This window comes from Serratia ureilytica (assembly GCF_017309605.1).
GTDB lineage: Bacteria > Pseudomonadota > Gammaproteobacteria > Enterobacterales > Enterobacteriaceae > Serratia > Serratia ureilytica.
Genome location: NZ_CP071320.1, coordinates 1,712,085 through 2,626,710 on the forward strand (window position 1 = coordinate 1,712,085; position 914,626 = coordinate 2,626,710).

834 protein-coding genes, 5 tRNA genes, 8 pseudogenes, 4 riboswitches and 1 other annotated feature (2 of these 852 only partly in view) are annotated in these 914,626 nt (G+C 59.6%); of the genes and pseudogenes, 456 read left to right on the forward strand and 391 right to left on the reverse strand.

The window, feature by feature from the left end:
- Positions 1-344, reverse strand: the start of a protein-coding gene (gene rarD, locus J0X03_RS07925; protein WP_033643705.1) for an EamA family transporter RarD. It extends 535 nt beyond the left edge of the window; only the first 344 of its 879 coding nucleotides appear in the window; its start codon is at positions 342-344; its stop codon lies off the left edge, out of view.
- 139 nt (positions 345-483) lie between these two features.
- Here rarD and alkB point away from each other — a divergent pair, with 139 nt between their 5' ends.
- Positions 484-1,131: a DNA oxidative demethylase AlkB gene (alkB, locus tag J0X03_RS07930; protein ID WP_160204402.1), complete on the forward strand. Its 648-nt coding sequence runs from the start codon at positions 484-486 to the stop codon at positions 1,129-1,131.
- On the opposite strand, the gene J0X03_RS07935 is transcribed toward alkB, so the two are convergent.
- Positions 1,114-2,049: a LysR family transcriptional regulator gene (locus J0X03_RS07935; protein ID WP_047574552.1), complete on the reverse strand. Its 936-nt coding sequence runs from the start codon at positions 2,047-2,049 to the stop codon at positions 1,114-1,116. The two genes, alkB and J0X03_RS07935, sit on opposite strands and share 18 nt — an antisense overlap.
- 85 nt (positions 2,050-2,134) lie before the next feature.
- Between J0X03_RS07935 and J0X03_RS07940 the strand changes: the two genes are divergently transcribed.
- Complete coding sequence (locus tag J0X03_RS07940; RefSeq protein WP_033643701.1) at positions 2,135-2,764, forward strand: serine-tRNA(Ala) deacylase AlaX; 630 nt, start codon at positions 2,135-2,137, stop codon at positions 2,762-2,764.
- A gap of 5 nt (positions 2,765-2,769) precedes the next feature.
- Here the strand turns inward: J0X03_RS07940 and J0X03_RS07945 are convergent, their stop codons facing one another.
- Entirely contained in the window at positions 2,770-3,012 is a 243-nt protein-coding gene (locus J0X03_RS07945; RefSeq protein ID WP_015378427.1) for a hypothetical protein, read from the reverse strand.
- Between the two features lie 319 nt (positions 3,013-3,331).
- On the opposite strand from J0X03_RS07945, the gene J0X03_RS07950 reads away from it, so the two are divergent.
- The gene (locus tag J0X03_RS07950) at positions 3,332-4,087 is read left to right on the forward strand and encodes a glycosyltransferase family 2 protein (protein ID WP_094143562.1); all 756 of its coding nucleotides are present in this window, start codon (positions 3,332-3,334) and stop codon (positions 4,085-4,087) included.
- A 110-nt stretch (positions 4,088-4,197) separates the two neighbouring features.
- Here the strand turns inward: J0X03_RS07950 and J0X03_RS07955 are convergent, their stop codons facing one another.
- From J0X03_RS07955 to J0X03_RS07970, 4 genes are all read right to left on the reverse strand, one after another.
- The gene (locus J0X03_RS07955; protein WP_016927100.1) at positions 4,198-5,838 is read right to left on the reverse strand and encodes a Na+/H+ antiporter; all 1,641 of its coding nucleotides are present in this window, start codon (positions 5,836-5,838) and stop codon (positions 4,198-4,200) included.
- Between the two features lie 195 nt (positions 5,839-6,033).
- Positions 6,034-8,373, reverse strand: a complete 2,340-nt coding sequence (locus tag J0X03_RS07960) for a membrane-bound PQQ-dependent dehydrogenase, glucose/quinate/shikimate family (protein ID WP_116286324.1) — start codon at positions 8,371-8,373, stop codon at positions 6,034-6,036.
- Positions 8,374-8,830: 457 nt separating this feature from the next.
- Positions 8,831-9,004 (reverse strand): hypothetical protein, encoded by a 174-nt coding sequence (locus tag J0X03_RS07965; protein WP_154219870.1) that lies wholly within the window; start codon positions 9,002-9,004, stop codon positions 8,831-8,833.
- 495 nt (positions 9,005-9,499) lie between these two features.
- Positions 9,500-10,387: a helix-turn-helix domain-containing protein gene (locus J0X03_RS07970; RefSeq protein ID WP_089197211.1), complete on the reverse strand. Its 888-nt coding sequence runs from the start codon at positions 10,385-10,387 to the stop codon at positions 9,500-9,502.
- 697 nt (positions 10,388-11,084) lie between these two features.
- Here J0X03_RS07970 and J0X03_RS07975 point away from each other — a divergent pair.
- Entirely contained in the window at positions 11,085-11,933 is an 849-nt protein-coding gene (locus J0X03_RS07975; protein ID WP_223524802.1) for a helix-turn-helix domain-containing protein, read from the forward strand.
- A gap of 717 nt (positions 11,934-12,650) precedes the next feature.
- On the opposite strand, the gene J0X03_RS07980 is transcribed toward J0X03_RS07975, so the two are convergent.
- Positions 12,651-14,570, reverse strand: coding sequence for a sigma-54-dependent Fis family transcriptional regulator (locus tag J0X03_RS07980; protein ID WP_160204401.1), 1,920 nt, complete (start codon positions 14,568-14,570; stop codon positions 12,651-12,653).
- On the opposite strand from J0X03_RS07980, the gene J0X03_RS07985 reads away from it, so the two are divergent.
- From J0X03_RS07985 to J0X03_RS07995, 3 genes are read left to right on the forward strand one after another with little or no spacing between them, the layout of a single operon-like run.
- Complete coding sequence (locus J0X03_RS07985; RefSeq protein ID WP_139120308.1) at positions 14,569-14,793, forward strand: hypothetical protein; 225 nt, start codon at positions 14,569-14,571, stop codon at positions 14,791-14,793. The two genes, J0X03_RS07980 and J0X03_RS07985, sit on opposite strands and share 2 nt — an antisense overlap.
- A 57-nt stretch (positions 14,794-14,850) precedes the next feature.
- Positions 14,851-16,023, forward strand: a complete 1,173-nt coding sequence (ssuD, locus tag J0X03_RS07990) for an FMNH2-dependent alkanesulfonate monooxygenase (RefSeq protein ID WP_047574561.1) — start codon at positions 14,851-14,853, stop codon at positions 16,021-16,023.
- The gene (locus J0X03_RS07995; RefSeq protein ID WP_160204400.1) at positions 16,023-17,402 is read left to right on the forward strand and encodes an FAD/NAD(P)-binding protein; all 1,380 of its coding nucleotides are present in this window, start codon (positions 16,023-16,025) and stop codon (positions 17,400-17,402) included. The genes ssuD and J0X03_RS07995 overlap by 1 nt, the downstream gene beginning before the upstream one ends.
- A 28-nt stretch (positions 17,403-17,430) precedes the next feature.
- On the opposite strand, the gene J0X03_RS08000 is transcribed toward J0X03_RS07995, so the two are convergent.
- The gene (locus J0X03_RS08000) at positions 17,431-18,066 is read right to left on the reverse strand and encodes a flavodoxin family protein (RefSeq protein WP_033651832.1); all 636 of its coding nucleotides are present in this window, start codon (positions 18,064-18,066) and stop codon (positions 17,431-17,433) included.
- 115 nt (positions 18,067-18,181) lie between these two features.
- On the opposite strand from J0X03_RS08000, the gene J0X03_RS08005 reads away from it, so the two are divergent.
- From J0X03_RS08005 to J0X03_RS08015, 3 genes are all read left to right on the forward strand, one after another.
- Complete coding sequence (locus J0X03_RS08005; protein ID WP_033643692.1) at positions 18,182-19,078, forward strand: LysR substrate-binding domain-containing protein; 897 nt, start codon at positions 18,182-18,184, stop codon at positions 19,076-19,078.
- Positions 19,079-19,147: 69 nt separating this feature from the next.
- On the forward strand, positions 19,148-19,735 hold the full coding sequence (locus J0X03_RS08010) for a nitroreductase family protein (RefSeq protein WP_033643691.1): 588 nt from the start codon (positions 19,148-19,150) through the stop codon (positions 19,733-19,735).
- Positions 19,736-19,865: 130 nt separating this feature from the next.
- Entirely contained in the window at positions 19,866-20,159 is a 294-nt protein-coding gene (locus tag J0X03_RS08015; protein WP_033643690.1) for a DUF2623 family protein, read from the forward strand.
- 12 nt (positions 20,160-20,171) lie between these two features.
- Here J0X03_RS08015 and J0X03_RS08020 read toward each other — a convergent pair whose 3' ends face one another.
- The gene (locus J0X03_RS08020; RefSeq protein WP_033643689.1) at positions 20,172-20,741 is read right to left on the reverse strand and encodes a helix-turn-helix domain-containing protein; all 570 of its coding nucleotides are present in this window, start codon (positions 20,739-20,741) and stop codon (positions 20,172-20,174) included.
- A gap of 38 nt (positions 20,742-20,779) precedes the next feature.
- On the opposite strand from J0X03_RS08020, the gene J0X03_RS08025 reads away from it, so the two are divergent.
- Entirely contained in the window at positions 20,780-21,298 is a 519-nt protein-coding gene (locus J0X03_RS08025) for a GNAT family N-acetyltransferase (RefSeq protein ID WP_072627357.1), read from the forward strand.
- Between the two features lie 17 nt (positions 21,299-21,315).
- Positions 21,316-21,756, forward strand: coding sequence for a DMT family transporter (locus J0X03_RS08030; protein ID WP_033651828.1), 441 nt, complete (start codon positions 21,316-21,318; stop codon positions 21,754-21,756).
- 57 nt (positions 21,757-21,813) lie between these two features.
- Here the strand turns inward: J0X03_RS08030 and J0X03_RS08035 are convergent.
- A tRNA-Asn gene (locus J0X03_RS08035) sits at positions 21,814-21,889 on the reverse strand.
- 328 nt (positions 21,890-22,217) lie between these two features.
- Between J0X03_RS08035 and nac the strand changes: the two genes are divergently transcribed.
- Positions 22,218-23,141 (forward strand): nitrogen assimilation transcriptional regulator NAC, encoded by a 924-nt coding sequence (gene nac, locus J0X03_RS08040; protein WP_033643686.1) that lies wholly within the window; start codon positions 22,218-22,220, stop codon positions 23,139-23,141.
- A gap of 36 nt (positions 23,142-23,177) precedes the next feature.
- On the opposite strand, the gene J0X03_RS08045 is transcribed toward nac, so the two are convergent.
- Both J0X03_RS08045 and opgB read right to left on the reverse strand, forming a co-directional pair.
- Positions 23,178-24,641 (reverse strand): AMP nucleosidase, encoded by a 1,464-nt coding sequence (locus J0X03_RS08045; protein ID WP_033643685.1) that lies wholly within the window; start codon positions 24,639-24,641, stop codon positions 23,178-23,180.
- Positions 24,642-24,780: 139 nt separating this feature from the next.
- Positions 24,781-27,084: a phosphatidylglycerol--membrane-oligosaccharide glycerophosphotransferase gene (gene opgB / locus J0X03_RS08050; protein ID WP_103100985.1), complete on the reverse strand. Its 2,304-nt coding sequence runs from the start codon at positions 27,082-27,084 to the stop codon at positions 24,781-24,783.
- Positions 27,085-27,369: 285 nt separating this feature from the next.
- On the opposite strand from opgB, the gene J0X03_RS08055 reads away from it, so the two are divergent.
- Entirely contained in the window at positions 27,370-28,110 is a 741-nt protein-coding gene (locus J0X03_RS08055) for a transporter substrate-binding domain-containing protein (RefSeq protein ID WP_122003972.1), read from the forward strand.
- Here the strand turns inward: J0X03_RS08055 and J0X03_RS08060 are convergent, their stop codons facing one another.
- The 4 genes from J0X03_RS08060 to J0X03_RS08075 are packed head-to-tail and all read right to left on the reverse strand — an operon-like array spanning position 28,111 to position 31,266.
- Positions 28,111-29,046, reverse strand: a complete 936-nt coding sequence (locus J0X03_RS08060) for an ABC transporter substrate-binding protein (RefSeq protein ID WP_103100987.1) — start codon at positions 29,044-29,046, stop codon at positions 28,111-28,113.
- A gap of 35 nt (positions 29,047-29,081) precedes the next feature.
- Positions 29,082-29,849: an ABC transporter permease gene (locus J0X03_RS08065; protein WP_033643681.1), complete on the reverse strand. Its 768-nt coding sequence runs from the start codon at positions 29,847-29,849 to the stop codon at positions 29,082-29,084.
- The gene (locus tag J0X03_RS08070; protein ID WP_033651821.1) at positions 29,846-30,586 is read right to left on the reverse strand and encodes an ABC transporter ATP-binding protein; all 741 of its coding nucleotides are present in this window, start codon (positions 30,584-30,586) and stop codon (positions 29,846-29,848) included. Before J0X03_RS08070 ends, J0X03_RS08065 begins: the two co-directional genes overlap by 4 nt.
- Positions 30,583-31,266, reverse strand: a complete 684-nt coding sequence (locus J0X03_RS08075) for a TenA family protein (RefSeq protein WP_069100809.1) — start codon at positions 31,264-31,266, stop codon at positions 30,583-30,585. The genes J0X03_RS08070 and J0X03_RS08075 overlap by 4 nt, the downstream gene beginning before the upstream one ends.
- A gap of 62 nt (positions 31,267-31,328) precedes the next feature.
- A riboswitch (TPP riboswitch) is annotated at positions 31,329-31,431 on the reverse strand.
- Positions 31,432-31,580: 149 nt separating this feature from the next.
- Here J0X03_RS08075 and J0X03_RS08080 point away from each other — a divergent pair.
- From J0X03_RS08080 to gap, 4 genes are all read left to right on the forward strand, one after another.
- Positions 31,581-32,603: an LLM class flavin-dependent oxidoreductase gene (locus J0X03_RS08080; protein WP_103100988.1), complete on the forward strand. Its 1,023-nt coding sequence runs from the start codon at positions 31,581-31,583 to the stop codon at positions 32,601-32,603.
- 12 nt (positions 32,604-32,615) lie between these two features.
- Positions 32,616-33,350 carry an SDR family NAD(P)-dependent oxidoreductase gene (locus J0X03_RS08085; RefSeq protein ID WP_103100989.1) on the forward strand — a complete coding sequence of 245 codons (735 nt, stop codon included), beginning with the start codon at positions 32,616-32,618 and terminating at the stop codon, positions 33,348-33,350.
- 126 nt (positions 33,351-33,476) lie between these two features.
- A complete protein-coding gene (locus J0X03_RS08090) occupies positions 33,477-34,451 on the forward strand; it encodes a GlxA family transcriptional regulator (RefSeq protein ID WP_033651909.1) in 975 nt (324 codons plus the stop codon).
- A gap of 77 nt (positions 34,452-34,528) precedes the next feature.
- Positions 34,529-35,539, forward strand: a complete 1,011-nt coding sequence (gap, locus tag J0X03_RS08095; RefSeq protein ID WP_160204399.1) for a type I glyceraldehyde-3-phosphate dehydrogenase — start codon at positions 34,529-34,531, stop codon at positions 35,537-35,539.
- 54 nt (positions 35,540-35,593) lie between these two features.
- On the opposite strand, the gene J0X03_RS08100 is transcribed toward gap, so the two are convergent.
- Both J0X03_RS08100 and mtfA read right to left on the reverse strand, forming a co-directional pair.
- A tRNA-Asn gene (locus J0X03_RS08100) sits at positions 35,594-35,669 on the reverse strand.
- A 99-nt stretch (positions 35,670-35,768) separates the two neighbouring features.
- Complete coding sequence (mtfA, locus tag J0X03_RS08105; RefSeq protein WP_160204398.1) at positions 35,769-36,569, reverse strand: DgsA anti-repressor MtfA; 801 nt, start codon at positions 36,567-36,569, stop codon at positions 35,769-35,771.
- A 92-nt stretch (positions 36,570-36,661) separates the two neighbouring features.
- Here mtfA and J0X03_RS08110 point away from each other — a divergent pair.
- Positions 36,662-36,751 (forward strand) — tRNA-Ser (locus J0X03_RS08110).
- A 112-nt stretch (positions 36,752-36,863) separates the two neighbouring features.
- On the opposite strand, the gene J0X03_RS08115 is transcribed toward J0X03_RS08110, so the two are convergent.
- Together J0X03_RS08115 and J0X03_RS08120 are read right to left on the reverse strand one after the other, a co-directional pair.
- On the reverse strand, positions 36,864-38,237 hold the full coding sequence (locus J0X03_RS08115; protein WP_046687396.1) for an MFS transporter: 1,374 nt from the start codon (positions 38,235-38,237) through the stop codon (positions 36,864-36,866).
- Positions 38,238-38,493: 256 nt separating this feature from the next.
- On the reverse strand, positions 38,494-40,389 hold the full coding sequence (locus J0X03_RS08120) for a bifunctional sugar phosphate isomerase/epimerase/4-hydroxyphenylpyruvate dioxygenase family protein (protein WP_147879971.1): 1,896 nt from the start codon (positions 40,387-40,389) through the stop codon (positions 38,494-38,496).
- A 229-nt stretch (positions 40,390-40,618) separates the two neighbouring features.
- Between J0X03_RS08120 and pcaH the strand changes: the two genes are divergently transcribed.
- From pcaH to J0X03_RS08135, 3 genes are read left to right on the forward strand one after another with little or no spacing between them, the layout of a single operon-like run.
- Entirely contained in the window at positions 40,619-41,356 is a 738-nt protein-coding gene (gene pcaH / locus J0X03_RS08125) for a protocatechuate 3,4-dioxygenase subunit beta (RefSeq protein ID WP_016927158.1), read from the forward strand.
- Positions 41,356-41,976 carry a protocatechuate 3,4-dioxygenase subunit alpha gene (gene pcaG / locus J0X03_RS08130; RefSeq protein ID WP_016927159.1) on the forward strand — a complete coding sequence of 207 codons (621 nt, stop codon included), beginning with the start codon at positions 41,356-41,358 and terminating at the stop codon, positions 41,974-41,976. The genes pcaH and pcaG overlap by 1 nt, the downstream gene beginning before the upstream one ends.
- A 59-nt stretch (positions 41,977-42,035) precedes the next feature.
- Positions 42,036-42,968 carry a LysR substrate-binding domain-containing protein gene (locus J0X03_RS08135; protein WP_060660529.1) on the forward strand — a complete coding sequence of 311 codons (933 nt, stop codon included), beginning with the start codon at positions 42,036-42,038 and terminating at the stop codon, positions 42,966-42,968.
- A 9-nt stretch (positions 42,969-42,977) separates the two neighbouring features.
- Here J0X03_RS08135 and pcaDC read toward each other — a convergent pair whose 3' ends face one another.
- From pcaDC to J0X03_RS08160, 5 genes are read right to left on the reverse strand one after another with little or no spacing between them, the layout of a single operon-like run.
- Positions 42,978-44,132: a bifunctional 3-oxoadipate enol-lactonase/4-carboxymuconolactone decarboxylase PcaDC gene (gene pcaDC, locus J0X03_RS24360; protein WP_160204729.1), complete on the reverse strand. Its 1,155-nt coding sequence runs from the start codon at positions 44,130-44,132 to the stop codon at positions 42,978-42,980.
- Positions 44,123-45,472 carry a 3-carboxy-cis,cis-muconate cycloisomerase gene (locus tag J0X03_RS08145; protein WP_160204397.1) on the reverse strand — a complete coding sequence of 450 codons (1,350 nt, stop codon included), beginning with the start codon at positions 45,470-45,472 and terminating at the stop codon, positions 44,123-44,125. Before J0X03_RS08145 ends, pcaDC begins: the two co-directional genes overlap by 10 nt.
- Before the next feature lie 3 nt (positions 45,473-45,475).
- Entirely contained in the window at positions 45,476-46,678 is a 1,203-nt protein-coding gene (pcaF, locus tag J0X03_RS08150; RefSeq protein WP_160204396.1) for a 3-oxoadipyl-CoA thiolase, read from the reverse strand.
- A gap of 10 nt (positions 46,679-46,688) precedes the next feature.
- Complete coding sequence (locus tag J0X03_RS08155; protein WP_046687390.1) at positions 46,689-47,342, reverse strand: 3-oxoacid CoA-transferase subunit B; 654 nt, start codon at positions 47,340-47,342, stop codon at positions 46,689-46,691.
- Between the two features lie 11 nt (positions 47,343-47,353).
- Complete coding sequence (locus J0X03_RS08160; RefSeq protein ID WP_033651809.1) at positions 47,354-48,043, reverse strand: 3-oxoacid CoA-transferase subunit A; 690 nt, start codon at positions 48,041-48,043, stop codon at positions 47,354-47,356.
- Positions 48,044-48,232: 189 nt separating this feature from the next.
- Here J0X03_RS08160 and J0X03_RS08165 point away from each other — a divergent pair, with 189 nt between their 5' ends.
- The gene (locus tag J0X03_RS08165) at positions 48,233-49,045 is read left to right on the forward strand and encodes an IclR family transcriptional regulator domain-containing protein (RefSeq protein ID WP_033643667.1); all 813 of its coding nucleotides are present in this window, start codon (positions 48,233-48,235) and stop codon (positions 49,043-49,045) included.
- Between the two features lie 126 nt (positions 49,046-49,171).
- Entirely contained in the window at positions 49,172-49,804 is a 633-nt protein-coding gene (locus J0X03_RS08170) for an ECs1377 family protein (RefSeq protein WP_033643666.1), read from the forward strand.
- A gap of 58 nt (positions 49,805-49,862) precedes the next feature.
- On the opposite strand, the gene J0X03_RS08175 is transcribed toward J0X03_RS08170, so the two are convergent.
- Positions 49,863-50,297 carry a DoxX family protein gene (locus tag J0X03_RS08175; RefSeq protein WP_033643665.1) on the reverse strand — a complete coding sequence of 145 codons (435 nt, stop codon included), beginning with the start codon at positions 50,295-50,297 and terminating at the stop codon, positions 49,863-49,865.
- Positions 50,298-51,906: 1,609 nt separating this feature from the next.
- Between J0X03_RS08175 and J0X03_RS08180 the strand changes: the two genes are divergently transcribed.
- From J0X03_RS08180 to J0X03_RS08265, 18 genes are all read left to right on the forward strand, one after another.
- A complete protein-coding gene (locus J0X03_RS08180; protein ID WP_033643664.1) occupies positions 51,907-52,872 on the forward strand; it encodes a type VI secretion system protein TssA in 966 nt (321 codons plus the stop codon).
- Positions 52,873-52,896: 24 nt separating this feature from the next.
- Complete coding sequence (gene tssB, locus J0X03_RS08185) at positions 52,897-53,454, forward strand: type VI secretion system contractile sheath small subunit (RefSeq protein WP_033643663.1); 558 nt, start codon at positions 52,897-52,899, stop codon at positions 53,452-53,454.
- Positions 53,451-54,977 carry a type VI secretion system contractile sheath large subunit gene (gene tssC / locus J0X03_RS08190; protein WP_033643662.1) on the forward strand — a complete coding sequence of 509 codons (1,527 nt, stop codon included), beginning with the start codon at positions 53,451-53,453 and terminating at the stop codon, positions 54,975-54,977. The genes tssB (J0X03_RS08185) and tssC (J0X03_RS08190) overlap by 4 nt, the downstream gene beginning before the upstream one ends.
- Positions 54,978-55,208: 231 nt before the next feature.
- Entirely contained in the window at positions 55,209-55,733 is a 525-nt protein-coding gene (locus J0X03_RS08195; protein WP_004935369.1) for an Hcp family type VI secretion system effector, read from the forward strand.
- Between the two features lie 81 nt (positions 55,734-55,814).
- A complete protein-coding gene (locus tag J0X03_RS08200) occupies positions 55,815-56,261 on the forward strand; it encodes a type VI secretion system baseplate subunit TssE (RefSeq protein WP_015378391.1) in 447 nt (148 codons plus the stop codon).
- 11 nt (positions 56,262-56,272) lie between these two features.
- Entirely contained in the window at positions 56,273-58,114 is a 1,842-nt protein-coding gene (gene tssF, locus J0X03_RS08205) for a type VI secretion system baseplate subunit TssF (RefSeq protein ID WP_033643661.1), read from the forward strand.
- Positions 58,107-59,135 (forward strand): type VI secretion system baseplate subunit TssG, encoded by a 1,029-nt coding sequence (gene tssG / locus J0X03_RS08210; RefSeq protein WP_206975695.1) that lies wholly within the window; start codon positions 58,107-58,109, stop codon positions 59,133-59,135. Before tssF (J0X03_RS08205) ends, tssG (J0X03_RS08210) begins: the two co-directional genes overlap by 8 nt.
- A gap of 16 nt (positions 59,136-59,151) precedes the next feature.
- The gene (tssH, locus tag J0X03_RS08215; protein ID WP_033643660.1) at positions 59,152-61,737 is read left to right on the forward strand and encodes a type VI secretion system ATPase TssH; all 2,586 of its coding nucleotides are present in this window, start codon (positions 59,152-59,154) and stop codon (positions 61,735-61,737) included.
- 64 nt (positions 61,738-61,801) lie between these two features.
- On the forward strand, positions 61,802-64,063 hold the full coding sequence (gene vgrG / locus J0X03_RS08220) for a type VI secretion system tip protein VgrG (protein ID WP_004935351.1): 2,262 nt from the start codon (positions 61,802-61,804) through the stop codon (positions 64,061-64,063).
- A 12-nt stretch (positions 64,064-64,075) separates the two neighbouring features.
- Positions 64,076-66,301 carry a DUF2169 family type VI secretion system accessory protein gene (locus J0X03_RS08225; RefSeq protein WP_170852871.1) on the forward strand — a complete coding sequence of 742 codons (2,226 nt, stop codon included), beginning with the start codon at positions 64,076-64,078 and terminating at the stop codon, positions 66,299-66,301.
- Complete coding sequence (locus tag J0X03_RS08230; protein WP_226886095.1) at positions 66,291-67,445, forward strand: pentapeptide repeat-containing protein; 1,155 nt, start codon at positions 66,291-66,293, stop codon at positions 67,443-67,445. The genes J0X03_RS08225 and J0X03_RS08230 overlap by 11 nt, the downstream gene beginning before the upstream one ends.
- Positions 67,438-68,052: a DUF3540 domain-containing protein gene (locus J0X03_RS08235; RefSeq protein WP_033643657.1), complete on the forward strand. Its 615-nt coding sequence runs from the start codon at positions 67,438-67,440 to the stop codon at positions 68,050-68,052. The genes J0X03_RS08230 and J0X03_RS08235 overlap by 8 nt, the downstream gene beginning before the upstream one ends.
- A gap of 6 nt (positions 68,053-68,058) precedes the next feature.
- The gene (locus tag J0X03_RS08240) at positions 68,059-68,424 is read left to right on the forward strand and encodes a PAAR-like domain-containing protein (RefSeq protein ID WP_033643656.1); all 366 of its coding nucleotides are present in this window, start codon (positions 68,059-68,061) and stop codon (positions 68,422-68,424) included.
- Between the two features lie 9 nt (positions 68,425-68,433).
- Positions 68,434-68,940, forward strand: a complete 507-nt coding sequence (locus J0X03_RS08245) for a type VI secretion lipoprotein TssJ (RefSeq protein WP_033643655.1) — start codon at positions 68,434-68,436, stop codon at positions 68,938-68,940.
- A gap of 1 nt (position 68,941) precedes the next feature.
- Complete coding sequence (tssK, locus tag J0X03_RS08250; protein WP_021505816.1) at positions 68,942-70,300, forward strand: type VI secretion system baseplate subunit TssK; 1,359 nt, start codon at positions 68,942-68,944, stop codon at positions 70,298-70,300.
- Positions 70,297-71,808, forward strand: coding sequence for a type IVB secretion system protein IcmH/DotU (gene icmH / locus J0X03_RS08255; protein ID WP_033643654.1), 1,512 nt, complete (start codon positions 70,297-70,299; stop codon positions 71,806-71,808). Before tssK (J0X03_RS08250) ends, icmH begins: the two co-directional genes overlap by 4 nt.
- Before the next feature lie 35 nt (positions 71,809-71,843).
- Entirely contained in the window at positions 71,844-75,323 is a 3,480-nt protein-coding gene (gene tssM / locus J0X03_RS08260; RefSeq protein WP_046687386.1) for a type VI secretion system membrane subunit TssM, read from the forward strand.
- Positions 75,324-75,348: 25 nt separating this feature from the next.
- Positions 75,349-75,702 carry a DUF6277 family protein gene (locus J0X03_RS08265; RefSeq protein ID WP_033632662.1) on the forward strand — a complete coding sequence of 118 codons (354 nt, stop codon included), beginning with the start codon at positions 75,349-75,351 and terminating at the stop codon, positions 75,700-75,702.
- 265 nt (positions 75,703-75,967) lie between these two features.
- On the opposite strand, the gene J0X03_RS08270 is transcribed toward J0X03_RS08265, so the two are convergent.
- A complete protein-coding gene (locus tag J0X03_RS08270; RefSeq protein WP_004935320.1) occupies positions 75,968-76,195 on the reverse strand; it encodes a hypothetical protein in 228 nt (75 codons plus the stop codon).
- Positions 76,196-76,440: 245 nt separating this feature from the next.
- Here J0X03_RS08270 and J0X03_RS08275 point away from each other — a divergent pair, with 245 nt between their 5' ends.
- The 18 genes from J0X03_RS08275 to J0X03_RS08360 all read left to right on the forward strand — a co-directional run bounded on the left by J0X03_RS08275 (position 76,441) and on the right by J0X03_RS08360 (position 99,938).
- Positions 76,441-76,731, forward strand: a complete 291-nt coding sequence (locus J0X03_RS08275) for a hypothetical protein (RefSeq protein WP_004935318.1) — start codon at positions 76,441-76,443, stop codon at positions 76,729-76,731.
- A gap of 706 nt (positions 76,732-77,437) precedes the next feature.
- On the forward strand, positions 77,438-78,013 hold the full coding sequence (locus J0X03_RS08280; RefSeq protein WP_004935315.1) for a helix-turn-helix transcriptional regulator: 576 nt from the start codon (positions 77,438-77,440) through the stop codon (positions 78,011-78,013).
- A 108-nt stretch (positions 78,014-78,121) separates the two neighbouring features.
- The gene (locus J0X03_RS08285) at positions 78,122-78,991 is read left to right on the forward strand and encodes a hypothetical protein (RefSeq protein ID WP_046687385.1); all 870 of its coding nucleotides are present in this window, start codon (positions 78,122-78,124) and stop codon (positions 78,989-78,991) included.
- Between the two features lie 34 nt (positions 78,992-79,025).
- Positions 79,026-84,812: a non-ribosomal peptide synthetase gene (locus J0X03_RS08290; protein WP_160204395.1), complete on the forward strand. Its 5,787-nt coding sequence runs from the start codon at positions 79,026-79,028 to the stop codon at positions 84,810-84,812.
- Position 84,813: 1 nt separating this feature from the next.
- Positions 84,814-85,641 carry an HAD family hydrolase gene (locus J0X03_RS08295; protein WP_160204394.1) on the forward strand — a complete coding sequence of 276 codons (828 nt, stop codon included), beginning with the start codon at positions 84,814-84,816 and terminating at the stop codon, positions 85,639-85,641.
- Positions 85,642-85,772: 131 nt separating this feature from the next.
- Positions 85,773-86,006: a hypothetical protein gene (locus tag J0X03_RS08300; protein ID WP_004935304.1), complete on the forward strand. Its 234-nt coding sequence runs from the start codon at positions 85,773-85,775 to the stop codon at positions 86,004-86,006.
- A gap of 84 nt (positions 86,007-86,090) precedes the next feature.
- A complete protein-coding gene (locus J0X03_RS08305) occupies positions 86,091-86,489 on the forward strand; it encodes a hypothetical protein (RefSeq protein WP_069100819.1) in 399 nt (132 codons plus the stop codon).
- Positions 86,490-86,559: 70 nt separating this feature from the next.
- Positions 86,560-88,068: a PhoPQ-activated protein PqaA family protein gene (locus J0X03_RS08310; RefSeq protein WP_069100820.1), complete on the forward strand. Its 1,509-nt coding sequence runs from the start codon at positions 86,560-86,562 to the stop codon at positions 88,066-88,068.
- Between the two features lie 639 nt (positions 88,069-88,707).
- Positions 88,708-89,247 (forward strand): fimbrial protein, encoded by a 540-nt coding sequence (locus J0X03_RS08315; RefSeq protein WP_004935293.1) that lies wholly within the window; start codon positions 88,708-88,710, stop codon positions 89,245-89,247.
- Positions 89,248-89,303: 56 nt separating this feature from the next.
- Positions 89,304-89,987 (forward strand): fimbrial biogenesis chaperone, encoded by a 684-nt coding sequence (locus J0X03_RS08320; RefSeq protein WP_033643647.1) that lies wholly within the window; start codon positions 89,304-89,306, stop codon positions 89,985-89,987.
- A gap of 54 nt (positions 89,988-90,041) precedes the next feature.
- Positions 90,042-92,618 (forward strand): fimbria/pilus outer membrane usher protein, encoded by a 2,577-nt coding sequence (locus J0X03_RS08325; RefSeq protein ID WP_033643646.1) that lies wholly within the window; start codon positions 90,042-90,044, stop codon positions 92,616-92,618.
- Between the two features lie 42 nt (positions 92,619-92,660).
- Positions 92,661-93,602, forward strand: a complete 942-nt coding sequence (locus J0X03_RS08330) for a fimbrial protein (RefSeq protein ID WP_033643645.1) — start codon at positions 92,661-92,663, stop codon at positions 93,600-93,602.
- 137 nt (positions 93,603-93,739) lie between these two features.
- The gene (locus J0X03_RS08335) at positions 93,740-94,099 is read left to right on the forward strand and encodes a hypothetical protein (RefSeq protein ID WP_004935280.1); all 360 of its coding nucleotides are present in this window, start codon (positions 93,740-93,742) and stop codon (positions 94,097-94,099) included.
- Between the two features lie 73 nt (positions 94,100-94,172).
- Complete coding sequence (locus tag J0X03_RS08340) at positions 94,173-95,468, forward strand: HlyD family secretion protein (protein WP_004935276.1); 1,296 nt, start codon at positions 94,173-94,175, stop codon at positions 95,466-95,468.
- Positions 95,455-97,590: a peptidase domain-containing ABC transporter gene (locus tag J0X03_RS08345; protein ID WP_004935271.1), complete on the forward strand. Its 2,136-nt coding sequence runs from the start codon at positions 95,455-95,457 to the stop codon at positions 97,588-97,590. The genes J0X03_RS08340 and J0X03_RS08345 overlap by 14 nt, the downstream gene beginning before the upstream one ends.
- Positions 97,591-97,705: 115 nt before the next feature.
- Positions 97,706-97,906, forward strand: a complete 201-nt coding sequence (locus J0X03_RS08350; protein WP_015378375.1) for a hypothetical protein — start codon at positions 97,706-97,708, stop codon at positions 97,904-97,906.
- Between the two features lie 86 nt (positions 97,907-97,992).
- Positions 97,993-98,391, forward strand: coding sequence for a type II secretion system pilot lipoprotein GspS (gspS, locus tag J0X03_RS08355; RefSeq protein ID WP_033643644.1), 399 nt, complete (start codon positions 97,993-97,995; stop codon positions 98,389-98,391).
- Positions 98,392-98,504: 113 nt separating this feature from the next.
- Positions 98,505-99,938, forward strand: a complete 1,434-nt coding sequence (locus J0X03_RS08360; RefSeq protein ID WP_160204393.1) for an EmmdR/YeeO family multidrug/toxin efflux MATE transporter — start codon at positions 98,505-98,507, stop codon at positions 99,936-99,938.
- Positions 99,939-99,996: 58 nt separating this feature from the next.
- Here the strand turns inward: J0X03_RS08360 and J0X03_RS08365 are convergent, their stop codons facing one another.
- Both J0X03_RS08365 and J0X03_RS08370 read right to left on the reverse strand, forming a co-directional pair.
- Positions 99,997-100,260 carry a FaeA/PapI family transcriptional regulator gene (locus J0X03_RS08365; protein ID WP_042784947.1) on the reverse strand — a complete coding sequence of 88 codons (264 nt, stop codon included), beginning with the start codon at positions 100,258-100,260 and terminating at the stop codon, positions 99,997-99,999.
- A gap of 11 nt (positions 100,261-100,271) precedes the next feature.
- On the reverse strand, positions 100,272-100,475 hold the full coding sequence (locus J0X03_RS08370; protein ID WP_129992881.1) for a hypothetical protein: 204 nt from the start codon (positions 100,473-100,475) through the stop codon (positions 100,272-100,274).
- Between the two features lie 559 nt (positions 100,476-101,034).
- On the opposite strand from J0X03_RS08370, the gene J0X03_RS08375 reads away from it, so the two are divergent.
- From J0X03_RS08375 to J0X03_RS08420, 10 genes are all read left to right on the forward strand, one after another.
- Positions 101,035-101,559, forward strand: coding sequence for a fimbrial protein (locus J0X03_RS08375; RefSeq protein ID WP_033643642.1), 525 nt, complete (start codon positions 101,035-101,037; stop codon positions 101,557-101,559).
- Between the two features lie 84 nt (positions 101,560-101,643).
- Positions 101,644-102,189 carry a fimbrial protein gene (locus J0X03_RS08380; RefSeq protein WP_042784946.1) on the forward strand — a complete coding sequence of 182 codons (546 nt, stop codon included), beginning with the start codon at positions 101,644-101,646 and terminating at the stop codon, positions 102,187-102,189.
- 56 nt (positions 102,190-102,245) lie between these two features.
- A complete protein-coding gene (locus J0X03_RS08385) occupies positions 102,246-104,786 on the forward strand; it encodes an outer membrane usher protein (protein ID WP_060660538.1) in 2,541 nt (846 codons plus the stop codon).
- A gap of 33 nt (positions 104,787-104,819) precedes the next feature.
- Positions 104,820-105,578: a fimbria/pilus periplasmic chaperone gene (locus J0X03_RS08390; protein ID WP_033643639.1), complete on the forward strand. Its 759-nt coding sequence runs from the start codon at positions 104,820-104,822 to the stop codon at positions 105,576-105,578.
- 84 nt (positions 105,579-105,662) lie between these two features.
- Positions 105,663-106,232, forward strand: a complete 570-nt coding sequence (locus tag J0X03_RS08395) for a fimbrial protein (protein ID WP_033644312.1) — start codon at positions 105,663-105,665, stop codon at positions 106,230-106,232.
- A gap of 9 nt (positions 106,233-106,241) precedes the next feature.
- On the forward strand, positions 106,242-106,733 hold the full coding sequence (locus J0X03_RS08400; RefSeq protein WP_050594428.1) for a fimbrial protein: 492 nt from the start codon (positions 106,242-106,244) through the stop codon (positions 106,731-106,733).
- 15 nt (positions 106,734-106,748) lie between these two features.
- On the forward strand, positions 106,749-107,240 hold the full coding sequence (locus J0X03_RS08405) for a fimbrial protein (protein WP_042784943.1): 492 nt from the start codon (positions 106,749-106,751) through the stop codon (positions 107,238-107,240).
- A complete protein-coding gene (locus J0X03_RS08410) occupies positions 107,237-107,794 on the forward strand; it encodes a fimbrial protein (RefSeq protein ID WP_049866692.1) in 558 nt (185 codons plus the stop codon). Before J0X03_RS08405 ends, J0X03_RS08410 begins: the two co-directional genes overlap by 4 nt.
- Positions 107,795-107,833: 39 nt before the next feature.
- Entirely contained in the window at positions 107,834-108,676 is an 843-nt protein-coding gene (locus J0X03_RS08415) for an MrpH family fimbial adhesin (RefSeq protein ID WP_033643637.1), read from the forward strand.
- A gap of 113 nt (positions 108,677-108,789) precedes the next feature.
- Positions 108,790-109,395 (forward strand): helix-turn-helix transcriptional regulator, encoded by a 606-nt coding sequence (locus J0X03_RS08420; protein ID WP_060660539.1) that lies wholly within the window; start codon positions 108,790-108,792, stop codon positions 109,393-109,395.
- A 46-nt stretch (positions 109,396-109,441) separates the two neighbouring features.
- Here J0X03_RS08420 and J0X03_RS08425 read toward each other — a convergent pair whose 3' ends face one another.
- The 4 genes from J0X03_RS08425 to pqqU form a co-directional block, all read right to left on the reverse strand.
- A complete protein-coding gene (locus J0X03_RS08425; RefSeq protein WP_015378373.1) occupies positions 109,442-109,621 on the reverse strand; it encodes a hypothetical protein in 180 nt (59 codons plus the stop codon).
- Positions 109,618-109,803: a hypothetical protein gene (locus J0X03_RS08430; RefSeq protein ID WP_033643635.1), complete on the reverse strand. Its 186-nt coding sequence runs from the start codon at positions 109,801-109,803 to the stop codon at positions 109,618-109,620. The genes J0X03_RS08425 and J0X03_RS08430 overlap by 4 nt, the downstream gene beginning before the upstream one ends.
- A 226-nt stretch (positions 109,804-110,029) precedes the next feature.
- Positions 110,030-112,402: a glucose/quinate/shikimate family membrane-bound PQQ-dependent dehydrogenase gene (locus J0X03_RS08435; protein ID WP_033650791.1), complete on the reverse strand. Its 2,373-nt coding sequence runs from the start codon at positions 112,400-112,402 to the stop codon at positions 110,030-110,032.
- Between the two features lie 147 nt (positions 112,403-112,549).
- Complete coding sequence (pqqU, locus tag J0X03_RS08440; protein ID WP_033643633.1) at positions 112,550-114,694, reverse strand: TonB-dependent receptor PqqU; 2,145 nt, start codon at positions 114,692-114,694, stop codon at positions 112,550-112,552.
- A gap of 526 nt (positions 114,695-115,220) precedes the next feature.
- Between pqqU and J0X03_RS08445 the strand changes: the two genes are divergently transcribed.
- Together J0X03_RS08445 and J0X03_RS08450 are read left to right on the forward strand one after the other, a co-directional pair.
- Positions 115,221-125,237: a non-ribosomal peptide synthetase gene (locus J0X03_RS08445; RefSeq protein WP_160204392.1), complete on the forward strand. Its 10,017-nt coding sequence runs from the start codon at positions 115,221-115,223 to the stop codon at positions 125,235-125,237.
- Positions 125,238-125,367: 130 nt separating this feature from the next.
- Positions 125,368-126,357, forward strand: coding sequence for an aldo/keto reductase (locus tag J0X03_RS08450; protein WP_103100997.1), 990 nt, complete (start codon positions 125,368-125,370; stop codon positions 126,355-126,357).
- Here the strand turns inward: J0X03_RS08450 and J0X03_RS08455 are convergent.
- Positions 126,354-127,247 (reverse strand): LysR family transcriptional regulator, encoded by an 894-nt coding sequence (locus J0X03_RS08455; protein ID WP_101453176.1) that lies wholly within the window; start codon positions 127,245-127,247, stop codon positions 126,354-126,356. The two genes, J0X03_RS08450 and J0X03_RS08455, sit on opposite strands and share 4 nt — an antisense overlap.
- A gap of 173 nt (positions 127,248-127,420) precedes the next feature.
- Between J0X03_RS08455 and J0X03_RS08460 the strand changes: the two genes are divergently transcribed.
- The gene (locus J0X03_RS08460) at positions 127,421-127,816 is read left to right on the forward strand and encodes a (R)-mandelonitrile lyase (RefSeq protein ID WP_129992883.1); all 396 of its coding nucleotides are present in this window, start codon (positions 127,421-127,423) and stop codon (positions 127,814-127,816) included.
- A gap of 6 nt (positions 127,817-127,822) precedes the next feature.
- Here the strand turns inward: J0X03_RS08460 and J0X03_RS08465 are convergent, their stop codons facing one another.
- The 3 genes from J0X03_RS08465 to gabD all read right to left on the reverse strand — a co-directional run bounded on the left by J0X03_RS08465 (position 127,823) and on the right by gabD (position 130,201).
- Entirely contained in the window at positions 127,823-128,191 is a 369-nt protein-coding gene (locus J0X03_RS08465; RefSeq protein WP_033644308.1) for a glyoxalase superfamily protein, read from the reverse strand.
- A gap of 22 nt (positions 128,192-128,213) precedes the next feature.
- Positions 128,214-128,627, reverse strand: a complete 414-nt coding sequence (locus tag J0X03_RS08470) for a GyrI-like domain-containing protein (protein WP_033643629.1) — start codon at positions 128,625-128,627, stop codon at positions 128,214-128,216.
- A 98-nt stretch (positions 128,628-128,725) separates the two neighbouring features.
- Positions 128,726-130,201, reverse strand: coding sequence for an NADP-dependent succinate-semialdehyde dehydrogenase (gene gabD / locus J0X03_RS08475; protein ID WP_160204391.1), 1,476 nt, complete (start codon positions 130,199-130,201; stop codon positions 128,726-128,728).
- A gap of 211 nt (positions 130,202-130,412) precedes the next feature.
- Here gabD and J0X03_RS08480 point away from each other — a divergent pair, with 211 nt between their 5' ends.
- Entirely contained in the window at positions 130,413-130,628 is a 216-nt protein-coding gene (locus J0X03_RS08480) for a glycogen synthase (protein WP_004935234.1), read from the forward strand.
- 42 nt (positions 130,629-130,670) lie between these two features.
- On the opposite strand, the gene J0X03_RS08485 is transcribed toward J0X03_RS08480, so the two are convergent.
- Positions 130,671-131,585, reverse strand: coding sequence for a pyridoxamine 5'-phosphate oxidase family protein (locus tag J0X03_RS08485; protein ID WP_033650796.1), 915 nt, complete (start codon positions 131,583-131,585; stop codon positions 130,671-130,673).
- Between the two features lie 4 nt (positions 131,586-131,589).
- Complete coding sequence (locus J0X03_RS08490) at positions 131,590-132,207, reverse strand: glutathione S-transferase family protein (protein WP_060660543.1); 618 nt, start codon at positions 132,205-132,207, stop codon at positions 131,590-131,592.
- A gap of 98 nt (positions 132,208-132,305) precedes the next feature.
- Here J0X03_RS08490 and J0X03_RS08495 point away from each other — a divergent pair, with 98 nt between their 5' ends.
- The 5 genes from J0X03_RS08495 to J0X03_RS08515 all read left to right on the forward strand — a co-directional run bounded on the left by J0X03_RS08495 (position 132,306) and on the right by J0X03_RS08515 (position 137,199).
- Complete coding sequence (locus J0X03_RS08495; RefSeq protein ID WP_160204390.1) at positions 132,306-133,217, forward strand: LysR family transcriptional regulator; 912 nt, start codon at positions 132,306-132,308, stop codon at positions 133,215-133,217.
- Positions 133,218-133,364: 147 nt separating this feature from the next.
- A complete protein-coding gene (locus J0X03_RS08500; RefSeq protein ID WP_046687378.1) occupies positions 133,365-134,162 on the forward strand; it encodes an alpha/beta hydrolase in 798 nt (265 codons plus the stop codon).
- Between the two features lies 1 nt (position 134,163).
- Complete coding sequence (locus J0X03_RS08505) at positions 134,164-134,535, forward strand: RidA family protein (RefSeq protein ID WP_033643621.1); 372 nt, start codon at positions 134,164-134,166, stop codon at positions 134,533-134,535.
- Positions 134,536-134,593: 58 nt separating this feature from the next.
- Positions 134,594-135,781 carry an amino acid aminotransferase gene (locus J0X03_RS08510; protein WP_160204389.1) on the forward strand — a complete coding sequence of 396 codons (1,188 nt, stop codon included), beginning with the start codon at positions 134,594-134,596 and terminating at the stop codon, positions 135,779-135,781.
- A 20-nt stretch (positions 135,782-135,801) separates the two neighbouring features.
- Entirely contained in the window at positions 135,802-137,199 is a 1,398-nt protein-coding gene (locus J0X03_RS08515; protein WP_046687376.1) for an amino acid permease, read from the forward strand.
- A 37-nt stretch (positions 137,200-137,236) separates the two neighbouring features.
- On the opposite strand, the gene paaY is transcribed toward J0X03_RS08515, so the two are convergent.
- The 13 genes from paaY to paaA all read right to left on the reverse strand — a co-directional run bounded on the left by paaY (position 137,237) and on the right by paaA (position 148,530).
- The gene (gene paaY, locus J0X03_RS08520; protein ID WP_033643617.1) at positions 137,237-137,833 is read right to left on the reverse strand and encodes a phenylacetic acid degradation protein PaaY; all 597 of its coding nucleotides are present in this window, start codon (positions 137,831-137,833) and stop codon (positions 137,237-137,239) included.
- A gap of 12 nt (positions 137,834-137,845) precedes the next feature.
- On the reverse strand, positions 137,846-138,784 hold the full coding sequence (gene paaX / locus J0X03_RS08525) for a phenylacetic acid degradation operon negative regulatory protein PaaX (protein ID WP_046687375.1): 939 nt from the start codon (positions 138,782-138,784) through the stop codon (positions 137,846-137,848).
- 78 nt (positions 138,785-138,862) lie between these two features.
- Positions 138,863-140,170: a phenylacetate--CoA ligase PaaK gene (gene paaK / locus J0X03_RS08530; protein ID WP_016927188.1), complete on the reverse strand. Its 1,308-nt coding sequence runs from the start codon at positions 140,168-140,170 to the stop codon at positions 138,863-138,865.
- Between the two features lie 15 nt (positions 140,171-140,185).
- Positions 140,186-141,391 (reverse strand): 3-oxoadipyl-CoA thiolase, encoded by a 1,206-nt coding sequence (gene pcaF / locus J0X03_RS08535; RefSeq protein WP_089194910.1) that lies wholly within the window; start codon positions 141,389-141,391, stop codon positions 140,186-140,188.
- Positions 141,388-141,828 carry a hydroxyphenylacetyl-CoA thioesterase PaaI gene (gene paaI, locus J0X03_RS08540; RefSeq protein WP_033643614.1) on the reverse strand — a complete coding sequence of 147 codons (441 nt, stop codon included), beginning with the start codon at positions 141,826-141,828 and terminating at the stop codon, positions 141,388-141,390. Before paaI ends, pcaF (J0X03_RS08535) begins: the two co-directional genes overlap by 4 nt.
- A complete protein-coding gene (locus J0X03_RS08545) occupies positions 141,825-143,357 on the reverse strand; it encodes a 3-hydroxyacyl-CoA dehydrogenase (RefSeq protein WP_046687373.1) in 1,533 nt (510 codons plus the stop codon). Before J0X03_RS08545 ends, paaI begins: the two co-directional genes overlap by 4 nt.
- Before the next feature lie 2 nt (positions 143,358-143,359).
- Entirely contained in the window at positions 143,360-144,151 is a 792-nt protein-coding gene (paaG, locus tag J0X03_RS08550) for a 2-(1,2-epoxy-1,2-dihydrophenyl)acetyl-CoA isomerase PaaG (protein ID WP_047025413.1), read from the reverse strand.
- Positions 144,152-144,154: 3 nt separating this feature from the next.
- The gene (gene paaF, locus J0X03_RS08555; protein ID WP_033643611.1) at positions 144,155-144,928 is read right to left on the reverse strand and encodes a 2,3-dehydroadipyl-CoA hydratase PaaF; all 774 of its coding nucleotides are present in this window, start codon (positions 144,926-144,928) and stop codon (positions 144,155-144,157) included.
- Between the two features lie 8 nt (positions 144,929-144,936).
- On the reverse strand, positions 144,937-145,995 hold the full coding sequence (gene paaE, locus J0X03_RS08560; protein ID WP_060660551.1) for a 1,2-phenylacetyl-CoA epoxidase subunit PaaE: 1,059 nt from the start codon (positions 145,993-145,995) through the stop codon (positions 144,937-144,939).
- Positions 145,996-146,008: 13 nt separating this feature from the next.
- Positions 146,009-146,506 (reverse strand): 1,2-phenylacetyl-CoA epoxidase subunit PaaD, encoded by a 498-nt coding sequence (gene paaD / locus J0X03_RS08565; protein WP_033643609.1) that lies wholly within the window; start codon positions 146,504-146,506, stop codon positions 146,009-146,011.
- Between the two features lie 9 nt (positions 146,507-146,515).
- Entirely contained in the window at positions 146,516-147,274 is a 759-nt protein-coding gene (paaC, locus tag J0X03_RS08570; protein WP_160204388.1) for a 1,2-phenylacetyl-CoA epoxidase subunit PaaC, read from the reverse strand.
- A gap of 8 nt (positions 147,275-147,282) precedes the next feature.
- A complete protein-coding gene (paaB, locus tag J0X03_RS08575; RefSeq protein ID WP_004935173.1) occupies positions 147,283-147,570 on the reverse strand; it encodes a 1,2-phenylacetyl-CoA epoxidase subunit PaaB in 288 nt (95 codons plus the stop codon).
- A 21-nt stretch (positions 147,571-147,591) separates the two neighbouring features.
- Positions 147,592-148,530 carry a 1,2-phenylacetyl-CoA epoxidase subunit PaaA gene (gene paaA / locus J0X03_RS08580; protein ID WP_197806056.1) on the reverse strand — a complete coding sequence of 313 codons (939 nt, stop codon included), beginning with the start codon at positions 148,528-148,530 and terminating at the stop codon, positions 147,592-147,594.
- A 317-nt stretch (positions 148,531-148,847) separates the two neighbouring features.
- Here paaA and paaZ point away from each other — a divergent pair, with 317 nt between their 5' ends.
- Positions 148,848-150,914, forward strand: coding sequence for a phenylacetic acid degradation bifunctional protein PaaZ (gene paaZ / locus J0X03_RS08585; RefSeq protein ID WP_160204386.1), 2,067 nt, complete (start codon positions 148,848-148,850; stop codon positions 150,912-150,914).
- A 43-nt stretch (positions 150,915-150,957) separates the two neighbouring features.
- Here paaZ and kdoO read toward each other — a convergent pair whose 3' ends face one another.
- Together kdoO and J0X03_RS08595 are read right to left on the reverse strand one after the other, a co-directional pair.
- Entirely contained in the window at positions 150,958-151,851 is an 894-nt protein-coding gene (kdoO, locus tag J0X03_RS08590; protein ID WP_033643604.1) for a Kdo hydroxylase KdoO, read from the reverse strand.
- Between the two features lie 482 nt (positions 151,852-152,333).
- Positions 152,334-153,887 (reverse strand): sensor domain-containing diguanylate cyclase, encoded by a 1,554-nt coding sequence (locus tag J0X03_RS08595; RefSeq protein ID WP_033643603.1) that lies wholly within the window; start codon positions 153,885-153,887, stop codon positions 152,334-152,336.
- A 160-nt stretch (positions 153,888-154,047) separates the two neighbouring features.
- Between J0X03_RS08595 and J0X03_RS08600 the strand changes: the two genes are divergently transcribed.
- Positions 154,048-154,242, forward strand: a complete 195-nt coding sequence (locus J0X03_RS08600; protein ID WP_033643602.1) for a hypothetical protein — start codon at positions 154,048-154,050, stop codon at positions 154,240-154,242.
- Positions 154,243-154,257: 15 nt separating this feature from the next.
- Here J0X03_RS08600 and yjdN read toward each other — a convergent pair whose 3' ends face one another.
- A complete protein-coding gene (gene yjdN, locus J0X03_RS08605; RefSeq protein ID WP_046687369.1) occupies positions 154,258-154,677 on the reverse strand; it encodes a VOC family metalloprotein YjdN in 420 nt (139 codons plus the stop codon).
- A 176-nt stretch (positions 154,678-154,853) separates the two neighbouring features.
- Positions 154,854-155,774, reverse strand: a complete 921-nt coding sequence (locus tag J0X03_RS08610; protein ID WP_033643600.1) for a Kdo(2)-lipid IV(A) acyltransferase — start codon at positions 155,772-155,774, stop codon at positions 154,854-154,856.
- 630 nt (positions 155,775-156,404) lie between these two features.
- Between J0X03_RS08610 and J0X03_RS24165 the strand changes: the two genes are divergently transcribed.
- From J0X03_RS24165 to J0X03_RS08620, 3 genes are all read left to right on the forward strand, one after another.
- Positions 156,405-156,605, forward strand: coding sequence for a glycine zipper domain-containing protein (locus tag J0X03_RS24165; RefSeq protein ID WP_033643599.1), 201 nt, complete (start codon positions 156,405-156,407; stop codon positions 156,603-156,605).
- Between the two features lie 11 nt (positions 156,606-156,616).
- Positions 156,617-156,865 carry a GlsB/YeaQ/YmgE family stress response membrane protein gene (locus tag J0X03_RS08615; RefSeq protein ID WP_004935146.1) on the forward strand — a complete coding sequence of 83 codons (249 nt, stop codon included), beginning with the start codon at positions 156,617-156,619 and terminating at the stop codon, positions 156,863-156,865.
- Positions 156,866-156,960: 95 nt separating this feature from the next.
- Positions 156,961-157,350, forward strand: a complete 390-nt coding sequence (locus J0X03_RS08620) for a YidB family protein (RefSeq protein ID WP_019453502.1) — start codon at positions 156,961-156,963, stop codon at positions 157,348-157,350.
- Positions 157,351-157,353: 3 nt separating this feature from the next.
- Here the strand turns inward: J0X03_RS08620 and J0X03_RS08625 are convergent, their stop codons facing one another.
- On the reverse strand, positions 157,354-158,286 hold the full coding sequence (locus tag J0X03_RS08625; RefSeq protein ID WP_033643598.1) for a LysR family transcriptional regulator: 933 nt from the start codon (positions 158,284-158,286) through the stop codon (positions 157,354-157,356).
- Between the two features lie 110 nt (positions 158,287-158,396).
- On the opposite strand from J0X03_RS08625, the gene J0X03_RS08630 reads away from it, so the two are divergent.
- Positions 158,397-159,449 (forward strand): SDR family oxidoreductase, encoded by a 1,053-nt coding sequence (locus J0X03_RS08630; RefSeq protein ID WP_033643597.1) that lies wholly within the window; start codon positions 158,397-158,399, stop codon positions 159,447-159,449.
- Positions 159,450-159,492: 43 nt separating this feature from the next.
- Here the strand turns inward: J0X03_RS08630 and J0X03_RS08635 are convergent, their stop codons facing one another.
- The 3 genes from J0X03_RS08635 to J0X03_RS08645 all read right to left on the reverse strand — a co-directional run bounded on the left by J0X03_RS08635 (position 159,493) and on the right by J0X03_RS08645 (position 161,752).
- Positions 159,493-160,500 (reverse strand): NAD(P)H-quinone oxidoreductase, encoded by a 1,008-nt coding sequence (locus J0X03_RS08635; RefSeq protein ID WP_033643596.1) that lies wholly within the window; start codon positions 160,498-160,500, stop codon positions 159,493-159,495.
- Positions 160,501-160,656: 156 nt separating this feature from the next.
- Positions 160,657-160,866 (reverse strand): hypothetical protein, encoded by a 210-nt coding sequence (locus tag J0X03_RS08640; protein ID WP_004935132.1) that lies wholly within the window; start codon positions 160,864-160,866, stop codon positions 160,657-160,659.
- A gap of 508 nt (positions 160,867-161,374) precedes the next feature.
- Positions 161,375-161,752 (reverse strand): hypothetical protein, encoded by a 378-nt coding sequence (locus J0X03_RS08645; protein ID WP_033643595.1) that lies wholly within the window; start codon positions 161,750-161,752, stop codon positions 161,375-161,377.
- A gap of 375 nt (positions 161,753-162,127) precedes the next feature.
- On the opposite strand from J0X03_RS08645, the gene cspE (J0X03_RS08650) reads away from it, so the two are divergent.
- Positions 162,128-162,340, forward strand: a complete 213-nt coding sequence (cspE, locus tag J0X03_RS08650; protein WP_004935122.1) for a transcription antiterminator/RNA stability regulator CspE — start codon at positions 162,128-162,130, stop codon at positions 162,338-162,340.
- A gap of 322 nt (positions 162,341-162,662) precedes the next feature.
- Complete coding sequence (dsrB, locus tag J0X03_RS08655; protein WP_033643594.1) at positions 162,663-162,863, forward strand: protein DsrB; 201 nt, start codon at positions 162,663-162,665, stop codon at positions 162,861-162,863.
- Between the two features lie 217 nt (positions 162,864-163,080).
- Here the strand turns inward: dsrB and rcsA are convergent, their stop codons facing one another.
- The gene (rcsA, locus tag J0X03_RS08660) at positions 163,081-163,710 is read right to left on the reverse strand and encodes a transcriptional regulator RcsA (protein WP_019453510.1); all 630 of its coding nucleotides are present in this window, start codon (positions 163,708-163,710) and stop codon (positions 163,081-163,083) included.
- A 794-nt stretch (positions 163,711-164,504) separates the two neighbouring features.
- Here rcsA and J0X03_RS08665 point away from each other — a divergent pair.
- A complete protein-coding gene (locus tag J0X03_RS08665) occupies positions 164,505-165,146 on the forward strand; it encodes a GNAT family N-acetyltransferase (RefSeq protein WP_033643593.1) in 642 nt (213 codons plus the stop codon).
- Between the two features lie 12 nt (positions 165,147-165,158).
- On the opposite strand, the gene J0X03_RS08670 is transcribed toward J0X03_RS08665, so the two are convergent.
- Complete coding sequence (locus J0X03_RS08670) at positions 165,159-166,574, reverse strand: pyridoxal phosphate-dependent decarboxylase family protein (protein WP_046688509.1); 1,416 nt, start codon at positions 166,572-166,574, stop codon at positions 165,159-165,161.
- A 101-nt stretch (positions 166,575-166,675) separates the two neighbouring features.
- Between J0X03_RS08670 and J0X03_RS08675 the strand changes: the two genes are divergently transcribed.
- Entirely contained in the window at positions 166,676-167,551 is an 876-nt protein-coding gene (locus tag J0X03_RS08675; protein WP_033643592.1) for a LysR substrate-binding domain-containing protein, read from the forward strand.
- On the opposite strand, the gene J0X03_RS08680 is transcribed toward J0X03_RS08675, so the two are convergent.
- On the reverse strand, positions 167,548-168,933 hold the full coding sequence (locus tag J0X03_RS08680; protein WP_033643591.1) for a CoA transferase: 1,386 nt from the start codon (positions 168,931-168,933) through the stop codon (positions 167,548-167,550). The two genes, J0X03_RS08675 and J0X03_RS08680, sit on opposite strands and share 4 nt — an antisense overlap.
- Before the next feature lie 61 nt (positions 168,934-168,994).
- A complete protein-coding gene (locus J0X03_RS08685; RefSeq protein WP_069100619.1) occupies positions 168,995-171,175 on the reverse strand; it encodes a glycoside hydrolase in 2,181 nt (726 codons plus the stop codon).
- Positions 171,176-171,676: 501 nt separating this feature from the next.
- On the opposite strand from J0X03_RS08685, the gene J0X03_RS08690 reads away from it, so the two are divergent.
- Together J0X03_RS08690 and mgtA are read left to right on the forward strand one after the other, a co-directional pair.
- A complete protein-coding gene (locus J0X03_RS08690) occupies positions 171,677-172,375 on the forward strand; it encodes an MgtC family protein (RefSeq protein WP_025303346.1) in 699 nt (232 codons plus the stop codon).
- Positions 172,376-172,617: 242 nt separating this feature from the next.
- A complete protein-coding gene (gene mgtA / locus J0X03_RS08695) occupies positions 172,618-175,317 on the forward strand; it encodes a magnesium-translocating P-type ATPase (protein WP_033643589.1) in 2,700 nt (899 codons plus the stop codon).
- 48 nt (positions 175,318-175,365) lie between these two features.
- Here the strand turns inward: mgtA and J0X03_RS08700 are convergent, their stop codons facing one another.
- From J0X03_RS08700 to J0X03_RS08715, 4 genes are all read right to left on the reverse strand, one after another.
- Positions 175,366-176,139: a DUF3307 domain-containing protein gene (locus J0X03_RS08700; RefSeq protein ID WP_103101014.1), complete on the reverse strand. Its 774-nt coding sequence runs from the start codon at positions 176,137-176,139 to the stop codon at positions 175,366-175,368.
- Positions 176,140-176,141: 2 nt separating this feature from the next.
- Entirely contained in the window at positions 176,142-176,738 is a 597-nt protein-coding gene (locus tag J0X03_RS08705) for a hypothetical protein (RefSeq protein WP_046687361.1), read from the reverse strand.
- Between the two features lie 213 nt (positions 176,739-176,951).
- Entirely contained in the window at positions 176,952-177,131 is a 180-nt protein-coding gene (locus tag J0X03_RS08710; protein ID WP_103101015.1) for a hypothetical protein, read from the reverse strand.
- Positions 177,132-177,226: 95 nt separating this feature from the next.
- The gene (locus J0X03_RS08715; protein ID WP_103101016.1) at positions 177,227-178,336 is read right to left on the reverse strand and encodes a YbdK family carboxylate-amine ligase; all 1,110 of its coding nucleotides are present in this window, start codon (positions 178,334-178,336) and stop codon (positions 177,227-177,229) included.
- Between the two features lie 150 nt (positions 178,337-178,486).
- Between J0X03_RS08715 and J0X03_RS08720 the strand changes: the two genes are divergently transcribed.
- From J0X03_RS08720 to arsC, 3 genes are all read left to right on the forward strand, one after another.
- A complete protein-coding gene (locus tag J0X03_RS08720) occupies positions 178,487-178,813 on the forward strand; it encodes a metalloregulator ArsR/SmtB family transcription factor (RefSeq protein WP_033650826.1) in 327 nt (108 codons plus the stop codon).
- A 69-nt stretch (positions 178,814-178,882) separates the two neighbouring features.
- Entirely contained in the window at positions 178,883-180,172 is a 1,290-nt protein-coding gene (locus J0X03_RS08725; protein WP_103101017.1) for an arsenic transporter, read from the forward strand.
- Positions 180,173-180,186: 14 nt separating this feature from the next.
- Positions 180,187-180,618: a glutaredoxin-dependent arsenate reductase gene (gene arsC, locus J0X03_RS08730; protein ID WP_103101018.1), complete on the forward strand. Its 432-nt coding sequence runs from the start codon at positions 180,187-180,189 to the stop codon at positions 180,616-180,618.
- 26 nt (positions 180,619-180,644) lie between these two features.
- On the opposite strand, the gene J0X03_RS08735 is transcribed toward arsC, so the two are convergent.
- The 3 genes from J0X03_RS08735 to fdhD are packed head-to-tail and all read right to left on the reverse strand — an operon-like array spanning position 180,645 to position 183,460.
- The gene (locus J0X03_RS08735) at positions 180,645-181,607 is read right to left on the reverse strand and encodes a Dyp-type peroxidase (protein WP_033643584.1); all 963 of its coding nucleotides are present in this window, start codon (positions 181,605-181,607) and stop codon (positions 180,645-180,647) included.
- A 34-nt stretch (positions 181,608-181,641) separates the two neighbouring features.
- Entirely contained in the window at positions 181,642-182,559 is a 918-nt protein-coding gene (locus J0X03_RS08740; RefSeq protein WP_033643582.1) for a bestrophin family protein, read from the reverse strand.
- A 58-nt stretch (positions 182,560-182,617) separates the two neighbouring features.
- A complete protein-coding gene (fdhD, locus tag J0X03_RS08745; protein WP_033650829.1) occupies positions 182,618-183,460 on the reverse strand; it encodes a formate dehydrogenase accessory sulfurtransferase FdhD in 843 nt (280 codons plus the stop codon).
- A 295-nt stretch (positions 183,461-183,755) separates the two neighbouring features.
- Here fdhD and J0X03_RS08750 point away from each other — a divergent pair.
- The 7 genes and pseudogenes from J0X03_RS08750 to umuC form a co-directional block, all read left to right on the forward strand.
- Positions 183,756-183,947 (forward strand): annotated as a pseudogene (locus J0X03_RS08750) (S24/S26 family peptidase); the annotation flags it as partial.
- A gap of 14 nt (positions 183,948-183,961) precedes the next feature.
- Positions 183,962-184,207 carry a hypothetical protein gene (locus J0X03_RS08755; RefSeq protein WP_103101019.1) on the forward strand — a complete coding sequence of 82 codons (246 nt, stop codon included), beginning with the start codon at positions 183,962-183,964 and terminating at the stop codon, positions 184,205-184,207.
- Positions 184,208-184,324: 117 nt separating this feature from the next.
- Positions 184,325-184,537, forward strand: a pseudogene (locus J0X03_RS24170) (resolvase); the annotation flags it as partial.
- 75 nt (positions 184,538-184,612) lie between these two features.
- Positions 184,613-184,984, forward strand: a complete 372-nt coding sequence (locus tag J0X03_RS08760; protein ID WP_126502249.1) for a hypothetical protein — start codon at positions 184,613-184,615, stop codon at positions 184,982-184,984.
- 313 nt (positions 184,985-185,297) lie between these two features.
- Positions 185,298-185,477 (forward strand): annotated as a pseudogene (locus J0X03_RS24325) (SOS response-associated peptidase family protein); the annotation flags it as partial.
- Between the two features lie 188 nt (positions 185,478-185,665).
- Positions 185,666-186,100 (forward strand): translesion error-prone DNA polymerase V autoproteolytic subunit, encoded by a 435-nt coding sequence (umuD, locus tag J0X03_RS08765; protein WP_033643579.1) that lies wholly within the window; start codon positions 185,666-185,668, stop codon positions 186,098-186,100.
- A 2-nt stretch (positions 186,101-186,102) separates the two neighbouring features.
- Positions 186,103-187,419 carry a translesion error-prone DNA polymerase V subunit UmuC gene (gene umuC, locus J0X03_RS08770; protein WP_033643578.1) on the forward strand — a complete coding sequence of 439 codons (1,317 nt, stop codon included), beginning with the start codon at positions 186,103-186,105 and terminating at the stop codon, positions 187,417-187,419.
- A gap of 27 nt (positions 187,420-187,446) precedes the next feature.
- Here the strand turns inward: umuC and aceE are convergent, their stop codons facing one another.
- Positions 187,447-190,122, reverse strand: coding sequence for a pyruvate dehydrogenase (acetyl-transferring), homodimeric type (gene aceE / locus J0X03_RS08775; protein ID WP_160204385.1), 2,676 nt, complete (start codon positions 190,120-190,122; stop codon positions 187,447-187,449).
- 154 nt (positions 190,123-190,276) lie between these two features.
- Here aceE and J0X03_RS08780 point away from each other — a divergent pair, with 154 nt between their 5' ends.
- Complete coding sequence (locus J0X03_RS08780; protein WP_033643576.1) at positions 190,277-190,714, forward strand: MarR family winged helix-turn-helix transcriptional regulator; 438 nt, start codon at positions 190,277-190,279, stop codon at positions 190,712-190,714.
- Here the strand turns inward: J0X03_RS08780 and J0X03_RS08785 are convergent, their stop codons facing one another.
- On the reverse strand, positions 190,715-191,794 hold the full coding sequence (locus tag J0X03_RS08785) for a transketolase-like TK C-terminal-containing protein (RefSeq protein ID WP_103101021.1): 1,080 nt from the start codon (positions 191,792-191,794) through the stop codon (positions 190,715-190,717). It lies immediately after the preceding gene.
- A gap of 305 nt (positions 191,795-192,099) precedes the next feature.
- Between J0X03_RS08785 and J0X03_RS24250 the strand changes: the two genes are divergently transcribed.
- Positions 192,100-193,449, forward strand: coding sequence for a colicin-like pore-forming protein (locus J0X03_RS24250; protein ID WP_206975697.1), 1,350 nt, complete (start codon positions 192,100-192,102; stop codon positions 193,447-193,449).
- 52 nt (positions 193,450-193,501) lie between these two features.
- Here the strand turns inward: J0X03_RS24250 and J0X03_RS08795 are convergent, their stop codons facing one another.
- The 4 genes from J0X03_RS08795 to J0X03_RS08810 all read right to left on the reverse strand — a co-directional run bounded on the left by J0X03_RS08795 (position 193,502) and on the right by J0X03_RS08810 (position 197,293).
- Positions 193,502-193,918 carry an RbsD/FucU domain-containing protein gene (locus J0X03_RS08795; RefSeq protein ID WP_033643572.1) on the reverse strand — a complete coding sequence of 139 codons (417 nt, stop codon included), beginning with the start codon at positions 193,916-193,918 and terminating at the stop codon, positions 193,502-193,504.
- A 46-nt stretch (positions 193,919-193,964) separates the two neighbouring features.
- Positions 193,965-194,729, reverse strand: a complete 765-nt coding sequence (locus J0X03_RS08800) for an SDR family NAD(P)-dependent oxidoreductase (RefSeq protein ID WP_042784898.1) — start codon at positions 194,727-194,729, stop codon at positions 193,965-193,967.
- A gap of 21 nt (positions 194,730-194,750) precedes the next feature.
- Positions 194,751-195,986 (reverse strand): MFS transporter, encoded by a 1,236-nt coding sequence (locus tag J0X03_RS08805; protein WP_227711505.1) that lies wholly within the window; start codon positions 195,984-195,986, stop codon positions 194,751-194,753.
- A gap of 269 nt (positions 195,987-196,255) precedes the next feature.
- The gene (locus J0X03_RS08810) at positions 196,256-197,293 is read right to left on the reverse strand and encodes a LacI family DNA-binding transcriptional regulator (protein WP_033643570.1); all 1,038 of its coding nucleotides are present in this window, start codon (positions 197,291-197,293) and stop codon (positions 196,256-196,258) included.
- A 294-nt stretch (positions 197,294-197,587) separates the two neighbouring features.
- Between J0X03_RS08810 and kynA the strand changes: the two genes are divergently transcribed.
- Both kynA and sbmC read left to right on the forward strand, forming a co-directional pair.
- On the forward strand, positions 197,588-198,430 hold the full coding sequence (gene kynA, locus J0X03_RS08815) for a tryptophan 2,3-dioxygenase (RefSeq protein WP_046687354.1): 843 nt from the start codon (positions 197,588-197,590) through the stop codon (positions 198,428-198,430).
- A 22-nt stretch (positions 198,431-198,452) separates the two neighbouring features.
- The gene (sbmC, locus tag J0X03_RS08820) at positions 198,453-198,920 is read left to right on the forward strand and encodes a DNA gyrase inhibitor SbmC (RefSeq protein ID WP_122016284.1); all 468 of its coding nucleotides are present in this window, start codon (positions 198,453-198,455) and stop codon (positions 198,918-198,920) included.
- Between the two features lie 218 nt (positions 198,921-199,138).
- Here sbmC and J0X03_RS08825 read toward each other — a convergent pair whose 3' ends face one another.
- The 35 genes from J0X03_RS08825 to J0X03_RS08995 form a co-directional block, all read right to left on the reverse strand.
- The gene (locus J0X03_RS08825) at positions 199,139-199,891 is read right to left on the reverse strand and encodes a hypothetical protein (RefSeq protein WP_033643567.1); all 753 of its coding nucleotides are present in this window, start codon (positions 199,889-199,891) and stop codon (positions 199,139-199,141) included.
- Between the two features lie 3 nt (positions 199,892-199,894).
- The gene (locus tag J0X03_RS08830; protein ID WP_146035835.1) at positions 199,895-200,419 is read right to left on the reverse strand and encodes a hypothetical protein; all 525 of its coding nucleotides are present in this window, start codon (positions 200,417-200,419) and stop codon (positions 199,895-199,897) included.
- A 132-nt stretch (positions 200,420-200,551) separates the two neighbouring features.
- Positions 200,552-202,480 carry a type VI secretion system Vgr family protein gene (locus J0X03_RS08835; RefSeq protein WP_122016285.1) on the reverse strand — a complete coding sequence of 643 codons (1,929 nt, stop codon included), beginning with the start codon at positions 202,478-202,480 and terminating at the stop codon, positions 200,552-200,554.
- Positions 202,481-202,621: 141 nt separating this feature from the next.
- Positions 202,622-204,067 carry a serine/threonine protein kinase gene (locus J0X03_RS08840; protein ID WP_160204384.1) on the reverse strand — a complete coding sequence of 482 codons (1,446 nt, stop codon included), beginning with the start codon at positions 204,065-204,067 and terminating at the stop codon, positions 202,622-202,624.
- Between the two features lie 49 nt (positions 204,068-204,116).
- The gene (gene tssH, locus J0X03_RS08845) at positions 204,117-206,771 is read right to left on the reverse strand and encodes a type VI secretion system ATPase TssH (protein ID WP_122016286.1); all 2,655 of its coding nucleotides are present in this window, start codon (positions 206,769-206,771) and stop codon (positions 204,117-204,119) included.
- Positions 206,772-206,827: 56 nt separating this feature from the next.
- Positions 206,828-207,898 (reverse strand): type VI secretion system baseplate subunit TssG, encoded by a 1,071-nt coding sequence (tssG, locus tag J0X03_RS08850; RefSeq protein ID WP_060660567.1) that lies wholly within the window; start codon positions 207,896-207,898, stop codon positions 206,828-206,830.
- Positions 207,895-209,781 carry a type VI secretion system baseplate subunit TssF gene (gene tssF, locus J0X03_RS08855; protein ID WP_033643563.1) on the reverse strand — a complete coding sequence of 629 codons (1,887 nt, stop codon included), beginning with the start codon at positions 209,779-209,781 and terminating at the stop codon, positions 207,895-207,897. Before tssF (J0X03_RS08855) ends, tssG (J0X03_RS08850) begins: the two co-directional genes overlap by 4 nt.
- A 4-nt stretch (positions 209,782-209,785) precedes the next feature.
- Entirely contained in the window at positions 209,786-210,361 is a 576-nt protein-coding gene (locus J0X03_RS08860; protein WP_033650842.1) for a type VI secretion system baseplate subunit TssE, read from the reverse strand.
- Positions 210,362-210,363: 2 nt separating this feature from the next.
- Positions 210,364-211,185: a type VI secretion system accessory protein TagJ gene (locus tag J0X03_RS08865; RefSeq protein ID WP_265342537.1), complete on the reverse strand. Its 822-nt coding sequence runs from the start codon at positions 211,183-211,185 to the stop codon at positions 210,364-210,366.
- A gap of 15 nt (positions 211,186-211,200) precedes the next feature.
- A complete protein-coding gene (locus J0X03_RS08870; RefSeq protein WP_033650844.1) occupies positions 211,201-212,187 on the reverse strand; it encodes a hypothetical protein in 987 nt (328 codons plus the stop codon).
- A 29-nt stretch (positions 212,188-212,216) separates the two neighbouring features.
- Entirely contained in the window at positions 212,217-212,990 is a 774-nt protein-coding gene (locus J0X03_RS08875; RefSeq protein ID WP_033643559.1) for a PP2C family protein-serine/threonine phosphatase, read from the reverse strand.
- A complete protein-coding gene (tagH, locus tag J0X03_RS08880; protein WP_142002623.1) occupies positions 212,990-214,717 on the reverse strand; it encodes a type VI secretion system-associated FHA domain protein TagH in 1,728 nt (575 codons plus the stop codon). The genes J0X03_RS08875 and tagH overlap by 1 nt, the downstream gene beginning before the upstream one ends.
- Before the next feature lie 529 nt (positions 214,718-215,246).
- Positions 215,247-216,008: a DUF4225 domain-containing protein gene (locus J0X03_RS08885; RefSeq protein WP_129992903.1), complete on the reverse strand. Its 762-nt coding sequence runs from the start codon at positions 216,006-216,008 to the stop codon at positions 215,247-215,249.
- Between the two features lie 62 nt (positions 216,009-216,070).
- The gene (locus tag J0X03_RS08890; protein ID WP_050594451.1) at positions 216,071-216,424 is read right to left on the reverse strand and encodes a T6SS amidase immunity protein Tai4 family protein; all 354 of its coding nucleotides are present in this window, start codon (positions 216,422-216,424) and stop codon (positions 216,071-216,073) included.
- A 12-nt stretch (positions 216,425-216,436) separates the two neighbouring features.
- A complete protein-coding gene (locus J0X03_RS08895; protein WP_031299756.1) occupies positions 216,437-216,895 on the reverse strand; it encodes a T6SS amidase immunity protein Tai4 family protein in 459 nt (152 codons plus the stop codon).
- Between the two features lie 159 nt (positions 216,896-217,054).
- The gene (locus J0X03_RS08900; protein WP_160204382.1) at positions 217,055-217,414 is read right to left on the reverse strand and encodes a T6SS amidase immunity protein Tai4 family protein; all 360 of its coding nucleotides are present in this window, start codon (positions 217,412-217,414) and stop codon (positions 217,055-217,057) included.
- On the reverse strand, positions 217,411-217,896 hold the full coding sequence (locus J0X03_RS08905) for a type VI secretion system amidase effector protein Tae4 (RefSeq protein ID WP_071796739.1): 486 nt from the start codon (positions 217,894-217,896) through the stop codon (positions 217,411-217,413). Before J0X03_RS08905 ends, J0X03_RS08900 begins: the two co-directional genes overlap by 4 nt.
- A gap of 58 nt (positions 217,897-217,954) precedes the next feature.
- Positions 217,955-218,437, reverse strand: coding sequence for an Hcp family type VI secretion system effector (locus tag J0X03_RS08910; RefSeq protein ID WP_004934962.1), 483 nt, complete (start codon positions 218,435-218,437; stop codon positions 217,955-217,957).
- 305 nt (positions 218,438-218,742) lie between these two features.
- The gene (tssC, locus tag J0X03_RS08915; RefSeq protein WP_019452990.1) at positions 218,743-220,248 is read right to left on the reverse strand and encodes a type VI secretion system contractile sheath large subunit; all 1,506 of its coding nucleotides are present in this window, start codon (positions 220,246-220,248) and stop codon (positions 218,743-218,745) included.
- Positions 220,249-220,251: 3 nt separating this feature from the next.
- Entirely contained in the window at positions 220,252-220,788 is a 537-nt protein-coding gene (gene tssB, locus J0X03_RS08920; RefSeq protein ID WP_015378282.1) for a type VI secretion system contractile sheath small subunit, read from the reverse strand.
- A 122-nt stretch (positions 220,789-220,910) separates the two neighbouring features.
- A complete protein-coding gene (gene tssA, locus J0X03_RS08925) occupies positions 220,911-221,942 on the reverse strand; it encodes a type VI secretion system protein TssA (RefSeq protein ID WP_122016289.1) in 1,032 nt (343 codons plus the stop codon).
- Between the two features lie 23 nt (positions 221,943-221,965).
- Entirely contained in the window at positions 221,966-222,685 is a 720-nt protein-coding gene (gene tagF / locus J0X03_RS08930; protein ID WP_038876781.1) for a type VI secretion system-associated protein TagF, read from the reverse strand.
- Positions 222,686-222,703: 18 nt separating this feature from the next.
- On the reverse strand, positions 222,704-226,339 hold the full coding sequence (tssM, locus tag J0X03_RS08935; protein WP_033643552.1) for a type VI secretion system membrane subunit TssM: 3,636 nt from the start codon (positions 226,337-226,339) through the stop codon (positions 222,704-222,706).
- On the reverse strand, positions 226,339-227,541 hold the full coding sequence (locus J0X03_RS08940; protein ID WP_049272050.1) for a DotU family type VI secretion system protein: 1,203 nt from the start codon (positions 227,539-227,541) through the stop codon (positions 226,339-226,341). The genes tssM (J0X03_RS08935) and J0X03_RS08940 overlap by 1 nt, the downstream gene beginning before the upstream one ends.
- A 21-nt stretch (positions 227,542-227,562) precedes the next feature.
- On the reverse strand, positions 227,563-228,909 hold the full coding sequence (tssK, locus tag J0X03_RS08945) for a type VI secretion system baseplate subunit TssK (protein ID WP_033644304.1): 1,347 nt from the start codon (positions 228,907-228,909) through the stop codon (positions 227,563-227,565).
- Positions 228,910-228,949: 40 nt separating this feature from the next.
- The gene (gene tssJ, locus J0X03_RS08950) at positions 228,950-229,480 is read right to left on the reverse strand and encodes a type VI secretion system lipoprotein TssJ (protein WP_033643551.1); all 531 of its coding nucleotides are present in this window, start codon (positions 229,478-229,480) and stop codon (positions 228,950-228,952) included.
- 29 nt (positions 229,481-229,509) lie between these two features.
- Entirely contained in the window at positions 229,510-230,010 is a 501-nt protein-coding gene (tagV, locus tag J0X03_RS08955) for a type VI secretion system accessory protein TagV (RefSeq protein ID WP_160204381.1), read from the reverse strand.
- Between the two features lie 48 nt (positions 230,011-230,058).
- Positions 230,059-230,451: a DUF4150 domain-containing protein gene (locus tag J0X03_RS08960; protein ID WP_033643549.1), complete on the reverse strand. Its 393-nt coding sequence runs from the start codon at positions 230,449-230,451 to the stop codon at positions 230,059-230,061.
- A gap of 17 nt (positions 230,452-230,468) precedes the next feature.
- On the reverse strand, positions 230,469-231,104 hold the full coding sequence (locus J0X03_RS08965) for a DUF3540 domain-containing protein (protein ID WP_129992907.1): 636 nt from the start codon (positions 231,102-231,104) through the stop codon (positions 230,469-230,471).
- Positions 231,105-231,134: 30 nt separating this feature from the next.
- The gene (locus J0X03_RS08970; RefSeq protein ID WP_046687343.1) at positions 231,135-232,202 is read right to left on the reverse strand and encodes a pentapeptide repeat-containing protein; all 1,068 of its coding nucleotides are present in this window, start codon (positions 232,200-232,202) and stop codon (positions 231,135-231,137) included.
- On the reverse strand, positions 232,199-234,745 hold the full coding sequence (locus J0X03_RS08975; protein ID WP_160204380.1) for a DUF2169 family type VI secretion system accessory protein: 2,547 nt from the start codon (positions 234,743-234,745) through the stop codon (positions 232,199-232,201). The genes J0X03_RS08970 and J0X03_RS08975 overlap by 4 nt, the downstream gene beginning before the upstream one ends.
- Positions 234,746-234,918: 173 nt before the next feature.
- Positions 234,919-235,419: a hypothetical protein gene (locus J0X03_RS08980; protein WP_060660577.1), complete on the reverse strand. Its 501-nt coding sequence runs from the start codon at positions 235,417-235,419 to the stop codon at positions 234,919-234,921.
- 102 nt (positions 235,420-235,521) lie between these two features.
- Entirely contained in the window at positions 235,522-235,911 is a 390-nt protein-coding gene (locus J0X03_RS08985; RefSeq protein WP_033643543.1) for a DUF3592 domain-containing protein, read from the reverse strand.
- Positions 235,912-235,923: 12 nt separating this feature from the next.
- The gene (locus J0X03_RS08990) at positions 235,924-238,269 is read right to left on the reverse strand and encodes a type VI secretion system Vgr family protein (protein ID WP_047574740.1); all 2,346 of its coding nucleotides are present in this window, start codon (positions 238,267-238,269) and stop codon (positions 235,924-235,926) included.
- Between the two features lie 513 nt (positions 238,270-238,782).
- The gene (locus tag J0X03_RS08995) at positions 238,783-239,715 is read right to left on the reverse strand and encodes a LysR family transcriptional regulator (RefSeq protein ID WP_033643541.1); all 933 of its coding nucleotides are present in this window, start codon (positions 239,713-239,715) and stop codon (positions 238,783-238,785) included.
- A gap of 97 nt (positions 239,716-239,812) precedes the next feature.
- Between J0X03_RS08995 and pcp the strand changes: the two genes are divergently transcribed.
- A complete protein-coding gene (pcp, locus tag J0X03_RS09000; protein ID WP_033644303.1) occupies positions 239,813-240,460 on the forward strand; it encodes a pyroglutamyl-peptidase I in 648 nt (215 codons plus the stop codon).
- Between the two features lie 35 nt (positions 240,461-240,495).
- Here the strand turns inward: pcp and J0X03_RS09005 are convergent, their stop codons facing one another.
- The 3 genes from J0X03_RS09005 to ydgT all read right to left on the reverse strand — a co-directional run bounded on the left by J0X03_RS09005 (position 240,496) and on the right by ydgT (position 242,445).
- Positions 240,496-241,527, reverse strand: a complete 1,032-nt coding sequence (locus J0X03_RS09005) for an NADP-dependent oxidoreductase (RefSeq protein ID WP_033650857.1) — start codon at positions 241,525-241,527, stop codon at positions 240,496-240,498.
- Between the two features lie 85 nt (positions 241,528-241,612).
- The gene (gene uspC / locus J0X03_RS09010) at positions 241,613-242,032 is read right to left on the reverse strand and encodes a universal stress protein UspC (RefSeq protein ID WP_033650858.1); all 420 of its coding nucleotides are present in this window, start codon (positions 242,030-242,032) and stop codon (positions 241,613-241,615) included.
- A gap of 197 nt (positions 242,033-242,229) precedes the next feature.
- Positions 242,230-242,445 (reverse strand): transcription modulator YdgT, encoded by a 216-nt coding sequence (ydgT, locus tag J0X03_RS09015; protein ID WP_004934895.1) that lies wholly within the window; start codon positions 242,443-242,445, stop codon positions 242,230-242,232.
- A 278-nt stretch (positions 242,446-242,723) separates the two neighbouring features.
- Here ydgT and J0X03_RS09020 point away from each other — a divergent pair, with 278 nt between their 5' ends.
- The 16 genes from J0X03_RS09020 to J0X03_RS09095 all read left to right on the forward strand — a co-directional run bounded on the left by J0X03_RS09020 (position 242,724) and on the right by J0X03_RS09095 (position 259,840).
- On the forward strand, positions 242,724-242,972 hold the full coding sequence (locus J0X03_RS09020) for a hypothetical protein (protein WP_142002616.1): 249 nt from the start codon (positions 242,724-242,726) through the stop codon (positions 242,970-242,972).
- Between the two features lie 829 nt (positions 242,973-243,801).
- Entirely contained in the window at positions 243,802-244,152 is a 351-nt protein-coding gene (gene flhD / locus J0X03_RS09025; protein ID WP_033643537.1) for a flagellar transcriptional regulator FlhD, read from the forward strand.
- Positions 244,152-244,736 (forward strand): flagellar transcriptional regulator FlhC, encoded by a 585-nt coding sequence (flhC, locus tag J0X03_RS09030; protein ID WP_016927281.1) that lies wholly within the window; start codon positions 244,152-244,154, stop codon positions 244,734-244,736. Before flhD ends, flhC begins: the two co-directional genes overlap by 1 nt.
- Positions 244,737-244,881: 145 nt before the next feature.
- Positions 244,882-245,772, forward strand: coding sequence for a flagellar motor stator protein MotA (gene motA, locus J0X03_RS09035; RefSeq protein ID WP_015378266.1), 891 nt, complete (start codon positions 244,882-244,884; stop codon positions 245,770-245,772).
- Positions 245,769-246,833, forward strand: coding sequence for a flagellar motor protein MotB (gene motB / locus J0X03_RS09040; RefSeq protein ID WP_033643536.1), 1,065 nt, complete (start codon positions 245,769-245,771; stop codon positions 246,831-246,833). Before motA ends, motB begins: the two co-directional genes overlap by 4 nt.
- Positions 246,830-248,851: a chemotaxis protein CheA gene (cheA, locus tag J0X03_RS09045; protein WP_060660580.1), complete on the forward strand. Its 2,022-nt coding sequence runs from the start codon at positions 246,830-246,832 to the stop codon at positions 248,849-248,851. Before motB ends, cheA begins: the two co-directional genes overlap by 4 nt.
- A gap of 32 nt (positions 248,852-248,883) precedes the next feature.
- The gene (gene cheW / locus J0X03_RS09050; protein WP_025303271.1) at positions 248,884-249,384 is read left to right on the forward strand and encodes a chemotaxis protein CheW; all 501 of its coding nucleotides are present in this window, start codon (positions 248,884-248,886) and stop codon (positions 249,382-249,384) included.
- A 195-nt stretch (positions 249,385-249,579) separates the two neighbouring features.
- The gene (gene tsr / locus J0X03_RS09055) at positions 249,580-251,250 is read left to right on the forward strand and encodes a methyl-accepting chemotaxis protein (RefSeq protein ID WP_033643534.1); all 1,671 of its coding nucleotides are present in this window, start codon (positions 249,580-249,582) and stop codon (positions 251,248-251,250) included.
- A 75-nt stretch (positions 251,251-251,325) separates the two neighbouring features.
- Positions 251,326-252,942, forward strand: a complete 1,617-nt coding sequence (locus J0X03_RS09060; RefSeq protein ID WP_033643533.1) for a methyl-accepting chemotaxis protein — start codon at positions 251,326-251,328, stop codon at positions 252,940-252,942.
- Positions 252,943-252,979: 37 nt separating this feature from the next.
- Complete coding sequence (gene cheR, locus J0X03_RS09065; RefSeq protein ID WP_025159837.1) at positions 252,980-253,852, forward strand: protein-glutamate O-methyltransferase CheR; 873 nt, start codon at positions 252,980-252,982, stop codon at positions 253,850-253,852.
- Positions 253,852-254,901: a protein-glutamate methylesterase/protein-glutamine glutaminase gene (locus J0X03_RS09070; protein WP_033643532.1), complete on the forward strand. Its 1,050-nt coding sequence runs from the start codon at positions 253,852-253,854 to the stop codon at positions 254,899-254,901. Before cheR ends, J0X03_RS09070 begins: the two co-directional genes overlap by 1 nt.
- A gap of 102 nt (positions 254,902-255,003) precedes the next feature.
- Positions 255,004-255,393, forward strand: coding sequence for a chemotaxis response regulator CheY (gene cheY, locus J0X03_RS09075; RefSeq protein WP_004934862.1), 390 nt, complete (start codon positions 255,004-255,006; stop codon positions 255,391-255,393).
- 10 nt (positions 255,394-255,403) lie between these two features.
- Complete coding sequence (gene cheZ, locus J0X03_RS09080; RefSeq protein WP_004934858.1) at positions 255,404-256,048, forward strand: protein phosphatase CheZ; 645 nt, start codon at positions 255,404-255,406, stop codon at positions 256,046-256,048.
- A gap of 165 nt (positions 256,049-256,213) precedes the next feature.
- On the forward strand, positions 256,214-257,365 hold the full coding sequence (gene flhB, locus J0X03_RS09085; RefSeq protein ID WP_033640021.1) for a flagellar biosynthesis protein FlhB: 1,152 nt from the start codon (positions 256,214-256,216) through the stop codon (positions 257,363-257,365).
- Positions 257,358-259,436 (forward strand): flagellar biosynthesis protein FlhA, encoded by a 2,079-nt coding sequence (flhA, locus tag J0X03_RS09090; RefSeq protein ID WP_033643531.1) that lies wholly within the window; start codon positions 257,358-257,360, stop codon positions 259,434-259,436. The genes flhB and flhA overlap by 8 nt, the downstream gene beginning before the upstream one ends.
- Complete coding sequence (locus tag J0X03_RS09095; RefSeq protein ID WP_033643530.1) at positions 259,436-259,840, forward strand: flagellar protein FlhE; 405 nt, start codon at positions 259,436-259,438, stop codon at positions 259,838-259,840. Before flhA ends, J0X03_RS09095 begins: the two co-directional genes overlap by 1 nt.
- A 2-nt stretch (positions 259,841-259,842) precedes the next feature.
- Here the strand turns inward: J0X03_RS09095 and J0X03_RS09100 are convergent, their stop codons facing one another.
- The 5 genes from J0X03_RS09100 to flgA all read right to left on the reverse strand — a co-directional run bounded on the left by J0X03_RS09100 (position 259,843) and on the right by flgA (position 262,311).
- The gene (locus tag J0X03_RS09100) at positions 259,843-260,145 is read right to left on the reverse strand and encodes a helix-turn-helix domain-containing protein (protein WP_015378258.1); all 303 of its coding nucleotides are present in this window, start codon (positions 260,143-260,145) and stop codon (positions 259,843-259,845) included.
- Positions 260,138-260,512, reverse strand: a complete 375-nt coding sequence (locus J0X03_RS09105) for a type II toxin-antitoxin system RelE/ParE family toxin (protein WP_033650862.1) — start codon at positions 260,510-260,512, stop codon at positions 260,138-260,140. The genes J0X03_RS09100 and J0X03_RS09105 overlap by 8 nt, the downstream gene beginning before the upstream one ends.
- Before the next feature lie 229 nt (positions 260,513-260,741).
- Complete coding sequence (locus tag J0X03_RS09110; RefSeq protein ID WP_033650863.1) at positions 260,742-261,176, reverse strand: flagella synthesis protein FlgN; 435 nt, start codon at positions 261,174-261,176, stop codon at positions 260,742-260,744.
- Between the two features lie 40 nt (positions 261,177-261,216).
- Entirely contained in the window at positions 261,217-261,528 is a 312-nt protein-coding gene (flgM, locus tag J0X03_RS09115; protein ID WP_004934832.1) for a flagellar biosynthesis anti-sigma factor FlgM, read from the reverse strand.
- 129 nt (positions 261,529-261,657) lie between these two features.
- A complete protein-coding gene (gene flgA / locus J0X03_RS09120) occupies positions 261,658-262,311 on the reverse strand; it encodes a flagellar basal body P-ring formation chaperone FlgA (RefSeq protein WP_033650864.1) in 654 nt (217 codons plus the stop codon).
- A 160-nt stretch (positions 262,312-262,471) separates the two neighbouring features.
- On the opposite strand from flgA, the gene flgB reads away from it, so the two are divergent.
- The 11 genes from flgB (at position 262,472) to flgL (ending at position 272,547) form a co-directional block, all read left to right on the forward strand.
- The gene (flgB, locus tag J0X03_RS09125) at positions 262,472-262,885 is read left to right on the forward strand and encodes a flagellar basal body rod protein FlgB (protein ID WP_033643526.1); all 414 of its coding nucleotides are present in this window, start codon (positions 262,472-262,474) and stop codon (positions 262,883-262,885) included.
- 5 nt (positions 262,886-262,890) lie between these two features.
- Positions 262,891-263,295 carry a flagellar basal body rod protein FlgC gene (gene flgC / locus J0X03_RS09130; RefSeq protein ID WP_004934826.1) on the forward strand — a complete coding sequence of 135 codons (405 nt, stop codon included), beginning with the start codon at positions 262,891-262,893 and terminating at the stop codon, positions 263,293-263,295.
- 12 nt (positions 263,296-263,307) lie between these two features.
- Positions 263,308-263,985: a flagellar hook assembly protein FlgD gene (flgD, locus tag J0X03_RS09135; RefSeq protein ID WP_033643523.1), complete on the forward strand. Its 678-nt coding sequence runs from the start codon at positions 263,308-263,310 to the stop codon at positions 263,983-263,985.
- 54 nt (positions 263,986-264,039) lie between these two features.
- Positions 264,040-265,263, forward strand: a complete 1,224-nt coding sequence (gene flgE / locus J0X03_RS09140) for a flagellar hook protein FlgE (protein WP_033643522.1) — start codon at positions 264,040-264,042, stop codon at positions 265,261-265,263.
- Positions 265,264-265,275: 12 nt separating this feature from the next.
- Positions 265,276-266,031 (forward strand): flagellar basal body rod protein FlgF, encoded by a 756-nt coding sequence (locus J0X03_RS09145; protein ID WP_033650865.1) that lies wholly within the window; start codon positions 265,276-265,278, stop codon positions 266,029-266,031.
- A gap of 18 nt (positions 266,032-266,049) precedes the next feature.
- The gene (gene flgG / locus J0X03_RS09150) at positions 266,050-266,832 is read left to right on the forward strand and encodes a flagellar basal-body rod protein FlgG (protein ID WP_004934819.1); all 783 of its coding nucleotides are present in this window, start codon (positions 266,050-266,052) and stop codon (positions 266,830-266,832) included.
- 83 nt (positions 266,833-266,915) lie between these two features.
- On the forward strand, positions 266,916-267,617 hold the full coding sequence (flgH, locus tag J0X03_RS09155) for a flagellar basal body L-ring protein FlgH (RefSeq protein ID WP_004934817.1): 702 nt from the start codon (positions 266,916-266,918) through the stop codon (positions 267,615-267,617).
- Between the two features lie 10 nt (positions 267,618-267,627).
- Positions 267,628-268,728, forward strand: coding sequence for a flagellar basal body P-ring protein FlgI (locus tag J0X03_RS09160; protein ID WP_004934816.1), 1,101 nt, complete (start codon positions 267,628-267,630; stop codon positions 268,726-268,728).
- Positions 268,728-269,672, forward strand: a complete 945-nt coding sequence (gene flgJ / locus J0X03_RS09165; protein WP_033643520.1) for a flagellar assembly peptidoglycan hydrolase FlgJ — start codon at positions 268,728-268,730, stop codon at positions 269,670-269,672. Before J0X03_RS09160 ends, flgJ begins: the two co-directional genes overlap by 1 nt.
- A gap of 206 nt (positions 269,673-269,878) precedes the next feature.
- Positions 269,879-271,528, forward strand: a complete 1,650-nt coding sequence (gene flgK / locus J0X03_RS09170; protein WP_033643519.1) for a flagellar hook-associated protein FlgK — start codon at positions 269,879-269,881, stop codon at positions 271,526-271,528.
- Positions 271,529-271,587: 59 nt separating this feature from the next.
- Positions 271,588-272,547 (forward strand): flagellar hook-associated protein FlgL, encoded by a 960-nt coding sequence (flgL, locus tag J0X03_RS09175; RefSeq protein WP_033643518.1) that lies wholly within the window; start codon positions 271,588-271,590, stop codon positions 272,545-272,547.
- A gap of 272 nt (positions 272,548-272,819) precedes the next feature.
- On the opposite strand, the gene sra is transcribed toward flgL, so the two are convergent.
- The 14 genes from sra to fliF all read right to left on the reverse strand — a co-directional run bounded on the left by sra (position 272,820) and on the right by fliF (position 284,051).
- On the reverse strand, positions 272,820-272,954 hold the full coding sequence (gene sra, locus J0X03_RS09180; RefSeq protein WP_004934807.1) for a stationary-phase-induced ribosome-associated protein: 135 nt from the start codon (positions 272,952-272,954) through the stop codon (positions 272,820-272,822).
- A 354-nt stretch (positions 272,955-273,308) separates the two neighbouring features.
- Positions 273,309-274,091 (reverse strand): flagellar biosynthetic protein FliR, encoded by a 783-nt coding sequence (fliR, locus tag J0X03_RS09185; protein ID WP_033632754.1) that lies wholly within the window; start codon positions 274,089-274,091, stop codon positions 273,309-273,311.
- Positions 274,092-274,093: 2 nt separating this feature from the next.
- On the reverse strand, positions 274,094-274,363 hold the full coding sequence (gene fliQ, locus J0X03_RS09190) for a flagellar biosynthesis protein FliQ (RefSeq protein WP_004934803.1): 270 nt from the start codon (positions 274,361-274,363) through the stop codon (positions 274,094-274,096).
- 21 nt (positions 274,364-274,384) lie between these two features.
- Positions 274,385-275,146: a flagellar type III secretion system pore protein FliP gene (gene fliP, locus J0X03_RS09195; RefSeq protein WP_033632755.1), complete on the reverse strand. Its 762-nt coding sequence runs from the start codon at positions 275,144-275,146 to the stop codon at positions 274,385-274,387.
- Entirely contained in the window at positions 275,143-275,547 is a 405-nt protein-coding gene (fliO, locus tag J0X03_RS09200) for a flagellar biosynthetic protein FliO (protein ID WP_033650868.1), read from the reverse strand. Before fliO ends, fliP begins: the two co-directional genes overlap by 4 nt.
- Positions 275,547-275,963: a flagellar motor switch protein FliN gene (gene fliN / locus J0X03_RS09205; protein ID WP_004934799.1), complete on the reverse strand. Its 417-nt coding sequence runs from the start codon at positions 275,961-275,963 to the stop codon at positions 275,547-275,549. The genes fliO and fliN overlap by 1 nt, the downstream gene beginning before the upstream one ends.
- Positions 275,956-276,960 carry a flagellar motor switch protein FliM gene (gene fliM / locus J0X03_RS09210; RefSeq protein WP_004934798.1) on the reverse strand — a complete coding sequence of 335 codons (1,005 nt, stop codon included), beginning with the start codon at positions 276,958-276,960 and terminating at the stop codon, positions 275,956-275,958. The genes fliN and fliM overlap by 8 nt, the downstream gene beginning before the upstream one ends.
- 5 nt (positions 276,961-276,965) lie before the next feature.
- The gene (gene fliL, locus J0X03_RS09215; protein ID WP_033643515.1) at positions 276,966-277,451 is read right to left on the reverse strand and encodes a flagellar basal body-associated protein FliL; all 486 of its coding nucleotides are present in this window, start codon (positions 277,449-277,451) and stop codon (positions 276,966-276,968) included.
- 165 nt (positions 277,452-277,616) lie between these two features.
- Entirely contained in the window at positions 277,617-278,846 is a 1,230-nt protein-coding gene (locus tag J0X03_RS09220) for a flagellar hook-length control protein FliK (protein ID WP_060660584.1), read from the reverse strand.
- Positions 278,843-279,289: a flagellar export protein FliJ gene (gene fliJ / locus J0X03_RS09225; RefSeq protein ID WP_033643513.1), complete on the reverse strand. Its 447-nt coding sequence runs from the start codon at positions 279,287-279,289 to the stop codon at positions 278,843-278,845. Before fliJ ends, J0X03_RS09220 begins: the two co-directional genes overlap by 4 nt.
- Before the next feature lie 20 nt (positions 279,290-279,309).
- Complete coding sequence (fliI, locus tag J0X03_RS09230) at positions 279,310-280,671, reverse strand: flagellar protein export ATPase FliI (protein ID WP_004934781.1); 1,362 nt, start codon at positions 280,669-280,671, stop codon at positions 279,310-279,312.
- Entirely contained in the window at positions 280,671-281,375 is a 705-nt protein-coding gene (fliH, locus tag J0X03_RS09235) for a flagellar assembly protein FliH (RefSeq protein WP_033643511.1), read from the reverse strand. Before fliH ends, fliI begins: the two co-directional genes overlap by 1 nt.
- Positions 281,368-282,360, reverse strand: coding sequence for a flagellar motor switch protein FliG (fliG, locus tag J0X03_RS09240; protein WP_004934775.1), 993 nt, complete (start codon positions 282,358-282,360; stop codon positions 281,368-281,370). Before fliG ends, fliH begins: the two co-directional genes overlap by 8 nt.
- Positions 282,357-284,051, reverse strand: a complete 1,695-nt coding sequence (fliF, locus tag J0X03_RS09245; RefSeq protein ID WP_033650870.1) for a flagellar basal-body MS-ring/collar protein FliF — start codon at positions 284,049-284,051, stop codon at positions 282,357-282,359. The genes fliG and fliF overlap by 4 nt, the downstream gene beginning before the upstream one ends.
- A 315-nt stretch (positions 284,052-284,366) precedes the next feature.
- Here fliF and fliE point away from each other — a divergent pair, with 315 nt between their 5' ends.
- Together fliE and J0X03_RS09255 are read left to right on the forward strand one after the other, a co-directional pair.
- A complete protein-coding gene (gene fliE, locus J0X03_RS09250) occupies positions 284,367-284,681 on the forward strand; it encodes a flagellar hook-basal body complex protein FliE (RefSeq protein ID WP_033643509.1) in 315 nt (104 codons plus the stop codon).
- Between the two features lie 79 nt (positions 284,682-284,760).
- Positions 284,761-284,961, forward strand: a complete 201-nt coding sequence (locus tag J0X03_RS09255) for a hypothetical protein (RefSeq protein WP_046687331.1) — start codon at positions 284,761-284,763, stop codon at positions 284,959-284,961.
- 168 nt (positions 284,962-285,129) lie between these two features.
- Here the strand turns inward: J0X03_RS09255 and J0X03_RS09260 are convergent, their stop codons facing one another.
- The gene (locus J0X03_RS09260; RefSeq protein WP_129992981.1) at positions 285,130-285,729 is read right to left on the reverse strand and encodes an FMN-dependent NADH-azoreductase; all 600 of its coding nucleotides are present in this window, start codon (positions 285,727-285,729) and stop codon (positions 285,130-285,132) included.
- Between the two features lie 129 nt (positions 285,730-285,858).
- Between J0X03_RS09260 and J0X03_RS09265 the strand changes: the two genes are divergently transcribed.
- On the forward strand, positions 285,859-286,788 hold the full coding sequence (locus tag J0X03_RS09265) for a LysR family transcriptional regulator (protein WP_160204379.1): 930 nt from the start codon (positions 285,859-285,861) through the stop codon (positions 286,786-286,788).
- A gap of 476 nt (positions 286,789-287,264) precedes the next feature.
- On the opposite strand, the gene J0X03_RS09270 is transcribed toward J0X03_RS09265, so the two are convergent.
- The 4 genes from J0X03_RS09270 to fliD all read right to left on the reverse strand — a co-directional run bounded on the left by J0X03_RS09270 (position 287,265) and on the right by fliD (position 290,639).
- A complete protein-coding gene (locus J0X03_RS09270) occupies positions 287,265-288,125 on the reverse strand; it encodes a helix-turn-helix transcriptional regulator (RefSeq protein WP_033643505.1) in 861 nt (286 codons plus the stop codon).
- 308 nt (positions 288,126-288,433) lie between these two features.
- Positions 288,434-288,802 carry a flagella biosynthesis regulatory protein FliT gene (fliT, locus tag J0X03_RS09275; RefSeq protein WP_033643504.1) on the reverse strand — a complete coding sequence of 123 codons (369 nt, stop codon included), beginning with the start codon at positions 288,800-288,802 and terminating at the stop codon, positions 288,434-288,436.
- On the reverse strand, positions 288,802-289,212 hold the full coding sequence (gene fliS, locus J0X03_RS09280) for a flagellar export chaperone FliS (RefSeq protein ID WP_004934758.1): 411 nt from the start codon (positions 289,210-289,212) through the stop codon (positions 288,802-288,804). The genes fliT and fliS overlap by 1 nt, the downstream gene beginning before the upstream one ends.
- 26 nt (positions 289,213-289,238) lie before the next feature.
- Positions 289,239-290,639: a flagellar filament capping protein FliD gene (gene fliD, locus J0X03_RS09285; RefSeq protein ID WP_033643503.1), complete on the reverse strand. Its 1,401-nt coding sequence runs from the start codon at positions 290,637-290,639 to the stop codon at positions 289,239-289,241.
- Between the two features lie 281 nt (positions 290,640-290,920).
- Between fliD and J0X03_RS09290 the strand changes: the two genes are divergently transcribed.
- The 7 genes from J0X03_RS09290 (at position 290,921) to tcyN (ending at position 296,910) form a co-directional block, all read left to right on the forward strand.
- A complete protein-coding gene (locus tag J0X03_RS09290) occupies positions 290,921-291,988 on the forward strand; it encodes a flagellin FliC (protein WP_033643502.1) in 1,068 nt (355 codons plus the stop codon).
- 182 nt (positions 291,989-292,170) lie between these two features.
- Positions 292,171-292,893, forward strand: coding sequence for an RNA polymerase sigma factor FliA (locus tag J0X03_RS09295; protein ID WP_004934752.1), 723 nt, complete (start codon positions 292,171-292,173; stop codon positions 292,891-292,893).
- Positions 292,894-292,949: 56 nt separating this feature from the next.
- A complete protein-coding gene (gene fliZ, locus J0X03_RS09300; RefSeq protein ID WP_033643501.1) occupies positions 292,950-293,459 on the forward strand; it encodes a flagella biosynthesis regulatory protein FliZ in 510 nt (169 codons plus the stop codon).
- Positions 293,460-293,583: 124 nt separating this feature from the next.
- The gene (locus tag J0X03_RS09305) at positions 293,584-294,576 is read left to right on the forward strand and encodes a D-cysteine desulfhydrase (protein WP_033643500.1); all 993 of its coding nucleotides are present in this window, start codon (positions 293,584-293,586) and stop codon (positions 294,574-294,576) included.
- A 115-nt stretch (positions 294,577-294,691) separates the two neighbouring features.
- Complete coding sequence (tcyJ, locus tag J0X03_RS09310; protein WP_089197172.1) at positions 294,692-295,492, forward strand: cystine ABC transporter substrate-binding protein; 801 nt, start codon at positions 294,692-294,694, stop codon at positions 295,490-295,492.
- The gene (tcyL, locus tag J0X03_RS09315) at positions 295,492-296,154 is read left to right on the forward strand and encodes a cystine ABC transporter permease (protein WP_025303237.1); all 663 of its coding nucleotides are present in this window, start codon (positions 295,492-295,494) and stop codon (positions 296,152-296,154) included. The genes tcyJ and tcyL overlap by 1 nt, the downstream gene beginning before the upstream one ends.
- A gap of 3 nt (positions 296,155-296,157) precedes the next feature.
- Positions 296,158-296,910, forward strand: coding sequence for an L-cystine ABC transporter ATP-binding protein TcyN (gene tcyN, locus J0X03_RS09320; RefSeq protein WP_160204378.1), 753 nt, complete (start codon positions 296,158-296,160; stop codon positions 296,908-296,910).
- Positions 296,911-297,234: 324 nt separating this feature from the next.
- Here tcyN and putA read toward each other — a convergent pair whose 3' ends face one another.
- On the reverse strand, positions 297,235-301,206 hold the full coding sequence (gene putA / locus J0X03_RS09325; protein ID WP_046896608.1) for a trifunctional transcriptional regulator/proline dehydrogenase/L-glutamate gamma-semialdehyde dehydrogenase: 3,972 nt from the start codon (positions 301,204-301,206) through the stop codon (positions 297,235-297,237).
- Positions 301,207-301,777: 571 nt separating this feature from the next.
- On the opposite strand from putA, the gene putP reads away from it, so the two are divergent.
- The 6 genes from putP (at position 301,778) to lpxO (ending at position 309,478) form a co-directional block, all read left to right on the forward strand.
- On the forward strand, positions 301,778-303,262 hold the full coding sequence (putP, locus tag J0X03_RS09330) for a sodium/proline symporter PutP (protein ID WP_033643494.1): 1,485 nt from the start codon (positions 301,778-301,780) through the stop codon (positions 303,260-303,262).
- Between the two features lie 245 nt (positions 303,263-303,507).
- Positions 303,508-304,353 (forward strand): iron uptake transporter permease EfeU, encoded by an 846-nt coding sequence (gene efeU / locus J0X03_RS09335; protein ID WP_033643493.1) that lies wholly within the window; start codon positions 303,508-303,510, stop codon positions 304,351-304,353.
- Positions 304,354-304,373: 20 nt separating this feature from the next.
- Entirely contained in the window at positions 304,374-305,510 is a 1,137-nt protein-coding gene (gene efeO / locus J0X03_RS09340) for an iron uptake system protein EfeO (protein WP_033643491.1), read from the forward strand.
- 11 nt (positions 305,511-305,521) lie between these two features.
- Positions 305,522-306,820 carry an iron uptake transporter deferrochelatase/peroxidase subunit gene (efeB, locus tag J0X03_RS09345; RefSeq protein ID WP_160204377.1) on the forward strand — a complete coding sequence of 433 codons (1,299 nt, stop codon included), beginning with the start codon at positions 305,522-305,524 and terminating at the stop codon, positions 306,818-306,820.
- 718 nt (positions 306,821-307,538) lie between these two features.
- On the forward strand, positions 307,539-308,327 hold the full coding sequence (phoH, locus tag J0X03_RS09350) for a phosphate starvation-inducible protein PhoH (RefSeq protein WP_015378226.1): 789 nt from the start codon (positions 307,539-307,541) through the stop codon (positions 308,325-308,327).
- 248 nt (positions 308,328-308,575) lie between these two features.
- Complete coding sequence (lpxO, locus tag J0X03_RS09355; RefSeq protein ID WP_025303230.1) at positions 308,576-309,478, forward strand: lipid A hydroxylase LpxO; 903 nt, start codon at positions 308,576-308,578, stop codon at positions 309,476-309,478.
- Between the two features lie 36 nt (positions 309,479-309,514).
- Here the strand turns inward: lpxO and chaA are convergent, their stop codons facing one another.
- Positions 309,515-310,618, reverse strand: a complete 1,104-nt coding sequence (chaA, locus tag J0X03_RS09360; RefSeq protein WP_025303229.1) for a sodium-potassium/proton antiporter ChaA — start codon at positions 310,616-310,618, stop codon at positions 309,515-309,517.
- A gap of 292 nt (positions 310,619-310,910) precedes the next feature.
- Positions 310,911-311,729 (reverse strand): siderophore-interacting protein, encoded by an 819-nt coding sequence (locus tag J0X03_RS09365; protein ID WP_033643460.1) that lies wholly within the window; start codon positions 311,727-311,729, stop codon positions 310,911-310,913.
- A gap of 130 nt (positions 311,730-311,859) precedes the next feature.
- On the opposite strand from J0X03_RS09365, the gene chaB reads away from it, so the two are divergent.
- The 3 genes from chaB (at position 311,860) to cbl (ending at position 314,286) form a co-directional block, all read left to right on the forward strand.
- Entirely contained in the window at positions 311,860-312,087 is a 228-nt protein-coding gene (gene chaB, locus J0X03_RS09370) for a putative cation transport regulator ChaB (RefSeq protein WP_033643458.1), read from the forward strand.
- Positions 312,088-312,337: 250 nt separating this feature from the next.
- A complete protein-coding gene (locus J0X03_RS09375; protein ID WP_033643457.1) occupies positions 312,338-313,033 on the forward strand; it encodes a gamma-glutamylcyclotransferase in 696 nt (231 codons plus the stop codon).
- 299 nt (positions 313,034-313,332) lie between these two features.
- On the forward strand, positions 313,333-314,286 hold the full coding sequence (cbl, locus tag J0X03_RS09380; protein ID WP_033634950.1) for an HTH-type transcriptional regulator Cbl: 954 nt from the start codon (positions 313,333-313,335) through the stop codon (positions 314,284-314,286).
- A 50-nt stretch (positions 314,287-314,336) separates the two neighbouring features.
- On the opposite strand, the gene J0X03_RS09385 is transcribed toward cbl, so the two are convergent.
- Together J0X03_RS09385 and J0X03_RS09390 are read right to left on the reverse strand one after the other, a co-directional pair.
- Positions 314,337-314,528, reverse strand: a complete 192-nt coding sequence (locus J0X03_RS09385; protein WP_033643456.1) for a hypothetical protein — start codon at positions 314,526-314,528, stop codon at positions 314,337-314,339.
- Complete coding sequence (locus tag J0X03_RS09390) at positions 314,518-315,165, reverse strand: hypothetical protein (protein ID WP_033643455.1); 648 nt, start codon at positions 315,163-315,165, stop codon at positions 314,518-314,520. Before J0X03_RS09390 ends, J0X03_RS09385 begins: the two co-directional genes overlap by 11 nt.
- Positions 315,166-315,444: 279 nt before the next feature.
- On the opposite strand from J0X03_RS09390, the gene J0X03_RS09395 reads away from it, so the two are divergent.
- The 6 genes from J0X03_RS09395 to J0X03_RS09420 all read left to right on the forward strand — a co-directional run bounded on the left by J0X03_RS09395 (position 315,445) and on the right by J0X03_RS09420 (position 322,150).
- A complete protein-coding gene (locus J0X03_RS09395) occupies positions 315,445-317,013 on the forward strand; it encodes an ABC transporter substrate-binding protein (RefSeq protein WP_089197169.1) in 1,569 nt (522 codons plus the stop codon).
- Complete coding sequence (locus J0X03_RS09400) at positions 317,013-318,068, forward strand: ABC transporter permease (RefSeq protein WP_129992984.1); 1,056 nt, start codon at positions 317,013-317,015, stop codon at positions 318,066-318,068. Before J0X03_RS09395 ends, J0X03_RS09400 begins: the two co-directional genes overlap by 1 nt.
- Positions 318,065-318,934, forward strand: a complete 870-nt coding sequence (locus J0X03_RS09405; protein ID WP_046687287.1) for an ABC transporter permease — start codon at positions 318,065-318,067, stop codon at positions 318,932-318,934. The genes J0X03_RS09400 and J0X03_RS09405 overlap by 4 nt, the downstream gene beginning before the upstream one ends.
- Positions 318,924-319,766 (forward strand): ABC transporter ATP-binding protein, encoded by an 843-nt coding sequence (locus J0X03_RS09410; RefSeq protein ID WP_042784795.1) that lies wholly within the window; start codon positions 318,924-318,926, stop codon positions 319,764-319,766. Before J0X03_RS09405 ends, J0X03_RS09410 begins: the two co-directional genes overlap by 11 nt.
- Positions 319,763-320,434: an ABC transporter ATP-binding protein gene (locus J0X03_RS09415; protein WP_160204376.1), complete on the forward strand. Its 672-nt coding sequence runs from the start codon at positions 319,763-319,765 to the stop codon at positions 320,432-320,434. The genes J0X03_RS09410 and J0X03_RS09415 overlap by 4 nt, the downstream gene beginning before the upstream one ends.
- Positions 320,435-320,566: 132 nt before the next feature.
- On the forward strand, positions 320,567-322,150 hold the full coding sequence (locus J0X03_RS09420) for an ABC transporter substrate-binding protein (RefSeq protein ID WP_160204375.1): 1,584 nt from the start codon (positions 320,567-320,569) through the stop codon (positions 322,148-322,150).
- A gap of 62 nt (positions 322,151-322,212) precedes the next feature.
- Here the strand turns inward: J0X03_RS09420 and J0X03_RS09425 are convergent, their stop codons facing one another.
- Both J0X03_RS09425 and J0X03_RS09430 read right to left on the reverse strand, forming a co-directional pair.
- A complete protein-coding gene (locus J0X03_RS09425; protein ID WP_160204374.1) occupies positions 322,213-323,481 on the reverse strand; it encodes an EpsG family protein in 1,269 nt (422 codons plus the stop codon).
- A 97-nt stretch (positions 323,482-323,578) separates the two neighbouring features.
- The gene (locus J0X03_RS09430; RefSeq protein ID WP_099785974.1) at positions 323,579-324,361 is read right to left on the reverse strand and encodes a prepilin peptidase; all 783 of its coding nucleotides are present in this window, start codon (positions 324,359-324,361) and stop codon (positions 323,579-323,581) included.
- A gap of 433 nt (positions 324,362-324,794) precedes the next feature.
- Between J0X03_RS09430 and J0X03_RS09435 the strand changes: the two genes are divergently transcribed.
- Positions 324,795-326,306: a YchO/YchP family invasin gene (locus J0X03_RS09435; protein ID WP_096242336.1), complete on the forward strand. Its 1,512-nt coding sequence runs from the start codon at positions 324,795-324,797 to the stop codon at positions 326,304-326,306.
- On the opposite strand, the gene narL is transcribed toward J0X03_RS09435, so the two are convergent.
- Together narL and narX are read right to left on the reverse strand one after the other, a co-directional pair.
- On the reverse strand, positions 326,303-326,953 hold the full coding sequence (narL, locus tag J0X03_RS09440) for a two-component system response regulator NarL (protein ID WP_033643446.1): 651 nt from the start codon (positions 326,951-326,953) through the stop codon (positions 326,303-326,305). The genes J0X03_RS09435 and narL overlap by 4 nt on opposite strands.
- Before the next feature lie 10 nt (positions 326,954-326,963).
- Entirely contained in the window at positions 326,964-328,748 is a 1,785-nt protein-coding gene (narX, locus tag J0X03_RS09445) for a nitrate/nitrite two-component system sensor histidine kinase NarX (protein WP_160204373.1), read from the reverse strand.
- Positions 328,749-329,099: 351 nt separating this feature from the next.
- Here narX and J0X03_RS09450 point away from each other — a divergent pair, with 351 nt between their 5' ends.
- The 28 genes from J0X03_RS09450 to J0X03_RS09585 all read left to right on the forward strand — a co-directional run bounded on the left by J0X03_RS09450 (position 329,100) and on the right by J0X03_RS09585 (position 362,569).
- Positions 329,100-330,494 (forward strand): NarK family nitrate/nitrite MFS transporter, encoded by a 1,395-nt coding sequence (locus J0X03_RS09450; RefSeq protein ID WP_033650893.1) that lies wholly within the window; start codon positions 329,100-329,102, stop codon positions 330,492-330,494.
- A gap of 771 nt (positions 330,495-331,265) precedes the next feature.
- Positions 331,266-332,165, forward strand: coding sequence for a transcriptional regulator (locus J0X03_RS09455; protein ID WP_033650894.1), 900 nt, complete (start codon positions 331,266-331,268; stop codon positions 332,163-332,165).
- 178 nt (positions 332,166-332,343) lie between these two features.
- Entirely contained in the window at positions 332,344-333,306 is a 963-nt protein-coding gene (locus J0X03_RS09460) for an NAD-dependent epimerase/dehydratase family protein (protein ID WP_160204372.1), read from the forward strand.
- 173 nt (positions 333,307-333,479) lie between these two features.
- Positions 333,480-334,529: a UDP-N-acetylglucosamine--undecaprenyl-phosphate N-acetylglucosaminephosphotransferase gene (gene wecA, locus J0X03_RS09465; RefSeq protein ID WP_160204371.1), complete on the forward strand. Its 1,050-nt coding sequence runs from the start codon at positions 333,480-333,482 to the stop codon at positions 334,527-334,529.
- Positions 334,530-334,574: 45 nt separating this feature from the next.
- Positions 334,575-335,708, forward strand: a complete 1,134-nt coding sequence (locus J0X03_RS09470) for a polysaccharide export protein (RefSeq protein WP_033650895.1) — start codon at positions 334,575-334,577, stop codon at positions 335,706-335,708.
- 27 nt (positions 335,709-335,735) lie between these two features.
- Complete coding sequence (locus J0X03_RS09475; protein WP_160204370.1) at positions 335,736-337,907, forward strand: polysaccharide biosynthesis tyrosine autokinase; 2,172 nt, start codon at positions 335,736-335,738, stop codon at positions 337,905-337,907.
- Positions 337,908-337,911: 4 nt separating this feature from the next.
- On the forward strand, positions 337,912-339,201 hold the full coding sequence (locus J0X03_RS09480) for a flippase (RefSeq protein ID WP_033643437.1): 1,290 nt from the start codon (positions 337,912-337,914) through the stop codon (positions 339,199-339,201).
- The gene (locus J0X03_RS09485) at positions 339,191-340,039 is read left to right on the forward strand and encodes an ATP-grasp fold amidoligase family protein (protein ID WP_033643436.1); all 849 of its coding nucleotides are present in this window, start codon (positions 339,191-339,193) and stop codon (positions 340,037-340,039) included. Before J0X03_RS09480 ends, J0X03_RS09485 begins: the two co-directional genes overlap by 11 nt.
- A gap of 134 nt (positions 340,040-340,173) precedes the next feature.
- Positions 340,174-341,079: a glycosyltransferase family 2 protein gene (locus J0X03_RS09490; protein WP_033643435.1), complete on the forward strand. Its 906-nt coding sequence runs from the start codon at positions 340,174-340,176 to the stop codon at positions 341,077-341,079.
- Between the two features lies 1 nt (position 341,080).
- Positions 341,081-342,136: a glycosyltransferase family 4 protein gene (locus tag J0X03_RS09495; protein ID WP_122003919.1), complete on the forward strand. Its 1,056-nt coding sequence runs from the start codon at positions 341,081-341,083 to the stop codon at positions 342,134-342,136.
- Positions 342,137-342,146: 10 nt separating this feature from the next.
- Positions 342,147-342,890, forward strand: coding sequence for a glycosyltransferase family 2 protein (locus J0X03_RS09500; RefSeq protein ID WP_033643433.1), 744 nt, complete (start codon positions 342,147-342,149; stop codon positions 342,888-342,890).
- A complete protein-coding gene (locus J0X03_RS09505) occupies positions 342,887-344,770 on the forward strand; it encodes a carbohydrate binding domain-containing protein (protein WP_042784785.1) in 1,884 nt (627 codons plus the stop codon). Before J0X03_RS09500 ends, J0X03_RS09505 begins: the two co-directional genes overlap by 4 nt.
- A gap of 12 nt (positions 344,771-344,782) precedes the next feature.
- Entirely contained in the window at positions 344,783-345,769 is a 987-nt protein-coding gene (locus J0X03_RS09510; protein ID WP_069100991.1) for a glycosyltransferase family 2 protein, read from the forward strand.
- A gap of 45 nt (positions 345,770-345,814) precedes the next feature.
- A complete protein-coding gene (locus tag J0X03_RS09515) occupies positions 345,815-346,717 on the forward strand; it encodes a glycosyltransferase family 2 protein (protein ID WP_033650901.1) in 903 nt (300 codons plus the stop codon).
- 279 nt (positions 346,718-346,996) lie between these two features.
- Positions 346,997-350,758, forward strand: a complete 3,762-nt coding sequence (locus J0X03_RS09520) for a nitrate reductase subunit alpha (protein WP_160204369.1) — start codon at positions 346,997-346,999, stop codon at positions 350,756-350,758.
- Entirely contained in the window at positions 350,755-352,299 is a 1,545-nt protein-coding gene (gene narH, locus J0X03_RS09525) for a nitrate reductase subunit beta (RefSeq protein ID WP_160204368.1), read from the forward strand. The genes J0X03_RS09520 and narH overlap by 4 nt, the downstream gene beginning before the upstream one ends.
- Positions 352,296-353,018, forward strand: coding sequence for a nitrate reductase molybdenum cofactor assembly chaperone (gene narJ / locus J0X03_RS09530; RefSeq protein ID WP_042784780.1), 723 nt, complete (start codon positions 352,296-352,298; stop codon positions 353,016-353,018). Before narH ends, narJ begins: the two co-directional genes overlap by 4 nt.
- A 2-nt stretch (positions 353,019-353,020) precedes the next feature.
- A complete protein-coding gene (gene narI, locus J0X03_RS09535) occupies positions 353,021-353,698 on the forward strand; it encodes a respiratory nitrate reductase subunit gamma (RefSeq protein WP_033643426.1) in 678 nt (225 codons plus the stop codon).
- 273 nt (positions 353,699-353,971) lie between these two features.
- Positions 353,972-354,979 carry a 3-oxoacyl-[acyl-carrier-protein] synthase III C-terminal domain-containing protein gene (locus tag J0X03_RS09540; protein ID WP_096242331.1) on the forward strand — a complete coding sequence of 336 codons (1,008 nt, stop codon included), beginning with the start codon at positions 353,972-353,974 and terminating at the stop codon, positions 354,977-354,979.
- The gene (locus J0X03_RS09545) at positions 354,976-355,992 is read left to right on the forward strand and encodes an NAD-dependent epimerase/dehydratase family protein (protein ID WP_160204367.1); all 1,017 of its coding nucleotides are present in this window, start codon (positions 354,976-354,978) and stop codon (positions 355,990-355,992) included. The genes J0X03_RS09540 and J0X03_RS09545 overlap by 4 nt, the downstream gene beginning before the upstream one ends.
- Positions 355,985-356,791, forward strand: coding sequence for an MBL fold metallo-hydrolase (locus J0X03_RS09550; protein WP_122003916.1), 807 nt, complete (start codon positions 355,985-355,987; stop codon positions 356,789-356,791). Before J0X03_RS09545 ends, J0X03_RS09550 begins: the two co-directional genes overlap by 8 nt.
- Positions 356,788-358,074, forward strand: coding sequence for a F390 synthetase-related protein (locus tag J0X03_RS09555; RefSeq protein ID WP_160204366.1), 1,287 nt, complete (start codon positions 356,788-356,790; stop codon positions 358,072-358,074). The genes J0X03_RS09550 and J0X03_RS09555 overlap by 4 nt, the downstream gene beginning before the upstream one ends.
- Positions 358,071-358,688, forward strand: a complete 618-nt coding sequence (locus tag J0X03_RS09560; RefSeq protein ID WP_033650909.1) for a phosphatase PAP2 family protein — start codon at positions 358,071-358,073, stop codon at positions 358,686-358,688. Before J0X03_RS09555 ends, J0X03_RS09560 begins: the two co-directional genes overlap by 4 nt.
- On the forward strand, positions 358,685-359,818 hold the full coding sequence (locus J0X03_RS09565) for a sterol desaturase family protein (protein WP_160204365.1): 1,134 nt from the start codon (positions 358,685-358,687) through the stop codon (positions 359,816-359,818). Before J0X03_RS09560 ends, J0X03_RS09565 begins: the two co-directional genes overlap by 4 nt.
- Entirely contained in the window at positions 359,811-360,893 is a 1,083-nt protein-coding gene (locus J0X03_RS09570) for a fatty acid desaturase family protein (RefSeq protein ID WP_142075653.1), read from the forward strand. Before J0X03_RS09565 ends, J0X03_RS09570 begins: the two co-directional genes overlap by 8 nt.
- On the forward strand, positions 360,890-361,975 hold the full coding sequence (locus J0X03_RS09575) for an acyl-CoA desaturase (RefSeq protein ID WP_160204364.1): 1,086 nt from the start codon (positions 360,890-360,892) through the stop codon (positions 361,973-361,975). The genes J0X03_RS09570 and J0X03_RS09575 overlap by 4 nt, the downstream gene beginning before the upstream one ends.
- A 106-nt stretch (positions 361,976-362,081) precedes the next feature.
- Positions 362,082-362,306 (forward strand): hypothetical protein, encoded by a 225-nt coding sequence (locus J0X03_RS09580; RefSeq protein WP_025303190.1) that lies wholly within the window; start codon positions 362,082-362,084, stop codon positions 362,304-362,306.
- On the forward strand, positions 362,303-362,569 hold the full coding sequence (locus J0X03_RS09585) for a hypothetical protein (RefSeq protein ID WP_033643416.1): 267 nt from the start codon (positions 362,303-362,305) through the stop codon (positions 362,567-362,569). The genes J0X03_RS09580 and J0X03_RS09585 overlap by 4 nt, the downstream gene beginning before the upstream one ends.
- Before the next feature lie 9 nt (positions 362,570-362,578).
- Here the strand turns inward: J0X03_RS09585 and J0X03_RS09590 are convergent, their stop codons facing one another.
- From J0X03_RS09590 to J0X03_RS09600, 3 genes are read right to left on the reverse strand one after another with little or no spacing between them, the layout of a single operon-like run.
- Complete coding sequence (locus J0X03_RS09590) at positions 362,579-362,731, reverse strand: DUF2474 domain-containing protein (protein WP_004934619.1); 153 nt, start codon at positions 362,729-362,731, stop codon at positions 362,579-362,581.
- Positions 362,732-362,745: 14 nt separating this feature from the next.
- Entirely contained in the window at positions 362,746-363,753 is a 1,008-nt protein-coding gene (cydB, locus tag J0X03_RS09595) for a cytochrome d ubiquinol oxidase subunit II (RefSeq protein ID WP_033643414.1), read from the reverse strand.
- 2 nt (positions 363,754-363,755) lie between these two features.
- Positions 363,756-365,156, reverse strand: a complete 1,401-nt coding sequence (locus J0X03_RS09600; RefSeq protein WP_004934615.1) for a cytochrome ubiquinol oxidase subunit I — start codon at positions 365,154-365,156, stop codon at positions 363,756-363,758.
- 144 nt (positions 365,157-365,300) lie between these two features.
- Between J0X03_RS09600 and J0X03_RS09605 the strand changes: the two genes are divergently transcribed.
- From J0X03_RS09605 to J0X03_RS09630, 6 genes are all read left to right on the forward strand, one after another.
- A complete protein-coding gene (locus tag J0X03_RS09605) occupies positions 365,301-366,719 on the forward strand; it encodes an aminotransferase-like domain-containing protein (protein WP_042784770.1) in 1,419 nt (472 codons plus the stop codon).
- 154 nt (positions 366,720-366,873) lie between these two features.
- Positions 366,874-368,562 carry an ABC transporter substrate-binding protein gene (locus J0X03_RS09610; protein ID WP_033643412.1) on the forward strand — a complete coding sequence of 563 codons (1,689 nt, stop codon included), beginning with the start codon at positions 366,874-366,876 and terminating at the stop codon, positions 368,560-368,562.
- Between the two features lie 48 nt (positions 368,563-368,610).
- The gene (locus tag J0X03_RS09615; RefSeq protein WP_004934604.1) at positions 368,611-369,567 is read left to right on the forward strand and encodes an ABC transporter permease; all 957 of its coding nucleotides are present in this window, start codon (positions 368,611-368,613) and stop codon (positions 369,565-369,567) included.
- Positions 369,568-369,571: 4 nt separating this feature from the next.
- The gene (gene opp4C, locus J0X03_RS09620) at positions 369,572-370,522 is read left to right on the forward strand and encodes an oligopeptide ABC transporter permease (protein ID WP_046687269.1); all 951 of its coding nucleotides are present in this window, start codon (positions 369,572-369,574) and stop codon (positions 370,520-370,522) included.
- The gene (locus J0X03_RS09625) at positions 370,519-371,505 is read left to right on the forward strand and encodes an ABC transporter ATP-binding protein (protein ID WP_160204363.1); all 987 of its coding nucleotides are present in this window, start codon (positions 370,519-370,521) and stop codon (positions 371,503-371,505) included. Before opp4C ends, J0X03_RS09625 begins: the two co-directional genes overlap by 4 nt.
- Positions 371,495-372,463, forward strand: coding sequence for an ABC transporter ATP-binding protein (locus J0X03_RS09630; RefSeq protein ID WP_033650921.1), 969 nt, complete (start codon positions 371,495-371,497; stop codon positions 372,461-372,463). The genes J0X03_RS09625 and J0X03_RS09630 overlap by 11 nt, the downstream gene beginning before the upstream one ends.
- 2 nt (positions 372,464-372,465) lie before the next feature.
- On the opposite strand, the pseudogene J0X03_RS09635 reads toward J0X03_RS09630, so the two are convergent.
- Positions 372,466-373,435: pseudogene (locus J0X03_RS09635) on the reverse strand (alpha/beta hydrolase).
- A gap of 675 nt (positions 373,436-374,110) precedes the next feature.
- Between J0X03_RS09635 and J0X03_RS09640 the strand changes: the two are divergent.
- The 6 genes from J0X03_RS09640 to ompC all read left to right on the forward strand — a co-directional run bounded on the left by J0X03_RS09640 (position 374,111) and on the right by ompC (position 381,921).
- Positions 374,111-375,325 (forward strand): aspartate aminotransferase family protein, encoded by a 1,215-nt coding sequence (locus J0X03_RS09640; protein WP_015378175.1) that lies wholly within the window; start codon positions 374,111-374,113, stop codon positions 375,323-375,325.
- 52 nt (positions 375,326-375,377) lie between these two features.
- Positions 375,378-376,412: an arginine N-succinyltransferase gene (gene astA / locus J0X03_RS09645; RefSeq protein ID WP_004934585.1), complete on the forward strand. Its 1,035-nt coding sequence runs from the start codon at positions 375,378-375,380 to the stop codon at positions 376,410-376,412.
- Entirely contained in the window at positions 376,412-377,884 is a 1,473-nt protein-coding gene (gene astD / locus J0X03_RS09650; RefSeq protein WP_060660892.1) for a succinylglutamate-semialdehyde dehydrogenase, read from the forward strand. Before astA ends, astD begins: the two co-directional genes overlap by 1 nt.
- Before the next feature lie 52 nt (positions 377,885-377,936).
- A complete protein-coding gene (astB, locus tag J0X03_RS09655) occupies positions 377,937-379,277 on the forward strand; it encodes an N-succinylarginine dihydrolase (RefSeq protein ID WP_103101054.1) in 1,341 nt (446 codons plus the stop codon).
- Between the two features lie 10 nt (positions 379,278-379,287).
- Positions 379,288-380,271 (forward strand): succinylglutamate desuccinylase, encoded by a 984-nt coding sequence (gene astE / locus J0X03_RS09660; protein ID WP_060660611.1) that lies wholly within the window; start codon positions 379,288-379,290, stop codon positions 380,269-380,271.
- 567 nt (positions 380,272-380,838) lie between these two features.
- Positions 380,839-381,921: a porin OmpC gene (gene ompC / locus J0X03_RS09665; protein ID WP_046687263.1), complete on the forward strand. Its 1,083-nt coding sequence runs from the start codon at positions 380,839-380,841 to the stop codon at positions 381,919-381,921.
- 81 nt (positions 381,922-382,002) lie between these two features.
- Here ompC and J0X03_RS09670 read toward each other — a convergent pair whose 3' ends face one another.
- Entirely contained in the window at positions 382,003-382,227 is a 225-nt protein-coding gene (locus J0X03_RS09670) for a biofilm development regulator YmgB/AriR family protein (protein ID WP_016927388.1), read from the reverse strand.
- A 123-nt stretch (positions 382,228-382,350) separates the two neighbouring features.
- A complete protein-coding gene (locus J0X03_RS09675; RefSeq protein WP_004934567.1) occupies positions 382,351-382,542 on the reverse strand; it encodes a YdfD/YebW family protein in 192 nt (63 codons plus the stop codon).
- A 228-nt stretch (positions 382,543-382,770) separates the two neighbouring features.
- On the opposite strand from J0X03_RS09675, the gene lysM reads away from it, so the two are divergent.
- The 5 genes from lysM to J0X03_RS09700 all read left to right on the forward strand — a co-directional run bounded on the left by lysM (position 382,771) and on the right by J0X03_RS09700 (position 385,653).
- Entirely contained in the window at positions 382,771-383,217 is a 447-nt protein-coding gene (gene lysM, locus J0X03_RS09680; RefSeq protein WP_060660612.1) for a peptidoglycan-binding protein LysM, read from the forward strand.
- 263 nt (positions 383,218-383,480) lie between these two features.
- A complete protein-coding gene (locus J0X03_RS09685) occupies positions 383,481-383,636 on the forward strand; it encodes a hypothetical protein (protein WP_162882310.1) in 156 nt (51 codons plus the stop codon).
- A 23-nt stretch (positions 383,637-383,659) separates the two neighbouring features.
- Positions 383,660-383,824: a hypothetical protein gene (locus tag J0X03_RS09690; protein ID WP_162837199.1), complete on the forward strand. Its 165-nt coding sequence runs from the start codon at positions 383,660-383,662 to the stop codon at positions 383,822-383,824.
- Between the two features lie 106 nt (positions 383,825-383,930).
- Positions 383,931-384,872 carry a pirin family protein gene (locus tag J0X03_RS09695; protein ID WP_047574840.1) on the forward strand — a complete coding sequence of 314 codons (942 nt, stop codon included), beginning with the start codon at positions 383,931-383,933 and terminating at the stop codon, positions 384,870-384,872.
- A 427-nt stretch (positions 384,873-385,299) separates the two neighbouring features.
- Complete coding sequence (locus tag J0X03_RS09700) at positions 385,300-385,653, forward strand: DUF1304 domain-containing protein (RefSeq protein ID WP_160204362.1); 354 nt, start codon at positions 385,300-385,302, stop codon at positions 385,651-385,653.
- 25 nt (positions 385,654-385,678) lie between these two features.
- Here J0X03_RS09700 and J0X03_RS09705 read toward each other — a convergent pair whose 3' ends face one another.
- A complete protein-coding gene (locus J0X03_RS09705) occupies positions 385,679-386,065 on the reverse strand; it encodes a helix-turn-helix domain-containing protein (RefSeq protein WP_004927697.1) in 387 nt (128 codons plus the stop codon).
- 444 nt (positions 386,066-386,509) lie between these two features.
- Positions 386,510-386,722, reverse strand: coding sequence for a YccJ family protein (locus tag J0X03_RS09710; RefSeq protein ID WP_004927694.1), 213 nt, complete (start codon positions 386,720-386,722; stop codon positions 386,510-386,512).
- Positions 386,723-386,910: 188 nt separating this feature from the next.
- On the opposite strand from J0X03_RS09710, the gene J0X03_RS09715 reads away from it, so the two are divergent.
- Positions 386,911-387,150, forward strand: coding sequence for a DUF2766 family protein (locus tag J0X03_RS09715; protein ID WP_033643399.1), 240 nt, complete (start codon positions 386,911-386,913; stop codon positions 387,148-387,150).
- Positions 387,151-387,190: 40 nt separating this feature from the next.
- Here the strand turns inward: J0X03_RS09715 and J0X03_RS09720 are convergent, their stop codons facing one another.
- Entirely contained in the window at positions 387,191-387,424 is a 234-nt protein-coding gene (locus tag J0X03_RS09720; RefSeq protein WP_033643398.1) for a YobH family protein, read from the reverse strand.
- Between the two features lie 203 nt (positions 387,425-387,627).
- Between J0X03_RS09720 and mgrB the strand changes: the two genes are divergently transcribed.
- Both mgrB and J0X03_RS09730 read left to right on the forward strand, forming a co-directional pair.
- Positions 387,628-387,744 carry a PhoP/PhoQ regulatory lipoprotein MgrB gene (gene mgrB / locus J0X03_RS09725; RefSeq protein ID WP_019452853.1) on the forward strand — a complete coding sequence of 39 codons (117 nt, stop codon included), beginning with the start codon at positions 387,628-387,630 and terminating at the stop codon, positions 387,742-387,744.
- An 81-nt stretch (positions 387,745-387,825) separates the two neighbouring features.
- Positions 387,826-388,101: a YebO family protein gene (locus J0X03_RS09730; protein WP_033643394.1), complete on the forward strand. Its 276-nt coding sequence runs from the start codon at positions 387,826-387,828 to the stop codon at positions 388,099-388,101.
- A 38-nt stretch (positions 388,102-388,139) separates the two neighbouring features.
- On the opposite strand, the gene fos is transcribed toward J0X03_RS09730, so the two are convergent.
- Positions 388,140-388,547, reverse strand: coding sequence for a fosfomycin resistance glutathione transferase (gene fos / locus J0X03_RS09735; RefSeq protein ID WP_033643393.1), 408 nt, complete (start codon positions 388,545-388,547; stop codon positions 388,140-388,142).
- 169 nt (positions 388,548-388,716) lie between these two features.
- Here fos and J0X03_RS09740 point away from each other — a divergent pair, with 169 nt between their 5' ends.
- From J0X03_RS09740 to J0X03_RS09750, 3 genes are all read left to right on the forward strand, one after another.
- Complete coding sequence (locus J0X03_RS09740; protein ID WP_033643391.1) at positions 388,717-389,019, forward strand: phage protein NinX family protein; 303 nt, start codon at positions 388,717-388,719, stop codon at positions 389,017-389,019.
- A gap of 75 nt (positions 389,020-389,094) precedes the next feature.
- Positions 389,095-389,331: a DUF4060 family protein gene (locus tag J0X03_RS09745; protein WP_025303167.1), complete on the forward strand. Its 237-nt coding sequence runs from the start codon at positions 389,095-389,097 to the stop codon at positions 389,329-389,331.
- A 175-nt stretch (positions 389,332-389,506) separates the two neighbouring features.
- Entirely contained in the window at positions 389,507-390,868 is a 1,362-nt protein-coding gene (locus tag J0X03_RS09750) for an amino acid permease (RefSeq protein WP_089194867.1), read from the forward strand.
- Between the two features lie 40 nt (positions 390,869-390,908).
- On the opposite strand, the gene J0X03_RS09755 is transcribed toward J0X03_RS09750, so the two are convergent.
- Complete coding sequence (locus tag J0X03_RS09755; RefSeq protein WP_033643389.1) at positions 390,909-391,199, reverse strand: hypothetical protein; 291 nt, start codon at positions 391,197-391,199, stop codon at positions 390,909-390,911.
- 221 nt (positions 391,200-391,420) lie between these two features.
- On the opposite strand from J0X03_RS09755, the gene J0X03_RS09760 reads away from it, so the two are divergent.
- From J0X03_RS09760 to cspE (J0X03_RS09770), 3 genes are all read left to right on the forward strand, one after another.
- On the forward strand, positions 391,421-392,455 hold the full coding sequence (locus J0X03_RS09760) for an MBL fold metallo-hydrolase (protein ID WP_160204361.1): 1,035 nt from the start codon (positions 391,421-391,423) through the stop codon (positions 392,453-392,455).
- 682 nt (positions 392,456-393,137) lie between these two features.
- On the forward strand, positions 393,138-393,254 hold the full coding sequence (locus J0X03_RS09765) for a DUF2627 domain-containing protein (protein ID WP_002211058.1): 117 nt from the start codon (positions 393,138-393,140) through the stop codon (positions 393,252-393,254).
- A 41-nt stretch (positions 393,255-393,295) separates the two neighbouring features.
- Positions 393,296-393,505 (forward strand): transcription antiterminator/RNA stability regulator CspE, encoded by a 210-nt coding sequence (gene cspE / locus J0X03_RS09770; RefSeq protein WP_002221949.1) that lies wholly within the window; start codon positions 393,296-393,298, stop codon positions 393,503-393,505.
- Between the two features lie 52 nt (positions 393,506-393,557).
- On the opposite strand, the gene pgeF is transcribed toward cspE (J0X03_RS09770), so the two are convergent.
- The gene (gene pgeF, locus J0X03_RS09775; RefSeq protein WP_069100974.1) at positions 393,558-394,274 is read right to left on the reverse strand and encodes a peptidoglycan editing factor PgeF; all 717 of its coding nucleotides are present in this window, start codon (positions 394,272-394,274) and stop codon (positions 393,558-393,560) included.
- A 161-nt stretch (positions 394,275-394,435) separates the two neighbouring features.
- Here pgeF and rlmA point away from each other — a divergent pair, with 161 nt between their 5' ends.
- The gene (rlmA, locus tag J0X03_RS09780) at positions 394,436-395,254 is read left to right on the forward strand and encodes a 23S rRNA (guanine(745)-N(1))-methyltransferase (RefSeq protein WP_033643386.1); all 819 of its coding nucleotides are present in this window, start codon (positions 394,436-394,438) and stop codon (positions 395,252-395,254) included.
- Between the two features lie 62 nt (positions 395,255-395,316).
- On the opposite strand, the gene mntP is transcribed toward rlmA, so the two are convergent.
- From mntP to manX, 5 genes are all read right to left on the reverse strand, one after another.
- Positions 395,317-395,886 (reverse strand): manganese efflux pump MntP, encoded by a 570-nt coding sequence (mntP, locus tag J0X03_RS09785; RefSeq protein WP_206975699.1) that lies wholly within the window; start codon positions 395,884-395,886, stop codon positions 395,317-395,319.
- Between the two features lie 11 nt (positions 395,887-395,897).
- Positions 395,898-396,080, reverse strand: a riboswitch (yybP-ykoY riboswitch).
- Positions 396,081-396,298: 218 nt separating this feature from the next.
- Entirely contained in the window at positions 396,299-396,757 is a 459-nt protein-coding gene (locus tag J0X03_RS09790; RefSeq protein WP_046687256.1) for a DUF986 family protein, read from the reverse strand.
- A 54-nt stretch (positions 396,758-396,811) separates the two neighbouring features.
- A complete protein-coding gene (locus J0X03_RS09795; protein ID WP_033634889.1) occupies positions 396,812-397,654 on the reverse strand; it encodes a PTS mannose transporter subunit IID in 843 nt (280 codons plus the stop codon).
- Positions 397,655-397,669: 15 nt separating this feature from the next.
- The gene (locus J0X03_RS09800; protein ID WP_033634888.1) at positions 397,670-398,470 is read right to left on the reverse strand and encodes a PTS mannose/fructose/sorbose transporter subunit IIC; all 801 of its coding nucleotides are present in this window, start codon (positions 398,468-398,470) and stop codon (positions 397,670-397,672) included.
- Between the two features lie 56 nt (positions 398,471-398,526).
- A complete protein-coding gene (gene manX / locus J0X03_RS09805) occupies positions 398,527-399,486 on the reverse strand; it encodes a PTS mannose transporter subunit IIAB (RefSeq protein WP_042784756.1) in 960 nt (319 codons plus the stop codon).
- Between the two features lie 562 nt (positions 399,487-400,048).
- On the opposite strand from manX, the gene J0X03_RS09810 reads away from it, so the two are divergent.
- Positions 400,049-401,593, forward strand: coding sequence for a TerC family protein (locus J0X03_RS09810; RefSeq protein WP_160204360.1), 1,545 nt, complete (start codon positions 400,049-400,051; stop codon positions 401,591-401,593).
- 16 nt (positions 401,594-401,609) lie between these two features.
- Here the strand turns inward: J0X03_RS09810 and J0X03_RS09815 are convergent, their stop codons facing one another.
- The 4 genes from J0X03_RS09815 to pabB form a co-directional block, all read right to left on the reverse strand.
- Positions 401,610-403,196 carry an EAL domain-containing protein gene (locus tag J0X03_RS09815; protein ID WP_033643382.1) on the reverse strand — a complete coding sequence of 529 codons (1,587 nt, stop codon included), beginning with the start codon at positions 403,194-403,196 and terminating at the stop codon, positions 401,610-401,612.
- 267 nt (positions 403,197-403,463) lie between these two features.
- The gene (gene sdaA / locus J0X03_RS09820) at positions 403,464-404,828 is read right to left on the reverse strand and encodes an L-serine ammonia-lyase (protein ID WP_033650934.1); all 1,365 of its coding nucleotides are present in this window, start codon (positions 404,826-404,828) and stop codon (positions 403,464-403,466) included.
- Between the two features lie 446 nt (positions 404,829-405,274).
- Positions 405,275-405,853 carry a CoA pyrophosphatase gene (locus J0X03_RS09825; protein WP_033644292.1) on the reverse strand — a complete coding sequence of 193 codons (579 nt, stop codon included), beginning with the start codon at positions 405,851-405,853 and terminating at the stop codon, positions 405,275-405,277.
- Positions 405,850-407,223 (reverse strand): aminodeoxychorismate synthase component 1, encoded by a 1,374-nt coding sequence (pabB, locus tag J0X03_RS09830; protein ID WP_046688496.1) that lies wholly within the window; start codon positions 407,221-407,223, stop codon positions 405,850-405,852. The genes J0X03_RS09825 and pabB overlap by 4 nt, the downstream gene beginning before the upstream one ends.
- Before the next feature lie 526 nt (positions 407,224-407,749).
- Here pabB and J0X03_RS09835 point away from each other — a divergent pair.
- Together J0X03_RS09835 and J0X03_RS09840 are read left to right on the forward strand one after the other, a co-directional pair.
- Positions 407,750-408,751, forward strand: coding sequence for a glycosyltransferase (locus J0X03_RS09835; RefSeq protein WP_160204359.1), 1,002 nt, complete (start codon positions 407,750-407,752; stop codon positions 408,749-408,751).
- A 70-nt stretch (positions 408,752-408,821) separates the two neighbouring features.
- Positions 408,822-409,061, forward strand: a complete 240-nt coding sequence (locus tag J0X03_RS09840; protein WP_122016318.1) for a YoaH family protein — start codon at positions 408,822-408,824, stop codon at positions 409,059-409,061.
- A 34-nt stretch (positions 409,062-409,095) separates the two neighbouring features.
- Here the strand turns inward: J0X03_RS09840 and purT are convergent, their stop codons facing one another.
- Positions 409,096-410,274, reverse strand: coding sequence for a formate-dependent phosphoribosylglycinamide formyltransferase (gene purT, locus J0X03_RS09845; RefSeq protein ID WP_122016319.1), 1,179 nt, complete (start codon positions 410,272-410,274; stop codon positions 409,096-409,098).
- A gap of 246 nt (positions 410,275-410,520) precedes the next feature.
- Between purT and cspE (J0X03_RS09850) the strand changes: the two genes are divergently transcribed.
- The 5 genes from cspE (J0X03_RS09850) (at position 410,521) to yebF (ending at position 413,450) form a co-directional block, all read left to right on the forward strand.
- Positions 410,521-410,730 carry a transcription antiterminator/RNA stability regulator CspE gene (gene cspE, locus J0X03_RS09850; RefSeq protein WP_004927572.1) on the forward strand — a complete coding sequence of 70 codons (210 nt, stop codon included), beginning with the start codon at positions 410,521-410,523 and terminating at the stop codon, positions 410,728-410,730.
- A 147-nt stretch (positions 410,731-410,877) separates the two neighbouring features.
- Positions 410,878-412,260, forward strand: a complete 1,383-nt coding sequence (gene dbpA, locus J0X03_RS09855) for an ATP-dependent RNA helicase DbpA (RefSeq protein ID WP_033643376.1) — start codon at positions 410,878-410,880, stop codon at positions 412,258-412,260.
- An 88-nt stretch (positions 412,261-412,348) separates the two neighbouring features.
- Positions 412,349-412,672 (forward strand): YebG family protein, encoded by a 324-nt coding sequence (locus tag J0X03_RS09860; RefSeq protein ID WP_160204358.1) that lies wholly within the window; start codon positions 412,349-412,351, stop codon positions 412,670-412,672.
- A gap of 39 nt (positions 412,673-412,711) precedes the next feature.
- Positions 412,712-413,020, forward strand: coding sequence for a N(4)-acetylcytidine aminohydrolase (gene yqfB, locus J0X03_RS09865; protein ID WP_004927562.1), 309 nt, complete (start codon positions 412,712-412,714; stop codon positions 413,018-413,020).
- Positions 413,021-413,090: 70 nt separating this feature from the next.
- Positions 413,091-413,450, forward strand: a complete 360-nt coding sequence (gene yebF / locus J0X03_RS09870; RefSeq protein ID WP_033643374.1) for a protein YebF — start codon at positions 413,091-413,093, stop codon at positions 413,448-413,450.
- Between the two features lie 57 nt (positions 413,451-413,507).
- On the opposite strand, the gene J0X03_RS09875 is transcribed toward yebF, so the two are convergent.
- From J0X03_RS09875 to mdtH, 5 genes are all read right to left on the reverse strand, one after another.
- Positions 413,508-414,071, reverse strand: a complete 564-nt coding sequence (locus tag J0X03_RS09875; RefSeq protein WP_160204357.1) for a lipoprotein — start codon at positions 414,069-414,071, stop codon at positions 413,508-413,510.
- Between the two features lie 152 nt (positions 414,072-414,223).
- On the reverse strand, positions 414,224-415,855 hold the full coding sequence (locus J0X03_RS09880; protein ID WP_206975701.1) for an ABC1 kinase family protein: 1,632 nt from the start codon (positions 415,853-415,855) through the stop codon (positions 414,224-414,226).
- 34 nt (positions 415,856-415,889) lie between these two features.
- Entirely contained in the window at positions 415,890-416,537 is a 648-nt protein-coding gene (gene grxB, locus J0X03_RS09885) for a glutaredoxin 2 (RefSeq protein WP_160204355.1), read from the reverse strand.
- Between the two features lie 127 nt (positions 416,538-416,664).
- On the reverse strand, positions 416,665-416,913 hold the full coding sequence (locus J0X03_RS09890) for a hypothetical protein (RefSeq protein WP_033643371.1): 249 nt from the start codon (positions 416,911-416,913) through the stop codon (positions 416,665-416,667).
- Between the two features lie 73 nt (positions 416,914-416,986).
- On the reverse strand, positions 416,987-418,192 hold the full coding sequence (gene mdtH, locus J0X03_RS09895; RefSeq protein WP_033643370.1) for a multidrug efflux MFS transporter MdtH: 1,206 nt from the start codon (positions 418,190-418,192) through the stop codon (positions 416,987-416,989).
- Positions 418,193-418,538: 346 nt separating this feature from the next.
- Here mdtH and rimJ point away from each other — a divergent pair, with 346 nt between their 5' ends.
- The 4 genes from rimJ to murJ all read left to right on the forward strand — a co-directional run bounded on the left by rimJ (position 418,539) and on the right by murJ (position 422,332).
- Positions 418,539-419,123, forward strand: coding sequence for a ribosomal protein S5-alanine N-acetyltransferase (rimJ, locus tag J0X03_RS09900; protein ID WP_047575604.1), 585 nt, complete (start codon positions 418,539-418,541; stop codon positions 419,121-419,123).
- 9 nt (positions 419,124-419,132) lie between these two features.
- A complete protein-coding gene (locus J0X03_RS09905) occupies positions 419,133-419,777 on the forward strand; it encodes a YceH family protein (RefSeq protein ID WP_042784746.1) in 645 nt (214 codons plus the stop codon).
- The gene (locus J0X03_RS09910) at positions 419,770-420,690 is read left to right on the forward strand and encodes a Gfo/Idh/MocA family protein (RefSeq protein ID WP_129993004.1); all 921 of its coding nucleotides are present in this window, start codon (positions 419,770-419,772) and stop codon (positions 420,688-420,690) included. Before J0X03_RS09905 ends, J0X03_RS09910 begins: the two co-directional genes overlap by 8 nt.
- Positions 420,691-420,796: 106 nt before the next feature.
- Complete coding sequence (gene murJ / locus J0X03_RS09915) at positions 420,797-422,332, forward strand: murein biosynthesis integral membrane protein MurJ (protein WP_129993005.1); 1,536 nt, start codon at positions 420,797-420,799, stop codon at positions 422,330-422,332.
- 66 nt (positions 422,333-422,398) lie between these two features.
- On the opposite strand, the gene argS is transcribed toward murJ, so the two are convergent.
- Positions 422,399-424,129, reverse strand: a complete 1,731-nt coding sequence (argS, locus tag J0X03_RS09920; protein ID WP_033643365.1) for an arginine--tRNA ligase — start codon at positions 424,127-424,129, stop codon at positions 422,399-422,401.
- A 200-nt stretch (positions 424,130-424,329) separates the two neighbouring features.
- On the opposite strand from argS, the gene J0X03_RS09925 reads away from it, so the two are divergent.
- The gene (locus tag J0X03_RS09925; RefSeq protein WP_154219869.1) at positions 424,330-424,488 is read left to right on the forward strand and encodes a hypothetical protein; all 159 of its coding nucleotides are present in this window, start codon (positions 424,330-424,332) and stop codon (positions 424,486-424,488) included.
- A gap of 475 nt (positions 424,489-424,963) precedes the next feature.
- Positions 424,964-425,530: a VOC family protein gene (locus tag J0X03_RS09930; RefSeq protein ID WP_099785887.1), complete on the forward strand. Its 567-nt coding sequence runs from the start codon at positions 424,964-424,966 to the stop codon at positions 425,528-425,530.
- On the opposite strand, the gene J0X03_RS09935 is transcribed toward J0X03_RS09930, so the two are convergent.
- Complete coding sequence (locus J0X03_RS09935) at positions 425,527-426,675, reverse strand: MalY/PatB family protein (RefSeq protein ID WP_129993006.1); 1,149 nt, start codon at positions 426,673-426,675, stop codon at positions 425,527-425,529. The genes J0X03_RS09930 and J0X03_RS09935 overlap by 4 nt on opposite strands.
- 101 nt (positions 426,676-426,776) lie before the next feature.
- On the opposite strand from J0X03_RS09935, the gene cutC reads away from it, so the two are divergent.
- Complete coding sequence (gene cutC, locus J0X03_RS09940) at positions 426,777-427,535, forward strand: copper homeostasis protein CutC (RefSeq protein ID WP_060660624.1); 759 nt, start codon at positions 426,777-426,779, stop codon at positions 427,533-427,535.
- Positions 427,536-427,666: 131 nt separating this feature from the next.
- Here cutC and J0X03_RS09945 read toward each other — a convergent pair whose 3' ends face one another.
- Positions 427,667-429,487 carry a hypothetical protein gene (locus J0X03_RS09945; RefSeq protein WP_046687247.1) on the reverse strand — a complete coding sequence of 607 codons (1,821 nt, stop codon included), beginning with the start codon at positions 429,485-429,487 and terminating at the stop codon, positions 427,667-427,669.
- A gap of 443 nt (positions 429,488-429,930) precedes the next feature.
- On the opposite strand from J0X03_RS09945, the gene J0X03_RS09950 reads away from it, so the two are divergent.
- Complete coding sequence (locus J0X03_RS09950; protein ID WP_033643360.1) at positions 429,931-430,335, forward strand: hypothetical protein; 405 nt, start codon at positions 429,931-429,933, stop codon at positions 430,333-430,335.
- Positions 430,332-432,188 (forward strand): FKBP-type peptidyl-prolyl cis-trans isomerase N-terminal domain-containing protein, encoded by a 1,857-nt coding sequence (locus J0X03_RS09955; RefSeq protein WP_160204354.1) that lies wholly within the window; start codon positions 430,332-430,334, stop codon positions 432,186-432,188. The genes J0X03_RS09950 and J0X03_RS09955 overlap by 4 nt, the downstream gene beginning before the upstream one ends.
- Positions 432,189-432,224: 36 nt before the next feature.
- On the opposite strand, the gene cmoB is transcribed toward J0X03_RS09955, so the two are convergent.
- The 5 genes from cmoB to J0X03_RS09980 all read right to left on the reverse strand — a co-directional run bounded on the left by cmoB (position 432,225) and on the right by J0X03_RS09980 (position 435,983).
- Positions 432,225-433,196, reverse strand: coding sequence for a tRNA 5-methoxyuridine(34)/uridine 5-oxyacetic acid(34) synthase CmoB (gene cmoB, locus J0X03_RS09960; RefSeq protein WP_033643358.1), 972 nt, complete (start codon positions 433,194-433,196; stop codon positions 432,225-432,227).
- Positions 433,193-433,936, reverse strand: coding sequence for a carboxy-S-adenosyl-L-methionine synthase CmoA (gene cmoA / locus J0X03_RS09965; protein ID WP_033650946.1), 744 nt, complete (start codon positions 433,934-433,936; stop codon positions 433,193-433,195). The genes cmoB and cmoA overlap by 4 nt, the downstream gene beginning before the upstream one ends.
- Positions 433,937-434,038: 102 nt before the next feature.
- On the reverse strand, positions 434,039-434,434 hold the full coding sequence (locus tag J0X03_RS09970) for an MAPEG family protein (protein ID WP_004932387.1): 396 nt from the start codon (positions 434,432-434,434) through the stop codon (positions 434,039-434,041).
- A 102-nt stretch (positions 434,435-434,536) separates the two neighbouring features.
- The gene (locus J0X03_RS09975) at positions 434,537-435,352 is read right to left on the reverse strand and encodes a DUF72 domain-containing protein (protein WP_096242837.1); all 816 of its coding nucleotides are present in this window, start codon (positions 435,350-435,352) and stop codon (positions 434,537-434,539) included.
- A gap of 52 nt (positions 435,353-435,404) precedes the next feature.
- On the reverse strand, positions 435,405-435,983 hold the full coding sequence (locus tag J0X03_RS09980; protein WP_033643355.1) for a hydrolase: 579 nt from the start codon (positions 435,981-435,983) through the stop codon (positions 435,405-435,407).
- 254 nt (positions 435,984-436,237) lie between these two features.
- On the opposite strand from J0X03_RS09980, the gene J0X03_RS09985 reads away from it, so the two are divergent.
- The 7 genes from J0X03_RS09985 (at position 436,238) to ruvB (ending at position 441,824) form a co-directional block, all read left to right on the forward strand.
- Positions 436,238-436,429: an FmdB family zinc ribbon protein gene (locus J0X03_RS09985; protein WP_033632845.1), complete on the forward strand. Its 192-nt coding sequence runs from the start codon at positions 436,238-436,240 to the stop codon at positions 436,427-436,429.
- 74 nt (positions 436,430-436,503) lie between these two features.
- A complete protein-coding gene (gene aspS / locus J0X03_RS09990) occupies positions 436,504-438,288 on the forward strand; it encodes an aspartate--tRNA ligase (RefSeq protein ID WP_033643354.1) in 1,785 nt (594 codons plus the stop codon).
- Positions 438,288-438,734, forward strand: a complete 447-nt coding sequence (gene nudB / locus J0X03_RS09995) for a dihydroneopterin triphosphate diphosphatase (RefSeq protein ID WP_004932373.1) — start codon at positions 438,288-438,290, stop codon at positions 438,732-438,734. The genes aspS and nudB overlap by 1 nt, the downstream gene beginning before the upstream one ends.
- 19 nt (positions 438,735-438,753) lie before the next feature.
- Positions 438,754-439,497, forward strand: coding sequence for a YebC/PmpR family DNA-binding transcriptional regulator (locus J0X03_RS10000; protein ID WP_206975703.1), 744 nt, complete (start codon positions 438,754-438,756; stop codon positions 439,495-439,497).
- A gap of 57 nt (positions 439,498-439,554) precedes the next feature.
- Positions 439,555-440,076, forward strand: coding sequence for a crossover junction endodeoxyribonuclease RuvC (gene ruvC / locus J0X03_RS10005; protein ID WP_004932367.1), 522 nt, complete (start codon positions 439,555-439,557; stop codon positions 440,074-440,076).
- A gap of 112 nt (positions 440,077-440,188) precedes the next feature.
- Positions 440,189-440,800 carry a Holliday junction branch migration protein RuvA gene (ruvA, locus tag J0X03_RS10010; RefSeq protein WP_033643353.1) on the forward strand — a complete coding sequence of 204 codons (612 nt, stop codon included), beginning with the start codon at positions 440,189-440,191 and terminating at the stop codon, positions 440,798-440,800.
- 19 nt (positions 440,801-440,819) lie between these two features.
- Complete coding sequence (gene ruvB, locus J0X03_RS10015; protein WP_033643352.1) at positions 440,820-441,824, forward strand: Holliday junction branch migration DNA helicase RuvB; 1,005 nt, start codon at positions 440,820-440,822, stop codon at positions 441,822-441,824.
- A gap of 61 nt (positions 441,825-441,885) precedes the next feature.
- On the opposite strand, the gene znuB is transcribed toward ruvB, so the two are convergent.
- Positions 441,886-442,671, reverse strand: coding sequence for a zinc ABC transporter permease subunit ZnuB (gene znuB, locus J0X03_RS10020; RefSeq protein ID WP_033643351.1), 786 nt, complete (start codon positions 442,669-442,671; stop codon positions 441,886-441,888).
- Positions 442,668-443,426, reverse strand: a complete 759-nt coding sequence (gene znuC / locus J0X03_RS10025; RefSeq protein WP_004932357.1) for a zinc ABC transporter ATP-binding protein ZnuC — start codon at positions 443,424-443,426, stop codon at positions 442,668-442,670. The genes znuB and znuC overlap by 4 nt, the downstream gene beginning before the upstream one ends.
- 78 nt (positions 443,427-443,504) lie before the next feature.
- Between znuC and znuA the strand changes: the two genes are divergently transcribed.
- The 3 genes from znuA (at position 443,505) to lpxM (ending at position 446,911) form a co-directional block, all read left to right on the forward strand.
- Positions 443,505-444,449: a zinc ABC transporter substrate-binding protein ZnuA gene (gene znuA, locus J0X03_RS10030; RefSeq protein WP_033644289.1), complete on the forward strand. Its 945-nt coding sequence runs from the start codon at positions 443,505-443,507 to the stop codon at positions 444,447-444,449.
- A gap of 20 nt (positions 444,450-444,469) precedes the next feature.
- Positions 444,470-445,792, forward strand: coding sequence for a murein DD-endopeptidase MepM (mepM, locus tag J0X03_RS10035; protein WP_047574883.1), 1,323 nt, complete (start codon positions 444,470-444,472; stop codon positions 445,790-445,792).
- Between the two features lie 150 nt (positions 445,793-445,942).
- Positions 445,943-446,911: a lauroyl-Kdo(2)-lipid IV(A) myristoyltransferase gene (lpxM, locus tag J0X03_RS10040; protein ID WP_033643349.1), complete on the forward strand. Its 969-nt coding sequence runs from the start codon at positions 445,943-445,945 to the stop codon at positions 446,909-446,911.
- Positions 446,912-446,960: 49 nt separating this feature from the next.
- Here lpxM and J0X03_RS10045 read toward each other — a convergent pair whose 3' ends face one another.
- From J0X03_RS10045 to J0X03_RS10055, 3 genes are all read right to left on the reverse strand, one after another.
- Complete coding sequence (locus J0X03_RS10045) at positions 446,961-447,842, reverse strand: leucine-rich repeat domain-containing protein (RefSeq protein WP_147880053.1); 882 nt, start codon at positions 447,840-447,842, stop codon at positions 446,961-446,963.
- Between the two features lie 84 nt (positions 447,843-447,926).
- A complete protein-coding gene (gene pyk, locus J0X03_RS10050; protein WP_019452801.1) occupies positions 447,927-449,369 on the reverse strand; it encodes a pyruvate kinase in 1,443 nt (480 codons plus the stop codon).
- Between the two features lie 190 nt (positions 449,370-449,559).
- Positions 449,560-450,432, reverse strand: coding sequence for a MurR/RpiR family transcriptional regulator (locus J0X03_RS10055; RefSeq protein WP_033643347.1), 873 nt, complete (start codon positions 450,430-450,432; stop codon positions 449,560-449,562).
- 447 nt (positions 450,433-450,879) lie between these two features.
- Between J0X03_RS10055 and zwf the strand changes: the two genes are divergently transcribed.
- From zwf to mdtI, 4 genes are all read left to right on the forward strand, one after another.
- Positions 450,880-452,355: a glucose-6-phosphate dehydrogenase gene (gene zwf / locus J0X03_RS10060; RefSeq protein WP_033643346.1), complete on the forward strand. Its 1,476-nt coding sequence runs from the start codon at positions 450,880-450,882 to the stop codon at positions 452,353-452,355.
- A 154-nt stretch (positions 452,356-452,509) separates the two neighbouring features.
- Positions 452,510-453,151 carry a bifunctional 4-hydroxy-2-oxoglutarate aldolase/2-dehydro-3-deoxy-phosphogluconate aldolase gene (locus J0X03_RS10065; protein ID WP_116286359.1) on the forward strand — a complete coding sequence of 214 codons (642 nt, stop codon included), beginning with the start codon at positions 452,510-452,512 and terminating at the stop codon, positions 453,149-453,151.
- A 552-nt stretch (positions 453,152-453,703) separates the two neighbouring features.
- Positions 453,704-454,072: a multidrug/spermidine efflux SMR transporter subunit MdtJ gene (gene mdtJ / locus J0X03_RS10070; RefSeq protein WP_004932327.1), complete on the forward strand. Its 369-nt coding sequence runs from the start codon at positions 453,704-453,706 to the stop codon at positions 454,070-454,072.
- On the forward strand, positions 454,059-454,388 hold the full coding sequence (gene mdtI, locus J0X03_RS10075; protein WP_016927446.1) for a multidrug/spermidine efflux SMR transporter subunit MdtI: 330 nt from the start codon (positions 454,059-454,061) through the stop codon (positions 454,386-454,388). The genes mdtJ and mdtI overlap by 14 nt, the downstream gene beginning before the upstream one ends.
- Positions 454,389-454,449: 61 nt before the next feature.
- Here mdtI and J0X03_RS10080 read toward each other — a convergent pair whose 3' ends face one another.
- Entirely contained in the window at positions 454,450-454,794 is a 345-nt protein-coding gene (locus J0X03_RS10080) for a RidA family protein (RefSeq protein WP_004932322.1), read from the reverse strand.
- Positions 454,795-454,927: 133 nt separating this feature from the next.
- Between J0X03_RS10080 and yoaA the strand changes: the two genes are divergently transcribed.
- From yoaA to rnd, 5 genes are all read left to right on the forward strand, one after another.
- Positions 454,928-456,844, forward strand: a complete 1,917-nt coding sequence (gene yoaA / locus J0X03_RS10085; RefSeq protein WP_004932318.1) for a DNA repair helicase YoaA — start codon at positions 454,928-454,930, stop codon at positions 456,842-456,844.
- 79 nt (positions 456,845-456,923) lie between these two features.
- Positions 456,924-457,625: a tRNA (adenosine(37)-N6)-threonylcarbamoyltransferase complex dimerization subunit type 1 TsaB gene (gene tsaB / locus J0X03_RS10090; RefSeq protein ID WP_089194857.1), complete on the forward strand. Its 702-nt coding sequence runs from the start codon at positions 456,924-456,926 to the stop codon at positions 457,623-457,625.
- 101 nt (positions 457,626-457,726) lie between these two features.
- Positions 457,727-458,317, forward strand: coding sequence for a Slp family lipoprotein (locus J0X03_RS10095; RefSeq protein WP_021503867.1), 591 nt, complete (start codon positions 457,727-457,729; stop codon positions 458,315-458,317).
- A gap of 209 nt (positions 458,318-458,526) precedes the next feature.
- Positions 458,527-460,215: a long-chain-fatty-acid--CoA ligase FadD gene (gene fadD, locus J0X03_RS10100; protein ID WP_033643344.1), complete on the forward strand. Its 1,689-nt coding sequence runs from the start codon at positions 458,527-458,529 to the stop codon at positions 460,213-460,215.
- A gap of 81 nt (positions 460,216-460,296) precedes the next feature.
- Positions 460,297-461,418, forward strand: coding sequence for a ribonuclease D (rnd, locus tag J0X03_RS10105; RefSeq protein ID WP_096242316.1), 1,122 nt, complete (start codon positions 460,297-460,299; stop codon positions 461,416-461,418).
- 237 nt (positions 461,419-461,655) lie between these two features.
- Here the strand turns inward: rnd and minE are convergent, their stop codons facing one another.
- From minE to minC, 3 genes are read right to left on the reverse strand one after another with little or no spacing between them, the layout of a single operon-like run.
- Entirely contained in the window at positions 461,656-461,925 is a 270-nt protein-coding gene (minE, locus tag J0X03_RS10110) for a cell division topological specificity factor MinE (RefSeq protein ID WP_004932303.1), read from the reverse strand.
- Between the two features lie 3 nt (positions 461,926-461,928).
- Complete coding sequence (gene minD / locus J0X03_RS10115) at positions 461,929-462,741, reverse strand: septum site-determining protein MinD (RefSeq protein WP_004932300.1); 813 nt, start codon at positions 462,739-462,741, stop codon at positions 461,929-461,931.
- A 25-nt stretch (positions 462,742-462,766) separates the two neighbouring features.
- Positions 462,767-463,462, reverse strand: coding sequence for a septum site-determining protein MinC (gene minC, locus J0X03_RS10120; protein WP_033650952.1), 696 nt, complete (start codon positions 463,460-463,462; stop codon positions 462,767-462,769).
- A 136-nt stretch (positions 463,463-463,598) separates the two neighbouring features.
- On the opposite strand from minC, the gene J0X03_RS10125 reads away from it, so the two are divergent.
- From J0X03_RS10125 to J0X03_RS10140, 4 genes are all read left to right on the forward strand, one after another.
- Positions 463,599-463,871 (forward strand): YcgL domain-containing protein, encoded by a 273-nt coding sequence (locus J0X03_RS10125; protein WP_033643340.1) that lies wholly within the window; start codon positions 463,599-463,601, stop codon positions 463,869-463,871.
- 28 nt (positions 463,872-463,899) lie between these two features.
- Positions 463,900-464,922, forward strand: coding sequence for a lytic murein transglycosylase (locus tag J0X03_RS10130; RefSeq protein WP_089197699.1), 1,023 nt, complete (start codon positions 463,900-463,902; stop codon positions 464,920-464,922).
- A 58-nt stretch (positions 464,923-464,980) separates the two neighbouring features.
- The gene (locus J0X03_RS10135; RefSeq protein WP_033643338.1) at positions 464,981-465,637 is read left to right on the forward strand and encodes a fumarylacetoacetate hydrolase family protein; all 657 of its coding nucleotides are present in this window, start codon (positions 464,981-464,983) and stop codon (positions 465,635-465,637) included.
- Positions 465,638-465,759: 122 nt separating this feature from the next.
- A complete protein-coding gene (locus J0X03_RS10140; protein WP_025159803.1) occupies positions 465,760-466,206 on the forward strand; it encodes a YcgN family cysteine cluster protein in 447 nt (148 codons plus the stop codon).
- Positions 466,207-466,324: 118 nt separating this feature from the next.
- On the opposite strand, the gene J0X03_RS10145 is transcribed toward J0X03_RS10140, so the two are convergent.
- The 3 genes from J0X03_RS10145 to nhaB all read right to left on the reverse strand — a co-directional run bounded on the left by J0X03_RS10145 (position 466,325) and on the right by nhaB (position 469,953).
- Positions 466,325-467,086: an aspartyl/asparaginyl beta-hydroxylase domain-containing protein gene (locus tag J0X03_RS10145; protein WP_033643337.1), complete on the reverse strand. Its 762-nt coding sequence runs from the start codon at positions 467,084-467,086 to the stop codon at positions 466,325-466,327.
- A 650-nt stretch (positions 467,087-467,736) separates the two neighbouring features.
- Entirely contained in the window at positions 467,737-468,267 is a 531-nt protein-coding gene (gene dsbB / locus J0X03_RS10150; protein ID WP_033643335.1) for a disulfide bond formation protein DsbB, read from the reverse strand.
- A gap of 120 nt (positions 468,268-468,387) precedes the next feature.
- Positions 468,388-469,953: a sodium/proton antiporter NhaB gene (gene nhaB / locus J0X03_RS10155; protein ID WP_033643334.1), complete on the reverse strand. Its 1,566-nt coding sequence runs from the start codon at positions 469,951-469,953 to the stop codon at positions 468,388-468,390.
- A gap of 243 nt (positions 469,954-470,196) precedes the next feature.
- Here nhaB and fadR point away from each other — a divergent pair, with 243 nt between their 5' ends.
- Positions 470,197-470,916: a fatty acid metabolism transcriptional regulator FadR gene (fadR, locus tag J0X03_RS10160; protein ID WP_033643333.1), complete on the forward strand. Its 720-nt coding sequence runs from the start codon at positions 470,197-470,199 to the stop codon at positions 470,914-470,916.
- Positions 470,917-470,973: 57 nt separating this feature from the next.
- Here fadR and J0X03_RS10165 read toward each other — a convergent pair whose 3' ends face one another.
- On the reverse strand, positions 470,974-472,509 hold the full coding sequence (locus J0X03_RS10165) for a SpoVR family protein (RefSeq protein ID WP_033643331.1): 1,536 nt from the start codon (positions 472,507-472,509) through the stop codon (positions 470,974-470,976).
- Positions 472,510-472,807: 298 nt separating this feature from the next.
- On the opposite strand from J0X03_RS10165, the gene zinT reads away from it, so the two are divergent.
- Positions 472,808-473,458, forward strand: a complete 651-nt coding sequence (gene zinT, locus J0X03_RS10170; protein ID WP_033643330.1) for a metal-binding protein ZinT — start codon at positions 472,808-472,810, stop codon at positions 473,456-473,458.
- Positions 473,459-473,504: 46 nt separating this feature from the next.
- On the opposite strand, the gene J0X03_RS10175 is transcribed toward zinT, so the two are convergent.
- The gene (locus J0X03_RS10175) at positions 473,505-473,822 is read right to left on the reverse strand and encodes an antibiotic biosynthesis monooxygenase family protein (protein ID WP_160204352.1); all 318 of its coding nucleotides are present in this window, start codon (positions 473,820-473,822) and stop codon (positions 473,505-473,507) included.
- 534 nt (positions 473,823-474,356) lie between these two features.
- Between J0X03_RS10175 and J0X03_RS10180 the strand changes: the two genes are divergently transcribed.
- Positions 474,357-475,661 carry a D-amino acid dehydrogenase gene (locus J0X03_RS10180; protein ID WP_046687235.1) on the forward strand — a complete coding sequence of 435 codons (1,305 nt, stop codon included), beginning with the start codon at positions 474,357-474,359 and terminating at the stop codon, positions 475,659-475,661.
- 76 nt (positions 475,662-475,737) lie between these two features.
- A complete protein-coding gene (gene dadX / locus J0X03_RS10185) occupies positions 475,738-476,811 on the forward strand; it encodes a catabolic alanine racemase DadX (RefSeq protein ID WP_033643327.1) in 1,074 nt (357 codons plus the stop codon).
- An 8-nt stretch (positions 476,812-476,819) separates the two neighbouring features.
- Here dadX and J0X03_RS10190 read toward each other — a convergent pair whose 3' ends face one another.
- The 3 genes from J0X03_RS10190 to J0X03_RS10200 form a co-directional block, all read right to left on the reverse strand.
- Positions 476,820-478,013: a multidrug effflux MFS transporter gene (locus tag J0X03_RS10190; protein ID WP_046687233.1), complete on the reverse strand. Its 1,194-nt coding sequence runs from the start codon at positions 478,011-478,013 to the stop codon at positions 476,820-476,822.
- A 77-nt stretch (positions 478,014-478,090) separates the two neighbouring features.
- Entirely contained in the window at positions 478,091-478,651 is a 561-nt protein-coding gene (locus J0X03_RS10195; RefSeq protein ID WP_033643325.1) for a 3'-5' exonuclease, read from the reverse strand.
- 306 nt (positions 478,652-478,957) lie between these two features.
- Positions 478,958-479,440, reverse strand: coding sequence for a hypothetical protein (locus tag J0X03_RS10200; protein WP_089194855.1), 483 nt, complete (start codon positions 479,438-479,440; stop codon positions 478,958-478,960).
- A gap of 225 nt (positions 479,441-479,665) precedes the next feature.
- On the opposite strand from J0X03_RS10200, the gene J0X03_RS10205 reads away from it, so the two are divergent.
- Positions 479,666-479,962: a hypothetical protein gene (locus J0X03_RS10205; protein ID WP_033643321.1), complete on the forward strand. Its 297-nt coding sequence runs from the start codon at positions 479,666-479,668 to the stop codon at positions 479,960-479,962.
- A gap of 160 nt (positions 479,963-480,122) precedes the next feature.
- On the opposite strand, the gene J0X03_RS10210 is transcribed toward J0X03_RS10205, so the two are convergent.
- Positions 480,123-480,299, reverse strand: coding sequence for a GhoT/OrtT family toxin (locus J0X03_RS10210; RefSeq protein WP_033634815.1), 177 nt, complete (start codon positions 480,297-480,299; stop codon positions 480,123-480,125).
- Between the two features lie 392 nt (positions 480,300-480,691).
- Here J0X03_RS10210 and J0X03_RS10215 point away from each other — a divergent pair, with 392 nt between their 5' ends.
- Both J0X03_RS10215 and J0X03_RS10220 read left to right on the forward strand, forming a co-directional pair.
- On the forward strand, positions 480,692-481,030 hold the full coding sequence (locus tag J0X03_RS10215; RefSeq protein WP_156965103.1) for a hypothetical protein: 339 nt from the start codon (positions 480,692-480,694) through the stop codon (positions 481,028-481,030).
- A 140-nt stretch (positions 481,031-481,170) separates the two neighbouring features.
- The gene (locus J0X03_RS10220; RefSeq protein WP_042784718.1) at positions 481,171-481,860 is read left to right on the forward strand and encodes an alpha/beta hydrolase; all 690 of its coding nucleotides are present in this window, start codon (positions 481,171-481,173) and stop codon (positions 481,858-481,860) included.
- A 174-nt stretch (positions 481,861-482,034) separates the two neighbouring features.
- Here the strand turns inward: J0X03_RS10220 and J0X03_RS10225 are convergent, their stop codons facing one another.
- The 3 genes from J0X03_RS10225 to yeaG all read right to left on the reverse strand — a co-directional run bounded on the left by J0X03_RS10225 (position 482,035) and on the right by yeaG (position 485,928).
- Positions 482,035-482,265, reverse strand: coding sequence for a hypothetical protein (locus J0X03_RS10225; RefSeq protein ID WP_033643319.1), 231 nt, complete (start codon positions 482,263-482,265; stop codon positions 482,035-482,037).
- 328 nt (positions 482,266-482,593) lie between these two features.
- Positions 482,594-483,862, reverse strand: coding sequence for a YeaH/YhbH family protein (locus J0X03_RS10230; RefSeq protein WP_069100695.1), 1,269 nt, complete (start codon positions 483,860-483,862; stop codon positions 482,594-482,596).
- A 131-nt stretch (positions 483,863-483,993) separates the two neighbouring features.
- Positions 483,994-485,928, reverse strand: a complete 1,935-nt coding sequence (gene yeaG / locus J0X03_RS10235) for a protein kinase YeaG (protein ID WP_016927472.1) — start codon at positions 485,926-485,928, stop codon at positions 483,994-483,996.
- A gap of 426 nt (positions 485,929-486,354) precedes the next feature.
- Between yeaG and J0X03_RS10240 the strand changes: the two genes are divergently transcribed.
- The gene (locus J0X03_RS10240) at positions 486,355-487,119 is read left to right on the forward strand and encodes a MipA/OmpV family protein (protein ID WP_033643317.1); all 765 of its coding nucleotides are present in this window, start codon (positions 486,355-486,357) and stop codon (positions 487,117-487,119) included.
- A 94-nt stretch (positions 487,120-487,213) separates the two neighbouring features.
- Here the strand turns inward: J0X03_RS10240 and J0X03_RS10245 are convergent, their stop codons facing one another.
- The gene (locus J0X03_RS10245; RefSeq protein ID WP_089197128.1) at positions 487,214-488,089 is read right to left on the reverse strand and encodes a D-hexose-6-phosphate mutarotase; all 876 of its coding nucleotides are present in this window, start codon (positions 488,087-488,089) and stop codon (positions 487,214-487,216) included.
- Between the two features lie 194 nt (positions 488,090-488,283).
- A complete protein-coding gene (gapA, locus tag J0X03_RS10250; protein WP_004932222.1) occupies positions 488,284-489,279 on the reverse strand; it encodes a glyceraldehyde-3-phosphate dehydrogenase in 996 nt (331 codons plus the stop codon).
- A gap of 348 nt (positions 489,280-489,627) precedes the next feature.
- On the opposite strand from gapA, the gene msrB reads away from it, so the two are divergent.
- Together msrB and J0X03_RS10260 are read left to right on the forward strand one after the other, a co-directional pair.
- A complete protein-coding gene (gene msrB, locus J0X03_RS10255) occupies positions 489,628-490,041 on the forward strand; it encodes a peptide-methionine (R)-S-oxide reductase MsrB (protein ID WP_033643315.1) in 414 nt (137 codons plus the stop codon).
- A gap of 63 nt (positions 490,042-490,104) precedes the next feature.
- Positions 490,105-490,377 (forward strand): YeaC family protein, encoded by a 273-nt coding sequence (locus J0X03_RS10260; protein ID WP_004932218.1) that lies wholly within the window; start codon positions 490,105-490,107, stop codon positions 490,375-490,377.
- A 45-nt stretch (positions 490,378-490,422) separates the two neighbouring features.
- On the opposite strand, the gene chiD is transcribed toward J0X03_RS10260, so the two are convergent.
- The 4 genes from chiD to sppA form a co-directional block, all read right to left on the reverse strand.
- A complete protein-coding gene (chiD, locus tag J0X03_RS10265) occupies positions 490,423-491,700 on the reverse strand; it encodes a chitinase ChiD (RefSeq protein WP_129993017.1) in 1,278 nt (425 codons plus the stop codon).
- Between the two features lie 233 nt (positions 491,701-491,933).
- On the reverse strand, positions 491,934-492,566 hold the full coding sequence (gene pncA / locus J0X03_RS10270; protein ID WP_129993018.1) for a bifunctional nicotinamidase/pyrazinamidase: 633 nt from the start codon (positions 492,564-492,566) through the stop codon (positions 491,934-491,936).
- Positions 492,567-492,588: 22 nt separating this feature from the next.
- Positions 492,589-493,605, reverse strand: coding sequence for an asparaginase (gene ansA, locus J0X03_RS10275; protein ID WP_033643312.1), 1,017 nt, complete (start codon positions 493,603-493,605; stop codon positions 492,589-492,591).
- A 93-nt stretch (positions 493,606-493,698) separates the two neighbouring features.
- A complete protein-coding gene (sppA, locus tag J0X03_RS10280; RefSeq protein WP_033643311.1) occupies positions 493,699-495,555 on the reverse strand; it encodes a signal peptide peptidase SppA in 1,857 nt (618 codons plus the stop codon).
- 160 nt (positions 495,556-495,715) lie between these two features.
- Here sppA and J0X03_RS10285 point away from each other — a divergent pair, with 160 nt between their 5' ends.
- The 5 genes from J0X03_RS10285 (at position 495,716) to J0X03_RS10305 (ending at position 500,804) form a co-directional block, all read left to right on the forward strand.
- Positions 495,716-496,267 carry an NAD(P)H nitroreductase gene (locus tag J0X03_RS10285; protein WP_004932204.1) on the forward strand — a complete coding sequence of 184 codons (552 nt, stop codon included), beginning with the start codon at positions 495,716-495,718 and terminating at the stop codon, positions 496,265-496,267.
- A gap of 157 nt (positions 496,268-496,424) precedes the next feature.
- Positions 496,425-497,468, forward strand: a complete 1,044-nt coding sequence (selD, locus tag J0X03_RS10290; RefSeq protein ID WP_129993019.1) for a selenide, water dikinase SelD — start codon at positions 496,425-496,427, stop codon at positions 497,466-497,468.
- 8 nt (positions 497,469-497,476) lie between these two features.
- Positions 497,477-498,586, forward strand: coding sequence for a tRNA 2-selenouridine(34) synthase MnmH (gene mnmH / locus J0X03_RS10295; protein WP_206975708.1), 1,110 nt, complete (start codon positions 497,477-497,479; stop codon positions 498,584-498,586).
- The gene (locus tag J0X03_RS10300) at positions 498,586-500,511 is read left to right on the forward strand and encodes a DNA topoisomerase III (RefSeq protein WP_016927481.1); all 1,926 of its coding nucleotides are present in this window, start codon (positions 498,586-498,588) and stop codon (positions 500,509-500,511) included. Before mnmH ends, J0X03_RS10300 begins: the two co-directional genes overlap by 1 nt.
- A complete protein-coding gene (locus J0X03_RS10305) occupies positions 500,508-500,804 on the forward strand; it encodes a YnjH family protein (protein WP_116403571.1) in 297 nt (98 codons plus the stop codon). Before J0X03_RS10300 ends, J0X03_RS10305 begins: the two co-directional genes overlap by 4 nt.
- A 21-nt stretch (positions 500,805-500,825) precedes the next feature.
- Here the strand turns inward: J0X03_RS10305 and J0X03_RS10310 are convergent, their stop codons facing one another.
- From J0X03_RS10310 to J0X03_RS10340, 7 genes are all read right to left on the reverse strand, one after another.
- Entirely contained in the window at positions 500,826-501,227 is a 402-nt protein-coding gene (locus tag J0X03_RS10310) for a pyrimidine (deoxy)nucleoside triphosphate diphosphatase (protein ID WP_016927483.1), read from the reverse strand.
- A 44-nt stretch (positions 501,228-501,271) separates the two neighbouring features.
- Entirely contained in the window at positions 501,272-502,078 is an 807-nt protein-coding gene (gene xthA, locus J0X03_RS10315; protein ID WP_004932192.1) for an exodeoxyribonuclease III, read from the reverse strand.
- Between the two features lie 102 nt (positions 502,079-502,180).
- Positions 502,181-502,753, reverse strand: a complete 573-nt coding sequence (locus J0X03_RS10320) for an LOG family protein (RefSeq protein ID WP_004932190.1) — start codon at positions 502,751-502,753, stop codon at positions 502,181-502,183.
- A 176-nt stretch (positions 502,754-502,929) separates the two neighbouring features.
- A tRNA-Tyr gene (locus J0X03_RS10325) sits at positions 502,930-503,014 on the reverse strand.
- A 190-nt stretch (positions 503,015-503,204) separates the two neighbouring features.
- Positions 503,205-503,289 (reverse strand) — tRNA-Tyr (locus J0X03_RS10330).
- A 175-nt stretch (positions 503,290-503,464) separates the two neighbouring features.
- The gene (gene purU / locus J0X03_RS10335; RefSeq protein ID WP_004932187.1) at positions 503,465-504,313 is read right to left on the reverse strand and encodes a formyltetrahydrofolate deformylase; all 849 of its coding nucleotides are present in this window, start codon (positions 504,311-504,313) and stop codon (positions 503,465-503,467) included.
- 68 nt (positions 504,314-504,381) lie between these two features.
- Positions 504,382-504,846, reverse strand: coding sequence for a YchJ family protein (locus J0X03_RS10340; RefSeq protein WP_033643306.1), 465 nt, complete (start codon positions 504,844-504,846; stop codon positions 504,382-504,384).
- Positions 504,847-504,964: 118 nt separating this feature from the next.
- Here J0X03_RS10340 and rssA point away from each other — a divergent pair, with 118 nt between their 5' ends.
- The 5 genes from rssA (at position 504,965) to J0X03_RS10365 (ending at position 510,522) form a co-directional block, all read left to right on the forward strand.
- Positions 504,965-505,867, forward strand: coding sequence for a patatin-like phospholipase RssA (gene rssA / locus J0X03_RS10345; protein WP_122016326.1), 903 nt, complete (start codon positions 504,965-504,967; stop codon positions 505,865-505,867).
- 103 nt (positions 505,868-505,970) lie between these two features.
- Complete coding sequence (rssB, locus tag J0X03_RS10350) at positions 505,971-506,984, forward strand: two-component system response regulator RssB (protein WP_004932178.1); 1,014 nt, start codon at positions 505,971-505,973, stop codon at positions 506,982-506,984.
- A 213-nt stretch (positions 506,985-507,197) separates the two neighbouring features.
- Positions 507,198-508,115: a UTP--glucose-1-phosphate uridylyltransferase GalU gene (gene galU, locus J0X03_RS10355; RefSeq protein ID WP_033650221.1), complete on the forward strand. Its 918-nt coding sequence runs from the start codon at positions 507,198-507,200 to the stop codon at positions 508,113-508,115.
- A 43-nt stretch (positions 508,116-508,158) separates the two neighbouring features.
- Positions 508,159-509,502 (forward strand): UDP-glucose dehydrogenase family protein, encoded by a 1,344-nt coding sequence (locus J0X03_RS10360; protein ID WP_046687225.1) that lies wholly within the window; start codon positions 508,159-508,161, stop codon positions 509,500-509,502.
- 9 nt (positions 509,503-509,511) lie between these two features.
- Entirely contained in the window at positions 509,512-510,522 is a 1,011-nt protein-coding gene (locus tag J0X03_RS10365; protein WP_122016327.1) for an NAD-dependent epimerase, read from the forward strand.
- Positions 510,523-510,710: 188 nt separating this feature from the next.
- Here J0X03_RS10365 and hns read toward each other — a convergent pair whose 3' ends face one another.
- Positions 510,711-511,118, reverse strand: a complete 408-nt coding sequence (gene hns / locus J0X03_RS10370; RefSeq protein WP_004932170.1) for a histone-like nucleoid-structuring protein H-NS — start codon at positions 511,116-511,118, stop codon at positions 510,711-510,713.
- A 703-nt stretch (positions 511,119-511,821) separates the two neighbouring features.
- Between hns and J0X03_RS10375 the strand changes: the two genes are divergently transcribed.
- A complete protein-coding gene (locus tag J0X03_RS10375) occupies positions 511,822-512,406 on the forward strand; it encodes a thymidine kinase (RefSeq protein ID WP_033643301.1) in 585 nt (194 codons plus the stop codon).
- 119 nt (positions 512,407-512,525) lie between these two features.
- Here the strand turns inward: J0X03_RS10375 and adhE are convergent, their stop codons facing one another.
- Positions 512,526-515,198 (reverse strand): bifunctional acetaldehyde-CoA/alcohol dehydrogenase, encoded by a 2,673-nt coding sequence (gene adhE, locus J0X03_RS10380; protein ID WP_094142705.1) that lies wholly within the window; start codon positions 515,196-515,198, stop codon positions 512,526-512,528.
- A 529-nt stretch (positions 515,199-515,727) separates the two neighbouring features.
- On the opposite strand from adhE, the gene J0X03_RS10385 reads away from it, so the two are divergent.
- The 7 genes from J0X03_RS10385 to oppF all read left to right on the forward strand — a co-directional run bounded on the left by J0X03_RS10385 (position 515,728) and on the right by oppF (position 524,445).
- On the forward strand, positions 515,728-516,372 hold the full coding sequence (locus J0X03_RS10385) for a YchE family NAAT transporter (RefSeq protein ID WP_015378089.1): 645 nt from the start codon (positions 515,728-515,730) through the stop codon (positions 516,370-516,372).
- Between the two features lie 695 nt (positions 516,373-517,067).
- Positions 517,068-518,705, forward strand: a complete 1,638-nt coding sequence (locus J0X03_RS10390; protein WP_033650226.1) for an ABC transporter substrate-binding protein — start codon at positions 517,068-517,070, stop codon at positions 518,703-518,705.
- Positions 518,706-518,854: 149 nt separating this feature from the next.
- Entirely contained in the window at positions 518,855-520,492 is a 1,638-nt protein-coding gene (gene oppA, locus J0X03_RS10395; RefSeq protein ID WP_069100706.1) for an oligopeptide ABC transporter substrate-binding protein OppA, read from the forward strand.
- Between the two features lie 83 nt (positions 520,493-520,575).
- Complete coding sequence (oppB, locus tag J0X03_RS10400; RefSeq protein ID WP_004932150.1) at positions 520,576-521,496, forward strand: oligopeptide ABC transporter permease OppB; 921 nt, start codon at positions 520,576-520,578, stop codon at positions 521,494-521,496.
- 14 nt (positions 521,497-521,510) lie between these two features.
- Positions 521,511-522,419, forward strand: a complete 909-nt coding sequence (oppC, locus tag J0X03_RS10405) for an oligopeptide ABC transporter permease OppC (protein WP_033643297.1) — start codon at positions 521,511-521,513, stop codon at positions 522,417-522,419.
- A gap of 11 nt (positions 522,420-522,430) precedes the next feature.
- Positions 522,431-523,447 (forward strand): ABC transporter ATP-binding protein, encoded by a 1,017-nt coding sequence (oppD, locus tag J0X03_RS10410; RefSeq protein WP_016927496.1) that lies wholly within the window; start codon positions 522,431-522,433, stop codon positions 523,445-523,447.
- Complete coding sequence (gene oppF / locus J0X03_RS10415; RefSeq protein WP_019452737.1) at positions 523,444-524,445, forward strand: murein tripeptide/oligopeptide ABC transporter ATP binding protein OppF; 1,002 nt, start codon at positions 523,444-523,446, stop codon at positions 524,443-524,445. Before oppD ends, oppF begins: the two co-directional genes overlap by 4 nt.
- Positions 524,446-524,517: 72 nt before the next feature.
- On the opposite strand, the gene J0X03_RS10420 is transcribed toward oppF, so the two are convergent.
- Complete coding sequence (locus tag J0X03_RS10420; protein ID WP_004932139.1) at positions 524,518-524,841, reverse strand: HI1450 family dsDNA-mimic protein; 324 nt, start codon at positions 524,839-524,841, stop codon at positions 524,518-524,520.
- Positions 524,842-524,897: 56 nt separating this feature from the next.
- Positions 524,898-526,358 (reverse strand): cardiolipin synthase, encoded by a 1,461-nt coding sequence (cls, locus tag J0X03_RS10425; RefSeq protein WP_033643295.1) that lies wholly within the window; start codon positions 526,356-526,358, stop codon positions 524,898-524,900.
- 242 nt (positions 526,359-526,600) lie between these two features.
- Here cls and J0X03_RS10430 point away from each other — a divergent pair, with 242 nt between their 5' ends.
- The gene (locus tag J0X03_RS10430) at positions 526,601-526,777 is read left to right on the forward strand and encodes a YciY family protein (RefSeq protein WP_025159792.1); all 177 of its coding nucleotides are present in this window, start codon (positions 526,601-526,603) and stop codon (positions 526,775-526,777) included.
- 46 nt (positions 526,778-526,823) lie between these two features.
- Here the strand turns inward: J0X03_RS10430 and J0X03_RS10435 are convergent, their stop codons facing one another.
- Positions 526,824-527,315: a Dps family protein gene (locus J0X03_RS10435; RefSeq protein WP_019452735.1), complete on the reverse strand. Its 492-nt coding sequence runs from the start codon at positions 527,313-527,315 to the stop codon at positions 526,824-526,826.
- 200 nt (positions 527,316-527,515) lie between these two features.
- Positions 527,516-528,988, reverse strand: coding sequence for a multidrug efflux MFS transporter SmfY (smfY, locus tag J0X03_RS10440; RefSeq protein ID WP_160204351.1), 1,473 nt, complete (start codon positions 528,986-528,988; stop codon positions 527,516-527,518).
- Between the two features lie 127 nt (positions 528,989-529,115).
- Here smfY and J0X03_RS10445 point away from each other — a divergent pair, with 127 nt between their 5' ends.
- The gene (locus J0X03_RS10445; RefSeq protein WP_033643293.1) at positions 529,116-529,679 is read left to right on the forward strand and encodes a TetR/AcrR family transcriptional regulator; all 564 of its coding nucleotides are present in this window, start codon (positions 529,116-529,118) and stop codon (positions 529,677-529,679) included.
- A gap of 143 nt (positions 529,680-529,822) precedes the next feature.
- On the opposite strand, the gene J0X03_RS10450 is transcribed toward J0X03_RS10445, so the two are convergent.
- Genes J0X03_RS10450 through J0X03_RS10470 form a run of 5 tightly spaced genes read right to left on the reverse strand, consistent with a single transcriptional unit; the run spans position 529,823 to position 535,978 of the window.
- Complete coding sequence (locus J0X03_RS10450; protein ID WP_033643292.1) at positions 529,823-530,830, reverse strand: substrate-binding domain-containing protein; 1,008 nt, start codon at positions 530,828-530,830, stop codon at positions 529,823-529,825.
- A gap of 33 nt (positions 530,831-530,863) precedes the next feature.
- Positions 530,864-531,901, reverse strand: a complete 1,038-nt coding sequence (locus tag J0X03_RS10455) for an ABC transporter permease (RefSeq protein ID WP_033643291.1) — start codon at positions 531,899-531,901, stop codon at positions 530,864-530,866.
- 18 nt (positions 531,902-531,919) lie between these two features.
- Positions 531,920-533,425 carry a sugar ABC transporter ATP-binding protein gene (locus J0X03_RS10460; protein ID WP_160204350.1) on the reverse strand — a complete coding sequence of 502 codons (1,506 nt, stop codon included), beginning with the start codon at positions 533,423-533,425 and terminating at the stop codon, positions 531,920-531,922.
- Complete coding sequence (xylB, locus tag J0X03_RS10465; protein WP_089194841.1) at positions 533,422-534,939, reverse strand: xylulokinase; 1,518 nt, start codon at positions 534,937-534,939, stop codon at positions 533,422-533,424. The genes J0X03_RS10460 and xylB overlap by 4 nt, the downstream gene beginning before the upstream one ends.
- Before the next feature lie 4 nt (positions 534,940-534,943).
- The gene (locus J0X03_RS10470) at positions 534,944-535,978 is read right to left on the reverse strand and encodes an NAD(P)-dependent alcohol dehydrogenase (protein WP_042784692.1); all 1,035 of its coding nucleotides are present in this window, start codon (positions 535,976-535,978) and stop codon (positions 534,944-534,946) included.
- Between the two features lie 228 nt (positions 535,979-536,206).
- Between J0X03_RS10470 and J0X03_RS10475 the strand changes: the two genes are divergently transcribed.
- Entirely contained in the window at positions 536,207-536,761 is a 555-nt protein-coding gene (locus J0X03_RS10475; RefSeq protein ID WP_042784691.1) for a D-lyxose/D-mannose family sugar isomerase, read from the forward strand.
- A 71-nt stretch (positions 536,762-536,832) separates the two neighbouring features.
- Positions 536,833-537,834 (forward strand): LacI family DNA-binding transcriptional regulator, encoded by a 1,002-nt coding sequence (locus J0X03_RS10480; RefSeq protein WP_069100711.1) that lies wholly within the window; start codon positions 536,833-536,835, stop codon positions 537,832-537,834.
- Between the two features lie 37 nt (positions 537,835-537,871).
- Here the strand turns inward: J0X03_RS10480 and J0X03_RS10485 are convergent, their stop codons facing one another.
- Positions 537,872-538,831: a DMT family transporter gene (locus tag J0X03_RS10485; RefSeq protein ID WP_069100712.1), complete on the reverse strand. Its 960-nt coding sequence runs from the start codon at positions 538,829-538,831 to the stop codon at positions 537,872-537,874.
- A 91-nt stretch (positions 538,832-538,922) separates the two neighbouring features.
- On the opposite strand from J0X03_RS10485, the gene J0X03_RS10490 reads away from it, so the two are divergent.
- Positions 538,923-539,777, forward strand: coding sequence for a LysR family transcriptional regulator (locus J0X03_RS10490; RefSeq protein WP_033650235.1), 855 nt, complete (start codon positions 538,923-538,925; stop codon positions 539,775-539,777).
- A 109-nt stretch (positions 539,778-539,886) separates the two neighbouring features.
- Here the strand turns inward: J0X03_RS10490 and J0X03_RS10495 are convergent, their stop codons facing one another.
- Positions 539,887-540,183 (reverse strand): YciI family protein, encoded by a 297-nt coding sequence (locus tag J0X03_RS10495; RefSeq protein WP_033643283.1) that lies wholly within the window; start codon positions 540,181-540,183, stop codon positions 539,887-539,889.
- 176 nt (positions 540,184-540,359) lie between these two features.
- Here J0X03_RS10495 and J0X03_RS10500 point away from each other — a divergent pair, with 176 nt between their 5' ends.
- Together J0X03_RS10500 and tonB are read left to right on the forward strand one after the other, a co-directional pair.
- Positions 540,360-541,013 (forward strand): epoxyqueuosine reductase QueH, encoded by a 654-nt coding sequence (locus J0X03_RS10500; protein WP_033643282.1) that lies wholly within the window; start codon positions 540,360-540,362, stop codon positions 541,011-541,013.
- A 235-nt stretch (positions 541,014-541,248) separates the two neighbouring features.
- Positions 541,249-541,992 carry a TonB system transport protein TonB gene (gene tonB, locus J0X03_RS10505; protein ID WP_094142695.1) on the forward strand — a complete coding sequence of 248 codons (744 nt, stop codon included), beginning with the start codon at positions 541,249-541,251 and terminating at the stop codon, positions 541,990-541,992.
- 70 nt (positions 541,993-542,062) lie between these two features.
- On the opposite strand, the gene yciA is transcribed toward tonB, so the two are convergent.
- Together yciA and J0X03_RS10515 are read right to left on the reverse strand one after the other, a co-directional pair.
- Positions 542,063-542,491 (reverse strand): acyl-CoA thioester hydrolase YciA, encoded by a 429-nt coding sequence (gene yciA, locus J0X03_RS10510; protein WP_004932085.1) that lies wholly within the window; start codon positions 542,489-542,491, stop codon positions 542,063-542,065.
- A gap of 76 nt (positions 542,492-542,567) precedes the next feature.
- A complete protein-coding gene (locus tag J0X03_RS10515) occupies positions 542,568-543,107 on the reverse strand; it encodes a septation protein A (RefSeq protein WP_033643280.1) in 540 nt (179 codons plus the stop codon).
- Positions 543,108-543,328: 221 nt separating this feature from the next.
- Between J0X03_RS10515 and J0X03_RS10520 the strand changes: the two genes are divergently transcribed.
- On the forward strand, positions 543,329-545,032 hold the full coding sequence (locus J0X03_RS10520) for a SulP family inorganic anion transporter (RefSeq protein ID WP_033643279.1): 1,704 nt from the start codon (positions 543,329-543,331) through the stop codon (positions 545,030-545,032).
- Positions 545,033-545,083: 51 nt separating this feature from the next.
- Here J0X03_RS10520 and J0X03_RS10525 read toward each other — a convergent pair whose 3' ends face one another.
- On the reverse strand, positions 545,084-545,836 hold the full coding sequence (locus tag J0X03_RS10525; RefSeq protein ID WP_033643278.1) for a YciC family protein: 753 nt from the start codon (positions 545,834-545,836) through the stop codon (positions 545,084-545,086).
- 34 nt (positions 545,837-545,870) lie between these two features.
- On the reverse strand, positions 545,871-546,311 hold the full coding sequence (locus J0X03_RS10530) for a YkgJ family cysteine cluster protein (protein ID WP_033643277.1): 441 nt from the start codon (positions 546,309-546,311) through the stop codon (positions 545,871-545,873).
- A 286-nt stretch (positions 546,312-546,597) separates the two neighbouring features.
- Here J0X03_RS10530 and ompW point away from each other — a divergent pair, with 286 nt between their 5' ends.
- Positions 546,598-547,230, forward strand: a complete 633-nt coding sequence (gene ompW / locus J0X03_RS10535) for an outer membrane protein OmpW (RefSeq protein WP_019452715.1) — start codon at positions 546,598-546,600, stop codon at positions 547,228-547,230.
- Positions 547,231-547,274: 44 nt separating this feature from the next.
- Here ompW and J0X03_RS10540 read toward each other — a convergent pair whose 3' ends face one another.
- From J0X03_RS10540 to J0X03_RS10570, 6 genes and pseudogenes are all read right to left on the reverse strand, one after another.
- Entirely contained in the window at positions 547,275-547,589 is a 315-nt protein-coding gene (locus J0X03_RS10540) for a BON domain-containing protein (RefSeq protein ID WP_016927515.1), read from the reverse strand.
- 218 nt (positions 547,590-547,807) lie between these two features.
- Positions 547,808-548,614: a tryptophan synthase subunit alpha gene (gene trpA / locus J0X03_RS10545; RefSeq protein WP_160204349.1), complete on the reverse strand. Its 807-nt coding sequence runs from the start codon at positions 548,612-548,614 to the stop codon at positions 547,808-547,810.
- The gene (gene trpB / locus J0X03_RS10550) at positions 548,614-549,819 is read right to left on the reverse strand and encodes a tryptophan synthase subunit beta (protein ID WP_170852993.1); all 1,206 of its coding nucleotides are present in this window, start codon (positions 549,817-549,819) and stop codon (positions 548,614-548,616) included. The genes trpA and trpB overlap by 1 nt, the downstream gene beginning before the upstream one ends.
- A 26-nt stretch (positions 549,820-549,845) precedes the next feature.
- On the reverse strand, positions 549,846-551,207 hold the full coding sequence (gene trpCF, locus J0X03_RS10555; protein ID WP_197806121.1) for a bifunctional indole-3-glycerol-phosphate synthase TrpC/phosphoribosylanthranilate isomerase TrpF: 1,362 nt from the start codon (positions 551,205-551,207) through the stop codon (positions 549,846-549,848).
- Between the two features lie 3 nt (positions 551,208-551,210).
- Positions 551,211-552,807: pseudogene (trpD, locus tag J0X03_RS24190) on the reverse strand (bifunctional anthranilate synthase glutamate amidotransferase component TrpG/anthranilate phosphoribosyltransferase TrpD).
- Positions 552,807-554,369 (reverse strand): anthranilate synthase component 1, encoded by a 1,563-nt coding sequence (locus J0X03_RS10570; RefSeq protein ID WP_033643270.1) that lies wholly within the window; start codon positions 554,367-554,369, stop codon positions 552,807-552,809. Before J0X03_RS10570 ends, trpD begins: the two are co-directional and overlap by 1 nt.
- A 24-nt stretch (positions 554,370-554,393) precedes the next feature.
- Positions 554,394-554,497: a sequence feature (Trp leader region), on the reverse strand.
- Positions 554,498-554,749: 252 nt separating this feature from the next.
- Here J0X03_RS10570 and rnm point away from each other — a divergent pair.
- From rnm to rluB, 5 genes are all read left to right on the forward strand, one after another.
- Positions 554,750-555,631: an RNase RNM gene (rnm, locus tag J0X03_RS10575; protein WP_033643269.1), complete on the forward strand. Its 882-nt coding sequence runs from the start codon at positions 554,750-554,752 to the stop codon at positions 555,629-555,631.
- 46 nt (positions 555,632-555,677) lie between these two features.
- Positions 555,678-556,298: an L-threonylcarbamoyladenylate synthase gene (locus tag J0X03_RS10580; RefSeq protein ID WP_033643268.1), complete on the forward strand. Its 621-nt coding sequence runs from the start codon at positions 555,678-555,680 to the stop codon at positions 556,296-556,298.
- A 115-nt stretch (positions 556,299-556,413) separates the two neighbouring features.
- Positions 556,414-556,773, forward strand: a complete 360-nt coding sequence (locus J0X03_RS10585) for a Rap1a/Tai family immunity protein (RefSeq protein ID WP_016927523.1) — start codon at positions 556,414-556,416, stop codon at positions 556,771-556,773.
- Positions 556,774-556,921: 148 nt separating this feature from the next.
- Complete coding sequence (locus J0X03_RS10590; protein WP_033643267.1) at positions 556,922-557,719, forward strand: alpha/beta fold hydrolase; 798 nt, start codon at positions 556,922-556,924, stop codon at positions 557,717-557,719.
- Between the two features lie 159 nt (positions 557,720-557,878).
- On the forward strand, positions 557,879-558,784 hold the full coding sequence (gene rluB, locus J0X03_RS10595) for a 23S rRNA pseudouridine(2605) synthase RluB (protein WP_033643266.1): 906 nt from the start codon (positions 557,879-557,881) through the stop codon (positions 558,782-558,784).
- Positions 558,785-558,823: 39 nt separating this feature from the next.
- On the opposite strand, the gene cobO is transcribed toward rluB, so the two are convergent.
- Both cobO and J0X03_RS10605 read right to left on the reverse strand, forming a co-directional pair.
- Entirely contained in the window at positions 558,824-559,414 is a 591-nt protein-coding gene (gene cobO / locus J0X03_RS10600) for a cob(I)yrinic acid a,c-diamide adenosyltransferase (protein WP_033643265.1), read from the reverse strand.
- A gap of 13 nt (positions 559,415-559,427) precedes the next feature.
- Positions 559,428-560,189 carry a YciK family oxidoreductase gene (locus tag J0X03_RS10605; RefSeq protein ID WP_033643264.1) on the reverse strand — a complete coding sequence of 254 codons (762 nt, stop codon included), beginning with the start codon at positions 560,187-560,189 and terminating at the stop codon, positions 559,428-559,430.
- Positions 560,190-560,548: 359 nt separating this feature from the next.
- On the opposite strand from J0X03_RS10605, the gene sohB reads away from it, so the two are divergent.
- The gene (gene sohB, locus J0X03_RS10610) at positions 560,549-561,595 is read left to right on the forward strand and encodes a protease SohB (RefSeq protein WP_160204347.1); all 1,047 of its coding nucleotides are present in this window, start codon (positions 560,549-560,551) and stop codon (positions 561,593-561,595) included.
- Between the two features lie 50 nt (positions 561,596-561,645).
- On the opposite strand, the gene J0X03_RS10615 is transcribed toward sohB, so the two are convergent.
- The gene (locus J0X03_RS10615) at positions 561,646-561,897 is read right to left on the reverse strand and encodes a YciN family protein (RefSeq protein WP_033643262.1); all 252 of its coding nucleotides are present in this window, start codon (positions 561,895-561,897) and stop codon (positions 561,646-561,648) included.
- Positions 561,898-562,324: 427 nt separating this feature from the next.
- Here J0X03_RS10615 and topA point away from each other — a divergent pair, with 427 nt between their 5' ends.
- From topA to acnA, 5 genes are all read left to right on the forward strand, one after another.
- Entirely contained in the window at positions 562,325-564,922 is a 2,598-nt protein-coding gene (gene topA, locus J0X03_RS10620) for a type I DNA topoisomerase (RefSeq protein ID WP_015378045.1), read from the forward strand.
- 5 nt (positions 564,923-564,927) lie between these two features.
- The gene (locus tag J0X03_RS24255) at positions 564,928-565,062 is read left to right on the forward strand and encodes a hypothetical protein (protein ID WP_255201708.1); all 135 of its coding nucleotides are present in this window, start codon (positions 564,928-564,930) and stop codon (positions 565,060-565,062) included.
- Between the two features lie 221 nt (positions 565,063-565,283).
- Entirely contained in the window at positions 565,284-566,258 is a 975-nt protein-coding gene (cysB, locus tag J0X03_RS10625; protein WP_004930690.1) for an HTH-type transcriptional regulator CysB, read from the forward strand.
- Positions 566,259-566,610: 352 nt separating this feature from the next.
- On the forward strand, positions 566,611-566,847 hold the full coding sequence (locus tag J0X03_RS10630; RefSeq protein ID WP_060660641.1) for a hypothetical protein: 237 nt from the start codon (positions 566,611-566,613) through the stop codon (positions 566,845-566,847).
- A 223-nt stretch (positions 566,848-567,070) separates the two neighbouring features.
- Positions 567,071-569,743, forward strand: coding sequence for an aconitate hydratase AcnA (acnA, locus tag J0X03_RS10635; protein ID WP_160204338.1), 2,673 nt, complete (start codon positions 567,071-567,073; stop codon positions 569,741-569,743).
- A gap of 57 nt (positions 569,744-569,800) precedes the next feature.
- Here the strand turns inward: acnA and ribA are convergent, their stop codons facing one another.
- On the reverse strand, positions 569,801-570,394 hold the full coding sequence (gene ribA, locus J0X03_RS10640; RefSeq protein ID WP_019452695.1) for a GTP cyclohydrolase II: 594 nt from the start codon (positions 570,392-570,394) through the stop codon (positions 569,801-569,803).
- Positions 570,395-570,672: 278 nt separating this feature from the next.
- Here ribA and pgpB point away from each other — a divergent pair, with 278 nt between their 5' ends.
- The 3 genes from pgpB (at position 570,673) to lapB (ending at position 573,217) form a co-directional block, all read left to right on the forward strand.
- Positions 570,673-571,437, forward strand: a complete 765-nt coding sequence (pgpB, locus tag J0X03_RS10645) for a phosphatidylglycerophosphatase B (protein ID WP_033643258.1) — start codon at positions 570,673-570,675, stop codon at positions 571,435-571,437.
- Positions 571,438-571,735: 298 nt separating this feature from the next.
- A complete protein-coding gene (locus J0X03_RS10650) occupies positions 571,736-572,038 on the forward strand; it encodes a LapA family protein (protein ID WP_033643257.1) in 303 nt (100 codons plus the stop codon).
- Between the two features lie 6 nt (positions 572,039-572,044).
- Positions 572,045-573,217 carry a lipopolysaccharide assembly protein LapB gene (lapB, locus tag J0X03_RS10655; RefSeq protein ID WP_019452693.1) on the forward strand — a complete coding sequence of 391 codons (1,173 nt, stop codon included), beginning with the start codon at positions 572,045-572,047 and terminating at the stop codon, positions 573,215-573,217.
- A gap of 61 nt (positions 573,218-573,278) precedes the next feature.
- On the opposite strand, the gene J0X03_RS10660 is transcribed toward lapB, so the two are convergent.
- Positions 573,279-573,578, reverse strand: coding sequence for a hypothetical protein (locus J0X03_RS10660; protein ID WP_033643255.1), 300 nt, complete (start codon positions 573,576-573,578; stop codon positions 573,279-573,281).
- Positions 573,579-573,750: 172 nt separating this feature from the next.
- Positions 573,751-574,011 carry a multiple stress resistance protein BhsA gene (gene bhsA, locus J0X03_RS10665; protein ID WP_046687154.1) on the reverse strand — a complete coding sequence of 87 codons (261 nt, stop codon included), beginning with the start codon at positions 574,009-574,011 and terminating at the stop codon, positions 573,751-573,753.
- A gap of 329 nt (positions 574,012-574,340) precedes the next feature.
- Here bhsA and pyrF point away from each other — a divergent pair, with 329 nt between their 5' ends.
- Together pyrF and yciH are read left to right on the forward strand one after the other, a co-directional pair.
- Positions 574,341-575,069, forward strand: a complete 729-nt coding sequence (gene pyrF / locus J0X03_RS10670) for an orotidine-5'-phosphate decarboxylase (protein ID WP_046687153.1) — start codon at positions 574,341-574,343, stop codon at positions 575,067-575,069.
- 10 nt (positions 575,070-575,079) lie between these two features.
- Entirely contained in the window at positions 575,080-575,406 is a 327-nt protein-coding gene (gene yciH / locus J0X03_RS10675) for a stress response translation initiation inhibitor YciH (RefSeq protein WP_046687152.1), read from the forward strand.
- A gap of 188 nt (positions 575,407-575,594) precedes the next feature.
- On the opposite strand, the gene osmB (J0X03_RS10680) is transcribed toward yciH, so the two are convergent.
- The 4 genes from osmB (J0X03_RS10680) to J0X03_RS10695 form a co-directional block, all read right to left on the reverse strand.
- A complete protein-coding gene (gene osmB, locus J0X03_RS10680; protein ID WP_004930634.1) occupies positions 575,595-575,813 on the reverse strand; it encodes an osmotically-inducible lipoprotein OsmB in 219 nt (72 codons plus the stop codon).
- A gap of 258 nt (positions 575,814-576,071) precedes the next feature.
- Positions 576,072-576,818 (reverse strand): DeoR/GlpR family DNA-binding transcription regulator, encoded by a 747-nt coding sequence (locus J0X03_RS10685; RefSeq protein WP_004930631.1) that lies wholly within the window; start codon positions 576,816-576,818, stop codon positions 576,072-576,074.
- Positions 576,819-576,868: 50 nt separating this feature from the next.
- A complete protein-coding gene (locus J0X03_RS10690; RefSeq protein ID WP_142075631.1) occupies positions 576,869-579,301 on the reverse strand; it encodes a formate C-acetyltransferase/glycerol dehydratase family glycyl radical enzyme in 2,433 nt (810 codons plus the stop codon).
- Between the two features lie 4 nt (positions 579,302-579,305).
- Positions 579,306-580,205 carry a glycyl-radical enzyme activating protein gene (locus J0X03_RS10695; protein WP_069100722.1) on the reverse strand — a complete coding sequence of 300 codons (900 nt, stop codon included), beginning with the start codon at positions 580,203-580,205 and terminating at the stop codon, positions 579,306-579,308.
- A 149-nt stretch (positions 580,206-580,354) separates the two neighbouring features.
- Here J0X03_RS10695 and fsa point away from each other — a divergent pair, with 149 nt between their 5' ends.
- From fsa to J0X03_RS10750, 7 genes and pseudogenes are all read left to right on the forward strand, one after another.
- Entirely contained in the window at positions 580,355-581,020 is a 666-nt protein-coding gene (fsa, locus tag J0X03_RS10700; protein ID WP_046687149.1) for a fructose-6-phosphate aldolase, read from the forward strand.
- A gap of 374 nt (positions 581,021-581,394) precedes the next feature.
- Positions 581,395-582,999: a ShlB/FhaC/HecB family hemolysin secretion/activation protein gene (locus J0X03_RS10705; protein WP_230358696.1), complete on the forward strand. Its 1,605-nt coding sequence runs from the start codon at positions 581,395-581,397 to the stop codon at positions 582,997-582,999.
- A gap of 68 nt (positions 583,000-583,067) precedes the next feature.
- On the forward strand, positions 583,068-593,687 hold the full coding sequence (locus J0X03_RS24195; protein WP_236668188.1) for a hemagglutinin repeat-containing protein: 10,620 nt from the start codon (positions 583,068-583,070) through the stop codon (positions 593,685-593,687).
- Positions 593,674-593,976, forward strand: a complete 303-nt coding sequence (locus tag J0X03_RS10735; RefSeq protein WP_033640149.1) for a hypothetical protein — start codon at positions 593,674-593,676, stop codon at positions 593,974-593,976. Before J0X03_RS24195 ends, J0X03_RS10735 begins: the two co-directional genes overlap by 14 nt.
- A gap of 50 nt (positions 593,977-594,026) precedes the next feature.
- A pseudogene (locus tag J0X03_RS10740) lies at positions 594,027-595,528 on the forward strand (VENN motif pre-toxin domain-containing protein); the annotation flags it as partial.
- Between the two features lie 5 nt (positions 595,529-595,533).
- Positions 595,534-595,914 (forward strand): CDI toxin immunity protein, encoded by a 381-nt coding sequence (locus J0X03_RS10745; RefSeq protein ID WP_072055799.1) that lies wholly within the window; start codon positions 595,534-595,536, stop codon positions 595,912-595,914.
- A gap of 1,118 nt (positions 595,915-597,032) precedes the next feature.
- Positions 597,033-597,446, forward strand: a pseudogene (locus J0X03_RS10750) (hypothetical protein); the annotation flags it as partial.
- An 84-nt stretch (positions 597,447-597,530) separates the two neighbouring features.
- Here J0X03_RS10750 and J0X03_RS10755 read toward each other — a convergent pair.
- Positions 597,531-599,597 (reverse strand): carbon starvation CstA family protein, encoded by a 2,067-nt coding sequence (locus J0X03_RS10755; protein WP_160204337.1) that lies wholly within the window; start codon positions 599,595-599,597, stop codon positions 597,531-597,533.
- Positions 599,598-599,981: 384 nt separating this feature from the next.
- Between J0X03_RS10755 and J0X03_RS10760 the strand changes: the two genes are divergently transcribed.
- Entirely contained in the window at positions 599,982-601,145 is a 1,164-nt protein-coding gene (locus J0X03_RS10760) for a M20 aminoacylase family protein (RefSeq protein ID WP_033643248.1), read from the forward strand.
- Positions 601,146-601,175: 30 nt separating this feature from the next.
- On the forward strand, positions 601,176-602,486 hold the full coding sequence (locus J0X03_RS10765) for an MFS transporter (protein ID WP_060660651.1): 1,311 nt from the start codon (positions 601,176-601,178) through the stop codon (positions 602,484-602,486).
- Positions 602,487-602,560: 74 nt separating this feature from the next.
- Here the strand turns inward: J0X03_RS10765 and J0X03_RS10770 are convergent, their stop codons facing one another.
- Together J0X03_RS10770 and gloA are read right to left on the reverse strand one after the other, a co-directional pair.
- Positions 602,561-604,495, reverse strand: coding sequence for an exoribonuclease II (locus J0X03_RS10770; RefSeq protein ID WP_060660652.1), 1,935 nt, complete (start codon positions 604,493-604,495; stop codon positions 602,561-602,563).
- A 186-nt stretch (positions 604,496-604,681) separates the two neighbouring features.
- Positions 604,682-605,209: a lactoylglutathione lyase gene (gene gloA, locus J0X03_RS10775; RefSeq protein ID WP_019452681.1), complete on the reverse strand. Its 528-nt coding sequence runs from the start codon at positions 605,207-605,209 to the stop codon at positions 604,682-604,684.
- A 99-nt stretch (positions 605,210-605,308) separates the two neighbouring features.
- On the opposite strand from gloA, the gene J0X03_RS10780 reads away from it, so the two are divergent.
- On the forward strand, positions 605,309-606,163 hold the full coding sequence (locus J0X03_RS10780; protein ID WP_089194821.1) for a LysR family transcriptional regulator: 855 nt from the start codon (positions 605,309-605,311) through the stop codon (positions 606,161-606,163).
- Positions 606,164-606,178: 15 nt separating this feature from the next.
- Here J0X03_RS10780 and J0X03_RS10785 read toward each other — a convergent pair whose 3' ends face one another.
- A complete protein-coding gene (locus J0X03_RS10785) occupies positions 606,179-608,485 on the reverse strand; it encodes an FdhF/YdeP family oxidoreductase (RefSeq protein WP_160204336.1) in 2,307 nt (768 codons plus the stop codon).
- Positions 608,486-608,767: 282 nt separating this feature from the next.
- Between J0X03_RS10785 and dacD the strand changes: the two genes are divergently transcribed.
- Together dacD and J0X03_RS10795 are read left to right on the forward strand one after the other, a co-directional pair.
- A complete protein-coding gene (gene dacD, locus J0X03_RS10790; protein ID WP_046687143.1) occupies positions 608,768-609,937 on the forward strand; it encodes a serine-type D-Ala-D-Ala carboxypeptidase DacD in 1,170 nt (389 codons plus the stop codon).
- A gap of 64 nt (positions 609,938-610,001) precedes the next feature.
- A complete protein-coding gene (locus J0X03_RS10795; RefSeq protein WP_033643241.1) occupies positions 610,002-610,907 on the forward strand; it encodes a LysR family transcriptional regulator in 906 nt (301 codons plus the stop codon).
- An 88-nt stretch (positions 610,908-610,995) separates the two neighbouring features.
- On the opposite strand, the gene J0X03_RS10800 is transcribed toward J0X03_RS10795, so the two are convergent.
- Positions 610,996-611,544 carry an inclusion body family protein gene (locus J0X03_RS10800; protein ID WP_033643240.1) on the reverse strand — a complete coding sequence of 183 codons (549 nt, stop codon included), beginning with the start codon at positions 611,542-611,544 and terminating at the stop codon, positions 610,996-610,998.
- A gap of 451 nt (positions 611,545-611,995) precedes the next feature.
- Complete coding sequence (locus J0X03_RS10805) at positions 611,996-613,180, reverse strand: CMD domain-containing protein (protein ID WP_047575019.1); 1,185 nt, start codon at positions 613,178-613,180, stop codon at positions 611,996-611,998.
- A gap of 16 nt (positions 613,181-613,196) precedes the next feature.
- Here J0X03_RS10805 and J0X03_RS10810 point away from each other — a divergent pair, with 16 nt between their 5' ends.
- Positions 613,197-613,454 carry a hypothetical protein gene (locus J0X03_RS10810; protein ID WP_004930590.1) on the forward strand — a complete coding sequence of 86 codons (258 nt, stop codon included), beginning with the start codon at positions 613,197-613,199 and terminating at the stop codon, positions 613,452-613,454.
- Between the two features lie 145 nt (positions 613,455-613,599).
- On the opposite strand, the gene sapF is transcribed toward J0X03_RS10810, so the two are convergent.
- Genes sapF through sapA form a run of 5 tightly spaced genes read right to left on the reverse strand, consistent with a single transcriptional unit; the run spans position 613,600 to position 618,894 of the window.
- Complete coding sequence (gene sapF / locus J0X03_RS10815) at positions 613,600-614,412, reverse strand: putrescine export ABC transporter ATP-binding protein SapF (protein ID WP_016927550.1); 813 nt, start codon at positions 614,410-614,412, stop codon at positions 613,600-613,602.
- 1 nt (position 614,413) lies between these two features.
- Positions 614,414-615,406, reverse strand: a complete 993-nt coding sequence (gene sapD, locus J0X03_RS10820; protein WP_016927551.1) for a putrescine export ABC transporter ATP-binding protein SapD — start codon at positions 615,404-615,406, stop codon at positions 614,414-614,416.
- The gene (sapC, locus tag J0X03_RS10825; RefSeq protein ID WP_004930580.1) at positions 615,406-616,296 is read right to left on the reverse strand and encodes a putrescine export ABC transporter permease SapC; all 891 of its coding nucleotides are present in this window, start codon (positions 616,294-616,296) and stop codon (positions 615,406-615,408) included. Before sapC ends, sapD begins: the two co-directional genes overlap by 1 nt.
- Positions 616,283-617,248 (reverse strand): putrescine export ABC transporter permease SapB, encoded by a 966-nt coding sequence (gene sapB / locus J0X03_RS10830; RefSeq protein ID WP_004930575.1) that lies wholly within the window; start codon positions 617,246-617,248, stop codon positions 616,283-616,285. The genes sapC and sapB overlap by 14 nt, the downstream gene beginning before the upstream one ends.
- Complete coding sequence (gene sapA, locus J0X03_RS10835) at positions 617,245-618,894, reverse strand: ABC transporter substrate-binding protein SapA (protein WP_033643238.1); 1,650 nt, start codon at positions 618,892-618,894, stop codon at positions 617,245-617,247. Before sapA ends, sapB begins: the two co-directional genes overlap by 4 nt.
- A 204-nt stretch (positions 618,895-619,098) precedes the next feature.
- On the opposite strand from sapA, the gene folE2 reads away from it, so the two are divergent.
- Genes folE2 through zigA form a run of 3 tightly spaced genes read left to right on the forward strand, consistent with a single transcriptional unit; the run spans position 619,099 to position 621,773 of the window.
- The gene (gene folE2 / locus J0X03_RS10840; protein ID WP_099785786.1) at positions 619,099-620,025 is read left to right on the forward strand and encodes a GTP cyclohydrolase FolE2; all 927 of its coding nucleotides are present in this window, start codon (positions 619,099-619,101) and stop codon (positions 620,023-620,025) included.
- The gene (locus tag J0X03_RS10845; RefSeq protein ID WP_033643236.1) at positions 620,015-620,575 is read left to right on the forward strand and encodes an LbetaH domain-containing protein; all 561 of its coding nucleotides are present in this window, start codon (positions 620,015-620,017) and stop codon (positions 620,573-620,575) included. The genes folE2 and J0X03_RS10845 overlap by 11 nt, the downstream gene beginning before the upstream one ends.
- A 10-nt stretch (positions 620,576-620,585) precedes the next feature.
- Complete coding sequence (gene zigA, locus J0X03_RS10850) at positions 620,586-621,773, forward strand: zinc metallochaperone GTPase ZigA (protein ID WP_033650275.1); 1,188 nt, start codon at positions 620,586-620,588, stop codon at positions 621,771-621,773.
- 47 nt (positions 621,774-621,820) lie between these two features.
- Here zigA and J0X03_RS10855 read toward each other — a convergent pair whose 3' ends face one another.
- A complete protein-coding gene (locus tag J0X03_RS10855; RefSeq protein ID WP_162997221.1) occupies positions 621,821-622,069 on the reverse strand; it encodes a hypothetical protein in 249 nt (82 codons plus the stop codon).
- A gap of 83 nt (positions 622,070-622,152) precedes the next feature.
- Between J0X03_RS10855 and J0X03_RS10860 the strand changes: the two genes are divergently transcribed.
- Together J0X03_RS10860 and J0X03_RS10865 are read left to right on the forward strand one after the other, a co-directional pair.
- On the forward strand, positions 622,153-623,118 hold the full coding sequence (locus J0X03_RS10860; protein WP_230358685.1) for an SDR family NAD(P)-dependent oxidoreductase: 966 nt from the start codon (positions 622,153-622,155) through the stop codon (positions 623,116-623,118).
- Positions 623,119-623,181: 63 nt separating this feature from the next.
- Positions 623,182-624,279, forward strand: a complete 1,098-nt coding sequence (locus J0X03_RS10865) for an MFS transporter (protein ID WP_230358670.1) — start codon at positions 623,182-623,184, stop codon at positions 624,277-624,279.
- A gap of 155 nt (positions 624,280-624,434) precedes the next feature.
- Here the strand turns inward: J0X03_RS10865 and pspF are convergent, their stop codons facing one another.
- A complete protein-coding gene (gene pspF / locus J0X03_RS10870; RefSeq protein ID WP_160204335.1) occupies positions 624,435-625,442 on the reverse strand; it encodes a phage shock protein operon transcriptional activator in 1,008 nt (335 codons plus the stop codon).
- A 184-nt stretch (positions 625,443-625,626) separates the two neighbouring features.
- On the opposite strand from pspF, the gene pspA reads away from it, so the two are divergent.
- From pspA to pspD, 4 genes are all read left to right on the forward strand, one after another.
- Entirely contained in the window at positions 625,627-626,292 is a 666-nt protein-coding gene (gene pspA, locus J0X03_RS10875) for a phage shock protein PspA (protein ID WP_004930555.1), read from the forward strand.
- A 63-nt stretch (positions 626,293-626,355) separates the two neighbouring features.
- Complete coding sequence (gene pspB, locus J0X03_RS10880) at positions 626,356-626,583, forward strand: envelope stress response membrane protein PspB (RefSeq protein ID WP_004930553.1); 228 nt, start codon at positions 626,356-626,358, stop codon at positions 626,581-626,583.
- On the forward strand, positions 626,583-626,942 hold the full coding sequence (pspC, locus tag J0X03_RS10885; RefSeq protein ID WP_033643233.1) for an envelope stress response membrane protein PspC: 360 nt from the start codon (positions 626,583-626,585) through the stop codon (positions 626,940-626,942). The genes pspB and pspC overlap by 1 nt, the downstream gene beginning before the upstream one ends.
- 97 nt (positions 626,943-627,039) lie before the next feature.
- A complete protein-coding gene (gene pspD / locus J0X03_RS10890; protein WP_071883554.1) occupies positions 627,040-627,303 on the forward strand; it encodes a phage shock protein PspD in 264 nt (87 codons plus the stop codon).
- Positions 627,304-627,323: 20 nt separating this feature from the next.
- Here pspD and J0X03_RS10895 read toward each other — a convergent pair whose 3' ends face one another.
- The gene (locus tag J0X03_RS10895) at positions 627,324-629,171 is read right to left on the reverse strand and encodes a hypothetical protein (RefSeq protein ID WP_103101519.1); all 1,848 of its coding nucleotides are present in this window, start codon (positions 629,169-629,171) and stop codon (positions 627,324-627,326) included.
- 308 nt (positions 629,172-629,479) lie between these two features.
- Here J0X03_RS10895 and J0X03_RS10900 point away from each other — a divergent pair, with 308 nt between their 5' ends.
- From J0X03_RS10900 to tyrR, 3 genes are all read left to right on the forward strand, one after another.
- Positions 629,480-630,877, forward strand: coding sequence for a YcjX family GTP-binding protein (locus tag J0X03_RS10900; protein WP_033650278.1), 1,398 nt, complete (start codon positions 629,480-629,482; stop codon positions 630,875-630,877).
- Positions 630,874-631,935, forward strand: a complete 1,062-nt coding sequence (locus tag J0X03_RS10905) for a YcjF family protein (protein WP_060660661.1) — start codon at positions 630,874-630,876, stop codon at positions 631,933-631,935. Before J0X03_RS10900 ends, J0X03_RS10905 begins: the two co-directional genes overlap by 4 nt.
- A 313-nt stretch (positions 631,936-632,248) precedes the next feature.
- On the forward strand, positions 632,249-633,820 hold the full coding sequence (gene tyrR, locus J0X03_RS10910) for a transcriptional regulator TyrR (RefSeq protein WP_033643230.1): 1,572 nt from the start codon (positions 632,249-632,251) through the stop codon (positions 633,818-633,820).
- Between the two features lie 56 nt (positions 633,821-633,876).
- Here the strand turns inward: tyrR and tpx are convergent, their stop codons facing one another.
- Complete coding sequence (gene tpx, locus J0X03_RS10915; RefSeq protein ID WP_004930536.1) at positions 633,877-634,380, reverse strand: thiol peroxidase; 504 nt, start codon at positions 634,378-634,380, stop codon at positions 633,877-633,879.
- A gap of 225 nt (positions 634,381-634,605) precedes the next feature.
- Here tpx and ycjG point away from each other — a divergent pair, with 225 nt between their 5' ends.
- Positions 634,606-635,580: an L-Ala-D/L-Glu epimerase gene (gene ycjG / locus J0X03_RS10920; RefSeq protein WP_033643229.1), complete on the forward strand. Its 975-nt coding sequence runs from the start codon at positions 634,606-634,608 to the stop codon at positions 635,578-635,580.
- Positions 635,581-635,583: 3 nt separating this feature from the next.
- Here ycjG and mpaA read toward each other — a convergent pair whose 3' ends face one another.
- The gene (gene mpaA, locus J0X03_RS10925) at positions 635,584-636,291 is read right to left on the reverse strand and encodes a murein tripeptide amidase MpaA (protein ID WP_033643228.1); all 708 of its coding nucleotides are present in this window, start codon (positions 636,289-636,291) and stop codon (positions 635,584-635,586) included.
- Positions 636,292-636,497: 206 nt separating this feature from the next.
- Between mpaA and J0X03_RS10930 the strand changes: the two genes are divergently transcribed.
- Positions 636,498-636,848 (forward strand): hypothetical protein, encoded by a 351-nt coding sequence (locus J0X03_RS10930; protein ID WP_015378006.1) that lies wholly within the window; start codon positions 636,498-636,500, stop codon positions 636,846-636,848.
- A 158-nt stretch (positions 636,849-637,006) separates the two neighbouring features.
- Complete coding sequence (locus J0X03_RS10935) at positions 637,007-638,641, forward strand: peptide ABC transporter substrate-binding protein (RefSeq protein ID WP_160880168.1); 1,635 nt, start codon at positions 637,007-637,009, stop codon at positions 638,639-638,641.
- Positions 638,642-638,799: 158 nt separating this feature from the next.
- Here J0X03_RS10935 and J0X03_RS10940 read toward each other — a convergent pair whose 3' ends face one another.
- From J0X03_RS10940 to J0X03_RS10950, 3 genes are all read right to left on the reverse strand, one after another.
- A complete protein-coding gene (locus J0X03_RS10940) occupies positions 638,800-639,048 on the reverse strand; it encodes a hypothetical protein (protein WP_004930507.1) in 249 nt (82 codons plus the stop codon).
- 194 nt (positions 639,049-639,242) lie between these two features.
- Complete coding sequence (locus J0X03_RS10945) at positions 639,243-640,334, reverse strand: hypothetical protein (protein WP_160204334.1); 1,092 nt, start codon at positions 640,332-640,334, stop codon at positions 639,243-639,245.
- On the reverse strand, positions 640,286-640,990 hold the full coding sequence (locus J0X03_RS10950) for a hypothetical protein (protein WP_160204333.1): 705 nt from the start codon (positions 640,988-640,990) through the stop codon (positions 640,286-640,288). Before J0X03_RS10950 ends, J0X03_RS10945 begins: the two co-directional genes overlap by 49 nt.
- A gap of 155 nt (positions 640,991-641,145) precedes the next feature.
- Between J0X03_RS10950 and zntB the strand changes: the two genes are divergently transcribed.
- Entirely contained in the window at positions 641,146-642,129 is a 984-nt protein-coding gene (zntB, locus tag J0X03_RS10955; RefSeq protein WP_160204332.1) for a zinc transporter ZntB, read from the forward strand.
- Between the two features lie 217 nt (positions 642,130-642,346).
- Here zntB and J0X03_RS10960 read toward each other — a convergent pair whose 3' ends face one another.
- Together J0X03_RS10960 and ttcA are read right to left on the reverse strand one after the other, a co-directional pair.
- Positions 642,347-642,745 carry a VOC family protein gene (locus tag J0X03_RS10960; protein ID WP_033643223.1) on the reverse strand — a complete coding sequence of 133 codons (399 nt, stop codon included), beginning with the start codon at positions 642,743-642,745 and terminating at the stop codon, positions 642,347-642,349.
- 146 nt (positions 642,746-642,891) lie between these two features.
- The gene (gene ttcA, locus J0X03_RS10965; protein ID WP_033643222.1) at positions 642,892-643,830 is read right to left on the reverse strand and encodes a tRNA 2-thiocytidine(32) synthetase TtcA; all 939 of its coding nucleotides are present in this window, start codon (positions 643,828-643,830) and stop codon (positions 642,892-642,894) included.
- A gap of 326 nt (positions 643,831-644,156) precedes the next feature.
- On the opposite strand from ttcA, the gene J0X03_RS10970 reads away from it, so the two are divergent.
- A complete protein-coding gene (locus J0X03_RS10970) occupies positions 644,157-644,963 on the forward strand; it encodes a helix-turn-helix transcriptional regulator (RefSeq protein WP_089194812.1) in 807 nt (268 codons plus the stop codon).
- On the opposite strand, the gene J0X03_RS10975 is transcribed toward J0X03_RS10970, so the two are convergent.
- Both J0X03_RS10975 and nifJ read right to left on the reverse strand, forming a co-directional pair.
- Positions 644,947-645,510, reverse strand: a complete 564-nt coding sequence (locus J0X03_RS10975) for a YbhB/YbcL family Raf kinase inhibitor-like protein (RefSeq protein ID WP_089194811.1) — start codon at positions 645,508-645,510, stop codon at positions 644,947-644,949. The two genes, J0X03_RS10970 and J0X03_RS10975, sit on opposite strands and share 17 nt — an antisense overlap.
- A 200-nt stretch (positions 645,511-645,710) precedes the next feature.
- A complete protein-coding gene (nifJ, locus tag J0X03_RS10980) occupies positions 645,711-649,244 on the reverse strand; it encodes a pyruvate:ferredoxin (flavodoxin) oxidoreductase (protein WP_103681817.1) in 3,534 nt (1,177 codons plus the stop codon).
- 247 nt (positions 649,245-649,491) lie between these two features.
- Here nifJ and ssmE point away from each other — a divergent pair, with 247 nt between their 5' ends.
- Complete coding sequence (gene ssmE, locus J0X03_RS10985) at positions 649,492-649,824, forward strand: multidrug efflux SMR transporter SsmE (protein WP_033632935.1); 333 nt, start codon at positions 649,492-649,494, stop codon at positions 649,822-649,824.
- A gap of 499 nt (positions 649,825-650,323) precedes the next feature.
- On the forward strand, positions 650,324-650,578 hold the full coding sequence (locus J0X03_RS10990) for a DUF333 domain-containing protein (protein ID WP_015377999.1): 255 nt from the start codon (positions 650,324-650,326) through the stop codon (positions 650,576-650,578).
- Positions 650,579-650,607: 29 nt separating this feature from the next.
- Here the strand turns inward: J0X03_RS10990 and hslJ are convergent, their stop codons facing one another.
- Together hslJ and J0X03_RS11000 are read right to left on the reverse strand one after the other, a co-directional pair.
- Positions 650,608-651,033, reverse strand: coding sequence for a heat shock protein HslJ (gene hslJ, locus J0X03_RS10995; RefSeq protein ID WP_033643221.1), 426 nt, complete (start codon positions 651,031-651,033; stop codon positions 650,608-650,610).
- A 52-nt stretch (positions 651,034-651,085) separates the two neighbouring features.
- Positions 651,086-652,078 (reverse strand): 2-hydroxyacid dehydrogenase, encoded by a 993-nt coding sequence (locus J0X03_RS11000; RefSeq protein WP_033650287.1) that lies wholly within the window; start codon positions 652,076-652,078, stop codon positions 651,086-651,088.
- A 443-nt stretch (positions 652,079-652,521) separates the two neighbouring features.
- Between J0X03_RS11000 and J0X03_RS11005 the strand changes: the two genes are divergently transcribed.
- From J0X03_RS11005 to J0X03_RS11015, 3 genes are read left to right on the forward strand one after another with little or no spacing between them, the layout of a single operon-like run.
- Entirely contained in the window at positions 652,522-655,134 is a 2,613-nt protein-coding gene (locus tag J0X03_RS11005) for a YdbH family protein (RefSeq protein ID WP_046687126.1), read from the forward strand.
- Positions 655,131-655,328, forward strand: coding sequence for a YnbE family lipoprotein (locus J0X03_RS11010; protein ID WP_025302979.1), 198 nt, complete (start codon positions 655,131-655,133; stop codon positions 655,326-655,328). Before J0X03_RS11005 ends, J0X03_RS11010 begins: the two co-directional genes overlap by 4 nt.
- A gap of 8 nt (positions 655,329-655,336) precedes the next feature.
- Positions 655,337-655,660 carry a YdbL family probable chaperone protein gene (locus J0X03_RS11015; RefSeq protein ID WP_033643218.1) on the forward strand — a complete coding sequence of 108 codons (324 nt, stop codon included), beginning with the start codon at positions 655,337-655,339 and terminating at the stop codon, positions 655,658-655,660.
- Positions 655,661-655,779: 119 nt separating this feature from the next.
- Here J0X03_RS11015 and azoR read toward each other — a convergent pair whose 3' ends face one another.
- On the reverse strand, positions 655,780-656,385 hold the full coding sequence (gene azoR, locus J0X03_RS11020; RefSeq protein ID WP_015377994.1) for an FMN-dependent NADH-azoreductase: 606 nt from the start codon (positions 656,383-656,385) through the stop codon (positions 655,780-655,782).
- 269 nt (positions 656,386-656,654) lie between these two features.
- On the opposite strand from azoR, the gene hrpA reads away from it, so the two are divergent.
- On the forward strand, positions 656,655-660,542 hold the full coding sequence (gene hrpA, locus J0X03_RS11025; RefSeq protein WP_129993702.1) for an ATP-dependent RNA helicase HrpA: 3,888 nt from the start codon (positions 656,655-656,657) through the stop codon (positions 660,540-660,542).
- 96 nt (positions 660,543-660,638) lie between these two features.
- Here the strand turns inward: hrpA and J0X03_RS11030 are convergent, their stop codons facing one another.
- From J0X03_RS11030 to asr, 3 genes are all read right to left on the reverse strand, one after another.
- On the reverse strand, positions 660,639-661,451 hold the full coding sequence (locus J0X03_RS11030; RefSeq protein WP_046687125.1) for a trypsin-like serine peptidase: 813 nt from the start codon (positions 661,449-661,451) through the stop codon (positions 660,639-660,641).
- A 127-nt stretch (positions 661,452-661,578) separates the two neighbouring features.
- The gene (gene ydgU / locus J0X03_RS24365) at positions 661,579-661,659 is read right to left on the reverse strand and encodes a small membrane protein YdgU (RefSeq protein WP_456301727.1); all 81 of its coding nucleotides are present in this window, start codon (positions 661,657-661,659) and stop codon (positions 661,579-661,581) included.
- Positions 661,660-661,746: 87 nt separating this feature from the next.
- A complete protein-coding gene (gene asr, locus J0X03_RS11035; protein ID WP_033643216.1) occupies positions 661,747-662,025 on the reverse strand; it encodes an acid resistance repetitive basic protein Asr in 279 nt (92 codons plus the stop codon).
- 185 nt (positions 662,026-662,210) lie between these two features.
- On the opposite strand from asr, the gene J0X03_RS11040 reads away from it, so the two are divergent.
- Positions 662,211-663,116, forward strand: a complete 906-nt coding sequence (locus J0X03_RS11040) for an alpha/beta fold hydrolase (RefSeq protein WP_033643215.1) — start codon at positions 662,211-662,213, stop codon at positions 663,114-663,116.
- Between the two features lie 170 nt (positions 663,117-663,286).
- Here J0X03_RS11040 and J0X03_RS11045 read toward each other — a convergent pair whose 3' ends face one another.
- The 4 genes from J0X03_RS11045 to folM form a co-directional block, all read right to left on the reverse strand.
- Positions 663,287-664,786 carry a carboxypeptidase M32 gene (locus J0X03_RS11045; RefSeq protein ID WP_069100969.1) on the reverse strand — a complete coding sequence of 500 codons (1,500 nt, stop codon included), beginning with the start codon at positions 664,784-664,786 and terminating at the stop codon, positions 663,287-663,289.
- A 35-nt stretch (positions 664,787-664,821) separates the two neighbouring features.
- A complete protein-coding gene (gene rstB, locus J0X03_RS11050; RefSeq protein ID WP_033643213.1) occupies positions 664,822-666,126 on the reverse strand; it encodes a two-component system sensor histidine kinase RstB in 1,305 nt (434 codons plus the stop codon).
- Entirely contained in the window at positions 666,123-666,848 is a 726-nt protein-coding gene (rstA, locus tag J0X03_RS11055) for a two-component system response regulator RstA (protein ID WP_042784624.1), read from the reverse strand. The genes rstB and rstA overlap by 4 nt, the downstream gene beginning before the upstream one ends.
- A gap of 75 nt (positions 666,849-666,923) precedes the next feature.
- The gene (folM, locus tag J0X03_RS11060) at positions 666,924-667,646 is read right to left on the reverse strand and encodes a dihydromonapterin reductase (RefSeq protein ID WP_033643212.1); all 723 of its coding nucleotides are present in this window, start codon (positions 667,644-667,646) and stop codon (positions 666,924-666,926) included.
- A 183-nt stretch (positions 667,647-667,829) separates the two neighbouring features.
- Here folM and J0X03_RS11065 point away from each other — a divergent pair, with 183 nt between their 5' ends.
- The gene (locus J0X03_RS11065) at positions 667,830-668,240 is read left to right on the forward strand and encodes a hypothetical protein (RefSeq protein WP_069100967.1); all 411 of its coding nucleotides are present in this window, start codon (positions 667,830-667,832) and stop codon (positions 668,238-668,240) included.
- A gap of 99 nt (positions 668,241-668,339) precedes the next feature.
- On the opposite strand, the gene J0X03_RS11070 is transcribed toward J0X03_RS11065, so the two are convergent.
- From J0X03_RS11070 to J0X03_RS11080, 3 genes are all read right to left on the reverse strand, one after another.
- Positions 668,340-668,735, reverse strand: coding sequence for a pyridoxamine 5'-phosphate oxidase family protein (locus J0X03_RS11070; protein ID WP_033643210.1), 396 nt, complete (start codon positions 668,733-668,735; stop codon positions 668,340-668,342).
- Between the two features lie 31 nt (positions 668,736-668,766).
- Positions 668,767-669,252 carry a hypothetical protein gene (locus tag J0X03_RS11075; protein ID WP_069100966.1) on the reverse strand — a complete coding sequence of 162 codons (486 nt, stop codon included), beginning with the start codon at positions 669,250-669,252 and terminating at the stop codon, positions 668,767-668,769.
- A 221-nt stretch (positions 669,253-669,473) separates the two neighbouring features.
- A complete protein-coding gene (locus tag J0X03_RS11080) occupies positions 669,474-670,865 on the reverse strand; it encodes an amino acid permease (RefSeq protein WP_033643208.1) in 1,392 nt (463 codons plus the stop codon).
- A gap of 57 nt (positions 670,866-670,922) precedes the next feature.
- Between J0X03_RS11080 and J0X03_RS11085 the strand changes: the two genes are divergently transcribed.
- Positions 670,923-671,117, forward strand: coding sequence for a hypothetical protein (locus J0X03_RS11085; protein WP_127897184.1), 195 nt, complete (start codon positions 670,923-670,925; stop codon positions 671,115-671,117).
- On the opposite strand, the gene ydgH is transcribed toward J0X03_RS11085, so the two are convergent.
- The gene (ydgH, locus tag J0X03_RS11090) at positions 671,110-672,060 is read right to left on the reverse strand and encodes a DUF1471 family protein YdgH (RefSeq protein ID WP_025302966.1); all 951 of its coding nucleotides are present in this window, start codon (positions 672,058-672,060) and stop codon (positions 671,110-671,112) included. The two genes, J0X03_RS11085 and ydgH, sit on opposite strands and share 8 nt — an antisense overlap.
- 537 nt (positions 672,061-672,597) lie before the next feature.
- Here ydgH and pntA point away from each other — a divergent pair.
- Together pntA and pntB are read left to right on the forward strand one after the other, a co-directional pair.
- Positions 672,598-674,127, forward strand: coding sequence for a Re/Si-specific NAD(P)(+) transhydrogenase subunit alpha (gene pntA / locus J0X03_RS11095; RefSeq protein ID WP_042784620.1), 1,530 nt, complete (start codon positions 672,598-672,600; stop codon positions 674,125-674,127).
- A gap of 10 nt (positions 674,128-674,137) precedes the next feature.
- Positions 674,138-675,532, forward strand: coding sequence for a Re/Si-specific NAD(P)(+) transhydrogenase subunit beta (pntB, locus tag J0X03_RS11100; protein WP_025159771.1), 1,395 nt, complete (start codon positions 674,138-674,140; stop codon positions 675,530-675,532).
- A gap of 61 nt (positions 675,533-675,593) precedes the next feature.
- Here the strand turns inward: pntB and uspE are convergent, their stop codons facing one another.
- From uspE to J0X03_RS24330, 7 genes and pseudogenes are all read right to left on the reverse strand, one after another.
- Entirely contained in the window at positions 675,594-676,556 is a 963-nt protein-coding gene (gene uspE, locus J0X03_RS11105) for a universal stress protein UspE (RefSeq protein ID WP_004938281.1), read from the reverse strand.
- 126 nt (positions 676,557-676,682) lie between these two features.
- Positions 676,683-677,447, reverse strand: coding sequence for an FNR family transcription factor (locus tag J0X03_RS11110; RefSeq protein WP_004938278.1), 765 nt, complete (start codon positions 677,445-677,447; stop codon positions 676,683-676,685).
- Positions 677,448-677,727: 280 nt separating this feature from the next.
- Positions 677,728-678,252, reverse strand: coding sequence for a methylated-DNA--[protein]-cysteine S-methyltransferase (gene ogt, locus J0X03_RS11115; protein WP_160204331.1), 525 nt, complete (start codon positions 678,250-678,252; stop codon positions 677,728-677,730).
- Between the two features lie 219 nt (positions 678,253-678,471).
- Entirely contained in the window at positions 678,472-678,783 is a 312-nt protein-coding gene (locus tag J0X03_RS11120; protein ID WP_033643206.1) for a hypothetical protein, read from the reverse strand.
- Positions 678,784-679,089: 306 nt separating this feature from the next.
- Entirely contained in the window at positions 679,090-679,944 is an 855-nt protein-coding gene (locus J0X03_RS11125; protein ID WP_033650298.1) for a tagatose bisphosphate family class II aldolase, read from the reverse strand.
- A gap of 9 nt (positions 679,945-679,953) precedes the next feature.
- The gene (locus tag J0X03_RS11130; protein ID WP_047575054.1) at positions 679,954-681,120 is read right to left on the reverse strand and encodes an SIS domain-containing protein; all 1,167 of its coding nucleotides are present in this window, start codon (positions 681,118-681,120) and stop codon (positions 679,954-679,956) included.
- Between the two features lie 26 nt (positions 681,121-681,146).
- Positions 681,147-681,298: pseudogene (locus J0X03_RS24330) on the reverse strand (transcriptional repressor AgaR); the annotation flags it as partial.
- Between the two features lie 798 nt (positions 681,299-682,096).
- Here J0X03_RS24330 and olsF point away from each other — a divergent pair.
- The 3 genes from olsF to J0X03_RS11150 all read left to right on the forward strand — a co-directional run bounded on the left by olsF (position 682,097) and on the right by J0X03_RS11150 (position 685,492).
- A complete protein-coding gene (gene olsF, locus J0X03_RS11140) occupies positions 682,097-683,818 on the forward strand; it encodes a bifunctional ornithine lipid synthase OlsF (RefSeq protein WP_033643203.1) in 1,722 nt (573 codons plus the stop codon).
- A gap of 101 nt (positions 683,819-683,919) precedes the next feature.
- Positions 683,920-684,702: an N-formylglutamate amidohydrolase gene (locus tag J0X03_RS11145; protein ID WP_033643202.1), complete on the forward strand. Its 783-nt coding sequence runs from the start codon at positions 683,920-683,922 to the stop codon at positions 684,700-684,702.
- A gap of 76 nt (positions 684,703-684,778) precedes the next feature.
- Positions 684,779-685,492 carry a flagellar brake protein gene (locus J0X03_RS11150; RefSeq protein ID WP_033643201.1) on the forward strand — a complete coding sequence of 238 codons (714 nt, stop codon included), beginning with the start codon at positions 684,779-684,781 and terminating at the stop codon, positions 685,490-685,492.
- Positions 685,493-685,535: 43 nt separating this feature from the next.
- Here J0X03_RS11150 and J0X03_RS11155 read toward each other — a convergent pair whose 3' ends face one another.
- The 3 genes from J0X03_RS11155 to J0X03_RS11165 are packed head-to-tail and all read right to left on the reverse strand — an operon-like array spanning position 685,536 to position 687,349.
- Entirely contained in the window at positions 685,536-686,378 is an 843-nt protein-coding gene (locus J0X03_RS11155) for a PfkB family carbohydrate kinase (RefSeq protein WP_049210152.1), read from the reverse strand.
- Between the two features lie 3 nt (positions 686,379-686,381).
- Entirely contained in the window at positions 686,382-687,098 is a 717-nt protein-coding gene (locus J0X03_RS11160) for a glutamine amidotransferase (protein WP_033643199.1), read from the reverse strand.
- Complete coding sequence (locus J0X03_RS11165) at positions 687,095-687,349, reverse strand: hypothetical protein (protein ID WP_046687116.1); 255 nt, start codon at positions 687,347-687,349, stop codon at positions 687,095-687,097. Before J0X03_RS11165 ends, J0X03_RS11160 begins: the two co-directional genes overlap by 4 nt.
- Before the next feature lie 66 nt (positions 687,350-687,415).
- Here J0X03_RS11165 and J0X03_RS11170 point away from each other — a divergent pair, with 66 nt between their 5' ends.
- On the forward strand, positions 687,416-688,720 hold the full coding sequence (locus J0X03_RS11170) for an aminotransferase class I/II-fold pyridoxal phosphate-dependent enzyme (RefSeq protein WP_160204329.1): 1,305 nt from the start codon (positions 687,416-687,418) through the stop codon (positions 688,718-688,720).
- On the opposite strand, the gene J0X03_RS11175 is transcribed toward J0X03_RS11170, so the two are convergent.
- The 3 genes from J0X03_RS11175 to nudI all read right to left on the reverse strand — a co-directional run bounded on the left by J0X03_RS11175 (position 688,717) and on the right by nudI (position 691,198).
- Positions 688,717-689,703 carry an MsnO8 family LLM class oxidoreductase gene (locus J0X03_RS11175; protein ID WP_046687114.1) on the reverse strand — a complete coding sequence of 329 codons (987 nt, stop codon included), beginning with the start codon at positions 689,701-689,703 and terminating at the stop codon, positions 688,717-688,719. The two genes, J0X03_RS11170 and J0X03_RS11175, sit on opposite strands and share 4 nt — an antisense overlap.
- Before the next feature lie 139 nt (positions 689,704-689,842).
- Positions 689,843-690,679 carry a D-alanyl-D-alanine endopeptidase gene (pbpG, locus tag J0X03_RS11180; RefSeq protein ID WP_122016621.1) on the reverse strand — a complete coding sequence of 279 codons (837 nt, stop codon included), beginning with the start codon at positions 690,677-690,679 and terminating at the stop codon, positions 689,843-689,845.
- A gap of 93 nt (positions 690,680-690,772) precedes the next feature.
- Entirely contained in the window at positions 690,773-691,198 is a 426-nt protein-coding gene (gene nudI, locus J0X03_RS11185; RefSeq protein ID WP_033643194.1) for a nucleoside triphosphatase NudI, read from the reverse strand.
- A 235-nt stretch (positions 691,199-691,433) separates the two neighbouring features.
- On the opposite strand from nudI, the gene J0X03_RS11190 reads away from it, so the two are divergent.
- Entirely contained in the window at positions 691,434-692,864 is a 1,431-nt protein-coding gene (locus tag J0X03_RS11190) for an SH3 domain-containing C40 family peptidase (RefSeq protein ID WP_033643193.1), read from the forward strand.
- A gap of 68 nt (positions 692,865-692,932) precedes the next feature.
- On the opposite strand, the gene J0X03_RS11195 is transcribed toward J0X03_RS11190, so the two are convergent.
- Entirely contained in the window at positions 692,933-693,685 is a 753-nt protein-coding gene (locus tag J0X03_RS11195) for a hypothetical protein (RefSeq protein WP_033643192.1), read from the reverse strand.
- 256 nt (positions 693,686-693,941) lie between these two features.
- On the opposite strand from J0X03_RS11195, the gene J0X03_RS11200 reads away from it, so the two are divergent.
- Positions 693,942-694,970 (forward strand): transporter, encoded by a 1,029-nt coding sequence (locus tag J0X03_RS11200; RefSeq protein ID WP_033643191.1) that lies wholly within the window; start codon positions 693,942-693,944, stop codon positions 694,968-694,970.
- Here the strand turns inward: J0X03_RS11200 and J0X03_RS11205 are convergent, their stop codons facing one another.
- The 9 genes from J0X03_RS11205 to J0X03_RS11245 form a co-directional block, all read right to left on the reverse strand.
- Entirely contained in the window at positions 694,971-695,504 is a 534-nt protein-coding gene (locus tag J0X03_RS11205; RefSeq protein WP_033643190.1) for an SRPBCC family protein, read from the reverse strand.
- A 3-nt stretch (positions 695,505-695,507) separates the two neighbouring features.
- Complete coding sequence (locus J0X03_RS11210; protein WP_004938187.1) at positions 695,508-695,855, reverse strand: ArsR/SmtB family transcription factor; 348 nt, start codon at positions 695,853-695,855, stop codon at positions 695,508-695,510.
- Between the two features lie 82 nt (positions 695,856-695,937).
- Entirely contained in the window at positions 695,938-697,164 is a 1,227-nt protein-coding gene (locus J0X03_RS11215) for a Zn-dependent hydrolase (protein ID WP_160204328.1), read from the reverse strand.
- Positions 697,161-697,652, reverse strand: coding sequence for an L-2-amino-thiazoline-4-carboxylic acid hydrolase (locus J0X03_RS11220; RefSeq protein ID WP_060660672.1), 492 nt, complete (start codon positions 697,650-697,652; stop codon positions 697,161-697,163). The genes J0X03_RS11215 and J0X03_RS11220 overlap by 4 nt, the downstream gene beginning before the upstream one ends.
- Before the next feature lie 18 nt (positions 697,653-697,670).
- Positions 697,671-698,780 (reverse strand): branched-chain amino acid ABC transporter substrate-binding protein, encoded by a 1,110-nt coding sequence (locus J0X03_RS11225; RefSeq protein WP_346405209.1) that lies wholly within the window; start codon positions 698,778-698,780, stop codon positions 697,671-697,673.
- A gap of 76 nt (positions 698,781-698,856) precedes the next feature.
- Positions 698,857-699,570, reverse strand: coding sequence for an ABC transporter ATP-binding protein (locus J0X03_RS11230; RefSeq protein ID WP_160204327.1), 714 nt, complete (start codon positions 699,568-699,570; stop codon positions 698,857-698,859).
- Entirely contained in the window at positions 699,563-700,333 is a 771-nt protein-coding gene (locus tag J0X03_RS11235; RefSeq protein WP_033643185.1) for an ABC transporter ATP-binding protein, read from the reverse strand. The genes J0X03_RS11230 and J0X03_RS11235 overlap by 8 nt, the downstream gene beginning before the upstream one ends.
- On the reverse strand, positions 700,330-701,442 hold the full coding sequence (locus J0X03_RS11240; protein ID WP_033643184.1) for an ABC transporter permease subunit: 1,113 nt from the start codon (positions 701,440-701,442) through the stop codon (positions 700,330-700,332). Before J0X03_RS11240 ends, J0X03_RS11235 begins: the two co-directional genes overlap by 4 nt.
- A 10-nt stretch (positions 701,443-701,452) precedes the next feature.
- On the reverse strand, positions 701,453-702,403 hold the full coding sequence (locus tag J0X03_RS11245) for a branched-chain amino acid ABC transporter permease (RefSeq protein ID WP_122003860.1): 951 nt from the start codon (positions 702,401-702,403) through the stop codon (positions 701,453-701,455).
- Positions 702,404-702,573: 170 nt separating this feature from the next.
- Here J0X03_RS11245 and J0X03_RS11250 point away from each other — a divergent pair, with 170 nt between their 5' ends.
- The 4 genes from J0X03_RS11250 to J0X03_RS11265 all read left to right on the forward strand — a co-directional run bounded on the left by J0X03_RS11250 (position 702,574) and on the right by J0X03_RS11265 (position 706,990).
- Positions 702,574-703,503, forward strand: a complete 930-nt coding sequence (locus J0X03_RS11250; protein ID WP_033643182.1) for a LysR substrate-binding domain-containing protein — start codon at positions 702,574-702,576, stop codon at positions 703,501-703,503.
- 256 nt (positions 703,504-703,759) lie between these two features.
- Complete coding sequence (locus J0X03_RS11255) at positions 703,760-705,640, forward strand: potassium transporter Kup (RefSeq protein WP_160204326.1); 1,881 nt, start codon at positions 703,760-703,762, stop codon at positions 705,638-705,640.
- A gap of 191 nt (positions 705,641-705,831) precedes the next feature.
- On the forward strand, positions 705,832-706,551 hold the full coding sequence (locus J0X03_RS11260) for a glucosamine-6-phosphate deaminase (RefSeq protein WP_033643180.1): 720 nt from the start codon (positions 705,832-705,834) through the stop codon (positions 706,549-706,551).
- A 118-nt stretch (positions 706,552-706,669) separates the two neighbouring features.
- Positions 706,670-706,990, forward strand: a complete 321-nt coding sequence (locus J0X03_RS11265; protein WP_089194796.1) for a cupin domain-containing protein — start codon at positions 706,670-706,672, stop codon at positions 706,988-706,990.
- Here J0X03_RS11265 and J0X03_RS11270 read toward each other — a convergent pair.
- On the reverse strand, positions 706,969-708,126 hold the full coding sequence (locus tag J0X03_RS11270) for an alpha/beta fold hydrolase (RefSeq protein WP_197806206.1): 1,158 nt from the start codon (positions 708,124-708,126) through the stop codon (positions 706,969-706,971). The genes J0X03_RS11265 and J0X03_RS11270 overlap by 22 nt on opposite strands.
- A gap of 64 nt (positions 708,127-708,190) precedes the next feature.
- Between J0X03_RS11270 and J0X03_RS11275 the strand changes: the two genes are divergently transcribed.
- Positions 708,191-709,084, forward strand: coding sequence for a LysR family transcriptional regulator (locus J0X03_RS11275; RefSeq protein ID WP_160204325.1), 894 nt, complete (start codon positions 708,191-708,193; stop codon positions 709,082-709,084).
- Between the two features lie 39 nt (positions 709,085-709,123).
- Here J0X03_RS11275 and J0X03_RS11280 read toward each other — a convergent pair whose 3' ends face one another.
- Complete coding sequence (locus J0X03_RS11280) at positions 709,124-709,717, reverse strand: TetR/AcrR family transcriptional regulator (RefSeq protein ID WP_033643177.1); 594 nt, start codon at positions 709,715-709,717, stop codon at positions 709,124-709,126.
- A gap of 140 nt (positions 709,718-709,857) precedes the next feature.
- Here J0X03_RS11280 and J0X03_RS11285 point away from each other — a divergent pair, with 140 nt between their 5' ends.
- From J0X03_RS11285 to J0X03_RS11295, 3 genes are read left to right on the forward strand one after another with little or no spacing between them, the layout of a single operon-like run.
- Positions 709,858-710,913, forward strand: coding sequence for a sugar phosphate isomerase/epimerase family protein (locus tag J0X03_RS11285; protein WP_033643176.1), 1,056 nt, complete (start codon positions 709,858-709,860; stop codon positions 710,911-710,913).
- A 26-nt stretch (positions 710,914-710,939) separates the two neighbouring features.
- The gene (locus tag J0X03_RS11290; protein WP_123061721.1) at positions 710,940-711,833 is read left to right on the forward strand and encodes an alpha/beta fold hydrolase; all 894 of its coding nucleotides are present in this window, start codon (positions 710,940-710,942) and stop codon (positions 711,831-711,833) included.
- A complete protein-coding gene (locus J0X03_RS11295; RefSeq protein WP_160204323.1) occupies positions 711,823-712,725 on the forward strand; it encodes an alpha/beta hydrolase in 903 nt (300 codons plus the stop codon). Before J0X03_RS11290 ends, J0X03_RS11295 begins: the two co-directional genes overlap by 11 nt.
- Before the next feature lie 428 nt (positions 712,726-713,153).
- On the opposite strand, the gene J0X03_RS11300 is transcribed toward J0X03_RS11295, so the two are convergent.
- Complete coding sequence (locus J0X03_RS11300; RefSeq protein ID WP_033643173.1) at positions 713,154-714,587, reverse strand: NAD-dependent succinate-semialdehyde dehydrogenase; 1,434 nt, start codon at positions 714,585-714,587, stop codon at positions 713,154-713,156.
- 196 nt (positions 714,588-714,783) lie between these two features.
- Between J0X03_RS11300 and J0X03_RS11305 the strand changes: the two genes are divergently transcribed.
- Both J0X03_RS11305 and J0X03_RS11310 read left to right on the forward strand, forming a co-directional pair.
- A complete protein-coding gene (locus tag J0X03_RS11305; protein WP_047575105.1) occupies positions 714,784-715,611 on the forward strand; it encodes an AraC family transcriptional regulator in 828 nt (275 codons plus the stop codon).
- Between the two features lie 98 nt (positions 715,612-715,709).
- Positions 715,710-716,678, forward strand: coding sequence for a DMT family transporter (locus J0X03_RS11310; protein WP_033650330.1), 969 nt, complete (start codon positions 715,710-715,712; stop codon positions 716,676-716,678).
- Between the two features lie 27 nt (positions 716,679-716,705).
- Here J0X03_RS11310 and fusA read toward each other — a convergent pair whose 3' ends face one another.
- Both fusA and J0X03_RS11320 read right to left on the reverse strand, forming a co-directional pair.
- The gene (gene fusA / locus J0X03_RS11315; protein ID WP_033643170.1) at positions 716,706-718,811 is read right to left on the reverse strand and encodes an elongation factor G; all 2,106 of its coding nucleotides are present in this window, start codon (positions 718,809-718,811) and stop codon (positions 716,706-716,708) included.
- 249 nt (positions 718,812-719,060) lie between these two features.
- Complete coding sequence (locus J0X03_RS11320) at positions 719,061-719,309, reverse strand: glycine zipper domain-containing protein (protein WP_004938127.1); 249 nt, start codon at positions 719,307-719,309, stop codon at positions 719,061-719,063.
- Between the two features lie 221 nt (positions 719,310-719,530).
- Here J0X03_RS11320 and J0X03_RS11325 point away from each other — a divergent pair, with 221 nt between their 5' ends.
- Positions 719,531-721,027: an alpha/beta hydrolase gene (locus J0X03_RS11325; RefSeq protein ID WP_033643169.1), complete on the forward strand. Its 1,497-nt coding sequence runs from the start codon at positions 719,531-719,533 to the stop codon at positions 721,025-721,027.
- Positions 721,028-721,072: 45 nt separating this feature from the next.
- On the opposite strand, the gene J0X03_RS11330 is transcribed toward J0X03_RS11325, so the two are convergent.
- The 5 genes from J0X03_RS11330 to J0X03_RS11350 form a co-directional block, all read right to left on the reverse strand.
- On the reverse strand, positions 721,073-721,618 hold the full coding sequence (locus J0X03_RS11330) for a cysteine hydrolase family protein (RefSeq protein WP_033643168.1): 546 nt from the start codon (positions 721,616-721,618) through the stop codon (positions 721,073-721,075).
- A gap of 222 nt (positions 721,619-721,840) precedes the next feature.
- On the reverse strand, positions 721,841-722,878 hold the full coding sequence (locus J0X03_RS11335) for an ABC transporter ATP-binding protein (RefSeq protein ID WP_047575113.1): 1,038 nt from the start codon (positions 722,876-722,878) through the stop codon (positions 721,841-721,843).
- On the reverse strand, positions 722,875-724,458 hold the full coding sequence (locus tag J0X03_RS11340; protein WP_160204322.1) for an ABC transporter permease: 1,584 nt from the start codon (positions 724,456-724,458) through the stop codon (positions 722,875-722,877). The genes J0X03_RS11335 and J0X03_RS11340 overlap by 4 nt, the downstream gene beginning before the upstream one ends.
- 33 nt (positions 724,459-724,491) lie before the next feature.
- Positions 724,492-725,508, reverse strand: a complete 1,017-nt coding sequence (locus tag J0X03_RS11345) for an iron ABC transporter substrate-binding protein (protein ID WP_060418774.1) — start codon at positions 725,506-725,508, stop codon at positions 724,492-724,494.
- 273 nt (positions 725,509-725,781) lie between these two features.
- Entirely contained in the window at positions 725,782-726,357 is a 576-nt protein-coding gene (locus tag J0X03_RS11350) for a hypothetical protein (protein WP_033643163.1), read from the reverse strand.
- A 708-nt stretch (positions 726,358-727,065) separates the two neighbouring features.
- Here J0X03_RS11350 and J0X03_RS11355 point away from each other — a divergent pair.
- From J0X03_RS11355 to J0X03_RS11380, 6 genes are all read left to right on the forward strand, one after another.
- On the forward strand, positions 727,066-727,335 hold the full coding sequence (locus tag J0X03_RS11355) for a hypothetical protein (protein ID WP_033643162.1): 270 nt from the start codon (positions 727,066-727,068) through the stop codon (positions 727,333-727,335).
- A 174-nt stretch (positions 727,336-727,509) separates the two neighbouring features.
- Entirely contained in the window at positions 727,510-729,129 is a 1,620-nt protein-coding gene (locus tag J0X03_RS11360; RefSeq protein ID WP_142002463.1) for an ABC transporter substrate-binding protein, read from the forward strand.
- 141 nt (positions 729,130-729,270) lie between these two features.
- Positions 729,271-729,444, forward strand: a riboswitch (M-box (ykoK) riboswitch).
- A 75-nt stretch (positions 729,445-729,519) separates the two neighbouring features.
- Complete coding sequence (locus tag J0X03_RS11365) at positions 729,520-730,542, forward strand: magnesium transporter (RefSeq protein ID WP_033643160.1); 1,023 nt, start codon at positions 729,520-729,522, stop codon at positions 730,540-730,542.
- 168 nt (positions 730,543-730,710) lie between these two features.
- A complete protein-coding gene (gene mgtS, locus J0X03_RS24335) occupies positions 730,711-730,767 on the forward strand; it encodes a protein MgtS (RefSeq protein ID WP_374930557.1) in 57 nt (18 codons plus the stop codon).
- A 107-nt stretch (positions 730,768-730,874) separates the two neighbouring features.
- Positions 730,875-731,054 carry a hypothetical protein gene (locus tag J0X03_RS11375; protein WP_004938106.1) on the forward strand — a complete coding sequence of 60 codons (180 nt, stop codon included), beginning with the start codon at positions 730,875-730,877 and terminating at the stop codon, positions 731,052-731,054.
- Between the two features lie 26 nt (positions 731,055-731,080).
- A complete protein-coding gene (locus J0X03_RS11380; protein ID WP_160204320.1) occupies positions 731,081-732,457 on the forward strand; it encodes a cation diffusion facilitator family transporter in 1,377 nt (458 codons plus the stop codon).
- Here J0X03_RS11380 and J0X03_RS11385 read toward each other — a convergent pair.
- Together J0X03_RS11385 and J0X03_RS11390 are read right to left on the reverse strand one after the other, a co-directional pair.
- Complete coding sequence (locus J0X03_RS11385) at positions 732,400-733,245, reverse strand: inositol monophosphatase family protein (RefSeq protein ID WP_116286823.1); 846 nt, start codon at positions 733,243-733,245, stop codon at positions 732,400-732,402. The genes J0X03_RS11380 and J0X03_RS11385 overlap by 58 nt on opposite strands.
- A 339-nt stretch (positions 733,246-733,584) precedes the next feature.
- Positions 733,585-735,315 (reverse strand): ABC-F family ATP-binding cassette domain-containing protein, encoded by a 1,731-nt coding sequence (locus J0X03_RS11390; protein WP_160204319.1) that lies wholly within the window; start codon positions 735,313-735,315, stop codon positions 733,585-733,587.
- Positions 735,316-735,765: 450 nt separating this feature from the next.
- On the opposite strand from J0X03_RS11390, the gene J0X03_RS11395 reads away from it, so the two are divergent.
- A complete protein-coding gene (locus J0X03_RS11395) occupies positions 735,766-738,195 on the forward strand; it encodes a DUF3772 domain-containing protein (protein WP_180995566.1) in 2,430 nt (809 codons plus the stop codon).
- Positions 738,196-738,243: 48 nt separating this feature from the next.
- Here the strand turns inward: J0X03_RS11395 and J0X03_RS11400 are convergent, their stop codons facing one another.
- Positions 738,244-738,411 (reverse strand): hypothetical protein, encoded by a 168-nt coding sequence (locus tag J0X03_RS11400; RefSeq protein ID WP_226886075.1) that lies wholly within the window; start codon positions 738,409-738,411, stop codon positions 738,244-738,246.
- A gap of 129 nt (positions 738,412-738,540) precedes the next feature.
- On the opposite strand from J0X03_RS11400, the gene J0X03_RS11405 reads away from it, so the two are divergent.
- The 9 genes from J0X03_RS11405 to J0X03_RS11445 all read left to right on the forward strand — a co-directional run bounded on the left by J0X03_RS11405 (position 738,541) and on the right by J0X03_RS11445 (position 747,681).
- Positions 738,541-739,356: an alpha/beta fold hydrolase gene (locus J0X03_RS11405; protein ID WP_103101534.1), complete on the forward strand. Its 816-nt coding sequence runs from the start codon at positions 738,541-738,543 to the stop codon at positions 739,354-739,356.
- A gap of 1 nt (position 739,357) precedes the next feature.
- On the forward strand, positions 739,358-739,873 hold the full coding sequence (locus tag J0X03_RS11410; RefSeq protein WP_230358671.1) for a GNAT family N-acetyltransferase: 516 nt from the start codon (positions 739,358-739,360) through the stop codon (positions 739,871-739,873).
- Between the two features lie 320 nt (positions 739,874-740,193).
- Entirely contained in the window at positions 740,194-741,669 is a 1,476-nt protein-coding gene (locus J0X03_RS11415; RefSeq protein WP_103101494.1) for a GGDEF domain-containing protein, read from the forward strand.
- Between the two features lie 71 nt (positions 741,670-741,740).
- Positions 741,741-742,091 (forward strand): DUF1428 domain-containing protein, encoded by a 351-nt coding sequence (locus J0X03_RS11420; protein WP_004938082.1) that lies wholly within the window; start codon positions 741,741-741,743, stop codon positions 742,089-742,091.
- Between the two features lie 11 nt (positions 742,092-742,102).
- Positions 742,103-742,576 (forward strand): VOC family protein, encoded by a 474-nt coding sequence (locus tag J0X03_RS11425; RefSeq protein WP_060439899.1) that lies wholly within the window; start codon positions 742,103-742,105, stop codon positions 742,574-742,576.
- Positions 742,577-742,602: 26 nt separating this feature from the next.
- Positions 742,603-743,292 carry a VIT1/CCC1 transporter family protein gene (locus J0X03_RS11430; RefSeq protein ID WP_046687088.1) on the forward strand — a complete coding sequence of 230 codons (690 nt, stop codon included), beginning with the start codon at positions 742,603-742,605 and terminating at the stop codon, positions 743,290-743,292.
- Positions 743,293-743,401: 109 nt separating this feature from the next.
- Complete coding sequence (locus J0X03_RS11435; RefSeq protein WP_047575133.1) at positions 743,402-744,739, forward strand: D-serine ammonia-lyase; 1,338 nt, start codon at positions 743,402-743,404, stop codon at positions 744,737-744,739.
- Between the two features lie 395 nt (positions 744,740-745,134).
- Positions 745,135-746,490: an MFS transporter gene (locus J0X03_RS11440; RefSeq protein WP_160204318.1), complete on the forward strand. Its 1,356-nt coding sequence runs from the start codon at positions 745,135-745,137 to the stop codon at positions 746,488-746,490.
- A 12-nt stretch (positions 746,491-746,502) separates the two neighbouring features.
- A complete protein-coding gene (locus J0X03_RS11445) occupies positions 746,503-747,681 on the forward strand; it encodes a 4-hydroxybenzoate 3-monooxygenase (protein WP_016927657.1) in 1,179 nt (392 codons plus the stop codon).
- Positions 747,682-747,745: 64 nt separating this feature from the next.
- Here J0X03_RS11445 and J0X03_RS11450 read toward each other — a convergent pair whose 3' ends face one another.
- The 4 genes from J0X03_RS11450 to tet(41) all read right to left on the reverse strand — a co-directional run bounded on the left by J0X03_RS11450 (position 747,746) and on the right by tet(41) (position 752,637).
- Positions 747,746-749,182, reverse strand: a complete 1,437-nt coding sequence (locus tag J0X03_RS11450; RefSeq protein WP_122016607.1) for a 6-phospho-beta-glucosidase — start codon at positions 749,180-749,182, stop codon at positions 747,746-747,748.
- A gap of 128 nt (positions 749,183-749,310) precedes the next feature.
- The gene (locus tag J0X03_RS11455; RefSeq protein ID WP_033643147.1) at positions 749,311-750,045 is read right to left on the reverse strand and encodes a MurR/RpiR family transcriptional regulator; all 735 of its coding nucleotides are present in this window, start codon (positions 750,043-750,045) and stop codon (positions 749,311-749,313) included.
- Between the two features lie 258 nt (positions 750,046-750,303).
- On the reverse strand, positions 750,304-751,260 hold the full coding sequence (locus J0X03_RS11460; RefSeq protein WP_033643146.1) for a sulfonate ABC transporter substrate-binding protein: 957 nt from the start codon (positions 751,258-751,260) through the stop codon (positions 750,304-750,306).
- Positions 751,261-751,458: 198 nt separating this feature from the next.
- A complete protein-coding gene (tet(41), locus tag J0X03_RS11465) occupies positions 751,459-752,637 on the reverse strand; it encodes a tetracycline efflux MFS transporter Tet(41) (RefSeq protein ID WP_160204317.1) in 1,179 nt (392 codons plus the stop codon).
- Positions 752,638-752,701: 64 nt separating this feature from the next.
- Here tet(41) and tetR point away from each other — a divergent pair, with 64 nt between their 5' ends.
- The 5 genes from tetR to J0X03_RS11490 all read left to right on the forward strand — a co-directional run bounded on the left by tetR (position 752,702) and on the right by J0X03_RS11490 (position 758,249).
- Positions 752,702-753,343, forward strand: a complete 642-nt coding sequence (gene tetR, locus J0X03_RS11470; protein WP_033643144.1) for a tetracycline resistance transcriptional repressor TetR — start codon at positions 752,702-752,704, stop codon at positions 753,341-753,343.
- A 175-nt stretch (positions 753,344-753,518) separates the two neighbouring features.
- Positions 753,519-753,992: a (2Fe-2S)-binding protein gene (locus J0X03_RS11475; protein ID WP_033643143.1), complete on the forward strand. Its 474-nt coding sequence runs from the start codon at positions 753,519-753,521 to the stop codon at positions 753,990-753,992.
- A complete protein-coding gene (locus tag J0X03_RS11480; RefSeq protein WP_160204316.1) occupies positions 753,989-756,247 on the forward strand; it encodes a xanthine dehydrogenase family protein molybdopterin-binding subunit in 2,259 nt (752 codons plus the stop codon). Before J0X03_RS11475 ends, J0X03_RS11480 begins: the two co-directional genes overlap by 4 nt.
- Before the next feature lie 28 nt (positions 756,248-756,275).
- The gene (locus J0X03_RS11485; protein WP_047026085.1) at positions 756,276-757,574 is read left to right on the forward strand and encodes a c-type cytochrome; all 1,299 of its coding nucleotides are present in this window, start codon (positions 756,276-756,278) and stop codon (positions 757,572-757,574) included.
- 69 nt (positions 757,575-757,643) lie between these two features.
- The gene (locus J0X03_RS11490; protein WP_033643140.1) at positions 757,644-758,249 is read left to right on the forward strand and encodes a nitroreductase family protein; all 606 of its coding nucleotides are present in this window, start codon (positions 757,644-757,646) and stop codon (positions 758,247-758,249) included.
- A gap of 209 nt (positions 758,250-758,458) precedes the next feature.
- On the opposite strand, the gene J0X03_RS11495 is transcribed toward J0X03_RS11490, so the two are convergent.
- The gene (locus J0X03_RS11495) at positions 758,459-759,355 is read right to left on the reverse strand and encodes a DMT family transporter (protein ID WP_033650354.1); all 897 of its coding nucleotides are present in this window, start codon (positions 759,353-759,355) and stop codon (positions 758,459-758,461) included.
- A gap of 129 nt (positions 759,356-759,484) precedes the next feature.
- Between J0X03_RS11495 and J0X03_RS11500 the strand changes: the two genes are divergently transcribed.
- Complete coding sequence (locus J0X03_RS11500) at positions 759,485-760,054, forward strand: helix-turn-helix domain-containing protein (RefSeq protein WP_060660692.1); 570 nt, start codon at positions 759,485-759,487, stop codon at positions 760,052-760,054.
- 123 nt (positions 760,055-760,177) lie between these two features.
- Positions 760,178-762,103: a DUF3857 domain-containing protein gene (locus J0X03_RS11505; RefSeq protein ID WP_033650356.1), complete on the forward strand. Its 1,926-nt coding sequence runs from the start codon at positions 760,178-760,180 to the stop codon at positions 762,101-762,103.
- A 38-nt stretch (positions 762,104-762,141) separates the two neighbouring features.
- Here J0X03_RS11505 and J0X03_RS11510 read toward each other — a convergent pair whose 3' ends face one another.
- The 3 genes from J0X03_RS11510 to J0X03_RS11520 all read right to left on the reverse strand — a co-directional run bounded on the left by J0X03_RS11510 (position 762,142) and on the right by J0X03_RS11520 (position 765,284).
- Complete coding sequence (locus tag J0X03_RS11510; RefSeq protein WP_160204314.1) at positions 762,142-762,498, reverse strand: DUF1937 family protein; 357 nt, start codon at positions 762,496-762,498, stop codon at positions 762,142-762,144.
- Positions 762,499-762,598: 100 nt separating this feature from the next.
- A complete protein-coding gene (gene eutH, locus J0X03_RS11515; RefSeq protein WP_033643135.1) occupies positions 762,599-763,831 on the reverse strand; it encodes an ethanolamine utilization protein EutH in 1,233 nt (410 codons plus the stop codon).
- The gene (locus tag J0X03_RS11520) at positions 763,824-765,284 is read right to left on the reverse strand and encodes an FGGY-family carbohydrate kinase (RefSeq protein WP_069100145.1); all 1,461 of its coding nucleotides are present in this window, start codon (positions 765,282-765,284) and stop codon (positions 763,824-763,826) included. Before J0X03_RS11520 ends, eutH begins: the two co-directional genes overlap by 8 nt.
- A gap of 258 nt (positions 765,285-765,542) precedes the next feature.
- On the opposite strand from J0X03_RS11520, the gene J0X03_RS11525 reads away from it, so the two are divergent.
- The 3 genes from J0X03_RS11525 (at position 765,543) to J0X03_RS11535 (ending at position 769,043) form a co-directional block, all read left to right on the forward strand.
- Positions 765,543-766,946, forward strand: coding sequence for an NAD(P)/FAD-dependent oxidoreductase (locus J0X03_RS11525; protein ID WP_033643133.1), 1,404 nt, complete (start codon positions 765,543-765,545; stop codon positions 766,944-766,946).
- Positions 766,936-768,159, forward strand: coding sequence for an FAD-dependent oxidoreductase (locus J0X03_RS11530; protein WP_060660695.1), 1,224 nt, complete (start codon positions 766,936-766,938; stop codon positions 768,157-768,159). Before J0X03_RS11525 ends, J0X03_RS11530 begins: the two co-directional genes overlap by 11 nt.
- Before the next feature lie 113 nt (positions 768,160-768,272).
- Positions 768,273-769,043: a DeoR/GlpR family DNA-binding transcription regulator gene (locus J0X03_RS11535; RefSeq protein ID WP_060660696.1), complete on the forward strand. Its 771-nt coding sequence runs from the start codon at positions 768,273-768,275 to the stop codon at positions 769,041-769,043.
- 48 nt (positions 769,044-769,091) lie between these two features.
- Here J0X03_RS11535 and J0X03_RS11540 read toward each other — a convergent pair whose 3' ends face one another.
- The 3 genes from J0X03_RS11540 to J0X03_RS11550 form a co-directional block, all read right to left on the reverse strand.
- Positions 769,092-771,389: an FdhF/YdeP family oxidoreductase gene (locus tag J0X03_RS11540; protein ID WP_160204721.1), complete on the reverse strand. Its 2,298-nt coding sequence runs from the start codon at positions 771,387-771,389 to the stop codon at positions 769,092-769,094.
- A 203-nt stretch (positions 771,390-771,592) separates the two neighbouring features.
- Positions 771,593-773,266 carry a gamma-glutamyltransferase gene (gene ggt, locus J0X03_RS11545; RefSeq protein WP_160204313.1) on the reverse strand — a complete coding sequence of 558 codons (1,674 nt, stop codon included), beginning with the start codon at positions 773,264-773,266 and terminating at the stop codon, positions 771,593-771,595.
- Positions 773,267-773,428: 162 nt separating this feature from the next.
- Positions 773,429-774,292, reverse strand: coding sequence for a LysR substrate-binding domain-containing protein (locus J0X03_RS11550; RefSeq protein WP_033643128.1), 864 nt, complete (start codon positions 774,290-774,292; stop codon positions 773,429-773,431).
- A gap of 143 nt (positions 774,293-774,435) precedes the next feature.
- Between J0X03_RS11550 and J0X03_RS11555 the strand changes: the two genes are divergently transcribed.
- The 7 genes from J0X03_RS11555 to J0X03_RS11585 all read left to right on the forward strand — a co-directional run bounded on the left by J0X03_RS11555 (position 774,436) and on the right by J0X03_RS11585 (position 783,399).
- The gene (locus J0X03_RS11555) at positions 774,436-775,572 is read left to right on the forward strand and encodes an agmatine deiminase family protein (RefSeq protein WP_033643127.1); all 1,137 of its coding nucleotides are present in this window, start codon (positions 774,436-774,438) and stop codon (positions 775,570-775,572) included.
- 79 nt (positions 775,573-775,651) lie between these two features.
- Entirely contained in the window at positions 775,652-776,332 is a 681-nt protein-coding gene (locus tag J0X03_RS11560) for a class I SAM-dependent methyltransferase (protein ID WP_033643126.1), read from the forward strand.
- Between the two features lie 43 nt (positions 776,333-776,375).
- Complete coding sequence (locus tag J0X03_RS11565; RefSeq protein WP_139120321.1) at positions 776,376-777,038, forward strand: hypothetical protein; 663 nt, start codon at positions 776,376-776,378, stop codon at positions 777,036-777,038.
- A 124-nt stretch (positions 777,039-777,162) separates the two neighbouring features.
- A complete protein-coding gene (locus J0X03_RS11570; protein WP_160204312.1) occupies positions 777,163-778,305 on the forward strand; it encodes an efflux RND transporter periplasmic adaptor subunit in 1,143 nt (380 codons plus the stop codon).
- A 1-nt stretch (position 778,306) separates the two neighbouring features.
- Positions 778,307-781,444, forward strand: coding sequence for an efflux RND transporter permease subunit (locus J0X03_RS11575; protein ID WP_160204311.1), 3,138 nt, complete (start codon positions 778,307-778,309; stop codon positions 781,442-781,444).
- Position 781,445: 1 nt separating this feature from the next.
- A complete protein-coding gene (locus J0X03_RS11580) occupies positions 781,446-782,888 on the forward strand; it encodes an efflux transporter outer membrane subunit (protein ID WP_160204310.1) in 1,443 nt (480 codons plus the stop codon).
- A gap of 157 nt (positions 782,889-783,045) precedes the next feature.
- Positions 783,046-783,399 carry a DUF1493 family protein gene (locus tag J0X03_RS11585; protein WP_033643122.1) on the forward strand — a complete coding sequence of 118 codons (354 nt, stop codon included), beginning with the start codon at positions 783,046-783,048 and terminating at the stop codon, positions 783,397-783,399.
- Positions 783,400-783,406: 7 nt separating this feature from the next.
- On the opposite strand, the gene J0X03_RS11590 is transcribed toward J0X03_RS11585, so the two are convergent.
- Entirely contained in the window at positions 783,407-783,976 is a 570-nt protein-coding gene (locus J0X03_RS11590) for a DJ-1/PfpI family protein (RefSeq protein ID WP_033643121.1), read from the reverse strand.
- A gap of 133 nt (positions 783,977-784,109) precedes the next feature.
- Here J0X03_RS11590 and J0X03_RS11595 point away from each other — a divergent pair, with 133 nt between their 5' ends.
- Positions 784,110-785,648 carry a long-chain-fatty-acid--CoA ligase gene (locus J0X03_RS11595; protein WP_033650370.1) on the forward strand — a complete coding sequence of 513 codons (1,539 nt, stop codon included), beginning with the start codon at positions 784,110-784,112 and terminating at the stop codon, positions 785,646-785,648.
- A gap of 39 nt (positions 785,649-785,687) precedes the next feature.
- Here the strand turns inward: J0X03_RS11595 and J0X03_RS11600 are convergent, their stop codons facing one another.
- A complete protein-coding gene (locus J0X03_RS11600; protein ID WP_033643119.1) occupies positions 785,688-786,962 on the reverse strand; it encodes a Glu/Leu/Phe/Val family dehydrogenase in 1,275 nt (424 codons plus the stop codon).
- Positions 786,963-787,504: 542 nt separating this feature from the next.
- Positions 787,505-787,852, reverse strand: coding sequence for an antibiotic biosynthesis monooxygenase family protein (locus J0X03_RS11605; protein ID WP_069100152.1), 348 nt, complete (start codon positions 787,850-787,852; stop codon positions 787,505-787,507).
- A gap of 513 nt (positions 787,853-788,365) precedes the next feature.
- Between J0X03_RS11605 and J0X03_RS11610 the strand changes: the two genes are divergently transcribed.
- On the forward strand, positions 788,366-788,986 hold the full coding sequence (locus tag J0X03_RS11610) for a helix-turn-helix transcriptional regulator (protein WP_060660703.1): 621 nt from the start codon (positions 788,366-788,368) through the stop codon (positions 788,984-788,986).
- A gap of 50 nt (positions 788,987-789,036) precedes the next feature.
- Here the strand turns inward: J0X03_RS11610 and J0X03_RS11615 are convergent, their stop codons facing one another.
- On the reverse strand, positions 789,037-791,226 hold the full coding sequence (locus J0X03_RS11615; RefSeq protein ID WP_089197068.1) for a TonB-dependent siderophore receptor: 2,190 nt from the start codon (positions 791,224-791,226) through the stop codon (positions 789,037-789,039).
- Positions 791,227-791,428: 202 nt separating this feature from the next.
- On the opposite strand from J0X03_RS11615, the gene fes reads away from it, so the two are divergent.
- The 4 genes from fes to entS are packed head-to-tail and all read left to right on the forward strand — an operon-like array spanning position 791,429 to position 802,894.
- The gene (fes, locus tag J0X03_RS11620; protein WP_226772936.1) at positions 791,429-792,736 is read left to right on the forward strand and encodes an enterochelin esterase; all 1,308 of its coding nucleotides are present in this window, start codon (positions 791,429-791,431) and stop codon (positions 792,734-792,736) included.
- A gap of 29 nt (positions 792,737-792,765) precedes the next feature.
- Positions 792,766-792,990, forward strand: a complete 225-nt coding sequence (locus tag J0X03_RS11625) for an MbtH family protein (protein WP_033643114.1) — start codon at positions 792,766-792,768, stop codon at positions 792,988-792,990.
- A 51-nt stretch (positions 792,991-793,041) separates the two neighbouring features.
- On the forward strand, positions 793,042-801,552 hold the full coding sequence (locus tag J0X03_RS11630; protein ID WP_160204309.1) for a non-ribosomal peptide synthetase: 8,511 nt from the start codon (positions 793,042-793,044) through the stop codon (positions 801,550-801,552).
- Between the two features lie 58 nt (positions 801,553-801,610).
- Positions 801,611-802,894, forward strand: coding sequence for an enterobactin transporter EntS (gene entS, locus J0X03_RS11635; protein ID WP_033650373.1), 1,284 nt, complete (start codon positions 801,611-801,613; stop codon positions 802,892-802,894).
- Between the two features lie 4 nt (positions 802,895-802,898).
- On the opposite strand, the gene J0X03_RS11640 is transcribed toward entS, so the two are convergent.
- Entirely contained in the window at positions 802,899-803,258 is a 360-nt protein-coding gene (locus J0X03_RS11640) for a winged helix-turn-helix transcriptional regulator (protein ID WP_033643111.1), read from the reverse strand.
- 101 nt (positions 803,259-803,359) lie between these two features.
- On the opposite strand from J0X03_RS11640, the gene J0X03_RS11645 reads away from it, so the two are divergent.
- Both J0X03_RS11645 and J0X03_RS11650 read left to right on the forward strand, forming a co-directional pair.
- Positions 803,360-803,914, forward strand: coding sequence for an NAD(P)H-dependent oxidoreductase (locus J0X03_RS11645; RefSeq protein WP_033643110.1), 555 nt, complete (start codon positions 803,360-803,362; stop codon positions 803,912-803,914).
- Between the two features lie 91 nt (positions 803,915-804,005).
- The gene (locus J0X03_RS11650; RefSeq protein ID WP_072022528.1) at positions 804,006-804,656 is read left to right on the forward strand and encodes a LysE family translocator; all 651 of its coding nucleotides are present in this window, start codon (positions 804,006-804,008) and stop codon (positions 804,654-804,656) included.
- A gap of 15 nt (positions 804,657-804,671) precedes the next feature.
- On the opposite strand, the gene J0X03_RS11655 is transcribed toward J0X03_RS11650, so the two are convergent.
- Complete coding sequence (locus tag J0X03_RS11655; protein WP_160204308.1) at positions 804,672-805,448, reverse strand: NAD(P)H-dependent oxidoreductase; 777 nt, start codon at positions 805,446-805,448, stop codon at positions 804,672-804,674.
- 84 nt (positions 805,449-805,532) lie between these two features.
- Between J0X03_RS11655 and J0X03_RS11660 the strand changes: the two genes are divergently transcribed.
- Positions 805,533-806,426 carry a LysR family transcriptional regulator gene (locus tag J0X03_RS11660; RefSeq protein ID WP_096242258.1) on the forward strand — a complete coding sequence of 298 codons (894 nt, stop codon included), beginning with the start codon at positions 805,533-805,535 and terminating at the stop codon, positions 806,424-806,426.
- 21 nt (positions 806,427-806,447) lie between these two features.
- Here the strand turns inward: J0X03_RS11660 and J0X03_RS11665 are convergent, their stop codons facing one another.
- The 5 genes from J0X03_RS11665 to J0X03_RS11685 all read right to left on the reverse strand — a co-directional run bounded on the left by J0X03_RS11665 (position 806,448) and on the right by J0X03_RS11685 (position 811,524).
- Positions 806,448-806,609, reverse strand: coding sequence for a hypothetical protein (locus J0X03_RS11665; protein WP_162882344.1), 162 nt, complete (start codon positions 806,607-806,609; stop codon positions 806,448-806,450).
- 141 nt (positions 806,610-806,750) lie between these two features.
- The gene (locus tag J0X03_RS11670; protein ID WP_160204307.1) at positions 806,751-808,817 is read right to left on the reverse strand and encodes a TonB-dependent copper receptor; all 2,067 of its coding nucleotides are present in this window, start codon (positions 808,815-808,817) and stop codon (positions 806,751-806,753) included.
- A gap of 223 nt (positions 808,818-809,040) precedes the next feature.
- Complete coding sequence (locus J0X03_RS11675; RefSeq protein WP_071991645.1) at positions 809,041-809,448, reverse strand: DUF2946 domain-containing protein; 408 nt, start codon at positions 809,446-809,448, stop codon at positions 809,041-809,043.
- 338 nt (positions 809,449-809,786) lie between these two features.
- The gene (locus J0X03_RS11680) at positions 809,787-811,088 is read right to left on the reverse strand and encodes a PQQ-dependent sugar dehydrogenase (protein WP_103101477.1); all 1,302 of its coding nucleotides are present in this window, start codon (positions 811,086-811,088) and stop codon (positions 809,787-809,789) included.
- 10 nt (positions 811,089-811,098) lie between these two features.
- The gene (locus J0X03_RS11685; RefSeq protein WP_033650381.1) at positions 811,099-811,524 is read right to left on the reverse strand and encodes a DUF2231 domain-containing protein; all 426 of its coding nucleotides are present in this window, start codon (positions 811,522-811,524) and stop codon (positions 811,099-811,101) included.
- Between the two features lie 168 nt (positions 811,525-811,692).
- Here J0X03_RS11685 and J0X03_RS11690 point away from each other — a divergent pair, with 168 nt between their 5' ends.
- Positions 811,693-812,151: a YbaK/EbsC family protein gene (locus J0X03_RS11690; protein WP_042784516.1), complete on the forward strand. Its 459-nt coding sequence runs from the start codon at positions 811,693-811,695 to the stop codon at positions 812,149-812,151.
- Between the two features lie 80 nt (positions 812,152-812,231).
- Here the strand turns inward: J0X03_RS11690 and J0X03_RS11695 are convergent, their stop codons facing one another.
- On the reverse strand, positions 812,232-812,609 hold the full coding sequence (locus tag J0X03_RS11695) for a VOC family protein (protein WP_033643102.1): 378 nt from the start codon (positions 812,607-812,609) through the stop codon (positions 812,232-812,234).
- 24 nt (positions 812,610-812,633) lie between these two features.
- On the opposite strand from J0X03_RS11695, the gene J0X03_RS11700 reads away from it, so the two are divergent.
- Positions 812,634-812,849 carry a hypothetical protein gene (locus J0X03_RS11700; RefSeq protein WP_116286841.1) on the forward strand — a complete coding sequence of 72 codons (216 nt, stop codon included), beginning with the start codon at positions 812,634-812,636 and terminating at the stop codon, positions 812,847-812,849.
- Between the two features lie 240 nt (positions 812,850-813,089).
- Here the strand turns inward: J0X03_RS11700 and J0X03_RS11705 are convergent, their stop codons facing one another.
- From J0X03_RS11705 to J0X03_RS11715, 3 genes are all read right to left on the reverse strand, one after another.
- The gene (locus J0X03_RS11705) at positions 813,090-813,479 is read right to left on the reverse strand and encodes a hypothetical protein (RefSeq protein WP_160204306.1); all 390 of its coding nucleotides are present in this window, start codon (positions 813,477-813,479) and stop codon (positions 813,090-813,092) included.
- A 6-nt stretch (positions 813,480-813,485) separates the two neighbouring features.
- Positions 813,486-813,866: a nuclear transport factor 2 family protein gene (locus J0X03_RS11710; RefSeq protein WP_089197062.1), complete on the reverse strand. Its 381-nt coding sequence runs from the start codon at positions 813,864-813,866 to the stop codon at positions 813,486-813,488.
- 228 nt (positions 813,867-814,094) lie between these two features.
- Entirely contained in the window at positions 814,095-815,105 is a 1,011-nt protein-coding gene (locus J0X03_RS11715; protein ID WP_069100158.1) for a LacI family DNA-binding transcriptional regulator, read from the reverse strand.
- 316 nt (positions 815,106-815,421) lie between these two features.
- On the opposite strand from J0X03_RS11715, the gene J0X03_RS11720 reads away from it, so the two are divergent.
- The 3 genes from J0X03_RS11720 to J0X03_RS11730 all read left to right on the forward strand — a co-directional run bounded on the left by J0X03_RS11720 (position 815,422) and on the right by J0X03_RS11730 (position 818,540).
- Positions 815,422-816,345, forward strand: a complete 924-nt coding sequence (locus tag J0X03_RS11720) for a substrate-binding domain-containing protein (RefSeq protein WP_033650386.1) — start codon at positions 815,422-815,424, stop codon at positions 816,343-816,345.
- Between the two features lie 67 nt (positions 816,346-816,412).
- Positions 816,413-817,588, forward strand: coding sequence for a Gfo/Idh/MocA family protein (locus J0X03_RS11725; RefSeq protein ID WP_160204305.1), 1,176 nt, complete (start codon positions 816,413-816,415; stop codon positions 817,586-817,588).
- A 10-nt stretch (positions 817,589-817,598) separates the two neighbouring features.
- Complete coding sequence (locus J0X03_RS11730) at positions 817,599-818,540, forward strand: sugar phosphate isomerase/epimerase family protein (RefSeq protein WP_033643095.1); 942 nt, start codon at positions 817,599-817,601, stop codon at positions 818,538-818,540.
- 53 nt (positions 818,541-818,593) lie between these two features.
- On the opposite strand, the gene J0X03_RS11735 is transcribed toward J0X03_RS11730, so the two are convergent.
- The 9 genes from J0X03_RS11735 to J0X03_RS11775 form a co-directional block, all read right to left on the reverse strand.
- Positions 818,594-819,691 (reverse strand): hypothetical protein, encoded by a 1,098-nt coding sequence (locus J0X03_RS11735; RefSeq protein ID WP_160204304.1) that lies wholly within the window; start codon positions 819,689-819,691, stop codon positions 818,594-818,596.
- Between the two features lie 61 nt (positions 819,692-819,752).
- Entirely contained in the window at positions 819,753-820,790 is a 1,038-nt protein-coding gene (locus J0X03_RS11740) for a Glu/Leu/Phe/Val dehydrogenase dimerization domain-containing protein (RefSeq protein ID WP_033643093.1), read from the reverse strand.
- A 16-nt stretch (positions 820,791-820,806) separates the two neighbouring features.
- A complete protein-coding gene (locus tag J0X03_RS11745) occupies positions 820,807-823,686 on the reverse strand; it encodes a type I polyketide synthase (protein WP_129993069.1) in 2,880 nt (959 codons plus the stop codon).
- A gap of 13 nt (positions 823,687-823,699) precedes the next feature.
- Positions 823,700-824,875, reverse strand: a complete 1,176-nt coding sequence (locus J0X03_RS11750; protein ID WP_033643091.1) for an NAD(P)/FAD-dependent oxidoreductase — start codon at positions 824,873-824,875, stop codon at positions 823,700-823,702.
- A gap of 40 nt (positions 824,876-824,915) precedes the next feature.
- Positions 824,916-825,473, reverse strand: coding sequence for an allene oxide cyclase barrel-like domain-containing protein (locus tag J0X03_RS11755; RefSeq protein ID WP_050440105.1), 558 nt, complete (start codon positions 825,471-825,473; stop codon positions 824,916-824,918).
- 22 nt (positions 825,474-825,495) lie between these two features.
- Positions 825,496-826,524, reverse strand: a complete 1,029-nt coding sequence (locus J0X03_RS11760; protein WP_033643090.1) for a PLP-dependent cysteine synthase family protein — start codon at positions 826,522-826,524, stop codon at positions 825,496-825,498.
- A 42-nt stretch (positions 826,525-826,566) separates the two neighbouring features.
- The gene (locus tag J0X03_RS11765; protein ID WP_033643089.1) at positions 826,567-827,295 is read right to left on the reverse strand and encodes a thioesterase II family protein; all 729 of its coding nucleotides are present in this window, start codon (positions 827,293-827,295) and stop codon (positions 826,567-826,569) included.
- Entirely contained in the window at positions 827,292-828,896 is a 1,605-nt protein-coding gene (locus J0X03_RS11770) for an AMP-binding protein (protein WP_160204303.1), read from the reverse strand. The genes J0X03_RS11765 and J0X03_RS11770 overlap by 4 nt, the downstream gene beginning before the upstream one ends.
- Before the next feature lie 300 nt (positions 828,897-829,196).
- Entirely contained in the window at positions 829,197-829,421 is a 225-nt protein-coding gene (locus tag J0X03_RS11775; protein WP_033643087.1) for a hypothetical protein, read from the reverse strand.
- A 137-nt stretch (positions 829,422-829,558) separates the two neighbouring features.
- Between J0X03_RS11775 and J0X03_RS11780 the strand changes: the two genes are divergently transcribed.
- A complete protein-coding gene (locus J0X03_RS11780; protein ID WP_160204302.1) occupies positions 829,559-831,700 on the forward strand; it encodes a TonB-dependent siderophore receptor in 2,142 nt (713 codons plus the stop codon).
- Positions 831,700-832,839, forward strand: a complete 1,140-nt coding sequence (locus tag J0X03_RS11785) for an ABC transporter substrate-binding protein (protein WP_160204301.1) — start codon at positions 831,700-831,702, stop codon at positions 832,837-832,839. The genes J0X03_RS11780 and J0X03_RS11785 overlap by 1 nt, the downstream gene beginning before the upstream one ends.
- A 4-nt stretch (positions 832,840-832,843) precedes the next feature.
- On the opposite strand, the gene J0X03_RS11790 is transcribed toward J0X03_RS11785, so the two are convergent.
- A complete protein-coding gene (locus J0X03_RS11790) occupies positions 832,844-833,452 on the reverse strand; it encodes a TetR/AcrR family transcriptional regulator (RefSeq protein ID WP_033643085.1) in 609 nt (202 codons plus the stop codon).
- Between the two features lie 223 nt (positions 833,453-833,675).
- Here J0X03_RS11790 and J0X03_RS11795 point away from each other — a divergent pair, with 223 nt between their 5' ends.
- Together J0X03_RS11795 and J0X03_RS11800 are read left to right on the forward strand one after the other, a co-directional pair.
- Entirely contained in the window at positions 833,676-835,172 is a 1,497-nt protein-coding gene (locus J0X03_RS11795; RefSeq protein WP_230079600.1) for an MFS transporter, read from the forward strand.
- A gap of 2 nt (positions 835,173-835,174) precedes the next feature.
- Positions 835,175-836,560, forward strand: coding sequence for an MmgE/PrpD family protein (locus J0X03_RS11800; RefSeq protein ID WP_033650510.1), 1,386 nt, complete (start codon positions 835,175-835,177; stop codon positions 836,558-836,560).
- Between the two features lie 45 nt (positions 836,561-836,605).
- On the opposite strand, the gene J0X03_RS11805 is transcribed toward J0X03_RS11800, so the two are convergent.
- Positions 836,606-836,920 (reverse strand): ArsR/SmtB family transcription factor, encoded by a 315-nt coding sequence (locus J0X03_RS11805; RefSeq protein ID WP_033643082.1) that lies wholly within the window; start codon positions 836,918-836,920, stop codon positions 836,606-836,608.
- 186 nt (positions 836,921-837,106) lie between these two features.
- Between J0X03_RS11805 and J0X03_RS11810 the strand changes: the two genes are divergently transcribed.
- Together J0X03_RS11810 and J0X03_RS11815 are read left to right on the forward strand one after the other, a co-directional pair.
- Positions 837,107-837,529, forward strand: coding sequence for an MAPEG family protein (locus J0X03_RS11810; RefSeq protein WP_129993072.1), 423 nt, complete (start codon positions 837,107-837,109; stop codon positions 837,527-837,529).
- Complete coding sequence (locus tag J0X03_RS11815) at positions 837,526-837,882, forward strand: thioredoxin family protein (protein WP_050594418.1); 357 nt, start codon at positions 837,526-837,528, stop codon at positions 837,880-837,882. The genes J0X03_RS11810 and J0X03_RS11815 overlap by 4 nt, the downstream gene beginning before the upstream one ends.
- Here the strand turns inward: J0X03_RS11815 and J0X03_RS11820 are convergent.
- The 5 genes from J0X03_RS11820 to J0X03_RS11840 all read right to left on the reverse strand — a co-directional run bounded on the left by J0X03_RS11820 (position 837,863) and on the right by J0X03_RS11840 (position 844,345).
- Positions 837,863-839,398: a phospholipase D family protein gene (locus J0X03_RS11820; RefSeq protein ID WP_160204300.1), complete on the reverse strand. Its 1,536-nt coding sequence runs from the start codon at positions 839,396-839,398 to the stop codon at positions 837,863-837,865. The genes J0X03_RS11815 and J0X03_RS11820 overlap by 20 nt on opposite strands.
- Before the next feature lie 86 nt (positions 839,399-839,484).
- Positions 839,485-840,276, reverse strand: coding sequence for an AraC family transcriptional regulator (locus tag J0X03_RS11825; protein ID WP_033643079.1), 792 nt, complete (start codon positions 840,274-840,276; stop codon positions 839,485-839,487).
- Positions 840,277-840,633: 357 nt separating this feature from the next.
- A complete protein-coding gene (locus J0X03_RS11830) occupies positions 840,634-840,951 on the reverse strand; it encodes a cupin domain-containing protein (RefSeq protein ID WP_033643078.1) in 318 nt (105 codons plus the stop codon).
- Between the two features lie 233 nt (positions 840,952-841,184).
- The gene (locus tag J0X03_RS11835; protein ID WP_116286847.1) at positions 841,185-843,155 is read right to left on the reverse strand and encodes an FAD-dependent oxidoreductase; all 1,971 of its coding nucleotides are present in this window, start codon (positions 843,153-843,155) and stop codon (positions 841,185-841,187) included.
- A 17-nt stretch (positions 843,156-843,172) separates the two neighbouring features.
- Complete coding sequence (locus J0X03_RS11840; RefSeq protein WP_230358673.1) at positions 843,173-844,345, reverse strand: MFS transporter; 1,173 nt, start codon at positions 844,343-844,345, stop codon at positions 843,173-843,175.
- 181 nt (positions 844,346-844,526) lie between these two features.
- Between J0X03_RS11840 and J0X03_RS11845 the strand changes: the two genes are divergently transcribed.
- Positions 844,527-845,396, forward strand: a complete 870-nt coding sequence (locus J0X03_RS11845) for a LysR substrate-binding domain-containing protein (RefSeq protein WP_116286849.1) — start codon at positions 844,527-844,529, stop codon at positions 845,394-845,396.
- A 90-nt stretch (positions 845,397-845,486) separates the two neighbouring features.
- Here the strand turns inward: J0X03_RS11845 and J0X03_RS11850 are convergent, their stop codons facing one another.
- From J0X03_RS11850 to J0X03_RS11860, 3 genes are read right to left on the reverse strand one after another with little or no spacing between them, the layout of a single operon-like run.
- Entirely contained in the window at positions 845,487-846,026 is a 540-nt protein-coding gene (locus J0X03_RS11850; protein ID WP_160204299.1) for an EAL domain-containing protein, read from the reverse strand.
- Positions 845,984-846,244, reverse strand: a complete 261-nt coding sequence (locus J0X03_RS11855) for a hypothetical protein (RefSeq protein WP_160204298.1) — start codon at positions 846,242-846,244, stop codon at positions 845,984-845,986. The genes J0X03_RS11850 and J0X03_RS11855 overlap by 43 nt, the downstream gene beginning before the upstream one ends.
- Positions 846,241-848,121 carry a diguanylate cyclase domain-containing protein gene (locus J0X03_RS11860; protein ID WP_160204297.1) on the reverse strand — a complete coding sequence of 627 codons (1,881 nt, stop codon included), beginning with the start codon at positions 848,119-848,121 and terminating at the stop codon, positions 846,241-846,243. Before J0X03_RS11860 ends, J0X03_RS11855 begins: the two co-directional genes overlap by 4 nt.
- A 180-nt stretch (positions 848,122-848,301) precedes the next feature.
- Positions 848,302-848,377: riboswitch (Fluoride riboswitch) on the forward strand.
- A 40-nt stretch (positions 848,378-848,417) separates the two neighbouring features.
- Here J0X03_RS11860 and J0X03_RS11865 point away from each other — a divergent pair.
- The 3 genes from J0X03_RS11865 to eno are packed head-to-tail and all read left to right on the forward strand — an operon-like array spanning position 848,418 to position 851,115.
- A complete protein-coding gene (locus J0X03_RS11865) occupies positions 848,418-849,383 on the forward strand; it encodes a DHH family phosphoesterase (protein ID WP_160204296.1) in 966 nt (321 codons plus the stop codon).
- Positions 849,384-849,386: 3 nt separating this feature from the next.
- Positions 849,387-849,815, forward strand: a complete 429-nt coding sequence (locus J0X03_RS11870; RefSeq protein WP_160204295.1) for an adenine nucleotide alpha hydrolase family protein — start codon at positions 849,387-849,389, stop codon at positions 849,813-849,815.
- Between the two features lie 16 nt (positions 849,816-849,831).
- On the forward strand, positions 849,832-851,115 hold the full coding sequence (gene eno / locus J0X03_RS11875; protein WP_160204294.1) for a phosphopyruvate hydratase: 1,284 nt from the start codon (positions 849,832-849,834) through the stop codon (positions 851,113-851,115).
- On the opposite strand, the gene J0X03_RS11880 is transcribed toward eno, so the two are convergent.
- Positions 851,112-851,519, reverse strand: a complete 408-nt coding sequence (locus J0X03_RS11880; RefSeq protein WP_033643072.1) for a MerR family transcriptional regulator — start codon at positions 851,517-851,519, stop codon at positions 851,112-851,114. The genes eno and J0X03_RS11880 overlap by 4 nt on opposite strands.
- A gap of 70 nt (positions 851,520-851,589) precedes the next feature.
- Here J0X03_RS11880 and J0X03_RS11885 point away from each other — a divergent pair, with 70 nt between their 5' ends.
- From J0X03_RS11885 to J0X03_RS11895, 3 genes are all read left to right on the forward strand, one after another.
- Positions 851,590-852,810 (forward strand): NADH:flavin oxidoreductase/NADH oxidase family protein, encoded by a 1,221-nt coding sequence (locus J0X03_RS11885; protein WP_160204293.1) that lies wholly within the window; start codon positions 851,590-851,592, stop codon positions 852,808-852,810.
- A gap of 505 nt (positions 852,811-853,315) precedes the next feature.
- Positions 853,316-854,698, forward strand: coding sequence for a diaminobutyrate--2-oxoglutarate transaminase (locus J0X03_RS11890; RefSeq protein WP_071845182.1), 1,383 nt, complete (start codon positions 853,316-853,318; stop codon positions 854,696-854,698).
- 18 nt (positions 854,699-854,716) lie between these two features.
- The gene (locus J0X03_RS11895) at positions 854,717-856,186 is read left to right on the forward strand and encodes a pyridoxal phosphate-dependent decarboxylase family protein (protein WP_069100365.1); all 1,470 of its coding nucleotides are present in this window, start codon (positions 854,717-854,719) and stop codon (positions 856,184-856,186) included.
- 78 nt (positions 856,187-856,264) lie between these two features.
- Here J0X03_RS11895 and J0X03_RS11900 read toward each other — a convergent pair whose 3' ends face one another.
- Both J0X03_RS11900 and J0X03_RS11905 read right to left on the reverse strand, forming a co-directional pair.
- Complete coding sequence (locus J0X03_RS11900; protein WP_069100362.1) at positions 856,265-856,792, reverse strand: carboxymuconolactone decarboxylase family protein; 528 nt, start codon at positions 856,790-856,792, stop codon at positions 856,265-856,267.
- A gap of 3 nt (positions 856,793-856,795) precedes the next feature.
- Positions 856,796-857,833, reverse strand: coding sequence for a cyclase family protein (locus J0X03_RS11905; protein ID WP_230358676.1), 1,038 nt, complete (start codon positions 857,831-857,833; stop codon positions 856,796-856,798).
- Between J0X03_RS11905 and J0X03_RS11910 the strand changes: the two genes are divergently transcribed.
- Together J0X03_RS11910 and J0X03_RS11915 are read left to right on the forward strand one after the other, a co-directional pair.
- Positions 857,823-858,518 carry a helix-turn-helix domain-containing protein gene (locus J0X03_RS11910; RefSeq protein WP_226772939.1) on the forward strand — a complete coding sequence of 232 codons (696 nt, stop codon included), beginning with the start codon at positions 857,823-857,825 and terminating at the stop codon, positions 858,516-858,518. The genes J0X03_RS11905 and J0X03_RS11910 overlap by 11 nt on opposite strands.
- 68 nt (positions 858,519-858,586) lie before the next feature.
- Positions 858,587-859,492, forward strand: coding sequence for a LysR family transcriptional regulator (locus J0X03_RS11915; protein WP_160204292.1), 906 nt, complete (start codon positions 858,587-858,589; stop codon positions 859,490-859,492).
- 40 nt (positions 859,493-859,532) lie between these two features.
- On the opposite strand, the gene J0X03_RS11920 is transcribed toward J0X03_RS11915, so the two are convergent.
- The gene (locus tag J0X03_RS11920; RefSeq protein WP_160204291.1) at positions 859,533-860,174 is read right to left on the reverse strand and encodes a TetR/AcrR family transcriptional regulator; all 642 of its coding nucleotides are present in this window, start codon (positions 860,172-860,174) and stop codon (positions 859,533-859,535) included.
- A gap of 93 nt (positions 860,175-860,267) precedes the next feature.
- Here J0X03_RS11920 and J0X03_RS11925 point away from each other — a divergent pair, with 93 nt between their 5' ends.
- Positions 860,268-860,933, forward strand: coding sequence for an O-methyltransferase (locus tag J0X03_RS11925; protein WP_096242244.1), 666 nt, complete (start codon positions 860,268-860,270; stop codon positions 860,931-860,933).
- Positions 860,934-861,118: 185 nt separating this feature from the next.
- Here J0X03_RS11925 and J0X03_RS11930 read toward each other — a convergent pair whose 3' ends face one another.
- Positions 861,119-862,204 carry a DUF4917 family protein gene (locus J0X03_RS11930; RefSeq protein ID WP_096242243.1) on the reverse strand — a complete coding sequence of 362 codons (1,086 nt, stop codon included), beginning with the start codon at positions 862,202-862,204 and terminating at the stop codon, positions 861,119-861,121.
- Between the two features lie 8 nt (positions 862,205-862,212).
- Positions 862,213-862,686 (reverse strand): SLATT domain-containing protein, encoded by a 474-nt coding sequence (locus J0X03_RS11935; protein ID WP_122003826.1) that lies wholly within the window; start codon positions 862,684-862,686, stop codon positions 862,213-862,215.
- A 245-nt stretch (positions 862,687-862,931) separates the two neighbouring features.
- On the opposite strand from J0X03_RS11935, the gene J0X03_RS11940 reads away from it, so the two are divergent.
- The 8 genes from J0X03_RS11940 to J0X03_RS11975 all read left to right on the forward strand — a co-directional run bounded on the left by J0X03_RS11940 (position 862,932) and on the right by J0X03_RS11975 (position 872,215).
- A complete protein-coding gene (locus J0X03_RS11940; RefSeq protein WP_160204289.1) occupies positions 862,932-863,981 on the forward strand; it encodes a dipeptidase in 1,050 nt (349 codons plus the stop codon).
- Between the two features lie 117 nt (positions 863,982-864,098).
- Positions 864,099-864,176: a pyrroloquinoline quinone precursor peptide PqqA gene (gene pqqA, locus J0X03_RS11945; protein ID WP_004937827.1), complete on the forward strand. Its 78-nt coding sequence runs from the start codon at positions 864,099-864,101 to the stop codon at positions 864,174-864,176.
- 58 nt (positions 864,177-864,234) lie between these two features.
- A complete protein-coding gene (gene pqqB / locus J0X03_RS11950; RefSeq protein WP_033643061.1) occupies positions 864,235-865,146 on the forward strand; it encodes a pyrroloquinoline quinone biosynthesis protein PqqB in 912 nt (303 codons plus the stop codon).
- Positions 865,147-865,155: 9 nt separating this feature from the next.
- Positions 865,156-865,911, forward strand: coding sequence for a pyrroloquinoline-quinone synthase PqqC (gene pqqC / locus J0X03_RS11955; RefSeq protein WP_089194742.1), 756 nt, complete (start codon positions 865,156-865,158; stop codon positions 865,909-865,911).
- Positions 865,911-866,189, forward strand: a complete 279-nt coding sequence (pqqD, locus tag J0X03_RS11960) for a pyrroloquinoline quinone biosynthesis peptide chaperone PqqD (protein WP_033643059.1) — start codon at positions 865,911-865,913, stop codon at positions 866,187-866,189. Before pqqC ends, pqqD begins: the two co-directional genes overlap by 1 nt.
- Positions 866,182-867,318 (forward strand): pyrroloquinoline quinone biosynthesis protein PqqE, encoded by a 1,137-nt coding sequence (pqqE, locus tag J0X03_RS11965; protein ID WP_160204288.1) that lies wholly within the window; start codon positions 866,182-866,184, stop codon positions 867,316-867,318. Before pqqD ends, pqqE begins: the two co-directional genes overlap by 8 nt.
- A gap of 2 nt (positions 867,319-867,320) precedes the next feature.
- The gene (gene pqqF / locus J0X03_RS11970; protein ID WP_160204287.1) at positions 867,321-869,630 is read left to right on the forward strand and encodes a pyrroloquinoline quinone biosynthesis protein PqqF; all 2,310 of its coding nucleotides are present in this window, start codon (positions 867,321-867,323) and stop codon (positions 869,628-869,630) included.
- Between the two features lie 149 nt (positions 869,631-869,779).
- The gene (locus J0X03_RS11975; protein WP_160204286.1) at positions 869,780-872,215 is read left to right on the forward strand and encodes a glucose/quinate/shikimate family membrane-bound PQQ-dependent dehydrogenase; all 2,436 of its coding nucleotides are present in this window, start codon (positions 869,780-869,782) and stop codon (positions 872,213-872,215) included.
- Between the two features lie 443 nt (positions 872,216-872,658).
- Here J0X03_RS11975 and J0X03_RS11980 read toward each other — a convergent pair whose 3' ends face one another.
- Positions 872,659-875,739 (reverse strand): autotransporter domain-containing protein, encoded by a 3,081-nt coding sequence (locus J0X03_RS11980; RefSeq protein ID WP_230358678.1) that lies wholly within the window; start codon positions 875,737-875,739, stop codon positions 872,659-872,661.
- A gap of 874 nt (positions 875,740-876,613) precedes the next feature.
- On the opposite strand from J0X03_RS11980, the gene J0X03_RS11985 reads away from it, so the two are divergent.
- The 7 genes from J0X03_RS11985 (at position 876,614) to J0X03_RS12015 (ending at position 885,992) form a co-directional block, all read left to right on the forward strand.
- Positions 876,614-878,719 (forward strand): putative bifunctional diguanylate cyclase/phosphodiesterase, encoded by a 2,106-nt coding sequence (locus J0X03_RS11985; protein WP_033650416.1) that lies wholly within the window; start codon positions 876,614-876,616, stop codon positions 878,717-878,719.
- A 277-nt stretch (positions 878,720-878,996) separates the two neighbouring features.
- Positions 878,997-880,373, forward strand: coding sequence for a glycosyltransferase family protein (locus J0X03_RS11990; RefSeq protein WP_160204284.1), 1,377 nt, complete (start codon positions 878,997-878,999; stop codon positions 880,371-880,373).
- Positions 880,374-880,449: 76 nt separating this feature from the next.
- Entirely contained in the window at positions 880,450-881,727 is a 1,278-nt protein-coding gene (locus J0X03_RS11995; protein WP_033650419.1) for a glycosyltransferase family 2 protein, read from the forward strand.
- On the forward strand, positions 881,727-883,175 hold the full coding sequence (locus J0X03_RS12000; RefSeq protein ID WP_160204283.1) for a radical SAM protein: 1,449 nt from the start codon (positions 881,727-881,729) through the stop codon (positions 883,173-883,175). Before J0X03_RS11995 ends, J0X03_RS12000 begins: the two co-directional genes overlap by 1 nt.
- Positions 883,176-883,178: 3 nt before the next feature.
- Entirely contained in the window at positions 883,179-883,988 is an 810-nt protein-coding gene (locus J0X03_RS12005) for a hypothetical protein (RefSeq protein WP_015377860.1), read from the forward strand.
- Positions 883,985-885,157 carry an MFS transporter gene (locus J0X03_RS12010; RefSeq protein ID WP_160204282.1) on the forward strand — a complete coding sequence of 391 codons (1,173 nt, stop codon included), beginning with the start codon at positions 883,985-883,987 and terminating at the stop codon, positions 885,155-885,157. Before J0X03_RS12005 ends, J0X03_RS12010 begins: the two co-directional genes overlap by 4 nt.
- Before the next feature lie 22 nt (positions 885,158-885,179).
- Positions 885,180-885,992 carry a hypothetical protein gene (locus tag J0X03_RS12015; RefSeq protein ID WP_122016578.1) on the forward strand — a complete coding sequence of 271 codons (813 nt, stop codon included), beginning with the start codon at positions 885,180-885,182 and terminating at the stop codon, positions 885,990-885,992.
- Positions 885,993-886,022: 30 nt separating this feature from the next.
- On the opposite strand, the gene J0X03_RS12020 is transcribed toward J0X03_RS12015, so the two are convergent.
- On the reverse strand, positions 886,023-887,216 hold the full coding sequence (locus J0X03_RS12020; RefSeq protein WP_160204280.1) for an MFS transporter: 1,194 nt from the start codon (positions 887,214-887,216) through the stop codon (positions 886,023-886,025).
- 149 nt (positions 887,217-887,365) lie between these two features.
- Between J0X03_RS12020 and J0X03_RS12025 the strand changes: the two genes are divergently transcribed.
- Complete coding sequence (locus tag J0X03_RS12025; protein ID WP_021504584.1) at positions 887,366-888,283, forward strand: ABC transporter substrate-binding protein; 918 nt, start codon at positions 887,366-887,368, stop codon at positions 888,281-888,283.
- 57 nt (positions 888,284-888,340) lie between these two features.
- Here J0X03_RS12025 and J0X03_RS12030 read toward each other — a convergent pair whose 3' ends face one another.
- Entirely contained in the window at positions 888,341-890,116 is a 1,776-nt protein-coding gene (locus J0X03_RS12030) for a sigma-54-dependent Fis family transcriptional regulator (RefSeq protein WP_129993089.1), read from the reverse strand.
- 275 nt (positions 890,117-890,391) lie between these two features.
- On the opposite strand from J0X03_RS12030, the gene exaC reads away from it, so the two are divergent.
- Positions 890,392-891,912, forward strand: a complete 1,521-nt coding sequence (gene exaC, locus J0X03_RS12035; RefSeq protein WP_160204279.1) for an acetaldehyde dehydrogenase ExaC — start codon at positions 890,392-890,394, stop codon at positions 891,910-891,912.
- 60 nt (positions 891,913-891,972) lie between these two features.
- On the opposite strand, the gene adhP is transcribed toward exaC, so the two are convergent.
- From adhP to J0X03_RS12050, 3 genes are all read right to left on the reverse strand, one after another.
- Entirely contained in the window at positions 891,973-892,989 is a 1,017-nt protein-coding gene (adhP, locus tag J0X03_RS12040) for an alcohol dehydrogenase AdhP (RefSeq protein ID WP_160204278.1), read from the reverse strand.
- A 197-nt stretch (positions 892,990-893,186) separates the two neighbouring features.
- Positions 893,187-894,476, reverse strand: a complete 1,290-nt coding sequence (gene blh, locus J0X03_RS12045; protein WP_102948147.1) for a bifunctional sulfur transferase/dioxygenase Blh — start codon at positions 894,474-894,476, stop codon at positions 893,187-893,189.
- A 16-nt stretch (positions 894,477-894,492) separates the two neighbouring features.
- Complete coding sequence (locus J0X03_RS12050) at positions 894,493-895,278, reverse strand: sulfite exporter TauE/SafE family protein (RefSeq protein ID WP_033650426.1); 786 nt, start codon at positions 895,276-895,278, stop codon at positions 894,493-894,495.
- 191 nt (positions 895,279-895,469) lie between these two features.
- On the opposite strand from J0X03_RS12050, the gene J0X03_RS12055 reads away from it, so the two are divergent.
- The gene (locus tag J0X03_RS12055; RefSeq protein WP_047575827.1) at positions 895,470-896,705 is read left to right on the forward strand and encodes an NAD(P)/FAD-dependent oxidoreductase; all 1,236 of its coding nucleotides are present in this window, start codon (positions 895,470-895,472) and stop codon (positions 896,703-896,705) included.
- 127 nt (positions 896,706-896,832) lie between these two features.
- A complete protein-coding gene (locus J0X03_RS12060) occupies positions 896,833-897,126 on the forward strand; it encodes an Rdx family protein (protein WP_033643038.1) in 294 nt (97 codons plus the stop codon).
- Positions 897,127-897,132: 6 nt separating this feature from the next.
- Here J0X03_RS12060 and J0X03_RS12065 read toward each other — a convergent pair whose 3' ends face one another.
- Positions 897,133-898,074, reverse strand: coding sequence for a LysR family transcriptional regulator (locus J0X03_RS12065; RefSeq protein WP_047575830.1), 942 nt, complete (start codon positions 898,072-898,074; stop codon positions 897,133-897,135).
- Between the two features lie 97 nt (positions 898,075-898,171).
- Here J0X03_RS12065 and J0X03_RS12070 point away from each other — a divergent pair, with 97 nt between their 5' ends.
- The 7 genes from J0X03_RS12070 to J0X03_RS12100 all read left to right on the forward strand — a co-directional run bounded on the left by J0X03_RS12070 (position 898,172) and on the right by J0X03_RS12100 (position 902,787).
- A complete protein-coding gene (locus J0X03_RS12070) occupies positions 898,172-899,371 on the forward strand; it encodes an MFS transporter (RefSeq protein ID WP_069100344.1) in 1,200 nt (399 codons plus the stop codon).
- A gap of 94 nt (positions 899,372-899,465) precedes the next feature.
- Positions 899,466-899,960 (forward strand): TIGR00645 family protein, encoded by a 495-nt coding sequence (locus J0X03_RS12075; RefSeq protein ID WP_025302805.1) that lies wholly within the window; start codon positions 899,466-899,468, stop codon positions 899,958-899,960.
- A gap of 188 nt (positions 899,961-900,148) precedes the next feature.
- Positions 900,149-900,604 carry a 3-hydroxyacyl-ACP dehydratase FabZ gene (fabZ, locus tag J0X03_RS12080; protein ID WP_033643035.1) on the forward strand — a complete coding sequence of 152 codons (456 nt, stop codon included), beginning with the start codon at positions 900,149-900,151 and terminating at the stop codon, positions 900,602-900,604.
- A 34-nt stretch (positions 900,605-900,638) separates the two neighbouring features.
- Entirely contained in the window at positions 900,639-901,427 is a 789-nt protein-coding gene (locus tag J0X03_RS12085; protein WP_033643034.1) for a spermidine synthase, read from the forward strand.
- An 80-nt stretch (positions 901,428-901,507) separates the two neighbouring features.
- The gene (locus J0X03_RS12090) at positions 901,508-901,702 is read left to right on the forward strand and encodes a ribbon-helix-helix protein, CopG family (RefSeq protein ID WP_004928567.1); all 195 of its coding nucleotides are present in this window, start codon (positions 901,508-901,510) and stop codon (positions 901,700-901,702) included.
- A 147-nt stretch (positions 901,703-901,849) separates the two neighbouring features.
- Entirely contained in the window at positions 901,850-902,251 is a 402-nt protein-coding gene (locus tag J0X03_RS12095; RefSeq protein WP_015377846.1) for a VOC family protein, read from the forward strand.
- Positions 902,251-902,787, forward strand: coding sequence for a dihydrofolate reductase family protein (locus tag J0X03_RS12100; protein WP_175403939.1), 537 nt, complete (start codon positions 902,251-902,253; stop codon positions 902,785-902,787). The genes J0X03_RS12095 and J0X03_RS12100 overlap by 1 nt, the downstream gene beginning before the upstream one ends.
- Here J0X03_RS12100 and J0X03_RS12105 read toward each other — a convergent pair.
- The 3 genes from J0X03_RS12105 to J0X03_RS12115 all read right to left on the reverse strand — a co-directional run bounded on the left by J0X03_RS12105 (position 902,772) and on the right by J0X03_RS12115 (position 906,109).
- A complete protein-coding gene (locus J0X03_RS12105; RefSeq protein WP_069100341.1) occupies positions 902,772-904,166 on the reverse strand; it encodes an MFS transporter in 1,395 nt (464 codons plus the stop codon). The genes J0X03_RS12100 and J0X03_RS12105 overlap by 16 nt on opposite strands.
- A gap of 113 nt (positions 904,167-904,279) precedes the next feature.
- Positions 904,280-905,347 carry an oxidoreductase gene (locus J0X03_RS12110; protein ID WP_069100340.1) on the reverse strand — a complete coding sequence of 356 codons (1,068 nt, stop codon included), beginning with the start codon at positions 905,345-905,347 and terminating at the stop codon, positions 904,280-904,282.
- A 12-nt stretch (positions 905,348-905,359) separates the two neighbouring features.
- A complete protein-coding gene (locus J0X03_RS12115) occupies positions 905,360-906,109 on the reverse strand; it encodes a DeoR/GlpR family DNA-binding transcription regulator (protein WP_033650433.1) in 750 nt (249 codons plus the stop codon).
- Positions 906,110-906,259: 150 nt separating this feature from the next.
- Here J0X03_RS12115 and J0X03_RS12120 point away from each other — a divergent pair, with 150 nt between their 5' ends.
- Positions 906,260-907,138, forward strand: coding sequence for an alpha/beta hydrolase (locus J0X03_RS12120; protein WP_072627669.1), 879 nt, complete (start codon positions 906,260-906,262; stop codon positions 907,136-907,138).
- A 60-nt stretch (positions 907,139-907,198) separates the two neighbouring features.
- Here the strand turns inward: J0X03_RS12120 and J0X03_RS12125 are convergent, their stop codons facing one another.
- The 3 genes from J0X03_RS12125 to J0X03_RS12135 form a co-directional block, all read right to left on the reverse strand.
- The gene (locus tag J0X03_RS12125) at positions 907,199-907,333 is read right to left on the reverse strand and encodes an AcrZ family multidrug efflux pump-associated protein (RefSeq protein ID WP_033643027.1); all 135 of its coding nucleotides are present in this window, start codon (positions 907,331-907,333) and stop codon (positions 907,199-907,201) included.
- A gap of 193 nt (positions 907,334-907,526) precedes the next feature.
- On the reverse strand, positions 907,527-907,997 hold the full coding sequence (locus tag J0X03_RS12130; protein WP_033650438.1) for an Rrf2 family transcriptional regulator: 471 nt from the start codon (positions 907,995-907,997) through the stop codon (positions 907,527-907,529).
- A gap of 131 nt (positions 907,998-908,128) precedes the next feature.
- Positions 908,129-908,524, reverse strand: a complete 396-nt coding sequence (locus tag J0X03_RS12135) for a DUF427 domain-containing protein (RefSeq protein WP_042784460.1) — start codon at positions 908,522-908,524, stop codon at positions 908,129-908,131.
- A gap of 231 nt (positions 908,525-908,755) precedes the next feature.
- Here J0X03_RS12135 and osmB (J0X03_RS12140) point away from each other — a divergent pair, with 231 nt between their 5' ends.
- Positions 908,756-908,968, forward strand: a complete 213-nt coding sequence (gene osmB, locus J0X03_RS12140) for an osmotically-inducible lipoprotein OsmB (protein WP_004940700.1) — start codon at positions 908,756-908,758, stop codon at positions 908,966-908,968.
- A 154-nt stretch (positions 908,969-909,122) separates the two neighbouring features.
- Here the strand turns inward: osmB (J0X03_RS12140) and J0X03_RS12145 are convergent, their stop codons facing one another.
- The 3 genes from J0X03_RS12145 to mrdA all read right to left on the reverse strand — a co-directional run.
- Complete coding sequence (locus tag J0X03_RS12145; RefSeq protein WP_412770898.1) at positions 909,123-910,748, reverse strand: methyl-accepting chemotaxis protein; 1,626 nt, start codon at positions 910,746-910,748, stop codon at positions 909,123-909,125.
- Between the two features lie 332 nt (positions 910,749-911,080).
- A complete protein-coding gene (locus J0X03_RS12150) occupies positions 911,081-912,799 on the reverse strand; it encodes a penicillin-binding transpeptidase domain-containing protein (RefSeq protein WP_033643023.1) in 1,719 nt (572 codons plus the stop codon).
- A gap of 107 nt (positions 912,800-912,906) precedes the next feature.
- Positions 912,907-914,626: the 3' portion of a penicillin-binding protein 2 gene (gene mrdA, locus J0X03_RS12155; protein ID WP_033643022.1), read on the reverse strand. Its footprint extends 206 nt past the window's final position; the window shows 1,720 of its 1,926 coding nt (coding positions 207-1,926); its start codon lies beyond the right edge, outside the window; its stop codon occupies positions 912,907-912,909.

Below are 914,626 nucleotides of genomic sequence, written 5' to 3' on the forward strand. Positions count from 1 at the left end.
GCCAGCACCATGGTCAGCGGCAGCAGAAAATAGCCGAGCGACACGTCGAGCGCCTTGCCGTGCAGCGGCGCCCACAGGAACAGCCACAGCTGCACCCCCAGCAGCGCCGAGGTGAGCAGCAGGCCCAGCAGACGCGGCGGCCGTTGGCCTATCCCGACCAGCGTGTCGCTCACCTTGCGCCAATCGCCAGACAGCGCCATGAACAGCGTCAGGAACGGCAGCGTCAGCAGCGTGCGCCAGCCGTAGACCTGTTCGCCGTTCAGCGGGGTGAGGGTAGAGGTGAAGTAATACATCGCGCCGAACAAGATGGAGGCGACGACCGAAAGAGTGATGCCCTTAATCACACGCATTCCTGGTGAGTGATTGATTTTATGGCGGCTACTGTAGAGAAATTTGCCGCCAACGACAATGGCGCAGCCGGGCGCTGGACAATCGGCGGCGTCGGGTTACAATGGATACTGTGTATTCATACAGGTTTTGGCGATGACAATCGATCTTTTTGAAGACGCGCTGCCGCCGCCGTGGCGTGAAGAGATCGCCCCCGGCGCGGTGGTGATGCACGGCTTTGTGCGCGATCACGGGCCGGCACTGCTGGCGGCGGTGCGGGGCGTGGTGGCGCAGGTGCCGTGGCAGCATTTGACCACCCCCGGCGGGCACGTGATGTCGGTGGCGATGAGCTGGTGCGGCAACGGCTGGACCAGCGACAGCCGCGGCTACCGTTACTCGGAACGCGACGCGCGCAGCGGCAAACGCTGGCCGCCGATCCCACCGCTCCTGATGGCGTTGGCGGACGAAGCCGCGCAGCAGGCGGGCTTTGGCCCCTTCGTGCCGGATTCCTGTTTGATGAACCGTTACGATCCGGGCAGCAAGCTGTCGCTGCATCAGGATAAAGACGAGCACGACTTCGGCGCGCCGATCGTCTCGGTGTCGCTCGGGTTGCCGGCGGTATTTCAGTTCGGCGGGCTGCAACGCAGCGATCGGGCGCGGCGCATCCCGCTGGCGCACGGCGACGTGGTGGTGTGGGGCGGCCCGTCGCGGCTCTGTTTCCACGGCATCCTGCCGGTCAAGGAAGGCTACCACTCGCTGGTGGGGCCGCACCGCATCAACATCACGCTACGCAAGGCGCTTTAGCTGCGGCTCCTGCGCCAGGCAGGCGACGAGATAGTCGATAAACACCCGCAGTTTGGGCGGCAGATACTGGTTGGGCGCGTAAAGCAACCACAGGCCGCCGTGATAGCTGCTGAGGAAATCCCATTCCGGCAGTACCTGCACGATCTCGCCCTCGTCGAGCGCCTGGCGGGCGGTAAAGTACGGTAGGCTGCCGATGCCGATATGCCGTTTCACCGCGTCCAGCCGCACGCCGGTGTGGTTGGCGGCGTAGCGGCCGCGCACCTTGACCGTCACCGTTTTGCCGCTGCGGCGGAACTTCCATTGCGCGTCGCTCGGCGTTTCTCCCAGATAGATGCAGCTGTGCGCCGCCAGATCGTGCGGGTGCTGCGGCGCGCCGTGCTGCGCCAGATAGTGCGGCGTGGCGCACAGCAGGTGGTCTATTCGCATCAGCTGACGGCCGATCAAGCCCGGCGACGGGCGATCGGTAATGCGTAGCGCCAGATCGACGCGGTCGTCGATCAGATCCATATAACGATCTTCCAGCCGCAGCCTCACGTCCACCTTCGGATAACGTCGCAGGAACGCCGGCATGTGCGGATGCAGCACGAAACGGCCTACCGCCTTGGGCACGCTGACGCTGACCAGCCCTTCGGGCTCTGCGGCGCCGCGCCCGCCGATCGCCATCACCGCGTCGGCCGCCGCCAGCAGGGTGCGGCAGTGCGCAAACGCCTCTTCGCCGCTTTCGCTCAGCCGCAGTTTACGGGTGGTGCGATGCAGCAGCTGCAGCGCCAGCGCCTGTTCGAGCTTCGCCACGCTGCGGCTGACGGCGGAAGGTGAAGCGCCCAGTTTGCGGGCGGCGGCGGAAAAGCTGCCGCTCTCCACGACCTGGACGAAAACGGCCATTTCGGCCAACAGCGCGTAAGAAAGATTTGTGCTCATGACGCAAAGGTCCATTGTGATGGCGACGGATTATGCTCCGATTATGACATGAATATAATGGCTCTTCGAACCGAGGAGAAAAATGATGACCGAGCGACGTTATTACTACAGCGACGATTTACAGGGCCAGGCGCAGGTATTGAGCTGTGAGCCGGCCGAGGCGGGCGCTTACGCCGTGGAACTGGACGCCACGCTGTTTCACCCGCAGGGCGGCGGGCAGCCGGCCGACGTGGGAGCGTTGAACGGCGTCACCGTGTTGCGGGTGCAGCAGCAGGGGGATAGGGTGTTGCACTATACCGCGGCGCCGCTGCCGATCGGGCCGGTCAATATGCAGGTCGACGAAGCGCAACGCCGGCTGCACGCCCGCTGGCACTCCGGCGGCCATCTGATCGGCTGGCTGGGGGAAACCCGCGGTTGGCGGCCGATGAAAGCGCATCATTGGCCGGGAGAAGGGCGCATCACGTTCACGCCGGGGCCGGACGTACAGACGCTGGAGGCGGCGTTTTTACACGCGGAGCTGGCGCGCCTGATCGCCGCCGATTTGCCGCGTCGCCAACAGGCGGTGGACGGGATGCGCCAGATCGGTTTCGGCGATCTGCCTGCCTACGGTTGCGGCGGCACGCATGTCGCCACGTTGGGCGAGGTGGGCGCGATCGCGATTACCGGCGTAAAGATGAAGAAAGGGCAGCTGATCGTGCAGTATGCGCTGGAATAAAAGCGTCAGCGCCCGGCCTGCCGCAGCTGGGTGCAGAAGGCGCACTGGCATCCCGCCACCGGCACCGCCTCACAGCGGCCGATATTCACCGGCTGGGCATCCATAGCGTGAAAGCCGTAAAACAGATTTTCGATGTTCTGTTCCGCCGCACGCGCCTGTTCGGTGCGTGGCTCGGGCACTTTTGACTGAAACGCCGCAGCCTTGCCGGCCAACAGGCTGAGAAACAGCAGCGACAGCTGGATTTTCATCGTCGTCTTCCCTTTACTTTTTTTGATACGTTATAACAAAACCAAAGCGCCGCCAAGCGCCGCTCTCGCGCTCGGCGCCCGCCGGCGCGTGAGCCGGTGCGGTGAACGCCCGAGCTTAATTCTGGTTACTCATTGATTTTATTGAAATTGATGAAATAGTCAGATGCCATCATCCAGGGCATGACAGGGCAGCCAATATTCTAAATACTTAATTGAAGAGGCGCTCGGGGCAGGAGAAGCGCTTTGGGCGCGCGCTTTTGCACGGCGCGCCCGCCGTTTTTGGTATGGACTGCATTTTCTCAGTGTCGTGGATTGTAAAATGGATTTTTGTAACCGGATTTCCGTGTGTTTATTGACGTTTAATTCATCGCGCCTGCTGCGTGACGTGTTGCAACCTGTGGCGGCGTTCGCCGATGAAATCATCGTGGTGGATTCGGGCAGTACTGACGGCACCTTGGCCATTTGCGACGACTTCAATATCAAGCCTCTTTATCACCCGTTTGAAACCCATGGCCGGCAAATGAATTACGCCATATCCCGCGCGCGACATGACTGGGTTTTGTGCCTGGACAGCGATGAGATCATGGATGATGAAGCGGTCGACGCGATGCGGCTTTTCAAGCGCACCCCAGGCCCCGACAAAAATAACGCCTATCGCATTCGTCGCGATTGGTTTGTGTTGGGACAGGCGGTCAGAACGCTTTATCCCGTCTCGTCACCAGATTTCCCCATTCGCTTTTTTCATCGCCAGGTGGTGAAGTTCAATGATGCGCCGGTAGATGATGCGGCGGAAGGGGGCGCATCCACCTTGATACTGGCCGGGCACGTTAAACACGACACTTTTTTCTCAATCGAGGAAGTGTTTGCCAAGCTGAACAGCTATACGGCGCGCGTGGTGAAATACAAGGCGATAAGGCCATCGATTCTCCGAGGGGTGATTAGCGCCATCGGCGCATTTTTCAAGTGGTACATTTTCAGCGGCGCCTGGAAAGCGGGCCGGGTCGGGGCCGTGACCGGCGTTTACGCGGTGTCCTACAGCTTTTTGAAGTATTTCAAGGCGTGGTACCACAGATAGCCGAACGGCGGACGTGGCGTGAGCTCCCGTTCGATTGCGGCGCGCGATTGCGGCGTTGGGCCGGCAATCGCGCGCCGAAGGCGGGGGGTGAACCGCCTTCATCTCCTCGTTTAAACGCTGTCTTCAGCGATCAGCACCTCAGTAATATCAATGCGATGCAGCAGCTTTCTCTGTTTCTCATGGCTGATTTTCTTCATGCGGCGCAGCCGGTACAGCTCTTCTCTTTCCGCGTGCAACGAGGCTAAGTACAGCTGCTTTTCCAGCCGCTTCAGCGCCACGATATTCTTAACGTCTTCTTTAGTCAGAATTTTACGTTGCAGCACGTCCAGCATCCGCCGCGTCGTTTCTTCAATCAGTTCCGGCGTGGCGTCGTCCGGCGGGGCGACGAGCAGCTTTTCCTTGGTTTCGTTGACGGCCTTGGTCGCCGCGCTCGCCAAGGCTTCTGAAACGGAGAAAGCCTCTTCCTGATCTTCTTCCGGCGGCAGATTGCCGCGCAACAGGAAGGGCAGCGTGACGATGCCGACGACGATCGAGAGCAAGATGACTCCCGAGGCGATAAACACCAGCTGATACCGCCCCGGGAATGGCGAGCCATCCAATAGAAACAGCGGAATTGACAGCACGCCCGCCAGGGTCACCGCCCCTCGCACCCCGGCAAAGGCGGCGACGAACAGATCGCGCGTGCTGAATTTCGAAAATAACAGCGGATCTTTGCGCATCAGGGTCGCGCTGCCGACCTTCATCAGCCACAGCCAAATCAAACGCACGGCGATCAAACTAAAATAGATGATCACCACGTAAGCCAGCAGTGTCTCCAGGCTGATGGAATGATCGATACCGGTTTGCGCCACGGTGAAGTTCAAGATGCCCGGCAGCTGCAGCCCAAGCAGAATAAACACCATGCCGTTAAACACGAACTCGAGCATTTCCCAAATATTATTGGTGCGTAAACGCACCAGCGGCATGCTGCGATTCACTTTGGATTGGCCAATCATCATGCCGGCGCTGACGGCGGCCAGGATGCCGGATACGCCGATTCTTTCCGCAATCAGATAGCAGGAAAAGGGCAATAACAGCGAGAAAATAATCTGGGTGGCGGAATCGTTATACATCCATTTATGGATGAACTTAACCATTTGATTATAGAGAAAGACAATAATGATGCCGCACAGCACCCCGCCAATCGATACCTGAAGAAAGGTCAGAAAGGCGCTCTCCAGGGTAAACGCCATCGCGCCGAGCGCGACAGCGATGGAGAAGTTGAGGGAAACCAACCCGGAGGCGTCGTTCATCAGCGCCTCCCCTTCAATTACGCTCATCACGGGTTTGGGCATGCGTCCTTTACCGACGATGCCGGACAGCGCCACGGCGTCCGTTGGCGACAGAACGGCGGCCAGGGCAAATGCGGCGGCGAGGGGGATTGACGGGAGCAGGAAGTGAATCAGATAACCCACCCCGACGACCGTGATGATCACCAGCACCAGGGCCAGACAAAGGATTTCTCTGCCGTAATGGATGAACTCTTGCGCCGGCGTTTTCCAACCGTCGGCGAACAGCAGCGGGGGAATAAACAGCATCAAGAAAAGCTCGGGATTGAAGTCGATATGCAACCCAAACTGCGGCCAGGCCAACACGGCGCCAACGATGATTTGCATCAGCGGAAGCGGGATTTGGAAGGGCAATATGCGCGTCACGACGCCGGACAACGAGACGGTGAGCAATAAGATCAATATGGTGAAGAATGTTTCCATCGTGAACCTTTTGTGGATTTAATTTTTCTCGCCGTTATCAAACGGTTTTTCTGCATGCCGCCGCCTCAGGCGGGCTCGTCGGCCAAGGCTGAGCAGCGGCCACGGCGGCCGCTGTCGATAAAGAAAGCGCAGTTGAGCAAAGCCGGTCTTCGCCCCGCTTGCCTGTGGAATGGCGCAGGCAAACGGGGCAAAGGGTTAAGGCAGCGCAAACGCCATCACGTAATCGCCGGTTTCTGACGAATGTGCGGCGCCGCCGACCACAATAACGATGTATTGCTTGCCGGTTTTAGGCGAAACGTAGCTCATCGGCGTCGCGCTCGCGCCGACCGGCAGCGCATATTTCCAGACTTCTTTGCCGGTGCTGCTGTTATAGGCGCGCAGATAATAGTCCTGGAAGCCGGCGAAGAAGACCAGGCCGCCGGCGGTCGTCATGGTGCCCGCGTAGGTGGGCATGCCAACCGGCATCGGCAGGTGCGATCTGATGCCCAGCGGCCCCATTTTTTCGGCGGTGCCGGCCGGTATCTGCCAGGCGATCTTTTTGTTTTTGTAATCGACGGCGGTGATCGTGCCGTAAGGGGGTTGGTTGCAAGGCACTTCGAGCGGCGACATCCACATCAACGTGATCATGCCGTATGGCGTGCCGATCATGGGAGAAGGCCCGTGGCCATCGATCACTTTTTGCGGGTACTGCTTCGCGACGCGTTCATAGCTGTCGCGCGCCACTAACCAAAACACATTCGGGATGCGCACATCGTTCATGTAAGCCATATGGTTCACAGGATCAATCGACATGCTCCCCCAGTTGAGTCCGCCTAAATTGCCGGGCTGCTCGAGCGTTGGGCGGGTGCCGATCGGGGTCATGTCGCCCTGGTAATTCATCTGTTTGAACAGGATGCGGCAGGCCATCTGGTCAAACAGGGTGGTGCCCCACATTTTTTCTTCGGTCAGGCGTTCGGCACCAATGGTCGGCATGCCGACGGAGAACGGCTGGGTTGGCGAGAGGCGCTCTTCCTCTGCGGCGCCTTGCGTCGGCACGGCTTTCTCTTCAACCTGCGCCAGCGGTTTGCCGGTCTCCCGGTTCAGGTAGAAAATCTGCCCGCGTTTGGTGCCGAGCAAAAGGGCGGGCACCGGGCGATGTTGCTCATCAAAACCGTCTACCAGCGCGGGTTGGGACGCGAGGTCATAATCCCAAATGTCGTGATGCGTGGTTTGGAATTTCCAGCGCTCACGGCCTGTTTCAATATCAATGGCGACCAGGGCAGAGTTGTACTCATCCGAATTTTCCGGGCGATTCATGCCGTAATAGTCGGGCGTTGCATTGCCAAGCGGCGCATACAACAAGCCTAATTTGTCGTCATAGGCGGCGGTGGTCCACATATTCGGCGTGCCGCGCGTATAGGTGCTTCCGGCCGGCGGCGCCTTGGTGATGCCCGGATTGCCTAAGTCCCACGCCCAGTCCAACTCGCCGGTTTTGGCGTCGAACGCCCTGATGACGCCGGAAGGCTCGCCTTTCATTACGTTATCGATAACCCAGCCGCCGACGATAATCTTCCCTCTGGCGATGGTCGGCGCCGAGGTTTGGAAGTAATAACCCGGTTTGACTTCCCCCATATGCTGGCCGAGATTCACCTCACCGTTTTGACCGAAGGCGGGGCATTTCTGGCCCGTTTTGGCATCCAGCGCAATGAGGCGGGCATCGATCGTGGTGTGAACGATCGTTTTCTCGCACAGAGCGCCTGGCGCAACATCCTCATTTTTGTAGTAGCCAAGCCCGCGGCAGCGTTGCCAAACGGGGGAGGTGGAATGCGAGTCAAATTTCCAGCGCGCTTTACCCGTATCGGCATCGATAGCGGTGATAAGACCGTTGGGCGTGCAGCTATACACCACATCATCAATCGCGAGCGGGGTATTTTGGTCCACGCCCGGCCGGAAATCGCCGGTGCGATACACCCAGGCGAGTTTCAGATCTTTGACGGTTGAACGGTTCACCTGATTGAACGGCGCGTAGCGCGTTCCTTCCGTCGTGCGGCCATAGGCGCTCCAATCGGCAGGCGCATTGTCGCTTTTGCTCTCGATAAACGTCACGTCGCCAGCAGGGGTAATTTCGCCATGGGGAAAGAAGGCGCCGATAAAGAAAGCGACAAAGGCCACGGATAATGCCGAACCGGCGATGTAAGCCTGCTTTTGACTCTTGGCGCCGTGCAGGTACGAGGGAAGTAAAAACGCGGCGATAATAGAGAGGCCGGCGGGCACCAGCAGACGAGGGAACAATGCCCAGTAGTTAAGCCCCGATTCCCAAAGCGCCCACAGCACCGTCATCAAAAACAGCAGGCCGGTTAAGTAACAAGCCGATTTGCTGCGCTTGAGGACCAGCACTGCGGCGGCGATGTAGCCTATCCCGGTAATGGCATAGTAGAACGATCCGCCGAGGGCGATCAGCCAAATTCCCCCCACGGTTAACGCGACGCCAGAAAAAACCAGCAAGCAAAAGAACGTGATTATTGCGGCTCTCTTACCAAACGATGTTCTAATCATATGTTTTCCTTTGACTTTTAAATCCACATTGGATCACCATCCCATCGCTGCCAACGCGTGAAAATGCCGGCGCGAAAGGCAAGGCATGTCCCGCCTTGAGACTTTTTATTCTTTAACGCTTTAGGGGCATTGAGTTGTCGTTTTGATATCCATTTCAACAGTGGCCATTGCGGCTTGGATCAGTCGCCAGACCAAGATAAGGGGTTTTTATTGGGCGATGACAGAACGCGCGCGATAAAAATAACCATCAACATTTTTATTTAATACCGGGTTGTAACCGTCTCGCAGAGATACGGTTTTGGGTGCGCTGGGCAATCCGATATTTTATTGCAGTGATAAGCGCATTGAATGAAAGAGCCTCTCTGGACTAATTATTTAGAGTGATGATGAATGCGAAATTGCTTTTAATCACGAGGTTGCGTAGAGGTTTACCCTGCGTTGAGTTCAGGGTGAAACATCATTCTTTATCAAGCCGGTGTCGATAGAAACGGCGAAAAAAATGATTTAATGCCATTCTTTCCCCATCGACATAGACAATATAACCTTTCCCGCGTTCGCCGACGGTGACTTTTTCAACATTAACATTAGGATAGTGTTTTTTTAGGTTTTTAGACCATACTTGAATACTCATAATTCTATTTTCCTGACGCGCTTTATTCTTGTTTAAGGCATATTGATAGCACCCGTAAAAATAAGTCTCGTAGAAATAAAATATCGTCACTACCTGGGGATGTCTACAAGCGTGCGGGCGGGATAAAGCGAAAAATGCCGGTTGCGCTCAGGCGGGGTATTTAGTGCAAATAGAATAAAAACAATAAGTTATCCAATCGGCCGCACAAAAAGCAAATGTGGGTAACACATTGATATTTAAGGTTTTGGTACGTAAGTCATATCGAAGTCAACGCTTAACGGATAAGCGGTAATTCCTTGTGGGGGCGAGAAGAACTCATCTTGGCGCGATCTTCATGGCGATATTGACGTGTTTTCCAATTAGATAAGTCTTAAAGTTGGCGCTTTGCAGCGAGTGGGTAATGAGTGGTTTTGAGCCTAAATTCAGCATAAATCTTTATTGTTTAATATAAATCATTACCCTTTTTAATAAATGGCAACGCCGATAGTGACAGGGTTACCGCGCTGGCCCTGGCGCTACCTCTTTCTCTCTGCGCTTGATAGGGAAGACAATGGGGATATAGGTCTTCATCTCTATTCTATCGCCGCCTTTGGGGGTGATAATTTCAATGAGAAAGCGATCGATCATGCCAACTTTATTTATCGGGAATGATTTGGTGTAGATACTTTGCGTGAATTTTTGCGCCTCATCGCTTGCGCCGTCATAACTGAACTCTGCATAAAGTTGCATGTCTTTTTTTCCCTGGGCGTCGGCCAGAGAGGCAAGCACGCTGCCAAGACAGTCTTCTTCAGAAATATAGAGGGTCTTCAAATAGATGCTGACGTAATTCTCTTTCTTGATGCTCGCGCCAAAATTGAAAAAGTTAATCACGCCGCTATCCGTTTTTTTCATGTTATCAATTGCCGCCAATCGCAGCGCGGAAACCGCAGGATGGAAGTGATCTATCTCTGCATCAACGCCATCCCCTGAATCGTCGAAAAATTTTGGCAGGTGCACATAGCGATGCTCGGGAATGCCGTCGAGAAACAGCAATGGGATGGCGGAGGATACGTCCCACGATTTACTTTTGCGATACTGCATCGGCGAGGTTCTGAATTGCTTGCGAAACGCCCGTTCAAAGGATTGATATGACTGAAAGTTCAGCGCTTTAACGATATCGGAAATAGAGAGGTTCGTCGCTTTCAACATAAATGCGGCGCGAATGAGTTTTCTGCCCCTCACATAGCTCCCGAAAGTCATCCCTGTTTCATCTTTAAACGCTTTTTGGATATGCCCGCGTGAATATCCGCTTTTTTCTGACAGCATCTCAACGGTGAGCTTCTCATTGAACCCACTTTCTTCCACCCAGGCGAGCAGCTCCTCAATGACTTTGGTTATAAACATGCAGGAGCTCCCTTTTAGTTATCTGCCTAATGGTTGCGTTGGGTAAAATAACGCGTTATCGGTATTCAGCGATAAGCCCCCAATTTATCCGTTCTTTTAGGAAATATCCTGAGTATAGAACGCTTGCAATATTAACGCGGTAAATTAAAAAAAATGTACTTAAAAGTGTCATTTACCAAATAGCAGCGTATGGCGAAGAAGGAGAAAGTGCAGGGATACATTTTAAGTGTATTAATTTATTGATTTTTATGAGTTTGTATGAATGAATCAAGGCGGTTGGAGCACATTTTTTGCTCATTGATAGATAAAAACTCTATATGGCTGTCAATTTATTGACAGTAACATCTTTTCGAATCGAAATAATTAACTATTCTATGTTTAAGAGTGGGTGGTTAAGCGGCAAATAGGCCAGGCAGGGGATTGCGCAATTAAATAATGGTTAATCCAAGGGGGTATCAAGGATAATGACATTCAGGGAGGAGTATGAGGGGGGTATTTTCACGAGAAATAGCGTTTGCTATTTATCTTCTGGCTGTGGTCTGCGTTTTTTGAGGCAGAATAAACGCTGAGCGTTGTTCTGTCTTGGCGTCCGTGGTTTATCAGCGTTTTTCCACACGACTTCTTTGTGAATCTCATCTTGTGCGAGAGGTGAATCGGCATCTTTCGCCCTGGAAATGATTTTTGTGCAACGTGATGCGTGGATATATTTGAACGGATATGGGAATGCCATTCTTCGAAAGAAAGCAAGCCGGACAGCTTTTGGTTCCGCAAGAAGAGAGATGCATTCAATAATAAAAATAGCAAGATGACAGGCTTTACTATGGATTGTTCTAACAAGTTCAGACGCAATATTTTAGATGAGATAATCGCTATCATTGAAAAAGCCATTGATACACAAAGCCATGTATCAATAAGGGCGCTATCCATTAAGTCAGGGTATTCCATCGGGCATTTACAGCGGATGTTCTATTTGTATGAAGGGATGAAGATAGGGACCTATATCAGAAAGCGCAGACTAAGCCGCGCGACGTTATTGCTGAAATGTACCGATATGAAGATCTATGAAATCGCGTTGCTCTCCGGGTTTAGTTCTCAGCAATCATTTAGCCGTGCGTTTTCAAATCAATTCGGTTGCCCGCCGAGAACATTCAGAACCCTGCGCGATTGGCCTTTTCTCAATTATCAACCGATTATTGGCTTCGATAAAGAGCCTTTCCCCAGCAGCATCGTGTACTTGAATTTGCATGAGTATTACGAGAATAAAAGGATCGTGCAACTGCTTTCGCCGGTAATCAGCCGGGGGCAGATGAAGGTAAACGTAAAGAATCCAATAACCTGTAGCCTGTACAACGCATCGGCAAAGTACATTGCGATCAGACGCAATGAAAAAAAGATGAGCGAAAACGAGTTCATCCTATCGCTCTATGAGGGGGTGTTGGCTTCCCTGGATATCTTCATCACGCAAAGCGTAATCTTTAAAATTCACGATCACTGCCCCGGTGAAAAGGAAAATGTCAGCATGTGGTATTTCATCCCGATAAAATGAGCTCTGTTTATCGCGCGCGGCAGCAGGTTGCCTGATCACAACGGAAAGCTTGGGTTATGCCATCGATATTTTGATGGCGCCCTCCCGTCAACGCCCCATAAGCCTGTTGCCGCCAACGGAACGGTTGGTGAAGAAGAAAAAAAACCGACCGCGAGGGTCGGTAAGCATGGGGTATTCAATAGGTATGACAACACTACAATTAAATAATAGCGCGCGTTGAGGTTTTGTCTTTACCGAAAAGTGTTATCTCACGGAACAATGGACTCGGCATGCGCGCATCCTCTTTGGCAATAAGACGTGAGGCCTGCGACGCGCAGGCGTCATGAAATGAAGATAAAAAAAGCCGGCGATTAACGCCGGCCAATGAAACATCGACAATCTCTCTGAGATGCACGGCCCTACACGGGAAATAAGGCCATGCAGTTGCTATGTAATCCTACCTGGCGCGCTTTTTTTTACCAAAAAACGATATTTTTGGCAGGGAAGCGGGGAAATAAAAAAGCCGGTCGTGACGACCGGCGAATGCGAAAATAACAGGGTAACGTTAATTGAAAGTGCACATAAAATGATAGCGAATTAATCCTAGCACTGACATCGGCGGTATATTTTACCTAAAAATGTCTTTGCGGCATTGGCATTACCGCCCGGCTCCGACGGCGATATGAGTTTGTGCGCAGAGGAGAAAGGGCGGCCGATGCTGCGCCCTCCGAAGCCAGGCTAAGATCCCAGCGGCCAAACCGCCTCGCGCACGGCGATCGCTTTGGGCAACAGCCCCAGGGCGTAGAAGCGGTCGGCGATGCTTTGCTGCTGGCGGATCACCTGCAAATCCATGGCGCGGATCTCGTGGCTGCGGCGCGACAGCGCGAGTTCCAGCGAGGCGCTCGCCAGCCCCAGTTCGTCGGAAAGGTGACGAGCGGCTTCTCTCGGCTGCGCGGCAATGTAGCGGCCGGTGTGCTGCAATGCTTGCATCAGCGGCTGCAACAGATCGCCCGAGCGCTCGGCGAACTCGCGGCGCGCCAGATAGAATTGCTGATTGAGCACCCGTTGGGTGCCGTCGGCGATCACGCGCAGTTCCCCGCTGCGCTGCGCGTCGCTGAGCAGCGGATCCCACATCATCCAGGCGTCCACCGCCTGCAGGTCGGTCGCCGACAGCGGATACTTCGGCGGCGCATAGACGATGCGCACATCGTTCAACGTCAGTCCCTGTTCGTCCAACATCTGCAGCAATAAATAGTGCACGTTGGAGCCTTTGTTGAGCGCGATGCGTTTGCCGCGCAGATCGGCGGCGCTGCGTATCGGGCTGTCTTGCGGCACCACCATCGCCACGCTTTGCGGCGCCGGCGGCTCAAACCCGACATACACCAGCGCGTTGCCCTGCGCCTGCGCGAAGATCGGCGGCACTTCGCCGGTGGTGCCGAAGTCTATTTCATCGCCGTCGAGCGCGTGCAGCAGCTGCGGCCCGGCGGGAAACTCGCTCCACAGTACGCTGATGCGCTGTGCGGCGAAGTGCTGTTCCAGGCTTTGCCGCGCCTTGAGCACGCCGAGGTTGCCAAATTTTTGATAGCCGATGCGCAGTTCGCGTTCGGGCAGCGGCGCTGCGCTGATGGCCGGCGAATGCGCGGGCGCGCCGACGCTGCGGCGGCGCGGTTTGATCAGGCCAAGATGCGCCAAATGGGTGCGCAGGGTATTGCGGCTGACGCCGAGCAAGGCCGCCGCCTGCAGCTGGTTGCCGCCGCTGCGTTCGAAGGCGTTGCGCACCAGCGCATCCAGCACCCGTTGGTAGAGCTGGATACCGTCGCCTTGTAACTGCTGCTGCACGAAGCGATCGATGGCGTCGTCACCGCCGCCGCCGTGATCCGTCAGGCGTTGCGTGAGCCGCAGTTGCTGCGGGGCGATCGGCCCCTCCTGGCTCAGCAAGACCGCATTATGCAGCGTGTTCTCCAGCTCGCGCACGTTGCCGGGCCAGGGGTAGTCCAGCAGCGCCTGCTGCGCCTCCACCGTCAACTGCAGCGGCGGCCGTCCCAGCCGGCGGGCGTACAGCGCAAGAAAGTGTCTGATCAGCGCCGGAATGTCCTCCGGCCGCTGGCGCAACGGGAGTAAGGTCACCGCCGCGACGTTCAGCCGGTAATAGAGATCTTCGCGGAAGCGTCGTTGGCGGATTGCGCCGGCCAGATCGACGTGGGTGGCGGCGATGACCCGCACATCGATCTTCAGCGGTTTGCGCGAACCGACGCGGGTGATTTCCCGTTCCTGCAACACGCGCAGCAGCTTGACCTGCAGCGACAGGTTGAGTTCGCCGATCTCGTCCAGCAGCAGGGTGCCGCCTTCCGCCGCTTCGAACCAGCCCTGATGGGTGCCGACGGCGCCGGTGAAGGCGCCTTTCTCATGGCCGAACAATTCGGCTTCCGCCAGGCTTTCCGTCAGCGCGCCGCAGTTGACCGCCAAAAAAGGGCGATGGCGGCGCGCGCTGTGGTGGTGCAGATAGCGCGCCACCACCTCTTTGCCGGTGCCGGTTTCGCCGACGATCAGTACGGTGGCATCGGTGGGGGCCAGCCGATCGAGCACGCTTTGCAGAGCGAGCGACGCCGGATCGATCAGCACCGGTTTGTCGGCGGCGAACGGTTGGGGATCGTACATGGGCGTCTCCTGGCTGACGGCGAAGGGGGAAAAAAATCTTATCCCAGCCCATGAGCGGCCGCGAGAGGGTAAAAGGCGCACGGTGCTGCATTGGCAACAGCTTTTCGCCGCCGCCTGCTGCCAATGCAGCAGCGCTTGGGCGGTGATGTCTTTTCAACGCATTGATATGCATTGCTTTTTAAAATCCGCCACTGTGGCATGCATCCTGCTTTTCGTTTTATAACCAAGCAAGATTTTTCTATCGATAAATATTGAGAATAGTTATATAGGAAAAGCATAAATGACTGAGTCAGCGAAAGAACGCATCAACGTTTTCTGGTTTCTGCCGACCCACGGCGATGGCCGCTATCTGGGCACGGCGCAGGGCGGGCGCCCGGTAGACTTGCCTTACTTGCAGCAAGTGGCGCTGGCCGCCGATAACCTCGGCTATTACGGCGTGCTGATCCCAACCGGTAAAAGCTGCGAGGATTCCTGGTTGGTGGCGGCGGCGCTGGCACCGCTCACCCGTCGGTTGCGCTATCTGGTGGCGGTGCGCCCCGGCCTGCAGCCGCCGAGCCTGGCGGCGCGCATGGCCGCGACGCTGGACCGGTTGTCGGACGGGCGCCTGCTGATCAATGTGGTGACCGGCGGCGATCCGGTGGAAAACAAAGGGGATGGCATCTTCCTCAGCCATGCCGAACGCTACGAGGTGACACAGGAATTTCTCACGGTGTATCAACGGCTGCTGCAAGGGGAGAAGGTGGATTTCAGCGGTAAGCATATTCGCGTCGAAGGCGCCGAATTGCTGTTCCCGCCGGTACAGGAAAACGGCCCGCCGCTCTATTTCGGCGGCTCCTCGCCGGAAGCGATCGACATCGCCGCCGGGCAGATCGACACCTACCTGACCTGGGGCGAGCCGCTGGCTCAGGTGGCGGAAAAGCTGGCGGCGGTGCGCCAGTGCGCCGAGCGGCAGGGACGTAAACTCAGCTACGGCATTCGTCTGCACGTTATCGTGCGCGAAACCGAAGACGAAGCCTGGGCGGCGGCCGAGCGCCTGATCGCGCATCTGGATGACGACACCATCGCGGCGGCGCAGCAGATCTTTGCGCGCATGGACTCCACCGGCCAGCGCCGCATGAGCGAGCTGCATGGCGGCTCGCGCGAGAGTCTGCGCATCGGCCCCAACCTGTGGGCCGGCGTCGGCCTGGTGCGCGGCGGCGCCGGCACCGCGTTGGTGGGCAATCCGCAGCAGGTGGCGGCGCGCATACGCGAGTATCAGGCGCTGGGCATCGACAATTTCATCCTTTCCGGCTATCCGCATCTGGAAGAGGCCCACCGCTTCGCCGAACTGGTGATGCCGCTGTTGCCGCTGGCGCAGCCGGCCCATCAGACGGCCCGCACGATCAATACCGGCCCGTTCGGCGAAACCATCGGCGGCGATCGTCGTCCCGGCCCGGCGCAGCGGGAGGGCTGATGGCGAAGCGTGCCCATATTATCGTTATCGGCGGCGGTTTCACCGGCGCGGCGCTGGCGATCCAGCTGGCGCGCGGAGCGGTGGATGTCACGGTGATCGAACCGCGCGCGGCGCCGGGCTATGGCGTGGCCTACTCGACCACTGAACCGACCCACCGCATCAACGTCCCGGCCGATCGGATGCAGCTGGCGGATGAGCCGGCGGGGGATTTTGACCGCTGGTATCGCCTGGGCGGCGGATTGGCGGCCGATCCGCAGGCGTTGTGGCGCGACGGTAAAGCCTATCCGCAGCGCGGCGCCTTCGGCCGCTATGTCGAGGAACGTTTCCATCAGGCGGCGCAGTCGGGCCGGGCCCGCTTGCGGCACCTGCGCGATCGGGCGCTGCACCTGCAGCCGCAGGCGCAGGGCGCGACCGTCATCACCGCCGGCGGCGAACGGCTGTGGGGCGACTATGTGGTGTTGGCGACCAGCCATCCGCCGCCCGCGCTGCCGCGGCAGATCGCCCCGGAGCTGGCGCGCGATGCGCGTCTGATCGCCAATCCCTGGGCGGCGGAGGCGCTGGACGAAGTTGAACCCGGTGAGGCGTTGGCGATCGTCGGCACTGGGTTAACGATGGCCGATACGGTGGCGGCGTTGCACCGCCGCGGGCATCGCGGGCCGATTACCGCCTTCTCTCGTCACGGCCTGCTGCCGCGCCCCAATGCCGAAGGGGAGTACCCGACATGGTCGTTTGCCCCGCCCGCCGGACTGCGCGATGGGGTGCGGCAGGTGCGCCTTGAGGTGGCGCGCGCCGCTCGGCAACGGGTGCCGTGGCAGGCGGTGTTGGACGCGGTGCGCGCCCAGGGGCAGCGCCTGTGGCAAGCGTTGACGCCGACCGAACAGCAGCGCTTTCTGCGGCATTTGCGCGCCTATTGGGACGTGCATCGCTATCGCCTTGCGCCGCAGGTGAGCACGTTGCTGGCGGAGCAACAGGCGGCGGGCACGCTGCAGGTATTGGCCGCTCGTTTGCGTAGAGCGGAGCGAACGCCGCAGGGCGTAAGGTTGACGATTCTGCCGCGCCAAGGCGCAGAGCGTGCGCTGCAGGCGCAGCGGCTGCTGATCACCACGGGCCCGGCCCATGCCGGGCTGATCGCCGCCAGCCCCTTGCTCCATTCACTGGCGGAGCAGGGGGCGCTGCGCGCCGATCCGCTGGGGCTGGGGCTGTGGGTCAATGCTGACAGCCAGGCGATCGGCGGCGACGGCCTGGCCAACCCGCGCCTGCTGGTGGCCGGCCCGGCGGCGCGCGGCCGCTTCGGCGAACTGATGGGGCTGCCGCAGGTGGCGGAACACGCCGAAAGCGTCGCGCGTCATCTGCTGGCGGCGATCGCCGCCGGAGGGTGACAGTGCGATTTACCGGCAGACTCAAGCGTCAGTCCGCCCACACCTGCGTGCTGCGCGGGCTGTCCATCTGATAATCCGAATAGGGGCGGGTGAAGAACTCGCGCCCCAACTCGCGGGCGGCCCGCAGCGGGTTGCGCGGATCGCGGGCGATCTCGCCGCGCTGGTTGCCGGCGCCGTGCACCAGCCCAACGAAGGCGGAATGGGTGTAACGGCTGAACTCCTGGATCTGATGCACGATGCCCAGCGCCGCGCCGGGGTAGGTCTCTTCCGACGCCACCGCCAGCCCGATGCGCTTGCCGCTCATGCGTTGGTGCACGTCCGCCGCCTGAGGGTAGGCATTGGAATAGAAGCTGAACGAGCGATCGAAAAAGGCCTTGGTTTGCGCCGACATGCCGTACCAGTAAATCGGCGTGCAAAACACCGCGCCGTCGGCCGGCAGGAAGTGCTCCAGGAACAGCTCGGCGTAGCGATCGGCCGGCGGCGGCGTATGGCGTTCATCGCTCAGAAAACCGCTCAGGTAATCGTCGAGAAAATGCAGGCTGGCGAGGGTGCCGGCTTCGGCGGCGCCCGCCATGATCGCCTGTGCCAGCGTGGCGCTGTTGCCGTCGCGGCGCGGGCTGCCGACCAGCACCGCCAAACGCTTGGGTTGATGAGTTGCATTCATGTCATATTCCTCTGTGTGAAATGAATTCAGCCTTACTCTAGAAACAAACCCCGGCGGGCGACAAATGACGGCTTTTCTGCCAGGATGAATTCAACTCACCTGGAGAGGCTTCGCCATGTTCGCCACGCTGCCCGTCAACGCATTACGCACCTTCGAATCCGCCGCTCGCCTGCGCAGCTTCAAGCTGGCGGCGGCCGAACTGGCGGTGACGCCGACGGCGATATCACACCAGATCAAAGCGCTGGAGCAGCAGTTGGGGTTTGCGCTGTTCGAGCGGGTGCCGCGCGGCGTGCGGCTGACACCGAAGGGGGAAACGCTGTTTGCCGGGGTGCACGGCGCGCTGCTGGACGTCGCCGCCACGCTCGAAGGCCTGCGGCCGCAGCCCAGCGCAGGATCGCTGTGCGTTTCGGTGACGCACTCGTTCGCGGCGCTGTGGCTGGTGCCGCGCCTGGGGCGCTTCTATCAGGCGTATCCGCACTATCTGGTGCGCCTGGAGGCCTGCGCCGAGGTGATCGATCTGCAGCAAGACGCCAGCGTGGACGTGGCGGTGCGCTACAGCCGCGCGCACTATCCCGCGCTGCATCAGGCGGCGCGGCTGGAGGAAAGCTTTGGCGTCTACGCCGCGCCGGGGCTGGCCGCCGCCGAGCCGGAAAATCCGGTGCTGATCACCGTCAAGTGGGGGGATTCGGCGCTGTACGACAGCGGCTGGCATGACTGGTGCCGGGCCGCCGGGGTCGATTGGTGGCGGCGCCATGCGGCGATGCGCAGCTATCACGAGGAGCATTACGCCCTGCAGGCGGCGGTGGCCGGGCAAGGGTGGGTGCTCGCCAGTTCGGTGATGGTGTCCGAGATGGTGGACAACGGCCTGCTGGCGGCGTACCGGCCCGAGGTGCGCGTACCGGGCGCCGCATACAGCGTGCTGTGCGCGCCGGGGCGCGAGCGGCATCCGCCGGTCAGGGCGTTTCTGGCCTGGCTGCAGCAGGAATTGCCGCAGGACAATGGCACGAAATAAAAGTTTTACCGTCCTAAGCTGTGGGAATATCAGCGAACTTTTGTTTTTACTTCACTGCGAGAACCTATCATGAGCCAGCCAAGAATCTCCGATTACCCGATTGATGCGCAATTTATCGAGCGCTGGTCGCCGCGCGCGATGACCAACGACGCCATCGACGATCAAACGCTGCTGAGCTTCTTTGAAGCGGCGCGCTGGTCGCCTTCGGCCTACAACATTCAGCCGTGGCGCTTTGCCTACAGCAAGCACGGCTCCGACAGCTGGGAGAACTACCTGGAGTTCCTGATCGACTTCAACCGCGGCTGGGCGCAACACGCCTCGGCGCTGGTGGTGATCGTCTCCAAAACCACCAGCCTGAACGGCGAGCGGCTGGTGGACAACCCGACCCACGCGTTCGACACCGGCGCCGCCTGGGCCAACCTGGCGCATCAGGCGCACCTGAAAGGCTGGCTGACCCACTGCATGAGCGGCATTCACCACGACAAGATTAAGGCGGCGCTGCAGCTGCCGGACGACTATGCGGTGCACGCCATGGTGGCGATCGGCAAACCGGGCGACAAATCCCGCCTGCCGGATTTCCTGCAGGAAAAAGAGGCGCCGTCGGGCCGCCTGCCGCTGGGCAACACCGTCAGCGAAGGGTTGAATTTCACGCTGTGATCGCGCCTTCTCGCCGAGGCCCGCTTGGCGGGCCTTTTTTATGCGGCGAGTAAAACTTTGGGAGTATGTTCGCGTTCGCCCATTCGCTGTATATTTTGTTATATAGCGATTGCGTGATAAGGAGGAACCGATGGGGGATCATTTTGGCAAAGGGCTGTTGGCGGGATTAAAAGCGGACAACCTGAAACCCGAGGCGGAGCTGTCGCGCTTTTGCTCCGACTACAAGCGCGGTTTCGTGCTCGGCTATGCGCACCATTTGGCGCAGCGCTGCGGCGACGAGAACCGGGCGGCGTTCGAGGCCGGGCAGCTCAGCCGCGCCTATGGGCTTGGCAGCGAGCCGATGAGCGAGTTCTTCTCCGGCGGCGACAGCCGGTTGGCGGAGAAGTTTTTCCGCGCCGGCTATAACCGCCCGGCGCAGGGTTAGGGCAGACGGCCGTCAGGCGGCGCTCAGCACTGCCACCATATACACGCACGGTTGGTCGCTCTGATTTTCAAATCGGCAGTCCGCTGGCGGGCCGAGCTCCAGGCAGTCTCCCTCGGCCATCTCATGGCGCGCGTCACCCTCGATAAAGACCAGTGCGCCGGATAAGACCCAGATCAGCTGACGTTTGAACGCGTACACCGAAGCCGGCATCGGGATCGCCGCGCCGGCCGGCAGTTCGATGCGCACCAGATCGAGCGGCAAATCGGTGCGGGGCGACACGTGGCGCCGCACGTAACCGCTCTCGGGATCGACCCAGACCGGCTGATCTTCCCGGCGCAGCAGCCGGCCTTCCTGCGTTTCCGCTCGGGCGATCAGCTTGGACATGCTGAGGCCGAACGCGCCCGCCAGTCTGCCCAACAGCATCGCCGTCGGGCTGCTCTCGCCGCGTTCGATCTTATGAACCATCGCCCGTGAGACGCCAGCCCGTTCGGCCAAATCGGACAGCGACCAGTGGCGCGCTTCGCGTTCAATGCGAATGCGTGCGCCGATCAGCTGATTTAGATTGTCTAATTTAATATTCATATCGTAGTATTATAGTGGACAATTGGCCGGGGTAAACCATGATTATACGAAATGCGACGTTCAACGATAGCGCGGCGATTGCCGCTATCTATAACGACGCGGTGTTGAACAGCACCGCCATCTGGAATGAACAAACCGTGGATGCGGCCAACCGCGCGGCGTGGATCGGCGAACGGCAGGCGGCGGGTTACCCGGTGCTGGTGGCGGTGAACGCCGAGGACGAGGCGATCGGCTACGCGTCGTTCGGCGACTGGCGCGCCTGGGACGGTTATCGCCACACCGTGGAACATTCGGTGTATGTCCATCAGGCGCATCGCGGCGCAGGGATTGGCAAGGCGCTGCTGCTGGCGCTGATCGCACGGGCGCGGGAAATCGGCAAACATGTGATGGTGGCCGGCATCGAATCCGGCAATCAGGCCTCGATTAAGCTGCATCTGGCGCTGGGATTCCGCGACGTGGGGCGCATGGAACAGGTGGGCGCCAAATTCGGCCAATGGTTGGATCTGACGTTCCTGCAACTGAGGCTCGACGAACGGGCGACGCCGCCCGCGCGCTGATCCCGGGAGACAGGGCGATGAATATGCTGTTACTGCTGATCGCGGCCGGGATGGGGCTGGTGGTGCAGAATCTGCTGATGGTGCGCATCACCGAAAGCGTCTCGACCATCCTTATCACGCTGGTGATCAACTCCAGCGTCGGTTTGTTGCTGCTGGTGGGGTTGCTGCTGGCCAAAAACGGCCTCGGCGCGGTGGCGGAAGTGACCGGCGCCGCCAAATGGTGGATGCTGTTGCCGGGGCTGCTGGGATCGCTGTTCGTGTTCGCCGGCATCCTGGGCTACCAAAAACTGGGCGCGGCGGCCACCATTTCGATCCTGGTCGCCAGCCAGCTGTGCATGGGGCTGTTGGTGGACGTCTACCGCGCCGGCCCGGCGGCGCTGCGCGAGAATCTGCCGGCGCTGTTCGGCGCCTTGTTGCTGGTGGCGGGCGCCTATCTGGTGGCGAAACGCAGCTTTTGACGGCGGCTGAAAGGCAAAAAGCCCGCTTAAGTTTCCTTAAGCGGGCTTCTCTAAATATGGCTCCTCTGACTGGACTCGAACCAGTGACATACGGATTAACAGTCCGCCGTTCTACCGACTGAACTACAGAGGAATCGTTTGAACGGGGCGAATAATAGCGGGGCGGTTGCGGCTTGTAAAGCGCGAAAACGCCCGGCGCGCGCGTTTGCTGCAAGATTACCCAACCTGCTGCTTTTTCTCGCTTTTATCGCTTACCTCACGCGCAGCGCCGCCGGATTGCCCGCTGAGGCGGCGCCGTTGCCTGCCGGTGGTGCAACGCGTGCCCTGCGTTGTGGCGCGCCTCGCCCGATAAACGGCCATTTGCCGCCGTTTTTGGCCTTTTGACGACTCTGGCCTGGATCTTGCTGCGGTTGCATGACCGGATTTCGGCATTCTCAATTTAGCGGCTCGCTGGAGGCACTATGAATCTCAGACGTCTGAAGTACTTCGTGAAAATCGTCGATGTCGGCAGCCTGACCCAGGCGGCGGAGGTGTTGCATATCGCCCAGCCGGCGCTCAGCCAGCAGTTGGCGACGCTGGAGGGGGAGCTGAAGCAACAGCTGCTGATCCGCACCAAGCGCGGAGTGCAGCCGACCGAGGCCGGCAACATTCTGTATGCCCACGCGCAAACCATTTTGCGCCAGTGCGAGCAGGCGCAGAGCGCGGTCAACAGCGCCGGGCAGGCGATGAGCGGCCAGGTGTCTCTCGGGTTGGCGTCGGGGAGCACCGCAGCGCAGCTGGCGCTGCCGCTGCTGCAAACCCTGCGCGATCAGCAGCCGGGCATTTTGCTCAGCCTGCATGAAAACAGCGGCGCGGCGCTGGCCGGACAGGTGGCCAACCAAACGCTGGACATGGCGATGGTCTACGGCGCCAAAATGCCCGCCGGTCTGCACACCGTCGCGCTGATGCGGGAGGATCTCTATCTGGTGGCGACGCGCGCGGTGCCGCATCCCGGTAACAGCGTCGAGCTGCTGGACGTGGCGCGGCTGAACCTGTTCCTGCCGCGCGAGGGGGATGCGGTGCGCAACCAACTGGAGGAGGCGATGGCGCTGCGCAAGCTGGCTGTCAACGTGGTGGGGGAGATTGAATCCTCGGGTGCGCTGAGCGCCGCGATCGCCGGCGGGTTGGGGGCGACCGTATTGCCGGAGTCGGTGGCGCGCGCGATGATCGGCCCGGCCAAGGCCTGGATGGCGCGCATCAATGCGCCGACGATGTCGGTGCCGCTGTCGCTGTGCATGTCGGGCCAACAGTCGCTGTCCGCCCCGGCGCTGCTGGTGAAAGACCTGCTGCTGTCGATCGCCGGTGGCCGCAGCCAGGAGAAGCGCGCGCTGGCGCTGGTGCGTTGAGGAAAAAACGGCCCGCCGCAGCGGGCCTGAGCACCGTTATCGGAACGGCGGTTCGTTGAAGGTGCGCAGCTTGCGTGAGTGCAGGCGATCGCCCTCGGCGCGCAACAGATCGATGGCGCAGATGCCGATCTGCAGGTGTTCTGAGATTGCCCCTTCATAGAAGCGGTTGGCCTGGCCCGGCAGTTTTATTTCACCGTGCAGCGGTTTGTCGGAGACGCACAGCAGCGTGCCGTACGGCACCCGGAAGCGGTAACCCTGAGCGGCGATGGTGGCGCTCTCCATGTCGACCGCCACCGCGCGGCTGAGGTTGAAGCGGCGCGCCGAAGCGGAGTAACGCAGCTCCCAGTTGCGATCGTCGGTGGTGACCACGGTGCCGGTGCGCAAACGCTGTTTGACCTCTTCACCGGGCATGCCGCTGACCATCTTGGTGGCGTCGTACAGGGCGCGCTGCACCTCGGCGATGCTCGGGATCGGGATATCCGGCGGCAGCACCGCATCCAGCACGTGATCGTCGCGCAGATAGGCGTGGGCCAGCACGTAATCGCCGATCTTCTGGCTTTCGCGCAGGCCGCCGCAGTGGCCGATCATCAGCCAGGCGCTCGGGCGCAGCACCGCCAGGTGATCGCAGATGGTTTTGGCGTTGGACGGGCCGACGCCGATGTTGATCAGCGTGATCCCTTGGCCGGTGCGCGAGATCAGGTGATAGGCCGGCATCTGGTGGTTTTTCCACGCCAGATCGGACACCGCCTGTTCGGGCGCGCTGGTTTCCGGCGTGATGTAGGTGCCGCCGGCGCTGGAGAGCGCGATGTACGGGCTGGCCGGATCGGCGATCTGCGCGCAGGCCCAGCGCACGAACTCGTCCACATAGCGGGTGTAGTTGGTGAACAGCACGAACGGCTGGAAATGCTCCACCGGGGTGCCGGTGTAGTGCCGCAGACGCGCCAGCGAGAAATCCGCGCGCAGCGCATCGAAATGCGACAGCGGGAAATGGTTGTCGGTGGTGTGATACAGGCCGTCGGCGGTCTCGTCACCGATCTGCGCCAGCTCGGTGGTGGGGAAATGCTGCGCGATACCGGCGCTCATTGAGCGATCGAGTGCCAGGCTGGAGCCGTCGATCACATAAGGGAACGGGATCTCCTGCTGCGACGGCGCCACTTCGATATGGGCGGCGTAGTCGTGTTCCAGCATCGCCAGCTGTTCGGCCAGATAGTGGCGGAACAGCTGCGGCCGGGTCACGGTGGTGCTGTAGCTGCCGGGATGGGTAAAGCGGCCGAAGGCGCGGGTTTTGTTCGGGCCGGACTGCTGCCCGTCCCAGCTGACGCGCAGCTCGGGATACACGAACAGCCCGGCGGCGCGCGCCTGCGGGTCCGGCAGGGTGCCGTGGCTGATAAAGTCACTGACCGCCTGCCGCAGCGCGTCTACCGCGGCGTCATACAAGGCTTCCAGTTGATCGAGTGCCTGATCGGCGCTGAGGCCGCTGCGAGGTGGGGCATAGCTCATACTTTCTCCTTCGATGTCCCGGCTCTGGGGCGGGATTGGCGGCGTTTCACCGTCACAGGTTAGCCGAAGCAGGGCGTAAAAGCTTGGTCGAAATGACGGGCACGGCAAAGAAATTACCGCGCCCGTGAAGGCGGGGGGATCAGGAGGCGGGAGCGGCCGCTTCGACCTTCAGCGATACCAGGCCGATGCCCAGCTTCTTCGGCGTGAAGCCGCCGCTGGCGCTCTCTTTCGGCTCGGTCGGTGCCGGCGGGGTAATGCTGATCTTCTGCGCGCCACGCGGGTTGTCGAAACGCAGGGTGACGGTGCTGTCCTGCTCGCCGAGCGACACGAAGCGCTCTTCGTCGCCGACGCGCACCGAAATCGGTTCGCCGACGTTGTTGCCGTAGGCGCGGGCGCGCAGCACCAGATCGAAGCTTTTCGGCAGCGGATCGACATAATCGATGTCGACCGCCGGCGCCAGGTTGGCGTCGGACCAGCGGCCCCACTCCTCGACGGCGGAGACGCCGGTAATGGCTTTCACCTGTTCCGGCATGCCGGGCAGCATGAACTCGATGGCGTCCGCCCGGTACTTCATCGCCGCGTCGTCCACCTGCAGGCGGGCGACGGCGTTTTGGTAATCGGCGACGCTGTCCGCCGCCGGGCCGGTAAAGTTCACCTTGCCACGAAAGCGCTCGCCGCTGGCCCGCACGATCTGCGGCGGCGAGGCCAGGGTGCCGGAGGCCACGCAGATGTCGGTGCTCAGCGCCAGCTGCGGCGCCCAGACCCGGCCGATCTCGTAGCATTTATCGACCCAGACGAATTTCTCCCCCGCCCCCAGCCCGGCCAGCTGCTTGCGCAGCGGGGTGGAGAGGTAGACGTTGAACATCGGTTCGATGCGGTTGTCGCCCACCCGCAGAATGAACGGCACCTTGTAGGTGACGCCGGAGAAGCTGAAGCTGCGCTGGCGCGTGTCCACGCTGTAGTCGCTGATGCGGTTCGGCAGGCCCCACTGATTGATCACCGCCGGTTTCCAGCCGTTGATTTTCTCTTCGATATTCAGGAACACCGTAGACAGCGACGGCGCCGACAGGCTGCTGCGGCCGAGGCCGATATAGTTGTCACCGCCCATCACGTCCAGCACCGTGGCGCCGTTATCCAGCGTGCTGCGTTTCTCGTTGCGCTGCTCCGCCTGCGGCCGGGTGCCGTCGATGATAAAGAACAGGTTGCGGCGCTTCTGTTTGGTCAGGATGTCGTAGGCGGTGTTGTTCATCGCCAGATGATCGGAGGACACCACGATCACGGTGTTGCTGAAATAGGGCGAGCGTTTGATTTTGTCGATCAGCGCGGCGATGTGTTGCTGGCTGCAGGCCACCGCGCTCAGCGAGCGGTTTTCCTTGTTCTGCCAGGCGTAGCTTTTCTTGCTGCAGCCGGCGGAGATAAAACCGTCCGGGTGATGGGTATCGACGGTCAGGGTAAACAGCGAGAACGGCTGGCGCTGTTTGGACAGCTCGACGAACTTGCCGTACACCACGTCCAGCACGCTGTCGTCGTACCAGCCCCAGTCGTTTTTGTAGCTCGGATCGGCGACCTGTTCGCGCAGCTCTTTGAAACCGTAAACGTGGTCGAAGCCGTGGGATTTCAGGAAGGTGTCTTTGCCGGCGAACGCCAGCTCGGCGCCCTGATAGAAAGAGTTGCTGTAGCCGGCGGCCTTCAGCACGTCGCCCAGGCAGACGTTCTCCGGGTAGAAGGTGGAGACCGCGCTGGAGGCGTTGCCGTCGAAGGGCGCGAACAGCGGAATGCCGCACTGTGAGGCGACCATGCCGGCGATGGTGTAGCCGGTGCCCGGCAATTGCTGGGTGTTGCTGAAATCGATGCTGTCTGCGCGCAGGGCGTTCAGCTCGTCGGCCAGGCCGGGAAACAGCTCGGTATCGAAGTAGGTGCGCTCCAGGCTCTCGGCATAGATGTACACCAGGTTCGGCCGTTTGCCCTGCACGGTCTTTTTCGGCGCCTTGTAGTAGGTGGTGAAATCGGCGGTATCGCCGACGATCTGGCTCTTGACCAGCAGCGAGATGTCCTGAAACGCCGGGGTGGTGCCGACCGAGAACAGCGCCAGCAGCACGGCGACGAGGCTGTAGGCCACGCTGCTGCCTTTGGCCTTGCGGCGCAGCAGGCTGCGGGCCAGCACCGCGAAGATAAGCCCCAGCGCCGCCAGCAGGCCGATGAACGGCAGCACGTATTTGCTGATGCCCGCGCCTTTGAGGCTGCTGGTGACGGTGTAGATCACCGCATCGGTGATGCCGTCGCCGGTGAAGTAGTTGCTGGCGATCAGAATGACGTTCAGCACCAGATAGCTGCCGAGCAGCGTCAGCAGAATGGCGAACCACCAGCGGTTGGCGGCGGCCCGGGTGCGATAAATCAAGATCGACGCCAAAAAAAGAACAAACGAAACGACTGCGAGAACCATCCGCCAAACCTTGTCTGATTGGAAAAAAACGTTGCTGCCCTGGTCTGCGCCGCCGACCGTGCCGCGGCGCGAAAAGTGAAGGGTATAGCCTATTGTCGGCGGCGGAACAACGCGCGATGTCCCGCTCCGGCCGACGGTCGGCGGCTATTGTACATTTTTATGACAATAGTGTGACGTTAATCACGTCGGCGGCGGCCGCGGCGGCGAAATCTTGCTGGTCGGAGGTTTCGCTCTACGCTTAATGAGCGCCACGACGGCGCGTCCATCAGCCATTCAGGAGGAAGTATGCAGACGATTTCCGCAGCGGTACTCGACGATCTGGCCCCGCAAGGCGTGTTGCGCGCGGCGATCAATCTCGGCAATCCGGTGCTGGCGCAGGCCGGGCCCGGCGGTAAACCGCAAGGCGCTTCGGTGGAGCTGGCCGCCGCGCTGGCTCGCGAACTGGACGTGGCGCTGGAGCTGGTGACCTATGACGCGGCCGGCAAGGTGTTCGCCGACCTGGACAGCGGCGCCTGGAACCTGGCGTTTATGGCCATCGAGCCGGTGCGCGCGGCGCAAATTGCCTTCAGCGAACCCTACGTGATCATTGAGGGGACTTACCTGGTGGCGAACGACGCGCCTTACTTTGAGGTGGCGCAGCTCGACAGGCCGGAGGTACGCATTGCGGTCGGCCAGGGCGCTGCGTACGATCTGTTTTTGTCGCGCACGCTGCAGCAGGCGCAGCTGGTGCGGGCGGCAACTTCCGCCGAGGCGATCGCGCTGTTTTTCGAACGCGGGCTGGAGGCGGCGGCCGGCGTGCGTCAACCGCTGCTGGCCGCCGCGGCCGCCCATCCCGGCTACCGAGTGCTGGACGGGCATTTCACCGCCATTCGCCAGGCGATGGCGGTGCCGCGGCAAAAAACGCAGGGCGCCGCCTACGTGAACGCGTTTATCGAACGCTGCAAGGCCAACGGGCTGGTGAAGGCGGCCTTGCAGCGCAGCGGCCAGGGCGAGGTGACGGTGGCGCCGCCGGCCGCCTCGGTGTGATCAGTCCAGCTCCACCGCGTACTGTTCCACCGGGGTGATTTTCTTGATCAGCTTGTTGTCGAACAGGAACTGTTCGTAAGCCTGGTAGCGTGCGCGATCCAGCTTGGCCGGATCGCGTGCGAACAGCGGCAGGCTGGCTTGCCACGCCTGTTTGTTCAGCTCGGTATTCAGCTCCGGGTGCGCCTTGGCGAACGCCAGCCAGGTGTCCTGCGGGTGCGCATGCAGGTAGTCGCTGCCTTTCTTCAGCGCGGCGAGGAACTTGCGAATTTTCGGCTCGTTCACCGCATCGCGGTGGGCGACGATGATCAGCTCGTCGTAGGCAGGCACGCCGTAATCTTCGACGTTGAACACCACCGGCGTCTTGCCCCGCAGCTTCAGCTCCAGCGCTTCGATGTTGCGGTAGCCGCCGATCACCGCATCGACCTGGCCCGCCAGCAGGGCGCTGGTCAGCTGGAAGTTGACGTTGATGAGCTTGATGTCCTGCGGCTTGAGGTGCTCGTGTTCGACCATGGTGGCCAGCGTCGCCTGTTCGATGCCGCTGACGGAGTAACCCACCGTTTTGCCCTTGAGATCCGCCGGCGACGTGATGTTTTTATCCAGCGCGATCACCGTATTCAGCGGCGTGTTGATCAGCGTGCCGACGCGCATCAGCGGCAGGCCCTGATCGGCGAAGAAATGCAGCTGCGGCTGATAGGTGATGGCGAGGTCGGCCTGTTTGGCGGCCACCAGCCGCGGCGGCAGCGCCGGATCGGACGGCGGCACGATCTTAACGTCCAGCCCTTCGGCCTTGAAGGCGCCGATCTGCTCGGCCACCATAATCGGCGCGTGATCGGGGTTGATGTACCAGTCGAGCACCAGCGTCAGCTTTTCGGCCGCGCCGGCCTGGCCGGTGATGGCGGCGCCGAGCAGCAGCCCGCAAACGGTTTGTTTGATCATGGTCGTTCCTTTATCCCTGGTTATGGTTGCAATCATCAGTCGTTTTCCGGCGCCCAGGCGATCAGGCGCCGCAGCAGCGCATCCACCGCAGCCCACAGCAGCACGGTCATCAGCACCAAAATAAACAGCGCGGCGAAGCAGACGTCGGTCTGCATGCGCGCGTTGGCGTTCAGCATCACGTAGCCCAGCCCTTCGGCCGAGCCGACCCATTCGCCGATAATGGCGCCGATCGGCGCGACGGCGGCGGCCATGCGCAGGCCGGAGCCGAAGGCCGGCAGCGCCGCCATCAGCCGCACGTGCCGCAGCTGCGCCCAACGCGAAGCGCGCATCGTGCGCGCCAGATCGAGATAGTCGTTGTTGACCCGGCGCAGCCCGTCGAAAAAGGCCGACACCACCGGGAAGAAGATCACCAGCACCGCCATCGCCACTTTGGCGCTCATGCCGAAGCCGAACCACAGCACCAGCAATGGGGCCAGGGCGAACACCGGTATCGCCTGGCTGGTGAGCACCAGCGGCATCAGCCAGCGCTGCAGGCGCGGCGAGAAGATCATGCACAGCGCCAGCGCCGCGCCGAGCAACACGCCCAGCACCAGCCCGCTGACGATCTCCGAAGCCGTGACCAGCGTGTGCCAGGCGAGATAGCCGCGTCCGTCCCACAGCGCCTGCGCCACCGCGCCCGGCGTGGGCAGCAGAAAGGCCGGAATGCCGCTTTGCGCCGCCAGCCACCACAGCAGCAGCAGGCCGATGAAGACCGTCAACCCACGCCGCAGACGGGTGAAGCCGCGCTCTTTGGCGATATTCATTGCGCTGCCCTCACCATTTGCAGCAGCAGCTCGGCCTGGCTTTTCAGCAGGTCGGCGTCATCCGGCGCGCGCGGCGGTTGCCCGCTGATGCGGTGGGTATCGTCGAGGCCCAGCGGCCAAGGCGACAGCACCAGCAGCCGGTGGCTCAGGCGGCAAGCCTCCATCGGATCGTGGGTGATCAGCAGCACGGTGTTTTGCGCCAGCAGCTCGGCGGCCAGGCTCTGGATCTCGGCGCGGGTAATGGCGTCCAGCGCGGAAAAGGGTTCGTCCATCAGCACGATTGGCTGGCGTTCGTAGAGCGTGCGGGCGATGGCGGCGCGCTGGCGCATGCCGCCGGACAGCGCGGCGGGCAGGCTGCGGCTATGCGCGGCCAGGCCTACGCGCTCGAGCAGGTGCGCCGTCCACGCCCGATCCGGCGCTTCGCCGCGCAGCCGCGAGCCGAGGGCGACATTGTCTTCGACGCTCAGCCACGGATAGAGCAGGTCTTTTTGCCCCATGTAGGCGATGCGCCCGGCGATCGGCAGGCCGTCGCTGCCGCTCACCGTGCCCGAGCTGGCCTGCGCCAGCCCGGCGATGATCTTCAGCAGGCTGGTTTTGCCGGCGCCGCTGGCGCCGAGCAGGGAGACGAAGCTGCCGCCGGCGATGTCGAAGCTCAGCCGCTCAAAGATCGTCTGTTGACCGAAGCGCAGAGTGAGATCCCGCACCTGGATGCCGGGCGGGAGGCGCGGGGAGGTCATGAGGCGTTCAGCCCCATTTGCCAAAATGCCGCTTCCAGCTGAGTGGCGGTGGTGAAAATCTGCGCCAGCTCGGTAAAGCGGCTTTGTGCGCCGCGCTGGTGGCCGACGGTTTCCAGCAGTTCGATGGCGGCGTGCACGCCGGCCAGATAGCCCTCGTCGCCGTAGTTGCGGATCCAGGAGGCGTAAGGATTGCCCTCCATTTGGGTGGCGGGATCGTGCAGCAGCCGCAGGCCGATTTCGGCATAACCGGCCACGCAGGGCAGCAGGCCGGCCAGCAGATCGAGGGCGTCGCCGGCATGGCCGATGTCCAGCACGTAGCGAGTGTAGTTCATGGTTTCCGCCGCCTCCGGCTGGGCGGCGATCTGCGCTTCGTTCAGCCCCCATTCGGCGCAGTAGGCCACGTGCAGCGGCAGTTCGGCGACGATGCCGTTGAGCGAGGCGGTGGCGGCGCGCATCTCCGGCAGGGTGCGCAGCTTGCTGACCAGCAGCGCGTAGGCGCGGGCGAAGTGCAGCAGGAACAGATAGTCCTGCGTCAGGTAGCGGCGAAAAGCGCGTTCAGGCAGGGTGCCGGCGGCCAGCTGCTGCAGAAACGGGTGATCGACGTAATTTTGCCAGTGGCTGCCGGCCTGTTGGCGCAGCCGGCCGTAAAGACCGCTTTCGAACAGGGTGGTGATGGACATGGGACCTCCTTGAGTCAGTGGAGATCCGGGCACGCTGAGGTATGAACAGGCAACGGGTGATCGCGCGGTTGCCTAACCGTCCCTTCGCTGGCATGACCCAGATCAGGTTCAAAGGGTTCGGCTTGCGCCATCTCAGCCCGTAACAGGACACCCCTCGGAGCTGCCTGTTATACGACATTTGTTTTTTGATTACAATCGCCGGGCGGCGCGGCGGCAATCGGTTCGTTTAGTGCGATCGGGGGCGATTTTGCTGGCGCAAAGCGCGCGATTTTTGTCACTGTAGGCCCATGTTTTGCCTTTGAGGACGATGCCCGATGAAAAAGATTGGTTTTCTCTCGTTTGGCCACTGGACGCCTTCCGCCCAGTCCGGTACCCGTTCCGCGGCGGATGCGCTGCTGCAGTCCATCGATTTGGCGGTCGCCGCCGAAGATCTGGGGGCGGACGGCGCCTATTTTCGCGTGCACCACTTCGCACGCCAGCTGGGGTCGCCGTTCCCGCTGTTGGCCGCCATTGGCGCCAAAACCCAACGCATCGAGATCGGCACCGGCGTGATCGACATGCGTTATGAAAATCCGCTGTACATGGTGGAAGACGCTGGCGCGGCGGATCTGATCGCCGGCGGGCGGCTGCAGCTCGGCATCAGCCGTGGCTCGCCGGAACAGGTGATCGACGGCTGGCGCTATTTTGGCTATGCCCCGGCCGACGGCGAGACCGACGCGGACATGGCCCGCCGCCATACCGAAGTGTTCCTGGAAGCGCTGCGCGGCGAAGGGTTCGCCGAACCCAATCCGCAGCCGATGTTCCCGAATCCGCCCGGGCTGCTGCGGCCAGAGCCGTTTTCCGCCGGGCTGCGCGATCGCATCTGGTGGGGCGCCGGTTCGAACGCCACCGCCGTCTGGGCGGCGAAGCTCGGCATGCACCTGCAAAGCTCGACGCTCAAGAACGACGAGACCGGCGAACCCTTCCACATCCAGCAGGCCAAGCAGATCCGCGCCTACCGCGCCGCCTGGCAAGAGGCCGGCCACGCGCATGAGCCACGGGTTTCCGTGAGCCGCAGCATCTTCGCGCTGGTGGATCAGCGGGATCGCAACTACTTCGGCGGCGGTGGCAAGGAGGGCGATCAGCTCGGATATATCGACGCGCAGACCCGGGCGATCTTCGGCCGCAGCTATGCCGCCGAGCCGGACGTGTTGATCGAGCAGCTGGCGCAGGACGAGGCCATCGCCGAAGCAGATACGCTGCTGCTGACCGTGCCTAACCAGCTGGGCGTGGATTACAACGCCCACGTGATCGAATCGATTTTAACCCATGTCGCGCCGGCGCTCGGCTGGCGCTAAACGGAGGATGGCATGTCACGCATTTTCATTACCGGTTCGGTGGACGGGCTGGGCCGCGCCGCCGCGCAAACGCTGTTGGACGAAGGGCATCAGGTGATTCTGCATGCGCGCGCACCCGGCCGTCTGGACGCGGTGCGCGATCTGCTGGATCGCGGTGCACAGGCGGCGATCGGCGATTTGTCCGATGTGCAGCAGACTCGGCAGCTTGCCGAGCAGGTCAATCGCCTCGGCCGTCCGGACGCGGTGATCCACAACGCCGGCATGTTCACCGGGCCGCAGGTGATGCCGGTGAACGTCATAGCGCCCTACCTGCTGACGGCCCTGATCGAACGCCCCACGCGTATCGTCTACCTGAGCAGCAGTATGCACTTTGACGGCGTGGCGGAGCTGAACGGCGTAGATTGGCTTGGCGGCGCCGCCGGTTCTTATTCGGACAGCAAGCTGTTCGTCACCACGCTGGCCGCCGCCGTGGCGCGCCTGTGGCCCGACGTCATCAGCAGCGCGGTCGATCCCGGCTGGGTGCCGACCAAAATGGGCGGCGCGGACGCGCCCGACGATCTGGCGCTGGGGCATGTGACGCAGGCATGGCTGGTGAGCAGCGATGAACCTCAGGCCCTGGCGTCCGGCGGCTATTGGCATCATCAGCAGCGGTTCGAGCCTCACGCGGCGGTACACGACGAGGCGTTTCAAACGGCGCTGCTGGCGCAATTGGCGCGCGCCGGCGGGGTGACTCTGCCACAGATTTAAATGACTATTCCTTCCAGGCCCGTCGGGGTTATCGGCGGGCTTTTTTATGCCCGCAGGGTGAACCGGCGGCGCTTTTCTTATACAGTGGCTTCCTGACCTGTTTTGACCGTTCTCTCTATTATCGCCATGCACACATTCCTGATTATCGTCCCTGAAGGGGGCATGCTGTTCGAAGCGGCGGGCATCGCCGATATCCTGATGCAGGCTAATCGCCTGAGTGCCGCCGAGACGCCGCTGTATCAGATCGCGGTCGCCACTACGCAATCTCACCGAGTGGTGCACGGCCTGTCAGGCCTGAGCCTGCTGGCCGACCATCGCCTGGCGGATCTCGATCCGTTCCTGCCGCGCGATACCGTGATCGTCGCCGGCAAAGGGGCGAGCGAAGAAGAGGGCGCCCTGGTGGCGGATTGGCTGCGCCGCGCGGCGCCGCAGACGCGCCGTATCGCCTCCGTTTGCGGCGGCGCACTGTTGCTGGCCGAAGCCGGGTTGCTGGACGGACGGCGGGCGACCACCCACTGGCGACTGGCGGAAACGCTGCAGGCGCGTTTCCCGCAGGTGCAGGTCGAAAACGGCCCGATCTACGTGCAGGACGGGCCGATTTGGACCTCCGGCGGCGTCAGCTCCGGCTTCGACCTGACGCTGGCGCTGGTGGAGGACGACTACGGCTTCGTGCAGGCGCGTGAAGTGGCGCAGGATCTGGTGATGTTTCTGCGCCGCCCCGGCGGGCAGGCGCAGTTCAGCCGCTACCCGCTCAACCAGGCCAAATCGCCGGGCCCGATCCGCGACCTGCAGTCCTGGATCCTGGAGAATCTCGCCGACGATCTCAGCGTTGAACGGTTGGCCGAACGCGTGGCGATGAGCCCGCGCAACTTTACCCGCGTGTTCACCCGCGAGACGGGCATTTCTCCCGCCAAATTCGTCGAAGAAGGGCGGTTGCATACCGCCAGACAGCGCCTGGAGCAGAGTGCGCAAGGCATCGAACAGATCGCCCTGGCCACCGGCTTTGGCAACGGCCTTAACCTGCGGCGGGTGTTTGAGCGAAAACTGCAGCTGACCCCGAGCGAATACCGCGAACGCTTTCATGCGCGCAATTTGGCGTAAATTGATCGGTAAACGCCATTTACGCCGCTTCGAGGCAGGGCTAGAGTTGAGGCAAAGCCCAAAACGAGGAGTGCATCATGGTGAGAGTAGGCATTAATGGATTCGGCAGGATCGGACGCAACGTGCTGCGCGCGGCGCTGGGGCGCAGCGATTTTGAAGTGGTGGCGATCAACGATCTGACCGACAGCAAGACGCTGGCGCACCTGCTGAAATACGACACGCTTTCCGGCACCCTGGCCGCCAGGGTCGAAGCCGGCGACAACCAGCTGCTGCTGGACGGCCGGCCGATTCAGGTGTTTTCGCAGCGCGATCCCGCCGAGATCCCCTGGCACAGCGTGGGCGTGGACGTGGTGATCGAAGCGACGGGCTTCTTTACCGACAAGGCCAAGGCGGAAGTGCACATCACGCACGGCGGCGCCAAGCGGGTGATTATCTCGGCGCCGGCCAAGAACGATGACATCACGCTGGTGATGGGGGTTAACGACCAGCTCTACGATCCGGCGCTGCATAAGGTGGTCAGCAACGGCAGCTGCACCACCAACGGGCTGGCGCCCGCCGCACAGGTGCTGCATCAGGCGTTCGGCATCGAATACGGGCTGATGAACACCACTCACGCCTATACCAACAGCCAGGCGCTGCACGATCAGCCGGAAAAAGATCTGCGTGGCGCGCGGGCGGCGGCGGAGTCTATCGTGCCTTACTCCAGCGGTGCGGCCAAGGCGCTCGGCAAGGTGATCCCCGAACTGGACGGCCGCCTGACCGGTTATTCACTGCGGGTGCCGGTGCCGGTGGTTTCCATTGTCGATCTGACGGTGACGCTGAAACGCCCGGCGACGGCGGAGGAGATCAACGCGGCGTTCCGCGCGGCGGCGGCGTCCGGCCCGCTGAAAGGGATCCTGGGCTACAGCGATGAGCCGCTGGTGTCGAGCGACTACCGGGGCGATGCGCGTTCGTCGATCATCGACGGCTTGTCCACGCTGGTGATCGGCGGCAATCTGGTGAAGGTGCTTGCCTGGTATGACAACGAGTGGGGCTTCTCCAATCGGTTGGTCGATCTGGCGCTGCTGATGGAAAAACGCGGGCTGTAAACGCCCCATAGCAAAAAGCCCGCTTAAGTTTCCTTAAGCGGGCTTCTCTAAATATGGCTCCTCTGACTGGACTCGAACCAGTGACATACGGATTAACAGTCCGCCGTTCTACCGACTGAACTACAGAGGAATCGTGTGAACGGGGCGCATCATATCCAGCGGCCCCGGGTGTGTCAACGCTAAATTGCCCCAGGCGGTGCGACTGCTCGGTATCTGAGCAATATGCCCGTCAATCAGCCCATTGCGCGTCGTTTTCCGCCTGGCCGCGCAACAGGCGCGCCAGCGGATCCTGGTGGTAGAAGCGGCAAAAGTGCTGATACAGCGCCGGGAAGCGTTCGGCCAGCAGCTCGGGGGCACTGAAAAAATACTCCGACAGCACGGCGAAACACTCGGCCGCATCGGTGGCGGCGTAGGCATCCATGCTGGCGGCCTCTTCGCCGACCATGTCGATCTCGTCCTGCAGGCTTTCCATCGCGGCGTGCAGATCATGTTCCCAGGCGGCCACCTCGCGCAGCGGGATCGGCGGTACGCCGGTGGCGACGCCGCCGTTGCGCATATCCAGCTTGTGCACCGCTTCGTGGATCACCAGATTGAAACCGGAGAGATCGAAAGAGTCCTGCACGTCTTGCCAGTTGAGCACGATCGGCCCCTGTTCCCAGCTTTGGCCGGACTGCACCACCGGCCCCGAGTGCACCAGGCCAATTTCGTCCTGCCATTCGTCTTCCACCACGAACGGGGTGGGGTAGAGCAGAATTTCATTGAAGCCGTCGAGGCATTCCGCGCCGAGTTCCAGCACCGGTAAGGCGAACAGCAGGGCGATGCGCGCCTGCATTTGCGAGGTGAGCTGCAGCCCCTGCAGCGGCACGATACGCTTTTGCTGCAAAATCTGCCCGGCAACGGCCACCAGCCGCTGCCGCTCTTGCTCATTCAGCGGCGAGAGCAGCGGGATCGCCAGCGCGTCCCGCCACTGTGCCTGGGTATCCGCCTCGGGGTGAGAAGGTTGAGTCGCTTTCCACGGCCATTTAATCATCAGGTTGCTCGTAAAGTCGTCACTTGAACGTTCAGCGGTATGCTAATGCTGTAAAAATGCCGTAAAAGCGGGCATGATAGCAAGCGTTGTCAGGAGAGATGCCGGAGCGGCTGAACGGACCAGTCTCGAAAACTGGAGTAGGGGCAACTCTACCGGGGGTTCAAATCCCCCTCTCTCCGCCATTATTCAATCACTTACGAAAAAATCTTTCAACGATCCCCATCACAGTTAAAGCGCCCCGGCCCTGCAGGCCGACACGCCTTCCCCTTTGTTCTCGATTATTTCCCGACGCAATCAAACATCATTCGAACGCGCATCCAGATAGGCGGCATATTGATGCTCTGTCGCTTGACGCGCCTGATGACGCCGCTTGGCGACGATCATCGCCACCGTCAGCAGGGCGGGCAGCGCCAGGACGGCGAAAATGGTGCTGAAGCTCCAACCGAGCGCCAGCATTTCAGCCCCGGCCAGCGCGCTTAAGATAGCGCCCAAACGGCCGATGCCGTGCATCCAGCTGGAGCCGGTGGCTCGCGCTTCGGTGGGGTAAAAGCTGGCCGACAACGCGTTCATGCCGGTGTTGGCGCCCCCGATGCAGAACCCGATGGCCATCGCGCAGCCGCCCATCAGGAGGGGGTAACCCATCGCCATCCCCATCAGCAGAGTGAACAGCGCCCCCAACCCATAAATCGACGCCAACGCGCGATGCGGTTCGGATCTGTCCATCAACCACCCGGAAAATAGCGACCCTAATGTCCCGCCCGCCTGAAACAGCGCGGTGATGACCGCCGCTTGCGCGATGTTGAAACCGCTGTCTTTAATCAGCAGCGGCAGCCAACTGCCTAAGGTGTAGTACAGAAACAGCGCGCTAAAATACGCGCCCCACAGCATTAAACTGCCGAAGCGGTACCGTGCGCTCACCACCAGTTTAACCGGATGAGTGCAGACCTGGCCCGGCGGGGGCAGAACGACGGTAGAATGTCGAAAATCGCGATCGGGCGCCAGTTTCGCCAGAATGCGCTGAATGCCGCCCTGATCTGCCCGTTTCGCCACCAGGAAACACACCGATTCGGGTAACGCCGCCATCAGCACGGGCGCGAACAGCAGGGGCAAGATCCCGCCGAGCAGCAGCACGGCATGCCAGCCGAAGCGCGGCATCAGCCAGGACGCGGCGAATCCGCCCAAGGCGGCGCCAAAGGTGAAGCCGCAGAAAACCACGGTAATCAAGAAAGCGCGGCGTCGGGCGGGCGCGAACTCCGCCACCAGGGTGCCGACATTCGGCATGGCGGCGCCGAGCCCCAATCCGGTGAGCAGGCGAAATAACATCATCTGCTCCATATTTTGAGAAAACGCCGTCACCAGCGTCCAAACGCCAAAAAAGAACACGCTGTTGATGATGACGACTTTGCGGCCGAATCTGTCTGACAATGGCCCGGATAGCATCGCGCCCAGCGACAGGCCAATCAGCGCCGCGCTGATCACCAGCCCCAGTTCGCGGTTAGTGATTTGCCAATCCGCCTTAAGCTCTGGCGCAATAAATCCCATGATAACGATATCGAATCCATCCAGAGCAATGATGCAAAAGCCGAGCAGCACGATCATCTTTTGCCATTTGCCTAACGGGCGGTCGTCGATCAGCGCCCGAACATTGATTGCGTTGTTTCCCGACATGGAGGTGCCCCCGGTGCAGTAGTTGAGTGTCATCACTATAAGCAGCCCCTGGGCGGACGTTAAACGGCGATAATCGAAAAAATGTGCGTTTATCGGACAATTGAGCCGGCGGTGAATGACGAGGCAGTGTTAACTTTATGTTATGAAAAGGGATTGCCGTGAGAATGGCGGCGCCGGAGGCCACTGAGAGTGTGAGCGCGATCATTAACCTTTTCAGTAAGATGGAAGAACAGGCGGGCCTTGATGGCCCGCGCGATTAACGCATGGCGGTGAGCCGAACCGGGGCGTTGGCGGCCCCAAAGCCGCGGTAGCCGCCTCGGCGCTCCAGAAGTTCGAAGAAGAAGCGGCCTTTTTCATAGGGCACGGTGTAGACATGCAGCAATTCTCCGCCCTGATCGTCTCGATCGTAGAGCACATTGCCCGCTTGCAGCTGTGAGAGGAAAGCGGGGTCCAGATCGAAACGCGCTCTGAGATCGTGATAGTAGTTATCGGGAATACGCAGCGTTTTTAATCCGCGCGCCTGCGCCGCTTTCACCATGCTGAACAGATCCTCGCAGCCAAAGGCGACGTGCTGCAAGCCTGCGCCCTGATAGGCGGTTAGCGCCTGGGCGATTTGCGTTTCCCGGCTCACCGACATATTCAGCGGCAGCCGGATGGCGTCGTTGGGGCTGCGCAGGACGCGGCTGCGAACCAAACCCAGCGGATCGGGCAATTCCCACTCGTTGTCCTGCACAAAACCCGGCACGCTGCGCAGGAACATGATCCAGTTGCCGCTCGATTCATCCGCCAGCGCAATCGCCAGGTGATCGATGCTCTGCAGCGCGGGCGGCGGCGCGCTGCGATGCGTCAGATGAAAATCGGCGTGATAAATATCGTTCTTGGGATCTTCGTCCGCTTCCACCAGATAAATCAGGCTGCCGTCCGGTGCGCACAGCGCGGGGATTTGCCGCTCGTTGGGGCCGGTTTCTCCTTGCCAGATGGCGTACCCGTAGTCTTGCGCCCGCTGCAGTAAACGCGCTACGCCGCGCACCCGCCACGCCACGGCGCACAGGGAAATGCCGTGCAGGTGATAATAGCCGCTGGCTTGGCTTTCCGGCTGGGCATTCAGAATGACATTCACTTTGCCGTTGCGATAGAGGGAGACGCTTTTGGAGCGGTGCTCGCCGGCGTGAACCAATCCCAGCTGCGTCAGCCATTGGCCCATCGCCAGCCCGTCGTTGTGCGAGACGGCAAATTCGATAAACTCCAGCGCCAGCAAGGGCGGATGCGGCTGCGAATGGAATAAGGAACGTTCCATGAGCGAGGCCATGGCGTTGGGCAGCAGAGGCTGTTTGGCCAACCAGTCATAGGTTTGCTCCTCCAGCCACAACAACGATCGGAAACCGTCCTGGGCCGTGGGGAGTACCGGCGAGGCGCGGAAACCATCGTTAAATATCTCCAGCGACCAGGCGCCGCGATAGCCATGCGCGGAAAGTTGGGTCATGAACTGGGTCAGATTCAGCTCCCCCTGGCCGGGGAAGCAGCGGAAATGGCGACTCCAGGCGAGCACATCCATCTTCAACAGCGGGGCGTCCGCCAGTTGGACAAACACGATTTTTTCGGGCGGCACGTCCTCGAGGCCATCGAGGTTATCGCCGCGCGACAGGATATGAAAACTATCGAGAATGATCCCCAACGCCGGATGATCTACGGCCTTCACGCGCGCCCAGGCGTCGCGCCACATATTCACGTGACGTCCCCAGGCCAGCGCTTCATAACCGACAGTAATATCATACTCGGCGGCCAACTCCGCCAACGCGCGCAAATCGCTCACTTGCGTGGCCATGTCTTCGCTGCTGTCGGGCGAGACATTGCTGCAGAGCAGCATGCGAGAACAGCCCAGTTGCTGCATGACTTCGAACTTGCGCGCCGCGCGGGAAAGGTTCTGCGCCAGCGTTTCGCGCGGGCCTCCTTCGAAGTCCCGAAACGGTTGGAACAGTAAAATTTCCAGGCCCAGTTCGGCGCACAATTCACGGATTTCCGCCGGTGAGCCGGGGTAGTAGACCAGATCGTTATCGAAAATTTCGACGCCATCAAAGCCTGCGGCGGCGATAGCCCGCAGTTTTTCCGGCAGCGAACCCGATACCGAGACCGTCGCGATAGAACGTTTCATCATTGCCTCCAGTTAAGCGGTCATGGATGACCTGAAAGCGACCATTCAGCAGCGAGGCGGACCACCGACGGGAATTGAATCATGTTATGGACCAAATGAAATGTTTCGTCAATTCAGAACATTCCATTACTTTTGGTTATATAAAGCGATCGGTTTTCTCACTTTACTTTTACATATTGCGCTTCCTACACTCTGTCGACATGTACCCTCAAATAATAAGGATACCGGGATGAAAAGTGATTGGATGGCGCGAGAACTGGTGCATCGAGATTACAGTCATCACCCGCCGGCGCTGGCGCCGCTGTATAAAACCAGCGTGCTGCGGTCGCCGCGCAATGCATTAATTTCATTGCAAAACTCGCTGTCTGAACTGACCGCCCCCGTCTTCACGCCAACGGATATCGGCCCGCTGGATCACGATCTGATTCTGAATTACGCCAAAGACGGCTTACCGATCGGCGAGCGGATCATCGTGCATGGATTTGTGCGGGATGCCTTCGGGGCGCCGGTGCGCAACGCCCTGGTCGAGGTATGGCAGGCCAATGCGGGAGGGCGCTATCGTCACAAGAAAGATCAGTATCTGGCGCCTATCGATCCCAACTTTGGCGGCTGCGGCAGGATGCTGACCGACGACAACGGGTATTACTGTTTTCGTACGATCAAGCCGGGCCCGTATCCCTGGCGCAATCAGGTCAGCGACTGGCGTCCGGCGCATATTCACTTCTCGCTCTCCGGCGAGGCGTTCGCGCAGCGCTTGATCACGCAGATGTATTTTGAAGGCGATCCGTTGCTCGTTCGCTGCCCCATCTTGCAGTCGGTAGGCAGTGACGATGCGATGCGCACGCTGATTGCCGAGCTGGATATGCACGCCGCCGTGCCGCTGGACAGTCTGGCTTACCGCTTTGATCTGGTGCTGCGGGGCCATCGAGCTACGTGGTTTGAGAACCGTACACAGGGAGCCGCGTGATGAAAAAGTACTTGTCTGAAACGGCCTCGCAAACCGCCGGGCCTTATGTGCACATCGGTTTGGCGCCGCATGCCGCCGGCTTTGATATTTTCGAGCGTAATTTCACCCATGTGTTGACGCAACCGGAGACGCGTGGGGAGCGCATCGTGGTGGAAGGGCATGTCTATGACGGCTCCGGCACGCCGGTTAGAGACGCGCTGGTCGAAGTCTGGCAGGCCAATGCCGCCGGGCGATATCAGCACCCCGCCGACGGCCAGTTGGATAAGCCCGACGATCCGGCGTTTCGCGGCTGGGGGCGAACCTGTTCGGATTTCACCAGCGGCCTGTGGCAATTCGAGACGATTAAACCGGGCCGCGTGACGGGGCGCGACGGCCGGTTGATGGCGCCCCATCTCAATCTGTGGATAGTGGCCCGCGGCATCAACATCGGGTTGAACACGCGTCTCTACTTTGCCGACGAACAGGCAGCCAATGCCGAAGATCCGGTGTTGAATCTCATCGAGTGGGAAAAACGGCGCAGCACGTTATTGGCGCAAAGGCGGCAGCGCGGGGATCAGACGGTGTACCATTTCGACATCTGGTTACAGGGCGAGAACGAAACCGTTTTTTTTGATATTTGATCCTCCGTTCGCCCTGACAATGAGCTTGCCGCGCCGGCGGCAAGTTAATACTATAAATCATGAACATGACTTCTCGCTTTAGCCAACGCATCCGCCTTCGTCATCTGCACGCCTTTGTCGCTACCGCGCAACAGGGGACGTTGGTGCGCGCCGCACAGCAATTGGGCATCACGCAGCCCGCGCTCTCTAAAACGCTCAACGAACTGGAAAGCCTGGCCGGCGAGCGCCTTTTTTCGCGCAATCGGCAGGGGGCGGAACTGACCGCCGCCGGGGCGCGTTTCCTGCAGGATGCCAGCCGCGTTTTGGATGCGCTGAATGTGTTGGGGCGCACGCTTGCCTCGGACAGCGAGGCGCTGCCGGCGCCGCTGCATATCGGCGCGCTGCCCACCACGCTGGTGAGCCTGGTCGCGCCGGTCGTGGTGGGGTTGCAGCAGCAATCCCCCGGCTGGCGCATGCAGGTTACGACGCTGGCCAACGATGCGCTGATGATGGCGGTGAGATCGGGGCAATTAACGTTAGGCATCGGGCGCATGTCAGACCCTTCCCGCATGGAAGGGCTCAACTTCGAGCTGCTGTATCATGAAACGCTGCGGCTGGTGGTTGCGCCTCATCATCCGCTGTTGCATTCGGATGTCTCGCTGGCGGAGGCGTTGAGCTGGCCATTGGTGCTCTCCCCGCGGGGTACGGTGCCGCGTCAGAATGCGGAGGCGCTCATTGTCAGCCACGGGCTGGCGGTGCCGGAAGGGTGCGTCGAGACGTTGTCGGTTACGCTGGCGCGCTGCCTGACGCTACAGTATGGCTATGTGTGGCTGGTGCCTTACGGCGCGGTGCGTGATGACTTGTTCAGCAATCACCTGCGTGCGCTGCCGTTGCCTACCCAGGGCATGGCCGAGCCGCTGGGCATCATTACCCGGCAAGAGGCGTTCTCGTCCCCTGAGCAGCAGCGCCTGGTTGCTGCGCTGCGCCAAAGGGTGCTGGATGTGCCGGTATAACCGCGTCTTCTAGTCGTCCGGTCGCCGCCCGGCGTCGTATTCGGCAAAGACGGACTGCGCCAGATGAAAAGCGGCGTTCGAGGCGGGTAAGCCGCAGTAAAGCGCCGCATGCATCAGAACTTCTTTGATCTCTTCACGCGTGACGCCGTTATTGAAGGCGGCCCGGATATGCATTTTCAGCTCAGCTTCGCGATTCAAGGCGATCAGCATCGCGATGGTGATCAGGCTGCGGGTATGGCGCGACAAGCCCGGACGCGTCCATATTTCTCCCCAGGCGTAGCGAGTGATGAAATGCTGAAACTCCTCGTTGAGCGGCGACAGCGCCGCGAGGGTATTATCGACATGCTCATCGCCCAACACCGCTCTGCGCACCGTCAGGCCTTGCTGATAACGTTGCCGCTGCGTGAGCTGCTCATCCAAAAAGGCCCGGAACGCGCGGTTAAATGCCCGCCAGGCTTCGATGCTGGACAGGTGGGCGGCGGGCAGGATGACGCATTGCGCGTCGGGAATGCCTGCCGCCAAGGCTTTTGCATCGTCGACGGTCGTTACCGCATCCTCATGTCCGGCGATAACCAGCGTCGGAACGCGGATGCCTGCCAGCTCGGCCCGTAAATCGGCGGTCGCCAGCGCGTCGCAGCAAGCGGCATAGCCCTCGGGATCGCAGGCGGTGAGCTGTTGCACGACGGTTTGCACCTTGACGGGGGCGGATTGGCAAAATGCCGGGGTGAACCAGCGCGCTGCCGCGCCATCGCTGACGGCGGACATGCCGCACTGGCGCACCTGTGCGGCGCGTTCTCGCCAATGCTCCGTCACCCCGATTTTCGCGGCGCTATTGGCGATCGTCAGCGTCAGCAAGCGATCGGCATGAAAGCGCGCCAGCCATAACCCCGTCAGCCCCCCCATGGAGATGCCGCAGAAATGCACCCGATCAATCGCCAGAGTGTCCAGCAGGGACAGCACCTGTTCGCCCAGTCGCGCCAGCGAGCCGGGCTGTTCATCGGGCGCAGAGTCGCCGTGACCGGCAACGTCGTAGCGCAGAATGCGATAGTGGGCGATGAACGCGTCGCGCTGCGGCTGCCACATTGCCAATGAGGTGCCCAGCGAGTTGCCAAACAGAATAACCGGGGCGTTTTCAGGCCCCTCAAGGACATAATTCAACATGATTGCTCCCTCTCGGCCATCGCTAGGACTTGTTGAATGAAACGCTGCGTGCTGCCGGTGGCATTGGCCGGATCGAGCAAGGTTTCCAGGGTTTCCCGGCTGAGTCGGGAAGAGACTTCCGCATCGGCGCACAGAAGGGTTAACAGGGGTTGCTGGGTGGCCAGGGCTTGCCGGCAGCACCGTTCTATATGATGGTGAGCCTGTTGACGGCCGAGGGTGGGGGCTAAGGCCAGGGTAACCGATTCAGCCATGATCAGCCCCTGCGTCAGCGCCAGATTGCGCCTCATCGCCGCTTCATGCACCTCCAGACCGTTAATGAGATCCAGGCTTTGCGCCAATGCCGCCCCGCTCAGCACCAGGAGCTGCGGCAGGCTTTGCCACTCGGCCTGCCAGCCGCCCAGCGCACGTTCGTGCTCCTGCACCAGGCCGGCATACAATCCCGACATCAACGCAGGCAGACGGTTGGCCGCGCTGAGGATGGCGGCGCAGAGTACCGGATTGCGCTTATGCGGCATCGTGGAAGAGCCGCCGCGTCCGGGGGCCGACGGCTCGCTGATTTCAGCGACTTCGGTCTGCATCAACAAAGACATGTCGCGCGCCAGCTTGCCGAGCGAGCCCGTCAGGCCGGCATACCAACTCGCCAGCTCCAACAACCGATCGCGTTGGGTATGCCACGGCGTGGCGCTGCGCGGCAGGGCCAGCGCTTGCGCCAGCGCCCGCTCAACGCGCTCACCCTGTTCGCCGAGCGAGGCGAGCGTGCCGGCCGCGCCGCCGAATTGCAACGCGAGCACGCGTGGCCGCATTTCAGCCAGACGAGCCCGATAGCGCAGCAAGGCGTCCAGCGTGCCGGCCAGCTTCAGCCCCAGCGTCGTTGGCAAAGCGTGTTGCAGCCAGGTGCGGCCCACCATTAACGTTGCGCTATGGCGCCGGCATTGCGCCGTCAGCGCCGCAATCAGCTGATTGAGCAGCGCGTCGGTTTTATCGAGCGCGCTGCGCAGTTGCAGCATCAGCCCGCTGTCAATCGCATCCTGACTGGTCGCCCCCCAGTGAACGAAACGCGCCGCTTCCGGTGAGGTTTGCGCCACCAACGCCGTCAATTGTTTGACGAGGGGAATGGCTAAATTGCCCGCCAATCCGGCGGACTGCGTCAGCGCGGCGGCGTCGAGCTTTTCCGCCTGGCAGTGGCTGCGTATGATCTTCGCGGACGCGTCATCGGTAATCCCTGCAGACGCCAGGGCCTGCGCCAGACCGGCTTCGAAATCAAGCATGCCCTGCAGCAGCGCCGTGTCGCTGAAGCAGGGCGTTAATGGCGAAGCCATAAACATTGCGCTATAGAGAGACATTCGTTATATCCGTTCCAGAATCAAGGCGACGCCTTGCCCGACACCGACGCACATGGTGCACAGGGCAAAACGCCCGCCGGTGCGCCGCAGTTGATAAGCGGCGGTCATGGCCAACCTGCCGCCGGATGCCCCCAGGGGATGCCCCAGCGCGATAGCGCCGCCGTTAGGGTTGACCTGTTCCGCGTCATCCGGCAGTCCCAGGGCGCGCGTCACGGCCAGCGCCTGGGCGGCAAAGGCTTCATTCAACTCGATGACGTCCATTTGCGCCAGGCTCAAACCGGTTTGCGCCAGCACTTTGCGGACTGCGGGAACCGGCCCGTAACCCATGATGCGCGGCTCTACGCCGCAGGCGGACATGCCGACCACACGCGCCAGCGGGGCGAGTCCATACTGCACCGCCGCGCGTTCGCTGGCAATGAGCAGGGCGCTGGCCCCGTCGTTGATGCCCGAGGCGTTGCCGGCGGTGACGCTCCCCTCAGGGCGCACGACGCCTTTCAGGGCGGACAGCGCGGCCAAAGAGGTGCTGCGGGGATGTTCGTCGCGAACCAGGCTGAGCGGCTCGCCTTTGCGTTGCGGAATGCTGACGGCGATCAGTTCCTCATCAAACAGGCCCAGCTCCTGAGCGCGGGCGGTGCGCTGTTGGCTGCGCAATGCAAAGGCGTCTTGATCGGCGCGGCTGACGGCGAAATCGCGAGCCACATTTTCGGCGGTTTCAGGCATGGTTTCGACACCGAACTGCGCGCGCATTTGCGGGTTGATAAAGCGCCATCCCATCGTCGTATCTTCCATTTTCAGCGATCGGCTGAAGGCGCTGTCCGCTTTGCCGGTGACAAAGGGCGCGCGCGACATGCTTTCCACGCCGCCCGCGATGATGACCTCCGCTTCGCCGCATTTAATGGCGCGCGCCGCCATGCCTATCGCGTCCAATCCCGAACCGCACAGGCGATTGAGGGTGGTGCCCGGCACGGTGTGGGGCAATCCGGCCAACAGCAGCGCCATTCGCGCCACGTTGCGGTTGTCTTCACCGGCCTGGTTGGCGCACCCCAGAATAACGTCATCAATGGCGTGGGGATCCAACTGCGGCAGTCGGGCAAGCAGCGCCTTCAGGGGCAGAGCGGCCAAATCGTCGGCGCGCAGCGCGGATAATGCGCCGCCGTAACGGCCGAATGGCGTACGAACGGCATCGCAGATAAAAGCCTGTTGCATGGCGATTTCCTCAAGCGGGGATCAAGTCAGATTGCAGTAAACGTATCGGGGTTAACGCTTGCAGCGCGTCAAAGGTGAGCCCCGGACACAGCTCCAGCACCTGCGGGCCGTCCGGGGTGATATCAATGATTGCCATATCCGAATAAATGCGGCTGACGCAGGCCAATCCGGTCAGCGGGTAGCTGCACTGTTCCACCAGCTTGCATTCGCCGGTCTTGGTCAGATAGTCCATCATCACATAGACTTTGCGCGCGCCGATGGCCAGATCCATGGCGCCGCCCACCGCCGGGATCGCGTCTTCGGCGCCGGTGCTCCAGTTGGCCAGATCGCCGGCAGCCGAGACCTGATACGCCCCCATCACGCAGATATCGAGGTGGCCGCCGCGCATCATGGTAAAAGAGTCGGCGTGATGGAAATAACTGCCGCCGGGCAGCAAGGTCACCCGTTCTTTACCGGCGTTGATGAGTTCCGGATCTTCTTCGCCCGGCGCGGGTGACGGCCCCATGCCGAGCAGGCCGTTTTCGCTGTGCAGAATCACCTCTTTGTCGGCGGGCAGGTAGTTAGCGATGCGGGTCGGCAGCCCAATCCCGAGGTTGACGTAGGCGCCTTCCGGAATATCGCGCGCTACCCGTTGGGCTAATTGGTCGCGGGTTAATTTTTGCATGTTATGACTCCTCAGGCAGAGAGGGAAAAGGTCGCGGGGTGCGCCACCGCCACCAGGCGCTGGACGAAGATGCCCGGCGTTATCACGTTTTCCGGATCCAGTGCGCCAAGCGGCACCAATTCAGCGACCTGCGCTATCGTCGTGGCGGCGGCCATCGCCATCACCGGGCCAAAATTACGCGCCGCTTTGCGGTAAACCAGATTGCCCCAGCGGTCACCCCGATGGGCCTTTATCAAGGCGAAATCCGCCTTTAAGGGCGTTTCAAATACGTAATGCCGTCCGTCGATTTCACGCGTTTCTTTGCCTTGCGCCAGCGGCGTGCCAAAGGCGGTTGGGGTGAAAATGCCGCCCAACCCGCTGCCGGCGGCCTGCATGCGGGCGGCAAGGTTGCCCTGAGGCACCAGTTCCAGTTCGATCGCGCCGCGGCGATAGAGGTCGTCAAAGACCCACGAATCGGCCTGGCGCGGGAAGGAACAAATCATCTTTCGCACACAGCCGGTCTTGAGCAGCGCCGCGAGGCCGCTGTCGCCGTTGCCGGCGTTATTGCTGATTACCGTCAGCTCGCGGGCACCGTGTTCAATCAGCGCATCGATCAGTTCCAGCGGCTGTCCCGCGGGGCCAAAGCCGCCAATCATGATGCTCGCGCCGTCCGGAATGATGGACACGGCGTCTTCCAGGGTGGCCACACTTTTATCGATCATCTGTTGTTCCTTTCATTCGGCGCCCGCCGGGGGAGTGTTTATCGTCAATGGGAAAAGTAGATCGTCCCTTTCAGGCAAACAATACCGATTATCGAAAAAGTGTGCGATTATCGGCTATTCTTTGAGAGGCATTCGCAGGTTGTGATCGTCGGCACACCGATATTTCAGGCAGACAGCGGGGTAACGAGAATGGAAAAAGAACAGGAAATTACGCGCAGCAGCACCGATCCCTGGAAGGGGGATCCCGACTTTATGGCCTCTTTGGCGCGAGGATTGGAGGTCCTGCAGGCTTTTACGCCGCAGCGGCGGCTGATGTCGGTGTCGCAGATTAGCCAGCGTACCGGCATTCCGCGCGCGGCGGTGCGCCGCTGCCTTTACACCCTGAGTAAGCTGGGCTTTGTGTACGCGGAAGACGGCAAGAATTATGAGCTGCGCCCGCGCGTCTTGTCGCTGGGTCACAACTGGCTGGGGGCTTCGCCGTTGGCCAACGCCGCGCAGCCGGTGTTGAGGCAACTCAGCCAGACGCTCAATGAGTCCTGTTCCATGGCCATATTGGACGGCGATGACATTCTTTATATCGCCCGCGCATCAACTTCGCGGATCATGACCATCGATTTGCACGTCGGCAGCCGCTTACCCGCCAGCACGACGTCGATGGGGCGGGTGCTGCTCAGCGGGCTCGCCAGTGAGACGTTGAACGACTATTTGGCGCGATTGACTCAACTGCGTTACACCAGCCATACCCTGGTGAGCGTCAGCGCATTGCGGGAAGAGCTGGCGCGCGTGCGTCAGCAGGGATATGCCATCAACGATCAGGAGCTGGAGATTGGCCTGCGTTCACTGGCGGTGCCGCTCACCACGCCGGACGGCCGCATCGCCGCGGCGTTGAACGTCGGCGTGCATGCCGGTCAGGTTTCCGCAGAGCGTTTGCACCAGCACCACCTGCCTTTGTTGCGCTCGGCCGCCGAAGAGATATCGCTGTTGTTGCACGACTCACCTTGAGCGAGCGCGCAGGGGGCGTATGCGCCCGATTTTTCCGCATCTTGCGGCGCGATGCGGTGTTGTATTGTGGGCCGCGGGTAAGGTAATTTGCTGAGGGCATGATGACTGACGCGGGGGCCAACGGACATGAACGAAAGAATCGACTACCACATCGAGAAATACCATTTCGCGCCGCTGGATGAAGCCCCGCGGCTTGCGCGCCAGTGGAGCGAGGTGTTGAACGAGTGTCGCCAGACGCAGGCGGGCGCGGAAGAGCGCCTGCGCATTGCGTTGCTCAACGTGGACTATGTGACCAGTTTCGAATTGCCGTTTCGCTTATTGCTGGTGCGGGCGCCGCAGCTGATTGCCGGCCTGCGCGATGAGCTGTCGATCAGTCAAAAAAATGTGGTGTTCAACGGCAAGCGCTTTGGCTGCGTTTACAGCCTGAAGAGCGATTTAAGCGACGTGCCCGAGGCCTTCCAATACGGTCTGTCGACCCGCATTCACCGAACATCGGCGTCGGGCGTGGACGCGCTGCCTTACCGGGAAATCGCCAAGGCGCTCAAGGCGCCGCGTGAGCGGCTTAAGCTGGCGCTGGAGCAGGGGCTGCGCGTCACGGCGCTGGACGGACTGTTCTGGTTCGGCATACAGCGCATCGCCGCCGAAGTGCGCAGGCTAAGAAAAACCGGCATGACGATCGTGACGGCGGAAACGGAGATTTTCGACACCCTGACCGGCACGACGCGCAAGGTACCGGTTTACCGGCTGGCCGATCGTTAATGGCCGTTATAGATAAAGAGGAGGCTCAGACCAGAAACCTCCTTATTGATAGCGCGGTTTATCGATAGGCTTCATTGCGCGCGATGGCATACTTCCCGCTGCCCAGCAGCAGTATGGCGACCCCACCCATAAAGAACACCAGTTCGTTTTCAATGCCCCAGGCGCCGACGTCGGTGACGGTGAAGACCTTGCCGGTGCCTACCATCAAAAACGCCACCACCAGCGTGAGGGCGTAAACCCCTGCGGCGGGGCGGGTGAACAGCCCCAAAACGATCAGTATCGGCGCCAGGATCTCCCCAACATATACGCCATAGGCGATGAAGGCGGGCAGCCCTTGTTGTTGTAACGCATCGGCGATCCAGCCGACGCCATGCTGAACTTTCGCGACGCCGTGAAACAGCATCAGCCCGCCGAAGGTTAGCCTGAGCGCCAATTTGCCTGCGTCCGGGTGGTCAAAAAAGCGAGTGAATGCCGCATTGAGTGACTTAACCATGGCTTTTTCTCCTGAATAGGAATGATTTTCAATCAATATATCAGTCGGATGAATGCGAAAGCTGTTCTGGATCAGGAAAACGGCGGGCTTGGCGCTAAATCGCCGGACGAGGCCAGCGATGCTGCCTGATTTTTAGGCGGAATAACCTGTGCGCACGGGCCGAACCGGGGATGAGAAAAGTCATCGGCAGGGTTGGCCCGCCGCGTAGCCCATCTATTTTCTGTATGTGTTGGCTACCTGATTTGCGTTTTCATCAATGATTGTCAAAGGACAGGCAACGTAAAGATTCATAAGGTTTTTTTGCAGCAATGAAAAGGTGCGCGTTTTCGCTTTAATAACCCAATAGAGTTACCTTTATTTTTATTTTGAACCGCTAAATCATTAACGCTTTTTTTCGGCCTTTTTATTGGGAATTATCTTGCTTATTTTGCCTTGCGAAAGTTGATCCTGTGGGACGCACGGCCAGTGGCGGGTTTTATTTTTATAGATTTTCTTATTTTTTGATGACAATTCAATGCCGAAGAGAATGAGTGAGATTGACTGAGGGGGTTATGAGTGGGTGTAAATTTCCATGAACTATTTTTCCTGGCGTAAAAGTAATCGATTCAGCGCTGTTTTAAGTTATTGAATTGTTTGTTTTATGTATATTGATTTGTTATTTTTTTATTAAAAAAATAATATTTTTTCTTGATATTGGGTTTGCCTTTGCTAGTATCAAATTAGTGGTCTTATCAGTTAGGGAAACATTTCTTGTATATGGAACAGATCGCTGGTCTTAACACGGTTACTGTCGTTGCAGCGCTTACGTGGTTATTTCGCGGTTATAGTAAATGATATCTCTAATGCCACTTTAGTCTGCGAGACCCTTTACTGCAGTGGTGCTTTTGCCGCGGTAAGACGTATGAGAACACACATGAAGGGGAATTGAATCTTAAATTATTCTGATCATTACCCTGAGTTAACTATAAAAGAACGATACTTTATCCACCAGGCTGTTTGTGTACCAATAGGTATTCGGTGCACCACGGCGGAATGTTAATCTGTGCTTTAGCTTTAAAATTAATAATCAAAACTCTCGCCAAATTGTTTATTTTCACACCAGGTTTCGCATGTGTAAGTACTGAGTGCTGGAAATGAAAGTCACATTGCCATCGTCTTCTATTGATCATTGCGTGCTACCCGCTTGCAAGAAACGACTGGCTGTCATGGTTTTATGAAAAAATTTCACTATTTACTGTGGTTATCATTTGCTAATTAAATTATTTGTATCCAGTGGTATTACTGGAATTATCCTACCAAGGATGAAACGTTGTTTTTAGGGCAGTTTTTGATTTTTTTCCTATTCTTAGCTTGCATAATTATCGTTTGCAATTTATTGATTTTAAAAGGAAAAAATAAATATGTAAATGTAAAATAGTTTAAACCGATCACTGTGATTCTATTGATAGGTTCAATCTATTATTGTTGTTAATATTAATACATCTAAACAATTTGCGAGCTTGGTGACGACTAACTTACGCTAAAAGGACTCTGGGAAAGACTGGCGAACGTAAAAGCCCGCTTTATTAGGCTTTATGTTTCTAGTGCTGATTGAAAAGGATATCAGGCCATGAATGAAGTCATCTCAACGGAAGTGAATGGCGTCGAATTTGATCCACGATACAGTGAAATTGAATTCACGCTTTCGGAATATGACAGCCAAACCGATCCGCTTAATGCCGTAGACAATGCGCGTGATATCAATTGGCACGCCATTCGCGAGCAGTCTGCCGCGTTGCTGGAACAGTGCTTCGATTTACATGTCGTGCTGTGGTTTATGCGTGCCAATCTTCATATCGACGGTTTTTCGGCCTTCTACCAGGGCATTAAGGATATTGACGCCAAATATGCCGAGGAGGGCGCCACCATTTTCCCTCAGGCGGATATGGAACCCTCATCGGACAGCTTTCATGCGGCCGCATTAGGGTGGCTCGCCACATCGTCCTGTCTGCACGAAATCAAGAACAGCAAGATTTTTCCCGACACGCCGTTAACCACCGACGAGCTGCTGAATATGCGGCTTGACGAGCAGGAAGGCAAAAGCCTGCATTTTTCGGAGGTGGTAAAGGTGCTGGGGCAAGCCGACAGTTATTTTGCCGGCAGAAATCTGCCTTCGCTGAAAGAGCAATTGGCGCTGGAAATCGATGCGCTGGAGCGCGTCGAGAATTACGCCAATCTGCAGGCCGAAGATTATCGTTTGGACTGCCGGCAGGTGCGCGACTATTTGAAACAGTTCAACCGCCAGCTGGCTTCACTGGAACAGCAGGAATTGCCGGCTGAACGGGATGACGCGGAGATTGACTCGCCGGATGCTGACGCGCCTGTCGCCATGCCCGGCAAATATATCCGTTCCCGGCAGGATGTCATCTTGCTGTTGGATCAGGTTTTGGACTATTTCCAAAACTATGAGCCCAGCCATCCGGCCCCCATTCTTATTCGACGTTCACAAAAAATGATCGGTATGGACTTCGCGACGATTGTTGAGGAGCTTTTGCCGGAATCTCTGGCCTCGTTAAATCAATTGTCCGGGAAGTAATTTTTATCACAAAGGAGTTTTCCAATGGCTAAGGACTCAAGCTCTCAGAAATTTATCGGTAAAAATAACGCGCCGCGCGTGCAAATTGAATATGACGTAGAGCTTTACGGTTCACAAAAGAAAGTGGAGTTGCCCTTTGTTACGGGGGTCATGTCCGATCTCTCTGGGCATCGGAAAAAGCCTTTGCTGCCGATCGAAGAGCGGAAATTCCTGACCTTTGATCAGGACAACTTCAACGATCGCATGCGCGCCATCAAGCCTCGTCTGCAATTTTACGTAGAGAACACCCTGAGCGAAGACGATGCGTTGCTGGACGTGGAATTGGAGTTTGAATCGATGGATGACTTCACGCCTGGCGCCATCGCCAAACGGGTTCCGCAGATGCAACGCCTGCTTGAAGCCCGGGAACATCTCACGGAGCTGATCACCTATATGGATGGTAAATCCAGCGCGGAAGAAGTGGTGAAGAATCTGCTGGAGAAACCCGATTTTCTGCATCGTTTGGTGACGGATGCGCGTAAAACGGTCGCGGATGCGGAACAGGATGTGCAGGATTCCGGCAATAAAGGAGATGAGGAATGAGAGCGAGGCAACGACGCTATTCGGCTAAGCAGCAGGCTACGGCAGTCGCTGAAGTTGAAACGCAGGAAACGGAAAATGAGCTTGACGGTTTGCTCAAGCGTTCATTCCGGCCCAGAACGAACGAGGCTTCGGAAGCGGTTCGTCGGGCTATCGGCACGCTGTCCGAATATGCCAATAAAGGCAAGGTCAAGGTCAGTCAGGATGTCGTATTGACCATTGAATCGTTGATTGCCCAGATCGACGAACAGCTTTCGCAACAGATGAACAATATCTTGCACCACAAGGAGTTCCAGAAGCTGGAGTCCGCCTGGCAAGGTCTGAGTTATCTGGTCGATAACACCAACGTCAGCGAAACGCTCAAGATCCGGGTGTTGAACATCAGTCAGGATGAGCTGACGCGCAATTTGCGCCGCTATCGGGGCTCCGCCTGGGATCAAAGCCCGGTGTTCAAACAGATTTACGAACAGGAATATGGTCAGTTCGGCGGCGAGCCGTTCGGTTGCATCATCGGCGATTTTGAATTCGATCACAGCCCGATGAGCGTCACGCTGCTGACCGAGTTGGCGAAAATTTCCGCGGCGTCGCACTGTCCGTTCATTTCCGCCGCGTCGCCGTCGCTGCTGCAGATGAGCAAGTGGAACGAACTGGGCAACCCGCGGGATATCGGCAAGATTTTCACCACGCCGGAATATGCGTCCTGGCGCCGCCTGCGCGAAAGCAACGACTCGCGTTACCTGGTGTTGACGATGCCGCGTTTCCTGTCGCGTTTGCCTTACGGGGCGAAAACCAACCCGATCGAAGAGTTCGCTTTCGAGGAGTCCGTCAGGCCGGATGTGGATGATGATTTTTCCTGGGCCAACTCGGCGTATGCGATGGGCGTCAACATCAATCGCGCGTTCCATGAGTACGGCTGGTGTTCGAAGATTCGCGGCATCGAATCCGGCGGCTCGGTGGAAGAACTGCCCGCCTACGCGTTTCCATCCGATGAGGGCGGATATGAACTGACGTGCCCGACGGAAGTGGCCATTTCCGATCGGCGCGAGCAAGAGCTTTCCGACGCCGGGTTCTTGCCCCTGGTCTATCGCAAGCATTCCGATTTCGCCGCTTTTATCGGTTCTTGCACCATGCACGCGCCGGCGAAATACGAGGATCCCGACGCGACGGCCAACGCCAAGCTGTCTTCGCGCTTGCCTTATATTTTCGCCACGTGCCGATTCGCGCACTATTTGAAATGCATCGTGCGCGACAAAATCGGTTCTTTTCGGTCCAGGGACGATATGCAGCTGTGGCTGAATGACTGGCTGATGAACTACGTCGATGGCGATCCTTCCGTCTCGACCGAGGCGACCAAGGCGCGTCGTCCATTAGCCGCCGCCGAGGTGCGCGTTGAGGATGTGGAAGACGATCCGGGTTATTACCGCGCACATTTCTATTTGCGCCCGCATTACCAGTTGGAAGGCATGACCGTGTCCTTGCGACTTGTATCAAAACTTCCGTCAGCCAAAAAAGATGGGAGCAGATAAGTTACGGCTGGTCATTGGTTTGGATATTGCCGACGTTAATTATTAAATGGCGTTGGTGGGAATTGATATTTCATTGAAATTTAGTGGCGCTGTTTTTTACGCTATTGCTATTTATTAATGGCTAATGGGTTCTCATTGTCGCTATTTCAATGATCGCGTAGGCAATATAACGACTTATCTGAATAGACTTTTCAATTAACGAAGTAGACCTATCAGTCAAGGAGACAAAAAATGAGCACGAAAGCTTTAGTAGACTATTTTTTGAAAATTGAGGGTGTTGATGGTGAATCACCCGACCAAACCTACCCTGGCTGGATTCAGCTGCAAGCCTGGCAATGGGCGGAAGAAAACGCCGGCCGTTGGGGGTTCGGGAGCGGCGGTGGTTCAGGCAAAGTCGAGATGAAAGACTTTGAGTTTCGCATGGTGAGCAATAAGGCTTCGCCGAAACTGTTCCTGATGTGCGCCACCGGCGAGCATATTCCTCAGGCAAAACTTGTTTGCCGTAAATCAGGCCAGGGTCAGCAAGACTTCATTGCCGTGACCTTCAGCAACTGCCTGGTTTCCTCATTCAAGACCGTGGGTAATATGCCGCTGAATTCCACCATCGGTACTGAAATCGATACCGTGCTGCCAACCGACGTTATCAAGCTGAATTTCGCACGTATCGAAGTTGAGTACAAAGAGCAAAACAATGATGGCTCCATGGGTGCGGTAATTAAGACGGGGTATGACCTCAAGCTTAATGCCCGTATCTGATCATTGATGTCACAACACTAATTGCAGGCTGTCTGCCCGCAGCGATTGCGGGCAGACATAAGCCTTATCGCGAGGTGTTAAATGAAAGCGTCATTGCCCATGCTATTCGATAAGCTCAGCGTGAGACATCAAAGCGCCAGCGCCGATAATTGGCGGCGTGTTTTGGTGCGTGATATCGAATTTTTACTGAATGACGCATCGCGCAGCGCTGATTTGAAACTTCATGATTATGCGCACAGCGAAAGTTCGGTATTGAATTATGGCCTGCCGTCGCTGAGCCAACGCATACCGATTAATACCGATCCGTTAACGCTGGCGAGACATATACAAAGAATCATTACTTCGTTTGAGCCGCGTCTGGATCCGAAAACGATTCGTGTGGTGCCTGTAGTGAATGAACGCCAATCGTATGTGCTGGCGATTTTATTCGATATTTATGGCACCTGCTCATTACCGGGTGACGAAATGCTGGTTAATTTGCGCATCGCTCTTGATTATTCCTGTGGCGCCGTACACGTATTTGATTAATAGGGGTGACTATGTTCAGTGAGCGCTTTCTCCAATTATATAATGATGAGCTGCGTTATTTTCGCGAGGCCGGTCGTCAGTTCGCCTCTTCTCATCCCCAGGTCGCCCAGCATTTAGGCATGCATATCGACGGCGTGCTGGATCCTTTCGTTGAGCGTCTGTTGGAGGGCTCCGCGTTCCTTTGCACCCGCATCCAGGAAAAGCTGAACAATGAGCAGCCGGAATTTGCCCTGCAAATGCTCTCACGCCTGGCGCCGCTGTGGTATACGCCGGTTCCCGCGATCGCTACCGTCGCGATTAAGCCCGATCTCTCTTTTCCCCAGTGGCACAGCCAGGTTGACCTGCCGCGCGGGAGCCGCATGACCCTCAACGATATCTCGCTGAACAACAAACCCGCCACGTTCACCACGGCGCGGCATATTAAAGTGCAGCCCGTTGAGATTTCACTGGCGGAATGTGAGATTTTGCCGCCGCACCATTTGCCTGACGGCGCCGCCAGACACATGCAGGATTGCTCGGCCTACGTCAGGATATGCCTGACGACGCACGGCGTGCTTCCCGTCTCGGAGCTGGATCTCGAGCCGCTGCACCTGACGCTGGCGGAAGATACGGTGCGGGCCAATCAACTGCTGGCCGCGTTGCTTAATCGCACCTTGCGCATCGTGCTATGGGCGAAAAGCGACGACCGGCCAATCGTCAAAGTCTTGCAGCCGGACAGCTTGCGCCTGGGCGGCGTCAGCGATGAAGAAGCCTTGTTGCCCACCGTGGTGGGGGAACTGCCCGGCAACCGGCTGATGCGCGAATACTTCGCCGCGCCAAGCCGCTTCTTCAGCCTGGAGCTGCATGGCGTGCAGGATTTTCTGCGCCAATGTGAACGCGTTCACGAGTTCGAGATCTTGTTCGCGCTGGAGCAACGCCCACTCACTCTGATCGGTCGCGTCAACGCCAGGGATTTTCATCTTTTCGCGACCCCGGTCATCAACCTGTATCGCCGCCATTGCTCGCCGGTGCTGCTGACGGATGAGCGCACGGAGCACCAGCTGGTGGTCGATCGTTTGAACACCTCGCTGTATGAGATACACAGCGTAAAACAAGTGAAAGGCATGCTGCCCGACGGCAACCCGGTGATTTTCTCTTCACTGCAGGCCGACGTGCAGTACGACTGCGAGCGGGAGCCGGCCGGTTATACGCTGCACCGTCGCCGGGAGCCGTCGCCCTCCAAGTACAACAATCCGCACCTGCCCAACGAAGATACCTTCATCGCCATCTCGCCGGGCAAAAGCGGCATCGACATCGACGACATCACGTCGCTCAGCGTCGAGGCGCTGGTATGCGAACGGCATCTGGTGCCGGCGCACCTTCAGCAGCCGCATTTCCAGCTGGAAACGGCGATGCCGATCCACCAGGTGGAGATCGTCCGCTACCCGAGCAACCCGGTCGCGGTGCCGAACATCAGCCAGGCGTGGCAGGCGATTCAGATGCTGGCCTCCAATCCTTTGCGCCATGCGCGCCCCGACGTTCAGGATTGTTCGGCGCTGTTGCGCGACTGGCTGTCGTTGTTCTGCCATCAGGATGACTCCAGCCAGCGCAAGCGCATCGCCAGCATTAAAAACGCCTGGGTGGAGCACCATTTCGAACGCAATCAGGGGCCGGGGCCGCTGGCCTGGATCCGCGGAGCCGAGATCGCCGTCAACTTAAGCGCCAACCATCATGCCGACCACGGCGCCTATCTGTTCGGCAAAATATTGCACCACGCGTTGAGCCAATACGGCGACCTGAACCAAACGTTAAGCATGAAGCTGTTGCTGGATGGGGAAACCCACGCCGACTGGGGGGCGCTCTACTATGGCTGATATGTCGTTGATGCGTGAAACGGCGCTTTCGTTGGAACAGGCGCCGAGGCCGGGGGCGCAAAGCGAAAGCGCGGGCCAGTCCGAAATCCGCGGGCTGTCCAATCGACAGGATTTTTTCGAGCTGCTCCGGCGTATCGAACGCGCGCAGCCGGATGCGCCGCGGCTCGGCGTCTCCAACGATCGCAGCCGCGAAAGGCTCTGCATTACCCAGCCGGCGGATATGGCGTTCGCTTCGCGTGAAATCGCCTCTATCGTGCAGCGCCCTAAGCAAGTGCTGATTCAGGCGCGGCATTTCGGCATGTTCGCCCCCTACGGCCCGCTGCCGATCCATGTGACAGAGCACGCGCGCACCGAAGTCATCGCCAGACGCAACCAGGCGTTCCAGCAGTTCGTCGGCATCGTCAGCCAGCGCTTCGCCGTATTGCACTACCGGGCCTGGGCGCAGCTGAAGGCGATGATCGGCCATGAGCATGACGATGATAAAAACCCGTTCTTGCGCCATTTGCGCCAGACGGTGGGCGTCGATACGGCGCTGACGGTGAACCCGCATATCCAGCGCCTGCGCGAGGCGTACCCCGGCACTTATCTGCCCGGTCGCCGCTCGCTGCGGCAACTCAACAAGATGTTGGCGACCTATTTCGCCGTTCCCATCACGATTACGCCGCGCTACGCCAAGTGGATCGACGACGGCAAGCAAAGCGGCAGCCAAAAGCTGGGCAAGTTGGGCAGCACGCGCATCGGCAGCCGCTTTTTCGATGCCCAGTACGGCGCGCATATTCAGATCGGCCCGCTGGGGGCCCCGCAGTATCAGCAGTATCAGCGCGGCAGCCGGCGGCTGCAGGCGCTGGTGAGCATCTGTCATGACTTTACGAGCCATCAGCTGATGCTGGATGTCAGCCTGCTGATTGCCACGGAGCCGGGCATGGCGGCGCAGCTGGGCGGCAAGTCGCTGAGTAAAGACAGCTGGCTGAAACCTAAGACAGGGACGTTTAGGCAGCTGGTTTATCAATCAACAACTTAATATAAGGAAATTTAAGGTGTATCAACGAGAACGTCTTTTTTCGCGATTGGGCCACTTTGCCTATCAGTCGTTCGTCGAAGCGACCAAGCTGTGCCGAACCTTCAGGCACGAATACGTGGAGCTGGAACACTGGCTGAAAGTCCTGGTGGACAAGGAGCGCGGCGACTTGCCGATGATCCTGGCGCACTACGCCATCAACAGTCAGCGCATCAGCGATGCGTTGGATCGCATTCTTCATACCTTGCCTAACCGGACGAATGCGGTGGTGGACCTGTCGACGCAACTGGAAACGGTGGTGGAAAGAGGGCTGCTGATGAGCCAGCTCGCCGAAACGCCGTCCGGCGGGGTGCGCACCATTCATATCCTGGTCGGCATTCTGCAGGATCCCACGTTGCAGCGCAGCCTGTACCGGCTGAGCGACGAGTTCAAAAAACTGCCGATCCCGCAGCTGTTCGACGATTATCCGGCGATTCTGGCGGAGTCCGTCGAGCATGAGGAAGAGGAAGAAGAGGTCTACAGCGCCCACGGCGATGCGCCGGAGGCGTCCGAGACGGTCGATATTCTCGATAAATGGTGCGCCGATCTGACCCGCCAGGCGCGCGACGGTGAAATCGACCCGGTGATTGGCCGCGAAGCGGAGCTGCGCCAGGTGATCGACATCTTGCTGCGTCGCCGGCAGAACAACCCGATTTTGGTGGGCGAAGCCGGGGTCGGCAAAACGGCGGTGGCGGAAGCGCTGGCCTGCAAGATAGCCCAGGGGCAGGTGCCGCCGCTGCTGCAGGGCGCCCGGTTGCTGTCTTTGGATCTGGGGCGCATGCAGGCCGGGGCGAGCATGAGGGGCGAATTCGAATCGCGCCTGAAAGCGCTGATCGACGCCATCGCGCATTCGGCGGTGCCGGTGATCCTGTTTTGCGACGAGGCGCATACGCTGGTGGGCGCCGGCGGGCAGGCCGGCACCGGCGACGCCGTCAACCTGTTGAAACCGATGTTGGCCAGGGGGGCGCTGCGCATGGTGGCGGCGACGACCTGGTCGGAATACAAACAGTTCATCGAGCCGGATGCCGCGCTGACGCGCCGTTTCCAGTACGTGTTGGTTTCTGAACCCGACGAAGAGAATGCGGTGAACATGATGCGCGCCATCGCCCCGCATTTTGCCCAGCACCACAGCGTCAAGATCCGCGAGTCGGCGCTGCAGGCGGCGGTGCATTTGTCGCTGCGCCATCTGCCGTCGCGGCAACTGCCGGACAAAGCCATCAGCTTGCTGGACACCGCCTGCGCGCGGGTGGCGCTGAGCCAGCATGCGCTGCCTGAAAAAATCGAGTCGCTCGAGGCCGGGTTGGCGGTGAAGCGCACCGAAATGAACGGCCTGCAGGAGGAAAGCAAATTCGACGATCTGGCGCTCACCCGCATCACTGAATTGCAGCAGACCCTCAGCGACATGGAAGGCGAACTGGATGCGCTGCGTCAGCGGCAGGCGCAGGAGCAACAGGCGGTCACCACCTTGCTCGACGCGGAGCGGCAGTCGCCGGAGCGCTTGCCGCAGCTGGCCTCCGAGCTGGGAGCCTTGCAAGACGGCGGCCTGCCGTTGGTGTATCCGTGGGTGGACGACCGCGTCGTGGCGGAGGTGTTGTCGGATTGGACCGGCATCCCCACCGGCCGCATGCTGCAAAGCGATCTGGACAATGCGCTCAATCTCAACCAACTGCTGAGCCGCCAGATATTCGGCCAGCAGACGGCGATCGATGAAATCGCGCAGGCGGTGCGCATCTCCCGCGCCGGCATTCAGGCGCACGATCGGCCATTGGGCGTTTTCATGCTGTCCGGCCCGAGCGGCGTCGGCAAAACGGAGACCGCGTTTGCGCTGGCGGAGGCGATGTACGGCGGCGCGCATAACCTGATCGTCTTCAATATGAGCGAGTTTCAGGAATCGCATACCGTTTCCACCCTGAAAGGGGCGCCGCCGGGCTATGTCGGCTACGGCAAGGGCGGCAAGTTGACGGAGGCGGTGCGCCGCAAACCTTATTCCATCGTCTTGCTCGACGAATTCGACAAGGCGCATCCCGATATCCACGAGGCGTTTTATCAAGTCTTCGACAAGGGCGTGATGGAAGACGGTGAGGGCCGCATGATCAGCTTCCGCCAGTGTTTCATTTTAATGACGAGCAATATCGGCGCCGGCGAAATAGAAGCGACGCTGGCGGAAACGCCGGATCTGAAAACCGAAGCGCTGCGGCCGATGCTGCATGACGTGCTGGCGCGCTTCTTCCCGGCGGCGCTGTTGGCGCGCATGAACGTCATTCCCTACGTGCCGCTTTCTACCGAAGCGATAACCCATATCGCCACCAAACAGATTTCGCGTTTACAACAGCGTTTGCACAAAGAAGTGGGCGTGTCGCTGGTGCTGGAAGGCGACATTCCAGGCTGGATAGCCAAACGCATCAGCGCCCATCCTTCGCGCGGCAGAGCGGTCGAGTCGCTGCTGCAGCAGGCGATTTTGCCGCCCATCAGCAATGAAGTGCTGCAGCGCAAACGGACGGGACAGGAACTGCAGAATATCCAACTCATGGTCGAGAACGATAGTTTAAGTGTTTATTTCGACTGATTTTTAATTTGCCGCCGGCCCGCAAACGCGGGGCGGGGTTCGATATCGGATCAGAGAGGTTGTTATGCCTTTAATCGAAATTGATAACCCGGTGTTAGCCGAATTAAATGCGTTTCCACTCAGCTTCACCACCAAAGAAGGGTTGTCGAGCAACTCGCAATATACGCTCGAATTCGAATGTGAACAGGCGGACGTTGATTATGAATCTCTGCTGGGTCAAGGGATCAGCATTCAAATAGAAAGGCCGGATTTCGGCGCGCGGCCGTTTTACGCTTACGTGATCGGCGCCTCCGATTCGGGGCAGCATCAGGATAAGTTCGTTTATAAGCTGGAGCTGAGCACCTGGCTGTGGTTTTTGATGCAGAACCGCAACAGCCGCATTTTCCAGGATTTGAACGTGCTCGACATCATCGAGCAAATCTTCTCGCGCTACGGTTTTGCCGACTACCGTCTGGATATTCAAGGCACTTATCCGACGCGTGAATATTGCGTGCAGTTTTCCGAAACGGATTTCGCGTTTATCAGCCGCCTGCTTGAAGACGAAGGCATCTGGTATTACTTCGATCACGCCGAGGATAAACACACGCTGGTGATCACCGACCGGCAGAATTTCGACGATCTGGATTTCGGTTACGCCGTGTTGCCGTTCATGCCGGACAGCGAAGAAAACCGCGCCATCCGCGAAGGGATCCAGCGCATCCAGCGTTCACGCAAAGTGCGCCCGAATGAAATCGTGCTGCGCGACTTCGACTTCCAGAACCCGCGCAAGAACCTGCAAACCAAGGTGGAAGAGAGCCGCCTCGGCCTGCAGAACACCCCGTTGGAGTGGTACGACTACGCGGCGGGTTATGTGGATACCGAACGCGGTGAAAACCTGGCGCGGCTGCGCCTTGAAGAAATGCAAAGCGACGGCCATCTGCTGTTTGGCGAGAGCAACGCCGTCGGGTTGATGGCCGGCAAGGATTTCTCCTTGATTTTGCACCCGGACGCCAACCGCAATCGCCGCTTCAAGCTGACTCGCTGCGACTATGTGTTCGTGCAAGACGGCCCGGACAGCAGCAGCGACGGCCGCAACGTCACCTGCCGTTTCAATGCGTTGAACGACGACGTGCCGTTCCGCCCGCTGCGCGAAACGCCAAAGCCGCAGATGCCGGGCATCCAGAGCGCCACCGTGGTCGGCGCGCCCAACTCCGAAGTGCATACCGACAAATTTGCGCGCATCCGCGTGCATTTCCACTGGGATCGCTACAAAACCACCGAGGAAGACAGCTCTTGCTGGATCCGCGTGGTGCAGGCCTGGGCCGGGAAAGGCTGGGGCGTGATCGCCATGCCGCGCGTCGGTCAGGAAGTGCTGGTGACCTATGTCGACGGCGATCTCGATCGTCCGATGGTGACCGGGATTGTGTATAACGGCGACAACCCGCCGCCTTATCAGTTACCTGAATACATCAACTACTCGGGCATGGTGTCGCGTTCGCTGCGCTTCGGCAAGCCGCAGCATGCCAGCCAGTTGACCTTCGATGACAACCGCAACAACGAACGCGTCATGCTGCATGCCGAACGCGATCTGCAAACCACGGTGGAGCGCAACCAGGCCACCGAGGTGGGAATGGACAAGTTCGACATCATCCGCCGCACCTTTACCGACTGGTTCACCAACCACGTCTCTTACAAGGATTACGTCTTCAGCATTACCGGGTTTGACGCCTCGATTAAAGGCGTCAGCGCGTCGATGACCGGCGTCAGCCTCACCGCCACCGGCGTGAGCACCTCGTTTACCGGCGTCAGCACCTCGTTCACCGGCGTGAGCACGTCATTTACCGGCGTGAGCACTTCGTTCACCGGGCTGAGCACCTCGTTCACCGGGCAGAGCACCAGCTGCACCGGCGTATCAAACTCGATGACCGGCGAAAGCAACTCCTTCACCAGCATCAGCAACAGCATGACCGGCGAAAGCAACAGCTACACCACGGTCAGCACCAGCCAGACCGGCAGCAGCACCAGCTTTACCGGCGTCAGCGTCAGCACCACCGGCTCGTCGACCAGCACCACCGGCTGCAGCATCAGCACCACCGGATCGTCGACCAGCACCACCGGCTGCAGCATCAGCACCACCGGCAGCAGCGTGAGCACCACCGGCAGCAGCGTCGGCACCACCGGCAGCAGCGTCAGCAGCACCGGCAGCAGCGTCAGCAATACCGGCAGCAGCGTCAGCAATACCGGCAGCAGCACCAGCACGACAGGGGTGTCGATCAGCTATACCGGCGCGTCACTGTCCGAGACCGGCGTCGATTTGAAAAAAGTCGGGATGCAAAGCAAAAACTAACGAGGCGCGGCAATGAGAATCATACGGCCACAGCAATTGGTGGCGATTAAAGGAAGTTACCAGATCGGGACAGACAGCCGGCTCGGCATCAGCGTCGTGGCCGGATGCTACCTGTCCCGGCCTGAGCACTTCGTGAACGAAGCCGAAATCTGGGAGGCATGGAAGCGCGTGCCGCTCAGCCTGCCGATATTGGATGTTGCCGAGCCGAAGCCGTTCGCCGAATACCTGATCGCCGGCCATGCCGGCATCGGTCAGCCGGTGAAAACGCTGAATGTCAGCGCCGACATCGGCGGGCTGAAGCGCCGTTGGCGGGTCGAGGGCGAGGGACGGCGCGGCGCGATGGAGGTGGAACCCTTCCTCAGCGTGCCGCTGGATCACACCTCCGCCTGGGGCGGCAAAGACAACAAGGAGAACCCGTTTGGCCGCGGCTGCAATGACGGGCTGCGGCCGCTGCTGATGACGCTGTCCGCCGAGGGGACCGCGCAGGAGCGCTCTCCGCTGGCGGCGCCGGCGCCGGTGCCGCACGAGTTTGCGCTGCGCAAGGCGCACATCGATAAGGTGGCGGGCCAGATCGCCGGCAAAGCCTATCTCGAGACGGCATTCCCCGGGCTGCCGGCCAATATCGATCGGCGTTATTTCCAGATGGCGCCGCCGGCGCAGTGGTTGCCGGAAGCGGCGTGGCCGGATCGGGTGCCCTTCGAGCTGCAGGGCGTCGGCGCGCAAAGCGAGGCGATTCGCGGCGAGCTGCCGGCGGTGCGCGGACGGGCGTTCATCCGCCGTCACGATAGCGACAGCCTCGAGGAAATCGAGCTGCAGCGCAAAACGCTGTGGTTCCTGCCCGACAGCGACATCGCTTTGCTTATCTTCACCGGCAATGCGCCGTTGACGCATCTGCTGGACGAGTCCATCGAGTCCGTCATGCTGGCGTTGGATCGCTGCGATGCGCCGCGCTCGTTCGACTATTTCCAACAGGTATTCCGCAAGCGCAGCGACGATGACGCCTCGCCCTTTGAGTTTCTGTTCGATCCGGATCTGATGCCGGCGGAGATGGGATTGAACGTCATCCAGGCGGTGTCGGATCACCCCAGCGATTTGCGTTACGATCCGTCGCCCACCTCTCTGGGCGATTCCGCCGTGTTCTATCAACGCATCCGCGAGGCGATCGCCTTGCACCAGCAACAAGCGGCGGCGGAGCCCGCTTCCGTGACGTTGCCCGATTTGCCGGATCTTCCCGCTGAAGACGGCAATGACGCGTTTTTCCCCGATAGCGCGACCGTGGAAGGGAAGACTTTCACCGGTTTGCGCTGCGAGGCGCTGTCGGGCCGGCATTTTCTGCAGTGCCGCTTTGAGCGCTGCGATTTCTCGCAGGCTTCCCTCGACGGCTGCACCTTCGAAAACTGCGTTTTTGATGCGGTCAATTTGACGCAGGCGGCGCTGCGCCAGATCCGCATGATCTCGTGCACGCTGCAAAAGCCGTTGCTGGCGGAAAGCGTGTGGCAAGAGGCGGTCTTGGAACGGGTGACGCTGGCGGAGCCTCAGGGGCAAGGGCTGCGCGCCGACCACGTGAAGCTGGATAACTGCGTTTTCGAACGGGGCGATTTCACCGCGAGCCGCTTTGAACACGCGGCGATCGGCAACGGCATGTTTAATGGCGCGACGCTGATTCGTGCGCAGTTTCTGCAAGGCGAGCTGGACGCGTGCGTGTTTAACCGCTGCCTCGCCGAAGAGGCGGTTGCGCTGGAGATGACGCTCACCAAAAACTCGTTCCTTGGCGGCAACTGGCGCGGCGTGCGCTTCGAACGCTGCCGCGTCGAGAGCCTGACGGCGGGCATGCAGGCGAACTTTTCCCACGCCGTGTTCAGCGATAGCTGTTTCACCAAAGTGGGATTGAAAGCGGCGCGCATGGAGAGGTGCCAACTGCTGTACAGCGTTTTCACTGAATGCAACTTTGACGAGGCCGATCTGACGGCCTGCGCGATCGCCGGCTGCGATCTGGCCGGCGTGCGGTTTAAAGACAGCCTGTTGACGCACTCACGTTGGCAAAACAGCAGCGCTCAGCAAGGCCTGTTTTATAACGCCGATCTGCGCGATGCGGAATTTGACCAGTGCAATCTGGCGGCGGCGCATCTGGCGATGACCTGGCAGGACGCCGGCACGCGGTTCAGCGGTTGTCTGCTGGAGCGCGCGTGTTGGGTGCCGCGCAGAATCATTCATGGGGACTATGTGCATGAAAACTGAAAGCCGCGTGATTCAACAGGCGCTGCCTGACCGAGAGGCGATCGAACTTGAGGTCGCCCAGGCGGTGGCGCAGACGCCGCCCATGCCGCGGATCTTCAAGAAACGCCGGTTCCACGATCGCGAGCTGAAAGGGTTGACGCTGAGCGACTGCTTTTTCATCGACTGTCATTTCGAACGCGTCACGTTTGAAGGTTGTGATTTGCGGGCGGTGCGCTTTGAGGGCTGCACCCTGCAGCAGGTCAACGTGGTCGGCGGCAGCCTGATGTGCCTGTCGTTCAACGAATGCCGGTTTGAGAACCTGACGCTGCAACAGGGGCTGCTGTGCAATTTGGCGTGCAACGACACCACGCTGCAGGGGTGTTACGTCGGCGATTGTCTGCTGGATGACTGCGGTTTGATCCGGTGCGAGGTCAACGGCGCGGAAATTGAACGCAGCAGCCTGGGGCATCTGGCCGTGCAGTCCAGCACCCTGACCAACCTGATGTTTCACCAGGACGTGATACAGGACGCCAACTGGTACGCCTGCCAGCTCACGCAGTGCCTGTGGCAGGCGTCGACCCTCGAGCGCCACATCATGGGGAGCTGCCGGCTGGAGACGTGCAGCTGGCAGACGATCGCGGGGCAGGCGCGCATCTGGTTCACCTGCCGCCTGTCGGGCTGCACTTTGGCTCAGCTACAGCTGCAGGGCGCCAGTTTTCACCGCAGCGAGCTGGAGGGGTGTTCGTTCGCCGACAGCGATCTGACCTCGGCGATCTTCGCTGAAGCGCAGGCGCTGCGCTGCGATTTCGAGCGCGCGACGCTGATCCTGGCGCAGGGGCAGAAGGCCCGGTTCAGCGAATGTGCGATGGGCGGCGCCAACTGGGGGCGCGCCATCTTGCCGCAAGCGGAATTCAGGGCGTGCGATCTGGCGTTAGCCAATCTTGAGCAGGCCGAACTGCGGGAAGCGAACCTGATCGAACAGCCGTTGACCGCCGCTCAGCAACAGAGCGCTCGCCTGCATGGCGCGCAGCGTCATCGCGCCGAAAACGTGCCGCTTACCGCCGATCCGTTCTTGAGCGCGATCGACGCCTGGTATGCGCATCAACAACCGGGGCCGCGGCAACCGTCGTATCAACGGCCAACAGGAGTAAGCAGATATGTATAAATCCAGAAGAGAGCATCAGAAGGTCTATGCCAACGCCAGGGTGACGCCTTTGCAGTTGGTGCGCAGCGCTCCGCTTCCCGAACAAGGGGGGCGCAAGGTGGTGACGCTGGCGGCCGACGCCAACGGCGGTCTGTATGTCGACGGCATGCGCGCCCATTGTCTGGCGGTCGCCACCAGCTGCCTGGTTCAGCCGCTGGCGGGCGATCGCGTTTGCGTCATCGCCGACGGCGACAAGTTGGTCATCACCGAGATCCTGTCGCGGCAACAGGCGAACGCCGTTATGACGCTGGACAGCCGCTGCGCCAACTTGCGCATCGTGGCGCCCGAGATCGAGCTGCAGGGCGGCAAGCGGCTGACGCTGCGCAGCCCGCACTTCACGCTGCTGACGCGCAGCAGCCGTTGGGTTGCCGAAACGCTGCACCAAATCTCTCAACGCCTGTTTGTGCGCAGCAAGCACGCGAGCCGGCGGGTGGAGGAAACCGACGAGGTGCTGGCCAAGCACATCATTCAGGATGCGCGGCAATCCCTCGTCATCAACAGTGAAATTGGTTCCCTGAAGTCTTCGGCGGTGCTGAAGATCGACGGTGGCCAGATACATATGGGGTAAACCACCATGACTGCAGCCAATACCAACATGGGCGGGATCGGCTTTGCCGGCTGCGACCCGATGATACCGGCGCCGGGCCCGAACACCTCGCCCAACAACACCGGCATACCGAACGTGCCTAACATTTTCATTTCCGGCGGCAATGAACAAAACCTCGGCACCACTCGTGTGGCCACCGCCGATTCGGGCGGAGTGATCGGCGCTGCCTCGGGGACGCATTCGGCCCAGGCGCAGCCGGTGCAGGGATCGGGTAAGTATTTCTCCGGCGGCATGCCGGTCACGCGGCTAGGTGATTCCAGCACGACGAACAACAACAACATGGTCTGCACTCAGGTCGCGCCGAGCCAGACCAAATGTTTCGTTAATGCATAGGAGTTCAGCATGGTGAAAACGCTCCGGGGGATTGCGACAGGGGGACTGTTGGCGGTGGGGATGCTCGGCGGATGCAGCTGGTTTTCTCACGATGAGGCTGCGGATGCGGGGCGTCGGTTGCGGTTTATCGACGTCGAGGTGACCGCCAACGACAACGTGAACCCGAATGCCGCCGGGGAGGCGCAGCCGGTCAAGGTGTGCGTGATAGAAACCAATCGCTCGGGGTGGATGCCTGAGGGAATTGGCGACGGCGCCCCTTGCCGCGAGACGGCGCCGTCGGAAGGGGCGCTGAGCCGGCACCAGAGCATTTTGCAACCGAGGGAGACGTTGCGTTATCGCTTCGAGGTGCCGGCGGGGCAAGAGCGATGGGTCGTCGTCGGGGCGGAGTTTCAGCAAATCAGCGGCGTGCTGCCGCTCGCCGAGCAAAAGTCCCCTGCGCAGGCTGATTCGCAAATGAAGGTGATGGTGGGGATGACGTCACTCAGCATAGTGACTAACGACAAAATGGATGAATGACATGTTACCTAAACAACGCGTCGCCTGGGTAGAAGGCATGTTGATGGAACCGCAGCATTTCCAGCAGCAGGAACGTTTTTTCGAGCACTTGATTGAAGCGCGCTTGCGCAGCGTCGAAACCTTCACCTGGGGGTTCCTGACGCTGGAGATCGACAACGGGCTATTGGAACAGGGCAAGTTTGCGCTGAAGAAAGCCAAGGGCGTTTTCCCCGACGGCACGGCGTTCAGCATGCCTGAGGATATTCCGCTGCCGCCGCCGCTGGTGCTGGGAGAAGGCTGCCAGGGGAAAGTGGTGTGCCTGTCCGTGCTGATGGATATCGCCGGCAACGCCCAGATCGATCTTATCCAGGATGCGCGAAAAAGCAGCCGTTTTCGCACCATGGACGCCGAGGTGCCGGATCGCAACCACGGCGTCAGCCTGGAAGGGACCCCGCGCGTGTGCACGATGCAACTGGGCAGCCTGGTGACGCGGCTAAGCCTGGAGGACGCGGTCAGCAGCGCGGAAAGCGTGCTGCCGGTCGGTTTCGTGCGCGAGCTGACCAGCGATCGTCGGGTGCTGCTGGATGAGCGCGCCTTGCCGCCGATGCTGGATTTCCGCGCCATCGGCTGGCTGCCCGCGTTCACCACCGAATTGCTTGGGCTGATCAGCCAGCGTCTGGAGTCGGTTTTCCGCCCGGACGTGCATATGACGATCGGCGGGCTTTCCGAGCTGCTGGAACTGCTGTTGCTGCAAACCTTGAGCGAGTTCAATTTGCGCATTAGCCAACTGCTGGCCAGCCCGCAGGTGCATCCTGAAACCCTGTTCGACACGTTGCTGAGCCTGCTGGGGCGGCTCAGCATCATTCCCGGCGGCGAACGCCTCTGGGATCGGGCTGATTTGGTGTATCTGCACGATGAACCGCACAACTGCTACTTCCAACTGTTCGCCTCGATTCGCCGCGCGCTGTCGCTGGTGATCGAAGCGCCGGCGGTGGCGTTGCCGTTTATCGATCGCGGCGACAGCATTTATCTGTGCCCGAACGACTCGCAGCTGCGCCTGGAAAAACTGGTGTTCGCCGTCAGCTGCGGTTTGTCCATCGAGCATCTGCGCTCGTATTTCCCCGCGCAGGTCAAACTGGGGCCGGTCGAGAAAATCATTCAGCTGATCGATCTGCAATTACCGGGCGCTCGCTTGCTGCCGATGGCTTCGCCGCCGCGCCACATACCGTATTACCCGAACAGCATCTATTTCGAGGTTGATCATGCCGACCCGATTTATAAGGAAATGATGGCCGGCTCGGCGATGGCGCTCAGCATCGTGGGTGATTTCCCCGACCTGCGTTTTGACGTCTGGGGATTAAGGCAAGGGAGGGTGGGATGAACGAATTCGAGAGAAAAATACGCGAGGCGATGGCGGTAACGCGCAACAACGCGACGCCGCGCCTTCCCGCGTCCGGCTCGGTGGGCAAAACGACGGCGGAGATCGCCGCGCTGTCCTTCGGCGCGCGGGCGCTGGCCGCCAAGCTGCGGCCGGGAAGCGCCGGGGTGGCGACGCCCCCCGAACCCAAGCCTTATGAAGCGGAAAGCGTTGCGCCGGAAAGCAGCGAGCCCGCGCCGGGCGAGCGCCCGGCCGAGGCGGCGCCGACCTCGAGCGGGCTGTTCGGCCGCGCCGCGCTGAGCAAGCCCGGCGTGATGATGGGCCATTGGGACAACCCGCTGATCGCCGCCGCTATCCCGGTCCTGCTGCAGGTGGAGCGGGTGCGCGATCAGAAACAGCTGAATCCGGGCGCGGTACGCGCGCAGATCGTGCGCGAGATCCAACAATTTCAGCAGACGCTGCTGGCGGATCACATCGCGCCGAGCGATGTGGACAAGCTGGCCTATCTGCTGTGCTCCTACGTGGATGAGTGCTGCATGAGCACGCTCGAATCCGGCGAACTGAATCTCAGCCTGCTGGTGGAGTTTTATCGCGACGCCTGGGGCGGGGAAAAGTGCTTCGAGCACCTGCAGGCCTATCTGGCCGCCTCGCCGCGCAACAAGGAGATCCTGGCGTTTTACGATCTGATCCTGTCGCTGGGCTTCGAAGGGCAATACCACGTAATGGAACGCGGCGCGGTGCTGTTGGCCGACGTGCGCAACCGTCTTGACGGCTATCTGTACAGCCAGAACCCGACGCAGACGCTGGCCGATGCCGAGCCGAGCAACGTGGTGCGCAAGGCGACCCGCATCACGCCGCTGAAGCTGCTGTGCTACGGCCTGGCCATCGCGCTGCTGGCGTACGCCTCGGCCGCCTGGTATCTGCACGATCAGTCCCGCGCGCTGCGCAACGCCATTTTGGCCTGGACGCCGCCGCAGCCGCGCAAAATCAACATCATGGAGACGCTGCCGCAGCCGCTGCCGCAAATCCTCAGCGAAGGGTGGCTGGAGGTGCGCGCCGATCCGCGCGGCTGGCTGTTGATCTTCACCTCCGACGGCGCGTTCGCCACCGGGCAGTCGAAGCTGTCGGAAGAGTTTAAAAAGAAACGCAACATTGAGCGTTTGGGGGAAGCGCTGGCGCCGTGGCCGGGCGATCTGGAGGTCATCGGGCATACCGACAACAAACCGTATCGCAACACCTCCAACAACTCCAACCTGAAACTGTCCGAGGCTCGCGCGCAGACGGTCGCCGACAAGCTGCGCGAATCCTTGGCCAACAGTAAATACAACCGCACCGTGACATCGGTCGGCAAGGGCGATCAGGAGCCGCTGGACGACAACGCGACGGAAGAAGGGCGCCGCCGCAACCGCCGCGTGGACATCCTTTGGAAAATCGGCGAGAGGGAGATGGCTTCACCGTCTGCAACGTTAAATCAGGCAGGGGTAGCCGCCGAGGTCCCCGAGGATAACTAAGACATCCGCCGGCGTAGAGATAATAAGGAAATTATATGATACGTAGATCATTCATATTGGTGATTGCCTTGCTGCTGTGTGCGGTGGTGTGGTGGATTGGGCCGTTGATCGCCATCGGCACCTATCGGCCGCTGCTGTCGGTCTGGGTCAGGGGCATCATCATCGCGCTGATCCTGTGCTGGGCGCTGTGGCCGTTCGTGGCGACGTTCTTATCCTGGGTGTTCCGCCACGCGCGAGCGCCGGCCCCGGCCAAACGCAAGACCGCCCAGCGAGACCGCGTGACCTCGCGCTTTTACGACGCCTTGCGCACCTTGCAGTACGTCGGCACGGCGAAGCAGCGCACCCCTTGGCAGCGCTTCAAATACCGCCTGACGCGCCGTTACGTCAGCGAAAAGCCGTGGTTTCTGGTCGTCGGGCCGCCGGGCAGCGGCAAAACCTCGCTGATCGGCGAAAGCGGCGAACGCTTCTTGCTGGCCGAGCACTATGGCCTGCAGCAGACGGTGGACGTCGGGCCGACCCAGGATTGCAACTGGTGGCTGGCGGAGAATTCGGTGTATGTCGACACCTCCGGCGAATGGCTGCAGTTGAACGGCCTGGGGGAAGAGGGCGCCAGGGCGCGCGACACCCTGTTCAAACTGATCCGCCGCCATCGCCGCCATCCGGGCATCGACGGCATCATGCTGTGTCTGGATGCGCGTTGGTTGCTGCACGCCTCGCTGACGGAGAGAAAGTCGGTCGCCGATGCACTGCGCGTGCGCCTGCTGGAGATGGCCTCGTGGTTCCGCAGCGAGCTGCCGGTCTATCTCACCATCAGCCACCTCGATCAACTGGTCGGCGGCGAGACCTTCCTGTCCATGCTGGGCGACGATCTGTTGCAAAAAGGCATGGGCTTCAGCCTGAACCGCGCCGAACAGGGAGAAACCCCCTTCGAGCAGTATGAAACCCTCTACCGGGAGATGGTGGCGCGCGTCAGCCATCACGTGCTCGAACTGTTGCACGATGCGCCGGACGGCCAAAACCGCCAACAGCTGCTGTTCTTCACTGAATCGCTGGGGTCGCTGGGCAACCCGCTGTATTCCCTGTTAGAGCAGATCTTCCCGCAAACGCCGGTGGGCTACGCCTGCCATCTGCAGCAGGTGTGGCTGGGCAGCACCATCGCCTTGCCGCCGCAGGGGGCGATCTACAACGCGGAAGCGGCGGATATCTATGAAGCTCGCCCGACCGGGCGCATTTACCATCCGGAGCTGGATTACGCCCGGCAAGAACGTGGGGTGATGCAGCAGTCTTCGCACGCCAGGCCGCTCGGCAGCCGCATGAGCTCCTTGGGCCGCTATGTGTTGGTGCTCATTCTGTTGGCGGTCTCGTTTAACCTGCTGGCGATGCGTTACCTGTGGGAGAGCGATTACATCTCCTACATTGCGGCGCGCTTCGATGAGACAAAGCGCATCGTGCGCGAAATTCCGGTGACTAACCGCGTCAGCGACGATGTCATTTCCGCCTATGAGCAGCTGGGGTACATGAACGCGCAATTGGGCGGCGAAGTGTCGCCGGTGCCGAATCCCTATTTCGAGCACAAGCTGATCAACAGCGCGGCGCAAAAAACCTACCAACGCCATTTGCTGCAGATCTTCTGGCCGGCGGTGGAAAACTATATCGCGGACGAACTCAAGAATGACGTCTCGGCGTCCAACAAGGACGTCTACGGCACCCTGAAAGTGTACCTGATGATGGGCGAACCTTCGCACCGCTCCGCCGAAGCCTTGGTCGACTGGTTCATGGCGCGCTGGGAAACCTTTATGCCGCAGGGTTACACCGACATGAACAAAGGCATCTTTGCTTACCATCTGCGGGAGATGTTCTCTTTGCCGGACGCGCCGGTCATGAAGATGAACGGCGATCTGCTGCGCCTGGCGCGGGTGAAAGCGATGAACATTCCGATGCAGGTGCGGGTGGTGCGCCGCATCGAAGAGAAACCGTTGCCGGCGGCGATCAACGATATTTCGTTAGCCGACGCCGCCGGGCCGAACGTCTCCTTGATGCTGCGCCGCAAGAGCCAGGCGACGGTCACCGATACCGCCGTGCCGGGGTTCTATACCCGCGCCAGCTATCGCGACGTTTTCCTGGCGCAGCTCGATGACGCCGCCAAGGACATGATCGAAGAAGAGTCCTGGGTGCTGCGCGACAGCGCGGAAGGGAAAAACGCGGTGAACTCGCTGGCCTCGGCGCAGAAGCTGGCCGACGAGGCGAGGAAGCTATACCTCATCGAGTATGCCGACAAATGGGATGCTTTCATGCGCGACGTGCGCGCCCGGCCGGTCAACGGGCTTGAGGATGCGGCGATCCTGGCGCGTCAACTGTCCGACCCTTCTTCCCCGCTGGCTAATCTGGTGCGCTTCGCCGCGCGCGAAACCAGCATGACCGGCACCAACCAGGGCGATGCGGCAAGCTGGTTCGATCGCCAGCGCAATCGCATCGAGCAGCAGCGGCGCGACATCCTCGGCGAGATTTCCGGCGAGCGCGCGCGTTTTCGTCTCACGCCGGAACGCGCGGTGGAAGATCGCTTCGAGCTGCTGCGCCGTCTGGGCTATCAGCTGTTACAGACCACCAACGCCAGCAACGATCCGCTGAGCCGCAGTTTCGAAGCGCTGTACAGCCAGTTGACCACCTTGTCCACCTCGCTGCGCGGCGGCCAGGTGGTGCCCGCCGGAGGCACGCTGAAGCGTCTGCAGTTGGATGCGGCGCGCCAGCCGGAACCGGTGCGCAGCGTGATGATGGATCTGTTGCAGGTTGGGGACAGCCAGACTATTCAGCAGAGCCAAAAGAACCTGAGCAAAGGCGCTTCGTCGCTGGCCTCCGGCTTGTGCAAGAGCAGCATCAGCGGGCGTTATCCGTTCTCGCGCAACGCCAGAGCGGAGGTCGGCATCGAGGACTTCTCGCGCATGTTTGGCCAAAGCGGCGCGATGCAGCAGTTCTTCGATGAGAACCTGGCCCCTTATGTGGACGTCAACGCGCAGAAATGGAATGCCAAACCGGGTTCAGAGGGGATCGTCAATGCCAGCACGCTGGGCGCGTTTGAAAATGCCCGCCTGATCCGCGATACCTTCTTCACCGCCGGCGACAAGCTGTCCTTCTCCATGTTCATCAGGCCGTTGTCCCTGACGCCGACCATTACGGAGGCGACCCTGGATATCGATGGGCAGGTGATTAACTACAGCCATGGCTTCAGCCAGCCTACCCGTATCGATTGGCCGGGCCCGAAAGGCGGCAGCTATGTTCGACTCACCTTCCGCACCGGCACCGGCCAGATCCAGGTCGCCAGTTTCGACGGGCCCTGGGCCTTGTTCCGGATGTTCGACGCCAGCAATCCCGTGCCGCTCGCCAGCGACAGGCGAGAGCTGACGATGTCGATGTCGTCGGTGGTGGGCGTGCTCAAACTGGAATTGCGCTCGACGATGAAAGATTTCCCACTTTGGTCACGGGCGTTGCGAGGATTCTCGTGCCCGAAAGCGATGTAAACACAACCGTAAAGAGGTGATAAACATGTTAGATCCAGCCAAAATTTTAGAAACCATGAAGGCCGGCGGCAATTTGGGCACCAATTCCCAATCGTCGCTGAGTCAACCGTTTATGCAAGGCGTCAGCAATATTCAAATGTCGGGGCCGGATGCGGCCAAGTCGGTCATGAGTAATGTGACAAAATCTTGCGATGATATGTTCGGCAATATGAAGGGCATTTTTAATGGTCTGCAATCGAATGTGAACGCACACCAAAAAATGCAAACGAGCGAGCAGCCGAAAGATTTTAATGTTTCCATGGACGATCTTCGTCCGGCGATTGCGAAAGGGTTCCCGCACGAAATGGCGGACTTCTTTTCCAAAGTGCCGAAACTGTAATCAAAAACTCGATGGATAAAATACCGGGAGGCGGAAATGCCTCCTGGTATTCACAAGGAGTGTTGCGATGATCTATGACTGGATGCTCAAAAACGCCAATAAACGCATGGGTTTTTTTATCATGGTGATACCCAGCCTGTTTTTTTGGATATTGGTTTTTCTGACCTTATCTATTTTTTGATTCTTTGATGTAAAAAAAAGCACCCGCGAAGGTGCTTAAAATGAAGCGAATTAAAAAATAGGAAGGGATGATTATGAGTTGTTATTACAGTTTAGAGATGATCTGCAATCCGCTGGAAATCAGCGCATCGACGGCCAGACCAATACCTTTACCGATGGTGCCGACAACGGTTTTGGCATCCGGGTTAACACCGGCAATCGCGGAAATGGTATCAATACCTGTACCTACCGCACTGCCAATCAGTGTGCCTACGTCACCAAAAAAACCAGCACCGTTAACTTGTTCAATTTCTACTGCGGATAGTTCTTTCATGATTGAAACTCCTTTTTCAGTTAGCCCTTTACTTCAGGCAATTTCATTATTGCAAATCAGGTCATTTTTTCAATAAAACTCGTGCTGTTTTTTTATACTATTGTGTTTTTTGTTAGATTGATTTTGCATCGTTAGATTATATATTGCCGAAACCTGGGTTTTTATATCTTACTCGCCTTGAACGGCGGCGGTTTTATGAGGTTATTATTTTAAATCGGAATGATATATACCAGAAGGGAGACCTTATGAAGGTATTGACGACGCCGGAAAGACCTTTCCGGTATGATGAGCTTGCGGATAAAATCATCCGGGAGGCCAGGAGCCGCTTGGGCTGCGCCGTTCTGCGGTTTTTAGACTGCATGATCCTGGGTTATGGCCCGCCGGTGATAGTCTTTGATATCTATAATAATCACGGTAAGTTGCAAACGTTCAAAGTCATTCTTCCTCTTGGGAGCGACAAGCAGCTAAAAAAAGATCACCTCGGGTTGGTTTCCTGCCTGGAGGCTAAAAAATTGATGAGGATAAAAAAAATATAAATCATCCCGCTCGTCAACGATGCCGCGTTATCTTTCTGCGCTGCGCATCACTCCTGAAAAATCTTTACTCCTACCAGGCATTTCTTGCGCGGGCGGCCGATGGGTTCGCCTTCTTCTTTTTTGTTGCCGTCTACATGAAAGGGCGGGAATCACTTACTGCCATAAAGTGTAGCTTTTTTTTATGCAATTTTTTTACAATAAAATGAATATGGTTATACTCTGTTTAATAGGGTCTACGATGACCCCGCCGCCTCGTGCGAAAAAAGCATTATCCTGCCTTTATCATAAGTAAATTCCTAATGCATAAACGGATTCTCTTAACAATCAATGTCACGCAATGTTATGTTCTATATTATGTGTTTTTTCGATATTTATCTGGATATATTGCGCTCTTGGAGTAAAATTAACGTATCAGAGAAAAATCTTAGCACCGTGATGCTGATGGCAATGATGCCTTATAAATATATCTTACGATAACAATTTCCCTTGCGAAGCGCGGCCGCTTACCGCGTCTTGCTTTTGTATGCTCTCCAGGGCAGATGATTTATATAACCCTATATATAAAATGCACTTTTGCGAGGCAAGGTCTTTTTTGCTTCGCCTATAACGCTTTTTTATTAAAAAGCACGTTAAAACAAAAAATAATCACAGCAATGATATTGCAGTAAGGAGAGTGAGCAAGCGTAGTCAAAAGGGAGGTTTGTTAATGGAGCGCGTCAATATCGCTATTGTGGATAAAAATCAATTCTTCAAGCTGGGGTTGAGTCTTGCCTTGCAAGAAGGTTTTCTCACGAATGGCATTAAGGCCAAGATCACGGGAGAAGAACGTGCCAACATCATATTCAGGGCGCCGGACAAGCGGGTGTCCATAAATTTTTGTCATACCCAGCTTTTGCAGGGCAACTTTTCTTCTATTCCGCTCTATTTTTCAATATTGGAGCATAAAAAGACATTCCCTAAAATTCATTGCAATTTGGAAGCCGGAAGTATTACGCGCAAAGACAGCGTGGCGGCGATCGTGGACAAGGTCATGTTCTGCTATCGCAAGAAAAATAGTTTGGTTTCAAGCTATTGCCCGCGTTGTCGTACCCAGTTGACCTTTAGCGAGGGGAAAGTGTGCCGTTTAATCCATCTGGGCTATTCACAAAACCAAACGGCGATGTTGCTCGGCATCAGCCCGAAAACGGTGAGTATTCATAAACGTTCGGCCATGAGAAAACTGAACATCGATAATAATATTGAATTCTTGCGCTGGTTAAAAATGCACAGCGACTCTTGTTAATCAGGGAAAGGAAGCGAACGGTCCGGCGCCGTATTATCAGCGGCGCTGAGCGGTCATCTTTTATTGATTTCCGCCCGGCATGGAATCGGTTTTATAGGGAGATAAAACATGGCTGTCTTTGTGAGAGAAGCGGTTTCTCATAATCATTTCAAATTATTGCAGGAGCTTTATGGCAGAGATTTGGGCGGGGAGCGTTTCCTGCACTGGAAGCATTTGCTCGATCCGCATTGTGGGGCGCCGATGGAAAAAACGGGCATATTTTACAAGGATCAAGAACGTTATCTCGGGATGTTTGTGTCCAGCTTTTATCCCTTTAAAATCAATGAGTTGTCTTTTGATGTCAATATGCTTGGCGATCTTGGGATCCACCGTCAGGTCAAATCTTCCACCGTCTTGAAAGATTTTTTCCTGCAGGCCAGGCGTTCGGATGTGGCGGCGGATATCTGCTTTTCCGATGACAGGAAGATCAGGGTTTATGAAAAGATTTTTAGAAAGTATTTAACGACCAATACGCAAATTTATCCCTTCGTCGAATTAACCTTAAAGCCTGATAAGTTTATGGCCTTTCGTTTTACCGAGGGCGACCAAGCGCGGCAGGCCAGCTTTATCAATAATCTGGGGCGAGAAAAAGATCATCGCGCATTTGAATATATTGAAAAACATCCTCTGTATCATAAAATTCATTATATTAATAAAGGCAATCTCTACGCTGTGATTGGCTGTTCCAGTGAGTGTGCCGAACTTTTGGATATTTCCAATCCTTCTAGGGAGTGTTTTTCCTGGGCCATCGGCGTTTGTCGGCACCTGCATAGCCGTTGCAAAGTGATGATCCCTATTGGTTTTTACAAGTCGATTTGCGCTCAGGCGGCGGAGGTCATTGCAGAAAAGCGCATCAACATGCTGATCGGTTATTACTCAGAAAAGATAAGCGAGCTGATGCCGAAAGAGGTTTGGGTATGCCGCATGGATCGCCGTTAAGCAGGGCACGTGTATTCTAAATGGAGTGTTTGTCATGGAAGAGATTCCTGTATCACCCTATTCAAAAGTTTTTATCGATGAATATGACCGCCATCCAGAGGGCTGTAATTACAACGTATTGGTGCTGCAGCGTATTGAGGGCGCGCTGGATCCCATCAGATTACAAGCTGCGCTGAATGCGCTGGTGCAAGATCATGTCCTGCTGAACAGCCATATTCATGAACGGAATGGCGAACTGTATTGGCGTCGCAATGACGCAATCCATCCTTTGCAGCATTACACGGACCGCACGCTGCTGACCCAAGTGATTCGCCAGCCCTTCGACATTTACCGCGGGCCGCTTTATCGTTGGGCGCTTTTCGCCGAGGGGCCGGGGCGCTATACCCTGGCGCTGGTGGGCCATCATCTGGTGATCGACGGCGCGTCTTCCGACGAGTTTTTCTCATTGGTGAGCCAGTACTATGGTCAACAGCGGCTATCGACCCGCCTCGAGGCGGCCGAGATTGCCGCCATCAACCGGCAGCTGCAGCGCGAGGTGGAACAACTGGCCGCCGATGGAGCGCTGGCCCACTGGCGGGCCGAAGCGGCAAATTTGGGCGCGATAGACGTGCCCTTTGAGAAAAGCGGCGCCGTGCGAAACGATGAGGCGGCCGAGCTGCGTTTCCAGGTGCCCAAAGCGCAATGGAAAGCGCTGAAGCAGAGCGCGGGAATACGGCGAATGAATGACTTTCTGGCGTTGCTGGTGCTGTGGGGCATCTTGATGGCGCGCAGCGGCAATCAGGAAACGGTCTATATCAGCTATCCGGTGTCGATAAAAAAGGGGCAAAGATTTGCGCTTGGCGGGCATGTCAACACCAGCGTGATGCCCCTCGCGCTGCGTGACGGCGAAGGCTTCGCCGCCGTTTATCAACGCGCGCTGGCGTTTATTACCGCCGCGGCGCCGCACTCGCGCCAACGGTTTAACCAACTGCCCACGCAACAGGTGGTGCAGGCGCTGGGTATCCGCGCGATGCCGATTTCCTTTGCCCAAACCAACCTGCGCGATGCGGCATTGGCGCTGGCCGATTGCGCCACTTCGCCGTTGTTTGAAGCCAACCACGATATGGCCAGCGCGTCGCTTTCCCTGGAATATGAGGATCGGGCCGACAGCGATGCCTTGCAGTTCCGGCTGCGTTTTCGTCAGGACATGTTTGACGAAGATGACATGCGCGACTGCGCGGAACATTTCATGCGTTTGATGCAAGCGGCGATGCGCGCGCCTGACGCGCCTTTACGCCACCTCGCCTTTTATCCCGCCGCCGACATGCCGCCAGATGACGACGCGGTCCCTGCGTTGCCGAGAGAAACCCTCAGCGCCCGGTTTGAGGCGATCGCGCTGCGTTATCCGGATAAGATTGCGCTGGAGTTTGAGGGGCTGCATGTCAGCTACCGTGAGCTGAACGGCATGGCGAATAGCCTGGCGCGCGAAATTACGCTCCGCTACCAAGCGCTGACCGGGGGCGCCCCTCAGGCGGACACGCTGATTGCGCTGTACAGCGAGAAAAGCCTGGAAATGGTGGTGGCGCTGCTGGCGGTGCTGAAAACCGGTGCGGCCTATGTGCCGCTCTCCTGCAATTATCCTCAGGCGCGCATTCGGCATATTCTCGAAGAAACGCGTGCGCCGGTGCTCATCGCCGGGGAAAGCCTGCAGTCGGCCGCCGAGGCGCTGGCGGCGATGATGCCGCACGCCGTGTCCGTCCTCACGCTGGGCGATCTGAACCGCCTGCCGCACGAGCGGCAGAATCTGCCGGCCGTCACCGGCGCCGACCGGCTCGGCGCGGTGATCTATACCTCGGGATCGACGGGGATCCCGAAAGGCGTGATGCTCGAGCAACACGCGATGTGCGGGTTGGCGACCGCATCCGGCATCGCTGTCACGCCCGATGACGTGTTGCTCTTCCTCTCGAGCCCGGCGTTCGACGCGGCGACGTTCGAGGTGTGGGGCGCATTGCTCAACGGCGCCAAATTGGTCGTCGTGCGCGATACGGAGGATATCGCCGGCGATGTGCCGCAGTTGGAGGCCTTGCTGCGTCGGCAGCAGGTATCGATTCTGTGGGCGACGCGCAGCCTGTTCGATCATCTTTACCTCAGTCACCCCGACCTGTTCGCCGGGCTGCGCTGTCTGCTGGTGGGCGGGGAGGCGCTGACCGCCACGCTGATGCAGCGCCTGGTGCGGCAAGCCAACCGCCCGCAGCAGGTCATCAATGGCTATGGCCCGACGGAATGCACCACGTTCACCACGATGTACGCCATCGCGGCGGACGAAACCCGCAGCAGCATCCCGATTGGGCGAGCCATACCGGGGCGCGAACTTCATGTGCTGGATCGCTGGCTGCAGCCGTTGCCGCCAGGGCTGGCCGGCGAGCTGTATATCGGCGGAGACGCGCTGGCGCGCGGCTATCTCAACCAGCCGCAGCAGACGCAAGAGCGTTTCATTACGCTGAACGGGCGACGCTTGTATAAAAGCGGCGATCGGGTGCGAGAGTTGCGCGACGGCAATCTGGAGTATCTCGGCAGAAACGATTGCCAGGTAAAAATCCGCGGTTTCAGAATTGAACTCAGCGAAATAGAAAATACGATCAATGCGCTGGAGGGCGTCGAGAAATGCGTCGTGGTGGATGTCGTCCATCGCGATAGCAAGCGCCTTGCCGCGTATGTGCTGATGGCGCGGGGCGAGCCGCTGGATCCTGCCGATTTGCGCGCCCGGCTGGAGCGGATCCTGCCGGATTACATGGTGCCGTCCAGCTATGTTGCGCTCGACGAGATACCGCTGACGGTGAACGGCAAGCTGGATCGCACGGCGCTGCCCGCTCCGCAATTCGCGCAAAGCGAGCGATATGCCGCGCCGCAGAATGCGCTGGAGGCGTTGATTTGCGCCCTGTGGGCGGAGATCCTCGGCGTTGAACGGGTTGGGGTGGATGACGACTTCTTTCGTCTGGGCGGCGATTCGATCCAAAGCATCGTGTTCACCAGCGAATTGAGCAAGTCGGGCTATCACAGCAACTCGCGTGCGGTGTTCGAAACCCGGAATGCGCGGGCACTGGCCAAGCGCATCTTGCAGCAACGGGACGCGATTGCGCCGCTCAATGAACAGGGCGAGCTGCAGGGCGAATTCGAATTGTTGCCGATTCAGCGCTGGTACAACGAGCAGCCGCCGCAACATCGCGCCTTCTTCAACCAGACTTTTTTGGTGCGGGTGCCGCCGATGTCCGCCGAGCGCGTGGCCGATCTGGTGAACGGGCTGGCGTCGCGCCATGACATGCTGCGCGCGCGGTTTAGCGCCGACGATGCCGGCGCGCTGGTCGCGCAGCGCTATCTGTCGGTGGCCGACGGCGGCCCTTCATGGGGATACTATGACCTGGCGCTTTGTCGCCAAAGCCGCGCCGAACTTCTGCATCAATGGCAATCGGGGTTTGATCCGGTAGAAGGGCCGCTGTGCCGCTTCGTCTACATTTTCGACAGCAGCGCGCCCGGCTACGCGTTGATGTTCTGCGCATTCCATCATCTGATCATCGACGTGGTGTCCTGGCGCATCATCGTCAGAGACATGCGACGGTTGCATCAGGGGGAATCGCTGTCGGCGAAAGGCACCAGCTACCGGCAGTGGGGCGAGACGTTAAGGCACTACGCGGCGAGCCGGCATGACCAATGCGCTTACTGGTTGGCGATGATCGCCGGGCAACCCGATTACGCCACGCTCAGCGAGGGGGCGCAGAGTCCGGCGTTTTGCCGCTTAGAGTGCGACGCGGCGTTGACGACGCTGTTGATGGACACCTGTCATCAGGCCTACCGCACCTCGATCCGCGAGGTGTTGCTGGCGGCGCTGGCGCCGGTGCTGCAGGCCTGGCATGGCCGTGCGGACAGTTACCTGACGCTCGAACACCATGGCCGCGATATCAATGACGATAAGATCCAGCTCGACGACACCGTCGGCTGGTTCACCGCCTTACTGCCTTTGCGCATCACCGCGCATCAGAGCCCAAAACACACGCTGCGCGCCATCAAGGACACATTAAGAAAGATGCCGGATCACGGCATCGGCTATTCGGCGCTGAAATACGGTTCAGCGTCGGACGACGAAGCGATAGCCTGTCTGCGGCGCCACCGCTTGCCGGCCATTTCATTCAACTATCTCGGCGTCTTTAACGAACAGACTGACGACGCCTTGTGGGCCTTGATCGACCAAACGGCGGATCTGGAAAACGGCGCGCTGCCGGCGAGCGACAATGTGCTGGATCTGGTGCTCTACGTGCACGGCGACCGGCTGAGCATCGTGATGTCGGGCTTATTGCCGCAGGCGACGCTGGCCCGGATCGGTTCGCACTATAGGGAGAGCGTGTCGGCGCTGGTCGAACACTGTTGCCACGAGGCGAGCCAGGGCGTTCGCCTCGCCAGCCCGGGGGACTTCCCCCATGCCGACGTCAGCCTCGCCGAGTTGGACCACTGGCAGCAACGTCATCGCATCGCCGCCGTTTTCGAGGCTACGGTTACGCAGCGGGAACTGATGTATTTCAACCGGCTTAACCGCGAGTATCAGATCGATCAGGCCGTTTATGAGGTGGCCGGCCCGCTGCAGCCGGAGGTGTTGAACCAGGCCTGGTCGCTGGCGCTGCAGCGATTTGAAATGCTGCGCGCCGGGTTTGGCGATCAAACCCGCCGTGGGCGGCCCAACGTCTTCATCTGCGAGACGCTGCAGGCGCCGATCGCGATCGAGGATTGGACCGATGCGCCGCCGTCCTCGCTGGAAGAAAGGATGGAAGCGCTGTTGGCCCGGGAACGAGAAACCTCGTTTGAGCTGGATGCGCCGCCGTTGATCCGCTGGCGCCTGATCAAGTTGAACGCCGATGAGCACTATTTGGTGCAGACCTTTAACCATATCTTGTTCGACGGTTGGTCCCTCGGCGTTCTGTTCGAACACTGGTTCAACGACTACCTCACCTTGCTGGAAGGGGGCGCGCCGACGCTGGAAATTAACCGATTTGAGCCGTTCGCCGCTTATGTGCGCGCGCACGGCGACGATCCCGAAGCGCAGGCGTTCTGGGCGGACTATTTGCGCGGAGCGCCGGTCAACCAACGTTTGCCGTTGAGCGCTGCGCCGGATGCCGCGCCGCAGGGGCGACGCATGCGGCAATATGGCGCGGAATTCACCGCGGAACAGGTGGCAAGCCTCACCGCGTTTTGCCGGCGCCAGGGGATCACGGTCAATCAACTGACGCAGCTGGCCTGGATGCTGGCGCTGGCCGAAGCGCTGGCCTGTGACGATATCGCGATCGGTACGACCATGAGCGAGCGCCCGGCGGATATTGAGCAGGTGCAGACGCTGTTTGGCCTGTGTGTCGCCAGCCCGGTGCTGCGCCTGCAGGCGATTCGCCGCCGGCCCATTTATGCGTTGCTGGCCGATATCGCGGATTCCCAGACGCTGAGGCAGAAGTACGCCTTTTCCGAACTGAACCGCTACGACGAACAATGGGTGCCCACTTCGCCGTTCGGCAGCCTGTTTGTGTTTGAAAACATGCCGCAACCGCAGAAGGATCCGCGCTTGCCGTTTACGTTCCGGGTGACGGATATCGTCAGCGGCAGCAACCACCAGACGGTGCTGTGCTTGTTCCCCGAAGCGGAACGGCTCGCCATTTCACTGTTTTATGATTCTCACGAGATAGCTCAGGAGAGCATCGTTGCGGTAGGACGCCGTTTTCAGGCCATTGCGCTCGCGATCGCCCACCTTCCGCCCGACAGCGAAATCCGCGCCGAAGACGGGATTATCCTGGCGGAGGAGGCGTGATATGTGGCTTGCTATCGACGGCAAAATAAAATACCGGGCGATCGTGAGCGATCTTGACGGAACCTTGCTGGATCCTGCCGGGAATCTGTCTGATCTGACGGTGGAAACGCTCAATATCCTGCATGCCCGCGGGCTGGAAATCGTCATCGCGACAGGCCGTTGCGATGCGGATGCGCGCGGGATTGTGGATGGCTTGGGGTTCTCGCCGGCGATCGTCTCCTGCAATGGCGCGATGGTCAATATCGAGGGGCGGCCGGTGGCGGATAAACGCTATTTCCTGCCTCGCGACAGCCAAATGATGTTGATGGATTACCTCTTCGCCTGTCCGCTCCACGTGACGTTGTTCACCCAGGAAGGATGGATGATGGCCGAAGAGAATCCGCATTTTGCCGACTATATCAAAACCTCGGGCGTCGCTTGCCGCTATGTCGAGCCGGAGGCGATGAAACGGCAACTGATCCTGAAAGTGCTGCTGCAGGGTGAAGCGGCGCTGATCGAGCGGTTTTACGACGAGGTCAGTCAGGCTTTCGGAAAAACGCTGTCCATCTGTAAGTCCTCTGCGGAAACGATAGACATCATGGATAAGCATATTTCCAAGGCCAGAAGCGTGGCCGACTATCTGAGCGCCAAACAGATAGCGATGCGCGATTGCCTCTCTTTCGGCGATGCGATGAACGATTTGGACATGCTGCGCTGGGCCGGAACGGGGGTGGTGATGGGCAATGCCATGGGCGAATTGAAGCGCGCGCTGCCGTTTAACCCGATTGCGCTGCCCAACAGCCGCAATGGCGTCGCCGATTATCTCTGCCGTGAGTTCGGCCTGTTCTGACATTGTCACCGCCGCGCGGGTGAACGCATTGGCAACAGGGTCTTTCGTGGGCAGATAACAAGGAGGTGAACAAACAGTGAGGGTTTCATTTTTTCATTACTAAACATGTCGATAAATACAAAGGAGACAGTATGAAAGAACTGACTGAAGCAGAAGTCATGGCGGTTTCCGGCGCAGGCATCGCTTCCGATGCCGGCAAAATCCTGGGCAATGGCATTGGCGCCATCGTAGATGCCGGTACCGGTCTATTCGGGATCCACGCGGATGCGGCGGGCGCCGGCGCCAAACTCGGTGAGGGCATTGGCGCCGTCATCGATGCCGGGATTAGCGCCTTCTCGCAGCTGTTTGGCCGTAAATCGTCATAAGCCCGGCCCTTAATGAAAAGTGCCCGCAAGGGCACTTTTACCTCGCTCATGTCGGGAGCCGGAAGAACGGCAAAGGGAGAGTTCATGGCGAATAAAATCATCTTGATCATGGTCATCAATCTGTTCGTGGCGGTGGCGTTGGCGGTGTTTAACTTTATCTATATCCAAAAGAAGGTGGATATACGCGCCCCCAATGACGCCACGCCCTTTCAGGTGACCGAGAAAGCGCAGGGCAGGATCGTCTCCATGCAGCAGACCTCGGTATTTCTGAACAACAATCCTGTGGTGGCGTTTACCTTGGAAATCAACGCCAGGCGCAGACAGTTTACGATCGCTGACCATCGGGAGGTGGTGCTGTATATCGCCATGAGCCGTTATGAGGAAAACGGCGTTTACAGCCTATTGCTGGGCGAGAACGACAGAGACGTGGCGTTCGAAAAGGACAGCTTTGGCTATCCGATACGCTTTCATCAGGTGCTCTAGGCGCGCGGAAGGTTTCCTGCCGCCAGGCGGCGTACAAGGGATTTGCCACGGACAAAGGGGGGAGGAAAAAATGCTAAAACGCATCGGATACATCGCGCTGATTTGTCTGGCCTTAATCGGCGGCCGGCAGGCCATGGCGGCAGAGGAAGATCGCTGCTTTGCGGACGAACATCCCGCCTTGCACACCGTTATTCCTTGTTATAACAATCAGTTGGCCATATTGCCTCTGTCATATTCGTTAAAGGGCGTGGATAACGGCCATGACGTGTCGATACGCCATTATCGGTTGATGTCGCAATCCTGGTCGCCGCAAGACGCCATCCGGCCGACGCAATGGTGGCACGATGTGGATATTTATATCCCCAACGGGGCGCTTGCCCGTAAAGCGTTGGTGCTGATGAGCGATGACTGCGCTTGCGCCGCCGCCGGGGCGAGCGGGCCAGGCAAGCAAAATGCGGCATTTTCCGTCGCTACGCCGGCGGCCTTGGCGGCGGAAAGTCACACCATCGTGATTGTCGTCAACCGGCTGCCTTATCCGTACCTGGAATATCAAAATGAGGGGCGGCGTCGTGCGGGGGAGGACAGCCAGGCCCGAGGCTGGCGATTGTTCCTGGACGATGCGGATGAGTACTTGATGATGCCGCTGGCGATCCCCATGACGGCGGCCTTGTCGCAAACCATGACGCTGGCGCAGCGCGAATTGAGCCGATGGGGGATAGATAAATTCATCGTGGCGGGCGCGGCGAGCGGCGCAACCGCGGCGTGGCTGGCGTCATTGTCGGATGAGCGCATCGATGCCGTCGTCGCCATGTTCCCGGATGGGGTCGCGGCGCGGCAGGTCTTGAAGCATACCTATCGTACGTATGGCGGCCGTTGGCCGTTGTCGTTTCATCCTTATTACCAACTCGGCATCGATCGGCGCATAGAGACGCCGGCGTTCGACAAACTGATGCAAATAGCGGATCCCACCGCTTATCCGCCGCCGACGGCGGGAGAGCGGCCAGCGGCGGCGAAATATGTCATCATCGCCAGCGGCGACGAACGTTATCCGCCGGACAGCACGCGATTCTATTTCAGCGCCTCACCGGGAGAGGCTTCGCTGCGCGTGATTGCCGACGGGGATCGCGCGGCAAGCAGGCCGGCCGCCGAACGCGCCATACTGGCGATGATCAAGCGCCGCCAGCGCGATATCGCGTTGCCGACGATCGAGGTGCAAGGCAGCGCCGCGGATGCTGCGGTGCGCACGCTGCGTTTTTCCGAACCGCCGGCCACCGTGCGGCGTTGGAGCGCGCACAACCGCACGGCCCGAGATTTTCGTTATTCGTGCGGCGTACGCTTTACCCCGGAGCCGTTGGCCGCAGCGGAGGCCGATCGCGGCGAGTTTCGTCTGGCCGCCCCGGCGCAAGGCTGGGAGGCCACCTTTATCGAGGCGGTGTTCAACGATGGGTTTATCGCGACCACGCCGGTCTTTATCACGCCTGACGATAACTATCCGTCGGCCGTTCCCGCGGGCGATGGCCTGGCGTGTGAAACCCTACCCGGCAGAGGGCTGGGGGAAGATTATCGCCATGACGATTAATTAGCGGCGCCGAAAAACAATAAGGCGGCAATGCGTTATTCTGCGCGACAGAGCGCATTGTTGCCTTGTTTTCGAAATAGTGAACGGCGTCAGACAGAATATTTCTGCGTAACGCCATTTTCTCGTTGTCACATGACCGCGCCGGTTTCACGAACGGCGAATGCTTTATTCTCCCTCCTGTTCGATAAACCGTTATCGCCAAGCTTTTCCTATTCCTCTGCTCCTCTCGCTGCCGCCGCGTCGTGATGCCTTTCGTAATATAACTGTCATTTATTTCAGGGCGAGTTTTATCGCCCGGCTTTCATTTTACGGCGATGTCGCCCGATTTTCCGGCTGAGGAGGAAATGAGGAGGATCTGGCGAAAGCGCCTTCGAATAGCGCGAGAATAAATTCTCTGGCGGCCAGATGAATGAATCAAGAAACGCCGATTTGGCGGTTTTTTCAAAATAAAATTAAGAATGATGCTAATTCTATTTGGGGTAATTATCTTTTCTCATCTTTACATTGATTTTATGTATTGCTAAAGGGGGAAAGCTAAGCATAATTAACTGTGAAAGGAGCGGAGCTCCTATTCTCCCTGTCCGGGCTCTCCGTGGCGGGGATATTTTGAAGTCTGTCTAATCAAAAGGAGAAGTACCCATGATGGAAAAAAAAGTGATTATGTTGGCATTTGTCGCGGCAGCGTGTTCAAGCGCTTTACCTGCTCTGGCAGCAGATGGTCAGGTTAATTTTACCGGGAATATTGTCGATGCTGCGTGCAAGGTCACGAATGACTTGAGTAATCCATTAAATGTTGTTTTGGGTGATGTGGCCCGAACGGCATTTGCGGGTGGCAAGGGATCAACGTCCAGCGCGACAAAATTCACGCTGGAAGTCACCGATTGTCCGGATACGGTAAAAAGCGCCACCGTTAAGTTCGACGGCGCGGCCGATAACGGCGACAGCAACGTATTGCAGCTGACCCAGGAAACGGATGTCGCTACCGGCGTCGGTATCCAACTGTCTGATATTTCTAACAGTGTTCTGCCGCTTTACACGGCGTCGACGGCTTATCCGTTGGCTTCCGGTAGCGGCGTGAAAAATAACCTCGATTTTACCGCCCGCTATATTTCCACGCAGGCAGATGTTACCGCCGGTAAAGCTAATAGCGTCGCCACCTTTACGCTGAATTATAACTGATAATATTTTCTTGCCCGCTGGTTCACAGCGGGCTGTATTGCCTCGGAGATAATATTATGCGTTTTAATCGCTACGGCGCCTTAGCGGCTTTCATTATTTTATTGTTTGCGTCTACGGTTCACGCCGGCGTGGTGATTGGCGGGACGCGGGTGATATTCAACGGCGAAAAAAAAGAAGCGTCAATCAGCGTGGAGAATCCGGATAAAGAACCGTATTTGATTCAGTCCTGGCTGGAGAATCAACAAAGCGGGGTGGATAAAATCGCGTTTATCGTTACGCCGCCTTTATTTCGGCTGGACGGCAACCAGGAAAATATGCTGCGCATCGTGAAAGTGGGCGATGGCTTACCGAAAGATAAAGAAAGCTTGTATTGGATGAATATTAAATCCATTCCTTCAACAACCCAGGCGGGTAAATCGAATACGCTGCAAATAGCGGTCAAGACCCGCATTAAATTGATTTATCGGCCGGCGCCGCTGCTCCGCCAGGTGCCCGAAGAAGTGACGCAGCAGCTGAAATGGCAGCGTGTCGGTTCAGAATTAAAACTCACCAACCCAACGCCTTATTATATGAACTTTCATTATGTCCGCATCGGGGGGCGGGAAATGAAAGAGGTGGCGTATATCGCGCCGATGAGCAGCGAAATGTTTGCATTGCCCGTGGCGGGCGCAACGTCGGTAAGCTGGAAATTAATTAATGATTATGGCGGCACAGGGAAAGAACATCAGTCAGGTATTTAATCTGTAAGGGAAGGCAGACAGAGGGATAAAACATTTCAATAATGGAGCTAATGAATGATAACTCAAAAGCGTATATTAGCGAAGCGGGATGCTTGGCTGAAACGCATAGCCTTATTCACGGCAACAACGGCGGTATGCGGCAACATGGCTAATCCCGCCTTCTCTCGTGACTATTTTAATCCGGCGTTGCTGGAAACCGGGCGCTCAGGTCAGCAGCACGTCGATCTGTCGATTTTTGAAAATGGCCAGCAGGTTCCCGGCACGTATCGGGTCGATATTTGGGTGAACGACATGCTGCTGGAAACGCGCGAGGTGTCGTTCGCTCTGCGGGCCGGCAGCGACGAGAAGGCCGATCTGCAGCCTTGTCTGACGCGGGAAGATCTGAAACGGCTTGGGGTGAAAGTTGAGCTGTTTCCCGGTTTGGCCGGTGCCGATCGCTGCGCGAATTTGGCCGCGATCCCGCAGGCCTCGGCGCAATTTCAATTTAACCGCCAACGCCTGATGCTGAGTATCCCCCAGGCGGCGTTGGAAAATAAGGTGCGCGGATACGTTCCGCCGGAACAATGGGATGAAGGCCTGCCGGCGATGCTGCTGAACTATGGCTTCACCGGCAGCAACAGCAAGGGGCGCGATCGATTCACCCAGAGCGCAAGCAGTTATTACCTCAACCTGCGGCCGGGCTTCAACCTGGGCGCCTGGCGAGTGCGGAACTACACCACCTGGAGCTACAACAGCGCCGGCGGCGGGCGAGCGTCGGAGGATCGTTGGGACTCCGTCTATACCTACGCCCAGCGCAATATCATCCGCCTGAAAAGCTTGCTGACGCTCGGCGAAAGCAGCAGCCCGTCCGATGTGTTTGACAGCGTATCGTTTCGCGGCGCGCAGCTGGCTTCCGATGACGACATGTTGCCGGAAAGCCTGCGAGGTTATGCGCCGGTGGTGCGCGGCATCGCGCGCAGCAATGCGCAAGTGGTCATTCGCCAAAACGGCTATGTCATCTACCAGAGTTACGTTGCGCCGGGCGCGTTTGAAATTTCGGACATGTATCCGACCGGCGGCAGCGGCGATTTGGAGGTGACTATCAAGGAGGCGGACGGCAGCGAACAGCACCTGACCGTTCCCTTCGCCAGCCTGCCGGTGCTGCAACGCGAAGGGCGGCTGAAATATGCGCTGACCTCGGGGCAATACCGCACTTACGATCACAGCGTGGATAAAAAGATCTTCTCGCAGGCCAGCCTGATTTATGGCTTGCCCGCCGGTTTCACCCTGTATGGCGGCGGCCAATTCGCCGGGCCGTATCAATCGCTGGCATTGGGTCTGGGCAAGAACCTGGGCGAGTTCGGCGCTCTGTCGGCCGACGTCACCCAGGCGTGGGCAAAGCAGGAGCATCAACCGAAAAGCGATGGTCAGTCATGGCGCGTGCGGTACAGCAAAAATATCGTCGAGACGGGGACGAACTTCGCCATCGCCGGCTACCGCTATTCGACCAGCGGCTACTATGGGCTGCAGGAAGTGCTGGACACCTATCGCAGCGGCAACCGTTACGCCCCGATAGACCGCCGCAAGAATCGCGGCGAAATCACGCTGAACCAGAATTTATGGGAAGGGGCGGGGTCGCTTTCACTCAGCGCGGTCTCCGAAGACTATTGGGGCTCCGAGCGCAATATGCAGTCGCTGAGCGCGGGTTACAACAATAGCTGGAATGGCATCAGCTACGGTTTTAACTACAGCTATAGCCGGAATTCACAGGCTATTTACGGCGATTCGAACCGCGGGCGCATTTACGATCGCGATCAGATCTTCGCTTTCAACATCAGCGTGCCATTAGAGAAATGGCTGAGCAACACCTACGCCACCTACAACCTCAACACCAGCAAAAAAGGCAATACCAGCCATACGGCGGGCCTCAACGGCACGGCGCTGGCCGGCGGCAACCTCAGCTGGAGCGTACAGGAAGGGTATGGCAGCCAGGGCCAGGGCAACAGCGGCAACGCCAACGCCGACTGGCGCGCGACGTACGGCGAACTCACGGCGGGCTACGCCTACGATCGCAGTCAACAGCGCGTCAACTACGGGGTGAAGGGCGGGGTGATCGCCCATGAAGACGGTGTGACCTTCGGTCAACCGTTCGGCGAAACCGTCGCCCTGGTACAGGCGGCCGGCGCGAGCGATGTGGCGGTCGGCAATCAGGTCGGGGTGAAAACCGACTGGCGCGGCTACGCGATCGTTCCTTACGCCACGCCTTATCGCAACAATTCGATTCGCCTCGATGTCGACAGCTTGCCGGATGATGTCGATCTCGAGTTGACGAACCAGTCGGTCACGCCGACTCGCGGCGCGGTGAGCCGGGCGAATTTCAAAGCCAACGTCGGCAGACGGATTTTGATGAAGGTGACGGACTCGCAGGGGGCACCCCTGCCGCTGGGCGCCAGCCTGCGTCTTGCCGAGGGGGCGACTCAGCCGTTCCTGGTCGGCGGCGACGGCGTGGTCTATCTGACCGGCATGGCGGAAAAGGGCCTGCTCATCGCGCAGTGGGGCAGGAATGGCGAGAACCAATGCCGCATCCGTTACCAGTTGCCGGCGGAGCCGCCGTCAGCGGGTCTCCAAACCCTAAACGGCGTTTGCCAATAGATCTCGCTCTATTTCCATCATGACTTTTAAGTGAGAGTGAAAATGAACGTTTTTCTCAGGATATTCGGTTACGGCGCCCTGGTGTGGCTGGCGACGCTCACGACGGCGGTTTATGCCGGCACCTGTACCACCAACGCGAAAACCGCCCGTATGGGGTTGCTGACGCTGGCCGTGGATCCGCGCATTGAAGTCGGCGAGCAGTTGGCTGTTCGAACCGAGAACAGCATTAACGGCACGACGTTTTCTTTTCTTTGTTCCGGTTCGGTCGCCTATCGCTCCATGTCGCCGCTGACGCCGAGCGCGCTGCCCGGCGTATTTGAAACGGGCATCGAGGGCGTGGGGGTGACGATTTCAGACTTATGGCAGAGCAATAAGAACGTGCCCGTCAACACGGCGATTTCGCCCAACTTGCTGACGCCGTGGATCAATCGAAACGATGTTCGGCTGACGTTTATTAAAACCGGCCCGATCAAAACCGGCGGCGATATGGGCGGGAAAATTATCGCCAGATATTATCTGGATTCGACCTCCATTTTGGATATCAGTATTTCCGGCATGAAGGTCATTCAGAAAAGTTGCCTGGTTGATTTGAACTATAAAAATCAAACGGTAAATCTGGGCAGCCCTAAACGCAGCGAGTTTAACGGCGTCGGCAGCACGGCGGCGTCTTCCGAACGCAATTTTTCCGTGGTTCTGCAATGTCAGGAGGACAATATTCCGGTTCAGGTCACGTTCGAGGCGGCCGGAAATTCGCCAGGCGTGGGAATGATTGATATCGCCGACGGCGCCGATGCGGCGAAGGGCGTCGCCGTGGAAGTGTTGGATGAGAACCGTAATCCATTAACGTTTTCCAGACCGATCAATTACCACACCGCGGCTGAAAAAGAGATCAGGATCCCCTTGATGGCGCGCTATAAGCAAACGGGAGCCATTAGCCCCGGACAGGCCGACGCGGTGATGACATTCACCATTACGCAGAATTAAAGAGACCCCTATTAAAAATATAATGTCGTCTGTTCGCGCGACATTATTGGTGGCATCAGGCGCTGCAGGCCGATGCCAATGCAATGACAACACGCATGTATGGCAGTGTTTGTCCGTTTAAATATGGAGATTAACCAATGAAAGAACTGTCTGTTATCGAAATGAATGAAGTGTCAGGCGCTTATTCCTGGGATATGAGCAATGGACTGTCGGGGCTGATTGGCAGCGCCGTCTCCAATGCCGCGGAAGCCGTTTCATCCATCGCTCTGGGCGCCTCCGTGGGCAGCATGGCGGGCGCCGTCATCGGCGGTAAGCATGGCGGCGACGGCGGCGGCCTGCTGGGCGTCGGCTCGATTGGCCAGGGCGTCGGCATGGTCGCCGGCGGCATCCTGGGCGGCGTAGCCAGCGGCGTGGCCGCAGCCGTTATTGGCTGGGACACCACGCTGGAATACTCCAAAAAAGGCCTCGATGGGCTGATTAACGGCACCATCAGCTAAATCCATACGCGGTCCAAAGCCGCAGCGTTCTCGCTGCGGCTGTCTCCCGGTCAGGCAAGCGCAGGTTCTTCCTATGAGTGATAATAAGAGCAGGAATATTTTCCGCCAGGAGGCGGTCAATTATCAACGTCAAAGATGGACCGGCAGGGCGCTGTTAATTTCCGGCGCGTCGAGCCATGTGATTGCCGCCACCTGTTTCACTTTTATTCTGATCCTGGCGGGCGCACTCTATTTTTGCGAGTACACGCGCCGGGTCGATGTTGAAGGCGAGGTGATCAGCATCCCGCATTCCACCAATGTGTTTTCCTCCCAATACGGTTACGTGAGCCAGGCATTCCATAAAGCTGGTGACGTCGTGGAAAAGGACGAGCCGCTGTATGTGATTGATGTCTCGAGAAGTACCACGTCCGGCAATGTCAGCCATATCGCGGCCAGCGAAATAAGCAAACAGATTAGCAATCTGGATTCGATAATCAGCAAGCTGAATAAAAATAAAACCGCCATGCTGGATAATTTGCGCAAACAGATCAATAGCTATGAAAACGCCTATAAAGAAACCGAGAAACTGAACCTCAGCGCCAAAGAGGGGATGGATAAAATGCGCGATAGCCTGAAAAATTACGAACACTATTTGACGAAAGGCCTGATCACCAAAGATCAGTTAAATTATCAGCGCTCGCTCTTTCAACAACAGCAAAGCTCGTATCAGGCGCTCTACAGCCAAAAGATCCAGCAAAATATTCAACTGTCGCAGTTGCGCAGCGATTTGCTGATTCGCGCCGCCGATTACGACAATCAGATATCGCAAAGCGAATCGCAACGCAGTGATTTACAACGCCAGCTGGCGGAGTCCAATGCCGGCGGCCAGGTCATTATCAAAGCGCCGCTCAAGGGGAAAATCGAGTCGCTGAGCGTGACCGCCGGGCAGGTGGTCGAGAGCGGCAGCAGTCTGGCGCAAATCAAACCGATTGATAACATCAAATATTATCTGGTTTTATGGCTGCCGAATAACAGTTTGCCCTACGTGAAAATCGGCGATGGCATCAACATTCGCTATGAAGCCTTCCCGTCGGATAAATTCGGTCAGTTTCCGGGAAAAATAGAATCCATCTCGTCGGTCCCCGCCTCCCCGCAGGAAATGTCGGAATACAGCAGCGGAAATAAAAGGGAAAGGAACGCCTACTACAAAGTGCTGGCGTCCATCAGCGACACGCAATTCAGCGATAAAGGCAAATATCTCGAAATCAGCAGCGGGCTGCAGGCCAGGGTCATCGTCTTCCTGGATAAGAAACCGCTTTATCAGTGGGCGATCGCGCCTTTGTATGACATAAAAAACAGCGTCGTGGGGCGAGTCGATGAAGGACAATAATCTCTTTGAACGGATCAACGAGAAGTTAACATTCTCACTGCGCAAGCGGGTGCCGAGCATCTTGCAGTCGGAGTCATCGGAATGCGGCCTGGCGTGCCTCGCCATGATCGCCTCCTATTACGGGTTTAATGTGGATATGCTGAGCCTGCGGCAGCGATTCGGCATTTCCACCCAGGGCGCGACCCTGGGGACGATCTCTCAAATCGCGTCGCAAATCCAGCTGAAGACGCGCGCCTTGTCCTTGGACATCGACGAAATCAATCAGCTGAAAACGCCCTGCATACTGCACTGGAATATGAATCACTTCGTGGTGTTGGTTAAGGTGCAGCGCGCCGGTTTTGTCATTCACGATCCGGCCTTCGGGCGCAGAGTGATCGGGCTGCAGGAGATGTCGAATCACTTTACCGGCATCGCGTTGGAGCTGTGGCCCGACAGGGCCTTTCAAAAAGAGACCCTCAAGACCCGTTTGCGCCTGCTGGATTTGATGAAAAACATCGAGGGCCTGCCGGGGACGCTGCTCAAGATCTTTGCGTTATCGATAGTCATCGAATCGGTCAACCTGCTGCTGCCGGTGGGAACGCAACTGGTGACCGACCATGTCATTCAGGCGCATGACTACAGCCTGCTGACGGTCATCTGTTTGGGGCTGATCTTCTTCACCTTGTTCCGCGCGGTGGTCAGTATCGCCAGGGCCTGGATCTCCATCGTGCTCGGGACGCTGACCGATATTCAGTGGAAGACGACGCTGTTTGAACACCTGATGAAGCTGCCGCTGGATTTTTTCGAGAAACGGCACCTGGGGGACATTCAATCGCGCTTTTCCTCGCTGGATGCGATCAGAACCACCTTTACCAATAATATCGTCAGCGGGATCATCGACGGCATCATGACGGTCGGGCTGTTCGCGATGATGATGGTCTACGGCGGCTGGCTGGTCTGGGTCGTGGCGGGCTTCACTCTGATCTACATCCTCATCAGGATGATGACTTACAGAACCTACCGTCAATTCTCGGAGGAGCAGATCGTCAAGGCGGCCAAGGCCAACTCGCATTTCATGGAGACGCTGTACGGCATCTCGACCGTCAAGGCGCTGGGCATCAAGGAAACGCGCTCCAGCTATTGGCTCAATCTGAACGTCGACGCCGCCAATACCAATATCAAAATCACCCGATTCAATATGATGTTCGGCGGGATCAATACCTTTATCACAACGCTCGATCAGGTGGCGATCTTGTGGCTTGGCGCCATGATGGTCATCGACAATTCCATGACGCTCGGCATGTTCATGGCGTTCAATGCCTATCGCGGCCAGTTCTCTCAGCGGGCCTCGAGCCTGATCGACCTGGCGATCGGCTTGCGCATGCTGTCGCTGCACAATGAGAGGATATCCGACATCGTCTTTACCGATGCGGAGACGGAGTCCGCGCCGCGACAGGTTTTCCCCTCGGGCACGGGGATTGCCATTGAGGTAAAAAATCTTACGTATCAATATGACGCGCTGTCGCGGCCAATCTTCAAAGACCTGAACATGCGCATTGCGGCCGGCGAAAGCGTGGCCGTCGTGGGCGCCTCCGGCGCGGGCAAGACCACTTTGCTGAAGGTGATGTGCGGTTTGCTCAGCCCCACTTCCGGCCAGGTTTTGGCCGACGCGATGGATATCCATAAAGTCGGGGTGAATAACTACCGTAACGCGATCGCCTGCGTGCTGCAGGACGACCGGCTGTTCTCCGGGTCCATTGCGGAAAACATCAGCGGGTTTGAGGTCAATGCCAATAAAGAGCTGATCATGGCCTGCGCGATACACAGCAATATCCACGATGAAATCATGCAGATGCCGATGGGCTACGAAACCCTGATCGGCGAGTTGGGCAACGGCATCTCCGGCGGGCAAAAGCAACGTCTGTTTATCGCGCGCGCCCTCTATCGCCGCCCGAGTGTGCTGTTTATGGATGAAGCGACCAGCCATCTGGACGTTGAGAATGAGTCGGCGATCAACCGGGCGATATCTTCGCTGAATATTACGCGCGTGATCGTCGCCCACAGAAAGTCGACCATCGACTCGGCCGACAGGGTAGTGGTGCTGGGGGCCGAGAGCGGCGCGCCGGCAGGCGGCGGTGAATAAAGGGCGCTTGCCGGCGCCGGGGCGAAGCCGGCAATGCAGGCTGTCCCCACGGCGAAAATCGCGGTAAAATGCAGCAGTTGACCCTATCGCATTCCATCAGGCCGTCGAACCCGCTATGAAAACGCGCAAACCGCGCCGCCCGCCCGGGCGGTGGATCTATTACATCCTGCATGAAGACATGCTGTGGCCTTGCCCGGTCAAATGGGAGTGGGAGAGCGGCTATAACGCCTGGCTGCCGTTTTACTATTCCCCCACGCTGGAATTCGTCGCCGGCAACCCCGCCCGCGCCACCAAGGTCAGCAGCGGCCGACGTTAAGCGGGCCGCGCGTGCTGCTCGCCTTGCCGCCCGACGTCCGCTCACCTAAGATCATCTCATCACCCACAGGTTTTCCCGGAGCCCCCATGTTGACTCTGTTTCGCACGTCTCTTTGCGGCGCGCTGGCATTGCTGCTGCTCGCCGGTTGTCAGCAGACGGCGCATAAACCGGCGCCGCCGCTGCAGGCGCAGCTGGATCACATCGCTTCGATGCTGGCCGGCGGACACTTCCTGCGCGTGGACTGCGGGCGCAGCGAGATACCGGACGACGTGAAGCTGCAGCGCACCGCAATGCGCGCGGCGCAGCGCCGCGGCTGGGACACGCAGGCGGCAGGGTATCGGCAGTTGCCGGCGCTTACCCAGGCGCGTTACCTGACCCTGCAACAGGACAATCAGCTGCTGACGGAAAAATGCGCTGCGCTCAGCCGCAGTACTGCCCGCTTTATCGCGGCGGCGCAGGCCGATCAGGAAGATTACATGGAGTAGCGCGCCGGCATGCCTTTCGGGCGCGCTTCATGGGCGCCCCAAATTCTTTGCAGGATAACGATTTATCGATCATCATTTGAAATGATGTTTCACTTTTACCCATCGAGCTCATCTTGAACCTGTATGCCGCACTGCGTCAGCGCGTGGAAAATACGCGCTGGTACGCCAAACGGAAAAGCTACCGCGTGCTGTTCTGGCGCGAGATCACGCCACTGGCGGTGCCCATCTTTCTGGAGAACGCCTGTGTCCTGCTGATGGGGGTGCTGAGCACCTTTCTGGTGAGCTGGCTCGGCAAAGAGGCGATGGCCGGAGTGGGGCTGGCGGACAGTTTCAACATGGTGATCATCGCCTTTTTCGCCGCGGTGGATCTCGGCACCACCGTGGTGGTGGCCTTCAGCCTCGGCAAGCGCGATCGCCGGCGGGCGCGGGCGGCGGCGCGTCAGTCGCTGGTGCTGATGACCGGCGTGGCGCTGCTGTTGGCGGCGGGCATTCACCTGGCGGGTGAGCCTATCATTGATGTGATCGCCGGCGCGGCCTCGCCGGAGGTGAAAGCGCTGGCGCTCTCTTACCTGCAAACCACGGTGTGGAGCTACCCGGCGGCGGCGATTGCGTTGATCGGCAGCGGCGCCCTGCGCGGCGCGGGCAACACCAAGATCCCGCTGCTTATCAATGGCGGCATGAATATCCTCAATATCATCATCAGCAGCATCCTGATTTACGGCATGCTGGGCTGGCATGGCCTGGGGTTCGTCGGCGCCGGGCTGGGGCTGACGATTTCCCGCTATATCGGCGCCATCGCCATCCTCTACGTGCTGGCGATCGGCTTTAATCCGGCGCTGCACATCACGTTGAAAAGCTATTTCACGCCGCTCAAAATGAGCATCCTGTGGGAAGTGCTGGGGATCGGCATTCCCGCCAGCGTCGAGTCGGTACTGTTTAACGGCGGCAAGCTGTTGACGCAGATGTTTGTCGCCGGCATGGGCACCAACGTGATCGCCGGCAACTTTATCGCTTTCTCCATCGCTTCGTTGATCAACCTGCCGGGCAACGCGTTGGGATCGGCCTCGACCATTATCGTCGGCCGGCGGCTCGGCAAAGGCGAGATCGGCCAGGCGGAGCGGCAGCTGCGCCATATTTTCTGGCTGTCGACCCTTGGGCTGACCGCCATCGCCTGGGGCACCGCGCCGCTGGCCGGGGTGTTCGCCGCGTTTTATACCTCGCAGGATGATGTGAAAACGGTGGTGAAAACCCTGATCTGGCTCAACGCCGCCTTTATGCCGATCTGGGCCGCTTCCTGGGTCTTGCCCGCCGGGTTGAAAGGCGCGCGCGACGCCCGCTTCGCCATGTGGGTGACGATGCTCGGCATGTGGGGGGGCCGCGTGGTGGCCGGCTACGCGTTGGGCATCGAACTGGGCATGGGCGTGGTGGGCGTCTGGTTGGGGATGTTCCTCGATTGGGCGGTGCGCGGCGCCTTATTCTACTGGCGCATGGTCAGCGGGCGCTGGCTGTGGAAATATCCGCGGGCCAGGCGCTCGGACGCCGAATAAGCTCGCCTGCGCGCAGCCTGCCGGCGGCCTGAGAGGCACCGGCAGGAAGAAGCTCTATTCAGAGGGAAGGGTACCAACGCAATGACTTCTTGACCGGCCCCGGTGTGACCAACACCTTACCTCGGCCGACCAGATTCAACAGCAGATTGCGCGCCTGATAGATCGTGATGTCGTTAGACTCCGCCAACTGGCGGGTCGTGGGCCACTCGCCGGGAGGAGGAGGTGCCGTGCCGTTGGCCGAAGGGCAGAGGCGGTGCAGCGTCGTTAATAAATGCTGCTGCAGGTTTTGTAATTCTTGTTGTTTTGACGTGCGTTTTATCATGTCAGCCTCCCTTAAACTTCAGCCGAATTTTGATATAACGATAAGCGTCGCCCGGAAAATAATGCCCTGTCCCGGCAATACTCTTCCTGAACCGGTAGCGAACACTTGCCTGAACCCGATATTTCCACTGCAATAAACCAGCGGCGTTCACGGATCGGGAGCGGTAATGAGGTGGCCAAATTTTCAGCCTGCTGTGCGTAATGGCTGTACTTCATCGTTTTTCTCCATGGTTTACTGCCCGGTGCTGGTTTTTACCAGACCGAATTGATAAGCCTCCCTTTTCTTTTCCAAATCATTATACCGCAAATAGAAAAAAGGCGATCAATAATGTCGTGTGATATATATTTTACGAGATAATCTACTATCGTTATTAATTTTACGATCTGTTGTCTCGAAAAAATATAGTTGTCTTGTGGTTTTTGGGCTTATATCTCGTATTTATTACTTTTGCTTTGAATGACTTTTCAAATTACAACGATTTTTGTAACAATATTTGGGCCAAAACAAGCGGTAAGTTGAATCTTAGTGTAATTCCCATGGCAAGGGTTAAAATCTTGCGGGAATTTACTGGTTCGGTTGTTTTCTTTCTCATCAGTGTGGTTTTCGTTGAATACCTAAAATGGGTGATGATGAAATAAAGGTCGCGATTTAATTATCGTGAGGGTTTGCTTTGGCTGCGGGTAATACCGTTTTCATTCTGGATTGTATAAATAACCGTTAAAGGAACGGGAGCGATCCTGCGCTTTTTACATAAATTAAAGGAATAAGTGAATTATGAAACTGAACAAAATCATGCTGACAGCAGTTCTGGCGTTTGGCGTTTCTTCTCTGGCGCATGCCGCCGACCAAGGGCATGGCAAAGTGACGTTTACCGGTTCCATTATTGATGCGCCTTGCTCCATTTCTCCTGAGACCGTGGACCAGACCGTGGATATGGGTCAGGTATCCAACGTTGCGTTGAAAAATGGCGGTAAATCAGCGCCGCGTCAGTTCGATATCAAACTGGAACAGTGCGACAACTCGACGCTGAAAACCGTCACCACCACCTTCGAAGGCAAAGCCTCTACCGCCAATAAGGATCTGCTGGGCATCGTCGGGACCGCCAGCGGCGCCAGCATCGCCATCACCGACACCGCCAGCAACCCGATCAAACTGGGCACCGCAACGGCCCCACAGAACCTGGGCACCGGCACCAACACGCTGCGCTTCGCGGCTTACCTGCAGGGTGACGGCGCTTCCGCCACCGTCGTTCCGGGTGATTTCACCGCCGTTGCCGATTTCAAGCTGGCATACCAGTAAGCCTGCGCCATTGGCGTGACGTTTTGCATGCGGGGCTTCCCCGCATGCTTTTTCCCAGATGGAAGGTCTGTGTCAGGAGGTTCAATGCGCCGGTTTATTCACCCTTTAGTGTCTCCTTGCATATTGACGGCTACGCTGATGAGCCCGGCCGCGCCGGCGGCATCCGGTTCTCAGGGCTGGGGACGCGTAAATATGCAAGGAGCCATTATTGATACCGCTTGCGCTATTGCCGCCGGCAGCCGCGAGCAGACTATCGATATGGCCGTGATGCCGACGGGAAATATCATGCGTGATGGCTTAGGCAATACGCATCCGTTCACCATCGAATTAATCAACTGCACGCTTGAACGCCCGAAACCGAATTTGCCGGACTGGCGACAATTTCAGGTGGTTTTCGATGGCGATGCCGATGGCGACTTATTCGGCGTGCACGGGGAGGCGAAAGGCATCGCGCTGCAAATATCCGATGATATGGGGAATATCGCCGCGCCCGGTCGTCCGTTGCCGCTGGGGGATATAACGCCAGGCAGCATGTCGCTTAATTACTCCATTAAATTGGTTGCCAATAATCAACCGATGCGTGCGGGGGACTATTTTTCCGCCGTGCGGTTCAAGCTGGATTATTACTGAGCGCTGTTATTGCGGCAAGCCGCAACGCCAGAATTATACGATATAAGGTTAGGGATATGATGTTGTCGCCTGCTGGGAAGCTATTTCGTTTTCAGGTACTGGGGTTATGTATCACGCTGGCGGTGGGAAGTTCATCAACGTGGGTATATGCCGAAGACGGTATTCAATTTAATGCCGACATTTTGGACGTGAACGATCGCAAAAATATCGACCTAAGCCAATTTTCCCGCAGTGGATACATTATGCCGGGAAGTTACGGCATGGTGGTCCATCTCAATAAAAGCGAGTTGCCCGAACAGAAGATCCCTTTTTATCCGCCGGACAACGATCCTGACGGCAGCCGCGCCTGCGTGGGCAAAGCGCTGGTCGAGCAGTTGGGATTGAAGCCGTCGGCATTGCAAGCGCTGACCTGGTGGCATCAGGGGGAATGTCTGGATGAGTCCAGCCTGAAAGGCATGGTGTCGCGTGGCGATCTGGCGACGGGCTCGCTGTATCTGAGCGTCCCGCAGGCTTATCTGGAATACAGCTCCGACGACTGGGATCCGCCGTCGCGCTGGGATGAAGGCATCCCGGGCTTGCTGTTCGATTACAACGTCAACGCCCAGAGTCGGCAGCAGCAGCAGGGCGGCACGCGCGGGTACAGCGTCAGTGGCAACGGCACCGCCGGCGCCAACCTGGGCGCCTGGCGTCTGCGTGCCGACTGGCAGGGGCAGATCAATCACCAGACCGGCAGCGGGCAATCCACCGACAAACGCCTGGACTGGAGCCGTTACTACGCCTATCGGGCCATTTCTGCGCTGCGCTCGCGCCTGACGCTGGGTGAAGACTATCTGGATTCGGGGATTTTCGACAGCTTCCGTTTTTCCGGCGCGAGCCTGGTATCGGACGACAACATGCTGCCGCCGAACCTGCGCGGCTATGCGCCTGAGGTGGTCGGGATCGCCAAGACCAACGCCAAGGTGACGATCAGCCAGCAGGGGAGGGTGATCTATGAAACCCAGGTGGCGGCGGGGCCGTTTCGCATTCAGGACATCAACGATGCCATCACTGGCGAACTGGATGTGCGGGTCGAGGAGCAGGACGGCAGCGTACAGGCGTTCAAGGTCAACACCGCCAGCATTCCGTACCTGACGCGGCCCGGATCGTGGCGCTTCAAGCTGGCCGCCGGTAAACCGTCGGATTGGCAGCACCATTCGCGCGGGCCGCTGTTCGGCACCGGAGAGTTCTCCTGGGGCGTCAGCAACGGTTGGTCGCTGTATGGCGGCGCACTGCTGGGCGGTGACTATAACGCGCTGTCGCTGGGGATAGGCCGCGATCTGATGATGTTCGGCGCGCTCTCGTTCGACGCCACCCAATCGCGGGCGCGGTTGCCGCAGCGGGAGGAGACGCTCAGCGGCGGCTCTTATCGGGTGAGCTATTCGAAGACGTTCGATGAACTGGACAGCCAGGTCACCTTTGCCGGCTATCGCTTCTCGGAAGAGGACTTCATGAGCATGAGCGAATATCTCGACGCGCGTTATTACGGCAGCCGGGTCGGCAACAACAAGGAGATGTACACCATCACCTTCAACAAACAGTTCCGCGACTGGGGCCTGAGCAGCTATCTCAACTACAGCCACCAGACCTATTGGGATCGCCCGTCCAACGACCGTTACAACCTGACGGTGTCGCGCTATTTCGATCTCGGCAAAATAAAAAACCTGAACCTGTCGTTGTCGGCTTATCGCAACCGTTACAACGATTCCAACGATGACGGCATGTACCTGTCGCTGTCGATGCCGTGGGGCAACGGCGCCACGCTCAGCTACAACAGCACGGTGAACCGCAACGACACCACGAACCGGGTGGGGTACTACCAGCGAATCGATGAACACAACAACTACCAACTGAGCGCCGGCAGCGCCCGCCGCGGCGCTAACCTGAGCGGCTACTACAACCACGAGGGCGATGCGGCGCGCCTGAGCGCCAACGCCAGCTATCAGGAAGGGCGCTACAGCGCCGTGGGGCTGTCCGCGCAGGGCGGCATGACGCTGACGCCGGAAGGCGGCGCGTTGCACCGCGTCGGCATGATCGGCGGTACGCGCCTGTTGGTGGACACCAACGGCGTGGCCGGTGTGCCGGTGCGCGGCTACGGCAGCACCGTCAGCACCAACCGCTTCGGCAAGGCGGTGGTGGCGGACGTCAATAGCTACTACCGCAACAAGGCCAGCATCGATCTGGACAAACTGGGCGACAACGCCGAAGCCACCCGTTCGGTGGTGCAGGCCACCCTGACCGAAGGGGCGATTGGCTACCGTCAGTTTGACGTTATCGCGGGCGAAAAAGCGATGGCGATCGTCAAACTGGCGGACGGCAGTACACCGCCGTTCGGCGCCACGGTGCTGAACGCCCGCAAACAAGAAACCGGCATCGTCAACGATGGCGGCAGCGTGTACCTGAGCGGCATCAACGCCGGGGAGATCATGACGCTGCACTGGAGCGGCGCGGCACAGTGTCAGGTGCAGCTGCCCGCAACGCTGCCGGCCGACATGCTGACGCGTACGCTGCTGCTGCCGTGTCGGCCGATCGCCGCGGCGCCATCGGCCCCGGTTGAATAAACCCATCACCCTGAATTTGGAGTTATCGACAACATGCAAACTTTTTCTCTTAAAACCGCCGCGGCGCTCGCGCTGTTGGGCGCCACGGCGGCGCAGCACGCGCAGGCGGCAATCGCGCTCGATCGCACCCGGGTGATCTTCGACGGCGGCCAGAACTCGGTCAGCCTGAATCTCAGCAACCAGAACAAGCAGCTGCCGTACCTGGCGCAGGGCTGGCTGGAGGACGAGCAGGGCAACAAGATCCAGAGCCCGCTGGTGGTGTTGCCGCCGGTGCAGCGCATCGAGCCGGGCAAGCCGAGCCAGATCAAGATTCAGGCGCTGCCGGCGGCCAAACAGCTGCCGCAGGATCGGGAGACGTTGTACTACTTCAACCTGCGCGAGATACCGCCGAAGAGCAACAAGCCCAATACGTTGCAGATCGCGCTGCAGACGCGCATCAAGCTGTTCTATCGCCCGGCGGCGATCGTGCCGAACCGCACCGATATGGCGACGCCATGGCAAGAGCAGCTGACGTTGACGCGGCAAGGGGAGAGCTATCAGGTCAATAACCCGACGCCGTACTACATCACGATCGTCGATGCGGGCAGCAAAAAAGGGGGGGAGGGTGTAAAGGGATTTGAGCCTTTCATGATCGCACCGAAGAGCCAGGCGCGCCTGACCGTGGGCGCAGCGGGGCTGGGCGGTAGCCCGGTGCTGACCTACATCAACGATTACGGCGGCCGGCCGCAGCTGAGCTTCAGCTGCAGCGGCGTGAGCTGCAAGGTGGTGCCGGAGAAAAGGACGGCGTCATAACCCGCCGCAGGCGGTGCCGACGGGAGAGCCATTCAGGGGGAAAGGATGAAACGAGAACGGAAAAAGGCCGGCGGGAGCGCGTTGATGCTGGCGCTCAGCCTGGGTGTGATAGCGATGCCGCCGGCGAAGGCCGACGTGGTGGACAACTGGCAGGTGGAGGGCGCCAATGGCGTACTGCAGGTATATGGCGCGCTGACGGAAAGCGCCTGCCGGCTGGAGATGAGCAGCGCGCGGCAGGAAATCTGGCTGGGTGAGACCGGCACCGCGCGCTTGCGTCAGGCCGGCGATCGCGGGCAGCCGGTGGCGTTCGAGCTGCGTTTGCAGGATTGCCTGCGCACGCCGGGGGGCCAGCGAGATGCGCGTACCGGCGCGTTGGTCTGGGCGCCGAATCAACCGGCGGTGACGGTCAGCTTCGGTTCGACGGCGGACAGCGACAATCCGCAGCTGGTGAAAGCACAGGGCACTTCAGGGCTGGGGTTGCGCCTGCTGGACGGCCGCGGTCGCGACGTTCGGTTGGGCAGCCGCGGCGAGCCGCTGCTGCTGACGCCAGGGCAAGAGGCGTTGAGCTACAGCGTGGCACCGGAGCGAACCGTGGCGCCGCTGATGGCCGGCGCGTATCGGGCGACGGTGGATTTTAGGCTGAATTATGACTGAGGCGAGGCGATGGTACCGAGGATAAGACGCGGCCGGGTGCCTTTCTGGCTGGCGGGAGTGCTGGCGCTAGGCCAACTGCCGGCGCAGGCGACCACGGTGAACGTACGGGTCACCGTGCTTTCTCCCCCCTGCATCATCAACGGCGGACGCCCGATCGAGGTGGACTTTGGCGATGAAGTGATGACCACCCGCATTGATGGCGCCAACTATCGGCGGGCGGTGAGTTACACGCTGACGTGCAGCGGGCAGAGCAGCAACGGGCTCAAACTGCAGGTGCAGGGGGCGGCGAGCGGCTTCGACGGCCAACTGCTGCGCACCAGCAAAGACGGCTTGGGCATTGCGTTGCTGAATGGCGGCCGCCGTTGGCCGATCAACCAGTGGTTGAGCTTTACCTATCCGGCCGCGCCGACGCTTGAGGCGGTACCGGTGAAATCGGCCACCGCCAGGCTGGCGGCGGGTGAATTCACCGCGGGCGCCACCATGAAGGTGGATTATCAGTAACGCGGGAGCGAGAGCATGAAACAACGTTTTACGGCGAGCGTGCTGCTGTGCGCAGGGATGGCATGCCATCTCGCCTGGGCGGAGAAAACGGTCGACATGCAGTTTCGCGGCACGTTGATCGAGCCGCCGCCCTGCACCATCAACGATGACGGGATCATTGACGTGAACTTCGGCGATCGTGTCGGCATTAACAAGGTCGATGGTGCGAACTATCGGCAAAGCATCGGCTACCGCATTCGCTGCGAGCCGGGGATCGGCAAATGGGACATGTTGCTGAGTCTGACCGGCAACGCCGCAACGTTTGACGAAGCGGCGGTGCAAACCAACCGGCGCTATCTCGGCATCCGCATTTACCAGAACGCACAGCCGTTCAAAGTGGGCAGCGCGCTGCCTATCGACCCGGCCAAACCACCGGTGCTGGAAGCGGTGCCGGTCGGCAAATCGGGCGAAACCCTGACGGAAGGCGCGTTCGAGGCCACGGCGACGCTGCGGGCCGACTATCAATGAAGGAGGAGGCGAGCGTGAAAACAACACAAGGCGGCTGGGGCGTTATCGGCCTGTTGCTGTTGGCGCTGGGCGTGAACGGCGCAGCGCAAGCCGCGGACAATCTGCGCATGCGCGGGGCGCTGGTGGCGGAACCTTGCGTCATTCAGCCGGGCGACGAGAGCATCGCGCTGGATTTCGGCACGCTGGTCGACAAGTACCTGTACCTGAACCAGCGCACGCAGGGGCAACCGTTCGAGTTGCGGCTGGCGGAGTGCGATCTCAGCCTGGGCAAGACGGTGTCGATCACCTTCAAAGGGACGGAGAATGCGCAGCTGCCGGGGCTTTTGGCTTTGGCGGCGAGCAGCCAGGCGCGCGGGATCGCCATCGGCATGGAGACGCTGCAGGGGCAGCCTTTACCGCTCAACAGCGCAGGCGGCAAGTACCCGTTGCAGGACGGCGGCACGGTGATTGGGGTGCAGGCCTATGTGCGCGGCGAACCGGAAGCGCTGGCAAAGCGAACCATCGGTCGCGGTGCTTTCAGCGCCATTGCGACGTTCAGCCTGGACTACCAATGAGCGCCGGGCTTCGGCAAAACAGAATAAGGATATGACGCGATGCAGCGTTTTCACTTCAGAGGGATGTATTTACTGCTCGGCCTGCTGCCGGGGCTGTGCTCGGCGCAAATTTATTCCTATGTGACCAAGAGTACCGGCTCTCCCAGCAATGCGGCTTATGAGTATGTGCTTGAGAGCTGGGATAAGGATGACTCATCGCCTAATCCTTGCTATCAGCAAAGCATGTGCGCTGTGGGGATCAACCACCGGCACACCAGCGCCAATACGGGCGGCAGCACGGCCGTGACGCCTTCGGCCTCTATCGTCGGGTCGGGGCGCTACCCGCAGATTACCCAACTGCGGACGATGGGTGAACTCAGCCGCTTCTACCAGAGCATTTATCCGTTGCCGATCGTCGGTGCGACTTCTCATGTGGGGGATGCCATCACTCAGGAGTGTGTCGGGCTGTTTTATACCACCTCGTCCTCCTCCGCCGTTGAAGGCAACAGCGCACGGTTGATGCCGAGCAGCGTCTGCGGCATCGCGCCGCCGCCGGTCGGGGTCTGCGGCATCGATGAGCAACAGCTCGATCTGAACCACGGCGTGTTGCCGGATACCGACCTGGTAGGCAATACGGCGCGCGGCAGCCTGCGCGTAGTGTGCTCGCAGAAGATGAACATCGTCATGTATATCCGCGTCGGCAGCAATGGCCGCCTGGATCTGGGGAATTCCGGCGTCTACAGCACGCTGCGCATCAACGGCGCCCTGGGCAACCTGGGTTATCAGTTCACCGCGGATACGCGCGGGGTCACGGTGCCGATCACTTCTACCCTTGGCGTGACGGGAACGATCAAGGCTGGCAATTACTCGGGGCAATCGGTCGCCATTCTGGCGTTGCCGTAGCTGCATTACCCGCGCCGCGCGCCGTTGCATTATGCCGTTGAGTCACCCGCCATCAGGGGGGGGAATCGCGCTCGGCGGCGACCGGGAAGGATGATTTCAAAGGGAGCGTGCCGATGGAAACTACCATCACTCTGGCGTTTATCGATAATGACCGTTTCTTTATTGAAGGATTGCAGCAGCTGCTGCTGGCGTATTTTGCGCGCCGCGGCATGCGGGTTCAGGTGCTCGACGCCACACAGGCGCATCGGGCGGATGTGGTGTTTCAGTCCGTGGAGCGTGATTGGCAGGCGCGTTTCTGCCTGCATTCAGTGAGCGGCGGCCAACCGCTCAACTTTGCGCTGCGTGAACCCGGCGATACCCGCTGGCGCGATAACCCGCGTTGCATCAGTGAGGCGGGCGTTATTTTCCGCAACGACTCGCCGGGCAGCGTATTAAGCCAGCTGGAGCGGGCATTGGCGGCGCGGACGAACCGCGACGCAGAGCACCGGTGCTATTGGTGTGAACGGCAGCGCATTACCCGCCGTGAGCAGGATGTCATGCGCTACCTGGCCTGTGAATTGCCGCAGACCGCCATCGCGCGCAACCTGCATCTGAGCGTGAAAACCGTCAGCAATCACAAACAGGCGGCGATGCGAAAACTGGGATTTAAACGCAATGCGGATCTCTACCATTGGTTGCGGTTGGGCGGGTTGAAAACCGTAGAGCGGGCGCGCGGATGAGAGGGTGGCTCAGGCGCTCAATTTGGCGCCTGAGGGGCAGGAAGCGTCAATACAGCAGCGTCATCGCGCTGAAGAACAACAGCGTCAAGGCGATGATGATGAGGTTTTGCGTGGCTTTGCGCACCAGTTTGCTGGCGCTCAGGCGGCTGTCGATGACGTAGAGCAGCGGCACCATCAGCAGCACATAGGCGAACATAAGCATGGCGGTAAAGGGCTGCAGGTTCATTCATGTTCCTCCTGGGCGTCATCATGGCCGATCAGGTGTATCAGTACGGCTTGCGTCTGGCGGTGCTGGCCGATAAAGGGCGACGTGGCTGGCGATGCCGGCGCGAACGTCAGGCCGGCGCGTCGCGTTTTCACCGCCGCTTGCAGAATCTTCTTTCGATGCTTCCGAGTATGGTCGACCATGCGCCTCCGAATAGGGCCGCCCGAAGGCGGCCGATCGTTGTATTGCCCATTAAGCTGGAGAGGATCGCAGCCGCTGCCGGGGCCGCAGAGGTATAATATTGCGAATGATAACCATTATCAATAATGGAGATGAAAAAATTAAGGGTATTGCGAGGGGGCAGCCGGCGGGGCGGGAAAAGAAAAAGCACGCCTTGCGGCGTGCTTTGCGGGGTACTAACGGCGGTGGTTACTTCTGATCGGGCAGGGCGTAAGCGACCACGTAGTCGCCCAGCTTGGTGCCGAAGGAACCGTGGCCGCCGGCGTAGATCAGCACGTACTGCTTGCCGTTGACCTCATAGGTCATCGGCGTCGCCTGGCCGCCGGCCGGCAAGCGCGCTTCCCACAGTTTTTCACCGTTGGTCACGCTGAAGGCGCGCAGGTAGTTGTCCGCGGTGGCGCCGATGAAGAACACGTTACCGGCGGTGGTCACCGGGCCGCCCAGCATCGGCATGCCCATTTTGAACGGCAGCGGCAACGGTGAGCTGTCGCGCACGGTGCCGATGCGTTTTTTCCACACGATGTCGTTGGTTTTCAGATCCACGGCGGAAATGTAACCCCAGGCCGGCTGTTTGCACGGCAGGCCGAACGGCGACAGGAACGGGTTCAGGGTGACGCCGAACGGCACGCCATACTGCGGTTGTACGCCAGACTCGGTACCGCTGCCGCCTTTGTCGCCTTCCGGCGGCTCAATCGGGTTGCCTGGGCCGCGCGGGATCAGTTTGGAGACGAACGGCAGCGCGATCGGGTTGGCGATGGCGATTTCGCGATCGGTATCGACGGCCAGGCCGCCCCATTCGAACATGCCCAGGTTACCCGGGAACACCAGCGTGCCCTGCTCGGAAGGCGGGGTGAAGGTGCCTTCATAACGCAGGCTGTGGAACATCACGCGGCAGACCAGCTGATCATAGATGGTCGCGCCCCACATGTCGGCGCCGGTCAGTTTCTTCTCAGGACGGAAGGTCAACTCGGAGAACGGCTGGGTCGGTGACAGGCGATCGCCCTTGGCCGGGCCTTGCGGTACCGGTTTCTCCGGTGCCGGCACCACCAGTTCGCCGTTGGTACGGTTCAGCACGAAGATGTTGCCGGTTTTGGTCGGCACATAGATGACCGGCACTTTTTTACCGCTCTTGTCGGTAATGTCCGCCAGGGTCGGCTGCGCCGGCACGTCCATATCCCACAGGTCATGGTGGACCGTCTGATAGAACCAGGCCAGTTTGCCGGTGGAGGCGTTCAGCGCCAACAGGCCGCTGGCGTAGCGTTCCATTTCCGGGGTGCGATCGCCGCCCCAGATGTCCGGAGTGGAAACGCCCATCGGCAGGTAAACGATATCCAGCTTGGCGTCATAGGCGGCAGGCGCCCAGGAGTTCGGCGAGTTCGGCACGAAGTGGTGCTCGTCCGCCGGGATGGCGTTCGGATCTTTCGCGCCCGGATCGAAGGCCCACAGCAGCTTGCCGCTGTTGACGTCGAAGCCGCGGATCACGCCGGAAGGCTCGCGGTTGGAGTAGTTGTCGGTCACGGCACCGGCGACGACGATCACTTTATCGGTGATCACCGGCGGCGAGGTCGGCTCGTAGTGGCCCGGCGTCGCATACGGCATATTGCTCTGCAGGTTCAGCTCACCATTGTTGGCGAAGTCCGGGCAGGGTTTGCCGGTTTCGGCGTCCAGTGCGAACAGACGGCCGTCGTTGACCGGCAGAATGATGCGGCGTGCGCACATCGCCGGAGCGGCGTCGCCGGCGGCGCCTGCGGCTGCGGCGGTTTCGTGGTAAGACACGCCGCGACAGGTGATGTGCTGGAAGGTTGGGTTGTATTTCAGCTGCGGATCAAACTTCCATTTTTCTTTACCGGTGGCGGCATCCAGCGCGAACAGCTTCTGGTGCGGCGTACACATGTAAAGGGTATCGCGGATTTTGATCGGCGTGACTTCGTTGGTGATCTCACCCGGATCGTTGGCGGTCTTCAGATCGCCGGTCTGGAAACGCCAAACCTCTTGCAGCTGGCCAACGTTTTTGTCGTTGATCTGGCTCAGCGGCGAGTAACGGGTGCCTTCCTGGGTGCGGCCATAGGCCGGCCAGTCGGCGCCGGTGGCGTCTTTCGGTTGTACCTGGGCGGCGTCGAGGGTGCCGTTAATCTCTTGCGGATCGTTGAACACGGCATAGGCCAGCGCGATGACGGTGATCGCCAGCGCCGCGCTCAGCGCGCCGTAGGCGAATTTGCCGTTGGCCACCAGCTTGCGGTAGATAAACGGCAACACCAGCCACAGGCCGAAGAAGAAGGTGACGTCCAGGCGCGGCGTCAGCGCCCAGAAGTCCGGGCCCACTTCCCACAGGGCCCAAATCGTGGTGCCCAGCAGGAATACCGCGTACAGCAGCAGCGCGGTGGCGCGGCGGCGGAACAGCAGCCAGGAGGTCGCCAGCAGCACCAGCCCGGCGATGATGTAATACAGCGAACCGCCCAACTTGGCCAGCCAGATGCCGCCGCCGAGCAGATAAAGCCCGCTCAGCGCGGCAAACAGCGCCGTTATGACGATAAGCGGCGATAGTGACGCTTTATTTTGCATAGCAATACCCTTACCAAAAATGAAAGTCCCCGATTTAGAGATTAAGCCAAATCGGAAAAAACACGCGGTTTCTCCCTATTATTTCAGCGAGAAGCCGCTAGGGTGACGTAAAACCCATCCCGTTTTTTAACCTTAAGGTGCTTTGCCTTATTCAAAGCGATAAGACAAGGTGGCGCCGCCACCCCAGTTGCGCCCCGGCGCCGGCTCGAAGTAGCGGCCGTTGCCTTCGTTGACGATCACCGAACCGACGTATCGGCGATCGAAAACATTGTCCACCCGGCTGAACACGTCCAGCGCCCAGCGGTTCCAGGTAAAGCGATAACCGGCGTTTACGCCGGCCACGGTGTAAGAGGGAGCCTGCGCGCTGTTGGCGTCATTGGCCTGAATGTCGCTCATGTAGCGCAGTTCCGCGCCGGCGTGCCAGCCTTCCGGCGGGGCATAGGCCAGCGAGGCGTAGCCCATGTTGCGGGCGATGCCCGGCAGGCGATTGCCGGCGGGAATGGTTTGGGCCGGGGTACAAACGGCTTTGCCGCACATTTCGCTGCGGTAGGTGGCGTCCAGCAGCGTCCAGGCCATATGCAGGCGCCAGTCCAGCGCGAACTCTTGATCCAGCGCCAGTTCAAGGCCGCGCCGCCGGGTTTTGCCGGCGTTGGCGTAGCTGGTGCGCCCACCGCTGCTTTCCGCCACCACCAGCTCGTTGTCGGTATCGGTCTGGAACAGGGCGGCGCTCACCAGGCCGTTGCCGAGGCGCAGTTTGCTGCCCAGTTCGACGGTGTCGCTGGTGGACGGCTGCAGACCGATGTTCAGGCCGGCCTGGCCGTTGGGGCGATAGGAGAGTTCGTTGATGGTCGGGGTTTCAAAGCCGCGGCCTGCGGAGAGATAAACGTTCCACGCCGGATTGATTTTATAGTTGAGCGAGCCCATCGGCAGCCACTGGTGGTAGCGTTTGCTGCCGCTGTCGTCGCCGTTGCGCGGCGTGATGTAGTAGTCGGTCGAGTCGAAGCTAACCGTGCTGTAGCGCAGGCCGGCGTCCAGCGTCCAGTGCGGCGTCAGTTGCCAGGAGGTTTGCAGGTAAGGATCCAGGTTCCAGATGCGGTTTTTCTCGTTGCGCCGCTGGTCGCCTTTCTCGCCGTAGTCCACTGTGCCGTCTCGCAGAATAAAGTTTTCAAACCCCTGCCGGCGTTCGGTCATGGTTTCATAATCCAGACCGCCGATCAGTGTTACCGGTAACGAGGCGAGAGTATCCTCATGCTTCCAGCGAGTGTCAATGCCCTGATATTTTCTTTCCAGCACGATCACCCCGCCGGCGTGGGTAGGGTTGAGCTGCGGCCCGCGTGGAATGGATTGGTACTGCGTGGTGTGGCGCTCGCCGTGGTAGGCGGTCAGCGTCAGTTCGTCGCGCTCGCTCATCTGGCGCTGATAGCGCAGGCCGGCCTGAGTCTGATCGAGCGACTTGCGGGTGTTGTATTGATCCGCGCGCGGCGCCTGGCGCGGGTTTTCCTTCCATTCCGCTTCGGTCAGGCCGCCCGGATCGCCGGCGTCAATGGAGACGCTGTTGAACATCAGCGTCAGGGTACTGACGTCGTCCAACCGCACGCCGAGCTTGCCGTTGCCGAGGTTTTTCCGCGCGGCGCTGTGATCGCGATAGCCCTGAGTGGTGAAGCGGGTGCCGGAGATAGCGTAGTTGACGTCGCCGGCCTGGGTGCCGTCGCCGGTGGCGCCGGTCGCTTTCACCCCGTAGCGCCAGGTGTTGTCGCTGCCGAAATAGCTGCCGGCCTCCAGCGTTGGCGGCTGGGCGCCGGTCTGGGTGTCAACGTTGATCACCCCGCCCGAAGCGTTGCCGTACAGCGCGGAATAGGGGCCGCGCAGCACCTCGATGCGCTCGACGGAGTTGATGTCGATGTTGGAGGTTTGTCCCTGGCCGTCGGGCATGGTGGCGGGGATGCCGTCGACGTACATGCGCACCCCGCGCACGCCGAACATCGAACGGCTGCCGAACCCGCGTATCGACAGCTGCAGGTCCTGCGCATAGTTTTGTCGGTTTTGAAGCTGCAGACCCGGCACGCTGCCAAGGTTTTCCGACAGGTTAATCTGCGGTGCGGCGTTGCGCAGGTCCTGGCCGTCGATCACGCTAACGGACACCGGCGATCCCAGCTCGGTCAATCCGATGGGTTGCGCCATTACCACCAGCGTATCGCTGTCTTTCTGATCCGCCGCCAGGGCCGAACCGATGCAGACCGGCTGCAGCAATAACAGGGTTGCCGGGGTCAAGACGGGACGTTTTTTATTCATCAGATAATTCTGCCAATAATGCTGAAAAAATTGCCCGCAAGTGGGCGAAAATAGCCATTTGTGACTCCCTGTACTGGCATTCAATGGGAGGGAAACTGCATCCTGCAACGAGTATAGGATATTCCGACACCGTACGCTTTGGAATAGCGCAACTGAAAGATGCGGGTTTTCATTTAAGAAGATTCTCTTTTTTATCGCTTTTCCTGCGATGCCTTTAAATTAGTTCTATTTATATTAAATATATTCCCATCCTTGATTTTAATTTATTTACAATAGTTATTTTATTTATGAATGAAAAGTCAGAATTCATTTTTAAATGATAAATTATTTTTTATGTCATTGTTTTTGTTGGTTTTGGTTTATTTGTGTTTTTGTGGCTTTATTTTTTATAAAAATAAAATAATATTCGCTCTTATGTTTTTTAAGTTTTCGACTAACAGCTCAATCGCATAACTATCACGGTATTTATGCCATGCATAAATATCTATTCATATATTATTGGAATATATTAAAAGGGAATTGATTCATGGGCGCGATCATCGCTTCACCCTATACCCACACGTTTTGGAATGAATACGTCCTCAATCCACACTCCTGCGAGTACAACCTGGTGCTGGATCAGACCATTGAGGGGGCGCTGGACGTCGATCGACTGCGCGCGGCGGTCGAGGGCGTGTGCCGGGACTATATTCTGTTTCACCATGTCCTCGACGACAGCTCGCCGCAATTACGCTGGGTAAAGACGGAGAAGAAAATTGCGTTGGAAACGCTTGATGCCGATTGCGATGTCGGCAAATTAATCAATACGCCGTTCGATCTTCGGGAGGGGCCGCTGTGCCGCTTCTACCTGATTGAGCTGGCGCCGCAGCGCTATAATTTGATCATTGTCGTTCATCACATCCTGATCGACGGCCTGTCCGGCCAGGAGTTCTACAACGCCGTTTCCGCCTATTACAATCGCGGGGCTGCCGTGGCGCCGCCGCAGGCGGATGAAACGGACATTTGTCGATTGTACCGGCGCTATGAGGCGGATATCGCGGCGTTGAAGCAGGACTTCGCTTCCGCGTCATTCTGGGGCGACCGGTTGGCCGAATGCGCCCCGCGCGTAGCGTTGCCTTATCTCCCCGGTGAAGCCCCCGAAGCACCCGGCGCCGGCGAAGTGCGCTTTACGTTGCCGTTCGCCGAGTGGCAGGCGCTGAAGTCTGGCGTCAGATATGCCAACCCATTCCTGATATTCAAAACGCTGTGGGCGTTGCTGATCGCCCGGCAATCCGCGCAGGACACGGTGCATATCGGTTATCCCGTCGCGCCGGACGGCGGCGAGCCGCTGTTTTTCGGCGCCCAGGTCAACACCGCGGTGTTTCCCTTAACGCTCGCCCCGCAAGCCACGTTCAACCAGCTGTACCGCGCGACGCTGGCCTACAGCAAAGCGCTCAAGGTGACGGGCAAGCTGCGGCACAGCCAATTGCCGGTTTATGACATGCTGAACCTCAGCCCGGTGCGCGAGCTGAACGTCAATTTCACTCAGGCTTACCTGAAAGATGCGCCGCTGGCGCTTGACGGTTGCCGCATCGGCGTCAATCACCGTTACAACGTCGATCTGGCCGGTTCGGAACTGCTGCTGGAGTATCAGCCGACCGAGCAGGCCTTTGAGTTTCGCCTGCGTTATCGGCCCGATCTGTTCGACGCCACGCAAATGGCGGAGATGGCGGATCAGTATCTCGGGCTATTGCAGCGTGCGCTAACCGAACCGGACGCGCCGATAGCCGCGTGGCCGCAGCTCACGGCGCAGCAGGTTTTACGCTGCCGCGACGCCTGGGAGAGCGAGCCGGACACGGCCGACCCAGGGGCGACACTGCTCGACGGCGTGGCTCGCCAGGCGCGCCGTCATCCGGAACGCATCGCCGTAACCGATGCCAACGGTTCGCTCAGCTACCGCCAACTGGCGCAGCGCAGCGATCGCCTGGCAATACGGCTGAGGGAAGAATATCGCCGGTTGCGCGGCGCCGCCATGCCGCCAGAGACGCTGATCCCGCTGTATCTGCAGCGCAGCGCGGAAGCGGTGGTGGCGATGCTGGCCATCATGAAGGCGGGCGGTGCCTATGTGCCGCTGGATCCCGCGGCGCCGGCGCAGCGCCTGGAATATATTCTGCAAGAGGTGAACAGCCCCATCGTCCTGACGGAAAGCGCATTGCAAGGGGAGGCGCGGCGTCTGGCGCCGGACGGCGTTTGCCTGGCGGCGGATGAATCGCTTGCCGATGCGGATGCCGCGAGCCTGCCGAATGTCGAAGCCCGGCAATTGGCCTACGTGATTTACACCTCCGGCACCAGCGGGCGGCCGAAAGGTACGCTGTGCGAACACCGGGGCGCGGCCAACATGGTGCGGGGTCATACGCAGCGTTTGCTGCGCAATGAATCGGGCGCGCTCAACTGCCTGCAGTTCGCGTCGCTGGCCTTTGACGCGCACGTGTTTGAAGTGTTCATGGCCCTGAGCAACGGCCACCGGCTGTTCATCGCGGGCGAGGCGCAGCGGCGCGATCCGGCGCTGTTGTGCGGCCAAATGGCGGCCTGGGGCATCGAAGCCTGTTTCCTGCCGCCGGCGCTGCTTGGCACCTTGCCAGACCTGCCGGCTTCGGTGCGCTATCTCGCGACCGGCGGCGAGGCGACCGCGCAGGAGGCGCTCGACCATTACCTGGCCTGCGGCATGCAGGTTGCCAATCTGTACGGCCCGACCGAGGCTTCGGTCAGCGCCAGTCTGAATATCTATCGCCGCAACGGCGCGCGCAATATCGGCCACGCCATCGCCAATATGCGTTGTTATGTGGTTGACGAGCATGACAATCTAATGCCGCTGGGGGCGGAGGGCGAGCTGTGTCTGGCCGGCGTCGGCCTGGCGCGCGGATACCTGAACCTGCCGGCGCTGACGGAAGCCGCATTCGTCGCCAATCCTTTTGAACTGCGTGAGCCTTACCGGCGCCTGTATCGCACCGGCGACCGGGTACGGCGCTTGGCCGACGGCAGCCTGGACTATCTTGGGCGACACGACCAGCAGATCAAGATCAACGGCTATCGCATCGAGTTGGGCGAGATCGAAATGCAGCTGCGCGCGCTGCCCGAGGTGGCCGAGGCGGTGGTGACCCTGCGCCCCGGCACGACGGACCAACTGGCGGCCTGGTATGTGCCGAAGCCCGGCGCGACGCCGCAGGCCGGCGACCTCTTGCAACGCCTGGCGGCGCAGCTGCCGCATTATATGTTGCCGTCGGCGCTGTCGGCGCTGTCGGCGCTGCCGCTGACGGTGAGCCGCAAGGTCGATTACCGGGCATTGCCGGAACCGCTGCCGGTGGAGCGGCAAACGGCGTTTCGCCAACCGGGCACGCCGCTGGAGACTCAGCTTTCTGCACTGTTCAATCGGCTGCTGGGCGGCCATGTCGGCATGGACGACAACTTCTTCCGCCTCGGCGGCAACTCCATTATGGCCATCAGGCTGTGTCACGAAGTGAATAAACTGCCGGGGGCGAAGATCTCGGTGCTGACGTTGAATCAGCATCCGACGGTGGCCGCGCTGAGCGAGCATATCGCCGCTCAACGGCAGGCGCCGTCGGATGAGCCGCCCATCCTCGTCGGCGGGCTGCGGGAGGGGCCGCTGTCGCTTCAGCAGTCGCGATTGTGGTTTGTTCAGCAACTGTCGGCGGACGCCACGCACTATCTGTCGCCGGTGCTGCTGCGGCTGGCGCCGGACATCGATGACCAACGTTTTGCGGACTGTCTGCAGGCGATCGTCGAGCGCCACCAGATCCTGCGTAGCCTGATTCGCCAGAATGAGCGGGGCGAAGCCAGCCAGTGGGTCAGCGACGCCGTGCTGCCGGTGCCTTTGCTAACGGTGAGCGGCGCTGAGTTTGACATGGTGCTGGCGCAGGCCTGCAGCCGGCCGATGGATTTGACGCGCGAGCTGCCGCTGCGCGCCACGCGCTATCGTTACCGCGATGCGGCGGGCGGGGAAACGGCCGTTTGTCTGTTGGTGTTCCATCACATCGTCTTTGACGGTTGGTCGCTTGAGGTGCTGCTGCAGGAACTGGACGCGCGCTATCGGGGAACGTGGCGTAAGGCGACAGAGCCGGCGCTGCAATACCTCGACTATGCGTGCTGGCAACACGCGCCGGAAAATGTGCAGCGCCGGGCCGACGAATTGGCCTTTTGGCAACGAGAGCTGGCGGGCTGGCAGCCGCTCTCGCTGCCGGTGGATTTTTTGCGGCCGGCGGTCTTCGACGTACGCGGCGACAACAGCGAAGTGCCGCTGCCGGCGGCGCTGGTGAAGGTGCTGGAGGCGTTGGCGCGCCGAGAGGGCGTGACGCTGCATGCCGTGATGCTGGCGGGGTTCATGCTGTTGCTTGCCCGCTACAGCGGTCAGAACGATGTGATGGTGGGCACGCCGCTGGCGAACCGCAATCGCCCTGAGCTGGGGAATCTGATCGGGTTCTTTGTCAATACGCTGCCTTTACGCCGGCAGATCGACCCGCGTCAGGGCGTTGCCGAGTTTGTGCGAGAGGTGGCGGCCACGACGCTGCGGGCGCAGCAGCATCAGACGCTGTCGCTGGAGGCGCTGGTGGACGCTCTGGCGCTGCCGCGCGACTTTTCGCGGCATCCGCTGTTCCAGGTCATGTTCGCGCTGGAGGGCGAGAGCGGCGCACCGGCGCGTCCGGACTGGCTGTCGGTGGTCGATCTGAGCGCGGATGAGCGCACTGCCAAGTTCGATCTGACGCTCACGCTGACGCCGCAGGGGGAGCAGATGCGCGCGCGCTTCAACTTCGCGTCGGCGCTGTTCAGCAAAGCGTCGATGGATCGGTTGGCCGGCTACTATCTCGCCCTATTGCAACAGATGGCGCGCCACGATGACTGGCCGCTGGAAAATATTCGTCTGCAGCCGCAGAGCCCGGCGCTGCCTGCGGCGCCGGCCTTTAGCTATGCGTTTGAACGCTGCCTGCAACAGGATTTCGTGCGGCATGCGCAGCGCAATCCGCAGGCCGTCGCGGTGATCGACGCGCAGGGGGAAATGACGTACGGCGAACTGCACGAGGCGGCGTTAACGCTGGCCACTCAACTGCGTGTGCAGGGCAAGATGACCGGCGACGCCATCGCCGTCGTCGCCGACAAGGGGCGCCGGCAGCCGATCGCCCTGTTGGCGGCGCTGATGTGCGGCAAGGCGTTTTTGCCGATGGAGGCGACATGGCCGCCGCAGCGGCGGCTGAAGGTGATGGCGCAGGCCGGCATCAATACGTTGCTCAGCGATGCGCCCTGGGCCTGCGACGAGATCAACCTGGTCGAACTGAATGCCGACGGGCTGGCGGCGCAGTTGCCGCTGCCGGAGAGGCGCCTGCCGGCGGTGGAGGCCGGTCCTGACAGCCTGGCCTATATCATTTTCACTTCGGGCTCGACCGGCACGCCCAAGGGCGTGGCGATCGAACATCGCAGCGCGGTGAACATGCTGGAAGGCGTTCGGCGGTATTTCGGGTTCAACGAGCGGGATCGCAGCCTGGCGCTCAGCGCGTTGAGCTTCGATCTGGCGATCTTCGATATTTTCAGCCCGTTGAGCGCGGGCGGCGCGGTTGTGATGCCGGCCGAGCGAGATCGGGTCAATCCGCAAGCCTGGTATCAGCTGATGATGACACATCGAGTGACGCAATGGTTGAGCGCACCGGCCCTGATGGAGCTGTTGCTGGACTATGTAAACGGCACGGGGCTGGCGGCCGGGCCTGCGCCGGCGCTGCGGGCGGTGATGGTGGGGGGCGACTGGATCGCCACCTCGCTGCCGGAACGCTGCCTGGCCTGGGCGCCGCACGTCCGCTTCTGCAGCGCCGGCGGCGCTACGGAGGCGGCGATCTTCACCATGCTGTATGAGGTGCCGCGAGGCGAGAAAATTCGCTCGGTCAGCATCCCTTACGGTAAACCGTTGCCGCACCAGCGTTGCTACATTCTGGATGCCGGACGACGGCCCGCGGCGCCGGGCGTGCGCGGGGAGATCTATCTGGCCGGTGAAGGGTTGGCGCGCGGGTATTACGGCGATCCGCAACGCACCGCCGAGAGTTTCTTCTGGCATGAGGAGCTGCAGGAGCGGGTGTATCGCACCGGCGACGCGGGCCGATGGCTCGAGGACGGCAATGTGGAGTTCCTGGGGCGTCTCGATCAGCAGGTCAAGCTGAACGGCTACCGTATCGAGCTGGGTGAAATAGAGCATGCCGCGCTTGCCTATCCGGGGGTGATCGCCTGTTGTTGCGTGCTCGTCACCGACCCTCAGCCCTGTCTGGCCGCTTACTTCGTTGCCGATGAGGCGATCGCCCCGCAGGATTTGGCGCAGCATTTGAGCAGCCAACTGCCTCCTTACATGGTGCCGCAGGCGCTGATGCAGCTGGCACAGCTGCCGCTGACCGAAAACGGCAAGATAGCCCGACAGGCGTTGCCGCCGCCGAAAAGGACGGCGCGCGAGTTCGTCGCGGCGCAGAACGAGCGGGAGAACGCTTGCCTGGCGGTGTGGCGCGATCTGTTGCAGCGGCAGGATATCGGCGTGGAGGACAATTTCTTCTCGCTGGGCGGCAATTCCCTTCTGGCGATCCAGGCCTGTTACCAGATCGGTCAGCGGTTGGGGATCGAGGTGACGTTGAGCGAGCTGGGCCGGTTCCCGACGATCCGTTCATTGTGCCGTGCGTTGCTGCGGCAGGGGGAGGGCGTCGCGCCGATGTCGATCCCGCCGCTGCGGCAACGCGAGTATCCGCTCTCCGCTTCACAGCTGCAGCTGTGGTTTATCGAGAACCTGAACGGCGGCGGCAATCTTTATCATGTGCCGATGCTGTTCCGTCTCGGCGACGATGTCTGTCTGACGGCTTACGAGCGCAGTCTGCAGGCGGTCGTCGCCCGGCATCAGGTGTTGCACAGCCTGATTGCCCAGAAGCCGTCCCAAATTGCCGTCGCCCGGGCCTGTGAACAAACGCTATCGCTGGAGCGCGTGGCGCTGGAGGCGGCGCGCTGGCCGGACAGACTGCGGCAGGATATCGATCGGCCGTTTGCCCTGGAGGCGGAGTTGCCGATCAGAGCGAGCGTTTACCAGGTGGCGCAGCCTGATGGCGGGCGGGTGACTTACAGCCTGATCCTGGTGCACCACCTGGCGTTTGACGGCTGGTCGCAGCCGGTGCTGCTGCAGGAGTTGGATGCGCTGTATCAGGCGCAGCGGCAAGGGCGGGAGGCTGAGCTGGCGGCGTTGCCGTTGCAATATGGCGACTATGCCGTCTGGCAGCGGCGCTGGCTGGACTCCGCACTGGCGGATGAGGCGAAAGCGTATTGGCGACAAGCGCTGGATGGGTGGCAGGCGCTGCAGATGCCGCTCGATTTCGTGCGGCCGGCGCGCTTCGATCATCGCGGCGCCAATCACGTCATCGCGCTACCGGAGACCCTGACGATGCAGGCGGCGCAGTTCGCCCGGCGGCAAGGCGTCACGCCGTTTGCGCTGTATCTTGCGGCCTTTAATCTGCTGCTCGGTTACTTCAGCGGCCAGCAAGACATTCTGGTCGGCACGCCGGTCGCTAACCGGCCGGTGGCGGAGACCCGCTCGGCGATCGGATTCTTCGTCAATACGCTGCCGTTGCGCTCGCAAATAGACGATGCGGCGTCGCTGAACGATTATGTGCATCGGGTCTTTGATGGCGTGCTGCAGGCGCAGCGGCATCAGAATTTACCGTTGGATCAGTTGATTGAGCTGCTGCAGGTGCCGCGCGATCTGTCGCGCCATCCGCTGTTTCAGACGCTGTTCGCGCTGGAAGAGGCGGGTGAAGCGCCGGCCTGGCTGGCGCCGCAGGATCTGTTGACACACTACCAGGCGGCCAAATTCGATTTGACGCTGAGCATACAGTCGGCGCCGCAAGGCGGCAGGGCGATCTTCAACTATGCCACCGCCCTGTTTGCACCGGCCACGCTGGCGCTGTTGGGTGAGTATTATCTGACGATCCTCACGCAGATCGTCAATCACGGGGAGCAGCGCGTCAGTCAGTTGGCGCTGGTATCGGCGAGTGAAACGGCGCGGCAGCGCGCCTTCCGTCAATCCTGTCCGCCGGCCTACGATTTCGAACGCGCCATCCATCATGATTTTATCCGTCAGGCCGAGCGCGATCCGCAGCGGGTGGCGATTGTCGATGAATGGGGTGAGCTGAACTACGGTGAGCTGTATCGGCGTGCGTTGGCGCTGTCGTTGCAGCTGCGCGAGCATGCGGATATGCGCGCCGACACCATCGCGGTGATGGTGGACAAAGGGCGGGCGCAAATCATTGCGGTGCTGGCGATCCTGATGGCCGGCAAGGCCTATTTGCCGCTGGATGGCGCCTGGCCGGAACGCCGCCGCCTGGATATCGTCGCGCAGTCGCAGACTCGGGTTATCCTGAGCAGCCGCGAGTGGGGGGCCAGCGGCGAGGCCAGGCTGTTGACCATCGATCCGCAGGGAGCCGTCAAGGCGTTACCGCCGGCTACGCCGGGTAAGCCGGTCTTGCCGGCACCTTCCGCGCTGGCCTATGTGATCTTCACCTCCGGTTCTACCGGCACGCCGAAAGGGGTGGCGATAGAACATCGCGGCGCGGTGAACAGCATCATCGATACCTTGCACCAGCTGGAACTCGGCGCGGACGATCGCGGGTTGGCGCTCAGCGCGCTGAGCTTCGACATTTCGGTGTTCGATATTTTCGGCCTGCTGTCGGTGGGCGGCGCCATCGTGATGCCGTCCGAAACCGAACGCTATCAGCCGGAGGCGTGGCATCGGTTGTTGATGACTCAGGGGGTGACCTTCTGGAATTCCGCGCCTTCGGTGATGACGCTACTGGTGGAGCAGTTGGAGTCCGCCGCGTCGCAGGCGCAGTGGCCGCATTTGCGCAACGTGGTGCTGGTGGGCGAGGTGATCTCGCGTTCACTGCCGGCGCGCATTCGCCAATGGCGGCCAGGGTGCCGGGTAGTCAGCGCCGGGGGCGCGACCGAAAGCTCCATTTGGTCGATTTTGTACGACATTCCGAAAACGCCGATCCTGGCGCCCAGCGTGCCTTATGGCCGGGCGATGGCCCATCAGCGTTTCTATGTGCTGGATCGCCATCTGCGCGTGTTGCCGCCCTGCTTACCGGGGGAGCAGTACATCGGTGGGGCCGGCGTGGCGCGCGGCTATTACCGCAATCCGTCGCTGACCGAGGAAAAATTCATCTACCATCCGGAACTGGGGGAGCGGCTTTATCGCACCGGCGATGCCGGGCGCTATTTGCCGGACGGCAATCTGGAGTTCCTCGGCCGTATGGATTTTCAGGTGAAAATCAATGGCTACCGCGTCGAGCTGGGGGAGGTCGAGCAATGTGCGCTGGCGTTCGGCGCGATCAAATCCTGCTGCGCCGTGGTGCTGTCAGAGGCGCATCGGCAGCGTCTGGCGCTGTATTACGTCAGTGAGGCGCCGCTGGAGGAGTCGGCGCTGCTGGCCTTTATGAGCGGGCAATTGCCGCTATACATGCTGCCTGCGGCGCTGGTGCGGCTGGAAGCGTTGCCGTACAACTCCAGCGGCAAGCTGGATCGCAAGGCGTTGCCTGTGCCGGCGGCGAGGGAACCGCAGGCCTATGTCGCTCCCGCGAACGCGCTGGAGCAGCAGTTGTGCGCATTGTGGCAGGAGGCGCTGCAGTGCGAGCAGGTCGGCATGACGGACGATTTCTTCCTGCTGGGCGGCACTTCGATCAAGGCGATCTCCCTGTGCGTCGGCATGGGGGCGCTGATGGCCGCGCCGGTGCCGGTGGTGCAGCTGTTGCAAAGCCGCACCCTGAAAAATCTGCTGGCCGCCAACGAGCGCCGTTTGGTCATGCCGCTTAACCGCCGGACAGACGGCGTGCCCACTGTGTGGATGATCCACCCGGCACTGGTGGGCGCGGAGGCGTTTCATGCTTTCGCTCAGCCGTTGCAAGGGCGACTCAATTGCTATGGCGTCGATAACCATAATCTTTACCATCAACCGACCATCGACTCGCTCGGCGAGCTGGCCGAACGGTATTTGAACGACATGATTGCCGCCGGCCTGCTGCAAGACGCCGGGCCGGTGCGCATTCTCGGGTGGTCGCTGGGGGGTATCATCGCGCTGGAGATCGCCGCTCGCCTGGAGGCGCGCGGCTGCCGTAACGTGCAGCTGTATCTGCTGGACAGCTTCTATCTGCAGACCACGGCGGAGCTGCCGCTGGAGCAACTGCTGCCTGCGCTGGGCATCGAGGGGGAGGCGGCGACACGCGCCATGGCCGCCGGGCAGGCGGAGCGGCGGCTGTCTGAGGGAAGGCTGAGCCGCCGATTGCAGACCACGAAAGTGACGCTGTTTAAGGCGACGGAGGGTAACCCGCAGTTGCCGGAGGCGGTAACGGCGCCGCTGCTGGCGCTGGAAGATAATGGGCTGGGCGCGGTTTGCGCGCAGCTCAAGATTATCCCGCTGGCTTGTCACCACCATAATATCTTGCAGTGTGAGGAGGCGATCGGACAAGCGCTCAACGATGACGTTTGATTTATGAGCCTGGCTCATAAGCTCAAGCGTATTTCGCCCCATAGTCATGGCGGCAGTCGCGTTTTACAGTCATCACACCGGAACGGCTCCGCGTCAGGCGGGGCCGGTATCAATCAGTGGGGGAGTGAAGATGCAAACACGCAAATTGGGGCGCGAAGGGCTGGAAGTCTCGGCGTTGGGGTTGGGCTGTATGGGACTGAGCTTTGGTTACGGCCCGGCCACCGACAAACGGCAGGCGGTCGATCTGATCCGTGCCGCGGTTGACGAGGGCGTGACGTTCTTCGATACCGCCGAGATTTATGGTCCGTTCACGAACGAGGAATTGTTGGGCGAAGCGCTGGCGCCGGTGCGCGATCGGGTCGTCATCGCCACCAAGTTCGGTTTCGATCTGCCGCAGCCGGCGGGGCAGCAGGTGTTGAACAGCCGTCCGGAGCATATTCGCCAGGCGGTGGAAGGCTCGTTGAAGCGCCTGCGGATAGAGACGATCGATTTGCTGTATCAGCACCGTGTCGATCCTGAGGTGCCTATCGAGGAGGTGGCCGGTACGGTGCAGCAACTGATTCGCGAAGGGAAAGTGAAGTATTTCGGCCTGTCGGAAGCCGGTGCGCAAACCATTCGGCGAGCTCACGCGGTGCAGCCGGTCACGGCGCTGCAAAGCGAATATTCGCTGTGGTGGCGCGAACCGGAGCGTGAAATCTTGCCGACGCTGGCAGAGCTGGGCATCGGTCTGGTGCCGTTCAGCCCGCTCGGCAAGGGCTTTCTCACCGGCGCCATTACCGAGGACACCACCTTTGACAGCGGCGATTTTCGCAACGTGGTGCCGCGCTTCAGCGCCGAAGCGCGCCGGGCCAATCAGGCGCTGGTGAGCGTGCTGGGGCAGATAGCGCAGCGCAAAGGTGTGACGCCGGCGCAGATCGCCCTGGCCTGGCTGCTGGCCCAGCAGCCGTGGATCGTGCCGATCCCGGGAACCACCAAGCGTCACCGGCTGGAAGAAAACCTTGCGGCGGCGTCGGTGGTGTTGGCGGCGGACGAACTGGGCGAGATCGAGCGTGCGCTCTCCGCTATCGATGTGATCGGCGATCGTTACCCGGCGCATCTGCAGAAGAACGTCGGGCGTTAAGCCCCGGGTCGCAGCGCCTCAATCAGCAGCGCAAAGGCGGTAGTGTGTTGCCTGCGGCTTGGATAATAGAGGTAATAACCGGGAAACGGCGGGCACCAATCGTCCAGCGCCATCAGCAAGCGACCGTCGGCCAGCGGCTCGGCGACGGTATCTTCCGGCACAAAGGCGATGCCGAGGCCGAGCTGCGCGGCGTCGATTCGCTGGCGCAGGCTGTTGAAGGTCAGTTGCCCCTCTACCCGCACTTTAATCTCCCGGCCATCGCGGGCAAATTCCCAGGCGTACAGCCCGCCGAGGGTGGGCAGGCGCATGTTGATGCAGCGATGGTTTTGCAGCGCTTGCGGCGTAGCGGGGAGGCCGTAACGGGCGAAATAGTCAGGGGAGGCGACGGGCACCATGCGCATATCCGGCCCGATGCGCACCGCGACCATGTCCTTCGCTACCTGTTCCCCCAGCCGAATGCCGGCGTCGAATCGCCCGGCGACGATGTCGGTCAGGCTGTTGTCGACGGTGATTTCCACGTTGATATCCGGGTAATCGACGAGAAAAGTGCGCAGCACCGGCCATAGCACCGCATCCACCGCGTGTTCGCCGGCGGTGATGCGGATGTTGCCGGCGGGCCGATCGCGCATTTCACCCAGCGCGTTCAGCTCGTTTTCTATCTCCGCAAAGCGTGGACCAATGCTGTTGAGCAACCGCTCACCGGCCTCGGTGGGGGCGACGCTGCGAGTGGTGCGCGTGAGCAAACGCAGCGCCAGGCGTTCTTCCAGGCCGCGAATAGCGTGGCTGAGCGCCGATTGGGAAACCCCAAGCTGTGCCGCCGCTTTGGTGAAGCTGCGCTCCCTGGCCACCATCAGGAAAGCGATCAGATCGTTAAAGTTTTCTTTCAACATATCGGCACCGAAGAGGAGGGTGAGCGCACTGTCGCGCGTAGATTTATGAATTGAGCTCATAGCTCCTTGCGCATTCTACCCGCTAGTCGCCGGAAAAGCATGGCGCTATCTTGACATCACTCACTCATGATTATCAGCGCCGGCTGTGAGATCCGGCGCGGAGGACACGACAGATGAAAATACAACGCAGCGGTTCTATCCCATCACAGCGCGGTTCGGCGGATTACTTTACCGGGCAGGTACGCATCGACGCGCCGTTCGCCGGTGATGCGCCGGCCAGGGTGGGCGGCGCGACCGTCACCTTCGAACCCGGCGCCCGCACGGCATGGCATACGCATCCGCTCGGCCAGATGCTGATCGTCACTCAGGGGCGCGGGTGGATCCAGATGTGGGGCGAGAAGACGCAGGAGATGCACCCCGGCGATATCGTTTGGATACCGGCCGACGTCAAACACTGGCACGGTGCGACACCGGACACCGCCATGACCCATATCGCCATCGCCGAAGCGGTGGACGGCAGCCCGGTGACCTGGCTGGAGCCGGTCAGCGAGGCGGACTACCGACCATAACGCCGATCAGGCCGGGGGGCTCTGTTCGCAAAACCGCAGGCGGTTGCCGAACGGATCGGTGAGGTTGAGCTCTTTGCCCCAGTCGACAACCTCCAGCCCCGGCCTGGCATAGCGATAGTTTTTGGCCGTGAGCTCCTGGTGCAGCGCGTCGATATCGTGCACCGGGATGAAAATGGCGGCGCCGGGCGTGCTGTCGCCATAGTGTTCGCTCAGGTGCAGCGTCAGCTCTGAGCGGGCGATCTGCATGTACAGCGGCAGATCTTTGCTGAAACGGTGCTCCCACGCCAGCGTGAAACCGAGAAAATCCAGATAAAACTCTTTGGCCTTGTCGACTGAAAAGATACGCAGGATCGGAATGGCGGGGGAGAGCGTCATCATTGTTGACCTCACTGTCGCGTTAGCGGCAGCCGATATGGATATCGGCTGCGTCGGGGCCGGTATAGGCTTCGAAGTCGGTCAGGAAGCGACGTTCGATTTCCGGGTGTTGCTCGAAGTAGGCCCAGATGGCTTGCCAGCCTGCGATAACCGCCGCCGGCATGGCGCCACGGGCCTGGAACACCAGATAGCGGCCGGGTTGGATGTGCAAACCGCTCTCTGCCGCGCTGCCGGCGGTGACGTCAAACGGCCCGCTGGCGTCGGAGGCGTAATTGGAGTAGACCCCGTAAACCGGCATGGCGGGCGACGTGGCGAAAAAGTCTGACCACAGCGCCGGGATTTTAGCCGTCTCGGGCTGGGTTTCGTCCTGATTGGTGGTTCTGATTGTCAGGCCGACGACGTAAAAACCGGGCAGGTGTACCGAGAGAGGCTGCATAGAGGCAATTCCTTTTAACCGCTGAAAAGATGCCTAAAGGTAGCAAAGGCTCCCCAAAACCGCCAGACAGGGCCCCCGCAGACGCGGGGACCCTCGCATCAGGCGTCCAAACCGCCGAGGCACAGGTATTTGATCTCGAGATAGTCTTCGATGCCGTACTTCGAGCCTTCGCGGCCCAAGCCGGAGTGCTTCATGCCGCCGAACGGCGCCACCTCGGTGGAGATCAGCCCTTCGTTGATGCCGACAATGCCGTACTCCAGCGCTTCGGCCACGCGCATCACCCGGCCGATGTCGCGGCTGTAGAAGTAAGCGGCCAGGCCGAACGGCGTGTCGTTGGCCAGTTCGACGGCGTCGGCTTCCTGGCTGAAGCGGATCAGGGGCGCCACCGGGCCGAACGTCTCCTCGCGGAAGATTTTCGCCGTGCGCGGCACGTCGGTCAGGATGGTCGGGCTGAAGAAATTGCCGCCCAGCGCGTCAGGCTTGCCGCCCAGCAGCACCGAGGCGCCGTGCTCGACGGCGTCGGCGATATGCTCGCGCACTTTCTCCACCGCGTCCGGGTTAATCAACGGGCCGATGGTGACGCCGTCATCCAGGCCGTTACCGACTTTCAGCTTGGCGACGGCGGCTTTCAGTTTGGCGGCGAAGGCATCGTATACGCCGTCTTGCACCAGAAAACGGTTGGTGCAGACGCAGGTCTGGCCGGCGTTGCGGTATTTCGAGGCGACCGCGCCGGCCACGGCGGCGTCCAGATCGGCGTCGTCAAACACGATAAACGGCGCGTTGCCGCCCAGCTCCATGCTGGTTTTCTTGATGGTGGGCGCACACTGGGCCAGCAGCTGCGCGCCGACTTCGGTGCTGCCGGTGAAGGAGAGTTTACGTACGTCCGGATTGGCGGTGAGTTCGCCGCCGATGCCTTTGCTGGGGCCGGTGATCACGTTGCATACCCCGGCGGGCAGCCCGGCGCGCTCCGCAAGTACGGCGATCGCCAGCGCCGAGAACGGGGTCTGGCTGGCGGGGCGGATCACCCCGGTGCAGCCCGCCGCCCAGCCGGGGCCGGCTTTGCGGGTGATCATCGCCGCCGGGAAGTTCCACGGAGTGATGGCGGCGAACACGCCGATCGGCTCTTTTTGCACGATGATGCGGCGACCGGCCTGCGGCTGCGGAATGGTGTCGCCATACACCCGCTTGCCTTCCTCGGCGAACCATTCGATAAAGGAGGCGGCATAGGCGATTTCACCGCGGCTTTCGGCCAGCGGTTTGCCCTGTTCCGCCGTCATGATGCGCGCCAGATCCTCCTGATTTTCCATCATCAATTCAAACAGCCGCCGCAGCTTGCCGGCGCGCGCTTTGGCGGTCAGCGCACGCCAGGCGGGCAGCGCCTTTTTGGCGGCGGCGATGGCGCGCGCGGTTTCTTCGGCGCCGAAGGCCGGCACATGGCCGACCAGCTCGCCGTTGGCGGGGTTATGAATGGCGAGCGTGTGGCCTGCTTTGGCCGGCAACCATTGCCCGTCGATGTAATTGGCCTCGCGGAACAGCGTGGGATCCTTGAGGGTAGCGCTGATGCTGGTGCTCATTGGTCTCTTCCTTTGCTGAGTTCAACAGAATGGTCTATCCCATACGGCTACCCTTTACCCTAGCAAATTTTGCCGCCGCCGTTTGTCAAGGTGGCGACAAGATGAGCGTTTTCTTCATGCGCACCTTCTGTACAAAAAACATCCGCCGGCGAGCCGATACTGAAAGAGCAGGCATATGACCCTTTTCGATGTGATTAAAAGGAGTGTGCGAATGATGAAATCAGTGGACAGGCATCTCGCGGCCTACGGCAGCGAAATGGATTTTTTGGCGTCGAGCATTGCCCTGATGGAATGGCAAGGGCGGCAGATTGACGCCGGGCAAGTGGCCGGCAATATGTCGGAGCAGCAAAGCCGCCTGTTCTTTGCGCGGTTGAATTATTTTCGTCAGCTTTATCAGGCCGCATCGGCGGCCGAACACAGCCTGTAATTTCCGATCCAGCCCCGCCGCCGCGGGGCTTTTCATTTCAGCTCAGCGGCGCCACACCCCGGTCGCCAGCGTCGCCGGCGAATACTCCAGATTGCGCCCTCGCCACGGCAGCGCCGCCGCAAAACGCCAGGCGCGGCGCACGTCAAACCGCCAATAGCGTTCCGCCCCTTCGACGCCGGGATCCCCTTCCGCCTGCCAGAGGATTTGCGTTTCCCCCTGCAGATGCAGCACGTCGCCGCGATCGAAATCGATGAACAGCAGCGCCGCCCGCGGTTCGGCGAGCAGATTGCCCAACGTGTTCATGTAGCGGTTGCCGCGAAAGTCCGGCATCCACAGCGTGTCGCCTTCCAGATGGATAAAGCCGGGGCGGCCGCCGCGATGGGAAATATCCACGCCGCCCTGCGGCAGTGTCAGGTGCGCGCAGCTGGCGACGAAGCAGGTGTCCGCGGCGCGGATCAGCGCCTGCGCCGCCGCATCCAGCACGGCCAAATGCTCAACCGGCTGCGGCCGGCTGTCCACCGGGTAGAGTTCGCGGCGCTGAATGTACTGCGGGCAGTTGCCGAAGCTTTGCTGAACGAGGATTTCCACCCGGTTTTTGTCGGTGCGGCCGATGGCGCCGTTGGCGCGGTTGCGCCGCCGGTTGCTGAAATCCAGCCCTAGCGCGCCGACCGGCTTGCCGGGCAGCAACAGCGCCTGGGCGGGATCGTCGCCGCGGCGCGGCGCGCTGATGCGTAAATGCGTGTCGTCCGGCGTGCGTAAAAATCCGGGCGGGCCGGTGAACAGGGTGGCGATGGGCCAGCCTTGTTCATCCAGCGTGGCGACAAACAGGTAGGGCAGCGCGGCGAAAAACGCGCGGTGCTGATCCGGCATCGCGGGGTAGATGCCGCCGCCTACGCCGCCAAACCCGGCCAGCGTCTGTGCGCGCAGCTCATCGGGATGGAACAGTTGCGGGATCATGGCGTCAGCTCCCCGCCGGTTCCGGCAGGGCCGGCATGGCAAAGTAGCCGGGCAGTACAGCGATGCGCGCCGCCCAGCGACGTATCGCAGGGTAAGGCGACAGCGAAATGCCGCCTTCAGCCGCGACCGCCACGTAGCTGTGGCAGGCCAGATCGGCGATGGTGGGGTGTTCGGTGGCCAGGTAGTCCCGCTCGCTCAGATGCTGTTCCATCTGCGGCAGGAAACGATCGCTGACCGCCCGCGCCGCCTGATAGTCCTCCGGCACGGCGAATTGGGCGATCAGTCGGCAGGCCGCCGGGCCGTAGCGGACTTCACCGGCGGCTTTGGAAAGCCAGGCCTGCACTCGCGCCGCCGCGGCCGGCTGTTCCGGCAGCCAGTGGCTGTCCGGCGCATAGCGCTTCACCAGATAGACCAGAATGGCGTTGCTGTCGGCCAGCGTCAGATCGCCATCCTGCAAGACCGGGATCTGGCCGAACGGGTTGAGCCGGCGGAAGGCTGCGCTCTGCCGTACGTCCGCCGAGGCTTCGACCCATGCATAGGGCAGCGCCAGCATGCGCAGCAGCAACGCCACGCGATGAACGTGGCCGGAAAGCGGGGTGCCGTAGAGTGTGATGGTGGACATGGCGTTTCTCCTCAGTGCTTTTTGTCAGCATACTCTTGCGTTGAACGAGCGAAATCCGGCAATGTGGAAATTGATAATTTCACTTTTCGGAAGAATCTATGGATCGGTTAGACGAGTTGGCGATTTTCGTGGCGGTGGTGCAGCAAGGCAGCCTGGCGGCGGCCGGGCGCAAACTGCGGCGTTCGGCGCCGGCGATCACCCGGGCCATCGCCGCGCTGGAACAGCGTTTCGGCACCCGATTGGTGGAGCGCACGACCCGGCGGCTGGCGCCCACCGAGGCGGGTGCGCGGCTGTTGGAGCGCGCGCAACGGCTGCTGCAGGATTATCAGGCGGTGGTGCAGGATACCGCCGAAGCGCAGCTGAGCGGCTTGCTGCGCGTTACCTCGCCGGTGCAGTTCGGCCGCCGGTACGTGGCGCCGGTGGTGATGGCATTTCTCGATGATTACCCGCAGATGCAGATCGAAATGGTATTGAACGATCGCAATCTCGATCTGATTGACGAAGGGTTGGATATCGCGGTGCGCATCGGTCATCTGCAGGACTCTTCCCGCGTGGCGCGGCGGCTGGGGCAGGTCAGCCGGGTGACGGTCGCCAGCCCGGATTACCTGGCGCGCTGCGGTGAACCGCGATCGCCGGCGCAGCTGGCGGAGCACGCCACCATCGTCGGCACCCAGCGGCCGTCGCTGCGCGAATGGCGCTTCGGCCCGCAGGAAAACGGCGAGCGCGTGCGATTGACGCCCCGGCTGTTGCTCAACGACGTGGAAGCGCAACTGCTGGCGGTGCGCGCCGGCAAGGGCGTCGCCCGGTTGCTCTCGTATCAGGTGGCGGACGATTTGGCCGCCGGTACGCTGGTGCGGCTGTTGACGGATCATGAGCCGTTGCCGATGCCGGTACAGCTGGTGGCGCAGCATGCGCAGCACATGCCGCTGAAGGTGCGCGCCTTTTGGGATTATGCATTTGAACGGCTCAGCGCCTTGCCGCAAATTCAGCTGGACGGGCGGGGGAAATAAACGCAACAAGTTTCATGGGTTAAACTTTTTCATTATTCATCAGGTTTTATTTTACCGGGCGCGCATTGCTGATGCGCCCGTCTTGACAATAATGTTGTCGGTGCTAATAGTTAATTCACATCTTAAATAATAAACGAAGTTTAATATATGAAACCACTTGCGGGGAGTTATGACAACGGCGCCACGGTGGATAATGAAGCGGCTATTTTGACTTCATTTCAAACCCGCAGCGCGGCTGTTTATAAACAGACGCGCCATGAAAATAATATTGCTTATGGCAACGGCGAACGTGAAACATTTGATTGGCTCTATTCTGCAAAGCAGCATCAGGGGACGTTAATTTTTATTCACGGCGGCTATTGGCAATTTTGCGATAAGGCGGATTTCGCCTTTATCGCCGCCGGGCCGCTGGCGTTGGGTCTTGACGTGGTGTTGGTGGAATATGCGCTCGCACCGGCGGTGGATCTCGACGAAATATGCCGACAGATCGGAATGGCACTGGATGCCATTCAGCGCCGCCTGCCGCCGCACTACGCCCATCCGGTTTATCTGTGCGGCCATTCCGCCGGCGGGCAGCTGGCGGCGCTCTGGCAGCAGCATGCGTTGGTGGATGCCGTCTTTCCCATCAGCGGCCTGTTCGAGCTGGCGCCGCTGCAACAAAGTTATGTCAATCGGGCGCTGCAGTTGACCACGCGGCAAATTGAAACGCTCAGCCCGGCGCGCCGCCTGCCGACGCGCGGCAAGCCGCTTACGCTGTATTACGGCGCATTGGAGCTGCCGGAACTGAGAGGTCAGTCGCAACACTATCATGCGGCGCTGCGCCAACGCGGGCTGCCGGCTGAACTGGTCGCGGTGCCAGGCGCCAACCATTTCACCATCCTGGATGCGTTGTTCGCCGCCGACGGCGCGCTGCTTCGCCAACTTGACCACCACGGGAACCACTGACATGCGCGAGATTGTAGAGACCGGGCTGCCGGATATCGGCCAGCCTTTTTCCTGGGCCACCCGGGGCGGCGGCATGCTGTTTACCGCCCATGGCCCGGTGCGGGCGGACGGCAGCATCGACACCGGCGCGCCGGAGCGACAGATTGCGCTGACCTTCGATAACCTGGCGCAGACGCTGAAGGCGGCGGGCAGCCACAGCGATAAGGTGCTGCAGGTGATCGTGTATCTTACCGACGTTAACGACGTTAAATGGCTCGATGATATTTACCGGAAATACTTTAATTATCCTTATCCCAATCGCTCCACGGTTATCGTCGAGAAATTGGTGGTGCCCGGAATGAAAATAGAAATTACCGTCAGCGCCATCGCCTGATTTAATTTCTCCTTAAGCCTGTCTTCATATTAATTCAATAACGAGTTAAGGATGCGTCATGTTTAAACAGATTGCACCTTCCGCCGCCGATCCTATTATGTCGCTGATGGAAGCCTATTTGCAGGATCCCAATCCGAAAAAAGTGAATTTAGGCATTGGGCTGTATTACGATCGGCAGGGGAATATTCCGCTGATGCAGGCGGTTGAGGCGGCCGAGCAGCGGTTGCTGGCGCTGCGCCGCCCGCACGGTTATCCGCCGATCGAAGGTTCGCCGCAGTTCGCCCGCCAGGTGCAGGCGCTGCTGTTCGGTGAGCAACAGGCGGCCGAGATCGCCACGGTGCAGACCGTCGGCGGCTCCGGCGCGTTGAAGCTGGCGGCGGATTTTTTGCGCCACTTTCTGGCGCGCGGCGAAATCTGGGTGTCCGATCCTACCTGGGCCAATCACTGGGCGATTTTCGAAGGCGCCGGGCTGCAGGTGAATACCTATCCCTACTTTGATGAAGCGGCGGGCGGCCTGCGTTTCGCCGCCATGCTCGACGCGTTGGACAGCCTGCCGCCCGGCAGCGTGGTCTTGCTGCACCCTTGTTGCCATAACCCGACCGGCACCGATCTGACGGCGGAGCAGTGGCGCGCCACGCTCGCCGTGCTGCAGCGACGCAGCCTGCTGCCGCTGTTCGACATCGCCTATCAGGGCTTCGGCGACGGGCTGGAGGAGGACTGCTTTGCATTGCGCGAAGCGCTGAAAACCGATCTGCCGTTTTTGGTCTGCAATTCGTTTTCCAAAAACGTCGCGCTGTACGGCCAGCGTCTGGGCGCGCTGTCGGTGCGCTGCGCCGACGCGGAAAATGCCGCCAACGTCAAAGGGGCGTTAAAAACGCTGATCCGCCGCAGCTACTCCTGCCCGCCGACGCACGGCAGCCAGATCGTGGAAACCCTGCTTGGCGATGCCGAACTCGGCGAGCTTTGGCGCGATGAGCTGGCGGAAATGCGCTCGCGCATCAAGCAAATGCGTGAACAGCTGGCCGCCGGGCTGGCGCAGGGCGGCTCTTCGCTGGATCACCGGCGCATACGCGATCAGCGCGGCATGTTCAGCTATACCGGCCTGAACGAAGCGCAGCTGCAGACCCTGCGGCAGCGCTATGCCATCTATCTGGTCTCGCCCGGCCGCATGTGCCTGCCAGGGCTTAACCCCGGCAACATTGACTACGTGACCGCCGCGATCCTCGACGTCACCCGCACCGCCTAACTCCGCTCGGGAGCACAGCCATGCCACAGATGAATGATTTTGAGCATATCGCCCGCCGCCAGGGCGGGTTGAACAAGCATCTTACCGCCGGGCAGATGTCGATGCTGGCGATCGGCGGCGCCATCGGCACCGGGCTGTTTCTCGGCAGCGCCTACGCCATCCAGATGGCGGGGCCGTCGGTATTGCTGAGCTACCTGATCGGCGGCGTCATTGCGCTGCTGCTGATGGGCAGCCTGGCGGAAATGACCTCCGAACACCCGACGCCCGGCTCGTTCGGCGACTACGCCGAATTCTACCTCGGCCCGCTGTTCGGTTTTCTGGTGCGTTACTCTTACTGGTCCTGCGTGGTGCTGGCGGTGGGCACCGAAGTCACCGCCATCGGCATGTACATGCAGTTCTGGTTCCCGGCGACGCCGACCTGGCCGTGGGTGCTGCTGTTCTCGGCGGCGGTGATCGTCGTTAACGTGATCGGCGTGAAATCGTTCGGCCAGGTGGAATACGCGCTGTCCACCGTCAAAGTGACGGCGATCGTGGCGTTTATTCTGATCGGCATCGGCATTCTGGCGTTCTCGGGCAACCCGGCCTATGGTCTGCGCAACCTGACCGCCGGCGGCTTTATGCCGTTTGGCGTCAAGGGCATGTGGTTCGCGGTGATCGTGTCCATCTTCAGCTACCTGAGCATTGAAATGATCGCGGTGGCCGCCGGCGAGGCGAAGAATCCGGTGATTGCGGTGAAGGCGGCGTTCAAGGGCACCATCGTGCGGCTGTTCATCTTCTACATGCTGTCGATCGCCCTGATGCTGGCCATCGTGCCCTGGCGCCAGTCCGGCACCGGCGAAAGCCCGTTCCTGATGGCGATGAACGTGATCCATCTGCCCGCCGCCGCCGGTATTTTCAACTTTATCGTGCTGGTAGCGGCGCTGTCGGCAATGAACAGCCAGCTGTATATCACCACTCGCATGATGTTCTCGCTGTCGCGCGCCGGGCAGGCGCCGGCGGCGTTGGGGCGCGTCAGCCGGCGCGGTATTCCGGTCAATGCGCTGGCGATGTCGTGCATCGGTATCGTGGTGTCTATCGTGCTGAGCCTGGTGGCGCCGGAAACCTCGTTCGCCGCCATGATGTCTATCTCGGTGTATGGCGCCTGCTTTACCTGGCTGATGATTTTCGTCACCCACCTGTTCTTCCGCCGCCGGCATCGGCAGACCCACCTGAAGTTTCGCATGTGGGGCTTTCCCTATACCACCTTGCTCGGCGCCGGGCTGATGACGGCGTTGATGATCTCGACGGCGTTTACCGAATTCTTCCGCATGACGCTGTGGTTCGGTATTCCGTTCACTTTGCTGCTGGTGGCGGCTTATCACTTCCAGAGCCGCCGCGCGGCTACGCCGTCGCCGTTCAAGGCGCCGGAGGTGGAGTAATAAGGGGAGGGGCTGAGGCGCATCTCAGCCCCGGGGATTAAAGCTGGCTTTTCGGGATCAGGTGGTCGCCGAAGCTCAGGCGACGGCGGCCCGGCTCGATTTCGGTCAGCGGTGCCACTTCGTGCAGCGAGGATTTGCAGCGCTGCACCAAATCCTGATACTCGCGGGTGCCGGCGATCTTCCAGGCCAGCTCCTGTTCGGTCAGATCGCGCAGCACGCGCGCCGGGCTGCCGACCACCAGCTTGTTGGCTTCGATCACCGCCGCGGCTTTGACGAACGCCATCGCGCCGACGATGGTGTTCTCGCCGATCTCCGCACCGTCCATCACCACCGCGTTCATGCCCACCATCGCGTTGCGGCGAATGCGGCAGCCGTGCAGGATGGCGCCGTGGCCGATATGGCCGTCTTCTTCCACCACCGTGTCCTGCTGCGGGAAGCCGTGCATCACGCAGTTGTCCTGAATGTTGGCGCCGTCGCAGATCACCAGGCGGCCAAAATCGCCGCGCAGGCTGGCGTTCGGGCCGATATACACGTGTTTGCCGACGATCACGTCGCCAATCAGCACCGCCGTCGGGTGCACGTAACTGCTGGGGTCAACGACCGGCGTCAGGCCGTCAATCTGATACACAGGCATAGCGTGAGTTCCTTAACATGTAGGGTCGCGCGGCAGGCCGCCGAAGCGCCGATAGTAGCCGGCGGCCGGCGCGGGCAGGGCGCCGATGGTGGTCTCCGCCAGCGCGCTGACGTAGTCCGTCGCGGCGCGATCGACCTGCTGATAGAGATTGATGCACAGATTGCGGGCGATCTGGCCCTCCCACTGGGCGGGCAGCAGCGCGTCCGGCAGCAGCGGATCTTTCAACACCACGCGACGGAAGAAGTGAATCAATAATAGCTTAATCTGGAAACAGCGCAGCGGCGTCAGCGCCGCCGGGTCGACTTCGCGCAGCAGCGCCATCAGCGGCCGGAAAGAGACGATAAACTCATGATAACCGGCCGCTACCTCGCTCAATGACCAGCAGTCGGCCACCAGTTTCTGCAGCGTTTGCTCGGAGCGATTGTAGGGGTAATCGGCGCGGAAGTAGATCACCTGCTCGCTGGCGTTCAATTCGCCGAGCAGCGCCGTCACGTCGGTTTGCGCATGGGTGGGGGCGGCCATCAGGTTGTTGGCGATCTGCCCGAACCCGAGCCAGCCCAGCTCTTTTTTCAGCCGCGCGCGCGCGTTTTTTTCGGCGCATTCCAGTAGCAACAGCTCCCATTTGCCGTCCCAGGCGGGCTGCTCGCGCAGATAGATCTTCGATTCGGCGTGGCGGAACTGGCGCATGCCCTGCTCGGTCACGCGGTAGAAGCTGCGGCGGCCGATTTTCTCCACCGCCAGCCACCCCTCTTTCTGCAGGCGGAACACCGAGGTGCGCACGAAGCGATCGCCGAAACCGAAGGCCTCCAGCAGCGCGCTCAGGCTGCCGAGCCATACTTCGCCGCCGCGGTGGCTGAGCGCGTCGCCGTACAGCGAAATGATCAGCGACGTGCCGCTGATCGGCTGGGCGTCGACGGCATGGCGAATGAACTCATCCAGTTTATGTTCCATATTTTTCCATGGGTTAGCCTTCGATGAGCCACAACATTAACATAATTTGGGGCGGCGTCATCCGTGACGCCGTGCGCCTCAGCGCGGCCGCAGATCGACCACGCGCTGCGCCTTGCCTTCCGAGCGCGGAATATCGCCGCAGTTGGCGATGCTGACGTCGGTGCTGACGCCCACGATCGATTTTATGTGGTGGCGCAGCTGGTGGCAGATATCGCAACGCTGCTGATGGCTGAGGCTGAGCGCCGATTCTTTCAGCTCGACGCGCACCGCCAGCGTGTCCAGATGCCCGCTGCGGCTGACCTGCAGTTGATAGTGCGGCGACAGCTGCTCGAACTGCATGATCTGTTCTTCCACCTGCGACGGGAAGACGTTGACACCGCGGATGATCAGCATGTCGTCGGAGCGGCCGGTGATCTTGCCCATGCGGCGCATCTGGCGCGCGTCGCCCGGCAGCAGCCGGGTGAGATCGCGGGTGCGGTAGCGGATCACCGGCAGCGCCTCTTTGGTCAGGGTGGTGAACACCAGTTCGCCGTGCTCGCCGTCCGGCAGGGCGATGCCGGTTTCCGGGCAGATGATCTCCGGCAGGAAGTGGTCTTCCCAAATGGTAGGGCCGCCGCCGCTTTCCAGACATTCCATCGCCACGCCCGGCCCCATCACCTCCGACAGGCCGTAAATATCCAGCGCCTTGATGCCCATGCGGGTTTCGATTTCGTGGCGCAGGGCTTCGGTCCAGGGTTCGGCGCCGAACACGCCGAGCCGCAGCGAGCAGCCGCGCGCGTCGCCGCCCATTTTGCGCTCCAGTTCATCGATCAGCGTCAGGCAGTAGGACGGCGTCACCATGATGATGTCGGGTTTGAAATCGAGGATCAGCTGCGCCTGGCGTTCCGTCTGCCCGCCGGACATCGGGATCACCGTGGCGCCGAGCCGCTCCGCGCCGTAGTGCGCCCCCAGGCCGCCGGTAAACAGGCCGTAACCGTAGGCGACGTGCACCTTGTCTTTGGCGGTGGCGCCGCCGGCGCGCAGGCAGCGGGCGACGATATCGGCCCAGTTATCGATGTCGCGCTGGGTGTAGCCCACCACCGTCGGGCGGCCGGTGGTGCCCGAGGAGGCGTGGATGCGCACCACCTGTTCCATCGGCACCGCGAAGGTGTCGAACGGGTAGTTGTCGCGCAGATCCTGCTTGGTGGTGTAGGGGAAGCGCGCCAGATCGCTCAGCTGCTTAAGATCGTCGGGGTGTACGCCCGCCTGATCGAACTTGCGCTTGTACATCGGCACATTGTCGTAGGCGTGGTGCAGCGTCCACTTCAAACGCGCCAACTGCAACGCTTCAATCTCATCGCGCGAGGCGAATTCGATCGTTTCGAGGGGCTGTGGATTTATTGTCATGGTTAGCCTCAGGGGTCAGACACGCTCAATGATCATGGCGATGCCTTGGCCCACGCCGATGCACATGGTGCACAGAGCGTAGCGGCCGGCTCGCCGTTCCAGTTCAAACAGGGCGGCCAGCGCCAGGCGCGCGCCGCTCATGCCCAGCGGGTGCCCCAGAGCGATCGCGCCGCCGTTGGGGTTGACCTGCGGGGCATCGTCCGGCAGGCCAAGCTGGCGCATCACCGCCAACGCCTGGGCGGCGAACGCTTCGTTCAGTTCGATGACGTCCATCTGCGCCAGGCTCAGCCCGGCGATCTCCAGCACCTTGCGGGTGGCCGGCAGCGGGCCGATGCCCATCAGCCGCGGCTCCACGCCGCAGGTGGCGGTGGCAAGGATGCGCGCGCGCGGCGTCAGGCCCTGGCGCGCCGCCATCGCTTCGGAGGCGACGATCAGCGCGGCCGCGCCGTCGTTCAGCCCCGAGGCGTTGCCGGCGGTGACGCTGCCGGGCTGACGGAACGGGGTTTTCAGCGCCTGCAGCTGATCGAAGGTGGTGTCGGCGCGCGGGTGTTCATCCTGGCTGAACAGGGTGACTGCGCCTTTTTTACCGGTGAGGCTGACCGGCGCTATCTCCTGCGCCAGGTGGCCCAGCGCCTGCGCCCGGGCGGCGCGCTGCTGGCTGCGCAGCGCAAAGGCGTCCTGATCGGCACGGCTGATGTTGAACTGCGCCGCGACGTTTTCGGCGGTCTCCGGCATCGAATCGGTACCGAACTCGGCCTGCATGCGCGGGTTGACGAAGCGCCAGCCGAGGGTGGTGTCGTACAGCTGCGCCTGGCGGCTGAAGGCGCTGTCGGCCTTGCCCATCACCAGCGGCGCGCGGGTCATCGATTCCGCGCCGCCCGCCAGCAGCAGCCCGGCGTCGCCGGCCTTGATGCTGCGCGCCGCCATCGCCAGCGCATCCAGGCCCGAACCGCACAGGCGGTTCACCGTGGTGCCGGAAACGCCGACCGGTAGCCCGGCCAGCAGCAATGCCATACGCGCCAGGTTGCGGTTGTCTTCCCCGGCCTGGTTGGCGCAGCCGAGGATCACATCGTCCAGCTGCGCCCAATCCACCTGTGGATAGCGCTCCAGCAGCACGCGCAGCGGCAGGGCGGCGAGATCGTCGGCCCTCACCTGGGCCAGCGCGCCGCCATAGCGGCCGATCGGGGTGCGCACGCCGTCGCAGATAAATGCCTGATTCATGCCTGATCTCCTAAAATGCTGTGACCGAGGCGGTGCGCGCGGCCGCGAAACCAGGCGACGGTTTTGCCCTGTTGATTGACGATTTCGACGTCATACAGCCCGGTGGCTTTGCCCTGATGGCGCATCTGCGCGCTGGCGGTGAGGCGATCGCCGGCCAGCGCCGGGCGGACGAAGTCGATGCTGCAGCCGGAAGCCACCGCCGCCAGCCCCTGGCTGTTACAGGCGTAGGCGAAGGCGGTATCCGCCAGGCTGAACAGCTGGCCGCCATGGCAAGTCTGGTGGCCATTGAGCATCTGCGGGCCGACGGTCATGCTGACCTGCGCGTACCCTACGTCGACGGCATCGATGTGCATCCCCATCGCCTGAGCGCAGGTATCTTGCTGGAACATCTGTTCGGCGCAGCGCTGAGCCAGCGCGCGCGGCGTATTGGCGTTCATTGTTCGGCTCCTGAGAAAGAGGCGGGGGAAGCGTAGCGGCGCAGCAGCGGCATCGGGCGATAGCGGGCCTCGCCGTAATAGCGTTGCAGGTTTTCCAGCGTCGTCAGGATGTGGCGCCAGCCGAGCGCGGCGCCCCAGGCGAGCGGGCCGCGCGGATAGTTGACCCCGCGCAGCATCGCCAGATCGGTATCCTCGGCGCTGGCGACGCCTTTGTTCACCACGTCGAGCGCTTCGTTGGCCAGCATGGCCAGGGTGCGCATCGTTAGCAGGCCGGGGTAATCCGGCAACGGGATGACGCGTTTGCCGAGGGACTGCAGCAGACGGATCGCTTTGGCATTGTGTTGCGCGCCGTTTTGCGCCGCGCAGCTGATGGCGATGGCGGAGGCATGCGCATAGTCGGCACAGAGATCGAACAGCACCACGGGCATTCCACGTTCGTCGGCCAGTTGGCCGGCGGTTTTACCATTGGTTAACATCAGTGTAACGTCGTCGATCGTGACGTGCGGGCTGGTCTGGCCAGGTTGTTTGATCGCCCCCGCATTTTCGCTTAACAGCTGCGCCAAATCGGCCAGCGAAGACCAGTCGCCGTGCAGCGTAACGCGCTGCGGCAGCGCGGCCTGCGCCGGTGGCGCAAAGGCGATCATCTCTGCGGTGGGGCGTTGCGCGTCGTAGCGGTAGAAGCCGCGGCCGGATTTGCGGCCGAGGCGCCCGGCGGCCACCAGCTCCTGCTGCACCAGCGAGGGGGTGAAGCGCGGATCCTGGTAGAAGGCCTGATACACCGAGTCGGTCACGGCGTAATTGACGTCCTGGCCGATCAGATCGGTCAACTGCAGCGGGCCCATGGCGAAACCGCCGGCGTCGCGCATTACCGCATCCAGGGTGGCGGCGTCGGCCACCCGTTCTTCCAGCGCGCGCAAGCTTTCGGCGTAGAACGGCCGCGCCACGCGGTTGACGATGAATCCCGGCGTCGAGCGGCACACGACGCTCTGCTTACCCCAGCGCTGCGCCAGGGCTTGCAGCGCGGCGAGGGTCTCGGCCCCGGTCTCCAGACCGCTGACGATCTCCACCAGCTTCATCAGCGGTGCCGGGTTGAAGAAGTGCAGCCCGGCCATGCGCTGTGGGTGTTGCAAGGCGCCGGCGATGGCGGTGATCGACAGCGAGGAAGTATTGCTGGCGAACAGCGCCGTGGGCGAGCAGACCGCTTCCAGATCGCGGAACAGGCTCTGCTTGATCGCCAGATTTTCCGCCACCGCTTCAATCACCAGCGCGCTGTCGGCCAGTTGCTCGAGCGAATCGGCGCGTTCGAGACGCGCCAGCAGCGCCTCGGTGGTGTTTGCGTCGGCCTTGCCGCCGTCGACCCGCTGCCGCAGGCGGCGAGCGAGTTCGTCGATCGCGCGCTGGGCGGCGGCGGGGGCGATATCGAACAGCCGCACCGGGTGACCGGCGGCGGCGGCCACCTGCGCAATGCCGATGCCCATGGTGCCGGCGCCGATCACCGCCACCTGGCCGTTAAGAAGGGGCGCGTTCATGGCTATTTCCCGCTGAAGTTTGGCGTGCGTTTGGCGAAGAACGCGCTGACGCCTTCGCGGTAGTCGTCGCTGCGGCCGCCCAATCGCTGCAGATCGCGCTCCAGATCGAGTTGTTGATCGAGGCTGTTGGTGGCCGAACTGTAGATGGCTTTCTTGATTAGCCCCAGACCGTAAGTCGGCTGGGTGGCCAGATGGCGCGCCAGCGTTTGCGTGCGGTCGGCCAATTCATCCGCCGGCACCACCTGCCAGATCATGCCCCACTCCAGCGCCTGTTGGGCGCTGATTTTGTCGCCCAGCATGGCCATGCCCATCGCGCGGGCGTGGCCGGCCAGCCGCGGCAGGAACCAGCTGCCGCCGGAATCCGGCACCAGCCCCAGGCGGCAGAACGACTGAATAAAGCCGGCGTTGTCGGCGGCGATGACGATGTCGCACGCCAGAGCCAGCGCGGCGCCGGCGCCGGCCGCCACGCCGTTGACCGCGCACACCACCGGTTTGGGCAGGGCGGTCAGGCGGCGGATCAGGGGGTTGTAGAAACGTTCGACCGACAGGCCGAGGTCCGGCGCCTGTTGATCGGCGCTGACGTTGCGATCGTTGAGATCCTGCCCGGCGCAGAAACCGCGGCCGGCGCCGGCGATCAGCAGGCAGCGCACGTTGTCGTCGCGTTCGGCTTGCGTCAGCGCTTCGCTCAGTTGGCGATGCATCTCGTCGTTAAAGCTGTTGAGCCGATCCGGCCGGTTGAGGGTCAGCGTCAACACGCCGGCCTCGAGATGACTGAGAATCAATGCGTTATCCATAAATCAGCGCCCCTGATAGTTTGGCGTACGTTTTTCGAAAAAGGCGGCGATGCCTTCGCGGCGATCGTCGGTGGCGGCCAGGGTGACGAACTGCTGACGCTCCATCGCCAGCCCCTGGCTAAGGCCGGTTTCCTCGGCCTGTTTCAGCGCCTGCTTGGCGGCGCGCAGCGCCAGCGGCGCCTGACGGCTGATGCGATCGGCAATCTGCTGCGTGCGCTCCAGCGTCAGGGCATCGACGCACACTTCGCTGATAAGGCCAGCCTGCAGCGCGGTGCGGGCGTCGATGGCTTCGCCGGTCAGCACCATCTGGCTGGCGCGCGACTTGCCGACGCAGCGGATCAGGCGCTGGGTGCCTCCGGCCCCCGGCATCAGGCCGAGGGTGATCTCCGGCAGGCCGAAGCGGGCGCTTTCGCCGCCGATAACGATGTCGCAGGCCAGCGCCAACTCGCAGCCGGCGCCCAGGGCATAGCCGTTCACCGCCGCCAGCAGCGGCTTGCTGAACTGCGCCAGCCGCTGCCACAGCTGCGGACGGCGATCCGCCAGCGCGGCCGGCAGATCCTGCCGTTGCAGCTCGTGCAGATCGGCCCCGGCGGCAAAGAAACGCGCCGCGCCGGCGATCACCACGGCGCCCACGCCGCTGTCGGCATCGGCCTGATCCAGCAGAAACACCAGCTGCTCCAGGCAAGGGGTGCTCAGGGCGTTGCGCGCCTCCGGGCGGTGCAGCGTCAGCGTGACCACGCGGTGCTGCTGCTGACGCAAAATAAAGGGGGTATCCATCGCGGCTCCTAGACGTCGAAGTCCAATACCACGCCGTCGCCTTTCGGCCACGACTGGCAGCTCAATACATAGCCCGCCGCCAACTGATCCGGCTCCAGGCTGTAGTTGACACCCATCTCGACCTGGCCAGCCTTCAGACGGCATTTGCAGGTGGCGCATACGCCGCCTTTGCAGGCGTAGGGCAGGTCGGCACCCTGGCGCAGCGCGGCGTCGAGAATGCTATCGTCCTGTTCGCCGAGCTCGATATCCAACCGGCGGCCGTCGAGCAGGATTGTCACCCTGGCGGCGTTGCGATCGCCGCTGTGGCGCGGTCGGGCGACCAGGCCGCTGGTGTTGAAACGTTCGCTGTGGATGTGGTTGGCCGGGACGCCGGCCTGTTCCAGCACGGTCTGCGCGTCGTCCATCATCGATTCCGGCCCGCAGATGAAGGCGTGGTCATAGTCGCGGAAATCCAGCAGCGCGCCGCCGATCGCCGTCAGGCGTTCACGATCGATGCGGCCGCTGAGCAGCGGGCTGTCGAGGCTCTCCTGGCTGAACAGGTACAGCGGCTGAAAACGCTGCGGGTAGCGGTTTTTCAGATCCGACAGCGCTTCTTTGAACATCATCGAACGGCTGTTGCGGTTGCCGTAGATCAGGGTAAAACTGCTGCTCGGTTCGAGCTGCAGCGTCGCTTTGATGATCGACAGCATCGGCGTGATGCCGGAGCCGGCGGCGATCGCCAGGTAATTGCCGCGGCGCTCCGCCTGCGGCTGATAGCCGAAGCGCCCCTGCGGCACCATCACTTCCAGCGCATCGCCGACTTTCAGCATACGGTTGACGAAGCCGGAGAAACGGCCCTGATCAATCGCTTTTACGCCGATCTGCAGCAGGCCTTCCTGCGGTGAACTGCAGATGGAATAGCAACGCCGCAGCTCTTCGCCGTTGACCCGCGCCTTGAGCGTCAGGTGCTGGCCGGGGGTGTAGCGGTATTGGTTTTGCAGCTCTTCGGGCACCCGCAGGGTGATGGCTACGGCGTCCGGCGTTTCGCGCTCGATGGCGGCGACGTTCAGGCGATGAAAGACCGTCATGGTGTCAGCGCTCCTATATGCATTTGAAATAATCGAACGGTTCCCGGCAGTCGCAGCAGCGGTACAGCGCTTTACAGGCGGTGGAGCCGAACTCGCTGATCTTCTCGCTGTGGGTGCTGCCGCAGCGCGGGCAGGCGACCGGGCCGTGGGCGTGCGGCCGATCGCAGGTGTGGCCCTGCGGGGGCGCTACGCCGTATTGCCGCAGCCGCTCGCGGGCGTCGGCGTTCATCCAGTCGGTGGTCCAGGCCGGGCTGAGGCGAATGTCCACCCGCACCGGGCTGAAGCCGGCGGCCGTCAGCCGCTGCTCGATGGCGTTGAGTAAAAATTCGGTGGCCGGGCAGCCGGAATAGGTTGGGGTGAAGGTCACGCGCCAGCCGCTGCCGTCGCGCACCACGTCGCGCACCATGCCCAAATCGGTGATCGACAGCACCGGCAGTTCGGGATCGCTGATCTGCTGCAGGCAGTGCCAAATCTGCGGGATTTCGGCGGGTTGCAAACGAGTGACGTTCATCGCGGCCTCCTACCACTGACTGTTTGGATAGGCGCGCTGCAGGAACTGCATCTCCGCCAGCAGCGGGCCGAGGTGTTCACTGTGTCGGCCTTGTTTGCCGCCGTGCCGGAACGCCTGCTCGGCGGGCAGCGTCAACGTCGCCTGGCGCAGCGTCTCCTCCACCTGCGCTTGCCAGGGAGCCTGCAGCTGGCGCGGATCGACGGCGATGCCTTGTTCCGCCAGCTCAAGCTCAAGCGCGTCGGCGTGGAACAGCTCAGCGGTGAAACGCCACAGGTTATCCAGCGACTGTTGGATCTTGCGGTGGCTGATATCGTTGCCGTCACCGAGGCGGATCATCCAGCCGCGGCTGAAACGCAGGTGGTAATCGGCTTCCTTCAACGATTTGGCGGCGATGGCGGCGATCTGCGCATCGCGGCTGCGGCTTAGCGCCTGGTGCAGCTGCACGTGGTAGGCGTCGAGCAGGAACTGGCGCACCAACGTGTCGTTGAAACCGCCGTTCGGCTGTTCCGCCAGCAGCAGGTTATGGAACTGGCGCTCGTCACGGCCGAAGGCCAGGCTGTCTTCGCTGCAGGGCGGGCCGGCCAGTTCGGCGGCGTAGCCCAGGAAGTGGCGCGCCTGGCCGAGCAGATCGAGACCGATGTTGGCCAACGCCAGATCGATTTCCAGCTCGGGCGCGTGGCCGCACCAGGCGCACAGGCGCTGGGCGAGGATCAAAGGCGTGTCGCCCTGGCGGAGCAAATAGCTGATGCGCGGATCGTTAACCGTCATGGTCGCCTCTACATGTTCTTGATGCCGTCGGGAATGGTGTAAAACGTCGGATGACGGTAGATCTTGTCTTCGGACGGATCGAAGAACGCGCCGCGATCTTCCGGCTGCGAGGCGATCAGATGGCGCGATTGCACCACCCAGATCGAGCAGCCTTCGTTGCGGCGCGTGTAGGCGTCGCGGGCGTTTTCCAGCGCCATTTGGTCGTCTGCGGCGTGCAGGCTGCCGACGTGGCGATGCGCCAACCCTTGTTTGCTGCGGATAAACACTTCATACAGCGGCCATTCAACGTGGCTCATGATCTCGGTTCCTTATGTTGGCTATGCGGCGGAAGCGGCGTTTTTCGCGGCGTGGGCCATGGCGCCGTCGCGTACCCAGGCGCCGTCTTCCCAGGCGCGGTGTTTGGCCTGCAGGCGTTCGTGGTTGCATTGGCCGCGTCCTTTGATCACTTCATGCAGTTCGCTCCAGTCGATCTCGCCGAAGCGATAGTGGCCGGCGGCCTCGTCCCAGGTAAGACTCGGGTCCGGCGCCGTCATGCCCAGCGCCGCAAGCTGCGGCACGGTGTTGTCGACGAACTTTTGCCGCAGTTCATCGTTGCTGTGGCGTTTGATTTTCCAGGCCATGCTCTGGGCGCTGTGAGGGGAGTCGGCGTCGCTCGGGCCGAACATCATCAGCACCGGCCACCAGAAGCGATCGATGGCGTCCTGCAACATCGCGCGCTGCGCATCGCTGCCGTGGGCCATCGCCATCACCGCCTCGTAGCCCTGGCGCTGGTGGAAGCTTTCCTCTTTGCAGATTTTCACCATCGCCCGCGCGTAGGGGCCGAAGGACGCGCGGCACAGCGCCACCTGGTTGACGATGGCGGCGCCGTCGACCAGCCAGCCGATCACGCCGATATCCGCCCAGTTGAGCGTGGGGTAATTGAAGATCGAGGAGTACTTCATTTTGCCGTCGAGCATCTTTTGGTAGATGTCCTGGCGCGAACAGCCGAGGGTTTCGGCGGCGCTGTAGAGGTACAGGCCGTGGCCGGCCTCATCCTGCACTTTGGCCAGCAGCACCGCTTTGCGGCGCAGCGTGGGGGCGCGCGTCAACCAGTTGGCTTCCGGCAGCATGCCGATGACTTCCGAATGGGCGTGTTGGCCGATCTGCCGAATCAGGTTCTGACGGTAAGCGTCCGGCATCCAGTCTTTGGCTTCGATAGCGATATCCGCCGCGATCTTGGCGTCGAAATGCTGCTGATACTGTGCTTCAGTTGTCATGCTCGCCTCTTGGTGATTCGTATTTTTCACATTGAATATAAAAATGTGAATCACTTTAACTAGCAATAAGGCTACAAACTGATAACAAAAAGATCAAACGAGATTCATGTGGTTTTGCGAGCGCACTCACAAGTGAATTGTTTATATTATTGATTTAATTTGATAAATAAAATCAATGACTCTGTGTTAACGACAGGGAAAGCGGCTTGAACGCGCTTCTTGTTCTCTTTTTGTTAAAATTGAGTTTGGCGTAAACTGGCATTTATGTGATACGTAATTAAGCTGTAGGGTGAAAATTTATGAATTTTGGAGGGCACATGCAGCAGTTACACAGTTATCTTTCTGGCGCCTGGGTGTATGGGCAGGGAGAGAGCCGCGAGATCCGCCACGCCGTGACCGGCGAGGCGCTGTACCAGGTCTGCTCCGACGGCCTGTCGTTAGCGGCGAGCCTGAGCTATGCCCGCCGCCACGGGGGGCCGGCGCTGGCGCAAATGACGTTCCAGCAGCGCGCCCAGATGCTCAAAGCGGTGGCGAAACACCTGCTGGCGCACAAAGAGGCGCTGTATCAGATTTCCTATCAAACCGGGGCGACGCGCAGCGACGGCTGGGTCGATATCGAAGGCGGCATCGCCACGCTGTTCGCCTATGCCGGCATGGCCGGCCGCGATCTGCCGGATGATACTCTGTGGCCGGAGGATGAGCTGATCCCGTTGTCGAAACAGGCGCAGTTCGCCGCTCGCCACGTATTGACCTCGCGCCCGGGCGTGGCGCTGCATATCAACGCCTTCAACTTCCCTTGCTGGGGCATGCTGGAAAAACTGGCGCCGACCTGGCTGGCGGGCATGCCGGCCATCATCAAGCCGGCCACCGCCACCGCGCAGCTGACGCAGGCGATGGTCAGGCTGATCGTCGACAGCGGGCTGGTGCCGGAAGGGGCGCTGCAGTTGGTATGCGGTGGCGTCGGCGACATGTTTGCGCACCTGGATTATCAGGATGCGGTGACGTTCACCGGTTCGGCGCAGACCGGGCAGCGGCTGCGCGCGCACCCGCGGCTGTTGGAGAAATCGATCGCCTTCACCATGGAGGCGGATTCGCTCAACTGCTGCGTGCTGGCGGAAGACGTAACGCCGGAGATGCCGGAGTTTGCGCTGTTTATCAAAGAGGTGTGCCGTGAAATGACCGCCAAGGCGGGGCAGAAATGCACGGCGATCCGCCGCATCATCGTGCCGGCGGCGCAGGTGGTTGCGGTGCGTCAGGCCTTGTTGCAGCGCCTGGCTGGGGTGACGGTGGGCGACCCGCAGCTGGAGCAGGTGCGCATGGGGGCGTTGGTCAGCCACGAGCAGCGTGATGATGTGCAAAGCAAGGTGGAGTTCCTGCTGCGCAACGGCTGCGAACCGCTGTGCGGCGCGTCGCTGGATAAGCTGGAAATCCTGGGCGACGGCGCGCGCGGCGGGGCGTTTTATCCGCCGACCTTGCTGTATTGCGCCGATCCGTTCACCCATCAGGCGGTGCACGGCACCGAGGCCTTCGGCCCGGTGGCGACGCTGATGCCGTATGCGGATACCGAGCAGGCGATCGCGCTGGCGTTGCTGGGGCAAGGCAGCCTGGCGGGGTCGCTGGTGACCGCCGACCCGGCGCTGGCCAAGCGCTTCATTCGCGCGGCGGCGTGCGCCCATGGCCGCATGTTGATTCTGGATGAACAGGCGGCGGCGGAGTCCACCGGCCACGGGTCGCCGCTGCCGATGTTGGTGCACGGCGGCCCGGGGCGCGCCGGCGGCGGTGAAGAGCTGGGTGGACTGCGCGCGGTGAAGCACTATATGCAGCGCACGGCGATCCAGGGCAGTCCGGCGATGCTGGCGGCCATCGGCGGTGAATGGGTGCGCGGCGCGCCGGTCGCCGAGCACCCGGTACATCCGTTCCGGAAATACTTCGAGCAGCTGCAGCTGGGCGACAGCCTGTTGACCGCGCGCCGTACCGTGACCGAAGCGGATATCGTCAACTTCGCCTGCCTGAGCGGCGATCATTTCTACGCGCATATGGACAAGATCGGCGCCGCCGATTCGCTGTTCGGCGAGCGGGTGGCGCACGGTTACTTTGTGGTGTCCGCCGCGGCCGGGCTGTTTGTCGATGCCGCCGTCGGGCCGGTGATCGCCAACTACGGCATGGAGAATCTGCGATTTATCGAACCGGTGAAGATCGGCGACACCATTCAGGTGCGGTTGACCTGCAAGAAGAAGATCCGCAAGCCGCAGAAAACCGCCGAAGATCGGCCGCACGGCGTGGTGGTGTGGGATGTGCAAGTATTGAATCAAGAACAGCAACCGGTGGCGCTGTACAGCATCCTGACGTTGGTGGCGCGCCAACAGGGGGACTTCGAGGCGTGATGCGCGCTTGCCGCCGCCGGAGCTGCCGGCGGCGGCAATCTATTCAGATCAGCGGCTGACCGCGCAGCTGTTCCAGCACTTTCAGCGGCGAGCGCTGCGGATCCTGCATCTTGTTCACCGGCAGCAAGAAGGTCTGTTCCAGCATAAACTGGCCGCCCATCGCGGCGTGCGGCGTTTGATCCGAGAAGCAAATCCAGCTGCTGCCCGGCGGAAACGCCAGCGCAAGCTGCGGCCCCTGTTGTTGATAATCGCCGTCGGCCTTCATGGCGTCATGCAACTGCAGCATCAGGTGGTCATAATGGCTGCGGCGGGTTTTGGTGATACGTACCCGGTGCTGCAGCCAGCTGCTGAAGGCGGAGTAGCGCGCCAGACGCGGCATAAAGCGTTGCGCCAGCTCAGGGAACGGTTCGCCGACGCGCCATTGGCGATGTTCACCGTGCGGATTGATGTTGGTGAAAATGCGCAGAATACGTTCACCGTAGTTCGGGCGCGACGGGAAAGCATCGACGTGCAGCCGGCTGTCGTCTTTGCGCCAGGAGCTGCTTGCGCGCCAGGCCGAAACCGGATGCAAACGCAGGCTGCCGGTCGGATGGTGCAGCGCCTCCTGATACTCGGGCAACAGCCCGGCGATCAGCTGGCGGCAAGATTGGTAATAACGTTCCAGCAGTTGCTGAACCTGCTGTCGACGTTCTGCGACGGCGACGCCGGTCAGCTTCCCGGCCAGCGGTTGATAGCTGATGTTTTTGCGCTTCGGATCGACCAACGCCGGATCCAGCAGCGGCATTTCCTGTTCAGACAGGGTGAAGGCCAGTTCGGGCAGAAACAGCACCTTGCCCTGTTCCAGTTCGCTGACCGCGCTGGATGCTTCCGCTGCCGCCCATTGTCGCAACGGCAGCGTCAGGACGGCCTGTTCACGCATAATATCGCCAGTAGGCATGAGATCTCCTCGCAAATCTATATCGCTTTATTCCCGTCTTTCAGATTGCCGCGTGATTGGCTGCACTGGCTTGCGCAGTGGCTGGCTGGAGCGGCGTCAGCAGCCCGCTCAATTGCAACGTGAAATTTGTGGGTTCTATTATGGATGTATCAGCAGGGCGCAGTGCGCCGAAGCGTGCGATGGCTTCCTGATATAGAGAATAATCCTGATAAGGGTATCACCGGCAATACCAATGAAAAGTAAACGAGGGCTAAACGGGGCTGCGTGTAGGCACGAATAATCAAAAATGGCACGAATTGTCCGCTGAATAGCGAGTTTTTTATCTTATTGAATTGTAATGGAAATAAATATGCTGCTTATTTATTGGCGTTATTTCATTCGAGAGCGGGGCAAATTGGGGAAATAATGTTTCGGTAGGAAATTATTTCATTTTTGTCGTGGGAATAAATCGGGCCGCCCAATTTTGGTGGCCCGATGAGTGATTAAGCGCCGTAAATGCAGTTTTTGCCTTTTTTCTTGGCCTGATACAGCGCGCTGTCCGCCTCATTGATAAAGCTGATCGGCGTATCGTTATACATATGCGGCACTTTGGCGCAGATGCCGATGCTGATGGTGACGATGCCGTGCGGGTTGCCCTGATGCGGGATCTTCAGATCGCGCACCGCCTGGATGACGCGTTCGGCGAAAATCAGCGCGCCCTGCACGTCGGTATCCGGCAGGATAATCCCCATCTCTTCGCCGCCGTAGCGCGCCAGAATATCGTTGCTGCGGCACGCCAACCCTTTCAGCGTCTGGCCGATCTGCTGCAGGCACTGGTCGCCGGCGACGTGGCCGTAGCTGTCGTTGTACTGCTTGAAGTAGTCGATATCCAGCATCAGCAGCGCCACGCTGCGGTAGTTGCGCGAGGCGCGCGCCAGCTCGTTCTTCAGCGCGATGTCAAACTGGCGGCGGTTGGCCAGGCCGGTCAGGCTGTCCAGCAGTGCCAGTTCTTCCAGCATCTGGTTGATGCTGGTCAGCTGATCGCGGGTACGCATCAGCTCGGCTTCGGTTTGCATGCTGTGCTTGATTTGCCGCAGCAGCACCGTGCCCATCGCCAGCAGGATCATCAGCAGAGAGAGGCCGCCGGCGGCGAACAGGCCGGCGTCGGTGCGCCAGTCCGCCAGTGCGTCGCGTTTCGACAGCCCGGCGGCGATCACCAGCGGAAAGCGGTTGACCCGCGAATAGCCGTAGATGCGCTCCACTTTGTCGTACAGCGAGGTGATGGTGGCGTTGCCGAATTCCGAATGCGGCAATATTTCGCTGAACAACACGCCCTTGGCGATATTTTTACCGATCGAGGCCGCCGAGTAAGGGCGGCGGTAGAGGATGGTGCCGTCCGCCAGCAGCAGATTTAGCGAGGCGTCGGTGTTGAGGGCGAAACTGTCGTAAAACTGGCGAAAATAATCGACGTACAACGTCGCCAGCACCACGCCGCCAAAGCTGCCGTCCGGGTTGTTGAAGCGCCGCGAAACGGGGATGATCAGATCGCCGGTGGTGCGGCTGCGGATCACCTCGCCGATGTACAGACCGCCGCCATCGCGGTTTTGGTGATATTTGAAGTAATCGCGATCGGCGTTGTTGGCGTTCTTGATGAATTTGCCCGAGGAGGTCGCCAGCCAGCGGCCGCTCGCATCGTAGATAAACATCCCGTGCAGCTGCGGCAGGTTGCCGACCTGGGTTTGCATCACCCGTTGCAGCCGGGTCAATTGCGAGGGCCCCAGTCCGTCGTTCTGGAGACGTTCGGTCAGATCGAGCAGATTGCCGTCTACCTGCATGAAGGTATCGTCGGCATGCTGCGCCAGCGAACGGGCTAGGTTGGCGGATTCATGCTCGGCGCTGCGCAGATCCCGCTGGTGCGCGTTCCAGATTTGCCAGCTGTTAAAGAGGATCAGCGTGGCGGCAACGATGATGACAAACACGCCGGCCTGAAATAATAATGGGGAGCTTTTAACGCTGCGCGGCGCCGCGGCATCCTGTATGGGTTGCTGCTGAGTCATGTCACCCTTGTTGTTTGATTACTATTCAATTTGAGTTAAGAGCAATCTTATATTTTATGCATAAATGCGCCAGACCTCTAGCCCTTAACGTGGCGATAGGGAGAAAGGCGCCTCGCACCCCGCATTTGCGGCGGCGTGAACGCGAAGGAGTAAAAGAGCCATGTCGGATTACATCATTATCGCTTTACTGACGCTGGCGGTGTATTACCCCCTCACGCTGGGGGCGCTGGCGGTGATGATGTTCTTCGCCTGGCGGCGGCGACGGTCGCCTTACTGGCGGTTGGGGCTGGCGCTGTTGACGGTGTTGTTCGCGCTTTTCGCCAAAGCGGCGTATGACTGGCACCGCTACAGCTAGCGGCGCCATGCGGGGTTATTCGACGTTGATCATCCAGTTGACGCCGAATTTGTCGGTCAGCATGCCGAAGCCTTTGGCCCAGAAGGTGGCTTGATAAGGCATCGTCACCTGGCCGCCCTGCGCCAGATTATCGAACAGTTTGCGTCCTTGTTCCGCGTCGCTGGGGTTCAGCGACAGTGAGAAGCCTTTATGGGAAGCGCCGCCGCTGTCATCCTGCGGACAGCCGTCGGAGGCCATCAGCACGCCGTCGCCAATCAGCAGACGCGCATGCATGATCGCTTCAGGATTGACGTCCTGCGGCCCGCCTTGGCGGGCTTCTTCGGGCATGTCTTTAAAGCGCATGACCATTTCAATTTTGGCATTCAACTGCTGTACATAGAAGTTAATCGCTTGCTCACAGTTACCGCTGAAGAACAAATAGGGTTGTACCAGCATGACATTGACCTCGGTTGTGGCCCGACAGGCAACGACCGGCCCTCGGGCGGGAAGAAATGATTGCTGGCGGCAATAATTGCCGTCGGTGACTTATTAGTGTAGTCCCCCTGACGTAGAATGCTCGTGCGAGGTGAGCGCCTTCGCCGCCGGCAGGGCGGGCGAAGGCTCGAAGGTGATTAATACAGCGAAGGTTCGCCGGGGGGGCGGGTTTTAAAGCGGCGGTGCAACCACATGTATTGATCGGGCGCCAGCAGCACCTGTTCTTCCACCACGCGGTTCATCATGGCCGCTGCGCGCGTTTCGTCGTCCAGCGGGAAGTCCGTCAGCGGCGGCTGCACGATCAGCTCGTAGCCGCGGGCATTCGGCAGGCGGCGCGGCACGAATGGCACGATCGACGGCCGCCCCATACGCGCCAGGATATAGGTGCCGGTCGTCGTGGCGGCGTTTTCCACGGCGAAGAACGGTGCGAACACGCTGCTTTGCGGGCCGTAATCGTGGTCCGGCGCGTACCACAGGATTTCACCCTGCTTCAGGTTGCGGATCATGCCTTTGATATCTTTACGATCGATCATGAATTTATTCGAGCGCAGCCGGCCCCAGGTCTGCACCCATTCCATCAGCTTGTTATTGTGCGGGCGGTGTACGCCGATGCCGGGGTTTTGCATGCCGAAGATGCGCGCGCCCAGCTCCAGAGTGAGGAAATGCAGGCCGATCAGCAGCACGCCTTTCCCGTCCTGACGCGCTAACTGCATGTTTTCCATGCCGCTCACCTTAAACCAACGGGCGATGCGCCAGTCAGGCCAGAACCAGGCCATGCCGACTTCGAACAGGCCCATGCCGACGGACTCAAAATTTTTGACAATCAGCGCCTCTCGTTCGGCGGCGGGCATCTCAGGGAAACAGAGTTCTAAATTACGGCGCGCTATTTTTACCCGGCGTTTCATCAGGGGCATGGCGATTCTGCCAAGGCCGTGTCCAAGCCGATAAATGAGCGGATAGGGCAATAACACCAATAGATAGAGTATTCCCAGCCCTATCCACAGCAACCAATAACGAGGGCGCAAGAATTCGCGCTCAAAGCGTTGGTTTAAAATCATTTTTTCTGTTCTTCCTTTAATTTCGCAATGGGACCTTAACCCAAATTGTTATGGGCGAAATGATAGAGCATTTTTTGTGAGACCGGGTTTTCCATTCATGCTTTTTTTTTTACGCTTTATTTAAGCGCAGACGGAAAACGGAACGAAATGAGATTTTTACCGAGGGAAGGGCGGATATTCACCGCTATTTCAACCGGCTGGCGACATTGAAAAATAAGGACACAATTCAGCGCATCGCAAAAGTGACAACCGCTATGTAACCTTAGAGAAACAGCAGCGCGGCGGAACCGTCCCAAACGGCAGCCAGCGCATACAGCAGCGCGAGAATCAGGACAAAAGGGGCATTGAACATCGGCGTTTCCTCCAGGAGGCTGTGTTTAAAGTTTAGCCTGCCCAGATGACAATGGGATGAAATGCGATCGCTTTTGAAGCGGTGAAATTCAGACGGACGGAAATGGGTAAACCGCTGATTTTTTACTATAGTCATAGTGTGATGTTGTGCGTTTGTCGCCGTACGCCCCGTCTTGAACGGCTGTGGGCAGAGTGTCCAGAGCAAGATCGCGGAACGGGCGGCGCCGGACGTGAAACAGGTGACGAAGTTCTCAGAGGGCGGGTCTGTAAGGATTTGACATGTCATATGAAAATGACGATCTAAGCGGTGTTGAGCAACCGAGCGACTACGTTAAAACCACCGCCTGCGAAGTGCGCAGCGGCGTAAAGGCAGCGCTCGAGCAATCATGTGCCTGCATCAAGGATAACCCTTGGGCAGGGGTAGGCGCCGGCGCCGTCGTGGGCCTGGTAATAGGATTTCTGTTAGGCAAAAGGCAATAGGGAGAGTAAAAATGGGCATCATTTCCTGGATCATTTTTGGTTTAATCGCCGGTATCCTGGCTAAATGGATTATGCCGGGCAAAGACGGCGGCGGCTTTATTGTTACCGTTATACTGGGGATCGTGGGCGCCGTCGTCGGCGGCTATATCAGCACCTTCTTCGGTATGGGGCGCGTTGACGGTTTTAACCTGGGCAGCTTCGTGGTGGCGGTCATCGGTGCCCTGGTGGTGCTTTTTGTCTACAGGAAGATCAAAGGCTAAGCAGCCGTTGCTCAACAGGGTCGCCGCGGCGGCCCTTTTTCGTGAAATCAATCCGGCTGTGCGGCACGGGCCGCAGCGGCTGAAAGGGGAATATCATGGGTCTGTTCGATAGCGTATTGGGTAACATTCTGGGCGGCGGCGCCAACGGCAAAGGCATCGACTACATCGCCATTATGCAGTGGGTCGAGCAACAAGGCGGCCTGCAGGCCATTTTGGACAAGTTCCGCCAGGGGCAGTTCGGCGATATCGTCGGTTCCTGGCTCGGTAACGGCGAAAACCAGCCGATTACCGGCGATCATGTGCAGCAGGCGTTGGGCAGCGATGCGATCAATCAATTGGCTGAAAAGCTGGGCGTCGATCCGGCCCAGGCGTCCAGCACCATTGCACAGTTCTTGCCGACGGTAGCGGATGCCGCTTCGCCAAACGGTGAAGTGCAGCAAGACAGCAATGAACTGGGCGACATGGTCGGCAAACTGTTCAAATAATGATTATGCTCCCGGCGTCTGGCCGGGGGCATTCACTCCGCTAATTCCCTCGATCGCCGTCAACGCCTGTTGCAAATGCGCCACCCAGGCGCGCACTTTCTGCGGAATAAAACGTAAAGCGGGATAGACCGCATGCAGCGCCATGGGCGGGTAGCGGTATTCCGGCAAGACGGGAACCAGCGCCCCCGTCGCCAGCTGTTCGCCGATCAGCGGCCGCTGAGCGCCACCGATGCCGGCCCCGGCCTCGATGGCCGCCAGCAGCGATAAGGTATTGTTGGCGCGAAACGTGGGTCGCAGCGCGACCATCTCGGCGCCGTGGGGGCCGAGCAGGGTGAGCGTATCGCCATCGTTTAGGCCGCTGTAGCGAATGTGCGCATGTTTCACCAGATCCGCCGGCGAACGAGGGGCGCCATGCCTGGCCAGATAGGCCGGCGACGCGACCAGCAGGCGTTGCAGCTCACCCAACCGTTTCGCCACCATGCCGGGCGCGTGCAATTCGCCGAAGCGCAGCGCCACGTCGATGCCTTCGCCGATGACGTCGGCGCGGCGATCGTCCAGCAGCAGCTCGATGGTGAGATCCGGATGACGTTTTTGGAACGCGATGGCCAAAGGGGTGATATGCCGTTGTCCGAATCCGGTCGGCGCATGCAGGCGCAAATTGCCCTGCAGCTGGTGGTGCTGGCCGTGCAACGCCTCTTCCGCTTCGTCGACCGCCGCCATAATCGGTTTGAGGCGCTGATAGTAATCATTGCCGGCCTCCGTCAGGGTGACCGCACGCGTGCTGCGAAACAGCAGCTGCGCCCCCAACTGCTGTTCCAGACCGGCGATTTGCTGACTGACCGCCGGCTGCGTCAAACGCAGATCGCGCGCGGTGGCCGACAGGCTGCCCAGCTCCGCCACCCGCATAAAGGTTTTCATTGCGTTCAGCTTATCCATGTCGATTTTGCCTATAGATATTTCTTATTAGTGTTAGTGGAAACCCTCATCTACCGCAAGTATCGCTAATCAATAACACTCAGGGTATCGATAATCCGAGGGGTGACAAAATGAACGCAAAGCGACAGGCGCTGGTGATCGGCGCCAATGGCGTGATTGGGCGCCGATTGATTGAGGAGCTGATTGACCAAGGTTGGCAAGTGGTGGGCGTCTCGCGCCGGGGCGGCGAACCGGCGCCTGGGGTGCGCCACCTGCAGGTTGACCTGCTGAATGCGGCGGCGACGCGGGACGCGCTGCGTCCGCTGAGCGCGATTAGCCACGTTTTCTATGCCGCCTATCAAGATGCTCCGGATTGGGCGGGGCTGGTGGCGCCGAACCTGCAAATGTTGCAACACGTTGTCGAAGGGCTGGAGCCGATTGCGCCGGCGTTGGAACATATCAGCCTGATGCAGGGCTATAAAGTTTATGGCGCGCATTTGGGGCCGTTTAAAACGCCAGCGCGTGAAAGCGATGCCGGGCATATGCCGCCGGAGTTTAACGCGGCGCAGCAGCAGTATCTGGAGCAGCGCCAAACAGGCAAGCGCTGGCGTTGGAGCGCCATTCGCCCGAGCGTCGTGGGGGGCTTCTCGCTCGGCAACCCGATGAATCTGGCGTTAAGCATCGCGGTTTACGCCTCGATCAGTAAAGCGCTCGGGCTGCCGCTGCGCTTTCCCGGGAAGCCGGGCGCTTACCACAGCCTGTTGGAAATGACCGACGCCGGACTGCTGGCACGCGCCACGCTCTGGGCGGCGACCGAACCTGCGGCAGCCAATCAGGCGTTTAACATCAACAACGGCGATCTGTTTCGCTGGAGCGAAATGTGGCCGAAAATCGCCGCGTACTTCGGGCTGGAATGTGCGCCGCCGTTGCCGATGACGCTGGAAAACATGATGGCGGACAAAGCGCCGCTGTGGCGCGAGCTGGCGCAACGGCACTCCTTGACCGAGCCCGATTACCGGGCGGTGGCCGGCTGGCGTTTCGCCGATTTCGTCTTTTCCTGGGACTACGACATGTTCGCGGACGGCAGCAAGGCGCGGCGTTTCGGTTTCCATCAGTTTGTCGAAACCGAGGCCATGTTTTTCTCGCTGTTCGATGCATTCCGCCGTCGCCGCATCATTCCCTGAATGCGGCATAAATTTCCCCACAGCCCCGCTGCGGGGAAAGGTCTCAGAACGTCAGCATGATTTTGCCGATGTGCTCGCTGGATTCCATCAGCGCATGCGCGGCGGCCGCCTCTTCAAGCGGGAAGGTTTTAAAGATTTGCGGTTTCAGCACGCCGCGCTCCAGCAGCGGCCAAACTTTCTCGTGCAGCTCGGCGGCAATCTGCGCTTTGTCCGCGACGCTGCGCGAACGCAGCGTCGAACCGGTATGGGTCAAGCGTTTCAAGAGCAGCGGCATCAGGTTGAGCTCTTTTACCACGCCGTTTTGCGTGCCGATTTGCACGATACGGCCTTCCATCGCTGCGGCCTGATAGTTCTTGGCCACATAGTCGCCGGCGATCAGATCGACGATCACGTCGGCGCCTTTGCCGTTAGTGGCGTCTTTGGTGCGGGCGACAAAGTCTTCGTTGCGGTAATTAATCGCCACGTCGGCGCCCAGCGCCAGGCTCGCCTGACGCTTCTCTTCTGAACCGACGGTGGTGATCACCTGGGCGCAGAAGGCTTTCGCCAGCATGGTGGCGACCGTGCCGATACCCGAGGTGCCGCCGTGGATCAACACGGTCTCGCCGGCTTTGAGGTGACCGCGCTGGAACACGTTGACCCAGACGGTAAAGAAGGTTTCCGGCAGCGCGGCGGCCTCGGTCAGGCTCAGGCCCGCCGGAACCGGCAGCGCATTGCTTTCATGCACGGCGCAGTATTGCGCATAGCCACCGCCGGCGATGAGGGCGCAAACCCGATCGCCGATCGCGAAGCGGGTCACGCCTTCACCGATGGCCACCACTTCGCCGGCAATTTCGAGGCCGGGAATATCCGAGGCGCCGGGCGGTGGCGCATAGTTCCCCTGACGTTGCAGCACGTCGGGGCGGTTAACGCCGGCGGCGGCGATTTTCACCAGAAGTTGGCCCGCTTGCGGAACCGGCACCGGACGTTCGGCGACGACCAGAACCTCGGGGGCGCCGGGTTGGCTGATCTCAATCGCTTTCATCGTGTCGGGCAGCGGTGCATTCGTTGACATGGTTACTCTCCTCATCGTGGCGGACGCGGTTATCAGGTGGCGCGTCCACAATAAAGTCTGCTGTTAGCTTAGCGAAATCGAATGAGGTGCGCGTGGTCGAATAGAGCGGTTTTGCGAGGAAGAGAAGGAGACGCCGCCGCGATGGGCGGCTGGGCATCAATCGTTAGGGGGGATGCGGAACCCTTTCAATGAAACGATAAAGTGTTCTTTTCCCTTGGAGATCTTGGCGCCTTTATCGCACCACAGGCTGGCAAGCTGGAAGAAATCGTCGCTGCCGATGTCGTAAGCCAGTTCGATTTTCTTGGCTGTGCCGGCGCGGATGAGCTTTTCTGCTTCCTGGTGGTTTGCAGCTTTAATTATGGTCATGGGCGAAATCCTTGGTGTTAAGCCAGAACGGATAATCGCTAATCATCATATGGCCATATTGTGACAGTTTTGTGATGAAAGGATGACGGTAACCGCAGGCGCGGCGTGCGGCGTGCCGCGCCTTCGCGGTGAAAATGCGTTGTCGGTTACCGATCGTGCGGGCGGACGAATGCACTTTTCTTCTGAGATTTGAAGTGTTTATAGAGCGCATAGCCCGCAATGCCGGCCAAGACGGCCAGGAGGGTAAGAGATCCTGTGGCCATGAACATCACCTCCGAATAAGAATGGCAAGGAGGCGTATTTGTGACATTCATCACTTTGCAGGGCAATGAGACCAATCTGTAATCGGAAAGGCGAGATGCGAGAAGGGCAAAAAAAAGCGCCTATAGGGAGGCGCATAAAGATTTGCAACACAGCTTGTCATGTTCAACACCAGGAGGAGTGGTGAACTGACGCCATTCTAAGCGGCCGTGATTGCGTGAGGTATAGGCATTCTCCGAAAGCGTCATTACCACTCATAGCCTAACTGAATGTTGTAATCGGGATCCTGGTTGGTGGAATAAGGATCGGATTGGCGGCGGCGATCGGTTTTCTTCACCGGGCCGTCATACGCGGGATAAGGTTTGGTGCGCGGCTTGCTGCAGCCCGGATGATCGCACTCGATGTCGACGCGAAAACCGTTTTTATCTCGCGCCTCTGCCCAAGTGATCGGCGGTTTCTCGGCCTTGGGCGCGGGCCCAGGCGACGTCGGCGGCTTGGGCGCAGGGGCGACGCTGGGATCGGGGGCTTGATAATTCAGCTCCAGCGCGCCAAGCGGAGCGCTGTAAGCGGCAAAGGCCAGCAGGGCGGCGGCGCTGGCGGCCGGTAATGTGAGCCATCTCGGCATGGTGGGTCTCCCTGGATGATTACGCCGGGCAACTATAAAACAGTAAAACGAGAATTACTATCATTTGCCTGCGGCGTAATGGGGATTCAGCTGGCGATCCCGTAGGCAGACGGGGTCAAATCCTGTGCGTTTAGCCGAGATTAACGCCCCTGCACGGCGAAAAAGGTTGCTATTGCCGCTCGCTCGTGAGTTAATGATGTCGGCCTGTGGTACAGACCTATTTATGCACGACATTTTGAGTAAAGTAGTTCAAATTTAAAGCGTTATCCCGGATAGCCCTTCTCTGACGAATTTCCTTTCCAGTGCCTCCATAAGTAACTGATGACCGGCTATCTCGCCCATGGCGGCTAACATTATTATTGAAGGAAATTAGACATGTCCAACATGATCAAAGGTCAAGTGAAGTGGTTCAACGAAGCTAAAGGTTTTGGTTTCATCACCCCAGCAGACGGCAGCAAAGACGTATTCGTACACTTCTCTGCTATCCAGGATCAAGGCTTCAAGACCCTGGCTGAAGGCCAGAACGTACAGTTCTCTATCGAGAACGGTGCGAAAGGTCCATCTGCGGCTAACGTTACCGCTATCTAATTGGCGTCTACCGCTGATTGAATAAAACCCGCCGAGGCGGGTTTTTTTATGCCTGCAATTTGACGGCGCATAAAAAAAAAAGCCCGCAAGTCTGCGGGCAAAAGTTCCTTGTTACTTCTTCATTTGCAAGCGCTTCTCTGGGGGGGAAACGCCTGAAGACAGGTTACGCGAGGACGGCTTAAGATTCTGCGGTCAAACCGTTAAGAAAGTGAAAATCCAGGCGGCTGCTACGCTGATAGCAGAGACCGGCAGGGCTGGGGCGGTGTCCTTCACCCGGGGTTTTGTAATACACTGATGCCAATCGCAAAGAATGGGGAAGGGTATGCAGGTTAACGATCGAGTGACGGTAAAAACAGATGGCGGCCCACGGCGCGAAGGCGTCATTCTGGCCGTAGAGGTCTTCAACGAAGGTACCATGTATCTGGTGTCTCTTGAGGACTACCCGGCGGGCGTGTGGTTTTTTAATGAAATCGACAGCCGTGACGGCACTTTTGTGGAGCCTTGCGGCGCGCCCGGGCAGTAACTTCGAATAATCTCATTAATTTTCTAACGAAACTGTCTATTTTGAGATTATTTCAATGCGGTAAGAATTTTTTTATCGACGACATAAAAATACCCGTTGCGCTAGCGGGGGATAACGCAGCAGGTATTCTTTTGGTTATCCCAGCGTTTGAGAACCGGATTACGTTATCACCGGATATTTAACGATGGGTAAACAAAGTGGGGGCGTTCTCTACGGTTCAGCGGCTATTGACGAATATTCCACTAGTCAATGTGTCGGTCAAACGGACAACGTGGTAAATGATCTGCTTGTTGTGCGTTTTTATTTTCCGCTTGATGTTTCCCTTGTGGGAAGAGACCGTTTTGGCCTTTATTTGCATCTGGTCTGATATCTGGATGGTGCCTTGCCCTGACATCCACATGCGTAACATGTTCGATTCAGTTTGGCTCAGCGTCACCGGCGTTTGATCCAGAGAGGATTTCTCCACCCGTAGGGATTTTTTCTCGAGATAATGACTAAGTAGCTGATTCATAGTCTCTGGTTTGATGGATTTTGACGATATGATGACGTTCTTGCGAACATATAAATAATCGTCGAAATGTACATTGGTAATAGCCATGAAGATGAAGAATAACGTATCCGGGTGCAGTGAAATCACCCGTTTTATTCGCTCCGTGGCGTTTGCTTCATGGATGAAGCAGTCCTCGTTAATAAACACCAGGCTAGGATTCAACTTACTGCATTTTTCATGCAGGCTGTCAATGTCCTCGATGGCATTAATATGGCGCTTCTTCACGCCATGCGAAGTCAGATAGTCGGTTAACCCCAATCTGGTATAGCTACATGAATCCATGATAATCGTTGGCATATCGCACCCCCACTTAAATCCGTTTTACTGCGGTAATATGAGAAAAAGCCTAAAAAGCCGAAAGGCAAAATGGAACAATAATTCAGTGTAGCGAGTGTTCTATCAATAAACACGACGGCACTCAATGATATTTTCATACTAAACTTATTAATCGCATGAATCTATAAGTTTGGCTTAAGTCAGAGCGATCTGCTACTCGCCCGGCGTCGGCATGATGGGCCTGATTCGCGCTTGGCGCCCGCGCCTGCCGGCATTGTCTGCTGATAATCTGTTCATCATGTCACGAAACAAAATTTTAGTTTGCTAGGAAAAGTCTTAAAAAAAATTCATGTGTCTTTTTTTTGAAGTCTTTTAGCGTGCTTTTTAAGTGCTCAAAAAGCACTCGCTTCTAGGTTCTTCTATTTTTAATCATAAAAATCATTGCGTTATGATTGTCTTGGCACCTTTCGCTAATGATAAGCGCTTCTGTTTTTATCATAACAACAAACAAAAGTTAACATTATTGCTGGAATGTGTAGCTTAATTGTTGCCATAAATCACCATTTTACAATAGGTTATGTGGATATTTATTTCATATGAAATCATTTGTGTGAATGTTTATCGGTGATTGAGTGATTTTTCTAAACTATCGTCTTGCCAGCCGGTCGGCAGGGGCGGCGGCAGGTCGGAGTTGTTTCTGACCCGTGCCGGTTTTAATTTGCTCTTGCACCTTTCAAAAACAGGATGTCGCGGTGAGACAAAATCAATATGGGCAGCCGATAGGCGATGCCCTCCCTCATTGGCAGCCGGCAGGCATGCCCGGGCAAGCGTTACTGTCAGGGCGGTTTTGCCGCCTGGAACCGCTGAACCTCGAACGCTGGGGCGACGAGCTTTATCAGGCTTATCAAACCGCCGAGGACGACCGCGACTGGACCTATCTGTTTTGGGCGCGGCCGCAGACGCGCGAGGATTTTCAGCATTACCTGCAGGCCCTGGCGTCCAGCGCCGACAGGCGCACGATGGTGGTGATCGATCAGGCGAACGGGCGCGCGGTAGGAACCTGCGCTTTTTTGCGCATCGATCCCGCCAACGGTGCGGCTGAACTGGGCACCATCAACTGGTCCCCGCTGATGAAGCGCAGTGCGCTCGGCAGCGAGGCCATTTTCCTGATGCTGCGCCATTTGTTTGACGATCTGGGTTACCGGCGCTGCGAATGGAAATGCGATAGCCTCAATCTGCCTTCGCGTCAGGCCGCCGAGCGTTTTGGCTTTCGCTATGAGGGCACGTTCCGTCAGGCGGTCGTCGTCAAAGGACGCACGCGCGACACCGACTGGCTGTCGATCATCGATGGAGAATGGCCGGCGCTGCGCTCGGCGTTTGCCGCCTGGCTGTCGCCGGATAACATCGGCGACGACGGGCGGCAAGAACGGCGTTTGCAGGCCTTCCAGCCCGGGTGAGGCGCCAGGCGTTTAGGCCGTCTCCGCCAGGCAATGGCGCAGCGAGTCCAGCGTCAGGCGAATGTCCTGTTCCTCCGTCATCCAGTTGACCAGCGCGGCGCGGATCCCCGGCTGGCCGTTATAACGCGTAGGGGTGCAACGCGCCACCCCATGCCGGCTAAGGCGTTCGAGAAAGCGATCGCGCGCCGCTTCGCTGTCGCCCTGTGGATGACTGAGGGCAAAGCACACCACGTTCATATTCACGGGCGCCAACAGATGGAAACCGTCCTCGGCCGCTAACGCCGCTCCCAGCGCCTGCGCCAGTTCGACATTGCGCTCGACGATATCTCGTATGCCGCTGCGGCCATAGGCTTTCAGCGTCAGCCAAAGCGGCAGGGCGCGGAAGCGGCGCGAATTTTCCGGCGTCAGATGCAGATAGTTGTCTGGCCGCAGCGTCGGTGCTTCCAGGTAGGCCGAATGGTTCTGAAATACCTGCATCTGCAGATCCAGATGGCGGGTAAATTGGATCGCGCTGTCATAAGGCACGTTCAGCCATTTGTGCGCATCGACGGTGATGGAATCGGCATGCTGCCAGCCCTCGAGCCTTGGGGCGTAGAGCGGCGAGCAGGCCGCCACGCCGCCGAATGCCGCATCGACATGCAGCCAAAATGGATAACGCTCTCGCAGCGCCAGCAGTTGCGGCAGATCGTCGAAAGCGACGGTATTGACCGTGCCGGCACTGGCCAGTACCAACGTTGGCTGGCCTGCGCTAGCGGCCAGCTGCCGCTCCAGCGCCGCCATATCCATGGCTTCAGACTCCGGCAGGCTGGCGACGATCGTCAATGCCTCGCGGCCGATACCGAGCATGCTGAGCGCCTTCACGCTGCTGGAATGCGGATTGGCTCCAAGAACCCGGATCGGGCCCAACGCCGCCAGGCCTTGTTGGGCGATATCCACGCCGCGCTGTTGCCCCAGCCACTGCCGACCAATGGCCAGCCCGGTGAAATTGGCCATGGTCGCGCCGCTGACCAGGCTGCCGCTGAACGTTTCCGGCAGGCCCAGCAGGGATTTCAATTGCGTCACGGCCGCCAGCTCGATTGTGGCTGCGATGGTATCATGGCTGAGCAGGCTATTTTGGTCTGTCACGCTAACCAGCCAGTCCGCTGCGACCGCCGCCGGGGTGCCGCCGCCGGTGACGAAGCCGAAATAACGCGGGCCGGCGCTGGCGGAAATGCCGGCCTGATAACGTTGCCAAAAGCGCTCCAGCGCCGCCAGGGCGCCTTCGCCGTTTTCGTCGAGCCGATCGTCGCCCGGTTGCAGCTGCTGATGCTCGAGCGGTGGGCAGACCGAGCGTTGCTGCAGCCCAGCCAGGAAATCTTCCGCCAGTTGGCGGGTGTGATCGAGGATCTGCGGAAACTGTGCGAGGTCCTGTTGTAAACGTGGGTGCATGGCGGCTCCGAAAGCGTCAGGGATGATGGGGTAAACATAGAACATTTGCCTGCCGGTCAAAATCGATGAAAAATAACCTTTTTGGATAGCCTGGTTAACCAATGATGAGTGAACGCATTCCCTTGCATGTCTTGCCGACCTTTGCGATCGCCGCCAGGTTGGAAAATTTGCGCGCTGCGGCGCAACAGGTGCATTTGACGCACGGCGCGGTCAGCCAGCAAATTCAGCTGTTGGAGCAGGCGGTCGGCTCTCCGCTGTTTGAACGGCGCGGGCGCGGTGTGCGCCTGAATGCCGCCGGGCGAGAGTTGCTGGCGGCGGTAGAGCCGGCGCTGCAGGCGCTGCAGCAGGGCGTCGCCCGCGCCCGGCGAGCGGCGGCAAGCCAGACGCTCCGCATCAGCGTGTTGCCGTCTTTTGCCCATTACTGGCTGCTGCCGCGTCTGTCGGCTTTTCATGAGGCCTGTGCCGATATTGCGCTGGATATCGATGCGTCGCTGGCGCTGCAGGATCTGTCGCAGCGGGGGTTCGATGCGGCGATCCGCATCGGCAGCGGTCAATGGGCGGGGCTGCAGGCGCAGCGCATCGCCTCGGGGGACGTGTTGCCTGTCGCTTCGCCGGATATGGCGCGAGAATGGGGGGCGGCTTTCGAGAACGGTGGCGATATTCCGTTGCTCGAGCACGACGTCAGTCCCTGGCGCGACTGGTTCAACGCGCAGGGGCGCCCGTTATGCGGGCGGCAACAGGCGTTGTTCAACGATGCCGGATTATTGATTCGCGCGGCGGAGCAAGGGTTTGGCATCGCGTTGGCGAAAAAGCTGCTGGTGCAGGATGCTCTCGACGCGGGGAGGCTGGTGGCCTTGGCCGCGCCCTGTCGCCTGAGCGATGACGACGTTTATCTGGCATGGCCGCAGACCGCCGGGTTGACGCCGGCGGTCACCCGCTTGCTGCAGTGGCTTCAGCAGCAGTTGGCGGCGATTTAGCGGCGTAGCCATTCCGGTTGCGAGGTGCCGAGCGTGGTCGCCGGCAGCGCCCATTGCAGCGCCGTGCCCTGCAGACTCAACGGCGCGCGCAGGCGTTGCGCGGCCCCCCAGTGAGTCAGTTCCGTTTCAGGGTTCTCGTCGGCGCTTCCGGCCGGTGTCAGCGGTTCCGGCCGATAATGCGTCGGGTAGGGATGCGCCAGCAGCAGCTGCGCCGTCCGCGCCAGCGACAAGCGCGCGCGATAGCCGGTGCCGCGGTACAGGCGCTGCGTCATACCGGTCAGCACCGCCGCCGCCATCAAATAGCCGGTGGCGTGATCCAGCGCCTGTACCGGCAGCGGCACCGGCAAACTGGCGCTGCGCCAAACCATGCCCGCCTCCGCCAGCCCGCAGCTCATCTGCACCAGACTGTCGAAACCGCGCCGGGTGCGCCACGGCCCGCTCCAGCCGTAGGCATTCAGGCAGACGTCGATCAGGCCCGGCGCCAGCGCGTGCCTTTCCTCCGCGCCATAGCCCAGTTTCTCCAGCGCGCCGGCGCGGTAGCCGTGCACGATCACGTCGGCGTTTCTCAGCAGGTGCTCAAACGTATGGCGATCGCGCGCATTGGTCAGATTGAGGCGCGCGCTGCGCTTGCCCAACATCACTTCGTGTTCGACCCCGGGCTCATCCCACCCGTAAGGGTCGATACGCAGCACGTCGGCGCCCAAGCCGGCGAGAAAACGCGTGGCGATCGGCCCGGCAAGAATGCGCGTCAGGTCCAGTACCCGCACGCCGTGCAGCGGCCGGGCGACGGGTAGCGTCCAGCCGGGCGATGGCGCTTCCGGCTGCAATGCGGTGTGGATCAGCGGTTCGAGCGCCACGCTTTTACCCTGAATATGTTGTCGCCACGCGGCCGCCGAACGCATTTGGGCTGCGCAGCCGCCGGCCGCGATCACCGCTTCCTCCAGCTCGCTTTTTTTCCAGGCCAGCACACGTTCCGCCAGCGCGCCTTTCTTCGATGCCGGGCCCAGCACCTGTTCCACCGCTCGCCGATGGTGTGGCGCATTGGTATGCAGGCGTATCCAGCCGTCCGCCGTGGCGTAGTCGCCGGCCAGCGCGTCCCAGGCGGCGGGCAGCGTCCAACCCAGCGGGCGTAGCGTCCAGCCGAACCAAAGCGAGGCCAGGCGTTGATCGACCCAAACCTGCTGCGCGGCGGCGCCCTCGCGCCGCAGCAGCTCGGCGCAGGCTAAACCTGCGGCGCTCCAGGCGGCGGTGGCCAATTCGGTCACGGGAAAAGCCGAAGGCAATGCGCCGGTGCCGCTTACGGTGAGGCGATCGGCGGGGGCAGGGCATTGCCCGAGGCTTTGCCAAATCTCGTCGAGCAGAGTGTGGATCAGGGGAGTCATCGGCCGCTCCTTGTGGGTAAACGGAAATATAGCCTAGCGTAGCCCACTGTCGGCGGCCTTGCTAAGGTGCGACGTCGAGAGTGCGGCCGTCGGCCAGTTTGGCGCGTACGCTGTGGGGCGCCACGCCGCCGAAAGGTTGCGCGCTGAAATTGGCGGTCAGGGTCGATCCGTCGCTGAACGTCGTCTGTTGCACCCAGCCGTCCCGATCGAGCCAGCGGAAGTCGGTTAACGCTTTATCCCACAAGGCTTGATGCAGCGGCCGGAAGGCGGCATCGGCGCGTTTTATCGCCGGTAAGCGCGCCGCCAGAGTGGTGCGGCTCAGGTGGAACATCGGCGCGGTGTTGTACAGCTGGCTGAGCAGGCTGCGGGTGGTCTGAACGTCGCTGAACTTCAGATTGTCGTAATTCCAGTGGTGGCTGCTGACGATAGCATCGTGGAAAACGGCCTGATACAGCGGCAGGCGGTAACGCGGATCGAATTCGACGGTACGGTAGGGCTGTTTCACTTTGGCGGGGCGGAAGAAAAACGCCGGTTGGGCGTTGGGCCACCAAGCGCCGAGATAATAGGGCGAGGATTTATCCTGATTCATCTGTTTATCTCCCCAGCCGAATCCCCAGGTTTCCATGCCGTGGGCGAACATCAGGCTGCGCGCGGTCACTGCGTTGCCATCCTCTGAGCCCAGCGGCAACTTAAGGGTGGCGCTGAACCAGGCGAGCCGGGCGTTGCGGGCTTCGGCCATCTGCGCCGCGCCGGTTGGGTGGTCGGGCTGATAGTCGTCGGACACCATGCCGGTGCCGTCCACATCGAGAAACAGGCTGTTCAACCCGGCCAATTGCACCAGTTCGCGCATGCGCTGTTGAGAATAGGGCAGGACACAGCCTGGATTGAGGTAATAACCCTGTTTACCGAAGCCGGGTTTCCTGCTGCCGTCTGCACGCACGATGGCGCAGGATTCCCGCAGCGTCGTCGGCAACTGCGCGGTGAGCCAGCTGTCGTTGACGCCGCGCGCGATGGCGGTATCGTAGGAGTCGTAGCTGGCGATCAGATAACCGGCCGCTTTGGCGGCGGCTACCGCTTGTGGGTGCAGGAAGGCGGCGGTCCAGTTATCGGTGCCCAACCACAGGCGCGGCAAACCGGCCTGGCGCAGCGCGTCGATCAACGGTTTGGCCAACCCTTGCCCCCAACCGTCCGCTGGGGTTAACCAGCGTCCCAGCTCCCGTTGCGCCAGCGCCCGCACTGCGGCGGCCTGGCGCTGTTGCGCCTGCAGAAAGTCGGCGTCATCCGGCGTCGCGCCAAGCGCGAACTGCGCCGTCAACGCCCGGTTGATGCCGTCGATCAGGGGCTGTTGTTGCCAGCCCTCCGGCGTTTTTCCCGCCAGCCGCAGCAGCAAGCTTCTGCTCTCGGCGTCCATCTTCTGCCGCAGCGCTTCGGCGGCGGGAGAGGCGAAGTAGTGCAGTAATCCCGGCCAATCCTTGACATCTTCCGCCGCCAGCAATTGGTCGCCCCACAGATAGATATGGGTAGCGCCGATCAGCTTTTCGCCTTCGGGCGCCTGCTTGATCTTCTCGCGCAGGCTGCTGAACCGGCCGTTTTGTTGCAGATAGTCGCGGTAACGGCGGGCGCCGGACAGCGGGGCGTTGCCGACGTGCAGCAGCACCTCGAATGCCTGTTGTTGATTGAAGCGATTGAATTGGTGGCTGGCGCGCATCGCCAGCTTTTCCTGCGCGGTGGCGAAGGCTATCTGGTTACTGAACGGCGTCAACATCAGCCAGCTGTAGACCTTACCCTGGTGTTGCAGGCTCCACAGCGGCAGTTTCAGATCCCAGTTGGTATCCAGCGGCGTCATTTCCGTCGTCAGGTAATGACGCCAGACCGCGTTGTCCAGCGGGATGCGGCTGCCTTCGCCGATCGGCAACAGCAGCGTTTCCCCCTGCGGCATACGATACCAGTTCAGGGTTTGCGGCCGATCGCTGCTGAAGCTCAGGCGCAGATCGCCGCCTTCCAGACGGGCGCTGACGTTGATTGCGCGTTGCGGCCATCGCCAGCTGGCGCGTCGTGGCGTTGCGGTAAGATCCGTTACCTGCTGCGCAGGCTGCGCCAGATTGATCGGCACCGGGCCTGCGGCGATATGCAGCGTGGCAGGGTCGAGTTCAAACTGCACGTCGCCTTGCTGCAGCAGTAAGGCTTCGGCGGGAAAACTGATGAGCAGCGCCAGCGCGAGCGGGGAAAACCGTTGTTTCATCAGGGGCGTCCTTGGAAGATGAAAGAGGGCAGTTTACCGATAAGCGCAGTGTCACCCAATGTCGCCATCTTCTATTTGTGACATCGAAATATAAACGCCGTATTCCAGTTTATTTTTCGTTTAATAAATTAGCCTTTACTTCATTACCCGACGTCACTATACTCAGCCAAAATTTCAGTGGAGAAACCCAATTGGACAGTTGTAGTTGTAATAAAACAAATAAGGCAAGCTGACCAATTCTCTTCTGATTTGTTGCTTGCCGTTATCGGCGGGCAGCACCCCTCTCCAGTTATTTCTGAGCTGTGCATACCCGAATAAGAAACGTTTCCTGATGCCTGACGGTTTCAGGTGAATTGAGTTGGACGTTATTATGGTATTCTGCAGCCACAGCCTTTTCCCTCCAGGCACAGCACGCTGATTCGCTGATTTATTTTCAGCGCGATTTCGCGTGTGCTAAACAGCACATGATTTTATCTCCTGCGGTTAATTAAGGGGACAGTCATGGCTATGACTCCTTTCGTTTTGAATTTATTGCTGGCGATGTGCCTGGGCGCGGTCATTGGCGCCGAACGCCAGTGGCGCCAACGCATGGCCGGCCTGCGCACCAATGCGCTGGTGGCGACCGGCGCGGCGGTCTTTATTCTCAGCTCCATGTCCACCGATCCGGCCAGCGCCGGCCGCGTGGCGGCGCAGATCGTATCCGGTATTGGCTTCCTCGGCGCCGGCGTGATCATGCGTGAAGGGCTTAATATTCGCGGCCTCAATACCGCCGCCACGCTGTGGTGTTCGGCGGGGATCGGCGTACTGTGCGGCCTGGGCCAGCATTGGGATGCGGTGGTCGCTACGCTGGTGATCCTGTGCGCCAATATCCTGCTGCGCGAAGCCGCGCAGCGCATCAATCTGCAGCCGCATCAGCAGGCGACCGATCTGGAACTGTGCTATCGCATTCAGGTGACCTGCGGCGAGCAGGACGAAATTCTGGTGCGCACCCTGATCCTGCAGGCGCTGAACGGCGTCGCCTTGCGGCTGCAATCCTTGCGCAGCGCCGATATTTCGAGCCCGGGGCAATTGGAAGTGTGCGCGGAAATTACCGCTACGCCGGCCGCGCAAAAAGAAATCGAAGGTATTGTCTGCCGCGTCAGTCTGGAAAAAAGCGTGAGTGCCGTTCGCTGGCGCGTCGCGTCCGAATTACCGGTCTGATTAATGATATAAATATTGATTAACTTGATTATATGTTCAGGTTTATTCATGCACGCCTTGAATAACGCTGAACATTAAGGAGGCGTTATGGACGATGACCCCGGAAGGAAAATGATCCCAGCGTGGCGACAGGGTAATTCCGCCATTTAGTCACGCTAATAAAAAATTCCAAGCTGCGCATAGTCACCTGTTTATCGGGCGGGGCTTCGCTGTGCGCAGAACTAAAATAAGAGAATAGCGTTATGACTCAGATTAATGAAAGAACGCGTCGCCGTGATAAAGACGCGGTGACCTACGCCATTGCGCAAGAGGCCACCAACAGCATCGCTCAAACGCTGGCGAACCTGAAGTGCAACCGCAACGGCTTGACCCAGGACGACGCCGATGAGCGGCTGGAGCAGTTCGGCGCCAACCAGGTCGCCCATGACAAGGCGCCGCATGCCTTGATCCAGCTGATCAAGGCCTTCAACAACCCGTTTATCTTCGTGCTGATGGTGCTGGCTGCGATCAGTTTCTTTACCGATTATTGGCTGCCGCTCCAGAGCGGTGAAGAAACTGAACTCACCGGCGTCATTATCATCCTGACCATGGTCACGCTGAGCGGGCTGCTGCGTTTCTGGCAGGAATACCGCACCAACAAAGCGGCGGAAGCGCTGAAATCGATGGTGCGCACTACCGCCACGGTGCTGCGCCGCAGCAGCTACAGCGCGCATCCGCTGACGCTGGAAGTGCCGATCCGCGAACTGGTGCCGGGGGATATCATCCAGCTCTCCGCCGGTGACATGGTGCCGGCCGACGTGCGTCTTATCGCCTCGCGCGATCTGTTCATCAGCCAGGCGATTTTGACCGGCGAGGCGATCCCTATCGAGAAATACGATGCGATGGGCAACGTGGCGCAGAAGTCGAGCGAAGGGGAAGTATCCAGCGAGAACGCGCTGCTTGAGCTCTCCAACATCTGTCTGATGGGCACCAACGTCGCCAGCGGTACCGCTACGGCGGTGGTGGTGGCGACCGGCGGGCGCACCTACTTCGGCTCGTTGGCCAAATCGATCGTCGGGACACGGGCGCAGACTGCGTTCGATCGCGGGGTGAACAGCGTCAGCTGGCTGTTGATTCGCTTCATGCTGGTGATGGTGCCGGTGGTGTTGCTGATCAACGGCTTCACCAAAGGCGACTGGAGCGAAGCGGCGCTGTTCGCGCTGGCGGTGGCGGTCGGCCTGACGCCGGAAATGCTGCCGATGATCGTCAGCTCCAACCTGGCGAAAGGGGCGATCGCCATGTCGCGTCGCAAGGTGGTGGTGAAGCGTCTGAACGCCATTCAGAACTTTGGCGCCATGGACGTGCTTTGCACCGACAAGACCGGCACGCTGACCCAGGACCGCATCATTCTCGAGCACCACATCGACGTCAACGGCGCCAGAGATAACGAGGTGCTGCACCTGGCCTGGTTGAACAGCTTCCATCAGAGCGGCATGAAGAACCTGATGGATCAGGCGGTGATCCGCTTTGGCCGCGGCAAACCGGGGATTGAAGCCCTGGGGCGTTTCAGCAAGGTGGACGAGCTGCCGTTCGATTTCGTGCGCCGCCGTTTGTCGATCGTGGTGGCGGATGAGAATGGCCGCCAGCAGCTGATCTGTAAGGGCGCGGTGGAGGAGATGCTGGAGATCGCCACCCACGTGCGCGAAGGCGATCAGACGCTGGTGCTGGACGACGCGCGCCGTGCGGCGTTGCAGGCGCTGGCCCGAGAATATAACGAAGACGGTTTCCGCGTGCTGGTGCTGGCGACGCGCGAGCTGGATGCGCAGCGCCCGGCCGAACCGCTGAGCGTGGCCGACGAACGCGATATGGTGGTGCAAGGGCTGCTGACCTTCCTCGATCCGCCGAAGGAGAGCGCTCAGCAGGCGATCGCCGCGCTGCAGGAAAATGGCGTGACGGTGAAGGTGCTGACCGGCGACAACCCGGTGATCACCTGCAAGATTTGCCGCGACGTCGGGCTGGAGCCGGGCGAGCCGCTCTCCGGGCTGCGGATTGAACAGATGGATGACGAAGAACTGGCGCGCGAAGTGGAACAGCGCACGGTCTTCACCAAGCTGACGCCGTTGCAAAAATCGCGGGTGCTGAAAATGCTGCAGGCCAACGGCCATACCGTCGGCTTCCTCGGCGACGGCATCAACGATGCGCCGGCGCTGCGCGACGCCGACGTCGGCATCTCGGTCGACACCGGTACCGATATCGCCAAGGAGTCGGCGGACATCATCCTGTTGGAAAAGAACCTGATGGTGCTGGAAGAGGGGGTAATCAAAGGGCGCGAGACCTTCGGCAATATCATCAAGTACTTGAACATGACCGCCAGCTCCAACTTCGGCAACGTGTTCTCGGTGCTGGTGGCCAGCGCCTTCATCCCGTTCCTGCCGATGCTGGCGATCCACCTGTTGATTCAGAACCTGATGTACGACATTTCTCAGCTGTCGCTGCCGTGGGACAAGATGGACAAAGAGTTCCTGCGCAAGCCGCGCAAGTGGGACTCCAAAAACATCGGGCGCTTTATGCTGTGGATTGGGCCGACCTCGTCAATCTTCGATATCACGACGTATGCGCTGATGTGGTACGTGTTCGCCGCCAACAGCGTGGAACACCAGGCGCTGTTCCAGTCCGGCTGGTTCATTGAGGGGCTGCTGTCGCAAACGCTGGTGGTGCATATGTTGCGCACCCAGAAGATCCCGTTCATTCAGAGCACGGCGGCGCTGCCGGTCTTGCTGACCACCGGGTTGGTGATGGCGCTCGGCATCTACATTCCGTTCTCGCCGCTCGGCGCCCTGGTTGGCTTGCAGCCGCTGCCGTGGGAATACTTCCCGTGGTTGGCCGCTACGCTGGTCAGCTACTGCGTGGTCGCACAGTTGATGAAGCGTTTCTATATCCGCCGCTTCGGCGAGTGGCTCTAAGCCGCCTCGGCGTTCACTTCGGGGGCGAAATTCTTCGCCCCCGCACCGCTACAGCAGTTTGTTGACCAGCAGGCCGAGCATGATGGTCAGCGTGAAGGAAAACAGCGTGCCGAGCAGCACATACTCGGTACGCATCTTATCGTCACTTTGGCGCAGATCGCCGAAACGGAAGATAGATTTGGCCGCCAGCAAAAAACCGATCGCCGGAATTTGCCCCAGCAGCACAAAGGTCAGGATCAGCGTTCTTTCCAGATAGCCAATCTGTTTGCCCGCGCGCAGCAGCGAATCGTTGTCGGCCTTGGCCGAAGGCGGCATTTGCGGCGTCCAGCGCGCCAGCAGTTGCCCAATCAGCAGGCTCATCGGCAGATAAATCAGGCTGTAGGCCACCAGCACCAGGCCGGTTTGCCAACTCCCCAGTTGCCGTCCCAACGCCGCGAGCAGTTCACCGGCATTCGGCGTCAGCCCCAGCCACAGCAAGGTGATCACCGCCAGATGCAATCCCTGATCGAGCAGAAAGCTGCGGGCCGGGCTCAGGCGGATCATGGCGGTGACTTTCAGCAAATCGATCAGGTAGTGGCTGACGGCGATAACCAGCAGGCTGACCAGCACCTGCAGTGAAGACAGTCCGCCGTGCAGCAGGCCGAAACCGGCCACCACCCAGGCGGCCAGCACCCCATGCAGCAACGCGTGCAACAGCAGAAAACGCGAACGCGCGCGATGTTGGATTTTATCTTCCACCCAACTCAGCGGCTGCAGCGGAAAATCCGCCAGCAGATGGACGATCAACAGCCAGGCCAGTAAAGGCGCATAGGTCAGATCCATAGTCAGACGATCCTGTTAATGGCGTGGATAAACCGCATGATCTCCTCATAGGCCGCGCGTTTGAGCGTGGCGGAGACCGTGGAAGCGGCTTTTTGCAGCTGCTCGGCTACGGCCGCGCCGCTGTCGGCGAACATTCTCGCCTGGACGATGCGCGCTTCGGTCTGCGACAAGCGGCCAATGACATGATCTAACATCGGCAGCAGATCGCTGACAATGGCGTTTGTCCGATCGTTGTCGGTTTTCAGAGCCAGGCGGCAATTTTTCGTCATGGCGTCCAGCGCGCTGCCGGAGTTGATAAAGGCGCTGCCGTAACCGGCGGCGTCGGGCCGTTGGCTACCCAGCCCGACGGCGATGCGCGCATCCCAGTGCGCGGCGCCCATCGCCCGCAGCGCAGTGCGAATATACACCGCCAGCAACAGCCCGTCCTCCGGCGCGGCCTGCGCCTGGAAGGCATCGCCGCGAAAGATTTCCACCTGGCGCAGCCGCCCGTCGCGCTGCAGCCGATCGAGCAGGCTGTGCAGCCCGTTGAGGTAGTTGACGGTGTCTGACCGGCGAGAATCGACCAGATCGCCGCTGATTACGCTGATTGGCGTCGGCATGGCGTGATCCGTTGTGGATGGGGGATGGCTATAAATTCGCACCTGAATACGAATATGTCAACAATTCGTCTCTAAAGGCGAATTTTTCGGGTGTTGGTCGGTGGAGGCGAAACGCCGGGGGCGAAGAGAAAGGGAGAGAGACGGCCGGGAATGCGCGGACCTGTCAGGCCCGCCACCGGCGGCGTAGACGGAAAGAGGCCGGCGACCGGCCGTTCAGAAGCTTTTGACCAGCACGTCACGCGGCATTTCACTGCCGTGTTTCAGCAGGTGCTCAAACGATCTTTCGCTGTTTTTCAGCTGCTGCAAAAACTCCTGCGGCGACAGATCGTGCTTTTTGCCGCTCATGTAAGCCAGCGCCAGTTCTTTTGCCTGATAGCGGGAGAAATTGTACATAGTGTCCTCGATGCGGTGAATGTCAGTGCTCACGATTGTAGCGAAAGAGCACATAATGAACAGCCGCTTTGGCGTATGGAATCGATAGCCGAAACTTAACTTGCCGGTTGCAACAGCTCATCGCACAGGCGTTTGATGACCTGGGTTTGCGGCAGGCCGTTGTGCAACATCTGGCGGATATGCTCCGAATCGCTGACGCCCCGGCGCACATGGCGCTCGACCGCCTGCAGCACGGCCCGATCCTCCTGCCGCTCGGCGAAGCCGCTCAGCGTGTCGAGGGTGTGCAGGATATGTGCAGTCAGGCTGCAGCGGCGCAGCGTGGCGGGATCGACATATTCGGCGGCGAAACCGCTGCGATAGGCGTTGATCTTGTTGTAGCTGGTGAAGGCATCGTACTCCGGCGCGATCGGTGTGCGGTGTTGCAACAGAAAATCGGCCAGCAGACGGCAGTAACCGACCAGCAGCGTGGCGTGCGCGAGGCGCAGCGGCGTATCGCAGATGCGGATCTCTACCGTGCCCAGCTCCGGTTTCGGCCGCGCATCCCAGTAAATATCCTTGACGCTGTCGATGACGCCGGCGGCATGCAGCCGATCATAGTAGGCGTTGAATTCGCGCCAGCTGTAGATGTGTTCCAGGCAGCCGTAATTGGGGAAAGAATTCTGTGCGCTGAAACGGGAGCTGGCAAAGCGCGTATCGACGCCCTGGTACAGCGGTGACGAAGCGCTGAGCGCGATCAGCTGCGGAAAATAGGGCGTCAGCGCATGGCACAGGTACATCGCCTCGTCTCCGTCGTTGACGCCGAGGTGGATGTGTTGACCGAATACGCAGGCCAGTTTGGAGAGATAGCCAAAGCGGCTGGCCAGCTGCCTGTAGCGCGCGTTGTCGCTGATGACCTGCTTGCGCCAGTCGTTGCTCAGGTGGCGGCCGCCGCCGCAGACGTCACAGCCCAGGCGTCGTGCGCTGCGCCGGACGGTATCGGTCAGGGCGCGCAGCTCGGCGTGCAGCGCATCGAGATCGCGGTGCACCGAGCTGTTCAGTTCCACCATCGACTTGGTGAGCTCATGTTTGACGCGTCGGCGGTCGCCGACCGCGCTGACCACCCGGTCAGCCCGATCCGTAAGATCGTAGTGCTCGTCATCGACCAGCTGCAGCTCTATTTCGGTGCCGATGGAGAGTCTTTCCGACGGTTTGAATGTGAGCGGCATGGCGCCTCCTTCCCATAAAAACAGCGTAAGATAAGTATAAGTTGTTGGGCTGGGGATAACGCCTTGCGTTTTATATTTGCTTTTTCGAATATGAAAGTGATATTTTCACGAGCGATTTGTCGAGCAGATAAAGGTTAACGGGAGTGCGACATGACGTCATTGACGCCGCTGAAGCTGTTTAAAAACTTGTCGGATGAGACGCGTCTGACGCTGGTGCTGGTGCTGCGCCACGCCGGCGAGCTGTGCGTGTGCGAGCTGTCGGGCGCACTGGCGCTGCCGCAGCCAAAAATATCAAGACATCTGGCGATGCTGCGTGAAAGCGGGCTGTTGCTCGATCGGCGCGATGGCAAGTGGATACATTATCGCCTGTCGCCGCATATGCCGGCCTGGGCGGCGGCTATTATTGAGCAGGCTTATCAGTGCCGATCAGAACAGATGATGGAATTGGCGCAACGCGCGGCGAAAGGTTGCCCGTAACGATAAAAAATTTGTCTTAACATATCCGAAAAAACATATATATAAACTTGAAGAAGCAGCGAGGCGACGATGATAGTGGCAGGGACAATCTTTATTCTGACGTTGATTTTGGTGATTTGGCAACCGAAAGGGCTGGGCATCGGTTGGAGTGCGTCGATCGGGGCGGGATTGGCATTAGTGAGCGGCGTGGTGCACGTCGGTGATATTCCCGTGGTGTGGCAGATAGTCTGGAATGCGACCGCGACCTTCATCGCCGTCATCATCATTAGCCTGCTGCTGGATGAAAGCGGCTTCTTCACCTGGACCGCCTTGCATGTCGCACGTTGGGGCAACGGCAAAGGTCGATGGCTGTTTACCTACATGTTGCTGCTAGGGGCTGTAGTGGCAGCGTTGTTCGCGAACGACGGCGCCGCGTTGATTCTGACGCCGATCGTGATCGCCATGCTGTCGGCGCTCGGTTTTCGTCCTGCTGCCGTGCTGGCTTTCGTCATGGCGGCGGGCTTTATCGCCGATACTGCCAGCCTGCCGCTGGTGGTGTCCAACCTGGTAAATATCGTTTCAGCGGATTTCTTCCGGCTGGGCTTTACGGAGTATGCGGCGGTGATGGTGCCGGTCAACCTTGCCGCCGTCGCGGCGACGCTGGTGATGTTGCATCTGTTCTTCCGCAAGGATATTCCGCAGCGCTACGCATTGACGCGTTTACCGGTGCCACGGGAAGCGATTCGCGATCGCACGACGTTTCGGACCGGCTGGGCCGTATTGGCGCTGTTGTTGATGGGTTTTTTCGCCCTGGAGCCGCTCGGCGTGCCCGTCAGTTTGGTCGCCGCTTGCGGCGCCCTGGTTTTGCTGGCGGTGGCGAAACGCGGGCGAGCGATCGATACCGGTAAAGTGTTGCGCGGGGCGCCCTGGCAGATCGTCATTTTCTCACTGGGCATGTATCTGGTGATCTACGGGTTGCGCAACGCCGGTTTGACCGATTGGCTTTCCGGTGTGCTGGACGCGTTGGCATGGCAGGGGCTGTGGGCGGCGACGTTTGGCACCGGTTTCCTGAGCGCATTTCTCTCTTCCATCATGAATAACATGCCGACGGTATTGGTGGGGGCGTTGTCTATCGACGGCAGCAGTGCGGAAGGCGTCATCAAACAGGCGATGATTTACGCTAACGTTATCGGCAGCGATCTCGGCCCCAAAATTACCCCGATTGGCAGCCTGGCGACGTTACTGTGGCTGCATGTGTTGGCACAAAAGAACATCGTCATTACCTGGGGCTATTATTTCCGCGTGGGGCTGGTGATGACGTTACCGATTTTGTTTGTCACCCTGGCCGCGCTGGCATTGCGGTTGTCCGTTTTGCCCTGACCGGAGAAACCGTCATGAGCGACATCAAGATTTACCATAACCCGGCCTGCGGCACGTCGCGCAATACGTTGGCGTTGATCCGCAACAGTGGCGTTGAGCCAGAGGTTATTTTGTATCTGGAAACGCCGCCAAGCCGCGAACGATTGATTGCGTTGCTGGACGAAATGGGCATGACGCCGCGCGCGTTGCTGCGCAAAAACGTCGAGCCTTACGCCGAGCTGAAGCTGGACGAAGCCGGCTGGCGCGATGATCAACTGATCGATTTCATGCTGCAACAGCCGATCCTGATCAACCGCCCCATTGTGGTGACCCCGCTCGGCACGCGTTTGTGCCGTCCGTCGGAGGTGGTGTTGGAGATTCTGCCGGATCCGCAGCGCGGCGCCTTCAGCAAAGAGGACGGGGAGCCGGTGATTGATGCGCAGGGCCACAGGATAACCAACGGCTAATCGCTGCGGCCCCGCATTTCATCCAATCAGTGCAGTTCGGCGCCGCTGCGATCGGCCAGCGCTTCCAGCAGCGGGGCAGAAGGCACGAAGAACAGGGTGCCGGTCACCGCGTGGCTAAAATCGAGCAGCCGATCGTAGTTGCCGGCCGGGCGGCCGATAAACATGTTTTCCAGCATCTGCTCGATCGGCTGCGGGGAGCGCGCATAGCCGATAAAGTAGGTGCCGAACTCGCGCAGGCCGGGGCGGCCGAACGGCATGTTGTCGCGCAGAATTTTCACCTCGTTGCCTTGCTCGTCGGTGATGGTGGTCAACGAACTGTGCGACGACGACGGTTTGACCGCTTCATCCAGCTCGATGTTGGACTGTTTATGGCGGCCGATGATCTTCTCCTGCGTTTCCACGCTGAGCGAATTCCAGCCCTGCATATCGTGCAGGTATTTCTGCACCAGCACATAGCTGCCGCCGCTGAACGCCGCGTCTTCGTCGCCGATCACCGTGTAGTCGAAGGCTTCGTGCCCCTCCGGGTTCTCCGTACCGTCGACGAAGCCGATCATGGCGCGCTGATCGAAATAACGGAAGCCGTGCACCTCCTCGATCACCGTCACGGCGTCGCCGAGCTTGGCGGTCAACTGAGAGGCCAGTTCAAAACACAGATCCATTTCATCGGCGCGGATGTGCAGCAGGATGTCGCCAGGCGTGGCGACCGCAACGCGCTCCCCGCTGCCGATCGGGCTGAACGGATGCAGCTGGCGAGGGCGCGGCGCGCCGAACAGCGTATCCCAGGCCTCGGAGCCGAAGCCGCAGACGCAGGTGAGATTGCCCGCCGGCGCGCGTTTGCCGACCGAACGTACCACGGCGGCGATATCGCCGCACCAGGCGCGCACCGCCGCCAGATGGGCGGGAACGGGCGACAGGGTGGCGACGATGAAAATGGCATGGCGCGTGACCGGCGTGAATACGGCTTGCGGCGGGGTGTTATTTGCATTCATTGCATTCGGCTCCAGTGTGTTCGGGTGAAATAGATCAGATCAAATTAAAGTGCTCGTCGGGTTTCATCGGCGGTGGCAGCGGGCTTTGGTCGTTCATTTCCAGCAGGTTGCGCTCGATGGTGTTGCAAATGGCGTTTAACGGCAGATGGTTGGCCGACACGCCGAACGGATCCTCCAGCTCTTCGGCCAGTGAGTCCCAGGATAAGAAGGTATAGGAAATGAACACCGAAACAAACGGTGTCATGTAATGCAGATCGGTCACCAGGGCAAAAGGCAACAGGCTGCAGAACAGGTAAACGGTGCGCTGCAGGATCAGGGTATAGGCGAACGGCACCGGGGTGCTGGCGAGCCGTTCGCAGCCGCCGAGGGTGTGAGACAGTTCGCTCAGCTTATCGTCGATCAGCCCGAAGGTGATGTCGCTCAGCAGGCCCTGACGGCGCAATTTGCCGATTTCCTGGCCCAGCATCAGCAGGATGCGGTTGGTCGGCATCGGGCTGGCGATCACCTCGGCCAGCTCGTTGCCGGTGAGATTGTGGTACAGATCGGCGGTGGGGTCGGTGCCGCGCAGCTGATGCTTCAGGCTCCAGCTAAAAGCGATCAGCAGCTTGGCGACCTTTTGCTGCACCGCCGGTTCGTCCGGCAGCAGGCTTTTGATCTGGCGCAGCAGGGTGCGTTCGGTAATCAGCAGCGAGCCCCACAGGTTGCGCGCTTCGACAAAGCGGCTGTAGCCGGCGTTATTGCGAAAGCCGAGAAAAATGGCGATGGCGATGCCCAACAGGCTGAACGGCGCGATGGTCAAATGCACGCCGAGCTGTTCGTACCATTGGTAGCTGATCACCGCCACTATCGACATCAGCACGTTCAGCGACAGGCGAAAGGTAATTTTTGACAGCACGGAACCGTGCCAGGCGAACAGGCGAAAAAACCAGTTCTGGTGCGGGCGAATTATCATAACGTGGGTGCTTCCTGGTGTCCTGCTATTGAGAATAGTCGATTCTTATCCGGCGGCGCTATGCCGCCGTTGTCGATTGCCAGAGCCGTTGCGGGTGCGTATAGACGGTGGCGCGCCCCGGTTTGCTGAAGCCCACCAGCGTCAGGTTGCTGCGCTCGGCCACTTCCACCGCCAGACGGGTGGCGGCGGAGACGGCGAACAGGATCTCGACGCCGCACATGGCGGACTTTTGCACCATTTCATAGCTTGCGCGGCTCGAGACCAGCGCCGCCCCTTGCGACCAGGCCTGTTGGCTGCGGTAACCCAGCAGTTTGTCGAGCGCCACATGGCGGCCGACGTCTTCACATCCGCCGCTGAGTGCGCCGTCCGGCTGGATCCAGGCCGCCGCATGGGTGCAGCCGGTCAGTTTTCCCACCGTTTGCACTTCCTGCAGTTGAGCCAACGCCCGGTCGAGTTGGGCCAAATCGAAACGTTGGGTGAAGGGCAGCGGTGCGATGGGCTGAGCAACCTCCTGCAGCTGCTCGACCCCGCAGACGCCGCAGCCGGTGCGGCCGGCCAGGCTGCGGCGCTTCTCTTTCAGCTGCATAAAGCGGCGGCTCGAGAGCTCTACATGCACTTCAATGCCGTTGCAGGCCGGTTGTTGACGGATGTCGTAGATATCGTCGGGAGAGGTGATGATGCCTTCGGACAGCGAAAAACCGATGGCGAAGGCCGCCAGATCTTTTGGCGTCGCCATCATCACCACGTGGGAAATGCCGTTGTACACCAGTGCGACCGGCACTTCTTCCGCCAGCCAATCCTGCTGCGCCTGAGCCAGATCGGTGCGCTGCCAGACCGCATGGCGAGACAGGCAGGCCTGTTCGATGTCGTCGGTTTCTGCGAGGAGTAGGTGCTTGTTCATAACGTTCTCGTGACCGTCGGTGACGAGGCGCCGACGGGGATGAATGCTTATTGAGCAGGTGTGGGGATTATACAGGATTCTGATCCCGCTCGCGTAGGGAATCACGCCCTGCAGGTTATCCACAGTTTTAGTGGATAACGTGTGTGCAAGGCAGCGTGAAACCGTTAGCAGGCGTAAAAAAAAATCGCTCAGAAAATTATTATATTACGCGGCAAAGCGCGATCTGCAGGGGGATAGGGGGTTGCACGCGTTCGCGTTTTGTTTATGTCTTACTGTATAAATATACAGTTTGATTATGATTATGCTGAGTACTTTAAGGTTGTATGCTTTTTCACCAGGTGAGCCCCTAACGTTACCGCTGTTTGCCGATCGCGTGGCCTGCGGTTTTCCCTCCCCGGCGCAGGACTATGTCGAGAGCCGGCTGGATATCGGCAAACTGCTGGTGCGGCACCCCAACGCCACCTACTTCGTGCGCGCCAGCGGTGAGATGGAGCGAGCAGGATGGATCAGGCACTGAATTTTTCACTCAGCTATGCGCAGTGGATCCGGGAAGCAGAAGATGCGATTAAAAAATGCAATCTGAACCAGGGCGGGATGGGTTACACCCTAGAGTTGGGTAAGGCTTCTGTCATTCTGAGTTTCTGGTACGGTCTGGCGCTGCAGGGCTATCCGGGCACAATAATGGATGAACGTGTTGATGCCGACCGGCTGCGCCTGTATGTCCTCATCTATAAGAGAGAGGAGTGACATCGTGGCAACGGTTAACGTCCGCCGGCCGTCGCCGCTGTAGCGACGGATGCTGATTGTGCTGGCCGAACCTGCTCGCCCCCTGCCTGCTGCTGTGGCGCGCGGACGGAACGATCAAGTCGCCGCCAACGGCAAAAGCCGGGAATTGAACGGGCGCATACGTTGGGTAGATACCGGGGAAAGCAGGCAGATCAGGAACGACATCAGAAAGTCCTGTACTACCGACAGATTAAGAAACTGAGCATCCGAGAAACAGCAGACGCGACAGGCTACAGTACTTCCCAAGTTTGTCGCATTCAGGCCTTCTATAAAGAAGTTGAGACTGATTAAAAAGCAGCCTTAATGTACAATAATTTTCGATATCCAAACTGACCCCATGAACAATCAATGAGTTAGAGGTGAAAGATGATTTCATACAAAAAAATCATACCTGCTCTTGTCATATTCGCTTTATCTAATGCTGTGGCATATGCGAATGATTTCGACAAATCAAATGAAGCGATGGCAATTTCAGCAATAGGTTTTTCTGGCTCAAATGCTCGTGTTGCACATGATGTTTGTGGGGCAACCAATGAGAAAATTGATAAATATAAAAAACAAATAAAAGACTCATTAACTAGAACATTAAAGTATGAACAGTCAGGATTCGATACGCATTGGGATAATGGTTGGAAAAATGCTGATTTTTTGGTTAAGTCATTAAGTAATGATGAAGCCTATAAAAAAGAATATTGCCGAGAGGTTTTAGATGGAATTAATAATCCTGAAATGAATTAAGGATTATTCCTTATTCGGGGTTCTACGCCGGAACCCCAGATTTTTCCGTCCGCTAAAATTATCCCCGGTTGAGCAGCTTTATACCGTCAGCTCGCAGTGGACCATCAGGGGAAATGTGGCGGTACAGCGTTTGTCGGGTTATCCCAAGCTCCTGGCATAACGTACTGACTTTCGTCTCTGGCCGTCCCATTGATGCCATTGCCAGTCGCAATTTTATTGGCGTCATTTTGTAAGGCCGTCCGCCGTTCCTCCCGTGGGCTCTTGCTGAGGCAAGGCCTGCCGCTGTTCTTTGCGGCGCTGTACGCAGCAGAGACCGACGGCCGCGCGCGACTGGCTCGACACCCGCTTAGTCCCGCCCTCTGGTCAAATGCAGGCTGACGTGTACAGCCTGCAGGCAGAGGATTTCGTCTGGCAACCGGTATCGCCCGCCGTCGGCGCCGTTCGCAATGACAATCCCTCACTCATCCTGCCCATCGATACGCCAACGGTCTGAGTGCCGCATTATCCACAGTTTTGGTGGATATCATGTGTGCAAACACACGTGAAGAACGCCAAAAGCTGCAGGAAAAATCGCTCAGAAAATTATTATATTACGCGGGAAAGCGCGATCCGCAGGGGGATTGGGGGTTGCACGCGTTCGCGTTTTGTTTATGCTTAACTGTATAAATATACAGTTTGGTTATGATTATGCTGAGCAATTCAAGGTTGTATGCTTTTTCACCAGGTGAACCCCTAACGTTACCGCTGTTTGCCGATCGCGTGGCCTGCGGCTTTCCTTCCCCGGCGCAGGACTATGTCGAAGGCCGGCTGGACATCGGCAAGCTGCTGGTGCGGCACCCCAACGCCACCTATTTCGTGCGCGCCAGCGGCGAATCGATGATCGACGGCAACATTCGGGACGGCGATCTGCTGATTGTCGACAGCGCCCTGACGCCGGAGCATGGCAATATCGTGATCGCTGCGGTGGACGGTGAATTCACCGTCAAAAAGCTGCAGTGCCACCCCGACGTGCGGCTGTTGCCGATGAATCCCGCCTACGCGCCCATCGTGTTCGACGACGAAGCGCAGCTGGAGATTTTCGGCGTGGTGACCTTTATCGTCTACGCGGCGCTGTAGCCATGTTCGCCCTGGTAGACGTCAACAGCTTCTACGCTTCCTGCGAGACCATTTTCCGGCCCGACCTGCGGGGGCGGCCGGTGATTGTGTTGTCCAACAACGACGGCTGCGTGATCGCCCGCAGCGCCGAGGCGAAGGCGCTGGGCGTGCCGATGGGCGCGCCTTATTTCAAGATCAAAGAGGAGATGCGCCGTCGCAACGTCGCGGTGTTCTCCTCCAACTACGCGCTGTACGCCGATATGTCCCGCCGGGTGATGGACACGCTGGAGGAGATGGCGCCGGCGGTGGAGATCTATTCACTGGACGAAGCCTTTCTGCGGCTGGACGGCGTGGCGCGCTGCGAAGCGCTGGAACCGTTCGGCCAGCGGGTGCGCGATCGCATCCGGCGCGAGCTGCATTTGACGGTCGGGGTTGGCATTGCGCCGAGCAAAACGCTGGCCAAGCTGGCCAACTTCGCGGCCAAGAAATGGCGCGGCACCGGCGGCGTGGTGGATTTATCCGATCCGGCGCGCCAGCGCAAACTGCTGGCGTTGCTTCCGGTGGAAGAAGTGTGGGGCGTGGGCCGCCGCCTGACGCGCCAGCTGCAGGCGATGGGCATTCACACCGCGCTGCAGCTGGCGGACTGCGATACCCGGCTGGCGCGTAAAACCTTCAGCGTGGTGCTGGAGCGCACGATACGTGAGCTGCGCGGCGAGTCATGCCTGCAATGGGAAGATGAGGCGGCGGCGAAAGAGCAGATCATCTGTTCCCGCTCGTTCGGCCAGCGGTTGACGCACTACCCGCACATGCGCGAGGCGATCTGCAGCTATGCCGAACGCGCCGCCGAAAAGCTGCGACAGGAAAAGCGCTATTGCCGCAACGTGTCGGTGTTTATCAAAACCAGCCCGCATTCGGCGGGCGAAGGCTATTACAGCAATATGGGCACCGCCCGGCTGCAAACGCCGAGCAACGACAGCCGCGACATCATCGCCATGGCGGTGCGCGCGCTGGAGAGCATTTGGCAGGAGGGGCGGCGTTATCTGAAGGGCGGCGTGATGCTGGGGGATTTCAGCGCCGCCGCCATGGCACAGATCGACCTGTTCGACGACTGCCCGCCGCGCCGTAATAGCGAGCGCCTGATGGCGACCCTCGATCGCTTGAATCAGGAAGGGCGCGGGCGCGTGTGGTTCGCCGGGCAGGGGATCGTCAAGCCGTGGCAAATGAAGCGCGACATGCTGTCGCCGGCTTACACCACCCGGCTGGCGGACATTCCCGTGGTGCGGCTGGGGGAGCGGGCGCCGCGCGCTGCCGAATCGAAGGAAGAAAAACGCCGCGGGTGATAACCGGCGGCGTGGGTAGGCTATGCGTTACTTCGCCGCCGCCGGATCCGGCTTATTGGGGGCGATGCCGTACAGCGCCATGGCGCGGTTGACCTCGCTGCGGGCGATACGGCCTTCGTCTGCCAGCAGTTTCAACGCGGCGAGCGCGATGAAATGGCGGTTGACCTCGAAGAACTCACGCAGCGCCTCGCGGGTGTCCGAGCGGCCAAAGCCGTCGGTGCCCAAGGCGATAAAGGTGCGGTCGGGCAAGAACGGTTTGATCTGATCGCCGACGATCTTCATATAGTCCGTCGCTACCACCACCGGGCCGGGATGCGCCGCCAGCAGGCTTTGTATATAAGGGACTTTCGGCGGATCTTCCGGATGCAGCAGGTTCCAGCGTTCGGCCGCCATGCCGTTGCGGCGCAGCTCGCTCAGGCTGGTGGCGCTCCAGATATCGCTGGCGACGCCAAAGTCGACGGCCAACAGCTCCGCCGCCGCCAGCGCCTCGCGCATGATGGCGCCGCTGGCGACCAGCTGAGCGCGCGGGCTCTCTTGGGTTGTCGCTGCGCTCTGTTTGAGCAAATACGCCCCCTGGATAATCCCGTCCTCTACGCCCGCCGGCATCGGCGGCTGCGGGTATCCCTCATTGAGCAAGGTGATGTAGTAGTAAATATCCTCTTGCTCAACGAACATCCTGCGCATGCCGCTCTGAACGATCACTGCGAGTTCATAGGCATAGGTCGGATCGTAGGAGACGCAGCTGGGGATCACGGAAGACAGCACGTGGCTGTGGCCGTCGTCATGCTGCAAGCCTTCGCCCATCAGGGTGGTTCTGCCGGAGGTGGCGCCGAGCAGGAAACCCTTGGTGCGCGCGTCGGCCGCCGCCCAGGCGAGATCGCCCACCCGCTGCAGCCCGAACATGGAGTAGAAGATATAGAACGGGATCGTCGCGACATCGTGGTTGCTGTAGGCGGTGCCGGCGGCGATCCAGGTCGATATCGCGCCGGATTCGTTGATGCCTTCCTGCAAAATCTGGCCGTCTTTGGCCTCTTTATAGTAGCTGAGCTGCCCGGCATCCTGCGGGGTATACAGCTGGCCGAGCCAGGAATGGATGCCAATCTGGCGGAACAGGCCTTCCATGCCGAACGTGCGCGACTCGTCCGGCACGATGGGCACGATCAGTTTGCCGATGTTGGGGTCTTTGAGCAGCGCGCCGAGGATATTGACGAAGGCCATGGTGGTTGACATGTTGCGCTCGCCGCTGCCCTTAAGGAGACTGTCGAAGCGCGATAACGCCGGTATCGCCAGCGGGGCGGATTGGCCGAAGCGGGCGGGGATGTAGCCGCCCAGCGCGGTGCGCGTCGCGGTGATGTACTTCGCCGCCGCGCTGTCGGGCTCGGGCTTCAGATAAGGGATCGCTTCCAGCTGCGCATCGGGGAGCGTCAACCCCAAACGATCGCGGAAGGCTTTCACCGCATCCTGGCTCATTTTTTTCAGCTGATGGTTGATGTTCTGCCCTTCACCGGCTTCTCCCATGCCGAACCCTTTGACCGTTTTGGCCAATACCACCGTCGGCCTGCCCGGGGTATGCATCGCCTGATGGTAGGCGGCGTACACCTTTTGCGGATCGTGGCCGCCGCGGTGCAGCGCCCAGATCTCATCGTCGCTCAGATCGGCGACCAGCGCGAGCAACTCCGGGTACTTGCCGAAGAAATGCTCCCGCACATAGGCGCCGCTTTGCGACTTGAAGGTCTGGTAATCGCCGTCGACGCACTCCATCATGCGCTGCATCAGCAGCCCGGAGCGATCTTTTTGCAGGAGTTTGTCCCAGCCACTGCCCCAGATCACCTTGATCACCTGCCAGCCGGCGGCTTTGAAGGTGCCTTCCAGTTCCTGAATGATCTTGCCGTTGCCGCGCACGGGACCATCCAGCCGCTGCAGATTGCAGTTCACGACGAAGATCAGGTTATCGAGCTTTTCTCGCCCGCCCAGCGCAATTGCCGCCAGCGATTCCGGTTGATCCATCTCGCCGTCGCCGAGAAACGCCCACACCTTTCTCCCCTGATGCGGTTTCAACCCGCGGTATTCCAGATAGCGCATATAGCGTGCCTGATAGGCGGCGGTCAGCGGCCCCAGCCCCATCGAAACGGTGGGATATTGCCAGAAATCCGGCATCAGCCTGGGGTGCGGATAGGAAGAAAGGCCGCGGCGCGCGGATTCGCGGCGAAAGTTGTCGAGCAGCTCCTCGTCGATGCGGCCTTCGAGATAGGCGCGGCCGTAAATGCCGGGGGCGGAGTGACCCTGGATATACACCATGTCACCGGCAAACTCATCGGTGCGTCCGCGGAAAAAGTGCGTGAATCCCACGTCGTAAAGCACCGCGGCCGACTGGTAGGTGGCGATGTGTCCGCCGACGTTGGAATGTTTGCCGGCGCGCAGCACCATCGCCATGGCGTTCCAGCGAATAAACGCATTGATGCGCGCTTCCGCGGCCAGATCGCCGGGATACGTCGGCTGCTTATAGACCGGGATCGTATTCACGTACGGCGTGGTGACCATGCTGAAGAAATCGCCGTGTTTTCGCTGATCGGCTTCGGCCATTCTTTCCAACAAAAAATGCGCGCGTTCACGGCCGTCGATGTCGGCGACGCCTTCAAATGCCTCAAGCCATTCAGCCGTCTCTTGTGGGTCAAAATCTGCTTTTACCGCGGGTTGGTTCATAAAAGCTCCAAATGTACTTACCTGATAAGGCGCTGAGCGATACAGGAATTTATTGAATTGCATATGCAAGAGTTGCAAATGCAATAATGGCGAAAGCCACTCTATCCCTTTACAATTGCAATTGCAACTCACCGCTTTTGACGAGAAAACTGACATGACAGATAAACAACCCGACCTGTGGTTCTCCTTCGTGCGCGCGCACCGGGCAATCATCAAAAAGATAGAAACGCAATTGTCGGAGGCGGGGCTGCCGGCGTACGCCTGGTATGACGTGTTATGGGGATTGGAAAGCGGGGAAAACGGCACGCGCCGCATGCATGAACTGGCGGACGTGTTGGTGATTGAGCGTTATAACCTGACCCGCCTGATGGATCGCCTGGAAAAAGAGCGGCTGGTCACGCGTTTCCGTTCGGATGACGACCGTCGGGCCTCCTTCGCCACCATCACCGAGGAAGGTAAGGCCCTGCGGAAAAAAATGTGGGAGATCTACCGCGCGGTGGTCAAAACCCACTTTCTCAATCAGTTCAGCGAAGAAGAGATCGCACGCTTCTCCGACGCGTTGGACAACGCGATGCAGCTGGCCAGAGCGTGATCAGGCATCGGGCGTGATGTGCAGAACGCGCAGCGCATCGGCGATCAGCGTCGAGGGAATTTTCTGCTCGTCGGCCAGCAGTTTGAGGGCACATAGCGCAATCCATTCCGCCTGCGGATAGTGAATTTCGCCCCGGGTGCGAGAATCCGAACCCACCGCGGCAAAGCGTGCGGGAATGAACCGCTTGAGCTGGTTGGCAATCAGGTGCGAGTAGTCGGTAACGGCGACGACGGGGGCATTCCCGGCGCCCAGACACGTTTTCAGATGGCATTCGCCGCCGCTGTCCTGGCGCTGCATGTCGGCGAGTTCAGCATCCTGCGCCAACCGCGTGTAGCTGGGGCAGCTCCAGATTTCGGCCGCGATGCCCCAATTTTTCAACACCTCAGCCGCCTGCTGAACGCGGGCGAGCGTTCTGCCTGCGCCGCACAGGCGAACCTGCAACGGCGAGTCCGCCGCCGCCGCGACACGATACATCCCCTTGAACGCCTGCTCTGCGACAAACGGCTCACCGGAAGCGGGGGCATCATTGTCTGCGTTGGTCGCGAGATACACCATCTTTCTCGTTCCCTCCAGATAGAGCGCGTGCAGGGCGTGATGGAGTATCGCGCCGGTTTCCCGGGCATTGGCCGGATCGAAAGGCAGCCAGTCCGGCATGGCGGTGAGCTGGAGCGGGAACCAGGCCTGCACGCCTTTCGGCAAGTCGGTACTGCCGGTATCCGCATCGCTGATGAAAATCCCCTTGCGATTGGTTTCCGGCTCAAGCCCGCGGAGCATGTCCACCGAAGGGGTGTTGACGACGTAAAACAACGGTTTCTCATAACGTTCTGATTGATGGCCAAACCAGAGCGGCCAGGCGGTGGCGTAGCGGGAGCTTGGCGGTTCGGCGCGCCTTCGGCCGTCGATGAGCCAGATGTTGCCACTGGCGTTTAGTTCGCTCAAGGCTTCCGCCGTCCAGGCGGTGGAAGAGGGAAGCGACGCGCCGGCGTTCTGGCTGACGGAGGCCATCTTGCGGATACAGGCTTCGGCCAGGGTTCTGGTCCTGGCGGAGGCGGCAGGCATTGTTATACGTTGAGGCGACATGCGGAGCATTTCCTTTAAGTTGCAAGTGCGATGATTGTAATTGCAATTCATGACGTGTGCCAATGACTTCTGAACAGGTCGCAGCCATCCAGGCGTGACCCGCGGCGATATATTCAGGTTATGCAGACGCGATCCTATTTGTTTCACCGACCAGACAGCCGCCATCCGTTGTCCTTATTTCTGCGGTTTTTTATAAATGACGGGCAGCTAAAAACGGTTTGCCGATAGGGATAATGCGCGTGTCAATCCGCGTTAAACGAGAATATCGGCATCTTAAAAATAAAACGAAATAAGGATGAAAGCATATGCCTGGATTTAATTATGGTGGTAAAGGAGATGGGACTAACTGGAGTTCTGAACGCGGTACGGGCCCTGAGCCGGGGGGCGGCGATAAAGGCCATTCCGGCGATCGCGATCGCGGCGGCGCCGGCGTTGGCAACAGCCCGGAACAGCAACAGATAGCGGCGATCCAAAACGATCCGGCGCTGCGCATGAAGCTGGAGGCGGTGATTAAGGCGGCGCGCAGAATTAACCCGGATGCGAAATTGCATATTGAAAGCGTCAGCCCATCCGGCACGCTGAGCCTTTCCGCCACCGGTTTGACGGCCGATCAGGCGAAGCACATTGGCTTGGGGGGGCTGGTGATGGGGGTCAACGCCAAGGGGGGGACAGTGGCGATCGGGGATATCGAAACCGGCCATGCGCGCAAACCCTCACCCCCTGGCAAAGGCGGCAACAATGGCCTGAATGCCGGGCAGATCGGCGCCTCTTCGTTAGGCAGTTTCGTGACAGACTCGCATCGCGATCGGCCCGTCAGCGGCTGGCATGGCAACGGCAAAACCGGTGAATTCTCGACGACCCGCACGACCGGGAGTTACTACGGTTTTCATCATTTGAAGGTGGAAAAGCAAGACGGAGTGGCGACCTACAACCTCTACTATAAGGCCAATAAGAACCGGCCCGCGTTTATCGCCGTGGTGAGAGGGGATAACCTGAATGCCATGGAGGTGAAATATGCCAACGGCAAGCCGGTAAAATCACCCGGCTCGGTAAAAACGATCGTTAAGGAATTCGTCGAATATCAAAATGCGGAATTAAAAGCCATCAAGGATGGCGTCAGCCTGGCCGCAGGTATCAATAAAGATATCGCGGAAAAGATCGGCGCGAAATACGCCAAACTCGCCAAGGATTTGGAGGCGGGAATTCAAGGAAAATATATCCGCAACGTGCAAGATGCGGAGAAAACCTACGAGCAATTGACGAAGGGCCTGAACAAAAAGCTCAAGGCGCAGGACAAAGCGGCGATTGTCGCCTGGCTGAAAATGATCGATGCGGAACAGTATGCCCGCAATGCGCGGGTATTGGGCAAGGTCTTCACCGGGGTGGACTGGGCGATGAAGGGCGCGGATCTGGTAAACGCCGCGATTGAAGGTTTCTCTACCGGCAACTGGAAAGCGTTCCGCAACCAGCTCGAAGCGCTCGGGTTGTCGATCGGCGCAGGATATACGCTTTCCGCTATCGCTGCGTTTTTCGCGCCGACGCTGGTGTCGTCGACGGTGGGCATTTTCGCCTTTGCTTACCTGTTTGGCTGGGCCACCAGCTATATCGATGCGGAACGTGCGGGGGAGCTGGAGAAGTGGGGCGCTGACCTGTAACGGCATGAGGGGGCTGGCCCCCTCATTTTACCCCTCACACCCTCTACCTCTTTCACACCACCGGCGCCACCGTCAACAGCAGGTTGGCGAAGCGGCGCCGTTCGCCGGAGGCGATCACCAGCAGCGTCCGATCCGATTTGACCGCAGCGTAAAACGCCTCGCGCGGCAGGTGCTCGATCGGGCAATGTTCTGGCAGCAGTTGCCGGTATTCGGCTTCGATAGTGTTGGTGAAGTCCGGCGGGCAGGCCATCAGCGCCGCGCTTTCCACGTTGATGCAGGCCAGCAGTTTTTCCAGGATTGGCGGGGCGGCGAGCGTGCCGGGCGCCAGGTTCAGATAGACCACGGTGGCGTCTTTCGGCGCGTGCGTCACGCAGGCGTAATTGCCGTCGGCGATCAGCACCTGGGTTTTATGCCCGCATTGCGCCAGCGCGGCGAGCAGCGGTGGGTGAGTGATGGCGGATTTGATCATAAAGCGATTCCTGAATAGGGGGGCGGCCGTGCCGCCCGCAGCTGAACTACATGCGGAAGATGCCGCCGTTGATGTCGAGAGTGGCGCCGGAGATGAAGCCGTCGTATTCCGCCGCCAGGAAGGCGATGGCGCGGGCCACGTCGTCCGGCGTGCCTGCGCGGCCCAGCGGGATGGCGCGAACGGTTTCCTCCGCCGATGCCTGGGTGGTGTGGCGATTATGAAAGCGGGTGCCGAGGATCAGGCCGGGCGCCACCGCGTTCACCCGGATGCCGTGCTCGCCCAGCTCCGCCGCCAGCGAGCGCGTCCAGGTGAGCACCGCGCCCTTGGTGGCGGAATAGACCAGCGAGCCGGCGTGCCCGCCGGCGCGGCCGGCCAGCGAGGCCAGATTGATGATGCTGGCGCCGTTCGGCGCCGCCTTCAGGTGCGGCAGCGCGCTCTGGGTCACGTTCAGCATGGTGGTCATGTTTACGTCGATCACGGTTTGCCAGAAGGCGCGATCGATCTCGCCCAGCCATTTGCGCCCGACGATGCCGCCGACGTTATTGATCAGAATATCGATGCCGCCGAGAAACTCGGCGCCGGCCGAGACGCAGCGCAGCGTTTCGTCGGTGTCGATGAGATCGGCGTAGCCGTAGGCGGCCTTTTGTCCGAGTGAATGAGCCAGCGCCACCAGCGCCTTGGGGCCGCTTTCGTCGCTGTGGTAGTGAAAATAGATGTCGCACCCGGCCTTGATCAGCCGCTCTGCGGTGGCGCGGCCGATGCCCTGTTCCGCCCCGGTGATAAAGACCTTTTTGCCCGCAAGATCGCCCATGATTGACTCCTTATTGGTTCGTTAAGAATTGATGACGCCTTCACGCTGTTTGGCGCAGTAGAAAATGCAGATCAAACCGGTCGCCAGCAGGCACGAGGCCAGGAAAAACAGCCCCGGCGCGCTGCTGCCGGTCAGATCGTTCAGCACGCCCACCGCATAGGGGGCGACGAAACCGCCGATATTGCCGATGCAGCTCACTACCGCCAGCCCGGCGGCCGCGGCCGCGCCGGTGGAGATATTGGCGGGCATGGATAAGAACGGCGGCACGGCGGTGTAGATGCCGATGGCGGCAATGCACAGGAATGACAGCGCGACGAGCGGGTCGTATTTAAAAAACGTCACCGCCCCCATCAGGCCGATGGCGGCAAGCACCATGCTGAGGCCGGCGAACACGCCGAGCTTTTTGGTTTTGCTGGCCCACAGGCTCCACGGATACACCAGCAGCGCGGCCAGGCCGTAGGGAATGAGCGCCAGCAGGCTGACGCGAAAGATATCGCTGCCGGAAATGGCGCTGATGATCGACGGCAGCCAGGTGCCGAAGCCGTAAATGCCGCATACCATGCCGAAGTTGAGCAGCGCGTAGAGCAGGTACTTTCTGTTTTTAATGCCCTTGAGGAAGTCGCCCAGCGTGATTTTTGAGCCGGATTTGGAGCGGCCGGCGTTGCTCATCAGCCAGGCTTTTTCCTCCACGTTCAGATAACCGACGTCCTTGGGCGAGTTCTTGATCAGGAAGGGGATCAGCAGGCCGATGACGATCGGCGGCAGCCCTTCGAGGATGAACAGCAGCTGCCAGGGGGCGAAGCCGAACCAGTCATGCTGAATATTGAGAATAAAGCCGGAAATCGGCGAGCCGACCGCGTTGGACAGCGGCTGGACGATGATGAACATGCCGAGAATTTTGGTGCGGTATTTTTCCGGGAAGAAGACCGTGAAATAATACACCACCGAGGGAAAGAAACCGGCTTCGCACACGCCCAGCATAAAACGGCAAATATACAGCTCCAGCGGCGTGCGCACAAAACCGAGCAGGGTTGCGAAGATGCCCCAGGAAATTAATATTCTGGCGAACCAGATGCGCGGGCCGAATTTAATGGTGCCGGCGTTGCTGGGTATTTCAAACAGGAAATAGCCGATAAAGAAAATTCCGGAAGCGAAGCCGAAAGCCGAGGCGGTCAATCCCAGATTATCTTCCAACGCTTTGGCGGCGTAGGCCATATTGTTGCGGTCGAGAAAGGCCAGGAAATACAACAAGATCATTAGGGGGACAATATGCAGCGTCAATTTCCTGATGGCACTGCGTTCAATATCCTTTGGCATTGTTTTTTTCATCATGGTTTTTCCCATGTGGTTAATCGGAATAATAGCGGCCCGGCCCAAAGTCATGAGCGGCATGCTGAATAACGACGTTGCGTGCATAAAGCGTCGCGCCGTTTATTTATTGCGACGACGCTGTTTTTTCTGATTTTGGCTGCGGCGAGCCGGACGATGCTATCTGCGCATCGCCTGGGTAAGCCGTTTTTACCGAATTAACCGGCGGTTTTGACGGAACGCCGGCTGATGACCGTCGGCGGGAAGAGAAACTCGCCGGGCGGTTGTGAATCATTGTTGATGCGGCCGATCAGGCGTTCGACCATCAGCTGCGCCATCTCGGCCAGCGGCGGGCCGATCGACGTCAACCCCGGTTCGGCCAGGCCGGCAAGCGCGATATTGTCGATGCCGACCACCGAAATCTCTGCTGGCACCTGGACGCCGGCGGCGCGCAGCCCCACCATCAGCCCGATGCCCAGCGCATCGTTAATCGCCACGATGCCGTCCGGGCGCGGCGTCAGCGCGAGGATGCGGGATGCCAGCGTCAGCCCCAATTCGAACATCTCCGTGTCGCCGTAGGCGCTGGTGGCTTTGCCTTCGATCACCCGTTGGCGTTCGCTCAAGTTGTGCCCCAGCGCACTCAGAAAACCGTCGATCTTGTGGCTGCGCCCCACGGTCAGCGCCGCTTCGGTGGCGAACACGATATGTCGGCAGCCGCGTTCGAGCAGGTGCTGCGCGGCCAGACGCCCGGCGGCGAGATTGTCCATCGACACGCTGTCGAACAACCGGCTATCGGCGGCCATCGGCTCGGCGAACGGGCTGTCATAGCTGACGATCTTCATGCCCCGCTCGGCCGCCCGGACAAAATGGGTCTGGCGGATGTCGCTCGCCGCCACGATGATGCCGCGCACGCCATGCAGAAACATATCGTCGATAAACGCGGCTTCCTCCTGTTCCTGCCTGTAGGCGTTGCCGAGCAAGACGCGGTAGCGGTGAGCGCGCGCCGCGCTGTCGACGGCGTGCGCCAGCGCCGAAAAACTCGGGTTAACGATCGACGGCAGCAGCAGGCCGATGATCTTCGCCTGTGGCGCGAGGTTCACTGCGGTGCGCGCCGGACGATAGCCCAGGGTGTCCATCGCCTGTTCGATGCGCTGACGGGTCTGTGCGCTCATCTGGTGGCTGCGATTATTCAGCAGGTTCGACACGCTGCTGATGGACACGCCGGCCAACCGCGCGACATCACGAATATTTGCCATTTGCCGATCCCTTGCTGCCTGCCGTTAGCCTGCAATCTATAAGGGAAGGCGGGCGCAGGCAAGCCGCAACCGGGGCGAAACCCGCACGGGATCGCGCATTTGTGAGAGTCGTCAGGCGCAGGGCTGGTTGTTTACTAAACAGCAAAGGGCGGCGGCCATGGGGTGACGCGGATGAGTGAGATCTGCGAAGCATCTCTCGTTTATCGCACTTCGGGGCGGCGGGTTCTGTACTATTGTTTTCTCTTTGCGGCACGTTCCAGGCCGATGGGGCGCTGGGCGCAACGGAGATCACAGATGAACAAACGGGAATTAGAAAGCGCGATTGTCACCGATTTTTCCAAACGCATGAGCTATGGCGACTACCTGTGCCTGGACCAACTGCTGGACTGCCAGCACCCGCTCTCCAACCCGGCGCATCATGACGAAATGCTGTTCGTGATACAGCACCAAACCTCCGAACTGTGGATGAAGCTGATGCTGCACGAGCTACAGGCGGCGCTGCGGCTGGTGCAGCAGGACAAACTCAGCCACTGTTTCAAAATTCTCGCGCGCGTCAAACAGATCCAGCGGCTGCTGTTCGAACAGTGGGCGGTGCTGGAAACGCTGACGCCGTCGGAATACGTCGAGTTTCGCGATGTGTTGGGCAGTTCGTCGGGCTTCCAGTCGCATCAATACCGTTCGATCGAGTTTCTGCTCGGCAACAAGAACGCCGCCATGCTGGCGGTGTTCAGCAGCGATGCGGAAAAACACGCGGCGCTGAAGGCGATCCTCGAAGCGCCGAGCCTGTACGACGAATACTTGCTGTACCTGGCGCGCCACGGTTTGCCGATCCCGCAGGAGTGCCTCAAGCGCGACTGGACGCAGCCCTATCAGCGCAACCCGGATCTGCTGCCGGCGTTCAAAGTGATCTACGACAACCCGCAGACCTATTGGGAAGCGTATGAAATGGCGGAGAAGCTGGTGGATATCGAAGAGAGTTTCCATCTGTGGCGCTTCCGCCATATGAAAACGGTGGAGCGGATCATCGGCTTTAAGTCGGGCACCGGCGGTTCCAGCGGCGTCAGTTTCCTGAAAAAGGCGTTGGATCTGACCTTTTTCCCCGAACTGCTGGACGTGCGTACCGAAATCGGTGCCTGAGACACTGTGAGGGGGAAGGGCGATGAGCGTGAGGATTATCGATAAGGCGGCGGAGAAGGTGGTGGGTGTCAGAGTGGTGGGGCCGTATCCGCAGACCATCCCGCAGGGCTCGCAGCAACTGCTGGCATGGCGGCAGCGTCACGACGTGCCGTTCGGCAAATGGCTGGTGTTGTATTGGGACGATCCGGCGGAAGTGGCGCCGGAAAAGCTGCGCGCCGACGTGGTGATGAGCGTGGCGGACGATTTCGCGCTGCCGACGGGCAGCGCGGGTATGACCGTGCAGACGCTGCCCGCCGGGCAGTACGCGGTTTACCGCGTACGCATCAGCGATGGCGATTTCGAACGGGTATGGGGCGAGTTTTACCAGAAGCTGCTGCCGGCCAGCGGCTACCAGCCGGTTGAGGGGGTGAGCTACGAACACTATCTCAACGACTGCGAAGCCGACGGCTATTTTGACCTCGATATTTACCAGACGGTGAAGAAGTGGTGAAGGGGAAATGATAAAGAAGGCTGAATCGATGGGCGGTACAGATTCAGCCTGTGATTGTCATTCCTGTTCGGTTTAGGAGCGGTGACAAGAGGAGGGAGTGTCACTCGCACTGAGGTATAGGCCGTTTGATATCTATACGGTGTAGGTAGATAGGCCAAGTCTCACTTTAGCGCCTTGGAATCAAGTGCCTTGGAATCACTCGGTGGCGGTTGTGGTGGCTATTTCCCCCAAGTTCCTTTTTGATTCATTAATATCTTACCATTCTTTATAACTGTCAGTGTGTTATCAATTTTACTGAGCATATAGGTCGTCGATGCATTTTTAAACTCATAACTGATTATTGGGCATGGGGCTGTATTGCAATCAGCACGTGTCACTTTTCCCTGCAAAGTTACAGCAGCACCATCTTTTTTACGCTCTCCATAATAAGTAGCATCATTACAGTTTCCTTTACTGATGCAAACAGTCATGAGCTTGATAGAGAATGACTGTGTGTCAAAGTATTCTTCCTCAGTCCTCACCTTATTTCTTTTGCTGTCTGAGGAAAAATGCATGTCTTTGAAGCGTGCAGCCCAATGCAGAATATCATTATTAATAGGGGAATCTTTATCAGATGATTTGTAATTTATGATATCAGAATCAGGTACAACCCAGGCGGCATAAATTTTCCCATCGGGATTGATGACCAGAGCAGAGGCATTTTCCAGATAAAGATCTTTTAGCCACCCTTCAACAAATAACCCACCACCTGGGGTTGAATGAGGTTCACCGAACACATCAAAGTTGTTGATGTACTTTTCATAGTCTTGACCCAGTATGCTTTTAAGATTGTCAGTGACCGCTTTATCGTTGACCAGCCCGCTTACTGTGTTGGTTTTGTTATATTGTAACAGGTCTATCGCTGATGTGGATTCAATGGAGCAAAGCAAAGAAGCAGCAAACAATGTAGGTAATAAGATTTTTTTGAACATAAATCACTCGTTTGATAATTTTAAAAATTCTTCTGCTTCCCGGGCATACCGCTTTTGAAGGCCATTACCATAACGTGCCCACCAGTTGTACTGTTTACCACCCTGCGTCGTGATGGTATCTCCATATATTGCTCTATCGTATTCTACCCGAGCTTTAAGTAAATTATCCTGAAAGCTTTCCGCCGACATACTTTCAATTTTGGCTATTGCCTCCGACGTTAAGGTATCAGCCTTAACTATTCGTCCGGACTCCATGGAGTTCAGGATCGCTTGTGCGCCAGATGAGCCACGCATATGTGCCAATGAAGTTATTGCCCCTTGTTTTCCTGGATCAGAAAAGTTCAGTGCACCTGCAGACTTCGCTGATGCGCTCATTGCTTTGGATACTTCCTCAAACTCTTCAGCGCTGCCTTGGCCGTATTGGTTACGAGCAGCAAGGATTTTGTCATAAGCATTGCCATTTCCTTTTCTGAATCCGTATAACTCACGGCGCCCACCTTGTTCTCCAGCACTCCCTTCAGAGGCCATGACCGATTCAACAACCCGATTATCAATTCTGCCGGGTTTTGTTGTCGATTGAGCATTTTGCGTGATAGATGCTGGCGCCGCTGCCGCCGCCCGAGGGGCGGCATTAACCGGCTTTCCCGGCGAACCAATTACCTACTCTTTAGGGAACAGCTGATCGACGGCGCTCTGGATTGCCGCCTGATGGCCACCGCCCGGTGCGGCGGTGCGTGCGGCGCCGCCAGGCTGGTTGAGATCCAGCTGGCCGCCGGTGTTGATCGCGCCATCCTCTTTTACCGTGATATTGAAACTGGTGCCGGTGATGTTGATTTGGCCGTCCGCCAGCAGTTCGATCACGCTTTCGCCGCATTCGAGCCGCAGCGATTCGCCGGAGCCGAGGGTAAAGGCATTGACCACGGCGTCGCTGCGCGTGTTGCCGGTCAGCGCGGAGGATTCACCTTTGACGCCGGTCGCCTGATTGAGCACCACCCGTTTGATCTGGTTACCGCCCACCAGATGCGTGTGATCGTTAGCGATGGTGTGGCTTTCATCGTTTTTCACCTGGGTGTCCATGTTGCGCTCCGCCTGGATCCACACCTGTTCGGCGCCGGCCTTGTCTTCGAAACGCAGGGCGTTGGCGTTGTCGGCGGTGCCGTCTTTGGTGCGGCTCATAAAGCCCATCTGGGTGGCGGCGGCCGGCAGCGCCCACGGCGGCATGCTGGCTTCGTTATAGACGCGCCCGGTGACGATCGGCCGATCCGGATCGCCGTTGATAAAGTCCACCACCACTTCGTCGTTCACGCGCGGGATCTGCACGCCGCCGTAGCCTTGGCCGGCCCAGGCGCTGGAGACGCGCACCCAGCAGGAGCTGCCGTCGTCTTTCGGCCCGAAGCGATCCCAGTGGAACTTCACCTTGATGCGGCCGTATTTGTCGGTCCAAATCGATTCGCCGGCCGGGCCGACCACCCGGGCGGTCTGCGGTCCGTGGGTTTTCGGCCAGGTAGCCTGCTGCGGCGGGTGCCAGGGCACGTCCGCCGGCAGGACGATGAAGTCGATGCGGTGTTCGCTGCTCTGATCGTCGCCGCTGGCGTAGCGATTCTCTTTCAGATGGTAGCTGGCCTGCAGCGTCAGATATTCGCGATTGTCGTCGGCATGCGGGGCGTTATACAGCGTGAAGGTACTGCCGGGGGCGATGCCCATGGCGGTGGCGGTGCCTCGGATCTGTTGATGCTCGGCCTGCCAGGCTTCCTGGCGCACGCGGGCGTAGAACTCCCCCTGCTGATGCTCGGTATAGCGGCCCGGCCAGTCGTAAACGTCGATTTGCCCCGGCGTCGGCGAGACCGGGTTTTGCCGCGCCTGGAACAGCCAGGCGTTCGGTTTGCGGAAATCGTAGTCGTCCAGGCTGTAGATGCCCGGTGTGACGCGATCGGACAACGTCCACTGGCTGATACCTTCCTCGCTGGTGCTGCCGCCCGACGGCGTCAGGTGGTAGGGGATCATCTCATAGCCGGGATAGGGCTGGTGATGGTGGGGGGCGTCCCCGAGCACCAGCGTGTGTTTGCCCATTTCGTGTTTGAAATAGTAATAGATGCCCTCCTGCTCCATCAGGCGGCTGATGAAGTTGAAGCTGCTTTCGTTGTACTGCACGCAGTAGCCCCACAGGCGATAGTCGCCGGTCAGCTGATCTTCCAGCTGCACGTTGTGCTCCGCCAACAGGGTCTTGACGATCTGCGGCACCGTCTGTTCCTGGAAGATGCGGAAGTTGCGATCCTTGGTCATCGGCCACAGATCCGGCTGCACGTGCAGGCTATACACCGCGTAGCGGGTGCCGCCGATCTCTTCGCTGCTGACGGCGATGGCGGTGATCTTGCCGTTCAGGTAGCGCGGGGCGCTGAGAAAACCCTGGGTCGGAATTTCCAGCGTCAGCGGTTGGCCGAGCAGCGCTTTGCGATCGAGGCGCGCGTCGGTGCTCAGCAATTCAATAGAGAAGTCGAAAGGAGTGGAAAGCGCTTCGATACCGTCCAGCGAGCGAAACAGCAGTTGCTCCTGGCCCAGCGGCGTGTGCGCAATAATGCGATCCAACATGAGAACGTCCTCTGTGATTGACGTCATGCCCTGCATACTCCGGCGTTGCAGCGGCCTTGCCGCGCGGCCAATGAGGGGGCAGTTGCTCGTCAGTCTCATGAAATAGGGGAAACCCCGCCGAGGCGGAGTTTCAGAACGGGATTAGCCGGCAGTGGCCGGATTGACCAGCCAGGTGCCGGCGGTGTCGATGCTGAGCTGCTGGCGGCGGAGCCGATCGTTGTGACGGATCTCCAGCTGATAGCGGCCCGGCGCCAGGTTCAGGCTGGCGAAGCCGTTTTCGCCCGGCGTCACCTGCTGCGGCTTGCCGTCGAGGCTGACCTGCTCACCCGGTTGCAGTTTGAAGTACACCAACGCCACCGGTTGCGCCGGCGGCGCCGCTTTTTCAGGTTCCGCCGCCGCAGGCTGCGCGGTTTGCGGCGCGCTCGGCTGCTGCGTCAGGGTTTTCTGCGCCGGTGACGCCTCGCTGTTTTGAGCGACGGCCTGGGCATCGTCCTTGCCGCCGCTCAGCCAGGCGATCGCGCCGATCACCAGCAGCGCGGCGACGCCGGCGCCGGCCATCATCGGGCGCGAGAATTTGGTGCCGCGCGCGGTAACGGTGCCGGCTGCGGCCGCAGCGGCGGCCGGGTTGGCGGCGACCAGCAAGTTCTCCGGCGCGGCGGCCGGGGTGCTGATTATTTCGTTTTCATCGGCGATCGGCAGGTGCAACAACTCGGCCATTTCGTCAATGGTCTGCGGGCGGTCTTCCGGCTTCAGCGCCAGCGCGCGATCGACGGTGCGCAGCAGCTCCGGCGAGTAGCCGGCGGGGCGGCGCTCGGTCAGCGGCTGGTAGCTGTCTTCGATGCTGCGCACCACGCTGACCGGCGGCGGCGAACCGACGATCAGCGTGTGCAGCACGGCGCCGAGCGCGTAGATATCGGTCCACGGCCCTTGTTCGCCGTCGCTGTTCTCGGTGTACTGCTCGATCGGCGCGAAGCCCGGTTTGAGCATGATCTCCGTTTCGTCCGACAGGTTGCCGATCTCTTTGCGCGCCGACCCGAAGTCCAGCAGCACCGGCAGCTGGCTCTCCTGGATCTGGATGTTATCCAGCGAAATGTCGCGGTGCAGATAGCCTTCCTGATGGATGGTGTTGATGGCGCTGAACAGCGGCGGCAGCAGCCGACGGATCCACGCCTCGTCGATCTTCTCCGGCTGCTGCGCCTGCAGGTTTTTCAGCGTGGTGCCGCTGTAAAACTGGGTGCCCATATAGGCGGTGCCGTTCTCTTCCCAGAAGCGCAACACGTGCAGCAGACCGGGATGCGAGAAGCGCGCCAGCAGACGCGCCTCCTGAATAAAGCTGTTCAGTCCGGCCTGGAAAGTTTTGCCGAAGCGTTCGCCGCGCAGCCCGATGCTGAGATCGTCATTGCGTTTCGCCAGCGAGGTTGGCATGTACTCCTTGATGGCGATGGTGCGTTCCAGTTGGTGATCGTAGGCGCGGTAGACGATGCCGAAGCCGCCTTCGCCGATCGCTTCCTGGATCTCGAATTCATTGAATCGGTAGCCGCTCGGCAGGCTGTTCGAATTCGGTTTGGTTATCCCGGTTCCCGACATAGTGATGGCTCTCTGTGTTCAAAGGGCCGCCGTCTCGGCGGCCGCGGCGTTATGCCTGAAATTGACAAATGAATTCGTTGTTCTGCAGCGCGATATGCAGCTGGCGATAGCGCTGGTCGTTGGCGCTGCCGGTCAGCAGGGTGTGGCTGATCTGCGGCAGCAGGGTGTTGGTCAGGATGGCGTCGACCATGCGGCCGCCGGACTCCACCTCGGTGCAGCGGCTGACGATCTGCTCGATGACCGCGTCGTCGAAGGTGCAGACGATGTCGTGATTCTCCGCCAGGCGACGCTGAATGCGGCCCAATTGCAGGCGCACGATGTTGCCCAGCGTGGCGTCGGTCAGCGGGTAATACGGCACCACCAGCAGGCGGCCGAGCAAGGCGGCCGGGAACACCGACAGCAGCGGTTGGCGCAGCGCGCCGCTCAGCGCCTCCGGCTCCGGCAGCAGCTCCGGATCGCTGCACAACCCGGCGATCAGATCGGTGCCGACGTTGGAGGTCAGGATGATGATGGTGTTGCGGAAATCGATATGACGGCCTTCGCCGTCCTCCATCCAGCCCTTGTCGAACACCTGGAAGAAGATTTCATGTACGTCCGGGTGCGCCTTTTCGATCTCGTCCAACAGCACCACGCTGTAAGGACGGCGGCGAACCGCCTCGGTCAACACGCCGCCCTCGCCGTAGCCGACATAGCCGGGCGGCGCGCCTTTCAGCGTCGAAACGGTGTGCGACTCCTGGAATTCGCTCATGTTGATGGTGATGACGTTCTGCTCGCCGCCGTACAGGGTTTCCGCCAGCGCCAGCGCGGTTTCGGTTTTGCCGACGCCGGAGGGCCCGGCCAGCAGGAATACCCCGACCGGTTTGTTCGGATCGTCCAGCCGCGCTCGTGAGGTGCGCACCCGGCGGGCGATCAGATCCAGCGCATGGCGTTGGCCGATGACGCGCTGATTCAGGGTGTCGGAGAGCTGCAGCACCGCTTCAATCTCGTTTTTCACCATGCGGCCCAGCGGGATGCCGGTCCAGTCGGCCACCACCGCCGCCACGATGCTGGCGTCGACGGCTGCGAAGATCAGCGGCGCTTCGCCCTGCAGCGCGCTCAGCTGCTGCTGCAGTTCGCCCAATTGGGCGCGCAGCGCGTCGGCATCAGGGCGCGTTTGCGTCTCTTCGTCGGTGCTCGCCTCTTCTTGGGCGTGCAGTTGGGCGCGCAGCGTGATGATCTGCTGGATCAGCGCCAGCTCCTGCTGCCAACGCTCGGTCAACTGTTCGAGTTCCTGGCGCAGCGCGGTCAATTGGGCTTCAATCTCCTGCGGGCGCAGGGGATCGCCGATGCCGACCTTGGCCTCGCGGCGGGCGATATCCAACTCTATCTGCAGCGCATCGATGCGGTGGCGGCAGTCTTCGACCTGGGCGGGCTCGGCATGTTGGCTGACCGCCACGCGCGCGCAGGCGGTATCCAGCAGTGCCACCGCCTTGTCCGGCAACTGGCGGGCCGGAATATAGCGATGGGACAGCCGCACCGCGGCGTCCACCGCTTCATCCAGCAGCAGCACGCGGTGGTGTTGCTCCAGCGGGCTGACGGTGCTGCGCAGCATCAGCAGCGCTTTGTCTTCGCTCGGTTCGTGCACCTGCACCACCTGGAAACGGCGGGTGAGCGCGGGATCCTTCTCGATGTATTTCTTGTATTCCGACCAGGTGGTGGCGCCGATGGTGCGCAGTTGGCCGCGCGCCAATGCCGGTTTCAGCAGGTTGGCGGCGTCGCCGGTGCCCTGGGCGCCGCCGGCGCCGATCAGGGTGTGAATTTCGTCGATAAACAGGATGATCGGCGTCGGGCTGGATTGCACTTCGTCGATCACCGCCTGCAGCCGTTTTTCAAACTCGCCCTTGACGCCGGCGCCGGCCTGCAGCATGCCGATGTCCAGCAGGCACAGCTTCACGTCGCGCAGCTGCGGCGGCACGTCGCCGGCCACGATGCGCAGCGCCAGGCCTTCCACCACGGCGGTTTTGCCGACGCCGGCCTCGCCGGTCAGCAGCGGGTTGTTCTGGCGGCGGCGCATCAGAATATCGACGATTTGCCGGATCTCTTCATCGCGGCCGGCCACCGGGTCGATCTCGCCGTTGCGCGCTCTGGCGGTCAGATCCTGGGCATACTGCTCCAGCACGCTTTCACCGCTGCGCGCCGCGCCGGGCAGGGGCTCGGCGCCGCTTTGCGCCGCCGCATCCTGGGCGTTTTCCGCCGAGTGAGCGGTAATGGCGGCGAACTGTTCCATCAGCAGATCGGCGTTGATGCGCTCGAACTGCGGGGAAATGGCCTTCAGCAGGTGGCGCAGGCTGTAGGTTTTCAGAATGCCGAGCAGCAGGTGGCCGCCGCGGATGCGCGCCGCGCCGAACTTCAATGAGCCATAGACCCAGGCGCGTTCTACCGCGCTGTCGATGTGCTCGGACAGATCGGAGATGGCGCTGGCGCCGCGTGGCAGGCGATCGAGCGCCTCGACGATGTCGCGCGCCAGCTGCGCCTCGTCCAGCGCGAAGTGGCGAACGATCTGCTGCAGATCGCCGTCCGGCGATTGCATCAGCTGATGCAGCCAGTGCGCCAATTCGACGTAGGGGTTACCGCGCAGCTTGCAAAACGCCGTCGCACTTTCCAGAGAGGTGAATAACAGGCTATCCAGTTTGCCGAATAATACCGAGCGGCTGATTTCAGACATGGTTTTCCTCAGGTCTCAGAGTGGCCTGACGCCGCAGGGCGCCGGCCGAAATAGGGTCAGAACGGGTTTTCCAGCGGTTCAGGGCTGAAGATCAGATCGTCGAGATCGCGCTGTCGCCGATGGTCGGCCAGCCAACTGCTCAGGCCCAATCGCTGCGCGCCGCCGAGCTGGATGCCGTGCGCCTGTTCCTTCGCCAGGATCAGGCGCACTTCCCAGACGAACTCGATGCCCAGGTATTGGCGCACCCAGTCGCGCAGTTGCCGGCACAGATCGGCGCCGGGCAGAAAGCGGTCATAGTCCTGCTGCGGCATCGGCCCCAGCTCGATGCGGAATTTGTGCTGGATATCCCGCACCGCGATGCCGAGAAAGGCCGATTCGCCGAGCCGCGGCGCGCCGCGCCCGGCCTTGAGCCGCGCCTGCTCGCGCGGCTCCACCCGCAGCCAGTGCGGCACGTTTTCGACGATGCGCACCGGCACCTTGAAATACTGCTGCAAAATTTTGCTCAGGCCTTCCGGATCGCGGCTGTGGCGAATCAGATGACCGGCCATAAAATGTTTAGCGTGGGCGTTGATGCTGTCGCGCTCTTGCTGCGCCGGCTGGCCGATGCCGATCAGGCTCGACAGGTACTCGTCGAAGCGCCGGTTGTCCGGGCGATCCAGCGACACCGTCGGCTGCGCGTCGGCCCAGGCGCGGTAAAACAGCAGCGTCAGCCGGTGATGGAACAGATTGGTGAACGCCAGCAGGGTGGTGTCCTGATGGTGGTACACCCGTTCGCGCACGTATTCGGTCAGGTGCAGCGGCAGCGGTCCGTTGGGGCCGAACAGGCCGAAGCTGAAGATCGATACGTCGTGCAGCGGGCTGTTGGCGCGCGGCGTCACCTGCGCCAGCGTGGAGGGCGCGAACGACAGCGAAGGTTCCTGGCCCAGGCGCAGCATCTCGTGGCGCGGCAGCGGCGCGCGCCCCAGCAGGTAGGGCTGGCCGCCCTGGGCGTCGATGCGCCGCAGCAGTTGAAACAGATCGTGCTTGTAAGGCGCGCTGCGCAGCCGCGGCCAGAAGTCGTCCGGCAGGCGATACAGCGCGTTGATCTGCGGCGGCGCCAGTTCGGTGGCGATCATCTCCGCGTTCATATCAGCGTCCTTTTGCCCATGCGCGCCTGCCAGTGGGCGATCTCGCCGCGCTGCTGGCTGGAGAGCGTCATCTCGGTGAAGGTGTTCATCGCCACCAGGCGCGAGAACAGGCGCTCCAGCACGCTGCCGAGCAGGTAAGGACTGTTGCCGGAGAACGCCTGCTCATCGACCGTCAGATCGATGGCGATGCCGCGCGCGAACACGATGGGGCCGGGTTCAGGCACTCGCCGATAGACCGGCCGCAGGTTGCAGTGGCGCACGCCCTGGATCTGTTTGGCGATCGCCGGCTCGCTCAGGTTGCCGTACAGCCCCAGCAGCTGGCGCAGGCTGGCAGCGCCCTGTTCCGGATCGCCGTCCATCATGCTGAGGTAATTCAGCTGCAGCTGACTGATCAACCGCCAGGTGATCATCCCTTCGGCCAGCGCCGGACGCGGCGGCGTAGGGCCTTTGCGCAGCGAGACCTGCTTGATCGGGATTGAATCGGGCATCACGAAATTGCCCTGATCCTGCTGCAACAGCATCAACGGCAGGTCGCGGCTGGTGCACAGCACGTCGGCGGTGAGGTATTTCAGATCGCTGTGCCACGGCGACTGCCGTTCGTCCACCAGCGATACGAACACTTCCGAACCGGCATAGCCGGTGCGGGTGCCGTAGCGGCGGGCGTGCTCCGACAGCGTGCGCTGTTCGCGCCGCAGCGAGAAGTAGGCGCCATAGTTGCCATCGTCCGCGCTCAGGGTGCTGTAAAACGGCCGAAACTCTTGCTCGTAGCGTTTTTCGCTGGCGCTGCCGCCGAGCCGCTGCACCGAAAACACTTCGTAATCCAGCGGCCGGATATTGTCGACCACCAGATGGTATTCGTGGTTCTTTTCGTTGATCGCGATGCGTTCGGCCACTTTCGGAAACAGGTTGATCACCGGCGTGCAGTGCAGCGCCAAATGGGCAACGTCGACCACTCGTTCCAGCGCGGCGTCGTGCCTATCGAGCAGCACCACGATTTCGAACTGGCGCAGCGCCTTTTTCCCTTCGCGCACGCTTTGCAACAGCGGGCGCAGGCCGTTGACGCTGAAGAACTGGAAGCGCGCCGGGAAGGCGAAATATTCTTGCAGCAGCCGGTAGCCTTCGAAGTTGCGCAGATCGTTGGGCAGCAGCGCCTGATCGGCGGCAAAGCCTTCCTGTCGCAGCCCGTCCAACGCCAGCGCCCGCCGCTGCGGCTGAGCCTCCACCGTTTGGCAGACAAGCCCGACGCTGTGCTGCATCAGCAACTCCAGCAGCTGCTGCGCCTGCATGTCCGGCCCGGCCAGGTAAAACATCAATTGGTCCAGCTGCAGGTTGTTGAGCGTCACGCTTTCGTAGCACTCGAGCCGAATGCGCAGCGCGCTGACGCAGCCGCTGTGCTGCAGCCCCAGCGAGGCCAGCGGAATATCGGCCGGAATGCCGCCCAGCTCGACGCCGGCGATGCGCACCGGCTGCAGCGTGACGTCATGCGCCGTGGTGTAACTGCAGGTGATGCCGCTTTTCTTCAGCGTCTGGCTGTCCATCATGGTGCCGCGCGGCACCACGAAGCCGTTGCTGATATCGCCTTTACTGCTGTCCGGCTGCAGCTCGGCGATCGCCATCGACGGCGTCGGCGACAGGTAGTTGGGGTAGATGATCTCCAGCAAGCGCTGAGAAAAGCGCGGGAACTCGGCGTCCATTTTCAGCTGCACGCGCGAGGTGAGGAAGGCGAAGCCCTCCATCAGACGCTCGATATAAGGGTCCGCCACGTCGATGCCGCGCATGCCGAGACGGCCCGCGACCTTCGGGTACTGTTCGGCGAACTCGGCGCCCATCTCACGCAGATAGGCCAGCTCGCGGTTGTAATAATCTAACAGTTTACTGTCCATCGCCTTACCCTATGTCTTTCAGATCGAAGTGGCCGTTTTCCAGATCCACGTCGGTACGGAACAGAAACTCCAGCGGATAGGGCACGCACCACAGGCGGCCCTTGATTTCGATCGACAGCACGTTGTGCAGATCCAGCGAGCCGGTGTCCGAAATGCAGCGCACCTGTAACCCGTCGGGCAGAATGCGCGGCTCGAAATGGAGGATGGAATCGGTCAGCGCGCGCTGAATGTCGAGCCATTCGATGTCCGACATGCGCTTGCCCGCCAGCGAGGCGATGCCGTAATTCAGGGTGGAGCGCCGCACCTGTGGAAAATCGCCGAGATCCAGATTGGATTCGCTGTTGACGCAGTTGAACAGCCACTGCAAATCGCGCAATACCCGGCGGCGCAGCTCGCTGTGCGACACCAGGTTGCGCACCTGCGCCTCCTGCTTTTTCTGCGGTTCGTCGTCGGTCAGCATATCGAGCAGCACCGGCTGCATTTTGTCGCGTGAAGTCAGGCGTTCGCTGTCCTGACGAGAGCGATAGCCCTGGCGGCGCAGATCGCCGCCGTCATAGTGGGGGGGGCGCTTGTCGTTCATGGTCAGGCGCTCGCGTCGAAGCTCAACTGCCGCAGGCTGTGCAGCGGGAATTCGTCGCTTTCGCTGAGCCAGGTCTTCAGGCCCAGCCCCGCATAGTGGGCGCCGTCGCCCAGCGGTTGCCATTCGGTGCGTTTGCCGAGCAGCAGCGCGTCGTCGCTGCCTTCGGGCAGCGGGTAACGGGCGGGCAGTTGGCATACCTGTTCGCGGCCATCGGTCAGGCGCACCAGCGCATGGCTCCACACCAGATCGATGGCGCTCTGTGGCGCCTGGAACTGGATCGCGGCGATGTCGGCAAACGGCACCCAGTAGTAAACGCCGTTGAGCGCCAGCTCGCACACCGGCCCGAGGCGGCCGTCACCGTCGGTCAGCCAGTCGAAACTCAGCTGCCGCTCTTGGTCGCCTTCGGCCAACATTAACCGCCCGGCGCCGGCCGGGGCGGCCTCCAGCGCCTCATCGCGCAGCGTCTGGGCCTGCTCGGCCGGCCCTTGCGCATCCTGATGCAGCGCCTGCACCATCAGTTTCAGCCAGGGATGCGCCTGCCGCAGCAGCGTCGGCGCGGCCGTGCCGGCGAATACCGCCTGGCGTTGCAGCTCGGCGTTGACCGACTGCATCAGCAGCAAGGTGGTTGGTTGGGCGATCGGTTTCAGCGCCTGCCAGGATTTCAACTGCGCGTTGGCGCGCGTCCAGTTGCCGCTCAGACACAGCAGTTGCACCAGCGCGGCGCGCAGGTCGGCATCCGCCGGTTTTGCCTTGATATCGTTCTCGACGGCGGTGATGGCCGCGGCGATCGACTGGCCTTGCAGCATGCTTGCTAATGATTTCACAGGCTTTCCTTATAATCAGTGAGTGGCGCCGTTAACCGACAGGTAGCTGCCGCTGGCGGGATCGACCCGGTCTGCGGCCAACTGTTCCACCAGCTTGAAGGTCAGCGGGGCGGCGGCGCTCAGCAGCGGCTGCCAGGCGGTTTGCGCCTGCTGCACGCGCTGTGTGATCTTGGTCTCGTCGGCGGCGTCGACACGCGGCATTTCAACGATCGCTTCACCGTTGAACGCCCAGGCGTGCAACTGCGGTTCGAAGGTCAGCAGCAGGAAGCTGCCCGGCGCCTGCGGGTTGCCGCCCAAAATGAGCCGTTGGGCGTTGGCGCTGACGACGGTCAGCGCGCGATCGCCGCCGTTGATCTTCGCCAGCGGGTAACCTTGCAGGAACCACAGCGTCGGCGAGAGGGTTTGCCCGCCGTGTTGCAGCGTGACCGCGCCGCTGCCTTGCAGCCAGCCGTCCTCGCCGCAGCGCAGCGCGTCGCCGGCGGGAATGAACAGCGCGCCGCCGGTGGCTTCGTCACCCCAGAAGGTGCGGAAGTGGCAGCCCTGCGGCAGGCTGAAACGCTGTGGCGGCGCGGTGTCCGCCTGCGCAGAGGTGACGGCCACCGCCGCAGGAATGGTCGGCGGCGGCGGGGTTTGCGGCTGCTCGGCGGTCTCTTGTTTGACCACCGGTTTCCAGCCGCGCGCTTTGGCGGCTTCGCCGGTCGCCAGCTTCTCACCGCGCTTGTCGGTCAGCGTCCAGGGCAGATGACCGGCTTTTGGGCACTGCTTTTCCAGCAGATTGCCGACGCGGGGCAGAAAGTCGTTCAACACGGCCGGATCTTTGCCTTGCGCCGAGACGATGCGCAGCGGGATGCTTTTGCCGCACCAGCTTTCCGGATTGCTGTTCTTGACGTCATCGATAAACACTTCCAGCTTCTGGCTGGGGGAGTAAACCAGGCGATAGTTCATCGCCTGCGCGGTCGGTACCGCCATCAGGGCGACGAGCCCCGGCATCCAGTATTTCATAGTGAACCTTGCTGTGAATGTGCGCCGACTCAGTCGCGGATGAGAAACCGTTCCGCATCCGCCAGCGAATGCAGCAGGGTGGTTTCCTGCGGTGAGCCAATCCAGACGGCGATAGCGCTGTAGTTATCGCTGTTATTGTTTTTCTTCCATGCCTGCTGCATCAGAGCGATCCACTCGCTGGGGGAGTTGACCATGTGCAGCGACTGTTCCAGTTCGGCCTGGCTGAAGCTGTGCCAGAAGCCGTCGGTGCACAGCAGGAAAACGTCGCCGTCTTCCAGCTGCAGCACGTCGCTGTAGGTGGCGTCGCGCTCTTCGTTCAGCCCCAGCGCGAAATACAGCAGGTTGCTGTTGATGCCGTTGGTCTGATAGCCGGCGTCCTGCATCTGCTGGATCAGGCTGTGGTCGGTGGTGACGGCATGCAGGTAGCCGCGGCGGAACAGGTACAGGCGGCTGTCGCCGGCGTGCGCCCAGTAGGCCAGCTGGTAATCGCGATCGATAAACAGGCTGACCAGCGTGGTGCCCATCTTGCTGTATTCGTCCGACTGCCGCTGCTGCTGGTGGATGGCGGCGTTGGCGCGCGTAATGTGCTGGCGAATGCTTTGGGCGTTCAGGTGCTTTTCGCCGTCGAAGTTTTGCAAAATAGTGTCGCGCGCCAGTTTGGCGGCGATATCGCCGCCCGGAAAACCGGCGATGCCGTCGCACACCACGAAGCAGGCGGCGCGGTTGCCGAGCACCTCGCCGGTCTGATCCTGGTTGGAGGCGCGGCCGCCCTGATTGGAGGTAGAGGCTATGGTGATATTCATTACGCGTCCGGTTTGGTCTGTGAGTCTTTGTATTGATTCACTTCAACGTCATAGGCGTGCAGGAAGGCTTCGCCGAACAGGGTGTGGAAATCGTCCTCGATCTCGCCGGAGGTTTGCTGATAGTTCTTCACAAAGTAGTCCCACAGCGCGGCCTTGCGGTTGGCGGGCAGCGACAGACGCGGCGCCACGCCTTCCTTGCGCGCTTCCTCTTCGAGGCGCTCCGGGTTGAAGGACTGCAGCATGGCGGCGATGATGGCGCGAATGCCGGCGATCATCCCCAGCTGGTGTGCCTGCAGGTCGATCAGCGCATCGCGCACCGCCTGTTCCGGCGGCATAAAGCCCGGCATCTGGCTGCCGAACATCTGCATCAGCACCGTTTTCCCCGAAGGCAGCAGTTTGAACGGGTTGTTGGCCTCGTCGAGGATCATGGTCATCTCAGCCTTCACGCCGCGCTTGAGGATCGAGCGGGATGAGAGCAGGGCGACGGTGCCTTGCGAGAACAGGCTCAGCAGGCGGCCGACCTGGCGGATCTGTTGTTCGTCGAAATGCGGCTGCGGCTGCAGATCGTCGAGACCGAGGCCTTGCAACAGCGCCGTCAGCAGCGGCCCCTCCAAGGTGTCGCCATTCGGCGCGGCGGCGTGCTGCCGCTGGGCGGACTGGTAGGCGACCGGATCGATGCCCAGGCGGTTGCCCTGGCGCGGGCGCGGAGGTTGCGCAGGCGGTTCCTGCTGGCTGAACTGCGGTGCGGGTTGGGGCTGCGGCTCGGGTCTCTGCACCGGCGGCGGCGTCGGTTGAGGGCGCGGCGCTTGCGGTTGTGCGGCGATCGGCGCCGGTGGTGGGGACGGCGGTTGTGCCGGTTCCTCCGGCTGAGCCAGCGGCACGGCGCCGCCCATCAACAGCCCCAGCGGGTCGTTGCTGTTTAACGTCTCTGGCGAAGCGGGCGCGGATGAACCGCCGAACAGCGCCAGCGGATCCAGCTCTTGTTCCGGTTGCTGCGCATTCTGGACGGGGGGAGCCGGGCGCGGTGGCGCAGCCTGCTCCGCCAGCAGCGCGCTGGGGGTGGTGTCGGCCAGGATATGCTCACGCTCAAAAGTGGAGTCGGTGTTGAATAGGGCGGCCGGATCGGTTTGCTGTTGCTGCAATTGGCGCAGATCGACATCGCCCGCCAGCTGCGCCAGCGGATCGGCCGGGTTCAGCTCGCGAGCGGGGGTATCCAGCAGCGGATGGCTGTCTGGATTGGCGATCGGCGGCGGTGTGACGGCGGCCGACGCATTCGGCGTAAATTCTTCCACCAGGCTGTCCCAGATTTCGTTGGGGATCGGCGCGGCGGATTTTTCTTTGGCGGCGGCTGCAGGGGCCGCAGCAGCGGCAACGGCCTTGGCCACCGGTTGAGCCTGCGGCGCGGCGTGCTGTTGCAGCGCGCTGACTTCAATCTGGTAATCGTCGATGCCGAGCACGTCGCCATCCTGCAGTTCAACCTGGCGGCCTCGTTCCAGCGGAATATCGTTCAGCAGCACGCGGGTGACGTTGCCGCGATTGGTGATGCGGCATTCGCCGTCAGAGGAAATGTGCACGATCGCCTGCAGACGGGAAATGGCGCGCTCTTCGTCCGGCAGCACCAGGTTGTTGTCCACGCTGCGGCCGATGGTGCCGCCCGGCGGCAGAAAATCGCAACTGCTTTGCGGCGGAACCTGGCCGCTTTTATTTTTTACAATGGAAAATCGCATAAGGCATTCCTGCTGATTAGATCTTATGGCCAGACAGTGAAACTCGATAACTGGATGAGTTTGACTTGATTTCTTTCCTAAGAGAGAGCTTTGAATGTGAGTGACTAAATTCTTTGGCTAACGCATTATATGGTCGAAAACTTCAATGTAATAACGTGAGGCTGTATATGTCAGGAGATGTCTTTGCTATTATTCGCATTATTCTTAGTCTTTCTTTTGTAATAGAGGTTAGTTGGTAATTGAGACAGGTAAGTAAGGGCGAATATAATACTGGCGTACCACACCTCATCATAGTCTTGAAATTTTATATTGAGAATTGGATCCAGTATCTCAGAACCATAGTTAAATACTAAACCTTGGATGATGCTTGCAAATAAATTTACTGTGGTAGCTATCACAAAAAGGGAATAGGATTTTCTATTGTTGGTTTTTTGTTTTAGGTGATAAAGCCCGACAAATACTAAGACTGACAGGAAAAAGTATAAAAACACAAATGAGTAAGAGTAGGTGGAAAGCGTGACGTCATCGATCACTGTTTTGTTTCCTCATCGATTAATTTGTAAATTCCATAGCCAGTTATGGCATTGGAAAAAACCTCTGCGCCTAATGGAACCGTGCCAAGTTTTTTCCATCCAATAATATAATCGCTGTTTATGTGTTTAAACAACCGCCAAGAGTCAGGTCTTAATGACTTGCTAAATATACCGTACCCGGATAGTGATATGTCAACGGAACTATAAACGATGTCAGCTTCATTTTTATTATAACCTAGATAGTTAGCCGCGTAGTGGTATGCCTCTCTTATACTGCCAACCTTATCTTTTCTGAAAAGTAAATAATAGCCACTTTCGTAAACATTATTTGCTCCTTGAGCCATTAACGGTACGCCAATGCCCCCGCAGGCCATGCCTGCAGAAAGTGCACAGGTTCCGATTCCGGCAAATATCTGAGAGCCGCCGCTGACAAAACCAACTTGTTTCATCACCAGGTTTGAAAATCTTTCTCTTTTTTCTTTTTTTATTGCGACAAAGAGCTTGGCTTTACCTGTATTAATGTTGAATTCTTGTTGTTTGAGGTTGTTGATTTCCTCTTCAATTATACTGATTGCCCCAGAGTAGGATGTGCAGTGTATACTGATATCCCTTTGTGCAAACTGAATAAGTTGGTCTATTTCCAGTGAGAAATTAGCTCTTGATTCGTTGGTGTATAGATACTGTCGTGAAAACGTTCTTGATAGTTTTTTTAGTTCATCGACAGATCTATCCAGATCTGCTTTTGTTTTGTATTGCATCAGGATTCCTTTCCTATTTTTCTAAACTAACATTTATTATATGTAAGGATGCGTATTTATTATCAGTTGTCGTCTTTCCCTTGGTACTTCTTGATGATGGCTTGTAACGCTTGGCTATGTACAAGATCGATGCACTTGGCCATCGTCATCGGCTCCCCAGACATGCTGTCATAGGGCTTTGCCAGAAATTCTTTTGCCAGCGCCCTGACGGCGGTATGCGCCTCCAGAGAATAATCGCCGAACTCCATGTAACCCCGAGCAGCGGCTGCGGCATCGTTTTTGACTTCTTTTGCTGAGTACCCCTCGGCGATACAGACGCTAAGCGCGTAGTTTTTGAGGTACTCGGCAGGGGAATAGTCAATTTCTGTCGCTGCATTGACGTTCAACGTTGCGGCGATGGCCACAGTCAGTGAGATTTTTTTCACTGATTATTTCCGAGGAGGATTTTCATTTACTCTGTCCGGATTATCTTTCACCCAATTATCATTAGGGCGCTGTACATAATCTTTCGCAAGTTTATCAAGCTCTTCACTATGGTACATATCCATGCACTTCATTAAGTCTAAGCGGCTTTTCCCATCCTTAGCATTGTAATTCTTTTGCAAGTACTGCTTTGTCAGCTTGATGATAGGGGATTCTTCATCACGAATTGCATAGTATGACCAAGCATCGATACCATTCGATGAGGCAATTGCATCTTTGCTAGCCTCTGGTGATGTCTTATAAGCGACGGAAATGCAGTAGGTTAGAGCAATATCCTTGTAGTTTTGCAAATAGCTTCTGTATGCCGCTTGCGGCGGCCAATTTTCAATCGACTCTTCTTGATTTTTCTGCGCTATAGCACAAGTGGCATATAGACAAAAAAAGGAGATAAGGATTTTTTTCATCTCAACACTCCAAAATCCGTATGGTTTGTGCAGAGTAATACATAACCAGCGCATGAGTATCTCAATGCTTGATGGCTAATACCCAGTGAAAATAATTAATAAAACTCTAATTTTCTTAAGTTGATGGTTTTATAAAATTGCAACTTACAATGTTAATTATTAATTAGAGTAACGTTCGAAGATGGCTTTAGCCTCACTGGAACTCTGCAGCGAAAGGCAATCTAAAGTATGATAACTTCCTTTAACTGATCCTTGACTATTTTTATTTGCGTACTGTTCAGCCAGTTTTTCGCCTTGTTCGAATGCATCCATGGGGAGTTTACTGAATTCTAAATAGGCGGAAGCGGAACGGAAGGCATCTTGCTTGGTTTTTTCTGAGTCAGTAGATTTCCCAATGCAGCGGCTAATCAGCCAATTTTCATAAATTTCGCTTTGAGGTAAGTTTTCTATTTTTATATTTTCCGCCAGCAACATAGGAGAAACGAGAAGAAGAGCAAGGGCGATGTGGGTAGTCTTCATTTTAATATCCAAAGTGATGCGACTTCAGGAACAAAAGATCCATTCTCAGGATCCCCCATGAAATGACAAGAGTCAGAGCAAATGTCACCGTTCCATAATGTGACATGTCCTCTGGCATTTCGCCAGCCATTTCCTTGTATAACCATTATCCCTTTTTTACCTGAGAATTTAGCTGGGGTAGGGGATTTCACCGTGATATCAGGCTTGCCGAAGTTCTTTTCTAAAAAGAGAATCATATCGTTAACACGATAAAGATACCATTTTTTATCTTTACCAGACACAGTCGCATAACCGGAGTTAGAGGGAATTGGTATGCCTGTATAGTTGAGTACATAACTCATTCGTATAGGACAAGCATTTTCAAAAATACCGTTTTCAATATTGCTTTCTACTTTTCCACCAATCAATGCACCCACTTTTTTTACATTGATATTGACTTCAGAAAAACGAATCCATGCGGGTCCAAATAGAGGTTTTTTCATCCTGACTCTCCATTGTATCCATGTTATGAACCCCCGGCCGTAGCCGGGGGCAGACAAATTAAGCTTCGCGGTTTTCCTTGATGTTCCAACCTGCGCTGCTTTCGGCGCCTTTGCCGCCTTTGTCGCTCTGCTCCCAGTACTGCTGTTTCACTTTCGCCGCCTGGAAGGAGTAGGTGACGCCCACGGTGTCTTCGCCGCCTGCACCGGTGTACTGCACGGCGGTGACCAGCACGTCTTCCAGGGTGATTTTTGCGTATTCAACCTGGGTGCCGCCCGCCTTGCAAACCGACAGCTCAATCTTGGTCAGGTGTTTGCCGCTTGAGCAGTGTTTCAGCAAGGCCGGGGTTGACTTGTCGATCAGCGCGTTGACGTGCAGATCGTTGAAGCACACTTTACCGGCGCCACCGCCGCCGCCAACGCCCATATTGCCTGGTTGAGAGGCGCCCCAGGAGAAAGAAGTAATGTCGGTCCAGCCTTTGTGATTCGAATCTTTGGATTCGCCGCTGGCACCTTCAACTTTCAGGAACATATCAATAGCCATAGTTTCTTCACTCTTTATTAAGGGTTAACAGTAGTATTAACGTTACGTTGAAAAACTCAGGTAATAGCAGCAGGAATTGCAAGTGTGGTAATGCATTACCAATTTATATCCTTGTGCCATGCACCTTCTTAAATACCGAAAACTATCGGTACGGGTTACCGAGCCATTATTAAAATGATAATGGCTCAATGCTTAATTATTTCGCGTTATCTTGGTTCCACATGCGATCCGGGTTTTCTGCGATAGGCTGACGATGAGGTTGATGTATCAGCCAGGCCGCACTATCGCGGCCTGACTTCAGCCCATCAGGACGCGTCGTTTTGCTTCAGCGAAGGCAGCTTCGACACCAGGCGCAGGGAGACGGTCAGGCCTTCCAGCTGGTAGTGCGGGCGCAGGAAGAACTTGGCGCTGTAGTAGCCCGGGTTGTCTTCGATCTCTTCCACCTGCACTTCCGCCGCGGCCAGCGGTTTGCGCGACTTGGTTTCCTGCGATGAGTTGGCCGGATCGCCGTCCACGTAGTTCATGATCCAGTCATTCAGCCAGCGCTCCATATCGTCGCGCTCGCGGAAGGAGCCAATTTTGTCACGCACAATGCACTTCAGATAGTGCGCGAAGCGACAGCAGGCGAACAGGTACGGCAAGCGTGCGGAAAGCTGGGCGTTGGCGGAGGCGTCGGCATCGTAGTATTCCGCCGGCTTCTGCAGCGATTGCGCGCCGATAAAGGCGGCGAAGTCGGAGTTTTTGCGGTGCACCAGCGGCATAAAGCCGTTTTTGGCCAGCTCGGCTTCGCGGCGATCGCTGATGGCGATCTCGGTCGGGCATTTCATGTCCACGCCGCCGTCGTCGCTCGGGAAGGTGTGGCACGGCAGGTTCTCCACCGCGCCGCCGGATTCCACCCCGCGAATGGCGGTGCACCAGCCGAACTCTTTGAACGAACGGTTGATGTTGGCGGCCATGGCGTAGGCGGCGTTGGTCCAGGTGTAATTGCCGTGGGTCGCGCCGTCGGTTTCTTCTTCGAAGTCAAACTCGTCCACCGGGTTGGTGCGGATGCCGTAGGGCAGGCGCGCCAGGAAGCGCGGCATCACCAGGCCCAGGTAGCGCGCATCTTCCGACTCGCGCAGGCTGCGCCAGGCGGCGTACTCAGTGTTCTGGAAGATCTTGGTCAGATCGCGCGGGTTGGACAGTTCCTGCCAGGATTCCATCTGCATCACGCTCGGCGCGGTGCCGGCGATGAACGGGCAGTGCGAGGCGGCGCCGATCTTGGCCATTTCCCCCAGCAGCTCCACGTCCTGCGGGCTGTGATCGAAGTAGTAGTCGCCCACCAGGCAGCCGAACGGCTCGCCGCCGAACTGGCCGTATTCTTCTTCGTAGACTTTCTTGAAGATCGGGCTCTGGTCCCAGCCCACGCCTTTATAGCGCTTCAGCGTGCGGCCCAGCTCCTGCTTGGAGATGCTCATAAAGCGGATCTTCAGCATCTCGTCGGTTTCGGAGTTGTTGACCAGATAATGCAGGCCGTGCCAGGCGCCTTCCAGCTTCTGGAAGTCGTCGTGGTGAATGATCTGATTGATTTGCTGCGACAGCTTTTCGTCGATTTCCGCGATCAGCGCCTGAATGGTGCGGTAGGCGTCGGAAGAGACGGTGACGGTGTTTTCCAGCGCCTGCTGCGCCAGAGTTTTCACCGCGTTCTCGACCGCTTCTTTGGCCTGATCGGTCTTCGGCCGGAACTCTTTGTTCAACAGCGCGCTGAACTCATCGCTGGAAAAAGTCTCGGTGGTTTGCAACGCATTTTGTTGCTGAGGCGAGTTGCTCATCGATTAATCCTCACGCTCGTTGTTGTCATCGTTAACCGCCGGCTTCGGCGCGTCGGTCAGGGATTTCAGCAGCGCCGGGTTTTGCAGGATCTTGGAGATCAGCTCCTCGGCGCCGTTTTTACCGTCCATGTAGGACAGCAGGTTGGAAAGCTGGGTGCGGGCGTCCAGCAGATTGTCCAGCGCGTCGACCTTGCGGGCGATAGCGGCGGGGGAGAAGTCTTCCATGCTTTCGAAGGTCAGATCGATGTTCAGCTTGCCTTCGCCGGTCAGGGTATTGTCAACCTGATAAGCGACGCGCGGCTTCAGCGATTTCATGCGCTCGTCGAAGTTGTCGACGTCGATTTCCATGAACTTGCGCTCCTCCACGCTGGCTTGCGGATCGACCGCTTTCCCCACCAGATCCGCCATCACGCCCATCACGAACGGCAGCTGGATTTTGCGCTCTGCGCCATAAATTTCGACATCGTATTCAATCTGTACGCGCGGCGCGCGGTTGCGGGCGATGAATTTCTGCCCGCTGCGGGATTTCGAGTTTGACATGATTTACTCCATCTAATGGCGATTGGGAACGCGCCTCGTCCGGCTGGGAGAGTCAGGTTCTGATTCGGGTCTGCGCAGGGGCAGACGGTATCGGGTGTCGTCAAGAGAACAAAAGTCGGCGGCTAGCTGTTCTCCTCGTTGTCGGGGCGACCGAGAATGGTCTCCAGTTGGTTAAGCCCATCGGGCGCCAAATCGCGGACGATTTGCATAAAGTCCAGCGTAATCAGTCGCTGTACCCGATCGATCATCAGCGGCGCCGGGTGGCTTGGCTCATGAAGACGAAAATAATTTTTCACCTTGTCCAGCATCAGCTGGGCGTCGTCGCGCGACTGGATCTGCGCGCTGCGCCAGTTGAGCGGTGCCGTGGCGCTTTGCATCGCAGCCGGTTGCTGCAGGATGGCGGCGTCTGGCGGGGCTTCGGGTTCGGCGGCGGCCGGGGCATCGCTCTGGCCGGCGAGCGCCACCAGAGAAAATACCTTGGTCAGCGCGCTCATTTCCGGCAGGGCGCTTTCCCCCAGATGGCGGGTCACTTCACTGCGAATGGCGCCCAGGGTGTTGGCGATGTGGATCACCAGTGCGCCTTCGGGGCGGCCCTGCTGCGCCAGCTCATCCTGCAGCCGTGCGCGGCCGCCGGGAAAGTTGGGGCACTCTTGCTTGCTGCCGTCGAGCAGGGCGCCGGCATCGCGCAGCGAGATTTCACCGGCGGCGCTTTTCAGCAGCGGCGCAGTGCGCACGCTGGCGGCCAACGCGGCTTTGTCGCCGAGGTCGGCCAACGCATTGATGCGAAACAGCGGGTCGGCTTCGCCGTCGAACGCCAATGCCGGCTGCAGGGCATCCCAGTAACGGAGTATCGACTGGTGGATCAGCGTCAGCCCGTCGGCGTAGCCCGGCAACCCGCGCAGTTGGGTCCAGGCGCGGGTGAGGTACAGCATGACGCGCAGGTCTTTGGTGCGCGCCAGCAGCGAGGTCGCGAGGCGTTCGACCTGCACCCAATCCGGCGCTTCTTCCGGAATGATGGTGCTGCCGAACTGCTGTTCGGCCTTGCCGGTGGCGGCGCGCGCCATGGCCAGAAAGTCGGCGTCGTATTCCAGGTTGTCGCCGCAGGGATTGTCCGCGTCAACCGGGGCCAGCAGGGTATCGGTATCGATAGCCATAGAATTTCCTTCAACGAACGATGTTAATCAAACATTTGCGGGTACTGGCCGCCGCGGCCGGGGCGCGCCCAGCCGTTGGGCTCGAACAGCAGTGAAAACAGCTGCACGGTGAGGTTGCCGCTGTGCACGTGAGTGTAGAGCGGGTGTCCGTCGGCCTGATTGGTCCACCAGAAGCTGGTGTACTGCGCCGGGTCGAAACAGTCGGCGGCCTGTTGCCAGCCGAGACCCGGCACGTCCGGATGCTGAAAACCGATAATCGACAATATCTCGGAATCCGCTTCCGCCGGCGGGCTGGGCAGCGCCGGGATTGCCTGCAGCGTGCGGTCGATCTGTTCGGCGGAGAAGCCGTTGCGCACGCCGTTCAGCAGGGTATGGCCGAGCTGCTGGTACCAGCTCGCCGCCATGTTCAGCTGTTGCGGGCGCCATTCTTGCAGGCTGAACAGGCGCAGCGCGCAGATCGGGTAGCGCCGCCCGACGCGATCGCGCGCCGGCAACAGGCAGCCCATCTGCACGTACGGGCTGCCGAGCGTGGCGGGGATCACGAAGTTCCACACCGGCGCGTTGCTGAACGGGTGGCCGTTTGGCCCCTGCGCATCGCGCTGCAAATTCACCAGCCCGTTATGGAACCAGTGGGCCCAGTTATTGACCACCGGATCGGGCAGGCGGCGCTGCAGAAAATCGCCGGCGGAAGGAAGTTTGCCGTACCAGCCGAGGCTCGTCGGGGCGCTTGAATCAGTGCTCATGGTCATGTCCTTTCGGGGCTACGGGCACGAGAAGGCCGGCAGTTGGAACGGATTGCGAATGCTGTTGGGCGTGAACTCCAGCGTGACGCGGTGGCCGTCGAGATTGAACGTCGCTTGACGGCCGAGGCCGCCGGTGCCCGAAGACTGCGCCATATCCACCAGGCGGTTCAGCGCCCACGGCCCGCTGGTCACCAGACTGGCGGTGGTGCCGTTGGCCAGCGCCAGCTGCAGATGCACCTGGTTGGTATTGCGGGTGCCCGGCCAGCTGACCACCAGCGGCACCTGCGGGCCGTGGCTGTATTTGAACAGCTGCCCGTCGATATCCAGCGTCAGGTTGAGGATGTCGTTATCCATCCGCACCGGCCGCACGGTCACGCGGTAAGAGGGCGTCGCCGTGCCGTTGGCGAAAAAGGCGTCGCGGATGCGCTGCGCCTGCTGGAACGACCGCAGGATGCCTTCGCCGCCGGGCAGCGTCTTGCCGTCCACGCCGGGCGTGAAACGCCAGTTGGCGCGGGTGGTATCGACCTTGCCCTGCAGGTTGTCGCGGAAGAAGCTGTCCATCAGCCCGCTGTTCGGCGCGAACATGCGCGCCAAATCGTCCGGCGTCACTTCCTGGCGCGCCCGGGCCACCAACGGATAACGCCCGGCGATCGCCTGGCGGCAGAAGCTGCCGACCTCGAAGCTGATGCGCTTTTTCACGTTCTCCATCTCTTTGCGCTGGGTGTCGCTGCTGGCGCCGATCGCCAGCGACAGCAGCATCTGTTTGAACGGCACCGGCAAGCGGCCGGATTCGGCCTGCAGGCGCGGGATGATGTCGCTCGGCGGCGCCGACATGCCGCTGTTGGCCGCGCCTTGCACCGCCGTCAGGTAGCTGTACAGCTCATCGACCTGTTTCAGCACGCTGTCAAAAGGGATCGCCTTATTGCCTTCGCCCTGGCTTTGCGCCAGCTCAAGCAGCGGCGCGAAGTGCGCCATCACCAGCTGTTCCGGCTGGGCCGACACGTCGCCGTCGGCGTTGGCCGGCCGGTTGGTGAACAGCGCCTCCAGCGTGCGGTTGGCGTTTTGATTCAGTTTGTCTTCGGTTTTGGCCAGCAGCGAGCGGGAATCGGCGTCGCTTTTCTCGTCGCGCAGGGTGACGTTTTTGCTGACGTTAACCAGCAGATTGCGCATCGGCGACGGATTGCCGGACAGCAGGCGCGCGCTGCTGATGCGCTGGGTCAGGTTGCCGATGTTGGCCAGTTGGATATCGCCCAGCAGCTCATCCCAGGCGCTGATAAAGTCCTGCATGTACAGTTGGCGGATGGTCTTGGTCAGATCGGCGCTTTTCTGCTCCGGCGTCTGGCTGTTCAACACCCAGACGTCTTCCTTGCGCAGGGTATCGGTCACCGGATCGATGTTGTCGTTGAACGCTTTCCAATACCCCTGCGAGGTGAACAGGCCCGGCACGCCGTCGGTCACCGGTTTGCCGCTTTTGCGGCTGAATGCCAGTTCGGTCTGCGGACCGGCCAAATCGACCAGGCTGACCGGCTTGATGTCGGTCTGTTTCAGCAGCAGACGCTTAAGGCGGCCGTAGACGCGTTGCGACAGCGGCGCCCGATTGAGCGCGGCCTGCGCCTGTGCCACCAACGGCTCGTCTTTGGCGTAAGGCGAGGCCTGGATCTGCGTATCCAGCAGTTGGCTCAGGTGCCATTCGATCTGCTGCAGCTGTTTTTGGGTGCTGCCCTGCGGCAGGTTGCGCTGCAGGTTGAGCATCACCCAGGCGCGCAGGAATTTGCCGTCGTACTGCTTCGGCAGATACAGCATCTGGTAGGCCTTCAGCGCTTCATAGCTGAAGTCCGCGTCGCCGTGGTTATCGTTGCGCAGCGTGGCGGCGATCTGTTGCGCCACCTGCGGCAGCAGCAGTTCTTTCAGCGCTTTTTGGTACAGGGCATTGCCGGCGTCGCCGACCTGATCGCCGCGGAACAATCCCATGCGATAGGTGAACGGCGGATCGTCCAGCGAAAAGTTCTGGCTGTCCGGCAGATGCAGCAGGCTGTTGAGGAACGGCAGCAGCGAGAACATATCGCCGTTGCCCAACTGGGTCAGGCTTTGCCCCTGGCGCTCGACGCCGGGCACCTTGGCGGCCACTTCCGCCAGATAGGCCTTGTTGTTGCCGTAGCTGGTGAACCACAACATCGCCAGCACCGCCAGGATCACCGCCAGCGCGATGTACCCCGCCCAGTGCAGGGCGCGGTTGCGGTATTCCCACCAGCGGTTGCTGCCCGCCAGCCCGGACTCCTGGAAGACCACCGATTCCAGCGTCTCTTTCAGGAAGAAGCTCTGGCCTTTGGCTGCCGGGATCGGCGTTTCCTGGCCCACGCTGTCCCAGGCCGCGTTGGCCTGCGCCCCTGAATTGGCCGGCGGCAGCTGCAGGTAGCGGTTCAGTTCGCCCATCACCCGGTCAAACGGCAGGCCTTCCTGAGTGCCGCTGGTGAAGTAGATGCCGCGCGGGGTAAAGCGGGTTTCAAAACTGGAGGTGGCGAACACCTGTTCCAGATATTGGCCGAGCAGCGGGCGCAGCGCGGCGAACTCCTGCGGGAACAGGTAGCTTTCGGCGCGTTGGCGCGCGTCGTGCTCCATCAGCAGCGTATCCGGCAGCGCCGCATCCAGCCGTTGTTGCAGCAGGGCGTATTGTTGTTCGAAGGCGGCGTTCAGGTTGAAGTCCGGCTGCCGCGAGCGCTCGTAAGGGAAGGTGAATCCCCAGATCTGGTCGCGCTGCGCTTTGTCGAAGCTGCCGAAATAGGCCATAAAGCCGTTGAGCAGGTCGGTTTTGGTCACCAGCACATAGACCGGGAAGTGAATGCCCAGCTGTTCGTGCAGTTCTATCAGGCGTTTGCGCAGCGCGCTGGCCTGCGCGGCGCGCGCTTCCGCGCTGTCGCTCAGCAGATCGGCGACGCTGATGGTGACCATCACGCCGTTGATCGGCTGGCGGGTGCGATATTTTTTCAGCAGCGCGACGAAGCTTTGCCATTCGCCGGCGTCTTCTTCGCGCTGGCTTTCCTGGGTGGTGTAGCGGCCGGCGGTGTCGAGCAGCACCGCGTCGTTGGTAAACCACCAGTCGCAGTTGCGGGTGCCGCCCACGCCGCGCAGCGCGGACTTGCCGAAGCGATCCGCCAGCGGAAAATGCAGGCCGGAGTTGACCAGCGCGGTAGTTTTACCGGCGCCGGGCGCGCCGATGATCACATACCACGGCAGCTGATACAGATATTGGCGGCTGAAGCGGGTCATCCAGCGATGTTTGCCGTCGCCCTGGCCCGGGGCGAAGCGCGCCTTTTTCAACAGCTGCGCCGCTTCGTCGAAACGCTGGGCCAGCGGATCGTCTGGTTTGATCTCGGGCTTGCCGTCTTCCGCCGGCACCGCTTCGGCGGCGCGCAGATTGCTCAGCAGACGGCTGTTGAACCAGGCGCTGTAGAGGCGCGGGATCAGGCGGCACAGGAACCAAATCAGGTAGATAGCGCCGATGGCGATCTGGCGGTTGAGTTCCGGCTCCAGCGGGCGATAGTCACCGATGGCGACCAGCGGGCCGATCGTCCAGATGATGAACGCCAGCGCGGTGATGCCGACAAAGCCCCACAGCAGGCGGCTGGTGATGATGGAGAATAACGTACTGAGCATTACTTTCCGGTTCCTTGCGGCAAGCCGTTGATTTCCGCCTGGGTGTTTTCCGGGGCGACCAACAGCGTAATTTCTACCCGGCGGTTCAACGCGCGGTTCACTTTGTTATCGTTCGGCGCGACGGGGTTGCTCTCGCCGCGGCCCTCGGCCTTGACCCGCTGCGGGTTGGCGAGGTGTTTTTGCAAGCGGGCGCTGACCGCTTCGGCGCGCGCCAGCGACAGCTCCCAGTTGGAGGCGAAGCGGGCGCTGCGGATCGGCACGTTGTCGCTGTAGCCGGTGACCAGGATTTTGCCGCTGACGCCGTTCATGGCGGCGGCGATGCGGTCGATGACCGGAATATAGTTGGCGCGCACCGTGGTGGCGGCGGAGTCGAACAGCCCGTCGCCTTTGAGGATCACCACGCTTTGCTGCGCTTCGTCGCGCACCACCACCAATCCTTCGGCGATCTCCTTGCGCAGGAAACTTTTCAGGCTCAGCGTCGGCGGCGCGGCCGGCGCCGGATTACCGATCGCCACCTGCGGCAGGTTGGTTTGGTAAATCGCCGCCAGCACCGGGCTGGTGTTGTCGCCCAGCCGCCAGTTGAGGGCGATAAACAGCAGCGAAGCCAGGAAGCCGGTCAGCGCCACGCAGGCCCACAGCGGCACCAGCGGACGCCACAGTTTCTGTTGTACCGGCAGATCCAGCGCATGAGGCGACAGGGGCGGGGCGTAGCCGCCGCGCACCGACCGAATCAGCTGCAGCAGGCGCTGCTTCATGGTTTCCAACTGCGAGCGGCCGTTTTCCATCACCCGGTAGCGGCCTTCAAAGCCCAGCAGCAGGCAATAATTGATCAGCTCCAGCAGATTGATGTGCTCGCGCGGGCTCTGCGACAGCTTGGCCAGCAGCTGGAAGAACTTCTCGCCGCCCCAGGTTTCGTTATGGAAGGTCACCAGCAGCCCGCTGCCGGACCACACGCTGTTGCTGCCCCACGGGGTCAGCGCCGCCGCTTCATCCAGCGCGGTGCACAGACAATAACGCGCGCCGATGATCACTTCGTATGGCAGGTTGGCGCGTTGGCCGCGGATCTCGAAGCGGCGCATTTCGTCGATCAGCTGTTGGCGCAGCTGCGCCGGGTTGGCGTGCGTGGCCGATTGGCGGATCTGCGAAATGGCGTTCAGCAGCGGGTTGGCGGCGTCCACCAGCGGGTTGGCCGCCGGCGCCATGCTATTTTCCTGAGTCATAGGTTACCGGTCCGTATGGCTGCGAATCGCCCAAAATTCCATGTCCAGCCCCGGGAATTCGCCGGCCAGGTGCAGGGCGAAGGCGCTGGATTTTTCCATCTGTTTCCACAGGTCGCCGCCTTTTTCCAGCTCGAAATAGGTGTAGCCGGCGTGATAAGGGATCTGGCGCGGCGCGACGGGCATGGTGCGTAGACCGATGCCCGGCAGCTGCAGCTGCACCAGATCGCGGATGCGCGTGACCGGGGCGATCTTCATCTGCGCCGGGAAGTGGGTCAGCAACACCTCGGCGGCCACGTCGGCGCGCACCGCCAGCACGAAGCCGAAGTCGCGCATCATTTTGGCGTCTTGCACGGTGGCGACGTTCAGACCGTGGGAGCGCTCGACCAGCGTCAGCTGAATGGCGTTGTCCTCCAGCACCACCGACAGGCCCTGACGCAGCAACAGCATCAGCTTGCCGAAGCACAGCGCCAGATTGTCGTGGTCATACACCGGCAGGCGGCCTTCCGGGGTGCGCTGCGCCGAGAAGCTGGCGAGTTCGGTGGCGAACTGCAGCCAATCGGCGAACAGGCGCTCCGGGTGCAGATGGTCGAGGTGGTAGGCATGGCTCACCTGACCGAGATGGCGGTTGATCAGCTGCAGCAGCATGAAATCGACCATTTCGGAACTGCCGCCGCGGCCCGGTTGCAGCAGGCGTTGACTCATCTGCTGGCTGCGCTGTTGCAGCAGCCCCTGCAGATCGTTGATGAAGGTCTTCAGTACCGGGTTGCCCTGACAGTTCAGCATCGGCGGGATTTGCGCCGTATCGAGACGCAGGCTGTTGTCGCCGCGCTTTTCCAGCACGCGGGTGACGCCGAGCGCAGTCCATTCGGCGTTCAGCTCGCTCTCCAGCATCAGCCGCAGGCGCAGGCGACCGAATTGCAAGGCCGCGCTGCCCACCGAAACGGCGTTGAGATCGTCGACTTCGGTCTCGTAAGCCAGATAGCGCGCCAGCGCTTCCGGGCTTTCCTGAAAGATCACGTCTTCACGCCCCGCGCGATAGGTCGGCAGAGCCAGCACCACGTTTTCACCGGTCTTGTTGTCGGCGATGGCCAGCGGCGCGGGCGCCTGCTGGGCGCCGGAGAAGCGAAACGGCGTGCCGTCGGGCATGATGCCGCTGGCGGCGTTGAGCGCGATCTTGCCCTGGCGCAGCAGCGTTTGGTCCAGATCCAGGGTGAGAAAGCCCCAGAAACAGCCGCTGTGGGCCTGGCCCCAGTTGCGCATATAGCCTTCGAGATAGTTTTCCGCCTGCTGGAAATGGTGAGGGCGCAAAAACATCCCCTCAGTCCAGACAACCTTATGAGCATCTTTCATCATCACACCTATAGTTACTTCGCTTCAGCGCAGCGGTAGGTCAGTCGACCTTTTTTACGGGGCGCAGGCCACTCACGCCCGCGACGATATGCGCTTCCAGCTCATCCGGCGAGAATTGCCATACCTTGTAGAAATTGGTTTCGGTGGGTTCCGGCAGCGGCAGTGAAATGCGCCAGGTCTTGCCGTCCAGATTTTGATATTCGGCGATCACGCCGATGTAACGTGCGTCCAATGTGCTTTGCCCACCGAGCTTTTTGCCGGTCTGGCCCGGCGTCAGGAAGAACTGATCGCTGTCCAGCAGGCTGTTGCCGAGCACGCTTTTGGCGTCGTTTTGCAGACTGAAAAAGTCGGCTTCCATGAATTCCGCATCCGAGCGCAGCAGCAGCACGCGAATTTTGATCGGCGCCGGTTGCGCGCCGGCGGCGGCGTTGACCTGGCGGTCAGCGTCGAAGACCAGGCTGTAACGCGCCGGCACGCTTTTCGCGGAAGACATGCAGCCGCCGAGCGCCAGCGCGCCCAGCAGCAGAAACAGCATCCCGCACCAGCGGGAAGCGATAGGGGTCGTCGTCATGGGAATCTCGTCGCCCGCAGGCGTGCTGACTACTGGAGGATCCAGGTGGCTGAGCCGGCGTTTTTGCACGCCTTGCTGTCGCCGCCGACTTTAACGCAGTCCTGCTTGGCGGCGCGCGCGCGGCGCGGCAGATCTTTGCGCAGCGTCGCTTTGTAGCGCGCTTCCGGCACGCCGGCGTTGGCCTGGATATACCCCACCAGATCGCCGCCGCGGATGGCGGAGATCGCCAGCCAGTTGTTTTCCACTTCGCCCAGCGCGAAGAACGCGGCGGCATTGTCCAGGCTACCGACGGCGGTGCCGGTATAATTCGGGCTGCTCATGATGCTGGCGGCGTACAGGCTGCGGTACTCCTCACCGATCGGTTTGAACTGTTTCGGCGCGCTCACCGCGGCGCGGTGCTTTAGCGTGACGCCGTTGACTTCACTGCTGACGATGGCGTCGTTATTGAGCGCCGGCGGCGGTGGCGGTGGGGTGGAGCAACCGGCAAGCGTCAGGGCGGTCAACAACGTCAGGGTAATCCGTGTTTTCACAATGTCCTCTTTTTCTTGATTGAATGGCTGTGTAATAAAGCGCCGTCATTAGGGCGCAAGCAGCAACACTTTTAATTGGCTCGGCACGATGCGCATGCCGAGCGCGTTGGTGGAGTTCTGCAGGCTGAGGCTGGTCAGCCGGGTGGCCGGGGTGCCTTTGAGCAGCACGGTAAAGGCGCCGGTCAGGTGGCGGGACGGCCCCATCACCGTGCCGGAAGCGACGCCGGTGGCCACGCCGGGGTTGTCGCCGTTGGTCAGGGGCGTCACCGTCGCCATGTTGTGCGCCGGGGTGCCGACGAACAGAATGTTGAACGCGTTCGGGATGGCGGTCGGCGCCAGGGCGATATCCGGGTAGGGAATGGGCACCGGCGCCGGGCTTGGCGTCAGACAGACGTCGGGAAACGCCAGGTCCACGCCGATCATTTGGCTGTTGGCAAACATAAAAGGTCTCCGCAAGGTTATCCGACGTGGATCTGTTCCGAATCGAGCTTGGTGATGTCTTTCGAGGTAATCAGCGTGTTGCGAGCATGAATGCGGGCGTAATCTTCCGCCTGATAATCCAGCTGCCCGGCGCGTACGTGCTCGGTCTGGCGCACTTTGCGAAACAGCGAGTGGCTGATCTGGCTGACCGAATGCCACAGTGACTCGCAGCGTTTGCCGACCAGGCGGCTGATGCTGACGAAAGCCGAGAGCTCTTCGCCGCTGTATTTCATCTTGTCGACGTGGCAGTCGCCGCTGTTTGCTTGCAGGGTCATGGCATCGCCGCTCAGGTTCAGCGCCTGCGTGCCGTGCAGCGACAGCGAGCCGTGCAGCGTTTCAATGTGCAGATCGCCTTCGACGCTCAGCCGCGCCGCGTTTTGCGGTTCCGCACGCTCGAGGACGGCGATCGCCCACAGCTGGTGGCCGCAACCGGCGACCAGCACGCTATCGCCGAGGGCCGGCGTCAGCAGGCAGCTGGCCGCACGGCGGCAATGCCAGCCGCGGCCTTCACATTCCACCACCAGGCTGCCGTCCGGCAACAGGTTGACGACCTGGCCGGCGGCCTGCTGGGGCGGCGCGATGTTGACGGCGCGAGTAGTGTTGACAACGCTCATGGTGATCCCCTCGTGAAGTGGTCAATACGTTCAAATGCGGCTTTGGCGCTGTGCGCTCCAGATTTCGGCGGCGTACAGCTCTTCGTCGCGCTCGAGAATGCCGCTGCGGTCGCCCCAGCGCGTTTGCTGCTGGTGGGCGCGGTGCATGCGGGTGCGCATGAAGCGCGCACGCCGGAAATCGGCGGCGCCGATGTCGGCATAACAAAAATCGGCGTAGGTCAGGTCGCTGTCGCTGAAATCACAGCGCGCCGCGCGGCTGTGCTGGAACACGCTCTGATACAGACGCGCCTGGTTGAAGTTGGCGGCGTCCAGCGTCGCTTCGCTGAAAATCGCCTGATCGAACTGCCCGCTGCGGCACTGCGCCTGAGTCAGGTTGGCCTCCAGCCACAGCGACTGCTGCGCCTGCACGCCCGTCAGGTTGGCGCGCCGCAGCGAAGCGCCCTTGAAGTTGCTTTGGCGCAGCGTCGCCTGGCTGAAGTCGACGTCGTCCAATTGGTTATCGGTAAACTGGCAGGCGATCAGGCGCTGCCCGGCGTAACTTTTGCCCCGGTGGTCGCATTCGAAAAACGTGACGCGGTCGAAATCTGCCCCTGCAAATTCTGTGTTACAGAGGGTTAAGCGAAAAAACGTGACAAGCGAAAGTCGGGCATGCTCCAACGTAGCGCCGTCGAGCGGGCTTTCGTAAAACGTGGTGCGATCGTGCTGAGTGGCGGAAAAGTTCGCGCCGGCCAATTGGCATGACATCCAGTGGCTTTGGGTGAGCGGCAGACGGCTGAAATCACCCTGTTCAAGCCGGCATTCGTTGAACATCGTCAGCTCGATATGACTCTCACTGAAGCGGCTGGCGGACATGGCGCACTGATTGAAGGCCGTTTGCTTGAGGTTCGCCCGAGTAAACAGAGCGTGCTCGAGCCGGCAATCGCTGAATACGCTGTCGCGCAGATCGCAATCGGAGAAGTCCACGCCGTTCAGGTTCAGGGCGTTGAACATTGCGCCGGCCAAATCCATACCCGCGAATGACAGGCCGTGCAAATCCTCACCGGAAATCGGTTCGCCGCGTTTCACACGCTGGCGTATCTGCTCTGGCGTTGAGGTCATACTTCTTTCCCGTTGTGGCGAGGCAATGTTTTCACTCTGGCGGTATAGGCATCGTCGAGCCGGGTCGCCTTGTCCACTTTCGACTGCGACAAATCGGCCCGGAACAGATTGGCGCCCTGCAGGTCGGCGCCTGACAGCACGCACTTTTGCAGGATCGCCGCAATAAAGTTGGCGTCGCGCAGGTTGGCGCGCGTCAGATCGCTGCGAATGAACAGGCTGCCGCTGCCGTTGGCCTGATTGAAGTCGGCCTCGTTCAGCCGCGTTTCCGACAGATCGCAATTGTTGAGGCGCGCGCGGCTGAAACTTGCCCGCTGCAACGGCATCTGACGCAAGTTGCACTGGTTCAGCGTCGCGTCGCTGAAATCCGCCTGGGGCAACAGCGTCTTTGCCGCAAAGGCGCAGGCCGTCAGGCGCGCGGCGCGGAAGCTGAGGTTTTGCGTTTCGGTATCAACCCAGGCGCAGCTTTCCAGCCGTGCCTGCTCGAATTTCACCGCCAGCAGCCGGCATTTGATGAAGCTGACTTTGTCGAGCCGGGCGTGACTGAATGTCAGTTGCTCCAGCTGCAGCTCCATCAGCGTAATGTTGGCCAACGTGGCGCGGCTGAAATCACACTGTCCGAGCAAGGTTTCGTACCCCAGCAAATCGCGTAAGGACGCCATCGTGAAGTCGCAGCGTTGAAACAACGTTTGTTGAATGTTGGTTTCATGCAGCTGCGCGCCGCCGAAATCCGTCGCTTCGCATTTCGCCAGGGCCAAAGAGGCGTGGCTCAGATCCGCCTGCTGCAAGACGGCACCGCAGAGATCGGCGCGCGCCAGCATTGCCTCGCGAAGGTCACAGCCCACCAACCGGGCTTGGCGCAGATTGGCGTTTTCCAGCAACGTGCCGCGCAAGGTGGCATGGCTGAGGTCCATGCCGGACAGATCGGCGCCGGTGAGGTCCAGGCCGCTGAGATCTTTATCGCGCTGCATGGCCGCGGTGACGCGTTGGCGAATGATCTGTGCCAGATCGCCGCTTAAACGCAGCGCCGGGCTTTGCGCCTGTGCCGACATTAAATACATTTGGTGCAGCGCGCGCTCGCTTTCCCCCAACTGCTTGTCGCTAAACGCGTCGGGGCGTTGACGCGCCTGTTGAAACAGCTGGTCGCGCTGCTGTTGGTAGCTTTCCGCGCCGGAAAGGTCGGCGGGGCCAGGGCCGCCAATATCAATGCCGTTTGCCTGCGCGTTATCGCGGATTTCACGGTAATGCGCTTCAGCGCGCTGTTCCATGCCCTCGACAAACTCGGCCAGCTGATCCAAAGCGGGCATAGGTTCAGCTGGCGGCGCGGCAAACATGTCGTCGATGTCTCGGCCTTCGCGCTGCAGACGTTGGCGGTGTTGTTCGCGTTGGTGATGCTCGTAGGCGGCGATGTTTTCCACCATCGGGCTTTGCTGCGTCGGCGTTTCCGTATCGAGCCAGGGGCCAATACAGCACTCCGGCAGCAAATCTTTTTCACGAAAAGCGTGCAGAGCGCCATGCTCTTTATCAAGCCGCCGATCGAGCACCTGCCGATAATGCGCGACGGTGCGGCTTTTACCCTCAATTTCCAGCGCCGGCATGAGCTGCATGACGTCTGCGGCATCGTCTTCATTGATGTGAAGGCTGCCCTGGTAGATCAACAGCATTTGTTCGCGATGGGGAAAGAACCACACGGTGGTGTGGCGCATCGCGACTTCCCCGAAATGCGCTTCGCCGCCGCGCAGCCGGTTAATGAAGCAGCGTGCGCGCCACGGCGGCAAACGGCCTTGCTGAACCGGCTCTGAAGGGTGCATGTTCCATATCCGGTAGGCAGCCTGAAGCGGCAAGCTGTCGCGTTGGGGAAACTGCTGATCGCTTTCTGCCATGTTGAACAGGCGCCAGTCGATATCGTTGGCGAAGCCGGGAAAACCGTGTTTCAACCAGTCGGCGTCGTAGTTTTTACCGATGCGTGAGAAGCGGCGCGGCCAGGTGATCTCCAACGCGTCAAAGCTTGCCGGCTGCGCGCTTTGCCGAGGAGACGCGAGGCGCTCCTGCAGCGGTTCAACATTGGGTAGGCGATGAATGCGGCCCTGCGGAAATGTTTCTGGAGTGGCGCCGATGCCGTGCGGATTATCGGCGAACTGAGCCCCGCCGTAAGCCCGGCGCCAGTCCAGACGCATTTCTGCAAAAGGGAGAGGAGAGGAGGGGCGATCGTTGATCCAATGACGATCGCCGAAAACCACCAGCGTTTTCTCCAGCGAATCAAGCTGGATCTTCACGGCGCAGGCGGTTTTGTCTTGTTGATGGTGGGTGTAAGCGTTGCCGGTGGCGAGAAACTCCGCACAGGCTTTCGGAATAGCCAAATCGAGCACGCCGCCGCTCAGCGTAAGTTCGTCGGCGGCCAACTGCCACAGCTCCGGTTCGGGGCGCAGGCGCGGGGAAGCCCCCATGTCGGCCAAGGCCAAAATGGAAACGCCCAGATGATTTTGCCCTTGCCAAGAGAAGGGGCGATGAAGCGCGCTGAGGCGCAGAGGTTTTACGACTTTCATTGTGTGTGTAAAGCTTCCTGTGGATATCAGCCGGCAGCCAGGCTGCTTGCTCAAAAACAATCCGTTTTTCGGTTTAATAGATATCAGGCTATGTCACAACAGATGAAGAAAACGATGCGGCGTCCAGAGCCGATCGCGAATGCGGGGAGCATTTCCTCGCGTCAAAGGGATTATCAAGAGGACAGTGCGTTGTCCTTCCCGCTTATTTTACGAGCCAGCAGTACGACGGCGACGGACAATGCCGCGGCGATCGCCTTGGCGGTAAATTGGCCTGTGCTCTCCAGATGATAGGGGGCAAAAAAGCCGACGCCGGCGGTGCCCAGAATCAGCAGCGCGGCGAGCGGGGCAAAACAGCACAGTTCTATCGCCAGCGCCAGTCTGCCGGGGGCCGCCGCACCCAGGTAACCCATCAAAAAACCGGGCAAAATCAGGAACCCGATCAGCTCCGCGGGCGCGTTCACCGCAGACATCACCTGCTGGTTGTACTTCAGGATCGCCAGCATCAGTGCGACAAAGATCAGCAACCGGACGGACAATGCCGCCGTTCTGCCCGCGGGTAAGACGGTCTTGCAAATGGCGGCGATCAATACGCCGCCAACCAGGATGCCTAAGAAGGTAAACAGGATTTGTCCCCAGAGGCTGTCCTGAGTCGAAAAGGCAATAAACGCGCCCATCGTGACACTTCCTTATGCAAGGTAATTTAGCGAGCTGATGGACGACAAGTCGTTTTCACAACGTTGAAATCGGATCGCGTTGATTGAAAAGGTTCTTTTCGCTCAAAGTCGGGATAACTCTTCGATCACCGCTTTTTTGGGGTTCTTGGGATCGTACTTTATCGCGGTGAAATGACCCGGCTGATAACGCGGCAGATCAACGACGCTGATCGGGCCTTTCGCGACGGCCGTATGGTTTTTTCCGTCTTGGGCGATGTATTTGACTTCCACTTCGCAGACCGGCCGATTCCCGTCCCACAGGTTGGTCTGGCGGATGCTGACGATTTGCCCGGAGGCGGAAACTCCGTTCTCCATCACGCTGAGAGAGGAACCGATGTGTTTGAAATAGCCCCAGATATCGACCGTGATGAATTTGAAAAAACCCACCAGGCTGAGAATAGGGGCCAATAAAATCAAACCGATTACGGTGAAGATATTTTTGGCTTTGGACATGGGCATCCCTACTTATAAAAAGATCGCCAGCGCCTTGCTGCTCAATCGCAAAGAACCGTTGGTTATTAAGGCCCCAAGCTGCGTGAACGTCATGGGATCGTTGCTTAGCTTGAAATTGGTTTTGCTGATCGAAAGCGGGTTATGGGAAACATCGAACATCGTGTGCTTGACGCTCAGCCCCGTTAAGGCAAGGTTGGCGCCTATCGCGGTCCACTTATAGCCGTGGCAGTTATCTTTCCAGGTGGGCGCCGAAATAGACACGCCGTCCTCACTGGTAATGCTGATGGTTTTTGCCGTGATGGTCAGCGAACCGCTAATGGTCGTTTGCTGATCGTTTTTGTAGGTTTCTTTGACATTCCCCGTGATGTCGGTGGTCTGGCCGCCGGCCTCCACCGTCAGCGTCTGACCGCCTGCGGTGACGGTAGTGGTTTGCCCGCCGGCGGTGATGGTGGTGTGCTGCCCGCCGGAGGTGATGTTGACCGTCTGCCCCTTGTTGATGGTGTTGGTCTGTTGCCCCTCGGTAATGTCGAGGGTCTGGTCGCCCTTCACCGTGACATGCTGGGTTTGCGTAATGTTTTGCGTCTGCGCGCCGTCAAGCTTGAAGGACTGATTGCCGGTGATGTCGATCTTATCGCCGCCGTCGATAATCGTCAGGGCGCGGCCGCCTTTGATGTTCACCGTCTGGTGAGCGTTCAGGTTGGCGGTTTCCAGCCCATCGACGGTGGTGGTGCGTTTCGCTTTGTACAGGAACGTGGCGTCGCCGGTGACGGTATCGTTCTGCTGGCGACCGATGGTGGTGGTGCGACTGCCGTCAATATTGACGTTCTTGTCGTTTTCCACCGTCATGTTCATGTTGCGTTCGGCGTGCATGTCGAAAGATTCGTTGCCGGGCGAGTCTTCCAGGAACAGGAAGCTGGCATTGTCGACGCCGCCGCCTTTGCTGCGGCTCATAAAGCCCATTTTGGTGGCGTCGCCGGGCAGATCCCAAGGCGGCATGCTGTCTTCGTTGTAAACGCGGCCGGTGATGATGGGGCGATCCGGATCGCCGTTGATAAAGTCGACCACCACTTCCTCACCCACGCGCGGGATTTGGATCCCGCCGTATTTCCAGCCGGCCCAGGCGCTGGAGACGCGCACCCAGCAGGAGCTGGTTTCATTGCCGCTGCCGTGGCGATCCCAACGGAACTTGAGTTTCACCCGGCCATATTTATCGGTCCAGATGCTTTCGCCTTCCGGGCCAACCACTTCGGCGGTCTGCGGGCCATGGGTTTTCGGCCAGGGTGTGGTGCGCGCCGGGCGCCAGTTGATGTCCGCCGGCACCACCTGAAATTCGGTATGTTGTTCGCCAACGTCGTTATCGTTGCTGGCGTAGCTGTTTTCCTGCATGAAGTAACGCGCGCTGACCACCAGATAGGCGCGGTTGTCTTCCATGCGCGGCGCCTGGATCAGCTGAAAACGGTAGCCGGGCGCAATGCCCTGCGAACTGCCTTCGCCGCTCATCTGCTCATGCTGCGCTTCGAACTCCTGTTGGCGCACCTTGACGTAAAACTGGCCGTGGGCGTGATCGGTATAACGCCCGGGCCAGTCGAACACCTCGGCTTTATCCTGTGCGAACGAGGCGGGATTCTGCCGGGCCTCGAGCAACCGCGCGCGCGGTTTGCGAAAATCGTAGTCATCCAGGCTATACAGGCTGGGCGTGATGGCGTCCGAGACGCTCCAGCTGTTGATGCTGTCCTTGTTTTCCACCAGACCGCCTTCCGCGAGCTGATAGGGGATGCTGGCATAGCCGGCGAGTTCCTGATGCGCCGCCGGCGCGTCGGCCAGCACCAGCGTATGGCCGTCCTGCTGGTGCGTGAAATAGTAATAGATGCCTTCATGTTCCATCAGACGACTGATGAAATCGAAATCGCTCTCCTGATACTGCACGCAGTACCCCCAGATGCGGTAGTCGTAACTCAGACGGTTATCGATCTTCACCTGATACTGCCCCAGCACCTGGGTCAGGATGTCGGGAACGGTCTTTTCCTGATAGATGCGAAAATCGCGGTTTTGCGTCAGGTACCACAGCGTGGGGCGCAGCACGGCGCGGTAGATATAGTAGCGGTTGCCGCCGGCTTCTCGTCCGGAGAGGGTCATACGCGTGATATTGCCGTTGAGATAACGCGGGGCCATCGGGTTGCCCCGCAGCTCCAGCGTGATTTTTTGTCCCAGCAGCGATTTCAGATCGAGGCGATTGTCAGGGCTGAGCAGCTCGACGTCGAACTCGAACAGCCCGGCCAGTCTTTCCTCACCGGAAAGGCTTCTGAACAACAGCTGATAGGCGGGCAAAGGTGTGTGCGCAATGATAAGGCGATCCATACTATATCCCCGGTTTAGGCATAGCTACCGCACGAGATTTGACGCGCGATCCCGATGGCGTATCTGTCACGAATTGAGACAGGGGCTGACGAAAGATTTAACAAAGTTTACACAAAGGCACGATTTGTGCAGTCTACAATAGAGCTCTGCATTTGCAAAATAGCCTTGTGGATCAATGCTCAATTCGTTAACTCGCTCACGATCTGGTTTTTTATTATCTAAAACATATGGATACGAGCAGATCTTTTTTTATCCAAAATTATTGGGAAAATGGTAATACCAAATAATAAATCTGTAACACTTAAGTCAACGTGTTTATAAAACAACTCTTTTTTTCCGTGAAAAAAGTCACTGAGTATTTTTTATCCTTACCATTCGTTAGTTAAAGATGATCAAATATATAAATTTACCGAATGTTAATTCGGATGATTCCTATTTGGCCTGCGTGAAAAGCCCGCGGTGCGGGCCTCCGACGGTGAGTCTGAATGGTTGATAAAGCAGCAATTGATGCGGTTAGCGCGGAAGGGGATCGAGGGAAAGTCGGCTTATCAGGTCACAGAGCCAGATTAAGGCCGGGTCGCGTTGCGCCTGTCGGCCGGCGATCAGCTCAATGGGGAAAGGCGCGATGGCCAACTCCTCAGGCAGCGGGAGAATGCGTACGCGTTGCGGATCGGAAAAACGCCGGGCCACGCTGGCGGCCAGGGTGGCGATCAGATCGCTGTCGGCGACCACCGCCGGCAGGGCGACAATGTGTGAAAAGGTCACGGCGACGCGCCGCTGGCCGCCGATTTCCGCCAGGCGGCGGTCGACCAAGCCTCTGGCGGAGCCGTCGTCAGCCGGCGCGTACAGCCCGTGCGGCAGGCTGAGGTAGCGGGCCAGATCCCAGCGGCCATCCGCCAATTGCGGGTGTGAACGGCTGGCGATACAGACCAGATGCTCTTCAAACAACGTGCGCACATAGTGACTTTCCGCCCCGGAAAGATGCCCTCCCAGCGCGACATCCACCTCCCCGCTATCCAATTGACGGTAAATATTGCGGCGATCCAGACGCGAAACGCGAATATCGATGCCGGGTGCCGCCTGACGCAAACGGCTGATGATGGCGGGCAGCAGCAAGATATCCGCATAGTCGCCGGCGGCCAGCGTAAAACGCCGCTGCCCGGCGGTGGCCGGATCGAAACGGGCAGGGGGCGCCAACGCCAGATGGATTTGCTCAAGCACCCGCTGTATCTGCGGCATAAGCTGGTGGGCGCGCGGCGTGGGCGCCATGCCGCCGCCGCTGCGGACAAACAGCGGATCGTTGAGCAGAATGCGCAGTCGCGCCAATGCATTGCTGACGGAAGGTTGCGCGCGGTTAAGACGCCGGCCCGCGGCGGTGACGTTACGAGTCTGATACAGCGCTTCAAACACCACCAGTAAATTGAGATCGACGTTGGCTAAATTCATTTTATGAATACTCTATATACAGATAATCCATTTCCAGAATCTTACAGCGTTCCCTAGGCTGGTAGCACACGAATTTAGCCTTCAATCAGGGGAAATGATGAACAAAGTGTTAATCACCGGCATTGAGCCGTTCGAGGGTGACGCGGTGAACCCTTCCTGGCAGGTCGCGCAGGCATTGGCCGGAGAGCGTATCGCCGGCGCGGAGATCGCGGTGCTCGAGTTGCCGTGCGTATTGGGCGTGGCCAACCAGCAGCTGATCGCGGCGATTGAGGCATTGCAGCCGCTGGCGGTGATCTGTCTGGGGCTGGCCGGCGGCCGAGCCGAAATATCCCTGGAACGGGTAGCCATCAATTTGATCGATGCCCGCATTCCCGACAATGCCGGTAAACAGCCGATTGACGTGCCGGTGGTTGCCGGCGGGCCGGTGGGCTATTTCAGTACGCTGCCCGTCAAGGCCGCGGTGCAGCAACTGCGCCGGCAGGGGATCCCGGCGGGCGTTTCTTACACGGCGGGCACCTATAACTGCAACCATATTTTTTATGGTCTGCGTCACTATCTGGAGACGCGGCATTCGCGGGCCAGGGGCGGATTCGTGCACATTCCGTACAGCCATGAACTGGCGGCGGCGCATCCGGGCAAGCCGAGTATGGCGCTGGCGACGATGGTGGAAGCGGTGCGCACTCTCGTGCAGGTGACGCTCACGGTAGAGGAGGATGTGCAATTCGGCGACGGTGCCGTGCATTGACAAGCAGGGCGTGGCGCGCCACGCCCTGATGCGCGTTATTCGTCAGCGACGCGGATCACCAATTTGCCGAAGTTTTTGCCCTGCAGCAGGCCGATAAAGGCCTGCGGCGCCTGCTCCAGTCCATCGACGATGTCCTCGCGGAACTTGATCTTTCCTTGCTCGACCCAACTGCTCATCTGTTGCAGGAATTCATCAAAGCGTGAACCGTAATCGTCGAAGATGATAAAGCCCTGCATGCGGATACGTTTACGTAAGATCAGCCCTTCCAGCAACGGTAAGCGGTCCGGCCCGGCGGGTAACCCGGTGGCATTGTAATGGGCGATGATGCCGCAGACCGGAATGCGCGCTTTGGCGTTCAACAGCGGCAACACGGCGTCGAATACGGCGCCGCCGACGTTCTCATAATAGATGTCGATGCCCTGCGGACAGGCGGCGGCCAGCTGTTCGGCAAAGTCGGGGGCACGGTGATCGATACAGGCGTCGAAACCCAACTCTTCCACCACATAGCGGCATTTGTCCGCACCGCCGGCAACGCCGACGACGCGGCAGCCTTTCAGTTTGCCGATTTGGCCGACCACTGAACCGACCGCGCCGCTGGCGGCGGCGACCACCAGCGTTTCACCCGCCTGCGGTTGGCCGATATCGAGCAGCCCCATGTAAGCGGTAAAACCGGGCATGCCCAGCACGCCGAGCAGGCGGGAAGGGTGCGGCAAGTGTGGGCCGAGATTGCGCAGGCCGCTGCCGTCGGACAGCGCGTAATCCTGCCAACCGTCATAGCCCAATACCCAATCGCCGACGTTGAAATCGGGATGCTGTGAGGCCGCCACGCGAGATACCGTTCCGCCCACCATGACCTGACCGATTTCCACCGGCGGCGCGTAGGAGGGTGCATCGCTCATGCGTCCGCGCATATAAGGATCCAACGACAGATATACGGTGCGCAGCAGCAGCTGGCCGGCCTCGGGTTGTGGCACGGCGACCGTGTCGAGGCGGAAATTCGCCGCCGTCGGTTCGCCGTGCGGACGCGAGGCCAGCAGAAAGCGGCGGTTCTGTTGAGAAGGGGACATCGAAAGCTCCTTTGTGTTGCGACAAACAAGGTTCGTTAAGCCTAGTCCAGGGGCACCAAGGCAACGTTACCGAATGTGCTTAGCCTCAGAGCGGAACGATCAGCACGTCGATATGGCTGATGTTGATGAAGCGGGCGGCGGAACAGGAGACTTTGTTCATCATGCTGTCGCGGTGATTGCCGCAGAGCAGCAGGTCGAACGGCTGACGGCGGCTGGCGAATTCCAGGCTGTCGCCAAGCTCGCCATGCACGATAAGGGTATCGGCGATCGGGTAGCCGGCGCGTTGGCGCAGTTCCTCCATAAACAGCCGGGTTTCCTCTTCCATCAGCGTGCGCAAATCGGCCAGCATCGGCCCGGCGAAATTATTGTACATTTCCGGATTGGCGAGGGTGCTTAACAGGGTGATGTTGCCGCCGTAGGGGCGGACGATAGAGACGGCCTTTTCCACCAGGCGATGGCTGTCAGGCGCGACGGCGACGGTAACCAGAACGTTTTGATACCCCATATTCCACTCCTTGTTGCATCCGTCGTGTTTCAGGCTGCCGCGTCGGGGCCTTGGATGAAATGCTGCGCTCGGATAAAGGGTAGAACCTGGCGGGGGGAATAAATGTGTTTCGCATCACGCGCGGCAATAAAAGCTGAGTTTGCTCCGGTTATATAGCAATAAAAGATAAAACCGTTGCCGCACGTAATTTCACTGAATTAAAGCACCTGCGCCCACAGCGTTTTCGGCACCTTGCCCAGATCGAACAATTTACCGGCAACCAGCTCGGCGCGACGGTGGTCGGCAGCACGGTACATATTGCTCATTTCTGTATCGTTTTCAATGGAATAGTTCAGTTTGTCGTACACCTTCTCCAGGCTGTCCAAAGAGGAGCATTTACGGAATGTCAGCAGATATTCGAGCGTATCGGTCATGATTAAAATATAGCCTGTTAATAGTTAAAGCCGGGTGAATAACACATAGCGGCTCACGGCGACGCCGTCGAGGCAGCGATGTACGACCTGACAAAAATCATTTCAAGTGAATAAATTGCACTGGGTAATAATGTGACGCCGCCCGTGGCGGCGCTGGGATAAATCATAATATGCAAGTGCGCCATCAGCAATCTCATCCTGCTGATAAATGAAGAAATAGGGAAAGTCTCAGGGCGATGCGTCACGAACGAGAAGCTTAAGCGTCGACGTTTCGCTGCATGCAAGCGCGCGAAGCCGCGCTCGCTCTCCTTTGGCGGCGTTTTTTTCACCTGTCCGCAGGGCGCTCGCAGCACGAGGCGATGTATGTTGCCGCTGTCGGCATTGAAACTACGCCTGTTTGGCCTGCGCGATTATGGCAAGTAAAACAAAACTGCGTTTTATTTTATTGCAATGAAACGATGGGGCGCGGGAATTTTAATAACGTCTGGAACGGCGTGGTAATTAATGCGCCGGCAAAAAAGAAATAAAAAAACGCTAAAGCTTTAGGATGTGCTGCCGATATGTCGTTTTGGGGCAATTTAACGTTAAAAAAACATTCTTGCGCCGCGCTAATACGGAAACATATCGTTACGTCTATTGGCTTGTTCACTACGCCAGCGAATCATTGATAAGCCATAATCACCTGATGTTGAAAATTAGAACAACCCTCTGCGGAGGGTTTAAGTCAAATCCGATAGCTAATAACCTTATAGTTTACATTGGTTATTTTTCACCTGGGATATTTTTTAGCGGCTAAAATGGTTATTTATACTAAGATTGTTGCCTATATGCAGATTTTTGTTCTGTTATTTTGGTTTGGTGATGGTTTTGTTCGAATTGATCTAAAAAAGATAATTTTTTGGCTGATAAACATTGTTTTTAAGACGTTTTTTTACCTAAGGCGATTTTATGAGCAAAATGCGGGTCATAAAATGTGCGAATTTAGGGGTATTTGGCTTAATTATTTTTTATTTTTGTGATCTATGTCACATTGTATTTAAAATTGCCTCTCACTTACATTGTGTGTGCTAATGGTTCGGGGGTAGAGTTGCGCTGCTTTAGGAATAATCTTATTAAATTTGTAAAAATAGTTTCATGGTGACTAAACACTATCGAAGCAGAATGCTGTACATCCATACACGTTGGTTTACGCTCGTAGCAAATACTGAACAGTGGTCGAATTTAGCGATTGGCGAAAATTATAGCAGTCGTTTTTGAGAGATTAATTTGCCAACTTTGGGAAACAACCCAGGTCACGGGCGATAAAATTTATCACCCAGCGTATGTTTTTAAACATAGTCTGTCGGGATGGGGAATATGGGTACGTCTGAATTACTTAAGCATATTTATGACATCAATTTGTCATATTTACTTTTAGCACAGCGTTTGATCAACGATGAAAAAGCGTCCGCGATGTTCCGCCTTGGTATTGATGAGACCATGGCCGATGCGTTGGCGCAGCTGACTTTGCCGCAAATGGTCAAACTGGCCGAGACCAACCAGCTGGTTTGCCACTTCCGCTTTAACGATCACCAGACCATCGAACGCCTGACCAAAGAGTCGCGCGTCGACGATCTGCAACAAATCCATACCGGCATTTTGCTATCAAGCCATTTACTGCAAGAGCTATCGAGTAAAGACGCTAGCCCGACGAAGAAAAGAGCCTGATGATGGTTGAGAAAAGCATTGTTCAAGAAGCCAAGGACATTCAGCTCGCCATGGAGCTGATTTCGCTGGGGGCCCGTTTGCAGATGCTGGAGAGTGAAACCCAGCTCAGCCGCGGGCGCTTGATTAAACTTTACAAGGAGTTGCGCGGCAGCCCGCCGCCAAAAGGAATGTTGCCGTTCTCAACCGACTGGTTTATGACTTGGGAACAGAATATTCATTCCTCGATGTTTTATAACGCCTACCTGTTTCTGATGAAAAGCGGACAGTGCAGCGGGGTGGAAGCGGTGATCAAAGCCTATCGCCTCTACCTGGAGCAGTGCCCGCAGCAGGCCGGCGAGGCGCCGTTGCTGGCGTTGACCCGCGCCTGGACGCTGGTGCGCTTCGTCGACAGCGGCATGTTGCAGCTCTCCGCTTGCAGCTGCTGCGGCGGCGCATTTATCACCCACGCGCACCAGCCGCTGAACGGTTTCATCTGCAGTTTATGCCAACCCCCATCCCGCGCCGTAAAAAGACGTAAACTTTCGCCGCAACTGGCCGATATTATTCCTCAACTGCTGGACGAGCAGGTCAAACGCGCCATTTGAGCCGCCACGTTGCCGGCTCTCGGCAATGAATACCGACGTGTGATACGCAGGGGCGGCATGCCGCCCCCAGACATGCAGCCTGGTCTGTCGCGCCAGGGCGCGTTTGCCCCACCTTCCATCCACATTGTTAATTTAAGGAATGCGTGTGCTAGTTATTTTGGGTTATCTCGTGGTATTGGGTGCGGTGTTTGGCGGCTACCTGATCGTGGGCGGTCATCTCGGTGCGTTATATCAGCCGGCGGAGTTTCTGATTATCGGCGGGGCGGGGGTCGGCGCTTTCATCGTCGGCAACAACGGCAAGGCGATCAAAGCGACGCTGCGCGCCCTGCCGCGCCTGATGCGCCGTTCCAAATACAACAAAGATCTGTATATGGATCTGATGGCGTTGCTGTTCCGTCTGCTGGCCAAATCGCGTCAGCAGGGCATGCTGTCGCTCGAGTTCGATATCGATAATCCGCAAGAAAGTGAAATTTTCTCTAATTATCCGCGCATCCTTGCCGATAACACCCTGGTGGAGTTCATTACCGACTATTTACGGCTGATGGTGAGCGGCAATATGAATGCGTTCGAGATCGAAGCGCTGATGGACGAAGAGATCGAAACCTACGAGCAGGAAAGCGAAGTGCCCGCCGGCAGTCTGGCGATGGTGGGCGACTCCTTGCCGGCGTTCGGCATCGTCGCGGCGGTGATGGGGGTGGTGCACGCCCTGGCTTCGGCTGACCGTCCGGCCGCTGAACTGGGCGCGCTGATCGCTAACGCCATGGTCGGTACTTTCCTCGGCATTTTGCTGGCCTACGGCTTCATCTCGCCGCTGGCGACGTTGCTGCGTCAGAAGAGCGCCGAAAACGTCAAGATGATGCAGTGCATCAAAGTCACGCTGTTGTCGAGCCTGAACGGTTACGCGCCGCAGATCGCGGTCGAGTTCGGCCGTAAAACGCTGTATACCACCGAACGTCCTTCTTTCGTTGAGCTGGAAGAACACGTGCGCCGCGTGAAAGCGCCGGCGCAGCAGGCGACGGAAGAAGAAGAAGCATGAAACAGAATCATCCGGTCGTTTTGGTCAGAAAGCGCAAGTCGCATCATGCCGCCCATCACGGCGGCTCCTGGAAGATCGCTTATGCCGACTTTATGACGGCGATGATGGCGTTCTTCCTGGTGATGTGGCTGCTGGCGATCGCCAGCCCGCAGGAGCTGACGCAAATCGCCGAATACTTCCGCACGCCGCTCAAGGTTGCCCTGACCAGCGGCGACAAGAGCAGTTCCGAAAGCAGCCCCATTCCTGGCGGCGGCGACGATCCAACGCAACAGCATGGCCTGGTGAAAAAACAGGTCGATTCGCCGGACTCGCGCGCCGAAGAGCTGCGCCTGAACAAGCTGCGCGAAAAGCTGGATGAGTTGATTGAGTCCGATCCGCGCCTGAAGGCGCTGCGTCCACATCTGTTGATCAACATGATGGACGAAGGGCTGCGCATCCAGATTATCGATAGCCAGAACCGGCCGATGTTCAAAACCGGCAGCGCGCAGGTCGAGAGCTACATGCGCGATATTCTGCGCGCGATAGCGCCGATCCTTAACGACTTGCCGAACAAAATCAGCCTGTCCGGCCACACCGATGACATCCCTTACGCCACCGGCGAACGCGGCTACAGCAACTGGGAACTGTCGGCCGATCGCGCCAACGCGTCGCGTCGCGAGCTGATCGCCGGCGGCCTGGCGGAAGGCAAAGTGCTGCGGGTGGTAGGCATGGCGGCCACCATGAGCCTGAAACAGCATGGCGCCGATGATGCGATTAACCGCCGCATCACCGTGCTGGTGTTGAACAAGCAAACGCAAGAGGGCATCGAGCACGAAAATGCCGAAAGCAACGCGCTGGATATTGCCCAGCCGGACAGCCTGAAGCAGCTGGCGCCGTCGGCGACCGCGCCGGCCAGCCAAACGCCGGAATCCTCGACGACAGCCCCGGAACCCGCGGCACCAACGCCGAACGCTCCCCCGCAGGCGTCCCCGGCGATAGCCCCGGCCGACCAGGCGCCGGAACCACCGGCGGCCGCACCCGCACCGACTAACCGCGACTCACAGCCAGAGGTGACCCCGTGAGCATGGACATTAGCGATTTTTATCAGACCTTCTTTGATGAGGCGGACGAGTTGCTGGCCGACATGGAGCAACACCTGCTGGAGCTGGATCCGCTGGCCCCCGATATCGAGCCGTTGAACGCCATCTTCCGCGCGGCGCATTCGATCAAGGGCGGCGCGGCGACCTTTGGTTTTTCGGTGCTGCAGGAAACCACCCACCTGCTGGAGAACCTGCTGGACGGTGCAAGACGCCAGGAAATGAGCCTGAGCACCGAGATTATCAACCTGTTTCTGGAAACCAAAGACATTATGCAGGAGCAACTGGACGCCTATAAAACCTCGCAACAGCCTGACGCTGAAAGCTTTGAATACATTTGCCAGGCGCTGCGTCAGCTGGCGTTGGAAGCGCAACAGCAGCAGGAGGCGCCTGCGGCTCAACCCGCCGTTCAGCAGCCGGTCGCTCAGCCATCGGCCGCGCCGGCGGCGATCGAAGGCGGCATGCGCATCAGCCTGAACGGGCTGAAAGCCAGTGAAATCCCCTTGATGTTGGAAGAGCTGGGCAACCTCGGCGAAGTTAAAGACCCGCATCAGACGGAACACAGCCTGGACGTGACGTTGCTCACCTCCGCCAGCGAAGACGACATCAGCGCCGTGCTGTGCTTCGTGCTGGAACCGGAACAAATCAGCTTCTCGACGCCGACGCAAAGCGCGCCGGCCGTCGCGGAGGCGAACTTGCCGGAGACGGTCGCTGCGCCGGAACCGGCGCCAGCGCCGAACGCCAGCGCTGCGCTGCCTGCCGCCAAACCTGCGGCCGCAGCGGCCGAAGCGCCGAAAGCACGCGCCAAGGCGAGCGAATCCACCAGCATTCGCGTAGCGGTGGAAAAGGTGGATCAGCTGATCAACCTGGTGGGCGAGCTGGTGATCACCCAGTCGATGCTGGCGCAACGTTCCGGCACGCTGGATCCGGTGAACCACGGCGATCTGCTGAACAGCATGAGCCAGCTGGAGCGTAACGCACGCGATCTGCAGGAGTCGGTGATGTCGATCCGCATGATGCCGATGGAATACGTCTTCAGCCGCTACCCACGTCTGGTGCGCGATCTGGCCGGCAAGCTGAACAAACAGGTGGAGCTGACGCTGCAGGGCAGCTCGACCGAACTGGATAAGAGCCTGATCGAACGGATTATTGACCCGTTGACGCACCTGGTGCGCAACAGCCTCGATCACGGTATCGAAGAGCCGGCCACCCGCATCGCCGCCGGCAAGTCGGCGGTGGGCAATCTGGTGCTGTCGGCCGAACACCAGGGTGGCAACATCTGTATTGAGGTCATCGACGACGGCGCCGGTCTGAACCGCGAAAAAATTCTCGCCAAGGCCGCTTCGCAAGGGCTGGCGGTGAGCGACAGCATGAGCGACGAAGAGGTCGGCATGCTGATCTTCGCGCCGGGCTTCTCCACCGCCGAGCAGGTGACCGACGTTTCCGGCCGCGGCGTCGGCATGGACGTGGTGAAAAGAAATATTCAGGAGATGGGCGGCCACGTCGAGATCCGTTCGCAGGCCGGTAAAGGCACCACCATCCGCATTCTGCTGCCGTTGACGCTGGCGATCCTCGACGGCATGTCGGTCAAAGTGAACGACGAAGTCTTTATTCTGCCGCTGAACGCGGTGATGGAATCGCTGCAGCCGCAGGCGGAAGACTTGCACCCGCTGGCCGGCGGCGAACGCGTGCTGCAGGTGCGCGGCGAATACCTGCCGCTGGTGGAACTGTATCGGGTATTCGAAGTGGAAGGCGCCAAAACCGACGCCACCCAGGGCATTGTGGTGATCCTGCAAAGCGCCGGCCGCCGCTATGCGTTGCTGGTAGATCAGCTGATTGGCCAGCATCAGGTGGTGGTGAAGAATCTGGAAAGCAACTACCGCAAAGTGCCGGGCATTTCCGCCGCGACCATTTTGGGCGACGGCAGCGTGGCCTTGATCGTCGATGTCTCGGCGTTGCAAACCTTGAACCGTGAAAAGCGTCTGACGGACGCCGCCGCATAATAATGAGTTTATTGATTTAAAAGGTGAATGATATGGCAGGATTGGCAGCCGTCAGCAAATTGGCTGGCGAAACGGTAGGGCAAGAGTTTCTGATTTTTACCCTGGGCAACGAGGAGTACGGCATCGACATCCTCAAGGTGCAGGAAATTCGCGGCTACGATCAGGTGACCCGCATCGCCAACACCCCGGCGTTCATCAAGGGCGTCACCAACCTGCGCGGCGTGATTGTTCCCATCATCGATCTGCGGGTGAAATTCTCCCAGCAGAGCGTTTCCTACGATGAGAACACCGTGGTGATCGTGTTGAACTTTGGCCAGCGCGTGGTGGGCATCGTGGTTGACGGCGTCTCCGACGTGCTGTCATTGACCGCCGAGCAGATCCGTCCGGCGCCGGAGTTCGCGGTGACCCTGGCGACCGAATACCTCACCGGCCTCGGTTCGCTGGGCGAGCGCATGTTGATCCTGGTGGATATCGAAAAGCTGCTGAGCAGCGAAGAGATGTCGCTGGTCGACAGCGTGGCGAAAAGCGTCTGATCCAAGACTCAAGGGGGCAGGGCGCTGCCCCCTTCAACCTTCACGTTCCCTGACCTGTCGCGATGCCGCCCGCCGCGCCCGGAACCCCTACTAAAAATAGTTACTTTCCCGCATAAAGTTTTGCCGCGCTGCGCCGATAACTCTCACATTCAACGTCATCAGAGCCTGTCTGCGCGGGCTTCAACAAGGGAAATCATGTTAAATCGTATGAAGGTGGTCACCAGCCTGTTGCTGGTGTTGGTGCTGTTTGGCGCCTTGCAGTTGATTTCGGGCGGACTCTTTTTCTCCTCGCTGAAAAGCGATAAGGAAAACTTTACCGTCCTGCAAACTATTCGTCAGCAGCAGCTGCAGCTGAGCGAAAGCCGCGTTGACCTGCTGCAGGCGCGCAACTCCCTGAACCGTGCCGGTATTCGCTACATGATGGATACCAACAAGATCGGCAGCGGCGCCACCATTGATGAACTGCTGGCCAAGGCGAAGGAAGAGCTGGGCGAAGCGGAAAGACACTATGCCGCGTACGAGAAAATCCCTCAGGACCCGCGTCAGGATCCTCAGGCGGCGGAACGCCTCAAGCATCAGTACGATGTGCTGTACGGCGCGCTCTCCGAGCTGATCCAACTGCTGGGCGAAGGCAAAATCAACGCGTTCTTCGATCAACCTACGCAGAGTTACCAGGACAACTTTGAGCAGAGCTACAACGTTTACCTGGAGCAAAACGGCAAGCTGTACCAAATCGCGGTCGACGGCAGCAACAGCTCATACAACTCGGCCATCTGGACGCTGATCGTGATCCTGGTGGTGGTGCTGGCGGTGATCGTACTGGTCTGGACTGGTATCCATCACATCCTGGTACGCCCGCTGAACCGCATGATCGAGCACATCAAACAGATCGCCGCCGGCGACCTGACTCAGCAGATCGTCGTCAACAGCCGCAACGAAATGGGCGTGCTGGCGGCCAGCCTGAAACACATGCAAGGCGAACTGATTGAAACCGTCAGCGGCGTGCGCCAGGGCGCAGACGCCATCTACAGCGGCGCGTCCGAAATCGCCGCGGGCAACAACGATCTCTCTTCCCGCACCGAGCAGCAGGCCGCGTCGCTGGAAGAGACCGCCGCCAGCATGGAACAGCTGACCGCGACGGTGAAACAGAACGCCGAAAACGCGCGTCAGGCTTCGCAACTGGCGCTGAGCGCCTCTGAAACCGCGCAGAAAGGCGGCAAGGTCGTGGCTAACGTGGTGCAGACCATGCATGACATCGCCGGCAGCTCGCAGAAGATCGCCGATATCACCGGCGTGATCGACGGCATTGCCTTCCAGACTAACATCCTGGCGCTGAACGCCGCGGTGGAAGCGGCGCGCGCCGGCGAACAGGGCCGTGGCTTCGCGGTGGTGGCCGGTGAAGTGCGTAACCTGGCGCAGCGCAGCGCACAGGCGGCGAAAGAGATCAAAGGCCTGATCGAAGATTCGGTCAGCCGCGTCGATATGGGTTCCGTGCTGGTCGAGAGCGCCGGGGAAACCATGGGCGACATCGTCAACGCCGTCACCCGCGTGACCGACATCATGGGCGAAATCGCCTCGGCGTCGGACGAGCAGAGCCGCGGCATCGATCAGGTTGGCCAGGCGGTGGCGGAAATGGACCGCGTCACCCAGCAGAACGCCTCGTTGGTGGAAGAATCCGCCTCGGCGGCGGCGGCGCTGGAAGAACAGGCCAGCATGCTGACCCAGTCGGTAGCGGTATTCCGTCTGAGGCAGGAAGGCCAGGAAGAATTTAAAGCGCCTGTCACCAGCAAGGCGACGGTAACACCGGTAATCAATCATAAGAAAATGAACGCCAGCGATCTGCAGGATAACTGGGAAACGTTCTGACCGGTATCGGGCCTCTCTCGCAGAGGCCCTTTTCCCTACGTAGGCCGGTCGCCGGCCGGCTGCAAGGAGGTTCAAGTGTTTAACCGAATCCGTATCTCTACCAGCTTATTCCTGTTGTTGATGACCTTCTGCGTTCTGCAGTTGGCCAGCAGCGGCCTGTCGTATTCCGCGTTTCGCTCCGATAACCACAACCTCGACATCATCACCCTCGGCAGCCAGCAGCGCGATTCGCTCAGCCTGAGCTGGGTGTCGCTGTTGCAGGCGCGCAATACGCTGAACCGCGCCGGCACCCGCGCGGCGCTGAAACTGCCGCAGGAGCAGGTGAACGAGCTGATGAGCAACGCCCGCAGTTCGCTGCAGAAGGCCGATCTCTATTTCAATCAGTTTATGGCGGTTGAACGCAGCAGTGAACAGCAGAACCAGCAGACGGCTACCACCAAGGCCAGCTACGAGCGGCTGCGCGGCGCGCTGCGCGAGCTGATCGGTTTCCTGGAAAAGGGCGAGCTGCAGGCGTTTATGGATCAGCCGACGCAGAAAACCCAGGACCTGTTCGAGGCCGACTTCGTGCAGTACCTGCAGTTGGTGAACGGTGACATCAGCGAGGCCAGAGACGCTAATCAGTTCTCCTTCACGCTGGCGGGCCTGATGCTGGCGGGGGCGGTATTGATGCTGATCGTGGTGACCGGCAGCGCCATGTGGTGGTTGCGCACCATGCTGATACAGCCGCTGAACCAAATCCGCAGCCACTTTGAACGCATCGCCGCCGGCGATCTGGCGACGCCGATTCAGGTGTACGGCCGCAATGAAATCAGCATGCTGTTCGCCAGCCTGCAACGCACGCAGCAGTCGCTGATCGGCACCGTCGGCGCGGTGCGCGACGGGGCGGAGTCGATTCTGATCGGCCTGCAGGAGATCGCCGAAGGCAACAACGATCTCTCTTCCCGCACCGAGCAGCAGGCCGCGTCGCTGGAAGAAACCGCCGCCAGCATGGAACAGCTGACCGCGACGGTGAAACAGAACGCCGACAATGCGCGGCAGGCGTCTCAGCTGGCGCGTGACGCCTCGGCCACCGCGGCCAAGGGCGGCGAACTGGCCGGTGACGTGGTCACCACCATGCACGATATCGCCAACAGTTCGCAGAAAATCGGCGCCATCACCAGCGTGATCGACGGCATCGCCTTCCAGACCAACATTCTGGCGCTCAATGCGGCGGTGGAAGCGGCGCGCGCCGGCGAACAGGGGCGGGGTTTCGCGGTGGTCGCCGGTGAAGTGCGCAACCTGGCGAGCCGCAGCGCGCAGGCGGCGAAAGAGATCAAGGTGCTGATCGACGAATCGGTCAGCCGCGTCAAACACGGCTCGGTGCTGGTGGAAAACTCCGGCGCCACCATGCAGGACATTGTGCGTTCGGTAACTCGCGTGACCGACATCATGGGCGAGATCGCGTCGGCTTCGGATGAACAAAGCCGCGGCATCGAACAGGTGACGCAGGCGGTGACCCAGATGGACCAGGTTACCCAGCAGAACGCTGCGCTGGTGGAAGAGTCCGCTTCTGCCGCCACCGCGCTGGAAGAGCAGGCCATTACCCTGGCCGACGCGGTCGCGGTATTCCGTCTGGCGGACGATAACGTCGTCGCGCCAGGTAACAGCAACAACGCAGTTTCACCCGTGGTAAAGGAAGCCCAAGATTGTTAAACCGCATAAACAGCACGTTTTTCTCCGGTGAGGCGGCATGAAACAGGCGCCGTCAACTTCTAACCGGGATACTGCGTCGATGTTGACGCAAATGGTGCAGCGCCTGCCGCTGTCGGACGTGCATTTTCGCCGTATCAGCCAGTTGATTTATCAACGCGCCGGCATCGTGCTGGCGGAGCATAAGCGCGAGATGGTTTACAACCGCCTGGTGCGCCGGTTGCGGCTGCTGGGATTGCACGATTTCGGCGACTATTTGGCGCTGCTGGAAAGCGATCCGAACAGCGCGGAGTGGCAGGCGTTCATCAACGCATTGACCACCAACCTGACGGCATTTTTCCGCGAGGCGCATCACTTCCCGATCCTGGCGGAGCATGCGCGCTCGCGGCCGAACGGCTACAGCGTCTGGAGCACTGCGGCCTCGACCGGCGAAGAGCCGTATTCGATCGCCATCACGCTGAGCGATGCCCTGGGGCAGCGGGCCGGCAGTTGCCAGGTCTGGGCCAGCGACATCGACACGCAGGTGTTGGAAAAAGCGGAAGCGGGTGTTTACCGCCAGGAAGATCTGCGCACCCTGACGCCGACCCAAATGCAGCGCTATTTTTTGCGTGGTACCGGGCCGCATCAGGGGCTGGTGCGCGTGCGGCCGGAACTGGCGGCGCGGGTGAACTTCCAGCCGTTGAACCTGCTGGCGCCGGAATGGGCGCTGCCGGGGCAATTTGACGCCATTTTTTGCCGCAACGTCATGATCTATTTCGATAAGGCGACGCAGGAGCGCATCCTGCGCCGCTTCGTTCCCTTGCTTAAGCCGGGGGGGCTGATGTTCGCCGGCCACTCCGAGAACTTCAGCCAGATCAGCCGGGATTTCTACTTGCGTGGGCAGACCGTGTATGGGCTGACCAAGGAGAGGTAATGAGTAAAATCAGAGTGTTATGCGTAGACGATTCGGCACTGATGCGTCAGCTGATGACGGAAATCGTGAACGGCCACCCCGACATGGAAATGGTGGCGACCGCGCCGGATCCGCTGGTGGCGCGCGATCTGATCAAAAAATTTAATCCTCAGGTGCTGACGCTGGACGTCGAGATGCCACGCATGGACGGGCTGGATTTCCTCGAGAAGCTGATGCGCCTGCGGCCGATGCCGGTAGTGATGGTTTCTTCGCTGACCGGTAAAGGCTCGGAGATCACGCTGCGAGCGCTGGAGCTGGGCGCGGTGGATTTCGTCACCAAACCGCAGCTCGGCATTCGCGAGGGCATGTTGGCCTACAGCGAACTGATCGCCGAGAAGATCCGCACCGCCGCCAGAGCGCGCCTGCCGCAGCGATCCAGCAGCCCGGCGCCGGCGATCCTCAGCCATGCGCCGCTGCTGAGCAGTGAAAAACTGATCGCCATCGGTGCTTCCACCGGCGGCACCGAAGCGATCCGCCAGGTGCTACAGCCGCTGCCGGCCACCAGTCCGGCGCTGCTGATCACCCAGCACATGCCGCCGGGGTTCACCCGTTCGTTCGCCGAACGGCTGAACAAGCTGTGCCAGATCACGGTGAAAGAAGCGGAGGACGGCGAGCGCGTACTGCCGGGCCATGCTTACATCGCCCCGGGGGATCGCCACCTGGAGCTGGCGCGCAGCGGCGCCAACTATCAGGTGAAGCTGCATGACGGCCCGGCGGTCAACCGCCATCGTCCGTCGGTCGACGTGCTGTTCCGCTCGGTAGCGCAATATGCCGGCCGCAATGCGGTGGGGGTGATCCTCACCGGCATGGGGAACGACGGGGCGGCGGGGATGCTGGAGATGCACCGCGCCGGGGCCTATACCCTGGCGCAGAACGAGGCGAGCTGTGTGGTGTTCGGCATGCCACGCGAGGCGATCGCCGGCGGCGGCGTCAGCGAAGTGGTCGAGTTGGACAGGATGAGCCAGCGCATGCTGGCGCAGATTTCCGGCGGCCAGGCATTGCGCATTTGATTTCAGTCCGCAGGGTTTGCCCGGCGGCGATATGACCTACGGTCGCCGCGCGGCGGCCTGCGGTTTTGCATCATTAAACGGTTAACTATTTCAGGAGTAACAATGGCAGACAAGAACCTCAGATTTCTGGTTGTGGACGACTTCTCCACCATGCGCCGCATCGTCAGAAATTTGCTGAAAGAGCTGGGCTTCAACAACGTCGAAGAAGCTGAAGATGGCGCAGATGCGCTGAACAAGCTGCGCGCCGGCGGTTTCGACTTCGTGGTGTCCGACTGGAACATGCCGAACATGGACGGGCTCGAACTGTTGCAGACCATCCGCGCCGATAGCGCGCTGGCCGCGATGCCGGTGCTGATGGTGACGGCGGAAGCCAAGAAAGAAAATATCATCGCGGCGGCGCAGGCCGGCGCCAGCGGTTATGTAGTGAAACCTTTTACGGCGGCGACGCTGGAAGAAAAGCTCAACAAGATTTTTGAAAAATTGGGCATGTAAGGAGAGGGCGATGAGAGACATTCCAATGCCTGCCAGCGATGCAGCGACCGCGGGAGAGATCATCTCCCGCATCGGCCAACTGACCCGAATGCTGCGCGACAGCATGCGCGAACTGGGGCTCGATCAGGCGATTGCCCAGGCGGCAGAGGCGATCCCGGATGCGCGCGACCGTCTTGACTATGTCGTAACCATGACGGCGCAGGCGGCGGAACGGGCGTTGAACTGCGTGGAGGCGGCGCAACCGCGCCAGGCGGAGCTGGAGTCCGGCGCCAACGCGTTGAAAGGGCGCTGGGACGAGTGGTTCGCCAATCCCATCGAACTGGACGACGCGCGTTCTCTGGTCAACGACACGCGTCAGTATCTGGATCAGGTGCCGGGCCATACGGCCTTCACCAACGCTCAGCTGCTGGAAATCATGATGGCGCAGGACTTCCAGGATCTGACCGGTCAGGTGATCAAGCGCATGATGGACGTGGTGCAGGAGATCGAAAAGCAGCTGCTGATGGTGCTGATGGAAAACATGCCGGAGCAGCCGGTGAAGGAAAAACGGCCGAACGACAGCCTGCTGAACGGCCCGCAGCTCGACCAGAACGGCGTCGGCGTGATCGCCAACCAGGCGCAGGTCGACGATCTGCTCGACAGCCTCGGTTTCTGAGGCCTTTCGGGGCGCGCGACGGCGCGCCCCGACAACAAGCCACGCAGTTTTGGTCTCATCCCCTAAATAACCCGCCTTTTTCCCCGTTGTTCCGCCAATGACATCGCCAATTTTTTGGCATGCTGACCGCCATTCTTTACCCTCCCGACACAGGAACGGCGTTTCGTGGCTGAAGACAGCGATCTGGAAAAAAGCGAGGCCCCCACGCCCCACAGGCTGGAAAAGGCGCGTGAAGACGGCCAGATCCCGCGCTCCCGCGAGCTGACCTCGGTACTGATGCTGCTCTCGGGCCTGGCGATTATCCTGATGTCCGGCAGCAACATGGCGCAACAGCTGGCGGCGATGCTCACGCAAGGGCTGAACTTTGACCACGGCATGGTCAGTAACGACAAGCAGATGCTTCGCCAACTGGGCATGTTGCTGCGTCAGGCGGTGCTGGCGCTGCTGCCGATCATGGCGGGTCTGGTGCTGGTAGCGCTCGCCGCGCCAATGCTGTTGGGGGGCATCTTGTTCAGCGGCAAGTCGATCAAGTTCGATATGAAGCGGCTAAACCCCCTGTCCGGGTTGAAACGCATCTTTTCCAGCCAGGTGTTGGCCGAGCTGCTGAAAGGGATCCTGAAAGCGACGTTGGTCGGTTGGGTCACCGGTCTTTATCTGTGGCACAACTGGGCGGCGATGCTGCATCTGATGACCCAGCAGCCGCTCGATGCGCTGGGCAATGCGCTGCAGATGATCCTGTTCTGCGGTTTTCTGGTGGTGCTGGGGCTGACGCCGATGGTGGCGTTCGACGTGTTCTATCAGCTGTGGAGCCACTTCAAAAAGCTGAAGATGACCAAGCAGGATATTCGCGACGAATTCAAGGATCAGGAAGGGGACCCGCACGTTAAGGGGCGCATTCGCCAGCAGCAGCGGGCGATCGCCCGGCGCCGCATGATGGCCGACGTGCCTAAGGCGGACGTGATCGTCACCAACCCGACGCACTACGCCGTCGCGTTGCAGTACAACGACAAGAAAATGAGTGCGCCGAAAGTGCTGGCCAAAGGGGCCGGCGAAATCGCCTTGCGCATTCGCGAGCTCGGCGCGGAGCACCGCATTCCGATGCTGGAGGCGCCGCCGCTGGCGCGCGCGCTGTATCGGCACAGCGAGATTGGACAACACATTCCGGCCACCCTGTATGCCGCGGTCGCCGAAGTGCTGGCCTGGGTGTACCAACTGCGCCGCTGGCGGCGCGAGGGCGGCCTGATCCCGAAAAAACCTGAACGTTTACCGGTGCCGGAAGCACTGGATTTTGCGAGAGAGAGTGACTCTGATGGCTAATTTGGCCTCCCTGCTTCGTTTGCCGGGCAATTTTAAAGATACGCAGTGGCAGGTGCTGGCCGGCCCGGTGCTGATCCTGCTGATTTTGTCGATGATGGTGTTGCCGCTGCCGGCGTTTATCCTCGACCTGCTGTTTACCTTCAACATCGCGCTGTCGATCATGGTGCTGCTGGTGGCGATGTTCACCCAGCGTACGCTCGAGTTCGCCGCTTTCCCGACCATCCTGCTGTTCTCCACATTGCTGCGTTTGTCGCTCAACGTCGCGTCGACGCGCATCATCTTGCTGGAGGGCCACACTGGTTCCGCCGCCGCCGGGCGCGTGGTGGAAGCCTTTGGCCACTTCCTGGTGGGGGGCAACTTCGCCATCGGCATCGTGGTGTTCATCATCCTGGTGCTGATCAACTTTATGGTAATTACCAAAGGTGCAGGGCGTATCGCCGAAGTGGGCGCGCGCTTCGTGCTGGACGGCATGCCGGGTAAACAGATGGCGATCGACGCCGACCTGAACGCCGGATTGATTGGCGAAGACGAAGCGAAGAAACGCCGCGCCGAAGTGACCCAGGAGGCCGATTTTTACGGCTCGATGGACGGCGCCAGTAAATTCGTGCGCGGCGACGCCATCGCCGGCCTGATGATCATGGTGCTGAACGTGGTCGGTGGCCTGTTGGTTGGCGTGGTGCAACACGGCATGGAACTGGGGGCGGCGGCGGAAAGCTATACGCTGCTGACCATCGGTGACGGCCTGGTGGCGCAGATCCCGGCATTGGTGATCTCCACCGCCGCCGGTGTCATCGTCACTCGCGTCGCGACCGATCAGGATGTCGGCGAGCAGATGGTGGGCCAGCTGTTCAACAATCCGCGCGTGATGCTGCTGAGTGCCGGGGTGCTGGGCCTGCTGGGCCTGGTGCCGGGCATGCCGAACCTGGTGTTCCTGCTGTTTACCGCGGCTCTGCTGGGCCTCGCCTGGTGGCTGCGCGGCCGTGAACAACAGGCGCCGAAAACGGTGGAAGATCCGGTGATGCCGGAGAATCCGCAGGCCGCCGAGGCCAGCTGGGCCGACGTGCAGTTGGAAGATCCGCTGGGGATGGAAGTGGGCTACCGGTTGATTCCGATGGTCGATTTTCAACAGAACGGCGAGCTGCTTGGGCGTATCCGCGGGATCCGCAAGAAATTCGCCCAGGACATGGGTTATCTGCCGCCGGTGGTGCATATTCGCGACAACCTGGAACTGCCGCCAGCCAGCTATCGCATCCTGATGAAAGGCGTCGAGATCGGCAGCGGTGAAGCGCAGCCGGGCCGCTGGCTGGCGATCAACCCCGGCAATGCCGTGGGCGAGCTGGCGGGAGACAAAACCGTCGATCCCGCCTTCGGGCTGGAAGCGGTGTGGATAGACAGCGCCTTGCGCGAACAGGCGCAAATCCAGGGCTTTACCGTGGTGGAAGCCAGCACCGTGGTGGCGACGCACCTCAATCACCTGATAGGGCAGTTCGCCAGCGAGCTGTTCGGCCGCCAGGAGACCCAACAGCTGTTGGATCGCGTGTCGCAGGAGATGCCGAAGCTGACCGAAGACTTCGTGCCGGGCGTGGTGTCACTGACGACGCTGCACAAGGTGCTGCAAAATCTGCTCGCCGAGCGCGTGTCCATCCGCGATATGCGCACCATCGTCGAAACGCTGGCGGAACATGCCCCGGCGCAGAGCGATCCTTACGAATTGACCACCGTGGTGCGGGTGGCGCTGGGCCGGGCGATCACGCAGCAGTGGTTCCCGGGCAACGGCGAGATTCAGGTTATCGGCTTGGATACCCAGCTGGAGCGCCTGTTGTTGCAGGCGTTGCAGGGCGGCGGCGGTCTGGAGCCGGGGCTGGCTGACCGTCTGCTGGAGCAGGCGCGTCAGGCGCTGCAACGGCAAGAGATGCTCAGCGCGCCGCCGGTGCTGTTGGTTAACCATGCGCTGCGTCCTTTACTGGCGCGCTTCCTGCGTCGCAGCCTGCCGCAGCTCGTGGTGCTGTCCAACCTGGAGATCAACGACGATCGCCAGATTCGCATGACCTCGACCATTGGAGCCGCCTGATGAAACGCTGTCTGTCCTTGTTGTGTTTGCTGGCGCCGCTAGCCGCCGGCGCGGTGTCCGGCTCCTGGGTGGCTGAAGGGGCGGGGGTCACGCTGGAACAGGGCGGGATGCGCGATGAATCCGCCGGTTTGCGGCCGCCGAACGCGCTGCCGGATGCCAATGCGCGCATCACCAGCGTCAGCTGGCGCTACCGTTTGCTGGGGCCGGAGCCCGTGGGGCTGCAGGCCCAGCTTTGCACGGTAAACCGCTGCATTCCGCTCGGCGGCGGCAGCGGCAGCAGCATCGGTCTGCAGGGCGAGCCGGCCAATGCGGAATTGCGCTTTGTCTATTACGTGCAGTCGCAAGGCGGGCTGAATCCGCCGCTGCGGGTGATTGGCAATCAGGTGATCGTCAATTATCAGTAAGATCAGGCCAGAATTTGCAGGCCGTTGCGTTCCACCAGCGTCAGCAGTTTCATCGCGGCGGAGTTCGGCTGCGCTTCGCCGCGCTCCCATTTCTGCACCGCCTTTTTGCTGACGTTGAGATACAGCGCAAACACCGGCTGACTGACGTTTTCCCGTTCGCGCAACGCGCGGATCTCGGCCGGCCCGAACTGCTTTACCGGCCGCAGGCACAGCATGTCGAAAGTGCGCATGGTCACGTCGTCGACGAAACCGGCGCGGTGCAGGCCCTGAACTTCCTGGTGGATCTCGGCAAGAATTTTACTCATCGCTTAGCCTCCGTAACTCCCTGTTGTTGACCAGCTGGTAGAGTCTGAATGGCGAATAATCCAGATACAGCGCAGCCAGATGTTTCAATCCCTGTAACTCATCCGCACTGATGTTTTCTCTCTCGCTTTTGGCAAAGCCGCGCATAAAAAACAGGCGGTCTTCATCGCGAAAAACGATCAGTACCCGATAGCCGCCACGTTTGCCCGCACCAGCCCGAGCGATGCGCTTTTTGTATACGCAACCGCCAAGATTGGCGTCGTACAGCTGATGTTGCATCTCTCGCGCCGCTTTCACTATCGTGGCGTCGCTAATGCGCTCGCGTGCGGCAAAACCCTGAAAGGTTTTGGTGAGATAAATGTCGGCCATTCGCTCTCCCTGCGAATCTATACCCGTTAAGGGTATATTTCAAGTGGTTTAAAAATAATCACAGGGTGACAAGCGGCCAAAGGGAAAGAAACAGCCAAATTCACGCCATGCGCAGCCTGGCGCAAAGTCTTAAGTGAATTCAAAGAGTGATAGGGAGAAAATGCGACGGGATGCGCAGAAGCCGGTTAACGCATGCCCGGTGATAGGCTCACCGGGCAAATGAGTCAGGTCAGACGCCGATTTTTCTGCCGAGCAGGCTGCCGGCGTGCGACTGGCCGTCCGGGCCATACAGCGATTTGTTGTTTTTGCTGAGGATGGCCAGCGCCTGAGCGTTATGGTCGATCTGCTGATTGAGCAGCAGGCCGTTGTGCTGGTTCTTTTCGCGCAGCGTTTGGCTCAGCAATTGAACGCGCTGCCAACGGTCGGCCAGGGGGGCGTGGCTGGCATAGGGCGCGCGTTGCCCGCAGGTTTTTTCCTGCCCCAGGCGCTGTTGCTCGAGGTAGGCGACCGTCGCCAACAGTTGGCTTTTGGCATCGGTTACGCGCTGCAAGGCCACGCCCGGCAGCTGGCCGGAGCATAACAGATCGTGCTCTTCTTCCAGCACGCCATTGAGCGCCTGCAGCGTTTCCAACAGTTTGTCCAGCAGTTGTGCCAGCTTTTCCATAGTGATGACTTATCCTTTACCGCTACCCGCCGCCGCGTTGTCAGTCGCGTCCGGCGATCCATTGAACATCGCTCTGCGCGTCTTGCAGCAGTGCGTCGGCGATTTTGCCGGCGTCCATCTTCAGTTCACCGTTGCGGATCGCCTGCTTGATGGCCTCGACCCGGCCCATATCGATATCCTGGGTGCCCGGCTGCATCAGGCGCGCCTGCGCCTCGCTCAGTTTGACCTGCGTACCGCTGACGGCGGTTTCGGCCACGGCGGCCTTACGCGGCTGGAGCGGGTTGTCGGCCGGGGTTTCACGCGGTTGCACAGTGGAAACCGGCTGTAACCGCTGGGTGCGATCGATACTCATGGTCCATCTCCGTTTACGCCGTGACCGCACTCGGGCGACGACGCTGCAATGAAAGTGTTGCGGCCCTGATGGCCAATAAAATGCTGCTTGATTTGTCTTATCGGCAAGGTTTGCGGAACCTTTACTTTTTTATAACGTAATGCGAATCGCGCCGTCGTCCCCGACCACGCCACTGACGATTTGCCCGGACGCCATGCGCACGCGCACGCTGTCTTCGGCGGCGGCGTTGTTCATCGCCTTGCCCGCGCCGCTAATGCTGAATCCTTCGCCCTGTGCATTGACCTGCACCGGTTGCCCGGCCTTGATAATCCAGGCCCGGCGCAGCATGGCGAGGGTCAGCGGCTGGCCGGGGCTGATGTTGCGCAGGCTGACGGCGCCTAACGCTTTGCCCGCTTCGGTCAGCGCGCGCGGCGGCAGGGTATCGAGCCGACCTTCTTTCAACGTCAGGTCCGCCGCCGTCAACCGGCTGCCGGCGGTGATGCCGCGCGCCGAAACGAGATAGCGGCCGAACACCTGCACCTGCGTCTGGATAAAACGCCGCTCCTGGCCACAGCGCGCCGAAATGCTGACGTTGCCGCCGATCCGCGCGTTGGGCGGCAGCGACAGCTGCGGCAGTTCGCAAGCGGGCCATTGGTTCGGCGGCGTGCGCACCCGCACTTTTACCTGTACCGGTTCGCCGCTGAACTTGCCTTGGATGAAGCTTTCGATTTGCGTCGCCAGATCGTCGGCGCGCGCGTTCAGACTGCACAGCAGGCCGATAAGCAGCAGCATTTTACCTTTCATCGTCATCTTCTCAAGCTTCATCGGGATACGCGTAAGTGTACCCGCAGCGCGCGCAGGCTAAGCAGATAAATAGCGCCCCATTTTGCGTTTATTCCCGCGATAGGGTAGCGCGGGGGGCGTTTATGCTGTCGACTCCAAATTCTAACCTCGCGGAGGGAGCATGCTCGACAAACTGGACGCGGCTCTGCGCTTTGGCCAAGAGGCGCTGAACTTGCGCGCCCAGCGGCAGGAAATTCTGGCCGCCAACATCGCCAACGCAGACACACCGGGTTATCAGGCACGGGATATCGATTTCGCCAGCCAATTGAACAAAGTGATGGAGCAGGGGCGCGTCAGCGGCAACGGCATGGCGCTCAACCTGACGGCGGCGCGCCATATCCCGGCGCAGACCCTGCAGCCGCCGCAGCTCGATCTGCTGTTCCGGGTGCCGGATCAGCCGTCGATGGACGGCAACACGGTGGACATGGATCGCGAACGCACCAACTTTGCCGATAACAGCCTGAAATATCAGACCGACCTGACGCTGCTCAACGGTCAGATCAAAGGGATGATGTCCGTACTGCAACAAGGATAAGGCGCATGTCTTTACTGAATATTTTTGATATCTCCGGCTCGGCGTTATCGGCGCAATCCCAGCGCATGAACGTCAGCGCCAGCAACATGGCCAACGCCGACAGCGTGACCGGCCCGGACGGCGAACCTTACCGCGCCAAGCAGGTGGTGTTCCAGGTCGCAGCGGCGCCGGGACAGCCGACCGGCGGCGTGCGCGTTGCCCAGGTGGTGGACGATCCGGCGCCCGAGCGTCTGGTGTATCAGCCGGGCAACCCGCTGGCGGACGCCAAGGGGTATGTGCGCATGCCGAACGTCGACGTAGTGGGGGAAATGGTCAACACCATCTCCGCTTCCCGCAGCTATCAGGCCAACGTCGAGGTGCTCAACACCACCAAGTCGATGATGATGAAAACCCTGACGCTGGGTCAGTAACCGGAGGTTCCCATGGCTATCGCCCCAACCACGAACGAGTCGTTGGACAATACCGTCATCGGTAACAACAGCAAAAATACCAACAGCCAGGATCTGCACAACAGCTTCCTGACGCTGCTGGTGGCGCAGTTGAAAAACCAGGACCCGACCAATCCGATGCAGAACAACGAACTGACCTCGCAGCTGGCGCAGATCAACACCGTTCAGGGCATCGAAAAACTCAACACCACGCTGGGGTCGATCTCCGGTCAGATCAACAGCAATCAGTCGCTGCAGGCCACCGCGCTGATCGGCCACGGCGTGATGGTGCCGGGCAGCAACATTCTGGTCGGCAGCAAGGACGGCAAAGTCAGCACCACGCCGTTCGGCGTGGAACTGGAGCGCGCCGCCGATCAGGTAACCGCCACCATCACCAACGCCAGCGGGCAGGTGGTGCGCACCATCGAAATCGGCGGTCTGACCGCCGGCGTGCATGCCTTCACCTGGGACGGTTCGCTGGATGACGGCTCCACCGCGCCCGACGGCGCCTACAAAGTGGCGATTAACGCCAAAGGCAACGGCGAGCAGTTGGTGGCGCGCAGCCTGCACTTCGGCCTGGTGAACGGCGTGATCCGCGACGGCAACGGCGCCAAGCTGGATCTCGGTCTGGCGGGCAACGCCACCCTGGAAGACGTGCGACAGATCTTATAACCCTAAGCATCAGGCTCAATCGGACGATAGCCTGACCACTATTCGGAGAATAACATGGCCTTTTCTCAGGCAGTCAGCGGCTTGAACGCGGCAGCAACCAACCTGGACGTGATCGGTAACAACATCGCCAACTCCGCGACGGCGGGCTTCAAATCCGGCAGCGTCTCCTTTGCCGACATGTTCGCCGGTTCGCAGGTCGGTCTGGGCGTCAAAGTGTCCGGCATCACCCAGAACTTCAAGGGCGGCACCACCACCGGCACCAGCCGTTCATTGGATGTGGCCATCAACGGCAACGGCTTTTTCCGCATGCAGGATAAAGACGGCGGCATCTTCTATACCCGCAACGGCCAGTTCAAGCTGGACGAGAACCGCAATCTGACCAACATGCAGGGTCTGCAGCTGACCGGCTATCCGGCGGCCGGCTCCCCGCCGACCATTCAGCAGGGCGCCAACCCGGTGCCGTTGAGCATTCCTGAAGGCATGATGAACGCGAAAGCGTCCACTTCCGGCCAGATGGTCGCCAACCTGATGTCGACCCATAAGGTGCCGGAAAACAAGACCTTCGATCCGACCAAACAGGACAGCTACAACTATACCAATACCATCACCGCCTACGACTCGCTGGGTAACGCGCACAACATCAACGCTTACTTCGTGAAGACCGAAGACAATAAATGGCAGGTCTACACCCAGGACGGCAGCGCAGCGCCAGTGAACGCCGGCACCATGGAGTTCAGCACCAGCGGTACCCTGGTGAAAACCACCAGCACCAACGGCGCGCCGGGCGAGTTCAGCATGGTGATCCCGATGACCGCCAAAGACGGCGCGCCGGCGCAAAACTTCACCCTGAGCTTCGCCGGCAGCATGCAGCAGAACGTGAGCAGCGACTCGGTGAGCAAGGTATCGCAGGACGGTTATGCCGCCGGTGAATACACGGGCTATCAGATCAACAACGACGGCACCATCGTGGGCGTCTACTCCAACCAGCAAACCCAGCTGTTGGGCCAGATCGTCATGGCTAACTTCTCCAACCCGGAAGGGCTGGCGTCGCAGGGCGATAACGTTTGGCAGGAAACCGGCGCGTCCGGCCAGCCGCGCGTCGGTCTTGCGGGCGGCGGCGGCTTAGGCAAGCTGACCAGCGGCGCGCTGGAGTCTTCCAACGTCGATCTGAGCCAGGAGCTGGTGAACATGATCGTCGCACAGCGTAACTATCAGTCCAACGCCCAGACCATCAAGACGCAGGACTCCATTCTGCAGACGTTGGTTAGCCTGCGCTAATAGGGTCGAGTTATGGATCACGCGATTTATACCGCGATGGGCGCGGCTCGCCAAACGCTGGAGCAGCAGTCCATTACCGCCAACAACCTGGCCAACGCGTCGACGCCGGGCTTTCGCGCTCAGCTCGCCGCGCTGCGCGCGGTGCCGGTTGACGGGCCGAGCCTGGCGACGCGCACATTGGTGGCCGCGTCGACGCCGGGCGCCGACATGAGCCAGGGGGCGCTGAACTATACGGCGCGCCCGCTGGATGTGGCGCTGCAGCAGGACGGTTTCCTGGCGGTGAGCCTGCCGGGCGGCGGTGAAGCCTATACCCGCAACGGCAACATCCAGATCTCCTCCACCGGGCAGTTGACGGTGCAGGGGCTGCCGGTGATGGGCGACGGGGGGCCGATCGAGGTGCCGCCGTCGGCGGAGATCACCATCGCCGCCGACGGCACCATTTCGGCGCTGAACGCCGGCGATCCGCCGAACACCATCGCGCAGATCGGCCGCCTGAAGCTGGTGAAAGCCGACGCGCGCGAAGTGATGCGCGGTGACGACGGGCTGTTCCGCCTGACGCCGGAAACCCAACAGATGCGCGGCAATCAGTTGCAAAACGATCCGCAGGTGCGGGTGATGCCCGGGGTGCTGGAAGGCAGCAACGTCAAGCCGATGGAGACCATGGTCGACATGATCGCCAACGCCCGCCGTTTTGAAATGCAAATGAAGGTCATCCACAGCGTGGATGAAAACGAACAGCGTGCCAACTCACTGCTCTCAGTGAGCTAAGCAGCAAGGAAATAACCGATGATTCCATCCTTATGGATTGCCAAAACCGGTCTGGACGCGCAGCAGACCAACATGGACGTGATCGCCAACAACCTGGCGAACGTCAGCACCAACGGCTTCAAACGCCAGCGTGCGGTATTTGAAGATCTGCTGTACCAGACCATGCGTCAGCCGGGGGCGCAGTCCTCCGAGCAGACCACGCTGCCTTCCGGTCTGCAGATCGGCACCGGCGTGCGTCCGGTGGCGACCGAGCGGCTGCACAGCCAGGGCAACCTGTCGCAGACCAACAACAGCAAAGACGTCGCCATCAAGGGGCAGGGGTTCTTCCAGGTGATGTTGCCGGACGGCACCCAGGCCTACACGCGCGACGGCTCGTTCCAGATCGATCAGAACGGCCAGTTGGTCACTTCCAGCGGTTTCCAGGTGCAGCCGGCGATCACCATTCCGGCGAACGCGCTGTCCATCACCGTCGGCCGCGATGGCATCGTCAGCGTCACCCAGCAGGGGCAAACCGCCGCCCAGCAGGTGGGCCAATTGACGCTGACGACCTTTGTCAACGACAGCGGTCTGGAGAGCGTGGGCGAGAACCTGTATCAGGAAACCGAAAGCTCGGGCGCGCCGAACGAGAGCACGCCGGGGCTCAACGGCGCCGGTCTGCTGTATCAGGGCTACGTGGAGACCTCCAACGTTAACGTGGCGGAAGAGCTGGTCAACATGATCCAGACTCAGCGCGCTTACGAGATCAACAGCAAAGCGGTATCGACTTCCGATCAGATGCTGCAAAAGCTGACGCAACTGTAATCTGTCATTGACGGGCCCGGCTTGCCGCGCCCGTCATTCTCTTTCGTGAAACAAAGGCGATACCCGTGGTAACCACATATTCGATGGCAATCCTGCCGCGGCAGGGACAACGCTGGCTGGCGGGAATGGTGATGCTGACGCTGAGCGGCTGCGCTTATATTCCGCATAAACCGCTGGTGGACGGTGCGACCACGGCGCAGCCCGCGCCGGCCAGCGCGCCGATGCCGAACGGCTCGATCTTCCAGACGGTGCAGCCGATGAACTACGGCTATCAGCCGCTGTTCGAAGACCGCCGTCCGCGCAACGTCGGCGACACCCTGACCATCGTGCTGCAGGAAAACGTCAGCGCCAGCAAGAGCTCCTCCGCCAATGCCAGCCGCAACGGCGCCAGCAAGTTCGGCGTCGCCACCTCGCCGCGTTACCTTGACGGCCTGTTGGGCAATGCGCGCGCCGATATGGACATTTCCGGCGACAGCACCTTCGGCGGCAAGGGCGGCGCCAACGCCAACAACACCTTCAACGGCACCATTACGGTGACGGTCAACCAGGTGCTGGCCAACGGCAACCTGCACGTGGTGGGGGAAAAGCAGATCGCCATCAACCAGGGCACCGAATTCATTCGTTTCTCCGGCGTCGTCAACCCGCGCACCATCAGCGGCAACAACTCGGTCACCTCGACGCAGGTGGCGGACGCGCGGATCGAATACGTCGGCAATGGCTATATCAACGAAGCGCAGACCATGGGCTGGCTGCAGCGCTTCTTCTTAAATGTTTCACCGTTCTAAGGATTGACTGATGCTGAAAAAATGGTTTATCGCGCTGTGCGTCGGGCTGGTGTGCTTGCCGGCGGCGGCGGAGCGCATCCGCGATCTGGTGACGGTGCAGGGCGTGCGAGACAACGCCCTGATCGGCTACGGCCTGGTGGTGGGGCTGGACGGCTCCGGCGACCAGACCATGCAGACGCCGTTCACCACCCAAAGCCTGAGCAACATGCTGTCGCAGTTGGGTATCACCGTGCCGCCGGGCACCAACATGCAGCTGAAAAACGTGGCGGCGGTGATGGTGACCGCCAAACTGCCGCCGTTCTCGCGCGCCGGGCAGAATATCGACGTGGTGGTCTCATCAATGGGCAACGCCAAGAGCCTGCGTGGCGGCACCTTGCTGATGACGCCGCTGAAAGGCGTGGATAACCAGGTCTATGCGCTGGCGCAGGGCAACGTGCTGGTCGGCGGCGCGGGCGCGGCGGCCGGCGGCAGCAGCGTGCAGGTCAACCAGCTGGCGGGCGGGCGCATCAGCAACGGCGCCACCATCGAGCGCGAACTGCCGACCACCTTCGGCAGCGGCGGCGTACTCAACCTGCAGCTGAACGACGAAGACTTCACGCTGGCGCAGCAGATCAGCGACGCCATCAACCGCCAACGCGGCGGCGGCACCGCGACGCCGCTCGACGCCCGTACGATTCAGGTGCTGGTGCCGCAGGGCAACAGCTCTCAGGTGCGCTTCCTGGCGGAGATTCAAAACATCACCGTCAACGTCGGCGCAATGGACGCCAAAGTGATCATCAACTCGCGCACCGGGTCGGTGGTGATGAACCGCGATGTGATCCTCGATTCCTGCGCCGTCGCCCAGGGCAACCTGTCGGTGGTGGTCGATCGGCAGAACACCGTCAGCCAACCGACGACGCCGTTCGGCGGCGGCCAAACGGTGGTGACGCCAAACACCCAGATTTCGGTGCAACAGCAGGGCGGGTCGCTGCAGAAGGTGAATGCCAGCGCCAACCTGAACAACGTCATTCGCGCGCTGAACGCGCTGGGCGCCACGCCGATCGATCTGATGTCGATCCTGCAGGCGATGCAGAGCGCCGGCTGCCTGCGCGCCAAGCTGGAAATCATCTGATGGCGGGCGATCTGATGGCGATGTCGGGCGCGGCCTATGACGCCCAGGCGCTGAACGGCCTGAAGCGCGACGCGGCGGCCGACCCGCAGGGCAACCTCAAGCAGGTGGCCCAGCAGGTGGAAGGCATGTTCGTGCAGATGATGCTGAAAAGCATGCGTTCCGCCTTGCCGCAGGACGGGGTGTTGAGCAGCGATCAAACGCGGCTCTATACCTCGATGTACGATCAGCAAATCGCCCAGCAGATGTCGCAAAAAGGGCTGGGGCTGGCCGACATGATGGTCAAGCAGATGAGCAACGCCAACGCGGTGCCGAGCGAAACTGCGGGCATGTCGCCGATGGCGCTGGACAACGAGGTGCTGCAAACGCTGCCGAACCAGGCGCTGGAGCAGATGGTGCGCCGGGCGATGCCGAAAGCCCCGCCGGCCGCCGCGCCGCTGTCGCTCAACAACGGCAACTTCGTCGCTCGTCTGTCGATACCGGCGAAGGTCGCCAGCCAGCAGAGCGGCATTCCGCATCAGCTGATCGTCGCGCAGGCGGCGCTGGAATCCGGCTGGGGGCAGCGCGAGATCCCAACCTCAGACGGCACGCCGAGCTACAACCTGTTCGGCATCAAGGCCGGCGGCAGCTGGAGCGGGCCGGTGACGGAGATCACCACCACCGAGTTCGAACAGGGCGCGGCGAAGAAGGTGAAGGCGAAGTTCCGCGTTTACGGGTCGTACGTCGAAGCGATCGCCGATTACGTCAAACTGCTGACCAACAACCCGCGCTACGCCGACGTGGCCGCCGCGCGCAGCCCGGAGCAGGCGGCGCATGCGCTGCAGCGCGCCGGGTACGCCACCGATCCCCAGTACGCCAGCAAGTTGGTCAGCGTGATTCAGCAGATGAAGAGCGCGGGGGAACAGGCGGTGAAAGCTTACACCCACGATCTGAAAGATTTGTTCTAAATCCCCGTCATTCTTGACGCCGCTGCGGCGCCAATTATTTAGGGGGTAGGCGGCAATGGAGGCTCGCTGGATGCTGACCGCATTGCCGCTTTTTTTCCTCAAGTTCTTCTCATTTTTGCCGATAACCGAAACAGGCTGAGCGAACAGGCTCAGCAGCTCAATTAAGAACCCTGTGGGCCACCGGCGCCGCAGCATAAGGAATTCCGATGTCCAATAGCTTAATCAATACCGCGATGAGCGGGCTGAATGCGGCTCAGGTGGCGCTCAGTACCGTCAGCAACAACATCTCCAACTACAACGTGGCGGGCTACAACCGTCAGACCGCGATCCTGGCGCAGAACGGCGGCATGGCCACCATGAGCGGCTTTATCGGCAACGGCGTGACCGTCACCAGCGTTAACCGCGAGTACAACCAGTTCATCACCAACCAGCTGCGCGGCGCGCAAAGCGCGTTCGGGGCGCAAAACGCCTATTATGAGAAGATTTCGCAGATCGACAACCTGTTGGCGAGCAAGACCAACCCGCTGTCGACCAACATGCAGGATTTCTTTACCAACCTGCAGAACTTGGTGAGCAACGCCGGTGACGACGCCGCGCGCCAGACGGTGCTGGGCAAGGCCAACGGCTTGGTGAACCAGTTCAACAACACCGACAAATTCCTGCGCGACATGGACAACGGCGTCAATCAGCAGATCAGCGATACGGCGCAGCAGATCAACAGCTACGGCCAACAGATCGCCAAGCTGAACGACGAGATCACCCGTTTGCGCGGCAGCGCCGGCGGCGAACCGAATGCGTTGCTGGATCAGCGCGATCAGCTGGTCACCGAATTGAACCAGCTGGTGGGCGTACAGGTCACGCAACAGGACGGCGACGCCTATACCGTTTCCTTCGCCAACGGTTTGACCCTGGTGCAGGGCAGCAATACGTATCAGGTGGAAGCCGTGCCTTCCAGCAGCGATCCTTCCCGTCTGACCATCGGCTATAACCGCGGCAACGGCGCCAGCGAAGTGCCGGAAGGCCAGATCACCAGCGGCACGCTGAGCGGCGTGCTGAAATTCCGCAGCGAAACGCTGGACGGCGTGCGCAATCAGCTGGGCCAGTTGGCGCTGGCGATGGCGGACAGCTTTAACCAACAGCATCGCGCCGGCTTCGATCTGAACGGTGACGCGGGCGGCGACTTCTTCAGCTTCAGCGGCGGCCGGGTGGTGGATAACACCCGCAACACCGGCGACGCGTCGCTGTCGGTCTCTTACACCGATACCGGCAAGGTGAAGGCCAACGATTATCGCGTCGAGTTCGACGGCAGCAACTGGCAGGTCAGCCGCCTGCCGGACAACGTGAAAGTCAACGCGACGCCGGGCACCAGCGCCGACGGTAAACCGACGCTGAACTTCGACGGGTTGGAAGTGAGCATCGACGGCAATGCGCAGGCCAAAGACAGTTTCACCGTGAAACCGGTCAGCGACGTGGCGGGCAACCTGAAAGTGGCCATCACCGATTCGTCCAAGATCGCCGCCGCCGGTAAAGACGACAGCGGCCGCGGCGATAACGAGAACGCCAAGAAACTGCTGGATCTGCAAACCAAAAACCTGGTGGACGGCAAAGCGACCCTGAGCGGCGCTTACGCCGGCATCGTCAGCGGCGTCGGCAACCAGACCGCCGCCGCCAAGGCCATCGCCACGTCGCAGGCCAAAATCGTCACCCAGCTGGGCGCGCAACAGCAGTCGATGTCCGGCGTCAACCTTGACGAAGAGTACGGTGAACTGCTGCGTTTCCAGCAGTACTACATGGCCAACGCGCAGGTGATTCAGACCGCCAGCTCGCTGTTCGACGCGCTGCTGAACATTCGTTGATTTCATTGTTAATCGGCGCCGATAACGGCGCCGGTCGCTCAGAGTAAGGAACCCACAGCATGCGCATGAGTACCGGCATGATGTACCAACAAAACATGAACGGCATCACGGGCAACCAGTCGCTGTTCATGAAGGCCGCCGAGCAGCTTTCCTCCGGCAAGCGAGTGATCAACCCGTCCGACGATCCGTTGGCGGCGTCGCGCGCGGTGATGCTGTCGCAGTCGCAGGCGGAAAACAGTCAATACACGCTGGCGCGCACCTTCGCCCGTCAGAACGTGTCGATGGAAGAAACGGTATTGGCCGGCGCGACCTCCACCATCGCGGACATGAAGGCGTTGATCGTCAACGCCGGCGGCACCGAAAGCGATAACGATCGCCAGTCGCTGGCCACCCAGCTGCAGGGGTTGAAAGATCAGCTGCTGAACCAGGCCAACAGCACCGACGGCAACGGCCGCTATATGTTCGGCGGGTATGTGAACGACAAGGCGCCGTTCGTCGACAACGGCGGCACCGTCAGTTACCAGGGCGGCGACAAGACGGTTGAGCAGAAAGTGGACGCCAACCGCACCATGACCATCGGCCATACCGGCAACGCGGTGTTCATGTCGTTGACCAGCAATCCGAAGCCCGAGCCGGACGGCAGCGCGCCGGTCAGCAACGTATTCGAGAGCATTGATATTGCGCTGAACGCGCTGAAAACCCCGCTGCAGGGCGCCGACGAGGCCACCAAGCAGCAGGTGAACGATGCGCTGGCGAAAGCCAACCGCGGTCTGGACAACTCCTACAACAACGTGCTGAGCGTGCGCGCCGAGCTGGGCAGCCAGCTGCAGGAGATGGATCAGTTGGACAGCATCGGTAAAGAGCGTGACATGACCAATCAGATCCAGATGAGCGCGCTGACGGATGCCGACCTGGCCGAGTCTATCTCGTCCTACTTCATGCAGCAGGCGGCGCTGCAGGCGTCGTACAAAACCTTCAGCGATATGCAGGGCATGTCGTTGTTCCAGATGAATCGTTAAGAGCAATACCCCGTTGCCTGACCGCGACGGGTTTCCCTTTAGTGCGCTTAGAAAACGCCTTCTCCGCCCCGCGGGGAGGGAGGCTTCTTGAAACCGGGCGCACTCGTTTGGCGCGTCGCTCGTTCTCCCACTACTGACTGAGTGACGCGCCTTTTTTTCATCAGGGAAGAAATAATACGATTGTCACCCCTGTTTAATGCGCGATGACATTATTGAAATCAGCGGTGGAAAAATCACGATGGATATTATTTCCCTGACGATAAATATCGGTGCTATTTCTTTTTCTTCACCACTTTCCATTTTTCACCGGCGGCCGTTTCGCTGATGGCAACTTTAAATTTGTTGCTTTTCCAGTGGGCCATGCCGAATAATCGGCGTGCTTTGCGGTTGCTTTTCGCTTTAATCATGATCTCGCTCCTGTAGTTAGCAAAGGTCGATGCTGCGCCCTGCAACCGGCAGGCTGCCGGACGCATTTATTCAGGGTGTAAGTTATCTGCCGCGCATTTAACTCTGCGTGGCTGCGTTATTTTATTCTTCTCTAACCAATAAGTTTATATTATCGCTGCGGGTGACTGATGGGGTGCGGGCGATATTTTTCTACCGGGTCTATTTTAGGTTGGGGTTTTATTTATTCAAGCCGCCGGAGACATTTGAACCTTAATCCGGATAAAAGACGTTTCTCAGGCTTTTGTCCCAAGAAAGCGTTTTTATTGCCATTTTGTCTCAGGCGGAAGAGGGGGAAAGGAAGGAGCCGCAGGGGCTCAGAAGGTCATGCCGCCGATCACCGCCGCCAGTCGATCGAAGATTTCACCGAACAGGTGCTCACAGAACGGCGCCAACATCGGCATCATCATACCCAGCGTCATGATGCCGAAGGTCATGGTGACCGGGAAACCGATCACGAAGACCGACAGCTGTGGCGTCATGCGGTTGAGTAGGCCGAGCGCCATGTTGAGCGTCAACAGCAGGCAGATCAGCGGCAATGCCAGCATCATGCCGTTGATGAAGATCAGCGAGCCGACCTGAGTCAACACCAGGAAGCCGTTGCCGTTCAGCGGCTGCGTTTGGATCGGCAGGGTATGGAAGCTGTCCGCCAGCAGCGAAATCAGCCACAGATGGCCGTCAAAGCTGAGGAACAGCAACATCGCCAGCAGGTTGAGCAGGCGCGCCAGCACCGGCATGTTCGGGCCGCCGCTGGGATCGAAGAAAGTGGCGAACGACAGTCCCATCTGCATGCCGATCACTTCCCCCGCCAGGCGCACCGCCGCGAAGGCGAACTGCATGGTCAACCCCAGCGCCACGCCGATCAGAATCTGCTGAATCGCCAGCCACAGGCCGGCGGCGGAGAAGATGGGAATATTGCTGGCGGGCAGCGTCGGCGCAATCAGGATGACGATCAGCCCGCCAAGGCCGATTTTGACCTTTTTGCTGATTTGCTTTTCGCTGAATATCGGCGCGGTGCTTATCAGCGCCAGAATGCGCAGCAGCGGCCAAAAGTAGTGGCTGAGCCAGACGGTGAGCTGGGCGCTGTCGAAGGTGAGCACGGTCAGCCGATCAGGGTAGGCAGGTTGCTGAACAGGGTGCGCATGTAGTCCAGCAACAGATTCAACATCCAGGGACCGGCGATGATGATGGTGGCCACCACCGCCAGAATTTTAGGGATGAACGACAGCGTCATTTCGTTGATCTGGGTGGCGGCCTGCAGCAGGCTGACGACCAGGCCGCTGATCAGCGCCGCCAGCAGCAGCGGGGCGGCCAGCGCCAGCGCGACTTTCATCGCCTCGGTGCCGAGCGCCATAACCGATTCAGGTGTCATCTCGCTTTCTCCGGTCAGGGGTTACGAATAGAAGCTCTGCGCCAGCGAGCCGAGCAGCAGCTGCCAGCCATCGACCAGCACGAACAGCATCAGCTTGAACGGCAGCGAGATGGTGGCGGGCGGCACCATCATCATCCCCAGCGCCATCAGCACGCTGGCGACCACCAGGTCGATGATCAGGAACGGAATGAACACCGTAAAGCCGATCTGGAAGGCGGTTTTCAGTTCGCTGGTGACGTAGGCGGGCAGCAGGATGCGCATCGGCACCGCTTCCGGGCCGGCCAGCGGCGGCTGATTGGCCAGCCTGGCGTACAGCGCGAGATCGGTTTCGCGCGTTTGCCGCAGCATGAATTCGCGCAGCGGCTGCGCGCCTTTATCCAGCGCGACTTCCAGCCCGATTTTGTCCTGGCTGAACGGCAGATAGGCATCCTGATAAACCTTGTCGAACACCGGCGACATGATGAAGAAGGTCAGGAACAGCGCCAGCCCCAGCATCACCTGGTTCGGCGGCGCCGACGGCGTGCCCAGCGCGTTGCGCAGCAGGCCGAGCACGATGATGATGCGGGTGAAGCTGGTCATCATCAGCAGCATGGCCGGCAGGAAGGTCAGCGAGGTCAACAGCACCAGCGTCTGCACCGGCAGCGACCAGCTCTGGCCGCCGTTGGCCAGCGGCTGGCTGATCAGCCCCGGCAGTTGCGCGAAAGCCGCCGGGCTGATGAACAGCAGGGCGGCAGGGAGCCAAACCGCCGGGCGGCGGACGAGGGTATGAAGAGTCGAGGTCATGCCGATTTTTCCGGGCGTTTCAGAACTTTTTGCATCAGTTGGCGGAAGTCCGCCGGTGTCGCCGCGTCGGCCTCGCCTGCGTCTTTCGGCGGAGCGGGCAGGGTGTGCAGCGGGGTGATCTGCTGGGCGGTGACGCCCAATACCAACAAGGTGTCGTCGACTTCCACCACCACCACGCGCTCGCGCTGCCCGACCTGGCAACTGGCGCGCAGGTTAAGCAGTTTGTTGTTGCGCGCCTGCGGGGCGAAACCCAGCCGACGGAACAGCCAACCGGCCAGCAGGATCAGCAGCAGAATGCCGCCGAGCGCGCTGCTGACCTGCATCAACACCGAACCGGCCGGCAGGGCCGGCGCGGCGGGCGGTTGGGTGCTTTGGACAGTAACGGGCGCCGCGGCGGTCATCAGCGGCTCAGTCGACGCATGCGTTCGGATGGGGTGATGATGTCGGTGATGCGCACGCCGAACTTGTCGGCCACCACCACCACTTCACCCTGCGCGATCAGGTAACCGTTGATCAGGATATCCAGCGGTTCGCCGGCCAGGCCGTCCAGCGCCACCACCGAGCCTTGCGACAGGCGCAGCAGCTCTTTGATGGTCATCTTGGTGCGCCCCAGTTCCACGGTCAGCTTGACCGGAATATCCAGGATCAGGTCGATATCCTGCAGGCTGCCGAGCGCATCCTGAGCTTCCAGCGACTTGAACACCCCTTCGGTGCTCGCGCCGGATTTCTCTGAAGACTGCTGCTCATTAAACGCATCAGCCCACAGATCGTCTACGGATTCCTTTCCTTCGCCAGACGGTTGCTTAGGATCACTCATTGGGCTGTTCCTCACTCAGAGCATTCAAAATAGGGTTAATCAAATGTTCAACACGCAGGGCGTATTGCCCGTTTAACGTGCCGTATTGGCTGGTCAGAACCGGTACGCCGTCCACATGGGCGATCAGGCGTTCCGGCTTGTCTATCGGTAATACATCGCCCGGTTGCAGCTTCAGGACTTTCGACAGCCGCATCGGGATATCGACGAAGTTGGCGATCAGCTCCAGTTCGGAGTGCTGCACCTGCTTCACCAGCGTTTCGCGCCAGTGGCTGTCTTCCTGCCGCGAATTTTCCAGCGGCGGGTTGGTCAACAGTTCGCGCAGCGGTTCGATCATCGCGAATGGAATGCAGATGTTGAACTCGCCGGTCAGCGCGCCGATCTCCACCTGGAACGGCGTGGTGACCACGATGTCGTTCGGCGAGGTGGTGATGTTGGTGAACTTCACCTGCATTTCGGCGCGCACGTACTCCACGTCGATCTTGTAGATGGCGCTCCAGGCGTCGCCGTAGGCGTCCAGCGCCAGGCGCAGCATGCGCTTGATCACCCGCTGTTCGGTCGGGGTGAACTCGCGGCCTTCGACCTTGGTCGGGAAGCGGCCGTCGCCGCCGAACAGGTTATCGACGGCGATGAACACCAGGCTCGGCGCGAACACGAACAGGGCAGTGCCGCGCAGCGGATTCAGGTGCACCAGGTTCAGGTTGGTCGGCACCGGCAGGTTGCGGGCGAACTCGTGATACGGCTGAATTTTGATCGGGCCGACGGTAATGTCCGGGCTGCGGCGCAGCAGGTTGAACAACCCCATGCGGAACTGCCGGGCAAAACGTTCGTTGATGATTTCCAGCGCGTGCAGACGCTCGCGCACCACGCGGCGCTGGGTGTTCGGATCGTAAGGCTTGACCTCGCTCTCTTTGCCGACCACCGCTTCGGGTTCATCACCCGCGCTGTCGCCGTTGAGCAAGGCGTCGATCTCTGCCTGTGAAAGAATGCTATCGCCCATAGTGATTACCGCAGTATGAAGGCGGTGAACAGCACGTCGCTGACCACCTGCTTCGGTTGTCCCTTAACCAGCGGCGGGCTGAGCACGTCCTTAATCTGCGCCACCAGCTGTTGCTTCCCTTGTTCATTGGCCAACTGACTCGCTTCCTGACGGGAAAGCAGCATCAGCAAGCGGCTGCGCACCTCCGGCAGAAAATCGTTCAGCTGACGGCGGGTACTTTCGTCCGGCAGGCGCAGCGTGAGGCCGATATACAGCACGCGATCCGGGTTGTTGTCCGGCGTCACCAGGTTGACGGTAAAGGTGTCGAGCGGCATGAACACCGGCGCGGCCGGCGGTTGCTGTTTGACGGCGGCCGGTTCGGCGCCGTTTTTATGTTGTTGCAGCAGCCACCAGCTGTAGCCCGCGGCGCCACAGGCGACGACGCTGATCAATACCAGCAGGATGACCAGAAGGGGGCGTTTCGGTGCTGCCGGAAGGGAGTTCTGAGACATAGCCAAATCTAATTCCTGTTGTTCCACCCGCGGCCTGCGTGGCGGCGGGCATAGCGCGCGGCAAAGCCGCACGCATGACATGTAAAGGTATTATCGCGTCTATCGCGGCGTGCAATAGCCTGAATAGACGCGCAAATGGGTGCCAGCTTGGGCGTTTGCAGCGGCTCAGGCGAAAATATCGACGCCGTTGACCGCGCTGGCCATGCGCTGCAACGCCACCGGCGCGCTGACGCCCTCGGCGGCCGCAGCCTCGCCGCCAGCGTGTTCAGCATAGCTGGAACGCCCCTGGCCATTGGAAGCCTGCTGCTGCGCCTGTTGCCATTGCGGGGTGGACTCGCCGCCCACGCTGCTCTGCCCCAGGTTGATGCCGCTCTCGGCCAGCGCGTGACGCAGCTGCGGCATCGCCGCTTCCACCGCAGCGCGCACCTGACCGTGGGCGGAGGCAATGTGCAATTGCGCCTGCTGATCGTCCAGTTTCAACGTGATCTGCAAGGCGCCCAGCTCCTGCGGGTGCAGGCGCAGCTCGGCGCTTTGCTGGCCGTTGCGGTGGAACATCAGCACCTGTTGGTTCAACGCCTGCTGCCATTCCGGGCTGCCCAGCTGCGCGTTTAACTGCGGCGTAGGCGGCGCCGTCACCAGCGCGCCGGCCGGGGCGGCCGTTTGCGTGGGGCTGGCGGCGGCCAGGGCGACGGCGTGATTGAGCGTCGTCGGCTGCTGCGTATCGCTCGCCGGCAGCGGTTGAGCGGCACTGGCGCGCTCGCCGCTGGTCGGCTGCGGGAGCGCCGCCGTGGCGCTATCGCCGTCCGGGGCAGGGTTTTTAGCGTTTGTCACCGTCGTGGCGGCTGACGCCGACGAGCGCGCGGCGGTGTTATCACCGGCCGCCGCGATGTTCAGCAGGCCGTTGCCAGGCTGCAGCGCGGTCGCATCGTCAGCGTTTTCCACCGGCAGCGGCCGCTGGCCGTCGGCCGGTTGAGTCTGGGCGACGATCGCGGCCGGCAGCATGGCGTACAGCGCCTGCAGCGTCGCGGCATCCAGCTCTTTGGCCGCGGCGATCGGCGGCTGCGCCTGTTTATCGCCGGCGAGGGGCGCATCGGTCTCGGGGCGTTCAGATGAAAGCGCATCGGCTGAGATTGCCGGGTTCTCCAGCAGGCCGCCGCGCTCGCCGAAGGCGGCCAGCAGTTGATTGAGCTGGTTGCGGCTCAGGGCCGGGGCGCGTTCATCGTCCGCGCTCAGCGCGACCGGCGGCTGTTTGCCATCGGCGGCGGGCGCGAAACGCGCGCCGAGCAGCTGGGCGAATGCCGTCGACAGTTGACTCTCATCCAGCGCCGACGTCAGTTCAGCCAGGCCGCCGGCATCGCCGGGTAAGGCCAGGCCGGGCAGGGCGTTCAGATTCATGGGTTGATATTCCTTTGTGCACTGCGTTGAGCGAACTCATCCATCAGTTTTTGATCCCGTTTATTCTCCTGCTGCTGCTCCGCATTTAAGGCGCGGGTATGCAGGGTCTCGAAAGCGTTCAACCGCTGTTGTTTGTCTTGCCATTGCTTCACCGCATGATCCACTTTCTGCCCCCACTGCAGCAGCTGCTGGCGGTGCTGGTCGATGGCCTGTTCCAGCGTGCCGATAAACTGCTGGTAGTTTTGCCAGCGTGAGCTGTCCATGCCGTCGCAGAGCGTATGATTCAGCTTCTGGCGGTATTCGTCCTGATAGTTGAGCAGCATCGACAGCTGTTGCTCCGCCGCCTGCTGCGCCTGCCGAACCTGGCCCAGCTGTTGCGCGGCTTGTTCCACCGCGTCCTGCGCCAGATCGCGCAGGGTAATCAGGGGTGACTGTGATTTCATCGCTCTGCGCCTCTGTGACGTTAAACAATCAACTGCTGCAGCTGTTGACAGGCTTCATCATAGCCGCTGCGTTCAAAGATGCCCTGTTGCAGGTACGCCTCCATCTGCGGGTACAGCGTCATCGCTTTGTCCAGCAACGGATCGCTGCCGGCCGCGTAGGCGCCGACGCTGATCAGATCGCGGTTGCGCTGATAGCTGGCCAGCATCTGTTTGAAGGTGCGAACCCGGCGATAATGCTCCTCGTCGATCAGCGACGTCATGGCGCGGCTGATTGACGCTTCGATGTCGATAGCCGGGTAGTGGCCGGCCTCCGCCAGGCGTCGGGACAGCACCACGTGGCCATCGAGGATGGCGCGCGCCGAGTCGGCGATCGGGTCTTGCTGATCGTCCCCCTCGGTCAACACGGTGTAGAAGGCGGTGATGGAACCGCCGCCGCTGATGCCGTTGCCTGCGCGTTCCACCAGCGCAGGCAGCTTGGCGAAGACCGAAGGCGGATAACCTTTGGTCGCCGGCGGTTCGCCGATAGCCAGGGCTATCTCACGCTGCGCCATGGCGTAGCGGGTGAGGGAATCCATGATCAGCAACACGTGCTGCCCGCGATCGCGGAAATCCTCGGCGATGCGGGTGGCGTAGGCCGCCCCCTGCATGCGCAGCAGCGGCGATACGTCCGCCGGCGCGGCGATCACCACCGAGCGCGCCCGGCCTTCGGCGCCGAGAATGTTCTCGATAAAGTCTTTGACCTCGCGGCCACGCTCGCCGATCAGGCCAACGACGATCACATCCGCCTGGGTGTAACGGGCCATCATGCCGAGCAGCACGCTCTTGCCGACGCCGGAGCCGGCGAACAGGCCCATGCGCTGGCCGCGACCGACGGTCAGCAGACCGTTGATGGTGCGCACTCCCACGTCCAGCACCTGCTCGATCGGCGTGCGCTGCAATGGGTTGAACGGCGCGGTGATCAGCGGCGCGCGGTAACCGGTTTCCGGCGACGGCAGACCGTCGAGCGGTTTGGCGCTGCCGTCCAGCACGCGCCCCAGCAGCGCCGGGCCGAGCGGCAACTGCTTGCCGGCGCTTTGGCCTTCCGGCGCGATGCGGGCGTAAACCCGCGCGCCCGGCACGATGCCTTCCACTTCTTCCAGCGGCATCAGGAACAGCCGCTGGCCGTTGAAGCCGACCACTTCGCTTTCCACTTCCTGCACTTCACCGGCGTCGTGCCGTTCGATGAGGCAGGTCGCCCCGAGCGGCAGCTGCAGCCCGGTGGCCTCCAGCACCAGCCCGGTGGCGCGGGTCAGGCGGCCGTAGCGGCGCACCGTCGGCGCGCGGGCGATACGTTTTTCCAACGTATCCAGAGAGCTCAGCCAGCGGCCGAGACGCGCGGTCATCAGACTTCTCCCGGTGCCGCCAGGCGACACAGTTCATGCCAGCGCGTCGCCAGACTGGCGTCGAGATCGCCTTCTTCGGCGCTGACCTTGCAGCCGCCCGGGTGCAGTTCGCCGTCCGCCAGCAGGCGCCAGCCGTGCAGGCTGAGGGTAACCCCCAGTTGCTGCTCGACGCGGGGGTAGTCGTCCGGGTGGACCCGCAGCTGCGGTTTGCCGTTGAACATCGGCTCCTGCTGGATCAGCTGTTGGATCTGCGCGAGCAGGGCGGTGCCGTCGCACACCGGCGGCTGGCCCAGCACCTGTTTGGCGGCGGTCAACGCCAGCTGCATCAGCCGGGAAGCGATCACGCTGTCGAGCGCGTCCAACGTGTGCTGGAATTCGGTGACCAACTGCTGCCAGTGGGCGGTCAGCGGCTGTTGCTGCTGCTGCGCTTCCAGCAGCCCTTGCTGACGGCCTTCTTCCAGACCGGACTGAAAACCGGCCTCATAGCCTTTTTGCTGGCCGTCGGCATAGCCCAATTGCTGGCCCTGTTGCTCAGCCTGCAGCCGCAGCGTCGCCAACTGCTGTTGCAATTCGGCCTGCGCGTCCGGCGACGGATCGCTGTGTTCGAGATCCGGCAGCGGCGGCAGTTCGAACGCCGGTTTCTGTTCGCCCAAATCGTTGAGCGACCAGGGCTGCCAGGGCAGGGTGTTAATGCGATCAGACATAGGTGTCCTCGCCGCCGCCGATGATCATTTCGCCGGTTTCCGCCAGGCGTCTCACCACCAACAGGATGGCTTTCTGCTCGTTCTCCACCTGCGACATGCGCACCGGGCCACGGTTGGCCAGATCGTCGCGCAGGATGTCGGCGGCGCGTTGCGACATGTTCTTGAGGAACTTCTCGCGCAGCGGCTGTTCGGCGCCTTTCAGCGCGATCAGCAGCGACTCGCCTTCCACTTCTTGCAGCAGGCGCTGGATGCTGCGATCGTCGACTTCCACCAGGTTTTCGAACAGGAACATCTCGTCGATGATCTTCTGCGCCAGCTCGCCGTCGTATTCGCGCATCGCGTCGATGACCGCTTCTTCCTGCTGGGTTTTCATCAGGTTGATGATCTCGGCGGCGGTGCGCACCCCGCCCATTTTGCTGCGTTTGAGGTTCTGACCGTCGAGCAGGTTGTTCAGCACCTCGGTCAGCTCCGCCAACGCCGCCGGCTGCACGCCGCCGAAAGTGGCGATACGCAGCATCACGTCGTTGCGCAGGCGTTCGTCGAACAGGGCCAGAATATCCGCCGCCTGGCCGCGTTTGAGGTGCACCAGAATGGTGGCGATGATCTGCGGGTGTTCGTCGCGGATCAGGTCGGCGGCGCTCTGCGGCTCCATAAAGTTGAGCGTTTCCATGCCGGTGGTGGTCTCGCGCGATTCGAGAATGTCTTCCAACAGGCTGGCGGCGCGCTCTTCGCCCAGCGCCTTGACCAGCACCGAACGCAGATAGTCGCTGGCGTTGACGCTCAGCGCCGCGTATTGCTCGGCGTCGTCTTCAAACTCGGTCAGTATTTCGCCGAGCTGTTTGTGCGACACCTGGCTCATGCCGGCCATGGTGCCGCTCAGCAGCTGTACTTCGCGCGAGGAGAGGTGCTTGAACACCTCCGCCGCGCGATCTTCACCCAGCGTCATCAGCAAGATGGCGCTTTTGTCGGTTCCGGTCAGGCTCATATCTCGTTACTCATCCATTGGCGGATTACCAGAGCGACCACGCGCGGGTCTTTGTCAGCCAGATCGCGGATCCGCTGGCTCTGGACTTCTGCGCTGACGCGCTGCTGCGATTTACGACGCTGCGCCAGCTCCTCGTTGCTCGGTTTGCTGCTGTCGACCGCTTTGGCGGCAGGCGCGTTGGCGGCGGCGATGGCGGCCTGTTGCGCCGCCTGGCGCTGTTGCAGCTGCGGCCGCACCAGTTTGCGCCACAGCAGCCAGGCAACCAGCAGCACCAGCAGATAGCGGCCCGCGTCGATCAGGCGATCGATAAACGACTGGCTCTGCCAGAACGGCAGTTCGCCACCGGTCACCTGAGCGTCGGTAAACGGCGTGTTGACCACGTTCAGGGTATCGCCACGGCTGCTGGAGTAGCCCATCGCTTCACGCACCAGCGCTTCGATCTGCGCCAGCTGTTCTTTGCTCATCGGTTGCGGTTTGCCGTCTTTATCCGCGCCGAGGTAGTTGACCACCACGGCGACCGACAGACGCTGCACGGTGCCGGCTTTTTGCTGGGTGTGGCGGATGGTGCGATCGAGCTCGTAGTTGGTGGTCGCGTCGCGACGGGTATTTTGCGGCACGCCGCTGGCCGCCGCGCTGCGGGTGGTCGCGGCGTTTTGCGCGGTGGCGTTGGCGTTATTACCCGCCGCCGGCTTGGCGGTTTCAATCGGCGCCGTAGGCGGAGCGCTCGGTTGGTTGGACAGCGCGCCCGGCACGCCGCCGACCTGCGGCCCGCCTATCTGCTCGCTCAGGCTGGTTTGCTGTGAGCGGATGGCGGCTTTATCCGGCTGCTGGTTAGGTTGGTACTGTTCATCGGTTTGTTCGCGCGTGGCGAAGTCGATCTGCGCCGTGACCTGCGCACGCACGTTGGCGCTGCCGACCACCGGGGCGAGGATCGCTTCGATGCGGCGCTGGAAGCCGTTTTCGACTTCGTTGGCGTATTTCAGCTGCGAAGCGTTGAGATCGCGCCCGGTCCCGTCGGACTGGGTCAGCAGGCGGCCGGCCTGATCGACCACGGTCACGTTGCCCGGCGGCAGACCGGCGACGCTGCTCGACACCATATAAACGATGGCGTTGATCTGGCCGTCGTCCAGCGCACGGCCGGGTTGCAGGGTCAGCGTTACCGAGGCGGAAGGGGATTTTTGTTCGCGCACGAACAGCGAAGGTTTAGGCAGCGCCAGGTGAACGCGGGCGTTTTGCACCGGCCCCAACGACTCGATAGTGCGCGACAGCTCGCCCTCGAGGGCGCGCTGATAGTTAATCTGCTCGCTGAACTGGCTGATGCCGAATTTTTCCTGATCCAGCAGTTCGAAGCCGACGGCGCCGCCTTTCGGCAGCCCCTGCTGCGCGAGGCGCAAACGGGTTTCATGCACCTTTTCCGCCGGGATCAGCAGCGCTGCGCCATTCTCGGCGAAGCGATAAGGGATATTCATCTGCGTCAGCTGGGTGACGATGGCGCCACCGTCGCGGTCGTTCAGATTGCTGTACAGCACGCGGTAGTCGGGGCTTTTCACCCACAACAGCAGTGCGACGACGATCGCGATCGCGGCGGAAGCGGCGACCAGCAACGGAATTTTCGGGTTGGCGCGCAGACGGTTCCAGATGGCCTGCAGGCCGTTGTCGCGGCTTTCGCCGGCGGTTATCGAAGCACTCATTTTAGGTCTCGTCCTTCAATGGCGCTCACGATCCCGTACGGGCCGCTGAGCAGCTCCCTGCCAGGCTGATGAACGGTATGGTTAGCGTTGTGTGACAAAACAGACTCCCTGATACACATATCTTCTAAATAGCGGCGCTCCCATTTCTGGGCAGGCCATTATTCGCCTTATCAGACAATTCCGATTGCCCGATAAGCCGGGTTTTTTGCAGTTAATTAACCGCTTTAGGTCCGAAAACGCTGTGCTAGGGTGTGCATCATTGGAGAAGTACAGGGTGAAAACGTCACCCGGCGAGACGAGAGGATTGAGGACCAGATGGCGATTCAGGGCATTGAAGGGGTACTGCAGCAGATGCAGACCATGGCGGTTCAGGCCGGCAAGATGGGGCAAAATGCGGCGCCGCAGGGCGTCAGCTTCGCCAGCGAACTGACCGCGGCGCTCGGCAAGATCAGCGACACCCAGCAGACGGCGCGCAAACAGGCGCAGGACTTTGAGCTGGGCGTGCCGGGCATCAGCCTGAACGATGTGATGGTCGATCTGCAGAAATCGTCGGTGTCTTTGCAACTGGGCGTCCAGGTGCGCAACAAGCTGGTGGCGGCCTACCAGGACATCATGAATATGCCGGTGTGATGAACGTACCGTCCATTTTTCAGTGAAATTTGGCTCGGCGCTGTTACCCTATGGCGATGGTTATAGGAGGGATAGGATAATGTGTAAATCGCTGTGCCTTGCTCTGGCCATGATGGCGTTGTCTGGATGCGCCGGCCAGAATGATGACTATCCATCGGCGCAAAAAACGGCGCCTCATCAGGATGCCGGCAAAGAGTGGAAGGCGTTTGTCGCGCCGCTGTCGGTGAAGACACAGTCGCCCGGCGAGCGTGAAATGAAACGCGCCGCCCGGCAATACTGAAGCCGTGACGCCAGTCGATGGACAAAAAAAGCCAGCTATCGAAATAGCTGGCTGAAGGTGCGATAAAACATTTATGTGATGTAGGAGCGCCGACGCACGTTCGAGGTGCGTCAACGCGAACATCATATTTGTTATATTATAACAAATCAATGCTGCCGTGCGTTTGCCTCAGCCTGCTAACGCCACGATGCGCTGGTGGGCGCTTGCCAGCCCCTGGTCGCGGCCGTGCGGTTTCATGTCCAGCCCTTCGGCATAGATGAATTGCACGTCGCCGATCCCCATCAGCCCCAGCACCGAGCGCAGGTAGGGCGTTACGGCGTCGGTAGGATGCCCGGCGTGCATGCCGCCGCGTGAACTGAAGACCACCGCATTGACGCCTTCCACCAGCCCCACTGGGTAGGTGGCGGTATAGTTGAAGGTCATCCGGGCGCGGGCCACCAGATCGAACCAGTTTTTCAGCTGAGTCGGCACGTTGAGGTTGTACATCGGCGCCCCGATCAGCAACAGGTCGCTCTCTTTCAGTTCGGCAATCAGTTGATCGGAGAGCGCCACCGTGGCTTTGGCGCGCGGGCTGACATTTTCCGCACCGCGCAGCGCGCTGAACAGCTCGCCGTCCAACACCGGCAGATCCAGCGCCGTCAGATCGTGTTCGACGATCCGATCGTCGTATCCTTTCGCTTTGCGCGCCGCCAGATAGCGGTCAATCAGGTTATTGGTCTGCGAGTTATTTCCCATAATGCTGGATTTGAGAGCCAGTATTTTTTTCATGCTGCTGTCCTCTGACGGTAATCTGTGGTTTTCACCGGGGACTCCGGAATGACTGCAGGTTATCATTGCTTAAGGTTCACCAGTGGTGATAGGTTTTCACCTAATTGATTCCATATTGGCAACATTAAGATGAAAAGCGATCTGAGTGCGCTGCCGGCCTTTGTTGCCGTAGCGGAAGGCGGCAGTTTCGCCGCCGCCGCAGAGAAACTGCATCTGACGCGTTCTGCGGTCAGCAAAATCGTGTCGCGTCTGGAGGCGCGGCTGGGCGTGATGCTGTTTATGCGCACGACGCGCAGCCTGAGCCTGACGGACGAAGGCGCGCTGTACTATGAACACTGTCGACAGGCGTTGGTGAACGTTCAGGCGGCGGAAAACCAGCTCGACAGCGGCAAGATGCAGGTCAGCGGCCGGCTCAGAGTCTCGGTGCCGGTGCTGTTCGGCCACCTGTGCATTGCGCCCTTGTTGACGGCGCTGGCGAATGAGCATCCGTTACTGACGCTGGAAATCTCATTCAGCGACCGCAGGATCGATCTCGTCGACGAGGGATTCGATCTGGCAGTGCGCATCGGCGAACTGGCGGACAGCGGCAGTTTGGTTGCCCGACGTCTGGGCGAACATGGCATGCTCCTGTGCGCGTCGCCCGACTACGTGCGGCGCTGCGGCGAGCCGAGCACGGTGGTAGCGTTAAGCCGGCATCAGGCGGTGGGGTATCTGCACGCCGGCGCCGTGCTGCCGTGGCAGCTGCGTGGCGAAAACGGTGAGCTGCAATCGTTCAGCCCTCCGGCCAAGATGATGATGGATGATATGCAGGGGATCGTCGATGCGATATCCGCCGGCGCCGGCATTGCCTGGCTGCCGGAGTGGCTGGTGCGCGAGCGGCTGATGGCGGGGACGTTGGTGGAGATCATGCGCGGTGAGTCCAACCTCAGTTTCCCGGTCAACGTGGTGTGGCCCTATATGCCTTACCAGCCGCTCAAGGTGCGGCTGGCGGTGGACAAACTGGTGGCTGAGCTGCCCGCAAAATTGGCGCTTGTGCCGCCGCCGTTATCGCAGCGGTAATCGCCGCGTCGCAACCGACAGGAAATGGGGGCAATGTCCCGAATAGAGGGGCGAACATTGTGCTGTCAGGCTTATTGAATGTGCCGGTGAGCGTTTATTATGGCCTTATTAGTAGGGTTATTATTCGAGGCAGGTCAATGAGCAGTAAAAGCGAATCCAGATGGCGCCTGATCAGTATTTTAATGCTGGCGGTGTTAGTCGCGTTAATTGGCGTGTTGGTCAAACTGGATTGAAGTCTGACCAGGCGATAAAAAACCTGGCCGTTTTATTGTGCGGCCAGTAAACGCATCATGTCTTCTTCATACAGTAAGGCTAACAGCCACACCCCCAACAACATTATTGCCAGAGAAAATAATCGCTTTTCATTGCGCATCGTTTAATTCGCTTTCGGCGGATAGACGTGGCTTAGCGTATCTCAGCGTTGTTACAACCGTTAGGGACTTGTGTTAAATAAAGCCATTTTGTTGCGCGTCTATTTATGTTTCTCCGGCGACCATCGCCTCAACGCCCTGAGAGCCGGGTTCCATAATCCTTTGGTGGCCGCGAATGGCGGTAGGCGCGAAACCGAAGCGTTTGCGAAAACGTTCGGCGAAACGCGACGCGCTTTCATAACCCACATGCTGCGCGATGGCGGAAATCGGCCAGTCGGTCGATTGCAGCAGGGCCAGCGCGCTGCTCATCCGGACGTCGATCATCAGGTTGCGCAACGCGGTGTTTTCCATCGACAGTTTGCGGCGCAACATCACCTCACTCATCGACAGGCTCTCCGCGACTTTGGCCGCCGTCCAAATGCTGTGCGGATCGGTCGCGAGGCAGCGACGCACCCGCTGCGTCAGATCCTTGGCTTCGTTGTGAATAAAGCGAATGCCGAATTGGGCCAGCCACAGCAGAATTTCCAGCATTTTGTGCCGCACAATGATGGTGGGAAAGCGTTGCCGCAGCGTCAGCGCCAGGCCGGTGGTTTCAAAACTGTGCTTTAGGGCGCAGGGCAGATTGCGCAGCGCCAGGACGGCATCGAACGGCATCGCCGCCGGCGTTTCCTCGGCCGGAGGTTGGACGGTGAGCAACAGGGGATCGCAGGTCAGCAGTTGGCAACTGAATACGCCGTCTTCGGACGGGCCGTTAATAATGTCCACCGTTTGCCCGCCGTCGATAATCAACAGCTCGCCGGGATGAGCGACCACTTCGTGTTGTTGCCAGCGTACGCGCTTATGGCCTTGTTGTATCAGATACAGATGTGGTTGCTCAAAATAGACTGAAGGGAATAATAATTCAGTATACTGAATGATGTGCGCTGAGGCGCCAATTCCAGGACAGAGATTAATTGTACGTTCCATCGATATTCATTTCGCAGCCATTATCTGGGAATATCTTTACGCTTTGATCCGCGCTGGAGCAACATTTTTCCATGGGCCGTGAAACACAGCGGCGAGTTTTATCTATCAAAAATCAATTTCCTGATGAACAGAAAACGTCCGTGTCGGGATGATGTTTATCCATTAAAGTGAGAGCCAGGCTCGAAGCGCGCATTTTACCAATTACCCATAAACTGAATAATTCAAATGCCATAGATTAATATCCTAACGTAACCCGAGGGTAATAGCGCATAGTGCTATTTAATCCATTTTCGTCAGTATTGTCGATCTTATCGGACCTGTGGCTCTCCCAGCAGCAGCGCGCGGTCATGAAACTGGCCGTAGGTGTTGTTGACCACGTTTTGGCGCGTTGACTGTTCAATAAGCGTTTTCAGCTCATCCATCCGTTGCTGCAACAGACGTTTGAGCTCGGTTTCGTTGTCGAGGATCTGTTGCAGCTTATTGCGCAACATCTCCTGCAACGCCATGGACGGGCCGGCTTGCCCGGTAAAGGCGGCGGTTTTTTCCACCGCCGTCACGTAGGCGAACTCAAGCTCGACGAGCTCTTCCCAGCGCCCGGTTTGCGCCAGCGCGATCATTTGGCTGCTCAGGGTGTAAATTTGTTGATAAGCGGCTAACAGCTGCTGTTGACGTTCCATTACACGGCGTCCTGCGAAGGTTGGTAGTTGGGGCCGATCTGGCGCCAGGCGTCGGCGATGTTTTCCAGCAGTTTGACCACCTCGGCAATCGCCGCTTCGTCGTTGTGCAGATTGGCCTGCATCAGGCGACGCTTCATATAGTCGTATAACGCCGCCAGGTTTTCGGCGATCTCGCCGCCCTGCTGAGGATCGAGGCCGCTTTTCAGGCCGTTGTCGATGATGTTGATGGCTTTGGAGAGCGCCATGCCTTTGCCAGCGATATCGCCCTGGTTCATCAGGATGCGTGCGCGAAGCAGGGCGCTGAGCGCCCCGTCGAACAACATCACGATTAACTGGTGCGGGCTGGCGCTCATGGCGCCGCTTTCCAGACTGACCTGTGCATAGGCCTGAGTGCCGCTACGGTTATACATGCTGTTTTCTTTGCCTTGTTAAAGGGTTACTTGAACTGTTGAGCCAAATAGTTACTGGTGCCGTTCATTTTCGACATCATGGTATCCAGCTGAACGAACTGTTGTTTATAACGATCGATGGTGTTTTGAATGCTGGCCGTGACCGTGGTGATCTGGCTGTTCAGGCGATCGAGGTTAGTGTTGATGCTTTTGGTCGAGTTCTCGATGATGCCGCCGGATTTGATGTAGCTCTGGATCTCGTTGTGGATCTCGGTGGCCATGCCGGTGTCTTTGCCGTTACCGACGAAGAAGTTGCTGACCTGATCCGGCTTCTCATCCATCGCTTTCTTCAGCTTGGCGCTGTCGATTTCCAACTTGCCGGTTTTGGTGTTGGTGGAAATGCCGAGGTTGCCCAGGCCTTTCAACTCCGGGTTGTCCTGGGCGGCGCTCAGCGCGCTTTTGATCGACGACTGAATGCCGCGCAGGGTGTTGTCGCCCAGCAGCGGGCCGTTGGTTGGGTTTGGCGCTTCGCCGGTTTTCACCGGGGTGAACTTGGACAGCGAGTTGAAGGTGTCCAGCAGCGAGTTATAGCTGTCGACCCACTCTTTGATCTTGTCGGTGGTGCCGGCGGTGTTGGTGCTGATCACCAGGTGTTGCGGTTCATCGGTTTTGGTTTTGGTTTTCAGATCGATGGTGACGCCCTGCAGGGCATCGCTGATCGAGTTGGTGCTGCGTTTGATGGCCGTGCCGTTCACCATCAGCTCCGCGTCCTGCGGCGCGACCGTCTGCTTCATGGCGGTGGTGGTGCCGCGGGTGGCGTTGTAGTTCAGGATATCGCCCAGTTTGTCGTCATTGTCGACCTGGAGGGAGATCTTGTTGTTTTCGCCGGTGGTGGAAGAGCTGATCGCCAGCTGGTAGTCGTTGTCGCCAACGCGCATGATGCTGGCGGTGACGCCGGCCTTGGCGCCGTTGATGGCGTCGCGCATCTCAACCAGCGAGGTTTGATCGTCGCTGAGCGGGATTTTGGTTTCTTTCGGCGGGTTGCCGGCGGTGATGGTCAGAGAGCGGTTGGTGATGCCTTCTTTACCTAATTTTTCGCCCTGGTCGCTGACTTTCGCCTGAGTGGTCAGGGTTTGCGCCTGCGCCAGGTTCTTCACTTCCACCACATAGTTGCCCGGCACCGCCTTGGCGTTGGTGGTGATCTTGAAGGCGTCATGTTCGGTGGCGGTGGTGGCCTTGAAGAAGTCCTCTTTCGCCATCTCTTTGCTGAGGTTGTCGAATTTTTCCAACGCGCCCTTTAGCGTGCCGTAACCGGTCAACTGGGCTTTATAGCTGGATTGTTTGGTGGTGTAAGGGGTCAGGCGCTGTTGTTCCGCTTTGGTCAGCTTGTCCAGCAGGCCATTGAGGTCGAGTCCTGAGCCGAGACCTAATGAACTGATCGTTGCCATGGGTAATTCTCCTTGATTATGACTTTATTCGCTTTACGCGTTATCGGCCCAGTGATGAAAAAGTTTACCGAAAAAAACAAAAAACCGATGGCGCAATAGAAGAGGGAAAAACCGCGTTATTTCCGCCATTGCGGCGGACGCAAAAAAAATTAAAAAAATTCTAAAGGTTGTTAGGGGAGGGCCGATACCTGAGGGGACGGTGGTTGACGCCGTGGGCAAACAAGCCCGAACCTTTTAACTGTGTTGCGAAGAACGCAACTGACTCGTAAGGAAAGCAAACAATGGCACAAGTAATCAACACTAACAGCCTGTCTCTGATGGCGCAGAACAACCTGAACAAATCTCAGTCTTCTCTGGGCACTGCGATTGAGCGTCTGTCTTCCGGTCTGCGTATCAACAGCGCGAAAGACGATGCTGCGGGTCAGGCGATCTCCAACCGTTTCACCGCTAACATCAAAGGCCTGACTCAGGCTTCCCGTAACGCCAACGACGGTATCTCTCTGGCGCAGACCACTGAAGGCGCACTGAACGAAGTTAACGACAACCTGCAGAACATCCGTCGTCTGACCGTACAGGCGCAGAACGGTTCTAACTCCACCAGCGACCTGAAATCCATCCAGGACGAAATCACTCAGCGCATGTCGGAAATCAACCGTATCTCCGAGCAGACTGACTTCAACGGCGTGAAAGTGCTGAGCAGCGATCAGAAACTGACTATCCAGGTTGGCGCTAACGACGGTGAAACCATCGATATCGACCTGCAGAAGATCGATTCTGGCAAACTGGGTCTGACTGGTTTCGATGTAACCGAAAAAGGCACCAAAATTGGCTCTGCAATTGCCGATAAAGCCATGGTTAAAGATGACACCGGTAAAGATGTTGCTTTCGACCTGGCTGAATCTTCCAAAACTGGTGGCGCTTTAGAGAAAGCGACTCTGGTTTCCGGTAAAGACAAAGACGGTAAAGAAGGTTACTACATTCAGACTACTGATGCAGCGACTGGCGCAAAAACCTACGCTACTGCGAAAATCGACGACAAAGGCGTTGTAACCAAGGGTGCTGACGTTACTGACGTTAAAGATCCACTGGCAACCCTGGACAAAGCGCTGGCACAGGTTGACGGCCTGCGTTCTTCCCTGGGTGCGGTACAGAACCGTTTCGATTCTGTTATCAACAACCTGAACAGCACCGTGAACAACCTGTCCGCTTCTCAGTCCCGTATTCAGGATGCTGACTACGCGACCGAAGTGTCCAACATGAGCCGTGCCAACATCCTGCAACAGGCTGGCACCTCTGTTCTGGCACAGGCTAACCAGTCTACTCAGAACGTTCTGTCCCTGCTGCGTTAATCGTCTCTCCCGATTAACTGTCGCAAAGAAACCCCGCTTCGGCGGGGTTTTTTTATGCTCGCGCACCGCGCGGTTATTACATGGCGCAAATAAAGCCCGTTTTGTGCGACTGTTCAGCCGATTGGCATTTCGCCCCCTACGCATAATAGCGCTGACTCTCTTATCCGCAGGTTTAAGACATAGTGAGCGATCTGTATACCGCCGAAGGCGTGATGGACAAAAATTCTCTCTGGCTGCGCTACGTCCCGTTAGTGCGCCACGAGGCGCTGCGCCTGCAGGTCAGGTTGCCCGCCAGCGTGGAGCTTGACGACTTGCTGCAGGCCGGGGGAATCGGGTTATTGAACGCCGTTGAGCGTTATGACGCCCTACAGGGAACCGCCTTTACCACCTATGCGGTGCAGCGCATTCGCGGCGCGATGCTCGACGAGCTGCGCAGCCGCGACTGGGTGCCGCGCAGCGTGCGGCGCCACGCGCGCGAGGTCGCGCAGGTGATGCGGCAACTGGAACAGCGTTATGGCCGGCCGGCGAGCGAGACGGAAGTGGCGCAGACGCTGAATATCTCGCTGGATGAGTACCGTCAAATTCTGTTGGACACCAATAACAGCCAGCTTTTCTCTTACGACGAATGGCGCGAGGAGCATGGCGAAAACGCGGAACCGATGCTGGAAGGGCATGAAGAGGCCAACCCGCTGCATCACCTGTTGGAAGGCAGCCTGCGCCAGCGAGTGATCGACGCCATCGAGGCGTTGCCGGAGCGCGAAAAAATGGTGCTGACGCTGTATTACCAGGAAGAGTTGAATCTCAAAGAGATCGGCGCCGTGCTGGACGTCGGGGAATCCCGCGTCAGTCAACTGCACAGTCAGGCGATCAAACGGCTGCGTGCGCGGCTGGCGAACGATACCTGACGGCGGGCTGCCGCCCCCTCAACTCGATGACTCATGCGACAATCGGACTGCCCCTTATGCCAGGAATACTGTTGAAGAAACGGCCGCTTAGCCGTTACCTGAAAGATTACAAGCACAGCCAGACCCATTGCTCCCAGTGCGGTAAATTGTTGGACCGCATGGCGCTGGTGTTTCGCGGCAAGATAATCAATAAAGAAGCCATCGCGCGCATGGATCAGCCGATCGACGATGCGGTCTGGCAAAACGTGCAGCATGAGCTGACCGCACTGTGCCGCTTTTGCAGCGAGATTTCCTGCAACAGCCACCCGAGCTATTTCGACATCATGGCGTTCAAGCAGTATCTGTTCGAACAGACCGAGATGAGCCACAGCACCATTCGCGAGTACGTGGTGCGGCTGCGCCGGCTGGACGAAATGCTGGTGGCGCGTAATTACCCGGCGGACAAGTTCGCCAACTGCGCCAGCCATCAGCGCATTATCGACGATCTGCCTACCGCAGCGCACAACAACTACCGCATTGCGCTGCGCAAATACGATCAGTATCTCGCCTGGCAGCGCAGCTACTGAGATTTTCCCCGGCCGCTGGGCCGGGGTCTGCGGATCCCCCCGTGATAAAGGATGATTATTCAGTTCACATCTGCTAAATCTATCGGTTATCAGATGTTGATACTCGATTCCCTGGGGGGAAGTAGTGAACCTGCAACAACAACTGGCGCAATTTCCGCGTCTGGATCTGGTTGGCGTCGCCACGCCGCTGGAAAAACTGTCCCGTCTCTCCGATTATCTCGGCCGTGAAATCTACCTTAAACGTGACGATGTCACCCCTATGGCCCTGGGCGGCAACAAGCTGAGAAAGCTTGAGTTTCTGGCTGCCGATGCGCTGAGGCAAGGCGCCGATACGCTGGTTACCGCCGGCGCCATTCAATCCAATCACGTGCGCCAGACGGCGGCGGTGGCGGCGAAACTGGGCCTGCACTGTGTCGCGCTGCTGGAAAACCCTATCGATACCCGCGCGGAAAACTACCTGACCAACGGCAACCGCCTGTTGCTCGGCTTGTTCAACGCCGAAGTGGTGATGTGCGAAGCGCTGCACGATCCGCAGCAGCAACTGGCGGAGCTGGCGACGCGCCTCGAGGCGCAGGGCTTCCGGCCTTACGTGGTGCCGGTGGGCGGCTCCAATGCGCTGGGCGCGCTGGGATACGTGCAGTGCGCATTGGAAATCGCCGAACAGAGCCAACGCAGCAACGTGGCGTTCAGTTCGGTGGTGGTGGCGTCCGGCAGCGCAGGCACCCACGCCGGGCTGGCGGTGGGACTGCAACAGCTGCTGCCTGAAACCGAGTTGATCGGCGTGACGGTCTCGCGCACCGTGATCGATCAGTTGCCGAAGGTGGAACAAATCCAGAAAGCCCTGGCCTGTTCGCTGAATATCGACGAACTGGCGCCGATCGCGCTGTGGGACGATTACTTCGCGCCGCAGTACGGCATGCCGAATGAAGAAGGCATGGCGGCGGTGCAGCTGCTGGCGCAGCAAGAGGGGGTATTGCTGGATCCGGTATATACCGGCAAAGCGATGGCCGGTTTGATCGACGGCATCGCCCAGCGGCGTTTCCGCGACGAAGGGCCCATCCTGTTCGTTCACACCGGCGGTGCGCCGGCGCTGTTCGCCTACCATCCGCAGGTGTAAATGCCGCTTGTTATTCCATTTTGAACTATATTTATAAAGTTATATTCCTTTATGCGGGCGGTCGCACTGTTAAAGTGCTGATATCAAAAAAGATAAATAACACACAGGGGTGTTTATGATGTTTGCGAAAGTTCGTCGTCAATGGTTGTTGGGCGTGGTGGGTATTGCGTTGGCCGCCGGTGTGACGACGCAAACCTACGCCGCCGATAACCTGCTGCAGCAGGTGAAACAGCGTGGCACGCTGATCGTCGGGCTGGAAGGCACCTATCCGCCGTTCAGCTTCCAGGGTGAAGACGGCAAGCTGACCGGTTTTGAAGTGGATTTCGCCAACGCGCTGGCGGAACATCTGGGCGTGAAAGCCAAGCTGAACCCGACCAAGTGGGACGGCATGCTGGCGTCGTTGGACTCGAAACGTATCGACGTGGTTATCAACCAGGTCACGCTCTCCGATGAGCGCAAGAAGAAATATGACTTCTCCACCCCGTACACCGTTTCCGGTATTCAGGCGCTGGTGAAAAAAGGCAACGAAGGCACCATCACCAAGCCGGAAGACCTGAAGGGCAAGAAGGTTGGCGTGGGCCTGGGCACCAACTATGAGCAATGGCTGCGCGCGAACGTGCAGGGCGTGGACGTGCGCACCTACGACGATGACCCGACCAAGTATCAGGATCTGCGCGTTGGCCGCATCAACGCCATTCTGGTGGATCGCCTGGCGGCGCTGGATCTGGTGAAGAAAACCGGCGATACGCTGGCGGTAGCCGGCCCGGCGTTCTCTCGCCAGGAATCCGGCGTGGCGCTGCGCAAGAACAACCCAGAGCTGCTGGCAGCGATTGACCAGGCGATCGCCGAGATGCAAAAAGACGGCACGATGGCGAAGATCTCCGAGAAATGGTTTGGCGCGGACGTAACTAAATAATGCACGAAAGTATTCAACTGGCGCTGGATTCAGCGCCATTTTTATTGAAGGGCGCAATACTGACGCTTCAGCTCAGCCTGGGCGGTATGGCGTTGGGGTTGCTGCTCGGTTTTCTGCTGGCGCTGATGCGCCTTTCACCGCTTTGGCCGCTGTCGTGGCTGTCGCGTATCTACGTGTCGCTGTTCCGCGGTACGCCGTTGATCGCCCAGCTGTTTATGATCTATTACGGTCTGCCGCAGTTCGGCATCGAGTTCGATCCTTTCCCGGCGGCGCTGATTGGCCTGTCGCTCAATACCGCCGCCTACACCTCGGAAACGCTGCGTGCGGCGATTTCGTCGATCGACAAAGGGCAGTGGGAAGCCGCCGCCAGCATCGGCATGACCCGTTGGCAAACCCTGCGCCGAGTGATCCTGCCGCAGGCGGCGCGCACCGCCTTGCCGCCGCTGGGCAACAGCTTCATCGGCCTGGTGAAAGACACCTCGCTGGCCGCCACCATTCAGGTGCCGGAACTGTTCCGTCAGGCGCAGCTGATCACCTCGCGCACGCTGGAAGTGTTCACCATGTACCTGGCGGCATCGCTGATTTACTGGGTGATGGCGACCCTGCTTTCCGCGCTGCAAAACCGTCTGGAAGCCCACGTTAATCGCCAGGATCAGGAGTAGCGCATGAGTGCCATTGAAGTTAAGCAATTGACCAAGCAGTTCAAGGGTCAGACGGTACTGCATGGGATCGATCTGGCGGTGGACGCCGGCGAAGTGGTGGCGATCATCGGGCCGAGCGGCTCGGGGAAAACCACCTTATTGCGCTGCATCAACCTGCTGGAGGAGCCGGATTCCGGCACCATTCGCGTCGGCGATATCCTGATCGACGGCAGCAAGCCGCTGAGCAAACAGAAAAATCAGGTACGAGCGCTGCGCCAGCAGGTCGGTTTCGTGTTCCAGAACTTCAACCTGTTCCCGCACCGTTCGGTGTTGGAAAACATCATCGAAGGGCCGGTGGTCGTCAAGGGCGAGGCGAAAGCCAGCGCGGAACAGCGCGCCCGCGCGTTGCTGGCCAAAGTGGGCCTGAGCGGCAAAGAGGCGGCTTATCCGCGTCGGCTGTCCGGCGGGCAGCAGCAGCGGGTGGCTATCGCGCGCGCGCTGGCGATGCAGCCGGAGGTGATTTTGTTCGACGAGCCGACGTCGGCGCTCGATCCCGAGCTGGTGGGGGAAGTGCTCAATACCATGCGCTCATTGGCGGAAGAGAAACGGACCATGGTGATCGTCACCCATGAGATGAGCTTTGCCCGCGACGTCGCTGACCGGGTTATCTTTATGGACCACGGCCGCATCGTTGAACAGGGCCCGGCCAAAGCGCTGTTCGCCAACCCGCAGCACCAGCGCACTCAGCAATTCCTCGACAAATTCTTGAATCAATAAGACGGCGGGGGAGCTTCCCCCGTTCGCATTCACTCCTTTTTCAACAATGCGTTTCGCGCGGCGGCGGCGAGAAATCCGCTGCGGCTACCGTATCCCGGATGTTACTGAACCCGAAAGTCAATGTGTCTCGTAGCGCTCTGACGCGGCTTTCAAGCAGAGTAATCCGTCTATGTTGTTATCGTCCATGAGCGATGCCCCACCCTGTAAGGATAACAAGACGCTAACGGCCGATCGGCCTGCGGACAATAAAAAACCCTGCACGAGTGCAGGGTTTGCCTAGCGGTAAGCCCATCAGGCTGCAACGCGTGCAGCCTTGAGGATGCGTTAACCGATGGTCATCAGGCTGGCGTTACCGCCGGCGGCGGCAGTGTTGACGCTCAGGGAACGTTCGATCAGCAGGCGTTCCAACAGGATGTTGGTTTCACCGTGGGCGAAGCCCTGCACCGAGACGATGGCGCCGCCGCGCTGGGCGATCTGCTCGCACAGGGTGCGCAGCTGGTCGGCATCGCCGTGGTAGATGGCGGCGTCGAACTCAACCTTGTCCTGCTGCCAGTCTTTGCTGAAGGCGATGCGCGCCTGCACATCGTTCGGCAAGCGGCGGAACAGATTGCGTTGCAGTTCCGCTTCCGGCCACAGCGCGCAGCTGCCAACCGCCAGCACGGCGGCCAGCTGGATCAGCGCGTCGGTTTCGTTATCCGCCAGGCACAGCACGCGTTCACGCGGCAGCAGGGCATAGGTGTTGCGCTCGCCGGTCGGGCCCGGCAGCGGACGTACGGTGCCGCCCTGGCCCAGTTCCGCATAACGTTGCGCCAATGCCGCCAGTTCGCCTTGTTGGCTGGTGACCGCCCACTTCTCCAGCGATTGCAGCGCGCCCAGCAGCTGCGGCCGCGCGGTGGCTTCCATCGGGCGCTCTTCGTCCTGGCGGTGCAGCGTACGTTGCAGCGCGTCGTCCGGACGGTTGGCCAGCAGACGGTACAGGTACAGCGGGCCGCCGGCTTTCGGGCCGGTGCCCGACAGGCCTTCGCCGCCGAACGGCTGCACGCCGACCACTGCGCCGACCATGTTGCGGTTGACGTACAGGTTGCCGACCTTGGCGCGTTCGGTCACCCGGGCGATGGTTTCATCGATACGGGTGTGAATGCCCAGCGTCAGGCCATAACCGGCGGCGTTGATCTGATCGACCAGCGCGTCCAGATTGTTGCGCTGGAAGCGCACCACGTGCAGCACCGGGCCGAAGATCTCTTTCTGCAGCTCGTCGAAGCTGTCGAGCTCGATCAGCGTCGGTTTGATGAAGGTGCCGCGCGCCCACTCTTTCTCATCCTGCGCGCTGCCTTTGGCGGCCTGGTACACCTTGCGGCCTTTGGCGCGCATTGCCTGGATGTGGCGTTCGATGCCGGTTTTGGCTTCGGCGTCGATCACCGGGCCCACGTCGGTGGACAGGCGTTCCGGGTTGCCCATGCGGCATTCGGCCATCGCGCCGCGCAGCATTTGCAGCGTGTGCTCGGCCACGTCTTCCTGAATGCACAGGATACGCAGCGCGGAGCAACGCTGCCCGGCGCTGTCGAAGGCGGAGGCCACCACGTCGGTCACCACCTGTTCGGTCAGGGCGGAGGAGTCGACGATCATGGCGTTCAGGCCGCCGGTTTCGGCGATCAGCGGCGTCGGACGGCCTTGCGGATCCAGACGACCGGCGATGCTGCGCTGGAGAATGCCGGCGACGTCGGTGGAGCCGGTAAACATCACGCCGCGGACGCGGGCGTCGTTAACCAGCGTTGAGCCGACGGTTTCACCCTGGCCCGGCAGCAGCTGCAGCACGCCTTGCGGAATGCCGGCTTCCAGCAGGATACGCACCGCCTGCGCGGCCACCAGCGGCGTTTGCTCAGCCGGTTTGGCCAGCACGCTGTTGCCCGCCGCCAGCGCGGCGGCGATTTGGCCGGTGAAGATCGCCAGCGGGAAGTTCCACGGGCTGATACAGACCACCGGGCCCAGCGGGCGATGGCTGTCGTTGGCGAAATCGTCGCGTACCTGGCCGGCGTAGTAGTGCAGGAAATCGACCGCTTCACGCACTTCGGCGATGGCGTTGTTGAAGGTTTTACCCGCTTCGCGCACCAGAATGCCCAGCAGGCTTTGCAGCTGGCTTTCCATCAGCTCGGCGGCGCGTTCGAGGATCGCGGCGCGCTCCGTCGGCGGTGTTGCGAACCAGATTGGGCCGGCGGCCGCGGCGGCGTCGAGCGCGCGGCTGACTTCGCCTTCGGTGGCTTCACGCACGTAGCCGACCACATCGCCCGGTTCGGCCGGGTTGATCACCGGCTGTTCGACGCCCTGATCCAACTCGGCGTCGATGATCGGTTCCGCGCGCCATGGATGGCTGGCGCTGGTGAGCAGGGCGCTGGACAGCGAAGCCAGACGCTGTTCGTTGGACAGATCCAGACCGCTGGAGTTGGTGCGCTTCTCGCCGTACAGCTCGCGCGGCAGCGGGATGCGCGGATGCGGCAGGCCAATTTGACCTTCGCTGGCCGCCAGCGCTTCCACGGCGCTGACCGGATCGGCCACCAGCTCGTCGAGTGGCAGGGTGGCGTCGGCGATGCGGTTGACGAACGAGGTATTGGCGCCGTTTTCCAGCAGGCGGCGCACCAGGTAAGCCAGCAGCGTTTCATGGGTGCCGACCGGCGCGTAGATGCGGCAAGGGCGGTTCAGTTTGCCGTCGGCCACTTTGCCCACCACCTGTTCGTACAGCGGTTCACCCATGCCGTGCAGGCACTGGAACTCATACTGACCAGGGTAGTAGTTGTTGCCGGCCAGGTGATAAATGGCGCTCAGCGTATGGGCGTTGTGGGTCGCGAACTGCGGATAGATAAGGTTCGGCACCGACAGCAGCTTGCGGGCGCAGGCCAGATAGGAAACGTCGGTGTACACCTTGCGGGTGTATACCGGGTAGCCTTCCAGGCCGTCCATCTGGGCGCGTTTGATTTCGCTGTCCCAGTAGGCGCCTTTCACCAGACGGATCATCAGGCGACGGCGGCTGCGTTGCGCCATGTCGATCACAGCGTCGATGGCGAACGGACAGCGTTTCTGGTAGGCCTGAATCACGAAGCCGATGCCGTTCCAGCCGGCCAACTGCGGTTCGAAGCACAGCTTCTCGAGCAGATCGAGCGAGATCTCCAGACGGTCGGCCTCTTCGGCGTCGATATTGATGCCGATATCGTACTGGCGTGCCTGCAGGGTCAGCGACAGCAGGCGCGGGTAAAGCTCTTCCATCACGCGTTCGTACTGCGCGCGGCTGTAGCGCGGGTGCAGGGCGGACAGCTTGATGGAGATGCCGGGGCCTTCATAGATGCCGCGGCCGTTGGAGGCTTTGCCGATGGCGTGGATAGCCTGCTGATAGGAAACCAGGTAGGCCTGGGCGTCGGCTTCGGTCAGGGCGGCTTCCCCCAGCATGTCGTAGGAGTAGCGGAAGCCTTTTTCTTCCAGCTTGCGCGCGTTGGCCAGCGCCTCGGCGATGGTTTCGCCGGTCACGAACTGTTCGCCCATCAGGCGCATCGCCATGTCCACGCCTTTGCGGATCAGCGGCTCGCCGCTCTTGCTGATAATGCGGTTCAGCGAGCGGGACAGATTGGCTTCGTTATGGGTCGACACCAGCTTGCCGGTGAACAGCAGGCCCCAGGTGGCGGCGTTGACGAACAGCGACGGGCTGCGCCCCAGGTGCGAGTGCCAGTTGCCGTTGCTGATCTTGTCGCGGATCAGGGCATCGCGGGTCGGTTTGTCCGGAATGCGCAGCAGCGCTTCCGCGAGGCACATCAGCGCTACGCCTTCCTGCGAGGAGAGGGAGAACTCTTGCAGCAGGCCTTGCACCATGCCGGCGCGGCCGTTTGCACTTTTTTGGTTACGCAACTTCTCGGCGATACCGTAGGCCATTTTGTGAGTAGCCTGTGCAAGATCGGCGGGTAATCGCGCCTGTTCGAGCAACATCGGCACCGCTTCGGTCTCCGGGCGGCGATACGCGGCGGTGATGGCGGCGCGGGTCACCGACTGCGGCAGAATTTGTTCGGCGAAATCGAGGAATGGCTGGTGTGACTCTTCCTGCGCTTGCGGCATAATGTCGTCCGCTTCAGGCTGGCCCGCTGCGGCCAGCGCTGGAATTTCAGGAATATCGGTACCGCTCTCGAGACGCTCGAGGTAATTAAAGATGGCCTGCTTGATGAGCCAGTGCGGCGTGCGATCGATGCGCTGCGCGGCGCTCTTGATCCGGTCGCGTGTTGCCTCGTCGAGTTTCACGCCCATTGTGGTAGTGCCCATGCCTGTCCAACTCCTGTGTTTAGAACCTATCCCATCAGGCTAGACAAACAGCAGGCCGGAAAGCCTGTTGGGATAGGTTCGTGAGATGTGTGGTGTCAAGAATGCAGACAATATCCTGCATGTTGCAACTTTGTGCAACCTTGTTAAATCAGGCGGATGAGCGAAGTGTGAGTTTCATCGATTTTTTAACACGGGCAGTTGGCACGAATGTTGCGTTATTGAGCGAACGCGGCGGGGTTAATGATGCCGCAGGCGCTTTACCTTGCGGTATATAAGGGTAATAGCAGGGTGCAACTCATTTTGCTTGTCGTGAGTGCAACCTTTGAGCCCGGTAAATGTGACGCAGGGTAAACTTTGTGTAACTTTGTTGTTAAATATCTTGTTGGTTGATGAAAGGCTCATCTAGGATAACCGACGGTCAACAATTACGGGCAGAAACTATTTTACCTGCACTTGCTCGCAGGCTGCGCCACGTTCCGGCGCGGCGGCCAGTGAAATGCATTGCGCGTGGGTTTACCGGCGCCGGCTTGGCCGGAGCGAAACGCGAATAATAATGAAAGTGGAGAATTAAATGACAATGAGCACACCTATGCTGGTGACCTTCCTGGTATACATTTTCGGGATGGTGCTGATCGGCCTGCTTGCCTACCGGGCAACCAATAACTTTGATGACTATATTCTCGGCGGCCGCAGTCTGGGCAGCGTGGTGACCGCGCTGTCCGCCGGCGCTTCCGACATGAGCGGCTGGCTGCTGATGGGCCTGCCAGGCGCCATCTTCCTCTCCGGCATCTCCGAAAGTTGGATCGCCATCGGCCTGACCATCGGCGCTTACCTGAACTGGAAGCTGGTGGCAGGAAGGCTGCGCGTGCATACCGAAGCCAACAACAATGCCCTGACGCTGCCGGATTATTTCACCAGCCGTTTTGAAGACAACAGCAAGCTGCTGCGGGTGATCTCGGCCATCGTCATCCTGGTGTTCTTCACCATTTACTGCGCCTCCGGCATCGTGGCCGGCGCGCGTCTGTTCGAAAGTACCTTCGGCATGAGCTACGAAACCGCCCTGTGGGCCGGCGCCGCGGCGACCATCCTGTATACCTTCATCGGCGGTTTCCTGGCGGTGAGCTGGACCGACACCGTGCAGGCCAGCCTGATGATTTTCGCGCTGATCCTGACCCCGGTGATCGTGATCTTCGCCGTCGGCGGCATCGATACCTCGATGCTGGTGATCCAGGCGCAGAACCCGGCCAACCTCGACATGCTGAAGGGGCTGAACTTCGTCGCCATCCTGTCGCTGCTGGGTTGGGGCCTGGGCTACTTCGGCCAGCCGCACATCCTGGCGCGTTTCATGGCGGCGGATTCTCACCGCACCATCCGCAGCGCGCGCCGCATCAGCATGACCTGGATGATCCTGTGCCTGGCCGGCACCATCGCCGTCGGTTTCTTCGGTATCGCTTACTTTGCCAATAACCCGGATCAGGCCGGCAACGTGTCGCAAAACGGCGAGCGCGTGTTCATCGAACTGGCGATGCTGCTGTTCAACCCATGGGTGGCGGGCGTGCTGCTGTCGGCGATTTTGGCGGCGGTTATGAGTACCCTGAGCTGCCAACTGCTGGTCTGTTCCAGCGCAATCACCGAAGACCTGTACAAAGCGTTCCTGCGCAAAGGCGCCAGCCAGCGTGAACTGGTGTGGGTCGGCCGCGTCATGGTGCTGGTGGTGGCGTTGGTCGCCATCGCGCTGGCGGCCAACCCGGAGAACCGCGTGCTGGGCCTGGTGAGCTACGCCTGGGCCGGTTTCGGCGCCGCCTTCGGCCCGGTAGTGCTGATCTCGGTGATGTGGTCGCGCATGACCCGCAACGGCGCGCTGGCCGGCATGTTGGTCGGCGCGGTGACGGTGATCGTCTGGAAACAGTACGAATGGCTGGGCCTGTACGAAATCATCCCGGGCTTCATCCTGGGCTGTCTGGCCATTGTGGTGGTGAGCCTGATGGGCCGCCAGCCGTCTTCCACCATGACCGAACGTTTCGATCAGGCGGAAGCCGAATACAAAACGGTATAACGCCGTTCACTGTCAGTCAGCAAGGGGCGCTCAGAGCGCCCCTTCTTTTTGCCTGTTCGCCACTGTCATTCAGCTGTAACACCTGGCGACATTTGATTAGAAAAAATCACGCTTGCGCCTCTTGTATTTCTTTTTGGCAGAATGATAATCACTCTCGTTGTATTTTACGTTTCTTTACATACTCGCCGCGGCTCATTGCGAGCCGGTTTTCTCTGCCGCCGCGGTCTTTTCAGGGGTGATTAGTTATGTTCGTTCCCTTTCTTATCATGTTCCGTGAGGGGCTGGAGGCCGCGCTGATCGTCAGCCTGATCGCCAGCTACCTGAAGCGCACGCAGCGCAGCCAATGGCTGGGCGCGGTGTGGATCGGCGTGATTGTCGCGGCGGCGCTGTGTCTGGCGCTCGGCATCTTCATCAATGAGACCACCGGCGAGTTCCCGCAGAAACAGCAGGAGCTGTTCGAAGGCATCGTGGCGGTGGTGGCGGTGCTGATCCTCACCTATATGGTGTTCTGGATGCGCAAAGTCTCCAGGTCGGTCAAGGTACATCTGGAAGGGGCGATCGATCAGGCGCTCAGCGCCGGTAAAGGGCAGGGGTGGGCGCTGGTGGCGATGGTGTTCTTCGCCGTCGCTCGCGAAGGGTTGGAGTCGGTATTCTTCCTGCTGGCGGCGTTTCAGCAAGACGTGGGCGCCGCAGCGCCGATCGGTGCGGTGCTCGGCCTGGTCGCCGCCATTGTGCTGGGCATGATGATTTACTGGGGCGGGGTGAAGCTGCATCTGGCCAAATTCTTCAAATGGACCAGCCTGTTCATTCTGTTCGTCGCCGCCGGGCTGGCCGCCGGGGCGATCCGCGCCTTCCACGAAGCCGGTCTGTGGAACCACTTTCAGGACATCGCCTTCGATTTCAGCAGCACCCTGTCGACCCATTCGCTGTTCGGCACCCTGCTGGAAGGCATCCTCGGTTATCAGGAAGCGCCGACGGTCAGCGAAGTGGCGGTCTACTTCCTGTATTTGATCCCGGCGCTGATTTTCTTCTTTCTGCCGCAGCGCGCGGAGCCGGCAGCGGCCCCGGCGCAACGTAAAATCAATCATTAATGTTTAATAGGGAATCTCGTATGTCTACTCCGTTATTTCGCCGCAAGGCGTTGCACGCAGCATTACTGGCTATCCCGGCGTTTGCGCTGAGCATCGACGCCTTGGCGGCGGACGTGCCGCAGGTCAAGGTCACGGTCAACGACAAGCAGTGCGAACCGATGCAGCTGACGGTGCCGGCCGGCAAGACGCAGTTTGTGGTGCACAACACCAGCCAGAAAAACGTCGAATGGGAAATCCTGAAAGGGGTGATGGTGGTGGAAGAGCGTGAGAACATCGCGCCGGGCTTTACCCAGAAAATGACCGCCACGCTGGAGGCGGGCGAATATGACATGACCTGCGGGCTGCTCAGCAACCCGAAAGGCAAACTGACTGTCACCGCAGCGGCCAACGGCGCCACCGACGGCAAGCCGAACGCGCTGGACCTGGTCGGCCCGATTGCCGAATACAAGGTTTACGTCACCAAAGAAGTCGATGGGTTGGTGAAACAGACCAAGCTGTTTACCGACGCGGTGAAGGCCGGCAACGTGGAACAAGCGCGCAAGCTGTATGCGCCGACCCGCCAGCACTATGAGCGCATCGAGCCGATCGCCGAGCTGTTCTCCGATCTGGACGGCAGCATCGACGCCCGCGAAGACGACTACGAGAAGAAATCGGCGGATCCGAACTTCACCGGTTTCCACCGTCTGGAGAAGGCGCTGTTTGCCGACAACTCAACCAAAGACATGGGTAAATATGCCGATCGTCTGTATCACGACACCGTAGAACTGCAAAAGCGCGTGAGTGAACTGACCTTCCCGCCGAGCAAAGTGGTGGGCGGCGCCGCCGGGCTGATCGAAGAGGTGGCGGCCAGCAAAATCAGCGGTGAAGAAGACCGCTACAGCCGCACCGATTTGTGGGATTTCCAGGCCAACGTCGACGGCGCGCAGAAGATAGTCAACCTGCTGCGTCCTTTGCTGGTCAAGGCCAATAAGCCGCTGCTGGACAAGATCGACGCCAACTTCAAAACCGTGGACACCATCTTGGCGAAGTACCAAACCAAAGACGGCTATGAGTCCTATGAGAAGCTGACCGATGCCGATCGCAATGCGTTGAAAGGGCCGATCACCACGTTGGCGGAAGATCTTTCCCAACTGCGCGGCGTATTGGGTCTGGACTGAGGCATACGGTTATGAGCAACAAGGCAGGCCCGAATAACGGGCCGCATCCGCACTCTCAGGGAGCGGCGTCGCCTTCGCGGCGCCGTTTGCTGCAAGGGCTGGGGCTGGGCGCGCTGGCGTTGGGCGGCAGCCGCCTGGCGCAGGCGGCTGGTAACGCGGCGGAGCCGTTGGCGACGCCGCAGGATGAGCGCTGGCAGAAACAGCCGTTTTATGGCCGCCATCAGGCCGGGGTGCTGACCCCGCAACAGGCGGCGATGATGCTGGTGGCGTTCGACGTGCTGGCGACCGACAAGACGGGCCTGGAGCGCCTGTTCCGGCTGCTGACCGATCGCATCGCTTTCCTGACCCACGGTGGCAAGGCGCCGGAGGTGGACGCCAAGCTGCCGCCGCTCGATTCCGGCATCATGGGGCCGGAGATTTACCCGGACAACCTGACCATCACCGTCTCGGTTGGCGCATCGCTGTTCGACGAACGTTTTGGTCTACAGGCGCACAAACCGCTGCGGTTGCAGAAGATGACGCGCTTCCCCAACGATGCACTGGACGCCGCGCTTTGCCACGGCGACCTGCTGCTGCAGATCTGCGCCAACACCAACGAAACCGCTCTCCACGCGCTGCGCGACATCATTAAGCATTCGCCGGATCTGCTCAGCGTGCGCTGGAAGCGGGAAGGGTTTATCTCCGCGCACGCGGCGCGCAGCAAAGGCAAAGAGACGCCGATCAACCTGTTGGGGTTCAAAGACGGCACCGCTAACCCGAAAACCGACGACAAGCCGCTGATGGATAAAGTGGTGTGGGTCGGCGACAGCGTCGGTGAACCGGCGTGGACGGCGGGCGGCAGCTATCAGGCGGCGCGTATTATTCGTTTCCGCGTCGAGTTTTGGGATCGCACGCCGCTGCAGGAGCAGGAAACCATTTTCGGCCGCGAGAAGCACAGCGGCGCGCCGCTGGGCATGAAGCATGAACATGACGAGCCGAATTACGCGAACGATCCCGACGGCAAGGTGATCCCGATGGACGCGCACATTCGCTTGGCTAACCCACGCACGCCGGAAAGCCAAAGCAATCTGATGCTGCGACGCGGCTACAGCTATTCACTGGGGGTATCCAATGCCGGCCAGCTGGAAATGGGGCTGCTGTTCGTCTGCTATCAGGCCGATCTGGAGAAAGGTTTCCTGACGGTGCAAAAAAGGCTGAACGGCGAAGCGCTGGAGGAATACATCAAGCCGATTGGCGGCGGGTATTTCTTCGTGCTGCCGGGCGTGAAAGAACGCGGCGATTATTTGGCCAGCGGCCTGCTCAAGGCCTGAACCCGCAATGACGAGGCGGGCTCGCCTGCCTCGTTTTACGTTGACTTGCCTATTGTGCGGGACATTAAGCGACGGAGTTCAATTCAATCCGTCGCCTGCGGATTAAAAAATCTGAAGGGCACGCCGACTTTTGGTTGTGCAAAATTTAATCAAGAAACCAAAGTGTCATTCGCGGTTTTTAATTGTAATTCGTTGAAATTTATATGTTAAAAATTTTTATGGAATGACGTGTCGCGCGTGATATAGTGTTTTAGCGATAACTAAAAACCAAACATATAAAATTTTTTTACATTTTAGTAACGCGACAGGATTGAATGTCATTATACTGTAATCATCTGGCGGTAGTTTTCACACGGTGCACAGCTTGAAGCTGTAAATATCACTGCGGGGATCGCTAATGGTAAAGTCCTTGGTTGGGCTGGAAAGAAAAAATAACACATCTCCCCTGATTTCTCGTTGTAACGAGGGTTCTCTCTCCGACTCTCTTTTACCGGCAACTCCGCACTCTTATCGCTACCGAATCTCACCACTTTTTACTCCACGTTTATTGATGCAGTCCGCGTTGTCCCGTGAAGCAACGGCGCTTAAACGTTGCCGTCAATTCACATTGTCCCTTGGCTCTTATTGGCTCGGAGGAGGCCAAAACCTAATACGTGTGTGAAACATAATCGCACGGCCTGGCCGTTGCGGTAGGTGAAACAAACTGTAAGGTGCCACTATGGGTAGACAGAAAGCAGTGATCAAAGCACGTCGTGAAGCGAAACGCGTTATTCGTCGTGACGCTCGTAGTCATCGCCAGCTGGAAGAAGAGTCTGTGACCTCGCTGGTGCAAATGGGGGGAGTCGAGTCTATCGGCATGGCGCGAGACAAGCGCGATAGCTCACCCATCGAGGCTAGAACCGAAGCTCAGGGTCATTACTTATCAGCCATAGAGAATAAGCAGCTGATCTTCGCCACCGGCGAAGCCGGCTGTGGCAAAACATTCATCAGCGCCGCCAAGGCGGCGGAGGCGCTGATCCATAAAGAGGTGGATCGGATTATCGTTACCCGTCCTGTTTTGCAGGCGGATGAAGACCTCGGTTTCTTGCCGGGGGATATCTCCGAGAAGTTCGCCCCTTATTTCCGCCCGGTGTATGACATTCTGGTACGTCGTTTAGGATCTTCCTTTATGCAGTACTGCCTGCGCCCGGAAATCGGCAAGGTAGAGATTGCGCCGTTCGCTTATATGCGCGGACGCACCTTCGAAAATGCGGTCGTTATCCTGGATGAAGCCCAGAACGTGACCGCCAGCCAGATGAAAATGTTCCTGACCCGCCTGGGGGAAAACGTGACGGTTATCGTTAACGGCGACGTGACCCAGTGCGACCTGCCGCGCGGCGTGAAATCCGGTCTCAGCGATGCCCTGGAGCGCTTCGAAGAGGACGAGATGATCGGCGTTATCCGCTTTGAAAAACAGGACTGCGTGCGCTCCGCTTTGTGCCAGCGCACGCTCAACGCTTACAGTTAACCTATCCGCTAATGGAAAGGCCGCTTCGGCGGCCTTTTTTTATCACCCCCCATTTCCGCTCTCGTTTCCGCTCTCGTTTAACCTTTGTGTAAATTATTGTGGTTTTCTGTATAGATTTTCGTTGAGTTAGCGTTAATGATTAATGGGTTCCAGATTGGCGCGCAGTTTGCCTGCGCCGCCAAAAGGACATTTTCTGGGGTGTGCGCCGCGCGGCGCATTGAGTGTGGGTTCCTTGCTGCGATTCAAACATGAAATACATCATTCTGATTTTGCTTATTTTATGCGTCGTCTATGTGCATTACCGCGGACGGGTGCGCTACAACGTTTGGCGGCAGCTGTCTGACCATTCCACCTTTACCGCACCGCTGAACGTCTTCATGTATCTGTTTTCTCGTGTGCCGACTACGCCGTACCTGAAGCCGGAGCAGTTCCCTGAGCTGGCGGTACTGCGGGAGAACTGGGAAACCATCCGCGACGAAGGACAGAAGCTGATGGAGATCCAGCAGATCAAAGCGTCCGATCAATTCAACGATGCCGGTTTCAACTCGTTCTTCAAGACCGGTTGGAAGCGCTTTTACCTGAAATGGTATGAAGACAGCCATCCTTCCGCCATGACCCTGTGCCCGCAGACCACGGAACTGCTGCGCAGCCTGCCTTCGGTCAAAGCGGCGATGTTCGCCGAACTGCCGGACGGCAGCCGTTTGCCGCGCCACCGCGATCCTTACGCCGGTTCGCTGCGTTATCACCTGGGGTTGATTACCCCCAACGATGACCGCTGCTTCATTGAGGTGGACGGTGAGCGCTACAGCTGGCGCGACGGTGAAGGGGTGATGTTCGATGAAACCTATCTGCACTACGCGGAAAACCAGAGCGGGCAGAATCGTCTGATCCTGTTCTGCGACATCGAACGGCCGATGCGCTACCGCTGGGCGCAGGCGGTGAATCACTGGCTGGGGCGCAACCTGATGAGCGCCGCCACCGCGCCGAATGAAGAGGGCGATCGCACCGGCGGCGTCAACAAGATGTTCAAATACATCTATGCGATACGCCGGGTGGGGAAACGCCTGAAGGCCTGGAACCGCACCGGTTATTACATCATCAAGTGGATTTTGTTCGGGGGGATCGCCGCGGCGATATTCTTCTCGGTATAACGAAGGCAGGGGCGCACAGAGTGCGCCCCTTTTTGATCAGGCGAAGATAGTCATCATGTAGGCGGCGAACAGCGCCAGGTGGGCGGTGCCGTTCAGCACGTTGGTGCGGCCGGTCGAGAACGACAGCTGGCACAGCAGCAACACCGTCAACATCACCACGATATGCGGCGTTTGCAGGCCGAAGATCAGCGTCTGCCCGGTCAGAGTAGCGATGATGGTCACCGCCGGCACCGTCAGGGAGATGGTCGCCAGCACCGAACCGAAGAACAGGTTCATGGCGCGTTGCACCTGATTGTTCAACACGGCGCGCAGCGCGCCCAGGCCTTCCGGCGACAGGATCAACAGCGCCACCAGGAAACCGGTGAACTGCGCCGGTGCATTCATCTTGGTCAGCAGGCCTTCCAGCGGATTGGCGTTGAACTTGGTGACGGCGATAACCGCGATCAGGTGCACGATGAGCCAGGCGGCGTGCCAGGCGCTGCTGTGGGAAGAGGGCTTGCCGTGGTGCGGGTCGCCATCGTCGTCTTCATGCTCGTACACGAACAGGCTCTGGTGGGTTTTGGTCTGGATCACCAGGAACACGCCATACATGGCGGCGGAGATCAACGCCACCAGCAGCGCTTGCCCGGTGCTGAAGTTGCCGCCTGGCAGCGCGCTCGGGAACACCAGCACGATCACCGCCAGCGGGAAAATCGCCATCAGATACTGTTTGATGCCGCCCAGGTTGACGTACTGGGTGGCGAACTTGCGCCCGCCGAGCAGCAGCGCAAAGCCGACCAGGCCGGCGGAAACGATCATGATGATGGAGTACAGCGTGTCGCGCATCAGCGCCGGCGCGGCGTCGCCGGTGGCCATCAGCGCGGAAATCAGGCTGACTTCGAGGATCACGACGGACAAACTGAGGATCAGCGAGCCGTAGGGTTCGCCCAATCGGTGAGCCAGCACGTCGGCGTGGCGCACCACGCTGAAGGCGCTGCTGAGGATCCCCACCAGCGCGAGAATATTGATGCCGACGATCAGCGGAAAGTTATCGGTGCTGCCCCATAGATTTAACACCACCAGCGCGGCGATAGGGAAGATCAGCGAGTATTCGGTGTGGCGAGATTTGGTGGATCGGCCAGGATCGTGTTGCGACTTCATGAGGGTGGCACTCCTTCTCAAACAGCGTAGCCCGTCAGCGCCGGTCGCCGTGATACGGCAACGTTGCGTTTCCAGTAGGTATTTTATATTAGGATACACCCGCGGCGCCGGTGTGATGTTGTTTTATCTGAGAAAGCAATTGCTTGCTTATGTGATCAGGGTAACAAAAAAACCGCACGGGGTGCGGTTTTATTTACTTACTTTTACGCAATAACGCCAATTTTTAGCGTTAGATTTGAGAAAAGTCGTGTTTACTTGTTTAGCTCGTGGTTAATCAAGGAAAATGAGACCGTCAGTCGTCAATGTTGTCCATGATTTCATGCCGTTTATTGTGGTAACCCTCTTCATTTAGCCCCTCACGCCAGTAAGGCACGGCATAAAGACGATTACGATCGCATTGACGTTCGCGACGCAGGTAGCGGCGCAGCTCTACCACCAGGCGATCTTCACCGGCGAGCCAGAAGTGGCTTTCGCCCTGCGGCAGGGACTGCGCGCGGAACCGAGCGACCAACTCGTCGGTCTTCTCCGTGCCGCCGACGACCCAATTGACCTCAACGTCGGCGGGTTTCTTCAGGTCAATGACGTCAGCGTTGCTGTCGACGCGGACGAAAGCGCGTCCGGCACTGTGTGGCGGCAGGTTTTCCAGCAGTGCGGCCAGCGCAGGCAGTGAGGAAGGATCGCCCGCCAGGCAGTAGAAGTCGGCGGCCGGCAGCATCGGCTTGGGGCCGCCCGGGTTGCTGATGCCGATTTTATCACCGGCTTTCGCCTGGCGTGCAAAGTCCACCGCCGGGCCCTGATGATCATGAATGGCGAACTCGATGTCCACTTCCGCCAGTTCCGGGCGCACGGCGCGGATGGAATAGGTGCGCACGATCGGGCGCACGGCGTCCGCAGCCCAACGCGGGCCGTTTTCGGTCAGCGTCGGCAGGTCCGGCTGCGTCTGGCCGGCGAGCGGCAAAAAGACTTTGATGTGTGCAGCGGCGGCATTGGCCGGGTAGTAACGCAGATCGGGAGCGGTAAAGGTAATGCGGCGCAGGTGCGGCGTCATGTCCTGTACGCGGCTGACGGCGATCAGGTAGGGGGCGCGTGAGCGAGGGGCTTCGGTAGTCACGGGATTCTCCTTATAGTTCGTTTGGCGGTGAGTATAACATGTCGTTTGATAATGAGAATTGTTTGCTAATTGAGACGAAACCGCATGTGGGCTAGGCTTAAGGTTCACTCATCCTGAAAGGGGAGGCCATATGCCCTACCACAGCACGAACGACTTGCCGGACAACGTTAAGCATGTGCTGCCGGAACATGCGCAGGCGATCTATAAAGAAGCGTTCAACAGCGCCTGGCAACAATACCGGGATCCCGATGAGCGGCGCGGTGACGACAGCCGGGAAGAGACGGCGCATAAGGTGGCCTGGGCGGCGGTCAAGCAAAGCTATCGCAAGGGCGACGACGAACGCTGGCATAAAAAGTAATGAATTATCACGCAGTAAAATCGCGCAGACATTATGTGGAACCCGGCAATTAATATTATTGCTGCTCAGTACAAATACTTTTTCACTTTAACGCCGCTTTGTAACTTGATTGCACGTCAGGAAAAGAATAAGGTCATTCTTATAAGGCGCGGTGATTGAATTAATAAAAATCCGCAGCCGAAAATAAAACATCAAAGGTTCAGCAGTGGCGAGGGAAGGCGAGAAATCGTATTCCCGGGAGGTAATATCAGTGTTAACGCGAGATTTTCTGCAAAAAGCGGATTGCAAAACTGCATTCGGCGCTATTGAGGAGTCGTTGTTGCTGACGCCTGAACAGCGTGCAGCCTCGTTGGATTGCACCTTATCGCGCCGGCCGGATCACAGCCCCGTATGGATATTCGGTTACGGTTCGCTGATGTGGAATCCAGTTTTCGAATCGGAAGAAGTGCGGCCGGCCACGCTGCAGGGCTGGCACCGGGCGTTCTGCATGCGCTTGACCGCCGGGCGCGGCACGCTGCATCAGCCGGGGCGCATGCTGGCGTTAAAAGCCGGCGGCCACACCACGGGCCTGGCGTTTCGTTTGCCGGAAAGCAAGTTGCGTGAAGAGTTGGAGCTGCTTTGGAAGCGCGAAATGGTGACCGATTGCTACGTGCCCACCTGGTGCGAGCTGCAGTTGGATGGCGGCGAGAAGGTTACTGCGTTGGTGTTCGTGATGAACCCGCAACATCCGCTGTTTGAAGAAGACACCAGCTACCAGGTGATTGCGCCATTGATCGCCAGCGCCAGCGGCCCGCTGGGCACCAACGCGCAATATCTGTTTGCGCTGGATAACGAGTTGAAGCACCACGGCATGCAGGATGATTGCATCGGCGATCTGGTGCGCTGTGTACAGCAGTGGCTGCAGCAGAACCGCACCGGCGGCATCGGCAGCGAGGCCACCGCCTGAGGCTGCTGCGGGAATACGAACGGTGAGGGGCTCAGCATGCTGAGCCCTTTTTTATATCTAATGCCTATATTTAATAACTTAATTTCCACAGTGATTTAAGGCATGCTTTTATTGTGGTTATCTATCCCGTTATTTTTAAAGTCATTAGCTGTTTTTTGTCAGTTTCCCACCCCACCTGCGAAGCAGAATGATCGACTTAGTATTAAATTGCATAAGTAAAGGTTATTTCTTATTTGTTCAGACTCTTCGGACTCCGTATCAATATGGCTAACGCTACTGGAAGAAACAGGGAGACGGGGATGAACTTTCAACAATTAAAAATTATTCGTGAATCGGCGCGCTGCAACTACAACCTGACTGAGGTCGCCAATACGTTATTTACCTCGCAGTCCGGCGTCAGTCGGCATATTCGCGAGCTGGAAGAAGAGCTGGGCATTGAAATATTCATTCGCCGCGGCAAACGGCTGCTGGGCATGACCGAACCCGGCAAAGAGCTGTTGGTGGTGGCGGAGCGCATTCTCAACGACGCCAACAACATCCGTCGCCTGGCGGACGTTTTCAGCAGCAACGACTCGGGGCAGCTGCATATCGCAACGACGCACACTCAGGCGCGTTACAGTCTGCCGGGGGTGATCAAAGAGTTTCGCGCGCTTTATCCGCGGGTGCGGGTGGTGCTCAATCAGGGCAGCCCTGAGGAGATCGTCTCGATGTTGGCCGCCGGAGAAGCCGATATCGGCATCGCCAGCGAACGGCTGATGAGTGACGAATCGCTGGCGGCGTTCCCTTACTACCGCTGGCATCACACCATCCTGGTGCCGGAAGGGCATGAGTTGACGCGTCAGCCGCAGGTGACGCTGGAGATGCTCAGCACCTTGCCGCTGATCACTTACCGCCAGGGCATTACCGGGCGCGCGAAGCTGGATGCGGCGTTCAAAGCGGCGGGCCTGACCCCGGACATCGCGCTCAGCGCGCAGGACTCCGACGTGATTAAAACCTACGTCGAGCTGGGGTTAGGCGTGGGCGTGCTGGCGGACATGTCGTATGAAAAAGAGCGCGATCGCGGCTTGGTCAGTCTCAACGCCGAGCATTTGTTTGAGCCTAATACGGTATGGCTGGGCCTGAAACGCAGCCAGCTGCAGCGCAACTATGCCTGGCGCTTTATCCAACTGTGCAACCCGACGCTGTCGCTGACCGAAATAAAGGACAAGGTCTTCTCGTCGCAGCTGGACGCGGTGATTGATTACCAGATTTAACAGCGCGTCATTGCCCTGCCGGACCGGATTGCTTGCGGGCTAATGCGGGATCAGTCGTCGGTACGTTCGATCAGATGACGTTTACTTTTTCTGAACGGGCCGATGGCTTCCCATTCCGGGAGTTCTTCGGGGGGGCGAGGGTTGGCCATCTCCCAGCGATGGTACTGACGTAGAATCTCTATGGCGATGCGTTTTTGCTCTTGAATGGAGAGCGTCGGGTCGGTCAGATCCTTATTTTTCATTTTTGCTTCCTTTTTGCGCGTTATTTGTACGCACCTTATCACATTTGGCACCGTATTTTTCCAGCGATTGTATGTACTTTTTCAGTGCGTTGAAGCTGGTTTTACATGTCATGGTACCGGGTATCACTTCAAAGGCGGCCTGACGGGTATACAGCGCCAACACGCGGTGATTAATGGCGTGGCTGATCAGCATGTCCGGCGGAGACGCCGGCGTCAGCCCCTGCTCTTGCAGGTTCAGGCCATACAGATACAGAGCCTGCAAGCAGTTGCGCAGCATATTGCCTTTCAGTGGATGTTGCGTTTCGCGCAAGGAGAAATTCTCCAGCGCGACAAGTTCGATAACGTTCTCGGCCTGGAGATAACGGCACAGACAAAAGCCTGCACGGCTCAGCGGGCTGGTTATTCGCCGGTAGACAAAAGCGAAACTTATGGGCATTTGGGCATGATATTTAAAGAGAGAGCGCCAATTTAACGTATGGCCGTTTTTTCTGCCTTTTTGCCAGCGCCGGTCTTGTACCGTCAGACGAGTCATAAAGAGATCCGACTCAAGCAGCACGCTGTTCATATCTGCCAATGTTTGCTCTATCGCTCTCTCATGCCGGAGTGAGAAGCCATTTTCTGATGGATGGTTTTCCATTTGCCCGTCCTTTGGGTGACCGAGCTCACGTTAATCACCCGATGAAACAGACTCAAACCTCGACTTTCATCGCTGCGAATCGCGCCGCAAAGACAATGGGCAATTGCTGCGAGGTGCCGCGAGAGTGCGATCGGCCGCGCAATCCTCGCTCTAATAATCAAAACCCCATCTATATACATAAAAAGAATATCTATAGTGATTTAAGTACCTTCAGCTGCCGATCGCGCTCGCATACACTCGCGAAATTATTATAAATTCCATCCGCTTGGAGAGTTTCAGATGAAAGCGCTCGTTCCTTCTTTGCTGTTTTTGGCCGTGGCGGCCAGCGTTGACGTACAGGCGGCGACGCCGGCCAACACGTTGGTGATCGCGCAGTCTATCGATGACGTGGTCAGCTTTGACCCGGCTCAGGGATTTGAGTTAACCACGGTGCAGTCGTTCAACAGCCTGTATCAACGTCTGATCCAGTCCGATCCGCACAATCCCGTCGATCTCAAACCGACCCTGGCCAGCCGTTGGCAGGCCGGCGCCGATAACCGCAGCCTGACCTTCAGCCTGCGCCCGGACGCCAAATTCGCCAGCGGCAACCCGCTGCGGCCGGAGGACGTGATCTTTTCGCTTTCACGGGTGGTGAAACTCAATCTCGAACCGTCGTTTATCCTGACGCAGCTGGGCTGGAACGCGAAGAACGTGGATCAACACCTGACCAAGGTGGATGACCATACGGTAAAAATCAGCTGGGATGAAAACGTCAGCCCGGCCTTCGTGCTCAGCCTGCTGTCGGCGCCGGTATCCTCGATCGTCGACGCCAAAGAGGCGCTGGCGCACCAGCAGGGCGACGATCTGGGGCACCAATGGTTGAACAGCCACTCCGCCGGCAGCGGCCCTTACAAAATCCGCACCTATGTGCCGCACGAAGTGGTGGTGTTGGACGCGAACCCCGGCTCGCCGGAAGGGGCGCCGACGTTGAAAACCATCCTGATCAAAAACGTGCCCGATCCGGCCGCGCGCCGTTTGCTGATTGAGCAGGGCGATGCCGACATCGCGCGCAACCTGGGGGCGGACCAGATGGCGGCCCTGAAGGGCAAGCCGGGCGTCAAACCGTTGGCCATTCCTTACGCCTCGCTTTATTTCCTGCAGTTCAACGCCAAGGCGTCGCCGGCGCTCGGCAACCCGGCGTTTTGGGAGGCGGCGCGCTGGCTGTTCGATTACCAAGGCATCGCCGACGATCTGCTGAAAGGGCAGTTCCAGAGCCATCAGGCATTCCTGCCGGACGGTTATCTGGGCGCGCTCAAGGATAGGCCGTACAGCTTCAATCCGCAGAAAGCCAAAGAAATACTGGCCAAAGCGGGGCTGAGCAACGTCAGTTTCCGTCTGGACGTCAACAACCAGCCGCCGTACCTGGATATCGCTCAGGCGCTGCAGGCCAGTTTTGCTCAGGGCGGCGTGAAGGTCGAACTGGTGCCGGGCATCAGCTCGCAGGTCTCCACCAAGGTGAAAGCGCTTAACTACGATGCGACGCTGACCTCCTGGGGGCCGGATTACTTCGACCCCAACACCAACGCGGCCGCCTTTGCCTACAACCCGGAGGACGGCAGCAAGACGCTGGCCTGGCGAGCCAACTGGCAGATCCCGGCGCTGAGCAAGTTGACGCTGGCCGCCACCGCGGAAAACGACACCGCCAAACGAGTGGCCGACTATCAGCAACTGCAAAAACAGGTGCAGCAAAGCTCGCCGTTCGTTATCGGCCTGCAGGCGCGCAGCCTGATCGCGGTGCGTGACAACCTCAAGGGCTATGTGCAGGGCATCAACCCTGACATGGTGTTCTACAGCAAGGTCAGCAAGTAATGGCCGCTGAACTCTCCGCCTCCGCCGGGCTAGCCCGGCGGTATTGGCGCTGGGGCGGGCGGCTGCTCGGCGGCGTGTTGTCGCTGGCGTTAACGCTGCTCGGCCTGCTGCTGTTCACCTTTATGCTGTCGCACCTGGCGCCGATCGATCCGGCGCTGCAGGTGGCGGGCGATCACGCCAGCGAAGCCACCTATGCGCAGGTGCGTCATGACCTGGGGCTGGATCAGCCGCTGCCGGTGCAATTTTGGCGCTATCTGGTGCACCTGGCGCACGGCGATTTAGGCATTTCACGCATAACCGCCCAGCCGGTGTTGAGCGATCTGCTGCGTACTTTCCCGGCGACGGTGGAGTTAGCCACCTGCGCCATTATCCTCGGCGCCCTCGGCGGCATTACGCTGGCGTTTCTGGCGGTGCTCAAACCAGGCAGCTGGCTGGATAACGCGGCGCGTCTGCTGTCGCTGATCGGCTATTCGGTACCGATTTTCTGGCTGAGCCTGCTCGGGCTGCTGCTGTTCTATGCCACGCTGCACTGGTCGGCGGGGCCGGGGCGGCTTGACGACATCTACTTGTACAGCATGGAGCCGCGCAGCGGTTTCGTGTTGATCGACAGCTGGCTGTCCGGCGATCGCGAAATGTTCTACAACGCCATCGGCCACCTGTGGCTGCCGGTAGTGGCGTTGGCGCTGCTGTCGATGGCCGGCATTACCCGATTGCTGCGGGCGGCGATGCTGGAAGAATGCAACAAGGAATACGTGACGCTGGCGCGTTCCAAGGGGGCCGGCCGCCTGCGCATTCTGCTGCGCCATGTGTTTCCCAACGTGCTGGGCACGCTGATCACCGTACTGTCTCTCTCCTATGCCAGCCTGTTGGAGGGCGCGGTATTGACCGAAACAGTGTTCGCCTGGCCCGGCGTCGGGCGCTATCTGACCTCGGCGCTGTTTGCCGCCGACACCCCGGCGATCCTCGGCGCCACGCTGCTGATCGGCACCTGTTTCGTGCTGTTGAATACCCTGGCCGATGCCTTGACCTATCTAGTGGATCCGCGAACCCGATGAGCCAATATCTCTCTGAACACGAACCTCAAAGCGAGCCGGCCGTCGGCTATCGCACCGGTCAGCGGCTGACCACGCTGACGCTCGGCGCAGCGCTGGTGGCGATCCTGATCGTCACCGCACTGCTGGCCCCGTGGTTGGCGCCTTTCGATCCCAATTTGCAGCATATCGAGCTGCGGCTGCTGCCGCCTTCCGCCACGCATTGGTTGGGCACCGACGGTTTCGGCCGCGACTTGCTCTCCCGCGTGATTTACGGCGCGCGGCCGACGCTGATTCTGGTGTCGCTGATTCTGGTGCTGACCATTCCTATCGGTCTGCTGGTGGGCATCTGTGCCGGTTATCTCGGCGGCTGGGCAGAACGCATCTTGATGCGTCTGACCGATATTTTCCTGTCGTTGCCGAGCCTGGTGATCGCGCTGGCGTTCGTGGCGGTGATGGGGCCGGGGCTGATGAACGGCGCGCTGGCGCTGGCGCTGACCAGCTGGCCAGCCTTTGCCCGTCAGGCGCGGGCCGAAACGCTGGCGCTGCGCCGCAGCGATTATCTGGCGGCGGCGCGCATGCAGGGCATCAACGGGCTGCGGCTGATGGTCGGCCACATTTTACCTTTATGCCTGCCCAGCGCGGTGGTGCGCGCGGCGCTGAGCCTGGGCGGCATCATCCTGTCCGCCGCCGGTCTGGGGTTCCTCGGCATGGGCGTCGCGCCGCCGACCGCCGAATGGGGCTCGATGGTGGCCGAAGGCAGTAAAGTGATTTTCGATCAATGGTGGGTCGCCGCCGCACCGGGCGGGGCGATCCTGTTCGCCAGCCTGGCCTTTAACCTGCTGGGCGATGGCCTGCGCGATAAAATGGATCCTCGTCATGGGCACTGATAACACCTTATTGACCGTTGAACGTTTGGCGATCGGCGTGCCGGGGCCGCAGCCGGCGGCGCTGGTGAAGAATATTTCGTTCAGCATGGGGCGGGAGCGGCTGGCGCTGGTCGGTGAGTCCGGCTCCGGCAAATCGTTGACCGCGCGTGCGCTGATGGGGCTATTGCCGCCGCCGTTGCAGCTGCGGGCGCAGCGCCTGACGCTGGGCGACGAAGACTTGACGCGCCTGAGCGAGCGCCAGTGGAGCCGACTGCGCGGCGACCGGGTGGCGATGGTGATGCAAGATCCCAAGCATGCGTTGAATCCCAATCAGCCGATTGGCCGTCAGGTGGAGGAGCCGCTGGTGTTGCATGCCAAGCTGAGCCGCGCCGAGCGGCGTGAAAAAGTGCTGGAGATGCTGGCGGCGGTGGGCTTGCCCGATCCGGCGGCGCTGTGTCGCCGCTATCCGCATCAGCTCTCCGGCGGGATGGGGCAGCGGGTGATGCTGGCCATCGCCCTGATCAACGATCCGCAGCTGCTGATTGCCGACGAACCCACCTCGGCGCTGGATCACCAGATGCGCGATCAGGTGCTGCAGCTGATAGAAAATCTGGTGGCGCAACGTAATATGGGGCTGATCCTGATCAGCCACGATCTGCAGCAGGTGGCGCACCACTGCGAGCGGGTACTGGTGATGTACAAAGGCGAGCTGTTGGATCAGCTGCCGGCAGCAGAGCTGGCGCAGGCCACGCACCCTTATACTCGCACGCTGTGGGCGTGTCGGCCGAGCCGCGAGACGCGCGGCAAGCCGCTGCCGGTGCTGGATCGCGCGCTACTGGAGGCATTGAAATGAGCGTGATTGCACTGGAGAACCTCAGCGTCAGCCATCGCCAGGGTTATGAACAGCGCACCGTGGTGCACGACGTTAACCTGCGTATCGAACCGGGCGAGTGCTTCGGCCTGGTGGGGCCTTCCGGCTGCGGCAAGTCCTCGCTGCTGTGGGTATTGGCCGGGTTGAACGACAGCTGGCGCGGCGGTTTTGAACTGCTCGGGCGGCGGCTGCAGCCGGGGCAGGCGTTCACCGGCGAACTGCGGCGTGAAGTGCAGATGGTGTTTCAGGATCCTTATGCTTCGCTTCACCCCAAGCAGCGGCTGTTGCGCACGTTGTCGGAACCGCTCAAACTGCTGCAGGAAAGCGACATCGAACGCAAAATCAGCGCGGGCTTTCGCCAGGTAGGATTGGATCCGCGCCTGCTGGATCGCTATCCGCATCAGCTGTCGGGCGGCCAACGGCAGCGCGTGGCGATCGTGCGCGCCTTGCTGTTGCGGCCGAAGCTGCTGCTGCTGGATGAGCCGACCTCGGCATTGGACATGTCGGTGCAGGCGGAGATCCTCAACTTGCTCAACGAGCTGAAACAGGCGGGCGATCTGACGCTGGTGCTGGTCAGTCACGATGCGGATGTGATCGACCATATGTGCGATCGCGCGGTGGCGATGGCGCACGGCCGTCTCCTTGCCTGAGCCAATGCCCGTCAATGCGGCGGGCATATCCATCTTGGTAATAAATAAAGCAATTTATCGTCGTTCTTCTGTTAATTCTTACCCCCTACACTCGAAAAACAACGCAACCGCGTGATTGTGGAGAGTGTATCGATGAAACGGTTAATCCCAACCTTATTATATGGCGCGCTGGCGACCGCTTTCGGCGCGCAGGCCGCCACCCCGCCGGATACCTTGGTGGTGGTCAGTTCGCTCGAGGGCATCATCAGCCTCGATCCGGCGGAGAGCTTTGAAACCGTCAGCTCGGCCAATCTGGTCAATCTCTATCAGCGCCTGGTGGCGCCGGATCGCGGTGCGCCGCAAAAGTTGGTGCCGGACGCCGCCGCCCGTTGGCAAGCGGGCGCCGATGGGCGCAGCCTGATCTTTACCCTGAAGCCGCAACAACGTTTCGCTTCCGGCAATCCGCTGCGTCCCAAGGACGTGATTTACTCACTGGTGCGTGCGGTGAAGCTGAACAAGGCGCCGTCCTTTATTCTCGCTGAGTTTGGCTGGACGCCGGATAACGTCGAGCAGCAGCTGAAGAAGATCGGGGATAACCAGGTGCAGCTCAGTTGGTCGGCCAACATCGGCAGCGAGCTGGCGCTGCGGCTGCTGACGGCGAACGTGGCTTCGATCGTGGATGAGAAGCTGTTGAGCGAACACGCGCAGCAGGGGGACTTCGGGAACGCCTGGCTGCGCAACCATTCGGCCGGCGGCGGCCCGTATCGGGTGAATAACTATGTGCCGCATGAGGCACTGCTGTTTGGCCGCAACGATTACGCGCCGTCGCCGGCCCGGTTGAAAACGGTGTTATTCAAGAACGTCAGCGATGCCGGCACCCGCCGTTTACTGTTGCTGAAGGGGGATGCCGACGTGGCCTACGATCTGGGCGCTGACCAGTTCGACTCGCTGCGCAAAGCGCCGGGCGTGCGCATTGAGCAGGCCGATGCGCCCAAGGTGTATTACCTCGGTTTCAATACCGGCAGCAAAGACAACCCGGCGCTGGGCAATCCGGCGCTGTGGCAGGCGGCGCGCTGGTTGGTGGATTATCAGAGCATCGCCGAACGGTTGCTGAAAGGGCAATATCGCGTGCATCAGGCCTTCTTGCCGCAGGGCTTGGACGGTGCGCTCGACGAGCGGCCGTTTAAGCTCGATGTGGACAAGGCCAAACAGATCCTGCGCGATGCCGGCATCAACGAGGGCACAAGCATCAGCCTGATCGTCATCAACCAGCCGCCGTATACCGACATCGCGCAGGCGCTGCAGGCCAGCTTTGCACAGGCTGGGCTGCGGCTGGACATTCATCCGGTGGTGGAGAGCGATCTGTGGGGCAAGATGCGCGGCCGCGATTTCCAGGCGATCTTCACCTATTGGGGCGCCGACTATCTGGATCCGAACACCAACGCCAGCGCCTTTGCCTACAATGTGCCGGGCGGGCCGAAGACCCTGGCCTGGCGCACCCAGTGGAGCATTCCCGCCATCAGCGCGGAAACGCGTGCGGCGGCTGCGGAAGGCGACAGCGCAGCGCGCAGCGCACGTTACGCCGCGCTGCAACGGGAATTGCAGGCCAGTTCGCCTTATGTGCTGGCGCTGCAGGGGCAAACGCTGGTGGCATTACGGGACAATGTTGAAGATGCCCGGGTGGATATCGCCAACAGCATGCTGTATTTGGATCGGGTGAATAAAACGCAGCCGTGAACGAAAAATGCCCCCTCGCCGCCGAGAGGAGAGGGGGCCTGGCCGGTGTTAACGCGGCGAGCTCACCACGGCGTGCCGGCGAGATTCAGCTTATTGAGGATTGTCGGCAGGCTGTCGGTCACCAGCGCCTGCAGATCGCCGTACCAAAACTGCTGCACGCCGACCTGGTTGATATACAGATAGGACGCGATGCCCAGCGAGAAGCACAGCAACGTTAGCAGCACCCGGCTTACCGCGTCTTTCAGATTGCCGCACACCATCACCATAAAGATCAGCACGAAGATCATCATGTTGAATGAATAGCGGTTGGCCACCTCTTCAAAGCTGATGGTGGCGAAGAACACCGCGCAGTTATAAAGGAACATCAGGCGCACGGCATAGGCGGCTTGTACAAACTGAGGCGATGGCGTATGGAACTTGTAGCGGGCGAATTGATACAGCGTCTCCACCACGCCGACGTACAGCAGCGTGATTTGGATTTTGCGCACCGGGTTATTACCGAAGTCGCCGCTGACGTAGGCTTCGGCGCGCGAGGCCAGAAAGTCGTTGCCGACGACGGCGATCAGTTTAGGCATCAGCACCGCGCCGCCGAGGTAACAGGCGGCGAACAGCGCCAGCACAGGCAGGGTGCCCACGGTGCGCCAGCGCGCGGGCAGCAGCAGATAGGGCAGAAACAGGAAAGCGGAAAAATGGCTGAAGGACGCCATCACGATCCAGAGCAACATGCGGCCGCGGTGCTGTTCCGACACGGCCAGCACCAGGAAAGAGAGCGCTAGCCCCTGCCGCAACAGGTTGCCGTACAGCCCCTGGAAATTGTACTGGCAGCAGAACAAAAACAGGATCACGGCAAAGTAAGTGCGCGACAGGCGGTAAACGCCCAGCGCCAGCAGCGAAAAGCTGATAAGGAAGAAGGCGGCGAATGCGCCATTACCGACGCCAAACCAGGTGGCAGTCAGTTTAAACAACAGGTGCGAGACAAAGTCGGTGCCGGAAAACTGCGCCAACCAGTCCATCAGGCCGTAGCCGCTGTACTGCTGCATCTCAAGGTAGTAGTTCACCTTGTCGTTCATCACCGGCTCGAGGTTCTTCGTCGCCAGCGGCACCGCGGATATCACGGTCAGCAGCAGGAAGGCGGTGAGATTCAGCACGCGATCGGGTTGCTGGCGCAGCAGCATAAAGGCGGCGATCAAGCCGCTGCAAATCACCAACGATAAATAGGGGGCGAACCAAACGCCTGTGATGGCGACGGCGCCCAGCAGCAGCCATTGCACGGAAGAATGCGCCTGTTCGCTGTCGGGAAGGGCGGCGAGTGGCCTGACCGGGTTTTGCATGGGATGCTCCATGGCGTGATCCAGCTGGGGAACATAACACCGGGGCCTAAAGGGACACAGTGAGTTTTGGTGAAATAGGCAAAATTTCACCGGGTTATCATCCCTTGCCGGCAGCGGAAAAATGGCCGTCGGCGAGGCTGGGTAAAAACGGTGCGAAATGCGCAGAACCGCGTTCTGCCTCGATTTCATGTGGGGTTGATGCTGTGAAATAAATGAAATTCCACTGCGGGCCAGGTGAGCCGGGACCGGTCAGCAGGCATAGCCAGCCGGCCGCCGCTAACCCGATACCGAAAGGTTGCGGCGTTCGCCAGGCTCGGCGGTTGTGCAGGCCACGCGCCAACGCGACGCCCAATCCGAACGCCGCCGCCAGAAAGACCAGCAGCGGCAACATCGTCCAGCCAAGCCAGGCGCCCAGCGCCGCCAGCAGTTTGAAATCGCCCTGGCCGATGCCGTCACGCCGCTGCGTCAGCCGGTAGAGCGCATTGAGCAGCCATAACGCGCCGTAACCGGCGACGGCACCCAGCACGGCGTCTTCCAGCGGCGCCCAGCGAGCGTCAAGGTTGCACAGTAGCCCGCCCCACAGCAGCGGCTGAGTCAGTCGATCCGGCAGCCACCGATGGCGCCAGTCCAGCCAGGCCAGGGCGATCAGGAGCGCCGCGGCCGGCACTAACCCCCATCGAGGCGCTGCAGCCAGGCTCAGGGGCAGCGTCGCCAACGCCAGCCCCAGTGCCGTCAGCAGCGGCCCCTGAAGGCGCAACCTCTGTGGGCGATCGTTGACGCCCTCCACGCGTTCCAGCCACGTAATGAGCGCGAAGGCGATCAGGCCCGCCGACAGCAGCGCGGTGAAAAACAGCGCGTGCCACAGTAAAGAAAGCAACATCCGGACTCCGCCAGTCGTAGAACAGACGGCTAAAATAACGGCAAAATGCGTATTTCATCAGGGGAAAACGCGGTCGGTTGTGAGGAATGCGCAGGCGTTCGCATCGCCACGCTGCGTATTGCAGGGGTGTACAATGCCCTGCGCGGTGGCGCGCAGCCACGGGGTACTGTGCTTTTTATCGGCAAAATCGGCGCTAAAATGCGGTGAATTCACCTGGCGGCCGGAATGGATCGGTAAAGGGTACAAGTGACGACGTCACTGGGGAGCGATTGGGGTTTATCCTATTGTTTCTGCTCGGCAAGCCGTTAGGCTATGAGGACATAGGCGCCCCCGCCGGGCTGGGGGGCGTGAGGTTTTTCAGCGCTGTCGCGGGAATGGCGGCGGCAAAGCAGTGGGTTGGCGTGCTCCAGGAAGGAGGGAAGCCAACGGTGTCATGAAAGACGTTATTCAGGCAGTACTCATCAAGACTAAAAAACGATTCTGGCACCGACGCCAGACGGCGTGGCTGGCCGGGCCGCTGGTGTGGCTGGCCGGCGCGGCGCCCGCGTGCGCCGAATCCCCACCGGCGCCGGACAGCGTTATCTCTTCCGAACAGGCCGGCGCAGATCCGGCGGCGAACTTGCCCGAACTGGGCGGTGCGCCCGACGATGCCGCGCGCGAGAAGCAGTGGGCCGAGATGGCCAAACAGCTCGGCGAAAAAGATCTGAACAACGTTTCACGTCAGCAGATGCGCAGCCGCGCTGAAGACTATTTGCTGGGCCAGGCGACCGGCGCGCTGCAGCAACAGGCGCAAGAACTGCTGTCTCCGTTGGGAACCGCCCGGCTGTCGCTGAAGATGAACGGCGAGGGCGATTTTACCGGCAGCAACGGCCAGCTCTTCAGCCCGTTGTACGACGTCGACGGGTTGTTGACCTACAGCCAAATCGGCTGGCTGCAGCAAAGCGCCGGGGCGCTCGGCAATGTCGCGCTGGGGCAACGCTGGATCGCCGGTGACTGGCTGCTGGGTTACAACACGGCGCTCGACAGCGATTTCGCCCGGCAGCGCAATCGCGGCAGCGTGGGGGCGGAAGCCTGGGGGGACTATCTGCGTTTCTCCACCAACTATTACTATCCGCTGTCGGCGCTGTCGCAACAGCCCGGCGATGGGGTATTTTTCAGCCGTCCGGCGCGCGGTTACGACATCACGACGCAGGGCTATTTGCCGTTCTATCGCCAAATCGGCGGTTCGCTCAGCTATGAACAGTACCTGGGCGAGAATGTCGATCTGTTCGGCAGCGGCAAGAAACAGAACGATCCGCGCGCGATGCAGCTGGGGCTCAACTATACCCCGGTGCCGCTGGTGACGATGAAGGCGTTGCATAAGATTGGTGCGGGCGGGCAGAGCCAGGATCAGGTGGAACTGGCGCTGAGCTACCGGCTCGGGGTGCCGCTGGTCAAGCAGATTTCGCCGGAGTATGTGGCGCAGGCCAAGTCGCTGCGCGGCAGCCGCTACGATCCTGTCGAACGTAAAAACGTGCCGGTGCTGGAGTTCCGCCAGCGCAAGACGCTGCAGGTGTTCCTGGCCACGCCGCCGTGGAGCCTGCAGGCGGGGGAAACCGTGCCGCTGGTGTTGGAAATCAAGGCGTTGCACGGGATTTCTCACGTCAGCTGGCAGGGGGATACGCAGGCGCTGAGCCTGACACCGCCGCACAATGCCAACGACCCGCAGGGCTGGACGGCGATCGTGCCGCCGTGGGATGACGCCCCGGGCGCCGCCAACAGCTATCGGCTGTCGGTCACGCTGGAGGACGACAAACAGCAGCGCGTGACGTCCAACTGGATAGAACTGAAAGTGGCGCCGCCGCTGACGGCGACCGCCGGTGATGAAGCGGATCAGCCACCGATCCAAACCCTGACGCCGCCGCCGATCCCGGCGCAAACCGGGCCGCTGTACGGCGACGATTAACCGTTTTTACCCTGCAACACCCACACGGCGGCCTCGACGCGGGATTTCAGCTTCATCTTTTTCAGCAGGTGTTTGACGTGTACCTTGACGGTGCTTTCCGTGATGGTGAGGCGGCGGGCGATCAGCTTGTTCGGCAGCCCCTGGGCGATCAGCTTCAGGATATCCCGTTCGCGCGGCGTCAGTTGCTGAATATCGCGCTCGGCGCTTGGGCGGTTTTCCCGCAGGCTGGCGGCGAGGATCGGCGTCAGCGTTTCGCTGAGCACCATCTGCCCGGCCGCCGCCTGATGCAGCGCCTTAAGCAGATCCTCCGGCTCCATGTCTTTCAGCAGATAGCCATCGGCGCCCCGCTTGAGCGCGCTGACGACGTCGTCTTCATGGTTGGATACGCTGAACACCACGATGCGCCCCGACAGGTCGGTCTGGCGCAGGCGATCCAGCGTTTCCAGCCCGTTGATGCCGGGCATGTTCAGGTCGAGCAGGATCAGATCCGGATCGTGCTGCTCCGCCAGCGCGACCCCTTGTTCACCGTTGCTGGCCTCGGCGATGACCTGCAGGCGAGCGTCCATGCCGATCAGCTGTTTTACGCCGTTGCGCAGCATGGGGTGGTCGTCGATCAGTAAGATGGTGGCGGCGGTTTCTGTCGTCATGGTGTCTCCGTTAGTCGATGGCGTGGTTATCCGGCGTGAAGCTGACCCGCACCTCGGTGCCGCCGCCGCTGCGCGGTAAAATGTCGCAGCGGCCGTGCAGGCTCTTGGCGCGATCGCGCATGATGATCAAGCCGTAATGGTCGGGGCGAGAGGTCTCGGCCGGCAGGCCGCGTCCGTTGTCGCATACGCTCAGGGTCACTTCGCCGCGTTTATTGATGACCTGAATGCTTACCTCGCTGGCGGCGGCATGCTTAAGGATGTTGCTGAGCGCCTCGCGGGCGATCTGCAGCAGGTGTATGGCCTGATAGGCCGGCACCGTGCGCGGCCCCAGCTGATAATCGAGGCGGATGGTCAGGCCCAGTTTGGGGTTGAACTCCGCGACCGTCGATTGCAGCGCCGCCAGCAGACCCGGTTCGGTCAACTGCAGACGGAAGGTGGTCAGCAGTTCGCGCAGTTGGCGATAGGCGCCGTTCAGCTCTTCACGCATCTGTTGCACCAGCGCCTGGCTGGCGGCAGAGAGCGTTTCCCCCTGCATCTGCAGACAGGCGATCTGCATTTTCAGGCAGGAGAGCGATTGGGCGATGGAGTCGTGCAGCTCGCGGGCGATCGCCGCCCGCTCCTCCATCAGCATCAACTGCTGCTGGTGGTCGACCTGACGTTCGATGGCCAGCACGCTGGTCAGCTGTTCCACCAGGGTATTGATCAGTTGGCGATGTTCATCGTTCAGCGGTTGCTGCGGCGCATGTTGCGCCACGATCACGCCGTAGTCGCCGAGCTTGTCGCTCAGGCTCCAGCTCAGCGACGGATTGTTGGGATACTGGCGGTCGCTGTCGTTCAGGCAGGCGCTGCACACCGGGTTATGGCAATGCTCCGGCCTTAGCGGTTGGTTGCCGCTCAGCTGCAGCAGCGGTTCCCGGCTGTCGTTTTCATACAGCCGCACCTGAATGGCGCGCAGCGGCGTCAGGGTTTGCAATTGGTTGAGCAGCGGCGTCAGGCGACTGCACAGCGGCTCGCTGGCGTGCAGCTGGCGGCTGGCGCGATAGAGGAAGCTCAGCACCTGATTTTTCTGCTGCAGGTCGGCGGTCTTCTCGGCCACGCGCTGCTCCAGCCCGCTGTAGGTGGCCGACAGCTCGTCGGACATGGTGTTCAACGCGCCGCCGAGCGACGCCATTTCATCCTGATGGCCGCGCTGCGCAAAGCGGCGGCTAAAATCACCGCGGCCTACCGCCAGGGCCATCTCCACCAGTTGCCGCCAGGGATGCAGCAACCGGCGCCGCAGGTAGCAGGTGGTGCCGATCAACAGCAGCAGCGTCAGCGCAATAAAACCGGCCTGCACCAGCGTCACCATCAGCAGGCGGCGTTCGGTTTGCCTGTCGATATCCGACACCAGCTTATCCAACAACCGCACGAAGTGCGCGACCTGGGGCGCGGCGTCGGCCGGCTGCTGCGCGCTGCGCAGGCGAGGTTGCAGCGTCTGTTGCCAATAGTCGCGCAGGGCGTTGAAAGGCTGCGTCAACCCTTCCTGCTCCACCGAACGCTGCAGGTCGGGGCTATTTTCGTCGCGCTCCAGTTCCCGGATCAGCGCTTCGTGCCGTTCATCCAGCGGCACCTGCGCCAGCAGCCGGTAGCTTTGCATGCGCAGCGAGCCGGCCTTGTTGATGGCGTGCGCGTTGCCCTGAATGCTTTGCGACATCCAGGCGGAAATCCCCATGCCGGCCACGCCCAGCATGCCCGACAGCAACATCAGCAGGGCGACTTGATTCACGATCGAAAGCGGGGCCAACAGGCGTTTCATAAGTGCGGATTCCTGGCGTTTGGCGCCGCTGAAGCTCAGGGGCGAAGGCGGCGATGGGGCTAAACAAGTCACGATTCAGCCGTATTTTTGATTATCCCTGCGCATAACCCCATACCTCGAATGAAGTACCCATTAGTTTCCAGGGGGGCGTCGAGACGGCAAGGAAACGAAAGTGATAGTGATTAGTTGATTGATTTAAATAGATTTAATTTTTGGTTAGGGCGTACCCCTAAGGGGATGAAGGCGCTATTTCCGCCGCCAACTACTTGCATGCGGGTTGATATACATCAACTTTGCCGCCGGGGCCGCCCCCTAGGGTGTGCGGAATGATCCCCCGTGTCTGAGGTTTTTATGTCGCAACTTGCAACGCCTTCATCAAAGAAAACCGGTGCGCTGATTCAGGACTGGCGCCCTGAAGACAGCGCTTTTTGGCAGCAGCGTGGCCAGCGCATCGCCACCCGCAACCTATGGATTTCCATTCCCTGTCTGCTGCTGGCCTTCTGCGTCTGGATGCTGTTCAGCGCCGTCGCGGTCAACCTGAACAAGGTCGGCTTCAATTTTACCACCGACCAGCTGTTTCTCCTGACGGCGCTGCCGTCGGTCTCGGGCGCCATTTTGCGCGTACCGTATTCCTTCGTGATCCCGTTGTTTGGCGGCCGTCGCTGGACCGCCATCAGCACCTGCTTCCTGCTGGTGCCCTGCCTGTGGCTCGGGTTTGCGGTGCAGGACAGCAGTACGCCGTACAGCGTGTTCGTCATTATTTCCCTGCTGTGCGGTTTCGCCGGCGCCAACTTTGCCTCCAGCATGGCCAACATCAGCTTCTTCTTCCCGAAAGCGCGTCAGGGCGGGGCGTTGGGGCTCAACGGCGGGTTGGGCAATCTGGGCGTCAGCGTCATGCAGCTGGTCGCGCCGCTGGCGATTTCCTTCAGCCTGTTCGGCCTGTTTGGCGGCACGGCGCAAAACCAGGTGGAGGGGGGCCAGCTGTGGCTGGAAAACGCCGCCTGGATCTGGGTGCCGTTCCTGCTGGTCGGCACGTTGGCGGCCTGGTTCGGCATGAACGATCTGGCGGCGGCCAAGGCATCGCTGCGTCAGCAACTGCCGGTGCTCAAGCGTGGGCATCTGTGGATGCTGAGCCTGCTGTATCTCGCGACCTTTGGCTCTTTCATCGGTTTCTCCGCCGGCTTCGCCATGCTGTCGAAGACGCAGTTCCCCGACGTGGTGATCTTGCATTACGCGTTTTTCGGGCCGTTCCTGGGGGCGCTGGCGCGGCCGGTCGGCGGCGCGTTGTCTGACCGTTTCGGCGGTGTGCGGGTGACGTTGATCAACTTTGTGGTCATGGCCGTTTTTGCCGCGCTGTTGTTCCTGACCTTGCCGAGTGCGGGCGAGGGCGGGTCGTTCATCGCCTTCTACGGTATCTTTATGGTGCTGTTCCTCACTGCGGGGCTGGGCAGCGGATCGACTTTCCAAATGATCGCCGTTATTTTCCGCAAAATCACCGTCGATCGCGTTAAAGCGGCCGGCGGCAGCGATGAAAGCGCGCAGCGTGAGGCGGTAACCGATTCCGCCGCCGCATTGGGCTTTATCTCGGCGATTGGCGCCGCCGGCGGCTTCTTCATTCCGCAGGCCTTTGGCACCTCACTGGCGCTGACCGGTTCACCTGCGGGCGCGATGAAAGTGTTCCTGGTGTTTTACATTTTGTGCGTCGTGATCACCTGGGCGGTGTATGGCCGCAAGAAAAAAGCCTGAGTGTCAAACGACTTTCTCTATCCCTCCCGATAGGGGAGGGATATTTCGTTCATACCGAAACTTCTCTCTTCTCCTCCTCAGTGAAATTTTCTGCCTTTAGGTAAAATTCTCACCCCCGCTTGCCGTTTTTTTCTTTTTTTATAGTTATATCTCTCAATGTATGAATCCTTTCTCACAAAAGGTTTATATTATTCACGCGGTTTTTTCGTTTTGTTGAGCGTGTTCTTACTATTAAACAATTAATGCTTTTTCCTGCGTTTAAATGAAATTGCTTAGGAGAATACCTAATTGATGTGCGTATTATAAAATCAGCAATAGGGTTTTGTCTTAGATGCTGCGCCCGTTGGATGGAATGAACGCCGGAGTTAAATCAGATAACTCTCATTCTGTTTTTTCCGTCTTTTTGTAGTCTATCTGACGTTCAGATTAGGTGGAAAAACAGAATGAATTCAGGGCGAAGAATGAAATTTCACAATTTCATTCGATTAACAATCAAGCAACGCCGTTAGTTTTTTCTTTCTAAATCAAAGAGGTGCTAGTTTGAATTTTACGGTAGCCAGGAAAGAAATCCATGTTACCAACAGGGAAATAGAGTCGTTTGGATAAACGGAACATCCTGAATCAGGCTTAATGTAAAAAATGAAATCAGAAAATTTTTATAAAAGCCAATATCCGATGAATGCAACCTGTTGAGTTTACATTTAATTTCTTGAACATTTTTTGATATTTCTATACAAAGTGTGCAGGACAGGCACGCTAAGGAAATTAAAAGTGAATCTTGATAAAAGAATAAAGATTAGGAATCTCGATGTTCTGACTCCTGCCGGGGAGAAATTCCGTCTGCGTTGGAAGGAGTATCAAATTCTTTCGCTGCTTGTCGCCAGATCCCCCGAGCTGGTTACCCGAACGGAAATTATAGAAAATATCTGGAAAGGAACCTATTGTTCAGATTCAACGATAAATCAAACAATTAAATCCATTCGTCAGAAAATTAGCGATTCGGAACACACGCTTATCAGAACCATTCCACGCTTGGGTTACAAGGTGGAAAATCAAGCGGCTTTTCACTTTATATCTGAAGATGAAGACTACGCCGATGATGATATATTAAACGGTAACGATGATATTGACGTTGATATTCAAGCGGAACTTTCTGAAAGTGAAAATGAATCGCCTGTAGCCAACGACGAGAAAATAGTTAAGCCGCGTAAATCGACCCTCGTTTCTGCGCCTGTTGCGGCGATGGATTCCTCTCAAGATCCGGCGCATGAAAAGAAGTCGCTATCCGTGCGCCGCTTTTTCAGCGTGCCTGCCAGTCGCGTGGTGAAATACCTGACGGTGTTCGCCTCGTTACTGGTTATTTCACATTTTTCATATGTCCTGGGCAACCAAACCCGTCCGCCGGTGATCAATGATATTCAGAACAACACGCGCGTGGTGTTGACGCTGACGCTGAATAATCCCCATACCAACAGCCCGCAAACGCTGTTCTGTCTGTACCAGGGAGAGAACATGGATCAGGCCACCATCGAATGTGTCGATCCTAAACAAGGCCAGCTGAAATTGCCGGTAAAATATGAGACCTCTTCCTCCACCGGTAAAGGTCGGATTAATCTCATATTGCCGAATAAAACCTTGCAATATCAAGTTGCTTACGATGTTAAAAATTAGCGCTGAATGAGGTTTTATCTATAGCGATAATTTTACATTTGATGAAATCTTTTATTTCATTATTTGTTATTTGAAAGCCAGGTTCGATTTGTCCAGTCTGGAACTCATTACCTAACGCGTATTAGCGCCTGTCCCAATCGGGTGACGGGAATAATGAGAACCTGCTGAGTGACAAATTATGGATAAGCGTAAAGTAGCTATTATCGGGGGTTCCGGTTTTATCGGAACACGCCTGGCGAAACGTCTCAGTAAGCGCGATGATCTGACATTGGTCATCGTCGATAAGCAACCCAGTGCACATTTTCCATCCCTTTATCAGTATGGCGATGTGACTCAACCTCAGACTTTGCAAGAACCGCTGGCGGGCTGTGACGCCATCATTAATCTGGCGGCGGAGCATCAGGACAATGTCGATCCCATTTCGCTCTATTATCAGGTCAATGTCGAAGGCGCACATCATGTCTGCATGACCGCCTCTGCATTGAATATCCGCCAAATCATTTTCACCTCCTCGGTCGCCGTTTACGGGTTCGTCAAGCAGGAAACCGGCGAAGAAGGGCGTTTCGAACCTTTCAACCATTACGGCAAGTCCAAGCTCGAGGCGGAATATGTTTATGAGGCCTGGCGCAAGGCAGACGCCGCAAATAAATTGACCATCATCCGTCCGACGGTGGTGTTCGGCGAAGGCAACCGCGGCAACGTGTATAACCTGTTCCGCCAGATCGCCAGCGGCCGTTTCGTGATGATTGGCAGCGGCAATAATATGAAGTCGATGGCTTACGTCGAGAATATTGCTGCACGGCTGGAGCATGCGTTGGATCAGCAGTCCAGTTATCAGGTCAGCAACTATGTCGATAAACCGGACTTTACGATGAATCAGCTGGTCGACGTTATTTCCTCTTCATTGGGCAGGGAAAATAAGACGATTCGCATTCCTTACGCCTTGGGAATATGCGGCGCAACCGCATTGGATGTCGTGAGTAAAATAAGTCGTAAGAAATTTCCAATCAGTCGCGTCAGAGTGCAGAAATTCTGCGCCAGAACGCAATTTAAAAGCAATGTGCAGAATAATTTCGTGGCGCCGGTCGAACTTGATTCGGCAATCGAAAGAACCATTAAACATGAGTTTTCTGATAGATAACTTAATCGCACGCTGACGTTATTTCGATATTTTCGCTGACAAGCGGATAAATCTGCATTTTCAGGATTAGCGCATGCTGACTTATATCCTGGCCGGATCAATTTTGTTTTTGTTAATAGCGCATTGGGAGCTGTAACTCAAGGGCGGTAGCGTGCTTATTCGCTGGAGGAACGATGTTATATCAACTGAGCGTGATATTTGTGCTGGCGGTAGCGTGGGTGCTTATTGCCCGCCGCGCCGCCTTGGTGGTGGGGTTAGTGGATAAGCCCAATGCGCGCAAGCAACATCTGGGGCACATTCCGCTGGTCGGCGGCATCGCCGTGTACCTGACGCTGATGCTGATGACGCTGTGGCAACCCGCCTGGCTGCCCGAAAGTACGATCTACCTGCTGTGCATAACGGCGCTGGTGGTGTTGGGCGTGCTGGATGACCGCTTTGATCTGCCCGTGGCGCCGCGCGTCATGGTGCAGGGAGGGATCGCGCTGGCGATGATGCTGGCGGCAGGGATGCAACTCTCCTCGCTGGGTTATGTCTGGGGGCATCAGGAAGTGATGCTCGGCTATGGCGCGTTGCTGCTCACGCCGCTGGCGGTATGGGGAGCGATCAATGCCTACAACATGGTGGATGGCATCGATGGGCAGTTGGGCGCATTGTCCTGCGTCACCTTCGTCGCGCTGGCCATCGTGTTCGGGCTGGGCGGCCGGGAAGACCTGGCGCTGTGGTGTCTGGGCCTGATCGCCGCTCTGGCGGCTTATCTGCTGTTCAACCTGAGTCTGTTCGGTGCGCGCAGCAAGATCTTTATGGGGGACGCCGGCAGCATGGTGATCGGCTTCAGCGTGCTGTGGCTGGTGTTGCTGGCGACCCAGGGACCGCAGGCGGTGATGCGCCCGGTGACCGCGCTGTGGCTGATCGCCATTCCTCTGATGGACATGGTGACGGTGATGGTGCGCCGCCTGCTGCGCCGCCAAAGCCCATTCAAAGCGGGGCGCGATCATTTGCACCATATTCTGATGCGTCGCGGACTGAATGCGCGCCAGGCGCTGGCGATGAGCACCATGCTGGCGGTGACGCTGGCCTGCATCGGCATCTGCAGCGAAGTGCTGAAACTGCAAGAGAGTTTGATGCTGGTGGCGTTTCTGCTCTGTTTTTTCGGCTATTTCGCCCTGTTGCGCGAGCCGCGTCAGGCGACGGTGTTCAGCGATAATCCGACCGTCGGCCGTTAATCCCCTCACGGGCTGCGGCGGCAGCCCGTTTATCACGGTACTTCCATGAATTTTCATTTGCCTCTTTTGATGCCGTTGGCCTTTACCTCCGCGCTGTTGAGCGGGTGTACGGTGATTCCCGGCTCACATTTACCTACCAGCGGAAAAGCCGTCGTCGTGCAGCAAGACGACGGTTTTGATTTGAATAACCAGGTGCAGGTCTACCGCATGTCGCCGATGTTGCTGCAGAAAATGCGGCGCGTAGAACCGGTCGCCCGGCCGAACCCGGCGCTGGATCAGCGGCTGCAGAACTATCAATACCGTATCGGCGTCGGCGACGTGTTGAACGTCACCGTCTGGGATCACCCTGAGCTGACTACGCCGGCCGGGCAGTACCGCAGCGCCAGCGACACCGGTAACTGGGTCCATGCCGATGGCACGATTTTTTATCCCTATATCGGGCGAGTGGCGGTGGTGGGCAAAACCGTCACCGAAGTGCGCAGCCTGATCGCCGGCCGTCTGGCGCAGTATGTGGAAAGCCCGCAGGTGGATGTCAGCATCGCCGCTTTCCGTTCGCAGAAGGCTTATGTGACCGGTGAGGTGAAAACCTCCGGCCAGCAGGCGATCACCAACGTGCCGCTGACCATCCTGGATGCGATCAACGCCGCCGGCGGCCTGACGGAGAACGCCGACTGGCGCAACGTGGTGCTGACCCATCAGGGCAAGGATCGGGCCATCTCGCTGCAGGCGCTGATGCAGCGCGGTGACATCAGTCAGAACGCGTTGCTGCAGCCGGGTGACATCCTTTACGTCCCGCGCAATGACGAACTGAAAGTGTTCGTGATGGGCGAAGTGGGCAAGCAAGCGACGCTGAAGATGGATCGCAGCGGCATGACGTTGACCGAGGCCCTCGGCTCTTCCGAAGGGATCAGCCAGACGGTCGCGGATGCGACCGGGGTATTCGTGATCCGGCCGAGCGGCGGCAAAACGCCGCAGCGGCTGGCGACGCTGTATCAGTTCGACCTTTCCGACGCCAGCGCGCTGGCGATGGGCGCTGAATTTCAGCTGCAACCTTACGACGTCGTGTACGTCACTGCGGCGCCGGTCGCGCGCTGGAACCGTTTGATCAGCCAGCTGGTGCCGACCATCAGCAGCTTTAACGATCTCAGCGAGGCTACCTTGCGCGTGCGCAACTGGTAAATCCGCAGGATGAATAAGGAACAGAAGATGAAGAACAATGCGCTGTCCGTGATGGTGGCCGAACAAGATGAAAAGCTGGAGTGGGAGCGTCTGGTAGGGCCGCTTTGGGATAACCGCTGGCGGATCGCCGTCGTAACCGGCGTGGCCGGCGCGCTGGGCGTCGCCTATGCCCTGTTGGCGACCCCGGTGTATCAGGCCACGGCGGTGGTGCAGGTGGAGAAACAGCTGTCCGGCGACTCGCTGCTGCGCGAAACGCTGGACAGCTCGATGGGGCAGAATTCGGCGACGCAGGATGAAGTGACGCTGGCCAAGTCGCGCTACGTGCTCGGCAAAACGGTGGATGCCCTTGGCCTGACGGTGCGCGTCGAGCCGGACTATTTACCGGTATTCGGTAAAGGTTTTGCCCGACTGAGCGGCGAAAAGGCGCCGGTGCTGGACATCGCCACGTTGACGACGCCGCCGGAAATGGAGGGCGAAGCACTGACGCTGACGGTGCGCGATGGGCAGCATTACGAGCTGAGCCATGACGGCGCCAAACTGTTAAGCGGCGCGGTCGGGCAGCCGGTGGCGCAGGGCGGATGGAACATGGCCGTCTCGGCGCTGGACGCGGCGCCGGGCGCCAGCTTCACGGTGGTCAAAGTCGCGCGCCAGAAAGCGGTGGACGATCTGCGCAAAAATCTTGACGTAGTGCCGGGCGGTAAAGACAGCGGCATCATGACCTTTACGCTGCCGAGCGAAGATCCGCAGCGCGCCGAGGCGGTGCTGAAGAACATCACCGACAACTACCTGCAGCAGAACGTGGATCGCAAAACGGAAGAGGCGCAGCGAATGCTGGCGTTCCTGCAAGAGCAACTGCCGCAAACGCAAACCTCGCTCAACAACGCCGAAACCCAGCTCAATCAGTTCCGTCAGCAAAACGACTCGGTGGATCTGTCGCTGGAAGCCAAATCGGTGTTGGACACGCAGGTGCAGCTCGAAGCGCAGCTCAATGAACTGACCTTCAAGGAAGCGGAGATCTCCAAGCTCTATACCCGCGCGCACCCGGCTTACCGGGCGCTGCTGGAAAAGCGCGCCACGCTGGAAGCGGAAAAGGCGCGGCTGGGCAAACAGGTGCAGACGCTGCCGAAAATGCAGCAGGAGATCCTGCGTCTCACCCGAGACGTGCAGGTGGATCAGCAGGTTTACATGCAGCTGATGAACAAGCAGCAGGAGCTGAGCATCAGCAAGGCCGGCACGGTAGGCAACGTGCGCATCATCGATGAAGCGGAAACCGCCATTCGGCCGATCCAGCCGCAAAAGATGCTGATCGTGCTGTTGGCGCTGCTGCTGGGCGCCGGGGGCGCCGCCGCGGTGGTGCTGTTGCGCACGGCCTTCCACCGCGGCATCAATGATATCGATACGCTGGAGAAGCGGGGCATCAACGTCTACGCCACCGTGCCGCTGTCGCCGTGGCAGGTGAAGCGCAACCGCGAGCAGCGTCATCTGTTGCCCAAATCCGGCGGCCGGCGCCTGCCGATCCTGGCGGTGGCCGAGCCGACGGATCTGTCGGTGGAGGCAATCCGCAGCCTGCGTACCAGCCTGCATTTCGCCATGCTTGAAGCCAAAAACAATATTCTGATGGTCTCCGGCGCCAGCCCGGAAAGCGGCAAGAGCTTCACCAGCACCAACCTGGCGGTGGTAGTGGCGCAGGCCGGGCAGCGGGTGTTGCTGATCGACGCGGATATGCGCAAAGGCTTTCTGCATCGCTGGCTGGCCGAGGATGGACATCGCGGTTTGTCCGACATGCTGGTGGGCGACGTGATGGCGGAACAGGCGGTGCGAAAAACCGCCATCGCCAACCTGGACTTCGTGCCGCGCGGCCAGGTGCCGCCGAATCCGTCCGAACTGCTGATGCATCGCCGCTTCGCCGACTTCCTGCGCTGGGCCGGGCAAAACTACGATCTGGTGCTGATCGATACGCCGCCGATTCTGGCGGTGACGGATGCGGCGATCGTCGGTCATCACGCCGGCACCTCGCTGCTGGTGGTGCGTTTTGAAGTGAACACCGTCAAGCAGATCGAAACCAGCATGCGCCGTTTCGAACAGAATGGGGTGGCGATCAAAGGCGTGATCCTCAACGGCATGGTGAAAAAATCCGCCGCCGATGCGGGTTACTACGCCTTTGCCTATCCGAGCCATCAGGAAGAAAAGGTGCCGTAAGCGCATGAAAGCGATGCTGATGAACTCTTTGTGGCTAATGCTGGAGCGGGTATCGCTGAGTCTGTCGGGGATTTTCGTTTCGGTGTACGTCGCGCGCTATCTCGGGCCGGCGCAATACGGTTTGATTAACTACTTGCTGTCGGTGATCGCCATCGCCGTGCCGCTGGTGCAGCTGGGGGCGGACGCGGTGCTGTTCAACCGCGTCGCCAAACGGCGCCGGAGCGGCATGCGGCTGATGCTGGCTTCGATGCGCATCCGCCGCCAGCTGTTTGCGCTGATCGCGCTGCCGCTGATGGCCTGGACGCTGTTGACGCAGGATCGCACCAACCAAATCATGATGCTGCTGATGTTGATCAGCGCGTATTTCTCCGTGCAGGACGTCTACAAAATCTATTACGACGCGCTGCTGAAGTCGAAGTTGAACACGTTGATCAACAACGTTGCGCTGTTGCTGTCGATCGTGATGCGGCTCGGCCTTGTGTACGCGCAATTGCCGCTGGTGTGGTTTGCGCTGCCCTATGTGCTGAGCAGCCTGCTGCCTTATGCGGTGCGCTGGGTGCTGTTCCGTCGCGAGCAGGCGCAGATGCCGGCGATCAGCGGCAGACACAAACGGCGCTACGGCCGCTACCTGTTCAGCGTCGGCTTGCCGCTGGCGATCTCCAGCCTGTCGATCGTCATTTATACGCGCATCGATCAGATCATGCTGGGCAACTATTTGGGAGAACACAGCGTCGGGCTTTACAGCGCCGCCATCACGCTGAGCCAGGGGTGGGTATTCGTGCCCATCGCGCTGATCATGTCGATGATGCCAGGCGTGGCGAACGCCGGTTCGGAGCAGGAACAAGAGGCGCGCATTCGCCAGCTGTATCTGATGGTGCTGGTGCTTTCGATGCCAGTGATCGCGGTGCTGTCGCTGTTTCCGCAGCAGATAGTCGCGCTGATGTTCGGCGAAAGTTACCGGCAAACGGCGACCATTTTGGCGCTGTGCTCGGTGACGTCGCTGTTCTCGGTGATGGGAACGGTGTCTTACCGCGCCATCGTGCTGTTCAGCGGCTATCGATTCATCGCCATCAAAATGCCGCTGGCGGCGTTGGCCAACGTGGTGATGAATTTCATCCTGATCCCGCGCTACGGGATCATGGGCGCGGCGATATCGACGTTGATCACGGAGTTTATTTCATTCTTTGTGCTCAACAGCTTTTTCAGAGGAGGAAAAATTACGCGTTTGCAGGTGACTTGCTATCGGTGTTTTCCGCAATTAATAGGGAAGGTACGAGAAATATATGTTAAATAATCTGGTGAAAGGGTTATACCGACGTATGCCCGATGCAATATATCATCAGTTAAAATACGCAATGTTTTTCCGCAAGGTGCCGCATCTGGCCCATCCGGTGGGGTACAGCGAAAAACTGATGCGTAGGAAAGTTTATCCACTGGCGATATATACGCAGCTATCTGATAAATATCGGGTGAGAGAGTATATCGAACAGCTATGGGGTAAAGAGTATTTGATCGATCTTTACGCGCACGGCAACGAATTTACGGAAGAGATGTATCAGCAGCTGCCCGAGTCGTTTGTGATTAAAGCCAACCATGGCAGCGGATATAACAAGCTGGTATTTGATAAAAGCCAAACCGGTTATAACGAACTGCGGGTGTTGACCAACAGTTGGCTGCGGCAAAGTTTTTATCAGGTTTATCGCGAGCGGCATTATAAAGATATTCCACCTTGCATCATGGTGGAAAGAATGCTGATCGACGAAGGGCAAATACCGAACGACATCAAGATCCACTGTTTTAATCTTGACGGTGAGGTGCGCTTCTTTATTCAGATCGATTATCAGCGCTTTATCGATCATCGCCGCGATTTCTTTGATGCGGACTGGAACCGCACCGAGATCCGCATGGGCGTGCCGAACAGCGACGTGCCGATGTCGCGCCCCAGCGGGCTAAAGGAGATGCTGCGGCTGGCGCGCCAGGTGGCGGAACAATTCTCGTACGTACGCGTCGATTTTTATCAGGTGCAGGATCGCATTTATTTTGGCGAGCTGACTTTCACCCCGGGGGCCGGATTACAACGGCTGATGCCAGAAACAATTGAACAAGAATGGGGAGGGTATTTTCATACGTAGCTGAAACAGGCCGTTGGCTGCGCGTACTCGACCCGAGGCGGGGGGATAACCGGGCAGGGATATGCTGCGATAACAAACTTTTTCTCTGGCATCAGGCTGCACTCGCCAGTTGATAATAGCTTTTGAGGTATTAAATGGACTTATCAATTGTTATTCCCGCTTTTAATAATTCAAACCATCTCGCCGCCACGCTGGCGCGCATGACCCATTATTGCGCCGGTTTTGATTATGAAATTATCGTGGTCGATTATTCATCGGAAGCCGGTGAGTCGGAAAAGATACACGGACTGTTGGCGGCGAATCATCGCGCCAGACTGCATGAAAGCCGGGTGCGCGGCAATATCGCCGTCGCCTGCAATATCGGTTTTCGCCTGGCGCGTTCTGAGGTGGTTTTTTTTCTGGAACCGGAAGATATGTTTGGCACCAATTATATCATCCGGCGCTTGAGACGGCATGAGGACACGCGGATCGATATCGTGTTCGGCAATTACACCACGGTCAACGACAAGAATGTGCGCAGCTACGTGTTTAATTATCAAGAGGGCGTGGCCGGGGAAGATTTCTTATTTATCGAGATGGGGGATATTCGCACCTCGACCATCAGCGTGCGCAAGAAACAAGACCGGCGGTTTTTATTTCCGGAGTTTTTGGCCCGTTACCAGGACTGGGGGTTTTTGGTCAACGCCACCAACCTGGGCGCCCGGGTGGTTCACGATCAGGGCGGTGGGGTGTTCATCCGCTGCGGCGACGAGGATCTGAACCGCTGCCGATTGAACATCGACGCCAGCGAACGCTTTATCGATACCTATCTGCAGGCCAGCGGCCGTTATATCAGCGGCTTTGCCTGTAAACACCTGCTGGCTTCGCTGTACAGCGAAGATCTGCAGGCTTTCAACTACTACTCATCGCGCATGGAGCGCCACACCCTGAGCGGCAAATTCAAGGCGATCAAGCTGTATGGCGACTGTCTGGCCAGGCTGGGACTGTTTCCATTGGGGGGGAGGCTGCTGCGCACGGCCCGCGAGGGATTACGGAGGTGACATGCAACCGCGGAAAATCGCAATTGTAATCGAAGACATCGGCGGCAAAGGCGGCACCGAACGGGTGGCCAGCAGCCTGGCCAATGCGCTGACCACCCGCTTCGGCCATCAGGTCGAACTGATATCCATCTGCGGGGATCGGGCGTTCTATCCGCTGGAGCCGGCGGTGACGCTGCGCTTCATGCGCGGCAAGACGCTGCTCTGGCCGTGGCGCCTGGCGCTGTTCTTACGCCGCGGCCGCTATGACGCCATCATCACCGTCTCGATGGGGAAACTCTCGGTGATCATGGTGCCTTACCTACGGCTGTTGTGTCCCGGCAGCCGGTTGGTGCTGAGTGAACATGTCAGTTTCCACCAGTATCCGTGGCCGATGAAGTGGCTGAAGGTGCTGATCTACCGGCTGGGCGATCGCACCGTGCTGCTGACGCAAAAAGATCTGGCGAATATCGGCCGCTGGGTGCCCGCCCGCAAATGTCGGGTGATTGAGAACGTGTCGCCGTTTCCGCTGCGGGCGCCGCATCCGGAACAGCAACAGCCGGTGGCGCTGGCGGTCGGCCGACTGTGCCACCAGAAAGGCTTCGACCGGCTGATCGCCGCCTGGCGGCAGGTGGCGCAGCAGGCGCCGGAGTGGCGGCTGCACATCGTCGGCGATGGCCCGGATCGGGCGGCGTTGCAACGGCAGATCGCCGATTACGGGCTCGACGAACGGGTGCAGCTGCTGCCGGCCACCGCCGATATCGCCGGGCATTACCGGCAGGCGAGCCTGTTGCTGATGACCTCTCGCTACGAAGGCCTGCCGATGGTGCTGATCGAAGCCATGAGCTTCGGCCTGCCGCTGGTGGCTTTCGACTGTCTGACCGGCCCGGCGGAGCTGATCGACGATCGCGAAAACGGTTATCTGGTGGCGGACGGCGACGTCGACACCTTCAGTCAGCGCGTCCTGGCGCTGATCGGCGACGGCGAACTGCGTCGCCGCTTCTCCCACCGTGCGTTGGAAAAGGCGCAGCGGTTTGTGCCTGAACGTATTTACCCCCAGTGGCAAGAGCTTATCGTCTGAGGTAATCATCATGGAAAAAGTGTCCGTCATTATGCCGGCTTATAACGCCGCCGGTTTTATCCGCGAGTCGATCCTTGGCGTATTGAATCAAACTTATCAGGACTATCACCTGTATGTGATTGACGACGCCTCCACCGACAACACCGCTGAGGTGGTCAAGCCGTTCATTCACGATCGGCTGACCTACATTCGCAACAACGCCAATCAGGGGGTGGCCGAAACGCGCAATATCGCCATCGAGGCGGCGCGCGGCGACTACATCGCGTTTTGCGACAGCGACGATGTTTGGCACCCGAATAAGCTGGCCCGCCAGGTCGGCATCCTTAAAACCCAGCGTTACGACGTGGTCTGCTCGCACTATTACACCTTCGAGAATGACCTGGCGCAGGTGAAAAATTACCGCGGCGCCGGGGAGATCATCGCCTACCGCGACATGTTGAAAAGCAACTGGATCGGCAACCTGACCGGCATGTACAACCAGCGCCGGGTCGGCAAGGTCTACCAGCGCAAGGTCGGGCATGAAGACTACGTGATGTGGCTGTCTATTCTGGAGCGCGCGCGCAATCGCCTGGCGTACTGCATTCCGGAGCCGCTGGCGTTTTACCGGCTGTCCGCCAATTCGCTGTCCGGCAACAAGATCCGCGCGGCGGACTGGCAGTGGCAGATCTACCGTCGTCATCTGGGGCTCTCTTATCAAAAATCCTGCTATCTGTTCTTCTCCTACCTGTACAGCGCGGTGATGAAAAGACAATGACCAGCAAAATCTTGAACGCAGCCTGCGTGCTGATCGGATGCGGGCTGGCGGCTCAGGCCGGGGCGGCGGGCTGCGAGACCAATCTGCTGACCAACCCCGGCTTTGAGCAGGGACAGACGGGCTGGTCGCTGCCGCCGGCCAAGGTGGTCTCCGGCGGCCGCAGCGGCCGTGCCAGCCTGTACTACAGCAATCCTGACCCGGCGGAGTATCACCAGATGCTGCAAACGCTGCAGGTGAAAGCGGGCCAGACGATCGCGTTCGGCGTGTGGGTGCGCGGCGATAACCTGCGCGGCAAAGGCGATCAGCCGGGCGCCGGGGTGTACGTCGAAAGCTATGACGCCAAGGGGCGCCACCTGGCCGGCAGCTACCCGCAAGGCCTGCTGGGCAGCAGCGGTTGGCAGCCGGTGGAAGGCAGCTTCACCGTGCCGGCAGAGGCCACCACCACCGTACTGGGGCTATATATGCGCAAGGGCACGACCGGCAACGCCTGGTTCGACGATGCCTACGTTTGCAGCCAGCCGACGGCGCCGGCGTTGTATCAGATGCGCGCCGGCGGGCAATCGGCCTCCAGCCTGATCGAAGTGCAGCAGCCTCAGGAAGTGCAGGTGGAAAGTACGCTGCTCGATAGCCAACGCACCGCCGTGCGGCAGGAGAGCCGCCGCTACCATGTCGCCGAGCGTCAGCGCGTAGAGTTCTCGCTGCCGGCCAACCTGGCCGCCGGCGAGTACCGCCTGCAGCAGCAGGTGACGGACGTGGCGTCGAAGCACAGCCGGAGCAGCGAAATGCCGGTCAGCATCGGCGAGGCGCCGCCGAAAGTGGCGCTGGACGAGCAGGGCTATACGCTGCGGCAGGGCAAGCGCTTCTTTCCGCTGGGCATCTACATGTACGGCAACATGGCGACCGATGAGCATCTGGCGCGCATCCGCGACGCCGGTTTCAACACCGTGCTGAATTACAACTACGGCGCAGGGCGCGACCCGTACGCCTATTTCCGCAAAACGCAGCAGTACGGGCTGCAGGTGATTTTCTCGCTGAAGGATTTCTACCCCGGCCTCGACTCTGCGCCGAAAACGCGCCTGAGCTACCCGCAGTTGACGGCGTCTTATGTGGAGAAGTTTAAAACTCAGCCGAACCTGCTCGCCTGGTACATCAACGATGAGCTGGCGCCGAAGTACGCGCCGCAGATAGAGCAGATGCATCTGCAGGTGAAGCAACAAGACCCTGACCATCTGACCTTTCAGGCGCTGAACCAGACCGGCGCGCTCAACGCCTATTTCAACAGTTCCGACGTGTTGGCCAGCGATCCTTATCCGGTCGGACGCGATGCCGACATGACGCGCACGCTGGAATACTCGCGCCTGACGGTGCAGGTGGCGCGCCAGGCGAAGGGCGCCTGGCTGGTGATGCAGATCATGGATCACGCCGCCTATGAGCCGCACCGCAAGCCGCGCCAGCCGAGCGAAGCGGAGATCCGCAACCAGGCCTGGCTGGGGCTGATCGGCGGCGTCAAAGGGCTGCTGTTCTACTCCTATACCGACCTGTTCTACAAGCGCCGCAGCGGCGATTTCAACCAACAGGAATTCGACGGTATCTGGCAAGGGGTTGCCCGCGTGGCGCAACAGATCGACAGCTTCACGCCGTACCTGCTCTCGGGCGAAAGTGCGACGCTGTCCGGCAACAACACTGCCGTACCGGCGCGGCTGTTTATCGACGGCGAGCGCGGCCTGGTGCTGATCGCCAACCCGTACTATCGGCCGATGGCCGCCCGTTTTGACCTGCCGCCCGGCTGGCGCTGGCAGGGACAGCCGCAGATCGACGCCAAATTGCCCGCGGTGGGCAGCAGCGCGCTGTGGGTGCAACGAGACACTAGCAATCAATAAGGATACCCGTTCATGACTATCACGCTAAGCCTGATCGTCCCGGTGTATAAGGTGGAAGCCTACATCGAAGCGTGCCTGGACTCGGTGCTGAGTCAATTGCCCGACTGGGCGGAAGTGATCCTCGTCGATGACGGCAGCCCGGACGGCTCCATCGCCGTCGCGCAAGAGGTGCTGTGCCGTTATCCGGCGTTGAAAACGCAGGTCAGCATCCTGCGCCAGGAAAACCAGGGGTTGAGCGCCGCGCGCAACGCCGGGATCGCCCATGCCGACGGCGAATATCTCGGTTTTCTGGACTCCGACGACGTGCTGCTGCCGGGCTATTTCAGCATTTTGGGGCGCCTGCTGGCGGATAACCCGCAGGTGGAGATCGTGGCGTTCAACGCCCAGCGCTTCTCGCGGCTGAAAAACGGCAAGATAGAACCGGATGGCCTGATGGCGATCGTGCCCGGCAACGCCGCGCCACAGGAGCGCGAGCCGCATATGGCGCTGCTGGCTGACAGTTTTAACCGCAGCCTGTGGTACGCCTGGGCGCGGATTTATCACCGTTCGCTGTTCAACGACGCCGCGTTTCCGGCGGGGCGCAACTTCGAGGATATCCAGCTGATCCCGCAGCTGTATCTGAAAGCGAACCGCATCGTGGTGTGCGACACGCCGTTGGTAGGATACCGCGCTAACCCCAACGGCATCACGCGCGCGCCGAAGCGGCGGGATTTGGACGATCTCGATTACGCCATCGAGCGCGCTGACAGCGGGCGTCGCCGCGAGGGGGGGAAGGGATTCCACTCGGTGCTGTTCGTCACCACGCTGAAGGCGCGTCTGCTGGTCGGGCTGGACTTCTTCGGCCTGCGCGACGCGCTGCGGGAAACCGCCGAGCTGAAACGGCGCTATGCCCGGCTGCGGGCGGAGGAGCGGCAAATGCTGAGCCGCAAGAACCGCCTGTTCTACCGCAGTCCGCTGGTCTACTACCTGATGGCCAGTCTCTACAACCGTTTCGGGTGAATCTGACCGTGCCCGAACGACGATAAACCCGCGTGGAAGCCCATTATGAGTATCAAAGTCAGCGTCATTATTCCGACCTATGGCCGCAGCGAACTACTGGCGCGCGCCATCGACAGCGTCCTGGCGCAAACCCATCAGCCGGTGGAGATCGTGGTGGTGGACGATAATCCGCCGAACCATCCGCAGCGCCAGGCCACCCGCGAACGGCTGGCCGGCTATATTGCCGCCGGGCAGATCGTCTATTGCCCGCGCGCGCGCAACGGCGGCGGGGCGCGCGCGCGCAACAGCGGCATCCTGCGCGCCACCGGGGAATACCTCACTTTTCTGGACGACGACGATTATTACCACCCGGAGAAGATCGCCCGTCAGCTGGCCTTTATGCAGCGCGGCGATTACCCCGTCAGCCTGTGCGATATGGATATTCTGCAGGATGGCCAAATCAGCGCCGAGCGCTATTACCGCGCCCGCTGCGACGGCCTGGAGGACTTCATGCTGGCCGGCGTCGCTTACACGCCGATGATCATGCTGCGCCGCGAGGCGGCGATCGCGGTGCGCGGGTTCTTCAATACCCCGCGTTATCAGGATCATATCTTCATTTATCGCCTGCTGGCGGCGGGCATGCGCATCGGCACGTTGCACGAGCGCCTGGCGGTGCATAACGATCACGACGGTGAGCGTATTACCTCCAGCCCGAAAGGCATCATCGGCTATCACAACAAAATGCAGTTCGAGCGCCGGTTGATGCCGCAGATTTCGCCGCGGGCGCGCAAGGTGATGCGGCTGCGCCACACCTGCATCACGTCGCGCATCATCACCGATAGCCGAAGCCGTCTCGGCGGCGTGCTGCACGGCATGAAGGGCATCATCTATGTCAACAGCGGGGTGATGGCCGGCGTTTACATGAAGAACATTCTGCGCAACGTCTTCTTCCGCGGCGTCCCTTTCTGAAACCCGACGCGGGGTTTTCCCCCGCGTCCTACCCCCAAATACCCCGTCTTGCCTCCCGCCCGTTCACCTTCATCTTGATATTCTGATTTATTCGTTTTAATTCAAACAATTAATCCTATTCCTCGCCCCTATACTTTGGTGGTATTTCCCGCCCGACGCACGCGTCGCCCGCCGCTTTCTCTTGATCGCAATCAATTTGCCGCCGGTTGGCCGTCAGTAGGCTGGCGGCAGATTGAGCATGTCTTCTTATAACGACAAGAGCCTTCAGGAGCATTCCGGATGAGCAAATTTTTAGACCGTTTCCGCTATTTCAAGCAGTTGGCGGAGCCTTTTTCTGGCGATCACGGCCAGACCTTGAACACCAACCGCGACTGGGAAGACGGCTACCGCAGCCGTTGGCAGCATGACAAAGTGGTGCGTTCCACCCACGGCGTGAACTGCACCGGTTCCTGCAGTTGGAAGATCTACGTGAAGAATGGTCTGGTGACCTGGGAAACCCAGCAAACCGACTATCCGCGCACTCGCCCCGATCTGCCCAACCATGAACCGCGCGGCTGCCCGCGCGGCGCCAGCTACTCCTGGTACCTGTACAGCGCCAACCGGCTGAAATACCCGCTGATGCGCAAGCGGCTGCTCAAACTGTGGCGCGAGGCGAAAGCGCAGCACAGCGATCCGGTCGAGGCCTGGGGATCGATCGTCGGCGATGCGGAAAAAGCCAAAAGCTACAAGGTGGCGCGCGGCCGCGGCGGTTTCGTCCGCTCCAGCTGGCAAGAGGTCAATGAACTGATCGCCGCCGCCAACGTCTATACCGCCAAAACCTTCGGCCCTGACCGCATTATCGGCTTCTCGCCGATCCCGGCGATGTCGATGGTGTCCTACGCCGCCGGCGCTCGGTACCTGTCGCTGATCGGCGGCGCCTGCCTGAGCTTCTACGACTGGTATTGCGATTTGCCGCCGGCTTCGCCGATGACCTGGGGCGAGCAGACCGACGTGCCGGAGTCCGCCGACTGGTACAACTCCTCCTACATCATCGCCTGGGGCTCCAACGTGCCGCAGACGCGCACCCCGGACGCCCACTTCTTTACCGAAGTGCGCTACAAGGGCACCAAAACCGTGGCGGTGACGCCGGACTACGCCGAAGTCGCCAAGCTGTGCGACCACTGGCTGAATCCGAAGCAGGGCACCGACAGCGCGATGGCGCTGGCGATGGGCCATGTGATGCTGAAAGAGTTCCATCTCGATCGCGAAGTCGGCTACTTCCGCGACTACGTGCGCCGCTATACCGACATGCCGATGCTGGTGCTGCTGGAGCCGCGTGAAGGCGGCCACTACGCCGCCGGCCGCCTGCTGCGCGCCGCCGATCTGGTGGACGGACTGGGCCAGGAAAACAATCCCGAGTGGAAAACCGTCGCTATCGACAGCCGCAGCGGCGAGCTGGTGGCGCCGCAGGGCTCCATCGGTTTCCGCTGGGGCGAGAAGGGCAAGTGGAACCTGGAGCAGCGCGAAGGCAAGTCGCAACAGGAAGTCGAGCTGCAGCTCAGTCTGCTGGGCATGCATGACGACGTTGCCGAGGTGGGCTTCCCGTACTTCGGCGGCGCCGACAGCGAGCATTTCAACAGCGTGGCGCTGGACGAAATCCTGCTGCACAAGCTGCCGGTGAAACGCCTGCGGCTGGCGGACGGCAGTGAAGCGCTGGTGACCAGCGTGTATGACCTGACGCTGGCCAACTACGGCCTGGAGCGCGGGCTGGACGACGCCAACTGTGCCGCCGACTATGACGAGGTCAAGGCTTACAGCCCAGCCTGGGCCGAGCAGATCACCGGCGTGTCGCGCCACAACATCATCCGCATTGCCCGCGAGTTCGCGGAAAACGCCGAGAAGACCCACGGCCGTTCGATGATCATCGTCGGCGCCGGCGTCAACCACTGGTATCACATGGACATGACCTACCGCGGCCTGATCAATATGTTGATCTTCTGCGGTTGCGTCGGCCAGAGCGGCGGCGGCTGGGCGCACTACGTCGGCCAGGAAAAACTGCGGCCGCAAACCGGCTGGCTGCCGCTGGCGTTCGGCCTTGACTGGCAACGCCCGCCGCGCCATATGAACAGCACCTCGTTCTTCTACAACCATTCCAGCCAATGGCGCTATGAAACCGTCAGCACCGATGAGCTGCTGTCGCCGCTGGCGGACAAATCGCGCTTCGGCGGCAGCCTGATCGACTTCAACGTGCGCGCGGAGCGCATGGGCTGGCTGCCGTCGGCGCCGCAACTGGGCGCTAACCCGCTGCGCCTGGCGGAGCAGGCCCGCGCCGCCGGCCAATCGCCGGTCGAGTTCACCGTCGACAGCCTGAAGAGCGGCGCGCTGGGCTTTGCCGCCGAGCAGCCGGACAATCCGCAGAATTTCCCGCGCAACCTGTTCGTCTGGCGCTCCAACCTGCTGGGTTCTTCCGGCAAGGGCCATGAATACATGCTCAAATACCTGTTGGGCACCGAGAATGGTATCCAGGGGAAAGATCTCGGCCAGCAGGGCGGCGTGAAGCCGCAGGAAGTGGAATGGCGCGAGCAGGGCGGCGAAGGCAAACTGGATCTGGTGGTGACGCTCGATTTCCGCATGTCGAGCACCTGCCTGTATTCCGACGTGGTGCTGCCGACCGCCACCTGGTACGAAAAAGACGACATGAACACCTCCGACATGCATCCGTTCATTCATCCGCTGTCGGCGGCGGTCGATCCGGCCTGGGATTCGAAGAGCGACTGGGAAATCTACAAGGGCATCGCCAAAGCCTTCTCCGAGGTGTGCGTCGGCCATCTGGGCCAGGAAACCGACGTGGTGACCTTGCCTATTCAGCACGACTCCGCCGCCGAGCTGGCGCAGCCTTACGGCGTGCAGGATTGGAAGAAAGGCGAGTGCGAACTGATCCCCGGCAAAACCGCGCCGCACATCATCGCGGTGGAGCGCGATTATCCGGCCACCTACGAGCGCTTTACCTCCTTGGGGCCGTTGATGGACAAACTGGGCAACGGCGGCAAGGGCATCAGCTGGAACACCCAGACCGAGGTCGATTTCCTCAAGCAGCTTAACTACGTCAAGGCCGATGGCCCGGCGGCGGGGCGGCCGAAGATCGAGAGCGCGATAGACGCGGCGGAAGTGATCCTGTCGCTGGCGCCGGAAACCAACGGCCAGGTGGCGGTGAAAGCCTGGGAAGCGCTGAGCAACGTCACCGGCCGCGATCACCGGCATCTGGCGCTGAACAAGGAAGACGAGAAAATTCGCTTCCGCGACATTCAGGCGCAGCCGCGCAAAATCATCTCCAGCCCAACCTGGTCCGGCCTGGAAGACGAGCACGTCTCCTATAACGCCTGCTACACCAACGTGCACGAGCTGATCCCGTGGCGCACCCTCAGCGGCCGTCAGCAGCTGTATCAGGATCACGAGTGGATGCGCGCCTTCGGCGAAAGCCTGCTGGCGTATAGGCCGCCGATCGACACCCGCGCCGCGCAGCCGCTGCTCAACAGCAAACCGAACGGCAACAAGGAGAAGGCGCTGAACTTCCTGACGCCGCACCAGAAGTGGGGCATCCACTCCACCTACAGCGACAACCTGCTGATGCTGACGCTGTCGCGCGGCGGCCCGATCGTCTGGCTGAGCGAAGACGACGCCAAAGATCTGGGCATCGCGGACAACGACTGGATCGAGGCCTTCAACGCCAACGGCGCGCTGACGGCGCGCGCGGTGGTCAGCCAGCGTATCCCGGCGGGGATGACCATGATGTACCACGCGCAGGAGCGCATCGTGAACCTGCCCGGCTCGGAGATCACTCGCCAACGCGGCGGCATCCATAACTCGGTGACCCGCGCTTGCCCGAAACCGACCCACATGATCGGCGGCTATGCGCAGCTGGCCTACGGCTTCAACTACTACGGCACCGTCGGCTCCAACCGCGACGAGTTCGTGGTGGTGCGCAAGATGAACCGCATTGATTGGTTGGACGACGAAGGCAACGACTACGCGCAGGGCAGTCAGCAGGAGAACAACAAATGAAAATTCGTTCGCAAGTCGGCATGGTGCTGAATCTGGACAAGTGCATCGGTTGCCACACCTGTTCGGTCACCTGCAAGAACGTCTGGACCAGCCGCGAGGGGATGGAGTACGCCTGGTTCAATAACGTGGAAAGCAAGCCCGGCGTCGGGTATCCGCACGCCTGGGAAGATCAGGAGAGGTGGAAGGGCGGCTGGATCCGTAAAATCAACGGCAAGCTGGAACCGCGCATGGGCAGCCGCGTCGGCGTGCTGGCGAAAATCTTCGCCAACCCGGACGTGCCGGCGCTGGACGACTACTACGAGCCGTTCGATTACGACTACCAGCACCTGCACACCGCCAAACAGGGCAAACACCAGCCGGTGGCACGCCCGCGCTCGGTGATCACCGGCCGGCGCATGAACAAGATCGAAAACGGCCCGAACTGGGAAGAGATCCTCGGCGGAGAGTTCGAAAAACGTTCGCAGGACAAGAACTTCGACAACCTGCAGAAGGCAATGTACGGCCAGTTCGAAAACACCTTCATGATGTATTTGCCGCGCCTGTGCGAGCACTGCCTCAACCCGGCCTGCGTTGCCACCTGCCCGAGCGGGGCGATCTACAAGCGCGGCGAAGACGGCATCGTGCTGATCGATCAGGACAAGTGTCGCGGTTGGCGCATGTGTCTGACCGGTTGCCCGTACAAGAAAATCTACTTCAACTGGAAGAGCGGCAAGTCCGAGAAGTGCATCTTCTGCTACCCGCGCATCGAAGCCGGGCAGCCGACGGTCTGTTCGGAAACCTGCGTCGGCCGCATCCGCTATCTCGGCGTGCTGCTGTACGACGCCGATCGCATCGAGCAGGCGGCGGCGGTGGAAAACGACAAGGATCTGTACCAGAGCCAGCTCGATATCTTCCTCGATCCGCATGACCCGAAGGTGATTGCTCAGGCGCTGGCGGACGGCGTGCCGCAGGGCGTAATCGAAGCCGCTCAGCAGTCGCCGGTGTACAAAATGGCGATGGACTGGAAACTGGCGCTGCCGCTGCATCCGGAATACCGCACGCTGCCGATGGTGTGGTACGTGCCGCCGTTGTCGCCGATTCAGTCGGCCGCCGACGCCGGCGAGCTGGCGCACAGCGGCGTATTGCCGGACGTCGAGAGCCTGCGCATTCCGGTGCAGTATCTGGCGAACCTGCTGACCGCCGGCGATACCGAGCCGGTGCTGCTGGCGCTGAAACGCATGCTGGCGATGCGCCACTACAAACGGGCGGAAACCGTCGACGGCGTGGTGGACATCAGCGCGCTGGAGCAGGTCGGTCTGAGCGAAGCGCAGGCGCAGGAGATGTATCGCTACCTAGCGATCGCCAACTATGAAGATCGCTTCGTGGTGCCGTCGAGCCACCGCGAGCTGGCGCGCGAAGCCTTCCCCGAAAGCAAAGGCTGCGGTTTCAGCTTCGGCGACGGCTGCCACGGCAGCGACGGCAAGTTCAATCTGTTCAACAGCCGTCGTATCGACGCCATCGACGTGACCGCGAAAACCGCGCGGCCGGAGGATGCCTCATGATCAGCCTGAAAGTGATCGCCCGCCTGCTGGATTACCCGGAGCAGGCGCTGTTTGACCATCAGCAGGCGCTGATTGAAGCGCTGGAACCGGCCAGCGAGCTGGATCTGCACCACAGCGCGCTGCTGATTCTGTTTATCCGCCGCCTGTGCGCGCGCCCGTTGCTGGACGCGCAGGCCGACTATTGCGAGCTGTTCGATCGCGGCCGCGCCACCTCGCTGCTGCTGTTTGAGCACGTGCACGGTGAGTCGCGCGATCGCGGCCAGGCGATGGTTGACCTGATGGCGCAGTACCGCGCCGCCGGGCTGGAGATCGACAGCCGCGAGCTGCCTGATTTCCTGCCGCTGTACCTGGAGTATTTGGCCAGCCGCAGCGCGGCACAGGTGCGGGAAGGGCTGCAGGACATTGCGCCGATCCTGGCGCTGCTGGGCGCGCGCTTGCAGCAGCGCGAAAGCCCGTACGCGGTGCTTTTCGATCTGCTGTTGGCGCTGTCCGGCAGCGATGCGCAGGCGCAGGCGCTGAAGACGCAGGTGGCGCAAGAGGCGCGCGACGATACGCCGCAGGCGCTGGATGCGGTATGGGAAGAGGAGCAGGTCAAATTTCTCGGCGAGCAGGGCTGCGCCTCCGCCCAGCAGACGGCGCACCAGCGGCGATTCGCCGGCGCGGTGGCGCCACAGTATCTGGACCTGACGGATGCGTTAACCGGAACCAAAGGACGCTAATTATGCAATTTTTGAATCAGTTCTTCTTCGACATCTACCCTTATCTGGCCGGCGCGGTGTTCCTGATCGGCAGCTGGCTGCGCTACGACTACGGGCAGTACAGCTGGCGTGCCGGCTCCAGCCAGATGCTGGATAAAAAGGGCATGCGGCTGGCGTCCAACCTGTTCCACATCGGCATTATCGGCATCTTCGCGGGCCACTTCCTCGGCATGCTGACGCCGCACTGGATGTATGAGGCCTTCCTGCCGATCGACGTGAAGCAGAAGCTGGCGATGATCGCCGGCGGCGCCTGCGGCCTGATGACGCTGATCGGCGGCGCGCTGCTGCTGAAGCGCCGGTTGACCAACCCGCGGGTGCGCGCCACCAGCAGCGTCGCCGACATCCTGATCCTGACATTGCTGGTGGTGCAGGTGTGCCTGGGGTTGCTGACCATTCCGTTCTCCGCCCAGCATATGGACGGCAGCGAAATGATGAAGCTGGTGGCCTGGGCGCAGGCGGTCGTGACCTTCCACGCCGGCGCTTCTGCGCACCTGGAAGGCGTGGCGCTGATCTTCAAGCTGCATATGGTGCTGGGCATGACGCTGTTCGTGCTGTTCCCGTTCTGCCGCCTGGTGCATATCTGGAGTGCGCCGGTAGAGTACCTGACCCGCCGTTACCAGCTGGTGCGCAACCGCCGCTGAGCCTGACCCCGCCGCCGCCGATCGCCAGCGGCGGCGCTATTCCGATAATTCTCCCGCCGTCTGCCCATTCTCGTCGCCTTGTCGTAAACTCACTATCTCAGTTATGTTACGTTTATGCTTCCGCCGACGGACGTCGGCCTGTGGTAGCCGATAACAAGAGATACCGCCTTGATGAAAGGCATTTTGGGACATAAAAACCGGGGATGATCCGTGTGGCCTGCGCGCCGTACGGGAGAATCGCTTTATGGATAGTCAGGTTAATCAATAACAATAATGACCACACAATTACGCTCACCCGAGCTGCTGCCTCTGAAAATCATCGCCACCGGGGCCGCGTTGCCGCCTAACCGCGTGGCGTCCTCTGCGCTCGACGCTCGGCTGGGGAAACCGGCCGGCTACGTTGAAAAACGCTCGGGCATCGTTTACCGCTATCACGCCGCCGACGATGCCAGCCAGGCCGAACTCGCCGCTGCCGCGCTGCAAGATGCGCTGGCTCGCCACGCCATTCCGGCGGACTCGATCGATCTGCTGATCTCTGCCTCGGCGATTTCGGTGCAGGCGCTGCCGTGCACCGCCGCGCACATTCTCAAGGTGGCGGGGCTGGCGCCGGGCACGCCGGGCTTCGACATCAACAGCAGCTGCGTCAGCTTTATCTCTGCGCTGCAGGTGGCGGCAGGGCTGCTGAACGCCGGGACGTATCGACGCATCGCCATCATCTCGGCGGATCTCGCTTCACGCGGCATCGACTGGCAGCACGAAGAGTCGTCGCTGATCTTCGGCGACGGCGCGGCCTGCGCCATTGTGGAGTGCGGCGACGGCGCCAGCGGCATCCTCGCCAGCCTGGTGGAAACCTACCCCACCGGCAGCGAACTGTGCGAGATCCGCGCCGGCGGCACGCGTCGCAACCCGCGCGCCGGCATGTGTGAGCAAGACTTCCTGTTTCATATGCAGGGCAAGCCGCTGTTCCGCCAGGCGTCGGCGCTGATTGAGGGTTACCTCGATCGGCTGTTGAGCGCCAGCGGCCTGACCCTGGCGCAGATCGCCACCGTGGTGCCGCATCAGGCCAGCCATCTGTCGCTCGAACATATGCGCAAACGGCTGCACGTCTCCAGCGAGGCGCTGGTCGATATCTACCGCCATCATGGCAATCAGGTGGCGGCGTCTATCCCGACGGCGCTGCATGCCGCCGTGACCACCGGGCGCTTCAATCCCGGTCAGCCGGTGATGCTGATCGGCACCGCCGCCGGGCTGGCGCTGGCCGGCATGGTGTTGCTGCCATGAGGGTGCTGGTCACCGGGGCGACCAGCGGGCTGGGACGCAACGCGGCGCAGTGGTTGCTGGAGGCCGGACATCAGGTGCGCGCTACCGGCCGCGATGAACGGGCCGGCGCAACGCTGCGTCAGCTGGGCGCCGAGTTTTGCGCGCTCGATCTGGCGCAGGCCACGCCGCAGCAGTGTCGGGAGCTGGTGACCGACTGCGAGTGGGTCTGGCACTGCGCGGCCAAGTCTTCGCCCTGGGGCGGCAAAGCGGAGTTTCACCGCATCAACGCCGCGGCGACGGATAAGCTGGCGGAGGCGGCCGGGCGCTGCGGCGTGCGGCGCTTCGTGCATATCTCCACGCCGGCAATCTACTTCGATTTTCAGCCGCATTACGATCTTGACGAGGGTTACCGCGCCCGGCGCTTCGCCAATCACTATGCCGCCAGCAAGTATGCGGCCGAGCAGCGCCTGTTGGCGCAGGCGAAGATCTATCCGCAAACCACCTATATTATGCTGCGGCCGCGCGGCCTGTTTGGCCCGCACGATCGGGTGATCGTGCCGCGGCTGTTGCAGCAGCTCGAACGCGACCGCGGGGTATTGCGATTGCCCGGCGGCGGACAAGCGCTGCTGGATCTGACCTTCGCCCCCAACGTGGTGCACGCGATGGATCTGGCCAGCCGGCAGCGCGGATTGCCGTCCGGCGCCGTGTACAACATCACCAACCACCAACCGCAGCGGCTGGCGGAGATGCTGGATGCGTTGCTGCGTCAGGAACTGGGGCTGAGTTACCGGCTGCAGGCCGTGCCGTATCCGCTGCTGCATACGCTGGCCGGCGGCATGGAGCTGTGGGCGACGCTGAGCGGCAAGGAACCGCTGTTGACGCGCTACAGCGTGGCGGCGGTGCATTTTGACATGACGCTGAGCCAGACCCGTGCGATCGAAGAGCTGGGTTACCGGCCGCGTTATTCGATGGAAGAGGGCATTCGTCTGACCGGCGAGTGGCTGCGGCGGCAAGGAGGCGGACAGCATGGCTAAGGTCACCGTGTTTGAAGTGGGCTATTGCACGCATATCGGCTGCATGGCGCTGCGCGGCGCCGGATTCCGGGTGTGCAAATTCCCGGCGCGCGCCTATTTGCTGGAGGTGGGGGAGCGCCGCTGGCTGTGGGATACCGGCTACGCGCGTTATTTTCAGCAGCACACGCAGTCGGGGCTGTTCAGCCTTTACCGCCGCATGACGCCGGTCTATTTCGATCCGGCCGAGTCGTTGGCGCATCAGCTGCGCGAAGCCGGTTATGCCGAGGGGGATATTCAGGCGCTGATCGTCTCGCATTTTCACGCCGATCACATCGCCGGGCTGCAGGATTTCAGCCAACTCGACTTTATTTGCTCCGGCGAGGGCTGGCAGCAAACCCGTGGGCTGCGCGGTTTCGCGGCGCTGAAGCGCGCCTTTATTCCCGGCCTGATCCCGGCGGATTTCGAGAGCCGCCTGCAGTTTATGGAGGCTTTTCCCTCGGTGGCGTTGCCCGCGCTGCTGGCGCCGTTCGATCGCGGTTACGCGCTGCCGGGCAGCGAAGGGCAGATCGTGTTGGTGCCGCTGCCGGGGCATGCGGCCGGCCATATCGGCGCCTTTATTCTCACCGACGCCGGCTGGACGCTGCTGGCCAGCGACGCCGCCTGGTCGCCGCAGAGTTACCAGACGCTGCGCGGGCCTTCGCGCCTGGCCAATCTGGTGATGGACGATGCGGCGGCGTACACCCGCACGCTGGAGCGGCTCAACCAGCTGTGGGCGGGCGGCCAGGTCAACATTTTGCTGTGCCACGAGGGGGATCTGTGATCCCTTTCATGACCCTTTGGCACTATTTCCGCGCCCGGCGCCTGCGCTTTGGCGATCGTGCGGCGCTGGAGGCGCATCAGGCCCGGCAGCTTGAGAGCTTTGCCCGCCGGGTGCTGAGCAAGAGCCCCTATTTTCAGCGTTTCAGCCGCCGGCCGTTCGCCGAATGGCCGCAGATGGACAAGGCGCTGATGATGGCGCAGTTCGACCGGATGAACACCGCCGGGCTGCAGCGCGATGCGGTGCTGGCCTGCGCGCAGCGCAGCGAGGCGGATCGCGATTTCACGCCGAAGATCGGGCGCTACAGCGTCGGATTGTCGTCCGGCACCTCCGGGCAGCGCGGCGTGTTTGTCGTCAGCCCGCGCGAGCAGCAGGTGTGGGCCGGCGGCATGCTGGCGAAGATGCTGCCGGACGGGCTGTTGGCCGGCGAGCGCGTTGCGCTGTTTCTGCGGGCGGACAATAATCTCTATCACAGCGTGAACAACCGTTGGCTGAGCCTGGCGTTTTACGATCTGCTTGCGCCGTTCAGCGAGCATTTGCCCGCATTGGAACGGCAGGCGCCCAGCATCATCGTGGCCCCGGCGCAGGTGCTGCGCGCCTTGGCGCTGGCGGTGCTGGCCGGGCAGGTGAAATTGCCGGTCAAAAAAGCGATCTCGGTGGCCGAGGTGTTGGAAGAGCAGGACCGCCGCCTGCTGCTGCAGGTATTTCCGGCGGTCGGCGAAGTGTATCAGGCCACCGAAGGATTTCTTGCCGCGACCTGCGCGCACGGTACGCTGCATCTGAACGAAGAGTTTTTGCATATCGAGCCGCAGTGGATCGACGAACTGCGCTTCACGCCGTTGATCACCGACTTTACCCGCAGCACGCAGCCGATCGTGCGTTATCGGCTGGACGATGTACTGGTGCTGCGCAAGGAACCCTGCCCGTGCGGGCAACCGACGCGGGCGATCGCACGTATCGAGGGGCGGCGCGACGATCAGCTGATGCTGCCCGATGCGCAGCGGCAACCGCAGGCGGTGTTCGCCGATGCCTGCAGCCGAACGATCGCCAATGCGCTGCCGCTGACCAGCGATTACCGCCTGATCCAGCGCGGCGAACGGCGGTTGGAATTGATTGCCGATTGCAGCCCGGCGGCGTTGGCGCACTGTCAGGCGCAGCTGATGGCGCTGTTCGCTCGTCAGGGCATCGCCACCGATCGCCTCGAATGGCGGTTGACGGCGCAAGCGGTGCTGCCGCAGTTCGATCGCAAGCGGCGGCGCATCGTGCGCCGGGCGGAGGAGGCATGAAAAGCGCACTGTTCAGGCTATGGCACATGCTGCTGGGATGGGGCACGGTCGGCGTGGTGTATAGCCTGACCGATCGCCTGCAGGGGGCGGGAACCCTGTTGCCGCCGTCGGCGCTTGATCGGGCGATCCCGTTCAGCCCCACGGCCATCTGGCTCTATCTGTCGTTCTTCCTCATCGTCCCGGCGGGCTATCTGCTGGCGCCGCTGCCGCGGATCAAATGGCTGACGCTGGCGATGCAGCTGACCGCGCTGGGCGCCGGGGCGGTTTATCTGCTGTGGCCGACCACCATGGCCTATCCGCAGAACGATGGCGTCGGGATCAGCGCGCAACTGCTGGCGGCGTTAACCCGGGTGGACTCGCCGCAAAACTGCCTGCCTTCATTGCATATGGCGCTGACGGTGCTGGCGGTGTGGGCGCTGAGCGACGGCGAGCGCAAAGTGCGCACGGCGCTGTGGATGCTGTGGGGCGTGGCGATCGCGTTCTCGATTCTGCAACTGCGTCGGCATTTGTTTGTCGATTTGGCCGGCGGCGCGCTGCTGGCGCTGTTCGCCGGCTGGCTGGCCCTGCGCATGAAAACCCTGCGCAGGCGCGTCGTTAAAGGAGAAATGGGATGAGCGATCTGGCATTGCCGATAGTGTTCATGCTGTTCATCGTGGTGGCCGAGGCGGTGGCGCTGCAGTGGGGGCGTCGCGAGCCGGTCAACTGGCACGATCTGGTGTTCAACCTGAATTCCGGCCATATCATGCTGTGGCTGTTCCGCGGGTTGGAGATCACCTGCTACGGCTACGTGGCCGCGCATTTCAGCCTGGGGCTGCTGGATGCCTGGCCGCCGCTGCTGATGTGGCTGTTCGCCCTGCTGGCGTGGGACTTCGGTTTCTACTGGCTGCACCGTCTGCACCATCGTTTCCGCCTGCTGTGGGCGGTGCACGTGGTGCACCATCAGGGCGAGCACTTTAATCTGTCGCTGGGGGTGCGCAACTCCTGGTATTCGTCGCTGACGTCGATCCCGTTCTTTTTGCTGCTGGCGCTGGCGGGGGTGCCGCTGTCGGTGTTCGTTGCGGTCTCTATTTTTCATTACAGCATTCAGCTGTTTAACCACAATGCGCTGACTCCGAAGCTCGGCGTGCTGGAAAACATCCTGGTCACGCCGGCGCATCACCGGGTGCATCACGTCAAGGACATGGCGTATTCCAATAAGAACTTCGGCGGCAGCTTTATCTTCTGGGACAAGCTGTTCGGCACCTTTTGCCCGGCATTGCCGAGCACGCCGTTCAGCTATGGCGTCGGCGGCGACAGGCCGTCCGCCAACCCATTCTGGGCGAGCAATCTGCCGTTCCTGCGCTATTTGCGCCTGGCATGGCGCCCGGCGCCGGGCCGGCCACGCGACCGCCGTTCGGCGTTCAGCGTTTTCAGCGGCGCCATGCTGTTGTTCTCGCTGGTGGTCGGTTACGTCTACCAATACGGTTACGGCTATAGCGACATCAGCTGGCCGCAAATGGCGCTGTTGGCGCTGCTGGCGTTGGGATCGGTGGCGCTGGGCGGCATGACGGAAGGGCGGCGGTGGGCGAGCGCCGTCTGGCTGATGATCGCGCTGGGCATGCCGCTGCTGTTTATCGGCTATCTCGGTTGGCCGCAGCGCTATTGGCATATCGCCATGGCCGCCGTGGCGTTGCATGCCCTGTGCGTCGCGTTGGGCTGGGGAAGAGTAGCCGCACCGGCCGCCGTGGAGGAACCGCATGGCTGAATCATTGCCGCCGCTGCGTTTTCCCGCCGATGGCGAACAGGCCTTCCACCGCGATCTTAAGCGCGCGGCCCACGCCTGTCTGGCGGGCGATCATCGCTATGCCGATGCCGCGCGATTGGCCAAGGCCGCGCTGTTGCTGGCGTTGTGCGTCGGGTTTTACGCGCTGAGCCTGCTGCAGCATCAGCCCTGGGCGTTTTTCCTCTGCTATTTCCTGTTCGTGACCATGGGCATGCTGCTCAATGTCAACGTCAACCACGATGCTTCGCATAACGCTTTCCTGCGTGCGCCCTGGGCCAATCGGCTGGTGGGGCGGTTGGTGACGCTGCCGCTGGGCGTCGATCCGGACTACTGGCGCACGCGGCATGTGGATTACCACCACGTTTACGCCAACGTCGAACATTACGATCTGGATACCGAAGAGAACGGCTTTTTCCGCCAGACACCGTTCCAGCGCTGGCGGCCCCATATGCGCTATCAGCATCTGTACTGGCCGCTGATCGCCGCGCTCTCGCTGCCCTATATCGCCTGGATTTTCGATTGGTCCGATCGGCTCGATAAAACGCCGCTGCGGGAAAAACGCGTGCTGGCGGGGCGCGGCGGTTGGACGCTGTTCGTGCTGTGCAAGCTCGCGCATCTGGCGCTGGTGCTGGTGGCGCCGCTGGTCGTGGGCCACTTGCACGGCATCGGCTGGGGCTGGGTGTTGCTGGCTTACGCGCTCAGCCAGATGTGCGCCTCGCTGCTGGTGGTGTTCTTGCTGCTGGGCACCCATTGGGCGCAGGCCGAGTTTTACCCGGCGCCGACGGGCGACAGCATGCCGCAAGGCTGGTATCGGCACAATTTCGCCACCGCCTGCGACTGGCAGCCCGAACCGCGCTGGCTGGAGCATCTGACCGGCGGGCTAAACTATCACCTGACCCATCACCTGTTTCCCGGCTGGAATCATCGCCACTATCCGGCCCTGGCTGCCGCGGTGGCGGAGGTCGCGCAGCGGCACGGCATGGCGTACCGCTGCATTGGCTATCGTGAACTGCTGGCGCAACAACAGCGCTTCTTGCGGCGGATGGGGCAACCATGAAACCGCTGCGTCCGTTAGCCTATCGGCGCGACGACAACGGGTTGCACCGCGCGCTGATGCAGGCCGCCCAGCACTATCTGGCGACCCACGGCGATCACCGTTTCGCCGACGGCGGCATGCTGGCGAAGGTCGCGCTGCTGCTGGCGCTGTGCGGCCTGTGTTACGGGTTGAGCCTGCAGCAGCAAAACGGCTGGGCGTTTTTCGCTTGTTATTTCGGCTTTATCTTTATCGGCATGTTCCTGACGGTGAACGTGGTGCACGACGCCTCGCACAACGCGTTTTTCCGCCGCCCCTGGGCCAACCGCTGGCTGAACGCACTGGTGAGCGTGCCGCTGGGGCTGGATCCCGACTGTTGGCGCGTGCGGCATGTGTTGTTCCACCATGCCCATAACAACATCGAACATTACGATCCCGATATCGACGCCAACGGCGTGCTGCGGCAAACGCCGTTCCAGCGCTGGCGGCCCTTTATGCGCGCGCAGCGTTACTATTGGCCGTTGGTGGCGGCGCTGACTTTTCCGTACTACATCTGGCTGTTCGATTGGTTGGACAGGGCGGGCCGCACCCGCGTGGCAGCGCGCATGGCGCAGCAGGGCGTACGCGGCTGGAGCGGGTTTCTGGCGGGGAAGGCGGCGCACCTGCTGCTGGCGCTGGCGATCCCATGTTGGCTGTTGCCGCCGGCTATCGGCATCGGGCAAATTCTGCTGGTCTATTTGCTGAGCCAGATGCTTTCTTCATTGCTGTTCGTGATGTTGATCATCGGCACCCACTGGGCCAAGGCCAACTTTTATCAGGCGCCGGCGCAGGGCGCGATGCCGCACGGTTGGTATCACCATGTGTTCGCCACCACGTTCGACTGGCAGACTCGGCCGCGCTGGCTGGGTTATTGGCTGGGCGGGGCGAACCTGCATTTGACGCATCATCTGTTTCCGCACTGGAGCCACCGCCATTACCCGGCGCTCAGCCGCATCATCGGCGAGGTGGCGCCGCGCTTCGGCATCGACTACCGCCTGCTGGAGCTGGAGGAGCTGTTGCGTCTGCAGCAACGCTTCCTCAGCGCGATGGGCCGCAAGCCGCACTAGCGTTGCATGCGAATTGTGCGAGGCGTTACGCAGTTCACTAATTGAACGATATTTGCCCTTCCAGTAGACTTTCCCTCTGTGAATCAACGGCCACAGGAGGTGGACTATGCGCAGCTTGCCGATTCGGTTATCGAACAAAATTGATGATGATCTGAACGATATCGCCCGGCGTCACGGGATGGAAAAAACCGAGGTAATCAAAATGGCGTTTGCACTGATTACCCTTGCCGATAAGTACTGGATGAAACAGGATGGTACTTCTCTTGGCATTGTACGGGAGAAGGGTGAACAGCTTGAAGCGGTGGGGCGGGTCGTGGAGATCTTCCCATGAACATCGAAAGCCGTAATCTGCGCGATGAGGCCAGCCAGGTTTATCTGGAGCAGGTCTTGGTCTTCGACGAAATGGAGCGGCTGCGCCTGGCACGCCAGGTGCTGTGCGGGATATTCGCGGTCAGCGTGGGCGTATTCGCCGCCCACGCGTATTGGGAGAAAAACGAAGCGCTGAATCAGGTGTTTGAGCTGGTGAAGATCGGCGCCTTGCCGCTGGTCACGCTGGTGGTCTCTTTTTACTTTCCCAACAGCGCGTCCAGATAAGGCGCCGCGTCAATGCGACTTCATGCCCGCCGCAGTCATCAGCAGGCGGAACAGCGAGGCAACCACGAACAGCCCCAGCACGCTGGCGCTCCAGATGATCACCAGCCAACCGATGCGTTTCCACCAGGGCGCCGGAGCGGCGGCTGCCGTTTTATCTTGCATAGCGTCCTCCTTCCTCAGTGATAGCCGTGTTCATGGCTGATCTTGCCGCGGAACACGTAGTAGCTCCAGAAGGTGTAGACCAGAATGATTGGGATGATGAACAGCGCGCCCACCAGCATAAAGCCGAGGCTCTGCGGTGGTGCTGCGGCGTCCCATAGGCTGATGGCCGGCGGGATCAGGTGCGGCCAGATGCTGATGCCAAGCCCGCTCAGGCCGAGGAACACCAGCAGCAGCGTCAGCATAAACGGCGAGTAGTGCGCGCCGCGTTTCACTCCGCGTTGAATTCCCCAGGCGCTGAGCAGCACTAGCAGCGGTACCGGCAGCAGCCAGAACAGGTTAGGCAGCGTAAACCAGCGCGCGGCGATTTCGGGATGCGCGATCGGCGTCCAGATGCTGACCGCAGCCAGCACCAGCAGCAGGATCGCCAGCAGCGGCGTCGCCAGGTGATACATGCGCGCCTGCAGGTCACCGGCGGTTTTCATCACCAGCCAGGTACAGCCGAGCAGGGCGTAAGTCACCACCAGCCCCAGCCCGCAGAACAGCGCGAACGGCGTCAGCCAGTCCAGCGCGCCGCCGGCGTAGGTGCGGCCTTCTACCGGGAAGCCGTTGATCACGGCGCCCACCACCACCCCCTGGCTGAAGGTGGCGAAGAGAGAGCCCCAGATGAACGCTTTATCCCAGATATGGCGCTTCTCCGGCGTCGCCTTGAAGCGAAACTCGAAGGCCACGCCGCGGAAAATCAGCCCGATCAGCATCAGCGTCAGCGGGATCGCCAGCGCGTCGAGGATCACCGAGTAGGCCAGCGGGAAGGCGCCAAACAGCGCCGCGCCGCCCAGCACCAGCCAGGTCTCATTGCCGTCCCACACCGGGGCGACGGTGTTCATCATCAGATCGCGGTCGCCGCTCGCCTTCACCCACGGAAACAGAATGCCGATGCCCAAATCGAAACCGTCCATCACCACGTACATCATGGTGCTGAACACGATGATGACAAACCAAATCAGCGGAAGATCGATACCCATGTTCAGCTCCTGTCGTCCAGAGTGTCGTTGACCGCGGACAGCGGACGCGCCGGGCGGCCCTCGGTATTGTCTTCTTGGTGTTCATGCGGCTGCGGCCCTTTGCGGATCAGGCGCATCATGTAGGAGTAGCCCACGCCGAACACCGAGCAGTAGACGATGATGAACGCCAGCAGGCTGATGCTCATGTGCAGATCGCCGTGCGCGGACACCGCATCCTTGGTGCGCAGCAGGCCGTACACCACCCACGGCTGGCGGCCTATCTCGGTGGTGAACCAGCCCGCCAGCAGCGCCAGCAGCCCGGAAGGGCCCATCCACAGGATGAAATACAGGAACGGACGCGACTGATAGAGCCCGCCGCGCCAGCGCAGCCACAGGCTCCACACCCCGGCCAGGATCATCAGCATGCCCAGCCCGACCATGATGCGGAACGACCAGAACACCACGGTGGAGTTGGGGCGATCTTCCGGCGGGAACGATTTGAGCGCCGGCACCTGCTCGGTCAGGCTGTGCGTCAGGATCAGGCTGCCGAGATAGGGCACTTCCAGCTTGAAGCGGGTCTCTTCGCGCTGCATGTCCGGCCAACCGACCAGGATTAACGGCGTGGCTTCGCCCGGCGGATTTTCCCAGTGGCCTTCGATGGCGGCGATCTTCGCCGGCTGGTGTTTCAGCGTATTCAGGCCGTGTGCATCGCCGATCAGCGCCTGCACCGGCGCGACGATCAGCGCCATCCACATCGCCATCGACAGCATCTTGCGCATTGCCGGCGTGTCGCGGCCGCGCAGCAGATGCCAGGCGGCGGACGCGCCGACGAAGAACGCCGAGGAGAGGAAGGCGGCGGTGGACATGTGCAGCAGGCGATACGGGAAGGACGGGTTGAAGATGACCTTCAGCCAGTCAACCGGCACCACTTGGCCATTGATGATCTCATGCCCCTGCGGGGTCTGCATCCAGCTGTTGGAGGCCAGGATCCAGAAGGTGGAGATCAGCGTGCCGAGCGCCACCATGCAGGTGGCGAAGAAGTGCAGGCCGGGGCCGACGCGGTTCCAGCCGAACAGCATCACGCCGAGGAAACCGGCTTCGAGGAAGAAGGCGGTCAGCACTTCATAAGTCAGCAGCGGCCCGGTAATGCTGCCGGCGAACTCGGAGAAGAAGCTCCAGTTGGTGCCGAACTGGTAAGCCATCACCAGCCCGGATACCACGCCCATGCCGAAGTTAACGGCGAAAATCTTTGACCAGAAGTGATAAAGCTCACGATAGGCTTCATTGTGCGTTTTCAACCATAATCCTTCCAGCACCGCCAGATAGCTGGCTAAACCGATGGTGATGGCGGGGAAAATGATATGGAAAGACACGGTGAAGGCGAACTGTATTCTGGCAAGTTCCAGTGCATCAAGACCCAGCATGGCGCCTCCTAGGGTTGAACATAAATTAACCTCTTGAGTATAGCTGTCATTTTTATGTGAAATGCTTGGCGTTAAGTTAAGCACGGAGTACAGTGCCTATAATAGTGACAGTTATTTTACTTTTTCATATAACAGTTAATGGTTATGACCCGATACGAGCAGCTTGCGCAGCAGATTAGAGAACAGATCCAGAACCGGGTGTGGCGGGCGGGCGACAAGCTGCCTTCGCTGCGCGAGAGCGGCAAACGCGCCGGATTGAGCCTGATGACGGTGGTGCAGTCTTATCAACTGCTGGAGAGCCAGGGGTGGATCGTCGCCCGGCCGCAGTCGGGCTACTATGTGGCGGCGCGTCCGCAGCCGCTGCCGCAGCCTTCGCGCGGCGAGAAACTGCTGCTGAGCGAGCAGGTGGACATCAACGCCTTTATTTTCGACGTGCTGCAGGCCTGCAAGGATCCGGACATCGTGCCTTTCGGTTCGGCGTTTCCCGACGCCACGCTGTTCGCCCAGCCGAAGCTGGCGCGGGCGCTGAGCAGCGTAGCGCGCAAGTTCACGCCGCACAGTTCGCTGGTCAACCTGCCGCCGGGCAACGACGCGCTGCGGCGGCACATTGCCCAACGCTATGCGCTGAGCGGCATGCAGGTCGCGCCGGACGAGATCGTCATCACCGCCGGGGCGATGGAGTCGCTCAGCCTCAGCTTGCAGGCGGTGACCCAACCGGGCGACTATGTGGCGATCGAGTCGCCGGCGTTTTACGGCGCGCTGCAGGCGCTGGAACGGCTGCGGCTGAAGGCGGTGGCGATCGCCACGCATCCGCAGGACGGTATCGATCTGGACGCGTTGCAGCAGGCGGTGGAGCAGTATCCGATCAAAGCCTGCTGGCTGATGACCCACTTCCAGAACCCGCAGGGCGCCACCCTGCCGGAGGCCAACAAGCAGCGTCTGGTGGCGCTGCTGCGCGAACGGCAGATCTCGCTGATCGAAGACGATGTCTATGGCGAGCTGTACTTCAGCGCCGAACGGCCGTTGCCGGCGAAGGCGCTCGACAGCGGCGGCCAGATCCTGCACTGCTCGTCATTTTCCAAATGTCTGGCGCCGGGCTTTCGCGTCGGCTGGGTGGCGGCGGGGCGTTATGCGCAACAGATCCAGCGTTTGCAGCTGATGAGCACCGTTTCCACCAGCGTGCCGACCCAGATGGCGCTGGCGGATTATCTGCTGCACGGCGGCTACGACACCCATCTGCGGCGGCTGCGACGCCTGCTGGCCCAGCGCCAAAGCGCAATGCGTCAGGCGATCGCCCACCATTTTCCGCCGACGGTGAAAGTCAGTCAGCCCGACGGCGGGTATTTCCTGTGGCTGGAACTCGACCCGGCGCTGTCGTCGATGGAGCTGTACCGGCGCGCACTCGCACGGGGCATCAGCATCGCGCCGGGGCGCATGTTTACCACCGGCGACCATTTCAACCACTGCTTCCGTCTCAACGCCTCGTTTGAATGGAATGACCGCTTTGAAGAGGCGATAAAAACCTTAGCCAAACTTATCCGGGGGCTGGCGGCGGCCGGCTGAATCGCGTTTTTCCCGCCGCTTCGCCCCAGAAAAATTCATAATGCTTTTTTCGGCAATGGAATGCCGGTTTCGTTGTTAGACAGCCCTCCAGCCGCCCATTACTCTGCGATAAATTTTGTCACATTTTTATCAACGGGTAGACGAGGGGCAGTGGGTGAGTGGAATAAAAAATAAGCTAAACAAACTGTTGCGCTATCGGCTGACGCCGCTGGCGTTGGTCTGCGCGCTGGGATTGAGCACCGCCGCGCAGGCGGAAACGCTGGCCGAAGGCATTACGCCGGCCAGCGACGCCGCTCGGGTGCCGGCCGCCGCCAAACTGCGCAAAGATACCGTCGTGGCGGGCATCTCGGAGCCGCAGGGGATTTTCAACCCGTATCTGTTCACCAACGGCTGGGACGAGAACGTGACCGACGTAATCTTCAGCCGGCTGATCGGCCTGGACAGCCAGGGCAAACCGGAAGGGCGCCTGGCGGAGTCCTGGCAGGTCAGCCCCGATAATCTGACCTACACCATCAAGCTGCGGCCGAATCTGGTCTACAGCGACGGCTCGCCGCTGAAGGCCGACGATATCGCCTTTACCCTGACGCTGCTGCATGACCCGGCCTATGACGGCGATACCGATATCACGCCGGCGCACATTCAGGGCGGCGCCGAGTATAAAAACGGCACCGCGGCCGGCATCAGCGGGCTGAAGGTGATCGACGATCGCACCATTCAGATCGTCACCACCCAACCGGGCGCGACCACGTTGCAACTGATTGGCGGGCCGGTATTGTCGCGGGCTTACTACGGCAAAGACTATCAGCGCGGCAAGCTCGACGGCGTGCGCGCCTTGAACGGCAAGCCGCTCGGCAACGGCCCCTACATTTACGACAAGTACGTGCCGGGGCAGGAAATCCGCTTCCACGCCAACCCGAACTTCTACCTCGGCCCGCCGCCGATGGCGCGCTTTATCTATCGCGTCACCAACCCGGCCACCAACTTCCAGCTGTTCCAGACCGGTGAGACCGACTACGACGCCTTTACCGCCAAGCCGGACGATATCGAACAGCTCAAGCTGCTCGGTTTCGCCAATATCAACCTTTACAGCTCGAGCGATTACAGCCGGGTTGATTTCAACCTCAGACGCCCGGCGCTGCAGGACAAGCGGGTGCGTCAGGCGCTGATCTACGGCCTCGATCGGCAAAAACTGATCGCCGTGGTGTACCAAGGGTACGGCAAGGTCGCCAACCAGCCGATTTCGCCGATCTCCTGGGCTTACGACGCCAACGGCATCAATCCTTACGCTTACGATCTCGATAAGGCCAAAAAGCTGTTGGACGAGGCAGGCTGGCAGGTGGGCGCTGACGGCATCCGGCAGAAAGACGGTAAAAAGCTGGAGCTGACGCTACTGGTGACCAAAAAGCTGATCAACGACGCGCTGGTGCCGATCGCCAAGGATAACTACCGCCGGCTCGGCGTGGTGCTGAAACCGCAGGTATTGGATTTCAACGCGCTGCTGGCGCAGCGCAAGGCGGGCAATTACGACCTGGCGTCTCTCAGCACCAGCACGCTGAACGATCCGCACGACGGCGTACGCGACTTCATCAGCCGCGAGAGCGAGACCGGCTACCACAACCCGCAGGTGGACGCGCTGATCGCCAAAGCCAATGCCACGCTGGATATCGCGCAGCGTAAGCCGCTGTACCATCAGCTGTATCAGGTGCTGGCGGACGATCCGCCGGTGATCCTGCTCGGCAACCGCGAAATCTTGAGCGCCAGCAGCGCGCGCGTCACCGGCTTTAAACCGGATATCTACAACGGACTGGTCGGCAGCCTGCCGAACGTCAAACCGGCGCCGTAACGCCCCGATGCCGCCGCGCCATTCCGGGCGGCGGCGATGGAATTCGCGATGAGAAATTTTATCCTGCGCCGTTTGTTGCAGACTATCCCGATGCTGTTGCTGGCTTCATTGCTGATTTTTTGCATCTTCGCCCTGGCGCCCGGCGACTTTATCGACGGCAATATCAACCTGACCGCGCAACGCGCCGCCGAGCTGCGGGCGCTGTATGGGTTGGATCAGCCCTTGTTCAGCCGTTACCTGCATTGGCTTGGCCGGCTGTTGCAGGGCGATCTCGGCTTCTCGCTGCAGTATCAGATCCCGGTCAGCACGCTGCTGAACCAATACATCTGGAACTCGTTCCTGCTGGCGGCGGTGGCGATGGTGCTGTATTGGGGCATCGCGCTGGCGGTGGGAGTGATCTCGGCGATGAAACCCTATTCGCTGTTCGATCATCTGATCACCGTGGCGGTGTTCGCCGCCATGTCGTTTCCGACGTTTTTCCTTTGCCTATTGCTGATCAAATGGTTCGCCGTCGATCTGCACTGGTTGCCGGCGGGCGGCATGTTGCGCACCGGCAGCGAAGCGAGCGGGCTGGCCTGGGCGCTGGAGGTGGCGGCGCACCTGCTGTTGCCGGTGCTGGCGCTGGTGATGCTGCAGGCCGGCAGCCTGACGCGCTATTTTCGCGCCAGCATGCTGGAGGTGATCCGCATGGACTATATCCGCACCGCGCGCGCCAAAGGGCTCAGGGAGAAAACGGTGATCCTCAAACACGCGCTGCGCAATGCGCTGTTGCCGATCATCACCCTGCTGGGGTTCGAGCTGCCGGGATTGTTCTCCGGCGCGCTGATCACCGAAAAAATCTTCAACTGGCCGGGCGCCGGGCATATCCATATCGATTCGCTGGCGGCGCGCGATTATCCGGTATTGATGGGGTTCACGCTGTTTCTGGCGGCGTTGACCATTCTCGGCAATCTGCTGGCGGACATTCTGTACGCCTACGCCGATCCACGCATTCGCTTGAGGTAACACGATGTGGGTAACGCTGTTTTTCGGGCGCCGTCGCCGCTGGCGCCAGGCGCAGTTGCCGGCGCTGGCGCAGCTGTCTCCGCCGCCCGCCGCGCAGGCCTGGCGCCGTCTGCGCCGCCACCGACCGGCGATGATCTCGCTGGCGCTGCTGGTGCTGTTGGCGCTGCTGTGCCTGATTGGGCCGTCGCTGTCGCCGTGGCCTGACGACGCCGGCGATGTGCTGAACATCAATCAGGCGCCGAGCGGCGCGCATTGGTTGGGCACCGACTTTCTCGGCCGCGATATTTGCACCCGGCTGCTGCTGGCGGGGCGAATATCGCTGACCATCGGCCTGGTGTCGATGCTGCTGTCGGTGACGCTGGGCTATGTACTGGGGGCGTTCGCCGGTTATCTGGGCGGCGTGGCGGACAGGCTGATCATGCGCTTCGCCGATCTGTTGATGACCATTCCTGGCCTGCCGCTGCTGATCATCATGGGGGCGATGCTGACCGAACTCGACGTGTCGCCGGACTACCGTATCTACATGGTGATGATCATGCTGAGCCTGCTGGGCTGGCCGTCGCTGGCGCGGCTGGTGCGCGGCCAGATCCTGTCGCTGCGCGAGCGGGATTTCATGTTGGCCACCGAAGTGCTGGGGCTCTCCACTCGGCGGCGCCTCTTCGGCCATCTGTTGCCCAATACCGTGCCGATTTTGGTGGTGGTCGCCACCATGGCGGTGGCCAACGCCATCCTCAGCGAGTCGGCGTTGAGCTACCTTGGGCTGGGCGTGGTGCCGCCGACGCCGTCGTGGGGCAACATGATGGACGCCGCCAATAGCCTGATCGACTTTCAGCGCCGCCCCTGGCTGTGGATGCCGCCGGGGCTGGCGATCTTCGTCACCGTGGTGGCGATCAATATCTTGGGCGACGGCCTGCGGGACGCGCTCGATCCGAAAATGAGCGGGGTAAAACGATGAGTCAACCGCTGGTGGCGTTCGACCGGCTGTCGGTGTCGTTTCATGGCGAGCAGGGGCCGGTGCGGGCGGTGCAACAGGTCAGCCTTGAACTGCAGGCCGGGCAAACGCTGGGGATCCTCGGCGAATCGGGCTGCGGCAAAAGCGTGACCGCCATGGCGCTGATGGGGCTGTTGCCGCAGCCGCTGGCGCAGATAGACGGCGGTGAGATTCGCTTTGAAGGGCAAAACCTGCTGTCGCTGCGGGCATCCAAGATGGCGGATCTGCGCGGCAACCGGCTGGCGATGATCTTTCAAGAGCCGATGAGCGCGCTGAATCCGGTGTTGACCCTCGGCGAACAGCTGGTTGAGCCGCTGATTCGCCACCTGACCCTGTCGCCGAAAGCGGCCTGGCGCCAGGCGATTCAACTCTTGATGGAAGTGGGGTTGGCGCGCGCGGAGGCGCTGATGCGCTGCTATCCGCATCAGCTTTCCGGCGGCATGCTGCAGCGCGTGATGATCGCCATGGCGATCGGGTGCCGGCCGGCGCTGCTGATCGCCGACGAACCGACCACGGCGCTCGACGTTACGGTGCAGGCGCAGATCCTGGCGTTGCTGCGCGAGCAGAGCCGGCGACACAACATGGCGATGATCTTGATCACCCACGATCTCGGGGTGATCGCCCAGATGGCCGATCGGCTGGCGGTGATGTACGCCGGGCGCGTCGTCGAGCAGGGAACGACCCGGGAAGTGCTGGACGAGCCGCGACATCCCTATACGCAGGGGCTGATCGCCTCGCGGCCGGTGCCGGGGCAGCGGCGACGCCGCTTGTACTCCATTCCCGGTCAGGTGCCGGATCTGGCGCGGCTGCCGGAGCATTGCGCTTTCGCCGAGCGCTGCGCGCAGGCCTCCGCTCGCTGCCGCGACGGCATTCCGCCGCTGTACGGCTCCCGTCAGCGTCAGTCCGCCTGTTTTCTCAATGCCGGAGGGCATCCGTATGTCGACTGAACCTTTGGTGGAGGTAAAGGGGTTAAAGAAATATTTTCCGCTGCGCGACGGGCTGTTCGGGCGCACCACCGGCCAACTGAAGGCGGTGGACGACGTCAGCTTCAGCATTCGCAAGGGCCGCGTTTTCGGGCTGGTGGGTGAGTCCGGCAGCGGCAAAACCACCGTTGGCCGCACGCTGCTCGGCCTGCACGACAAAACCGCCGGCGAGGTGCTGTTCAAAGGGCAGGCGTTGGACGGCCTGAGCAAGGACGCGTTGCGCGCCCTGCGGCCGAAAATGCAGCTGGTGTTTCAGGATCCTTACAGCTCGCTGAATCCGCGTCTGCGCGTGGGCGACGCCATTGGGGAAGCGCTGTTGCAACATGGCCTGGCGAGCAAGGCGGAACTGCGCGAACGGGTGCTCGATACCCTGGCGATCTGCGGGTTGTCCTCACAGCATTACGGGCGGTTTCCGCATGAGTTTTCCGGCGGCCAGCGGCAGCGTATCGGCATTGCGCGCGCGTTGATCCTGCAACCGGAATTTATCGTCGCCGATGAGCCGATATCGGCGCTCGACGTGTCGATTCAGGCGCAGATCATCAATCTGTTTTCCGATTTACAGGAGCGGCAGGGGGTGACGCTGCTGTTTATCTCGCACGATCTCGGCGTGGTGGAGCATCTGTGCCAGGATGTGGCGGTGATGTATCTGGGGCAGATCGTTGAGAGCGCCGATCGCGATGCGCTGTTCCGCCAACCGCTGCATCCCTACACGCAGGCCTTGTTGGCGGCGGTGCCGACGCTGGATGCGCAACGCGCGCCGGCGTGGGTGGCCGGCGGCGAGCCGCCGAACCCCGCCAACCCGCCGCGCGGCTGCCGTTTCCATCCCCGCTGCCCGCTGGCCACGGCGCAGTGCCGCGAACAGGCGCCGCAGCTGCGCAGCGTGGCGCCCGGTCATCAGGTGGCTTGCCACCTGGTCGGTTAGCGTCAGGACAGGTAGTGTTTCAACGCGCGCCCGGCCTGGTGGATCGCCGAATGCACCGCCGGGACGTGGGCGAGCGGGTTCAACAGGCCGTAGTCGTGGATTAGCCCGTTGTAGCGGGTAGAGGTGACCTCGACGCCGGCGGCGTCGAGCAGACGCGCGTAGGCTTCGCCCTCATCGCGCAGCACGTCCAGCTCGGCGGTCTGCACCAGCGCCGGCGGCAAGCCCCGCAGCTGTTCCGGCGTAGCGTTGAGCGGCGAGGCGTAGATGTCTTTGCGCTGCGCCTTATCGGGCGCATAGCTGTCCCAAAACCACTTCATCATATTGCGGGTCAGGAAATGGCCTTCGGCGAACTGATGATAGGAATCGGTATCAAAATGGGCGTGCGTAACGGGCCACAGCAGGATCTGGCAACGCAATGCCGGTAGGCCTTTCTCTTTGGCCATCAGGCTGACCACCGCCGCCATATTGCCGCCGACGCTGTTGCCGACCACCGCCAGCCGTGAACCGTCGACGTTGATTTTTTCGCCATATTCGGCCACCCATTCCGTGGCGGCGTAAGCCAGATTGATCGCCTGCGGATAGTGCGCTTCCGGTGAGCGGGGGTAGTTGACGAACACCGCCGCCGCGCCGGAGCTGTAAACCAGATCGCGCACCAGCCGTTCATGGGTGGGAAAATCGCCCAGCACCCAGCCGCCGCCGTGAAAGAACATGAATACCGGCAATGTCTCCTTGACCCTGGCCGGCCGCACCAGCTGCAGCAGAATATCCTGGCCTTCTACGTGAATGGTTTTCTCGCTGATCTCCACCTCGCGCAGCGGCACGTCTACGCTGCGCCGCTTCCAAAACTCTGCGCGCCTCTTTGGGCTTCATTTGTTCCATAGGTTTACCGCCAGCGGCATTCAGCGTCTCGAGAAACGCGCGGATGTCGTGCTGGAGGAGAGGCCGGCTGAGATCGACGGTTCGTTTGGGCATGGTGACTCCTTGTGCGCAGAAGAAAAAGTGCGGTCAGAATCACAGTGTAGTCGTTGGCGCATAAAGCGGGAGCCGCGGCCGGCGGCGATCGGCGCGGTTCGTTTTCCGGGGTGCTGCCGATGGAATAGGCGCTTCGTCGCCGCATTGCCCGATCCTGGCGCAGCGCTGCACCGGGTTGGGGCAAAAAGTGTGATGGCGAGCAAATCGGATGAAATTATTTTTGCGAGCGCGATCAGAAATCCTGAAGTTTTTCGCAATTGAATAGGATTTCGCGAGCAATGATGATTTTAGGCCTTATTTTTTAAATTATGCATTGCAAATGCATATAAAATGAATAAATATGCATTATAAGCCGTTGTTTTAACGTAAAAAATAGCAAAATCCGGCAAAAATCCCGTTTTGGCACGATAGCTGCTCTACACTCTTTATCAAACGACATGTATTTTAACTGCTCGTTAACATTTACTCCCCGCTCAGGGACCGGATAAGCGCCATAAATAGTGAAAAACCGATTTTATGTAACAGATTTGTTTCTAAATCAGCGGTGAGAGACAGCATTTTCACCGCTGGGAAAGTCGGTTTTGAACAGCGGTTTTTTTTCATTGTGGCGGCCTAGCCGGGCTTGCGCGGTCCTTACAGTCAAAATTCAGCCTTTGCTGAGATTATGAGGTCACTATGGAACAGCCAATCGCAGTTACCCGCCAGTCTTTCGATGACTGGATGGTCCCGGTCTATGCCCCTGCCGATTTTATTCTGGTGCGGGGTGAAGGATCGCAGGTGTGGGATCAACAGGGTAAGTCTTACATCGATTTCGCCGGCGGCATCGCGGTTAACGCGTTGGGCCATGCGCACCCGGCGGTCAAGGCGGCGCTGGTGGAGCAGGCGGGCAAACTGTGGCATCTGGGCAATGGCTATACCAACGAACCGGTGCTGCGCCTGGCCAAGAAACTGATCGATGCCACGTTCGCCGACAAGGTGTTTTTCTGTAACTCGGGCGCAGAAGCCAACGAAGCGGCGCTGAAACTGGCGCGCAAACATGCGCACGACCAGCACGGCGCCGGTAAAGATCAGATTGTGGCGTTCAACAACGCGTTCCACGGCCGTACGCTGTTTACCGTGTCCGCCGGCGGCCAGCCAAAATATTCGCAGGACTTTGCGCCGCTGCCGGGCGGTATCACCCATACGCCGTATAACGATCTGGCCGCAGCGGCCGAGCTTATCAACGATCGCACCTGCGCGGTGATCGTCGAGCCTATCCAGGGCGAAGGCGGCGTGCTGCCGGCGGAAGCCAGTTTCCTGCAGGGGCTGCGTGAACTGTGCGATCGCCATAATGCGCTGCTGATCTTCGACGAAGTGCAGACCGGCGTCGGCCGCACCGGCCACCTGTATGCCTATATGCAGTACGGCGTGGTGCCGGACGTGCTGACCACCGCGAAAGCGCTGGGCGGTGGCTTCCCGATCGGCGCCATGCTGACCACCGATGCGCTGGCGAAAACGCTGGGCGTCGGCACTCACGGCACCACCTACGGCGGCAACCCGCTGGCGACGGCGGTGGCGGGGGAAGTGTTCTCCATCATCAATACCCCGGAAGTGCTGGAAGGCGTCAAGCAGCGCCACCAGTGGTTCATCGACGGGTTGAACGACATCAACCGCCAGTATCCGATCTTCGCCGAGATCCGCGGCGGCGGTTTGCTGATCGGCTGCCAACTGAAGAAAGACTATGCCGGCAAAGCGAAGCAGATCACCCAACTGGCCAACGAAGAAGGCGTTATCGCGCTGATCGCCGGCCCGGACGTGGTGCGTTTCACGCCGTCGCTGATCATCCCTGAGCAGGATGTGAAAGAGGGGCTGGCGCGATTCGCGCGCGCCGTGGCGCGCATTTGCAGCTAATCAGCGGGCTGCGCCTTCATCGGCGCAGCCTGATTCAGAAGAGGTTCGCATTATGATGATTATTCGCCCTATAGAGCGCCGCGATTTGGCGGATTTGCTGACGCTTGCCGGCAAATCCGGTATCGGTCTCACGTCGCTGCCGCAAAATGAAGATACCCTGTCGGCACGCATTGAGCGGGCGTTAAAAACCTGGCAAGGCGAACTTCCGCAAAGTGACCAGTGTTATTTGTTCGTGTTGGAAGACAGCGAGCGCCGGCAGGCGGTGGGGGTCTGCGCGATCGAAGTGGCCGTCGGCCTGGCGGAACCCTGGTACAGCTTCCGCGTCGGCACGCAGGTGCACGCTTCCAAACAGCTGAACGTCTATAAATCGGTGCCGACGCTGTTCCTCAGCAACGACCATACCGGGCATTCGGAACTGTGCACGCTGTTCCTCGATCCGGACTATCGTCACGGCGAGAACGGCAAGCTGCTGTCGAAGGTGCGTTTCCTGTTTATCGCCGCGTTCCGTGAACGCTTCTCCCGCCGTCTGATCGCCGAGATGCGCGGTTTCTCCGATGAAAACGGCCGTTCGCCGTTCTGGGAGAGCGTCGGCCACCGTTTCTTCTCCATCGAGTTCGCCAAGGCGGACTACCTGAGCGGCACCGGACAAAAAGCGTTTATCGCCGAACTGATGCCGAAACACCCGTTGTATGTCGATTTCCTGGCCGAAGACGCGCAGAAGGTGATCGGTGAAGTGCACCCGCAAACCCTGCCGGCGCGCCGCCTGCTGGAGGCGGAAGGCCTGAGCTATCAGGGCTACGTCGATATCTTCGACGGTGGCCCGACGCTGGAAGCCGAAATCGACCACATCCGTGCGGTGAAGCAGAGCCGCCTGGTCAAAGTGGTGCTGGATGACACGCCGATGCGCGCCGATGCGCCGGTCCATCTGGTCGCCAACGACAACTATCAGAATTACCGCGCACTGTTGGTCAATGCCGATCTGTATGACGACCGCCTGCATATCAACGCCGCCACCGCTGCGGCGCTCGGCGTCGAGCAGGGCAGCCCGGTGCGGGTACTCCCCCTTATTGCACAGGAGAAAGCATGATGTCCCATCCTGCACTGTTGATTAACGGCGTCTGGCGGCAGGGCCGCGGCGCGGAGTTGGGCAAGGCCGATCCGGTCGGCAATCAGCCGCTGTGGCGCGCCAACGCCGCCGACGCCGATGACGTCGCCGCCGCCTGCGAAGCCGCGCGCGCCGCATTCCCCGGCTGGGCGCGTACGCCGTTCGAGCAGCGTGAACAGCTGGTGAAACGCTTCGCCGCTTTGCTGGAAGAACATAAACAGTCGCTGGCGGAAACCATCAGCCGTGAGACCGGCAAACCGCGCTGGGAAACCCTGACCGAAATTCAGGCGATGATCGGCAAGGTGGGCATTTCACTGCAGGCCTATCAGGCGCGCACCGGTTTTAGCCAGACGGCGATGGCCGACGGCGCTTCGGTGCTGCGCCATCGCCCGCACGGCGTGCTGGCGGTGTTCGGGCCTTACAACTTCCCCGGCCATCTGCCGAACGGCCATATCGTGCCGGCGCTGCTGGCCGGAAACTGCGTGGTGTTCAAGCCGAGCGAACTGACGCCGCTGACCGCCGAGGAGACCCTGAAGCTGTGGCTGAAGGCCGGTCTGCCGGACGGGGTGATCAATCTGGTGCAGGGCGGCCGGGAAACCGGCGAGGCGCTGGCGGCCAGTGCGGATATCGACGGCCTGTTGTTCACCGGCAGCGCCGGCACCGGTTACCACCTGCATCGCCAATTGGCGGGGCAGCCGGAGAAGATCCTGGCGCTGGAGATGGGCGGCAACAACGCGCTGATCGTCGATGGTTTCGAGGATCGCGACGCGGCGGTCAACCTGGCTATCCAGTCGGCGTTTATCTCCGCCGGCCAACGCTGCACCTGTTCACGCCGCATTTTGGTTAAGCAGGGGGCGGAAGGCGACGCCTTTATCGCGCGTTTGGTTCAGGTGGCGGGCGAGCTGCGCGTCGGCCGTTGGGATGCCGAACCGCAGCCGTTCATGGGCGGCGTAGTGTCGGCGGCCGCAGCGGAAAACATGCTGAAAGCGCAGCAGCGCTTGCTGGCGCTGGGCGGTAAATCGCTGCTGGCCATGCGTCTGCTGGAGCCGGGCAGTTCGCTGCTCAGCCCGGGCATCATCGAGCTGACCGGCGTGGCCGGCGTGCCGGACGAAGAGTACTTCGGGCCGTTGACCACGATCGTGCGTTACCGCGATTTCGACGAGGCCCTGCGGCTCGCCAACCAGACGCGCTACGGCCTGTCGGTGGGATTGGTCTCGCCGCAGCGCGAGCTGTTCGAGAGGCTGCTGCTGGAAGCGCGCGCCGGCATCGTCAACTGGAACAAGCCGTTGACCGGGGCGTCCAGCGCGGCGCCGTTCGGCGGCGTGGGGGCTTCCGGCAACCATCGCCCAAGCGCCTTCTATGCGGCGGACTATTGCGCCTGGCCGATGGCGTCGCTGGAAAGCGAAAGCCTGTCGCTGCCGGCGACGCTCTCGCCGGGCTTGTCGTTCCGTTAATCGTCTGCGGCGGCGTCATGGCGTCGCCGCAGGCCATCCCCAGGGGATAGCCATGTCAGGATATGAAGTCAATTTCGACGGTTTGGTGGGGCCGACGCACCACTATGCCGGGCTGTCGTTCGGTAACGAGGCCTCTACGCAGCATCAAAACAGCGTATCGAACCCGCAGCTGGCGGCGAAGCAGGGGCTGCTGAAAATGAAGGCGCTGGCCGATCTCGGTTTCCAGCAAGGGGTATTGCCGCCGCAGGAGCGGCCGCATTTGCCGATGTTGCGTCGCCTGGGTTTCAGCGGCAGCGATGAGGCGGTGCTGGCGCAGGCGATGCGTCAATCGCCGCGTTTGCTGTCGGCGCTCAGCTCGGCGTCCTGCATGTGGACCGCCAATGCGGCCACGGTGTCCCCCTCGGCGGACAGCGCAGACGGCAAGGTGCATTTCACCGCCGCTAACCTGAACAATAAATTCCACCGCGCCATTGAAGCGGAAACGACCACCGACGTTTTGCGGGCGATGTTTAACGACGACCGGCATTTCGCCCACCATGAAGCGCTGCCGCAGGTGGCGTTGTTTGGGGACGAAGGGGCGGCCAACCATAACCGGCTGGGCGGCGATTATGCCAGGCGCAGCGTGCAGGTGTTCGTTTACGGTCGCCAGGAGTTTGGCGGCGAAACGGCACCGGCGCGTTATCCTGCGCGCCAGACGCGCGAAGCCGGTGAGGCGATCGCTCGCCTGCACCAATTGGACGAGCAGCATACGGTCTTCGTGCAGCAAAACCCGGCGGTGATCGACCAGGGCGTGTTCCATAACGACGTGATTGCGGTCAGCAACCAGAACGTGCTGTTCCACCACCAGCAGGCGTTTTACCGCCAGCAACAGGCGCTGGATGAAGTGCGCCGCAAGATGGCGACGCTGGACAGCGAGCTGGTGGCGATCGAAGTGCCGACGGAGCGCGTCTCGGTGGCGGACGCGGTGGCGACTTATCTGTTCAACAGCCAAATTCTCACCAAGCCGAACGGCAAGATGATGATCGTGGTGCCGGAAGAGTCGCGCCAGCATGTCGGCGTGTGGCGTTATCTGAACGAGATGGTCGGCAGCGGCGGCCCGATCGATGAAATCCGCGTGTTCGATCTGCGCGAAAGCATGCGCAACGGCGGCGGCCCGGCCTGCCTGAGGCTGCGGGTGGCGCTCAACGATCAAGAGCTGCGGGCGGTGAACCCGCGCGTCATGATGAACGATCGGCTGTTCGCGACGCTGAACGAGTGGGTGGATCGTCATTACCGCGATCGTCTGACGCAGGATGACCTGGCCGATCCGCTGCTGCTGCGCGAAGGGCGCGAGGCGTTGGATTCGCTGACGTCGATCCTCGGTCTCGGGTCCATCTATCCGTTCCAACGATAAGGGAGGCTGCATGATCGATCTACTGCCCCTGACGCTGGAGGGGAAAGAACCCGCCGAATGGCAGGGCGAAACGCCGCAGCTGCGCTGGCGTTGGCTGGGGGAAGGGGTGTTGGAGCTCACGCCGCGGCAGCGTTATCGCCAGGCGTTGGTGGTGTCGGCGGGCGTACACGGCAACGAAACCGCGCCGATTGAACTGCTCAATCAGTTAATCGGCGATCTGTTGAGCGGCCGCTTGCCGCTGGCGGTGCGGCTGTTGGTGGTGCTGGGCAACCCGGCGGCGATGCGGGCGGGCAAGCGCTATCTGCACAGCGACATGAACCGCATGTTCGGCGGCCGCTACCGCAACTTCGCCGCCAGCGGGGAAACCGCGCGCGCCCAGCAGTTGGAGCGCACGCTCGCCGCCTTTTTTGATGGCGAACAGGCGGCGCGCTTCCATTACGATCTGCACACCGCCATTCGCGAGTCGCATTTGCCGCGCTTTGGCATTTTGCCCTTCCAGAAGCGCCCGTACAGCGAACCGATGCTAAAGCTGCTGGATGCCGCCGATCTGGATGCGCTGGTGGTACACAGCGCGCCGGGCGGGACTTTCAGCCACTATTCCAGCGAGCATCTCAATGCGGCGAGCTGTACGCTCGAGCTGGGCAAGGCGCGGCCGTTCGGCAGCAACGATCTGCAGCAGTTCGCCGCCATCGATCGCGCTCTGCGGGCGGCGGTCAGCGAGGTGCCGTTGCCGGAGCGCGCGGGCGAGGCGATCCGGGTATTCCGTGTGATGCACTCGTTGATCAAACACAGCGAGGATTTCAAGCTGCATCTGGATGATGACACCGCCAACTTCACCGAGTTGAAACCGGGGATGTTGCTGTGCGAGCAGCCGCAGGAGGAGTATCGCGTTGGCGAAGAGGGCGCGTGGATACTGTTTCCTAACCCCACTGTGGCGCTGGGCCTGCGCGCCGGCATGCTGTTGAGCGAAGTTTCCCGTTCTACGTTGTATTGATTTATCCTCGGCGGCGCCGTTAGCGCGCTGCCGTTTATTCCTTTCATTATTTTAATCTGCTATTTCCCGCTATTTAAATGGCCATAAATCGAATTTTATTCGTCATATAGGGATTTCTTTACGTGAATGAATAAATGCCGTATTCAGCCGTTATCGGAAAGCCTTAATTGCCTGGTGACTTTGTTAAGATAAAAATGTGAAATAAGTAACGCTTTTAATAACCATGCTAATATTGTTGTTACTTTTGAATCGCGCAGAAAGCACGCAAAACGAAACCAAAATGCACTAAATTGGTGCATTGCACCGTTTTGGTTATAAGTTATGTGATAAAAATTTCTTATATTCAATGGGTTATGTATTCTCTTTTTTGAAATATATGGTTACAAATAAACATGCTTTCTCCTCGTTGTTTCATGAACTTTTTGATTTTAAGTTTTGATTCATGATGCTAATGTCACATCACCCCACATTAGGGGGGCTCATAAAATACCAAAAGATAAAATCACAGCCCAAACTATAAATTGGGCGTGACGGGCAGGGTTCTAATTATAATATCTAGGAAAATAAATGATGAAACGCAGTGTATTAGCCTTAGCTGTCGCCCTCGGGGCGATCACCTCCTTCGCCAACGCGGCTGAAATCTACAATAAGGATGGTAATAAACTCGACCTGTACGGCCGCGTTAACGCCAAGCATTATTTCAGCGACAGTAAGTCCAATGACGGCGATATGACCTATGTTCGCCTGGGCTTCAAAGGCGAAACGCAAATCAATGACCAGTTGACCGGTTACGGTCAGTGGGAATACAACGTCCAGGCCAATCACGACGAAGCGCAGGGCACCGCCGGCACCAAAACGCGTCTGGGCTTTGCGGGGCTGAAATTCGGCAACTACGGTTCTTTCGACTACGGTCGTAACTACGGGGTGGTGTATGACGCCGAGGCATATACCGACATGCTGCCGGAATTCGGCGGTGACTCCTACAGCTATACCGATAACTTTATGACCGCCCGTTCCAACGGTTTGGCCACCTACCGTAACCGTGACTTCTTCGGTTTGGTGGAAGGTCTGAACCTGGCGGTGCAGTATCAGGGTAAAAACGACGGCGACGGTCGCAGCGTGACCAAGCAAAACGGCGACGGTTACGGCCTGTCTCTGGACTACCAGGACATCGGCGGTTCCGGCATCGGCGTAGCGGCGGCGTTCTCTGATTCTAACCGCACCAGCAAGCAGAAAGAGCTGCAATATGGCAAGGGCGACAGCGCCACTGCATGGACCACCGCAGTGAAATACGATGCCAACCAGGTTTACCTGGCTGCGATGTATGCGGAAACCCGTAATATGACGCCGATCAGCGTCAATGGCACTTCCGGCTTCGCCAACAAAACGCAAAACTTCGAAGTGGTGGCCCAGTATCAATTCGAGAACGGCCTGCGCCCTTCCGTGGCCTATGTGCAGTCCAAAGGCAAGGATATCGAAGGGATCGGTGATGCCGACCTGGTGAAATACGTGGAAGTGGGGGCGACTTACTACTTCAACAAAAATATGTACACCTACGTTGATTATCAAATCAACCAGCTGAGCGACGATAACAAACTGAAACTGGCCAACGATGATATCGTTGCCGTCAGCTTGACGTATCGCTTCTAAGCGGCAATTCCATTACCTTCATCCTGTGTCGGGATTGGTAATCAGGCAGGGCGTAAGCCCTGCCTTTGTTTTATCGCGCGCTCAGCCTTTGGGCGCCAACCCGACCAGCTCAATGGCGGAACGCAGCGCGGCGAAACGTTGCTGATCCTGCTCACGCTCTATTTCGGTCACCAACTGTGAAAGAATATTGCCGCCGGATACTTTTTTATGGTTTTTGATTAACTGCAACACTGCGTCGCCTAACGCCAGGCTGACGTCGCGCAGCAGAGTTTCATATTGCTCGTTGGAATGAGCTGATGCTGGCATGACCTTTCTCTGTCTCTCTCTTCTTCGGGAGCCGCAATTTAGCAAAACAGCGGCCTTATGCCTCGGAGGAAGACGAAGTTTCTGATGAAATCAGAAATTCCTCAGCATCGCGCGGGAAGGGAATTAAAAATCCGAATATTCGCTGGCTGGCAACCAGAAGCCGTCGATAAACTCTTCCATGGGATAACAACCGGCGTGTCGCAAGTTCTGTTCCTTCATCGCGACCAGGCATTGTGGCTCGTCGCGCAATATGTCGACCACCATTTCACTGCAGCCACCATCCAGATAACAGACAAACATCACCAATGCGTACATCGTTGCACGCCTCCTTCGTCGAGTCGCCTTGTCTGCAACAGTGTAGGTAAAAAAGCAATATTTTTCAGCATCATTGCGCGATTAATCACCGTTGAAACGCCGCTGACGACACTTTCGGAATACTCTAACCGTTTCTGGCGCCGTGAGCGGATGGCATATCCTTTTGACGATGCTAAGCTTAACAAGCCTTACTTAAACGCATTAGTGCAACCATCAAAAGGAGTGATTATGGGCTTGTTTAACTTTGTCAAAGAAGCGGGCGAAAAACTGTGGGACACAGTCACCGGCAATGCCTCCGCCGAAGATCAAAGCGCCAAACTCAAGGAGCATCTCGATAAGAGCGGCCTGCCGGGCACCGACAAAGTCGATGTGCAGGTGGTCGATGGGAAAGCGGTGGTGACCGGCGATGCCGTCAGCCAGGAGCTGAAAGAGAAGATTCTGGTGGCTATCGGCAACGTAGCGGGCATCAGCGGTGTGGAAGACAAGGTGGCGGTAGCGCAATCCGACGCCGAGAGCCGCTTCTATACCGTGAAGAAGGGCGATACGCTGAGCGCAATCTCCAAAGAGATGTATGGTAACGCCAATCTTTACAACAAAATTTTCGAAGCCAACAAGCCGATGCTGTCGAGCCCGGACAAGATCTATCCGGGACAGGTTTTGCGTGTCCCGCAATAACGCCTCTGTCTCCCCTGGCCCGGCGATGTGCCGGGCTTTTTTTTGCCTCCGCTATAAGCATCTCTTATTTCCCTTCCCTCTAAATAAAAGTTACACATACCGTGTGCCTGCGCTCGCCGGCCCGCGGCGGCGGTGTTGACCCTGGGGGGGAAAGTTGGTAGCGTCATGGCCCGGTTGCGGACTGAGCAGCCGAAGGGGGATTTCGCTCCCCCATTCTGAGGGGGTGTCTTGCCCCATCAAACAGCAATGCAGCAGTTGAACGAGTGAAAGCCGATTTAGTGAAACAGCAGCGTAACGCCTTGACGGATAAAAACTACAGAGAAACCTTGGGTGATGCGCAATTTGCGATCGTCGTTTTGGCGATTGCGTCCTGCTCACTGATCATTTTTACGTTGGCGGTTACGCTGTGGCTGACCTGACGTCATTAACTAGGGGAGAGAAAATGGAGCCCAATCTCCACGATGAAACCAAACTGTTGGCGATTATCGGCCTGTTGGTTTCTGTACTGCTGGTCGTGTCGATTCTCTTCGGAGTGACTTATTTCTCCGATCTCAGGCATGCCCACGACGATATCGATATTAAAAGCTGCTACATCAAAACACCTTAATCCGCGTGAGCGCGGCTGAGCGTCGTCGCTCTCCAGGGGGCGTTGTCCTGTGCTAAGCTGGGGCGATTATCCTTGGCGAATCGGCGCCATTCAGGAGGTCTTTGCGATGAGTCAGTCACGTCCTACGCGCTTTTCACCCTCACGCGAGTGCCCTGTCATTGACGGCGCGCGCCAGATCCAGCGCATTGCCGTGCGCAATGCCGAAGTGGGCGGCATTCCTATCAACCGCGCGTTGCCAACCCGGGAGCGGCGCACCGTCGGCGCCTGGTGTTTTCTCGATCACGCCGGCCCGACGGTATTCAACGGCACCGCGCCCGGCATGGACGTAGGGCCGCATCCGCACACCGGTCTGCAAACCTTTACCTGGATGATCGAGGGTGAGGTGCTGCACCGCGATAGCCTCGGCAGCGAACAGTTGATCCGTCCGGGGCAGGTCAATCTGATGACCGCAGGGCACGGCATCGCGCATACGGAACAGTCGGTGGGCGAGGACCGACGACTGCACGCCGCACAATTGTGGATTGCGTTGCCGGCTGAATATGCCGACATGACGCCGCGATTCGATCATTATCCCGATTTGCCGCAGTGGCGTAATAACGGCGTGAATCACCGTTTGCTGGTCGGGGAATTTGGCGCTTATCGTTCACCGGTGTTTACTCTTTCGCCATTAATCGCCATTGATATGGAATGGCAAGAGGCGGCGACGGCGCAATTGCCGCTGCGCGATGATTATGAAATCGGCTTTTTGCCCCTGATTGGTGCATTTGAACTTAATGGTGAAACATTTTCACCTGACGCATTCGCCTATTTAGGCATGGGTAATAACTCTATTGAGTTAAATGCAGAGAAGGGCAGCCGGGGATTATTAATCGGTGGAGCGCCGTTAAATGAAGAGATCCTTATCTGGTGGAACTTCGTTGGCCATACCAAAGCGGAAATTATTCAGGCTCAGCGCGATTGGGAGCAGGAAACGGATCGTTTTCCGGCGGTCAGCGGTTATTCCGGTGAGCGCATGGTCGCGCCACGCCTGCCGTGGAGCGAAGTTTGATAGCGTTAGGATATAATCGCCGAGATTATTCGACTTATTTCGCTCTAATAACGCGCAATAAATGTGATCGCGGCTCCAGCTTCACGACAATATAAAGTTTCTCAACGAAATAGTGATCTGACGCATATAATGATAAACGGAAGAAGATTAGGATAATCCTCAGGAAGTCAGGTTGTCTCCCGTTAGTCTGATGTCAGTGAGGTCATTATGAGCCAAGTTCTTTATCGTGCAAGACTGTCCCATGTCGTGGTTGCCACGGCGCTGTTTTGGGTCTCTGTCGCGGCATTGTTGGTTGCCGTATTACACTAACCTCAAAAAATGACTCCTGCATAAACCCGCTTCGGCGGGTTTTTTTATCTTGGATGGTGAGCGATATTCACCCATCACTTATACTTGACGGCATCCCCATTTCGCTATTTGGATAATCATGACGCTCATTGCTGACATTGTTCTGCTGCTTATCGCGGCGCTCCACCTTTATATCCTGGTATTGGAAATGTTCCTGTGGCGCGCGCCGATCGGCAGGCGAGCATTCGGGACGACGGCGGAGTTCGCCGCAGCCACGCGGGTCTTGGCCGCCAACCAGGGACTGTACAACGGTTTTCTGGCGCTGGGCCTGGTATGGGGCTATTGGCGTGAAGATGTGGCGCTGCAGCTGTTCTTTCTCGGCTGCGTGCTGGCGGCCGGCGTGTTCGGCGGGCTGACCGCCAGCCGCAAGATCCTGTGGGTGCAGGCGTTGCCGGCCGCGATCGCGCTGCTGGCGGTCTGGGGCGCGCGTTAACCCGCCGGTTGGCGGCGGGCGAAAATCAGGCGGATTTTTGATGAATGACGTGCAGCGGCGGATCGATATGCAGATCGACGCTCAGATCCTGGCGGAAATCGTAAGGCGTGATATTAAAACGCTTTCTGAACATGTAGGTGAAGTGGGACTGTGAGCCGAAGCCAAAGTCCAGGGCGATATCGAAAATCGACGCTTCACTGCTGCGCAGTTGATAGACCGCGCCGGCCAGACGGCGTTCACGAATGTATTTGCCCAGCGAAATCCCTGTCGCTTCTTTGAACAGCTTCTGCATGTGCCACAGCGAGTAGCCGGAGTACTCGGCCAGCTCTTCGAGATGGATCACTCGTCCGAGGTGAGTTTCGACCCATTTGCTGAGGGCGCAGACCAATGAGAGATGGTGTTCTTGTATCATCAGTGCGTCAGTGTGAGATCTACATAGCGGTGAAGTATACACAACTTGCCGCCGCGGACAAAAAACGCCGCCGATGACGGGGCATGATTCGGAAAAACCGTTGAACCGCCGCTTGTCAGCCGAAAGGAAAAACGGCTAATCTGAGACTGTCGCCGCCGCGGTGGGTGACGCGGAGCAGACCGCAGCAAGAACCGCCAAAACAGAGTCAGCCGTAACAACTCAACGTTGATGGGGTGATCGCATGTTAATGACAGTGATTATTACTCTGGTTGTAATCGTGGGCGTCGGCGCTTTTATGGCGACGCCGGTGATGAGCATGAAAAATGCGGAAGGTGTGGGAGGTGAAGAACCGTGAGAGCAAGCAGAGATGCACGCCGCTGAGCGGGGTGAGCGCTAATCGGGAAAGCCTGGGCCAGAAACCCGGGCTTTTTGTTGCCTGGCGGCTTAAACGTTTTTACGCTCGACGGTTTCCTCTCCCCAATAAAGCTGGTCGGCGGTGGTTTTGGCAAAAGCCTTTTCCAGCGCTTCATCGCTGCCTTCTTCCCAGATTTTCTGCGCCAACACTTCATCGTTCCCTGCCAGTTCAAAAATAGCTTCGGCAATTTCCACCGAAGTTTCACGCACTGTTGCCCAGGATTTCACATTGTGATTCGCCATAACTATCTCCTGTTGGTTGTGGCTTAGGTTACGGATGTTTTTATCACCGTCATGCTGCAAGTATAGGCTAATCTGCCGCGGGCTTTTGCCCGGCGGTGCGCAGAATGGGGAAAAAGGCGGGGAGGGCGGGCAATGGCGCAGGCGGCATGCTATTCTGTGCGGCGTTTGAATCAAGAGGGAAAGTTATTATGTCTGACATGCTGAGCAACGAGCAGGAATTGGCTTCCGATCTGGTCGCTTGCCAACTGGTCATTAAACAGATTCTGGACGTTATCGACGTGATTGCGCCGACCGAAGTGCGCGACAAGATGGCGGGCCAGCTCAAAAGCATCGATTTCTCCACGCATCCCGCCGGCGCCGATCCGGTGACCCGCAGAGCGATTGACAAGGCGATTGCGCTGATCGAGTTGAAGTTTACCCGCGATTGAGGCGGAGCCGCCGCAGAGCGACGGCGTCGGGCGGTGGCGGTTAATCCACCACCGTTTCGATTTTCTTGAACAGCGGGCAGTCGGTCACGCCGATGAAACCGTTGTCGCCATTGACGTACTGGGCGATCGCCACGTTGCGCGCCGTCAGGTATTTGCACTGCAATCCCAATCCGCCGACGTTCTTGTTGCTGCCGATCAGCACGCCGTAGCCCGAGATCAAAAAGCCGCCGTAAATGACCGCCAATACCAGTACCCACTTAATCAGTCTGCTCATTGCGTTTCCTCGTTATCCCTGAGGGTTCATCTAGCCACGGCGCCAGCGCGAGGGCAAGGGTAACAGTCTGAAAATCGGGCGATAGCCAGAAATCTAAACGACAAGTTAAACTTCGTTTAACTTTGCTGTGATAACATGCGCGATAGACCATCCTGATAACAATGAGGCTGCTAAATTTGTTGCGAAAAAAAATCCTCGTGATAATGACGGCCGTCGCTGCTTGCCTGTTTTTCTACCTGTTGGCGCTGGACAGTTATTGCGACGATGGTGGAAATTTTGCGCTGGGCATCTGTTCGGTGACGCGCTTCGTACCCTGGTAAGCAATTTTTGGCAGGGATGTTCGCCCGGCCGCCGCGAGTGTTAAGATGGCGGCCTGAATTTCGCAGTAGATAGGGTTGTCCATGTACGATTTAGGTTTTGGCCAGAACGGCCTGTTGTCGTTGGCTCTCGCCGCCGTGGCGTTGCTGGTGGGGCTCTGGGTTTGGTTCCTGGTGAACCGCGCCAGCGTGCGCGCCAACGAGCAGATTCGCCTGCTGCAGGAAATTGCCGAGCAGCAACGTCAACAAACGGCGCTGTTGAAGCGTTTGGCGCACAGCGCTCGCGCCGACGGCGGCGATGCTGATGACGACGATCTCAGCCCCGCGCTGGATTTTAAAGGTTTTATCCCCGAACGTTGAACACCTTGCTCCGGCCGGCGCTGCGCCGCCGGGGCGCTTCAGTAAAATACCATGCCCTGATACGGTTTTTCCCGGCATGCCGCCAGGCGGCTGGCCAGATCGCCGGCATGGATCTCCAACTGATGCCCATCAGGATCGAGAAAATAGAGCGACTCGCCCTCGCTGCGATTGCTTTTCCACTCTTCTGCGCCGCTCTGGCGCAGCCGCTCGCTGACCCGTTCAATGTGTTCCGGCGCTACGCTGAAGGCGTAATGGGTGTAATCACGCGCCCGTGGTTGCGTGCGGGCCTCATCCAATGACAGGCACAGCCACAACGCCCCCAACGACAGATAGGCGCCGCCTTGCCAGCGGGCGTGAGGGGTAAACCCCAACAGATGACGGTAAAAATCGAAGCTGCGATCGAGATCGCTGACGGCGAGCGTCAGGTGGTTGAGGCCGGTCAACATGCGTGCGTTTCCTGGGCGCTAAACAGACGAAAAGTGTACGCAGAAGGGGAGAAAAGTTAAAGGGGGCGAAACATTAGTGCAGATAATGTGAAAACCGGCGACGCTGTCATAAAACTGTCTTACAGACATCGTAATGTAGCGCGAACCTTACAAAAGATGGATAAAGCCGATGATTAAATGGTACGAAGAAAGCGATGCCGAAGTGAACCGCAGCATTGCGCTGCTGACCGGGGAGAACCCGGACAAGTGGTATCCCTACGGCGGCGTGAAAGGTAAAGATTACTGCAAGAATCCCTCCGACGCCTGGCCGATCATTTGCGCCAACAAAATCAGTCTGAACCCCGACAACCACAGCGACAGCCCACAGTGGCAGGCGCGAATGAGCACCCAGGGCGGTGAATGGCAGGCCGACAGCGCCAGCCCGCTGCGCGCGGCGATGATCTGTTTTCTGATGAGCCGACAGGCTAACTGATTCGCAAAAATACCGGTGATTGGTAAGAGTTTCTCCTTTTTCTAATAACAGAGCTGTCGTTGGCGGAGGCTGTTTATGAAGCGCATTATCAAAGGTGATAAAAACTTGTCTCATCTGGTGATTGCCCATGCGGCGATCGATCGTCATGCCGAAAGCTTCGGCCAGCGCCGTCAGGGCTGGCCCTCGACCTATCTGATAAAATATCAAAACGATCGCGTGGCGGTGGAAGTGGTTACGCGTCGCCAATCTTATGTCGCCACGCTGATGATCGGCGCGCGCAACCTGACCAAACTGTGCGGTATGCCTGGCTGAACGCCGCCGTTACCCGCTCTCCCTCGGTTAAAAAATCGCGCTCCGGTCTGCCGTCTCGGGGCGCTACTCCTTGATGCTCACGGGGTTAAGTGTTAAAAAGCCGCCCGCAGATACATTTATTGATTGGTGAAATCTTGGCCGATAACGGCAAGGAGGTACGCCATATGAGGATAAGATGGGCGGTCAGCATCAGGATACCCCGCTAAAACGCGGATTAAAAAACAGACACATACAGCTTATTGCCCTCGGGGGCGCCATCGGCACCGGTTTATTTCTCGGCATTGCGCAAACCATTAAAATGGCCGGCCCCGCCGTGCTGTTGGGCTACGCCATCGGCGGTTTTATCGCGTTTTTGATCATGCGCCAGCTGGGCGAAATGGTGGTGGAGGAGCCGGTCGCCGGATCTTTCAGTCACTTTGCCTATAAATATTGGGGTGATTTCGCCGGTTTCCTTTCCGGCTGGAACTACTGGGCGATGTTCATTCTGGTCGGCATGGCGGAATTGACCGCCGTCGGCATCTACATTCAGTACTGGTGGCCAGAGATCCCCACCTGGGCGTCCGCCGCGCTGTTCTTTGTGTTGATCAATCTGATCAACCTGGTGAACGTGCGCCTGTACGGCGAAACCGAGTTTTGGTTCGCCATCATCAAGGTGGTGGCGATTGTCGGCATGATCGTGTTTGGCGCCTGGCTGTTGGCCAGCGGCAACGGTGGGCCACAGGCCAGTGTCACCAACCTGTGGCAGCAGGGCGGCTTTATGCCGCACGGCTTCTCGGGGCTGGTGATGGCGATGGCGGTGATCATGTTCTCGTTCGGCGGGCTGGAGATGGTGGGCATCACCGCGGCGGAAGCCGCCGATCCGCGTCGCAGCATTCCTAAAGCGACCAATCAGGTGGTGTACCGCATTCTGATTTTCTATATCGGTTCGCTGACCGTACTGCTCTCGCTTTATCCGTGGGGGCAAGTGGTGGAGGGCGGCAGCCCGTTCGTGCTGATCTTCCATGCGCTGAACAGCAATCTGGTGGCGACGGTGCTCAACGTGGTGGTGCTGACCGCCGCATTGTCGGTCTACAACAGCGGCGTTTACGCCAACAGCCGCATGTTGTTCGGGCTGGCCAGCCAGGGCAATGCGCCGAAAGCGCTGACGCGCGTCAACAAGCGCGGCGTGCCGGTGCTGTCCATCGCGCTGTCGGCGCTGATTACCTCGATCGGCGTGTTGATCAACTATCTGATGCCCGGCAAGGCGTTTGAGCTGCTGATGGCGCTGGTGGTGTCCACCCTGGTGATCAACTGGGTGATGATCTGCCTGGCGCACCTGAAATTCCGTGCGGCGAAGAACCGTCAGGGCGTCATTCCGAGCTTTAAGGCGCTGTGGTATCCGTTCGGCAACTATCTGTGCCTGGCGTTCCTCGGCCTGATTTTGGTGATTATGTATTTCAGCGAAGGGATCCGCATTTCGGTGCTGTTGATGCCGGTGTGGGTTGCAGTGCTGTGGGGCGGATTCATGCTGACGCGCCGCAAAGGCGCCAAGCGTTAATCTGCGCGCGGAGGCGTATTGCGCCTCCGCGCTCTTCTCGTCAGCTGCGCGGCATAAAGGCGCGCCCCTCACCGTCACCCCGTCCCAGCAGTTTCCGGCACAGCAGCAGCAGGGTGCTGATGACGTCGATGGTCACCACGCTGAGCATCAGCAGGGTCAGCATGAAGAACCCGAGCAGCGAACCGCCAAGCAGCACCAGCGGTGCAGGCACGCGCACGCGGCGCAGCTTCATGGCGAAATACATTTTCCAGTATTGCTTCTGCGCCAGCAGCGCGCTGCGAATACGGCGCCCCAGGCCTGCGCCTGATTTGCGGGATGTCGAACGACTCATAACTTCTCCTTTTCTGTATGCCCTACAAGTCAATCACAAAGTTCTTAAGAGAGTCTTAACGGGCTCTTGGCGGCCCTGGCTGTCTCACCGAAGTGAGACAACAGCATACGGCAAAAGCTCCCTCAATGCAGCGCACGGCTGACGAAGTGCGAGCTTCATCGGGTTTGTTACACTGAAAGTCATGCCCGTGCAGGGCGCTGAGGGTCGGGAGAAGACGCTGGATGAAAAGAATCAACCGTTATTACGACGCGGCCAAGGCGCATCACACGCCGGAGGGATTTCGCAACCCGGAACCTTCGCGGCGTCAGGAGGGGGATCTTCAACGTTGGCAAGATGAGCGCAAGCGCCAGGGGTTGCCCAAGCCGCCGCAGCAGGGCTACGCGCAATTTACCGAACGCTGGTGGCAGCCGGCCGATCTCAGCGGCAGTGGCGACAGCGTCTGGTGGTTGGGGCATGCCTCGATGCTGCTGCGGTTGAGCGGGCGCTATATCCTGATCGATCCGGTGTTGTCCCAACGCGCATCGCCGCTGAGCTTTTACGGCCCGAAGCGCAGAACGCCGCCGCCGCTGACGGTGGAGCAACTGCCGGCGGTGGATGCGGTGCTGATCTCCCATAACCATTATGACCACCTTGACAGGCGCACGGTGCGGCAATTGGCGCGGCGTTTCCCTCAGGCCGAGTTCATCGTGCCGCTCGGCTTGAAGCGCTGGTTCCGCCGTTATCGGCTGAAGGTGCATGAGCTGGACTGGTGGCAGAGTCTGCCGTTGGGCGAGCTGACGGTCTACGCCACGCCGGCGCGGCACTGGAGCATGCGCACGCTGTGGGATCGCAATCGCTCGCTGTGGTGCGGCTGGGTGATCCACCATCCGGCGCTACGGTTTTATTTTTCCGGTGACAGCGGCTATTCGGAACGGTTGGCGGAGATCGGTCAACTGCTGGGGCCGTTCGACGTGGCGGCGCTGCCCATCGGCGCCTATGCGCCGCGCTGGTTTATGCAGGAGCAGCATATGGATCCGCAGCAGTCGGTGACGCTGTACCGTCAACTGAATCAGCCGCGCGCCATTCCCATTCATTGGGGGGTGTTCGAATTGGCGGATGAATCGCTGGACGAGCCGCCGCAGCAGTTGAACCTGGCGTTGAGTGAAGCGGGGCTGGAGCAGCATCAATTCCATCCGCTGAAGATTGGCGAGCGCATCGCGTTGCAGGGCTCACCGTCTGCGTTACCTCATCACCCGGCGGCGCTGCGGGATGAATAAAACCAACGGTTTGAAAGCGCGGCTGTAATTAGCCGAATTGATAAGCGCGGGTGGTGATTCAAATAACCCCCTTGTTTTCAGGATTTAATTCAACGTTGAACTTTCGTTATTGATAAGACTATTCCGGCTATTGAGGTTAATGATATTCGGATTATTTATGATGAACCCACCGGCAAGCGGGAGAGGTGTCGGCACTTTGCATGTTTATGCATCCGTTGTGCAGGGCGGATGCGTCACCGCTGGCCCGTGCGCCGTGCTCGCCCGCGCCGTTTGGCGGCAGGGCTGAAAGCCGATGATGAATGGGCTTTCCGGCGGTAAATGGTCGGAGGAGCGATGAATAAATTGGCCCCCGTTCATCGATATTCAAATGTTGCATATCAAATTCCATAAAGATTCAAATTTTTTAACGCTATAAGCGGCAAAAAAGCGGAAATGACGAGACAGATAGGCGTCAATACGATGAAAGTTTTGTTAAAACGCCAGCAGAATGCGGGGTCTGGCGCAGTGATTTTGGCAAGCAGAAAATAGCCGATGCTTCAACATCTTTTGGCCTATTTAAGCAAATGTGGCTCTCGACCGTTTCAAATATGTGCGACATGTCGTTCAGTGATTAAAAATGGCTTGCCATCGCATACAGAGTATGTGATAACGCATCTGGGTAAAACGAGGTACAGTTCTGTATATGTGTGGCATTTTCAGTAAAGAAGTTCTGAGTAAAGACGTTAGCGTTGAATACCGCTTCTCTGCCGATCCTTATCTTAGTGCCTCAAGCAGTAACGACTCTAGTTTGTCTATGTAACGCCTACGGGCGGTTTAAACAATCCAAAGGAAATACTCAAGATGGCAAAGATCAAAGGTCAAGTTAAGTGGTTCAACGAGTCTAAAGGTTTCGGTTTCATCACCCCGGCTGACGGCAGCAAAGACGTGTTCGTACACTTCTCTGCAATCCAGGGTAACGGCTTCAAAACCCTGGCTGAAGGCCAGAACGTTGAGTTCGAAATCCAAGATGGCCAGAAAGGCCCATCTGCAGTAAACGTTACTGCTATCTAATCAGCGTCAGCTGTACAAAAAGCCCGCCTTCGCGCGGGCTTTTTCGTTTCCGTCATTCGGCGACGATGACGATGCCGGCGTACTGGTTGCGGCCTTTAATGCCCGGATGCGTCGGATCCTGCGCGCGCCGATGGCTGTTGCGGCGATAGCTGGTGTATTTGAAGCGCTGCGGCCGCTGCGGATCGACGTCCGGCGTGCAGATAGTGCAACTGCCTGAGCGGTCAACGGCGGCGAAGCCGAGTGCCGTCAGCTTGTATTCGGCGATCGCGGCCAGATCCAGATGCCGATAGTGCGGGCTGATCAGCGTAGCGGGCAGCGGCAGACGCTGTTTAAAGTTTTCCACCAGCGCTTCGTCAACTTCGTAACAGCACGGGCCGGCGGCGGGACCGATGGAGGCCACCCAATCGGCGGTGTCGCCGTCCTGGCGAATGCGGGCCGCCATCTGTTCCAGAATACCGTCCAGCAACCCGCGCCAGCCGGCGTGCACCGCCGCGATGGCGCCGCCGTCACGACGGCTGAACAGCACCGGCAGGCAATCCGCCGTCAGCACGCTGAGCAGAATGCCGGGCTGGCGCGTGTAGAAGCCATCGGCCTCACCGCACGTCTGCGCCGGTTGCAGCACATCGACGATGCGGGTGCCATGCACCTGCTTCTTTTCCGGCAATGTGCCGCTGTAGGGCAGCAGATGCCCCGGCAGCAGCGCGAGTTTGCTGCCGAAGCCGTGCTGAATGTGGGGCACCGCATCGAGCAGCGCGGAATGATCGCTCATAAATTATTTTCACCTGCGTGAGAAAACAGACTCTCAGTGTAGCCAGCTTTTTCCCCGCTTGGCCAGGTGTTGTTGGCGATGAAAGCGAGCGGGGATGCGCCTTGCATCAAACCGGCGCCTTCTTTAGACTAGCCGCGCCCTGTCTCTCTGGAAGCCCATTCATGTCTTATCAATGTCCCCTGTGTCATCAGCCGCTGCATTTTTCGTCTCAACAATGGCGTTGCGACAGCAATCATCAGTTCGATCAGGCCAAAGAGGGCTACGTCAATCTGCTGCCGGTACAGCACAAGCGATCGAAACAGCCGGGAGACAGCGCGGAAATGATGCAGGCGCGGCGCGCGTTTCTCGACGGTGGGTATTATCAGCCGCTGCAAGCGCAGGTGGCCGAGTGGCTGGATGTGGCGCTGGCGGCCGATGCTGGCGCGTTATTGGACATAGGCTGTGGGGAAGGGTATTACACCGCCGCCGTGGCCTCACGGCTGGCCCAGGGGCGCAATATGGCGGTCTACGGGTTGGACGTCGCGAAGGTGGCGATCCGCTATGCCGCCAAACGTTATCCGGCGGTCTCGTTCTGCGTCGCCTCCAGCCACCGCTTGCCGTTCGCCGACGGGGCGCTGGATGCGGTCTTGCGCATCTACGCCCCTTGCAAGGCGCAGGAGCTGGCGCGGGTGGTGAAGCCGGGCGGCGTGGTAGTGACGGTTTCGCCGGGCCCGCGTCATCTGTACCAGCTGAAAGAGCGGGTGTACCAGCAGGTGCAGCTGCATGCCGAACAGGACGAACAGTTCGATGGGTTCGACTGCGAGCGCAAAGAGGCGCTGGCCTATACGATGACCTTGCCGGGCGCGCAGGCCGCCAACCTGCTGCAGATGACGCCGTTCGCCTGGCGCGCCACGCCGGAAGTGCAACAGCGGTTGGCCGAGGGCGGGGAGTTTGTGTGCGAGACGGATTTCGTCCTGGCGCTGTACCGACGTCGCGCTTAAAAGGCGCGCGTCCAGAAACAAAAAAACCTGCCGCGGCAGGTTTTTTTTGCAGTTCGGTCGCCTCAGGCCAGGTAGCCGAGGTGTTCCAGCAGGATGTTGACGCCGATACCTATCAGCACCACGCCGCCGAGGATCTCGGCGCGTTTGCCGAGCAGCGGGCCGATAAAGCGGCCGATCATCATGCCCAGCGTCGCCATGATCATGGTGGCGCAGCCGATGGCCATCGCGGTGTGCACGATATTCACCTGCAGGAAGGCCAGGCCGACGCCGATCGCCATGGCGTCGAGGCTGGTGGCGATGGCGGTGGCGACCAATAACCAGAAACCATGGCGTTTGACCTTCTCTTCTTCGTCGGGCCTGTTGCGCCCCCCTTCGACGATCATGCGCATGCCGAGAATGAACAGCAGCGAGAAGGCGACCCAGTGGTCCCATTCCATGATGTATTGGCTGGCGAACAGGCCGATGGCCCAACCGATGAGCGGGGTGATCGCTTCCACCACGCCGAAGATCAGGCCGGTGCGGATCGCTTCGCGAAAACGGGGTTGATGCAGGCTGGCGCCTTTGCCAATTGAAGCGGCGAAAGCATCCATGGACATGCCGAAAGCGAGAATAAGCGTTGCTGAAAGGTTCATGTGAAATAGCCTCGGCCGGGTGGCTCCATATACACGTAACCCACCCCCAACCAAACGACGGAGTTACGTGTCTATGGTCTCGCCAACCTTACCTGGCTGCCCGCACCACGTTTCATACGGCGAAACGAGTATGTTGATACGGGCGTTTCTGGTTTTTATTCTCCAGAAACCGGCTACTCCCCAATGACGGCGCAACCATACCATATTATTTCAGCCATCGACAACCTTATTCTTTGGCTATATTGGCTCTTAATTGAGACTCGTTTTCATTAATCTGAGTTCATGCGGGAATATAATGTAGCCGGGGGTAACAATGTTGCGGAAATAATAGTCAGAAAGGAAATGGCGCTGCCGATTAATTGTCCACAAGCAGCGCGGGGTTTGAGCGATAACGGAATGGATTTATTTTTATTTATTGATTATCAACGAAAAAGTGATAAATCTTCTCCAGGTCGTCCAGGTGAGTTACCTGAACCAACAGCCGGCGCTGTTCCAGGTCGATGGCCAGAATGCCATCCTCCGATAAATTCATGGCTTTAATGCGGTTATATTCGACAAACACATTGGCGAAGAAAAAACCGTGCGCTTTAAACACCATCTTGGGCGAGCGAATATAAGCGATATAGATGGCGAGCAGCGCCAAAGAAATAAGCAGGTAAGTGGTTAATGCCGCGCCGTTGGTGGTGACGTTGCGGTAAATCAGAATGGCGATCAGGCCGACGAAAATCAGGCTGTCGAGCCGGTTGCGGCGTTTGAGCGGCACTTTGAGCCGCGTTTTGCCTTTCAGCAGATCCATGCCGAATTCGTCATACAGCGAATACAGCAACAGCAGGGTGATGAACAGCATCAGTACGGCGTCGGTCAGTGACATCTCTTGCTCCACACATAAAAAAGCCGGGGGTTGCCCCCCGGCCGTTTCGAACGATTACAGGCCCAGCAGGCCAATCCAATAGCCAAAGATACCGATGACGAAGAAGCCGATGATAATCCACAGCGCGTTGACTTTCTTGCGCAGCAGCCACATGCAGGCGAAGGTCAGCAGCAACGGCACCAGGCCCGGCATCAGCTGGTCGAGGATAGTCTGCACCGTGGTGACGTTGGTATGCCCGGTCTGGTCGGTTATCTTGGACACCACCAGCGGGATATTCACGTGCGTCCACTTGTTGACCAGCGCCCCCATCACAAACAGGCCGAGAATGGACGCTCCTTCCGTCAGTTTTTGCAGGAAGCCGCCGCCCATGTCGTTGACGATATCCACCCCTTTACGGTAACCGTAGGCCACGCCGTAGTAGCGGGTCAGCAGGCGCACCAGGTTGAACAGCACGAAGAACAGGATCGGTCCGAGCAGGCTGCCGCTCATGGCGATGCCGGCGCCGAGCGCGGCGAACACCGGCCGCACGGTGCCCCAGAAGATCGGGTCACCGACGCCTGCCAACGGCCCCATCAAACCGACCTTGATGCCGTTGATCGCGCCGTCGTCGATCGGCGCGCCGTTGGCGCGTTGCTCTTCCATCGCCATGGTCACGCCGAGCACCGGCGCCGCCACGTAAGGGTGCGTGTTGAAGAATTCGAGATGGCGTTTGATCGCCTGTTTGCGATCGTCATTGTTTTCCGGATACAGGCGACGGATCACCGGCACCATCGAGAAGCAAAAACCCAGCGCCTGCATGCGTTCGAAGTTCCATGACCCCTGGAACAGGTTAGAGCGCAGGAATACGCCGCGAATGTCGGCCGGCGTGAGTTTCTTTTGAGCAGTTGTATCAACCATTTCTCTCACCTATTCCTAGTCGAGTTCGTTATCGAGATCGTTCGCGTTAGCCGGGCCGGCCTGGACAACCTGAGATTTGTTGTATTTCGGGCTGAGCTGGATATACAGCACGGCCATCACCACGCCGATGACGCCGAGCGCCACCAGGTTGAAGTTGGTGAAGGCGGCGGTAACGAAACCGAGATAGAAGAACGGCATCAGGTAGCCGGCGCGCATCATGTTAATCACCATTGCGTAACCGACCACGACGATCATGCCGCCGGCGATGTTCAGGCCGCTGGTGACCACTTCCGGGATCGAGTTGAGCAGGGCGTGTACCCCGGCGGTGCCGACCGAAATGGCGACGATGACCGCAGGGATGGCGATACGCATCGCCTGCAGCAGCAGGGCGCCGATATGGATCCAGGTGATGGCGCGCAGGCTGCCGCGCTCCGCAGCGCTGTCCGCCGCGTGCTGGAAGGCCACGGTGAGGGTACGCACGATGATGGTCAGCACCTGGCCGGCCGCCGCCAGCGGAATGGCCAGCGCGATACCGGCGCCGACGCTCTGCCCACCGGCGATGACCAGAATGGTCGAGATGATGGACGCCAGGGCGGCATCCGGCGCGACCGCCGCACCGATGTTCATCCAGCCGAGGGCGATCATTTCCAGCGTACCGCCGATGATGATGCCGGTTTTCATGTCGCCGAGGATGAAGCCGATCAGGGTACAGGCGACCAGCGGGCGGTGGAACTGGAACTCGTCGAGGACGGAACCCATCCCGGCGATACAGGCAACGATAAATATCAGCACAATCTGAAGAGTGGTGATCTCCATTGCACTTCTCCTATGACCAAAAAAGCTCTGAGTAAAATAATCAGCGGCTGGCGCCACTAATTGAGTTTGTTAATCAGGTCCATCATTTTTAGCCGGCTGTCGGACGAGACCTTACGCACCTCCAGCTCGATACCGCGGTCGTTCAGCTTCTTAAACGCTTCGATATCTTTTTCATCGACGGAAACGGCGTTGTTCACCTGGGTTTTCCCCTGACGGAACGCCATGCCGCCGATATTGACGGATGTAATCTCCACGCCGCCTTCCACCAGACGCCAAACGTCGGTCGGGTTGGTGAATAACAGCATCACGCGATCGTTGGCGTATTTCGGGTTGTTCCAGACGCGGATGGCCTTCGCCACGTCCACCACGTGAGCGGTGACGCCCGGCGGGGCAACCTGGGTCAACAAGGTCTTGCGCACATGGTCGGCGGCGACCTCATCGCTGACGACGATGATGCGGCTGACGTTGGTCTCTTTGGTCCAGCGGGTGGCGACCTGGCCGTGGATTAAGCGATCGTCGATACGCGCCAGGCCGATTTTCATGTGATCGTTCGGCCCCAACGGCGCTTGAGGAGCAGCGGCTTTCGGGGCGGGTGCTGCGGGTTTTGCGGGTTCTTCCTGCGGTTTTTTCAGCGCTTTCACGCCTTCTCGGCCGGTTTCCAACGCCAGCGCCACCAGTTCATCGAAAGCGGGGTTATCGTCCCGCGCCATGAAGGTTTCCACCAGCATCGGGATGTTGACCCCGGTGACGACCTCATAGTTGTCTTTATCGACCGCAATGCGGCTGGCGGCGTTGAACGGGCTACCGCCCCAGGTATCCACCAGGAACAGCACGCCGCCGCTGGTATCCAATCCACTGATTTTTTCGTTGTACTTGACGATTAACGTTTCGGCATTCTCACCGGGAACGAAGTCTATAAAGGCGACGTTGTCCTGCTCGCCCAATAGCATCTCCGCCGTTTTCAGCAGTTGTTCCGCTGCAGCCCCGTGTGTGCCGATGATAATAGCTATTGCCACTCGCTACCTCCTCGTTGAACTCCAGGCACGGTGTGTATCGTTCTTCCGTGCCGTCTTGGCAGTCACTTCCGCGGTTCAGATACATTATGGTAGAAAAAAAGAAACGCACGCCTAACATTTCTCACGCAGTTTCAAATGCCTGTGCGCGATACTTCACGAACGCGTCATTTATTTTAGTGAGTGAAAAAATATTTTTTGTGACGCTGCTCCGCTATTGAATGCTCGGATAAATCTTAACGGTCGTGGGCGAGATGACAGGGCGCAACCTTAAACCGCCTTTGAAAAAGCCGCTTTGTCCGCCAGAAAAATCCTGATACAGTAATTTCCTCTTTCATCACTAAGGAGTGAAGGGCCTCAGCCCTCCCTATGGACTGTCACCGAAGTTACTGTTTTTCCAGGTTTCACCCGCCACCTGCTGGCGTTACATATGCTGTTCGGCCGCTCGGCCACCACCCGGTAATCCCATCCCGTCACCTTGCTATTGTCGACTGCGCCCATGCAGCGGCGGCATCGTCACGTCTGAGCCTCCTGCGCTCGTTCCCACTTTTCTCTGGAGTCTGATATGGAATTTTTAATGGACCCCTCTATCTGGGCGGGGTTGCTTACGCTGGTGGTGCTGGAAATCGTGCTGGGCATCGACAACCTGGTGTTCATTGCCATTTTGGCCGACAAGCTGCCGCCGAAGCAGCGTGATAAAGCGCGCATCATCGGCCTGTCGCTGGCACTGCTGATGCGTTTGGGCCTGTTGTCGGTGATCTCCTGGATGGTTACGCTGACCACGCCGCTGTTCAGCGTCGGCGATTTCAGCTTCTCGGGCCGCGATCTTATCCTGCTGTTCGGCGGGGTGTTCCTGCTGTTCAAGGCCACCATGGAGCTGCATGAACGGCTGGAAGGGCAGACGCACCAGGACGGCGCCAACCGCGGTTACGCCAAGTTCTGGGCGGTGGTGGTGCAGATCGTCATCCTCGACGCGGTGTTCTCGCTCGATGCGGTGATTACCGCAGTGGGCATGGTGAACGATCTGCCGGTGATGATGGCGGCGGTGGTGATCGCGATGGCGGTGATGCTGTTGGCGTCCAAACCGTTGACTAACTTCGTTAACGCGCACCCGACCATTGTGGTGCTGTGCCTGAGCTTCCTGTTGATGATCGGCCTGAGCCTGATCGCCGAAGGCTTCGGCTTGCATATTCCTAAAGGTTATCTGTACGCCGCGATCGGCTTCTCGATCCTGATTGAATTGTTCAACCAGATCGCGCGTCGCAACTTCATCAAGCATCAGGCGCGTCGCCCGATGCGCGAGCGCACCGCGGAAGCGATCATGCGCCTGATGGGGCAGCAGCGCGCGCAGCAGACGGACGATGCGGTCGCCTTGCCGCGGGATGAAACCTTTGCGGAGGAAGAGCGTTATATGATCAGCGGCGTGCTGACGCTGGCCTCGCGCTCATTGCGCAGCGTGATGACGCCGCGCACCGAGATTTCCTGGGTCGATTGCGAGCGCTCTCGTGAAGAGGTGCGCGAACAGCTGCTGGACACGCCGCACAGTCTGTTCCCGGTGTGCCGCGATTCGGTGGATGAGATTGTCGGCGTGGTGCGCGCCAAGGATCTGCTGGTGGCGCTGGAGCAGGGTGAAGATATCGCCGAGTTCGCCGCCCGCACGCCGCCGATCGTGGTGCCGGAAACCATGGACGTCATCAAGCTGTTGGCGGTGCTGCGTCGCGCCAAAGGGCGTCTGGTGGTGGTCACCAACGAGTTCGGCGTCGTGCAAGGGCTGGTGACGCCGCTGGACGTGCTGGAAGCGATTGCCGGTGAATTCCCGGACGAAGATGAAACCCCGGACATTGTGGCGGAAGGCGACGGCTGGCTGGTGAAGGGCGGGACCGACCTGCACTCGCTGGAACAGGCGCTGGCCTGCGATGACCTGGTGAGCCCAACCGCGGACTACGCCACCCTGGCGGGGCTGCTGTTGGCCCACTACGGCCAGATGCCGGTGGTGGGGGATACTATCGAGCTGAACTACCTGCGTTTCGATATCGTCGACGTCTCCGAATACCGCATCGAACTGGTGCGTGTCACCCGCGTCGTCTTTGACGAGCCGACGCAGTCGTAACCCGTTCGCCGGAGGCTCAGGCCTCCGGCGGATCCTCTTGCGCATGTCTGACGCGCGATTCGTACTGCTGCAACCACAGCGGGAAAACGTGGATCGGCATCGGTTTGGCGAAATAATACCCCTGCAGGGCATTGACCTCGCGTGAGCGCAGATAGTCAGCCTGTTCCGCCGTTTCTACCCCTTCAGCCACCAACTTCAGCTTCAGCCGCTGCGCCAGCGTAATGATGGTGTCGGTCACCGTGGCGTTTACCGCGTCGGTGCCGATGGCCGCGGTAAACCCGCGGTCGATCTTCAACACGTCCGGGCTGAGGTTTTTCAGGTAGCTCAGCGAACTGTGGCCGGTGCCGAAATCGTCGATGGCCAGCATGATACCCATGTCTTTCAGCGTCCGGATCTGGTCATGCTGGATGGCCGACAGCGCGGTGCGCTCGGTCAGCTCCAGCATCAGTGACGGCATTGGGTGCGCCGGCAGCCAAATCTGGCGGATATCGTCGATGATGTTGAGCGTTTTAAAATGTTCGGCCGCGACGTTGATGCTGATGTAGAACGACGGCCGCGGCGGGAACAGCTGCAGATTTTCCGTCACGGTGTTCATCAGATAGCGGGTCAGCGGAATGATCAGCTCATGCTGCTCGGCCAGCGGGATAAACACGTCGGGCGAGATCCACCCCTGCCGTTTCTTTTTCCAACGCAGCAGCATCTCGACGCCGGCGCAGCGGCCGGTATCGCTGTGAATGATCGGTTGGCAGTAAACGCGGAACTCCCGGTGGGTAATGGCATGACCGATGTGATAAGACAGGCTCATACGGTTAGCGGTGAGCAGGTAGACCACGTAGGCCGCCAGCAGGCTGATCAACAGCGCCAGAGGAATATGGCGCGGCAGTGCGGAAAACGCCAGCATGCCGACCTGCGGGCCGAACAGCGAAATCGAGAACGGGTACCGCTCGGAACCGGCGGTGTAACGCAGGTCGTTGGTCAGGGTGTCGCGGCGCAGGATTTCACGGCGTCCGTATTCCAGGCTGCTGTCGGCTACGTTCAGCACCATTCGCTGAACATAAGGCTCCTGCGGTTCGAGTAAAAAGTTCGATAACAGCTCGATATTGAAGACGTGCAGAACGCCGCTGGTTCTATCGCCGGGGGAGGGTGTCCACATCACCAACGTGGGCAGTCCTTTGCTCACCGCCAACGAAGGGCGCAGCGCCAGCTTGACGTTGCTGTTGACGAAAATCGGCAGCACGGCGGCCAACTGATAATGACGGGCGCCAAACAGGCTGGAGCAGTAGATGACGCCATTTTTTACCAGCAGCATGGCGCGCAGCGCCTGATTTTGCGCAGCGCGAAAGCGTAGGGTCGATGAGACGTTCTCGCAGGGTTGTTCCAGCATGTCCATACTGCGTTCCGCCTGCAGCTGTGCGGGGGACAGCAGCTGGTCAATCTTGCCGACGGTGCGGGTGGCCAACGTTTGCTGGCTCTGCTCGATGCTTTTGACCTCTTGATAGTAACGGGTATACAGCGATACCAACAGAATAGCCGCGCCCACCGCTCCGGCCAGCAGCCAACGGTAGTAACGATATTGGGACGCGGCGAGGTGGGTCATCAACATCCGGTAAATCCTTGTTCGGTAATCCAGCTCCGAGTCACGGTCAGGCCATAGATCCTTAAGTTACGCTCGGCTAATTCTAGCCTGAGGTTATACAAGATTGATGGTAACTCAGTAAATTATTTCGATTTGGCAAAACAGAAGGTCAATTTGCAGGCTAACCGCCGGATCGATGAGAAAAATGCAGGATTTTTTCTGGTGACATTGTCACAAAAACGCTCAATGAATTGATTACCCATAAAAAACCCCGCCGGATGGCGGGGTTGTCGGTCAGTCGCATTGCACCTTGATAGCCAGGCCGCCGCGTGATGTTTCTCGATACTTGGCGTTCATGTCTTTGCCGGTTTCATACATGGTCTCGATCACCTTATCCAGCGAAACGCGCGGTTCGCTGGTGCGGCGCAGGGCCATGCGGGCGGCATTGATCGCCTTGACCGAGGCGATGGCGTTGCGCTCAATGCACGGCACCTGCACCTGGCCGGCGACCGGATCGCAGGTCAGACCCAGGTTGTGTTCCATGCCGATTTCCGCCGCCACGCACACCTGCTCAGGGCTGCCGCCCAGCAGTTCGGCCAGGCCGGCCGCCGCCATGGAGCAGGCCACGCCGACTTCACCCTGACAGCCGACTTCGGCGCCGGAAATGGAGGCGTTCATCTTGTACAGCGCGCCGATGGCGCCCGCCGCCATAAAGTAGCGGATATAGATGTCCGGGCTGACGGACTCGATGAAGTGATCGTAGTAAGCCAGCACGGCAGGCACGATGCCGCAGGCGCCGTTGGTCGGCGCGGTGACGACGCGGCCGCCGGCGGCGTTTTCTTCGTTAACCGCCAGCGCGAACATGTTGACCCAGTCGATCACGTTCATCGGATCGTTGGACAGTTTATCCGACGCCACCAGCATGCGGCGCAGCGCGGAGGCACGGCGCGGCACGCGCAGCGGGCCCGGCAGCACGCCTTCGGTGTTCAGACCGCGATCGATGCAGGCGCGCATGGTTTGCCAGACGTTACCGAAGTAGGTGTCGATCTCTTGCTTGCTGTGCAGCGCCAGTTCGTTCTGCATCACCATGCCGGACAGCGACAGCCCGGTATCGCGACAGTGGTCGAGCATTTCGCGCGCGGAATTGAACGGATAAGGCATTTGCAGTTCTTGCTCGGCGGCCTTGCCGAAGTTCTCTTCATCGACGATGAAGCCGCCGCCGATAGAATAATAGGTCTTGCTGTACACTTCTTTATCGCCGGCGAAGGCGTGGACCTGCATACCGTTTTCGTGCAGCGGCAGGTTGTCGCTGCGGAAGACCATGCCGCCGTCGCGCGGGAAATCGACTTCATGCAGGCCGTTGGCCAGCATCAGGCGTTGACGTTGTTCTACATCGCGAATAAAACCCGGAATGCTATCGATATCGACGGTGTCCGGCATGTTGCCGGCCAGGCCGAGAATGATAGCGATATCGGTATGGTGACCTTTGCCGGTCAATGAGAGTGAGCCGTAAACGTCTACGGCAACACGCGTGATAGAAGGCATCAGGCCTTTATTTACCAGATCGTCGACAAACTGTTTGCCGGCTTTCATCGGTCCAACCGTATGAGAGCTGGACGGGCCGATGCCGATCTTAAACATGTCGAAAACGCTAATCACGCTAAAACTCCTTAAAGAGACGTATTGTTATGGCTGCGGCGGTTAAAAACCGCGCAGGGAACAGCGATATTGTAAAAGGGCCGTGCGGGTTCGGCTGCCTTTTTCGCATGAAATTAAATAATCCGTGGTGTCGCTTTTTTTACTGATTGCCCGGGGCGAACCCTTGTGCGGGGCATCCGCTTTCGCCCAAGCTTCATTAACGGTAATCGCGCCAGCTTTCCTTGCTGAACGCCGCCGGCTTAATCCCTGTTTCTACAGTGGTTTATCTCGGACGGTGGTATTTTACAGGTATTTCGTAAGGTTTAAGAGAGGGTTTACAGTTTTTTTAAAACCATTCAACCGGAACGGTAGTTGAAAAAGCGATCAAATGAAGTGATTTCGATCGCTTTACCCGCAGCGGAGGCCGGCAACCGTGCCAGATTGCGAGTCAGATCACGCAATGCCGGCTAAATACTGACTTGCTGCGCCAGGCGGCGAATGATGGCGGCGGTCAGCCCCCAGATAAACTGGCTGTGGTACCAGGAAAGGTAAATCCGGTGCGTATGGCCGGCGCGATGAATGTCCAGCGGGTAGTAACGCGACAGGGTCAGCGCCTCCCGCAAAGGCATTTCAAACACGTCAGCCACTTCGCCTTCGTTGGCGCGGAACTGCACGTCCGGCGAGACCAGGCCGACGATAGGCGTGACCTGAAATCCGGTGCTGCTGTCGAGCGGCGCCATTTGGCCGAGTATGGTAACCGCCTGTGGCGGTATCGCCACTTCTTCCTGCGCTTCTCGCAGCGCCGTCACGATCGCCGACCCGTCTTCAGCGTCGGTTTTACCGCCGGGGAAGGCCACCTGGCCGGCATGTTTGCGCAGCGAGTCGGCGCGGCGGGTCAACAGCAGCGTTGGCTCGGCGCGACAGACGATCGGGATCAGCACCGCGGCCGGGCGCACATTGTGCGAGATCTGCGCCGCCTGCGGCAGCTGCAGTTGGAAACGGCTGATAAAGGCGTGCAGTGAGGCCGGTGCATTTGGTGGGATCACGATTGGGCGCACTCCCCGAGCTGCGGCAGAATGCGGCCAACCTTGTCGAAGGTCTCCTGATATTCCGCCTGTTCCTGGCTGTCCGCCACGATGCCGCCGCCGGCGGAGCAATGGATGCGGCCGTTTTCGGTGACGAGCGTGCGAATAGTGATGTTGGTGTCCATGGTGCCGCAGGCGCTCAGGTAACCGATGCTGCCGCAATAGGCGTTGCGACGCTGCGGCTCCAGTTCTTCGATGATTTCCATCGCCCGCACCTTGGGCGCGCCGGTGATCGAGCCGCCGGGGAAGCAGGCGCGCAGCAGTTCGGTCGCCGAGGCGGTGTCCGGCAGGGTTGCGGTGATGGTGCTCACCAGGTGGTGCACCGCCGGGAACGGCTCCACGATGAACAGTTCCGGCACGCGCACGCTGCCGGGCTGGGCGACGCGGCCGATATCGTTGCGCAGCAGATCGACAATCATCAGATTTTCAGCGCGATCTTTGGGCGAACCGGCCAAACGACGAGCCTGTGCGGCGTCTTGTTCCGCGTCCGCCAGCCGCGGCAGCGTGCCCTTGATCGGGCGGGTTTGGATGCGCTGCTGCTCCAGCCACAGGAAGCGCTCGGGAGAAACGCTCAACACGCTGTTGTGAGGCAGACGCAAGAACGCGGAGAACGGCGCGCGGTTGCTGGCGCTCAATTGGCAAAACGCCTGCCATTCATCTCCCTGATAGTCTGCGGAGAATCGCTGCGCCAGATTGATTTGGTAACAGTCGCCGCTGCGCAGGTAGTGCTGAATGCGTTGGAACTTCTCGCCGTACTGCTGCCGGCTCATATTGGCGCGCCAATCGCTCAGCAGTGTGAAAGGGCGTGCCGCAGGCGCGGTTTGGCTATTGAGCCAGCGCCAGCGCTGTTCCACGTCGCCATAGCTGAGCAGCGTCAGCGTTTGCAGCCGGTGGTCGGCGATCAGCGCCCAGTCATAAATGCCCACCGCCATGTCCGGTAAGGCGAGGTCGGCTTCGGCCAACTGCGGCAAGCTTTCCACCCGCCGCCCAAGATCGTAGCCGAACAGCCCCAGGGCGCCGCCCTGAAACGGCAGATCCGGATTAAAGGCCGGTTGCCAACCTTGCGCCACCATCTGCTGTTGCAACAACTCAAACGGATCTTGTTGCGACCGTATTGTTACGTCGTCACTTATGATTTCTGTGGTGGCGCCATGAGTCGTGAGAGTAATGCGCGGCTGCGCGACCAGAATATCGAAGCGGTTGTGCGAATGGTCGGCAAAGCCCGAGTGCAGCAGCATCGCCCAAGGCTGCGATGAAAGCGGGGCAAAAAGCGTCATCAGGGCGCTGCGATGGTAGGGCAAAGACTTTATGTTTGGGGCGGTTACGCTCATGAACGTCAATAAACCTGGCTGTGAAGACGGCAATATCTGGCGGCTAGTGTGCCATAGACGGCCATGGCATGCATGTTTTGCCATGCGAGACATGCAGCACACCTCACATAAACGACAGTTCAATAAACCTGAAATAAGGCATTTTTTGCGCCATTGTTTATACTTCGATATGTTAAAAATTTAACGTCAAAATAACTGAAAGCATTTTTCACCGAGGGCGCAAGACCCGAGAAATATAAAGACAACTCGTTAATTTCACACTTTTATTGTTGCTCGCTTTTATTAAGCGGGCGATGCGAAACGGTTTTGCCTGTGTTTTTTAAGGTGGCCGTCTTGTGAAAGTTATTCCTTGTTGTGGAACGCTTTTCTTGTAGAAAGCATGAAAAGACAAACAAGATGAATCTTATTTGGCTCGCGGCGGAAATGTGAATGTTCGCGTCATATTTTCGCTCGGGCGCTGAAGCGATTTCTATTTTTCAAAAAAATAAAATTATCATTTTGTTACATTATTATTGAAGAGCTGCCTATGTCGTTAATGCTGAGCGTCATCGTCCCGATGCACAATGCGGGAGAACTGTTAGAACCTTTCCTGGCTTCGTTGCTTGCTCAACGAGAACAGCGGTTGGAGGTGATCATCGTTAACGATGGTTCCACCGACGGTTCGGGGGAGGTCGCCCACCGCTATGCGGCGGCGCATCCGCATATTCGGGTTATCGATCAGGCGAACGCCGGCGTTTCCAATGCGCGTAATGCCGGGCTCGCCGTTGCCCGAGGAAAATACGTGGCGTTTCCCGACGCTGACGATCTGCTGGCGCCGGAAATGTATTCCACGCTGCTCGAGCAGGCCGAACGGCACCAATTAGACGTGATGCAATGCAATGGCGAACGCTATTTTGCCAGCCAGGACGAATTGCAGCCGATTTTTCCTCAGGAGCGTTTACGCACCACTGATGTTATCACTGGCGTTCAATGGTTCGAACGCGCGTTGAAATCGCGAAAGTTTATTCACGTTGTGTGGTTGGCGATATATCGTCTCGATTTTATCCGCCAGCATCGGCTCTATTTTGAACCGGGCTTACATCACCAGGATATTCCCTGGACGACGGAGGTCATGTTTAATGCCAAGCGGGTCAAATATTTAAGCACGCCGCTGTACCGCCAACGGGTGCACGACAAGTCGATCAGCAATCGCCGCCGCACCGGCAAGGCTAACGTGGATTATCAGCGCCACTATATGAAAATCGTCGAAATGCTGGAGCGGCTCAACCTGCGTTATGCGAGCACCATCGCCATTCGGCCGGCGTTCCATTGGCAGATCACCCGCGAAGCGCTGGGGATTTGCCACAGTATTCGCCGTGAGCCGGATCCGGCCGCTCAGAATCAGATTACCGAAGAGTTTTACCAACGTGGCATCGACAGAGCGATGCTCGCCAATGCGCGCGGCGTGAAGCAGGGGTGGCATGTCATGCTGTGGCGGCACCGTTTAAAGCAGTGGCGCAACGATAACAGCTGTTCACAGCCGGCCTGAGGCACAAGACGTTGGGATCCGCCGCGTTAGCGCGTATACTCCTTCTCCCTTTTGCCGGAGAGAACGACACATGCATGCAGGTATGCCATTACTGAGCCACGCGGAGCAGCAGGAAGCGGCGGATCGCATCCATCAGCTGATGGAACAGGGCATGAGCAGCGGTGAGGCCATTGCTCGCGTTGCGCAGGAAATTCGTGAGAAGCATCAGGGCGCTCATGTCGCGGTGCTGTTCGATGACGAAGACGAACAGCAGGATGCCGCGCCGGAGGCGTCGCGGGATGACGATGTTGAAGAAGACGAAGACTATTGATGTTATCGGGGCCGCGCAAGCGGCCCCGTCAGTTTTAGTGGTTGACCGCCACGGCGGCGGCGGCCTGTTTCGCCAGCTCCACCGCGAGTTCCGTGGTGTCCGCCGTCGCCAGCGCTACGCCCAGGCGGCGCTGGCCGGCGATTTCCGGCTTGCCGAACAGACGCAGCTGGTTGTGCCCGCGCAGCGCGTTTTCCAATCCGCTGAAGCGCACATCGGTGCTGGTGAGCTGTGGCAGGATCACCGCCGATGCGGAAGGGCCGAACTGGCGGATAGCGCCGATCGGCAAACCGAGAAACGCGCGCACGTGCAGGGCGAACTCAGACAGATCCTGTGAAATCAACGTGACCATGCCGGTATCGTGCGGGCGTGGCGACACTTCGCTGAAGATCACGTCGTCGCCACAAACGAACAGCTCCACGCCGAACAGCCCGAAGCCCCCCAGGGCCTTCACCACTTTCTCGGCGATAGCCTGGGCCCGGCTCAGCGCCGTAGCCGACATGCGTTGCGGCTGCCAGGATTCGCGGTAATCCCCATCCTCCTGACGGTGCCCGATCGGCTCACAGAAATGCACGCCATCCACGGCGTTGATGGTCAGCAGCGTAATTTCAAAATCAAATCTTACCAGCCCTTCGACGATCACCCGGCCACCGCCGGCACGGCCGCCCTGTTGGGCGTAATCCCAGGCGCTTTGCAGCTGTTCGGGCGTGCGGATCAGGCTCTGGCCTTTGCCGGAAGAGCTCATCACCGGTTTGACGATGCACGGGTAGCCGATATGCTCAACCGCCTGGCGGAAGGCGATTTCACTGTCGGCAAAGCGGTAGCTGGAGGTGGGAAGACCGAGCTCTTCCGCCGCCAGACGACGGATGCCTTCACGGTTCATGGTCAGGCGTGTGGCTTCGGCACAGGGCACTACGCGGTGGCCCTGGCGTTCAAGCTCGACCAACATGGCGGTGGCGATCGCTTCGATTTCGGGAACGATATAGTCCGGCCGCTCGTGTTCGATGACGGCTTTCAACGCGTCACCGTCCAGCATATTGATGACGTGGCTGCGGTGCGCCACATGCATGGCCGGCGCATCGGCGTAGCGATCGACGGCGATCACCTCCAGACCGAGGCGCTGGCATTCAATGGCGACTTCTTTACCCAGCTCGCCTGAGCCGAGCAACATGACGCGGGTGGCGGAAGGGCGCAGGGCGGTTCCAATCGTTAACATAGTTTCGTACCTGGATCGGTGAAAGTAAGCGGATTGATGATCGGCGGGCAGTATATACGAAAACGATTGCGCGCGCAGCCGCCGCGCCGGTTTTGTTGCTAACTGGCTGTTTTTATAACAAACAGAAATATTTGCCCTGTATGAGCGATTGTGCGTTAATAACCGACGGCGAAAGAAGGCCTACTTATCGAGAGGTTTTCGCGTCTCGTGCCGTCAAGGCAGGTTTATCAAGTAAAGGAAACACAAATGAGCAAGATCACTGGTCACGTTAAATGGTTCAACGAAAGCAAAGGTTTCGGCTTTATCACCCCTGCCGACGGCTCTAAAGACGTTTTCGTTCATTTCTCCGCTATCGTCAGCGATGGTTTCAAGACCCTGGCTGAAGGCCAGCAGGTTGAGTTCTCCATCCAGGACAGCCAACGTGGCCCAGCCGCAGCCAACGTCGTTGCGATTTAACGACTGCGTTGCCAAGAAACCCGCCGCCGGCGGGTTTTTTTATGCCCGCACCCCGTAACGCCGCCCATCTCTGTTATCATTTACCGCTGATTCGGCGCTTACCTGCGGGCGCGCCGCCATTCCATTCGTCATATAAGAGTTATCGCCGTGAGCACAGTTTCTTTTTCTTCCCTGCCGCTGCCAGCCGAACAGTTGGCCAACCTCAACGAACTGGGGTACGCCGAAATGACGCCGGTACAGGCCGCCGCATTGCCCGCCATCCTGCAAGGGCGGGACGTGCGCGCCAAGGCGAAAACCGGCAGCGGTAAAACGGCGGCCTTCGGCATTGGTCTGCTGAACAGTATCGTCGTCGGTCAGGTCGCCACGCAGGCGCTGGTGCTCTGTCCCACCCGCGAGCTGGCCGATCAGGTGAGCAAAGAGCTGCGTCGCCTGGCGCGTTTTACGCAAAACATCAAGATCCTGACGCTGTGCGGCGGCCAGCCGATGGGGCCGCAGCTCGATTCGCTGGTGCATGCGCCGCACATCGTGGTGGGGACGCCGGGCCGTATCCAGGAACACCTGCGCAAGAAAACGCTGCAGCTGGACGAGCTGAAGGTGCTGGTGCTGGATGAGGCCGATCGCATGCTGGACATGGGGTTCGCCGACGACATCGACGATGTGATCAGCTATACGCCGCCGCAACGTCAGACGCTGCTGTTTTCCGCCACCTACCCGGCAGGCATCGAGCGCATCAGCGCGCGCGTTCAACGCCAGCCGCTGAGCGTCGAGGTGGACGATGGCGAAGCGCAGACCTCCATCGAACAACGCTTTTATGAGACCACGCGCGATCAGCGCCCAGCGCTGCTGGTGTCGGCCATTCGCTATCATCAACCCGCGTCCTGCGTGGTGTTCTGCAATACCAAGCGCGACTGTCAGACGGTGCTTGAGGCCCTGGAGGCCCGCGGCATCAGCGCGCTGGCGCTGCATGGCGATCTGGAACAGCGCGACCGCGACCAGGTGTTGGTGCGTTTCGCCAACCGCAGTTGCCGGGTATTGGTGGCGACCGACGTCGCCGCACGCGGGCTGGATATTAAAGAGCTGGAGCTGGTGGTCAACTACGAGCTGGCGTTCGATCCCGAAGTGCATGTGCACCGTATTGGCCGTACCGGCCGCGCCGGCATGAGCGGGTTGGCGATCAGCCTGTGCACGCCGCAGGAAATGGCGCGTGCGCACGCGATTGAAGACTATCTGCAGATGAGCGTCGACTGGTCGCCGGTGTCCGAGCTGAGCGGGGCGGCCAACGGCTCGCTGGAGGCGGAAATGGTGACGCTGTGCATCGACGGCGGCCGCAAGGCGAAGATCCGTCCCGGCGATATTCTCGGGGCGCTGACCGGTGATGCCGGGCTGACGGCGGCGGAAGTGGGCAAGATCGATATGTTCCCGGTGCATGCCTATGTCGCGATCCGCAAAGCCAGCGCGCGCAAGGCGCTGCAACAGTTGCAGCAGGGCAAAATCAAAGGCAAAAGCTGCAAGGTGCGGCTGCTGAAATAAGCCAAGGGCGGGCGGCGGTTTGCCTTCCCGCCACGATCTATTTATACTGTATATAATCACAGTAATTTGAGTATTTGAGGACGCACGCATGGCGGTTGAAGTTAAATATGTGGTGGTGAGAAACGGTGAGGAAAAAATGACTTTCGCGAGCAAGAAAGAAGCCGACGCCTACGACAAAATGCTGGATCTGGCGGACAACCTTGGGGAGTGGCTGCAGCAGGCGCCGCTGAACCTGGATGACGAACAGCGCGAAGGGCTGAGCTTCTTCCTGGCGGAAAACAAGGATGTGCTGGGTCTGATTCTGCGCGGCGCATCGTCGGCGGAAACCCTCAAGAAACCGGCGGAAAGCAAAGCGAAAAAAGCGGCCTCTACCCCAAAAGAGGGATCTGCGTCAGAAAAGCAGGCGGCATAATGACTTATGTTGCGGTGTTGTGATGAAAAAGGATCTAAAATGAGCCGTGAAATAACTTTCTTCAGCCGCTTTGAGCAAGACATTCTGGCCGGGCGTAAAACCATCACCATTCGGGATGCCAGTGAATCGCATTTTGAACCGGGCGAGGTATTGCGCGTTAGCCGCAATGAGGACGGCGTATTTTTCTGCTTTATCGAAGTGCTGTCGGTAACGCCGGTGCGCCTGGATGCGCTGACCGAACGCCACGCACAGCAGGAGAACATGTCGCTCGGCGAACTGAAGCAGGTGATCAAGGAAATCTATCCGGGCCTGGATGCGCTGTTTGTCATTGAGTTCGTCAAACGGTAACCCTTTGCCGAAGCCCTGTTGTGAGCCAGGGATGGGCGCCCGGATAGCGCTAATCACAACGGGAGGACATATGAAAAAAACGGGTTTGGCTATCGCCTTGTTGGCCATGATGGGAGCATCGACGACGGTGTGGGCGCAGGATCACGAACAGCGCGCCGCCAAGGTGGGGCAGTGTGCGGGCCTGCAGCCGGCGGATATCGCCGCCCAGGTCAAGCGCGACTTCTTGCAGAACCGCATTACGCGCTGGGAGTCGGACAAAAAGCTGCTGGGTACCGCAACGCCGATTGCCTGGGTTAGCCCGGATGCCATCAGCGGCAAGGATCAGGTATGGCAGGTGCCGTTGACGGTGCGTGGCACCAAGGCAGATAAAACCTACAACGTGACGCTCAACTGCAACACCGGCGAAATCGCCTACAGCGCCCCACAGTAACGCTTTCCCGGCAGTAAAAAGCCCGCCGAGCGGCGGGCTTGATGTTCTCAGGCGGCGTCAGTCGCTGAATGGGATCACCAATTCCCCCGGTTTCACTTCCAACCCTTTCGCCAGTTTTTTCGCCAGCGCTTCGGTTTTGCTGTTGTCAGGATTCAGCACATAAGCCGGCTTTTGGTCGAAGTAGGATTTCAGCGACTGGTTCAGATACGGCGTCAGCGCTTTCATCACCGTCTGCATTTTTTCCTGCTGCACGCTGTAATCGGTCAGCTCCATGTCCTTCAGGAAAATGGCGCCCTGCGCCCGGTCATAAACCGGCTGCGCCTTCAGCGTCAGCTTCAGATCCGCGGTCTGCGGGCCGAGAATCGACGTGATGTTGACCTTGGCGTCGCCGGAAAGGGTGACTTTACCCGGTTCGCTGCGGCCGATCTGGCTTTGCAACTGAGTCAGCACGATGTTGGCGTCCAGCAGGCCGGGCACGCCGATTTGCTTCTGATAGTCGTTATGTTTCTGCAGGTAGTCATTCACTTCCTGTTCACTCAGGGTGTACTGGGTCAGTTGATTGCAACCGGCCAATACGCCGGCGAACAGCAGGGCGGCTGCGCCCATCAGGATCTTCTTCATTAATGCCTCATTGCGACTGCTGGCGAAAAGTGCTGCAGATAATTGATTAATCATTATAAACGCTCCGCCTGCGCGTGAAAACGGCAGGCGGCGGTATGGCGGGAATAGTGCGCGTAAAACAGGGCGAGACCTATCGGATAACGCCGAAAGCGTCAGCGCCGTAATCGCAGCGCCAAGAGGATCACGCCGGCCAGGCAGGCTGCGCCTCCCAACAGCGGGAACAGCGGAATGCCCCACAGCCGCAGCGACGAATGCATCAGATAAGGCGCCAGCCCCAGGGCAAAAGCGGCGGTGACGATGGCGATGGCCAGGGTAACGGCGCTGCGCTCCAGCGCTTTGCTCAACTGACCGAGGTTCTTGACGTTAATGTCGGCATTGAGCTGCCCGCGTTTCAGGCGGCGCACCAACAGCCGCAGGGTTTGCGGCAGTTCCTCTCCGGCATCGAGCGCTTCCCCGCCCAGGGTCAAGAGCCGTTGGCGCACGGCGTCAGGGGCATAACGTTGCAGCACCGTTTGTTGCAGCATCGGTTTGAGCGTGGCGACGATGTCAAAGGCCGGATCCAGCCGGTGCAGCACGCCGTCGGCGGTGATTAAGGCCTTGAACAGCAGCACCAGATCCGGCGGCAGCGCCAGCTGGTGCTCACGCGCCATCACCAACAGGTCAGTGAGGGCTTTGCCGAGCGTTAGGGTGGCGGCGGCCTGCTTGTCGAGAAAGTTTTGCGCCGCCAGCTCCAGGTCCATCAGATCCAGCGGTTCGCTGTCCGACCAGGCGATCAGCGTGTTGACGATGCCTTCGGACTGACGATCGGCGATGGCCTGCAGCAGCAGGAGCAACTGGTTGCGCCGCCGTTCGGACAGCTGGCCCACCATGCCGAAGTCGATGAAGCCGACGCGATCGCCGCTCAGCGCCATCACGTTGCCGGGGTGCGGATCGGCGTGATACAGCCGGTGCTCCAGCACCATGCTCATAAAGGCGCGGGCGCCGCGCCGCGCCAGCAGCGGGCCGTCAAATCCCGCTTCCGCCAACTGCCGGGGGTTCTCCGGCGCGGTGCCGGGCAAGTATTCCTGCACTAACAGACGCGGGGAAGACCATTGCCAATAGATTTTCGGCACGACCACGTCGGGTTCACGCGCAAACATGCCGGCGACGCGATCGCAGTTATGCCCTTCATGGGTCAAATCCAGCTCATGATTGAGCGCCGTCGCCAGCGCTCTGACCATCTGCCGTGGTCGATAGCGCGCCAGCGCCTGACTCTGCTGCTCCGCGGTTTCCGCCAGCGAGGCCAGCAGCCGCAGATCGGCGTGAATGGTTTTTGCCAGGCCGGGGCGCAGCACTTTCACCACTACCTGTTCGCCGCTGTGCAGGCGCGCGCGGTAAATTTGCGCCATCGACGCCGCGGCCAGCGGTGTGAGATCGAATTCGGCAAACAGCTGCTCGGGATCATCCCCGAGATCGGCGATGATCTGCGGCGCCAGCATTTCCCATGGCAACACCGCCGCCTGGCTGTGCAGACGATCCAGTTCGTCGGTCCAGGCCGGATCCAGCAGGTCAGAACGCGTGGCCAGGATCTGGCCGAATTTGACGAAGGTTGGGCCGAGCGCCTCGAGCGCTTCGCGCAGCCGCTGAGGAAGGGGCTGCGCGCTCTGCCGTGCGGGCTCACTGCGGGCGCCACGCAGCAACGCCCCCAGGCCCAGAACGTCTTGCAAACCATAACGAATCAGAACGGAAGTAATTTCCTTCAGCCGCGCCCGATCGCGAGCGGTGGCGAGCACCATTTTCAGCATCAGTACGCCATATCCTTTTTGTGACTGTCGAACGTTATTGTTCCATATCCAGCAGCAACGGCACTTCGCTGCGCTGCGCCATGCGGTTGCGGTAGGCTTCCACGTTGTCCGGCAGGGCAACCCCGGCGACGATCGACAATGAGCGCAGCAGCGGGAACAGATGAATATCGTCCTCAGAAAGCTCGCCGTTCACGGCGTCGGCGGAGACGATCAGCGGTGACAGCGTTTGCAGGTCGGCCTCCAGTTCGGCGATCAGATCGGCGCTGTTGGCGAGATGCTCGGCGAAATCACCGATTGACGCCTGCTTTTTATCGATAAAGTAACGGCGGGCGCTGTCAGTGGCAAATTCTTCGAAATCGGCATGCGCAATACGCGGCAACAGCAATTTTGCCGCATAACTGTCGACCCGGCGCAACCACTCGGCGATGGCAGGGTTGGTGCGGCCGGTCAGCACCGGTTTGCCGCCCAAACCATCGACATAGCGCACGATATCCAGGCTTTCCGGCATCGCTTCGCCGTCGTCTTTGATCAGGATCGGCACCATTTTTTTGCCAATCAGATTGAACGGGGTCGTCTCATCGTCGTTGAGCAACGTGACCAGGCGAATCGGCAGATGTTTCAGGCCGAAAATCATGCGGGCTTTAACGCAGAATGGGCAATGATCGTAAATGAACAGTTTCATGCTTGCTCCGGGTTGTCAGGTTTTAACAGCAATAGTTACCACAGCTTATCGAGGCTGTCTTGAAACGCGTGTGTTGGATGGTGCGTTATTGCGATATTGCCCGCGCAACAGGCGCGGGCGAGGGGTGCTATTTCTTGACCGGTACCGAGTTGAGCACATCGATCAGGTGAATGCGGGCTTGTTCCAAATCGATCTGATCGCGTTCGTTGGCGGCGGTGACGACCTGCAGCTGTTTGATAATATCGTTTTTCAGGCCGGCGTCGCTGGCGAGGATATGCGCCAGCGCCTTTTCCACCAGGGTGGAGCGCGCATAAATCATGCGCAAGTTCAGTATCATATGTTCGAGTAGTTGCGGTAATTTGGCTTCTTCGCTCATGCCGACGGGCTCCTGTGGGTGTTTTTACTAACAGGATAGCAGCTGTTGCCGATTCGGCCGGATTTCTATGGCGTTAGCCGCCGCGCAGTATCACCGACGCGTTGCGCCGCGGGCTGAATTGCCAGTACAGCGCCAGCAGCGTGGCGAAGCCGACGGCGCCGAGCAGCAGCCAGGGCAGCTCCGGCATGTTCATCATCCGCCCGGTATCGTACATCCAACCGCCGCCGGTATATCCCAACGCACCGCCCAACGCCAGCCCGAGGCGGCTGAAGCCCATGTAGCTGCCGCGCGCCCGCGGATCGGCCAGTGACGCGCTGAGCGTTTCGCGCGCCGGCTCGGCGATGATCGAACCCAGATAGAAACAGCAGATCAGCGTGAACACGCCTTGCAGGCTGCTGGCAAGGCCGATCGGCAGCAGGCTGAGCGTCATCAGCAGCAGGCCCGCCATCAGGCGTTGTTCAAGCCGAAAATGTTTTTCACCCCAACGCGCCAGCGGATAGAGCAGCGACAGCGACAGCGCCGCTTCGATCGCGTACATCCATTTCACCGCCGCCGGTGAGCCGGCAATTTCATTGACCACGATCGGCAGCATCAGCATCACCTGTACCGCCAGCATATAGTAGCCGGTCAGCGTCAGGACATAGGTGAGGAAGCGGCGATCGCGCACGACCCGCAACATGCCTTCTTTCATCGGCACGCGCACGGTGGAGATGCGATAAGCCGGCAGTAACCAGGCGTTCCAGCCGGCGGCCAGCACGAAGATCGCCGCCCCGACCCAGCAGACAAAGTGGAAATCGTATTGCAGCAGCCAACTGCCGATCAGCGCGCCGACTACCGCGCCGGCGCTGTCCTGCATCATCAACAGCGAGAAAAAGCGGCCGCGTTCGTGCGGACGGGTCAGTTTGATCACCAAAGCGGTGCGCGGCGGATCGAACAGCGTGCCGCCGAGGGCGGACAGCGCGCAGGAGAACCACAGGATCCACGGCGCATCGGCCATCGCCATGGTGGCGAAACCGGCGGCGCGCAGCAGCATGCCGGTGACGATCATCGGCTTGGCGCCAAAGCGGTCGGCGACCGCGCCGCCAAAGATGCCGAGCCCTTGTTGCAGCAACTGACGCAAACCCAGCGCGATGCCGACGATCAGCGCCGCCCATCCCAGCTGATCGACGAAGCGGATCGAAATAAGCGGGAACACGACAAAGAAGCCTAAAACCACCAGCAGGTTGTCGAGCAACAGAAAATATTTACCCAAGCTGCGCGCTTGCGACACCAGAGACATGCATCACCATGAGCAATTAAGAGAGAGGGGGAAGGCAACTCCACCATTCTCTACCCAATTGGCGGACGGCGACAGGGGCGGAGTAGATAATATTTTTTTATCGTCAAGGTGTTACCTGAACTGCAAAATTGGCGGAAAAACGCCGTAAAACGCGTATTCGGCGATTTACTGAGCGGCCGGTATTTTACCTCGGGGGCGGCCTACGGTTATATTGAATGCAAGGGAGCGCGGTTCTGAGGCGCTATTGGCAACATAAAGTCATGGCCTCAGATCGGCGTCGGATAATTATCCACGACGCTTCCTAATAAATACTTCTTATCGAACCGTTTTGACCGCGGGGGAAATGATGTTCGGCTACCGCTCTGCATCGCCAAAAGTACGTCTTACTACCGACCGGATGGTGGTCCGTTTAGTGCATGAACGGGACGCCTATCGTCTGGCGGACTATTATGCCGAGAACCGGACCTTTCTCAAACCCTGGGAGCCGGTGCGCGATGAAAGCCATTGTTATCCGTCCGGCTGGCAGGCGCGCCTGGGGATGATCGCTGAAATGCAAAAGCAGGGCAGCGCCTACTATTTTATCCTGCTCGATCCGGAAGAGCAGGAAGTCCGCGGCGTGGCGAACTTCAGCAACGTGTTGCGCGGTTCGTTTCACGCCTGCTTCCTCGGTTATTCGCTGGGGGAGAAATGGCAGGGGCAGGGGTTGATGTTCGAAGCCTTGCAGTCCGCCATCCGCTATATGCTGCGCCAACAGCGCATGCACCGCATCATGGCCAACTATATGCCGCATAACCAGCGCAGCGGCGCATTGCTGACGCGTCTGGGATTCGAACGCGAAGGTTACGCCAAAGATTACCTGCTGATCGACGGCAAGTGGCAAGACCACGTTTTGACGGCATACACCAATAGAGAGTGGCTACCCCCACGTTGAGGCCAAACGATGAAATATGAATTGAACGCCAAAGAGGCCCGGGTCATCGGCTGCCTGTTGGAAAAACAGGTGACGACGCCGGACCAATACCCGCTTTCGCTTAACGCCATTACCCTGGCCTGTAACCAAAAGACCAACCGCGAGCCGGTGATGGATCTGAGCGAAAGCGAGGTGCAGCAACTCCTCGATCTCTTGCTGCGCAAACATTTCCTGCGCACCCTCAGCGGGTTCGGCAATCGGGTCGTGAAATACGAGCAGCGGTTTTGCAATTCCGAGTTTGGCCAGCTGAAGCTCTCTCCCGCCGAACTGGCGGTGATCGCCACCTTACTGCTGCGCGGCGCGCAAACGCCGGGCGAGCTGCGCACGCGCACCAACCGAATGCACGAGTTCAGCGATGTCAGCGAGGTCGAACAGGTGCTGCAGCAGTTGACCACGCGCGAAGACGGCCCGTTCGTGGTGCGCCTGGCGCGCGAGCCGGGCAAGCGCGAAAGCCGCTTCATGCATCTGTTCAGCGGGCCAATCGATGAGGCGCCGCCGGCGCTCGAGTCGGAGATCGACGGTGAATTGAGCGCCAGGGTCAGCGCGTTGGAAAACGACGTGGCGGAGCTGAAACGGCAGGTGCAGCAACTGTTGGCGAGGGAAACACATGACTAAATTGCGCGTGGGCGTGGTGGGGCTGGGCAGCATCGCGCAGAAGGCCTACCTGCCGATCCTCAGTCAGGCGGCGGACTGGACGCTGGTGGGCGGCTTCTCGCCTAATCAACAGAAAGCGCAGCCGCTGTGCGACAGCTACCGCATGGCCTGTTTCCCTCGGCTGGACAGCTTGGCCGAACAGTGCGATGCGGTCTTTGTCCACAGCAGCACCGCCAGCCATTTTTCGGTCATTGGCGAGCTGCTTAACCGTGGCGTACATGTTTACGTCGATAAGCCGCTGGCGGAAACGCTGGAGCAGGGCGAGCAGTTGCTTGAGCTGGCCGAGCGGCGGGGCAAAACGCTGATGGTGGGGTTCAACCGCCGTTTCGCGCCGCTTTACCGCCAACTCAAGCAGCAAATGAATCAGCCCGCCTCCATTCGCATGGATAAACATCGGGCGGACAGCGTCGGCCCTCACGATCTGCGTTTTACCCTGTTGGATGATTACCTGCACGTGGTGGACACGGCGCTGTGGCTGGCGGGCGGAGGCGAGCAACTGCTGAGCGGCAGCGTGCGCGCCAACGCTGCAGGCGAAATGCTGTACGCCGAGCACCACTTCGCCTGTGGCGATACGCTGGTGACGACCAGCATGCATCGCCGCGGCGGCAGCCAGCGCGAAAGCGTGCAGGCGGTGACCGACGGCGCGCGGTATCAGTTGTCCGATATGCGCCACTGGCTGCGCGAAGATGCGCAGGGCGAGTTGGAACAGCCGGTGCCGGGTTGGCAAAGCACGCTGGTGCAACGCGGTTTCGACGGGGCTGTGCGGCATTTCCTCTGCGCCGTCGCCAATCAGAGCGCGCCGGAAACCGGCGGCGAGCAGGCGCTGGTTGCGCAGCGGGTGGTCGAGCGTTTGTTACGCGATAACTCTATGTAACATATGGCGGTAGCTATTCTTTTCCGGATGCGTAAACTGAGCCGATTGTTTCACTGACGCCTGCTGTTGCAGGCGTTGATATTTACGGTACCTATCAGACAACCACATGAACCTACTCAAATCATTGGCTGCCGTCAGCTCGATGACGATGTTTTCGCGGGTGTTGGGCTTTGCCCGCGATGCGATCGTCGCGCGCGTGTTCGGGGCCGGCATGGCAACGGACGCCTTCTTCGTGGCGTTCAAACTTCCTAACCTGCTGCGTCGTATCTTTGCCGAAGGCGCATTTTCGCAGGCTTTCGTGCCGATCCTGGCGGAATATAAGAGCCAGCAGGGCGAGGAAGCGACGCGCACCTTTATCGCCTATGTCTCCGGGCTGTTGACGTTGGTGCTGGCGGTGGTGACGGTGCTGGGGATGCTGGCCGCGCCCTGGGTGATCTATATCACTGCGCCGGGCTTTACCGATACGCCCGACAAGTTTGCGCTGACGTCGGCGCTGCTGCGCATTACCTTCCCCTATATTCTATTGATTTCGCTGGCCTCGCTGGTGGGGGCGATCCTCAATACCTGGAACCGTTTCTCGATCCCGGCCTTTGCGCCAACGCTGCTTAACGTCAGCATGATCGGCTTCGCGCTGTTCGCCGCGCCGTATTTCCACCCGCCGGTGCTGGCGCTGGCGTGGGCGGTGGTGGTCGGCGGCGTGCTGCAACTGGGCTATCAGCTGCCGCACCTGCGCAAGATCGGCATGCTGGTGCTGCCGCGCATCAAATTGGGCGACGCCGGGGTCTGGCGGGTGATGCGCCAGATGGGGCCGGCGATCCTTGGGGTGTCGGTCAGCCAAATCTCGCTGATCATCAACACGATCTTCGCATCGTTCCTGGTGTCCGGCTCGGTGTCCTGGATGTACTATGCCGACCGCCTGATGGAGTTTCCTTCCGGCGTGCTGGGCGTGGCATTGGGCACCATCCTGCTGCCGTCGCTGGCCAAAAGCTTCTCGAGCGGCAACCACGACGAGTACTCGCGCCTGATGGATTGGGGGCTGCGCCTGTGCTTTCTGCTGGCGCTGCCGAGCGCCATCGCGCTGGGTATTTTGGCCAAACCGTTGACCGTCTCGCTGTTCCAGTACGGCAAGTTCAGCGCCTTTGACGCGGCGATGACGCAACGCGCGCTGGTGGCTTACTCGGTGGGGCTGATGGGGCTGATCGTGGTTAAGGTGCTGGCGCCGGGCTTTTATTCGCGTCAGGACATCAAAACGCCCGTCAAGATCGCCATCATTACGCTGATCATGACGCAGGTGATGAACCTGGCGTTTATCGGTCCGCTGAAGCATGCCGGCCTGGCGCTGTCGATCGGTTTGGCGGCCTGCCTGAACGCCGCGCTGCTGTATTGGCAGCTGCGCAAGCAGAAAATCTTCCAGCCACAGCCGGGTTGGGCGCTGTTCCTCGCCAAGCTGGTGATTGCCGTACTGGTGATGTCGGCCGTGCTGATTGGCTTGATGTGGCTGATGCCGGCCTGGGATCAGGGCAACATGCTGGAGCGTTTGCTGCGCTTGGCGGCGGTGGTGGTGGCCGGTGTGGTAGCCTACTTCGGCGTGCTGGCCGGGTTGGGTTTCCGCCCGCGTGATTTCGCGCGCCGGGTCGTCTGAGCCGAGTGAAAGCGTAAAAAAAAAAGGTCGCCACGGCGACCTTTTTGCTTTTCCGCGCGGCGCGGTTTACATGCGCTCGACGGTTTCGATGCCCAGCGTATCCAGGCCGGTTTTCAGCGTTTTGGCGGTCAGCAGCGCCAGCTTCAGGCGGCTCTGACGGGCTTCTTCGCTGTCGGCGTTGAGGATCTGGCAGTGCTCGTAGAAGCCGGAGAACAAGCCGGCCAGATCGTACAGGTAGCTGCACATGACGTGCGGCGTGCCTTCACGCGCGACGGCGGTGAGCACCTCTTCGAACTGCAGCAGGCGAGTGGCCAGCGCAATTTCACGCTCTTCGGTCAGGATCAGCGGCAGCGTCAGGCTGCTTTCGTCGATCCCGGCGCGTTTGAATACCGATGCCACACGGGTATAGGCGTATTGCATGTAAGGCGCGGTATTGCCTTCGAAGGCCAGCATGTTATCCCAGTCGAAAACATAGTCGGTGGTGCGGCTTTTCGACAGATCGGCGTATTTCACCGCGCCGATACCGACCACGCGAGCGATGGTCTTCATTTCGTCTTCCGGCATGTCCGGGTTTTTGCCGGCGATCAGCTGTTCGGCGCGTTCGATGGCTTCATCCAGCAGGTCGGAGAGCTTCACGGTGCCGCCTGAGCGGGTTTTGAACGGCTTGCCGTCTTTGCCCAGCATCATGCCGAACATGTGATGTTCCAGCGAGACGGACTCCGGCACATAACCGGCTTTGCGCACGATGGTCCAGGCCTGCATCAGGTGCTGATGCTGGCGGGAATCGATGTAATACAGCACGCGATTGGCGCCCAGGGTCTCGTAGCGATACTTGGCGCAGGCGATATCGGTGGTGGTATAGAGGTAGCCGCCATCCTTTTTCTGGATGATGACGCCCATCGGGTCGCCGTCCTTGTTCTGGTATTCGTCGAGGAACACCACGGTGGCGCCTTCGCTTTCCACCGCCAGCCCTTTGGCTTTCAGATCGGCGACGATGCCCGGCAGCATCGCGTTATACAGGCTTTCGCCCATCACGTCGTCTTCGGTCAGCGTGACGTTCAGGCGGTTATAGGTCAGCTGGTTTTGCGCCATGGTGATGTCGACCAGCTTGCGCCACATTTTCAGGCAGTATTGATCGCCGCCCTGCAGCTTCACGACGTAAGCGCGTGCGCGCTCGGCGAACTCGGCGTCTTCATCGTAATGCTTCTTGGCTTCACGGTAGAACTGCTCGAGATCGGACAAGCCCATATCGCTGGCGTTTTCATTCTGCATTTTTTCCAGGTAGGCAATCAGCATGCCGAACTGGGTACCCCAGTCGCCGACGTGGTTGGCGCGGATCACTTTATGGCCCAGAAACTCCTGAGTACGCGCTGCGGCGTCGCCGATGATGGTGGAACGCAGGTGGCCGACGTGCATTTCTTTCGCCACGTTCGGCGCGGAATAGTCGATAACGATGGTTTGCGGTTCAACCGGCGCAATGCCCAATTTCGGTGCGTTCAGCACCTGGTCGGCCTGGCGGGCGACCCAGTCGCTGTTCAGGAAGATATTGATAAAGCCGGGGCCGGCGATTTCCACTTTACTGGCGACGTCGCCGAGATCCAGCAGTTGCACCACTTTTTCCGCCAGCTGACGGGGCGGCATGCCCAGCTTTTTGGCGACTGACATCACGCCGTTGGCCTGGTAATCACCAAACTGCGCCTTGGCGGATGGGCGGACCTGCGCTTCGCAATCGGCTGGCGCGCCAGCGGCGATCAGCGCCTGGCTGACTTTATCTGAAAGAAGAACCTGAATATTCACCGGGTTACCTTAATGACGAACGAGGGGCCGAAACCAGCCCCCGAGGGATTCAACGGTGGTGGCCAACGGCGCGCGGGCGGCGGCGACCTCCACAAAACAGCCTGCAATTGTAACCGATCTGAGGGAGCCCGTCAGCAGTTGGCGCGACCGCAGCGATGAAACAGTTGCGGAGGCGCGCGTTATTGCCGTGGGGATAAAAGATGGACAACCGAGAGAAGATATACGGTGGAAAAAATGAGGGGCTAGCGTTTTTTATTGCGGCGACCGGAATCCAGCGTATTGGTGCTGCGAGATTTAAAATGACGGTAGATGGCGTATACGGCGATAATTATCAACACCAAGGATATCGTCAGCAATAACATAATGATCATCTCTAATTTAAATTTCCCCCAAAGTAGCCGAGTTGAGTGGGTGAATCAATTGCCCGGCATTAAATTAAGATAATCCTTAGTTTTCCATCATTTTTTGCGCGGCATTCTCTTTGTTTACAATTGGTTAAACTTCATGTTTTGTGTGACTTATATAAGTGGGTGAGGTTTGATTAAGCGAAAAAAATCAATCGATTTAGCCCGCAGGTGGCGGAGGGTTTTGTGCAAAATAACTTAAATCTTACTGTCATAAGGAAATGATATAATGGCCTGCGAAAAATCCTATTTTTTATTTAATTGCCGAATTAATAAGCTGCCATCTCAATAAGCGCTGGGTTTTTCGTCCCCCATCCAGAACCGAAAATTATGCTGTACTGCCGCTGAAAAATCTCGCCACTCTGGCGAGCGCCGTCGCCACCGTGTAAATTACGGCCTTTAACTTTGCGCTCGTTGTTTTGAGGTTTCTATGACCAATCCCTTGCAGGCCATTGCCGAGCTTGACGATCTGAGGCTCGACCTGCCGCGTTTCGAGCAGGCGTTGCAACAATTCGCCGCCAGATTGCAGCTTGACCTGTCCTCGTTTACCGCCGATCACATTTCCTTGCGCTGTCACCAGAACGCTACCGCCGAACGCTGGCGCCAGGGATTGATGCAGTGCGGGACACTGTTGTCCGAATCGATGATCAACGGGCGGCCTATCTGTCTGTTTGATTTACAGCAGCCGCTGGCCATGGGGCCGTGGCGGATAGATTGCGTCGAGCTGCCGTATCCCGGGGAGAAACGGTATCCGCATGAAGGGTGGGAACATGTCGAGCTAGTGCTGAGCGGCGATCCGCAGACGTTGCACGCCCGCGCGCTGAGCCATCTCGCTGATGAAGCGTTGCTGGCGCCGGGGATCAAACTGAAGCAAAGCTCGCCAAAAGGCGAGGGCGAGCGGTTGCCGAACCCGACGCTGGCCATCACCGATGGAACGGTCACGATCAAGTTTCATCCTTACTCCATTCGGGACATTGTCGCCAGCGAGCAAGGCTAGTCGAACAGCGTGGCGCAGGCCCGCGCCATGCGATCGAGCGCTTCATCGAGCAGAGCCCGCCGGCAACCGAAGTTCAGTCGTACAAAGCGCCGATCGCCGAAATCCAAACCGGCGCTTAATCCAACGCCCGCGCGCTCGAAGAACTGATGCGGATTGTCCACCGGCAACGCACCGCAGTCGATCCAGGCCAAATAGGTGGCTTCAATCGGCAACAACTTCAATCCCGGCATGGCGTTGATGCGCTCTGTCACCCGATCGCGATTGGCGCGCAGATAAATCAACTGCTCGTCCAGCCAGGGTTGCCCGTATTGATAGGCCGCTTGGGCGGCGACCAGCGCCAGCAGATTGACCTCCGGCACGATGCCGCTGCGCGCGCGTTTCAGCTTTTGTCGCAGCGCCTCATTAGGGACGATCGCTATCGAGGCGCCCAGCCCGGCGAGATTAAACGCCTTTGACGGCGACATCAGCGTCACGCTGCGTTGGGCCGCGTCTTCGTTCAGGGTGGCGAAAGGAATATGCCGTGCGCCGGGTTCAAGCAGCAATTCGCAGTGGATTTCATCCGAACAGACGATTAAATCGTGCTCGCGGGCGAACTGATGGTGCCGCGACAGCTCTTCTCGACGATAAACGGTGCCACCGGGATTTTGCGGGTTGCACAGCAGCAGGAGCTTCTCATTGCCGCTGAGCTGCCCATGCAGCGCGGAAAAATCCAGCACCCAACGTTGGCCTGCTGCCGCCAGCGGTACCGAGAGGTGCTTGCGCCCGGCGAATTTGGCCGCTTTGCGAAATGGCGGATAAATGGGGCTGGGCGCGAGCGTGCTCTGATGTTCTTCGGTGAAGGCGCGCACGCACAGGTTCAAGCCGCACACCAGGCCGGGCAGGAAAAGGATCCATTCAGGCTTGATGTGCCAGCGGTAGCGCTCTACCATGCGGCGGGTAAAAACCTCAAGAAGACCGGGGGATGGGTGCGTGTAGCCGAACACGCCGTGCGCCACGCGCCGCTGCAAGGCGTCGATGACCGCCGGCGGGGAGGCGAAGTCGCTGTCGGCGACCCACAGCGGAATGATGTCGCGGTCGCGATATTTATCCCACTTAACGCTGTCACTGTGACTGCGGTCTACCCATTGATCAAAATTGAATGCCATAGTTACAACCCTGAGCCGGTTTATGCCTAAGCATGAGCCTACGTGAGAAATGAAGAAATGAACAATTGCCGCCGTATGTTGGCCGTTATCTGGGGGTGACAATGATAAAACTGGAAGTTTGTTGCTTTAGCGTCGACTGCGCGCTAACGGCCGAACGGGCGGGCGCCGATCGTATCGAGTTATGCGCCAGCCAGAGCGAGGGCGGATTGACGCCGAGTTATGGCACGCTGCGTTTGGCGCGGGAACGGGTTTCGATTCCGGTTCATCCGATCGTACGCCCTCGCGGTGGCGATTTCTGTTATGGCGCGGTGGATTTCGAGGTGATCAAGCAGGATATCCGCCAGATCCGTGAGTTGGGATTCCCCGGCGTGGTCGTCGGCATGCTGGACGAAGAAGGGCATATCGATCTGCCGCGCATGCGCGAGGTAATGGCGTTGTGCGAGGGGATGGCCGTCACGTTCCATCGCGCATTCGACATGTGCCAAAACCCGATGGTGGCGCTGGAGCAACTGACCGACCTGGGCGTGGCGCGCATTCTGACTTCCGGTCAACAGCAGAGCGCCGAACTGGGCCTGCCGCTGTTGCGTGATTTGCGTCAGGCCAGCCAGGGCCCGGTGATCATGGCGGGCGCCGGCGTGCGTCTGAGCAATTTGCACAAGTTTGTCGATATCGGCCTGCATGAATTGCACAGCTCTTCCGGCCATCTGGTGCCATCGACCATGCGTTATCGCAAGGCGGGGGTCACCATGTGTTCCGATAACGAGTTTGACGAATTTAGCCATTATTGCGTGGATGGCGAAATGGTGGAGGCGATGAAAAACGCGCTGGCCTTGGTTGACCCCTTGGCGCAAAGCGCATAAACACGCAGCTAACCGCGTTTGATAACCGGTTTCCGGGCCGTAAGACCCCTTTGCGTGTCACTGAGCCTTCGGCGATCACGCAAGTACCAGGCCCCGGCGTTTTGCCGGGGCTTTTTTTATGCCGCGAGAGACTATTGCAACGTGTCAGGCGAGAAGTCAAAGATTTCACCCGGGCTAATGCCGCAGGCTAAAATGCGCACTGTATTATTGCCGTTACCGGGATTGATCAGGATATCGTGGATGGTGCGGTTATTATTCATGACAAACCGCGCATAATAGAGGTTCCCGATGCGCATCCAGGGGATGGCATTATTGCTCTCGATCGTGTCAGTGTAGTCATCGTTGAATGAACGGGCCCAGATACCGGTCGAGGCTTGTGCGGTAGATTGTTCACCGATATAGGATGCGATGGCCCAGAATGTCCTTAATCCCATGCTCCGATGGATGCGCTGGCCCAAACCTTTATAAGCCGGGTTGTCGCCATTGGCCGTCAGGGTATTGCTATCCGCCGTCAGATTTCCATCAATAAACCAGCCTACAGGCTGTTTGTCAGCACCGATGGCGATCATATTGCTGTTCGTCAAACAATTTAGCGGAGCCGCATGTAGCTGATAGCTGCGTTGCGCAATGCTCAGTGTGCCTCTAAGAATGTTGTAACCCGCTTCATTGTTCAGACTGCCGTTCGTCCACATTGGCATGACGGTGTTGCTGAATGAAAGTTGATACCCGCCGTTCGCTTCGAAGCGAATGGCCTGAGGGGAGAGTGAACCCTTCGGTCCATTAGCGGTAGCGAAGTTAACATTGCTGATTTGCACTGGGGTGATATTTGATTGGCCAGTAGACTTTCTTAATACCAGGAACCCTCCAACGATATCACCATAGTCATTAATATAAGAACCGTTGGAGATTTGAATATTGGCGGAGGAATCCGAGTCGATATCAATTCCGGTACCATTTCTGTCTGCCATGAAATTGCTCAGGCTAAGGCCGCCTAAATAGGAGGTTCCTTGTGTTGTAGTTTTGATAAAGATCTTTTTGCCATAAGAGAACACATTCACCATAAACGTATTGTCGTGGCGATCGAGATTGAAAGCACAAGAACCGGCTACGGCGATAGAGGCAGTCACCGCGTTTTCTGTCGGGCGCACGACGTTGGCATTGACGTGAACATTGGTAAATCTGTTGATGTCCCTGCTTTCATAAACCCTGTAGTCGCAGCGTACTGCCCAACCGTAGATATTCTCAAAGCTGTTGGCTTCTCCACGAGCTTCAACAAAATCATAGGCGCCTACATAACGGCAGTTGGCGACTGACAGAGCGCCGGTTGCGGTAATGGTGGCTCCGTATGGAACAAACGCCTCCGGCTGGGTGGCAGTATATTTCTGATCTGGATAGAGGAACGACCAACCATCAAAGACAACGTTCTTATCGCAGGCGAAACAAACCGTACCTGCCGGCTTTTTGATGATGAAAGCACTATCGTCAGCAAGGCCTGCCCGATTAGGGCCATTGTTTGTAAGACTTGCAGGGCCTTGAGCAATACCGCGGCGGGATCCTCTGACTGTGACGCCATTTGCGACGTTGATAGGTTGAGTGCTGGTCAGCAGATATTGAGCATTTTCCGAAGCATAGACCACTTTATTTTTTAAACTTGCGACATAGTCTAATGTGGCGCTGATTGCCGCGTCAGAGGCGAACGTGCCACTGGGATCGGCGCCGAAGTGATCGAAGGTAAGCTTAGTGTCCAGTCGTTTCCAGCGGGCTCCGTCTGCAGTAACCACTACGGTACCGTTATTGTCCGTACTGGTTGTATCCGTTTTCGCATAATAGAATTCGCCGCCGCCGGCGAAACGTCCGGCGGAGTGAGAAACTAAAAAGACAATCTGATCGTCTGTCGCGGGTGTCAGATTACGCAATTCACTGATGTTATTCACACTAATCATATTGCCCATGATATCTCTCCTGTTGATTGGCAACATGATTCTCAATCAGGGTGGACGTTTTAAAAAGCCGATGAGGTTTGTTGGGCGCTGATACAGTATGAAGGTCAGGCTGCGGTGTTCGGAGCATGGATTAGCTTGTTACTTTGTAAAGACACCGCGCCCGTTCCTGCGCTGTTTATCGGTCGGTCAGGCGCCATCTCTTCTCTTGCGCTCGTCATGCCCTGCTGATAAGTTTATGAGTTAAAATCCTTTAAATATCATAATATTAAATGATTTTTTGGTATGTATTGGCGTGGTGAATGATTTGCGCTCTGCCGTTCATCACCGCGTCTGCATTTCTATACCTATTCACCGCCGGTTTTTATGGCCGGAACATCACAGCACCAATGAGGAGAGCCGTCGGCGCAGCCACAGAGCACGTCGACGGCGGACTTTACAAGGAGATAACGATAATGACCCGAACGGCACACTGTTTGACCGCTGCGCTTTTGCTGACCTTGGCCCTGACCGGCTGCCAGACCACCAAGCGGCCTGTTTCTACCTTAAGTAAGCCCCCCAGCGCAGAAGAAATTGCGGAGCAAGACAAACGGCAACGTGAGGCCGAACGCATGCAGCAGTGCCAGCGCGAGCTGGATGCCATGCGCGGCATGGATAACGAAAAATACCAAAAATTCAAACGCGAATTCGATGCTTTGATGGGCGGCGCCGCGCAGTATGCCGGGGTGCGTCAGCGGGTCAACACGGGGACGCAGGAAACCGTTGACGCCCTGTATCGTTATCGCACCAGCCGTCTGTGCGCAGACATCAGTTCTGCCATGATGACCGGTCTGGCTGAGCGTGGAGAGCGCACCCAATGACCCCGCGTGCGAGAAAGGCGTTACTGAGCCTGATGATACCGTTGGCGTTTGCGCCGGCGGTGGCCGCTGCGGATGACGATGTGCCGGCGTTATTGCAGTTTGCCGAGCGCTACCAGCGGCAGGATGCACCGGCCGCGGAGGCTGATGCCGCCGTCACGCAACCCCAGGCCCCCCAGAAGTCGGCATCCCGCCAGGTTCAAACGCGTGAGGCGACGGCGAAGAAGCAGCAGCTGGCGCAGTGGCAAAAGGCGCTGCGCGAGAAAGATGCCCGACTGGAGCAACAGCAGGCTTCCATTCAATCACTGCAGCAGGAGCTGACCGCGTTGCGCGTCGCGTCTTCCCTGGCGGCTGCCGATAAACCGGCTCCGGCGCCCGATCTGAGCGCGTTGAGCGACTTTGCCAGCGGCGTGCGACAGGCGCTGAACCTGACGCCGCAGGAGCGTAAGGCTCAGGCGCAAATCGCCGAGGCGCAAGCGGCGTTAGCGCGGCAAAAGCAGCAAACCGAGGAGCGGGATCGACGCATCGCATCGCTGGAGCAACGGTTGGCGGCGTTGCCAAAACAGTCTGATAACGCGCAGCAACAGGTTTGGCAGGAGAAACTGGCGGCGGCGCAAGCTGCCAACGATAAAGCGCGCCAGCGTTATGAACAGGACCGAAAAGCGGCCGCCGCTGAACTGGAACAGCAGAAGGCCGAAGCCGCCAAGGCGCTAGGGGCACTGCAACAGCAGCTGACGCAGTTGCAAAAAGAGCAGGAAAGCCAACGCCAGCAGGGTGGGCAGCAAGAGAAAAACCTGAAGGCGGCGCTGGAGCAACAAAAGGCCGAGGCCGCCAAAGCGGCGGGCGAACTTCAACAGCAGTTGGCAGCGCTGCAAAAAGAGCGTGATGACCAACGCCAGCAGGCCGAGCAGCAAGAGAAAAAACTGAAGATGGCGCTGGAGCAGCAAAAGGCCGAGGCCGCCAAAGCGGCGGGTGAACTTCAGCAGCAGCTGGCGCAGCTGCAGGAAAAAAACAAGACGCAAACCGAGCAGGCTAAGGCGCTGGAACAGCGTCTGGCGGCGCTGACGGCGGAAAGCGCGCAGGCTGCGCAGCAACGGGATAAAGCGGCGCAACAGGCGGATAAAACGGCGACGGAGCTGGCGGCCGCGCATCAGGCGCAGCAAGCCTTGCGTGAGGAACTGGACGGGCTGAGATCGCGGGCCAAATGGCTGCCGGATAGGCAAGCGCTGAAGAAAAAGCCGGAGCAACAGAGCTATGCCGCCGGTGTTGCTTTGGGGCGCGATATTCAAACGATGCTGGCGGAACGTAAAAATTGGGGTATCACGCCCGACAAAACCGTGCTGCTGGCAGGCGTGATCGATACCTTCAACGGCCATTACCAGTTGAGCGATGCGCAGTTGACCAGCGCACTGGCGGAGTCGGAAAAAGCGGTGAACGACGCCAGAAACCAGGCTGCGAAGACGCAGGCCAGCAAAGGTGAGGCGTTCGTCGCCGAGTTCCAAAAGAAGAAGGGCACGCAGAAGTCGCCTTCCGGTTTCTGGTATCGCATCGATTATGCGGGTGATGAAGCCATTAAGGAAAACGCGCGGGTGGACATTGTTGTGAAAGAGAGCTTAACCGACGGCAGCGTGATTCAGGATATGGATCGCAGCGGGAAGGTGATGTCTCAGCCGCTCTCCGCCTATCCGCCGCTGTTCCGCGAGGCGATCGGCCATCTGAAAAATCACGGCTCGCTGACGATGGTGGTGCCGCCGGCGTTGGCGTACGGTGAAACGGGCTATGCGCCGCAGATCCCGCCGAACGCGACGATGGTTTATGAGCTGCGAATTGTCGATGTCGATGTCGGTAACGGGTGAATTCGGGCCGGCGCAGGCCGGCCCGATTAGCGTGCGCTAGGGCTTTTTGGCGGTCAGCACGGCGCGCAGCGGCGCCGGATAGCCTTCGACCGTTTTGCTACGATCGTTCGGATCGAGGAATTCGGCCAACGATTCGCTGGTCATCCAGTCAGTGCGTCGCTGCTCTTCGAGGCTGGTGACGCACATATCGGCGATCTTCACGTCGACAAAGCCGCACTTCTCCAGCCAGCATTTCAGCGCTTCGGCGGAAGGGATGAAATACACGTTGCGCATCTGCGCATAACGATCGCCCGGCACCAGCACCTGGTGACGGTCGCCTTCCACCACCAGCGTTTCCAGCACCAGCTCACCTTCAGCCACCAGCTGATTTTTCAACTGATAGAGATGATCGAGCGGCGAGCGGCGATGATACAGCACCCCCATCGAGAACACGGTGTCGAACGCCGCCAGATCCGGCAACTGCTCGATGCCGAGCGGCAGCAGATGGGCGCGCTGATCGCCGCCCAACAGTTTGCGCACGGCTTCAAACTGGCACAGGAACAGCTGCATCGGATCGATACCCACGGCGAAGTGTGCGCCAGCGCCAATCATGCGCCACAGGTGATAGCCGCTGCCACAGCCGACGTCGAGAATGGTGCGGCCGGCCAGCGGAGAAATGTGCGGCAGTACGCGATCCCATTTCCAGTCGGAATGCCATTCGGTATCGATATCGATGCCATACAGCGAGAAGGGCCCTTTGCGCCACGGCATCAGGGTGCGCAGCATTTTCTCGATGCCTTCAAGCTGGCCCGGCGACAGCCCCGGCTCCATCTCGGCGCGCACGCCGTGCAGCAGATCGAGACGGGTGGGAGTCAGCGTCGGCAAATGCTCTACCGAGTTGAACCACTGCTTGAATTTGCCGTGCAGCGATTCGCGCTGCCAGGCGCTCAGCTGAGCGGGCAGCGTATCCAGCCAGTGGCTGAGGGGGCTCTTGGCAATGCGCTGATAGAAGTCACCAAACTCGATCATTGCGCATCCCCCGCTTTCAGAGCGATCAATGAACCGAAGTTGAAGCACTGGAACCACACTTCGGCATGCTCGAATCCGGCCTGTTGCAGACGCGCCTTGTGCGCTTCCACCGAGTCGGTCAGCATCACGTTTTCCAGCATGCTGCGTTTTTGGCTGATCTCCAGCTCGCTGTACCCGTTGGCGCGCTTGAAATCGTGGTGCATGTTGAACAGCAGCTCGCCGACTTCGGCGTCTTCAAAGCTGAACTTTTCCGACAGCACCAGTGCGCCGCCCGGGCGCAGGCCACGATAAATTTTTTCCAGCAGGCGCAGGCGATCGGCAGGTTCGAGGAACTGCAGCGTAAAGTTCAGCACCACCATCGAGGCGTCTTCGATATCGATGTCGCGAATATCGGCTTCGATGACGTCGACCGGCGTGTCGGCGCGGAAGGCGTCGATATGGCGGCGGCAACGTTCCACCATCGCCGGCGAATTGTCGACGGCGACGATAGTGCAGCCGGGCACCCTGATATTCCGCCGCATCGACAGCGTCGCCGCGCCCAGCGAGCAGCCCAGGTCATACACCCGGCTGTCGGGTTGCACAAAACGTTCGGCCAGCATGCCGATCATCGAGATGATGTTGGAATAGCCGGGAACGGAGCGTTGGATCATGTCGGGAAACACTTCGGCGACGCGTTCGTCGAAGGTCCAGTCGCCCAGTTTGGCGATGGGGGCTGAGAAAAGAGTATCGCGGTTTGGCATAGCGGCAAATCAGTTCAGAATTCGAAGCTGCGTAGTCTAACAGAAAAGCGTAAAAAAGCGGAGCGGAAGCAGGCGGCGCGGCCGCCTGATGATAAAACGGGATCAATGCAGGCTGAAAATCAGATCCCAGGGCAGATAGAAGATATTTGCCAGAACCATCAACAACAAAGAGATGTAGGTCGCGGCCATGCCCGAACGACGCCAGCGAACCTCGCGGTTGCGCAAACCGTAGTAATGCACCAGTCGCCCGGCCATCAGCATCAGGCCGCAAAGGTGGATCATCCAGATTTCCGCGCCGTTCATTTCCATAATCACCAGCAATACAGCAGCGATAGGAATGTATTCAACGGCGTTGCCATGCACGCGGATGGCGGTCTGCAATTCGTAAAAACCGCCGTCGCCGTAGGCTACGCGGTACTGCATCCTTAATCTGACAACGTCATAAGAGAGTTTGATCAACAACAATGCGCCGAGCACCACATAAAGCGCGCTTACCATTTTTAACTCCGTTCCCTAACCAAAACTGGCAGCCAGCATCATAGCCGTCATTGTATTCACTGTCGCGGGGAAATATTTGATGTTATTGGTCAGATTAATAGGTCAAAACAGTGCATCTTGCTCTGGCCAGTCCGGCGGCGCAGGCAAATCGGGGATCGCCCGGCGCAGCTGCTGCCAAATTTTTTGCGCTTGCTGGGGTGAATCGCCGTTGTCCGGCGTATGAATAAACAGATACGGTTGATGCTGTTGCTGCCACAGCGGCAGTTTTTGCTGCCAGGCTTCGAACCAGCGCAGGTTGTCGGCCAATTGGTCGCCGCCGATAAAGCGCACCAGCGGTTGGTCGGCGGTGACCAGCGCGTGCACCGGCAGCTTCGGTTTTTTCTGCTGGGCATCGCGCACGGCGGCGGTATTAGGGGCGGCGTGATGCACCGGGCGGCTGTCGAGGATCACCCGATTGATGCCGCGCTGATGCAGCCCCTGATTCAACGCGCGCTCTTCCTCGCCTTTGGCGAAAAATGCCGGATGACGCACTTCGACGCCGTAAGTGAACTCCTGCGGCAGGCTTTCGAAGAACTGCCACATGCGCGGCAGCTCATCGGGGCCGAAGGCTGCGGGCAACTGCAGCCACAGTTGCCCGATGCGTTGATGCACCGGGCTCAGGCAGTGGTAAAACGCCTGCAGCTCGGCGGCGCAGTTGCGCAGGGCGGCCTTATGGCTGATGTCCGACGGGAATTTGAAGCAAAAGCGAAAATCGTCGCCGGTCATGTCGCGCCAGCGCTGCACGATTTCCAGCTTCGGCAGCGCATAGAAGGTGGTGTTGCCCTCCACGCAGTTGAAGTAGCGGCTGTAATCCGCCAAGTCGCGCAGCCCGATACGGTTCCAGGCTGCATGTTGCCACTGTGGCAGTCCGATGTAGATCACGGCTTGTCTTCCTTTACTTGTGCTTGGCTTATCAGGCTACAACTTAACGTTACCGGTCGAGCGCGGCAAGAATTTCGCCGGTGTCGCGCACCCGCGCCAAACGCGGGAAGATGTGTTCGAACGCGAAACGGTGCATTTCCGCGTTCTGCGCGCTGCAGACGTCTTCGGCGATCACCAGCTCATAGCCGTGTTCCCAGGCGGCGCGGGCGGTGGATTCCACGCCGATATTGGTGGATATGCCGCCCAAGACTACGGATTTGATGCCGCGACGGCGCAGCTGCAAGTCCAGATCGGTGCCGTAGAAGGCGCCCCATTGGCGCTTGGTGATCAGAATATCGCTGTCGCAGACCGCCAGCGGCGCGGGGAACTCCCACCAGGTGGCCGGCAAACCGCCGGCGGGCGCGGGAGCCGGTTTATCCACCGGTTGTTTCAGCGCCTCGGCGAAGGAGTCTGACCAACCGACTCGCACCAACAGCACCGGCGCGCCCAGCATGCGAAAACGCGCGGCCAGCAGGGCGGCGTTCGCCACCACCTGGTCGGCGCCGTGCGGGCCGCCGGCGTAGGGCAGAATGCCGTTTTGCAAATCGATCAGCACCAGAGCGGTGGTTTGGGCGTCAAGTTTCAGCATGGATTTCATCTCGTTGCGAAGTGGATAAAAACTGTTCGGCGCGTCGGGCGAGCTGCGTTCGGCGCAAAACCGGGGGAGAATCAGGCTACGTGAAAAAACTGTCGCAGGTTAATGGGAAATTTGTTAACCGATGTGTTGATTCGAACAAAAACGCGCCATTTAGTGCAGTAACAATGCTGTGTTCGCACTTATCGGGCGGATGAATTTCCTTTATAATGACTCCCTTTTTTCAACACTCTTTAATCCAACGACCTATGCCGATTTATGAATATGCATGTGGTGCTTGCAACCATCGGTTAGAGAAATTGCAAAAATTTTCCGATGCGCCGCTGGCAGACTGCCCGGCGTGTGGGCAGCCCGCGTTGACCAAGTTGATTTCATCTTCCGGTTTCCAGCTTAAGGGCACCGGCTGGTATGCGACGGATTTTAAACCGGGTAACAAGTAGAATTTATCAGATAACAGCCGCGCGACAGGGGCGCACTAGCCCGGCGCGGCATCGGCTGTGTAAAAGGATAGCGTATGCGTACTGAATATTGCGGGCAGTTGAATCTGTCCCACGTGGGCCAGGAAGTCACTCTGTGTGGTTGGGTCAATCGTCGTCGCGATCTCGGCGGCCTGATCTTTATTGATATGCGCGACCGCGAAGGCATCGTGCAGGTGTTCTTCGATCCGGACGAGAAAGTGGCGTTCGACAAGGCCTACGACCTGCGCAATGAGTTCTGCATCCAGATCGTCGGCACCGTGCGTGCGCGTCCGGACAGCCAGATCAATAAAGATATGGCCACCGGCGAAGTGGAAGTGTTTGCCCACGCGCTCGAGATCATCAACCGCTCCGAGCCGCTGCCGCTGGACTCCAACCAGGTCAACAGCGAAGAAGCGCGCCTGAAATACCGCTACCTGGATCTGCGCCGCCCGGAAATGGCCGAGCGTCTGAAGACCCGCGCCAAAATCACCAGCTTCGTGCGCCGCTTCATGGACAGCCACGGCTTCCTCGACATCGAAACGCCGATGCTGACCAAAGCGACGCCGGAAGGCGCCCGCGATTACCTGGTGCCGAGCCGCGTGCACAAGGGCAAATTCTACGCGTTGCCGCAGTCTCCGCAGCTGTTTAAACAGCTGCTGATGATGTCCGGCTTCGATCGTTACTATCAGATCGTCAAATGCTTCCGTGACGAAGACCTGCGTGCGGACCGTCAGCCTGAATTTACCCAGATCGACGTCGAAACCTCCTTCATGACCGCCGACCAGGTGCGTGAAGTGATGGAGAAACTGGCGCGTGAACTGTGGCTGGACGTGAAGGGCGTGGATCTGGGCGATTTCCCGGTCATGACCTTCGCCGAAGCGATGCGTCGCTTTGGTTCCGATAAGCCGGACCTGCGTAACCCGCTGGAGCTGGTGGACGTGGCAGACCTGGTCAAGGACGTCGAGTTCAAAGTGTTCTCCGGCCCGGCCAACGACGCCAAAGGCCGCGTGGCGGCGATCCGCGTACCGGGCGGCGCACAGCTGACCCGCAAGCAGATCGACGAGTACGGCGCTTTCGTCAACATCTACGGCGCGAAAGGCCTGGCCTGGCTGAAGGTCAATGACCGCGCCGCCGGCATGGAAGGCGTGCAGAGCCCGATCGCCAAATTCCTCAGCGCGGAAGTGCTGGAAGCTGTCCTGGCGCGTACCGACGCGCAGACCGGCGACATCCTGTTCTTCGGCGCAGACAGCTTCAAGATTGTCACCGATGCGATGGGCGCGCTGCGCCTGAAGCTGGGGCGCGATCTGGGGCTGACCCAACTCGACAGCTGGGCGCCGCTGTGGGTGGTCGACTTCCCGATGTTCGAAGAAGACGAAGAGGGCGGCCTGGCGGCGATGCACCACCCGTTCACCTCGCCGCGCGACATGAGCCCGGAAGAGCTGGCCGCAGCGCCGGTCAACGCTATCGCCAACGCTTATGACATGGTCATCAACGGTTACGAAGTGGGCGGCGGTTCGGTGCGTATTCACCGCAGCGAAATGCAGCAGACGGTATTCAGCATTCTGGGCATCGACGAACACGAACAGCGCGAGAAGTTCGGCTTCCTACTGGACGCGCTGAAGTACGGCACGCCGCCGCACGCCGGCCTGGCCTTCGGCCTGGACCGTCTGGTGATGCTGCTGACCGGCACCGACAATATCCGCGACGTGATCGCCTTCCCGAAAACCACCGCGGCGGCCTGTCTGATGACCGACGCCCCGAGCTTCGCCAACCCGGCGTCGCTGCAGGAGCTGGCGATCAGCGTGGTAAAGAAAGCCGGTGCGGAACAAGAGAGCGAGTGATGAGTTATAAGCGCCCTGAATCTATCCTGGTAGTGATTTACGCGAAATCCAGTGGTCGGGTGCTGATGTTACAGCGGCGCGACGATACCGAGTTCTGGCAGTCGGTCACCGGCAGTCTGGAGCAGGATGAGTCGCCGCCGCATGCCGCGCGGCGTGAAGTCATGGAAGAAGTCGGCATCGATATCGAAGCAGAGCACCTGCCGTTGTTCGATTGCCAACGCTGCGTGGAGTTTGAACTCTTTGTCCATTTGCGACATCGCTATGCGCCGGGAACCACGCGCAATAAAGAGCACTGGTTCTGTCTGGCGTTGCCCGAGGAGCGTGATCCGGTGATTACCGAGCATCACGCTTACCAATGGCTTGAGGCGGCCGAGGCCGTGAAGTTGACCAAGTCGTGGAGCAATCAGCAGGCGATTGAAGAGTTCGTGATCAATTCAGTCCAGTAGTTTTTTTCGGAGATTTTTTATGGCAGGTCATAGTAAGTGGGCCAACACAAAGCACCGTAAAGCGGCGCAGGACGCCAAGCGCGGTAAAATTTTCACCAAGATTATTCGTGAGCTGGTCACTGCCGCGAAGCTGGGCGGCGGCGATCCGGATTCCAACCCGCGTCTGCGCGCGGCGATGGACAAGGCGCTGTCGAACAACATGACGCGCGACACCATGAACCGGGCGATCGCGCGTGGCGTGGGCGGCGATGATGATACCAACATGGAAACCATCATCTACGAAGGCTACGGCCCTGGCGGCACCGCCGTCATGATCGAATGCCTGAGTGACAACCGTAACCGCACCGTGGCGGAAGTGCGTCACGCCTTCACCAAATGCGGCGGCAACCTGGGTACCGACGGTTCCGTTGCCTACCTGTTCACCAAGAAGGGCGTAATCACTTACGCACCGGGCCTGGATGAAGACAGCGTGATGGAAGCGGCGCTGGAAGCCGGTGCGGAAGACATCGTGACCTATGACGATGGCGCCATCGACGTGTTCACCGCCTGGGAAAGCCTGGGCGCGGTGAAAGACGCGCTGACCGCGGCGGGCTTCGAAGCCGAAGCGGCGGAAGTGTCGATGATCCCATCGACCAAGGCCGACATGGACGCGGAAACGGCGCCTAAGCTGCTGCGCCTGATCGATATGCTGGAAGACTGCGACGACGTGCAGGAAGTTTACCATAACGGTGAGATCTCCGACGAAGTGGCGTCGACGCTGTAATCCGGTAAAACGGGCGCCGCCATCAGGCGGCGCCGTGCATGCAAGGTGGATGTAGATATGGCGATCATACTCGGTATCGATCCCGGCTCACGCGTCACCGGCTATGGCCTTATCCGCCAGCAAGGGCGCCAGTTGAGCTATATCGCCAGCGGCTGCATCCGCACGGTGGTGGACGACATGCCGACGCGGCTGAAGCTGATTTACGCCGGCGTCAGCGAGATCATCACCCAGTTTCAGCCAGACTTCTTCGCCATCGAACAGGTGTTTATGGCCAAGAACCCGGATTCGGCGCTCAAGCTCGGCCAGGCGCGCGGCGTCGCGATCGTCGCGGCGGTGAATCAGAATCTGGAAGTGTTCGAGTATGCGGCGCGGCAGGTCAAACAAACCGTGGTCGGCACCGGCGCAGCCGAAAAGGCGCAGGTGCAGCACATGGTGCGCTCGCTGCTCAAACTCTCGGCCAACCCGCAGGCGGACGCCGCCGACGCCCTGGCCATCGCCATCACCCACTGCCACCTCAGCCAGAACGTGCTGCGGATGAGCGAAGGGCGGCTTAACCTGGCGCGCGGGCGTTTGCGCTGACGCGAAGCGATGATTGCTCAGGCTGGATATTCATCCAGCCTTTTTTATGTTATAAGCTTTACCAGCAACGGCATGGCAGGGCGCCATGCCCGGTCATTCTGCAGGAGGGTAAATGATAGGTCGTCTCAGAGGAAATATTCTGGAAAAGCAGCCGCCGCTGGTGTTATTGGAGGCGAACGGCGTGGGCTATGAAGTGCACATGCCGATGACCTGCTTTTACGAGCTGCCGGAACTGGGGCAAGAGGCCATCGTGTTTACCCACTTCGTGGTGCGCGAAGACGCGCAGCTGCTGTACGGTTTCAACGATAAGCAAGAGCGCGCGCTGTTCCGCGAGCTGATCAAGGTCAACGGCGTCGGGCCGAAACTGGCGCTCGCCATCCTGTCCGGCATGTCCGCGCAGCAGTTCGTCAGCGCGGTGGAGCGTGAAGAGATCACCGCACTGGTCAAGCTGCCGGGCGTGGGCAAGAAAACCGCCGAACGCCTGGTGGTAGAGATGAAAGACCGCTTCAAAGGGCTCAACGGCGATCTGTTCAACAGCAGCGAGATCAGCTTGCCGTCCGCCGCTGAGAAAGCGCCTGAGGCGGATGCGGAGGCCGAAGCGGTCTCGGCATTGGTGGCGCTGGGCTATAAGCCGCAGGAAGCCAGCCGCATGGTCAGCAAAATTGCCAAACCGGGTGCCGACTGCGAGACCCTGATCCGCGACGCGTTGCGCGCTGCTTTGTAAGGCCGCTAAGAGGTAGATAATGATTGAAGCCGATCGCCTGATCTCCGCCGAACCGCTCAACGAGGAAGAAGTCCTCGATCGCGCCATTCGTCCTAAGCTGTTGACCGAATATGTGGGCCAGCCGCACGTACGCGAGCAGATGGAGATTTTCATCCAGGCGGCTAAGCAGCGCGGCGACGCGCTCGACCACTTGCTGATCTTCGGTCCGCCGGGGCTGGGGAAAACCACCCTGGCCAACATCGTGGCCAACGAAATGGGCGTGAATTTGCGTACCACCTCCGGCCCGGTGCTGGAGAAGGCGGGCGATCTGGCGGCGATGCTGACCAACCTCGAACCGCACGACGTGTTGTTCATCGACGAAATCCACCGCCTGTCACCGGTGGTGGAAGAGGTGCTGTATCCGGCGATGGAAGACTATCAGCTGGATATCATGATCGGCGAAGGGCCGGCGGCGCGCTCGATTAAGCTCGATCTGCCGCCGTTTACCTTGGTGGGTGCAACCACCCGCGCCGGTTCGCTGACCTCACCGCTGCGCGATCGCTTCGGCATTGTCCAGCGGCTGGAGTTTTATCAGGTGGCCGATCTGCAGCACATCGTCTCACGCAGCGCCGGGTGCCTGGGGCTGGAGCTGTCCGACGAGGGCGCCCATGAGGTAGCCCGCCGCGCGCGCGGCACGCCGCGTATCGCCAACCGTCTGTTGCGCCGGGTGCGCGACTTCGCCGAAGTGCGCGCCAACGGCGTGATCAGCGGCGCGGTGGCGGCGCAGGCGCTCGATATGCTTAACGTCGATGCCGAAGGCTTCGACTATATGGATCGCAAACTGCTGTTGGCGATTATCGACAAGTTTACCGGTGGCCCGGTCGGGTTGGATAACCTGGCGGCGGCGATCGGCGAGGAGCGCGAGACCATCGAAGACGTGATCGAACCGTTCCTGATCCAGCAGGGCTTTATCCAGCGCACGCCGCGCGGCCGTCTGGCGACGCAGCACGCCTACCGGCATTTCGGCCTCGAACGCGAAGCGTAAGTTTTTAATCCGCCAATAAGAAAGGGCCGCAGATGCGGCCCTTGTCATATCCCGGTTTTAATCAAGCCTGCTGTTTTTTAAACAGGCTCAGCGTGAACAGCACGGCGGCGCAGAGCACCACCGAAGGGCCGGCAGGCGTATCGTAAAACGCCGAGAAGGTCAGGCCACCGGTAACCGCCACCATCCCGAGCAGCACCGCGATGCCCGCCATCTGCTCCGGCGTGCGCGCGAAGCGGCGAGCGGTGGCCGCCGGGATGATCAGCAGCGAGGTGATGATCAGCGCGCCGACGAATTTCATCGCCAGACCGATGGTCAAGGCGGTGACCAGCATCAGCACGGTGCGCGCCCGCGCCAGATTGACGCCGTCGACGTGCGCCAGCTCAGGGCTGATGGTCATCGACAGCAGATCGCGCCATTGCCACCACAACACCAATAGCACCACGGCGACGCCGCCGGCGATCATCACGATGTCGCTCAGCGTGACCGACAGCAGATCGCCGAACAGATAGGCCATCAGATCGACCCGCACGTTGGACATCAGCGCCACCACCACCAGCCCCAGCGACAGCGCGCTGTGGGCCAGAATGCCGAGCAGCGTATCCACCGAGAGCTGCGGGCGGCGCTCCAGCCACACCAGGGCCAGGGCCAGCAGCAGCGTAATGGCGATCACCGCATAGAAAGGATTGATGTCCAGCAGCAGACCGAAGGCGACGCCGAGCAGCGAGGCGTGCGCCAGGGTATCGCCGAAGTAGGACATGCGGCGCCAGACCACAAAGGAGCCCAGCGGCCCGGCGGCGCCGGCCAACAACACCCCGGCCAGCCAGCCGGGAAGTAACAATTCGATCATGCTTCGCGGCTCCCGGTTTTCTTCAAGACAATTCTTCCCTGCAGGTCGTGACGGTGGTTGTGATGGTGGCGATACACCGCCAGCTGCTCTGCGCCGCGGTTGCCGAACATGGCGATGAATTCGGGATGCATCGACACCACCTCCGGCGCGCCGGAGCAGCAGATGTGCTGATTGAGGCACAACACCTCGTCGGTTTTCGCCATCACCAGATGCAGATCGTGCGAGACCATCAGCACGGCGCACCCCAGCTCCTTGCGCAGCTGATCGATCAGATCGTACAGCGCCAGTTGGCCATTGACGTCCACCCCTTGCGTGGGTTCGTCCAGCACCAGCAGCTGCGGTTTATTCAGCAGCGCTCGCGCCAGCAGCACGCGCTGGTTTTCGCCGCCGGAGAGCTTTTGCATGGGCTGGTCGAGCAGGTGGGCGGCGTGCACGCGTTTGAGCGCCGGCAGAATGTCGGCTTTCTTTACGCCCGGCTTCAGGCGCATAAAGCGGCTGACGGTCAATGGCAGGGTAGCGTCGAGGTGCAGCTTTTGCGGCACGTAGCCGATGCGCAGATCGGGCTCACGCTCCAGCGTGCCGGCGGTCGGTTTTACCAATCCCAGCACTACGCGCACCAGCGTGGATTTACCCGCGCCGTTCGGGCCCAGCAGGGTGAGAATACGGCCGGGCTGCAGGCTGAGGGAAATATTCGACAGCACCTTGCGGCTGCCGAAGGCGACGGAGATATTTTTTAGCGTTATCAGTGTAGACATCTCGAGATTACAGGTTGCAGAACGAAGCGAATGTTATAATATCACGCCTTGTTGATGAAAACGATGGGATTACTGATGATGGCACAGAAAAATAAATGGCTGCAGCGCACGCTGCTGGCCAGCGCACTCGTGATGGCCGGCCCGCTGAGCAGCGCTTCCGCGGCGGTGGTGACGACGATTCGTCCGCTGGGCTTTATCGCTTCGGCTATCGCCGACGGCGTGACGCCGACCGAGGTGCTGCTGCCGGATGGCGCTTCGCCGCACGACTTCGCGCTGCGGCCTTCCGATATTCAGCGTTTGCGTTCTGCCGACCTGGTGCTGTGGGTCGGACCGGATATGGAAGCGTTCCTGACCAAGGCGCTGGTGCCTATCTCGGCAACCCGCAAACTCGCCATCAGCGAACTGCCCGCGGTGAAGCCGCTGCTGATGAAAGGCGAAGATGACGACGATCATGATCATGCAGGCGAGGCGCATAACCATGCTGATGACGATCATGGGCATCATCACGGCGAGTACAATATGCACGTTTGGCTGTCGCCGGAGGTGGCAAAAGTGACCGCGATCGCGATTCACGACAGATTGTTGGAACTTATGCCGCAAAATAAGGACAAATTAGACGCAAACCTGCGCCAGTTCGAGAATCTGCTGACGCAAACTGACAAAAATGTTGGTAACATGCTTACGCCTGTGCAAGGTAAGGGTTATTTTGTTTTTCATGATGCTTACGGCTACTTTGAGAAACACTACGGTTTGAGTCCGCTGGGCCATTTCACCGTCAATCCCGAAATTCAGCCTGGAGCACAGCGCCTACACCAAATTCGAACACAGTTGGTTGAGCAGAAAGCGGTATGCGTTTTTGCTGAGCCACAATTCAGGCCGGCCGTAATCAATGCCGTCGCCAAGGGTACCACTGTGCGTTCCGGAACGCTGGACCCGCTGGGCATCGGCATCGCGCTGGGGAAGGACAGCTACGGGAAATTCCTGACACAGTTGTCAAGCCAGTACGTGAGCTGCCTGAAGTAAGCTTATGAGGATAATATCGAGTGCAGCAGATAGTCCGAACTATCGCTCTGGCGTATAACAACCTGCCACGGCCCCACCGCGTCATGCTGGGGTCGCTGACAGTCGTCACATTGGCCGTCGCTGTTTGGCGGCCTTTTGTTTACCACCCAGAACACAATCCCATCGCCAAGAGCGTCGAGTTAGAATCCAGCCAGTTGCGGTCATTGCTCCCCGAAGCCAGTGAACCGATAGATGCCGACCAACCCACCCCCGATGACGAAATCCCGCAGGATGAGCTGGACCAGAAGGATGCCGGCGATGATGGCGTGCATGAATATGTGGTTTCCACCGGCGATACCCTCGGCAGCATTCTGACGCAGTACGGCATCGATATGTCGGATGTCACGCTGCTGGCTTCGCAAAACCGCGATCTGCGCAACCTGAAGATCGGCCAACAGCTGTCGTGGACCGTGAACGAAGCGGGCGATCTGCAGCAGTTGACCTGGGAGGTTTCTCGTCGCGAAACCCGCACCTACGATCGCGTCGGCAACAGCTTCAAAGAGTCGAAAGAGGCGCAGCAGGGCGAATGGCGCAACAACGTGATCAGCGGCCGCGTTAACGGCAGCTTCGTCAGCAGCGCCGGCGACGCCGGGTTGAGCCGTAACGAAATCAATGCGGTGATCAAGGCGCTGCAATGGCAGCTCGATTTCCGCAAACTGCGCAAGGGCGACCAGTTCTCCGTGCTGATGTCGCGCGAACATTTCGACGGCAAGAAATCGCAAAGCCAACTGTTGGGCGTGCGTCTGCGCACGGGCGGCAAAGATTACTATGCGATCCGCGCCGAGGACGGCAAGTTCTACGATCGCCAGGGCTCTGGCCTTGCGCGCGGCTTCATGCGTTTCCCGACCATGAAACAGTTCCGCATCTCCTCCAACTTCAACCCGCGTCGCGTGAACCCGGTGACCGGCCGCGTGGCGCCGCACAAGGGCGTCGATTTCGCCATGCCGGTCGGCACACCGGTGCTGGCGGTCGGCGACGGCGAGGTGGTGATCGCCAAGCGCAGCGGCGCGGCGGGCAACTATGTGGCGATCCGTCACGGTCGCCAGTACACCACGCGCTATATGCACCTGAAAAAGCTGCTGGTGAAACCGGGCCAGAAGGTGAAGCGTGGCGATCGCATAGCGCTCTCCGGCAACACCGGCCGCTCCACCGGGCCGCACCTGCACTTTGAACTGTGGACCGGCCAACAGGCGGTGAACCCGCTGACGGCCAAGCTGCCGCGTTCTGAAGGGCTGGGCGGCAAAGACCGCAGCGATTATCTGGCGCAGGTGAAGGAAGTGGTTCCTCAGCTGCAACTGGATTAACGTCCCCCTTTTTCCGGCGCTTCGGCGCCGCTAATTTCATCGGCCTGATTGCGGGCCGATGCTGTTTTATCTGGGCGGTTCGCGGTTGTTAATTGCAAAATTGGTGATGGCAATTATGATTAGCCGAATTGCTAAGCGAAGAGCATGTGCATGCAAAACGAGAAGAAATCGAACGTAGAGTTCATCCCGCAGTTTCAAAAAGCCTTTTTATACCCGCGCTACTGGGGCGTGTGGCTGGGAACCGGCCTGATGGCCGGCGTTTCTCTGGTGCCTGCGCGCCTGCGCGATCCGATGCTGGGAGCGATCGGCACACTGGCCGGCAAGCTGGCGAAAGGGGCGCGTCGTCGTGCCCGCATCAACCTGCTGTATTGCTTGCCGGAACTGCCGGAAAGCGAGCGTGAGCACATTATCGACCAGATGTTCGCCTGTGCGCCGCAGTCGATGGTGCTGATGGCGGAACTGGCCTGCACCAAACCGGAAAAAGTGCTCAAGCGCGTGCGTTGGCACGGTGAAGAGGTGTTGGACAAGATCCGCGCGGAAGGGCGCAACGTGATTTTCCTGGTGCCACATGGCTGGGCGGTGGATGTGCCGGCGATGTTGATGGCCGCGCGCGGTCAACCGATGGCGGCGATGTTCCACAATCAGCGCAATCAGCTGATCGACTACCTGTGGAATGCCGTGCGTCGTAAATTCGGCGGCCGCATGCACGCGCGCAATGACGGCATCAAACCGTTTATCAGTTCGGTTCGCCAGGGATATTGGGGTTACTATCTGCCCGATCAGGATCACGGTGCTGAGCACAGTGAGTTTGTCGACTTCTTCGCCACCTATAAGGCGACGTTGCCGGCGGTTGGGCGGTTGATGAAAGTGTGTCGTGCGGCGATCGTGCCGTTGTTCCCGGTGTACGACGGCAAAACCAGCATGCTGGATATTTATATTCGCGAGCCGATGGACGATCTGGCTGAAGCGGACGATCCGCGCATTGCCCGCCGCATGAACGAAGAGGTGGAGAATCTGGTGGGCCCGAACCCGGAGCAGTACACCTGGATCCTCAAACTGTTGAAGACGCGCAAGGAAGGGGAGATTGAACCCTACTCGCGCGACGATCTGTATCGTTAATCCTATCTACCGCTAACGCCGGTCGGGCCACACCCTGGCCGGCGTCACTTCAGATGTGCACCATACAGCCGCGCGCCCGCAGGATCTCAATGACGTTGGGCGTGTGGGTGAAATCATTCCAGCGCAGATCCAGCTTGCGCAGCCGGCTCAGTTCACCGAGGCTTTCCGGCAGATCGCTCAGGCGGTTGGCGCGCAGATCCAGACTTCTCAGCGCCGTGAGCTCACCGATATTTTCCGGCAGGCGCGTCAGCTGATTAAAACGCAGGTTCAGCTCGCTCAATCGCGGCAGGCGGCAGAAGGCTGCCGGCAGTTCGGTGATGGCATTGTTGGCCGCATCGAGTATTTCAAGCTCGCCGAGCAGAGTCATTTCCGCCGGCAGCGTGGTCAGGGCATTTCTCATGATATGCAACTCGCGCAGCGCGCGTAGTTGCCCGATTTCGCCGGGCAGGCTGCGGATGCGATTGTTGTATAAACGCAGCTCCTGCAACGCCGCCAGCCTCGGTATTGCCTGCGGCAAGGCGGTCAGCTGGTTATCGGTCGCGTTGAGATAGATGAGCTGCTGCAGTTGCGCCAGCGCACGCGGCAGGTCGCTAAAGCCGTTATCGCTCAGGTAGAGGTATTTCAGCCGGTGCAGCTGCCCCAATGTTTCAGGCAGTTCGCTCGCGCGGTTGTGACCAAAATCGAACATCTCGAGCTGTTGCAACTGACCAATCTCCGGCGGCAGACGGTCGAGCTGATTGCAAGAGATGTTCAGCACCCGCAGATTCTGGTGCCGGAATAGGGGAGTAGGGAAGGCCGTCAGCTGATTGTTGTACAGGCTGACCTTGCGCAGCGCGTGGCCGGCAAACAGCGATTCGTCGAGCTGCGTCAGGCCGCGTCCATCGAGCTCGAGCTCATCATAGGTCGAGGCGGGATTGTGCTGGTGGAGCATGGCGTTCTCCGTCGTAATGGCAGTGTCAGAGCAAAAAAAATGCCGGCCTAGGTGAGCCGGCCGGCATTTCGTCTGCGGCGTGAATTACTCGACGCGCAGGATACGGCTGGTATTGGTGGTGCCGACGGTTTCCATCACGTCGCCCTGGGTGACGATCACCAGATCGCCGGAGACCAGGAAGCCTTTGTCGCGCAGGCGATTGACGGCTTCGTTGGCGGCGATGACGCCGTCTTTGTGGCTGTCGAAATACACCGGCGTCACGCCGCGATACAGCGCGGTCAGGTTAAGCGTGTGCTCATGCCGCGACATGGCGAAGATCGGCAGGCCGGAGCTGATGCGTGACATCATCAGCGCGGTGCGGCCGGACTCGGTCATGGCGATCAGCGCGGTGACGCCTTTCAGGTGGTTGGCCGCATACATCGAAGACATGGCGATCGCCTCTTCGATATTGTCGAACTGCACGTCCAGACGGTGTTTGGAAACGTTGATGCTCGGGATCTTCTCGGCGCCCAGACAAACGCGCGCCATCGCCGCCACGGTTTCCGCCGGGTATTGGCCGGCAGCGGTTTCCGCCGACAGCATGACGGCGTCGGTGCCGTCCAGCACGGCGTTGGCCACGTCCATGACTTCGGCGCGGGTCGGCATCGGGTTGGTGATCATCGACTCCATCATCTGAGTCGCGGTGATCACCGCGCGGTTCAGAGTACGGGCGCGGCGGATCAGTTTCTTCTGGATCCCGACCAGCTCCGGATCGCCGATTTCGACGCCCAGATCGCCACGGGCGACCATCACCACGTCGGAGGCCAGAATGATGTCGTCCATCGCTTCGTCGCTGCAGACCGCTTCGGCGCGCTCGACCTTGGACACGATCTTGGCGTTGCAGCCTGCGTCGCGCGCCAGGCGGCGAGCATAGTTCAGATCTTCACCGGTGCGCGGGAAGGAGACCGCCAGGTAGTCGACGCCGATCTTGGCGGCGGTGACGATGTCCGCCTTGTCTTTTTCGGTCAGCGCTTCGGCCGACAGGCCGCCGCCGAGTTTGTTGATGCCCTTGTTATTGGACAACGGGCCGCCAACGGTGACTTCGGTAAATACTTTCATGCCCTGAACTTCGAGCACTTTCAGCTGAACGCGGCCGTCGTCGAGCAGCAAGACGTCGCCCGGCACGACGTCGGCAGGCAGGCCTTTATAGTCGATACCGACTTTTTCTTTATCGCCTTCGCCTTTTGACAGGTTGGCGTCCAGCAGGAATTTATCGCCCACGTTGAGGAAGATTTTGCCTTCCTTGAAGGTGGAAACGCGGATTTTCGGCCCTTGCAGATCGCCAAGGATAGCGACGTGACGTCCCAGTTTGGCAGCGATTTCGCGAACTTTGTCTGCGCGAGCCTGGTGATCTTCCGGGCTGCCGTGGGAGAAGTTAAGCCGAACTACGTTGGCGCCGGCGGCAATGATCTTTTCCAGATTATTGTCGCGGTCTGTAGCCGGACCCAGGGTGGTAACGATTTTGGTTCTTCTGAGCCGTCTGGACATGTATTACTCCGTTGACTGGTGAAGCAAATATTGGTGTTGCGATAACGTCGGATAACGAAACCAGGCGTGAAATGTAATTTTACAACACTGATATTTCACCCGGGTTACCCGCATGAGCGTATTAACAGGGTACAGCCTCTGATGTCGCCATTCAAATGTCTGTTGAACGGCGACTTTTTTCTTCGTCGGGTTACGAGTCAAAACTGTTGGGAATGACTACGCCTTTATCAAAGCGCGATTCTTTGAGCGCTTCTTTGACCCGCTTCAAGTTATCTCTGAATTTAGCCCCTCTGCGCAAGGTAAATCCGGTGGCGAGCACGTCAATGAGCGTTAATTGCGCGATCCGCGACACCATCGGCATGTAAACGTCGGTGTCTTCAGGCACGTCGAGCAGCAACGCGAGGGTCGCCGCCTGGGCGAGCGGGGTATCGCGCGAGGTGATAGCCAGTACCGTGGCGTCGTTTTCTCGCGCCAGGTGGGCCATTTCCACCAGGTTCTTGGTGCGGCCGGTGTGAGAGATCAACACCACCACGTCGCCCTCGCCGGAGTTCATGCAGCTCATGCGCTGCATGACGATGTCATCGAAGTAGACCACCGGAATATTGAAGCGGAAAAATTTGTTCATCGCGTCGTGGGCCACGGCGGCGGAGGCGCCCAGACCGAAGAAAGAGATCTTTTTTGCCTGGGTGAGCAGGTCAACCGCACGATTGATTGCGGCAATATCCAAATTTGCCTTTACTGTATCCAGGCTGGCCATCACCGATTCGAAGATCTTGCTGGTGTAGGAATCGACGCTGTCATCTTCCTCGACGTTACGGTTCACGTAGGGCGTGCCGTTAGCCAGGCTTTGGGCGAGATGCAGTTTGAAGTCGGGAAAGCCTTTGGTATCAAGGCGACGGCAAAAACGGTTGACGGTGGGTTCGCTGACGTCGGCCATGCGCGCCAGCGTGGCGATGCTGGAGTGAATGGCGGTCTGCGGGGAGGCCAGGATCACCTCGGCGACTTTCCTTTCAGATTTGCTCAGGAGCTCCAGATGGCTCTGGATTTTGTCCAGCGTATTCATATAACGAGAGTCACTCATGGTTTTATCCCTGTGGCTTTCAAGCAACAGCGCCGAATTTCGCCCGTGTTCGCCGTGCAAGCAGACGCCAAACGAGCGGCTGTAACCTGAAATCGATAGGGTATGTCGATTGCAAACAAAGGAGAAATCAATGCCGGTTTAGTGAAAATATACTACGTGCTGGTAATCGTTGGCAGTCTCGACAGGGCGTATGCAGGCTTTTTTCACCAGAATATGACCTGTGTCTAACTTTCATAATGGTAACAGAGCGTCAAAAAAGACGAAAAATTACAGTTTTGCCCGCCTGTGAGGGCGCCGGCGCGCAGTGGCGCTACCACTGAGATCTTAACGTCTTTTTTCTGCTTCTGCGCCGGGTTTGCTGGCCGTAGTCAAACAGAGTACATTAGTAATGTAAGAAAATTACAAATATCCTGCAACGAGGAGATGAACATGGCGGTAACCTCTACAGCCCAGGCGTGTGACCTGGTTATTTTCGGCGCGAAAGGTGATTTGGCGCGCCGTAAGCTGCTGCCTTCCCTGTACCAGTTAGAGAAAGCCGGACACATCCACCCGGATACGCGGATCATCGGCGTCGGCCGCGCGGAGTGGGATAAAAAAGCCTATACCGAAGTGGTCAAGGAAGCGCTTGGCACCTTCATGAAGGAAAAGCTGGATGACGAACTCTGGGCCACGCTGAGCGCGCGCCTGGACTTCTGCAATCTGGACGTCAACGACAGCAAGAACTTTACCAAACTCGGTAAAATGCTGGATCAGAAGCATCGCACCACCATCAACTACTTCGCCATGCCGCCAAGCACCTTCGGCGCCATCTGCAAAGGGTTGGGCGAAGCCAAGCTGAACCATGAGCCGGCGCGCGTGGTGATGGAGAAACCGTTGGGCACCGATCTGGCGTCCTCCCGCGTGATCAACGATCAGGTGGCGGAGTTCTTCAACGAGTCCCAGGTCTACCGCATCGACCACTACCTCGGCAAAGAGACGGTGTTGAACCTGTTGGCGCTGCGTTTCGCCAACTCGCTGTTCGCGTCCAACTGGGACAACCGCACCATCGATTCGGTGCAGATCACCGTGGCGGAAGAGGTGGGCATCGAAGGGCGCTGGGGCTACTTCGATCAGGCCGGCCAGATGCGCGACATGATCCAGAACCACCTGCTGCAGATCCTGACCATGATCGCCATGTCGCCGCCGGCGGATCTGACCACCGACCGCATCCGCGACGAGAAGGTGAAGGTGCTGCGTTCGCTGCGCCGCATCGATCAGACCAATGTACGGGAAACCACCGTGCGCGGTCAGTACACCGCCGGTTTCGTTCAGGGCAAGAAAGTGCCGGGGTATCTGGAAGAAGAAGGGGCGAACAAGAGCAGCAGCACCGAGACCTTCGTTTCCATCCGCGTGGACATCGACAACTGGCAATGGGCCGGGGTGCCGTTCTATCTGCGTACCGGTAAACGTCTGCCGACCAAATGCTCGGAAGTGGTGGTGTACTTCAAGAATCCGCCGCTTAACCTGTTCAGCGACTCTTATCAGCAGCTGCCGCAAAACAAGCTGACCATTCGTTTGCAACCGGACGAAGGCATCGAAATTCAGGTATTGAACAAGGTGCCGGGGCTGGATCACAAGCACCGCCTGCAGACTACCAAGCTGGATCTGAGTTTCTCGGAAACCTTCAACCAGGAGCACGTGGCGGACGCCTACGAGCGCCTGCTGCTGGAGACCATGCGGGGCATTCAGGCGCTGTTCGTGCGCCGTGACGAAGTGGAAGAGGCCTGGAAGTGGGTCGACTCCATCATGGACGCGTGGAAAGCCGACAACGAAGCGCCTAAGCCTTATCAGGCGGGCACCTGGGGGCCGGTGGCCTCGGTGGCGATGATCACCCGCGACGGCCGTTCCTGGAACGAGTTCGAGTAATGCGCAATGCCGGCAGCCCGTCTGCCGGCTTTTTTTTGCCTGCGATCTGCGCGTGGGCCACATCACTTACGGTACGGCCGGACGTTCGCGCGTTTGCGCGGAGCCCTGTGGCAGGGGCGTGCCATTGTTAACCGCGAGTAATGGAGAAAGAATGATGACAAACTGGAAAACCAGCGCTGAACAGATCCTGACGGCGGGGCCGGTGGTGCCTGTTATCGTGATCAACACGCTGGAACAGGCGGTGCCGCTGGCGAAAGCGTTGGTTGCCGGCGGCGTGCGGGTACTGGAGGTGACGCTGCGCACCGCCTGTGCGCTGGAGGCTATTCGCGCTATCGCCCAAGAGGTGCCGGAGGCGATCATCGGCGCCGGTACGGTGATCAATCCACAGCAGCTGCGGGAGGTGACCGAGGTCGGGGCGCAGTTCGCCATCAGCCCGGGGCTGACCGACGCTTTGCTGCAGGCGGCGACGGCGGGGTCAATCCCGTTGATCCCGGGCATCAGCACCGTATCTGAACTGATGCTGGGCATGGATTACGGCCTGCGCGAATTCAAATTCTTCCCGGCGGAAGCCAACGGCGGCGTGAAGGCGCTGCAGGCGATCGGCGGCCCGTTCCCGCAGGTGCGCTTTTGCCCGACCGGCGGCATTACGCCGAACAATTACCGCGATTATCTGGCGCTAAAAAGCGTGCTGTGCATCGGCGGCTCCTGGCTGGCGCCGGCCGATGCGCTCGAAAGCGGCGACTACGCGCGCATCACTGAACTGGCGCGCAGCGCCGTCAGCGGCGCCGCGTTGTAACCCGCGCCAGGCCTGGGGTTGGCGCTTATTTGCTCACCCGCGGATCTCGCAAGGCTCAACGCTCCGTTGGGCCTTTTTTAATTTTTATCGCGATTAACTTTCTTATTTTTAACCCGTTTTTTTCTGCTTTTTTATGAAAACGGCAGTTTGCTTTCTTATTTTGGCTGTGGTAAAAATATCTCAGTTGAAAATTTTACTTTTATGAGGATATTGGGCAAATCGCACGGTGTGCGGCTGATAATAGAGAACTATTATGATGACTATTAACGGAACTACCCTCAGAACCTCTACGTGCCAACTCTTCCTGTCTGCGATCCTTGCCAGTGAGCATCACTGGTGCAGCGAGCTATAGCGTCTTTCTCCCTTAACCGGTGCTGGTAGCGGGCTTACGCCTTCGCTCTACCGTTCAGCCGGGCAAACATTCTTTTTGCGTTTGGGTCAGTTTATCCCCAGGGATCTCTGCGTCTTGCGCGCCGTACTGCGGCCGTTCGACGAGATAAATCGGGATAAATATGCCTTGGCGTGCGTTATTCGCCGTTTGGGAGAAAAATTATGATTTATTGGATCTTTTTAGGTTTGGCCATCATGACCGAAATCATCGGCACCTTGTCGATGAAATACGCCAGCGTCAATGGCGGCATGATCGGGCATATCGTGATGTACGTGATGATCACCGCGTCTTATGTGTTGCTGTCAGTAGCGGTAAAACGCGTGGCGTTGGGCGTAGCTTATGCGCTGTGGGAAGGTATCGGCATTCTGTTCATTACCCTGTTCAGCGTGCTGTGGTTCGACGAGCCCATTTCGGCGCTGAAGGTACTGGGTCTGGCTACGCTGATCGCCGGTATCATGCTGGTGAAATCCGGTACCCGCAAAGAGCGAAAACAGGTCAGCCCGCGAGGTGACAACCATGCAACAGTTTGAGTTGTACCACATTGGGTTCCTGGGATTGGCCATCGTGCTGGAAATCATCGCCAACATCTTCCTGAAGATGTCGGACGGTTTCCGTAAAATTTGGCTGGGATTGCTGTCGCTGCTGTCGGTACTCGGTGCGTTCAGCGCCCTGGCGCAGGCGGTAAAGGGCATCGATCTGTCAATCGCTTACGCGTTGTGGGGCGGTTTCGGTATCGCCGCCACCATCGCCGCAGGCTGGATCATGTTCGGCCAGCGGTTGAACGCCAAAGGCTGGATTGGCCTGGCGCTGCTGTTGACGGGGATGGTGATCCTCAAACTGTCCTGATAGCGGGCAATAAAAAACCGCAGGCGTTGCCGTCTGCGGTTTTTTTTCGTCTGCGCGAGGCTTACAGCGCGGCGATGATTTTGATTTCCACCTTGTACTTCGGATTCATCAGCTGAGCCTGCACGGTGCAGCGCACCGGCGCGCTGCCGGCGACAACCCAGGCGTCCCAGGCGGCGTTCATCGCGGCGAAGTCGGCGGTATTGGCCAGGAAGATGGTGGCATCCAGAATACGGCTTTTGTCCGACCCTACACGTTCCAGCAGCACGTCGATGGCGGCAAGGGCGTTGGCGGTCTGCGCGGTCGCGTCATCGTCCAGATTCTCCGGCACGCTGGTGTAGTAAACGGTCTCGTTGTGCACCACGGCTTCGGACCAGCGCTGATCGGGATCAATTCTTTCGATATTCATTTGCTTATCTCCATATCATAGTCCCGCTAAGGGTAGCACAGCCGGTGATGAAAAAGCGCGGCGATAAAGTGGGTGGTAGCCGGGCGGCAGGCTTGGCATAATCACCGCTGAATGACACCGGCAGAGAGACAGCGTGACAGACGATTTTGCAACAGACGGCGCATTGGCGCAGGCTATCAAGGGATTCAAACCGCGTGAGCCGCAGCGGCAGATGGCGCAAGCCGTTACCGAAGCGATCAATTTCAAGCAGGAACTGGTGGTGGAAGCCGGCACCGGCACCGGCAAAACCTTCGCTTATCTGGCGCCGGCGCTGCGTGCCGATCGCAAAGTGATCATCTCCACCGGTTCGAAAGCGCTGCAGGATCAGCTGTATGCGCGCGATCTGCCCACCGTCGCCAAGGCGCTGAAGTACAAAGGCAAGCTGGCGCTGCTGAAGGGGCGCTCCAACTACCTGTGTCTGGAGCGTCTTGAGCAACAGTCGATGGCCGGCGGGGAGCTGGCGGGGCAGACGTTGATCGATCTGGTGCAACTGCGCAAGTGGTCGTCGCAGACCAAAGAGGGTGATATCAGCACCTGCAGCGAAGTGGCGGAAGACAGCTTCGTCTGGCCATTGGTGACCAGCACCAATGACAACTGTCTCGGCAGCGACTGCCCGCTGTATCAGGATTGCTTCGTGGTCAAAGCGCGCCGCCGCGCGATGGATGCGGATGTGGTGGTGGTGAACCATCACCTGTTCCTGGCGGATATGGTGGTGAAAGAGGGCGGCTTCGCCGAGCTGATCCCGGAAGCCGAGGTGATGATTTTCGATGAGGCGCACCAAATTCCCGACATCGCCAGCCAGTATTTCGGCCAGCAGCTCACCAGCCGCCAACTGCTGGATCTGGCGAAGGACATCACCATCGCCTACCGCACCGAGGTGCGCGATGCCGCCCAACTGCAAAAAAGCGCCGACCGTCTCAGCCTGAGCACGCAAGATTTCCGTCTGAATCTGGGGGAGCCGGGTTTTCGCGGCAACCTGCGGGATGTGCTCGGCGAACCGAACGTGCAGCGTGCTTTGTTGCTGCTCGATGACGCGCTGGAGCTGTGTTATGACGTCATGAAACTGTCGCTGGGGCGTTCGGCGCTGCTGGACGCCGCCTTTGAGCGCGCCACGCTGTACCGCGCGCGTCTCAAACGCCTCAAGGCGGTGACGGAACCGGGCTACAGCTATTGGTATGAGTGCAATTCGCGCCACTTCGTGTTGGCGCTGACGCCGCTGACGGTGGCCGATCGTTTCCGCGAAATGCTGGACGAGAAGCCGGGCAGCTGGATCTTTACCTCGGCGACGCTGTCGGTCAACGATCAGTTGGGTCACTTCACCGAACGGCTGGGGCTGACCAAGGCCAAAACGCTGCTGTTGCCGAGCCCGTTCGACTATGCCAAACAGGCGTTGCTGTGCGTGCCGCGCTTTTTGCCTTCGCCGAATCAGCCCGGCGGGGCGCGCCAGCTGGCGCGCATGCTGCGCCCATTAATCGAAGCCAACAACGGCCGCTGCTTCTTCTTGTGCACATCGCACCAGATGATGCGCGAGCTGGCGGAAGAGTTCCGCGCCACGATGACGCTGCCGGTCTTATTGCAAGGGGAAACCAGCAAAGGGCAGCTGTTGGCACAGTTCGTCGCCGCCGGTAACGCGTTGTTGGTGGCGACCAGCAGCTTCTGGGAAGGGGTGGACGTGCGTGGCGATGCGCTGTCGTGCGTGATCATCGATAAGCTGCCGTTTACCTCACCGGACGATCCGCTGCTGAAGGCGCGCATTGAAGATTGTCGCCTGCGCGGCGGCGATCCGTTCAATGACGTGCAGTTGCCGGATGCGGTCATCACCCTGAAACAGGGGGTGGGCCGTTTGATCCGCGATACCGACGATCGCGGCGTGCTGGTGATCTGCGATAACCGTCTGGTGATGCGCCCTTATGGCGAGGTGTTCCTCAATAGCCTGCCGCCTACGCCGCGTACCCGCGATCTGAAGCAGGCGATCGCCTTCTTGCAGGCCGCTGATACGTCGGCCACGTGAAAGATGAAGGGCTTACGGGGCTGTGCTACAATGCGCGCCCTGTATGAAAAACCCAGTTTTATTCCCGCCAGAGGTTGGCATGTCCACGCGAATTTTAGCGATCGATACCGCGACGGAAGCCTGTTCCGTCGCCGTCTGGAATCAAGGCGAAATCCACGCCCTGTTTGAGCTGTGCCCACGCGAGCATACGCAACGTATTTTACCTATGGTGCAGCAGGTGCTGGCGGAATCCGGCCTGGCGCTCAACCAGCTCGATGCGCTGGCCTTCGGCCGCGGCCCCGGCAGTTTTACCGGGGTGCGCATCGGCATCGGCATCGCTCAGGGCCTGGCGCTGGGCGCCGATCTGCCGATGATCGGCGTTTCTACGCTGCAAACCATGGCGCAGGGCGCCTGGCGCGTCAGCGGCGCGGAGCGTGTGCTGGCGGCGATCGATGCGCGCATGGGCGAGGTCTACTGGGGGCAGTTCGAACGTCAGGCCGACGGCCGCTGGTTGGAAAGCGAAGGCGAGGCGGTGCTGTCGCCGGCGCAGGCGTTCGAGCGCGCACAGCGCCTGCAGGGCGAATGGGCCCACGTCGGCACCGGCTGGCAAACCTACCCCGATCTGGTCAACGGTTCCACGCTGAGCGTGCGCGACGGCCAGATGCTGTTGCCGCAGGCGGAAGACATGCTGCCGCTGGCGCTGCACGCCTGGCAACAGGGGCTGGCGGTGGCGGTGGAAAACGCCGAGCCGACCTACCTGCGCAATGAAGTGACCTGGAAAAAACTGCCGGGCCGCGAGTAATCGCGGCGTTATTGTGCTGATGTTGATGCCGGGCGATGAAGGCCTGCAACTTGAGCGCTGAAACGCGGTCAAAGTTACAGGCATTTCAGGAGATTGCGACCATGTTAATCCGCACTGCAAGTAAAAAGCTGTCGCTGCTGGCCGTCGCCTGCGGCGCGCTGGTTCTGACCGGGTGCGTCACCGTACCGGATGCGATCAAAGGCTCCAGTCCTTCGCCGGTGACTCAGCTTTCCTCGGTACAAAATGCACCGAACCTGTTTACCGGCGCGGAAGCCCGCTTTGGCGGCACCGTGGTGAACGTCGCCAACGAACAAGGGCGCACGCTGCTGGAGATCGCGGCGGTGCCGCTCGACAGCGGTGCGCGGCCGATACTGGGTGAACCGTCGAACGGCCGCTTGCTGGCCACGGTGAACGGCTTCCTCGAACCGGTCGATTTCAAAGGCCAACTGGTGACCGTCGTCGGCCCTATCACCGGCCTGAAAGAGGGGCGGATCGGCATGACGCCATATCGCTTCGTAACGATGAACGTGACCGGTTTCAAGCGCTGGCATCTGGTACAGCAGGTGGTGATGCCGCCTGCGCCGATGGGCCCTTGGGGCTGGCGCGGTGGCCCGTGGGGACCCGGCTGGGGCGCCGGCTATGGCTGGTACAACCCCGGCCCGGCACAGGTGCAAACCATCGTAACCGAGTAACATACGCTTGATGTGAACAAATTTGACAGGGCGGCTCAGGCCGCCCTTTTGTTTTTTGGGATAAGGAATATCCGACAATTAGTGACGTACATCGCAACCTGAGTAATGTTTAAAACCCGAACTGGTCTGCTGAGTTAAAATATTGTTATGGTTAGGCTGCGAGTTTGAGGGCTGCGATGATAATTAGTAATGATTTCAGGAGTAATACCTTGGATAAGGTCTGGTTAAAACGGTATCCGGCAGATGTGCCCGCAGAGATTGATGCCGATCGCTATTCGTCGTTGATCGAAATGTTTGAGCATGCCGTGCAGCGCTATGCCGATCAGCCCGCCTTTATCAATATGGGCGAGGTGATGACCTTCCGCAAACTGGAAGAACGCAGCCGGGCTTTCGCGGCTTACCTGCAAAATGAGCTGGGCCTGAAGAAGGGCGACCGCGTCGCGCTGATGATGCCTAACCTGTTGCAATACCCCATTGCCCTGTTCGGCATTCTGCGTGCCGGCATGGTGGTGGTCAACGTCAACCCGCTGTATACCCCGCGCGAGCTGGAGCACCAGTTGAACGACAGCGGCGCCAGCGCCATCGTCATCGTCTCCAACTTTGCCCATACGCTGGAAAAAGTGGTGTTCAACACCCAGGTCAAACACGTGATCCTGACGCGCATGGGCGATCAGCTGTCGGCCGCCAAGGGCACGTTGGTCAACTTCGTGGTCAAATACGTTAAGCGTCTGGTGCCGAAATACAACCTGCCGGACGCCATTTCCTTCCGCAGCGCGCTGCAGCGCGGCCGCCGTTTACAATATGTAAAACCGGACATCATTAATGCCGATCTGGCTTTCCTGCAATACACCGGCGGCACCACCGGGGTGGCGAAGGGGGCGATGCTGACGCACCGCAACATGCAGGCCAACCTTGAGCAGGCTAAGGCCGCCTATTCGCCGCTGTTCCGTGAAGGGCAGGAGCTGGTGGTGACGGCGCTGCCGCTGTATCACATTTTCGCGCTGACGGTGAACTGCCTGCTGTTTATCGATCTGGGCGGGCGCAATTTGCTGATCACCAACCCGCGTGACATTCCGGGCCTGGTGAAAGAATTGGGCAAATACCCGTTCACCGCCATGAGCGGAGTGAATACGCTGTTCAATGCGTTGCTGAACAACGAAGACTTCCACAAGCTCGATTTCTCTACGCTGCGTTTCTCGGTCGGCGGCGGCATGTCGGTGCAAAAATCGGTGGCCGAGAAGTGGGAGAAAACCACCGGCAAACACCTGCTGGAAGGTTACGGCCTGACGGAGTGCGCGCCGCTGGTGGCCGGCAACCCTTACGATCTTAAACACTACAGCGGCAGCATCGGTCTGCCGGTGCCGTCGACGGACATTCGGTTGGTGGACGACAACGGCCATGACGTGCCGCCGGGCGAGCCGGGCGAACTGTGGGTCAAAGGGCCGCAAGTTATGTTAGGCTATTGGCAGCGCCCGGATGCCACCGACGAAGTGCTGAAAGACGGCTGGCTGGCGACCGGTGATGTGGTGACCGTGGACGATCAGGGATTTGTGCGCATCGTCGACCGCAAGAAAGACATGATCCTGGTATCGGGTTTCAACGTGTATCCGAACGAGATTGAAGATGTGGTCAGCCAGCACCCGAAAGTGCTGGAATGTGCGGCAATCGGCGTGCCCAGCGAGGCCTCCGGCGAAACGGTGAAGATCTGCGTGGTGAAGAAAGACGCCTCGCTGACCAAGGAAGAGCTGTTGACCCATTGCCGACGCCACCTGACCGGGTATAAAGTGCCTAAAATTGTTGAGTTCCGCGATGAACTGCCGAAGTCGAACGTCGGCAAGATTTTGCGGCGAGAATTGCGCGATGAGCAAAAAGCGCCTAAGCCGGCCGATGCCGCCTAGGTTTTGCTTTCGCGTCAGCCTATCAACAACGCCGGTGAATGCCGGCGTTGTTGTGTTTGAATCCTACAAGAGAATGATGTTTTGAATTATCAGTTGATCACTACCGATGCCGGATTGCAGCAGGTCTGCGAGCAGGCGAGAAAGCATGCCCAGGTTGCGCTGGACACCGAGTTTGTCAGAACGCGTACCTACTATCCGCAGCTGGGCCTGATCCAGCTTTACGACGGTGAACAACTCTCCCTTATCGATCCTCTGCCGATCAAGCACTGGCAACCGTTTGTCGAGCTGCTGGCCGACACCGCCGTGGTGAAGTTTCTGCATGCCGGCAGTGAAGATCTTGAAGTGTTTCTCAACGCCTTTAAAACGCTGCCGACGCCGATGATCGACACTCAGATCCTGGCGGCCTTTACCGGTCGGCCGCTCTCCTGCGGCTTTGCGACGCTGGTGGCGGAGTACATGAAGGTTGAACTGGACAAGAGCGAGTCGCGCACCGATTGGCTGGCGCGCCCGCTGACTGAAAGACAGTGCGTGTATGCGGCCGCCGACGTGTTCTACCTGCTGCCGATGGCCAAACAGCTGGTGCAGGAGACTGAAGAGGCCGGCTGGACCGCTGCGGCCAATAACGAGTGCTTGCTGCTGTGCCAACGCCGTAGCGAGGCGCTGGCGCCGGAAGTGGCCTATCGCGAAATCAGCAATGCCTGGCAGTTGCGCCCGCGTCAGCTGGGGTGCCTGCAGAAGTTGGCGGAATGGCGGTTGCGCCAGGCGCGCGAGCGCGATCTGGCGGTGAACTTCGTGGTTCGCGAGGAGAACCTGTGGCAGGTGGCGCGCTTTATGCCGTCTTCGCTGGGAGAACTGGATTCGCTGGGCCTGAGCGGGCCGGAGATCCGTTATCACGGCAAAACGCTGTTGGCGCTGGTGGCCGAAGCCGAAGCGCTGGAGGAGTCCGAGTTGCCGGCGCCGTTGGCTAACCTTATCGATCAGCCGGGCTACAAGAAGGTGTTTAAGGACATCAAGGCCGCTATCGCCAGCGTCAGCGAGCAAAGCGGGTTGAGCAGCGAGCTGCTGGCATCCCGTCGCCAAATTAACCAATTGTTGAACTGGCATTGGAAACTGAAGGACGGCGAGAGTCGCCCTGAATTAATCAGCGGCTGGCGCGGCGATTTATTAATGGCGCCGTTGCAGGACATCCTGAAAGATTATTAATCGCTGGTTATCACCAGGGCAGGGTAGGGAAACTCTGCTCGGGTGAATATAGGCAGGAAATAATGCGTTGAAGGTAAATCTGGCCAGAATTTACTTTAAACGAGGTGGCGGCAAAGTTAATTGGGAATTGTCCCAAAGGGAAAAATCGATTTTTTGCTGCCGATAATGCTTAATAACTGGATACACATACAGTTACCCCCTGCATAAAATATACAGGGGGTAATTAATGCGTCGCAATCATTTAGCTGCTTCTTCCGATTCCGGTAATGTCACGTTAAGTTCAAGTACCGAAATATCGTCCCCTTTCTGCTCGAACTGCACATGCAGCATTTCAGGATCGATCTGAATGTATTTGCAAATAACCGCCAGAATATCGCGTTTCAAATCAGGCAGATACGGGGGCTCACTGTCCCCGCGACGACGCTCTGCGACGATAATCTGCAGCCGTTCCTTGGCTATATTGGCTGTCTGTTTTTTGCGGGACAGAAAGAAGTCTAATAAGGCCATGGTTTATCCCCCAAAAAGGCGTTTCAGGAAACCCTTCTTCTCTTCTTCAATGAAGCGGAATGGGCGTTCTTCTCCCAACAAGCGGCAAACGGTATCGTCATACGCCTTACCGGCGTCTGACTCGGCATCCAGAATGACAGGCTCACCCTGGTTGGAAGCACGCAGTACGGACTGGTCTTCCGGGATCACACCCACCAATGGAATGCGTAGGATTTCCAGCACGTCTTCCATGCTCAGCATGTCGCCACGGCTGACGCGGCCCGGGTTGTAACGGGTCAGCAGCAGGTGTTCCTTGATAGGCGATTCGCCTTTCTCGGCGCGGCGCGATTTGGAGGAAAGGATGCCCAGGATACGGTCGGAGTCGCGTACCGAAGAGACTTCCGGGTTGGTGGTGATGATAGCTTCGTCGGCGAAATACAGCGCCATCAGCGCACCGGTTTCGATACCGGCCGGTGAGTCGCAGACCACGAAGTCAAAATCCATCTCGCCGAGATCGTTGAGGACTTTTTCAACGCCTTCACGGGTTAACGCGTCTTTGTCGCGTGTCTGCGAAGCCGGCAGGATATAGAGGTTTTCAGTGCGTTTGTCTTTGATCAACGCCTGATTCAGCGTGGCGTCGCCCTGAATCACGTTCACGAAATCATAAACTACCCGACGTTCGCAGCCCATGATCAGGTCAAGATTACGCAGGCCGATATCGAAATCGATCACGACGGTTTTCTTGCCTTTCTGGGCCAGGCCGGTAGCGATGGCCGCGCTCGAAGTGGTCTTGCCAACGCCCCCTTTACCCGATGTAACAACAATAATGCGTGCCATGAAATGGATTCCTTGTCAAAAGGGCTTAATTTAAAGGTTGTATGGTTAAAGCGTTATCCAACAGGCTGAGTCGTACGGCCTGCCCGACGTAATCGGACGGGATTTGGTCGCTCAACCAGTACTGCCCTGCGATAGAGACTAGCTCAGCCGCCAGGTGGGTGCAAAAAATCTGACATTGCGTGTCGCCTGACGCGCCTGCCAGCGCGCGACCGCGCATCATGCCGTAGACATGAATGTTGCCGTCGGCAATCAGCTCGGCGCCGGCGCTGACGCTGCTGGTCACGATAAGATCGCAGTTGCGGGCGTAAATCTGTTGGCCGGAACGGACAGGGGTGCTGATGATACGCGTTTTGGCGGGGGCGTTATCCGCCACCACGGGCGCAGGTGCAGGCTCCGGCGCCGCCATTTTCTGGCCTCTGCCTTCGCTCAGCAACGGCAGCCCGGCACGGGCTATCGCGCGCTTTTGACGCTCATCTCTGCAACCGCTGATACCCACAACGCGCAGACCTGCCGCCGCGACAGCCTGTTGAAGTTCTTTCCAGTTCGCATCGCCATCCAGCGTTGCGACGTTGATAACAACAGGGGCGTTTTTCAGAAAAGCGGGCGCTTGCTCAACTTTTTCCTGTAACGCCTGGCGTATTACCTCGGGCTGCGAATTATGCAAATGAACAACCGATAGGGTAAAACTGCTGCCTTTTAGCTCAATTGGCGATTGTGACATCTATCCTGACTCAGTCTCAGCAACTTTAAATCCCCGGAATACCACTCGGGGTGCGATATTCCGATGTACTATAAGCATGTTATAGTCAGAGTTATATCCAGGCAAGACGCTCCCTCAATTAAATAGAGTTAAAAAAATGCTTTGTGTGATCTATAGAAGCCCGAAACGCGATCAAACTTATCTTTATGTCGAAAAAAAAGACGATTTCTCTCGTGTGCCGGAAGCGCTGATGAAAAGTTTCGGCGTACCGCAATTCGCCATGATGCTTTCACTCGATGAACGCAAGAAATTGGCCTCGGCGGATATCGAAAAGGTGAAACAGGCGCTGAAAGACGAAGGTTATTACCTGCAGTTCCCGCCGCCGGTGGAAAACCTGCTCAATCAGCATTTGGCGGGCGACAAGGCCTGAGACCGCCGCTACGGTCAGGGGAGGCATGATGACACGTTCGGCGAGAAGTACCGCGTTGGCCGTTTGGCTGGCGCTGGGCGGTGCGATGATGCCGGGCGCACCGCAGGCGGCGCAGGAGACGACGCTGGCGACCAGCGGGCGCGATCCGGCGCAGTTCCCGGCGTATGTCGAACAACTGAAGCGCCGGGCGCGGGAACAGGGCATCAGTCAGGCCACCCTTGACCGCGCCTTTGCGCAAATCCATTTCGTCGATCGGGTGATCAAGGCCGATCGCAATCAGCCGGAGCAGAAGATCACGTTGGACGATTACCTGCGGCGGGTGATGTCGCCCGCCAAGGTGCGGCAGGGGCGCGAACTGTACCGGCAGCGCCATGCGCAATGGCTGCGGGCCAGCGAACACTATCGGGTGCCGGGGCGCTATATCATCGCGCTGTGGGGCATGGAGAGCGCCTATGGCAAGATCCAGGGGCGGGAGGACGTGGTGTCCGCGCTGGCGACGCTGGCATTCGAAGGGCGCCGCGAGGCCTTTTTCAGCCGGGAGCTGCTGGCGGCGTTGCAGATAGTCGAACAGGGGCACGTTGGCGATACGTCGCTCAAAGGGTCCTGGGCCGGCGCGATGGGGCAATGTCAGTTTATGCCAAGCTCCTTCCTGCGCTATGCGGCGGACGGCGACGGTGACGGACGCATCGATATCTGGAATAACATTGACGACGTTTTCGCGTCCACGGCCAGCTACCTGTCCAAAGAGGGCTGGCAGCCCGGCATCGGTTGGGGGCGCGAGGTCAAACTGCCCGCCGGCTTCAATCGAGCCGAACTGGGCCTGAAAGACGCGCAGGCGCGCAGCGTCAACGACTGGCAGAAACGCGGCGTGCGCCGTGCGGATGGCCGCGCGTTGCCGCACGCCGTGCAGCGCGGCTGGATCATCGCGCCGGATGATCTGCAGGGGCGGACCTTCTTGGTCTATGATAATTTCCGCACCCTGATGCACTGGAATCGCTCTTACTATTTCGCTATCGCCGTGGGTATGATGGCAGACGCGATCGGGCATTGATCCGGCACACCAATAATCGGCTTGGCGCGCCAAGCCTCTACAGTTTGGGAGAAGCGGTATGTATCAACACAGAGACTGGCAGGGTTCGCTGCTCGATTTCCCGGTGAACAAGGTGGTCTGCGTCGGCAGCAACTACGCCGATCACATCAAGGAAATGGGCAGCGCGGTGTCCGTCGAGCCGGTGGTGTTTATCAAACCGGAGACGGCGTTATGCGATATCCGCCAGCCGGTGGCCATCCCTAAAGAGTTCGGTGCGGTGCATCATGAGGTAGAGCTGGCGGTACTGATCGGCACGCCGTTGAAGCAGGCCAACGAAGATCGCGTGGCGCGTGCGATTGCCGGTTACGGCGTGGCGCTTGATCTGACGCTGCGCGATCTGCAAGCCGGTTTTAAAAAGGCCGGTCAGCCCTGGGAGAAGGCCAAAGCCTTCGACGGGTCTTGTCCGATGTCAGGGTTTATCCCGGTGGCGGAATTCGGCGATCCGCAAAACGCCGAGCTGTCGTTGACCGTCAACGATCAACTGCGCCAGCAGGGCAATACGCGTGACATGATCACGCCGATCCTGCCGCTAATCAGCTACATGAGCCGTTTCTTCACGCTGCGCGCCGGCGACATCATCCTGACTGGCACGCCGCAGGGCGTAGGCCCGATGGCTTCCGGCGACATGCTGAAAATCAGTCTGAACGGTAAAGCGCTCAGCACCCGGGTGATCTGATCGCTGTTGGCCGCCGGCATCGTCGGCGGCAAAACTTGCATCTCGCGGCTAAAATGTCTATATAGTCCCCCCTCGAACCTGTGCGCAGGTGAGTTATCCATTTACCGAAACCGGACGCTAACATGTCACAACTCGCTTTTTGGCAACAGAAAACGCTGGCGGAAATGTCAGAACAAGAGTGGGAATCGCTGTGCGACGGGTGCGGGCAATGCTGTTTGAATAAGCTGATCGACGAAGATACCGACGAGATTTATTTTACCAACGTAGCCTGCAACCAGCTCAACATCAAATCCTGCCAATGCCGTAACTACGAGCGGCGCTTCGAGCTGGAAGAGGACTGCATCAAATTGACGCGCGAAAACCTCACCACCTTCGATTGGTTGCCGCCGACCTGCGCCTATCGCCTGATCGGCGAAGGCAAGCCGCTGTTCCCCTGGCACCCGTTGCTGAGCGGCTCCAAGGCGGCGATGCACGGTGAGCGCATCACGGTGCGGCATATCGCGGTGCGCGAGAGCGAAGTGGTGGACTGGCAGGACCATATCCTCAACAAGCCGGACTGGGCTAGATAACGCCGGCCCCCTTGCGCAGCAAGGCGCGTTTTCATGCAAGAGGGCGGCGTGTCAGGACACGCCGCCCTCTGCAATTGCGCTAACCGGCAGGCGTGAGGTTATGGCATAAGCCGTCACTTCACTCTTTTTTGTCGCGGCGGCGCCAGTTGGCCAGATTTTTCAGCGGCTGCTTCACGTAAGGGCTGGCTTTAATCAGGCTGAACAGCAGTTTATTTACCGCCGTCCCCACTTTGTCCATCGGCCGGTCGATATCGAGAAACAGCACCGCACGCAGTTCGTCGGTATCATTGCGCACCTCGTGTTCATAAGAGTCATCAAACAAAATGACCTTGCCTTCATCCCAGTGCAGGATCTGATCGTCGACGCGGATCCAGAGCTTTTCCCGATCCTTTGGCACGATCAATCCCAAATGCGCGCGCACCACGGCGCGAGTCGGGCCTTTGTGGGGGACGATGTGATAGTGCGGCTTAAGGATCGAAAACATGGCGGTGCGCATGCCGGGGATCTCGCTGACCGCCTGTGCGGTGTGCGGACAAATGGCGCAGTTCTCATCAACGCGCTGCCCGTAGACAAACAGCCCGAAGGTTTTCCAATTATCCCCTTTGGAGATGCGTTTCTGATCCGGTGATATTTGGTGGAACGCGGGGATGTCCTCCGGGTGCTCCAGTAACCGATCCAACTCTTGGCGAATGGCAGGCCAACGGGCTTCCAGCGCCGTCACCCAATTAAATTCATGATTACCGATCCGCGGCGTAGTGGAGATGAGCGAATGGCGAGTCTGAAATTCGCCGTTCCAGCGCAGGAATTTTTTCCCTGCTTTGAGCAGCATGCGCCGCAGGAACGGGCGCTGAGACGTGGGGGGAAAGGTGCTATCCGGCATAAATCGTGTCCTTGATATCATTGGCCTACTGCATTCAGCATAAGGAAAGAATCACGAACGATTTTAATCATTAGTGCGCGAGCGATGGCCGATGAGTGATACCGCGCAGAGTTAAATTTGAATGATTTATTTAAAGGCAGCGGGGACTGACGGTTGGGGGGAGAAGGAAAAAAGCCCCTGCAAAGATGAGGGGCAAGACACACAACAACACCAGGGAAATCGGTAGTACTCACTTTGCCGATACTATAAGGATTTTATGGGCAAACTTCACCAAAATATTGTGCTCTGAATGTGACAAAGACGCAGTCGTTCATAAATAACGGTAATTTATTGATGCCCGCAGGCCGTGAGGAAAGTGCCTGCACAGCATGTGTTGGCCCGCTGGCAACGCAGAAGCTTAATGTTATGTAAATTACGCGCTTAATCGAGCCAGGATGCTTCTTTTTAAACGATAAGTTGGGTAATTTGGCCGCTCTCCCGCAAGTTCGAGAGCATAACAATGAAAATGGTCCGTCTGTTTGCCGTAGCTGGGGCACTGATCGTGCTCGTTTACTTCCTTACACATACCTGAAATGGGGTTATCTCTGAATTCAACAGTAATACCCTAAAAAAACGGCGCCCTGAGGCGCCGTTTTTTGTTTGTTGGCCTATCAGCGGCCGAACAAATCGCGGCGGCGTGGGCGAACAAATTGCGCGATCAGCACAATCAGCGCCACCAGCAGATAGGCACCGAAGATACCCACCAGCCACTGTGGCATTTCCAGCGTCAGGAACTGCCATTGACGCACGGAACAGTCACCGGAAGCGTGGAACACCGCAGGCAGCCATTTATCCAGCGGCAGCCAGGACGGGAAGCTGACGAAGAAATCGCAGGTATTGAACGGCGAGGGGTGCAGTTGGATCATGGTGTGTTTCCACGCCAGCTGTACGCCTTCCCAGGCGCTGTAGATCCACAGCAGGATCGCCACATAGCGCAGCGGCGTTTTCGGCGCGATGGCGCCCACCAGTGAGGCGCCGAGGATGCCGAACAGCGCGCAACGCTCGTAAATGCACATGACGCAGGGCTGCAGCAGCATAACGTGCTGGAAATAGAGCGCGACCAGTTCCAACACCAACGCTGTCAGGGCCATCAGCAGCCAGGCGCCGCGTCCTTGTGAACAGCGGTTAAAGAATTGCAACATATCTAGATTCTTCCATGCAGTAAGCAATTGAACCGGCAGTGTAAACCAATTCCCCCTCGCTGCCAGCCACCTGGGCCGGTTTCAGCGTAAAAATAGTCGGTTTACCCTGCCGGCGCCGCATCAGTGGCCGATGGCGTCGACAGGCGGCAGCGTCAGCCAGTGCCACTGTGTCAACAGTTCAGTCGCCGGCTCCAGCGTGAACTGTACGCACAGCAGGCCGACCACGGTCAATACGATCGTATAAGGCAGAGCCATCCACACCATGCGGCCATACGACAGACGCACCAGCGGCGCCAAGGCCGACGTCAAAAGGAACAGGAACGCCGCCTGGCCGTTAGGGGTCGCGACCGAAGGCAGGTTGGTGCCGGTATTGATGGCGACCGCCAGCAGTTCGAACTGTTTCAGCGCAATGGCGCCGGTTTCCAGCGCGGTGCGCGCTTCGTTGATGTAAACCGTGCCGACGAATACGTTGTCGGAAACCGACGACAGCAGACCGTTGAACAGGTAGAACAGCGAAAGCTGAGAAGCGGGCTCGGCGCGCAGTACAAACTGGATCACCGGGCTGAACAGGTGTTGCTCAATGATCACGGCCACCACGGTGAAAAATACCGTCAGCAGGGCGGTGAACGGCAGCGCCTCCTGGAACGCTTTGCCGATGGCGTGTTCGTCGTTCACGCCGCACAGCGATGTGGCGAGAATGATGACCGACAGGCCGATCAGCCCGACTTCCGCCAGGTGGAAGGCCAGCGCCAGCACCAGCCAAACGCCGATCAGCGCCTGCATCACCAGCTTGAGCCTTTCTTGCTTGCTGCGGCCTGCGGTGGCCTTGCGATCATACTCTTTCAGCACCTCACGCACCGCTTCCGGCAGTGGCGTGCCGTAGCCAAACAGGCGAAAACGCTCTACCAGCCAGCAGACCAGCAGGCCGCATGCCAGCACTGGCAAAGTGACCGGCGCCATCCGCAGGAAGAAGTCGATAAAGCCCCAGCCCGCGCTTTTGGCGATGATCAGGTTCTGTGGCTCGCCCACCATGGTCATGACTCCGCCGAGCGCGGTGCCGACGCCGGCGTGCATCAGCAGGCTGCGCAGAAAGGCGCGGAATTGCTCCAGCGTCTGCTTGCGCTCTTCGCCGGTGAAATCGCTGTCATCGCCGATGTCGCCGTCAGAGCGGTTCGACGTCACATTGTGATAGATGGAATAGAACCCCGTGGCGACGCTGATCACCACCGCCACGACCGTCAGCGCATCGAGGAAGGCGGAAAGGAAGGCGGCCGCCAGGCAGAACGCCAGTGACAGCAGCGTTTTCGAGCGGATATTGAGCAGCAGTTTGGTGAACACGAACAGCAGCAGTTGCTTCATAAAGTAGATGCCGGCCACCATAAAGACCAGCAGCAGCAGCACTTCCAGATTATGTTCGATTTCCTGCGAAACCTGCGCCGGGCTGGTCATGCCGATGGCCACGGCCTCCAGCGCCAGCAGGCCGCCCGGCAGCAGCGGGTAACATTTCAACGCCATCGCCAGGGTAAAGATGAACTCGATCACCAACAGCCAACCCGCGAGAAACGGGCTGGCGAAAAAGAACACCAGCGGGTTGATCGCCAGGAAAATGAGAATGGTCAGTTTGTACCAGTCGGGAGATTGCCCCAGGAAGTTTTTGAGCAGGGCGCTGCGCAGGGTTGTTTCCATTGTCCTTTATGCATCCTTAAATCAGTCGTAGCACGTACCCTAACAACGCGGCGGGGGCGGGCGCAACCGGAGCTTGTTTTACGGCGGCAAATTTCTCAGGGCCGGTGTTTTTGCGCGTTTTTTGCCACTTTATGCACACTTTCGTTTATTGTTTTTCGCTCACGCTATGTCATGTCTGTGTGATCTGGTATGATGAGCTGATTACTTTTACTGATTTTATCGTCGCAACGGAACGTCAAACACATGGTCATAAAGGCGCAGAGTCCTGCCGGTTTCGCGGAAGAGTACATTATTGAGAGTATTTGGAATAATCGCTTCCCCCCTGGCTCTATTTTGCCCGCGGAGCGTGAGCTTTCGGAGTTGATTGGCGTCACGCGCACCACGTTACGTGAAGTGTTGCAACGTCTGGCCCGCGATGGCTGGTTGACCATACAGCATGGTAAACCGACCAAAGTGAACAATTTCTGGGAAACGTCCGGCCTCAATATCCTTGAGACCGTGGCTCGTCTCGATCACAAAAGCGTCCCGCAGCTGATCGATAACCTGCTGTCCGTGCGTACCAATATCGCGTCGATCTTTATTCGCGCTGCGGTGCGCAATCATCCTGAGCAGGCGCAGGAAGTGCTGGCGAAAGCCGCCGAGGTGGAAGATCAGGCGGATGCCTTCAATGTCCTGGACTATGAGATCTTCCGTGGTCTGGCGTTCGCTTCCGGCAACCCGATCTATGGCCTGATTTTCAACGGCCTGAAAGGGCTGTACACCCGCGTGGGCCGTTACTACTTCTCCAACCCGGAAGCGCGCAAGCTGGCGCTGACCTTCTACAGCAAGCTGTCTACGCTTTGCCATGAGAAGCTGTACGACCAGGTGATGGACACCGTGCGCAACTACGGTAAAGACAGCGGGGCGATTTGGCAGAGCATGCAGGGCACCATGCCGAGCGATCTGACCGAAGCGCGCCGCTGATGCCGTGCGAATGACATAATAAGGGCGCCGTGTTGGCGCCCTTTGTCGTTATGGCGGTTACAGCGGCGTAGGCCGCGGCGGGCAGCGGTCGAGCAATTCCACGCTGCCGTCTTCGTTTTGCTGCTCGAGGATCACGTCGAAGCCCCACAGGCGATGCAGGTGCTTCAACACGTCGCGGCGGCTCTTATCGAGCGGCGCGCGCTCCTGCGGGATGTAGCGCAGCGTCAGCGAACGATCGCCGCGCAGGTCTACGTTCCAGATCTGAATGTTCGGCTCGTGGTTGCTCAGATTGTATTGAGCCGACAGCTCCTGGCGGATTGCCCGGTAGCCCGCTTCGTTATGGATCGCGGCAATTTCCAGGTAGTTGTTGCGATCGTCGTCCAGCACGGTAAACAAGCGGAAGTCGCGCATCACTTTGGGCGACAGGAACTGGCTGATAAAGCTCTCATCCTTAAAGTCGCGCATGGCGAAGTGCAACGTGTCCAACCAGTCTTTACCGGCGATGTCCGGGAACCAGTAGCGATCTTCCTCGGTCGGCGATTGGCAGATGCGCTTGATGTCCTGGAACATGGCGAAGCCCAGCGCGTAGGGGTTGATGCCGTTATAGTATGGGCTGTTGTACGGCGGCTGATAAACCACGTTGGTGTGGCTGTGCAAAAACTCCAGCATGAACCGCTCGGTCACCCGGCCTTCGTCGTAAAGATGGTTAAGGATGGTGTAGTGCCAGAAGGTTGCCCACCCCTCGTTCATTACCTGGGTCTGTTTTTGCGGGTAGAAATATTGGCTGACTTTGCGCACGATGCGCAGCACCTCACGCTGCCACGGTTCCAGCAGCGGCGCATTCTTCTCGATAAAATAGAGGATATTTTCCTGCGGTTCGCTCGGATATCGGCGCGCCTGCTCAGGCGACTCTTCGCGCTCGACGCGTGGCAGGGTCTTCCACAGCGTATTCACCTGGCTTTGCAGATACTCTTCGCGGCTTTTCTGGCGCGCTTTTTCTTCCACCAAAGAGATTTTTTGCGGGCGTTTGTACCTGTCGACCCCGTAGTTCATCAGCGCATGGCAGGAGTCCAGCAGCCGTTCCACTTCTTCGACGCCGTAGCGTTCTTCGCACTGGCTGATGTAGTGGCGAGCAAACAGCAGGTAATCGACGATGGAGCTGGCGTCGGTCCAACTGCGGAACAGGTAGTTATTCTTGAAGAACGAGTTGTGGCCATAGCAGGCGTGCGCCATCACCAGCGCCTGCATGGTGATGGTGTTCTCCTCCATCAGGTAGGCGATGCAGGGATTGGAGTTGATGACGATTTCATACGCCAGCCCTTGCTGGCCCTGTTTGTAGCGCTGCTCGGTTTCGATGAATTTTTTGCCGAAGGACCAATGGGTATAGTTGATCGGCATGCCGACGCTCGAATAGGCGTCCATCATCTGTTCTGAGGTGATCACCTCGATCTGATGGGGGTAGGTGTCGAGCCGGTAATGCTTGGCGACGCGGTCGATCTGCTCCAAATACACCTGCAGCAGTTCGAACGTCCAGTCCGGTCCATCGCTCAGACGTTTATCATCCTTAACCTTGTCATGTGTTGAAGTAGTCATCAGCGCACCCTCATTATTCACGGGCCTTGCTCAAACGGCAGACCCTGTAACAAGCATAGTTCAAGTCATAATTAACCATTGCAAATCAGTGAAATAAAAATGCCGGTACGCAAAGGGGCGAACGGCGGTCGATCCGGCGCCCGTCCCGGCAGAAGGCGGTGCAACACCGCGCATCTTCTCCGAGTATAGCCCTGCGGCAGGGGCGTGCAACACATTGCCTGCTGTGCGACAGGGATTGAAAACTGTTATGTTATATTGTAACTTTTCATTTTTCTCAATAACGGACAAGGAGCGCGTTTTGACGAGGCATTTGGGCAAATTGGCAGTGGCGCTGGCGGCGCTGTTCATCAGTGGGCAAACGTTGGCTCACGGGCATCATTCACATGGCAAGCCGCTGACGGAAGTGGAAAAAAAGGCGGAGGGAGGCGTGTTCGACGATAAAGACGTCAAAGATCGCGACCTGGCGGATTGGGAGGGCGTATGGCAATCCGTGTATCCGTATCTGATCAATGGGGATCTTGACCCGGTGTTCAAGAAGAAAGCGGCGCAGGATAAGAGCAAAACCTTCGCAGAGGTGAAGGCGTATTACCGCAAAGGTTACGCCACCGATGTGGATACCATTGGCATTGAGAACGGTATCATGGAATTTCACCGTGGCGACCAATCCAGCGCCTGTCAGTACAAGTACGCCGGGCATAAGATCCTAACGTATGTCTCCGGTAAGAAAGGCGTGCGTTATCTGTTCGAGTGCCAGGATGCCGACAGCCAGGCGCCGAAATTCGTACAGTTCAGCGATCACATTATCGGGCCGCGCAAATCGGCGCATTTCCATATCTTTATGGGCAACACGTCGCAGGAGGCGTTGCTGAAAGAGATGGATAACTGGCCGACCTACTACCCATTCCAGCTGCAGACCAAAGAAGTCGTGGACGAGATGCTGCATCATTGATGCTTCTCTCTTCTGCCACCACAAGCCCGCACGCGTGGGCTTGTGGTCAGTCGAACGACCTGATTTGCAGGTAATCGTCCGTGACGTCCATTTCAAATAGCGTTTCATCCGCCAATAAAGTGGCGCGCATACGATCCCGAGCCGCTCGGTACCGTTCATCCAGCTGAATATCACCGGCGTTTTCCCATGCCGAGCGGCTTGGCCACTGCGCATAGCCGATATATTCGCCGTTCACCTCCCGATGCAGGCGCGAGCCCAGGCTGCCGCGTTGCTGATAGATGCCCTGCGTCAATTCAAGCCAGGCCTGGCGAAAAGCGTGTTCGTGTCCGGTTTTGACTGAGAACTGATAGAGAGCGATGAACATGCGAGGTTCTCCTGAATAGCGACAGTATGAACTCTAGGCGCGGCTGGGGGCTTGAACGTTCATATCGTGCTGCAGCGAAAACAAGATGGCGCCACAGTGAACGCCGCTTTATTCCAACAGTAAAAATAAGGCTATTAAGGGCTGAAAATTTACGCGATTTTTCTGCTGCAGCGGGTGGTGCCGTTATTTGCCAGTTGTTTTGGTATTTTTTGTTTTTGTGGTTTTTTATTCTATTTATAGGTTAGCTGATATTTTTATATTCTGTTAAATCCATGTTGCTTATCACGCCAATTTTCCATGACATCAATGATAGCAATGCTAGCGGATCAGGGGTGACCTCGCGCCATAAACCCCCTTAAACCGTACCTTATCGCTATTTTCTGGCGGCTATTGCAAATGCGCGGGCCATCGACGATAAATTAATTGTGAATATTGTCACGTTTGATGACGAAGTTGTTGGACGGATTTTTTCACTGAGTTAATTTCCTGTTAGCAGAAGATTGTGCTTTGTGAAGCCTTGGGCTGGAGTCAGCGATGCGAGTGGTAATTTTAGGTAGTGGAGTGGTGGGCGTAGCCAGTGCCTGGTATTTGGCGAAGGCTGGGCATGAGGTGACGGTGATCGATCGTCAGCCTGGCCCGGCACTGGAAACCAGCGCGGCGAACGCCGGGCAGATTTCACCGGGCTATGCCGCTCCCTGGGCGGCGCCGGGCGTGCCGCTGAAGGCCATTAAGTGGATGTTCCAACGCCATGCGCCGCTGGCGATCCGTCTCGACGGCAGCAGCTTCCAGCTGAACTGGATGTGGCAGATGCTGAAAAACTGCAACACCGAACACTACATGACCAACAAAGGCCGCATGGTGCGCCTGGCGGAATACAGCCGCGACTGCATCAAGGCGCTGCGGCAGGAAACCGGCATCCAGTACGAAGGCCGTCAGGGCGGCACGCTGCAGCTGTTCCGCACCCAACAACAGTTCGAAAACGCCGCGAAAGATATTGCGGTATTGGAAGATGCCGGAGTGCCTTACCGATTGCTGGAGGCCGGCCAACTCGGCAGCGTTGAGCCTGCGCTGGCGCAGGTGGCGCACAAGCTGACCGGCGGCCTGCAGTTGCCGAACGACGAAACCGGCGATTGCCAACTGTTTACGCAACAGTTGGCGAAGATGGCTGAGCAGGCGGGCGTGACCTTCCTGTTCAACCGCAGCGTAGACCGTCTGTTGGTGGAGGGGGACAAGATCGCCGGCGTACAGTGCGGCGAGGAAGTGTTCAAAGCCGATAGCTATGTGGTGGCGTTCGGTTCGTACTCCACGGCGCTGCTGCGCGGCCTGGTGTCTATTCCGGTTTACCCGCTCAAGGGCTATTCGCTGACGATCCCTATCGTCGATGAGGCGGCGGCGCCATTCTCTACGGTACTGGATGAGACGTATAAAATCGCCATCACGCGCTTCGACCAGCGCATTCGCGTCGGCGGCATGGCGGAGATCGTCGGTTTCAATACTCAGCTGGAGCAAAAGCGGCGAGAAACGCTGGAGATGGTGGTGCGCGATCTCTACCCGAACGGCGGCAGAGTGGAAGAGGCGACGTTCTGGACCGGCTTGCGCCCGATGACGCCGGACGGCACGCCGATCGTCGGCCGCACCTCGTTGAAAAACCTGTACCTCAACACCGGGCATGGCACGCTCGGCTGGACCATGGCCTGCGGTTCCGGGCAGTTGTTGTCCGATCTGATGTCCGGCATTACGCCGGCAATCCCTTCCGATGACCTGGCGGTGGCGCGTTACAGCGCCGGATTTCGCCAGCAACACGCGGTTCCGCTGAACGACGTGCATCCCGCACGTTAATCGTCGACGCTGTCATAGACTTTTTCGGCCACGCGCAGGCGCGCGTGGCCGCTGTACGCTGCCCCAAGGAGAAGCGATGCCCCGTCCGATAACCGCCACGATGCATCTCGGCGCAATTGAAAACAACCTGCAGGTGGTGCGCCGTTTCGCCCCCGGCGCCAAAGTCTGGGCGGTGGTCAAGGCCAACGCCTATGGCCACGGCATCAAACACGTTTGGCGCAGCATGGCGCACACCGACGGCTTCGCCATGCTGGATCTGGCCGAAGCGGTGTTGCTGCGCGAGTCCGGTTGGCAGGGGCCGATCCTGTTGTTGGAAGGCTTCTTCCAGCGACAGGATCTGGCCTTGCTCGATCGTTATCGCCTGACGACGGCGGTGCACAGCGACTGGCAACTGGCGGCGATCGCCGACGCAAAGCTGAGTGCGCCGCTTGATGTCTATCTGAAAGTGAACAGCGGCATGAATCGGCTGGGGTTTGCGCCCGAGCGCCTGCATGAGGTGTGGCGCAGGGCGCAGGCTGTCGCCAATATTGCCGAGCTTACGCTGATGAGTCACTTCGCCACCGCCGACGGGCCGGAAGGCGTAACTCAGCAGATGGCCACCATCGAGGCGGCGGCGGCCGATGTACCGCTGCCGCGTTGCCTGGCCAACTCGGCCGCTACGCTGTGGCATCCTGCGACCCACGGCAGCTGGGTGCGCCCTGGGATCATTCTCTATGGCGCTTCGCCGAGCGGATGCTGGAACGATATCGCATCGACGGGGTTGCAGCCGGCGATGACGCTGAGCAGCGAGATCATCGGCATTCAGCAGCTGAAGTCTGGAGATCGCGTGGGCTACGGTGGCCGTTACAGCGCCGCCGGCGCGCAGCGTATCGGCGTGGTGGCCTGCGGTTATGCCGACGGCTATCCGCGTCATGCGCCGACCGGAACGCCGGTATGGGTCGATGGCGTGCTGACACGCACCCTGGGAACGGTATCGATGGATATGCTGGCGGTGGATTTGACGCCCTGTCCCCACGTTGAACTGGGCGCCGAGGTGGAGCTGTGGGGAAAACGCCTGCCGGTGGACGAGGTGGCCACGGCGGCAGGGACGTTAGGCTATGAACTGTTGTCGGCGTTGGCGGCACGGGTGCCGGTCGTTACCGAAGCCTGAGCCGCGGCTCAGGCGACTTTTCTGATCTGTCCTTTAATCTGCTTGCTGAGCCGCCGCGCGTGCAGCGCCAGCAGGCAGCCCGCCAGCATGACCAAAGCCAGCGACAGCTTCGGTTGCAGCGGCAGCGCCATCGCCAGCAGCCCCAGCGCGGCGCCCCCGGCCATCTGTACGAAACCGACCAGTGCGGACGCGACGCCGGCCTCATTGGAGTACGGTTCCAGCGCATAGCTGGTGGCCGGGCCCATCACGAACGCCAACCCGGCGCAGGCGCTGGCGACCGGCAGCATATACGCCAGCCAGTGCGCTTGCGCCGCCGCGGGAAGCCACATGACGCCCAGCAGCAGGCCCAGGCAGCCCAACCCCATCAAAATGCCGCCGGTCGCCAGACAAACCGGGCGGCCGACTTTGTGGATGATGCGGTTAGCGAAGAAGCTGACCAACATGATCCAGAAGCCGTTGGCGCCGAACACCAACGAGAATTGCAGCGGAGTCAGGCCCGCAGTGCCCATCAGCACGTTAGGCGCCAGAGAAACGTAGGTCAGCGCCATGCCCATCGCCCCGGAGTTCACCACCGCGAAAGAGAGGAAACGCCGTTCGCTGAGGATGCGCGCGTATTGGCGCACCGGCAGCCCTTTGACCGGCACGGTGTCGGCGGGGCGAGTTTCCGGCAGGCGCAGCGCGATGAGCACCAACACCAGCAGCGCGTAACCGGCCAGGAACCAAAAGGGCGCGCGCCAGCCGAAGGCTTCGGCGAGCAGGCCGCCGAGCAGCGGCGCCAATGCCGGGATGATGTTCAGCGTGCCGTTGAGAAAGCCGAAGGCGCGGGCGGCGTCGTCGCCATTCAGCCGATCGCGCACGCCGCTGAAGGCGACGACGGCGGTGCAACAGACCGCAACCCCTTGCAACAGGCGCGACGCGATGAAGATCGTCGGGCTGGTGGCCAGTGCCGCCATTGCCGCGCCGATCGTGTAGAGAATAATGCCGGCCAGCGCCACCGGTTTGCGGCCATAGTTATCCACCAACGGACCGGCGATGATTTGACCGAGGCCGAGCACCAGAATAAACAGCGAAATGGTGGATTGGATCAGCGCTTCACTGCTGCCCAGGCCGGCGGCGATGGCGGGAATGGTGGGCAGATAGAGATCGATGCCCAATGGGCCGAGCAGCACCAGGCTGAGAAGCAGAAACAGGAACTTTTGCATAGCAGGAAAGGCACGTCCTAGTGACAAAGAGGGCTAGAGTAGAGATTCTGGCGGCAAATGAAAAGGGGCAAAGCGGGTCAGCGCTGCGCTCCCGGGCGGAGATAAAGCGCCGAGACGGTATCGGCCACATAACGGGCCTGATGGCGAGCGTCATCCAACGCGCGATGCGGCATGCCTTCGAACGGACGGGTCTTTTTCGGGTTAAAGCCGTGCAGTTCCGCCAGCGTTATCACCGTGCGCACATCCTGGGTATCCCAGAATTTCCACGGACAGGGCATCTCCAACTGCTGGAAGGCGTGTTCGAGGATCGCGCAGTCGAACTCTTTACCGTTACCCCAGACCTTTACCGTATCGGTGCTGTTCATATGGATAAAACGGCTGAGACTGCTCAGCACGCGCTTGAGGCTCTCGGTGCCGCCGAAGGCCAGCTTGCGCGCTTCATCGGATTGTTTCGCCCACCAGGCAACCGTGTCCAGGCTTATGGTTCGCCCCGGCTGATCTTTCTGGCTGCTGACGGCGGCCTCGAATTCTGCGCCAAGTTCGCCGGTGCGGGGATCGAAAAACACCGCCGCGACCACCAAAATCACGGCGCTGGGTTTTATATCCAGGGTTTCAATGTCTAACATCAGATGGTGCATCGGCGTTTCCGGTGGTTGGCGTGGTGGCTTAATGTTACTACAGAACGTGCGCCGATGCGGCCAGTGCGCACATGAAATCCTTTTAAAGCGCCTCGTTCAGGTTATGATGCTGGAGATACTCTTGTCAGGTTGGTCGCTATCGGTGAGAACGCTTATCTTTATTTTGTGCATGGTTGGCTACTTGCTGCTGCTGGGCTACCTTAGCGTGTTCGTCACGGACAAGATCTGTGAGAAGGCAGGCAACTACACCAAAATATGCCGCATCGTAGACATTTCAGAGCCCCATATCCCCAGATAGCACCGCGTTTAGCCGAGGTAATCGGTGGTGATCAGCGGGGTCAGGATCGCCGCCAGCGCCGCGAGCGTCGTCCATTGCCGCCAGCCTAGGCGAGCCAGCCAGTCATGCCGCTGTGGCGGCGTGGCCAGCTGCCCGACGGCCACGGTGCCGGTCAGCAGCAGCGTCAGAATCAGCAGCACCAGGCCACGGCTCACCAGCGTGAACTCAATGTGCAGCACATTGGCGTAATACAGGCGCATCAGAATAAAATAGCCCAACAAGATCCAGGCGAAAACGACGTTTTTCTTGAGCACCTGTTGCAACATCAGCGCGAGAAACAGGCTGTGACACAGCGATAGCAGCGGGGCTTCGATCGGATGCCGAACGCAGACGTTGTAGACCGCCATGTAAATGTTGAAAACCAGCAGGATATAGATCACATAAATATACCAGCCGTAGATCACTTTGAGTTTTTTGGCGCTCGGCGGCAGGGAGAGTGCGTCCGGTTTCATTAGGGCCTCCTGATGACGCCACGCAAACGCTGCAGTTGAAGGCGGCGCGTCGGCATCGTAATTTATAATCCACAGGGTATATATCACCCGAGCGCTAAATGAGAATTAAACGCTGAACCGGCTTTATTCCCGCGTTTGCGCGGAACTATTTTTGGCCCGCAGGGTCGATTGGCGAGCGATCGCCAGGCGATTCTCGCACTGAGATGAAGCAAGCAATACGCTGATATGAAAGATTATAAAAACACGCATGGCACCAGGCTGCTGCTGATATTCACCCTGGCGTTTTACATCCTGTTGCCGCCTGTGCTGACCGCCTGCGTCTTCACCCGTTTCAATCTTAATCCCTTCGCGATCGTCAAATTCTTGCACTTTAATCCGTTCTTCGCCGATCGGGGCATACCCGGTTATCAGACTTTCCTCTACCTACTGATGCTTTGGTTGGGGGGGAATATTTTACTATGGCTGATGGTATGGGGCGCGGGGCGGCTGTACCGCCGTTGGCGATCGCGGCGCGGTGAATAGTCGCCCCCTAAATAATACGTTACGCGGGGAAATGGCCTTTCATTTAACAATGCGCCGTATCGTCACTTGTTTCGCCGGTGAGGGGGCAGCGTCGTCGGCTGACCCATTCCATTAGCACGGCTGTTTAAAAGCATCCGTGGCGGCACAGCCTGTTAGGGCGTTAGAACAGCGAAAACAGCAAGACGACCGGCAGACTCAACGGCCAGGTTAACCCGATGGTCAGCGCGCTGATGCAACGAATTTTGACGGTGTCCCTGCTTACCAGGTAGGTGAAAATCATTGAAACTAACAGACCAATAAAATAACAGTATTGCGTTGCAACCCACAGCGACGACATGAAACTCGATCCCAGTTGTATTTTTACGCGCGAATTTTAGGAGCTTGGCGGGCGATAATCAATGACCGAAGGCCGTTAATTCATGCCTTTATCCATAAGAATGGATAATTTATTTCTATAAAGAATGTAAGGTTATTAACGGCTTTATGTTTATTACGAAAAGAAATCAACAACATAGTTACCGGTAACATTTTAAGGTTGTCAGCCTGATTTCAGGCGGGAACGGTGTGAAGAAGGAAAATAGTCATTCAGACGTCCGGAAACGCGACGAGGTTATCAATCATAAATTTTATTGATGTTTTAGTGGGCGAGCAGACGAAGGCGAGATCGCGTTGCGCCGGCGAGCTTTGGGTTCTTTTTAGCTGTCGGCGGGCGAATGATGGGATAGAAACATGCGGGGAGAGGGGTTTTTAGCGCATCGTCCGGATGCGCTGCCGGTCAGCCAGGAAGGGGGGTTTGGTGTTGCTGTAGGTTTAATGAATGTTAAGACCGTAGACGAACAGCCACGAAAACAGCAGCGCCAGCAGGCATGTCATCAATACGATGGAGATCATTTCCTTCACAACTTCATTCCTTTTCCCGATGAACCAAATTTACTTGTCTTTGTTTTTGCGTGGGATTTTAGATCGGCATGGGTAAAAATCCTAGTTTTAATCCCGTTTTTTGCACTGCCGCCACGGCGTACGCTGCCTCGGCAAGTCATGACGACGCCTGTAAACCGAGCGCCTTAACCCGTCGTAGCTATTGCCGAATACCGCAGTGCTAACTATATAAATGGAGATCGCGCGACGTCGCCGGCTGCAAGGCGCGTCCCTGTAGGGCGGCTGTTGATCTGTCTACAGCGCCTCCAAATGAGATGAAGAGGTCGGCAATGAGCACAAAACCAACCATCGTGCTGGTGCACGGATTCTGGGGCGGCGCCGCGCACTGGAGTAAGGTGATTATCGAGTTGTCGCGCAGGGGCTATTCGGCGATTCATGCGGTGGAAATGCCGCTGACCTCACTGGCTGAGGATGCGGAACGGGCGCGCAAGATGGTCGCGCAGCAAGCGGGACCGGTATTGTTGGTGGGGCACTCTTACGGTGGCGCGGTGATCACGGAAATGGGCAACCAGCCTAACGTGGTCGGCCTGGTCTACATTGCCGCGTTTGCGCCGGATGCCGGTGAAAGCCCCGGTGGCATTACGCAAGCGCATCCTCCTGCGGCAGTCGCGAATCTGATTCCGGACAGCGACGGTTATCTGTGGATCAAGACCGACAAGTTTCACGAAAGCTTTTGCCAGGATCTTACCGCCGACGAGGCTCTGGTGATGGCGGCGACGCAGAAGGCGCCATTGGCCGATACCTTCGGCAACCCCCTCGGTGAGCCCGCCTGGAAACATAAACCGTCGTGGTATCAACTCTCCAGCGACGACCGCATGATAGCGCCGGAGAACCAACGGCGTATGGCGCAGCGGCTGCAGGCTAAGAAAGTCATGGTGCTGAAGGCCAGTCATGCCTCGCTGGTTTCCCATGCCGATGACGTGGCGGGATTGATTGACGAAGCGGCCGGTTCAAAATAAAACCCGGGCAGAAACGCGCTTCGGGCCAAAAAAGAGACACCTTGCGGCAAAGGGGTGCTTCGCTTCGCATTAGGGATAAGCGCTGATATCGCTGCCGGAGTTCATTATTAACAGCATAATCAACACCACGGCGGCGGCAATAATGGCGTAGATTTCCGCCTTGCGCATATCGATCTAGCGCCCGTTAACGCCGATCATTTCTATTGCCGCGCGATGCAATTTTTGAAAATACTCGTCGTGCTGTTGTTCAACTTCCTGAATAAGACTGGCCAGCAGATTCTGTTTGGTGATCGGTTTGTTGGCGATAAGCACCAGCAGCACGCTTTTGCCGAGCAGGCAGCAGATTTGCTTATGGTATTCATCAACATCATTCTTGTTGAGGCCATAGAGGGTGTAATCGATCATGGTGTCTAACCTGCTGACAGGTAAATTGCCCGCCGAAGCGGGCTGAGAAGCCATAGAAAATAAAATGAGTCAAATTTCGCTTAGGGTGGAACCCGATGCGTGTGTTAACGATAACTGAATGGGAATATTCCCATCAAGACGCATGAGGGAGGATGTGAAGGTTTAGGAATAACCTCAGAAGAAATAATAATAGAGGTCGTCATTCGGGATAATGCGGCTTATTATTTTGCCGGTGAAGGTCAAAATTTATGTGTGAGGGATATATCAGGGTGAAAAAGAAACAGCCGGAAAACGGGTTCTCCGGCTGCTATGATTACCGCGATATTATTCACGCGGTCTGTTTGCGGAACAGTTCGCGGAATACCGGATAGATATCGTCCGGTTCGCGGATATGCTGCATGGCGAAGTTGTCGAATTTCTCTTGCAGATCTTCGTATTCGCGCCACAGCGTTTGGTGAGCGCGGCGAGTGATTTCGATGTAGCTGTAGTACCGCACCATTGGCAGGATCTTCTTCGCCAACAGCTCGTGACACAGCGGTGAATCGTCGGCCCAGTTGTCCCCGTCCGACGCCTGCGCGGCGTAGATATTCCATTGCGCCGGATCGTAACGCTCTTCGACCACGTCGTTCATCAGTTTCAATGCGCTGGAGACGATGGTGCCGCCGGTTTCCTGCGAATAGAAGAACTCCTGCTCGTCCACCTCTTTCGCCTGGGTGTGATGGCGAATATAGACCACCTCGACGTTTTTGTAGGTTCGGCTCAGGAACAGATAAAGCAGAATGTAAAAACGTTTGGCCATGTCTTTGGTGGCCTGATCCATCGAACCGGATACGTCCATCAGGCAGAACATCACCGCCTGGCTGGAGGGCTCCGGCCGACGCTCGTAGTTTTTGTAACGCAGATCGAAGGTGTCGATAAACGGCACGCTTTCGATTTTCTTGCGCAGTTCGGCAATCTCTTTGCGCAGCCGCTCTTCTTCCAGCAGTTGCACCGGCTCGGTGTTTTCCAACTGGGTCAGCGCGTCTTCCAGTTCGTGCAACGCGCGCCTTTTACCGGCGGTCATGGCGGTACGCCGCGCCAGCGAGTTTTGCAGCGAACGCACGACGCTGATGTTGGCCGGCACGCCGTTAGCGGTATAGCCGGCGCGGTGGGTTTTGAACTCGGTCAGCTGCTTGTACTGATTCTTTTTCAGGTTGGGCAGGGCGAGATCCTCGAACAAAAGATCGAGGTACTCGTCTTTGGATATCTGGAAGACGAACTCATCCTGGCCTTCACCGTCCTGGCTGGCGTTGCCCTGGCCGCCGCCACCGCCTGCGCCGCCCTGAGGCCGTTCGACGCGATCGTTCTGCACGAAGTGGTCATTGCCCGGGTGAACGCGATGGCGCGTGCCGCCGCGCCCCTGATGAAACATCGGTTCGTTGATATCGTCAGTGGGGATAGAGACTGACTCCCCGCTGTCTACGTCGGTGACCGAACGCTTGTTGATGGCTTCGGCAATCGACTGTTTGATTTGCGACTTGTAACGGCGCAAGAAGCGCTGGCGGTTCACCGTGCTCTTGTTTTTGCCGTTCAGCCGCCGGTCAATGAAATAGGCCATACTTCCCCCAAACGACGTTGCCAACTCTTCATGTCCCGGCCGCTGCAGCGCAATGTGTCAGCCCCTCCGTGGGCTGCGCTGCAACGTCCATGCGGTGGACATGCCCCTGATAATGCCGCTTACCTGAGGCGTTATGAGGATTTTCTGACCCGCAGATACCATTCACACAGCAGGCGCACCTGCTTACGGGTATAGCCTTTCTCCATCATACGGTCGACGAAGTCGTCGTGTTTTTTCTGCTCGTCCGTCGAGGTTTTGGCGTTGAACGAAATCACCGGCAACAGCTCTTCGGTATTGGAGAACATTTTCTTCTCGATCACGGTGCGCAGCTTCTCGTAGCTGGTCCAGTTCGGGTTACGGCCGTTGTTATTGGCGCGGGCACGCAGCACGAAGTTCACGATTTCGTTACGGAAATCTTTCGGGTTGCTGATCCCGGCCGGCTTTTCAATTTTCTCCAGCTCGGCGTTCAGGGACTCACGATCGAACAGCTGACCGGTATCGGGATCGCGATACTCCTGATCCTGAATCCAGAAGTCCGCGTAGGTCACGTAGCGGTCAAAAATGTTCTGTCCGTATTCCGAGTAGGATTCCAGATAGGCGGTCTGGATCTCCTTGCCGATAAACTCGGCGTATTTCGGGATCAGGTAGCCTTTCAGGTGCTCCAGGTATTTCTCGGCCAAATCCTGCGGGAACTGTTCGCGTTCGATCTGCTGTTCCAACACATAGAACAGGTGCACCGGGTTAGCCGCCACCTCGGCGTGATCGAAGTTAAACACTCGCGAGAGGATTTTAAAGGCGAAACGGGTGGAGAGGCCGTTCATGCCTTCGTCAACCCCGGCGTAGTCGCGGTACTCCTGATAGGACTTGGCCTTCGGATCGGTATCCTTGAGGCTTTCGCCGTCGTACACGCGCATTTTCGAGTAAATGCTCGAGTTTTCCGGCTCTTTCAGCCGCGACAGCACGCTAAACCGCGCCAGCGTCTCCAGGGTGCCCGGCGCGCAGGGCGCGTGGGTCAGCTCGCTGTGGTCCAGCAATTTGTCGTAAATCTTGATCTCTTCCGACACGCGCAGGCAGTAAGGCACCTTGACGATATACACGCGGTCGAGGAACGCTTCGTTGTTCTTGTTGTTACGGAAGGTCACCCACTCGGATTCGTTGGAGTGCGCCAGAATAATGCCGCTGAACGGCAGGGCGGAGATGCCTTCGGTGCCGTTGTAGTTGCCTTCCTGGGTTGCGGTCAGCAGCGGATGCAGCACCTTGATCGGCGCTTTGAACATCTCGACGAATTCCATAATCCCCTGGTTGGCGCGGCACAGGGCGCCGGAATAGCCGTAGGCGTCCGGATCGTTCTGCGCGTGGTTCTCCAGTTTACGGATGTCCACTTTACCGACCAGTGCCGAGATGTCCTGGTTGTTCTCATCGCCCGGCTCGGTTTTGGCGATGGCGATCTGTTCCAGAATGGAAGGGCGCACTTTCACGACTTTAAACTTGGTGATATCGCCACCGAACTCATGCAGGCGCTTCGCCGCCCACGGCGACATGATGGTGCCGAGATAGCGACTTGGGATATTGAACTCTTTTTCCAGGATCGTGGCATCTTCCTGCGGATTGAACAGGCACAGCGGATGATCGTTGACCGGGCTGCGTTCGCCGTTGGCGCTGAGGGTGTAGATGGGCACGCGCTGCATCAGCGCTTTCAGACGTTCCGCTAGCGAGGACTTGCCGCCGCCCACCGGGCCCAGCAGGTAAAGGATCTGTTTCTTCTCTTCCAGGCCCTGAGCGGCGTGTTTCAGGTAAGAGACGATCTGTTCGATGGCCTCTTCCATGCCGTAGAACTCTTCGAAGGCCGGATAGCGTGCGATCACGCGGTTGGAGAACAGGCGCGACAGGCGTGATTCTAGCGCAGTGTCGACCATCACAGGTTCACCGATAGCCATCAGCAGACGTTCGGCCGCGTTGGCATAGGCACTGCGATCTTGCCGGCAAATGGTAAGAAATTCCTGCAGTGTGAACTCTTCGTCCTTGGCAGCTTCGTAGCGCTGGCGATAGTGGTCAAATATGTTCATGATGCCCGTCCTTTCGTTATTAGCACAGGTTAAAGAGAGCGTGTGATAGTGTTCTGGCTCCCGAAAGATGAGAATACGCCTGAGTACAGCAACCCGTATGCCAACTTGGTGCGCTTATTATCGCGAGTTGCGCTGTATGCCACTGGGCCCAGGATAAATTCACCTTCTGATTTAAGCTTAGTTTGCTTGCCGGAAAATTTCCTGCCGTAGAAAAAGCTTTTTTTAAGTCATATCAATGACTCAGTTATTGCCGGGATAACCAAATGCCTTGTCTGGCGCGGCCTGCGGCATGAATCGTCATCGTTCCGCCATGATTAATTCATAATTCCGCTATAAGTTATTCGATCTTGGTCGTTTTCTATTGTAAAGATTAGGCGCGTAACTAAATTTTCACATAAACTATTGCGGCTATTAACCCTGTAATTTATGGAAAAAGAACCAGTGAAGATTTCAAAACTCAAAACGCTAGCAATTATCGCTTCCGCAATGGTTTGTGCGCAAAGTGCCCAGGCGGGAACCTGGTCACTGGGTGCTGCCGCGCTGGTTAGCCCGGACCCGTATCGCGGTTATCAGGATCGCGTTTATCCGGTGCCCGTCATCGACTATGAAGGTGACGACTTCTACTTCCGTACTCTGACCGCCGGTTACTACCTGTGGAAAGATCAAGAAAATCAGCTGAGCATCATGGGGTATTACACGCCATGGGGCTACCGTCCGGGCGACAGCGACGACGATCGCATGAAGCGTCTCGACAAGCGTCGCGGCACGCTGATGGCCGGCCTGGCCTATTCACACAACGCAGAGTGGGGCACCATTCGCACCACCTTCACCGGCGACACGCTGAACTACAGCAACGGGCTGGTGGGCGATGTGGCTTATCTGTACAAGTTTGATCTGGACGCGTTGACGCTGGTTCCGGGCGTAGGCGTGATGTGGAACAGCAAAAACCAGAACAAATATTACTATGGCGTCAGCGCCAATGAATCGCGCCGCAGCGGTCTGGACAGCTACACCCCGAGCGATAGCTGGGCGCCGTATCTCGAGCTGAGCGCCAATTACCAGATCAACAAGAGCTGGAACGCCTTCTTCCTCGGCCGCTATGTGAAGTTGTCGGATGAAGTGAAAGACAGCCCGATGGTGGATAAATCTTACACCGGTTTGCTGATGACGGGTGTGAGCTACACCTTCTAATCGCGCATTGCACGATAAGTGTGCATGGCGTGCATCAAAAAGGGGCGCGAGCGCCCCTTTTGCACATCCGTAGTGCGCTGACGCGCACGGGGTTTCAGGCCTTTTTACGGCTGCGGAAGGTCACACCCAAACGGGCGGGTTGTTCGCCGGCGGCGACCAGCGGTTTGCTGACGCGCCCGGTCTCAACGCAGACCATGGTCTTGTAACCGTCGTTCGGCATGTCTCCCATGCTGCAGGACAGCTCTACGCCGGGGTTCCAGGCGATAACGTCGCTCATATGATGGTGATGAACCTCGATGGTGCGTGCGAGCGCCGGATCGCGGATCAGGCTGAAGGCCTCCGGACGGGTATAGACGCGGTCAGTTTGGCCGACGAAGGTCACTTCGCCCGTCTGACGCGCTTCGACGCCGCCCGCCACCTTATCAATATAAGGTTCGCCCAGGCCCGCCACGCTGACCCGATCGATATCGCCAACCTGGAAGTAGCTGTGCAGCGCCGCCGTGGCTTGATAATCGCCGTGCGATTCCAGTTCGATCTCGCACTCTTCACCCAGCTTGAAGCGAGCAATCAGCGTGAAGGCGTGCGGCCACAGCTTGCGGGTCTGCTCATTGTCTTTCAGCGTAAAGGTCAGGATGACGCCGTTGTCATCTTCATCGTGCGCCGTCAGGCTCCAGGGCTGGTTGCGAGCGAACCCGTGGGAGGGGTGCGCCACCGGGCCGAACCACGGCCAACAGATCGGCACGCCGCCGCGGATGGCCTTGCCTTTGGCGAAAGGCGTGTTGTTGCTGAGCCAAATTACCGGCTGCTCACCGCTAGGCTGCCAGGCCAGCAAATGCGCACCCTGCAGCGCGACCGCCGCGCGCACTTTCGGGTGCGACACGACCACCACGCCCAGCTCATCGAGTTGGCGCTGGCTGATATAAGGAGAAATCTGTTCGGAAACGGGCAGGGTGAAAATTTTCTCGTTCATTTCATAACCTATTGTTTGCCGGAAATAGAAATGGACCCTATTAGCTTTCGGGTCACAACCAGGCCCTCAGGCGCATGCTTAGACAGTGACTGAGGTGAGTGTGTGCAGCGAACAACGCTGTGACTCGAAAGATGACGGGTAAAAAAAGGGCGACAAAAAAATGTCGCCCTCATTATCAGCTTAACATCATGCCATTACTTGGAGATGTGAGCGATCAGATCCAGAACCTTGTTGGAGTAGCCGGTTTCGTTGTCGTACCAGGAAACCAGTTTCACGAAGTTGTCGTTCAGTGCGATACCGGCTTTGGCATCGAACACGGAAGTCAGCACTTCGCCGTTGAAGTCGGTGGAAACCACGTCGTCTTCAACATAGCCCAGAACGCCTTTCATAGAGCCTTCAGCGGCGTCTTTGATGGCTTTCTTGATTTCTTCGTAGGTAGCCGCTTTTTCCAGACGAACGGTCAGGTCAACAACGGACACGTTAGGGGTCGGTACGCGGAACGCCATGCCGGTCAGTTTGCCTTTCAGTTCTGGCAGAACCACGCCAACCGCTTTCGCTGCGCCGGTAGAAGAAGGGATGATGTTCTGGGATGCGCCGCGGCCGCCGCGCCAGTCTTTGTGAGACGGGCCATCAACGGTTTTCTGAGTCGCGGTGGTGGCGTGAACGGTGGTCATCAGGCCTTCAACGATACCGAAGTTGTCGTTGATGACTTTAGCCAGTGGCGCCAGGCAGTTGGTGGTGCAAGAGGCGTTGGACACGATGTCCTGGCCGGCATATTTGTCAAAGTTGGCGCCGCGAACGAACATTGGGGTCGCATCTTTGGATGGGCCAGTCAGAACCACTTTTTTAGCGCCGGCGGTGATGTGTTTACGTGCGGTTTCGTCGGTCAGGAAGATACCGGTCGCTTCAGCAACCACATCAACGCCCACTTCGTTCCACTTCAGGTTAGCCGGGTCTTTCTCTGCGGTAACACGGATGGTTTTGCCGTTAACAACCAGGTGGCCGTCTTTAACTTCTACCGTACCGTTGAAACGGCCGTGAGTAGAGTCATACTTCAGCATGTAAGCCATGTACTCTGCGTCCAACAGGTCGTTGATTGCAACGATCTCGATGTCAGAACGCTCTTGAGCAGCACGGAAAACAATGCGACCGATACGGCCAAAACCGTTGATACCTACTTTGATAGTCATATATTCCACCAGCTATTTGTTAGTGAATAAAAGGTTGGTTGTAAAATTACAAAAACCTTACCCAGCGTCAAGCGGAATCGTGTCAATACTTGCGGCAAGTCAAACCGGAAGGGTGGTTTTGCACGCTTATTGCACAGTCCATTTGCGCTCGGCCTCATCCGTTATATGGGGACAAGCCGCCAAGTATAAAGTCAGCATACGCAAGATGTGTGATCGCTATCACATATCATCGTGACGTGGCCTTTATGGGCTACAGTTTAGGCCAAAAACCCCTGCAGCGGTGTTAATTTTTTGTTATTATTAATCATTGTTTTCGTTGACATTATCCACATTCAGAGATAAGCACAAATGGCTAAAGAGACAACCCCCGCTCATCCGGTCACGGAACTGAATGAAATCCAACGTTATGTCACACAACAGCGTGGCACCGAAGCGCCGTTTAGCGGCAAATTGCTGCATAACAAGCGTGAGGGCGTGTACCATTGTCTGTGCTGTAACCAGCCGCTGTTCTATTCCGAAACCAAATACGATTCCGGCTGCGGCTGGCCCAGCTTTTACGAGCCGGTTTCCGCCGATGCAATCCGTTATCTTGATGATAATTCACATAATATGCATCGTGTTGAAATCCGCTGTGGCCACTGCGACGCGCACCTGGGGCATGTATTCCCCGATGGCCCGCAGCCGACCGGTGACCGTTACTGCGTCAATTCCGCCTCGCTGAGTTTCACCGATGGCGAAAATGGCGATCAAACGGCCGGTTAAGCGGTAATTTAACCAACAAAATCGATTCAGCTAATTATTCTTCCGTAAGCGAGAAGGGCCCTGATGGACGTGAAAGATCTGATTGCGGCGATGACGCCCGAGATATACCAACGCCTGGTGCAGGCGGTTGAACTGGGCAAATGGCCGGACGGCGTGGCGCTGACGCCGGAGCAAAAGGAAAACAGCCTGCAGGCGGTGATGCTGTGGCAGTCGATGAACAACGTCGATCCGCAGCATATGAGCATCGGCACCGACGGGCAGATCGTGATGAAGAGCAAACAAGAGCTGAAGCAGCAGTTCGTTGCCGAGCCGCTGGTGAAACTCAAGCCGCAGTAAGGCTCCACCCCTAAAGCGGGGCGATGTTGCCATCGCCCCGTCGATTCAACGTTTCTCGCCCTTTATGCCCAGCGATTCCGCCAGCTGCTGCGCCAGCCGGTTGTTGTCGTCTGCGCCGTATTCCCAGAACATCGCACCGCCCAATCCCTGGCTTTTAATGTAATCGGCCTTGATGGCCACCGAACGCGGGTTCTCGTACGAGATGGCGAACAGCGGCTTGCCTTCGGCGGATTGCAGCGTCAGGTATGGCACTTTGGCGTCGTCATCCCAGTGCTCGCGGAAACGCTGCTGCGGATCGTTGAGCAATTTGTTGACGATATCGCGGTATTTAAAATAAGTGTCTTTGCTGAGATCCAATCCCAGCGTGCGGAACAGGGCGATTTCTCGCGCGCTGAAGTAAGGCTGCGTCACCGGATGGTTGGCGGCGTCCGGCTTGTCCCAGTCGATGCCCGCCTCGGTCGCCCGTTTCGGCACCCGGCCGTAGAAACCGATACCCAGGTTCATCTGCGCCGGTTTCAGACCGGCGGCCAGATAATGCTTTACCACGTTATCGGCGCTGTAGCGATCGGCGGCGGCTACGGTTGGCCAACGCGTTGAATCGTACAGGTTGGCATTGAAGTACTGCGTGCCGTAAGCCATGTCGTAGGTCATCAGATTGATGTAATTGAGGTAGGGCGCAATATTTTTTACATCGACCCATTCACGTGGGCTTTTGACGTTGGCCCCGACGGCGATGGTCAATAGTTTGCCTTTACCCAGCGCCTGATGAAGCTCTTTCAGCAGCAGGGTGAAGTTGTCGCGGTCTGCCGGTTGGCTTTCCACCAAACCCCAGGCGCCGTTTACCGGGTATTCCCAGTCCAGATCGATCCCATCCAGCCGGTACTGCTCGATCACCTGCAACGCGGAGCGAATGAAAATCGCCCGGTTTTCCGCGGTGGCGGCGGCGCCGGAGAAACCGCGTGCGCCCCAGCCTCCGACCGACAACAGCACTTTCAGCTCGGGGTTCTGTTTGCGCAGCACCGGCAGACGTTGCAGATCGGCCGTGACTTTCGGCGACAGGTAGATCTGGTGGCGGCGAGCAGGGTCTTTCAGCGCCGCATTGGTTTCGTCTTTCTCGTCGTTGTAGATCAGGCCAAACGAATAGTTGAGGTGGGTGATTTGCGTCACGTCCAGCTTGTCGATGTCACCACCGGGGCCGGCGGTGACGTCGCCGCCGCCGTTGAAGTAGCCGACGGAGAGATAGGCCGCCTGAGCCGCGCCGATACCGGCGATAGCCAAGTGCACCGCTGCCAGCAAAGGCAGCAGTTTTCGGGTTATTTTCATGTTTGTCTCCTTGGGATCGGCAAGGCCGACCGTACCGCCAGTAGCGGTCACAATAAAGCCGGGCTCAGCGGGCCCCGGATGCGTATAACCGTTTGACGCCAAAAGCGTCGCTGCCATAACAGCAAAAGCGCCTGCCGGTCACAAGCGGCTGGAGGAGAAGAAGAACAGCATTGTGAGCGGCGTCGATATTTTCGCCGCCGCCCAGAGAGGGCGCCGATAGCGCCCGGCAGGATTTAATTGGCGAGAAATTGTGACAGGGTAACCAGTTGAGCGCCGACGCGCGCCATCTCCTGCAGCGCCCGCTCACTGTCGTCCGGCTGCAGATTCACGCCGCGGCAGCCGTCGACGATCACCTGCGTCGGATAGCCGGCAGCCAGCGCATCCAGCACGCTGAACTTCACGCAGTAGTCGGTCGCCAGGCCCATGACAGCCAACCGCCGGACGCCCTGCGATTGCAGCCAGCCGTGGAGTTCGGTTTGCGCACGGTGGCCGTTATCGAAGAACGCGCTGTAGCTGTCGATGTTCGTATCTTGCCCTTTGCGAAAGACGGCATTGATGTGTTGCCGCTGTAACTGGGGATGAAAATCGGCGCCGAGGCTCCCTTGTACGCAGTGCACCGGCCACCATACCTGCGGCAGGCCTTCCAGCTCACCGAGGGTGCCGACCTGCGCATCGGAGTTCACCGCAAAGCTGCGGTGATTGGCGGGATGCCAGTCCTGGCTGGCCACCACCGGTTCGCCGCGCGCCAGGCAGGCGGCGATCGCCTGATTGGCGACCGGGATGACGGCGTCGCCCTCCGCGACCGCCAGCGCGCCGCCGGGGCAGAAGTCGTTTTGCAGATCAATCAACAACAGGGCCGTTTTCATCGCCGCTCCAGAGTTCAGTCGATTAACCGTTGATGCTCAGCTCGCCGCGCAGATCTTGCTGCATCAGGGCGCGGATTTGTTCCGGCGTCAGCGGCTGGCTCAACAGATAGTGCAGCTTGGTCAGAGCGGCTTCCACCGTCATGTCGAAACCGCTTATCACCCCGGCGTGCGCCAGCGCGTTGCCGGTGGCGTAGCCTTCCATATTGACGCGCCCGGAGATGCACTGCGTCAGGTTGACCACTACGATGCCGCGTTCGGAAGCCGCGCGCAACTCGTCGATCAGCTCGGCCTTCTGCGGCGCGTTGCCGACGCCGTAGGAGCGTAAGATCAGCGCCTTGACCGGCTGCAGCAGGAAGTTGCGCACCACCGCGCCGGAAATGCCCGGATAGATGGTGACGACGCCGATCGGTTGCGGCGTGATGTCATGTACCTGCAGCGCACCGTTGCAAACCGGGCTGTCGATGCCGTGCTGGCGACGAATGTGGATACCGGCTTCCAGCAGCGGCGGCAGATTCGGGGAGGCGAAGGCGTCGAAGCCGTCGGCGTGCGCTTTGGTGGTGCGGTTGCCGCGGAACAGCTTGTTGTTGAAGAACAGGCTGACTTCGTTCACCGGATGGTTGGCCGCCAGATACAGTGCATTCAGCAGATTGGTTTGGCCATCGGAGCGCAGCTCCGCCAGCGGAATCTGCGAGCCGGTGACGATCACCGGTTTGGCCAGGTTCTCCAGCATGAAGGAGAGCGCCGAGGCGGTGAACGCCATGGTATCGGTGCCGTGCAGGATCACGAAGCCGTCGTAGCGATCGTAGTTCTGTTTGATGTCGTCGGCGATGTGCTGCCAGTCTTCCGGCGTCATGTCCGAGGAATCGATGAGCGGCGCGTATTCATGAATGGTGAAATCCGGCATCTCCGGCCGATGGAATTCCGGCATCAGCGCCAGCTGACGCTGCAGGTGGCCGGAAACCGGAATATAGCCGTGCTCGGAACGCTGCATGCCGATGGTGCCGCCGGTGTAGGCGACGTAAATGGATTTCTTTTGCATGGTTATGATTTTAACAAAGATAAGATGGGCTGAATTATAGGGACATGGCGGCAGAAAAAAAGCCCGGCGGAGGCCGGGCTGCAGAATTATTTGTTAGCGGACTTCTCCGCAGGTCAGACAGATCGCGTAGCGGTTCTGCGGATCGTTCAAGTTATTGAACAAACCCGGCTGCTCTTTCACCGCATTGGCGACCGAGGCCAGCGGGGCAGGCAGCATGGCCTGAATCGCCGCCGGCAGCATGGCGTGAATGGAAACGCCGAACTGGCTGAGCACCATATCGCTCAGGCTCGGGGTGTCGACGAACCAGTCGAGCTGCCACTGTTGCAGTTTCGCCAGCTCAGCGGCTTTCTTCACCGCATCGTCGAAATCGCCCAACTGATCGACCAGGCCGTTGGCCTTGGCGTCGCTGCCGAGCCACACGTGGCCCTGCGCGATTTGGTCAACCTGCTGCGGGGTCATCTTGCGTGATTTGGCGACCAGATCGAGGAAGTTCTTATACCCGTTTTCGATATTCAGCTGCATCATCTGCGAGAACTCCTGCGGCAACGCCTTGGTGACCGCGATATCGGCCAGCGGCGATGTCGCCACGCCGTCGGTGTGCACGCCCAGCGTATCCAGGGTTTTCTCGTAGGTATTGATGATGCCAAAAATACCGATGGAGCCGGTCAGCGTGCTCGGGCTGGCGATGATGTAGTCGGCCGGCGTTGAGACCCAGTAACCGCCCGACGCGGCCATGCCGCCCATCGACACCACCACCGGTTTGCCGGCGGCGCGCACGGCGGCCAGCTCGGAGCGGATCACTTCGGACGCGCTGACGCTGCCGCCAGGGCTATTGACGCGGAACACCACGGCTTTGACGGCCGGATCCAGACGGGCCTGACGCAGCTCGGCGGCGGTGGTGTCGCCCCCGACGTTGCCCGGCGTCTGCGGGCCGTCCATGATGGCGCCGTTGGCGAACACCACGGCGATCTTGCCACCCTGGTTGGCGTCCGGCTTCGGCTGGTAGTCGTAGATGCTAATGGCGTTGAAATCGTTCGCCTGTTTGTCCCAGCCGAAGGTTTTGACCAGCTGATTTTCGATCGCGGTGCGCGACGCCAGCTCGTCCACCAGCTTATTGTCCAGCGCATAGCGGGCGGTGTCGCCGCCTGCCGCCTGCAGGCCGCTCAGCACGCCGGCGGCGCCGGGGAACAGCTGCTGCGGCGTCAGCTGCCGGTTGGCCGCCACGGTTTCCAGATAGTTCTGCCACAGACCGCCAATCCAGCGGCTGTCCGCTTCGCGCGCCGCCGGGGACATGTCGTCGCGGATCAGCGGTTCGACCGCCGATTTATAGGTGCCGACGCGGAAGATATTGGTGGTGACCTTGAGCATGTCCAGCAACGACTTGTAATACAGGTTGTTGGTGGCGAAACCGTGCAGATCGACCGCGCCCTGCGGCGAGAGGTAGACCTTGTTGGCGTAGCTGGCCAGGTAGTATTGCGTTTGATTGTAACTGTCGCCGATGGCGAAGATCGGTTTGCCGCTGTCGCGGAACTCGCGCAGCGCTTTGCCGATATAGCGCAGCGACGGCTGATCGGCGCCGGCGAAGTCATTCAGCTGCAACACCATGCCGGTAATGTTTTTGTCGTCTTTGGCCTTGCGGATGCTGTCCACCACGTCGAACAGCGAGTTCTCCTGCAGGCGGCTGCTGGAGGCGCCCAACAGTTCACGCCCCCATTGCCGCACCCGGTTGTTTACCGAAGGCTGATCGACCACCACGCCGCTTAAATCGACCAACAGCGCGCCGCGCGCCGGGGCCGTCGAGGTGGAGGAACTTTGGAAGGACAGATAGATGCCGACCCCAACCAGGATCAGCAGGACCAGGAACAGGTTAAGGATCAGTTCCCTGATAAAATTCAGCAGACGCCATGTCCACCGGAAAATGCCGGCAATAATTTGCCACAATGTGCGCATGTGCTCTCCAACAAGAGTCGAGAATGTTCCGCTATCCTAATGAGCGGCCGGGTAAATGTCAGCTTTAAATCGTGGCACACAGACGCTATCGCCGAGGCTGTAACTCGCCGTTTAGCTATGTTAACGTGGCCGGAATGAAAATTGTTATCAGGAGTTTACGATGGATGCTCTGGATCTTTTATTGAATCGTCGCTCGGCTTCGCGCCTGGCGGAACCGGCGCCGGCGGGGGAAGTGCGCCAAAACATCATCAACGCGGGCCTGCGTGCGCCCGATCACGGCGCGCTGCAGCCGTGGCGTTTCGTGATGATCGAGAATCAGGGCCTGGAGCGCTTCAGTCAGCTGCTGCAGGCGGCGGCGAAGCAGGATCAGTTGGATGAGGCGGCGATCGAAAAAGCCACCAAGGCGCCGTTCCGCGCACCGCTGATCATCACCGTCATCGCGCATTGCACTGAAGAAACTAAGGTGCCGCGCTGGGAGCAGGTGGTTTCCGCCGGTTGCGCCGTGCAGGCGATGCAGATGGCGGCGCTGGCGCAGGGCTTTAACGGCATCTGGCGCACCGGCGCCTGGACCGAGCATGCGCTGGTGCGCGAAGCCTTCGGCTGCCGCGAGCAGGACGAGATCGTCGGTTTCCTCTATCTGGGCACGCCGCAGCTGAAGGCCGCCACCAAAGTGACGCCGCCGGACAGCACGCCTTTCGTCAGCTATTTCTAAGTATTATCCGACGGGGCGCGGCGAAAATGCGCCAAACCCCGCAAAATTGCATGGTTTCTGAGCAGGCCGTTCGCTTATCGGCGGCCCGCTCTTATCAATCCCCTCGGCAAGCGCTACCCTATGTTATCTTGAGTGCCGTTATCGAAGGGAGTGGACTATGACATCGCCAGCGATCCGTTTAACCCAGTACAGCCATGGCGCTGGCTGCGGCTGCAAAATCTCACCGAAAGTTCTCGAAACCATCCTGCACAGCGAGCGGGAGAAATTTGTCGATCCGCGTCTGCTGGTCGGCAATGAAACCCGCGACGACGCGGCGGTATATGACATCGGCAACGGCGTCGGCATTATCAGCACCACCGACTTCTTCATGCCGATCGTCGACGATCCGTTCGATTTCGGCCGCATCGCCGCCGCCAACGCCATCAGCGACGTGTACGCCATGGGCGGCAAACCGATCATGGCGATCGCCATTCTCGGCTGGCCGATCGCCAAACTGCCGCCGGAGGTGGCGCAGCAGGTGATCGACGGTGGGCGTTTCGCCTGCCAGCAGGCGGGGATCGCGCTGGCCGGCGGCCACTCCATCGATGCGCCTGAACCTATCTTCGGCCTGGCGGTCACCGGCGTGGTCAATACCGAGCGGGTGAAGAAGAACAGCGCCGCGCAGGCCGGGGCTAAACTCTATCTGACCAAGCCGCTGGGCATCGGCGTGCTGACGACCGCCGAGAAGCAAAGCAAGCTGCGCCCCGAACATCATGGGCTGGCGACGGACGTGATGTGCCGCCTTAACAAGCCGGGCGCCGACTTTGCCGAGGTGGCGGGCGTCACGGCGATGACCGACATCACCGGTTTTGGCCTGCTGGGCCACCTGAGCGAGGTATGTCAGGGTTCCGGCCTGCAGGCGACGGTCTGGTTCGATCGGGTGCCGAAGCTGCCGGACGTCGAGGCGTATATTGCCGAGGGCTGCGTGCCGGGCGGTACCGGGCGCAACTTCGACAGCTATGGCCATCTGGTGGGCGAGATGAGCGATCTGCAGCGCCAGTTGCTGTGCGATCCTCAGACCTCCGGCGGTTTGCTGTTGGCGGTATTGCCGGAGGCGGAAGCGCAGGTGCTGGCGATTGCCGAACAGCATGGCATTACGCTCAACGCCATCGGCGAGCTGCATGTGGCATCGGCCGATAAGCCGCTGATCGAGGTTGTGTAGTGTCCAAGATGCAAGGCAGGCCGGACAGCGCCGATTATCAACGCATTTTTCTGCAGGACGTGCCGCTGATTGACGTGCGCGCGCCGATCGAGTTTCAGCAAGGCGCCTTCGCTCAGGCGGTGAACCTGCCACTGATGGTCGACAGCGAGCGGCAGGCGGTGGGCACCTGCTATAAGCAGCATGGTCAGCAAGCGGCGATCGCGCTCGGCCACAGCTTGGTGAACGGCAAACTGCGCGAACAGCGCACCGCCGCCTGGCTGGCGGCCTGTGCGCAGCGACCCGAAGGCTATATTTACTGCTTCCGTGGCGGGTTGCGCTCGCAGCTGGTGCAGCAATGGCTGCATGAGGCCGGCGTCGAGTACCCGCGTATCACTGGCGGTTATAAGGCGCTGCGCAATTATCTGCTGGGCGTGTTGGCGCAAAGCGCGGCATTGCCGATGGCCCTGGTGGGCGGCAATACCGGCAGCGGCAAGACGTTGCTGGTCAACGAACTTGCCGACGGCGTCGATCTGGAAGGCGCGGCGCGCCATCGCGGTTCATCTTTTGGCCGAACGCTGGCGGGGCAAAGCTCACAGATCGATTTTGAGAATCGTCTGGCTGTGTTATTGCTGAAAAAACAGCATGGTGGCAGCCGCCGTTGGGTGCTGGAAGACGAAGGGCGGATCATCGGCAGCAACAATCTGCCGTTGTCGTTGTTCAACGGCATGCAGCAGGCGCCGGTGGCGGTGATCGACGATCCGTTCGATATTCGTCTGGCGCGCCTGCAGGCCGAATATATCGACGGGATGCGCGAACAGTTCGAACAGGCCTATGGCATGGAAGAGGGCTGGCGACAGTATGACGACTATCTGCACCACGGCCTGTTCGCCATACGCCGCCGCCTGGGGCTGGAACGCTTCCAGCAACTGACGCAGCGGCTGGAAGCGGCGCTGCGGGCTCAGCGACTCAGCGGCCAGGGCGAGGCGCACCGTGAGTGGTTGGCGCCCCTGTTGCAGCAGTACTACGATCCGATGTATTGCTATCAGTTGGAAAAGAAAGCCCAGCGGATTGTCTTCCGCGGGAACTATGCAGAAGTAAGAGAATTCTTGATGACGTTCAGCCAGAAAAACGGTGATTAATGCGACTGTTCATAGCCGAGAAACCGAGTTTGGCGCGCGCCATTGCCGACGTCTTGCCCAAGCCGCATCGCCGCGGCGACGGGTATATCGCCTGCGGCAACAACGACGTGGTGACCTGGTGCGTCGGCCACCTGTTGGAACAGGCTCAGCCTGACGCTTATGACAGCCGCTATGCGCGCTGGTCGTTGGCGGATCTGCCGATCATCCCCGAAAAATGGCGGTTGCAGCCGCGGCCGTCGGTCAGCAAACAGCTCAACGCCATCAAAAAGTTGCTGCTTGAAGCCGATGAAGTGGTTCACGCCGGCGACCCGGATCGCGAAGGGCAACTGCTGGTGGATGAGGTGCTGGACTACCTGGATTTGACGGCGGAAAAGCGCCAGAAGGTACGCCGCTGTCTGATCAACGATCTCAACCCGCAGGCGGTGGAGCGCGCGGTTGAACGCCTGCGCGACAACCGTGATTTCATTCCGTTGTGCGTGTCTGCGCTGGCGCGTTCGCGCGCCGACTGGCTGTACGGCATCAATATGACCCGCGCCTACACGCTGCTGGGCCGCAACGCCGGTTACGACGGCGTGCTGTCGGTAGGCAGGGTGCAGACGCCGGTGCTCGGATTGGTGGTACGGCGCGATGAAGAGATCGAAAACTTCGTGCCAAAAGACTTCTTTGAGGTCAAGGCGCACATCGTCACGCCGAAAGAAGAACGCTTCGTGGCGCTGTGGCAGCCCAGTGAGTCCTGTGAGCCTTATCAGGATGAAGAGGGGCGTTTGCTGCACCGGCCGTTGGCGGAGCATGTGGTCAAGCGCATCGAAGGCCAGCCGGCGCTGGTCACGTCTTATAACGATAAACGGGAATCCGATACTGCGCCGCTGCCGTTTTCGCTCTCCACGCTGCAAATCGAAGCGGCCCGGCGTTATAACCTCAGCGCGCAACAGGTGCTGGACGTTTGCCAGCGGCTGTACGAAACCCACAAGTTGATTACCTATCCGCGTTCCGACTGTCGCTACCTGCCGGAAGAGCATTTCGCCGGCCGTCACGCGGTGCTGAACGCCATCAGCGTTCACCAGCCTGAGCTGTATCCGCAGCCGGTGATCGACAGCGATCGCCGCAACCGCTGCTGGGACGATAAAAAAGTCGATGCGCACCACGCTATCATTCCCACCGCCCGTGCCGGCAAGATTAATCTGACGCAGGATGAACGGAACGTGTATGGGCTGGTGGCGCGCCAGTATCTGATGCAGTTTTGTCCGGATGCGGTATTCCGCAAATGCGTGATCGAGCTGGATATCGCCGGCGGCAAATTTATCGCCAAGGCGCGATTCCTGGCGGAAGCCGGCTGGCGTACGCTGCTGGGCAGTAAGGAGCGCGACGAGGAAAACGAAGGTGCCCCGCTGCCGGTGGTGGCTAAAGATGATGAGTTGTTGTGCGAGCGCGGTGAAGTGGTGGAGCGCCAGACGCAGCCGCCGCGGCCGTTTACTGACGCCAGCCTGTTGTCGGCCATGACCGGCATCGCGCGGTTCGTACAAGATAAAGCGCTAAAGAAAATCCTGCGGGCGACCGATGGTTTAGGAACGGAAGCGACGCGAGCGGGAATCATCGAATTGCTGTTCAAGCGGGCGTTTCTGTACAAGAAGGGACGCTATATTCACTCCAGCGAAACCGGGCGCGCGCTGATTCACTCGCTGCCGGATCTTGCTGCGCGTCCTGATATGACGGCCAACTGGGAAGCTACGCTGACGCAAATCAGCGAGAAATCCTGCCGCTATCAGGACTTTATGCAGCCGTTGGTCGGCACGCTGCAAGAGCTGATTTATCAGGCCAAGCAGAGCCGGGCGAGCATGGCGTTTCGTGGATTGCCGCCGCCGCCCTCCAGCGGGGGCAAAAAACGCAGGAAAAGCGCCGGCAAGGCGCAGGAGAAGAGTGAATGAAGCGTGGACTCACTGGGGTATTGGCTGCCGCTGCCCTGATGTTTTCCGGCCTGGCCGCCGCCAATCGCGGCGATGTGGACGTGGTGTTGCCGGTTTCGCCGGAGATTTGGGGCACGGCCAAAAGCGGCGTCAACCCGCCGCCGGCGCAGCCCTGCAACCGCTGTTGCGTCTACCAGAATCAGAACTATTCCGAAGGTGCGGTGCTTAAAGTGGCAGGGGAAGTGCTACAGTGCGTGCGTGAGCCTAACACCATCGGCACCAACCCCTTGATTTGGGTGCGATTGAAGAAGTGACGATGTAACCTATCGCCGCGTTCAGCGTGAATCGCCTTGCGCGGCGATATACTCCGCCAGCAGTGGAACGTCAGCGGGTGCCAGAGCGTATTCCTGCGCCTGTTGCGGCGTGACCCAGACCAGCGCCGAGTGGCAGCGCTGTTGCAGTTCACCGGAGAACTCCGCGACTTGCCAGGCGTGCAGCCGGATGAGGCGTTCGCCTTGCTGCCACTGATTGCTGCCCACATAGTTGCCGATACGGGCGCAAATCCCCAATTCTTCATCCAGCTCGCGCGCCAGCGCCTCTGGCTGGCTTTCGCCGGCTTCAACCTTGCCGCCGGGAAACTCCCACAGACCGGCCTGATCGCTGCCTGCGCCGCGCTGGGCCAGCAAAATGCGGCCATTTTGTTCCAGAATGGCGGCTACCACGTCGATAATTTTCATTGGCTTCACAGAGTAAAACCCCGGCGAGCGCCGGGGTGATGGGGTTACAGCGTAAATTCCGCCCAGACCGGCGCATGGTCGGAAGGTTTCTCCATGCCGCGGGTTTGGTAATCGATACCGGTAGCGATGCAGCGTGAAGCCAGCGGGGTGCTGGCCAGCAGCAGATCGATACGCAGGCCGCGGTTGTCATCGAACCCTTTGGAGCGGTAGTCGAACCATGAGAACTCGTCGTTGCGCCCCGGGTTGGCGTGGCGGTAGGTATCGACCAGGCCCCAGTTCAGCAGGCGGTCCATCCATTCGCGCTCTTCCGGCAGGAAGGAGCATTTACCGGTGCGCAGCCAGCGTTTGCGATTGTCTTCGCCGATGCCGATATCGTAATCGCTGGGGCTGATATTCATGTCGCCCATGATCAGCACCGGGGATTCCGCCGATAGCTGCTGCTCCAGGTAGTTTTGCAGATCCTGATAAAAGCGTGTTTTAGCCGGGAATTTGATCGGGTGGTCGCGGCTTTCACCTTGCGGGAAGTAGCCGTTGATCACCGTCAGTGTGCCCTGCGGCGTAGCCAGATCGGCCATGATGATGCGACGCTGCGCGTCTTCTTCATCGGTTGGGAAACCGCGGCGCACGGCCAGGGGCTCCGCTTTGGTCAGCAGCGCCACGCCGTAATGGCCTTTTTGCCCGTGATAGAACACGTGATAGCCGTGCTGGCTGACTTCTTCCAATGGGAACATGTCATCGTGAACTTTGGTTTCCTGCAGACCGATCACGTCGGGCTGGTGCTGTTCAATAATTGCCGCCAGCTGATGCGGACGCGCGCGCAGTCCATTGATATTAAAAGAGACAAACTTCATGAGCGGTGCCGTTTTCACGAGAAAAATGTGCTGTGATAGTAGCAGAGTTTGGCGGGAAATGTAACGCAGACAGCGGCGAGCCCGCTGACTGCGCAGCCGGCATTATTTCGCCCAGCGGTCGTAATTTTTGGGTTGATAGTCGTCAAACTGTTGCAGCAGCGTTTGCGCCGATTCGCTGATGTGCAGCGTACCGAGATAGTCGTGGCGCATGAAGCCCTGATCGGCGACGTGTTCGAGGAACTGGCTCAGTGGGCGGTAGAAACCGTTGACGTTCAGCAGGCCGACCGGTTTGTTGTGATACCCGATTTGCCCCCAGGTCCAGATTTCAAACAGCTCTTCCAGCGTGCCGATGCCGCCGGGCAGGGCGATAAAACTGTCCGCCAGCGCCGCCATACGGGCTTTGCGCGTATGCATGTCTGGCACCACTTCCAATTCAGTCAGGCCGCGATGCGCCGTTTCCGCTTCAACCAGGCGCTCGGGGATAATGCCGACAGCTTCACCGCCCGCCGCCAACACCGCGTCCGCCACAATCCCCATCAGTCCTTTTTTGCCGCCGCCGTAGATTAAACGGCGTCCCTGTGCGGCCAGCAATTGCCCCAGTTGGCGAGCCTGCTCGGCATAAGCGGGATTGACACCTTCGCTGGCGCCACAAAAAACGCAAATATTGTTTCGCATCCACCTGTTCCTTACTGCACTAAAGAAGCCAGTGGTATAGCGAATTGTCGGCCGGAGTTCAAGTTACTGCTGGGAGTGAGGAGATAAAACATCAAGGTGAAAGCGGCGATAAGGGGAGATAAATTGAGTTTATTGATGCGAGGGCTATTTAATTAGATTTTTGGAGGGGCAAGAGATGGTGGTGGGGGAAGGATTCGAACCTTCGAAGTCAGTGACGGCAGATTTACAGTCTGCTCCCTTTGGCCGCTCGGGAACCCCACCATGGTATTCATGGATTTGCTGATTTTTTAAGGAATGGGCTAAATTCCTATTGTGTGCTTCTAAGGATGACCGCGCTAAAGCGCGTTGTCTCGCCGCGCTCGGCTCGAACCTTGTCGAAGCTTCTCATCCTCCCCCCCCGGCGTTTAATGATATTTCAGCTTTCGCTTCAAGTTCATCAACAGAGAGAAGATGGTGGTGGGGGAAGGATTCGAACCTTCGAAGTCAGTGACGGCAGATTTACAGTCTGCTCCCTTTGGCCGCTCGGGAACCCCACCATATACATGGCTATTTAACTGGCCTTGCTTGCGAGAGCGCTGTCTCGGTAAGCGGGGCGCATCATATCAAATGAAGCGGATGTGTAAAGCATTGAAATGCAGAAAATGAATCGTTTGCCGTTTTTTTATTCTTGGCGGTGCATCCCTGAACGAAATGCACCGATTTATTGAGCGATTACAGAATAACGGTGCGATTGCCGTAGACGAAGACGCGCTGCGCCAACACCTGATACAGGGCTCGGCTGAGCACGTTTTTCTCTACGTCGCGGCCGGCGCGCATCATATCCTCGGCGGAATAGGTGTGATCGACGTGGATCACGTCCTGCATGATGATCGGGCCTTCGTCGAGATTGTCGTTAACGTAGTGAGCCGTGGCGCCGATGATTTTCACGCCGCGTTCGTAGGCCTGGTGATAAGGCCGCGCGCCGATAAACGCCGGCAGGAACGAATGGTGAATGTTGATCACCTGATTCGGATAATGTTGCACGAAGGCCGGCGTCAGCACGCGCATATATTTGGCCAACACCACGTAATCCGGCTGATATTGATCGATCTTGGCCGTCATTTCGCGGTCGTGCTGTTCGCGCGTCAATCCTTCGTGGCTCACCAGATGGAAAGGAATATCGAAACGCTCCACCAGCGTTTGCAGCGTGTCGTGGTTGCCGATTACGGCGGCGATCTCAACGTCGAGGCCGCCATAGGCGCTTTTCATCAACAGATCGCCCAGGCAGTGTGCCTCTTTGGTGACCAGCACCACGATGCGCCGACGTCCGGTGCTGTGCAACTCACGCAGCGAACCTTCCGGCAGCGCGCTGTCCAGATCGGCCAGCAGCGTGTTGTCGTTGAAAATGCCTTCCAGCTCGGTGCGCATGAAGAAACGCCCGGTGCGGTGATCGACGAACTCATTATTCTGGACGATATTGAGCTCGTGTTTGTAACAGATGTTGGTGATCTTGGCGATCAGCCCTTTGGCGTCCGGGCAGATGGTGCGTAACACTTTTCGTTGTACATTTTGGTGTGGCATGGGTTTGAGGATCCTGTCTGATACTGAACGGCCTGTCTGCGCAGGCGTTAACGTGAAGCGCCGGCCGGCTAGCGCCCGCAGCACTTCTTATATTTTTTCCCTGAGCCGCAGGGACATATCGCATTTCGGCCGGGCTGGGGTTTGCTGCCGTCGATATAATACCAACGTTGATCGCGACGAAGGAAGCGTGAGCGCTCATGCATCGCCTGGGGCTCGCCGCTTTCGCCATCGGTGAAGCGGGCGATGAATTCGACGAAGCCTTCGTCCGGCTCATGGCCGGTTTGCTCCTCGACGATCGTCAAGCCCAGCCATTCGGTGTTTTTGAAACTGTCGACGATCGCATTGCGCCACGCTTCGGCGCCGCAGTCGGGGTGCCAGGTGGCGATCAGATAGTCGACGTTATGATTCACGTAGGCGGTGAAGCGTGAACGCATCAGTTGGCCGGGCGTCGGCGCCGGCTGACTGCCGCTGATAAAAGGGGCGCAGCACGCGTTATACGCCAGTCCGCTGCCGCATGGGCATGATTCGGGCAAAATAACTCCTGAGAAAACGAGGCTGAAAATGAATTTAGCGCATATGTTACCTAACAATATTCGTCAGTGACAATCTACCCTGAAAGCAGAGAACACCTTTTACCGAGAGGATGGCGCTATGCGGCAAATCAAGATCGGACTGGCGCTGGGGGCGGGCTCGGCTAAAGGCTGGGCGCACATCGGCGTGATCAATGCGTTAAAGAAACTGGGGATTGAGGTCGATATCGTTGCCGGCTGTTCTGTCGGCGCGTTGGTGGGGGCGGCATTCGCCAGTCACCGTTTGCCGGTGATGGAGCAGTGGGTGCGGTCGTTCAGCTATTGGGACGTCATTCGTCTGATGGATTTTTCCTGGCAGCGCGGCGGTTTGTTGCGCGGCGATCGGGTGTTCACTGCCGTCGGGCAACTGTTGAAGATCAATGATATTGCCGAATGTGCGCTGAAGTTCGGCGCCGTGACGACCAATCTCAGCACCGGCCGCGAACTGTGGCTGACCGAAGGCGATATTCATCAGGCGGTGCGCGCTTCTTGCAGCATGCCAGGCCTATTGGCGCCAGTGTGGGCCGACGGTTATTGGCTGGTGGACGGCGCAGTGGTTAATCCGGTACCGGTGTCGCTCTGCCGGGCGCTGGGCGCCGATATTGTCATTGCGGTCGATCTGCAGCATGACGCGCATTTGATGCAGCAGGATCTGTTCTCGATACGCGGCGAGGACGAAAGCCCGGACGATACGCCTGCGGAGACCTGGCGCGGGCGCCTGCGGGAGCGCGTCGGCAGAATGCGCAAGCGCAAACCGACGACGGCGCCGACGGCGATGGAGATTATGAGCACATCGATTCAAATGCTGGAAAATCGCCTGAAGCGCAACCGGATGGCGAGCGATCCGCCGGACGTTTTGATCCAGCCTTTTTGCCCGCAGATCTCAACGCTGGATTTCCACCGCGCCGATGAAGCGGTCGAGGCGGGGTTGCTGGCGGTTGAAAAACAACTGGATCGGTTGTTGCCGTTGATAAAAAATAGATAATTCTCGGTTCTTGGTTGGCAATGCGCGGTTGGTCTGTTTCAGACGAGCATAAGTGACCTTTTTGAGCCACTATTACACTATGGAAAGGGACGAGGCTCGGCTGATGGCATTACCACTCACTCACAAGCGTATCTTGATCGTTGAGGACGAACAGGTTTTTCGTTCCGTGCTGGTCGGTTATCTGACCTCGCTGGGCGCTGAAACCGGCGAGGCGACCAACGGTTTACAGGCGCTGAGTGCCGTCGATGACTTCAAGCCGGATCTGATTCTGTGCGATCTCGCGATGCCGGAAATGGGCGGCATCGAATTCGTTGAACACCTGCGTCTGCAGGGGCTGCAGATCCCGGTGCTGGTGATCTCGGCTACCGACAAGATGGCGGACATCGCCAAGGTGCTGCGTTTGGGCGTACAAGATGTGCTGCTGAAGCCGCTGACCGATCTCAATCGCCTGCGTGAGGCGGTGCTGGCGTGTTTATACCCCAATATGTTTACCTCCCAGGCGATTGAAGAGGTTGAGCTGTTTCAGGATTGGGACGCGCTGAGCAAGAATCCTTCCGAAGCCGTCAAACTGCTTAAGCAATTGCAGCCGCCGGTGCAGCAAACCATTGCGCATTGCCGGATCAACTATCGCCAGTTAACCACGGGCGAAAATCCCGGGCTGGTGCTGGATATCGCGGCATTGTCAGAAAAAGACCTGGCGTTCTATTGCCTGGACGTCACGCGCGCCGGTGATAATGGCGTATTGGCGGCGCTGCTGTTACGCGCATTATTTAATGGGTTGCTGCAAGACCATCTGGCTAATCAACAACATCGCCTGCCGCAAATGTCGGCATTGTTAAAGCAGGTTAATCAATTATTGCGGCAGGGGAAATTAGACGGTCAATTCCCGCTGTTGCTGGGATATTATCACGCCGAAAATAAAAACCTGATTCTGGTTTCCGCCGGGCTGCATGCCAACGTCAATACCGGCGACAATCAAATTCAGCTGAGCAACGGCGTGCCGCTGGGCACGCTGGGCGCCACCTACATGAACCAGATCAGTCAACGCTGTACGGCCTGGCAATGTCAGGTATGGGGCAGCGGCGGCCGATTGCGGCTGATGCTCAGCGCTGAATAATAGGCGTTGATCGGCGATATCTTAAGCTATTCACTTATCGGTAATTAAACCGTCTATTTCTTCTCCCGATTATCAGAACGGGTAATAGTCCTAAATGTTTTCTATTTGTGTTCTGGTTAATGCCAGGCGCGCATAAGCTGGTATACTCCGAAGGTTTTTTTATATCGAGCCCAAGCTCATAAAATGAGCGCTTCAGCTTTAAGAGAGGAAATAATGCCTGCTGTAAATCGCAAAGTCAGAAAAGCCGTGATCCCGGTTGCAGGCTTGGGTACGCGGATGTTGCCGGCCACCAAAGCCATTCCGAAAGAAATGCTGCCGCTGGTTGATAAACCGCTGATCCAATACGTCGTCAATGAGTGCATTGCAGCAGGGATTAACGAGATTGTGCTGGTCACCCACTCCTCCAAGAACTCGATCGAAAACCATTTTGATACCAGTTTCGAACTGGAAGCGATGCTGGAAAAACGCGTCAAGCGTCAACTGCTCGATGAAGTGCAGTCAATCTGCCCGAAGGGCGTTACCGTGATGCAAGTCCGCCAGGGGAATGCCAAAGGCTTGGGGCATGCGATTATGTGCGCCTACCCGATGGTGGGCGATGAGCCGGTCGCGGTGGTGTTGCCGGACGTGATCCTTGACGAATACAGCGCCGATCCGAAAAAAGACAACTTGCACGACATGCTGCAGCGCTTCGAAACCACCGGCATCAGCCAGATCATGGTTGAACCTGTGCCGCATAAAGATGTTGGCAACTACGGCGTAGCCGACTGTAAGGGCGTCGAATTGCATCCGGGCGAAAGCGCGCCGATGGTCAGCGTGGTCGAGAAGCCGTCGCCGGAGAAAGCGCCTTCCAACCTGGCGATTGTCGGTCGTTATGTCCTCTCCGCCGATATCTGGCCGCTGTTGGCGAAAACGCCTCCGGGCGCCGGCGACGAAATTCAGCTGACTGACAGTATCGAAATGCTGATGCAGCAGGAAACGGTGGAAGCGTATCACCTGAAAGGCGTGAGCCATGACTGCGGTAACAAACTCGGTTACATGCAGGCCTTCGTGGAATACGGCATGCGCCATGCCAGCCTGGGCAAAGAATTTTCTCAGTGGCTGCAACAGGTTGTTGCCGCTGACAAGAAGTAATTGAGTGATCTTTCGTCTTAATTTGAAAAACTAGGATTTTCACATGAAAGTAACAGTTTTTGGTATTGGTTATGTGGGTCTGGTGCAGGCCGCCGTACTGGCTGAAGTAGGCCATGACGTTATGTGTATTGACGTCGATGAGCGAAAAGTCGAAAACCTGAAAAAAGGGAATATCCCGATTTTCGAACCGGGTCTGACGCCGCTGGTGCAGCAAAACTATGAGGCCGGCCGTCTGCATTTCACCACCGATGCCAAAGCGGGCGTGGCGCACGGGACTATCCAGTTTATCGCCGTCGGCACGCCGCCGGATGAAGACGGTTCCGCCGATCTGAAGTACGTCACCGCGGTGGCGCGCACTATCGCCGAGCACATGACCGATCGCAAAGTGGTGATCGACAAATCCACCGTGCCGGTCGGTACGGCGGACAAGGTGCGTCAGGTGATGGCTGAAACGCTGGCGAAACGCGGCAGCAACGTGCCGTTTGACGTGGTATCCAACCCGGAATTCCTGAAGGAAGGCGCGGCGGTGGCAGACTGCATGCGTCCTGAGCGCATCGTGATCGGTACCGACAATAAAGATGTGATCGAGCCTATTCGCGAGCTGTACGAACCGTTTAACCGCAATCACGATCGTATGATCATGATGGATATCCGCAGCGCGGAGCTGACCAAATATGCCGCTAACTGCATGCTGGCGACCAAGATCAGCTTTATGAACGAAATGTCCAACCTGGCGGAAATGCTGGGCGCGGACATTGAGAAAGTGCGTCAGGGCATCGGTTCCGACTCACGCATCGGCTATCACTTCATCTACCCGGGTTGCGGCTACGGCGGCTCTTGCTTCCCGAAAGATGTCCAGGCGCTGATCCGCACGGCGGAGCAGATCGGTTACCAACCGAAGCTGCTGCAGGCGGTAGAGCAGGTCAACTATCAGCAGAAAGACAAGCTGAACAGCTTTATCAACGACTACTTCGGCGGCGATCTGAAGGGCAAAACCTTCGCGCTGTGGGGGCTGGCGTTCAAGCCGAATACCGATGACATGCGTGAAGCTTCCAGCCGCGTGCTGATGGAACAGCTGTGGGCCGCAGGCGCCACCGTTCAAGCCTACGATCCGGAGGCGATGAACGAAGTTCAGCGCATCTATGGCCAGCGTGACGATTTGAAGCTGGTGGGCACCAAAGAGGCTGCATTGCACGGCGCCGATGCGCTGGTGATCTGCACCGAATGGCAGAACTTCCGTGCGCCGGACTTCGATGTGATCAAGGGTGCGTTGAAGCAGCCGGTGATCTTCGATGGCCGTAACCTGTACGATCCGGAGCGTTTGGCAAATCGCGGCTTTACCTATTACGCAATTGGCCGCGGCGCCTCGATTAAACCGGTTATTTAAGGAGTGAGCATGAAATTCCTGGTTACAGGCGCCGCAGGGTTTATTGGCTATCACGTTGCAGAGCGTTTGTTGACCGCCGGTCATCAGGTTGTCGGCATTGATAACCTGAATGATTATTATGATGTGGGCCTGAAAATGGCCCGTCTGGATCGACTGGCGGATAAGCCGGGATTCCGCTTTATCAAGCTGGATTTGGCCGATCGTGAAGGCATGGCGGCATTGTTTGCCGAGCATCAGTTCCAGCGAGTCATTCATTTGGGGGCTCAAGCCGGCGTACGTTATTCGCTGGTCAATCCGTTGGCTTATGCCGATGCCAACCTGATCGGTCATTTAAACGTTTTGGAAGGCTGCCGTCATAATAAGGTTGAGCATTTACTTTACGCCTCTTCCAGCTCGGTATATGGCCTGAATCGCAAGCTGCCGTTTGCCACCGAAGATTCTGTCGATCATCCGGTGTCACTGTATGCGGCGACTAAAAAAGCCAACGAGCTGATGTCACACAGCTATTCCCATTTATACGGTCTCCCGACGACCGGGCTGCGGTTCTTTACGGTATATGGTCCCTGGGGGCGCCCGGATATGGCGCTGTTCAAGTTTACCAAAGCCATATTGGCCGGGGAGAGCATCGACGTATATAACCACGGTGAAATGCACCGAGATTTTACTTACATCGATGACATCGCCGAGGCGATAGTGCGGTTGCAGGCGGTTATTCCGCAGGCGGATCCGTCATGGACCGTTGAACAGGGATCACCGGCAACCAGTTCAGCGCCGTATCACGTTTATAATATCGGCAATAACACCCCCGTTAAACTGATGGAATATATCAGTGCGTTGGAGAAGGCATTGGAGGTGACGGCCCGTAAGAATATGCTGCCGATGCAACCGGGCGATGTGATGGATACCAGCGCGGATACGGAAGAGCTTTATCGTGACATTGGCTTTAAACCGGAAACCAGCGTTGAAGAGGGCGTGAAGCGCTTTGTTGACTGGTATAAGGCATTCTATCAGGTTCAATAATTGAACGCGGATAAATGCGACAGAAGGGGCCTTTGGGTCCCTTTTTTTTCGCTGCGATCTCATGTACGGCGCAAAAGCGAATTAGGATATTTACTAAAAGGAGAGAGGAATGACGGGATCAGGGTTATACGCTCTAAAAATGAAAAGGCCCCCCGCAGGGAGCCTTTCAGATACGGACTGAATCGCTATTACAGCAGGAAATCATCCAGAGATTTACCTTGCTCTTCGATTGCTTTCTTAATCACCGCAGGAGTACGGCCTTGGCCGGTCCAGGTTTTCAGCTCGCCGTTTTCGTCTTTATATTGGTATTTAGCTGGACGTGCTGCACGTTTTGCTTTGCCGGCAGCCTTGTTGGCAGCCATGGTTTGCAGCAGTTCATTTGGATCGATACCGTCAGCAATCAGCATTTCACGGTATTGCTGCAGTTTACGAGTGCGTTCTTCGATTTCTGCTTGAGCCTGGCTGTCTTCTTCGCGACGTTCGTTCACAACAACTTCCAGTTTCTCGAGCATTTCTTCCAGCGTTTCCAGTGTGCATTCTCTTGCCTGGGCGCGCAGAGTGCGGATGTTGTTCAAAATCTTTAATGCTTCGCTCATTGTCCTAGTCTCAAATTATATTGGTGGGGGGCGTCTCGATAATAATAGAGTGCTCTTTTCTTTTCTGCAATAGCCAAATTGGCTTGAATACTCAAATTTACCTTTAAAAAAACCGTTAATCGGATCAGTCCGACTAATAATAGGAAGGGCTGTTAACTATTACCCTTGGCGCGCTTAAGTCAAAATTTCAGCAGACAGGCTTTAAAAGGCGCGTATCACAAGGCTTTCATCGATAAGTTATCGTAGTAATTTATATCAATATTACAATGAGTTCTGTGGGCTTAATCACGCCACGGCAGGCCAGACATTGTAAACAATAGGGGTATATAGGTAAAGATTGCGTCAGTAAACCTTGGCGCGTCGGCGCAGGTGATTAAATGCCCGGTATTGGGCTCGCGTATAATAGACGGGGGCTCCGCCGCGGCTGCAGCGCCAGCGAGAGGGAATGGGCAAGTCGGCATTAATGGGCAAATCACCGGGCTTAACCATTAGCAAGAATTAATAGTGATGACAGGCATACATTATCCTGTAAATAGCTGTAAAAAGAACAGGCCGACAGAACGATATGTTTCGCTTGAAAGCGCATTATTACGGCGAACGCAATATTCGTTCGCTTTGGGCTGAGGCGGGGGGCAGGTTATGGTACACTTACCGTCCTAATCAACATTTTGAATATTTCTTATACCATCGGAGTTGCGGGGCCATGGCTCAACTTTATTTTTATTACTCTGCGATGAATGCCGGCAAGTCCACCGCGCTGCTACAGTCTTCATATAACTATCAAGAGCGCGGTATGCGCACGCTGGTGTTCACCGCGGAGATCGATCACCGCTTTGGCGTAGGCAAAGTCAGTTCGCGCATTGGTTTATCCTCGCAGGCGCAGCTCTATAACAACGACTCGATGCTGTACGCCATGATCCAGCAAGAGCATCAACAGCAGCCGGTGCATTGTGTGCTGCTGGATGAAAGCCAATTCCTGACCAAAGCGCAGGTTGAGCAATTATGCGATGTGGTGGACCAACTGGACATTCCCGTATTGTGTTACGGCTTGCGTACCGATTTTCTCGGCGAGTTGTTTACCGGCAGCCAATATTTGCTGGCCTGGGCCGATAAACTGGTGGAATTGAAAACCATCTGTCACTGCGGGCGTAAAGCCAACATGGTGTTGCGGTTGGATGAACATGGCAAGGCGATGCACGCCGGCGAGCAGGTGGTGATTGGCGGTAACGAGAGCTATGTCTCCGTCTGTCGCAAGCATTATAAAGAGGCGATTCACTCCCTGGAGTAGGGGTGAAAATGCCGCCAGCGCCCGCTGAGGCGTTTTGGCGGCGGGATAAGAAAAACCGCGCGCCAGGCGCAATAAAAAACCCGCCATTCGGCGGGTTTTTTCATCGGTTCACGGAACCGTTATTTCTTGGACTTCTTTACTGCGGTTTTGGCTGCGGCCGGTGCAGCCGCTTCCTCTTCCACCGTTTCGCTGAACTCGCGGCCATAGAAGGTATCCAGCATGATTTGCTTGAGTTCGGCAATCAGCGGATAGCGTGGGTTGGCGCCGGTGCATTGGTCGTCGAAAGCGTCTTCCGACAGCTTGTCGACTTTCGCCAGGAAGTCGGCTTCTTGCACACCCGCCTCACGGATGGAAGCTGGGATGCCCAACTCGGTTTTCAGCTCGTCCAGCCAGGCCAGCAACTTCTCAATCTTCTGCGCGGTGCGGTCGCCCGGTGCGCTCAGGCCGAGGTGGTCGGCGATTTCAGCGTAGCGGCGGCGCGCCTGAGGGCGGTCGTACTGGCTGAAGGCCGTCTGCTTGGTCGGGTTGTCGTTCGCGTTGTAACGAATGACGTTGGAAATCAGCATCGCGTTAGCCAGGCCGTGCGGAATGTGGAACTCCGAACCCAGTTTGTGCGCCATGGAGTGACAAACCCCGAGGAAGGCGTTGGCGAAAGCGATACCGGCGATGGTGGCGGCGTTGTGCACGCGTTCACGGGCAACCGGGTTCTTCGCGCCTTCTTTATAGCTGGCCGGCAGATACTCTTTCAACAGTTTCAACGCTTGCAGCGCCTGGCCGTCAGAGTATTCGTTCGCCAGCACCGACACGTAGGCTTCCAGCGCGTGGGTCACCGCATCCAGGCCGCCGAAGGCGCACAGGGATTTCGGCATGTTCATCACCAGGTTGGCGTCGACAATCGCCATGTCCGGGGTCAGCGCATAGTCGGCCAGCGGGTATTTCTGCCCGGTGGCGTCGTCGGTCACGACGGCGAATGGCGTGACTTCCGAACCGGTGCCTGACGTCGTGGTGATGGCGATCATCTTCGCTTTGACGCCCATTTTCGGGAACTTGTAGATACGCTTGCGGATGTCCATGAAGCGCAACGCCAGATCCTCGAAGTGGGTTTCAGGATGTTCGTACAGCACCCACATGATTTTCGCGGCGTCCATCGGCGAGCCGCCGCCCAGCGCGATGATGACGTCCGGTTTGAAGGAGTTCATCTGCTCGGCGCCTTTACGCACGATGCTCAGCGTCGGATCGGCTTCCACTTCGAAGAACACTTCGGTTTCGATGCCGTGTGACTTGAGAACCTTGGTGATCTGGTCAGCATAGCCGTTGTTGAACAGGAAACGGTCGGTCACGATGAAGGCGCGTTTCGCCCCGTCGGTCGCCACTTCTTCCAGCGCGATTGGCAGCGAGCCACGGCGGAAGTAGATCGATTTCGGAAGTTTATGCCACAACATGTTTTCTGCTCGCTTCGCTACAGTTTTCTTGTTGATCAGGTGCTTAGGTCCGACGTTTTCAGAGATGGAGTTACCACCCCAGGAACCGCAACCCAGCGTCAGCGAAGGCGCGAGTTTGAAGTTATACAGGTCGCCGATACCGCCCTGAGAAGCCGGGGTGTTGATCAGGATGCGAGCCGTTTTCATTTTATCGCCGAAGTAGGCGATGCGAGCCGTTTGGTTATCCTGGTCGGTATACAGGCAAGAGGTGTGGCCGATACCGCCCATGGCGACCAATTTTTCGGCTTTGGCGACGGCGTCTTCGAAGTCTTTGGCGCGGTACATCGCCAGCGTCGGCGACAGTTTTTCATGGGCGAAAGGTTCGGACTCGTCGACCAGCTTCACTTCGCCGATCAACACTTTGGTGTTGGCCGGCACTTTAATGCCCGCCATCTCGGCGATTTTCGGCGCGGATTGCCCGACGATGGCCGCGTTCAGGCCGCCGTTTTTCAGGATGATGTCCTGCACCGCCTTCAGTTCTTTGCCCTGCAGCAGATAGCCGCCGTGGGAAGCGAAGCGCTCGCGTACCGCATCATAGATAGCGTCAACGACGATGACCGACTGTTCGGAAGCGCAGATAACGCCGCTGTCGAAGGTTTTGGACATCAGGATAGAGGCGACCACGCGTTTGATGTCTGCGGTCTCGTCCACCACGACCGGCGTGTTACCGGCGCCTACGCCGATTGCCGGTTTGCCGGAGCTGTAAGCGGCTTTCACCATGCCCGGGCCACCGGTGGCCAGGATCAGATTGATGTCAGGGTGGTGCATCAGCTGGTTGGACAGCTCGACGGTAGGTTGGTCGATCCAACCGATGATGTCTTTCGGCGCGCCGGCGGCGATAGCGGCTTGCAGCACGATGTCGGCGGCTTTGTTGGTGGCATTTTTCGCACGCGGGTGCGGCGAGAAGATGATGCCGTTGCGGGTTTTCAGGCTGATCAGCGCTTTGAAGATCGCGGTAGAAGTTGGGTTGGTGGTAGGAACGATACCGCAAATCAGGCCGATAGGTTCGGCGATGGTGATGGTACCGAAAGTGTCATCTTCAGACAGGATGCCACAGGTTTTTTCATCTTTATAGGCGTTGTAGATGTACTCGGAAGCGAAGTGGTTTTTGATCACTTTGTCTTCGACGATACCCATTCCGGATTCTTCCACGGCCATTTTGGCCAACGGGATACGGGCATCAGCAGCGGCGAGGGCGGCAGCGCGGAAGATTTTATCCACTTGCTCTTGAGTGAAGTTGGCATATTCGCGCTGGGCTTTTTTGACACGTGCGACAAGCTCGTTCAGTTCAGCGACATTCGTTACAGCCATAATGCTCTCCTGATAATGTTAAACTCTTTCAGTAAATAAGCCGTGCGAGCCACTAGTATAGTCGTAACGGGGATAAGCGGTGATGAGAATACCGGGGTCTTCCCGCGTTATTTCTTCGCATGCTGCTGATTTGCTTAAAGAGCTTCACCCTACGCCAACCGGAGGGGCAGGCAGTGAGGAGAACGGAACCGGCGATGCCGCGGCCTACTTTGTTCTACTCCCTGACTACGACTAAGAGCTTACCCACTGTTGGGTAGTTGATTTGTGATCTAAATCATGAAAAGTGCAAGCTGACACCTTTCAGCTTGGTGTTTTTGAGAGTGATTCTCAATAACTGTGATCGGTGACTCTTTTTTCAACATAAAAAATCAAAAGGCCATACATCACTTTAACAAAGGGCATTTGTTTTGTTGCCTAACTTGCTGGTAGTCAAAAATGCTGCTCTGGCCGGATGGATTACCCGCGGCAATTCCATTACATTAGCGCGCATAGTCAGCACACCTTTACAGCAATTAACGCGGAGCCATCTGTGGGCCAATCTCTGTTGGATCTTTCCGGCTTTATCAAGTTCTTTGTCGGTCTGTTTGCGCTGGTCAACCCGGTGGGCATCTTGCCGGTATTTATCAGTATGACCAGTTACCAGGCGGAAGCGGGGCGCAATAAAACCAACCTGACCGCCAACCTGTCGGTTGCCATCATTCTATGGACATCGCTGTTCCTGGGGGAAGGGATATTGCGGATGTTCGGCATCTCCATCGATTCGTTCCGCATCGCCGGCGGTATTTTGGTGGTGACCATCGCCATGTCGATGATCAGCGGCAAGCTGGGTGAAGATAAGCAGAACAAACAGGAGAAATCGGAGAGCGCGATCCGCGAAAGCATCGGCGTGGTGCCGTTAGCGCTGCCATTGATGGCGGGGCCGGGGGCGATCAGTTCCACCATCGTGTGGAGTTCCCGTTATCACAATTGGCAAAGCCTGCTCGGCTTTACGGTGGCGATCGCCTTATTCGCTTTTTGCTGCTGGTTATTGTTCCGCGCCGCGCCGCTGTTGGTGCGTTTGCTTGGGCAGACCGGCATCAACGTGATCACCCGTATCATGGGCCTGTTGCTGATGGCGCTCGGGATCGAATTTATCGTTACCGGCATTAAGGCGATATTCCCCGGCCTGTTGTAATCGCTCTCGCTTGGCCGCGCCTCTGACCTTGAGCGCGGCTAAAATTAATTTTAAAAGTTAAATTATTTATTGGTTCGCATTATTATAGTGCACAAGATGAATAAAATTTATGCCATTGCACTCTTATGTTGCATAAATCTCATGTTGCTGCTTAAAAAAAACGCTAAGCGTTATTTCAGACACTTTTCTTTCCCCATTTCCGCGCGTTTTCTCCTCGTTAAACGGTAAAGCTGTTGTTAAATTAATCACATCATTCTGTGGGGCTTGTCTCACTTTCATCCAGGTGTTATTAGTGATTAACCGCCTGTAGGCAGGTGTTTGTTCTTTGAATGGCTGGTTTGTTAACTGAATGTTTCTTTGTGCGGCAATGGTATTGCGTCGACAGTTTCAAATGAAACTAATTTTGAGTTTTATCCTTTAAAATCAAAGTTTTTTTCATGTCTTCCTTTGCCCTTCATCACAAGGGCCGGATCGGGCTTGGTGCGATAAAAGAGAATTGCTTAACATTTTTGTAAAATTTATTGGCTATGGAATTTGGCTTCTGCTAATTTCCGAGCAACTTTCCCGTGGTCAATTAACTGAAATGCGCCATAAAAACGGGAATGATTTTTGCTGGTATCCGTTTATTTAGAATTCTTATAAACACTTCACAAACTTCGATAAGCGATGCTTGTCGGTGAAAAGGAGCCTCGATTATGCAGCAAACCCTGAAGCGCACTTCTTTGACCTTGTTGATTAGCGGCGCGTTGAGCGTCATTGCCGTAAATAGCAGTTTGGCGGCGGAGGTTCCGGCCGGCGTCCAATTGGCGCAGCAGCAGAATATTGTCATCAACAACGGCAGCGAAGTGGCTTCATTGGATCCGCATAAGGTCGAGGGCGTGCCCGAAAGCAATATCATTCTTAACCTGCTGGAAGGGCTGGTGAGCACCGACGCCAACGGGCATGTGGTACCGGCGGCGGCGGCGAGCTGGGAAAACCAGGATTATCGGCAGTGGACCTTCCACCTGCGCCCCGGCGCGGTATGGAGCGACGGCAGCCCGGTCACCGCGCAAGACTTCGTCTACAGTTGGCAGCGCCTGGCCGATCCGAAGATCGCTTCTCCCTACGCCAGTTACCTGCAGTACACCAAAGTCGAGAATATCGACGACATCCTGACCGGCAAAAAGAGCCCGCAGACTCTCGGCGTCAAGGCGCTGGACGATCAAACGCTGCAGGTGACCCTGAGCGAACCGGTGCCGTATTTCATCAGCATGCTGAGCCACACGTCGCTCAAACCGGTCAAACGCGCGGTGGTGGAGAAATTCGGCGACAAATGGACGCTGCCCGCCAACTATGTCGGCAACGGCGCTTACCGCCTGAAAGAGTGGGTGGTGAACGAGCGCATTGTGCTGGAGCGCAGCCCGAGCTACTGGAATAACAAGCAGACGGTGATCAACCAGGCGACCTTCCTGCCGATCGCTTCTGAAGTCAGCGACGTCAATCGCTTCCGCAGCGGCGAAATCGATATCACCAACAGCGCCATTCCGCCGTACCTGTACGTCAAAATGAAGCGCGAGGTGCCCGAGCAACTGCACGTTAACCCTTATCTGTGCACTTTCTATTACGAACTCAATAACCAGCGGGCGCCGTTCACCGATCCGCGGGTGCGTGCGGCGGTGAAGATGACGCTGGATCGCGACATTATCGCCAACAAAATCATGGGCCAGGGGCAGATCCCGGCCTACAGCTTCACGCCGACCTTCACGGAGGGCGCCAACTTCACGCAGCCCGCGTGGGCCGGCTGGAGCCAGGAACAGCGCAACGCCGAAGCCAAAAAACTGCTGGCGGAAGCGGGTTACAGCGCCGCCAAGCCGCTGAAGTTCTCGCTGCTGTACAACACCTCCGATCAAAACAAACAGCAGGCGATCGCCGCCGCATCGATGTGGAAGAAGAACCTCGGCGCCGACGTCACGCTGCGCAACCAGGAGTGGAAGACCTCGCTGGAAAGCCGCCATCAGGGGCAGTACGACGTGGCGCGCGCCACTTGGTGCGGGGATTACAACGAGCCGAGCGCCTTCCTGAATCTGGTGCTGTCCAACAGCAGCATCAACACCGTGTTTTACAAGAGCCCGGCGTTCGACGCCATCATGGCCGCCACGCTGAAGGCGCCGGATGAAGCCGCGCGCGCCGCGCTCTACCAACAGGCGGAAACGCAGTTGGACAAAGACTCCGCATTGATTCCGGTGTATTACCGCGTCAGTGCGCGTTTGATCAAACCGACGGTAGGCGGGTTCACCGGCAAAGATCCGCTGGACTATACCGACGTTAAAAATCTGTACATCATCAAGCAGTAAAAGGGGTATTCCTCACGCTGAACCGCAGGGGAATATGGGGAAGGCCCGCCGCCGCATTCGTTCCGCAGCGGCGGGAAAACAGAGTCCGCTTACGGGCAACGCAGGTTCCACGAAGAGCCTGTGATAATAAAAAACTGGAGTCGATAAGTATGACCAACATCACGAAGAAAACCCTCATTGCCGCCGGCGTCATCGCCGCGCTCGGCATCACAGCAACCACCTCCGCCTCCGCGGCCGACGTTCCTGCAGGCGTGCAACTGGCCGACAAGCAAGAAATCGTCAAAAACAACGGTTCCGAAGTGCAGTCGCTTGACCCGCATAAAATCGAGGGCGTGCCGGAAAACAACGTGACCCGCGATCTGATGGAAGGCCTGGCGAACAACAGCCCGGACGGTTCCATCGTGCCGGGCGTCGCGGAAAGCTGGGATAACAAGGATTTCAAAGTCTGGACCTTCCACCTGCGTAAAGACGCCAAATGGTCCAACGGCAAGCCGGTGACGGCGCAAGATTTCGTTTACAGCTGGCAGCGCGTGGTGGATCCGAAAACCGCGTCGCCTTACGCCAGCTACCTGCAGTACGCCCACGTAGAAAATGTCGATGACATCATCGCCGGTAAAAAAGACAAGTCGACGCTAGGCGTGAAGGCCATCGACGACCACACCTTCCAGGTGACCCTGAGCGAGCCGGTGCCTTATCTGGTTGAAATGACCCCACACTACGCCATGAAACCGGTCTATAAGGACGCGGTAGAGAAGTTTGGCGAGAAGTGGACGCTGCCGGCCAACTACGTCAGCAATGGCGCCTACAAACTGAAAGACTGGGTTGTCAACGAACGCATCGTACTGGAACGTAACCCGGAATACTGGGATAACGCCAAAACCATCATCAATAAAGTGACGTTCCTGCCTATTTCGTCGGAAGTGACCGACGTTAACCGCTACCGCACCGGTGAAATCGACATGACCTACAACAACATGCCGATCGAACTGTTCCAGAAGTTGAAGAAAGAGATCCCGAAAGAGGTGCACGTCGATCCTTATCTGTGCACCTACTATTACGAAATCAACAACCAGAAGGCGCCGTTCACCGATGCGCGCGTGCGTGAAGCGCTGAAGCTGGGCATGGACCGCGACATCATCGTCAACAAGGTGAAAAACCAGGGCGATCTGCCGGCCTACAGCTTTACGCCGCCATACACCGACGGCGCCAAGCTGACCCCGCCGGAGTGGTTCGGCTGGACGCAGGAAAAACGCAACGAAGTGGCGAAGAAACTGCTGGCGGACGCCGGCTACGGCCCGGGTAAACCGCTGACCTTCTCCCTGCTGTACAACACCTCCGACTTGCACAAGAAGCTGGCGATCGCCGCCGCCTCCATCTGGAAGAAAAACCTGGGCGTGGACGTGAAGCTGGTGAACCAGGAGTGGAAAACCTTCCTGGATACCCGCCATCAGGGCACCTATGACGTATCGCGCGCAGGCTGGTGCGCCGACTACAACGAACCGAGTTCGTTCCTGAACATGATGCTGTCCGACAGCAGCAGTAACACCCCGCACTACAAGAGCGCCGAGTTCGACAAGTTGATGGCCAACGTGTTGACCGCGAAGACCAAAGACGAGCGCGCCGATCTGTATCAGAAAGCGGAAGTTCAGCTGGATAAAGATTCCGCCATCGTTCCGCTGTATTACTACGTGAACGCCCGTTTGGTGAAACCTTACGTCGGTGGCTACACCGGCAAAGACCCGCTTGATAACGTGTACGACAAAAACCTGTACATCATCAAGCATTGATACGGTAAGAGCCGGCGGCGCAGGCCGCCGGCCCATGTTGAGAATAATAAGCCGTCATCAGGCTGTCGCACAGGGTTAGGGCAATGCTGAAATTTATACTTCGTCGCTTGTTGGAAGCGATCCCGACACTATTTATCCTTATTACCATCTCATTCTTCATGATGCGCCTCGCGCCCGGCAGTCCATTTACCGGGGAACGCGCATTACCGCCGGAAGTCATGGCGAATATCGAAGCCAAATACCATTTGAACGACCCGATCTGGAAACAGTACGGTCATTATCTGGCGCAGCTTGCGCAGGGAGACTTCGGCCCGTCCTTTAAATACAAGGACTATTCGGTCAACGATTTGGTGGCCAGTTCTTTCCCGGTGTCCGCCAAGCTCGGTCTGGCCGCGTTTCTGTTGGCGGTGGTGCTGGGCGTTAGCGCCGGCGTGATCGCGGCGTTGAATCAAAACACCAAATGGGACTATACGGTGATGGGGTTCGCCATGACCGGGGTGGTGATACCCAGTTTCGTGGTGGCGCCGCTGTTGGTGCTGATCTTCGCGATTACGTTGAAATGGCTGCCGGGCGGCGGCTGGAACGGCGGCGCGCCTAAGTTCATCATCTTGCCGATGGTGGCGCTGTCGCTGGCCTATATCGCCAGCATCGCCCGTATCACGCGCGGCTCGATGATTGAAGTGCTGCACTCCAACTTCATTCGCACCGCGCGCGCCAAAGGTTTGCCGATGCGTCGGATCATTTTCCGCCACGCGCTGAAGCCGGCGCTGCTGCCGGTACTGTCCTACATGGGCCCGGCGTTCGTTGGGATCATCACCGGCTCGATGGTGATCGAAACCATCTACGGTCTGCCGGGGATCGGCCAGCTGTTCGTTAACGGCGCGCTGAACCGCGACTACTCCCTGGTGTTGAGCCTGACCATTCTGGTGGGCGCTCTGACCATTCTGTTCAACGCGATCGTCGATGTGCTGTATGCGGTCATCGATCCGAAAATCCGTTATTAATCTGGAGCACGCGAATGATGTTGACTAAAAAGAACAGCGAAGCTCTGGAGCACTTCAGCGAGAAGCTGGAAGTGGAAGGGCGCAGCCTGTGGCAAGACGCGCGTCGGCGCTTTATGCACAACCGCGCGGCGGTCGGCAGCCTGTTCATTCTGGCGCTGATCACGCTGTTTGTGGTGCTGGCGCCGATGCTGTCGCAATTTGCCTACGACGATACGGATTGGGCGATGATGTCCGCCGCGCCGAGCATGGAATCGGGGCACTACTTCGGCACCGACTCCTCCGGGCGTGATCTGCTGGTGCGCGTGGCGATCGGCGGGCGCATCTCGCTGATGGTCGGCGTGGCCGCCGCGCTGGTGGCGGTAGTGGTGGGCACCCTGTACGGCGCGATGTCCGGCTATCTGGGCGGTAAGGTCGACTCGGTGATGATGCGCCTGTTGGAGATCCTCAACTCCTTCCCGTTCATGTTCTTCGTTATCCTGCTGGTGACCTTCTTTGGTCAGAATATCCTGCTGATCTTCGTGGCGATCGGCATGGTGTCGTGGCTGGATATGGCGCGTATCGTGCGCGGGCAAACCCTTGGCCTGAAGCGCAAGGAGTTCATCGAAGCGGCGCTGGTGTGCGGCGTCTCCACGCGCAACATCGTGCTGCGGCATATCGTGCCTAACGTGCTCGGCGTGGTGGTGGTGTATGCCTCGCTGCTGGTGCCGAGCATGATCCTGTTCGAGTCCTTCCTCAGCTTCCTGGGGCTGGGCACGCAGGAACCGTTGAGCAGCTGGGGCGCATTGCTCAGCGACGGCGCCAACTCAATGGAAGTTTCACCGTGGTTGCTGCTGTTCCCGGCGGGTTTCCTGGTCGTCACTCTGTTCTGTTTCAACTTTATCGGCGATGGCCTGCGTGACGCCCTCGACCCGAAAGATCGTTAAGGAGTGCAACCATGAGCACCATTGAACATCCTCAACTGCAAACCGCCGTCGGCGTTAAAGCGTCGCCGCTGCTGGACGTGAAAGATCTGCGCGTCACGTTCTCCACCCCGGACGGCGACGTGACGGCGGTGAACGATCTGAACTTCGATCTGCGCGCCGGTGAAACGCTGGGCATCGTCGGCGAATCCGGCTCCGGCAAATCACAGACCGCGTTCGCCCTGATGGGGTTGCTGGCCAGCAATGGCCGCATCGGCGGTTCGGCCAAATTTAACGGCCGCGAAATCCTCAACCTGCCGGAAAACCAGCTCAACAAGCTGCGGGCCGAAGAGATCTCGATGATCTTCCAGGACCCGATGACCTCGCTCAACCCGTATATGCGCGTTGGCGAACAGCTGATGGAAGTGCTGATGCTGCATAAGAAAATGAGCAAAAGCGAAGCCTTTGAAGAGTCGGTACGCATGCTTGACGCGGTGAAAATGCCGGAAGCGCGTAAGCGCATGCGCATGTATCCGCACGAGTTTTCCGGCGGCATGCGCCAGCGCGTGATGATCGCCATGGCGCTGCTGTGCCGGCCGAAGCTGCTGATCGCCGATGAACCGACCACCGCGCTGGACGTGACCGTCCAGGCGCAGATCATGACGTTGCTCAACGAGCTGAAGCGCGAGTTCAACACCGCCATCATCATGATCACCCACGATCTGGGCGTGGTGGCCGGCATCTGCAACAAGGTGCTGGTGATGTACGCCGGGCGTACCATGGAATACGGCAGCGCGCGCGAGGTGTTCTACCAGCCGAGCCACCCGTATTCCATCGGTCTGTTGAACGCGGTGCCGCGTCTCGACGCCGAAGGCGAGGCGTTGCTGACCATTCCCGGCAACCCGCCGAACCTGCTGCGGTTGCCGAAAGGCTGCCCGTTCCAGCCGCGCTGCCCGTACGCCATGGAACAGTGCGCGAGCGCTCCACCGTTGGAGCAATTTGGGGAAGGGCGCCTGCGCGCCTGCTTTAAACCGGTGGAGGCGTTGGTATGACAGCGGTAACCGACAAGAAAGTGCTGCTCGAAGTGGCCGATCTGAAAGTGCACTTCGACATTCATGACGACAAGCAGTGGTTCTGGCAGCCGCCGAAAACCCTGAAGGCGGTCGACGGCGTTACACTGCGGCTGTTCGAGGGGGAAACCCTGGGCGTGGTCGGCGAATCCGGCTGCGGCAAATCCACCTTCGCGCGCGCCATCATCGGCCTGGTGAAGGCCACCAGCGGGCGCGTCGCCTGGCTGGGTAAAGATCTGCTGGGCATGAGCGACGCCGACTGGCGCAAAACCCGCAGCGATATCCAGATGATCTTCCAGGATCCGCTGGCTTCGCTCAACCCGCGCATGACCATCGGCGAAATCATCGCCGAGCCGCTGCGCACATACTACCCGAAAATGCCGCGTCAGGAAGTGAAGGACAAGGTCAAGGCGATGATGCTGAAGGTCGGCCTGCTGCCTAATCTGATCAACCGTTATCCGCACGAGTTCTCCGGCGGCCAGTGCCAGCGTATCGGCATCGCGCGCGCGCTGATCCTCGAACCGAAGCTGGTGATCTGCGACGAGCCGGTCTCCGCGTTGGACGTGTCGATTCAGGCGCAGGTGGTGAACCTGCTGCAGCAGCTGCAGCGCGAAATGGGGCTGTCATTGATCTTTATCGCCCACGATTTGGCGGTGGTGAAGCACATTTCCGATCGCGTGCTGGTGATGTATCTGGGCCATGCGGTGGAGCTGGGCACCTATGACGAGGTGTACCACAATCCGCAGCACCCTTACACCAAGGCGCTGATGTCGGCGGTGCCGATCCCGGATCCGGACAAGGAGAAGGAAAAGCAGATCCAGCTGTTGGAAGGGGAGCTGCCTTCGCCGATCAACCCGCCGTCCGGCTGCGTGTTCCGCACCCGCTGCCCGATCGCCGGGCCGGAGTGCGCCAAGACGCGCCCGCTGCTGGAGGGCAGTTTCCGCCATGCGGTTTCGTGCCTGAAGGTCGATCCGCTGTAATGCGCCGCTAGCCGGCAACAAAAAGCCCCGCTTATTCAGCGGGGCTTTTTTATCCGAAACGTTAGCGGTGAATCACTCTTTCCACAGAATGTGGCACAGCTTGTGGTCTTTCTCGCGGCAGATCAGCACGCGGGCGAACACGTCGTTGATCGGCTCGCCGTCGCTGTCCGCCAGACCGATCACCACTTCGGCGAAGAAGTCCGGGTTCAGGTCGTAATCCACGTGCTCGCTCCAGTCTTCGGAGGGGTCGTACAGTTCTGCGCCGCCGCGCTCTTCAAACTGCAGATTGAACAGCAGAATATCCGCCGGATCCAGATTGTCGCCGGCCAATTCGAGGAAGATGTCGTAGGCCTGTTCCAGCGTTTCGTCTTCGGTAAGGCGGTTATTCAAATCCATAAAAAAATCCTGATAACAAATGATTTGGCGCTATTAAAGCACGCTCGCCGCGGCTTTTACAGCAACGGGCTGAAAAAGTAGAACAGGCGCTCGACCAGGCGGTGCCAGAACGGCCGCTTCAGCCACTCTTTGGCGTTCAGCAGCTTGGAGCGAGCGATGTAATCTTCCTGCACGCAGGCCAGATCGCTGCCGAAGCCGTCGTCGTCGATCACCAGGGTGATTTCGAAATTCAGCCACAGGCTGCGCATATCCAGATTGACGGTGCCGACCAGGCTGAGCTGGCCGTCGACCAGCACGCTCTTGGTGTGCAGCAGGCCGCCTTCGAACTGATAGATTTTCACGCCGGCTTCCAGCAGCTCGGAGAAGAACGCCCGGCTGGCCCAGCGCACCATCATCGAATCGTTGTCGCGCGGCACGATGATGCTGACCTCGACGCCGCGCAGAGCGGCGGTGCAGATGGCGTGCAGCAGATCGTCGCTCGGCACGAAGTACGGCGTGGTCATGATCAGCTGTTCGCGCGCGGAATAAACCGCGGTCAGCAGCGCCTGGTGGATCATTTCCTCGGGGAAGCCGGGGCCGGAGGCGATCACCTGAATGGTGTGGCCGCTTTCCTGCTCGAACGGCATGATGTTGACGTCCGGCGGCGGCGGCAAAATGCGCTTGCCGGTTTCAATTTCCCAGTCGCAGGCATAGACGATGCCCATGGTGGTGGCCACCGGGCCTTCCATGCGCGCCATCAGATCGATCCATTGACCGACGCCCGCATCCTGTTTGAAATAGCGTGGATCGACCATGTTCATGCTGCCGGTATAGGCGATGTAGTTGTCGATCAGCACCACCTTGCGGTGCTGACGCAGATCCATGCGGCGCAGGAATACGCGCAGCAGGTTGACCTTCAGCGCTTCGACCACTTCGATGCCGGCGTTGCGCATCATCGCCGGGTAGGGGCTGCGGAAAAATTGCAGGCTGCCGGCGGAGTCCAGCATCAGACGGCAGTGTACGCCGCGCCGCGCGGCGGCCATCAGCGATTCGGCCACCTGATCGACCAGGCCGCCGGGCTGCCAGATATAGAACACCATTTCGATGTTGTGGCGCGCCAGCTCGATGTCGCGGATCAGCGCTTTCAGCGTGTCGTCGGTGGTGGTGAGCAACTGCAGCTGGTTGCCCTTGACGCCGTCGATGCCCTGGCGGCGGTTGCACAGCTGGAACAGCGGTTCGGCGACTTTACTGTATTCGGTGGCGAAGATGCGGCGACTCTCTTTCAGCTCTTTCAGCCAGCGCGCGGTCGACGGCCACATGGCCTTGGCACGCTCGGCCCGGCGCTTGCCCAGATGCAGCTCGCCGAACGATAAATAGGCGACGATGCCGAACAGCGGCAGAATATAGATAACCAGCAACCAGGCCATGGCAGAGGGAACCGCACGGCGTTTCATCAAAATGCGCATCGTCACGCCGGCGATCAGCAGCCAGTAGCCGAACACCATGAGCCAACTGATTACGGTATAAAATGTTGTCATAAAGGCGAAAAATCCCGTTCGCAAACCACCAATGATGAGTGTACGCACAGATCGGTCAAGGCGAAACCTTTTATCGGCGCTTATGTTACATAAATATGATGAAGTTAAGGCACTTGCCGAAACCGAAAGGGCGGCTTTTAGCGGCGCGGCACCTGCGATGTCGCCGATAACGGCGACTTGGATCGCGGGCTGAAAGGGCTATAATGCCCGCGGTTGGCATTAGACGAACGAGTGACGGAATTATGAGACGCAGTAGAAATGAAGTGGGCCGTTGGCGAATGTTGCGGCAGAGCCAACGCCGTCGGCATCGTTGGCTGGAGCGCCAGTCTTGCAGCAATCGCCATATTATCCGGGTGCGCCGTCGCCTGGACGATCAGCATCGGCGCGCGCTGCTGTTTGCGGTATCCTGCGAGTGGTAAAACGAAAACAGTCCCGTGAGGGACTGTTTTGTTATGGCGCCTGGGTTTATTTGCCGAGGTAGGCGTTAAGCATCCAGACCTGTTTTTCCTGCTCTTTGATGTAATCGCTCATCAGCGACGCGGTGCCTTCGTCGCCGGCGTCCGCCGCGACCGTCAGCAGTTCACGCTGCTGTTGCAGCAAGATTGAATACCCTTCCAACAGGCCGCGCAGCGTGCCCTTATCATCGGTCACATTGGTGTGTTCCTTGATATCGGCGGTTTTCAGATAGTCGCTGTAAGCGTGGCGCGGCTGCGAGCCCAGCGTCAGAATGCGTTCCGCCAGCTCATCCACCTTGGTCAGCAGATCGTTGTAAGTTTCTTCGAATTTCGCGTGCAGCTCAAAGAATTGCGGGCCGGTAATATTCCAGTGATAGCCGCGCACATTCATATACAGCACCTGATAATTCGCCAACAGCGCATTTAGCGCTTCGGCGAGTTTTGCCGATTGTTTACTGTCGAGGCCGATATGGGTTTTCGCTGCTTTCTTCGCCGTTGCCATAATAATCTTCTCCTGATTATTCGTTCCAAGGGTAGACAGAATCAATTTCCATAGCTGTTACAGTAACCGGATTTATCGCAGGGTTAAACACGATAACAGGCATCATTGCCATCGCTCAAACCGATGACGATAAATCCGTCGAGCAAATTGCCGAATCAGTTTACGCAGGATCCGCAGGCGAAAAAAGCCGCTTTTATCGGTTACTTGCGCAGCGCCAGTTTTACCACGCCGGCGCCCAGCGCCATTAACAGCGCGGCGGCGATCAGTACCATGATAAACGCGCGATCGAAGGCCAAACGCGCCAACTGCGTCAGCTGCTGCGCGCGATCGGCCGCCATCCCGGCCGCCAGGCGCAACGCCTCGTCGATGCTGTCGTAGGCCAACTCGCTGACCGGCAGCTCCGCCGGCAGCGCAAGACTATGGCTGTAGACCGCCGTCATCAGCCCACCGAGCAACGTCACGCCCAGCACGCCGCCCAGCTCGTAGGAAACGTCCTCGATCGACGCCGCCATGCCGGATTTCTCCTCCGGCGCGTTCAGCATGATGGCGGTGGACGCGGCGGTGATCACGCCGCCGAGACCAAAGCCCACCAACGCCAGGCTCGCCAGCTGCAGCGCCATGCTGCTTTGATACAACAGGGCGAGGCCGGCGATGCCGAAGGCGGTCAGGGCGAAACCGCCGAGGATGAGGCTGCGTTCGCCATAGCGCGGCAACAGTAAACCGGCCATCGGCCCCGCCAGCGCCGAGGCCAGCGGGATCGGCAAGATGAACAGCGCCGCCTGCAGCGGACTGAGGCCGAGCACCAGTTGCAATCGCTGGCTGAGCACCAGCTCGACGCCGATCAGGGCCACCATCGACAGCAGCGCCACGCCGATGCCGCCGGCGAACAGCCGGTTGCGGAACAGAGAGAAATCGATCATCGGGTGGGCGCTGCGCTGCTGGCGACGCACGAACAGCGCCAGGAACAGGATGCCGATCAGGGCCGCTGCGAGCAACGCGCTGACGTCAGGCGCCGGCTTACTCAGTTCCTTCAGCGCATAGATAGCGCCGACCAGACCGATCATGATCTGCACCGAGCCGATGATATCGGCGGGGCGCGGGTTATCGCCGCCGCAGCGGGGGATCAGTTTCCACGCCAGCGGCCAGACCAGCAACACCACCGGTACGTTGATCAGGAACACCGATCCCCACCAGAAATACTCCAGCAGCAGGCCGCCGACCACCGGGCCGATGGCCGCGCCGCCCGAGGCCACCGAGGCCCAGATGCCGATCGCCAGCGCGCGTTCGCGTTCGTCGGTAAAGACGTGGCGCACGATGGACAACGTGGCGGGCATCATCATTGCCGCGCCAACGGCGAGGAACACCCGTGCGGCGATCAGCCATTCGGCGGTTGGCGAAAAGGCGGCGCACAGCGAAGCGACGGCAAACACCGGCAGCCCGGCGAGGAACAGCCGCTTATGGCCGACGCGATCGCTCAGCATGCCGGCGCCGGGCAGCAGCCCGGCGACCACCAGCGGGTAGGCGTTGACGATCCAGAGTTTTTGCGAGGCGCTGGCGTCCAGCGCCTGGGTTAAACGTGGCAGAGCGGTATAGAGCACCGTCATGTCGATAACAATCAGGAAAAGGGCGCTGGCGACCATCGTCAGGATCAACCAGCGGTTCTTGGCGTACATAAGTCATAATCCAGTTTACGTGGGCGGCGCGAAGGCGCCGCCATTGCGGTAACCCTCCGGCGATGCCGGGTGGTATACTGGTGATAATATATATCCATACGTTCGTATTGAAAAGAAGGGTTTCTTAATGGGACGTCAACGCAGCATCGATCGCGACAAGGTTTTGGACACCGCCGAAGAGATCGTCGCCACCCAGGGCGCCGCCGGTTTAACCATCGACGCCGTCGCCAAAGCGATGGGGATCTCCAAGGGCGGGGTGCAGTATTGCTTCGGCAGCAAAGACGCCCTGATCGACGCGATGTTCGATCGCTGGGGCAGCGCCTATGAAACGCTGTTCGCGGAGATCGCCGGCGACGATCCTTCGCCGCAGACCAGCGTGCGGGCGCATATGTTGGCTACCCAAAGTTCGGATCAGACCGCCAGCGCCAAGGCCGCCGGGTTGATGGCGACGCTGATTCAAACGCCGGAGCATCTGGCGAGCACGCGCGAATGGTATCGCAGCCGCATCGCCGGGCTGGATTTGACTACCGAAGAGGGTAAGCGCGCGCGGCTGGCGTTTCTGGCCACCGAAGGCGCCTTTATGCTGCGTTATTTCGGTTTGATGGATATCGGCCAGGCGGAATGGGAAACGATGTTCGCCGATATGCAGGCGTTGATTTTAACGGGCAGCGCCTATCGCACTGATAGCTAGTAAAGCGTGCGGCGAAAGGCGTATGTTTATCGCACAAGATATTCCCTCGAAGAACTTTTTAGCCAGCCCCTCCGTGCTGGCTTTTTTTTTGCCTGCGGCAAGTTTCGGAGCAAAGGCCCCCTGAGTGCAGGGGGCGCCGGACATTACTTGCGCGCGTCCAACAGTTGCTGGGCATTCTCTGCGGTGACGACGGTCCACGGAATATAATAATGCTTCTGCGTGCCGCCCTCCCATTTCAGATCTTTGGCGTACTGTTTCCAGATATCCGACTGTGGTTGATAACTTTCCCCTTTCACGGCGCGCAGCGCGACGTCGATGGAACCCTGCATCTGGCCTTTGGCATCTTGCAGGATAGAGACCATTTCACCGGCCTGCACCGCATGAATCGCGTCGGAAACGCCGTCGACGCCCGCAATGGCAAAGTCTTTCACGTTCAGGCCGGCCCCTTTAATCGCTTCGATGGCGCCCAGCGCCATCTCGTCGTTCTGGCCAATCACGCCGTTGATTTTGCCCCGGTGTTTCTGCAGCCAGTTTTCCATCAGCGGCTGCGCTTCCGCGCGTGACCAGTTGGCCGTTTTACGTTCAAGCACGGTCACCTGGCCGGCGCCGCACTCGGCAATCGCTTTATCATTGCCCTTGCCGCGCTGGATCTCGCCGCTGCCGCCTTTCGGGCCTTCGATAATCACCACGTTCACCTTCTGGTTCTTGCAGTCGAGTTTGTCCAGTACGGCTTTGGCTTCCAGATACCCGCCCAGCTCGTCATTAGACACCACTTCAGACGTCATCGCGTCCGTGTTCAGGCGCGCGTTGGTGACCACCACCGGGATTTTGGCTTCGTTGGCATTGGTGACGATATCGATATTGGCCTCAAAATCCATCGGGTTGACGATAATGGCATCGGCGCGCGTCTGGATAGCGGTGGCGGCCTGATCGTTTTGCACCGATGCATCATAACGCCCATCGTAGAAAGTCAGTACGGCTTCGCCGCTTTTCACCGCCGGGTGTTCCTTGCCGAACCTTTCCATCAATTGCACGAACTCGGCTTTGTTGCCGTACATCAATACCGCGATTTTAACCGGGGCGGCCTGAGCCGCCGACAGGCTGCCGAACAGCATGGCAGAGGCAAACAACGCTATCTTGGTCTTATTCATGGTTTTCTCCTGGTAGAGTTGGGTCTGATGTTATTAATCGCGCTGTTGCTTACGCGAGGGGTCGAGCAAGACGGCAAGAACGATCAATGCGCCTTTGATAATTTGTTGGTAATACGATTGCACGCCGAGCAGATCGAGGCCGTTATTCATCACCCCGATAATCAGCACGCCGAAGAAGGTGCCGACCAGCGTACCGACGCCGCCGGCCATGCTGGTGCCGCCGATCACCACCGCCGCGATGGCGTCCAGCTCATACCCAGCGCCGGCGTTGGTTTGCGCCGAACCGGTGCGCGCGGTGAGGATAAGGCCGGCGATGCCGGCCAGCGCGCCGCACAGCGTATACACCAGTATTTTGATGCGCGTGACGTTAATCCCCGAGGTGCGCGCGCTTTTTGGGTTGCCGCCGACGGCGTAGATGTAGCGCCCGAAGAGGGTTTTATTCAGCACGAGCCAGGCGAGGGCGAACAGCACGATGAAGATGATGACGGGCACCGGAACGCCGCCGACATAGCCATTGCCTAACCAGCGGAAATCGCTGTTCAATTGCGATACTGGATTGCCGTTGGTGGTCAACATGGTTAACCCGCGCGCCGCGGAGAGCATGCCCATGGTGACGATAAACGGCTGCAACCGGTAGCGAGCCAACACGGTGCCGTTCACCAGGCCGCAGACGATGCCGATCCCCAGCGCCACGATCAGCGGCGCCATAACGGCGGTCGCGGTATCACCGATAGCCAATCCGCTATTGTTGGTGGCGAAGCGGGCGGCGACGATGCCGCTTAACGCCAGCACCGAGCCGACGGAGAGATCGACGCCTGCCGTGATGATGACGAAGGTCATGCCTATCGCCAGAATGCCGTTGATCGAGACCTGGCGCAGTACGATCAGGGTGTTTTCATTGCTGAGAAAATAATTGCTGCTCCAGGCTCCCTGGGCGACCTGATATTCGCCAATCAGCGCCACGATCAGGCACAGCGCGAAAAAGGCGATGATAATGCCGTATTTGTGCATACGGCGCTTATTGCGGGTGAAAAATGACATTCCTGGTGATAAGGAGTGGGCGCTGCTCATTTTGTTTTTCTCTCTCTGTTAAACCGCAAGTTTCATCAGTGCTGCCTGAGTCGCATCGGCTGCCGCAAGCTCGCCGGCCAACTGCCCGTCACGAAACACCAGGATGCGATCGCTCATGCCGATAATTTCCGAAAGCTCGGAGGAAACCATGATGATCCCTTTGTTTTGCAAGGCGAACTCCGACATAAATCGATAGATCTCTTTCTTGGCGCCGACGTCGATACCGCGCGTCGGCTCGTCGAGCAACAACACCTCCGGCTCCAACAGCGCCCAGCGGCCCAGCACCACTTTTTGCTGGTTGCCGCCGCTCAGGTTGCCCACGGGCTGTTCGCCATCGTGGGTTTTAACGTTAAAGCGCTGGATCATGTCGCGGGTTCGCGCCAGCTCCCGTTTTTCGCTGACGAACCCCATTCGGCTTATGCCGGCAAAAGAGGCGATATTGATGTTTTCACTGACGGAACGGCACAGCACCAGGCCGGTTTCCTTGCGATCTTCCGTCACGTAGGCAATGCCGCTGTCGATGGCCTCTCGCGGGGAATGGCGGTTAAGCGTCTTGTCGCCCAAGCGGATCGTGCCGCTGTCGGCATGCTGAATGCCGAAGATAAGATCGAGAAACTCGCTGCGGCCCGATCCCACCAGGCCGTAGATGCCCAGGATCTCACCGTGCTTAAGCTGCAGGCTGATATCCTTTATCTTGCTGCGCCAACACAGGCCGTTGACCTCCAGCAAGACCTCTTCGCCGGGTTGATTGAACTTGGCGAACTCGCTGTCGTACTCGCCGCCGATAATGTGTTCGATCAGCTGCTCACGGGTAATGTCAGCGATATAGCCTTCATGGATATAGGCGCCGTCGCGGAAAATGGTGTAGCTGTCCGCGATTTGGAATATCTCGGACAAACGGTGGGAGACGTAGATAATGCCTTTACCTTTCGCCGCCAGTTGCTGAAGCGTATGAAAGATTTTTTGCGCATCCTCTTCGCCAATCGCCGAGGTGGGTTCATCCATGATGATGATGTCGGCATTGGCGTGCGACAGCGCTTTGGCGATCTCGACCAGTTGCTGCTCGGCGACGCTCAGGTTGCGCATTTTTTCTCGGGCGTCGATCTTGAAATCAAGTTCCTCGAGCAGACGGGTGGTGCGTTGGTTGAGCGTCGCAAAGTCGACGAACCCCAGGCGTCTCGGCTCGCGGCCCAGCCAAATGTTTTCTGCCACCGTCAGGTCCGGGATCGCGCTCAGCTCCTGCTGCACGATGGCGATGCCGGCATTGAGGGCTTCCCGGGGATGATGAAATTCACAGCGTTGACCATTGATAAAAATGTCGCCGCCATCGGGTTGAATAAAGCCCATCAGAATGCTGAGAAAGGTGGATTTCCCCGCGCCGTTGCCGCCGCACAGGGCATGGATGGATCCGCGCCGCAGGCAAAACTCGGCGTTCTTGAGCGCCACGACCGGGCCAAAGGCTTTCCTGACGCCACTGACTTCCAGCAGGTAGGCAGGGGCTTGCGTATGGGGATCTCGCGTCACGATTGAACCTCCGGGTATGTCCGCTGCAAACGCTGCAGGTACCGTTGATAAAGCGTCTCGTATTGCGTTTGCCTGTCGGCGTTTGGCGTCGTGCGTGTGGCTTCATCCAGGGAAACGAAGCGTTGGCACAGTTCAGCCAAGAGCCCGGCGGCGTTCTGTTGCGGGCGATCGGCCAACGACGTCGCCCACATCGCTTGAATGGCGCCGCCCAGCGCGGCGGTCTCTTTGACGTTCAGGCAGACCACCGGGCACCCCATCACGTCCGCGACGATTTGTCGCCAGGCGGCGCTGCGGGCGCCGCCACCGGTGAGGCGGATCTCGCGCGTTTCGATGCCCTGGCGACGAAACAGCTCGATGCCATAGCGCAGGCCGTAGGTGGCGCTTTCAACCACCGCCAGGCAGAGATTGGCGCGAGTAAAATTGTCGCTATCGAGGTTATGCAGGCTGGCGCGCGCGTGGGGCAGCGGGGGAACGCGTTCGCCGTTGAAGAACGGCAGCATCTCGACGCCGCCGGCACCCGGCGCCGCCTGCGCCAATAAGCGGTTAAAGCCGTCAAGATCTTCGTCCAGCAGCGTCTGTATGGCCGTGGTGGCCGAGGTGACATTCATGGTGCATATCAAGGGCAGCCACCCGTTGGTGCTGGAGCAGAAACCGGCAATCATGTCGGATTCCGCCACGACGGGCGCGGCGGACCAGGCGAATAGCGTGCCGGAGGTGCCCAGGCTTAGGGTAACGGTGCCGGCCTCGATGTTGCCGGAACCGATGGCCGCCATCATGTTGTCGCCGCCGCCGGTCGAGACCCGAACTGCCGGGCCGAGGCCGAGCTTTTCCGCCACGAAGGGGCGCACCGTGCCGATGCAGCATTCCGCGCTTTTGAGCGGCGGCAGGGCATGCCATAAACGGCCGCTGTCATCGATAAGATTGACGGCGGCTTGACTCCAGCTACGGGTGCGCACATCGAACAGCCCGGTGCCGGAAGCATCGCCATATTCCGCTACACGCTCCCCGGTCAACCAGAAGTTCAAATAATCATGCGGCAGCAGCACGGTGTGCAGTTTTGCCCAGAGCGCCGGATGGTGCGTCTTGAACCAAAGGATTTTTGACGCGGTATAACCGGTGGCGACCCGCAGGCCGAGCTTGTCCAGCGAGCCCTTGGCGCCGCCGAGCCGCTGCAGCAGCAGTTCGTTTTCCTCCGCGGTTTCGGTATCGCACCACAGCTTGACGCTGTGCAGCACGTTGCCGTCTGCGTCCAGCGGCACAAATCCATGCTGTTGGCCCGAGACCCCCAGAGCGTTAATTTCCCCGGCATCAATACCGGCGTTAGTCACGGCTTGGCGAAACGCGGTGACCAACGCCTCAATCCACCAGTCGGCCTCTTGTTCGCGCCGGCCATTGGCTTGGCTGATGAGGCGGTGAGGGGCGCTGCCCTCACCGAGGATCACGCCCTGTGTGCTGTCGACAATCACGACTTTCGTGCCTTGCGTACCGCAGTCTATGCCAGCATAGAGCGCCATAGGATCACTCCATTTCCAGCATGATTTTGATGTCCGAGGCATGTCCCGCCGCCGCGCGCTCGAAGGCGGCCACGCTGTCGGAGAATTTGTAGGTTTGGCTTATCAACGGCTGGACGCGCAATTTGCCGCTGCTCAACAGCCGCAGCGTGCGCGGATACATGTTGGCGTAGCGGAAAATGGTCTTGAAGGTGATTTCCTTGGCCTGCGCTGCGACGATATCCATCGGCGCGGCGTCGATCGGCATGCCGACCAGCACGGCGGTTGCCCCTGGCGCCGCATGTTCGGCCAGCGTAGCGATAGCCGGTTTTGCGCCGCTGCATTCAAACACGATATCGACGCCATTGCCGCTGGTGAACGCAGCCACTTTACCCGCCAGGTCGCCGGTTTTGATATTGACGGCGTGCAGCCCTTCATAGCTGGCCGCCACGGCGAGTTTCTCGTCAAACAGGTCGCAGATAATGACGTCCGAGCAGCCACCCGCCAGCGCCGCGAGGGCGGTGACCACGCCGATCGGCCCAGCGCCGATCACCAGCGCGATATCGCCGGGTTTGATCCCGGCTTTGGTGGCCGCTTGCATGCCGATGGCCAGGGGTTCAACCATGGCGCCTTCAGCGAAACTGACGTTGTCCGGCAGTTTGAACGTGAATGCGGCGGGGTGGATGACGGTTTCGCGCAAACAGCCGTGCACCGGCGGCGTCGCCCAAAAGCGAACGGCGGGGTCCAGGTTGTAAATCCCGGCGCGCGTCTGCGCCGAGTTGAGGTCGGGAATGCCGGGCTCCATGCAAACGCGATCGCCGACGCTGAGGTGAGTGACGTTTTCACCTGTCGCGAGTACCACGCCGGCGGCCTCATGGCCGAGCACCATCGGGGCTTTGACCACAAACGGGCCAATGCGGCCATGCTGGTAATAGTGCACATCGCTGCCGCAGATGCCCACGGAATGAATTTTTATCTGTACATCGTCGGGCCCCAGCGTTTCGGCCAGTTGGACGTCCTCGATAGCGATTTCCCCCGCTTTGGCCAGCACTAATGCTTTCATATTGCCTCCTGGTGAATCATTTTTATGGTAACGGTATCATTTCAATGCGGCGATAGTGAGCCAATGCGGGTGGTTAAACTGTGATCAATGTTGGAATTGCTCGACGAGAGTTAATTTTGCTGGCGGGTTGTTATTCAATATAGCGACGGTGGTCACAAAATCGGCGTGGCAATGACGGTTTTAATATCGGCCTGTTGATATCGATACCGTTACTTTGCCGGGGGAATGATGAACAAACAACAAAGCGCCAGAGCCGCTACGCTGGAGTATTTGCGCCAGGCGGACATTATCTTGACCGAAGAAGAACAGCAACGCATTGAAATTGCGACGTTTGGTCTGGCCGACTATCCCGCGTCCGGGTTGCAGCTGCTGACCTACGTCAACTCACCTCGGTATTGCGCGAAAGAGCTGGTGCTGTTTCCTGGGCAGACTTGCCCGGAACATTTACACCCTCCCTTTGCCGGCACGCCCGGCAAGCAAGAGACGTTCCGTTGCCGTTGGGGAGAGGTGTTTTTGTTTGTCGATGATGAAAGTCTGACGCCCAACGATCGCGGCGGCCAACCGGTATGCCGGGTGCCGGAGGGCGCGGAGCAGTGGTATACCTGTCATCGCTATATCCTCTTGCGGCCGGGGGAACAATACACCATTGCGCCCAATACCCGTCACTGGTTTCAGGCGGGGAAGCAGGGCGCGGTGGTGTCTGAGTTCTCTTCCGAGAGCCGTGACGAGCTGGATATTTTTACCGATCCGCGAATTAACCGTCTTGCCGGCGTAAACCATTAGCGCCAAGAACAAAGTTCTGTCATGATGCCGGGAATGATACAAAATGATACCTTCAAGCTAAGGAGCTGCATTTGGCCGTGGGTCGAGGACGGAAAGCGACGCTGGCTAGCGTCGCCGCACAGGCGAACGTCAGCAAAATAACCGCTTCGCGGGCATTTTCACAGCCGGACAAGGTCCATCCGGAAACGTTGAGGAGAATTCGGGAGACCGCCGCCGAACTCGGTTACGTGGTCAATGCCGCGGCGCGCAATCTGCGGGCGAAAAGCAGCAGAACCATTGGCATCGTCAACCCCGACATGGCCAACCCATTCTTTGGCGGCCTGACGCGTCTGATGACGCTTGAAGCGCAAAAGATGGGGTACGACACGCTGGTGTTCGACTCCTATGAGTCTCAGGAAAGCGAAGACAGGATCATCGACAAACTCATTGGCTACAACGTCGATGCGATTATTCTCTCGGTTATTTCCAACGATCATCTGTACCGGCCTTCCTACCTCAAACGTCTGGAAACGCTCAATATACCGGTGGTGTTGATCGATCGGGAATTGGAGAGTCACCACTGCAGCGGGGTGTATATTGATAATCTGGATTGCGGCCTTCAGGCGGGGCGTTGGCTTCTGGAACAGCAGGCGCAGCGGGTGGTGGTGATCTCCGGGCCGGAGAATTCCAACGTTGCACGTGACAGGGTCACTGGCTTGCAGGCGGCATTGCAAGGGAAGGTGGCTTCGCTCGACGTGCGGTATGCCGATTTCTTTATGGATGCCGCCTGGCAAGAGACGAGCCGCTGGCTGGCCAATAACCCCGCCCCCGATTTTTTCGTCGGCTGCAATAACCAGATCTCGCTGGGCATCATCAAGGCCTGTATCGAACATCGGTTGCCGTTGATGCAGGACGTGTCGTTGTTCAGCATCGATGAGGTTTCACATGCCGAGATCTACGGTTTCCATTTCCCCTGTGTGTCACACGACTTGCAAGAGATCGCCTGGCAAGCGTTGAATCTGGCGATCCGCCGTATTGCCGATCCTGAGATAAAGCCGGGCAAGGTGGTGGTGCGGGGAAAACTCGTCGTGTAACGGTGCCGGCAACGTGTAGCCGACATCTCCGTTAACCTTATCTGCCATTATTCATTTCAGCGCGTTCAGTCCGGCCCCTCATCGGGGGGCGGATAAGCAGCCACAAGCCGCTCCCCGCCGTTGCTGCGCCCAGCAGCATGGGCCAGGAAAGGGGCTCATCGAACATTAACCATGCCCAGCAGAAGGTGACGAAGGGGCTGAGGAACAGCAGGCTCGTCACACGCAATGCAGAGGTATGCCTAAGGCAGAACCAATACAAACCGTAACCGGCCAGGGTGGCCAAAAGCGCGGTCCAAAGCACGCCGATAACCAACCCTGTCGTCATGGTTGGCAGCAGCGGGCTTTCTGCGCCTGCCAGTGGGGCAAAAGCCAGCGCTGAAATCGCGCTTTGTATCCCCAACCTGGCGGGCAGGCTCACCGCTTGCGCCTGCGGCAGCCGTTGCTGCCACAGCGTCGCCAGTGCCAGTGACAGCATCCCCGCCAGCGGCAACAGGTAGCTCCACAATGGCGCACTTCCCCAGGAAATAGCACCGCCCGTCGCCAATATCACCCCGAGAGAGCCTAATGCCAGGCCGAGCCAGACGCGGCCATCGGGCAGCCGGCGTAGAAACAGCATGTTCAAGAGTGCGGTGCCGAGAGGGAGCAAATCGGCGATGAGCGCGGCCAACCCGGTCGGCACGCCGTACTCGATGCCTTTACTGACGCCGGTCAGGTATCCGGTCATGGCAAGCAGCCCGATCCCGGCATGAGCGGCTACCGACTGCGACGAGGAGCGCCTGATGGCGCGAAGGCTAAACGGCATCAGCAGTAAAGCGACCACGACACAGCGCCAGAACGCCACCAGCAACACCGGCGCGTAATCGGCGGCGAAACGGATGCCGACAAAGCCCGAGCTCCAGGCGACGATCAGCAGGACTTCCGCTGCCGGCAACCAGACGGCGGCTTTGTCGCCCACCTTATCGCGGCAGGAAGGTGGACGAAATTCTGACAGGGGCATGGTGATCTTCTCCTTTTTCCCCAAGGGTAGTGAGCCGCTATAATTTAATAAATCGAATAATTTTCGTTCAGTTGTTTAATGGAGTTAAACCATGCGGCCAACCCTGGACATTAATCTTTTGCGCACTTTTCACGCTATCGCCCGTTTGGGGCAATTTCGTGCGGCGGCGGCCTTTGTTCATCGCAGCCCAGCCGCGGTGAGCGTTCATATTCAGCGTCTGGAACAGGTCGTGGGCGGCCGCTTGCTGGAGCGCGACAATCAGTCCGTCGTGTTGACGCCCTTAGGCGACAAACTGCTGGCCTCGACGCTCGGGCTGTTGAATGCCCACGACGATATTCTGCGTGAGCTGCAGGGCGCACCGCTGAGTGGGCACATCAAGCTGGGAGTGCCTGATGAATACGCATCACATGTCATGCGCGATGTGCTGCCGGCGTTTGCCACCCGTTTTCCTGCGGTGATGCTGGAGGTTTCTACGGCCGCCAGCCAGGCGTTGGTTGAACAGATCGGACGCAACCGGCTACAGCTGGCGTTGGCGGTGCTGCCGATGGGGGGACTGCGCCAGATGCCGCTTGCGGTGACTGCGCCGGTTTGGGTTGGCGGCCGCCGGTTGGCGCTGGATATGGCCCAACCGATACCATTGGCGTTGCATGCCGCCGATTGCCCTTACCGAGAGGCTATGATCGATGCATTGAGCGGGGCGGGAAGGCATTGGCGAGTGGTTGTGAGCAGCCCTTCGGCCAGCGTGGTGGCTGCCGCCGTCGAGGCAGGATTGGCCGTCACGCTGCTCGACCGCGCACGCGTGACGGCGGCGATGCGGATCCTCGACGAATTGCCGTCGGTCGCTCCGCACGAAGTGCAGCTGCTGCGCTCTGCCGCTGCCGCCGGTCAATCGGCGGTGGCGATGCTGGAAAGCGTTATCGGTGAGTATTTCCGGGGCGGAACATGAATATCGACCGCGTGGGGAAGACGACCCGAGCGCGACGGTCAAGCAGAGGTGTGGCTAGCGCCGGAAACGCCGTATAGCGGGGCGTTCCCGGTATTCGGAGGGCTGGAGATCAGAACACCTGCTTGAACGGCTTCACCGTCACGTCGGCGTAGACGCCGGCGGCGACGTACGGATCCTGCTGCGCCCAGGCCTGGGCTTCCGCCAGTGAGGCGAACTCGGCGATCACCGTTGAACCGGTGAAGCCGGCGGCGCCGGGATCGTTGCTGTCGATGGCCGGGTTGGGGCCGGCGACCACCAGACGGCCGGCGTCACGCAGCGCCTGCAGGCGCGCCAGATGTGCCGGGCGCACCGCCAGACGGTTTTCCAGTGAGTGGGGAACGTCTTGCGCGTAGATCAGATAAAGCATATTTCACCTGTAAAATCATGGCTATAAAACGGTGCTACCAAGGTAGCGCAAAAGGCGCGGCAGGGGAACGGCGCGCGGTGAATTTATGGGGGGGATTGGCGCTTATGCCTTGAAGCCGCTACTTTTTATTCGTATAGTGCGGCGCGCTTAAACAGATATGCCATTGAGGTGAGGACATGACGGAACTGGTAAGGGAAAAACTCGATTTGCCTGCGGGCAAAAGCAAACTGCTGCTGCATTCTTGCTGTGCGCCCTGTTCCGGCGAGGTGATGGAAGCGATCCAGGCGTCCGGCATCGAGTACGCTATTTTCTTCTATAACCCCAACATTCACCCGCAAAAAGAGTATTTGCTGCGTAAGGAAGAGAACATCCGTTTCGCCGAAAAGCACGGGGTGCCGATCATCGATGCCGATTATGACACCGACAACTGGTTCGAACGCGCCAAGGGCATGGAACATGAGCCGGAGCGCGGCATTCGCTGCACCATGTGCTTCGACATGCGTTTTGAGCGCACGGCGCTGTATGCGCATGAGCACGGTTACGACACCATCTCCAGCTCGCTCGGCATCTCGCGCTGGAAGAACATGCAGCAGATTACCGACTGCGGCATTCGGGCGGCGGAAAAGTATCCCGATCTGGTGTATTGGGATTACAACTGGCGCAAGAAGGGCGGCGCGGCCCGCATGATAGAGATCAGCAAGCGCGAACGCTTCTATCAGCAGGAATACTGCGGCTGCGTCTATTCGCTGCGCGACACCAACCTGCACCGCAAAGCGCAAGGGCGGCCGCTGATCAAACTGGGCGTGCTCTACTATGGTGATGAAGAATAACGCTTAATTACCGCAATCCACCCGCTACGGCGGGTTTTTTATTTTTTAGCGCCGTCTGAACGTTAACGAAGCGTGTTGATTCGGCGGTAAAAAAGCAACGTTCAGGTTAATATCCTTATGAGTTTGCTGGTTTTCGCCGCGGAGACTGACGATTAAAGCGATAGTTTGCCTTTCGTTATTGAATATGATTGCTATTTGCATTTAAACTTGGCGAACCAGAGGAAACAGAATCATTATGCCGCTAAAAAAGATGTTCCTTAATCGCCGTATATCCGTGCCTTTCGTCTTGTCCGTAGGCCTGCACAGCGCCCTGGTGGCGGGACTGCTTTACGCTTCGGTAAAAGAAGTGGTTGAGCTGCCAAAGCCTGAAGAGGCGCCGATCAGCGTCATGATGGTCAACACCGCCGCGATGGCTGAACCGCCGCCGCCTGCTCCGGCGGAACCGGAGCCGCCGCAGGTGGAACCTGAGCCGGAACCTGAACCAGAACCTATTGTGGAGCCGCCGCCGAAGGCGATTGTGAAACCGGAGCCGGTCAAGCCGAAACCGAAGCCCAAGCCAAAGCCGAAGGTAGAAAAACCGGTGAAACCGGAGCCGAAGAAGGTCGAGCCGCGCGAGCCTTCGCCGTTCAATAACGACTCGCCGGCCAAACCGATCGAAAAAGCGCCGGTGAAACAAGCGCCCGCCGCGCCGGTACAGGGCAACTCGCGCGAGGTCGGGCCAAAACCGATCAGCCGTGCGGAACCGATTTATCCGCCGCGCGCCAGAGCCTTGCAGATCGAAGGCAACGTGCGGGTGCAGTTCGATGTCGACAGCGATGGCCGCGTGACCAACGTGCGCATCTTGTCGGCTGAGCCGCGCAACATGTTCGAGCGTGAAGTGAAACAGGCGCTGCGCAAATGGCGGTATCAAGCCAAAGAAGCGAAGGATCTTATCGTCAATATTCGTTTCAAGCTGAACGGCACCACCGAAATGAACTGATTTCGGTTTGCGCCAAGAAAAAAAGGGTCGCCTCGGCGACCCTTTTTGCATTTGCGGCGCAGCCGCAGGCTTACTCTTCGAAGCCGACGCGGAAATTCATTTTACCCTCAGGCAGCGCGCGCGAGTTGCCTTCCGCATCGACCGCCACGTAGGTGAACACCGCTTCGGTCGCCCGGTAGCGTTGGCCGATTGGGGCGGAGGAGACTTTCTTTACCCACACTTCGATATTGATGGTGATCGAGCTGCGCCCGGTGCGGATGCAGTGCGCATAGCAGCAAACCACGTCGCCTACCGCCACCGGTTTCAGGAAGGTCATGCCGTCTACGCGTACCGTCACTACGCGCCCCTCGGCGATCTCTTTTGCCTGGATGGCGCCGCCGATGTCCATTTGCGACATCAGCCAGCCGCCGAAAATATCGCCGTTGGCATTGGTATCGGCCGGCATCGCCAGCGTGCGCAGCACCAGCTCGCCGCTGGGTAAAGGTCGTTGTTGTGTCATAGCAGTCTGCTTTTAAAAGGAGGGAATCACATCATACTGCCCGCGGCAAGCGCCGCAGGCATTAACAAATTTGTAACTATTTTTTCTGTTCTGCCGGCATGTGCCGGTAAATATAGATGCCGCTGAGCAGGGTGAATACCAGCGTCAGCACCGTCAGGCCAAAGACTTTAAAATTGACCCAGACGCTTTGCGGCAGCCAGAAGGCGACATAGATGTTCGCCAGGCCGCAGGCCAGGAAGAAGAGGGCCCAGGCCAGGTTGAGGTTGCTCCACACTTTGTCCGGCAGCGTCAGCTCTTTGCCCAGCATGCGCTGAACCAGCGGCTTTTTGAGCACCCACTGGCTGATCAGCAGCGCCAGCGCGAACAGCGCGTAAATCACCGTCACTTTCCACTTGATGAATAAATCGTTGTGGAACACCAGCGTTAGGGTGCCGAACACCAGCACCATCAGGAAGGTGATCAGCGTCATCTTCTCGACCTTGCGGTATTTCACCCAGGTGAACACCAGCGCCAGCGCGGTGGCGACGATCAATGCGCCGGAAGCGACGTAAATGTCGTACAGCTTGTAAAAAGCGAAAAAGACAATTAACGGGAGGAAATCAAGAAACTGCTTCATAAATCAATCCATCATCTGTTCATCGGCCGACTATACCGGATTCGGCGAGTTCTGTGTACCGCCGGGCGCTGCCGATTATCGGCGTTTGGCCGGCGGATTTCTGCCGCGAAAGCAGGAATTTGCATAAACTTACGCAAGAAAGCACGGGCGCATTGCCAGCGCTGGCCGCAGATCGCATAGTAAGTGCCATAATAACCAGATAATTTACCGCGGAAAACAGCATGCAGTGGAAATCTCTCCAGGCCCTGACGCCTGGTTTGACGCATTTATTGGGCTATCAACGCAGTTGGCTCAAACCGGATATGCGCGCCGGTCTTTCCGTCGCCGCCGTCGCCTTGCCGGTGGCCATCGCCTATGCCGAACTGGCCGGGGTTAGCCCGGTGGTGGGGCTTTATTCCTGTATCTTGCCGATGGTGGCCTATGCGCTGTTCGGTTCGTCACGCCAGCTGATCGTCGGGCCCGATGCCGCCACCTGTGCGGTGATCGCCGCGGTGGTGACGCCGCTGGCGGCGGGCAATATGGAACGCCATTGGCAGTTGACCATCATGATGACCGCGATGATGGGCGGCTGGTGCCTGTTGGCCAGCCGGTTCAAGCTGGGGGCGCTGGCGGATCTGCTGTCGCGGCCGATCCTCAGCGGGCTGCTGAACGGCGTGGCGCTGACCATCATCGTCGATCAGATCGGCAAGGTGTTGGGGTTCACAGTGCGCCCGGCGCAGCTGATCGAGCGCATCTACGCGCTGCCGGCCAACCTGTTGCACAGCGACTGGCTGACGATGGCGGTGTCCTTGCTGACGCTGGTGACGCTGCTCGGATTTAAAAAATGGCGGCCTAACTGGCCGGCGCCGCTGTTCGCCATCGTGCTGGCGGCGTTCGTCACCTGGGCGGGCGGATTGCAGCAGTATGGCGTGGTGACGGTGGGCGGTTTCAGCGGCGTGTTGCCGATCGTCCAGTGGCCGGACTTTCAGCCCGGGCTGCTGCGCGACATGGTGATCCCGGCGCTCAACCTGGCGGTCGTGAGCTTTGTCAGCATGATGCTGACCGCCCGCAGTTTCGCGGCCAAAAACGGCTATGAGGTCAACGCTGACGCTGAGTTTCGCGCGCTGGGGATGGTGAATATCGTCTCCGCATTGTCGCAAGGCTTCGCCATCAGCGGGGCGGATTCGCGCACCGCGGTGAATGACGCCAACGGCGGCAAGAGCCAGCTCGTGTCGATCATCGCCGCCGCGGTGATCGCTTTCGTCTTGCTGTTCCTGATGGCGCCGCTGCAGTTTATTCCGGTGGCGGGATTGGGCGTGGTGCTGATGTATGCGGCCTGGTCGCTGCTGGATTTTCGCGGCATCTGGATCTTGCGCCGCCGCAACGCGCAGGCTTTTCGCCTGGCGATATTTACCTTCCTCAGCGTCTTGTTGGTCGGGGTGATCAGCGGCATCGGGCTGGCGGTGTTGCTGGGGCTGATGCAGTTTCTGCACACCGTCTTTCGGCCGACGGAACAGCTGCTGGGCGTTAACGACGAAGGCATGATCCATTCCATGGGCAACAACAATGGGGTGAAGGCGGTGCCCGGCGTCATGATGTATCGCTTCAATTCGCCGCTGACCTACTTCAACGTGGCCTACTTCAAACGCCGCATTCTCAATTTGGTCGACAGTACGCCATTCCAGCCGCGCTGGGTGGTGGTGGACGCGGTGGCCAGCTTTACCCATGCCGATATCAGCGTGCTGGCGGCCATCGACGAACTGAAACGCGATCTGTTGCAGCGTAACGTCAAACTGGTGCTGGCCGGGCGCCGCACTGAACTGACGCGCTGGTTCCGCATCAATCGGTTGGGGCGGGACAAGGAGCTGATTTTGGTGCCGGATCTCTATCTGGCGCTGAAGCTGATTCAGAGTAAGGAACAGGCGGAAGCCGCCGCGGTGGGGTAAACAAAAAAGGGGCGCGCCGAAGCGTGCCCCTGGGCATTTGTTGCGCCGGCGTCAGCCGCGCAGCAGCATATACAAACGGAACAGATAGATCAGCAGCAGGGCGGAGACCAGGTTGCTTAACGCGGTCAGCACGACGCTGGCCACGTTCGGCGTCAGCACTGACAGATGGCTCACTAAAAACAGCACCAGCAGTTTGGCCGCCAACCACAGCATCATCGCCGGCACAATCACGCGCGCATTGGCGAAGGCCAATTTGCTGCTCAGCTTGAGCGAAGCGAAGACGCCTTTCTTGTCGACGGAGGCGATCACTGGCGCCAACGCGAAGGCGATAGCCATGATCACGCCCGGCACCACGAACAGCGTCAGGCCGAGCTGGATCAGCAAGGTGCAGATAAACAGCAGCAGCAGCAGGCGCGGCAGATCGGGCGCCGAGGCGCCGAGCGCGCGCAGGGCGCTGGTGCGTTGCCCCTGAGACACCAGACGGATCAACGTCAGCATCCCACCGACCAGCAGCACGTTGCCGACCAGCGCGGAGAACGTGGCGGCGGCCGACACTTTCAGCAACACCATCTGCTGTTCCGGCGTCATCTGCTGGATCACGTCCTGAATGCCCATGCCGGTCGACGACGCGAAATCGCTGGTGGAGGCGGCCAGCGTCGCCAACTGTTCGGCATCGGGGCTGAAAGCTTGGTTCAGCAGCACCGAGATAAACGCCGTCAACAGCGCCAGCATCAGGATGCTGGCCAGTTGATTGCGTAAAAAGTTAAAACTGTCACGGTACAAAGCGTTGGCCGTGATAGGCATGCAGACTCCTTGGCGTCGAGAAAACAGAGATAAATCAGTGGGTGATTGTACCCTGTTCCACGCCGCTGTGGCACCCCGCGAATTGCACTACGTCTATTTCTTCAACGATCGTCGTCTCAGGCAACGACAGCGGCAAGGGCACCGGCAAGGGGGGCAGGCCGTAGCGTTCGCGAGCGCGATCGCAGGCTTCGTTGCGCAGGCCGTTTTCACCGGACTGATCGAACTCTCTGCACGGGCTTGGCCGATTAAGATAAATCGAGCACGACACGGCTTTGCCAATCTCGCCGTCCAGCGCGGTGCAGCGCGGAGACTTGCTGTTGGTCCCCTGCATGCAGCGCAGGAACGGGGTCAGAGGCTCCGTCAGGGAAAGGGGAACGGTGCCGCCGCCGTCTTCGGCTTCGGCCCAATAGAATGACACTCGAAAATAACCGCAGCATGCGCCGCAGCTGACACAGGGATTAAGGATTTCGCTCATCTTGATTGCCCGCCGACTCCTCACGGCACCAACCAAAACCAACACGGAAGATGAAATTACCTCAGCCGTATTTTTTTCCGCAACTGAAATTTGAACATGCAGATAATTTGCAACAAAATCGTTTTTTTGATGCAGATCAATCCTTGATTTATTAAGCGGTTAGGTAACCTTGTTTTTGGTGGGATTTTAAAATTTTACACATAAGATGTGATCTCGATGGGATCACAAATACCCGAAAGTAGGTATATTCCCCCTCGAGAGATTAACCACACAAATGGAATGGATAATGAAAAAGACAACTCTGGTGGTATTGGCGACGATGATGGCGCCTATGTTGGCAAGTGCGCATCAGGCCGGTGATTTCCTGTTCCGTGCGGGCACCGCGACGGTGCGTCCAAATGCGGGCTCGGACAACGTATTGGGTTTGGGATCGCTGGATGCGAAAAACAATACCCAGCTCGGTTTGACCTTCGGTTATATGGTGACGGACAACATCGGCGTTGAGTTGTTGGCCGCGACACCGTTCCGCCACAAGGTTACCCTGGGCGGCACCGATCTGGCGACCGTTCATCAACTGCCGCCTACGCTGATGGCGCAATACTACTTCGGCGACAAGCAGGACAAACTGCGTCCTTATCTGGGCGTCGGCGTTAACTACACCACTTTCTTCGACGAGAAGTTCAACGACTACGGCAAAAGCGCCGGGTTGAGCAACCTCGATCTGAAAGACTCCTGGGGCGTGGCGGCGCAGGCCGGTCTGGATTACAACCTGGATGAGCACTGGATGCTGAACATGTCGGTGTGGTGGATGAACATCGAAACCAAAACGCGTTTCAACGACGCGAACGGTGGGCACCACAGCTTCGATACGCGTTTGGATCCGTGGGTGTTTATGTTTGGGGCGGGTTATCGCTTCTGATGAAGGCCGCAAACAGGGAGGCATTGCGCCTCCCTGTGTCGGTATTATTTAACCTGCATGACGTTCTCAACAGATTTCACGCCGGCCACGCCGCGTGTGACCTGCACCGCACGGTTGGCGTCATCGCTTGACGTCACGAAGCCGCTCAACTGCACGCGTCCTTTAAAGGTTTCCACGCTGATTTCGCGCGACTTGATGTTTTTATCCGCCAGCAGCGCCGATTTCACTTTGGTGGTGACCACGGTGTCATCGATATAACCGCCTGTTCCCTCTGATTTCGCCGTCGGTGCGCAAGCGCTCACCGCGACCGCCACAACGGCTGCCATGCACAAGGCCGAAAGGGTTTTAAACAGCTTCATAAATTACTCTCCATGCAATGTTATGGTTGAAATTCGATGCGGTTTTTTCGCCGCAGCGAGCGCATTCCCCAAATCAAACGAAGAAATGCATAGCGAACAATGTTTATTGTGAGACAAGACGCGGGTTTGTTCAAATTTTTGCTGTAAATAAATAGAACAAACTTTGAGGGGAAACAAGCTGTTAAAGCGAGCGCCGGCAAGGCGCTCGCCGAAGGGGATCACGCGCGGGTCGCGTGCTTCATCGCGCTGACGAAGGCCGCCAGCTTGGTCAGCATTTCCGCCGGGTTGGCATGGTGCCGTTCGATGATTTTGACGATTGCCGATCCGGAGATGGCGCCGGCGGCGCCGGCCTGCAGCGCAGCCTTCACCTGCTCGGGCTCGGAGATGCCGAAGCCCTGCAGCGGCGGAGCGGCGTGATACTCGCGCAGCTTGTTCACCAGGTGATGCAGCGGCAACTGCGCCCGGCTTTCGGTGCCGGTGACGCCGGAACGCGACAGCAGGTAGGTGTAGCCGCGACCGTGCGACGCGATTTCACGCAGCAGATCGTCATCGGCGTTCGGCGGGCAAATGAAGATGGGCGCGATACCGTGGCGCACGGCCGCGGCGCGGAACGGCGCCGATTCTTCAAACGGCACGTCGGCGACCAACACTGAATCCACGCCCACTTCCGCACAGCGTTGGTAAAAAGCATCGATGCCTTTATGGAACACCAAATTGGCGTACATCAGCAGGCCGATGGGAATGGTCGAGTGCTTCTGACGAATGGCCGCCAGCAGCTCGAAACACTGGGTCGGCGTAACGCCGGCGGCGAAGGCACGCAGCGTCGCGCTCTGGATGGTTGGGCCATCCGCCAGCGGGTCGGAGAAGGGGATACCCAGCTCCAGCGCGTCCGCGCCGGCTTCGATCAGGGTGTCGATAATCTGCAGCGACAGCGCCGGATTAGGATCGCCCAGCGTCACGAACGGGACGAAGGCGCCTTCCTTGCTGCTTTCCAGACGCGTGAACAGTTGCTGATAACGTTCCATCAGATTTCTCCCCGTGCTTTCAAAATGTCGTGAACGGTAAATATGTCTTTGTCGCCGCGGCCGGACAGGTTGACCACCAGGATCTGCTCTTTCTGCGGCGTTTCACGGATCATTTTCAGCGCGTGCGCCAGGGCGTGTGAGGATTCCAGCGCCGGGATGATGCCTTCATGGCGCGACAGCGCTTTGAACGCCTCCAACGCTTCGTCGTCGGTGATCGACACGTATTCGGCGCGGCCGGTACTGTTCAGGTAGGCGTGCTGCGGCCCGACGGACGGGAAGTCCAGCCCGGCGGAGATTGAATAGGATTCTTCAATCTGGCCTTCGGCGGTCTGCATCATCGGCGCCTTCATGCCGAAATAGATGCCGACGTGGCCATGCTTGAGCGGCGCGCCGTGCTGACCGGTTTCGATGCCCAGACCGGCGGGTTCCACGCCGATCAGCCCAACGTCGGCGTCATCGATAAAATCGGCGAACATGCCGATGGCGTTGGAGCCGCCGCCGACGCAGGCGATAACCGCATCCGGCAGGCGGCCTTCGCGCTCCAGCACCTGCGCTTTGGTCTCTTCGCCAATCATGCGCTGGAATTCACGCACGATGGTGGGGTACGGGTGCGGGCCGGCCGCGGTGCCGAGCATATAGTGCGCGGTTTCATAGCTGCCGGACCAGTCGCGCAACGCTTCGTTGCAGGCGTCTTTCAGGGTGGCGGAGCCGCTGTGCACCGGGATCACTTCCGCGCCCATCAGCCGCATGCGGAACACGTTCGGCGACTGGCGCTCAACGTCTTTGGCGCCCATATAGATACGGCATTTCAGGCCGAGCAGCGCGCAGGCCAGCGCCGAAGCGACGCCGTGTTGGCCGGCGCCGGTTTCCGCGATGATCTCGGTTTTGCCCATGCGCTTGGCCAGCAGGGCCTGGCCCAGCACCTGGTTGGTCTTGTGCGCGCCGCCGTGCAGCAGATCTTCCCGCTTCAGATAGAGCTTGGTGTTGCTGCCGGCGGTGAGATTTTTGCACAGCGTCAGCGCCGTAGGGCGGCCCGCGTAGTTCTTCAACAGATCGATGAATTCCGCCTGAAACGCCGGATCGCGCTGGGCGCTGACAAAGGCTTCTTCGAGTTGTTTCAGGGCCGGCATCAGAATTTGCGGTACGTATTGACCACCAAATTCGCCGAAGTAGGGGTTAAGCAGCGTCATGAGAGTTCCCGTCATTATCCGTTATTAATATAGAGCCGTATTCAGTAAGCGCGCAGGGTTTGGAAGACCGAGGCCAGGCGCGCGGGATCCTTGATGCCCGGTTCGCTTTCCACGCCGGAATTGAAGTCCAGACCGGCGCAGCCGAGCTTGGCCGCTTCGACGCAGTTGTCGGCGCGCAGACCGCCCGCCAGCATAACGTTGGTCAGATCTTCGCCTTGCAATACCGACCAGTCGAAGCGTTGGCCGGTGCCGCCTGCGCCGTTGTCCAGCAGATAGCGATCGACATGCTGCAGATCGCGCGGCGGCACCCGTTCTTTCACGCTCAGCGCTTTCCAGATGCGGCAATGGGCCGGCAAGCGGGCGCGCAGGGCGCTGATATAGGCCTGGTCCTCCGCGCCGTGCAGTTGCACCGCCTGCAGACCGAGGCGCTCCACGGTCAGCGCCACGGTATCGAGCTGGGCGTCGCAGAAGACGCCGACGTACTTCAGCGGCGCGCCGGAAATGACTTCGCGGGCGCGGACGATATCCACATAGCGCGGCGAGCGGCCGACGAAAATCAATCCGCCGTAGATGGCGCCGGCCTGATACGCGGCGGCGGCGTCCTGTGGGCGAGTCAGGCCGCACACTTTATTGTCGCCCAGGATCACACGGCGCACGGCGGCGCGCAGATCGGGTTCCGACATCAGCGCGCTGCCGATCAGGAAACCGTTGGCGTAGTGGCTGAGCTCGCGGATCTGCCCGTAATTGTTGATGCCCGACTCGCTGATCACCGTCACCCCATGCGGCACGCGCGGCGCCAACTGCCGGGTGCGGTCCAGATCGATGCTCAGATCGCGCAGATCGCGGTTATTGATGCCGACCACGCGGGCTTCCAGCGCGATCGCCCGCTGCAGCTCTTCTTCACTGATCACTTCGGTCAGCACGCCCATATTGAGGCTGTGGGCCACCGCCGCCAGCTGGCGGTACTGTTCGTCGGTCAACACCGACAGCATCAGCAGGATAGCGTCGGCCTGATAGTAGCGCGCCAGGTAAATCTGATACGGGTCGATGATAAAGTCTTTGCACAACACCGGTTGGCTGACGGTTTTGCTCACCAGCGGCAGGAAATCAAAGCTGCCCTGGAAGTATTTCTCGTCGGTCAGCACCGAGATCGCCGAGGCGAAATCTTTATAGACCGTGGCGATCTCCACCGGATCAAAGTTCTCGCGAATCAGCCCCTTGGAAGGCGAGGCCTTCTTGCATTCGAGAATGAAAGCCGTACGGGTGCCCTGCAGCGCGTGGTAGAAGCTGCGTTCGCTCGGTACGATGTCATTCTGAAAGCCGGCCAGGGGCTGTTGCTGTTGTCGCGCCGCGATCCATTGCGCTTTGTCGCGGACAATCTTGTGTAGCACGGTTTCCTGCATCATTTATCCTCTTGCCGCCAGTGCGATGACACGCTCATAGGCCTGCCCGCTGTTGATCATATCCAGTGCCTGCCGCGCATTTTGGCGCAGGTCTTCATGTCCGAATAACTTCAGAAGCAACGCGACGTTGGCCGCGACCGCCGCAGCGTGCGCCGGCTCGCCTTTACCTTGTAACAGCCGCGCCAAAATGTCACGGTTTTCTTCCGGCGTGCCGCCCAGCAAGGCCTCCAGCGGATAGGTTTCCAATCCGAAGGACTGCGGGGTAAGCTGATAACTGCAGATTTCGCCGTTGTTCAATTCCGCCACGTGCGTCGGGGCGTGGATCGCCACCTCGTCCATGCCGCCGCCGTGAACCACCGCCGCGCGCTGATAGCCCAACACGCGCAGGGTTTCGGCGATCGGCAGCACCAGTTCCGGGCTGTAAACGCCGATCAGCGCCAGCGGCGGACGCGCCGGGTTGATCAGCGGGCCCAGCACGTTGAACAGCGTGCGGGTCTTCAACTGCTGGCGTACCGGCATGGCGTGACGGAAGCCGGTGTGGTACTGCGGCGCAAACAGGAAGCACACGCCAAGATCGTCCAACGCCTTGCGCGCCTCTTCCGCCGGCAGATCCAAGCGGATGCCGAATGCCGCCAACAGATCCGAAGAGCCGGAGCGGCTGGAGACGCTGCGGTTGCCGTGTTTGGCGATTTTCGCGCCGCACGCCGCCGCCACAAAGGCGCTGGCGGTGGAAATATTGATGCTGTTGGTGCCGTCGCCGCCGGTGCCGACGATATCGGCAAACAGATAGTCAGGGCGCGGGAACGGTTGAGCATCTTCCAGCAGCGCTTTGGCGGCGCCGGCGATCTCTTCCGGGCGCTCGCCGCGGACTTTCATGCTGATCAACGCCGCCGCCAGTTGGCTCGGCTCCAGTTCGCCGCGCACGATGGCGCTGAACAGCTGTTGGCTTTCCTGCTGGCTCATCGATTCAGCGCGGTACAGTTTCTCAAGGATAGGTTGCATCGTCGTGTTCCTTTTATGACTTCGCCAGCGCCCAGGCCAGGGTCTGCTCAAGCAGGCGCGCGCCATGGGTGGTCAGAATCGATTCCGGGTGGAACTGGAAGCCGCATACGCGGCGGCGATCGTCGCGTACCGCCATCACCATCTCGCCGAACCGGGCGTTGACGGTCAGATCGGCCGGGATGTTGCTGCCGACCAGCGAGTGGTAACGCGCCACCGGCAGCGGGTTGGCCATGCCGGCGAACATGCCTTCACCGTCGTGAACGATCGCCGAGGCTTTGCCGTGCAGGATTTCCCCCGCCTGGCCGACCTGGCCGCCATAGGCTTCGACGATCGCCTGGTGGCCGAGGCAGATGCCGATGATCGGCAGCCGGCCGCGCAGGCGTTGCAGCAGTTCCGGCATGCAGCCCGCTTCGGAAGGGGCGCCGGGGCCCGGCGACAGCATCAGCACCGGCTGTTCCATCTGCGCCAGACGCTCGATGATCACCTCGGCGGCGATCTGGTTACGGTAAATCACCACCTGGTGGCCGCTGGCGCGCAGCTGATCGACCAGGTTGTAGGTAAAGGAGTCGACGTTGTCGAGCAGCAGGATATCGGCCATCAGAACACCTCCTTGGCATGGTGCGCAGTGGCGATGGCGCGCAGCACGGCACGGGCTTTATTACGGGTTTCGTCGGCTTCCGCCTGCGGGATGGAGTCCAGCACGACGCCGGCGCCGGCCTGCACGGTGGCGATGCCGTCTTCGACGTAGGCTGAGCGAATGACGATGCAGGTATCCAGATCGCCGGTGGCGGTAAAGTAGCCTACCGCGCCGCCGTAGCTGCCGCGGCGCGTGCCTTCGGAGGCGGCGATCAGCTGCATCGCCCGCACTTTGGGCGCGCCGCTCAGGGTGCCCATATTCATGCAGGCCTGGTAGGCGTGCAGCACGTCGAGATCGGCGCGCAGGGTGCCCACCACGCGGGAAACCAGGTGCATGACGAACGAATAGCGATCCACTTTGGTCAGGTCGGCCACGTAGCGGCTGCCGGCCTGGCAGATGCGCGCCAGATCGTTGCGCGCCAGATCGACCAGCATCAGGTGCTCGGCCAGCTCTTTGTGGTCGGTGCGCATTTCCAGCTCGATGCGGCTGTCGAGATCCAGATCCAGTGAACCATCGGCTCGGCGGCCGCGCGGGCGGGTGCCGGCGATCGGGTAGATTTCGATCTGGCGATTGCCCGCGTCGTATTTCAGCGCACTCTCCGGCGAAGCGCCGAACAGGGTGAACTCGTCATCTTGCATGAAGAACATGTACGGGCTGGGGTTGTTGTCTTTTAACGTCTGGTAGGCCGCCAGCGGCGCCGGGCACGGCAGGGAGAAGCGGCGCGACGGCACCACCTGGAAAATCTCGCCGTGACGGATCGCTTCCTGCAGCCCGCTGACCACCGCGCCGTACTCTTCGTCGCTCTGGTTGCAGCTCAGCTGCATGTTTTCCAGCTTTTGGTGCGGGATTGGCTGCGGGGTTTGTTTCAATTCGGTCTGCAATTGCGCCAGACGCTGCTGCAGGCGTTGTATTTCACTCGCTTGCTCGCTGAAGACGCTGGCCTGCAATCGGGCGGAACCGCGTTGATGATCCAGCACCAGCAGGGTTTCCGCCAGATAGAAGCAGAAGTCCGGGCAACGTTGATCCTGGCGCAGCGTCGGCAGGTTTTCGAAACCGGCGACCAGATCGTAGGCGAACAGGCCGCCCAGCATCACGGCTTCACGCTCGTCCGCCGGGGAGTCGACCAGGGTCAGCAGCGTGCGCAGCGCGTCGAATACCGACAGGGAGCGCAGGCGCGCGTCTTCGTCCTGCACCTCGTCGATCGCCGGGAAGGTCAGCTCGCGGCCGTTTGGGCGCGCCTGAATGCTGACCTCGGGCGGCAGCGCTTCGTCCAGCAGCGGCAGCAGCGCCGCGCCATTGGCGGTGAGCGCCTGCACGCTGACGGTGTGACCCAGCGCGGTGATGCGCAGCGCGCTGTCGATCACCAGCAGGCTCTGCAGATTCTGTTTACTGTTGATTTCCGCCGACTCCAGCAGCAGGGTGGCCGGCCGGGCGCCGCACAGCTGGTGGAAAAGGGTGGTGGGATCGCCCCGGTAACTGGCCTGCGCCTTCAGTAATGTCAATTGTGGTTTGATGTTCATCATCGGTGGTTCCAGTGAATTCTGTCCATAAAAAAGCCCGCATCAGGTGCGGGCTCAGGAAATCTGCATTGTCAGATGACAGCTATGCGCGATTACACCGCCCGCAAGAGGGAGGTACGCCACCAACCGTGAAGAGAAATGTATGTGTTCATTTGCAGACTCTCTTTGTTAACTCTCATCCGACACGGCCACTGCCGTGAACTTGTGTACTAGTTAACTGGTTCGCGAGGGCAAAGTCAACCCCCTTTTTGTACAATGTTTTAGCGGTCAGCGTGAATTCTGTTCATCATCCCGCCCGCGCGCCCAACCGGGGCAGAATAGATTTCCGTCCGGCCGCCGATCGCAGGTATGATAGAAAACCAAGCCATTGCCGGATAGCCGTTTTGACAGACAGTAACCCTCAATCCACCGCTTTTACCCTGTACGATCTCCACAGCCATACGACCGCCTCCGACGGCTACCTGACGCCGACGCAGCTGGTGCAGCGGGCGGTAGAGATGCGCGTGGGGGTGTTGGCGATCACCGATCACGACACGACCGCCGGGCTGGCCGAGGCCGCCGCCGCCATCGCGGAGCAGGTGTTGCCGTTGCGGTTGGTCAATGGAGTGGAAATCTCGACGCTGTGGGAAAATCATGAAATCCATATTGTTGGGTTGGGTATGGACGTCGCGCATCCGGCGCTGGTGGCGCTGTTGGCGGAACAAACCGAACGCCGCAACCGGCGGGCGCAGGAGATCGGCGTGCGGCTGGGCAAGGCGCGTATTCCCGACGCCTATGCCGGCGCCCAACGCCTGGCCGGAGCCGGCGCGGTGACCCGCGGCCATTTCGCCCGTTACCTGGTGGAGATCGGTGTGGCGGACAATATGGCTCAGGTGTTCAAGAAATACCTGGCCAAGGGGAAAACCGGCTATGTACCGCCGCAGTGGTGTACAATAGAACAAGCCATTGATGCGATTCATCAATCGGGCGGCCAGGCGGTGATGGCGCACCCGGGCCGTTACGATTTGACCGCGAAATGGCTGAAACGCTTGCTGGCGCATTTCGCCGAACACGGCGGCGACGCCATGGAAGTGGCGCAGTGTCAGCAGGCGCCGCATGAGCGCACTCAGCTGGCGAAATACGCGCAAGACTACCGCCTGTTGGCCTCGCAAGGCTCTGATTTCCATCAACCTTGCTCGTGGATCGAACTGGGGCGCAAGCTGTGGCTGCCGGGCGGCGTCGAGCCGGTGTGGCGCGATTGGCCGCAGCCGGGCCAGGCGGTCTGATTTTACGCGCGTGGCAACGCGCGCGAGCATCATTTAGGAGCAAGTCATGAGTCAGCTTTTTTATATTCACCCTGACAACCCGCAGCCGCGCTTGATTAACCAGGCGGTTGAGGTGCTGCGCAAGGGCGGGGTGATCGTTTATCCCACCGATTCCGGCTATGCGCTGGGCTGCATGCTGGAAGAGAAGGCGGCGATGGAGCGCATTTGCCGCATCCGTCAGCTGGACGGCAACCACAACTTTACCCTGATGTGCCGCGATCTGTCCGAGTTGTCGACCTATGCTCACGTCGATAATACGGCGTTCCGTCTGATCAAAAACAATACGCCGGGCAACTACACGTTCATTCTGAAAGCGACCAAAGAAGTGCCGCGCCGCCTGATGAATGAAAAGCGCAAAACCATCGGCCTGCGCGTGCCGTCGAACCCGATCGCGCTGGCGCTGTTGGAGGCGTTGAACGAACCGATGATGTCCACCACGCTGATGCTGCCGGGCAATGATTTCGCCGAGTCCGATCCGGAAGAGATCAGCGATCATTTGGGCAAGGTGGTCGATCTGGTGATCCACGGCGGCTTCCTCGGCCAACAGCCGACCACGGTTATCGATCTGACCGAATCCTCGCCGGAAGTGGTGCGCGAAGGCGCCGGCGACGCGGCGCCTTTCCGCTGATGTAAAATATTGCCACCTTGCCCATTGTCTGAAAAACGGCTGAAGCGACGCTATTTCGCGTGAAAGCCGCTATTCTTGAAGACTTCAGAATTGATAATGGGCAGGATGCGCAGCAATGATTAAACAGGTTTCTTTTTTAGCGGCCTTATTATTTTCCTCAATGGCGAATGCGGGTTTTTATTCGGGCAGCGGTTTGCTGGCGGAATCCGGCGGTTACGTAAAAAATAAAAGCGGTGAAGCCACCGTGGCCGAAGCGCTGAATGGCGGCATGTTTATGGGATACGTCGCCGGCGTATTCGATACCTATTCCATGCAGGGCAATCGCAATATCTGCCCAGAGGCCGGAATGAGCATCGGCGTAGCCGCCGACGCGGTAATGCAGTACTTGAACGAACATCCCGAGCAACTGCATTATTCCGCACCGTCGGTGATTATGCTGGCGTTGAGCGCCGCCTATCCCTGCGTGCGCCATTAAATTCCCATTCCAATAAGTGCGCATTTTTTCATAAGGTGCGCTCGGGTCTTTTCCGCACGAACTTCAATAGATCATGACCTGCTGCGCTGTCACCCTTAGCCCGTCGGTAATTCCCGAACGGGTCGGGGAGAGACGCGCAGGAGGTAATATGACCGCATTTCACAGTGCCAACATGACGCTCGATTATCAGGATATCGGCTCAGGGCCGCTCACGTTGGTGTTGCTGCCCGGCTGGTGCGAACCGAAAACCGTGTTTGAGCCGTTCATCGCGCTGGCGGCCGACGGTTATCGGACGATCAGCATCGATTGGCGTGGCCACGGCCTGTCGTCAAAAGCGGCGGAGATGTCGCTGACGGCGGACGATTTGCTGGAGGATGTGCGCCAATTGCTGACGGCGCTGCGTTTGGACAACGTGATCACCCTGTCGGTGGCGCACGCCAGTTGGTTGGCGGTGGCGTTGGCCGAGGCGTTGCCGCAGCAGGTGCAGGGCATGGTGTTTCTCGATTGGATCATGACGCAGCCGGAGCCAGCGTTCTTTGCGGCGGTGAGCCGCATGCAGCAGCCGCAGCAGTGGCTGGCGGCGCGCGACGCCTTGTTCGACTTCTGGCAGGGCGGCATCCGCCACGATCGGGTCAAATGCCATCTGGAGGTCGAGATGGCGCAGGAAGATGACCGGCTCTGGCGCGCCGCCGGCGTGGCCATCGAACAGGCCTACCGGCAGTTCGGCTCGCCGCTGCAACGCCTGGCGGGAATGAGCGCGCCGCCGCCGTGCCGGCATATTTACTCGCTGGATCGCCGCGATGACTATCTGCGGCAACAGCAGGCATTTGCCGCCGAGCGGCCGTTTTTCTCCGTGGCGCGTTTAGAAGAGGCCCGCACTCACCTCGGCATTCTGGAACGGCCCGACGCGGTGCTGAGGGCGGTGGAGGACTTCTTGGCGCCGTGAACGCCGCTTGGGGGCACCGCCGATAAAGTGGGTTTCAACACCTTAGAAAGCCTGTATAATGCGCGGTTCGATCTTGATAAACGTATTATTACCGTTGCGGCGATTGGCCGCGGCGGTTATCCCCCCGACGCCTGTGAAGGCGACATTAGAGGTTGCTCAATGAGCGAAAAGTTACAGAAAGTATTAGCGCGCGCCGGGCACGGCTCGCGTCGTGAAATCGAAACCATGATTGAAGCCGGGCGCGTCAGCGTCGACGGCAAGGTCGCCAAGCTGGGCGATCGCGTTGAAGTGACCCCGGCGATGAAAATTCGTCTGGATGGTCATGTCCTGTCGATCAAAGAGTCCGAAGAGGTGGTCTGCCGCGTGCTGGCTTACTACAAACCGGAAGGTGAGCTGTGTACCCGCAGCGATCCTGAAGGCCGCCCGACGGTGTTCGATCGCTTGCCGAAGCTGCGCGGTTCGCGCTGGGTGGCGGTAGGGCGACTGGACGTCAACACTTCTGGTCTGCTGCTGTTCACCACCGATGGCGAACTGGCCAACCGTCTGATGCACCCAAGCCGTGAAGTGGAACGCGAGTACGCGGTGCGCGTGTTTGGCCAGGTCGACGATGCGAAAGTGAAGCAGCTGAGCAAAGGCGTGCAACTGGAAGACGGCCCGGCCGCGTTCCGCACCATCAGCTTCCAGGGCGGTGAAGGCCTCAACCAATGGTACAACGTGACCCTGACCGAAGGCCGCAACCGTGAAGTGCGTCGCCTGTGGGAAGCGGTGGGCGTGCAGGTGAGCCGCCTGATCCGCGTACGCTACGGCGATATCGATCTGCCGAAAGGCCTGCCGCGCGGCGGCTGGGCCGAGCTGGATCTGCCGGCGATCAACTACCTGCGCGAGCTGGTTGAATTGAAACCGGAAACGGTCAGCAAGATGCCGGTGGAGCGTGAGCGCCGCCGCGTGAAGGCTAACCAAATCCGTCGCGCGGTCAAGCGTCACTCGCAGGTGGCCGGCAGCGGCCGTCGCAGTGCGCCGGGCAGCAAACCGAGTAAATCGGGCAAACCGAGCAAACGCAGCTAATCCCGTCATTCTGGCCCCGTTCGGGGCCAGAACGTTTTGTTACCAATCGATCCCCTGCTGCGCCTTGATGCCCGCGTCGAACGCGTGTTTCACCGGCCGCATCTCCGTAACCGTATCCGCCATTTCCAGCAGCTCGCGATGGCAACCGCGCCCGGTCAGTATCACCGTTTGGTGCGCAGGGCGCTGCCGCAGCGCTTCTTTGAGCTCTTCCAGCTCCAGATAGCCGTAGGTCAACATGTAGGTCACTTCGTCCAGCAGCACCAGATCCAGGCCGCTGTCGGCCAGCATGCGTTTGCCGTGCTGCCACACCGCCTGGCAGGCGGCGGTGTCGCCTGCCTTGTTCTGCGTCTCCCAGGTGAAGCCGGTAGCCATCACCTGAAATTCAACGCCATGTTGCTGCAGCAGATTCTTTTCGCCATTGGGCCACTCGCCCTTGATGAACTGGATCACCCCGGCGCGCATGCCGTGACCGACCGCGCGGGTGACGGTGCCGAAGGCGGCGGTGGTTTTGCCTTTGCCGTTGCCGGTAAACACCAGCAGCAGGCCGCGGGTGTCCTGCGCCGCGGCGATGCGTGCATCGACCTGTTCTTTCAGGCGCTGCTGGCGCTGTTGATGACGATCTTCCGCCATGAAACGCTCCTTATTATTCGGCCGCGCCGGGTTTGCGGTTCGGCTGGGCGTCGAAGCTCATGCCGGTTTTTCGCCGGCTGTCCTCGCCCATCAGATACAGGTACAGCGGCATGATGTCAGCCGGGGTTTTCAGCTTGTTTTTGTCTTCGTGCGGGAAGGCGGATGCGCGCATTTTGGTGCGAGTTCCGCCCGGATTGATGCAGTTTACCCGCAAATTACGATTTTTGTATTCATCGGCCAATACCTGCATCATGCCTTCGGTGGCGAACTTCGACACCGCATAAGCGCCCCAGTCGGCGCGGCCGGTGCGCCCGACGCTGGAACTGGTGAACACCAGCGACCCGGCGTGGGATTTCAGCAGCAGCGGCAGCAGCGCCTGAGTCAGCATAAAGGTGGCGTTGACGTTAACCTGCATCACCTCTTGCCACATGGTTATCGACAGGTCGGCCATCGGCGCAATGTCGCCCAGCAGGCCGGCGTTGTGCAGCACGCCGTCCAGGCGCGGAATTTGGCGCGCCAGATCGTCGGCTATCTGCCGGCATTGCTCCGGCGTGGCGTGCAGCAAGTCGAGCGTGACCACCAGGGCCGGGGCGCCGCCCTGGGCCGCGATCTCTTGTTGTACCGCCAGCAGTTTGCTCTCGGTGCGTCCCAGCAGCACTAACTGGGCGCCGAAGCGAGCGTAGGTCAGCGCCGCTTCGCGGCCGATGCCGTCTCCGGCGCCGGTGACCAAAATAATGCGTTGTTCGAGTAGATCTTGTTTGGGTTGGTAATGCACGATAAATCCTCGCCTGGGTGGCTGTTCTCCCGCGTATCGTGGGGAGCAAGGGTGAAACGCGCGGCCAGGGCGGGAGCGAGAGCTCGACCTTCTGCGGGCCGCGCAGCGAATCTGTCTCATCATATTGATGAATAATGGGTGTTATATGCCTTAATCCGTACGCATTTTCAATGCGTAGCAGGCTGAAATGACATTCTTTTGTAACAAAAGCGGCGCGGCGGCGGCTTGGTTCGGCCTTGAATCGTCCCCATAGTGACGTGCAGAACGCAATGAATTTTCATTTAGCCGCGACAGCAGGCGCTGCGGTTGGCTAAAATGGAAAGAATCATACTAACAACCTGTAAATAAAGGCGGAATCTGTGGAGTTTATATCTGTTTATGGCCTGTTTCTGGCCAAGGTCGCCACGGTGGTGCTCGCCATCGCCGCGTTGGCCATCCTGGCGGTCAGTCTGGGGCAACGCAAGAGCCGTCAGAAAGGGGAGCTGCAGTTGACCGATCTCGGTGAGCAGTATCGCGAAATGCAGCGCGATATGCGCCTGGCGCGTATGGATACTGCCGAGCAAAAGGTTTGGCTGAAACAGTTCAAGAAGCAGACCAAATCTGATGACAAATTGAAGAAGCAGCGCGCCAAATCCGGCGCGGTGGAAGTGGCCAAGCCGTGCCTGTACGTGTTGGACTTCAAGGGCAGCATGGATGCGCACGAGGTGACGTCGCTGCGCGAAGAGATCTCCGCGGTGCTGGCGGTGGCCTCGGCGCAGGATGAAGTCCTGCTGCGTCTGGAAAGCCCGGGCGGGGTGGTGCACGGCTACGGCCTGGCGGCTTCGCAGCTGGAGCGCTTGCGCAAAGGCGGCATCCGCCTGACGGTGGCGGTGGATAAAGTGGCGGCCAGCGGCGGCTACATGATGGCCTGCGTCGCGGATCGCATCGTGGCGGCGCCGTTCGCCATCATCGGTTCCATCGGCGTGGTGGCGCAGATCCCGAATTTCCACCGCCTGCTGAAGAAGAACGACATCGACGTGGAGCTGCATACCGCCGGGCAGTTTAAACGTACGCTGACGCTGTTCGGTGAAAATACCGAGCAGGGGCGCGAGAAGTTCCGCGAAGATCTGAACGAAACGCACGAGCTGTTCAAACGCTTCGTGCACGAGCAGCGCCCGTCGCTGGACATCGACAGCGTCGCCACCGGTGAGCACTGGTTCGGGATCCAGGCCAAAGAGAAAGGCCTGATCGACGCCATCGGCACCAGCGACGATTTGTTGATCGCCGAGTTGGATAACCACGAAGTGATCGCCGTGCGCTATGCGCGTCGTAAACGTTTGATGGATCGTTTCACCGGCAGCGCGGCGGAAAGCGTCGATCGTTTGCTGTTGCGCTGGTGGCAGCGCGGGGAAAAGCCGTTGTTGTAAGGCGAGAAGAGCAGGAATCAACGGGGGCCAGGCGCCCCCGTTTTGTTTTCTCAATCGACCAAATGGTATTTTTCCGAAAGCAGGTGAGCCAAATGTTTAAACATATTAAATACGGCGGTGGTTTTGGCGGTGGGCAATCCATCGGCATCTAAAAAGTATTCGCCGCGAAAAACTAAAACGCCGCTTTTTTGTTCAACGTCGGTGGCGATCATGCCGTGCAGATAATCTTCGTGTTGGCGGATAATGTTATTTGCTTCCGCCAGCAGGGCCTCGCGGCCGATAGGTGCAGTATTCTTGTACATTTATTAGACTCCAAACAAAAAACGCTGCGCATATTCTAACGCCGGTTCGCTTTTATCCGCAAACCGACTAAGGTTTATTTGCCGTCTGGATGGCCATGGGCGGCGGCCGGTTGGCGAAATCTGCCTTTCCGTGCTAATTAGGTTGCGTGACGCTTTTTATCAGGTACAGTGTGGGATTTTGCGGCGTCGGGTGGAAGGTTTTGTTTACGCCATGAATAAAAATCACGCAGCCATACTTCTGGGGCATGGGTGAATAGCAGGCAGGATCAACAACTTGCGTTCAGGTTGAGCAGTTGGGCAACCAAAAGAAAAAAATCTGTTGATCTCTTGCCAGACTGCCGCAATATAAAAAAAGAGACACGAATTGCCGCGGCACGGCGAGATAAAAGACTTCTTTTTAGAAGAAATAAATTAGGTAAAGGTAAATATGGGTAAAGCTCTCGTAATAGTTGAGTCCCCGGCAAAAGCCAAAACTATTAATAAATATTTAGGAAGTGACTACGTGGTGAAGTCCAGCGTCGGTCATATCCGTGATTTGCCGACCAGTGGCTCAGCCAGCAAAAAGAGCGCTGACTCAACCGAAGACAAAGCCAAGAAAAAAGTTAAAAAAGATGAGAAGGCGGCGCTGGTAAATCGCATGGGCGTCGACCCTTACCACGGCTGGAAAGCGCATTATGAAATCCTGCCGGGTAAAGAAAAAGTGGTCGCCGAGTTAAAATCGTTGGCGGAAAACGCCGACCACATTTATCTCGCAACCGACCTTGACCGCGAAGGGGAAGCCATCGCCTGGCACCTGCGGGAAGTGATCGGTGGGGATGACAAACGCTTTAGCCGCGTGGTGTTTAACGAAATCACCAAAAACGCGATCCAACAGGCGTTCAAACAGCCGGGCGAGTTGAACATTGACCGCGTCAACGCGCAGCAGGCGCGCCGGTTTATGGACCGCGTGGTGGGCTATATGGTCTCGCCGCTGCTGTGGAAAAAAATTGCCCGCGGCCTGTCCGCCGGCCGCGTACAGTCGGTGGCGGTGCGTCTGGTGGTTGAGCGCGAACGCGACATCAAGGCGTTCGTGCCGGAAGAGTACTGGGAGCTGCATGCCGATCTGCTGGCGAAGGGTGAAACCGCGCTGCAGATGGAAGTGACTCACGCGCACGACAAACCGTTCAAGCCGGTCAACCGCGAGCAGACGCACGCCGCGGTCAAGTTGCTGGAAAAAGCCCGCTACACGGTGCTGGATCGCGAAGACAAACCGACCAGCAGCAAGCCGGGCGCGCCTTTCATTACCTCCACGCTGCAACAGGCCGCCAGCACCCGCCTGAGCTTCGGCGTGAAGAAAACCATGATGATGGCGCAACGGCTGTATGAAGCCGGTCACATCACCTATATGCGTACCGACTCCACCAACCTGAGCCAGGATGCGCTCAACATGGTGCGTGGCTACATCGGCGACAACTTCGGCGATAAATACCTGCCGAAGGCGCCGAATCAGTACAGCAGCAAAGAGAATTCGCAGGAAGCGCACGAAGCGATCCGTCCTTCGGACGTGAACGTGCTCGCCGAACAGCTCAAAGACATGGAAGCGGACGCGCAGAAGCTGTATCAGCTGATCTGGCGTCAGTTCGTCGCCTGCCAGATGACGCCGGCACAATACGATTCCACCACGCTGACGGTGAAAGCCGGCGATTATCAGCTGCGCGCTAAGGGCCGTACGCTGCGCTTTGACGGCTGGACCAAGGTGATGCCGGCCCTGCGCAAAGGCGATGAAGATCGCACGTTGCCGTTCGTCGAAATCGGCAGCGAGCTGGATCTGCAGAAACTGATCCCGAGCCAGCACTTCACCAAGCCGCCGGCGCGCTACAGCGAAGCCTCGCTGGTGAAAGAGCTGGAAAAACGCGGCATCGGCCGTCCGTCCACTTACGCCTCCATCATCTCGACCATTCAGGATCGCGGTTATGTGCGGGTGGAAAGCCGCCGTTTCTATGCCGAGAAAATGGGTGAGATCGTCACCGACCGTCTGGAAGAGAACTTCCGCGAGCTGATGAACTATGACTTCACCGCCCGCATGGAAGACGGCCTCGATGAGGTCGCCAACAACCAGGCCGAGTGGAAAGCGGTGCTGGACGAATTCTTCGTCGATTTCAGCGAGCAGCTTGAAACGGCGGAGAAGGATCCGGAAGAAGGCGGCATGCGGCCTAACCAGATGGTGATGACCAGCATCGACTGCCCGACCTGCGGCCGCAAGATGGGCATCCGTACCGCCAGCACCGGCGTGTTCCTCGGCTGTTCCGGCTACGCGCTGCCGCCGAAGGAACGTTGCAAAACCACCATCAACCTGGTGCCGGAAGCGGAAGTGCTCAACATCCTCGAAGGCGACGACGCGGAAACCAACGCGCTGCGCGCCCGCCGCCGCTGCCAGAAATGCGGTACGGCGATGGACAGCTATCTGATCGACAACCAGCGCAAGCTGCACGTCTGCGGTAACAACCCGGCGTGTGACGGCTATGAGATCGAAGAGGGCGAGTTCCGTCTGAAAGGCTATGATGGCCCGGTGGTGGAGTGCGACAAGTGCGGCTCGGAAATGCACCTGAAAATGGGGCGTTTCGGCAAGTACATGGGCTGCACCAACGAGAACTGCAAAAACACCCGCAAGATCCTGCGTAACGGCGATGTCGCGCCGCCGAAGGAAGATCCGGTGCCGTTGCCGGAGCTGCCGTGCGAGAAGTCCGACGCCTATTTCGTGCTGCGTGACGGCGCTGCCGGCGTGTTCCTGGCGGCCAACACCTTCCCTAAATCGCGCGAGACCCGCGCGCCGCTGGTGGAAGAACTGGCTCGCTTCAAGGATCGTCTGCCGGAGAAACTGCGCTACCTGGCCGATGCGCCGGTGGCGGATGCCGAAGGCAACAAAACGCTGGTGCGTTTCAGCCGTAAAACCAAGCAGCAGTACGTCTCCTCTGAAAAAGACGGCAAGGCGACCGGTTGGTCCGCGTTCTACGTGGACGGCAAGTGGGTCGAAGGCAAGAAGTAAGGCCGATGTCCTGCCCGCAAGATGAAAAACCAGCCCTGGCGGCTGGTTTTTTTATTGGTGAAAAGGGGCAAACGGATCTATCCTTTGCTGTTTTTATCCCTCCGACACCGCCGTTTCACGTTGATACCCATGCAAAATAATCGTTATCATAGTGTGACGCGGATCTATACTTGAAGCTGCATCGTGGTATAGTGGTTATATAAAAAGTTTTTTTATTATTAAAGCTTATTAACAACGGCGTTTTCTTCACCATCAGGGTAGAACACGGGGTTTATGGCTTGTGAGTTTCAGCATACCGGGGCGACACCGATATACCTGGCTGCGGGTAAGCCGCAGTGTTTAACCTAGGATGGTATAAGATATGAAATTGCAGCAGCTTCGTTACATTGTGGAAGTGGTTAACCACAACCTGAATGTCTCCTCGACGGCAGAAGGGCTCTATACCTCTCAACCCGGCATCAGCAAACAGGTGCGCATGCTCGAAGATGAGCTGGGCATCCAGATTTTCGCCCGCAGCGGCAAGCACCTGACCCAGGTCACCCCGGCCGGCCAGGAAATCATTCGCATCGCGCGTGAAGTGCTGTCCAAGGTAGACGCCATCAAGGCCGTCGCCGGTGAACACACCTACCCGGACAAAGGCTCGCTGTACGTCGCCACCACGCATACCCAGGCTCGTTACGCCTTGCCTAACGTGATCAAAGGCTTCATTGAGCGTTACCCGCGTGTCTCGCTGCACATGCATCAGGGCTCGCCGACGCAGATCGCCGAAGCGGTCTCCAAGGGCACCGCAGATTTCGCCATCGCCACCGAAGCGCTGCACCTGTATGACGATCTTATCATGCTGCCGTGCTACCACTGGAACCGTGCGGTGGTGGTGAAGCCCGATCATCCTTTGGCGGGCAAAAGCAGCATCAGCATTGAAGAACTGGCGGCTTACCCGATCGTCACTTACACCTTCGGCTTTACCGGTCGCTCGGAGCTGGACACCGCCTTCAACCGCGCCGGCCTGACGCCGCGCATCGTCTTTACCGCCACTGACGCCGACGTGATTAAAACCTATGTTCGTTTGGGATTGGGGGTAGGGGTGATCGCCAGCATGGCGGTGGATCCGGTGCAGGATCCGGATCTGGTGACGGTGGATGCGCGCGATATCTTCACCTACAGCACCACTAAAATCGGCTTCCGCCGCAGCACCTTCCTGCGCAGCTACATGTACGACTTCATTCAGCGCTTCGCGCCGCACCTGACGCGCGACGTGGTCGACAGCGCAGTGGCGCTGCGCTCCAACGAAGAAATTGAAGCGATGTTCAAGGACATCAAGCTGCCGATTAAGTAATCGTTGACGATATCAAATCAAACCCGGTTAGGCGCCTGCTAAACCGGGTTTTTTTAGCCCGGAAACCCGCACCTTCCTTGTTTCTCAGGATCATCCTGAAAAGCCGCCGTCCTCTTTTCAACCCGTTAGCCTCTAAGTAGACTGCAAAACGTTCGGATAATTGAGTATGGAAATTCAACGTTATGCAGATATGCAGGCTTAACTACGCTGATTTATCGAGTGATTTCCAGATCCTTCGGGATGCGCTGCTAAGGCGTAGAAAGGTGAGAGTGCCTGGAGGTCGAGGGCTGATGGCGTACGGTCGTATAGATGTTCAAGGCGAGCCTGATTACAGTAAATGCGTGGTATCACAATGAAAAAAAGTCTCTGGATTGTTCTGTTCTTGTTGCTAACCTTTTTGTTGTTGCGCTACCTGCCAGACGGAATTTTCGACAGCTTCGTTTCCAACAACATAGAAATTAGCGGTGATGGTGAAATAGGGATGAATAATTTCGACTCGGCTGTCATTGCCATTAAATTGGGTGTCTCTGCTATCATTGCTGCAGTTGTGCTCACAGTATGTCGCCGCCTGGTGCGCAAACTCCGCTAAAGCCGCGAGATTTTCCCTGCCAAAACGCCGCCTCGTTGCGGCGTTTTCGTTGACGCGTGGCCTAACCCCTTGGCTGCGCTCGCACTTCCTTCTTCTTGATTGTTCTCACCTATCGCTGTGATCAAATCGTGTTGTTATCAAAACGTTAACTTATCTTTGTGGTATCTTTAAACAAGACCTCACTGATTACCCTGTTTTAATCACAATAAGAAATGGAGGAGCTATGTCGTCCGATCTTCGTGAAACAAGTCTGGATAAGCTGGTTGCGCTGAATAGCGAATATTACTACTACAGTCTGCCGCTGGCGGCGAAGCAGCTGGGTGATATCGACCGGTTGCCGAAATCAATGAAAGTGCTGTTGGAGAACCTGCTGCGCCATGTGGATGGCGATACCGTGCAGGTTGACGACCTCAAGGCCATCGTCGCCTGGTTGCAAACCGGCCATGCTGACCGTGAGATCGCCTACCGTCCGGCGCGCGTGCTGATGCAGGATTTTACCGGCGTTCCGGCGGTGGTGGATCTGGCGGCGATGCGTGAAGCGGTGCGGCGGCTGGGCGGCAATGTCGACCAGGTGAACCCGCTGTCACCGGTGGATCTGGTGATTGACCACTCGGTCACCGTCGATGAATTCGGCGATGACAACGCCTTCGAAGACAACGTTCGTATCGAAATGCAGCGCAATCACGAGCGCTACACCTTCCTGCGCTGGGGGCAGAAAGCCTTCAACCGTTTCCGCGTGGTGCCGCCGGGCACCGGCATCTGCCACCAGGTCAACCTCGAATACCTCGGCCAAACGGTGTGGCACAGCGACGAAAGCGGTCGCCGCGTGACCTATCCGGATACGCTGGTGGGCACCGATTCCCACACCACCATGATCAACGGCCTGGGCATTCTCGGCTGGGGCGTCGGCGGTATCGAAGCGGAAGCGGCGATGCTGGGCCAGCCGGTGTCGATGCTGATCCCGGACGTCGTCGGCTTTAAGCTGACCGGCAAGCTCCGTGAGGGCATTACCGCCACCGACCTGGTGCTGACCGTCACCCAAATGCTGCGTAAGCACGGCGTTGTCGGCAAGTTCGTCGAGTTTTACGGCGACGGCCTGGCCGATCTGCCGTTGGCGGACCGGGCGACCATCGCCAATATGTCGCCGGAGTTCGGCGCCACCTGCGGTTTCTTCCCGGTAGATGACGTCACGCTCGGCTACATGAAACTCAGCGGCCGCAGCGCCGAACAAATCGCGCTGGTGGAAGCCTACGCCAAGGCGCAGGGCATGTGGCGCAACCCGGGGGATGAGCCGGTATTCACCAGCTCGCTGGCGCTGGATATGTCGACGGTCGAGGCCAGCCTCGCCGGGCCGAAACGCCCGCAGGATCGCGTCGCGCTGCCGAATGTGCCGCAGGCGTTCAGGGCCGCTACCGAGTTGGATATCGGCGGCCACAAGGCCAAGGCAGACAGCAAACCCTTTACGCTGGATGGGCAGCAGCACGAGCTGCACGACGGCGCGGTGGTGATCGCGGCGATCACCTCCTGCACCAACACCTCCAACCCGAGCGTGATGATGGCGGCCGGCCTGCTGGCGAAAAACGCCGTCAAGAAAGGGCTGCGCAGCAAGCCTTGGGTAAAAACGTCGTTGGCGCCGGGTTCCAAAGTGGTGACCGACTACTTCGACAGCGCCAAGCTCACCGCTTATCTGGAAGAACTGGGGTTCAACCTGGTGGGATATGGCTGTACCACCTGTATCGGCAACTCCGGGCCGCTGCCGGATCCTATCGAGCAGGCGATCAAAGAGGGCGATCTGACCGTGGGCGCGGTGCTGTCGGGCAACCGTAACTTCGAAGGGCGCATCCACCCGCTGGTGAAAACCAACTGGCTGGCCTCACCGCCGCTGGTCGTGGCGTATGCGCTGGCGGGCAGCATGAAGATCGATCTGACCAAAGAGCCGCTGGGCGAGGGCAATGACGGTCAACCGGTCTACCTGAAGGACATCTGGCCGAGCAGCCAGGACATTGCTCAGGCGGTGGAAGAAGTGCGCACCGAGATGTTCCACAAAGAATACGGCGAAGTGTTCGATGGCGACGCCAACTGGCAGGCGATCCAGGTGACCGGTTCGGCGACCTATCAATGGCAGGAGGATTCTACCTATATCCGCCATCCTCCGTTTTTCAGCACCATGAAGGTGAAGCCGGATCCGGTGCAGGACATCAAGGACGCGCGCATTCTGGCGATTCTGGCCGATTCGGTGACCACCGACCACATCTCGCCGGCGGGCAACATCAAGCGCGACAGCCCGGCGGGGCGTTACCTGAGCGAGCACGGCGTGGCGCCGCAGGATTTTAACTCCTACGGTTCGCGCCGCGGTAACCACGAAGTGATGATGCGCGGCACCTTTGCCAACATCCGCATCCGCAACGAAATGGTGCCGGGTGTGGAGGGGGGCTATACCCGCCATATTCCGTCGCAGCAGCAACTGTCTATCTACGACGCCGCCATGCAGTACCAGCAGGAGCAAGTGCCGCTGGCGGTGATCGCCGGTAAAGAGTACGGTTCCGGCTCCAGCCGCGACTGGGCGGCGAAAGGGCCGCGCCTGCTGGGCGTGCGGGTGGTGATCGCCGAATCCTTCGAGCGTATTCACCGCTCCAACCTGATAGGCATGGGTATTTTGCCGCTGGAGTTCCCGCAGGGCGTGACGCGCAAAACGCTGGGGCTGACCGGGGACGAGCAGATCAGCGTCGGCGGCCTGCAACAGCTGCAGCCGGGCCAGACGGTGCCGGTACATATCACCTATGCCGACGGGCGCAAGGAGGTGATCGACACTCGTTGCCGCATCGATACCGGCAATGAGCTGACCTACTACGAAAACGACGGCATCCTGCACTACGTAATCAGGAAAATGCTGTAAATCGGGCAGTAAAAAGGGCGCCGCAAGGCGCCCTGATTGTTTTCACCGTGGCGGCGATCACTTCTGGTCGAGCAAATGGCCCATTTTGGCGGCCTTGGTGGCCAGATAGTGTTCGTTCTTCGGATTGCGGCCGACGATCAGCGGCACGCGCTCGCTGATATTGATACCGGCTTCGGTCAGGATCTCGACCTTTTTCGGGTTGTTGGTCAGCAAGCGCACCGCGTCGACGCCCAGCAGTTTGAACATGTCGGCGCACAGGGTGAAGTCGCGTTCGTCGGCGGCGAAGCCGAGCTGATGGTTGGCTTCCACGGTGTCTGCGCCCTTATCCTGCAGGGCATAGGCGCGGATCTTGTTCAACAGGCCGATATTGCGGCCCTCCTGGCGATGATAAAGCAGGATGCCGCGGCCTTCTTCGGCGATCTGCTCCAGCGCGGCTTCCAGCTGAAAACCGCAGTCGCAGCGCAGGCTGAACAACGCGTCGCCGGTCAGACATTCGGAATGCACGCGTGCGAGCACCGGCGCTTCACCGGAAATATCACCGAATACCAGCGCCAGATGATCGTGCCCGGTCGCCAGTTCTTCGAATCCTACCATCAGGAAATCGCCCCAAGGTGTCGGCAGTTTAGCCTCTGCCACCCGTTTAAGCTGCATGTCACTCTCCACAAAAACCTACGATTCAATCATTGTCGCGCATCCTAAGTCCGGTCAGTGCATTGACCAAGACTAAAACGTGCTACGCCGATCTCTATTTCGTTAATTATCGGCTATTTTGCCACAACTTCTTGCCGGGCGGTGCTCAGCAAACCAGCAGATGGCGTTTTCTGGCCACCTATTATTGCGATAGGTTGTCTATCTGTTTAATTTTTCGCGTGTTATCAATATTGCACTCTTGTTACACTGCAGCGTGATTCACGCAGAGGAAAACGGGAATGTATGAGATAGCAAAACGCACGGCGGGCGGCGCGTTGCTGCTGCTGTTGATGCCGCTGGCGGTCTGGGTATCCGGCTGGCACTGGCAACCCGGCGGCAATGACCGGCTGCTGAAAGCGCTGTACTGGGTGACCGAAACCGTGACCTCGCCGTGGGGCATTCTGACCAGCGCGATCCTCTGCGGTTGGTTTTTGTGGTGCCTGCGCTTTCGGCTGAAGCCGGCCATCGGTCTGGCGATGCTGCTTTTCGCCGCGCTGTTGATTGGGCAGGGCGTGAAGTCGTTGATCAAGGATCGGGTGCAAGAGCCGCGTCCTTTCGTGGTGTGGTTGGAGCAAACCCACGGCGTGGACGGCAAGTATTTCTACTCGCTGCAGCGCAAAGAGCGCAGCGCGCTGGTGCGCGAGCAACTGCAAGACCAGACGCTGGTGCCGGGCTGGCTGCGCAAGCACTGGCAGTTTGAAACCGGCTTTGCTTTTCCGTCGGGGCACACCATGTTCGCCGCCACCTGGGCGCTATTGGGCGTAGGGCTGCTGTGGCCGCGCCGCCATTACAAAACCGTCGCGATCCTGATGGTGTGGGCGGCCGGGGTAATGGGCAGCCGCTTGCTGCTGGGCATGCACTGGCCGCGCGATCTGGCAATGGCCACGTTGATCAGTTGGTTGCTGGTGGTGATCACCTGCTGGCTGGCGCAGCGCTGGTTCGGTCCTCTGACGCCGCCGCCGCAAGAGCAGCAGGAAATCGCGGCGCGCAAGCCGGAGAAATGAATGTTATGTGACCATGTCACAAAAAGCGCGGCGCCAGATCGGCGCCGCATTAACCGCTTACATTTTCCCGCCATTGCAATCCGCGCCGTCGCCCCCATATCCTTATAAATTCGACGTTTTGAGAAGCTTTCTCATCAATTTGTTCGTTAAAGCCGTTTACTGCCGAATATGCCAGCAGATATGTGGTTTTATCGTGCCGCAGGGTTTCCCTGCCGCAACGGGAAATGCTAACTTAAGGGTTAGGGACGCCACGTTTTGGCATCGTTCATCCGATTCACTCGGCATCGCGGGAAAGAATGTGAAATATTTGCTGATTTTTTTGTTGGTTCTGGTGATCTTCGTGATTTCCGTCACCTTGGGTGCGCATAACGATCAGGTGGTCAATTTTAACTATCTGGTTGCGCAGGGCGATTATCGCGTATCGACCCTGTTGGCCACGCTGTTTGGCGCCGGTTTCATTCTCGGCTGGATCATTTGCGGTCTGTTCTATCTGCGTACGCGCATTGCGCTGGGCCGCGCCGAGCGCAAGATCAAAAGGCTGGAGCTGCAGCTTGAGCAGCCCGCTGAACCGGCGGCTCAGGCCGTTGTCAGCAAGGAATAACCCTCTATGTTAGAACTGCTGTTTCTGTTGCTGCCCGTGGCTGCCGCGTACGGTTGGTACATGGGGCGCAGAAGCGCTCAGCAGGATAAACAGCAAGAAGCCAACCGCCTGTCGCGTGAATACGTGGCAGGGGTGAACTTTCTGCTTTCAAACCAGCAGGATAAGGCGGTCGATCTGTTCCTCGACATGTTGAAAGAGGACAGCAACACCGTTGAGGCCCACCTGACGTTGGGCAACCTGTTCCGCTCGCGCGGCGAAGTCGACCGCGCTATCCGCATCCATCAGGCCTTGATGGAAAGCGCTTCCCTGACCTTTGAACAGCGCCTGTTGGCGGTGCAGCAGCTGGGCCGTGACTATATGGCCGCCGGGCTTTACGACCGCGCGGAAGACATGTTCAGCCAGTTGACTGACGAAGCGGATTTTCGCGTCTCGGCGCTGCAGCAACTGCTGGTGATCCATCAGGCGACCAGCGACTGGCAGAAAGCGATCGACGTGGCGGAAAAGTTGGTCAAGCTGGGCAAAGAGAAACAACGCGTTGAGATCGCGCACTTTTATTGTGAACTGGCGCTGCAGGCGATGGGCAGCGACGATCTCGATCGGGCGATGAGCCTGCTCAAGCGTGCGGATGCGGCCGATAAACAGTGCGCGCGCGTGTCCATCATGTTCGGGCGCATTTACATGGCGCAAAACGACTACGCCAAAGCGGCGGAGTCGCTGCAACGCGTATTGAGTCAGGATAAAGAGCTGGTCAGCGAAACGCTGCCGATGCTGCAGGAATGCTACCGGCACCTGCCGGAACAGCAGCACAACTGGGCTGATTTCCTGAAGCGCTGCGTGGAAGAGAACACCGGCGCAACCGCCGATCTGATGCTGGCCGAAATCATCGAGCAGCACGAAGGGCGCGACGTGGTGCAGGTCTATATCAACCGTCAGCTGCAGCGTCACCCCACTATGCGGGTGTTTTATCGGCTGATGGATTATCACCTGGCGGACGCTGAAGACGGCCGTGCGAAAGAGAGTCTGCTGTTGTTGCGCGATATGGTCGGTGAGCAAATTCGCACCAAGCCGCGTTACCGCTGCCACAAATGTGGCTTCACGGCGCACTCGCTCTATTGGCATTGTCCGTCGTGTCGCGCCTGGTCATCGGTTAAACCGATCCGCGGTCTGGACGGACAATAGCGCGGCGGTGAGACAAAATAAAACGGGGCGATTGATCGCCCCGTTTTTCTATGTTCATCGCTTACTTTTTCTTGCCGCCTTTAGCGCCGGTTTTCAATAGCTGACGCAGCTTCTTCAGCTCTTTCTGGCTCAGAGGCTGTTCGATTTCTTCTTCGGTGCTTTGATTGTCGATCTCGCCGTGGTGCAGGTCGTCCGCTTTCTTGGCCGGTTTTTCTGCCTTGACGACGGGCGCGTTGAAGCTGCTTTCCAGGCGCTGGCACACTTCCACGCTCAATGAAAATTCGTTTTCAGCGGCGGCGGCGCGGATTTTCTCCTTCAGTGCCAGAGGAATTTTAATGGTAAGTGTTGATATCTCGCTCATTTTGAAAGCCTTTCTGCAGGAAGATGCCTTCAAGCTAAGCCACTGGCGATCGGGTGTCTAGTGTGTAATAAAAATTTAATATTTTTGTAACAATAAAGGGCGGGGCAAATGCGGGGTTTTCAAGCGGGAAACAGAGACAGGGCCCGAAATCTCGGGCCCTGTACCGGAAACCTTATTTGTAGATGATCGCGGTGCCGCTCAACATGTTGTTACCGCCGGCGGAGATAATGCGGTAGCTGCTGGCGCCCTGAGCATCTGCTTTAGCGGCCAGTTTTTTCTCCAGGCTGCTGAGGGTGGTTGCGTGGCCTGCGGAAACGACGCCGGTCGCGGTCAGGCTATCGGCCTGCTGGCTGTTGATCGGCTCAGCGGCCAAAGTGGCGAAAGAGGTCAGTGCGATAGCGGCAGCGGCTGCAAAATATTTGATGATTTTCATGGGTGACTCCAGTCTGTTTATTTAGGAAGGAAGCCATTCGCTTCCGATGTGGTGAATAATAAAGCATCTGGGCCGATTGAAAATCTGATAATGCTGAGTAAGTAGTTCAAAATATTTGATTGATAATTTACGCATCTTTACGGCGTTTTACGCTGCGTGGTTTATTGCTGACGCGCTTACGTTGACGCGCCATGACAAAGACGCAAGGTAACATGACAGAGCGCTGGTGCGCGCTGTGGCTGGGATTTCTGGCCCCTGGCATGTAGAATGCGGCGGTCAGTTTCGCGGGTGAGTCCCTGATTATCTCCATTTTACAGAAGGTAGAAGAAATGAAGTCTGAAAATAACGCTAATAACAATGACTTAAAATCATCTCCAATCGTTGTGGCGTTGGATTACGCCGATAAGAACGCTGCGCTGGCGTTCGCCGACCGTATCGATCCGCAAGACTGCCGGCTGAAAGTGGGCAAAGAAATGTTCACGCTGTTTGGACCACAGCTGGTGCGCGATCTGCACGGGCGCGGCTTCGACGTGTTTCTTGACCTGAAATTCCACGATATTCCCAATACCACGGCGCATGCGGTAGCCGCAGCGGCCGAGCTGGGCGTTTGGATGGTCAATGTGCATGCCAGCGGCGGCGCGCGCATGATGACCGCCGCTAAAGAAGCGCTGGTGTCATACGGGGCGGATGCGCCGTTGCTGATCGCCGTCACGGTGCTGACCAGCATGGAAGCGGAAGACCTTCGCGGCATCGGCATCGAGGCCAGTCCGGCAGAACACGCCGAGCGCCTGGCGCGCCTGACCCGCGACTGCGGGCTGGACGGCGTGGTGTGTTCGGCACACGAAGCGCAGCGCCTGAAGGCCGCCTGCGGGCAGGCTTTCCAACTGGTGACGCCGGGGATCCGCCCTGAAGGCAGCGCGGCGGGCGATCAGCGTCGTATTATGACGCCGGTGCAGGCGCAGGCCGCCGGCGTGGACTATATGGTGATTGGGCGTCCGATCACCCAATCTGCGGATCCGGCCGCGACGCTGCGCGCGATCCGCGCCTCTTTGGCCTGAGGAAGCGATGATGAATGACGATAACAGCCGTCTGGTGTATTCCACGGACACCGGTCGCATCAAGCAGGAAGAGGTTAAACCGCAACGCGCCAAAGGCGATGGCTTCGTGCGCATCCAGCGCCAGAGCAGCGGCCGCAAGGGGAAGGGCGTGTGCCTGATTACCGGCGTCGATCTGGATGATGCCGCGCTCGACAAACTGGCGGCCGAACTGAAAAAGAAATGCGGCTGCGGCGGCTCGGTGAAAGAGGGAGTCATCGAGATCCAGGGCGATAAACGCGATCTGCTCAAAGAGCTGCTGGAAGCCAAAGGCATGAAGGTCAAACTGGCGGGCGGTTGAGGCGAATCGCCATGCCGCAGTGCAATGCTGCGGCATGGCTAGAGGTTGTTGCTGCCGGGGGTTAACCCGTTAACGGCGAAAGAACCATAGACTTAAAGTAAAACAGACCTGAAATCATCGTTATTGGTTAATACGTCAAAGCGCCGAGGCGCTTTTGCCCGCCTGTCGGCGGAGGAGCATCGGGCAGGTTATTTGCCAACCTGATGACCGATGATGCCGCCCACCGCAGCCCCACCCAGCGTGCCCAAAGCGCTGCCGTTGGTCAGCACTGCACCGCCGACTGCACCGGCGCCGGCGCCGATAGCGGTGTTGCGATCGCGTTTGGACATGTTGGAACAGGCGCTCAGTGAAAACGCCAGAGTCAGAGCCAGAGCGGCGGTGGCGAAACGTTTATTGATAATCATCATAATGACTTCTCCTTAGCATTGGCTATATGGAAGTGCCCTATAAGTATAGGCGTTAACCATAAATCAGGCCTGCTGTTGATTCCCATACGGTATCGATATAAAAAATGGCATTTTTTGTTAACGGCCGAATAATTAGCGGGTTACGGCCCAAAAGTTACCGAAGCTGAGTATAGGTTTCTCGGGAAGGATAAACAGGTAAATAGTCTTAAAATCCCGCTGCGCAAGGGAAACGGCGGGCTGCGTGGCCCGCGCGGCGCGTTATTCGTTGACCAGCTCCACCTGTACGCCCTGACGTTTCAGCTGATGCTGATACTCCAGCGCCAAACGTGAATCGGTGATCACCCGGCTGATTTGCCCCGGCTGCGCCAGCGGGTTAGGCTGGATCTGGCCGAATTTGCTGGAATCCGTCAGCACGATATTCTCCACGCCCTTGGCCAGCACCGCGCTGACCACATCGGCGCGCATCATGTCGCGGCCGGTAAAGCCGGTTTCGGCCTGAAAGCCGTCAATGCCGATAAACGCTTTGTTGAAATGCACCTGCTGAATGCACAGCCGTGTGAGCGGGCCGACCACGGTCTCGCTTTTCTTCTGGTACATGCCGCCCAACACAATCACGTCGCAGTCGGTTTCTTTGAGCAGGTTGGCGATGTAGTGGCTGACGGTGATCAGCGTAATGCGCTTGCGTTCGGCGATGTAGCGCGCCAGCAGGGCATTGGCGCTGCCGCTCTCGATAAAAATCGTCTCGCCGTCGTTGACCTGCGCGGCGGCGTACTGCGCCAATCGTTGCTTAAGGGTGAAATTGGACATCATGCGGGCGTCGACGTCGTCGCTTTCCAACGCCACGGCGGAGCCGTGCACCCGCTTCAGATAACTGCGTTTTTCCAGCAGGTTGAGATCCTGCCGGATGGTGACTTCCGAGACGCCCGAAGCGCGCGCTAGCTCATTGACGCTGATCCGGCGGCGATCGTTAACCAACTGCAATATGGTCTGTTGTCGTAAATTCATATCGGCCTGATGATGCGGCCGCCAAGGCGCGGCCGCTAAGAGTCAAAGGTTTAAAGAGTATGTTCTGTGCGCGCAATAATATCATCCTGCGCCTCAGGGGATAATGCGGTAAAGAAGGCGGAATAGCCAGCTACGCGAACCACTAAATCACGATATTGGTCAGGGTGTTGCTTCGCCGCCAGCAGCGTTTCGCGCGACACGATGTTGTACTGCACATGCCAGCCGCGATAGCTCTCGAAGAAGGTGCGCAACATCAGCATCAGCTTCTCCCGATCGCGCGGGTTGTCCAGCGTCGCCGGGTTCAGCTTTTGGTTGAGCAGCACGCCGCCGAGGATCGCCTCGGTCGGCAACTTGGCGAGCGAATTAAACACCGCCGTCGGCCCCAGGTGGTCGGTGCCGGACGCCGGGCTGGCGCCTTCCGCCAGCGGCGCGTGCGCCTTGCGGCCATCCGGCGTGGCCAGGGTGGCAGCGCCGAAGGGCACGTTGGCCGAAATCGACGAGGTGCCGGCGTAATAGCCGCCGCCGATCGGCCCACGGCCGAAGCGGGTGTTGCGATACTGCTTCAGTTCTTCGATGTAGGTTTGGTAGGCGCGCACCAGCAGCCGATCGACCTCGTCCACATCGTTGCCGTATTTGGGCGCAGCGTTAAGCAGCCGCTGACGCAGCTGCTCGCCATCCAGCCCGGCGAAGTCTTCGGCCAGCGCCGTCGCCAACTGCTGCTGGCCGATCGCCCCTTGGTCGAACACCAGTTTGCGCACCGCCGCGAGGCTGTTGCCCAGGTTGGCGATGCCGACCTGCAGACCGGAAACCCAATCGTATTTGGCGCCGCCTTGCTTGATGCTTTTGCCGCGTTCAATGCAGTCATCCACCAGCGCGGAGCAGAGGATATCGTGAGCGTTCTCCTCCAGCACGCTGTCCACCACGCATTCGATCTCAATTGACTTGCGCGTGTAGTAGCGGATTTGCCGATCCCAGGCGGTTAAGACCTGCTCGAAATCGGCGAAGTTTCCTTTGGACAGCGCCTGTTCCTGCGGCAGGAAAATCTGCCCGGACGTGGCGTCGCGGCCTTGTTCCAGCGCCGCCAGCAGCACGCGGGCGAAGTTGATGAAGCTCATGCCGGTGCAGCGATAGCCCCATTTGCCGCCGACGGCGGTCTCGATACAGCCGATGGCGGCGTAGTCGTAAGCGTCCTGCGGTTCGACCCCCAGCTTGATGAACTCGGGAATGACGATTTCGTCGTTATTGAATGCCGGCATGCCGAAACCGCAGCGGATCACCTGTACGCAGGCGTCGAGGAAATCGGCGCTCATCCCGGCGTGGTAACGCACGCTGAGGTTGGGCTGGGTGGAGCGCAGGCGGCCGCAGGATTCGAGAATGGCGTAGGACAGCGGATTGACCGCGTCGCACGGCCGGCCATCGACCAGTTTTTGGCCGCCGATGGTGACGTTCTGGTACAGCGGGCTGCCGGCGGAGGCCTTGGAGTGCGAGCCGGAGCGGATCTTGTTGACCTCCAGCAGCTTCAGCCAGCAGCTGTGCAGCAGCTCGATGGCGTTTTCCCGCGTCAGGTTTTGCTCCAGCTCCACGTCGCGCCGATACCAGGGATAGAGATACTGATCGAGGCGGCCAAAGGAAACCGAATGGCCGTTGGATTCGATCTGCAACGTCAGCTGGATGAAATAGCACAGCTGCAGCGCCTGCCAGAAGGTTTGCGGTGGGCGATGGGCGATCCGGTCGCAGTTGTCCGCGAGGGTCAGCAGCTCGGCGCGCCGCCAGTCGCGGGCTTCGTTTTGCGCCATGTCGCGCGCCAGGCGGGCGAAGCGCAGGATGTGTTCGCTCAGCGCCGTCAGCACAATATCGATAGCGTTGAGAAACTGCGCCTTGTGCAGATCTTCCCACTCGGTCAGACGCAGGCGGCTGCGGCGCGCGTTCACCTTTTCACGCAGGCCATCGAGGCCTAACTCCAGCAGCAGCGGGAAGTTGACCGCCAGATGGGCGTCGCCGGAGGTCATATTGCCCTCGGCCTTGATGATGCCGGTGGCCAGCAACGCCTTTTGTTCGTCGGTGAACATGCCGTAGCAGCGATCCTGCACCGTTTGGCCGCGCCACCAGGGGCACAGACGATGCAAAATTGCCTTGTTCTCGTCGCTGACCGAAAAACCGGCACCCGGCCGGTCGGCCAACTGGTCTATTTCGTTTTCTATCCAGCCGACGGTGTATTCGGGGAAGATCGGCGCGGCGCGCAGCTCGCTGGCCTGGTTGCCGACGATCAGCTCGTCGTTGGCGATCCAGATGCTGCGTTTCGCCAGATGGTTGGCCAACGCCAGGGCGCGGCGCACCGGCAGCGGCTTGTCCTGATGCTGCTGATAGGCCTCAGTATAGTGCTGCGCGCGTTCGGTGCACACCGGCGGTTTGACGATGTGAATCAGCGCATTCTTATGCGCCTGGATACGGGCGCTCAGGGTAGTCAAATCCAACGTGGTCATGGTGTTATCCTCGCAAAATGGCGGTCAGGCCCTTGGCGCCCGCATACTCTTCGGCGAAGGCCAGCAGGTCGGGTGCGTCCAGTGGCGTGCGGGCGGCACGGTAGGGTTCGCCGAGCAGGTGGTACTTGTTGATGCCGAGCGTGTGGTACGGCAGAAAGTGGATCTCCGACACGCCGATCTCGTCGGCGGCGAAGTCGACGATGGCACGGACAGAGCGGCGATCTGCGTTGAAATCGGGGATCAGCGGCACGCGTACGGTCATTTGCGCGCCGTGCGCCGCCAGCCGACGAAAATTGCTCATCACCCGGCGGGCGGAACCGCCGGTCCAGGCTCTGAAGCGCGCTTCGTCGGTGTGTTTGAGATCGGCCAGCAGCAGATCCAGCCACGGCAGCGAAGGGGCGATATAACGCCATGGGACGTGCAGGCAGGATTCGACGGCGGTGTGGATGCCGGCCTCGCGGCCGCGCCGCAGCAGGTCCGCCGCGATGTCCGGCTGCATAAAGGGTTCGCCGCCGGACAGCGTTAAACCGCCGCCGCTGCGCAGGTAGAAAGGCTTATCCCGCATCACCTCGGCCATGATATCGTCGGGGTTGATCGGGCTGCCGCACAGGCTGAGTGCGCCGGTCGGGCAGGCGGCGGCCAGGGCGGCATAATCGTCTGCGCTAATCAGCTCGCGTTGCAGCGTCAGCGGCCCGTCGGTGCGTTGCAGCCCTTGCGGACAACGCTCGGCGCACAGCGTGCAGCCGCTCAGGCACAGACGTTCGTCAAACAGCAGGTCTGCGTGGCGCGAGCGGCTTTCCGGGTTCTGACACCACCGGCAGCTCAGCGGGCAGCCTTTTAAAAAGACCACGCTGCGGATGCCCGGGCCGTCATGGGTCGAGTAGCGCTGCACATTGAAGATCATGAGTCACCCGTTTGGCGTTGCTGTATCTTTCGCCATTAAAGATGTTTCGAATGAAAGTTGAATTGATTTTGATCAAAAGTTAGCGCGGTTTTTGCCCTATGATGATCAGAGTTTGAATCCGCCTACAGAACATGACACAGGAGTCCGTGATGGAGCTTTATCTCGATACCGCCGATGTGACCGCGGTAAAACGCCTGGCGCGCATTCTGCCGCTGCACGGCGTCACCACCAACCCGAGCATCTTGGCGAAGGAAGGCAAGCCGATCTGGGAAGTGCTGCCCGCGCTGCGCGACGCTCTCGGCGGCACCGGCAAGCTGTTTGCACAGGTGATGGCGACCGATGCGGAACGTATGGTGGCGGAGGCGGCGCTGCTCAGCCAGCGGGTACCGGGGCTGGTGGTGAAAATCCCGGCGACCGCCGAAGGGCTGGCGGCGATCAAGAAGCTTAAAACGATGTCCATTCCGACGTTGGGCACCGCGGTGTACGGCGCTGCACAGGGGCTGTTGGCGGCCTTGGCCGGGGCGGAATATGTGGCGCCTTACGTCAACCGGGTGGACGCGCAGGGCGGCGACGGCATCGAAATGGTGCACGAGCTGCAGCAGCTGTTGAGCCTGCATGCGCCGTCGGCGCAGGTGCTGGCCGCCAGTTTCAAAACGCCGCGCCAGGCGCTGGAGTGCCTGTTGGCGGGCTGCCAGGCCATCACGCTGCCGGTGGACGTCGCGGAGCAGTTCCTGAATGCGCCGGCAGTGCAGGCCGCAGTCGAGAAATTCGAACAGGATTGGCAAGGGGCGTTCGGCAGCAATTTGTTGAGCTGATAACGGCCTGATGTGTTAATTTTCTTCCCGATCGACAATTAATTTTAAAGGATGACGCATCATGGCGTCATCCTTCCGCAGTTTCGCCATTCTTCTCATGCCGCCGTCTCCCTTATGGTTTTGTGAACCGCAGTGCCATAAAGCTGTTGATTTTTCTCCCTCGAAGCTCATAATTCGCCCAAGAGTAAGTTTATTTACATTAATTTACTTAACTTATGATTTTGGTTAGATAAATAACTATAAGTAACAGTGAGGAGCCAAGGATGCGCTCAGATAATGCTCGTGCTTTACTCTATTCTATCCGCTGTGGGCTGTCGGGATTATTGATAGGCGTTGTACCCCTGTTTTCCGCTTCGGCGGCTACCAGCGATGGTATGGCGTCCATTGATGCCCGCGAACAGCAGCGCCAGCAGGAGCGCGAGCGTGCCCTGCAACAGCAAAATGCCCCGCAGGCCGATGCGCGCCTTTCCCGTCCCGACGTTGTGCTGCCCAATTACCCAATCGATGAACGCCCTTGTTTCATCATCAACCGGCTAGCGTTGGACGGGGAGTCTGCCGATCGCTTTCAGTGGGCGTTGGGCGCAGCAGCAGATGCCGAAGGCCGCTGTTTGGGCGGCCAGGGCATTGCGCTTGCCATCAGCAAGGTGCAAAACGTCATACTGGCGAAAGGCTATGTCACTACACGCGTAATGGCGCAGGAGCAGGACCTGACTACAGGCGTGTTGACGCTGACGTTGCAACCGGGGCGCATCGGTGATATCCGTTTCGAGGAACCGGTCTCCTGGCGGGGACGGATATGGAACGCTATTCCGGCCTCACACGGTGATATCCTTAACTTGCGTGATATCGAACAGGGGCTGGAGAACTTTAGACGAGTGCCCAGCGCCAGTGCCGACATCAAAATCGTACCCGGTGCCCAAGAGGCCACCAGCGATCTGCAGGTCAACTGGCACGAGGGGCGGCCGGTGCGGCTCAGCCTGGGGCTGGACGACAGCGGCTCCAAAAGTACCGGGCGCTATCTCGGTTCGGCCACTCTGGCACTCGATGCGCCGTTTGCGCAAAATGACCTTTTCTACGCCAACATCGGCAAGGATGTGTTTCAGCACGGGCCGTTTGGCAACCGTTCACATACGCTGAATTACTTCTTCCCGGTGGGATATTGGGCCTTCTCGGCCAATTACAACGACTACACCTACCATCAGAACATCCCTAACGCCAACGAGGTGCTGCGCTATAGCGGCAAGAGCGACAACATTCAGTTGACCGTTTCCCGATTGCTGTACCGCGACCAGTCGCACAAGTTAACGCTTAACCTGCGCGGCTACCGCAAACATTCCACTAACGCCGTGGACGACGTTGATATTGCGTCGCAAAAACGCCGGACCGCCGGCTGGGAGCTGGGGCTTAACCAGCGCAGTTACCTCGGTACCACCACGTTGGATGCGAATATCAGCTGGCGCCGCGGTACCGGGGCGTTCAATGCCTTGCCTGCGCCGGAAGAATCGCGTCACGAAGGCAGTGCGCGTACAGGCATTTTGCTCGGCGACCTGGGTATCAACCGGCCTTTCTTCTGGGGTGAGCAGCCCTGGCGGGTTTATACCAGTGTGCGGGGCCAGTGGAGCCAGAATGCGTTGACGCCGCAGGAGCGGATGGCCATTGGCGGGCGTTACACGGTGCGCGGCTTTGACGGCGAGCAGATGCTGTCCGGCGAAAAAGGGCTGCTGTGGCGCAACGAAATCGCCTGGAATGCGTTTTCTCGCGGGCACGAACTGTATATGGCTGCCGACTACGGCCGGGTGGACGGCCCGGGCACCCGCTACCTGGTGGGGCATCAGTTGGCGGGCAGTGCGCTCGGTGTGCGCGGTGCGCTGTGGGGGCGATTCAGCTATGACCTGTTTGCCGGCGTGCCGCTCTACAAGCCCGCAGGGTTCCATACCTCCGGTGCGACCGCGGGTTTTAGCGTAAATCTGGAAATCTGAACATCGCGATACCGGCAACGTTGCTGATACTGACCTGATTGGACTGACTTTTCTCACGGATGTGACCCATGAACAAACATTGTTATCGCCTTATCTTCAGCCGCACTCACGGGGAACTGCGGGTGGTGTCCGAACTGGCTCGCAGCTGCAGCAGCGAACCGGGCCAGCGCATCGGCTCAGGGATAACGACTGGACGTCGTCTGTGGGTCATCTTGCGTCGGTCAGTGTGGCTGCTTGGGCTGCTCATGTTCGCCGGCCCCGTCATGGCAGACGGCATTGTCGCGGACGGCGGTGCCAATCCTTCCCAGCGGCCGGAGGTCATCAATACCCAGAGCGGCTTGCCGCAGGTCAACATCACAGCCCCCAACCAGGCTGGGGTCTCACATAACCAGTATCAGCAGTTCGATGTCGACGCCAAAGGCGCCATCCTCAATAACTCGGCGGTGATGACCTCGACCCAGATGGCCGGGATGATCCAGGGTAACCCTAACCTCAATCCCAATTCCGCGCCGGCGCGCGTCATCCTCAACGAAGTCAACAGCAACAATCCCAGCCAGTTGCGCGGTTTTATGGAAGTGGCCGGCGGCAAGGCGCAGGTGATTGTGGCCAACCCCGCCGGCATTGTCTGCAACGGCTGCGGCACCATCAATGCCGGGCGCATGACGCTGACCACAGGCCGTCCGCAACTGAACGCCGATGGCAGCTTGGCGGGTTACCTGGTTGAGCGCGGCGTGGTGCGCATCGAGGGTGGCGGACTTAACGGGGATACCCGTCATGATACCGAGTACGTCGATATTCTGGCGCGCGCGGTGGAGGTCAACGCCGGCGTCTGGGCTAAAGAAGGCATGTCGGTGGTGGCCGGTCGTAACCGCGTGAGTGCGGACGGTAAAACCGCGACACCGCTTTCAGACGACGGCAGTACCAGACCAGAGCTTGCCATCGACATGGGGCAGATGGGCGGCATGTACAGCGGCAGTATCCGCATGATTGGCACTGAGGCCGGCGTTGGCGTGCGCAACCAGAACGGGCAAGTTCAGGCAGGCAAAACGCTCACCGTCAGCAGCGAAGGCAAGCTCAGCTGGCGCTCTGATGCGCCGGATGCGGCCACGCAGGCCAACGGCGATATTCAGCTGGCGGCAAAAGGCGACATCGAGACGCACGGCAAAGTGTACAGCGGTAGCCAACTGGCCGCGCAGAGTCGCGAGGGAATGTTGACGCAGTCCGGTACGCTGGCGGCGGCCGGGGATGTGCACCTGAACGCCGCGCGTGGCATCCAGAGCAGCGGCCACCTGCTGGCGGGCAGCAATGCCGACAGCACGCTGGTCCAGGATGCCAATCTGCAGCTCGATAGCCAGGGCGATATCCGCGCCAGTGGCGGTCTGCTCAGTAAAAAGAGCGTCAACGTGTCCGGACGCCGGGTGGATATCAGCGGCGCACAGGTTGCGACTGGTCGTACCGCGCTGACGGCACGTGACGGCGGCGTTGCCTTGCGCCAGTCCACCGTTGACAGCGGTGAGCTGGCCGTGAGTACGACGGAAAATGTGGATGCACAGCAGGCCAAAGTCAAGGCTGGGCGCTGGACGGTAGATGCTGACAATCTGTTCAACCAACAGGCGACCTGGTCACAGACCGGTGATGGTGAGAGCCGTTTTACCCTAGCGGGCTCATTGGATAACAGTGACGGTGCCATCGAGGCGCAGAACCTCCGGCTTTCGGCCAGCCAGTTAGTCAATCAGCGAGGCCGCCTGGTGGCGCTGGGGAGCGCGGCGCAGCACTGGCAGGTCGGCGGCCTGCTCGACAATACCGGCGGGACGCTGGGCAGTAACGGCGACCTGCGTCTCGATGCCGGGCGCCTCGATAATCAGGGGGGCACGTTAAAAACCCAGTCGGGGCTCACGCTCCATGCTAATGGCGCGGTGAATAATGCCGGGGGCAACCTGCTGGCTGGGAACGGCCTGACGCTTGAGGCGGGCAGCGATCTGAATAACGCGTCCGGAACCCTGAGCGGTGATGACGTACGTCTGGTGGCGCAGCGGTTGGATAACACGCAGGGACAGGTCATCGGTCAGGGCAATCTCGATCTGACATCCAGCCGCCTGGATAATCAACGCGGCCTCATTGGTGCCGGCAAGGCGTTGGATATCCATACCGGCGACTGGGACAACCGCGGGGGTACGGCGCAAGGCGAAACGGCCGTCACGGCAACGGCAACGAACCTCAACAACGACGGCGGCAAGCTGCTGTCAGGCCAGGCATCAACCCTGACCACCTCGGGTAACACCAGCAACCGCGACGGCGAAATTAGCGCCGCGGTGCTGACGGTGAAGTCTGCTCGCCTCGACAACACGCAGGGCAAGGTGATTGGCCAAGCGCAGCTTGACCTGCATGCCCGCCAGGGGGTGGACAATACGCAGGGGGTGCTGGGCGCCGGGCAGACGTTGACCCTGCGCACCGACGGTAAGTTGAATAACCGCCGTGGCACGATATCGGGGAGCGGGCAAACCCACATAGCGGCAGGGAGCGTGCGCAACGAGGCCGGCAAACTGCTGGGCGGGCAACAACTGGTGTTGAACAGTGCGGCTGAGTTGGTGAACCGCGAGGGCGAAATCAGCGGCGAGTCACTCACACTGGCGGCGCAGCGCCTCGATAACGCTCAGGGCAAGGTAGTCGCCAGGCAGGATGCGGATCTGACGGCGAAGCAAGGGCTGAGCAACACCGCCGGCTGGCTTGAAGGCGGCAATAGACTCACCGTCAAGACCGATGGCGACTGGGACAATCAGGGCGGCACCGCACAAGGCGGCCGGCAGGTCACCGCCAGCGCGCAGTCGCTCGACAATACTGGCGGGCATCTGCAGTCCGGCGGTGACCTGACACTTGACGCCGCAGGCAATATCCTCAATCGCACCGGTATACTGACCGCGCAGCAGGCCCTTGCTGTTAACGGCGGTGCGACCAGCCTGTTCGATAATGATGGCGGCTCGTTGCAGAGCGGCGGCGATCTGTCTCTGCTGGGAGGGCAGTTGACCAACCGCGCCGCCGGTGTGGTGCTCGGTGGGCAGGTGCTTTTCTTGAACCTGACCGGCGACTGGGACAATCGGGGCGGCACGTTTACCGGCAATGGGCGCACCGAGGTGCGCGCCGCCAGTCTGCGCAATGCCCTGGGTGCAATCAACGCGCTGGGCAGCCTGGACATGCAGTTCACCGGCAAGCTGGATAACGGCCAGGGGCGGATTTTTAGTCAGTCGTCTCAAATGCTGCAGGCGCAGGACATTTTCAACGCCCGGGGCTGGATGGGCAGTCAGGGCGGCTGGCAGGCGAACAGCGGCGGTTTTGACAATACGGAAGGTAGCGTACAGAGCCTGCAGGCCGCACAGCTTGCGGCTGACTGGCTGGGTAACGCTAAAGGTGTACTACAGTCGGCACACGACCTGGCGCTGCGCATCAAGCAGGATATCGATAATCGCAACGGCAAGGTTTTGGCGCAGGGGCAGCTTGCTGTTACGGGTGCCAAAGACGGCGAACACGCCGGCGCCGTCAATAACGCTGGCGGTCAGTGGCTGGCCGGCGAGGGGCTGAGTATCGCCGCCCGTTCGCTCGACAATACGCAGGGCGGGCTGCTCTACAGCCAGAAACAACAACGCCTTATGCTGAGCGATGCGCTGAACAACCGCGATGGGAAAATGCAGAGTGGTGAGGCGCTTCAACTTGACGCACAAGCGCTGAATAACGCCGGCGGGACGATAGACGGCCAGCAACAGGTGACACTGCGCATTTTTGGCTTGCTGGAAAATACCGGCGGTGCAGTGCGCAGCAATGGTGGTCAAGAGGTGTCGGCCGCCGGTATCAATAATACGCGCGGCGTATTCAGCAGCCGTGGCGGCATCACGGTGACATCAAAGCAGCTGAACAACGACGGCGGCACGCTCATCAGTCAGGGCACGGGCATCTACCGACTCGACCGGCTTAACAATCAACAAGGCAAGTTACACAGCGGCGACGCGCTCACCCTTGAGGGGGCACAGGTCAACAACCAGGGTGGACAACTGGTGTCGACCCAGGGCCTGACGCTCAAGGCCGAAGCACTCGATAACAGCGGTCAGGGCACGCTCAGCAGCCAGGGGGCAATCAAACTGCTGACCGATCGCCTGAACAACCGAGACGGCGGGCTGATACTGGGTACCACGCGTACCGACATCACCGCCCGTGACATTGACAATACCGCAGGCCGCCTGCAGAGCAGCGGGCAGATGACCCTCTCGGGTGTCACGCAGTTGGACAACCGTCAGGGACGCATCCTGGCCGACGGCAATCTCGATATCAACGCTGCCCTCTCCCGTACCGACTCGCCGCTGGCGCTGCTTAACCAGGGCGGCCGCGTGGAGAGCTCAGGGCAACTTACCTTGCATGCGCGTGCCCTGAATAATCAGAACGGTACCCTGCTGGGGCTGCAGGCGTTGACGCTGTCCGCACAGCAGGACTACACCCATCAGACCGGCGAAACGATCAGTAGTAACGGCACGGTGACGTTCTCCCTGAGCGGCGCCTTTACCAACCTGGCGGACTGGTTGCTGCCGGGCAATCTGGTGCTCAATGCGGCCAGTATCACTAATCCGGCGTCTCTGGTAGGCAAAACGCTGCAGCTGACGACCGGGGCGTTGCAAAACACCGGGCGTATTGAAGCGGACAGCATGACGCTGAACGTCGATACCCTGGACAACACGGCGGCGCTGATGGGGGACGCTATCACCGTGCGCGGGCGCGTCATCGACAACCATGGTCAGCCTGCGGTGATGGCGGCGACCCAAAGCCTGACGGTGCAGGCCGGTGAGCGACTGACCAACCGGGATGGCGCCCTGATTTACAGCGCCGACCGCCTGCACCTGCACAGCGACGACCTGATAGATAACCGGGCGAGCTTTATCGAAGCGGACGGGGACGCCACCATTGAGGCCCGTCGCTTGAACAACCTGCGTGAAGGGCTCGTGATTGAGCGAGAGGCGGAAAAAAGTGACTACAAATGGCACCGCTACAACTATTACTGGCGCTCCTACGGCTCAAAGGTCAACCCCGACAAAAGTACCCTGGCGCCGACCACCCAGCAGTTGACCTTCCAGGATGACGCGGCGGCGCAAACCAACCGCTACGGCACCCTGCTGGCCATTGATGCGCCGGGCAAGCGCGCGCAGGTGCGGGTCAAGGACAACAAAGGCACACTTACCGACCTGTGGGTCAACTACCTGGCGCTCAAGCCGAATGCCGACGGCAGCTATGCGATGACGTTCTACGAGACGCGGGGGGGAAACCAACTGGCGACTATCCCGACGCCTTATCAAAACGGCTTCCATTGGGAACACGACTGGACGCAGGTGATGACCTGGGATCCCGAAAAGCATGTCGACATCGACAGCGCGCCATTCATCACCGATTACAACAACTTCCGCGAGCGAACCGAAAGCGGCACGCTGACGCGCGACAGGCTGGTCTCTGAAGGTATCGGCGCGCGTATTCTGGCGGGCGGCAACATGGTGCTGCGCATCACGGGAGCATTGCTCAATGACGCCAGCGTCATTACCGCCAACGGCAACCTGACGCAGGACGGCGGCGGCAGCGTAGACAACCGAGGTTACTCGGTTAACGAACGGCGCCAGGCGGTGATCGTTGACCACTATGACAAGGACACGCATCACTGGTACCCGACGTTCAATCGAGACGAGACCACGGCGCTGGCGACCGTTGATGGGATTATCTCCGGCAACGGCACGGTCACCATTAACGGGGCCCGTATCACCAATACCACGGTCAATCAGGCACAAATCAGCCAGCTTCAGGCGGCATTAAACGCCGTGGATGCCGAACGCGCCGAACTGGAGCACAATCCGCTGGCCTTCACGGTAGAGGGTGCTGCCCGATCTGACGGCGATACGACGCTGGCACCGGGCGAACAGATGACGCAACCCGGCGCCACACCGTCTTCGCCGCTGGGGCGCCCGCTGCTGCCGTCTGAGCTGGCGCTGACGCAGTTACAGCATCTGGGCAATGTGGCCACCGCCATCCCCAATAACGGCTTGTTTAGTCAACCTACGGCGACCGGCAGCCCGTTCCTGGTGGTGACCGATGAACGCTTTACCCGCCGCGACAACTTTATCAGCAGCGACTACATGCTCGAACGCGTAGGGTATGACCCCGCGCAGGCCCATAAGCGCCTGGGGGACGGCTTTTACGAGCAGCGTCTGGTGCGCGAGCAGGTGCTGGCGCTGACCGGCAAACCGTCCGTCAAGGGCTGGGATGCGATGGAACAGTATCAGCAGTTGATGAACAACGGCAGTAAAGTCGCCCAGGACTTCCATCTGGTGCCGGGCGTGGCCCTGACGCCGGAGCAGATTGCGGCGCTGCAGCAGGATATTGTCTGGCTGGTGAGCGAGACGGTGCAAACGGAAGGCGGCCCGCAAACGGTATGGGTGCCGAAGGTGTACCTGGCACAGACCACGCTGCGCCTGACCGGCGATGGCGCGGTGATTGGTGGTGGCGATCTGCAACTCTCGGCCAACAGCATCACCAATGCCGGCAACCTGTTTGCCGACAAAGCCCTGACGGTCGACGCCGGGCAGTTCCTGCATCAGGGCGGTGACATCAAGGCCGGCAGCATTGACGTGCAGGCCGACAGTCTGACCCTGAGCACCAATCTGCAGGATGCGTTGCGTCAGGCAACCCTAAGCGCCGGCGACATTCGCCTGCGCGGCACCGATATCACGCTCACGGGGGCAAAGCTCGATGCGACCGATACGCTCAACCTGAGCGCGCGCAACAACCTGACCATCACCGCCGCCAAAAGCAACCATACCGCCGACCTTGAGGTTATCTCGGGCTCTATGGGCAACCGTACCCGCGGCGGCACGGAAGCGGCAGGCTCCCGGATGGCGCACGTCAGCGGCGAATGGCAACAGGCTCAGGGGAGTGAGCTTAACGCCGGCGGCAACCTCACGCTCAATGCTGGGCGAGACGTCACGTTCATGGGCAGCCAGGCCAAGGCCGGCGGCAGCACCCGCGTGCAGGCCGGCGGCGATATCAACATCAAGGCCGAAAGCACCACCAATACCACACACCTGGATGCCAACAGCCGGACTTCCTCGGTAAGCAACGACCGCCAGGAAGAGAGCCTGACATTAAGCGCACTCGGCGGTGATCAGGGCGTCACTCTGGTGGCGGGTAACCAACTGCTGGCGGAAGGCGCGCAGATTGAGAGCAAAGAGGGGCGTATTGGCGCCAGCGCGCAAGACGTGACCATTAAAGACGCGCGCAGCCGCACGCAAGATCTGGACAGCGAAAACAAACGCGAGGGCAAAACCAAAAGCCATCGCATCGAACAAACCGAGCGCGAAATCAGCACCGGCAGCACCTTCAGCGGTCAGCAGGGCGTCACGGTTATCGGGCGTGAGGGCGATGTCACGGTCACCGGCAGCACCCTGCACAGTGACCAGGGTGCCATCGCCCTGCAGGCAAAAAAGGATGTCACCCTCAATACGGCCACCGAGCGCGAGTCGCGCTACAGCGAGGAACGTTCCGAGAAAAAAGGCTTCCTGAACAAGAGCAGCAGCCACACTGTGACCGACGACCGAACCACGCGCGAGAACGGTACACTGCTGAGTGGTAACAGCGTCAGTGTCAGCGCAGGCAACGATCTGACGGTCACCGGCTCGGCCATTGCCGCTGATCGGGACGTGAACCTGCAGGCCGGCCGTAATATCGATATCGGTGCGGCCACCGAGACCGACACGCATTACCTGCTGGAAGAGAAGAAAAAGAGCGGCCTGCTGGGAAGCGGCGGCATCGGTTTCACGATTGGCAAACAGTCGAGCAAACACGAAGTCGACGAGAAAGCCACGACCCAGAGCCAAAGCGTCAGCACCGTCGGCAGCAGCCAGGGCAGCGTCAACATCACGGCGGGCAACCAACTGCACATTGGCGGCGCCGACCTGGTGGCGGGCAAGGACCTGGCGTTAACCGGCGACAGCGTGACTATCGACCCCGGCTACGATCGGCGCACGCGCAAAGAAACCTTCGAGCAAAAGCAGAGCGGCCTGAGCGTGGCGTTGTCGGGCACCGCGGGCGGCGCGCTCAACACCGCCGTCAGCTCGGCGCAACAGGCAAGAAAAGAAGGCGACGGGCGCCTGACCGCGCTGCAAAACACCAAGGCGGCGCTTTCCGGCGTGCAGGCGGCGCAAGCCGTTGAACTCGACAAGCTCAACACAGAGGCGGGGAAAGGCGCCACCAATACGGTGGGCATCAGCGCCTCCTACGGCAGTCAGTCGTCGAAAAGCGAAACCCGCACCGACAGCCGACAGTCGCAGGGTAGCACGCTTACCGCCGGGCAAAACCTGTCGATAACGGCGACCGGCAAGAACCACAATGCGCAAAGCGGCGATATCACCATCACCGGCAGCCAGTTGAAGGCGGGCAAAGACCTGTCACTGGATGCGGCGCGGGACATTACCCTGCAGTCGGCGCAGAACAGCGAAAGCACCGTCGGCAAGAACAGCAGCAAAGGCGGCAACGTCGGCGTCGGTATCGGCGCCGGCTCGGGCGGCTATGGCATCAGCGTCTCGGCCGGCGTCAATGCCGGCAAGGGACATGAGAACGGCAACGGCCTGACCCATACCGAAACCACCCTGGATGCGGGCAGTAATCTCAGCCTGACCAGCGGCCGAGACACCACGCTTACCGGCGCGCAGGCCAGCGGCGAAAAGGTTACCGTCGACGTGGGCCGTGACCTGACGCTGCAGAGCGAACAGGACAGCGACCGCTATGACGCCAAACAGCAAAATGTCAGCGCGGGCGGCAGTTTCACCTTAGGCTCGATGACCGGTTCGGGCTACATCAGCGCGAACCAGGACAAGCTCAAAAGTAATTTTGACAGCGTCAAGGAGCAGACCGGGCTGTTTGCGGGCAAAGGCGGGTATGACGTCAAGGTCAAAGAACATACCCAGCTCGACGGCGCCGTCATCGCCAGCACGGCAGACAAAGAGAACAACCGCCTCGATACCGGCACGCTGGGCTGGAAGGACATTCACAACCAGGCGGACTACAGCGCGACGCACAGCGGCGGTTCATTCAGCACCGGCGGGCCGGTGGGCAAAGACCTGCTGACCAATATGGCCGGCGGCATGCTGTCGGGCGCCAACAACAGCGGGCACGCCGAGGGCACGACGAAGGCCGGCGTCAGTGAGGGGACGCTGATAGTTCGCGACAAAGACAAACAGCAGCAGGATGTGGTGCAGCTAAACCGGGATACCGAACATGCCAACGATGGCAGCATCAGCCCGATATTCAACAAGGAGAAGGAACAGAACCGGCTGAAGCAGGCGCAGTTGATTGGGGAGATTGGCGGCCAGGCAATGGACGTCATCCGCACGCAGGGTGAGATTGCCGGGCTGAAGGCGCAGAAAGACCCGGCGGCGCTGGCGCAGGCCAGGGAGCAGCTTGAGAAGAGCGGGAAACCGACGAACGATGCGGCGGTGATGAAGCAGGCGTACGACAACGCGATGCGGCAATACGGCACCGGCAGCGACCTGCAGAAGGCGGCGCAGGCGGTGACGGGCGCGTTGACGGCGCTGGCGGGCAATAACCTGGCGGGCGCGCTGGCGAGTGGTGCCTCGCCGTACCTGGCGACGGAAATCAAGAAACTGACCACCAATCCGCGGACAGGTGAAGTCGACGTTGCGGCCAATGCGATGGCGCATGCAGTGCTGGGCGCAGTGACGGCGCAGCTGAACAACCAGTCAGCTGCGGCAGGCGGGTTGGGCGCGGGCGGCGGTGAACTGGCGGCGCGCTACATTGCCGGGCAGCTGTTCCCGGGCAAAACGGCGCAGCAGCTGAGCGAAAGCGAGAAGCAGCAGGTGAGCACGCTGAGCCAGCTGGCCGCAGGGCTTGCAGGCGGCCTGGCGACGGGGGATACTGCGGGAGCGGTGACCGGCGGGCAGGCTGGGAAGAATGCGGTTGAGAATAACGCGCTGAGTGATGTTGTTGACGCTGTATCTCAGGGTAAGACACCTCAGCAGGTAGCCGAAGAGCGTGTCGACGCTGAAAATGAGCGCTATAAGCAGCAAAACTGTGCCGGAATGAGCGCGGAAGCGTGCTCGGTGAAGATGTATACTGAGCGCCGGGAAGAGCTGAAAGATATCCTGTCGACAGGTGCCGATTTTGTACCGGTGGTTGGAGATATCAAGAGCTTTGCGGAAGCGCAGAGTGCGCTGGATTATCTGGTAGCGGCGATAGGGATTATCCCAGGTGCTGGTGATGCGGCCGGTAAGGCGATCAAGGCGGCAGAGGCGGCGCTGAAGAAGGGGGATGTCGCTGAAGCGTCCAGGTTGATTAATAAGGCCAGTGATGAGGTATCGGCAACGATCCCTATGGGAAGCAAGCGTAATCCGATGAATCAACCAAGTAATCCATCTTATCAACCCGTCAGGAATCAACCAAGTACAATCGGAAACCGAGAGTATTCAGGTCATGCCTTAGATAGGATGCAGGATCGAGGAATAACTCCTTCTGTTGTTGAGAATACAATTAAAAATGGAAAGTCGACTCCTAGCCGCGGCGGAACAACAGTCCATTTTGATCCTGAAAGCAAAGTGTCAGTGGTAACGAACGAATCAGGAAGGGTGGTAACGGTTAAATATGGCGACAAATAAGAAGGATGCTATTCGTGAGTGTGCGTTTAGTTCTCTAAATAACGTTGTTAGCTTTGCTAAGTTCGTAAGCTATGCAGAGGATTTGGCTCAATTAAATGAGTTATTTGAGGATGAAAAAAGCAGAGATAATTACCTGAGAATCTGGTTTGAACTGGAAATCATCAATGCACTTGCTCTATCAGAATGGGAGGATGAAGGACGCCCAGTAGATTGGAAAACTCAGTGGGAATCAAGCTATAAAGAAGATGCTTCCGAACTAATGAATGAGCTAATGAAGATGCTGAAGTAAATATCAACAGCCTCTGCTAGGGCACTGATGCCGCTCAGCTGTTTCCGGGCAATACCGGGAAACAGCAGCAGGATGTGGCGCAGCTAAACCGGGATACCGAGCATGCCAACGACGGCAGCATCAGCCCGATATTCAACAAGGAGAAGGAGCAGAACCGGCTGAAGCAGGCGCAGTTGATTGGGGAGATTGGCGGCCAGGCAATGGACGTCATCCGCACGCAGGGTGAGATTGCCGGGCTGAAGGCGCAGAAAGACCCGGCGGCGCTGGCGCAGGCCAGGGAGCAGCTTGAGAAGAGCGGGAAACCGACGAACGATGCGGCGGTGATGAAGCAGGCGTACGACAACGCGATGCGGCAATACGGTACCGGCAGCGACCTGCAGAAGGCGGCGCAGGCGGTAACGGGGGCGCTGACGGCGCTGGCGGGCAATAATCTGGCGGGCGCGCTGGCGAGTGGTGCCTCGCCGTACCTGGCGACGGAAATCAAGAAACGGGTCGGTGAGGATAACATCGCCGCCAATGCGATGGCGCACGCGGTGCTGGGCGCGGTGACGGCGCAGCTGAACAACCAGTCAGCTGCGGCAGGCGGGTTGGCGCGGGCGGCGGTGAACTGGCGGCGCGCTACATTGCCGGGCAGCTGTTCCCGGGCAAAACGGCGCAGCAGCTGAGCGAAAGCGAGAAGCAGCAGGTGAGCACGCTGAGCCAGCTGGCCGCAGGGCTTGCAGGCGGCCTGGCGACGGGGGATACTGCGGGAGCGGTGACCGGCGGTCAGGCTGGGAAGAATGCGGTTGAGAATAACTATCTGAGCAGCAAACAGATAGATAACTGGCCTGCTGAAATGAAGTCCTGCCAGGCCAGCGGCGGTGACTGCAGCGGCGTTATCAAGAAGTATGAGGAGCTGAGTACCGCCCAGCAGAAGCAGCTCATCAGCGACTGCGCCAGCAATCCGGAAAGCTGTCAGCAGAAATACGGTGACGTGCTGACCGACAGTCTGGCAGTGAAGCAGGCAATAGATCGTGCCCTGGGTGAAGATATCCCGATCAAGATGGTTTACGATCTGACGGCGACGTTTGCGCAGCAGATGCAGGCTGAAGGTGTTGTTGCCACTCAGAAAGTATCGGAAGCACTCCAGAAAGAGTACGGTCTGGATGAGGTTCAGGCGGGTATTGTAGCGAGCGCTGCTGCATCAGCGTTTGGGGGAATTAGTAAGGCTAAGGGAAGCACTCAGCCTAAAATCGAACAAATTCTTAAACCAGAGAAAAACTGGGAAAATGCTCGAAACAAGGCACTGGATCTTGTAGGTAATTTAGGTGCAAATTCTAAACCAGTTATTGGGCGTTTAGAAGTAAGTGCCGGGAACGGAAAGGTTATTGGACGACAATCTAGTGATGGCAAAGTGGGTTGGCGTGTTGATTATGATCCTGAAAAAGGTACGCATATCAATATATGGGATTACTCTCAGGGTAAAGGGCCAGGAAAAGCAGTGAAACAAGTCATACCTTTTGAAGGTAATGAGAAATCTTTTGAAACTATATTGAAGCAGCTAAACAGGTAGGGTAAATGACTTTGTTTGATGAGTGTCGAGAAGCACTAAGTGCTGATTTTAATATAATTGAGGGTAAGGCTCAGCAGGAAGTTATTGATATTTTAAATAAATATCCTTTTGCAAAAGGAAGTGTCACATGGTCAGAAATAAAATATTCAGATTATGAAAGTATTGACGCTCTATTGAGGTCCCATCACATAGAAAATGATGATGTGTTCGTTTTTGCTGATGATGCGAACATTCCTATTTTTAGAACAAGGTTAAGCTTGATTGCTGAAAATATTTACGACGTCATAGCCTTATCACCAAAGTTATTTATTTTTAATAACGAACTGATAATACAACCTTTATTCCCCACTGAAATGTTTCGCTTAGGAATAAAACCAGTAACCTGAAGCGCAAAATCCCGGCCATTGAGCCTAAGGCTGGCTAGTTAGCGTTTTTATGCAGGCGTTCGTGACATTTTCGGTCGATAAAAGTGAGATGCCCCATGTGGCGCATCTCGACCGAGCCAGGGGCCGAAGGCGCGGCCCCTGGCAACCCGCGCCTTTGCCCTATCAGACGGTTGGCTTTGCCAACGTTACTCAGCCCATCCCTGGGCCTCGCCCCTTCGGGGCCGCTGCAAGCAGCGTTCAAATCTGCTCCAGGCAGATTTGTCCTCTCTCCGCCATAGCGCATTGAGGCCGGTTGCGACAGGCGTCCCTGCCTGTCTCACCTGAAACCGCCGTCCATGGCGGTTTCTCCTAATGCGCTATGCCTGCGTTCGGCGTCTTCAAGGGCGTCCAATACCGTGCTCATCTCCGATTTCTCTTCTCTGTCATAACCTCATAAGGGACAGGTTGCCCGATAGCTGCCAGCTCGGGTGTTGACCTTAGGCGCGCATCACCGGCTGCCGAGCAAGACGGCATTGTCAGGGGCAACCGGCCAGGGAAGGCCGGTTGAGGCGAGACTAACAGGGACGTTTGTCGCAGCCGACCCGCCCGACAATGCAGACGCGGCGAGGGCATCCGCACAGCGGACAGACGGTGTTAAGCAAGGGCGCGGGTGGAGGGGCCGCGCCATCGGCCCCTCCAATTGCCGTTCATATTGGCCACAGAGAAATGCGGGACATTTACGGCAATTCCCCTGCACAGAACGCCCAGAGGCTGGATAAAAAAATGCCACTCAGGCTTAACTGATCGGCATTAGGCCATTGAGCCGGGATTTTTACGTCAAGGGTCAGTTCCTGCCGCGCTTCAGGCAGTCATAGCGGGGTGGGGTCAGTCCAGTCTGTTAAACCCGTGGCGATTCATCAGTTGTAACGGGGACAAGGGTAAACCTGACGTGTACTGACCGCCTCGGTGGAGGCGAAAAACGCCGCCGCCGGTTTGTCCCCAGCTCACAACGGTGCAGCGCAGGGTGCCACCAACACGATGGGCATCAGCGCCTCCTACGGCAGTCAGTCGCCGAAGAACGAAACCCGCACCGCCAGCCGCCAGTCGCAAGGCAGCACGCTCACCGCCGGACAAAACCTGTCGATAACGCCAACGATGGCAGCATCAGCCCGATATTCAACAAGGAGAAGGAACAGAACCGGCTGAAGCAGGCGCAGTTGATTGGGGAGATTGGCGGCCAGGCAATGGACGTCATCCGCACGCAGGGTGAGATTGCCGGGCTGAAGGCGCAGAAAGACCCGGCGGCGCTGGCGCAGGCCAGGGAGCAGCTTGAGAAGAGCGGGAAACCGACGAACGATGCGGCGGTGATGAAGCAGGCGTACGACAACGCGATGCGGCAATACGGCACCGGCAGCGACCTGCAGAAGGCGGCGCAGGCGGTAACGGGGGCGCTGACGGCGCTGGCGGGCAATAATCTGGCGGGCGCGCTGGCGAGCGGTGCATCGCCGTACCTGGCGACGGAAATTAAAAAGCGGGTCGGTGAAGACAATATTCTCGGGGGCGACATCTTCAAACAAATAACGGCTGGCCTCTGAACAGTACGCTGAGAGGCCGGCCGTTTCTCCTAACGGCGAGACTCAGCTGCGGCCGGCCTCTTCCCTCAGCGCGGCGCCGACCTCGTGCGCCGTAGGCTGTTCGGTGCGCAGCGCCCGGCGGATCGCGAAGAAGGCGGCGATCAGCATGGTCACCGCCACCAGCATAAAGAACCCGCACAGCGCGGCGTTGATCTGGTTGCTGAACACGATGGTTTCCATGTCTTTCAACGATTTGGCCGGCGCAATGATCGTGCCTTGCTCGATGCCGGTGGAGAACTTCTTCGCCTGCGCCAGGAAGCCGATGCTCGGTTTTTCGTGGAAGATCTTCTGCCAGCCGGCGGTCATGGAGGTCACGAACAGCCAGGCGGTCGGCAGAATAGTCACCCAGGCGTAGCGCTGCTTTTTCATCTTGAACAGCACCACGGTGCCGAGGATCAGCGCCATCGACGCCAGCATCTGGTTGCCGATACCGAACAGCGGCCACAGGGTATTGATGCCGCCGAGCGGATCGACCACGCCCTGATACACGAAGAAACCCCAACCGGCCACCGCCACAGTGGTGCCCGCCAGGTTGCCGAACCAGGAGCGGTTATTGGCCAGCTGCGGCACCGCCACGCCCACCAGATCCTGCACCATAAAGCGGCAGGCGCGGGTGCCGGCGTCGACGGCGGTCAGGATGAACAGCGCTTCGAATAGAATGGCGAAGTGGTACCAGAAGGCCATCATCGCCCGGCTGTTGAACACCTCACTGATGATGTGCGCCATGCCCACGGCGAAGGTCGGGGCGCCGCCGGCGCGCGACAGGATGGCGTTCTCGCCCACCTCTTTGGCGATCAGCGCCAGCGTTTCCGGCGTGACGATAAAGCCCCAGCTGTTAATGACCTGCGAAGCATTTTCCACCGTGGTGCCGATCAGCGCCGCCGGCGAGTTCATGGCGAAGTAAACGCCCGGATCCAGCACCGAGGCGCAGATAAGCGCCATGATGGCGACGAAAGATTCCATCAGCATGGCGCCGTAACCGATAAAGCGGATGTGGCTTTCGCGCTCCACCAGCTTCGGCGTGGTGCCGCTGGAGACCAGCGCGTGGAAGCCGGAAATGGCGCCGCAGGCGATGGTGATGAACAGGAACGGGAACAGGGCGCCGGCGAATACCGGGCCGCTGCCGTCGATAAAGCGCGAGACCGCCGGCATTTTCATCTCCGGCATGGCGAAGACGATGCCGATGGCCAGGCCGATGATGACGCCGATTTTCATAAAGGTGGAAAGGTAATCGCGCGGCGCCAGCAGCAGCCACACCGGCAGCACCGAGGCGACGAAGCCGTAGAACACCAGCACCCAGGTCAGGGTGGTGCCGTGCAGCGTGAAGAACGGCCCCCAATAGGGATCTTGCGCCACGTTGCCGCCGTAAACGATCGCCAGCAGCATCAGCACGAAGCCAATCACCGAAATTTCAGCGATCTTGCCCGGCCGGATAAAGCGCATGTAGATGCCCATGAACAGGGCGATCGGGATGGTGGCGGCGATGGTGAACAGCCCCCACGGGCTGTCGGCCAACGCTTTCACTACCACCAACGCCAGCGCCGACAGGATGATGATCATCACCCCCAGCGCACCGAGCATGGTGATCACCCCGGCGAACGCCCCCAGCTCTTGCTTGGCCATTTCCCCCAGTGAACGCCCGTCGCGGCGCGTGGAGATGAACAGCACCAGAAAATCCTGCACCGCGCCGGCCAACATAACGCCGACCAGGATCCAGATGGTTCCCGGCAGGAAGCCCATCTGCGCGGCCAGGATCGGCCCCACCAGCGGCCCGGCGCCGGCGATGGCGGCGAAGTGGTGGCCGAACAGCACCCATTTGTTGGTGGGCACGTAGTCCAGGCCGTCGTTGTGGCGTTCGGCCGGGGTCAGACGGCGGTCATCCAGTTCAAAGACCTTGTCGGCGATGAACCGGCTGTAGAAGCGGTAGGCGATGCTGTAGCAGGCGACGGCGGCGACCACCAGCCAGACGGCGTTGACGTGCTCGCCGCGGCTGAGCGCCAGCATGGCGAAGGCGAAGGCGCCGACCAACGCCACCAGCAGCCAGATAAATCCGGACCTGATGTTTCTCATGAAATAACTCCTTGGCGTGCAGAGGTAAAATCGACGTTGTTATTAGGAATGACGTTTTAACAGTAGAAGTTTTGCCGCCGAACCGTGGCAGGTCGGATGAGAAATGTGAAGCAGGTGGGGTTTTAGTGTAAAAACAACGTGATGAAACACCGCTGGCGCAGGCTGCGGCCCATGCGCTTCCCGGCAGAAGTTCATTCTGCACTTTCACTTCGCATACAGCGAATCATCGCCGTTTTTTATCAGAGCACGGCGTCTGGCGGCCTATTATTTTATCTGGCGAGGCGCGCCGAAATAAAATTACTTATGCCGTGTTATACCTTTATTTCAATTCGCACTTTTATTCATTCATTAAATAAATAATAAAGCTATGAAAGGAATTTAATTATGATAAATAAAGTCATTGAAGGGTATTTACCGCAGCTTACGGCCATCCGGCATGATATTCACCAGCATCCCGAGTTGGGTTTTGAAGAATTTCGCACCAGCGATCTGGTGGCGGATTATCTAAGCTCGTGGGGCTATGAGGTACACCGCGGATTGGCGGGCACCGGCGTGGTGGGGACGCTGCGGGTGGGCGACGGCGTTAAACGCCTCGGACTGCGCGCCGATATGGACGCCTTGCCGATCGAGGAAAACAACGGCAAACCCTGGAGCAGCAGCGTGGCCAACCGCATGCACGCCTGCGGCCATGATGGCCATACCACCATGCTGCTCGGCGCCGCGCGTTACCTGGCGCAAACGCGCAACTTCAACGGCACGCTGCACCTGATTTTCCAACCGGCGGAAGAGATGCTGAACGGCGGCGCGCGCATGGTGGAACAGGGGCTGTTCGAACGCTTCCCCTGCGATGCCATCTTCGCCATGCACAACATGCCGGGGATGCCGCTCGGCGAGTTCTTCTTCCAGCACGGCCCGTTCATGGCCTCGATGGATCAGTTCAACGTGCGGGTGCAGGGGCGCGGCGGCCACGGCGCCATCCCGCAGCTGGCGGTCGATCCGGTGTTGGTGGCCTCGCATATCACCGTCGCGCTGCAGAGCATCGTCTCGCGCAATATCGATCCGCTGGAAGCAGCGGTGATCACCGTTGGCAGCATCAAGGCCGGCGAGGCGGCCAACGTGATCCCGGACAGCGCGGAGATGAAGCTCAGCGTACGCTCGCTGGATCGCCAGGCGCGCGCTACGCTGCTGGCGCGCATTCCGGCGCTGATCGAAGCGCAGGCGGCAAGCTTCGGTGCCCACGCGACGGTGGAGCACGTTAACGGCACGCCGGTGTTGGTCAACGACGAAGCGATGACCCGTTTCGCCCACCGCGTGGCGCAGCAGCAGTTCGGCGCCGCCCGCGCGCACTACGGCGCCAGGCCGCTGATGGGCAGCGAAGACTTCGCCTTTATGCTCGATGCGCATCCGCAAGGCTGCTACCTGATCATCGGTAACGGTGACGGCGAAGGAAGCTGCATGGTGCATAACCCGGGATATGACTTTAACGATGGGTGTCTGGCGGCCGGCAGCCAGTATTGGGGAGCGTTGGCGGAAGCGTATTTAAAATAAATTCGAAGAATAATAACAGGGAAGATAATGATGAGTGAAAATACGGCGGCGACGCAACCAACAATAAACGCGCCCGCGAGGGTAGGCGGCAAGAAAGTGATATTTGCCGCCTCCTTCGGCAATGCGCTGGAGTTTTTCGATTTCGGTATCTATAACTTCTTCGTTATTTATATCAGCGTATTGTTTTTTCCCCCCTCGAGCGATCCCAATTTGGCGTTGCTGTTGGCGTTCGCCACGTTTGGCGTCAGTTTTTTCATGCGGCCGCTGGGCGGCATTCTGATCGGCGCCTATGCCGATCGCCATGGCCGCAAGCCGGCGATGATCCTGACGATCTCACTGATGAGCCTCGGCACGGCGATGATCGGCTTTGCACCGACCTACGCCAGCGCCGGTTATTGGGGAACCGTCACGCTGGTGGCGGCGCGTTTGATCCAGGGCGTGGCGGCGGGGGGCGAGGTGGGCGCATCGATGTCGTTGCTGGTGGAGTCGGCGCCACCTAACCGGCGAGGCTTCTATTCCAGTTGGTCGCTGGCGACGCAGGGCATCGCCACCGTGGTCGGCGGCGTCACCGCGCTGGCGCTCAGCACGGCGTTGCCGGCGATCTCCGGCGAGCCGAATGCCATGGCCGAGTGGGGATGGCGCATTCCGTTCTTTATCGGCGTGGCGCTGGCGCCGCTCGGTTGCTGGCTGCGCCTCGGATTGGAAAGCGACCGGCTGCCGGTGTCGCGGGCCCATGAACCGCCGGCGCAGCTGCGACGGCACTCGCGGGCGGTGGTGCTCGGCGTGATGCTGACCATTGGTGCCACCGTCGCCACTTACATCTCGATGTATTATCTCGGCACTTACGCGGTGAAATACTTAGGCATGCCGCAGGCCTACGGCTATGCCGCGATGCTTCTGGCGGGGCTGGTGACCTTCGGCGGCAGCCTGTTGGTTGGGCACTGGTGCGATCGCTATGGCCGCTTGCCACTGATCCGAGGCTCGCGCATCGCTATCTTGATCGTGGCCTTGCCGGCGTTTTGGTGGCTGAGCGCCGCGCCGCATCCGGCGGTGCTGCTGCTGATTGTCGCGATATTGGTCGGATTGACCACGCTCGGCTCGGTGCCGACCATGCTGATGATTTCGGAGCTGTTTCCGCAGCGCATTCGCGCATTGGGGTTTGCGTTGGTCTACAGCCTCGGCGTGGCGATTTTCGGCGGCTTCGCCCAATATATCGCCTCGCAGTCGATCGCGTTGAGCGGCTCGCTGCTGGCGCCCGCCGTCTACCTGATGCTGGCGACGCTGGCTTCGTTGGCGGTGCTGCCATTGCTGCGTGAAACCGGCGGTAACCCATTGCGTTAGCGAGCGCGGACGAAAAAAAACGCCGGCGGTTTTCACCGTCGGCGTTTGGCGTCGCTACCGTTTCAGGCTGGCATTCAGGCCGCCGGCCGGGCGATCACGCTGCGGGTTTCCATGCGCACTTCGGCGATGGTGACCTGCAAGGTATCGCTTTGGCGATAAACTACTTCGCCTTTGATCTGCACGGTGCCGGTTTCCTGGCTGCACTGCATCTCGTCACGCACCGCGTGAATAAACGGCGCCGGGATGAAGGCAACCGCGCCGTTGTCCAGCAGGCGCACGCGCAGGCCGCCGCGTGTCACGTCGATGATCTCGGCGTTGAAGCGGGTATCGGTACCGGCCTTGTCCTGCAGGAAGCGGGCGTACAGCCAGTCGCCGACGTCGCGTTCCGCCATGCGGTTCAGGCGGCGGCGTTCCGCCAGCTGCACCGTCACGTCATCCTGCGGTTTTTCCGCCGGCTGCTGGTTGATGATCGCCTTCAGCAGGCGATGATTGACCATATCGCCGTATTTACGGATCGGTGATGTCCAGGTGGCGTAAGCCTCCAGCCCCAGACCGAAGTGTGGCCCCGGCGTAGTGCTGATCTCGGCGAAGGTCTGGAAGCGGCGGATGCGGCTGTCGAGGAACTGGGTCGGCTGCGCATCCAGGTGGCGGCGCAGTTCGCAGAAACCGTCGAGGGTCAGCAGCTTCTCGGCTTCGGCTTCGACGCCGTTGGCCTGCAGTACGGTGACCGCTTGCTCAACCAGCGCAGGATCGAAACCGGTGTGCACGTTGTACACGCCGAAGCCCAGGCGATCGCGCAGCACGATGGCGGCGCAGACGTTGGCGGCGATCATGCACTCTTCAACGATGCGGTTGGCGCTGCGGCGCTGCTCGGTAACGATCTCCAGCACATCGCCTTTTTCACCCAACACGAAGCGGTAGTCCGGGCGATCTTTGAATACCAGCGCATGCTGGTGGCGCCAGGCGTTGCGCGCGTCGCAAACGCGTTTCAGCAGGGTGATCTGTTGCGCGATGGCGTCGCTCGGCGGTTGCCAGCCGGTAATGCCGTCCAGCCAGTCGGAGACTTCGTCGTACACCAGTTTGGCTTTGGATTCGATCTCGGCGGCGAAGAACTGAATATCTTCGCCCAGCGCGCCGTCGGCGGCGATGGTCACGCGGCAAGCCAGCACCTGACGGCGCTCGTTAGGGCGCAGCGAGCACAGGTTGTCCGACAGATCGCGCGGCAGCATCGGGATGTTGAAGCCCGGCAGATAGTTGGTGAAGGCGCGCACGCGGGCGATATCGTCCAGCTTGCTGCCTTGTTCTACGTAGGCAGTAGGATCGGCGATGGCGATGGTCAACTGCAGCGAACCGTCACCGTTGTCGGTCACGTACAGCGCATCGTCCATGTCTTCGGTGCTGGCGCTGTCGATGGTGACGAATTCGAGCGCGGTCAGATCTTCACGCACCAGCGCAGCGTCCGGCTCGCTGAGGGCCTGCATCTCCGGCGCCTCTTTTTCCAGGTTGTGACGCGCCAGCGTCACCCACCACGGGGCGAAATGGTCTTCACCGTCGGTGATAAACTGGGTCAGGTCGGCGTTGAAGCCGCGATCGCCTTTCAGCGGATGGCGGCGCATTTCCGCCACCGCCCAGTCGCCGGCCTGGAAGTTGTGGATCAGTTCACGCACCGGGCGGCACGGAATCGCGTCTTTCAGCAACGGATGATCGGGCACGATGGACAGACGATCGTCGCGCTTTTGCACGCGGCCGACAAAGCGCGACAGGAATGGCTCGACCAAGGTTTCCGGCTCGGCGATTTCGCGCTCTTTCTCGGTGTGCAGGGTGGCGATAATGCGATCCCCGTGCATGACTTTCTTCATGTACGGCGGCGGAATGAAGTAGCTTTTTTGACCGTCTACTTCAAGAAAGCCAAAGCCTTTCTCAGTCCCTTTCACTACGCCTTCAACGCGCGGGGTCTGAGAGTGAAGTTGCTGTTTTAGCTGCGCCAGCAGCGGGTTATCTTGAAACATATCGTCCAGTGAATGGGTTGTGAGTGGCAAGATTTGCGGCTGACAGTTTTACGCGAATCACCCGCTGCGAGCAAGCCTAACGTCACGGAACCCCGCGTTGCCGCGCGATTTTGCGCAAGATTGGTCAATCGAAGGGCGAACGATGAAAAACCCCGGCGCGCAGGCCGGGGTGAAGGAGGGGGGCAATCAGTCCTGCAGCGGCGTCGGCTGCAGGATTTCAATCCAGTAATCGTCCGGATCGCGAATGAACGCGACGTAGTTCATGCGGCCTTCATGCAGGCGTTTCTGGAAGGTGACGCCCAGGCGCTCAAAACGCTCGCAGGCGGCGCGCACGTCCGGCACCGTGACGCACAGGTGGCCAAAGCCGCGCGGCTCGCCGTTGCCGTTGTGGTAATGGAAATCCGCCTGATTTTCGGTGCCGTGGTTATGGGTCAGCTCGAGAATGCCCGGTTGGCTCAGCGCCCAGCGTTTGCGTTCGTCGTCATCCTGTGGGATCTGCTCGCGCGGGCTGCGCGTCAGGTAGCAGATGGTGAAGGCGGCCTCTTTGAATTCTTCCAGATAGACCGGGGTAAAACCCAGTACGCGAGTGTAGAAATCCAGCGCTTTGGTCAGGTCTTTCACGCGGATCATGGTGTGGTTGAACACGTAACCGTCGGTTACCGCGTCCGGTTGGGCCGCCACGCCGGGCAGCGTCAGTAAATCATTCAGTGGCATCAGTGATCCTCCTCAGGGTGTCGACAGACTGTAGGTGAAATCGATGCTAATCTAAAGTGATTGTTTTTAACTAAAACACTAACTAAAAGTGAATGATAGATGAAGCTGAGCCAGCTGAAGTTTTTCTGCACCGTGGTGGAACACAAAACCATCGCCGCCGCCGCCCGTGAGCTGCACTGCGTGCCTTCCAACGTCACGCTGCGGCTGCGCGAGCTGGAAGAGACGTTGGGCGGCGAGCTGTTTTTCCGCGATAAAAACCGGCTGTACGTCAATCCCAAAGGCCGGCTGTTCTACCAACAGGCGCGCGACATCGTGGCGCAGGCGGAGCGCAGTAAGCAGCTGTTCGCCGGAGAACATCAGCATGGGCTGCTGAACCTTGGGGCGCTGGATTTCTCGCTGGTCAGCCATTTGCCGGCGCGCATCGCCCGGCTGCGCCGTTTACAACCCCATCTGCAGATCAACGTGCTCAGCCGCGATTCATTGGTGCTGGAGCGCATGCTGATCGACAGTGCCCTCGATCTGGCGATCACCGACGGCCCGATTGAACATCCGTTGCTGGCCAGCCAAAAGGCGTTTGACGAACGGCTGGTGATGCTGATGCCGGCCGATGCCGGGCAGCCCGATGCCGCCACGCTGGCGGCGCTGGAATTTTACACGTTCAGCCGAGAATGCTCGTTCCGCCTGAAGGTGGATCACTGGCTGGCCTCGCGCGGGCTGAAACCGCGCATGACGCTGGAAATGGAGTCTTATGCCGCGATGGCGGCCTGCGTGCAGGCAGGTTGCGGCGTCGCCTGCGTGCCGGGTTCTTTGCTGCCGCAGATTTTGCCCGCTCCGGGGCTGAAGGTGGTGGAAATGGGCGAGGAGGGCGTGAGCGATCTGTACTTCGTCTGGCGACGGCATCAGCTGTCCGACGAATTACAGACCATCCTGGCGATATTGAAGCGCCCGGCGTGAACCGGGCGCGCGTTTTCAGGCAATGCGCAGCGAGGGGTGCTGTTCGCTGCGGCGAATCGCCACCGGGATCGACTTCGAGGTCGGGGTGCCGGTGCCGTCGCCGAAGCTGGCCAGCGGCACCAGCGGGTTGGTTTCCGGGTAGTAGGCCGCCAGGTTGCCACGCGGAATGTCGTAACTCACCAGCTTGAATCCGTCCACTTTACGCACCACGCCATCGTTCCACAGAGTCTCTATCTCAACCCGTTCGCCATCCTGCAGGCCCAGCGCCGCCAGATCTTCCGGATGGATGAACAACACTTCGCGCTGGCCGTAAACGCCGCGGTAGCGGTCATCCAGGCCATAGATGGTGGTGTTGTACTGATCGTGCGAGCGCAGCGTTTGCAGGGTAAACGGCGCTTGCACGTCGCCCAGTTGCGGGAACAGGGTCGCCGGCAGCGCGGCAGCGCTGAATTCCGCCTTGCCGCTCGGCGTGGCAAAGCGCAGTTCGGCGGCGGCATTGCCCAGGTAGAATCCGCCGGGCTGCTCGCAGCGACGGTTGAAATCCTCAAAGCCGGGAATGGTGGCGGCGATATGATCGCGGATCAGCGAGTAGTCGTCGGCCAACTCCAGCCAGTCCAACTGCTGCGTGCCCAGCACCGCGTCGGCGATGCCGCAGACGATCGCCGTTTCCGAACGTTGGGTATCCGCCAGCGGTTTGCCGATGCCTTCCGAAGCGTGAACCATGCTGAAAGAATCTTCGACCGTGATGTACTGCGAGCCGCTGGCCTGCATGTCCAATTCGGTGCGGCCCAGCGTCGGCAGGATCAACGCGTCTTTGCCGGTCACCAGGTGGCTGCGGTTAAGTTTGGTGCTGATGTGTACCGTCAAATCGCAGTTGCGCAGGGCGCGGGCGGTGCGCTCGGTGTCCGGCGCCGCGGCGGCCAGATTGCCGCCCAGCGCGATCAGCACTTTCACTTCGCCGCGCAACATCGCTTCGATCGCTTCCACCGTGTTGTGGCCCACCGCGCGATTGGCGGTGAAGTTAAAGTGGCGTTCCAGGCTGTCGAGCAGCGCCTTGGGCGACTTCTCGTCAATCCCCATGGTGCGGTTGCCCTGGACGTTGCTGTGGCCGCGCACCGGGCACAGACCGGCGCCCGGTTTGCCCAGTTGCCCGAACAGCAGCTGCAGGTTGGTGATTTCACGCACCGTCGCAATCGAGTGCTTATGCTGAGTCACGCCCATCGCCCAGGTGCAGATCACCCGCTCGGCGCCCTGGTAAGTGGCCGCCGCCTGGCGCAATTGCGCTTCGCTCAGGCCCGATTGCGCGGTAATGGCCCGCCACTCGGTCGCATCCACCTGCGCCAGGTATGCCTCCACGCCGACGCTGTGCCGTTCGATAAACGCCAGGTCGAACAGGGGTGGCTCACCGGCGGCCAGCCGCTGGCGGTGGGTTTCCAGCAGCGCTTTCACCATGCCGCGCACCGCCGCCATATCGCCGCCCAGATTCGGTTGGTAATAGGAGGAGCTGATCGGCGAGGATTTTGGCGTCAGCATCTGCACCGGATCCTGCGGATCGGCGAATCTTTCCAGCCCGCGCTCGCGCAGGGTGTTGAAACTGACGATGCGCGCGCCGCGTCGGGCGGCGTTTTTCAGACTGTGCAGCATGCGCGGGTGGTTGGTGCCGGGGTTTTGACCGAACACGAAGATGGCGTCGGCTTTTTCGAAGTCATCGATGCGGATGGTGCCTTTGCCGACGCCGATGCTTTGCTTCAGCCCGACGCCGCTCGCCTCGTGACACATGTTGGAGCAGTCGGGGAAATTGCTGGTGCCGAGCATGCGGCCGAACAGTTGATAAAGGTACGACGCTTCGTTGCTGGCGCGGCCCGAGGTATACAGCTCGATTTGGTTCGGGTTGTCCGTTGCGTTGATGTGCCTGGCGATCAGCGCCAGCGCGTCCGGCCAATGAATAGGCTCATAGTGGTCGGTTTCGGCGTTGTAGCGCATCGGATGCGTGAGGCGCCCCTGATATTCGAGGAAATAGTCGCTCTGCTGCTGCAGGGTGCTGACGCTGTGCGCGGCGAAGAACTCTGGCTCGACGGCGCTGCGCGTCGCTTCCCAACTGACTGCCTTGGCGCCGTTTTCACAGAAGCTGAAGGTGCTGTGGTTGTCGTCGCCCCAGGCGCAACCGGGGCAGTCGAAGCCGCGCGCCTTGTTGACGCGCATCAGGTTGCGCATGTTTTTTAGGGTTTGTTTACTGTCGAGGACAAAGCGGGTGGTGGCTTCAAGCGAACCCCAGCCGCCCGCTGGGCCGGTATAAGGCTTGATTGACGGTTTGAATTTCATGGTGACACTTCGCAGGTGGTTGTAGCTAAAAAGTAAACGCTTTTTTATGCGTCTTGCGTATTTATGTCACAAGTTTAGGGGCGCGGCAGGCAGGCGTCTAATCGAATGGGGCAATGGCGGCATAGAGCATATCTATCGCAGGCGGACGCTGACCTAAACAAATGGTTGCATAAAGACACCCGCTGCAAAAGAGTAATGGTTTCGCCTGAAAGTGAATTCATGCAGTCTATCTCGCGGATTATATTGGCATTTTATTTAGCCTGCGGGCCTGAGGAACACAGCGTGAAGCGTTCAGTATCAGTGGTGATCGGCGGTATCTTACTGCCTTTAGCGGCGCAGGCGGCGGAAACGGCGTCCCATTTTTCCACCATGACCCCACCGGCGATAGACGCCGCCTCTTACGTATTGATGGATTACACCACCGGCCAGGTGCTGGCGGCCGGCAATGCCGACGAGCGGCGCAATCCGGCCAGCCTGACCAAACTGATGACCGGTTTGGTGATCGACCATGCGCTCGATGAGCATAAGATTGGCCTCGACGATGTCGTCACCGTGGGGAAAGACGCCTGGGCGCAGGGCAACCCGGTGTTCAAAGGCTCCTCGCTGATGTTCCTGAAACCTGGTGACAGGGTCACGGTACGCGATCTCAGCCGCGGCATCATCATCGATTCCGGCAACGACGCCTGCGTGGCGATGGCGGACTATGTGGCGGGCAGCCAGGCCAACTTCGTCAAGCTGATGAACGAGAAGAGCGCGCAGCTGGGATTGCAGAACACGCATTTTGAAACGGTGCACGGGCTGGATGCGCCGGGCCAGTTCACCACCGCCGGCGATCTGGCGGTGATTGCGCGCGCCATCATCATGAGCGAGCCGGCGGAATACCATATGTACAGCGAGAAATCGCTGACCTGGAACGGCATCACGCAGCAGAACCGCAACGGCCTGCTGTGGGACAAGACCCTGCACGTCGACGGACTGAAAACCGGACACACCGCCTCGGCCGGCTTCAACATCATCGCTTCCGCCACCGAAGGAGATCGCCGTCTGATCGCCGTGGTGATGGGCGGCAAAAGTTCAAAAGGCCGCGAGGAACAGGCGCGCAAGCTGCTGAGCTGGGGGCTGCGCGACTTTAGCACGGTACACCTGTTCAGCGCCGGCCAGAGCCTGGGGGAAGAGCCGATCTGGTATGGTGAAAGCCACCGCTTGCCGGTCGGCAGCGCGCAGGACCAGTCGCTCAGCCTGCCGAAAAACGAGGCGGACAAGCTGAAGGCGCAGTACGTGCTCAACGTTGCGCGGCTGGAAGCGCCGATCAACAAAGGACAAATCGTCGGCGAGATCCGCATCAGCGACAATGGTCAGGTGGTGAAAACCCTGCCACTGGTGGCGCTGCGGGCGGTGCCGCAGGGCGGGGTGTTCTCCCGCTTGGCGGATTACGTGAAGCTCAAACTCTGACTCACCGGGCGGGCGACGGCGCCCGGTGGTATACTGGTGCGAATGCCGATCATTGAGCCGCGCTATGGATATTAAACAACTGATTTATCTGTGTAATTTAGAACGGGAGCGCCACTTCGGCCGGGCGGCGGAAGCCAGCTTCGTCAGCCAGCCGACGCTGTCCATGCGATTGAAAAATCTGGAAAAAGAACTGGGCGTTTCGCTGATTAACCGCGGCAACCATTTCGGCGGCTTTACCGCCGAGGGCGAACGGGTGTTGGCGTGGGCGCGCGAGATCGTCTCGGTCTACCAAGGGCTGAAACTGGAGGTGGAGTCGCTCAAGCACGGCTTGCACGGCACGTTGCGCCTCGGCGTGGTGCCACAGTGCAGCATCTCGGTGGCGGAAATGCTCAAGGCGGTCAGCGAACGTTATCCCCATCTTGATTATCGGTTGGCGGTGCTGAGCGCCGATCAGCTGCTGGAGGCGCTGACGGCGCACACCGTAGATATCGGCATCGGCTTTTTCGAGCTGTCGACCCTGAAAGAACTGCATTTCCAATCGCAGCCGCTGGTGGAAACCGGCGTCGAGTTGGTGTTTCATCCGCAGCATTTCCCTAAGCTGGTGGGGGACGCGCCGTTGCCGCTGGAGGCGGTGGCCGCCTTGCCGCTGTGTCTGGCCGAACCGACGCGTTATTTCCGCCGCTATCTCGATCAGCATTTCCGCGACGCTGGATTGACGCTGCACCCGCGGCTGGAAACTACCTCTATCTTCCAACTGCTGGAGGGGATTTTCGTCGGGTTGGGCTGCGGGTTGTTCCCGCGCGGCCAACTGCAATCGCCGCTGATGCCGGCATTGCAGCGGCGTCCGGTGGCCATCGCCGCCATGCCGCGTCATGCGGCGGTGGTGGTCGATATGTCGGAGCGCGCCACGCCGTTGGCGCAGAAGTTTTTCGATGCCGCCAGCGAGTGGTTGCGGCGGCAAAATGGATAGAAAAATTTAAGTTTATCCCGTGCCCGGCAATGATTATGGCCCCTAGGGGCCATAATCATTTCTCTTCTAATGGTTGCTGAAATACGTGTTAATTGCCGACGGTAATAGTCGGATCCCAATAGAAGTAACCTAATAGTTTTTGGTCTCCGCCGTTTGGTCGATAATAAAGGCCAAATTGAATGCAATAGTTTTCCGTGCCGGTATTGGTAATGTCAGCCTGTATGAACCAATAGGTTTGGTTGGTGAATGTGACGGGGAATACGGTATTTTGCGCAGGCATCATCGAGCTGCGCGTGTACATTTTGAATGTCGGGTTGGAGAAAACCTGGGTGCCGCTGCCAAACTGCGGCAGCCCATAGATCAGGACGCCGGCATCGAAATTTGCCGATTCGGAAGTGCCGGTCCAACGGATGACGTCGCCGACATTGGCTTTAAAATTCAGGTCCGCCGTGCCGGAGCCGCCGATCACCTGTTCGGAAGTGACGACCATATAGGCATATTGGTGGCCGATGCCCGTCGGGCTGCCGGCATCCTGACTGGGGTTTTTATTCTCGAATGCTTCTATCAGCGCATCGGTATCGATGACGACAATAACGTTAACGATATTGTTGCTGGATTTAAGTTCTTGTTCAGACATAAGTTAGCCTCACAATATTTTTTGCTGTGATAGAAAGTGAAAATAATGGGGTTGATGGCAGCCGTTTATTGAATGGATATTTAAAATGAGGAGTGACAACGGCGCTATCGGCTTAATCATAGAGACTAAATAACAAGGCAGCCACCGGTGAAAATGTAGAGAAATTAATGGGTGCCTCTATTAATTAGCAGGGTTAAAACCTTGTTTTGATGATTCTGAGATAAATGCAGTTACAGAATGAGAGGCGAGCACGAACTGCCTATTATCCTGTTTACAGTGATAATTTTCTCGAAGTGCGACGGGAGAATAAAATAGAGAAAAATGGAGTTTAACACTAATTTAATTAAATTATTTGGTTTTAAATTTGAAATTTAAATGATTATTGATATTTATCTCTAAAAAGGACGGGCGATGAGTTAGCGGCAAAATGGGCCGCCAACTCATTGATAGATTACAGGGCAGTCTGTGCCGGTTCCGCATCGCCCAGCGTTTGGCGCAGGCGGTTTTCCCAGGCGTAGAGTGCGACGGTGAGGATCACCTCCAGCGCCTGTGCCTGATCCAGGCCGCTGTTGAACAGCGGCTGCACGCTCTGCGGGGTGAACTTCTCAGGTGCGCGAGTCAGCTCGGCGGCGGTGCGCATCACTGCGAGTTTTACCGAATCTTCGGTATACGCCAGCCCCTGAGGCAGCCCGGCGAACAGCGCCTGAACCAATCCCTCATCCTGCAATTCTTGCGCGACGGTGGCCGCGCAGTAACGGCTGCCGTTGATGCGCGAGACCGCCAGCGTCGCCAGCGCCTTGAGGCGACTCGATAACCCATATCCTTCGGCATTGATGCCGTTGAACACCCCGTTGCGCTCGCGCAGGGTGGCGGCGTCGTGGGCTAACAGCAAATAATAAGATTCGGCGCGCGCCTGCGGGTGACTTTGATCCAACACATCAAGCTGTTCGGCGGCGGCGGTTTCCGCGTCGATCGGTGGCAGGCGGGCAGACCAATTCAGTTCGTCGGCGCTGAAAGCGATGCCATCGGCGTCTTCGACGTTAGGAAAGCCGGGCACTACCACCGCCGGGCGGCCGGCCAACGCCGCGACGCCGGCGACCACGCGTGCTTGATAGCTGACAAAACCGATCACCTGCGAAAAGGTGACAATATCCGCCGGGCTCAGCCCGACGTCGGCGAGTTGTTGCAGCGCCTTGCGGCAAATCAGCGTGGGCTGGCTGGCAAGCTGGCGGGCATATTGGGTGATCTGAGCAAGGCGGATATTGCTTTCCCGGGAGGCGTCCGGGCTGTGCAGCGGGGCGAGGCGGGCGGCGTAGTGGCTACAAAGCGATTGCACGCCCGTCACCTGAGCGACGGTCAACGCGGTGCTGAGGCGATCGTAGGGTGACAATGTCACGTATCGTGACAGCGGCACCTGGTCGGGAAACAGCGCGTGGTAACCGGCCAACGAGGCGCTGAACACCCCGGCGCGAGCGCTGAGCGCATTGTTTAAGGCTTCATCGGCGAAGGCGCCCAGCCCCAGCAGAAAGCGATCGCGAAGGGTGGCCGCCTGGGGTTCCAGCGGCGCATCGCCCCGCACGCTGCTTTGGGTTTCGTGATACCACTGGGCATTATGTTGTCGACGGAGTCGTTCCATAGGTCAATCCTTAATCATGATCAACAGCCGCCGCTGCGCGCGGCAGCGTCGGCTGGACAAAGAGGCAACATGCCCGCAGGCGGGGCGAAAGGCGGTTTTAGCGCAGCTCATCACAGCAGAGGGCGTGGCCGTAAACAGAAAAACCGGCTGCCAGCGTGAGCAGAAACTGCGTAAGGCGGCGATGGCGAATGCTGTTCATCAGTGCGATATCCTGTCGTATGAGAAGTGCAACGTAGGGGATATCCTCACCGATCGCCCTGGCGAGATAAAATAATGTTACGGACTAATCAATAACTGAAAGGAATAAAATATAAGGATATATAACAAGAATGTAATTTGCATGTGCACTTTCTTGCTAAGCGGCAGGCGCGCAAGGCGATAAAAAACCCGCCGCAGCGGGTTTGAGGTGAAGGCGTGACTCAGAAGCGGCCGCCGTCGCGCCGCCAGGCATCGGCGGTCAACGCTTCGCCGAAGTGGCTGGCGATAAGACGCTTGGTCAATTCGTGCAGCGGCGCCGCCAACACCTCCGCGGTGCTGCCGCGCTCGACGATTTCCCCTTCGTGCATCACCAGCACCTGGTCGCTGATATGTTTCATCATGCCGAGGTGCTGGGTGACATAAATATAGGAAATGCCGTGTTTTTCCTGCAGTTCCAGCATCAGGTTGATGATTTGCGAGCGCATCGACATGTCCAGCGACGCCAGCGCCTCATCGGCGACGATCACCTTCGGTTGCAGGATCAGTGCGCGGGCCAGCGCGACGCGCTGTTTTTGCCCGGAAGCCAGCATGTGCGGATAGTAGTAGGCGTGATCCGGCAGCATGCCGACCTGGCGCAGCGTTTGGTTGATGCGCTGCTCGCGCTCGGCGGGCTCAAGATCGGTGTTCAGCCGCAGCGGCGCATCCAGCAGCTGGCCGATGCGCTGGCGCGGGTTGAGCGAGGTGCTCGGATCCTGAAAAATCATGCGAATACGCTGGCTGCGGTAACGATAATCGCCGAACGCCAGCGGATGATCGTCGATCAGCAGCTCGCCGGCGGTGGGTTCCACCATGCCGGAGAGCATCTTCGCCAGCGTGGATTTGCCGGAGCCGTTCTCGCCGATCACCGCCAGCGTCTGGCCTTCGCGCAGGGTAAAGCTGACTGATTTCACCGCCTCGACGTGCTGGCGGCGGAACAGCCCGGTGCGGTAGCGGTAGGTTTTGCTCAGGTTGCGCACTTCCAACAGCGTTTCCATGTTATTGCTCCTCCATGTTCAGCGGGAAGTGGCAGGCGAAGAAGTGGTTTTTGACCGGGCGCAGGCGCGGCGTTTCGATGCACTTCTTCTGCGCGTAAGGACAGCGCGGCCCCAGGCGACAGCCGATCGGCAGGTGTTCCAGCGAAGGAATGGCGCCCGGCAGCGTATTCAACCGGCTTTTGTGCGGCAGCGAGCGGCCGAAGTCCGGCATGGCGCGGATCAGCGCCTGGGTGTAAGGGTGGTGCGGCGCCGCCAGCAACTCTTCGCACTGGGCGCTCTCCACCGTTTGCCCGCAGTACAGCACGTTCACCCGATCGGCCCACTTGCTCATCATCTGTAGGTCGTGGCTGATCAGCAGAATGGTGGTGTTGTTGTTCTGGTTGAGGCGCGCCAACAGACGGAAAATCTGCGCCTGCGTGGTCGGTTCCATGGCGTTGGTCGGCTCATCGGCGATCAGCAGGCGCGGTTGGTTGGCCAGCGCGATGGCGATCATCACTTTCTGGCACTCGCCTTCCGTCAGCTCGTACGGGAAGCTGCCCATGATGTCGTCATGATCCTTGATGCCGACGCGGTGCAGCAATTCGATGGCGCGGCGTTTGCGCCAGTTGAAGCGCTGCCACCAGTGGCCCTTATAGGTCCAGCCTGGGATGGCCTGCGCAAGCTGGCGGCCGATGCTCTCGGAAGGATCGAGACAGGACTGCGGCTCCTGGAAGATCATTGAGACGTTGTGGCCCACCAGCTTGCGCCGCTCGCGCGGGCTCAGCTGCAGCAGATCGATGTCGTCGAAACGAAAGCGATCGGCGGTAACGCGCCAGTTGTCTTTGGTTACGCCGCAGATGGCCTTGGCGATCAGGCTCTTGCCGGAGCCCGATTCGCCCACCAGCCCGCGCACTTCGCCCTCGGTCAGCGTCATGCTGACGCGATCGACCGCCTTGACCGGCCCTTCGGCGGTCATAAATTCAATCGTCAAATTGCGGATATCGAGTAACGGCATTATTCCACCCCGGCATTGATTGCGCGGCGCATACCGTCGCCTAACAGGTTAACCAGCAGCACGCTGACGAGAATGGCCGCGCCGGGCAGCATCACCGTCCAGGGCGCGACGTACACCAGCTCGAGCGAATCGCCGAGCATCGCTCCCCATTCCGGCGAAGGCAATTGCGCGCCGAGATCGAGGAAGCCGAGCGCGGCGATGTCCAAAATGGCCATCGACAGCGCGCGGGTGAACTCGGTCACCAGCACCGCCGCGATGTTCGGCATGACCGCGTACCACAGGATCTGCAGCGTGGAAGCGCCGTCAAGCCGGGCCGCCACCACGTACTCTTTCTCCAGTTCGTCGTGCACCGCGCTGTAGATGGTGCGCACCATGCGCGGCAACAAGGCGAGCCACACCGCCAGCATGGCGTGTTCAAGTTTGGGGCCGATAAACGCCACCACCACGATCGCCAGCAGCAGCGACGGAATCGACAGCAGAGTATCGAGGATGTGGTTGAGCACCGCCGAGCGTAGCCCGTGGGTGACGCCGGCGAACACGCCGAGGATCACGCCGCAGAACGCCGCGGCCAGCGTCACCGCCAGCGCGGAACCGAAGGTGGCGGCGGTGCCGGTCAACAGGCGGCTGAGGATGTCGCGCCCGAGATCGTCGGTGCCGAGGAAGAACGACACGTTGCCGTAGCGCGACCAGGACGGCGGCAGCAGTTGATAGCCGAGGAACTGCTGATCCAGCGCGTAGGGCGCCAGCAGGCTACCGAACAGCGACAACAGCAACAGGGCGATCACGCCGTAAAAACCGATCATCGCCAGCGCGTCGCCGTAGAAAATCCGCCAGGTGTAGCGCAGCGGGCTCGGCATCTTTTTCTCGCGGTATACGTTATCGAAGGGCATACCATTCCTTATGTTTCAGCGGGTTGGTTGCCGCACCCAGAATGTCGGCCAGAACGTTAATGGTGATCACCAGCGTGCCGACCACCATCACGCCGGCGGAGATCGCCGCATAGTCCTGTTGGCGAATGGCGTTGATCAGCCACCGGCCGAGGCCCGGCCAGCTGAACACCACTTCGGTGATCATCGCCAGCGTGAGCATGGTGGAGAACTGCAGCCCCAGTTTGGGCACGATCGGCGGCAGCGCGTTGTGCAACACGTGGCGACGAATGATGGTGAAGCGCGACAGGCCGCGGGTGGCGGCGGCCTTGATGTAGTTTTGGCTCAGCACGTCGTCGGTGCTGATGCGCATCAGCCGCACCACTTCGGTGGTGGGTGCCACCGCCAGCGCGGCGATCGGCAGGATCATGTGGCGCAGGGCGCTGCCGATCATCTCGGCGCGATACGGCGAGTCCGACAGCCAGGCGTCGATCAGCGCGAAACCGGTGATGGGCTTCACCTGATACAGCAGATCGAAGCGGCCGGAAACCGGCAGCCAGCCGAGATGCAGCGAGAAGAACAGCATCAGCAGCAGCGCCAGCCAGAACACCGGCATCGAAAAGCCCAGCAGCGCGAAGGTGCTGATGGCGGTGTCCTGCCACTTGCCGCGCAGCACGCCGGCGATGATGCCCAGCGGAATGCCGATAAACAGCGCCAGGGCGAAGGCCAGCAGGCACAGTTCCATGGTGGCCGGGAACACTTCGCGCAGCTGTTCGCTGATCGCCTGGCCGTTGATGCTGGAGACGCCGAAGTCCCAGTGCAGCAGGCTGACGAAGTAGAATTGATAGGCGTCCAGCAGGGCGGCGCCGTTCAGCGGCGCGCGCGGCGTGAAATAGCTCAGACTGAAGCTGACCAGCGTCAGGAAGAACAGCGTGATCAGCAGCAGCAGAATGCGGCGCAGGGTAAAGATAATCACTTTTTCACCTCCGGCGCGGATTCACGGTACACCCCGGCGAACGAGGCGTTGCCGAACGGGCTCAGCACCAATCCCTTGATGTCGTAACGATAGGCCTGCAGGCGCAGGGAAGACGCCAGCGGCAGCACCGGCAATTGCTGCTCGAGGATTTTCTGCGCCTTGCGGTAGTTGTCGATGCGCTGAGACAGCTGCTGCGACAGCAGCGCGTTCTGCAGCACTTCGTCGAAGCTCGGGTCACACCAGTGAGCATAGTTGGTTTGCGAACGGATTGCCGCGCAGCTCAGCAGCGGCCGGAAGAAGCTGTCCGGATCGTTGCTGTCGGTGGCCCAGCCGGTCAGGGTCAGATCGTGGTTCATTTCCATCAGGCGCGCTTCCTGGAAGCGGCCCTCCACCGGCACGATGGTGACGTTGATGCCCACCTGGCCGAGGTCGGCCTGGATCAGCTCGGCGGTTTTCAGCGGGCTCGGGTTGTAAGACTGCGAGGCGGTCGGCACCCACAGCTTCAGGTTTAGCTGGCCGACGCCGGCCTGCCGCAGCATCTCGCGAGATTTGGCCGGATCGTACTCGGTGACGTGCGCGTCGTTGTCATAGGCCCAGGAGGCGCGCGGCAAGATCGAAGCGGCGGTTTCCGCCGTGCCGTAATAGATAGACTGCATCAACCGCTGGTTGTTGATCGCCAGCGAGATCGCCTGGCGCACATTGAGGTTGTCGAGCGGCGGTTTGCGGGTGTTGAACGCCAGATAGGCGATGTTCATCCCCGGACGCAGCGTCAGGCGCAGGCGCGGATCGTCGCGCAGGATAGACAGCTGGCTGGCCGCCGGATAAGCCAGCACGTCGCATTCGCCGGTCAGCAGCTTGGAGAGGCGGCCGGTGCCGCCGGCGCCCAGATCGATCACCACCTGCGGCATGCGCGGCAGCCCTTTCCAGTAGGCGGCGTTGCGCGCCAGGCGAATATATTGCCCCGAGCGGTATTCGTTGAGCAGGAACGGGCCGCTGCCGACCGGCTCGCGGTCGATCAGCTCCTGATGGCCCTCACGCGTCAGCAGATCGGCGTACTCGGCGGACAGCACCGGCGCGTAGTGGGTCGCCAGATGCCACAGGAACGAGGCGTCCGGCGACTGCAGGCGAATCTCCACCGTATAGTCGTCGAGCTTTCTCACGCTCTGCACCGAATCGCCGAACTGCAGGCTGTCGAAATAGGGGTATTCGCCGCCGTTCACGTCGTGATACGGGTGTTTCTGATCGAATACGCGGGCGAAGCTGAATACCACGTCGTCGGCGTTCATCTTGCGGGTGGGCGTGAACCAGGCGGTGGTCTGAAACGGCACGTCCTTGCGCAGATGGAAGCGGTAGGTGGCGCCGTTGTCCAGCACCTCCCAGCTCTGCGCCAGCTCGGGGATCAGGCGATAGGTGTAGGGGTCGACGTCCAGCAGGCGATCGTACAGCTGGGCGGCCAGGGTATCCACCGTCAGGCCGCTGCTGGCCATTTGCGGGTTGAAGGTATTCAGTATGCCGCTGACGCAATAAACAAAGCCGCTCTGGCGAATGTCCGGCAGCGGCGCCGCGCTGGGCGCGGGCGGTGTTGTCGCGGCCAGGGCAGAGCCCGTCAGGCACAACGACAGTATCCAAAAGGGTAAACCACGCATAGAGGCTCATGGGTTAATCAGCAATAGCGTTAGTGTATCGCACTCTGACCAGCAGCCCAATCCATTGAGCAAAATCGCTGAGTTTTCTGCGACTTGATTGATCAGCCCGTTCAGCGGCAAGAAAAAAGTTTTCCATGTTATGTTATAATATAACAAAATCATGTTACCGTTCCCCGGCAAAGTTACAATAACGCAAGGGGATGTATGAACGAAGTTGCACTTCCACCACGCCGTTCGCTGCCGGATGCTCAGGCATGGCGCGGCGAAATGAGTGATGTCGGGCTCGATTGGGTCGGGATGCAAGGGATCGCGCTGCCGCTGGAGCTGGCCGGCAAGCCATTGATGGCGAAGGTCGACGCCGGTATCAACCTGCGCGCCGAAGCGGCGGGCGAGCGCGGCATTCACATGTCGCGGCTGTATCTGGCGCTGGACGAGTTGACGCAGGGCGAGCTGACGCCGCAGCGCATCGGCCGAACGCTGCAGGCCTTTTTGGCTTCGCAGCCGGAACACAGCGATCGCGCCAGCTTGTCGATCGGCGGCGAGCTGTTGCTGTCACGCCCGGCGCTGCTGTCGCCGCAGCGCGGCTGGAAAGCCTATCCGCTGCGCATCGAGGCCACTCTGACGGATACGCTGACGCTGGCACTGACCGTCGGCGTGCCTTATTCCTCCACCTGCCCGAGTTCGGCGGCGCTCAGCCGTCAGTTGGCGCAGCAACAGTTCCAGTTTGATTTTGAACAGGCGGCGGAGCGGGTCAGCCAACGGCAGGTGAGCGAGTGGCTGCTGGAGCAAGGGATGCCGGCCACCCCCCACAGCCAGCGCAGCTGGGCCTGGATCACCGTGACGCCCGAGAATGAACGGGCGTTTGAGCCGGTGAAACTGATTGATCGCATCGAACACGCGCTGGGCACGCCGGTGCAAACGCTGGTGAAACGCAGCGACGAACAGGCCTTCGCATTGGCCAACGGTCAGAATCTGATGTTTTGCGAGGACGCGGCGCGCCGTCTGTATCGCATGCTGCGCAGCCAGTGCGACTACCGCGCTTTTTCGCTGCGCGTCGAGCATCAGGAGAGCCTGCATGCCCACAATGCGGTGGCGGAGCTGAGCTGGCGGGGAGAACACCATGCTGCGTAAAAACCCCAGTGGCCATCTGCCGCAGGTCTCGCCGCTGGCCTACATCGATCCCACCGCCATTATTTGCGGCCGGGTGATCGTCGAAGACTTCGTTTACGTCGGCCCTTATGCGGTAATTCGCGCCGATGAGTTGAACGCCGTCGGCGACATGGAGCCGATCGTCATCGGCTCGCACTCCAATATTCAGGACGGCGTGGTGATCCATTCCAAGAGCGGGGCGGCGGTGACTATTGGCCGTTACAGCTCGATCGCCCACCGCGCCATTGTGCACGGCCCGTGCCGCATCGACGATCGGGTGTTTATCGGCTTCAACAGCGTGCTGTTCAACTGCCACGTTCAGTCCGGCTGCGTGGTGCGCTACAACGCGGTCGTGGACGGCGTGACGCTGCCGGAAAACCGCTATATCCCCTCGACCGAGCGCGTGGGGCCGGACAGCGACCTATCGCGCTATCGCCAGGTCGATCGCGGCGCGCTGCAGTTTTCGGAAGAAGTGGCCGCCACCAACGTCGAACTGGTGCGCGGTTACCAGGCATTACGCAATGAATTTTAATGAGGTCCTCATGAAACAACTTCCCGTGACCGTGCTTTCCGGCTTTCTCGGCGCCGGCAAGACCACGGTGTTGAACCACATCCTGAACAACCGGCAGGGCATGCGCGTGGCGGTGATCGTCAACGACATGAGCGAGGTGAATATCGACGCCGCGCTGGTGGAGAATGAAGTGCGCCTCGATCGCCAGCAGGAGAAGCTGGTGGAGATGAGCAACGGCTGCATCTGCTGCACGCTGCGCGAAGACCTGCTGGTGTCGGTGCGCGAGCTGGCGCAGGACGGGCGCTTCGATTATCTGTTGATCGAATCGAGCGGCATCTCCGAACCGCTGCCGGTGGCGGAAACCTTTACCTTTGAGGATGAACAAGGGGAAAGCCTGTCGCAGTTCGCCCGGCTGGATACCCTGGTGACGGTGGTCGACGGGGTGAATTTCATCCGGCAATACCAGCAGGCGCAAAGCCTGCAGGAAGCTGGCCAAAGCCTGGGCGAGGACGATCTGCGCAGCGTGGCGGACCTGTTGATTGAGCAAATTGAATTTTGCGACGTGATCCTGGTCAGCAAGACCGATCTGTTGACGCCAACGCAGCAGGGCGAAGTGATGGCGCTGCTGGCCAGCCTGAATCCCGACGCCCGCATTGTGCCGATCGCGCCGGGCAAACTGCCGCTGGAGGCGGTGCTGAATACCGGCAGCTTCAGCTTTGAAAAGGCGCAGCAGGCGCCCGGCTGGCTGAAAGAGCTGCGCGGCGAACACGTGCCGGAAACGGAAAGCTACGGCATCAGCAGCTTTGTCTATCAGGCGCGACGGCCGTTTGCGCCGGACAAGTTCTACCGCGTGATCAACGGCGACTGGGGCGGCGGTAAGCTGCTGCGTTCGAAAGGCTTTTTCTGGCTGGCGACGCGGCCGCGGCAGGCCGGGCAGTGGAGCCAGGCCGGCGGCATCGCCCATTACGGCCTGGCGGGCACCTTTTGGCGCGCGATCCCGCAAGACAATTGGCCGCAAGATCCGCAAACGCGGGCGCATATACAGGAGAAATGGGTGGAGCCGTTCGGCGACATGCGCCAGGAGCTGGTGTTTATCGGCCAGCACTTGCAACAGGCGGCGATCGTGCGTCTGCTGGACGATTGCCTGCTGAGCGACGACGAAATGGCCGCCGGCGTGGACTATTGGCTGGAGATGGCAGACCCGTTCCCTGAGTGGTAATTGCGCAATCTTCGTGTGGTAATGAGAAAAATTCTCAACAAAGTGCTTTACAGACGATACTGATAACTATTATCATCGCCTGGCAGTTCACGGAAGGCCACAGTTTGCGGCTCTGATGTGGAAGGCACGACATTGCTCACATTGCTTCCAGTGTTTTTTAAGCCAGCTCGGGTGCTGGCTTTTTTTTTGCCTGTTTCAGACCGGAAACCTCGCCTGGCGAGCCGCCATGCTCCACTTTCTTCTTTTTTCGCCGCGTAACCTGGACGATCTCGACAGAAGTTCGGGGTTTCATGCATTCACAGTCCCGTGACGGAATTTCATACTCCTTCTCATCGACGCGCCGGCTGCGTTTGGCCGGCCACTGTTAACCGTGAGGAGAATGCCTGTGATTACCCAACAAACCCCCATCAAGTCAGGATTCGGCCCCAAAACGACCGCCGGCGAGGTGCTCGCGGGCCAGGATCTGTCAGGCACGCTGGCCATCGTCACCGGTGGCCATTCAGGCCTCGGTCTGGAGACGACGCTGGCGCTGGCCGACGCCGGCGCACGGGTTATCGTCGCTTGCCGGGCACCGGCGGCAGCCAAAGCGGTGTTAGGGCAGAGCGCCGGCGTCGAGATCGCCGAACTCGATCTCGCCGATTTGAACAGCGTGCGTCGTTTCGCTGCAGACTTTACCGCATCGAGCCTACGGGCGGATATCGTCATTAACAACGCCGGGGTGATGGCATGCCCGGAGGCGCGGGTGGGGAACGGTTGGGAAAGGCAGTTCGCCACCAACCATCTCGGCCACTATGCGCTGACCAATTTGCTGTGGCCGACCATTGCCGATGGCGGGCGGGTGGTCACCGTCTCCTCCGCCGGGCATCACCATTCGGCGATCCGCTGGGAAGATGTGCAGTTCGAACGCGGTTACGACAAGTGGCTGGCGTATGGTCAGTCGAAGACGGCGAATGCCCTGTTCGCCGTCTGGTTGGATCTTCTGGGCCGCTCGCGGGGGATCCGCGCATTTAGCCTGCATCCGGGTAGCATCGCCACGCCGCTGCAGCGGCACATATCGAGAGCAGAGATGATAGCCCTGGGCTGGATGGACGAAGAGGGCAATCCGGCCGATCCCGATGCCCTTAAAACGCCTCAGCAGGGGGCTGCTACGCAGGTCTGGGCCGCCACCTCACCGCAGTTGCAGGGATTGGGGGGCCTCTACTGCGAGGATGGCGATATTGCCGGCATCGCCGCCCACGACAGTCAGGCGCTGGTCGGCGTGAAGGAATACGCGATCGACCCGGAACAGGCGCAGCGTCTGTGGGCGCTTTCGGCATCGCTGACCGGCATTGATGCCTTCGCCTGACCAGGCCGCTAATCGGATAAGGGGGAGGTGCCGAATACGCCGTCAGACAACGCAAGGCCTCCCTTGATCGTCGCCATCCTTGAACTCAAACTGCCGAAACACAGCCCCAGCATGAAAAACATGCTGGATATCGCCAGATTTTTTTCTTTCATCATCGACATCATGGGCGTCCTGTTCGCCATGTCGGCCGGCGTGGTCGTGTCGCTGCCGATATCGGGATGGGCGATCGCCAAACTCGGCAGCAGGGTGGTCGGCGTCGCGGCTATTCTGTTCAACGCCACGCTTTTGCTTCTGGTGCCCTTCGCCGCGACGGTCCTGCAACTGGCGGTGCTGCTGTTTTTATGCGGGTTCGCTTACAGCGCGGTCAATGTCTCGAACAACATGCAGGCCAGTATCGCCGAGGCGGTCAGCGGTAAAACGAGGCTGCCGTTCTTTCACGGTATATGGGGCGTGGCGGGGTTCGTCGGCGCAGGGATCGGGGCGTTAATGATCGGTCGGGATGTCGCCTTGCCGCTGCACTTTGCGGGCATAGCGGCGGTGGCTCTGATGTCCGCCTTGCTGTGTCGGCGGGCATTGTTCGACAAACCGGAACTGGAACAGACCGGGCGCGCTTTCGCCATCCCGGACCGCTCGCTGTTCAACTATGGCCTGATCGTTTTCTGCTCGATGGCTTGTGAGGGCATTATGTATGACTGGAGCGTCGTTTATTTTCAGGACGTCGTCTCGGTCGATCGAAAATACATCGGCCTGGGTTTTACGGTATTTATGGCGGCCATGACGATCGGCCGGCTCATGCTGAACCGGTTCGTGGATCGGATCGGAGTGAGAAGAACGTTGCAATGGGGCGGGATGCTGGCATTCACCGGCATGACGCTAACGACCTGGTTACCGGGTTTGGTGACGTCGATAATCGGTTTTTTCCTGGTTGGGCTTGGCATTTGCGCCATTATTCCGCTGGTTGCGGGGGCGGCCGCAAGGTCTTCTTCCATGGCGCCAAGCGCCGCCATCGCGGCAGTGCTGACCATCGGTTTTCTGGGGACGCTGATCGGGCCGCCGTTAATCGGGTTCTTATCCGAAACTGTCGGTTTGCGCTATGCCTTTCTGGTCTGCGTCGCGTTGTCGCTCGGCGTCATTTATCGGGCAGGAAAAATACCGCTGTGATCTTACAAGAAGGTGATTCATCGGCGGGCTATCCGCAGATAGACGTGACCGTCGAGAAAGGCCGGCCTCTCCAGGCGGCCGTTCTCAGGCCACATCTCTCAACCTGGGGCTAATAGCTGACGGCCGGGAAAGACCGGCACCCAATCCCCGCGTTGCTAATCCTCGTCTTGCTCGCCGTTTTGCAGCAGCGCATGCTTTTTCAGCATACCGCGTAGCTGATGGTAGGTGAGCCCCAGCAGCTGCGCCGCCTTGCGCTGGTTGAATCGCCCTTGCTGCAGCGCTGCTTCGATCAGCGCCTTCTCTTGCTCCAACTGCCAGTTTTTCAGCTCGAGCGGCAGCGCCGGCAACGCGCTGGCGCCTTCAGGGGCAGGCGTAAGCGGCGTGGCCTCGCGTGGCGCAAACGGGTTGATGACGATCTCATCCAGCGGGTTGGCGCTGTCGCCGTGACGATAGACCGAACGTTCCACCACGTTTTTCAGTTCGCGCACGTTGCCCGGCCAGCCGTAGTTGAGCAACGTCTGCCTGGCGCGTTCGGTAAAGCCGGGAAACAGCGGCAGCGCCAGCTCACGGCACATTTGAATGGCGAAGTGCTCGGCCAGCAACATGATATCGGGCCGGCGTTGGCGCAGCGGCGGCAGCTGCACCACGTCGAACGCCAGCCGATCCAGCAGATCGGCGCGGAACTTGCCCGCCGCCGCCAGCGCCGGCAGATCGTCGTTGGTGGCGCACACCAGGCGCACATCTACCCGCAGCGGCTGGCTGCCGCCCACGCGTTCCAGCTGGCCGTATTCGATCACCCGCAGCAATTTCTCCTGCACCAGCATTGGCGCGGTCGCCAGCTCATCGAGGAACAGCGTGCCGCCGTCGGCGCGCTCGAAGCGGCCCAGATGACGTTTCTGCGCACCGGTAAAGGCACCGGCCTCGTGGCCGAACAGCTCGGAATCCAGCAGGTTTTCATTCAGCGCCGCACAGTTGAGCGAGATGAACGGCCCTTGCCAACGGTTGGAGAGGTAGTGCAGACGATGGGCGATCAGCTCTTTACCGGTGCCGCGCTCGCCGATCACCAGCACCGGTTTGTTCAGCTTTGCCACCTGGGAGACTTGCTCCAATACTTCGACAAAGGCGTTTGCTTCGCCCAACAAATTCTCTGGCTGTTCGTTCATGATGAAATTCGCCAATGTTTGGTGAAAATAATCACTCTACAGCAAGCGCGCAGAGAGTCAAAAATAAAGAGTTGTTGTTTTTCAATTAGATAAAAGTTGGCACGGGTTTTGATTATCTCTTTGGGCAAGCTGTACGACTTAACGCGGCGCTTCAGACGCCATCAGAACCAAGAGGAAGTGAATTATGGGTATTTTTTCTCGTTTTGCCGACATCGTGAACGCCAACATCAACACCCTGCTGGACAAGGCGGAAGATCCGCAGAAGCTGGTGCGGTTGATGATCCAAGAGATGGAAGACACGCTGGTTGAAGTCCGTTCTACGTCGGCGCGCGCGCTGGCGGAGAAAAAGCAGTTGCTGCGTCGCATCGAGCAGGGTGAAAGCCAGGTAAGCGACTGGCAGGAAAAAGCCGAGCTGGCGCTGCGCAAAGATAAAGAAGACTTGGCCCGCGCGGCGCTGATCGAAAAACAAAAGGTTGCCGACCTGATCGCCACGCTGACGCAAGAAGTGGCGACCGTAGAAGAAACGTTGGCGCGCATGAAGAGCGAAATCGGTGAGCTGGAAAACAAGCTGACCGAAACCCGCGCGCGGCAGCAGGCGCTGGCGCTGCGCCATCAGGCCGCATCTTCCTCGCGCGAGGTGCGCCGTCAGCTCGACAGCGGCAAGCTGGATGAGGCGATGGCGCGTTTCGAACAGTTCGAACGTCGCATCGACCATATGGAAGCCGAAGCGGAAAGCATCAGCATCGGTAAAAAGAAGTCGCTGGACCAGGAGTTTGCCGAGCTGAAAGCCGACGACGCCATCAGTGAGCAGCTGGCGGCGCTGAAAGCCAAGATGAACCGCTCCGAGTAAGGCGAACCGCGGCCACACGCCGGAGGTGGCCGCCTATTCAGGATCCGATAAGAAGGAATAACAATGAGTGCTTTATTACTTGCCATTCCGCTGACAATTTTCGTGCTGTTTGTCGCGCCGATTTGGCTTTGGCTGCATTACAGCAATCGGCAACAGACCGGCATCCAGCTGAGTCAGCAAGAAATGCAGCGCCTGGCGCAGCTGGCGGAAGACGCCAAACGCATGCGTGAACGCATTCAGGCGCTGGAAGAGATCCTCGATGCGGAACACCCGAACTGGAGACAGTCCTGATGAGCATGACGCTGGGCAGTAAAAAGCTTTATCGCGTACCCGAAGAAGGCATGGTAAAAGGCGTCTGCGCCGGTCTGGCTCACTATTTCGACGTGCCGGTGCGCCTGATCCGCGTGATGGTGGTGCTGTCGCTGTTCTTTGGGCTGTTTTTCTTCACGCTGGTGGCCTATATCGCGCTGGTGTTCGTGTTGGACGAAGCGCCGGCCAGCCGTTTCGAGGGCGAGCATCAGAAGACGCCGCGCCAGTTGCTCGATCAGCTGGAATATGAGCTGGGCAGCGGCGAACAGCAGCTGCGTCAGGTCGAGCGTTACGTGACGTCCGACACCTTCGGCGTTCAGAGCCGCTTCCGCAAGCTGTAACTCTTCTTGCGATACCCGGCCTGCGCAGGCCGGGTATCTTCGCCGCCGTCATCCCGTTGAAGGTCATCTTAATCGTCTTGTGCCGGAGGGCATTGTCATGAATAAAATTGATGTCGCGAACGCCACCAGAACGGGTGGATTTAAATCAGGAGCGGCGGCAATGTTGAAGACATTGGCTAAAGTCATCATCATAGCGTTATTGAACTATGGCCCGGCGGGCGCCGCCGGCTGGCTGTTGAAGACCGTCGGCCGCAAACCGGTGCGCTTCGTGCTGGCGCTGGTGCTGGAACCGCTGTTCCGTAAAGGCCTGAACAAGGCATTCGGGCGTTACGTGGCGGGAGAGAAGATGCCACCCAAGTAGGGCGGCATGATATCGTTCATTCAATTCGCTGCGGTGACTTTTGTCCCCGGGGTTGCCAAATAGACCCAATTCGAACCGTTGCTTATGATTGCCTGTGCCGATGGATTTGCTGCGGTATTGGTGCAAAAAATAGCGGTGCCTTTGCAAACATTCGCAGCAGGAAGTTGAGCAAACGTCATGGAAGATAAGCTCGTGCCGAAACGACTGATGCGACTGGAGGGGCGCCACCCGGTAGTCGTTTTCACCCAGCTATAGATGGCACCTTCTTCGTCACCGGCCACAGCAGTATTGAACCATTCGGAACCAATGGGGCGCATTACGCCGCCGAGCTCTTTGGGGCCGTCGGCGATCCGTACTGCGGTATAGTTGGATTTTCCAGGCTGATATGAACAGCCGTAACTGGTGCTGATGGTCGTGTTGCCTTCAACGTCAACGTCAATGACCGAGCCAGCCCCCGATCGTGAGACATAGTAAAAATCTCCCGAGCAACGCCCGCCGAGGAAACGTAGATTGCTGGTATTGCTTTTCACGCTGCCATACTGGCAGTCGACCAAATCGATACGTGGGTTGGCTCCATCTTCTGTCAGAGCAACGTTGCCGGAAAAGTGGGTGTCCGAAATAGTACTTGGATAAGCAGGGTATCGCCAGGTCAAACTGGCTAGTCGGCAATTGCTGATCATGGCTTTTACACTGGATGAAAAGTCCATATCCTGAAGCCAGCACCCATTCATGAACACATTGAATTTTTTGCCTGATGCTGCGTGAGTAATATTCCCTCCTCGATTAATATTTGTAGCATATAAAACACCGTATCCAGAGCTATAGACTAAGTGTTTTATCTCTGATGCCTGAACTTCATTGAGGTAAACTTCGCCAGAATTATTCATATATAATAGACAGCTGGCATTGGGATTGTTGCCGATCAATTTTTGAAGCGGGCCGGTTCGATGTTCCATATGTAGGTTTTTAAACCAAAGTCCTATTCCACCGTTAACATAGATAGTCGGGCTTATCAAATTGGCTTCCCATTGACAATCTTCGAATCGTAACATGTTGCAGTGGTCATTTTGCATTGTTGATGTTAAATGAATGGGGGCAAGAAGCATCTTATTGAAGTCAGTGATGTCCAGGTAGTTATCATAATCTCCCGACGTTCTGCCGCAGCCTTGAACCTCGACGAATTTGAAGTAACTATCCTGAACCTTATCTAAATAAAGACCGGCTCCCCGACAGTAAAGAATGCTTACATTCTGGGCGTGCACATAGCTTGCGTATTTTATACTCAGTCCGCAAATCGTCTTGTTATTTCCCCTTAGCTGGAAGTTTCTGAAACTGACACCGCTATAGGTTATTTCTCCCTGAGCGGCGTCGATGGTTATAATCCCTGTTATATCAGTCTGTTCTGCCAAGTCTTGTCCGTTGTAGACGAACACGGCACGACCGTTGTAACTGCTTTCACCGTAAAGGGAAATTCCACTGTTGGCTGGAAAGACGACCGGTGTTTTAATATTCCAATAGCCGCTTGGAATCTTTACGGAGCGTTCACCTCTGATCAGTGCAATGTTTTGAATCAGGGGGCCATTATCGTCAAGAGTAAGATCACATCCCCCGTCGTATAAAGAAAGCTGGGTTAAGTCATTACGATACCACGCTGCTGGGGATTGATTGACTTTAAGCGTCGAATAGCCACCGTCGTCAATGGCATTTACCGCGTTGGTATGTCCTGTAAATACACCGCCACCTTTACCCTTTCCTTGATAATACTCGGTTAAGATTATGCGTTGACCGTCATATTCTGGTTGGGTGTTTTTAAGTGTTGCCATCGAATTTATAATGGTCAGGTCGCGCTCGAAATTAATTGTGCTCATCGGATTCTCCGGTTAGTATTCGTATTGACATAAACGTTTTGATGAAGGGGTTGTATCGTTAGTACGAGTGATTGTGATTATTCCTGTGGGGGTAATACTATCTCGTCTTTGTATAGGGGGCGATATTAGGTTGATCGGCTATGTCTTACACAAAGCGTTGTCGGTTAAGTTGAGAAGGTGGCAATTTTCATCTGTGGCAAATCTCACTCTGCTTGTGGCTATAATAGTGAGCATAGGCCATGTGGTTAGCGAAGTGTTACCGTGTAACTGCATGTTTTAGTGAATAAAAGGATGCGACTCCAGGCAAAATGAAACGACTGCAAAATGAGTTAACCTCGCTGGTCAACCGCGGAATGGATCGCCATCTGCGCCTGGCGGTGACCGGCCTGAGCCGCAGCGGCAAAACCGCCTTTATCACCGCCTTCGTCAATCAACTGCTGCATGTGCACAGCGGCGCGCGCATGCCGCTGTTTTCACCGGTGCGCGAAGAACGCCTGCTGGGCGTCAAGCGCATCCCGCAGCGCGATCTCGGCATCCAGCGTTTCACCTACGACGAAGGGCTGGCGCAGCTGTACGGCGCGCCGCCGGCCTGGCCGACGCCGACGCGCGGCGTCAGCGAAATCCGACTGGCGCTGCGTTACCGCTCCAACGACTCGTTGCTGCGCCATTTCAAAGACACCTCGACGCTGTACCTGGAGATCGTCGATTATCCGGGCGAATGGTTGCTGGATCTGCCGATGCTCGAGCAGGATTACCTGGCCTGGTCGCGGCAGATGACCGGGCTGCTGCAGGGGGAACGCGCCGAATGGGCCAAGCCCTGGCTTGACCTGTGTAAAACCTGCGATCCGCTGGCCCCGGCCGACGAAAATCGCCTGGCGGCGATCGCCCAGGCCTACACCGATTATCTGTTGCGCTGCAAAAGCGAAGGTCTGCACTTCATTCAGCCGGGCCGTTTCGTGCTGCCGGGCGACATGGCCGGCGCGCCGGCGCTGCAGTTTTTCCCGTGGCCCGATGTTGCCGCGGTGGGCGAGTCGAAACTGGCGCAGGCCGACAAACACACCAATATCGGCATGCTGCGCGCTCGGTTCAATTATTACTGCCAGTCGATCGTCAAAAACTTCTATAAAGAGCATTTCGTCCGTTTCGATCGGCAAATCGTGCTGGTTGACTGCCTGCAGCCGCTCAACAGTGGCCCGCAAGCGTTCAACGACATGCGCCTGGCGCTGACCCAACTGATGCAGAGTTTCCATTACGGCAAACGCACGCTGTTTCGCCGCTTGTTCTCGCCGACCATCGACAAACTGATGTTCGCCGCCACCAAGGCGGACCACATCACCGCCGATCAGCACGCCAATCTGGTGTCGTTGCTGCAACAGCTGGTGCAAGAGGCGTGGCAGAACGCGGCGTTCGAAGGCATCAGCATGGATTGCGTCGGCCTGGCCTCGGTGCAGGCGACCGAGAGCGGCATTGTCGATCATCAGGGGCAGCGTATTCCGGCGCTGAAGGGCAATCGCCTCAGCGACGGCGCGCCGCTGACGGTGTTCCCCGGCGAAGTGCCGGCCCGTTTGCCGGGGCCGGCGTTCTGGCAAAGCCAGGGATTTCACTTCGATGAGTTTCGCCCGCGTGCCATGAGCGTGGACAGCCCGTTGCCGCATATCCGTCTGGATGCGGTGATGGAATTTTTACTGGGAGACAAATTGCGATGAGCGAGCCGATCAAACCGCGTATCGATTTTGACGAGCCGTTGCAGCCGCCGCAGGAACCGACGTTGCGCGCCGGCGTCGCTTTCGACGCCGAGCAGGCGGAGAGCTTCTTTCCGGCGGCGCCGGAGCTGCAGGAGGAGGAGGAAGAAGGGCGCGCCGAGGGCATCATCAACGCTGCGCTGAAGCCGAAACGCAGCCTGTGGCGCAAAATGGTCACCGCCGGGTTGGCGCTGTTCGGCGTCAGCGTGGTGGCGCAGGGCGTGCAGTGGGTGCATACCGCCTGGGTGCAGCAGGACTGGATTGCCATGGGTGGCGGCGTGGCCGGCGGCCTGATCGTGTTCGCCGGCGTTGGTTCGGTGGTCACCGAATGGCGGCGTTTGTATCGGCTGCGCCAGCGCGCGGAAGAGCGCGACGTGGCGCGCGAGCTGTTGCACAGCCACGGACTGGGGCAAGGGCGCGAATTCTGCGAGAAACTGGCGCGCCAGGCCGGGCTGGATCAGGGGCATCCGGCGCTGCAGCGCTGGCAGGCCTCGCTGCATGAAACCCAAAATGACCGTGAAGTGGTGGAGCTGTACGCCAAACTGGTGCAGCCGGTGCTCGACAACCAAGCGCGGCGCGAAATCAGCCGCTCCGCCGCCGAATCGACGCTGATGATTGCCGTCAGCCCGTTGGCGCTGGTGGATATGGCGTTTATCGCCTGGCGCAACATCCGTTTGATTAACCGCATCGCCGCGCTGTACGGCATCGAACTGGGCTACTTCAGCCGCATTCGTTTGTTCCGACTGGTGCTGCTCAACATCGCCTTCGCCGGCGCCTCCGAACTGGTGCGCGAAGTGGGCATGGACTGGATGTCGCAGGATCTGGCGGCGCGGCTGTCGGCGCGCGCGGCGCAGGGCATCGGCGCCGGGTTGTTGACCGCGCGGCTGGGCATCAAGGCGATGGAACTGTGTCGCCCGCTGCCGTGGCTGGAAGGGGAGAAACCGAAGCTTGGCGATTTCCGCAGCCAGCTGATCGGCCAATTGAAAGACACGCTGAAAAAGAGCGACGGCAAGGCCAAATAACCCCGCGACGGCGCTCCTGGCAGCGCCGTTATTTCACCGGCGCCAACGCCGGACGTAATCGAGACTTGACGATAGTCGATCCCCCTGCGCTTGCGTGATAAATATCTGCAAAATTAATTCTGTTTGTGATAACTCTCTGTTTGTGGGCTAAAATGACGCCGATGCTGTTATTCGCTTGCGTTTAAAATCAGCAACCACGGCAATAAATCAGAGTTCTGTCAACTTTTGCTGACAGATCGCTTCTACCGCCCGGTGCGAGGGAGTATCATCATCGTCAACGATCCCCGCACCTGCAGAGATAAGGCCAACACTGATGCGTTTGGAAGTATTTTGCGAAGACCGCCTCGGTCTCACTCGAGAATTACTCGATCTTTTGGTATCGCGCAGCATTGACTTACGTGGCATCGAGATCGATCCCATCGGCCGCATTTACCTCAATTTCTCCCAGCTGGATTTCGATACTTTCCGCGCGCTGATGGCGGAGATCCGCCGCATCGCCGGCGTGACCGACGTGCGCACCGTCAGCTTTATGCCTTCCGAACGCGAACATCGCGCGCTGCGCGCGCTGCTGGAATCGATGCCGGAACCGGTGTTCTCTATCGACATGAAGGGCAAGGTCGAGCTGGCCAATCCGGCGGCGCTGGCGTTGTTCAGCCTGAACGAAGACAAGATCCGCAACCAGACCGCCGGGGCGCTGATCGGCGGCTATAACTTCAGCCGCTGGCTGGAGAGTGAGCATACGGCGCCGCACTCAGAACGGGTGGTGATCCGCAGCCAGGACTTCCTGATGGACATTACGCCTATCTATCTGGAGGACGAACAGCAACAGCCGGCTGCGGTCGGCGCGGTGGTGATGTTGAAGTCCACCGCGCGCATGGGTCGCCAACTGCAAAATCTGTCGGTGAACGACGATACCGAATTCGATCACATCGTCGCGGTGAGCGCCAAGATGCGTCACGTGCTGGAGCAGGCGCGCAAACTGGCGATGCTCGATGCGCCGCTGCTGATCGTGGGCGATACCGGCACCGGCAAGGATATTCTGGCTCGCGCCTGCCACCTGCGCAGCCCGCGCGGCAAACAGCCGTTCCTGGCGCTGAACTGCGCCGCGCTGCCGGATGACGTGGTGGAGAGCGAGCTGTTCGGCCATGCGCCGGGCGCTTATCCCAACGCGCTGGAAGGCAAAAAGGGCTTCTTCGAGCAGGCCAACGGCGGTTCGGTGCTGCTGGATGAGATTGGCGAAATGTCGCCGCGCATGCAGACCAAACTGTTGCGTTTTCTCAATGACGGCACGTTCCGCCGGGTCGGCGAAGAGCATGAGGTGCACGTCGACGTGCGCGTGATCTGCGCCACCCAGAAGAACCTGACCGAGCTGGTGCAGCGCGGCGAATTCCGCGAAGACCTCTATTATCGCCTCAACGTGCTGACCATCACCATTCCGCCGCTGCGCGAACGCCCGCAGGACATCATGCCGCTGACCGAGCTGTTCGTGGCGCGCTTCGCCGATGAGCAGGGCGTGGCGCGGCCCAAGCTGGCGAACGATCTGGGCAGCTTCCTCAGCAAATACGGCTGGCCGGGCAACGTGCGCCAGCTGAAAAACGCCATCTACCGCGCGCTGACGCAAACCGAAGGCTACGAACTGCGGCCGCAGGATATCGTGTTGCCGGAGTTCGAGGTGGAGATGTCGCTGGGCGACGAGGTGCTGGACGGTTCACTGGACGACATCAGCAAGCGTTTCGAGCGCTCGGTGCTGACGCGCCTGTATCGCACCTATCCCAGCACCCGCAAGCTGGCGAAGCGGTTGGGCGTTTCCCATACCGCCATCGCCAACAAGCTGCGCGAGTATGGCCTGAGCAGCCGCAAAGGCGGCGCTGAGGGCGAAGAATAAAAAAGGCGCCTTGCGGCGCCTTCCCGTGTATCCAAAGCCGGCGTTCGCCGGCTTTATTATTTCAGCGCTGCCAGCGCCGCGTCGTAATCCGGCTCGGTGGTGATTTCGTTCACCAGCTCGCTGTACAGCACGTTGTCCTGGCCATCCAGCACTACGACCGCACGCGCGGTCAGGCCCGCCAATGGACCTTCGGCGATTTCAACGCCGTACGCCTGTTTGAACTCGGCGCCGCGCAGGGTGGACAGCGTGACCACGTTGCTCAGGCCTTCCGCGCCGCAGAAACGAGACTGGGCGAACGGCAGATCGGCGGAGATGCACAGCACCACGGTGTTATCCAGGCCGCTGGCCAGCTGGTTGAATTTACGCACCGACGTCGCGCAGACGCCGGTATCGATGCTTGGGAAGATGTTCAGGACTTTGCGTTTACCCGCGAAGCTGCTCAGCGCTACGTCTGACAGGTCTTTGGCAACCAGCGAGAAGGCCTTGGCCTGTTCGCCCTGCTGTGGCAGTTTGCCCGCTACGCTGACCGGATTGCCTTGAAAATGTACTGTCTGAGTCATTGCTAGATTCCTTTTACAGGTGTTTATACAAAGAGTATGAACCTGATAAAACGGCGCGCCGGCGACGGCTGTTAACATCAGGTTCACACCCTGACGCCAGTTTATGACAAGCGGGGCGGATTGGATATCAAAGTTTGCTAAATAGTTGTATATATTAGGCTGTTCTATAAAACATCACCGGCGCATCAGCCTGCCTGGATGCGCAGTTTTCGCTCAGGAGCCGTTATGAGAGACATGCGTTTTTACCCGGAAGCCTGGCCGCTGCACACCGCCTTCGTGATCGCGCGCGGCAGCCGCACCGAAGCCCGGGTGGTGGTGGTCGAAATCGAACAGCAGGGCGTGCGCGGCGTCGGCGAATGCACGCCGTATCCGCGCTATGGCGAGAGCGAGGAATCGGTGATGACGCAGCTGGCTGAGATGGCGCCGGCGATCGCGCAGGGCATCACACGCGAGCAGCTACTGATGCAGATGCCGGCGGGCGCGGCCCGCAACGCGCTGGACTCGGCGCTGTGGGATCTGGAGTGTCGTCTGCACGGGCAGAGCCTGTGGCAGCGCAGCGGCGTGACGGCGCCGGCGCAGATCCGCATGGCGCAGACCGTCAGCATCGGAACGCCGGAAGCGATGGCCTTCGCCGCGCGTGAGCTGGAGCGGCAGGGCGCCACGCTGCTGAAGATAAAACTCGACGATCACTATATCAGCGAGCGGCTGGTGGCGATCCGCGCCGCGGTGCCGCAGGCGACGCTGATTGTCGACGCCAATGAATCCTGGCAGGCGGAAGGGCTGGCGGCGCGCTGCCAGCTGTTGGCCGATCTCGGCGTAGCGATGCTGGAGCAGCCGCTGCCGGCCGGTGACGACGCCGCATTGGAACACTTTATTCATCCGCTGCCGATCTGCGCCGATGAGAGCTGCCACACCCGCGCCGATCTGCCGCGGCTGGCGCAACGCTATCAGATGGTCAACATCAAACTGGACAAAACCGGCGGCTTGACCGAGGCGCTGGCACTGGCGCAGGCCGCGCGCGAACAGGGATTCGCCATCATGCTCGGCTGCATGTTGTGCACGTCGCGGGCGATATCCGCCGCCTTGCCGCTGGCGCCGGCGGCGCGCTTCGTCGATCTGGACGGCCCGACCTGGCTGGCGCGGGACGTCGAACCGGGTCTGGCGTTCGAATGCGGGGCGATCGTCGATCTCGCCCCGTAGGGATTAATTCGGGTAGGTCAGCAGTTCGGTCATGGCGTCGATGTAGCGCTCGCTGGCGGCATCGGCGGAGATCGGCGGGAATTCGGCGGTGATGCACGGCAGCGACAGATCCGCGCACCAGCTGCCGAACGAACCGGGCGTCTCATAGCCGACGCTGGTCACCAGCGGGAGTTCGAACTTGTGCGACAGCCAAACGCCGAGCCGCGAGCTGGCGGGATCTTCGATGCAGGCCAGCGGCTCATGGAACGACACCACCCAATGCGGCTTCAGGCGATGGATCAGATGACACAGCGCCTGGGTTTCCGGTTCGGAGCCGGGGCGCCCGCCGGTGGAGAGCCTGACGTCGCGCACCGGCGCCGCGCTGTTCCAGCGATAGACGGTGTCCCCGGAGCGCCAGTTGGCGGCCGGGAAGTTGCGGTTCAGATCGACGCCGTTGGCATTGGCGCGCAGCCCCAGCTGACAGCCGTCGGGGTTGACCGCCAGCACCACGTGGTGGCGCAACTGTTCGGGGGCGATGCTGCGCAGCGCGCAGGACAGGGTTACGATGGCGGCGCTCTCATCGCCGTGGGTGCCGGCGATGATCAGCCCGGTTTCCGGGCCGCTGACCGCCGCCGGGAAATAGAGCAGCGGCGCGCCCAGCAGCGAGCTGCCGTAGTTCTCTCCTGCGACGGCCAACTGGCCACGTTCACTGCGCGGTCGATGTTCGGTCATGGTGTTGTCCCTGAGTTAAAGGCCGAGAGTCATTGTCATTTTATTCAGTGTATTACGCTTTGAGACATCTTTCCCATCGCAATTGTGCGGCGTTTGCGCGATCTGTGATGCGATAGCGGCGAAAACGCCAATTAAACCGCACCTGGCCTGAGGCTGTTGTTATACTAACGGCAGAGCTAAGCCAATCACCCGCAAGAGGATTTAACATGCCAGTAGCCAGAATCATCGCCAGCTATAGCGAAAATGAAAATGACACCATCACGCTGCTGTGCGGCGTAGACGCTGAAAACCAGATCCGTCAGGGGGAATGGTTCGGCGTGGTGAAAAATGACGACGGGCGCGGGGACGAATCGAACTATCCGTTCACCCTGCATATCGATTACCAGAAAGATGCCTTCTATCTCGACTACGGCTACGACGACGCGGATGCGCGTCAGCTGCAAAAAACCGATATCTCGGCCCGTCCGCTGGCTGAGAAAGGCTTTTTCACCGTGTTCGATGAAGAAGAGGGTGAAGAGTTCAGCTACCGCATCAACAGCATCCACCTGTACGACTGACGGTCGCTGCCGTAATCCCACCCGTGCCGCCCTGCGCCGCACGGGTTTTTTATCGCCTGAATCGCACTTTTTGCAACTTCTCGCCCGCGGGCTCTAGGCCGGATGGATCTTGTGCTATATGATAAAAAATTCAGATGGTTAACGGGGGACAAATCATAATGACGGGAAAAAAAATGCAACGGGGTTTTCGTTTGGCGCTCTGCGCGGCGGCGATCGGCGCCTGTATGAGCAGCGCCATGGCGGCGCAGGTTCCCCCGGGCACCGCGCTGGCGGACAAACAGGAAATCGTGCGCCACATTAAAGACGAACCGGCCTCGCTCGATCCGATCAAAGCGGTTGGCTTGCCGGAGGCTCAGCTGGCGCGCGATCTGTTCGAAGGGCTGGTCAATCAGGACGCCAACGGCAAAGTGATCCCCGGCGTCGCCACCCGCTGGCAGACCAGCGACAACCAGACTTATATTTTCCATCTGCGTAAAGACGCGCGTTGGTCAAACGGTGACCCTGTCACGGCAAAAGACTTCGTTTACAGCTGGCAGCGGCTGGTAGAACCGAAAAATCTGTCGCCGTTCGCCTGGTTCGCGCAACTGGCGGGGATCCAGAACGCCGAGCAGATCATCAGCGGCAAACTGCCGGCCGATCGCTTGGGCGTATCGGCGCCGGATGACTACACGCTCAAGGTGCAGTTGGACAAGCCGGTGCCGTACTTCGTCAGCCTGACGGCCAACTTCAGCCTGTTCCCGGTGAATAAGGCGGTGGTGGAAAAATACGGCAACGACTGGACCAAGGTCGGCAATCTGGTGGGCAACGGCGCGTTCAAACTGCAGGAGCGGGTGGTGAACGAGAAGCTGGTGCTGACGCCTAATGACCATTACTGGGATCATGCGCGCACCGTGCTGACCAAAGTGACCTTCGTGCCGATCAACCAAGAATCCAACGCCACCAAGCGTTACCTGGCGGGTGACATCGACATCACCGAATCCTTCCCGAAAAACATGTATCAGAAGCTGCTGAAAGACATCCCGGGGCAGGTGTACACCCCGGATCAGCTCGGCACCTATTATTACGCGTTCAACACCCAGCGTGCGCCGACCAACGACGTGCGGGTGCGTCAGGCTTTGTCCTACGCCATCGATCGCAAGATTATCGCGGAGAAAGTGTTGGGCACCGGTGAAAAACCGGCTTATCACTTCACGCCGGACGTCACCGCCGGGTTCAAACCCGAGGCGAGTTTGCTGCAACAGCAGCCGCAGGCGGAGCTGGACGCACAGGCCAAGGCATTGCTGCAGTCGGCCGGTTACGGCCCGAACAACCCGCTGAAGCTGACGCTGCTGTATAACACTTCCGAGAGCCACCAGAAGATCGCCATCGCCGTGGCCTCGATGTGGAAGAAAAAGCTGGGGATTGACGTCAAGTTGCAAAACCAAGAGTGGAAAACTTACATCGACAGCCGCAATACCGGCAATTTCGATGTGATCCGCGCCTCCTGGGTGGGTGACTATAACGAGGCGTCGACCTTCCTGTCGCTGCTGACCTCCACCCACAGCGGCAATATCGCTAAGTTCAAGAACGCGGACTACGACAAGCTGCTGGCGCAGGCGGGGCGGGAAACCAACCCGGCGGCGGTGACCGCCGATTACAACAAGATGGAACAGATCATTGCCGATCAGGCGCCAATCGCGCCGATATACCAATACACCAACGGCCGCCTGATCAAACCGTGGGTAAAAGGCTACCCGATCACCAATCCGGAAGACGTGGCCTATAGCCAAACGATGTATATCATCAAACACTGAGTGGGCTTATTTATCGCCCCCGCGCAATGCGGGGGCGTTATTTTCTCGACGGCGAAACCACGAGGCTAATTAATTTTTCCACGCGATAAACCCCGTTTAATAATAAACAGGGTTGCCATCATCACATTAATATTGTCTATTTCAGAGAGCGGTTACGCTTACAGACAGTCCCGCATGGCGTCCACCACTACGCGGCCACTCATATCGGTCTGAGTAATGCGGTAGCTGGTGGGATAAGAACGACGGGTACTGAAACGATCGTGGACGGAGACCTTGCCAATTTGCAGGCCGGCGGCGTTTTTCACCACAAACTCACTGATCTCTTCCTGGCCCTGGTTTTGCAAATGGATATTGCTGATTTTTTCCAGCGTATCGCTGGCGTTTATTTTTAAATGGTCGCGTAACATAACTACCTCCTCGTAGTGAGAAAAGTATATGCCCCTAAAATTTGCGCTGAAACAGCTTTGTGTTGATTTATTATTATCATTTTGAATTAAAATTGATAGCAATATGTTAAGTCATAATAATAACGGCATTACCAGCGCTTTATCGGCGATATTGTCTGATTTATCGGCAATGGTTTATTTCAATGCCGTTATTATTAGTCTGCATTAATGGAGAACAGCGCTTGCCTGGCCGCCGGCGCGGGAAAGACGCAGGCGACGTTGTGTCCGCAGCCGGGAACGAGGGTTAACCGATGCGGCTTCTCCGGCGCCAGATAGCGCCGGTCATAGTCGGCATAGGCCAGGGCGCGCTGCAACCGGTAGGGACCCTGCAGCTGGGCGGCGCAGGATTTGTCGAGTATCCGATAGTAGGCCCCCGGCGCGGTGCCGGTATCACCGTCTGCGGCCAGGTAGGTGATATCCGCCGCCGCATAGCGCCGGCGGGCTGCGTCGGCGGTGCGCTGCAGGTGAACGGGAAGCGCTTCCGGACCATATTTCCACTGGTTAGCCTGTGGGCACTGGCCGGCGTCCAGCGTTTGCCAGCGGAAGCGACAGGTTTTTTCACTGCCACAGAGCTCCGGGTGAAGGGGCTGGGGACGCAGGTTGTCAAAATAGAGCCAGCTGCCCGGATCGGCGACGACATAGCGCAGACGCACTCCGTCCGGCGGGTTGGCGAAGCCGACATAATGCTGCACGAATTGGGCGCCGGCGGAGAAACCGGCGACGGTGATCGACTGCAACGACGGCCAGCGCCGTTTCAGATCGGCCAGCAGGTTATCCATGGCGTTGAACGAGCCGGTTTTCCCGCCATTATCCAAACCGCCTTCGATCCAGGAGCCGCAGCGCCACAGGGCGTCCCCCTCTTGCGGCGCCGGCAGCCCGGCGGAACGGCAGCGGGCGGCAAGCGTCTCCGGTACCTGGAACAGCGGGGCGACCAGCAAGCTGTTGTCTCCCGCTCCCTGCGCGGCGTCGATCGCCGCTTGCAATGTCTTGGCGACATCGCGCGGGTGGCCGTGCATCACCACCAGCGCGGTGCGCGGCTGGGGGGAGTGAGCGTGCGCGACAAAATAAGGCAGTGAACCCGCCGCCGTCGGCGCGTGATAGGGTGTGGCGAGGCGTTCTAACACCGGCTCTGCACGAGCCGATTGGCCGAACAGCAGCAGGGCGGCCATTGCGATGCAGCGCAGGCGGCGCATTCTCGTCAGGTTCGGCGCAGCGCAGCGCGCAGTTGTCTCAGGACTTCCCGGCATCGTTGTTCCTCACGCGCTCGTTGATAGTAGCGATAAAAGGCGCGTTCCGAACTGAGGTTACCCGCGCGTGCCAGCTGCCTGAAGGTCAGGTATGCCAGGCTGAACATAATGATAATAAATAATAAACCGGGGAACAGCAGCTGCCAGCCGTCGGTGATGCGCGCATTAGGCAGATAGCGGAGTGAATAGGGCGTAATCAATACCCCTAACTGCTGCAGCCCCCATTGAGTCAACGTAGGGAACAGCACCAGCAACGTAACGAACACCAAATACAGCAAGAAATAGCGACAGGAAAGCAAGAAACGCTTGAACGCGTTATTGGCGCTTGGCCGCAAAACGAAGCCTGCGGGCGTGGCGCGCAAGATTTGCTGACGGCCACCGGTGAAACGATAGCGTTCCAGCGCCGCTACGCTATCCGGCAATGCCAGCAGCAGCTGCAGCGCAACAAGGCCGGCGCTGCGGTTGCCGATATAGTCGCGAAACCGCAACAGACGTATGGGGGCGCTTTGGGGCTTCTCGACGGATTCGAGCAGGTTTAACAGCTTATCGTGGTTTTCCCGCCGAATGCGAAAAGGCGTTTTGACCACGGCGATAAACAGCGTAATGACGGTCGGTAGGACGATTTTCAAGATATCTGCGGTGCTGATTTGTAACATGCGAGTTTCCTCTCGGGCTGTCTTGCGTTCCTGGCAGCAGAAGTATAGACCACGCTTATGGGACAACATGAAAACTGGCGTTACAGCTTGGTCTTTGATCTCCAAGGCGTTAACGCTAGACTCAGCAACATAAGCAAGACTGAGGGGATAAATGAATGGATGTGATTGAGGGGAGCGAGCTGCAGGTCGCCGACGCGGTCTACGCCTACCAGCTGGATGGCAAGGGCGGCATCACGCCGATCGAGCGGGATGACAAGATCACCTGCGACGCGCCTTGCTGGCTGCATCTTGATTACGCGCACCCGGCCAGCGCCGAATGGCTGAGCACCACGCCGCTGCTGCCGGACTCGGTGCGCGAAGCGCTCTCCGGCGAAAGCTCACGGCCGCGCGTCAGCCGCCAGGGCGAAGGCACCATGATCACGCTGCGCAGCATCAACTTTAACGCCAACTCACGGCCGGACCAGTTGGTCACCATTCGCGTGTACATCACCGATAAACTGATTATCTCCACGCGGCACCGCAAGGTGTATTCCATCGATCAGGTGGTGAACGATTTGCAAAGCGGCGCCGGGCCGACCAACAGCGGCAACTGGCTGGTGGAGATTTCCGATGCGTTGACCGATCACACCAGCGAATTCATTGAGGATCTGCACGACAAGATTATCGATCTGGAGGACGCCTTGCTGGAACAGCAGGTGCCGGAGCGTGGCCAGCTGGCGTTGATCCGTAAACAGCTTATCGTGCTGCGCCGTTACATGGCGCCGCAGCGTGACGTTTTCGCACGGCTGGCCAGCGACCGCCTGCCGTGGATGAGCGACGACGATCGCCGCCGCATGCAGGACATCGCGGATCGCCTGGGGCGCGGGTTGGACGATCTGGACGGCAGCATCGCGCGCACCGCCATCTTGTCCGACGAAATTACCACGGTGATGGCCGACGCGATGAACCGCCGCACTTACACCATGTCGCTGTTGGCGATGGTATTTCTGCCGACCACCTTCCTGACCGGGCTGTTTGGCGTCAACCTTGGCGGCATACCGGGCGGCGGCAACCCCTTCGGTTTCGCGGCATTTTGCCTGATGCTGGTCGGGTTGGTGCTTGGCGTCGCCTGGTGGCTGAAGCGCAGCCGCTGGCTGTAGGCGAAAATGACGAAAACCCGGTTAACATTGAGCAAAATCAACATTTAGCCGGGGGAAATGGGGCATGATCTCTCTCGCAGGTGAATGCAACGTCAAGCGATGGGCGTTGCGCTCCATAATTGTCTTACTTTCTTATTTTTGAATTACTGCATAGCACATTTGATTCGTACAATGCCGGTTTAATCACCGGCATTTTTTTATTCGATTTCTCTCTTCCTCAGGCCGCGCTTTCATCCCAGAAGCTGGCTTCAATCTTGTGCCCATCCAAATCGCGGACAAAGCAGCCGTAGTAAGCCTCACCGTAGTGCGGCCGCGAACCGGGCGCGCCTTCATCGACGGCGCCGGCCAACAGCGCCTGGCGATGGAATTCATCCACCTGCTGCTTGCTGGTCGCGAAAAAACCGACGTGCGTGCCGTTGCCGGGTGAAGCGGGCTGGCCGTCGATCGGCACCTGCAGCCAGAACTCCGGGTAGTCGCGGCCATAACCGATCGCGCCGGGATGCTCCAGCACCCGTCGGCAACCCAAGGCGGCCAGCGTGCGATCGTAAAAGGCCGCGGCGGCGACGAAATCGTTCGAGCCCAGCGAGACGTGGGACAGGCAGGGGGTGATATTCATTGCGCGATCTCCATATGACTGTATAAATGAACAGTATAGGGTAAAAACGGCATCGCCCAGCAAATTTTGCGCAAACTGTGAACAGGATCGAGATCGTCGAGTGAGGAGAATGTCGCCGCTCGCAGGGTGGCGGGCGGCGAGGGGACTTATTTGATTTCCAGCACGTCCAAACGCGCCGGCGCAGGCGCCGCGTCGTCCGAATCTTCCGGCTGCCAGCCGACCGGCTGCATCGGAATGTCTTCGCGATCGAAGGCCAAATCGCCGCCGTCCACCACCGCGCTGCCGTGGTGAATGCCTTTGAAATCGAATAGATTGATATCGCTCAGGTGCGAAGGCACCACGTTTTGCATGGCGCTGAACATGGTTTCCAGCCGGCCTGGGTAACGTTTGTCCCAGTCGCGCAGCATGTCGCCGATCACCTGGCGCTGCAAATTAGGCTGAGAGCCGCACAGATTGCATGGAATGATCGGGAACGCTTTGGCGATCGAGAAACGCTCGATGTCTTTCTCGCGGCAATAGGCCAGCGGGCGAATGACCACGTGCTTGCCGTCGTCGCTCATCAGTTTGGGCGGCATGCCTTTCATCTTGCCGCCGTAGAACATGTTGAGGAACAGCGTCTGCAGAATATCGTCGCGGTGGTGGCCCAGCGCGATCTTGGTGGCGCCCAGTTCGGTGGCGGTGCGATACAGAATGCCGCGGCGCAGGCGCGAGCACAGTGAACAGGTGGTTTTGCCTTCCGGGATCTTGTCTTTAACGATGCTGTAGGTGTTTTCTTCGACGATCTTGTACTCCACCCCCAAGCCTTCCAGGTAAGCAGGCAGAATATGCTCAGGGAAGCCGGGCTGTTTTTGGTCGAGATTCACCGCCACCAGCGAGAAATTGATCGGCGCGCTCTGCTGCAGATTGCGCAGGATCTCCAGCATGGTGTAGCTGTCTTTGCCGCCGGACAGACAGACCATGATGCGGTCGCCTTCTTCAATCATATTGAAATCGGCGATCGCTTCGCCCACGTTGCGGCGCAGGCGCTTTTGCAATTTGTTCAGGTTGTACTGCTCTTTTTGGCTAACGGATTGCTTTTCTGACATTTAAATCGTGCTCATTCTCAATGGGGGGCACTAGGGGCATGGCGTTGTAGACCGCGAGTTTACCATTCAACCGGCCGATTTTGATCATTATTCATCATCCAGCTTCCACGCGCCCGACGCGAGGCCTGTATGGTACGGATTGCGCGCAGGAATGCCAGCAGGTTTTATCGGCGGCTGAAAGGCTTTTTCCCGTTTCATTAGCCGCTGCGCCGCGAAACGGCTTGATTTCAAGTTGGTGGACGATCATGCTCAGACTCTGCGTGCGGTGCAGACGTCTGTTTGAACCGTGGCCGATATTGCCCACTCTAAACACCTGGTAACTCCGCATGGACATCGACAAAACGACAAGAGAAATACGTTGCCGCGAGCATATTGGCTGCACCGCCAGCGTTCTGCAAACCCAAACGCTGCTTACCCGCAGCATTGCGCTGGAATCTGCGTCGCTGATTCTGGTGCGGGAAGGGAGCAAACGGGTGTGTTGGCAACATCGCGATATCCTTCTGCAACCGGGTGATGCCATCCTGATTGCGGCTGACTGCACGTTGGACGTCACGAACATACGGTCATCCGAAACGGGTATTTATGCTGCCGAGTGGTTGAGTTTCCCCGACGCGTTGACGACGGACGAACCTCACGCCCTATACAGTCTTTGTGGCGGTTTTCGTCAGGCGTTCTACCACGCGCGCGCGGCTATCATGGATCCGGAGGCGATACCGGAGCGGGTTGCTGTAAAGCGCATGGAAGAAGTGCAGATCTGGCTTGAGGAGTCGGGCCTTCGGTGGGCGCCTGTGAAGGCCGAAAAACTGAGTCGTCAGGTGAGAAAGCGGGTATCCGACGATTTGGCGCGCCAGTGGTTAGCGCCGGATATCGCGCAGCATTTCGCTATGTCGGAGTCGACTTTCCGTCGTCGGTTGGCGGCGGAGGGCATGTCATTTCATCAATTGCTTACCGAAGCCCGTATGTGCCACGCCCTGACGCTGTTGCAGGTGACCGATATGGCGGTAAATCAGGTTGCGCTCGCCGTGGGGTACGAAAGCCCGTCCAAATTCACCGCGCGCTTCCGTACCCGTTTTGGTTTCAACCCAGCTCAAATTCGTGAAAGGCTGGCGATCATCGCTAGCGACTTTGTCTAACCTCAAGCTGTGCGCTGGCCAGTGCGTTGCTCTGGGTCATATAACCCACCAGAGCGGGCGTCGCGTCGGGGGTAATGGCGGGCAGCCGGTCTGTTTTCAGCGCGGTCAACGTAATGACGTAGCGGTGCGTGCTGCCGACGGGAGGGCAAGGGCCGCCGTATCCCGGTACGCCAAAGTCAGTGCGGGTTTGAATGGCGTTACCTGGCAAACCCTCATTGTGCGCGCCGATCCCGGCGGGCAATGCGGCGATATCGGCCGGAATATTTACCACTTGCCAGTGTACCCAGCCGAGGCCGGTAGGGGCATCGCGGTCATAGATCTGCAGTGCGAAGCTGCGCGTTCCCGCCGGCGCTCCCTGCCAGCGTAACGCCGGTGAGCGATTATTGCCGCTGCAGCCAAAGCCATAATCGTTGCTGAGCAATTGATTTTGGGTGAAATGTCCGTCGTTCACTTGCGGGCTGGACAGGATAAATGTTCCTTCCGCCATCGCCGAACCGGCGAAGGTACAGGATAAAACGGCCATGGCGGCCATGATGCGGATGTTCATCGCAGCGTTCCTTACTGTTGAGGGAGAGTTGCTGCATCATAGGCGACGACATAACGCGCCGGCGCGCCCGCATCCGTCATTTACCCCTCCAAAACGCGCAATGTTTCTCGGGGAGGATGGCAGCGGGCACGGGGCATAAGGCGGCAGGATACGTGAAGTAAAAGAAAACAGGGCGCGAATCGCTCGCGCCCTGAGGGAGGTTACTCAGCGGCGGACTTTTCCGCCTTGCCGGCCAGCAGGCTGAGGAAATCGTATTTCTCCTTCAGCTCTTTCTCGGCGGCCTGATACAGCGCGCTGGCTACCTCCGGCTGCTGCGCGTTCAGGCGACGGAAACGCTGTTCTTTCAGCAGCGTTTCCGACAGGTTGCTGTTCGGCGGCCGCGAATCCAGCGCCAATGCGGCCTTGCCTTCGGCGCTGCGGCGCGGATCGAAGCGGTACAGCGGCCAGAAGCCGGTGGCGGTCAGCTGTTTCATCTGATCGTGGCTGAGCGCCAGATCGTAGCCGTGCTCTTCGCACGGGCTGTAGGCGATGATCAGCGACGGTCCCGGATAGGCCTCGGCCTCCTGAATCGCTTTCACCGTCTGGTTGAGCTGCGCCCCCAGCGAGATCTGCGCGACGTAAACATGGCCGTACATCATCATGCTGACGCCCAGATCCTTGCGCGCCTTGCGCTTGCCGTGCTCGCCGAATTTGGTCACCGCGCCGAGCGGCGTGGCCTTCGACTGCTGGCCGCCGGTGTTGGAGTAGCACTGGGTGTCGAGCACCAGCACGTTGACGTTCTCCGTCAGGCTGAGGACGTGATCCAAACCACCGAAGCCGATGTCGTAGGCCCAGCCGTCACCGCCGATCAGCCAGATGGATTTATCCACCAGATAGTCGGCGTCGGTCGCCAGCTGGCGCGCATCTTCACCTTCAATACTCGCCAGCAGCGCGCGCAGTTCGGCGATTTGCTTGCGGCGCGGCTCCGGCGCCACGTCTTCCATCTGCAGGGCATTGACCAACTGCTCCGGCAACTGCGGCGCCAGCGAATTCAGCAGGCGCAGCACCCGCGCGCGATGTTGATCGACCGTCAAACGGAAGCCCAGGCCGAATTCGGCGTTGTCTTCGAACAGCGAGTTGGCCCATGCCGGCCCGCGCCCTTCGGCGTTGGTGGTGTACGGCGTGGTCGGCAGGTTGCCGCCGTAGATCGACGAACAGCCGGTGGCGTTGGCGATCAGCAATCGGTCGCCATAGAGCTGGGTCAACAGCTTGATGTACGGCGTTTCGCCGCAGCCGGAGCAGGCGCCGGAGTACTCGAACAGCGGCGTGATCAGCTGCGAGGTGCGAATGTCGATGCGTTCCAGCTGCGCCGTATCGATTTCCGGCAGCTGCAGGAAGAAATCGTAGTTGTCTTTTTCCGCCGTCAGATTATCGAGGCGTGAAGCCATATTGATGGCCTTGATCTCCGGGTTCTGGCGATCTTTCGCCGGGCAGACCTCGACGCACAGGTTACAGCCGGTGCAATCCTCCGGCGCCACTTGCAGCACGTATTTTTGCCCGCGCATATCGCGCGCTTTGACATCCAGCGACTGCAGGGAGGCGGGGGCGTGTTCCATCTCCGCCGGCTGCACGACCTTGGCGCGAATGGCGGAGTGCGGACAGGCGGCGACGCAATGGTTGCACTGGGTGCACAGGTCGGGCTGCCAGACCGGGATCGCTTCGGCGATGTTGCGCTTTTCCCACTGGGTGGTGCCCACCGGCCAGGTGCCGTCCGGCGGGAAGGCGGAAACCGGCAGCGCATCGCCCAGTCCGGCCAGCATCGCGGCGGTAACGGTTTTGACGAAGTCAGGCGCGGCGTCCGAGACCACCGGCGGGCGCATCGGGCTGCTGTCGTCGACCGGCTGCAGCGGGATTTCAATCAGCGCGCCGCGGGTGGCGCCCAGCGCCTGCCAGTTGCGCTCGACGATCTCCTGGCCTTTGCTGCTGTAGCTGCGGGCGATGGCGTCCTGCAGCTGTTGCAGCGCCACGTCGCTCGGCAGGATCTGCGTCAGATGGAAAAACGCCATCTGCATGACGGTGTTGATGCGCGCGCCGAGCCGGCATTCACGCGCCAGCTTGGCGGCGTTGATGATGTAGAAACGCGCCTGGCGTTGATGCAACAGCGCCTGTACCTCCTGCGGCAGGCGCGACCAGACTTCGTCGGCGCCGTAAGGGGTATTGAGCAGGAAGGTGCCGCCGGGTTTGAGGCGCTCAACCATCTGGTACTTATCGATAAACTGCAGCTGGTGGCAGCCGACGAAATCCGCCTGGCTGACCAGATAGGCCGAATTGATCGGCTGCTCGCTGACGCGCAGGTGCGAGACCGTCAGGCCGCCGGCCTTTTTGGAGTCGTAGACGAAATAGCCCTGCGCATACAGCGGCGTGGCGTTGCCGATGATTTTGATGTTGTTCTTGGTGGCCGAGACCGAGCCGTCGCTGCCCAAACCGTAGAACAGCGCTTCCAGCGAGGCGCGCTGCGGCAGGATTTCGTCGCTCAGCGGCAGCGAAAGGCCGGTGACGTCATCGAAGATGCCGACGGTGAAGCGCGGGCGCGGCTGCGGCTGGGCCAGCTCGCGAAACACCGCCAGCGCGCAGTCCGGGCCGAACTCCTTCGACGACAGGCCGTAACGGCCGCCGATCACTCGCGGCAGCGTGGCGCGCTCGCCCCGGCTGTAGGCTTCCGCCAGCGCGGTCATAACGTCCAGATACAGCGGCTCGGCCAGCGCGCCTGGTTCTTTGGTGCGATCGAGCACCGCGACGCTGCGCACGCTGTCCGGCAGCGCGCCGAGCAGGTGTTTGGCGGAGAACGGCCGGAACAGCCGCACTTTCAGCACGCCGACTTTTTCGCCGCGGGTCAGCAGGGTGTCGATCACTTCTTCGCAGGTGCCGGCGGCGGAGCCCATCACCACCACCACGCGTTCGGCCTGCGGGTGGCCATAATAGTCGAACGGCCGGTAGTGGCGGCCGGTGAGGGCGGCGAAGGCCTCCATGGCGTCGATCACGTGCTGGTCGGCGGCGTCATACCAAGGGTTGGTGGCCTCGCGCGACTGGAAATAGGTGTCAGGGTTGGCGGAAGTGCCGCGCACCACCGGATGATCCGGCGACAGCGCCCGGCGGCGGTGGGCGTCGATCGCCGCCTGCGGCAGCATGTGCCGCAACGTATCGTCGCTGAGCGGTACGATTTTATTGATCTCGTGCGAGGTGCGGAACCCGTCGAAAAAGTGGATGAACGGCAGGCGCGCGTTGAGGCTGGCGGTCTGCGAGATCAGCGCGAAATCCTGCGCTTCCTGCACGCTGCCGGCGCACAGCATGGCGCAGCCGGTCTGGCGCACCGCCATCACGTCAGAGTGATCGCCGAAGATTGACAGCGCGTGCGTGGCCACGGTGCGCGCGGCGACGTGCAGTACAAACGGCGTCAGCTCGCCGGCCAGTTTGTACAGCGTCGGGATCATCAGCAGCAGACCCTGCGATGAGGTGAACGAGGTGGACAGCGCGCCGGTCTGCAAGGCGCCGTGCACGGTGGCGATCGCGCCGCCCTCCGACTGCATTTCCACCACTCGCGGGATATCACCCCAGATGTTTTGCCGGCCATCGCCGGACCAGGCGTCCGCCTGCTCCGCCATGGTGGAACTTGGCGTGATAGGGTAGATGGCAATCACTTCGTTGGTGCGATAGGCCACGGAAGCGACTGCATTATTACCATCTGTAGTTATCATCGACATTACCTTTTCATTGCTCACAAAGCCGCGAAAGCGCACTTTCGCAGTAATGGAAAAAAGTCTAACAGAGGGTTTGAACGCGGCTTTATCGCGTTTGTGTGGCGGGCGATAAATCGGCAAGCGTATCCGGCATCGCTATTTGCATCGCCGGTTGAGGTCCTTCAATAAATTGTTTTCGCCGTTTAAAGACAATTTATTTCCGGCGCGTCATAATTGCGCATCGGTAAACTGACAGAAGAAAACCATGAGCGGATTTATGTATTTGACGATGGCGATAGTCGCGGAAGTGATCGCCACCACCATGTTGAAAGCCTCCGAGGGCTTTACCCGTCTGTGGCCGTCGCTGCTGGTGGTGCTGGGCTACGGCGTAGCGTTTTGGGGGCTGTCGATGGTGGTCAAGAGCATGCCGCTGGGCATTGTGTATGCGATTTGGTCGGGCATGGGGATCGTGCTGGTGTCGGTCGCGGCGGTATTCGTTTATCAGCAAAAATTGGATTGGCCGGCGATTGTCGGTATGGGATTAATTATTGCCGGCGTGCTGGTAATTAATTTACTGTCGAAAGCCTCTGTGCACTGAATGTTATTTTGATGTAAAAAAAGCCGGCGTGACAGCAAGTCGCGCCGGTTGAAGAATTCAGCCATCATTCACTGAAAATAGTGGAATGCTAATTAGTTAGCGCCGTCAGCATAGACGCAAATATCATCCTCTCCGGTAGCAAAAAATGCGCCGTCACGCCGAAAGCACGCGGGGTTAATTAATACCGATATCATGCGAAGAAACCCCGTCGCCGGCAACGGTGACGTTATCACTTTCTCTCTGCGGCCGGGGCGGGCGGTGGGGGCCGCTGTCACGTTTAACCTCCCGCAATGGGGGCGGAAATATTCTGCAAACAAAATAAATGTCCGGCCGGCGCAAAAAAACCACAAATAATGGCCGGAATATATTTTCATTATTTATATATCGAGCTAGATTAAACAAGTTTGCATCAAAGATAGCGAAACGTGTCCGCCAAGTGACGCGCGTTATCGGCAATGGCGATTTTACACAGCGCAGTTCCGGGTTCAGGAGTGGGATAATGACGACATCAAAATGGCTGCTTGCCAGCGCCGTGCTGCTTTTAGCCGCCTGCAGCAGCAACAACGAAGAGCCAGTACAGCAGGGCAACAGTGCCAGAATCAATACGTTGCAGACCAGCGCCGGTTGCGCGGCGGTCGGCGGCGTCACCACCATCGCGCACAACTTGAACGGTGAAGCGTTGCGCATGTGCCAGATGCCGAACGGCAAACAGTGTGAGGAACGCACGCTGGGCCTGGGCAGCTGCGCCGGGTAAGCCCACGGCGCCAGGCCTGGCGTCCAGAATCAATATACCCAGTCGCGCAGGGCATAAACCAGCGTGTGGCCGCTGCCGTTGAGCGTCAGCTGCTGCGCGCTCAGCGTCACTTCGGCGCCGTTTTCCAGCACGGTGCCGATCACCCGATCCCAGCGATTGCGCTGCTCATCAGGGCACAGCCTGCGCGTCGAGGCCAACGGTTTTACCGTCAGTACGCCGTCGCGTAATTGCCCCTGGCCGAAAAAGCGGTTGCACATCGCGCCGGACACATGCAGGTTCTCGCCGAACTCCAGATTGAGCAGGACGCCGCCCGTTGGGGATTTTGCCGCTTCGCCATCGACGCTCTGCAACACGAAATTATGATGCATCAGATCGCCGGGCGTAACGGTCGCGGGTGGTTTCATGCTGCATCCCCCCAAGACCAGCGCCGCAAGGGCGGCCATCGTTGTTCTCATCGTCGCGCTCTCAAATAAACAGGGCGCCGCAGGGGGCGCCCCGAAATGCCGTTCACGCGTTCAACTGGTTCGGGCAGGCTTCGCCGCGATCCAATTGGCTGATGTTCTGCAGCGTGGTTTGCGAAATGCTGGTCAGCGCCTCTTCGGTCAGGAAAGCCTGATGGCCGGTGAACAGCACGTTGTGGCAGGCCGACAGGCGGCGGAACACGTCATCCTGAATCACGTCGTTAGACTTGTCTTCAAAGAACAGATCGCGTTCGTTCTCGTAGACGTCCATCCCGAGCGCGCCGATTTTTTGCTGCTTCAACGCGTCGATGGCGGCGGTAGAGTCGATCAGCGCGCCGCGGCTGGTGTTGATCACCATTACGCCGTTTTTCATCATCGCGAAGGCGTCGGCATTCAGCAGATGGTGGTTTTCCGGCGTCAGCGGGCAGTGCAGGGTGATTACGTCGGATTGCGCGTACAGCGTTTTCAGGTCGACATACTCTGCGCCCAGTTCCAGCGCCTGTTCGCTGGGGAACGGATCGTAAGCCAGCAGCTTCATGCCGAAGCCTTTGAGAATGCGCATCGTCGCCACGCCGATTTTACCGGTGCCGATCACGCCGGCGGTGCGATTGTGCATGTTAAAGCCGATCAGCCCTTCGAGAGAGAAATTGGCGTCGCGGGTGCGTTGATATGCGCGGTGAATACGGCGGTTCAGGCACATCATCATGCCTACCGCGTGTTCCGCCACGGCTTCCGGCGAGTAGGCCGGCACGCGCACTACCTTGATGCCCAGCGCTTTGGCGGCGTCCAGATCGACGTTATTAAAACCGGCGCAGCGCAGGGCGAGAATTTCGACGCCCAGCGCCGCCAGTTCTTCGAGCACTTCACGGCTACCGTCGTCGTTGACGAAGATACACACCGCCTTGCAACCGGCGGCCGTTTTGGCGGTTTTTTTACTGAGTAAAAAGTCGAAGAATTCCAGCTCATAGCCAAACTGCTGATTCACCAGTTCGAGATATTTACGGTCATACTGTTTGGTGCTGTATATCGCCAATTTCATCGTGGTTTCTCCACCGTGATTTTGTGATCAATTTAACAGATTTTAGTAAATTCGACAATTGGTTAGCCACGCTGCAAGGCTGCTGTGGGCTGGCGACGGTGAAGGGAAGGCGACGGTGAGGCGGGCGACAAAAAAATCCCCACGGGGGTGTGGGGAATGGCTTCTCTAGTACACAGTTAGCTAGCAGCTAAACTTTTATTAGAATGCTTGCAAGACTATTAATCATCAACGGTAACAACAATAACAAAAGTCTGAAAACTGTCCTATTTATGTGATGTATATGTAACGAAAATCTACAACTCCGCGCGCGCTTGCGCCAAAAGGGTGCAAATCGCCTCTGCGACCGCGCTCAGCTTCACCCTATGTCAAATTCGTGCCATCATTATTGTCAATTCAGGCATAGACTTAACCAATGCCTAACACAGGAACGAAGCAATCATTTAATGACCAGGCGATTGAAAGTATTCATAGGGACGGTGGCGGGCTGCGCAATCCTGGTGCTGGCGTTGTGGCAAACCTTGCCGCGCTGGCTGCCGGGGGTGTTATCGCATTGGTTGCCGGCGGGAAGCCGACTGGAGTTGCAGGGCAAATTGCATTGGCGCCAGGGCGGCCTGACGTTGGCGGGGGCGCGTTTCACCGCGCAAGATTGTCTGCTGGCCAGCGTCGGGCCGACGCGGCTGGCTTATCGGCAAGGCCGCTGGCAGCTGTCGAGCGATAAGGTCAGCGTCGATAGCGCCTGTTTGTCAAAACTGCCGGGCGGCGACGCCAACAGCGCGCCGCTTGCGCTCGATCAACTGCAGCGGCAGCTGCCGCCGCTGGATCTCACCATTCATGACCTCACGCTCATTCCCTGGCAGCGTTATGCCGGGAAGCTGCAGCTTTCCTCCGGCTCTGACGGGCAACGTCTGCATTATCGGGGGCCGAATCTCAGCGCCGAGGCGCAGCTGGATGAAAAACAACAGCTGACGTTGCACAGCCTGACCGTCATTCCGCCCAACAGCGCGCAACCGCTGCGCCTCGCCGGCAAGATAACCATTCCGCTGGATCTGGCCAGCCTGCCGACGCAGGGCGCGCTGCAGGGTGAAATGCAGACGGCCTATCTGGAAAAACCGGTTTTGCTGGATATGCGCTGGCAACAGCAGCAGGGCGTGTTGACGGTGAGCGAGAAAGGCGACGATCGGCCGCTGGCGGTGCTGCCGTGGGAAGTGACCCCGCAGCGGGTCAGCATCAAGCAGGGCGAGTGGCGTTGGCCCTACAGCGGACAGCCGTTGAACGGCGGCCTCAGCATCGCGCTGCACGACTGGAGCAAGGGACTGGATGAAACGGAGATCAGCGCGCGGCTGAACGTGATCACGGCCGGCCACAACGGCAAGGGCAATGCGGTGCTGACGCTTGGGCCGGGCAAGGTGGGGCTGACCGACAGCGATCTGCGGTTCCAACTGACCGGCCAGGCCAATCTGGCCGACTTCTCCGCTACCGCGTCGATCCCGGGCGTGCTCGGCGGCAGCATTCTCAACCCGACGCTGGTTCTGCAGCCGGGTTCGTTGCTGCGCCTGTGGGGCAAGGTGACGCCGGAAATGACGCTGGAAGAGGCGCGTTTGCCGCTGGCGGGCGTGAAGGTGACCGCTGCCGGTATTACCGGCCGCCTGCAGGCGATCTTGAGCGCCAGCGACAGTTACTGGGGCCGCTTCAAGCTGCATCTGGACGGCCAGGCGCAGGATTTCTGGCCGGACAAGGGCCACTGGCAATGGCGCTACTGGGGCAATGGCCGCTTGCCGCCGCTGCAGGCCGCCTGGGACGTGGCCGGCAGCGGCAGCTGGCGCGACAGCGAGTTGGTGCTCGATAAACTCTCCACCGGCTTCGATAAGTTGAAGTACGGCCTGGTGACGGTCGCCGCGCCGCGCTTGAGCCTCAACCAGCCGCTGCGCTGGCGGCGTGATGAACAAAGCCCGCAGTTCAACGGTGAGCTGCAGCTGGCGGCGGATAAGGTCAGCTTCAGCGATGGCGGCTATCTGCCGGCGCCGGTGCTGGCGCTGCAGGTGAACGGCCGTTCGCCGGACAGTTTCCAGATGCAGGGCAAGCTGCAGGCGCAACAGATCGGGCCGATCGCGCTGCGCGGCCGTTGGGACGGCGAACGTCTGCGCGGCGAAGGCTGGTGGCCGAAACAGTCGCTGAAGGTCTTCCAACCGCTGCTGGCGCCGGATCTGAATCTCACGCTGCGCGACGGTGAGTTCTACGCGCAATCGGCGTTTTCCGCCGCCCGTGAACAAGGATTCGAGGCCGGCGGTCATTGGGTGGTGAAAAACGGCGGCATGTGGCTGAAGGACGGCGAAATGAGCGGCCTGGATTTCATCCTGTCGTACCGGTTCAAGCAGCATCATTGGCAACTGGGGGCTAAACAGCCGGTATCGCTGCGCATCAAGTCTTTCACCAACCTGTTCGAGATGCAGAACATTTCCGCCGATTTGCAGGGCACCTATCCTTATAGCGAAGGGCAGCCACTGACGTTGAGCAACGTCGGCGTGGACATGCTCAACGGGCATATCAGCCTGTCGGCGCTGCGGTTGCCGCAGCATGACGCCGCAGTGCTGAAGCTGGACAAGGTCGATCTCAGCGCGCTGTTTACCGCCCTGAAACCGAAGCAGTTCGCCATGTCCGGCCGCGTCGACGGCGAGTTGCCGCTGTTCCTGAACCATCCGAAGTGGCTGGTGCAAAACGGCTGGATCGCCAACGCCGGCACGTTGACGCTGCGCCTGGACAAAGACATGGCCGACGCCATCGGCAGCAACAACCTGGCGACCGGCGCGGCGATCGACTGGCTGCGCTACATGGAAATCAACCGTTCGCATGCCCGGGTCGATCTCGACAACCTGGGCGAGCTGACGCTGAGCGCACGCATCGACGGCATCAACCCGCAGAAAAGCGCCAAGCGCGAGGTGATCCTGAACTATCGTCATCAGGAAAACGTGTTTCAGCTGTGGCGCAGTTTGCGCTTCGGCGACAATTTACAGGAGTGGCTGGAGCAGGCCCTCTCACAACCTGGGGAGCAACAATGAAAATCATGAGTGTGTCGACGCTGGCAGCGGTGCTGTGCGTTTCGCTGCTGAGCGGCTGCGTGCCGCGCATCGAGGTGGCGACGCCTAAGGATCCGATCACCATCAATATGAACGTCAAGATCGAACATGAAATTCATATCAAGGTGGATAAGGACGTCGAAAACCTGCTGAAAACCCAAAGCGGTCTGTTCTAGGAGCCGACATGAAAAAACGTTATTTGTGGCTGGCCGGCGCCGCCTGGCTGTTCAGCGGCCTGGCGATGGCGCTGACGCTGGATGAGGCGAAGCAGCAAGGGCGGGTGGGGGAAACCCTGAGCGGCTACATCGCGCCGGTGCAGCAGGACGCCGAAACTTTGGCGCTGGTGAAGCGCATCAACGCCGGCCGCGCCGAGAAGTATCAGGAAGTGGCGGACGGCAACCATATCGCCGTCGATGAAGTGGCGCGCATGGCCGGCCAGAAGCTGGTGACGCGGGCGCAGAGCGGCGAGTATGTGCGCGGCATCAACGGCCAGTGGCTGAAGAAGTAAAAAAAAGCGCGCCGTCTGGCGCGCTGAATGATACGGATAGATGATTATTATGAGGGTAGTGCAGGTTTGACAAGGCTTGCCTCTTGTCCGGCAGGGGCATGGCGCCCCTGCGCAGGCTCTTACGCGGCAACCACCTGAGACAGGGCCGCTTTGGCGTCTTCCTGTGCTTTGGTTGCCACTTCCGGACCGTAGGCGATGCCTTCCGCGAAGACGAACTCCACGTCGGTGATGCCGATGAAGCCCAGGAACAGACGCAGGTAAGGTTCCACCAGGTCGGTTGGGGTGCCTTTATGAATGCCGCCGCGGCTGGTCAGGATCACGGCGCGTTTGTTTTTCACCAGGCCTTCCGGACCGTTTTCGGTGTAACGGAAAGTCACGCCGGCGCGGGCGACCAGATCGAAATAGTTTTTCAGCTGGGTCGGGATGTTGAAGTTGTACATCGGTGCGGCGATCACGATGACGTCATTGGCCTGCAGCTCGGCGATCAGTTCGTCCGACAGGGCCAGCGCTTCTTGTTGACGCGGAGTCAACGGAGCATCGGAAGGACGCAGCGCGCCAACCAGCTCGCCGTCCAGCACCGGGATTGGCTGTGCGGCCAGATCGCGCACGGTGATGGTGTCGCCGCTGTGGGCGTTGCTCCATTGCTCTACGAAGAAATCGGCCAGTTGGTTAGACTGAGAGTAGGTCGCCAGGATGCTTGATTTCAGAACCAATACGTTGCTCATCGATAATTCCTTACGTTGTGACAGTGACATCAGGACTCAGCGTCCCTTGCATGAACTACATGCTATTCACATTCCCCCAACAGTGATAGCGCAATATTTCGAGATCTTCGTTCGATTTTATTGAATAACCTGCCGAGGCGTTACTCGCGAAAGTAGGGGGAAAAAGCCGTTTGTGATAGGCTGTGCGGCTAAAGCAAAAAAATCGCTAAAAAAACATTAAACCGTTGCTAAGCCTGGTCTTGGCCACGATGAAACAAGGAACACCGAACGTGAAATCTCCGCTCGAGGCACTGCCGGCCCAACTGGGCGAGCTGATGCTCCGCGATCAACAACGCCTGCGTCGTCGCCTGCAGGGCGCACGAAAAATCAAAAATCCCGATGCCCAGCTGGCGGTCGCCGCCGAAGTGGAAAGCGACATCGCGACGGCGCGGCAAAAAGTGCAGGCGCGCGCCGCGTCTTGCCCGCGCATTACCTATCCGGAAAGCCTGCCGGTCAGCCAGAAAAAGCAGGACATCTTAAACGCTGTCCGCGACCACCAGGTGGTGATCGTCGCCGGGGAGACCGGCTCGGGGAAAACCACCCAGTTGCCGAAGATCTGTCTGGAGCTGGGGCGTGGGGTGAAAGGGCTGATCGGCCATACCCAGCCGCGCCGCCTGGCGGCGCGCACCGTCGCCAACCGCATCGCCGACGAGCTGGAAACCCCGCTCGGCGGCAGCGTGGGCTACAAGGTGCGCTTCAACGATCAGGTAGGGGAAAACACCCTGGTCAAGCTGATGACCGACGGCATTTTGCTGGCGGAGATTCAGCAGGATCGCCTGCTGATGCAGTACGACACGCTGATCATCGATGAAGCGCACGAGCGCAGCCTGAATATCGACTTTATTCTCGGTTACCTGCGCGAACTGCTGCCGAAGCGCCCGGATCTCAAGGTGATCATCACCTCGGCGACCATCGATCCGCAGCGTTTCTCGCGCCACTTCAACAATGCGCCGATCATCGAGGTTTCCGGCCGCACCTACCCGGTGGAGGTGCGCTACCGCCCGGTGGTCGACGACGGCGACGATACCGATCGCGACCAGCTGCAGGCGATTTTCGATGCGGTAGATGAGCTTGGGCGCGAAGGGCCGGGCGACATTCTGATCTTCATGAGCGGCGAGCGTGAGATCCGCGATACCGCCGACGCTTTGAACCGCCTCAATTTGCCGCACACCGAGGTGCTGCCGCTGTATGCGCGCCTGTCGAACAGCGAGCAGAATCGGGTGTTCCAGTCGCACCACGGCCGCCGCATCGTGCTGGCCACCAACGTGGCGGAAACCTCGCTGACGGTGCCGGGCATCAAATACGTCATCGATCCGGGCACCGCGCGCATCAGCCGCTACAGCTTCCGCACCAAGGTGCAGCGCCTGCCGATCGAGCCGGTGTCACAGGCCTCCGCCAATCAGCGTAAAGGGCGCTGCGGCCGCGTGTCGGAGGGGGTGTGCATCCGTCTGTACTCCGAACAGGATTTCCTCTCGCGGCCGGCGTTTACCGATCCGGAAATTCTGCGCACCAACCTGGCGTCGGTCATTCTGCAGATGACCTCGCTGGGGCTGGGCGACATCGCCGCGTTTCCGTTCGTCGAGGCGCCGGACAAACGCAACATTCAAGATGGCGTGCGCCTGCTGGAAGAGCTGGGGGCGATCACCACCGCCGATAACGGCCACTATCAGCTGACGCCGCAGGGCCGGCAGCTGGCGCAGTTGCCGATCGACCCGCGTCTGGCGCGCATGGTGCTGGAAGCGCAGAAGAGCGGCAGCGTGCGTGAGGTGATGATCATCACCGCCGCGCTGTCGATTCAGGATCCGCGTGAGCGCCCGATGGACAAGCAGCAGGCCTCGGATGAAAAACACCGCCGCTTCGCCGACAAAGACTCGGACTTCCTGGCGTTCGTCAACCTGTGGGATTATCTGCAGGAGCAGCAAAAGGCGAACTCCTCCAGCCAGTTCCGCCGGCTGTGCCGCAACGATTTTCTCAACTACCTGCGGGTGCGCGAGTGGCAGGATATCTATACCCAGCTGCGCCAGGTGGTGAAAGAGCTGGGGCTGCCGATCAACAGCACGCCTTCCGACTACCGCAGCGTCCACACCGCGCTGCTGACCGGCCTGTTGTCGCACATCGGCCAGAAGGATGCGGACAAGCAGGAATACACCGGCGCGCGCAACGCCCGCTTCTCGATCTTCCCCGGCTCCGGCCTGTTCAAGAAGCCGCCGAAGTGGACCATGGTGGCCGAACTGGTGGAAACCAGCCGCCTGTGGGGGCGCATCGCCGCGCGCATCGAACCGGAATGGATCGAGCCGCTGGCTCAGCACCTGGTGAAACACAGCTACAGCGAACCGCACTGGTCGAAGTCGCAGGGGGCGGTGATGGCCAGCGAAAAGGTCACGTTGTTCGGTCTGCCGATCGTCGCGGCGCGCCAGGTCAATTACGGCGCCATCGATCCGCTGCTGTGCCGCGAGCTGTTTATCCGCCATGCGCTGGTGGAGGGCGACTGGCAGACGCGCCATGCTTTCTTCCGCGAAAACCAAAAGCTGCGCGCCGAAGTGGAAGAGCTGGAGCATAAATCGCGTCGCCGCGACATTCTGGTGGACGACGAAACGCTGTTCGGCTTCTACGATCGCCGTCTCCCCAACGACGTGGTGTCCGGCCGTCATTTCGACAGCTGGTGGAAGACCGCCGCCAAACAGCAGCCCGACCTGCTGAACTTCGAAAAAGAGATGCTGATCAAGGATGGCGCCAACAAGATCAGCGCGCTGGATTACCCGAACTTCTGGTATCAGGGCAACCTCAAACTGCGGCTGAGCTATCAGTTCGAACCAGGGACCGACGCCGACGGCGTGACGGTGCACATCCCGCTGCCGATCCTCAACCAGGTGGAGGAGCAGGGCTTCGAATGGCAGATCCCCGGCATCCGCCGTGAGCTGGTGATCGCGCTGATCAAATCGTTGCCGAAACCGGTGCGTCGCAACTTCGTGCCGGCGCCGAACTACGCCGAAGCGTTCCTTGGCCGCGTAACGGCGCTGGAATTGCCGCTGCTGGACGCGCTGGAGCGCGAGCTGCGGCGCATGACTGGCGTGACCGTGTCACGTGATGACTGGCAGTGGGATCAGGTGCCCGATCACCTGAAAATGACTTTCCGCGTGGTGGGCGAGAAAAATCAGACGCTGCGCGAAGGCAAAGATCTGGCCGCCCTGCGCCTGCAGTTGAAAGAGAAGGTGCAGGAGACGCTGTCGGCGGTGGCCGATGACGGACTGGAGCAGAGCAACCTGCATGTCTGGAGCTTTGGCCAATTGCCGGCGTTCTACGAGCAGAAGCGCGGCGGCTATTCGATGAAAGCCTATCCGGCGCTGGTGGATGAAAAGGACAGCGTGGCGATCCGCCTGTTCGACAGCGAAAGCGAACAGCAACAGGCGATGTGGCAGGGCACGCGCCGCCTGCTGTTGTTGAATATTCCTTCGCCGATCAAATATCTGCATGAAAAGCTGCCGAACAAGGCCAAGCTGGGGCTTTATTTCAACCCGTACGGCAAGGTGCTGGAGCTGATCGACGACTGCATTTCGTGCGGCATTGACAAACTGATCGCCGAACACGGCGGCCTGGTTTGGCAGGAGGAAGATTTTGCACGGTTGCAGGAGCAGATCCGCGCCGAGCTGAACGACACGGTCGTTGAGGTGGCCAAGCAGGTTGAACAGATCCTGACGGCGGTCTTCAACATCAACAAACGGCTGAAAGGCCGGGTGGACATGTCGTTGGCGCTGGCGCTGTCGGACATCAAGACCCAGCTCGGCGGGCTGGTCTACCGCGGCTTCGTCACCGGCAACGGATGGAAACGGCTGCCGGACACGCTGCGCTACCTGCAGGCGATCGAACGCCGATTGGAGAAACTGGCTATCGATCCGCACCGCGATCGCGCGCAGATGCTGCGGGTGGAGCAGGTGCAGCAGGCGTGGCAGCAGTGGCTGAACAAGCTGCCGCCGAAGCGACAGCAGGAGGAAGAGGTGAAAGCGGTGCGCTGGATGATTGAAGAACTGCGCGTCAGCCTGTTCGCGCAGCAATTGGGCACACCTTACCCGATCTCCGACAAGCGCATTCTGCAAACCATCGAACAGCTTTCGGGCTAAGCTCAGGCGCGCCGGCCGGCAAACGGCCGGCGCAGCGCAAGTTGAAATTCAGGGAACAGAGAAACAGCAACGGCGCTTGATGCGCCGTTGCGAGAGCTACTTGCCTGCCGCCAGGGCGTCCAGCGCCTCGCGGATGCCGGGCACCGCCAGAGCGCGGTTATCGGCGCGGTAACGATCTTTCGCCGCCGGCGCCGAACTCTGGATGGCGATCAGCTGCCAGCCGTCGGCGGTTTTCAGCAGCAGCGGTGAGCCGCTGTCGCCGGGCAGGGTATCACACTGGTGCGACAGCACCCCTTGCTGGGCCCAGCCGGTCACCTTGCAGTTTTGGTGGCTGTAGAGGTCATCAAGATGGTCCTCCGGGTAGCCCGCCTGGGTGATCAGCCGTTTGGCCTGTTTCAGGGCCTGAGTCAACGCCTTGCTGTCGCCTTGCCACAGCGGCAGCGGGGCGATCGGCAGCGGCGTTTTGTCTTTCAGCCGGATCAGCGCAAAGTCATAAGCGGCGGCGGCGGGCGGCACGATCCAGCCGTCGCCGTCCGCTTTCAGCTTTTTGCCCAGTTTGCTGTCGACCAGGGTTTCAATATTGTCGGTTTGATACTGCCATGATTTATCGCCCGCCACGAAGCGCAGGGCGACGGCTTTATCCAATTGTCCCGGCGGCGCCAGCACGCAATGGCCGGCGGTCAGCGCCAGGTGTGGGGAGATCAGCGTGGCGGTACACAGATTGCCGCTGGCGGTTTCGACCTGGCCGATGGCTTGCCACGGCTGGGCGGCGGTATCCGTGACCTTGATTCGTTCATCTTTGCCGAAAAACAGACGCGTTTGCTCGGCCTTGGACGGGCCGTCGGCGCGTGCCGCCTGGGAGGCGATGAGCGGGAGTGAGCACAGCAACAGTAAAACGGATATGCGCATAGATCTCTTGCCTGACAAATACGGATCATCCATAAACACACTGAATGCTAACTATAGACTGATTTAGCAGCCATGTGGATGGGCAATAACTGATTTTTCAATAATTTCCCGCCGGCGAGGCGACAGGCTACAGATAAAAAAAGACGGCGATCAGTCCACAGAGGATCAGGGCGGTCAGAATGATCTCGAACAGGTAGCGGCGCAGCATCAATGAGAACCCCCCGGATGAAAAAACACCCGGTGAACCGGGTGTCGTGCACGTCAAGCCTGAAGCGGTGAGGGGAACCTCACGACATTACGCTTTTTTGTGGCTGGCTTTCTTGTGGTGCTTTTTAGCCGCCTGGGCTTTTTGCGCCGGGGCTTTTTTGCCGGCTTTCTTGTGATGCTTTTTGGCCGCCTGAGCTTTCTGTACCGGGGCTTTCTTGCCGTGGTGTTTCACCTGAGCTTTAGCCGGCGCAGCGGTGGCGGTGGTTGCGGTAGCCGCAGGTGCGGTAGTGGTGGCAGCCTCGGCAGCGAAAGCCACGGAAGACAGACCCATTGCAGCGGCAACAACCAGAGCTAATACTTTTTTCATCGCAGAATCCTCAACATGACTTTTGGGTATCAACCCCACTGCGGGGCCGTTGAGATGATAGTAGGCAAACGGCGTCTGGCTTTCCGTGAGTGATTGGTTTCGGCTTGTAACCTAATGTACAGGGCGGCGGCGGCAGGAGGGATTGCTGCTATAATGACCGTCAGGCTCGATAAAAGGGATTTAAAATGAACGAGATAACGGTTCGTTGTGGCGTGACGGAACAGGGTGAGGTGCCGCTGGCCTATGAAGACTGGGGCGATGAGGCGCATCCGCCGCTGTTGTTAATCATGGGCATCGGCGCGCAGCTTTTGCTGTGGCCTGACGATTTCTGCCGCGCTCTGGTCGCCAAGGGATTTCGGGTGATCCGCTACGACAACCGCGACGTCGGCCTTTCCGGTAAAACGCGGGCGCAGCGCAAGACGCCGCTGTGGCTGTTGATGTTGCGTGCTCAGCTCGGCTGGCAAACGCCGGTGCCTTATACCCTGGCGGATATGGCGACGGACGCAGCGCATCTGCTCGATCATTTACGCATTCCTCAGGCTCATGTCCTTGGCGCCTCGATGGGGGGGATGATCGCCCAGGTGTTGGCCGCCGAATACCCGCAGCGAGTCGCCTCGTTATGCATCTTGTTTTCCAGCACCAATCAACCGCTGTTACCGCCGCCGGCGCCTTCGCTGCTGTGGTTGCTGGTGCGCCGGCCTGCCGCCGATATGACGCTGCAGCAGCGCCAGGAAGGGATGAAGGCCTTTCTGCGCGCGCTTGGCACCGCGACTTATCCGCCGGAGGAGGCGGAGCTGGATGTCCTGGTGAAGCGATTGCTGAAGCGGGGCGTGGATCCGGAGGGCATGCAGCGGCAACTTTCCGCGCTGCTCGGCAGCGGCGATCTGCGGCGTTACAGTCGGCGCATCGCCGCGCCGACGCTGGTGATTCACGGCGATCGCGATCGGCTGGTGCGCAAGGCCGGCGGGGTGGCGATCGCTCGAGCCGTCGCCAACGCCAGATTGCAGATTATGCCGGGCATGGGGCATGATCTGCCCGCCGCGTTGAGACCACAATTGGTGACGATGATCGCCCGTCATGCGCTGGGATGAGAGACAGATAGGGGCGCTGCTGTTTATGATTTTAGTTACAACATACTATTGGTGAGTAGCAACCCGCCACCCTGTAGCCAAGGCGTTGCCGGCAAGGAAAGCGCGCTATGTAGCATTATTAGGTCAAGCAGGGGAAAAAGGGCGCGGCCGTGGCCGCGCACGGGGAGAGATTACAGGTAGCGGTTTTCCAAATGCTGGCGGAAGTAGCGCGGATTGAGCGCTTCACCGGTTGCATTGGCGATCAGCGTGTCGGTCGGGAAACGGCTGCCGTGGCGCCAGATGTTATGCTGCAACCAGTGGAACAACGGCTGCAGATTGCCGGCGGCGATGTCCTCGTTCAGCGAAGGCAGGGCCTGACGCACGCTGTGGAACAGCTGCGCGGCGTACATCGCGCCGAGAGTATAAGTCGGGAAGTAGCCGAAGGCGCCGTCGGTCCAGTGGATATCCTGCATGCAACCGTTGCGGTAGTTGCCGATGGTATCGAGGCCCAGGTAAGCGTGCATCTTTTCATTCCACAGCGCCGGAATGTCCTCCACTTCGATCTCGCCTTCGATCAGCGCTTTTTCAATTTCGTAGCGCAGGATGACGTGGGCAGGATAGCTCACCTCGTCGGCGTCGACGCGGATCAGGCCCGGTTTCACCCGCTGGTTGAGGCGAATGAAGTTGGCTTCTTCCAGCGCCGGCTGTTCGCCAAACTGCGCGGTAACCAGCGGACGCAAGATTTTCAGGAATTCATTGCCGCGCGCCAGCTGCATTTCGAACAGCAGGCTCTGCGATTCGTGGATGGCGGTGGAGCGTGCCAGGGCGACCGGTTGGCCAAGCAGATCGCGCGGCAGGTTCTGTTCGTAACGGGCGTGGCCAGTCTCGTGTACGATCCCGAGCAGCGCGGTCAGGAACTCTTTCTCGTTGTAACGCGTGGTGATGCGCACATCCTCCGGCACGCCGCCGCAGAACGGGTGGGCGCTGACGTCGACGCGGCCGTTGTCGAAGTTGAAACCGAGCAGCTTCATCACGCTCAGGCTCAGCTGGCGCTGGGTGTCCACATTGAACGGGCCCTGAGGCGCCAGGCAGGGTTCATTGGCCTGTTTGGCCACCACGCGCTGCAGCAAATCCGGCAGCCAGGTTTTCAAATCGCCGAAGATGCGATCGAGATCGCTGCTGCGCATGCCCGGCTCATACAGGTTGAGCAGGGCATCGTAACGGCTGGTGCCGGCCGCCTGCGCGCGGATCTGCGCCTCTTCCCGGCTGAGTTTGACCACGTCGCGCAGATTCTCCGCGAAGCCATCCCAGTCGTTGGCCGGGCGCTGGGCGCGCCAGGCGTGTTCACAGCGGGCGCCGGCCAGCGATTTGGCTTCGACCAGCGACGCCGGCAGCAGCACCGCGTCTTCATACTGGCGGAGCATTTCGCGCAGGTTGGCGCGGTCGATCTCGTCCAGCGTCTCTTGCTGCGCGCGATCCAACAGCGCGCCGGTGCTTTGTGCCGTTAAAATCTGGTGCTGCAGCACGCTCAATTCGGCCAGGGCTTCGGAGCGCGCCTTGCTGCCGCCCGGCGGCATCATGGTTTGCATGTCCCAACCGGCGATGGCGGACAGGTGGCCGAAACGCGACAGCCGGCTAAAAAGCGCGCGCAGGTGATCGTAAGCAGACGTGTTGGAAGGTGCAGATGTCATTATTATTCGGCTCCAATGAGAAGGGTCCGGCGGTATTACGCCAGATCGGCTTTTAAACTGAATGTCGGCTTCACCGGCCAGCAGAAACGGAAGCTGGCGCCGCCGAGCGAACTGCCTTCGACGAACACCTGTCCCTGGTAGGCGACGGCGATGGAATGGACGATGGCCAGCCCCAGCCCGCAGCCGCCGGTGGCGCGATCGCGGCTGGGATCGAGGCGAACGAAAGGCTCGAACACCCGCTCGCGCTCTTCCGGCGGGATACCCGGCCCGTCGTCCTCGACCTGCAAACAGGCGAGATCGCCGTCGAACCACAACCCAACGCGCAGGCGCTGCTCGGAATAGCGCAGCGCGTTGTTGACCAGGTTATCGAGTACGCGCTCCATCAGGCGCAGATCGACGCCGCCGAAGTCGCCGACGTGCGGGATGTCGAGCTGGATGTCGCGTTCCTGATGGATAAGGCGGATATCATCGACCTTGTCCTCCAGCCACTTTGGCAGATCGATGGGTTCAATGTTTAGCGCAACCTGCGGCCGATCCAGGCGGGCATAGGTCAGCAGCTCGTCGATCAGCGACTCCAGTTGGCCGATATCGCGGTTCAGCGCCTGCTGCTCGCCTTCGGACAGGTTATCGCTCATCTCGAGCCGATAGCGCAGGCGCACCAGCGGCGTGCGCAGCTCGTGGGCGATGCCGTCGATCAGCTGTTTCTTGCTGGCGATCAGGGTGTTGACGTTGTCGGCCATCTGGTTGAACGCCACGCCGAGCCGGCTCAGGCTGGAAGTGGGATCGAAGTGGGTGCGTTCATCCAGATGCCCGGCGCCGAGCCGCTGGGCGGCGTTTTCCAGTTTGAGCAGGTCTTGCCAGTGCGGCCGCATCCACAGAAACACCGGCAGCGCCAGCGACATGCCGATAAACACCAGCAACACCAGATCCAGCAGACGCATCTGGTGCAGATAGAACAGATAAGGAATGGGGCCGACCACCAACACATAGTGGCTGCGCGGAATGCGTTGCATAAAGGTGTACTGATCGTCGAGGGCGATGATTTCACCCAGCCGCAGCCGCTTTTTCAGATCCTCGCTCAGTTCCTGTTTGCCGAGCGGTTCGATATGAAGCTTGAACGACAGATTGAGATCCAGCGTGGCGATAGTCTTGTTCCAGTCCTTCAGCGGGATTTCGCGCAGCTCGCTGCGCATCAGGTACAGCGAGCTTTTCATCAAATCGTCCATCGACTGGCGGCCGGCGCGCTCGGCGGTCACCTTGTACACCAGGCCGACCAGCATCGCCATCACCAGAAAACAGACGAACAGCAACAGGAAGAACTGGACGAAAAGTTTTCTCATTGTTGCACCGATGCCCAGGCGTTAGGGGCGAACAGATAGCCCTTGTTGCGCACCGTCTTGATACGGAAAGGCTCCAGCGCGTTGTCGTACAGTTTGCGGCGCAGGCGGGAGATCGCCACGTCGATGCTGCGGTCCATGCCGTCGTAGCTCACGCCGCGCAGGTTTTGCAGCAGCGCCTCGCGATCCATGATCTGCCCGGCGTGGGTCGCCAGCTCCCACAGCAGATCGAAATCCGAGGTGGACAGGGTGATGGTTTCCTCGCCCAGCGTAACCTGACGGTTGACCGGATCGATGCACAGCAGCCCGAAATGCAGCGCGTTATGCTGGGTAAGCGGCTGAGCCGACTCTTCTTTCGGCTGCTGGCTGTGTTGACGCAGATGCAAACGCAGGCGCGCCAGCAACACCGCCGGCGGCGTGGTTTTCAGGATATAGTCGTTGGCGCCCATCTCCAGCGACAGGATATGGTTCATGTCGCTGTCGAGCGAGGTCAGCAGCACGATCGGGCCGGGGAAGGTGGGGCGCAGATCGCGGCACAGCGTCATGCCGTCTTTGCCGGGCAACATGATGTCCAGCAGCACCAGATCGGGTTGCTCGCGCTCGATGCGCGCTTGCGCGCTGTCGCCGCGCGGTTCGATCAGCACCTCGATATCGTGTTTGCCCAGATAGGCGGCGATCAGTTTGCCGACTTCAGGATCGTCTTCCACAAAAACAATTTTATGCATATGCCCGTGTTTTAATAAGAAAAGCGGATTTCAGCATAGCGCGGCCCGCGAGGTTGCGCCAAGCGGATCTTTGCGTCAGCGCAGCGGCCGCCCGCCGTCGACGCCGTGGGTGCGGCCGGTGACGTAGCGGCTCTCCAGCAGGTAGTTCACCAGATTGACCACTTCGCTCTCGCCCGGCGCGACCTTCATCAGCGACTTCGCCAGCGCCTGCCGACGATAAGCTTCGTCGTCGCCCGGATTGAAGATGATCAGCGCCGGCGCGATGGCGTTGACTTTGACTTCGGGCGCCAATTTGCGGGCGAACGACCGGGTCATGTTGTCCAGCGCGGCTTTGCTGGCGGCGTAGGCGATATGCTTGTCGCTGCCTTTTTCCACCACATAGTCGGTCAGATGGATAATGTCGGCGCCGGCCTGGCCCTGGCCGGTCAGGCAGGACTCGAGCAGTTGATTGAGCAAATAGGGCGTGTAGACGTGAATTTGCAGCATTGCCGCCATGACCTGTTCCGGCGGCACCTCCGGTGACTCCGCCTGCCAGGCGCTGGCGTTGTGGATCACCGCGCGCAGCTTGGGCGCGGCCTGCCGCACCTGATCGGCGAAACGATAAATGCCTTCATGGGTGGAAAAATCGCCCTGAATGCAGCAGGCGCCCAAGGCTTTCAACTCGGCCATCGCCGGATATTCGCTGCGGTAGGCGATGATGACCGGAACGCCGCGCTGGAGAAACGCTCTGGCGAGCGCCAGCCCTATGCGCCGTGCGCCGCCGGTAATCAGCACCGGGGCGGAGTTGTGGTGTTCCATTGATTAAAGCTCCTGGACAGACTGGCAAACAATAGGGGAATTATGCCATCATACGGCGGAAAGTCGTTAAAGCTTCGCATGATTATCCATTTCTGGATATAAGATCCCCAATGCATTTCAGGTTGCCCCCGGCGGCGGCTTGAAAGACCACGGGTTAACACTGGCCATGAGAGGAATGAGGGGATGAACAGCAATCACCTTGCATCCATCGCGCGCAGTGAGAAAATCTGTTTCGACTATATGGATTTTCTGTCCGCATCGTGCAGGAAGCACTGGCGCTTTGTTGATGCTATTTATGGTGTGATGCCGATCTTCGGCATGGTGTTGAAATCGCGCGTGACCACCTCACAAACGCGCAAAGAGCAGTTAAAAGAGTTGGCGCTGCAGGTGGTGTCGACGCAGGTCAGCGATGAAACCAACATCGTGCGCCTGATTGACCTGGCGCAGCAGCAGGGCCTGGCGGTGTTTGATATTCAGTTGCCTTATGCGCTGGAGGCTCAACAACTGGCGGCCATTCAGAAAGAGTGTGCGGAAGGCATTGCGATTACTCTGGTGGGTGAACGCATGACCGTCGCGATCCATCCCAAAAGCTGACCGGGCATCAACCCGGCCGCCCGTTCATGGTTAGGCAATTGACTCGTCGCGATGGCCTAACCATGAACGTGATGTCTCACGCCGCATGACGGCCGGCGTCTAGAGCTGGGTCCCGGCATTCGGGCCGGAGCGCAGGGTATAAATACTGTCTATATGAATTAACACCGCGTACTTCGGCGGCTTCATTCCGTTTTTTTCCGCAAACGTCAACGCATCGTCAAACGGCTTGCCCGCCAGAAACAGTTCGGGCGTGCCAACGAAGCGGTAACCGTCCAGCGCCTCGCGATCGATGACCACAACGGCCATTTTCGAGCCGGCCTTGATGTTTTTCAGCGTTTGGCCACCGGTATTTTCGTTGTAAATCAGCGTACGGTCATCATAGAGGCGCAAAGAGCGCTTGGGGCCTATATCGGGAACGCCGTTCGGGCTGCTGGTCGCCTGCACAGGCAGCTGTTTAGCCAGCATCTTCTTCATCTCGTCATTCAATTCATTCATTACAGATGCCCCTCAGATTGGTGTGTCACTTTTAATGCAAGGTAGCGGAAGCGTTGGCCGCCGGCGCGCAGACGCTGGTTTCCGGCAACCGGTGTTCGCGCAGCAAGTGCAGGGTTTCAATCCTGAAACGCAGCAGGTGCCGTTCGGCGATCTGCTGCATCTGTTCGCACAGCGACGAATCGGCCAAGAGTTGCTCGATAGCGACTCGGGCCTGATGAACATGCAGCTCGACGCCGCGCAGAGGCTTCTGCCGCAGGCGCAGATGGGTAATGTTGTTGAACGTGACGATCAGCGCGGCAAGGGCAGACTCGAAAATATTCAGCGCTTCAAATCTGGCGGTATATTCCGCATTCAGCCAGGGCTTCTCGGCGATGATCGCCTGAGCCCCCTCCAGCGCCTGTTGATAGCGCGCCATCGCCTGGCGATCGTGCCGCTGATTAAACGCCATGTTGCCCTCGGCGATCAGCGCCTCCCAGGCGGTAAACAAAGGTAATGCGTGCAGCAGTTTCTCAGCCATGAAATGCCTTCCATTTTCAGCCTGTCTTCATCCGCCGCCTGACGCCTCTCGCCAGGGGCACTCGCGTCTTACCACTAATCAATAAATGATAATGATAATTAATTGCATTTGAGATCGCAAGCGAGACGCATGGCTGACAGTGCAAAGGGGGGGGAACGCGGTAGCAGGGGAAAAAGAGGAAGCAAAATGCGGCTGACGGGCAGCCGCATTGACGGGACACTTTAGTGCAGCATAAACCAGCCGGCGGGTAGCGTGGCCACCAGCAGCAGTAAGATGCTGCCTTTTTCCAGGCGATTCAGCAGATTGATATCCTGATGGCCGCGGCGGGCGTACATGAACACCAACAGGCCCGGCGCATACAGCAGCACCGACATCAGCAAGTGCATCAGCCCGGAAGCGTACAGCAGCCATAAACCATAGACGCAGGCGCCGGTGGCGGCGAAGATCAGGCGCTTGTCGCGGCGACGGTAAGCCACCTTGAACAGAAATGCGCCGACCAGGAAGTAAGGCACCAGGATCATTTCCGACGCGATGGTCAACAGCGAGTTGTAGTTGCTGCCGGTCAACCAGATCAGCACCAACGCCAGCTGCACCGCGATGTTGGTCAGCCACAGCGAAGACGATGGGGCGTGATGGCGGTTCTGTTTGCCGAACACGCGTGGAAATGCGCCGTGCTGTGCGGCCAGCAGGGGGACTTCCGCCGCCATGATGGTCCAGCTGAGGTAGGCGCCGCACACGGAAATGATAAGACCGGCGGCGATGATCACGTCTCCCCACGGGCCAATCAGTTCCACCATCAGCACTGCCATCGACGGGTTGCGCATGTCGGCCAGTTCGCTGCGGGGCACCACGCCCAGCGACAGCAAGGTGACCATCAGATACACCGCCAGCGCCGACAGTACCGCCAACATGGTCGCGCGGCCCACGTCCTTCTTATTGCGCGCGCGCGCGGAAACCACCACGGCGCCTTCCACGCCGATAAACACCCACAGGGTGATCAGCATGGTGTCCTTGACCTGTTCCCATACCGGCTTGCCGAGGGCGATCCCCTGGAAGTCCAGCGTGAACACGTCCATTTTAAAGGCGATCGCCGCCAGAACGGCGAACATCCCCAGCGGCAGCAGCTTGGCGAGAGTGGCCGCAAGATTGATGCTGGCGGCGGTTTGCACGCCGCGCAGCACCAGCGCGTGCACGATCCACAGCAGGGCGGATTCGGCGATCAGCGCCTGCCAGGTATTGCCGTCACCGAGAATAACGTTGCCGCCGCGATCGGTGAAAATGCTCAATGCCGCGAACACGATCACCAGATACGAGACGTTGGCGATTACGGCGCACAGCCAGTAACCCCAGGCAGAGCAGAAGCCCATCAGCTCGCCGAATCCCTCTTTGGCGTAGGTGAAGATGCCGCCGTCCAGATCCGGGCGCAGACGCGTAAGCAACAGCATGGCAAACGCCAAAAACAGAATGCCGACGCCGGTGATCCCCCAACCCAGCAGCAGCGCGGCGGGGCTGGCGACCTGCGCCATGTTTTGCGGCAGACTGAACACGCCGGCGCCCAGCATCGAGCTGAGCACCAAAGCGGTTAGCGCGGTAAGACCGAGTTTTTTTTCCAATGACGGATCCTGAACGCAGAATAAACAACTGGAAGGGAACTGCTTGGCGGCAACAATGTGTTAACAACCATTGCGCTAATAGACAATAGCCCTAAAAATTGGCGCAAATTCTACGGAGGGATGATTAGAGATGCAATGATTGAATATGCGGAATTTACAAAAAACTATTCAACGAGCGGCGAAAAGAGCGGCAATAAAAACGGGCAGCTCAAGGGCTGCCCGATGGTAAACCGAAAAGCGGGTTTTATTTGAACAGATCGGCGCTGACGGTCAGGTTGCCGCCGCTCTTGTTCTGCCACTGGCGAGTGACGTGGTAGTACTTGGCGCCTTTCTCGGCCGCGCGTTTCGCCACTTCGGTGGACACGTCGGTCATGCTGTTGAAGTGGCCGGTGAAGGTGACGGAATCGAACGGCACCATCTGCGCGGCGGTCACGTTGTTCACTTCCTGAATTTTGGTGCCGTTAGGCAGCGTGACGGTATAGCGTTGGCCGGTAGAGGACTGGGTTTCGAAGAAACGGCCCACTTCGCGGCTTGGTGAACCGGAAGACGCGACGCCAGGAATTTCGACTTTCGCGGCTGCGGCGCCGCCGGCGGCCAGCGCAGCGCGGCCGGCGTCAGAATCGGCTGGGATGGCGTCCGGGCTCTGCACGCGGCGTTTCGGCGCATCGGCCTTATAGATGTAGGCGGTGACGAACTGGTTGCCGCCGGAGTTGGCGTCAACCTGGCGCACGATGAAGAATGAGGCGGCGCCTTTTTTCTGCGCTTCTTTGGAGATGGCGTCGTTAATGTCCGGCTGGCTGCGGTAGAAACCGCTGACGCTCACGGTATCGTAAGGCTCCAGCAGGTAGGCTTCCTCTTTAGGCAGTTCATTCACGCCGTTAAATACGCGGTATTTTGGTGTTTTGCTCACTTCTGGCGCATCTTTATGATAAAGGTCTGCGGTGACGCGCCAGTTGCCGCCGTTGTTGCTGTTGTTGCTGTCCTGGATATAGAAGGAATCGGCACCCAGTTTGTCTGCACGGCGGGATACGGCGTCGACGGCTTCATTGATCGCATTGAAGCGGCCGGTAATCGTGATGCGATCAAACGGCTTCAGCGCCGCTGCTTTCTCAGGAGTTAACTCTTGCGCCGCATGAGCGGACAGCGCGGTGAGTGATAACAAGGCTGACGCGATGATCGTGGTCTTCAGCTTCATAAAAAATCCTTTCGCCTAGCGCATTAACGTTTATAACGTACTGAACTGTTTAAGTGTAATTCAGCCGTCGATTATTACATGTAATTCTGAAAACTGTCTCAGCATTTTATGTTATCCCGTGCGACAAATCCTTGACGGTGACGCGGGTCGCACGGATGGCGCCGCCGCCATAAGTTTCCATAATAAAGGCTTTGGTGTCATTAGTGTTAATTATTCACAAAATGATAACTTTTATGCTTATCCGCCCCGCATGGCGATAAATCGTTACGCCGGGCGCAAACCTCTAACCATGCAGAATGTGCTGTTCTGTATGCATTTTTTCACTGTAAATTGCGATTTGTCATATCGCGCCCGGCGTTTTTATGTAAAAACAGGGCTGAATGCGTAAGCAATTATGGATCATCGACCTTATTTTCAGTAGGTTATAGTTGGCGTCTGAAATCAGTGCGGGCAAGTTGACGCCTCGCTCGCCGATGGCGCCGTTCTATGGGCAGGAAAATAATAAACATCATCCAAGACAGGTGAGAAGGGAACATTATGCGTATTGGTGTACCAAGAGAGCGGTTGGCCAATGAAGCCCGGGTCGCAGCCACGCCGAAAACGGTGGAACAACTGCTGAAGCTGGGTTTTACCGTCGCGATTGAACGCGGGGCGGGCAAACTGGCCAGTTTTGACGACGTCGCCTACGAAGCCGCCGGCGCGGCGCTGGTCGACGAAAACGAAGTGTGGCAGTCGGATCTGATCCTGAAAGTCAACGCGCCGCAAGACGACGAGATCGCCTTGATGCGCGAAGGCAGCACGCTGGTCAGCTTTATCTGGCCGGCGCAAAACCCCGAGCTGATGGCCAAGCTGGCGGCGCGCAACGTCACCGCGCTGGCGATGGACTCGGTGCCGCGCATCTCGCGCGCCCAGTCGATGGATGCGCTGAGTTCGATGGCCAACATCGCCGGCTACCGCGCCATCGTCGAGGCGGCGCATGAGTTCGGCCGCTTCTTCACCGGCCAGATCACCGCCGCCGGCAAAGTGCCGCCGGCCAAGGTGATGATCATCGGCGCCGGCGTGGCCGGCCTGGCGGCGATCGGCGCTGCGGGCAGCCTCGGCGCCATCGTGCGCGCCTTCGACACCCGCCCGGAAGTGAAAGAGCAGGTGCAGAGCATGGGCGCGGAATTCCTCGAGCTGGATTTTGAAGAGGAAGCGGGCAGCGGCGACGGTTACGCCAAAGTGATGTCCGAAGCCTTTATCAAGGCAGAGATGGCGCTGTTCGCCGCACAGGCGGCGGAGGTTGACATCATCGTCACCACCGCGCTGATCCCGGGTAAACCGGCGCCGAAGCTGATCACCAAAGAGATGGTGGCGTCGATGAAGCCGGGCAGCGTGATCGTCGATCTGGCGGCGCAAACTGGCGGCAACTGCGAACTGACCGTGGCCGACACCATTACCGTGACCGACAACGGCGTGAAAATCATCGGCTATACCGATCTGCCGAGCCGCTTGCCGACACAATCTTCGCAGCTGTACGGCACCAACCTGGTCAACCTGCTGAAGCTGCTGTCGAAAGAGAAGAACGGCGAGATCGATATCGATTTCGACGATACGGTGATCCGCGGCGTTACCGTGGTGCGCAGCGGTGAAATCACCTGGCCGGCGCCGCCGATCCAGGTTTCCGCCCAGCCGAAAGCGGCGCCCGCCGCCGCACCGGTCGCCAAACCTGAAGCCAAGCCGACCTCGCCGTGGCTGAAGTACGGCCTGATGGCTCTGGCGATCCTGCTGTTCGGCTGGCTGGCGGACGCAGCCCCGAAAGAGTTCCTGTCGCACTTTACCGTGTTCGCGCTGGCCTGCGTGGTCGGGTACTACGTGGTCTGGAACGTCAGCCATGCGCTGCATACCCCGTTGATGTCGGTCACCAACGCGATCTCAGGGATTATTGTGGTCGGTGCGCTGCTGCAAATTGGCCACGGCGGCTGGGTGAGTTTCCTCTCCTTTATCGCCGTGCTGATCGCCAGCATCAATATTTTCGGTGGGTTCACCGTCACTCAGCGCATGCTGAAGATGTTCCGCAAGAACTAAGGGGTAACAAATGTCTGGAGGATTGGTTACAGCTGCATACATTGTTGCCGCTATTTTGTTTATTTTCAGCCTGGCGGGCCTGTCGCGTCATGAAACGTCGAAGCAGGGCAACCTGTTCGGCGTCGCCGGCATGGCGATAGCGCTGATCGCGACCATTCTGGGGCCGGATTCCGGCAACGTCGGCTGGATCATCATCGCCATGATCATCGGCGGCTCGATCGGCGTCTATCTGGCGAAGAAGGTCGAGATGACCGAAATGCCGGAGCTGGTGGCGGTGCTGCACAGCTTCGTTGGCCTGGCCGCGGTGCTGGTCGGTTTCAACAGCTATCTGGATCACGGTGCGCCGATGGAACCGGTGATGGCGAATATCCATCTGACCGAAGTGTTCCTCGGCATCTTTATCGGTGCGGTGACCTTCACCGGGTCGATCGTCGCCTTCGGCAAACTGCGCGGCATCATTTCTTCCAAGCCGTTGATGCTGCCGAATCGCCACAAGCTGAACCTGGCGGCGCTGGTGATCTCGTTCCTGCTGCTGGTGGCGTTCGTGCGCACCGACAGCGTGGGCTGGCAGGTGGTGACGCTGCTGCTGATGACGGCGATCGCGCTGGCGTTCGGCTGGCATCTGGTCGCCTCGATCGGCGGCGCCGACATGCCGGTGGTGGTGTCGATGCTCAACTCCTACTCGGGGTGGGCGGCGGCCGCGGCGGGCTTCATGCTGAGCAACGATCTGCTGATCGTCACCGGCGCGCTGGTGGGCTCTTCGGGGGCGATCCTGTCTTACATCATGTGCAAGGCGATGAACCGCTCGTTTATCAGCGTGATCGCCGGCGGTTTCGGCAGCGACGGTTCATCCACCGGCGATGCCGAAGAGATGGGCGAATACCGTGAAACCACGGCGGAAGAGGTGGCCGAGCAGTTGAAAAACTCCACCTCGGTGATCATCACCCCGGGCTACGGCATGGCGGTGGCGCAGGCGCAGTATCCGGTGGCGGAAATCACCGAAAAACTGCGGGCGCGCGGCGTGAAGGTGCGCTTCGGCATTCACCCGGTCGCGGGGCGCTTGCCGGGCCACATGAACGTGCTGCTGGCAGAGGCGAAGGTGCCGTACGACGTGGTGCTGGAGATGGATGAAATCAACGACGATTTCCCGGATACCGACACCGTGCTGGTGATCGGCGCCAACGATACGGTGAACCCGGCGGCGCTGGAAGATCCGCGCAGCCCGATCGCCGGCATGCCGGTATTGGAAGTGTGGAAAGCGCAGAACGTGATCGCGTTCAAACGGTCGATGAACACCGGCTACGCCGGCGTGCAGAACCCGCTGTTCTTCAAGGAGAACACCCAAATGCTGTTCGGCGACGCCAAAGACAGCGTGGAAGCGATTTTGCGGGCGTTGCAGAAGTAAAATTGGGCAACCAAAGAAAAACGGGCCGCTTTTCAGCGGCCCGTTTCTTTATGTGCGAAGCCTAATCTTCGTCGTCGTGTTCGTCGTCTTCATCCGCCTCGATCGGGCAGTTGAAGTTTTCCGGTTTAATCACCAGCAGGTCGCATTTCAGATGATCGATCACATGTTCCGCCGTGTTGCCGATAAAGGCGGCTGAAATACCGGTGCGGCCCAGGGTGCCCAGCACCACCACGCCGGCCTGCAGGTGTTCGGCCAAATCGGGGATCACCTCTTCCGGCAGGCCTTTTTCCACGTGGGTGAACTCTTCCTTAATGCAGAATTTTTGCCGCAGCGCCTTCATGGCGATCAGATGCTGGCCGCGAATGGCGTCGTTGTAGACGCTCGGGTCGAAGTCGGGCAATTCGATGGCGATGTTGATCGGGGTAACGGGATAGGCGCCGACCAGGTGAACCTCGGTCTGGTTGACGTTTTGCGCCAGTTCGACGGTTTCTTGCACCAGTTTGATATTGAGCGGGTCGTGATAGGGTTCTTCGCTGGCCAGATTGACCGCCACCAGCGCCTTGCCGCCTTCCGGCCAGGGCTGGTCTTTCACCATCCACACCGGGCAAGGGCATTTGCGCAGCAGGTGCCAGTCGGTGGGGGTAAAGATCACCGACTCCAACCGGTCGTGTTGGTGCGCCATTTTCAGCAGCAGGTCATGTTGGCCGGAAAGCACTTCCTGAATGATGGCTTCGAAGGGGCGGTTATGCCAGACCACTTTGATTTCGATCGGCACGCCGTCGTTGAGATAGAAGCGGCACTGCTCGTTGATCCAGGCGGCGCGTTGGCTGATCACACCTTGCCGCATCGCCGTTCTTTCATCCGGGGAGAGCAGGGTCGTCATTTCGTAAGAGAAGTCATAGATGGGCAGGAAGGCCTTGATGCGCCCGCCGTTCCGTTTTACCAGGTACACGGCGCGGCGCAATGCCGGCTGATCGTCCTGATTGGGGTCAATAGCCACCAGAAGATTCTGATACTTCGCCATAGGGCCTCCTTACAGCTGAAATCAACAGTCTGTTAATTTACAGAGTAACCCAACATTGAAAAACAGAACAACAACAGAAGCGTGCCGGATCAACAATTTCGGGGAAATGGTGATCCGGCAGGAGAATCAGGCGTTGACGGTCACGTTGATACGCGGCGTACCGGCCAGCACCGACAGGGCGTCGGCGTTTTCGATGGTGATGTATTTGCCTTTCACGCTGAGGATTTCGCTTTTCTGGAAGCGGCCCAGCAGCCGGCTGATGGTTTCCACCGTCAGGCCGAGATAGTTGCCGATATCGCCGCGGGTCATGGTCAAACGGAACTCGCGCGGAGAGAAACCGCGCTCCGCAAAGCGGCGCGACAGGTTGTAAACGAACGCCGCCAGGCGCTCTTCGGCGTTTTTCTTCGACAACAGCAGGATCATGTCCTGGTCGCCTTTGATCTCGCCGCTCATCAACCGCATGATCTGCTGACGCAGGTTTGGCATTTTGCCGGACAGATCGTCGAGGGTCTCGAACGGAATTTCGCACACCATCGAGGTTTCCAGCGCCTGGGCGAAGCTTGGGTGCTTCAGGCCGCCGATGGCGTCAAAGCCCACCAGGTCACCCGCCAGGTGGAAGCCGGTGATCTGCTCGTCGCCTTGCTCGGTGATGGTGTAGCTCTTGATGGTCCCGGAACGGATCGCGTACAGCGATTTCAGCTCGTCGCCGGCTTTGAACAGGGTCTGGCCTTTCTGAATAGGCTTTTTCCTCTCGATAATGTTGTCGAGCTGATCCAGCTCGTGGGCATTAAGGGTGAAAGGAATGCACAGCTGGCTGATGCTGCAGTCCTGGCAATGGATCGCACAACCACCAGACTGGATACGACGAATCACGCGTTTTTCCGGGATCATAGATTACGCTCATTCAATAATTGATATGAGTCAATTTTAACATCTTTTGCCGCAGCTGATAAGGGTAGCATTAGTCTGAATAGGGGCATTGTGTGCGAATTTTACGCACACATGCCGCCGATTATTCTGTAGGGGACTGAAGTTATGAGTATTATTTGTGACTTATGCGTTTTATTCACACAAGTTATTCATGGGGCCCAGCGGCCTGCGAGCGTGGCGTTGAGCAATGGGCTTTATTAAGCGTCGCCAAACAATGGCGCCGGATAATCGCCTGGCGCGGCTACAGCAGGCTTTTAGGCAGGTAGCCTTCGTGCTGCAGCAGCCATTGTTTGCGCTGTACGCCGCCGGCATAGCCGGTCAGTGTGCCTTGCGAACCGATCACTCGGTGGCAGGGCACGACGATGCTGATCGGATTTGAACCGTTGGCCATGCCGACTGCGCGCGAGGCGGTCGGACGGCCGATGCGTTGCGCGAGCTGGCCGTAGGTCAGGATCTCGCCGCAGGGGATTTGGCGCAGCTGTTGCCAGACGGTGCGTTGGAACTCGGTGCCGGCGGTCATCACCGGCAACCGATCGATAATGCTCAGTTCACCGGCGAAATAGCGCTGCATGGCGTCGGTCAGCCCGCTGGGATCGCGCTGTTCGCGCAGGGTGAACCGATCGGCGCGGTAGTGGGTATTCAGCAGCTTCATCAGGCGCGCTTCGTGATCGGTCCAGTCAATCGCCCGCAGGCGCCCCTGTTCATCGGCAATCAGCACCAGTTCTCCCACCGGCGTGGCGGTACGATCAATCAAAAAAGTCTGCATCTGGATCACTCCTCGGTTTGGTAGGGCGATTATCGCATGAAATGGAAGGGAGCGATGGCGGATTTCGGACATGCTGATGGGCGACCGCAGGGTCGCCCGAATAGCCGGCTTACGGTAAGGCGGGGAGTTATTGTGCGATAAATTTATAAAATAAATTTATAAGTCATCAAGACAAGTTGTGTCTTGTTTATTATTTCAGCAGGCAGTAACGCTTTGTGGTTACTTATAGCTGATGGTCACGCGTTTTAAATGGGGATCGTTATTCACCATCTCACTGCTGACGGCAGAAACTAATTCTTTTGGCATCGCTTTTAACGAAGAGGATATATACCCGTTCTGATATTCCGTCACTTTACCGAAGCAGCTGGAGATAAGCTTTTCATCCTGATGTTTGACGGTGCATGCAGGCGTGGTAATGGCGCCGGTGAAGCGGACGACGCCAGAGGCGACCTGGCTGCCGGAAAGCGGTTTTGCTTGCAGAGCGAAGGGCAGAATGACCAATGCGCTTAATACGGCTAAGTAATGGTTCATACGCTGTTCCTTTCAGAGTAAAAACACTGCCAATTAAAAAACAAGCGCGCTTGTTTTCATCAAATAAGCTATTTCGCTTGGCGAAATAAAAACGAATGGGCAAAAATCCTACTGCCTGCATTCAATGAATTTGATAATAGAGAGGTAGGATGAGTAAAACCATGATTTGGATCATAGTGAAGACCGGTTAATGGTTTCAGGCGCGGGCGGGATAACAGGCTGTGATCGTTCTCTCAGGAAAGCGGAAAATGGCGGGATGTTTTCGCCCCCGTGGTGCAGCCACTGAAACCGGGGGCGGGCGTGGGGTTACAGCATGCCGCTGCTGCCGCAGATGCGGATCTTTTCCGCCACCACTTCTTTCATCGCCAGCTTGCCGGGGACGATGTATTTGCGCGGATCGTTGGCATCCGGGTGCTGTGAAAAGTAGCTTTTTACCGCATCGGCGAAGGCGATTTTCAATTCGGTGGCGACGTTGACCTTGCAAACGCCGAGCGAGATCGCGCGCTTGACCATTGCTTCCGGAATGCCGGAGGCGCCATGCAGCACCAACGGCACGTCCACCTGTTCGCGGATCAGCGCCAGGCGTTCGAAGTCCAGCTTCGGTTCGCCGTGATACAGGCCGTGGGCGGAACCGATCGCCACCGCCAGCGAATCGATGCCGGTGGCGGCGACAAACTCGCGTGCCGCCACCGGGTCGGTATAGAAGCTGTCCGCCGTATCGACGATCAGATCGTCCTCTTGCCCGCCCAGGCGGCCCAGCTCCGCCTCCACGCTGGCGCCGTAGCGATGGCACAGGGCCACTGCGGCGGCCACCTTGGCGATATTCTGCTCGAACGGCAAATGGGAGCCGTCGATCATGACCGAGCGGATGCCGCTTTTCACCTTGTGCTCGATGTCATCGAGCTCTTCGTGATGATCCAGATGCAGCGCCAGCGGCAGATCGTAGCGGTGCGCGGCCGCCTGACAGATACCGATCAGGTAGTCGGTGCCGGCATAGCTGAAGGTGCCGGGCGTGCCGGCCATGATCACCGGCGAGCGCAGCTCGGCGGCGGTCTCCGCCACCACCTGCACGGTTTCCAGATTGTGAACGTTAAACGCCGGAACGGCGTAACCCTGGCGCTGCGCCTTGAGCAGCATGTCTCGGTTGGCTATCAGATACATGGGATCTCCTTACTGCACGGGGGAAGGAAAACGGTAAATCGTCACGCCTTTCACCACCCGGTTAACCTCGCCGGTCGGGCAGGGGTTATCCGGGGTCAGCCCCAGCGCCAGCGAACTCTCGAAGGCCAGCATCTGGGTGAACAGCAGATACGGGAACAGCAGCCAGATATCGTCTGCCGCATCGTGCATATGCAGCAGGGTATCGGCGAGGGGTTGGCGCCCGCCGGTCAATCCGACCAGCTGCATCGCCTGCCCATCGCGCTGCAGCTCGTTCCACAGATCGCGGTCATACTGGCGGGCGTAGTCGTCGCGCGAGAACATCAACACCACCAGCGTCTGGCCGTCGACCATGAATTTCGGACCATGACGCAGGCCGAGCGGCGAGTCGTAGCGCGTAACGATGCGCCCGGCGGTCAGCTCCAGCATCTTGAGCGAGGCCTCTTCGGCAAGGCCGGTAAAGCAGCTGCCGCCAAGGGTGATGTAGCGGCGGAAGCCGCCGGCGGCCAGCGCCTTCACCTGCGGCTGCAGCGTTTCTCGCAGTGCGCGGCAGCGCTGCACCATGGCGTGCAGCGGCGCCTGGGCGGCCTCGAGCGACAGGGGGCCGAGCAGCAGCGCGGCGCTCAGCATCATGCAGCTGAAGCTGGAGGTCATGGCGAAGCTCTGATCGTTAGAACCTTGCGGCATCACCAGCGAACAGACGTTGTCGCGCCGATGCGCATACTGCGCCAGCTTGCTGTCCGGGTTGCACACCAGCATCAGGTGGTAGCTTTCCGGCAGCAGTTGGTCGGCCAGCTCCACCGTCGCCACGCTCTCCGGGCTGTTGCCCGAACGGGCGAAGGAGACCAGCAGCGTCGGCCGCTCAGGGTCGAGATACTGCAGCGGGTTGGCGACGATATCGGTAGTGCCGTAGGCCACCACGTCGCGGCCGGTGCGTTCGCGCAGCCAGGGGGCCAGGGCGCGGCCGGCGAACGCCGAGCTGCCGGCGCCGCACAGCACGATCTGCAGGCGCGGATTGACCAGCAGCGGCGCCAGAAACGGCTGCCATTGCGCCTGTTGATCCTGCAGCTGCCGGTGCAGCGCCGCCCACAGATCCGGCTGTTGCCAAATTTCTGCGGCGGTGTGCCAGGCGTTGCGCTGCTTCAGCCAATTCGCCTCGTAAGAGAAATACGCGTTCATGATGACAGCTCCTTAAAAATCCTCGGTTAACGGTCGGCGATAATCACGTCGATCCCTAAAGGGTGCAGCGCCTGCAGACAGTGTTCCGGAATGCGGCTGTCGGTGACCAGGCAGTGGATCTGGCCGATGTCGCGATCGTGCAAAAACTTGTGCGGCCGAATTTGCTGGCGTCGGCGAGGGTGTGTTTGACGTCGCGATTGATGTGGATGGTGACGCTGGAGACCGAAAGCAGCTGGCTGAGCGGTTCCACGCGCGACGCGCCTTCGCGGCACAGCGGGTCGATAATTAATTCCCGGCGTTTTGCGGTAGTGATCATTAACGCAGACTCCTGATTTACCTGTAGCCGTGCCCGACCGCGGCTTAATAAGCCGCAGCGATACCGACCGGAGCGCTTTCAGTTGTTCGTGGCGAATTACAGCAAACGAAACACTGAAATGCAATCGATTAATTTTAAAATATCTATATCTATCAGTTGTTTATATTTGATTTTGCTTTCGTTTGAGCGCCAACCGAAAGCAGCGTCAACGCAAAGTGAAAACGGCAAATTCGTTATTTTTCAGTCGACAATTCCCGGCATTTAATTATTCAGTCCGTCGAGGCCGAAAGCCGCAGCGATAATTCGGCAGCCGCCGGGCTTTCACTGTTTTTTTATGCCGGCGCGTGTAATAGCGCCGCATTGCAGCGGGTGAGGGTGAACGACAGCGGCCATGCGTTTCCCTCCGGCGATCCGTTCGTGGCCCATCCCGGCGAGGATCTGCAGCCGATAGCGCCTGCGTGAGGCGGTGAACCGCCGCATTGAAGCGTTGCTGGCGCCGATGTGAGGGGAAGTGGGGGCGAAAATGCGTCTTTCGCTCCCAAATCGCCATTACTTTGCTATACCTGATAGTCGATGGATTCATTTTATTGTCATGTGACTGACATGTCAGAGTCATGGCTCTGGCTTAAGTTTGCAGCGACTACGTCAGGAGATAACGCGATGTTCAGCCTGGATTCTCTGTTGCAAGATGCATTTCCACACCGCAATACCCCTGCCTGGCAGCGCAGCCTGCTAAGAACCCTTCTCTTCGAAAAAGAATTCAAACAGTTCGCCGCCGACTATCCCCACCTGAAAGGGCTCGATCTGATCGAGCAGGTGGTGGACTACTTTAACCTCAGCTGCGAGCTGGTGGACGGCGATCTGGAAAACATCCCCAGCCAGGGGCCGGTGGTGCTCGTGGCCAATCACCCGATCGGCTCGCTCGACGGACTGGTGCTGTTGCGCGCCGTCGCGGCGGTGCGTCCGGATGTGAAAGTGGTGGCCAGCCAACTGCTGACTTACATCGAACCGCTGCGCAACCTGTTCGTGCCGGTGGATAACGTCGCTTATAAAACCAGCCGCAAACAGATAGAAGGCATGCAGCAGCAGCTGGACAATCAGGGCGCGCTGATCCTGTTCCCGGCCGGCGAAGTGTCGCGCATGAGCCCGAAAGGCATCCGCGACGGCCACTGGCATACCGGTTTTCTGCGTCTGGCCGCCAAGGCGCGCGCGCCGATCGTGCCGATTCATATCAGCGCGCGCAACAGCAACCTGTTCTACTTTACCTCGCTGGTCTACCGTCCGCTGTCGACGCTGCTGCTGGTGCGTGAAATGTTCCAGCAGCGGGGCGGGCGCATCAGGATCCGCATCGGCGGCCGCGTGCCGTTCGCCAACTGGCACGATGGCCACACCAGCGCCAAGGATCTGGCGGAGCGCTTTCGCCGCCACGTGTATCGCCTAGGCCAGGGCAAACCGGGGCTGTTCGCCAGCGAATCGCCGATCGCGTTGCCGGAAGAGCGTCTGGAGCTGAAAAAGGCGCTGGCGAACTGCGAAAGACTGGGGGTGACGCCGGACGGCAAAACCATCTATCTCTATCGCCGACATGATGAAGCGCGCACGCCGATCCTGCGCGAGCTGGGGCGCCTGCGCGAGATCGCTTTCCGCGCGGTGGGGGAAGGATCCGGCCGCCGCCGCGATCTGGACAGCTACGACGACGATTATTATCACCTGGTGCTGTGGGATGAAGAGGAGCTGGAGATCGTCGGCGCCTATCGTTTTATCCCCACCGCCGAACAAATCGCGCGTAAGGGCCTGGAGAGCATCTACAGCAACAGCCTGTTCCACTATGATCGCGATATGGAACCGATCCTGGCGCAGGGCATCGAACTGGGGCGCAGCTTCATTCAGCCGGCCTATTGGGGCAAGCGCGGGCTGGACTATTTGTGGCTGGGCATCGGCGCCTATCTGTCGAAATACCCGCAGTACCGCTATCTGTTCGGCCCGGTATCCATTTCCGGCGGCATGCCGCTGGCGGCGCGGGATCTGTTGATCGCCTTCTATCGGCTCTATTTCTCGCCGGACCACGCCTTCGCGCAGTCGCGTCGTCCTTATCCGGCGTCGTTGCCGCAGGTGCTGGCGCAGTTTGCCGGGGATAACTACCAGGAAGATCTGGTGCGGCTGAAGAGCCTGCTCAGCAACATCGGCTGCTCGATCCCGACGCTGTACAAACAGTACACCGAGCTGTGCGAACCGGGCGGGGTGCAGTTTATCGACTTTGGCACCGATCCGGCCTTCAACAACTGCATCGACGGCCTGGTGCTGGTGGATACCTCGCGGCTCAAGCCGTCGCGTTATCAACGTTATATTGCGGTGCATCAGCCGCAGGAAGCCGAGACGGCATGATCGGCGTCTGACTCATGCCTTTTTGATCTAAGTACGACCTTGGGGCCGGCGACGGGATAGCGCTACGATAAACGTTTTGCTTTCCACCGCCGGAGCCTTTCATGCCTCATTCGTTTATCCCGCCGTTATTGTCCGCCGATGAACCGCCCGCCGCCGCCGTTGAAACCCCGCGCGGCAAAGCGCCATTTTTGCTGCTGTGCGATCACGCCGGCAAGGCGATACCGCAATCCCTCGGGGATCTCGGCTTACCGCCGGGGGAGATCGAGCGCCACATCGGTTGGGATATCGGCGCGCTGGGCGTATCGCGCCATCTGAGCCGCCAACTGGACGCCACGCTGATTCATCAGCGTTACTCACGGTTGGTGATCGACTGCAACCGGGCGCCCGGCATCGCCAGCTCGATCCCGCATTTGTCTGAACTGACGCCCATCCCCGGCAATATCAGCATCGACGCCGAACACGCGCTGGCGCGTGAGCGCGAGGTATTTTTGCCGTATCACCACGCCATCGACGAGCATCTGGGGCAACGCCAACTGCGTGAACTGCCGACGGCGGTGATCGCCATGCACAGCTTCACGCCGGTGTTCAAGGGCCAATCGCGCCCCTGGCAGGTGGGGCTGCTGTTTAACCGCTACCCGGAATTTGCGCTGCTGTTGGCTGAACTGCTGCGTGAAGAGGGGGATCTGCAGGTGGGTATTAACGAACCTTATGCGATGACGGACGCCACCGATTACACGTTGCCGGTGCACGCGGAGCGCCGCGGTTTGCCTTACGTCGGCATCGAAATTCGCCAGGATTTGGTCGCTGACGAACGCGGGCAACAGGCATGGGCGAAACGTTTCGCGCGCCTGCTGCCGCAGGCCTGGCAACGCTGGCAAATTTGACTTTAGGAATATTCCCAGAGATGATAACCGTAAGGAATACGTAAGACGTCATTAGAAAAAAAGTCAGGAGACACGTGTGGAGCACAGCGATAACGGACTGTTTATCAAACGGGAGCGTTTTGAAGTTCTGGCGATTCTGCGAGAAATTTGCAAACAACGCACGCCGCTGCGCGTAGAAAATCAGCAGCACCGGTTTCAAAGTCTGTTATTGAGCGTCGGGCCGGACAATATCGTGTTTAGCGGTGAGGAAGCCTCGAGCGCCATCGACGGCGCTTGCACCATCGTGATTGAAAGCAACGACGCCAAAATCGAGTTTTCCGTCCCCCAGGCGGAGCTGACCGAACATCAGGGCGTACAGGCCTGTTCGACCCGGCTGCCGCAGGAGCTGGTCTATATCCAGCGTCGCCGTCAATTCCGCATCACTACGCCGCACTGGCGCCAATTCTTTTGTACCGGCGAATACCCGGACGGCACGCCGTACGAGCTGCGGATCCACGATCTCTCCGCCGGCGGCGTCGGTTTACGCTTCGACGGCCCGCTGCCGGATTTCTTCCAGCCAGGCTTGCAGTTCAAGAAAGCGGAGCTGGATCTGGGCAGCTACGGCAGCTTCAAGGTCAATATGGAGCTGGTGGTGGTCAACGACGATCAGGAAACCGACGATAACGACCAGGTGGTGCACTTCTCGCGCCTGTCATGCCGCTTTCTTAAGCTCGGATTGGCGATGGAGCGCAAAATTCAGAGCGCCGTGTTCGCCTTCGAGCTGGACTTCAACAAAAAGAAAAAACGCTGATATTTATCAGGGGCGGCACGCTGCCCCTGACTCTCCACAGGCCTTACGGTTTTAACGCCCGCAGGCTGCCGATCTCTTCCCAACCGAAATGCGCCGCTTCGGCCAGTACGCCGCACACTTCATCGCCGGCGGCAACCACTGCCGCGTCGAGCGCAGCGCCCTGCAGCAGATGGCTGACCAGCAACGCGGTGAACAAATCGCCGGTGCCTTTGACCGCCGATTTGACCTTCGGATGAGTAAAGCACTGCGTTTCCTGCCGGGTGACCAGCATCAATCCCACTTCGTCTTCGTGTTGCGCTACGCCCGGCGCGCTGGTGACCAACACCCATTCGGTGGTGTCGTTCAACAGCGCCTGCGCGGCGTGTTGCGTCTGCTCGCGGCTGCTCAGTTGCCGGCCGCACAGCTGCTCCAGTTCGAAACCGTTCGGCGTCAGGCCGTTGGCCAGCCGCAGGAACGGCGAGCGATAGCAGTTGACGATGCGTTCATCCACGTAGATCCCTTCACCGTAATCGCCCATCACCGGATCGATATAGATGTTTATCTGCGGATTGAGCGAGCGCACCCGCTGCAGCCAGTTGGCCAGAATATGGCACTGCATCACGTCGCCCAGGTAGCCGACGATCACCGCCCGTGCGCGCTTCATGACGCCGCGGGCGATCAGGTCGTCGAGAAAACCGCCGAACCAATCGCCGGAGATGACACCGCCGTGCGGTTTGCCGTAATAGGGCGGGCAGCCGAACAGCACGCTGGGCACCTGCAGCGCCTCCAGTCCCTTTTTCAGCAGAGCGCGGTAGGCGATGCCGTTGCCGACGCTGCCGTAGACCACCTGAGATTGAATGCTGATCACGTCGATAGACGGTGACCGCAAAGGTGAAGCCTGTTGCATGAGTTACTTCCTTGGTTCGTTGTTATCCAGCCAGCGCGCGAACACCTGCCGCGCGCGCTGTTCCAGCTGCGCGCCGTGGCGCGCGGCCTGGTCGCGCAGGGTCTGGGGCGCGATGCCGGCCAGTTCCAGCTCGCAGGCATGGCCAATCAGCCAGCGTTCGATATCGCGATAATCCGCCTCTAAATGGAACTGCAGGCCGAGCGCGAACCCCTGATAGTCGAAGGCCTGATGCGGGCATACCGCCGTGCCGGCCAGGCAGCGGGCGCCGTCCGGGATCATGAACATATCCCCGTGCCAGTGCAGTACCGGCGTGTCGGCCAGCGGCGCCAGCACCGACTCCTCTTCCGCCGGCGGCGTGGTCAGCGGGGCGAAGCCTATCTCTTTCACGCCGAGCGAAATAACCTCAGCGCCTAGCGCCTGGGCGATCACTTGTGCGCCGAGGCAAACCCCGAGGGTCGGCCGCCGCTGCGCCAGGCGCTGTTTGACCAGCGCGAATTCATGGTCGAGAAAATCATACCGCTGCTCGCCGGAAAAGTGCTGAGCGGCGCTGATCGGCCCGCCGAGCACCACCAACAGATCGGTCTCTTCATTATTGATAGCACGAATATCATCGCGGCCGGCATCGTAATAATCGATCTGATAGCCGCGCAGTGACAGCAGGGAACCGAGGATGCCCAGGTTTTCAAAGTTGACGTGCCGAATGGCGACGGCTTTTTTCATTGTTTAACCTCGCTAGCGTGAGTGAAGGGGATCAGCGCCAGCGACTCGCCCAGCACCGTGATGCCTTGCGCGCCGCTCTGGTAGACGATGCGGCGTTCGCTGACCTGGCTGAGCTGCACCTGATAACCCTGTGCGGCCGGGAACAGCGCGCAGGCCTGCTCCAGCTGCTCGGCTGCCCACGGGGTGAACAGCTGCAGGCGGGCAAAGGCTTTTCCTGCATACTGAATGTCGAGCACGTAATGTTTATCCATGGAACCCCTTACTTTTGGCCGCAGAAGCTGCTAATCTTATTTGAACTAGTACAAAAGGATTTATGTATGACTTCATTGTATGCAAAAGGCGGCGGCGCTGTCCAGATTGCCGAGCAGATCGCCGCACGCATCAAAAACGGCGCGCTGCGGCCGGGCGAACTGTTGCCGCCGGTACGCCAGCTGGCGGCGGAGCTGGAGGTCAATCCGAATACCGTGGCCAGCGCATACGCCAGATTGCGCGATGCCGGCCTGGTGGCGACGCGCGGGCGGGCGGGTACGGTGGTGCTGGAGCGGCCGCTGGCGGCGGTGAGTGCGGCCTATGCGCCGCGCCAGGTGCCGGCGGGGATGTGCGATCTGGCCAGCGGCAACCTGGATGCCGCTTTGCTGCCGGCGCTGAGGCTTGGCGCGGCGGAGGTGTTCCCGCAGCAAAACGGCTATGACATCAGCGGCGACCTGCCGGTATTGACCGGTCTCGGGCGTGAGTGGCTCGGGCGCCAGGGCGTGGCCCTGGGGGAACCGGCGGTGTTTTCCGGCGCGTTGGACGCGATGGAAAAGGCGCTGCGCTGTCATGCCCAGCCTGGGGCGGCGGTGTGGGTGGAAGATCCCTGCTGGCCGCCGCTATTGACGCTGCTGCGTCACCTGCGCCTGCGGCCGTTGCCGCTGGCGGTGGATGAACAGGGCTGTCGGCTGCCGGAGAGTGGCGCGGCCGACGCGGTGATCCTGACGCCGCGCGCCCATAATCCGACCGGCGCTTCGCTTTCAGCGCAACGTGCGCAGCAGTGGCGAGGTTTTCTGCGCGGCCATCCGCAGTGTCTGGCGATCGTCGACGATTTCTGGGGGCCGTTGTCGCAACAGCCGCTGCATCTGCCGTTCGACGGCGATCGCGGCCTGTACGTGCTGTCGCTCAGCAAGTTTCTCAGCCCGGATCTGCGCATCGCGTTGGCCTGCGGCAGCCCGACCTTGCTGCAGGCGATGCGCGCCGATCAGTACATCAGCGAACGCTGGGTCAGCCATATCTTGCAGCAGATCGCCGCCAGACTGTGGGAACAAGCCTTGCAGGAAGGGCAATTGCAGCGGGCGCAACAGGCGTATCAGGCCAGACGGGACGAGCTGGTCCAGCGGCTCAATGCGTTGAATCACACGGCGCTGGCGGTAGGTGAAGGGCTGCATCTGTGGGTGCCGGTGCGTTCGGAAACCGCCGCCGCGCAGCTGATGGCGCAGCGGGGATGGCTGGTGCAGGGCGGTGAACCTTTCCGCCTGAAGTGCGGTCCGGCGCTCCGCGTCAGCCTGGCGAACGTCACGCCGTCGCAGTTGGCGCCGCTGGCGCAGGATCTGTCCGAAGCCATGCGGGCGGCGGCGGCGATCAACTAAGCCGGCGTCAAACTCTCCTCCGCCAGTAACTGCAGCGAGGCTAACCGGGCGGCCGGTTCGGCGATCGGCGTGTCGATGATGAACTCTTCCACGCCGTACTGTTGCTGCAGCTGCGCCAGTTGCTGATGCACCTGCTGCGCGGTGCCGAGCAGAATATGGCTTTCCCGCGGCTCGATGCGGTAGTCGGTGGCGCCGGCCTGCTGCACGAAACTCTCCGCCTGCGCCAGGCTGCCGACGGTCACACTCTGCTCACCGGCAATGTGCACGCGGTATTGCCGAATGTCGGCCGCCAATGCCGCGGCCTGTTCCTCGCTGGGGGCCACGATCGCCGCCACCGCCAGCAGCGCCTTGCGGCCGCCGCTGTGTGCGGCGTAGTGCTCCAGCGCGTCGCGGATATCCTGCGGATTGCCGTTCAAATGCGCGGCGAACACGAAGGCCCAGCCGGACTCGGCCGCCAGCGTCGCGCTTTCTTTACTGGCGCCGAGCAGAAAACGCTGCGCGCCCTGCGGCGGCAGCGGTGTGGCGCTCAGGCCGGGCTCGGCGTCGTCGTTCAGATAGGCGGTCAACTGCGACAGCTGCTGAGGAAAGTCCGGCTTGCGTTGCCGATCGTGGGCCGCCTGCAGCGCCTGGGTTGCGAGCGGCAGCCCGCCGGGCGCTTTGCCCACCCCGAGATCGACGCGTCCCGGCGCCAGCGCCGCCAGCAGGTTGAAGTTTTCGGCCACCTTGTAGGCGCTGTAGTGCTGCAGCATCACGCCGCCGGAGCCGATGCGAATGCGCGTCGTCTGGCCGAGCAGGTAGCCGATCAGCACTTCCGGCGACGGGCAGGCGAGCTGCGGCGTGTTGTGGTGCTCCGCCAGCCAGAAACGCCGATACCCCCAGCGTTCCGCCCGTTGCGCCAGCTGCAGCGTGCGCGCCAGCGCCTGCGCGGCGCTTTCCCCGTCGGCGATCGGACTTTTTTCCAATATGCTCAAGGCATAAGCCATTTTTCCCGCTCCTTTCATCATCAGATATGCCTGACAAATACCATGCGGGCGGCGCGCGGCTTAATACTGATTGGCGATAGGATATTCCATTGATCCAAAACGGATTTGGATATGCGCAGAACGGTAAAGCGCCGCGATTTTACCGCTCCAGCCAGGCCTTCAGACGAATGGCGTCACGGTAGTGGCCGTAGCGCGGCTGCGCGCCAAGCAAGATCATCACCACCGGCTGCCCTTTGATGGTGGTGCGCATCACCAGGCAGTGACCGGCCTCGTCGGTAAAGCCGGTTTTCTGCAGCTGGATCTTCCAGGCCGGGTTGTTGATCAGACCGTTGGAACTGCGATAGACCAGCTGGCCGCGGCCAGGACGCACGATCTGCTGCTTGTCGGTGCTGAAGCGGCGAATCAATGGATAGCGATAGGCGTGATTGACCATTTTCAGCAGATCGCTGGCGGTGGCTACGTTGCGCGGCGTTAGCCCGGTCGGATCGTAGAAACGGGCGCGTTTCATGCCGATGGCGCGCGCTTTCTGATTCATTTTCGCCACGAAGGCCTTGCGCCCGCCGGGATAACTGCGGCTCAGCGCCGCGGCGGCGCGGTTTTCCGAAGACATCAGGGCGATGTGCAGCATGTCGCGGCGGCTGAGCACCGAGCCGATGGTCAGCCGCGAATGGGTTTTTTTCAGCAGATCGCGATCGGCGGCGGTGACTTTGAGTTGACTGCCCATGGGGCGTTTGCTGTCCAGGGCGACCATGGCGGTCATCAGCTTGGACAGAGACGCGATCGGCAGCACGCGGTTCGGTTGCTTCTGATAGAGCGTTTTTCCGGTACGCTGATTGACGACCAGCACCGATTTGGCATTCAACACCAATGGCGCCGCGGCGGCATGGGCGGGTGCCAAAACGAACAGCAGGCTGAACAGGGCGGCGGCGCCGAAGCGCCGGACGGACAGACGGAGAACAGGGAGAAATAAAAGCATAGCGACGGCAATAGTGACCCTAAGTGATTAAAAAATATCAAAAGAGTCTGCCCGGCAAATGTGAAGGAAATAGGGTGATAATCGCTCAAACTGTTACAGCAATCCCTTTTGCCGCAGCGTGAAGCGGGTGGCTTCGTTCAGATCGTAGTCCGCCAGGCGTTCGCGCGGCACCCAGGCGTAGTCGTCGAATTCATCGTTGATCGTCACGTCGCGGTTGGCGGCGTGGCAGTCGAAAATCAGGTAAATCATGTAGATTTGTTCCCGGCTGCCGTCGGCGTAGGTTTTGATGCGCACGTCGTCGCGGAAGGTCCAGGGCGTGATGCTGTCGAGGATCAGTGCGGGGCCCAGTTCTTCGTGCACTTCGCGCCGCAGCGCTTGCTCTATCTGCTCACCCAGCTCGACGCCGCCGCCTGACAGCGCCCACTGGCCGGGAAATACGCCCTTGTGCGCGGCCATTTTGCACAGCAGGAAGGCGTTATCGTTTTCAATCAGCGGGCAGACAATGATGCGTTGGCGCATGGAGGACTCCTGTCAGAAAGCAAAGCCGCAGGATAGCAGATTTGGCGGCGCAGGGCGGGAAGGTCGATCGCATTCTGTGCGGCGGCGGGAAATCCGGTCGGCATTTGTCATGGGGTTGCCTCCGGCTTTGTTTTCTTCAACGGGAAATCAATCGCAGGTGTTATTAAGTATCAATTCGAATAATTTCGCGTCAGGATAAAGCAGGGATTTTAACCTATCATGGAGTTGATAACGTATGCCTAATGGAATAAAACCGCTGTGCCTGATGACTCTGCTGCTGCTGTCGGCCTGCCACAGCGCGCCGGTCAGCCAGCCCCCTCAAGACGCCACGGCGACAGCCCCTATCGATGCCACCAAATCGTTGTTCCCGCTGGGGAACTATTCGCAGTCTGTCGATAAATGGTTGCCGCCTGGTCCGCAGCAGCGGATGCCTGTGATGGATGCCGCCACGCAGCAACGTCATTTTTCCGCCCTCAAATCTCACTATTTTGGCATGGGGCCGAACGATGAATCCCCCTGGAATCCGCATTACATCGCTGCCGTCCTGAACCGCGAAGCGGAAAGCCACCGTGATGCCGCAATGGATAAATACCTTGGCCGTGGAAGTGTCTCCTGGGGGGAAAACTTCAGGACTCACACCGACCGCTGGAAACAGCAAGTCAGAGATAACGCGTCTACGGACATTAGCCAGGTTTATCATTCTTCGGCCCGAGGCATTGCGGTCAGGGAGACGCTGGTCAGGATCCTGCCGACGGACGATCCGGCTTATGACGACCCTCGCCTGGCTGGACAAGGTTATCCCTTTGATAATCTGCAGGATTCGTCTATCCGCCCCGGCACTCCGGTATACGTTATTACGCAAAGCCGCGATAAACGCTGGAAATACGTCATGTCGCCTACGGTGATCGGTTGGGTGCATAGCGAAGACATCGCGGCGGCGGATCAGCGGTTTGTCTCAGAATGGCTGGCGCTGGCGGGGAAAAATCTGGGGGCATTCATTAAACAGCCGGTTTCGGTGCAAACGGGCGGCCAGTTTTATTTTACGGCGCGCCACGGCACGATTCTGCCATTTTACCGTCACCGACAGGGCCTTTTTGTGGTCGCCGTGCCGGTACGCCGAGAGGATGGCCGCGCACAGATGCGCCGGGTCGTTGTCAAGAAGGGGGAATTTGCCGCCATGCCGTGGAAAATGACGCCCGAACATCTTGCCGTACTGATGCGGTCAATGAGCGGCAGGCCTTATGGCTGGGGGAACTATAACTTCAATAATGACTGCTCCGCCGAACTGCGCAGTCTGTTGATGCCTTTTGGCCTCTTTCTTCCCAGAAATTCCGCCGCGCAGATACAGGCTGCCACCCGGGTGGTTGATCTTGCTCAAGCGAACACCAGTGAACGGCTGCGCTATCTCAAAGATCACGGCAAACCCTTCACCACGCTGGTTTACATTCCGGGCCATATCATGCTGTATATCGGTAATGCGCTCATTGACGGCCAGGTTGTGCCGATGACGTACCAGAATATCTGGGGGCTGCGCCCGGCAGATTCAAAGCGCCGCAGCATTATCGGCGGCGCAGTCTTTTTCCCGCTGCTGGCGACCTATCCTGAAGATGCGAGCCTGATGTCGCTGGCGGGCAAGGCGCAGTTTAAACTGGGATTTATTGAATAGCCCTTTCTTTAGCTGATAAAGCGACCGCGAATGCGGCCGCTTGTTGTGCGGCGACAAATCGAACTGCGCTAATTGCCTAGCCGGCGCTGGATAATTTTATCGTGCTCATCCGTCAGGTTAGCGTAATTCCAAATAAATAATCCGCCAAGGTTAAAGTCCAAAACCTGATCGATAAAGTAATTTAAATTCCAGTCGGTCAATCCTTTGGTCGTCAGGGCCAGAATGCATTTTTTATTTTCGGCCCCGTTCGCCAACGATTGTTTTAATGCCGGGATCACATTAGCGAGAATATCGTCATTGCTCCACATCGCTGCCGCATAACAGTAATGGATAAAGCGGTCGCATTGGTCTGATTGAATGATTTTTCTGACTTTCTCGTTGAGCTTGTTGCCATTTTCCGTATTGGGGTGGTTGTAAGAATAACCGGCAATAAAACCAAAGCTGGTCTCTTTCCCGGCCTCTTTTAGCCGTTTCATGGCTTCGATGACCCGTTCGGTGTTCATATTGCATTCGTCATCAAAATCGACGCCATCCCAGCCCCGATCGACCGTGGCCGCGACGATCCTCAACACTTCATCCTCATTGGCCGGCTTTTGCTGCGGGGAGCATCCGCCGCCGCCGTAAACCCATAGCGTCTTTCCGTTAAAGCCGGGAAGCGTATCGGGTTTGTTTTGTTTTTCCGGACTCCATCCTGGCTGGGCTGAGGTGCCTGTGGTTAAGCCATCAAGGTTGGTTACCATGCCGTACATCATGACATCGAACGCTTTATGCGGTTGGCCAGCCAGAGACTGGCTCCATCCGCCCGTAATAAACTTGTTCATTGTCGTTGTCTCCTTATTGAGCGTGTTCCTTAAATGAATGTGTCTTGCATGATGGAGGGTATCAGCCGCTATATTCATTTAGCCATTGTGCGGTTGCTGAACGGGCAAGGGATGAAAACTTTTTAAAATGAAATGACGTTTTTATGACGGAAATATTAATGAGCAAGAGCGTTGAAAATCATTAACGCCGAGCGATAAAGATTGTTATAACAGCGTGGACGATCTGGGCTAACGGCAATAGGCAGGATAAGGCGTTATGGTGCAAAGGGCAGCGGAAAAGATGCACAAGCTGGATTTTGATGATGAAGTGACCGGGCTGATCTACGGCCATGCGTTTCGCTCCGGCGAGCCGCCGGCGCGCCTGAACTCGCAGCAGGTTTGCCTGGCTTACCAAACGTTGTCGCCCGGCGACGGTTTTATCTGGCTGCACCTCAATCTCAACCACGCGGCGGCGGAGAAGTGGCTGAAAAACCATTTCGCCATTTCCGATTTTTTCTTTCACGAAATTCGCCACGGTTCCCACACTACTCGCATCGAGCGGCAGGGCGACGATCTGTTCGCCGTGCTCAACGACGTGATCTTCCACCCTGAAGACAACAACCCGGAAACGGCGACGCTGTGGCTGTATTGCCGCCGTGGGCTGGTGGTGACCGTGCGTCATAAACCGGTGCGATTGATCGAGCGGTTGCTGGGCCGCCTGACGGCGCTGCAGCTGGCGTCGTCCACCGAACTGCTGGCGCACCTGCTGGAAGAGCAGGAGGATGTGCTGGAGCAGGTGGTGCGGCAGGCCAACCAGTATGTCGATACCATCGAGGATCGTCTGCTGACGAGCCGCGTTAAACGCAACCGCGCCGAGCTGGGGCGCATGCGCCGCATGCTATTGCGCTTTCAGCGCCTGTTGGCGCCGGAGCCGGCCGCGCTGTTTCGCCTGTTGAACCGGCCGCCGAGCTGGCTGAGCCGTGAGGTGGTGCAGGATCTGCGGCAGTTTACCGAAGAGTTCACCGTGGTGTTGAACGATCTCGCCAGCCTGACCGAACGCATTCGGCTGCTGCAGGAAGAGCTGGGCGCCAAACTGATGGAGCAGAATAACCGCACGCTTTACACCCTGACGGTGATCACCGTGCTGGCGTTGCCGATCAACATCGTCGCCGGTTTTTTCGGCATGAACGTCGGAGGGATACCGCTGGCCAGCAATCACCACGGTTTTATCCTGCTGGTGTTGCTGGTCGGCAGTTTTACGCTGATCGCCGGTTATCTGGCGTTCAGGCGCAGGGACGAGTCGTAATTACAGGCGGGCGCGGTACTCTTCTTCCAGCCGGGCATGGGTGCTCCAGAACGGCTGCGGAGCCCGATCGTGCAGGCGATCCAGCAGAATATCCAGATGGGTATGCCAGCCGCCGGCGACGCTGAGCATCTCGTCGCGGTTAGCCAGGCGCCGGTGGGTGACCGTTAGCAGCACCGCGTTTCCCTGTTCCGTCAACTCGAAGGTCACTTCGGAAGGGCGCCCCTGCTCCTGTTCGGCCCAGGTAAAGCTCAGCAGGCGCGGCGGGAACAGGCAGGTGATGTGGCCGCGGTTGCTGACGCAGCCGCCGTGCTGTTTGTACTTGGCCGGCGGTTGCTCGTGCTCGCCCGCCAGATCGGAGTTGCGAAACTCCAGCTCCAGCGGCGCGCCGTTTTCCAACTTCATGGCGCCGGCCGCCAGCCAGGTGGCGCGCTTGTCGGATTCGGTCAGGTAAGCCCACACCCGCTCGATGGGGCCGGGCAGCAGCCGCTGGATGCGCAGCGTACCGGGTTCGATAATCATGCCGTAATCATTCATGGTTCACTCCTTGGGAGGAAGCTGTTCGGGCTGCAGCAGCGCCTGTTCGAGCGCATCCAGCCGTTCAGTCCAGAAATGTTCATAGGTTTGCAGCCAGTGCATGGCCTGCGCCATAGGCTCGGGTTCGAGCCGGCAGATATGGTTTCTTCCTTGCACGGTGCGTTGCACCAGGCCCGCATGTTCCAGTGCTTTCACGTGCTTGGAGGCGCCGGCGAACGACATCTGCAACGGCGCGGCCAGTTCGCCGATGCTGCGTTCACCGCCGGCCAGCGCGCGTAACATCGAGCGGCGGGTCGGATCGGCCAGCGCATGAAAAATGGCGTCCAGCTGTGAGGAAGATAATTCAACCATATGGTTGAATATAGATCAGGCAGGCTAATATTCAACCGTTTTGTTGAGTATTTTTTGCCCCGGCGCCAAACCGGGGCGAGGATCAGGCGTCGGCGTGCGCCAGCAGGGCGTTGAGCAACACATCGGCGCCGGCGGCGGCCCAGGCGGGGGTGATATCTTCCCGCTCGTTGTGGCTGATGCCGTCCACGCAGGGAATGAAGATCATGGCGGTCGGGGCGACGCGATTAAGGTAACAGGCGTCGTGGCCGGCGCCGGAAATCATGTCGCGATGGCGATAGCCCAATGCCTGCGCGGCGTGACGCACGCTGCCAATACACCCCGGATCGAAGGCGATCGGGGGATACTGGAAGATGCGCTCGGCCCGGGCGGCCAGGCCGCCGCCGTTGACCTCGTTTACCGCCGCCAGTAGGCGCTGCTCCATCTGCGCCAGAATAGCCTCCTGCGGATGGCGGAATTCGACGCTGAAAAAGACGCGCCCCGGCACCACGTTACGCGAATTGGGGGTGATTTGCGCCATGCCCACCGTGGCGCGCGCGTCGGGCGCGAAATCCCAACCGATGCGGTTGACCGCCGTGACCAGCGCCGCAAAGCCGAGCAGGGCGTCGCGGCGCCGATCCATCGGCGTGGTGCCGGCATGGGCGCTGAAGCCGACGACCTCCAGTTCATACCAGCGCTGCCCTTGTGCGGCGGTGACTACGCCGATGTCGAGATGCTCCGCTTCCAGAATCGGCCCCTGTTCGATGTGCAACTCGAAGGCGGCATGGATCGGCGAACCGCCCACCGGATACTCGCCGGCGTAGCCGATGCGCTCCAGCGCGTCGCCGAGGCTGACGCCGTGCTCGTCGCGGCGCGTCAGACCGTATTCCAGGTCGAATACCCCGGCGAACACGCCCGAGGCGATCATCGCCGGCGCGAAGCGCGCGCCTTCTTCGTTGGTCCAGTTGATCACTTCAATCGGGCGTTCGGTGACGATCTGCCGATCGTTAAGGGTACGAATAACCTCTAATCCGGCCAGCACGCCGTAGATGCCGTCGAAACGGCCGCCGCGGGACTGCGAATCACCGTGCGAGCCGGTGACGACCGGCGCCAGCTCGGGGCGAGCGCCTTCACGCCGCAGGAACATGTTGCCCATTTTGTCGACGCGTACGGTGCAACCCGCCTCCAGCGCCCAGGCGCGCAGCTGATCGCGCGCTTGCCGATCTTCTTCACTCAGCGCCAGCCGGGTGACGCCGTTATTGGCGATGGCGCCGAACTGCGCCATCGTCTGCAGGCTTTGCCACAGGCGCTCGCCGTTGACTCGATACGTCATTGATCTTCTCCCGGCGTTTTAGCGGTGTAGCGGAAATCGCAGCAGGGGGCGCCGGACATGATGGTCTGGCTGCGCTGCAGGTCGACGTCAGGGGCATAGCCAACGATAAACTGACTGTCGCGAGCGCAGGAGAGCAGGTGGCCGATCTCCCCCAGCCCCATCTCGTGATACATCTCGGCGTAGCGGCAGCGGGTGACGTTATAGTCGAAGTGCTGCGCGTCCTGATTGATCACCTCGACGCGCAGCGCATCGTCTTTTTCCCACAGGTACTGCAAGGCGGCGAAGCTGTGCAGATCCGCGCCGTTCGGTTCCTGGGCGGCGAACTGTTTGCCCGCCTCGATGGCGGCATTCTCGATGGCTTCGCCGATCACCGCCTGGGCGCGCGCCTTGCCGATTTCACGCACCAGAATCTGGTAGATCGGCTTGATGATCTCCGCCTCGATCTTTCTGCGGGCCAAAATGCCCAATTCGTTTTTTGCACAGCTCATCGCCTTGCTCCTCTTGATTTATTGTGACTTGGCGCCGCCCAACACGGTTTGCGGCTGCCATTTGCCGTCAACCACCCGGTACAGGGTGAAGCTCGGCTGTTGCAGGTTGCCTTGCGCATCGAAGGCGATGTCGCCGGTGACGCCCTGGTAATGTATGGCGCGCAGTTTCGGCAGATAATCGGCCGGATTGGCCGAATCGGCTTGCTCAATGGCGGCGATCAGCACCCGGGTGGCGTCGTAGGCGAAGGGCGCATGCAGTTCGATGTGGGTGTGATAACGATCGCGGTAGGCTTGTTCAAACGCCTTGCCGCCCGGCATCTGTTCCAGCGGTAGCCCCGGCTCCAGCGCGACGACGCCTTCGCCTTCCCGCTGCGCCAGCGTCAGGAAGGTTTGGCTGACGAAGCCGCCGGCGCCCATCAGCTGCGCGTTCATGCCCAGCTGTTTCAGTTTGCGCGCCAGCGGCGCCGCCTGCGAATCCACGCCGCCGAAGAAGATCAGATCGGCGTTTTTACTGCGGACGGTGGTCAGTACGGCGCTGAAATCAACGGTCTTGTCATCCACATACTCACGGGTGACCGGCTGCACGCCCTGGGCCTGCAGCGATTTGATAAACTCGTCCGCCAGCCCCTGGCCGAAAGCGGTGCGATCGTCTATCACTGCGATGCGCTTGGCTTTCAGCGTCTTCACCGCATATTGCCCGGCGTAGTTGCCGCCGTCGTCGTCGTGGCCCATCACGCGAAAGCTGGTGTCAAAACCTTGCTGCGTGTAGCCGTGACCGGTCGCCACCGGCGCCACCTGAGCGATGCCGGCGTCGTGATAGATGCGCGCCGCCGGGATGCTGGTGCCGGTGTTCCAGTGGCCGACCACGCCGGCGACGCCTTCGTCGACCAAACGCTGCGCCACGGCCACGGCGGTGCGCGGGTCGGACTGATCGTCCTCGGACACCAGCTTGAAGGTGACCGGTTTGCCGTTCAGCGTCGGTTTCTGTGCGTTAGCGTCGGCGATCGCCAGCCGTGCACCGTTTTCGAGATCTTTGCCGATGCGCGCGGAAGGGCCCGTCAGCGGCCCGGCAAGACCGATCAACACGGTGTCGTCCGCCAGCGCCGGGAGGCTCAGGATCATTGTCATGGCGGCCAGCGCCAACGGCTTGATGCGAATGTTCTGCTGCATGTCATACTCCTGGTGCGGTTAAAGGTAACAACGGTTATTCACCCAAATAGATCCGTTTGATTTTTTCATCGTCCAGCATGTCGGCGGAGCGGCCGCTGTGGCTCAGGCTGCCGCTGTCCAGAACGTAGGCGCGATCGGTGGACGCCAGTGCCAGGCGGGCATTCTGCTCGACCAACAGCAGCGTGACGCCGTCACGGGCTAACTGCTTGATGACCGAGAAAATGGCCTCCACCACAATCGGCGCCAGCCCCATCGACGGTTCGTCCAAGATCAGCAGCCGCGGGCGGCTGAGCAGCGCGCGGCCCATCGCCACCATCTGTTGTTCACCGCCGGAAAGCAGCCCGGCCGGTTGATGCAGGCGCTCGCTCAGCCGTGGGAAGGTGGCGCACACGCGTTCGAAATCTTGCCGCACCGCCGATGCGTCACGCCGCGCATAGGCACCCAGCTGCAGGTTTTCTCGCACCGTCAGGCGGGTGAAAATGCCGCGTCCCTCCGGCACCATCACCAGCCCTTGCTGCAGCAAGTGGTGCGGCGGCATGCCGCGAATCGAACGGCCGTCGAACAGGATGTCGCCCTCAAACGGCTGCAGGCCGGTCAGCGCCCGCAGGCTCGAGGTTTTGCCCGCGCCATTGGCGCCGATCAGCGTCACCTGTTCGCCGGCGCTCACCGTGAAATCGATGCCTTTGACCGCATGAATGCCGCCATAAGACACTTTGAGTCGTTTAACGCTCAGCAGGGCTTCAGACATGCGCGCCGCCTCCCAGATAGGCTTGAATGACCGCCGGTTCGCGCCGCACCTGAGCCGGTTCGCCTTCGGCGATCGCTTTGCCGTAATCCAGCACCGTCAGCCGATCGCACAGACCCATCACCAGCTTGACGTCGTGTTCGATCAGCAGCAGCGTTTTGCCGCTGTCGCGGATGCGCAGCAGCAGTTCGCGCAGCGCCACTTTTTCTCCGGCGTTCATGCCGGCCGCCGGTTCGTCCAGCGCCAGCAACCGGGGCTCGGTCGCCAGCGCGCGGGCGATCTCCAGCCGCCGCTGATGGCCGTAGGCGAGATCGCCGGCGCGGTAATGGGCGAATTGGCTGATGCCGACGTACTCCAGCAGCGCATGAGATTTATCGCGCACCGCCTGTTCCTCCTCCCTGGCGCGACGGTGCCGGGCGATCGCCGCCCACAGGCCGTTGCGGGTGCGCACGTGGCAGCCGACCATCACGTTTTCCAGCACGCTCATTTCATTGAACAACCGCAGGTTTTGGAAGGTGCGGGCAATGCCGGCCTGCGCCACTTTGTCGATCGCCTGGGGCTTATAGCGCTGGCCCGCCAGGCGGAACTCGCCCGCGTCGGCGCGATACAGGCCGGTGATCAGGTTGAAGCAGGTGGTCTTACCGGCGCCGTTCGGCCCAATCAGGCCGTAGATTTCCCCCTGGCGGATGCTCATGCTGACGTCATCCACCGCCGTCAGGCCGCCGAAGCGTTTGCTGATATGGTGTAAAGCGAGCAGCGGCGTCATGCGGCGTTCCCCCGTGCGTGGCGGGCCGGCCACAGGCCCGCCGGGCGATACAGCATCACCAGGATCAGCGCCAGGCCGTAAAACAGTTGGCGGATGATTTCCGGGTCGATCAGCACCTGGCCGAATAGCGCCTGCTGCAGCGGCCCCATGCTGCTGCGCAGCAGCTCCGGCAGGGCGGCCAGCAGCAGCGCGCCCAGGATCACGCCGGGGATGTGCCCCATGCCGCCGAGCACCACCATCGCCAGTACGGCGATCGATTCCTGCAGGGTGAACGATTCCGGCGACACGAAGCCCTGAAACGCGGCGAACAGCGCGCCGGCCACGCCGCCGAAGGTGGCGCCGATGGCGAAGGCCAGCAGCTTGAAGTTGCGGGTGTTGATGCCCATCGCCCGCGCGGCGTCCTCGTCTTCGCGGATCGCCGTCCACGCGCGGCCGATGCGCGAGTTCTGCAGCCGCAGGCTGATGAAGAGGATCGCCAGCAGCAGGGCGGCGAACAGGTAGTAATACAGGTACAGGCCGGAAAAACGTACGCCGAACCACTCATGCATGCCGGAAAACTTCAGGCCGAACAGGCTGACCGGATCGATGCCGGAAATGCCTTTGGGGCCGTTGGTGAGGTTGACCGGGCGGTCGAGATTGCGCATCAGAATGCGCACGATTTCGCCGAAACCGAGCGTGACGATCGCCAGATAATCGCCGCGCAGCCGCAGCGTCGGCGCGCCGAGCAGGATGCCGCACGCCGCCGCCAGCAGCGCCGCCAGCGGGATCAGACCCAGCATCGACAGGTGCAGCCCGTCGGGGAACCACTGCAGCAGCAGCGGGAATTGCTGTGTCAGATGCGGTGACGACAGCAGCGCGGCCAAATAGGCGCCGACGGCGTAAAAGGCGATAAAGCCCATGTCCAGCAACCCGGTCATGCCCACCACGATGTTCAGCCCGAGCGCCAGCATCAGGTACAGCAGGGCGAAATCGACGACCCGCACCCAGTAGTTGCCCCCGGCGGCGCCCGCCACCCAGGGCGCCAGCAGCAGCGCGAGAATGAACAGCGTCAGCCCCAGCCTGGCGCGGCGCGGCGTGGCCAGAGGAACCGGAGGAGTCAAAACGGTCATGGTGATGTCCTTATGCGCGCGTGGCGATGCGTTCGCCCAAGAGCCCGGAGGGGCGGAAGACCAGCACGGCGATCAGCACCAGAAACGCGAACACGTCCTGGTAGTTGCTGCCGAACACGCCGCCGGTCAGCTCGCCGAGATAGCCGGTGCCCAGCGATTCGAACAGGCCCAGCAGCAATCCGCCGAGCATCGCGCCGCGCAGGTTGCCGATGCCGCCGAGCACGGCGGCGGTAAACGCCTTGATGCCCGGCAGAAAGCCCATCGAGAAACCGGCGTTGCCGTAGTTGCTGGCCATCATGATGCCGGCCACCGCCGCCAGCGCGCCGCCGAGCGCGAAGGTCAGAACGATGATGCGGTCAGGACTGATGCCCATCAGGCCGGCGACCTGCGGGTTTTCCGCCGTGGCGCGCATGGCGCGGCCGAAACGGCTGTGTTCGACCAGCAGCCATAAGCCGGCCATGACCGCGACGGCCACCGCCAGCGTGACGATCGCCGTGCCGGTGATCACCGCCGGCGCATGCCCGCCGCTGCCTGCGGTCAGGGTGATGGGGGTCATTGGCAGCAGTTGCGGAAACATCAGGGGATTGCGTGACCAGATCAGCATCGCCAGGGTTTGCAGCAGCAACGAGACGCCGATACCGCTGATCAGCGGGGCCAGGCGCGGTGCATTGCGCAACCGGCGGTAGGCGAGACGCTCGATCGCCATCGAGGTGATGGCGCAGACCGCCATGGCGAACAGGGCCGCCAGCAGCAGCGTGGCATACGGCGGTAACGCGGGAAAGTGGTGTTGCAACAGGCTTATCGCCGACAGCGCGCTCAGCGCACCGACCATCAGCACGTCGCCGTGCGCGAAATTGATGATGCGCAGGATGCCGTACACCATGGTGTAACCGAGCGCGATCAGCGCATAGATGCTGCCGAGCATCAAACCGTTGACGGTTTGCTGTACCAGCGTATCCATAGAGAGAGTCCGGAGATAATGAGTCAGGAGGGTCACAGTAGAGAATTTAAAAAAATTGTAAAATACGGAAAAATACTTTCTTATACAAAAAACGAGTGATTTTAATGCGTTGATTTTTATGTATATTGAATCCATTCCTTCAGTGTCGATTTCCCAAAAACAGTCAATATATGAAAAAAACAGAACAGTACGATGAGCCATTGCCGATGCTGCCGAACGATCCGCCGCTGCGCGCCGTGCGGGCGTTCGAAGCCATCGCGCGCCTGGGTGGCATCAGCGCGGCGGCTAACGAGCTGATGATTTCGCCTTCGGCGGTCAGTCATCAACTCAAAACGTTGGAGGCATTTTTGCAGATGCCGTTGACCGAACGGCAGGGGCGTAACCTGGTGCTGCGCAGCGAGGGGCGGGAGTATTACCGTTCGATTCGCTCGGCGTTCAACGTGCTGCGCCAGGCGACCGAACACGTGCGCGAGCAATCCGCGTCGCGGCAGGTGACCATCAGCCTGATCCCGCTGTTCGGCATGGGTTGGTTCATTCCGCGGCTGCGCGGTTTCCTGCGCGAAAATCCGGATATCGACATCAATGTGGTCTACGCCAACCACCGCAATTACCTGAGCGACGCCGCCGACCTGTCGATCCGCTTCGGGGTCGGGCAGTGGACCGGCTATCGCAGCGAGAAGCTGATGTCCGGCAAAATGGTGCCGGTGTGCAGCCGGGCATTCAGTAAACTGCATGGTTTGCTCGATACGCCGGAGCAGCTGGCGACGCTGCCGCTGCTGCACGACGAGGAGCGCAATACCTGGATGCAATGGTTTCAGCAGGCCGGCGTCAAGCGTCCGCTGCGCAGTATCGGCCCGATGTTTGAGGACGGATTGTTGACGTTGGCGGCGGTGCAGGCGGGGTTAGGGTGCGCGTTGATGCGTGAACCGTTAATCGCCCAGTACCTTGAAAGCGGTGAGTTGATCAAAATGTTCGATCTGCCGATCGACGACGGCCGCGATTATTACCTGTGCGCTCGACTGGATAGCGAGCTGTCGCAGGAAGGCGAAAATCTGCGGCAGTGGCTGCGCCGCGAAGCCGATGAGAGCCGGCTCGCGTAACGCCGGGCGGAAACAGGGGGGAGCCGGACGTTCATTTCACTTTCCCACGACGCGCGCCACGCCAACAGGAAAGTGATAGGCCCTCCGGGGTGGGCGTTTTTAAACCGTTGCTCACCGGCGATGATTGCTGAAGCTTCAACGCGCGATGCTGTCACTGGCGAAGATGACGGCTATGCTTAACTTGCCGATCACGTGGCGCGACGGCCACAAAGTGACAATAATTCCCACTCTCAGCGCAACGTCAAGGAGCGAGCAGATGTCTGTCGGCAATGATACGGAAACCGTGAATAAGACGGGGCTGGCGCCGCTGGCGTTGGGCGCATTGGGCGTGGTGTTCGGCGATATCGGCACCAGCCCGCTGTACACCCTGAAAACCGTGCTGTTTCTCTCCGGCGACGCGCCTTCGGCGCCGGTGATCCTTGGCCTGCTGTCGCTGATATTCTGGACGTTGGTGATCGTCACTTCTCTCAAATACGCCATGTTCGCCATGCGGATCGGCAACCGCGGCGAGGGCGGCATCATGGCGCTGATGTCGCTGCTGGTCAGCAAGCGAAAATCCCGGCCGCTGGTGCTGTTCGCCGGCCTGTTCGGCGCCGCGCTCATTTACGGCGACGGCGCCATCACGCCGGCCATCTCGGTGCTCTCGGCCCTCGAAGGGCTGAACATCGTGCTGCCGGCGTCGCAGCCCTTTATTCTGCCGGCGGCGGTGGTGATTTTGCTCAGTCTGTTCGCCATTCAGCCGCTGGGTACCGCGCGCATCGGCCGCGTGTTCGGGCCGATCATGGCGCTGTGGTTCCTGTCGATCGCTGCGTTGGGCGTGTGGGGCATCATCCAGCATCCGGCGGTATTGCTGGCGCTGAACCCGCTCTACGGCATTCACTTTCTGTTCTCCAACGGACTGACCAGCTTCCTGGTGCTGGGCGGCGTGTTTTTGTGCGTCACCGGCGCCGAAGCGCTGTATGCCGACATGGGGCATTTCGGCAAACGGCCGATTTGGCTGGCCTGGTTCGGCATCGTTTTTCCCAGCCTGTTGCTTAACTACGCCGGTCAGGCCGCGCTGATCCTGAGCGGCGCCGATGTCACGCAGAACATCTTCTTCCGTTTATGCCCGCCGGCGCTGCTGATCCCGCTGGTGATCCTGGCCACGCTGGCGACGATCATCGCCAGCCAGGCGATCATCAGCGGTGCGTTTTCCATGACCCGGCAGGCGATCCAACTGGGGTGGCTGCCGCGGCTGCGGGTCAGGCAAACCACCGAGGAAAGTTACGGGCAGATCTACATTGGCGCCATCAACTGGCTGCTGATGGTGGTGACGCTGTTCCTTACCGTGTTCTTTAAATCGTCGGACAATCTGGCCGCCGCCTACGGCATCGCCGTTTCGTTGACCATGATCATGACCACCGGCCTGCTGTTCGTCGCCATGCGCGAGGTGTGGCGCTGGGGGCCGATCGCCAGCCTGTTGGTGGCGGGCGGTTTCTTCGTGGTCGATTTGAGCTTCCTGACGGCCAACATGACTAAAGTGCTGCAGGGCGGTTATATCCCGCTGCTGTTGGCCGCCGCGGTCTATACCGTGATGCTGATCTGGCATCGCGGGGTGCTGGCGGCCGCGCGCACCCTCGGTGAAACTACAGTGCCGGTAGCGGATTTCCTGGAGAAAATCCGCCGCGAATCCGTGCCGCGCGTGCCGGGCACCGCGGTATTCCTGACTCGCAGCCTGCAAGGGACGCCGCCGGTGATGAAATGGCAGGTCAAGCGTAACGGTTCGCTGCACGCCAACGTGCTGGCGCTCACCATTGCCATCGTCAATGAGCCGCGGGTCTCGAATGCTGAACGTTTGGTGATGCGCGAGCTGTCACCGGGCTTTTGGTGCGGCGTGGCCAGCTATGGCTTTATGGAGCGGCCTAACATCCCGCAGCTGTTGCAGCATGTCGAGGCGCAGAAATCCGGTCTGAACTTCGACGAGGCGACCTACTATCTCGGGCACGAGACCGTGGTGCGCCGCGAAGCGAACGACCGGTTGCCATCCTGGCAGCGCAACCTGTTCGCGCTGATGGTGCGCAACGGCATGCACGTCACGGATTATTACTACCTGCCCAGCGATCAGGTGGTGGAGATTAGCCGCCGCGTGCCGGTATAGGGCGCGAAAAAGGCATCGCCGCAATTGCGGCTTGCATCACACAACGCGGTTTGCATTTCATTCCTGGCCGCCATAACCTGACAAGAAACGGATTGTTACTGACGCGATCAGGCAAAACCTAACTTCTCTCCCGGCATCGAACATGGCCGGATGGGCGGTTAGGTTTTTTTTTTTTGCAAAAGGAGAAGGGAATGAAACTTGTCGTCGCTAATGACTACCAGGAAATGAGTGAGCTGGCCGCCAGCCTGTTGTTGAGTTACATGCTGCGCCCGCAGCGCGTCAATCTGGCTATCACCGCCGGCTCGACGCCTAAACGGATGTATGAGTTGTTGGCTCCGCGCGTCAAGGGCCACGCGGAATTCGCCAACGCGCATTACTATAATTTCGATGAAATTCCTTACGCCGGCCGATCGGGCTATGGCGTCACCATGGAGAATCTGCACCGTATGTTCTTTGGCCCGGCGGCGATCCCCGAGCGGCAACTGCACGTCTTGAATTCGGACAACTACCTGCAGCACGATCGGCGTATCGCCGAAGATGGCGGGCTGGATGCGATCGTGATGGGCGTCGGGGCGGACGGGCATTTCTGCGGCAATCTGCCGGGCACCACCGCCTTCGAAGACCGCACCTGTCGGGTGCCGGTTTCCGCTAGGCCGGATCTGGCGGACATTTTGCTCAAAGAGGTGGGCGGCCGCACTGAATGGCTGCCCGATCATTACGTCACCCTGGGGCCTGCAAGCGTGATGGCCGCCAAAAAGCTGGTGCTGCTCGTCAACGGTTCGCACAAAGCGGACATTTTGCGGCGCATTGTCAGCGGGCCGGTGGAGAGCGGGGTGCCCGCCAGCATTTTGATGCTGCATCCGGACCTGTTGATTATCGCCGATCGGGAGGCCGCGGCGCTGCTGCCTTAAGCGTTCATCCGGCGCGTCTCGCCTCAGAACCAACGGTCATAACCTGCAACCAAAGCGTCTTTCCCTGCGGCGCAGAATCAGGCTAGAGTGCGTTTTTTCATGCACCTGGGGGATTCCGATGCTGTTCGATTTAAACCAGCAGGCGGCCGAACTGCCTGAGGCCTGGCGCTCTGCCGTGCTGGGCCGCGTCGGTGCGGCCAATATCAAAGTGCTGCGCATGGATGCGCGCAGCATTGCGGATGAAGTGCATGATTACAGCGAAGGGTTGCTGGTGATCAGCGGCCACCTGCGGCTGCAGGTGGCGGGGGAAGAAGTGGTGGTGCGGGCCGGTCAGCTGTATCAGGCCGCGGCCGGCGTGCCGCACCGCGTGTTGCCGGGCAGCGAAGGCACGCTGGTGATTGTCGATTTGCCGGAAGATCAAGTGCCGTCGTTGGGCTGAGGCTGCGCCAGAAATCTGACAACGCCCTGGAGAAAGCGTTGTCTGCCGGCGTTATCTCTATCGAGATGGACAAAATGTGTCGCTTCAGGAATGACCAGCTTTTCGGCTGAAGGGGCATCTTTCATGATGGCGTCAACATCCTCGGGCCGGCTCCAGAAATCCCGCTCCGAGCGAACAACCAATACGGGAACGGTTGTTAAGGCTGTTGCGGACCACTGTTTTCTGCCCATCGCCAGTTCAAAGCTGTCAGCCATTGCACCGGTCGGAGCGCGGAAGCTGTGTGGCGTTCTGCGCTGTGAGGTGTTGTCCGATGCCAGTGCGGCATCACCGTAAGCGCGTTTAACTGTTTCATCACGCCACTGTGTTTTATCCGCCACGGGAATGCTGTTATCCCAGGCGACAAACAGACTGTCTCGCGTGTTGAGGCTCCAGCCGCCAAATTTGGCGGCGTTGAAGTGCCCGGGATTTTGAGGATCGTCCAGCGGCGATCCCTGGCCCAGCAGCGGGTGGTGAGCGGTTCCGCCATAAAGCGTGTTATAGAGCACCAGCCGTTCCACATTCTGTGGATATTGGGCTGCATAAGCGCCCGCCCAGTGTCCTCCAGTCGCCCATCCCAGGAGATTAACGCGAGGGGCGCCGCTCCACGCCTGAATAGCCTGCACGGCGCGATCGATATCGGTTATGGCGTCCGCAGTACGGATCAACGGCGCTGACTGGTTAGGAGGGCTGTCCATCGCGGCCGGCCGGCTGGATAACCCATATCCCCGCAGATCGAGGATATATACCCGAAAACCGGCTAATGCCAGATCTGCCGCCAAAGAGCCGCCCTTGACGGGCAAATCAAAAGAGGCCAGGCCGGGAACCCGTGCGCCATGAATCAGCAGTACAGGTTTGCCCTCAGATTTCAGGCTGACTTCCCTGACGTGCAGTTGCTCTCCGCCCGCAAGCAAAATGTATCTGTCTGTTCGATTTACCGGTGTGGGGATTTCATTTTCTTTTGATGCAGCCAGCGTTGACGACGCTGACATGATAAGGAGGGCTAGCAACGTATTTAGGTTTCGATAAGTCAGTGACAACGATCTGAGTATGTTCATTGTTATTTCTGCTCCACGAATATATACAGGAAGCATCTTCATGTGCTCCCCTTGACGTGTCTAATACTATTGTGGCGCTTTCTTAATATATTTTAGGTATCACGACATGCTTACTCTGCGTCAGCTCCGCCAATTTCTTGTGGTTGCGGAAACAATGAATGTCCGGAAAGCGGCCGAGCGTTTGCATATGGCTCAACCCCCGCTGACAAAAGCGATCCGTCAAATGGAAGAGATTTTGGGCACCCGGCTTTTTGAGCGAACCAATCGAATAACGGCATTGACTCCCGCCGGGGCAGTGTTGCAGAAGGAAGCGGTTACGACGCTCATGCAGATGGAACGGTCGATGTTACTGACACGACGCGCCGGCCAGGGAATGACGGGGGCTTTGCGCATCGGTTTTGTCGCTTCCGCCGTCAGACATCTGCTTCCCGAAATAGTCGCCCGTTTTCACTTTTCCTGTCCGCAGGTTGTTCTTGAATTGAAAGAAATGACGACGGCGCGACAGGTTGCGAGCCTTTTGGAAGACACGATTGATATTGGCATTGCGGTTTTACCTGTTCCTGAATACGCCATACCGAAACTGTCTTGCCATCCATTTTTTAGCTGCCCGCTGATTGCCGTTTTGCCGAGTAAACATCCTGCCGGAACAAGCGGCGTTCTTTCGCTTTCTGCCCTGGCCAGGGAGCCGTGGGTATTGTTTCCTGAGCAAGAAGGGCCAGGTCTCTATCGCGCTATCATTGAGGCCTGCGAAAAGGCAGGATTTGCTCCTGAGGTTGTTCAGCGAGCCGTACAGATGGAAACGATAGTCGGCCTTGTTGCTTCGGGATTAGGCGTCAGTCTGGTCCCTGAATTCATGCAAAAAAGCGGCTGGGCAAACGTTTCTTTTTGTCGGCTTAGTGGAGAACAGATCCCGTATCAGGTTGCTCTGATTCACAAGGCGGAAAATATCAATCCCCACGTCGCGGATTTTGTCAAAAACGCAGTTCCTCCACAGCCATAGGTAAAACGCGCCTGAGTTTGAACCGCATTCAAGAATCGATTAGGCGCGGTCGCCCAAGGCCGTCAGCGCCACGTTTACCGCCGCCAATAACCGCGCCTCGGTGACGCCGTCACGCGCCTGAATCGACAGGCCGTGCAAGAAGACGGCGAAATAGTCACCCAGGCTGTCGGCGTCGGTGTCGGCCGGCAATTCGCCGGTTTGCACCGCCTGCCGAAGCCGTTCGACGATCTGCTGCGTGCGCTGCAGCCGATGCTCTGCCAGCCAGGCTTTGAGCCCGTCGTTTTCCGCGCTGACGCTGGCGGCGGCGGAGACCACCATGCAGCCTTGCGGCAGATCGGGCCGACTATAAAGCCGCACGGCGTCTTCCAGCAGGCGTTTGAGCGCCGGGCGAATGCCGCTTTCCGTCGCGAAGGCGCGATCGGCGAAGCCCCCTTCGGCGGTTTCATAACAGGCAATCGCCTCGCGGAACAGCTGCTCTTTGGAGCCGAACGCTTTGTAGATGCGTGCGGAAGCGATGCCCAACTCCGCCACCAGATCCGACATCGAAGTGCCTTCGTAACCTTGCCGCCAGAATAAGTTTCGCGCCTTCAATAGCGCCTGTTCGCGATCGAACTCGCGCGGTCTGCCTGCCATTCGCTGCTCCAATTTACCTGCCATTCAGCGACATAGGATCGCTTAAATCGACGGGAATACCAATGCCTTTATAAATTTCGCTTGCGGTCGCCGCGCTTTGCTCCTATTGTTTGTCAATCGACAACCAATAGGAGTTTACGATGAAAACCCTCAAAGGTCCAAGCCTGCATCTCGCGCAATTCAGCGATGACGCGGCGCCGTTCAACAGCTTGCCCGCCATTGCCGAGTGGGCGGCGCGGACCGGTTTTACCGCCTTGCAGATCCCGGCCTGGGATCGGCGTTTATTCGACGTGGCCACCGCTGCGGAAAGCCAAACCTACTGCGACGATTTGACCGGCATGTTGGCGGAGCAGGGGTTGGTGGTCAGCGAACTGACCAGCCATATCTTCGGCCAGCTGATGGCGGTGCACCCGGCTTACGATGCGCTGTGCGACAGCTTTGCGCCGCCGGCGCTGCAGGGCGATCCCAAGGCCCGCGGCGAGTGGGCGCTGCAGCAAATGCTTTTGGCGGTGAAGGCGTCGGCGCGGCTGGGGCTCAGCGAACTGGGCACCTTTTCCGGTTCGCTGGCCTGGCCCTATCTGTTCCCGTTCCCGCAGCGCCCTGAAGGATTGATTGACACCGCGTTCAACGAGCTCGCCAAACGCTGGCTGCCGGTGCTCGACGCCTGCGAGGAGCAGGGCATCAATCTGTGTTATGAAATTCACCCGAGTGAGGATCTGCACGACGGCGTGACGTTTGAGATGTTTCTGCAGCGCGTCGGCAACCATCCGCGTTGCCGGGTGTTGTTCGATCCGAGCCACATGGTGCTGCAGCAGCTTAACTATCTGGAGTTTATCGATATCTATAAGGACGTTATCGGCATGTTCCACGTTAAGGACGCCGAGTTCAATCCGACCGGTCGTCAGGGCATATACGGCGGTTATCAGTCCTGGATCGATCGCGCCGGCCGTTTCCGCTCGCTGGGCGACGGCCAGGTCGATTTCAACGGCATTTTCTCCCGTTTGACGCAGTATGGCTATCCGGGCTGGGCGACGCTGGAGTGGGAGTGCTGCCTGAAAAATCCACAGGACGGCGCTCGCGAAGGCGCGGCCTTCATTCGCGATCGCATTATCCGTGTCACCGACAAAGTGTTTGATGACTTCGCCGGTGCACCGGTCAATCCTCAGCAGATCAATGCATTGCTCGGCATTCGCTGAGCCTGACCCCACAGGGAGTTAACCCCATGAAACACAGTCAAAACGAGATCCTGTTGCAGGATCTCGCGGCGGAACACGTCTATACCCAGGTCAACGGCCGGCGCCTTCACTGCGTGGTGGCCGGCGAAGGGCGGCCGGTGCTGCTGATCCCCGGCTGGCCGCAAACCTGGTACACCTGGCGTTATGTGATGCGCGCCTTGGCGGCGGCCGGTTTTCAGGCGATCGCCGTCGATCCGCCGGGCATCGGCGACTCTGACAAGCCCGCGGGCGGCTACGACACCGGCAGCATCGGTGCGGCGCTGCACGCGATGATGGCGCAGCTGGGCCATCAACGTTACCAACTGGTCGGCCACGACATCGGCATGTGGATCGGTTACGCCATGGCGAGCGATTTCCCGCAGGCGGTGGAGCGTCTGGTACTGACGGAGGCGGTGATCCCCGGTCTGGCGCCGCCGCCGCCGATTTTCGTCGCGCCGGAGGAGAATATCTTCCTGTGGCATTTCATGTTCAACCAGCTGGCGGATTTGCCGGAGACCCTGACCCAGGGGCGCGAGCGGGAGTATCTTGGCTATATCTTCAACCGCTGGTCTTATCGGCGCGATCGGGTGGCGGCTGAGGTCTATATCGCCGCCTATTCGGCGCCGGGCGGCCTGCGCGCCGGATTCGACTATTACCGGGCGATCCCGGAGACCGTTCGCCAGAACCGGCTGCGCGCCGCCACGCCGTTGACGATGCCGGTGTTGACGGTGGGAGCGGAGCACGCCACCGGCGACGCGCCGCTGACGACGCTGCAGGGCAATGCGCACGATCTGCGGGGCGAAACGGTCGCCAGCTGCGGCCATTTCATCACCGAGGAGTGTCATGAGGCGTTTATCGCGCTGATTGCGCCGTTCCTGGCGGGAGAGCAACATGCCGCTTGATGAACGCATCGCCGCCTTTTTGGCGGCCTCGGCCGACGCGCCGCCACCCGCGTCGTTGGCGGACATGCGGGCGGCCACGGAAAGCGGTTTGCGTCTGCTGCAGGGCGCACCGCAACCGAGCGGCGGCGTCAGGGATTTTACGCTGGTCGCCACCGATGGGCACCGGATTGCGCTGCGCGCCTATCTACCGGCGGGGGAAAGGCGCGCTGCCGCACAACCGGCGATGCTGTTCGCCCACGGCGGCGGCTGGTGCCTCGGTTCGCTGTCGCTGTATGACCAGCCCTGTCAGGCGCTGGCTAACGCCACCGATCGGATAATCCTGTCGGTCGATTATCGACTGGCGCCGGAGTTTCCTTTTCCACAGCCGCTGGAAGATGTCTATCAGGCGCTCTGTTGGGCGGCGCAACAGGCGCCGCAGTTAGGGATTGACGCTGACCATCTGGCGGTGGGTGGTGACAGCGCCGGAGGCAATCTGGCGGCGGCGGTCGCGCTGTTGGCGCGGGATCGCGGGGGCCCGCACATTGAACGTCAACTGCTGCTGTACCCGGCGCTCAGCCGCGAAATGGCGACGAAGAGCTATCGCGAATTCGCCGAGGGGCATTTTTTGACGCGCGACGCGATGGTGTTTTGTTGGCAGCAGTACCTGGCCCTGCGACGCGATCCCGGCGCCGAGCCGCTGCACGCCGCCACGCTGCGCGGATTGCCGCCGGCCACTATCCTGAGCTGCGAATATGATCCGCTACGCGATGAGGCCGAACTGTATGCGCAGCGGCTGCGTGAAGCGGGTGTGGCGGTACGCTGTGAACGGTTGCCGGGCATGGTGCATGCCTGCATTCACATGTTGGGGCTGGCCCCGGCGGCGCGGCGCCTGTTCGAGCTGGCTCGCGAGTAAAAAGTTCACGCTAAGACGCGATGAACCATTCTTATCCCATTCGTTTGATGTTGTGTTATGAAAGGCAATGAAAATAGTGAGATAAGCAGGGTGTTGGGCGCCCTTGAAGACGCCGAACGCAGGCATAGCGCATTAGGAGAAACCGCCATGGACGGCGGTTTCAGGTGAGACAGGCAGGGACGCCTGTCGCAACCGGCCTCAATGCGGTATGGCGGAGAGAGGGAAGTTGGCAAAGCCAACCGTCTGATAGGGCAAAGGCGCGGGTTGCCAGGGGCCGCGCCTTCGGCCCCTGGCTCGGTCGAAGCGTATGAGCTTCATGGCGCATCTCACCTTTATCGACCGAAAACTGCACAAATACGTTCAGAAAAACGCGAACTAACCAGGATTACCCGCATTGCGGGGCTTCTGGCTATTCATCCGACGTGCGATTAACGGCCGGCGACGGTGACAAAGCGCGTTTCCAGGTAGGATTCGATCGCTTCGCTGCCGCCTTCGGTGCCGTGGCCGGAGTCCTTCACGCCGCCAAACGGCGTTTCCGGCAGGCCGAAACCGATGTGGTTGATGCTCAGCATGCCGCTCTCCACGTCGCGCCCCAGCGCATTGACGGTGGCGATGTTGCGGCTGTAAGCGTAGGCGGCCAGCCCGTACGGCAGGCGATTGGCTTCGGCGATCGCCTCGTCGTAGGTGGCGAACGGGCGCAGCAGGGCGACCGGGCCAAACGGCTCTTCCGACATGGCGCGCGCGCTCAGCGGCACGTCACGCAGCACCGTCGGCTCGAAGAAGTTGCCTTTGCCCGCCACGCGTTTGCCGCCGGTGCTGGCCTTCGCCCCGTGGGCGATAGCGTCTTGCACCAGCGCCTCGATATTGTCGACGCTGCGGCCCAGCACCATCGGCCCCATCGTCACGCCGTCTTCCAGCCCGTTGCCGAGCTTGAGTTCACGCACCGCGGCGGTGAATTTCTCCACGAAGGCTTCATAAACGCCTTGCTGGATCAGGAAGCGGGTCGGGGCGATACAGACCTGGCCGGCGTTGCGGAACTTGGATTGCGCCAGCTCTTTGGCCGCCGCGTCGAGATCGGCGTCGTCGAAGATCAGCACCGGCGCGTGGCCGCCCAGCTCCATGGTGGCCTTTTTCATATGCTGGCCGGCCAGCGCAGCCAGATGTTTGCCCACGCGGGTGGAGCCGGTGAAGGAGATCTTGCGAATGGTCGGATGCGGGATCAGGTATTCCGAGATTTCCGCCGGGGTGCCGTACACCAGCGCGATCACCCCGGCCGGAATGCCGGCGTCGGCGAAGGCTTTGATCAGCTCAGCCGGTGAGGCCGGCGTTTCTTCCGGGCCTTTGACGATGATTGAACAACCCGCCGCCAGCGCGGCGGACAGCTTGCGCACGATCTGGTTGATCGGGAAGTTCCACGGCGTGAAGGCGGCCACCGGGCCGACCGGCAGTTTCAGGGTTTGCTGCTGCACGTCGCGAGCGCGGGACGGAATAATCTGCCCGTAGGTGCGGGTGGCTTCGCCGGCGAACCACTCGATCACGTCGGCGGCGTTGAGAATTTCGATTTTGGCCTGCGCCACCGGCTTACCCTGTTCCTGCGTCATGATGGCGGCGACGGCGTCGGCGCGTTCGCGCAGCAGCGCAGCGGCTTTGCGCATCAGGTTGGCGCGCTGGTGTGCGGCGGTGTTTCGCCAAACGTTAAACCCGCGTTCGGTGGCGGCCAGCGCCAGATCGAGATCCTCTGCGGCGGCGTGCGCCACTTGACCGATGATCTCGTCGGTAGCGGGGTTGGAGACCGGCAGGGTTTTTCCGGCCAGCGCGCTGCGCCATTGTCCATCGATATACAGTTGAGTATCCGGATACATTGTTGCCTCTTGTTTGCGGAGTGTCAGGGGCCGATGAGCTTCGCGATGCGGCCCGTCTGAAAGGGACAGGGACCTTAACCCTACGCCGAATGGCGCCGATCGTCCAGGCGAGGGGCACGAAAGGACCAGGGCGGCTACTCAACCGGCGATGTTTTGGCTATGCTGAGCAGATTGTCAGCACGGATGAGGAGGTCGAGTGCAAGGGGTTCCACAACAGTTTCCGTTCGAGAAGGACAGCGCGCAGTTCCGGCATTTGTCGCATCTGCCCGGCGTCGAACTCTATCAGGCGCATATCGAACGCTATGCCTTCGAGCCGCATACCCACGACGCCTTCGCCATCGGCACCGTGGACACCGGGGCGGAGCGCTTCCGCTATCGCGGGGCGCAGCACCTGGCGGCGCCGGGCGCGCTGGTGCTGATGAATCCTGACGAGCTGCATACCGGCGAAGCCGAAACGCCGGGCGGCTGGTGTTACCGCATGCTCTATCTGGCGCCCGAGGCGCTGGAGCAGCTGTCCGGCGATCGGAGCCAGTGGTTTACCGATGCGGTGCGCCACGATCCGCGGGCGGCGCAGCGCCTGTCCGCCATTCTCGCCGCGCTGTGGCAAACCGACGATCCGCTTACGCTCGACGGCCTGCTGTTGGAAGCGGTGGCGTTGCTGCAACCGCACATCCGCACAGGGCGCCGGGAGAAAGCCGAGGCGGCGCACCGTTTCGAGGTGGTGAAAAGCTACCTGCACGATAACTTCGCCGAGGCCATAACGCTCCACCAACTGGCCGAGCTGGTGTCGCTCAGCCCGTACCATTTCCTGCGCAAGTTCAAGGCCGAATATCACGTCTCGCCGCAGCAGATGCTGATGGCGATCCGGCTGTCGCAGGCCAAACGCATGCTGGAGCGCGGCATGCCCGCCGCACAGGTGGCGGCGGCGGCGGGGCTGACCGATCAGGCGCACCTGACGCGCGCCTTCGCCAACCGTTACGGCGTCACGCCAGTGCGTTTCCAGAAACAGGTGAAATTGGGCTAAAACAGCAACCTGCTACAATAATTCCTCCCCGCGTTTTCGTTACTCTGCCGCTGTCTTGTCGGGCGGGTTGGCCGCACCGGCCGTTTGTCGGAGTTGTTATGTTCATTGGCGTTGTGTTTGCCCTGGCCGCCGGGCTGATGTGGGGATTGATTTTCGTCGGTCCGTTGCTGGTACCGGACTATCCCGCCGCGCTGCAGTCCACCGGGCGCTATCTGGCCTTCGGGCTGATCGCCTTGCCGCTGGCGTGGTTCGATCGTCGCCGCCTGCGTAAGCTGCAGCGCCAGGATTGGTGGGAAGCGCTCAAGCTGACGGCTATCGGCAATCTGCTGTACTACCTGTGCCTGGCCAGCGCCATTCAGCGCACCGGTGCGCCGGTGTCGACCATGATCATTGGCACCTTGCCGGTCGTGATCGCCATTTGCGCCAATCTGTTTTACGGCCGGCACGACGGGCGCCTGGCCTGGGGCAAACTGGCGCCCGCACTGCTGTTGATCGTCTGTGGATTGGCGTGTGTGAACGTCGCCGAGCTGCGCGGCAATGCGGTGCCGATCGACGGCTGGCGCTATCTCAGCGGTCTTGGGCTGGCCGTGTTGGCGGTGGCGTGCTGGACCTGGTTCCCGCTGCGCAATTCACGCTGGCTGCGGGAGAATCCGACGCAGCGTCCGGCCACCTGGGCCACGGCCCAAGGGCTGGTGACGCTGCCGCTGGCGCTGCTGGGCTATCTGGCGGTCTGCGGTCAGTTGGCGCTGAGCGAGCCGGCGTTCGCCTTGCCGTTCGGCCCGCGCCCTGAGGTGTTTATCCCTCTGATGCTGATCATCGGCGTGTTCTGCTCCTGGCTGGGGGCGCTGTGCTGGAACGAAGCCAGCCAGCGGCTGCCGACGGTGTTGGTGGGGCCGCTCATCGTGTTCGAAATTCTGGCGGGGTTGGCGTATACCTTTCTGTTGCGCCAGGCCTGGCCGCCGCTGCTGACGCTGGCGGGCATCGTCTGTCTGATGGCCGGCGTGGTGTACGCCATGCGCATCAAACCGCAGCCAGTGGTGGTGGCGCTGGAGGACAAGCCGAGGTGACGCCCGCCGTGGCGGCGGGCGTGAGGGTTAACGCTTGCTGTGGTGAATGATCTCTTCGGCCACGTTGCGCGGCGCTTCGGCGTAGTGGCTGAATTCCATGGTGTAGGTGGCGCGGCCCTGCGACATCGAACGCAGGGTGGTCGAGTAGCCGAACATCTCGGACAGCGGCACCTTGGCGCGAATTTCCTTGCCGCCGCCGCCCGGGATATCTTCCATACCCTGCACCAGACCGCGGCGTGAGGAGAGATCGCCCATCACGTTGCCGGCATAATCCTCCGGCGTTTCTACTTCCACCGACATGATCGGCTCGAGGATCACCGGATCCGCCAGGCGGCAGGCGTCCTTGAAGCCGAAGATCGCCGCCATGCGGAACGCCTGTTCCGACGAGTCGACGTCATGGTAAGAACCGAAGGTCAGGTGCACCTTGACGTCCACCACCTGATAACCGGCCAGCACGCCGTTATTCAGCGCCTCGAGCACGCCTTTTTTCACCGCCGGGATAAACTCGCCGGGAATGACGCCGCCCTTGATCTCATCGAAGAACTCGAAGCCTTTGCCGGGTTCGTTCGGCTCGACGGTCAGCACCACGTGGCCGTATTGCCCTTTACCGCCGGATTGGCGCACGAACTTGCCTTCCACGTCGGCCACCCGTTTGCGGATGGTTTCGCGGTAAGACACCTGCGGTTTGCCGGTGGTGGTCTCCACCCCGAACTCGCGGCGCATGCGATCGACGATAATCTCCAGGTGCAGCTCGCCCATGCCGTAGATAATGGTTTGGCCGGATTCTTCATCGGTGCGCACGCGGAACGACGGATCTTCCGAAGAGAGCCGCTGCAGCGCGATGCCCATTTTCTCCTGGTCGCCCTTGGTCTTCGGCTCGATCGCCTGGGCGATCACCGGTTCGGGGAAGGTCATGCGCTCCAGCGTAATGATGGCGCCGGGATCGCACAGCGTATCGCCGGTGGTGACGTCCTTCAGGCCGACGCAGGCGGCAATGTCGCCGGCGTGCAGTTCGTCGATGTCCTTACGATCGTTGGCGTGCATCTGCACGATGCGGCCGATACGCTCCTTTTTGCCCTTGATTGGGTTATAAACGCTGCTGCCTTTGGCCAGCACCCCGGAATAGACGCGCACGAAGGTGAGTTGGCCGACGAACGGGTCGGTCATCAGCTTAAACGCCAGCGCCGAGAATTTTTCGTTGTCGTCGGCTTTGCGAGTGATGATTTCATCGTGTTCGCCGTGGCCCTCCATCGGCGGCACGTCGAGCGGCGAGGGCATCAGCTCGATCACCGCGTCCAGCATGCGCTGCACGCCTTTGTTGCGGAACGCCGATCCGCACAGCATCGGTTGGATTTCGCCGGCGACGGTGCGCACCCGCAGCCCGTGAACGATCTCCTCTTCGCTCAGCGGCACCTGATTGAGGTATTTCTCCATCAGTTCTTCCGACGCTTCGGCGGCCGCTTCAATCATGTTTTCACGCCACTCCTGCGCCGATTCGCGCAGGTCGGCCGGGATCTCTTCGAAACTGAAGTTCATGCCCTGCGATGCTTCGTCCCACAGAATGGCTTTCATCCGCACCAGATCCACCACGCCGCTGAAGCGGTCTTCGGCGCCGATAGGAATAACGATCGGCACCGGGTTGGCTTTGAGGCGTTCGATCATCATTTTGCGCACGCGGAAAAAGTCCGCGCCGATGCGGTCCATCTTGTTGACGAACGCCAGCCGCGGCACTTTGTATTTGTTGGCCTGGCGCCAGACGGTTTCCGACTGCGGCTGGACGCCGCCCACCGAGTCATAGACCATGACGGCGCCGTCCAGCACGCGCATCGAGCGCTCCACTTCAATGGTGAAATCGACGTGCCCGGGGGTGTCGATGATATTGATGCGGTGCTGCGGATAATTATGCTGCATGCCGTTCCAGAAGCAGGTAGTGGCCGCCGAGGTGATGGTGATGCCGCGCTCTTGTTCCTGCGCCATCCAGTCCATGGTCGCCGCGCCGTCATGCACTTCGCCCAGCTTGTGGCTGACCCCGGTGTAAAACAGAATCCGCTCGGTGGTGGTGGTCTTGCCGGCATCGATATGCGCGGAGATGCCGATATTGCGGTAACGTTCGATAGGGGTGGTGCGAGCCATAATCAACCTTTCTTAGCCGCGTGAAAGAGAGCGGCTTAAACAGCATGGATAATGATGATAATCCTCATAGGGTTATCCGCCGGATCGCAGAGCCTTGCTCTGGTCACAAACTAATCGTAGTTGAAGGCGTTGGTTTTTTTAAGCGATGGTTGTGATAGATGAAAGTTTGCACGCACAACGGCGCCGGCGCAGAAAAGGGCGAAAAAAAAGGCCCGTAACGGGCCTATTGTCGTAGGGCGCATTCGCCGCTTATTTGCGTCCCAGCAGGAAGCCGAAAACGATGCCGACTGCCGCCGCAACGGCTACGCCGGCCAGCGGGTTGGCTTCCACCTGCGTTCTTACGCTGTCCGCTGCGTCACGGGCGGCATAGCTGGCCTGGGAGGCGTACTTGCGCGCCGCGCCGCGCACCTGATGCTCCGGCGAATCGACGGCTTTACCGAACGCTTCTTCTACCGCGCCTGCGGCTTCATTGGCTTTGTCTTCCGCTTTACCAAACATGCTGCTCTCCTGTTCCTTGTGGGTTAACGAACTCTAAGCCTAGCAGGTGAACGGCGTTTTTTGCAGCATTCTGTGCGTTATAAGATCAATCCGAGCAAAGAAAAGTCTTTCCATACGCACGACGTCGGCTTCACCCGCGCATTTTTTTATGTTCTATTGGCTAGCGGTTTAACCGAGTATCGTTACCCTTTGACCGATTCGTTGAGTTGAAAGGACTCCCCATGTCAGTACTGCGTATTCTGGCGCTGCTCGCCGCGACCGCCGCCGCGTTGCCCGCCCAGGCCAAACCTGCGGCTCACGGCGCGGCGCCCGAGAACGGCGTTCGTTGGCAATCTTGTCTCAACAGCGGCTTTCAGCGTTGGTTCGATGAAGCGCCGCAGGCGGGGCTGCGCTGCGGCTACCTCGACGTGCCGTTGGTTTACGCTACGCCTCCCGCCCATTCGGCGCAGGCGGGGGAACCGACCGTGCGTCTGGCGCTGACCCTGCTGCCCGCCACCGGGCCGAAAAAGGGCAGCGTCGTGGTGATCAGCGGCGGGCCGGGCCTGCCGGGGATCAATCCTTATCTCGGCAACGACGCCCACGTCGCCAAACTGCGTAAATCCTACGACATCATCGGTTACGATCCGCGCGGCGTCGGTCAATCGACGCCAAAAATTTCCTGCCAGGTGGCCGAAGGTGACGAACTCCCTGAACCGGACGACAACGACGTGGCCGGCGCGGAGAACCAGACGCGCACCCTGATCGCCGCCTGCATCAAACAGACCGGCGCGGACGTGCTGCAACACATCGGCACCGACGAGGCGGTCAACGATCTGAACGCGATCCGCCATGCGCTGGGCGAACCGGGGCTGACGGCGGTGGCGTACTCTTACGGCACCAAGGTGGCGGCGCTGTATGCCGAACGTTTTCCGAAGAAAACGCGCGCGCTGGTGCTGGACGGGGTGGTGGATCTGGCGGAGGACGATTTCACCCAGCGCATGAATCAGGAGCGAGGCTTCCAGCAAAGTTTCCTGCGTTTCGCCGCCTATTGCGGAAAAACCGACAGCTGCCAGCTTGGCGGCGGCGCCAATCAGGCGCTTCAGCGTTATCACGCTTTGCTGCGCAAGCTGCATGAGCAGCCGTTCGTCACTGCGGCGGGCTATGAGATCTCCGCCGACGATGTGCTGACGGTGACGCGTTCGCTGCTGTTGTGGCCGGAGCGCTGGCATGAACTGGCCACCGTACTGCGCCAGCTCGATGCCGGCATCGCCGGGCAACAGGTTTCCGATCTGATCGACGAAAGCTATTCTCCGGATGCCGATGATGCCCTGAACGTCATCACCTGCGCCGACGTCGCCAACCCAACGGCCGATCCGCAGCTGTTGCGCAGGCAGCGGCAGGAGATCAATACCGCCGCTTTATATGCCCACTATCTGCCGCTGCACGAGTATCCGCTGGAAATGTGCGACCTGTGGCCGTACCGCGGCAAAGATCGGCCGCACATGCCGGTGGCGTCCGCCGCGCTGCCGCCGCTGCTGTTCGTCGCCCAGCGCTACGATCCAACCACGCCGTACCGCAATGCCCAGGTGATGGCCTCGGCCTTTAAAAGCCCGCTGATCACCCGCGAACGCGACGGACATACGTTGGCGCTGAACGGCATCGACAGCTGCGTCGACGAAAGCGTGGTGGAGTATCTGCTGGCGCCGAAAAAGCCGCGCCGCGACAAGGTTTGCCGCTGAGGAGGCCGGGCGTTGGCCCGGCCTGGCAGCCAAGTCGCGCGTGTTTTAGAATTTCACCTCTTCCGCCAGCGCCAGCGTCACGAACGGCCCCGACAGGGTCTGGTTATGGTGACGGATAATGGCGTCGGCGCCGAGCGCCGCCGTGTCCGAACAGCTATGGGCATCGGCGGCCAACACCAGGTCAAATCCCAACTCCGCGCCGCGCCGACACGCGGTGTCTACGCAGTATTGCGTTTTCATTCCCGAAATCACCAACCGACCGATGCCGGCTTGCTTAAGCCGCTCCGCCAGGCCAGTCCGGTAAAAACAGCTGGGATGGGTTTTATCGATGAACCAGTCGGCTTGCGCATCGGTGTCGAGATCGGGGTGAACTTGCCACAGTGGACTGTTTGCGGCGATAGGTGAACCTGCCGGGCCGGTGTGGCGAATAAACACCACGAGCGCATTCGCCACGCGTGCGGCGCGTATCAACGCATGGGTCTTCGCCAGAAGGGTTTCGGCGGCGAACGGGGGATGGTCCGGCGAGGCGAACAGGCCGACTTGCATGTCGATAACCAGCAGGGCGCTGCGCGGTGCGGGGATAGTTGGCATAGGTCTTCTCCGTAATGAAATTGCCGGCGGGCACGGAGAAATAAAAAACCCCGGCCATGGCTGGCGGGGCTTGGGGATACGTCGTTAGCTGTTGCGCACCCGTGCAGCCCGCCATTGCGTGGCGGTTGCGGTGGTGGTGGTGGTGAGGGCGTGCGCGATGCGATTCATGCCATTGATAATGCGCGGTGGTGAGGGGAACGTCAAGGGTCGCTCCCCACACTTTCAGCCGGTGAAAATATGCGCTTGCCCCATCACGTTGAGACTGACCTGCGCCCCGGGCCGCAGGCCTTCGCGGCTGACGGTTTTGATCTCGAGCTGCGCGCCGTCGGCGGCCATTTGCAGATTGAGGGTGGAGACGAAGCCGGCGAAATCGATGCCGGTGATCACCGCCTGGCCGCGCTGCGCCGGATCGGACAAACCGATTTGAATCTGCTCCGGACGCAGCATGATGCGCGCCGAGCCGCTGCGTTGGCGATCGTCGACGGCGATGCGCCCCAATGCGCAGTCGGCCCAGCCGTGCGCCAGCTCGGCGGTCAGCACCAGCGTTTCGCCAAGGAAACTGGCGGTCGGTTCATCGACCGGGCGTAGATAAAGATCCTGCGGCGCGCCCACCTGCGCCAGCCGACCGTTGCGCATGACCGCCACCTGATCGGCGAACGACAGCGCCTCGCTCTGATCGTGGGTGACCAGGATCGACGCGACTTTGGCCTCCGTCAGCAGTTCGGCCACCGCTTTGCGGGTGGCGGCGCGCAGGCCGGTATCCAGTGCCGAGAACGGCTCATCCAGTAACATCAGCCGCGGTTGCTGCGACAAGGCGCGCGCCAATGCGACCCGCTGTTGCTGTCCGCCGGACAGCTCGTGCGGCCACAGGGCGGCCAGGCGACGATCCAGCGCCACCATCTCCATCAGCGCCTCGATGCGACGCTGTTTCTCGCGCTTGCTGCCTTTGAGGCCAAAACCGATGTTGCCGGCGACGGTAAAGTGCGGGAACAGCGCGCCATCCTGCGGGACGAAGCCGATGCCGCGCAGGTGCGCCGGCACCCAGCCGCCGCCGTTGCCCATCGCTTGCCCCTGCAGCAGAATTTGTCCGCCGTCGGGGATTTCAAAACCGGCGATGATGCGCAGCAGGGTGGTTTTGCCGGAGCCGGAAGGGCCGACGATCGCTGTGCGGCTGCCGGCGGCAACCTGCAGGTCGATGTGTTCCAGCACCCTGATGGCATTGTAAGATTTTCCGATACCGTGCAGTTCGAGCGTGCTCATAGTCCCGCCGTACGTTTAGATTGAGAGTAAAGAAGCCAGGTGAGCGGCAGCGACAGCGCCACCATAATCAGCGCATAAGGCGCGGCGGCGACATAGTCTATTTCGCTGGTCAGCGCCCAGAAACCGGTGGCCAGCGTGCGGGTGCCGTTCGGCGCCAGCAGCAGCGTGGCGGTCAATTCATTGGCGATCGCCAGGAACACCAGCGCGGCGCCTGCGGCGGCGCCCGGTGCCGCTAGCCGCAACGTGGTGCTCCACAGCGCCTGCGCCGGCGATTTGCCGAGGCTACGCGCCACGTTTTCCAATTCCACCGGCGCCTGTGCGATGCCGGCGCGCAGGTTGATCAGCGCCCGCGGCATAAACATCAGCAAATACGCCAGCAACAGGGTGATTTCGGTTTGGTAAATCGGCCGGAAGCTGTGAATGGTGATGGTCACCAGGGCCAGCGCCACCACGATGCCGGGCAGCGAGCTGGTCACGTAGTTACAGCCTTCCAGCACGCGGTACAGCCGGGCCGGATAGCGTACCGACAGCCAGGCCATCGGAATGGCGCACAGCGTGATCAGCAACGCGCCGACGCCGGACAGCGACAGCGTTTGCCACAGCGCAGGCCACAGATCGGCGTTGCGCCATACGTCGAGGCCGCCCAGCCACAGCCAGCGGACCAGGGTGATGAAAGGCACGCCCAGCGCCAGCGCGGTCGGCGCGATCGGCAGCAGCAGCGCCAGCGCGGCGAGCGGCGCTGACAGGCGACGCGGCGTTTGGCTGCGGGCGCTGCCGGAGCCGACGCGGGCATAGCGCGCGCGGCCGCGGCTTATCGCTTCAAGCAACAGCAGCCCCAGGCAGCACAGCACCAATACGCCGGCCAGCATGTTGGCCGCCGGACCGTTGAAGGTCGACTGGAACTGATCGAAGATGGCGGTGGTGAAGGTATCGAAACGGATCATGGCGTACAGGCCATACTCCGCCAGCAGGTGCAGCGCGATCAGCAGCGAACCGCCCCAGACCGCCAGCTTCAGCTGCGGCAACACCACGCGGAAAAACACCGCCGGCGGCCGGGAGCCGAGCGAGGTGGCGACGTCTTCGATACCGGGATCCAGACGGCGCAAGACCGCGGCGGCCGGCAGGTAGATAAACGGAAAATAGGCGAGCACCGAGATGAAAACGCCGGCGCCCAGGCCGTGCATCGACGGCACCAGACTGATCCAGGCATAGCTTTGCACAAAGGCCGGCACCGCCAGCGGCGCGGTCGCCAATACCGCCCAGAGACGGCGGCCCGGCAGCGTGGTGCGTTCGGTCAACCAGGCCAGGGCCACCCCCAGCACGGCACAGATCGGCAGCGTCAGCACCACCAACAGCAGGGTATTCAACAGCAGCTCCGCCACGCGCGGGCGGAAAACCAGAGCTTTGACCGTTTGCCAGCCGGTTTCAAACGCTACGCCGATAACGAATCCCAGCGGCAGCAGCGCCAGCAACGACAGCAACACGGCGCAGGTCACCACGATCGGCCCCGGCCGCGGGTGACGAGGGATAGTGGAATAACGCCGCGCGGTCTGCGCGGCGTGGGTACTCAGGTTTGACATAACGATCAAAAACTCTCGGTTTGCCGGCGGGCCTTACAGCAGGCCGGCCTCGGTCATCAGTTCGACAACTTTCTTACTGTTCAACTGCGCGGCGTCTACCTTCGGCGCGTCCAGATCTTTCAGTGGCACCAGTTTCGGGTTGGAGGCCGCACCGACGCCGACGGCGTATTCGAAGGCATTGTTGGTGCGCAGGATCTCCTGGCCCTGTTTGCCGGTGATCCACTTGATGAACGCCTGCGCCTGCTGCTGATGCTTGCTGGAAGCCAGCACGCCGCCGCCGGAGATGCTGACGAACGCGCCCGGATCCTGATGTTTGAAGTAGTACAGCTTGATGTTGTTGCTGTTTTCGCCGGTTTTAGCGCCATCCACGAACGGGTAGTAGTGATAGATCACGCCGCTGTCGACCTGGCCGGCATTGACCGCTTTCATTACCGTGCTGTTGCCCTTATAGGCGGTGAAATTGGTTTTCATCGCTTTCAGCCACTCCAGCGTCGCTTTCTCGCCTTTCAGCGCCAGCAGCGCGCTGACGATCGCCTGGAAATCGGCGCCCGACGGCGAGGCGGCCCAGCGGCCTTTCCATTCCGGCTTGGCCAGGTCCAGCAGCGACTTCGGCAGCTGTGCTTCGGTCAGTTTGGCCGGGTTGTAGACGAACACGGTAGAGCGGGCGGCGATGCCGGTCCAGCGGCCGTGGCTTGGGCGATACTGCGGTTCCACCTGGGCCAGCGTCGCGGCGTCCAGCGGGGCGAACAGCTTGGCGTTATCCACCAACACCATCGCCGGGGAGTTTTCCGTCAGGAACACGTCGGCAGGCGAGGCGCTGCCTTCCTGCACCAGCTGATTGCCCAGCTCGCTGTCGCCGCCGTTGCGCAGCGTGACCTTGATGCCGGTGTCTTTGGTAAACCCGTCGACCCAGGATTTGACCAGGTTTTCATGTTGGGCGTTGTAAATGACGATGCCCTGATCGGCCGAGGCCGCCTGAGCGCCGAAGGCCAGCATCATCGAGGAGGCGAGCAGGGCGACGGGGCCGAGAGATGAAATACGCAGCTTCATGCAGTTATCCTTTTAGCGTTCGAATGAGGAAAACGAATATCGCCTGGCAAGCGCAAGCAGGCCGATTTTAGCCAAGAACATCAATAATGATAGTGAAAACGATTCGTATTAAATTATTTTTGACGATCGCTCACAAAATGAATTGCCCTAAGGATAAGTTAAGTTTCGGCTGGAATAATCTGTATTGATTGTCTGAATAGAATTGGGGCGCGTTACCTCACAGTGAGCGGCCACCTGCCATCGCAGGCAGCCGCCCGTCAGGCTTGCTTCTTGTCACGCCAGCACAAACTCACCGTTGCCAACGCCGAAGAACTGCCCGTTGATGCTGCTCGCCCACTGCGGCGGATGAACCAAAGAGGCCAGCACCCGGCCATTCTCCAGCAGCGTCAGGACGATCGAACCGGGGTTGATGGCCAATTGTAGGGTTAACGGAACGCCGATCAGATTTTCGGCATCGGGTACGGTGCCTTGCAAATAAATCGTCGGGATGTTGATGTTACCGTCTGAGCCAGTGCCGGTGGCCTGGCCGACAAAACGCACCGATGTACCGTTTGATGGGGCATTGGGACCAATATTGGCAGGCTGCGCGGAAATTTGCACGGTCTCCGCATGTGGCGCGCAGCCACACCCACAGCCACAGCCCTGGAAGCTGAAGTAGCCGCAGATATTTTGTTGGCACCCGCATCCACACAAGGATTGCGGATGCACTTGCTGGTTGAACGCCGGTTTCAATTGCGGATGTTGGTTGAGCAGCGCCTGACGGCTCTGCACTTCCGCGTTATAAGCGTCACGTGATTGTTTATTCAATGCGTTAGCCTGTTCAGGCGTAATATCTTGCAGTGAAGGCATATGTAAACCCCTATGATTTTTGCTGAGTTAGTCTGAAATGCATATCACGCTGAATCCGGTTAGCCACCAGACAGGTAATTGCATCTGAATGGAAATAGTTATTGCCGTCGGCAGAAGAACGGTATGGCAACCAAACCGTTACATCCTATCCTTTCGGCACGCGTTTATATATCTGGATTTGTCTTCTGGTAATTATTTCTTATTAAATCATTCGCCAGTTATTGGTTTGATAACCAACGGCGGCCTCGTGTTAGTCTCGAAGCCATTTAAAGGTAGTTAGGTGTCACGGAGATATCAAGTGGGTTTCCTACAGTTATTTTTACATTGAAAAGCAACTTATTTGGCATGTCCATTATTTTGATTTTAACCTTTTTCGTAACCGATTAATTAATATAGGGTAAGTGAGGGTGTTTTTTAATTAATTGATTTTTATGAAGTTAAACTGTAGTTATCTTTTTTTGTGAATATTCTTAATATATTCATTGAGGTAACGGGTAAACGCGGGTTTGCATTTGACTTATATCAGTTCTTTGTCGAATCTGTAATGGTTATTAACCTGTTTAAATATTGACGACTTGTTATCCACTGGCGATCTTTTTCTTCAGTCTTTTCATGTCGTTCTTCAGCGTTTCGCACAGGCATTAATAACACGGGCCGCCAACGCGAATTAAGAATTATATTCACCAAAAAATAGTGAGAGAGGTGTCTATGTCTAATGGACCGTTTTATACCAATCCGATCGTGGTTATCGATGTAGCTAATGATTGCGTGCATGTGGAGATGGCGATCGATGGAGGACTATACGAAAACGTATTTCCGTTATCGGTAGCGGCTAATGAACCCTATCCGAAATTGCTGGTGAATCTGGCGATCCAGGCGCAAGCGAGCGGTAAATCATTAATGGTGTGGGGGGAGCCCGGCCCAGAACCGGTTAAAGGCCTGCCGCTGTTTGGTATCACGACCGTGAACATCAAGTAGGGGACGGCAACGCGCATTGTGTTGAAAGCGGGAAGCGCGGTGAGGGATATTCCTTTGATAATGAAAGAAATTCAACACCGCTTTTGGTTATGACTCATAGCGATTAATGATTTAATTTATTCCACTGCCACATTGCATATTGAACGCGATAAAACACTAATCAGGGATATCGACGTGAAATATTCATTTAATGGCAAGAAATTGGCTGGTTTAATCCTCCTGGCTTTTAACGCGACGGCAGCTCAGGCTGCCGACGTACCGGCGGGCGCTAAACTGGCGCCGGTACAGGAATTGGTGCGCGCCAACGGGTATGAACCGGCGACGCTGGATCCGAACCTGGCCGAGAGCAATGTGGAGTTCTACATCTTCAACGATCTGTTCGAAGGTCTGCTGCGCGTCGGGAAAGACGGCGAAGCGATCCCGGCGCTGGCGCAGAAATGGGAGCACCAGGGCAACGTCTGGACTTTCCATCTGCGGCCGCAGGCCAAATGGTCGAACGGCGATCCGGTGACCGCCGACGATTTCGTTTACAGCTGGCGGCGCCTTACCGATCCGAAAACCGCGTCGCCTTACGGCAGCTATCTGGCCTCGGCCTATGTGCTTAATGCGGCGGCGATCAACGCCGGCAGCAAACCGCCGAGCGAGCTGGGCGTTAAGGCGCTGGACGCGCACACCCTGCAGGTGACGCTGTCGGAGCCCAACTCCTACCTGCTCAAGCAGCTGGTGCATTTCCCGGTCTTGCCGGTTAACCGCAAGGTGGTGGAGCAGTACGGCAAGAACTGGACTCAACCGGCGCATTTTGTCGGCAATGGCGCGTTCCGCCTCAGCCAGTGGGTGGTGAACGAAAAGGTGGTGGTGGAACGTAACCCGCAATATTGGGACAACGCCAACACCGTGCTCAACAAGGTGACGTTCTTGCCGATACAGGGCTTCCCGGAAGTGGCGCGTTTTCGCGCCGGCGAGGTGGAATTGGGCTATACCACGCCGCCGGAACTGTATCAGCAGCTGAAAAAAACGCTCGGGGATCAACAGTTGGTGACCTATCCGCTGCTCTCCACCAGCTATTTCGCCTTCAACAACCGCCAGACGCCGTTTAACGACGTGCGGGTGCGCCAGGCGCTGAACCTGGCGCTGGACAAAGAGATTATCGCCGGCAAGGTGCTGGGATACGGCCAGCAGCCGGCCTGGACCTTTACTCCAACGGGGGCGGGCGGCTATCGCCTGCAGGCCGGCGCCGCGGCCGGTTTGACGCCGGAACAACGCCACGCCCAGGCGAAAAAGTTGTTGGCGGAGGCCGGTTTCAACGCCGAGCATCCGCTGCGCTTTACCGTGTTGTACAGCAATGACGCCACCATCAAGAAGATCGTCATCGCCGCCGCCGCCATGTGGAAAAAGAACCTCGGGGTGGAGGCCGGCTTGCAAAGCCAGGAGCGCAAAGTGACGCTGGATAATATCAACCGCGGCCAGTACAGCGTAGCCTTTACCCGCTGGCTGGCGGATTACGACGATCCTTCTACCTTCCTGAATGTGTTCCGCGCCGACAGCAGTGAGAACAGCCCCAAATACCGCAACCCGGAATACGATCGCATTCTGCATCAGGCGACGGCGGCGCCGACACCGCAGCAGGTGCAGCAGTATTTCCAGCAGGCCGAGGCGGTGCTGGCCGTCGATACGCCGGTCGCGCCGGTGTACTACGAAGCCAACGCCACGCTCATCAAACCCTACGTCAAGGGGATCGACTTCACCCGGCAGGGCGCCCTATACGATAAAAACGTCTACATTCTCGCGCACTGATAAATAAAAAACGGCTGATTTATATCAGCCGTTTTTATAGATTCGCGTTTAATAAAAATATCCTAAATACTCCATAAACGACGGGCAATCTTTTCTTCCCGCCGGATAAAACAACGCCTATACTGCGCCGGTAGTTTATATGCAGTATCTCGTTTGGCGAGGCTCCTATACAAACACAGGTTACTGATCTGACGACATCGAGAGATGCCCAAGGTTAAGACAGGCTTTATCGGATTAAGGTTCAGCCCAAAGTAACTTCCGAGCAACAATTCGGATACGTTGTATAGTGCTAAAACCTGGACGCGGAGATAGGCAGTCTGCACTCCCTCTGTGGTTACGCCCCTATGCGATTCGCTGTTGAAGTTCACAACAGAAATAGGGACTGACAAAATGATCAAGTCACATCAATACTCTTCTTCTCCGGCGCTGCGCGCGACTGAAACTCTCGATGAAACTTCGGTCGCCGGTTATATGAACGCCGATTTTATTACCGTTCCCGCGACGATGACGGTCACGCATGCCCGGGAATATTTACTTTCACAGCTAAAAACGGACGAAATTCCCACCCGGGTCTTTATTACCGCAGACGATTATCATTTGCGCGGCACGCTGTCGGTGAAAAAACTGCTGCAGTGCGAAGAACAGGATAAAGCGGTCGGCGTAATGATGGATTACAGCTATTTCCAGGTTTCACCCGACGACGATCGCAACGACGTGGCGCATTTGCTGGGCAAAGGCGGTTTGGACGTGGTGCCGGTCGTGGCGAACAACACGCTGGTCGGCGTGCTGGGCGAGCGCGAGATCGCTCGGCTGGTCGAAGATGAAAACACCGAAGACGCGCAGCGTCAGGGCGCGAGCCTGCCGCTGGACAAGCCTTATCTGGAGACCAGCCCGTGGGCGCTGTGGCGCAAACGCTCGGTGTGGCTGCTGATGCTGTTCGTGGCCGAAGCTTACACCGGCAACGTGCTGAAAGCGTTTGAAGATCAGCTCGAAGCGGCGATTGCGCTGGCGTTCTTCATCCCGCTGCTGATCGGCACCGGCGGCAACAGCGGCACCCAGATCACCTCGACGCTGGTGCGCGCCATGGCGCTGGGCGAGGTCAGCCTGCGCAATCTGGGCGCGGTGATCCGCAAAGAGGTCACGACCTCGCTGCTGATCGCCGTCACCATTGGTCTGGCGGCCTGGGTGCGCGCCTGGATCATGGGCGTCGGCATGGAGGTGACGCTGGTGGTCAGCCTGTCGCTGGTGGCGATCACCGTATGGAGCGCCATTGTTTCGTCGATCATCCCGATGCTGCTGAAACGGCTCGGTATCGATCCGGCGGTGGTGTCGGCGCCGTTTATCGCCACCTTTATCGACGGCACCGGCCTGATTATCTATTTCAAAATTGCCCAGCACGTCCTGGGAATTTAAACGGGTCCCGCGCTTGAAAGCGCGGGAATGTTGAAAAAAAGAGGAGGACGTTAAAAAACCATGGACACCGACCAACCCCGATATTTAACGCAAGGGGATTTTATCGATAACATTTAACCTGAGGACAAAACAATGGGAAACATGACTATTTTTATGGGATTCCTGGCAATGATCAGCTCACTGGGCCTGTTGGCGGCCTATATGAGCACCAAATGGGATGATTGATGAACGCTAAAGATCCGCCTAGATGCATCCTCCCCGTAACCGCTATTTATTATGGGGAGGATTTAGCGGCGCGCTGAACGCGCGGCCTGATACGGGAGTTGATAATAATGACGATTCTTATTCTGGGATTGCTCTATGCCATTTTAATGATTTCGGTGGGGGTGAATGAGATTTATTTTTATTCCACCGGAAAATCCAATTTTCTTACTAGCCTCATGCTGACTTTCTCTGGCAGTATGCTGCTGATCGCCTTTGTCTGGCAATTATCCTCTAAAGTAAAAAAATAAATCACCGTCCGAATGTGAGCAGCATAATGCAAAATGAAAAACAGGCCGTGGCCAGAAACTCGATGATCGCCAGCGGGTTGCTGGCCACGGGCAAATTCGTCGCCGGCATTTTTACCGGCAGTATTGGCCTGATATCCGAAGGGATCCACTCTTTCACCGATTTTATCGCCACCAGCATCACCTGGCTGGCGGTGCGCATCAGCGATAAACCCGCCGATGACGATCACCACTTCGGCCACGGCAAGGTGGAAAACCTGGCGGCGCTGTTCGAGGTGTTGCTGTTGCTCGGCGCCGCCGGTTGGATCGTCTACGAGGCGGGCAGCAGCCTGCTCGGACAACCGCATGAGATAGTCGCGGCGCCGGTGGTGATCGCGGTGCTGCTGATTTCCATCTGCGTCGATTTTTTCCGCGTGCGGGCGCTCAGCCGCGTCGCCAAGGCGACCGACAGCGCGGCGCTGGAGGCGGATGCGCTGCATTTCTTCTCCGACATGCTTTCGTCCGGCGTGGTGCTGCTGGGCATGGTGTTTGTGCTGCTGGGCTTTGGCCGTGCGGACGCCATCGCCGCGCTGATCGTCGCCGGTTTTATCTTTGTCGCGGCAATCAAACTGGGTAAACGTTCCTTCGACTCGCTGATGGATGCCGCGCCCGCCGGGGCCACCGAGGCGATTCGCGCCACGCTGGACAGCTTCCCGGCGGTGCTGGCCTGCGACAGCGTGCGTATTCGCAACGCCGGCGCCGTACTGTTTGTCGAGATCACGGTGGCGGTGTGCCGCACCTTGCCGCTGGAGCGCATCGATGCGTTGAAGCGAGAAATCGTCGAACGGCTGCGGCAGCAGTATGCCAAGGCGGAGTTTACCGTCATCGCGGTGCCGCAGACCCGCAGCGACGAAGACATGGCGACGCGCATTCGGGCGATCGCCGCCAATCACGGCGCGCAGGTGCAGAACGTCACCTTGCAGCAGTTGCCGACGCACATGGCGATCGGCATGGATCTGGCGGTGCCGGCCAACGCCAGCGTGGCGCAGGCGCATGATATTGCCACGGAGATAGAAGGGATCCTGCGTCAGGCGATCGGCGAGGACACCGAGATAGAGACCCATCTGGAGCCGCAGACGCCGCACTGGCTGGCCAGCGAGGATGTTTCCGCCGCCGAGCTGGCCGATATCCGGCTGATTTTGCAGTCGGCGCTGGAGCAGGGGGATAAGGTGCAAGACGTGCACAACATCCGGGCGCGCAGAACCGACGGTGGCATCATCGTCAACTTCCACTGCCGGGTGTCGCCGGCGGTAACCATCGCCGCCGCGCACGATGCGGTCGATCGGGTCGAGCGGCGGCTGCGCGCACTTTATCCGGCCATCTCACGCGCGATAGGGCACGTCGAGCCGATCAAGCCCGGCGTTTGAATCAGCTCGGCCAATTGCGGATAGAGCGCCGCGTTGGCCAGCAGCAGCGGGTTGCCGCGTCGCAGCCCGTTGTGGTGCATAAAGTCATTCGCCACGCCGCCGGCTTCGCGCGTCAGCACCAGCCCAGGCAGGCTGTCCCAGGCATTCATGTGCGGTTCGTAATAGCCCAGCAGCCGACCGGCGGCCACCTGGGCGGTCATCAACGCGCCGGAGCCGCTGCGCACGAACATGCCGCCCGCTTGCAGCAGGCGACAGAGAAAACCGCTGAATTCCGCCGCCGAGGCGCGAGGTGATATCCCGACGCCCATCACGCCCTCCGCGACGCTGCGCCCGGCATGCACGCCGATCGGTTCCCCGTTGAGGAAAGCGCCTTGGCCGCGGCAGGCGCGGAACATCTCGCGGTGATTAGGATCGTAAACCACGCCGATCGTCGGCTCACCGTCGATCACCACGCTTATCGCGATACACCAGGTATGCAGCCCGTTCAGGAAGCAGGCGGTGCCATCGATCGGATCGACGACCCAAAGGCAGGCCGCGCTATCGTTGGTGCCGCCGCTCTCTTCGCCGAGAAACCCATCCAGGGGAAACCGCCGGTTAATCATGCGGCGGATCAGCGCCTCGACGCGGCGGTCGGCCTCGCTGACCACGTCCTGCAGGCCCTGTTTAAACTCGACGGCCAGGCTTTGCCGGCGTTGGTAAAAGCTGAAGGCGAGATCGGCGGCGGCGCGGGCGATCTCACGCGCGAAGCGGTAGCGCGCCTCGATGTCCCGTGGAGAGAGTGACGTCATGGAGTGCCTGATAACGAAAAAAAGGAATGGCAGTAGCCTGCCAGAGAATGATGAAAGTAATGTGTCGCTCAGCGCTGCGGATAACAAAAGCGCTGCGTGTCGCGCCTCAAGCCGCCGGCGGCACACGGTTTTGCAAAGAGGAAAAAACAGGCCGCCGGGCGGCCTGTGAGATTGATGACAAACCTTATACCCTTGCCGGGTTGGCAGAGAGCACCGAATAAAAAACAAGGAAAATCAATTTATTGATTTTCGACTGTTCACCACAAAGAGGGGAAAAACCACGCTTTTTCCCCTCTTTGTCAATAGCCTGACAGGCCGCCGGATGGCGGCCTGTCAAGGTTAGCCCAGATGCAACCGGGCGGTGATGTCGGCAATCTCGCGGCGCCAGCGCGCCTGAAGCTCCGGTTTTTGATGCTTCGGTTTACGCGCCAGGTCGGCCTCCAGTTTGCTTTCGAGGGCAAACAGGGCGGTCAGCAACGCCTCTTCGCCTTCCAACTGCGGATTTGGCGTCGGGGCGTCTGCGTTGGCCTCGTGCGCCGTCGGCAGCGCCGGCGTTTCGCCCGCCAGACGCTGGTACACCGGCGCCAGATCGTGCCACTCCTCCAGTTTTTGTTGGTCTATCAGCCAAAAGCGGTTGCAGCTCTGTTCGATCAGCATCCGATCGTGGGTGACCAGCATGACGGCGCCGGGGAACTGACGCAGCGTTTCCGCCAGCTCCTCTTTGCCCGCCATATCCAGGTGGTTGGTGGGCTCGTCCAGCAGCAGCAACGAATGGTTGGCCAGCGTCAGGCCGATAAACAGCAGCCGTGAACGCTCGCCGCCGCTCAACGAACGGATCTGCTGATGGTGGCGCAGGTAAGGGAACCCGGCGCCGATCAGCGCCATTTTCCGCTGTTCCTCGGTCAGCGGCGCAAACTGCGCCAGCGCTTCGCTCAACGTGTCTTCATCGCGCAGCTGTTGCAGGCTCTGATCGTAATAGCCGATACGCACGCGCGGATGGAACAGCGCCGGGCGCTGCGTTTGTTGCTGATACTCGCGCCACAGCAGGCGCAACAGCGACGATTTTCCGCAGCCGTTGCGCCCGACGATGGCGATGCGATCGCCGCTTTTCACGCGCAGATGTTCCAGGCTGAACAGCACCGGCGCATCCGGCGCCGGGCGCACCGCCCAGTGCGGCAGCGCCAGCAGGCGATCGGCGTCCAGCGCTTCTCCCTGCAGCCGCAGCCGCCATGGACTGCCGGCGGTCAGGGTGGTCTGTTCTTCCTTCAACCGATCGACGCGCTTCTCCATTTGCTTGGCCTTGCGCGCCAGATCTTCGTTGTCGTAGACCTTGCCCCAGGTCGCCAGGCGCTTGGCGCTTTTTTCCACCCGGTCGATTTCCTTTTGCTCGGCGTGGCGCCGCTGTTCGTCCGCGGCGTCCTGTTCCGCCAGCGCGGTGCGCGCCGCAGAGCAGGGCAAACGGAAGAACTGCAGCGTTTTGTCGCGCAGGATCCAGGTGCAGTTGGTTACCTGGTCGAGCAGGTAGCGATCGTGCGACACCAGCACGAAGCTGCCGGTCCAGTTACGCAAGAACTGTTCCAGCCACAGCAGCGTGGGCAGGTCCAGGTGGTTGCTGGGTTCGTCGAGCAGCAGCAGATCGGGCTGGCGGATCAGCGCGCGCGCCAACAGCAGCCGCGTATGCTGGCCGCCGCTGAGGGTGCCGGCGGTCAGCATCCAGCTCGCCGGTTCAAACCCCAGCTCGGCCAGTAGCGCTTCGCAGCGCCAGCGTTCGCTGAGGTGTTGGCCCGCAGGCAGCCGCGCCAGAACCGCATCCAGCAGGGTGCTGGCGTGCAGTTCCGGCGGCAGGTGCTGCTCGATGCGCGCCATCAGACATTGATGTGACAATGTCACCGTTCCGGTGTGCGCAGGCAGGTCGCCGCTGAGAATTTGCAGCAGGGTGCTTTTGCCGCAGCCGTTATCGCCGATCAAACCGATGCGGTCGCCTTTTTTCAGGCTGAAGGAAATCTCGCTCAGCAGGACGCCGAACGCGTTGTCGTAACCGACAGATTGTGCAGACAGTAATGTGCTCATTGCTTACTCAAGAGTTACAGGCATGACAATGCCTATCGTCAAACATTGCTGACGATAACCCGGTAAGCCGGAGGGAAGATCCTGGATTTTAGTAAGCTTCGCTCAAGCTGGGTTATCGCAGCGCGATACCGGTAATGCTTGAGCGGCGACGATTACCAAAGAAGTGTGAGTGAAAAACCAATTCACACGTCAGCATAGTAAGTCTCCTTTTGTAGGTTGCAGGTTAATCGGTGGCTGGATTATAGAGCGCTTCATGCCGTATCGCCAGTGTAAAAGCGCCCGAATAATCAGCAAGCTAAGAAGAGCGCGGGCGCGTGGCACACAATGGGAATAATTACTGTATTTCGGCCGACATTAAGCAGCTATTATAATTAGCGTTTATGGTTAAGCGACGGTTCATCCGCCGCCTGTTCGTCTGTCTATCAGATAATGATGCTGAGCACTGAATTTATGTTAAAGCCTCGCCCGTTCCTGCTGTTGTTATTATTGCTGTTGGGTATGCAACTGACGCAGTTCGCCGCCGTCGCCGCTACCCAGGATGATCCCGCCGCCGAAAGCGCGCCCGATCCCGCTACGCAGTTGAAAGCCGCGCAAAAGCAGTTGGACAGCATGAAGCAGCTGGTTTCCAAAGCGACGACCGACACCCAGCTCAGCAAGCTGCGGTTGGCGACGGACGATCTGGTCGCCAGCATGGATAAATTGTCCGCCGATCTGCAGCCGGTTCAGGAAAAACTGCAGGCGCAGCTGGACGTGCTGGGGCCGGCCCCGGCGGCCGGCGCGCTGCCGGAAACCCCGGCCGTCGCCCAGCAGCGCAATGCGCTGAACAGCAGCAAGAAGCAGTTGGACGATGCGGTAAAACGCGCGCAGGCCATCAAGACCAGCGCCTTCGACCTGGGCCAGCAGATCAGCGATCTGCGTCGGGTGGCGTTCAAAACCCAGCTGGCGCTGAACACCGGCAGCATTTTGGGCGTCAAATTCTGGACGCCGGTCGTGCAGCCGTCAGCGGATGACGTGCAGCGGCTGGACCAGTTCAACGCCGAGATGAAAGCGGCCTGGGACGCCAGTTGGCAGGACGAATGGCGGTACGGCACGCTGGCGTTGCTGGCGCTGGCGGTGATCGTCTGGTCCTGGGGGCGTTATTTGTCCGAGCGTTTCCTCGCCTGGGTCAGCATTCGCTTCCTGCCGGACGGGCGCCTGCGCCGCAGCTTTATGGCCATCATCACCGTGGCGGTGACGGTGATCACCACCTCGATTGCGCTGAACCTGCTGTATTACGTCTTTATCCGCGTGCAGCCGCTGCCGGTCATGCTGGAAGACTTCGCCGAAGGCTTTAACCGTCTGGGGATTTTCTGCGCGCTGATCGCCGGGCTGGGGCGTGCGGCGCTGTCGCTGAATCGCCCGTCCTGGCGTTTGGCTTCGCTGGACAATGAAGTGGCCGCCGGGCTGCGTTACTTCTCGCCGCTGCTGGCCGGCCTGGCGCTGGCGTTCGGCACCGTGGAGCTGATCAACAACGTCGTCAGCGCCTCATTGGCCACCACCATCTTCGGCAACGGCCTGGTGGCGGGGCTGATCGGCATGGTGCTGCTGGCGGCGCCGCTGCGCGGCCAGCGCATTCGTCGCCGTCTGGAGCAGCAGGGCGCGCACCTGGAAAAACGCACGCTGGTCGGCGGGCTGGTGCATATCGTCACCCTGGTGTGTTCGGTGGTGATCCTGCTTTCACTGCTCGTGGGCTATATCGCTTTCGCCCGCTTCCTGACCTACCAGCTCATCTGGGTGGTGCTGGTGCTGATGGCGTTCTACTTCATGGTGCTGTTCGCCACTGACCTGTGCGCCGCGCTGTTTTCGCCGCAGACCGTCAGCGGCAAGATGCTGAAGAAAACGCTCAGCTTCAAGGATCGCCATCTGGAGCAGGTGGCGATCATCACCACCGCGCTGGCCAAATGTTCACTGTTGCTTTTGATGATCGTCGCGTTGTTCAACGGTTCGTTCGGCAGCACCACGCCGGGCTCGCTGATGGAGAAAATCGTCTCCATCCTGACCGGCGAAGGGTTGCAGCGTTTCAACATCGTGCCAGGCAACCTGCTCAACGCCGTGATCTGCCTGGCGATCGGCATCTACATCCTGCGCGCGGTGCGGCGCTGGCTGGGCTCTGAGCTGCTGCCGAAGACCATTTCGGACGTCGGCATTCGCGCCTCGCTGGTGACGCTGTTCAGCAATATCGGCTATGTGCTGGTCATTCTGATCACCCTGGCGGCGCTGGGCATCCAGTGGAGCAACCTGGCGTGGATCGTCAGCGCCCTGTCGGTCGGTATCGGTTTCGGTTTGCAGGAGATTGTGAAGAACTTTATTTCCGGCCTGATCCTGCTGACCGAACGCCCGGTGAAGGTCGGGGATATGATAGGCATCGGCGGCGTGGAAGGCGACGTGCGGCGCATCAACGTACGCGCCACCGAAATTCAGCTCAGCGACCGCTCCACCATGATCGTACCGAACTCGCAGCTGATCTCACAGAACGTGCGTAACGCCACCATGGGCAACGCGCAAGGCGTGGTGACCATTGCGCTGACGTTCCCGACCTCGATCGATCCGGAGCAGGTGCGCAATATCCTGCTGAGCGCTTACAACGAGTACGAAACCATTCTGGAGACGCCGGCACCTTACGTGCGCTTCAGCCAGTTGGGGCCGGACGGCATTATCCTGAGCGTGACTGGCTATGTGCCGAGCCCGCGCATGGTCGGCGCCACCAAAAGTGAACTGCTGTTTAACATCCTCAAGCTGTTGCGCGCTCAGGAAGTGAGCCTGTCCAGCCCGCAGGAGGTGGTGTTCATGAAGCAGCAGGCGACACGATATCAGGCTAACGAAGAGGAACACTCTTCCTAGTTCTGCCATGAGGCGGCGGGTCGTTCATCAACGGCCCGCCGAACGCGGCTAGTACATCGACGGCTCCACGGACTGCGAACAGTCGCTGTTGGCGCCGGAGTTGCTGCAGGTGTAGGGCTCATTCGGCGACGCCGGCGGCGCATTCGACGGACCGCCGCCGCCGCCGATACAGCCGCTCAGCAACAACGTCAAAAGCACCAGCGTTATCTTTTTCATCTCTCCGTCCTCCATTGCGATTCCTCCTTTAAGTATATGTCGGGAAAGCGAACGCTACCGCCCGCCAGTGCGATCTATACTCCTTGGATGCCGTTTCGCCGCACCGCGCCGGCGAACGAGGGGGGAAAGATGCACATCGACGACGATTTGACGCGCTTTGCCGCGTTAGGGGCGCCGCCCTTACCGCCGGGAGCCCGGCAGGGTTATATAGACCACGACGGCGCGCGTATTTGGTATGCCGCCTATGGCGACGGACCGGCGGTGATCCTGTTGCACGGCGGCCTGGGCCACAGCGGCAACTGGGGGTATCAGCTGCCGGCATTGCGGGCCGCCGGGTACGGGGTGTTGCTCATCGATAGCCGCGGGCACGGGCGCAGCACGCGCGACGCCCGGCCGTATCGTTACGATCGGATGGCCGATGATCTGTTGGCGGTGATGGCGGCGCTGCAAATACCCCACGCCGCGCTGGCGGGCTGGAGCGACGGCGCTTGCGTCGCGCTCATCGCCACCCATCAGGCGCCCGGGCAGGTGGACGGCGTTTTTTTCTTCGGCTGCAATATGGACGCCAGCGGCGTTAAACCGTTGGCGCCCAGCCCGATCGTCGAGCGCTGTTTTGCGCGCCATGCGCAGGACTATGCCGCCTTGTCGCCGACGCCGGACGATTTCGAGGCGTTCGTCGCCGCCGTGAGCCTGATGATGAGCAGCCAGCCGGACTACCGCGCACAGGATTTGGCGGCCATTCGCGTGCCGGTGACGATCGTTCACAGCGAACACGATGAATTTATCCGCGCCGAACATGCCGCCTATCTTAGCCGCAGCATTCCCGGCGCCCGTTTGACGACGCTGCCGGGCGTCAGCCATTTCGCGCCGCTGCAGCGGCCCGCGCTGTTCAACCGCGCGTTGCTGGATTTTCTCGCCGATGTGATGCCGCCGCCTGCACGCTGACGTGCGCTGTTCTATGCTGGAGGCGGGGCATTTTGGCATCATCGAAGAGGACATCATGATCGAAAGCATCGTGGTCAGGCAGTTGGAAGCGCAGGATTACGCCGGCTGGTTGGCGCTGTGGCAAGGGTATAACGCATTTTACGGCCGTGAGGGGGCAACGGCGCTGCCGGATGAAGTGACACAGACCACCTGGCGGCGTTTTTTCGACGCCTACGAACCGATGTTTGCACTGGTCGCGGAACATCAGGGCCAGGTGGTGGGGTTAACGCACTATCTCTTGCACCGCAGCACCGCTCAACTACAGCCTAACTGTTATCTGCAGGATCTGTTCACTGCGGAGACGATGCGCGGCAAAGGGGTGGCGAGGGCACTGATCGCGGCGGTCTACGAACGTGCGCAGCAGCTGGGGCTGCCGCGCGTTTATTGGAATACCCACGAAACCAACCAGACCGCCATGCGGCTGTACGACCAGGTGGCGGAGCGCCCCGGTTTTGTGATGTACCGCAAGGCGCTTTGACGAGGGATGAAAAAATCTGCGCACATTGCCCACCTTATTTTGCTTTTTAGGAAAAAGGCGGCATTTATTACGGGTGACGTGCCGGTAGGGGCGTGAAACGCGCAGAATGAAGCGTCCGCTTCAGCATTTTCTGCGCCAGATAGGCGAGTTTCGTCAATATATTGATACACAAATATATTTTCCCTTGATGAATAAACAGGTGTTTAGGCCGGCAAAACTGGCAATAATATGCGGGTCGGCCGTTTATCCTCTCCTCATCGTCGACGGTTGTGACACGAACAAACTGTCACTTTATGCTGGCGCAAGTCTCTGGATCCAAGATGCAAACCACCTCGTTGTCCGATACCCGGAAAATCTGGCCCGCGCTCAGCATTTTTTTGCTGGTGTTCGCGCTGTGTCTGCTGGGCATCGTAAGCCGGCCCGGCAGTTTTCTGGCGATATTCTGGCCGGCTAACGCCGTGCTGCTGGCCGTTTTGGTGCGCCGCCCGCAGTGGGCGACGCGCGCCGGCTGGGGGATGGCGGTGCTGGGCTATCTGGCAGCGGATCTGTTGACCGGCAGTTCGCTGCAAAAGACGCTGCTGCTGAATGTCGCCAATCTGACCGGCGTCGTGGTGGGGTATCTGTTGTTCATGCGGCTGTCGCCGCCGGCGCGCATGTTGCAACGCGGCACGTCCAGCATGTACCTGTTCGGCATCTGCCTGGCCGCCGCCGCCGCGACCGGCGCGGTGGGCGCCGTAACTTCGCAGTGGCTGTTCGGCAGACCCTATCTGACCTCGCTGGCGCTGTGGTTCTCGTCCGAATTCACCAATTACGTCACGCTGATGCCGTTTATTCTGGCGTTTCCCGGCGATTGGCGACGTCGCCTTGCGGCGGCCGGCGCCATGTTCACCCAGCGCAGCCAATGGCCGCGGGCGGGGCGAAAACTCACCGTGTTGGCGCTGCTGTTGCTGGCGGCGGTGTGCAGCGTGCTGATCGGCGGCCCCGGGGCGGTGATCTTTCCCATGCCGGTGCTGCTGTGGCTGGCGATGTCCTTCTCACTGTTCTGCACCATGATCGCGGTGCTGGTTTACGTGCTGTGGTGCCATCTGGCGATCGATTTCGGGTTGCTTAGCACCACGCTCGACATGAAGGTGTTGCAAAACGCGGTATCGATGCGTTTGGGCATCGCACTGCTGGCGCTGGGGCCCATCGCCGTGGCCAGCATGAACTATGCGCGCAATGCGCTGCTGCGCACGCTGGAGCACGTGGCGAATCACGATGCGTTGACGCACGTGCTGACGCGCAATGCGTTTATGCAACGCGGCGAACGGTTGATAGACCAAAAGGGCGAGCTGGTGTGCGTCATGATGCTCGATATCGACTATTTCAAATCGATTAATGACCGTTTCGGCCATGCCGGCGGCGATCAGGCGCTGATGGCCTTTACCCGCGCGATCGCCGCCGATCTGAGCGTCGGTGATCTGTTCGGCCGCATGGGGGGCGAAGAGTTCGCCATCGTTTCGACGCTCGGCCAGCCGCAGCAGGGATGGCAATTGGCCGAACGGCTGCGGCAACGCATTGAGGCGGAATCGATCACCATGCCGGCCGGCCATCCGCTGCAGATCACCGTCAGCATCGGCATGGTGACCTGCCCGGGCGGTTCCGGCCATAGCCTGGCCGACCTGCTCAAACTAGCGGATCTGGCGGTATACAAAGCGAAAAATGCCGGCCGTAACCGGGTCGCCACGCCGGAATCTTACCCGCCGAACGATCCTGGCCGCTTAACTTCCGATCCGGGCCGCGCGCCCGCCGTCTAAACTGGTAGGGGGCACGGGCAACGTCGCCCGTGCTGAACCGACTGTCCTTAATCAGACAAGAGGATACCAGGATGAAATACGTAGACGGGTTTGTGGTGGCGGTGCCGGCCGCCAACAAGGAGGCTTATCACCGGCTGGCGGCCGCTGCGGCGCCGCTGTTCAAAGAGTTTGGCGCCACGCGCATCGTGGAGTGTTGGGGCGATGACGTGCCCGACGGCAAACTCACCGACTTTCGCGGCGCGGTAAAGGCGCAGGAGGGCGAAGTGGTGGTATTCAGCTGGATAGAGTACCCCTCCAAAGCGGTGCGCGACGCCGCCAATGAGAAAATGATGAACGATCCGCGCATGAAAGCGCTGGGCGAGATGCCGTTCGACGGCAAACGCATGATCTTCGGCGGTTTCGCGCCGATCCTCGATGCGTAAAGGAGGCGCAGATGGCCAGAATTACGCAACATCTGTGGTTTGAAAAAGACATGGAAGCGGCGCTGAATTGCTACGTCGCGCTGATCCCCGGTTCGTCCGTGAACTGGTTTTCCGATCTGCCGGCGGATACGCCGAGCGGCCCGGCCGGCAGCGTGAAGCTGGCCTCCTTCACTCTGGGTGACCAGCGCTATGCGGCGATCGAGGCCGGGCCGTTGGATCCGTTCAATCACAGCTTTTCCGTGATGGTGGAATGCGACGATCAGGCGGAGGTTGACCGGCTGTGGGATGCGTTGAGCGAGGGCGGCGAGGCGGAGCAGTGCGGCTGGCTGCGCGATCGCTGGGGGCTGTGCTGGCAGATCGTGCCGCGGCGCCTGACCGAGCTGATGAACGACCCCGACGCCGCGCGCGTGCGGCGGGTCACGGAAGCGATGCTGCTGATGGGCAAAATCGACATCGCCGGCCTGGAAGCGGCGGCGCGGGACTAGCGGAAAGAGAACGTGGGAGAGAAAGGATGCATCGAGAGCGGCACAGTATTGAACGCATCGGCTGGCTGCGGGCGGCGGTGCTCGGCGCCAACGACGGCATCGTCTCAACGGCCAGCCTGCTGCTGGGCGTCGCGGCGGCCAGCGCCTCGCATTCCACGCTGATGATCGCCGGCGTCGCCGGGTGGGTGGCGGGCGCGATGTCGATGGCCACCGGCGAGTATGTGTCGGTCTCGTCGCAGGCGGATACCGAAAAGGCCGCGCTGGCGGAAGAGCAGGCGGAGCTGCTTGAAGACTACCCGGGGGAGTTTCGCGAACTGACGTCAATCTACGTGCATCGCGGTCTGGATCCGGCGCTGGCCCGGCAGGTGGCGGAAAAGCTGATGGCGCATGATGCGCTGGAGGCGCACGCGCGCGACGAACTGGGTATTTCCTCCGCCACCCGCGCCCGGCCGCTGCAGGCTGCGTTGGCGTCGGCCCTGAGTTTCTCCCTCGGCGCGCTGTTGCCGCTGCTGGTGGCGATGTGGGTACCGGTCGCCTGGACGCGGCCGGCGCTGGTGGCGTCGGCGCTGATTTCCCTCGGCGTTCTCGGCGGCATCGCCGCGAAAACCGGCGGGGCGCCGATCTTGCCGGGCGTGGCGCGCATCCTCGTCTGGAGCGCACTGGCGATGGCGGTTTCTTCCGGCGTCGGCCTGCTGTTTGGCGTGACGGCCGGCTAACGTCGCGCTTGCATCAATCTAGTGCACCTCAAGCTCAGAATTTATCATTTGTCAGCCGCCGGCGTTCGCGGCAAGGTGACGGCAACGCCAACATCAGTCAGGGACACTTATGCAGAAATCACAGATCCTATCGTGGGTCGCCCAGCATCCGCTGTTGCAACGCATGGTTGCGCTAGAGCCGATCACCTGGTTCAATCCGCGCGCGACAACGCTGGCCGCAGGGTTGCCCCACGTCGGGTTGACCGCCGCCGACGTCGCTGACGCGGAGCAGCGCCTGGCGCGTTTCGCGCCTTATCTTGCCGCGGCCTTCCCGGAAACCCAACCGACAAAGGGGATCATCGAATCCGAGCTGGTGGCGATCCCTGCCATGCAGCTCGCGTTGGATCGGCGCTATGGGCAGACGTTGGGCGGGCGCCTGCTGTTGAAAAAGGACAGCCATCTGCCGATTTCCGGCTCAATCAAGGCGCGCGGCGGCATCTATGAGGTGCTGACGCACGCGGAAAAGCTGGCGCTGGAGGCGGGGCTGTTGCACACCGGCGACGACTACGCCCGGCTGTTTTCCGACGAGTTCCGTCAATTCTTCAGTCAGTACCGCATCGCCGTCGGATCGACCGGCAATCTGGGATTATCCATCGGCATCATCAGCGCCCGGTTGGGGTTTGACGTCAGCGTGCACATGTCGGCGGACGCGCGGGCGTGGAAAAAACAGAAGCTGCGCGACAATGGCGTGACGGTGGTGGAATACGCCGACGATTACGGCGTGGCGGTCGAACAAGGGCGCAAACAGGCGGCGGACGATCCGAGTTGCTTCTTTATCGATGATGAAAACTCGCAAACCCTGTTCCTCGGCTACGCGGTGGCCGGCGGCCGCCTGAAGCGGCAGTTTGCCGAACAGGGTATCGTGGTGGACGCGCAGCATCCGCTGTTCGTTTATCTGCCGTGCGGCGTCGGCGGCGGGCCGGGCGGAGTCGCCTTTGGCCTCAAGCTGGCGTTCGGCGATCATGTTCACTGCATTTTCGCCGAACCGACCCATTCCCCTTGCATGCTGCTCGGCGTCTACAGCGGGTTGCATGACGGCATTGCGGTGCAAGATCTCGGCATCGACAACCGCACGGCGGCGGACGGACTGGCGGTGGGGCGCGCCTCCGGTTTTGTCGGCCGGGCGATGGAGCGCCTGCTGAGCGCGTTTTACACCCTGAGCGACGAAGAGATGTTCGCGCTGCTCGGGCTGTTGGACAGGCACGAGCATATCCAGCTGGAACCCTCCGCCCTGGCCGGCATGCCCGGGCCGTGGCGCGTTGCCGCTCACGCGCGGCAGCTCAGCGAGCAGGGCGTGAGCGCGGAGAGCCTGGCCCAGGCGACGCATCTGGTATGGGCGACCGGCGGCGGCATGGTGCCGACGGCGGAAATGGCGAAATACCTCGCCGCCGCGCAAACGGCGCCGTGAGTCAATAGCGCCGAGGCTTGCGCTCGTTTCCTGTTTTTAGGCGGCGAGCGCGGTTTGACAGGCGCCGGTTCCCTCCGGCCCAGGGTCAACGTCAGACCGGGCGCTCATGATGTTTTTAAAATGTTAACAAAATCACAACTCCCCACGCCGCAGTCACAGCTTAAATCTCCATATCCAATTAATAGTAAATAAAATTATTTTATTTACCGCTTTCTGATGTTCGTTTATCGCACGCTTATTTTTTTAACAATATTGAAGCATTCGCCGTGGGGTGGTTTGATTTGATTGTCGATTAACGAACTATATTCCGATAATCGCACAAATTAACCCTCTCGCCGGCTCGCAGCCGGCTGTTCCGTGCGGTGAGGTTTGCCGCACTCTCTGAGGAGCAAGCCATGCCGCATGATAACAACGTAGAAATTCGAGGGTTTATCGATAACCAGCCATTTTCTCGCTACCAGTGGTTGATACTGGTTTTGTGTTTTTTGGCGGTCGCGCTGGACGGTTTCGATACCGCCATTATCGGCTTCATCGCCACGTCGCTGGTGCAGGAGTGGGGAATAGACAAAACCGCGCTGGGGCCGGTAATGAGCGCCGCGCTGGTCGGTCTGGCGGTAGGCGCGTTGGCCGCCGGCCCGTTGGCGGATCGCATCGGCCGCAAGAAAGTGCTGGTGATTTCGCTGCTGTTGTTCGGCGGCTTCAGCCTGCTGACCGCCTTCGCCGGCTCGCTTTCGACGCTGACGCTGCTGCGTTTTTTGACCGGGCTGGGACTGGGGGCGGCCATGCCGAACGCCGCCACGCTGATGTCGGAATATGCCCCTCAGCGCTGCCGAGCCCTGATGGTGAATCTGATGTTTTGCGGTTTCCCTCTCGGTTCGTCGCTGGGCGGTTTTTCTTCCGCCTGGCTGATCCCGCATTTCGGCTGGCAGAGCGTGCTGGTGCTGGGCGGCGTTATGCCGTTGCTGCTGGCGCTGGTCCTGATCGCCGCCTTGCCTGAATCCGTGCGCTTCATGGTCGCGCGTGGCTATGCCGCAGAGCGCATCGCCAAGGTGCTGAAACGCATTGCGCCGATCCGAATGACGCCGTCGCCGCGCTTCATGTTGCAGGAAGAGGGGCAGGTAAAGGCAGCGTCGCCGCTGGGCATGATCTTTTCGCGTCGCTATCTGCTGGGCACGTTGATGCTGTGTCTGACTTACTTCATGGGATTGATGATCTTCTATCTGCTGACCAGTTGGCTGCCGCTGCTGATCCGTGAAACCGGCGCCTCCGTTACGCAGGCGTCGCTGATCACCGCGCTGTTTCCGCTCGGCGGGGGGCTCGGCGTATTGATTATCGGTTGGTTGATGGATCGCATGAACCCGCACAAGGTGGTGGCCGTCGGCTATTTGCTGACCGGTTTGTTCGTCGGCATCATCGGCTATGTCTATACCTCTCCGCTGCTGATGGCGCTCACGGTGTTCATCGCCGGCACCTGCATGAACGGCGCCCAGTCATCCATGCCGGCCCTGGCGGCCGGGTTCTATCCCACCCAGAGCCGGGCGACCGGCGTGGCCTGGATGCTCGGTCTCGGGCGTTTTGGCGGCATTCTGGGGGCGATGAGCGGTGGCGTACTGATGCAGATGCAGCTGTCGTTCAGCACCATTTTCACGCTGTTGGCCATCCCGGCGCTGATCGCGGCGCTGGCGCTGTTCGCCAAACACCTTTCCGGCGGCTACCCGGCGCTGCCGGCGCCGCTCAACAAAATGCTATGAGGGAGTCATGCTATGCGCACACAGGTTGTGATCATCGGCGCCGGTCCGGCCGGCTTGATGTTGTCCCATCTGCTGCACCTGCAAGGTGTGGAATCGGTGGTGTTGGAAACGCGCAGCCGGGAGGCGGTGGAATCGACCATTCGCGCCGGGGTGCTCGAACAGGGGACCGTCGATCTGCTCGAGCAGACCGGATTGGGGGAGCGGATGCGGCGGGAAGGGGCGCGGCATCAGGGGATCCGCTTGGCGTTCGGCGGCCGGCAGCACCGCATCGATCTGGCCGGATTGACCGAGCGCGCCGTCACCGTTTATGCCCAGCATGAAGTCTTGAAAGACCTGATCGCCGCGCGTCTGGCGGCGCAGGGCCATCTGTTTTTCGAGGTGGAGCAGGTTGAATTGAAGGCGCTGGACAGCGCGCAGCCCGAGGTTCACTACCGTCATGGCGACCAGCCGCGCCGGCTGCGCTGCGACTTTGTCATCGGATGCGACGGATTCCACGGCATCAGCCGCGCGGCGATGCCCGGCGGGCTGCGGCAGGATTACACCCGCACCTATCCGTTCGGCTGGTTCGGCATTCTGGTCGAAGCGCCGCCGTCCAGCGAAGAGCTGATCTACGCCTGCCATCCGCGCGGTTTTGCGTTGATCAGCACCCGTTCGCCCGGCGTGCAGCGCATGTATTTTCAGTGCGATCCTGCGGAACAGGTCGATCAATGGTCGGACGATCGTATCTGGCGCGAGTTGGAGCAGCGGCTGGAAAACCATGAAGGCTGGACGCTGAAAAAGGGCCGCATATTTCAGAAAAACGTGGTGGGCATGCGCAGCTTCGTTACCGAACCGATGCGCTACCGGCGCTTGCTGTTGGCGGGCGACGCGGCGCATATCGTGCCGCCGACCGGCGCCAAAGGGTTGAATCTGGCCATGGCCGATGTTTGCCTGTTGTCCCAGGCGCTGGAGACGTTTTACCGGCGAGGCGACTGGCAACGGCTGGACGATTACAGCGACACCGCCTTGCAGCGGGTCTGGCGCGCCGAGCATTTTTCCTGGTGGATGACCCACATGCTGCATACCCGGCGGGAAGACACGCCTTTCGAACACCGGCTGCAACTCTCAGAGCTGCAGTACACGGTGAAATCGCGCAGTGCCATGACGATGCTGGCGGAAAATTATGTCGGGGCGCCATTCCCGGCGATATAAGCGAAAACGCCCATGCCGGGCGGCATGGGCGAGAAGGGGCGTCACCGCCCCTGAACTGCGGCGGTTACAGCTGTTCGCCGTTGCTGGCGATCACCCGACGATACCAGTCGAAGCTTTTCTTGCGCGACCGTTCCAGCGTGCCGGTGCCGTCGTCGTGTTTATCGACGTAGATGAAGCCGTAGCGCTTGCTGTACTCGCCGGTAGTGAACGACACGCAGTCGATGCAGCCCCACGGCGTATAGCCGATCAGGTCTACGCCGTCTTCAATCACCGCTTTTTTCATCTCTTCGATATGGGCACGCAGATAGTCGATGCGATAGTCATCGTTGATCCGGCCATCCGCTTCCACCTTGTCGAAGGCGCCGAAGCCGTTTTCCACGATAAACAGCGGCTTCTGGTAACGTTCATACAGCACGTTCAGCGAATAGCGCAGCCCGACCGGATCGATCTGCCAGCCCCAGTCGGAGGCTTTGACGTGCGGGTTCGGCACGTTGCCCGGGAAGCCGAACATGCCGTCGCTGCCGTCCACCGCGTTGGCCTGCAGCGCATTGCTCATGTAATAGCTGAAGCCGATGTAATCGGTGCAGCCCTCGCGCAGGATCTGCGCGTCCTGCGGCTGCATCTCGATCTTCAGCCCTTTGCGTTCCCAGTCACGCAGCAGGTAGCTGGGGTAGTAGCCGCGCATTTGCACGTCGGTATACAGATAGCGCTGGTGCATCGCTTCCACGGCGTACATCACGTCGTCCGGCTTGCAGGAATAAGGGTAGAACGGCACGCAGGCCAGCATGCAGCCGATCTTGAATTCCGGGTTGATCTGATGGCCGAGTTTGACCACCTGCGCGCTGGCGACGAACTGGTGGTGCAACACCTGGTACAGCGTCTGCTCAGGGTTGTCTTCCTGGGTGTAGTCCACGCCGGAACAGCAGTAACCGAACAGCGGGTAGCGGTAGTTACTCTGGTTGTTGATTTCGTTGAAGGTCATCCAGTACTTCACTTTTTCGCGGTAGCGGCGCATCACCACTTCGCTAAAGCGCACGAAGAACTCCACCACCCGGCGATTTTTCCAGCCGCCGTAGGCTTTTACCAAATGGTAAGGCATTTCGAAGTGGGACAGGGTGATCACCGGCTGGATGCCGTATTTCAGCAATTCGTCGAACAGGTCGTCGTAAAACTGCAGGCCGGCTTCGTTCGGCGTTGCTTCGTCGCCGTTCGGGAAAATGCGCGTCCAGGCGATCGAGGTACGAAAACACTTGAAGCCCATCTCGGCGAACAGCGCCACGTCCTGCTTGTAGCGGCCGTAGAAGTCCACCGCTTCGTGGTTGGGATAGCGATAGCCGTCGAGCACGCCGTCGGTCATCACGCGATCCACGCCGTGCGAACCGCCGGACAGCACGTCGGCGATGCTTGGCCCTTTGCCGCCCTGATCCCAACCGCCTTCAACCTGGTGCGCGGCGACCGCGCCTCCCCACAGAAAATCTTTCGGCAACTGTTTCATCGTCAATGTCTCATCTTATTTAATGAAGGGTAATAACGCTCGCGTTGCCAATAGAGTAACAAGACCGAAAGAAATGTCACGATATAACAAATCGCCGTAAAACGTGATTTGTCACAATAAAAAAACAGCCTGTTTTATTTTATCGCGTTCATTCTTCCAAGACGCTTGCCGATGGTTTCAATAATATAAAGCACGGGGATTTGCGTAGTAATATTATGATGATCGCCGATCAAGTGTTGCGGGACGTGATAAGACAGATTGAAGTCCGCCAGCCGCGCCAGCGAAGAGGTTTCGTTGTTGGTGATGCTGATGATTTTACAGTGGTGCAGGCTGAACTGGCTGGCCAGCCGCAGGATTTCTTCGGTTTCGCCGGAAACCGACAACATGATCGCCACCGCGCTTTTATACATATCGCTGTTGACGGGATAATAAGGATCGTCGATATGAGTGCTGAATTTTCCGACGTTGGAAAAGAAACGCGCGCCATATTTCCCCAGGGCGCCGGAGGTGCTGATGCCGACGAAAATAATTCGCTCGGCGGCGGCGATATGCCGCACCGCTTCATCGAGCAGCTGATTAAATTCATCGTTGCTGACGCTTTTAAAAAAACTGAGAATTTCGCCGATGCCGGAATCGACCGGCGGCGCATCGGTTTGCTCCAGGTACAGTTTGAAACGGATGCGAAATTCCGAATAGCCGTCACACCCCATTTTTTTGCAAAATCGCAGCACGGTGGTGGTGGACACGCCGGCGGCCTCGGCCAGTTCGCGGATGGTCATGTACATCACTTGATTCTTGTGTTTGCTGACGTAGTTATAAACCATCAGCTCCAGGGCGTTGAGCGCGGCGATTGCTTTGTGGGTAAACATGAGTCGATCCGGCGGCTGAAAACGGGAAGCGTATCTGCGGGTTAACATAGCAAAATTCCCCGCCGCTGGCACTGCCGAACAAAAAAGAAAAGCCGCACCAGTCAGGGGCGGCCCAGGGTTCACGACGAACAAATAAAGCAAAACGTTCCGGAAGACATGCCATGAAAACGCGTTTCATCACACAGGGTTAGCATAGGTCAGCTTACTCCGGCGGCAAAATGCCGGTTTCTGCTTTCTAAAGCCAAAGCGCGGCAAAGGCTACGGCGCCTCGGGCTTATCTTCGGACCAGCGGGCGGCGTTGACGTCCACCTTACCCGGCAGCAGTCCGATGGCGGTGAATTTATCCGCCAACTGCTGCTGCTGTCTGAACACCTCCGGCGACATGCGCTGGCTGCCGAACGGCATGCGGGCGATGGCTCTGGCCCAAATCGCCTGATCCAGGCCGGTGCTCTGAGCGAGGATCGCCGCCGCTTCCTGCGGATGGCCGTTGGCCCAGTCGCTCAGCGCGCCGAGCTGTTGAATCACCTGCTTGGCGCTGTCCGGGTAGGTTTCGGCAAAGCGGCGGCTGGCGAGATAGAAGGTGTAGTGCGGCACCAGGCCTTCCGCGTCTTTCAGCCGGCGGGCGTTGGCATGGGTTTCCACCTCGGCGTAGTAGGGATCCCAAATCACCCAGGCGTCGACGCTGCCGCGCTGGAAGGCGGCGCGGGCATCGCTCGGCGGCAGATAGACCGGCGTGATGTCCTTGTAGCTCAAGCCGGCCTGTTCCAGCGCGCTCACCAGCAGGTAATTGACGTCCGACCCTTTGTTCAACGCCACGCGTTTGCCTTTCAGATCTGCCACGGAGCGGATCGCCGAATCCTGCGGCACCACGATGGCTTCGGTTTTCGGGCTGGGCGGCGAATGCGCCAAATAAACCAGATCGGCCTTGGCGGCTTGCGCGAAGGCCGGCGGGGCGTCGCCGGTCGCCGCCAGATCGATGCTGCCGACGTTCAACCCTTCCAACATCTGCGGGCCGGCGGGGAATTCTATCCAGCGAACCTTGACGCCCTGCGGCTCCAGGGTTTTCTCCAGCGTGCCGCGGTATTTCAGCAGCGCAAAAATGTTGGCTTTCTGGTAACCGATGGTGATTTGTTGCGGTTTCTCCTGCGCGCCGGCCGGCAGGCTAAACAGGCCGAGCAGCAGGGCGGCGATCAGCGGCGTTGTGAGTTTTCTCATCCTGATTTTCCGATAGGCGAAGTGAACGGTAGCGATGACGCGCTGGGCGTAACGCCATGAAACGGCATTTAAATTTTCCTGCGGCGGGATAAGGGCGATGATAATGAGCGGCGCAGTGGCGTGTAAAGCGCCCGCTTATGCTGAATAATGCCTTGCTTAGCCATAAATCAGCTTAAGCGGGAGAGGGTGAGCTCGACGTTATGCCGCGTCACGCTCGCGCGAACGCGCCAGCAACAGCGGAACCAACAGATAGAGGGCGGCGGCCAACGCCCAGACCAGGCCCGGCCAGACATCGCGCGTGGCAGCGTACAGCGCCGTCGCCACCAGTGGCCCCGCGACGCCGATCAGGCTGCCCATGCTGGCCAGCGCCCCTTGCAGCTCGCCCTGATGATCGTCGTCCACCTTTTGCGCCATTAACGCCTGCAGCGCGGGCAGCGCCATACCGCCCGCCGCGAAGAACGGCAGCAAGGCGAAAGGTGCCCAGCCGCGCGTGGCGATCGACAGCAGCGCCAGGCCCATTGCGTCGGCGGCCAGGCCGATCAGCAGCGCCTTGCGTTCGCCGAGCCGCGCGACCAGCGGGCCGATGGCGAAGGCCTGCGACAGCGCGTGGCAGGCGCCGTAACCGGCCAGCGACAGGCCCGCTACCATCATGCTCCAGCCGAAACGATCCTGACCGTATAAAATCCACAATGTGGCCGGCGCCTGCGAAACCAGCGCCATGATCAAGTAAATACCGGCCAGCGGCAGCAGGCCAGGCTTGCCGTGCAGCCGTCGCAATGACGAAAAGGGATTGAGGCGGATTTTCTCGGCGGCGCGGGCGCGGGGTTTACGCGATTCCGGCAGCAGGAAAAACGCCATCGCCAGGTTGACGGCGTTCATCGCCGCCGCCGCCAGGAAGGGCGCATGCAGATGCCACTCGCCCAGCGAACCGCCGAGCAGCGGGCCGACGATAAAACCGACGCCAAATACCGCGCCCACCAGGCCGAAACGCCGCGCGCGTTGACCGGCCGGCGTAATGTCGGTGACGTAAGCGGTGGCGACCGCCATGTTGGCGCCGGTGATGCCCGCCAGCAACCGGCCCAGATAGAGCCAGGCCAGCGTCGGCGCGAACGCCATCAGCAAATAGTCGGCCGCCGCGCCAGCGAGCGAGATGAGCAGCACCGGCCGCCGGCCGAAACGATCGCTCAGCGCGCCGAGGATCGGCGAGAACAGAAATTGCATTAACGCATAGGCCGCCAGCAGGGCGCCGTAGTGCAGGCTGCCGGCGTCAAGACCGCCCAGCGAACGCAACAACGCCGGCAGAATCGGCATGATCAGACCGATGCCCACCGCATCCAGCAACACCGTCAACAAAATAACCAGCATGGGTTTTTTCAAAATTGTGACTCTAACAGTGATAGAGTATTGAGTATTCCACAGTTACCCTATCAGTGATAGAGAGATGAGCGAAAAAAATACTGCGACACGTTTAACGCGAGAAACCGTCCTGCGCGGGGCGCTGGCGTTGCTGAACGACATCGGCATCGATGCCCTGAGCACCCGCCGCCTGGCGCAACATTTGGGCGTGCAATCTCCCACGCTCTATTGGCATTTCAAGAACAAGGCCGAGCTGCTGAAGGCGATGGCGGAAACCATCATGCTGGATCACCGTGAAGAGGTGCCCGCCGACATGCCCTGGCAGGATTGGGTTGTCACCAATGCCGGCAACTTCCGTCGGGCGCTGCTGGCTTACCGCGACGGCGCGCGTCTGCATGCCGGCACCCGGCCGCAGGAGCCGCAATTCGCCGTCATTGAGGCCAAGGTGGCGCTGCTGTGCCGGGCGGGGTTGACGCCGGAGCGCGCGGTAAACCTGCTGTTCGCCGTCGGGCGTTTCGTGGTGGGCTGGGTGCTGGAGGAACAGCAAATGCAGCCTGACGATCCGCTCAATGACGCCGACCGCCGCCGTTATCCGCTGCTGTGCCAAGGCTGGGAAACATTGCAGGAGAAGGGCGCGGATGCGCTGTTCGAAGCCGGGGTGCGGCTGTTGGTCGACGGCGCCGAGGCCGGACTGGCGATCGACAATAATCACGGGCGGCAATCATAAAAGCGCGCTTATCTATCGGAAATTTATAGAAAATACCCACTTTTCGTTAAAGCCATGGCGGCTACATTCCCTTAACATCGTCAAGTCTTTTGATGATAATTATTAGCACGCTGCGCAATTATTCACCGCAGTGATGTTACGGATTAAATCCGTTTGTTTAAGGGATAGTTTCACCATGGAAATCAACGTTAATGGCCGGGTGGTTCCGCTCGGCAATCTCGCGCCCGACACGCCGCTGCTGTACGTTTTACGCAACGATCTGCACTTGAATGGCCCCAAATATGGCTGCGGCCTGGGGGAGTGCGGCGCCTGCACGGTGCTGATCGACGGCGTCGCCGCGCGTTCTTGCTCAATGCCGCTGGCCGCCGTAGGAAGCAAGTCCGTCACCACGCTGGAAGGCCTGGGCACGCCGGAGGCGCTGCATCCGGTTCAGCAGGGATTTATCGATGAGCAGGCGGCGCAGTGCGGTTACTGCGCCAACGGCATGATCATGACGCTGGTCGCGTTGTTCGAACGCGAGCCGGATGCAGATGAACAAACCATCAAGAAAGAGCTGGCCTACAACCTGTGCCGCTGCGGCACCCACCTTGAGATCTTGCGCGCCGCCGAGCGCGCCCGCGATCTGCTGGCTGCGCGGAGGCAAGCATGAGCCGCCTCGAACTGACCCGCCGACAGTTGTTGCAAGCCGGCGGTGTGGTGATGGTCAGCAGTCTGCTGCCCGCGCCGTTTAACGCCTTCGCCGCCGAGACGGTTGCATCGCCTGCCGATCTGCCGCTGGATCGGGTGGACAGCTTTATCAGCCTCACCGCCGACGGCCGGGTGACGGCCTTCAATGGCCATGTCGATCTCGGCACCGGCATTCGCACCGCGCTGGCGCAGATCGTCGCCGACGAAATTTGCGTGCCGTTCGAGCACGTCACGATGATCCTCGGCGATACGCAACGCACGCCGGATCAGGGGCCGACCATCGCCAGCGCCACCATACAGGTCACGTCGGTGCCGCTGCGGCAGGCGGCGGCGCAGGTGCGACATATGCTGACGGCGCTGGCGGCCAAAGCCTTCGAACTGCCGGCCGACCAGCTGACGGCGGCGGCGGGACAGGTGTTTGTGACCAAGCACCCGGGGCGTTCCTTGAGCTATGCGCAGCTGGCGAGCGGGCAAAATCTGCATGTGACGCTGGATAAAAACGTGCCGCTGAACGGTGAACAGCAGGGCCGCTATGTCGGCCGCGCCGTCGCCCGGGTCGATATTCCGGCCAAGGTCAGCGGGGGGCTGACCTACGTGCACGACCTGCGCTTGCCCGGCATGCTGCATGGCCGGGTGGTGCGTCCGCCTTACGCAGGCGCCGACAGCAGCGCGCCGCTGGGCGGTGGCCTGTTGTCGGTGGATGAAAGTTCGATCGCGCACCTGCCGGGCATCGTGAAACTGGTGGTGATCAATGATTTCATCGGCATTGTGGCCGAGCGCGAAGAGCAGGCGATCGCCGCCATGCGCCGGCTGAAAACCGAATGGAAACCCTGGGCCGGCCTGCCGGACCTGTCGCCGGAGGCGCTGCCCGCCGCGCTGGAAGCCAACCCGAAAACCGACCGCGTGCTGCGCGATGATGCGGGCACGGACGAGGCGTTGGCATTGCTGCATACCGAAGTGCAGGCGGACTATGTCTGGCCTTACCATCAGCACGCCTCGATCGGCCCCTCCTGCGCGGTAGCGGAGGTCAAAGACGGGCGGGCGCAGGTGTGGTCCGGCACGCAAAACCCGCACGATCTGCGCAAAGATATCGCCAGGCTGCTCGAGCTGCCGTCTGAGCAGGTGCACATCACCCGCATGGAAGCCTCCGGCTGCTATGGCCGCAACTGCGCCGACGACGTCTCGGCGGACGCGGCGCTGTTGGCGCGGGCCACCGGCCGCCCGGTGCGGGTGCAGCTGATGCGTGAACAGGAATCCGGCTGGGAGCCGAAGGGCACCGGCCAACTGATCCGGGTGCGCGGCGGCCTCGACGCGCAAAATCGGGTGGCGGCTTACGAGTTGAAAACCAGCTATCCCTCCAACAATGCGGTGACCTTGCCGCTGGTGTTGACCGGCAAGGTGGCCAACCGGGCCGACGTGCAACAGATGGGCGATCGCACCGCCATTCCGCAATACGCGTATCCGCACATGCGGGTGATCTGTCAGGACGCCGCGCCGATCGTGCGGGCGTCGTGGATGCGCGGCGTTTCGGCGCTGCCCAACGTGTTCGCCCATGAATCCTGGATCGACGAGCTGGCCTGGCGCGCCGGCGAGGATCCGATCGCGTTTCGCCTGCGTTACCTGAACGATCCGCGCGCGGTGGCCTTGATTGAGGCCCTGAAGCGCCAGGCTAACTGGCAAGACGGCCCGGCGCACCGCTCGCGCGCCGCCGGGGCCGAAGTGGTGAGCGGCCGCGGCTTCGCCTATGCGCGCTATTTCCACAGCAAATTCCCCGGCTTCGGCGCCGCCTGGGCGGCCTGGGTGTGCGATCTCAGCGTCAATCGCCTTTCCGGGCAGATCACGCTCAATAAAATCTTCGTGGCGCATGATTGCGGCCGGATGATCAATCCGGCCGGGGTGCGCCATCAGGTGCATGGCAACATTATCCAATCCGCCAGCCGGGTGCTGAAAGAGTTTGTGACCTTCAACGCGTCGGGCGTGACGTCATTGGACTGGGGCGGCTATCCGATCCTGCGCTTTGACGAATTGCCGCAGATCGATATCCAACTGATCGACCGCCCGGACGAAGCGCCGATGGGCGCAGGAGAGTCCGCCTCGGTGCCGAGTGCGGCGGCGATCGGCAACGCGCTGTTTGACGCCCTCGGCGTGCGCCTGCGCGAGGTGCCGTTCACACCGGCGCGGGTGCTCGCCTCGCTGCGCGCTCAGGCCGGCCATTAACCCCCCGTTACGAACAAGGACAGCAAAGATGAGTAAGATGAAAAAAATCGTCGGGTGGGGCGGCGTCACGGTGATCGCCGTTGTGGTCGCCGGCGTGGTCGCCAGTTGGCAGCCGGAGATTGCGCCGCTCGCCGCCGATGCGACCCACAGTTTCAGCGAGGCGCAGATCGCGCGTGGCAAAACGTTGGCCGATCTCGGCGACTGCGCCGTGTGCCACACCCGTGCGGGCGGCGAGCGCAACACCGGCGGGTTGGCGATGGAGATCCCCTTCGGCACCATTTACACCACCAACATCACACCGGACGTGGAAACCGGCATCGGCAGCTGGAGCTACGCGGCGTTCGAACGCGCCATGCGCCACGGCGTCGATCGCCAGGGCCGCTATCTCTATCCGGCGTTTCCCTATACCGCCTTTACCCGCACCCGCGACGACGATCTGCAGGCGCTGTATGCCTATCTGATGTCGCAGCCGCCGGTCAAGTACCGGCCGCCGGCCACCGATTTGCACTTTCCGTTCAACATTCGCCAGGGCATCTTTGCCTGGAACCTGCTGTTCCTGACGCCGGGCGCGATGCCGGAACAGGCGACCCAAAGCGCCGACTGGAACCGCGGCGCGTACCTGGTCGAAGGGCTGGGGCACTGCAGCGCCTGCCACTCGCCTCGCAACGTGTTGTTCGGCGAGAAAACCGGCGGCGAGCACCTGGCCGGCGGCGTGGCGGAGGGATGGACGGCGCCGGCGTTGACCGGCCGCTCGCCCGCGCCGCTCGCGTGGACGCAGCAGGATCTGGTCGATTTCATGCGCACCGGCTACTCGGCCAACCACGGCGTCGCCGCCGGCCCGATGGCGCCGGTGATCGAAGAAGGGCTGTCGCGCTTGCCGCAGGCCGATCTGCAGGCGATCGCCGTCTATCTGCGCAGCTATCATCCTGAAACGGCGGCGGGCGCTACGGCGACAACGTTAAACGCTCAGGCGGAGCGCCAGGTGGAGCCTCTGAGTTCGGCAGGGGCGCGGCTGTTTTCCGGCGCCTGCATGGCTTGCCATGCGCAGGAAAAAGGCGCGCAGATGGCGGGGGTGCGGCCGTCTCTGGCGCTGAACACCAACCTGTTCGCCGACGCGCCGGACAACGCCATTCGCGTGGTGCTGGACGGCATACAGCGGCCGGCGAACGCCGAGCTGGGCTATATGCCGGGCTTTCGCCATAACCTGAATGACGCGCAGATCGCCATCCTGCTCAACTACCTGCGGCAGCATTACGCCGGTCAGGCGCCGTGGCCGGAATTGGCGGCGCAGGTCAGCCGTTTGCGCGCCGAAACCGCGCAGAAATAGCCGCCTGGGGCTGGACAGCCGCGCCGCGTTGACGACAATAGACCTTTTCACATGGACAGAGGCAGTAAAATGAATACGTTAGACGCGATCCGCCAACGCCGCGCCACCAAGCAGTTCGATACGCAGCACGTGATGACGCTCGAAGAGAAAAAAGCGCTGTTGAACATTGCGCTGCAGGGCGCTCCCAGCGCGTTTAACCTGCAGCACTGGCGCCCGCTGCTGATCGAAGATCGCGCGCAGCGCGAGAAAATTCGCGAGGCGGCGTGGGGGCAGGCGCAGGTGACCGACGCGTCGATGCTGGTCGTGCTGTGCGGCGATCTGTCGAGTTGGGAATCGAAGGTAAAAACCGTTTGGGCCGACGCGGCGGAGCCGGTGCAGCAGTTCATGATCCCGGCCGTCGATCAGTATTATCGCGGTAAACCGCAGGTGCAGCGCGACGAAGTGATGCGCAGCAGCGGCATCTTCGCCCAGACGTTGATGCTGGCGGCCAAGGCGCAGGGCTACGACTCTTGCCCGATGGACGGTTTTGATTTCGACGCGGTGGGAGAGATTATCAATAAGCCGGCGCATTATCAGATCGCGCTGATGGTCGCTATCGGCAAGGCGGCGGGGCAACCTTACCCGCGCATCGGCAAGCTGCCGTTCGACGAGGTGGTGAAAACCGATCGCTTCTGAGCTGAACGGTGAATGACAAAAGGGAAGGCTTGCGCCTTCCCTTATTTTTTTATGACGCACAGTTCGTTCCAGTAACTGAAACGGATGCGCCGTTGCAGGCGGTGATGCCACATAGAACACTCCTTCTACCCTACACGGTTTAAATAAATAACACCGCGCCGGACACAAGGCGAATGCCTTATTGTGCATAGCTTGCTCGTCGGGCGGGATTAACCGATTTTACCGGCCCGGTGCGCGGCGGGCGCCCATCGCCAGCCGAAGTTCATGCCCGCGGCCGCGCCGAGAATGGCCAGCGTGCCCAGCAGCTGCAACAGGCTGAGACGGTGCCCGAACGCCGCCCAGTCCACCACGATCGCCACTGCCGGGTAGATAAACGACAGCGCGCCAACCAGAGCGGTGGGGATTTTCTGGATAGCGCCATAGAGCAACGTGGACATCACCCCGGTATGCACCAGGCCGAGGGTCGCCAGCAGCAGCCAGTCGAGCGGTTCTGCGGGAAGGTGGGCCAGACCGGCGAACGGCGCCATCGCCACCGCGCCAACGGTCAGTTGAATCAACACGATGAGCTGCGGCGGCAACGCGGCCAGCTGTTTGACGATCGCTGCCGCCAGGGCGTACATCAGGGCCGCACCGAGCGCCAGCGCCACGCCCAGCAGATAGTCGCCATCGCCGCCACCGCTCTGCCGGCCGGTGACGATCAACACCATCCCGGCGAACGCCAGCAGAAGCCAGCCCAGCCGATTAGCCGTCAGTTTTTCGCCGAACAGCAGCGCTCCCAGCGCCACCAACATAAACGGTTGAACATGGTAGGTCACGGTGGCGACAGCGATCGAGGCATGCGCATAGGCGGCAAACAATAGCGTCCAGTTGAGCACCAGCGCGAGGCCCCCCAGGACGGCGAAAGCCAGCTGCCGCCGGTTGATGGCGCCTGATTTCAGTTGCCCAAGCGCGGCGCAGGTGGCCAGCATCGCCAGCGCGCCGAACGCGCAGCGCCAAAACACCACCGTGGCGGGCGGCTGCCCTAACACGATCACCGGCCAACCGACGGTGCCGGAGATCGTCATGGCGAGGATCATTTGCACTGCGCCGCGCGTTTTCGTTTTCATGTCGTTTCCCTCGCGGCCTGACCGTGCTTGTGGTGAAGTCGCTTAATCATTAAAATGAACAATCGAACATTATGATGAACACGGCTGGTCCTGTTCGTCAAGCCGAACAAATGAATGGTATAATGAACAATGAGCGATAGCCTAATGCAGAACATTACGCCGATCGGCCTCTTGTCGGCGGCAATCCGCCGCGAGCGGGAGCGGTTGAACCTGTCGGTGACCGAGCTGGCGAAGCGTGCGGGCATCGCCAAATCCACGCTGTCGCAACTGGAAGCCGGCAGCGGCAATCCCAGCCTGGAAACGCTGTGGGCGCTGGCGATGGCGCTGGATGTGCCGGTCAGCCGGCTGATTTCACAGCCAAGCAGGCAGGTGCAAGTGATCCGCGCCCATGAGGGGACCGCGGCGGTATCGGAGCAGGGCAACTACGCTGCCACGCTGCTGGCCACCTGCCCGCCGGGCGCGCAGCGCGACATTTACCGGCTGCGGGTGCAACCCGGAGAAGCGAAACTTTCCCGGCCGCATCCCCCCGGCACCGTCGAGCATGTGATTATCAGCAGCGGACGAGCGCGCCTCGGGCCTGCGGATCAGCCTCAGGTGCTGAGCGCCGGGGATTACATCAGCTACTCCGCCGATCGCGAGCATATTTTCGAAGCGCTGGAGCCGGAGACCACCGCCGTCATGTTGATCGAGCAGGGCTAGCCCGGGCGTTGAAGGTCCGTTTATTGAAAATGATTCTCAATTATATTAGTGTGCCCGCCTGTTTTGACGCCGGGACGGGTGCGTAGCCCGGCGTCGCCGTTTATTGCCCTTCAAGGACCGAAGATGAAAATCGCTATTCCTTCCATACTGTTACTCGCCGGTTTGACGGCGACGCACCCGGCCACCGTGTTGGCCGCTGCACCGCCCGCTGCGGCGGATCAGGGCCAGAACGACACGGCCAACAACGATTTCAGCTTCGTGCGCTATCGCGCGGATTACCGCGTTAACGCCAACGCCACTAACGTGAAGACGGAAAGCTACGAAGTGCTGCTGAAAACCAAGGCGGCGGTCGAAAAATTCAGCCAGATCCGCCTGAGCTACAGCGAGAAAATGGAAACGCTGGAGGTGGTCGCCGCCTATACGCTGACCGCCGACGGCCAGCGCCACGATGTGGCGCCCGATCGCATTTATACCCAGGAAAGCTATTCCAGCGCCACGGCGCCGCTGTATGCCGATCGCAAGGTGCGCGTCATCGTGTTCTCCAACCTGGCGCCGGGCTCGCGCGTGGTGTACGAACTGCGCCGCACGCAGAACACCCCGTATTTCCCTGACTATTTCGGCCTGTGGGAGACGTTCAGCGTTTTCGATCAGTTCGACGACGCCGAAGTGACCCTGCAGGCGCCGGCCAAGCTGCCGATGCATATCTTCACGCGCGGCGTCGAGGGCGGGGACCAACCGCAAATCCGCAACGGCCAGGCGCACTGGCGCTGGCATTATTCGCGCAGCGCCCCGATGAAGGCGCAAAACTGGGCGGCGGACAGCTGGACCTTCAGCCCGACCATCATGGCCAGCACCTACCGCGAGTGGCCGCAGTTGGCCAAGGCCTACCAGCTGAAGGCCGGCGCGGCGGCGAAGGTGACGCCGGGCATTCAGGCGCTGGCGGACAATATCACCGCCGGTATCAGCGATCGGCGCGAGCAGGCGGAGGCCCTCTATCGCTGGGTGGCGCAAAACATTCGCTACGTGGCGGTGTACCTGGGCAACGGTGGGCTGGAGCCGAATTCGGCGCAGAGCATTCTCGATAACCATTACGGCGACTGTAAGGATCACGTGGTGATCCTGGAGGCGCTGCTCGCCGCCAAAGGCATTGAAAGCTCGCCGGTGCTGATCGGCATGGATGAAGGCCCGATACTGCCTAAAGTGCCGCTGCTTGGCCGCTTCAATCACGCCATCACCTACGTGCCGGAATTCAAACTGTACCTCGATTCCACCAATCCCTGGGCGCGTTTCGGGCAACTGCCGGAGGGCGATTTGGGCGCGCCGGTGCTGCTGACGCGCGACGCCAGGCTGGCGCGCACGCCGGGCAGCGATGAGCAGCCGGTCAAGAGCGCGCTGAACGTCGATTTCGTGTTCGACAAGGCGGGCAATCTGCGCGGACAGACCGAGCGCCGGCTGAGCGAAGTGGAAGAAATTGACCTGCGGGGCTACTTCTCGCAGATCAACCGTCAGAATCGGGCGCAGGCCGAAGCGACGATCATGTCCGCTTCCGGCATCGACGGCAACGGCGAAGTGGCGATGAACAGCGATCCGCTGGATCTCAAAAAGCAGTTCGGCTATCGCTTCCGCTTCAAGGCGGACGACTACGTCGATTTCGGCGTGGTGGGCGGCATGACGTTGCCCAACCCGCCCGGCGGCAAATCGTTCCGCACGCTGTATACCACCACGGCGGCGCCGGGCAACGAAACACCGTTCTACTGCACCGCGCAGCGCTACGACGAAACCTACCGTCTGCAGCTGCCGGCCAACGTGCCGATCATCGCCATTCCGAAAGATCGGCAATTCCGCAATGCGGCGGGCGACTATCGCGTCGAGTGGCGGCGCGACGGGCAGCAGGTGACCGTCAATCACCGCCTGCAGGTGAACGCCATTCGCGGCAAGGAAGCGCTGTGCCAGGCGCAGGATTACCCGGCATTCCGCGAGCTGTTCCAGCAGGTGCGGCGCGGTTTCCGCGGCCAGGTGGTGTACGGTGAATTGGCCAACGGCAAATAGGCCGCTGCCCCGCTGCGTCAAGCGGCGGGGCGCACGCCTCAGTTGAACTCGCTCGCGACCTCGGACCACAGGCTGACGCGGCAGCCGCGCGCCGCGAAAGCGTCCATCTCGCGTTTGATGCCGCCGCTCTCTTGCCAACCCGGCAAGTCGAGCACGATCAACTCATCCATCGCCGCCATGAACAGGGCGTCGATCGGCGCCCACAGCTTGCCGATGGCGGTTTTGTCGAGCTCTTGCAAACACTGGTTGATCGGATGCGACATGCTGACCTGACTAAAAACGGCGTTGCCGGCTAGCACGATAGCGGCGGCGACGTCGTTGCAGGCGATAAAGCGTTGCTGCACGACGTTGGCGTCGGTGTGGCTGTAGGGGCAGGCTAAAAATATTTTTCTCATTAGCGTTTGTTCTCTCAATAATTGTTGTCAGGGACGAAAAAAGGGCGCAGCTTCCCCGTGAGGCGGCGCTCCGTTTATTTTTTATGGTGCAGGGATAAATTCAGCGAGCGGCGGCGGCGATGGCCGTCGATTGCCTTTGCGTCTGTTCTTTTTCCAGCAATTCAGCCTCCGGCACCGAAATTTTTATGGCGATCAGCACGGCGATCATGCCACCGAGGAATTTGCCCATCATGATCGGCAACACCAGCGAAGGTTGGAAGTTGGCGGTAAACGCCAGGTGATCGCCCAACGTGGCCTGTGCGCAGATGCCGAAGGCCACGCACAGCACCTTATCGCGGGCGCGCATGCCTTTGAACAGGTGATAAACGGCGATGATATTGGCCAATACCATAATAAAGCCCAGCGCGCCGGTATCCGATAAACCGAGCTTTTTACCGATAAAATGCATCGGCTTGCGGCAATAGCGCTGGAATAAATAACAAATGGGGAATGTGCCCGCCAACATAATGCCGATATAACCGGCGATCTCGATAGCGCGGAATAATTCGTCTTTGTCGGCAAATAATGGATCGAATACCCAGCCGCCGAACACCTTTTTAAACACACCGGTGAAATGCTCGATGATGCACAGCGCCAACACCAGCTTGATAAAGGCATCCGCCGCCTTGCCGAAGATCAGGAATCCTTTCACCATCGCCGCCGGTCGCAGCTTCAGCCCCAGCGCCAACAGGAAGCACAGGGCGAACAGCGGGGACAGCAGCCGCAGCGCCTGCAGCAAGTCCAGCTGCAGATAGTGCGCGGCAGGTGACGTGGTGGAGATAATCTCCCTGACCGGCAGGTTATTGAAGGTGATGGTCACCAGAGCGATCAGCACGGCGAACGGAATGCTGATCAGGCCTGCCATGGCACCCAGCGCCAGATATTTATGGTCGTCGCGGTTCAGCATGATAAGCCCGACCGGGATCAGGTACACGATGCTGGCACCCGAGGTGTAACCCACCAACATGGCGACGATCCACATGTCGCGGTTGGCGGCAATGGCGTCGGCCAGCTGATAGCCGCCCATGTCCACGGCGATCACCGCCAGCGCCGCGATCGAGGCGTCGGAGCCGAGCGCCGAGAAGAAGGGGCCGATGCTGTACATGATCAGGTAAGAGATGATCGGGATTGCGGCCATGATGCCAGCCTGGGCGAGAAACACCGGGCCGATGGCGTGAATGCCGTTGACGAATTCGCGTCCCAGCTCGCCTTCCGGTTTGACGATCGACGCCAGCGCACCGATCAGAGTGCCGGCCATGATGATATAGATGATGAAATTACCGAACTCAGCCATGGTGTTCCTCCTGCGATGAACGTAAGCCGCGCGAGCGCGCGATGATTTCCTGATAGCGGGCAAACCAGCCCGCCATATCGACCTCGGCGGGTTCCGTCACTTCATAGCGGTTGAGCACCTTGAGCGGATGTTCCACTCCCAGTCCTTTACGCGCCAACAGCGCAACGCCTTGGGCGGTGATCTCCTTATTGGTGGGAGAGACGATGCGCTTTTGGATCAGGTTGGCGAGAAACTGCGTGAAATAGCGGTTGGCGGACAGGCCGCCGTCCACCGAAATGCTGTCGCCGATCGGTTTCAGTTTATCCATGGCGTTGATCACCTCGGCGGAACGCATGGCGATGCCTTCGAGGATCGACTGCAGCAGATCCTTGCGCTCGGTCTCCAGCGACAGCCCGGCCCACATCCCGGCGGCGGAGCGGTCCCAGTACGGGCAAGCCAGTCCGGAGAGCGCGGGCACAAAGGCCAGGCCGCGCGCGATGGCCGGCTGAGAGGGGAAGTCGCCGAATTCATCGAAATCGTTGAACAGGCCGATCTTTCTCGCCCAGTTAATGGCGGAGGCGGCGTTATAAACGCCGCCGTCCAGGCCATACACCGGCTTGCTGTCGGGCAGCTTCCAGCACAGCGTGGGCAACAGGCCGGACTCGCCGGCATCGATCGGGCGCGGCCCGGTGATCGCCTGTAAAAAGGCGCCGGTACCGAAGGTGATCTTCATCTGCCCCGGTTGATGGCAGCCGTGGCCGTATGTGCCGGCAAACTGGTCGACGATGCAGGCCGACAGCGGCACCGGTTTGCCGTTGAGCGCGACGTCGCCGAAGTGGCCGATGTTGTCTCTGACCTCGGGCAGGCTGTCGATCGGCACGCCGAACAAACGGCACAGCTCCTCATCCCACTGCAGGGTATGAATGTTGAACAACGAGGTGCGCGAGGCCGAGTTATAGTCGGTGAGATGCCGGCCGCACAGGTGGAACAGGAAGAAGGCGTCCATGGTGCCGAGCCGCAGGCGGCCGCGTTGCGCCAATTGCCTGGCGCCCGGGGCGTTGTTCATCAGCCAGCCCATCTTGCTGGCTGAGAAGTAGGTATCGAGCGGCAGACCGGTTTTCGCCGTCACCAGCGGCTCAACGCCTTCGCGTTTCAGCCGCTGGATCTCCGGCTCGGTGCGCTGATCTTGCCAAACGATGGCGTTGTACAGCGGCAGGCCGCTGTCGGCGTCCCAGGCCAGCAGGCTTTCGCCCTGATGCCCTAAACCGATGGCATCCACCATGTCGCACTGGCTGAGACAGCGGCGGATATTCGCCAAAATCTCCAGGGCGTCGTGTTCCACCCAGCCCGGATTGGGGGTGATCTGCTTGTGCGGCATGCTGGCCGGTGAATGGTGCCTGCCGTCTTCGCCGAACACCACGACCCGGGTGCCGGTGGTCCCCTGATCAATCGCGGCATAACGTTGATTCATCATTGCTTCGCTCTCTTATAGGTTTTGTTTTTTTATTGTGCCTGGTGTTGGTTGTGTGACTGTTTTAATAATCTATCTTCAATTTCACACACAAAAGCAACATAAATCACAAGATAAAATAACCCCGCGTGATCGACCTCATACTTTTTGCTTATCACCGCCTTTTGCGGCTTTTTTTTGGGAGTTATGTTGTTTTTGTCATTTCAAATGCGGTTATTGTGTGGTTTTATTGTGGTTATCACATCAAAACGGGACATCAGCATGATGGAAGAACAAACGGGTTGGGACATTGTCGTGATTGGCGGCGGTGTGGTCGGGTGTGCGGTATTCCGCAAATTCTGCCTGATGGGCGCCCGTACGCTGCTGTTGGAAAAAGGGGGCGATATCCTGTCCGGCGCCAGCAAAGCCAACAGCGCGCTGCTGCATACCGGCTTCGATGCGCCCAGCGGCAGCCTGGAACTGCATTGCATGCAGGCCGGGTACCGGGAATTTATCGCCATCCGTGAACGAATGAATCTGCCGCTGTTGCCCACCGGCGCGCTGGTCGTGGCCTGGGACGAGCAGCAGTTGGCGGCGCTGCCCGCGATTGTGCAACAGGCGCACGACAACGGCGTGCTGGACGTGGCGCAGATCGACGCCGCCGAGCTGTATCGCCGTGAGCCGCAGCTGGCACCCGGCGCGTTGGCGGCGGTAGAGGTGCCGGGCGAGAGCGTGATCGATCCCTGGAGCACGCCGCTGGCTTACCTGACGCAGGGCGTTAAACACGGCGGCGACTATCGCTTCAATACCGAGGTGACCGGCGCCGAACACTTGCCGACCGGCTGGCGGCTAACCAGCAACCGGGGCGAGTTTCACGGCAAAATCGTCATCAACTGCGCCGGCAATCAGGGCGACCGGGTAGAAAGTTTCTGCCATCAGCCCGAGTTTGAAATTCGCCCGCGCAAAGGGCAGTTCCTGGTGTTCGACAAGGCCGCCGCCGGGCAGGTCAACGCCATTATCCTGCCGGTGCCGACGACGATCACCAAAGGGGTGCTGCTGTCGAAAACCATCTTCGGCAATTTGCTGCTCGGGCCGACCGCCGAAGAACAGCAGGATCGCGAGACGGCGACGGTGGACGAAACCAAAATGCGCGAGCTGATCGAACAGGGGACGCGATTGCTGCCCACGCTGGCGAATTACAGCGTCACCGCCAGCTATGCCGGATTACGCCCGGCGACTGAACAGAAACACTACCGCATTCAGCACTATCCCGATCGGCAGTGGATCTGCGTGGCGGGCATTCGCTCCACCGGCCTGACGGCGGCGCTGGGCATCGCGCAATATGTGGAACAGCTCTATCGCGACCACTTTACGCCGTGCTTCACGCCAAAAACGCCGGAGACCGTGTATTGGCCGCAAATGCCGATGCTTGCCGACTACGCGCTGCGCGATTACGCGCGCCCGGACAACGGCGGCATCGTTTGCCACTGCGAGCTGGTGACCCAGCGGGAGATCGAGGCGGCGTTCGATTCCGCCGTGCCGCCGGAGTGCATCGGCGGGCTGCGGCGCCGCACGCGCGTGATGATGGGGCGCTGCAACGGTTTTTATTGCAGCAGCCGGGTGGCGGAAATGGTAGGCGATCGTTTTGGCCAGACGCTGGCCGTAGGGAGCATTGATGAAAACTGAGTATCAGGTGGCGATTGTCGGCGCCGGGCCGGCCGGGATCGCAGCGGCGACCGCGTTGCGGCAGGCGGGGATCGAGGATGTGGTGCTCCTGGAACGGGAACGGCAGGCGGGCGGTGTGCCCAGACACTGTCTTCACCCCACCTTTGGGCTGCAAACGTTTTATAGGCCGATGCTGGGATCCACCTATGTCGATAAAATACTGGCGCGCGCCGGGCAGGTGGAGATCCGTACCGGCGTGACGGTGCTCGCCATCAAGCCGGACGGCGAGCTGACCATCACGGACTGCCGCGGCGTCAGCACGTTGAAAGCGCAGCGGGTGATCCTGGCGACCGGCGTGCGCGAGACGCCGCGCCATCCGCGTCTGGTGAGCGGGCTGCGGCCGCAGGGCGTACTCACCGCCGGTGCACTGCAGCAGTTCGTCTATCTGCGCGGGCTGCAGCCGGGCAAGGCGCCGGTGGTGATCGGCACCGAGCTGGTCAGTTTCTCCGCGCTGTGGACGCTGCGTAACGCCGGCGTGCGCGCCGTCGCCATGATTGAAAGCGGCGGCAGACCCGTCGCCTGGCGTCTGAGCGCGCTCTATGCGCGTCTGATGGGAGTGCCGATCCACTACTATTCGCGTGTGACCGATATTGCCGGCCGCGATCGGGTTGAATCCATAGAAGTGGAAAATCGCCAGGGGGAGAAACGGCGCATCGCCTGCGACAGCCTGATCTTCACCGGCCGCTTCACCGGGGAGTATACGCTGATCCGCCAGAGCCACCTGGCGCAGCGGCCGGACAGCGGCTGTCCGTTGACCGATCAGTTCGGCCGCTGTTCCGACGCCGCCTATTTCGCCGTCGGCAACATGTTGCACCCGGCGGACATGGGCGACCAGTGTTATCAGGAAGGGCTGCGCGTCGGCGAGGCCGTTGCCCATTCGCTGCAGCGCACGCTGCCGCCGGCGCGGCAAATCCTGCCGGTGCGGCACGACGAACGGATACGCCTGACTGCGCCCGCCCGTGTGGCGCTGATCGGCAATCCCGCCACGGTCACGATCAATATGCGCGTGGAACAGGCGGTGTCCGGTTCGGTGGTGGTACGGCTGGGGGAGAAAGTGCTGTACCGCAAAACGCATCGTTGCCTGCCTGAACGGCGGATCCTGCTGCGCAATATCGTCTTGCCGGCCGAGGCTGAGCGTGATGCGCTGCACATCAGCATCGAATCCGCAGGATGAACGACGGCAACGGCTTGCGTCTAACGCCCTGAAACCCGTAGTATTCCGTCAGTTAACGCCGCAAGTCTCGGCGGAGGCAGTCACTCTTACTAAAGGCAGCGAGTGTAATGTGAATGGATATCTCTAATTCCGTGGAAAGGCGCAATGAAATACTGGCGCTGATCCAGGCCAACGGCCGGGTTTACGTGAATGAGCTGGCGGATAAATTCCAGGTTTCGCAGGAAACCATTCGGCGCGACCTGAACAAGCTGGAAGACTATCGGCTGATCAAGAAGATCCACGGCGGCGCGGTGAGCAGCCAGTTTAAATTCGAGCATGAATTCAACGAGCGGGCCAAAATCGCCGAGGCCGAGAAGCGCGCCATCGCGGAGAAAGCGGCGACGCTGCTCCAACCGGGCGATACGGTGTTCGTGGATTTCGGCTCCACCACGCTGGAGTTTGCCCGGCAGTTGGCGACGATCGATCAACTGACGGTCATCACCAACTCGCCGCTTATCGCCAACGTCTGTCTGGAAAATGACTCCATTGACGTGGTGCTGATCGGCGGGCAGTTCATCGACTCCAAAATGGCGTGCCTGGGCGCGATCGCATTGAATAATATCGAGGCGTTTTTCGCCGACTACGCCATCATCGGCGCCGGCGCGGTCAATCTGCAGACCGGCGTGATGGATCAGAACGTCAATGAAGCGGCCATCGCGCGCAAAATGATTGCCCAGAGCAGCAAGTGCATCGTGCTGGCCGACGAAAATAAGCTGCGCGGGCATGCGATGACGCTGGTGGCCAAATGGCCTGAGGTCGATTATCTGGTGACCTCCGACAGCGGTAACGCATTAGAAGGCTTGGTTTTCCCCGCCAACGTTAATGTGTTGGTGGCGCAGGTCTAAAGGGGGAGAAGCCTTTCTCCATGCGGAGAAAGGCTCAAACCGCTTCCGTCAGGCGATATCGACCGCGCGCACCTCTTTGGATCTCAACTTCACGCGGATCGGCACCGATTTATACGAAGGCGTGCCGCTCTCCTCATCGATATAATACAGCGGCACCAGCACGTTGGCCTCCGGGTAGTAGGCGCCGACCGAACCGGCTGAGATGTTGTAGGCGATCACCGTGATGCCTTCCAGGCGCTGGGTGCTGCCGGGCAGCGCCGTTTCCAGATCGACCACGTCGCCATGTTCCAGCCCCAAACGTTGCAGATCGCTGTCATTCATGAACAGCACGTCGCGCCGGCCGAAAACCCCGCGGTAGCGATCGTCCAGAGCATAGATGGTGGTGTTGTACTGATCGTGGCTGCGCAGCGTGATCAGCCGCAGCGTGTCTTTGTCTGCTGTTGTCTCGTCCTCATGCAGCCCGCTGAATACGGAAAACATCGCCTTGCCCGTCGCCGTCGGCCACTGGCGCTCGGTCGGCGGCAGCGGCATGCGGAAACCGCCGGGTTGACGAATGCGCGCGTTGTAATCGTCGAAGCCGGGGATGGTTTTTTCGATCAAATCGCGGATCACGTCGTAATCTTCGATCAGTTCATTCCAGGGCACCTTGCTGGCGGGCATCACCGCTTTGGCCATGCCGGCCACAATGGCGGGTTCCGAACGCAACAGCTCCGACGCCGGTTTTAATTTGCCGGACGAGGCGTGAACCATCGACATCGAATCTTCCACCGTCACCGATTGTCGCCCGCCGGCCTGCATGTCCAGTTCGGTTCGGCCCAGGCAGGGCAGAATGAGGGTTTCTTTCGCCACCAACAAATGGCTGCGGTTGAGTTTGGTGCCGATATGCACGCTTAATTCCAGCGCTTTCATCGCCGGGAAACTCTGCTCGGGGTCCGGCAGCGCCACGGCGAAGTTGCCGCCCAGGCAGATCAACGCCTTCGAGGCGCCGTCGATCATCGCCTGCATGCATTTCACTGCATCGTGACCGTGGGCTTTGGGCGGCGTGAAGCCAAACACCGTTTCCAGCTTCGCCAAAAAATCGGCCGAGGGTTTTTCGGTGATGCCGACGGTGCGGTTGCCCTGCACGTTGGAGTGGCCGCGCAGCGGGCAGATGCCGGCGCCCGGTTTGCCGATGTTGCCGCGCAGCAACAGCAGATCGGCAATCAGGCGTACGTTGGCTGTGCCTTTATTGTGCTGCGTAATGCCCATGCCGTAGGTCACGATGGTGGCGTTGGATTTCGCGTAAGCGGCGGCGACCTGTTGCAGATCACTGCGCGCCAGGCCGCTCTCCGCCTCAATCGCATCCCAACCGGTGGCCTTCAGATCGGCGGCGAAATCCGCAAAACCTTCCGTGTGCTCGGCAATAAAGGCGTGGTCCAGCGCATTGCCATGTTCGTCATCCAACTGCAGCAGCGCTTTGGCAATGCCTTTGAGCGCTGCGGCGTCGCCGCCGGCCTTGACCTGATAGTAGGTGGAGGCGATAGGGGTCGAACTGTAGGTCGCCATTTCGATGACGTTTTGCGGATCGGTGAAACGCTCGAGCGCCCGCTCGCGCAGCGGATTGAACACGATAATCGGCACTTTTTTGCACGCCAATTCATGCAGCGTGCCCATCATGCGCGGGTGATTGGTGCCCGGATTGTGCCCGATGGAGATAATCAGCTCCGCGCTGTCAAAGTCGTCCAGCGACACGGTGCCTTTGCCGATGCCGATCGACTGGGGCAGGCCAACGCTGGTCGGCTCATGGCACATATTGGAACAGTCGGGGAAGTTATTGCTGCCAAATTCCCGCGCAAACAGCTGGAACAGATAGGCCGCCTCATTGGACGCCCGGCCGGAAGTATAAAACTCCACCTGCTCCGGCGGCAGCGTCTGCAAAATGGCGGCGATGCGTTGAAACGCCTCATCCCAGGCCAGCGGGCGCAGCGTGTCGGTCCCGGCGTCATAGAACAGGGGCGTGGTCAGGCGACCATAATCCTCCAGTTCATAATCGGTTTTCCGCAGCAGTGAGGTCACGGTATTTTGCGCCAGGAATTCGGCCGTCACGCGTTTGCTGGTCGCTTCCCAGGTCACGGCTTTGGCGCCGTTTTCGCAAAACTGGAAGGTGGATCGATGTTCTTTATCCGGCCATGCGCATCCCGGGCAATCAAACCCGTCGGGCTGATTGGTGCGCATCAGCGTTACCGGCGCCTCCAGGGTATCCATCTGAGTGCGCACGGCGATGGCCGTCGCTTTCAGCGCGCCCCAACCGCCGGCGGGCCCATCGTAGGGATGAACACCGGGCACTGCTCGTCTTTTCGCCATTATTGATTGCCTCCGACACCGCTTACGATAAATGCAGGTGATTGATTTACTATGAATATTATCCTTATCGTCCAAGGCGGACCGCAGGCGCCGCCGTCGTTGAACGCAGGCCTGTCGATTCAGTATAGATGAGTGAAAAAGGAGGCAGCGGCCATCTGTGCGGGGAGAGCGGCGGCCCGTCTAATCGGAGGCGGGCCGCCGGAGGGTTACTTTTTCACCACCAGCCCCACGCCGCGGCCGCGCGGATCGGACGCGGTTTCCGGCGTGCGGCCATCGACGCGTATGACCTGAATATCCCCCATGTTCCAGCTCTGGTCTTCGAGGGTGTAACCCATGGCCTTCAGCTCGTCCGCCGGTTTGCCGGTCAGCGGCGCGAAGCTGTCGTAATAAACGGTGTCCTTCGGCAACAGTTGGTGATGCACGCGCTGGGCGGCCACCGCCTGCGCCAGCGGCAGATGGTAATCGTAGAGATTGTTGATCACCTGAAAGATCGAGGTGAAGATGCGCGATCCGCCCGGCGTGCCGATCACCAGGGTGACGTCGCCGTCGCGGGTGATGATGGTCGGGCTCATCGAGGAGAGCATGCGTTTGCCCGGCTCGATGGCGTTGGCGTCGCTGCCCACCACGCCGAAGGCGTTGGCGACGCCGGGTTTGGCGCTGAAGTCGTCCATCTCGTCGTTGAGCAGGAAGCCGGCGCCTTTGACCACCACGCCGCTGCCGAAGTCCCAGTTAAGCGTATAGGTGTTGCTGACCGCGTTGCCGGCCGCATCGACGATCGAGAAGTGGGTGGTTTGGTGGCTTTCCAGCCCCGGCCGCACCTGCTCGGTCGGCGAGATCGCCGTCGGGTTGATCTCGGCGGCGCGTTTTTGCAGGTAGTCGGGGGCGATCAGCTGCGCTTCCGGCACGTTAGTGAAATCCGGGTCGCCGAGGTAGTCGGCGCGATCGGCGAACACGCGTTTTTCGATTTCCGCCAGCAGGTGGATATAGCGCGCCGAGTTCAGCGGCACGCCCTTGAAGTCGGCGGCGCGATCTTCTTTTATCCCCAGCAGCTGCGCCAGCGCGATGCCGCCGGAGCTGGGCAGCGGGGCGGTATACACGGTGTTGCCGCGCCAGCTGATGCGCATCGGTTCACGCCATTTCACCCGATAGTCGGCCAAATCCGCCGCGCCGATCAGCCCGTTATCGCGCTGCATTTGCGCCACCAGCAGGCGGGCGGTTTCGCCGTGATAAAAATCGTCGGCGCCCGATTTGGCGATGCGCTCAAGGGTGGCGGCCAGCTCCGGCTGTTTGAACACCGTGCCGGGCTTCATGGCGCCGAAATAGTCGCCGAAGTTGGTTTTACCGGCAAACAGCTTGTTGGCGTCTTCGCGGTACTGATACTGCTGATCCGCCACGGTGAAACCTTGCCGGGCGTAGCCGATCGCCGGCGTCAGCAGTTCGGCCCACGGCAGCTTGCCGAAACGCTTGTGGGCTTCCCACAGCCCCAGCACGGTGCCCGGCACGCCGGCGGCGCGACTGCCCACCAGGCTGAGATTCTCGATCACTTCGCCTTTCTCGTTCAGATACATAGTTTTGCCGGCGGCCTTGGGCGCCACTTCGCGGTAGTCGAGGAAATAGGGTTTGCCGTCGACGTACAGCGTCATAAAGCCGCCGCCGCCGATATTGCCGGCTTCAGGGTAGGTGACCGCCAGGGTAAAGGCGGTGGCGACCGCCGCATCGACCGCATTGCCGCCGGCCTGCAGAATGTGCGCGGCGACTTTTGCGCCATACTGATCCGGAGCGGCGACCGCGCCGGCGGTCAGATCGGCGGCAAAGGCGGCGGGAACGGTGCAGGCCAGGGTCACACTCAGAGCTATCGTTTTCAATAAACCGGCAGACATAGAAGATCCTTTTAGCGATGTTCAGTTATCAGGTGAATTCAACTAATTATTTTTGAAACAGCGGGTTAGCGCGTTTTATTCGGGCTGTTGCGGCGCTTTATTGAAAGTAGCAGCGGCCAGGCGGGGCCGCCTGACCAGAGTAGCAAATCGTGATATGGCGCGTTATGCGTCGGCCGGCAGCGTCGATTGCAGCCATTGGCAGAAGTGCCGGGCGAGCGGATTGTGTTCGCTGTCGCGATGCAGCAGCCACGCCCAGTTGGCGCCGCGCACGCGTTGCTCGGTTAACGGATGCAGCAACCCGGCGTCACGCGCTTGCTGCGCCAACAGCTGACTGACCAACGCGATGCCCAGCCCCTGGCAGGCGGCATCCAGCAGCAGGCCGGGATCGGAGAAATTCAGCCCGCCGTCGCGCTGGCCGACGTGCGCGCCGCCCGCCACCGTCCAGTGGCTCCAGTCCATTTCGCGTTCGCCGTGCAGCGTGACGCGCTGCTCCGCCGCCAGCGCCAATAGGCTGGGGTGGCAGGCGGGATAAAGCCGGTCGGTGCAGAGAACCTTAAAGGTGCAGTCCGCCTGCGCGCTGAGATCGTCGCGGATCGCCAAGTCGATGCTGTCCGTCGCCATATCCGGTGGCTCGAAGCTGGTGAAGAGCCACAGATCTATCTGCGGATGCCGTTGGTTGAACTCGCCCAGCCGCGGCGTCAGCCAGTGGCGGGCAAAGGCCGGCGTCGTGTTGACGATCAACTGATTGGGTTTGCGGTACTGGTCCAGACGACGAATGCCGACGGCCAATTGTTGCAGCATTACCTGCGCGGTGCTGAACAGATCGTGGCCGGCATCGGTCAGAGTCACGCTGCGGCCGGTGCGGAAAAACAGCGGCTGTTCCAGAAAAGCCTCGAGGCTGCGGATCTGCTGGCTGATTGCCGACTGGGTAAGGTGCAGCTCTTCGGCGGCCTGATGAAAACTGCCCAGACGCGCCGCCGCTTCAAAACCGCGCAATGCGCTTAACGGGGGCCAGTGTTTTAACATTATCAATAAGCCTGTCTAATCAGATATCCACTAAATATATCGTTTGTCGCAGCGGCAGGGGAAGACTAGCATGAGATTCAATTCCCGGAGAGCGAAAAAACCGGTTAACCAGTTGAATTTAAATTAATTAAAAGGGGGCATTTATGTCAACGCGCCGCACCTTTATCAAGCAGCTTTCGGCGGTGGCCGGCGTCGGCTTGACGGCATCATTGGGTATTTCGTTACGCGGTCACGCAAAAGCTGTGCTTAATCCGGCCTGGCGCTTGCCGGATGAAGGGGAACCGCAACAGCGGGCGTTTATCGCGTTCGGCGCGCAGCGCGCGATTTGGGGCGACTTCACGGCGGACGTGCGGGCGGCGCAGGGGCGTATCGCCCGCGCCATCGCCGAATTTCAGCCGTTGACGGTTTTTTGCCGCGAGCGTGAACGGCAATTGGCCGAGGTCACCTGCGGCAGTCACAACGTCAGCTATGTCGTCACCGAGCTGGATGATATCTGGATGCGCGACATCGGCGCCAATTTCGTCGTCAATGATGCCGGCGAACTGGGCGCGGTGGATTTCAACTTCAACGGCTGGGGCGATAAGCAGCAGCATGCCAGGGATGCGCGTCTGGCAGGGTTTGCCGCCAGGCGATACGGCGTCGCTCAACCGCGCCGCAGCGCACTGGTAGGCGAAGGCGGCGGCATTGAGGTGGATGGGCGCGGCACCGGCATCATGACCGAGAGCAGTTGGGTGAATGCGAACCGCAACCCGGGCTGGAGCAGGGATCGGGTTGAGCAGGAGCTGAAGGCGATGCTCGGCCTGCGTAAAATTATCTGGCTGCCGGGCATTAAAGGCCGGGACATCACCGATGCCCACGTCGATTTTTACGCCCGTTTCGTGCGGCCGGGCGTGGTGGTGGCCAATCTGGACACCGACCCGGCCTCTTACGATCATGCGGTCACCCAGACGCATCTGGCGATCCTCAAGACGGCGACCGACGCCGACGGCCGCACGCTGCAGGTGCATACGCTCTCGCCGCCGCGGGCACCGCGCGACAGCCGTTTCAGCCGCCGCAATCCCGATTTCGCGGCGGGCTACATCAACTATTTCGTTATCAACGGCGCGGTGATCGCCCCGGAGTTTGGCGACCCGCAGGCGGACAAGGCGGCGTTTGAACTGCTGTCGGCGCTCTATCCGCAGCGCAAGGTGGTGCAGTTGGAGATCGACGCGATCGCCGCCGGCGGCGGCGGCATTCACTGCGTGACCAGCCAACTGCCGGCGCCTGGCAAACCAGACTAGTGAATGTTCAAAAAATGCGCACGCGGTTGTTTGTCGCCATAGGCTGTGGTTGGCTGAGTGGAAACAGAAGGAGGCCATAATGAACGACTCATCCTTGAGCATTCCCACCTGGTATCGCGATCCGCACGCAGAGCAGGCCATGGCCGAAGGCCATGCGCCCATCTGGCGGCATCTGCTGAGCCTGGTGCCGGAACGCGAACTGTCCGGCGTCAGGGTGCTGGACTTCGGCTGCAATCAGGGCGGTTTTTTGCGCCTGTTGCATCAAATTCGGCCATTTAGTGAGGGGATCGGAGTTGATATCGCCCGCCAATCCGTCGAACAAGCCAACCGCCTGAAAGGAAACCTGCCGATCGTTTATCAGACCGACACGCGGTTGACGGGTTATGAGAACCACTTCGATATCGCCTTCAGTCATGAAGTCATCTACCTGATTGAAGATATCGCGCAGCATGCCGCCGATATGCTGCGGGTGCTGAAGCCGGGCGGCGTTTATTATGCGGTGACCGGTTGCCACACCGACAACCCGCTGTGGCCGCAATGGCGCGAAAGGGTGGCTGAACAGACGCATACCGTGGTGCAGGATCGTTCTCTGGACGATTATGCGCGTATTTTCTCCGCCGCGGGGTTCCAGGTCTCTGCCCGCAGGCTGGGTTTTTCCGGCTTCGTTCCCTATGAGCCGGACGGCTGGATGCCGACTGTTTCGGCAGCGATCGACTACTATTGGCACACCAAAACGGTGTTTAGACTGGTTAAACCCTAAAAATCCCACGCGGCGCTCGGTACGCCGCCGCTGACGAGATAAGATGACGAAATTTATGATGGACCAAGACGCTAAAACAATGGACTTTCGTTTAATCAAACGGTTGTCCCTGCTTATGGGGGCGCTCTTGACGCCTGTTGGAGGGGCCACTGCGGCCATGCTTACGCTCGAGAATCAGGATCCGGCGGCGGTGTACCTTATTCAGGATGCGAAGCTGATTCAGGAGCGTGAGGGGGTGAAGATCGCCGAGCGCTCATACCGTTATTTCGAACTTAAGCTCGCCGACAATCTCCAGTATGAAGGTTATATCACCCGCTGCGCCGACGACTATGCCGATAAATTGAATGAACAAGATCGGCGTGAATTAAACCGCTGCACTGAGCAGGTGATCGACGACCTGGATCGGTTGATGGAAAAGACCGCCAACGTGACGTTCTACGATGGCGGCACGCAAAACGTTTATCGGGGCGAAGAACATTCAACGCCTTATTATTACTATTCGTTCGCCCGCGTGGCCAATTATTATCAAACCGACGATGGGCGCCATCCCCTGTATGGCCTGGTTTATCGCTGCAAGCAGCCGGCGAGCGATGCTCATCGGGAGCAAGAGCCTGATACAACTGAAGCGGCGCCGCCCCCGGCTGAAGTGGAACGCTTTATTGCATTGGCTAAAAACCGCTGCGCCAATGTGCTGAAACCACGCTGAACGAGATTGCGCCACCGTTTACCGCTTCGAAAAGATTTTACGCAATCCTTACGCAACCCTTTCAGAAGCGCATTCCGGCATTCGATATATTGAGAATAGTCATTCTCAATAGGATCGTATTGCAATGCAGAGGAAAACGCTTTTGGCGCTGGGGCTTTCGCTGTCGCTGGCCGCCTGCGATGGGCAAAACGCCGGCGCGCCGACGGGCGCAGGCGGTGAACGGGAGGTCGGCGTCGTCACGCTGCGCGGCCAGTCTGTAACCCTGAGCAGCGAGTTGACCGGCCGGGTTAACGCCACCATGACCTCCGACGTGCGGCCGCAGGTCGACGGCATCATCAAGCAGCGGCTGTTTACCGAAGGGGCCGAGGTGAAAGCCGGGCAGGTCTTGTATCAAATTGACCCCGCCAGCTATCAGGCCAGTTACGATCAGGCCGCCGCCCAGCTGAAAAACGCTCAGGCCACGGTGCAATCCACCCGGCTCAAATCGCAGCGCTATGCGGCGCTGGTGAAAGAGAACGGCGTTTCCAAACAGGACGCAGACGACGCCAAAGCCGCGTATCTGCAGGCCGTGGCGTCGGTGGCGCAGTATCAGGCGGCGCTGGAAACGGCGCGCATCAATCTCGCCTATACCCAGGTGCGGGCGCCGATCGCCGGCCGCATCGGCATTTCGTCGGTGACGCCGGGCGCGCTGGTCACCGCCGGCCAGACTGATGCGTTGGCCACCATCCGTGCGTTGGATCCCATCTATGTCGATCTGACCCAGTCCAGCGCCCAGTTGCTTAAACTGCGCCGTCAGCAGGCCGCTTTGCAGCGCGGTGCGGTCACGCCGGCCGCCATCAAGCTGGAGGACGGCACGCCTTATGCCCACGCCGGCAAGCTCGAGCTGACCGAAGTCGCGGTGGACGAAGCCACCGGTTCGGTCACGCTGCGCGCGGTGTTCCCCAACCCCGAACATGAGCTGCTGCCCGGCATGTATGTCCACGCCACGGTGGATAACGGCGTCGATCCCAAAGCGATTCTGGCGCCGCAGCAGGGCATAACCCGCAACGCCAAAGGGGAAGCCACCGCGTTGGTGGTGGACGAACAGAACAAAGTGGCTCAGCGCACCGTCAGCGCCGAACGGGTGGTGGGCAGCAATTGGCTGATCGGCAGCGGGCTGAACGAAGGCGATCGCCTGATCGTCGAAGGCACCAGCAAGGTGACGATCGGCGCCGCGGTGAAGCCGGTTGAGGTTTCGGTCGACAAAACCCAACGCGGGGAGCAGTGATATGGCGCAGTTCTTTATCCGGCGGCCGGTATTCGCCTGGGTGATCGCCATCATCATCATGCTGTGCGGCCTGATGTCGATCAACTCGTTGCCCGTTTCGCAGTACCCGGACGTCTCACCGCCGCAGATTTCCATCTCCGCCACCTACCCGGGCGCAGACGCGGAAACGCTGGAAAACAGCGTCACCCAGGTGATTGAGCAGCAGCTCACCGGCCTGGACGGCCTGCTGTATTTTTCTTCGACCAGCAGCTCCAGCGGCTCGGTCAGCATCAACGTCACTTTTGATCAGGGCACCGATCCGGATATCGCTCAGGTGCAGGTGCAAAACAAGGTGCAGCAGGCGGAAAGCCGTTTGCCGAGCGCGGTCACCGCGCAGGGCGTGACGGTCAAGAAATCCCAGAGCAGCTTCCTGCTGATCGTCGGGCTGTATGACGAAAGCGACAAGGCGACGATGGCCGATATCTCCGACTATCTGGTCAGCAACCTGCAGGATCCGCTGTCGCGCATCGAGGGCGTCGGGGACGTGCAGGTGTTCGGCTCGGAATACGCGATGCGCATCTGGCTGGATCCGACCAAACTGGCGAGCTTTTCGCTGATGCCTTCCGACGTGCAGACGGCGATCGAGGCGCAAAACACCCAGGTGTCCGCCGGCAAGATAGGCGATCTGCCGGCCGCCGCCGACCAGCAGCTGACTGCCACGGTGAAGGCGCAGTCGCGGCTGCAAACGCCGGAACAGTTCCGCAATATCATCCTGAAAAGCGACAGCAGCGGGGCGCTGGTGCGGCTGGGCGACGTGGCGCGGGTTGAGCTGGGCAACGAAGACTACTCCGCCAGCGCGCACCTCAACGGCCACCCGGCGGCGGGGATCGCGGTCAAGCTGGCGGCGGGCGCCAACGCCCTGAGCACCGCCAAGCTGGTGAAGGCCAAGGTGGCGGAGTACCAAAGCGCCATGCCGCAGGGCTACAAGGTGGCCTACCCGAAAGACAGCACCGACTTTATCAACATCTCTATCGAGGAGGTGGTGAAAACGCTGTTTGAAGCGGTGGCGTTAGTGGTGGTGGTGATGTTCGTGTTCCTGCAAAACCTGCGCACCACGCTGATCCCGACCATCACCGTGCCGGTGGTGTTGCTGGGCACCTTCGGCGTGCTGGCGGCGTTCGGCTATTCGATCAATACCCTGACGCTGTTCGGCATGGTGTTGGCGATCGGGCTATTGGTGGATGACGCCATCGTGGTGGTGGAAAACGTCGAACGGGTGATGCGCGAAGATAAGCTGCCGCCGCGCGAGGCGACGGAGAAATCGATGCGCGAAATCACCGGCGCGCTGGTCGGCATCGCGCTGGTGCTGTCGGCGGTGTTTCTGCCGATGGCGTTCTTCGGCGGCTCCACCGGGGTGATCTACCGCCAGTTTTCGATCACCGTCGTCTCCTCGATGGTGTTGTCGGTGGTGCTGGCGTTGACGCTGGCGCCGGCCTTGTGCGCCACGTTGCTGAAACCCGCGCACGACGCGCAGACTGACACCGGGCTGCTGGGCAAATTCAACCGCGGTTATGACCGGTTGCAGGCGAAGTACGCCGACAAGGTCGGCGCAGTGATCCACCGGCCAACGCGCTATCTGCTGCTGTACGGCCTGCTGTTGATCGCCGCCGCCGTAATGTATCTGCGTTTGCCGACCGGCTTCCTGCCCAACGAGGATCAGGGCTCGGTGATGGTGCAGTACACCTTGCCGGCCGGCGCCACCAACGCGCGCACCTCGGCGGTGAGCGAGGCGGTGACCGCCTATTTTCTCGACCAGGAAAAGGCCAACGTCAGCACCATTTTCACCATCAACGGTTTCGGTTTCAGCGGCAGCGGGCAAAACGCCGGCATGGCGTTCGTCAGCCTCAAAGACTGGAGCCAACGCGGCGGCAGCGAAAACACCGCCGACGCCATCGCCAAACGCGCCATGGCGCACTTCGCCTCGCTGCGCGACGCCCAAGTGTTCTCCATGAGCCCGCCGGCGATCGACGGCTTCGGCCAGTCCGACGGCTTCACCTTCGAACTGCAGGCCAAAGGGGCGACCACCCGCGCCGAACTGCAGGCGATGCGCGATCAGATTGTCGCCGCCGCCGCCGGCAATCCATCGCTGTTGGCGGTGCGCGCCAACACCTTGCCGGACACCCCGCAGCTGCAGGTGGCGATCGACAACGGCAAACTGCAGGCACTCGGCCTGAGCGCCGCGGACGTCAACAGCACCCTCAGCAGCGCGTTCGGCAGCACCTACATCAACGACTTTATCGATCGCAACCGGGTGAAAAAAGTCTATATGCAGGGCGACGTGCAGTACCGCGCCAAGCCGGAAGACCTCGACCGCTGGTTTGTGCGCGGCACCAACGCATCGGGCGACAGCAGCATGACGCCGTTCTCCGCCTTTGCGTCTTCGCACTGGATCTACGGGCCGGAGAACCTGTCGCGTTATAACGGGCTGTCGTCGTTCGAGATCACCGGGCAGGGCGCCGCCGGTGTCAGTTCCGGTACGGCAATGAGCGAGATGGAGAAACTGGCGGCGAAATACTCCGCCGGCAGCAGCTATTCCTGGAGCGGGCTGTCCTATCAGGAACGGCTGACCAGCGGCCAGGCGTCGTCGCTGTACGCCATTTCGCTCATCGTGGTGTTCCTGTGCCTGGCGGCGCTGTATGAGAGCTGGTCGATTCCATTCGCGGTCATGTTGGTGGTGCCGATGGGCGTGGTGGGCTCACTGCTGGCGATCACGCTGCGCGGGCTGGAAAACGACATCTACTTCCAGGTGGCGCTGCTCACCATCATCGGGCTGTCGGCGAAGAACGCCATTTTGATCGTCGAGTTCGCCGAGGAGATGCACCAGCGGGGGGAAACGCTGATTGGCGCGGCGGTCCACGCGGCGCGCATGCGCCTGCGGCCGATCCTGATGACCTCGCTGGCGTTCACCGCCGGGGTGCTGCCGCTGGCGGTATCCAGCGGCGCCGGCGCCAACAGCCGAATTGCCATCGGCACCGGCATTATCGGCGGCACGATCACCGCCACCGCCTTGGCGATCTTTTTCGTACCGCTGTTTTATGTGTTGGTGCGCCGCATGTTTACCCGTCGGCCCGCCAACTCGCCGTCGCAGGCAGGAGAATAACGTGTTGCAACGAGTCATGATGTTAACTTTACCGCTGCTGCTGAGCGGGTGTCTGTCGCTGGATCCGCACTACCAGCGCCCGGCGGCGCCGGTGCCCGCCAACCTGCCGCAGGGCGAGGCCGCCGGCAAGCAGGCGTTGAGCTACCCGGACGTCGCCTGGCGCGACTATGTGCAGGACGCCAGGCTGCGGCAGGTGGTGGCGATGGGGCTGAACAGCAGCCGCGATCTGCGTGAGGCGATCGCCAATATCGCCTCGGCGCGCGCCCTATACGGTGAGCAGCGCTCGGCGCTGTTCCCGACGATCAACGCCACCGCCGACGGCAGCCGCGGGCGTTCGCTGAGCGGCAACGGCAATGCCACCGCCATCAGCCAGAGCTACGAAGCGCAGGGCGGCGTCAGCGCGTTCGAGCTGGATCTGTTCGGCAAGAACGCCAGCCTGTCGCGGGCGGCGTTCGAAACCTATCTGGCCAACTCGGAAGCGGCGAAAAGCACCCGTCTGACGCTGATCGCCGATATCGTCACCGACTGGGTGGCGGTGGCGGCCGAGCGCAGCAATCTGGCGGTGGCGCAGCAGACGATGGAAAGCGCCAAACGTTCGCTGGACGTGACGCGCAACAATCAACAGCACGGCATTTCGTCGCTGGTCGACGTGGCGTCGGCGGAAACCGTTTATCAGCAGGCGCGTTCGGACGCCGCCAGCTACGCCACCCTCGCCGCGCAGGCGAAAAACGCGCTGGATTTGGCGGTGGGGCAAAGCGTGCCGGAAAACCTGCTGCCCGACGGTATCGATGCGCTCGGCGAAATCATGCGCAATCTGCCGGCCGGGGTGTCTTCGCAGGTGCTGCTGACGCGGCCGGACGTGCTGCAGGCCGAGCATAATCTGAAATCCGCCAACGCCAACATCGGCTCGGCGCGTGCGGCATTCTTCCCGTCGATCAGCCTGACCGCCAGCGGCGGCGTGGGCAGCGGTGAACTCTCGGCGCTGTTCAGCCACGGCGCCGGCGTCTGGTCGTTCGCCCCGAGCATCAGCCTGCCGATCTTCAGCGGCGGCTATAACACGGCTCAGCTCCACTACACCCAGGCGCAGAAAGACCTGTATGTCGCCACCTATGAGAAAGCGGTGCAGACGGCATTTCAGGAAACCGCCGACGCGCTGGCGCGCAAAGCCACGCTGCAGGAACAGCTGGCGGCACAGACCGGCTATGTGACGGCGGCGCAGCAATATTATCGCCTGGCCGAACTGCGTTACCGCCAGGGCGTGGACAGCTACCTGACGCTGCTGGACGCGCAGCGCACGCTGTATACGGCGCAGCAGTCGCTGATCGCCGCACAGCAGACCGCGTACGACAATCAGGCGACCCTGTATAAAGTGTTGGGCGGCGGGGTTGCCGCCGAGCAGCAGGGGGACGGCGTCATCGCCGATAAGGCGGCGCTCAGCCGCTAACCGTCGACCGCGCGCGCCGCGAGTTGGGCGGCGCGCGGTTTACTTATGGAAAGTGTAAAGAAACGGAAAACCCGCGCGGCGGCCCGAACTCGCCGCGGCGGGCAGAGTCAGACAGATAATTGCATTCACCTTTTCCTCATATCGGCTCGAGGTCGTCATGGCAGAAGACATTCAGCAACAGGTCATCGCGCTTATCGCCGCATTCAACGCACCAGGGCGGCAGAAGAAGGGGGCGGTCATCACCCCGGAAACCGAGATTAACACCGCGCTCAACCTGTCGTTCAGCGACTCCAACACGCTGATGCGCCGCTACTTCGATACCTTCGGCGTCGACAGCAGCAATTACAACCACGAGCTGTATTTCCAGCCGCCGAGCAATACCGGGCGCTGGTTTTCCCCCTCCGCCTGTAAAGAACACACCCGGCCGCTGTGCGTATCGATGCTGGTGCGCTCGGCGCGCGCCAAACGCTGGCTGTACGACATCCATTTTCTTATCGAGCAATTGCGCTAGCGCCAGGTTACTGCTCCAGCAGCTCGGCGAACTTCGCCAGCCACTGCGGATGCGCCGGCCAGGCCGGGGCGGTGACCAGATTGCCGTCGACGTGCGCCTGATCGATGCCGATCTCCGCATAGTGGCCGCCGCCGAGCCGCACCTCCGGGGCGCAAGCCGGGTAGGCGCTGCAGGTGCGGCCCTTCAACACCCCAGCCGCCGCCAGCAGCTGCGGGCCGTGGCAAACGGCAGCGATCGGTTTTTTGGCGGCGTCGAACGCCTGCACCAGCGCGATCACGTCGGGATTCAGGCGCAGGTATTCGGGCGCACGACCGCCGGGGATCAACAGCGCGTCATAGTGTTCTTCTTTGGCGGCGGCAAAGTCGGCGTTCAGGGTGAAACGATGACCGGGTTTCTCGCTGTAGGTCTGCGCGCCGTCAAAGTCGTGGATCGCGGTCTGGATGTAGTCGCCGACGGCTTTGTCGGGGCACACGGCATCCACCCAATGGCCAAGCATTTGCAATGCCTGAAATGGCACCATGGTTTCGTAATCTTCGGCGTAGTCGCCGACCAGCATCAGGATTTTTTTCTTGCTCATGATCACAACTCCTGCAGGAGGGGGAATGCCTAAGGTATAGCCCAGCGCCCCTGGGAATGCGAACCGCAAAGCGCCTATCTATACTCGTGATACTGCGGCGCTTTCTCGCCGCTCAACCCAGGGAGGATCCCCGATGCTGAATCTGGCTACCTTGCTTGAAGAAAGTGCGCGCACCTGGCCGGAACGGCCGGCGGTGATACAGGACGATATACCGCTCAGCTATCGGGCGCTGAATGAAATGGCCAACCGGGTGGCGAATTTACTGGTCGCGCGCGGCGTGCAGCCCGGTGAGCGAGTGGCGCTGGCCTGCCCCAATCGGCCGGAGTTTCCGGCTATCTATTACGGCATTCTCAAAAGCGGCGCGGTGGTGGTGCCGCTCAATATTCTGCTTAAGAGCGCAGAGTTCGACTATTACCTGGCGGACTCGGCGGCGGTGGCGTTGTTTTGCTTCGAAGGCAGCAACGGCCTGCCGTTGGGGGAAGAGGCGCTGCGGGCGGCGGCGAAGGCGGAGCAATGCCGTGAGGTGTTTATCATCGGCGATCGGCTGCCGCTCGAAGGCGAACGTTTCAGCACGGCGATAGCCGCACAGGCCACCGAGTTCGCTTCGGCCGCGACGCTCGAAAGCGACACGGCGGTGGTGCTGTATACCAGCGGCACCACCGGCCGGGCCAAAGGGGCGGAGTTGACCCACGCCAACCTGGTGCTTAACGCGCTGGGATCGGTGCGGCTGTTCGACGGCTCGGAAACGGATCCCGATCGCCATCTGGTGACGCTGCCGCTGTTCCACACGTTTGGTTCGACGGTGCAGATGAATGCCGGATTTTCCGCCGCCGCCACCCTGGTGCTGGTCGAACGCTTCGACGCCGCGCAGGCCATCGCGCTGATGCAGCGGCACGGCATTACCTTTTTTGCCGGCGTGCCGACCATGTATTGGGCGTTGTTGAATGCGCTGGATGAGCATACGGATATCGAGCGCCTGCGCAGCACGCTGCGTATGGCGGTGTCCGGCGGGGCCAGCCTGCCGGTGCAGATCCTGGAGGATTTCTCGCGCCGCTTCGGCGTCAACATTCTCGAAGGGTATGGGCTGTCGGAAACCAGCCCGGTCGCCACCTTTAACCATCCGCACCGCGTGACCAAACCCGGCTCTATCGGCCAACCGATCTGGGGCGTGGAGGTTCGCTTGCTCGACGTCACCGGGCAACCGATCGACGGTGTCGATCAGGTGGGAGAGATCGCGGTGCGCGGCTACAACATCATGAAAGGCTATCTGAACCGTCCCGAGGCGACGGCGGAAGTGCTGGAAAACGGCTGGTTCCGCACCGGCGATCTGGCGCGCCGCGATGCCGACGGCTTCTATTTCATCGTCGATCGGGCCAAGGACATGATCATTCGCGGCGGGTTCAACGTCTATCCGCGCGAGATTGAAGAGGCACTGATTCGCCATCCGGCGGTGTCGTTGGTGGCGGTGATCGGTGTCGAGCATCCTTCGCTGGGTGAAGAGATCAAAGCGGTGGTGGTGTTGAAAGAGACGGAGGAGCCGATCGAGGAAGAGGCGCTGATCGCCTGGAGCCGGGAGAGGCTGGCGGCGTTCAAGTATCCGCGTATCGTCGAGTTTGTCGAACGCTTGCCGATGACCAGTACCGGTAAGGTGTTGAAACGCTGTTTGCGCTGAGGAAAATCCGGCCTGCCGGGGCAGGCCGGGAAACGGGTATCAACCTGGGTAGATGCCACGCTCTTTACGTGCGGTCAGGATGCGCTCACAAGCCACGATATAAGCGGCGGTGCGCAGGCTGCACTCTTTCTCTGCGGCCTTGTTCCAGACGTGGACCATCGCGTCGGTCATGATCTTGTCCATACGCTCGTTGATCTCGGACTCGCTCCAGAAGTAACTCGCCATGTCCTGCACCCACTCGAAGTAACTGACCGTTACGCCGCCGGCGTTACAGATAACGTCCGGAACCACGGTGATGTTACGGGAACGCAGAATGTCGTCCGCTTCTGGGAAGGTTGGGCCGTTAGCCCCTTCCAGCACCAGCTTGGCGCTGAGGATTTCGGCGCGCTGACGGGTGATCTGGCCTTCCAGCGCCGCAGGGATCAGGATGTCCATGTCAACCGACCAGAACGCTTCGCTTTCGATCTCGCTGGCGCCTGGGAAACCGGCGATCTGCTTGTGCTTGGCCTGGTATTCGGTCAGCGCGGCCAGATCGATGCCGTTGGCGTTGAACAGGGTTGCGGAGTGGTCCTGGATGGTGACGACGCGAGCGCCGACGCCGACGAACAGGCGAGCCGCTTCGCTGCCCACGTTACCGAAGCCTTGCACCGCCACTTTGGCGCCTTCGATCTGCACGCCCAGACGCTTGGCCACTTCGCTGCCGGTGACAAACACGCCGCGGCCAGTCGCTTTCTCACGGCCCAGGGAGCCGCCGAGGTGGATTGGCTTACCGGTTACCACGCCGGTGATGGTGGTGCCGTGGTTCATGGAGTAGGTATCCATCATCCAGGCCATCACTTTGGCGTTGGTGCCGACGTCCGGCGCAGGAATGTCTTTCTGTGGCCCGATGATGAAGCCGATTTCGCTGGTGTAGCGGCGGGTCAGTCGCTCCAGTTCACCTTCAGACAGTTTGAACGGATCGACGCGGATGCCGCCCTTGGCGCCGCCGTACGGCAGGTTGACCGCGGCGCACTTGATGGTCATCCAGGCGGACAGGGCCATCACTTCGTTCAGATCGACGTCAGGGTGGAAGCGGATACCGCCTTTACCCGGCCCGCGCGACAGGTTGTGCTGTACGCGGAAGCCTTCGAAGTGACGGATGGTGCCATCGTCCATCTGCAGCGGGATATCGACAATCAAAGCGCGTTTAGGGTGACGCAGCGTATCAACCCAGCGTGAGAGGTCGCCGAGGTAAGGGGCGACGCGATCGATTTGTTGCAGATATGTAGCCCAAGCGGTGGTGCTGCTGTCTGAAGCGTAGGATAGCTTTTCCATAACCAACCTTTATATTTTAGAGGTATTTATTTCGTTTAACCGTGGATTAGCAAGCGCATAACACTTTGCGCCGCTAAATTTACCACTAATTATGCCGGTTGTTAGCCCCCCGCTCATCGGGCCAGCGGACGGTTTTTCGCCGCCTGCAGGGCGGTAAATGAATAGTTAATTACTTTTCGCCGGCCGTTAGCGGGCGCATGCATACTTTATGCATATAAAACGCATAAAAACCCTTTATATCTATTTTTCAGAAGCTTGAATGTGATCAAAAAGTTTCATTTTATTTAACTGCTATGTTGACAATGGCGTTTCCCCTCGGCAGCGTTAAAATCCTGTTAAAACGCCGTCTGCCGCCGCGTTTTGCCTGGGCAGCGAGAAGCATGATTCGGGGCTGTTTTACTGTATTGCGGCAGAAGAGTGGGCTGAAAAGCGTGTTCACCTGAAACGGACGGGTGACCGCGAGCGGCCGGCCACCCGTTCTGGTTTGGCGAATCAGCGTTTAAAGAAGACCGCGCCGCGGTGGCGTGGTCATCCGATACGCATTAGGCGCCGGTATGCTGATAGCGTTGTAATTCCACCGGTTCAGCGCCGATACTCGCGAGATATTCTTTGACGGACGCCGGCGCGGAAGCTTGCGTAAATTGGTAGATGTTTTCATCCGCATCCAACAGCGTCTCCCATTTTACAATGTTCACCCAGCGAGGCTCATTGTCTACGCTGATGCCCGAGTCACGCGAAATAAACCCGTTCTGGTTCGAGATAAATTCCTCTTCTACGCGCTTGTCCAATACGGCAAACGCTTCAGGGCTGAGTGAGGCCGGCAGTTTAAAACTTGAAATTTCAATAATGTAGCTGTTGGCGGAACATTCCGCCTTGGATTCATAATTCATAATAAAAGTCCTTTAAATTAAATTGCTTATACAACTCAAATTAAGCTGCATCCTTATTGCAGTACTGCAGGTTAAATTTATTCCTGATGTCTGAAATAAATAATTAGGAATAATCCGAATTGGCGCTTTGCTTTATGCAAAACATGATGATTTGTATGAGATTTTTCTTGCATAAGGGAGTTTGCTAATCAACTTGCCAACGGCCTTAAGCAATAATTCAATAACGGTGGTGCGGTTATTAATGTCATTGGCAAAGGGGCGGTTTTTAAATAAAAAAACGGTAGATGAACGGCGTGGTTAACCTATTTCCTTTTCCTCTTTGAAGGGGCGGGCGTTATTTCGCCGGCGACCGGCAATGGCCAATCATGCCCCCCCGTCGGGATAAAAGGTCACTTGCGGCGCAGCCGGTAGTGAGGGGGGAACCAACGCCATCCGCTCGGCAAGCGGCGGCAACTGCGGTATGCTAAGCGGCTGAACAACAAACCAAACCGGGCTATACGGAGACACCCCAGCGTGGCGAATTCTTCTTCTCAACTTGAACTGTTGCGGTCGGTCGCCGACGGCATCGCGGCCCTGTTTTTCCCGAATGCGGAAGTGGTGATCCACGATTTGGCCGCCAACAAGATAGCCTACCTGGCGAACAACCTGTCGAAGCGCAAACCGGGCGACGACGCGGGGCTGGAAGATTTCACGTTTGATGGCGGCGCCAACGTGACCGGCCCCTACGAAAAGCTGAACTGGGACGGCAAAAAGATGCGCTCGGTGAGCATCGCCGCGCGCGACGAGCAGGGTAACCCCAGCTATCTGCTGTGCATCAACCTGAGCACCACGATGTTCGAGGACGCCCGCAACGCGCTGGATATGTTCCTGTCGGTCACGCGATTGCAGCCGCAGCCGCAACAGCTGTTCAAAGACGACTGGCAAGAGAAGATCAATACCTTCCTGCATGACTGGCTGCGGCGCGAGAACGCTGCGCTCGGCGCGCTGAGCCGCGAACAGAAACGTCGGCTGGTCAGCGATCTCTATCATCAGGGGGCGTTCAAGGCCAAAAGCGCGGCGGACTATATCGCCAACGTGCTGTCGATGGGGCGCGCCACGGTGTACAAGCATCTGCGGGAATTGAAGCAAGAGTAAACGCGGCGGGAAAGGTGGAAGAAAGGGGCGGCGCTGGCCGCCCCTTTTCGTTACCAGCGGTAGTTCACCGAAGCGATGACGCTGCGGCCGCTGCCGTAGAAGCAGGCGTACTCGCCGCTGCAGGATGAAACGTATTTCTTGTCCGTCAGGTTCTGCACGTTGAGCTGCAGCGCCGCACCGCGCAGCGCCGGCGAGGCCTGGCCGAGATCATATTTCACCATGGCGTCGTACAGCGTGTAGTGCGGCACATCGTACTGGCCGGTGGCGTCGGCCGGCGCATCGCCGATGTAACGCACGCCGCTGCCGACGGTCAGGCCGTTGAGCGCGCCGCTCAGGAAGCTGTAGCTGCCCCAGGCGGACGCCGCGTGGCGCGGAATGCCCGCCGGGCTGTGGCCGATTTCGTCGGCCGAGTTGGAGTCTTTGGTCACCACGTCGGTGTAGGTGTAGGCGGCGATCAGCTTGATCTCCGGCGTCGGCTGAGCGTGCACTTCCGCCTCAATCCCTTTGGATTTCACCTCACCGATCTGCTCGTAGGCGGAGGTGAGACGGTTGTAAGACGCCACATTGCGTTGGGTGATGTCGAACCAGGAAAGGGTCAGCAGGGTGTTGCCGCCCGGGATCTGGTACTTCACGCCCACCTCGGTTTGTTTGCCGGTGGTCGGCTTGAGCGGGTCGGCGCCCGGCGCGCTCGGGTACAGGTTAGGATCGAACGAGGTGCTGTAGCTGACGTACGGCGAAATGCCGTTGTCGAAGGCGTAGAGCAGGCCCGCACGGCCGGTGAACTGGGCATCGTTGTAGGTCTGCTCTTTGCCGCCGCTGGTGCGATCGCGGGTGTTGACCTGCGACCAGTCCTGACGGCCGGACAGCAGCAGGTTCCAGTTATTCCACGCCAGCTGGTCCTGCAGATACACCCCGACCTGATTCAGCGTCTTCAAGTCGCTGGAAGCCAGCGCCAGCGTGCTGCCATCGATGCTGGGGCGAACCGGGTTGGCCCAGTCGATCGGGTAATCGTTGCCGCGATCGCGATACATCTTCGAATCGATATGGCTGTAGCGGTAATCCAATCCGCCCAGCACCGTGTGCTTCACCTCGCCGGTGTCGAACAGGCCCTTCAGTTGGTTATCCACGCCAAACTCGTTGGTCATCTGCGTTTCATGCTGCGCCATGCGGGTGACGGTGTGGTCGTTGACCTTCGAGTTTACGTTATAAACCAGATACTTATAGTCCTCATCACGGTGGGTGAAACGCAGGTTCTGGGTAAACGACAGCGCATCGCTGAAGTTGTGCTCGAGGCTGTAGCCGATCGACGCCTGCTCGCGCCGCGACTTGTTGAAGCTGGGTTCGCTGATGTTGAAGTCATAGGGCACATAGCCCGCGCTGGTCGGGAACAGCGTGCCGGCGCGCGGCAGGAAGTTGCGCGATCCGGCTTTCGGATCGTTCTGGTAGCTGGTCAGCAGCGTAAAACTGGTGTCTTCGTTCGGCAGCCAGGTGAAGGCCGGGGCGATGGCCACCCGTTGCTGCTTGCTGTCTTTGACAAACTCATGTTCGGTTCTGGCGATACCGTTCAGGCGATAGAACAGGGTGTTGTCGTCGTTGAGTTTGCCGCCGAAGTCGAACGCCGTTTCCGCCAGATGACGGTTGCCGGTGCTGAATTTAACTTCGTGAATGCTCTGGGCGGTAGGGCGTTTGCTGGTCATCACCACCACGCCGCCGGGGCTGACCTGGCCGTAAAGCACGCCGGCCGGGCCGTGCACCATTTCCACGCGCTCCAGCAACCAGGGATCGATCTGCCCGGCGCCGCCGTTTTGGCTCGAGAGGCCAAAGTGCAGGCCGTCGAGCAGCTTGGGCGCGTAGCGGAAGCCGCGGCTGATCACTTCGTCATTGCGGTTGGAATTGCCGCGATAGGTGGTGACCACCCCGCTGGTGTAGTTCAAGGCGTCGGCGACCGACGCCGGTTCCTGGTCGTTCATTTGCTCGCGCGTCACCACCGAGATGGACTGCGGGGTTTTGCTCAGCGGGGCGGCGGTTTTGGTGCCGGCGGCGCTCTCTTTGGCGACGATCCCTTTGACGGGCGCGGTCACGCTGCTCTGCGCGTCGGCGGTCACCACCATCGTCTCGTCCGCCGCGGCAAAAGCGTTTTGCGCGAAGGGCAGTAGCGCCAGCGTCGCCCCCAGCAACAGCCGGTTGGCGGACATCGCCTCTGCACTATCGTTTTCTATCCCTTTGTTTCTAATATTCATTATCTCTCCTGCATGCCTACTTTTGTGTGTAATGCCACCCTGATAAACCCCGCAATGCCGATGAATACGGTTTCCCTCGTCGACGCGGAGACGTCGCGTTTGCACGACGGCAAAAATCCGACAAATAGTATTGAAAATGATAATGAGTATCAATACGATTGTCAGGTTTTGTAAAAGTCACGCACGTTATGTAAGGGGCGCTATGGAGTTTTTGCCGGAAAAGAGGCCAGAACACGGCCATGAGGGATTGGCGGCGCACTGGCTGCGTGAGGCGGCGGCGGGGCAACCCGCATGGTGGCAGAAGGTTGCCGCTCATGGCACGCCTGTCGTCGACGCGCACGATGAACAGCACGTCAGAATGACCTGGCTATGGCGCGATCCTGCCGGCGACGAGCGGCTCTCGCCGATATGCCGCGTCTATGCCGATATCAACGGCATTACCGACCATCACAGCACGACCCCCAGCAGCCTGAAAAGGCTCCCCGGCACCGACGTTTGGTACGGCGCGGCCGTTGTCGATCGCCGCTGGCGCGGCAGTTACAGCCTGATCCCGATTACGGCGCGAGATCTTCCTCCCGTCTTTAGCGACGACGAAACGTTGCGCGATCGCCAGCAGCGCGCCTGGTGGGTATCGCTGTTCCCGTTGGCGATCGCCGATCCGCTGAATCGCACCTCGCTGGGGCCGGCTTATCGCCCGCGCGCCGTTTCCCTGGCTCAGGGGCCGGACGCGGACGACCAAAGCGCCTGGCAGGCCGCCGATCGGCCGTTGGATGAAGCGCGGCTACAGCTTTTTCACTGGCACAGCGAACGGCTGGGCACCCGGCGGCGCGTGTGGCTGTATGCCGGCGGCGAGGCGGCGGACAACGCGAACCGCCCGCTGGTGCTGCTGCTCGACGGCCAGAACTGGATCGAAAGGCACGCATTGCTGCCGGTGATTGAGAACGAGACCGCAAAAGGGCATCTGCCGCCCGCGTGCTGGCTGCTGATCGATGCGATCGATGGCGAACACCGGGAAAACGAACTTCCTTGCAACGCCGCCTTTTGGCAGGCGGTGATCGACGAACTGCTGCCGCAGGCGCAGCGGCGCGAACCGTTCAGCGAAGAGGGGGCGCGCACCGTGGTCGCCGGCCAGAGCTACGGCGGGCTGGCGGCGTTATACGCCGGCCTGCACTGGCCCGAGCGCTTCGGCCATGTGCTGAGCCAGTCCGGCTCCTTCTGGTGGCCCACGGTGCAATTCGTTACCCAGTTTGAAAAACGCCACGAGTTGGAGGAAGGCTGGTTGATACGCCAGGTTCGGCAGCGCGGCGCGACCGCGCCGACGCTCACCGTGATTCAGCAAGCCGGCGATCGGGAGGCGGACATCGAATTCGTCAATCGCCAGATGCACCAGGCGCTGACGGCGGCCGGGCATCGTGCCGACTACCGCGTGTATTCCGGCGGACATGACGCGCTCTGCTGGCGCGGCGGTCTGGTGGACGGCGTGCGCCGGCTGCTTTCCGCAATGAAGTAATTCCACATTTTGACAGACAGGTAAGGCAAATGACTCAGGAACAACAAAACCCGTTCGATGACGAAAGTCTCCGTTTCTCCGTGTTGGTCAACGCGCAACAGCAGTACTCGCTGTGGCCGCAGTTTGCCGATACGCCGCCGGGATGGCGCGTGTTGATGGGGCCGGCGTCGCGCGGTGAATGTATCGACTATATCGAAGCGCACTGGCAGGACATGCGGCCGGCGTCGTTGAAAGCGGCGGATGCGCCGCGTTAATCGCCGCACAGCCACATCGCTACATTCCGTTTGAGGAAAAGGACAGACACCATGTCAGAAACGCTTTCTTTGCCGGATACTCAGGTCGAGTATCGGGATTATCCGCTGGTTGCGGCGCAACCGGGGATCTGGATTGCCGACCAAATCGCGCTGCGGCGCAACAGCTTTGCCGTGGCGCACTACACCGAACTGCACGGCGATATCGATCGTTCGGCGCTGGAGCGCGCGATTCGCCAGGGGCTGGCGGAGGCGGATACGGTTCAGGCGCGCTTCTTTGAGGCGCAGGACGGCCAGCCGGTGCAACGTTTACCGCTGAACGCGGATCCCGCGCGGGTGCTGGCGCCGGAGTGGTTTGACTTCAGCGCGCGGCCAGACGCCGAACAGGCGGCGCTGGCGCTGATGCACGACGATCTGGCGCAGGATCTGCCCGCGGACGGCGAGCGCCCGCTCTATCGCCATGCGGTGATCCGCATCAGCGCCGATCGCTGGTTCTGGTACCAGCGCTTTCATCATCTGACCCTGGACGGCTTCAGCTTCGAGGCCATCACCCGCCGGATCGCCGATATCTACCGCGCGCTGCGCCACGGGCTGTCGCCGGCGGCCTCGCCGTTTACCCCGTTCGGCAAGGTGGTGGAAGAGTTTCAGCAATGGCAAACGTCGCCCGCACGCCAGCGGGCGGCCGAATTCTGGCGGCAGCATCTGCGCGATCTGCCGTCGCCGCTGTCATTGGCGACGGAAAACCGCGAGGTCGAACCGGGCGCTCGGCCGCTCAAACAGGCGCTGGTGCTGCCGGAGTCGCTGTTTGACGAAGCGCTGCGCGATGCAGCGCTGCAGTCGTTGCAACCGGCCGATATCGTCACGGCGGCGCTGGCGATGTATCTGGCGCGCATGAGCGGCGAAACCCGGCTCTCCATCGGTTTTCCTTTCATGCGCCGCATGGGCTCGCAGGCGCTGGCGGCGATCGGCCCGGTGGTTAACGTGCTGCCGCTGCTGCTGAACGTGACGCCGGAGATGTCGCTGGCGGACGTCTGCCAGGCCACCGCGGCGGAAATCAAACAGGTGCGGCGCCATCAACGCTATGAGGCGGAGCAGATCAAACGCGATCTCGGCCTGGTCGGCGGCCATCAGGAGCTGTACGGCCCGGTGGTCAACGTCAAGGTTTACCACAGCGCCTTGTCCTTCGACGGTCAAGCGGCCGTTACCCATACGCTGGCGATGGGGCCGGTCGACGACCTCGAGTTTGAGATCGGTTTTCGAAGCGGCGTGCTGACGCTGTCGTTGGTGGCCAACCCGGCCAAATACGCGCCGCGCACCTTGCAAGGCCATGCGGAGCGCATTGGCCATTGGCTGCAGCAACTGGCGCGGCGGCCGCATCAGCCGAACGGTCAACTGGCGCTGGTCAGCGAAGGGGAGCTGCGCCAACTCGCGGCCTGGGGGCGCGGCGCTGAGCTGACGCCGCCGGCGGGCATGGTGTCGATCATGGACGCTTTCCAGCGTCAGGTTGAGCGACAGCCCGAGGCGTTGGCGGTGACCTGCGGCGATGTGCGCCTCAGCTACCGTCAACTCAGTGAACGGGTGATGCAACTGGGGCGCGTGCTGATCGAAAGCGGCATCGGCGCCGAAGACGTGGTCGCCATCGGCATTCCGCGCTCGGTGGACACGCTGGTCGCGCTGTTTGGCGTGTTGGCCAGCGGCGCGGCCTATATGCCGCTCGATCTGGATTATCCGCGTGAACGTCTGGCGCTGATGTGCGACGACGCGCGGCCGGTGATGCTGCTGACCCACAGCGACACGCGGGCCAACATGCCGGATCTGCCGCAGATCATGTGCCTCGATGAGGCGCAATGCCGGGCGCGCTGCGCGGCCGCCGAGGCCGCGCCGATATCGGACGAAGAGCGGCGCGCGCCGCTGAACGAGGCGCATCTGGCCTACATGATTTACACCTCCGGTTCGACCGGCAAACCCAAAGGCGTGATGTCCACGCACCGCGGGCTGCTGAACCTGTTCTTGTCGCATCAGGCCTCTCTATTCGGCCCGGCGATTGAAAAATTCCAGGCTCGCCGCGGGCGGCGTCTGCGCGCCGGGCATACCGCTTCGTTCTCTTTCGACTCCTCCTGGGAGCCGCTGTTCTGCATGATGATGGGCAGCGAACTGGTTATCTTCGATGAAGAGCTGCGCCGCGACCCCTGGGCATTGCTCGAACAGACCCAACAGACCCCGATCGATCTGCTGGACATCACGCCGTCGTTCCTCTCGCAGTTGGTGGATTGCGGCCTGCTGAAGGGACAGTTTCCGCTGCCGGCGTTTGTGATGATCGGCGGCGAGGCGGCGACACCGACGCTGTGGAACCTGATGCGGCAGCATCCGGAAGTCGAGATCCATAACTATTACGGCCCGTCCGAATACACCGTCGATACCCTCGGCGCGCCGGTCACGGCCGCAGACCAACCGGTGATCGGGCGCCCCCTGGCCAATACCGAAGTCTGGCTGCTCGACAATCGCCTGCAGCCGGTGCCGATCGGCGCGGCGGGGGAACTGTACATTTCAGGCAAGGGCATCGCGCGCGGTTACCTGCGCCGCCCGGATCTGACGGCGGCGCGCTTTGTCGCCAATCCGTTCGCCGACGGCGAGGTGATGTACCGCAGCGGCGATCTGATGCGTTGGAGCGCGGACGGCCAGCTGGCGTTCATTGGCCGTACCGATCACCAAATCAAAGTGCGCGGCTTCCGCGTCGAACTGGGTGAAGTGGAGAGCGCACTGGCTGCCTTGCCGGACGTGGGGCGGGCGGTGGTGATCGCCGAGCCGATCGGCGCCACCTATCGCCTGATCGGTTACTGCTCGGTGCAGGATGACGCGCGGCGCGCCTCACCCGCGCTGCAGAGCGAGCTGCTGGCGCAGTTGGCGCAGCGTCTGCCGGATTACATGGTGCCGGCGATCCTGGTGGTGATGCCGGAGCTGCCGCTTAACGTTAACGGCAAGATTGACCGTCAGGCGCTGCCCAAACCGCAGGAGACGCTGGCGCAAAGCCTGCGCGAGCCGACCACCGAGCAGGAAAGGCTGATTTGCCGCGCCATGGCGCAGCTGTTGGGGATGGAGCGCGTCGGCGCCGACGACGATTTCTTCGCGCTCGGCGGCGACAGCATCTCGGCGATGGGGCTGGGCACCGCCCTGCGGCGCAACGGGTATCTGCTGCGGCCGCGTGAGATCTTCGCGCTGCACACCCCCGCGCGCATGGCGCAGGCGATGCAGCCGCTGGCCGTTGGATCTCAGGCCGCGCGCAGCGTGCAGCAAGGGCCGATCGACGGGCTGCCGATCCTGCACTGGTTTGCCGAGACGGGCGACATGCATCGTCTCTTCGCGCACGGCGTTTTCCTGCGCGTGCCTGCCGAATTGCAACCGGCACAGCTGCGTTATGCGTTGGAACAGCTGCGTACGGCACACCCGGCGCTGGGCGCGCGGATCCGCGACGGCCAGTTGGTGGTTGAAACCGCCGCCGCCGGTGAATTGATGCAGCGTCATCCCGTATCCGGCGATCTGGAAACCGCGGCGGAACAGGCGTTTGATGCCGCGCTGGCGCGCCTCAATCCGGCCGAGGGCAGCATGATGCAGGCCATCTTGTTGCAGCGTGACGGGCAGAGCCTCGGGCTGGTGCTGGCGATCCACCACCTGGTGGTTGACGGCGTTTCCTGGCGCATCCTGCTCGACGAACTGCGGCAAGCGGCCGACAGCGCCATGCAGGGGCAGCCGATCGCGCTGCCGCCGGAGGAAACCTCGCTCTATGAGTGGTCCGCGCGTTTACGGGCCGACGCCGAACGCCGGGAAACCGAGCTGCCGTTCTGGCGGCAGATGCTGGCGGACGGCGTGCCGCGCTTGGGGCGCCGCGCGCTGGATCCGCAGACCGATCGTCTCGCTTCGGTGAGCGAACGGCGCACGCTGCTCGACAGCCGGCTGACCGCCGCGCTGCTGGGCGCCTTGCCGCAGGGATACCGCGCTCAGGTCGAAGAGATCATGCTGTGCGCGCTGGCGCTGGCCTGCCGGCGTCATTTCCAGGCCGCTTCGCTGCGCTTTTCGCTGGAGTCGCACGGCCGCGCCGAACTGGACGATAGCCTCGATCTGGCGCGCACCGTCGGCTGGCTGACGGCGGAGTACCCGCTGTGCATCGAACTGCATGACGCCGAACACCACGAGGCCGTGCGCGCGGTGAAACGGGTGACGCGCGCGGTGGCCGATCGCGGCATCGGCTATGGTCAACTGCGCTATTTACATCCGCAGCGTGACGAACTGGCCGCGCTGGCGCAGCGCAATGCGCCGGAGATTTTGTTCAACTACCTCGGGCGCTTCGGCCAGGATGAGGGACACTGGACGCCGCAGCGCAGCCGGACCCGTTTCCGCGACGCCTTCGCCGTGGCGCAGGATACGCAGCAGGCGCTGTGTTACGGGCTGGAAGTGAACATCTTTGTCGAAGAGCGGCGCGACGGCGCGTGTCTGGCGATCAACTGGAGCTGGCTGGAGGGGATTTTCAGCGCGAGCGACATCGAGGCGTTGCATAGGGGCATCGAGCAGGCCGTGCGTGCGCTGTGCGAGTTTGCCGAACGGCATCCCGAACGCACAGCGGCAACGTTGACGGCGGCCGAGATCGCCCAACCGAACGTCGACGATGAAACGCTGCGCGCCTGGGAGCGGGAGTATGGGCCGTTGGCCGATGCGCTGCCGCTGTTGCCCTTGCAGCACGGCTTGCTGTTCCATGCCCAGACGGCGCAGCAGGGCGGCAGTTATAACTCGCTGACGCGCCTGAGCCTCTGCGGCGAACTGGACGCGCCACGGCTCCAGCAGGCGCTGGATGCGGTGATCCGCCGCCATCCGCAGCTGGCCGCGCGGTTCAACCGCGAGGGCGAACCGCTGCAGCTGATACCGCAGGAAAGCCATTGGCCGCTGGACAGCCACAGGCTGCCGCCGCTGTCCGCCGAACAAGAAATGCAGGCGCTGAATGAGCTGGAGCAGAAAGAGCTGCAGCGCGATCTGTTTAACCAGCCGGGCGCGATGCTGCATGCGCTGTGGGTCAAACACGGCGACAGTGAACGCTGCACGCTGTTCCTCAATGCCCACCACCTCATCGTCGATGGCTGGTCGACGCCGGTGGTGCTCAACGATCTGATGCTCGCATTGCGTGAAGGGATAACGGCGTTGCCGCCGCTGCGTTCGAACTATGCCGATATCGTGCGCCGCCTGGCCGCGCGGGATGCCGACGCCTCGCGCCGCATCTGGCGCGAGACGCTGCAGGACGTGCGGCCAACGCTGCTGTTTGGCGAGACGCAGGACGACCGCGTGTTTGAGCTGGAAATGACGCTGCCGCCGGCGGAGGAACAGCGTTTGCTGACCCTGTGCCGCGAACGCGGGCTGACGCTCAATACCGTGATGCAGGGCATCTGGGCGCTGCAGCTGGCCGGCTGTTGCGGCCATCAGGACGTGGTGTTCGGCTCGCCGGTTTCCGGGCGGTTTGGCCAGATCGACGGCGTGGAAGAGCACGTTGGCCTGTTCAGCAACACGCTGCCGGTACGCGTACGGCTGGAAAACGGCCGGCCGTTGACGGAACAGCTGACCGCTCTGCAACACCGGCAGATTGAACTGCTGGAGCACGACGATTTGGGATTGGGTGAGATCCAGCACCTGGCCGGCGCGGGCACGCTGTTCGATACGCTGTTGGTGGTAGAGAACTACCCGGACAACGATGCCTTGCTCGGCGGCACAGGTTCCCTGCGCTGCGACGCCATCCGCAACAAAGGCTATACCCACTATCCGCTGACGTTGCTGGTGCTGCCGGGCGAGCGTCTGCGTCTGCTGATGGAGTACCGTGACTCGGTGCCGCAGCCTGAACGCTTCGCCGCGCGGCTGATGGCGCTGCTGCAACAATGGATTGCGCAACCGGATCTGCCGTTGCCGCGCTGGCAATTGCAAACCCCGCAGGAACAGGCGTTGATCGCGGCGGTCAACCGCACCGCACAGGCGGTAGCGGACACCACCTTGCATCAGGCGATCGCCGATCAAGCTCGGCGCACGCCGGAACGCATCGCGTTGCAGGATGCCGGGCACACCCTCAGCTACCGTGACATGCAGCGCCAGGCCGCGCTGTTGGCCGAACAGCTGACGGCGGCGGGCATTCAGCCGGGCGATATCGTCGCGGTGGCGTTGCCGCGTTCCGTGCGCCTCAGCCTGGCGCTGACGGCGATTGTGCAAACCGGCGCCGCCTGGCTGCCGCTGGATACCGGTTACCCGGATGAGCGTCTGGCCTACATGGTGGCAGACGCCAAGCCACGGCTGATTATCACCGAGAGCGCCTTGGATGCCCGTTTTGCCGCGCTGGCGCCGACGTTGCGGTTCGATGCGCTGGACGACAGCGGGCGCGAACCGATGCAGCGCGCACCGGCGGGGAACGGCGATTATCCCGCCTACGTCCTGTATACCTCGGGCTCTACCGGGCGGCCGAAAGGGGTGGTGGTGAACCACCGGGCGATCGTCAACCGTCTGTTCTGGATGCAGCATGAGTATTCGCTCGATGCGCAGGACGTGGTATTGCAGAAAACGCCGTGCAGCTTCGACGTTTCCGTCTGGGAGTTCTTCTGGCCGCTGATGGTCGGCGCGCGCCTGGTGATGGCGCCGCCGGAGGCGCACCGCGATCCGCAGGCGCTGACGACGTTGATCGACGACTATGGCGTAACCACGCTGCATTTCGTTCCGTCCATGTTGGCTATCTGGGTTGAGGCGCTGAACGAACGTGCGCCGCAGCGCGCCGCCGCCAGCCTGAAACGCGTGTTCTGCAGCGGTGAGGCGTTGTCGTGTGAACTGGCATCCCGCTACCAGGCGTTGGTCGCCGCGCCGCTGCATAACCTGTATGGCCCGACGGAGGCGGCGGTTGATGTCACCTATCAACCGGCGTCCGGCGAGGCATTGGCGGCGGTGAGCGGCGCCGGCGTGCCGATCGGCAAACCGGTCTGGAACACCCAACTGAGCATTCTCGACGCCATGCTGCGGCCGGTGCCCGTCGGCTGCGCCGGCGATCTCTACCTGCGCGGCATTCAGCTGGCCGACGGCTATCTGCATCGGCCGGGATTGACGGCGCAGCGGTTTGTCGCCGATCCCGCCGGCAACGGGGCGCGCATGTATCGCACCGGCGATATCGCCCGCTGGCTGGAAGACGGCAGCGTCGAGTATTTGGGGCGCAGCGACGATCAGCTGAAGATCCGCGGCCAGCGCATCGAACTGGGCGAAATCGAACAGGCGCTGCTGGCGCAGCCGGGAGTAGCGCAGGCGGCGGTGCACGCCATCGAACTGGGTGAGGGCGCGACGGGGCTGGGCGGCGCCGATATGCGGCAGTTGGTCGCCTGGCTGATCGCCCAGCCGGGCGTGACGCTGGATACCGCCGTCCTGCATCAGGCGCTGGAGGCGCGTTTGCCGGCGCACATGATGCCGGTCAGCTATGTCATGACCGACAGCTTCCCGCTCAGCGCCAGCGGCAAGCTGGATCGCAAAGCGTTGCCTCGGCCGCAGCTGAGCCCGCAGAGCGGCCGCGTGCCGCACAGCGACAGCGAGCGCCTGCTGGCGGCGCTGTTCAGCGAACTGCTGGGGCGCGAGACGGTGTATGCCGACGACGACTTCTTCGCGTTGGGCGGCCACTCGCTGCTGGCGATGCGCCTGGCGGCGGAGCTGCGTCGGCGCGTCACCCGGCCGTTGAGCGTCGGGCAGATCATGTTCGCCCGCAGTCTGGAGAAAATGGCGCACCTGCTCGATGATGCGCAGGCCGCCGGCTCGGCCGAGAGCCGCGGCGTCGGCGAGTGCCTGCAGCTGCGGGCGGGCCAAGGCCCGGCGCTGTTCTGCCTGCATCCGGCTTCCGGTTTCGCCTGGCAGTACTCGGGGCTGAGCCGTTATCTGCCGGGGAGCTACCCGATCATCGGCCTGCAGTCGCCAAGGCCGGATGGTGCCATCGCCACCTGCGAGGACATTGAGCAGATGGTCGATCGTCATCTCGCCACTCTGCGCCGCCTGCAGCCGCAGGGGCCTTATTACCTGCTGGGCTATTCGCTCGGCGGCACGCTGGCGCACTCGATGGCCGCGCGTTTGCAGCAGCAGGGCGAAGAGGTGGCGTTCCTCGGCATGCTGGATACCTATCCGCCGGAAGGCCAGGACTGGACCGGCCCCAGCGAGGAAGAGGCGCAGAAGGAGGTGGCGCAGGAACAGGCCGAGTTTATGGCGGAAGATCATGGCGATCCGGCGCTGATGGCGGAGAAGGCGGCGATGTTCGACAGCATCGTCGCCAACTACCGCGACGCGGTGCGCCTTCTGTCTCAGGCGCGCAGTCAGCGTTTCCACGGCACGGCGACGCTGTTCGTCGCCGACCGGACGCTGCCGCCGGAGATGGATATCAACGCCGTGTGGGCGCCGTATCTGGATGGGCTGATCTGTCATCACCAAAGCTGCGAGCACGCGGACATTCTGTCGCCGGCCTCGCTGGAGACGCTCGGGCCGCTGTTGCATTCGCTCCTGACGCGGCAATACGGATTGGTATAACGCAACCGGGCCGGGGCGTGCGTCCCGGCCCGCACTAAAACATGATATGCAGGACACTATGGCCAGACCTTCTTTTTTTCTTGATTTCAGTTTGCTGAGAAGCAATGCGCATTTCCGCGCGATTTTCTGCGCCCGCATGCTGTCGGTGTTTTCCCTCGGCATGCTGGCGGTGGGGGTGCCGATTCAGATCCAGGCGATGACCGGCTCCACGTTGCAGGTGGGCGTGGCGGTGGCGCTGGACGGCGTAGGCATGTTTATCGGCCTGATGTTGGGCGGGGTGCTCGCCGATCGCTACGATCGCCGCAAGCTGATCCTGTTCGCGCGCGGCACCTGCGGGCTGGGCTTTGTCGCCCTGAGTCTGAATGCCTTCGCGCCGGCCCCGTCGCTGTGGGCGCTCTATCTGCTGGCGGCGTGGGACGGGTTCTTCGGCGCGCTCGGCATGACGGCGCTGATGGCGGTGATCCCGCTGCTGGTCGGGCGCGAAAACCTGGCGGCGGCGGGGGCCTTGAGCATGGTGACGGTGCGCATCGGCGCGATCCTGGCGCCAGCGCTGGGGGGGATCATCATCGTGTTCGGCGGCGTCGGTCTCGCCTTCGCCGTCGCGGCGGCAGGGACGCTGGGCACCCTTGTGCCGCTGGTACGCTTGCCGACGCTGCTGCCGCAGCAGCAGGAGCCGGAACACCCACTGCGCGCGCTCGCCAGCGGCTTCCAGTTTGTCTGGCGCAATAAGGTGGTCGGCTCGGTGGTGTTGCTGGGGATGTTGATGAGCATCGTCGGCGCCGTGAGGGTACTGTTTCCGGCGCTGGCGCAGGACGCTTACCACGTCGGCGCGTCCTCTATTGGCCTGATGTACTCCGCAGTGCCGCTCGGTGCGATGCTGGGCGCGCTGACCAGCGGCTGGGTGGGGCGTTTCCCTCGCCCTGGGGTGCTGATCCTGATCGCCGCTATCGTCGCGTTCACCGCCATCGCGTCACTGGGGCTGTTCAGCCATCTGGCGCCGGCGCTGCTGGCGCTGGTGTGTTACGGCTACGCCAATGCCATCGCCTCGCTCTTGCAGTTCATGCTGATCCAGAGCAATACGCCGGATCATCTGCTGGGGCGGGTGAATAGCCTCGGCACCGCGCAGGACGTGACCGGCGATTCGATCGGCGCGCTGGGGCTCGGCGTACTGGGCAGGGTATTTACCCCGTTGATGAGCGTGCTGTCGTTTGGCGCATTCGCCGCCTTGCTGGGCGTGCTGGTGGCCTTCAGCGTGCGCACGCTGCGCCAGTGCCGGCCGGCGGACGCGTTGGTTGAGCACGATGAGCCGGCTCCGGCAACCTCAGCGGCGGCGGACAACTGACCCCTCACGGCGCCGGCTGTTCCGGCCGGTGCCGCTCCCCCCAGTCGCACATCATGTCGATCACCGGGATCAGCGAACGCCCGCGCTCGGACAGGCTGTACTCCACCTTGGGCGGGATCTGCGGATACTCCTTTCTCACCACCAGACGGTCTTTTTCCAGCTCTTTCAACGTCGAGCTCAGCGTCTTATACGAAATGGTGCCGATGCAGCGCTGCAGTTCGTTGAAGCGCAATACCGGCTTATACAACGCCAGCCAGTAGAGAATAATCATTTTGTATTTACCGTTGATCACCGACAGGGTGTAGCCATAACCGGTGTCTTCAAGGCTGATGCCCGTAGGGCTGCAGTGGGATTCGGCGGTCATTTACACTTTCTCCAGGGTAAGTATGTGTCGTGAGTGTGCGTATTTTACATTCTGTCAGCATACCCTAAGATGCGTCGAAACACCTGACTGGAGAGATCAGTATGAAAACGTTGGTGGTAGTGACACATCCCGATATGGCGAACTCGGTGGTCAACAAACGTTGGCTGGAGGAACTGCGGCGCTATCCGGCGCTGTATACCGTGCACGAACTGCATCAGGCCTATCCGGACTGGCAGATCGACGTCGCCAAAGAACAGCAGTTGATTGAAGCGCATGACAACATCGTGCTGCAGTTCCCGATTTACTGGTTCAGCAGCCCGCCGCTGCTGAAAAAATGGCTGGACGACGTGCTCACCTACGGCTGGGCCTACGGTTCTCGCAGTGGCTATAAGATGCAGAACAAGAAACTGGCGCTGGCGGTCACGGCGGGCGTGCGCGCAGAAGATTACGCGCGTGAAGGGCGTTATCGCTACTCGCTGGAGGAGATCTTCCGGCCGTTTGAAGTGACCGCCGATTATGTGCGGGCCGACTATGCTTCGTTCTTTGCCTTTTACGGCAAGGAAGCCGCTTCGGACGGGACGGCAGAGCAGGTTCAGCAACACGAGTTGGACAGCAGCGCGCAGGGCTATCGGGCATTTCTCGCCGCCCTGAATTAACGAGACTCCCCGGATGCGCCTGATAGTGCTGTTGCGAATGTCCGGGGAGGAATATGATTGCCGTATCCTTTGACTCGCCGGTGATAACCCCATGCCTTCAGCCGAAACGTTTATTGCTTTTCTTGTTGCACTTACCCTTCTGGAACTGTCTCCTGGACCGGACATGATGCTCACGTTGGCCCGGGGTATCGGCCAAGGCCGCCGTATCGCGCTGCTCAATGTTTTCGGCATGGTTTTTGTCGCCGGTATGGTGCAGGTTTCCATGCTGGTGCTCGGCCTCGCCACGCTGCTGCATGCTTATCCGCTGGCGTTGGACGTATTGCGTTGGGTTGGGGCCGCCTATCTGGTCTGGCTGGGGATAAAAATGCTGAAGGTAAGCCGGCAGCGTTCCGATGCCGTGCGAAAACCCCGGATGATGACCGAGTGGCAGGCGGTGAAAGAAGGAGCGATTAACAGCCTGACCAACCCTAAGTCGCTGCTGTTCATGTTTGCTTTCCTCCCGCAGTTTGTTAACCCTGAAACCGGGCCGGTTTGGCTGCAATTGCTCGTTTTAGGTTCCATTCAGAAGCTGGCCGGGATCCTTTCGCTGGGTTCTGTCGCTATGGCCTCCGGCACCGTGGGACAATGGCTCGCCCGCAATCCCCGGTTGTTGGTGTGGCAGCAGAGATTCACAGGCTTGGTCATGATGGGATTGGGCGCCAAACTCCTCCTCGGGGGCGGCGCTGCGTCAGCGCCGCGATAAGGGGAGCGGCTCGCGCTATTTCAGGTGAATGCTAAAACCGTCTTGCCCTGGCGCGAGATGCGCTTTCAGCGTCAGCTGCGGGATCAGATAGTCACCGGCGTTCTGCCGCCGGAAGCGGATTGGCTCGGCGTTCCACAGATTATCCAGCCGCTGCCCGAGCTGCTCGCACAGGGCGGCAAAGCGTGCCTCATCGGTTTTGCCGGCGCGGTAGGTGACGAACGGCGGCAGCACCTCGAACCCTGGGTAGTGCAGCATGCCGTGCTGGATCGGGAACAGGATATCGTCGATCGGCCCGTTGATGCCGCGCGGGGCGTAATGGGATTCCCACCCGCCGGCGCTGACGAGCAGCATCGCCCGTTTGCCCGCCAACATACCCTCGCCGTAACGGTCGCCCCAATGCGTATCGGAATGCTCACCGACGCCATAGGCAAAACCATAGGCATAGACACGATCGAACCAGCCTTTCAGAATCGCCGGCATCGAGAACCACCACAGCGGAAACTGCAGCAGCACCGCGTCCGCCCAGCGCAGCTTTTGCTGTTCCCGTTCGATGTCGGCGCTCTGCACGCCGTTGGCGAACGCGCGCTGGGAATCCAGCGAAGGAACGAAACGAGGCCCTGATGCGCCTTCCAGGCTGTCGTCGGCGTCGATCGCCGCTTTCCACTTCATGGCGTACAGGTCGGACACCTGTACCTGATGGCCGGCCTGCGTCAGACGCTCAACGGCGAAGTTTTTCAGTGAGCCGGTCAGCGACTGTGGCTCCGGGTGGGCGTAAACAATCAGCACATTCATAACAACGCTCCTTGGGGTGAGAGCTGCAGGTTAGGGCGTCACAAGGTATATTAGAAATGAATTACCGTTATCACAGGTATAACCATGAATAATTTAAGGCGGCTGGATCTCAACCTGCTGGTGACGCTCGACGCGCTGCTGGCGGAGCACAACGTCACGCGCGCGGCGCAGCGGCTCAATTTCTCTCAGCCGGCGGTCAGCGTGCATCTCGCCAAACTGCGGGCGATCTTTGACGATCCGCTGCTGTTGCCCGGCCCGCGCGGCATGCGTCCGACTGCCAGAGCGGAGCAGCTGCGGGAACCGCTGCGTCAGGCGTTGGCGGCGCTTGAGTTGGCGGTGACGCCGGCCACGCCGTTCGATCCCGCCGTGGCGACCGATACCTGGCGTGCGGCCGCCTTCGACTACGGCGAATCCACCATCGTCCTGCCGGCGCTGAACGGTTTACGTACGGCGGCGCCCGGCACCCGGCTGGCGGTGCTGGAGACCGCGCCGTCACGCATCGCCAAACTGGCGGAACAGGGGGAGATCGATCTGGCGTTTCACACCCGCGAAGGGGCGCCGCCCGGTCTGCGTCAGCGCACGCTGTTCAGTGAACGCTATGTGCTGGTGGGCAGAGTCGGCCATCCCAAGCTGCATGAAAACCTGACGCTGGCGCAATTTTGCCAATTGGAGCAGGTGATGGTCTCACCGGACGGCGGCGGGTTCTACGGCATCACCGATCGGGCGCTGGCGGACTTGGGACTGACGCGGCGCGTGGTGCTTTCCGTGCCGCATTTTCTCTTCGTTATCTCGGTGCTGACGCAGTCCGATTTGGTGGCGATGCTGCCGGAGCGGCTGGTGCGCAACCAGCCTTTATTGCAACAACTCGAGCCGCCGCTGGCGGTGCCGGGTTTTGAAATGACCATGCTGTGGCACGAACGATCGCATCGGGATCCCGCGCACCGGTGGCTGCGCGAACATATCGTGCGGTCAGTGTGAGTGGGTTAAACTGCGCGGGAATTACATGAACAGGAAGCGGTCGGCCAGCGCAACGCCACGCTCGAGGCGCGGTGGCAGCGCGTCGTCGCGATCGTCAGGCTGAGCAGCCTGCGGCGCGACATCTTCGGCTTTTTCAATCATCAGCTCGCCGAGCAGGGCCAGAAAACGAGTGAGCTTTTGCATATTCCCTCCGGATCGTTGATTACGTTGAGAGTGATAGTAATCGCCGCTAAACCGAATGGGAAAAACTTAAAACTCATATCCTAAGAACCGGATCGCATATCGCGTAACCGGGCGACGGTTGCCCATCGCCCGATGGATGGCTTAGAAGGTGACGTTAACCTTGGCCCACAGGGTGCGGCCCGGTTCATTCACCGCGCTGTTGGCCGAATAGCCGAAGGCGCTGTTGCCCGCCAGGTTGAGGTGCTCGCTGTAGGTCTTGTTCAGGATATTATCCAGACCGGCGCTCAGCTTGACGTTTTTATTCACCTTGTAGGCGGCGTTGGCGGAGAGCACGCCGAAGCCGGCGCTTTCGGCAAAATCTTTGCCCACCACGTTGCCTTCGTTGATCGCCACGCGGTGCTGGCTGCTGACCAGACGCCACAGGCCGGTGCCGCTCCAGTCGCCGTACTCATAGGTCAGCCCCAAGCGTGCCTCCAGCGGCGGGATCTGCGGCAGCGGGCGACCGTCGCTGGTGTTTTTCCCCCAGGAGTAGGCCAGGCTGGCGTCGGTTTTCCAGTGCTCGCTCAGTTGATAACCCATGCCCATTTCGCCGCCCATAATGTTGGCGTTGACGTTATCGGCCTGGCTGAGACGCGCATTGTGCGGATCGTATTTGAACAGGATGAAATCATCGACGCGGCCCACATACGCGGAGACCCAGCCGTTGAAGCGCTTGCCGTTGTACTGCGCGCCGATGTCGAGCTGCGTGGTTTTCTCGCTCTTGACGCTGGAGAACGGATCCTTGCTGCCGTTCGGACCCAGCTTCGGCGAGAACAGCTCCCAGTAATCCGGGAAGCGCTCGGTATAGCCGACGCCGGCATACAGCATCAGCGGCAGCTCGGCCAGCGTATGCTCCAGGCGCATAAAGCCGCTCGGCAGGGTATCTGAACGTTCCACATCGCGGCCGCTGCGGAAGTTCTCCACCAGGGTGCGATCGAGACGCGCGCCGCCGATCAGCTTATCCTGATCGCTGGTGGACCACGTCAGCTCACCGAAGGCGCCGTAGCTGTTGAACTGGGCGTCTTTTTCCCAGCTACCGCGGCTCATGCTGCGGTGGGTATTGGTCTGCGTGTCCAGGCCGCTTTCAAGCTTCACGTCCTGCCACTGCCAGGTGCCCATCACGCGGCCGCCGACGGTGCGGCGATCGAGCTGCATCGTCATGCCGGAAGACATCATGTGCCCGCCGTGGCCCCCCATGCTCATGCCGCCATGCCCACCATGGCCGCCCATGCCGCCGCTGCCCGGCGAGCGCAGGGTCACGTTGTCCATCACGTGGTTGGCGTAGTTGTAGTAGACCTGCGCTTCCAACTTATCCAGCACCTCGCCGATGTTGGATTTCTCCACCCGCATGCCCAGGCTTTCGCGTTTGAACTGCGAACCGTCCATGCTGCGGCCGGCATAGCGCGCTTCGCCGTTGCCGCGGCCCATAGTCACTTCCAACAGCGTGTCATTGTCCGGCGTCCAGCCGAGCGCCAGATCGCCGTTCCACTTGTCCCAGTGCGATGGCACGCGCGTATTCGTTCCGTCCTGGTAATCATTGGCGCGCGACTTGTTGGCCATCACCCGCAGGTAACCTTGTTCGGCGCCGAGGCTGGCGTCGATATTCTCGTCCCAGCGGCCATTGGAGCCGGTCAGCACGCTGGCGTTGCCCTTGATGCCCGGTTTGTCGAAGCGCGGACGTTCACGTTCGAAACGCACCGTGCCCGCCGACGAACCCGGCCCCCACAGCACCGTCTGCGGCCCTTTGGTGATGGTCAGCAGATCGAAGCTTTCCGGCGAGATGTAAGAGGTGGGCGCATCCATTCTCGATGGGCAGGCGCCGAGCATCTCCGAACCGTCAGTGAGAATTTTCAGCCGCGAACCGAACATGCCGCGAAATACCGGATCGCCGTTGGTGCCGCCGTTGCGGATCTGCGAAAAACCGGGAATGGTTTTCAGATAGTCCGAACCGTCGCTGGCGGGCACCGGCTGACGCGGGGTTTTTGGTGACGTCACGATGGTCAGCGGAGAGTAGAGCGGTGCGGTGACGGTGATCACGTCGCCATCATTAACCTGTGCGTCGGTAGGGTGCTGATGCGCCTGCGCCGCGTGGCCGGCCAGCAGGAACAGCGGCATGGCGGTGGTGATTGCGCGGGTGACGGCGTTCTTTTTATAAGCGGGTTTAAACATCATCTTTCCTTAAGCTAACTTTTTTCCATTATTCTCCGGCGATTTATTCAGGCGTGGGGATGCCTGGCGAAAATCACCATCGGAAAATACGGGGGTTAATTCCCTCAACGTGGAAATAACCGGGCTAATAATGTCGTCTCAATGCATAACCATTGGGCGTATTAATTCCGCCATGTTGAAACGATCAACGGCAATACAGAAACGGCAATGGGGTATTGTTAAATCAGAGGAAAGAGACGGGCGGCGCGCGCGGCTGTAATTCGGTATGAACGACGTGGGCAAACAGGGGAACGAGATAATGAGTCGGCGGCGGGCGCGAGGCCAGAGATTGAGACCAGAACAGCGGGGCGTGGCTCACGTCCAGCAGCGGCGCGTGCAGCAACAGCACGCAGTAGCCGCAGGCGCTGTCGTCCATCATCATCGCCATGTTGTGGTGGCCGCCGCCGTGCTGCATCATCGGCGATGCGGCCTTTTCCGGCGCGGCCGGCGGCGAATGCATATCATGATGCATCGGCTTCGGCATCGCCATGCCGCAGTCCGCCATGACGGTCGTTTCAGCACTTCCGGCGCGCGCATGCTCCAGGGATCGCGAGACCACTGGCGCAATGAACAACATCAGAATGGCGAACATCCCTAACCAGGCGGCGGCCCGGTTACGTGATGCAGGGGGCTGAATTAACGACACAATCAACCTAAAAAAGGGTTAACACAGGGGAGGGAATTGTACTGGTTTATGTCGAAATGTTAAAACCTTTTATTTCTGATCAACGATCTGTTGATGAATATATTATCGAATGAGCGCTTTAATTCTGACCGACGGCTATTATTTTTGCGCCAATAACGTGACGGGGATAATATTAATGACGAAAAAACTGGCGAGAACGATTATTCCGCTTTATGACGATCTGGCTGGCGCTGAGGAGTGAGTGACAATGTCACGGGCGAGTTCACCGGAACCCGCCCGTAACCTTACTTCGCGCTGACGCGCCAGACAGTGTTGCCGACGTCATCCGCAACCAGCAAAGCGCCGGTCTTGTCGACAGCCAGCCCCACAGGGGCGCCATAGAGTTCCTTCTCATTATCGGAGACAAAACCTGTCACCACGGCCTTGAGCTTGCCGACCGGTTTGCCTTGCTCAAACGCCACATAGCTGACCCGATAGCCGTTCAGCGGCGAGCGATCCCAACTGCCGTGCTCGCTGATAAAAGCGCCGCCGCGATAGTCGGCCGGCAGAGCGCTCGCGGTGTAAAACAGCAGCCCCAGCGGCGCGACGTGTGAGCTGAGCGCGTAATCCGGCTTGATGGCTTTCGCCACCCGATCCGGCCGCGGCGGCTGTACCCGCCGATCGACGTGCTGGCCGAAATAGCTGTAAGGCCAGCCGTAGAAACCGCCATCTTGCACCGAGGTCAGGTAATCCGGCACCAGATCGGCGCCGATTTCGTCACGCTCGTTGACAATCGCCCACAGCTTGCCGCTTTGCGGCTCCCACTGCAGCCCGGTCGGGTTGCGCAGGCCGCTGGCGAAGATGCGGCTGGCGCCGGAGGCGGTGTCCACTTCCAGCACGGCGGCGCGCCGGTACTCTACGGCCAGGCCGTTTTCGGTGATGTTGCTGTTGGAACCGATGCCGACATACAGCTTTTTCCCATCCGGGCTGGCCAGCAGGGCCTTGGTCCAGTGATGGTTGATGGTGTCCGGCAAATCGGCCAGTTCTTTGCCCGGATCGCTGATGCGCGTTTCGCCAGGCTGATAGGCGTACTGCATGATATTGCCGGTATTGGCCACGAACAGCGTATTGCCAATCAGCTGGACTCCGAACGGGGAATCGAGCCCCTCGAGGAACACGTGCTTTTCCCAGTTGCCGCCGGCGGTCGGGCGCAGCAGGGTGATGCGATTGCCCCCTTTGCCGCCTTTACCGGATTGGCCTTTCACCAGGCCGGCGATCAGCTGCTTGGGCGTGCTCACCGCTTCCGTGCCCGGCCCGTTGGCCTCCACGACCAACACGTCGCCATTGGGCAGCGTGAGCAACTGACGCGGATGAAGCAAATCGTCTGCCACCTTATCGATTTTCAAGCCTTCCGCCACTTTCGGCGTCTGATCTTGTTGCCAGCCAACGCCCTTAGGCACCTGCATCGGCGGCATCAGAAAGTCTTGCGCCGCCGGCAACGTCGGGTCCGGGCCCATTTGTTGCTCTGGCGAAATGACGGCGCTGTTATCGCAGCCGGCCAAGGCCAAAACGGCGGAAAGGGTGAGCGCCAGAGATGAGAGCTTCATGAAAACCTCCTTATTTTGCGCGGGCGCCAAGGGCCAGCAGAATATTCGCCAGGCTGAGCAGCGCGACCACGATCGCAGACAGCACCAGGCCTTGGGGCACCACGGCATACGCATCCCGGCTATGCACGAAAGCGTTGATAATGGCGAGAACGATGGCCAGCAAATTCAGCCAGAAATGGAGTTTGACCGACGATCCCCGCAGCCGAGCGCTGCCGAACCATACCTGTACCAGGTTAATCAGGCGGGGAATGATGGCAAAAATCAGGCCGATGGCAATTAGCCAACTTGCGCCATTGACCCACTGAATATTAGCGGTACAGGCATAAATGATGTCGAAAATCAGCGCCGCGGTGAAAAATCCGTAAGGTATCGGGTTGAGCCATTCATAGACGGCCACTGCGGCCGCTGAGGGCCTTGCTGTCGTTTGCGTGGTCATGCAGGCATCTCCATGAAAAATGATGGGTAAAAAGGCCATTGGCCCCTTAAAGCTTTGTTCAGATCCAGCGATTTGAACAATTTTGATTCTCATTTTTAGCATGCGATGTTAAAACCGAAACCATCACTTCGGCATTATCAATGGTTTAGCAATATCAGGAGGCAGGGCATGAGCATAGAACGCGTTCAGCGTTTTCTGGCCGAGCACGCACCGGAGACGACGGTGACGGTGCTGGCAAAGAACACCGCAACGGTGGCGCTGGCGGCAGAAGCCTTTGGCGTGGAGAGCGGGCAGATCGCCAAGACGCTTTCGTTTCGCGTTAACGGCGATGTGGTGCTGCTGGTGATGGCGGGAACTGCCAGAATCGACAACAAGAAGTACAAGCAATTCTTCGGCGTGAAGGCGCGTATGCTGCCGGCGGAAGAGGTTGAAGCATTAACCGGCTATCCGCCCGGCGGCGTTTGTCCCTTTGCCGCACCGGAGGCGGTGAGGATCTACTGCGATCATAGCCTGCGCGCTTTCGATGAAGTGCTTCCGGCAGGCGGCAGCGATAACTCCGGCGTGAGAATTGCGCCACAGCGGCTGGCCGGCATCACGGGAGCGGAGTGGATTGACGTGACGGGGTAACTGATAGTGACGCCGTCACAATACGTTATGTTAAATACAGAGTCTTTTCTCTGTATAATTATTTGTTTTTAAATGGAAAACTAGGCTATCGCATTGTGGCAGACCGCCTCGATATTATGACCATCCGGACCAATGACAAACGCCGCATAGTAGTGGGCATGATAATTGGGGCGTAAACCGGGCGCGCCATTGTCTTTGCCGCCGGCGCTTAACGCGGCGTGATAGAACGCATCGACCTGTTCACGGCTGCTTGCGGTAAATGCCAGGTGCAGATGCGCCGGTTTTTCATCGGTCTGAAACAGGCATAATGACACGTTACCCCGATCGGGACACAGCTCAACGCCATAATCGGGTTCACCTTCGGCAACGATCTTTACGCCCAGCGGCGCCAGCGCATTAAGGAAAAACGCTTTGCTCAGAGCAAAGTCGCTGACGCCAAATTTCACATGGTCAAACATGGGGATGTCCTGGAGTGTGGAAGAATGTTCCCATTCAGTATAGCCAACGCCATGAAGGCCACCGGAAACGGTGAAGACGAACGCCAGTACGCATTTGGCAGGCAGAAGTTGTTCATTTTTATGGCGCGTTTTGGTGAAATCTGCAGTGTCGCAGTAGCCATGTTTTATCAGATTTCACGTAGCGCGATCAAAAAAGCGGGGGGATTTTGCCTCAATATCCGCAGAGATGTGTCGCTATAAGCATGTCCGGTCATCATTAATGGCAGAACGCATTTATCTATGATCCTCAGTGGGTGGAACGTGATAAAGCTGAAACTTCGCGAGATATTGGCTGGCGTGTTAACGGCAGTCCATCACATCGGCAGAGTTGGCTGACGGCCAAACCAACGATTGATAATTTTGCTGGGAGGTTAAGCGGCGTTGGAACGCCAGGTACCGAAATCCTGGGAAGCGGCAAGCGCACGCCTCACATGCATGCATTTACTGCAGGAAGTGAACAGGCGACAGGCATTGGGTGTTCAGAGATTTTTGCGCAAACATCATGGTGTCGCTCAGCAATAAGCGGCAATGGCAATGAAGCCTGCAGCGAAAACTCGACGGCTTAAGACCAGCTGAAAAACGAATTCGTTCAACGGTATGAGCAACGGGCGTTGAAATGGTTGGCCACAGGAGAAAACCCATCATCAAGCCAGGACGCCAGAATCCACGTATAACCACACGGGTGCGCATAATGTATATTATGTTAAATTGTATTATTGGATACGCACCGCCGTTAGCCTGGCCGTCCTTTCTCACCTCACCTTCAAGCCTTATCAGGCTGCTAACCTTTTTTATGTTTAAGCCCATCATCAGCCCGTTCAGTTTCAGCACCTCAGTTTAATCCTCGGTCGGTGTGCCCTGATGAAACCGCATCTGCCAACCGGCCTTTTCCGTCAGCATCCAAATCGACGACCGTTCTGTGCAACGAATGGCGTTGCCCTGCGCGTTGCGTTGAAAACTCTTATACGTCAGCAACACGGCGCCTTCACTGATTTTCGCCAGCGTAAAACCTTCGGCAACAATCTGCGGATGCTCAGTTTCCATTTCCAGCGCCGCAACGGTCTGGCGTTTGTCATAACGCAGACCTGAGCGACCAATCTCTTCAAAGTCTTCATGCAACAATGCCGCGACGCGCTGCGGATCGCGGCGCACCGATGGCTGATGCAGTTCAACCTCAAGCGTCTGGATTTGGCTAAACAACTTTGCAGAATGCGTCAAAATGCCCTCCTTTTTGATCGCGCTACGTGAAATCTGGCAAACTTCGGCAGTCAATCTACACCAGAATGACTCTCGTGAAACCTGACTTTGCCATGGCGCCCCCAGCGGTACTCGCCACCGCTGGCTATGGGGCATCTGAAGGTAACACTTTCTCTTCTATAGAGTTTTTTTATCGCGACGAGTTCTCATTAAACCTCCAAAGTGACGCCGTCACCAAAAGGAAAAACCTCACGCCTGTTTCTCTCCCAGGTGCGACCGCCGAACCCGCAATTCCCCATGCCGCCAGGCACCGTCTGCCGTGGTGCGATTATCGAGCAGGCGATTCAAGGCTTCTTCGACCAGCCGGTCGATGCGTTGGCTGTAGCTGGTCAGCGCCCAGTTGGCTGATCCGGCCTCGTCGATATCGTCGAAACCTACCACGGCCATTGCAGACGACGGTGCCACTTGCCTGAGCGCTTCGAGCGCCCCCAGCGCCAACACGTCGTTCTCGCAGAACAGCGCCTCAACCCGCTCGCTTTCCGGCGTTGCCTGCAGGTATTCGCTCATCAGCTGGAAACCGCGTTGGCGATCGTAGTGGCCAGCCGTGAGCACCCGATCCAGCTGAAAGCCAGAGGTTATCAGCCTATCGCGGTAGCCTTCCATGCGCAGCAAATGGCTACTTTGCGTGTCTGGCCCCTTCATGTAGCCAAAGCGCCGATGCCCTTGTTCTATCAGCAACCCAGCGATCTCTTCGCCGGCGCGGTAACCGTCGATATTGACCACATCAATGTGTTCGCTTTCCGTATTGCGGCACACCTGCACCAGCGGGATCTGATGCAGATCTTGCGCGATCGCCGCCCACTCTTGGGTTAACACCGTCGCCAGGAACAAAATGCCATCGACCTGCAGCTGATCGGCCATCGCCATCACCGCCCGGTAGTTTTCCCCCGCGGTGATGTTCAACAGCAGCGCCATATAGCCGCGGGTTTGCAGTTGTTTGGTGACCATATCGAGCATCATCATCGAATGCGGGTTCTTCATTTCGTCGATGGCCACGCCGATGATGTGCGTGCGTTTTTGCGACAGGCTGCGCGCCAGCAGATTGGGTCGATAGCCCAGCTCGGCCGCCGCCGCCAGTACGCTTTCACGCGCGCTGTCTGAGATCGACGCACCGGGCGTAAAGGCGCGCGATACCGTCCATTTAGAGACGCCGGCCTTTTCGGCGACGTCGCTGGCGGTGGCTTTGTGGTGTTTCGTCATGGTTGCGTCGATCCCTGCTTCGGTGAAGTCACACTATACCCTGCTCGCTCAGATCCCCTAAGCGCCTGCCGGCATACCTGCTGCGATTATGTCCCGTTTTTGCACCCGATTGCAATTTGTTATGCAACCGGGTGCAAAACATAAAGAGTTTGTGATCGTCCGCGCTGTTTTCACCTTTCCCCTGTTGACCAAATTTTATCCATGGCCGACATTCACGGTGGCATTCAGAGACTCATCGCCGTTTTGTCTCCTGTTTTGCACCCGGTTGCAAAACACTGTTTTTACATAACACCTCTCTTCTCAACAGGATACCGTAATGAAAAAAACCAGACTGTTGTTGATGTTAGCCTGCTCGCTGTTTGTCGTGACCGCCCAGGCCAAGACCTACCAGGTCGGCGTGGCGCTGGCCAACTTCGATCTCAACTTCGTCTCTATCCTGCGCAGCCAAATGGCGCGGGAACTGGTTGCGCAGCAGCTGCAAGGCCAGTTCGTTGATGCCAAAGGCGATGTCGCCCTGCAGGTGCAGCAGGTAGACGATCTGATTAATCAGGGCGTGGACGCCATTATCCTCAACCCGGTCGATACGCAAGGCGTTCAGCCGATGATAGCGGCCGCCCAACGCGCCGCTATCCCCCTTATCTTCGTCAACCGCAAACCCGAAGTGCCGCTGAGCGGCGCGACGGCCTACGTCGGCTCCGATTCGGCGCTCAGCGGTCGCCTGCAGATGGAGGCTCTGGCGAAAAAAATGAATTACCGCGGCAACGTGGCGATCCTGATGGGCGCCCTCTCCAACGAAGAAACCCGCGAGCGCACCCGCGCGGTGGAGGCGGTGATCGCCAAACACAAAGAGCTGAAAGTGGTAGAGAAACAGACTGCGAAATGGCAACGCAATGAAGCGGTCGACGTGGTCTCCGGCTGGTTGCTGAACGGCGTACCGATCGATGCGATCGCCGCCAACAACGATGAGATGGCCATCGGCGCGATCATGGCGCTGAAGCAGGCCAAAAAGAACGGCGTACTGGTTGCCGGTATCGATGGCACGCCCGACGGCCTGCAATTTATCAAAAACGGCGACCTGGCGGTGACCATTTTCCAGGATGCCAAAGCCCAGGCGATCGGCGCGGTGCAAGTGACCCGAGCGATGTTGGATCACGCCAAAACCGAGTCTTACAACTGGGTGCCTTATGCCACCGTGACGCGAGAAAACTACCCGCAATTTGCGCAAATGAACCAGAAATAAACCGTTGCCACTCTCTTTTTCAACCCACTTTGCACCCGAGTGCAAAACCACAGTATCAGGAGTCAGCATGTTAAATGGTGAAAGAAGCATCCCTCGCCCGCTGCGTTGGGCGATGATCGGCGGCGGCCGCCTCAGTCAGGTGGGCTACAAGCACCGTTCCGGCGCACTGCGCGACAATACCGCCTATCGGCTGGTTGCCGGCGCTTTTGATATCGACGCGGCGCGCGGGCGTGAGTTTGGCGTCAATCTCGGCGTGCCCGCTGAACGCTGCTATGACGACTATCAGCAGTTGCTGAAACAAGAGGCCTACCGCGAAGATGGTGTTGAGGTGGTGACCATCGCCACCCCTAACGGCACCCACTATGAAATCACGCGCGCCGCGCTGAATGCCGGCCTGCATGTCATCTGCGAAAAACCGCTGTTCTTCACTACGGCGGAGGCGAGAGAAATCAAGGCGCTGGCGGCGGAGAAAGGCCTGATCGTCGGCGTAACCTACGGCTTCTCCGGGCATCCGCTGCTGATGCAGATGCGCGCCATGATCGCGAACGGCGACATCGGCGAAATACGCATGGTCGAATTGCAGTACACCCATGGCTTCAACGCCAACGAAAGCGCGGACACGTTCGAGGCGCAAAAGTGGCGCGTCGATCCGAAAATCGCCGGCCCCTCCTTTGTTCTGGGTGATATTTCTACCCACACCTTCTACATCTCACAGCTGGTGATGCCCGACATGAAAATTGCCTCCCTGCTGTGCGATCGCCAGAGCTTTATCCCTTCCCGCGCCCCGCTGGAAGACAATGCCATGGTGCTGATGCACTACGAAAACGGCGCCGTCGGCCGCATGTGGGCCTCCGCCATCAACGCGGGCGCGATGGACAGCCAAAGCATTCGCGTGGTGGGCGCACGCGCCAGCCTGCAGTGGAGCGACGCTGCCCCCGGCGAATTGCGCCATGAGATCCAGGGGCGGCCCAACCAGATCCTGCACCACGGCATGCCCTATCTGGACGACAGCGCCCTGGCCGAAGAGCGGCTCGGCGCGCTGCATACCGAAGGGCTGGCCGAATCCTGGGCCAATATCTACCTCAAGTTCGCCATCGCCATCAGCGCCAGCCAGCGCGGCGATCGGCAGACGCTGGCCGCGCTGATCTATCCGGATATCGACGCCGGATTGGAAGGCGTGCGCTGGATTGAAAACTGCGTTCGTTCCGCCGACAACGGCGCCACCTGGGTTAATTACCAATAAGGAAAGCACCATGAAACTTTCATTCTGTACCGACAGCCTGGGCCATTTGCCCTTCGAGCCGATGCTGGATCGGTTGCTGGAGCTGGGGGTGCGCGGCGTGGAAATGACCACCGGCGGCTGGTCTCCGGCGCCCCATCTGGATACCGACGATCTGCTGGCCAACCCGGCCAAACGCCGGCAGCTGCAGCAGGCCCTGGCCAGCCGCGGCATGGAGATCGCCGCGCTCAATGTCTCCGGCAATCCGCTCGATCCGGGCGAGCTGGGGCAGCGCCATCTGCGCCAAACCGACAATACGCTGGAGCTGGCCGGCCTGCTGGGGGTGAAGAAGATCGTCATGATGAGCGGCCTGCCCCCGGCCAGCCCGCATGACACCATCCCCAACTGGATCACCTATACCGTCAGCTGGCCCCCTACGGTGAAAAACTGTCTGGACTATCAATGGAATGAGGTGGCGATCCCCTATTGGCAGGCGCTGGTCGCCCGAGCCAAAGCGTGCGGCGTCGAGCGCTTTGCGCTGGAAAACTTCAGCGCCATGCTGGTGTGGAACCCGGAAACGCTGTTCCGGCTGCGAGAGGCCGTTGGCCCGATGGTGGGTCTGAACCTCGATCCCAGCCACTTGATCTGGATGGGCGCAGATCCCATCGCGGTGGCCCGCGCCCTTGGGCCCGCCATTCACCATGTGCACGGCAAAGACGTACGCCTTGAGCGCGGCGTCGTCGAGGTTAACGGGCTGCTGGAGACCAAACCGATAGACGAGGTAGCTGACCGGGCCTGGAATTATGTCGCCGTCGGCTGCGGCCGGGATCTGCAGTGGTGGAAGGAATTCTTCTCGGTGGTGCGCATGATGGGTTACAACGACTGGGTGTCACTGGAAATGGAAGACTTGACCATGTCGGTCGATGCCGGCATCGCCTCTTCCGTTCAGGCGCTGCAGCAAACCCTCAGCCAATAAATATCCTGCGCAGCGGCCACGGCCGCTGCGCCACCCAGTGAATTGCCAACCGCTTACAAACACCATACCGGCCGGGCGCCCACCGTCGCACTGGCATGCCCAGCGCCATGGCTCAGGCACAGCGTTCTCAGCCCGGCACCCGCACCGGAATACCAGGCGCCGCCTCGCATCAGCATGCGTTCGCCGTAGTTGCGCAGATAAACCTGATCGCCGTCCGCACACCGGTGATGCGGTACAACGCCGAGGATTTTCAATATATCCGGCACCGACTCTCCACTTGCCGCACCAATACGCCCGAACTCATCATCCATCAAACCTGGCGGATACCCATTGTCATGCGGATCGCCGTTGAAATGCCGGATACGGTCCGAAATGCGCGGCGTGCCGGCATTGCCGGTAAGACTCGGCGATGAAGCATCGAATTTTGCGGTTCCCGGGCTGCCGGGAGGTAGCCACTCGCCTGTTGCCAGCTCGACCGCGCGCCAGCGTTCGTCTTCATTATCGGTCATCGGCATCGCGGCGTCATTGTCCGGTAAAAGCAGGATTTCCCCCGCGACCAATTTCAGCCCGTGTTGCCATTCCCAAAGGTTGCCGCAGAGATCGCCAATACCGTGCGGCGTACCGTCATGATACCAGGCAGCCGGACCGGATGCGGTAAACGTTGTCGGATCGCCCTGCTCATCGCCCACGACACCGCCGTCACATCGCTTGCCATACTGGCGTCGATCGCGATGCGATCGCCCACTCTCGGTATTGCCTAACTCCGGCCAGCCATGATGACGGCACCAGAACATCAACGCGGCCCATTCGGCGTTGGTGCCAATGTGCCAGCCGCGTCCATTGCGAGCCGCCGCCTGTCGAAATGCGGCCAGGTCATGCCAGCTGGCCGGGGCCGTCTCAGGTTGGCTGACCAGTTCGCCATGGATCAGCGTGCCGGGGTAACAGCCGTAGAAGAAAGCCTCTTTTCGCTGACCGTTGACGATAAACGCCGGATGAACCGCCTCGCCTAACCCTGATGTGACCTCTTGCAGCGTAAAACGAGGTATCACATGCATATAGCTGGGCTGCCCACTTGCGGTGTAAAGCACGGTGCGACGCCCTTGCGATTCGGCCTCTACTTTGCAACGCAAAGCGTCTTTTACAATAATCATGGAGTTATGTGCCCGTTAAAAATGCCGAGGCCGGGAAAGCGCAGGCTCCCCGGCCCATTTCTTACGCCACCATGGCGGCGGATTTGATCGGTTGCAACAATTGTCCAATATCGCAATTGAGCAGTTGAGCGCGCTGCAGCAACTCCTCCGTCTTGGCGCCAATCACGGAGTGAACATAGGCGTTGACCTGCTCCTGGTTCATTTGGTTATAACGGTCGGTAAACGCCATTTCGATGCTGTCGCAGATCACTGCGCCGGCGTTGCTGACGTAGTCCGGCAGATAGTGAATACCGCGCGCCAACAGCCGCTGTTCAGCCTGTGGCGTATTAAACGGTGAGTTGGCGCTGCTCACCACCCAGCGGGTATTCAGCTGTTCAATATTCTGTGCATTCAATACGTTGGACATCGACGCGATGCACAGCACCTCGCTGGGTTGCGCCCAAAGTTCCTCTTCGCTCACGCGGCGCACCCCCGCAGGAAATTGCGCTGCGGGGTTGATGTCATAGGCCGTCACCTCACAACCAAACAGCAGGCTTTGTTTCGCCACTTCAGTGCCGACCTTGCCCATACCGTGAATGGCAATGCGCGCGCGAGGCAAATGATTGAGCCTCAGCGTCAACACTTTTTTCATCGAACTCCAGACGCCGTAGCCGGTTGCCACCGATGTATCGACTTGTGGGCTGTCCATGGCATTCAGGATCCACGGCGTAAACTGCCGCAGATAGTCCATCTCTCGATTGCCGGTATTGATATCGCATCCCGTAAACATGGTGCCGCCATAGCGATTGAGCAGAGCGCCTATCGCTTCAAGCACTGCCGGTTGCTCTTGGGGAGAACGTTTGCTGTTCACCACGATTTTGCCGCCGCTGAAGCCGGTATTGTACAGCCCGTGCTTCAGCGACATGCGCTGCGCCAGCATGATCGCCTCCTCTTCCTGCTGCTGCCGGGACGCATAGTTTCGCCAACGGATACCGCCATTGGCCGGTAGCAGCTTGATCTGCGACGAGTAAGCCAGGGTGAATGACGTTTCGTCATCGATTACGACCGTTTCTATCTGGTATTGGTTATGTGTATTCAGCAATTCATTGTTAACTGACATAATTTGCCATCCTGTTTTAATGAGAATCTTGCTCGAATGCTCCAGCCTGGTCCAACTGTTGTTTAATGCCCCACGGCGTAGGCCGCTTAAGAAAATCGGCCATCCCTATTGCCTTGCCAAACTCTTGCTCCAACATCGCCAGCAGGCGCAGCGCCATCAGCGACTGCCCGCCGGCGTCAAAAAAGTCACAGTGGTTAGAATCGGGGTTCACGCCGGTCACATCCCCCCAAACGCGCCAGATACGCGCCATCTGGGGATCTGACTGGCTTGTTGCCGCCGGCGTTCGCTCGGCTTGCGGCCCCTGCCTGTCCCGTTCGCCCAACCACCAGTGCGCCGGATCGAAGGGATACATCGGCAATGCGATGCGCGAAGGCGGCAGTTGCCACAGGCGGCGCCAGTTAACGTTGACGCTGGCGCGCCAGATTTTTTGCAGCGCCTGGATCCATACGGCACCTTCATTCTGCGCTTCGTCGCGACGCGGCAAGGTTCGCACCGCGGTCACAGAACCGGCGGATTTCAGCTGTGCAACCAACGCCGTGAGCGTCGAACCCGGCCCAACTTCGATAAACAACGTCTTGCCGCGCTGCGGTAGCTGCTGCAAGGCGCGGTGGTAATTGACCGGTTCACGGGCATGACGCGCCCAATAGCGGCCGTCAAGCGCCGAACATTCGACTTCGGTCGCCAGCAAGGCGGAGACGTAACGTACCCCCGTCGCCGATTCACCCGGCGGCGGCGCAATATCGGCCAGCTCGTCAAGAATGGGATCCATCAGGGTCGAATGAAACGCATGTGAAACATTCAAGGCTTTGCATCGCACGCCTCGGTCTCGCATCTGGCGTTCGCAAGCGCGAATGGCTTCAGCGGTGCCGGACAGCACGCAGCCGTCATCACTGTTTTCTGCCGCCAGCGATAGCTGATGACTCAACCAGGGCTGAACCTGTTGAACGCTCAGCTCTACCGCCAACATCATCCCGGACGGCAACCCGGCCATCAGACGCCCACGATGAGCGGCGAAAACCAGCGCCTCTTGCACCGAGAACACCCCAGCGGCCCAGGCCGCCGCAATTTCGCCGAGGCTGTGCCCAATGACCCAATCCGGCTCGACGCCGTAATGCATCAGCAGTTCGGCCATGGAGATTTCGACGGCGATCAGCGCGGGCTGCGTCAACGCGGTATCGTTAATCGACTCGGGTGCGGCCTCTCCGGTAAATAACGCCGAGAGATCCAGTGCGGCTTGCGTTTGCACTATCTGCAGTTTGTCGTTCATCAGTTTTCTGAAGGTCGCATCCTGCGCCATCAAATCGCTGGCCATACCGATAAACTGGCTTCCCTGGCCAGGGAATTGGAAAACTACCGACAAGCGCCCTTTCCCCGTATCCATCATGTTTTCTTTCACGCTCAACGCGCCCCGATCGTCTATCTGCAAGGTGCCGCGATAGCGCAGCGACTTTCTTCCGCTTTGCGCGCTCCAGGCCAAGCGTTCGTCGTTTTCGCCGTGCGGTCGCTGCAGATAGCGTTTTACCAGCCGATGCCAGGCCTGTTCTGACTGTGCGCTGATCGGTACGACGGTGGAGGACAATGAGGCCGCTGTTCGCGCCGGCGGCATGACAGGCGGCCTCGCCAGTACGACATGCGCATTCGTACCGCCAATACCGAATGCGCTGACGCCGATGGCCTGGCGCGGATCCTCGCGATCCCACCGTTGAGCGGAACAGATAAACTCAAACGGACTCTCCGCCAATGCCATTTCCGGATTCGGTGAGCCAACGTTGATCTGCGGCGTGAGCCAGCCATGCTGAATTTGCAGGGCGGCCTTAATCAATCCCGCCATGCCGGCGCAGGTTTCCAGGTGCCCGACGTTAGCCTTGACTGCGCCGATGGCGCAGAACCCCCGTCGTGTCGTATGCTCTCGGAAAACGCCGTTCAGCGCCTCGAATTCGATGGGATCGCCGGCCAGAGTGCCCGTACCGTGGGCTTCGATGGCGCGAAAATCCTCAGGCGTCAACCGGGCATCGTCCATCGCCTGGCGCAGCAGGCGTTGCTGGCCATGCAAACTGGTGGTGGTAAAACTGACTTTGCGCGCGCCGTCATTATTCATCGCCACGCCTTTGATCACCGCGACGACGTTATCGCCGGCCGCCAGCGCATCACTCAGGCGCTTCAACACCACCACACCGACGCCGCTGCCGAATACCGTACCGCTGGCATCTGCGGAAAATGGCCGGCAGTGCCCATCGGTGGAAAACACCATGCCTTGCTGCGCAAAATAGCCGTCGTTTTGCGGGATCCTTAGGGTACAAGCGCCTGCTAACGCCAGGTTGCAACGGCCGCTGCGCAAGGCGTGGACCGCTTCGTATACCGCCACCAGCGAAGTGGCGCAGGCGGCTTGCACGTTGCACACCGGCCCCCCGATGCCCAGATGCCAGGCCACCCTGCTGGTGAGGTAATCTTTATCGCTCATTATTTGCCGCTCGAACGGCGAAGGATTGAGTTTATCGAGTAGCTCGGATCCTTGCGCCTGACGTAAATAGTCAGAGCTGCTACAGCCGGCGAACAGCCCGGTATCCTCAAGTTCCCCCGGTGTCACACCGGCGCTTTCCAGCGCGTGCCAGGCGCATTCCAAAAAGAGCCGCTGCTGGGGATCCATCAGCAGCGCATCGCGCGCGCTAATACCGAAGAATCCTGCATCAAAGCGAGATATGTCGCCGGCCACAGGCGCGGCGACGGGAATATATCCCTTGTCGACGGCATCATCCCGATCGTTATCGACGCGAACCAGGGATTCGACACCGTTGATCAAATTATGCCACCAGCTTTCGATGTCCTCGGCACCCGGGAAACGGCAGGCCATGCCAACCAGGGCGATATCCCGTTCATTGCTGTTCACCTGCTGCATGAAGGTTCTCCGCTCAGAAACGCAATGCGCTGATGTCCCAACGGGGCTCTCGTTCCGCCAGCAGATCGGCGCAAATTTGCCCCATCAGAGGCGTAAATTTGAACGCCCATCCCCCTGCCGAGACCACCAGATGTTCGCCGCCGTGGCAGCGGCCCTTGGCGCTGTCGAGATAGAATTGGCGCGCCGGATCGGTGGGCAACACGGCCAGACAGCTTGCAGCGGAATGCTGTTTATCCGGTTCGAGGAACGGCATATGCCGGCGGGCAAACTCCAACGCGCGCTCCACGTGCTGCGGGTTTGCCCTATAGCCAGGCGCATTGGCTTCGGTGATCGGATCCACTTCGAAATCGGTCCCCAGCCGATCAAACCCATTGACGGACCAAGGGTTGGGCGGGAAGCCATAAAACAGGTTGCTGTCGCTCTCCACCGGCGGTTGGAAAGCAAACCAGAAGGGATCGTTGGCTCCCAGGCGCTGGCTGCGCAGCATGCTGATGCAGGCCATCTCATAGGTAGAAAGCGCAAGTTCAATATCCAACTGGCGCAGCAGTTTCTTGCTGCCCGGCCCACTGGCAACCAGGACTTTACGGGCGCGATAACGGTTTTGCGTCGTCAGCACCGTTGCGCCCCGAGCATCGGGCTCCACGGCCTTCACACATTGCTGGAACTGGAACTCCACGCCGGCTTCGCTGGCCAGCGAGTAAAGCGACGCCAGGGTGCCTTTAACGTCGATCACGCCGCCGTCTTGCTGCAAGAAACCTTCATAGTTGCTGTCCAAGCCGGTGAAACCATAGCGCCGTTCGATTTCACGCATCGTCAGACGTTCATAAGGCAACCTCATTTCATCCATTGAAAGCATGGTTTGGCGGATTTGCCCCTCATTGGTCCAGACATCCGCATCGCCGAACCATAGGCTGCCAATGCGGTGGATCAGTTTTCTGTCCGCCTGTTGTTCCAGCTGCCGCCACAATTTGTCGGCCTCCAGGGTAAGGCGGAATATTTCCAGCTCCGAATATTGCAAACGCCAATGGCGCTCCTCCCCGCTGGTGCCGGCCAGTTGCGTAAATAACGCATGTTGTTCCAGGACCAAAACCTTATGGTCGCGATGCTCTCGCGCATAATTCCATGCGGCGGCCAGCCCGATGGGGCCAGCGCCGATAATAATGACATCCCAGTGTACCGACGTGTGCATACCTATCCCTCGTAATGGATATTGTGTGTGTTTGATAAAATTATTTTTTAATTAAGCTTTTAATCTGATCCAGCGGCAACAGGACGATCAGCGTCAGATATTTTTCTCGCGGAATATCCTGATAGAGCTGACGAACGCCGATCTTCCCCATGACATCCCCGCTAACGCCGGCGGCGAACAACGATTGCCATTGCCCCGCCCAAATCGCACTGGAATTCCAAATGCCGGCGGTTTCGATTCGCCCCAGCGGCGTCTCGGCCGTCTCGTGGTACCAGGAAACCACGCTGTCGTCCGGCAGTGAGGCGATTTTCCACCCCTGGCCCTTCATCGTGCCGATATCATGCCCCTGCTTATCCACCAACCGATCGATATGTGAATTGGCATCGCCAACGTTAGGGACATTATCCGCTTTTGCTTTAAAGGTAATATTTGCCATTTCGATAACGGAAAGCACGGTGGCATTGTTATAGCCGTCTTTCGTCGCCAAAATATGCTCAATATCGTTGGCCTCTTTACCTGAACTTATTAACTGGCGAACATAATCGCCAAGCGCGATCAGCTCAGACAATACATTATTATTGCCCTGTATAATTTCCATGAAATATTCCTTTTAGACGTTATTAAACGGTCAAGGCTTCAGATTGTTTGAACCACTCGCGCCCTTTTTCTCGATCGATATCGGAACCGGCGTCGGCAAAGAGTGTGACAACCCGTTGATCCGCACTCAGCGTTTCTGCCAGCTTACAGGCCGTTTTCCAGTTGGCGGCGGAAGATGCGCCGATTTTAACGCCGGTCAACTGATGGAATTCGTGCATCGCGCTGAGCGCTTCCCGATAGGAAACCGGATTGAAAGGCGGTTCCTGCGGCATCAACTTACTGATGAAAGGCTGACGGAAACCGAAGCCCAACCCGCCGGCTCCGGCAAATTTAGGTTCACCGTTCGGCGCAGACAGCGTACCGTAAGGCAGTTCGCGCGGCGTGCTGCCCCACACGATCAGCTGTGGGTTATCCTGCCGCAACGCGGCGGCCACCCCCGACAAGGTCCCGCCGGTCCCTACCGCCGATACCCAACCGTCGATGCGCTCACCCTCCAGCTGCCGGCGAATCTCTGCGCCCGTCGCATGCTGATGTACGGCGGTGTTGACCAGGTTAAGATGCTGAGAAAGCAGCGTCCAACTGCCATCTTCATGCGCAATCTGCTGGCTGCGTGCAATGACGCCGAGCAGGAACTGATTGCGATCGACCAGAGTAACGATGGCTTTATCGGCTTTTAACGTGTCGATAAGCGGTTGCGGAGACGAATCCGGGATCACCACTTGCACCGCTATCCCGCACATATTGCCGAGTTTGGCCAGGGCTTTCGCCATATTGCCCCCCGAGGAATCGAGCAACTTCAATTCACCGGCGGCGAAGTCGTGTTGATTGATGGCATCGCAAAACAGACCGAACGCGGTGCGGTCTTTCACCGAGCCAAACGGATTCTCAAACTCAAACTTGGCGTAAATCGACGCCTTTCCCTTTGGCGACGGCACTTCAACCAGCGGGGTATTGCCTAACGTCGCATAGAATTTTTTCAACTGGGGGAACAGAGCGAAGGCTTTCTCCGTATCCGGTGCGCAATCCTGTGGGTTAAACAGCTCAAAATTCATCAGAGGTTCCTTTAAAGCCATACGTTGACAAATAAGCCAGCGTTACCGGAGCAGCTGGCGGAGAAACGCAGCGGTGTCCTGCGCGAAATAAAAGTGATCGCCCGCGAGGAATTGCACCCGGCTGCCGGGGAGTTCTTTTTCCCACAGCGACAGCGCGGCGCGGCTAACCAACGGATCGTTATCGCCGCCCAAAATGCGTGGCTGCATGTCGGGCAAAGGTTCTGCGCTGAGCGCGCCCAACAGCTGTAGATCTTGCTGTATCAAGCGGGTGACAAGCGGGCGAGTGATCTCATCCAGCGACAGTGCGCCGCTGCTTTCACTGAATGTCAGGATGTCGCCCAACACCTCTTGCCGCAGGCTTTCCTGTTGAAGTATTTTCAGTTCAGAGGGGGCGCGCTGGGCCGACAACACGGCGTCGATGTTAAAACGCGACGCTTGTAACGCCGCGGCAACCTGCAGGGCAAACAGCGCGCCCATGCTATGACCGAAAATCACCACCGGCGCGATGCCCAGCGAAGAATGCAGCGCATCAACGCAGCGCGTAATGGCTCGCTGCGCCGTTTCCCAAGCCGGCGCGTCTTGCGCGTCTTCTCGCCCGGGGTACTGCACGATGAACAGATCCACCTCGTCCGGCAGCAGATCACGCCAGTGCTGGTAGAACGCAACGCCGCCGCCGGCATGTGGAAATACGACCAATTGTTTGCTGACCGGTGAACTGCATGGGCGGCTGAGCCTCACCACGCAACCGAGAGACGTGCGCAATGGCGTCATGAGTTCAACCCCGCCGTATTTTTGACCGTCTGTTCCTGGCGCAGCATGTCGCGCAACGTCACGCGATCTATCTTGCCGATCCCTTTCATCGGAATGGTATCGATGACAATCAGCCGCTCCGGCGCCTTGAACGCCGCCAGCCCTTCTTTCTCAAAGAAGCGGCGCAATGCGCTGAGAGTCAGAGTGGTATCTGTGCTGGTGACAAACAGACAAGGCACCTCACCGTAGAGATCGTCCGGCATACCAACGCAGGCGGCTCGCACCACGGCAGGATGCTGTTCAGCCAACTCCTCTATCTCATTGGGACTGAATTTCTCTCCCCCGCGGTTGATCGAGTCGTTTACGCGGCCGTCGATGAAAATGTTGCCCGCGGCATCGACGTGCGCCAGGTCGCCGGTACGGTAGAAGCCGTCCGCCGTAAACGCGCTACGATTAGCCTGGGGATTTTGGTAATACTCGGTGAGCGTATAAGGGCCGCGGGTGATCAGTTCGCCTGATTTGCCCACGGGCAAAGGACGGCCGTTTTCGTCGACGATCAGTACTTCATCATGCGGGCTCAACGGCCGGCCCTGAGAGCTGAATCGCAGAGTGTCATCATCGTCAATCGAGTTAAAACACAGCAGCCCTTCGCTCATGCCATAGCACTGCTGCAGGGTAATGCCGAGGTTGCGGGAGGCGGAGGCCGCTAGCTCAGGCGTCACCCTGGCGCCACCCACCTGAACATGCCACAAAGACGTCAGGTCGCGCGGCGTTTGCCGCTGCAGTTCGCTCCATTGAGACAGCAACGCAGGCACCAGCGTGGTGTGCGTCACGCCGCATTGCTCGATCACGTCCAACGCCGTTTCCGCCGACGGGGCGTCGGCGAGCGCAACGGCGCCGCCGCGAGAAAGCGTACCGAGTATGCCGGGGCAATTGATGACAAACCCATGCGAAACCGGCATCGCGGCGAAATAGACCGAATGGCTGTCTAAAGCAAACACGTCACAGCCGCACTCGATCATATAGCTGTAGCCGCCATTTTTACGGGCAATCGCTTTAGGTAAACCGGTGGTGCCGCTCGAAAGCAACATGACGGCGGTATCCGAGGGCGTCATGGTGGCGGCGTGAAGTGGCGGCGCGGGCGTCAAAGGCGAACAGAAATGTTGCAGGTTTAGGTAACGAGTGTCGTGCCCGGCGTCATCGTAGTCTTCGACCAATATCACATCGATATTGAGACCTTCGGCCAACAGCGTCTGCAAAGCGGCAAGTGGGTGATAGCGACGGGAACCTCGCTGCAGGGCAAATACTTTTGGCGCCGTCAGATGCAGAATGTGCCTCAGCTCTTTTTCTCGATAAGAGGGTAATATCGGCACCGGGATCGCACCGAGCATCAACGAAGAGAGCATGATGACAACCGCTTCACGGGTGTTGCGCAATTGATAGGCGATCCGATCGCCCTTCACCACGCCCAATTGACACAGCTTCAAAGCGGCTGAAGCCACCGCACCGTTCAGCCAGTCGTAAGTGTAAACCTCCCCGTGTTCAAAAAGCGCCGAGCGCTGTCCATGTTGTTGAAGGGCCAGCAATAAACGTTGGTTGATCGAATCCTCAACACTAACCATAGCGACTCCATAATGAGTTAACTCACTGTTTGACTGTTATCTTTCTCAATCACAATTCGTTAAACAAACAGCTTTCGGCACCTCGGTCAGGCGGCGCCATCACTTCTGTATTGGCTCAGAATGAAAAGCAAAACGGACTCAAAAACACTTCATTTTCTGGCCGACATCAAACACCATGACCGACCGTCAGTCAATTACCTTGGCGTTAATTATTTGTAGATCTTATGTTTCACCCCTATCATGTCGTTTTAATCTCCTTTATAAACAACACATTATAAATAATACTTTTTTTATACTTGCTTATGACATTTCAGAAATAAGCTGTTCTAATGAATAGTCTCGCCCTCCCCACAGCGATGGCGCGTTAACACAGCGGGCTTTCAGCAGGGCTTGCAATGCCACCGTTTCCGCCGAACTGAGTGCTAAATCTTGACGCAACTGCCAGCTGCCATCCGCCTCTTGCAGCACATCTTCAGGTACCCCCACCTCAGCCAACAGCGCCAACAAATCATCCAGAGTCTTCATAATGTTATCCAATCGTTAAATGGTATTGATAATTATTCATATTGACCGTCAGTCGGTCAATGAGTATTTTAACGCTTGCCTGAGATGACCAGACTCCCGCCCTCGCAGCGAGACTCTTACTTAAAGAGGGATTTTTTTTGAATAAATTCAACGAATTTCGCCTGCGGAAGGCTTATCTTTGCCCGTTATTGCTGGGCATGATGCCCTGCCTGACCCTGGCGGCCGATGAAGAGTCGATCTGGGTGGTCGCAGAGGGTTCCTCCTCAGACAATGCCCCACAGGGTTATGCCGCACAGCAAGCGACGGTGGCGACCAAAACCCGGTCACCGTTGGTCGACGTGCCGCAATTTGTCTCGGTGGTCAATCGCCAGCAAATGGACGTGCAGTCGGCCGACACGGTTAGCCAGGCGTTGCGCTACAGCGCCGGCGTTGCCGTGGAACGTTTCGGCGCCTTTTCCAGCGGCGTGGACTTCGCCAAAATGCGCGGTTTTGAGGCCGACTACTACCTGGATGGATTGCGCGTCATCGGCAATACCGGCATTTGGGGACCGCAAATTGAAACCTGGGGAGTGCAAAGCGTTGAAGTCTTGCATGGCCCTTCATCCTCGTTATACGGCCAGGGGGGCGCCGGCGGCGTAATTAATATGATTTCCCGACGCCCTTCCACCGCCGAGTCGAATCAGCTTAAATGGGATGTCGGCAATGACCGCTCGCACGCCCTCAGCCTCGATTCCACCGGCGCGCTGACCGATGACGAACGGTGGGTGTACCGCTTCGATGGCCTGGCGGCCACGCGCGGTTCGCAGATCGAAGACACCAGGCAAAAGCGCCTCTTTCTGGCGCCCGCAATCACCTGGCAACCCAATGATCGCACGCGCTGGACCGTGTTGGCTCACTATCTTCGCGAACCCCAATCAGGCTATTACAACACCCTTCCCGCCCAGGTTTTGGGGCTGTTGCCCAATCCGCACGGCAAGATAGATACCGATAGAAATTACAGCGATCCCGCGCACGAGCACTCGAGCCGTACGCAATACGATATGACCTCGCTGCTTGAATTCGAATTGAACGATCGCTGGCGCCTAAAGCAAAACCTGCGCTATTCCCACGTAGACTCGACGGTGCGGCGCGATTTTACGCGCGCCATCACGCCGGACGAGGGACTTTTGACGGCGGTTTATCAGGACGCACCGAGTCAGGCGGACAGCATCGTGATGGATAACCAGGCCGAGACGACACTCGTTACCGGCGCCATCGTCCATCAGGGATTGGCCGGGATCGACTTTCAGGCCGGTAAATTGGATAAAGACTGGTGGGGATCGCAAACCGTGACGTTTGATCCCTGGTCCGAACAGTACCGCCCTTCATTCGAACCTATCCCGGTTTCACGCACGTCGACAACGCAACGCTTCCAGCGCACGGGCTTATACGGACAGGACGAAGCCAGCTGGCGCGGATGGCATTTGTTGTTGGGCGGCCGTCATGACTGGTCACGCATGCGTACCAGTGACAATCTGGCCCATACTCAAACGCAAACCAATGACGCAGCCTGGAGCTATCGCGCCGGGTTGAGCTACCCGTTCGACAATGGCCTGGCGCCGTGGGCCAGCGTCTCTACCGCCTTCGATCCGTTGACCGGCACAAACGCTCAAGGCACGCCGTTCAAGCCAACCCATTCCACTCAGTATGAGATGGGGATGAAACTGCAGCCACCCGGCAGCGCAACGATGACCAGCCTGGCGGTCTACCAACTGACGCAGCGCGATGTGAACACCATCGATCCCCTTAATCCCAGTTATTACACCCAAACGGGTGAAGTGCGTTCTCGCGGCGTGGAGCTGGAATCACGGGCGGCGGTGACCGATAACCTTAATCTGATGCTGTCCTATGCCTGGGTCAACAACGTCGTGACTGAGGCTAACGATAGCACGCAGGGGAAACATCCGGTGGGGGTTCCGGCGCAGACCGGCTCGATGTGGCTGGACTATCGCTTTACTAAAGGGCCGCTGCAGGGGCTGCTGATCGGTGGCGGTACCCGCTACCTGGGGGCCAGTTGGGGAGATGGCGCCAACACCTTCAAAGTGCCCGCCGTTTGGCTCGGCGATATGACCGTTCGCTATACGCCGGGTGCCTGGGATCCTCGTCTGTATAATCTGGAGCTGGGATTGACGGTCAACAACCTGACCAACAAATCTTACATCGCCAGTTGCACCAGTGCGCCTTACTGCAGCATCGGCATCGAACGCCGCATCATCGGTTCGATAAGCTGGTATTTCTGATGCACAGACGACGTTTTCTTCAGGTGGCCGCTTTGCTGGCACTTTCTTCGCCTTCACGCTCTCTGCGCGCCCAGGCTGATACACAGATCGTGACCGATATCGTCGGGCGTACGGTGACTTTACGCTATCCTCTGCGGCGTATTTTCCTGGCGGAAGGCAACCTGTTTTATACCGTTGCGGCGCTCAACCCACGCGCGCCGATGGAAAAACTGGTGGGTTGGCGAGACAATTTCCGCACCGCCGACCTGGACAGCTACCGGCTGTATCTGCGCTATTTTCCCGAACTGGCCAAGCTGCCGGCCTTCGCCGGCGTGCAGCAAATGCAATTCGATCTGGAAAGGTTGATCGCTTTGCGGCCCGAAGCCATATTGCTCAACGCGAATACGCGTTCTGTGCTGGAAACGAGCGGCCTGATGGCTAAGCTTACGGCGGCGAACATCCCCGTGGTGTTTGTCGATATGAGCATCGGCCTGATGAACAACAGCGCCAGAAGCATCGCCATCATGGGGCAGCTGTTTGATAATCCGCAAAGTGCACATAGCCTGATTCGCTTCCGCCAGCGTCATCTCGATACGATCCGCGACACGCTGATGAAACGGGCTCCGCCGCGCCCACGCATAATGATGGAGCGCGCCGCCGGATTATACGAGGATTGCTGCCTGTCTTGGGGCAATGGCAACTACGGCGAGATGGTGGATAGCGCAGGAGGATTCAATTTGGCTCAGACGCATATTCACGGCGTTTACGGCGCATTGAGTCAGGAAACGGTGATCGCTTCCCGGCCCGATAAAATCGTCGTGACCGGCAGCAACTGGAGTCATTACTCGCCCCACGGTGACTGGATCAACCTTGGGCCAGGCGCAGATTTGACGCTGGCAAAAACGCGGCTGGAAAAATTGATGCGACGCCCGGCTTATCGCACCCTGGCCGCGGCAAAGAACGGACAGGCGTACGCCATCTGGCACCCGTTTTACGATCACCCTTTTAATTTCGTCGCGATCGAACGTCTGGCCACTTGGTTCCATCCGTCGCTGTTCGCCGGCGTTGATCCCGAAGCGACTTTTGCTGAACTCTTCGCCCGATTTCTTCCCATTCCGTATCAGCCCGGTTACTGGGTGTCGCTCAAGGCGGCGCCGTAAACGATCAGCGACATCCCAGCAAACGCATGAATTCCTGCGCCAGCGCAGGCCCCAGCCCTTGGCGGTCGGCGTCGGGGTTGACCATGACGTCATCCACGGCACCATGCATGCCGTGATACATCAAGATGGCGGTCAGATGCGGATTCTCCAGACGCCAGGCGCCCGCCGCTGCGCCATCGTTTAAAATCGTCAGGATCTGCTCCAGCACGGCATCACGATCCTGATTGCCTCGGGTATGATAATGATGATCGTGATACAACGCATCGTGCAGTTCCATGCCTTCAAAATAGGTCGCCACGCCGGCATCACACCAGGCTCTCAGACGCGCCAACCAGTCATCCGGCGCGCATTCATCGATAGCCAGCTGAATTTTCTCGATAAAGTGATTGGTGAAACGTATACGTAAAGCGGACAACATTTCATTTTTGGACGGAAAATAGTGGTAGAAGGTCCCTTTGGCGACGTTGGCGTCGCGGACGATATCGCTGATGGTGGTCGCTTCAAACCCTTTTTCGATAAACAGCTTCTGCGCCGCATCCATCAATTCATCCAAGCGCACTTCCGCCGGTTTGGTTCGAGGCTGTGTTTCTTTCATCTTCTCTTTTGTCTTCATATCAACATCCACTAGGAGTCCAGCGGCCATCGTAACCAATGTTGTTGCCATTGACCAGCCGGCCTATCTCAGTGAAATCAATATTTACGCTCCATTGACCGACGGTCAGTCATAATATAGGATGAGAATAGTTTTCACTATCACCCCCATCTCAATAAGGAGCCCCACTATGTCCGGTATGCGCAGGATTTCGCTCGTTGCCGCCATCTGTCTGGGTACATTTATGGCGTCGCTTGATATCAGCATTGTCAATGTGGCGCTGCCCACGATGCTGGAATCGCTACAAACCGACATGTCGGGCCTGCAGTGGGTCGTTGACGCCTATGCCCTTTGCCTTTCCGCGTTAATCCTTTCCTCCGGTCCGCTGGGCGACAGATTTGGCCGCAAGCGTATTTGGCTGTACGGCGTTGCATTGTTTACCGTCGGTTCGATCGTTTGCGCATTCGCCTCCTCTCTCGGCATGCTGCTGACGGGCCGGGTGATACAAGGGATCGCCGGCGCAGCCGTTATCCCTGGGGCATTGTCGTTATTGACTCATGCTTTTCCGGAGGAACAGTTGCGCACCCGCGCGATCGGGATCTGGTCTTCGGTCAATGCCCTTTCGCTGGTGATTGGCCCGGTTTTGGGCGGCTTGCTGGTGCATACCACCGGTTGGCCAGGCATCTTCTGGATCAACATTCCGGTTGGGATCGTCGCGTTGATATTGGGCGGTTGGGGGCTGCGAGAAAGCTCGCATCCTGAGCACGCTGCGCTTGACCCGCTGGGGCAAGGGTTGAGCATCTTGTGGCTTGGCGCGCTGACCTACGGGCTGATTGCCGCCGGAGAATTCGGTTGGCACAGTGTGCAATCGCGTTTTCCGTTGTACGCCGCCCTGGCGCTGTTTGCGCTGTTTCTCTGGGTGGAAACGCGGGTCAAACGCCCCTTGCTGCAGCTGAGCCTGTTTCGCAACGCCGATTTTAGCGGCTATAACCTCGCCTCTTTTGTACTCGGTTTTTCCGCTTACAGCAGCGTCTTCTTCGTCTCGCTATTCCTGCAACAAGCCCAGGGCTGGAGCCCCGCCGACACCGGTTGGCGCATGGCGCCGGAATTTCTCGCCATGGCGCTGGCCGCTTCCGGTTTTGGCCGCCTGTCCGCCAAACTGAGCGTGAACTCGCTGATGATCGTCGGTTATGGCCTGATGGGCGTTGCCCTGCTGTTGCTGACGCAACTGCACGCCGATTCGCCTTACGCTCTGGTGGCGCTCTATTTGGCCCTGCTCGGTTTCGGCATGGGGCTGTCCATGCCGGCGACAAGCGCCTTGGTGATGCGCACCGTTGCGCCGCAACGTTCCGGGATGGCGTCGGCAACGATGAACGCGCTGCGACAAACCGGCATGACGCTGGGCATCGCCTTGTTGGGCACGCTGATGAGCATGAAAGCGGTGACTACCTTGACTGCGGCTTTGCAAACGCAAGGCGTGGAACAGGCCGCCGCAATCGCCCGGACGGCGGTCATCGAACAACAGCAAACGGCCGTTGATGCATTGAGCGCGAGCCGCATGCAAGCGCTGACGCACAGCGCCTTCGCCGATGGTTTCGGGATCGCCATGCTGTGTGCCGGATTACTCAGCATCGTGATGACCGTGTGGCTGCTGATCATGCTACATCCGCGTTTCCGTCTGCATCCTCAGGCCGGAAACGCCGTGCTGAACAAGTCACCTGAACGACTGAACGAGGAATGAACATGACAAAATTATCGGTCGACCCGATCGAAGAATTGATCGCTTTCGCTTCGCAGGTAGATGCGTGCATGATTCCCCCCGCCGTCCTGGCATTCCAGTGTAAACGGCTCATGGATAATCTTGGCTGTCTCGCCGCCGGCTACGATCAAAGCGGCGTTGACGCGGCGCTGTCGCTGGCCAGACGCTGGAGCGGCAACGCCGAAGCCAGCATTATCGGCAGCGAAGAACGGCTCGCCGCGCCTCAGGCGGCGTTTGTCAACGCCGTACGCGCTCGCGCGCTCGATTATTGCGACGTGCTTTCTCCTGGCTGGCACCCCAGCTCCTCGGATATTCCTGTGGCCCTGGCGGCTGCGGAACTGTCGGGCGCTTCCGGCCTCGACACCTTGGCTGCGTTGGCCGTTGGGCAAGACTTCGCTCAACGCATCAACCTCGCCGCGCAGGCGAACGGCTTTTTCTACCGCGGATTCGACTCGAACATCCTCGGCCTATTTTCCGGCGCAGCGATCGCCGCCCGCCTGTTGCGCCTGGACCTGCACGCCTTTACCGACGCTATCGGCCTGGCTTTCGATTTTGGCATCGGCACCTTCCAACACTACCAGGACAAGACGCTGGCGGTACGTATCAGCCAGGGATTGGTGGCTCGCCATGCGCTGGAAGCGGTTTTAATGGCGCAGGCTGGAATAAGTGGCCCTAAACGCGTCCTGAGCGGCGAGAACGGATTTTTCAATCTCTATGCCCCGGGCGAACCCGACCTGGGATTGCTGACCCACCAATTGGGCTCCGCCTTTCTGGGTGAAGAAGCGACCTGTTTCAAACTCTACCCGCACTGCAGCATTCTGCTGGCGCTGACCGAAGCGCTGTTGAACGACGGCCCGCATCGGCAGTTGTCCGATCCCGCACGGGCGAAGATCACTCTGCATGCCTCGCCGACCATGCGCATGGTCTGCGGCGCGCCATACGAGCCGCAGAAAACGGCCGAAATCGATGCGCAGTTCAGCGCGCGTTACATCATCGCCAATGCGCTGCTGCGCGGCCAGGCCAGCGCACGTGAATTCAGCGCGGCTTCAGCGACAGAACCTACGGTCGTTGCTCTGGCGCAGCGTATCGAAGTTCATGAACAACATGCCTTCGATAGGTTTGACCGCTTCGAACTACACATCACGCCGGAGCAGGGTGATACGCTGCGGCTCGAGGCCGAGTTTGGCCGCGGCTGGCCGGAGAATCCGGCCGACATGCAGGATATTCGTGAGAAATTTCTTCACTGCTGTGCGCAATCACCCAGTGAGGGATTACGCCTCAATGCGCGAAAACTGATGGCCTGCATCGAGAATCTGGTCGAAGCGCCTTCGTTACAAGCCTTGTTGGCCGCAACGCGAGAAGTGCGCTAGTCCCGACGCACTTCGCCGGCGTCAAAGCGGCGATCGCCGGCCCCCTCACTTCGGCGCGTAAATCTCTCTGAGCGTGGCGATCACTTTCGCCACGTTTGGGTCATCGATGCGGTAAAACAGGGTTTGCGCTTCGCGTCGGTACGTTACCAGACCTTCATTGCGCATTTTCGCCAGGTGCTGCGACAGCGCCGATTGGCTGAGCGGCACCAACTGTTGTAACTCCCCCACGGCGATCTCATCGTGTTTCAATAGCAGGCAAAGCACCAGCAAGCGGTGTTCGTTGCCTATCGCTTTCAACAGCCTGGCGGCTTCAATCGCCCCTTCATTCAAAAAGGGATCCTGCTTAGCTTTTGCATTCATGGTCAATCACGGCCCCGTCATCATTCAGCCGCATTATAGCGGCTTTCAGGCGCCGGCACAGCATTACATTAGCATCTATTAAATTAGATATTGCTAATTTATACAATTCTAATATAACCTTATATTCAAGCCGAGCGGCTCTCCCTGAGGCCGCAGGCTCTTTCCCAACACAAGTGAGAATGCGTTATGAATATGCCAACCCTGGTACTGCTGGCGTTTGCCGGCTGGACATTATTGATTCTATTCGGCACCGTCGGTGTTTATCGCTGGTCCCGAATTTTAACCGGCCGCGCCACGGTCAGCGAATGGCAAGCGAACAAACCGCAGGGCAGCGATGGCTACCAGCGCGCCATTGCGGCGCATCGCAACTGCATTGAAAATTTGCCGGTTTATACCGCCCTCGTTGTAGCGATAGCCGTATTTCAGGTGGAAAGCACGACGCTGAATATCTTGTCTCTGGCCCTGCTCGGCGCGCGCATGGCGCAGAGTCTGGTTCACATCGGTTTCGAGCAGACGGAGAAAGTCGCCACCTGGCGCTTCGCTTTCTTTTTCACGCAAATCGTCACGATGATTTGGATGGGGATAGAGATCGTCAGGAGCCTGCCATGACGATCACGAACCTGGCAGAGCCCCATGAGGTGACCCGTTTCCTCTATGACGCAGACAAACCCGAGGGGCAGCGGGCCATCCTCTACTTTTCCGCCTCCTGGTGCCGCCCTTGTCAGAATATGCAGGGGATCGTCGAACAGTTGCACCGTCACGCCAACGAGATCGCCTTCGGCCGCATTGACGTCGCGCAGGCGCCGACGGTCGCCCCTGCGTTCGGCATCAAGTCCGTGCCCTCCCTCGCCCTGTTTGAGGATGCGCGCCTCATCGCAATCATCGCGGGCGAGGTTCCCTTGCAACGGCTGTTACACCGGGTGGCGACGGCCTTCGCCGGCGTTACAGCATCCACTCGATAGGCAGCCAGCCGGCCACGGTAAGAACGATGCGTTTTACCCAGCCGGCGCCGGGTTCTTGCTGGTGCACCTGGGTGTGGCCGTCTTCGAAGGCTTCTTTCCACACCATTTTGCCTTCGGGTGTCAATACCGGCCGATAGGCGGCGTATTCGAGCGGGCCATCAAACAGTTGGCGGGTGTCGGCCGCCAGCGACGGGCTATCGATCAAGAATCCCATTTCGCAGTTCAGGTGCGCCGAGCGCGGATCGAAATTGAACGAGCCGATAAACACCCGTTTGTCATCGATGGCGAAGGTTTTAGCATGCAGCGCCGCACCGGACAGCCCCAGCGGCTTGAGTTCCTTGCGCCCCGTCGGTTGCCCGGCGCGCAGCTTCAGCTCGAACAGCTCGACGCCCGCCTGCAGCAGCTCACGCCGGTATTTGGCGTAGCCGGCGTGGACCACCAGCACGTCGGTGGTGTTCATCGCGTTGGTCAGTACGCGGATGGATTTTCCCTGCTTGGCAAGCGATTCAAAGAAGGTTGCCCCTTCCCGCCCCGGCACGAAATAGGCGGAGACCAGATCCAATTGCCGGCTGACGCCGCCGATGATCTTGCCCAGTTGCGTCACCATCAAGCGATCGCGCGACGCTTTGCCCAATCCCTTCGCCGGATCGTCGGCCACCAGCTCTACCTGGGTGAATTCCGGCTGCACGGCGCCATCACGAAAGCGCACCGCACTGGTTTCCAGCTGCACCGCCAATTTACGGGCGCGCTCGCTGGTTTCGGTTGCGGCAGCCTGCGTCAGGAATGCCGAGAGGTTGCCCTGGCCCCGGATAATTTGCTCAACGCCGAATACCGAGGCGCTGTTCCAGTAGCGATCGAAGACATCGGCGGTCTCCGCCACCACGCTGCCGACGCTCAACACGTCGAGATCGAGGAAATAGTTCTCGTCGCCGACCTGGAAATACTCATCGCCAATGTTGCGGCCGCCGATGATCGCCACGGCGCCGTCGACGATGTAGGACTTGTTATGCATACGCCGGTTCATGCGCATAAAGTCGAAGGCGTAACCGGCCAGCTTCGGCGTACGTACGGTAGACGGGTTGAACAGACGGATCTCGACGTTTTTCTGCGCGTTCAGCGCCGCCAGCGTCTCATCCATGGCAACGCCGTTATCGTCCAGCAGCAGCCGCACACGCACGCCGCGTTGGGCCGCGTCATACAGGGTTTTCAGCAGGATCTGCCCGGAGGTGTCGTTATGCCAGATATAGTACTGGGCATCGATCGACCTTTCCGCCATCCGCGCCAACGCCAGGCGGCTGGCGAACGCATCGTGGCCGCTGACCAGCGGCACCACGCCGCTCAGGCCGGGGTGTGCCGCCATCTGTTCGGCGGCCCGCGCCGGCAATAGCGCGGCAGGATCCGCCGGCAAGGCCGCCTGCGGCAGACGCTGCGAAATATCCGGCAAACGAAAGATGACTCTTGCCGCAATAATGGCGATCGTCACGGCGATAATCAGGTACACGACAATTTTTATCACGGGAAGCGGCCTCGGAGGTTGACTGCTTTGCTTTATACGTCATTAGGTTGCTTCAATCTATAGGAGAAGCGCGCTCTGCAATACGGCTATAGCGTAAAGCGCGAAGGCGAAACGCCAAACAGTTTTTTAAACGCCACCGAATAGGCGCTGTGGCTCTCATAACCGCTTTCGAAAGCGGCGTGTATGATGGAGTGGCCGGCCAACAGCAGCGGAATGGACGACAGCAGCCGCAGACGCTGTTTCCACTGGCCAAAGGTGATGCCGGTTTGTTGAGTAAAGTGACGCTGGAAGGTTTTCGCGCTGATCGACAGTGAATCCGCCCAGATCTCAATGCCGCGATCGTCGGCCGGCGTGATGACCAACTGCCGGCAAATGGCGGCCATTCTCGCTTCCATCGGCCAAGGGAGATGCAGCGCCAGCTGTGGCTGCAGGCTCAGTTCCTCGAGGAACAGCGCTCTGAGCAGCGCGTGGCGTTTGGTTTCCTCGCCCTCGGGTGCCAGCGTCGCCAGTTGGGCGATCAGCTCCCGCAGCAGCGGTGACACCTGCAAAACGCCGTCGCGCAACGGCAACCGCGCGGCGGTGAATTCATCGACAAAAATCCCGTAAACGCAGATATTGCTCTGCATGACCAGTTGATGCTCCACGCCCGGCCGCAGCCAGACTGCGGTGGTTGGCGGCACGATCCAACGCCCGCTGCCCGCCTCGACCGCCATCACTCCCTGTTGCGAATAGAGCAAATGGCAACGTTTATGCGAGTGGAAAGGAACGACAAAGCCTGCCGGATAGTGTTTCACCAGCCCTGTCACCTCGAACGAGGAATTCTCGTGGCTGCTCAGGTTGATGCGTTTCGTTTCGGCGTTGTCGACTTCGAATCCCATGGTCGTTTGTCCCTTTTGATAACGCGAATGTCTTTTATTTGATAGAGAGGCCGCATGATCCTCCATATAGTGACGTTCTCGCAAGCCACACCAGGGGCCTTATGCGAATAAACTCACTATGACACCCACATTTCATCGTTCTGCGTGGTAACGGGGCGATGACATTGTGCATGCGCTGCACAATGGCGGCAACGTTGCGGGGGCGACGGAGGCCGAAAGTGATGGAAAGGGAAAGCGCGGTGGATTGAATCAGGAGGTTTATGCCTAGTCAGCAGGTAGCTTAGCCTGGGGGGCGGCTCAATGCTGAAGGGATAGGGAGAGCGCCTAGGCTCTCCGCTATCCCTTCTTGTCAATACGTCAACGGGCCAGTTCGGCGCCGTCCAGCTCGGAAATCGCCAGACAAATCACTTCCGTTATGGCCTCTACCGTATAGGCGGTATTGGCAGGAATGATTAACATCTCATGAGGTTGCAGCGTCTGATCGTCAACCTTCAGTTCACCGCTCAGCACCATCAGTTTCACCCATCCCGGATGAAAACGCGCCGGTTGTCGGCTGCCCGCATCCAACTTCAGCAACGCCGTATGGCCCGGCGTCTCCCGTTTCAAAATATGAAAGCGCACCCCATCGTAAGGCATGTTTTCGTAATGCAGTGACGCCAGTGTTCTCTTATGCATGGTAAGTGTCCTCGTGACCTGTGAGTAGCTGCTCCGCCTTCGGTCGCCGTAAAAACGTTTGGCGGCTGTCCCTACCGAAAGCACCGTCTCGCAGCCTCTTGGCGAACGGATTAACTGTCGTGCTTGCAGCGGCCTGTACGGCCACCGCTTCATGCCTAACCTGCCTCAGGCATGCTAATAAATATATAAGAGCCTCGCCAACGGCGCAAAAAACCACTGCAACGTTGAGCGCATTACGGTGTTAATCCGTAGTCGGAAAGATTATCCAGCAGCCCGATCAGAGAGAAGAACAGCGCCGTTTGCCGAGGATCGCGCCAGCCATCGGCAAAGTCCGCCATCAGCCACAGGACTTCGTCGAGAAACAGATGCTCTACCGCCTGATGCCAGCTTTGCACTTCGCCGGCCGTCAACGCGACAGACTCACCGTACCCCGTCAAAAACAGCCGCCATTCCCGTACGGTGAACACGCGGTCGGGCGCCGAGTCCAGTGCGTTGTGGAACAGCAGCAGGACCAGCGCCAGATCGAACACGCGCGGCAAAAACAGCGCGTTGTCGGGGTCGATCAGCACTGGCCTATCCTGCGCGACATAAATCAGATTATCGGCTTTAAAGTCATAGGGCGTTTCCACGCAAGGGAGACCCCGTGCGCTAAGCGCCGTCTGCCGCCCGGCAATCTGCAGCATACGCGTTTTTAGCGCCTCGATGTCGAGCGTCAGCCCCTGGCTTGCCGCATGACTGGCGATCTCGTCCAGATCCGCCGAGATATCGTCTTCAGTCAGTGCATACTCGTCATAAACCGCCAGCCCGGCGTTATTGTCTGCCGAAGATAACGCGTGGATCCTTCCCAACAGCCTGCCCGCCGCGATAATCTGCTCATCGCGGCCCGCATATTTTTCTCCCGCCACAAAGGGATAAACCACCCACATACTGCCCGCTATCTCTTGCGGACAGGCCGTCGGCGCCACGACGTCAACGCCCTGACGATGCAACGCGGTGAGATACGCCGCCAGCGCCTGGGCTTCGCCCGACGTCGGACGGGTGCGCTTCAGGACGTGCTCCCCTATCTTATAAACCGGCGCATAGGGATAAAGACTGAGCGGCGGCTGCGCGGTATCCAGCGCGAACCGACCGGCAATCGCGATGATATCCCCCCCTTCACCCCCATCATCAATAAATCGCGCCGGGCGGTAACCGTGAGGAATGGCGGGATTAACGCCGTGCAACAGCTCGTCGCTGACCAGCCGACCCAACGTCGGAGCGCACATCACGGCCGGATGCATCACCGCCACATAGAGACAGGTGGCGCCCAGCGGCCCGAGGATGGGATAACCGTCGCGCGGCCTGGGGCGCAGCCCCACCGAACACGCCTGCAGTTGCAATGGCGCCGAGCCGTGCAGGCGGTTTTGAATCGCCGATCGCGCGTCCTCTTCCACGCGTTTGACATCGCCGCCCGCAGGATAATCCTCCGCCGCGAGCAGATCGCCATTTTGCGCATGACGCGCTTCGATGTCGTCGCCCGCAATCAGCGTGTTCACCGCCTGCGCCGCCGCGTGATAGCGCAACAAAATTGCCGGCGACGCCTCGATCGGCAACAAGAATTCGCTGCCGTCCAGCAGCGCCGAGATCCCCGTACCGCAGGCGAGCACTACCCGTTCGGCGGCGATCGCGCCCTCCTCGGTAACGATGCCGGTTATCTGACCACCGGCCTCGCGCAGAAATCCGCTGACCGCACGTCCCAGAAGCAACTCTCCGCCCAACGCGCCTACCCGTTCGAGCAGCCGCTGTGTCACTTCTTGCGGATCGACCGCGCCATCGCGCGCCGCAAAATAGGCCTGGCTATCGGGCAGCCCGAGCGCCGGCTCCAGCGCCATCACCTCGGCGGAGGACAGACGCCGATTGTCGGGGTTTTGCGTCGCCGGCGCCTGACCATAGCTGAGCGCGCCGGACCAATTCACCCACAATTCCGGGATCTCCTGCGTCAGCCGCACCCAGTCAGCCACGATCTCGCGCCGCAGAAACGCATCGGGAGCGCCCTCTGGCACGCCTTCGCTGATCCAGCCGAACGAGCTGCCTGTGGCCCCCGCCGCGGGATGCGCCTGCTCAACGACGATAACGCGCTGCCCCTGACGCGCGAGATGATAGGCGATCGATGCCCCGACAATCCCGGCGCCCACGATAACAATGCGTGATGATGTTCCATTCATTTAATGATGTCCGTACCTCATTTCAAATGTTGTCGCCAAAGCAAGCAGGCCGCCAGACAGGCTACCCCGCCGCCGCAGGCCAATACGGCATAAGACGCGCCCCAACTGTGGGTGGTATCCATCACCACGCCAAAGGAGAAAGGGGCGAACGAACCGATGCCGAACCCCAGCAACGATCGCCAGCCCATCACGCTGCCGAGCTGTTGCGGCGGTACGTTGTCCGCCATCGCGGCCGACAGCACGCCGGAGTCGCCGAGAATAAAGAAACTGCCGATGCTGACGAGCAGCAGCGTCCAGCCCGGCCCCCAGTTCGCCGACCCTCCCATCAGCAGCGAACCCAACGCGCCGGCGGCGCCCATAAACATCAGCACCGACGCGCGATTGAAATAGTCGGAAACGGTGCCGACAATCAGCGTGGCGATCATGCCGGCCAGGTGGATCACCGCCGCGACGATCAATCCGGCGCTGAGCGGATCCAGAGAGAAACCGCTCAACGCCTCGCTGACCAGGCTGGGCGCCCAGGCCCAGTTGCCGAGCAGTTCCCAGCTGTGGGCGATATACCCGATCAGCAACAGCAGGGTCGCATAGGTGATAGCATAGCTCTCACGTTTCGTCCTCCTCTCCAGCGTGCGCGGCTGCGGTTCCCGATAACCGACCAGGGCCAACGATCCCGCCAGCGCTCCCAGTAACGCACCGGCGGCGCACAGAGAAAACGCCACGCCGGCGCCCCAGCGCATGGCGCTCCAACCGGCGATGAAAACCGACAGAAAATACCCCAACGAACTGGCCGCCAGCACCATGCCGATGGCATAACCGCGCCGCGCCGGACCGTTCATCCCCATCGCCAACAGCAGCGCCGGCGTATAAGCCCCGCCCTGCGTCAAACCGACGAAGGCCATCAACACCAACGCGCTGAGATAAGAATGGGCAAATACGGCGAACAGCATCAACGCAGCGGCGCCCAGCCAGGAGAACAGCAGATAAACCCGGCGGGCGCCCAACGAATCACACCACCAGGAGGCCACCAGCAACGCCAGGGCGTTGGTCAGGCTGAACACCGTCTGCACTGTGCCGGCCGAAGCGGCGTCGAGCTGCCACTCGCTCCTGATGGTCGGCAGCGCGCCGGCGAACATCATGGTGCCCAGACACAGACCCGCCCGGCTCACGCAAAGCAGATAAAAAGCCCGCATTTCAGCGCCGCCTCCCTGCCAACCGCAGGGGGAGAATAACGCCATTAACACGCATGACCGATAGCCAAAAGATCCGCATCATAAACTCAGCAATCAGAAGGAGATGCCTCATCATAGTGAGCAAAATCAAAGGCTGACAAACGATCTTTCTTCCCCCATTTGGTTGAGCTAGACTCAACCTATGAAAAAAATCCACTCCCTGCCGCACCTGTCCGCTTTCGAAGCCGCCGCCCGTCTCGGCAGCTTCAGCGCCGCTGCGGATGAGCTGTTTCTCACCACCGGCGCGGTCAGCCGCCATATTCGCAGTCTCGAAGCACAGCTGGGGATCACGCTGTTTTATCGCGGACACAAATCCGTGCGGCTGACGCAGGCCGGTGAGAACTTTTCCCGCACTGCGTCCCGGGTCATCGGCGAACTGTTTGCTGCGGAGAGCGCGCTGAAAGCGAGCGCCGGCCAGCAGCGGCTGGTGGTGCACAGCCTGCCGACGTTCACCATGCACTGGCTGATGCCGAAGCTGGCGGCATTCAATGAGCGTCATCCGGGGGTCGCGATTGATATCACCACCGGCATCGGCGCCGTCGATCGCAATACGCCGTTTGACGTGGCGATCCGGCGCGATCCCGCGCACTTCTCCGGGCTGAAAGCGCTCCCTTTCCTGCAGGAAGACAGCCTGCTGGTCTGCAGCCAGAGCTATTTGCACGCCAGACCGGTCATTGCGCCGGACACGCTTGGCGAGCATACCGCCATCCGCATCCGCGCCCGGGAAGATTTGTGGCGCAGCTGGCTGAATGCTTATCCGACGGCGCTGGACGCTTCGCCGCCGCCGCTCACGCTCGATCATACCTTCGCCGCCATTCAGGCGGCCGAAGACGGCCTGGGGCTGGCCGTTGTGCCTTATTTGTTCTGCGCCAAACACCTGTCGTCAGGCCGACTGGTGTCGCCTTTCCCGACGCTGACCATCCGAACCGGCGTCTATTCTCTGCTGCTGCGCGACCGGGACGATGACGTCGTGAGAACATTCGCCGCCTGGCTGCGCACTTACCAGGCCTGACCGGGTGACGACATTGACGGACAGTCATGGCCTGCGCCTGGGTGAGAATCGCCGGCGATTTCCGGTTGGCGCGCCATGAGCGGCGCTGCCTCAGGCATTTCGCCGCTGCTGCCCGTGAATGTCGACGAGCGCGCACAGCTTTTCCAACGTCACCGCCGGTGAAAAATAGAAGCCCTGTACGACATCGCACCGATACTCGGTCAGGTAGTGGAGCGACTCCAGGTCTTCCACCCCTTCCGCCAAGACTTCATAGTTGAGTTTATGCAGCATATCGATGATGCTTTGCACGATGATGCGGCTTTCCGCATCGCTCTTCAGCAGTCTTATCAGGGAGGTGTCCAGTTTGACGACGTCGGCGGGGATATGGCGCAGATAGTTTAAATTGCTGTAGCCGGCGCCGAAATCATCCAGCGCGATGCGATGCCCGTTGGCCTTGAGCGCATGCAGACAGGCCAACGCCGCGCTGCTTTCCTGAATGCGTTGCGACTCCAGGCACTCTATCTCAATGTCCCCCGCCTGCAGCCCGCGCCGGGTGATGGCTTCATTCAACCGCGCCGCAAAGTGCCGCTCGGCCAGATTGCCGGCCGTCACGTTGATCGAGATGGGAAACGCGATCCCCGCTTCACGCATTCGATCTCCTCGAACCCGACGTCAATGTGCTCGCGGATCCAAATCTTGCGCGTTCCGTGCAGGTAAATGAGGCAGCCCTCGGCCTGTAACATCTTGCAGGTGATCGTCAGCACCTGATGGATCGCGTCGTCATGGCCGGCGCCCAACCCCGCCAGCGCATCGATGGCCGCCAGGCGCTCGTCTTCGTTCTTACTGAGATGTCGTAAACATTGGCTCATAGCTCACAGATGGCGTAAGTGCCTTTGCCGGCGGATTTCGCCTGATACATCGCGCCGTCGGCGCTGGCCAGCAGCATTTCCGGCGTCACGTCCCCACTCGCAGAGATAGCGGCGCCAATGCTGGCGGACAGGCAGACCTTCTGCTGACCGATCTGCGAAATACCGGCCAGCTCCGCCAACACCTTTTCGCAAAACGCGCTGACCTCAGGCCGCGGCGCTGTCAGCGGCCACAGGATCACCGTGAATTCGTCACCGGCCAGACGCGAGACGCTATGGCGCTCGCCGGCGCAAGCGCTGAGCAATTTGGCGAACGTCTTCAGGATCAGATCGCCAAAGTCATGGCCGTAACTGTCGTTCATGCCCTTAAAACCATCGAGATCGATGAACAACAGGGCCATCTGCCGCTGATGACAGCAGACTTGCAACGTGCCCGACAACCGGCGCAGAAATGCGCGTCGGTTGGTCAACCCGGTCAGCATGTCGTGCGTGGCGTCATATTCCAATCGTTGCTGCAGCCGCTTCAACTCGGTGATATCCATGGAGAGAATGTAAAAGCCCTGAGCCTCGCACGGCACCAGCGTGGTATGGATCATCAGCAGCCCCTGCTGGGTCTGCAATTCGTTTTCGAAGCTGACCATTTCGCCCGCCAAAGCCCGCGCGATCATCGGCCGGGCCATCTGATACACGCTTTCCCCCATGAACTCGCGCACCGTCATGCCCTGCAGGCTAGCCTCTTCCAGACCAAACCAGGTCTTATAGGCGCTATTGGCGAACAGGTAGCGTTCATTGGCGTCGATCTGGCTGATTAACGCCGGCATATTGTCGGTAATGGCGCGCAGGCGTTCTTTTTCCGCACTGAGCTGAGATTCGGCGAGCACCCGGGTTTCTATCTCTTCGTTAAGCTGTTTGACCACCACGTTAAGCTCATGCGTACGAATTTCGACGCGTTCTTCCAGCTCATGCTGCAAGGCATACAGGTCGGCCTCCGCCGCCTTGCGCTCGCTGATATCGACGATGACCGAGATGAAATGATCCGGCTTGCCGTTCGGCAGCCGATTCAGCGCCACCGTCAGTTCCACCCATACGATCGTGCCATCGGCGCGGAAATAGCGTTTCTCCAGCGAGTAGGTGTCGATCTCGTTTCTCAGCAACTGCTGCAGTTTTTCCAGATCGGTGTTGAGATCGAGCGGATAGGTAATGTCCTGAAAGGTGCGATCCATCAGCTCGCGCTCGGAGTATTGCAGCATTTCACAGATGCGCGGATTGACCCGCAGCCAATACCCCTGCAGCGAAACCAGCGCCATGCCCACCGCCGCCTGAGAGAAAGTCTGTTCGAATAACGCCTCCGTGCGCTGCAGATCGGATTTCAGGTTTTCGGTATAGACGTTGCGTTCGATGCTCTGCAGATACTCTTCCACCACCGCGGCGAAGTCACGCAGGTCGGCCAGTTTATCTTGAGGAAACGACTGCGGGTGGCTGTCGATAATGCATAGCGTGCCGAGCGGCAACCCGTCGAGGGACAGCAGCTGTTGCCCGACGTAGAAGCCGATGCGCGGGCCACCGACCACCAGTGGGTTATCGAAAAAGCGCGGATCCTGCGCGGTATCGGGCACCACCAGCGCTTCGCGTTGCAGGATGGCATGGCCGCAGAACGAGATGTTGCGCGGCGTTTCCCGGACATCCAGGCCATAACGTGATAAAAACCATTGACGATCGCGGTCGATCAGTGACACCAGCGCAATGGTGACGCCGAAATATTTCGCAGCCAGCCGCGTGATGCGATCCAGCTTTTCTACTGAGTTCGAATCAAGCACGTTCAGCGAATCCAATACCGACAGGCGTTCGGCTTCGTTTTCGGGGAAGCATGGCTCGAGCATGTTGACTCCCATTGTGACACCCACGGATCCGATGCAGCCGGCCGGCGTGATTCCGTTCAGCCTATCCGTCGGTTAGCGGCAAATATCCTTGTCCATCATAGACTCACTCAGTATCAATCCGATTATGCATTCTCGCCAGCTTTGCCGGGCGTTGCGTTTGCCACCGCGCTGCGCTACAGTCGTTCACAAGGTGATGGTGTTCCACCTTTCCCAACCGCCGCGTTCGCTCGAACCGGATGATGACGCCTGATATACAACTTCGCTTTATTTTTTAGGCAGGTATGTCAGGAGTCGCTATGAATGAAATCTCACGTATTACCCCTTTTCCGTCCCAGCCTGATCTCGCCGTGCGGGAAATGCCGCTGTACGTTTTCGGCCATAAAAATCCCGACAGCGACAGTATCTGCAGCGCGCTGGTGGTCGCGGACTGGCTCAATCACCTCGGCAAACCGGCCGTCGCTTTCCGCCTTGGCGAATTGACGCCGGAAACCCGCTACATACTGGCCGCCGCCGGCGTACAGGCGCCTGCGCTGCTGACAGACGATCTCCGTGACCGCAAAGTCTGGCTGGTGGATTTTACCGACGTCGAACAAGGGCCGGCCTCATTGCCCGACAGCGATGTGGTCGGCGTTATCGATCATCACCGGCTGGGCACCTTGATCACCCGCAACCCGCCCGATGTCTGGATCCGCGCCGTTGGCTGTTGCGCCACCGTGATCCTGTCCATACTGACGTCAGATACGCCGATGCCGCTTTCTTCCGCCCAGGCCACGCTGCTGCTGGGCGCGATTTTGAGCGATACCGTTGCGCTGAGCGCACCGACCACCACCGAACAGGATCGGGTGGCGGTCGCGCGGTTATGCGCAATCTCTCACGTTGACTATGACGCCTTCACCGCCGGATTGCTTGCCGCCAAAACCGATCTTTCGAGGCAATCCGCCCCGCAGTTGCTGCACCGTGACGCCAAGAATTACCGCATCCATAGCGTCTCGCTGCTGCTGTCGCAGATAGAAGTGCGGGCTATGAGCGATATCGATCCGCTGTTGCCCGCGCTGCAACAGGCGCTCGAGCAGGCTAAGCAGGAGGCCGGGCTGGAGATGGCCGCGCTGCTGGTTACCGATATCACCCGCCACCGCTCTACCCTGTATTTCTCGTCGAACCGGGTGCTGGCCATTCGGCAGGTGTCGCTGCCCGGCATGACGAGCCGGAAAAAAGAGGTTTTACCGTGGTTAACCCTACAGATTGCTAACGCAGGGAGATAAGTCATGCCGCTCTATCAACATGCTTTACTGCTGGTGCAGGATGAACGCGACGGCCGGCTGCTGTTGCGCCACGCCGAACGCCTCAATCAGCAGATGAATACGCGCATTACCGTGGCGCACATCAGCGCCGACTATGCCGAGCTGGACTACCTCAGCGATGCACAAACCAAAGATCGCCAGTCCAGCGAGGAGATCGCCGCCAAAGCCATGCTCAGCCGCCTGGTGGAAGACTGCTCAATCCCCCTGGAGGTGCGCGCAATGGTCAGCATCCATCGCTTCAAAGACGTTGAAACCCTGATTGCCCGTGAAGGCGTCGATCTGTTGCTGCTTGGCCATCAGAACCGACCATTCGGCGTCTTTGCCTCCTTCGGCTTCGAGTTCGTTAACCATTTGTCGATCGACGTGCTGATAAAGCACGTGCCTACTCCCTAGAATGAGGTGATCATCCATGAGCTATGAAATTGAAAACGTAACCGCCAGAGAGATCCTAGATTCGCGCGGCAATCCCACCGTCGAAGTTGAAATGACTGCGGCGGGCGTCGTAGCACGGGCTTCGGTTCCCTCCGGCGCCAGCACCGGTTCGCGCGAGGCAGTGGAACACCGCGACGGCGATCCGCACCGTTACGGCGGCAAAGGCGTATTGGAGGCGGTGCACAGCGTCAAAACGGCGATCAACGAGGCGCTGCGCGGGGTGGATGTGCGCCAACAAGAGGAGATAGACCGCCGGCTGATCGCGCTGGACGGCAGCGAGAACAAGAGCCGATTGGGAGCCAACGCCCTGCTTGGCGTTTCTTTGGCGGCCGCCCGCCTCGCGGCGAAATTGTCGCAGCTGCCGCTGTATCGTTATCTGGGCGGTATCGGCGCCAACCTGCTGCCGGTGCCCTGCATGAATATCATCAACGGCGGCGTGCATGCCCGCTGGCAAGGCGCGGACTTTCAGGAGTTTATGATAGCGCCGCTGGGCGCGCCGTCGCTGCGCGAGGCCGTGCGCTGGGGCAGTGAAGTTTATCAGGCGCTGCGCCAAATCCTGTTGGAAAAAGGCCTGTCGGTCGGCGTCGGCGACGAAGGTGGTTTCGCGCCGGCGGTTGCCTCGAACCGGCAACCGCTGGAGCTGATCGTGCAGGCGATAGAGAAAGCCGGTTATCAACCGGGAGACGATATCGCCATTTGCATGGACCCGGCCTCGAGTGAATTCTATGCCAACGGCAAATACCGCCTGCGCAGCGAAAACGCTGAGCTGGATGCCGAACAGATGACGGCCTATTACCAGCGGCTGGTGCAAGATTTTCCCATCGTGCTGATTGAAGACGGTTTGGCCGAGGACGACTGGGCGGGCTGGCGCATTCTCAGCGACGCCCTGGGCGATCAGGTGGAACTGGTCGGTGACGATCTGTTCGTCACCAACGTGAAATACATCCAGCGCGGGATTGATGAAAGATTGGCCAATGCGGCGCTGATCAAGCTGAACCAGATTGGCACGCTGAGCGAAACTTTCGCCGCCGTGCAGCTTTGCCAGGCAAATGGCTGGGGCGCCTTTATCTCACACCGCAGCGGCGAAACCGTCGACAGCTTTATCGCCGATATGACGGTTGCGATGCGAGCCGGCCATGTGAAAACCGGCGCGCCGTGCCGCGGCGAGCGGATCGAAAAATACAATCAGCTGATGCGCATCGAAGACCAATTGGGCAGCGCGGCGGTATATGCCGGACGCGCCGCCTTTAAACACCGTTAATCTTTGCAGGCCGGCCACGCACCGGCCTGTTTTTCATTTTTTGCGCGGCATAATCCCGCCACGCCGGATTCCAACAGAATACGCCGCGTCGCCATCAACGTCTCACGCTGCTCGTTCAGCGTCGCCATCATCCGTTCGATTTCCGCCAGCCGGCTGTCGACGCCTTGCATCAACCCATCCTGATAGGCGCTGCCCTGCAGCGCCAATACCCCGCGGATCGCCTGCAGCGAGAACCCCAGATTCTGGCCGATTTGGATCAGGTGCAGCCGCTCCAACGCGCTTTCGCTATACACCCGATATCCGTTAACGCCGCGCACCGCTTTGGGCAGCAGACCCTGCTGTTCGTAGTAACGTATCGCCGAGGCGGCCATGCCGGCGCGTTCCGCCAACTCTCCGATTTTCATGCCCTATTGACCTTAAAGTTAACTTTAAACCTAGTATAGCGCCATTCCCCCTGCGACAGGAACGTACCCGATGTTTACCCCGCTGATTCTGCCCAACGGCAGCCGCTTACCCAACCGTTTGGCCAAAGCCGCGTTGGAAGAAAATCTGGCCGATGAAGGCCAACTGCCCGGCCCCGCACTATGGCGTCTGTATCGCCACTGGGGTATCGGCGGCGCCGGCCTCATCATCACCGGCAACGTGATGATCGACGGACGCGCCATGACCGGCCCCGGCGGCGTGGTGCTGGAACAGGATACGCCGCTCGAGGCGTTCAAAACCTGGGCGGCGGCCTCGCGCCAGGAAGGCGCGCAGGTATGGATGCAGCTCAGCCACCCGGGCCGTCAGGTGATGGCCAACATGGGCGGCAACGCCTGGGCGCCCTCCGCCATCCCGATGGCGATGGGCAAGTACAGCAAGGCGTTCGCGCAGCCGGAGGCCATGAGCGAAACGCAGATTACCGAGGTGATCGCCCGCTGCGCCGCCAGCGCGCACGCCGCCGAAAAGGCCGGGTTTACCGGCGTGCAGATCCACGCGGCGCACGGCTACCTGATCTCCCAGTTTTTGTCGCCGTTGGCCAACCAGCGCAGCGATCGTTGGGGGGGCGAACTGGCGAATCGCGCCCGTCTGCTGCTGGAGGTGGTGCGCGCGGTGCGCCAGCGTGTCTCGCCAGACTTTTGCGTGGCGGTGAAGCTCAATTCAGCCGATTTTCAGCGCGGCGGCTTTTCGCCGGACGAGGCCCGACAGGTATTGTTGATGCTCAACGAACTGCCGGTCGATCTGGTGGAGTTGTCGGGCGGGAGTTATGAAAGCCCGGCGATGCAGGGGGAAGCCGCAGACGACAGCACCCTGGCGCGCGAAGCCTATTTTCTGACCTTCGCCCGCGATCTCGCCGCAGTAGCGCGCATGCCGGTGATGACCACCGGCGGCATCGCCCGCCCGTCGGTGGCGCAACGGGTGCTGAACAGCGGCGTCGCGGTGGTCGGCATCGCCACCGCCATGGCGGAAATTCCCGATCTGCCGCGCCGCTGGCAAACCGGTGAAGCCCCTCATGCGCTGCCCGCACCGGTAAAATGGCGCGACAAAACGCTGACGCTGCTCGCCCGCATGGCGCTGATCAAGCGCCGCATGCACGCTCTGAGCCGCGATCGGACGCGCAACGTGCGCTACTCCCCGCTGTGGTCGCTGCTCATCGATCGGTGGCGCACCCGCCGCACTCTGCGGCGCTATCATGCCTGGTTACGGCAACGTTAATGACCGCGGCGCCGGCAGACACGCCGGCGCCGCACAAAAATCCCGCTGTTTTGATCGCGCTACGTAAAATCTGCAAGAAATCACCACTCTGGATACTGCGCTTTTAACGCTCGACTGCTTATATTCATCACAAATTTTGTGTATATAACCGCTATAGGACTTAAGGTGGTGAATAGATGAAAATAAGCCGCTATTTTCTATTTATGTTATTAATCGGAAATTCACCTTAATAATAAATGCATTAAAGAAGCAGCCAAAGGAAAGCAGAAAAGGATTTTTACGCAATGTTAAAGAAATGTTGTTTTTTGCCGGCAAAACCAACGGTCAACAAATCAACAACATATTGATGAGCCTAAGAAAAAACTAAACAATTCAAAACAAAATCGGCTATTGAGTCCCAGGCGAAAAAGCCATATATTGGTCGCGCTTTTCACAAGGCAGTTACTTTTCTAATTCATTAATTCAATCGTTGCGTCTTGAGACCTTCGGTTGTAGGAGAGATATGATGACGGATAAAGTCCGTATTGATACTTTAGTTGCAAACTCATTAAACGGAAACAATGAAACCTATTTGGCGCGTCAAGCCGAATTTGAGTCGAATGTTAGGAGTTATCCGCGCAAATTGCCGTTGGCAATTGCGAAAGCCCAGGGCGTTTGGATCACTGATGTTGAGAATAATCAATATCTTGATTGCCTGGCCGGGGCGGGAACGTTGGCTCTTGGACATAATCACCCCGACGTCCTGCAAAGCATCCAAAATGTCATTACCAGCGGCTTGCCGTTACATACTCTCGATCTCACGACCCCGTTGAAAGATCGTTTCTCCGACTACCTGCTCTCTCTGTTGCCGGGCGAAGGCAAAGGGTACTGCCTGCAGTTCTGCGGCCCGTCCGGCGCCGATGCGGTGGAAGCCGCGCTGAAGCTGGCGAAAAAACACACTGGCCGTTCCGGCGTGATCAGCTTCTCCGGCGGCTACCACGGCATGACCCACGGCGCGCTGTCGGTCACCGGCAACCTGTCGCCGAAAGCGGCCATCAACGGCATGATGCCGGAAGTGCAATTCATGCCTTATCCGCATGAATACCGCTGCCCGCTGGGCATCGGCGGCGAAGCCGGCGTCAAGGCGCTGACCTACTACTTCGATAATCTGATTAACGACGTGGAAAGCGGCGTGCGTAAACCGGCGGCGGTGATCCTGGAAGCCGTTCAGGGCGAAGGCGGGGTTAACCCGGCCCCGGCCGAGTGGCTGCAGCGCATTCGCAAAGTGACGCAGGAACACGGCATTCTGCTGATCATCGACGAAGTTCAGGCCGGTTTCGCCCGTACGGGCAAGCTGTTCGCCTTCGAACACGCCGGCATCGAGCCGGACATCATCGTGATGTCGAAAGCGGTCGGCGGCGGCTTGCCGCTCGCGGTGCTGGGCATCAAAAAAGAGTTCGATGCCTGGGAACCGGGCCACCACACCGGCACCTTCCGCGGCAACCAGCTGGCGATGGCCACCGGCCTGACCACCCTGCAGTACCTGAAGGAGCATAAGGTCGCCGACAAAGTGGCCGCTCAAGGCGAATGGCTCAAAGGCAAGCTGGCCGAGCTGCAGAAACGTTATCCGGTGATCGGTCACGTCCGCGGTCTGGGCCTGATGATCGGCATCGAGATCGTCAAGCCGAACGAAGCGCAGGATCACATGGGCTGCTACCCGGCCGATGGCGAGCTGTCCGCGCTGCTGCAGAAAAAATGCTTCGAATCCGGCTTGATCCTGGAGCGCGGCGGGCGCAACGGCTGTGTGCTGCGCCTGTTGCCTTCCCTGCTGATCACCAATGATGAGCTGGGTATTTTCCTGGATAAATTTGAGCAGGCGCTGTTGGCCGCCGGCGTCAAGCCAGTCTGATTGGAGCGAATGACCGCGATGTCCAAGTTAAACCCGATTCTGGCTTCCTCGGCGCACAGCGCCGAGGCTTACCGCCAGGCGATCGCACAGAGCAGTGAAGCCGTCGTGCAGTGGCTGCAACAGCCCGAGATGTATCAGGGCAAAAGCGTTGCCGAACTGCGCGAGCGCATCCAGCTCGACTTTACCCCGCAAGGCCTGGGCAACCAGGCGGCGATCGAGCGCGCCATCGAGTACTTTTTGAAAGACAGCCTGTCGGTGCACCACCCGCAGTGCGTGGCGCACCTGCACTGCCCGAGCCTGGTGATTAGCCAGGCCGCTGAAGTGCTGATCAACGCCACCAACCAGAGCATGGATTCCTGGGATCAGAGCCCGTCGGCCACGCTGATCGAAATGAAGCTGATCGAGTGGCTGCGCGCCCAGGTCGGTTACCAGCCCGGCGACGCCGGGGTGTTCACCAGCGGCGGCACCCAGAGCAACCTGATGGGGCTGATGCTGGCGCGCGATGCATTCTTCGCGCGTCAGGGCCACTCCGTGCAACAGGACGGTCTGGTGGGCGATCTGCGCAAGCTGAAAGTGTTCTGTTCTGAAAACGCCCACTTCTCGGTGCAGAAGAACATGGCGCTGATGGGCCTCGGCTACCAGTCCGTCACGCTGGTGAAAACCGATCGCTTCGCCCGCATGGACGTGAACGATCTGGCGGAAAAACTGGCGCAGGCCAAGGCTAACGGCGAGCAGGTGATGGCGATCGTCGCCACCGCCGGCACCACCGATGCCGGCGCGATCGACCCGCTGCGCGATATCGCGCGGCTGGCGGCGGAGCAGAAAATTTGGGTGCACGTGGATGCGGCCTGGGGCGGCGCGCTGCTGCTCTCCGAGCAGTACCGCGACTACCTGGACGGCCTGGAGCTGGTGGACTCCATCACCCTGGACTTCCATAAGCAGTTCTTCCAGACCATCAGCTGCGGCGCCTTCCTGCTGAAAGACGAGCGCCACTACGAGCTGATGCGCTATCAGGCGGCCTACCTGAACTCCGAATTCGACGAAGCGCAAGGCGTGCCGAACCTGGTCTCCAAATCGCTGCAGACCACCCGCCGCTTCGATGCATTGAAGCTGTGGATGGGGCTGGAAGCGCTGGGGCAGAAGCAGTATGCCGAGATCATCGATCATGGCGTCTCGCTGGCGCAACAGGTGGCGCGTTACATCGCCGATCAGGAATCGCTGGAACTGGTGATGCAGCCGCAGCTGGCCAGCGTGCTGTTCCGCTACCGTCCGGCGCAGCTGGCGGCGAACGGCGACGCGGCCGTCGCGCTGTTTAACCAGCGTATCGGTGACGCCTTGCTGGAATCGGGCCGCGCCAACGTCGGCGTGACCGAGTTCGATGGCGTAACCTGCCTGAAGATGACGCTGCTGAACCCGATCGTCACGCTGGAAGACATCAAGCTGTTGCTGGCATTGGTCGAGAAAACCGCGCAGCAGCTGCCGGCGTAACCCTCTGCCATTGCACATTAAAAGCCGATAACCTGGGGTTATCGGCTTTTTTATCGCGCTCACGCCGGGCGTGCGCACTCAATCCGTTGACATGTTTTCCCAGGACGTCGCTTGATCGTCCAGATCGATTTCCAGCGTTTCCAAAAAGCGCGCCGTCATCATGTAGTGCCCAATCATTAATGACAGCTCAGCCAGTTGAACCTCATCGTAATAGTGCCTGACCGCGTGAAATGTGTCGGCAGAGACCTTCACCTGTTTCACGCATTCATCGACAAAATGCAAGATGGCGACCCCTCTAGCGTCGATGCCCACACCCTGCTCTATTTTTTCTATGTCGTCATCGTGCCACCCCGCAAGGATCGCCAGTGGGTAGTGTTGCATGCGTTCATAAGCGCTGCCGCTCAACGCGCCAACCCTTAATATGATCATTTCCCGATCTTTATCGCACAGTCGCCCGGCAGGAAAGGAAGCCCCCAGGGACAGATATCCCTGCGCCGAACGGCTGGTTTTCAACAGCCCCAGCGTAAGGTTGGCGGGGAAACGGGCATATTGCTGCTGCTGTTCAGCCGTTAATTCACTCACCGTCGGCAGTTTTATTCTGGCCATCGTTTATTCTCCTGCGCGTTCATCGATAATTGCAACCGGCCGTGCCCAGCCGGCGGATGCCTTATAAACCTTGACCGGCAGGCTGATCACGTTAAATCCACAGGGCGGCAGCAATTCAAGATTGCACAGTTTTTCAATCTGGCAATAAGGATATTGACTGCCGGCATAATGCCCTTCCCAAATAAGCGAAACATCGCCGCTTTGTTCAAATTTGGTGCGCGTATGGCTGAATGGCGCGTCCCAGCTCCAGGCATCGGTGCCGACCACCCTGACGCCGCGCTCGGTAAGATACAGCGTCGCTTCACGGCCCATGCCGCAACCGCGATGAATGAAATCTTCGCTGCCGTAACGCCCGCCGGCCGCCGTGTTGACCAGGACGATATCGCCGGCGGTGATATGATGGCCGATCTTCGCTAATTCACGCTCAATATCATGCGCAGTGGCCACATAACCGTCGGGAAAATGGCGAAAATCCAATTTGACGCCAGGGCCGATACACCATTCCAACGGTATTTCATCAATGGTTTTTGACGCCGATCCGTCATCCATATGTGAATGGTAGTGATAAGGGGCGTCCATATGCGTCCCAGCATGGGTGCTCATGCGGACAAACTCCACCGCCCAGCCCTCCTGACGCGGCAGCTCCCGGGGATCCAGGCCGGGAAATGATTCCGCCAGCTGCAACGCTCCGCGCTTGTTATCAACATACTCGATTTCCGGCAGAAAACTTTCCGGATCGGAGGCGATCCCGCTCATCAGCGGCACCGAAAGATCAATGATTTTGCCGTACATAAGGTTACCTTTATCCAGGGGAATGACCTGCCCAGAGTAAGCTTTCCCCATAGAATAGAAATGCCGATTATCAGACAACTTATTGTTATAATAGGAAGGCGCAGCCATGAGCGGACAGGAAGGCGTCATGAAACCGTCAGAATTGACCGGGGAAGCCCCAATATCGATTTGGTTCAGAAATAAATCCTGGCCGGCAGGAGCGCAATTCCCTTTACAGGCGTTGCCCTGGGGAAAACTGATGTATTCCATGAAAGGGCTGGTGGAAATAAATATTGAGAGCAATATTTATTTATCCACGCCGGAATATGCCATTTGGCTTCCCGTTAATACCGAACATGAATCCGTCGCAAAGAGTGCAATTGATTATGTCATTCTTCATGTCAGTCCCCCACTATGCCAATTCTTACCGAACAAACCGCAAACCCTGCGGCTGAATAAGGTCGTCAAAGCGGTGCTGGCCGATTTTTCAGAAAGGCGTATTGGCTATCCGCGCACGCCTCAGGACCAGACGTTGGTTACCGCGTTGCTTGAGCAGCTGGCGCTGTCGGAGCGTTTTGACAGCTATCTGCCGCTCGGCAGCGACGACGTTATCAAGATCATGACCGAAAAGATGAGCGCCGCGCCGCACGATCTCAACACGCTGGCACAATGGTCGGGCATGCTGGGCTTGAGTGAGCGTACGCTGTCTCGGCGATTTCTCGCCGCTACCGGCATCTCTTTCAATGAATGGAAGCTGAGAAGCAAAACCCTCATGGCGATGAGGCTGTTGCAGGAAGGGAAAGCCGTCAAATATGTCGCCTCTACCCTGGGGTATAACGATCCTTCCGCCTTTATCGCCATGTTCAGACGACAAACGGGCCAGTCTCCCTCTGGTTTTTTAGCGGTAAGTCATGGCACATCGAAAACAGGCTCAGGCATAATGCATGGCGACTGATGCAGCATTAGCACGCACAAACTGCATCGAACGCCTTCCCCCTATTCAGCACGACAGGATGCGCACGCATGACAGACCCTGATTTCAACCTGCTGATCGCGCTCGACGCGCTGCTGACGGCGGGCAGCGTTGCCGGCGCGGCGCGACGTCTCGGTTTAAGCGCCTCGGCGATGAGCCGTACCCTCAGCCGACTGCGCACGGCGACCGGCGATCCCCTGCTGGTGCGTGCCGGCCGTCATATGGTGCTGACGCCCTACGCCGAAACGCTGCGCGAGCGGGCGCGGCACGCGGCGTTCGAAGCGCGCGCTGTGTTGCGTCCGGCGCAGGGAGCATTGGATCCCGCCGCGCTGGATCGTACCTTCACCCTGCGCGCCAACGACGGCTTTGTCGAGGCCTTCGGCCCGGCGCTGATCGCCGCCGCCGCCGAACAGGCGCCGCGAGTGCGGCTGCGCTTTGCGCCCAAGCCGGAGAAAAGCGACCGCCCCCTGCGTGAAGGTCTGGTCGATCTGGAGATAGGCGTACTGGGTGACATGGGCCCGGAAATCCGCCTGCAGGCGCTGTTTCGCGATCGCTTCGTTGGCGTGATGAGAACCACGCATCCGCTGGCGCAACAGCCGGAGATCGGCGCCGCCGACTACGCCGCCTGCGGCCACGTGGTGGCCTCGCGCAGCGGGCGCATCCTCGGGCCGGTAGATGCCGCACTGGCGGAGCTGGGGCTGACGCGCCAGATTGCCGCCGTGGTGCCGAGCTTTCCGGCCGCGCTGGCGGTGGCGCAGGCCTCGAACCTGCTGGCGCTGTTGCCCGCCTCCTTCCTGCAGGCTCAACCGGCCGACGGCCCGCTGCGCGTCTTCGAGCTGCCGGTGAAAACGCCGCCCATTACCGTCTCGCAAATGTGGCACCCGCGTCTGGACGCCGAGGCGGATCACCGTTGGCTGCGGCAGTTGGTGTTGGCCGTTTGTCGCCAATGGGTGTAGACACCGCGCGCAGCAGGTGACAATGTCACCCAATATTCTCTTATGGTGCCGCGCGCGCGTTTAAATCGGCCAGATAAGCGCAGAACATGTCCGCCATCGCATCGGCATAAGACGCGATCTCGGTATCGGTTCGCGGCGTTTCGGAGAATTGCTTGCCCGCCGCCCCCAACGTGCCGACGATCAGATCGCCCGCCAACCGACGAGTGAACGGCGGCACATCAGGCAACGCTTCGCACATGAAAACCTGCACGATACCCTTGCCGGTCGCCTTCACCGCCTGTGCCTCCGGCGCATCTCGGTAAAGCGGCGCCGCATCATTCAACGCTACGCGCATCTGCGCTTCTTCACATTCCGAACGGATAAATGCCTGCGCCAGCAACCGCAGGCGCTCGTACGGCGTTTTCTCGCGGTCGGCCAAAATACGGCTCAGCATATCGGTGGTCTGTCGCCATTCGTCGCTCTGCAAACGAAACAGGATTGCCGCCTTGTTGGGGAAATACTGATAAAGCGACCCGACGCTGACGCCGGCACGTTCAGCCACTCTGGCGGTAGTGAAACGTGCCGCCCCCTCCTGCGCCAAAACCTGAATAGCAGCGGTCAGAATGGCGGAAACCAGTTCGGCAGATCGCGCCTGTTGTGGTTGTTTTCTCGAGGAAATTTGCTTACTGCGGCGTTCAGTCATAGCGGACGGCCAATGCGAATAGAGGAATACGAATAGTTCGTCATATTATAGCGGCATGCGCTAACGCGCTCCATTTACGACAGGAAATTAGCCATGAGTACCCTGACCACTGCCCCCTTAGCGCCGCTGCTAAGCCGCCTGTTTCAACAGGCATCCCGCCGCTCGCCGGCGCTTGCCGCCCTGTTCCGCGACGTGCCGGACGCAGAGCAAAGCCGGCTGATGCAGAGCAAAACCGAGTATCGCGAACTCTACCACCGCCTGAAGGATTTCCCGCTGGCCGTGTCGCCGGCAACCGGCGCATTGCTGTATATGTTGGCGCGCGGTTGCCGGGCGCAAAACATCGTCGAATTCGGCACGTCGTTCGGCATTTCTACTCTGCACCTGGCCGCCGCACTGCGCGATAATGGCGGCGGCCGATTGATTACCTGCGAGTTTGAACCGAGCAAAGCGGTGCAGGCGCGCAACAACCTGACTGAAGGCGGCGTCGTCGATCTGGTGGAGATCCGCGTCGGCGACGCCCTGGAAACGCTGCGCGACGATCTGCCGGCCACGGTCGATCTGCTGTTGCTCGACGGCGCCAAGGGACTTTACCCCGATATCCTCGCGCTGCTGGAAAATCGTCTGCGCCCCGGCGCGCTGATCGTCGCCGATAACGCCGATGACAGCCCAGATTATCTGGCGCGCGTGCGTTCTCCGGCGTCGGGTTATCTCTCCACGCCGTTCGCGGATGACGTCGAGCTGTCGATACGCCTTTTATAAAAAATTCCAATACAGTTTGGAATTACCAGTAAGTTAGAGAACGGAAGTATTGACTCCTCCAACTGATAAGTTATGAAATAAAATTCATCAGATTTATAACACCCAATTTATCCGTCAGGAGCTCCTGGCGGATAAATTAAATCTATTTTAAACTATTCTTGATAGCTTCTATTTAATGATGGATTTTAGTCATAAAACCTTCTTAAGCTGGTTAGTTTCTCGCCCTCTTTTAGATCGATTTTGAAGTCAAATTCACCACAATCAGGTGACTTTCTAGAGGGATTATTCCAGGCTCCAGGGCTTTCGGCATCAAAAAAAATAACATCTTGAACACCAATGCGAGAAAATATTCTTTTAACTCTTTCCATATACTCTTTATCTTCGCGAAAAACAGAAACCGCCACCCTAGATAATTCAGCTTTTTTTATTTGCTCAATGATATGCTGATCTTGCTGTCCAATACTCCAACCATATATAACCAATTTAGATTCCAGATTGGGTAGAACCTCATAAAACACCCTATCTAAATAACTGCTATTTGATATTGACCTAACTTTATCATCTTGTCGCCCCTCACAGACGAATACTGGAATAAAGGCATTTTTTTCCCAGCAGGATAAAATTTCGTTCAAAAGATCATGGGTGTAAAGATCAGGCCTGGTTATTATTTTTCTGGTCAAAAAGTCCTCTCTATGAAGGACTAGATTACCATGAGGATAAAAAAACAGTGTAGCCCCCGACGCCTCACCAATTGGCTCGAGGTATTTCTCCCAATCCTCATCCAGATAATAAGGAGTAAAGCAATCCTTGAACCATCGTCCTAGTTCATGATTGCCAAGCATTGCCGCCCAATATACGATAAGGTCATAATTAAGTGATGCTACAGTTTTAAATAACCTCATGAAATTATAAATACTTGGTAGATGCGGAAGCGCCTCGCTGTAAGAGATGTGAATATCACGGAGTGTTCTTATCAATGCATCTCTAATGTTTATATATGCTGAATCTATTAATGTGCAGTCAATATTCAAAACCTGATTAACTTGCTTAGCTTGCAATAGGTTTCGCAAGACAAATTCAAAATCATTTGCTTTGAAACTTTTGAATACACTGACTGAAAAGGCATTGAGATAATCACGGTGTTGTGCTTCTAGATATAACGAATCGTAATTAAATGAGTCTGATACGGCAATGCTTGCGCCATTACCTAAAATCAGACTGCCCGATAAAAAATGTTGCTCTATATCTTCCCATTTGTTGATCTTTTCCATTTCCATCCTTAGATACCACGATTTTTCAATGCAGATTTAGGTGTTAAGGGAGAGTTTTGAGAAATGTATTCCCATTCAATTCTCAAAACTTTAAGCTTTATGTCTAGCGCATCATCATCGAGCTTATCTTTTTTTGCGTGCAGATTTTCCAATTGTCGCCTTAGCTTTCCATAGTTTCCTGCCGCCGCACGATGTAATTCAGCTTTTTCTGAAAAGCGTCCAAATGAAACAAGTCCGGACAATGCTGCAGAAAGAATACTCATAGTGACTAGCATGAATTTCCACCATCCCTGCGCATCGAAGAAAAGGCATCCAGTAACAATCGTGGAACTCAGGATTAGGGCATACCCTGTTAGATCTGCTTTATTGTACAATTTTTCCGAACATACATAATGTCCTCGTTGCGCATTATATAAACGTTCATGCCAATCACTCATGAGTTCTATACGATTCTTGTAATCGTTCAGCTCCAGTCTATTCAAAGCCCCTCCCTAGTCAAAAAATTGAAATATGCAGTTTTAACTATAAGCAGTAAAATTAAATCCCTTCGAAGGGAAAGTTTAAAAATTTGACAACGACGTTTAAATATTGCCATGGAGCTCACTTAAAGAAAAGTTTTTACCAGTCAATTTTAGGCCTGATTGGTATCCAGTAAATCGTGAATGCTTGTTAACCATCATCCAATCAGGGAATATACGTGCATGATGCCTGACACAGTGAAACGCCCATGACGCTTCCCCCCCTTTGGCCGGTGTTCGACGGCCATAACGATCTGCTGCTCAACCTGTGGCTGCAGCACGATGACGATCCGGTCACCGCCTTTTATTCGCACGTCACGCCGGGCCACCTCGACTTTCCACGCATGCGGCGCGGCGGATTCTGCGGCGGGCTGTTCGCGGTGTTTATTCCTCCGGTCAGCTATATCGCCCAAATGCGTAATCAAACGCTGGAGGAAGCGCAGGCCGCGTTCGATCCGCTGGCGATAGCCGAACGGCAGATAGCCATCCTGCACCAGTTGGAACGTGCCTCTCAGGGGCAGTTGCGTCTCTGCCGCACGGCTACCGAGATAGAACAGTGCCGCCTCGACGGGCAAATCGCCGCGGTGCTGCATATCGAAGGTGCCGGCATGATCGACGCGGCGCTGACGCAGCTGGCGGCCTTCTATCGGCTGGGCGTGCGCAGCATCGGGCCGTTCTGGAATCTGCCGAACGCCTTCGGCACCGGCGTCAGCGGGCCGTTCCCCGGCTCACCCGATACCGGCCCCGGCCTGACGCCGGCCGGTGAAGCGCTGATCCGCGCCTGCAACCAGCGCCGCATCATGATTGACGTCTCACACATGAACGAGAAAACCTTCTGGCAAACCGCCGCGTTGAGCACCGCACCGCTGGTCGCCACCCATTCCAATGCCCACGCCCTCTGCCCGCAGCCGCGCAACCTGACCGACGCGCAGCTGGACGCTATCGCCCAGAGCGACGGTATGGTCGGCGTCAATTTCGGCACCGCCTTCCTGCGGGCTGACGGAAAACGTGACAGTGCAACGACCGGCTTAACAGAAATTGTTAAACACGTTGAGTATTTGATCGCTAAACTTGGTGAAGATCGCGTGGGATTTGGCTCTGATTTTGACGGGGTCAACGTACCGCAATCGTTGGAGGACGCAGCAGGCCTGCCGCGCCTGACGCAAGCGCTGGCGCAGGCCGGGTTCGATAACCGGCTGCTGGAGAAGCTGACCTGGCGCAACTGGCTGAACGTGCTCGCCGCCACCTGGGGTGAATAACCCGGTTACGCTTTAAAGGTTGCGATCTCCGTCACATTTCGTCAACATTGAGCCAGCCGAATGCGAACGTTTCTCATTGGGTTCGACATATTACGATGCATGCTAAGGAGCACCGCTATGACTACCTGGACCAAACCTGAGTTTGTTGACCTGCGTCTGGGGCTGGAAGTGACGCTGTACATTTCCAACCGTTAATCGCCTGTCTGCCCGCCTTTCGCGCGGGCATTTCTTTCCTTCTTTTTCTGGTTCAGACATGCAGATAAAAGTTCTCGGCTCGGCAGCGGGCGGCGGCTTTCCCCAGTGGAATTGCAACTGCGACAACTGCCGGGGCGTTCGCAGCCACAGCATCAACGCCACGCGCCGCACGCAGTCTTCCATCGCCGTCAGCGACGACGGTAAAAACTGGGTGCTGTGCAACGTTTCCCCGGACATTTGCCATCAGCTGCTGGCCTCGCCCGAATTGAACAATCCCGACGTGCTGCGCGGCACCGGCATCGGCGCGATCGTGCTGACCGACAGCCAGATCGATCACAGCGCGGGCTTGCTCAATTTGCGTGAGGGCTGCCCGCATCAGGTCTGGTGCACCCCCGAAGTGCACGACGATCTCAGCACCGGTTTCCCGGTGTTTCCCATGCTCTCTCACTGGAACGGCGGGTTAATCCATCACCCGGTGACGCCCGGCGAACCGTTCCACACGGCGGTCTGCCCAAACGTGCGCTTCACCGCCATTCCGCTGCTCAGCAACGCGCCGCCCTATTCGCCGTACCGCGATCGCCCGCTGCCGGGCCACAACGTGGCGCTGTTTATCGAAGATACCGCGCGCGGGGTCGGTCTGCTGTACGCGCCGGGCCTGGGTGAGCCGGACGAGGCTTTGATGCCCTGGCTGCGCCGGGCGGATTGCCTGCTGATCGACGGCACGCTCTGGCGCGACAACGAGCTGGCCAACGCCGGCGTGGGGCGCAATACCGGCAAAGACATGGGGCATCTGGCGCTGGCGGAAGAGCACGGGCTGGCGGCCCTGCTCAGTACCTTGCCCGCCAAACGCAAGATCTTGATCCACATTAACAATACCAACCCGATCCTCAATGAAGACTCCGCGGAACGGCAGAGCCTGAGCGCCGCCGGCATCGAAGTGAGCTGGGACGGCATGAATATCGAACTGTAGGGAATCGCCATGACGCAACCACTCCCCCTGACTCCGCAGGCATTTGAAGCGGCGCTGCGCGCCAAAGGCGCTTATTATCATATCCACCACCCGTATCACATCGCGATGCACAACGGCGAAGCGACCCGTGAGCAGATCCAGGGCTGGGTGGCCAACCGTTTCTACTATCAGACCAGCATTCCGATCAAGGATGCGGCGATCATGGCCAACTGCCCGCAGCCGGAAACCCGTCGCAAATGGGTGCAGCGCATTCTGGATCACGACGGTTACGGCGGCAGCGAAGGCGGCATCGAGGCCTGGCTGCGCCTCGGCGAGGCGGTTGGGCTGCAGCGCGACGCCCTGCTATCCGAGCAACTGGTGCTGCCCGGCGTGCGTTTCGCGGTGGATGCCTACGTCAACTTCGCGCGCCGCGCCTGTTGGCAGGAAGCGGCCTGCAGCTCGCTGACCGAATTGTTTGCGCCGCAGATCCACCAGTCGCGCCTCGACAGCTGGCCGCAGCACTACCCGTGGATTGACGCCGCCGGCTACGACTATTTCCGCAGTCGCCTCGGCCAGGCCAACCGCGACGTGGAGCACGGGCTGGCGCTGGCGCTGGACTATTGCGATACCGTTGAAAAACAGCAGCGCATGCTGGAAATCCTGCAGTTCAAGCTGGATATTTTGTGGAGCATGCTGGACGCCATGAGCATGGCCTATACCCTGAACCGCCCGCCTTACCACAGCGTGACCGCCGCGCGGGTCTGGCACAATCAGAGGCTGGTGTAATGACACTGAATCCTGAACACACCCCCGTCTTCCGCCGCGGCTACCGCCTGCAATGGGAGCAGGTGCAAAACAGCCACGTGATCCTCTACCCGGAAGGCATGGCCAAACTAAACGACAGCGCCGCCGCCATCCTGCAGCTGGTTGACGGCAACACCACGCTGAACGGCATCATCGCGCAGCTGAACGCCCGCTTCCCCGGTGCCGAGGGGCTGGCGGACGACGTGCTGGCGTTTTTCCAGCGCGCCTACGAACAAAAATGGGTGACCTTCCGTGACTGAGCCACGCGCACCGGCGGTAAATCCGCCGCTCTGGCTGCTGGCGGAGCTGACCTATCGCTGCCCGCTGCAGTGCCCCTATTGCTCCAACCCGCTCGACTTTGCCGCGCAGGAAAAAGAACTGACTACCGCGCAGTGGATCGAGGTGTTTCGCCAGGCGCGGGCGATGGGCAGCGTACAGCTCGGTTTCTCCGGCGGCGAGCCGTTGGTGCGTAAAGACCTGCCCGAGCTGATCGCCGCCGCGCGCGATCTCGGGTTTTACACCAACCTGATCACCTCCGGCATCGGCCTGACCGAGAAAAAGCTGCAGACCTTCGCCGACGCCGGGCTGGATCATATTCAGATCAGTTTTCAGGCCAGCGATGAAACGCTGAACGCCGCACTGGCGGGCTCCGCCAAGGCGTTTCAGCAGAAGCTGGCGATGGCCAAGGCGGTCAAGGCCCTCGGCTATCCGATGGTGCTTAACTTCGTCTTGCATCGCCATAATATCGACCAGATCGACCGCATCATCGAACTGGCGATCCAGCTGGATGCCGACGACGTCGAGCTGGCGACCTGCCAGTTCTACGGCTGGGCGCACCTGAACCGTGAAGGCCTGCTGCCGACCCGCGAACAGATCGCCGAGGCGGAAGCCGTGGTGAAACGCTATCGCGAGCGCATGGCTGCCGACGGCAAGCTGGCCAACCTGCTGTTCGTCACGCCGGATTACTATGAGGAACGCCCCAAAGGCTGCATGGGCGGTTGGGGGGCTATTTTCATGAGCGTGACGCCGGAAGGCATGGCGTTACCCTGTCACAGCGCCCGTCAGTTACCGATCGCCTTTCCGTCGGTGCTGGAGCACGATCTGCAGCATATCTGGTATCACTCCTTCGGCTTTAACCGCTATCGCGGCTATGACTGGATGCCGGAGCCCTGCCGTTCCTGTTCGGAGAAAGAGAAAGACTACGGCGGCTGCCGCTGCCAGGCATTCATGCTGACCGGCGACGCCGACAACGCCGATCCGGTGTGCGGCAAGTCGCCGCACCACGGCACCATTCTGGCGGCGCGTGAAGCGGCGAATCGCTCGCAGATCGGCATCGATCAGCTGCGTTTTCGCAATCAGACCAACTCCCGATTGATCTTCAAGGGCTGACGATGACACTCGCCGCCTCGTGGCAGCTCGATAACGGTTTGGCCGTCAGGGCGATTAGCACCCCTGACGCCGAGGCCGCCGCCGCGCTGGTGCGCATCGAGGCGGGCAGCTTTCAGGCGCCTGCCGCCTGGCCGGGCCTGGCGCATCTGCTGGAGCATATGCTGTTTCGCGGCAGCGTGAACTTTAGCGCACAGGATGGGCTGATGGGCTGGACGCCGGCGGTCGGCGGCCGGTTAAACGCCACGACCCAGGCCACGCAAACCGCGTTTTTCTTTGAGGTGGGCGCCGAACAGCTGGCGGAGGGGTTGGCCAGGCTGATCGATATGCTCGCCGTCCCACAGCTGGCGGCTGAGGCAATCGCCCAGGAGATCGAGGTCATCGACGCCGAATATCGCCTGCTGCGCGCCGACGGTGAAACCCGCTGCGAAGCGGCGCAGCGGCAGATGTTCAGCGGCATTGACGCGTTGCACCGCTTTCATATCGGCAGCCGCGCCGCTTTCGGCAGCGATATTCCCGCGTTGCAACGGGCGCTGCGGCAGTTTCACCACCACTATTACCGCGCGCCGAACATCACGCTGTGGCTGCAAGGCCCGCAATCGCTCGAGCAGTTGCATGCGCTGGCGCAGCGCTACGGCGGCGCCTTGCCGCCGGGCAGCGTCGCGCCGCCCGAGGCATTGCCGCCGCTGGCCGCCGGGCAAGACTACACGCTGTCTCTCCCCGGCGCGCCGCAGCTGCGGTTGGTGTTTGCCCTGCCGCACTCCCGTTCACGCGGCTGGCTGCGGCGGCTGGAGCGTTTATTGCTGGACGAAGCCCCTGGCGGGCTGCTGACACGGCTGCGCGCTCACGCGTGGGCCGACGCCGTTAGGCTGGATTACGCCCGCTGCGCTGAAAACAGCGCCCTGCTGAGTTTTATTTTTACCGTCAATCACGGCGCGGCGTCTGAAGCCGCCCACATCGAAAGCACCTTGCTGGCCTGGTTGCAGGCGCTGATCGCGCTGACACCGGCTCAGCTTGCGCATTTCGGGCAACTGGCAAACCGCGATTTCCACCGTTTGGTGCCGCTCGATCAGTTGCGCGCCAGAGCATTTGGGCTGCCGCCGGTGGAGCCGAACGACGATTGGCCACGGCATATTTCGGCGCTGACTAGCGCGCCGCATCGCCGTCTGGCCGTGCTGCCTGAGGGAGGCGGTGAAACGCGTGAAATTCAAGGGCTGCCGTTGGCGCTCGCGCCCTTCGTCCGCACCGTGCCGACGCCCACAATAGATCCTTTCCGCTTTTTCTCCACCTCGGCGGCGCTGCCGATCCCGCCCCTGCCGGCCGGCCAGGCGCCGCTGCGGCATCTGCACCCCGACGAAGCGCAGCCGGTGCTGCTGCTGCGCCCATCGCCGCATGGCGCTCTCAGCGAAGAACAGGCCTGTGGTTTGCAGGCGGCATTGCGCCCTGGAGCGGCCGAGTTAGCCCATCGGGAGGGACATTTAAGCTTCGAGCGCCACCAGGGCGTGTGGTTGTTACAGCTGGCGGGCAGCGCAGCGCTGATCTGCCACGGTCTGAACGTCGTGAATCGAGCCCTGGCGGCGCTGCCGCCGGCCGTCATCAACGAGGCGGCGAGAAACCTGCGCCACGCGCAGCTCAAAGCGCAAAACGATATCGCCATTCGCCGCCTGTTAGCCCAATTGCCGGCGGCGTTGAGCGTATCAACGGCAACGGCCCCACTCTGGCATGCCACCCTGGTCGGCGGCGACGGCGAGTTAAAACGGCGGCTGTCGCATTTGCTGTATGACTTTCCTTTTCCCATAACCGACGAGGCTCAGCGGCCGGCGCCTCTGCATCACCACCCCGTCACCCTGACGGAAAGCGGCGCAGAACACGCCTTGCTGCAATTTTACCCGCTGCCGAACGACGAAGCCGAAGGGCGTTGGGCGCTGCGCGTGCTGGCCCGGCTTTACGCGCCGCGTTACTTCCAGCAGTTGCGCGTCGAGCGCAACGTGGGTTACGTGGTGCAATGCGCCTTTCATCGCAGCGCCGATGCCGAAGGCCTGCTGTTTGCACTGCAATCCCCGACGTTCGCCGTTGCGCAGCTGCGGCAGTTAACCGACGAATTCTTGCTGCAGATGCGCCATGAACTGGCGCACCTCGGCGCCGGCGAACTGGCGCTGGCGCAACAGGCGCTGCGGCAAAGCGTGCAGCGCCTCAGCGCCGAGCCGTTGCAACGCGCCCGGGAAATCGCCCTGGAAAATCGCCACCGGGTGGCGCAGGTTGCCTCTCTGCCTGCCGCGCAGCTCGTACACTGGCAGAAACGGATATTCCTCTAAGCCAAACCGAGGTTGTGCCGATAACGTCGGCTTTTCCCTCATAAATGCAGTTACATATCCTTAACAAGCGCACCTCCATCAATGTTACAATAGTCGCCAATAACGACCTTTTCACCTTTAAGAATCAGTATGTTATTGGAGATTATTCAATGTCAGATGCCAATGCACGTTCGGGCATAAAACTTACGCTGTGGTGTTGCCTGTTGGGCATCATCCTGGCCGCCACCGGCCTGTTCTTCACCGTCGCCGGCGGCAAACTGCTCTCGCTGGGCGGCAGCGCCTACTTCCTGATTGCCGGCCTCGTCATCCTGCTGTCGGCCATTCAGTTTTTCCGCCGCAAGTCCTCAGCGGTTTGGCTGTTCCTGGCGGTGTTCATCGGCACCGTCATTTGGGCGCCGTTGGACGCCGGTTTTGATTTTTGGCCGTTGATTTCCCGTCTGATGGTGCCGACCGGCCTGATGCTGCTGGCCTTCCTCACCTGGCCGGCGCTGCGCAAGCGCGAAGGCAAAGCGCCGTTGGCCAAGCCGGCTTACCTGCTCTCCGCCTTGCTGGCGGTCGGCATGGTCGGCGCCTTTGTCCAAATGTTCCAGCCGCATCCCACCGTTGCCTTCAGCGGCCAGCCGCTGCCGCTGATCCCGGTTGATAAAGCGCAACAGCAGAAAGATTGGGATAACTACGGCAATACGCCGGGCGGCAGCCGTTTCGTCGCGCTGAATCAGATCACCCGCGATAACGTGCGGGAGCTGAAAGTCGCCTGGACGTTCCATACGGGTGACATCCCTATCAGTCCCGATGGCAACGGCGCGGAAGATCAGCAAACGCCGCTGCAAATCGGCAACCGCATTTTCCTGTGCACGCCGCATAACAATGTGATCGCCGTCGACGCCGACAGCGGCAAAGAAATTTGGCGGCGAGAAGTCAACGCCAAGTCGCAGGTATGGAACCGCTGTCGCGGCCTGGCCTACTTCGATATCAACAAGCCGTTGCCCGCGCCGAGCGTGCCGGGTTCAACCCCCGCCGCGCCCGTCGCGCTGGCGGCCGGTGACAGCTGCCAACGACGCATATTGATGAACACCATCGACGCGCGCCTGATGGCGATTAACGCCGACAACGGCGAATTCTGCCAACACTTCGGCAACCAGGGCGTGGTGGACCTGAAGGCCGGTCTGGGCGACGCCGCCGATCCTAAATATCAACTGACGTCAGCGCCGACGCTGGCCGGCACCACCGTGGTGGTCGGCGGGCGCGTTGCCGATAACGTGCAAACCGATATGCCCGGCGGCGTGCTGCGCGGCTTCAACGTGATCACCGGCGAAATGCGCTGGGCGTTTGACCCGGGCAATCCGCAGCCGAACGCTGCCCTGAAACCGGATCAACACTTCGTGCGCAGCACCCCTAACTCCTGGGCGCCGATGTCGTACGATCCGGCGATGAACGCGGTCTTCCTGCCGATGGGCAGCTCCTCCGTCGATCTGTGGGGCGCCAACCGCAACGCGCTGGATCACCGATACGGCGCCTCGGTGCTGGCGCTCGACGCGACCACCGGCAAAGAGAAATGGGTCTATCAGACCGTGCATAACGATCTGTGGGACTTCGATCTGCCGATGCAGCCCAGCCTGCTCGACTTCCCGATGCAGGACGGCACCACCCGCCCTGCGCTGGTTATCGGCACCAAAAGCGGGCAGATCTTCGTGCTGGATCGCCATACCGGCAAACCGCTGACCGAAGTGAAGGAACTGCCGGTGAAGACCCGCACCATTCCGGGCGAGCAATATTCCGCCACGCAGCCGTTCTCCGTCGGCATGCCGCAGATTGGCGCGCAGAAGCTCAGCGAGTCCGACATGTGGGGCGCTACGCCATTCGATCAATTGATGTGCCGCATCAGCTTTAAATCGATGCGTTATGACGGCCTGTTCACCGCGCCGGACACCGACGTTTCCCTCAGCTTCCCCGGCTCGCTGGGCGGCATGAACTGGGGCGGTCTCTCTACCGATCCGAACAACCGTTATATTTTCGCCAACGATATGCGTCTGGGCCTGTGGGTGCAGATGATCCCGCAGAAAGCCGACGCAGGCGCGCCGGCCGGCAACGGCGGTGAAGCCGTGAATACCGGCATGGGCGCGGTCCCGCTCAAAGGCACGCCGTATGCCGTCAATAAGAATCGCTTCATGTCGCCGCTGGGCATTCCTTGCCAAAAACCGCCGTTCGGCACCCTCTCCGCCATCGATTTGCAGACGCGCAAAGTGGTGTGGCAGGTTCCGGTAGGAACGGTGCAGGATACCGGGCCGTTCGGCATCAAAATGCGCGCGCAGATGCCGGTCGGCATGCCGACGCTGGGCGGCACGCTGGCGACTCAAGGCGGCCTGGTGTTTATCGCCGGTACGCAGGATTATTATCTGCGCGCCTTTGATTCATCCACCGGGCAAGAGCTGTGGAAAGCGCGCTTGCCGGTCGGCAGCGGCGGCACGCCGATGAGTTACGTCTCGCCGACCACCGGTAAGCAGTATGTCGTCATTTCCGCCGGCGGCGCACGTCAGTCGCCGGATCGCGGTGATTACGTCATCGCCTACGCGCTGGATAAATAATCGCCGGAACGCCGGTTAAATAAAGCGGCGCACCGCGCTCAATGGGCATTTAGAGGGAGACGTTGCATGACGTCTCCTTTTTTTGGGTTTATTGCCTGAACAGCAGAATATTAACCATCCGTTTCATTTTCATCCCTTTTCTTCTATTTCTCTTACGGCGATACAGCACGCGCCACCGGCGCCGGTGATACTCACAGGCAATTGATATGTATAAGGTAAAAAATAATAAAATGAAGAGAAATTCCATGTTTCGGCCTAAATCCTTTTAGTCACTTCAGATGATTATCATCAATTTTTCTAACCAAAAGAATTAGAAACATCCTGTTCTAACGCGCCTTTATCCTGTGAAGACACCGCCGCCCGGCCTGTCGCTTCCGCGCGCCCCATAAAAAACCCCCATCGTTGCGATGGGGGCTGAGTAGCGTGAAACGGATCAACGGCTATCAGAAGCGCCAGGTCAGACCGGCATTGACGCTGTTGTCCTGATGGTTGGACGACAATTGCCCGCCGTAACCGAGGGACAACACGGCGTTTTTGTTAACCCAAACATCGACGCCCGCCTTCAGAACCGCCCCGTCGCGGGAAACGGGGACGCTGTTCACGTCGAACGCCGCATCGCTGCGTTTGAACATCAGCTGTGTTTTACGCTCCAGCTTGCCGTACTGATGTTGCCAACCCAGCTCGCCGCGCAGCGCGATCGCCACGCTGTCGGTCTGCCATTGCGTATCGGCGCGCAGGCCCAGCGTCGAAGCGGTGGCGGACTGACTTTGCTTATCGCCGCGCAGCGCCGCCGCCCCGCCTTGCTCGTTGATCCCCTCGTTGCGATAGTGGGTGTACGCCAGGTTGGCGAACGGCTCAAGATTGACCACGTCGTTGCTCCAATCGTAACCGCTTTCGATAAACAGCTGACCGGTGCGCGCGTTATAGCGGGCCTTTTCGCGATCCGCCTGCGCGCCGTAGTTTACCGAGCGCGACGTGTCGATGCGATGCCAGGTATAGGTGCCGCCCGCTCGCAGCGCCAACGCGCCGAAACGTTTGTCGCCGTACAGCCCCAGATGGTAGTTGTCGCTGTGAGCATCTGACTGATAGCCGCCATCCAGCGACGTGCGGGTATACCCGGTCATCACGCCCAGCCGGCCGTCGTCAAACAGTTCGCTGTCCAGACCCAACAGCACGCCATAGGTGGATGTCTGGTAACCGGTGGCGTTGTTGTTGCCGGAAGCATGCCCCCAGTTGCCCAGCAATTTCGCCCAGGCGCCATTATCATCCGCTTTGATATCGGAAGCGGTGCGGCGGCCTTCAGCCTGGCGCAAGCGCTCGGTGGCGGTATCGCGCAGATTACGGCTTTCGTTGATCTGGGCGGAAGCCATATCCGCGTGGATCTGGCCGGACAGTTGACGGGTCGCCTGCTGCAATTCTCTGGCCGAAGTGAAGCCGAGGAAGCTTTCATAAACCGGATGGCCGGCCACGGGGCTCGTCGCTTCGGTAACGGCTGTCGCCTCGCCTTCAACGCCCTGCAGTGCGGTTAGCGCTTCAGCGGTAGGCGCCGCGACGCTGCGTTTGGCCGTTTCCGTGACCGGTTCCGTGGCGTTGAGCGTTTCCACCGCCCGGGCGACCGCTTTCTCGTTTTCGGTGCTGGCCAGGCTGTCAAAACGGGCGGCGGTGCGCGTGATCCCAAGGCCAACGTCATTGCCCTGATAGTCCAGCGTCACGTTGACAAACGGATACGAAGGATTGGCGTTTTCGAAGCGGCCGGTCACGCCATCCGTCGTCGTCAGGATGGTGTATTTGTTGCCCAGCAGGCTTTGCGCCTCATTTTGCGACAGCAGGTTTTTGCTGTGCTCCAGGCTGACGTTCACACTGCCGCCGTAGAGGAAAGCGCGCCGCGCTTCGATTTTATCGCTGCGGCCATTGTCTGCGACCTCGACGTTATACTGCGAGCCGCGATCAAACACGGCGTCATGCAACACGTGCAGCGTACCGATGCCATTTCCCGGCGTCACGCTGCCGCCCCGAACCGCTCTGAACGCCCCCACCGTGCCGTCGCCGGCCAGCGTGCCGCTATTTTCGATATAGACATTGGACGCCACCGAACCGTTGATCGCCAGTACGCCCTGTTTCACCCAGGTGTCACCGCTGTAAGTATTATTGCCCAACAGCGCCAGCGTACCGGCGCCCGTTTTGGTCAACCCGCCGTGGCCGCGGATGTCATTGCTCCACGAATCGAAGTCGCATTCGCCCGACGTGCAACGCCGCTCAACCGGGGTTCCGGCTTCGACGATATTCCCCAGACCGGGGATATTCACCACGAACTGTTTTTCACTGTAGGAACCCGGCACATAGAATTCCTGCGGAATATCCTCTTGGGTGATAAACATCTTCGGCCCGTTGATCGCATCGCGTAAATTGACGCGGCCCCAGCCGAATAAATGATCAATGCCGGCCTCACCTAAATCGGTGGCGGTGGTTTTGATGACCGCGGATATTTGAGCGGCGCTCATATAAGGGAAGCGCTGCATCAATACGGCGGCAAATCCGGTGACGTGTGGCGCCGCCATTGAGGTGCCAGACATATTTCCGTAATCGGGTTTAACCGTCAGCTCACCCTTATTATAGGCTTCGCGGTTCACCGCCCCGCCGGTATTGGAAACCAGCTCCCCTACGCTGCTGTAAATACTGCTGCCCGGCGCTGACACGCAAAAACTGGCCGTATGTCCGCAGCTGGTTGAGGAAACGCTTAACTTATCGTTATTACTCAGATTGGTCACGATCAGATAATTGTTTAATACCTCAGGGAAAGCATAGGGAAGTGACTTTTGCGCCTCAGGAATATTGTAGTTATTGTAATTTCCTGCCGAGAAAACGATCAGCTTGCCATGCTTGGCGGCGCGCAGCAGCGTCGCCATGGCGCTGTGCCCGCCGGTGGGCACGGGTTGCTCGCTGCCCCATTCCAGGTTGGACTTATTGCGCATCACTTCATTGATGACGTCGGTTTTCACCCACGCCACATAGTCAGGCCGCCCGTTCGGCAGCCAAATGGTGTTGCCATTGGCATCCTTTCTGACCGCCGGTGGGATCCCCCAGCTGTTATTGATAACCCGGGCTGGGCTCTGGATCAGTTCTTCGCGGCCGTTGCGGTTGCCGAAGTCGTTCAACTTGGCGCCGATAATGTCCGCGTCGTAGGCGACGCCATGCATACCGGAGCCGTCTCTTTTGGCGGCTGCAATACCGGCGACATGCGTGCCATGCGTGCCGAATGACATATTATCTTGTTTATCATACGAGAAATTATAGCTGCCGTTATCCAGCCGCGTAAGTTTACCGGCAAATTCCGGATGAGAGAGAATGGCATCATCAATAACGCCAATCGTCACGCCTTTTCCGGTATAGCCTCTGGCATAGGCGAACTCGGCGGAAATAGCCTCAAGCCCCCATTGGCGATTAAACTCTGCGGTTTTCCAACTGTCGGGCGAATCTAATTGCCCTGGTTCCCGATAAGCAGCAAGAGATGAATGAAGAGACAAGCCATAACAACCCAGAAACACGCAATACGCTAACTTCAATTTTTTATTAAGTATCATTTTACGCTCCATGTTTATTTATACCCAGAAGAAAACTGACGTTTTAACTGCGCTGAAACCTCCTATGATCGTGAAACGACAGATAACGCATGCCTGCCCGACGCGGGCCGCATAAAACAGGCTGAGTGATAAAAATTCGGGCGTGCGGACATGAAGATGTCACCACGCCATACGCTTAGGGCGCAGAAGTGCAGACAGGTGGCGAATGTACGTTTGCCGGCGATAAACCCGGCGCCGTTATACCGGCACGGCTCGGCCATCCGGCCGAAGCGCGAGAATCAGGCTGTGAGTGCATCCCGCTCAATCATCCAGTTTTGTTAATGATTTTCATTCGCGAGGCTATCTTATACGTAAGCAAAGTGTCAACAGATGAAACAAAACATTTCTTGATTTGCATCATAACTTTCACCGCAAACGTCGGCGGCAAGTGCGTCGGCCACCGCTGAGCCGGGCATAACATGGCACTTTTTACCGCCCGGCATGCGGATTTTGTCAGTCATGATGCATAAGAGAGGCGGTATGACGAGTGAAAGAGCAGCAGAAAGACTGAACATTTCCTCAAAAAGAAACATCAGGTTTGATTACTTTTTTGCGGTTATTAAACCGCCTGGTCGGAGCACTTATTTTTCGATGCAATATAAGAGGGGCTTATAAATAACAGGAGTATTCCTAATGCGTTCTTGCGTAATCTATTTCATGCTACCAGGCCGATTTTTAGCCGCGCCCGCTGGCTATTCCCATTTTCATTGGCAAGACTATATTGAAAGAGGCTCTGCTATAGAGCAAGAATATGGGTAATTTTCCGAGGAAATACCGCATGAGCCTGTTGCCCGAGCAGACCAATAACAAAAATCCGATCGACCTCTACAGCGAAATCGTAGACGACTTGCCGGGTCTGATCTGTTTCGGCAACCGCCTTGGCGGTTACTTCAACAAGCAGTGGCGCGACTATACCGGCGCAATCGCCGGTGAGCACGGCGCCGCAGACTGGCTCGAGGCCCTGCACCCTGACGATCGCGAACGCCTGGCCGCGCAATGGCGCCAGGCCATCGTTGCCCTCTCCTCGTTCGCCGGCGAAGCCCGTCTGCGCGAGCGCAGCGGCGCCTACCGGTGGTTTATGCTGGCGTTTAACGCCCGCCAGGACGGCAAGGCGCTGGAGCCCAGCTGGTACCTCACCGCTACCGACATCCATCCGCAAATGCTGCAACGCCAGCAAAACGTTCAGGCGCTCTCTATCCAGCAAGACATGCTGGACGCCAGCGTCGACTGCATCAAAGTGATCAATCGCGACGGCACGCTGCGCCACATGAACCGCTCCGGCAGCCTGGCGCTCGGCCTCGATCCGGCGCAAAAAGAATTTGGCATGCCCTGGCTGGGGCTGTTGTCGCCCGAAGTTCGCCGCCGCGGCAGCAAAGCGTTGCGCAGCGTCAAAGCCGGTAAGAATGCGCGCTTCGCGGGATTGAGCGTGACGCCGCAGGGCAAAAAACAGCATTGGGACAACATCCTCTCTCCCGTCAGCGATGAGCACGGGGCCGTGGCCGAGATCTTGTGCGTCTCACGGGATGTGACGTCGCAGCGCGTGATGGAGCAACGCCTGCTGCTTGCCAGCGAGTATGACGAACTGACCGGCCTGCCCAACCGACGCCTCTTCAAGAAAAAGCTGAAGCAAGAGATGAAGCGCGCCCTGCACGGCAACAAGTCGCTCGGGCTGATGCTGCTGGATCTTGACCATTTCAAACTGGTGAACGATACGCTGGGCCACGCGGCGGGCGATCATCTGCTGCGGGTGCTGGGCAAAAGGCTGAGCGCCTGCATGAATACCCATTCGTTCGTCTCTCGCCTCGGCGGCGACGAGTTCGCCGTCGTGATCAGCGACGTCGAAAACGAGCAGGATATTTTCCGCATCGCCAACAAGTTTCTGCTGCAGCTGGAGACGCCGATCACCCACGGCGGCAAGACGTTGCATTGCGGCATGAGCATCGGTGGCGCCATCTATCCCAAAGATGCCCGCGATGCGTCAGAGCTGATGAAGTGCGCCGATACCGCGCTGTATGAACTGAAAGAAGGCGGCCGCGGCGGCGTCTACATGTTCGACAGCAAGATGATGGACAAAGCCCGCGCCCGCGCCAGTCAGCTCAACTACGCGCGCCAGATCGTGCGCGATAATTGCATTCGCCCCAACTACCAGCCGAAGGTCAGCCTCGCCGATGGCAGCATCGTCGGCTTCGAAGCGCTGCTGCGCTGGCATTGCCCGCAAAACGGCATACAGCTGCCGGCGACGGTCAGCGAGGCCTTCAACGACTATGAACTGGCGACCAAAATCAGCGAAGCCATGCAGCTGAAAGTCTTCGCCGATATCGCCCGCTGGCGCGCGGCCGGCGTGGCGGTGCGGCCCGTTTCGCTGAACGTGTCGCCGATCGAGTTTTTACGCGACAACTACGCCGAAACCTTCCTGCAACGCCTGCTGAAGTTCCACATTCCCCACCACCTGATCGAACTGGAAGTGACCGAACACGCGTTCAACAAGCACGGTTCGAAATACGTACTGCGCGCGCTGCACATGCTCAAAGAGATGGGTATCCGTATCGCGCTGGACGACTTCGGCACTGGCCACTCCTCGTTCAGCCATATCATGGACTACCCGCTGGACTGCATTAAGCTGGACTGCGACTTCATTCAACGCATGAACACCGAACCGGCGATCCTGGCGATCGTGGAAAGCATCGGCATTCTCGGTCAAAAGCTGTCGATCGATATCATCGCCGAAGGCGTGGAAACCGAGCAGCAGCGCCAAACGCTGTGCGAAGCCGGTTTCCATATCGGCCAGGGGTTTTTGTTCAGCCCGGCGGTGGGATCCCAGCAGGTGCCGACGCTGCTGCAGGCGATACTTCAGCCTGCCGAAGGCGGCACGGCGAATCGTTAAATCGGCATCGCATGCCCCACATTCGGGGGGCTTGATCCCCCCTCTTTTCCTCTGCTTGTTTCACGCCTCCCGCACCGGAATATTTGTGAGAGCCCTCACAAAGCATAAACGTATCTTTACATTTTTGAACGGTTAAGCTTCCGTTCTGTCAGATTTGAGTGTATTCCAGAGCGTCAAAACGATTCTTTTTCCACTCAATTGGGAACGTTACCGGAGACTTGTTAAGAAATAGTTAATTTAAATCAATGCACTACAAATAATAGCAGGAGGTACTGCGATGCACGAAAGGCAAGAGAAGAATGCAATGTTCATTTCGTTCGATGCCGTCTCGGTCTCGGGGATCACGGTGGAAGCAATGAAGATTGCCAAACGACTGCAAGCCTGTGGATTTCGCTCTTATCTTGATTTGGGATACGACATCAAGATTGATAAGGGAAACTTTAATAAACCCTATCAGCATGAGCATGACATCTACCGCGATGTCTTTACGCTGGTCCGCCTGGACGACATCACGTCGATTCCAGATTACCACCCCGCCTTTCTCGAGTACGCGCACGCGGCGTTGATCGGCCAGAAAACGCCCATTGACGAGCAAGAAAAAGCCGCTTTGTTGCATACCATCGCGTTGACGGCGCGGCAGCTGGCGGATCGCCTCATCGCCCAATGGGAAGCGTTCGCAATCAGCCATGTGGTGGTGGAAAACGGCACGCTGCCGGAAAACATCATCTATACCAAAGCGCTGTATCTGGCGATCGAAGATTATGGCCGACGTTATCGACTGACGCGTTTCGTCATCTGGCGCGATCATGACCTGATGTGGAACAGCGAAAAAAAGGTGCTCAAATACGGCCCACCGCCTTATTCTCACGCCATCAAACCTATCCCTTCAAAATACATTACCTATGTCACGCTCAATCACGATCTGAAGCAAAAGCTGGAGGCCTGGTGCAATCATGATGTCCATGTCGAGGTAAAGAAAAATACCTATGACTTCTCGGACAGTCACGAAAGAACGAATGTCAGAAAGCAGATGAATATTCGCGACAATGATCTTCTCATTGCCAGAACCACCCGCATCATCCCTCAGAAAAGATTGGACCGCGATATTATACTGATCAGCCGGCTGAACGATTTATTTATCCGCGACCACAACACGCGACGCGCCTATTTGGCGATCGCAGGCAATGAATATGAAAATCCGTCATGTTATCTGCAACTCGCTAAATTGGCGCAGGAACTGAATGTTCTCCCCTATGTCAAATTCGTCGGCATGCTTCCTCATGTCGATATGCGCTCGGAAAACGACGCGTTTTGCATAGAGGACCTCTATCACTCTTGCGACCTGGTCTCGTTTCTCACCTCGTATGATTATGATAGCTATGGCAATCCTATCGGCGAAGCGATCAGTTGCCGCCGTTGCTATATCACCACTCGCTACGAATATTATCACGAAGTCTACGGCCGGCATGGGTTTGAAGCGCCCGTCATGCCGATCTCCGAGTTACAGGATGGGCCGCCGAACGACGAATTCATCCAGGACGTCTACCGGTTCATTAATAACAAGGAGAAGATGAAGCGCGTGGCGGAAAAGAATTACGCGCTGGGCAAGCGGATTTTATCCAACAACGTCATGGAGTTCTTAAATATCAGCTAATCATCGAATGACGTGACATTTCATTTTCAGACAAGCCATTTCTAACTGTGGACTTTCATTAGCCCTTGGAGGATCTATGCGTGATACTGTTTTTGTGTCTGTCGTACTGCCCGTTTATAATGAAAGCGATCGTATTGAGGCGGTTTTACTTTCGCTGTTCAATCAGCACACCAAGAATGAATTAATCACCCACGACACTTACGAACTGATTGTCGTTGATAACAACTCCACCGATGATTCCGTCGCTAAAATAAACGCGTTTAGTGAAAGGCATCCGGCTATGGCCATTCATGTTATCGCCGAAACGGTGCAGGGTGTCTCCTCGGCCAGAAAACGCGGCATGGACTATGCGTCGCTGCGTTCTAAAGCCCGCGACAGCCGGCTGGGAAATAAACGCAAGCACTATATCGTTTCCGCCGATGCCGATTGTACCGTGGATGCATTTTGGCTTTACGAGCTGGTGAATACCATGATCGAGCAACAAGGCGACCTGGGCACCTGCAACTATTACTACCCTCCCGCAGAGTTTGAGCACCGCCCCAACCTGTTCCGCGAGATCCAAAAAACGCTGCGTCTGCGCGAATTTTCGTTCTCCCTGTTCGGCGGCTTCCCCGACGGCAAAGGGTTCGGGGTGGAGCGCAGCCTGTATGACGCGGTAGGCGGCATCGAAATCTTCTACCAGCTCAACCATGGCCGCTTTGTCGAACACCTGTCCGACGACTGGGACTTCGGCATTAAGGTCATCGCCTACGGCGGCAAGCCGGTTTACGCTCGCCATGCTTACGTTGAGATCAACAGCCGCCGGGTGGACACCATTCTCGATGAGGTGATCAACGGCATCGCCTACGGCAAGGACGGCATCATTATCATGAAGGACGTCCGGCCGGACGTTGAGCGACAGAAAACCGCGCTGGCGGACGCCACGCCGGCGGAGGCGAAACTGGCCTGGGACTACTCGGTCAAGGACTACACGCCAAAGAATATCTTACTGCCGGTGCTGCTCAATCCGTATCTGCTGTTGGAAAACAGCGAAGTGCGCGATTTCTTCTCCGGCCCGCTGGCCGACAGCCTCTACCGCCGCATTCATGAGCTGAAACACGAGATGCGCCTCATCGATTTCAAACCGATCCATGCCTACAAAACCCCCGCCTATCGGCTCTACCTCGAATTTCGCGATGCGCTGTTTGCCGCCATGCGGCGCGCCGTCGGTGACGATATCGGCTTCCCGCCCGCATTGCCGGCCTGCTTCGATACGGTCAAAGACGAGGATTTCACCCGCTTTGTTTATTACTTCTGTGAAGACCGCGAGTCCGGCGAAGCCCACAACTATTTCGGCAACGGGGGGGTCTTCTGATGAACGACGAAGCCTTGCACTCATTGCTGGATATCGATGAAAACTATCCCACGCCGCGGGTGAACGCGTTCCTGGCGCAACCGGAAAACCGGGCCTTTCTGGAGTACGTCCATAAGGATCCGTTCGGCTGTCACGTGTTCCCCGGCGATCTCGTCGACTACCCGCTGGCCGCGTTTTTTGCCGATATGGAGGCTGACATTCGCCAGGCGGGCAAAATCCACCTCTGGGCCTATATCCCGACCTGCCGCTATCGCTGCCATTTTTGTCAGTACCCCACGGTGATCCTCAATCCCAAGGCGCCCGCCTCTCAGGCGGTATTCCGCGATTTGGTCGATTTCAACATCAAGGAGGCGCAAATGTGGCTGGCGCGCGTGCCCAGCCTGGCCGAAGTGGAAATCGGTGAATTCAACGTCTTTGGCGGCACGCCGTCCTTGCTGCCGGAGCCGGAACTGCGCCGCATGATGGCCTTCTACTTCAGCCACTTTAACTTCACCAACGCCACCCTGCGCTTCGAAGGGGAGCCCGGCACCCTGAACAAAGCCTATCTGGCGCTGCTGAAAGAGCTCGGCTTCAGCAAAATCAGTTTCGGCACCCAATCCTTCAATGACGACATCATCACCGCCTGCGGGCGCATGCACTCGGCCGAAGAGTGCGTGGAGACCATTCATCATGCGCGCGCGCTCGGCATTGATTGGGTCAGCGTGGATCTCATTTACGGCATGCTGGGCCAAAGCGTGGACGACGTGAAATACGACATGGGAAAAACCCTCGAGCTGAATCTGTCGCACGTCGTCTGCACCAAGCTGCACATGGATGAGTTTATTAAAAATCGCACCGGCGTCTCGGGCGAGCGCGAAAGCCTGTGGCAGAAAAAGGGGCTGATCAGCATCAACAACCTGCGCTTCCCTGGGCTGGGCAAGCAGTACCAAATGCGCGAGCTGGTCGAGAACTACCTGAATGGCGGCTATACCGAACACCCCACCATGTACTTTCACCGCAATGATCAACAGCCGGAAAAGTGGAAATCGCTCATCACCGATCTCGACAAGCAGTATCCGGAAGTGGCGATCGGTTTGGGCGGCAGCTCCAAATCGACGCGATCCGAAGCCATCAACATCACCGGTTACAAGAAGTACAAGGAGGCGCTCAACCAAGACCGCCTGCCCATCGAGGAAAGCCGCGGTTTCTCCCCGATCCAGCGTGAAGTGAACGCCTTCAAAATGGCGCTCTCCACCTTGCTGCCGGTGGACGATCGGGTGTTTAAACGGCGCTTTGACGGCAACAGCCTGTTTGCTAACCCGGTCATCCGCCGCACGTTGAAAACCCTGGTGGATAAAGCGCTGGTCACCGTCGATGGTCCGTGCGTGACGCTCACGCCCATCGGCGTCACGCTGGTCGAAGCCATTATCAATACCCAATTTTCCGCCGCATTCGCCAATCAGGAGTGAAAGATGACGACGACAGTCTCCGATCCCAAACCGGTATTCAGCTTCTATTACATCGGCATCGATACCGAAGCCGGCGTCACGCCACAACAGTTTGAAACCTTCGTGCGCGAACAAGGCGTGCATATCCCCTGTTATCCCGGCTGGCGCTGGACGTTGCTGCGCGGCCTGCGCGGCGAACGCGTCGGGCAATACCTGATGCTGTACGAGATTGACAGCGCCGAGCAGCGCGATCGTTACGTCACCGCCACCGGGCAGCGAACGGCGCACGCGCACGAATTCTGGCGGCGGCATGCCGCCGCGCAGGAAATCCTCGCCGAGTGGCGAAAACTGGGCACCTACAGCCTGCTGCCGACGCTGTTCAGCGATTATCGCCTGCTGGCTGAGAACAGAAAAAGCGACGTGCCGCCCGGCCCGCGCTACCGGGAACGGCCGGGCGAACCGCCCGAGGCGCGCATTATCGGCATCCACAATCTGGCGCTGCGCGAAGGCGTGACCCCGGCGCAATTCGAACGCTTTATCGCCGAAAATCACCATCGCATTGAGGATTATCCGGGCTGGAAGTTTCACTTGCTGAAGGGAGAGCGCGGCAATCGGCTCGACCAGTACGCGGTGATGATGGAAATCGTCAGCCTGGCGGCGCTGGACGTGTTCTATCCGGAGCCCGATATCGCCACCGCCGAAGCGGCAACCTTCGCCAAAGCGCATCGCGACACCAAGCAAATGTATGAAGAGTGGAAGCAACTGGCGTCATTTTCCGGTTCACCGCAGATTTATACCGATTATCTGTCCGTCGCGCAGAGCCGATCGTCATGATGCTGCCTTGGCTAACCGGCGAGGCCGCAGAGAATCATCGCCGGCAAATCGCCACCCGAGCGATCTTCTTCCTCGCCGGGTTGGGCATGGCCGCCTGGGCGCCGTTGATCCCTTTCGTGAAAGCGCGATTGGGCATCGATGACGGCGCGCTCGGTTTGCTGCTGTTTTGCCTCGCCGCCGGCTCCATGGCGATCATGCCCTTCGCCGGGTATCTGATCGCCAAACTGGGGTGCCGCGCCGTGTTGCTGGGCGCTGGCGCCTTGCTGTGCATCGACTTGCCGCTGTTGGCGTTACTCGATGCTCCGCTGTTGATGGGGGCGGCATTGGGGGTATTTGGCGCCGTCAACGGCATCATGGATGTGGCGATGAACTCACAGGCGATAATCGTCGAGCGGGAGAGCGGCCAGGCGAAAATGTCCGGTTTTCATGGCTTCTACAGCCTTGGCGGCATTGCCGGCGCCGGCGGCGTCAGTCTGTTGCTGCTGGCGGGTCTCGCCCCGGTCCAGGCCATCGGCCTGATCGCCCTCCTCATCGCGATCCTACTGCTGATCGTCGCCGGCGATTTACTGGCGCACGGCGGCATCGGCGAGCGGCGACGGGGCGGCGCGCGGTGGGCGCTGGCCCACGGCAAGATCCTGTTTATCGCCCTGCTCTGTTTCTTCGTGTTCCTGACCGAGGGGGCGATGCTCGACTGGTCGGCATTATTCCTGCATGCCGAGCGCGGCGTGGCCAAATCGCAGGCGGGGATCGGGTTCACGCTGTACGCCGTCGCCGTGGCCTGCGGGCGGCTGTATGGCGACAGGCTGATCGGCGCCGTCGGGCGCTTTCGCACTCTGCTGCTCGGCAGCCTGTGCGCCGCGGCGGGCGTGCTGTTGACCGTCACCGTCCCTCTGGCATCGGCCGCCTTTGGCGGGTTGATGCTCGCCGGCATGGGCATCGCCAACATCGTTCCCATTCTGTTCAACGCCGTCGGCAATCAAAAACAGGTGCCGCCTGGCCAGGCGTTTCCGGCCGTGACGCTGGTCGGCTATCTCGGCTTATTAACCGGCCCGGCGCTGATCGGTTTTATCGCCAATTACACCAGCCTGGCCCTGGCTTTCGGCTGCACGTTGCTGTGCCTGTTGCTGGTCAGCATCAGCGCCAAAGCCGTGACGAACACATCTCACTAACTTAACTTGCGAGGATCGTTTAATGCATGCATCAACCACGCCGGTTTTCTCCCTGCACTACGTGGGAATCAACCTGAAACGGGGCGTCGCCTCGGATCGTTTCGAAGCGTTCGTTCGCCATAAAGGCGTCGCCATCCCGGCCTATCCCGGCTGGCGATGGACGCTGCTGCGCGGCCTGCGCGGCGAGCGTGAAAATCAGTACCTGATGGTTTATCAGGCTAAAGACGCCGCCACCTACGCGCGCTATATCGACGGCAACGGCGAGCTGACCGACGAGGCGCACGCCTTTTGGCGACAGCGTCCGGAGGCCGCCGCGCTGATTGGGGAGTGGAAAACCTTCGCGACCTTCGCCGAACTGCCGACCCTTTACACCTGTTACCGTCTGGTGGCCGAGAATAGCCGCAGTTCATTGCCGCCCGGCCCCAATTACCGCAGCGAACCAGGGAAGGAAAGCATTCAGCGTGTCATCGGCATTCATAACCTGGCGCTTAAAGCGGGCGTCTCGCCCGAGCGGTTTGAACGGTTCATTACCGACAACATCCACCGCGTGGAAGACTACCCGGGCTGGAAGTTTCACCTGCTGAAGGGCCAGAGCGGCAACCGGCTGGACCAATACGCGGTGATGCTGATCATTGAAAGTCTGGCGTCGCTCAACGCGTTCCATCCGGAGCTCGATGTCTCAACCGAGCAAGCGCTCAGGTTCGTGGCCGAGCATCAGGACACCGAACGCATGTACGACGAGTGGAAAACACTGGCGTCGTTCTCCGGCGCGCCACAAATCTACACGGATTACCTGGCGATTGGCGGCAACGAGAATGACGCCCATCGGGCGTAAACCGCGCGGCGGCGTTGAGCGCCGCCGCTTTCACGGCCGCCGTTCGCCGAACGGCGCCAGCTTCATGCCGATAAGCGTCACCACGCAGATGAGCGCCCCGGCGTAGAAGGTGGAGGCGGAACCGAACAGCTCCCACAGGGTTCCGGCCCCCAGACTCGCCAGCAGCAGCGCCACGCCGCTGATCAGATTGAACATGCCGAACGCGGTGCCGCGCAGGTGCGCCGGCGCGGTATGTGCCACCATCGCCGCCAATAGCCCCTGGGTCATGCCCATGTGCACGCCCCACAGCGCGACGCCAAAAAGCACCCCGCCCCAATGATCGCTCAGCGCCAATACCAGGTCGGCGGCGATCAGCACCAGCAACCCGGCTTTCAGCAATCCTTCATGGCTCATGCGGTCGGACAGTTTTCCGAACGGATAGGCCGAGCAGGCATAGACCAGATTCATGGCGACCATCACCAGCGGGATCAGCGCCAGCGGCGTGCCGCCTTGCTGCGCCTTCAACACCAGGAACGCTTCACTGAAGCGCGCCAGCGTGAAGATCGCGCCGATGCTCACCACCCACCAATAGCTGCGCCCCAGCAGCCGCAGGTTGGCGCGAGTGATCGGGTTGGTGCGCTTGTGGATTATCGCGGCGGCCGGCTCTTTCAGGCCGAAAAACAGCAGCGCAATCGCCAGCGCCGCCGGGATCGCCGCCACCCAGAAGATGGCGCGAAAATCGTTGTGCCACAGCAGCATCAGACCGACGGCCAGCAGCGGCCCTAAAAAGGCGCCGACGGTATCCAGCGACTGGCGCAGCCCGAAAGCCGCGCCGCGAATTTCCGGCGGCGTCACGTCGGCCACCTGGGCATCACGCGGCGCCCCGCGAATGCCTTTGCCCACGCGATCCAGCAGGCGCGCACTCATCACCATGCCGGACGACGACGCGATGGCAAAAAACGGTTTGCTGATGGCGCCCAACCCGTAGCCGAGCAGCGCCAGCCCTTTGCGTTTGCCGAGGTAATCGCTGAGCACGCCGGAGAACACCTTGACGATCAACGCCGTCGCCTCCGCCAGCCCTTCGATCAGACCGATGACAATCACGCTGACGCCGAGCGTCGTCGCCATAAACAGCGGCAACAGGCTATGGATCATTTCCGAGGAAACGTCCATCAGCAGGCTCACGCCACCCAATACCCACACGCCGCGCGGTATGCGGCCCAACGTAGCGAAACGCGACGACATGGTTCATCCTCGATCGATTCAGCACCGCCAGAGGCGCCTCATGATTTTTCCAAGATTGGTTAGTTGATTTTGTTCGTTCACAGATCTGCAGCCTTTAGAGATAGTGCAACGACCGTGTGACACCCATAATAATGAAGGTAATTAACATAATGATATATAGCAAAAAGATGATAGTGATTGCGGCGCTGCTGAGTTTTTCCGCCGCCGCCGCACCGGGCGTGGATCTCGTCGCCAACGAAACGCCGATCCACACGGTGAAGAGCGCCGAAGCCGTGGCCAAAATCCCCGCCGGCTTCCGGTTCGTGGAACCCGGCACGCTGACGGTGGCCATTTCCCTGCTGGGCAGCGGCCCGCCGTTCGGCCTGTACGCCCGCGACAATAAAACGGTGATCGGCAGCGAGGCGGACATCGCGCGCCTGGTGGCCGACGGTTTGGGGTTGAAACTCAAGCTGGTGCCCACGTCGTGGGAAGACTGGCCGCTGGGGGTGGCCTCCGGCAAATATGACGCCGCGGTTTACAACATCACCGTGACCAACGAACGCAAAACCAAATTCGATTTCGCCACCTATCGGCAGGATACGCTGGGCTTCTACGTCAAGTCCGACAGTAAAATCACCCAGATCAAAACGGCGCCGGATATCGCCGGTAAAAAGATCATCGTCGATTCCGGCACCAATCAGGAAGCGGTACTGCTGGCCTGGGACAAGGAGAACCGCGCCAAGGGATTGGCGCCGCTGCAGCCGGTGTACGTCACCGATAAGGCCGCCTCCACGCTGGCCATTCAGTCGGGCCGCGCCGACGCCACCTTCGGGCCCAACGTCTCCGGCGCTTATCAGGCGCGGCTGACCGGTAAAACCCGGCTGGTGGGCATCGTGCCCGGCGGCTGGCCGAAGACCGCCAACATCGCCGTCACGCTGAAGAAAGGCAACGGCCTGGTGGACGCGGTGCAGGCTTCGCTCAACAGCGCCATCGCCAACGGCAGTTATCTGCAGGTGTTGGATCGCTGGGCGGAGAGCGACGAGAAGATTGCCCATTCCGAGATTAACCCGCCGGGACTGGGGGATTGAGAGAGCAACAAACAGGCCCCGCGCAGCGGGGCCTTATCGCCCGTCAATCGATAAGCGTCATTCCTCTGCCGCTTTTCGCCTCCCCAGCTTGCGGTACAGCGTGCTGCGCGAAACGCCGAGCGCCTTCGCCGCCCGGCTGAGATTGCCGCCCGCCCTGTCGATCGCCGCCTGCAGATCCTCGCCGCCGGCGTCGGCGCATGCCTGGCGCGGCGACAGTACCGCGATCGACTGCGGCAGATCGTCCAGAGTGAGCACCGCGCGATCGTCCGCCAGCGCCAGCAGCACCTTGAGCGTACTTAACAATTGCCGCACGTTGCCGGGCCACGGATAGCGCGCCAGCATCGCCAGCGCCTCCGGCAACAGGCGAATGTCGCGCCGTTCGCCGCCCAGCTCCCGCCACAGCTGCAGAATGAACGCCTCCAATTGCGCCCGCTCTCTGAGCGGCGGGATGCGCAGGCTGTATTCCTGTATGCGATACAATAAATCTTCGCGAAACGCCCCCGTTTGCACCTGCCGATGCAGATCGTGGTGCGTCGCGCAAACCAGCGCGAAATCGACCGCATAGGCGCTGCGGCTGCCGAGCGGCGTGACCGTTTTCTCCTGCAACACCCGCAGCAGGCGCGTTTGAAGGCCCGCCGGCATGTCGCCGATTTCATCGAGGAACAGCACGCCGCCGTCCGCCTCGCGGATCTTGCCGATATAGCCTTTGGGGTTGGCACCGGTAAACGCCCCCGGCGCATAGCCGAACAGTTCGGACTCGATCAGCGGTTCCGGCAGCGCCGCGCAGTTGATCGCCACAAAGTTGCCGTTGCGCCAGCGACTTTCCTGAAACAGGCGGCGGCTGAAGTGCTCCTTGCCGCAGCCGGTTTCGCCGGTCACGCACAGAGAAAGGCCGGCGTTGAGAATACGCAACGCTTTCTGATGCTGCTCGTCGTGCCGTTCCGCCGGCGGCGTCGAACGCAGAGCGCTAACGCGGCGTTGGGGCGCCTCGAGCAGCGAATAATAGTGCCGTTGATTGCCGGCCAGCGTCTGGCGCGGCGCGCCGGAGGGTTGCCGCAACAGATCGGGGAACAGCTGAGCGAATTCAAGCGAGCCGAATGCGGCCGGCGAGAGTTGGAACTCGACCATCGCCAGCCGATTGGCGGCGATCAGCACTTCGTCGTGAAACACCAGCAGCAGTTCCTGCGCGCTGCCCAGGCGCCCAGCGTCGGCGTGCAGGCGCAGCGTCCAGTGACGATCGGCGATCGCGCTTCTGACCCAGCGGTGTTCGATATGGCGCACCGCCTGCATGATCAGACGCTGCGCATCAGGATACGGGCGCTGGGCCGGGGCAGAGAGATCCAGTATGCCGGCAATATGGCCATCCGGCCGGTAGATCGGCGCGGCGGTGCAGTTCAATCCGGCGTTTTGGTTGAGAAAATGCTGATCGCCGCGCACTTCGCAGAAAGCGCCCAGCGCCAGCGCAGTGCCGATGGCGTTGGTGCCCCGCTCCGCTTCTCCCCACTGGTTGCCCGGCGCCAGCGCAAAGCGCGACGCCTTGTGCAGAAAATCGTGATTGCCACGGGTTTCCAACACCAGCCCGTCGGCGTCGGCGATCACCACGATGGCCGGTTGACGCGTAATTTGCGCGCCCAACTGTTCGATCAGCGGCTGTACCCGTTGCGGCACCCAGTCGTTGCGGCTGCGCAGTTCTTCGAGCAGACCGGCTTTGATAAACGGGATATGTTGATCGGCGCGCGTCAGGCCGTAACTGCGGCTGCGCTGCCAGGATTCCGCCAGCGGGTGGGTCAGCAAACTGGCGCTCTCAGTGAGCAAGCGATCGTCAGGCAACATGCGTTTCTCCCCCGGCTGCAAGTGTTGCAAATATGTATCATGGGTGTGTATCAGGCGTTGCGACACGGAACACAAAAAATCATCGGTGGCAGCGGCACCGCTCGATTGGCTTACCCACATCAGTGCTTAACATTTTAATAAATAGCCATTTTTTTAATAACGCTACGTCCGTCGCTAATCTGGCACGGGGCGTGCTTCTCTGTGCTGCGGCGACAGGCCGCACTCACAGGCGCAGCGCAATAGCGCCGGTTATCATCTGCAGAGAGGTGCTTCACATGAAATATGTTCACCCCGGTTTGCCTGGCTCGCTGGTTTCGTTCCGTCAACGCTATGGCAACTACATTGGCGGCAAATTTGTCGAACCGGTATCCGGCAACTACTTCACCAACACCTCGCCGGTGACCGGCCAGCCGATCGCCGAATTCCCGCGTTCCGACGCCAAAGACATCGAACTGGCGCTAGACGCGGCGCATGCGGCGGCGGACGCCTGGGGTAAAACCAGCGTGCAGGAACGCGCCAATGTGCTGTTGGCGATCGCCGATCGCATCGAGTCGCGGCTGGAGATGCTGGCGCTGACCGAAACCTGGGACAACGGCAAACCGATCCGCGAAACCCTGAATGCCGATCTGCCGCTGGCGGTCGACCATTTCCGCTACTTCGCCGGCTGCCTGCGCGCGCAGGAAGGCACCGCGGCGGAGATCGACCAAAATACCGTGGCCTACCATATCTATGAACCGCTGGGCGTGGTCGGCCAGATTATCCCGTGGAACTTCCCGCTGCTGATGGCCGCCTGGAAACTGGCGCCGGCGCTGGCGGGCGGTAACTGCGTGGTGCTGAAACCGGCGGAACAGACGCCGCTCGGCATCAGCGTGCTGATGGAAGAGATCGGCGATCTGCTGCCGCCGGGGGTGCTCAACGTGGTGCAAGGTTTCGGCGCCGAGGCCGGCGAAGCGCTGGCGCGCAGCAAACGCATCGAAAAAATCGCCTTCACCGGCTCCACGCCGGTCGGCCGCCACATTCTCGCCTGTGCGGCGGAGAACATCATCCCCAGCACCGTCGAGCTGGGCGGCAAATCGCCGAACATTTATTTTGAAGACATCATGCAGGCGGAGCCGGCGTTTATCGACAAGGCGGTTGAGGGGTTGGTGCTGGGCTTTTTCAACCAGGGAGAGGTTTGCACCTGCCCTTCACGCGCGCTGATCCAGGAGTCCATCTACCCGCAGTTCATGGAGAAAGTGCTGGCGCGTATCACCACCATCCGCCAGGGCGATCCCTTCGACACCGAGACCATGATCGGCGCCCAGGCGTCAAAACAGCAGTACGACAAGATCCTGTCCTACATCGACATCGCTAAAAACGAGGGCGGCAAAATCGTTGCGGGCGGCGAGCCCGCTCAGCGCGGCGACGAAGTGCAAAACGGTTTCTACCTGCAGCCGACGCTGATCACCGGCGACAACAGCATGCGTTTCTTCCGCGAGGAGATCTTCGGGCCGGTGATTGGCGTCACCACCTTCAAGGATGAGGCCGAAGCCCTGGCGCTGGCCAACGACACCGAGTTCGGGCTGGGCGCCGGGCTGTGGACCCGCGACATCAACCGCGCCTACCGCATGGGACGTGCGATCAAGGCCGGCCGCGTATGGACCAACTGCTACCACCTGTACCCGGCGCACGCCGCGTTCGGCGGCTACAAAAACTCCGGCATCGGGCGCGAGACCCACAAGGCGGCGCTGTCGCACTATCAGCAGGTGAAAAACCTGCTGGTCAGCTACGACGCCAAACCGCTGGGCCTGTTCTGAAGCCGGCGTAATGAGATAACAAGAAGGCCACCCGCAGGTGGCCTTCTTTTTTCGCGTGGCCTACTTCGCCATGCCGAGATCGATCACCATGCGACCGCGAATGGTGCCCGCCTTCATCTCCTCGAAGATGGCGTTGATATCGCCCAATGGCCGTTTGGTCACTTTCGGCGTCACTTTGCCTTCGGCGGCGAACTGGAACGCCTCTTTCAGATCTTCGCGCGTGCCCACCAGCGAACCCACCACCTGAATGCCGTCCAGCACCAGGCGCGGAATGCTCAGATCCATACTCTCCGGCGGCAGCCCCACGGCCACCACTTTACCGCCGGCGCGCACCGCATTGACCGCCGAGTTGAAGGCGGCTTTCGCCACCGCCGTCACCACCGCCGCGTGAGCGCCGCCGGTTTGCTGCTGAATGATCTCCTCCGCGTTTTGCGTTTTGGAGTTGATAGTCAGATCGGCGCCGATCTGTTTGGCGAACTCCAGCTGGCCATCATTGACGTCGATGGCGATCACTTTGGCGTTAAATACGTTCTTGGCGTACTGCAACGCCAGGTTGCCCAGCCCGCCCAGGCCATAAATGGCGATCCACTGCCCCGGCTTGATATCGGAAATCTTCACCGCCTTGTAGGTGGTGACGCCGGCGCAGGTGATGCTGCTGGCGGCGAAAGAATCGAGCCCGTCCGGCACTTTCACCGCGTAGTCCGCCACCACGATGCACTCTTCCGCCATGCCGCCGTCAACGCTGTAGCCGGCGTTTTTCACCGAGCGGCACAGGGTCTCGTTGCCGCTGACGCAGTATTCGCAGTGGCCGCAACCCTGGTAAAACCAGGCGACGCTGGCGCGGTCACCCACTTTTAACGAGATGACGCCCTCACCGACGGCGGAGACCACGCCGATGCCCTCATGCCCCAACGTAATGCCCGGCACCTCGCCGAAATCGCCGTTTTTCACGTGCAAATCGGTGTGGCACACCCCGCAACACTCCATTTTCAACGCCGCTTCGCCGTGCTTCAGCGGGCGCAGCACTTTATCCTGAATGTCTACGGTATGGTTTTTCGTCACTACGGCAGCTTTCATGGTGTTTTCCTTAGCAGTGTGGGAAGTACAGTTGTTAATGTAGTGACTGTATTCGGCGAGGGCAAGCGCCGCGTGTTTTGTGTAAAAACAAATAATTAAATATGAATCAGTCTGATTATTTCATAAAAAACCATTAACAGACGGCGCGATCGCCTTGAGATTGGCAGCCGTGAACGATCGCGCCTCTCTGGCTTGATTTACCCCTTGAAGCGATTAACAGGGATTTTGAGGTAGTGCCGCCCATCATCTTCGCAATCAGGCAGAACGCCGCCGCGAATGTTGACCTGCAGCGCCATCAGCATCAATTCCGGATGCGGCAATGTGGCGTCTCGCTGCTTTCTTTGCGCGATAAATTGGGCTTTATCCATGTTGACCACCCAGGGGTTGTTCTCGCGCTGCTCTCGCACGGTGCTTTCCCAGCGGGCCTCACGCCCCGCCGGGCGATAATCGTGGCCGGTAAACAGGCGGGTATCCGCTGGCAGGCTCAAGATCCGCTGCAACGAATCCCACAGGGCTTCCGCATTTCCGCCGGGGAAATCGGCCCTTGCGGTGCCGCTGTCAGGCATGAAAAACGTATCGTGAATAAACGCCGCATCGGCAATGTGATACGTGACGGAAGCCAGGGTGTGGCCAGGAGACAGCAAGACTTCAGCGCGCAGGTTGCCGATGAAAAAGACGTCCCCATCAGCAAACAGCGCATCCCACACGGTCTCGGCGGGAGGCAGTTCCTTCAAATTATAGATGTCTTGCCACAGCCCCTGCACGGCGGTGATTTTTTCGCCTATGCCGCTGAGGGCGCCGGTTTTCTGCGCCAGCCAGGTTGCGGCAGAAAAATGGTCGGCATGCGGGTGCGTATCCAGCACCCAGGCCACGCCCCATCCTTGCTGTCGGATAAAGCTCAAAATGGTGTGCGCCTGCTGATGCGATACCGTGCCCGATCGGCGGTCAAAATCCAGTACCGGGTCGATGATGGCGCAGCGACGAGCCTCGGGATCGGCGACGACATACTGCAGGCTGCCGCTTTCCGGCTCATAAAATGCGTGCACTTGCGCATGAGACTGAACGGACTGATGCCGGCGATACCAGCTGAGCGCCTTATCGGCATCCGCGCCATATTCTTCGCATTGGCTGCGGAATCGCGCTTCATCGATCCGCCCTTCGCGCAGCGCATGCAGCAGAGCAAGGCAGGCTGAGCGCGCCCCGCTCCGGCAGTGCGCCAGGGTCTTCTTGCCCCGCCGCAACAGGTAATGGAAGGTATAAACGGTCTCCCAGGTCAGCGTGTCGAACGTGTAAGGAAGATAGACGTAGTCTATGCCCATGCCTTCAGCCAGCGTTTTCTCTTGCTGATGGGATAGATGCTCCCCCGGTTCTTCATCTGGCCGGTTGTTGACGATAAGCCGGTAGCCTTGTTGATGCAGGGTAGCGAAATCACTCGCTGCGGGCGCCCCCGAAAAGGAGAGCTGATGATGGTATGTACGGATGCGCATATTTTTTCCTTCTGTCTTATAAGCTTTTAAAAAGCATATAAAGGGCCAGCACCAAGAGCATGGCGGCGTAGAGCACACGGATAATGTCCTCGCGTTTCTTCAGGCGTTCGGTGAGCGCAACCCCCACGACGCCCCCCAGAACACCGCCGACGATCAGCCAGCACGTGATGACGAGCGACACCTTGCCGGACAAGGCATAGCTTGCGCTCGTCGATAAACCCATGGCAGAAACCACCACCAGCGAGGTGGCCACCGCTTCAAGCAGCGAAAAGCGGAAAAACCAGAGCAGCGCCGGCACCACTAAAAATCCGCCGCCGATACCCAGAAAGCCGGCCACCGCGCCGAGCGCCAACACGCTGAGCCACACGATGGCGGGATGAAAGGTTGCATCCGGGGAAGCCAACCCGTTGCCGGCCCGGTGATTTTTTTTCAGCGTTAATCCGGCGACAATCAGCATCAGCAAAGCGAAAGGCAGGGTTAGATAGCGCCCGTCCGTGATTTTTCCCATCTGTGAACCTGCCAGCGTTCCTGCCACCGCGACCAGCGACACGACAATGCCGGTTCGCCACCGGACGTTTCCTTTGGCGGCGTGCGCAAAAAGGTTGAGCAGCGCGCTGACGGCGACGGCCATGGCGCTGGTGCCTATCACCAAATGCGTATCCGGGATTTGCACCATATACAGCAGCAGCGGCACACAAACGATGGAGCCGCCTCCGCCTGTCAGGGCCAAGAGAAATCCGACTATTCCTCCGGTTATCACCAATAACATCAGGGTATAAAAAGTAAAATGGAAAAAATCCAATGCGCTAATTCCTGAACGGTGTTTGTGGCATTTATTAACGATCAGTTCGCATTGATTGTCAAATAACTTATTACATTTAGCTATTACATATAGCTAAATCGAATATGTGATTTTCAATATAACCATAAGTTCTATGAATTCCCTTTTAATCTGGGCATTAACCCCCTACTTTCTTATGAAAGGAGGCCTGCATGAAACCGGAAAAAATAAACACCCAGAAAAAAGTTGTTGTTATTGGCGGTGGTTCATCTGGAATAAGCGTCGTGGCAAGCATAAGGAAGCGAGTTAAAGGCATTGATATAACGGTAATTGAACCTGGCGACTGTCATTATTATCAACCGGCATGGACCCTGGTGGGCGGCGGGCTTTTTGATATCAATGAAACGCGGCGTTCCATGCGCGCCGTCATCCCCCCAGGAACCGCATGGATTCAGGATAGCGTGGTCAGAGTGGAGCCCGGCCAAAAATATGTCGAGACCCGCCAAGGGCAGAAAATAAACTACGACTTCCTTATTGTTGCCTGCGGCCTCGTTTTACGTTGGGATAAAATAGAGGGTCTTGAAGAAACGTTGGGAATGAATGGCGTCACCTCTAATTATCGTTTTGATCTTGCGGAATACACCTGGAAACTGGTTCGTGAAATGCAAGGCGGCGAGGCGATATTTTCTCAACCACCAATTCCGATAAAATGCGCCGGCGCGCCGCAAAAAGCCTTATACCTTTCATGCGATCACTGGCGGCGACAAGGTGTCCTTAATAATATTAACGTCAATTTTTGCCTGGCGGGCGCGGCGGTATTCGGCGTGCCGCAATTTGTTCCTCCGCTGACCGATTACTTGAAAAAATACCGCGCACAGGTCAACTTCCGGCATAATTTAGTTCGCGTTGATGGGCAGCGTCGGCAAGCGACCTTTTCTCTGGACGGTGATGAAGAAGGCAAACGCGAAGTGACACTGCCCTTCGATATGCTGCACGTAGTGCCGCCGCAATCTGCGCCGGCGTTCATTTCACAAAGTGGGTTGTCTGACGAGTCAGGTTGGTGCGACGTGGATAAATTCACCCTACGGCATAAGCAGTGGCAGACGATTTTTGCGGTTGGCGACTGTTGCGCCACGCCAAATGCCAAAACCCTGGCGGCGGCTCGCAAACAGGTGGTGGTGGTGGCAGAGAACATCGCGGCGCAGCTTAACGGCGCCCCTGATGCGGCACGGTATGATGGTTATGGCTCCTGCCCATTGACGGTAGAGAAAGGCAAGGTTGTTCTGGCGGAGTTTGGTTACGACAGTAAATTGCTCCCCACCTTTCCTCTGTTCGACAACACGCATCCCAGCCGTATGGCATGGTGGCTGAAGGCCTGGTTTTTACCCAAATTTTACTGGGCGGGCATGTTGCGCGGGGTCGAATGGTTTGCCAAAAGCAAGCCATAGCGACCGTCATCGTTATCCGCGCCTCGCGGCTTCCGCAGGCGCTTGACTATTTGGCGATACACAGCCACCATCGCTTGCGAGCCATCAGGCTGATTGCAAGCCGTCACCACTAACCGGTCGATCAACGATGAAAAATGCCCCCGCCGTTACGATTCACTACTGTTCACAATGCAATTGGTTGCTGCGCGCCGGCTGGATGGCGCAAGAGCTGCTCAATACCTTCGGCGACGATCTCGCCTCCGTCACCCTGATGCCGGGCACCGGCGGGGTGTATCAAATCAGCGTCGATGGCGTGATGATTTGGGATCGCAAAATTGACGGCGGCTTCCCCGATGCGGCGCAGTTAAAGCAGCGGCTGCGCGATCACAGCTTTCCCGAGCGTTCCCTCGGCCACAACGACGGCAAAAAAGCCCGGCACTGAACGGCGTCAGCCCGCCGCCGGCGGCCGCGCGCCGAGAATGCGCGGCATCACTTCTTTCATCATTTCCATGAACTTGCGCAGGCGAGCCGGGTAATAGCTGGCGTAGGGATACAGCAGGTAGATAGGCAGCGGCGCGGCGCGCCAGGCCGGCAACACGGTTTGCAGCGCCCCGTCGGCCACATCGTCCCGCACCAGCCAGGAGGAGACAATCGCGACGCCCAGCCCCTCCAGCGCCGCCTTGCGTACCGCGTACAGGCTGTCGGTGCTCAACCTCGGCGTGATATCGAACCGCCCCTGCTCGCCGCGCTCAACATGGGTCAGCACCACTTCATTGCGATAAAAACTGTTCAACGCCAGCCACGGCAACCGCGCCAAATCGTCAAGACAGCGAACCGGCTCTCGGCTCGTCAGCAGCGCCGGCGACGCTACCGTGCTGCGCGGCACCTCCGCCAGCAACACCGCCACGACCGACGGATCGGTCACCGCACCGACGTGAATGGCGCAATCCACGCCTTCGGGAATAAAGTCCGGAGAATGATCGTTCAGCGTCCACTCAACGTAAGTTTGCGGGTAGCGCCGCAGGTACTCGCCCAACGGACCGATCAGCTGATCCTGGCCGAAAGCGTGCGGCGCCCGCACGCGCAACACCCCGACCGGTTCGTCGCGCGCGCCGCCCAGCCCTTCTTCCAGGCTTTGCCATTGCTCGATCAGCCCCCGCGCCTGGCGGTAACAGCGCTCGCCGTCGTCGGTCAGTTTGAGGGCGTGAGTCGTCCGCTGGATCAGTTTGGCGCCCAGCAGCTGCTCCAACGCCTGCAGACGCCGACTGATCGTCGGTTGTGAGGTGCCCAGCTGCTGCGCCGCCGCCGACAGGCTGCCGCTTTCGACGATGCGCACCAGCGTATGCAGCAAAGTTATGCGGTCGCCGTTGGGTAAATTAATTTTATTCATACGTTAAGTGTATAACAGTTTTACCTGCGAGGGGGCTACAGCGGAATGAAGCAAGCGGTAAAAATGGCCGCACATTCACTTTGCAGGGATCTTTGCCATGAGCACCACCGCCACTAACGGCGCCCCGTCCGCCAACGTCGTGTATCTGCTGGCCGCCGGCGCCGGTCTCAGCGTCGCTTCAATCTATTACAGCCAGCCCATGCTCGGCATGATGGGCGCCGATTTCCACGCCGGCGTCGCCGATGCCGGCATGGTGCCGACGCTGACCCAGTTGGGTTATGCGCTGGGCATTTTACTGTTGGCGCCGCTGGGCGACCGGTACGATCGCCGGCGGATCATTCTGATCAAAGGCGCGCTGCTGACGCTGACGCTGCTGCTTTGCGCGTTTGCCGCCTCATTCCCGCTGTTGTTGCTCAGCAGCCTGGCGATAGGCCTGACCGCCACCGTCGCCCAGGACATTATCCCCGCCGCCGCCACGCTGGCGCCGGAGGCCAGCCGCGGCAAAACCGTCGGCGCGGTGATGACCGGGCTATTGGCCGGTATTCTGCTGTCGCGCGTGTTCAGCGGCGCGCTCGCCGAGTTCGCCGGCTGGCGCAGCGTTTACGCGCTGGCGGCGCTGGGCGTTTTGCCGATCACCCTGGCTATCTGGCGCATGTTGCCGCGTCTTCGCCCCCATAACGCGCTGAGTTACCCCGCGCTGCTGCGCTCGCTGGGGCATCTGTGGGCCGCGTATCCCGAGCTGCGGCGTGCAACGCTGGCGCAAGGCTTTCTGTCATTGGGCTTCAGCGCTTTCTGGTCAACGCTGGCGTTGATGCTGGCGGAGCGCTACCAGATCGGCAGCGCGGCGGCCGGCGCGTTTGGTCTGGCGGGGGCGGCGGGTGCGCTGGCGGCGCCGTTGGCGGGAAGCCTGGCCGATCGGCACGGCCCTGACGCCGTGACCCGCATCGGCGCGGCACTGGTCCTGGCCGCCTTCGCCCTGATGTTTCTGCTTCCGCTGTTGCCGCTCCCGGCGCAGCTGGCGCTCATTGCGCTGAGCGCCGTCGGATTCGATCTGGGCATCCAGGCGACGCTGATCGCACACCAGACCATCGTCTACGGTCTTGATCCGGCGGCCCGCAGCCGCTTGAACGCCCTCTTGTTCACCGGCGTATTCATCGGCATGGCGACCGGCGCCGCCCTCGGCAGCCGCATTCTGGCAAGCGCGGGCTGGCCGGGCGTCGTGGCGCTGGCAACCGCGGCGGGGGCCGTGGCGCTGTGGATCCGCTGCGGGCGCAAAACGGCACGCGTAGCGGCCTGATATCGCCCTCTACTGGCGCAAGCGGTTGATTTCACCCAGGCCTCTTGCGCTATACTGAGCGCCCTTTTTGCTACGCATTCAAAACAATTTTATGATGGAACGCTTGCTAGAAAACGCGATGTACGCCTCCCGCTGGCTGCTCGCGCCGGTTTATTTCGGCCTTTCACTGGCCCTGGTCGCCCTGTCTATCAAATTTTTTCAGGAGATCCTGCACGTCCTGCCCAACATTTTCTCCGTCGCTGAAGCCGATCTGATCCTGACCCTGCTGTCGTTGGTCGACATGGCGCTGGTCGGCGGGCTGCTGGTGATGGTGATGTTCTCCGGGTACGAAAATTTCGTCTCGCAGTTGGATATCACCGAAGGAAAAGAAAAGCTGAGCTGGCTGGGCAAAATGGACGCCACCTCGCTGAAAAACAAAGTCGCCGCGTCTATCGTCGCCATCTCGTCCATCCATCTGCTGCGGGTGTTTATGGACGCCAAGAACGTGCCAGACAACAAGCTGATGTGGTATGTGATCATCCACCTCACCTTCGTGCTCTCCGCTTTCGTGATGGGTTATTTGGACAAAGTGACCCGCTCCAAGCACTAAACGCGCCGCCACGCCCGATCGTCAGGATCGGGTGTCTTCCCCTCCTTCGCTGTTTCCCAACCGTCGTCGCCGTCATGTCTTTCATCTGGCACATCTGATGATAATTTTATTATAATGTCATTACACTCATTATGGACCGAACGCCGGCCATCGCGCCGGATTCGCCGCAGACAGGATCACGCTCCCCCATGCCATTACATGGTCACCCCCTGCAATTCCACGATATTCAGGCGATTCTGCCTCATCGCTATCCCTGTCTGTTGGTCGATCGCGTGCTGCCCGCCGGCACCTGCATCGCCGAAGGGCGGCTGAGCGCCATCAAGAACATCACCGCCAATGAGCCGACGTTCTGGAGCGGCCATGCGCGCTTCGCCGGTTTTCCTGGCGTGCTGTTGGTGGAAGCGCTGGCGCAAAGCACCGGTCTGCTGGCGCATTACTATCTCGGGGCGCTGAACGAAGGGGAACATTACTACTTCGCTTCCATTCAGCGGGCGCGGTTTTATCGCGCCGCCCGTCCCGGCGACCAGGTGTTGATGGAGGTCGCCTTTGTACGCCGGCGCGGCGCGATCGCCCGCTTCACCGGCCGTGCCAGCATCGATGGCCGGCGCATTTGCACCGCCGATTTCATGTGCGCCCGTAAGTAAACAGGCCGCTTGCCAAAGGAGCCCTGCGAATACCATGTCTCTGGTTGACAGCTTACTCAGAACCCTCGATTTCTCCCCGCGTGGCCAGGTGATCGCTCGCGAAGCCGACGCCTGGGGCGAAATCATCGTCTCCGATCACAAGGACTACCGCACGCTGCGGTTTGACGGCATCTGCGAGCAAAGCAAGATGAGCCTCAGCAACCCCGCACAGCCGATCCACAACTACATCAAAGCGATGCTGATGGCGGTGGCCTGGCAGCCGCCGACGTCGGCGTTGATCCTGGGGTTAGGCGGCGGCAGCCTGCTGCGTGCGCTGCACGCGCTCGATCCGGCTATGCGCTTGGAGGTCGTTGAGCTGCGCGCCGCGGTGATCGCGGTCGCGCGCCGCTATTTTACGCTGCCGGCCACCGACACCATCAGCCTGCGCACCGCCGACGCCATGGACTTCGTGCGCCCGCCCGCCGAAACGCGTTACGATCTGATTTTCTCCGATCTTTATTCGGCGTTCGCCATGGATCCGCAGCAAGGCACCCAGACATTCCTGGAGAACTGCGCCGCGCGGCTGAATGACGGGGGCTGGCTGGTGCTGAATTACCACGATCTGCCCGACGAAAACAGCCTGCTGTACCACAGCCTGCACCGGATATTCGCCACCGTGCTGTTTTGCATCGCCCCCAGCGGCAACGTGATCATTTATGCTACGCCGGCCCAGGTGTCGCTGCCGCTCAGCACGCTGCGCACGCTGGCCGCCGGCAGCGGCGAGCTGTTCAACTGCGAACTCGGCTACCTGTCACGCAAGATAGAGCGGCTGCATTTCCGCTAAAGACGAGCGGCGGCGCGGTCTGGCTGGCCGCTTCGCTCACATGGTATTATCATTCAGTCATCATTCTCTGGAGGATCCTGATGGAAAAGAAAACGGCGCGGCTAACGGTGCTGATTGACCCGGACAAAAAGAAAGCCCTGGAAGAGCTGTGCCTGCAGCAGGACGTCACCCCTTCCCAGGTGGTGCGCCAGCTGATACGCGATTATCTGCACAAGCATCAGGTGGATTATCCCAGCCAGCCGACCCACGCCAATCCTCGCGTCGAGAGCAATTGAGGCGGCCCGCCCCACAAACCGTGAAGCGCGCTTTGCCCCCCTGCGCGCGTCCCTAATCCGAATCCTCCACCGCGGTCTGTCCATCCTGCGCTATCGCTGCTACTGTTTTATCCGTTCATTATTCTCTCTTGGGAAAGGAAACGCGCCATGTTCAGCCATATTACCGTCGGCGTCAGCGATCTGGACGCCGCCGCCGCGTTCTACGACGCCATTTTGTTGCCATTGGGTTTACAACGGCGGGAAGTGACGCCGGACGGCGGCCCCGCCGCCCGCTGCTGGGTGATGCCGGGCCAAACGCTGCCGCGGTTTTATGCCTACCAACCCTTCGACAGACAGCCCGCCAGCGCCGGCAACGGCAGCATGTTGGCCTTTCTCGCCGCCGACGAGCTGGCGGTTAAACGCGCCTACGCCGCCGGCCTGCTGGCGGGTGGCAGCAGTGAAGGCGAACCCGGCGAGCGCGCGCACTACGGTAAAGGCTATTTCGGCGCTTACCTGCGCGATCCCGACGGCAACAAGGTCCATGTGGTTTACCGCGGAGATCTCGCCTGATGAAATGCTCGGTTTACATCGCCACCAGCGTAGACGGATTCATTGCCGGCGCGGACGGCGACATCGATTGGCTGCTGCGGCCCGAGTACGCGGTGTCGTTGCTCAATGGCCTGAGTTTTGAAGCGTTTATCGCCGACATCGACGCGCTGGTGATGGGCCGCCATACCTATGAAAAAGTCCGCGCCTTTCCCGAATGGCCCTATGGAGAACTGCCGGTGGTGGTACTGTCGACGCAACCCGCACCGCACGGCGCAGAGCCTGTCCGCTGGATGAGCGGCGAACCGGCCAGCGTCGTGGCGCGGTTGGCCGAGGCCGGCTGTTGTCACCTGTATATCGACGGCGGCCAGACCGTGCAGCGTTTCCTGCAGGCCGGGTTGATCGACGAATTGACGATTACGCGCGTGCCGCTGCTGCTGGGCGGCGGCATTCCCTTGTTCGGCGCCGATGCCCCTGAGCAGCGCCTGCGTCTGCTCGCCGTCACCCAGTCGGACAACGGTTTCGTTCAAGAACGCTACGCCGTTCAGCGCGCATCATAACGCAGCGCCAGTCGGCGGCCGCCGAAGGCGATAAGCAATGCCGCCAACGCCAGCAACGCCGCCGCGCCGTAGGTGACGCGCATGCCGTAAGCCGCGGCCGCCGCGGCGCCCGCCACCCGCTGCGAGGCCAGATAAAACAGCGCCCCCATCGCCGACGCGCCGGTGATCGCCCCCAGATTGCGCGCCAGATTGACCATGCCGGCGATCAACCCGCGTCGTTCGGGAAACAGATCCTTCATCAGCACCGTGTTGTTGGCCACCTGAAACAGCGCATAACCGGCGGTCAACAGCGCGATCGGCGCGACATAGCCGAGTACGCCCCAGCGGCCCAGCAGCGACAGCAATCCCGCCCCGGCGGCCACTGCCGCCAGCCCAAGCTGGGCGATGCGTTGCGATCCAAAGCGATCCACCAGATAACCCGCCGGAATACCGGTCAGGATCGCCACCGCCGGCCCTGCCGACATCACCAGCCCCACCTGCGCGGCGCTTAACCCCAGCGCGCGCGCCAGATAAAACGGCCCGACCACCAGCGTGGCGGTCATCACCGTCATGACCAACGCGCTGGCCGCCAGCCCCGCCGTCAGGGCCGGATGGCGGAACATCGTCGGCGCCAACAGCGGCGACACGGCGCGGCGCTCCACGCGGATAAACACCCCTGCCGCCAACAGAGCGCCCAACATCAACGCCAGGTTAAGCGCGCCGAAATCACCGCGTCCCAGAGTCATCGCCAGCGAGTAGCAAAGCAATGCGCCGCCCAGCAGCAGCGTGCCGGCGCGGTCGAACGGTTCAGGGCGCGTCGCCGCCCGCGCCCCATTCGGCAAGTATCGCCAGGCGAGCCACAGCGCCAGCAGCCCCAGCGGCAGGTTGATCAGGAATATCGTTCGCCAGCCGAAGCCGGCGATCAGCGCGCCGCCCAACGACGGCCCCAGCGCGGTGCCCACGGCCGACATAGTGCCGAGCAGCCCCATCGCGCGGCCGATCTTTTCCGTGCCCAGCGCCTCGCCCGCCAGCGCCATGGTGATTGACATCATGACTGCGCCCCCCAGCCCCTGCGCCAGGCGCGCCGCCAGCAGCAGCCACAGCTGCGGAGCCAACGCACAAGCCAGCGAAGCGGCGGTAAACAGCGCGATGCCCGCCAGCAGCAGGCGGCGGCGATTGAGGCTGTCACCCAAGCGGCCGATGCCGATGATGCAGGTGGTGACGGCCAGCAAATAGCAGAGCAGCACCCACTGCACTGCCTGGAACGAGGCATGGAATGCGGTGGCGAGCGCCGGCAGCCCGACGTTGGCGATGCTGATGCCGAGCGATGACAGCAGCATACACAGAGAAAGTGCGGCCAGTATGCCGCGGACGCCCTGCGGCGAAGGATGGGATAACATGATAAGCACTCCTGACATAGACTGAGGCTTAGCCTATGTCAGGGGCTGGGATGGCGGAAGACGCATGCGATGCACTGTATCAATGCATCTGACGCCTTATCTGGCGCGATGCGTTACCAGGCGGCGATCTCCGCCTCGGTGAGCGGCAGCGTTTGGGTTACGCCGGTTTCCGCCGCCAGCGTGGCCGCTTCCAGCACCGCCATCACCGCCAACGCCTGCGATGCGGTGACCGGGTTGGCGCCGGCGCCGCGCAGCGCGTCACGCACCTGGACGTAATATTGGCGCTGATCGCCATCCGGCGTCGGCAACGTACGCACCGGCTCCGTGCCGATAAACAGGCGCATCGCGTCGTCGTCTTTACCCCACTCCGCCGAACCCGGCGTTACGCCGGCCAGCAGTTGGCTCTCCTGCCCGTCGGCGCGCGCTTTGACCACGCTGCCTTTATCGCCGTGCACGGTAAAGCGCGACACGCCGCCCGCCACCAGCATGCTGCCATGCAAAATCACGCGGTGCGTCGGGTAGTTCAGCACCACATGCGCCCAGTCATTGATCTGCGCATTGGCGCGCAGCGTGGCGATGTTGGCCTGCACGCTGTGCGGCAAACCGAACAGCTGCAGCGCCTGATCGACCATGTGCGGCCCCAGATCGAACCACAGCCCGCTGCCCGGCAGATTCTGCTCGCGCCAGCGCACCCGCACTTCTGGGCGGTAACGATCGATGTGCGACTCAAAGTGCGTTACCTTGCCGATCAGTCCCTGCTCGATCACCTGCTTCACGCCCAGGAAATCGCTGTCCCAGCGGCGATTCTGGAATACCGACAGCAGACGGCCGTGCTTCTCCGCCGCCGCAATCAGCGTGCGCGCCTGCGCCAAATCCAGCGTAAACGGCTTATCCACCACCACGTGCTTGCCCGCTTCCAGCGCAGCCAGCGCCAGCGGCGCATGGGTGGCGTTCGGCGAAGCAATCACCACCAGGTCCACTTCCGGCAAGCGGATCGCCTCCAGCGGATCGGCGATCACGCGCACGTGTGGCAGATCGGCATGGACTTTGGCGGCATCGCGCGAAGCCACCACGCTCAGCGCCAGACCCGGCACCGCGTTAATCAGCGGCGCATGAAACGCCTTGCCGACAAAGCCGTAACCAATCAGCGCCACCTGCAACGGTTGAGCGTTATCGTTCATCAGGGTTCTCCTCTAGCGGTCGTCGGCGACGACACAAAGTTCAATCATTGATTGCTCGTCCAGGTTATCCCACGGGCGATCGGTAAACAGGCGTTGGATCTGCGCCAGATCCGCCACGTGATGCGGCTCGCAGCGATCCAGCTTCATATGGTCGGCCACCAGCCAGCGCTCGCCGCTGTTGGCCAGCATGGCGCGTTTGACCTCTGCATCGGCCTCTTCGCCGGCGCTCAGCCCCAGCTGAGAATGCACCGCACAGGCGCCCAGCAAAGCGATGTCCGCGCGGTAGCGTTCCAGCAACGCCAGCGTCGCGCTGCCGGCGAACAGCCGTTGGCGCGCGTCCCACTGGCCGCCGAGCAGGATCAGTTGGATCTCCGGCTTATCGCTCAGGCACTGCGCGATATCCAACGAGGCGGTGATCACCGTCGCCGGGCCGCGCAACGCTTGCGCCACCGCCAACAGCGTACTGCCCGCATCCAGCATCAGGGTGCTGCCGGGCGGGATCTGCGCGGCCACCGCGCGGCCGAGCCGCTGCTTGACCTGCGGCAACAGCGCCGCGCGCGCCTGGCGCGGCATGCCGGACGGTTCGAGCGCTATCGCGCCGCCGTGATGTTTCTGCGCCAACCCCTGCCGCTCAAGATCGGCCAAGTCGCGGCGCACGGTATCGACCGAAACACCGATGGCGCTGGCCAATTCCGCCACCGCCGCCTGCCCGCGTTCGCTGAGCAAATCCAGTAAATGGCGCTGTCGTGCCGCTTTGTGCATGGGATTATTCCGCATTAAAAAAGCATAAAACGGCAATATACAGCAGATAACAGCATTGGAGAAGCCGCAATTGTGCGCACCGGAGATCAAACATCTTTTCCCCTGCGGGACGATGATGAAGACATAACGCATAACAATCCGGAGAAACGCATGAACATCGATCTGACGTTTGAAGACCTGAGCGCCCGCGCCGCGCAATACAACGCCCGCGCTTCGGTGGAGGATTTTGACGCCTGCATGGCGGACTATGCCGCGCTGGCGCAGCGCGCCAAAGCGCAGACGCCGGGCATTTACGATCTGCGCTACGGCATGAGCGCCGCCGAGCGTCTCGATCTGTTCCCGGCCAGCGCACAGCCCGCCCCGCTGCTGATCTTTATTCATGGCGGCTACTGGCATTCACAGCGCAAAGAGGAAGCCTGCTCGATGGCCGCCGCGTTCGCCCGCCGCGGTGTGGCGGTCGCCACGCTGGAATATACGCTGGCGCCGGAAGCGACGCTGGCGGAGATCGTGCATGAGGTGCGCAGCGCCGTCGCCTGGCTTTATCATCACGGGGCACCGTTCGGCATCGATCCGGCGCGCATTTTCGTCAGCGGCAGTTCGGCCGGCGGCCACCTGTGCGGCATGCTGATCGCCGACGGCTGGCAGCAACGCTATCGCCTGCCGCCCGATGCGATCAAAGGCGCGCTGGCGCTGAGCGGCCTCTACGATCTGCGCCCGCTGTGCGATATCTACATCAACGACTGGCTGCACCTGACGCCCGAACAGGCGCAAACTCTCAGCCCGCTGTTTTTGCTGCCGGCGAAAGCGCATGCGCCGCAGATCCTGCTCGACGTCGGTCAGCGGGAAACCCAGGGGTTCAAAAACCAGACGCAGGCCTATTATGACGCCTGCCTGGCGCGCGGCCTCGACGTCCACCTGTTGGCCGACCGCCACTGCAATCACTTTACGCTGGTCAACGAGCTGGCGGATGCGGAAAGCGCGATGTTTCGGCAGGTGATGGCGATGATCGACGCAACGGCGCGTTCATAGAGAGAAAGGGGGAAATAAGGGAGTTATAGCCGGGGGCCGATAGCCCCCAAGCATACAGATTCAGCCGTTTTTGCGGCCGATAGCGGAAAAGACGTTGAACACTTCACCCAGGCCGTAAATCGCGCCGAGCAAGACGGCCACCATTACCGGCACCAGGACCACCACGGTGGCCAAGCTTTCAATCATTTCTAACATCGTTCTCTCCTGGTTTATAAGCACAGCGAATCTGCGCCGGAAGAAAAGGTTTCCGGCCAAACGGTCGATTATCGTGGGGAGGCAGTCTAAAACGTGAGCTACATCACACTTGATGCGAGCTAATGTAACTTACACAATTACATTAACGCAATGCAAAAAATGCTCTGCGCGGAACGGGGTTTGGCGTGATTTTTTATTGCGTATCTGCTTGATATTGCGGTGAACAAGGGACGAAGGGATAGCCGGCGCGCAGCTCAACCTGCCCGGCCATTTCGGCGATGCTGGTCTGTGCCAGGCTGGCTTCCAGCGCATGGCCGACGCGCGCAAACTCTTGCTCCAGCACCGGGGTAATGGCGTGGCCGATATAGCACGCCTCGTTAGGCCGGGTGCGATGCAGCGTGAAATAAGGTTGATCCTCCACCGCGCGATACACGTCCAGCAAAGAAATCGCTTCCGCCGGCCGCGCCAACAGCGCCCCGCCGCCTTGCCCCATCTGCGAATAGGTCAGCCCCGCCTCCGCCAACGCCCCGAGAATGCGCCGCACCACCGTCGGATTGGTGTTGACGCTGCGGGCGATATCTTCGGAACGCACCGTCTGGCCGCGACACAGCGTGATGTTGGTCAGAATATGGATGGCAACGGCAAATCGCGTAGAGGTAGACACCTTGGCACCTGCTCAGAGTTTCGCTTATGTCGGATTGAAACATAAGGAAAGCGTATCAATTTCCGGTAATACACATAATGAGTAGGGATAAGTGGAATGTCAACCTGCCCCCGCCCGAAGGCGGCGGCGGCTCAGGCTTCGGTACGGATCGCCGTGACTTTGTCGGGATAAAATGCCAGATGATCCTTGATCGCCACCACGGCGTTGTAAGGCATTTCATAGCTCCAGGCCGCATTGTCCCCCTGCGGGCCGTTCAGCGTGAGGGAGAAATAACTGCAGTCGCCCTTATAAGGGCAGTAGCTCACGTGCGTGCTTTTATGCAGCAGCGCCATATTCACATCCTCACGCGGAAAGTAAAACACCGGCGGATAGTTGGCTTCCTGCAAGATGAGCACATGACGGCTGTCGGCCAGGATTTGGCCGGCGCCGCGCACCACGACCCGCGTCGGATGGCGGGTCAGCGTAATCGGATGGTCCGGGCCGGGAATTTTCACCGGTTTGCCGGATGCGGAAACGAGCTCGGACATGGCGGCCTCCAGCGTGTGCGCCCCGCCCCTCGTGAGGCGTCTTCCCAGTATAGCCGAACGGTTTTGCCGACGGCCGCACATTCGGCGAGCGATCGCTTTTCACCGCGCCAAAATTAAGAATTTTTACCTGTTCGATTTTCTTTCGGAGGAATACATTCATCCCAACTTCTACCGGCGAGTTAATCGGATTATTTTTAATCCATTAATTAGCCAATTTACCAGGAACTCATTATGAATATTAAACGTGCCGCGGGTGTGTTGGTGGTGGTAATGGCGACGCTTTCCGTTACCGCATGTGGGCATATGTCCAATCGCGATCGCAACACGGCGATCGGTGCGGGCGTCGGCGCCGTGGGCGGCGCGGTATTGACCGACGGCAGCACGCTGGGCACCCTCGGCGGCGCAGCGCTGGGCGGCATCATCGGCCACCAGACCAGCCGTTAATTCTCCCGCCAAAAATAACCTCCGCAGGCCGACGCTTTTTTAATCCACACGCGCCGGCCTGCTTTATTTACTCCGCTGAAATTCCTCAGGGAGCGAACCTAAATAAATAACGTTAAGCGCGGCTTTATTATTCATTAACCTGCGCCAGGGTTATTTATTGCGCCGGCAGCCTGAAACGCGCCATCGCTTTTTCCAATCGTTCCGATTCGCCCTGCAGCAACTGCGAAGCCTCGGTCACCGCGTTCACCACGGCGCCGGTTTGCCGCGCCACCTGATTCAGCCCGGCGATGCGCGCCGTCACGTCCTGAATGCTCTCCCCCTGATTGAGCGACGCCAGCGAGATCTCCCCCATCAGTGCGCTAAACGTGTTCACCAGATCGATAATTTGACGCAAATTGCCCGCCAGTAGATCCACCGCTTGCGACCCCTGATCGATTTGCTGCAACGAGCGGTTGATCAGCTGCTGAATATCGCGCGTAGAATGGCTGCTCTTCTGCGCCAGCAGGCCCACTTCTTTAGCGACAATGGCGAAACCGCGGCCGTGAACGCCGGCGTGCGCGGCCTCGATCGCCGCATTCAGCGCCAGAATATTGGTCTGAAACGCCACGCTGTCGATCAGCGCCACAATGCCGCGCATCTCGGCCGATTGGTTGACGATCCCTTGCATCGAGACGTTGACGGTTTGCATCATCTTTTCACTGGCGCCGGCGCACTGCCTGGCCTGTTCGGTGCGTTGATTGGCCAGCTGCGCGTATTGGCCGTTTTCTTCCACCCGCGCCGCCAACTGCTGCACGTGCTCGGTCGCCAACTGCAATTCGCCGTCCTGCTTCGCCGACTGCGCCGTCAACTGTCGATTGCCGTCCGCCAGCCGCCCGACGCCGTTCAGGATCCCGCTCGCCGCATCGCGCACCTCACTCACCAGCCGCTGCAGGCCGTTTTGCATGTGGCCAATGCTGGTTTGCAACTGACGCATTTCGCGGTTAACCGCCCGTTCAGGCGGCAACGGCCGCGAAAGATCGCCGGCGGCCAGCACGTTGAGATGGGCGATCGCCCTTTGCAACGGTGCAATCACCCAACGATCAACGCCGAACCACACGCCCAAGGCGATCAGCGCCAACGCCGCGAGCGCGCCAAGCGCATAGGTTTTGGCCTGCTCCAGCGCCGCCAATTGCCGCACGTTGACGTCATCGCCGCGTCGTTCGTTCAGCGCCTGATAAGCGAGATACTTCTCGTTGAAATCTGCCTGAAAAGCCTGGATCGGCACGGCGAAAAACGCATCGATGCTGTCGCTGCGTTGCAGCCCTTGCGCCTGCTCCTTCAGACCGTCATAGAACAGGCGATAACTGCCTTTCAGGGCGTCAGCGGCCTCGGGCGCCGTCGCGCTCAGGCGCTCAAACCGGGCGAAGGCCTGCTCTGAAGCCTGCAACGCCGCCAGCGATTCATCCAGCAGGCTATGCCAGCTGCCGTCGGAGCCGGTGGCTTTATCCTGCAGATAGTAAATGCCCGCACGGTTCAGGGTATCGCTGGCCGTCAGCAGCGACAGCCTGGCGCGATCCATCGCCGCCTGCTGGCGATGCAAGGCGTCGCCCGTCACCAGGTTAATCTTGGCGTCGCGCAGAATATTGGAAATAAATACGGTGGAAAACAATTGCAGCAGAGAAAATAGCGCGATAACGCAAATTACGCCGCTTAATAACCCCATGCTTTTGCCGAAGCCAAACGCGCGCGGCAGCGCGGGCGCAGGTTTTGCCCCGCGGCCAAGTGTCAGTTTTATGTTCATGATTTTTAGTCGGTAATACCAGGATGCCGCGAGTCTAACGAGCATTGATGACACGACGATTACAGCCCCCATAGACGGGTGTTGCCGGGTTCGGAATGCGTTGAAATCATGTTAAGGCGTGAACGAAAGAGGGAATTGTCTTGGTGAGAAAATAAGCTTCTCTGCGAATCGCCAAATAAGAAATATTATTTTAGAAACAGAGAAATTCATTCAAGTCGAATATCAATCAATATTTCAAGGCATATCCATAATAAATACTGCCGTAGGTTAAACTCGTTGTATTGAAGCGTGGGTCAGACATTTTCTGACCCACTCACTTCCCGCTTAAATCCTCACCCTTTAACCGACGACACCACATTGAGCGGCTGGGCATCCGGCAGGATATTCATGTGCTCCAGCACCTGGGCCATGATCTTGCCGAACACCGGCCCGGCTACCGAGCCGCCGAAGTGCTTGCCGGCTTTCGGGTTGTTGACCATCACCACCAGCGCTACCTGCGGATCGCTGGCCGGCGCCACGCCGGCGGTATAGTTGATATAGCCGCCGTCGTATTTGCCGCTGGGGCCCATTTTCTCGGCGGTACCGGTTTTGATCGCCAAACGGTAGCCGGGCACCGCAGCGCTCACCCCACTGCCGCCCGGCAAGGCGTCGCTTTCCATCATATGCACCACGGACCTGACCGTATCGGCCGGCAAAATGCGTTGCCCCATCACCGGCGGCGTCACCTTAGTGATCGACAGCGGCCGATAAATGCCGAAGGAACCGATCGCGGCATACTCGCGCGCCATTTGCAGCGGCGTCACGCGCAGCCCATAGCCGAAGGAGAACGTGGCGCGTTCGATATCGGCCCAGCGCTCGCGATGCTGCGGCAGGTAGCCGCTGCTCTCGTTGCCGATGCCAAGCTCGGTCGGCCGCCCCAGGCCAAAGCTGCGGTAGACCGCCGGCAGCACCGTGGCCGGCAGCGCCAGCGCAATGTGCGATACCGCGATGTCGCTCGATTTTTGCAGCACGCCGGTGATGGTCAGCTTCGACCAGTGGCCGACGTCCTTGATCAGGTGACCGTTCACCCGATACGGCGTGGTGTCCAACACGGTATCCGGCCGGATCAGCTTATGCTCCAGCCCCACCATCACCACGACCGGTTTCACCGTCGAACCCGGTTCGAAGCTGTCGCTGCTGCACACGTTGCGGATATCTTTCGCCGGCGTGCTGCCATAGTTGTTCGGGTTGAACGACGGATAGCTGGCCATGCCGAGGATTTCGCCGGTGTCGATTTTCACCAGCACCGCGCAGCCGGAGTCGGCCTGGTTAGCCACCACGCCGTCGCGGATCTGCGCATAGAGCACGTACTGGATAAATTTGTCGATGCTGAGCGTCACATTCGGCGGTGGAACCGGATCCACGCTTTTAATCACGCCGATCACCGCACCGCTGCCGTCCTTCTGGTAGACCCGCAGGCCGTTTTTACCCTGCAGCAACGGGTTGAAGCCCAGCTCGATGCCCTCCAGCCCCTGATTGTCCTGGCCGACGATGCCGATCAGTCCGGCCGCATCCTGGCCCATCGGATAGAAGCGGCTGAAATCCTGCTCGGTGCTGACGCCGGTCAGGTGCAGTTTGCTGATATAAGCGGCGTTGTCGTCCTCCACCTTGCGCGCCAGGTAGACAAAGCGTTTGTGCGCGTTGCTCTGGATCAGATGCTGCACGTCCGCCAGCGGGATCTTCAGCACGTTGGCCATGCTCTGCCAGCGTTCGTTGCCGGTATCGGTCTGGGTATCGAGAATATGCTTCGGATCCAGCACGATGTCTTTCGACGACACGCTGACCGCCAGCGCCTCATTGTTGCGATCGGTGATCATGGCGCGGTTGGTCGGCACTACCTGGGTGCGAATCGAGCGCTGATCTGCCTGGTTCGCCAACTGCTGGTGTTCCAGCAGTTGCAGGTAACCGACCCTGAACGCCAACAGAAAAAAACAGACCAGCATGCCGGCGCAAATCCAGCCGAAACGAACTGTGGAATAGGTTTTACCGCTCTTTTTGGTCGATGGCGCCACTGTTGTGTTAACCCTGCGTTTTTATTCGGTTTATCGTGTTATTTCAGTCTACCTTGCCGGAAATGGTCAGGAGATTGCAGTTTGTAAGAAAGTAAAAACAAACCGCATCACCGTTGCACATCCGCACTGTCGTTTAACTGCGGTTTAGTTTGCGCCGCGTCGCCGGGCTGGGGCGCGTTGGCCGGATCGAAAATGTGGTCGAGGATCGCGCGCGCGGTCGGCCCCGCCACCACGCCGTCGCCGCCGCCGTTTTCCAGGATCAGCGCCATCGCCACCCGGGGGTTTTTGTAGGGGGCGAACAGCGTATAAAAGATGTGATCGCGCAGCCGCACCGGAATCATTTTGGCGTTGTAAGTCTGGTTTTGCTTCAGGCTGAACACCTGCGAGGTGCCGGATTTAGCGGCAATCTGGTACGGCGCGGTATGGAACAGCTTGTATCCGGTGCCGTTCGGCAGGTTGGCCATGCCATACATGCCGTTGCGCACAATGCCCCAGTAAGGCGAACGGGGATCGCCAATCTGCAGCGCCTGCGTCGGCGGCTGATAACGCGTGACCCGGTTGCCCTGCTGCAGCGAATACAGCAGGTGCGGCGTTTTCACCTTACCGTTGTTGATCAGCGTAGTCAGCGCTTTCACCATCTGAATAGGCGTCGCCACCCAATATCCCTGGCCGATGCCGACCGATACCGTATCCCCCTGATACCAGACTTTTTTGTGCACCTTCAGCTTCCAGTCGCGGCTTGGCAGCACGCCGCGGTACTCTTCGTTCAGATCGATGCCGGTCGACTGGCCGTAACCAAACTGGCTCAGCCAATGGTGAATGCGATCGATGCCCATCTCATACGCCACCTGATAAAAGAAGGTATCGGCGGACTCTTCTATCGCTTTGGTGACGTTGAGCATGCCGTGACCGGTCTTCAGCCAGTCGCGATAGCGCCGCTCGGTGCCGGGCAGCGTCCAGGTCGGCGCGCCGAAAAAGGTGGTGGTGGGCGTGATCACCCCGGCAAACAGCGCCGAAACCGCCATGTAGGGCTTCACCGTCGACGCCGGCGGGTACAGCCCCTGGGTGACGCGGTTGATGAGCGGCAGATCCGGGTTGCGGAGCAGCGCCTTATAGGCCTGATAGCCGATGCCTTTGACGAAGGGATTGGGATCGTAACTGGGGCTGGAGACCATCGCCAGAATGCCGCCGTCGCGCGGATCTTCCACCACCACCGCGGCGCGTTGCCCCTTCAGCACCGATTCGATGTACTGCTGCAGCGGCAGATCCAGCGTCAGGTAGATGTTTTTGCCGGCCTGCGGCGGCTGCTCCTTCAGCAAGCGGATCACCCGCCCGTGGTTATCCACCTCCACCTCCTGATAGCCGGTGGTGCCGTGCAGCTCGGACTCGTAATAGGCCTCGATGCCCTGTTTGCCGATGTTGCGATCGGCGGCATAGTTCTCGCTCAACCCGGCCTTGTCCAGGCGCTTGAGATCGCTGTCGTTGATCTTCGACACGTAGCCCAGCACGTGCGCCAGCTGCGCGCCGTAAGGATATTCGCGCTGCTGATAGGTATCGATAGTCACCCCGTCGAAACGGTATTGATTGACGGCGAAACGCGCCACCTCGGTGTCGTTCAGCCCCGCTTTTAGCGTTATCGGCTTGTAGCGGCTGTTGTGGTGCATGTCGTCGCGAAACGCGCTGATATCTTCCGGCGTCAGATCGACGATCGGCGTCAACGCCTGCAGCAGCGCCGATATATCGGTGATTTTGCTGGGCGTGATCTCGATGCGATACAGTGTCACGTTTCGTACCAGCGGAATGCCGTTGCGATCGAAGATCAGCCCG

Coding starts and splice junctions, on each gene's coding strand:
- alkB (WP_160204402.1), top strand. CDS start 484: ATGACAATCGATCTTTTTGAAGACGCGCTGCCGCCGCCGTGGCGTGAA.
- J0X03_RS07935 (WP_047574552.1), bottom strand. CDS start 2,049: ATGAGCACAAATCTTTCTTACGCGCTGTTGGCCGAAATGGCCGTTTTC.
- J0X03_RS07940 (WP_033643701.1), top strand. CDS start 2,135: ATGACCGAGCGACGTTATTACTACAGCGACGATTTACAGGGCCAGGCG.
- J0X03_RS07945 (WP_015378427.1), bottom strand. CDS start 3,012: ATGAAAATCCAGCTGTCGCTGCTGTTTCTCAGCCTGTTGGCCGGCAAG.
- J0X03_RS07950 (WP_094143562.1), top strand. CDS start 3,332: ATGGATTTTTGTAACCGGATTTCCGTGTGTTTATTGACGTTTAATTCA.
- J0X03_RS07955 (WP_016927100.1), bottom strand. CDS start 5,838: ATGGAAACATTCTTCACCATATTGATCTTATTGCTCACCGTCTCGTTG.
- J0X03_RS07960 (WP_116286324.1), bottom strand. CDS start 8,373: ATGATTAGAACATCGTTTGGTAAGAGAGCCGCAATAATCACGTTCTTT.
- J0X03_RS07965 (WP_154219870.1), bottom strand. CDS start 9,004: ATGAGTATTCAAGTATGGTCTAAAAACCTAAAAAAACACTATCCTAAT.
- J0X03_RS07970 (WP_089197211.1), bottom strand. CDS start 10,387: ATGTTTATAACCAAAGTCATTGAGGAGCTGCTCGCCTGGGTGGAAGAA.
- J0X03_RS07985 (WP_139120308.1), top strand. CDS start 14,569: ATGGGCGTCTCCTGGCTGACGGCGAAGGGGGAAAAAAATCTTATCCCA.
- J0X03_RS07980 (WP_160204401.1), bottom strand. CDS start 14,570: ATGTACGATCCCCAACCGTTCGCCGCCGACAAACCGGTGCTGATCGAT.
- ssuD (WP_047574561.1), top strand. CDS start 14,851: ATGACTGAGTCAGCGAAAGAACGCATCAACGTTTTCTGGTTTCTGCCG.
- J0X03_RS07995 (WP_160204400.1), top strand. CDS start 16,023: ATGGCGAAGCGTGCCCATATTATCGTTATCGGCGGCGGTTTCACCGGC.
- J0X03_RS08000 (WP_033651832.1), bottom strand. CDS start 18,066: ATGAATGCAACTCATCAACCCAAGCGTTTGGCGGTGCTGGTCGGCAGC.
- J0X03_RS08005 (WP_033643692.1), top strand. CDS start 18,182: ATGTTCGCCACGCTGCCCGTCAACGCATTACGCACCTTCGAATCCGCC.
- J0X03_RS08010 (WP_033643691.1), top strand. CDS start 19,148: ATGAGCCAGCCAAGAATCTCCGATTACCCGATTGATGCGCAATTTATC.
- J0X03_RS08015 (WP_033643690.1), top strand. CDS start 19,866: ATGGGGGATCATTTTGGCAAAGGGCTGTTGGCGGGATTAAAAGCGGAC.
- J0X03_RS08020 (WP_033643689.1), bottom strand. CDS start 20,741: ATGAATATTAAATTAGACAATCTAAATCAGCTGATCGGCGCACGCATT.
- J0X03_RS08025 (WP_072627357.1), top strand. CDS start 20,780: ATGATTATACGAAATGCGACGTTCAACGATAGCGCGGCGATTGCCGCT.
- J0X03_RS08030 (WP_033651828.1), top strand. CDS start 21,316: ATGAATATGCTGTTACTGCTGATCGCGGCCGGGATGGGGCTGGTGGTG.
- nac (WP_033643686.1), top strand. CDS start 22,218: ATGAATCTCAGACGTCTGAAGTACTTCGTGAAAATCGTCGATGTCGGC.
- J0X03_RS08045 (WP_033643685.1), bottom strand. CDS start 24,641: ATGAGCTATGCCCCACCTCGCAGCGGCCTCAGCGCCGATCAGGCACTC.
- opgB (WP_103100985.1), bottom strand. CDS start 27,084: ATGGTTCTCGCAGTCGTTTCGTTTGTTCTTTTTTTGGCGTCGATCTTG.
- J0X03_RS08055 (WP_122003972.1), top strand. CDS start 27,370: ATGCAGACGATTTCCGCAGCGGTACTCGACGATCTGGCCCCGCAAGGC.
- J0X03_RS08060 (WP_103100987.1), bottom strand. CDS start 29,046: ATGATCAAACAAACCGTTTGCGGGCTGCTGCTCGGCGCCGCCATCACC.
- J0X03_RS08065 (WP_033643681.1), bottom strand. CDS start 29,849: ATGAATATCGCCAAAGAGCGCGGCTTCACCCGTCTGCGGCGTGGGTTG.
- J0X03_RS08070 (WP_033651821.1), bottom strand. CDS start 30,586: ATGACCTCCCCGCGCCTCCCGCCCGGCATCCAGGTGCGGGATCTCACT.
- J0X03_RS08075 (WP_069100809.1), bottom strand. CDS start 31,266: ATGTCCATCACCACCCTGTTCGAAAGCGGTCTTTACGGCCGGCTGCGC.
- J0X03_RS08080 (WP_103100988.1), top strand. CDS start 31,581: ATGAAAAAGATTGGTTTTCTCTCGTTTGGCCACTGGACGCCTTCCGCC.
- J0X03_RS08085 (WP_103100989.1), top strand. CDS start 32,616: ATGTCACGCATTTTCATTACCGGTTCGGTGGACGGGCTGGGCCGCGCC.
- J0X03_RS08090 (WP_033651909.1), top strand. CDS start 33,477: ATGCACACATTCCTGATTATCGTCCCTGAAGGGGGCATGCTGTTCGAA.
- gap (WP_160204399.1), top strand. CDS start 34,529: ATGGTGAGAGTAGGCATTAATGGATTCGGCAGGATCGGACGCAACGTG.
- mtfA (WP_160204398.1), bottom strand. CDS start 36,569: ATGATTAAATGGCCGTGGAAAGCGACTCAACCTTCTCACCCCGAGGCG.
- J0X03_RS08115 (WP_046687396.1), bottom strand. CDS start 38,237: ATGTCGGGAAACAACGCAATCAATGTTCGGGCGCTGATCGACGACCGC.
- J0X03_RS08120 (WP_147879971.1), bottom strand. CDS start 40,389: ATGAAACGTTCTATCGCGACGGTCTCGGTATCGGGTTCGCTGCCGGAA.
- pcaH (WP_016927158.1), top strand. CDS start 40,619: ATGAAAAGTGATTGGATGGCGCGAGAACTGGTGCATCGAGATTACAGT.
- pcaG (WP_016927159.1), top strand. CDS start 41,356: ATGAAAAAGTACTTGTCTGAAACGGCCTCGCAAACCGCCGGGCCTTAT.
- J0X03_RS08135 (WP_060660529.1), top strand. CDS start 42,036: ATGAACATGACTTCTCGCTTTAGCCAACGCATCCGCCTTCGTCATCTG.
- J0X03_RS08145 (WP_160204397.1), bottom strand. CDS start 45,472: ATGTCTCTCTATAGCGCAATGTTTATGGCTTCGCCATTAACGCCCTGC.
- pcaF (WP_160204396.1), bottom strand. CDS start 46,678: ATGCAACAGGCTTTTATCTGCGATGCCGTTCGTACGCCATTCGGCCGT.
- J0X03_RS08155 (WP_046687390.1), bottom strand. CDS start 47,342: ATGCAAAAATTAACCCGCGACCAATTAGCCCAACGGGTAGCGCGCGAT.
- J0X03_RS08160 (WP_033651809.1), bottom strand. CDS start 48,043: ATGATCGATAAAAGTGTGGCCACCCTGGAAGACGCCGTGTCCATCATT.
- J0X03_RS08165 (WP_033643667.1), top strand. CDS start 48,233: ATGGAAAAAGAACAGGAAATTACGCGCAGCAGCACCGATCCCTGGAAG.
- J0X03_RS08170 (WP_033643666.1), top strand. CDS start 49,172: ATGAACGAAAGAATCGACTACCACATCGAGAAATACCATTTCGCGCCG.
- J0X03_RS08175 (WP_033643665.1), bottom strand. CDS start 50,297: ATGGTTAAGTCACTCAATGCGGCATTCACTCGCTTTTTTGACCACCCG.
- J0X03_RS08180 (WP_033643664.1), top strand. CDS start 51,907: ATGAATGAAGTCATCTCAACGGAAGTGAATGGCGTCGAATTTGATCCA.
- tssB (WP_033643663.1), top strand. CDS start 52,897: ATGGCTAAGGACTCAAGCTCTCAGAAATTTATCGGTAAAAATAACGCG.
- tssC (WP_033643662.1), top strand. CDS start 53,451: ATGAGAGCGAGGCAACGACGCTATTCGGCTAAGCAGCAGGCTACGGCA.
- J0X03_RS08195 (WP_004935369.1), top strand. CDS start 55,209: ATGAGCACGAAAGCTTTAGTAGACTATTTTTTGAAAATTGAGGGTGTT.
- J0X03_RS08200 (WP_015378391.1), top strand. CDS start 55,815: ATGAAAGCGTCATTGCCCATGCTATTCGATAAGCTCAGCGTGAGACAT.
- tssF (WP_033643661.1), top strand. CDS start 56,273: ATGTTCAGTGAGCGCTTTCTCCAATTATATAATGATGAGCTGCGTTAT.
- tssG (WP_206975695.1), top strand. CDS start 58,107: ATGGCTGATATGTCGTTGATGCGTGAAACGGCGCTTTCGTTGGAACAG.
- vgrG (WP_004935351.1), top strand. CDS start 61,802: ATGCCTTTAATCGAAATTGATAACCCGGTGTTAGCCGAATTAAATGCG.
- J0X03_RS08225 (WP_170852871.1), top strand. CDS start 64,076: ATGAGAATCATACGGCCACAGCAATTGGTGGCGATTAAAGGAAGTTAC.
- J0X03_RS08230 (WP_226886095.1), top strand. CDS start 66,291: ATGAAAACTGAAAGCCGCGTGATTCAACAGGCGCTGCCTGACCGAGAG.
- J0X03_RS08235 (WP_033643657.1), top strand. CDS start 67,438: ATGTATAAATCCAGAAGAGAGCATCAGAAGGTCTATGCCAACGCCAGG.
- J0X03_RS08240 (WP_033643656.1), top strand. CDS start 68,059: ATGACTGCAGCCAATACCAACATGGGCGGGATCGGCTTTGCCGGCTGC.
- J0X03_RS08245 (WP_033643655.1), top strand. CDS start 68,434: ATGGTGAAAACGCTCCGGGGGATTGCGACAGGGGGACTGTTGGCGGTG.
- tssK (WP_021505816.1), top strand. CDS start 68,942: ATGTTACCTAAACAACGCGTCGCCTGGGTAGAAGGCATGTTGATGGAA.
- icmH (WP_033643654.1), top strand. CDS start 70,297: ATGAACGAATTCGAGAGAAAAATACGCGAGGCGATGGCGGTAACGCGC.
- tssM (WP_046687386.1), top strand. CDS start 71,844: ATGATACGTAGATCATTCATATTGGTGATTGCCTTGCTGCTGTGTGCG.
- J0X03_RS08265 (WP_033632662.1), top strand. CDS start 75,349: ATGTTAGATCCAGCCAAAATTTTAGAAACCATGAAGGCCGGCGGCAAT.
- J0X03_RS08270 (WP_004935320.1), bottom strand. CDS start 76,195: ATGAAAGAACTATCCGCAGTAGAAATTGAACAAGTTAACGGTGCTGGT.
- J0X03_RS08275 (WP_004935318.1), top strand. CDS start 76,441: ATGAAGGTATTGACGACGCCGGAAAGACCTTTCCGGTATGATGAGCTT.
- J0X03_RS08280 (WP_004935315.1), top strand. CDS start 77,438: ATGGAGCGCGTCAATATCGCTATTGTGGATAAAAATCAATTCTTCAAG.
- J0X03_RS08285 (WP_046687385.1), top strand. CDS start 78,122: ATGGCTGTCTTTGTGAGAGAAGCGGTTTCTCATAATCATTTCAAATTA.
- J0X03_RS08290 (WP_160204395.1), top strand. CDS start 79,026: ATGGAAGAGATTCCTGTATCACCCTATTCAAAAGTTTTTATCGATGAA.
- J0X03_RS08295 (WP_160204394.1), top strand. CDS start 84,814: ATGTGGCTTGCTATCGACGGCAAAATAAAATACCGGGCGATCGTGAGC.
- J0X03_RS08300 (WP_004935304.1), top strand. CDS start 85,773: ATGAAAGAACTGACTGAAGCAGAAGTCATGGCGGTTTCCGGCGCAGGC.
- J0X03_RS08305 (WP_069100819.1), top strand. CDS start 86,091: ATGGCGAATAAAATCATCTTGATCATGGTCATCAATCTGTTCGTGGCG.
- J0X03_RS08310 (WP_069100820.1), top strand. CDS start 86,560: ATGCTAAAACGCATCGGATACATCGCGCTGATTTGTCTGGCCTTAATC.
- J0X03_RS08315 (WP_004935293.1), top strand. CDS start 88,708: ATGATGGAAAAAAAAGTGATTATGTTGGCATTTGTCGCGGCAGCGTGT.
- J0X03_RS08320 (WP_033643647.1), top strand. CDS start 89,304: ATGCGTTTTAATCGCTACGGCGCCTTAGCGGCTTTCATTATTTTATTG.
- J0X03_RS08325 (WP_033643646.1), top strand. CDS start 90,042: ATGATAACTCAAAAGCGTATATTAGCGAAGCGGGATGCTTGGCTGAAA.
- J0X03_RS08330 (WP_033643645.1), top strand. CDS start 92,661: ATGAACGTTTTTCTCAGGATATTCGGTTACGGCGCCCTGGTGTGGCTG.
- J0X03_RS08335 (WP_004935280.1), top strand. CDS start 93,740: ATGAAAGAACTGTCTGTTATCGAAATGAATGAAGTGTCAGGCGCTTAT.
- J0X03_RS08340 (WP_004935276.1), top strand. CDS start 94,173: ATGAGTGATAATAAGAGCAGGAATATTTTCCGCCAGGAGGCGGTCAAT.
- J0X03_RS08345 (WP_004935271.1), top strand. CDS start 95,455: ATGAAGGACAATAATCTCTTTGAACGGATCAACGAGAAGTTAACATTC.
- J0X03_RS08350 (WP_015378375.1), top strand. CDS start 97,706: ATGAAAACGCGCAAACCGCGCCGCCCGCCCGGGCGGTGGATCTATTAC.
- gspS (WP_033643644.1), top strand. CDS start 97,993: ATGTTGACTCTGTTTCGCACGTCTCTTTGCGGCGCGCTGGCATTGCTG.
- J0X03_RS08365 (WP_042784947.1), bottom strand. CDS start 100,260: ATGATAAAACGCACGTCAAAACAACAAGAATTACAAAACCTGCAGCAG.
- J0X03_RS08370 (WP_129992881.1), bottom strand. CDS start 100,475: ATGAAGTACAGCCATTACGCACAGCAGGCTGAAAATTTGGCCACCTCA.
- J0X03_RS08375 (WP_033643642.1), top strand. CDS start 101,035: ATGAAACTGAACAAAATCATGCTGACAGCAGTTCTGGCGTTTGGCGTT.
- J0X03_RS08380 (WP_042784946.1), top strand. CDS start 101,644: ATGCGCCGGTTTATTCACCCTTTAGTGTCTCCTTGCATATTGACGGCT.
- J0X03_RS08385 (WP_060660538.1), top strand. CDS start 102,246: ATGATGTTGTCGCCTGCTGGGAAGCTATTTCGTTTTCAGGTACTGGGG.
- J0X03_RS08390 (WP_033643639.1), top strand. CDS start 104,820: ATGCAAACTTTTTCTCTTAAAACCGCCGCGGCGCTCGCGCTGTTGGGC.
- J0X03_RS08395 (WP_033644312.1), top strand. CDS start 105,663: ATGCTGGCGCTCAGCCTGGGTGTGATAGCGATGCCGCCGGCGAAGGCC.
- J0X03_RS08400 (WP_050594428.1), top strand. CDS start 106,242: ATGGTACCGAGGATAAGACGCGGCCGGGTGCCTTTCTGGCTGGCGGGA.
- J0X03_RS08405 (WP_042784943.1), top strand. CDS start 106,749: ATGAAACAACGTTTTACGGCGAGCGTGCTGCTGTGCGCAGGGATGGCA.
- J0X03_RS08410 (WP_049866692.1), top strand. CDS start 107,237: ATGAAGGAGGAGGCGAGCGTGAAAACAACACAAGGCGGCTGGGGCGTT.
- J0X03_RS08415 (WP_033643637.1), top strand. CDS start 107,834: ATGCAGCGTTTTCACTTCAGAGGGATGTATTTACTGCTCGGCCTGCTG.
- J0X03_RS08420 (WP_060660539.1), top strand. CDS start 108,790: ATGGAAACTACCATCACTCTGGCGTTTATCGATAATGACCGTTTCTTT.
- J0X03_RS08425 (WP_015378373.1), bottom strand. CDS start 109,621: ATGAACCTGCAGCCCTTTACCGCCATGCTTATGTTCGCCTATGTGCTG.
- J0X03_RS08430 (WP_033643635.1), bottom strand. CDS start 109,803: ATGGTCGACCATACTCGGAAGCATCGAAAGAAGATTCTGCAAGCGGCG.
- J0X03_RS08435 (WP_033650791.1), bottom strand. CDS start 112,402: ATGCAAAATAAAGCGTCACTATCGCCGCTTATCGTCATAACGGCGCTG.
- pqqU (WP_033643633.1), bottom strand. CDS start 114,694: ATGAATAAAAAACGTCCCGTCTTGACCCCGGCAACCCTGTTATTGCTG.
- J0X03_RS08445 (WP_160204392.1), top strand. CDS start 115,221: ATGGGCGCGATCATCGCTTCACCCTATACCCACACGTTTTGGAATGAA.
- J0X03_RS08450 (WP_103100997.1), top strand. CDS start 125,368: ATGCAAACACGCAAATTGGGGCGCGAAGGGCTGGAAGTCTCGGCGTTG.
- J0X03_RS08455 (WP_101453176.1), bottom strand. CDS start 127,247: ATGTTGAAAGAAAACTTTAACGATCTGATCGCTTTCCTGATGGTGGCC.
- J0X03_RS08460 (WP_129992883.1), top strand. CDS start 127,421: ATGAAAATACAACGCAGCGGTTCTATCCCATCACAGCGCGGTTCGGCG.
- J0X03_RS08465 (WP_033644308.1), bottom strand. CDS start 128,191: ATGACGCTCTCCCCCGCCATTCCGATCCTGCGTATCTTTTCAGTCGAC.
- J0X03_RS08470 (WP_033643629.1), bottom strand. CDS start 128,627: ATGCAGCCTCTCTCGGTACACCTGCCCGGTTTTTACGTCGTCGGCCTG.
- gabD (WP_160204391.1), bottom strand. CDS start 130,201: ATGAGCACCAGCATCAGCGCTACCCTCAAGGATCCCACGCTGTTCCGC.
- J0X03_RS08480 (WP_004935234.1), top strand. CDS start 130,413: ATGATGAAATCAGTGGACAGGCATCTCGCGGCCTACGGCAGCGAAATG.
- J0X03_RS08485 (WP_033650796.1), bottom strand. CDS start 131,585: ATGATCCCGCAACTGTTCCATCCCGATGAGCTGCGCGCACAGACGCTG.
- J0X03_RS08490 (WP_060660543.1), bottom strand. CDS start 132,207: ATGTCCACCATCACACTCTACGGCACCCCGCTTTCCGGCCACGTTCAT.
- J0X03_RS08495 (WP_160204390.1), top strand. CDS start 132,306: ATGGATCGGTTAGACGAGTTGGCGATTTTCGTGGCGGTGGTGCAGCAA.
- J0X03_RS08500 (WP_046687378.1), top strand. CDS start 133,365: ATGAAACCACTTGCGGGGAGTTATGACAACGGCGCCACGGTGGATAAT.
- J0X03_RS08505 (WP_033643621.1), top strand. CDS start 134,164: ATGCGCGAGATTGTAGAGACCGGGCTGCCGGATATCGGCCAGCCTTTT.
- J0X03_RS08510 (WP_160204389.1), top strand. CDS start 134,594: ATGTTTAAACAGATTGCACCTTCCGCCGCCGATCCTATTATGTCGCTG.
- J0X03_RS08515 (WP_046687376.1), top strand. CDS start 135,802: ATGCCACAGATGAATGATTTTGAGCATATCGCCCGCCGCCAGGGCGGG.
- paaY (WP_033643617.1), bottom strand. CDS start 137,833: ATGCCTGTGTATCAGATTGACGGCCTGACGCCGGTCGTTGACCCCAGC.
- paaX (WP_046687375.1), bottom strand. CDS start 138,784: ATGGAACATAAACTGGATGAGTTCATTCGCCATGCCGTCGACGCCCAG.
- paaK (WP_016927188.1), bottom strand. CDS start 140,170: ATGACAATAAATCCACAGCCCCTCGAAACGATCGAATTCGCCTCGCGC.
- pcaF (WP_089194910.1), bottom strand. CDS start 141,391: ATGAATCAGGCATTTATCTGCGACGGCGTGCGCACCCCGATCGGCCGC.
- paaI (WP_033643614.1), bottom strand. CDS start 141,828: ATGAACGCCAATACGCCGCGCGCGCTGGCTCAGCGCTGCGCCGAACAG.
- J0X03_RS08545 (WP_046687373.1), bottom strand. CDS start 143,357: ATGAACGCGCCCCTTCTTAACGGCCAGGTGGCGGTGATCGGCGCCGGC.
- paaG (WP_047025413.1), bottom strand. CDS start 144,151: ATGGATAACGCATTGATTCTCAGTCATCTCGAGGCCGGCGTGTTGACG.
- paaF (WP_033643611.1), bottom strand. CDS start 144,928: ATGGATACCCCCTTTATTTTGCGTCAGCAGCAGCACCGCGTGGTCACG.
- paaE (WP_060660551.1), bottom strand. CDS start 145,995: ATGACGGTCTTTCATCGCCTGAACGTCGCCGCCATCGAGCGCGAAACG.
- paaD (WP_033643609.1), bottom strand. CDS start 146,506: ATGAACGTCACTCGTTTGCAACCCGCCGAAATCCCGCAGATTTGGCAC.
- paaC (WP_160204388.1), bottom strand. CDS start 147,274: ATGACGGTTAACGATCCGCGCATCAGCTATTTGCTCCGCCAGGGCGAC.
- paaB (WP_004935173.1), bottom strand. CDS start 147,570: ATGAGCCACGTTGAATGGCCGCTGTATGAAGTGTTTATCCGCAGCAAA.
- paaA (WP_197806056.1), bottom strand. CDS start 148,530: ATGACAACTGAAGCACAGTATCAGCAGCATTTCGACGCCAAGATCGCG.
- paaZ (WP_160204386.1), top strand. CDS start 148,848: ATGCAGCAGTTACACAGTTATCTTTCTGGCGCCTGGGTGTATGGGCAG.
- kdoO (WP_033643604.1), bottom strand. CDS start 151,851: ATGCCTACTGGCGATATTATGCGTGAACAGGCCGTCCTGACGCTGCCG.
- J0X03_RS08595 (WP_033643603.1), bottom strand. CDS start 153,887: ATGACTCAGCAGCAACCCATACAGGATGCCGCGGCGCCGCGCAGCGTT.
- J0X03_RS08600 (WP_033643602.1), top strand. CDS start 154,048: ATGTCGGATTACATCATTATCGCTTTACTGACGCTGGCGGTGTATTAC.
- yjdN (WP_046687369.1), bottom strand. CDS start 154,677: ATGCTGGTACAACCCTATTTGTTCTTCAGCGGTAACTGTGAGCAAGCG.
- J0X03_RS08610 (WP_033643600.1), bottom strand. CDS start 155,774: ATGATTTTAAACCAACGCTTTGAGCGCGAATTCTTGCGCCCTCGTTAT.
- J0X03_RS24165 (WP_033643599.1), top strand. CDS start 156,405: ATGTCATATGAAAATGACGATCTAAGCGGTGTTGAGCAACCGAGCGAC.
- J0X03_RS08615 (WP_004935146.1), top strand. CDS start 156,617: ATGGGCATCATTTCCTGGATCATTTTTGGTTTAATCGCCGGTATCCTG.
- J0X03_RS08620 (WP_019453502.1), top strand. CDS start 156,961: ATGGGTCTGTTCGATAGCGTATTGGGTAACATTCTGGGCGGCGGCGCC.
- J0X03_RS08625 (WP_033643598.1), bottom strand. CDS start 158,286: ATGGATAAGCTGAACGCAATGAAAACCTTTATGCGGGTGGCGGAGCTG.
- J0X03_RS08630 (WP_033643597.1), top strand. CDS start 158,397: ATGAACGCAAAGCGACAGGCGCTGGTGATCGGCGCCAATGGCGTGATT.
- J0X03_RS08635 (WP_033643596.1), bottom strand. CDS start 160,500: ATGTCAACGAATGCACCGCTGCCCGACACGATGAAAGCGATTGAGATC.
- J0X03_RS08640 (WP_004935132.1), bottom strand. CDS start 160,866: ATGACCATAATTAAAGCTGCAAACCACCAGGAAGCAGAAAAGCTCATC.
- J0X03_RS08645 (WP_033643595.1), bottom strand. CDS start 161,752: ATGCCGAGATGGCTCACATTACCGGCCGCCAGCGCCGCCGCCCTGCTG.
- cspE (WP_004935122.1), top strand. CDS start 162,128: ATGTCCAACATGATCAAAGGTCAAGTGAAGTGGTTCAACGAAGCTAAA.
- dsrB (WP_033643594.1), top strand. CDS start 162,663: ATGCAGGTTAACGATCGAGTGACGGTAAAAACAGATGGCGGCCCACGG.
- rcsA (WP_019453510.1), bottom strand. CDS start 163,710: ATGCCAACGATTATCATGGATTCATGTAGCTATACCAGATTGGGGTTA.
- J0X03_RS08665 (WP_033643593.1), top strand. CDS start 164,505: ATGCCCGGGCAAGCGTTACTGTCAGGGCGGTTTTGCCGCCTGGAACCG.
- J0X03_RS08670 (WP_046688509.1), bottom strand. CDS start 166,574: ATGCACCCACGTTTACAACAGGACCTCGCACAGTTTCCGCAGATCCTC.
- J0X03_RS08675 (WP_033643592.1), top strand. CDS start 166,676: ATGATGAGTGAACGCATTCCCTTGCATGTCTTGCCGACCTTTGCGATC.
- J0X03_RS08680 (WP_033643591.1), bottom strand. CDS start 168,933: ATGACTCCCCTGATCCACACTCTGCTCGACGAGATTTGGCAAAGCCTC.
- J0X03_RS08685 (WP_069100619.1), bottom strand. CDS start 171,175: ATGAAACAACGGTTTTCCCCGCTCGCGCTGGCGCTGCTCATCAGTTTT.
- J0X03_RS08690 (WP_025303346.1), top strand. CDS start 171,677: ATGGCTATGACTCCTTTCGTTTTGAATTTATTGCTGGCGATGTGCCTG.
- mgtA (WP_033643589.1), top strand. CDS start 172,618: ATGACTCAGATTAATGAAAGAACGCGTCGCCGTGATAAAGACGCGGTG.
- J0X03_RS08700 (WP_103101014.1), bottom strand. CDS start 176,139: ATGGATCTGACCTATGCGCCTTTACTGGCCTGGCTGTTGATCGTCCAT.
- J0X03_RS08705 (WP_046687361.1), bottom strand. CDS start 176,738: ATGCCGACGCCAATCAGCGTAATCAGCGGCGATCTGGTCGATTCTCGC.
- J0X03_RS08710 (WP_103101015.1), bottom strand. CDS start 177,131: ATGTACAATTTCTCCCGCTATCAGGCAAAAGAACTGGCGCTGGCTTAC.
- J0X03_RS08715 (WP_103101016.1), bottom strand. CDS start 178,336: ATGCCGCTCACATTCAAACCGTCGGAAAGACTCTCCATCGGCACCGAA.
- J0X03_RS08720 (WP_033650826.1), top strand. CDS start 178,487: ATGACGTCATTGACGCCGCTGAAGCTGTTTAAAAACTTGTCGGATGAG.
- J0X03_RS08725 (WP_103101017.1), top strand. CDS start 178,883: ATGATAGTGGCAGGGACAATCTTTATTCTGACGTTGATTTTGGTGATT.
- arsC (WP_103101018.1), top strand. CDS start 180,187: ATGAGCGACATCAAGATTTACCATAACCCGGCCTGCGGCACGTCGCGC.
- J0X03_RS08735 (WP_033643584.1), bottom strand. CDS start 181,607: ATGAATGCAAATAACACCCCGCCGCAAGCCGTATTCACGCCGGTCACG.
- J0X03_RS08740 (WP_033643582.1), bottom strand. CDS start 182,559: ATGATAATTCGCCCGCACCAGAACTGGTTTTTTCGCCTGTTCGCCTGG.
- fdhD (WP_033650829.1), bottom strand. CDS start 183,460: ATGAACAAGCACCTACTCCTCGCAGAAACCGACGACATCGAACAGGCC.
- J0X03_RS08755 (WP_103101019.1), top strand. CDS start 183,962: ATGGATCAGGCACTGAATTTTTCACTCAGCTATGCGCAGTGGATCCGG.
- J0X03_RS08760 (WP_126502249.1), top strand. CDS start 184,613: ATGATTTCATACAAAAAAATCATACCTGCTCTTGTCATATTCGCTTTA.
- umuD (WP_033643579.1), top strand. CDS start 185,666: ATGATTATGCTGAGCAATTCAAGGTTGTATGCTTTTTCACCAGGTGAA.
- umuC (WP_033643578.1), top strand. CDS start 186,103: ATGTTCGCCCTGGTAGACGTCAACAGCTTCTACGCTTCCTGCGAGACC.
- aceE (WP_160204385.1), bottom strand. CDS start 190,122: ATGAACCAACCCGCGGTAAAAGCAGATTTTGACCCACAAGAGACGGCT.
- J0X03_RS08780 (WP_033643576.1), top strand. CDS start 190,277: ATGACAGATAAACAACCCGACCTGTGGTTCTCCTTCGTGCGCGCGCAC.
- J0X03_RS08785 (WP_103101021.1), bottom strand. CDS start 191,794: ATGTCGCCTCAACGTATAACAATGCCTGCCGCCTCCGCCAGGACCAGA.
- J0X03_RS24250 (WP_206975697.1), top strand. CDS start 192,100: ATGCCTGGATTTAATTATGGTGGTAAAGGAGATGGGACTAACTGGAGT.
- J0X03_RS08795 (WP_033643572.1), bottom strand. CDS start 193,918: ATGATCAAATCCGCCATCACTCACCCACCGCTGCTCGCCGCGCTGGCG.
- J0X03_RS08800 (WP_042784898.1), bottom strand. CDS start 194,729: ATGGGCGATCTTGCGGGCAAAAAGGTCTTTATCACCGGGGCGGAACAG.
- J0X03_RS08805 (WP_227711505.1), bottom strand. CDS start 195,986: ATGATCTTGTTGTATTTCCTGGCCTTTCTCGACCGCAACAATATGGCC.
- J0X03_RS08810 (WP_033643570.1), bottom strand. CDS start 197,293: ATGGCAAATATTCGTGATGTCGCGCGGTTGGCCGGCGTGTCCATCAGC.
- kynA (WP_046687354.1), top strand. CDS start 197,588: ATGAACAAACGGGAATTAGAAAGCGCGATTGTCACCGATTTTTCCAAA.
- sbmC (WP_122016284.1), top strand. CDS start 198,453: ATGAGCGTGAGGATTATCGATAAGGCGGCGGAGAAGGTGGTGGGTGTC.
- J0X03_RS08825 (WP_033643567.1), bottom strand. CDS start 199,891: ATGTTCAAAAAAATCTTATTACCTACATTGTTTGCTGCTTCTTTGCTT.
- J0X03_RS08830 (WP_146035835.1), bottom strand. CDS start 200,419: ATGGCCTCTGAAGGGAGTGCTGGAGAACAAGGTGGGCGCCGTGAGTTA.
- J0X03_RS08835 (WP_122016285.1), bottom strand. CDS start 202,480: ATGTTGGATCGCATTATTGCGCACACGCCGCTGGGCCAGGAGCAACTG.
- J0X03_RS08840 (WP_160204384.1), bottom strand. CDS start 204,067: ATGTCGGGAACCGGGATAACCAAACCGAATTCGAACAGCCTGCCGAGC.
- tssH (WP_122016286.1), bottom strand. CDS start 206,771: ATGTCTGAAATCAGCCGCTCGGTATTATTCGGCAAACTGGATAGCCTG.
- tssG (WP_060660567.1), bottom strand. CDS start 207,898: ATGAACGCGGAGATGATCGCCACCGAACTGGCGCCGCCGCAGATCAAC.
- tssF (WP_033643563.1), bottom strand. CDS start 209,781: ATGGACAGTAAACTGTTAGATTATTACAACCGCGAGCTGGCCTATCTG.
- J0X03_RS08860 (WP_033650842.1), bottom strand. CDS start 210,361: ATGAACGACAAGCGCCCCCCCCACTATGACGGCGGCGATCTGCGCCGC.
- J0X03_RS08870 (WP_033650844.1), bottom strand. CDS start 212,187: ATGAAATACTGGATGCCGGGGCTCGTCGCCCTGATGGCGGTACCGACC.
- J0X03_RS08875 (WP_033643559.1), bottom strand. CDS start 212,990: ATGAATATCACCATAGCCTCTACCTCCAATCAGGGCGGCCGCGCCTCC.
- tagH (WP_142002623.1), bottom strand. CDS start 214,717: ATGCGATTTTCCATTGTAAAAAATAAAAGCGGCCAGGTTCCGCCGCAA.
- J0X03_RS08885 (WP_129992903.1), bottom strand. CDS start 216,008: ATGCAATACAAAACAAAAGCAGATCTGGATAGATCTGTCGATGAACTA.
- J0X03_RS08895 (WP_031299756.1), bottom strand. CDS start 216,895: ATGAAAAAAATCCTTATCTCCTTTTTTTGTCTATATGCCACTTGTGCT.
- J0X03_RS08900 (WP_160204382.1), bottom strand. CDS start 217,414: ATGAAGACTACCCACATCGCCCTTGCTCTTCTTCTCGTTTCTCCTATG.
- J0X03_RS08905 (WP_071796739.1), bottom strand. CDS start 217,896: ATGAAAAAACCTCTATTTGGACCCGCATGGATTCGTTTTTCTGAAGTC.
- J0X03_RS08910 (WP_004934962.1), bottom strand. CDS start 218,437: ATGGCTATTGATATGTTCCTGAAAGTTGAAGGTGCCAGCGGCGAATCC.
- tssC (WP_019452990.1), bottom strand. CDS start 220,248: ATGAGCAACTCGCCTCAGCAACAAAATGCGTTGCAAACCACCGAGACT.
- tssB (WP_015378282.1), bottom strand. CDS start 220,788: ATGTCAAACTCGAAATCCCGCAGCGGGCAGAAATTCATCGCCCGCAAC.
- tssA (WP_122016289.1), bottom strand. CDS start 221,942: ATGGCTATCGATACCGATACCCTGCTGGCCCCGGTTGACGCGGACAAT.
- tagF (WP_038876781.1), bottom strand. CDS start 222,685: ATGAGCACTGATTCAAGCGCCCCGACGAGCCTCGGCTGGTACGGCAAA.
- tssM (WP_033643552.1), bottom strand. CDS start 226,339: ATGCTCAGTACGTTATTCTCCATCATCACCAGCCGCCTGCTGTGGGGC.
- J0X03_RS08940 (WP_049272050.1), bottom strand. CDS start 227,541: ATGGCGCCGGCGGCCAACCCGCTGGTGGACGCCGCCAACCCGCTGCTG.
- tssK (WP_033644304.1), bottom strand. CDS start 228,909: ATGAAAGATGCTCATAAGGTTGTCTGGACTGAGGGGATGTTTTTGCGC.
- tssJ (WP_033643551.1), bottom strand. CDS start 229,480: ATGACGACGACCCCTATCGCTTCCCGCTGGTGCGGGATGCTGTTTCTG.
- J0X03_RS08960 (WP_033643549.1), bottom strand. CDS start 230,451: ATGTTTGCCAACAGCCAAATGATCGGCGTGGACCTGGCGTTTCCCGAC.
- J0X03_RS08965 (WP_129992907.1), bottom strand. CDS start 231,104: ATGAGCGTTGTCAACACTACTCGCGCCGTCAACATCGCGCCGCCCCAG.
- J0X03_RS08970 (WP_046687343.1), bottom strand. CDS start 232,202: ATGACCTCAACGCCAGAGCAGATACGCCAGCGTGTGAAACGCGGCGAA.
- J0X03_RS08975 (WP_160204380.1), bottom strand. CDS start 234,745: ATGAAAGTCGTAAAACCTCTGCGCCTCAGCGCGCTTCATCGCCCCTTC.
- J0X03_RS08980 (WP_060660577.1), bottom strand. CDS start 235,419: ATGGGCGCGTTTATTGCCTTTTCGACTCAGGACAGCCTCTGGGGACAA.
- J0X03_RS08985 (WP_033643543.1), bottom strand. CDS start 235,911: ATGTCCAAAGCCAAAAATATCTTCACCGTAATCGGTTTGATTTTATTG.
- J0X03_RS08990 (WP_047574740.1), bottom strand. CDS start 238,269: ATGGATCGCCTTATCATTGCGCACACACCTTTGCCCGCCTATCAGCTG.
- J0X03_RS08995 (WP_033643541.1), bottom strand. CDS start 239,715: ATGAATTTAGCCAACGTCGATCTCAATTTACTGGTGGTGTTTGAAGCG.
- pcp (WP_033644303.1), top strand. CDS start 239,813: ATGAACAAAGTGTTAATCACCGGCATTGAGCCGTTCGAGGGTGACGCG.
- J0X03_RS09005 (WP_033650857.1), bottom strand. CDS start 241,527: ATGTCCCCTTCTCAACAGAACCGCCGCTTTCTGCTGGCCTCGCGTCCG.
- uspC (WP_033650858.1), bottom strand. CDS start 242,032: ATGGGGTATCAAAACGTTCTGGTTACCGTCGCCGTCGCGCCTGACAGC.
- ydgT (WP_004934895.1), bottom strand. CDS start 242,445: ATGACCGATACGCTCGAATATCTGCTGACATTCCGTAAATGCTCCTCT.
- J0X03_RS09020 (WP_142002616.1), top strand. CDS start 242,724: ATGCAAGCGCGCGAAGCCGCGCTCGCTCTCCTTTGGCGGCGTTTTTTT.
- flhD (WP_033643537.1), top strand. CDS start 243,802: ATGGGTACGTCTGAATTACTTAAGCATATTTATGACATCAATTTGTCA.
- flhC (WP_016927281.1), top strand. CDS start 244,152: ATGATGGTTGAGAAAAGCATTGTTCAAGAAGCCAAGGACATTCAGCTC.
- motB (WP_033643536.1), top strand. CDS start 245,769: ATGAAACAGAATCATCCGGTCGTTTTGGTCAGAAAGCGCAAGTCGCAT.
- cheW (WP_025303271.1), top strand. CDS start 248,884: ATGGCAGGATTGGCAGCCGTCAGCAAATTGGCTGGCGAAACGGTAGGG.
- tsr (WP_033643534.1), top strand. CDS start 249,580: ATGTTAAATCGTATGAAGGTGGTCACCAGCCTGTTGCTGGTGTTGGTG.
- cheR (WP_025159837.1), top strand. CDS start 252,980: ATGAAACAGGCGCCGTCAACTTCTAACCGGGATACTGCGTCGATGTTG.
- J0X03_RS09070 (WP_033643532.1), top strand. CDS start 253,852: ATGAGTAAAATCAGAGTGTTATGCGTAGACGATTCGGCACTGATGCGT.
- cheY (WP_004934862.1), top strand. CDS start 255,004: ATGGCAGACAAGAACCTCAGATTTCTGGTTGTGGACGACTTCTCCACC.
- cheZ (WP_004934858.1), top strand. CDS start 255,404: ATGAGAGACATTCCAATGCCTGCCAGCGATGCAGCGACCGCGGGAGAG.
- flhA (WP_033643531.1), top strand. CDS start 257,358: ATGGCTAATTTGGCCTCCCTGCTTCGTTTGCCGGGCAATTTTAAAGAT.
- J0X03_RS09095 (WP_033643530.1), top strand. CDS start 259,436: ATGAAACGCTGTCTGTCCTTGTTGTGTTTGCTGGCGCCGCTAGCCGCC.
- J0X03_RS09100 (WP_015378258.1), bottom strand. CDS start 260,145: ATGAGTAAAATTCTTGCCGAGATCCACCAGGAAGTTCAGGGCCTGCAC.
- J0X03_RS09105 (WP_033650862.1), bottom strand. CDS start 260,512: ATGGCCGACATTTATCTCACCAAAACCTTTCAGGGTTTTGCCGCACGC.
- J0X03_RS09110 (WP_033650863.1), bottom strand. CDS start 261,176: ATGGAAAAGCTGGCACAACTGCTGGACAAACTGTTGGAAACGCTGCAG.
- flgM (WP_004934832.1), bottom strand. CDS start 261,528: ATGAGTATCGATCGCACCCAGCGGTTACAGCCGGTTTCCACTGTGCAA.
- flgA (WP_033650864.1), bottom strand. CDS start 262,311: ATGAAAGGTAAAATGCTGCTGCTTATCGGCCTGCTGTGCAGTCTGAAC.
- flgB (WP_033643526.1), top strand. CDS start 262,472: ATGCTCGACAAACTGGACGCGGCTCTGCGCTTTGGCCAAGAGGCGCTG.
- flgC (WP_004934826.1), top strand. CDS start 262,891: ATGTCTTTACTGAATATTTTTGATATCTCCGGCTCGGCGTTATCGGCG.
- flgD (WP_033643523.1), top strand. CDS start 263,308: ATGGCTATCGCCCCAACCACGAACGAGTCGTTGGACAATACCGTCATC.
- flgE (WP_033643522.1), top strand. CDS start 264,040: ATGGCCTTTTCTCAGGCAGTCAGCGGCTTGAACGCGGCAGCAACCAAC.
- J0X03_RS09145 (WP_033650865.1), top strand. CDS start 265,276: ATGGATCACGCGATTTATACCGCGATGGGCGCGGCTCGCCAAACGCTG.
- flgG (WP_004934819.1), top strand. CDS start 266,050: ATGATTCCATCCTTATGGATTGCCAAAACCGGTCTGGACGCGCAGCAG.
- flgH (WP_004934817.1), top strand. CDS start 266,916: ATGGCAATCCTGCCGCGGCAGGGACAACGCTGGCTGGCGGGAATGGTG.
- J0X03_RS09160 (WP_004934816.1), top strand. CDS start 267,628: ATGCTGAAAAAATGGTTTATCGCGCTGTGCGTCGGGCTGGTGTGCTTG.
- flgJ (WP_033643520.1), top strand. CDS start 268,728: ATGGCGGGCGATCTGATGGCGATGTCGGGCGCGGCCTATGACGCCCAG.
- flgK (WP_033643519.1), top strand. CDS start 269,879: ATGTCCAATAGCTTAATCAATACCGCGATGAGCGGGCTGAATGCGGCT.
- flgL (WP_033643518.1), top strand. CDS start 271,588: ATGCGCATGAGTACCGGCATGATGTACCAACAAAACATGAACGGCATC.
- sra (WP_004934807.1), bottom strand. CDS start 272,954: ATGATTAAAGCGAAAAGCAACCGCAAAGCACGCCGATTATTCGGCATG.
- fliQ (WP_004934803.1), bottom strand. CDS start 274,363: ATGACACCTGAATCGGTTATGGCGCTCGGCACCGAGGCGATGAAAGTC.
- fliP (WP_033632755.1), bottom strand. CDS start 275,146: ATGACCTCGACTCTTCATACCCTCGTCCGCCGCCCGGCGGTTTGGCTC.
- fliO (WP_033650868.1), bottom strand. CDS start 275,547: ATGACCGCCGCGGCGCCCGTTACTGTCCAAAGCACCCAACCGCCCGCC.
- fliN (WP_004934799.1), bottom strand. CDS start 275,963: ATGAGTGATCCTAAGCAACCGTCTGGCGAAGGAAAGGAATCCGTAGAC.
- fliM (WP_004934798.1), bottom strand. CDS start 276,960: ATGGGCGATAGCATTCTTTCACAGGCAGAGATCGACGCCTTGCTCAAC.
- fliL (WP_033643515.1), bottom strand. CDS start 277,451: ATGTCTCAGAACTCCCTTCCGGCAGCACCGAAACGCCCCCTTCTGGTC.
- J0X03_RS09220 (WP_060660584.1), bottom strand. CDS start 278,846: ATGAATCTGAACGCCCTGCCCGGCCTGGCCTTACCCGGCGATGCCGGC.
- fliJ (WP_033643513.1), bottom strand. CDS start 279,289: ATGAAATCACAGTCACCCCTGATTACCCTGCGCGATCTGGCGCAGGAC.
- fliI (WP_004934781.1), bottom strand. CDS start 280,671: ATGACCGCGCGTCTCGGCCGCTGGCTGAGCTCTCTGGATACGTTGGAA.
- fliH (WP_033643511.1), bottom strand. CDS start 281,375: ATGTCTGATCGCATTAACACCCTGCCCTGGCAGCCCTGGTCGCTCAAC.
- fliG (WP_004934775.1), bottom strand. CDS start 282,360: ATGAGCCTGACCGGAACCGACAAAAGCGCCATCTTGCTGATGACGCTG.
- fliF (WP_033650870.1), bottom strand. CDS start 284,051: ATGAGTGCTTCGATAACCGCCGGCGAAAGCCGCGACAACGGCCTGCAG.
- fliE (WP_033643509.1), top strand. CDS start 284,367: ATGGCGATTCAGGGCATTGAAGGGGTACTGCAGCAGATGCAGACCATG.
- J0X03_RS09255 (WP_046687331.1), top strand. CDS start 284,761: ATGTGTAAATCGCTGTGCCTTGCTCTGGCCATGATGGCGTTGTCTGGA.
- J0X03_RS09260 (WP_129992981.1), bottom strand. CDS start 285,729: ATGAAAAAAATACTGGCTCTCAAATCCAGCATTATGGGAAATAACTCG.
- J0X03_RS09265 (WP_160204379.1), top strand. CDS start 285,859: ATGAAAAGCGATCTGAGTGCGCTGCCGGCCTTTGTTGCCGTAGCGGAA.
- J0X03_RS09270 (WP_033643505.1), bottom strand. CDS start 288,125: ATGGAACGTACAATTAATCTCTGTCCTGGAATTGGCGCCTCAGCGCAC.
- fliT (WP_033643504.1), bottom strand. CDS start 288,802: ATGGAACGTCAACAGCAGCTGTTAGCCGCTTATCAACAAATTTACACC.
- fliS (WP_004934758.1), bottom strand. CDS start 289,212: ATGTATAACCGTAGCGGCACTCAGGCCTATGCACAGGTCAGTCTGGAA.
- fliD (WP_033643503.1), bottom strand. CDS start 290,639: ATGGCAACGATCAGTTCATTAGGTCTCGGCTCAGGACTCGACCTCAAT.
- J0X03_RS09290 (WP_033643502.1), top strand. CDS start 290,921: ATGGCACAAGTAATCAACACTAACAGCCTGTCTCTGATGGCGCAGAAC.
- fliZ (WP_033643501.1), top strand. CDS start 292,950: ATGCCAGGAATACTGTTGAAGAAACGGCCGCTTAGCCGTTACCTGAAA.
- tcyJ (WP_089197172.1), top strand. CDS start 294,692: ATGATGTTTGCGAAAGTTCGTCGTCAATGGTTGTTGGGCGTGGTGGGT.
- tcyL (WP_025303237.1), top strand. CDS start 295,492: ATGCACGAAAGTATTCAACTGGCGCTGGATTCAGCGCCATTTTTATTG.
- tcyN (WP_160204378.1), top strand. CDS start 296,158: ATGAGTGCCATTGAAGTTAAGCAATTGACCAAGCAGTTCAAGGGTCAG.
- putA (WP_046896608.1), bottom strand. CDS start 301,206: ATGGGCACTACCACAATGGGCGTGAAACTCGACGAGGCAACACGCGAC.
- putP (WP_033643494.1), top strand. CDS start 301,778: ATGACAATGAGCACACCTATGCTGGTGACCTTCCTGGTATACATTTTC.
- efeU (WP_033643493.1), top strand. CDS start 303,508: ATGTTCGTTCCCTTTCTTATCATGTTCCGTGAGGGGCTGGAGGCCGCG.
- efeO (WP_033643491.1), top strand. CDS start 304,374: ATGTCTACTCCGTTATTTCGCCGCAAGGCGTTGCACGCAGCATTACTG.
- efeB (WP_160204377.1), top strand. CDS start 305,522: ATGAGCAACAAGGCAGGCCCGAATAACGGGCCGCATCCGCACTCTCAG.
- phoH (WP_015378226.1), top strand. CDS start 307,539: ATGGGTAGACAGAAAGCAGTGATCAAAGCACGTCGTGAAGCGAAACGC.
- lpxO (WP_025303230.1), top strand. CDS start 308,576: ATGAAATACATCATTCTGATTTTGCTTATTTTATGCGTCGTCTATGTG.
- chaA (WP_025303229.1), bottom strand. CDS start 310,618: ATGAAGTCGCAACACGATCCTGGCCGATCCACCAAATCTCGCCACACC.
- chaB (WP_033643458.1), top strand. CDS start 311,860: ATGCCCTACCACAGCACGAACGACTTGCCGGACAACGTTAAGCATGTG.
- cbl (WP_033634950.1), top strand. CDS start 313,333: ATGAACTTTCAACAATTAAAAATTATTCGTGAATCGGCGCGCTGCAAC.
- J0X03_RS09385 (WP_033643456.1), bottom strand. CDS start 314,528: ATGAAAAATAAGGATCTGACCGACCCGACGCTCTCCATTCAAGAGCAA.
- J0X03_RS09390 (WP_033643455.1), bottom strand. CDS start 315,165: ATGGAAAACCATCCATCAGAAAATGGCTTCTCACTCCGGCATGAGAGA.
- J0X03_RS09395 (WP_089197169.1), top strand. CDS start 315,445: ATGAAAGCGCTCGTTCCTTCTTTGCTGTTTTTGGCCGTGGCGGCCAGC.
- J0X03_RS09400 (WP_129992984.1), top strand. CDS start 317,013: ATGGCCGCTGAACTCTCCGCCTCCGCCGGGCTAGCCCGGCGGTATTGG.
- J0X03_RS09405 (WP_046687287.1), top strand. CDS start 318,065: ATGAGCCAATATCTCTCTGAACACGAACCTCAAAGCGAGCCGGCCGTC.
- J0X03_RS09410 (WP_042784795.1), top strand. CDS start 318,924: ATGGGCACTGATAACACCTTATTGACCGTTGAACGTTTGGCGATCGGC.
- J0X03_RS09415 (WP_160204376.1), top strand. CDS start 319,763: ATGAGCGTGATTGCACTGGAGAACCTCAGCGTCAGCCATCGCCAGGGT.
- J0X03_RS09420 (WP_160204375.1), top strand. CDS start 320,567: ATGAAACGGTTAATCCCAACCTTATTATATGGCGCGCTGGCGACCGCT.
- J0X03_RS09425 (WP_160204374.1), bottom strand. CDS start 323,481: ATGCAAAACCCGGTCAGGCCACTCGCCGCCCTTCCCGACAGCGAACAG.
- J0X03_RS09430 (WP_099785974.1), bottom strand. CDS start 324,361: ATGTTGCTTTCTTTACTGTGGCACGCGCTGTTTTTCACCGCGCTGCTG.
- J0X03_RS09435 (WP_096242336.1), top strand. CDS start 324,795: ATGAAAGACGTTATTCAGGCAGTACTCATCAAGACTAAAAAACGATTC.
- narL (WP_033643446.1), bottom strand. CDS start 326,953: ATGACGACAGAAACCGCCGCCACCATCTTACTGATCGACGACCACCCC.
- narX (WP_160204373.1), bottom strand. CDS start 328,748: ATGAAACGCCTGTTGGCCCCGCTTTCGATCGTGAATCAAGTCGCCCTG.
- J0X03_RS09450 (WP_033650893.1), top strand. CDS start 329,100: ATGTCGCAACTTGCAACGCCTTCATCAAAGAAAACCGGTGCGCTGATT.
- J0X03_RS09460 (WP_160204372.1), top strand. CDS start 332,344: ATGGATAAGCGTAAAGTAGCTATTATCGGGGGTTCCGGTTTTATCGGA.
- wecA (WP_160204371.1), top strand. CDS start 333,480: ATGTTATATCAACTGAGCGTGATATTTGTGCTGGCGGTAGCGTGGGTG.
- J0X03_RS09470 (WP_033650895.1), top strand. CDS start 334,575: ATGAATTTTCATTTGCCTCTTTTGATGCCGTTGGCCTTTACCTCCGCG.
- J0X03_RS09475 (WP_160204370.1), top strand. CDS start 335,736: ATGAAGAACAATGCGCTGTCCGTGATGGTGGCCGAACAAGATGAAAAG.
- J0X03_RS09480 (WP_033643437.1), top strand. CDS start 337,912: ATGAAAGCGATGCTGATGAACTCTTTGTGGCTAATGCTGGAGCGGGTA.
- J0X03_RS09485 (WP_033643436.1), top strand. CDS start 339,191: ATGTTAAATAATCTGGTGAAAGGGTTATACCGACGTATGCCCGATGCA.
- J0X03_RS09490 (WP_033643435.1), top strand. CDS start 340,174: ATGGACTTATCAATTGTTATTCCCGCTTTTAATAATTCAAACCATCTC.
- J0X03_RS09495 (WP_122003919.1), top strand. CDS start 341,081: ATGCAACCGCGGAAAATCGCAATTGTAATCGAAGACATCGGCGGCAAA.
- J0X03_RS09500 (WP_033643433.1), top strand. CDS start 342,147: ATGGAAAAAGTGTCCGTCATTATGCCGGCTTATAACGCCGCCGGTTTT.
- J0X03_RS09505 (WP_042784785.1), top strand. CDS start 342,887: ATGACCAGCAAAATCTTGAACGCAGCCTGCGTGCTGATCGGATGCGGG.
- J0X03_RS09510 (WP_069100991.1), top strand. CDS start 344,783: ATGACTATCACGCTAAGCCTGATCGTCCCGGTGTATAAGGTGGAAGCC.
- J0X03_RS09515 (WP_033650901.1), top strand. CDS start 345,815: ATGAGTATCAAAGTCAGCGTCATTATTCCGACCTATGGCCGCAGCGAA.
- J0X03_RS09520 (WP_160204369.1), top strand. CDS start 346,997: ATGAGCAAATTTTTAGACCGTTTCCGCTATTTCAAGCAGTTGGCGGAG.
- narH (WP_160204368.1), top strand. CDS start 350,755: ATGAAAATTCGTTCGCAAGTCGGCATGGTGCTGAATCTGGACAAGTGC.
- narJ (WP_042784780.1), top strand. CDS start 352,296: ATGATCAGCCTGAAAGTGATCGCCCGCCTGCTGGATTACCCGGAGCAG.
- narI (WP_033643426.1), top strand. CDS start 353,021: ATGCAATTTTTGAATCAGTTCTTCTTCGACATCTACCCTTATCTGGCC.
- J0X03_RS09540 (WP_096242331.1), top strand. CDS start 353,972: ATGACCACACAATTACGCTCACCCGAGCTGCTGCCTCTGAAAATCATC.
- J0X03_RS09545 (WP_160204367.1), top strand. CDS start 354,976: ATGAGGGTGCTGGTCACCGGGGCGACCAGCGGGCTGGGACGCAACGCG.
- J0X03_RS09550 (WP_122003916.1), top strand. CDS start 355,985: ATGGCTAAGGTCACCGTGTTTGAAGTGGGCTATTGCACGCATATCGGC.
- J0X03_RS09560 (WP_033650909.1), top strand. CDS start 358,071: ATGAAAAGCGCACTGTTCAGGCTATGGCACATGCTGCTGGGATGGGGC.
- J0X03_RS09565 (WP_160204365.1), top strand. CDS start 358,685: ATGAGCGATCTGGCATTGCCGATAGTGTTCATGCTGTTCATCGTGGTG.
- J0X03_RS09570 (WP_142075653.1), top strand. CDS start 359,811: ATGGCTGAATCATTGCCGCCGCTGCGTTTTCCCGCCGATGGCGAACAG.
- J0X03_RS09575 (WP_160204364.1), top strand. CDS start 360,890: ATGAAACCGCTGCGTCCGTTAGCCTATCGGCGCGACGACAACGGGTTG.
- J0X03_RS09580 (WP_025303190.1), top strand. CDS start 362,082: ATGCGCAGCTTGCCGATTCGGTTATCGAACAAAATTGATGATGATCTG.
- J0X03_RS09585 (WP_033643416.1), top strand. CDS start 362,303: ATGAACATCGAAAGCCGTAATCTGCGCGATGAGGCCAGCCAGGTTTAT.
- J0X03_RS09590 (WP_004934619.1), bottom strand. CDS start 362,731: ATGCAAGATAAAACGGCAGCCGCCGCTCCGGCGCCCTGGTGGAAACGC.
- cydB (WP_033643414.1), bottom strand. CDS start 363,753: ATGGGTATCGATCTTCCGCTGATTTGGTTTGTCATCATCGTGTTCAGC.
- J0X03_RS09600 (WP_004934615.1), bottom strand. CDS start 365,156: ATGCTGGGTCTTGATGCACTGGAACTTGCCAGAATACAGTTCGCCTTC.
- J0X03_RS09605 (WP_042784770.1), top strand. CDS start 365,301: ATGACCCGATACGAGCAGCTTGCGCAGCAGATTAGAGAACAGATCCAG.
- J0X03_RS09615 (WP_004934604.1), top strand. CDS start 368,611: ATGAGAAATTTTATCCTGCGCCGTTTGTTGCAGACTATCCCGATGCTG.
- opp4C (WP_046687269.1), top strand. CDS start 369,572: ATGTGGGTAACGCTGTTTTTCGGGCGCCGTCGCCGCTGGCGCCAGGCG.
- J0X03_RS09625 (WP_160204363.1), top strand. CDS start 370,519: ATGAGTCAACCGCTGGTGGCGTTCGACCGGCTGTCGGTGTCGTTTCAT.
- J0X03_RS09630 (WP_033650921.1), top strand. CDS start 371,495: ATGTCGACTGAACCTTTGGTGGAGGTAAAGGGGTTAAAGAAATATTTT.
- J0X03_RS09640 (WP_015378175.1), top strand. CDS start 374,111: ATGGAACAGCCAATCGCAGTTACCCGCCAGTCTTTCGATGACTGGATG.
- astA (WP_004934585.1), top strand. CDS start 375,378: ATGATGATTATTCGCCCTATAGAGCGCCGCGATTTGGCGGATTTGCTG.
- astD (WP_060660892.1), top strand. CDS start 376,412: ATGTCCCATCCTGCACTGTTGATTAACGGCGTCTGGCGGCAGGGCCGC.
- astB (WP_103101054.1), top strand. CDS start 377,937: ATGTCAGGATATGAAGTCAATTTCGACGGTTTGGTGGGGCCGACGCAC.
- astE (WP_060660611.1), top strand. CDS start 379,288: ATGATCGATCTACTGCCCCTGACGCTGGAGGGGAAAGAACCCGCCGAA.
- ompC (WP_046687263.1), top strand. CDS start 380,839: ATGATGAAACGCAGTGTATTAGCCTTAGCTGTCGCCCTCGGGGCGATC.
- J0X03_RS09670 (WP_016927388.1), bottom strand. CDS start 382,227: ATGCCAGCATCAGCTCATTCCAACGAGCAATATGAAACTCTGCTGCGC.
- J0X03_RS09675 (WP_004934567.1), bottom strand. CDS start 382,542: ATGTACGCATTGGTGATGTTTGTCTGTTATCTGGATGGTGGCTGCAGT.
- lysM (WP_060660612.1), top strand. CDS start 382,771: ATGGGCTTGTTTAACTTTGTCAAAGAAGCGGGCGAAAAACTGTGGGAC.
- J0X03_RS09690 (WP_162837199.1), top strand. CDS start 383,660: ATGGAGCCCAATCTCCACGATGAAACCAAACTGTTGGCGATTATCGGC.
- J0X03_RS09695 (WP_047574840.1), top strand. CDS start 383,931: ATGAGTCAGTCACGTCCTACGCGCTTTTCACCCTCACGCGAGTGCCCT.
- J0X03_RS09700 (WP_160204362.1), top strand. CDS start 385,300: ATGACGCTCATTGCTGACATTGTTCTGCTGCTTATCGCGGCGCTCCAC.
- J0X03_RS09705 (WP_004927697.1), bottom strand. CDS start 386,065: ATGATACAAGAACACCATCTCTCATTGGTCTGCGCCCTCAGCAAATGG.
- J0X03_RS09710 (WP_004927694.1), bottom strand. CDS start 386,722: ATGGCGAATCACAATGTGAAATCCTGGGCAACAGTGCGTGAAACTTCG.
- J0X03_RS09715 (WP_033643399.1), top strand. CDS start 386,911: ATGTCTGACATGCTGAGCAACGAGCAGGAATTGGCTTCCGATCTGGTC.
- J0X03_RS09720 (WP_033643398.1), bottom strand. CDS start 387,424: ATGAGCAGACTGATTAAGTGGGTACTGGTATTGGCGGTCATTTACGGC.
- mgrB (WP_019452853.1), top strand. CDS start 387,628: ATGACGGCCGTCGCTGCTTGCCTGTTTTTCTACCTGTTGGCGCTGGAC.
- J0X03_RS09730 (WP_033643394.1), top strand. CDS start 387,826: ATGTACGATTTAGGTTTTGGCCAGAACGGCCTGTTGTCGTTGGCTCTC.
- fos (WP_033643393.1), bottom strand. CDS start 388,547: ATGTTGACCGGCCTCAACCACCTGACGCTCGCCGTCAGCGATCTCGAT.
- J0X03_RS09740 (WP_033643391.1), top strand. CDS start 388,717: ATGATTAAATGGTACGAAGAAAGCGATGCCGAAGTGAACCGCAGCATT.
- J0X03_RS09745 (WP_025303167.1), top strand. CDS start 389,095: ATGAAGCGCATTATCAAAGGTGATAAAAACTTGTCTCATCTGGTGATT.
- J0X03_RS09750 (WP_089194867.1), top strand. CDS start 389,507: ATGGGCGGTCAGCATCAGGATACCCCGCTAAAACGCGGATTAAAAAAC.
- J0X03_RS09755 (WP_033643389.1), bottom strand. CDS start 391,199: ATGAGTCGTTCGACATCCCGCAAATCAGGCGCAGGCCTGGGGCGCCGT.
- J0X03_RS09760 (WP_160204361.1), top strand. CDS start 391,421: ATGAAAAGAATCAACCGTTATTACGACGCGGCCAAGGCGCATCACACG.
- J0X03_RS09765 (WP_002211058.1), top strand. CDS start 393,138: ATGTGTGGCATTTTCAGTAAAGAAGTTCTGAGTAAAGACGTTAGCGTT.
- cspE (WP_002221949.1), top strand. CDS start 393,296: ATGGCAAAGATCAAAGGTCAAGTTAAGTGGTTCAACGAGTCTAAAGGT.
- pgeF (WP_069100974.1), bottom strand. CDS start 394,274: ATGAGCGATCATTCCGCGCTGCTCGATGCGGTGCCCCACATTCAGCAC.
- rlmA (WP_033643386.1), top strand. CDS start 394,436: ATGTCTTATCAATGTCCCCTGTGTCATCAGCCGCTGCATTTTTCGTCT.
- mntP (WP_206975699.1), bottom strand. CDS start 395,886: ATGAACCTTTCAGCAACGCTTATTCTCGCTTTCGGCATGTCCATGGAT.
- J0X03_RS09790 (WP_046687256.1), bottom strand. CDS start 396,757: ATGTCACTGACCGACGCCGTACTGATGCTGTTCATCACCCTGCTGTTG.
- J0X03_RS09795 (WP_033634889.1), bottom strand. CDS start 397,654: ATGGTTGATACAACTGCTCAAAAGAAACTCACGCCGGCCGACATTCGC.
- J0X03_RS09800 (WP_033634888.1), bottom strand. CDS start 398,470: ATGGAGATCACCACTCTTCAGATTGTGCTGATATTTATCGTTGCCTGT.
- J0X03_RS09810 (WP_160204360.1), top strand. CDS start 400,049: ATGGAATTTTTAATGGACCCCTCTATCTGGGCGGGGTTGCTTACGCTG.
- J0X03_RS09815 (WP_033643382.1), bottom strand. CDS start 403,196: ATGTTGATGACCCACCTCGCCGCGTCCCAATATCGTTACTACCGTTGG.
- pabB (WP_046688496.1), bottom strand. CDS start 407,223: ATGAGCGTAACCGCCCCAAACATAAAGTCTTTGCCCTACCATCGCAGC.
- J0X03_RS09835 (WP_160204359.1), top strand. CDS start 407,750: ATGTCGTTAATGCTGAGCGTCATCGTCCCGATGCACAATGCGGGAGAA.
- J0X03_RS09840 (WP_122016318.1), top strand. CDS start 408,822: ATGCATGCAGGTATGCCATTACTGAGCCACGCGGAGCAGCAGGAAGCG.
- purT (WP_122016319.1), bottom strand. CDS start 410,274: ATGTTAACGATTGGAACCGCCCTGCGCCCTTCCGCCACCCGCGTCATG.
- cspE (WP_004927572.1), top strand. CDS start 410,521: ATGAGCAAGATCACTGGTCACGTTAAATGGTTCAACGAAAGCAAAGGT.
- J0X03_RS09860 (WP_160204358.1), top strand. CDS start 412,349: ATGGCGGTTGAAGTTAAATATGTGGTGGTGAGAAACGGTGAGGAAAAA.
- yqfB (WP_004927562.1), top strand. CDS start 412,712: ATGAGCCGTGAAATAACTTTCTTCAGCCGCTTTGAGCAAGACATTCTG.
- yebF (WP_033643374.1), top strand. CDS start 413,091: ATGAAAAAAACGGGTTTGGCTATCGCCTTGTTGGCCATGATGGGAGCA.
- J0X03_RS09875 (WP_160204357.1), bottom strand. CDS start 414,071: ATGAAGAAGATCCTGATGGGCGCAGCCGCCCTGCTGTTCGCCGGCGTA.
- J0X03_RS09880 (WP_206975701.1), bottom strand. CDS start 415,855: ATGCTGAAAATGGTGCTCGCCACCGCTCGCGATCGGGCGCGGCTGAAG.
- grxB (WP_160204355.1), bottom strand. CDS start 416,537: ATGAAACTGTTCATTTACGATCATTGCCCATTCTGCGTTAAAGCCCGC.
- J0X03_RS09890 (WP_033643371.1), bottom strand. CDS start 416,913: ATGAGCGAAGAAGCCAAATTACCGCAACTACTCGAACATATGATACTG.
- mdtH (WP_033643370.1), bottom strand. CDS start 418,192: ATGTCTCTGGTGTCGCAAGCGCGCAGCTTGGGTAAATATTTTCTGTTG.
- rimJ (WP_047575604.1), top strand. CDS start 418,539: ATGTTCGGCTACCGCTCTGCATCGCCAAAAGTACGTCTTACTACCGAC.
- J0X03_RS09905 (WP_042784746.1), top strand. CDS start 419,133: ATGAAATATGAATTGAACGCCAAAGAGGCCCGGGTCATCGGCTGCCTG.
- J0X03_RS09910 (WP_129993004.1), top strand. CDS start 419,770: ATGACTAAATTGCGCGTGGGCGTGGTGGGGCTGGGCAGCATCGCGCAG.
- murJ (WP_129993005.1), top strand. CDS start 420,797: ATGAACCTACTCAAATCATTGGCTGCCGTCAGCTCGATGACGATGTTT.
- J0X03_RS09925 (WP_154219869.1), top strand. CDS start 424,330: ATGGACAACCGAGAGAAGATATACGGTGGAAAAAATGAGGGGCTAGCG.
- J0X03_RS09930 (WP_099785887.1), top strand. CDS start 424,964: ATGACCAATCCCTTGCAGGCCATTGCCGAGCTTGACGATCTGAGGCTC.
- J0X03_RS09935 (WP_129993006.1), bottom strand. CDS start 426,675: ATGGCATTCAATTTTGATCAATGGGTAGACCGCAGTCACAGTGACAGC.
- cutC (WP_060660624.1), top strand. CDS start 426,777: ATGATAAAACTGGAAGTTTGTTGCTTTAGCGTCGACTGCGCGCTAACG.
- J0X03_RS09945 (WP_046687247.1), bottom strand. CDS start 429,487: ATGGGCAATATGATTAGTGTGAATAACATCAGTGAATTGCGTAATCTG.
- J0X03_RS09950 (WP_033643360.1), top strand. CDS start 429,931: ATGACCCGAACGGCACACTGTTTGACCGCTGCGCTTTTGCTGACCTTG.
- J0X03_RS09955 (WP_160204354.1), top strand. CDS start 430,332: ATGACCCCGCGTGCGAGAAAGGCGTTACTGAGCCTGATGATACCGTTG.
- cmoB (WP_033643358.1), bottom strand. CDS start 433,196: ATGATCGAGTTTGGTGACTTCTATCAGCGCATTGCCAAGAGCCCCCTC.
- cmoA (WP_033650946.1), bottom strand. CDS start 433,936: ATGCCAAACCGCGATACTCTTTTCTCAGCCCCCATCGCCAAACTGGGC.
- J0X03_RS09970 (WP_004932387.1), bottom strand. CDS start 434,434: ATGGTAAGCGCGCTTTATGTGGTGCTCGGCGCATTGTTGTTGATCAAA.
- J0X03_RS09980 (WP_033643355.1), bottom strand. CDS start 435,983: ATGCTGAAACTTGACGCCCAAACCACCGCTCTGGTGCTGATCGATTTG.
- J0X03_RS09985 (WP_033632845.1), top strand. CDS start 436,238: ATGCCGATTTATGAATATGCATGTGGTGCTTGCAACCATCGGTTAGAG.
- aspS (WP_033643354.1), top strand. CDS start 436,504: ATGCGTACTGAATATTGCGGGCAGTTGAATCTGTCCCACGTGGGCCAG.
- nudB (WP_004932373.1), top strand. CDS start 438,288: ATGAGTTATAAGCGCCCTGAATCTATCCTGGTAGTGATTTACGCGAAA.
- J0X03_RS10000 (WP_206975703.1), top strand. CDS start 438,754: ATGGCAGGTCATAGTAAGTGGGCCAACACAAAGCACCGTAAAGCGGCG.
- ruvC (WP_004932367.1), top strand. CDS start 439,555: ATGGCGATCATACTCGGTATCGATCCCGGCTCACGCGTCACCGGCTAT.
- ruvA (WP_033643353.1), top strand. CDS start 440,189: ATGATAGGTCGTCTCAGAGGAAATATTCTGGAAAAGCAGCCGCCGCTG.
- ruvB (WP_033643352.1), top strand. CDS start 440,820: ATGATTGAAGCCGATCGCCTGATCTCCGCCGAACCGCTCAACGAGGAA.
- znuB (WP_033643351.1), bottom strand. CDS start 442,671: ATGATCGAATTGTTACTTCCCGGCTGGCTGGCCGGGGTGTTGTTGGCC.
- znuC (WP_004932357.1), bottom strand. CDS start 443,426: ATGTCTACACTGATAACGCTAAAAAATATCTCCGTCGCCTTCGGCAGC.
- znuA (WP_033644289.1), top strand. CDS start 443,505: ATGGCACAGAAAAATAAATGGCTGCAGCGCACGCTGCTGGCCAGCGCA.
- lpxM (WP_033643349.1), top strand. CDS start 445,943: ATGCAAAACGAGAAGAAATCGAACGTAGAGTTCATCCCGCAGTTTCAA.
- J0X03_RS10045 (WP_147880053.1), bottom strand. CDS start 447,842: ATGCTCCACCAGCACAATCCCGCCTCGACCTATGATGAGCTCGAGCTC.
- pyk (WP_019452801.1), bottom strand. CDS start 449,369: ATGTCCAGACGGCTCAGAAGAACCAAAATCGTTACCACCCTGGGTCCG.
- J0X03_RS10055 (WP_033643347.1), bottom strand. CDS start 450,432: ATGAATACGCTGGACAAAATCCAGAGCCATCTGGAGCTCCTGAGCAAA.
- zwf (WP_033643346.1), top strand. CDS start 450,880: ATGGCGGTAACCTCTACAGCCCAGGCGTGTGACCTGGTTATTTTCGGC.
- J0X03_RS10065 (WP_116286359.1), top strand. CDS start 452,510: ATGACAAACTGGAAAACCAGCGCTGAACAGATCCTGACGGCGGGGCCG.
- mdtJ (WP_004932327.1), top strand. CDS start 453,704: ATGATTTATTGGATCTTTTTAGGTTTGGCCATCATGACCGAAATCATC.
- mdtI (WP_016927446.1), top strand. CDS start 454,059: ATGCAACAGTTTGAGTTGTACCACATTGGGTTCCTGGGATTGGCCATC.
- J0X03_RS10080 (WP_004932322.1), bottom strand. CDS start 454,794: ATGAATATCGAAAGAATTGATCCCGATCAGCGCTGGTCCGAAGCCGTG.
- tsaB (WP_089194857.1), top strand. CDS start 456,924: ATGTCCACGCGAATTTTAGCGATCGATACCGCGACGGAAGCCTGTTCC.
- J0X03_RS10095 (WP_021503867.1), top strand. CDS start 457,727: ATGTTAATCCGCACTGCAAGTAAAAAGCTGTCGCTGCTGGCCGTCGCC.
- minE (WP_004932303.1), bottom strand. CDS start 461,925: ATGGCCTTATTAGACTTCTTTCTGTCCCGCAAAAAACAGACAGCCAAT.
- minD (WP_004932300.1), bottom strand. CDS start 462,741: ATGGCACGCATTATTGTTGTTACATCGGGTAAAGGGGGCGTTGGCAAG.
- minC (WP_033650952.1), bottom strand. CDS start 463,462: ATGTCACAATCGCCAATTGAGCTAAAAGGCAGCAGTTTTACCCTATCG.
- J0X03_RS10125 (WP_033643340.1), top strand. CDS start 463,599: ATGCTTTGTGTGATCTATAGAAGCCCGAAACGCGATCAAACTTATCTT.
- J0X03_RS10130 (WP_089197699.1), top strand. CDS start 463,900: ATGACACGTTCGGCGAGAAGTACCGCGTTGGCCGTTTGGCTGGCGCTG.
- J0X03_RS10135 (WP_033643338.1), top strand. CDS start 464,981: ATGTATCAACACAGAGACTGGCAGGGTTCGCTGCTCGATTTCCCGGTG.
- J0X03_RS10140 (WP_025159803.1), top strand. CDS start 465,760: ATGTCACAACTCGCTTTTTGGCAACAGAAAACGCTGGCGGAAATGTCA.
- J0X03_RS10145 (WP_033643337.1), bottom strand. CDS start 467,086: ATGCCGGATAGCACCTTTCCCCCCACGTCTCAGCGCCCGTTCCTGCGG.
- dsbB (WP_033643335.1), bottom strand. CDS start 468,267: ATGTTGCAATTCTTTAACCGCTGTTCACAAGGACGCGGCGCCTGGCTG.
- nhaB (WP_033643334.1), bottom strand. CDS start 469,953: ATGGAAACAACCCTGCGCAGCGCCCTGCTCAAAAACTTCCTGGGGCAA.
- fadR (WP_033643333.1), top strand. CDS start 470,197: ATGGTCATAAAGGCGCAGAGTCCTGCCGGTTTCGCGGAAGAGTACATT.
- J0X03_RS10165 (WP_033643331.1), bottom strand. CDS start 472,509: ATGACTACTTCAACACATGACAAGGTTAAGGATGATAAACGTCTGAGC.
- J0X03_RS10175 (WP_160204352.1), bottom strand. CDS start 473,822: ATGTTCATCGCTCTCTATCAGTTCTCAGTCAAAACCGGACACGAACAC.
- J0X03_RS10180 (WP_046687235.1), top strand. CDS start 474,357: ATGCGAGTGGTAATTTTAGGTAGTGGAGTGGTGGGCGTAGCCAGTGCC.
- dadX (WP_033643327.1), top strand. CDS start 475,738: ATGCCCCGTCCGATAACCGCCACGATGCATCTCGGCGCAATTGAAAAC.
- J0X03_RS10190 (WP_046687233.1), bottom strand. CDS start 478,013: ATGCAAAAGTTCCTGTTTCTGCTTCTCAGCCTGGTGCTGCTCGGCCCA.
- J0X03_RS10195 (WP_033643325.1), bottom strand. CDS start 478,651: ATGCACCATCTGATGTTAGACATTGAAACCCTGGATATAAAACCCAGC.
- J0X03_RS10200 (WP_089194855.1), bottom strand. CDS start 479,440: ATGAAACCGGACGCACTCTCCCTGCCGCCGAGCGCCAAAAAACTCAAA.
- J0X03_RS10205 (WP_033643321.1), top strand. CDS start 479,666: ATGAAAGATTATAAAAACACGCATGGCACCAGGCTGCTGCTGATATTC.
- J0X03_RS10210 (WP_033634815.1), bottom strand. CDS start 480,299: ATGTCGTCGCTGTGGGTTGCAACGCAATACTGTTATTTTATTGGTCTG.
- J0X03_RS10215 (WP_156965103.1), top strand. CDS start 480,692: ATGCGGGGAGAGGGGTTTTTAGCGCATCGTCCGGATGCGCTGCCGGTC.
- J0X03_RS10220 (WP_042784718.1), top strand. CDS start 481,171: ATGAGCACAAAACCAACCATCGTGCTGGTGCACGGATTCTGGGGCGGC.
- J0X03_RS10225 (WP_033643319.1), bottom strand. CDS start 482,265: ATGATCGATTACACCCTCTATGGCCTCAACAAGAATGATGTTGATGAA.
- J0X03_RS10230 (WP_069100695.1), bottom strand. CDS start 483,862: ATGGCCTATTTCATTGACCGGCGGCTGAACGGCAAAAACAAGAGCACG.
- yeaG (WP_016927472.1), bottom strand. CDS start 485,928: ATGAACATATTTGACCACTATCGCCAGCGCTACGAAGCTGCCAAGGAC.
- J0X03_RS10240 (WP_033643317.1), top strand. CDS start 486,355: ATGGAAAAAGAACCAGTGAAGATTTCAAAACTCAAAACGCTAGCAATT.
- J0X03_RS10245 (WP_089197128.1), bottom strand. CDS start 488,089: ATGAACGAGAAAATTTTCACCCTGCCCGTTTCCGAACAGATTTCTCCT.
- gapA (WP_004932222.1), bottom strand. CDS start 489,279: ATGACTATCAAAGTAGGTATCAACGGTTTTGGCCGTATCGGTCGCATT.
- msrB (WP_033643315.1), top strand. CDS start 489,628: ATGGCTAAAGAGACAACCCCCGCTCATCCGGTCACGGAACTGAATGAA.
- J0X03_RS10260 (WP_004932218.1), top strand. CDS start 490,105: ATGGACGTGAAAGATCTGATTGCGGCGATGACGCCCGAGATATACCAA.
- chiD (WP_129993017.1), bottom strand. CDS start 491,700: ATGAAAATAACCCGAAAACTGCTGCCTTTGCTGGCAGCGGTGCACTTG.
- pncA (WP_129993018.1), bottom strand. CDS start 492,566: ATGAAAACGGCCCTGTTGTTGATTGATCTGCAAAACGACTTCTGCCCC.
- ansA (WP_033643312.1), bottom strand. CDS start 493,605: ATGCAAAAGAAATCCATTTACGTCGCCTACACCGGCGGCACCATCGGC.
- sppA (WP_033643311.1), bottom strand. CDS start 495,555: ATGCGCACATTGTGGCAAATTATTGCCGGCATTTTCCGGTGGACATGG.
- J0X03_RS10285 (WP_004932204.1), top strand. CDS start 495,716: ATGGATGCTCTGGATCTTTTATTGAATCGTCGCTCGGCTTCGCGCCTG.
- selD (WP_129993019.1), top strand. CDS start 496,425: ATGACATCGCCAGCGATCCGTTTAACCCAGTACAGCCATGGCGCTGGC.
- mnmH (WP_206975708.1), top strand. CDS start 497,477: ATGCAAGGCAGGCCGGACAGCGCCGATTATCAACGCATTTTTCTGCAG.
- J0X03_RS10300 (WP_016927481.1), top strand. CDS start 498,586: ATGCGACTGTTCATAGCCGAGAAACCGAGTTTGGCGCGCGCCATTGCC.
- J0X03_RS10305 (WP_116403571.1), top strand. CDS start 500,508: ATGAAGCGTGGACTCACTGGGGTATTGGCTGCCGCTGCCCTGATGTTT.
- J0X03_RS10310 (WP_016927483.1), bottom strand. CDS start 501,227: ATGAAAATTATCGACGTGGTAGCCGCCATTCTGGAACAAAATGGCCGC.
- xthA (WP_004932192.1), bottom strand. CDS start 502,078: ATGAAGTTTGTCTCTTTTAATATCAATGGACTGCGCGCGCGTCCGCAT.
- J0X03_RS10320 (WP_004932190.1), bottom strand. CDS start 502,753: ATGCGAAACAATATTTGCGTTTTTTGTGGCGCCAGCGAAGGTGTCAAT.
- purU (WP_004932187.1), bottom strand. CDS start 504,313: ATGCCACACCAAAATGTACAACGAAAAGTGTTACGCACCATCTGCCCG.
- rssA (WP_122016326.1), top strand. CDS start 504,965: ATGCGGCAAATCAAGATCGGACTGGCGCTGGGGGCGGGCTCGGCTAAA.
- rssB (WP_004932178.1), top strand. CDS start 505,971: ATGGCATTACCACTCACTCACAAGCGTATCTTGATCGTTGAGGACGAA.
- galU (WP_033650221.1), top strand. CDS start 507,198: ATGCCTGCTGTAAATCGCAAAGTCAGAAAAGCCGTGATCCCGGTTGCA.
- J0X03_RS10360 (WP_046687225.1), top strand. CDS start 508,159: ATGAAAGTAACAGTTTTTGGTATTGGTTATGTGGGTCTGGTGCAGGCC.
- J0X03_RS10365 (WP_122016327.1), top strand. CDS start 509,512: ATGAAATTCCTGGTTACAGGCGCCGCAGGGTTTATTGGCTATCACGTT.
- hns (WP_004932170.1), bottom strand. CDS start 511,118: ATGAGCGAAGCATTAAAGATTTTGAACAACATCCGCACTCTGCGCGCC.
- J0X03_RS10375 (WP_033643301.1), top strand. CDS start 511,822: ATGGCTCAACTTTATTTTTATTACTCTGCGATGAATGCCGGCAAGTCC.
- adhE (WP_094142705.1), bottom strand. CDS start 515,198: ATGGCTGTAACGAATGTCGCTGAACTGAACGAGCTTGTCGCACGTGTC.
- J0X03_RS10390 (WP_033650226.1), top strand. CDS start 517,068: ATGCAGCAAACCCTGAAGCGCACTTCTTTGACCTTGTTGATTAGCGGC.
- oppA (WP_069100706.1), top strand. CDS start 518,855: ATGACCAACATCACGAAGAAAACCCTCATTGCCGCCGGCGTCATCGCC.
- oppB (WP_004932150.1), top strand. CDS start 520,576: ATGCTGAAATTTATACTTCGTCGCTTGTTGGAAGCGATCCCGACACTA.
- oppC (WP_033643297.1), top strand. CDS start 521,511: ATGATGTTGACTAAAAAGAACAGCGAAGCTCTGGAGCACTTCAGCGAG.
- oppD (WP_016927496.1), top strand. CDS start 522,431: ATGAGCACCATTGAACATCCTCAACTGCAAACCGCCGTCGGCGTTAAA.
- oppF (WP_019452737.1), top strand. CDS start 523,444: ATGACAGCGGTAACCGACAAGAAAGTGCTGCTCGAAGTGGCCGATCTG.
- J0X03_RS10420 (WP_004932139.1), bottom strand. CDS start 524,841: ATGGATTTGAATAACCGCCTTACCGAAGACGAAACGCTGGAACAGGCC.
- cls (WP_033643295.1), bottom strand. CDS start 526,358: ATGACAACATTTTATACCGTAATCAGTTGGCTCATGGTGTTCGGCTAC.
- J0X03_RS10430 (WP_025159792.1), top strand. CDS start 526,601: ATGAGACGCAGTAGAAATGAAGTGGGCCGTTGGCGAATGTTGCGGCAG.
- J0X03_RS10435 (WP_019452735.1), bottom strand. CDS start 527,315: ATGGCAACGGCGAAGAAAGCAGCGAAAACCCATATCGGCCTCGACAGT.
- smfY (WP_160204351.1), bottom strand. CDS start 528,988: ATGTACGCCAAGAACCGCTGGTTGATCCTGACGATGGTCGCCAGCGCC.
- J0X03_RS10445 (WP_033643293.1), top strand. CDS start 529,116: ATGGGACGTCAACGCAGCATCGATCGCGACAAGGTTTTGGACACCGCC.
- J0X03_RS10450 (WP_033643292.1), bottom strand. CDS start 530,830: ATGAATAAGACCAAGATAGCGTTGTTTGCCTCTGCCATGCTGTTCGGC.
- J0X03_RS10455 (WP_033643291.1), bottom strand. CDS start 531,901: ATGAGCAGCGCCCACTCCTTATCACCAGGAATGTCATTTTTCACCCGC.
- xylB (WP_089194841.1), bottom strand. CDS start 534,939: ATGGCGCTCTATGCTGGCATAGACTGCGGTACGCAAGGCACGAAAGTC.
- J0X03_RS10470 (WP_042784692.1), bottom strand. CDS start 535,978: ATGAAAGCATTAGTGCTGGCCAAAGCGGGGGAAATCGCTATCGAGGAC.
- J0X03_RS10475 (WP_042784691.1), top strand. CDS start 536,207: ATGAACAAACAACAAAGCGCCAGAGCCGCTACGCTGGAGTATTTGCGC.
- J0X03_RS10485 (WP_069100712.1), bottom strand. CDS start 538,831: ATGCCCCTGTCAGAATTTCGTCCACCTTCCTGCCGCGATAAGGTGGGC.
- J0X03_RS10490 (WP_033650235.1), top strand. CDS start 538,923: ATGCGGCCAACCCTGGACATTAATCTTTTGCGCACTTTTCACGCTATC.
- J0X03_RS10495 (WP_033643283.1), bottom strand. CDS start 540,183: ATGCTTTATCTGATCTACGCGCAAGACGTTCCCCACTCACTGGAAAAC.
- J0X03_RS10500 (WP_033643282.1), top strand. CDS start 540,360: ATGACGGAACTGGTAAGGGAAAAACTCGATTTGCCTGCGGGCAAAAGC.
- tonB (WP_094142695.1), top strand. CDS start 541,249: ATGCCGCTAAAAAAGATGTTCCTTAATCGCCGTATATCCGTGCCTTTC.
- yciA (WP_004932085.1), bottom strand. CDS start 542,491: ATGACACAACAACGACCTTTACCCAGCGGCGAGCTGGTGCTGCGCACG.
- J0X03_RS10515 (WP_033643280.1), bottom strand. CDS start 543,107: ATGAAGCAGTTTCTTGATTTCCTCCCGTTAATTGTCTTTTTCGCTTTT.
- J0X03_RS10520 (WP_033643279.1), top strand. CDS start 543,329: ATGCAGTGGAAATCTCTCCAGGCCCTGACGCCTGGTTTGACGCATTTA.
- J0X03_RS10525 (WP_033643278.1), bottom strand. CDS start 545,836: ATGCCTATCACGGCCAACGCTTTGTACCGTGACAGTTTTAACTTTTTA.
- J0X03_RS10530 (WP_033643277.1), bottom strand. CDS start 546,311: ATGAGCGAAATCCTTAATCCCTGTGTCAGCTGCGGCGCATGCTGCGGT.
- ompW (WP_019452715.1), top strand. CDS start 546,598: ATGAAAAAGACAACTCTGGTGGTATTGGCGACGATGATGGCGCCTATG.
- J0X03_RS10540 (WP_016927515.1), bottom strand. CDS start 547,589: ATGAAGCTGTTTAAAACCCTTTCGGCCTTGTGCATGGCAGCCGTTGTG.
- trpA (WP_160204349.1), bottom strand. CDS start 548,614: ATGGAACGTTATCAGCAACTGTTCACGCGTCTGGAAAGCAGCAAGGAA.
- trpB (WP_170852993.1), bottom strand. CDS start 549,819: ATGACGGGAACTCTCATGACGCTGCTTAACCCCTACTTCGGCGAATTT.
- trpCF (WP_197806121.1), bottom strand. CDS start 551,207: ATGCAGGAAACCGTGCTACACAAGATTGTCCGCGACAAAGCGCAATGG.
- J0X03_RS10570 (WP_033643270.1), bottom strand. CDS start 554,369: ATGATGAACATCAAACCACAATTGACATTACTGAAGGCGCAGGCCAGT.
- J0X03_RS10580 (WP_033643268.1), top strand. CDS start 555,678: ATGAGTCAGCTTTTTTATATTCACCCTGACAACCCGCAGCCGCGCTTG.
- J0X03_RS10585 (WP_016927523.1), top strand. CDS start 556,414: ATGATTAAACAGGTTTCTTTTTTAGCGGCCTTATTATTTTCCTCAATG.
- J0X03_RS10590 (WP_033643267.1), top strand. CDS start 556,922: ATGACCGCATTTCACAGTGCCAACATGACGCTCGATTATCAGGATATC.
- rluB (WP_033643266.1), top strand. CDS start 557,879: ATGAGCGAAAAGTTACAGAAAGTATTAGCGCGCGCCGGGCACGGCTCG.
- cobO (WP_033643265.1), bottom strand. CDS start 559,414: ATGGCGGAAGATCGTCATCAACAGCGCCAGCAGCGCCTGAAAGAACAG.
- J0X03_RS10615 (WP_033643262.1), bottom strand. CDS start 561,897: ATGTACAAGAATACTGCACCTATCGGCCGCGAGGCCCTGCTGGCGGAA.
- topA (WP_015378045.1), top strand. CDS start 562,325: ATGGGTAAAGCTCTCGTAATAGTTGAGTCCCCGGCAAAAGCCAAAACT.
- J0X03_RS24255 (WP_255201708.1), top strand. CDS start 564,928: ATGTCCTGCCCGCAAGATGAAAAACCAGCCCTGGCGGCTGGTTTTTTT.
- cysB (WP_004930690.1), top strand. CDS start 565,284: ATGAAATTGCAGCAGCTTCGTTACATTGTGGAAGTGGTTAACCACAAC.
- J0X03_RS10630 (WP_060660641.1), top strand. CDS start 566,611: ATGAAAAAAAGTCTCTGGATTGTTCTGTTCTTGTTGCTAACCTTTTTG.
- acnA (WP_160204338.1), top strand. CDS start 567,071: ATGTCGTCCGATCTTCGTGAAACAAGTCTGGATAAGCTGGTTGCGCTG.
- ribA (WP_019452695.1), bottom strand. CDS start 570,394: ATGCAGCTTAAACGGGTGGCAGAGGCTAAACTGCCGACACCTTGGGGC.
- pgpB (WP_033643258.1), top strand. CDS start 570,673: ATGTATGAGATAGCAAAACGCACGGCGGGCGGCGCGTTGCTGCTGCTG.
- lapB (WP_019452693.1), top strand. CDS start 572,045: ATGTTAGAACTGCTGTTTCTGTTGCTGCCCGTGGCTGCCGCGTACGGT.
- J0X03_RS10660 (WP_033643255.1), bottom strand. CDS start 573,578: ATGAGCGAGATATCAACACTTACCATTAAAATTCCTCTGGCACTGAAG.
- bhsA (WP_046687154.1), bottom strand. CDS start 574,011: ATGAAAATCATCAAATATTTTGCAGCCGCTGCCGCTATCGCACTGACC.
- pyrF (WP_046687153.1), top strand. CDS start 574,341: ATGAAGTCTGAAAATAACGCTAATAACAATGACTTAAAATCATCTCCA.
- yciH (WP_046687152.1), top strand. CDS start 575,080: ATGAATGACGATAACAGCCGTCTGGTGTATTCCACGGACACCGGTCGC.
- osmB (WP_004930634.1), bottom strand. CDS start 575,813: ATGATGATTATCAATAAACGTTTCGCCACCGCCGCTCTGGCTCTGACT.
- J0X03_RS10685 (WP_004930631.1), bottom strand. CDS start 576,818: ATGAATTTACGACAACAGACCATATTGCAGTTGGTTAACGATCGCCGC.
- J0X03_RS10690 (WP_142075631.1), bottom strand. CDS start 579,301: ATGACCACGTTGGATTTGACTACCCTGAGCGCCCGTATCCAGGCGCAT.
- J0X03_RS10695 (WP_069100722.1), bottom strand. CDS start 580,205: ATGATCTTCAATGTGCAGCGCTACTCGACCCATGACGGCCCGGGCATC.
- fsa (WP_046687149.1), top strand. CDS start 580,355: ATGGAGCTTTATCTCGATACCGCCGATGTGACCGCGGTAAAACGCCTG.
- J0X03_RS10705 (WP_230358696.1), top strand. CDS start 581,395: ATGGCGTCCATTGATGCCCGCGAACAGCAGCGCCAGCAGGAGCGCGAG.
- J0X03_RS24195 (WP_236668188.1), top strand. CDS start 583,068: ATGAACAAACATTGTTATCGCCTTATCTTCAGCCGCACTCACGGGGAA.
- J0X03_RS10735 (WP_033640149.1), top strand. CDS start 593,674: ATGGCGACAAATAAGAAGGATGCTATTCGTGAGTGTGCGTTTAGTTCT.
- J0X03_RS10745 (WP_072055799.1), top strand. CDS start 595,534: ATGACTTTGTTTGATGAGTGTCGAGAAGCACTAAGTGCTGATTTTAAT.
- J0X03_RS10755 (WP_160204337.1), bottom strand. CDS start 599,597: ATGAGAAACATCAGGTCCGGATTTATCTGGCTGCTGGTGGCGTTGGTC.
- J0X03_RS10760 (WP_033643248.1), top strand. CDS start 599,982: ATGATAAATAAAGTCATTGAAGGGTATTTACCGCAGCTTACGGCCATC.
- J0X03_RS10765 (WP_060660651.1), top strand. CDS start 601,176: ATGAGTGAAAATACGGCGGCGACGCAACCAACAATAAACGCGCCCGCG.
- J0X03_RS10770 (WP_060660652.1), bottom strand. CDS start 604,495: ATGTTTCAAGATAACCCGCTGCTGGCGCAGCTAAAACAGCAACTTCAC.
- gloA (WP_019452681.1), bottom strand. CDS start 605,209: ATGCCACTGAATGATTTACTGACGCTGCCCGGCGTGGCGGCCCAACCG.
- J0X03_RS10780 (WP_089194821.1), top strand. CDS start 605,309: ATGAAGCTGAGCCAGCTGAAGTTTTTCTGCACCGTGGTGGAACACAAA.
- J0X03_RS10785 (WP_160204336.1), bottom strand. CDS start 608,485: ATGAAATTCAAACCGTCAATCAAGCCTTATACCGGCCCAGCGGGCGGC.
- J0X03_RS10795 (WP_033643241.1), top strand. CDS start 610,002: ATGGATATTAAACAACTGATTTATCTGTGTAATTTAGAACGGGAGCGC.
- J0X03_RS10800 (WP_033643240.1), bottom strand. CDS start 611,544: ATGTCTGAACAAGAACTTAAATCCAGCAACAATATCGTTAACGTTATT.
- J0X03_RS10805 (WP_047575019.1), bottom strand. CDS start 613,180: ATGGAACGACTCCGTCGACAACATAATGCCCAGTGGTATCACGAAACC.
- J0X03_RS10810 (WP_004930590.1), top strand. CDS start 613,197: ATGATCAACAGCCGCCGCTGCGCGCGGCAGCGTCGGCTGGACAAAGAG.
- sapF (WP_016927550.1), bottom strand. CDS start 614,412: ATGGAAACGCTGTTGGAAGTGCGCAACCTGAGCAAAACCTACCGCTAC.
- sapD (WP_016927551.1), bottom strand. CDS start 615,406: ATGCCGTTACTCGATATCCGCAATTTGACGATTGAATTTATGACCGCC.
- sapC (WP_004930580.1), bottom strand. CDS start 616,296: ATGCCCTTCGATAACGTATACCGCGAGAAAAAGATGCCGAGCCCGCTG.
- sapA (WP_033643238.1), bottom strand. CDS start 618,894: ATGCGTGGTTTACCCTTTTGGATACTGTCGTTGTGCCTGACGGGCTCT.
- folE2 (WP_099785786.1), top strand. CDS start 619,099: ATGAACGAAGTTGCACTTCCACCACGCCGTTCGCTGCCGGATGCTCAG.
- J0X03_RS10845 (WP_033643236.1), top strand. CDS start 620,015: ATGCTGCGTAAAAACCCCAGTGGCCATCTGCCGCAGGTCTCGCCGCTG.
- zigA (WP_033650275.1), top strand. CDS start 620,586: ATGAAACAACTTCCCGTGACCGTGCTTTCCGGCTTTCTCGGCGCCGGC.
- J0X03_RS10855 (WP_162997221.1), bottom strand. CDS start 622,069: ATGCATGAAACCCCGAACTTCTGTCGAGATCGTCCAGGTTACGCGGCG.
- J0X03_RS10860 (WP_230358685.1), top strand. CDS start 622,153: ATGCCTGTGATTACCCAACAAACCCCCATCAAGTCAGGATTCGGCCCC.
- pspF (WP_160204335.1), bottom strand. CDS start 625,442: ATGAACGAACAGCCAGAGAATTTGTTGGGCGAAGCAAACGCCTTTGTC.
- pspA (WP_004930555.1), top strand. CDS start 625,627: ATGGGTATTTTTTCTCGTTTTGCCGACATCGTGAACGCCAACATCAAC.
- pspB (WP_004930553.1), top strand. CDS start 626,356: ATGAGTGCTTTATTACTTGCCATTCCGCTGACAATTTTCGTGCTGTTT.
- pspC (WP_033643233.1), top strand. CDS start 626,583: ATGAGCATGACGCTGGGCAGTAAAAAGCTTTATCGCGTACCCGAAGAA.
- pspD (WP_071883554.1), top strand. CDS start 627,040: ATGAATAAAATTGATGTCGCGAACGCCACCAGAACGGGTGGATTTAAA.
- J0X03_RS10895 (WP_103101519.1), bottom strand. CDS start 629,171: ATGAGCACAATTAATTTCGAGCGCGACCTGACCATTATAAATTCGATG.
- J0X03_RS10900 (WP_033650278.1), top strand. CDS start 629,480: ATGAAACGACTGCAAAATGAGTTAACCTCGCTGGTCAACCGCGGAATG.
- J0X03_RS10905 (WP_060660661.1), top strand. CDS start 630,874: ATGAGCGAGCCGATCAAACCGCGTATCGATTTTGACGAGCCGTTGCAG.
- tyrR (WP_033643230.1), top strand. CDS start 632,249: ATGCGTTTGGAAGTATTTTGCGAAGACCGCCTCGGTCTCACTCGAGAA.
- tpx (WP_004930536.1), bottom strand. CDS start 634,380: ATGACTCAGACAGTACATTTTCAAGGCAATCCGGTCAGCGTAGCGGGC.
- ycjG (WP_033643229.1), top strand. CDS start 634,606: ATGAGAGACATGCGTTTTTACCCGGAAGCCTGGCCGCTGCACACCGCC.
- mpaA (WP_033643228.1), bottom strand. CDS start 636,291: ATGACCGAACATCGACCGCGCAGTGAACGTGGCCAGTTGGCCGTCGCA.
- J0X03_RS10930 (WP_015378006.1), top strand. CDS start 636,498: ATGCCAGTAGCCAGAATCATCGCCAGCTATAGCGAAAATGAAAATGAC.
- J0X03_RS10935 (WP_160880168.1), top strand. CDS start 637,007: ATGACGGGAAAAAAAATGCAACGGGGTTTTCGTTTGGCGCTCTGCGCG.
- J0X03_RS10940 (WP_004930507.1), bottom strand. CDS start 639,048: ATGTTACGCGACCATTTAAAAATAAACGCCAGCGATACGCTGGAAAAA.
- J0X03_RS10945 (WP_160204334.1), bottom strand. CDS start 640,334: ATGCCGGGAAGTCCTGAGACAACTGCGCGCTGCGCTGCGCCGAACCTG.
- J0X03_RS10950 (WP_160204333.1), bottom strand. CDS start 640,990: ATGTTACAAATCAGCACCGCAGATATCTTGAAAATCGTCCTACCGACC.
- zntB (WP_160204332.1), top strand. CDS start 641,146: ATGGATGTGATTGAGGGGAGCGAGCTGCAGGTCGCCGACGCGGTCTAC.
- J0X03_RS10960 (WP_033643223.1), bottom strand. CDS start 642,745: ATGAATATCACCCCCTGCCTGTCCCACGTCTCGCTGGGCTCGAACGAT.
- ttcA (WP_033643222.1), bottom strand. CDS start 643,830: ATGTCAGAAAAGCAATCCGTTAGCCAAAAAGAGCAGTACAACCTGAAC.
- J0X03_RS10970 (WP_089194812.1), top strand. CDS start 644,157: ATGGACATCGACAAAACGACAAGAGAAATACGTTGCCGCGAGCATATT.
- J0X03_RS10975 (WP_089194811.1), bottom strand. CDS start 645,510: ATGAACATCCGCATCATGGCCGCCATGGCCGTTTTATCCTGTACCTTC.
- nifJ (WP_103681817.1), bottom strand. CDS start 649,244: ATGATAACTACAGATGGTAATAATGCAGTCGCTTCCGTGGCCTATCGC.
- ssmE (WP_033632935.1), top strand. CDS start 649,492: ATGAGCGGATTTATGTATTTGACGATGGCGATAGTCGCGGAAGTGATC.
- J0X03_RS10990 (WP_015377999.1), top strand. CDS start 650,324: ATGACGACATCAAAATGGCTGCTTGCCAGCGCCGTGCTGCTTTTAGCC.
- hslJ (WP_033643221.1), bottom strand. CDS start 651,033: ATGAGAACAACGATGGCCGCCCTTGCGGCGCTGGTCTTGGGGGGATGC.
- J0X03_RS11000 (WP_033650287.1), bottom strand. CDS start 652,078: ATGAAATTGGCGATATACAGCACCAAACAGTATGACCGTAAATATCTC.
- J0X03_RS11005 (WP_046687126.1), top strand. CDS start 652,522: ATGACCAGGCGATTGAAAGTATTCATAGGGACGGTGGCGGGCTGCGCA.
- J0X03_RS11010 (WP_025302979.1), top strand. CDS start 655,131: ATGAAAATCATGAGTGTGTCGACGCTGGCAGCGGTGCTGTGCGTTTCG.
- J0X03_RS11015 (WP_033643218.1), top strand. CDS start 655,337: ATGAAAAAACGTTATTTGTGGCTGGCCGGCGCCGCCTGGCTGTTCAGC.
- azoR (WP_015377994.1), bottom strand. CDS start 656,385: ATGAGCAACGTATTGGTTCTGAAATCAAGCATCCTGGCGACCTACTCT.
- J0X03_RS11030 (WP_046687125.1), bottom strand. CDS start 661,451: ATGCGCATATCCGTTTTACTGTTGCTGTGCTCACTCCCGCTCATCGCC.
- ydgU (WP_456301727.1), bottom strand. CDS start 661,659: ATGCTGCGCCGCTACCTGTTCGAGATCATTCTGACCGCCCTGATCCTC.
- asr (WP_033643216.1), bottom strand. CDS start 662,025: ATGAAAAAAGTATTAGCTCTGGTTGTTGCCGCTGCAATGGGTCTGTCT.
- J0X03_RS11040 (WP_033643215.1), top strand. CDS start 662,211: ATGAACGAGATAACGGTTCGTTGTGGCGTGACGGAACAGGGTGAGGTG.
- J0X03_RS11045 (WP_069100969.1), bottom strand. CDS start 664,786: ATGACATCTGCACCTTCCAACACGTCTGCTTACGATCACCTGCGCGCG.
- rstB (WP_033643213.1), bottom strand. CDS start 666,126: ATGAGAAAACTTTTCGTCCAGTTCTTCCTGTTGCTGTTCGTCTGTTTT.
- rstA (WP_042784624.1), bottom strand. CDS start 666,848: ATGCATAAAATTGTTTTTGTGGAAGACGATCCTGAAGTCGGCAAACTG.
- folM (WP_033643212.1), bottom strand. CDS start 667,646: ATGGAACACCACAACTCCGCCCCGGTGCTGATTACCGGCGGCGCACGG.
- J0X03_RS11065 (WP_069100967.1), top strand. CDS start 667,830: ATGAACAGCAATCACCTTGCATCCATCGCGCGCAGTGAGAAAATCTGT.
- J0X03_RS11070 (WP_033643210.1), bottom strand. CDS start 668,735: ATGAATGAATTGAATGACGAGATGAAGAAGATGCTGGCTAAACAGCTG.
- J0X03_RS11075 (WP_069100966.1), bottom strand. CDS start 669,252: ATGGCTGAGAAACTGCTGCACGCATTACCTTTGTTTACCGCCTGGGAG.
- ydgH (WP_025302966.1), bottom strand. CDS start 672,060: ATGAAGCTGAAGACCACGATCATCGCGTCAGCCTTGTTATCACTCACC.
- pntA (WP_042784620.1), top strand. CDS start 672,598: ATGCGTATTGGTGTACCAAGAGAGCGGTTGGCCAATGAAGCCCGGGTC.
- pntB (WP_025159771.1), top strand. CDS start 674,138: ATGTCTGGAGGATTGGTTACAGCTGCATACATTGTTGCCGCTATTTTG.
- uspE (WP_004938281.1), bottom strand. CDS start 676,556: ATGGCGAAGTATCAGAATCTTCTGGTGGCTATTGACCCCAATCAGGAC.
- J0X03_RS11110 (WP_004938278.1), bottom strand. CDS start 677,447: ATGATCCCGGAAAAACGCGTGATTCGTCGTATCCAGTCTGGTGGTTGT.
- ogt (WP_160204331.1), bottom strand. CDS start 678,252: ATGCAGACTTTTTTGATTGATCGTACCGCCACGCCGGTGGGAGAACTG.
- J0X03_RS11120 (WP_033643206.1), bottom strand. CDS start 678,783: ATGAACCATTACTTAGCCGTATTAAGCGCATTGGTCATTCTGCCCTTC.
- J0X03_RS11125 (WP_033650298.1), bottom strand. CDS start 679,944: ATGTATCTGATAGCCAACCGAGACATGCTGCTCAAGGCGCAGCGCCAG.
- J0X03_RS11130 (WP_047575054.1), bottom strand. CDS start 681,120: ATGAACGCGTATTTCTCTTACGAGGCGAATTGGCTGAAGCAGCGCAAC.
- olsF (WP_033643203.1), top strand. CDS start 682,097: ATGTTCAGCCTGGATTCTCTGTTGCAAGATGCATTTCCACACCGCAAT.
- J0X03_RS11145 (WP_033643202.1), top strand. CDS start 683,920: ATGCCTCATTCGTTTATCCCGCCGTTATTGTCCGCCGATGAACCGCCC.
- J0X03_RS11155 (WP_049210152.1), bottom strand. CDS start 686,378: ATGCAACAGGCTTCACCTTTGCGGTCACCGTCTATCGACGTGATCAGC.
- J0X03_RS11160 (WP_033643199.1), bottom strand. CDS start 687,098: ATGAAAAAAGCCGTCGCCATTCGGCACGTCAACTTTGAAAACCTGGGC.
- J0X03_RS11165 (WP_046687116.1), bottom strand. CDS start 687,349: ATGGATAAACATTACGTGCTCGACATTCAGTATGCAGGAAAAGCCTTT.
- J0X03_RS11170 (WP_160204329.1), top strand. CDS start 687,416: ATGACTTCATTGTATGCAAAAGGCGGCGGCGCTGTCCAGATTGCCGAG.
- J0X03_RS11175 (WP_046687114.1), bottom strand. CDS start 689,703: ATGGCTTATGCCTTGAGCATATTGGAAAAAAGTCCGATCGCCGACGGG.
- pbpG (WP_122016621.1), bottom strand. CDS start 690,679: ATGCTTTTATTTCTCCCTGTTCTCCGTCTGTCCGTCCGGCGCTTCGGC.
- nudI (WP_033643194.1), bottom strand. CDS start 691,198: ATGCGCCAACGCATCATTGTCTGCCCGCTGATTGAAAACGATAACGCC.
- J0X03_RS11190 (WP_033643193.1), top strand. CDS start 691,434: ATGCCTAATGGAATAAAACCGCTGTGCCTGATGACTCTGCTGCTGCTG.
- J0X03_RS11195 (WP_033643192.1), bottom strand. CDS start 693,685: ATGAACAAGTTTATTACGGGCGGATGGAGCCAGTCTCTGGCTGGCCAA.
- J0X03_RS11200 (WP_033643191.1), top strand. CDS start 693,942: ATGGTGCAAAGGGCAGCGGAAAAGATGCACAAGCTGGATTTTGATGAT.
- J0X03_RS11205 (WP_033643190.1), bottom strand. CDS start 695,504: ATGAATGATTACGGCATGATTATCGAACCCGGTACGCTGCGCATCCAG.
- J0X03_RS11210 (WP_004938187.1), bottom strand. CDS start 695,855: ATGGTTGAATTATCTTCCTCACAGCTGGACGCCATTTTTCATGCGCTG.
- J0X03_RS11215 (WP_160204328.1), bottom strand. CDS start 697,164: ATGACGTATCGAGTCAACGGCGAGCGCCTGTGGCAAAGCCTGCAGACG.
- J0X03_RS11220 (WP_060660672.1), bottom strand. CDS start 697,652: ATGAGCTGTGCAAAAAACGAATTGGGCATTTTGGCCCGCAGAAAGATC.
- J0X03_RS11225 (WP_346405209.1), bottom strand. CDS start 698,780: ATGACAATGATCCTGAGCCTCCCGGCGCTGGCGGACGACACCGTGTTG.
- J0X03_RS11230 (WP_160204327.1), bottom strand. CDS start 699,570: ATGTCTGAAGCCCTGCTGAGCGTTAAACGACTCAAAGTGTCTTATGGC.
- J0X03_RS11235 (WP_033643185.1), bottom strand. CDS start 700,333: ATGACGCCGCTGCTCGCTTTACACCATATCAGCAAACGCTTCGGCGGC.
- J0X03_RS11240 (WP_033643184.1), bottom strand. CDS start 701,442: ATGACCGTTTTGACTCCTCCGGTTCCTCTGGCCACGCCGCGCCGCGCC.
- J0X03_RS11245 (WP_122003860.1), bottom strand. CDS start 702,403: ATGGATACGCTGGTACAGCAAACCGTCAACGGTTTGATGCTCGGCAGC.
- J0X03_RS11250 (WP_033643182.1), top strand. CDS start 702,574: ATGAAAAAAACAGAACAGTACGATGAGCCATTGCCGATGCTGCCGAAC.
- J0X03_RS11255 (WP_160204326.1), top strand. CDS start 703,760: ATGTCTGTCGGCAATGATACGGAAACCGTGAATAAGACGGGGCTGGCG.
- J0X03_RS11260 (WP_033643180.1), top strand. CDS start 705,832: ATGAAACTTGTCGTCGCTAATGACTACCAGGAAATGAGTGAGCTGGCC.
- J0X03_RS11265 (WP_089194796.1), top strand. CDS start 706,670: ATGCTGTTCGATTTAAACCAGCAGGCGGCCGAACTGCCTGAGGCCTGG.
- J0X03_RS11270 (WP_197806206.1), bottom strand. CDS start 708,126: ATGAAGATGCTTCCTGTATATATTCGTGGAGCAGAAATAACAATGAAC.
- J0X03_RS11275 (WP_160204325.1), top strand. CDS start 708,191: ATGCTTACTCTGCGTCAGCTCCGCCAATTTCTTGTGGTTGCGGAAACA.
- J0X03_RS11280 (WP_033643177.1), bottom strand. CDS start 709,717: ATGGCAGGCAGACCGCGCGAGTTCGATCGCGAACAGGCGCTATTGAAG.
- J0X03_RS11285 (WP_033643176.1), top strand. CDS start 709,858: ATGAAAACCCTCAAAGGTCCAAGCCTGCATCTCGCGCAATTCAGCGAT.
- J0X03_RS11290 (WP_123061721.1), top strand. CDS start 710,940: ATGAAACACAGTCAAAACGAGATCCTGTTGCAGGATCTCGCGGCGGAA.
- J0X03_RS11295 (WP_160204323.1), top strand. CDS start 711,823: ATGCCGCTTGATGAACGCATCGCCGCCTTTTTGGCGGCCTCGGCCGAC.
- J0X03_RS11300 (WP_033643173.1), bottom strand. CDS start 714,587: ATGTATCCGGATACTCAACTGTATATCGATGGACAATGGCGCAGCGCG.
- J0X03_RS11310 (WP_033650330.1), top strand. CDS start 715,710: ATGTTCATTGGCGTTGTGTTTGCCCTGGCCGCCGGGCTGATGTGGGGA.
- fusA (WP_033643170.1), bottom strand. CDS start 718,811: ATGGCTCGCACCACCCCTATCGAACGTTACCGCAATATCGGCATCTCC.
- J0X03_RS11320 (WP_004938127.1), bottom strand. CDS start 719,309: ATGTTTGGTAAAGCGGAAGACAAAGCCAATGAAGCCGCAGGCGCGGTA.
- J0X03_RS11325 (WP_033643169.1), top strand. CDS start 719,531: ATGTCAGTACTGCGTATTCTGGCGCTGCTCGCCGCGACCGCCGCCGCG.
- J0X03_RS11330 (WP_033643168.1), bottom strand. CDS start 721,618: ATGCCAACTATCCCCGCACCGCGCAGCGCCCTGCTGGTTATCGACATG.
- J0X03_RS11335 (WP_047575113.1), bottom strand. CDS start 722,878: ATGAGCACGCTCGAACTGCACGGTATCGGAAAATCTTACAATGCCATC.
- J0X03_RS11340 (WP_160204322.1), bottom strand. CDS start 724,458: ATGTCAAACCTGAGTACCCACGCCGCGCAGACCGCGCGGCGTTATTCC.
- J0X03_RS11345 (WP_060418774.1), bottom strand. CDS start 725,508: ATGAAGCTGCGTATTTCATCTCTCGGCCCCGTCGCCCTGCTCGCCTCC.
- J0X03_RS11350 (WP_033643163.1), bottom strand. CDS start 726,357: ATGCCTTCACTGCAAGATATTACGCCTGAACAGGCTAACGCATTGAAT.
- J0X03_RS11355 (WP_033643162.1), top strand. CDS start 727,066: ATGTCTAATGGACCGTTTTATACCAATCCGATCGTGGTTATCGATGTA.
- J0X03_RS11365 (WP_033643160.1), top strand. CDS start 729,520: ATGATCAAGTCACATCAATACTCTTCTTCTCCGGCGCTGCGCGCGACT.
- J0X03_RS11375 (WP_004938106.1), top strand. CDS start 730,875: ATGACGATTCTTATTCTGGGATTGCTCTATGCCATTTTAATGATTTCG.
- J0X03_RS11380 (WP_160204320.1), top strand. CDS start 731,081: ATGCAAAATGAAAAACAGGCCGTGGCCAGAAACTCGATGATCGCCAGC.
- J0X03_RS11385 (WP_116286823.1), bottom strand. CDS start 733,245: ATGACGTCACTCTCTCCACGGGACATCGAGGCGCGCTACCGCTTCGCG.
- J0X03_RS11390 (WP_160204319.1), bottom strand. CDS start 735,315: ATGAGCACATTACTGTCTGCACAATCTGTCGGTTACGACAACGCGTTC.
- J0X03_RS11395 (WP_180995566.1), top strand. CDS start 735,766: ATGTTAAAGCCTCGCCCGTTCCTGCTGTTGTTATTATTGCTGTTGGGT.
- J0X03_RS11400 (WP_226886075.1), bottom strand. CDS start 738,411: ATGAAAAAGATAACGCTGGTGCTTTTGACGTTGTTGCTGAGCGGCTGT.
- J0X03_RS11405 (WP_103101534.1), top strand. CDS start 738,541: ATGCACATCGACGACGATTTGACGCGCTTTGCCGCGTTAGGGGCGCCG.
- J0X03_RS11415 (WP_103101494.1), top strand. CDS start 740,194: ATGCAAACCACCTCGTTGTCCGATACCCGGAAAATCTGGCCCGCGCTC.
- J0X03_RS11420 (WP_004938082.1), top strand. CDS start 741,741: ATGAAATACGTAGACGGGTTTGTGGTGGCGGTGCCGGCCGCCAACAAG.
- J0X03_RS11425 (WP_060439899.1), top strand. CDS start 742,103: ATGGCCAGAATTACGCAACATCTGTGGTTTGAAAAAGACATGGAAGCG.
- J0X03_RS11430 (WP_046687088.1), top strand. CDS start 742,603: ATGCATCGAGAGCGGCACAGTATTGAACGCATCGGCTGGCTGCGGGCG.
- J0X03_RS11435 (WP_047575133.1), top strand. CDS start 743,402: ATGCAGAAATCACAGATCCTATCGTGGGTCGCCCAGCATCCGCTGTTG.
- J0X03_RS11440 (WP_160204318.1), top strand. CDS start 745,135: ATGCCGCATGATAACAACGTAGAAATTCGAGGGTTTATCGATAACCAG.
- J0X03_RS11445 (WP_016927657.1), top strand. CDS start 746,503: ATGCGCACACAGGTTGTGATCATCGGCGCCGGTCCGGCCGGCTTGATG.
- J0X03_RS11455 (WP_033643147.1), bottom strand. CDS start 750,045: ATGTTTACCCACAAAGCAATCGCCGCGCTCAACGCCCTGGAGCTGATG.
- J0X03_RS11460 (WP_033643146.1), bottom strand. CDS start 751,260: ATGAGAAAACTCACAACGCCGCTGATCGCCGCCCTGCTGCTCGGCCTG.
- tetR (WP_033643144.1), top strand. CDS start 752,702: ATGAGCGAAAAAAATACTGCGACACGTTTAACGCGAGAAACCGTCCTG.
- J0X03_RS11475 (WP_033643143.1), top strand. CDS start 753,519: ATGGAAATCAACGTTAATGGCCGGGTGGTTCCGCTCGGCAATCTCGCG.
- J0X03_RS11480 (WP_160204316.1), top strand. CDS start 753,989: ATGAGCCGCCTCGAACTGACCCGCCGACAGTTGTTGCAAGCCGGCGGT.
- J0X03_RS11485 (WP_047026085.1), top strand. CDS start 756,276: ATGAGTAAGATGAAAAAAATCGTCGGGTGGGGCGGCGTCACGGTGATC.
- J0X03_RS11490 (WP_033643140.1), top strand. CDS start 757,644: ATGAATACGTTAGACGCGATCCGCCAACGCCGCGCCACCAAGCAGTTC.
- J0X03_RS11495 (WP_033650354.1), bottom strand. CDS start 759,355: ATGAAAACGAAAACGCGCGGCGCAGTGCAAATGATCCTCGCCATGACG.
- J0X03_RS11500 (WP_060660692.1), top strand. CDS start 759,485: ATGAGCGATAGCCTAATGCAGAACATTACGCCGATCGGCCTCTTGTCG.
- J0X03_RS11505 (WP_033650356.1), top strand. CDS start 760,178: ATGAAAATCGCTATTCCTTCCATACTGTTACTCGCCGGTTTGACGGCG.
- J0X03_RS11510 (WP_160204314.1), bottom strand. CDS start 762,498: ATGAGAAAAATATTTTTAGCCTGCCCCTACAGCCACACCGACGCCAAC.
- eutH (WP_033643135.1), bottom strand. CDS start 763,831: ATGGCTGAGTTCGGTAATTTCATCATCTATATCATCATGGCCGGCACT.
- J0X03_RS11520 (WP_069100145.1), bottom strand. CDS start 765,284: ATGATGAATCAACGTTATGCCGCGATTGATCAGGGGACCACCGGCACC.
- J0X03_RS11525 (WP_033643133.1), top strand. CDS start 765,543: ATGATGGAAGAACAAACGGGTTGGGACATTGTCGTGATTGGCGGCGGT.
- J0X03_RS11530 (WP_060660695.1), top strand. CDS start 766,936: ATGAAAACTGAGTATCAGGTGGCGATTGTCGGCGCCGGGCCGGCCGGG.
- J0X03_RS11535 (WP_060660696.1), top strand. CDS start 768,273: ATGGATATCTCTAATTCCGTGGAAAGGCGCAATGAAATACTGGCGCTG.
- ggt (WP_160204313.1), bottom strand. CDS start 773,266: ATGTCTGCCGGTTTATTGAAAACGATAGCTCTGAGTGTGACCCTGGCC.
- J0X03_RS11550 (WP_033643128.1), bottom strand. CDS start 774,292: ATGTTAAAACACTGGCCCCCGTTAAGCGCATTGCGCGGTTTTGAAGCG.
- J0X03_RS11555 (WP_033643127.1), top strand. CDS start 774,436: ATGTCAACGCGCCGCACCTTTATCAAGCAGCTTTCGGCGGTGGCCGGC.
- J0X03_RS11560 (WP_033643126.1), top strand. CDS start 775,652: ATGAACGACTCATCCTTGAGCATTCCCACCTGGTATCGCGATCCGCAC.
- J0X03_RS11565 (WP_139120321.1), top strand. CDS start 776,376: ATGACGAAATTTATGATGGACCAAGACGCTAAAACAATGGACTTTCGT.
- J0X03_RS11570 (WP_160204312.1), top strand. CDS start 777,163: ATGCAGAGGAAAACGCTTTTGGCGCTGGGGCTTTCGCTGTCGCTGGCC.
- J0X03_RS11575 (WP_160204311.1), top strand. CDS start 778,307: ATGGCGCAGTTCTTTATCCGGCGGCCGGTATTCGCCTGGGTGATCGCC.
- J0X03_RS11585 (WP_033643122.1), top strand. CDS start 783,046: ATGGCAGAAGACATTCAGCAACAGGTCATCGCGCTTATCGCCGCATTC.
- J0X03_RS11590 (WP_033643121.1), bottom strand. CDS start 783,976: ATGAGCAAGAAAAAAATCCTGATGCTGGTCGGCGACTACGCCGAAGAT.
- J0X03_RS11595 (WP_033650370.1), top strand. CDS start 784,110: ATGCTGAATCTGGCTACCTTGCTTGAAGAAAGTGCGCGCACCTGGCCG.
- J0X03_RS11600 (WP_033643119.1), bottom strand. CDS start 786,962: ATGGAAAAGCTATCCTACGCTTCAGACAGCAGCACCACCGCTTGGGCT.
- J0X03_RS11605 (WP_069100152.1), bottom strand. CDS start 787,852: ATGAATTATGAATCCAAGGCGGAATGTTCCGCCAACAGCTACATTATT.
- J0X03_RS11615 (WP_089197068.1), bottom strand. CDS start 791,226: ATGAATATTAGAAACAAAGGGATAGAAAACGATAGTGCAGAGGCGATG.
- fes (WP_226772936.1), top strand. CDS start 791,429: ATGGAGTTTTTGCCGGAAAAGAGGCCAGAACACGGCCATGAGGGATTG.
- J0X03_RS11625 (WP_033643114.1), top strand. CDS start 792,766: ATGACTCAGGAACAACAAAACCCGTTCGATGACGAAAGTCTCCGTTTC.
- J0X03_RS11630 (WP_160204309.1), top strand. CDS start 793,042: ATGTCAGAAACGCTTTCTTTGCCGGATACTCAGGTCGAGTATCGGGAT.
- entS (WP_033650373.1), top strand. CDS start 801,611: ATGGCCAGACCTTCTTTTTTTCTTGATTTCAGTTTGCTGAGAAGCAAT.
- J0X03_RS11640 (WP_033643111.1), bottom strand. CDS start 803,258: ATGACCGCCGAATCCCACTGCAGCCCTACGGGCATCAGCCTTGAAGAC.
- J0X03_RS11645 (WP_033643110.1), top strand. CDS start 803,360: ATGAAAACGTTGGTGGTAGTGACACATCCCGATATGGCGAACTCGGTG.
- J0X03_RS11650 (WP_072022528.1), top strand. CDS start 804,006: ATGCCTTCAGCCGAAACGTTTATTGCTTTTCTTGTTGCACTTACCCTT.
- J0X03_RS11655 (WP_160204308.1), bottom strand. CDS start 805,448: ATGAATGTGCTGATTGTTTACGCCCACCCGGAGCCACAGTCGCTGACC.
- J0X03_RS11660 (WP_096242258.1), top strand. CDS start 805,533: ATGAATAATTTAAGGCGGCTGGATCTCAACCTGCTGGTGACGCTCGAC.
- J0X03_RS11665 (WP_162882344.1), bottom strand. CDS start 806,609: ATGCAAAAGCTCACTCGTTTTCTGGCCCTGCTCGGCGAGCTGATGATT.
- J0X03_RS11670 (WP_160204307.1), bottom strand. CDS start 808,817: ATGTTTAAACCCGCTTATAAAAAGAACGCCGTCACCCGCGCAATCACC.
- J0X03_RS11675 (WP_071991645.1), bottom strand. CDS start 809,448: ATGTTCGCCATTCTGATGTTGTTCATTGCGCCAGTGGTCTCGCGATCC.
- J0X03_RS11680 (WP_103101477.1), bottom strand. CDS start 811,088: ATGAAGCTCTCATCTCTGGCGCTCACCCTTTCCGCCGTTTTGGCCTTG.
- J0X03_RS11685 (WP_033650381.1), bottom strand. CDS start 811,524: ATGACCACGCAAACGACAGCAAGGCCCTCAGCGGCCGCAGTGGCCGTC.
- J0X03_RS11690 (WP_042784516.1), top strand. CDS start 811,693: ATGAGCATAGAACGCGTTCAGCGTTTTCTGGCCGAGCACGCACCGGAG.
- J0X03_RS11695 (WP_033643102.1), bottom strand. CDS start 812,609: ATGTTTGACCATGTGAAATTTGGCGTCAGCGACTTTGCTCTGAGCAAA.
- J0X03_RS11700 (WP_116286841.1), top strand. CDS start 812,634: ATGTTCCCATTCAGTATAGCCAACGCCATGAAGGCCACCGGAAACGGT.
- J0X03_RS11715 (WP_069100158.1), bottom strand. CDS start 815,105: ATGACGAAACACCACAAAGCCACCGCCAGCGACGTCGCCGAAAAGGCC.
- J0X03_RS11720 (WP_033650386.1), top strand. CDS start 815,422: ATGAAAAAAACCAGACTGTTGTTGATGTTAGCCTGCTCGCTGTTTGTC.
- J0X03_RS11725 (WP_160204305.1), top strand. CDS start 816,413: ATGTTAAATGGTGAAAGAAGCATCCCTCGCCCGCTGCGTTGGGCGATG.
- J0X03_RS11730 (WP_033643095.1), top strand. CDS start 817,599: ATGAAACTTTCATTCTGTACCGACAGCCTGGGCCATTTGCCCTTCGAG.
- J0X03_RS11735 (WP_160204304.1), bottom strand. CDS start 819,691: ATGATTATTGTAAAAGACGCTTTGCGTTGCAAAGTAGAGGCCGAATCG.
- J0X03_RS11740 (WP_033643093.1), bottom strand. CDS start 820,790: ATGTCAGTTAACAATGAATTGCTGAATACACATAACCAATACCAGATA.
- J0X03_RS11745 (WP_129993069.1), bottom strand. CDS start 823,686: ATGCAGCAGGTGAACAGCAATGAACGGGATATCGCCCTGGTTGGCATG.
- J0X03_RS11750 (WP_033643091.1), bottom strand. CDS start 824,875: ATGCACACGTCGGTACACTGGGATGTCATTATTATCGGCGCTGGCCCC.
- J0X03_RS11755 (WP_050440105.1), bottom strand. CDS start 825,473: ATGGAAATTATACAGGGCAATAATAATGTATTGTCTGAGCTGATCGCG.
- J0X03_RS11760 (WP_033643090.1), bottom strand. CDS start 826,524: ATGAATTTTGAGCTGTTTAACCCACAGGATTGCGCACCGGATACGGAG.
- J0X03_RS11765 (WP_033643089.1), bottom strand. CDS start 827,295: ATGACGCCATTGCGCACGTCTCTCGGTTGCGTGGTGAGGCTCAGCCGC.
- J0X03_RS11770 (WP_160204303.1), bottom strand. CDS start 828,896: ATGGTTAGTGTTGAGGATTCGATCAACCAACGTTTATTGCTGGCCCTT.
- J0X03_RS11775 (WP_033643087.1), bottom strand. CDS start 829,421: ATGAAGACTCTGGATGATTTGTTGGCGCTGTTGGCTGAGGTGGGGGTA.
- J0X03_RS11785 (WP_160204301.1), top strand. CDS start 831,700: ATGCACAGACGACGTTTTCTTCAGGTGGCCGCTTTGCTGGCACTTTCT.
- J0X03_RS11790 (WP_033643085.1), bottom strand. CDS start 833,452: ATGAAGACAAAAGAGAAGATGAAAGAAACACAGCCTCGAACCAAACCG.
- J0X03_RS11795 (WP_230079600.1), top strand. CDS start 833,676: ATGGCGTCGCTTGATATCAGCATTGTCAATGTGGCGCTGCCCACGATG.
- J0X03_RS11800 (WP_033650510.1), top strand. CDS start 835,175: ATGACAAAATTATCGGTCGACCCGATCGAAGAATTGATCGCTTTCGCT.
- J0X03_RS11805 (WP_033643082.1), bottom strand. CDS start 836,920: ATGAATGCAAAAGCTAAGCAGGATCCCTTTTTGAATGAAGGGGCGATT.
- J0X03_RS11810 (WP_129993072.1), top strand. CDS start 837,107: ATGAATATGCCAACCCTGGTACTGCTGGCGTTTGCCGGCTGGACATTA.
- J0X03_RS11815 (WP_050594418.1), top strand. CDS start 837,526: ATGACGATCACGAACCTGGCAGAGCCCCATGAGGTGACCCGTTTCCTC.
- J0X03_RS11825 (WP_033643079.1), bottom strand. CDS start 840,276: ATGGGATTCGAAGTCGACAACGCCGAAACGAAACGCATCAACCTGAGC.
- J0X03_RS11830 (WP_033643078.1), bottom strand. CDS start 840,951: ATGCATAAGAGAACACTGGCGTCACTGCATTACGAAAACATGCCTTAC.
- J0X03_RS11835 (WP_116286847.1), bottom strand. CDS start 843,155: ATGAATGGAACATCATCACGCATTGTTATCGTGGGCGCCGGGATTGTC.
- J0X03_RS11840 (WP_230358673.1), bottom strand. CDS start 844,345: ATGCGGGCTTTTTATCTGCTTTGCGTGAGCCGGGCGGGTCTGTGTCTG.
- J0X03_RS11845 (WP_116286849.1), top strand. CDS start 844,527: ATGAAAAAAATCCACTCCCTGCCGCACCTGTCCGCTTTCGAAGCCGCC.
- J0X03_RS11850 (WP_160204299.1), bottom strand. CDS start 846,026: ATGCGTGAAGCGGGGATCGCGTTTCCCATCTCGATCAACGTGACGGCC.
- J0X03_RS11855 (WP_160204298.1), bottom strand. CDS start 846,244: ATGAGCCAATGTTTACGACATCTCAGTAAGAACGAAGACGAGCGCCTG.
- J0X03_RS11860 (WP_160204297.1), bottom strand. CDS start 848,121: ATGCTCGAGCCATGCTTCCCCGAAAACGAAGCCGAACGCCTGTCGGTA.
- J0X03_RS11865 (WP_160204296.1), top strand. CDS start 848,418: ATGAATGAAATCTCACGTATTACCCCTTTTCCGTCCCAGCCTGATCTC.
- J0X03_RS11870 (WP_160204295.1), top strand. CDS start 849,387: ATGCCGCTCTATCAACATGCTTTACTGCTGGTGCAGGATGAACGCGAC.
- eno (WP_160204294.1), top strand. CDS start 849,832: ATGAGCTATGAAATTGAAAACGTAACCGCCAGAGAGATCCTAGATTCG.
- J0X03_RS11880 (WP_033643072.1), bottom strand. CDS start 851,519: ATGAAAATCGGAGAGTTGGCGGAACGCGCCGGCATGGCCGCCTCGGCG.
- J0X03_RS11885 (WP_160204293.1), top strand. CDS start 851,590: ATGTTTACCCCGCTGATTCTGCCCAACGGCAGCCGCTTACCCAACCGT.
- J0X03_RS11890 (WP_071845182.1), top strand. CDS start 853,316: ATGACGGATAAAGTCCGTATTGATACTTTAGTTGCAAACTCATTAAAC.
- J0X03_RS11895 (WP_069100365.1), top strand. CDS start 854,717: ATGTCCAAGTTAAACCCGATTCTGGCTTCCTCGGCGCACAGCGCCGAG.
- J0X03_RS11900 (WP_069100362.1), bottom strand. CDS start 856,792: ATGGCCAGAATAAAACTGCCGACGGTGAGTGAATTAACGGCTGAACAG.
- J0X03_RS11910 (WP_226772939.1), top strand. CDS start 857,823: ATGTATTCCATGAAAGGGCTGGTGGAAATAAATATTGAGAGCAATATT.
- J0X03_RS11905 (WP_230358676.1), bottom strand. CDS start 857,833: ATGGAATACATCAGTTTTCCCCAGGGCAACGCCTGTAAAGGGAATTGC.
- J0X03_RS11915 (WP_160204292.1), top strand. CDS start 858,587: ATGACAGACCCTGATTTCAACCTGCTGATCGCGCTCGACGCGCTGCTG.
- J0X03_RS11920 (WP_160204291.1), bottom strand. CDS start 860,174: ATGACTGAACGCCGCAGTAAGCAAATTTCCTCGAGAAAACAACCACAA.
- J0X03_RS11925 (WP_096242244.1), top strand. CDS start 860,268: ATGAGTACCCTGACCACTGCCCCCTTAGCGCCGCTGCTAAGCCGCCTG.
- J0X03_RS11930 (WP_096242243.1), bottom strand. CDS start 862,204: ATGGAAAAGATCAACAAATGGGAAGATATAGAGCAACATTTTTTATCG.
- J0X03_RS11940 (WP_160204289.1), top strand. CDS start 862,932: ATGACGCTTCCCCCCCTTTGGCCGGTGTTCGACGGCCATAACGATCTG.
- pqqA (WP_004937827.1), top strand. CDS start 864,099: ATGACTACCTGGACCAAACCTGAGTTTGTTGACCTGCGTCTGGGGCTG.
- pqqB (WP_033643061.1), top strand. CDS start 864,235: ATGCAGATAAAAGTTCTCGGCTCGGCAGCGGGCGGCGGCTTTCCCCAG.
- pqqC (WP_089194742.1), top strand. CDS start 865,156: ATGACGCAACCACTCCCCCTGACTCCGCAGGCATTTGAAGCGGCGCTG.
- pqqD (WP_033643059.1), top strand. CDS start 865,911: ATGACACTGAATCCTGAACACACCCCCGTCTTCCGCCGCGGCTACCGC.
- pqqF (WP_160204287.1), top strand. CDS start 867,321: ATGACACTCGCCGCCTCGTGGCAGCTCGATAACGGTTTGGCCGTCAGG.
- J0X03_RS11975 (WP_160204286.1), top strand. CDS start 869,780: ATGTCAGATGCCAATGCACGTTCGGGCATAAAACTTACGCTGTGGTGT.
- J0X03_RS11985 (WP_033650416.1), top strand. CDS start 876,614: ATGAGCCTGTTGCCCGAGCAGACCAATAACAAAAATCCGATCGACCTC.
- J0X03_RS11990 (WP_160204284.1), top strand. CDS start 878,997: ATGCACGAAAGGCAAGAGAAGAATGCAATGTTCATTTCGTTCGATGCC.
- J0X03_RS11995 (WP_033650419.1), top strand. CDS start 880,450: ATGCGTGATACTGTTTTTGTGTCTGTCGTACTGCCCGTTTATAATGAA.
- J0X03_RS12000 (WP_160204283.1), top strand. CDS start 881,727: ATGAACGACGAAGCCTTGCACTCATTGCTGGATATCGATGAAAACTAT.
- J0X03_RS12005 (WP_015377860.1), top strand. CDS start 883,179: ATGACGACGACAGTCTCCGATCCCAAACCGGTATTCAGCTTCTATTAC.
- J0X03_RS12010 (WP_160204282.1), top strand. CDS start 883,985: ATGATGCTGCCTTGGCTAACCGGCGAGGCCGCAGAGAATCATCGCCGG.
- J0X03_RS12015 (WP_122016578.1), top strand. CDS start 885,180: ATGCATGCATCAACCACGCCGGTTTTCTCCCTGCACTACGTGGGAATC.
- J0X03_RS12020 (WP_160204280.1), bottom strand. CDS start 887,216: ATGTCGTCGCGTTTCGCTACGTTGGGCCGCATACCGCGCGGCGTGTGG.
- J0X03_RS12025 (WP_021504584.1), top strand. CDS start 887,366: ATGATATATAGCAAAAAGATGATAGTGATTGCGGCGCTGCTGAGTTTT.
- J0X03_RS12030 (WP_129993089.1), bottom strand. CDS start 890,116: ATGTTGCCTGACGATCGCTTGCTCACTGAGAGCGCCAGTTTGCTGACC.
- exaC (WP_160204279.1), top strand. CDS start 890,392: ATGAAATATGTTCACCCCGGTTTGCCTGGCTCGCTGGTTTCGTTCCGT.
- adhP (WP_160204278.1), bottom strand. CDS start 892,989: ATGAAAGCTGCCGTAGTGACGAAAAACCATACCGTAGACATTCAGGAT.
- blh (WP_102948147.1), bottom strand. CDS start 894,476: ATGCGCATCCGTACATACCATCATCAGCTCTCCTTTTCGGGGGCGCCC.
- J0X03_RS12055 (WP_047575827.1), top strand. CDS start 895,470: ATGAAACCGGAAAAAATAAACACCCAGAAAAAAGTTGTTGTTATTGGC.
- J0X03_RS12060 (WP_033643038.1), top strand. CDS start 896,833: ATGAAAAATGCCCCCGCCGTTACGATTCACTACTGTTCACAATGCAAT.
- J0X03_RS12065 (WP_047575830.1), bottom strand. CDS start 898,074: ATGAATAAAATTAATTTACCCAACGGCGACCGCATAACTTTGCTGCAT.
- J0X03_RS12070 (WP_069100344.1), top strand. CDS start 898,172: ATGAGCACCACCGCCACTAACGGCGCCCCGTCCGCCAACGTCGTGTAT.
- J0X03_RS12075 (WP_025302805.1), top strand. CDS start 899,466: ATGGAACGCTTGCTAGAAAACGCGATGTACGCCTCCCGCTGGCTGCTC.
- fabZ (WP_033643035.1), top strand. CDS start 900,149: ATGCCATTACATGGTCACCCCCTGCAATTCCACGATATTCAGGCGATT.
- J0X03_RS12085 (WP_033643034.1), top strand. CDS start 900,639: ATGTCTCTGGTTGACAGCTTACTCAGAACCCTCGATTTCTCCCCGCGT.
- J0X03_RS12090 (WP_004928567.1), top strand. CDS start 901,508: ATGGAAAAGAAAACGGCGCGGCTAACGGTGCTGATTGACCCGGACAAA.
- J0X03_RS12095 (WP_015377846.1), top strand. CDS start 901,850: ATGTTCAGCCATATTACCGTCGGCGTCAGCGATCTGGACGCCGCCGCC.
- J0X03_RS12100 (WP_175403939.1), top strand. CDS start 902,251: ATGAAATGCTCGGTTTACATCGCCACCAGCGTAGACGGATTCATTGCC.
- J0X03_RS12105 (WP_069100341.1), bottom strand. CDS start 904,166: ATGTTATCCCATCCTTCGCCGCAGGGCGTCCGCGGCATACTGGCCGCA.
- J0X03_RS12110 (WP_069100340.1), bottom strand. CDS start 905,347: ATGAACGATAACGCTCAACCGTTGCAGGTGGCGCTGATTGGTTACGGC.
- J0X03_RS12115 (WP_033650433.1), bottom strand. CDS start 906,109: ATGCACAAAGCGGCACGACAGCGCCATTTACTGGATTTGCTCAGCGAA.
- J0X03_RS12120 (WP_072627669.1), top strand. CDS start 906,260: ATGAACATCGATCTGACGTTTGAAGACCTGAGCGCCCGCGCCGCGCAA.
- J0X03_RS12125 (WP_033643027.1), bottom strand. CDS start 907,333: ATGTTAGAAATGATTGAAAGCTTGGCCACCGTGGTGGTCCTGGTGCCG.
- J0X03_RS12135 (WP_042784460.1), bottom strand. CDS start 908,524: ATGTCCGAGCTCGTTTCCGCATCCGGCAAACCGGTGAAAATTCCCGGC.
- osmB (WP_004940700.1), top strand. CDS start 908,756: ATGAATATTAAACGTGCCGCGGGTGTGTTGGTGGTGGTAATGGCGACG.
- J0X03_RS12145 (WP_412770898.1), bottom strand. CDS start 910,748: ATGAACATAAAACTGACACTTGGCCGCGGGGCAAAACCTGCGCCCGCG.